Below are 922,746 nucleotides of genomic sequence, written 5' to 3'. Positions count from 1 at the left end.
CTGGGCCGCGTCGACGGGGTCGAATTCGAGGTCGGCGCGTTCACCAACCTGTCGCAGGATCACCTGGACTTCCACGCCGATTTCGAGGACTACTTCGCCGCCAAGCGCCGGCTGTTCGAGCCCGAATCGCCGACCGCCGCGCGCACCTGCGTGGTCTGCGTCGACGACGCCTGGGGCCGGCGGCTGGTCCGCGAGGTCGGCGGCCGCACCACGGTCGTGACGACGGCGACCCAGCAGAGCCCCACCGGTGAGGCCGAACCCGATTGGACCCTGGTCGGCGCCACCACCGTGCGCGGCGGCGGCCAGGAGTTCACCATCGCCGGCCTCGGCGTGAAAACCGATGTGCGACTTCGGCTTCCGGGCCGATACAACGTGGCGAACGCGCTGCTGGCGGTGGCCGTGTGCGCGACCGCGGGTATCGATGCCACGGTGGCCGCCGCGGCGCTGGCCGAGGTGGACGTGCCCGGCCGGATGCAGCGGGTCGACGCCGGTCAGGACTTCCTGGCCGTGGTCGACTACGCGCACAAGCCGGCCGCGGTCGAATCCGTGATCGCGACGCTGCGGGAGTATGCGAAGCAGACCGGCGGCAGGCTGGCCGTGGTGGTCGGCGCCGGCGGCGACCGCGATGCCGGTAAGCGTCCGCTGATGGGCGCCACCGCCGCGCGCGGCGCCGAACTGCTGATCATCACCGACGACAATCCGCGCAGCGAGGATCCGGCGGAGATCCGGGCCGCGGTCCGCGCGGGCGCGCTGGGGATCGCGGAATCCGAACGCGGCGAGGTGGCCGAGATCGGCGACCGCGCCGCGGCGATAACCGCCGCCGTCGACTGGGCCCGGCCCGGCGACATCGTGCTGGTGGCGGGCAAGGGCCATGAGACAGGGCAGGAGATCGCCGGTGTGAAGTATCCGTTCGACGACCGCGAGGTAGTGGCGGCGGCCCTGCATCGGAAGACGAAGGACCAGACAGCTTCATGATCGAAATGACTCTGCGGGAGGTCGCGGAGGTCGTCGGCGGAACACTGCACGACGTTCCCGATCCCGCGGTGACGGTAACCGGCGCGGTCGAATTCGACTCGCGCCGCATCAGTCCCGGCGACCTGTTCCTGGCCCTGCCCGGCGAACATGTCGACGGGCACGATTTCGCGGCGGCCGCGGTGGCCGCCGGGGCGGTGGCCGTGCTGGCCTCCCGTCCGGTCGGCGTGCCGGCCATCGTCGTCGAGCCGTCGGCCGGGCAGTCCGGCCGGGCGCTGGCGCTCGCGCACGACGTCGGCGGTTCCGGTGCGGCGGTGCTGGCCGCGCTGGCCGCCCTGGCCCGCGCCAACGTGGACCGGCTGGTCGCGGCCGGCGGGCTGACCGTGGTCGGCGTCACCGGATCCTCCGGTAAGACCTCCACCAAAGACCTTCTGGCCCATGTGCTCTCGCCGCTGGGACCGGTGGTCGCCCCGCCCGGATCCTTCAACAACGAACTCGGACATCCGTGGACGGTGCTGCGCGCGGACGCCGGCACCCGCTTCCTGGTCCTGGAACTGTCCGCGCGCGGGCACGGGCACATCAAGGCCCTCACCGAGATCGCCCCGCCGAGTATCGGGGTCGTGCTCAACGTCGGCACCGCGCACCTCGGTGAGTTCGGCGGCCGCGCGGCCATCGCCCAGGCGAAGGGCGAACTGGTCGAGGCGCTGCCGTCGTCCGGGGTCGCGGTGCTCAACGCCGACGACCCGAATGTGATCGCGATGTCGAGCCGGACCGCCGCCCGCGTGGTGTCGGTCGGGCAGTCGACCGGCGCGGACGTGCGGGCCACCGACGTGCGTCTCGACGAGGCCGCGCGGGCCCGGTTCACGCTGCACACCGGGGATGACCGTATCGAGGTGCGGCTGGGCGTGCACGGCGAGCATCAGGTGGGCAACGCGCTGTCCGCCGCGGCGGTGGCGCTGGAGTGTGGCGCCGACCTCGCGACGGTGGCCGCGGCGCTGTCCGAGGCGCGCGCCGTCTCGGCCCATCGCATGGACGTGCGCACCCGCGCCGACGGCGTGACCGTCGTCAACGACGCCTACAACGCCAATCCGGATTCGGTCCGGGCGGCATTGAAGGCGCTGGTCACGATGTCCCGGACCGGCGACACGCCCGACGGGCAACCGCGCCGCAGCTGGGCGGTGCTCGGCGAGATGGCCGAACTGGGCGACGATGCCGTGATCGAGCACGACCGGATCGGCCGGCTCGTGGTGCGGCTGGACGTGGACCGGCTGATCGTGGTCGGCACCGACCGACCGGCGCGCGCGCTGCATCAGGGCGCGGTACAGGAAGGTTCGTGGGGCGAGGAGTCCGTGCTGGTACCCGATATCGACTCGGCGCTCGAACTGCTCGACGCCGAGGTCGCGGCCGGTGACGTGGTGCTGGTCAAGGCGTCGAACTCCGCCGGGTTGTGGAAGGTGGCCGAACATCTCGTCGCCGCCGGGCCGGGCGCGTCGCAGCCGGGCCCGCCGCTCGCGTCGCAGTCGACTACGGAGGCCGCCCGATGAGGCAGATTCTGTTCGCCGCGGCGATCGCGCTGACGGTGTCGATCCTGTTGACGCCGTTGCTGATTCGCATGTTCGCGCGGCGCGGCTTCGGCCAGGAGATCCGGATCGACGGTCCGGAGAGCCACAAGGCCAAGCGCGGCACGCCCACCATGGGTGGCGTCGCGATCATGCTCGGCATGTGGGCCGGTTACCTCGGTTCGCACCTGATCGGCATCGGATACCGGGCCGAGGGCCCGACCGCCTCGGGCCTGCTGGTGCTGGGACTGTCCACCGCGCTCGGTGCGGTCGGCTTCCTGGACGACTTCATCAAGCTGCGCAAGCAGCGCAATCTGGGCCTGACCGCGGCCGGGAAGTACATCGGCCAACTGGGTTCCGCCATCGTGTTCGGTGTGCTGGCGCTGCACAGCGTGGGCTCGGGCGGCCGGACCCCGGCCAGCCGGCATCTGTCCTACGTGCGCGACATCAACACGGTGTCGATGAGCGTGATCGTCTTCCTGGCCTTCGTCTGCCTGGTCGTGGTCGCCTGGTCGAACGCGGTGAATCTCACCGACGGCCTGGACGGCCTCGCGGCCGGCTCGATGAGCCTGGTGCTGGGTTCCTATGTGGTGATCAGCTTCTGGCAGTACTACCACGCCTGCGAGGTCAAGGTGGAGCCCGGCTGCTACAACGTGCGCGACCCGCTGGACCTGGCCCTGGTCTGTGCGGCGGGTGCGGCGGCCTGTATCGGATTCCTGTGGTGGAACGCGGCTCCCGCGAAGATCTTCATGGGCGACACGGGTTCGCTGGCGCTCGGCGGCCTGCTGGCCGGGCTGTCCATCACCACCCGCACCGAACTGCTGATGGTGGTCATCGGCGCGCTGTACGTCGCCGAGGCGGCCTCGGTGGTGTTGCAGATCGTGGTCTTCAAGACGACGCGCAACCGATTGTTCAAGATGGCGCCGTTCCACCACCACTTCGAACTGTCCAAATGGGCAGAGACTACGGTGATCATTCGGTTCTGGTTGCTGGCGGGCATCGCGGCCGCGGTCGGACTGGGCTTGTTCTACAGCGAATACCTCTCTCAGGTCGGGTAACAGGCATATGGTCGAACACACTCCGCGGGCCCTGCGCTCACCTGGCCCCATGCTCGAATTTCTGCGTGGCAGAGACGTTCTGGTGGCCGGTTGGGGCGTGTCGGGCCGGTCGCTGATCGAGCCGCTGCACGATATCGGCGCCCGCCCGGTGGTCACCGACGCCGGGGAGAAGGCGCTGGCCGAGGCCGCCGAACTCGGCCTCGCGACCGCGCCCGGCGAGGAGCTCACGCTACCCGGCGCACTGGGCCGGTTCGCGCTGGTCATCACCAGTCCCGGCTGGCGGCCCGACTCACCGGTGCTGGTCTCGGCCGTGACCGAGGGCATCCCGGTCTGGGGCGACGTCGAATTCGCCTGGTGGGTCGATCAGGCCCGGCTGTACGGGCCGGTGCGCAAATGGCTGGTCATCACCGGCACCAACGGCAAGACCACCACCACCCAGATGACGCACGCGATCCTGCGGGCCGCCGGCGTCCCCAGCGTCGCCTGCGGCAACATCGGACTGCCGATCCTGGACGCGCTGCGGCGCACGCCGGGCCCGCAGGTGCTCGCGGTGGAGCTGTCCTCCTTCCAATTGCACTGGGCCCCTTCGGTCCGCCCGGAGGCGGGCGTGGTGCTCAACGTCGCCGAGGACCATCTCGACTGGCACGGCGGCCTGGACGCCTACGCCGCGGCCAAGGCCCGCGCGCTGACCGGCCGGGTCGGCGTCGTCGGCCTGGACGATCCGGTCGCGGGCGCGCTGGCCCGCAAGTCCCGGGCCCGCCGCACGGTCGGCTTCCGGATCGGCGTACCGGCCGACGGTGAGCTGGGTGTGGTCGACGGCAAACTGCTGGACCGAGCCTTCACCAAGGCCGCGATCCTCGCCGAGGTCGGCGACATCAGCCCGCCGGGTCCCGCCGGGGTCGCGGACGCGCTGGCCGCCGCCGCGCTGACCCGATCCATCGATGTGGCGCCGCAATTCGTCAAGGAGGGGTTGCAGGAGCACAAGGTCGGCCCGCACCGGGCGGCGTTCGTCCGGGAGGTCGGCGGCGTCGAATTCGTCGACGATTCGAAGGCCACCAATCCGCACGCGGCCCGCTCGTCGATCCTGGCCCACCCGCAGGTGGTCTGGCTCGCCGGCGGTCAGCTCAAGGGCGCGCACGTCGAGGATCTGGTCGAGGAGGTGGCCGATCGGCTCGTCGCGGCGGTGCTGTTCGGTCTCGACGCGCACACGATCGCGGAGGCGATGACGCGACACGCCCCCGATGTCCCCGTGGTGGTGCTCGATCCGGACGACGATGCCGGTATGGGTGTGGACGCGGTGATGGCGCGCGCGGTGCGGATCGCCGCCCGCTACGCCGGACGCGGCGATACGGTGCTGCTCGCGCCGGCCGCCGCCTCGCTGGACATGTTCGCCGACTACACCCATCGCGGCCGCAGTTTCGTCGCGGCGGTGCAGGCGCTCGACGAGGGAGATATCGGGAGCCCGCAATGAGCGAGGCGGGCGCCGCGACGACCGGCACCGGGCACAAGGCCGCGGGTGCCACCTGGTTCGGCGCCTGGCTCGCCCGCCCGCTCGCCTCCTTCCATCTGATCGTCACCATCGCCACCCTGCTGACACTGCTGGGCCTGGTGATGGTGCTGTCGGCGTCGAGCGTCGAGGCGTACGCCGCCGACGGTTCGGCCTATTCGCTGTTCGTGCAGCAGGCGATGTTCGCGACGGTCGGCGCGGTGCTGTTCTATCTGGCGCTGCGGGTGCCGCTGTGGCGGCTGCGGCAGTTGTCGTTCCCGATCTTCGCGCTGTCGGTGCTGGCGCTGGTGCTGGTGCTGATCCCGGGAATCGGTTCGTCGGTGCAGGGTTCGCGGCGCTGGTTCGTGATCGGGCCGCTGTCGATCCAGCCGTCGGAGATCGTCAAGGTGACGCTCATCGTCTGGGGCGCGCATCTGCTGGTGGCCCGGCGCGCGCTGGTCGGCTCGCGCGCGACCTACAAGGACGTGATGGTGCCGCTGGTACCCGCGGGCCTGCTGGTGTGCCTGCTGGTGGTGTTGCAGCCCAACCTGTCCACGACCATCGCGCTGGGCCTGATCCTGGCGGCGCTGCTGTGGTTCGGCGGGCTGCCGGTCCGGCTGTTCGTGACGATCTCGGTATCGGGCCTGGTCGCCGCGGGCGTGCTGGCGCTGTCCGCCGGTTATCGGTCCAATCGCATGCGCGCCTTCTTCAATCCCGGCGACGATCCGCAGGGCATCAACTATCAGGCGCGGCAGGCGTTGTTCTCCCTGGCCGACGGCGGCATCTGGGGCCGCGGTCTGGGGCAGAGCCGGGCCAAGTGGAGCTATCTGCCCAACGCGCACAACGACTTCATCTTCGCGATCATCGGCGAGGAGCTGGGCTTCCTGGGCTGTGCCTTGGTGCTCGGGCTGTTCGCCCTGTTCGTCTACACCGGCCTGCGGATCGCGAGCCGCTCGGTGGATCCGTTCCTGCGGTTGCTCACCGCGACCGCGACCACCTGGATCACCGGTCAGGCGCTGATCAACATCGGTTATGTGGTGGGCCTGCTGCCGGTCACCGGCCTGCAGCTGCCACTGGTGTCGGCGGGCGGTTCCTCGCTGGCGATCACGCTGCTGATGTTCGGGCTGATCGCCAACGCGGCCCGGCACGAGCCGGAGGCGGTGGTGGCGCTGCACGGCGGTCAGGACGGCCGGTTCAGCCGCCTGCTGCGGCTGCCCAAGCCCGAGCTGTACACCGCGCCGCGCCCGCGCGCGGCCGCGAAGGCCGCGCCGAAGAAGAAGACCCAGCCGGCTCCCCGCGGTGAATCGGCCCGGGGCCGGCGCGGCGGTTCGGGCCGGCCGGCCCGCCGCTCGGTGGATTCGGACTCCTCGCGCCGGGCGGGCAACCAGCCTCGCGGCAGCCGGTCGTGGCGGTCGACCCGGGCGTGGGAGCCGAGCTATCCGACGACACACGCACGAGACAGGGGCAAACCGAGGTGACCGAGTCGATGGCCGTGGAACGACCGCTGTCGGTGATCGTGGCCGGTGGCGGGACGGCGGGGCATATCGAGCCCGCCATGGCCGTCGCCGACGCGCTGCGGCGCCGGGATCCGGCGATCCGGATCACCGCGCTGGGTACCGAACGCGGGCTGGAGACCAGGCTGGTGCCGGAACGCGGATATCCGCTGGAGCTGATCCCGCCGGTTCCGTTGCCGCGCAAGCCGACCGCCGACCTGCTGCGCCTGCCGGGCCGGATCCGGGCGTCGGTGGCCCGCACCCGCGCGATCATCGATGCGGTGGAGGCCGACGTGATCGTCGGCTTCGGCGGTTATGTGGCGCTGCCCGCCTACCTCGCGGCCGGTCGCGGCCTGCGCGGCCGCCGCCGGGTGCCGATCGTGGTGCACGAGGCGAATGCCAAGGCCGGGATCGCCAACAAGATCGGCGCGCGGTTCGCCACCCGGGTACTGGCGGCGGTGCCGGGATCGGGAGTCCACGGCCGCGGGCGGCCCACAGGTGACGGCCGGGGACGAGCGGAGGCCGAGATCGTCGGCATCCCGGTGCGGCAGTCCATCTCGACGCTGGACCGGCCGGGGCTGCGGGCCGAGGCCCGCGCGCACTTCGGGCTGCCCGCCGCGGGCCCGGTGCTGCTGGTGTTCGGCGGTTCCCAGGGCGCGCGCTCGCTGAACGAGGCGGTCTCGGGTGCGGCCGCGCAGCTCACCGCGGCGGGTGTCTCGGTGCTGCACGCGCACGGCCCCAAGAACACCCTCGACATCTCCGGCGTGGATCCGGACCTCCCCGCGAAATATGTCGCGGTCCCGTATCTGTCCCGGATGGATCTGGCCTACGCCGCGGCGGACGCGGCGGTGTGCCGATCGGGTGCGATGACCGTGGCCGAGGTGTCGGCGGTCGGGCTGCCCGCGTTCTATGTCCCGCTGCCGCACGGCAACGGGGAGCAGGAGCTCAACGCGCGCCCGATCGTGTCACTGGGCGGTGGCAGAATCGTTCCCGACGCGGAACTGACGCCGAAGTACGTGATCGACGAGGTGGTCCCGGTGCTCGGCGATCCGGTCCGGCTGTCCGGTATGGCCGTGGCCGCCGCGGGGGCCGGGCATCGGGATGCCGCCGACGAGGTGGCACGAATCGTGGTGGAGGTGATCGGCCGGTGACGGAAACGGACAGGACGACCGACGACAACCCGGGCGTGGGCGACCCGGCGCGGAACGCGACCACGGACCGCCCCGCGCGGGTCCGGGAGGAGACCGAGTTACCCGAGCTGCTGCGCCGGGTGCACATGGTCGGCATCGGCGGTGCCGGCATGTCCGGTATCGCGCGCATCCTGCTGGCCCGCGGTGGCGCGGTATCCGGTTCGGACGCCAAGGAGAGCCGCGGCGTGCTGGCGCTGCGGGCCCGCGGCGCGGCGGTGCGCATCGGGCACGACGCCAACGCGCTCGACCTGCTGCCCGGCGGCCCGACCGCGGTGGTCACCACCTACGCCGCCATCCCGAAGACCAATCCCGAACTGGTGGAGGCGAATCGGCGCGGCGTGCCGGTATTGCTGCGGCCCACCGTGCTGGCCGAGCTGATGCGCGGGCACCACACCCTGCTGGTGTCGGGTACGCACGGCAAGACCTCCACCACCTCGATGCTGGTGGTCTCGTTGCAGCACTGCGGTTTCGACCCGTCCTTCGCGGTCGGCGGCGAGCTCAACGAGGCGGGCACCAACGCGCACCACGGCACCGGCGGCATCTTCGTCGCCGAGGCCGACGAGTCGGACGGCTCACTGCTGCAATACGAGCCGGATGTCGCGGTGGTCACCAACATCGAGTCCGACCATCTGGACTACTTCGGCACGCTGGAGGCGTACGTCCGGGTCTTCGACGATTTCGTCGCGCGGCTGCGGCCGGGCGGCCTGCTGGTGGTGTGCCTGGACGATCCGGGTGCGCGCGGTCTGGCCGAACGGGTCACCGCCCGAGACGATCTCGACATCCGGGTGCTCGGCTACGGTTCCGGCGAACTCGCCGACGCACCGGTGCCGGTGGGGGTGCGGCTGCTCAACTGGGAGCCGCGCGATGTCGGCGGCGTCGCCACGGTGCAACTGGCCGACGAATCCGCCCCACGCACACTGCGTTTGTCGGTACCGGGCCGGCACATGGCGCTCAACGCGCTCGGTGCGCTGCTGGCCGCCCGCGACGCGGGCGCCGAACTCGCCGAGGTGCTGCAGGGCCTGGAGGGTTTCGGCGGCGTGCACCGGCGGTTCCAGTTCGTCGGCCGGGAGAACGGGGTGCGGGTCTTCGACGACTACGCCCACCATCCGACCGAGGTGCGCGCGGTCCTCGGCGCCGCGGGGGAACTGGTCCGGCAGGAGGCCGCCGACGGCGCGCGTTCCCGGCCGGGCCGGGTCATCGTGGTGTTCCAGCCCCATCTCTACAGTCGCACCGCGACATTCGCGGCCGACTTCGGCGCCGCCCTGGATCTGGCCGACGAGGTCGTGGTGCTCGACGTGTACGGCGCCCGGGAGGAACCGCTGCCCGGAGTGAGCGGTGCGCTGGTGGCCCAGTCGGTCACCCGGCCCGTGCACTACCAACCCGATATGTCACGTGTCGGCAGGCAGACGGCGAATCTGGCCCGCCCCGGCGATGTCGTGATCACCATGGGCGCGGGCGATGTCACCATGCTCGGCAGTCAGATCCTCGACGGCCTGCGGGTGCGCCCGTCGTCCGGTCGATGACCGGCGGCCTCGACGACCCGGACACCGCGCCGGGCGCCGACGCCGGATCCGGGCGTGCCGCAACGGCATCGGCGAGCCGTACCGCGGCCGGATCCGCGCCGCGGCCGGGATCACGGTCCGCGGCGGACACGCTCGAGTTCGAGGCGTCCGAGCCCGGAGGGCCGGGGGATGCCGGGTGGCGCGGTCTGGCCGATTCGCCGGCGGGGCGGCTGGCCGTGCGGGTGCTCCCGGTGTTCGGGGTGCTGATCCTGCTCGCCGGGGTCGCCTGGTTCTCGCCCGCGCTGGCGGTCCGGACGATCCGCATCGAGGGCCTGTCGGCGTTGTCCGAGCAGCAGATTCACGCGGCGCTGGCGGTACCGAAGGGCCGATCCATGCTCCGCATCGATACCGATGCGATGGCCGCCCGGGTGGCGGCGCTGCCGCGGGTGCGTTCGGCGCGGGTGCAGCGGGTGTTCCCGTCGACGGTCCGGGTGACCGTCGCCGAGCGGATGCCCGCGCTGTACTTCGACGGTCCGGACGGATCGCATCTGATCGACAGCGACAGCGTCGAATTCGCCATCGAGGAGGCGCCGGCCACGCTGCCCAAGCTCACCACCGACCATCCCGGCGGTAGCGATCCGGTTACCAGGGCGGCGGTCGAGGTGCTCGACGCCACCCCGCCGGAACTGCGGGAGCAGGTGGGAGAGGTTGTCGCGCGGTCGGTTTCGGATGTATCGCTCACCCTGCGCGACGGCCGCATCGTGTTGTGGGGCGGCCCCGCCGATTCCACGCGCAAGGCGGCGGTGGTGCTCCCGATCCTGTCCCGGCCCGGCACGCTGTTCGATGTATCCAGCCCGGATCTGGTGACGGTAAGGTAGTGATACCCGTTGTGCCTTCGGAGTTTTCGCTGAGGACCCGATCCCGGCGGGGCGTCCGGAAGGCCGATTCACCGTGCCGTGAACGGCCGTTCGCGATACGATGCGGGGCGGGCTCTGACGAGATATGAATCGCACAAGATTCTGACCTCGTCTCGGCGCGCCTGCGCGCGGATTGCGACCGGTGCGAATAGCGTTCCGCACCAGTCACATACTTGACATAACGCTAACCCTATGGTTGAGGTTTAGGGTTTGCCCGGGGGGCTACCCCCGGTGGACCAGCCGAGTCGTCCAAGTGGTCGGCGTGTGCCGAGCATCCGAAAACGACAGGCTTGAGATCGAAGGAAGGCGAGAGCCCATGACGCCCCCGCACAACTACCTTGCTGTGATCAAGGTCGTCGGTATCGGCGGCGGCGGCGTGAACGCCGTCAACCGGATGATCGAGCAGGGACTCAAGGGAGTCGAATTCATCGCGGTCAACACGGACGCGCAGGCGCTGCTCATGAGTGATGCGGACGTCAAGCTCGACGTGGGACGGGAACTCACCCGCGGCCTCGGTGCCGGCGCCGACCCGGAGGTCGGGCGCAAGGCCGCCGAGGACCACAAGGACGAGATCGAAGAGGTGCTCAAGGGCGCCGACATGGTCTTCGTCACCGCCGGTGAGGGCGGTGGTACGGGTACCGGTGGCGCCCCCGTGGTGGCCAGCATCGCCCGCAAGCTGGGCGCGCTGACCATCGGCGTGGTGACCCGGCCGTTCTCGTTCGAGGGCAAGCGCCGCAGCAACCAGGCCGAGGCCGGTATCCAGGCGCTGCGCGAGTCCTGCGACACGCTCATCGTCATCCCGAACGATCGGCTGCTGCAGCTCGGCGACGCCCAGGTCAGCCTGATGGACGCCTTCCGTTCCGCGGACGAGGTGCTGCTCAACGGTGTTCAGGGCATCACCGACCTGATCACCACCCCGGGCCTGATCAACGTCGACTTCGCCGACGTCAAGAGCGTCATGTCCGGCGCGGGCTCGGCCCTCATGGGTATCGGTTCCTCCCGTGGCGACGGCCGGGCGGTGAAAGCGGCCGAGGCGGCGATCAATTCGCCGCTGCTGGAGGCGTCCATGGACGGCGCCCACGGCGTGCTGCTGTCTATCGCGGGCGGTTCGGATCTCGGCCTGTTCGAGATCAACGAGGCGGCCTCGCTGGTGCAGGAGGCCGCGCACATCGAGGCCAACATCATCTTCGGTACCGTGATCGACGATTCGCTCGGCGACGAGGTGCGGGTCACCGTGATCGCGGCCGGCTTCGACGGCTCCGGCCCGTCCCGCCGGGTCGAGACCGTCACGCGCAGTACCTTCACCGCCGGTCGCGCCGGCGAGGTCGGCCAGAGTCAGCAGCGCGGCATCGAATCCGCCGCGCCCGCACCGGCTCCGGCGGTGACCCCGGCGGCCGCGCCCGCGCCGGGCATCACCCGCGGCCCGGCCCCGTCGTACGAAACCCCGCGCACGGGCGCCGATCCCACGGTCGCGCAGAATTCGCGCTCGCACATCCAGCCCCCGGACGAGGATTCCGACGACGACGTCGACGTCCCCTCCTTCATGCGGCGCTGAGTCCGGCCGAATCGACGCCCGCGCGGCAGGTCCGCGCGGGCGTATCCATGTGTGGCCGACCGGATTTCGCGTCCGGCGCGGCCCGCCGCCGGCGGGTCTCGCGGAAAGGTGTGCGAGGTCACGATCGGTGGGTGCGGTGCTGTGTGCTTGCTGGTACACAGTGGGTATGTCCCAGTCGACAGATTTCGATGGCACCGGGGTGCTTCCCCGCCGAACGTCCCACCGAGCCGCCCTCGGGGTGGACCTGTGACCGAATCCGGAGGCGTCGACGTGCACGACCGAACGGGCGAGCGTGCGGACCGGCCGGTCCGCACCCGCCGGGTGACCACCACCCGAGCCGGGGGCTTCTCCGCCGCCCCGTACGGCTCGTTCAATCTGGGTGATCACGTCGGCGACGACCCGGAGGCCGTGCGCCGCAACCGGATCCGCCTGGCCGAGGGTATCGGCCTGACCCCGGACCGGCTGGTGTGGATGGAACAGGTGCACGGCCGCGGCGTGGAGATCGTCGACGGCCCGCGGTCCGAGGCGGTCCCGGTCACCGACGCACTCGTGACCACGGTGCCCGAACTGGCACTGGTGGTGCTCAGCGCCGACTGCGTCCCGCTGCTGCTGTCCGACGACGAGGCCGGGGTGATCGCGGCCGTGCACGCGGGCCGGGTGGGCGCGCGGATCGGTATCGTGCCGCGGGTGCTGGCGGCGATGCGATCGGTCGGCGCGAAACCGGAGCGGATCGGCGCCTTCCTGGGCCCGGCCGCCAGCGGCCGGCAGTACGAGGTGCCCGCCGCCATGCGCGCCGACGTCGAGGCGCATCTGCCCGGCAGCGCGACCACCACCGCGAAGGGCACCCCCGGCCTGGACCTGCGCGCGGGTATCCGGCGGCAACTGGAACAGGCCGGCGTCGGCGCGATCGCGGTCGACCCGCGCTGCACCATCGAGGACGCGACGTTGTTCAGCCATCGCCGCGGCGCACCGACCGGCCGCATCGCCGGTGTCGTCTGGATGGAATACGTCACTGCGGGGGAGTCGTCGCTATGACCACCGGACCGGAGCCGGCCGCGGCCCGGGGACCCGTTGCCGCCGCACCGGTTCCGGCGCGTACCGCCGAGCTCAGCGCGGCCCTGACCGGGTTGCTGGACCGTATCGCCGCGGCCTGCCGGGCCGCCGGACGCGATCCGGCGACGGTGAAATTACTTCCCGTCACGAAATTCTTTCCGGCCTCCGATATCGAAATCCTCTATCACCTGGGCCGCCGGGAATTCGGCGAATCACGGGAACAGGAGGCCGCCGGCAAAGCGGACGGACTGAGCGGTCTTTCACCGATCCGATGGCACATGATCGGCCGTTTGCAGCGCAACAAGGCGAAATCGGTCGCGCGCTGGGCGGCAGTGGCGCACTCGGTCGACAGCGAACGGTTGGCAACCGCACTCGACCAGGGGGTTTCGGTGGCCCGTGACACAGGTCACCGCGACGGTCCGCTGGCGGTGTTGCTGCAAGTGAGCCTGGACCGCGACCCGGGCCGCGGCGGCGTCGCCCCGGCCGATCTGGCGGCCCTCGCCGATCTGGTCGAGCGGGCCGAGAACCTGCAGCTGGCAGGCCTGATGGCGATTCCGCCGTTGGATACCGACCCGGCGGCGGCGTTCGCCCGGCTGGCCGGGATCCACGCGCGACTACTGGATGCTCATCCCGGAGCGGCCGAGTTGTCGGCCGGGATGTCGGGAGATCTCGAGACCGCGATAGCGCACGGCTCGACCTGCGTGCGTGTCGGTACTGCCCTCATGGGCAGTCGACCGATAACCTCGCAGTAGCAAACAACCTCATCAGTCACATTCGAAACATATGCTGGGACTGGCGAGTATTGCGCAGGACTTCAACACCCCAGGCAGCCGGGGGCCGGAGGAAGGTCGACCAGGATGAGCACGCTGCACAGGTTCAAGGCGTACTTCGGCATGGTTCCGCTCGAGGAATACGAAGACGATTACGTCGACGACCGCGCACCGCGTAGCGTCGACGAGCGTGGTCCGCGCAGTGCCGACGACCGTGGTCCGCGGCGGGTTCGCGAATACGGCGAACCCCGGTACGAGGGCGCCGGCCGGCCCGGCCGCTACGCGGACGAGCCCGGCTACACCGAATCCGCCTATCAGGACTCGTATCAGCCCGGCTACACCGGCGCGCGCCGGGAGTTCGGCGACGATCCGTACCCGAGCGACCGGTACGACGCGACCCGGCGCCCGGCGCGGGTCGAGGCCGTACCGTCCGCGCGCCCGAGCCGGCCCGCCGATCGGCCGGGCGGCAGCGCGCCGGTGGTGCGGGGCACCACGCACGGCGCCCTGGCGGTCGATCCCGAGGCCGAGCGCCGGTTGGAAGAACGGCGACTGGAGGAGCGCGCCCGCTACGAGCCGGCGCCGCGGCGCACTCCCGCGTTCGCCGAGGAGGGTGGGCCCTTGTCCAAGATCACGACCCTGCGTCCGCGCACGTACGCCGAGGCCGCCATCATCGGTGAACGCTTCCGCGACGGCACCCCGGTGATCATGGACCTGGTGGAGATGTCCAACGCCGACGCCCGGCGCCTGGTCGACTTCGCCGCGGGTCTGGCGTTCGCCCTGCGCGGCTCCTTCGACAAGGTGGCCACCAAGGTGTTCCTGCTCTCACCGGCGGACGTCGACGTATCGGCCGAGGAGCGCCGCCGCATCGCCGAGACCGGGTTCTACAACCAGAAGTAATTCCACAGGTCGGGCACGACCCCCGGGGCCGCCAGGTTCCGGGGGTTCACCTGCGCCGACCGGCCCGCAGGCGGCCCCGCGAGCGGCCGTGGCGCGCCCGGTCGCGGCGCGGGGAGTTTGCAGGACACCGAATCTGAGGCAGAGTGGACCCTGTGGCCCTGTTCCTGGTGCTGTACTACGTACTCTTCTTCTTCTGGCTGCTGCTGATCGGCCGAATCGTCGTCGAGTTCATCCGTAGCTTCGCGCGCGACTGGCATCCGCGTGGCGTCGTGGCGGTCGTCCTGGAGGTCGTCTTCTCCATCACGGACCCTCCGGTGAAACTCCTGAGGCGGTTGATACCGCCAGTCAACTTGGGAGGAATTCGCCTGGATCTCTCGATTATGGTCCTGATATTCATTGTCTTCATCCTGATGTCGATCACCAGCAGGCTCGGGCAGCCGGTAGCCCCGGTGTGACAGAATGGGCAGTGAGGAAAAGCTTGCTAGATCTAACCGCTAGATCTCCGTACGAAGCGTGAAGGGATCCGTCCATGCCGCTGACCCCAGCCGATGTGCACAACGTCGCGTTCAGCAAACCGCCGATCGGGAAGCGCGGCTACAACGAGGACGAGGTCGACGCCTTCCTCGATCTGGTCGAGCAGGAGCTCTCACGTCTCATCGAAGAAAACGCGGACCTGCGCCAGCGGGTTGCCGAGTTGGATGCCGAGCTGTCCGAGGCCAAGAAGGCCCCGCGTCCGGCGCCGCAGGCGGTGAAGCCGGTTCCCCCCCAGCCGGAGCCGCCCAAACCGGTCCCCGTCCCGCAGCCGGCCCCCATGCCGATGGCACCGCCCCCGGTGCCCAAGGATGTGGGCGGCGCGGATGCCAACCTCCAGGCCGCCAAGGTGCTGAGTCTCGCCCAGGAGATGGCGGACCGGCTCACCAGCGATGCCAAGACCGAGGCCGAGCAGCTGCTGGCCAACGCGCGGGCCAATTCCGAGCGCCTGGTCGGCGAGGCCCGCACCCGTTCCGACGCGATGGTCGGTGAGGCCCGGCAGAAGGCCGAGGCGCTGCTGTCGGACGCGCAGAACCGATCGGACAGCCAGTTGCGGCAGGCCAAGGAGAAGGCCGATACGTTGCAGGCCGACGCCGAGCGCAAGCACACCGAGATCATGGCCACCATCACCCAGCAGCGCAGCGTGCTGGAGAGCCGCATCGAGCAGCTCAAGACCTTCGAGCGGGAGTACCGGGTGCGGCTGAAGTCCTACCTGGAGTCGCAGCTCGAGGAGCTGGAGAATCGCGGCTCGGCGGTGCCGGTCGACGGCGGCGACGCATTCGACGGCATGGGCAGCAGCCACGCTTCGGCCGGATTCGGCAAGGGCGGCAAGTAGAATCGGTACGGGCTCTGCCCTTCCCGACGGGACCCCTCCCCGGCGGGAGGCGGGAGAGTGCCATGGTCGATCGTCCTCGGCCCGACGCCGAGGCCCGCCTAGGGGGTGACCATGCTCGTTCTGACGCTCGTACTGGCCGCGATCGGTTTCGCGCTGCTGGTGACCGCGCTGACCACCGGTTCGGTGGTGTGGGCGTGGGGTTGCATCGTCGTCTGTGTGGCCGGCGCCGTACTGCTGCTGGTCAGTGCGCTGTCGACGCGCGAGACCGACGATTCCGCGATCGGACCCGGCCGGCATGCCAAGCGCTGACCTCGCGCTCGGCCCCTGACCGGTGACCCGGCCCGACAAATGGGTTGCCCGCGGTGGCTACAATCAAACCAGAAATTGTTCGGAAGTAACGGCGGAGATCCGGCCATCACCGGGGAGCCTTCGGAAGAACGGTGACCCGGACGCCCGCGAGGGATCGGACACCCAGTAGAACCGAACGGGTGAGCCCGTCACAGCTCGCAACGAGAGGCTCGAGGTCTCGGGTGTTCCCGAGCGACCGGGCAAGCGGGGTGGTACCGCGGTTTCGGCGCACGCGCGCCGGCGTCGTCCCCGTGACCGAATACGCGCCGTCCAGTGGCCCACGCCGCGGCGGCGCCGGCACGAGGAGACCACAGCCAGCGATGGCGGACGAAACCCCCACACTTGTCGGCTCTGCCTATCCCCGAGTGGATCTCGGCGAGGGCGGCCAGGTGTCGTTCCCCGATCTGGAACAGCGGGTCCTGGACTACTGGGCCGCCGACGGCACCTTCCAGGCCAGCATCGACAACCGCAGCGGCCGTGACGAGTTCGTCTTCTACGACGGACCCCCCTTCGCCAACGGGTTGCCGCATTACGGGCACCTGCTGACCGGATACGTCAAGGATTTGATCCCGCGTTTCCAGACCATGCGCGGCAAGAAGGTCGAGCGGCGATTCGGCTGGGACACCCACGGTCTGCCTGCGGAAATCGAGGCCGAGAAGCAGCTCAGTATCACGGACAAATCACAGATCGATGCGATGGGCCTCGCGGAATTCAACGCCGCGTGCAAAAGGTCCGTTCTGCGGTACACCGACGAGTGGCGCGCCTATGTGACACGTCAGGCACGCTGGGTCGACTTCGACAACGATTACAAGACACTGGACATCGACTTCATGGAGTCGGTGCTGTGGGCGTTCAAGTCGTTGTACGACAAGGGCCTCATCTACCAGGGTTTCCGGGTGCTGCCGTACAGCTGGTACGAGCAGACTCCGCTGTCGAATCAGGAGGCGCGTCTCGACGACGCGTATCGGATGCGACAGGATCCGGCGGTCACCGTGGACATGACCCTCGTTGTGCCCGAGGATCATCCGCTGCACGAACTCGACGGGGCCCAGGCATTGATCTGGACCACCACCCCGTGGACCCTGCCGTCCAACCTAGCGATCGCGGTTCATCCCGATATCACCTACGCCCAGGTGCGCGGTCGCGACGGTAAGCGTTATCTGCTCGCCACCGAACGGGTTTCGCACTACGCGCGCGAGCTCGGCGACGAGGTCGAGGTGTTGTCCGAACATGCGGGCGCGGCGCTTGCCGGCCTGCGCTACACGCCGCCGTTCGATTTCTTCGCCGGACACCCGAATTCGCATCGGGTGCTGACCGCCGACTACGTGACCACCGACTCCGGCACCGGAATCGTCCACCTCGCACCGGCTTTCGGTGAGGAGGACATGGCGGTGTGCGTCGAGCACGACATCGAACTGGTGCAGCCGCTGGACCAGGGCGGCCGGTTCACCTCGATGGTCCCGCCGTACGAGGGCCTGATGGTGTTCGACGCCAACCCGGTCATCATCAAGGATCTCAAGGCCGCCGGAAAACTGTTGCGGCACGAGACGATCGAGCACTCCTATCCGCACAGCTGGCGCTCGGGCAAGCCGCTGATCTACATGGCGGTGCCGTCCTGGTTCGTCGCGGTCACCACCTTCCGCGACCGCATGGTCGAGCTGAACAAGCAGATCACCTGGGTGCCCGATCACATCCGCGACGGCCAGTTCGGCAAGTGGCTGGAGAATGCGCGCGATTGGAACATCAGCCGTAATCGCTACTGGGGCGCGCCGATCCCGGTCTGGATCTCCGACGATCCGGCCTATCCGCGGGTCGACGTGTACGGCTCGCTGGATCAGCTGGAGCACGACTTCGGCGTGCGCCCGGCCGATCTGCACCGGCCCGGCATCGACGAGCTGGTGCGGCCGAATCCCGATGATCCGACCGGCAAGTCGATGATGCGCCGGACCCCGGAGGTGCTGGACTGCTGGTTCGAGTCCGGGTCGATGCCCTACGCGCAGGTGCACTACCCCTTCGAGAACAAGGAGTGGTTCGAGGGGACCTCGGACGTCGCGGCGCACAACCCGGGCGACTTCATCGTCGAATACAACGGGCAGACCCGCGGCTGGTTCTACAACCTGCACGTGATGGCGACCGCGCTGTTCGACCGGCCGGCGTTCTCCTCGGTGATCGCGCACGGCATCGTGCTCGGCGACGACGGTATGAAGATGTCGAAGTCGAAGGGTAACTATCCCGACGTCAACGAGGTCTTCGACCGCGACGGCTCCGACGCCATGCGCTGGTTCCTGATGGCCTCGCCGGTGCTGCGCGGCGGCAACCTGATCGTCACCGAGCGCGGTATCCGCGAGGGGGTGAGTCAGGCGCTGCGGCCGCTGTGGAACGCGTGGACGTTCCTGCAGCTGTACGCCTCGAAACCCGGTGCCCGGCGGACGGATTCGCCGCATGTGCTGGATCGCTACATCCTCGCGAAGCTGGCGGCTACCCGCGATGTCATGACCGAGGCGCTCGAGGTCTACGACATCGCGGCCGCCTGCGACGAACTGCGCACCTTCGCCGACGCGCTCACCAATTGGTATGTGCGCCGGTCGCGTTCACGGTTCTGGGCCGAGGAACGGGACGCGGTCGACACCCTGCACACCGTGCTGGAGGTGACCTCCCGGCTCGCGGCCCCGCTGCTGCCGCTGATCACCGAGGTGATCTGGCGCGGCCTCACCGGCGAGCGCTCGGTGCATCTGGCCGACTGGCCGGAATCCGATGCGCTGCCGCACGATCCGGAGCTGGTGGCGGCGATGGACGAGGTCCGTGCGGTGTGCTCGACCGCGCTGGGCCTGCGCAAGGCGCAGAATCTGCGGGTCCGGCTGCCGCTGTCGGAGCTCACCATCGCGGCGCCGGACGCGGATCGGTTGCGCCCCTTCGCGGATCTGATCGCCGACGAGGTGAACGTCAAGCGGGTCGACCTGACCACCGACGTCGCCGCGCACGGCCGCTTCGAACTCGCCGTCAACGCCCGTGCCGCCGGCCCGCGCCTCGGCAAGGAGGTGCAGACGGTGATCAAGGCGGTCAAGGCGGGCCGGTGGTCCGAGAGTCCCGAGGGCGTGGTCAGCGCCGCCGGAATCACCCTGCTGCCCGAGGAGTACACGCAGCGCCTGGTCGCCACCGAACCCGAGTCCACCGCCGCACTGCCCGGCAATGCCGGTCTGGTGGTGCTGAATTCGGAGGTCACCGAGGAACTGGAGGCCGAGGGCTGGGCCCGCGACCTGATCCGCGACCTGCAGGAGACGCGCAAGTCACTGGGCCTCGAGGTGTCCGACCGGATCACCGTGGTGCTGGAGGTGCCGGCCGAGTTCACCCACTGGGCCGAGACCCACCGCGACCTGATCGCGGGCGAAATCCTCGCCACCACACTGACCTTCGGAGACGCCGGGCCGGGCGCAGCCGAGGTGGCCGCCGGGGTCCGGGTCACGGTGGCGAAGGCCGGCGCCTGAGCCGATCCGCCGGCTGCCGTGGATCGCGCGGTGGTCGGCGGATCACGCACGCGCGGCGCGGGCCGGGAGTCACACGGCGGTCGCCACCGGTGCCGCGGTGGGCCGCGCGATCAGTGCAACGTGATCGGCCCGGCCGGGCCGATCACGGTGGCCGGCAAGGTGTTTCGCAGGCCCGGCCGGACCGGCAGCTCGGCGTCGAGCGCGCGCAACCGCGCCGAGACGGCGACCGGATCCGGGCCGATCGCGACCAGGGATTCCAGCGTCGCCTCGGGCAGCCCCTGCGCGGGGTGAGCGGTGGTTCCCCAGTCGATCAGGAAGGGATCGTGCCGCCGGGCCCGCCGGCCGTTCCGTCGTGAGCCGCCGGTGCAGCGTGTCGCCGTCCGGGGTGGTCCGGCTCATCGCCCGCGCGTCGCCGGGGTCGTAACCGGCGGCGCGGGCACGCGCGATCACCGCGTCGATTCCGGGGGCCGCGACCGCCCAGGTCACCAGGCGGGCCCGCGGCAGGCCGTCGATGCCGAAGGGCCGCGGGCGATCCGGGGTCGGCTGCTCCGGATCCGGGCCGATGATCTCGAGATAGCCGCCGTCCCCGAGGCCGAGCAGGAAATTCCGGGTTCCCACGCCCGGATGGCGGCCACCGGCGACCGGCGCCACGCCGAGCAATCGGGTCACGAGCCGGACGGTTTCCGACAGGTGCGGCGTCGCCGGCACCAGATGATCGAGTCGGTTCACCTCGGAACCCTGACCAGCGCCGCGCCGGGTTGCAGATCGGCCAAGGATCCCGATCGTCCCTTGTGAGACGTGAGTGGCCTGAGATACAAAACATTCCTGCAGAGGCCCTTGGTGCCGAAGTGATCCATGTGGTTCTTGTGATGTCCGATCGCACTGTGTGACTCCGCCCGCGACCGCGCGCGGCGGATGGAGCGACCGAAAGGTACGTGCATGACGAGAACGGCGCGCGCGACGGCCCGGCTGTGCCTGGTGGCCGCGACGATGTCCCTGGCCGGGGCGATCTGGGCGGGCCCGGCCACCGCCACCGGAATCGACCTCGACGAGGTACTGCCGGCGGGACTGGATCTGCCGGTGGAGGTTTCGGTGGATCTGCCCTTCGATCTCGACGCTCTCCTCAATCCCGCCGAGGATGTCGCGGGCGGTTTCGGCACCGGTTCGTTCGCGGGCCCGGCGTCGCTCGCGGCCTCCGTGCCGATCGCCAGCCCCCGCGCGCTGGCGGCGTTGAGCGCCGCCGGAACCCAGGTCGGCAAGCCCTACGAGTGGGGCGCCACCGGCCCGATCGCCTACGACTGTTCCGGGCTGGTGCAGTGGGCATTCCATCAGGTGGGCGTGAACCTGCCGCGGACCACCTACCAGCAGGCCCGCGCCGGCAGTCCGGTGCCGATCGGGGCCGTGCAGCCCGGCGACGTGATCGTGCTCAACCGGGACGGTTCGCATGTGGGCATCTATGCCGGGGAAGGCATGGTCCTCAATGCCTACGATCGCGGCTATCCGGTGGGCCTGACGCCGCTGAACCGGTTCGCGATCTTCGCCATCCGCCGCTTCTACTGAGACCGGGTGCGGGTCCGGCGCCGGTGGCTCGGCGCCGGTCCGCCTCCTGGCGGCCGCCGGGTCAGTCGATCAGATTGCGCAGCGACGGCCCGAACTCCGGATGTGCCAGCGCGGAGGCGAACTGCGCGATCAGATAGTCGGCCGGGTTGCCGGTGTCGTACCAGCGACCGCGGATGACCTGCCCGTACACCGCGTTGGACGCGGCGAACGTGTTGATCGCGTCGGTCAGATACACCTCGCCGGTGCGGTGGTCGTACCACTTCGACACCTGCGTGCGCAGTTCCTCGACGATGCCCGGGGTGACCACGTATCCGCCGATGGCCGCGTACGAGGAGGGCGCGTCCTCCGGCTTGGGCTTCTCGACCAGTCCGGTGATGCGCATCAGCCCGTTGTCGAAGGTCTCCTCGACCAGCGGCACGCCGTAGCGCTTGGAATCCGACGGATCCATCGGCATCAGCGCCAGCACCGGCGAATTCGTCTTGTGATAGGCGTCGATGAGCTGCTGCGCGCGCGGCACCTCGGCGACGAACACGTCGTCCGGCCACAACACCAGCATCGGCTCGTCGCCCAGGTTGCGGGCGGCGTTCAGCACCGGGGTGCCGTTGCCGTACGGGCCGTTCTGGTCCAGATAGGTGATGTGACCGAGGCGGCTGAGCTCACCGACCTCCTCGACGGCATCGGCGTAGGCGGTCTTGCCGTCGGTGCGCAACTGCTCGACCAGCGCCGGATTGGGCCGGAAATGGTCCTGGATCAAGGATTTTCCGCTACTGACCACGATCGTGATGTCGGTGATACCCGAGGCCACCAGTTCGCGCACGGTGTGCTCGATCACCGGCTTGTCGCCGACGGGCAGCATCTCCTTCGGGATTGCCTTCGTCAGCGGCAGCAGGCGGGACCCGATGCCGGCGGCGGGTATCACGGCCTTCCGGATAGTCATGATTCGATCATCACATACTCGGCGCGCCGGAGATGTCGGTAGCGCGGCGTAGATTACGCCTGTGGATTCCCGGCCGCACCCGGCTACACCAGGGTTTTTACCTGGTCGGCCGCCGTCTTCTCCGCTGGTGGCGGGTATGTCGGCGCGCCCGGGGACGGGGTCCGGGTTCCAGGAATTCATCAGCAATTCCGCCCCCGATCGCCTCGATCCGCCGGCTCCGGTCACCGGCCCGGCAGAGACTGCTCGCCGCTGGGTGCTGCACATGGACATGGACGCGTTCTTCGCCTCCGTCGAGCAGCTGACCCGGCCCACGCTTCGCGGCCGGCCGGTGCTGGTGGGCGGCACCGGTGGCCGCGGCGTGGTGGCGGGGGCCAGTTACGAGGCGCGGGTGTTCGGGGCCCGCTCGGCGATGCCGATGCATCAGGCCAAGCGGCTGGTGGGTGTGTCGGCGGTGGTGGTGCCGCCGCGCCCGGTGGTCTACAGCGCGGTCAGCGCCCGGGTGTTCGAGGTGCTGCGCGAACACATCCCGGTGCTCGAGACGCTGTCCTACGACGAGGCGTTCGGCGAGCCGGCGGAATTGGCCGGCGCGAGTGCGGCGGCGGTGTCCGAGTTCTGCGCGCTGGTCCGGCGGCAGGTGCGCGAGCGGATCGGCCTGGTGGTCTCCATCGGCGCGGGCACCGGGAAGCAGTTGGCCAAGATCGCCTCGGGGCTGGCCAAACCCGACGGTATCCGGGTGATCGCCCCGGGTGCGCAGCAGGAGTTGCTGGCCACCCTGCCGGTGCGCCGGCTGTGGGGGATCGGCCCGGTGGCCGAACAGCGGTTGCGCGCACTGGGTATCGAGACCGTCGGCGCGTTCGCGGCGCTGCCGGAGTCCGAGGCGGCGTCGCTGCTCGGCGGCAGTGTCGGCACGGCCCTGCACCGGCTGGCCCGCGGCATCGACGACCGGCCGGTGGCCGAACGCGCCGAGGCCAAACAGATCAGCGCCGAGACCACCTACGAACGCGACATCGTCACTCTCGCCCAGTTGCGCGCGGCCATCGAGGATATGGCCGCGGCCGCGCACCGCCGGCTCGGCGAGGACGGCCGCGCCGCGCGCACGGTGGTACTCAAATTGCGCAAGGCCGATATGAGCATCGTGACACGCTCGTTCACGCTGCCGTACGCCACCGAGGATCCGGCCACCCTCACCGCGGCCGCGCTGCGCTCGGCCATCGATCCCGTCGAACTCGGCCCGATCCGGCTGGTGGGTGTGGGTTTCGGCGGCCTGTCGGAGGTGCGGCAGGAGTCGTTGTTCCCGGAACTCGATCAAGAGGATCCGGGCCGATCCGCGGCCGCCGACGACGAAACGCCTTCGGAGCGGCCGATTCCGGTGCCGGAGCAGCCACTGGTACCGCCGGCCACCCGCTCGTACACCACCGAATTCTGGTATCCCGGACGGGATGTCGCGCACCGCGAGTTCGGCCACGGCTGGGTGCAGGGAAGTGGCCACGGCCGGGTGACAATTCGTTTCGAGTCACGCTCGACAGGACCCGGTCCAGCGTATACGTTCGCTGCCGACGATATCGAGCTCTCCCCGGCCGATCCGCTCCTTAGTCTGCGTTGAATTTTGACGGGTAGCGTGAGGCCACTCGTGCGCAGCGCTGCCATCGGGTGGTGCTGTCACGGAACGGAACTGAATCAACTCGAACGCAAAGGACGAGCATTGAAGCTTCAGAGGACTGGACGCGTCGCGGTCGCCACCCTGGCCGTCGTCGCTGCGCTCGGCATGTCGGCCTGTGGCAGCGGGGACAAGCACTCGAACGGCAGTAGTACCTCCAGCAAGGCGTCCACGTCGGCCAACGCGGCCGCCGCGCCGACCTCGGCGCTCCCGGCGGTGCCGACGGCCGCCCAGCTCAATCAGGAGCTGTCGGAGGCTCTGGATCCGAACGTTCCGGCCGATCAGAAGGTGCAGTACCTGGAGGACGGTCAGGACGCGCTGGCCAAGGATCCGGACATGCTGAAGAAGCTCACCGATGCCTACCAGCAGAACAACGCGCACATCGAGGTCACCGACGTCACCTCGCTGGGCGACACGCTGACCGCGACCGTCAGCTTCTCCGTCGGCGGCGGCGCGCCGCAGCCGGCCCAGGTGCCGTTCGTCGCTCAGGACGGCAAGTGGAAGCTGCAGAAGAGCTGGGCCTGCGCCGGTCTGCAGAACCTGGGCGCCACCTCGCCCGCCTGCACGTAGTCGGATCTCGCCGCGACCCGGTCGCGGCGCCGCTGTTCCCGCACCCCCTTCGAACGTCCGCCCCCGCGTTTCCGGCGCTCGGGCGGCCTTCGGAGGGGGTGCGTTCGTTGTGTGACGAAGTCGCGACCGGCCCGTCCGAACCTCAAAGAAGGCTGAGAATGGGAGGACGACCTCGCCGGTGACGAAACCGTGACGCTAACATCTGCCTCCGTGACCGACACGATGGTGAGGGCGGGCGACTCGCCCACCGATGAGGCGAGATCCGCAGCCCGCGGGTCGGTACGGGCCGGGTGGGCCGCGCGGATCGCGCTGCTGGCCGGTCTGCTGGGCGCGGTGTTCGCGATCGCGGTGCCGCTGTTGCCGGTGCATGTGGACAAGACCACGCTGAGCTGGCCGCAGCAGGGTTCGAGCCGCAGCGTGACCGCGCCGCTGGTGTCCTACGCCCCGGCGGCGTTCGACGCCACCGTGCCGTGCCGGGCCACCGCCGAACTCGCCGCCAAGGGCGGGTTGCTGGCGTCCACGATGCCCACCGGCGCGCCGGATCAGGAGAAATACGGTTTCGTCGCCCGGGTGCGGGCCGCGCAGGACGGCAAGCCCGCGCAGCTGGAGGCGGTGCTGCGCAACCAGTCGCTGGTCAGCGTGCCGCTGGAACAGCTCGGCGACTGCACGCTGACGGTGCACGCCGACTTCACGCACGCGACCGCCGAACTCGCCGGGGTCACCGGGGTGAAACCGGTGCAGCTGACCGGCGACTACCGGCCGCAGCTGGTCGGCCTCTACAGCGATCTCGCCAGCCCCGGCGGCGCGACCATGACCGCGCAGGTGGACAGCCGCTTCTCGGTGGTGCCGACCGTCGCCAAGCGGATCGCGACGGTGCTCGCGCTGGCGCTGACCCTGGTCGCCCTGATCGCGCTGTTCGTGCTGGACCGCCGGGACGGGCGCCGCGGCCGGCTGGTGCCGCGCCGCTGGCTGACCTTCACCGGCGCGGACGCGGTCGTGCTCGGACTGCTGCTGATCTGGTACGTCATCGGCGCCACCACCTCCGACGACGGCTATCAGTTCGGCATGGCCCGCACCTCGCTGGTGTCGGGATACATGGCGAACTACTTCCGGTACTTCGGCGTGCCGGAGACCCCGGTCGGCACACCCCCCTACGACCTGCTCGCCTACATGTCGCACCTGAGCACGGCGAGCCCGTGGATGCGACTACCCACGCTGGTCGCCGGCGTGGTGTGCTGGCTGGCGATCAGCCGTGAGGTGATCCCGCGACTGGGCGTCGCGGTGCGGCACGACCGGATCGCGGTGTGGACGGGTGCGTTCGGCTTCCTGGCGGCCTGGCTGCCGTACAACAACGGCCTGCGGCCCGAACCGGTGGTGGCGGTGTGCCTGCTGCTCACCTGGTGCCTGATGGAACGGGCGGTCGCGACCCGGCGGCTGTTGCCCTATGCGCTGGCGATCCTGGTCGCTGCGTTCAGCTGTACCGCCGCGCCGTCCGGCGTGGTGTGCGCCGCGGCGCTGCTGGCCGGGGTGGGGCCGGTGTGGCGGGCCGGGGTCGCGCAGGCGCGGCGACTGGCCGGCCTCGCGCCCGGGGTGTGGTCGTGGATCCGCGCGTACGGCGCGCTGCTGGCGCCGCTGGCGGCCGCGGGTGTGCTGGTCCTGGCCGTGGCCTTCTCGGTGGAGCCGATCTCGGCGATGTTCGAGATGCGGCGGGTCCACCAGGCCGCCCTGCCCAACGACCCCTGGTACAACGAATATCTGCGCTACCAGTGGCTGTTCATGCCGACCGTCGACGGTTCGATCGCGCGGCGGTTCACCATGGTGGCGCTGTGGCTGGGCATGCTGGCCTCGGTCTTCGTCCTGCTGCGCCGCGGTGGCCGCATTCCGCTGCTGGCCGCCGGCCCGGCCCGCCGCCTGCTCGGCACCACCTTCGGCGCGATGCTGCTGATGATGACGACGCCGACCAAATGGACGCACCAGAACGGCGTGTACGCCGGGCTCGCCGGGGCGGTCGCGGTGCTGACCGCGGTGGCCGTCGGCCCGAAGGTGCTGCGCTCGGCGCGCAACCGGGCACTGTTCGGCGCCGTCGTCGCGCTGGCGCTGGCGCAGGTGTTCACCAGCGTCAACGGCTGGTGGTACGTATCCAGTTTCGGCATCCCGTGGTGGGACAAGCCGCCGTCGGTGCACGGCTTCGCGCTGGACCGGTTGTTCCTGCTGCTCGCCGTGCTGCTGCTGTTGCTGGCCGGCTGGTTCCACGTGCAGTCGCCCGGACCCGGTGCGCCACAACGGGATTCGTCCCGGTTCGGCCGGCTGCTGCGGATCCGGCCGCTGAGCGTGGCCGTGGTGTTCGTGGTGCTGTTCGAACTCGGCTCGTTCGCCAAGGGCGCGGTCGCGCAGTATCCGGCGTTCTCGCTGGCCCGCTCGAATGTCGATGCGGTACTGGGCAAACCGTGCGGCCTGGCGCAGGACGTGCTGGTGGAGACCGACCCGAACGCCGGCCTGCTGCCACCGCTGTCCGGCGATCCGTTCGCCACCTTCACCGGTGGCGCACAGGGTTTCGTGCCCAACGGCGTCGGCGACCTGAACCCGGACGACACCGGCAGCGGCAGCAGCACCATCTCGACCTCGGTGACGCCGAAGTCCGGCACCGACGCGGGCTCCGAAACCGGCGGCGCCGCACTGCCGTTCGGGCTGAACTCGGTCACCACACCGGAACTGGGCACCTCCGGCCAGTCCGGCCCCGCCGAGCTGACCACCGGCTGGTACAAACTGCCCGCCGACCGCAGCGGCATCGTCGCGATCGCCGCCGCCGGGCGGATCCGCTCGGTGGACAAGGACGGCGTCGTCACCGGCGGCCAGTCCGTCGAGATCGAGTACGGCACAGCGGCTTCCGACGGTACCGCCGATCCGCTGGGTAAGCTCACCCCGCTCGACATCGGCCCGGCCCCGGCCTGGCGGAACCTGCGGGTCCCGTTCGCCGACATCCCGGCCCAGGCCGACGTGGTCCGCATCGTCGCCTCCGCGCGCGACCGCGACCCGGCGCAGTGGCTGGCGCTGACCCCGCCCCGGGTGCCGCAGACCCACACCCTGCAGGACGTGGTCGGCTCGCACGCACCGGTGCTGCTGGATTGGGCCGTGGGCCTGCAGTTCCCGTGCCAGCGCCCCTTCGACCACAAGGACGGTATCGCCCAGGTCCCGAACTGGCGCATCCTGCCCGACCGGATCGGCGCGCACGACACCACCCTCTGGGAGGACCACAACGGCGGCGGCCCGCTCGGCTGGACCCAGGAGTTGCTGCGCCCCCAGACCGTGGCGACCTATCTGAAGGACGATTGGCGCCGCGACTGGGGCGAACTCCAGCGCTTCGCCCCCATGGATCCCACCGCCGCCACCGTCGACCCGACCCACGGAAACCCGGCGGTCACGGTGACCCAGGAGACCCACACCGGGATGTGGAGCCCGGGGCACATCAATACTGCCTGGTAGGCAGGAAGTTCGGCCCCGACCGGCCCTCGTGTCGGTCGGGCCCGAGCCGCTCGTGCCCGGCACGGTGCGTGGCTTGACGGTCGAACAGCCTGGCGGACAACGGATTTCGTTGTCGGGCCGGTTCGAACTGGATGGTGCTGTGGTGGAGAGTGTTCGCCACCGGCGGCGGGTGCGGCGGTGCGCGGGTGCGGCGGTTGCCGGTGGCGTGGATATGAACGATCCTGGGCAACTGTCGCGGCCCGGACCGATTCAGGGTGCCGGGACCGGCCCGTCGTCCGGGCCGGGGACGGCGGTGGCGGTCTGCTCCGGGAGCAACGGTACGAGGGCGAAGGTGCCCGCGGAGGCGTCCGCGGGTAGAGCCTGGATCGCGCGGATGTCCTTGCCGGAGGCCAGGTTCCGGAGCCGATCCAGCGCGCCGCGCAGGACCAGGCCGGTGACGCACGGGCAGTCCGCGCGCAGCCGGGCGGTGACGACGGCGGCGACCTGCCGGGAGCGGTCGTCGGCCGGATCGGCGTATTGCAGGGTACCCGCGGCCGCGTGCTGCGCGCCGAGTGCGGCGGCATCCCCCTCAGGCACCGGCACATTGATCGCCGGCGTGTAGACCCGGTCGATCGGGACGTGCAGGATCACCTGTGAAACCCGCAGTCCGCCGGTATGTTCCGGGATCGCCGCGGCCGGAATGCCGGTGGTGAAGGAGAGCAGGGCCCAGTGGTCGCCGGTGTCGGTGCCGGACAACGACTCTCGCGCGCGGCCAAGGTAATCGTCCACCGGCTCACCGGATTCCGGGCCGAGCCGGTCGGTGGAGATCACGTCCGGACGCGGGGCGGTGGCCGCGCCCAGCGCGACGATCGCGATCACCGCGGCGACGGCGGCGCCGATCGACGCCGCCGCGCGCCGGTCAAACATGGCGCAGGACGTCCAGCGCGTGGGCCAGATCGGCCGGATACTCGCTGGTGATCTCCATCCAGTGGCCGTCGGCCGGATGAGCGAAACCCAGCGAACGGGCATGCAGCCATTGACGTTCCAGGCCCAGCCGCTCGGCCAGTCGCGGATCGGCGCCGTAGGTCAGATCACCGCAGCAGGGATGGCGGATCGCCGAGAAATGCACGCGGATCTGATGGGTCCGGCCGGTCTCCAGGTGGACGTCGAGCAGGCTCGCGGCCTGGAACGCCTCCACCGTGTCGTAGTGCGTGATGCTCGGCCGGCCGTCCGCGGTCACCGCGAACTTCCAGTCGTTGCCCCGGGCCCGGCCGATCGGCGCGTCGACGGTACCGCTGGACGGATCCGGATGCCCTTGTACCAGTGCGTGATACCGCTTCTCCACCGTGCGGTACTTGAACGCGCGCTTGAGCACCGTGTACGCGTGCTCGGACTGGGCGACCACCATCACACCGGAGGTGCCCACGTCCAAGCGGTGCACGATGCCCTGCCGTTCGTGCGCGCCGGAGGTCGAGATGCGGTAGCCCATCGCGGCCAGTGCGCCGACCACGGTCGGACCGGTCCAGCCGACCCCGGTGTGCGCGGCCACCCCGACCGGCTTGTCCACGGCCACGATGTCGTCGTCGGCGTAGAGGATGGTCATCCCCTCGACCGGGGTCTCCTCGATCGTCAGCTCCCGCTTCGGCTCCGGGAACGCGACCTCCAGCCAGGCGCCGGCGGTGAGCCGGTCCGATTTACCGGCCGCCGAGCCGTCGATCTGGACCGAACCCTCCTCGGTCAGCGCCGCGACCGCGGTCCGCGACAAGCCGAGCAACCGCGACAGTCCGGCGTCGACCCGCATCCCCTCCAACCCGTCCGGAACCGGCATGGCCCGGGTTTCCCGCGTATCGCTCACGCCGCCGCCTCGTGGCGGGTGCGCGACCCGTCCGGTTCGAAACCGAAGACGGTCAGTGCCACCAGCAGGATCGCGCCGCAGACGATGGACGAGTCGGCGAGGTTGAACACCGGCCACCACCGGGTCACCGAGATGAAGTCGACGACATGGCCCTCCAGCGGGCCGGGTGCGCGGAAGACGCGGTCCACCAGATTGCCGACGGCGCCGCCGAGCACCAGGCCCAGCCCGATCGCCCAGCCCACCGAGCGCAGCGACCGCCCGATCCGGATCACGCCGATCACCACCGCGGCCGCGATCAGGGTCAGCAGCCAGGTCATGCCGGTCGCCATCGAGAACGCGGCGCCCGGATTGCGGACCAGGGTCAGCCGGACCACATCGCCCACGACCGAGATCGGCTCGCCGGGCGTCATCTTCGCCACGACCAGCGCCTTCGTACCGAGATCGGCGACGAACGCGATGGCGGCGATCAGCAGCAGCACCGGTAGCCGGCGTGGGTGCTGGACCGCGTCCGCCGATTCCGCGGCGGCGCCCGAGGGTTCCGCGACGGCGGCTCCGTCGTCGCCCGCAGCGTCGGGACGGGGCGACTCGTCGTGCTGGTCGGTGCGGTGCTCGTGCGGCCGGTCGGTACTCACAGCACACATCATCCCCCATGGCCGGATCAGCACCGCCGTGGCCACGGCCGGGACCGGCACCGCCGTAGCCGCAGCAGGACCGGCGCCCCCGTGGCTGTCACAGGACCGCCGCCGCCGTGGCCCGTGACAGCAGCATCAGCACTGCCCGTGGCGAGACCGGCACCCGCTGTGGCCGCGGCAAGTTCAGCACCCGCTGTGGCCGCGGCAAGTTCAGCACCGCCGTGGCCACGGCCGGTTCCCCCCGGACACGGCAGCCCGACATCCCAGCTGTTTTTCAGGAACCGGTCGTACGCTGTGGGCGTGACGGTGTTGCCATCCCGCTCGAGTGCGCTGCTACTCGTGCTTGCGGTCGCGCTGGCCGGACTGGGAGCCGCCGGGTGCGGTACCGGTTCCGATGCCAAGCGCGACACCGAGGTGGAGCCGTCCGGTCTGGGTAAAGAGGTGACCGTGCCGATCTCGGCATCCGTCGCCACCCTGGTCCAGCCCGGTGCCGAGCCCCGATCGGTCCTGCGTCCCGCCTATGCCACCGACCATACCCAGCAGGTCACGCTGCGGACCGACCACCATATCGAGCAGCAGCTCAACGATCAGCCCATGCGCGACTTCTCCCCGCCCGCGGTCACCATCCCGCTCACCGCGCAGGTGTCGCGCGACGGCGTGGATCTGACCCTCGGCACCGCCACCTCGCCGGATCCGGCACTGGCACAGCAGTTGCAGTCGGCCGACGGCTCGCACGCGGCCTTCGCGATCAGCGATGTCGGGGCGATCACCGCGCTGCGGCTGGCCCCCAAACCGGCCACCCCCGACGCCGCGCGCGCCGCACTGGAACAGGCCTTCTACCAAGCGGTGTACCAGTCGATCGCCTTCCCGCTCGAACCGGTCGGCGAGGGCGCGGTGTGGAAGGTGCGGCAGCGGGTGTCCAGCGGTTTCCTGCTGGACCAGGTCACCACCGCGACCCTGACCCGCCGCGACGGCAATCTGCTCACCATCCAGCTCGACGTCACCCAGAAGCCCACCTCGACGGTGTGGAACCTGCCGAACAGTGCCGGATCGCTGGATATCGTCGACTATCTGATGCACGGCGCCGGCACCATCACGGTGGATCTCGGCCTGCCGCTGCCGGTCTCGGGTTCGGTGACCGTCGGCGGCCGCCAGTTGTACCGCGATCCGCGCACCTCGGTGGCGCTGTTGCAGGACATCAGCACGCAGGTGCAATGGGGCGACTGAGCCGCGGGTCGCTGGCCGCCGCGGTGGGCGTGCTGCTCGCGGGTTGCGGCGGCTCCCATCACGGTGACACGCTGCCCGGCCTGGGCAGTGCGGTGACCGTCGCGCCGCCGGCCGCACCCGGGCTCACGGATTCGACGGCGCTGCGGTCGAAACTGCTCACCACCGCCGATCTGCCGCCGGGCTTCACCCAGCTCGAGGACGGCCCGGCGTCGAACGACGCGCCCGCACAACCGGATCGCTCACATACGGAACCGGCGGCCTGCGCGCGGGTGCTGGCCCCGGTCGCCGATCAGCTGCCGGGCGCGTCCGCGCACGCCGCGGCGCACTATGTCACAGCGGATTTCGCCAGTGTCGACATCGATATCGCCAGTTATCCCAATGGTGGTGCGGCGCAGGCATTCTCGGTGGTGCAGTCGCTGCTGCGGGACTGCGGCAGCTACGACGGCACGGATGCCGACGGCACGGCCGTGCACTATCGGCTGGGCGGGCTCGAACAGCCCGCCACCGGCGACGCCTCGGCCTCGTTCCAGGTCCGGACCACCAGCCAGGGTATGACCCTGTACTCGGTGGCGACCGTGGCCGTCATCGGTTCCAGCGTGGTGCAACTGGCCGACACCGCGCCGAAGCCGGTCGATCCGGCGGCGCTGCACGACCTCGTCGCGAAGCAGGCGAGCCGGTTACAGGGCCTCGCCGGCCCCTGAGCGTCCGCTCGGACCCGGCCCGGCCCGTTCGCCGGCCCGGCGGCGCCGATCGCCGCCACCCCCGCCGACCAGCGGCGGGACCGCGGTTGCCACCGGTTGCCGCAACATGATGAAGGCCTCTATGACAATCAAATGTCCCGCTGGGGAGAATATGGTTTACGCGAAAGGATAACCCGGTTACTCTAGTAACCGTGTTACAGTTCCGGCGTGAGCAGAGCGGCTGGCCGCGACCCGAGGGAGCGCATCATCGAGGTCGTGCTCACGCTGTTGCAGACCGAGGGTTACGACTCGGTGCAACTGCGGCGGGTGGCGCGGCTGTCGCAGGCCTCGCTGGCCACCGTCTACAAACTCTTCCCGACCCGCGACGAGTTGATCGTCGCGGCGATCGTGGACTGGATGGCGGTCAACGCCTATCCGGACCTCTCACCGCCCGCGCCGGAGGAGACCGTCTACGAGGGTCTGATGCGCTTGTTGCGCAACGTCTTCCAGCCGTGGGAGCGCAATCCGGGGATGCTGGAGGCGTTCCATCGGGCCCGTTCCGGGCCGGGCGGCACGCGGCTGGACGTCCAGGGTTTCGACGCGGTGGTCCCGGTGGCCGGTCAGATCTTCGGCGGCGCGGACCCCGAGTACGTCGCGGATGTCGGCCTGGTGCTGACCAATATGATCTACGCGCTGATCGCCCGGTTCTCCGAGCGGACCATCGAGATCGGCGAGATCCTGCCCACCCTGGAACGGGTGGTCCGGCGCCTCACCGTGAACAACGAGATCCCCGCCGGTCAGGCGCTGTCCCGGCGTCCCGCACCGGGACAGGAACAGCCCTTCTACCTCGATCCCGCCGTCATGGCGCCCCTGCGCCGGCGTGCCGAGGATCGTCCCGCATCGACGGTATCGGACCCGGAGTCGCCCGTGCATCGGCACGGCACCGGCTGACCGGAGCCGAATACCGTCCGGACGCCGGTCGGTATCGGCGATCGAACGGGGGGTGGTGTTTCTGATCGGATATCCGATCGGCGGAAAAACATTGTGAACAATAACAGCGGGTGACTGTGCGAAGCCGGTCACCATATTTTCCACGCCTGTTGCGCAGGGGGCAGGAGGCGATTTCCTCTGTACCCCGGAAAATAATCAGAAACACCATCGAATACCTTTCCGGCACCTATTGACTCGGGCATGTGACGGTCGGCACAATCTTCGCGGAAGCCAATCGGGAGAAAGCCGTCACCGGCACACAGCCCCTGCCGAAAGGTCCACGGCCGGCATCGATCTGCCGCTGATCAGGACCCTCGGCGCGTGCCGGAAAGTTTTGCGAACGACCGGTAGAAAATGCCGGCCCTCGCTTCGAGTCGTCCTTTTCTCGATGACCAGATCCAGGAGCCTTTCATGACCGACTTCGACACGGTCGATTATTTCACCGATCCCGCGCTAGTTCCGGATCCGTATCCGTACTACGACCATCTGCGCGCCAAGTGCCCGGTCGTTCGTGAGCCGCACTACGGAGTGCTCGCGGTCACCGGATACGAAGAGTCCGACAAGGTGCTGCGGGACGCGGACGGGAATTTCTCGTCGTGCATCGCGGTCGGCGGCCCGTTCCCGCCGCTGCCGTTCGAGCCGGTCGGCGACGACATCGGCGCGCTCATCGCCGAGCACCGCACGCAGCTGCCGATGTACGAGCACATGGTCACCATGGATCCGCCGGACCACACCACCGCGCGCTCCCTGCTGAGCCGGTTGCTGACCCCGGCCCGGCTCAAGGAGAACGAGGAGTTCATGTGGCGGCTGGCCGACCGCCAGCTCGACGAGTTCGTCGCCAACGGCAGCTCCGAATTCGTCGCCGACTACGCGAAGCCGTTCTCGCTGCTGGTGATCGCCGATCTGCTCGGCGTGCCGGAGGAGGACCACGAGGAGTTCCGCTGGGTGCTCACCGGCGACCGGCCCGGCAGCCGGGTCGGCGCGATCGACGGTGACATCGTCGAGTCCAACCCGCTGGTCTACCTGGACGAGAAGTTCTCCGCCTACATCAGCGACCGCCGCGAGAATCCGCGCGACGACGTGCTGACCCAGCTGGCCCTGGCCAAGTACCCGGACGGCAGCACCCCCGAGGTGCTCGACGTCGTCCGCACCGCGACCTTCGTGTTCGGCGCCGGTCAGGAGACCACCGCCAAACTGCTCGCCGCGGTGATGCGGGTGTTCGGCGATCAGCCCGAACTGCAGCAGGCGCTGCGGGCCGACCGCAGCCTCATCCCCGCCTTCGTCGAGGAGACCCTGCGGATGCACGCCCCGGTGAAGAGCAGCTTCCGGCTGGCGAAGAAGACCACCAGCATCGGTGACGTGCCGGTCCCGGCCGGTTCGATCGTCATGGTGTGCCCGGGTGCGGCCAACCGCGACCCGCAGCGCTTCGAGAACCCGCACGAGTTCCGCGTCGACCGCCCGAACTTCCGCGAGCACATCGCCTTCGGCCGCGGCCCGCACACCTGCCCCGGCAGCCCGCTGGCGCGGGTCGAGGGCCGGGTGTCGATCGAGCGGATCCTCGATCGGATGCTCGACATCACCATCGACGAGGACAAGCACGGCCCGGCCGACGCGCGGCGCTACAACTTCGAGCCGACCTTCATCCTGCGTGGCCTCACCGATCTGCACATTCGGTTCACGCCGGGCCCGGCCCGGTAGGAGTTCCGGGATCGGCGTCATATCGGAGTAGCCAGCCAGCAGGTAGGTAGGTAGCACGTGTCGACCATGTTCGAACCCGACGGCCGCGGTCCGTCGGCGGCGAAATTGCTGCTGACGGGGATCTGTTTCGTCGCCGTCGCAGCCGTCGCGGCGACGGCGATGATTGCGAATTCGCAAGGGGTATTTCGCAAGTCCGTCACCGTCGTCGCCGTCATGGCGAATGTGGGCGACGGGTTGCCACCGAAATCCGATGTGAAGTACGAGGGAGTCCGGGTCGGTTTCGTCACCGACGTCACCCCGGCCGGCGCGGCCGGGCTGAACGAGGTGCACATCCGGCTCGGCCCCGAATACGCACCGCACATACCCGGCACGGTCACCGCCCGGGTGGTGCCCAGCAACGTGTTCGCGGTGCCGTCGATCCAGTTGCTGGACAACGGTTCCGCCCCGGCTCTGGTCTCGGGGGCACGGATCGCCCAGGACCGCAGCCTCGCCACCGTGCGCCTGCAGACCTCGCTGGATCAGCTGCGGCAGATCGTCGCGGCGGTCGGCCGGCAGGGCACGGATTCCGCGGTCGGCATGCTCGCGACGCTTGCCGCCGCCACAGACGGGCGCGGCGCGGCGCTCGGCGACGCCGGCTCGCAGCTGCGGCAGATAGTTGCCGCGCTGCGGTCGGTCGTCTCACCACAGGAGGCGCCCACCACCCTGGACGCCCTCTCGGCCGCGTTGCGCGAATTGCAGACGACCGCACCGGAACTGCTCGACGCGCTGCACCACTCGGTGGTGCCGATGCTGACGATCGCGCAGCAGCGTGAGCAGCTCACCGCCCTGCTGACCGGCGGGCTGCACACCACCGGTACGGTCGCCGACGCCCTGGACCGCCGGGTGGATCAGATCGTCGGCGTCACGACACACATGGGACCGGCGCTGGACGCGATCGGCGACGGCGCCGCCACCTTCCCGCAGATCACGCTCTCGGTGACCAGGCTGACCACCGCCTTCGTCCAGACCTTCGATCCCGCCACCCAGCGGATCACCGCCAAGGTCATCGTGCAGATGACCCCGAACCGGCAGTACACCCGGGCCGACTGCCCGCGCTACGGCGATCTGGCCGGCCCCAGCTGTGCCACCGGCCCGACCGAGGCCATGCCCGCCGCCGGGCAGCTGCCGCCGGGCCTGGATCCGCGCAATTTCCACCCGCCGGCCGCGCTGGGCCCGGATATCGGTCCCATCGGCAGCCCACAGGAACAGCAGCAGATCGCGGGCATCCTCGGCGGGCCGCCGAACGCCGCCGCGGACCTGCTGTTCGGCCCGCTGGTGCGCGGTATGAGCGTCACGGTCGCGCCGGATCCGAACGGAGGTTCGTGATGAGTTATCGCCGGTCGTTACTGGTACTGGTGGTCTTCCTGATCGTCTCGGCGGTGCTGAGCTGGACGGTCGTGGTCACCCTGGAACGTGGTGTCGCGGGCGGCACGTCGAAATATTCGGCGCTGTTCAGCGATGTGTCCGGGCTGCGCGTCGGTGACGACGTGCGCATGGCCGGGGTGCGGGTCGGGCGGGTCGAGTCGGTCGGCCTCACCGGAACCGTTGCCCGCGTGGGCTTCCGGGTGCAGAACGATCAGGTGCTCTACGGCGACAGCACGGTGTCGGTCACCTATCAGAACCTCATCGGGCAGCGCTACCTCGGTATCGCGCGCAGCGGTCAGGGCGATCTCGCCGCGCTGCGCCCCAGCGCCGAGATCCCGATCGAGCGGACCGAGCCGTCCTTCGACATCTCCAAGCTGCTCAACGGTTTCGAGCCGCTGTTCGGCACGCTGGACCACCGCGCGGTCGACAACATCAGTGGCGCGCTGATCAAGGCGCTACAGGGCGACAACGGCGCGATCACCACGCTGATCGCCGAAACCACCCAGCTGGCGGAGACTTTCGCCGGACCGGACGAGGTACTCGGCCAGGTGATCACGAATCTCACCACCGTCGTGGACAATCTGGCGAAGCAGAGCGGCAATCTGACCACGGTGATCCAGCAGACCCGCACGGTCTTCGAGGGGCTGGACACCAACCGCCGCGCGCTGTTCGACTCGGTCGACCAGATCTCGCAGGTGGTCGGCCGCGCGTCCGAGATCATCGCCGCGGACCGGCCCGCGCTGGGCGACTTCATCAATCGCGAACCGGGTTTCACCCAGCACTTCATCGACAACAAGAAGAAGTTCGAGTTCATGGGTGACAACCTGCCGCTGGTGCTGAAGGGGATGGCCCGGATGACGCAGGACGGTGCGTACGTGGAGGCGTACGCCTGTGATGTCCAACTGTCGCTGACCCCGGGACTGGGGCCGCTGATCCCGGAGATCGTCGACAGCGCGACCCCGGGCGGGGTCGCCAAACACACCTCGAAGTGCAGGTGAGCAGATGAGATTCGGACTGCGCCGGAACACGTCCGGGAACGTCGAGGCCGGCCCGGGGTCACCGGGGCCTCGATCGCCGGAGCGAAGCGGAGGCAGACAACACCGGCCCCTGGAGGAATACCCCCGGGTGTGGCTCGGCCTGGCCGCCATCGGCCTGCTGGTGGTGGTGATCGTGGCGGCGCTGGCGATCAATTCGCTGAACGTCGGCGACCGCCGGGTGGAGGCCGATTTCGCGCAGGCCGCGCAGCTCGGCGCGGGTGATCAGGTGACGGTCGCGGGCGTACCGGTCGGGCATGTGGCGAGCATCCGGCTCGCGGGCGACCACGTGACCGTGACGCTGAGCGTCCAGCACGACGTGCCGCTGGGCGCCGACACCGCCGCCGCCATCAAACTGACCACGCTGCTGGGCAACCGGTACGTCGAGCTCGCGCCGCGCGGTCCCGGTTCCGCCGGTCGAATCCCGTTGGCGCACACCACCGTTCCCTACGATCTGCAATCCGCGCTGACCGATGTGACCCGCACCTTCGATCAGGTCGACGCCGATCAGGTCGGACACGCGTTGACCGATCTGTCCGGTCAGCTCAACGGCCTGCCGCAGCTGGTGCCCTCGGTGATGCAGAACGTGAAGACCCTGTCGGCGGTGATCGCCCAGCGCCGCGATCAGCTCGGCGCGCTGCTCACCAGTACCGCCAAGCTCACCGAGGTCGTGCAGGCGCAGCAGGCGAACATCGGCTCCCTGGTCACCCAGGGCCGCAGCCTGCTCGCGGAGGTGCAGGCCCGGCGGCAGGCGATCGAGTCGATGATCGCGGCGAGCACCCACCTGATCGACTCGCTGAAGCCGCTGGTGGTGGACGATCAGCCCGAACTCCAGGGGCTGATCACCAATCTGAACGAGATGACCCGGATGCTGAGCAGCCACGACGACCTGCTGCGCAACATCCTGCAGATCCTCCCGGTGCCGTGGCGCTCGTGGGCCAACCTCACCGGCACCGGCCCGGAACTGGACGCCAACGCGCCCTACGGCGCCTTCCTCGACTCGTTCATGTGCGCGCTGGTCGGCCGGGCGCCGCAGGTCGACATTCCCCCGTACTCGAAGGACTGCAAATGAGCAGACTGTCCCGCCGGATCGTGCTGGCGCTGCTGATCGTGCTCACCGTCGTGGCCGTCGGGGCCGCCGCCGGTCCGTTCTCCGGCCCCGGCACCCTCACCGTGACCGCCCAGTTCGACAACGCGGCCGGCCTGTACGTCGGCAACGCGGTGGACGTGCTGGGCATGAAGATCGGGAAGGTCGAGTCCATCACCCAGCGCGGCGCCTACGTCGAGGTGCGGATGAGCGTGCAGAGCTCGGTGCCGATCCCGGCCGACGCGACGGCGGTGACGGTATCGGATTCGGTGCTCACCGACCGGCACGTCGAGTTCACCCCGCCCTATCGCGGCGGCCCGGCGCTGCGCGACCACGCGGTGCTGGATCCGGGCCACACCCGGACCCCGATCGAATTCGACAGCGTGCTGGCGATGGCCGACAAACTCTCGAAATCACTGGGTGGCGACGGCGCCGGGCACGGCCCGATCGCGGGTCTGGTCGACGTCGGCGCGTCGACCGCCGGGCACGGTGACGACATCAAGGCCGCCCTGGACCAGCTCGCCGGGGCGCTGCGCACCGGCAGCGATCAGGGCGCGGCCACCAAGGACGCGGTCACGAAGATCGTCACCGATCTGGACTCGCTGACCGCGGCGGCCGCCGCCAACGATCAGCAGATCCGCGACTTCGGTTCCGGCGTACACCAATTGAGCGATCTGCTGGCCGACCAGCAGCTCGGCACCGGCGACACCGGCGCGAAGCTGAACCAGATCCTCGCGGCCACCACCGATCTCATGCAGCGCAACCGGGGCGCGATCGCGTCGACGGCCGGCAACGCGAACGTGATGATGCGCAGCCTGTCGGACTACCAGCGCAACATCGGTGAGTTCATGGACCTGTTCCCGCTGGTCGTCGACAACGCCTACGCCGTCATCGATCCCGATCTGCGTGTCGGCCGGGTGCACGTGAACGTGGACAAGATCGTCCTGGACGGGCAGATGGTCAAGGAGGTGTGCAACCTGCTGGATCTGAAACAGCTGGGCTGCAACACCGGGAAGATGTCGGACATGGGCCCCGACTTCGGAGTGGTGGCCATGCTGGCCGGAATCGCGGGGTTGCCGAAATGAGTTCGGGTACAACGAGATCGAATCTCCACCGAGGCGCCGGCGTGGCGCTGCCGGTGGTGGTGCTGGCACTGGCCGCGGCCGGATGTTCCTCGGGCGGACTGGATCAGGTGCCGCTACCGGCGCCGTCGATCGGGTCGAGCTATCGCCTGACCGCCACCTTCGCCAACGCGCTCAACCTACCCGCGAAGGCGCCGGTGAAGGTGAACGGCGCCGACGTCGGCCAGGTCGAGTCGATGCGGGCGCACGACTACAACGCGGTGGTCACCGTGCGGGTCCGGACCGGGGTGTCGCTGCCGGTCGGCACGACCGCCGAATTGCGTTCGGCGACACCGCTGGGCGATGTGTTCATCGCGCTCACCCCGCCGCCGGACCCCGCCGTCGCGGGCGGCCGGACGCTGCACGACGGCGACGCGATCCCGCAGTCCGGCACCTCGGCCGCCGCGACGATCGAGGAGGTGCTGACCCGGGCCGCACTGCTGGTGAACGGCGGCGTGATTCGCGATCTGACCAAGGTGATCAACGGCGCCGGCGCCCAACTGGACGGCCGCGGCGACCGGCTCGCCGACCTCATCGCCGAGACCACCAAACTGGTCGAAACCCTCTCGGCGCGTTCGGATCAGATCCGCTCCGCGGTCCGCGACGCGGCCACCCTCACCGATACCGTTGCCGCACAACAGTCCACCGTGAACGACGCGGTGGCCGCCGCGGGACCGGCGCTGGATGCCATCGGGGCGAATACGCAGAACATCGTCGACCTGGTGGGGCGGCTCGACCGGATCGCCGTGCTGATGGAGAAGTTCCCGTCGATCAACGGCACCGGAAAGCGCAGCATCGTCACCGATCTGAACAACCTGGCCGCCGGACTGAACACGGCCGCGACCCAGCCCGAGGCGAACCTCGATTCGCTCAACAAGACCTTCGTGATCGTCGGCGGCAAGGTCGCCAACGGCACCGGCGCCACCGCCGACGCCGATATCATCCAGTTCGCGCTCGGCACCGGGCCCGATCCCAACTTCCCGGGCGATCCGACGGCGAAGGTGCCCGACGGAACCGACTGGGCCAACTTCGTCGGCTCGCTGGCCTACACCCTGGGCCGGCTGCACGACCGCGTGATCGGACCGGGCCGATGAACGAGAAGGCAATGCCCGCACGTGGTTCCGGCGCCGGGACGGCCGTGGCCGCAGTAGTGGTCGGGACGTTCGAATTCCTCGCCCGGCAGCGGCTGATCGTGTCGCTGGTCGCCCTGGTCGCGGTGCTGGTACTCGGCGCGTCGTATCTGACTTTCGGTTCGCTGCAGGTGAATCCGCTGCACTCGACCTATCTGGTCCGGGTGCATCTGCGCGATTCCGGTGGGCTGCTGGCGGATCGGGACGTCACCGTGCGCGGCGTGCGGGTCGGCCGGGTGTCGTCGGTGGACATCGGCGACGGCGGCGTGACCGCGACCGCCGTCATCGACGGCGGCGTGCACATCCCGGCGGACAGCGACGCGCGCGTCCTCGGGTTGTCCGCGGCGGGGGAGCAGTACCTGGATTTCGTGCCCACCCAGAGTTCCGGCCCCTACCTGGCCGACGGCGCGGTGATCGGGGTGGACCGGACCACGACCCCGGTCACGCTGGCCCAGCTGCTCGGCGATCTGAACGGCACCATCGTGCAACTGGATCCGGCGAAACTGCACGCCATCGTGCAGGAGCTCGGCGTGAGTTCGGCGGGACCGGAGAAGCTCACCGCGATCGTGAACGGCGGTGTGTTCCTGATCGATACGCTCGGCGGCGTACTGCCGCAGACCACCGATCTGCTGCGCAACAGCCGGGTGGTGCTCGGCACCGTCCGTGATCTGGCGCCGGGCCTGCGGGCCACCGCGGCCGATCTGGACAGCACGCTCGCCGGGGTGGAGAAGATGACCGGCGGCTACACCACGCTGGTGGGTCTCACCCCGGACACGCTGCGGACGATGGACGGCATCATCGCCGACAACTCGCCGACGATGGTCCAGCTGCTGGGCAGTCTCGCGACCGTGGCGCAGATGTCGTACGTGCACGTGCCCGCGCTGCGCGAGGTGTTCTTCCCGCAGCAGCGCGACGGTTCGGCGGCGGACCGGGTGACCTCGGCCTTCCACGACGGCTACGCGTGGGCATTGGCCAGTATCTACCCGCGCAAGCAGTGCGACTACCCCGTGCCGCGGCTGCCGGTGAGCATGCCCGACTTCCCCGAACCGTATCTGTACGCCGATTGCACCGATCCGGATCCGACCCTGCTGCCGCGTGGCGCCCGCAACGCGCCCCGGCCGCCCGGTGACGACACGTTGCATCCGCCGCCGGGAGCGGATCCGCTCGCGACCTCCGACCCCACACCGCGCGGGCCGCAGACGATCCCGACCCCGTTCGGTGGTCCCTATGTGCCCAGATAGCCCGAACTTCCGATGATTGCAGGGAGGCCTTCAATGGAGAAGACGACACCGGGAACGGTGCTCGAAGCCGACGCCGGCGAAGCGACCGATGCCACGAAATCGACTGCGGGACAGAGTGTCTCGGCGGACGAACCCAACGGCGACACGAGTGCCGGCAAGCCTGTCGACGAGAGTGCCGGCGAGCGCGCCGACGCGAGTGCCGACAAGCCCGCCGACGAGCGCGCCGCCAAGCCTGCCGCCGCGAGCGCCGGCAAGCCTGTCGATGAGCCCGCCGACCCCGGGGCCGACAAGCCCGACTCCGGGGCCGACAAGCCCGCCGACCCGGCGGCCCGGCCTGCGGCAGCACCGGCAGCACCCGGCCGCCGCCGCTGGCTCCTGCGCGGCGGACTCGCCGCCGGGGCCGTGCTGCTGGTCGTCGCCACGGTGCTCGCCGTGGTCTTCGGCTGGAAACTGCACAACCGGGACCGGGTGGACGCCGCCGCCCGCGAGGCCGCGGCCACCGCACAGTCCTACGCGGTCACCCTGACCAGCATCGACGCGCAGCATATCGACCAGAATTTCACCGACGTGCTGAACGGCGCGACCGGCGATTTCAAGGATATGTACAGCCAGTCCAGCACCCAGCTGAAGACGCTGCTGGTCCAGAACAAGGCCGTCAGCAAGGGCCGGGTCGTGGACGCCAGCATCAAGTCCGCGTCGCCGGATCAGGTGGAGGTCATGCTGTTCGTGGACCAGGAGGTCAGCAACTCCGCCAGCCCGGATCCGCGCATCGACCGCAGCCGCATCCTCATGACGATGCAGCGGGTCGGCGGCCACTGGCTGGCCGCCAAAGTGGAAATGGTCTGATGTGACTGCCGGTGAGTTGGTGATCGATCGACTGCCCACGCAGTCGCCGGTCGACGCGATCAAACGCTGGGCCCGGGGTTATCTGCGACGGCATCCGATCGCCTCGCTGGAGACCGTCGGCGCGCAGTTCGTGATGGGCGTGCGGGCCTTCCAATATCTGTTCCTCGACATCGTGACCGGGAAGTTCGCGTTCCGGGAATTCGTGTTGCAGGCGGCGTTCATGATCAAGACGTCGATCCTGCCGACGATCGCGGTGGCGCTGCCGATCAGCGCCACGCTGTCCATCCAGTTCGGCCTGCTGGCCGGTCAGGTCGGCGCGACCTCGCTCGCGGGCGCGGCCAGCGGCCTGGCGGTGATCCGGCAGGCCGCCCCCGTGGTGACCGCGATGCTGCTGGCCGCCGCGGTCGGCTCGGCGATCTGCGCCGATCTGGGTTCGCGGACCATCCGCGAGGAGATCGACGCGATGGAGGTCATGGGCGTCCCGGTGATGCGCCGGCTGGTGGTCCCGCGGGTCGCCGCGGGTGTGGTGGTCGCGGTCGGCCTGACCGGGGTGAGCGCCTTCGTCGGCTTCCTCGCCGGCTACCTGTTCAACGTGTACATCCAGGGCGGGACGCCGGGCAGTTTCGTGGCGACCTTCTCCTCCTTCGCCACCATCGGCGATATGTACCTGGCGGTGGTCAAGGCGGTGGTGTTCGGCCTGATCGTGACGATCGTCGCGTGCCAGAAGGGCCTGAGCACCAAGGGCGGTCCCAGCGGCGTCGCCGATTCGGTGAACGCGACGGTGGTCGCCTCGATCGTGCTGCTGATGCTGGTGAACGTCGGCTTCACGCAGATCTACACGATGTTGTTCCCACGGGCGGCGCTCTAGATGGCCGCGCAGTACTACCCGTTGTCGATCGGGACGATCGTCCGGGCCGCCGACCCGCCGGCGAAGTTGTTCATGCGGCTGGGCCACATGGCCCTTTTCTTCCTGAAGTCGGTGGCCTCGGTGCCGATCGTGCTGCGGCACTATCGCAAGGAGCTGCTGCGGTTGATCTCCGTCGTCACCTGGGGTAACGGCTCGCTGATCGTCGGCGGCGGCACGGCCGGGATCATCATCGTGCTCGGCGGCAGCGCCGGGGCCCTGGTCGGGATCGAGGGGTACAGCGCGCTGAAGCTGCTGGGCATCGGCCCGGCCACCGGCCTGATCTCCGCGACCGCCTCGACCCGGGAACTGGCGCCGATCATGGCGTCGATCGCCTTCGCCTCGCAGGCGGGCTGCCGGTTCACCGCTCAGCTCGGCGCGATGCGGATCTCCGAGGAGATCGACGCGATGGAGACGCTGGCGATCCGGTCGATCCCGTATCTGGTGACCACCCGGCTGATGGCCTCGATCGCGGCGATCGTGCCGCTGTACGTGGTCTGCCTGGTGGTGAATTTCCTTGCGGTGCAGTTGACCATCGGCCTGGCGGGCAGTCAGTCGCCGGGCACCTACGACCACTACTTCCGAATGGTGCTCAGCAGTTCCGATGTCGTGTACTCGCTGGTGAAAGCCGTTGTCTTCGTTATCATCACGACCACGATCCAGTGCTACTACGGCTACTACTCCAGCGGCGGGCCGGAGGGTGTCGGCGTGGCGGCCGGGCGCGCCATGCGCGCCGGCATCACGGTGATGATCATCGTCAACCTGTTGCTGACGATGGCGTTGTGGGGATTCGACGCCGGTGCGCGGATCAGTGGGTGATGCTGTGTGAGAACGGTATTTACTTCTCTCAAGATCTCCGTTTTCAAACACGGCATAGCGGGTATTGACAGGGGTCGGAGGCAATGTTAGACAGGTGTACAGCATCGGCGAGCGGCCGTCGACCGGCCGTCCGCACCGCCCCTACCCACCTCTTGTCCGCGCTCGCTCGATCCCCGCTCGCCGTGCCACCGACCATCGGCGGTCCCCGGCGTGCGCCCGGTGGTTGCCGGCATCCGAAGTGAACGGAGAACCATGACGACCGGTACTGCCACAGCGGGTTTCGTCGGCGCGCGGGTTCCGCGCATCGAGGACCTGCGGCTGGTGACCGGCGCGGGCGAATACGTCGACGACATCGTCCGGCCGGGCATGGCCCACGTGCATTTCGTCCGCAGCCCGTTACCGCGAGCGCGGATCCTCGACATCGACGTCTCCGAGGCGCTGGCGCTGGAGGGGGTGCGCGCGGTCTACACCGCCGCGGACCTGAATCCCGAGGTCCACGAACTGGTCTACGCCCTGGATCTGCCCGGTATGCCGCCGGTGCCGCGGCCGCCGCTGGCCGAGGGTGAGGTGCGCTTCGTCGGCGATCCGGTGGTGCTGATCGTCGCCGTCGACCGGTACGTCGCGGAGGACGCGGCCGAACTGGTCATCGTCGACTACGACCCGCTGCCGCCGATCGTCGATTACACGGCCGCCGCGGAGAATCCGGAGCAGGTCCACGCCGACTGCCCCGGCAACCTCGCGGCGCTCATCCCGGGCATGCCGGCCGAGCAGCGGCAGAAGATCTTCGACGACGCGGCACATGTGGTGCGGCAGCACATCTTTCAGCAGGGCTACGTGCCCGTGCCGATGGAGACCCGCGGCCTGATCGCCGAATGGTCGGCGCCGACCGGCGAGATGACGATCTGGGCCTCGACCCAGTCGCCGCACGGTATGCGCGCCTTCTGCGCGCGGCTGCTGGGCGTTCCGGAACATCTGGTGCGCGTGGTGGCCCGCGACACCGGCGGCGGTTTCGGCCAGAAGGTGGTCCCCGGCCGCGAGGACATCTCGGTGATGCTCGCCGCCCGCAAGCTGCGCGCCTCGCTGAAGTGGATCGAGGACCGGCAGGAGAATCTGATCTCCGCGGGCTCCGCGCGCCACGAGTCCGGTATCGCGCAGATGGCCTTCGACGCCGACGGCACGATCCTGTTCGCCGCCATCGACTATCTGCAGAACGTCGGCGCCTACCCGATCCCGTCGCCGCTGACGGCGGCCTTCCCGGTCGGCATGCTGTTCACCGGCCCGTACCGGGTACCGGCGGCCACCTTCGACCTGAAGTTGGTGTACACCAACACCGTCGGCCGCGTTGCCTACCGCGGGCCGTGGCAGTTCGAATCGGTCGCGCGCGAGATCCTGATGGACACCGCGGCCCGGCAGATCGGCATCGATCCGATCGAACTGCGGCGCCGCAACATGATTCGCCAGGACGAGCTGCCGATGGTCAACCCCTGCGGTATGCCGTACAGCGATATGACGCCGCTGGAGACCTTCGAGAAGGCCGTCGAGGCACTCGATTACGAGGCCTTCCGCAAGGAACAGGAAACCGCCCGCGCGCAGGGCCGCTACCTCGGCGTCGGGACCTGTACCTATGTGGAGCCGACCGCCGGTTCGACCCCGTTCTACGCCACCGAGGGCGGCACCATCCGGATCGAGCCGTCGGGCGGGGTGAACGTCTACGTCGCCGGCGGTTCGGCCGGAAACAGCCTGGAGACCACCGTCGTCCAGCTGACCGCCGACGCGCTCGGCGTGCACGTCGAGGATGTGCACACCATCCAGGGCGATACCGCGGTGACCCCGTTCGGCGGCGGCACCGGCGGCAGCCGCTCGGCCTCGGTGACCGCCGGCGCGGTCGCGGAAACCGCTGCGGCACTGCGGGAACGGATCATCGCCATCGCGGCGCACAAGCTCGGCACCCCCGCCGAGGACATCGAGTTCGCCGACGGCCGGGCGACGATCCGGGGCGTCCCGGATGTCGCGCTGACCCTGCGTGAGATCGCCGAGATCGCCTACTTCCAGCCCGAGGCGCTGCCAGCGGGCATCCCGGCCGGACTGGAGGCCAGCGGCCGCTATCGTGCCGCGGCGCCGATGATCTGGGCCAACGCCACCCACGTCTGCACCTGCGAGGTCGACATCGAGACCGGCCGGGTGACGTTGCTGCGCTACATCGTCGGTGAGGACGTCGGCCCGATGATCAACCCGAACGTGGTGGAGGGCCAGATCTACGGCGGCACCGTACAGGGCATCGGCGGCGCGCTCTACGAGTCGCAGGCCTACGACGACGACGGCAACCCGATCGCCACCACCTTCATGGACTACCTGCTGCCGACCGCGACCGAGGCGCCGACCATCGAGGTCGTCCACGTCGAATCGCACAGCGCGGGCCCCGGCGGCTTCAAGGGGGTCGGCGAGGGCGGCGCGATCGGCTCTGCCCCGGCGGTGATCAACGCGGTCGCCGACGCCCTGGCCCCGCTCGGGGTCGAGGTCAGCGCGCTGCCGCTGTCACCGGCGACCATCGTCGGCCTGATCGACGCGGCTCGTGGAAAGGACCGCCAGTGAAACCGGCTGCCTTCGAATATCATTCGCCGACGACCGCCGAGGAGGCGGTGAACCTGCTCGCCGAACTGGGCGAGGAGGCGAAGGCCATCGCCGGCGGTCAGAGCCTGGTGCCGATGCTCGCGCTGCGGCTGGCCGTCTTCGACCATCTGGTGGATCTGCGACGGGTGAGCGAGCTGCGTGGCATCGAGAACCGCGGCGACTCCCTGTGGGTCGGCGCGGGCACCACGCACGCGACGGTCGGGCGCTCCGAGGACGTCCGCCGCGCGGTGCCGCTGCTGTCCCGGGCCACCCCGCACATCGGGCACTTCCAGATCCGCAACCGCGGCACCATCGGCGGATCCATCGCGCACGCGGACGCTGCGGCCGAATATCCCGCGGTCGCACTGACTCTGGACGCGCAGTTGGAGGCGTTGTCCCCGCGCGGCCGGCGCACCATCGCCGCGGCCGACTTCTTCACCGGGATGTGGAGCACCGCACTGGAACCCGACGAACTGCTCACCGGCATCGAATTCCCGGTGTGGCACGGCCGGTCCGGCTTCGCGATCGAGGAATTCGCGCGGCGCAGTGGCGATTTCGCCCTCGCCGGGGCGACCGTGGCGGTGCGGCTGGACGCCGACTCGCGCGTGGAGCGGTGCGGTATCGGCCTTTTCGGCCTGGCGCCGACCACCGAACGCGCGGCCGCCGCCGAGGCCGAACTGATCGGCCGCCGGGTGTCGGAGATCTCGGCCGACGAGGTCGGGCGCACCGCGACCGCGGGCCTGAGCTCGGTGCCGTCGGATATGCACGGTTCCGGCGACTACCGCAAGCGCCTCGGCGCGCAGATGGTGGCGCGCGCCTGGCGCCGCGCCGTCGACGAGGCCGGCAACGACTGATGAGGCTGGAGCAATGACCGATATCGACATCGAACTGCGGGTCAACGGCGATCTGCGCCGGGACCGGGTACCACCGCGGCTGGTGCTCGCGGACTACCTGCGCACCCGATGCGGCCTCACCGGAACACATCTGGGCTGCGAGCACGGCGTGTGCGGGGCGTGCACGGTCCTGCTGGACGGGGCCGCGGTGCGGGCCTGCCTGATCTTCGCGGTGCAGGCCGACGGGTCGGAGATCACCACGGTGGAGGGCATCGCCGCCCCGGACGGTGAACTGTCCCCGGTGCAGGCGGCGTTCCGCGAACACCACGGCCTGCAGTGCGGTTTCTGCACACCGGGTTTCATCGTGTCGGCCACCGCGTTCCTGCGGGAGAACCCCGACCCGACCGAGGGGGAGATCCGGGAAGCGATCTCCGGCAACCTGTGCCGCTGCACGGGCTACCAGGGGATCGTGAAAGCCGTTGCGGCCGCGGCCGCTTCGACGAAGCACGACGCTGCCGCCGCGATGGGGCAGGAAACTCTGGAAGGATCAGCGTGAAACTCGAGAACACATTCGGCATACCCGTCCCGGCGGCGGACGCCTGGAAGGTGCTGCTGGATCTGGAGCGCATCGCGCCCTGTGTTCCCGGCGCCACCCTGACCGGCAGCGACGGGGACGCCTTCCAGGGCCGGATCAAGGTGAAGCTCGGCCCGATCGCCCTCACCTACAACGGCACCATCCGGATCGTGTCGGCGGACGAGGCCGCCCGGATCGCGGTACTCGAGGGCGGCGGCCGCGAGGCCCGCGGCAACGGCACCGCGAAGGCGACCATCACCTGCCGGCTCGTCGAATCCGGCGACAAGACCGACGTTTTCGTCGACACCGACCTGAACATCACCGGGAAGCCGGCCCAGTTCGGGCGCGGCGCCCTGGCGGAGGTGGCGGGTGCGCTGATCGGTCAGTTCGCCGGCAACCTGGCGGATCTGATCGTCGAGTCATCCTCCGCCGCAACGACTCCCGAAGCGGACACCCTCGAACCGGAGGCGGCCCCGGTCGCCGCGGTCCGGGCGGTGCCCGCACCGGGGACGAACGTGCAGCCCGCGGCGCGGCCGGCTGCCGAACCGATCGACCTGCTCTCCGCCGCCGGAATCGGCGGAGAGCGGGTCGGTCTGGTTGCCGCCGTGGCGGCGCTGCTGGCGGTCCTGGTGCTGTGGCGCCGCGACCGCAAGCGCCTGGCGTCGCGTTGAGCGACCGCCCGATGGGCATCCGATGTGCCGCCGGCCGGCGGCCGTCACTCCCGAGCAGAAAGTGAGCAGTCAGATGACGGGAAGAGTCGAGGGCAAGGTCGCCTTCATCAGTGGTGCGGCGCGTGGTCAGGGCCGCAGCCACGCCGTGCGGCTGGCCCAGGAGGGCGCCGACATCATCGCGGTCGACGTGTGCAAGAACGTCAGTGGCAGCGACGCCATCCCGGGGTCGACCCCCGAGGATCTGGCCGAGACCGCCGATCTGGTGAAGGGCCTGGGCCGGCGCATCGTCACCGCCGAGGTCGACGTCCGTGACTCCGAGGCGCTGCAGGCCGCCGTGGACAGCGGCGTCGAGCAGCTGGGCCGGCTGGACATCATCGCGGCCAACGCGGGCATCGGCAACGGTGGCGCGACGCTGGACAAGACCAGCGAAGAAGACTGGACCACGATGATCGACATCAACCTCGCCGGCATCTGGAAGACGGTGAAAGCCGGTGTGCCGCACATCCTCGCGGGTGGCAACGGCGGGTCGATCATCCTGACCAGCTCGGTCGGCGGCCTCAAGGCCTACCCGAACACCGGTCACTACGTGGCCGCCAAGCACGGCGTGGTCGGCCTCATGCGGGCGTTCGCGGTCGAGCTGGGCCAGCACAACATCCGGGTCAACTCGGTGCACCCGACCAACGTGAACACCCCGATGTTCATGAACGAGGGCACCATGAAGATGTTCCGGCCCGACCTGGAGCACCCGACCGCCGAGGACTTCAAGCCGGTCGCCCAGTTCATGCACGTGCTGCCGATCGGCTGGGTCGAGCCCGTCGACATCAGCAACGCCGTGCTGTTCCTGGCCTCCGACGAGGCCCGCTACATCACCGGTCTGACCATGACCGTCGACGGCGGCAGCACCCTGAAGTAAGCCGGTCGCCGGCATCGCGGTGGCGGAACGCTCCGGCGTCCGCCACCGCGCGGCGTTCACACCATGTCTCGGCCGCCGGGCGGTTCCGATATCTCGGCCGGCTGCGTGGCTTCCGACTGCGTGGTCTCGGGTTCCCTGGCTTACGGTTCTGTGGCTTCCGGTTCCGCAGCTTCCGGTTCGTCCGGCTCCAGCAGCGCCAGTTCGCGCTCGATCATCGTGAGCGCCTCCGCGTGCCCGCCGTCCATGCCGATGGCCTGCTCCAGCACCAGCGTCCGCGCCATCCCGGTCAGCATCACCGCCAGCGCACCCGGCGGGAAACGCTCGGCGTCCACCCCCGCGGCGGCGATGATCCCGGTCAGCGTCTCGGTCTGGATGGCGCGAAACCGTTCCGCCGCCTCCGCGAGCGCGGCCCGGATCGCCGGTCGGTGCACCGACAACCCCACGAATTCCAGGGTGATCCGCACATCCGCCGGATCGGTGCCGAACCGCCACAGCGCGTGCAGCGGCCGATCCGAGCGCAGCAGATCCGCCTGCAATCCCACCGCGCTCTCCACCCGCCGTTCCAGGATCGCCAGGAACAGATCGTCCATCGACCGGAAATAGTAGTGGACCAGCTGGAATTTCAGCCCGGCCCGCTCGGCCACCCGGCGCGCGGTCACCGCCGAATACCCCTGCTCGAGCATCAACTGCTCGGCGGCGTCGACGAGGATGCCGCGATTCTTCGCGTCGGGGCCCGCAACCCTGCGCGGCGCTGCCATCCGGCTCCTCCTCACCACGGCCCGGTCATGGGATCAATGATCATGCTAGCGCCGTCGCGCGTCGCCACCGCGGTCCGGTTTGCGACGATCGCCACGTCGTAGGCTGTCGATCATGTCGAGCACCGAACAGGCCACGAGAACGCCGGGGCTGACCGCCGCCGAGGTGGCACAGCGGGTGCGGGCGGGACAGGTCAACGACGTCCCCGACCGCGCCGCGCGGTCGGTGTCGGACATCGTCAAGGCCAACGTCTTCACCCGGATCAACGCGATCCTCGGCGTCCTGCTGATCCTGGTCCTGGTGACCGGATCCTATATCGACGCGATGTTCGGCCTGCTGATCGTGGCGAACAGCATCGTCGGCATCGTGCAGGAGTTGCGGGCCAAACGCACGCTGGACGCGCTGGCGATCGTCGGGCAGGCGCAACCGGTGGTGCGCCGCGACGGCGCCGCGGCGCCGGTGGCGCCGAACGAGGTGGTGCGCGACGACATCATCGAACTCGGCCCCGGCGACCAGATCGTGGTCGACGGGGAGGTGATCGAGTCCCGGCAGCTGGAGATCGACGAGTCGCTGCTCACCGGCGAGGCCGATCCCATCGACAAACCCGTTGGCGCGCAGGCGATGTCGGGCAGCTACGTATCCGCCGGCGCCGGCGCCTACCGGGCCACGAAGGTCGGCCGCGACGCCTACGCCGCGAAACTGTCCGCCGAGGCCAGCAAGTTCACGCTGGTGAATTCGGAGCTGCGCAGCGGTATCGACACCATCCTGAAGGTGATCACCTGGCTGCTGTTCCCGGCGGGCCTGGTCACCATCTACAACCAGTTGTTCTCCAGCCACCAGTCCTGGCGCGACGCGCTCGACGGCATGGTCGCGGCCCTGGTCCCGATGGTGCCGGAGGGGCTGGTGCTGATGACCTCGGTGGCCTTCGCGGTGGGTGTGGTCCGGCTGGGCCGGCGGCAGTGCCTGGTACAGGAACTCCCGGCCATCGAGGGCCTGGCCCGGGTCGACGTGGTGTGCGCCGACAAGACCGGCACCCTCACCGAGAACGGTATGACGCTGTCGGAAGTCCGTGCGGTGGGCGATCTTCCGGCGGATCGGCTGCGAGAGGTGCTGTCCGCCATGGCCGCCGCCGATCCGCGCCCCAACGCCAGTATCGCGGCGATCGCCGAGGCGCTGCCGGACGGGCCGGACTGGGAGCCGACCGCCGTCGCACCGTTCTCCTCGGCCCGGAAGTGGAGCGGACTGTCCTACGGCGAGCGCGGCAACTGGCTGCTCGGCGCGCCGGACGTGCTGCTGGAGCCCGGCAGCGAGATCGCGAGTACCGCACAGGATCTCGGCGCGCAGGGACTGCGGGTGCTGTTGCTCGCGCGCGGCGACCGCGCGGTGGACGCCGCCGAGGCCCCCGGTTCGGTCACCCCGGAGGCGCTGGTGGTGCTGGACCAGAAGGTCCGTCCCGACGCCCGGCCCACCCTCGAGTACTTCGCCGGCCAGGACGTGGCGATCAAGGTGATCTCCGGCGACAACGCCGTCTCGGTGGGCGCGGTGGCGACCTCGCTGGGCCTGCCCGGCGGCGATCACGCGGTGGACGCCCGCACGCTGCCGTCCGATCCCGCGGAACTGGCCGGCGTACTCGACCGCGAGACCACCTTCGGCCGGGTCCGCCCGGATCAGAAGCGCGCCATGGTCGGCGCGCTGCGCTCGCGCGGGCACACGGTCGCGATGACCGGCGACGGCGTCAACGACGTGCTGGCGCTCAAGGACGCCGATATCGGCGTCGCGATGGGATCGGGCAGTCCGGCGACCCGCGCGGTGGCGCAGATCGTGTTGCTGGACAACCGATTCGCCACCCTGCCGTATGTGGTGGGGGAGGGCCGCCGGGTGATCGGCAACATCGAGCGGGTGTCGAATCTGTTCCTCACCAAGACCGTCTACTCGGTACTGCTGGCCTTCACGGTGGGCATCGTGGGGATCGGATCCCAACTGTTCCACTACGATCCGCTGCCGTACCCGTTCCTGCCCCGGCACGTCACCATGGTGGCCTGGTTCACCATCGGCATCCCGGCCTTCATCCTGTCGCTGGCGCCGAACAACGAAAGGGCGCGAACCGGTTTCGTGCGCCGGGTGCTGCGGCTGGCGGTGCCGTCCGGGGTGGTGATCGGCACGGTCACCTTCGTCGCCTACCTGTTCGCGTACCGAGGCGCGGAGGCGTCCGAGGCGCAGCAGGTGCGCGCGGGCACCACCGCGCTCATCACGCTGCTGATCGTCGCGGTGTGGGTGCTGGCCATCGTGGCGCGGCCGTGGAACCTGTGGAAGATCCTGCTGATCGGCGGTTCGGTGGCCTTCTACCTGGTGCTGTTCGCGGTGCCGTTCACCCGGGACTTCTTCCGGCTGGACCCCTCGGACATCACGCTCACCGCGGTCGCGGTCGGCTGCGGGGCGATCGGCATCGTGCTGGTGACCGCCGCCTGGTGGTTCCTCGGCGAACGGCGCGGCCTGCTGCCCGCGGCGCCGGCACTCGAAAAGAGCTGACCCCGGCCATTTTTCGGGAAGCCAACTGGTCGGCCGATATGGCGCGCCGTGAACCGCGTTGTGCCGCGTGTTGATTGGCCGACGCGGGTACCTTCGGCGGTATGGAGGTTCTGCTGCATCAGATCGATGCGTTCGCCGACGCGCCGTTCACCGGAAATCCGGCGGCGGTGATGCCGCTGCTGTCCTGGCTGCCCGACGACCTGCTGCAACAGCTCGCCGAGGAGAACAACCTCGCCGAAACGGCCTTCTACACTTCGGCTCTGCCGATCGGGGCGGGCCTCCCGCCGGGCGAGGGGCCCGCGTTCCATCTGCGCTGGTTCACGCCGATGCTGGAGGTCGACATGTGCGGCCACGCGACCCTCGCGGCCGCCGCGTATCTGCTCGAGGATATGCACCCCGAGGCGGAGCAGGTGCAGTTCTTCACCCGCAGCGGCTGGCTGTCGGTCGAGCGCGCGGGCGAGGGGCTGCGGATGAGCCTGCCCGCGCTGCCGTCGATCGACGTCGAACCCGATCCGGCGCTGGCCGCCGCGCTCGGCGTGCGCCCGCTGCGCGCCCTGTCCGGACAGGACGAGATCATCGTGGTCGCCACCGAACACGAAGTGCGCACCGCCCGACCGGATTTCGGCGCCTTTCCACCGCTGCCCCGCGGCGTGATCCTGACCGCCCCCGGCGACAGCGCCGATTTCGTCTCCCGCTTCTTCGCCCCCGGCGTCGGCGTACCCGAGGATCCGGTCACCGGATCCGCCCACGCCCAGCTGACCCCGCTGTGGAGTCGCGACTTCGGCCGCACCGAACTGTCCGCGCGGCAGCTGTCCCGCCGCGGCGGCCTGCTGCACTGTGCCCTCGTCGGCGACCAGGTGCTGCTGTCCGGACACTGTCACCGCTACCTGGACGGCGTGGTGCAGCTGCCCGATTGAAAGCCGATGGCCCGCAAACCCTCTGCGCCGAGCAGTGGGTGACCGGCAGGTGCACGGTGCACGAATTCGCTTGCAGGACACGAGTTCGACCGGAACCGGCCGCGGAACCCGACACAATAGTCACCCGTACGCAGTAATCTGTCGCCACCCCGGTCGCCCGGCGATCGGGGTGGCCCGGCCGCCCACCTGATGAGGGGCGAGCGGCCGGGCACTCCCGGACCCTGCGCCGCCGGCCGTGCGTCGCGGTCTCGTTCAGCTCACAGCGCCGGGCCGGCGGCGGTGAAATCCGGGCAACACGGGCCAACACCACGGCCATCGTGGACTAATCGACCGGCAATACCCCGGTGCTGTGATGGGCGCCATGAGCGTCACAGAACCCACCACGATCTATGACCGAATCGGCGGCCACGAAGCGCTGGAGGCGGTTGTCGACGCCTTCTACATCCGCGTCCTCGCCGACCAGGAACTCGCCGGATTCTTCACCGGTACCAACATGTCCCGCCTGAAGGGCCGTCAGGTGGAATTCTTCGCCGCCGCCCTGGGCGGTCCCGATCCCTACACCGGCGCGCCGATGAAGCAGGTGCACCAGGGCCGCGGCATCACCCTGCACCATTTCACCCTGGTCGCCGGGCATCTGGCCGGTACCCTCACCGCCGCCGGGGTTCCGCCGGAGATCGTCGAGCAGATCATCGGAGCGGTTGCGCCGTTGTCCGGTGAGATCGCCTCGGGCGCCTGATCGGAACGCCGGCGGCATTCGCAGTGCGGGTGTCACGCGAGCGGGGCGGGTGCCACGCGGGATCCGGATCCCGCGTGGCACCCGCCCTTTCACGCCTCGCCCTTTCACACCTCAGCCCTTCACGCACAACACCTGCCGCAGGGTGGCGACCACCTCGACCAGATCCGCCTGGGCGGCGATGACCTCGTCGATATCCTTGTAGGCGGCCGGAATCTCGTCGACCACCCCGGCATCCTTGCGGGACTCCACGCCCTCGGTCTGCGCGATCAGATCCGCCACCGTGAACTGCTTCTTGGCGGCGCTGCGGCTCATCCGCCGGCCCGCACCGTGCGAGGCGGACTCGAACGACGCCGGATTGCCCTTGCCCCGAACCACATACGACCGCGTCCCCATCGAACCCGGGATCAGCGCGAGATCCCCGGCCCCGGCCCGGACCGCGCCCTTGCGGGTCACCAGCATCGGCACACCGTCGATGATCTCCTCGGCCACATAGTTGTGGTGGCAGGAGATCGGATCGTCGAATGTCACCGGCACCCCGGCGAATTCGTCCCGGACCGCCGAACACACCAGCGCGAGCATGACCGACCGGTTGCGGGCCGCGTACTCCTGCGCCCAGGTCAGGTCGCGTCGGTAGGCGGCCATCTCCGGTGTGCCGGACAGGAATACGGCCAGATCGCGATCGGGCAGATCCTGGTTGTGCGGCAGCGCGCGAGCCACGGTCATATGCCGCTCGGCCAGCTCCTTACCGATGTTGCGGCTACCCGAATGCAGCAGCACCCACACCCGATCGGTGGTGTCCAGGCACACCTCGATGAAGTGGTTACCGCCCCCGAGGGTGCCCATCTGCTTGTGCGCCTTGGACTCTCGCGGCCCCGCCACCGGATCCAGATCCCCGAAGGCCCGCCAGAACCGCTGCCACCCGGCCCGCAGCGTGGTGCCTGCGGCATGCTGCCCGACGACCCGCGCCTCCAGCCGGGTCACATCGACCGGATCGTCGTGCGCGCCGAACCCGACCGGCACCGCGCCCTCGATGCGGGTGCGCAACCCGTGCAGTCCGGCGGGCAGATCGGCGGCGGTCAACGAGGTCCGCACCGCCTCCATCCCGCAGCCGATATCGACCCCGACGGCGGCCGGCGCGACCGCGTCGCGCATGGCGATGACGGAACCGACGGTGGCGCCCTTCCCGAGATGCACGTCCGGCATCACACGGACGCCGTGCACCCATTCCAGTTGCGCGATATTGCGCAACTGTCGCAACGCGGCCGGCTCGACCTCGTGCTCGTGGGCCCACATCAGCGTCTGCGCCCGGGTACCGCGCAGCTCGACGGGAAACATTCCGGACTCCTTCCAGCGGTGTTCGTTTCCACCACGGTAGGAAACCGGACGCCCCGGACGCATCCGATTTATGCCGTGTCGCGCTCCGAATCCGCATCGAGTACCGCCGCATCCCCGGCCACGACCCGAATATCACCGGCATACAACGGAACCCGGGTACCCGCGTCGACCAGCGCGGCGAACCCGCCGTCGTCGGCCATGATCGTGACCGTGTAGAGCCGCTCGGTCGCCGAGGTATTGACGATCCGATGCGCGGAACCCGGTTGCAGCACCAAAATGTCGCCCGCGGTCAACTCGGCGACATGCTCGTCGCTGTGGGCGAGGGCCGTCCCGGACAGCACCAGGAAGATCTCCGCCGAATCCGGATGCGAATTCACCGGCTGCGCACCGCCGGGCTCCCAGATCTCCAGGAAAACACTTGCGGCGGAACCGTGTTCGGGACCGGCCAGGGTACACAGCCGGACCGTGTCGGCCGGGGAGATGAGGGAGGCGTGCAGATCGCCGAGGCGACGGACGACGGGCGGAGCGCCGGTCATGATCGGTCCTTTCCGAGGGCTGGGGTGAGCAGGGTGACCGGCCCGCAGTCGTGCCGGACGACCGGATTCCCGAGCAGATCGGCGCCGGGCCCGGCGGTGGTGGTCCCGGCGAGCAGCGCGGCCGCCGCGGCCGCGACCTCCCCGGCCGCCCGTCCCGGAAGTTCGGTGATCAGGTTGTGCGCGGGCAGGATTCGCCGGATCGGCAGGCCCGCCAACCGCGCGGTGGACGCCGCGAATGCGGCCGGATCGGCCCCCGCCCCGTGCAACCAGTGTGCCGCGGTGAGTACGGTGTCGCCGGAAAGCAGTGTGCCGGAAGCACGTTCGAACAGGCACAGCGCATCGGCCGCATGCCCGGGCGTATGCAGCACCTCGAACCGCCGATCACCCAGATCGAGGATCTCCCCGTCGGACAGCGAGCGCGTGACCGCCGTGGCCGCAATCGCCCAGCCGCTCAGATCCGGCAGCGCCCGCATCGCATCCAACCGGGCCTGAGTGAAGAAATACCCCCGATCCGCCGCCGCGAACCGCCGATACTCGTCGACGACCCCGGCCATCGCCACCGCATAGGCCCCCAGAAATCCCGGATCGGCTGCCCCGTGCGCACATCCGGACGCCGGATCGAGCGCCGCCGGATGCGCCGCGAAGTCGACGATGTCCGCGTGCGCGGCGAGATCGGCGTTCCCACCCCGATGATCGGTGTGGTGATGCGAGGACACCACCAGGATCGGCAGCGACGTCAGCCCGGTGACGACCCGCGAGATCGCCGCGATCCCCATCCCGGAATCGAACAGCAACGCCGACCGGCTGCCGACCACCAGATAACTGGCCACATGCCCGGGTTCGTTGATCAGATGAATCCCGTCACCGAGATCGCGCACCGCGAACCACTCCTCGGCCGCGGCACAGAATTCCCGCTGCGCTGACCCCACGGGACCTCCACAATGTTGATCACACTTACATCGGCAACCCTATTCGGACTGTATTGCGCCGACGTAAACCTCTCGGGACGGCCCATGACGCGCGGCCGCTCCACGTCCCGGCCACCGGTGACCACCTGCGGCACCCCGAACGGTCAACGTTCACACCGCCGTTACGCGAGATGTTCATGCCATCAACATTGCTGGCTAGGCTCGAAACGGTGAGCAGCCCTCCCGTCATCCCGGTCGACGATTTTCCCACCGACACCTCGATGTGGCGAGTGCTGCCGCCGGACGGCCCGCTGGTACCCGGCGATTACGGCCCCCTGAATCATGCCCGGGTGGCGGTGAAGGACCTCTTCGCGATCGCCGGCCAGCAGATCGGCGCGGGCAACCCGACCTGGCTGGCCGAAGCCCCCATCGAATCGGCCCATGCCGACGCGGTCGCCGCACTGCTGAACGCCGGCGCCGACATCACCGGCACCGCCCTCACCGACGAGCTCGCCTTCTCCCTGGAAGGCGCCAACATCCACTACGGGTCTATCCCCAATCCTATTGCCCCACAATACCTCTGCGGCGGCTCCAGCAGCGGCCCCGCCGCCGCGGTGGCCGCAGGCGTCGCCGACATCGGCCTGGGCACCGACACCGCCGGCTCGATCCGGGTCCCCGCCTCCTACTGCGGACTGTACGGCCTGCGTACCACCCACGATGCCGTCTCCCGCACCGGATTACTGGGCCTGGCACCGAGTTTCGACACCGTCGGCCTCCTGACGCGCGACCTGGACCTACTCACCCGAGCCGCCGACGCCCTGCTCCCGCCGCAGTCGCAGCACCCGATCACCACGATCCTGGTCGACCCCACCTTGATCGACTTGCTACCCCCGGCGGCGCGCGCCCCCTTCATGGATGCGGTGCATGCGCTCGGAGCGGAGGTGCGCTCGGTCAGTTTTCCGCTGCCCGAATATCTCGGCGCCGCCGGTCCGGAGGGTGTTCCGCCGAGTCCTGCGGCTTCTCTACCGGATCTCTCGGCCGATGCTGTGGCGTCCTCGTCGGGTCTTCCGGTGGATCCTGTGTCGGCCACGTCGGGTCGTCCGGCGGGTCCTGTGCGGTCCCAGCCGGGTTTTCCGGTGAGTCCTGTGCCGTCCCCATCGGGCCTTTCGGCGAATCCTGTGCCGTCCGCCGCGGCGAGTACGCCGCTGCACTCCGGGGTGGGCTTTCCTCCGCCCTCGTCGGCGGATCCGGCGCACCGACCTGCGGCGGCCGACGCCCTGAGCGTAGTTCTCGCTGCCTTCCGAGCTGTACAGGCGGCGGAAGCGTGGCGGCTGCACGGTGATTTCGTCACGAACCACCCCGGCGCCCTAGCCCCGGAGATCGCCGCCCGATTCGAATTCGGCCGCTCCGTGACCCCCGAAGCCGAAGCGAGCGCCCGAAAAGTATTGGACCACACCAGAAAAGCGTGGCATGCCGCGCTGCCTCCCGGCACCGCCTTCGCCCTCCCCGCCGCGGCCTCCCCGGCGCCGCACCGCAACGCCGATTCTGCCGCTGTTGAGGCGACCCGCCAGGCAACCCTCCGCCTGACGTGCCATGCCTCCCTGGCCGGCCTGCCCGCCCTGACCCTGCCCGCGCTCCAACTCGACGGCCTACCGCTGGGCCTGTGCCTGCTCGCCGGTCCAGGCCAGGATCGCAGCCTGCTGACCTTCGCCGCCCGATCATGACCAGGGTCGTCGGCGCCGGGGCCACACTCGTATCCGGCTCTCATATAAGCACTTTCCACCGTAAGCACTCCATGCTGCGCCCTTCGACCGTGTCGCGTCGACAGCCGGACGATATCGACAGGCAGGCCGTCGCATCGACTGCCGTGATGGTCCCGAACCAGAAGCGTTGTCACACAACAGGAGTCGGTCGGCAATCCGGATCGGAACAGAAATGAGCAGCACCGTGCATCACCGTAATCGCTGGACGCTGACCCCGGATCGAGCCGACCTCCGCCGCGAACCCCGCCCGCCCCGGTCGATCGAATTGCCCGCCCTCCCACAGGATCTGCTACTGGACCTGGAGCGTACCGCCCTGCTGATAGTCGACCTGCAGAACGATTTCTGCCATCCGGACGGCTGGCTGGCGAGCATCGGCGTAGACATCTCCGGTACCCGGGCCGCAGTCGAAACCGTCGCCACCGCACTGCCCGTACTGCGCGCCGCGAAAGTCCCAGTGGTCTGGGTGAACTGGGGCAACCGCCCCGACCGCGCCAACCTTCCCCCGAACGTGCTACACGTCTACGACCCAGCCGGGAAAGGCAACGGAATCGGCAGCCCCGCAAGCCCTTCCAGCACCGCCGTCCTGGAGGCAGGCAGCTGGGGCGCCGCCGTCGTAGACGATCTCGAAATAGTCCCCGAAGACCTCCGAATCGACAAGTACCGAATGAGCGGATTCGTAGATACCCCACTGGATTCCGTACTCCGCAACCTCCGAGTGGACACCCTGCTGTTCGCAGGCGTAAACGCCGACCAATGCGTCCTCGCCACCTTGATGGACGCCGCGAACATCGGCTACGACGTGGTCATGCTCACCGACGCCGTCGCCACCACATCCCCAGTGTATTGCCTGGACGCCACCGTCTACAACGTGCGCCAATGTTTCGGATTCACCGCAGCCACAGCCGATTTGACCAAAGCTCTGGAAGATGACGCATCGGCGTAGCCGCCAAGCCGCCGGCCGGGTTTCGGCCGACCTTTTGAACGGTGCCGCATCCGCACTGTCAGCAAGTTGCTGACCCAGCTTCGGCAAATATTCCGGAAGGTTGCGCGGCGGCATTGTCGGCAGGCTGCCGACGAGGTTTTCGGCCGAGGCCCTGGGAGGTGGCGAGGCGCCATTGTCGGAGGGCTGTAGATCGGGTTTCGACCAAGGTCCTGGAAAGTGCCGCATCGGCGTCGTCGCCAATTTTATGACCAGTTTCGGTCGAGGTTCTGGAACAGGTTGCGCAGCGGGCACTGTCGGCAAGCTGTTGGTCGGGATTTGTTTCTGGACGGTGCCGCATTCGCATTGTCGGCAAGTTTGTGACCCGGTTTCGACCGAGGTTCTGGAAGGTGGCGCATCCACGTCGTCGGCAAGCTGCCGACCTGGTCTCGACCGAGGCGTCAAGAGGGCCGCACTGGTGTCGTCGAAAAGCCGCTGCCCCCTGTCCGGCGACCGGCGAAGGATGTGGCGGCCAGGTTCGGATCGAAGCCCGTTTCAGGTGTCACAACCGACTGTCCAGTCGCAACCATCGGAGCCCCGACACGCCCGAATGCCCTGTTAGAACTGGTTTTAGCACTAGCGTGTCCGATCTGAGGGCGGATATCATGGGCACATGCGTTCGAGCCTGGAAGCAGTCGAAGACCCCGCCGCGGAGGCCGCCCTCCGCGCGCTGGAGGCCGCTGCCGCTCAGGTCTCGAACCTGTCCACCGGAGCGTTCACGAACCGGGATCGTCTCATGTTGATCCGCCGCGTCGAGACAGTGGTACGTATGTTGCCCGCCGCCGGCCTCGAGTGGACAGCTCAAATGAACGAGCAGTGGTCGAATACCGAGTTCCCGGCAAACAATCTCGTCGATACACTCGCGGACAGCCTTCGTATCACCCCGGCCGAAGCGCGTGCCCGCTGCCGGGCTGCCGACGATCTGGCCCACCATGTCGGAATGACCGGTGAGACGCTGGCACCGTTATTGTCGGAAACCGCAGCAGCCCAGCGCGCCGGTACGATCGCTCCCGCCCACGTGAAAATCATCCGGGATGTAATGCACCATCTGCCGGTCACTGTCGATGCGGCGATGCGCGCGGATGCCGAGGTGATGCTCGCCGGTCATGCCCGTGAGCTGCGTCCGGATCAGTTGCGAAAGGTCGCCGACAAACTGGAAGCATTGATCAACCCCGACGGTACATTCACCGACGCCGATCGTGCTCGCCGCCGCGCGTTCACCATGGGCCGCCAAGGCCCCGACCTGATGTCGAAATGCACCGTCATCGCAGACCCGGAACTGCGAGCGTACCTGGAGGCGATCTTCGCCAAGTTCGCCAAGCCCGGCCTCTTGAACCCGGACGACCCGGCCCCCCTGACCGATGGTGATCCGGAAGAGGCTGTCGCGCAGCGTGATACCCGCAATGCCGCCCAACGCCAACACGATGCGGTCAAGGCGGTGCTGCGCGACAGTATCGCCTCGGGCCGATTGGGTCAGCACCGCGGCCTGCCGGTCACCGTGGTCGTCTCGATGACGTTGCAGGAACTGGAAAACGCTGTAGCCCAGGCAACATCGGAGGGCTCGGCAGTCACCATCTCCGGCCCCGCAGTGGCAACCGGTGGCGGCGCGATGATTTCGATCGGCGACGCCATCCGCCTGGCATCGCACGCCCACCATTATCTAGCGATATTCGACAACCACAACGGCCGCCCGCTCTACCTGGGCCGCACGAAGCGAATCGCGTCCCCCGATCAGCGAATAGTGTTGCACGCCCGCGACATCGGCTGCACCTTCCCAGGTTGCACCAAACCCGGCTACCTTTGCCAGGTTCACCATCGCACCGACTGGGCCGCCGGTGGCAGCACCGATGCCGACCAACTGACCTTCGCCTGCGAACCCCACCACCAGCAGGTAGGGACCCATGCCACCGGCTGGGACACCCACACCGCCGCGGCCGGGGCCCGCGATGCCGGACGCACCCAATGGATACCACCGGTCCACATCGATCCGGCCCGCCGCCCAAGGGTCAACCGATACCACCATCCCGCCGAATACTTCGCCCCCACACCACCTCCGGTCTACCGAAAACCGGGTTGACCGGGGTTGCCACCCCCGCCGCCACCCGCCTCGTCACCGACGGAGGCGGGCAGCGGCACGTGGCCACCACGCTGACCGAGCGCCACCGGCCCGATAGCCGAATACTTCACGTCCGTGCATGACCCGGTCTGCCGAAATCCAGCTCGATCGAGGGTGTGTCGCCTCAGCCTCCCGGCCCGCGGCGACCGGGTCACGATCGGATCGGGGGCCTTCTCGTGTCGGACAAGTAGCGGACGGACCCGGGCGCTCGATTCGAAGACAAGGTCGCCGACGTGTCACCCGGTGAACCCATCGCAGTACCCGCCGCAACACCACCGGCAGCGATATTCCTTTCGACCATCGCGGTCAATCGGTATCGGTCATGGACATCGCGAAACAACCCGCACCGGTTCAACCGTTTCGACGACCGGTGATCAGGCGCATTTCGTCACCGCGGCAGCAGGTCTGAGGCGGGCCGCAGGTCGTGCCGATGCGCCACCTGCTCGCGAGCCTCGGCTCGGTAGCCGATACCGCCCATGTTCTGGCGTCCCCACGCGCCCCGGGTGCATGACGGCGAAGACGATCAGCGTGCGCGAGTTCCGCAACGAATCCACTGCAGTGCTGAACGAACTGGAGGCCGGGAAAGCTTCGTTCTGACCTGCAAGGGAACACCGACAGCCGAAGGACACCCGCTGCGAGTCGAACGCAAGCCGACCACCGAAGAATCGCAGCGAATTTCGTGTTGAGTCCGTCACCCGATCACCGGGCCCTGTGCGCGGAACTCGACGAATACTCCACTTCCGAAGGCCTCGATTCACAACCAACCCTCGTCACGCCCTGACCCGTCCGGCGCTCAGAGCTCCAGTACCAACCGCGCCCCGCACCCGCGCGAGACGCAGATCATCATGGTCTCTCCCTCCGCGCGTTCCTGCGAGGACAGAATCGCGTCACGGTGTTCGATCTCGCCGCTGACGACCGAGGTTTCGCAGGTGCCGCAGGTACCTTCGCGGCAGGAGGAGACGGTGACCACGCCGTGTTCCTCGGCGATGTCCAAAATGGAGCGGCCCGGTGGAACCGTCAGCACCAGACCGGAATTCGCGAGGGACACTTCGAAGGGGATATCGTCGGCGCTGTCGGTGGTCGTCGCGACGAAACGTTCGGTGAACACGTCGACGGCCGGCAGTGGGGCACAGGCGCTTTCCACGGCATCGATCAAACCGGCGGGGCCACAGACGTAGACGGCGGTGCCGCGGGCGGTACCGGCCAGCAGCGCGCCGAGGTCGAGGCGGCCGGCCGCTCCGGAATGATGGACAGTGACCGCATCGCCGTGAACACTGCGCAATTCGGTTGCGTAGGCGGCCGTTTCGGGGCTGTGCGCGGTGAGGATCAGTCGCCACGGCCGGCCGGTACGGGCAGCGGCCGACAGCAGAGCCGGCATCGGGGTGATACCGACGCCACCCGCGACGAAGACGTAGCCGAGCGCGCGCACGAGCGGAAAATGGTTGCGGGGCAGGCGAATCGAGAGCGACGCTCCGGGGCTAAGCTCGTGCAGGCGCACCGAACCGCCGCGGCCGCCGGGTTCGCGCAGGACCGCGATCCGGTAGACGGACACATCGGCCGGATCGGAGCACAGCGAGTACTGGCGTTCGGCGCCGGTGTCCAGGAGTACGTCGATGTGCGCGCCGGCCTCCCAGGGCGGCAGCGGGACGCCGTCGGGGCGGGCGAGGGTGAATTCGTCGATGTCGCGAGCCACCGTACGGCGTTCGCGGAGAACGACATCGATCGTTTCGTTCGTGTTCATGAGGGCCCTCTCGAAAGGTCGGCCCCACCGGATTGTGTTCCCAGCCACGGGATCTCGATTACGCGCCGGTCTCCGGCCGCCCGGCGGCCTTCACGACGATCAGCCGGGCGCTCACGCAATCCACCACCCGCCAGCGGTGTGGTGTGCCGCCAGTGTAGTAGAGACTGTCGCCCTCGGTGAGCCGGGCCTGGCCGTGATCGCCGAGATCGGCGACGATCGTCCCGCCGACCACGTACAGCCACTCGTCCTCGTCGTGCACGAAGTAGGGGCCGAAGTCGGTGTGCACCTCGATGAACTCCTGTGGGTAGAAGGCCGCGCGGCCGTGCACCAGCAGCCGGGTGGAACCCTGGTCGGAGCCGGTCCGGGCGATGCCGCGGGGTAGCTGCAGGCCGTCGTGCGAGCGGACCACCCGCATCGAGCCCGGCTTGCCCTCGCCGCCGGCCCGGGTGTCGGCGGCGATCATCAGCTCCACCTGGGTGGTGCCCAGGGCCTCGGCGAGCCGGGCCAGCGTCATCATGCTGGGCCGGGCGAGGCCGCGTTCCAGCTGGCTGAGGAACGGATGCGAGATCTGGGCCTGTTCGGCCAGCGATACGATGGTGAGGCCGAGGCCGCGACGTCTGCGGCGTATTTCGGCGCCGAGGGCGTGCTGTTCGTCGTCGGGCACGATGTCTGCCTCCCAGCTCGTCGTCTCCGAGTCGGAGACGGTTTAACAAGACCGAAGCCGCGCTGTTCATGGGATCGAAATATTGCGGTTCGATAGTTCCTAAATGTTGATGTCATCAACATAGCTCACTGCAGAGCCCCGCCGTACCAGCCACGGGCGGATCCCCAGATCTTCGCACAGTCCGAGGGAGCGATATGGAACAGCCACTGCCACATCGTATTTCACGATTGTGTGGTGCGATGCTGCCCGACGGCTCGGTGGTCGACGTCGAGGTGCGCGACCCGGGCATCGTGTCGGCGGTCGAACCGCATCGCCCGGAGCGGGTCGTCGACACCGCCGCGGGCGAGGTGGACCTGCGGGGGTATGTGCTGCTGACCGCTCCCGCCGAGCCGCACGCTCATCTGGACAAGGCGCTGTCCTGGGACACGCTGGTGCCGCCGCTGGGCGATCTGGGCGCGGCGATCACCAGCTGGCGGGCCGGGTGCGCGGTGTTCACCGAGCAGTCCTTCCGGGAACGCGCGCTCGCGGCGGCGCTGGCGCTGCTGCGCAACGGCACCACCGCGGTGCGCACCCACGTCGATCTGCTCGACGGCCCCGATCCGTTGCGCGGGCTGCGTGCGGTGGTGGCGGTCCGGGAGCGGCTGCGCGAACTGATGGACGTGCAGATCGTGGCGCTCACCCCGAACACCGCCCCTGCGGAACTGGTGGACGCGGCACTGGATGCCGGCGCCGATCTGGTCGGTGGCGCGCCGCATGTCGCGCCTGATCCGCTCGCCGAGACCGATCGGCTGCTCGATATCGCGATGCGGCGCGGGGTCGGGGTGGATCTGCACGTCGACGAATTCCTCGACGGCGACCACTTCATGCTCGGCCACTTCGCCGACCGGGTCGCCGACTGGCCGGCCGAGCGGATCCGCACCGCCGGGCACTGCTGCCGGCTGTCCACCCTCGCCCCCGAGGAACTCGAACCGCTGCTGAAGACGGTGGCGCACAGCGGAATCGGCGTCGTCAGCCTTCCGGTGACCAATCTGTACCTGCAGGGCCGCGACCACCGGGTGAGCACGCCGCGCGGGCTCACCGCCCTCGCCGCCCTGCTCGAGGCGGGTATCCCGCTGGCCGCCGGCGCGGACAACGTGCGTGATCCGTTCAACCCGATCGGCCGCAGCGATGCGCTCGAGACCGCCGCGCTGCTGATCGCCGCGGGGCATCTGGACCCGGCGACGGCCGCGCATCTGGTCACCGACGGCGCCCGCACGGTGCTGGGCCTGCCCGATGCCGGTCCGCGGCCGGGCGCGGCCGCGGAACTGCTGGCCGTGCGCGGCACCGGCCTGCTCGGCGTGATCGCCGACGCGCCCGCCGATCGGGTGGTCGTGCATCGCGGCGCGATCGTCTCGATCAGCGAAACCATTTATCGCACAGCAGAACTCGCGGCAACGGAGGTATCAGTTCCATGAGCGTCACGATGAACACGGCACCACCGCGGCGGGGCAGTCAGGTGCTCGGCTTCGAGGATGTCGAACTCACCTATCCCAACGGTACGGTGGCGTTGCGCGGCGTCGACCTCGTCGTGCGGGCCGGTGAATTCGTCAGTGTCGTAGGCCCTTCCGGCTGCGGCAAGTCCACCCTGCTGCGGATCGCCTCGGGCCTGGACCGGGCCACCGGCGGCTATGCGCAGGTCGGTGCGAACCGGATCGGCTACGTTTTCCAGGACGCGACGCTGCTGCCGTGGCGGACCGTCCGCGACAATGTCGCGTTGCTCGCCGAACTCGACCATATCGGCCGGGCCGAGCGCTACCGGCGCGCCGACGAGGCGATCGAGCTGGTCGGGCTGGCCGGATTCGCGGATCACCTGCCGCGCATGCTGTCCGGCGGCATGAAGATGCGGGTGTCGCTGGCCCGCTCGCTGACCGTCGATCCGGAACTGTTCCTGTTCGACGAGCCGTTCGGCGCGCTGGACGAGATCACCCGGGAACGGCTCGGCGGCGAGATCAGCGAGCTGTTCGCCGCGCGCCGGTTCGCCGGGCTGTTCATCACCCATTCGGTCGCGGAGGCGGTGTTCCTGTCCTCGCGGGTGGTGGTGATGTCCGGCCGGCCGGGCACCGTGGTCGACGAGATCGACATCCCCTTCGACTTCCCGCGCCGCGAGGATCTCCGGTTCACCCCGGAGTTCGCCGCTCTGGCCGGGCGGGTGTCCAAGGCGTTACGAGGAGGTCAGCAGTGAGAACCGAGACAGCGGCGCAGTTCGGAGCCGAGAGTTCCACCGCCGCAATGAGTTCCGAAACCGCGGACGAGACACGGACCACCGCGGGGGAGACCGGGACGGCGCCGGGGGCAGCCACTGCCGCGGAGTCTGGACAGCGGGCGGAGATCGGCTCCGCCGCAATCGAATCCGAGCCGCCCGCGCCGCGCTCCCGGCGCTGGAACCCCGCCGCGATCCTCGCCCCGACCGTGGTGTTCGCTCTGGTCGTCGGTCTGTGGTACTTCGCCTCCTACGAAATCCTGGCGCCCTCCCGGCGTTTCCTGCTGCCCCCACCGCAGGACGTCCTGACCAAGGGCCTGCTCGGACCGTCCGGCCCCGATATGTGGCAGGCGCTGGAACGCACCACCGTGGTGGCGCTGACCGGGCTGGCGATCGCGGTGGTGCTCGGCATCGCCTGGGCGATCCTGATGTCACAGGCCGGCTGGGCCGAACGCGCACTGTTCCCGTATGCCGTGGTGATGCAGTGCGTCCCGATCCTCGCGCTGGTGCCGTTGATCGGCTTCTGGTTCGGATTCGGTTTCGTCGCACGGGTTTTCGTGTGCGTCTTGATCGCGCTGTTCCCGGTCGTGTCGAATACGCTGTTCGGGCTGAAGTCGGTGGATCAGGGCCTGCGGGATCTGTTCGCGCTGCGCGGCACCGGCCGCCTGACCGTACTGCGCAAACTGGAATTCCCGGCGGCCCTGCCCGCGATCTTCGCCGGGGTGCGGATCTCCGCCGGACTGTCGGTGGTCGGCGCCATCGTCGGCGACTTCTTCTTCAAACAGGGCGATCCCGGTATCGGCATCCTCATCGACAACTACCGCTCCCGGCTGCAATCCCCGCAGCTGTTCGCCGCGATCCTGCTGGCCTCGGCACTCGGCGTGGTCGTCTTCGGCCTGTTCGGCTGGGTGTCGCGCCGCGTGGTCGGCAACTGGTACGACTCCGCCCGCCGCTGAACCTCTCCCTCCGCAACCTTCGAACCCCTTGTGAGACAACGATGATCAACGTACTGTCCCGCCGCTCCCGCACCCTGCTGGCGGCCGCGGCCGCCGTCGGGCTCGCCGTGCTGACCGGCTGTTCCGATTCGTCCTCCCCGGCCGCCTCCTCCGGATACAGCGGCCCGATCGGCTCGGTCGACCTGAAGTCGGTGTGCCCGGCCAAGATCGTGCTGCAGACCGACTGGAATCCGGAGGCCGAGCACGGCATGCTCTACCAATTGCTGGGCGCGGACCCGAAATTCGACGCTGGCGGCAAGCGGGTCAGCGGCCCGCTGTTCACCCACGGCGAGTACACCGGCGTGGACGTCGAGATCCGTGCCGGCGGACCGGCGATCGGCTTCCAGACCGTGACCTCCCAGCTGTACCAGGACCAGTCGATCATGCTCGGCATGGTGGACACCGACACCGAGATCCAGAACGCGGCAACCAATCCCACCACCGCGGTGTTCGCCACGCTGGACAAGAGCCCGCAGATGATCATGTGGGATCCGGCGACCTATCCGAACGTGCACGGCATCGCCGATCTGAAGGCCACGAAGGCCACCGTGCTGTACTTCCAGGGCGCCGCCTACATGGACTACCTGACCGGTGCGGGCATCCTGGACAAGGCGCAGATCGACGGCAGTTACGACGGCACCCCGGCCACCTTCGTCGCCGCGGGCGGAGCCAAGGCGCAGCAAGGGTTCTCGAGCTCCGAGCCGTATCTGTACCAGCAGAAGATCGCGCAGTGGCACAAGCCGGTCGCCTACCAGCTGGTGCACGATGTGGGCTTCCCGACCTACAAGTCCGCGATGTCGATCAGATCCGCTGAGCTGGACAAGAATTCGGCCTGCCTGCAGAAGCTGGTGCCGGTGCTGCAACGCGCCGAGGTCGACTACTTCGCCGATCCGTCCCGCGCCAACGACCTGATCGTCCAAGCGGTGCAGAAGTACAACACCGGCTGGGTGTACGACACCGGCAACGCCGACTATGCGACCCGGACCATGAAGGAGACCGGGCTGATCGCGCGCACCGGGATGGGCGGATTCGACGAGGCCCGCGTGCAGCACATGATCGACATCACCCGGCCGGTGTTCAGCGCGCAGAAGGTGACCGTGCCCGCCGATCTGAAGCCGGAACAGCTGGCCACCAACAAGTTCCTCGACAGCTCGATCGGGCTGCCGTCGTGACCGCCGCCCTGACTCCCACGCGGCCCGAGTTCGGGCGGGAGGACGTGGACGCGCTCGTCGACGATCTGCTCGCCCTGCTCGGCCCGCGCGGGGTCAGCACCCTCGATCGCGCGCTGGATCGCGCCGCGCGCGACGGCTCCGGCCTCAGCCCGATCCTGTCCGCACAGGATCTCGGCCGCCCGGATGCGGTGTGCTATCCCAAGTCCGCGGAGCAGGTTCCGGCGATCGTGCGGGCCGCGGTGCGCCGCGGAGTGCCGATCACCGCGCGCGGCAAGGGAACCGGTAACTACGGGCAGGTGGTGCCGCGCTTCGGCGGGCTGGTGATGGATATGACCTCGTTGTCGGCGGTCACCGGCCGCTCCGATACCACGATCACCGCCGAGGCCGGGGCGCGGATGGTGACCCTGGAGCAGGCCGCGTGGGCGGCCGGGCGGCAGCTGTGGATGTATCCGTCGACGGTGCAGTCCACGCTGGGCGGCTTCCTCGCCGGTGGCTCCGCGGGCACCGGCACGATCGTGCACGGCCGCAACCACATGGGTTTCGTCGAATCCCTCGATGTGGTGTTCGGCCACGAGGACGCGGAGATCGTGCACCTGGACGGCCTCGAGGCGCAGCCGCTGGTGCACACCTACGGGGTCGCCGGGATCATCGTCGCCGCGACTGTGCGGATCGAGCCGTTGCAGCAATGGTATTGCCCCTACGTGAGTTTCGACTCGCATCACGAGGCGTTCCCGGCGGCGCGGGCGGCCGGTGCGATCGCGCCGCTGCCGCGGCTGCTGTCGGCCGACCGCGCCGAACTCGTCGACGCGCTGCCCGCCGATCCGGCGCTGATCCGCGGCCGGGCCAACGTCCGCGGCATCGTCGACGCGGCGGCGCTGGACGAGACCCTGGCCGTGCTGGAGGCGGCCGGCGGGCGGGTGGAGGCGGTGCGCGAGGGCCTGCCGCAGACGCTGCGGGTGAGCACCCTGTCCTACAACCATCCCACCTGGTGGTTGCAGAAAGCGGTGCCGGACACCTACTTCCACATGGAGGTCTCCGGCGACGCGCTGGTCACCCGGCTGCGCGAGGTGGAGGCCGTGTACGACGGCGGGATGCTGCACCTCGACGTCGGCCACGGCACGGTGTTCGGCATGATCAACGGCGTCTACCACTGCCCGGAACAGGTGTACGACGGGGTGCCGGCGCTGCGCGCGCTCGGCGTGGGTGTGCATTCGCCGCATCAGTCCTATGTGGATCTGGACGCGGACCGGGTCCGGGCGATCGCCCGCGGCACCGATCCCAAGGGTCTGCTGAATCCGGGAAGGTGGCTGGAATGACAACGACCACAAGGCGATTCGCCGATCTCACCACCGCCGAGGTACCGCGTGCGCTGTCCCGCGACTCGATACTGGTGCTGCCCACCGGGGCGCTGGAACCGCACGGCCCGCATCTGCCGCTGCGCACCGATCTGCTGATCGCGGAGCGGACCGCGGCGGCCGCGGTGGATCGCGCGGCGGGGGCCGGCCAGGACGTCTGGCTGCTGCCCGCCCTCGGCTACACGAAATCCGATGAGCACGCGCACTTCCCGGGCGCGCTGTGGCTGCGCGCCGACACCCTGATGCGCACGGTGGTCGACATCGGCCGCAGTATCGCCGCCACCCCGGCGCGGCGGCTGCTGTTCGTCAACTGTCACGGCGGCAATTCGGCCCTGCTGGAGGTCGCGCTGCGGGAACTGCGGCGGCGCTTCGAATTACAGACCTTCCTGTACGGCGGACCCGCGCGTCCCGGCCCCACCGAGCAGGGCTTCGGCATCCACGCCGGCTGGGCCGAGACGTCGGTGATGTTGCATCTCGCCCCCGAACTGGTCGAGATGTCCGAGGCGCGGGCCGCGGTGCCGCACGCGATCGCCGGGCACAAACACGTCGGCTTCGGCAAGTCGGTCCGATTCGGCTGGCTCGCCGACGATTTCGCCGAATCCGGGGTGATCGGCGATCCCACCGGCGCCACCGCCGAGATCGGCGCGGAACTGTTCGCCGCGAACGTCGACACGCTCGTCGCGGCGCTGCCGGAGATCGCCGAATTCGATCCGGGCCGCGTGGGCTCGTGATCACCAGCGGCGCGGTCTTCGGAAGGGACTGCGCACCGGCGGAATTCGCGACCATCGATCCGATCCGGCTGGCGCGGTTGTGGATTCCGCCGACCGGCGCGGCGCCGCCGCCGCTGATGGCGCTGGCTACCGTCGGCGCGGACGGATATCCCCGGGTCCGGCACGTCCTGCTCAGCGAATTCGACGGCGGCGCGGTGTATTTCCACACCGATGCCGATTCGGCGAAGGTCGGTGAGCTGCGCGACCGGCCGTATGCGGCGGTGGCCCTCGCCTGGCCCGATGTGGGGCGGCAACTGCTGATCCGCGGGGCCGTCACGCGGGCCTCCGCCGCGGAGGAACGCGCCGTGTATGCCCGCCGCGGCCGCTATCTGCAACTGCTGGCCTGGCTCAACACCCCCGAACAGGCGGCGTTGCCGGTGGCGGCCCGGCACACCGCCTGGGCGGAATTCGACGCGGCCCACGCCGATCTCGAACCGCCCGGCAGCTGGGCCGGATTCGCCGTCCGGCCCGACGAATTCACCTTCTGGCGCGGCGATCCCGACGGCCCGTCCCAGCGGACCCGCTATCACCGCACCGAAACAGCTTGGACCGTGGAGGTTTTGCCCGGATGACCCTGATCGTGCACAACGCCGTACTGCTACCGGTGGCGGGGGAGAGGCCGTGGCTGTACGGCTGGTTCACCGTCGGCGACGACGGCCGGATCACCGCCCTCGGCGAGGGGGAACCACCCGCGCAGGCCGGGGAGCGTCTCGACGCCGAAGGCGCCTTCGTCGCACCGGGTTTCGTATCCGCGCACAGCCACATCTTCACCGCGGGTATGCGCGGCGTGGCCCCGAACGAGACCCTGTACCCCTGGGTGACCCGCAACACCGAGATGCTGCTGGCCGCCGGTGCCGAGGATCTCTATTGGCTGACCCTGGCCGGGGCGTTCGACTTCCTCGGCGCGGGCGTCACCTCCGCCTACAACTTCACCCAGAGCCGGGTACTGGCGAAGTTCGACTACGAGACGTCGAGCCTGAAGGCGGCCGCGGTCCGCCCGGTCGAATTCCTCACCCGCCAGATCGATGCCGCCGCCGACGCCGGACTGCGCACCGTGAACGCCGTCCGCCTCGACGACGAGCAGTTGCCCGAGCCGGAAGCACTGGCGGCCTTCGGATTCGCGATGGATCACATCGCGTCTGCGGTCCCGCCGGAGTTGAATCTCGGCGGTTCGGTGTTCGGGTCCGTGCAGTGGTCCACCGCACCGGTCACCGCCGAACGCGAATACGCGATGATGCGGCGTCACCGGGTCACCAACCAGGCGCATTTCGTGGAGACCGCGGAGCAGATCGATATCCAGCGCGCCAAATTCGAGTGGTACGACAAGGCCGGGGTGCTCGGTCCCGACTTCGCCTTCGGCCATTTCGTCCACCCCACCGGGCAGATGGTCGACCGCGCGGCCGAAACCGGTTGCGCGATGGTGTGGCAGCCGATGTCCAACGGCCGCCTCGGTTCCGGAATCGCCGACGTACCAAGGTTTCTCGGCGCCGGTATGCGGGTCGGGATCGGGCTGGACGATCAGTCCTGTACGGATGTCGCCGACCCGTTCGAGAATATGCGCACGGGCCTGTATCTGCAGCGCGCCAAGCATTCCGACGCCGCCGTGCTCACGCCCGACGCGATGCTGCATCTGCACACGCTCGGCGGCGCCGCCGCGATCGGTGTGGCCGACCGCGTCGGCTCGCTCGAGGTCGGCAAGTACGCCGATTTCGTGATCGTCGATCCGCGGCGGCCCGATCTGGGGCCGATCTGGGATCCGGTGGCCACCTACGTGCTGGCGTGCTCGCTGCGCAATCTGCGCGAGGTGTACGTCGGCGGACGGCGGGTGTGGGCCGACGGGGCCTCGACGCATCCGCTGGCCCCGGAGGCGTTCCGCCAGTTGCACGATCGCATGGTCCGGGTCGCCGGGGAGAACGGATTCCGTTGCGCGATAACGCGTTCCGCGGCGTGAGGGTCGCGGCCCGACTCAGGGGTGCGCGGGTGCCCGCGTGGTGAGCCAGGTGGTGAGGTAGTCCAGTACCGCCGGGTCGATGGTGGTGTCGATGCTGCCGTATTCGCCGACCGCGCCGGTCGCGGTGGGCTGCATCAGATGGTTGAGGCCGTCGAACACGTGCACGTCAGCGTCCGGATCGGCGGCGAGGTGCCGGCGCATCGGCGGCTCGCTCTGCGCGGGCGGCACCTGCAGATCCTTACCGCCGAAGAATGCGAGCACGGGCATCCGCAACGCCGACAACGCCGGTGCCGGATCGTAGTTCAGGAAGGACCGGAAGTTCGTGGAGGTGTAGTAGTCCAGCGCGGCGGCCGGTTGTTCCCGTCCCGGCGTCAGCGTGGCGGTGTGATCGCGGAACAGATCGCGGGCGGCGTCGGTATCGCCCGCGCGGATCAATGTGGTGAGCGTGCCGACGAATTCGAGTTGGTGATGGATCGCCTCGCGGCTCATCCCCGCCGCACCCGCGATCAGTTCGTTCTGTTCCAGCAGCACATCCGACCCGGTGACCGCGGGGCCCGCCATCAGGATCACGAAGGCCACACCGCTGTTCGGCCGCGACGCGACCAGCGGCGCGAGATAGCCGCCCTCGCTGTGCCCGAGCAGTCCGATCCGCGCGGCGTCGATATCGCCGCGGCCGCGCAGATAGGAGATACCCGCCGCCGCGTCGTCGGCGAGATCGGTGTAGTCGGCGTCGTTCAGGTCGCCACCGGTGCCGCCGACTCCCCGCTTGTCCGTACGCAATACGGCATATCCGGCGCGGGTGAGGGTATCGGCCAGCAGCAGGAAGGGTTTGTGCCCGAAGATCTGCTCGTCCCGATCGTTGGGGCCGCTGCCCGCGATGAGCACCACCGCCGGATGCGGGCCGGGCGAATCCGGCACGGTGACCGTTCCCGCGATCGTGAGGTCACCGTTGCGGAAGGTGACATCGTCGGACCGGTAGGGCCACGGTGGCCGCGGCTCCTGGGGCCGCGGCGGTGTCGGAACCTTCCCGCGCCGCAACGTGATCGGGCGTTCGCCGCCGGCCTGGACGAAGGTACCGGTGATCGCGTCGGCAGCATGGTCGTAGCGGCCTCGGAAGGACACGTTCCCCGGCAGCCGCGGCACCGTGAACGACACGTCCGACGCGGTCCGCACCTGCTCCAATGGTACCTCGAACGCGCCCTGGATCGGGATGTCCAGGCTCCCGCTGCCGTCGGCGAACGAAACACCTACCGGTAGTTGGAGATTCGGTAGATCCAAGGTGCCGTTCCAGTCGCCGGTGAGGTCGGCGCCCGGGGTCGGCGCCGCAGGCTCACCCGGTCCTCGGTGCGCACACGCGCCTGCCAGTACGGCGACGAGCAACACCAACGTCAGCGATCGCAGCGAGGCCATGGGGTCAGCGTAGACACCGATCGCCCGGGGCGGGGCGGACACTCGCTGCCGGACCTCGACCGCGTCCTGGTGATCGCGTCGAGGATTCGCTCGGTGCCGTCGTGGCCGTCGACTTTTCGGATGGTCGTCACCTGCGGGTTCGCCGCGCGGCTGACGGTGACGGGGAAGACAAGACTGTTTGTTCCCGGTTCGTCGCGGCATCCTGGCACGGCCGATCCAGGACGGAGAACCGCCGATGAACGCCTCGCACGCCGACACACCGCTGCATCTGGCCGGGAACAACGCGCCGGTCACCGCGGAGGTGACCGTGGCACCCACCGAGGTGGTGGGGCAGATCCCGCCCGAGCTGGCGGGCATGTTCGTGCGCAACGGTCCCAATCCGCGCACCGGCCGGTCACCGCACTACTTCGCCGGTGACGGCATGGTGCACACGGTCGCCCTGTCCGGCGGTCGTGCCCGGTGGTACCGCAACCGCTATGTGCGTACCCCGCTGTACGACAATCCCGGGCGTTCCCGGGCCGAACTGGCCTTCGATCCCGGTACCGCGACGATGGACTATCGGGTCACCACCGCCAACACCCATCTGCTCGCGCTGGAGGAGGGCGGCTTCCCTTACGAACTCACCCCGGATCTGGATACGGTGGGCCCGTACACATTCGGTGGCGCGCTGGCGACGCCCATGACCGCGCATCCCAAGATATGCTCTGTCACAGGCGAATTGCTGTTCTTCGGGACTCGGCTGCGACCGCCGTATCTGACCTGTTACCGCGTCGCGGCCGACGGGCGGCTGCATGCCCGGGTCATCGAGACTCCGTGCGCGACCATGATGCACGACTTCGCCGTCACCGAGAACCATCTGGTGTTCATGGATCTGCCGGTGGTCTTCGACCGGGCCGTGCCGGGCTGGCGGTGGGACGATACGCATCGGGCGCGCTTCGGGGTGACGGCCCGCGCCGGTGGGCCGGTCCGCTGGTTCGATGTGACGCCCTGCTATGTCTGGCACACGCTCAACGCGTTCGAGGCGGACGGGATCCTCACCGTCACCGGTACCCGGGTGCCGAGCCTGTGGCGTGGGGGCGCCGACGACATCAGTGGCGGACTTCCCCGCCTGTACCGGTGGCGGCTGGATCTCGTTCGTGGCACCGTCGCCGAGGAGCAACTCGACGACGCCGTGGTGGAATATCCCCGCGTGGCCGACACGGTGATCGGGCAGGCGCATCGGTTCGGATATCTGACCAGTTTCTCGCTGGACGCCCGGCCGTCGCATTCCCTGATCCACCGCTACGACTTCACCGGTGGTGTCATCCGCCGCACCCATCGGCTGCCCGACGGCCATACCTGCGGCGAGGCCGTCTTCGTTCCGCGCTCGTGGGGGCGGGGGGAGGACGACGGGTATCTGCTCACCTTCGCGCACGACCGTGGCCGCGACACCGGCTATCTGCTGATCCTCGATGCCGCCGATCTCGACGCCGCACCGATCGCTGAGGTGCATCTGCCCGTGCGGGTTCCCAACGGCTTCCACGGCATCTGGGTTCCGGACTCGGTGTGAGCCGACCTGCGGCCGATGCAGCCGTGCGGCGGCTTCGGCTCGGGCACCCGCCGATCCGCGCTCGCCGCGCGGCCCGCGCGGCTCGGGTGGAGAATGGAAACACTGTTTCCCCATGGAGGTGCCCGTGCGATACGCGATCATCGGCTGCGGCAATGTCGGGATGGAATTGGCCCGGCGCTGGACCGGCGGCGGGCACACCGTGGTGGGGACCACCACTACGCCGGAACGGATCCCGGAACTGCGTGGGGTGTGTACGACGGTGGTGGTCGCGCGCGGCTCGAACCGGGAGGCCGTGGCCCGTGCGGTGGACGGTGCCGATGCTGTCGTGCTGACCGTGAGCCCGCGGCTGACGCGGGCATTCGATGCGGCGTCCCGGGTCGCGGAGTACGCCGACACACTGGTGGCCAGCGCGCGGGTGGCCGTGGATCTGCACGAGCGGGTGGTGTTCGCCGGTTCCGGCTCGGTGTACGGGGCGGCGTCCGGTATCGAGGTCGACGAATCCACCCCGGCGACCGACGATCCGGACGCGTCGCCGCGCAATTTCCTTGCCGCGGAACAGGTAGTGTTGAGTGCGCGGCGTGGCGCGGTGGTCCGGATACCCGATGTCTACGGACATCCTCGGGATATGGACTATCCCGCGCGGGTTCGGTTCGCGCACGAAAGACTCGGCGGCAGTGTGCCGTTCGCGGCGGATGCGTTGTTGTATCGGATCGACTACCGGGATGCCGCGGCGGCGTTGGACCATGTGGTCGCTCGTGGGCTCACCGGTGTCTACAACGCGTATCCGGATGCCGTGGTGCCGCCGACCAATGAGCAGGTCTTCGCCGAGATCTGTGCTGCGACAGGGCTTCCCGCGCTCACGTATCGGGGTGAGATCAAGGCGCCGGAGGTGCCGATCAGCTCGGCGCGGTTGCGGGCCACCGGATTCCGGTTCGCTCACGAATGATCGGTGGGGCCACGATCGTGGCGCGGGAGTGCCTGCCGTCGCCCGATCCGGTTCGTTGTGGGACGGCCGCTGCTCCTCGGACGTCCTGTTGACCGGACACGCTGTACTGGTGGGCGGTGGGGCCACGATCGTGTCCCGGACACCTTGTGCTGGTGTACTTCCGAGCTCAGAGCGGCCGGTGGAAGCCCGGTGAGGCGACGGACAGGCGCAGACTTTCGTCGCGGTGGGTGAGGGAGAGTTCGTACCAATCCGGGGTGCGGGCCTGCGCGACGATCCCGTCGGCGTCGGTGGACAGGGTGACCGTCCAGCCCTGCTGTTCCCAGATCCGGACGATCACCGGCGGATAGCTGCCGGGACGGTCCGGGGCCGGGGGCACGAGCCGGTAGCGGGTCTCGAGCCGGTCGACCTGGTAGATGTTGCCTGCGTCGTCGTCGAACGGCAGTATCGTTTCGCCGTCCGGGCCATCCTGTGGATGTACCCGGACCTGGCCGCCCAGTGCGTCGAGCAGTTCGGCGACGAGCTCGCGGATACGTTCGCGCGCAAGGTCTTCGGTGAGCTCGCGGTTCCAGACCACCGCGCGGGCCGCTCGTGGCATGGAGCGGACCGCTCGGCGCAACTGTTCCGGGGTGGGGGCCACGGTGGGCTGGGGCGGACGGTCACGTTCGAGCCGGAAGCCGTAGCTCATCAGGTCGTCGAGGGTGCGGGCGAAGGGCAGCGGCCGGTCGAGGTTGCCACCCGCCTCCCAGCCGATCGTCCCGGCGGGCAGGTCGGGGGAGACGAAATAGCGGGTGCCACCGAGACCTCGGGTGACCAGCGTCGCCCGGTCTCCCGGAATGTCCTCGGCCGCTTCCCAATTGCGGATCGGGTCGGCCAGGTTCAGATCCCGGTACGTCCGCATGTCGCGAGGCCGGGTGGGGCCGAACGATATTCCGTCGAGGTCGGTGAATCCCGCGTGCACCGTGCCGAGGAACGCCCGCAGTGGTTCGGGGAGCGTGTCCCAGTGCGGGGGCCGGTCGGCGCCGAAGGTCGCGGGGTCCCACCCGATCCGGAACTCGTGCGCCGCGAACGGCTTTCGCAGTGCGTAGAGCAGTATCCAATCGCCGCGGAGCAGGCAGATTCGGACGTCGTCGAGGCATTCGTTCAGCACGAACGCGAATCGCGGTAGCAGGTCGGTGAAGAGGTCGAAATTCCAGCGGGCCACGGCCGCGGCGCGGCGGGTGCGGGGGTCCCGGGCGCGGGCGATGTCCGTCCAGTCCGCCGGTACCCGGGCCGCGGCCGCCGAGCCCGGTTCGACCAACTGTGCGGAGCCGGAACCGAATTCCGCGACGACCCGCGCGAAGTCGACAGTGTCCACGGGCCTCATCGAACAGTATTCCCACCGCTGAGACGAGGACGAGGCGGAGCGCGACCGGTGGTGGCGTCGCCCGGTTCGGCGGTGGCGCGGCGATGCCGGGTGCGGCGTCGGCGGGTGGGTTACTGTCCCGGAATGTCGTCGATTCGTCCCGCGCCTCGCCGGTGGTTCTGGTCCCACGATATCCAGCCCGATCAGATCGGGGGGCTGACCATGCCGGGGATGCGGTTGCAGCGACTGGCGAACTACCGGCGCGGGGTGCGGGATGCGCGGCGGTTCGCCGCCTTCTACCACGACGACGGTGGTGCGGACGCGCCGCCGCGGACCTGGCTCGTCGACGCGGACGCCGATGCCGCGGGTGCGCACGCCGAGCGGGCCGCGACGGTCAGCGTCGATGTCACGCCGGACGACGGTGCCGTCCGCTTCACGCTCGTCCTCGACGCCGAACCGAATCCCGGCCGCACGCTGCACACCGATCTCGGGGCCGACGAACTGACCGCACTGCTCGACGGGCGGGCCGTGGTGGACTTCGCGACCTATCGGCGCGACGGAAACCGTTGCTTCGCAGCGATTGTCGAGCCCGGCCCCGGGTCCGTCTTCTTTCCGGCCCTGGGCCGCGACGCGGCGCGGTCCGCGCTGAAGGCGCGCAACGTACTGCCGACCAGGGTGCGCGCCTACCATTCCCCGGCCGGCTGGCAACTGGCCGTCGTCGCCGAACCCGCCGACGGCACCGCCTGGTGGGTTCACGCCGATGTGGACGCCGACGACGTCTCCGCCGAATTCGAACGGCACCGGGCCTATCCGATGGATCTCGACGCCACCGGGCACGGGCTGGGCGTCCGGTTCGCGGGTGTCGCGGCCCGCTGAGCGTCGGGCGGTGTCCGGCAACAATTCCCGGTGAACCATCGGTGGCTGTGAATCGTTAGACTCGCGCCGGTGGTATCGGCTCGGATCGTGCCACGAGTTGGGAGTGAAGTCATGGCAGGAGAATCGGCGCCCGGGCGCGGGCTCGAGTTCGCCGGTTCCGGTGCGCAGTCGGCCCCGTGGGGGACGCCGCCACCGGCAGGTCCCGTTCTCGCCGACCGTTATCGGCTCGACGCGCTGCTCGGCAGCGGTGGTATGGGGGATGTGTGGCGGGCCACCGACCTTCTCCTGCACCAGACCGTCGCGGTGAAACAGGTGCGCATCCCGCCCGAGGCGGATGCCGAAGCGGCGCAGATGTTGTGCGAGCGCACACTGCGCGAGGCGCGCGCGGCGGCCCGGCTGCGGTCGCATCCGTCGATCGTCACCGTCCACGATGTCGTCGTCGAGGATGGGCGGCCGTGGATCATCATGGAATTGGTGGACGGCCGATCCCTGGACCGGATCGTGGCGGAGCAGGGACCGTTGCCGGTGGAGTGGGTCGCGAACATCGGCCTCGCGCTGCTGGACGGGCTGGCCGCCGCCCATGCCGGCGCGGTGCTGCACCGTGATGTCAAACCGGCGAACGTGATGCTGTGCCGTGACGGCCGGGTCGTGCTCACCGATTTCGGAATCGCCACTGTGGCAGGCGATATCGCGCTCACGCGCACCGATATGATCAACGGCTCGCCCGGCTACGTGGCGCCGGAGCGACTCGACGGTGAGAAGGGGCAGGCGGCCTCGGATCTGTGGTCGCTGGGGGCGACCCTGTACTTCGCGGTCGAGGGCCATCCACCGTACGAACGCGACGAGATGCTCGCCGTACTCGTCGCCACCGTCAGCGCGGATCCGGATCCGATGCGGCTGGCCGGGCCGATCACGCCGGTGCTGACCGGTCTGCTGCAGCGCGATCCGCGGCAGCGCATGACCGATGTCCAGGCGCGGGGGATCCTGCGGTCGGTCAGCACGGGGGAGTCCGTGCCGCCGGTCCGAGCGAACTCGCCGGTGCCGCCGGTCCGCGCCGGTGGCCGATGGGGTGTGGCCGTCGCCGTCGTCGCTGCCGTGGCGCTGCTGCTGGTCGGTGGTGTGGTCGCGTTCGTATATGCCCGGCACGGCACCGGCACCCCGACCGCCGCGCCGCGGCCGTCGGGAGCGACCGGGGCCACGCCGGCGCCGATCCGGACCACGGCGGCCGCCGCCGGCTCGGGGGCGCTCATCATGGCCGATCCGGAGGCGTGTTCGCTGTTCACCGACGAGGCGGCCGGCGCGATCCTCGGCACCGCCGTGACCAGCCAATTCCAAACGCACAGTGCGTGTCAGTGGTCCACGCCCAACAGTGGGACCTTCGCCTCGGTGACGCTGATCCGCCTGGTCAGCATCACGCAGGCGCAGGACACCTTCGCGATGGAGAAGCAGGACATGCGCGACGAGCCGCGTCGCTCGCCGGGCACCTCCGTCCGCGCCGACACCACCGTCGGTGACGAGTCGTTCTCCTACACCAAGCCCGACTCCGGCAACCCGGTGCACCCCGCGATGGTGATGTTCCGGCAGCGCAACATGCTGGTGACGGTGTATGTCAGCGCGTCCGCGCCGGATTACGCACTGGCCGACCAGTTCGCGTCGGCGGTCTCGGGGACCCTCGGGAAGCTGAGCTGAGCGGTGCTGGACCGGTTGCGGGAGATGGGCTGTGCCGCAACGTTGTTCGGGCGGTGAATGGCAGGCCGAGCCGTGCTGTATCTGCGGCTCTCGATCGAAACAGCCGTGCACGACCCGGCGACCGTCCTCGTCGTCGAGTACCCGGGTGAAACGGGTGGCATCGTGACATCGTTCGTGCTGGAAGCGGCCGGGTGCCGGAGCCGGGATCGCCGGTGACGGTGGCGGCCCACCACCGGTGTGCGGGGATCGGCACCGGAGGTGGGCGCGCTCGCCACCCAGGGTGGGTAGTGGCGCGGGGCCGGGGTCGTGACCATGGAAGGGACTCCGAAATCCCGTTCGGGGCTTCGAATTCCACGTCGCGCCGATCCAGAAGGACCGAACCATGCGCACTCTCGCCCTTGCCGCCGGACTGCTGACCGCCGTTTCCGCCTGCGCGTTCGGTGTCGCCACCACCGCCACCACCGCCGCTGCCCAGATCCCGTCCGCGCTGGTCGGGACCTGGATCACCGATTCCGCGAACAGTCCGGCCGGGCCCGGTGGGGTCTCGGAGTATCGGTTCGCGGCCGACGGGACCTATGTCCTGCAGATGGTCAACAACAACACCGGTGGTGGCGCGGCGCTCGCCGGACGCTACGACGTCGAGGGCAATACGTTGCGCGCCACCATCGATCGCTGCGCGCCGTATGCCTGTGGCGCGAACATTCCGAAGGTCACCACCGACACCATCGGGGTGCGCGGGGCCGTCCTGACCATCGGCGCCGTCACCTACGCGCGCGAGAACTGATCCGGCGGACGGCCTTCCGGCCCGGCGGTGTAACCACGCGCCTATCTGTTGGTGTCCGGGTGAATACGGAAGGAGCGCAAGGCTTCCGGAGTCCGCCGGGCACGACCGGAAGGAAATTCGGAATGTCACCTTCGAACAGCAGCCGTGTGGCGGCGATAGCGCGGCTCGCCGGAATCGCCGCGACGATGGCCGCGGCGCCGGCGATGGCCGTCGGTCTCGCCGGGCCGGCCGGTGCGGCGGTCGCGCCGGCCGCGCAGAGCGCCGTGGTCGGGGCCGCGGCGCAGGCCCATCTCGCGGCGGTGTTCGCGCCGGAGATCACGGCGCAGCCTGTCGCCGCCCAGGGCGTGCAGCACGACGCGGAGACGAACCCGTTCCATCAGTTCCATCAGTTCCAGCAGGGGCCGTTCCGGCAGGGACAACCGTTCAATCAGGTGGAGCCGTTCCATCAGGCGCCCCCGGGCTTCGTGCAGATCATCGAGCCGTAGCCCGTCCTCCTTGTGTCGATTGTTCTTGCGGCACAGCATGTTCCGTGTCCGTCGTCGGGTTCCGATCGTCCGGCGGCGGGTGCGGGCAGCCGGTGCCGCCCTGCGGGAAGTGAGTGTGCTCGGATGAATTCGACCACCCGGAACATGCAGATCGTGGTGAAGGTCTCCAAGTTCTGCAATCTGCGATGCCGATACTGCTACGAATATCCGGAGCTGGGAAATCGCGCGGCCATGTCCCGTGTGCAGCTCATCGCCATGTATCGCGGGCTCCGCGACCATTTCCGGGCGGCCGACGAACGCGACGGTGCCCGGACCGCACTGGATTTCATCTGGCACGGCGGGGAGCCGCTGATGCAACCGGCGTGGTTCTATCGGCAGACGCTGGCCGATCAGCGCGAGATCTTCGGTAACCACATCGCGACCTCGAACAGTGTGCAGACGAATTTGACGGTTCTCGACGACGACCGCCGGCAACTGCTCGCCGACGGATTCGATTCGGTCGGGGTCTCCCTCGACGTGATCGGGGGACTGCGGGTGAATCAGGCCGGGCGCGATTCGCAGCGCCGCGTGGCCGCGAACCTCGACGAACTGGTGGCCGCGGGGGTGTCGGTGGGATGTATTTCGGTGCTGACCGCGCAGAACATCGATGCCGTGGCGCAGGTGTTCCGATTCTTCGAGGAACGCGATCTCAATTTCCGGGTGCTGCCGTTGTTCGACACCGGCGAGGCCGGTCAGACCACACCGTTCGAGGTGACCGCGGAGCAGGAATTCGCCGCGCTGGTGCAACTGGCCGAGTTGTGGCTCGCGGGCGATACGCTGCAGCGGCCACCGGCGCCGCTGGACAATTACGTCCGGATCGCGGCCCGATATCTCGCCGGCGCCCGGGGGCCGGATTATCGGGACCGCCGCGAATGGCTGCCCGTCGTGCTCGTGAACACCGACGGCGCCTGTTTCACCTACGGCGAACCCTACGGCGATCCCACCTGGTCGATCGGCAACATCTTCACCGAATCGTTCGGCGAGATGCTGGCGGGCCCGGTGTTCGAGCGTTGCGCCGTCGAGGCCGAACGCCGGGTCGCGCGAAACTGCCTGTCCTGCCCCTTCTTCGACGCGTGCGGTGGATCGCTGGTGGCCGAGACCGAAGCGCGCGAGCGCGACGACGACGGTCACGGCACCCTGCTGTGCACCGGGCGGCCGGTGATCGCCCATCTCGCCGAGAGTCTGCGCGGCCGGGTGCCAGCGACGGTGGCGCAGTGGCGGCATCAGCACGCGACCGCCTGATTCCGTTGCCACGCACCGTGTCCGGCACATCCTTTCCGCCGAAATCTCGCAGGACGATGTGATGACGCTCCGATCCACCGGAATCGACCACGGGGAACTGCTCCGCGGACTGACGCTGCGGCTGCCGTCCGCGGACCGGGTCGAACTGAGTTCCGGATTCCGGCCCGCCACCGAAACCGATTGGGCCGAAACCTATTCCGAGGGGTGTTTCGTGCCCAGGGGTCCGTGGCGCGCACCCGGGCGTGCCGAATGCGCGATGCTGTTCGGCACGCCCGGACCCGGTGCGCTGCCCGGTGACTGGATCGCCGTGCTTCCGGTACCCGGCCGGGTGCTGGAGGCGTCCGCCGCGCTGCGCGCGGTGTCGGCGACGGGGGATGCGGCCGCGCTGGATGCCCTGATCGAGGGCCCGGCCGGTCGGCTGGCGCTGGTGGAGGCGCTGCGCTGGGCGAACGGTCTGACCGATCCGGCGCGGCCGGGGATCCTGACCCCGTTCCTGTACGGCCGGATCCCCGCCGGCAATCCGACCATGACCACCGGAAGTCACGGCCGCCGGGTCGGATTGCACGTCGACAGCTGGGACGACGGCCCGCTGGCCGAGCGGGCCGCAGCGGCCAATCGGGTCTCCGCGAATCTCGGCGACCACGACCGCTGCCTGCTGGTCGTCAACGCGCCGCTCGCGGTGATGGCGCGGGCGCTGGCCGAACGCGATCTACTCGACGGCGCGGCGGATCCGCGATTCGCGCTGGGCAGACGCTTCATGCAGGTGTTCCCGCACTACCCCGTCACGAAGATCGTGGTCCGGCCCGGCGAGGCCTATATCGCCCCGACGGACAACCTGCTGCACGACGGTTTCGCCGAACCGCACGGTCAGATCGATCTCCAGTTCAGCTGCCGCGGCTACTTCGTGGCGCCCGCCGGCGGGATGGGCTCGTCGGATGTCGGTGTTGCTTCGTAGAGTGAGGACGACGAAGCACCGGACACCGACAGAGGGGGATCCATGGCCGACCGACTGACGATCATGGCCGTACACGCCCATCCCGACGACGAGGTCATCGGCACCGGCGGGATTTTCGCGCGGTACGCCGCCGAGGGTATCCGGACGGTCCTGGTGACCTGCACCAACGGCGAGCAGGGCGATGCGCCCGGCGGGATCAAGCCCGGCGAACCGGGCCACGACGAGGCCGCGGTACGGGCGCTGCGGCTCGGCGAGCTGCAGGAGTCGGCGGCCCTGCTGGGTATCGACCATGTCGAACTGCTCGGATATCGCGACTCGGGTATGGACGGGTGGGAGGCCAACGGGCACCCCGAGGCCTTCCACAACATCCCGGTCGAGCAGGCGGCCGCGCGGCTGGCGGACCTCATGCGGCAGTACCGGCCGCAGGTGGTCGTCACCTACGACGAGAACGGCAACTACGGGCATCCGGACCATATCCAGGCCAATCGCGTCGCACTCGCGGCGGCCGCGGCGACGGATATCCCGGACAAGCTCTACTACACCGCGATTCCGCGCGAGAGCTCGCGGGAGATGTTCGCGGCGCTGCGGGCGAAGGGCATCATCGAGCTCGGTTTCGAGCCGCCGGAGGATTTCGGGACGCCGATGGAGTTCATCACCGCGCTCGTGGATGTGGCGCCCTACGTTCAGCAGAAGGTCAAGGCGCTCGAGGCGCACAGCAGTCAGAGCGACAGCGTGCCGTTTCTGCGGATGCCGTTCGAATTCCAGCAGATGATCTTCGCGACCGAGGGTTTCGTCCGCCACGCCAATCGGGTGGCCGCGGCGCCCGCGCGGGAAACCGATCTCTTCGCCGGGCTCCGGTGAGCTCGCCGGGGCCATGATTCTGCTGGTACCCGCGGATGTGCTGCATCCGCGTCGCCCGGATGAGCATTTCGCCGCCGAGGCGGAGGCCGCGCGTGCCGCCGGTCTGGAGGTCGCGCTGATCGATCACGACGCGGCGGCCGGACCGGGAGGCGCGGAGCAGGCGGTGCGCGCGGTCCGGACCGGTGGTCCGGCGTGGTATCGCGGCTGGATGTTGCGCAGCGAGCAGTACGCCGCGCTGGATGCGGCGCTGCGGCGGCGTGGGGTCACGCTGCGGACCGGCCCCGAGCAGTACCGCCGGGCACACGAGTTGCCGGGGTGGTACTCGGCGCTCGCCGCGCTGACCCCGCGGACGGTCTGGACCGCGGGCGACGATTACGCCGAATTCGACCGTGCGCGTGCGGAACTCGGCTCCGGGCCCGCGGTGCTGCGCGACTACACCAAGTCGATGAAGCACTACTGGGCGGAAGCCGCGTACATCCCCGAACTCGACGACGCGGAGGCGTCCCGGCGGGTGGCGCGGCGGTTCCGGGAACTGCGCGGCGAGGACATGACCGGCGGATTCGTGCTCCGGCGGTTCGAGCGATTCGTCTCGGCCGAGGTGCGCACGTGGTGGGTCGACGGCCGTTGCGCGATGATCGGGCCCCACCCCGACACCCCGGACGATCTGCCCGCCGTCGAGGTGGATGTCGCGGCGCTCGGCGGTCCGATCGCGGACCTCGGGCTCCCCTTCGTGACGGCCGACTTCGCGCTGCGGGACGACGGCACCCGGCGTCTGATCGAACTCGGCGACGGGCAGGTCAGCGATCGGCCGGCGAGCATTCCGCCCGAAATACTGATCGCCGCGCTCAGCGGCGGTCTACCGGACGGATCGCCGCACACCGGAGCGGGCGGATCGTCCTGACCGCGCCGGATCGGAGGCGGAGGCACCGGTAACCCGCGGGGGCCGGGGTGGCACAGTGAAGCGGAGGCGACCCGAGCGAAGAGGAACTGATCATGACCGGACGGACCCCGAGCCGGTGGGAGGAGCGGATTGCCGCCGATCCCGCGCATTCGACCTGGTATGTGGAGCGGTTCCGGGCGCTCGCGGCGCGGGGGACCGACATCGTGGGGGAGGCGCGGCTGGTCGACGCGATGCTCCCGCGCGGGGCGCGGGTTCTGGACGCGGGATGCGGGCCGGGGCGCATCGGTGGCTACCTGCACCGGGCCGGGCATATCGTGGTCGGCGTCGACGTCGATCCGGTGCTGATCGCGGCGGCGGAACAGGACCATCCCGGGCCGACCTGGCTGGTCGGTGACCTCGCCGAACTGGATCTGCCGGGCCGCGGGATCGCCGCCGACCTCGACGCGATCGTGTGCGCGGGGAATGTGATGACCTTTCTGGCGCCGTCGACGCGCCGGGCCGTGCTGGCCGGATTCGCCCGGCATCTGGGCCCGGCCGGACGGGCCGTGGTGGGGTTCGGCGCCGACCGTGGGTACGCGTTCCCGGAGTTCCTCGCCGATGCGGAGCAGGCCGGGTTGCGGGTGGATGTGCTGCTGTCGACGTGGGATCTGCGGCCGTTCACCGACGAATCGGACTTTCTGGTCGCGGTGTTCTCCCGGGGCCGGTGAGCGGCTCGTTGTAGAGTTCGCCAATGCCCTACGCAGTGGACTTCACCACCGTATCGACCGTGGGCCTGGAATCGTCGCCGGTCGCGGCGGCGCTGGCCGGTCTGCGGGCCAACGAGGCCCGGTACTTCAAGAACAAGTACGACCACGTGTTCACCGTCGAGCCCGCGGCCGATGCCCGCTCGGCCGTCGACTGGGTGAGCCGGATCCTCGAGCAGGAGCGCGGCATCGTCATCGCGTCGCCGCCGCTCGAGGCCACCGACTTCGAGGTGGCGGGCATCCATATGGCGTACGTGTTCTACGAGAGCGGGCTGTCGATCAACGTGATGTACACGCTCGACGACGCCGGTAAGCGGGCGGTCGGGTTCAAACTCTCCGACGGGATGGAGGTCCCGGACGAGCTGTCCGCGTTCAAGTTCGCGCGGCAGAAGTCGAAGCTGGCGGGCACCATCCGCGGTTCCTACTTCGTCATCAAGAATCAGTACTGAGTGCGGGCGGGCGCTGACTGCGAACCGGCGCGCCGGCTGTGAACCGGCACAAGATCCGGCCTGCTGACTGCGAACCGGCCCGCTGTGCGCAGGTCGGCGGTGCGCGGTTCGTTGCCGGGTGACAGGTACGGCCGTACCGTGGAAGGGTGAGCAGCGTTGCTTCCACCACGGGATCCGTGGATCTGCCGGTCGGGGTGTACGGCTGGGCGGGTGCCGGGTTCGGGTCGTTGGTGGGCGCGTTCGCGCGGTTCGTGGGTGGCCGGGCCGGCAGCGGCGGGGCGGTGGCGGTATATCGGCACGGTGAGCCGCTGGTCGACATCTGGACCGGCAGCGCGGCGCCGTCGCGGCCGTGGACGGCGGATACCGGCGCGCTGGTCTTCTCGGCCACCAAGGGGATCGCGTCGACGGTCGTGCACCGGCTCGCCGATCGCGGACTGATCGATTACGACACTCCGGTAGCCGCCTACTGGCCCGCGTTCGCGGCGGCCGGGAAATCGCGGATCACGGTGCGGGACATACTCACTCATCGTGCGGGGCTGTCGGCGCTGCCGCCGGGAGCGGCGGCCGAACTGCTCGACCACCTGTTGCTGGAGCAACGGCTCGCCGCGGCGAAACCCGGTCGGCTGCAAGGTGTTCCGGCCTACCATGCGCTGACCTTCGGCTGGCTGGTGGCGGGGCTGGCACGAGCGGTCACCGGGTGCGGGATGGCGGAGTTGTTCCGCACCGAGGTCGCCGAGCCGCTCGGCATCGACGGTATCCATCTCGGCCGGCCGGCCGCGGGTTCGACGACAACCATTGCGGCACTGTCGGGTTCGCGGTTCGCCGCCGCCGGGTCGGCGGCGGGGGGTTTGATGCTCGGCCGGGTGCACGGCGTTCCGGGGCCGATCGGGTCGATGGCGGGGGCGTTGTACGTACGCGGTGTGCACGCGCTGTTCGACGGGGACGATCCGCCGGTACTCGACACCGAGATGCCCGCCGCCAACGGGGTGTGCACGGCCCGCGCGCTGGCCGTCGTCTACGCGGTGCTCGCGGGGGACGGTACCGCCTATCTGTCCGGCCGGACGTTGCGAGAGTTGCGCCGTATCCAGACATTTCAGCCCGACCGCACCCTCGGCTACGCACCGATGCTGTGGCGCTTGGGTTATCACTCCGTCCCGGTGCCCGGCGGCTACGCCGGATTCGGCCACATCGGCGTCGGCGGCTGCTTCGGCTGGGCCGAACCGCGCCTGGGCCTGTCGGTCGGATTCGTGCACAACCGGCTGTCGATGGGCCGCGGCACCGCCGACCAGCTGGCCTCGGGATGGGTTCTGCCGCTGGCGATCCGCGGGGCCCGCGCGGCCCGCGCCCGCGCCCGGCTCGCCGCGCCGCACGCGGCCTGATCGGTCGAACCCGTTGGCCGGCACCGGTTCTGCGCGCAGGTGATCGCGCCCCCGCCTGGGATACTGACGGTTCATCACCGATTAGAAGGGCTCGTCTCGTGACCCGTTCCGGGGTTCTGCCGTTGCTGGACCAGGTTGCCGCCGCCGTATCCGAGGCGATCGACCGAACCCGCCCGGCGATCGGCTCGGCGTGCCCGAGTCCGGGAACGGATTGCGCACGGTCGTCGACTGTTCGGCGCCGAACATCGCCGAGGAGATGCAGGTGGGGCATCTGCGCACCACGATCATCGGCGACTGTCTCGAGCGGGTGCTCACCTTCCGCGGGCACTCCGATTCGCGGCAACCGGCCGGCGTTGTGCCGGCTGACCGCGCGAACCCCGGCGCACGGGCTGGACCTGCTCGGCATCGCCGCGCCGGAGCGGATGTGATCGTCTGCGGGATCGAGTGGGAGGGGGCGGGCCGGGCGTGTGTGACGTGCGGGGATGGCGGAAAACGGGTACGCGACAGGCGGATGTCGGTGCGGGCGGCTAGGGTGCGGGGTGCGTTTTCCGGCAACGGCGCCGGAAAACGTCTGCCACCGTCGACCAAGGAGTGAATTCTGCTCGTGCGTTACCCGATTCGCACCCTCGCCCTCGCCTCCACCGTGGTTGCCGCCGCGCTGCTGACCGCCGGCACCGCCGCGGCCGAGCCCGCCCCACAGCCCGGGACCGACATCTTCAGCCAGTTGCACGGCATCACCACGGGTTTCGTGGATTTCGACCCCGCCTGTGCCTTCGGCTCCGTCTCCGGTTCCGCCTGCGGCCAGTACGACTAGTGCCCGCCGGCCGGTACCGTGCCCGCGGCACGGTACCGGCCGTGACAGGCCGGCGGCGAGCCGGTCGCCGGGCGGCAAGGGAAGGTCGCCCGGCGACCGGGTCACGGCGGATGGGTGCCGTGCGGCACCCGCGATCAGGTGAGGTAGCGGTAGGCCGGGGAGCCCGGGTCCAGCCGCTCGCACTGGATGGGGGAGTCCTGGAGGCGCTTCAGCAGCGCGTCCAGGCCGTCCGGTGCGCCGAGTTCGATGCCGACCAGCGCGGCGCCGGTCTCCCGGTTGTTGCGCTTGACGTATTCGAACAGGGTGATGTCGTCGTCGGGGCCGAGCACCTCGTCCAGGAAGCGCCGCAGCGCGCCCGGTTCCTGGGGGAAATCCACCAGGAAGTAGTGCTTGAGGCCCTGATGGACCAGGGAGCGTTCGATGATCTCGCCGTAGCGGGACACGTCGTTGTTGCCGCCGGAGACCAGGCACACCACCGTCGAGCCGGGATCCACCGCCAGTTCCGCCAGCGCCGTCACCGCGAGGGCGCCCGCCGGCTCGGCGATGATGCCCTCGGACTGGTACAACTCCAGCATGGTGGTGCAGATCGCGCCCTCGTCCACCTGCATCATGCGGAAAGAGCCTGCGCCGGAACAGGAATCGGTGGCGGTGAGCAGCGGCAGCGAGGCGTGCGAGACGACCCGGCCACCGAAGCCGGACACCGTGCGATACGGGAGGTCGCCGATGCGGCGGACCGCCGCGCCGTCGACGAACGGGTCGATATGCGGCAGCGTCACCGGGCCGCCGGCGACCAGGGCCGCCGTCATCGATGCGGCGCCGGCGGGTTCCACGCCGACGATGGCCGTCCGCGGCGAGCGTTCCCGCAGGTAGGTGCCGATACCGGCCAGGCAGCCACCGCCGCCGACCGGCACGATCACCAGATCCGGGGCATCGGGCAACTGGTCCAGGATCTCGACCGCGACCGTGCCCTGACCGGCGGCGGTGCGCGGGTCGTCGAACGGGGGGACGGAGGTGGCGCCGGTGCGGGCGACATCGTCGGCGGCGGCCGCGGCGGCCGCGTCGTAGGTGTCGCCGGTGGCGATCAGTTCCACGTATCGGCCGCCGTGGGCGCGGATGCGGTCGCGTTTCTGCTTCGGCGTGGTGGTCGGCACGTAGATGCGGCCCTGGATACCCATGGCCCGGCAGGCGAAGGCCACGCCCTGGGCGTGGTTGCCCGCGCTGGCGGTGACCACGCCGGCCGCGCGCTCGGTGGCGGTCAGTTGGACGATCAGGTTGTAGGCGCCGCGCAACTTGTAGGAGCGCACGGCGGTGAGGTCTTCACGCTTGACGAAGACGTTCGCACCCGATCGTGCCGACAGCCGCTCGATCCGTTGCAGCGGTGTCGGCTCGATAATGTCGGAAATTCGCTTCGCGGACGCATCGATCTCGTCCGCCGTCAATTCGGGCAGCGGACCGGACACCTTCTCTGCGAGTTCGAGCGATTTCGACATCTCGTCATGCTAACGGCAGGCGAACCCGGGTTCGCGGCCGACCACCGGATCGGCGCCGGTCGCGGCTATTGTCCGGATCCGCACACCGGGCCGGTGCCCGGGCGGTGTGCGGACTGCTCCGGTGCGTCAGCGCGGGGTCAGGACGAACAGCGGAATCTGCCGATCGGTCTTCGTCTGATACTGCGCGTAGTCGGGCCAGGCCGTGACCGCGCGATCCCACCACAACGTCTTCTCGTCGCCGGTGACCTCGCGCGCGGTGTAGTCCTTGCGGACCGCGCCGTCCTGCAGTTCCACATGCGGCTCGGCCTGGATGTTGTAGTACCAGACCGGATGCTTCGGCGCGCCGCCCAGCGAGGCGACCACCGCGTACTCACCGTCGTGCTCGACCCGCATCAGCGGGGTCTTGCGGAGCTTGCCGGATTTGGCGCCGACCGTGGTCAGCACGATGATCGGCTTACCCTTCATCGTGTTGCCCTCGGCGCCGCCGGAGGACTCGAACTTCTCCACCTGCTCGCGTGACCAGTCGGTCGGGCTCGGTTCGTATTCTCCTTCGAGTGGCATGGCCCACAGAATACCGACCGGCCCGGTCTCGGTTCCGTCCGGCAGTGCCGGGGCGTCGGGTGGACTCACCGCGTCCGGGAACCGCTCAGCAATCGCTGCAACAGGATGAAGACCAGCAGCAGTGCGCCGATCACGATCCGGGTCCACCAGGAACTCAGCGTGCCCTGGAAGCTGATGACGGTCTGGATCACGCCCAGGGTGAGCACGCCGAGTACAGTGCCGAGCACGAAGCCGGAACCGCCGGTCAGCAGCGTCCCGCCGATCACCACCGACGCGATCGCGTCCAGTTCCATCCCCACGGCGTGCAGGCTCCAGCCCGACAGTGTGTAGAGGGTGAACAGGATGCCGCCCAGCGCCGAGCAGAATCCGCTGATCGCGTACACGGTCACCTTGGTGCGGGCCACCGGCAGGCCCATCATGAGCGCGGACTGCTCGCTGCCGCCGAGCGCGTAGACGGTGCGGCCCAGGCGCGTGTAGTGCAGGACCACGAACGCCACCGCCACCACCGCCAGCGCGATCAGCATTCCGGTCGACAGGAACACGTCCGGGCCGAGGTGGAATCGCTGCTGCGCCAGGCGGGTATAGGTTCCGTCGGTGATGGTGATCGAATCGGTGCTGATCACGTACGCGAGGCCGCGGGCGAGGAACATGCCGGCCAGCGTCACGATGAACGGCTGGATCTCGAAATACTGGATCACCGCGCCCATTCCGGCGCCGAACAGGGTGCCGCCCAGCAGCATCAGCGGCATCACCACCGCGGCGGGCCAGCCGTGCTGGGTGACCAGCCAGGCCGACACCACCGTGGTCAGCGCCAGGACCGCGCCGACCGACAGATCGATACCGCCGGTGAGGATCACGAACGTCATGCCGACGGCGAGGACCAGTAGAAAGGCGTTGTCTATGAACAGGTTCACGAAGACCTGCGGGTAGCCGAAGGCGGGGTAGCGGGCTGTGCCTACGGCGTAGAGGATCGCGAACAGGATTGCGGTGGCGAGGACCGGGACGTAGCGGTTGCCGCGTAGGGCTCGCAGGCGGCGGGCGGTTGCGGGCTTCGAGCGTGGTGCGGGATTGTCGGCTGTTGGTGGCGTGGGATGTTGGGTGATGGCGGTCGCCGGTGTGCGCGATTCGGAGTCGGCCGGGGCTGCGCTGGGGCCTTCTGGTCGTGAATCTGATTGCAGTGCGGTGCTGCCGGTGTCGTCCGAATCCGCACCAGGGCCTTCTGGTCGCGAATCTGATTGCGGCGCAGTGTTATTTGTGCCGGTATCGTCCGGTTCTGTTGGTGCCGTGCTGTCTTCCGTGGTGGCAGACTGGGGTGAGGGGCTGCTCGCGGCGTTCATGCCGGAACCTCCGCGGGGGTCGGGGCGCGACGGCGCCGGGGCGGCCGGATGCGGGCGCGGAAGGCTGGGGACTGGATGAGGCAGACGGCGATCACCACCACGGCTTTCCACAGCAGGCTGGTCTGCGGGGGGACGCCGATCGTGTAGACCGTGGTGGTCAGGGTCTGGATCACCAAGGCGCCGAGGATGGTGCCGCCGAGGTGGAATCGGCCGCCGGTGAGCGAGGTACCACCCAGGACGACGGCGAGGATGGCGTCCAGTTCGATCCACAGACCGGCGTTGTTGCTGTCGGCGGCGGTAACGTTGGAGCTGGTCATCAGGCCCGCGACGGCGGCGCAGCAGGCGCACACCACGTAGACGGCCACGATCAGTCCGGTGGCCCGCACGCCGACCAGGCGGGACGCCTCCGCGTTGCCGCCCACCGATTCCAGCAACATGCCGAGGGCGGTGCGGCGCAACAGGATCGCCAGCAGCGCGAGCACCCCGGCGGTGATCAGCACCGGCACCGGAATCGTCGCGAGGTAGCCGCCGCCGATCACCTTGTAGGGCGGGCTGTGCACGGTGATGATCTGGCCCTGCGTGATCAGCTGCGCGATGCCGCGTCCGGCCACCATCAGGATGAGCGTGGCGACGATCGGCTGAACGCCGAAGCGGGCCACCAGGATTCCGTTCCACAGGCCCAGCGCCACCGCGACCGCGAGCACCAGTACGACCGCGACCAGGACCGCGCCGACCGAGGACTGATCGGACCCGTTCGCGATGTGCACGCAGGCCAGTGCGCCCGCGATCGCCACCACCGCGCCGACCGACAGATCGATGCCGCGGGTCGCGATCACCAGCGTCATACCCAGCGAGATCAGTACCAGCGGTGCGCCGTAGCGCAGGATGTCGATCAGGCTGCCGTACAGGTGACCGTCCTGGATGCGCACCGACAGGAAGCCGGGGGTGCGGGCGGCGTCGATCGCCAGCAGCGCCACCAGGGCGACGGCCGGCCAGAGCAGCCGGTGCCGCAGGATGTTCGTCAGGATCTTCATGAGACCGTCCCGCTCGCAATGGTTTCCATCAGCCGGTCCAGCGTCAGCGCCGCGTCGTTGGGTAGTTCGGCGATCAGCCGGCGGTCGCGCAGCACCTCCACCTTGTGCGAGAGCCGCAGTACCTCTTCCAGTTCCGCGGAGATGAACAGCACCGCCGTGCCGTCCCCGGACAGCGACATGACCAGGCGCTGGATCTCGGCCTTGGCGCCGATATCGATGCCGCGGGTGGGCTCGTCCAGGATCAGCAGCCGCGGCCGGGTCACCAGCCAGCGGGCCAGCAGCACCTTCTGCTGATTGCCGCCGGACAGGAACTTCACCGCGATATCCGGATCCGGCGGTGTGATCCGCAGCGCCGCAAGGTATTCCAGTACCAGTTCGGTGCGCCGGCGGGCCGGGATCGGACGGAACCAGCCCCGGGCGGCCTGCGCGGCGAGCAGGATGTTCTCCCGCACCGACAGATCCAGGATCAGGCCCTCGGACTTGCGATCCTCGGGACAGAACGCGATGCGCCGGCCGATGGCCGCGCGCGGCGACCGCAGCGGCATCGGCGTGCCCGCCATGGTGATGCGGCCGGAGGCCGCCCGGTCGGCGCCGAACAGCAGCCGCGCCACCTCGGTGCGGCCGGAGCCGAGCAGCCCGGCCAGCCCGACCACCTCGCCCTCGTGCACGGTGAGATCGAAGGGTGCGACGGAATTGCCACGGCCGCTGAGGTTCTCGGCCCGCAGCAGTGGCGTGCGCCGGATCTCGGCCGCCGGTTCGGGATGTTCGCGTTCGATCTCGTCGAGGGCGCGCAGCGCGGTGCCGAGCATCGCGGCGACCAGATCCTTGTGGGTCAACTCCGCGACCGGATACTCACCGACGCGAGTTCCGTTGCGCAGCACCGTGGCCCGATCGCAGATCGCGAAGATCTGGTCGAGGAAGTGGGTGACGAACAGGATCGCCACCCCGTCCGCGGCCAGCCGCCGCATCAGCGTGAACAGCTGCGCCACCTCGCCGGCGTCCAGCGAGGAGGTGGGCTCGTCCAGCACCAGTACCCGGGCATCGAGGTCGACGGCCCGGACGATGGCGATGAGTTGTTGTACCGCAAGCGAATACGAGCCCAGCGGGGCGGACACGTCGATGTCGAGATGCAGCCGGCCCACGAGTTCGGCCGCGGCCCGGCGCATCGCGCGGAAGCGGATGAACCGGCCCCGGCGCGGTTCGCGGCCGATGTGGATGTTCTCCGCCACCGAGAGATTCGGGCAGAGGTTCACCTCTTGATAGACCGTGCTCACCCCGGCCCGCTGCGCCTGCTGCGGGCCGGCGAACCGCACCGGCTCGCCGCCGAGCGTGACGGTGCCGGTGTCGGCGGTGTGCAGGCCGGTGAGCACCTTGATCAGCGTGGACTTGCCGGCGCCGTTCTCGCCGACGAGGGCGTGGATCTCGCCGGGGAACAGCCGCAGGTCGACACCGGACAACGCGGCCACGCCCGCGAAACGCTTGCCGATGCCGGTCATCCGCAACAGGGGGGCCGGATCGGCCGCCGAGGTGGTCGCGTCGTCGGTGGGTGCCACGGGGGATCAGTACTTCCGGTCCGGGAGCGCGGCCTTCGCCTGCTCCGGGGTGAAGGTGGTCTCCTCGGTGACGATCCGCTTGTCGATCGGCTGGCCCGCCTTCACCTTCTTGACCAGGTCCATCAGTTGCGGTCCGAGCAGCGGATTGCACTCGACGACGTAGTTCTCCTTGCCGTCGACCTCGGCCTGCAGCGCGTCGTGCACACCGTCGATGGACAGGATCTTGATGTCCTTGCCGGGCTTCAGCCCGGCCTCCTCGATGGCCTGGATGGCGCCTAGGGCCATATCGTCGTTGTGCGCGAACAGCACGTCGATCTTCTGCTTGGAGGCGAGGTAGGCCTGCATGACCTCCTTGCCCTTGGCGCGGGTGAAATCACCGTCCTGCGACGCGACGATCTTGAACTTGGGGTCGGCGCCGACGATGTCGGCGAAACCCTTCTTGCGATCGATGGCCGGCGCGGATCCCGTGGTGCCCTCCAGGACCGCGATGTTAACGGTCTCATTGGAGCCCTTGTACTGATCGACCACCCACTGACCGGCCTTGTGCCCCTCGGTGATGAAGTCGGAGCCGAGGAAGGTCTGATACAGCGAGCTGTCCTTGGAGTCGACCGCGCGATCGGTCAGCAGCACCGGGATCTTGGCGTCCTTCGCCTCCTTCAGCACGGTGTCCCAGCCCGATTCGACCACCGGCGAGAACGCGATCACATCCACGTGCTGCTGGATGAACGTGCGGATCGCCTTGATCTGGTTCTCCTGCTTCTGTTGTGCGTCAGCGAATTTCAGGTTGATCCCGGCCGTCTTGGCGGACTCCTGGATGGACTGGGTGTTCGCGGTGCGCCAGCCGCTCTCGGCGCCGACCTGGGAGAAGCCCAGGGTGGGGCCGCCGTTGCCGCTTCCGGACGAGCCGCAACCGGCGAGGGCGGCGGTGGTGAGGGTGAGGACACTGGCTGCGGTGACAAGCCTCTTCATCACGGTGATTCCCTTGCAGTGGATCGGAAAGGGGAGTTTTGTCTGATAGTGTTAGCGCTCACATTCGTCTCGTCAAGGGTATGAGAGAAACCGCCCGCCGTCGGTAGTATGCGGGTATCGGTTGTCGCTCACGGCAATTCGTCGCGGCCGGGCGCGCTCGCGGCGCCCGGCGAAGTGAGCGCTAACCTGAATCGTCGGGATCGGGGTCGGGACGAGGGAAACTCCACGACTCGTGGAAAGGCGGAGTTGTGAGAGACAGGGACAGGCATGCCCCGGTGAAAGTGGCGAAGGTGGCGGGGGTGCGGCCCGCGGTGATGACCGATGTGGCCAAACTCGCGGGGGTCTCGCATCAGACGGTGTCGCGGGTGCTCAACGGCAGTCCGCAGGTGCGGCAGGAGACCCGCGACCGGGTGCTGCGCGCGGTGGAGGAGCTGGGCTACCGGCCGAACGCGATGGCGCGCGGGCTGGTCAGCCGGCGCTCGAAGGTGCTGGGGGTGGTCACCTTCGACACCATCCTGTACGGGCCGGCGTCGATGATGCTGGGTATCGAGCGCGCGGCGCGCGCGGCGGGGCACGGCGTCAGCATCGTGACGCTGGAACGGGTCGACCGGCACGGGGTGCTGGACGCGGTGAACACGCTGGCCGATCAGGGTGTCGACGGGGTGATCATCCTCGCGCCGCAGCTGGCGGCGGCGGTCGCGCTGCACAATCTGCCGGCGCGGCTGGTCGCGGTCGCGGTGCAGGCCGGGCACGACGCGGGCCTGCCGGCGGCGTCGATGGACCAGCACGAGGGTAGCCGGCTGGCCGTGGAGCATCTGCTGAGCCTCGGGCACGAGACGGTGTGGCACGTGTCCGGTCCCAACGGCTGGCTGGAGGCGCGCGATCGTGTCGACGGCTATCGGCGCACGCTGGAGGCCGCGGGAGCCCGGATTCCGCCCATGATCAGCGGGGATTGGAGTGCCCGGTCCGGCTACGAGGCGGGGCTGGTGCTGGCCGGGCAACCGGGTGTGACGGCGGTGTTCGCGGGCAACGACCAGATGGCGCTGGGCCTGCTGCGCGCCTTCACCGAGCGCGGTATCCGGGTGCCGGACGACGTGTCGGTGGTCGGGTTCGACGACATCCCCGAGGCCGCGTATCTCTCACCGCCGTTGACCACGGTGCGGCAGGACTTCGACGAGGTCGGCCGCCGCAGTATGCAACTGCTGCTGCGACTGCTGGAGCGCGACGGGGAGATCCCGGATCCGCCCGCGGTGCTACCGACGCTGGTCGTGCGGGACAGCTCGGGGTCGCCGAAATAGACTGCGGCACAGTAGGACTGCTGTCACCCGGTCGGCGGCCGAACAGGCTGCGGCGCAGCGACACTCGTGTCGGCGTGAATGCCGGGGCGATTCCCCGCCGCGTGCGATACGGCGGGGAACCGCTCCGTCGGGCGGTACGTGCGGGACTACGGCCGCGAGCGCGGGGCGGCCGTACCGCTCACGAGGCCGCGCGCTTCTTGTTGTAGACGTCGAAGGCGACCGCCGCCAGCAGCACCAGGCCCTTGATCACCTGTTGCCAGTCGCTGCCGACGCCGAGCATGGACATGCCGTTGTTCATCACGCCCATGACCAGTGCGCCGACGATCGCGCCGACCACGGTGCCGATACCGCCGCCGGCCGACGCGCCGCCGACGAAAGCCGCTGCGATGGCGTCCAATTCGAAGTTCTGCCCGGCCTTCGGGGTGGCGTCGCCGAGCCGGGCGGCGAAGATGATGCCCGCCAGCGCCGCCAGCACGCCCATGTTCACGAACACCCAGAAGGTGTTGCCGCGGGTGTTGACGCCGGACAGCTGCGCGGCCTTCTCGTTACCGCCCACCGCGTAGATGCGGCGGCCGATCACCGTGCGGTTCATCACGAACGAGTAGGCCAGGATCAGCGCCACCAGGATGAGCCCGATGATCGGAATTCCGTTGTAGGAGGCCAGGACATAGGCGAACGCGCCGATCACCACGCCGAGCGCGACCATCTTCGCGACGAACAGCGAACGCGGCCCGGCCGGCAGCCCGTACGAGCGCCGCCGCCGGCGCACCCGCAGCTGCTGCCACACCAGCGCCGCGATCGAGGCGATACCGAGCAGCACGGTGATCCCGTGCAGATCGCCGACCACCAGATGCACCACGATGCCGTGCCGGAATCCGTCGAACACCACCGCGTGGATCGGCAGCCAGTTCGGCACGTAGCCCGCCGCGATGTTGACGAAGCCCTGCGGGAACGGGCCGATCGACTGGCCCTGCAACACCAGCTGCGCCAGTCCGCGGAACAGCAGCATGCCGCCGAGCGTCACGATGAAGGCCGGGATCTTCACGTAGGCGATCCAATACCCTTGCCACACACCGATCACCGCGCCGAGCAGCAGTCCGGCGACCACCACCACCGGCCACGGCCAGTGCCAGTGCACGATCGCGATGCCGGTGAGCGCGCCGACCAGCGCGCAGACCGAACCCACCGACAGGTCGATGTGCCCGTTGATGATCACCAGCATCATGCCGACGGCCAGCACCAGGATGTAGCCGTTCTGCAGGATCACGTTGGTGACGTTGAGCGGGGTCAGCAGGCTGACGCCGTCGGAGAGCTTCACCGTGGTGAGGATCTGGAACAGCACCACGATCGCGATCAGCGCCACCGTCATGCCGTACTGACGGACGTTGCCGCGCAACGTCTTCCGCAGCGCGGCCAGCGCGCCGGTCTGGTTCCCGGCGGTGGCCGCGACGATCTCGTCGGCGTTCTCGCCCTCGGTGATCAGATCCTGCAGGGTCACGACGGCACCGCCTCGGCCGTACCGGTTCCGGTCATCAATCTCATCACTGCCTCCTGGGTCGCTTCGGCTCGCGGCAGCTCACCGGTGATGCGGCCGGCGCTCATCGCGTAGATGCGGTCGCACAGGCCCAGCAGTTCCGGGAGTTCCGACGAAATGACCAGCACGCCTTTGCCTTCCGTGGCCAGCTGCTGGATGATCGAATAGATCTCGTATTTGGCGCCGACATCGATGCCGCGGGTGGGCTCGTCGAGGATCAGCAGTTCCGGTTCGGTGAAGATCCACTTGCCCAGCACCACCTTCTGCTGATTGCCGCCGGAGAGGTTGCCGACCTTCTGGAACACCGTGGGCGTCTTCACCGTCAGCCGGGTGCGCAGCAACTCCGCCGCCGCCACCTCGCGATGGGTGTCGATCACCGAACGGGTCGACACCGCAGCGAGATTCGCCAGTGTCATGTTGCGGCGGATGTCCTCCTCCAGGATCAGCCCGTACTGTTTGCGATCCTCGGAGACGTAGGCGATACCGGCCGCGATGGCGTCGCGCACCGTCGAGAGTTTCAGCGGCACACCGTCCTTGCGCACGGTGCCGCGGATGTTGCGGCCGTAGGAGCGGCCGAACACGCTCATCGCCAGTTCGGTGCGCCCGGCGCCCATCAGCCCGGCGATGCCGACGATCTCGCCGCGCCGGACCCGCAGCGCCGCGTCGCGCACCACCTGCCGGCCCGCGATCGTCGGGTGATCCACGGTCCAGCCCTCGAGTTCGAACAGCACCTCGCCGATCCGCGGTTCCGGCCGCGGCGGGAAACGGTGGTCGAGGTCGCGGCCGACCATGCCCTTGATGATCCGGTCCTCGGTCACCGCGGTGGCGGCCAGCGTCTCGATGGTCCGCCCGTCGCGCAGGATCGTGACGGTATCGGCCACCGCCAGTACCTCGTTCAGCTTGTGTGAGATCAGGATCGAGGTGATTCCCTGTGCGCGTAGCTCTTTCAGCAGCGCCAGCAGGGCCGCGCTGTCGGTCTCGTTGAGCGCCGCGGTGGGTTCGTCCAGGATCAGCAGGCGGACCTGTTTCGCCAGCGCCTTGGCGATCTCGACCAGCTGCTGTTTGCCGACACCCAGGGTGCCGACCCGAGTTTCGGGATCCTCGATCAGCCCGACCCGGGTCATCAGCAGCATCGCCTGCCGATTGGTCTCCTGCCAGTCCACCGTGCCGGCCCGGCCGCGCTCGTTGCCCAGGAAGATGTTCTCCGCGATGGACAGCTGCGGTACCAGCGCCAGTTCCTGGTGGATGATCACGATGCCGGCGGCCTCGCTGTGCCGGATGTCGCGGAACGCCATCTCCGTGCCGTCCATCCGGATCGCGCCGGAATAGGCGCCGTGCGGGTACACCCCGGACAGCACCTTCATCAACGTCGACTTCCCGGCGCCGTTCTCCCCGACGAGCGCGTGGATCTCGCCGCGGGTGACCTCGAAATCGACCTCGTCCAGGGCCTTGACCCCCGGGAATTCCATGGTGATCGAGCGCATTTCGAGAATGTGCTGCGTCACGCCTCGCCTGCCTCTCTGCGGACCCCGGGAGCCGCCCCTCATCACGGCCGGCTCCCGGGCACCCGAACGTCTTCCCGCGGCAACGGGATTCGGGTTCAGGCGAAGTCCTTCTCGCTGTAGTAACCGCTGTCGATCAGGACCTGCTTGTAGTTGGCCTTGTCCACCGCCACCGGCTGCAGCAGATAGGACGGGACCTTCTTCTTGCCGTTGTCGTAGGAGTTGGTGTCGTTGACCTCGGGGGAGCCGCCGGTGAGGATGGCGTTGGTCATCTGCACCGCGGCCTTGGCCAGCTGCCGGGTGTCCTTGAACACCGTCATGGTCTGCTCGCCGGCGATGATCGACTTCACCGACGCCTTCTCCGCGTCCTGACCGGTGACGATCGGAATCTTCTTGTCGCCCTTGCCGTATCCGACGGCCTTGAGCGCGGAGAGGATGCCGATGGACAGGCCGTCGTAGGGCGACAGCACCGCGTCGACGGTGGCGTTGGAGTAGTTGGCCGACAGCAGGTTCTCCATCCGGGCCTGCGCGGTGGCGCCGTCCCAGCGCAGCGTGGTCACCTGGTCCACGTTGGTCTGGCCGGAGCGCACCACCAGCTTGCCGGCGGCGATGAGCGGCTTCAGCACCGACATCGCGCCGTCGAAGAAGAAGTAGGAGTTGTTGTCGTCCGGGGAGCCCGCGAACAGCTCGATGTTGAACGGGCCCTTGCCCTGGGCCGCGCCCAGGTGGTCCACGATGTAATTCGCTTGCAGCACACCGACCTTGAAGTTGTCGAAGGTGGCGTAGTAGTCCACGTTCGCGGTGTCGCGGATCAACCGGTCGTAGGCGACGACGGCGATCTTGGCGTCCTTGGCCTTCTGCAGCACGCCGGTCAGCGACTTGTTGTCGATGGCCGCGATCACCAGGGCCCGCACGCCCCGGGTGATCATGTTCTCCAGCTGCGACACCTGGGTCTCGATGACGTCCTCGGCGTACTGCAGATCGCTGTCGTAGCCGGCCGTCTTGAACTGGGCGACCATGTTGTTGCCGTCGGCCACCCAGCGTTCCGACGATTTGGTGGGCATCGCGATGCCGACCTTGCCGCCGGCCTGTTTCGTTGTGCCGGAACCGGAGTCGACGGAGCACGCCGCCGCGGCGAGCAGGGCGGCGGCGCCGCCGGCCGCGGCGAAGAATCCGCGGCGATTGAGTTGGGTCATCGGTGACTCCCTTGTCGGTCTATACCTGGACGAATTCGATTCCGGACAACCGGCAGAAGACCCGCCAGTCCTGCGCGTGCCGGCCCACGTTGAGCACCTGGTGGTGCGGGCCGCCCGCGGCCAGCCAGCCGTCCATGCAGGCGCGCACGCCGCTGTCGGGCCGGAACTGGCCGTAGGGCATCTCCAGTTGCGGCAGCGGGGCGGCGTCGAGCACCTCGCCCTCGGCCACCACGAGCCGGAACCGCTCCCCGCCCAGCGACACCAGACAGGCCAGGGTGGCGGGGCCGGGCCGATACCGGAACAGGAACGTCGGCGGCGCCTCCAGCCGGCCGATACCCAGTTCGCGGTGGATCAGCCGCACCGGCTCGTCGTCGCGGGCGACGCGCCAGTTCCCCTCTCCCATATGGCTCATCAGGATCGAGTCGGACGGGAAGTCCATGGCGTACATCTCGGTGAAGTGGCCCTCCCCGATCAGCTGGTGCCCGGCGTACACCATCGCCGCCGCCAGCGCGTCGCCCTCGGCGCCGTAGCCGTAGCCCTTGGCCATCAGGCTGGACGCCGCCGCCAGCGGCAGCCGCCGGAACCGGCCGTCCTCGCCGATGGCGTCGAAATGCGTGGAGTAGGCCCGATATCCGCGGTCGACGAGGATCTTCTCGATCGCCAGCTGCATCCGCGCGTGGTCCTCGCGCTCGGGCCCGGTGAGTCGCGGGTCCACCTCGAAACGCGCGTTCTCCCAGGCGATCAGCGCGTCCACCTCGGCGCCGGACACCTCGAGCGAGCCGCGGTACAGATCGCCCGGCGCGACGAACGAGATCTCCGGGCCGAGGGCGCGCAGCAGGGCGTTCTCGTCGACCCGGATATCGCCCATATCGTTCATCGCGTAGCCGAAGATGCCGACCTTCAACGACTTCCACGCCGTGACCGCCCGCGCGGACCGGGCCCAGCGGTCCACCCGCTCGGCGAATGCCGGGGCCCGCCAGTCGTCGGTGATCACCTCGAACGCGCGGTCCGCGCGCACCATCGCGTTGGCGGTGTCCTGCGCGCCGTGGATGCCCTGGTTGTAGGTCATATCGGCCATGTCCCAGGCCGCGGTCACCTGCGGTTCGGGCTGAATGTTGGCCAACAGCACCGGAAGCCGGTTCTCGTTGAACAGCCGCGCGACCCGCATCGCCGGGCCGTAGGTGAGCAGTACGACCATCACGCCGTCGAGGTCGGCGTTGACGAATTCGCGCATCACCTCCTCGGCGTCGGCGCGATCCTTGACCGGACGGCCGACGGTCCAGTCGGCGACGTCGGCGAGCCGGTCCGCGATGTCGCGCGCGTAGCCGGCCTGGCGGTCGGTGATACCGGGAATCATGTGGTCGTACAGCGCCTGCATGATGCCGAGCAGGCCGATGCGCGGTTTGCGCAGGGGCACACCGGATTCGGTGTCCACGGGGGCAACGGATGTCATCGATCGGCTCCTTCGGCGGCCGCGCTCAGCGCTGGCCGTAGACGTTCTGGTAGCGGTCGTAGAGGCGGTCCACGTCGGCCTGCGGCAGCGGCGGCGCGGCGCCGAGTTGCCGGGCGATGTGCACCGTGCGGGCCACGTCCTCGCACATCACCGCCGCCTTCACCGCGGCGCGCGCGCTGCCGCCGAGGGCGAATACGCCGTGGCTGCGCAACAGCACCGCCGGAGAACGATGTCCGGCAAGGGTTTCCACCACCACCCGGCCGATATCGGCGTTGCCGATGAGGGCGAACGGGCCGACCGGGATCTCGCCGCCGAATTCGTCGGCCATCGCGGTGAGCGCGCAGGGGATCGCCTCGCCGCGCGCCGCCCAGGCGCTGGCGTAGGTGGAATGGGTGTGCACGACGCCGCCGACGTGCGGCATCGACCGGTAGATGTGGGCGTGCGCGGCCGTATCGCTGGACGGGGACAGCTGCCCCTCGACCGGATTCCCGTCCAGGTCGCAGACGACCATCGACTCCGGGGTCAGGTCGTCGTAGGACACGCCGCTGGGCTTGATGACCAGCAGATCAGCGCCGGGCACCCGGGCCGAGACGTTGCCGGCGGTCCACACCACCAGGCCCCAGCGGATCAGCTCCCGGTGCAGGTCGACGAGATGTGTTCGCAGGCGGTCGATCTCGCTGACGCTGGGTTTTTCGTGGCGGTGCTCCGCTGCCGCCTCCGGCCCGGTTCCACTCATGCGGTGCCCTCCTTGCGGGCCTCGTTGCGGATGCGGCGCAGGCGGTGCAGCACGTCGTTGCCGCCGCGGCCGAAATGGTCGTGCAGGCGCCGATATTCGGCGTAGAGCGCGTCGTAGGCGGCGGCCCGGTCCGGATCGGGCAGATAGGCGGCGCGGCGCACCCGGCCCATCGCCGCCGACGCGGTCCGCACGTCCGGATAGGCGTCCGCGGCGACGGCCGCGTGGATCGCCGAGCCCAGCGCCGGGCCCTGTTCGGAGTCCAGGACCGACAGCGGCAGCCGGGTGACATCGGCGTAGATCTGCATCAGCAGCGCGTTCTTCAGCAGGCCGCCGGCGACGATCAACTCCCGGACCGCGACGCCCGCCGCCTCGAAAGCGTCGATGATGACGCGGGTTCCGAAGGCGGTGGCCTCCAGCAGCGCCCGGTAGACGTCCTCGGGGGCGGTGGCCAGCGTCAGGCCGACGACCACCCCGGACAGGTCGTGGTCGACCAGCACCGAGCGGTTGCCGTTGTGCCAGTCCAGCGCGATCAGCCCGTGCTCGCCCACGCGCTGCCGCGCGGCTAGCTCGGTCAGATGTTCGTGCGGATCCAGCCCCAGCGCCGCGGCCCGCTCGGCGTACGACCGCGGCAGCGAGGAGTCCACGAACCAGGCGAAGACATCGCCGACACCGCTCTGCCCGGCCTCGTAACCCCAACTGCCCGAGACGATTCCGCCGTCGACCACACCGCACATGCCGGGCACCTCGGCGAGCCGGTCGGCGTTCATGACGTGGCAGGTGGAGGTGCCCATCACCGCGAGCATCCGGCCGTCGGCCACGGCCTGCGCGGCGGGTGCGGTCACGTGCGCGTCGACGTTGCCGACGGCCACCGCGATCCCGGGACGCAGCCCGGTCCACTCCGCCGCCACCGCGGTGAGGCCGCCGGCCCGGGCGCCCAGCGGGGACAGCGGGTGCGCGAGTTTGCCGACGAAATCGGCGAATCCGGGATTCAGGGCGGCGAGGTAGTCCCGGCCGGGCCACGCGCCGTCCTGATGGATGCCCTTGTACCCGGCGGTGCACACGTTGCGGGTCTCCACGCCGGCCAGCTGCCACACGATCCAGTCCGCCGCTTCGATGAAACGCGCTGCGGCGGCATAGATTTCGGGATCCTCCTCAAGCAGTTGCAGGCCCTTGGCGAACTCCCACTCCGCGGAGATGCGGCCGCCGTAGCGGCCGATCCACGGCTCGTCCCGGTCGTGGGCCAGCGCGTTGATCCGATCGGCCTGGCCCTGGGCGGCGTGGTGCTTCCACAATTTGGGGTAGGCGTGCGGCCGGTCGGCGTACTCCGGCAGTCGGCACAGCGGCGTCCCGTCGGCGAGCGCGGGCAGTACCGTGCAGGCGGTGAAATCGGTGGCGATGCCGACGATGTCATCCGGATCGACACCCGCCGCCGCGACCGCCGCGGGTACCGCGCCGCGCAGGACGTCGAGGTAGTCCCCGGGATCCTGCAATGCCCAATCCGGTGGCAGGGCCGCCCCGGAGGCCGGCAGGGTGCGGTCGATGACGCCGTGGCGATATCCGGTGACGGCGGTGCCCAGCTCGGCCCCGTCCCGCACGCGGACCACCAGCGCACGGCCGGACAGTGTGCCGAAATCGACACCGACCACGTACTTGTCGGTCATGCATTGCTCCCAGCTATGTTAACGCGCACATTGTTACCTGGGACACTGGTCAAGTGTCAAGATATGTCCGGATCCACCGGTGCGGATCAGCGGTTTCGGGTGCGGCGCAGCCGAATTGAAGCGTAAAATGGACAGTGGCCGACTGTGTCCCGAAATCGGTCCCGAACAGGCGGTGTGAGCGTTCACAACCGTGAATCGATGGTCGAACGCCCGCGTGTCCGCGGATGTGAAACAGCCATCGGCTATTAAAGTCCAGCCCATGAGGTTCGGGGCGAGACGGATGACGATGATGGGGCTGGTCGCCGCCACCGTCGCGGTCGGCGCAGGATCGGCACCGCCTGCCGTCGCGGACATCATGCCGATGGCGCCGCACGAGCGGTCCTTCGAATCACCGTTCGGCAGCTTCACCGTCGGCACCCGGGACGAGACGGTCAACCGGCTACCGCCGATCAACATGGTCGGCACCACGCGCGAGGCGTTCGTCAGCCTCGTCTCCTACGCCAGTATCGAGGGTCCCGCGGGGGGTGTGCTGCGCACCGGGTACCACGTGGGGTGCGCGGTCGCGGTCACCCTCGCCACGCTCGGCAGTCAGTCCGAGGAACTGGGGGGTTTCGTCTACACCCCCGGCGCCACCAACCCGTGGACCTTCAACGGATACCTGGCCCCCGAGCCGCTGGCGACGGTCAACATCGCGCCCGGCGAGGTGAAGGAAGTGCAACTCGCCGAGAAGGAACTGATCCCGGGCAAGACCGTCTCCACGATCATCCGCGACTTCCACATCATCGTGAACTCCTGCGAGGGACCGGTCACCATTCGCGAATATGCCTACGTGTACGCGAAATCCGCCGAGGTCGACGACAGCGGTGCGATCTTCGGCGACCCGACCTGGCTGTGACCGCCGCGGCGAGTTCCCATCGCTGGCAATAGTTGCGCGGGTTCCCCGATGTGCGGCAGAGTCCACACTGGTGCGGAGTCGTTGCCGACATGTTCACCGCCGACACCCAGCCGGATGAGGACGAGTGCGTATGGCCGACATCTTCACGGTCGACCCATCGGAAATTGCCGCGCAGGCCCCGATTTATCGAGGCGCCGGTGCCGACCTGACCACAGCGTTGTCACGGCTGCAATCGGTCCTGGCCGCCGAAGGGCGATGCTGGGGTGACGACGATCCCGGCCGCCAGTTCGCACAGACCTACCAGCCCGATGCCGACGAGACCATCCGGAATGTCGCCGGCCTCGCCGAGATCCTCCAACGGACCGGCGGTAACCTCGCCGCTACCGCGGACTCGTTCGACCGGCAGGACGACATCGGCGGCCGGGCGGTGTCCCGCGAGGGCGACCGGGCCGCGGTCGGGCCGGGGAACACCACGACGGGATTGTCCACCGCCACCGGACTTCCCACCGCCACCGGGTTGCCGGCCACGGCGGCCACCGTCGCGCCGTCCGCGGTCGCCCGGCCGGGATATTCCGGTGCGGCGAGCCCGGGTCGTCCCGCCGTGAGCGCCGCACCGAACTCGTGGCTCGCCGGCACCGCGGCACCGAATTCCGGTGCGAGCGGATCCCGCGCGCCGACCGGATCCGGGCCCGGGGTGACGGCGCCGGGATCGTCGACTCCGGCCGGGTCACCGGGCGGATCGGCACCCGGCAGGGGTTCCGGAGCGACGGATCAGCGTGGCGGAGAGGCCGGTTCGTCGCGTGGTGCCGCCGCGGCGAATGCGGCAGCGGCAGGCCCGGCCCGGCCCGCCGGTCCGATCACGGTGGGACCGTCGGGCGTCGATACGTCCGGCCCGACGGTCGCGGGCGAGAGCGTCGCGGCGACGGTGGCCGGCCCACGCTCACCCGCTGTCGCGGACCCGGACCGGGACCCGATGCCGCGCAACCCCTGGGCCCGTCCCCGACCCGCACGCCGCAAGGACAAGGACGATCGGCGAACGAAGAAGCCGCAACCCGGCGAGTCGCCCGAGCCGGTGAACTCGGTCGACGCCATCCCGGACGCATCGGCCGCCGAGCCCGGACCGCGGGTGACCGTCACCCGTTCGGGCGGCGCGACCCCGTGGTCCGCATCGACACGCACCGCACCCGCCCCGGCCCCGCGCACCACTGGTGAAGGATGAACGATGTCCGCATTCGACCGGCCGGACACGGCCGAATTACAGGCCGCCGCGGCGGAGATGAAGCGGCTCACGGATTCGCTGCTCGACGGGCTCGATCAGCAGCGTGCCGACCTGCCCGGCGTCGTCGAGCGATTGTCGCGCTCCCGCTCGTCGGTATGGTCGTCCGATCGGCTGGCCGAAGTGGTGGTGGACGCCTACGGGATCGTGGTCGAGGTGCGGTTGGCCGCGAATGCCTACCAGGCGGCGCCACCCGCGCGGCTGGCCGCATCGATCACCGAGGCGGCCCGGTCCGCGGCGCTCGCGGCACAGCAGCAGCGCGCCGAGATCACCGCACCCCTCACCGGAGTCGTGGAAGCTCTGCCCGACCTTCCGGATCTGTTTCCCGGGGCGCCGAGCCTGCGCGAGATCCGGGACATTGTCACCGCGGCCGCCCGTCCCGTCGCTACACCGGCACCGGAAGACGATTCCGAGGACGAATAGCGTCCGGGGACGAGAAGAATCATTCGTTCGTGCCCAGTAAAGTTGTGGCGACGCACGCACAACCACGGTCGGGGAGATCATGGACTTCGAGCAGTACCTGAACGAACCGGTCACCCTGTTCGGAGTTGCGGACAATGTCGACGACAGGGCCGTATTGTGGTGCGGGCCCAGGGATCTGGTATTCATTTCCGGCCTGTCCGAATGGGCCGCGGACGAGGTGAACCTCGGATTCGAGGTTTCGGGTACGCTGATCGCCGAGGGCGACGACGCCGATCTGCGCAACGAATATGGTGAGGCAATGCATGGTATCGGTCGCCGTTACCTCGTCCGAGACGCGATATGGGAGCGTATTTCCGACTGAGAGGTGACGGTCGGCGCGGCCGGAACGAGGCGCGAGGTCGGTACTGTCGATGACGCTCACGATTCCGCCCGAAATCCCCTCCTGGGTGGTCACGGCGGTGGCTGGACCGTGGCCGCAGGGCGACGAGGACGCGATGCGCCGGGTGGGCCATGCATGGATCGAACTCGGCGATGTCATCGCCGGGGTGGCCGAATTGACCGGCGCCGCACGGAAGAACGCATTGACCGCCATCTCCGGGGAGACCGGCAAGGCACTGACGGCGCACGGGATCGACCTCGACGGTGATCTGGGGACCGCCGTGCGAAAGTGTTACAGCCTCGGCGAACAATTACTGAACAATGCGCTGCTCACGGAGTACACGAAGTACGTGATCATCGGGTCGATGGTGGCCTTGGTGGCACAACTGGCCGTCGACGCGTTCGCCCCCGGTATCGGTGAAGTGGAGGGTACCGCGGCGACCGCGGCAACGCGGATCACCATCCGCGCGGCGGTCCGGGATCTGGTCGGGAAACTCGGACAGGACGGTGCTCGTGCCGCCGCCGCCCGGCTCGGGAAAATGATCCTCTCCCGGGGCGTCACCCTCGGTGCGATACAAGGCGGATTGATTCCGCTCGGGGCCGAAGCCGCACAGATGGTCCAGGGCAACCGGCGATGGAGCGATTTCGACTGGCGTGAAATCGGGTTGGGTGTGCTCGCCGGTGGCGCGGCCGGGCTGGCCGGCGAGGTCCTCGGTGGCCGGACGATATCGGGAATGAACCGGCTGCTCTCGAATGCCGAAGGTCGTAATTTCGTGCGGTCGCCGTTTCTGGGTCGCGCGATCGTCCGGTTCAGCGGTGCGGCGGTGGGTGGCGGCGCCGGCGCCGTGGCCGGCGTACTGGCCGTCGTGCCCTTCACCGGCGCACCGAATTTCAGTTGGAAAAATGTGCTGCCCGGAATCGTGGGCGGTGTGATCGGCACGATGCCGCATGCGATGCGGGTGCACGGGCCGACCGGGCCCCTGTCGCCCGGAGAGATATCGGGGCCGCATGTCGGCGATCCGCCCGGCGGGGGGAACAATTCGGTGCGGAGCGAATTCGGCGACCCGCACGATCCGCCGCCGAACTCCGGTCCGCCGCCGACCGCATCCGAAGGCGGTCGGGTCGTGCGGGACGGCGAACCTGTTGTGCAAGAGAGTGAGCCGGTCGCAGGCGACGGTAAACCCATTGTGCAGGAACGGGATACCGTCACACGCGAAGACGGAACGGTTGTTCGCGAGGGTGAGCCCGGCGTGCGGGAGGGTGAGCCGGTTGTGCGGGAGGGTGAGCCGGTTGTGCGGGAGGGTGAGCCGGTTGTGCGGGAGGGTGAGCCCGTTGTGCGGGAGGGCGAACCCGTTGTGCGGGAGGGCGAACCCGTTGTGCGAGAAGGTGAACCCGTTGTGCGGGAGGGTGAGCCGGTTGTGCGGGAGGGTGAACCCGTTGTGCGGGAGGGTGAGCCGGTTGTGCGGGAGGGTGAACCCGTTGTGCGGGAAGGTGAGCCGGTTGTGCGGGAGGGCGAACCCGTTGTGCGGGAGGGTGAGCCGGTTGTGCGGGAGGGTGAACCCGTTGTGCGGGAGGGTGAGCCGGTTGTGCGGGAAGGTGAGCCCGTTGTGCGGGAGAGTGAACCGGTTGTGCGGGAGGGTGAACCCGTTGTGCGAGAAGGTGAACCGCTCGTATCCGAAGGTACGCCCGTCCCTCGGGATGGCGGCGAAAGTGGGCCCGTCGTCGGTGCGGATCGGGCACCTGTCGGCGAGAGCGGGCCTCGTGGTCGTGTCGGTGAGGTGACGCTGCCGGGGGCGGTCGCGGAAGGGACGTTCGTCGGGCGGGTGAGCGCCGAAGGTGTGCCCGACAGCCGCGCCGGTGTGGTCAGCGCGCCTGCCGAGCGCGCCGGTGAGGTGCCGCCGCGGGTCGACCGGTCCGGTGCCGAGGAGGTACCGGCGGAGCGGATTCCCCCTGCGGAGACCGAGGCCGAGCAGACCAGGGATCTGGGGGTGCTCCGGGGAGTTCGGGAAGGGGAACTCCAAGTCGAGGGTAATTGGCACGAGCGCGAACTGATGCCGCCGCTCGACGACACCCGAGCGGTCTATCTGAAGGACGATTTCATCAGGTTGTGGGAGAACAAGATCGGCCGATCGCTGAACGGTATCGAAATCACGACGCTCGAGCGCGGCTGCATCGGTGTGAGCATGTTGCACCTGGGCCGGGATCAGGCCAGCCCGCCGATGAATCTGGCCTTCAGTGATCCGGCGACGCACTTCGATATCTACCGATCAGAGAAGGCTCTCGGTTCGCTGGATCGGGCGAACGCCGGAGTGAACAACTTCACGCGCTGGCTCGAGACGGCGAGAACCGAACTGGAGAACGCGCGGAATGCTCCCGGAGCGACGAGAGGATCTCCGGAGGTCCGGCAGGCCCAGGAGCGGGTGGACTATTACGAGAAGGAACTGGCGAGATACCGCAAGGAGGCCCGTGACCTGGTTCTGAAAATATCGGAAGACGATCGGACGGCCCTGGCCGACGAGCGTCTGGCGGCCAAACTGGAACACGGTACGAGAACCAAGGAACTGGTGCTGGACTACAAGCACAGATTCGAGGAGATCCTGGCCCGGCAGCCCGCCACCAGGGAGGATTTCCTCGCCGCCGTCCGGGCGGATCCGGTGCTCGGCCGCCTGAGCGGAGTCGATCAGTATCTGCCCGGCGGCAGTCCCTCGGAATGGGATGTGGTCATGTTCGCCAAGCACTTCTACTCCGGCCAGGATTATCTCCGGGGCCCGAACGGAGAGTACTACCGCGACAACGACGGAAATTGGCAGACGGTCGCCACCGACCCGAATCCCGCTGCGTTCACACCGAATTCGGAGACCGGTCAGGTCGACATGTCGAGAGATCTCTTCCAGCCGAAGGGCTGGGGCATCTGCAATTTCGACTACGGGTTGTATCTGGAGGAGAGCGACAGCTGGCTCAGCGGCAACCATATGGAGTACAAGGATCCGCAGCAGCGAGCATCCGACCCGATGCGCGTGATCCATCAGGTGGACAGCCGCTTCCACAGCTACGGCCAGAGCTACGACAGTGCGGTGATCGGGCTGGCGTTCCGCCGCATCATGTGATCCGGTCGTCGCCTCAGCTCGCCAGGCAGCCCGGCCCGAGCAGTGCCTTCAGGTCGCCCATCAATGCCGACGACGGGGAGACCCGGAGGCTGTCGGAAACCTTCAGCAGGGTGGTCTTCTCGCGGGAACCGATGTGGCGGATGTGGACGTCGGCGGTGCCGGGGTGGCTGGAGAGGACCCGTTTGAGGGCGCTGAGTTTGTCGGGGGTGCACAGGCGGGTGGGGATGATGACCGACAGGGGCTTCTCCACGCCGATGGCCGACAGGTCGGGGACGACCAGATCGTTGGCGATCAGGGAGATGCGGTCGTCGCGGGCGGAGACGCGGGCCTTCACCAGGACCACCGCGTCCTCGGTGACGTCCATACCGTAGACCGAGTACGACTGCGGGAAGAACAGCACCTCGATACCACCGGAGAGATCCTCCAATTGGGCCGAGGCCCAGGGCATTCCGTTCTTGTTGATGCGGCGGGTGACCGAGGCGAAGATGCCGCCGACGGTGACCTGGGTGCCGTCCTTGATATCGCCGCCGAGGATGGTCGGGATCTGGGTGTCGGACTGCGCGTTGAGAACATGGGCGACGCCGTCGAGCGGATGGCCGGAGACGTAGAGCCCCAGCATCTCCCGCTCCAGGGCGAGTTTGTGCTTGGTCTCCCACTCCTCGTCGGGGACCTTCACGTCGAAGACGCCGGCGACCGAGTCGTCGCCGTCGTCGAGGCCGCCGAACAGGTCGAACTGGCCGATCGCCTCGGCCTTCTTGGTGGCCATCACGGCGTCGATGGCGTCGGAGTGCACCAGCAGCAGGCCCTTGCGCGGATGGCCCAGTGAGTCGAAAGCGCCTGCCTTGATCAAGGATTCGGCGACCTTCTTGGTGCAGGCCACGGCGTCGATCTTGTTCAGGTAGTCGGAGAAGTCGGTGAACTTCGACTTGTCCTTGCGGGCGGCGATGATCGAGGCCACCACGTTGGCGCCGACGTTGCGGACCGCGCCCATGCCGAAGCGGATGTCGTTGCCGACCGAGGCGAAGTTGTGCTCGGACTCGTTGACGTCCGGCGGCAGCACCTGGATGCCCAGATGGCGGCAGTCGGCCAGATAGACCGCGGCCTTGTCCTTGTCGTCGCCGACGGAGGTCAGCAGGCCCGCCATGTATTCGGCCGGATAGTTGGCCTTCAGATACGCCGTCCAGAACGACACCAGGCCGTAGCCGGCGGCGTGCGATTTGTTGAACGCGTATCCGGCGAACGGGAGGATGGTGTCCCACAGCGCCTTGATCGCGGGCTTGGAGAAACCGTTCTCCAGCATGCCCTTCTCGAAGCCCTCGAATTCGGCCTCGAGTACCTCGGCCTTCTTCTTACCCATCGCGCGGCGCAGGATGTCGGCCCGGCCGAGCGAATATCCGGCGACCTTCTGCGCGATCTGCATGATCTGCTCCTGATACACGATCAGGCCGTAGGTGTCGCGCAGGATGTCCTTCAGCGGCTCTTCGAGCTCGGGGTGGATCGGCTTGACCTCTTGCCGGGCGTTCTTGCGGTCGGCGTAGTCGTTGTGGGCGTTCATGCCCATCGGGCCGGGACGGTACAGCGCGAGCACCGCGACGATGTCCTCGAAACCGGTGGGTTGCATGCGGCGCAGCAGATCTCGCATCGCGCCGCCGTCGAGCTGGAACACGCCCAGGGTGTCGCCGCGGGCCAGCAGTTCGTAGGTGGGCGGATCCTCCAGCGGCAGTGTGTCCAGGTCCAGGTCGATACCGCGGTTGGCCTTGATGTTCTCCAGGGCGTCACCGATGACGGTGAGGTTGCGCAGGCCCAGGAAGTCCATCTTCAACAGGCCGATGGCCTCGCAGGAGGGATAGTCCCAGCCGGTGATGATCGCGCCGTCCTGCGGCCGCTTCCAGACCGGGATCGCGTCCATCAGCGGCTCGGAGGACATGATGACCGCGCAGGCGTGCACGCCGGCGTTGCGGATCAGGCCCTCGAGGCCGCGAGCGGTCTCGTAGATCTTGGCGACGTCCGGGTTGGTGTTGATGAGCTCCCGGACCTCGGCGGCCTCCTTGAACCGCTCGTGCTCGGGATCCATGATGCCCGACAGCGGAATGTCCTTGGCCATGATCGGCGGCGGCAGCGCCTTCGAGATCTGGTCGGCGATCGCGAAACCCGGCTGGCCGAACTGCACACGGGCCGAATCCTTCAGCGCCGCTTTGGTTTTAATCGTACCGAAGGTGATCACCTGGGCGACCCGGTCGCTGCCCCACTTGTCGGTGGCGTAGCGCACCATCTCACCGCGGCGGCGATCGTCGAAGTCGATATCGATATCGGGCATCGACACGCGCTCGGGGTTGAGGAACCGCTCGAACAGCAGGCCGTGCGGGATCGGGTCGATATTGGTGATACCCATCGCGTAGGCGACCAGCGAACCGGCCGCCGAACCGCGGCCCGGTCCGACGCTGATGCCGACCTCGCGGGCGTGGCTGATCAGGTCGCCGACGACGAGGAAGTACGCGGGGAAGCCCATCTCGATGATGACGCTGAGCTCGTAGTCGGCGCGGTCGAGATATTCCTGCGGCGGGCCGGCGGGGAAGCGGCGGTCGAGGCCGCGCAGCACCTCGCGGCGCAGCCAGGACGACTGCGTCTCGCCCTCGGGGACCGGGAAGATCGGCATCCGGTCGCGGTGCGCCCAGACGTCGTCGTAGGGCTGCACCCGCTCGCCGATGTGGACGGTGTTGTCGCAGGCGCCGGGCACCTCGTCGTCCCAGATCGCGCGCATGTCGTCGGCGGATTTCAGGAAGTAGCCGGAGCCGTCGAACTTGAACCGGGCCGGATCCGACAGCGTCTTGCCGGTCTGCACGCACAGCAGCGCTTCGTGGTTGGCCGAATCCGATTCGAACACGTAGTGGCAGTCGTTGGTGGCCAGCGGCGGGATGTCGAGCTTGCGGCCGACCTCGATCAGGCCCTCGCGCACCCGCCGCTCGATGGACAGGCCGTGGTCCATCACCTCGAGGAAGAAGTTCTCCTTGCCGAAGATCTCCTGCCACTTGGCCGCCGCCTCCAGCGCCTCGCGCTCGTGGCCGAGCCGCAGCCGGGTCTGCACCTCGCCGGAGGGGCAGCCGGTGGTGGCGATGATGCCCTCGGCGTGCGCGGCGATGATGTCGGCGTCCATGCGGGCCCACTTGCCGAGCTGGCCCTCGATGGAGGCCAGCGACGACAGCTTGAACAGATTGCGCAGGCCGGTCGCGTTCTCGGCGACCATGGTCATGTGGGTGTAGGCGCCGGAACCGGAGATATCGTCGCTCTTCTGGCTCGGGTCGCCCCACCGCACGCGCTTGGAGTCGAACCGGGAGCCGGGCGCGATGTACGCCTCGATGCCGACGATCGGCTTGACGCCGTACTTCTTGGCGGTGTTGTAGAACTCCGAAGCGCCGTACATGTTTCCGTGGTCGGACATGCCGACCGCGGACATCCCCAGCCGCTGCGCCTCCTTGAACAGGGGCGTGATCTTCGCCGCGCCGTCGAGCATCGAGTACTCGGTGTGGTTGTGCAGGTGAACGAAAGATTTCGGCGAGGCTGACACGACAGGAGAGTATGCCTCACCCCCGACAGGTTTCGGAGCCCCGGGCGGATCGTCCCAGGACCCCGGCGCGTCGCGTGGCGAAGGTCACGGCGGGGGTCCGTGCGGTTTGCCGGTGGGTCGCCGATCCGGGCATCGGCGCCGCGGTGGGACGGGGTCGTGGACGGCATCGCGCTGCCGGCCGCGGCCGTGGCCGTCGCCCTCCGGTTGCCGGCCCTGCGCTACCACCGGCGGGTGCCGCGCGCCCGCGGTTCGCTGTCGCGCCGACCCCGCGGATGCGGGCCGATCGCCGACGGAACACCCGCGGCACTGCGATCATTCGAGTAGTTCGCTACGCAGGATTCGGGTGGCCCGCAGCGAGAGGATCGGGGCATGAAACGTTTGGTGGTGTGTTGTGACGGAACCTGGGGAACCGAGAGCAACCCCACGGTGACGAACATCGTGAAGATCGCCGAGGCGGTGCGGCTGGGTACCGCGAGCGGCACGGGAGAACATGTGGGGCAACGGGTCTTCTACACCGACGGTCCCGGATCCCGCGGCTACTCGGCCGACAAATGGCTCGGCGGCGCGTTCGGACTCGGGCTGGACGCGGCGCTGGCGACCATGTACTGGCAGATCGCCCTCAATTGGGAAGAGGGCGACGAGATCTTCGTCTTCGGGTTCAGCCGCGGCGCGTTCACCGCGCGCAGCCTGGTCGGCATGATCAACCGGCTGGGCCTGCTGTCCACGGACGCGATGATCGAGCAGGCCTACCCGGAGGCGCTGGCCATCTACCGGCAGCGCAAGGCGCATCCGGACGATCCGGATCCGCCGGAGTGGGCGGCCTTCCGCGAGCGGTACTGCTCGCATCCGGTGCCGATCAAATTCGTGGGAGTATTCGACACCGTGGGCGCGATGGGCGTGCCGGGTTTCACCTCGCGCCGGTACCGGTTCCACGATCTGCGGCTGCCGCCGATCGTGCACTGCGCGCGGCAGGCGCTGGCCATCGATGAGCGGCGGCGGGTCTACGAACCGTGCCTGTGGGAGATCACCGACGAGGAAGGGGTGCGGCGGCAGCGCCACGACCGGGTGAAGCAGGTGTGGTTCACCGGCTCGCACGGCGATGTCGGCGGCGGCAACAGCGACTGCCGGCTGGCGGACATCACGCTGCGCTGGATGGTCCGTGAGGCGCGGGTCCAGGGGCTGGAATTCGATCCGGACCGGCTCGCCCGGCTGTGCGGCCCGGTGCGCGATGAGCCGGCCGGGCCGGGGACGGCGTCCGGCGGTGGCGGGGATCGCGCGGACGCCGAATCCGGGCCGCTGTTGCCGAACAAGACGCTCACCGTCGGCTACCGGATCCTGAATACCCTCGGCTGGCTGGTGAATTCGGGTAATCCGCGGTTCTACGCCGATATGTGGCGGCGGCTGGACGCACGCGGCGACCGGAAGATCTACCTGTCCTCCAGCGTGACCCCCACACCGGCCTATCACCCGCCGAATCTCCGCCGGTGGGAACAGGATCCGGGGACACCCCCGCCGGTCGAGCCGGTGCCGGGACCGGAGGAGTTCCGCCGGCCCGTGGTCGATCCCCCGGGACTGCCTGCCCCGTCGCGCGCCTGATCGTTCGCGGCGGAAAAGCTGTGCCGCTGGGCAGGACAGCGCTCGGCGGCAAGATAGCCGGGTGCGGTCCGGCGCCGGCTGCCACGTGGTGGCCGGCCGGACCGGTGTGAGGTGGCGTGCCGATTGCTGTGCGGCTCAGCGGGTCCCGGTCTCGGGTTCAGCGGACCAGCAGGGCGACCGGTAGCCGGGCGAACAGTTTCTCCATCCGGGCCGCGCTCTGGAAGGTGTGGCCGGTGAGGCGGTCGGTCCAGGTGGCGCCGTTGGGGAGGTCCATGGTGGTGTCGCCCCAGCCGGAGTCGGCCAGGCCGACGCTGTGCCGGGTGGCGGCGATGATCACCTGCGGTGGTTCGCCGGCGGGGCCGCGGCCGTAGGCGATCAGGTGCGAGGCGTGGTCGCCGCGTCCGAACATCGGGGTGTAGCCGCCGCCGACGAAACAGTCGGGGCGCTCGCGCCGCAACCACAGCGCGTACGCCACGATCCACATCTTCGCCGCGCCGGACGAGTCCACTTCCGGTGTGCTGGTGAGTGATTGGAGCATCGCCAGGCGCCGCCCGAAATCCACCGGACGGCGGTTGTCCGGATCGACGAGCGAGTCCTCCCACAGTTCGGTGCCCTGGTACACGTCCGGGATGCCGGGCCCGCACAGCTGCAACAGTTTCTGGCTGAGCCCGTCGGACCACGCGTAGGGGGCCGATTGCAGGACGAGCGTGCCGAGTTCGGCGCCGACCGGTCCGTCGATCACCGCGTCCAGCCAGTGGTGCAGCGCCGACTCGAATTCGGGATCCGGCTCCTCCCAGGAGGATCGGGTGCCTGCCTCGCGAACGGCCTTCTCCGCGAACCGATGCAGCCGTTCGCGCAGGCCGGGAACGTCGGCGGCCGCGCGGCCGTCGGCGGGCCAGATCCCGAACATGTTCTGCAACAGGAACAGTGCGCTCGCCTGGTCCGGCGGTGGGCACCGCTCCAGCCAGCCCTCGACCTCCTGCGCCCAGATGTCGGCCACCTGGGACAGCACCCCGATCCGGGCGCGGACGTCCTCACCGCGCTTGGTGTCGTGGGTGGACAGGGCGGTCATGGTGGCCGGCCAGCGTTGCGCCCGTGCGGCATTGGCGAGATGGTAGTCCAGCAGCGAGCGGCCGAACCGGTCCGGATTGCCGCCGATCTCCTGCAGCGACACCAGCCGGGCGGCCTGGTAGAACATGGTGTCCTCCACGGCCTTCGCCGCCACCGCGCCGCACACCTGGTGGAATCGCCGGGCCGCCTCGCCACCGGAGGCCAGCGCCGTCACCAGGATCGACAGCGGCACGGTGAGTTCGCTGCTGCGCTTGGCCACCTCGGCGACCACCGCGCCGATCACCCCGGCCAGCGGGGTGTAGTCGGTGCGCGCCACCGGGATGAACGACAGCACCTCGATGGTGGCGTTGGTCAGCGCCAGATCGCTGATCGGCGCGGTGTCGGACTGGGCGCCGTCGCGTTTGACCGCCGCCACCAGCCGCCGCACCTCGGGTACCAGCAGCTTCTCCGCGACCGCGCGTTTGATCCGATGTTCGGTGTCGCGGAACCAGTCCCGGTCGCTGCCGTGCCCGAGGAAGTGCTTGGACAGTTCGGTGAGCGGCGCCTCGCCGGCCGGATCCAGCATGACGCCGCCGAGTTCGTCGAGGGCGTCGTAACCGGTGGTGCCGTCGATGGGCAGGGTGGCGTCCAGCGGTTCGCGATTGGACAGCGCCTTCTCCACCAGCAGCAGCCGGTGCGGGCCGATCAACCGGCGCAGCCGTGCGAGATAGCCCGCGGGATCGGACAATCCGTCCGGATGGTCCACCCGCACGCCGTCGATCAGGTCGTGTTCGCACCAGGCGGCCAGCTCGCGGTGCGTGATGTCGAAGACGGCCGGATCCTCCTGCCGCAGCGCGGCCAGCCCCGACACCGCGAAATAGCGCCGGTACGTGCACACTCCGGCCTTCCAGCTGACCAGCCGGTAGTGCTGCCGGTCGTGGATGCGCAGCGCGTTCTCGCCGTCGGTGCCGGGAGTGATCGGGAAGCGCAGATCGTGCAGGGCCAGCATGGGTTCCGCGCCGCTGCGGTCGACGGTGAGGGCGGCCGGATCGTTGTCGTTCTGCAGCACCGGCAGCGCGAGCCGGCCGCCGGCGCCGTTGCCGGTGCTCCAGTCGATGTCGAAGAAGTGCGCGTAGGCGGACTGTTTGCCGTTGCGCAGCACATCCCACCACCACGGGTTGTGCCGCGCGTCACCGACGCCGACGTGATTGGGCACCAGATCGACGATCAGGCCCATGCCGCGACCGCGCACCTCGTCGGACAGCGCCTTCAGGCCCGGCGGCCCGCCGAGCGCGGCCGAGACGGTGGTGGGGTCGGTGACGTCGTATCCGTGCGTGGAGCCCGGCATCGCCGTCATGATCGGCGACAGGTACAGATGCGAGACACCCAGTTGCTGCAGATATTCCGCGACCGAACGGGCATCGGCCAGCGTCAGCGCGTCCGGTCGCAGTTGCAGCCGGTAGGTGCTGCGCACGGTGGTTCCACGAGCCGGCGCTGCGGGGCGCGGCGTGCGGTCCTGTCGGGTCGGAGTGTCTGTCATCTCGGTGTCGATCATGCGGTACGGCGGAGAACGAGCAGGCAGCGAGCGGGCACCCCGACCGTGACCGCGGCGGCGTAGTCCGCCGGAGCGTGCCCGGTGGCGGCCGAACAGTCCAGCGCGACCGACCATTGCAGGCCGAACGCGGTGCCGGGCAGGGTGACGTCGATGGCCTCGTCATGGGCATTGAAGCACAACAGGAACGAGTCGTCGCTGACCCGCTCCCCGCGCGGGCCCGGTTCGGCGATGGCGTCGCCGTTGAGGAATACCACCAGCGAGCGGCCGAAACCGGAATCCCAGTCGGCGTCGGTCATCTCCGTGCCCGCCGGGGTGAGCCAGGCGATGTCGCCGGGGTGCCGGTGCCCGGCGGTGGGCCGGCCGTCGAAGAAGCGGCGGCGGCGGAACACCGGATGGTCGGCGCGCAGCGCGAGTGCGGTGCGGGTGAAGTCGACCAGGTCCGAATTCTTCTGCGCCAGTGTCCAATCCATCCAGGACAGCGGGGAGTCCTGGCAGTAGGTGTTGTTGTTGCCGTGCTGGGTGCGGCCCATCTCGTCGCCGTGCAGCAGCATCGGGGTGCCCTGGGACAGCGCCAGGGTCGCGATCATGTTGCGGCTCTGCCGGTCTCGCAGCGCCAGCACCGCAGGATCGTCGGTGGGGCCCTCCACGCCGCAGTTCCAGGACCGGTTGTGGCCCTCCCCGTCCCGGTTGTCCTCGCCGTTGGCCTCGTTGTGTTTCTCGTTGTAGGACACCAGGTCCCGCAGCGTGAAGCCGTCGTGTGCGGTGACGAAGTTGATACTGGCCCAGGGTCGGCGGCCGGTCGCCTCGTAGAGATCCGAGGAGCCGGTGAGCCGATAGGCGAACTCGCCCAGGGTGGCCGGTTCGCCACGCCAGTAGTCGCGGACGGTGTCGCGGTACTTGCCGTTCCACTCCGTCCACAGCACCGGGAAGTTGCCGACCTGATAACCGCCCTCACCCACGTCCCAGGGCTCGGCGATGAGCTTCACCTGACTCACCACCGGATCCTGTTGCACCAGGTCGAAGAAGGCGGAAAGCCGGTCCACATCGTGCAATTCGCGGGCCAGGGTCGAGGCCAGATCGAACCGGAAACCGTCGACGTGCATCTGGGTGATCCAGTACCGCAACGAGTCCATGATCAGCTGCAGGGTGTGCGGGTGCCGCACGTTGAGGCTGTTGCCGGTGCCGGTGTAGTCGACGTACCGGGCCGGATCCTCCTCCGCCAGACGGTAGTACGCGGCGTTGTCGATGCCGCGCAGCGACAGCGTCGGGCCGCCGTCGCCGCCCTCACCGGTGTGGTTGTAGACGACGTCGAGGATCACCTCGATACCGGCGGCGTGCAGCGCGCGGACCATCGCCTTGAATTCGGTGACCGCGGCGCCGGCGCGCTGGTCGGCGGCGTATTCGTGGTGCGGGGCAAGGTATCCCACGCTGTTGTAGCCCCAGTACTGCCGCAGGCCCTGGTCCACCAGCATCTTGTCGTGCACGAAGGTGTGCACCGGCATCAGCTCGATCGCGGTGACGCCCAGCGAGTTCAGATGATCGATGATCGCCGGGTGGGCGATGCCGGCGTAGGTGCCGCGCAGTTCCGGGGGCACCGCCGGATGGGTCATCGTCATGCCCTTCACGTGGGCTTCGTAGATGACCGTCTCGGCGTAGGGACGTCTCGGCGGATGATCGTGGGCCCAGTCGAAGAACGGATTGATCACCACGCCGGTCATGGTGTGCCCCAGCGAATCCGCGCCGGGGGTGTACAGCGCGGGATGGTTGTCGATCCGGCCCGTGAACGCCTTGCCGTACGGGTCGAGCAGGAGTTTGGCCGGATCGCAACGCAATCCGCGATCGGGATCGTGCGGCCCGTGCATCCGGAATCCGTAGCGCTGGCCGGGGGCGATGGTGGGCACGTAGGCGTGCCACACGTAGCCGTCGACTTCCTCGAGGGGTATCCGGGACTCGGCGCCGAGGCGGTCGATCAGGCACAGCTCCACCCGCTCGGCCACTTCGGAGAACACCGAGAAGTTGGTGCCGGCTCCGTCGTAGGTCGCGCCCAGCGGATAGGCGGCGCCCGGCCAGACGCCCAGCGGCGTCGCGGCACCGGGGGGTTCGGGCAGGACCATACTTCGACCCTAACCGCCCGCCCGGGAACCGCGAGACGGGTGGGGCGGGAGTGCCGCCGATCGCCGGATTCGCCGTATTCCCGGTGTCGAAGCGAAATGGCAGGTCGTGGCGATTTCGGTGCGGAAACGCGACATCGATCACAACGCTACCCGGCGGTGACCGGCCGGAAATTCGTCCGCTCGAGGTCGAGCCGCCAGGTCTGGCCGACCAGATCCTTGCCGAAGCTGTGGTGCGGGGCCGACTCGACGAGTTCGAATCCGGCGCGCTGATAGATCCGGCGCGCGGCGGTGAGGACGTCATTGGTCCAGAGCACGACGCTGCGGTAGCCGGCGTCCGCGGCGAACCGCAGGCACGCCCCGATCAGCGCCGAGCCGACACCGAGGCCGCGCGCCGACGGTTCGACCAGCAGCAGCCGCAGCCGGGCGGTCGTGTCGTCCTCGCGCACGCAGTACACCGCGCCGACCGGCGCGCCGTCGTATTCGGCGATCCAGGCGCGCTCGCGTCCCGGCGCGCGGGTGCCGAGGTATTCGGCGACGATCCGGGCGACGAGCGTCTCGTAGCTGTCGTCCCAGCCGTATTCGGCGGCGTAGAGCGCGGCGTTGCGGGCGATCACCCAGCCGTGGTCGCCGGGGCGGGGTTCGCGCAGGATCGGTTCGCCGCCGCGGCGATCGAGGATGGATCCGACGGTCCGCATCGCCTCGACCAGCCGGGCCCGGTCGGCGGGGGAGTGCCCGGCCAGCAGTGCGGCCACGTCGCGGCTGGAGCGCTCGTTCAGATCGGCGAAGGCGGCGGCGCCGGCGTCGGTGAGCCGGACCGCCTGGCGGCGGCCGTCGCGTTCGGAACGCCGGCGGGTGACCAGGCCCAGTTCCTCGAAGCGGGCCAGGATGCGGCTGAGGTAGCCGGGATCCAGGCCCAGATCGTGGCGGAGGGTGGCGGTGTCGATGGGGCTCGGGGTCGTGGCGTCGGCGGGGCCGGTCGTCGCGGCCCGGGCGGGCGGGTTGGTGGGGCCGGCGTGGGCCAGTTCGAAGAGGACCCGGGCCTCGGTGAGGGAGTAGTCGGTCTCGACCAGATGTTCGTGCAGGACGCCGATGAGCCGGGTGTAGCGGCGGTTGAACTCGCGGACGGTCGCGATATCGGTGGCGTCGACGGTGTGGTCGGTGACGGTGTTCATGCGGGACCCCGGGTGCTCGTGCGCGGCGTGCGGGGGCGACGCCGTCGCGGGCGAATTCGTTGACTCCGTCAAAGATTAACAGCCGTGCCGTGACCGGGCGGGGTCTTGCCCGTCCCTCCGTGGTGCGTGGCCGCCTGGTAACTTGAACGCTGTTCAAGCCACCCGCGCGAAGGACTTTCCGTGCCCCTGACCTCCGACGACATCACCGCCCTCGACGCCGCCCACGTGTGGCATCCCTACGGCGGATTCCCCGCGAGCACCGAGCCGCTGATCGTGGCGTCCGCGTCCGGCACCCGGCTCACCCTCGCCGACGGCCGCGAACTCGTCGACGGCATGAGCTCGTGGTGGGCGGCCGTGCACGGGTACCGGCATCCGGTGCTGGACGCGGCGCTGGTGGCCCAGTCACAGCGGATGAGCCACGTCATGTTCGGCGGCCTCACCCACGAACCGGCGGTGCGGCTGTCGCAACTGCTGGTCCGGCTGACGCCCGCGGGGCTGGACAAGGTGTTCCTCTGCGACTCCGGCTCGGTGTCGGTGGAGGTGGCGGTCAAGATGTGCCTGCAGTATTGGCGAGCGCTCGGCCGGCCCGAGAAGCGGCGGCTGTTCACCTGGCGCGGCGGCTACCACGGCGACACCTTCACCCCGATGAGCGTCTGCGATCCGGAGGGCGGCATGCACGCGCTGTGGACCGACGTGCTGGCCGATCAGATCTTCGCCCCCGTACCGCCCGCCGAGTACCTGCCCGGCTACGTCGAGGAACTGGATCGGCTGCTGGCCGCGCATGCCGGCGAACTCGCCGCGGTGATCGTGGAACCGGTCGTACAGGGCGCCGGGGGTATGCGTTTCCACCACCCGCGCTACCTCGCCGACCTGCGCCGGTTGTGCGACGAGCACGGCGTGCTGCTGATCTTCGACGAGATCGCCACCGGATTCGGCCGCACCGGAACGTTCTTCGCCGCCGAACAGGGCGGGGTGCGGCCGGATGTGATGTGTGTCGGCAAGGCGCTCACCGGCGGATATCTGAGCCTGGCCGCGACCCTGTGCACGACGGAGATCGCCGAGGCGATCAGCGCCGCGCACGGCGGGCTGATGCACGGGCCCACCTTCATGGGCAATCCGCTGGCGTGCGCGGTCGCCGTCGCCTCCGTGGAACTGCTGCTGAGCCGGGACTGGGCCGCCGAGGTGGCGGGCATCGAGGCCGGGCTGCGCGCGGGATTGGCTGCGGCACAGGATGTTCCGGGTGTGATCGAGGTGCGCGTACACGGCGCGATCGGTGTCGTCGAACTCGACCGGCCCGTGGACATGCGCAAGGCCACCCACGCCGCGGTCGACGCCGGGGTCTGGCTGCGACCGTTCCGCAACCTCGTCTACACGATGCCGCCGTTCGTCTCGACCGCGGAGGATGTGGCGCGGATCGCGGCGGGCGTGGTCGCGGCGGCGGAGGCCTGAAAGCCGGGACGCCACCGACCGTGGCGGTCGGCATTGGTAGTGATCCGAGCCCGGCACCACTCGATGGTCTGCCGCTTTCTCGGCAGGGCCGCAGGCCTGTCGGATGTGGCGGGGGGTTGCTCCTGAACGGTGTTCAAGTATGCTCGCTACCTGTGACTGATCCGTTGAACTGGCTGGACGAGCGGGCCGAGGACCGGGTGCGGGCCGGGTTGCGCCGGGAGTTGCGGGCGCGTACGCCGCAGACCGGGCTGATCGACCTCGCCTCCAACGACTACCTCGGGTTGTCGAAGCATCCGGACGTGATCGCCGGGGCTGTCGAGGCCGTACGGACCTGGGGGACCGGGTCGACCGGTTCGCGTCTGGTCACCGGAACCACCACCGCGCACGAGCAGTTCGAGGCCGAGTTGGCGGAGTTCGTCGGCGCGGAGGCCGGGCTGGTGTTCGCGTCCGGGTACGCGGCCAATCTCGGTGCGGTAACCGCGCTGGCCGGGCGCGGCAGCCTGGTCGTCTCGGATGCCGCGAGCCACGCCTCGCTGGTGGACGCGTGCCGGTTGTCGCGGGCGCGGGTCGAGATCGCGCCGCATCGGGATGTCGCGGCGGTGGAGCGGTTGCTCGGTGCGCGCACCGAGGAGCGGGCGCTGGTACTCACCGATTCGGTGTTCAGCGCCGACGGCGATCTGGCGCCGCTGGCCGAACTGCATCGGGTGACCCGCGCGCACGGTGCGGTGCTGATCGTCGACGAGGCACATGGGCTGGGTGTGCGCGGGGGTGGCCGCGGGCTGGTGCACGAGGTGGGACTGGCCGGTGAGCCGGATCTCGTCGTCACCGCCACGCTGTCGAAAGCCCTTGCCGCCCAAGGTGGTGCGGTGCTGGCGACCGAACGGGTGCGCGCGCACCTGATCGACACCGCCCGCACCTTCATCTTCGATACCGGTCTGGCGCCGGCGGCGGTCGGGGCCGCCGGGGCGGCGCTGCGGCTGCTGCGCGAGGATCCGGCGCTCGGCAGCCGGGTGTTGGCGCGAGCCACCGAGATCGCGCGCATCGCCGGTGTGCCGCAACCGGATTCGGCTGTCGTATCGGTGGTGCTGGGGGAGCCGCAGGTCGCCTACGAGGCCGCCGTGGCATGCCGGGAGCGCGGCCTGAGCGTCGGCTGCTTCCGTCCCCCGACGGTTCCGGAGGGCACCTCGCGGCTGCGGATCACCGCCCGCGCCGACCTGACCGACGCCGAAATGGACGTCATCACAACGGTTCTCGCCGACGTGCTCGCCGATGCCCGTGAGGCGGTGGCGGCATGAGCCGGCCCGAGTCGATTGCGGTGCGGCACAACGAGGCTCGCTCTGCACGAGGAGGCGCAGCATGAGCACTTTGATCGTCACCGGTACCTCGACCGATGTCGGCAAGACCATTGTGACCGCCGCACTGGCCGCGACGGCTCTGGCGGCCGGACGCACGGTCGCGGTGTGCAAACCCGCTCAAACCGGCATCGCCCCTGGTGAACCCGGTGATCTGGCCGAGGTTCGGCGGCTGTCCGGCGTGACCCGGACCGTCGAACCGGCCCGGTATCCCGACCCGCTCGCACCAGACACCGCGGCCCGCCGCGCCGGGCAGCCGCTGCTGACCCTCGGTGAGACGGTGTCCGCGATCGACGGACTCGCCGACGCCGACCTCACCCTGGTGGAAGGTGCGGGTGGCCTGCTGGTTCGGCTCGGTGAGTTCACGCTGCTCGAATTGGCCGCGAAGCTCGACGCGCCGGTCCTGGTTGTCGCCGCCGCCGGATTGGGCACGCTCAACCACAGTGAGCTCACGGTTCGCGCGCTCAGCGCCGCGGGCCTGCGCTGCGCGGGCCTGGTGATCGGATCCTGGCCCGCCACACCCGATCTCGCCGCCGAATGTAACCGCACAGACCTGCCTGCCGTGACCGGCGTCGACCTGGTCGGCGAGGTGCCCGAGGGCGCCGGCCGCTGGGATCCGGCCCGATTCGCCGCCACCGCTCCGACCTGGTTCCGAACCGATTGGGCCGCAGCGTATCTGGGCTGAGTGTTGTGATGGGTTGGGAATGCCGGTCGCCGTGAAGTCCGGAAGGCCGGTGGTCATGAACCTCGCCGCTGCCGGACCCCGAGGGCGCTGCCGGGTTTCCACGCCGCTGCTGGGTGTCGGCGACCCCGCGGGGCTTCCGTGGTGGTGCCGAGCCTCGCTGTGATGCCGGGCTGAGGGGCGCTGCCGGGCTCCACGCCGCTGCTGGGCGTCGGCGCGCTGCCAGGTGCCGGGCCTCGCTGTGATGCCGGGCTGAGGGGGCTGTCGGATTTTGGTGCCGCTACCGGGCTTCCGCGCCGCTGCCGGGTTTCGGCGGTCCTGCCAGGCTTCCGCGGCGCTGCTGAGTTTCCGCACCCTTGCTGCACTCCGGGGGCTGCCGGACTTCAGCGCCGGTGCCGAAGCAGGGGAGCCAGTGTCGAGCTTCCGTGGTGCTTCTGGACTCTGGGGCGGAGGCTGCTGCCGGTCTCGGCGCCGGTGCCGAGCTGTGGTGCCACTGCCGAGCTTCCGCGCTGCTGGACTCCGGTGAGGCTGCCGGACTTCTGCGCCGGTGCCGGGCTTTGGTGCCGCTGCGGAGCTTTCGCTGTGCTGCCGGTACCGCTTCGGTGCGCTTGCTGGGGTTCGGGGGCGCGCCGGTTTTCTGAGGCATCAATGGTGTACCGGTGTGATTCGCGCACTCGTGCCACCCATGCCGGAACGCGGCAGTGGCATCCGCGTGGCGAATCTCTCATCGCAGTGCCGATGCGTATCGAACTCGTCACCTGCCCACGGCATCCGGTGCGGACTCGTCCCGGTCGCGGTAGTGGCCCCGGCGGCGTACCGGTGTGCGTGGTTCGTTGCCGGTCGGGGCGAACGATGCCGGTGGGGGCGGAAGGGCGATAGTCCGGTGCGGGACGGTCGCAGTGCCGGGAGGTCGGTTCGTGGCGGGTGGTCAGGGTACCGGAACTGGCCGTGGTGACCGTGAGAATCGCCGGGTGGTGGGTGGGGACGTCCTACCCTGGATGGGGTGCTTTCCGACCAGTGGCCACCTACCAGCGTCGCGGATTACGACGATGCGCGGCGGCGGGCCCGGCTGGCCGAGACCCGGCTCGGGCACGGGTGGGTCCGGTGGGGGCGTACACGCCGGGTGTTGTTGCGCGCGTTGCTGATTCCGTTGCTGCTGGGATTCGTCTGTGCGCAGTACAGTGCGGGGGACGTTGCTCCGGAACGGGCCCGGCTGGCTCGCACCGAACCGGCGGTGCTGCCGGTCACGCCGGCGGCGAATCCGCAGGTCCGCAATACCGCGGTCTTCGATCTGGTCGGGCTCGGCGCGCTGGAGTCCGGTGGTACGGCGCGTGCGTTGCCTACGTTGGCTCAGCTGGGGTCGGTGTGGGCGGTGCGGTACGACAACACCGGTATCGACACGAAGGTGATCGGGGATCTGATCGTCAAGGTCACCGATGCGGCGCACGTCGACAATGTGGTGCTGGTCGGGCACAGCATGGGCGGGGTGATCGCGCTGGAGATCGGGCGGCACCTGTACACCGGGAGTACGAAGCGGCTCAGTGCCGTCGTGCTGGACTGTACTCCGGTGAATCTCGACGCCGTCCGGCCCGAGAGTCGTAATCAGGGGGAGGAGTTGCTGCGCTGGATCGGGTGGGTTCCGGGGGCGCGGGAGAGTCGCGCGCTGCGGCTGCTGGCCGAGATGTATTCCCGGCGTGAGGATTACGTCGATTACACGACCGAGCCGCCGGGGATCAGGTCACCGCGGTTCGCGCGGACGCTGGCGGATGTGTTGTGGCAGAAGCTGTTCAATTCCGATGTCGCCAGCAACGGGCTGATCGAATCGCAGTTCGAGGCGATCGTGGCGGGCGGCGCGGTGGGTGATCTCGGTGCGCTGTCGCGGCGGGTCGACGACAAGCCCAGGCCCGCCATCGTTTTCATCCGGCCGCACAATCCCGACCGCGATCCGATCGTGGACGACGAATACACCCATCGGGTGCTGATCGATACCGTGGGCGGTCCCGGCGGCACCCTGCAGGTGGTGCTCACCCGTAGTACCGGGCACGCCAATCCGATTCAGCAACCGGGGGAGTACAACGCGGTGATCGAGCAGCAGATCGTGCCGTTCGTGCGGCTGGTGCAGAGCGAGGAGCTCGCGTTGCCGCAGCGCCGGTGACCCCCGGCCGGTTCAGCGCACCCGGGTGCCCAGCAGGTGGCGCACGCCGCCGAGGAACAGTTGCAGGCCGAAGTCGAAACGTTCGGTGGCGGTGGTGTTCTCGTACAGCGGCGACGATTCGTCGGGTAGCGCGCCGGCGGAGTCCATCTGCATCCGGGACTGTTCGTCCACCACCTCGCCGAGGACGTAGTACAACAGCGTGTAGGCGGCGAGGTCGGCCTCCTCGCGGGTCATTCCGGCGCGGATCAGGTTGCCGGCCATGCGTTCCCGGCCCTTGCTGGTGGTGAGGCGGGAGGCGTAGGTGGACGAGACCAGTTCGGCGCCGTCGCGATAGGCGAGCAGGCATTCGCGCAGCCGGTGTGCGAGCACGCCCAGTTGCGCGGTCCAGTCGCCGGATTCCAGCGGCCGTTCCATCGGCTCCAGGATGCGGTCGGCCACCGCGCCGAGCAGGGCCTGCTTGTTCGCGAAATGCCAGTACAGCGCGCCGGGCTGGACGTTCAGCGAGGTCGCCAGGCGGCGCATGGTGAGGTCGGCCAGGCCGTAGTGATCGAGAATGGCGACGGCCCCGTCGATCACGTCCGCGCGATGCAGTTGCACACTCGCCACTGCCACTCCTTGTCCCGGTTGACTCCACTTGGTTCCCTACCTTAACCTGAACGCCGTTCAACAATCCTGAACGCCGTTCAAGTTGCAGGCCCCCGGCCGGACGAAGGGATTCACGCGCATGACCCACGCACCCGTCAGGACCGCAGTCGACATCCTCGCCACCGCGCGCGAGCAGGTGCTCGAGCAGGGCGTCGGGCTCACCCGCGAGCAGACCCTCGAGGTGCTGCGGCTCGGTGACGACCGGCTGGAGGAGCTGCTCGCCCTCGCCCACGAGGTACGGATGAAGTGGTGCGGTCCCGAGGTCGAGGTCGAGGGCATCATCTCGCTGAAGACCGGCGGCTGCCCCGAGGACTGCCATTTCTGCTCGCAGTCCGGCCTGTTCCAGTCGCCGGTGCGCGCCGCGTGGCTGGACATCCCGAGCCTGGTCGAGGCCGCCAGGCAGACCGCGAAGACCGGCGCCACCGAATTCTGCATCGTCGCGGCCGTGCGCGGGCCCGACGAGCGGCTGATGGCACAGGTCGCCGCCGGGGTCGAGGCCATCCGCAACGAGGTCGACATCCAGGTCGCCTGCTCGCTGGGCATGCTGAACCAGGACCAGGTCGACCGGCTCGCCGCGATGGGCGTGCACCGCTACAACCACAACCTCGAGACCGCCAAGTCGCACTTCCCGAACGTGGTCACCACGCACAGCTGGGAGGAGCGCTGGGACACCCTGCGCATGGTCCGGGACGCCGGGATGGAGGTGTGCTGCGGTGGCATCCTCGGCATGGGGGAGACGCTGGAGCAGCGGGCCGAATTCGCCACGCAGCTGGCGGAATTGGAGCCCGACGAGGTGCCGCTGAACTTCCTCAACCCGCGGCCGGGCACGCCGTTCGGCGATCTGGAGGTGCTGCCCGCGTCGGAGGCGCTGAAGGCGGTGGCCGCGTTCCGGCTGGCCCTGCCGCGCACGATCCTGCGTTTCGCCGGCGGCCGCGAGATCACCCTCGGCGACCTCGGTGCGGAGCAGGGCATCCTCGGCGGCATCAACGCCGTCATCGTCGGCAACTACCTGACGACGCTGGGCCGGCCCGCCGAATCGGATATCGATCTGCTGGCGAATCTGAAGATGCCGATCAAGGCGCTCAACGAAACCCTGTGACGCCGACGCTGCCCGGGGGCATCCGGCCGTTCGGGTATTGTCGCAACCAGCCGGCACAGCTGTGCGAATCAGTGAGGTGGTCGTAGACATGGATGCGGATACGCTGCACGATGCCGACGTACCGGCGACGCGCTACAACCCGTACACGGGTGCGCCGGTGACGCCCGGAGCGTCCGATCCGTTACCCCCCGCCGCGGCCCTCGGCCTGGAACCGCCGCGCTACTGCGCGCAGTGCGCCCGGCGCATGGTGGTCCAGGTGAGCCCCGACGGCTGGTGGGCGAACTGCTCCCGGCACGGGCGGATCGACTCGAAGAGCCTGGAACGCTGATGGCCGGCCGCAGCGCCGCCGCGGGATCGAAGGTCCGGGACGAACTGCGGGTCGCCGTCCGGGTGGCCGTCGGGGTCGTCGCGTTCTCCGCGATCGCCGGAATCGCCTGGGGTCTGCTCGCGCCGACCGAGAAGGTGCTGGTCGTCGACCCGGCCCACGGCGTCGCGCTGACCGGCGAGAGCGTCCATCGGTTCGACGCCATGGCCGTATTCGTGGCGCTGGCCGCCGCGGTGGGCCTGCTGTCCGCGGTCGGGGCGTGGCGGCTGGCCCGGCGCAGCCGCGGCCCGTTGCTGGAGGCCGCCGTGCTGGTCGGCTCGCTGATCGGCACGGGCGTCATGGTGTGGGCCGGCGAGCAGGTCGCGCGCCTGCTGCATCCCCGGCCCGCGAACCCCATATTGCGCACGATCGTCGACGTGGCCCCCACCGTCGAGGGCGGCTCCGGGAAACTGTTCGGCATCACCTGGCCGTTGCTGCACGCGGGCCCGGCGCTGGTGGTGCAGCCGCTGATCGCCTCGCTCGCGGTGCTGATCCTCGCCGCGCTGAGCACCGCCGAGGATCTGCACACCGGACGCGGGGCCGGCCTGCCCGGCGAGCCGCCCTATCTCTCGGACATCAGCTACGGCCCCTACCGGGCGGCGACCGCCACGGGCACACGGCCGGTCGACAGCGCCGATCCGCGCTCGTAACGTCGACAACGGGCCCGGTCCCGTCGCGGCGAAGGCCCGGCCGTCGTGATCGACGAGGAGGTGATCGGCGTGGTGAGCGATGTCGAGAAGCGCTGGCACGATCCCGGGATGTTCCGCCGGGCGGCGCGCTACACGATCGGGGTCGTGGTGGTCGCGGCGCTGGTACTGGTCGTGATCCAGATCTGGGCGAGCAGGCGCGAGGCCTGTGCGGGTGCGTCGGTGACCTACTGCGACACCGCCTCCCGCGCGGCGATACTCGGCGGCCCCGGTCTCGTGCTGCTGCTCGGCACGGTGGGAGCGTTCGTCGCCACCTATCGGGTGTGGCGGGAGCACCGGACCTGGCCGATCTGGCAGGGGGCGGGCTGGTTCCTGCTGGTGCTCACCCTGGCCTATCTGGCCATCGGCAGCAGTGTCTTCTCCGATTGAGGCTTTCGAATACCTTCGGGTGCAACAGCTTTCGTGTACGAGGGTGATACCGGCCGCCGGTGTGTCGTAAGTCTCGGTCCCGGTGGCGGATTCGGGTCCGCCGCAGGTGTGCGCGGGCCGGGAACGGGTAGACCCGCACTGTGGTTCTCGGACTTACCGAGGCGATCCGCGGCTGCCTGTTCGATATGGACGGTGTGCTGACCCGGACCGCCGATGTGCACACAGCGGCATGGCAACAGATGTTCGACGAGTTTCTTCGCGATCGGTCGGCCAAGCAGGGCAACGACTTTCGCGCCTTCGATCCCGTGGCCGACTACAACGAGTACGTGGACGGGAAGCCGCGGCTGGACGGCGCACGCGCCTTCCTCCATTCTCGCGGGATCGACCTGCCCGACGGCGCCGCCGACGATCCACCCGGAACGTGGACGGTGCACGGCCTGAGCAATCGCAAGAACGATCTGGTGCTCGCGAAGTTGAAGCAGGACGGCGTGGCCGTCTACGACGGATCGCTGCGATACCTGCGCGCGGTGCGCGAGGCCGGGCTGAAATGCGCGGTGGTCTCCTCCAGCGAGCACACCCGGCAGGTGCTCGACGCGGCCGGCATCACGGGAATGTTCGACGCGCGGGTGGACGGCACGACCGCGGCGCACGATCATCTGCCCGGTAAGCCCGCCCCGGACATGTTTCTGGCGGGGGCCGCCGCGGTGCACCTTCCGGCCGCCGCCTGCGCGGTGTTCGAGGACGCGACCGCGGGGGTCGAGGCCGGGCATGCGGGCGGATTCGGGCTGGTCGTCGGCGTCGATCGGGTCGGGCACGCCGACCAGTTGCGCGCGCACGGCGCCGACGTGGTCGTGGCCGATCTCGCCGAACTGCTGGACCGCCGATGATCACGCACCCGGCGTTCGAGGTGCGCCCGTGGGCGGTGCACGAGACCGCGCTGGACCTGGACGCGCTGGCCCGCACCGAATCCCTGTTCGCGCTGTCCAACGGTCATATCGGGGTGCGCGGCAACCTGGACGAGGGTGAGCCGCACGGTATTCCGGGCACCTACCTGAATTCGGTGCACGAGTTGCGGCCGCTGCCGTACGCCGAGGCCGGGTACGGCTATCCGGAATCCGGCGAGACGATCGTCAACGTCACCAACGGCAAACTGATCCGCCTGCTCGTCGACGACGAGCCGCTGGACGTCCGATACGGCACCCTGCGCAGCCACGAGCGGACCCTCGACCTGCGCACCGGCACGCTGACCCGGCAACTGGAATGGTGTTCGCCGGCCGGTAACGCGGTGCGGGTGCGATCGGAGCGGCTGGTGTCGTTCACCCAGCGCGCGATCGTGGCGATCCGCTACGAGGTGGAAGCGCTGGACCGGACCGTCCGGCTGGTCGTGCAGTCGGAACTGGTCGCCAACGAATCGATACCCGGTGGCGGTGGCGATCCGCGCACCGCCGCGATCCTGGAATCGCCGCTGCTGGTCGAGGAGAACGCCTCCGCCCCGGACGGCGCGGTGCTGGTGCACGTGACCAAGGGCAGCCAATTGCGGGTGGGCGCCGGGATGCGGCACGAGGTGACCGGGCCCGGCGAGGTGCACCTGGAGACCGACGGCGCCGGCGACGTCGCCCGCGTCACCGTGACCGCCCGGATCGCCCCGGGTGAGCGCCTCACCCTGGTGAAGTACCTCGGCTACGGCTGGTCCGCGCGCCGATCCCGGCCCGCGGTGCACGATCAGGTGGTCGGCGCGCTCAGCGCGGCCGCCACCACCGGCTGGGACGGGCTGCTGCGCGAACAGCGGGAGTATCTCGACGAGTTCTGGTCCGGCGCCGACGTCGAGGTGGAGGGCGACGCCGAGGTGCAGCAGGCGGTGCGGTTCGCGCTGTTCCACGTGCTGCAGGCCGGTGCGCGCGGGGAATGCCGGCCGATCCCGGCGAAGGGCCTGACCGGTCCCGGTTACGACGGGCACACCTTCTGGGACACCGAGATGTTCGTGTTGCCCGTGCTCACCTACACCTCTCCGGCTGCGGCCGCCGACGTGCTGCGCTGGCGGCACCGCACCCTGCCGTCGGCGCAGCGGCGCGCCGCGCAACTCGGCCGCCGTGGCGCGGCGTTCCCGTGGCGCACCATCTCCGGGCAGGAATGCTCCGCGTACTGGCCGGCCGGCACCGCGGCCTTCCACATCAACGCCGATATCGCGCATGCGGTGGTGCGGTATCTGGAGGCCACCGGCGACCGGGAGTTCGAGCGGGAGACCGCGATTCCGCTGCTGGTCGCGACCGCGCGGCTGTGGCGCGATCTCGGCCACCACGACGTCCGGGGCCGGTTCCGCATCGACGGGGTGACCGGTCCGGACGAGTACAGCGCGGTGGCCGACAACAACGTGTACACGAATCTCCTTGCGCGGCAGAACCTGAACGCGGCGGCGGATCTGGCGGTACGGCATCCGGATCGTGCCCGGGATCTGGAGGTCGGTGTCGAGGAGGTGGCGCAGTGGCGGGATGCCGCTGCGGCCGTGTACATCCCGTTCGACGAGCGGCTCGGCGTGCATCCGGCGAACGAGGGTTTCACCGAGCACGCGGTATGGGATTTCGCGGCCACCACGGCCGCGGACTATCCACTGCTGCTGCACTATCCGTATTTCGAGCTGTATCGCAAACAGGTGGTCAAACAGGCGGATCTGGTACTGGCGATGCATGCCTGCCCGGACGCCTTCACCGCCGAACAGAAGGTCCGCAACTTCGCCTACTACGAGGCGCTGACCGTGCGGGACTCGTCCCTGTCCGCGTGCACCCAGGCCGTGCTCGCCGCCGAGGTGGGCCAGGTGGAACTGGCCTACGACTACCTCGGCGAGGCCGCGCTGATGGATCTGAACGACCTCGAGCACAACACCCGCGACGGCGTGCACATCGCCTCGCTGGCCGGGACCTGGGTGGCGCTGGTCTCCGGACTCGGCGGTATGCGGGTGCGCTCCGGGCAGCTGTCCTTCGCACCCCGGCTGCCGTCGGACCTCACCCGGCTGTGCCTGCGACTGCGCTTCCTGGACCGCCGGCTCGAGGTGGACATCCGGGCGGACGACGCCACCTACCGGCTGCTCGACGGGGAGGCGCTGACCGTCGTCCACCACGGTGCGACGCTACGGCTCGGGGCGGATCCGGTTTCGCGGCCGATCCCGCCGATTTCCGCCGGGCCGCGGCCGCAGCAGCCGCCAGGTCGCGAGCCTGCCCGTCGGGGGCCCGGCGACTGAGTCGCACGCACGCGACATCGGTTGCGCTGCCCCTTGGGCGTGCGCACGCCCCAACGTCTGCCGTTGAGTCGTTGAGGCGTGTGCACACGAAACGTCTGCCGCTGAGCTGTTGGGCGTGCGCACGCGAAAACGTCTGCCGCTGAGGCGTGTCCGGACCGGACGTCGATTTCCGGCTTTCACCAGGACGTTCGTGGCATGAGCGCGTCGCCTCCGGAACTCGTCCCGTCACGCTGGGTGGCGTCTGGGATGATTCGCCGGAAGGGTGGGGAGAACCTATGGATTCGGGTGGGGTGCGGCGGGGCCGGTTGCGGCCGTCGCCGAGAACGACTTTCTCGCAACGGTTCGCGGAGTTGTTCGCGGCGGCCGGGAATCCGACGCTGCGCCGGGTCGCGGCGGCGGCCGAGGCGCGGATGCGCGCGGCGCGCGCGGCGGGACAGAAATCGGGTGCTTCCGTTCAGCGGATCAGCGACTGGAAGTCGGGCCGGAATGTGCCCGCGCGGTTCGAGGTCTTTCTACCGGTGCTGCTGACCCTGGTGGACGAGGCGCGCAAATCGAACAGTCCGGTGCCGGTCGCGTTGCTGGATGTTCAGCAGTGGCAGCGGTTGTGGACCGCTTCCAACGAGTGGGATCCGAATTCCGATGCGGCGGATGTGGTCTGCCCGTATCTGGGCCTGGCTGCCTATCGTCCGGAGGACACCGAGGTCTTCTTCGGCCGGGGCAGGCCGACGGCGGAACTGGCGGATCTGGTGCGCCGGACCGTGGCCGGTGACGGTGGCATGGTGGTGCTGGTCGGCGCCTCGGGGGCCGGGAAGTCCTCGCTGTTGCAGGCGGGACTGGTTCCCGCGCTGCGGGATTCGGCGGACGGGTGGGCGGTGGCCACGCTGACCCCGGGCGCAGATCCGATGCACGCATTGTCGGCGGCGGTGGGAGTGCCGCTGTCGGCCGTCGGAAACGGTTCGGGCGAGCCGGGTTCGAGTGATGGTGCGACCGTCGGGTACGAGGCGGAGACGGAGCCGGAACCTTCCGGATCCGCACCGTCCGGCGTCGAGAACCACTCCGGCCCGGCATCGGTGGAGGTCGATGTAGCCACGGCCGCCGGGGTTTTCGATTCCGGCTGCACAGAAAACGGTGTGGCTTCGGCGCCATCCGTGTCGGCGGCGCTGTCCGCGTGGGGAGCGGGTCGGCGGCGGTTGCTCGTGGTCGATCAGCTCGAGGAGTTGTTCACGCTGTGCCGGGACGAGCGGCAGCGGGTCGAATTCCTCGGTGCGCTGGAACATCTCGCGATCCGGGGTGACGGCGAACCGGCCGCTGTCGTGCTCGCGGTGCGGGCCGACTTCTACGCGCGCTGTCTGGACGAACCCGCGCTCGAGGATGCGTTGAAGCATCGCAGTTATCTGCTCGGTCCGATGCGGCTGGACGAACTCGCGGAGGCGATCGGCCGGCCGGCCGAATCCGCCGGGTACAAGCTGGAATCCGGGCTCGAGGAGCTGGTGATCAGTGAGCTGTGCGGACTCGGTGGTGAGCGGCGCTCCTACGATCCGGGTGCGCTGCCGCTGGTTTCGCATGTCATGGAGGCGGTCTGGCAGCGGCGCGAAGGTTCCCGGCTCACCATCGAGGGATATCGGGCGGCCGGGGGCGTCCTGGGTTCGGTGGCGGCCACCGCCGAGAACGCCTGGAGCGAGTTGACGGATTTCCAGCAGGCCCTCGGTAAGCAGGTGCTGCTGGGGCTGGTCGCGGTCGGTGACGATTCTCGGGACACCCGGCGGCGGGTGTCGCGGGCGGATCTGTTGCGGCAGACCGTGGTTACCGCCGAAGCCGCGCTCGACGCGCTGGCCCGGACGCGCTTGATCACCCTGGACGCCGATACCGCGTACCTCACCCACGAGATCGTGCTCGATGCCTGGCCGCGGTTGCGGTCCTGGATCGACGAGGATCGGGTCGGTTATCTGGAACGGCAACGGTTGCAGGCCGATGCGACCGAATGGGTCGAGCGGCAACGGGATTCGTCGTTGCTGTATCGCGGGGCGCGGCTGGTGACGATGCGGGAGCACGCGCGCGGCACCGAATCGGGGCCGGTCGCCGCCGAATTCCTGCGCGCCGGCGAGTCGGCGCGTCGGCGTGCCGATCGCCGTGCCGCCGCCGGTGGTACCGCGCTCGTCCTGCTGACGGTCGTCGCGCTGATCCTGGCCGGGGTGGCATTCGTGCAGCGTCACGACGCCGCTCGCGATCGGGACGCCGCCGTCTTCAATTCCGTACTGGCGGAAGCGGATCGGCTGGAGGTCAGTGATCCGTCGCTGTCGGCGCAGCTGGCGCTGGTGGCGCAGGGGTTACGGCCGCACGATCCGGAGGTGCTCGCCCGGCTGATCAACACCGCGAACCTGCCGTTGGCGACGCCGCTGACCTGGAAGAACGACATGGTGACCGCGACCGCCTTCCGGCCGGACGGGCGGTTGCTGGCGACGGGATCCTTCGTGGTCCACCTGTGGGATGTCTCCGATCGCCGCGCTCCCCATGTCGTCGGCGGGGAACTGCCCGGCGGCGGGGTCGTGAACACCCTGGCGTTCAGCCCGAACGGGCAGATCCTCGCTGCGGCGGCCGCGGACAATGTGCTGCGGCTGTGGGACGTGCGGGATCCGGAACACGCTGTGCCCCTCGGTGATCCGTTGCGAATCGGCAATCCGACCGCAGTGGGCTTCGGGCCGGACGGCTCGACCCTGGCCGTCAGCAGCCCGGACGGCGGAATCACGTTCTGGGACATCACCGACCCGAGGCAACCGCGCTCGATCGGCACGCCGATCCGGGCGGCGGGCGAGTTCCGGGGCACCACCGGGGTGGCATTCTCGGCCGATCTGCATCGCGTGGTCGTCGTGGGCGATCGGGGAGTGACCCAGTTGTGGGATATCGCGGATCCACGACAGCCCGCGGTACCCGTCGGCAGCATCGACAGCACGGCGATGTCGGCGGCCCTGAGCCCCGACGGCCGGGTCGTGGCCCTCGCGACCACGAAGGCCGTCGAGATCTGGGACTACACGGGTGCCGACGTTGCGACCCATGCCGCCGCAAGCCTGTCCGATATCGGGGTCGCAGGTGGCACCGGGCTCGCCTTCCGGGACGACGGCCGCGTCCTGGCCTATCCGTCCAGCGGCAGCGGTGTCGCGCTGGTGGATCTGACCGAGTTGTCGCATCCGATCCCGATGGGCCGTCAGCCGGCCGGTCCGTACGGATATCCCACCGCGGTCACCTTCGCACCCGATCGGCACGCGATGGTGGTCGGCGGCCGGGACAGTGCATACCTGTGGTCGCTGCCGGATCCGATCGCCGTGGCGCGCACCTCCTGGCCGCGCGGTCCCCTGGTCGCGGTGGGCGGCCGGACGCTGCTGGTCGGCGACACGGATCGGGACCGATACCTCGAAGCCTGGCAGATGGACGATTCCCTCACCGCCCGGCGCCTCGGCAGACTCGATTTCGACCCGATGACCGGCGCACCGATCCAGTCCGTCGTGAGCCCGGACGGCCGGACGCTCGCCCTCAGCCCCTACGAGAAGAGATTGCGGCTGTACGACGTCTCCGAAACGTCCGGAATCGTGCCCCGGGCCGATGTGCCGCGCGACGAGAGCTACTCGAGCGTGGTGGTGTTCAGCCCGGACAGTGCCCGGCTGTTCGTGTCGGAGACGGAGAACGGCGTCGCACTCCTGCGGATCTGGGATGTGCGCGGCCGGACGCCGACCCTGCTCGCGGACCGGATACCGCTGCCGTTCCGCTACCTCATCGATCTGGCGGTCGCTCCCGACGGCAGGAGTCTGGCCATGGTGGGTGACGACGGCGCCGCCGAGCTCTGGTCGATCGCGGATCCGGCGCATCCGGTGCGATCGGCGTCACTGCAACCGAGCGGATCGGTGCTACTGATCCACCTCCGGTTCGGCCCCGGCGGCCGCACTCTGACCGCCACCGCGGACGATCAGACGCTGCGGGTGTGGGATGTCACCGACCGATCCGCGCCGGTGCGGATCGGTGACCCATTGAGCAACCGTCCGGCCTGGGTGAGCGGCCTCGACTATTCCGCGGACGGCAGGTATGTCGCGTCCATCGACAGCGAATCGGTGATCCGGCTGTGGGATTTCACCGATCGGACGCATCCGCGGGTGATCAAACATCCGATCGCCACCACCCGGCCGATCCCGCTCGGCGGCACCATCGCCTTCCGGCCCGACGGCCGGCATCTGCTCGGCACGGGGGCCGACGGCCTGGTGCGCTTCTGGGATCTCGACCCTGCCGACGCCGTCACCAGGGTCTGCGCGACGACCCGCTCGATCATGACCCCGCAGATCTGGCGGGAGCATCTGCCCGGTCTGGCCTACCGTCCGCCTTGTCCGTGACCGGGTGTGCCGCTCACTCGGTGTCGTGGACGGCCTCGTACTCGGCCTCGAAGGTCTTCTCCCGCCGGCTTTCCCGGATCCGCCACACCACCAGCGCCACCACCACGACGACCGCCACCCCGATGGCCAGGTCGCGGCCGACGGTCTTGGCGACCGCCTGATAGGAGGCTCCGGCGAGGTAGCCGAGTACCACGAATGCGGTGCCCCAGATCAGGCCACCGAAAGCGTTGAAGGACAGGAATTTCCGGTACGGCATCCGGGAGGCGCCGACCAGCGCGGGCATCACGGCCCGGAAGAACGCGGTGAAGCGGCCGAGGAACACCGCCCAGCCGCCGCGCCGGGCCAGGAAGTCCTGGGCCCGGTCCAGCCGTCCGCGATGCCGATCCAGCATCGAGGAGTTCAGGATTCGCGACCCCAGATGTTTCCCGACCTCGTATCCGACGCTGTCGCCGGTCACCGCCGCGACCACCACCAGCACGATCATGGCCCACAGCTGTACGTGTCCCTGGCTCGCGGCGACTCCGCCCAGCACGGCCGCGGTCTCACCGGGGATCACGAACCCGACGAAGATCGCGTCCTCGGCGAACACCAGCAGGGTGACGACCAGATACACCCAGACCGGTGAGATGTCGAGGATCCGATGCAGCAGCGACTCCATGCAGGTCACGGTACCCGGTTTCGTGACGGTCGCGCCGGGGCGATCGCCCGGCCGGACCGCGGCGGCCCCGGAAAATCGGTGGTCGGCGGGTACTCACCGCGGCTACCGTGAAGCGGCAACCACGATCAGCGGAGCAGGAGGTGCAGCCATGATCGAGACGCCCCGCCGGCAACAGCCCGGCGATGCCCAGCCCCCGGAGCGCGCCGATCTCGCGGCCTGGCGCCGCCGCCACGCCCTCCGCCGCTCCAGCGCCGCCCAGCCGGTCCCCAGCGGCCGCCGCTACCGCCGTGCCGCGAAACATCGCAAGGGCGAGCGGGATTCGTAGGATCGGGTCGCTCTGGGCGATCGGTCGGTCCGAGATGTGTTGCCGCACAGCACATCACGTTCGGGGGCGCAGGGCTGCGAATTCGTCGGTGACGCGGAGTTCGGAATCCGTGAAGCGGTAGAGGGCGGCGGGGCGGCCGCCGGTTTTGCCGGGGGGTGCGGTGGCGCCGGTGGGGGTGATCACGGTGCGGCGGCTCAGGACTCGTTGCAGGTTGGTCGTGTCAACCTCGTAGCCCAGTGCGGCGCAGTAGATTTCGCGCAGGGTGGACATGGTGAAGCGCGGCGGGGCAAGGGCGAAGGCGATATTGGTGTAGGACAGCTTCGCCGCCAGGCGGGTGCGGGCGTACTCGACGACCGTGCCGTGGTCGAAGGACATGTGCGGCAGCGCCGAGACCGGATGCCAGCGGGTGTCTGTGGGCACCTGCGGGTCGGCGGTCAGGGGGATCAGGCCGAGGTAGGTGGAGGCGATGCGGCGGTCGCCGGGGACCCGGTGCGGATCGCTGAACAAGGACAGTTGCTCGAGATGCATCAGCTCCTGGACGTCGACCTTCTCGGCCAGCTGGCGCCGGGCCGAGGTGTCGAGATCCTCGTTGTCGCGCAGCCGGCCGCCGGGCAGTGACCAGGTACCCGCCTGCGGATCCATCGCTCGTTCCCACAGCAGTACGCCCAGTTCGGTGTGCTCGGCCGGAGGATGCCGCCGGGTTGCCGGGGCATTATCCGATATGTCGCTTTGACCTGCGGCAATGATGTCCGGGAAGCGACGAACCTGGAACACGGCGGTGAGCGATTCGTGAATGGTGCTACTATGGGACACGTTTTCGATTGTAAGTCGAAAACCGGCCGGAGGCGAATCGGCGAGGTTGCCGACTCCGGTCGCGCGCATAGGAGAGGGAGCCAGAGATGGCGACGATGCAGCTTGCGGAGCGCGTGGTGGACAGCGCCACGGGGTACACGGGGATCGATGCGACCCCGGAATGGGCGCAGGAGGTCCGGCGGCTGGCCGCCGCACGCAATGCGACGATTCTCGCGCACAACTACCAATTGCCCGAGATCCAGGACATCGCGGACCATGTCGGTGATTCGCTCGCGCTGTCCCGCATCGCGGCGGCGGCGCCGGAGCGCACGATCGTCTTCTGCGGTGTGCACTTCATGGCCGAGACGGCCAAGATCCTCAGCCCGGACAAGACCGTGCTCATCCCGGATCAGCGGGCCGGCTGTTCGCTCGCGGACTCGATCGGCGCCGACGAACTGCGCGACTGGAAGGCCGAGCACCCGGACGCGGCCGTGGTGTCGTATGTGAACACCACCGCCGCGGTGAAGGCGCTCACCGACATCTGCTGCACCTCGTCCAACGCGGTCGACGTGGTGGCCTCGATCGACCCGGACCGCGAGGTGCTGTTCCTGCCCGACCAGTTCCTCGGCGCCCACGTCAAGCGGGTCACCGGGCGGCAGAACATGCACATCTGGGCCGGGGAGTGCCACGTGCACGCCGGCATCAACGGCGACGAGCTGACCGCGCAGGCCCGCAGCCACCCGGACGCCGAACTGTTCGTGCACCCCGAATGTGGTTGCGCCACTTCGGCGCTGTACCTCGCGGGGGAGGGCGCCTTCCCCGCCGACCGGGTGCACATCCTGTCCACCGGCGGCATGGTCGACGCGGCGAAGGCCGCCAAGTCCAGTCAGGTGCTGGTCGCCACCGAGATCGGCATGCTGCACCAGCTGCGCCGGGCCGCCCCCGGCATCGACTTCCAGCCGGTCAACGACCGGGCCTCCTGCCGGTACATGAAGATGATCACCCCGGCGGCGCTGCTGCGCTGCCTCGCGGAGAACCGCGACGAGGTGCACGTCGATCCGGACGTGGCCGCCGCGGGCCGGGCGTCGGTGCAGCGCATGATCGCCATCGGCAATTCCGGTGGCGGCGAATAGTACGGCAGTGCAAGGTATTTCGGAGACTGTCGTGAAGCTCGAACGTTTCGGCGGTACAGGAGGTGGTCGACGGTGACCACACCGGCGATTTCCTGGGAGGCGCAGGCGGACCTGGTCGTGGTCGGCGGGGGTGTCGCGGGCCTGACCGCGGCCCGCGCGGCGGCCCGGCGCGGACTGCGGGTGCTGGCCCTCAGCAAAGGCGGCCCCACCGACACCGCCACCCAGTACGCGCAGGGCGGTATCGCCGTCGTTGCGCCACAGAGTGATTCGGTGGAATCCCATGTGCAGGACACGATCGCCGCGGGCGCCGGCCTGTGCGATGCGGACGCGGTGCGTTCCATCGTCGCGGGCGGCCAGGAGGCGGTCGCGGCGCTGACCGATCTCGGGGCGGTCTTCGATCGCGCCCGCGACGGGCAGATCTCGCGGACCCGGGAGGGCGGGCACAGCACCCGGCGCATCATCCACGCCGGCGGCGACGCCACCGGCGCCGAGGTGCAGCGGGTGCTCAACGCGGCCGGGCTGCCGGTGCTGTTCGGCACCGCCGTCGCCGAGATCGTCACCGGTCCGGCGGGTGTGCAGGGCGTGGTCGCGGTGTCCGGCAACGGATTCGGGGTCGTGCACGCGCCCGCGGTGCTGCTGGCCACCGGCGGCCTGGGCCAGCTCTACGCGTGCAGCACCAATCCGCCGGGCGCCACCGCGGACGGTATCGCGCTGGCGCTGCGCGCCGGGGCGGCGGTCGCCGACCTGGAGTTCGTGCAGTTCCACCCGACGGTGCTGTTCACCCCCGGCGGGCTGGGCCGGCGGCCGTTGATCAGCGAGGCGGTGCGCGGCGAGGGCGCGGTCCTGGTCGATCCGCGGGGCCGGTCCGTCACCGCGGGTGTGCATCCCCGGGGTGATCTGGCGCCGCGCGACGTCGTGTCGAAGGCCATCGCCGCGCGCATGCAGGCGCTCGGTGTCGACCATGTGTATCTCGACGCTCGCGCGATTCCCGGTTTCGCGCAACGGTTCCCGACCATCACGGCGAGCTGCCGGGCCGCCGGGATCGATCCGGTCACCGAACTGATCCCGGTCGCCCCGGCCGCGCACTACCAGTGCGGCGGAGTCGTCACCGATACCGCCGGTCGCACCGGGGTGCCGGGTCTGTACGCGGTGGGCGAGGTCGCCCGCACCGGCCTGCACGGCGGTAACCGGCTGGCCTCCAACAGCCTGCTGGAGGGTCTGGTGGTAGGTGCCCGCGCGGGCATCATGGCCACCGAACGGCGCGGGGTACCGGCCCGGGTGACCACGGTGGGTCCGCTGGACTTCCCCGCCGCCGATCGGAAACTGTTGCAGGAGTTGATGACCGAGAACGCCGGGGTGGTGCGCACCGGCGACGGGCTGCGCGCGGCGATTCTGCGGCTGTTGCAGTTGCAGTCCGCTCCGGCCACGGAGGACGCTGCCCTGCAACCGGTCTCGGCACTGGAGACGTCCGCGCTGACCCTGGCCGCCCGCGCGCTGCTGGTGGCCGCCAACGCCCGCACCGAGAGCCGCGGCTGCCACACCCGCACCGATCAGCCGGAGCCGCGGCCCGATCTGGCGCGCAGCCTGCCGATCCGGCTCGGACCCGACGGCCGGCCCCAGGTGATCGGGGACAGCGCGGCCCGCACCGGTCCCGTCCCGATCGTCCCGCGGGCGTCGTGAGGCCCGTGGCGACCGGACAGCTTGCCGCCGGGCGCGGACGACGCGCCCGGCCCGATATCCGACGAGGAGTGGAACGATGGCTCTGGACGAGGAATTGAACCGGGACGAGGTGTCGGCGCTGATCCGCACGGCCCTCGACGAGGATCTCCGCTACGGACCCGACATCACCACGGCGGCAACGGTTCCCGCCGAGGCGACGGTCAAGGCGGCGGTGGTGTCGCGGCAGCCGGGCACGGTGGCGGGCCTGGACGTGGGGCTGCTGGTGCTCGACGAGGTGATCGGGGCGGACGGATACCAGGTGCTGGAACGGGTGCCGGACGGGACGCGGGTGCGGCCCGGTGACGCCGTGCTGACCCTGTCGGCGCCCACCCGGGGGCTGCTGACCGCCGAGCGCACCATGCTGAATCTGGTGTGCCATCTGTCCGGTATCGCCACCGCCACCGCCGCCTGGGTGGACGCCGTGGCGGGTACCGAGTGCAAGGTGCGCGACAGCCGTAAGACGCTGCCGGGGCTGCGGGCGTTGCAGAAGTACGCGGTGCGGGTGGGCGGCGGCGTCAATCACCGGATGGGGCTCGGTGACGCGGCGCTGATCAAGGACAACCACGTGGCGGCCGCCGGGTCGGTGGTGGCGGCGTTGCGCGCGGTGCGGGCGGTCGCGCCGGACCTGCCCTGCGAGGTGGAGGTCGACAGCCTCGACCAACTCGACGAGGTCCTCGGCGAGGACGTGGAACTGGTGCTGCTGGACAACTTTCCGCTGTGGGCCACCCAGGCGGCGGTGCAGCGCCGCAACACCCGGGCGCCGCGCACGAAGCTGGAATCCTCCGGCGGGCTGACGCTCGACGTGGCCGCGAACTACGCCCGCACCGGGGTCGACTATTTCGCGGTGGGTGCGCTCACCCATTCGGTGCGGGTGCTGGATCTCGGCCTGGACATGTAGCGCCCCGGGCGGATTCGGGTCCGGCGGCTGCCGGGCGGACCGGCCCGGCACCCCGGCCGGGTCCGGTCTACAGCCCGCATTCGGCGGGGGTGAGCCGCAACACGCGGCAGCACTCCCGCAGCACCGCCTCGCCGCGGGCCCCGACGCCACCGCCGGGGGCGGCGATCTGGAGGCCGACCCGGACCGCGGCCCGGGCCGCCCGCGGTTCGGCGGTGGCCTTGGCGACCTCCTGGAACACGTAGGCGCGGCCGAATGCCGGGTCGAGGACGAGGCGATGCCAGTTGTCCTCGAACAGGTTTCGCAGTTCGAGTGGCGGAAAGTGGTGCAGCACAGGGGCGGTGCCGATCCGCTCGGCCACCCGGCTGCGCTCGTCCGGATCGCCGGCCCGGTCGGCGCTGCTCACCAGCGCGCACACGCCCAGCACCGCATCGCGAAACGAGTTGTCCTGCATCAGGTCTGCGGCCTGTGCAGGTGTTATGTCCGGATCGGTACCGGAAACCTCTGCTGGCATCACGCCCCCAAAAAGCCGGTCGGTGGGTCGTGTACCCCGCACGATCCCGGCCGAAACGATCAATAGCGTGACGCTAACAGACCGATGTCATTCGCGCACGGTGAGTTTCCGCTCCAGCGGGGTCCGGAAGCGCGGTATCGCACGCACGGATCCGAACCATTCGGTGACCCGCTGCGCCTCGGCCGCGACCGCCGCTCGCGCGTCGGCGCCGACGTCCTCCAGGAACTCCCAGGTGATCTCGCCGTCGGCGCGCTGTGCCCAGCCGCCGACCACCCGGCCGTCCCACCAGATCGTCGGGCCGACATTGCCGTTGGTGTCGAACAGTTCTCGTTCGTGCGGGCCGAGGAACCACTGCCGGGACTGCCAGCCCATCGGGGTCGGATCCAGCGCCGGCAGCAGCGCCGCCCACGGTTCCGGCGCGGGGGTGGGTTCCAGATCGTCGGCCAGCGCCACCGCGGCCACGCCGTCCAGATCGACCTCGGCGATATCCAAGCGCGCCAGCGCCTTTCGGACCTCGCCCAGACTCCAGCCGGACCACCACTTCAGATCGGCGACCGGGGCCGGGCCGAAGGCGCGCAACCAGTTCCGGGCCAGTTCGGCGCGCGCGTGTTCGACCGGGGGCGGCGACATCCCCTCGGGCAGCCAGGTTTCGATCGGCGCCCAGGTGTACTGACTCGAGGTCCAGCTGCCCTTCGGGCGGCCGCGCACGATGCGGCCCTCGACCCCGAGGATGAGCAGTACCCACGTGGTGATGTTGGTGGGCTTCGAATAACTCTTGCCCGGCGCGGTGTCCACCTGCAGGCGCAGGCGCGGCACGGCGGCGCTCAGCTGGGCTCCGGTGGCCGCGCCGCGGCGCAGCAACTCCGCGTGCGTCTCCTCGGCGACCTCGTGCAGCCAGCCGGCCACATCACCCTCGATCGCCTGCGCGATGTAACCGCCGTAGGTGCGGCGCTGTTTGAGCGCGAGCGCGTCGGCCACCGCCGCCTGCAGGACCGGCACCGTCTCGACCGGTGCGACGAACATCGTGCGCCGCATCGCCAGCAGCCGCAGCAGCGAGCGGTCCTCGTAGAGCGCGCGCTCCACATCGGCCGGGGTGAGGCTCCGGCTGCGCGCGCTCACCGAGAGGTACACCGTCGCCGGGTCGGTGGCGTGCAGCGCCACCATCGAGCGGGAGATCTCCGCCGCATCATCGATCCGCGCCGCGGCCGCCAGGCGGTGCCGTACCGCCAGTCGTGCCCGCCGCTCCGCCACCGTCATCGAACGCATGAGCGAACCCTACCGTTGCGGCCGGTACGCCGGCACACCGGATCCGTGACCTGGGTCACGTCCGGGTATCGCGGTGATCTCGTCCGCATTGCACGTCCGTCCCGAATATTTCCCACAGATCTCGCTCCGGCGTCGGACTCGGCCGCCCGGCCCGCTACACTCGTCCCGAAGCGTGGGCGACCGCGCACAGTAAGTCACGGATCACGGAGAAATTCGGAGTAGTGCCATCGAAACCGGTCAAGTGATCGCAGGGCATTACCGCCTGGTCGAGCGGATTGGTAGCGGCGGCACAGGCGTGGTGTGGCGTGCCGTCGACGAGCGTCTCGAGCGATCGGTGGCGATCAAGCAGATCCTCACCCAGCCCAGCCTGCCGCCGGGCGAGAAGGACATCGTCCGGCAGCGCGCCTCGCGCGAGGCCCGCAACGCTGCGCGGTTCCAGCACCCCAATGCCATCGTCGTCTTCGACATCACCGACCATGAGGGCGATCCCTGCCTGATCATGGAGTATCTGCCGTCCCAGAGCCTCGCGGTGGTGCTGTCCGCGCAGGGCACGCTGCCGCTGCCGCAGGTGGCGCGCATCGGCGAGCAGGTGGCCTCGGCCCTGGTCGCCGCGCATCGGGCGAGCATCGTGCATCGCGACATCAAGCCCGGCAACGTACTGCTCGGCGACAACGGCACGGTGAAGATCACCGACTTCGGCATCTCCAAGGCCAAGGGTGATGTGACGCTCACCGCGACCGGCCTCATCTCCGGCACCGCCGCCTATCTGGCGCCGGAGGTCGCGCGCGGCGCCGATCCCACCCCCGCCGCGGACGTGTTCGCCCTGGGCGCAACGCTTTTCCACTCGCTGGAGGGCCAGCCGCCGTACGGCACCAACCCGAATCCGCTGGCGCTGTTGTACGCGGCGGCCAACGGTCAGCTACAGCAGCCGCGCAACGCGGGGCCGCTGACCGATCTGCTGCTGTCGCTGCTGTCGTTCGAGCCGGAGGACCGGCCGAGCATGACCGATGTGCGCGACGAACTGGCCGAGTTCGCGGATTTCGCCTCCGACGAGTCGAACCGGATGCTGGCGACGCACCGGCCCGCCGGTCGCCGTCCCGCCACCCACACGCTGGACCGCCGCGCGGCCCAGGCCGACATCTCCACCGCGGAGATGATGGCCACCGCCGCGACCATCTCCGAACCGGAGATGATGCCGGTCCGGCCCGCCGCGACGCATTACCCGACCCGGTCCAATCCGGTCTCGGCGCCGATCGAGCTCGAGCCGAACCGCCGCAAGCCGTTGCTGTTCGCCGGTGGTTTCGCCGTCGGGCTGCTGATCGTGGCGGGCGTGCTGTTCGCGATGTTCAACAGCTCGAGCTCGAATTCGAATGCGGCGCAATCGCCCACGGCCGGCACCAGCACGTCGGCGAAGGCGGGGGCCGCCACCACGACCGCGGCGCCGGTGGGACAGACCAAGAGCTCCGGCCGGCAGATCGACCAGAACGAGGCCGTGAACCTGCCGCAGAACTTCTTCGACGCGATCCTCGACACCCGGTACTCCGATGCCTGGAACTCGTTGACCCCGGCCGCGCAGCAGGTCTACGGCAGTCAGGCGGCGTTCCAGCAGTACTGGGCCAAGAACAGCATCCAGGGCTACAACACCATCGACGTGGCGAACACCAGCAGCACCGACGGTTCCGTCGACATCCGGGTCGCCAGCGTCACCTACGGCAGCCAGTCCAAGTCGATGACGTTCCACGTCATCGACTCCGGCGGCCACCTGCTCATCGACAGCGACACCAAGTAGCAGCCCGCGGGCGGCGGACCGGAGTCCGCCGCCGCACGGATCAGCTGCGCGGACGCAGGTTGCCCGACACCCCGGTGGGCCGGACCGCGATGGCCACCCGCCGCTCGGCGTCCGGCGGCACGACCGGCCCGCCCCCGTACCGCTCGGACAGTCGGCTGTAGAGCGCGGCCGTCGGATCCGGATCGATGTGATCGATCGTGCCGCGGAGCTCGAGGTACCGGTACGGATTGTCCGGATCGAAGATCGAGATGGATACCCGCGGCTCCCGTTCCAGATTGCGGAACTTCTGCCGGGCGTTGGTGTGCGTGAACCACACGAACTCGCCGTCCCACACGAACCACATCGGGTTCACCTGCGGGGAGCCGTCCGGCCGGGTGGTGCCCAGGCTGGCGTAGATCGGCCGTTCCAGCAGATCACGGACCTGCTCGGGAATTTCGGTCACGTCGTGCCTCCACAAGGGGTAGTCGTTGCTTGCCGGGATGAGCAACAGTCGCGGGCCGTGGTTCATGCCCGGGTCGGGTGGCGAAAATCCGATGGCGCGCACCGGATAGGCTGGTAGCGGTCCGAAGCCGTCCGGGCTTCGGTGTGATGACCAGCACAGACAAGGATTCCGCCCCGCTATGACATCCCGCATCGAGCTCGCCCGCGTCGATCTGCGCGGTCGCACTCCCACCGCCGCCGAGCTGCGTACCGCGCTGCCGCGCGGGGGAGTCGACGTCGACTCGGTGCTGCCTCATGTGCGGCCGGTCGTGGAGGCGATCCGCGACCGGGGCGTCGAGGCGGCGCAGGAGTTCTCCGCGAAGTTCGACGGGGTGGCCCCGGCGGCGATCCGGGTGCCGGTCGCCGAGTTGGCGCGCGCGCTGGCCGAGCTGGATCCGGCGGTGCGCGCGGCGCTGGAGGTGGCGATCGCGCGCAGCCGGGTGGTGCACGCCGATCAGCGGCGTACCGATACCACCACGGAGGTGGTGCCCGGTGGCACGGTGACCGAGCGGTGGGTGCCGGTGGAGCGGGTGGGCCTGTATGTGCCCGGCGGTAACGCGGTGTATCCGTCGTCGGTGGTGATGAATGTGGTGCCGGCGCAGACCGCGGGGGTGGATTCGCTGGTGGTGGCCTCGCCGCCGCAGGCGCAGTTCGGTGGGTTGCCGCATCCGACGATCCTGGCCGCGGCGCAGCTGCTGGGGGTCGAGGAGGTGTGGGCCGTCGGTGGTGCGCAGGCGGTGGCGTTGCTGTCCTACGGCGGTACCGACACCACCGGGGGTGCGCTGGCGCCGGTGGACATGATCACCGGGCCGGGCAATATCTATGTGACGGCGGCGAAGCGGTTGTGCCGGGGGCTGGTGGGTATCGATGCGGAGGCCGGGCCGACCGAGATCGCGATCCTCGCCGACGGTGGTGCGGATCCGGCGCATGTGGCCGCGGATCTGATCAGTCAGGCCGAGCACGATGTGCTGGCGGCGAGTGTGCTGGTCACCGACAGTGTCGAGCTCGCCGACGCGGTGGATGCCGCGCTGACCGCGCAGCTGGCGGTGGTGAAGCATCGCGATCGGGTGGTGTCGGCGCTGACCGGTGCGCAGTCGGGGGTCGTGCTGGTCGACGATATCGATCAGGGGTTGCGGGTGGTCAACGCGTATGCCGCGGAGCATCTGGAGATCCAGACCGCCGACGCGGCCGTGGTCGCGGGGCGGGTGCGTAGTGCGGGGGCGGTGTTCGTGGGTGCGTGGTCGCCGGTCAGCCTCGGTGATTATTGCGCGGGTTCGAACCATGTGCTGCCGACTGCCGGGTGTGCGCGGCATTCCTCGGGTCTGAGTGTGCAGACCTTCCTGCGCGGTGTCCATGTCGTCGAGTACAGCGAGGCGGCGTTGAAGGATGTCGCGGGTCATGTGGTCGCGCTGGCGAATGCCGAGGACCTGCCCGCGCACGGACAGGCGGTCCGGGCACGCTTCGAGGCACTGCGATGATGCCGGAATCCGGCGCGAGACGAGGAACGACGACACGATGACGAAGACCGTGAACGTGCCCGGGAGCGCGATCTCCCTGGACGATCTGCCGCTGCGGGAGAACCTGCGGGGTAAGAGTCCGTACGGCGCACCGCAATTGACGGTGCCGGTGCAGCTGAACACCAACGAGAACCCGCATCCGCCCAGCCGCGGCCTGATCGACGATGTGGCCGAGGCGATCCGGGCCGCCGCCACCGACCTGCACCGCTACCCCGACCGCGACGCGGTCGCGCTGCGCACCGATCTCGCCGCCTACCTGACCCGGCAGACCGGCGTCGCGCTCGACGTCTCGAACGTGTGGGCCGCCAACGGATCCAACGAGATCCTGCAGCAACTGTTACAGGCGTTCGGCGGATCCGGCCGCAGCGCCATGGGTTTCGTGCCCTCCTACTCGATGCACCCGATCATCACCGAGAGCCTCGACACCGAATGGGTGGAGGCCAAGCGCAGCGGCGATTTCACCCTGGACATCGACTACGCGCTGGCCTGTGTGGCCGAGCGCCGGCCCGACGTGGTGTTCGTGACGAGCCCGAACAACCCCACCGGGCACAGCATTCCGCAGTCGGAGCTGATCCGGATCCTGGAGGCGGCGCCGGGCATCGTGGTCGTCGACGAGGCGTACGCCGAATTCTCCTCGGCCCCCAGCGCGGTCGAGCTGATCGACCGGTATCCGGCGAAACTCGTGGTGTCCCGGACCATGTCGAAGGCGTTCGCCTTCGCCGGCGGGCGGCTCGGCTATCTGGCCGCCGCGCCGGCGGTGATCGACGCGATGCTGCTGGTGCGCCTGCCGTATCACCTCTCGGTGGTCACCCAGGCCGCCGCGCGCGCGGCGCTGCGGCACGCCGGCGAAACCCTGGCCAGCGTCGCCGAATTGGCGTCGCAACGGGAACGGGTGGCGGCGGCGTTGCGCGACAACGGTTTCGAGGTCGCGCCGAGCGATGCGAACTTCCTGCTGTTCGGCCGGTTCCGCGACGCCGCGGCCGCCTGGCGGCGCTACCTCGACGAGGGAGTGCTGATCCGCGACGTGGGCATTCCGTCCTATCTGCGGGTGACCATCGGGCTCGCCGCCGAGAACGACGAATTCCTGCGCGTCAGCGCGAAATCGGCGGCCACCGAGCTGGTGGGCCGGTGAGCGCGCACCGCACCGCCCGGGTCGAGCGGACCACCAAGGAGTCCAGCATCGTCGTGGAGCTGGACCTCGACGGCACCGGCCGCGCCGAGATCAGTACGGGCGTACCGTTCTACGACCACATGCTCACCGCGCTGGGCGCGCACGGCGGATTCGACCTCACCGTGCGCGCCGAGGGCGATATCGAGATCGAGGCCCACCACACGGTCGAGGACACCGCGATCGTGCTCGGTCAGGCGCTGGGCACCGCACTCGGTGACAAGAAGGGCATCCGCCGCTTCGGCGACGCCTACATCCCGATGGACGAGACGCTGGCGCACGCCGCGGTCGACGTCTCCGGCCGGCCCTACTGCGTGCACACCGGCGAGCCGGATCACCTGCTGCACACCGTGATTCCCGGTTCGCCGGTGGCGAGCCGGTCCGGCGCCGCGGGCGCGCCGTATTCGACGGTGCTGAACCGGCACGTGTTCGAGTCGATCGCCCTCAACGCGCGCATCGCGCTGCACGTACGGGTGCTGTACGGCCGCGACCAGCACCACATCACCGAGGCGGAGTTCAAGGCCGTCGCCCGGGCCCTGCGCGCCGCCGTCGAGCTGGATCCGCGGGTGACCGGCGTACCGTCGACGAAGGGAACGTTGTGAGCAGTCCCCGGATCACCCTGCTGGACTACGGTTCCGGCAATCTGCACTCCGCCCACCGTGCGCTGGTCCGCGCGGGCGCCGAGGTCACCGTCACCGCGGATCCGGAGGTGGCGCTGGAGGCCGACGGCCTGGTGGTCCCCGGTGTGGGGGCGTACGCCGCCTGTATGGCGGGCCTGAAGGCGGTGCGCGGCGAGCGCATCATCGGCAAGCGGCTCGCCGGGGGCCGGCCGGTGCTGGGCATCTGCGTCGGCATGCAGATCCTCTTCGACCGGGGCGTCGAATTCGGCGTCGAGACCGAGGGCTGCGCGGAATGGCCGGGCGTGGTCGATCGGCTGCGGGCGCCGGTCCTGCCGCACATGGGCTGGAACACGATCGAGGCCCCGGCGGACAGCGTGCTGTTCGCGGGGATGGACGCCGGCACCCGGTTCTACTTCGTGCACTCCTATGCCGCGCAGAGCTGGGAGTGGGAGGACAACGGGACCCTCGCCCCGGCGAAGCTCACCTGGTGCGACTACGGCGGCCGCTTCCTGGCCGCGGTCGAGAACGGCCCGCTGTCGGCCACCCAGTTCCATCCGGAGAAGTCCGGCGACGCGGGTGCGCAACTGCTGCGCAACTGGGTGGGGTCGCTGTAGCGGCGGTTCGTCTCACTGGGTGTTCTGCAGATCGCTGACGAGCCAGTCGTCGCCCACCCGGTTCAGGGTGAGGGCGAAAGCCCAGACCCCGCTGCGTGGTTCGCGGTTGGTCTCGTCGGTGATCACGGTCTGGTTCACCACCAGGCGGGCGCCCTGCCGGTCGCCGTCGGCGGCGCCGGGGGTGCACTCCACCACGGTGCCGTCGGAATGCGCGTGCAGGCCCACGAGTTTGGTGCGCAGCGTCGGCAGCGCGTCGCGGAAATTGTCGTGGAATTCGCCGGTCGTCCGGTTCAGCACCCGCTGGAAGTAGTTCTCGATATCGCTGTAGTCGTAATTGCTGACCTCGCGCCCGAAGTCGCAGGCGGCGCCCGGAGCCGGGCCGGGATCCGCCGCCGCGACGGCGGGTGCGACGAGGCCGGCGGCTGCCGCGAGCAGGGTGGCCGGAAGCACGGATCGATACACGATGCCCTCGATTGTCGTTGCGTGCGAGCCAGGTTCGGATCGCACGCCGACCTTACCGGCTGGGCATCCGGTACGCGGACTACACCGGGTCGACCCGGTTCGCGAGCCAGTGGCCGTCGACGTTGTCGAACGTCACCCGCATGACCGAGCGGCTCGGCCGCGGCAGGCCGAGGGTCGCGTCGCTGCGGGTGCTCTGGTCGACCGAGACCACCGCGTCCGCGTGCGCCGGATCGGCGGTGTCGGTACGGCATTCGACCACCACCGCCTCGGCGCGGCTGTGCGCGGACTGTGCCCGTTCGCGGCGGTCGGCGGCGGAGTTCTGGAAATCGTCGTGGAACGTACCCGTGGACCGGGTCAGCACCCGCTGGTCGTAGTCGTCGTAGGCGGCGTAGTCGTAGGTCGACAACTGCCGGCCGAAATCGCAGGCGGCCTGCTGCACCGGGTCGGTGGGCACCGCGGCGGTCGCCGGCGCGAGGAACAACAGCCCGGCCGGTAGCGGCGCCAGCGCGCACGCCGGCCCGCGGAGCAGTCGGAAAACGCGGCGCTGCAAGGTAATTCGAGACACAACTCACCCCTTGCTCGTTCGGCGGAAGATCGGCCGTACGGTCCCGGCGCACAGCTGTGGGTCCGGCGAACCACCTCGACGGGGCCCGTCCTGTAGTCCGGGTTCCCCAGCGGGCGTTCCGCAAACCCCGCCGGGCGGGCCCACGAACGACCGCACACCGGTAACCAATAAGATGCTTGCGTGAGTCTAGTGCTGCTACCCGCCGTCGATGTCGCCAATGGTGAGGCCGTGCGCCTCGTACAGGGAGAGGCCGGCAGCGAGACGAGCTACGGTTCGCCCCGCGACGCCGCCCTGGCCTGGCAGAACGACGGCGCCGAGTGGGTGCATCTGGTCGATCTGGATGCCGCCTTCGGCAAGGGCTCCAACCGCGAGCTGCTGGCCCGGGTGGTCGGTGAGCTGGACGTGCGGGTCGAGTTGTCCGGCGGCATCCGCGACGACGACTCCCTGAAGGCCGCCCTGGCCACCGGTTGTGCCCGGGTCAACGTCGGCACCGCCGCGCTGGAGGATCCGGTGTGGTGCGCCCGCGCCCTCGGTGAGTACGGCGACCGGATCGCCGTCGGCCTGGACGTGAAGTTGATCGACGGCGAGTACCGGCTGCGCGGGCGTGGCTGGGTCAGCGACGGCGGCGACCTCTGGGAGGTGCTGGAGCGGCTGGAACACGACGGCTGCAGTCGCTACGTGGTCACCGACGTCACCAAGGACGGCACCCTCACCGGCCCCAACCTGGACCTGCTGCGCGAGGTCGCCAACGCCACCGAGAGCCCGGTGATCGCCTCCGGCGGCGTGTCCACGCTGGACGATCTGCGGGCCATCGCGGCGCTGGTGGACGAGGGCGTGGAGGGCGCGATCGTCGGTAAGGCGCTGTACGCCGGGCGGTTCACGCTGCCCGAGGCGCTGGCCGCGGTGCGCTGACGCCGCCGATGACCACCGTCGCTGCGACCGCCGACCTCACCGGGCTGCTGGCCACGGCGAGCGCGGCGCTGGATTCGGTCGTGCCGCGTTTCGTGGCCGGCGTCGGCGCACCGAGCGCGGTGGTGAAGGGCCAGGGCGATTTCGCCACCGAATTCGACCTGGAGCTGGAACGGACGCTGTCGGGCCTGCTGACCGAGCAGACCGGAATCCCGGTGCACGGTGAGGAGTTCGGCGGCCCCGAGCTGACCACCGGCACCGCGTGGGTGCTCGATCCGATCGACGGCACCTTCAACTATTCGTCCGGGCATCCGCTGTCCGGCATGCTGCTGGCGCTGGTCCGCGAGGGTGAGCCGGTACTCGGGCTGACCTGGCTGCCGCTGCTCGGCCGCACCTACGCGGCGGTCGCAGGCGGTCCGGTGCTGGTCGACGGGCAGCCGGTGCCGCCGCTGGCCCGCGCCCGGCTGTCGGACGCGATGATCGGCTTCGGCGCCTTCAACACCGACTCGCGCGGCCGGATCCCCGGTTCGTTCCGCTTCGATCTGCTGGGTGCGCTGAGCCGGTTGTCCGGCCGGGTCCGGATGCACGGGTCCACGGGTATCGACCTGGCGTTCACCGCGTCCGGCGTGCTCGGCGGCGCGGTCGTGTTCGGCCATCACGCCTGGGACAACGCCGCCGGGGTCGCGCTCGTGCGCGCGGCCGGGGGAGTGGTCACCGATCTCGCCGGGGCGCCCTGGACGATCGAATCCGGTTCGGTCCTCGCCGCCGCGCCCGGCGTGCACGAGGAACTGCTGGAGCTGATCGACTCCGCGGTCGACCGGGCCCGCCGCGACGGGCAGGCCGGGCGGTGACCGGCACGCGCGGCGGCCGCGACGACGAAACGACGACAACGATGGGGCTGATCCGATGAGTCTGGCCGTCCGTGTGATCCCGTGCCTGGACGTGGACGCGGGCCGCGTCGTCAAGGGCGTGAACTTCGAGAATCTGCGCGACGCGGGCGATCCGGTGGAACTGGCCGCCGCCTACGACGCCCAGGGCGCCGACGAGCTGACCTTCCTCGACGTCACCGCCTCCACCGGCGATCGCGGCACCATGATCGACGTGGTGACCCGCACCGCCGAGCAGATCTTCATCCCGCTCACCGTCGGCGGCGGCGTCCGCACGGTCGACGACGTGGACCGGTTGCTGCGGGCCGGCGCCGACAAGGTCTCGGTGAACACCGCCGCGATCGCCGATCCGGAGATCCTGCGCGCGATGTCGGAGCGGTTCGGCTCGCAGTGCATCGTGCTGTCGGTGGACGCCCGGCTGGTCCCGGACGGCAATCCGCCGACGCCGTCGGGCTGGGAGGTCACCACCCACGGCGGTAAGCGCAGTACCGGCATCGACGCGATCGAGTGGGCGGCGCGCGGCGCCGAACTCGGGGTCGGCGAGATCCTGCTCAACTCGATGGACGCCGACGGCACCAAGGGTGGTTTCGATCTGCCGATGATCGAATCGGTGCGGCGGGCGGTCTCGGTGCCGATCATCGCCAGCGGCGGCGCCGGGCGGGTCGGGCACTTCCCGCCGGCGGTGCAGACCGGGGCCGACGCGGTGCTGGCGGCGAGCGTCTTCCACTTCGGCGACCTGACGATCCCGCAGGTGAAGGAGGCCATGCGGGCCGAGGGTATCGTCGTTCGCTGAGCCTCCGGGCGTATTTTCCGATCTCGACGAAACGGTGCACATGAGTCTCGATCCGGCCATCGCCGCCCGCCTCAAGCGCAACGAGGCGGGGTTGGTCGCCGCCATCGCGCAGGAGCGCGGCAGCGGCGACGTGCTGATGATGGCGTGGATGGACGACGAGGCGCTGGCCCGCACGCTCTCGACCCGCAAGGCCACCTACTACTCCCGCTCCCGGCGGCAGTACTGGGTCAAGGGCGAGACCTCCGGCCACACCCAGTACGTGCACGAGGTGCGCCTGGACTGCGACGGCGACGCGGTACTGCTGATCGTCGACCAGACCGGCGGCGCCTGCCACACCGGCGATCACACCTGCTGGGACGGGGACGTCCTGCTCACCGGCCCCGCGGCGGAATAGGGATCAGCGCCGCCGGGGCGCCCGGGTGGGCCGGCCCTTGTTGTCGTCGGGGCGTCCGCCGGCGCGGCCGATGCCGCGGGCCAGTCCGGAGTCCAGCTGCTCGATCAGCGCCTCACCCAGTTCGACCAGTTGTTCGGTCTGCTCGGGGTCCAGGCCGTCGAAGACGAGACCCCGCACGGCCTCCTGATAGCCGGGAGTAGCCTGTTGCACTCGCTCGAGGCCGAGGTTGGTCAGGACGGCCTGCGCGCCGCGGCGGCCGGTCTGCGCGTCGCGCACCACCCAGCCGAGTCGCTCGAGCTTGGTCACCACATGGGACAACCTGGATAGCGATGCATTAGCCTTCTGCGCGAGATCACTCAGCTGCAGGCGATGACCGGGCTGCTCCGCGAGTACCGACATGACGATGTACTCGAAATGCGTGACCCCGGACTCGTTCTGCATCTGGGTATCCATCGCGGCCGGAAGTTTGGTCGTCAGTGCGACGAGCATCTGCCAAGCTCGCTGTTCGATGGTATTCAGCCACGTCGTCACTCTGTGCCCTCTCTTGCAGCCAAGTGACGTGCTCTCGTTGACCGAGCTGGTGATAATTGAAACTTCAATTCACAGTCACCCGCGAACACTCAGTTTGCCACGATTTCGCTCGAGGGTCACCAGTGTTGTTTATGACGTGACATCTATCACGGGTCATCAGGTCTTTGGGTGACCGTCGTCGGCGTGTCGGACGATCGATTCTCGTGTCGTGTCATCCACATCCTGCGGCGTGCCGACGGATTGCGCACGTTGTGCCGCCGGTCGGCGCCTGCCCGCGCGGCGGGTGCGGAACCGGCCGCGCAACACGACGAAGACGATGAGCGCGAACGCCACCGCGGCCACGATCGCGGCGGTCAGCGCGGCGCCGCGGAATCCCGGCGCGTCGACGTCGAGCACCCGCTCGCCGGCGTGTGCGGCGTTGGTCGTGCCCAGCACGATGCTCAGCGTCATCAGATTCGGCAGCGCGGTGACGATCGCGACCACCGCCGCGGCGCCGGCGAGGAACCGGCCGGCGCGTTTACCCCAGACCGTGGCGGCGAACAGCAGGAGCAGCAGCGGTACCAGGGTGCACACGAAGCCCAGCGCCAGGCCGGACCAGATGCCCCGGCTGAAGCTGCCGTGCCCCGACATACTCGCGACCCGCTGCGCCCACCAGCGCGGGATGAACGCCGTCAACAGGAAGTACACCAGCACCAGCGCGACCACGAGGGCCAGCGCGCCCAGGATCCGGTGCCGCCACACCGGGCTGATGCCGATAGGTTGCTCCACGCTGTGTGAAGTCATAACGACAGCGTAGGCACCCGCGGCCGGACAGTGAACCACTCGGACCACAGCGTGTCCGATCGGCGTCCGATCAGCTGTTGCGCTGTTTCAGGAAGGCCAGCGCCTCGTCGGCGTGGACGTTCGCCTTGAGTTCGCCGGTGATCACGTCGAGCACCGTGCGATCGGTGTCGATGACGAAGGTGTGCCGCTTCACCGGCATGATCGCGCTCAGCAGCCCGCGCTTGACGCCGAACTGCGCGGCCACCACGCCGCCGACATCGGAGAGCACCGGATAGCCCAGGCGCTGGGCCTCGGCGAATCCGGCCTGCGTCTCGACCGCGTCGGTGCTGATCCCGGCGCAGCTCGCGCCGATCGCCGCGAAATCGGCGGACAGATCCCGGAAATGGCAGGCCTCGGCCGTGCAGACCGGCGTATTCGCCTTCGGGTAGAAGAACAGCACCAGCGGGCCGCCGGTCAGCAGCGAATCCAGCGACCGGACGGTGCCGGACTGGTCGGGGAGCTCGAACGCGGGCGCCTTCTCACCTGTCCTCATGACCAGCACAGTACCGGGCGGATCGGACGCCCGGTACCCGGCGGAAATCCGTCAGATGCCGACCAGCGCCGCGATTTCCGGGTTCTTGATGGTCATCACGTCGAGGATGCCGTGCGCCTTCAGGAACGGCTTCAACTCCTTGATCCGGTCGGCGTGCCGGGCGAACTCGTCGGGGAAGGCGCGGCGGTCGATGTCCTCCAGGGCCTTCACGTAGGTGACGAACGAGGCGACCGCATTGTGCGGGCTCGGCGCCTGACTGCCGGAGGCGGGGGTGCGGCTCTGGCTGCCGGCCGCGGCGCGGCTCTGACCGGCGGCGGCGGGCCGGCTCTGGCCGCCGGTGGCCGTGCGGGCGGTCCGGTTCGGCGGGGTGGCCTTCGTGGGCCGGGCCGGATCGGGCAACGAGCGGGTGGTGGCCGGCCGGCGACCCTCCGGTGTCACCGGTTGCGAGGGGTACATCGGTGTTGATCTCCTCTCGTGTCGACGGATTCCGCGCGGGCGCGGGACCAGAGTTCGGGCATTCGAGCGAATGATCGGTCGCTCGTTATTCGCCGCCGCCGGGTTCCCGGCTGGTTCGGGGCGCGGGAAACCCGCTTGCCCGCCCCTGGAATGATGGGTGGATGCCAGGCGCGACGCCCCCCACCACGACCACCCGGGATCAGTTCCGCACCCTCGCGGCCGAGCACCGTGTGGTGCCCGTGACCCGAAAAGTGCTGGCGGACTCGGAAACTCCGCTGTCGGCCTATCGCAAGCTGGCCGCCGACCGGGCGGGCACCTTCCTGCTCGAATCGGCGGAGAACGGCCGGTCCTGGTCGCGCTGGTCGTTCATCGGCGCGGGCAGCCCGTCCGCGCTGACGGTGATCGACGGCGAGGCCGCCTGGCTGGGCGCCACCCCGGTCGGCGCGCCGGCCGGTGGCGAACCGCTGGCCGCGCTGCGGGAGAGCCTGGAACTGCTGCGTACCGAACGCCTGCCCGGCCTGCCGCCGCTGACCGGCGGCCTGGTCGGCTATCTCGGTTACGACATCGTGCGCCGGCTGGAACGGCTGCCGGAACTGGCCGCCGACGATCTGCGCCTGCCGGAGATGGTGCTGCTGCTGGCCACCGACCTGGCCGCCTTCGACCATCACGAGGGCGCGATCACCCTGATCGCCAACGCGGTCAACTGGAACGGCACCGACGAGCGCGTCGACGAGGCGTACGACGACGCCGTCGCCCGCCTCGACCGGATGACCGCCGCGCTGGCCGCGCCCGCCGAATCGACGGTCTCGGTGTTCGAGCGGCCCGAGCCGCAGTACCGGCGGCAGCGCACCACCGAGCAGTTCGGCGCGGGGGTGCGCCGGCTGGTCAAGGAGATCGAGGCCGGCGAGGCCTTCCAGGTGGTGCTGTCGCAGCGGTTCGAGATGGACTACCAGGGCAGCCCGCTGGACCTCTACCGGATGCTGCGCGCCTCCAATCCCAGTCCGTACATGTATCTGCTGCACGTGCCCGACGCCGCGGGCGAGACGGCGTTCTCCATCGTCGGATCCAGTCCGGAGTCGCTGGTGACCGTGAAGGACGGGGTCGCGACCACGCATCCGATCGCCGGCACCCGGTGGCGCGGCACCACCGAGGAGGACGATCTGCTGCTGGAGAAGGGCCTGCTCGCCGACGAGAAGGAGAACGCCGAGCATCTGATGCTCGTCGACCTCGGCCGCAACGATCTGGGCCGGGTGTGCCTGCCGGGTACCGTGCGGGTCACCGAGTACCGGCACGTCGAGCGGTACAGCCACGTGATGCATCTGGTGTCCACCGTCTCCGGGCGGCTCGCGCCCGGCCGGATCGCCCTGGACGCGGTGCAGGCGTGCTTCCCGGCCGGCACCCTCTCCGGCGCGCCGAAGGTCCGGGCGATGGAACTGATCGAGGAGCTGGAACCGACCCGCCGCGGGGTCTACGGCGGCATCATCGGCTATCTCGACTTCGCCGGCGACGCGGACACCGCCATCGCGATCCGCACCGCGCTGCTGCAGGACGGCACCGCGTACGTGCAGGCCGGCGCGGGTGTGGTCGCCGATTCGGACCCCGAGTACGAGGACATCGAATCCCGTAACAAGGCGATGGCGGTGCTCAAGGCCGTCGCCGCCGCGCAGACCGTGCGGGCCGCCGATCCGGGGACGGCCCGGTGAGCGCTCCCGGCGCGGACACCCCCGATCCGGGTGACCTAGCCGGTCCTGCCGCGGCACCCGGCCCGCGCCGGTATCCCGTCGGCCCGGCGGCGCTGCTGGCCGTGGCGGCGGCGCTGCTCTGGGCCTCGTCGCGGCTGACCTGGGTCACGATGGTGTCCTCCGACGGGCTCACCGAGCCGCGGACCCACGCACTCGACGGTGGCGTCTGGTTCGGGGCGCTGACGCCGCTCGCGCTGGTGTTGCTGGCCGCGATCGCCGCGATGTTCGCCACCCGCGGGTGGCTGCGGCGGGTGGTCGGCGTCGTGGTGGCGCTGCTGGCCGCGGTGTCGGCGGTGCCGTGGTTCGCGTTGGTGAGCGGGCACAGCCGGACCGCCGAGCGGGCCGCGCGGCTCGCGGATCTGCCGGCCCGCGCCCGGGTCGACCACGTCACGACCTCGTGGCTGCCGGTGTGGCTGTCGCTGGCCGGCGCGCTCGCGGCCTTCGTGGCCGGGGCGCTGCTGGCGCGCATGCCCGAGACCACCGCGCGGCTGTCCGGAAAGTACGAGAACCCGGTGTTCCGGCGCGCCGCGGCGGCCGAGCGGGTCGCCGGGCAACACAATCGAGGCGAGGAACAATCCGTACGGACCGATCCCTCCGAAGCCGATCAACCGCTGTCCGAACGGGTGCTGTGGGACGCGCTGGACGCCGGCGCCGATCCGACCGACGACGATCCCGGCCGGCGACGGTGACATCGGACATGCGCTGGTCTGTCGCACAACACCCCGCCGTCGGCGCTATGAACACGACCATTACTCTTTATCAAGCATCGGTGAGACAGCGCCTGGGGATTCTCAGGAAGCAAGTCCGTCTCCCCAGAAAGGATTCGAGCCAGATGACAGTCCTCGACTCGATTCTCGACGGGGTCCGCGCGGATGTGGCCGCTCGGGAAGCCCTCCTGGATTTCCAGGCAGTCAAGAAGGCGGCCGCCGCGGCTCCCTCGCCCCGCAATGCCCGCGCCGCGTTGTTCGCGGACGGTATCGCGGTCATCGCCGAGGTCAAGCGGGCCAGCCCCTCCAAGGGCGCCCTGGCCGACATTCCGGACCCGGCCAGCCTGGCGAAGTCCTACGAGGACGGTGGCGCCCGCATCATCAGCGTGCTCACCGAGCAGCGCCGGTTCCAGGGCTCGCTCGACGATCTGGACGTGGTCCGTGCGACCGTCGACGTGCCGATCCTGCGCAAGGATTTCGTCGTCGGGCCCTATCAGATCCACGAGGCCCGCGCGCACGGCGCCGACGTGATTCTATTGATCGTCGCCGCCCTGGAACAGGACACGCTGGCCGCCCTGATCGACCGCACCGAATCGCTGGGCATGACCGCCCTGGTCGAGGTGCACACCGAGGAGGAGGCCGACCGGGCCCTCGAGGCGGGCGCCTCCGTCATCGGGGTCAACGCGCGCAACCTCAAGACCCTCGAGGTGGACCGCGACGTGTTCGCGCGGATCGCCCCCGGCCTGCCCACCGAGGTCATCCGGGTCGCCGAATCCGGTATCAGCGGCACCGCCGACCTGCTGGCCTACGCCGGCGCCGGCGCCGACGCGGTACTGGTCGGCGAGAGCCTGGTGACCAGCGGCGATCCCCGGGCGGCCGTCTCCGAGCTGGTCACCGCCGGAACCCACCCGTCCTGCCCCCGTCCGTTGCGCCGGGGCGTCGCCCGGTGACCGGAGTCGCCGAGAACGGGGCCCTGCCCCAGGCCAGCGAGGGTGTCACCCAGCGCAGCCACGAGCCCGACGCGGGCGGGCACTTCGGCGTGTACGGCGGCCGGCATGTGCCGGAGGCGCTGATGGCGGTGATCGAGGAGGTCACCGCCGAATACGACAAGTCCCGGGTCGACCCGGACTTCCTGGCCGAACTGGATCGGTTGCAGCGTGACTACGCGGGCCGTCCGTCGCCGGTGTTCGAGTGCACCCGGCTGTCCGAGCACGCCGGTGGCGCGCGGATCTTCCTCAAGCGCGAGGATCTGAACCACACCGGTTCCCACAAGATCAACAACGTCCTCGGCCAGGCACTGCTGGCGAAGCGGATGGGCAAGACCCGGATCATCGCCGAGACCGGCGCGGGCCAGCACGGCGTGGCCACCGCGACGGCGTGCGCGCTGTTCGGCATCGACTGCGTGATCTACATGGGTGCCGTCGACACCGCCCGGCAGGCGCTGAACGTGGCCCGGATGCGGCTGCTCGGCGCCGAGGTGATCTCGGTGACCACCGGTTCGCAGACGCTCAAGGACGCCATCAACGAGGCGCTGCGCGACTGGGTGACCAACGCCGACGACACCTACTACTGCTTCGGCACCGCGGCGGGTCCGCATCCGTTCCCGCTGCTGGTCCGCGATTTCCAGCGGGTGATCGGGCTGGAGGCGCGCGTGCAGATGCGCGAGCGCACCGGGCGGCTGCCCGACGCGATCACCGCCTGCGTCGGCGGCGGGTCGAACGCGATCGGCATCTTCCACGCCTTCATCGACGACGCGGCGGTCCGGCTGGTCGGCTTCGAGGCCGCGGGCGACGGGGTCGAGACCGGCCGCCACGCCGCCACCTTCACCGGCGGCACGCCGGGCGCGTTCCAGGGCGCGTACTCGTACCTGTTGCAGGACGAGGACGGTCAGACCATCGAATCGCATTCCATCTCCGCCGGTCTGGACTATCCGGGCGTCGGGCCCGAGCACGCCTACCTCAAGGACATCGGCCGCGCCGAGTACCGGCCGGTCACCGATACCGAGGCGATGGACGCGCTGCTGCTGCTGTCGCGGACCGAGGGCATCATCCCGGCCATCGAATCCGCGCACGCCGTGGCCGGCGCCCTGCAACTGGGCCGCGAATTGGGCGAGGGCGCAATCGTTCTGGTGAACCTGTCCGGTCGCGGCGACAAGGACATGGACACCGCGGCCCGCTGGTTCGGGCTGTTCGACGGGTCGCAGGAGGAGCAGCAGTGAGCCGTCTGGAGAGTGCCTTCGCCGCCACCCGCGCCGAGGGCCGCGCCGCCCTGATCGGTTATCTGCCCGCCGGGTATCCGGACCTCGCCGGATCCGTCGCCGCGTGCACCGCGATGGTCGAATCCGGTTGCGACATCATCGAAGTCGGCATCGCCTACTCCGATCCGGTGATGGACGGCCCGACCATCCAGGCCGCCACCGAGCAGGCGTTGCGCGGCGGCGTGCGGGTGCGCGACGTGTTCGCCGTGGTGCAGGCGATCGCCGACGCCGGTGGCCGGGCGGTCGTGATGACCTACTGGAATCCGGTGCTGCGGTACGGCGTCGACCGGTTCGCCCGCGATCTCGCGGCCGCCGGTGGCCTCGGGCTGATCACCCCCAATCTGATTCCGGAGGAGGCGGCCGACTGGGTCGCCGCTTCCGAGGCCCACGATCTCGATCGGATCTTCCTGGTCGCCCCCTCCTCGACCGAGGAGCGGCTGGCGATGACCATCGAGGCGAGCAGCGGCTTCGTCTACGCCGCGTCCACGATGGGCGTCACCGGGGCCCGCGACGCCGTCTCCTCGATGGCGCCCGAGCTGTGCGCCCGCATCCGGGTCCACTCCGATATTCCGATCGGGGTCGGCCTGGGCGTGCGCAGCGGTGCGCAGGCGGCCGAGATCGCGGCCTACGCCGACGGCGTCATCGTCGGTTCGGCGCTGGTCGCGGCCGCGGGCGAGGGCCTGGACCGGGTGCGCGCCCTCACCGCCGAACTCGCCGAGGGCGTCCGCTCCGCTCCCGTCGCCCCGTAACCGGGCGGCCGGGCACCGGCCGGGCCGCTTCGGCTACGGTGGGGCGCGTGACCATTCCAGTCCTGGCAGACAATGTTGCTGCGCGCGGTGCGGTGTTGGCCTACATTCCCAGTCCGCCGCGCGGCGTGTGGCATCTGGGGCCGTTCCCGCTGCGGGCCTACGCGGTGTGCATCATCGTCGGCATCATCGTGGCGATCTGGTGGGGTGAGCGGCGCTGGCGCGAGCGCGGCGGGCAGCCGGGCGCGGTGCTCGACGTCGCGATGTTCGCGGTGCCGTTCGGCCTGGTCGGCGGGCGGCTGTACCACGTGGCCACGGACTGGCAGAAGTATTTCGGGGCCGAGGGGCATCCGATGAACGCGTTCCGGGTGTGGGAGGGCGGCCTCGGTATCTGGGGTGCGGTGTTCCTCGGTGGCGTCGGCGCCTGGATCGGATGCCGCTCGTATCGAATTCCGTTGCCCGCCTTGGGTGATGCGATCGCCCCGGCGATCCTGCTGGCCCAGGCGATCGGGCGGCTGGGCAACTATTTCAACCAGGAGTTGTACGGCCGTACCACCGAGGTGCCGTGGGGGCTGAAGAACTTCCTGCGGTTCGACCCCGCCACCGGGCAGCCGGACATGATGAACGGCGTCTCCAACGGTCAGGTGGAGAAGATCGTGGAGCCCACCTTCCTGTACGAACTGGTGTGGAATGTGCTCGGCGTGCTGGTGCTGGTGTGGGTGGACAAGCGGTTCCGGATCGGCCACGGCCGGCTGTTCGCGCTGTACGTGATGATCTACACGTTCGGCCGGTTCTGGGTGGAACTGCTGCGCGACGACGACGCCACGCACATCTTCGGCATCCGGATCAACTCGTACACCTCGGTGCTCGTATTCCTGTGCGCCTTCGCGTATTTCCTGTTCGCGACGCGCGGACGGGAGACCGCGGCGCAACTGGCGCCGGGCAGCCGGCGGCCGTGGCCGTGGCAGTTCGCCGCGCTGCGCCGCAGCGCGGCCGATGCGGAGGCCGCCGATTCGGCTGTCGCCGCGGGTGATTCGGTGGCCGCCGCGGTAGCCGATTCCACCGGTCCCGCCGGTGCCGGTTCCGGGGCCGTGGCCGATTCCACCACTACCGCAGCCGGTTCCGTATCCGATTCCGGCGTGGACGCGGCCGAACGGACTGCTGCGGAACCGGTTTCCGGTGCGGTTGCCGGGGACGGCAACGAAACCGGAACGACCCGCGATAAACCGGCCGACGCGGTCGACGACGAGGACACCGGGTCGGCACACGCGACTGCGGCGAATTCGGCCGAGTCGCGCAAGAATTGACGTGCGGGTCGCCGTGACCCGCACGGTACGGGGGGCCCGCGGGCCGACCCGGACGAGCGAGGAGGACGCGCGTGACCGAGCCCAACCAGCCCCAGCCCGGATGGGGCGGGCCGCAATACGGCGCGCCGGGCACCGGCCCGGGGCAGCCGCAGGATCCGGGTGGGCAGGCCTACAGCGGCGGCTACGACCAGTCCGGTGGCGGCTACGGCCAGCAGGCGCAGTACGGCGCACCCGGCTACGGGCAGCAGCCGGGTTACGGACAGCCGGTCGGCGGCCAGCCGGGGTACGGCCAGCAGCCGGGGTACCCGGTGCCGGTCGGCGGCGGTTATCCACCGGACCAGGACGCGCCCTACGGCCGCAATGCGTACGGTGAGCCGTACTCGGACAAATCGAAATTGGTTGCGGGCCTGCTGGAGATCTTCCTCGGCAGTTTCGGTGTCGGCCGGTTCTATCTGGGCTATCCGGGCCTGGCGATCGCCCAGATCGCCGTCACCTGGCTGACCTGCGGTATCGGCCACATCTGGCCGTTGATCGACGGCATCATGATCCTCACCGGCAAGGTGCGCGATCCGTACGGCCGTCCGCTACAGGAGAGCTGACGCCGGTGTCCCCGCCGGTCCTCGGCGGCCACCGGGTCGTGACGCAGATCATGTTCAGTGCAATTGATAGCGATGGGTATGCCGAATCGGTATACCTCCCTCGGCAGACTAGGGTTGACTCGTGATGCGACGGACAAAGATTGTGTGCACCCTCGGTCCGGCTACCGCCGCCGAGGACCGGATCCGCGAACTTGTCGAAAGCGGCATGGACGTGGCCCGGTTGAATTTCAGTCACGGCGAACACGCCGACCACGCTGAGAACTATCAGAAGGTGCGGCGCGCGGCCGACCAACTCGGCCGCGCCGTGGGCATTCTCGCGGATCTACAGGGCCCCAAGATCAGGCTCGGCCGTTTCACCGACGGCAAGACCTTCTGGGCCACCGGGGAGGAGGTGCGGATCACCGTCGAGGACATCGACGGCAGTCACGACCGCGTCTCCACCACCTACAAACAACTGGCCGCCGACGCCAAGGCCGGCGATCGGCTGCTGGTCGACGACGGCAAGGTCGGCCTGGTCGTGCTCCGGGTCGAGGGCAACGACGTGGTCTGCCGGGTCACCGAGGGCGGCCCGGTCTCGAACAACAAGGGCGTATCGCTGCCCGGTATGGACGTGTCGGTTCCGGCCCTGTCGGAGAAGGACATCGAGGATCTGGAGTTCGCGCTGGAGCTCGGCGTCGACTTCATCGCGCTGTCGTTCGTCCGCTCGCCGGCCGATGTCGAACTCGTGCACGACATCATGGACCGGGTCGGCCGCCGGGTACCGGTGATCGGCAAGCTGGAGAAGCCGGAGGCCATCGACAATCTCGAGGCCATCGTGCTCGCCTTCGACGCGGTCATGGTCGCGCGCGGCGACCTGGGCGTGGAGCTGCCGCTGGAGCAGGTGCCGCTCGTGCAGAAGCGGGCCATCCAGATGGCCCGGGAAAATGCCAAGCCGGTGATCGTCGCGACCCAGATGCTGGAGTCGATGATCACCAACTCGCGGCCCACCCGCGCCGAGGCGTCCGATGTCGCCAACGCCGTCCTCGACGGTGCGGACGCGGTCATGCTCTCCGGTGAGACCTCGGTCGGCGACTATCCGATCGAGACGGTCCGCACCATGGCCCGGATCGTGCACGCGGTGGAGGCCGAATCCTCCACCCGGGTGCCGCCGCTGACCCACGTGCCGCGCACCAAGCGCGGTGTCATCTCGTACGCGGCGCGCGATATCGGCGAACGGCTCAACGCCAAGGCGCTGGTGGCCTTCACCCAGTCCGGCGACACCGTGCGGCGGCTGGCCCGCCTGCACACCCCGCTGCCGCTGCTGGCCTTCACGCCGCTGCCGGAGATCCGCAGCCAGCTCGCGCTGACCTGGGGTGTCGAGACGTTCATCGTGCCGTCCGTGGCGACCACCGACGAGATGATCGGTCAGGTCGACAAGGAGCTGCTGTCGATGAATCGGTACCGTAAGGGTGATCTCGTGGTGATCGTGGCCGGCTCCCCGCCGGGCACCGTCGGGTCCACCAACCTGATCCACGTGCATCGCATCGGCGAGGAGGACCACTGATTTGAGCGCGACGCTGGGCGAGTCACGGGAGTCCGCGCACCCGCCGGGCGGCGCGCCGGAGGCAGGCGACCTCGGTGAGCTGCTCGGCCTGCTCGATCTGGAGCAGGCCGGCGAGGACGTGTTCCTCGGTCACCATCCGCGGAAGGTGTGGAGTCGCACCTTCGGCGGGCAACTGGTGGCGCAGGCGATCGTGGCCGCCGGCCGGACGGTGACGGCCCCGGGCTCGTCCCGGCAGTCGCGTCCGCTGCACGCGATCAACGCGCATTTCGTGCGCGGCGGAGATCCGAAGCAGCCCATCGAGTTCCGGGTGCAGCGCATCCGGGACGCGCGCAACCTCGCCAACCGGATGGTGGTCGCCAGCCAGGACGGCGAGGAGCTGTTCGTGATGCTGGCGGCGTTCCAGGACTGGGTGCCCGGTCTGGAACACGCCACCGCGGCGCCCGATGTGCCGGGCCCGGAGGGGCTGGTCCGGGTGGAGGAGTCCTTCGCGGGCTTCGAGGACAAGCTGGAGATGTTCGTGAAGGCCCCGCGCCCGATCGAGATGCGCTTCGCCAACGAGCCCGCCTGGATCCTGAAGAGCACCGGCGGCACCCTCGAACACAATCGGGTGTGGATGCGCGCCGACGGCCGGTTGCCCGACGATCCGCTGATTCATGTTGCGGCACTGGGCTATTCGTCCGACACCACGGTGCTGGATTCGATCATCACCACGCACGGGCTGGCCTGGGGGCTGGATCGGCTGCTGGCGATCACGGTCAACCACTCCATCTGGTTCCACCGGCCGTTCCGGTTCGACGAGTGGGCGCTGTACGCGACACAGTCGCCGGTGGCCGCGGGTTCGCGCGGTCTGGCCACCGGACACTACTATTCGCAGTCCGGTGAACTGCTGGCCACGGTGGTGCAGGAGGGTTGTATCCGGCACTGGCCGGCGCGTAATCGGTAGTGCGGCCGGGAGTTCCGGCCGACCGCCCGGAAGCGCTCGCGGCGCTCAGAGGCTGGTGAGGCGCTCCGAGTTCTCCTCCATGTCGAAACTGTCGCGGCTGCTGGCGTGCAGGACGTACGGCACGGCGGCCGCACCGCAGCCGTATCCGGTCGAAATGCCTTGTACCAGACGGCGTTCCAGGTCGATCAGATCCGCCTCGGTGAGCAGGTCCGGGGCGCCGACGAGGCTGAGCGCGATCTCGTAGGTGCCGCGGGTGCCGGGCTCGGCCGCCGGATTGTCCAGGCGCCACCGGGTTTCGAGCATCGTGTGGGCGTGGTGGTCGGCGTCGACCGGGAGGGTGAAGCGCCAGGCGAAGACATCACGGTCGGCGACGTGATCGTCGACCACGCGGCGTACGGTCGCGACGACGCGCTCGAGAGTTTCCGGTGTCACATAAACATGGAGCGAAACATCCGAAATGCGTTTCGGCATGTCGTTCAGTCCTGTTCTTGTGTCGAACCGTCGGCTGCGGAAGTGTTCGCGGGAAGTGTAGACCCGAATACTCGAATTGGCGAGAATCAGGCGTGTCACCGGCCCGGGTGTGCGCGGGTCGTCCGAAATGTCGTGGAAACGCTCAGGCGTGGCGGCCGATTCCGAGGTGCCGCTCGAACGGCTGTGGCTGGGCCCGTCCGCCCGGCAGCACGACCAGGCGCGGCCGTCCGCGCTCGTCCGTGCCGCGGCCCTGATGGATGTGCAGGGCCAGCAGCAGCGGCACCACCGCACCGGCGATCCGGTCGCCGATCTCGCAGTACTTCTCCGGTGACAGGCCGACCGGATCGGCGATGTTCTCCCGTCCGACCAGGGCGAGATCGTTTCGGGCCCGGTCGATTTCGGTGACCGTGCGGGCCCCGCTGACCCGCGCGATCCGGAACGCCTCGAGCAGCGTGAACGTCCGGGTCGCCGCCGATGCCACGAGTTTGCCTACGTCGTCACGGATGTGGTCGGTCATCGTGAGGATCAGGTCCGCGCGCTCGATCATGGCCGGCTGCAACCGGCGCGCCTTGAATCCGCTCGCATCGCCGCCGAGTCCGGTGATCGCTTGCGCGGCAAGCGGTTCCACCCCGAATCCGACCAGCGCGCGGGTACCGGCGCTCTCCGCGGTCAGGTCGGTCAGCCCGTGTTCGGCCGCCAACGCCGTGGTGAGTCGTTCGGCGATGACCGAACGACACACATTGCTGTTGCAGACGAACAGGACGTGCATGGCAGTACGGTAGGGCGCGGGATGCGGAATCTGAAGCCGATCACGGGCGAATCACAGTCCGGCGGGCGAGTGTTCATCCACTGGTAGCCAACCGTCGCCGACCGTTAGCCAGAAGGTCGCTCGAGTGGGTAATCCATTCGGTCGCCTAACTATTCGTCGCGGGGCGCGGGTGCGGCCGGTTCGTCGGCATAGTAGGTCTGCTCGGCAATCACGGGGGCGGCGCCGCCGGCGGCGTCGTGGCCCCGGGCGGCCGCCCCGGTGCCGTGGATGCGGCCGCGGGTGGAGAACAGCCGCCCGCGCGACGGCACGGTCGGCGCGAACCGGGCCAGGCCGGCGGGCGTGGACATGTCGTCGTACATGGCGTCGATGCCGCCCCGCGCGAAATAGGCCTCGTGCCAGAATCCGGTGCCGCCGGAGTCGCGCAGGAATTGTTCCCACCACTGCCGGTGCGGATCGCTGCGCGTCCATCGCTCCAGGCTGTCCAGATCGCGCCAGTACTGGCGCGCGCCCCAGTGCGGCGGGAACAGCGACCAGATGATGTCGTCGTGCCACAGCAGGCCGTCGGGCCGATCCCGGTGCGACCGATACAGTTTCGGCCCGACGCCGAGCAGCCGGGCCGTGCCGCGCAGGGTGTGCACCCGCATCCCGAGATATACGACGACCAGATCCGGATATCCGGACAGGTCCGCTGTCAAGCGCTGTACTCGCACTGTCACGTCCTCCACGAAGCGTCTCTACGAGAACTACGGTGCCGGTACGGGTTCGGTTCGACGATACGAATGCCGGTGTGTCGTGCGGGTTCCCGCGGTCCGGCGGGATGCGGTCCGGGCGGCGTCGAGGCGCCTTGCTTGTCCGTTATGCCCGAATCGCGAAAAGGTAGCCAGCAAATCGACCGAGTGGTATCGAATTAATTTCTCGGAAGCGGTTGCTTGAAATCAGCAACGCTGACAGGATGCTTGTCGTACGGCAATCACGGGGATCGTGATCAACCGCCGTATTCTCACCGACTCTTCCCTCAGGACACCTGTTGAATAATGTGCGCAGGCCGTGGCGGCCACCGAAGTTCCCGGCATTCTTCCGATGTTCGCCCCGCTGATCCACCCGCTGCGCGAGCGTGCAATTTCGGGTGCACGTGCAGCCGGTGCCGAGCGGACCGAATAGCTCCCCCTCTCCCGGGATTCGAACCATGACGTCCGGTTTCGGAACGGGTTCGGCCCATGGCCGGAAAGCATCACGACATGTGGTGGTCGAATTGTCGAATGCTGCCGCCGAACGGTTTACCGATATTTTACGTGTCCTCGGCGATCCGGGCGGTGTTTTTCCTCTCGTGCGCGGCGCGGTACTCGCCGTCAATTCTCCCGGTGCGCCCGGAATGCCCGAGCCCCGGCCCCGGCATACGGTCGCGGGCGCCGCGGAATTGTCCGCGCCGCGCCGCGCGGTGACCCACGATGCCGCGTTCACCGTCGCCGCGGACCGGATCGGGGACCGATTCCGGGCGGCCGCCGACAGCGGCCCCACGGTCGTGATCGCCGTGCCACATCCCGGCGCACCGATCACCGCGAACGCTCACCGGTTGCGGGCCCAGGCCGCGCGGCACCCCGGTGATCGCCCGGCCCACACCGAATCCGGCGACCCGCTGTCGTGCCGCCGCGCGCCCGGACAGCCATCGTGGCGTCGCGACCCCGGGCCGTGGCGAACGCCGCCGCGGCACCCGGACGACCGGAACAGCCGCCGCGACATCGCATTCCCGTGGTGCCGCGGCGGGGCGCGGGCGGAATCCGCGAACCGTATCCGGCTCCCAGCACCGGATCCTCCACAGAAAGGCGCAGATGAACTCCCCGACGACGAGCGGCGATCCGGCCGGACAGGTCGGATCGCCGGTCCGAAATCCGAGGACGGAGGCGCCGGAACGGATTTCGGCCGGCGCCGTCGACGGGTCGACCGGCAGACGGCCGGGCGCCGTCCCGGCGCTGCTCCGGGGCCGGGACGTGGTGCGGATCGAGGAGATCCGGACGCCGCGGCGGGCAGTTCGCCCCGCCCGCCGCGACGCGGTGGACGCGGGGACGCTCGCGCGGACCCGGCGGGTCGTCCGGGAGGCCGGCCGGTCGTGACGGGGCGGAGTACTCGGTGACGGGGATCGACGGGTGTCTGGACGAGATCATGGCAATACCGGGGGCGCGCAGCGTGACATTGGTGGACGGGGCGAGTGGACTGGCGATCGCGGCGGCCGGTTCGCACGATCCGCTGGACGAACACGAGGACGCGGCCGGCACCACCGACGTGGTGCGCGCGGTCCTCGGCTGTCCGGCGCTGGCGGTGGGTGACGACGGCGGCGCCGAGCTGATCGTCAGTGGCGCAACACGATTCCATCTGCTGAATCTGGTGGACGGCGACTACATCGGCCGGCTGTTCGTGCACGCGGTGTTCGATGCCGAGGGCGGTAGCAATCTCGCGTTCGCGCGATTCCGGGTGCGGGCGATCCTCGCCGAACTGACCGGAGGCGGCCATGGGTGAGGCGCTCATCACGGAACTGCGGCGGATGGCCGACGAGCGGTCCACCGGCACACTGACCGTCGGCGACGGCGTCCTGCACTTCGCCGACGGCCGGATCACCGGCGCCGGCTGCCCGCGCACCCCCGGCCTGGAGCAGTTGGTGGTGACGACCGGCCTGGCCACCGCCGACGACTGGCAGCGCGCGCAGGCCGGTGATCCCGGCCCGATACTGCGCCGGCCACGGCTGCAGATGCTGGCCATGCTCGCGGTGTTCGACGCCGCGTATTTCCTGCTCGCCGAACCCGGGACGCCCGAGTTCCGCCCGGCGCCCGCGCAGTGGCTCGCCGCCGTCTGCCGGATCCCGCTCGAGGTGCTGGTGCACGAATGCGATCGCCGCCACGCGGCCGAACCCGGATCGTGGCCGCTGGAACTGGTCGACCGCGCACCGGTGGTGCCGGCGCGCCGCACCCGGCGCAAGCGGGTGCCGCTCACCGGCGGCGAGGCCGAGATCCTGGCGGCCGCCGACGCCCGGCGCAGTATCGCGGGGATCGCCGGGGATCTGGGCCGCACCAGCTACGGCTGCCTGGTGGCGGTGCGGCGGCTGACGCGGGTGGGCCTGCTCGAGGCGCCGAGTGCCGCCCGGCCGCCCGCGGTACCGGCCGCCCCGGCCCCCGCCCCGGCCGCGCTCGCGCCGCTGCCGCGCCGTCGCCGGATCACCGTGGTCCCGCCGGAGGCGCCGCCGCGCGCGCCGGGACCACGCCACGCCGCCGCCGCGGATCCTCCGGAAAACGCTGCCGGACAACATGATTCGGCGCCGTCCGGTGCGGGACCCCGCCACGCGGTGCCCGCGGAGCCGGGCGAGACCTCGGCACCGCGCGCCACCGTGGCGCCGGCCGAGGCCGCCGCGGTGCCGGAGATCTGGAAACCGGTGGATCGCGAGTTGCTGGTCCGGCTCAGGACGGCGTTGGAGGAGTTCGTGTGACCTTGCGACTGCGGCGGAACACACGCAGCACCGTGCTCGGCGAATTCATAGGGAGGTTTACCAAGGTGGCGATGCCCGGATCCGAACCGAATCCGAAGGTGCTGGCCGAGTTGCGGGCGCTACGGGAGCGACTGCCCGCGCTGACCGGCGCGCTGGTCGCGTCCAACGACGGGCTGCTGGTCGCGCACACCCTGCCGTCGCACATCGAGCCCAACGGCATCGCGGCGCTGGCGGCCTCCCAGCTGGCGGTGTCGCATCGCCTGGTCACCACCGCGCACGGCGGCGGCTTCCACGAGGTCGTGGTCAACGGCACCGACGGCTACGCGGTGATCTACGCGGCCGGCTGGACCTCGCTGACCGTACTGGCCGGACCCGACGTGAACGTGGGCCGGCTGCACCTGGAATCCCGGCCGGCGGCCCGTGCGATCGCCGACCATCTCAAGCCTGCCGTGGCCGAGCCCGGTACGGACCGGATCACCGATACCGGATGAATCACCAACCCTCGCAGCGAAGAACCCGACGGAAACAAGGAAAAGGAATCGGCATGACCAATATGGATCTCGCCCTGAAGGACATGATGACCATCGACGGCGCGGTGGGGGCCGCGGTCGTCGACTACGGCAGCGGTATGGCCCTCGGCATGCTCGGCAGCTCGAAGGCACTGGACCTCCAGGTCGCGGCGGCCGGCAACACCGAGGTGGTGCGCTCCAAGATGCGCACGATCGATCAGCTCGGCCTCAAGGAGGAGATCGAGGACATCCTGATCACCCTCTCCGCCCAATACCACATCATCCGGCCGATGACCGGACGTAAATCCAAGGGCCTGTTCCTCTATCTGGCACTCGACCGCGGCCGGGCCAATCTCGCCCTGGCCCGGCACCGCCTGAAGACCATCGAAGAGGAACTGGAGGTATAACACGACTTCGCGATCGGATCGCGCGGCACATGCCCGGAAAGCCCGGGAGAAATCGCACGGCGGCGGTGCCGGAATTCACCGCCGGTACCGCCGGAAAAACTGTGCCGAGTGTGGGACTCGAACCCACACGTCCGTGAGGACAACGGTTTTTGAGATTGTACCTCTCGACGTTTGCCTGAGTTGACGGCTGTTGGTGGCGACCGCGGGGGTCGGATGACCAGGCGATTCGCTCGTTGGGTTCGTTGGTCGGAATCGGTCGCATCGTGGGCTGCTGCGGACCAACTGCGGACGGGAATCGGTCGAATAGCGCTGGGAGGTCACCGGCCGCCATGTTGAGCCATGCTCGGCCGAGTTGACGGACAGGTTGCGACTGTGGCAGGATGTATTGCCCCCCGGAGGTACGCCCGGAGCGGGTCCAACTTAAAAGTGTGGTGGCACAAGGCAGTTCGTTGCGTGTGGTTTGGGCCTGGAGCGTCGCATGCGGCGTTGCTGGCCGTAGCTGCGTGCAGCTCGTTCTTTATCTTCGGTGTTTTCCCCGCCCTGGACGCGAAGTTCGGCGGCTCCGCGGAGCCGCGTGATTCCAGCAGTACGGAGAAGTCGAAGGGAGGCGCCATGAAGAGTGAATTGTGGAACGCTTTCAAGAACGTCTTCTACGGCTTGCCGGGAGGTCTCCTGATTCAGGCCAGACGTAACGAGCTGCTGCCACCACCACCTACCCCTACCGTCGTGGGTCGGTTGGTGCCAGAGGTGATGGAAGCGGGATGACATTACGTCATCCCGCTTCTTGTGGGCCGGGCGGGATTCGAACCCGCGACCGTCCTCCTGCGAAGGGGGTGCTCTATCCGCTGAGCTACCAGCGATACCAGTGTACGACCCCGGTTCGAGGTGGGTTCGAGCGGTACCCCGGGTCGGTTAGGCTGTGTCTGTCGGTGGCGAGATCAACTGCGGCAGAGTGGGGCCGGGAATATCTGGCGGTATGTCGGTGGTATCCCGGGTGGCTTTGGAGGCACTCGTTTACAAGTCGACTACCCGGTGTCCGCGGAGGTACCGCGTTTGTCCATACTCCCACGTGAGGCAGCTTCTCCTCCGCGGAAGTCGCGTCGCGTCCGTGGCGATCCAGGCGACTTGTGACACCGCTGTGACAACAGCTGGACTGCATGGATTCGGCAAATGTCCCGGACATGTGCGCTCTCAGTTTGGGAATCAGGAGTCTGGGCGGGTGAACAGGGCTTACCCAGGTCAGAGGGTACACACGGGTGCCGCGTTCTACCGCTGTTGACCTGGTATCTGGCGCGGTTGTGGCACTCCAACTCTTCCTTGATCGTCTGCCCTGGGGGCATGCTCGGGTCGGATTCCGTGGTGCTCCGTCTGGTCGTCGCGCCACAGGGCGTTCGGTATCCGACTGCCGGGCTACGCACCGAGTCCGCTTGCGGCGGTAGTCGTCCTGCTCCCCGAAGGCTACGCATACGACTCGAAAGCGATCGCCGGTATCGCAGAGGATCCGACGACTGGCGTGTGTTCAATTTCCAAACGCGTGCCCCAGGCTGTAGATTCGGCGGCAAAGAAAACGAGCCAACGTAGACGCTATCTTGAATGCAAGAGGAGGTTAGATGGATCGCATAACCAAGGCTTACCTAACCGAGTTTCGGCAAGATCAGTCATTGCCGAAATCCATGTCAGATGCCGATGCGTTCGAGCGCTTCGCCATCTACTGCGCTGTCTCAAACGTTTACGATGAAGAATTCGACCTCCTCGAACTCCAAGTTGGCGGGGGAAACGATTTAGGCATCGACGGAATCGCCATCATTGTTAATGGCGTTATAGTGACGTCGTGTGAAGAGGTAGGCGATCTTCTCGACATCAACAGCTTCCTGGATGTCAAATTTCTATTCATTCAAGCAAAGTCGGCAAAAAATTTCGATGACGCCGAGATCGGTATATTTTTCGACGGTGTTGACGATTTCTTCTCCGAAGATCTATCTACTCCTACAAACTCCGATATCAGCGCTGCCCGAGAAATAATGAGCTATATCTATGATAAGAGCATAAAGTTCAAGGGGCGACCGCCGGCCGTGGAGCTGGCGTACGTTAGTACCGGCACATGGTCGGGGGATCCGCATTTGGTGAGCAGGGCCGACAAGCGCCGTAAAAAATTGTCAGATACTGGCCTTTTCGGGAGCGTGACATTTCGCCCGGTAGGTGCCTCTGAGGTGCAGAAAGCATACGAGCGTTCGAAGAATAGTGTTGAAGTTGAGTTCAATTTCGTAAACAAAACACTCATTCCTGACATAGACGGGGTGTCCGAGGCGTATCTCGGGGTGGTGCCCGCTTCCGAGTACTTTGAACTCATAACAGATGAAACGGGAAATATCCGGCGGACCCTCTTCTATGATAACCTCCGAGATTTTCAAGGCGACAACAAGGTTAACGTTGAGATTAAAGCGACTCTGGAAGACCCAGTAGGACAGCAGCGTTTCGCGGTATTGAACAATGGAGTCACGCTCGTGGCTAGGGAACTGCGAGTTGTCAAAAATAGATTCACCGTCCGGGACTATCAGATAGTAAACGGTTGCCAGACGAGCCATGTACTTTTCAATTTGAAGGGAAGACTTGGCGACGAAATATTCATCCCGTTGAAGGTAGTGGCGACGACAGATGAGAAAATTATTAGCTCCATTATCGTTGCCACCAATCGCCAGACCGAAGTAACCGCAGACGATCTTATTTCCCGAGGAAAATTTCAGGAGCAACTCGAAGCGCTCTACGGTGCGTACCCTGACAAGAAGAAACTTTACTACGAGCGCCGTTCAAAGCAGTATGCTGCTGTTAGCGGAATCGAGAAGGTGCGGATTATCGGAAAATCCCAGCAGATAAGATCCTTCGCGGCAATGTTTCTGGATGAGGCACATAAATCGACGCGATACTACTCCGATTTATATAACCTCATCGGTGCAAAGATATTCAACGATAAACACAAGAAGGAGCCGTATTACGTAGCCGCTTATGGGTTCTATAAGCTTGAGTACTTATGGCGAAATGGACTCATTCCGGTTTATTATAAACCTGCAAGATTTCAACTCTTGATGGCTCTCAGATATGTCGTAAAGGGAGCATCTATGCCTGACCTAACCGCCAATAAGATCTCTAGATACGCGGACGATATCGCGGAGATATTATGGTCGGATACTGAGGCTGTTGCAGCGTTCAAGAAGGCGATAGAAGCTGTAGACGCTGCCGTTGGCGGTGCGTCGTTGTCACGCGATCTCGTTAAAACTCAGAGCTTTACGGATGCTGTGAAAGCTGCGGCGAATAAGTTGGGTCCCTCTCGTGGGAGCGCACACTAAAATCATCTAGGCGAGCACTATGCCCGAGGATCGAGTTACCAGCGCGGCGTGGCGCAGTCGCACGGTTCGGGCCGCAGTCTCCGATGCGCGTATCAGGCAATGGGGAAGAGCAGGATGCCGAAAACCGGTAGAGCCGTCTGAGCAAGACCGATAGCGTTGAGATATGCGACACACAGTCAACGACCCTGACCCGGCAACGGCCGCTCAACTTGAAGGGTTGGCCGAGGTTTTGTCAGCTTGCAGGGAAGCGTTCCTGCGCATCCGCGATGACTACCACTGGACGCCCGCTGCCGGATCTGCTGCCGGTCACGACATCGCCGAGTATGAGCGGCTCGGGATTCCCGATTCTCATATCGTAATGGAGACTGTCTGTAGTGGTCTACAACACGCTGCAAACAAATGCGGCGGACTGCGCGGGTTGATACATAGCCATGAGGTGTTCGGGACCGTCGAAGAACCGGCGCGGGCGACTCTGGAAGCGTGCTCATACGCTGTCTGGACGATCGGTGATAATCCGCTGATGTATGACGCAAAGGGTCGATTGGCGCGTACTTACATTCTTAACCGTCTGAGCACAGTGAAGGCTAAAGAGGACGCTAAGCGGTTGGGAGGCAAGGGATCAGACGCTTACGTTGAAGCAGACCGGAAGTTCAGGGCGTTGCGGGCTGAGATTGAGAAAGCTTTTCCTTCTACGACCGGCAGAGACTTGGACCATCCGATTACCATCAACGGCGAGGTTGGGATTGGGCTTACTGAGGTGGTCAAGTGGTTTTTGGCCCAAATCGTCAGATTCGGCGGCGAGAATATGACCCCCGATATCGCCGAGGGCGTGTATGGGTTCCTGTCCAACAGTACGCACCCGACCCTTTATGCTATCCGGCAGCGGATGAGCTACATTCCGCATGCTGGCCATCTAGTTTCCGAACAGAAAGTCACCATTCGGCACCTCGTTGACTTGACGAAGTTTGCAGTCGGCGCCATCTACAACGCACTTTCCTGGATGCATTTATACGCGGGGTGGAATTTCGACGATAACGAGGAATTCGCCACGGTCATCCGGCGCACTCTCCCGGGTTTCTTCCATGACCCGGAAGCGGAAGTAGCATCCAACGTGTGAGTCGATCTGTAAACTCCGGCCATCTGCGGACGCGCGGACCGACACTGCCAGGAGGCGCGAATCACTCAACCGGGCAAAGTGGTTCGTTTAATGGGTGACGTCAAGGTGTCCTCGATGCCCGGATGTCGTCGAGCGACTAGCTGACTTTTTCTTGACGGCGCCCACCACTCCGGACAATGGAGATGTCTGATCTTGTTCGACGAGCGTGGGCCTGCTCGAGGCGCAGCGTCTTGGTCAGAAAGGTATCGAGGCGGATTATCCTGGCAGCGAGGAGTTCAGAACGGACTTTCGCTCGTTGCCACCGGCCTTCCGGTGTTTGTTGCTCGCTCAAACCAGTGACACGATCTCGCCATCGACGGAGATTTTTACGCCACCAGGGAAGCGTCACATACCGTTCAGCCCATCCTGTCACTAGGGTACCTTGCCCAAAAATACCAAGGTGTTGCTCTTTGAATATCCACACTTCACTTCCGTGGCCTTCAACTCTAACAGGGAGAGTGGGGCCTATTGGAACGGGATGTTCCTCTTGAGCGAGATATTCATAGTCGATGCCTGCCGTGCCGGCGCGTAGTCCAATGTTGGCGATTGTGCACGCTTCTGCGCCCGTGTTCACTATCACCAAATGGACGGTCTCGGATACCGAATCGGGAGGTTCAAGCTTGCTTGCGACAACTTGGTCTGAGCCCATGACTACAGATGACGCCGTGCGAGTCGGCCCGGCAGAGATGCTGATCGTTATATGCACAGACTTCTTGAGGACGACAGCAATCCGCGGCCATCGGAGCCATGTAAGGACAACGTTCCAGGCAAGTGCCACCAGTGATAGCAAAAAGCCCAGGACGCCAAGAGTATTCACGTCAACTGACGATAGTTGCTGGACAAGCGGTTTGTCGCGGATAGGTCGTCTATCCGCCATCTCATGACTGCTCTCCCCCGCCTTCCTCATAGATGCCGCTCTCTGTGGAGGTCGGTCGTCTCAAGGATGCGCAGCACCGCGTAGCGGACACCCGGAGGGTGGTCCTTGACTCGTTCGGCCGGAGCGAACCATTCGGCTATGAGGAAGGGCGGGGTACCAACGCGACCCCGGTTCACGCCTACGGGGAAGGTGGGGGCTGCCTGGGTCTGCGCTGGAATGCCTGGTCGATCTGCTCGCCGAAGAGGTCCCTTTGACCAGGGGCGGCCGCTGGCAGCAGCTGACGTACCCGTTCACGGACATACGCCCAGAAGCCGCGCCAGCGGGCATTCGTGATCCCAGCAAGACGACCGATCTCCCACTCGATGGCCTTGTCGAGGACGGCGCGTTGCTCGTCCGACAGGTGCTCGCTGTCGTGCAACTCGACTAAAGCTCTGAGCGCTTCGTATGGGGTCTTCCGCGCACTGCGGACGGCGACGCTAGCAGCGATAACTGCTGAGATGATCCCGCCTCCCCAGCCGAGAACGATTTGCCACCACGCCATCGGCACATCTTGCCATCGCAGAAAAGTCACCAGGCAATCCCGCTGCGCTGCAACCAGGGCCCCGCGACGACTACAGCTGATCGGGTTCGAGGTGTTGACCACAGCAGGTCGACTGGTGATGGTGCCGGCGGTTCGCAATCGGCTGCGGGAGGCCGAGTCGGGTACGACTGTTTCGCGCCCAGCACCGCTCGGTCATTGCAAGGTGAGCCGCCGGGGAACGAGCGGCAGCGGCGTGAAGGGCGGCCACCGACGCGCCGGCGCGCCGCGGCGACCGCTTTTTGGGAGCCGCGCTGCGCGTCGTAGCGTGGCGGTGGCGGCCCGCAGGGCCGCTGCCGCTCTTGAACCTATACAGCGAAATTCGGCAGTACTACAACGTGTTCGGTTGTCGTGGTTCGACTGATGGTTGACACACTGGCTTCACCCGACGCTCGACACCGACCGCCGTGGACTGGATCGCCCGACCGTGATCGTTCGGGGTGAAGGCCCCAGGGCAAGAAGCCGAGCGCGGCAGGTACCGTGACCGCATGATTTCGGCCGTTGTGTTCGACGTTGGCGAGACCCTGGTTGATGAGACGCGGGAGTACGGGACTTGGGCGGATTGGCTCGGCGTGCCACGTCATACGTTCGCGGCGGTCTTCGGCGCTACGATCGCGACCGGCGGGAGCTACCTCGATACCTTCCAAGTGTTCAGGCCGGGGTTCGACCTGGCGAAGGAGAGGCAGGCTCGGGTCGATGCTGGCAAGCCGGAGTCCTATAGTGAGGATGACCTGTATCCCGACGTACGTCCTGCGCTGTCGGAGCTACAGCGCCAAGGCATCTGGGTCGGCATCGTCGGCAACCAGACTGTGCGGTCCGGCCGTATCCTGCGCAGCCTGAACCTGCCCACCGACTTCATTGCGACCTCGGACGATTGGGGTGTCGAGAAGCCGTCCGCGGAGTTCTTCGCGAAGGTCGTGGAGGCCGCACCGGCGCCTGCTGGCGAGATCGTCTATGTCGGTGACCGGATCGATAACGACGTGGCGCCGGCGAAGAAGGCCGGTATGCGCACGGCCTATCTCCAGCGCGGGCCGTGGGGATGGATACTCCGGGACAAGCAAGAGGTCACGGACCTGTCCGATTGGAAGATCAGTGATCTCGGTGAGCTTCCGGAAATCGTTGCCGCGGAGAACGTTTCGGTTAGCTGATCAGCGAATTGACTGTGGTGTGCCAGTCGTACAGCCGATCGTCCAGGGCTCGCACGGCAGGTACCGAGTCCCACTCGCGCAGTGACTGACGGACGGTCTTCACCCGATCCATCCCGGTGGCGTACCAGGTTCGGCTGAGGATATCGAGGGCCTGCTGTAGGTAGGTGCAGGCCAAGTCCGGATCGCTTTCCAGGACTGCCGCAGCCGCGGCGTCGGCCAGGTATATGGCGCGCTGTTTGACCGACTCTTCGGGCAGCGCGGCCAGTACCTGTTCCAATGTCTCCCGTGCTGCGCGGGCCTGCCCTGCGACCACCAGTGTGTTGCCCTTGAAGCCGGCGAGCCGAAGTGGTGAGAACCAGTCCAACCAGGCTGGGGAGGCGTTCGTCTCGGGATCGTGTTCTTCGTAGGTCGCTTCGGCGTGCTGGATCAGGCTGAGTGCTCGGCGTGTATCCCCGAAGCGGGTCTCGACTTCGGCTTCTACCGCGTCGAGCCAGGCAAGCATTTCGGCACTGCCGTTTCCTCGGCGTGCGAACGCTCGCGCGGCCCGCATCTTGTCCCGCGCTTCTTCTGCTCGGGACGGGTCGCCGGAAAACGCAGGTGCAAAAGCCATGTGGGCCAGTGCGGCTGCTCCGAGCAGTGGATCGTCAGCCTCGTGTGCAGCTTGAAGCGCGAGCACGAAACTCGGTTGTGCCTGGACAGGCTGCTGAAGGTCGAAGAACTCCAGGCGCCCAGCCAGCAAGCTTGATTCCGAGATGGCACGTGCCAGCATCGGCTTCGCGGACTCGGGCACCTGAGACAGCAGGTCCGCCCCCAACGCTGCGTGCTCGGCGACTGATCGGTGTAGTCGTGCGGGCGGTATCGACCAGTAGAGGTGCCGTTGCGCGACCGTGACGGCCATGAAGTCGGTAGCCACCGATGCCGGCAGTGTTGCGTTGCCGGTGGTGAAGTGTCGAGTCGCCCACGTTTCCGAGGTCGTACCTCGGGGAGCCGGGCCGCCGTTGGAGGCTTCCGACCAGGGTGGGGTGAAACCCAGTTCGCCGAGTGGCCGTCGAAACAGGGCCTCCAGCACGGTGGCGTGTTCGGGCTGCGGCCAGGGCGGCTCTGTGGACTCCCATCGACGAACAGTTCGCGTATTGATTGCGACACGTAGTCCGATGCTGCGTGCTGTCTCGTTCAACGCGTCGGCAAGCGCGGATTGAGATCGATAGCCAAGTGATTGCCGCGCGGCGCGTAGTGCTGCGTTTCCTGGAGAAGTCACCCCGCCAGTGTAGCGCCATAAGAGGACATAGGGCAGGGCGTAATCTACAAGGTGGCCATCGAATGTCCTCTTGTTTGGCCTTCTCTGTGCATTGCGGGTGATGCACGCTTGCTGATGTAGCCATTAGGTCGGTTGGGACGGGGAAGGAGTCGCGACGTGGCTGATCGGACGGAGCGAGATGCGGCGGGGTCGTCCGGGCCTGCTGGCGAAGATGAGCGAGACAATGCGAGTTTGTTGGATCGGTTGGACATCATCTGCGCCCGCCTGGGCGTGATCGAGGACCGGCTCAGGAATCTCGGGCCGACTCGACCCGAGCGAGGCGAGCTTCTAGGAGGTCGAGCCGGCTCATGATCGCGTCTAGCTGCTGGAGTATGACGGGGTCTGTGGGGATGCCGGCGTTGTCGGCATCGTCTGCGGGGCGGGTGCGGTAGAAGGTACCGCGTCCCTGCCACGAAACGATCAGACCTTCGTTGCGGAGTACGTCGATGGCGGAGCGCACGGTTTCCCTGGCGACTCCCCATTGTTCGGCCACTTTCGGCACGGACGGCAGCTGCGCGCCCGGCTCATAGGCGTGGCGTAGTTCGTCGGCGATGCGCAGATAGACAGGCCGCGGGTCGTCGGGGTCCATCAGTCGATCTGTCATGAAAACTAGTTTACTCATATGTTCTAGACAATCTCAGCAACCCAGTAGTCGGCCAGTTACTACCCATTCACCGGCCTAATCCATATGTACTAGGTAACCTAGTCTTCGAATATTCGGATTCGGCACCGCCTCACTCACCCGGAGACGTTATGTTCGGCCTTCCACCATCCAGCCACGCCGCGATACCCGAGGACCGGATGACCGATGGTTCGGCTCATCGGGTCATGCAATCGCATCTCGAGTGCTCGATCGAGGATTGCGCCGTCAAGGCGCAGGCGCATCGGCATCTGGTGTCCGCGGGGAAGCTCGTGCCCGCCACCGACCCGCACTTCGGCTACTGACGGCGGGAAACACTGTGAACGACAGCAAGTTTCACCGCGCCCCGGTGGGCAACGCGATGACCGCCGCCGAGCAGCACGCGGCTATGAACGATCCGCTGCACACTCACTGCACGTATGACACCTGCGAGTTGTGGCGGTATTGCTGGCTGAACCTCCGTGCGCTGGGGCACGCGCACCCGCAGGAATCCCCGGAGCGTTGCCCGCAGTGTCGCGCCGACGCCCGTACCTCGATGACTTCCCGGCCAGCGTAAGGATTCAGGGCCGCTGTACCGGGAGGAAGGGGTAGCCCCCGGCGTTCGACAGTGCTCGGGGCGGGGGCTATCACCTTCACACTTCCAGGAGAACGACAGTGACAGACGACCAGGCGCCGACTCGCCTGATACTCGTACGCCACGGCGAAGCGCACGCCAACATCGACGATGTCGCCGCTGGCGTCCGTACCTGCCGCGGACTGACCGATCGAGGCCGCGAGCAAGCCAGCCGACTCGCCAAATATCTTGCTAGCCAACAGGATTACGGGATCGACGCCGTGTACAGCAGTATTGCGGCCCGTGCGAGGCAGACCGGGGAAATCCTCGCCGCTGCCCTCGATCAGCCGGTGTTCCCTGCGCTGTCGGCGCCGAACTACGGCGAAGGGGAGGGGCGGCCGTGGCCGGAGATCATCGCCGGATTCGGTGACGCGCCCGCTCTGCACCCGGACCAGCCGCTTGCCCGCGGTGCCGAATCGTGGACGACCTACCAGCGTCGCACCGGCCGTGACCTGGCCGACCTCGTGCGCCGCTACCCCGGTCGAACCGTCGCCGTGGTCGGCCACCGCGAGACGGTCATGGCCGCGTCGATGAACTTCTTCTCCCTGTTGCCGTGGGCGCGCGCGGACATCACGTTCACCGTGGACTACACCGGCGTCACCACCTGGGAACACGCTCCACTGCGCCACACCAACCCGCCCAACGGCCACCGGCGCTGGAACCTTGTGCGTCACAACGATACTCGACACCTCGACTGACCTTCTATGCTTCCTGGTCCGCCCTCTCACTGCACCAGCGCGGACCGGGAACCCGGAGAGAGCAAGGGGGTTTCCGGCCCGGCCAACCCGCGAACCGGACGCAGACCCGGTCCGCACCGGAAACTCCTTCTCTCACCGGAAACCCTGTGCCGCACATACCGTTTCCGTGTGGCACAGGGATCGAAGCCCCGGCGGTACCCGGCCCACATGGTGCCGCCCTTCACCCAGTCGGGTGCCGCCGGGGTGATCCATCACCGATTCATCGCTTGTGGGGAAATCGTGACCGCACTACCTGTTGCCGCGCTCGTTGTGTGCGCGCACACCGACGTCGACCAGGCACACCGGCTGTGGCGCCGGCACCGTGCGTGCACTCCGCACACCTGTGTCGTCAAACGCGCCGCCCTCCAAATCCTGGTTCTCGCGGGCAAAGTCGTCCCGCAAACGGTGAGCCTGCGTGACCGGGCCGCCGGCCGAGGCATCGACCTCGAGGACCCGCCCGAACCCGCTGCCCCGATGCTCACGCTCGGCACCGCTGAACTGCTCGCCATGCTGGAAGGACTCGCCCGCACATGACCAGCCCCACTCCCACCCCTACCGTCTCCGACGCGGCCCGGACGTTCGTCGGCCTCACCGTCGCCGGCGACACCTCACCCATGTCACTGCGCGCCGTCGCCACCGACACCTACCAGTCCTGCGCCATTCCCACCTGCGGCACTCCGGCCGATCTCGAGCAGGGCGACCACGCTGTCACCGTCTACACCCTCACCGAACCCGCCCTCCCCTGGTGGAGCACCGTCGAAATCCATTTCTGCGGTATCGGTCACGGCGAACTCGTCGCCCGGCCCACCGCCGCAGTCCTCCAGCCGGTCCCGCGGACCGGCACCCGTGCACCGACAGATCCGCGGGTGTTCGAGATCGTAAGCATCGACAGGCGGCACCGCAGTGTCCTGGAAACCTTCGGGACCGGGATCGCGCAGTACTGTGTGCGCTGCCGCCGCCCCCAGGGCCTGGCCTGGTACGAACTGCCCGGAAACGTTCGTGCCGCGATCCCACCGTGGTTCACGCATTGGCTTGTGCTGGTGGTCCATTGGTGCGAGGGGTGCGGGTACGGCGAGATCAGGCACTACAGCTCCACCTGCCTCGCCGAAGCCGTCGCGCCGGTCGCTGATCGGGGGAGACGCTGATGACGACCGCTGCCACTGTCGCTGTCCTGCACGACAACCACATGTCCTACCTGCACCGTCGTGCTGCTGCGCTGCTGTTGCAACTGGCCGAGCACCCTCAGGGGGACGGTTGGGCGTTGCTGCGTGAAGAACCCGCGGCCGTGGTCCACATGGCCGCTATCGCGTTGCACGCCACCGCTACCGAGCTCGCGCAGCAGCAGAACACCAGTCTTCTCGCGATCCTGGAACGCAGCGGTCTCCGTACCTGCGCCACCGACGCCTGCGGTCACGGACTCAGCACCGCCGATACCGCCGTGATCGCCGCCCACCTGTAAAACGTTCGGCCTACCCGTCTTTCTCGTGCGGGAAGACCCGGAACCCCGATGCCACCGTCGAGTATTCCCCTCGAGGCATCGGGGTTCGTGCCGTTCATGCCTGCCGGTCGCCGGCCCGATCCTGGAGCCTTTCGTGACGCCGGTTCCGGGTCATGCGGTGTCGAGTGTGCAGCGCTCGAGGCGGTGTTCGACGGTGGCGAGCCGGTTCTCAATGCTGTTAAGGCGCGCGAGTATGGCTACCAATTGGTGCGCTATCGGATCGTCGGCGGGATCGTTGTCGGGGCGGGCTTGGTAGAAGGTCCCTTTGCCGCGCCAGGACACGACGAGACCTTCCGAGCGCAGTACTTCGACGGCGGAACGGATTGTCTCCCTGGCGACTCCCCAGGTTGCCGCCAATGCCGGCACCGACGGCAGCTGCTTGCCGGGTTCGTGGGCGAGGCGCAGCGAGTCGGCGATCCGCAGGTATACGGGCCTCGGGTCGTCGCTGGGTGGCCGGTCTGCCATGCCGTGACCCTATCAGACTAGGTTACATAGTAGCTAGCAGTCTTCTACCAACTAACTAGACAGGACTAGTAAACTATCGTAGTCTAGTCCTGTCGGGTGGTCCGGCGTTCGAGTCGATGGAGGTAGAAGACATATGGCGATCAAGAAGGGTCATCAGTTCCCGATCGCGTTCGGTGAGGCGTTCCCGCAGGGCCTGGTGGGGGTGGGGGAGATCTCGGCGCTGACGAAGTACAACCCGACCCCGGGGGCGGTCGCGGAGCAGATGTTCGACATCGATCCGAAGACCGGTGAGGGGACGGGTTTGCCGTTGTGGAAGATGACGGTGACCGATCCGCACCAGGACAAGGCGAAGCGGGCCTCGTTCGAGATCGTGTTCGTCGCGCAGGTGCAGCCGGTGCCGGCGAACCCGGAGATCGTGCCGGGTACCGGGATGCGGATGATCGAACTGGAGGGGCTGACCGCCGAGCCGAAGGTGATGGGGCAGGGCGAATTCAAGTACCTCGGTTTCCAGTACCGGGCCACCGGGATCACCGGTGACACCTCGGGTGCGAAGCGTCCGGCGACCGGAAAGGCCGCGTGATCGTCATGTCGTGGATGTCGCTGCATGCCAACAGGTTCGAGGGTGTGAAAGCGGAGTACATGCCGACCCACGGCACCGAACACGGGGCGCAGATTCCCGCGTACGTGCTGGTGAAGCTCGGTGACTATGACGCTTCGGTCGGTTTGAGGATCGAGGATGCCCGCGTCCTCGCGGAGTCGGTGTCCCGGATACTCATGCTTCACGATTCGGTGGAGCACCTGGCCGCGGAGATGTCGGCCGATGCGCCCGGCCGGTCACCGGAAGTGGCGTGAGTGGCATGAACCAGAGGGCAATGCGGTGGGCGCGGATGTTCGCGGTCCTGGTGATCGTCGGTGTCGGCGCCGCCGCATTCCGCCTGTCGTTCTCGACCCTGCGGGACCTGGCGACACTTGCGCACGTTCCCGCGTCGGATGCGTGGTTGTTGCCGTTGATCATCGACGGCACGATCGTCCAGGCGACCGCCGCGGTGCTGGTGCTGGCGAAGTCGACGGAGCGGCGCTGGTTCACCGGGGTGTTGGTGGTCGGGGCGGTGGTGTCGGTGGCCGGTAACAGCCTCCACGCCATCGCCAACGGCCACGAACTCCCCGGCTGGGCGTGCGCGGTGGTGGCGGCTATCGCCCCGGTCGGCCTGCTGGTCGACACGCATGGCCTGGCGCTGCTGTTGCGCGCCACAGTCCGCGATCCGGAACCGGCGACCGTGCCCGAATCTGTGAATAGTACTGTGCCGGAATCGATTCCGGATCTCGACCGGACTGGTCTTGCCTCGTCTGCTGCGGCGCCGGTGCCTGAGGTGATCACTGTTCCGCCTGTTCCGGTGCGGCGCCACCCGGTGCCGGTGGTACGGCCGATAGTGCCGTCGATGGTCCCGGCTCCCGGCGAGTGACGGTCGCGGTCACCGGATCGCGAAGTCTTCCAACTCTTTTCGAACAATCCTGCCCACTCTGAGGAGAGGTGATGTCTGAGTCTGTGCGTTTTTCCTCCGGTCCCGGTGCCCTGCCGAATATCGCGACCGGTATCGGGGTGGTGGTGATCGCTGCCGGTGTCGGCCTGGCACTGGTCTCCCGCCATGCCACTTCCACTGTCCCGCACCCGAAGTCGACTCCGGCCCCGACTGCCGCGGTGGCGTCGTCCTCGCCGAGCGATCCGCCGGCGTCTGTCTCGTCCTCGTCGGTGGCCCCGGTGGCCGGTCCGGGGTGCTGGATGTTCTGCGGTGAACCGCCGTTGCCGTCGGCGGATTCGTCAGGGTGCCAATTGTTCTGTGAACTGTCCCGCCCGACCGAGGGGGGTGCCCGGTGATTCCCGCGGCAGAGCTGGCTCCGGTGGTGATTGCCGGGGGTGTCGCGCTGGTGCTGGGTGCCCGGATGCTGGTCTGGTCCCGCACACCCGCGTCGGCGGCCCCGAGCGTGGCCGACATCCTCGCCGCTGCCCCGGCCGAACTCCGTCCTGCGGTGTTGTGCTTCTACGACCCGGCGCAGGAATGGGTCATGTGGAAGTCCCTGGGCCTGGGCTCGATCGAGGACGGATTCCCGCACGTCGTCGATGCCGTCTACACCGGACACGGCCTGGACGTCGAGATTCAGATCCGTGGTGGCCAGAACTTGAAGACCTGGACCGACCCGGGCACTCTCGACGCGCTGGCCCAGTACATCGGTGTACCGGAAGTCACTGCCACACAAGGATTTCCGGGGTTCGTCCGTCTCCAGGCACGCGTGTTCGACACCCTCGCTGCCCCGGCCTCGGCGCCGCGGGTGGCCGGTGATGGTGTGGACCTGGAGGCGGTCCCCGCGGGCGTGTTCGAGGACGGTGACACCTGGGGTGTCCCGATCCAGGGCCGGCATGTCCTGCTCGGTGGCCGCACCGGGTCGGGGAAGTCGGGGGTGTTGTGGTCGCTGGTCAACGGCATGGGTCCGGCGATCCGCTCCGGTCGTGTCGAGCTGCGGGTGATCGACCCGAAAGGCGGCATGGAACTCGGCTTCCTCGAACCCCTGTGCACCCGATTCTCCTGCACCACACCGGAAGAGATGATCGGTCAGCTGGAAGAGACGGTCTCGGATATGCAGGAGGCTGCTCGCCGATATCGCGGGGACCGGGTCCGTAAACCGGTTCCGACGCCGGACAACCCGCTGGTGGTCACGATCATCGATGAGGCGGCGACGTTGTCGGCGTTCACGGATCCGAAGTTGCAGGGCCGTTTCCAGCGGGCGCACGGCCTGCTCCTCAGTCAGGGTCGCGCCCCGTTGTTCTCGGTGATCGAGACGGTGATCGACCCCAGCAAGGAGAACGTGCCGCAACGGCAGTTGCTGCCGTATCGGATCGGGTTGGCGATGGACGAACCGACCCAGGTCGCCATGATCCACGGCCAAGGCGCCCGTGACCGCGGCTCGTACTGCGACCGGATCCCGCACACCACGCCGGGTGTCTGTTTCGTGCAGGAGGACGGTACGGCTGGGTTCCGGCGTGCTCGGGCGTTCCTGGTCACCGACGACGACGTGGATCGCATCGTCGCTGTCTACAAGCCGGTCCCGCGGCCGGTCAGCCTCGCCGATTTCGAGAACGGATCCGCCGCATGACCCTCACCGATTTCCTCGATCATGTCGCCGATGCCGAGCTCGATGACCGGATCTGGTTGCGGCAGTGGACCGAACGCCGCGGCCTGACCGGCGTCGAATGCCCCGACGAACCGGAACCGTGACCGGCATGACCGGCAACGATGAGCCGAAGTCCTCGAAACCTGCTGCCTCGCAGGTCAATCCGATCGTGCAAGCGGCGGCCGATCAGGTACGTCGCTCGAAGAACCGGGCCACACGCCGAAGGCGAAAGGCCTGCCGCGGTCCACGCGCCGCGATCAACAGTCCCTGTTCGACATCCCAGAGGTGACCGAATGACCACCACCAACTCCGACCTTCATGTCCATGTCGAGCCGACCCGCACCGGCCCACACGCCCTGGAGGTCGTCGGCGCCGTGTTCCTCGTCTTGGCGACCGTCGTCGGCAACCTGGTCTGCTGGGCGGTGCTGTTCCCGATGCTGTCGCTGCCGGTCGTCGCTGTGGTGGCAGCGGGTGTGGTGTGGGGGTGGCCGGCGGCGGCCGTGGCATTCGGCGCGTCCGCGGCGGGCATCGTGTTCTGGCGCTGGCAGCGACCGGCGATGTTCGAACGGTGGGTGACCGGCCGTGCTCGGACCCGGTTCCTTGTGTGGTGGCGGTACCGGCGCCGGTGGAACACCCACCTGCACGCCTGCGGATTGACCATCGAGCATGCCGGGATCGCGAGTGTGCCTGTGCTGCAACAGGTCACGATCGGTGTCGCGGCGGATGTGCTGCGGGTGCGGATGCTGCCCGGTCAATGCCCCGCTGACTACGAGAACCGCGTCGAGCACCTCGCGCACGCCTTCGGCGCCATCGAATGCCGGGCCACGATCACCGGTCCCGCACTGGTGCAACTGGTCCTGCGCCGCGGGGACACCCTCGCCGTCCCGACCCGGATACCACCTGTCGGTCTCCCCGGCGACGACCAGGAAGGAACGGCCATATGACCGCCTCCTCAGAGGCAAACCGTGCGGTCTCCGACGGTGCCGTGAACCCTGCCGGCGCTCCGGACGCTCGGCTGACGGCGGCGCAGCGGCGGGCCATGCCGAACATCGTCGAAGTCGCTCAGGCCGCGGCGGAGAAGTACAGGGTGTGCAAGCGGCCGATTCCGATGCGTGCATTCCGGCCGGAGTCCGGTGAGTCGAAATATGTTGCGGCGGCGTGCAAGACGACCCGGGAGTCGGATTGCCCGTGCTGCGCGACGAAAGCGAAAGCGCTGCGGGTGACCCAGTGCCACGAGGGCTGGCACATGTCCACCAACCCCGCCGACGAGCATCGGCCTCCGACCGAGCATCAGCAGGCGTTGTTGACCGCGCGTGCGGACCTGCTCGCCGAATACAAGACGGCTCGCGAAGCCGACGACGAACTGACTGCCCAGGGCTTCCGTGAGGTCATCGCCGATCTCGACCGGGAGCTCCGGGAAACGGGCTTGCGGGGCCGGATTCCCGGTGTCGACGCGGTGGCGAAGCCACGGTCGGTGAAGTCGACTCGACGCCGGCAGGATGTGCCGGACCTGCCCCGGAAGAAGGTATCGAAGGACACGACCGGCCGGAGGTATGCGGGCCGGTATCAGCCGTCGATGTTCGCCACGTTCACCCTCGACTCCTACGGCCGCTGCCACTCCACGGGCGCGGTCGACAAACAGGGGCGGGAGTGTGGCGACGGGTCCGCGGTCGACCCGGACACCTACGACTACCGCCGTGCTGCCCGGGACGCGATGTTCTTTCCGCAACTGTTCGACCGCACGATCCAGAATTGGCGCCGCGCAGCGGGGCGGGATGTGCAGTACTTCGCGACCGTCGAGCCGCAGCGTCGTGGTGCTCCGCATGTGCATCTGGCGATCCGGGGCACCGACCCGCACAGCCTGATCGCCCAGATTCTGGCGGCGACTTATCACCAAGTGTGGTGGCCGCACTTCGACCACGAGGTCTATACCGATGGCCACCTGCCGGTTTGGGACTACCAGGCGGACGCCTTCGTCGACCCGGACACCGGATACGTCCTCACCTCGTTCGATGACGCTCGCGCGGTGATGGACCAGGCGGACGACGTGGACCCGGCGCACGTGATCCGGTGGGGTGTCCAGACCGACGCCCGCGACATCGGCGCCGACGACGGGTCCGACCTGGATGCGGAGGGGGAGCGGGGTCCGGTGCGGCCGAACAAGGCCAAGGGTGTGCTCGGCGGCACCCAGGACGCGAACCGGCTCATCGGCTACCTGACCAAGTACCTCACGAAGTCCATTGGGGAAGTCCTGGAAGCCCCGAACGACCGGACCCGCCGGCACTACGAACGCTTGCACGAGGAGTTGCAACGCACCCCGTGCTCTCCGACGTGCGCGGTATGGCTGCGATACGGCATCGCCCCGCGGAACGCGAAGGCGAAGACACAACCAGGCCGCTGCAAGGGCAAAGCGCACCGGCGGGACACCCTCGGCCTGCGGGGTCGTCGGGTGCTGGTCTCGCGGCGGTGGAGCAACAAGACGCTCCCGGACCACAAGGCGGACCGGGCCGAATTCGTTCGGCAAGTCCTCACCGCGGTCGGCAAGGCCAAACAGGCCCACTCCGAAAGCTGGATCGTCCGGTTGACCGACGCGTCGGACCCGGACGTGCCGACCCGTGAACAGCTGATCTTCTCGGCAATCGCCGAACGAACGATATGGCAGAACGACTACAACACCGCGCTCGGACTGGCGAGTCCGTCTGTGGCGCAACAAGTTTCGGATATGCCGGTCGCGGCATAGGTAGGAGGGCCGGACATGGCTGAAGAAGAGTATCTACGGGCGAAGGGCTGTGAGGCGCTGACCGGGATTCCGGAGGCTACCTGGCGATGGTGGGCGCATATCGGTTACGGCCCGGACAGTTTCAAGCTGGGGCCGCGGCGGCGGGTGTGGAAGCGGTCGGCGGTGCTGGCGTGGATCGTCGAGCAGGAACGCGCGACGGGCCGCGGCGGGAAGGTGGCGTGATGCCAGCGCGCAGGAATCCTCGGTCGGGGGTGGAAGATCGCTGGTACAAGACTGTCACCGTGGTCGACCCGGTCACCGGCGTCAAGGCGCGGAAGCGGGTGAAGTCCGAGTTGTTCGGCAAGGGCAAGCGGTGGCGTGCTCGGTATGTGGATCCGAACGGCGTGGAACGGGCACGGTCCTTCGCGACGAAGGCCGAGGCTCAGAAATTCCTCGACGGTGACGTGACCACGAAAGCCGTCACCGGCACGTGGGTGGACCCGGACCGTAGCGGTGTGCTGTTCGCAGTGGTCGCCGAGAAATGGTTCACCACGAAGAAGGGCTGCAAGCCGAAGACCGTCGCTGGTTATCGGTCGCTGCTGGACACCCTCGTGATTCCGCGGTGGGGGAGTGTCGCACTGCGGGATATCGAGTGGGAAGACATTCAGGAATGGGTGGTCACCTTGTCCACCTCGGGCAGTATCCGGTTCGAGGGCCGTGGCCTGTCGGCATCGCGGGTGGTCCAGGCCTATCAAGTGCTCGGGCGGGTGCTGCGTTATGCGGTGAAGGCGAAACGGCTGGCGGTGAATCCGGCCGAGGATGTCGACTTGCCCGCGGTGAATTCGGCTGAGCGCCGGTACCTGACGCATCTGGAAGTGCTGCGGTTGGCGATGGCTGCCGGCCGATTCCGTCCGCTGGTGCTGACCCTCGCGTACACCGGGATCCGGTTCGGAGAGGCGACTGCGCTGCGGGTGGACAGTGTCGATCTGGGGAAGCGGCGCCTGTGGATCACCCGTTCGGCAACCGGAGTGACGGGGGAGGGCGTGGTGGAATCCGACACGAAGAACCACACCTCGCGGGCCGTGCCACTGCCCGCCACTCTCGCGAAAGATCTCGGCAGTCTGCTGGAGGGCCACCGGCCCGATTCGCTGGTGTTCCCCTCACACAAGGGCGGCCATCTCACCTCGACCGAGTTCCGATGGGTATTCGACCAGGCCGCGGAATCGGCCGGATTGTCCGGAGTCGTACCGCATGGTCTTCGTCATACCGCGGCGTCGTTGGCGATCAGTGCCGGGGCGAATATCAAGGTCATTCAGCGGATGCTCGGGCACAAGACCGCGACTTTGACCCTGGACCTCTACGGCCACCTGTTCTCCGACGATCTCGATCCGGTCGCGGATGCAATGGATGCCGGCGCTCGCGCTGCTGCGGACCAATTGCGGACTGCCTGAATTACTGGGCGCGAGGGGAATTGGGAAATGGCTGGTCGAACGAGTGCCGAGTGTGGGACTCGAACCCACACGTCCGTGAGGACAACGGTTTTTGAGACCGTCGCGTCTGCCTGTTCCGCCAACTCGGCGCACTGGTCGCACATCATAGCCCGAGCTGCGGCGAGAAACCGAATCGGTGTGATGCCGATCGGTCCGTGCAGGGTAGATGGGTTGGCGCGCGGAGTTCACCGGTACGCTTTAGCTACTCGGGTGTGCCGGTGCGGTGGTAGGGGTGGCGTCGTTGCCGGTACTGCGTCGAGTACTGGCATCGGAGACATGAGGGGTCTATCTATGGGAACGACAGCAGGGGGCGCCAAGAAGGACGCCCCCGGGGCCGCCGCCGCGAAGCGCGTGGTGGTGGCCGAGGACGAGGCGCTGATCCGGATGGACCTGGTGGAGATGCTCTCCGAGGAGGGCTATCAGGTGGTGGGTGAGGCCGGCGACGGCCAGCAGGCGGTGGACCTGGCCGAGGAACTGCGGCCGGACCTGGTGATCATGGACGTGAAGATGCCGCGCCGGGACGGTATCGACGCGGCCGCCGAGATCGCGTCGAAACGCGTTGCGCCCGTGGTGATCCTGACCGCGTTCAGCCAGCGCGACCTGGTCGAGCGGGCCCGCGACGCGGGTGCGATGGCCTATCTGGTCAAGCCGTTCACCAAATCGGATCTGGTGCCCGCCATCGAACTCGCGGCCAGCCGATACCACGAAATCTCCGCGCTGGAGAGCGAGGTGGCGAATCTCTCGGAGCGCCTGGAAACCCGGAAACTGGTCGAGCGCGCCAAGGGTGTGCTGATGCAGACGCAGGGCCTGTCCGAACCGCAGGCCTTCAAGTGGATCCAGCGCACCGCCATGGATCGCCGCACGACCATGAAGGCCGTAGCCGAAGTGGTGCTGGAGAATTTGGCGCCGAAGTCGTAGCGCGGCCGTCGGCGCCATTCGCGCACAGTCGAATAGCCATGTGTTTACACGGCGGCAACACGGTGCCGAGTTTATCGTGTGCGAACGTCATACCGATGACTCGAATGTGATGCAGAGCTAACGTCGCGACGCTATGTTCTGAGCCTGGGCCGACATGATCGGTCCCCTCTCGGTCAGCCGGGGGGTTGCGCAGAACGTAGAGGTGAAACGTGCTCAGCTCGACACGGCGCGGTCGTACCACGCGAGGTTTGTTGGTTCTCGGTGCGGCTGCCGCCCTGGTACTCACGGGGTGTAGTTCGAAGACGACGACCAGTGGTGGCGGTTCGGAGACCTCCGGGTCGAGCGGCGCCGGCGCCCTCTCCATCCAGCCGGTCACGCAGGTCGACGCGGACGGTAAGCCCGTCCCGGCCACCGACACCGCGAAGGCGGCCGATCCGGCCGGCACCGGCAGCGCCACCTGCCCGGCGGGTACCACCATCGCCTTCGCCGGCGCGCTGACCGGCGGCGACGCGGCGCTCGGAATCAACATCGCCGACGGCGCGAAGCTGGCGATCGACCAGCACAACAAGGCCAATCCCGGCTGCAAGATCGAGTTCAAGACCTGGGACACCGAGGGTGACCCGCAGAAGGCCACCGGCGTGATCCCGCAGATCATCGCCGACAAGTCGGTCATCGGCCTGGTCGGCCCGGCCTTCTCCGGTGAGACCAAGGCGACCGGCAAGATCCTCAGCGACGGCGGCCTGGTCTCGGTGACCGCGTCGGCGACCAACGCCACCCTCACCCAGAACGGCTGGACCACCTTCTTCCGCGGTCTGGCCAACGACGACGTACAGGGCCCCTCGGTGGCCAAGTACCTGGTGGGCACCGCGGGCTACAAGAAGGTCTGCGTCGTCCAGGACAACACCGACTACGGCACCGGCCTGGCCAAGAGCATCACCGAGGGTCTCGGCGCCGCGGCCGACCCGGCCTGCGCGGGCAACGTGAAGAAGGGCGACAAGGACTTCTCCGCGACCGTCACCAAGGTCGCCGCCGCGAATCCGGACGCCGTGTTCTACGCCGGCTACTACGCCGAGGGCGCGCCGCTGGCCGCACAGCTGAAGTCCGGTGGCGTGAAGGCCGTCTTCGTCGGCCCCGACGGCGTCAACGATCCGCAGTTCGTGAAGCAGGCCGGTAGCGCCGCCAAGGGCGCGGCCCTCACCTGCCCGTGTGGCCCGGCCCCCGACAAGTTCGCCAAGGACTACGCCGCGCTGAACAACCAGCCGCCGGGTGTGTACTCGGTCGAGGCGTACGACATCGCGACGATTTTCGCCAAGGGCATCGACGGTGGCAAGCTGACCCGGCCGGACCTGCTCGACTACGTGCGCAACTACGAGGGCGACGGCCTGGGCCGCCATTACAAGTGGAATGCGAACGGCGAGCTGTCCAGTGCGCTGATCTGGATCTACACGGTCAAGTAACCGGTCACGCCGGCGCAGCACGTGCGGGACGGCCGCTCGTCCGTCCCGCACGTGCTGTTGTCGTGGCCGCACCACTGATGAGGGCGAAACACGTATGACGACAACAACTTGGGCCGATTCGGTACACCTGGTCGGTGCCTCGATCGGCTTCGACTACCAGGCCGTGTTCGACAACTTCTGGCGGCTGACCGTCGACGGGTTGACCTACGGCGCCATCTACGCACTGGTGGCGGTGGGGTACACCCTGGTCTACGGCGTGCTGCGGTTGATCAACTTCGCGCATTCCGAGGTGTTCATGCTCGGCATGTTCGGCCAGTTGGTCGGGTTGATGCTGTTCGGTTTCGCCGCGGCGCCGGACGCCTACTCCGAGGGAGTGGTGCTGACCTGCGTCTATCTGGTGCTGGCGATGATCGTCGGCATGCTGGTGTCCGGCGGTGTGGCCGTCGGGCTGGAGCGGGTGGCCTACCGGCCGCTGCGCAAGCGCGGCGCCCGGCCGCTGAGCTTCCTCATCACCGCGATCGGCATGTCCTTCGTGCTGCAGGAGTTCGTGCACTTCATCCTGCCGAAACTCGTTCCGTCCCTGGGCGGTCCGAACGCGCAGCAGCCGATCATCCTGGTGCAGCCGACCAAGCAGTTCGGCTTCCTCGGCGCCGACATCACCAACATCACCATCCTGATCGTGCTGGCCGCGGTCGCGCTGGCGCTGGCCACCGAGGTGGTGATCAACCGGACCCGGTTCGGCCGGGCCATCCGCGCGGTCGCGCAGGATCCCGACACCGCGACCCTGATGGGCGTGTCCCGGGAGCGCGTGATCGTGCTGACCTTCTTCATCGGTGGCGTACTCGCCGGCGCCGCCGCGCTGCTGTACACGGTGAAGATCCCCAACGGCATCATCTACTCCGGCGGATTCATCCTGGGTATCAAGGCGTTCAGCGCCGCGGTGCTCGGCGGTATCGGCAATCTGCGCGGCGCGCTGCTCGGCGGCCTGCTGCTCGGTGTGGTCGAGCAGTACGGGCAGATCCTGTTCGGTACCCAATGGCGTGACGTCGTGGCGTTCCTGGTGCTGGTCCTGGTACTGATGGTGCGGCCCACGGGCATCCTCGGAGAGAGCCTGGGAAGGGCGCGGGCATGACCGATCAGAATCCCGGACCGGCGGAGCACCGGCCCGACCGGCCCGTCCCCAAGCGCCGCGACCCGAACGAGGTGGCGCGGCCCGTGCCCAAGCGGCGCGATCCGAAGGAGGCGTCCCGGCCCGAGCCCAAGCGGCGCGCCGGAGACGACACGACGGTGCTCCCGGTCCAGGGGGACACCGCGCCGCGGCCGGGCCTCGGCGATTCGGTGCGGACCTGGTGGGGTGGCCTGAGCCGGCCCGCGCAGTGGGGTGTCGGCGTGCCGATCCTGATCCTGCTGGCCCTGCTGCCGCTGTACCCGCCGCCGGGGATGGACACCCCGGCCTACAATTTCGGCCTGGTCATGGCCCAGGTGGCGATGTACTGCCTGGTCGCCATCGGGTTGAACGTGGTGGTCGGCCAGGCGGGCCTGCTCGACCTCGGCTACGTCGGCTTCTACGCCGTCGGCGCGTATACGGTATCGCTGCTGACCAGCAAGAACAGTCCCTGGAACCAGACCCACGGCGGCTGGCTGGACACGAAGTGGGCCTGGCTGGCCTGCCTGCCGCTGGCGGCGCTGGTCACCGCGTTGTCCGGCCTGATCCTGGGCTCGCCGACGCTGCGGTTGCGCGGCGACTACCTGGCGATCGTGACCCTCGGCTTCGGCGAGATCGTGCGCCTGCTCGCGGACAACCTCGACGACATCACCAACGGCAGCCTGGGCCTGTCCGAGGTCGCCTATCCGCACGTCGGCGAGTCGGCACAGAAACCGGACGGCGTGTTCTCGGCCGGCAACGTGGGCGATCCGTCCAGCCTGAACCCGCTGGACCGGGCCGGTTACGGCACCTATTGGTACTGGCTGGGCATGGTGCTGATCGTGGTCATGCTGCTGGTGGTCGGCAATCTGGAACGCAGCCGGGTCGGCCGGGCCTGGGTGGCGATCCGCGAGGACGAGGACGCCGCCGAGATCATGGGCGTGCCGACCTTCAAGTACAAACTGTGGGCATTCACCATCGGCGCCGCGGTGGGCGGCGTCTCCGGCGCGATGTACGCCGGTCAGGTGCAGTTCGTGAACCCGACCCAGTTCAACGTGGTCAACTCCATGCTGTTCCTGTGCGCGGTGGTCATCGGCGGCCAGGGCAACAAGCTGGGCGTGCTGGTCGGCGCGTTCATCATCGCGTACCTGCCGGCCCGGCTGACCTCGGTGCATCTGGTGTCCGACCAGACCACCGGCTATGTGCTGCTGGGTGTCGACGTGGTGGCCTTCGTCGCGCTGATCCTGGTGCTGCGCAACCTCGGTGACCGGTTGCCGCCGTGGCCGCGGCGGGCGGTGATCACGCTGACCATCTTCACCGGGATCATGGCGGCCCTGCTGCTGGGCAGCGTGTTGTTGTTCCGCCCCGGCGGCGCGCAGAATCTCGGTGACCTCAAATATCTGTACTTCGGTGTCGCGCTGGTGGTGATGATGATTCTGCGGCCGCAGGGCCTGTTCCCGGTGCGGCAGAAGCTGCTCACCTTCGGCCGGCAGGTGTATCAGGCGGTCCGGCAACCGGCCGATCGGGAACTGGCAGGAGCGGGGCGATGACGGGTCCGGGCGGGGCGCTGTTCGACAACGAGGATCTGGCCGCGGGCTACGCCGCCGCGCCGGAGGTCGCCAGCGCCGGCGAGGTCGACGTGACGGCCGTACTGCCGGTGCTGGCCGATGCCGGCGCGGTCGCGGATGTGGTTGCGCCGCATCGCGATATCGAGACCGCGGTCGGCGAGCCGCTGCTGCGCACCGACGGGCTCACCGTCCGGTTCGGCGGCCTGACCGCGCTGGACGGAGTGAGCTTCGAGATCCGCCGCGGCGAGATCCTCGGCCTGATCGGGCCCAACGGCGCCGGCAAGACCACCTGCTTCAACGCGATCACCGGCGTGTACCGGCCGGCCGCGGGCACGGTGTACTTCGACGGGAAACCGCTGACGAAGTCCAAGCGCAACGAGATCACCCGGCTCGGTATCGCGCGCACCTTCCAGAACATCCGGTTGTTCGGCGAGATGACGGCGCTGGAGAACGTGGTGGTGGGTACCGATGCCCGGCACCACACCTCGGTGCCGGGTGCGATCCTGCGCACCCCGCGGCATCGCCGCGAGGAGCGCGACGCCATCGAGCGCGGGATGGCGCTGCTCGAATTCGTCGGCATCGCGCCGCGCGCGGTGGAGAAGGCGCGCAACCTCTCCTACGGCGATCAGCGCCGGCTGGAGATCGCTCGCGCGCTGGCCACCGAGCCGAAACTGCTGTGCCTGGACGAGCCCGCGGCCGGATTCAACCCGGCCGAGAAGGCCGCGCTGATGGAGTTGATCCACAAGATCCGCGACGACGGGTTCACCGTCCTGCTCATCGAGCACGACATGCGCCTGGTGATGGGCGTGACCGACCGGATCGTGGTGCTGGAGTTCGGCCGCAAGATCGCCGACGGGCTGCCGGGGGCGATCCGCGAGGATCCCGCGGTGGTCGCCGCCTACCTCGGCGTCCCCGACGACGAGGCCGCCGCGGCCGAGCCCGGCGCGCCCGCCCCGTCCTCGCTGTTCGTCAACGAGGGCACCCAGACCACCGTGCTGCCGGTGGTGGCCGATCCGTCCGCGAAGCCCCCGGTGCCGGCCAACCGCCCCGCCGGACCGCTGCTGGCGGTCGAGGACATGGTGGTCAACTATGGCAGAATCCAAGCGCTGCACGGTATCTCGCTGAACGTGTCGGAGGGCGAACTGGTCACCCTGCTCGGCGCCAACGGCGCCGGCAAGACCACCACCATGCGCGCGCTGTCCGGCCTGCTGCCCCTGACCCGGGGCCGGATCATGTTCGAGGGCAAGGACATCACCCGGATGCGGGCCCACGAACGGGTGGTCGCCGGACTGATCCAGGCGCCCGAGGGGCGTGGCGTGTTCCCCGGGATGACCGTGCAGGAGAACCTCGACATGGGTTGCCACGCAAGGCCTTTCGACAAGAAGGCGGAATACGACAGCACGCTGGAGTGGGTGTTCGGCCTGTTCCCGCGGCTGGCCGAGCGGCGCAAACAGGTCGGCGGCACCCTCTCCGGCGGTGAACAGCAGATGCTGGCCATCGGCCGCGCGCTGATGGCCCGGCCGAAACTGCTGCTGCTGGACGAGCCGTCGATGGGGCTGGCGCCGATGGTGATCCAGCAGATCTTCCGGATCATCGGCGAGATCAACGCGCAGGGCACCACGGTGCTGCTGGTCGAGCAGAACGCCCAGCAGGCGCTGACCCGCAGCGATCGCGCCTACATCCTGGAGACCGGTGAGGTCACCAAGACCGGCGCGGGACATGCGCTGCTCACCGATTCGGCGGTGAAGTCGGCGTACCTGGGGGTGGGCTAGTCCGACGGTGTCGGTGGGTGTCCCTAGACTCTTCCGGGTGACCCCCACCACCACCGATCAGCGCCAGAGTTCGTCCGCCGCCACCGCGCATCCGGCCGGTGAACGGCCCACGCTGTTGCTGCTGGACGGGCATTCGCTGGCCTACCGCGCATTCTTCGCGCTGCCCGCCGAGAACTTCAAGACCGTCACCGGGCAGACCACGAATGCGGTGTACGGGTTCACCGCCATGCTGATCAACCTGTTGCGCGACGAGAAGCCCACGCATGTCGCGGCCGCATTCGACGTCAGCCGCAAGACCTTCCGCACCGAGGCGTATCCGGAGTACAAGGCCAATCGCAGCCAGACGCCGGACGAGTTCCGCGGCCAGGTGGAGATCACCAAGGAGGTGCTCGCGGCGCTGGGCATCCCCACGCTGGCGATCGACGGTTACGAGGCCGACGATGTCATCGCCACGCTCACCGATCAGGCTGTGCCGCAAGGGTTCCGGGTGCTCATCGTCACCGGCGACCGGGACTCCCTGCAACTGGTCAACGACGATGTCACGGTGCTCTACCCGCGCAAGGGCGTCTCCGACCTCACCCGGTTCACCCCGGCGGCGGTCGAGGAGAAGTACGGGCTCACCCCGCTGCAGTATCCGGATTTCGCGGCGCTGCGCGGCGACCCGAGCGACAACCTGCCCGGCATCCCGGGGGTGGGGGAGAAGACGGCCGCGAAGTGGATCCGCGAGTACGGCGATCTGAACGCGCTGGTCGACCGGGTCGACACGGTGAAGGGCAAGGTCGGCGACGCGCTGCGGGCCAACCTGTCCAGCGTCGTACTCAATCGGCAGCTCACCGAGATGGTCAAGGATGTGCAGCTGCCCTACACCCCCGACCAGCTCGCCCAGCAGCCGTGGGACCGCGACAAGATCCACCAGCTGTTCGACGATCTGGAGTTCCGGGTCCTGCGCGACCGGCTGTTCGAGACGCTGGCGCCGCCGGAGCCGGAGGCGGAATCCGGCTTCGAGATCTCCGGCGGGGCGATCGAGCCCGGCGCCGCCGCCGACTGGCTCGCCGATCACGCCGGAGTGGGTGTGCGCCACGGTCTTTCGGTGGTCGGCACCGGCACCCCCGGTCACGGCGACGTGACCGCGATGGCGATCGCCGCCGCCGACGGCGAGAGCGGCTATTTCGACGTGGTCGCCCTCACCCCGGAGGACGAGCGGGCTCTCGGTGCCTGGCTGGCCGACCCGAGGACCCCGAAGGCGGCGCACGAGGCCAAATCCGCGATGCACGCGCTGCACGGCCGCGGCTGGACCCTCGGCGGGCTGTCCAGCGACACCGCGCTGGCCGCGTACCTGGTCCGGCCGGGTCAGCGCACCTTCAACCTCGACGATCTGTCGCTGCGCTACCTCTCGCGCGAGTTGCGGGTGGAGGACCCCGACGACACCCAGCTGTCCCTGCTCGATGACGCCGAACAGGTCGACGCCGAGATCGCCCGCGCCGAACTGCTGCGCGCCCGCGCCGTCGCCGACCTCGCCGACGCCTTCGACGCCGAGCTGCGCGGCATCGAGTCCACCGGTCTGCTCACCGATATGGAGTTGCCGCTGCTCGGCGTGCTGGCCGAGCTGGAGGGGGCGGGTATCGCGGTCGACGTCGCCCGCCTGGAGGAGTTGCAGCAGGAGTTCGCCGACAAGGTGGCGGAGGCCGCGAACGCCTCGTACGAGGTCATCGGCAAGCAGATCAACCTCGGCTCGCCGAAGCAGTTGCAGGTGGTGCTGTTCGACGAGCTCGACATGCCGAAGACCAAGCGCACCAAGACCGGTTACACCACCGACGCCGACGCGCTGGAATCGCTGTTCGAGAAGACCCAGCACCCGTTCCTGGAACATCTGCTGGCGCATCGCGACGCCACCCGGCTCAAGGTGACCGTCGACGGCCTGCTGAAGGCGGTCGCCGACGACGGCCGCATCCACACCACCTTCAATCAGACCGTGGCCGCCACCGGCCGGTTGTCGTCCACCGAGCCGAATCTGCAGAACATCCCGATCCGCACCGATACCGGCCGCCGCATCCGCGACACCTTCGTGGTCGGTCCGGGGTTCGAATCGCTGATGACGGCCGACTACAGCCAGATCGAGATGCGCATCATGGCCCACCTGTCCAAGGACGCGGGCCTGATCGAGGCGTTCAACTCCGGCGAGGATCTGCACAGTTTCGTCGCGTCCAAGGCGTTCGACATCCCGATCACCGAGGTCACCCCGGAGCTGCGCCGCCGCATCAAGGCCATGTCGTACGGCCTGGCCTACGGCCTGTCCGCCTACGGCCTGTCGCAACAGCTGAAGATCAGCGCCGACGAGGCGAAGGCGCAGATGGAGGTCTACTTCACCCGCTTCGGCGCGATCCGCGACTACCTCAACGACGCGGTCGACCAGGCCCGCAAGGTCGGCTACACCGAGACCCTGTTCGGCCGCCGCCGCTACCTGCCCGATCTGGACTCCAGCAACCGGCAACGCCGCGAGGCCGCCGAGCGCATGGCCCTCAACGCCCCCATCCAGGGCACGGCCGCCGACATCATCAAGGTCGCGATGATCAACGTGCAGACCGCGGTGAAGGCCGCCGGCCTGCGCTCCCGGATGCTGCTGCAGATCCACGACGAACTGCTCTTCGAGGTCGCCGCCGGCGAACGAGAGGCGCTGGAAGCCCTTGCGCGCGACCACATGTCGAACGCCATCGAACTCTCGGTACCGCTCGAGGTCTCCGTCGGCGTCGGCCGCAGCTGGGACGCGGCGGCCCACTGACGCGGCGCGGGTGGTGCCGGTGACCGCCGCGGTCTGCCCGGCGCGGCCGGCCGAAAGTGGTTGCGGCGCTGGGTCAGACGGCGGCGGCCGCGACGAAGGCGTGGCAGGCCTCGGAGGCCGCCCGGCAGACCGAGGCGCAGGCCGTCTCGCCGAGCCGCTCGCAGCGTTCGGCGGTGTCGGCGCACACCCGGGCGGTCAGTTCGCAGATCCGGCCGTCCCATTCCGAATTGCGGTCGAGCAGGTCGCCGGCGAGGCGGCACAGATCGGAACAATCGCGCAGGGTCTGGATGTGCCGCGCGGTCGCGTGCTCACTGCCGCGGCTCAGCGATTCGGTGATCTGATGCTCGCACCGGCGGTGGCAACCGAGCAGGTGGTTGATCGCGTTCTGAATCGTCAGATCGGTCATCTCAATCTCCTCGGCACGAACATCGCGGCGACGTCGCCGGCGGGTCGGTCGGCCCGGATCGTCGAATGCCCGCCGGGCTCTGCGGCTATCGCGAGAGTGGCATGAATCGGACATTCGAATCCGTTTTCCGGGAATTTGCCGCTTCGATCGTTACCGGCGCTACCTGCTGCGACATGCTGGATCGGCGGTTGCTGGAACGGTCGTCACGCGTTGGTTCGGCGTTCATGAAGGTGTGTGCCGAAGTTACTCATCGGTTCCGTGTCCAAATGGTTGCCATCGGGCGTTCGAGTCCATATTGTCGATGCCGTGCCGAACACCGCTGCCAGCCGTAGCGCCCTACCGAATGTCGCCGACCGCGACCGGTCGGCGCTTCTTCCGCTCACCGCGAAGGCTGCCGCTGTACTTCTCGTAGTTCTCCGCCGCAGCGGGGTCTGATTCGGACCGGCCCCCCGCTGCGGGTCGAACAGAACTCACACCGAACTTCTGCTTTGCGCTGGTCCCCTCTGTCATCAGATACGACAAAGCCTGGGAAGACCTAGTCAACCATGACGATCACCATAGATGCACATGCCTTCATCGCCGCCGCGCCCAAGGGCCTGCGGACCGAGAGCGCGGGGCTGACCCCCGCCGAATTCTACGACCGATACTGCGGGCACACCGGTCCCGTCCGGCTCGGTGAATGGGCCCCCACCGGGCAGCAGGAGCTGCCCGCCGGGTACACCGCGACACTCGAGTTCGGGGGCCGCCTCCGGACCGTGGTGTCGGCGGGCAGCCCGGTGGCCGCGCTGACCTCGGCCCTCTACGAGGAGGGTTATCCGGTCGAGATCCTCCAGTTCCACCAGCGCCAGACCGGCGACGGCACCGCGACCTTCGTCCAGTGCGAGTGCAACGGGCATCGGAGCTGGGGTGCGGCCGTGGCCGACGACAGCGCCGAGTCCAGCGTCCGCGCGATGATCGCCGGGCTCAGCAGCCTGTCCTGAGCCGCGGCACCCGCCGAAAACAGCGCCGCACCGGATCAAGATCCGGTGCGGCGTAAGGTGATTCGTCCGCGGTTACTCGGCGGCGGAGGCCCGTCCGGCGGGCTCCTCGGTGCCGGTCTGCTCGGCGAGCTGCTTGCGCACCTCGTCCATGTCGAGCGCCTTCACCTGGGTGAGGAGATCCTCGAGCGCGGCCGGCGGCAACGAGCCCGGCTGCGCGAAGACCAGCACGCCCTGACGGAACGCCATGATGGTCGGGATGGAGCGAATGTTGGCCGCGGCGGCGAGTCCCTGCTGGGCCTCGGTGTCGACCTTGCCGTGGATGACGTCGGTATGCTTCTCCGACGACGCCTCGTAGGTCGGCGCGAAGGCCCGGCACGGGCCGCACCACTCGGCCCAGAAATCGACGAGTACGACATCGTTGCCGGCGACGACCTCATCGAAATTCTGCTCGGTCAGCGTCTGCGTAGCCATGGGATCCTCTCATGTCGTGGGACTGCCGGTTGCAACGCCGGACGACCCCGTTATCTTCCGTACCGGTACGTGACTGCTATCGTCCCTCGTCCCGGCCGGCGATGGGCCAGTCACGGCGTCGGTCGCCGTCCCACCGCCGAATACCCACAAATGTTGCCGGAAAATCGCGATCCGCGGCGACGGCGTGCACGGCCTCGCCGACCTGCTGAGGTTTCAACCGTCTGGCCAGTGTGACATGCGGAGTCCAGGCGTCCGGCCGCACATTTGCCGGTACTCCCGGACACGGACCGAGTATCGAGAACACCCGATGATGCAGGTCCAGCAGCGCCTCGGTCGGCACCACCGATCGGACCAGGATCGGATTGCGCGCACCGAAGACCAGCAGGCCGCCCAGCCGTGCCGAGATCGGCCGGAAGTCCAACGCGGCCAAGGCATGTTCGATCCGCGGCCAGATCTGCCGGGCCACGCCGAGCGTGACGTGCGGCCGATGATCCGCGGCCGGACTGTGCACCCCGGCCTCGGCGAGCAGCTGCCACTGTCGGCGGACCTCGGCATCGGCCGCGTCGTCCAACAGCAATTCGACGGATTGAACCATGATCGTTCGCAAACATATCCGGTCCGACGGTCCCGCGCCGGGATTCGGCCATGGGTGAGAATGACCCGGTGACCGGAAGCGACAGCGGATTACGGCTGGGCCTCGTCGAGGGCGACGGTATCGGGCCGGAGGTGGTGCGGGCGACCCGGGAGGTCGTCGACGAGGCGCTGACGGCGGCCGGCGTGCCGCCGGTCGACTGGGTGCCGCTGCCGATGGGCACGGCGGCGATCGCGGAATTCGGCGACCCGCTGCCGGAGCCGACCCTGCGCGCCCTCGCCGGACTCGACGCCTGGATCCTCGGCCCGCACGACAACGCGTCCTATCCGCCGGAACACCGGCTCGGCCCGCCGCCCGGCGGTGTCATCCGCAAGCATTTCGGGCTGTACGCCAATATCCGGCCCGCGCGCACCTTCCCGGGGGTGCGCTCGACCGCCGCCGAGATGGATCTGGTGATCGTCCGGGAGAACAGCGAGGGTTTCTACGCCGACCGCAACATGTTCGCGGGCTCCGGCGAATTCCGGCCCACCGAGGATGTGGCGATGTCGGTGGCGGTGGTGACCCGCCGGGCCAGCGAGCGCATCGCACATACCGCCTGCCGCCTGGCCGCGAGCCGCCGCAAGCGGCTGACCATCGTCCACAAGGCCAACGTGCTGCCGATGACCACGGGCCTGTTCCGCGACGTCTGCCGCGAGGTGGCCCGCGCGCACTATCCGGCGGTCGTGGTCGACGACGAACACGTCGACGCCACCGCCGCCCATCTGGTCCGCGCCCCCGGCGATTACGACGTGCTGGTCACCGAGAACCTGTTCGGCGATATCCTGTCCGATCTGGCCGGGGAGCTGAGCGGTTCGCTGGGCCTGGCCGCCTCGATCAACTGCTCGGAGACGACCGCGATGGCACAGGCCGTGCACGGCGCCGCGCCGGCGCTGGCCGGGCACAACCGGGCCAATCCGGCCGCGCTGCAACTGTCGGCGGCGATGCTGTTGCAGTGGCTCGGCGCCCGCGACGATGTGCCGGCCCTGCGACACGCCGCGGAACGGATCGAGCACGCGGTCGCCGCGGTGTTCGCGGCCGGCGTCGCCACGGCCGATCTGGGCGGTCTGGCGTCGACCAGCGAATTCACCGAACAGGTCCGGGCCCGGATCCACCGATGGTGAGCCGCGCCGGGTGCGCGCGTCCCCGGTGGGTCCGGCCCGGGTTATGTTCCACGCGGATCAACCTTGGGTAACCGCCCGACACGGGCGGTCCGAATCGCCTAGATTCCAACGACGGGCGCCGGTACGTTCCTGGACCCACCGCCCGGATGACGATGTCAGACACGGAGGCTTGCTGTGTTCGTTCGATCCGGAGTCCGCGGGTACGCCCTGCGGGCCGCATGTGTCCTGGCCGGCGGGGTGCTGGTGCTGGCCGGTTGTTCCAAGAACTCGGAGACCGGCAGCGGCCCCGCGACGACCGCCAAGGTCTCGGTGGCGAAGGTCGACGACATCGCGGCGAAACTCCCCGACAAGATCAAACAGGCGGGCAAGTTCACCGTCGGCGTGAACCTGCCCTACGCGCCGAACGAATTCAAGGATTCCAGCGGCAAGATCGTCGGCTTCGACGTGGATCTGCTGGACGCGGTCGCCGCGGTGCTCGGCGTGAAGGCCGACTATCAGGAGTCCGAATTCGAGCGGATCATCCCGGCGCTCGGCGCGGGCACGCTCGATGTCGGCATGTCGTCGTTCACCGACAACGCCGAACGGGAGAAGACGGTCGACTTCGTGGACTACTTCTCCGCCGGCAGTCAGTGGGCCCAGCAGAAGGGCAAGTCGGTCGATCCGACCAACGCCTGCGGTAAGAAGGTCGCGGTCGAGCACGCCACCGTGCAGGAGACCGACGAGCTGCCGGCCAAGAGCAAGGCGTGCAAGGACGCCGGCAAGCCCGAGATCACCGCGGTGCCCTACGACGATCAGGCCGGCGCCGCGACCGCCCTGGTCCTCGGTCAGGTGGACGCCTTCTCGGCGGATTCGCCGGTGACGGAGTACGCGGTGAAGCAGAACGCGGACAAGCTGGAGCTGGCCGGCGCGATCTTCGACTCCGCCCCCTACGGCTGGCCGGTGGCGAAGGGCTCGCCGCTGGCCGCAGCGCTGCAGGCGGCGGCGCAGCATCTCATCGACTCCGGTGACTACCGCAAGATCGCCGAGAACTGGGGCGTGCAGGCGGGCGTGCTCACCAAGTCGGTGATCAACGGCGCCAAGGGCTGAGATGCCGGATTCGCTGGTCACCGATCCGGCCGCCGAGCTGGAGCCCGAGCCGATCACAGCGGTACCGCTGCGGCGGCCGGGCCGGTGGCTGGCGGCCGGGGTCCTGATCGTCCTGCTGGCGCTGTTCGTCTACGGCGCGAAGACGAATCCGGCCTACCGCTGGGACACCTACCGCAAATACCTGTTCGATTCGCGTATCTCGCACGGTGCGCTGGTCACCTTCGAGCTGACCGTGCTGGCGATGTCGATCGGCGTCGCACTCGGTATGGTGCTCGCGGTGATGCGGCTGTCGCCGAATCCGGTGCTGCGGGCGGTGTCCTGGTTGTACCTGTGGATCTTCCGCGGTACCCCGGTGTACGTCCAGTTGTTGTTCTGGGGCCTGTTCACCTCGCTGTATCAGACCATTGATCTCGGTGTGCCGTTCGGCCCGCAGCTGCTGCACGTGAACGTGCAGAACTGGTCGCAGCCGTTCGTCTTCGCGATGATCGGCCTGGGCCTCAACGAGGCCGCGTACATGGCCGAAATAGTCAGGGCCGGTATCAATTCCGTCGGTGACGGGCAGCGCGAGGCGTCGATCGCGCTGGGTATGTCGTGGGGTCAGACCATCCGGCGTACCGTGCTGCCGCAGGCGATGCGGGTGATCGTGCCGCCGACCGGCAACGAGCTGATCAGCATGTTGAAGACGACGTCGCTGGTCACCGCGATCCCGTTGACCACCGAGCTGTACGGCGTGGCGCGCACGATCTCCGGCGCCAATTTCCAGCCGATCCCGTTGCTGCTGGTCGCCGCCACCTGGTATCTGGCGATCACCAGTGTGCTGATGATCGGCCAGCACTATCTGGAGCGGTACTACTCGCGCGGCGTCTCGCGGCAGCTCACCGCCCGGCAGCTGCGGGCGATGACGCAGGTTCACGAGATCGGCAAGTGAGGCCGGTGCGGTCGAGAGGAGCGGTGAGATGAGTTCCGCGGCAAGCACTTCGCCGTCGCAGGCCACGGGCGGGGAGACGGTTCCGATGGTCCGCGCGGACCGGGTGTGCAAGAGCTTCGGCACGCTGCGGGTGCTGAAGGGTGTCTCGCTGGAGGTCGCGCGCGGCGAGGTGCTGTGCATGATCGGCCCGTCCGGATCCGGGAAGTCGACCTTCCTGCGCTGCGTCAATCATCTGGAGCAGATCGAAGCCGGACGGCTGTACGTCGACGGCGACCTGATCGGCTATCGGGAGAAGGGCGGGCGGCTGTACGAGATGAGCCCGCGCGACGCGTCCCGGCAGCGGCGCGATATCGGCATGGTGTTCCAGCATTTCAACCTGTTCCCGCACCGCACCGCGCTGGAGAACGTCATCGAGGCGCCGATGCAGGTGAAGAAGATCCGGCGGGCCGAGGCGTCCGATCGTGCGATGGATCTGCTCACCCGAGTCGGGTTGGCGGACAAGGCCGACAGCTATCCGGCACAGTTGTCCGGCGGTCAGCAGCAGCGGGTGGCGATCGCCCGCGCGCTGGCCATGGATCCGAAGCTGATGCTGTTCGACGAGCCGACCTCCGCGCTCGATCCCGAACTGGTCGGCGAGGTCCTCACCGTCATGCGGGAATTGGCGGCCACCGGCATGACCATGGTGGTGGTGACCCACGAAATGGGTTTCGCCCGTGAGGTTGCCGATCAACTGGTGTTCATGGACGGCGGCGTGGTGGTGGAGTCCGGACCGCCGCGGGAGGTGCTGGCCGATCCGAAACACGAACGGACACAGGTCTTCCTGTCCCGCATCCTGTGATCCGGCCGGTGGTCCTTACCGGGATCCGTTGCGCCCCGGCGATTTCGCGGCCGGATCGCCCAGGCCGTCGAGGGCGATATGGAGCCGGTCGAGCAGGATCTTCGCGGCCGGGTTCAACGGACGGTCGGTGTTCCAGGCCAGCAGCAGCCGGCCGTACAGCGGCGGATCGATCGTGAGGGTGCGGACCCCCAGTGCGGCCGCGTCGGCCGGGGCCAGGGCCGGCACGATGGCGACGCCGAGGCGATGGGCGGCCAGCCGGATCAGCAACGGCGGGGCGACCGCCTCGTAGGCCACGTTGGGGGTCAGACCCCGTGCGGCACAGGCGGTGTCGAGCACCCGGCGGATGCCGGTACCGGGCGGCAGGCAGATCAGCGGGTGGGTACACAGTTCGGCGAGGCCGATGCGCTCGGGGAAATCCGCGGAATCGGCGGCGACGGCGGCGACGATCGTGGTCTCCAGCACGGTCGCGGTGGCCACGGCCGGATCGAGTTCGGCATCGGCGATGCTGATCAGCACGATGTCCAGATCGTCGCGGCGCAGCGCGGCGTACATGGCCTCGGAAGTGTTCTCGGTCAACGCGATACCGATCTGGGGATGGTCGTGGTGGAAGTCGGCCAGCACCCGCGCGATGTCGACCTCGGAGTCGGCGGCGCCGGAGATCAGCCCGATCCGGACCTGGCCCCGCAACAGGCCGGTGAACTCGTCGACGGTATGTGAGACCTGTTGTGCCGCAGCCAGAGCGGCCCGCGCGTGCGGCAGTACCGCGGCGCCGACCGCGGTGGGTGTGACGGTGCGGCCGGAGCGGTCCAGCAGTGGCTGGCCGAGTTCCCGTTCCAGCTGCCGGATCTGGGCCGACAGGCCGGGCTGGGCCAGGTGCAGCCGGGCCGCGGCCCGGGTGAAGTTGGCCTCCTCGACCACGGTCACGAAGTAGCGCAACTGCCGCAGTTCCATAACCGATCATTCTAGTAACCAGAAGAACTATCTGTTTTACTTCTCACCCATCCGGCGGAATCGTGGAGTTCATGACCACGACACCGCATTCGACCGACCGCCTCCACACCACCGGCCCGGTGTTCCGGCCCGGCGAGCCGGGATTCGACGAGGAGGTCGCCGGATTCCAGACCGCCTACGTTCACCGGCCGGCGCTCGTACTCGGCGCGGCCGACGCCGAGGATGTCCGGATCGGCGTGGAATATGCTGCGCGACAGGAACTTCCGATCGCCGTGCAGGCCACCGGGCACGGTCTGTCGGTACCCGCCGACGGTGGGCTGCTGATCTCCACCCGGCGGATGGCCGAGGTCGCCGTCGATTCGGTGGCGCGCACGGCGCGGGTGGCGGCCGGCGCCCCGGCGAGCGCGCTGATCGCGGCGGCGGTCGAGCGCGGGCTGGCCCCGCTGAACGGCTCCTCCCCGTCGGTCGGCGTGATCGGCTACCACCTCGGCGGCGGTCTCGGCATCCTGGCCCGCAGTTTCGGTTACGCCGCCGACCATGTCCGCGCACTCGATCTGGTCACCGCGGACGGCCGGTCGCGCCACCTGACGCCCGGCGACGAACTGTTCGGGGCGGTACTGGGCAGCGGTGGCAACTTCGGCGTGGTCACCTCGCTGGAGGTGGAGCTGTTCCCGATCACCCGGGTGTTCGGCGGGCAGCTGACTTTCGGCACGGCGCTGGTGGAACCCGTCCTCGAGCAGTGGCGGCAGTGGAGTTCGGCCGTGCCCGGCGAGATGGATACGAGCATCACACTGATGACGATGCCCGATCTGCCGATGATCCCGGAACCGTTGCGCGGCAAGTACATTGCCACGATCACCGTCGCGTGGACCGGTTCCGGAGCCGACGGCGAGGCGCTGGTGGCGCCGCTGCGTGCGGTCGGCCCCCGCCTCGCCGACACGCTGCGCACGATGCCGTACGCGGAAACGCACACCATCCACGGCGATCCGAACTTCCCGCACGCCTACGCCGCGACCAATGCCCTGGTGTCGGACCTGACCGCCACCGCCACCGACGCGCTGCTGGACGCTGTGGGAGCGGACTCGGAGATCCCGACCGTGCTCGGGTTCCGGCGGCTCGGTGGCGCGCTGAGCCGCCCCGGGCCGGCCGGGATCGCGATCGACCACCGCGAGGCGGCCTACCTGGGCCGCATCATCACCGGCGGGGAGCCGCAGAATGGCTCGGACGGGAAGCCGCGACCCGGCTCAGATGGAGAGCCGCGACCCGGCTCGGATGGACAGGCGCGGTCCGGCGCGGGTGGCGAGGCGCGGCCCAGCGCGGACGGGCAGGCGCGACCCGGCACGGGTGGGCAGGCGCGCAGCAATTCGGGCATCCCAGCGGCGCATGATGCCCTGCGCGCTCATCACGAAGAATTCCGGAACATCCTGTCTCCGTGGATGATCGGCCACAGCCTCGCGTTCCTCTACGGTGCGGGTGATTGGGCGGGAGAGGCGCAGACCCGCGCCGGGTACGCCCCCGCGACCTACACCCGCCTCGCCGCTCTCAAGGCCGAATGCGATCCGGCCAACCTGTTCCGGCACAACCGCAACATCCGCCCGGCGGACTGAGCCCGGCACGCGATCGAGTGTCGGCCACACGACACCGGCTGCCGTCGGGACCGGCTGCCGTCGGGACCGGCTGCCGTCGGGACCGGCTGCCGTCGGGACCGGCTGCCGTCGGGACCGGCTGCCGTCGGGACCGGCTGCCGTCGGGACCGGCTGCCGTCGGGACCGGCTGCCGTCGGGACCGGCTGCCGTCGGGACCGGCTGCCGTCGGGACCGGCTGCCGTCGGGACCGGCTGCCGTCGGGACCGGCCGCCGTCGGCCGGCTGCTGCCCCGGCACTGGACGGCGGCGGTCCCGCGTACTATCTTCGTGATATCACTTCAATATTGGGAGGATGTCATGGAGCTTCGCCCGGCCTTTCGGCTCAACGGGTTCTTCATGCTGCTGGGCCTGCTGGTCGTCGCCGTCGTCGGCGCCGCGCTGGCGGCTCTGGTGCCGCCGCTGGGGATCATCGTGATCGTGGCGGCGATACTGTTGCTCACCGGTCTGACCACGCTCGGCCCGAACGAGGCCAAGGTCATCCAGTTCTTCGGCCGCTACGTCGGCTCGGTGAGCGAGGCCGGTTTCTACTGGGTGGTCCCGCTGAGCAACAAGCGGCGAATCTCGTTGCGGGTGCGCAACTTCGAGACGCAGAAGCTGAAGGTCAACGACTCCGACGGCAATCCGGTGGAGATCGCGGCCGTGGTCGTCTACCGCGTCGTGGACAGTTTCAAGGCCGCCTTCGCGGTGGACGACTACGAGGAGTACGTGCAGACCCAGTCGGAGGCGGCGGTCCGGCACCTCGCCACCACGCATCCGTACGACTCCGACGAACCGCACCACACCAGCCTGCGCAACGGCACCGAGGTCGCCGAGGAACTGACCGCCGAACTGCGTGAGCGCACCCTGCTGGCTGGCATAGAGGTCACCGAGGCGCGCATCACCCATCTGGCCTACGCGCCGGAGATCGCCCAGGCGATGCTGGTCCGGCAGCAGGCCGCGCAGGTGGTGGCCGCGCGCAGCCGGATCGTGGAGGGCGCGGTCGGCATGGTCGGCATGGCGCTGGAGCGGCTCACCGCCGAGGGCATGGTCGAACTCGACGAGGAGCGCAAGGCCGCGATGGTGTCGAATCTGCTGGTGGTGCTGTGTGGTGATCGCTCGGCCACCCCGGTGGTCAACGCCGGGACGCTGTATTCCTGATGGCCAAGCGCGAGCCGAAGAAGGTGCTGCTGCGGCTCGATCCGGCCGTCCACGAGGCCATCGCCAAATGGGCGGCCGACGACCTGCGCAGCGTCAACGCCCAGATCGAGTACGCGCTGCGGCTGGCCCTGCAACAGGTCGGCCGCATGCCGAAGAATTGACCGTCCGGAAATCCGGGAGTTCGGTCCCGGGAGATCCGGGACCGATCACTCGGGTTTGGCGGTGACGAAGATGGCGGTGCCCGGGAAGATCTCGCCGCGCAACGGACTCCACTGCCCCCACTCGCGGTCCAGCAATTCCGGCCATTCCGGCTCGATCAGATCGAGCAGGACCAGGCCCGCGGCGACGATCTCCCGGACCCGGTCGCCGAGGGTGCGATGGTGTTCGGCGTAGCTGGGTTCACCGGCGGCGTCCACCTCCACATAGGGGCTGCGGTCGAAATAGGAATTGGTCGCCGCCAGCCCTTTCGGCCCCGGATCGTCGAGGAAGATCCAGCGCATCGGATGATTGACGGCGAACACCCAGCGTCCGCCCGGCCGCAGCACCCGCGCCACCTCGCGCATGACCAGCGCCGAATCGGCCACGAACGGCACCGCGCCGAAGGCCGAACAGGCCAGATCGAAACTCTCGTCGCCGAACGGCAGCGCCTCCGCCCCGGCCTGCACCAACGGCACCCGCGGCCCGCCGCGCGCCATCGCCGCCAGACCCCGGTCCAGCATTCCCCGGGAGACGTCCAGCCCGACCGGATGACCGCCGCGCCCCGCCAGCCAGCGCGAACAGGGCGCCGAGCCGCAGCCGACCTCGAGGATCCGTTTGCCGGCGACATCGCCGAGCAGACCCCAGTCGCCCTCGTGCAGCCCCTCCGGGCACCAGACGAACTCGCCGCCGGGGGAGTCGGCGCCGAGGAACTCTCCGTGTGTCGCGTGGTATTCGGAGGCGTCACCGTCCCACCAACGCCGGTTGGCGCGCTCGCTGGCGGCCGAACCCAGCCGGATCTTCGCAGGCCGGGAGGTTTCGAGCAGAGGATCGGGCGTCGCCGGTCGATCTTCGACATGCGCGACCGCGTGATCATGGGGCATGATGGGAGAGTATCGACTTGCCCGGGGGACCCCTTGTTTGCTTGGCACATTGCACCTCGCGTACGCTGTTTTCCGCGAGTGTCCTCAGTGCAAGCGTGTTCACACGTACGTGCTGAAACGCACGTGCTGTGAGTACGCATGCAGTGAGTACAGCGTTGTGCTGTCGCAGCGAGGTGCTGTGCATGTCAACGTTAGTGCCACCGCTGTGACTTCACAGCAAAACCGAAAGCCCACATGTCCACTACCGACCACAATCCGTCCGGAGCAACCTCACACATGCCCACCACCGTCACCTCGCCGCAGGTAGCCGTCAACGACATCGGCTCTGCCGAGGATTTCCTCGCCGCCATCGACAAGACGATCAAGTACTTCAACGACGGGGACATCGTCGAAGGCACCATCGTCAAGGTCGATCGCGACGAGGTCCTGCTCGACATCGGTTACAAGACCGAAGGCGTCATTCCGTCCCGCGAGCTGTCCATCAAACACGATGTCGACCCGTCCGAGGTCGTTTCCGTGGGCGATGAGGTCGAGGCTCTTGTTCTCACCAAGGAGGACAAGGAAGGCCGGCTGATCCTGTCGAAGAAGCGGGCGCAGTACGAGCGGGCATGGGGCACCATCGAGGAGCTCAAGGAGAAGGACGAGGCCGTCAAGGGCACCGTCATCGAGGTGGTCAAGGGTGGTCTGATCCTCGACATCGGTCTCCGCGGCTTCCTCCCGGCCTCGCTGGTCGAGATGCGCCGGGTTCGCGATCTGCAGCCGTACGTCGGCAAGGAGATCGAGGCCAAGATCATCGAGCTGGACAAGAACCGCAACAACGTGGTCCTGTCGCGGCGCGCGTGGCTCGAGCAGACCCAGTCCGAGGTCCGCAGCGAGTTCCTGCACCAGCTGCAGAAGGGCCAGGTCCGCAAGGGTGTGGTCTCCTCCATCGTCAACTTCGGCGCGTTCGTCGATCTGGGCGGGGTGGACGGCCTGGTGCACGTCTCCGAGCTGTCCTGGAAGCACATCGACCACCCGTCCGAGGTTGTCGAGGTCGGCATGGAGGTCACCGTCGAGGTGCTCGACGTCGACCTGGACCGCGAGCGGGTCTCGCTGTCGCTCAAGGCCACTCAGGAAGATCCGTGGCGGCAGTTCGCCCGCACCCACGCGATCGGCCAGATCGTGCCGGGCAAGGTCACCAAGCTGGTGCCGTTCGGCGCGTTCGTCCGCGTCGAGGAGGGCATCGAGGGCCTGGTGCACATCTCCGAGCTGGCCGAGCGCCACGTCGAGGTGCCGGATCAGGTCGTGGCCGTGGGCGACGACGCGATGGTCAAGGTCATCGACATCGACCTGGAGCGTCGCCGGATCTCGCTGTCGCTGAAGCAGGCCAACGAGGACTACCACGCCGAGTTCGACCCGTCGAAGTACGGCATGGCCGACAGCTACGACGACCAGGGGAACTACATCTTCCCCGAGGGCTTCGACCCCGACACCAACGAGTGGCTCGAGGGCTTCGACAAGCAGCGCGAAGAGTGGGAAGGCCGCTACGCCGAGGCGGAGCGTCGCCACAAGATGCACACCGCTCAGATGGAGAAGATGGCCGCCGACGCCGCGGCCGAGGCCGCCAAGGGCGGGCCGTCGAACTACTCCTCCGAGACCGGTTCGCAGGCCGCCGCGCCGACCGAGTCGGCCGGCGGTTCGCTGGCCAGCGACGCGCAGCTCGCCGCACTGCGGGAGAAGCTCTCCGGCAACGCGTAATTCGCACGAACGACGGAGGCCCCGATCCACGGATCGGGGCCTCCGGCCGTTCCGGTAGCAGAACCGGTGTGCGCGAGCGGGGAACGGGCGCGGGTTCGTCTCGTGTTCACCCGTCGGCCAGACCGGTCGGTCGTGGGTCGGTTACGCTCATCGGCTGTCTGTGAAATGTGGCTTTCACAGCGGACGAAAGGTTCGAGCGGCAGCATGGGGCTCTTCGACGGCATCAACAACCGGCGTGAATTCTTGGCCAAGGCGATGGCGGTCGGCGGTGTGGCGGCGCTGGCGTCCTGGGCGAATCCGATCATCGAGCGCGCGCACGCCGCCGATCCGGCCGGGATGGGCGGCCTCGGCGACATCGAGCACTTCGTGCTGCTGATGCAGGAGAACCGGTCGTTCGACCACTACTTCGGCACGATGTCCGGGGTGCGCGGCTTCGACGATCCGTCCGCGGCCTGGAAGCAGTACGGCTACGAGCCCGGCACGGGCCCGACCCCCGACGGCTATCTGCTGCCGTTCCGGCTCGACACCAACCAGGGCGCCTCCCTCGACGGCGAATGCATCAACGACCCGGACCACAGCTGGCCCGGTATGCACCAGTCCTGGAACAACGGCCGCAACGATCAGTGGATGCCGATGTCGATCGCCAGCGTCGGTCCCGGCAACGGACCCGCGGCGATGGGGTACTACACCCGCGCCGACATCCCGGTGCACCACGAACTCGCCGACGCGTTCACCCTCTGCGACCACTACCACTGCTCGGTGCTCGGCCCGACCGACCCGAACCGGCTGTACTGGATGTCCGCGAGCATCGACCCGGACGGCCTCGCCGGCGGCCCGCTGGTGGAGACCCCGACGCTGATCCCGCAGAACGCCTACAGCTGGCGCACCTACCCGGAGAATCTCTCCGAGGCCGGGGTGAGCTGGAAGATCTACAACAACCGCGACGTCGGCCCGATCTCCTCGGTGATCCTGGACGGCATGATGGGCTGCTTCAAGCAGGCCGCCGATCCGAACTCCGAACTGTCGCGGCGCGGTAAGGATCCGGTCTACCCGCACGACTTCGCCGCCGACGTGGCCGCGAACCAGCTGCCGGCCGTGTCCTGGGTGATCCCGTCGCTGCTGAACTGCGAGCATCCGGCGCTGCCGGCGGCGCTGGGCGCGGTCGGCATCATGCAGGTGCTCGACATCCTCACCTCGAATCCGGCGGTGTGGGAGAAGACCGCGCTGATCGTCATGTACGACGAGAACGGTGGTTTCTTCGACCACGTGACCCCGCCGACCGCACCGGCCGGCACGCCGGGGGAATTCCTCAGCGTCGATCTGGCGCGGGTGCCCGCGGCCAAAGGTGTGACGGGCCCGATCGGCCTCGGTTATCGGGTGCCGTGCTGGGTCATCTCGCCGTATTCCCGCGGCGGCCTGGTCGCCTCGGAAACGTTCGACCACACCTCGCAATTGCGATTGCTGGAGCGCCGTTTCGGCGTCGATGTGCCCAATCTGACGAAGTGGCGGCGCAGTGTCACCGGAGATATGACATCGGCCTTCGATTTCGGTTCCGCACCCGATGCCGCGCCGCCGCGGGTGACCGATCCGAATTCTCGTACCGCGAACGCGTTCGCCCAGTGCGGCCCGAATCTCGCGGCCGGTTATGCGGGTAAGGGCGCACCGTATCCGGTGCCGCCGAACCGGATGCCGGTACAGGATCCGGGTACGCGGCGTCGCCCCACCGGAATCGTCTGAGCCGCAACGCACTCCGTCCCGGATCGCCGCCGGGACGGAGTGTACCGGTTTCGGGATGCGAGAAGTGTTGTGGCAGTGACCGTTCCGTGCTGTCAGGTGGCGGGGACGGGCATCCAGCGCCGGATCGGGACGAAGGTGCGCCGGCGGAGCAGCGGGAATCGATGGCGGGCCGGACTGAGCAGAGTGGTGAGCCAGGAGCGTCGGTATTCCGCGAGAGCGGTTGCCACGGCAGGAATGTGCAGACAATGCACGGTGCCGGAAGTACCCAGTCGGTGGCGACCCGTCTGGATGTTGTCGATGCCCAATGCTTTTCCTTCGCTCGCTCGAGGTGGCCGGTGTGCTCGCTGTGGCCTGGATCGCCCGCGGCGAGAGTAGCGGAACAAAAGTGGGTTCGGTCGAAAGTTGATCAACTCTTGACCTTTCATGTCGGAAGTTTGCCGACCGGAGGTCCGGTACGGTCGAAAAAGTTGCGAATCGATATCGCACGCGTCACGGAACGGAATTTCCCGGGCGGCGGAGGTGCAAGCCGCGGGGCGAATGGGTACTCCGCCGCGCCGCGCGCGAAGGGTCGGGGCCGTGCGCGAATCCGGACAGCGGATGCGACACTGATCCGGTGTTGCGAATGGGGCTCACCGGAGGCATGGGCGCGGGCAAGTCGACGGTGTCTCGGCAGCTGGTCGAACGAGGCGCCGTACTCATCGACAGCGACGCGATCGCCCGCGAGGTCGTCGAACCGGGTACCGAGGGGCTGACCGCGCTGGTCGAGGCGTTCGGATCGGACATCCTCGACGCCGGCGGCCGGTTGGACCGGGCGGCGCTGGCGGCCAAGGCCTTCGTCAGCGACGAGACCCGGGCGACGTTGAACGGCATCACCCATCCGCTGGTCGGTGAGCGCGCCGCCGAACTGCTCGGCGCGGCTCCCGCGGACGCGATCGTGGTGCAGGACGTCCCGCTGCTGGTGGAGAACGGGATGGGGGCCGTACTAAACCTGGTCGCCGTGGTGATGGCCGACGCCGACGTGCGGGTGCGGCGCCTGGAGGAGTTCCGTGGCATCGCCCCCGCCGACGCGCTGGTCCGGATCAAGGCCCAGGCCACCGACGAGCAGCGCCGGGCCGCCGCGGATGTGCTGCTGGACAACAACGGTGGCCCGGACGAGCTGGGACCGCAGGTGGCGGCGCTGTGGGAGCGGCTGGTGGCGTTCGAGGAGCATCTGCGCACCCGCACCCGGGCCCCCCGCGGGCCGATCCGGCTGATCGCGCACGACCCGGGCTGGGCGGCCGCGGCGCAGCGGATCATCGGGCGGCTGTGGACCGCCGCCGGCGCCACGGCCCGGCGCATCGACCACATCGGTTCCACCGCGGTGCCGGATCTGCCGGCGCAGGATGTCCTCGACCTCCAGATCACCGTCGCCGATCTCGATGCCGCCGACGCGCTGCGCGAGCCGCTGACCGTGATCGGCTTCCCGCGCGTGGACGAGCTCACCACGGACGATCCGAAGCCGGGCACCGATCCGGCCGCCTGGGCCCAGCGGATGCACGGCAACGCCGATCCGGGCCGTGCGGTGAATCTGCATGTGCGCGTGGACGGTTCACCGGGACAGCGCTTCGCCCTCGATTTCCGGGACTGGCTGCGGGCGGACGCCGACGCTCGTGCGGAGTATCTGGGCGTGAAACGCGATGCGGAGGCGAAGGCCGCGGGGTTGTCGGGCCCGGCGGCGACGGCCGCCTACCTGGCGGTGAAGGGTCCGTGGTTCGACGAGATCCGGTCGCGGGTGCCGCGGCAGGAGCACTGAGCGGGCGGCAGGAGTACCGGGCGGCCGCCAGGATTGCCGGGCAGGCGTCAGTTGCGATCCTTCCAGGTCAGCGTGACGCCCTCGGACCGTAGCCAGCCGTCGAGGTCGTAACCGTGGGCGGCGATCCCGCCGAGGGCGGCCACCGCCGTCTCGATCGCCCGCCGGGACTCGTCGAGGCTCAGGTAGCCGGCGGCGTGCGCGGCCAGCAACTCGTCGGAGTCCAGCAGGTCGGCGCCGCGGCCGGTGCGCAGGCTGATGTCGAGGTAGTGGTCGACGGATTTCCATCGCTCCGGCGTCGCCGGGCCGAATTCGCCGATGTCCAGGTAGAAGTCCTGGTCGCGCGGGAACTCGGGAGTGTTGTGGAACACCGTGACCCGGATCGACTGCGCGGGCAGCAGCCAGGACTCCATGTAATGGAACTCCGGATGATCGGCGGGTCGGCCCATGTACAGGCCCCACGGTTCGACCTGATAGCGCTCGACGGGCCGCACGAACCCCTTCGGATCGGTGTTGGTGAGGTCGGCCAGATCGAAAAATTCGATCTTCGGACGGTGCAGCTTCACCGTGTGCGCCTGGGTCATGTTCTCAGAATCTACCGCCGGCGCGCGCGGCGCACCCGATTCGCCGACCGGTCACAGCCAGGTCAGCCGGATACCCTGGGCGGCCAGCCAGCGGTCGAAGTTCTGCTCGTGCGCGGCGATGCCCGCGACCACGTGGTTCGCGCGTTCGAAGATCTGCCGCGTCTGCTGCCGATCGACGTACCCGGCCGTGTGGGCGGCGAGCAGCTCGTCGATACCGCCCAGGACCGGCGGATGTCCGTTGTGCACGGTGATGTCCAGATAGTGCAGGATGGCCTTCCAGCGCTTCGGCCCGATCCGGGTGAACTCGCCGAGGTCGAGATGCTGGATCTGGTCGCGGTCGTGGGCCGCGCCGACGTGGTGGACGGTTGCGCGCAGCGACAACTCGGGCAGCAGCCAGGACTCCGTATAGCGATAGGGGGCGCGGTCGGCCTTGCGCGCCACGTACAGCCCGCGGGCGGTGGCGTGGCAGGTCTCCACGGAGTGGACGAAACCCCGCGAATCGGTGCCGGTGAGGTCCGCGAGGTCGAAGTATTCGATCCGCGGCCGGTGTGCGGTGGTGTCCGGCTGCCCGCTGGTCTGCGGAGCGGAGATGTGCTGGATGGACATCGGTGGAGTCCTGTCAGCTCGTGGTTGTTCGGTCGTGTGATGGACGGTAACTCCCGGTGCTGGGAGTTCGCCGGGTAACGGCTCGGAATCGGCTCCGGGGCCGGGCGCGCCGCGGGCGACCGCGTGTCGCCCGGCACGGTGTGCGGCCGCGGAAGCGGTCTGTGATGTCGTGCGGTCGATGTTTCTTGTCGGTGCCTGGTCCTACCCTGGGGACATGGCTTTCGCGACCGAGATCCCCGCCGACGATTCGACCCTCGCGGAGAAGACCCCCCTCGCGCATTCGGAGTTCCGGCCGATCGGCGAGATCGAGCGGGCCGACGGCCGGTTCGAGGTGATCAGCGAGTATCGGCCGGCGGGCGATCAGCCGGCGGCCATCGCGGAGCTGGAGCACCGGCTGCGCGGCGGCGACAAGGACGTGGTGCTGCTCGGCGCCACCGGTACAGGTAAGTCGGCGACCGCGGCGTGGCTCATCGAGAAGTTGCAGCGGCCCACCCTGCTCATGGCGCCCAACAAGACGCTGGCCGCGCAGCTGGCCAACGAGCTGCGGGAGATGCTGCCGAACAACGCGGTCGAGTACTTCGTCTCGTACTACGACTACTACCAGCCCGAGGCGTACATCGCGCAGACGGACACCTATATCGAGAAGGACAGCTCGATCAACGACGATGTCGAGCGGCTACGGCACGCGGCCACCCAGAGCCTGCTGTCGCGGCGCGATGTCGTCGTGGTCGCCACCGTGTCGTGCATCTACGGCCTGGGCACGCCGCAGTCGTACCTCGACCGGTCGATCCTGCTGGAGGTCGGCGGCGAGATCGACCGGGACCGGTTGCTGCGACTGCTGGTCGACGTCCAGTACACCCGCAACGATCTGGCCTTCACCCGCGGCACCTTCCGGGTGCGCGGCGACACTGTCGAGATCATCCCGTCCTACGAGGAGCTGGCGGTCCGCATCGAGTTCTTCGGCGACGAGATCGAGGCGCTCTACTACCTGCACCCGCTCACCGGCGATGTGGTGCGGCAGGTCGACAAGCTGCGCATCTTCCCGGCCACCCACTACATCGCGGGCCCGGATCGGATGGACCGCGCGATGCGCGATATCGAGTCCGAGCTGGAGCACCGGCTGGCCGAGCTGGAGCGGCAGGGCAAACTGCTCGAGGCGCAACGGCTGCGCATGCGCACCCAGTACGACCTGGAGATGATCCGTCAGGTCGGCTTCTGCTCCGGTATCGAGAACTACTCCCGCCACATCGACGGCCGGCCGGCCGGTTCGGCGCCGGCCACCCTGATCGACTACTTCCCCGAGGATTTCCTGCTCATCATCGACGAGTCGCACTACACGGTGCCGCAGATCGGCGGCATGTTCGAGGGCGATATGTCGCGTAAGCGCAATCTGGTCGAATTCGGGTTCCGGTTGCCGTCCGCGGTCGACAACCGCCCGCTGACCTGGGAGGAGTTCGCGGATCGGATCGGCCAGACGGTGTACATGTCGGCCACCCCGGGTCCGTACGAGTTGGGGCAGTCCGGTGGCGAGTTCGTCGAGCAGGTCATCCGCCCGACCGGCCTGGTCGACCCACAGATCGTGGTGAAGCCGACCAAGGGCCAGATCGACGATCTGGTCCACGAGATCCGGCAGCGCACCGAGCGCAACGAACGTGTCCTGGTCACCACCCTCACCAAGAAGATGTCCGAGGACCTCACCGACTATCTGCTGGGCCTCGGGGTCCGGGTGCGGTACCTGCACTCCGAGATCGACACGCTGCGCCGCGTCGAACTGCTGCGGCAGCTGCGGCTCGGCGAGTACGACGTGCTGGTCGGCATCAACCTGCTGCGCGAGGGCCTGGACCTGCCGGAGGTATCGCTGGTCGCCATCCTCGACGCCGACAAGGAGGGCTTCCTGCGCAGCACCACCAGCCTCGTGCAGACCATCGGCCGCGCCGCCCGCAACGTATCCGGCGAGGTGCACATGTACGCCGACAAGATCACCGACTCGATGCGCAACGCCATCGACGAGACCGAGCGGCGGCGGGCCAAGCAGGTCGCCTACAACGAGGCCAACGGCATCGAACCGGCGCCGCTGCGCAAGAAGATCGCCGACATCCTCGACCAGGTATATCGCGAGGCCGAGGAGACGGAGGTCGAGGTCGGCGGTTCCGGCCGCAACGTCACCCGCGGCCGCCGCGCCCAGGGCGAGCCGGGCCGCGCGGTCAGCGCCGGGGTCTACGAGGGGCGCGACGTCAAGAACATGCCGCGCGCCGAACTCGCGGATCTGGTCAAGGAGATGACCGATCAGATGATGAACGCCGCCCGCGAACTCCAGTTCGAACTCGCCGCCCGGCTGCGCGACGAGATCTCGGACCTGAAGAAGGAATTGCGGGGCATGGACGCCGCCGGGCTGAAATGAGCTGCGGGACAACCCCTTCCGCCCGGCCGTGGCGCCGCTCAGCTCTGGGTCGCCATCCATTCGTTGACCCGGCGCTCGGCTTCCTCGCGCGAGACGTCCTCGACTCGGGTCATGATCACCCAGCGGTGGCCGAAGGGGTCCATCACGAGGCCGTAGCGGTCGCCGGTGACGAAGGTTTCGGGGTCCTCGGCGCGGCGGGCGCCGTGCTCGCGGGCCAGTTTGATCACGGCGTCGGCGTCGGGGCAGTAGTGCACGATGCTGGTGTGGACCCAGTCGTCGGCGGGTGCGCGCACACCGTGTTCGGGCAGCGGCATGCCGAGCTGGATGGTCGAATCGCCGATCAGCAGTTCGGCGTGGGCGGGCTGGCCGTCGGGAGTGTCGTTGCGGCTCAGCACCTCCGCGCCGAAGACCGCGCGATAGAACTCGATGGCCTTGTTGCCGTCGGGGACGGCGAGGAAACAGGTGATGCTGTGGTAGCCCTCGGGAATCGGATTCACGGTGTTGGTCATGACGACCACTCTCGTCGGATATCGGGCCGTGGTCTTGGAAGAATGCGACAGCGCACCGGCGCCGGGGGAATCGGTCGTGGCACCCGCCGGGCGTGAGGCGGCGACGCCCCGGCCGGGAGCAGGCGGCGGCGCGAAAGATGTTGTCCCGGAAGTGGTCCCGGTGCCGCCACCGGATCCGTCGAAGGCCGTCCTGCGGCCCGTCGAGCAGGAGCGGCACCGCAGCCTGGACCGGTTGCCACCCGGACCGGAACTCGCGCGATTCCTCGACTGGTACTGGGCGGTGGCGTGGGATCTGCGCGGCCGGCCGGACTACGCGGCCGAGGTGCTGCCGTATCCGTGTGTCAACGTCACCTTCGAGGCCACCCACAGCCGCAGCGGTGGATTCGTCAACGGCGTCTGCACGGCGAAGTTCGTGCGACCCCTGTCCGGTCTCGGCGAGACGTTCGGGGTGAAGTTCCGGCCCGGCGGTTTCGGCGCCTTTACCGGCCTGGATGTCGGCGCGTTCCGGGACACCGCCGTGGAACTCACCACGGTCCTGCCCGACGCGGTCGGGCTGACCGAGAAGGTGCTCGCGGCGGCCACGATGGCGGAGCGCCGGGAGATCGTCGAGGCATTCTTCGCCGACGCGGCCGAGCGGGCCCCGGACGATCCGGCGTACCGGCTGGTGCTGCGCATCGTCGACGCGATGGAGCACGACCGGGAGCTCGCCCGCGTCGACCAGGTCACCGAGCGCTTCGCGGTGCCGATGCGGACCTTGCAGCGGCTGTTCCGCCGGTACGTCGGTGCCGGGCCGAAATGGGTGCTGCGGCGCTACCGGCTGCAGGACGGGGCGCATCTGCTCGCGGGCGGTCACACCGACGACATCGCGGCACTGGCGCTCGAACTCGGCTACTACGACCAGGCGCACTTCGCCCGGGAGTTCACCCGGGAGGTCGGGATGCCGCCGGTCGCGTATGCGCGGCTGGTCGATAACGACGTCTAGCAAACGGCCGGCGACGGTCCTAGCCTCACTAGGACACATCCGCGGAAAGCCCGAGACGCCTCCGGAAACCGGCGTCGACAACGGAGGTCCTGGCGATGAGTGTTGTGGTGCTGATCGGGCGAATCCTGTTCGCCCTGTTGTTCGTCCTGTCCTCGTTCGGGCATTTCGCCCAGTCGGAGGGTATGGCCGCGTACGCGACGGCCAAGGGTGTGCCCGCGGCGCGGGCCGCCGTGATCGGCTCGGGCGTACTGGCGCTGGTCGCAGGACTCATGGTGGTCCTCGGCATCTGGGCCGATCTGGGATGCCTGCTGCTGCTGGTGTTCCTGATCCCGACCACCTTCATGATGCACACGTTCTGGCGGGAGTCCGACCCGCAGCTGAAGCAGGCCGAGATGATCAACTTCAACAAGAACATCGCGCTGATGGGTGCGGCCCTGGCGCTGTTCGCCTTCTTCGCCCACGAGCGGCACCTCGGCCTGATGATCACCGGCCCGCTGTTCACCCTGCACTGATTCCCGCGCCGGGAATCGCTTTCTGCCATATCGGGAATGCCCGCTCCGGCGGGCCTTCCCGGTATGCGACAAGGAACATGCCATCGCGATTGTGAATGTTCACGACGGTGCGCGCCGAGGGCCGATCCGTGATGGTGCGCGGTGGTTTCACATTCGACCGGCCGATAGCCGCGCTGTGACGGAAATCCCAGGGGCGCAAGACCGTTCGGGTATGCGACGAAACTCTCCCGGGTCGCGGAATCGGCCCAGGTGATGCGGTCGCGCCGTGATTCGGTGGCACGAATGCGACCGTGCGCTTTACGGCATACGAGTGTGATGTCGTGCAATTTCGAGTTTCGCGCTGTGTCAGGCGGCTATGGTCTAGCGCAGTGCCGCCGGTGGGGGAAACGCACCGGCACCGAAGAACCGTACATTTGGAGGACACATGACCGCCTACCGGACCATCGTCGTCGGTACCGATGGGTCGGACTCGTCGTATGTCGCCGTCGACAAGGCGGCCTCGCTGGCCGCGGACGCGGGCGCCACCCTGTATGTGGTCTGCGCCTACTATCCGACCGACGACCGGGACGTCGCCGCCGCGGCCGACGTGCTCAAGGACGAGGCGTACCAGGTGCGTGGTTCCGCGCCCACCAACGAGATCCTGCGGACCGCGCGGGACCGGGCCCAGGCCGCCGGCGCCAAGGACGTGGTCGATCGCGCCGTCGTCGGCGAGCCGGTGGAGTCGCTGCTCGATCTGGTGAAGCAACTCGACGCCGATCTGCTGGTCGTCGGCAACCGGGGCCTCAACACCCTCGCCGGCCGGTTGCTGGGTTCGGTGCCCGCGGATGTCGCCCGCAAGTCGCGCACCGACGTGCTGATCGTCCACACCGTCCGCTGAGTTCGACGCGACGGCCCCGATCCGATCGGATCGGGGCCGTTCGCATATCCGGGCCGCGCCGGCGAATCAGCCAAGCCGGCCCAGCACCCCGGGCAGTTCGCCGGTGTGCACCACGGTCAGGCGCTGGGTGGCACGGGTGAGCGCGACGTAGAGATCGTTGAGCCCGCGCGGTGATTCGCCGAGGATCTCGCGCGGCTCCACCAGGATCACCGCGTCGAACTCCAGGCCCTTGGCATCGTGCACGGTCAGCACCTGCACGGAATCGTCTGCGAGCGAAGACAATTCGTCGATCAGCGAATGCGGCGCCAGTACCGCGGCGATGCCGGGCAGCGGCGCCTCGGCGGCCACCAGCCGCTTCGCCTCCGCCGCGATGTCGCCGGCCGATACCCGGATCGCGGTGGGCGGACGGCCGGTTTCGCGCACCGAGCGCGGCTGTCCGGCCGTCGCGTCGATGGCGGTCAGCACATCCGCGGCGACGGCCATGATCTCGGCCGGCGTGCGGTAGTTGACGGTCAGCTCGGTGAGCTTCCAGCGTTGTGCCACATACGGTTCCAGCACCCGCTGCCAGGACGAGGCACCCGCCGGATCGCCGGTCTGCGCGACGTCGCCGACCACCGTCATCCACCGGTTCGGGATGCGCCGCATCACCATTCGCCACGCCATCTCGGACAGTTCCTGCGCCTCGTCGACGATCACGTGCCCGTAGGTCCAGGTGCGGTCGCCGGCGGCGCGCTCGGCGGTGGTCTGCCGGTCACGCACGTGCTGACGCTCGGCCAGCTGACTCGCGTCGATGAGGTCGTAGGCCATCAGGATCTCCGGATCCAGATCGTCCTCCAGATCCTGGGGCGCGGAGCCGGTGAGGATGTCGAGCGCGTCCTGCGCCTCCGCCAGCTGGGCGCGCCACCGGCGCCGGGACCGCTCCCGCTCCTCGGAATCGTCGATGCCGAGCAGTTCGGCCAGTTCGTCCAGCAGCGGCGCGTCGCCGGCGCTGAACGCACCGGTATCCGCCCGGTGCAACTCCTTGCGGTCCTCCGGCGACAGCGTGTTCCCGGCCCGCGCCAGCCGATCCGGATCGGCCCAGAGCCCGGCCAGCACCTCCTGCGGGGTCAGGATCGGCCACAGCCGCGCGATCGCCGCCTGGATGTCGCGGTCGGCGCGCATCTCGTCGCGGATCTCGGTCAGATCGGTCTGGCTCAGCAGATTCTTGCCGCCGGTGAGGTCCTTGCCCATCGTATCGGCCAGCTGATCGGTGAGCGCGTCCACCACCGAGGCGGCGAAGATCGGCCGCGCCAGGTTGTGCGGACGGCGCGACGAGCGGGCCCGGCCGCGCGCCTTGGTCACGATCTTCCGGTCGAGGAACAGCTGATACCCGTCGAAGGACAGCCGGATCGGTTCCGGCGGCGCCTGCTGCCGGTCGCGGACGGCCTGCTTGAGCACCTCCACGATGGTGGCCGCACCCTTCAGCTCACCGGCGCGCAGGCTGTCCTCCAGCGTGGCCCGTACCCCCGGATAGAGGTTGCCGACCGTCGAGAGCAGGACGCCGGTCTCGCCGAGCGAGGGCAGCACCTGGCCGATGTAGTCGAGGAAGGTGCGGTTCGGGCCGATGATCAGCACGCCCGCCTTGTCCAGCTGCTGCCGGTACGTGTAGAGCAGGTAGGCCGCGCGGTGCAGCGCCACGGCTGTCTTGCCGGTGCCCGGACCGCCCTGCACCACCAGCACGCTCTTGTGCTCGGAGCGGATGATCGCGTCCTGCTCGTGCTGGATGGTCTCGACGATGTCGGTCATATGGCCGGTGCGGGCCGCGTTGAGCGCCGTGAGCAGCGCGCTCTCGCTGCCGACCCCGCCGTCGTCGTCGGCGGCCCCGGCCGCGCGGGCGGCGTCCAGATCCAGGAATTCGTCGGTGACCGCGGTGACCGTGCGGTTGCGGGTGCGGATGTGCCGCCGCCGGATCACGCCGTCGGGCGCGGCGGTGGTGGCGAGGTAGAAGGGCCGGGCCAGCGGCGCCCGCCAATCCAGCAACAGGGTGGCGTAATCGTCGTCCTCGTCCAGGATGCCGAGACGGCCGATATAGCGGCGGCCGCCGTCCGGATCCGCGGCGGAGTCGTCCTCGCCCGGCGTGAGATCGATGCGGCCGAAACACAGACCGTGTTCGGCGGCATCGTATTTCGCCAGATCCTCGCTGTACAGCTGGGTGAAGGACTCGCGCTCGCTGCGGGCCTGCGGGGTGCCCCCGCTCTCCAGCAGTACCTCGCGCAGCCGGCGCTGCGCGTAGGCGCGCATCTCGTCCAGCCGTTGGTAGAGCCGGGTCAGATGGGTCTGCTCCTGCTCGGGCCCGGCCGCACGGTCGGTCGCCGGATGCTCCTCGGTGAGACGGTCGGGCAAAGCGGAACTCCTTGTCACCACAGAGTGTGCGTCCGGACCGGTGTGGTCGGTCCGGGCAGCGAACAGAGTTGTCGAGTTTAGTGGGATATTCCGGGCAACGCCGTCACCGCAGGTGAGCGGGTTGGTCACAGTCGCCGCCGGGAGGCCGGATCAGGAGGCATGCGTGGTGTTGGAACGCCGCGGCCGGATGTCGCCGTCGCGGCGGCTCGCCGGCTTCGAGCGGTACATGGCCAGATCGGCATCGTGCAGCACGGCCTCGGGGGACCGGGTGTCGTTGGCGTGCAGTTCGGTGACGCCGATGGTGGCGTCGACGCGGATGCGGTGCCCGCGGGCGATGATCGGCTCGGTCATGGCGCGCCGCAGCCGGGCGACCAGCGCGTCCAGATCGTCCGGTTGTACCTGCCCGGACAGCAGGACCAGGAATTCGTCGCCGCCGATGCGGCCGAGCGTGTCCTCTTCCCGCAGCCCGCGCTGCAGGCGCTGCGCCGCGATCTGCAACACCGTGTCGCCGACCGCGTGGCCGAGCGTGTCGTTGATCTTCTTGAAGCCGTCCAGGTCGATGAACAGCACCGCGGCGACCGGTTTCCGGCCGGTGCTGCCGAGGGCGGCGGCGAGCCGGGCCAGTACCAGCGAGCGGTTGGCCAGGCCGGTCAGCGGGTCGTGGGTGGCCTGGAATTCCAGCTGTTTGCGGCTGGCCCGCTGATCGGTGATGTCGTTGAACGAGCACACCGCGGGGGAGTCCGGATCGTCGGCGATCAGGCGGCGGGCCGACGCCGAGATCCAGCGCCGCTGCCCGTCGGTGCGGTCCACGCCGAAGATGTAGTCGGTGATCGGCTCGCCGGTGGCGATGGTGTGGAACACCGGATAGCGCGACAGCGGCAGCGGCTGGCCGTTCATGTCCAGGAACTGCATCGGCACCGTGAGGATGGACACACCGGCGAGTTCCACGCCCTCGTTGCCGAACATGCGTTTCGCCGCCGGATTGACCGATTCGATGCGGCCGTTGCGGTCGATCACGGCCACACCCTCTTCGAGCTGTTCCACCACGGCGGTGAAGTACATCTCCGCCCGGCGCAGCGCGGCCTCGGCGCGGCGCTGCGCGCTCATGTCGTAGACGACGACCTGGTAGGCCCGGCGGCCCTGCCAGACGGTGAGCACCGAGACGGCCTCCACCTCGACGCGGTCGCCGTTGTCGCGCACGAGGGTCAGCGCGGTCCGTTCCGACGTGTCACCGGTCTGCCGCAGCTCGCGTAACCGCCGCCGCATGCCGGGGATGTCGGCGGGGGCGACGAAGTCCACCACCTCGCGGCCGATCAGCTCATCGGCCGCGGTGGCGCCCAGCAGCCGCTCGGCGGCGGGATTCGTGAAGACGATGTACCGGCCGTCGTGCATGATGAGCGATGTCGGGCTGTGCTCGACGAGATCGCGATAGAGCAGCGCGAGCTGCTCGACGTCGGGCGCGCCGGGGGTCCGGCCGTCCTCGTCCTGAACCACGTGCACCTCCCGTCCGTCGGAGACTCACGTCACTGGAATGCCGTGCGGGATGACCACCGCGGCTGCCGGCGGCCCTTCCCTCGGCCTACGATCGTCGATCATTACAGGTGAGGGGTTCGCGCGGCAACGTTGCCGACGATGTTCACACCGTACTCGGAGCTTCGGACACCCCGCCGTTCCGCCTGCTGTGACCTGCTCGGATCGTCCTCCGCGAGTTTTTGTCGGTGGGTGTGCCTAGCATGGCGGCGGGGTAGTTCTGATTGCCGAAAACGAGGGAGAAGGGACGGCCTGTGTCGGATCGCCTGACGGTGCGCGGAGCGCGGGAGCACAACCTCAAGGGGGTCGATATCGACCTACCCCGCGACAGTCTCATCGTGTTCACCGGGTTGTCCGGTTCGGGTAAGTCGAGCCTCGCCTTCGACACCATCTTCGCGGAGGGCCAGCGCCGGTACGTCGAATCGCTGTCGGCCTACGCGCGGCAGTTCCTGGGCCAGATGGACAAGCCCGATGTCGACTTCATCGAGGGCCTGTCGCCGGCGGTGTCGATCGACCAGAAGTCCACCAACCGCAACCCGCGGTCCACGGTGGGCACCATCACCGAGGTCTACGACTATCTGCGCCTGCTCTACGCCCGCGCGGGCACCCCGCACTGCCCGGTCTGCGGTGAGCTGATCGCCAAGCAGACCCCGCAGCAGATCGTCGATCAGGTCCTCGCGATGCCGGAGGGCACCAAGTTCCAGGTGCTCGCGCCGGTGGTGCGCACCCGCAAGGGCGAGTTCGTGGATCTGTTCGACCAGCTCAACGGCCAGGGGTACTCCCGCGTCCGGGTCGACGGCGTGGTGCACCAGCTCACCGATCCGCCGAAGCTGAAGAAGCAGGAGAAGCACGACATCGAGGTGGTGGTCGACCGCCTCACCGTGAAGCCGACCTCCAAGCAGCGCCTCACCGATTCCATCGAGACCGCGCTGCGGCTCGCCGACGGCATCGTCGTACTCGACTTCGTCGACCGCGACGAGCACGCGCACGACCGGGAGCGGCGCTTCTCCGAGAAGCTGGCCTGCCCCAACGGCCACCCGCTCGACATCGAGGATCTGGAGCCGCGGTCGTTCTCGTTCAACTCGCCCTACGGCGCCTGCCCGGACTGCACCGGCCTCGGTATCCGCAAGGAGGTCGACCCGGATCTGGTGGTGCCCGATCAGGAGCTGAGCCTGGCCGAGGGCGCCATCGCGCCCTGGTCGCGCGGGCAGACCGCCGAATACTTCCTCCGCCTGCTGTCGGGCCTGGCCGACGCGCTGGGCTTCTCCCTGGACACCCCCTGGCGGCAGCTGTCGGCCAAGGTGCGCAAGGCGGTGCTCGAGGGCAGTTCCGAGCAGGTGCACGTGTCGTACACCAACCGGTACGGCCGGAAGCGTTCGTACTACGCCGATTTCGAGGGCGTCATGCCCTTCCTGCAGCGGCGGCTCGACAACACCGAGTCCGAGCAGATGAAGGAGCACTACGACGGCTACATGCGGGACGTCCCGTGTCCGGTCTGCAGCGGGGCCCGGCTGCGCCCGGAGATCCTGGCCGTCACGCTGAACAGCGAGGCCGGCCGCAAATCCATTGCGGCCGTGTGCGATCTGTCGATCCGCGAATGCTCCCGCTTCCTCAACACCCTGGACCTGGGTGAGCGCGAGGCGGCCATCGCCGGTCAGGTGCTCAAGGAGATCCAGGCCCGGCTCGGCTTCCTGCTCGACGTGGGCCTCGAGTACCTGACGCTGTCGCGGGCCGCGGCCACCCTGTCCGGCGGTGAGGCACAACGTATCCGGCTGGCCACCCAGATCGGTTCTGGTCTGGTCGGCGTGCTGTACGTGCTCGACGAGCCGTCCATCGGCCTGCACCAGCGCGACAACCGCCGCCTCATCGAAACCCTCACGCGCCTCAAGAATCTCGGCAACACGCTGATCGTCGTCGAGCACGACGAGGACACCATCCACGCCTCCGACTGGGTGGTCGACATCGGCCCGCTGGCCGGCGAGCACGGCGGTCAGGTGGTCTACAGCGGCCCGTATCCGGGTCTGCTGGCCGACCCCAATTCGCTGACCGGAGCGTATCTTTCGGGCCGCGAACGCATCGAGGTCCCGATGGTGCGCCGGCCCGTCGACCGGAAGCGCCAGCTCACCGTCATCGGCGCGAACGAGCACAACCTGCGCGAGATCGACGTGAACTTCCCCCTGGGTGTGCTGACCGCGGTCACCGGCGTCTCCGGCTCGGGCAAGTCCACTCTGGTCAACGACATCCTGGCCACCGTCCTCGCGAACAAACTCAACGGTGCCCGCCAGGTCCCCGGCCGCCACACCCGCATCAACGGCCTCGACCATCTCGACAAGCTGGTCCAGGTCGACCAGTCCCCGATCGGCCGCACGCCGCGGTCCAACCCGGCGACCTACACCGGCGTCTTCGACAAGATCCGCACCCTGTTCGCCGCCACCACCGAGGCGAAGGTCCGCGGCTACCAGCCCGGCCGCTTCTCGTTCAACGTGAAGGGCGGCCGCTGCGAGGCCTGCTCCGGCGACGGCACCCTGAAGATCGAGATGAACTTCCTCCCCGACGTGTACGTCCCGTGCGAGGTGTGCCACGGCGCGCGCTACAACCGGGAAACCCTCGAGGTCCACTACAAGGGCAAGACCATCGCCGAGGTGCTCGACATGCCCATCGAGGAGGCCGCCGAATTCTTCGAGCCGGTCACCTCGATCCACCGCTATCTGAAAACCCTGGTCGACGTGGGCCTCGGCTACGTCCGCCTCGGCCAGAGCGCCCCCACCCTCTCCGGCGGCGAGGCCCAGCGCGTCAAACTCGCCGCCGAACTCCAGAAACGATCCACCGGCCGCACGGTCTACATCCTCGACGAGCCCACCACCGGCCTGCACTTCGAGGACATCCGCAAACTCCTCGCCGTGATCAACGGCCTGGTCGACAAGGGCAACACGGTCATCGTCATCGAACACAACCTCGACGTGATCAAGACCTCGGACTGGGTCATCGACATGGGCCCCGAGGGCGGCTCAGGTGGCGGCACGGTCGTGGCCCAAGGCACACCGGAAGAGATCGCCGCCGTCCCCGACAGCTACACCGGCCAATTCCTCTCCACAGCCCTCACCCCGGCCGAACCCACCCGCCGCGCCACCACACCGACCAAACCCGCCGCCAAGAAGACCGCGAAAAAGGCGGCCGCCAAAAAACCGGCCGAAGCGGACCCCAAACGGGCAGCAGCAGCCCGCCGCCGCGCCGCCGCCCTCCGCTGAGGTTCACCGGCGGCGGCCGCGGCGCCGCCGCCCCGTCGGATTCGGTTGCAGTGCAGTCGAATCCGGACGGTACGACGTTCCGCCCTCATCGGTACGCCGGTCGGTGGTGGATTCGGTGGCTCGGTAGCGTGCCGGACGGTACCGCTCGGTACCGAGGGTACGGCTCGGCAGAATACCGAGTCGATACGGCGGCGACCGGAGACGCGAGACATCCGGCGCGACAATGCCTCTCGGTCGGTCGACGCGATCATCGCCGTTGCCGCGGGGCCGATCCGAATCTCCGGGTCTCAGTCGGCACGCTGTCCGACCCGGAGAAAGGTCAGGTAGCGGCGCGCGACGCGGTCGTCCATATGTGTGCGGATGCGCTCGGCGACGGCGTCGAGTAGCGGCTCACGGATATCGCTGTCGAGTCGGCGGTACAGCGACGTCGAGCGCAGCAGGTCGGCGAAGCCGTCCCCGTCGAACCATTGAACGGTCGGGTACCAGCGCACGATGGCCGGGCCGAACAACTCGCCGAGCTCGTCGGCCGGGCCCCAGTTGTCGTCGGTGGTGCGGACGTCGTCCTCCCCTGGCGGATGACCCCAGCCGGGGTTTCCGGGGCAGAAGCGCTCGTGGAGATCGGCGGTCTCGGCGTATACCTCCGGCTCTCCCGGTCTGCGGACGACGACGTGCCCGAGCAGCGCCATCCAGCCGCGGGGACGCAGAACATCGTGCGCTCGTTGTCGGCCGATCACCGGGTCGACCCAGTGCCAGGACGATGCGGCCACCAGGACATCGAAGCGCCGGCCGCGGTCGTCCCAGTCCTCGAACGCCGACGTCTCGACTTCGACATTGCCGCAGGTAGTGAGCCGACGGCGAGCGAGGGCCGCCATATCAGTGCCCGGCTCGACGGCGGTCACCGAGCATCCGAGCGCCGCGAGCGAGCGTGTCGCCTGACCGGTGCCGCAGCCCACTTCCAGTACCGACGAGCGTTCGTCCATTCCGGTGAACGCGCCGAGGTCCGCGAACAACTCGGCTGGATATCCGGGCCGGACCCGGTCGTAGAGCTCCGGGACTTCGTTGAACAACCCGCCGAGGGTGGGTCGATCCGGGTGCATCCCGGGGTCATCGGTCACGGACGCGAGAGTCTACGAGATTCGGCTGTGACGAGCGCGTCAACGTCTCGCCGAGGCCGAGCGCTCGAAGGTGCCGGTACCAGGCGGCACTGTGCTGTGGTCGAGTCGAATGGTTCCACTCGGGTCCGGTCGAATGGTGTGCTCGGGTCGGGTCGAACGGCTGCGGCTGGATCCGTTGTCGCAGTGTGGATTTCGATCAGCGCACCAGACGGAGGGTGTCCGGGGTGAGGTCGGCGAGGGTGGGGTAGCCGTCGACAGCCATGATCAGGTCGGCCTCGGCGAGGAGGGCGCGCAGGACGTGGACGATGCCGTCGGTGCCGGCCAGGGCAGCGCCCCAAACGTAGGGGCGGCCGATGCCGACCGCGGTGGCGCCGAGGGCGAGGGCCTTGACGATGTCGGCGCCGCTGCGGATGCCGGAGTCGAACAGGACGGGGAGGCCGTCGGCCGCGGCGACGACCTCGGGGAGGACGTCGAGGGCGGGGAGGCCGCCGTTCGCTTGGCGCCCACCGTGATTGGAGCAGTAGATGGCGTCGACGCCGGCGTCCTTGGCGCGGCGGGCGTCCTCGGGGTGGCAGATGCCCTTCACGATCAGTGGGAGGTCGGTGAGGGATCGCAGCCACGGTAGATCGTTCCAGGTGAGCGGGTTGCCGAAGGTCTGGACCCAGCTCAGGATCGCGGCGCGCGGGTCCTCCTCGGGGGTCTTGTCCAGGCTCGCGCGGAAGACCGGGTCGCTGGTGTAGTTGGCCAGGCAGTGGCCGCGCAGTTGCGGGAAGTTGCTGGCGCCCAGGTCCCGTGGCCGCCAGCCGGTGATCCAGGTGTCGAGGGTGACCACGATGCCCTGGTAACCGGCCTGTTCGGCGCGATGCACCAGGCTCGCGGCCAGATCGCGATCCTTCGGCGTGTACAGCTGGAAGAAGCCGGGGGTGTCGCCGAATTCGGCGGCCACCTGTTCCAGCGGGTCGACGGTCAGGGTGGACGCGACCATCGGGACGCCGGTGCGGGCGGCGGCGCGCGCGGTCGCCAGGTCGCCGTGGCCGTCCTGGGTACACAAGCCGATCACGCCGACCGGGGCCAGGAAGAGCGGGGAGGGCAGGGTCAGGCCGAACAGTTCGATCGACATGTCCCGTTCCGCCGCACCGACGAACATCCGCGGCACCAGCCCCCAGCGGTCGAAGGCGGTGACGTTGGCATTCTGGGTCCGCTCGTCGCCCGCGCCGCCCGCGACATAGGACAGCACCGACGGCGGCAGCGCCCGCGCCGCGCGTTCCTCCCATCCGGCGTAATGCATCGGCAGGGTCGGCTGGATCCCGACCAGACCGGCGAAGTAGATCTCGTTCTGGAAGTCGGCGAATGCCACGGGCTGTCCCTTCTCGGCGCGGTAAGTGCAGGATTCTGCCAAATCGCCCACCGCGGGGGAGGTCAACGACGCCGGTGTCGCAACAACAACGCGCCGGCGACGGCGAGCGCCACGCCGATTCCGGCCGCCACCAGGAAGACGACGTCGTAGCCCGCGGCGAGGGCGGCGGTCGCGCCGCGTCCGCTCGTCGCCGCGGTCCGCGCGCTCGCGACCGTCGCCAGGACGGCCAGCGCCACCGCACCGCCGACCTGACTCGCCGTAGTGGCCAGTCCGCCGGCGATCCCGGCGTCGCCCTCCGGCGCGTCCGCGGTGGCGACGGCCATGAGCGTCGGGAATACGAGTCCGAGTCCGGTCGCGACGAGCAGGGTCGGGCCGAGGACGGCGGTGAGATAGCCGCTGCCGGCGTGGGTATGGGCCAGCCAGCCGAAGCCGGCCAGGAAACAGGCGCCGCCACCGGCCACCAGAATCGCTGCGCCGCAACGCGAGAGCAATCGCGCCGACCATCTCGCCACCAGTACGAAGGCGATCGCAGCAGGCGTCTGGCCCAGCCCGGATCGCAACGCGCCGTAGCCGAGCACCTCCTGCAACAGCAGAGAAGTGAAGTACCACATGGCGATCGGGATCGCGCCGAACAACAGCAGCAGAGCGTTGCCCGCCGCCACCTGGCGAATTCCGAACAGCCGCAACGGCATCATCGGCCGCGCGGCGAAATACCGCTCCACCGTGAGGAATACGAGCAACAACACGGCACCGGCCCCGATCGGTACCAGCACGCGCCCTGCGGTCCACCCGTATGCACCGCTGCCCATCACCCCGAAGACCAGCGCCCCCAGCCCCGCCGTACCGGTCACCGTGCCGATCGGATCCAGTCGTTCCCGCCGTTCGCCCGCCGCGCCGGGCAACGCCGCGACCGCCACCGCGATCAGCACCGCCCCGATCGGCACATTGATCAGGAACACCCACCGCCACGACAGCGCGCCGGTGATGGCGCCACCGGCGACCGCACCGGCCATCCCGCCCGCGCCACCGGCGGCGGACCAGGCGCCGAACGCCCGGGCCCGCTCGGCTCCCGCCGCGAATCCGGTGTTGATCACCGCGAGGGTGGCCGGAGCCAGCAGCGCCGCCCCGGCGCCCTGCACCATCCGCGCCGCGACCAGCACCGGCGCGGCGGTGGCGAGCCCGCCGGCCAGGCTCGCCGCGGCGAACAGCAGCAGCCCCGCGACGAACATCCGGCGGTGCCCGAACAGGTCGGCGGCGCGTCCGCCCGACAGCATCAGGCCCGCGAACGTGAGCAGATATCCGTTGACGACCCAGGCCAGCCCGGTGGGGGAGAAGCCGAGCTCCCGCTGGATCGACGGCAGCGCGACATTCACCACCGACGCGTCCAGGATCACCATGAACTGCCCGGCGCAGGCCAGCGCCAGCACCACCCACGCGGCGCCGAAACCACGGCGGGACAAGGGATTCGACACCGATTCGGTCACCACGAGCACTCCCGGAGACAGCAGGAACAGTTACGTGCATAATGTTATGTGCGTAACCAATTCGTCAAGAGGAGGGTCGTGGACTTCGATCGAGCCGACGCCGTCAACCAGGCCGTTCGCCTGCTGAGCCTGCGTCACCGCGCCCGCGCCGCCACCCTGCTGGCGCCGCTGGGCCTGCATCCGGGCCAGGAGGTGCTGCTGCTGGAGCTCGCCCGCAACGGCCCGGTGATCCAGGCGCAGCTGGCCGAGGCGCTCGGTTGCGAACCGCCCAGCGTCACCCTGATGGCCCGCAAACTCGAGGCCTCCGGACATCTGCGCCGCACCCCGGCCCCCGACGACAAACGGGCCAGCATCGTCGAACTCACCGACGCCGGCCGTGCCCTGGCGGAGGAGGTGAAGAAGATCTGGTGCGCCCTCGCCGACGAAACGGTGGCCGGCCTGCCCGCGCGAACCGTCGCCGGACTCCCCGCGCTGCTGGAAACCCTGACCGGCAACGTCGACACCCGCCGCCCCCGCGCCGAGCGTCGCGGTACGCGGTGATCAGCGGTTCAGCCCAGTTTCCAGTCGTCCTCCGGCCCGCGATGGCGGCCCATGCGCCGCCGCCGGAAGAACACCTCCTCCACCGACATCGGCTGGCCGGCGGCGGTGATGGCGGCGAGGCGGTTGTCCATCTGATACTCGTGGATATGGCGTTGCAGCCCGGCCTGCCGTTCCGGCGGAAGAGTCGCCCACACCGCGCCGAACCGGGTCTGCACATCGGTGTCGGCCACCGCGACCAGCCGCAGCAGCGAGGGCCACAGCTCGGTCTCGGTGGCGTGGGTGGGTAGTTCCCGCACCGCGTCGTCGGGCAGTTCGGAGATCCAGCGGGCGACGTAGCGGCGGGTGTCGACGTCCATCCGCATGGCCAGTTCGCCGAGCCCGCGCCAGCTGTCCGCCCGGCTGTTCGTCGCGAGCGCGCCGACCAGCGACGGCAGTACGGCGCCGTCGTACAGCACCGGATTGCCCGCGAGTTTGCGCAGCGCGGACGGGCTGAGCCGGCCGGCGAAGGTCAGCAGTTCGGCGCCGGCGCCGCCGCGGACCGTCGCGGCGATCACCGCGCCGATGCCGGCGGCGGGCGCGAGGTCGAACAGGATGTCGCCGACGGCCGTCACCACGTCGGGATCGCAGCGGGAGAACACCGTGACGGCCGCCGCCTGCAGATCCGGCGAGCCGTTGAGCATCGTGTGCACCATCCGCGGGATCCGCTGCCCGGGCCCGGTCAGGAAATGCCGCACGATGGCGCTGACCGCCGTCCCCGAGTATGCGAACGCGGCGGAGTAGATCAGGCCCGCGTCGTCGGGCACGCCGCGCTCGACCGCCTCGATCAGCGCCGGGGTGGCATAGGCGAGGAACGGGCCCGCGGTGACGTAGTCGCGGCGGCGCAGGATCTCGTTGACGACCTCGAGCACCGGTTCGGTCGGGGCGATGTCGGCGAGTTGCCCGACGGCCTGCGGATCCATGTAGGGTGCGCAGTCGGCGGCGTACTGCGGGTGCAGCATGGTGATCGTCTCGGCGGCCTTGCGCGGGTGCTCGATACCCACCGCCCCGGCCGCGCGGCCGGTCAGCATCGGCGGAATCAGCCGCTGCACCAACGGAATCGAGATACCCAGGGGGATGAGCGGCACCAATCTGCTGATCCGGGCGAAGGTTTCGCTGTGATGCTCGAACAGCGCGGCGCTGACCCGCTGCTGCAACTCGTGTAGACGGTCCGGGCCGAGGCGTTCCAGGTGCGCCAGCCGCTCCGGGGCCACGTGCAGAGTGCGCGCCAGCAGGATGATCTGAGCGCGGACGACCAGGCTGCTCATCGATCGAGCGTGTGGCCGAACATGATCCGCTTCGTCGTCGGGCCGAGCGGCCAGGGCAGCGCGTGCACCATCCGATCCACCGCCTCGGACAGCGCGTCGACCTCACGTGCGCGGGCGCCCTCGAACAATCGCAGCAGGTCCGCGGTCTCGGCCTCGGATAGGAAATCGAGCGCGGGAATCGGGCCGTGCAGTGCCGCTTCGAGCTCGCGTCGGGCAGTCATGGTGCTCCTGGATCGGGTACTCCTTCGCCAGCCTCTATTACCCCTCGAATCGGCGGGCAAATCCTGGCATTCGCCCAAATCTGTGCGCCGGGCCAGCCTTCCCCGGGTTCGAATTGGCGGTCGCCACCAAGAGTGGCCCGATCAGGGCGGTCGCGCCACCCCACGGTTACCCGTGCCGGGGAGGCGGATTCAGTACACCGGACCGGTGTATTTCTCGCCGGGGCCCCTGCCCGGCTCATCCGGATGGGCGGAGGTCTCCCGGAATGCGCGCTGCAGGGCCTGCAACCCCTCGCGCAGCGGACCGGCGTGCGGGCCGAGGTACTCCACCGAGGCGGTGATCAGGCCGGCCAGGGCGGTGATGAGGCGACGCGCCTCGTCCAGGTCCAGATGCGCGCTGGCCTGCGGATCGTCGTCGGCGAGGCCGAGCTTCTCGGCGGCCGCGCTCATCAGCATCACCGCGGCCCGGCTGATGACCTCCACGGCGGGGATCTCGGCCAGCTCGCGCACGGTCTCCGACGGATTGCTCATGCGGGTAGCATGGCACCGACGCCGATATGCCTGGTCGCGGGGTTGCCCGATTGGGATGATGCCGCACGGGGGTGTTAAGCTGTACGGCGACGACCGCCCCGGTCCGATCACAGTGTCGCGTCAGCAGTACTTCTGTGCCAGGTCCGGGGCCACAAGTGGAGCCCGACTCCCACCGTTCGCCGATCAGGCCGGACGGTCCGGTCGCCCATTCGATACGAATGGGTTCCTGCGTGGGGCAATATGCCCGCGCGGGGTCGACGCGTTCGTTCGCGTCGTCGGCCGGTCGACATCGGGCCCCGTGGCGGTGAAATACCGCAGCGGGGCTTTCGTGTTGGATATGGGGTTGCAGTTATAGCTTGCGGTCGTTGGACGACACCGCTTGACCTAGGAGGCCCCATCAGCACTGAGACCCGCATCAACGATCGCATCCGCGTTCCCGAGGTTCGACTCATCGGACCGGGCGGTGAACAGGTAGGGATCGTGCGTGTTGAAGATGCACTGCGCGTCGCGCAGGAAGCCGATCTCGACTTGGTCGAGGTCGCGCCGGACGCGCGACCACCGGTCTGTAAGATCATGGACTACGGCAAGTTCAAGTACGAGACGGCGCAGAAGGCGCGCGAGTCCCGGAAGAACCAGCAGCAGACCGTGATCAAGGAGCAGAAGCTCCGTCCGAAGATCGACGACCACGACTACGAGACGAAGAAGGGCCATGTCCTTCGCTTCCTGCAAGCAGGCTCGAAGGTCAAGGTGACGATCATGTTCCGTGGTCGCGAGCAGTCGCGGCCCGAGCTGGGCTTCCGGCTGTTGCAGCGGCTGGCCTCCGACGTCGCCGAATTCGGCTTCGTCGAGACGTCGGCCAAGCAGGACGGCCGGAACATGACCATGGTCCTCGCGCCCCACAAGGGTGCGAAGACGCGGGCGAAGGCACAGCAGACGGTTTCGCAGCGCGGATCCGCCCCGGTCGGTAACGGCGTCTCCGACGCGCCGGCCAACGGCGTCCCCGACGTGGCGACCAACGGCGTCTCCGACGTGGCGCCGGAGCAGGTGCCCGTGACGGTGCCCGACGCGGCCCCCGCGGAAGCGGAAAGCCCGCAGTAACCGAAACAGCTGACGGCGGGACTCGCGTGCGGCGAGCCCGCCGGCAATGACAGATTGAGGAATCCATGCCGAAGATGAAGAGCCACAGCGGCGCCTCGAAGCGATTCAAGGTGACCGGTCGCGGCAAGCTGCTGCGTGAGCAGGCGAACCGTCGCCACCTGTTCGAGCACAAGTCCTCCCGCCGGACTCGTCGTCTGGAAGGCACGGAGGTCGTTGCGGCGGCCGACGTCCGCCGCGTGAAGAAGCTGCTCGCCAGCTGAGCCGGCTCTCCTCGAGCTACCGCTTACCACCGACCCCCGGGCGCCCGCGTGCGCCCCTCGATCGAACAAGGAACTGACAAGTGGCACGCGTCAAAAGGGCCGTCAACGCTCAGAAGAAGCGCCGTACCGTTCTGGAGGCCTCCAAGGGCTACCGCGGGCAGCGCTCCCGGCTGTACCGCAAGGCCAAGGAGCAGCAGCTCAAGTCGCTGACCTACGCGTTCCGGGACCGCCGGGCCCGCAAGGGTGACTTCCGCCAGCTGTGGATCACCCGCATCAATGCGGCCGCCCGCGCGAACGACATCACCTACAACCGGTTCATCCAGGGCCTGAAGGCCGCGGGTGTCGAGGTCGATCGCAAGATCCTCGCCGAGCTCGCCGTCTCCGACGCCGAGGCGTTCGCCGGTCTGGTCGCGGTCGCCAAGGCCGCCCTGCCGGAGGATGTCAACGCTCCGGCCGCCTGAGCCGGGTGACACCGACACATTCGAAACGACCCGCGGCCGCGCTCGCCGAGCGCAACCCGCGGGTCGTTCCGTGCTGTCCGGCGATCGGCGGCCATGAGCGCTGAGGCCATCGACTGGCGCAATCCGCGGGTCGTCGCCGCGGTCAAACTCCATCGCGCGCCGCAGCGCCGCAGGACCGGGCTGTTCCTCGCGGAGGGTGCGAACTCGGTCGAGGCCGCCCTCGACACCGAGCGCGTGGTCGAGCTGTTCTACTCGCTCCGCGCCGCCGAACGTGAGCACGCCCTGGTGGCGAGTGCCGTGGCCCTCGGCGTGCGCACCACGCTGGTCGCCGAGCGCGCCGCCGAACAGCTGGGGGAGACCGTCACCCCGCCCGGCCTGGTCGCCGTCTGCCGCACCGTGGACGTTCCGCTGCCGCGGGTGCTGGCGGCGCGGCCCCGGATGCTCGCGGTCCCGGTCGAGATGTCCGATCCGGGTAACGCCGGAACGCTGATCCGGGTGGCGGATGCCGTCGGCGCGGATGCGGTTGTGCTGGCCGGTGATTCGGTCGATCCGCACAACGGCAAATGCGTACGTGCTTGTGCCGGAAGCCTTTTCCACGTCCCGGTGGCCCGGGAGCGTGATGTCGACGCGGTGCTGGCGGCCTTGCGGTCGGCCGGCGTGACGGTGCTGGCCACCACCGCCCGCGGCGAGGTCGACCTCGACGCCGCGGACGAGATCCTCACCGGGCCGGTGGCGTGGCTGTTCGGCAACGAGGCGCACGGCCTCGATCCCGGGATCGCGCGGCGGGCCGACCATCGGGTGCGGATACCCATCCACGGCCGGGCCGAGAGCCTGAATCTCGCTGCGGCAGCGGCCATCTGCCTCTACGCGGGTGCGCGCGTACAGCACCGCGGCTAGCCGCGCTCACTCGTCGACGAGACCCTCGAGCAGTTCCGCCGACCAGTCGCAGGCCAGCGCGTCGGGCCCGAGCACCTGCATCGCGGCCAGTACGGTCAGCAGCATGCCCTTGGCCATGAAGTCGCGGCCCTGTTCGGCCGAGGCCCCGGTGAGTTCGCGCACCAGACGGTAGATGCGGCCGAAGCGCTCCCGGGTCCGGTTGCCGATGATCGGGTCACCGCTCGCGGCGAAGCCGTGCAGCATCAGCATCAGGAGTTCGCGCTCGGTCAGGAACACGTCGAAGGCGGCGCCCAGCGACTCCATGCGCTCCTCCGGGCTCGCGCCGGGGCCGAGTTCGTCGGCGGCGGCCCGGAAGATCTCCTCGATGCGGTCGCAGGCGCGTTGCACGCTCTCGACGAACAGTTGCTGCTTACTGCCGAACAGCCGGATCACATACGGCTGGGAGACGCCCGCCAGGCGCGCGATCTCATCGGTTTTCGTTGCGGCATAACCGGATTCGGCGAAGGCGGCAACGGCTGCCGTGAGCACCTGTTCGCTTCGTTCGCCGGCGGTCAGACGGGTGCGCGGCGCTGCCATCTCGTCGTCCTCCTTCTCGGTGCCGGGCGCTCTCGTGCCCCGGTTCGATCCTGCCATCGGCGGCGATCGGCCGATCGGCCCGTCCTCGTGGCGGGTGCCGAACCAGCACCTGTTGACATGTTATCAGTCAATGCATACTCTGACTCGCATCAAGTTATCAGTGGATAACAACAAAGGATTCCGGTCATGACCACAGCCCTCGCCTCCGGGTCGTCAGCTTCCGCCGCGCGCCCCCGCGCGCCCCGATCTCTCGCCGCCGTACTCCTCGCCGTCGGCATCCCGATGTTCATGGTCACGCTCGACAATCTGGTCGTGACGAACGCGCTGCCCGTGATCAAGCGGGAGCTCGGCGCCTCGCTGGCCGATCTGCAGTGGTTCGTCAACGCCTACACACTGTCGTTCGCCTCGCTGCTGCTCACCGCCTCCGCGCTGGGGGATCGGATCGGCCGTAAGCGGATGTTCCTGATCGGCATCGCCGTGTTCACCGCCGCCTCCGCCGCGTGCGCGCTGGCCACCGAGCCGTGGATGCTGATCACCGCGCGAGCGGTGCAGGGCTTCGGCGGCGCCGCGGTCATGCCGCTGTCGCTGACCCTGCTCTCGGCGGCGGTTCCGGAGAAGATGCGCAGTGCGGCCATCGGTATCTGGGGTGGCCTGTCCGGACTCGGCGTCGCGCTCGGCCCGGTCATCGGCGGCGCCGTCGTCAACGGCCTGAACTGGCAGTGGATCTTCTGGCTGAACGTGCCCATCGGCATCCTGGCGCTGCCCTTCGTGGCCCGCGTGCTCTCCGAATCCCACGGCGGCACAGGACGTTTCGACCTGCCCGGCCTGGTGCTCGGCTCGACCGGCATACTCGCGGTGGTCTGGGGCATCGTCCACGGCGCCGACGACGGCTGGACCGCCGGCCGCGTCCTGGTCGCGCTGATCGCCGGCGCGGTCCTGCTGGCCGGCCTGATCGCGTGGGAACTGCGCACCCCGTATCCGCTGCTGCCGCTGCGGCTGTTCCGGTCCCGTGCCTTCGGCATCGCCAACATCACCACGTTCACCTTCGGCATCGGCGTCTTCGGCTCGATCTTCCTGCTGGCCCAGTACTTCCAGGTGGTGCAGCATCTGGATCCGCTGCAGTCGGGAATCCGCACGCTGCCGTGGACGCTGGCGCCGATGGTCGTGGCCCCGATCGCCGGCCTGGTGGTGGACCGCGTCGGCGCCCGCACCCTGATCGTCGCCGGGCAGGCGCTGCAAGCGGTGGCGCTGGGCTGGATCGCCGCGGTGGTGAGCGTGCACACCACCTTCGGCGCCTTCGTCGGGCCGTTCGTCCTCGCGGGGATCGGCATGGGCCTGACCTTCGCCCCCGGCGCCACGGTCATCATGTCCAGCGCCGCGCCGCAGGACCAGGCCGTCGCCTCCGGGACCAGCAACACCCTGCGCGAGGTCGGCGTCGCCCTCGGTATCGCGGTGCTGGCCTCGGTGTTCGCCTCGTACGGTTCGTACCTGGGTGGTGAACAGTACGTCGACGGGCTGGTGCCCGCGGTGACGGTCGGCGCGGTGATCGTCGCGGTCGGCGCGGTGCTGGCGCTGCTGCTGCCGCGGCGGATCGTCGCGGCGCAGTAGAAAGTCCTGCCAGTACGCCCCGTCCGGCCGAATGCCGGGCGGGGCGTACGCTGTTCCGGGCTCGTGCGCGCACGAGCCCGACCGCTCGCGTGGCATGCGGAGATCCCGACGGCGCACCCCTGCCGGATCCGGTGGCGAAAGCCGGATGAGGCGGCCTGATTGGATTGTCTACGATGCGACCGGCAAGAATGAGGCAGACAACCAGCCGGACGGGTACCAGCCAGGGAGACGAACCATCGTGGCCGACGACAACGCATCAGCGGATCCGACAGCGGCGCTGACCGAGGAGGCGCTCGCCGCCGCTGCCGACGCGGCGCAGCAGGCGTTCGCCGCGGCGGCCGATCTGGATGCGCTCGCGGCCGCCAAGACCGAGTACATGGGTGGTAAGTCGCCGATCGCGCTGGCCCAGCGCTCCCTGGGCACGCTGCCCAAGGAGGAGAAGGCCGACGCGGGCAAGCGGGTCAACGTGGCCCGCGGCCGGGTGACCGACGCCTACGAGGCGCGCCGCGCCGAGCTCGAGGCCGCACGCGACGCCGCGGTGCTGGTCTCCGAGACCATCGACGTCACCCTCCCCGCCGGCCGGGCCGCCACCGGCGCCCGCCACCCGATCACCGTGCTGTCCGAGCGCATCGCCGACGTGTTCGTCGGGATGGGCTGGGAGGTCGCCGAGGGTCCCGAGGTCGAGACCGAGCACTTCAACTTCGACGCGCTCAACTTCCTGCCGGATCATCCCGCGCGGACCATGCAGGACACCTTCCACATCGCGCCCGAGGGCTCGCGGCAGGTGCTGCGCACCCACACCTCCCCGGTGCAGGTGCGGTCCATGCTGGAGCGGGAGCTGCCCATCTACGTGGTCTGCCCCGGCCGCACCTTCCGCACCGACGAGCTCGACGCCACCCACACCCCGGTGTTCTCGCAGGTCGAGGGCCTGGCCATCGACCGGGGCCTGACCATGGGCCACCTGCGCGGCACGCTGGACGCCTTCGCCCGCGCGCTGTTCGGACCCGATACCCGAACTCGCATGCGCCCCAGCTTCTTCCCGTTCACCGAGCCCTCCGCCGAGGTCGACGTCTGGTTCCCGGACAAGAAGGGCGGCGCCGGCTGGGTCGAGTGGGGCGGCTGCGGCATGGTCAACCCGCGCGTGCTCATCGCCAGCGGTATCGACCCCGACGTGTACACCGGTTTCGCGTTCGGTATGGGCATGGAACGCACCCTGCAGTTCCGCAACGGCCTGACCGATATGCGCGACATCGTCGAGGGCGACGTGCGATTCACGCTGCCGTTCGGCGTCCAGTCCTGAACCAACCTGCCCGATTCGAAGGAAAGCGGAACGTCACGTGCGAGTAGCGCAGTCCTGGCTGACGGAGATCCTGCAGCGCGCCACCCCCGAGTGGTCGGTGACCCCGGACGAACTGGACGCCGGTTTCGTCCGGGTGGGCCTCGAGGTCGAGGAGATCGAGTCCCTGCAGCGCATCACCGGTGACCTGCCGCATCCGCTGGTGGTCGGCCGGGTCGCCGAGATCACCGAGCTCACCGAGTTCAAGAAGCCGATCCGATTCTGCCGGGTGGACATCGGGATTCCCGACCACCTCCAGGAAATCGTCTGTGGCGCACGGAATTTCGCGGTCGAGGATCTGGTCGTGGTGGTGCTGCCGGGCGGTGTGCTGCCGGGCGGATTCGCGATCAGCTCGCGCACGACCTACGGACACGTTTCCAACGGGATGATCTGCTCGGTCGCCGAACTCGGGATCGGCAAGGACCACTCCGGCATCCTGGTGCTCGAGCCCGGCACCGCGCTGCCCGGCGCCGACGCCAACATCCTGCTCGGCCTGGACGACACGATCGTGGAACTCGCCATCACGCCCGATCGCGGCTACGCGTTCTCCGCCCGTGGCCTCGCGCGCGAGCTGGCCTGCGGTTTCGACCTCGAATTCGTCGATCCCGCGACGCGCACGCTGCCCGATTCGGCGATCGAGGCGTGGCCCGTGCGGCTGGAACCGGATTCGCTGTGCACCCGATTCGCGGCGCGGCGGGTCACCGGCATCGATCCGGCCGCGGTCAGCCCGTGGTGGTTGCAGCGGCGGCTGCTGCTGTCCGGCGTGCGGCCGATCTCCCCGGCCGTCGACGTCACCAACTACGTCATGCTCGAACTGGGCCAGCCGCTGCACGCCTTCGACGCCGCGAAGGTGCGCGGCACGTTGGTGGTGCGCCGCGCCCACACCGGCGAGACCCTGCGCACCCTCGACGACGCGGAACGCACCCTGCACGCCGAGGACGTGGTGATCGCCGACGACAGCGGCGTGGTCTCGCTGGCCGGTGTCATGGGCGGCGCGAGCACCGAGGTGGGCGAGGCGTCCACCGACATCCTGCTCGAGGCCGCGACCTGGAATCCGGTCGCGGTGGCGCGCACCACGCGCCGGCACAAGCTCTCCTCGGAGGCCTCGCGCCGGTTCGAGCGGATCGTGGATCCCGAGGTCAACATCGCGGCCCTGGATCGCGCCGCCGACCTGCTCGCCCGGATCGCGGGCGGGACGGTCGAGCCGGTGCTCACCGATGTGCGGGTGCCGACTCCCGCCGCGCAGCCGATCCGCATCGATATCGATCTCGCCGACCGCATCGCCGGCGTGACCTACGCGACCGGTACCTCCGCGCGTCGCCTCACCCAGATCGGCTGCACGGTCGAGGTCGGCGTCGACGAGACCTCCGGACATGCCCAGCTGGTGGTCACCCCGCCGAGCTGGCGGCCGGATCTGACCCAGCCCGCCGATCTGGTCGAGGAGGTGCTGCGGCTGGAGGGCCTGGAACAGATCCCGTCGGTGCTGCCGACCGCGCCCGCGGGCCGCGGCCTCACCGCCGGTCAGCGCCGCCGCCGCGCGGTCAGCCGGGCGCTGGCATTCGCCGGTGCCGTCGAGGTGCCGTCGCCGGTGTTCATGCAGGAGGGCGTGTTCGACACCTGGGGTCTGGACGCCGACGACCCGCGCCGCGACACCCTGCGCGTGCTCAACCCGCTCGATGCCGAGAAGGCCGAGCTGTCGAGCACCCTGCTGCCCGGCCTGTTCGAGATCGCCGTGCGCAACCTCTCGCGCGGCGAGCGCGATCTCGCCCTCTACGCGATCGGCCAGGTGGTCCTCGCCACGGCCGGTACCGCGCCGGTCCCGCCGCTGCCGGTGGATCGGCGACCGACCGACGCGCAGATCACCACCCTGCTGAACTCGCTGCCGGAACAGCCGGTGCACGTGGCCGCGGTCCTCACCGGCCGCCGTGATCCGCGCGGACCGTGGGGTAAGGGCCGGGTCGCCGAGGCGGCCGACGCCTTCGCGCTCGCGGACGCGGTCGCCGCCGCGGCCGGGGTGGACCTCGAGCGCCGCGCCGCCGCGCGGCTGCCGTTCCATCCGGGCCGCTGCGCCGAACTGGTCGTGTCGGGCACGGTGGTCGGGTACGCCGGTGAGCTGCATCCGGCCGTCCTGGAACGGTCGGGTCTCCCGGCGCGCACCTGCGCGCTGGAACTGGACCTGGACGCGTTGCCGCTGCGTGAATCCCGTCCGGCCCCGGTGATCTCCGCATTCCCGGCGGTCCTGCAGGACGTGTCGGTGAGCGTCGAGAAGGCCGTGCCCGCGGCCGCGGTCGAGACGGCCCTGCGCTCCGGCGCCGGCGATCTGCTCGAGCACATCACGCTGTTCGACGTGTACGAGGGCGAACAGGCCGGTGCGGGCCGCAAATCCCTCACCTACGCGCTGCGGTTCCGGGCCACGGACCGCACCCTCACCGAGGACGAGGCGAGCGCGGCGCGCGATGCGGCGGTCGAGGCCGCCACCACCGCGGTCGGTGCGTTGCTGCGCAGCTGAGGGGTGCGCCGGTTGCTCTTGCCGAGCGGCCGGCACACCGCAGGATACGGCTGCGGCGGCCGGGCTGCCGGTGGACGCCGGGCTTGCCCGGTGGACGAAAACCGCCGCCGAGCGTGTGCTCGGCGGCGGGGGAGAGAAGACCGACGCCCCACAACCGCCTCTCGGCGAGTGGTCGCTCGTAGCGACGAAGGGTGCGGCCCGGGGGTGTTCGGGCGCCGGCAGTCATGGTCAACGGGACTTGCGCGGGATCTATTCCGCGGCCCGCCTTGTGATGCGGGTCACCATCATTCGCGTGTGGTTCAGCTCAGCCGGTGTTCCTCGACCGGGGTGCTGAGGCCGGTGCCGTTCAGATCCAGGTACAGCAGCCGTTCGGTGACGGACAGGGCGGCCGTGTTGCGCCGGTCCAGCACGGCGACCGCGGCATCGACGAAGGCCCGGTCCACGCTGTACAGCGGAATGTCCGCGGCGCGGTGGATCCGCTTCCCCGCCAGCGCGGCGAGCACCTTGGCCGGATCGCGGTGGGTGTAGATCGCGATCTCGTCGGCCAGTTTGCTGCCCCGGTGCACCCGTTCCGCATCGGGCGCGCCGACCTCGATCCATCCGGTGAGCCGACCGGTCAGATCCCGCACCAGCACCGCGGGCTCGTCGGCCGAGGACACGCCGCCGTCGCTGAATCCGATGCCCTCCCGGTATTCCAGGCAGTACGCCAGCAGCCGCGTGACCATGAACTCCGCGCTCTCCGAGGGATGCCGCGCGACCCGGAGGTCCAGCTCCTCGTAGACGCCCCGGTCGACGTCGGCGAGCTGGACGGAGAAGTTGTACACGGTTGCGCTGAAGGCCACAGGAGTAGGACCCTAGCGACCGGACCGGCCGGTGACCCGCTCGGGTGGTCGCGCCGGAGTTCCACTCGCCGTGCGGGTCGCGCTGCCCTGCCGGACGCGGTGCGGGGATCTCGGCGACGACAGCACCGTGCGCGGACTCGGGGACGAGCGATGTTGCCCGGATCCGAGGCGGCCGATGTGGCAGGGTGTGGGCATGCGAGTGGCAGTGGTGGCGGGACCTGATCCGGGACATGCGTTCCCGGCGATCGCGTTGTGTCTGCGACTGCGGACGGCGGGCGACGAGCCGGTGCTGTTCACGGGACCGCGGTGGTTCGAGGCGGCCGAGGGTGCGGGGATCGAGGTGCGGCGGCTGAAGGGCCTGGCGCCGCGCGCCGGGGACGACGACGCCGACGCCGGACTGCGGATCCACGACCGCGCCGCGCACATCTCCACCGAGATCCTGCCGGACCTGCGCGAGTGGGGACCGGACCTGGTGGTGTCGGATGTGCTCACCGTCGGCGGCGGGATGGCGGCCGAACGGCTGGGTGTGGCGTGGGTGGAACTTTCGCCGCATCCGTTGTATCTGCCGTCGAAAGGGTTGCCGCCCATCGGAAGTGGTCTCGCTCCCGGGGTCGGCTGGCGCGGCCGGGCACGGGATGCGTTCCTGCGCAGGATGACCGCTCGTGCGATCGCGCTCGGCGATCGGCAGCGTGCCGCCGCCCGCGTGAGTGTCGGTCTGCCCGAGGAAGATCCGGGCCCCGCCGCGCGCTTGATCGCCACCCTGCCCGCGCTGGAGATGCCGCGCCCCGACTGGCCCGCCGAGGCGCGGCTGATCGGCCCGCTGCTGTTCGAGCCGACCGAGGCCGTTCTGCCACTGCCACCGGGTGATGAACCGCTGGTCATGGTCGCTCCGTCGACCGCCGCGACCGGTGTGGCGAGTATGGCCGAGACGGTCCTGACCGCCCTGGACGGCGCCGGTGTGCGGGTGGTGGTGTCGATGCTGGACACGCCGCCGGCCACGATTCCGCCCTGGGCCACAGCCGGTTTGGGCCGGCAGGACGAATTGCTGCGGCACGCCGATGTGGTCGTCGGTGGCGGCGGGCACGGGCTGCTGGCGAAGACGCTGTCCGCCGGGGTGCCGATCGTCACGGTTCCCGGTGGTGGCGATCAATGGGAGCTCGCGAATCGTGCTGCCCGCCAAGGGGGTTCGATTCTGGTTCGGCCGTTCGACGGCGCCGCGGTCCGAGATGCGGTGCAGCGCATCCTCGGCGATCCGGCCTACCGCCGTGCGGCCGTGGCCGCCGCGGCTACCGCTGCGGAGGTGGACGATCCGGTCGAGCTGTGCCACCGGGCGGTCGAAACGGTCCGCGCGCGTTAGGTTCCGGCGTTCCGGCGTCGCCGCATCGGGACGTCGTCCGTGGCGCCGTGCGGAGCGCGCCGGGTGGATCGGTGCCGAATATGTTTGCGGGGCAAGGTCATCGGGCCAGGAAGTGCCACCCCAGCACGGCCCACACCGCTACGGCGGTCACGCGCAGGACGCGGGTACCGGTGAGGAAGCCGATCACTTCGGCGAGTGAGGCCACCGTCGCGCGGTGCCGCCGGGAGAGGACGGCCGCGGCGAGCGCCACGATCGCCACGGTGGCGAACCCCGTGATGGCGAGCTGCCGATCATTCACCTCGGCGCCACCTCGGGGCGCGGCGAGCGTCGTGGCGGCTGATCCGGGCCGAATGCTGCTGCACCGCACGGAAATCGCGGGGGCGCGTCAGCATCCAGCCGATGACGAGCCAGGCGAACCAGCCGGCGAACCGGAGGGGGCCGTGGTCGAGATAGGGGCCGAGCAGCGTCGACATGGTCGGATGGGCCGGGTCCGGCACCGACCAGCGTGGCTGATGTGCCCAGGCGAACATCTCCCAGGCCAGCAGGGCGACCGCCAGCGTGGTCCAGAGCGCGAGGCCGCGATATATCCGGCCGTCCGGGCGCATCCGGCGATCGGGTGCGCGTACCGCACGAACCAGCGCCGCGAGGGTGAACCCGGCGACCAATACGGTTGCGGCCCGGTCGAACGGGTGCGTGATCGCTCCCACGCCCGACCCGGCGGCCGCGATCGCGAGGGGGCCGAGCGCGCGTCCACCCCGGGGAGGCACGGTGACCGGCTCAGAGGTCATGCGGGCAGGATAGGGCGTCGGCCGCTGCGAGCCGGTGATCGAACGCGGGTGTCGAGTGTCGTGCCGGGGCCCGCATGCGCGCGGTCCCGGCGGCGCGGATCAGGGCTTCTTGGCCTGGTGCCGGGCGGCCTTGACCCGGTTGCCGCAGGTGGCCATGGAGTGCCAGCGGCGGGTGCCGTTCTTCGAGGTGTCGTGGAAGAACAGGATGCAGCGGGGATGATCGCACTGCTTGATGCGGTGCGGGGCGTCGGCGAGCAGTTGCAGCAGATTGTCGGCGGCCAGCCAGCCGGGTAGCCACTCCGTAGCGGGGATCTCGGGAATGTCGGCGGGTCCGGCGGGGGTGAGGGTGCGGCGGATGCGGCCGTGGGCGAGCACGTCGTTCAGGTCGGCGACGTCCGTGGATCCGGTGCGGACGGCCGTCAGGATCGCCTCACGGGTGCGACGCAGCGCGTGCAGTGTGGGCTCGTCGGCACGGCAGCGGAGTTCGTTGGTGGTCAGCCAGCAGGCGAGTCCGGGCACATCGGACAACAGGTCCCGTGGGCCGTCGCCGGTCATCCATCGAGTGTTCAGCAGGTCCAGCGCGAGTGGTTCGCCGAGGTGCGGGCGGGGATCGAGCACGCCTGCGGTCAGCCGGCGGCGGAGGTGGGCAGGTCCATGCGCGCCATACTAACCGGTGTCGTCGATTCACCGGTTGGAGTCGGGTGATGCTCGCCGCCGCCGGCCCGGCGATCGGTCCGATTCGGGGTTCGAGGTCGCGGCGAGTAACCTGGCGCGGTGCGCTTGACCGAATTCAACGAGTTGTTGCACACCGAGTTCGGCGTGGCCCGGGGCGACGCCCTGCTCGCCGATCACACGCTCCTGTCCATGAACGGCCGTACCGGCGCTCAGGCCATCGAGGCGGGTGCCGACCCGCGCGATGTCTGGCGCGCCCTCTGCGCCGAGTTCGACGTGCCTCGCTCCCGCTGGTAATCGGCGGCGGTCCCGCGCGGGAGCGGCGCGCGCGGTACACCCACACCGGCAGCAATATGTTGTGGGCCGCTGCCGTCCGGCTGCTGCCCGAGGAGAACATCATCGCCGTCGCCGCGATCGACCGTGGCGATCCGGACCTGCAGGACCTCCCGCAGCGGATCGCCCTCGGCCTGGCGGAGGCCTACGCGGCCGGTCGACCGGGTGCGGAATTCCCGCCCGGCGCGGGCTCACCCGGCGGATTTCCCGGTGGCGGCCCGAACCGGTGCCGGTACTGGGACGGCCCGAGACCCGTGTGGCGGCGCAACACGGTGCGCAGATGGGCGGCGGTCCCCAGCCCGGTGCGCCGCGCGATCACCTCGAACCGCTCCTCGCCCTGCTCGATCAGCCTGCAGGCCAACGTGACCCGTTCGCCGAGCAGCCATGCCAGCGGGGTGGTGCCGAGTTCGGCGCGGAAGCGGCGGTGCAGGGTGGCCGGGCTGACGGCGGCGCGGGCCGCGAGATCCGCGACCGTCAACGGAATGTCGAGTCGTTGCTGTGCCCAGGCGAGTACCGGGGCCAGCGATCGATCCGGGATGCGCGGGACGGGCCGCTCGACGAACTGCTTCTGACCGCCGTCACGATGTGCGGCGAAGACCAGGCGGCGGCTCACGGCATTGGCGACCTCCGCGCCGTGGTCGCAGCGGACGATGTGCAGGCCGAGGTCGAGGGCGGCGGAACTACCTGCGGCGGTGAGGATGTCGCCGTCGTCGACGAAGAGGACATCCGGCTCCAGCCGCACCGTGGGAAATCGGGCACGGAACCGATCCGCCCACATCCAGTGCGTCGCCGCCCGCCGCCCGTCCAGTATCCCGGCTTCGGCGAGAGTGAAAGCGCCACTACAGAATCCGACCAGCCGTGCGCCGCGGGCATGAGCGCGGCGAATCGCGGCCAGCACGGCGGGCCGGCGCGGCACCTGCACATCCGGACGGTTGGGGACGATGAGGACATCGGCATCCTCGGCGGCCTCGAGGCCCGCGACGCCGGTGAGCGTGAAGAAACCGTCGCGCATCGCCGTCTCGGGCTCCGGTGCGCAGAGCCGGAATTCGTACAGCTCACGCCCGAGTTCCGGCCGGCGGAGCCCGAAGACCTCGGTGGCACAACCCAGTTCGAACGGATTCGAATTCTCGTCCACGATCACCACGACCCGCGGCGGCCGGGCATGCGAGAAATCATGCGGCATATGCGATTCCTAGCACTCACCGCCGATACGGACAACCGGCCAGGATGCTCCCATGAGCACCGAACCGATCACCCTCACCACCGCACTGGCCTCCTTCGACGCCCTGTGGAGCCCGCGCATCGTCACCCACGTGAACGACTACGACGTGCGGATCGCCAAGCTCAAGGGCGAATTCGTCTGGCACGCCCACGAACACACCGACGAGTTCTTCCTGGTCCTCGACGGGCACCTGGACATCGGCCTGCGCGAACCGGCGGGGGAGCGCACCGTGCACCTGCCGACCGGCACGGTGTTCACGGTGCCGCGCGGCACCGAGCACAAACCGTCCGCCCCGGCCGGCGCGTCGATCCTGATATTCGAACCCACCGGCACCTCCACCGTCGGCGACCGCCACGAGGAGGTTCCCGATCACATCGACGTGACGACCGGGCACGCACTGGGACAGTGACGCGGTCCGGACCGGGTTCGCGTAGCGGCAGTGTCGCGCGCGCCGCTAGGCTGACGGTGACGTCCACGGGTGCCGAGTCCCGGCGACTCGGCTTGCCCGCCTTGGTATTTCACCGGCGGAGGGGAAGCGATGATCACGATCAGAGCGGCGTACCTGGAAGCGGCGGGGTCGGCGGTGACGCTGCTGAGTGATCCCGCGGTCGCCGCGGCGTGGGAGCGGCCGAGCGTACTGCCGGAATTCGGTGTGCACGGGCTGACCGGTCACCTGGGCTCCCAGGTCCTCCACGTATCCCGTGCGCTCGCAGCCGAGGTTCCGGACGAGAAACCCCTCTCGGTTCCCGAATACTTCGCCGCCGCAGCCGCATTCCACACCGATCTGGACGCGGAGAGCAATGTGCGGATCCGGCACGGCAGCGAGGCCGCCGCCTCGGGCGGCGTCGCAGCGCTGGTGAGCCAGGTCGACATGGCGCTGGCGGGTCAGCAGGTCGCACTGGCCGCCGAACCGATGAGCCGGGTCGTCCGAACCGCCACCGGCATGTCGATGCTGCTCGACGACTACCTGCTGACCCGGATCATGGAGATCGCGGTGCACTCGGATGATCTGGCGCTCAGCGCCGAGATCCCGACCCCACTGCTGCCGCCGGCGGTCTTCGAGCCGGTGCTCGACCTGTTGTCGCGGCTGGCAGTTGTCCGCCACGGGCAGGTCGCCGTGCTGCGCGCGCTGAGCCGGGCTGAGCGCGCTCCGGACACCATCGCGGGCATCTGATTTCACGGGGAACCGCTACCGCCACGGTCCGGCAGGCGATCCGCCGCTGGGACGATGCGACGTCGAGCATGAGCCGTTCAGTCCGGACGGTGTCGATCTCGGCGTTCGAACTCCGGCTCCTCGACCGTCGGCGATCGGCTCGCGCGGCAGGGCCGCCTGACTCCGCGCCGCATGGCCGACTGGGGTCGAGCTCGGGTGCGTAGGCGCGTCGGCGCTGGTCGGGCCAGGTGCGTCGATGCCAGGTCCGCTTTCCGCCAGCATCTGGTCCGGCCGCTAAGCACAGTGGGGATATGCATCGGAACATCGATCTGAAGGTCCTCTACTTCGGCACACCGGTGGTGTTGATCAGCACCGGAAATCCGGACGGCACAGCGAATCTCGCACCGATGTCCTCGGCGTGGTGGCTCGGCAATCAGTGCATGCTCGGCATGAACACGGCCTCGCGGACTACGCAGAATCTGTTGCGCGAAGGCGAATGTGTGCTGAATCTGCCTTCCGCTGAGCTGGTGGGTGCGGTCGATCGGCTGGCGTTGCTGACCGGTACGCCGGAGCTGTCACAACACAAGATCGACAAGGGATATCGGTACGAGCCGGACAAGTTCGGCGCGGCGGGGTTCACCGCACTGGCTGCGGATCTGGTTTCCGCTCCGCTGGTTGCCGAGTGCCCGATTCAGCTCGAATGCGAATTGGTATCTGCCGTACGGTTCGACCGCGCCGATCTTGCCACCGCATTCACCGTGCGGGTGGTGCGTGCGCATGTGGACGAACAGCTGATCGTCCCCGGCACTCAGCACATCGACCCGCAGCGGTGGGATCCGCTGATCATGAAGTTCTGCGAATTCTTCGGCAACGGCAGCCAGGTCCATCCGTCACGACTGGCTACGGCGTGGGAGATCCCGCAGACGGTTCCGGCACGTCCGGCGTGATCATGACGCATATTGTGGCCGGGACACGCGCTCGGCCACGGATGTCACTCGTAACTCCATCCGCAATGGCGGCAACTCATCACGCCGGCCGGGATCGCTCTACCGCAGGAGAGACATTCGATATCTTCTTCCGGAGTGTCGTCGGTGTCGTCCTCGTCGACAGGCTCGAGCCGGGCGAACCATTCCAGATGACCGCACGACGAGCATTGCAGCACCCGTGCGGATCTGTTCGGCCACTCCAGATCGAGATAGGCGAGGCCGCGGGTGGTGATGAGCCCCTTACGCTCCAGGAACTCCCGGCTGTCACAGTGGGAACACCGGACCTCGACTCCGGCTATCGACACTCGTTGTGGCGCGCCCATACATCCCTCCCGAGCTCGACTGCGCAACGCCAGCGGATCGTATCAATCGGCGACGCACGCAATCATCCGGCGGCGCTTACCGATTCGTCGTGGTTCGGGTGCGCGCGCTCCCTCGGCCGTGGCGTACCCGGACTATTCCGGTGTGTGGCAGACGGCTTCGACATTGTTGCCGTCGGGATCGCGGACGAAGGCGCCGTAATACGTCGGGTGGTACTCCGGCCAGAGGCGCGGTTCGTGCAGAACCTCGGCACCGGCGGCGACGGCGGCCTCGTGGAAGGCGCGCACCGCCGCACGGTCGGGGGCGGCGAAGGCGATGTGCGATTCGCGGAAATCCGCGCCAGTGCTCGGCCCGAGCCAGAACTCGGGCCGAGGGCTGTCGCCGTACCCGATGACCGGGCCGAATTCCATCCGCCGGGAGCCGCCCAGGGCAGCCAGTACGGTGTCGTAGAACTTCGCACTCGCGGCGACGTCGGCACATTGGATGGCCAGGTGATCCAGCATCGGAAGCTCCTGCTCGGTCAATCGGTGGAGTGGTCGCCGGGATTCTCGCCCCGGCGATTCAGTTCGTCGAACACCACGGAATACGCGGTGCCGGAAGAGATGCCGCGCCGGGCGAGCAGGCCGACCAATTGTGCGACGGCCTTGTCCCGTCGCAGGTCGGCGGACATCGTCCGGATCTTCTTGCGTACCAGCTCGACGGCACGTTCGCGCTCCTCGTCACCGGCGGCATCCGAATTCTCGTCGTCTTCTTCGGCAGAGGCGGATCGGCTGATTGTTCTGTCGCGCTGGGCTTCCGGCCGACGCAGCGACGGTCGAGACGCCGATGGGTGCTCACTGCCGGTGTGCACGCCCTCGGTGTCCTGCTCGGTACGAGCTTGCTGCAGTTCGGCTTTCACGAGCGAATACGCGGCGGACTGGTTGTAGCCCCGCCGGGCCAGCATGCCGACCAACCGGCGCACGACAGTATCGTTCGGCAGATCCGGCGAGAGCGTCCGCAATTTGCGTTGCACCAGTTCGACAGCAGCGTCGTCGCTGATCTTCTCCACCCGGCCGGAGCTTTTGCGTCCCGGTGGACCGGCATCGAGACCGGTATCGGCATCGGCATCGGCCATAGCCTCAGTGCCAGTGCCAGTGCCAGTGCCAGTGCCAGTGCCAGTGCGACCGCTGGTCTCGGTCTCGCCGAAATGCCGTGCAACAGCGGGCAATTCGATGGTGACGGCAGCGTATGCGGTGGACTGGTTGTAGCCGCGCCGCATCAACATCGAGACGAGTCGGCGGATGGTCTTGTCGCGGTCCAGAGAATCCGGCTGGGTACGCAGTTTGACGCGGACGAGGTCGATCGCACGGTCGTATTCGTCGTCGGCGGTGATGGCCGTCAACGCGGCCTCTGCGTCCGTATCGGCCACTCCCTTGCGGCGCAGTTCCTGCACGAGAGCTTTCTTCCCGATACCGGAATAGGTGTGCCGGGAATGGACCCACTGTTCGGCGAACGCGGCATCATTGATGAGGCCGACCTCGGCGAGCCGATTCAGAACGCGGTCGGCAACCTCGAGTGTGAATCCCTTGTCCGCCAACTTCTTCGCGAGTTCCGCCCGGCTCCGCGCCCGGTCGGTGAGCAGCCGCAGGCAGACCTCCTTCGCCTGCGCGTCGGTACCGCCACCCGGCTTGCTCTCCCCGGGACCACCCGCGTTACCTCGCCGCCGCCCGCCGCGTCCATCCTTGCCCCGGCGCTTCTCGCCACCGGACCGTCCCATCCGCTCGTCCGACTCGATCCGATCGGTATGCCCCGTCCCAGCAGCATCCGTCGCTCGATCCGACTCGCCCCAGCCACCGTCGTCCGCATACCCGTGTATCTCGTCCGTCCGGCTGGTCCCCTGCGACTGGGTGGCCTCGCTTCGCCGGTGCGTCGGTTCGCCGTGCTGGTCGGCCTCGGGTGATCCAACTGTCTTACTCTGGCGGGTGGCTTCAGATGGCGGCCGGGTCGGGTTGTCCTGCCGGCCGACCTTTCGCGAGCGGACAGTCTCATCGCGCTGATCGGACTTGCTCGACCGGGTCGTTGCACTCGATCGGTTCGGCCGGGCCGCTTCGATCTTTCGAATCGCTTCGTTCAGTCGGGCCAGTTCCGCCTGCTGAACCGTCCCTGGGGACTGCGGCAACTCACTCTGCCGGTCTGCCTTCGGTGGCAGCGTTACCTCGGCCTGTTGAGGAGGCTCAGGCGGTGGAATGGTCTCGGTGTGCGGTGCCATCGATCGATGGGATTCGGCGGGCAACTCGATCTTCGGCTGTCCTGCTGCGTCCGTGTGGTGATTGATCGAGGGATATGTGGTCTGCGGCTGCGGGTCGGTGTCCGGGTGTCGCGCGGTTTCGTTCTGCCCGTCGATATCGAACCGTCGATAGGGCTCGGGTCGCCGATTGTGCTCGGGTGGCCGAGATATGTGGGCTTGTAAGCCGATTCCGGGGTTACGGGCCGGCTCGGCGGACTCGTTCGTCTGCGTCGTCGGGCTCGTTCGAATCGGCTCGGGTGAGAATGGCTCCGGGGGCGGGGTCTGCTCGGACTGTCGGGCCGCCGCGGCCCGGCGAAATGCCTCTACGGACCATGGTTCGGGTTGGTGTGGTGCTTCGGATTGCCATTCGTCGTGTGGGGGAATGGTTTCCGTGGGTGAGGGTGTGAGGGGGCCGTCGTCGGAGCGCCAGATGCCTTGGGGGTGTTCGGGATTCGGGTCTCCGGGGGATTTGCGCCTCGCGCGGTGGGTGGAGCGGATTCGCTTCGGGCGAGGTTGCTCTTCGGCCCCGGTCGAGCGGGCGCCGGCGGATTCCGATTGCTCGATCTGCCGGCGCAGCCGCTCGACCGCGTCGAGACGAGTTGCGTCGGGGCCCTGGAGGGGGGTCGGCCCCGGCGCCTCTCGGTCCGGCATCGGCTAGAAGTCGACGGGCGCCTCCACGCCCGCGTCTGCGGTGACATCCGCACCGATACCGAGCTTCTCCTTGATCTTCTTCTCGACCTCGTCGCGCACGTCGGTGTTCTCCAGCAGGAACTTTCGTGCGTTTTCCTTGCCCTGGCCGAGCTGGTCGCCCTCGTAGGTGTACCAGGAGCCGGACTTCCGGATGAATCCGTGCTCGACACCCATATCGATGATCGAGCCCTCCTTGGAGATGCCGAACCCGTACAGGATGTCGAACTCGGCCTGCTTGAACGGCGGGCTCACCTTGTTCTTGACGACCTTGACCCGGGTGCGGTTGCCGACCGCGTCGGTGCCGTCCTTGAGGGTCTCGATGCGGCGCACGTCCAAGCGCACCGAGGCGTAGAACTTCAGTGCCTTACCGCCGGTGGTGGTCTCGGGCGAGCCGAACATGACGCCGATCTTCTCGCGCAGCTGGTTGATGAAGATGGCGGTGGTGCCCGAATTGTTCAGGGCGCTGGTGATCTTGCGGAGCGCCTGGCTCATGAGGCGGGCCTGGAGGCCGACGTGGCTGTCGCCCATCTCGCCCTCGATCTCGGCGCGGGGGACCAGGGCGGCCACCGAGTCGATGACGATGATGTCGAGCGCGCCGGAACGGATCAGCATGTCGGCGATCTCGAGGGCCTGCTCACCGGTGTCGGGCTGGGAGACCAGCAGGGCGTCGGTGTCGACGCCGAGTTTGGCGGCATAGTCGGGGTCGAGCGCGTGCTCGGCGTCGATGAAGGCCGCGACGCCGCCGTTGGCCTGGGCATTGGCGACCGCGTGCAGGGCGACGGTGGTCTTACCCGAGGATTCCGGACCGTAGATCTCGACGATGCGGCCGCGCGGCAGGCCGCCGATGCCGAGCGCCACATCCAATGCGATGGAGCCGGTGGGGATCACCGAGATGGGCTGGCGCGCCTCCTCGCCGAGGCGCATCACCGCGCCCTTGCCGAAGCTCTTCTCGACCTGGGCGAGCGCCAGTTCGAGGGCCTTGTCGCGGTCGTAGGCCTGTGGTGGCATCGTCTGATCCCCTTTTCGACGGGTGGGTCTGGAGTCTGGTTGCCGCCCACGCTAGCCGGTGGCACCGACAAGTTCTGGCGGCAAGCTTAGACGAACATCTGTTCGAGGCAAGCGACGCGCCTCGCCGACACGTGAATTCGCCGGGCAATCTGCGAGCTACCTGCGACCGGGCGGCGCCGCGGCGGGTGCGATGCGGTCGGTGTGCAGCATGGACTGCGCCTGTTTGAGCACGCGCAGCGCGGGAGTGACCTCCACGCCCACGATTCCGTCCAGCGCGCCGAGCCGCTCGGTGAGATACCGGTACAGATGCGCGGTGTCCCGGCAGACGATGGTGGCCACCACATTCGTCGGTCCGGTGGTGGCCGCCACGTAGGCCGTCTCCGGATAGCCGGCCATCGCCGTGCCGACCGCGTGCAGATCGGCCGGGCGGGTTCGCAGCCACAGATTCGCGCGCACGGCGTAGCCCATGCGCTCGACGGCGAGGTCGACGTCCAGGTACAGCACGCCGGCCGCGGTCAGCTCGGTCATGCGGCGAGCGACTCGCGCAGGGCTCCAACCGGTTTCGTCGGCGAGCCGGGCATACGAGGCGCGCCCGTCCCGGGCCAGCGCGGCCAGCAGGGTCTCGTCGGCCGACAGGTCCACGGTGATGTCGGGGCCGGTGCGGTCGGCCTTCTGCCGTTGACTGGCACCCAGTTCGCGCCGCTGTCGCGCGGACAGCAGCCGGCTGTAGCGCGGCCATTCCTCGTCCAGCGGGAAACGGTGGATGATCTCGTGCGCGATCATCCCCGTCACCTGACTGGCCCGCGGAAGTGTGTTGAGCAGCAACTGATCCCGCTGCTCCAGGGTGCGCGGCCGGCTGACGCAGGTGACCTCGGATCCGGTGGACAGCAACTGCACCCAGGCGACGTCGGGCAGCCGGGTCAGCGCCTCGGCCAGGCGCAGCGCCTTGTCCGGCGTGGACTGCAACCGCAGCATCCAGCTCGGGCTGCCGAGCGGCACCGTGTTGACCAGGCCGGAGATGTGGATCATGCCGCGCCGGCGCAGACCCTGGTAGCGCCGCGCGGCGGTCTGCTCGGAGACGCCGAGCAGTGCGCCGAGGCGTGCGAACGCGATCCGCGGGTCGGTGACCAGGCAGTGCACGATCTGCTTGTCGAGCAGATCCATGGTGGAGGTTTCGTCTTCGTATTCGGAGTCCACGGGAGGAATCACCCACATATCGGCGAACGGCTGGGTGGATATTTCAGCATATCGGAGCCTTGGGTGTCGATATCCATCGACGGCCCGGCCTCGGCCGGTTCCCGATTCCGGAGGTTCCCGTGCGGAAATGGCTCCCCTTGTTCGCGGCGTGCCTCGGCACCCTGATCCTGCTCATCGACATCACCATCGTGAACGTCGCCCTCCCGGCCATCGCCGCCGATCTCGGCACCGGCCTGTCCGGATTGCAGTGGGTGATCGACGGGTACGCGCTCGCCCTGGCGGCGCTGCTGCTGGTGTCCGGGTCGCTGGCCGACCGGCTGGGTGCGAAACCGGTATATCTGGCCGGGCTGGCGCTGTTCGCGGTCGCCTCGCTGGCCTGCGGGATCGCGCAGTCCTCGGCGGTGCTCGTGGCGTCGCGGGTGGTGCAGGGCGTCGGCGGCGCGGCGATGCTGGCGACCACCCTGTCGCTGCTGCATCTGACCTACACCGGGCGTGATCGCGGTATCGCGTTCGGCGCCTGGGGTGCGGTGGCCGGTGCGGCCGCCGGGATCGGGGTGGTCCTCGGCGGCGCGCTGACCGATCTGCTGTCCTGGCGCTGGATCTTCTTCGTGAACCTGCCGATCGCGGCGGTGGCGATCGGGCTGTCGGCCGTGGTGTTCGCGGCCTCGCCGCGGCGTCCGGGGACCGGTGTCGATGTGCCGGGCATGCTGGCGTTCGCGATCGCCGCCACCGCGCTCACCTACGGCATCATCCGCGGGGGTGAGAACGGCTGGACCGATACCCGAGCGCTGCTGACGCTGGGTGCCGGAGCGCTGGCAGCCGTGGCCTTCGTGGTGATCGAAATGCGAAGCGCCGCTGCGATGTTCCCGCTGACGCTGCTGCGCAACCGCGAGTTCACCGCGACGCTGATCGCCGCCGCGGCGTTCAACTTCGCCGCCTTCGCCAGTACCCCGCTGCTGTCGCTGTGGCTGCAACAGCAATTGCGGTTGTCGCCGTTGCAGGCCGGTCTCGCGATGCTGCCGCTGGCGGTGACGGCCTTCCTGGTATCCGCCCTGTACAGCCGGTTCCTGCACGGACTGGCGCCGAAATGGACGATCGGCGGCGGTCTGCTGGTGATCGGCGTCGGTAGCGGTCTGCTCACGCTGATCGGCTCCGGATCCGCTTGGACCGCAATACTTCCCGGCTTCACGGTGATCGGCATCGGGGTCGGGGTCATGGCGCCGTCGCTGGTCTCGGTCGGTATGGCGGCGGTGCCGCCGCAGCAGAGCGGTATCGCCGCGGGCGCGGTCAACACCACGCGTCAGCTCGGGCTGGCGCTGGGTGTCGCGGTGCTGGGCACGGTGTTCCGTGGCAGCGCCGGATCGGGTCATCGAATCCCGTTGCCGCAGTTCGTCTCCGGATTGGACAATGCGGTGGGTGTGGCCGCCGGGGCCGGTATCGTCGCCGCGGTGCTGGTCTTCGCGCTGTTCCATCGCCGCGCGCGGACGCCGGAATCCACCGGCTCGGCGGTGCTGGTGGGATAGGGCTGAACGGTGGGTCCTGTTGCCCGGCAACAGGACCCACCGGCCGAAGCTGTCCGGCGACGCGTGCCCCGCCGGCATTGATGCGGCACAGCCGAAGCGCGAGTGCCGCGGATCAGTGCAGCGGCAACTCCCAGTTCTCGTCCTCCGGCGAGCGCGGGCCGAAGATGCGCCGGTCGGCGGGGGTGATGGCGATGTCGTTGATGCTCGCCTCCCGGCGCGACATCAGGCCCGCCGGGCTGAACTCCCACAGTTCGTTGCCGTAGCTGCGCCACCACTGGCCACCGGCGTCGTGCCATTCGTACTGGAAGCGCACGGCCATCCGGTTCTCGCGGAAGCCCCAGAGCTGTTTGCGCAGCGCGTAATCGAGCTCCCGTTCCCATTTGCGGCGGAGGAATTCGACGATCTCCGCGCGGCCGGTGACGAATTCGTCCCGGTTGCGCCACACCGAATCCTCGGTGTACGCCTGCGCGACGGTCTCCGGATCCCGGGTGTTCCAGGCGTTCTCGGCGGCGCGCACCTTGACGGGTGCGGAGTCCGGATCGAACGGGGGCAGGGGCGGGCGGGTCATGATGTCCTTTCCGAAGGGGAGCGGGCCGGGAGATGGTAGAGCACGAATCGGGTCGATCGCGGGAGGTCGTGCCCGGTCAGCCCGGATTCACCGGGGAGAGTTCGGGGTCGCCCCAGCGCAGCGGGCTCGCGTGTGCGACGGCGACCGCCCCGGTGACGGTGAAGTCGACCGTGCACTGCGCACCCGGCGCGAAAGTGGTTTCTTCCCAGAGGATCTCGGCGGTGCCGGTGAGATGGAGGGCGCCGCCGCCGGCCCAATCGGGTATCAGCAGGCCGCAGTGCGGGTCGGTGGCGATGTTGCCGAGGGTCATGAACATCGAGTTCCCCCGGTAGTCCGGCCAGCGCAGCCGGGTGGGGGAGAGCACCCGGAGGAAGCCGGGGTTGCCGCCGCGGTGGGAGGCGTCGGCGTTGCCGTCCGGATCGACACTGCCGACGAAGAACGAGTCGGCCGCCGAGATGATCTGTCGCGCTGCGGGTTCCAGGACATCGGAGCGGGTCGGTGGGCTCGGCAGGGCGGGCTCGAAGGCGAGGATCCGGCGGCGGGTGATGTACTGCGGGCAGTTGGAGTACACCTGCTCGGTGGTGAGCCGGATACCCTCCTCATCCGGTTCGGCGATGCCGTTGATCCGGACCCGGCGCCGGGTCTGAGGTTGTAGGGCGATCAGGCCGACCCGGCGGCGGGTTCGCAGCAGGTCCGCGAGCGGATCGCCCGGCGCCGGGCGACCGCCGAGGACGATCGTCCGCGCGTCCACCGCCCGCGCGAAGCCCGGCAGGCCGATGATCTGGCCGACCCATACCCGCCCGGCATCGTCGGCCGCGGTGAGTACGACCATGGGCTGCTCGGCGAGGAATGTTGCTGCCGGAGAAGGGATCTCGGACCGGATGCCGTGCCCCACCCGGGACGCGATGTGGGCCTGCCCCATGCGCCGCTGTACGGCGAGCTCGCCGGGGTGGAATGCCATTGCCGGACCTCCTCCGGGCCGCTGTCCGCGAACGCTCCCCGACGCCGGGCCGGGGAGGTGTGCATCCCGAACGTAGCCCGCAGCCGACCCGCCGTCAACCTTTGAAACGATTTCAACGGTTAGTTGCGGGCGGTCGGTGAGCCACTACCGGGCCCTGACCTCTACAAATCCGCCGCGACCGCGCGGCGTCCGGACGGCTCCGGACGCATCATCCGAACCGCCTGCTGCCAGGCCGGACTGCCTGCCGCCGGACCGGGACCGCCCCCCACCCGGACTCGGAATCCACACCGCCGCAAGCGAACACAAAAGACCCCGCCCCGATCACGCGGATCGAAGCGGGGTCTTCAAGCGGATATCCGGTTACGTCGTGGACCGCGTGAGATCCATCCCGGGCGCGGCGCCGGTGACGGCCGTGGCCGCCGGGATCACCGTCGAGCCGCGCCGCCGCGAGCGCAGCCGCCGTTCCAGCACCGTCGCCAGCTTCGACAACGCCCAGTTCAGGATGATCATCACCACCGCGACCACGATCAGCGACGGCACCGTGTTCTGTTGTGCCGCACCGAGTTGCTGCCCTTGCCGGACGACCTCCTGGAAGGTGATCTGGTAGCCGAGCGCGGTGTCCTTGAGCGCCACCACCATCTGCGACACGATCGCCGGCAGCATCGCCGTGATCGCCTGCGGCAGCAGGATCAATCGCATCAACTGACCCTTGCGCATGCCGAGCGCGACCGCCGCCTCGGTCTGCCCCTTGGGCAGTGACCGGATACCCGAACGGACGATCTCGGCCATGACCGAGCCGTTGTAGATCGTGAGCGCGATCACCACCGCGGACAGCGCCAGCTGATCGGGGACGATCAGATTGTTCTGCGCGAAGTAGTTGTACAGGAAGATCATCAGGATCAGCACCGGGATGGCACGGGCGACCTCGACGACGACTCCCGCCACGATCCGCACGGCGAGATGGTCCGACAACCGGGCCAGGCCGAAGATCGTGCCGATGATCAACGCGAACACGATCGACAGCACCGCCGCGGTGATGGTGCCGCGCAGGCCCGGCAGCAGATAGGTCTGCCAGACCTCGCCCTCCAGGAACGGCTTCCACTTCGCCGTGGTCAGCTGGCCGTTGTGCTGGAAGGCGCGCACCACCACCCAGGCGATCGCGATCAGCACCACGGCCACGATCACCGAATAGATGTTGTGCCGCAGTCGCATCCGGGGTCCGGGCGCGTCGAACAGGACGGAGGCGTCGGAACTCATCGCTTCACCTCGTATCGCTTCGCGAGCCAGCCGAACAACAGACCCTGCGGGAGGGTCAGCACCACGAATCCGAAGGCGAAGATCGCGCCGATCACCAGCAACTGCGCCTCGGATTCGTTCATCGTCGCCATCAGGTTGGCGGCCTCGGCCACGCCGATCGCGGAGGCGATGGTGGAATTCTTGGTCAGGGCGATCAGCACGCTGCCCAGCGGCGCGATGACCGACCGGAAGGCCTGCGGCAGCACCACATATCGCAGATTCTGACCGAAGGTCAGGCCCAGCGACCGGCCCGCCTCGGACTGCCCGAGCGGCACCGTGTTGATGCCCGCGCGCAGCGATTCGCAGACGAAAGCGCCGGTGTAGATACTCAATCCGAGCACCGCGAACCGGAAGTTGTTGGTGTCCAGGAACTTCTGGCCGCCACCACCGGCGAGCTTGATGTGCAGGGTGGTGTAGAGACCCAGCGAGCAGAAGACCAGGATCAGGGTCAGCGGCGTATTGCGGAAGATCGTCACGTACGCCGTGCCGAGCCAGCGCGCCACCGGCACCGGTGACACCCGCATCGCGGCGACGACGGTGCCGAGGATCAGGGCTCCGATCGCCGACAACACGCTCAGCTCGATGGTGGTCCAGAAGGCGTGCAGCAACTGGGAGCCATATCTGGAGATCAAGTCGAACACGGCGGCCGTGCCCCTCCGATCGTCATGGGAACGGGAGGGGCAGCGCCGCTGCCCCTCCCGGGCCGAAATCAGTAGCGGTCGACCGCCGGGGCCGGTGCGGTCTGGAAGCCGGTGCTACCGAACTCCTGATCCAGATCCTTCTTCCAGGTGCCGTCCTTGACCATGGCCTCGATCGCGTCGTTGACCTTGTCGCGAGTGGCCTTGTCGCCCTTCTTGAGACCGATGCCGTACTTCTCGGTGGTGAACGGCTTGCCGACCACCTTCAGCGCACCGGTGGACTGCGCGGCGTAGCCGGCGAGGATGATGTCGTCGGTGGTGACCGCGTCGACCGCGCCGGACTTCAGCGCCTCCACGCACAGCGAGTAGGTGTCGTACTCCTGCAGCGCCACATCCTGGGCGTAGTTCTTCTGGATGTTCTGCGCCGGGGTCGAGCCCTTCACCGAGCAGAGCTTCTTACCGCCCTTGAGCGACTCCGGGCCGGTGATGTCGGTGTTGTCCTTGCGGACCAGCAGGCCCTGGCCGGCGATGTAGTACGGGCCCGCGAAATCGACCTTCTCCTTGCGGGAATCGGTGATCGAGTAGCTCGCGATGACCAGATCCACCTGGCCGTTCTGCAGCAGCGTCTCGCGCTGGGCGGACGGCGACTCCTTGAACGTGATGCCGTCCGGCTTCACACCCAGCTTGTCGGCGACGTACTTGGCGACGTCGACGTCGAAACCGGAGAACGAACCGTCCTTGTTGCGCAGGCCGATACCGGGCTGATCGAACTTGATGCCGATGGTGATCTTGCCGTCCGCGGCCTTGTCACCGGCGGACTTGGAACTGCCGCCACCGCAGCCGGCCACGGCCAGGGCGAGAGCGAGGCCGCCGATACCGAAGCGCAGCGCGCGAGTGATCCTCATCTGATGTGTTCCTTTTCTCTCGTGGAGTGTGCGGAGGGACCGCCGCAGGGTTCGTCGTTCACGATCGTCAGTGGCTGAGGATCTTTCCGAGAAAATCCTTCGCCCGATCGGAATTCGGAGCGGTGAAGAAGGTTTCGGGCTCGCTGTCCTCGACGATCTGCCCGTCCGCCATGAACAGCACCCGTTCCCCTGCTCGACGAGCGAAACCCATCTCGTGGGTGACCACGAGCATGGTCATACCCTCCTTCGCGAGTCCGACCATCACCTCGAGCACCTCGTTGACCATTTCCGGGTCCAGCGCCGAGGTGGGCTCATCGAACAGCATCACCTTAGGGTTCATCGCGAGCGCGCGAGCGATCGCAACACGTTGCTGCTGTCCGCCGGACAGCTGCGCCGGATACTTGTCCGCCTGGTTGGCGATGCCGACCCGTTCCAGCAGGGCCAGGGCCTCGGTGCGCGCCTTCTTCTTGTCGATACCGCGCACCTTCACCGGCGCCAGCATGACGTTTTCCAGAATCGTCTTGTGCGCGAACAGGTTGAACTGCTGGAACACCATGCCGACCTCGGTGCGCAGGCGGGCCAGCGCCCGGCCCTCCGCGGGCAGGTCGGTGCCGTCGATCGAGATCGTGCCGGAGTCGACGGTCTCGAGCCGATTTATGGTGCGGCACAAGGTGGATTTGCCGGAACCGGACGGGCCGAGCACGATCACCACCTGCCCCCGCGGCACTTCCAGATTGATGTCGCGCAGCACGTGCAGCTTTCCGAAGTGCTTGTCCACGGCGCGCATCGAGATCATGGGGGGCGCGTCGGCAGCGGTGGCAGCGCCGGATATCGCGTCGGCAGCGTCGGTCATGGTCCATGACCTTAGGGTGAAACGGCGGGATTTGCGCAGTTTCCAGAAGTGGGGACGGTACCCGTTCGCACGAGTTTAACCTGAACTTGACATTGGTTATCCGCATCACGCATCACCGCCGGCCGGGTCCGGCGGGTGGAACAGCCGATTCCCGCGCCCGATACCCTGGACCGGTGAATTCGTCCAGCGGCTCGTCGCCGAGTGTCGTGCGGACCTACGAGGTGCGCACCTACGGCTGTCAGATGAACGTGCACGACTCCGAGCGGTTGTCGGGCCTGCTCGAGGACGCCGGATACGCCAAGGCCGGGCCGGGGGCGACCGCCGATCTCGTGGTGTTCAACACCTGCGCGGTGCGCGAGAACGCCGACAACAAGCTGTACGGCACGCTCGGCCACCTCGCCCCGATCAAGGCCGAGCGGCCCGGCATGCAGATCGCCGTCGGCGGCTGCCTGGCGCAGAAGGACCGGGACACGGTCGTGCGCCGCGCGCCGTGGGTGGACGTGGTGTTCGGCACGCACAACATCGGCTCGCTGCCGGTGCTGCTGGAACGCGCCCGGCACAATCACGAGGCGCAGGTCGAGATCCTGGAATCGCTGGAGGCGTTCCCGTCCACGCTGCCGGCCAAGCGGGAGTCCGCCTACGCGGGCTGGGTGTCCATCTCGGTGGGCTGTAACAACACCTGCACCTTCTGCATCGTGCCCGCGCTGCGCGGCAAGGAGGTCGACCGCCGCCCCGGCGATGTGCTCGCCGAGGTGCAGGCTCTGGTCGACCAGGGCGTGCTGGAGGTGACGCTGCTCGGGCAGAACGTGAACTCCTACGGCGTCCACTTCGCCGATCCCGAACTCGCCGACGGGCAGCGCGACCGCGGCGCGTTCGCGAAACTGCTGCGGGCCTGCGGCGGTATCGAGGGTCTGGAACGGGTCCGGTTCACCTCTCCGCATCCCGCCGAATTCACCGACGACGTGATCGAGGCGATGGCCGCGACCCCGAACGTCTGCCCGCAGCTGCACATGCCGCTGCAATCCGGTTCCGACCGGGTGCTGAAGGCGATGCGCCGCTCCTACCGCAAGGAGCGCTACCTGGGCATCATCGAGAAGGTGCGGGCCGCGATGCCGCACGCCGCGATCACCACCGACATCATCGTCGGATTCCCCGGCGAGACCGAGGAGGATTTCCGGGAGACCCTGGATGTGGTGCGGCGGGCCCGGTTCACCAGCGCGTACACCTTCCAGTATTCGATCCGGCCCGGCACCCCGGCCGCGACGATGCCGGATCAGGTGCCCAAGCAGGTGGTCCAGGAGCGCTACGACCGGCTGATCGCCCTGCAGGAACAGATCTCCCTGGAGGCCAACCAGGCGCTGATCGGCGCCGAGGTGGAACTGCTGGTCGCCGAGGGGGCCGGTAAGAAGAACGCCGCCACCGCGCGGATGAGCGGCCGCGCCCGCGACGGCCGGCTGGTGCATTTCCGGCCCGGTCCCGTGGGGGCGCCGGAGTCCGTGATCCGGCCCGGCGACCTCGTGCACGTCGAGATCACCGGCGCCGCACCGCATCACCTGATCGCCGACGGCGAGGTCCGCGGCCACCGCCGCACCCGGGCCGGCGACGCGCACGAGCGCGGCATCACACCGAAGACCGCGCCGATCGGGGTCGGCCTGGGCCTGCCGCGCATCGGCGCCCCGGAACCCGTCGCGGCGACCGCGGGCTGCGATACCGGCTGTTCCGCGTGAACGCGTCCCGCCGACGGCCGCCGCGGCCGAGGATGTGACGTCATGGCCCCACGCGACGACGGACGAGACGACGAATCAGAGCCGAACGAGGAGCAGATGAAACCCGCCGAGAAGCAAGCGTTCGAGCAGTTCCGCGACGATCTCGAGGCGGTCGAGCGCAAGATCGCCGGCGAGATCGACCCGGGTTCGCGGGCCATGGTCGTGGCGGGGGCGGTGTTCGTGCTGCTGTTGTCGCTGATCCTGCCGCACGCGGGTCACACCCGCGGCCTGGACATCCTGTTCTCCGACCAGGTCGCCGCCGACGACCACATCGGCCTGCCGTCGCGGGTGTTCCAGTGGTTCGTGCTGGTCTTCGGGATCGTCTTCTCGGCGCTGGCCCTGGTCACCCGGCGCTGGGCGCTGGCCTGGATCGCGGTCGCGGGTTCGGCCGTGGGCAGTGTGTTCGGCGTGCTGTCGATCTGGCACCGGCAGACCCCCGGCATCGGCAACTATCACGGCGCGGGACCGGGGATCGGCCTGATCCTCGGCGCGATCGCGATCATCGTGCTGACCTTCCACTGGATCCGGGTCGTCTGGGCCCGCACCGCCATGCAGCTCGAGGCCGAGGAACGCCGCCGCGTCGCCGCCGCGGCCGCCGAGGAGGAATACCGCAAGCGGTTGTTCGGCGACGGCAGGAAGAACAGCGGCAAGTCCGGTGAGGGTACGCCGGGCGGCGAGGAGAAGTAGAAGTCACCGTCCCGGCCCGCTACGGACCGGGACGGTGCGAATTCAGCGCTGGCTGACCGCGCCCTCGGCGGCCTCGGCCCATTCACGCCACTGTTTGGCCTGCTCCAGGGCCTTTTCGGCATCCCGGGTGCGGCCGGCGGCCTGGGCCTTCGCGGCCTGCTCCTCGAATTGCGCCACCCGCTCACGGAACTGGGCGGCCCGGGCCATCGCCTCCGGATCGGTGCGCCGCCACTGCGCGTCGACCGCGTCGCGGACCCGCTTCTCCAGTGTGCGCAGCCGGCCTTCCAGCTCCTGGATCCGCTCGCGCGGGACCTTGCCGAGCGCGTCCCACCTCTCCAGCAGATCGCGCAGACCCGTGCGGGCGGCGTCGAGGTCGTGGGCCGGATCGATCACGCCCTCGTAGGAGCGCAGCAGCTCCTCCTTGGCGGTGGCGTTGTGCTCGAATTCGGCGTCCCGCTCGGAGGCCGCGGCGTTGCGGGCGGCGAAGAACACGTCCTGCGCGCTCTTGAACCGCCGCCACAGCTGCTCGTCGGCCTCACGCGGGGCCCGGCCCGACGCCTTCCACTCGGAGAGCAGGTCGCGGAAGACCGCGGCCGTACCCGCCCAATCGGTGGAGCCGGACAGTTCCTCGGCCCGCAGGCAGAGCTCCTCCTTGCGGGTCTTCGCCGAGGCCCGCTCACGGTCCAGCTCGGCGAAGTGGGCGCCGCGGCGCCGGTTGAACGACTCCCGGGCCTTGGAGAATCGCCGCCAGAGCGCGTCGTCGACCTTGCGGTCCACGCCGCGGATGGTCTTCCACTCGTCGAGGATCTCGCGCAGCCGGTCGCCCGCGGCCTTCCACTGGGTGGAGTCGGCGGCGATCTGCTCGGCCTCGGCGACCAGCGTCTCCTTGCGCTCGGTCTGCTCGTGCCGGGTGCGTTCCTTCTCCTCCTTGGCGTGCGCGGCGGCCTCGTCGGAGTGTTCGATGATCGCCTGCAACCGCCGGGCCAGCCCGTCGACATCGCCGATCACCGCGGCGGTCGGCAGCGATTCGGCCAGCGCGGTGGCGGCCGTCTTCGCTTTGCGGGCGTCGGTGCCGGCGGCCAGGCGGGCCTCCAGCAGCGCCACCTCGGTGGCCAGATCGTCGAAGCGGCGGCCGAAGTGGGCCAGGCCCTCGGCGGCGTCGCCGGCCTGCCAGGAACCGACGATCCGTTCGCCGTCGGCCGTCCGCACCCAGGCGGTGCCGTCCTCGTCGACGCGGCCCCATTTGGCGGGATCGCTGCCCGCGGGCGCGGTGACCGGCACCGGATGTTCGGCGGCGGGACCCGGGACAGGTTTCACCGCATGCGGTTTGGGGGAATCCGGTTTGTGCGTGCCGGGCTTGGGGGTACCGGATTCGCGTGGCGTGGCTTCCGCGTGACCGGCGGCATCCGCAGGGGTGGGCCGATGCGCTGTGGAGTTGCCGGACTGCTGCGCTGTGCCGGTGTCCGGGTGGGTAGCCTTCTCGATTCCGTTGTTGTCGGTCATCGCTCCTCGTCCCTGCCGCGCGTCACGGCTGCCTGGTTACGCCCTAGCTCACCCCATTCAACCAGGTGGGTGGCGGAATTGCCGTGTCTTGTCCGCGGTGGCGCTGTGCCTGCGGCGTTGCCAGGGGTCGTTTCGGGGCCCGATCGCGGGTACGGTGACCGGGCCTTGATCGGGCCGCCATCGGATGGTGATGTTCGCGGCCGCCGCGCCGATCCTGCGGCTCCCGCCGTTTTTCGGCCGCCGCAGTCGCTCGCCGCGGCCGCGTCCGGCCGCTGACCGGGCCGATTCCGATCGGACCGGCACGCCGCGTTCGCTCCGCCGGGCATCCCGTCCAGGGGGATACGAGCCCGGGACGACGATCGTGGCGGCCCGCCGCGGCGCCGGCCCGGCCCGATGCGCGCGCGATTCGAACGGCCGCTTCGGCGGCGGTGATCCGCCCGCTACCGTGGACGGCGTGTTTGCTGCCGCCGTGCTGATCCCGTCGCCGCCCGTCCTGGTTCCCGAGCTGAGCGGCGGCCTGCCGGACCGCGATCCCGACCACCCGGCGGCGCAGGTGCCGCCCCTGCGCGCGGCGGTGCTGGCGGCCGGCCGGGAGCTGGCCGAGGCGGCGCTGTGCTGGACGATCATCGGTGCGGCCGACCTGGGCAGGGCGGCTGGTGTGGCCGGCGTGAGCGGTACGGCCGGTGCGAGCGGTACGGCCGGTGCGGCGGCCACGAGCGGTTCTGCCGGTGTGCCCGACGCGAGCTCGACGGGCAGGGCGGCGGACCGGGATTCGATCTATGGTCCCGGCACGGTCGGCACTTTCCGGGGTTTCGGCGCGGATGTGCGATCGGCGCTGTCGGATGCCGCGCTGACCGGCCCGGTGCCCGCGGATCCCGTTGTCCCGCTGCCGGTTCTGATCGGCGGCTGGCTGCGCGGGCAGGTCGCCCCGCAGGCGACGGCCGATGCCCGCCTGGTGGACGCCGCCGCGACCGGCGAGCACTGCCTCGCGGCCGGCGCCGCGCTGCGCCGCGAACTCGACGCCGACCCCGCTCCGCGCGGCGTCCTGATCGTGGCCGACGGCGCCGCCACCTTGTCCACCGCGGCGCCGGGCTATCTGGACGAGCGGGCCGCCGGGGTGCAGGAGCGCCTCGACGCGGCACTCTCGAAAGGGGACCGGGCGGCACTGGCCGAGCTCGATCCGGTCCTGTGCGCCGAACTGGAGATCTCGGGTCGAGCCGCCTACCAGGTCCTCGCCGGACTGTTCGATACCGACCCGGCGGTCGAGACCCGCTATTGCGCGGCCCCGTTCGGTGTCGGTTACCACGTGGGCGTGTGGACCGGGAATTCCGGCGCGACGAGCGGGTCGTGAGCGAACACGCCACGTCGCGGACGACGGCGCCGACCGGCGATCGGAACCACGCGACCGAGGATGATCGACAGGCGTCCGGCGGTGATCGGGCTGGTGCGGTGGCCGCGGACGGTGACCTGCCCGTACCGATCGCGGTGGTCGGACCGACCGCGACCGGAAAGTCCGATCTCGCACTGGAATTGGCGCAGCGGCTGGACGGCGAGATCGTGAACATCGACGCCATGCAGCTGTATCGCGGTATGGATATCGGCACCGCGAAACTCCCGGTCGAGCAGCGCCGCGGCATCCCGCACCACCAGCTGGACGTACTCGACGTGACCGAGACCGCCACCGTGGCCACCTATCAGGCCGCCGCGGCCGCCGATGTGACGGCGATCCGGGCCCGCGGGCATGTTCCGGTGATCGTCGGCGGCTCGATGATGTACATCCAGGCGCTGCTGGACGAATGGGCCTTCCCGGCCACCGACCCGGCAGTCCGGGCCAAATGGGAGGCGCTGCTGGCCGAGGGCGGGGTCGAGGCCGTGCACGCCGCCCTGCTCGCCGCGGATCCGGTGGCCGCCGCGACCATCCTGCCCACCGACGGCCGCCGCCTGGTGCGCGCGCTCGAGGTGGTCGAGCTGACCGGCCGCCCGTTCGCCGCCTCGCAACCGCAGATCGGCGAGCCGCGCTGGGGCACAGTCATTCTCGGCGTCGACCGGGAAACCGCCGAACTGGACGACCGAATCCGGCGGCGGACCGCGGCGATGTTCGAGGGCGGTCTGGTCGGGGAGGTGCGCGGACTGCTCGATCGCGGCCTGCGCGCGGGACAGACCGCGCGGCGCGCCATCGGGTACGCACAAGTCCTCGCGTACCTGGACAACGAATACGACCTGAACCATGCGCGGGAGCGGACGTTCATCGGCACCCGCCGCTACGTGCGCCGGCAACGCTCGTGGTTCCGCCGCGATCCGCGCGTGCACTGGGTGTCCGGGGCCGATCCGCAGCTGGTCGACACCGCACTGCATCTGGTGCGCGCGCTCGGCGGACGTGACACCCCCACGGAGTAGACAGGACGAGCCGGCAGTGACGACGCGCAACGCCGCGGTCGCGGAGTGGCAGGCATACCTCACCAACCGGAACCGGCGGCATCGGGACGGCCGCTTCCTGATCCAGGGCCGCGACGCCATCGCCGCGGCCCTGCACCACGGCTGGCCGGTGCAGACGCTGGTCTACCGGCTCGGCGCGCCCGCGCTGCCGGGCTGGGCCCGGGACCTGCTGGAGGGGGGCACCGTACCGGCCGTCGGCCTGGTGCCGGAACTCATGGTCGAGCTGGCCGAGAACTACGGCGCCACACCGGAACTGGTCGCCGTCGCGGCCATGCGCTCGGTCGAGTCCGCCGAATTCCGGCCACCGCCCACACCGTCGCCGGTGATCATGGTGGTGGAACGCCCGGAATCGCCGCTGCGCCTCGGCGGCCTGATCCACACCGCGCACGCCTTCGGCGCCACCGCGGTGGGCGTGTGCGGACCGGGCGCCGACGAGTACGACCCGCAGTGCGTGCGGGCCTCGGCGGGTTCGTTGTTCGCGCTGCCGGTGTTCCGCATGCCGGGCCCGTCCGCGGTCCGGGCCCTGCGGGATCGACAGCTCCGCCGCGGCGCCGATATCCGGATCGTCGGCGTCACCACCGACGACACGAGCAGCGGCGCGGCCCGGCCGGTGGACGAGTTCGACTTCACGAATGGCACGATCGTGGTGCTCGGCGAGGCCGATCTCGGCGCCGCCTGGCGTGCGGAGTGCGACGAGCTGGTGCGGTTGCCGGCCGCCGGCACGCTCGCGGCGCCGTGCACGGCCTCGGTGGTGTTGTACGAAATATCCAGGCAGCGGCGGGCGTTGCGTCGCGGGTAGCGGACCCGCGACCGGTGCGGTATCGGCGGAGGAGCGGAGATGGCTGACCAGGAGACGGGTGTGGAGTTCACCAAGGGGCACGGCACCCAGAACGATTTCGTGGTGCTCCCCGACGCCGACGCATGGCTGGACCTGCGCGCCGATCGGGTCGCCGCACTGTGCGATCGGCAGCGCGGCCTCGGCGCCGACGGCGTGTTGCGGGTCGCGCGGGCCGGCGCGCTCGTCGAGACCGGCGTGCTGGCCGATCTGCCGGAGGGTGTGCAGCCCGGCCACTGGTTCATGGACTACCGCAACGCCGACGGCTCGATCGCCGAGATGTGCGGCAACGGGGTGCGGGTGTTCGCGCACTACCTGGTCGCGACCGGTCTGGAGGAGGGCGACACCTTCGTCGTGGGCAGCCGCGCCGGCGCGCGTCCGGTGATCGTGCACTCCGCCGACGAGGTGCTCGGCGATGTCACCGTCGGCATGGGCCCGGTGGTGATCCTCGGCGAATCGACGGCGACCGTGGCCGGCCGTGCGCTGCCCGGTGTCGGCATCGACGTCGGCAACCCCCATCTGGCCTGCGTGGATCCGGACCTGACCGCCGCCACGCTGGCGGCCCTGAACTTCGGCGTACCGCCCGGCTACGACCCGGAACTGTTCCCGGACGGCGTCAACCTGGAGATCCTGACCCCGATCGACGAGAACCGCGCGGTGGATATGCGGGTCTACGAACGCGGCGTCGGCGAGACCCGCTCGTGCGGCACCGGTACCGTCGCCGCGGCGACGGCCGCCCTGCTCCGGGAGGGTTTCGACCTGGAATCCGGCACCGGCGAGATCCGCGTCCGGGTGCCCGGCGGCGATGTGACGGTCACCCTGGATCGCGGTCGCGCGCAACTGCGCGGCCCGTCGGTGCTGGTCGCCTCCGGCCGCCTGGCCGGCAAATGGTGGTTCGACGCCTGAGGGCCCGGTTCGGCTCATCGAGAACTCACGTGCGGGGTGTCGGTATCTCGTGGGAGCATGGGAGGCGTATGAGGAAATCGGAAACGTACGAATTCACCCCCGCCGACGAACTGCCCGCCGACGAGCCCGGTCGCGCCACCGAGCGGGCCACCCGCGCCCTGGCGTCCACCGAGGACTCCGGCCGGTCCGGCTGGGAGCCCACTGTCGGTGAACTCCAGCTCGATGAGCGCAGCGCGCTGCGCCGCGTCGCCGGTCTGTCCACCGAGCTCGCCGACGTCACCGAGGTCGAGTACCGGCAGCTGCGCCTCGAGCGGGTCGTCCTGGTCGGCGTCTGGACCGAGGGCACCGCGGCCCAGGCCGACGGCAGCATGGCCGAACTGGCCGCGCTCGCCGAGACCGCCGGCTCGGAGGTCCTGGACGCGTTGATCCAGCGCCGTGACAAGCCCGACCCGGCCACCTACATCGGTTCCGGTAAGGCCGAGGAGTTGCGCACGGTCGTACTCGACACCGGCGCCGACACCGTGATCTGCGACGGTGAGCTGACCCCTGCCCAGCTGGTCGCGCTGGAGAAGGTCGTCAAGGTGAAGGTGGTCGACCGGACCGCGCTGATCCTGGACATCTTCGCCCAGCACGCCACCTCCCGCGAGGGTAAGGCGCAGGTCTCGCTGGCGCAGATGGAGTACATGATGCCGCGGCTGCGCGGCTGGGGCGAGTCGATGTCCCGGCAGGCCGGTGGCCGTGCGGGCAGCAACGGCGGTGTGGGCCTGCGTGGTCCCGGTGAGACCAAGATCGAGACCGACCGTCGCCGCATCCGCGAGCGAATGGCCAAGCTGCGCCGCGAGATTCGCGAGATGAAGACCGCCCGCGACACGAAGCGGTCCCGGCGTACCGGCAGCGGTATTCCGCAGGTCGCGATCGTCGGCTACACCAACGCGGGCAAGTCCAGCCTGATGAACGCTCTCACCGGCGCCGGCATCCTGGTGCAGAACGCGCTGTTCGCCACCCTGGACCCGACCACCCGGCGGGCCGCGCTCGACGACGGCCGCGAGGTGGTCTTCACCGATACGGTCGGCTTCGTGCGGCATCTGCCCACCCAGCTGGTCGAGGCGTTCCGCTCCACGCTGGAGGAGGTCACCGGCGCCGATCTGCTGCTGCACGTCGTCGACGGATCCGATCCGCTGCCGTTCGAGCAGATCAAGGCCGTCCGCGAGGTGGTCACCGACGTGCTGCGCGACACGGGTACCCCCGCGCCGCCGGAACTGCTGGTGGTCAACAAGGTCGACGCCCTGGCGCCGGTCGACCTCGCGCATCTGCGGGCCCAGCTGCCGAAGGCGGTGTTCGTGTCCGCTCGCACCGGCGCGGGTCTCGACGAACTGCGCGAGACGCTCGAGGAGTATCTCGGCGGATTGGATGTCGAGGTCAGCGTGCTGTTGCCGTACACCCGCGGCGATCTGCTCGCGCGCATCCACTCCGACGGCCGGATCGTCGACTCCAGCCACGAGGAGGGCGGCACCCGGCTGCGGGCGCGGGTCCCGAAGTTGCTCGCCGCGGCGCTGACCGAATACGCGCACGCCGGTACCGCCGGTCAGGACTGACTCCCTGCTGTTTCACAGCCTTGTCGCACAGTCGCTTTCGCTACCACGCCGGTAGCGGAAGCGACGGCGAGGAGGGTTTGCCCGGAAAGAGCGCAGTACCGACCGGTGTCGGCACGGCCGTGGACGAGCCCCGGCTGTCGGACGGTGCGCGATTGCGAATACCGTTGCGCGACAACGATATCGCGGCCCTGGAGGCGGTACTCGCACCGATGCGGGCTTGGACGAGCCCGGAATTCCTCGGCCTCGGCAACATTCCGGCCGACGGCGCTCGAGGAGGAATCGCGCTACCTGCTCGCCCGCCGCGGCCGCACCCCGACCGGCCGTCTGCTGCCGGCCGCGGGCCGCGGGAGGTTTACCGGCGTTCAGGCAGAACAGCCGGTCGGCGGCTCCGCCTTTCCCTACCTCGATACCGATTCGGCGACTCGAAGTAAACGGCGATTCGTTTTCGATGTACGGTGTCAAGGGAGAGTCAGCCGCGTAGGAGGTTGTTGTGGACCGCACCCTGTTCGAACCCGAACACGACCTGTTCCGGGAGTCCTATCGGAAGTTCCTGGAACAGCATGTGGCGCCGAACCACGATCGCTGGGAGGAGCAGGGGATCGTCGATCGCGATCTCTGGCTGGAGGCCGGTAAGCAGGGCTATCTGGGCATGGCCGTGCCGGAGGAATTCGGCGGCGGCGGCGTGGAGGACTTCCGCTACAACTCGGTGATCACCGAGGAGACCGCCCGCGGCATGTACTCCGGCCTCGGCTTCACCCTGCACAACGATGTCATCGCCCCCTACCTGCTGCATCTGGCGAACGACGAGCAGAAGCAGCGCTGGCTGCCCGGCTTCTGCGCCGGCGAGATCATCACCGCGATCGCGATGACCGAACCCGGCACCGGCTCCGATCTGCAGGGCATCCGCACCCGCGCGGTCCGCGACGGCGACGACTGGGTGCTGAACGGCGCGAAGACCTTCATCACCAACGGCATCAACTCCGACATCGTGATCGTCGTCGCCCAGACCGACCCCGACAAGGGCGCGATGGGCTTCTCCCTGCTGGTCGTCGAGCGCGGGATGCCCGGCTTCGAGCGCGGCCGCAACCTCGACAAGCTCGGCCTCAAGGCCCAGGACACCGCGGAACTCAGCTTCTCCGATGTGCGCGTCCCCGGCCGCAACCTGCTGGGCCAGGAGGGCATGGGCTTCATCCATCTGATGCAGAACCTCCCGCAGGAGCGCCTGTCGATCGCCGTCATGGCCGCCGCCGCGATGGAGAGCTGCCTCGACATGACCGTCGAGTACGTCCGCAACCGCAAGGCCTTCGGCAAGCCGATCGGCGCCCTGCAGAACACCCGCTTCGTCCTCGCCGAACTGGCCACCAAGACCACCGCGGTCCGCGTCCTGGTCGACCGCTTCATCGAACTGCTCAACGCCGGCAAGCTCACCGCCGAGGAGGCCGCCATGGCCAAGTGGTGGAGCACCGAGGAACAGCTCGACCTCATCAACCGCTGCCTCCAGCTCCACGGCGGCTACGGCTACATGAAGGAATACCCGATCGCCAAGGCGTACATGGACGCTCGCATCCAGACCATCTACGGCGGCACCACCGAGATCATGAAGGAGATCATCGGCCGGTCGCTGAAGCTGTCCTGATTTCGCGGTGCCGGGGCCCCGGGGTCACGGCGGCGGCGGGGGAACGTCCCAGCTGTAGGTGTCCGGAAGGTTGTGTGTGCCACCGGAATTCTGGTTCTGGATCGTCGCGTGCGCGGTATAGGACGTTCCGTCGGTGAACCGGACCAGGCAGTGCAGGTGGGCGGCTTGCCCGCGTACCGTGTCGTGGATCCGCGGGCTGCACGACACCGAATCCACCGGGCGGTGATCGGCATTCGTGATGTGGGTCCGCATCGCGTTCTCGAGGGCGTGCGAGGCGTCGGTGTCCGGGCCGCATCCGGCGGCGAGCGGCAACAGCAGCGCCGCACCGGCGAGCAGGGCACGGTGGGTTCGCATCGGCTGTCTCACTGTCGGTACCGGTCGGCGGGGTCGACCCATTCTGGCCCGGCCGGCGCGGATTCGGGTATCGGCTACTGCGGGAAGTAGTTCGGATCCGGCCGGCAGGTGTGGTCCGCGGCGGGTAGCGCGCCGCTGGCGAAATAGGTGTTCACGATGTCGTTCACGCAGGGGCTCAGGCCGTTTCGGAAGGTGCCGTGGATCCGGGTGTCCGCCAGCGTGATCAGGCGGGAGTTCGGTAGATCACGGTGCATCGCAAGGCCTTCCGGATAGGCGGTGCGGGTGTCGCCGGTGGCCTGGAGGATCAGCGCGGTGGCGGGGTTGCGGACCACGGTCGGGGGTTCGGGCGGGTCCGGCCAGTAGGCGCAGGCGGTGATGTTCTGGGCGAAGGGGCCGAACACCGGCTGGGTGGCGCGGACGCTGTCGATGTTGCGCAGGTACCACGCCGGGTCGTGGGGTGCGGCCCGGTCGCCGCAGAGGACCGCGGCCATACCCGAAGTCTCCAGGGGGACAGCGCCATTGATCTTCGCCTTCAGGAGTGCCATATCGATCGGCAGTCCCGCGAGCTCGTCGGTGACCATCCGGAGGGCGTCGGCGAGGTCGGCGTTCAGTTTCGGATTGGACAGCAGGGCCAGCAACATCATCGGGACCGTGTGCTCGTCGATCAGGTAGCCGTCGGCGTAGTACGGATGGCCGGCGGCGCGGTGGATCAGATCCTCGACGGTGGCCCGGACCTGGGGACCGGTGTTGCCGAAGTGGTAGTCGGCGTCGTGGCGGGCGGCCCAGATCGCCCAATCGTCCAGTCCCGCTTCGTTGACCGGCCCCATGGCGTGGAAGAGTTCGAAGCCGCCGAGGTCGGGGTCGACGGCGCTGTCGAGTACGACGCGGTCGGTGCGGCCCGGGAACAGTTGGGTGTACACGGATCCGAGGTAGGTGCCGTAGGAGACGCCGAAATAGTTCAGTGCGCGTTCGCCGAAGACGCCGCGGACGACGTCCATGTCGCGAGCGGTGTTGCGGGTGCTGATGTTCCGGGCCTTCTCCGGATCGGGCGCCTGGCAGGAGGCCGCCAGGGCGGCGGCCACGGTGGTGTCACGGGCGTAGCCGAAGATGTCGAAGCCCGCCGCGAACAGCATGGTGGGCAGCGGCAATACGCAGTCCACCCGTGCCGAGCGGCCGATTCCGCGCGGGTCCATCCCGATCAGGTCGTATTCGGCGCGGACCTCCGGTGTGAACACCGGCGCGAAGTTGGCGAGCATCCGCAGGCCCGGTCCGCCCGGCCCGCCGGGATTGGACAACATGATGCCCCGGCGCCGCGCCGGATCCGTCGCCGCGATCCGGGAGATGCCCACGGTCAGCGTGCGCCCGTCGAGGTGGTCGTAGTCGAGCGGTACGGCGATGCCCGCGCACTGCGCCCCGGCCTGATCGAGAACCGGGTCGTCGCACGGCTGCCACACCGGTTGCTGGTGATAGAACCGGTCCAGCCCGGGTGGGACGTCGTCGCCGGGATCGGCGAGCGCCGCCTGCATCGGGACCGTCACCGCCGCGACGATCACCAGTACGAGCGAGCGCATCCACCGCATCGACCTCACCGCGGTCCCTTCTCCGTACCAGCCGAACCAACCGTACCGGCACACCGGTTTCCGGGCCTCACCCTACAAGCCGGACACCGATCCTCGCTCCCGCTCGAATCGGTGGCTGGACGGCCGGGCACGCACCTGGTTCGGCGGACGGTTGCGCGCGGTCGCGCGGGGTTAGGATCGCGGCATGAGCGAGTTCGCCGGCTGCCGCCCGAACCTGGAAGTCCGTGAATCGGCGCCGACCGTCGAGTTCCTGCGGTCGATCCTGGGTTTCGAGGTCGACCTGGACGAACCGGAGATGGGGTTGACGCTCCTGCATCGGGGTGCGGTCGAGCTGGCCGTGGTGCGCACCGGGAATCCGGCGGTCAACGAGACGACGGCGATGTACATCGAGGTCGGCGAGGTCGACGCGTTGTACGAACACTGTCTCGCGCACGGGGCCGACATCGCGGTGGAACTGACCGATCACCCTTGGGGGCTCAGGGATTTCGTGGTGGCGATTCCCGGTGGACATCGCCTCGCGTTCGGCGAGCGGACGGCCGCCCCGCAGTAGTGAGCGCTCACGAAATCCGTAGCGCGACAGTCGGATCGATGGGACCATCGCCGGGTGGGAAACCTGGACGCCTGGCACTGGCTGATTCTCGTGTTGATTCTCGCCGTCATGGCCGCTGCGATCGTGGTCGTGATCGTCGTGCAGGCCTCGCGCTCGCGTCGCGGGCCGGGGCGGGGCGCAACCGCTCCGGCGCAGCCGGGTTGGTATCCCGACGGCACGGATCCCACGCGGCTGAGGTGGTTCGACGGCACGCAGTGGACCGACGACACCAAGGAACCGTGACCGTTCCGCGCGACGAGCGCGGGTGAACGACGGTGTTCCCGCGCCTTCCGGCGCGGGAACACCCGATCGGACAGCCGAATTCGTACTAGAGGGACCCGCCGAGCTTTTCCACCATCTTCCGCGGGTCGACGCCGAGCTCCTGGAGCAGGGCTTCGTGGTGTTCGTGATCGACGTGGTCCGGCAGCATGTGGGCCGCCTGTCGCGCCGCGTCGGGTCCGGCCTCGAGCCGGATGTGGTCCACCACTTCCTGACGGTTGAACTGCATCACTCACCTCCAGAGATCGTAGGACGTGCTCCGAATGGTGCGTTCGATACGGGGACGATGCTACCGCACAGCAAACTGTCCGAATCGGCCGATTCCGGATGTGATGTACCGGGTCGATTCCCTGGTAGGGCCGCTAATTGCCTGTTTCGAGGGAGCGTCCGGGTGATAGCCGTTGCGTTGCCAAGGTGTTGTAAACCGGCGTAGCCGTTCGGGACGGCAATACCGGTGCCGCGCATGAATCTTCGGCGAGATCGCGGTATCGATCCAGCAGGTACACGTGGTCGGATCCGTGCCGAGCCAGGCGACGACATTGATCGAGAGGCGGCCGGTCCACGGGATCGGGGCGGCGGGCATTCGCTCGAACGGGGACCGGTTGCCGAGAAAGTGATCGTGCAGGGTTCGGGCGAGGGCGGCGCTGTTGCACAACCGGCCACCCAGGCCGCCCGGCGGCAATTCCAGGCTCATCAGATCGTGCGGAATGGCGCACAATTGCCGGTATTCGGCACGGCCGAATAGAATTGATAGAACTCGTTCCAGTTCTTCGGTTCGTCACGACGGCTGCGGTAGAGCAGGCATGCCGAATCGGCCTGCGGGAAGCGCCTTCCCGGGAGGACCGATCGGATGCGGGAATATCGTCACGGGCATCGGTGCGGTGCGTCCGGGGCGGTTGCCGGTCCGGTGACGAAATTCACGCTGGCACAAGGTATTCGGTGGCAGCCACCCACCCCGCGTGTGCGGATCCGATTCGCGGTTGTGGTGGCCGGTCCCGGCTGGCAGCATGGATGGCGATATGCCGCTGAATTCCGATGCCGCTCGGGACAGCCTCGATGGTCTGTCCGTCGGCGATGCGCTGGGTGCGCAATTCTTCGTGCCGGGTCGTTCGCTACCCGAGCTTCGTGCCGGTCGGCCGCCGGCGCCGCCGTGGGAATGGACCGACGATACGGAGATGGCCTGTTCGGTGTACGCGCAGATCCGTGGCGACGGCCGGATCGACCGCGACAAGCTGGCCGCGGCGTTCGCCGACCGGTGTGAGCCGTACCGGGGTTACAGCGGGGGCACCGTCGTTGTGCTGCACCAGATTCGCGACGGCCGGCCCTGGGCCGATGCCGCGGGCACGCAGTTCGACGGACGCGGTTCCTGGGGCAACGGCGCCGCGATGCGGGTCGCTCCGCTCGGCGCGTATTTCGCCGGAGACCCGGATCGCGCGGCGGCGCAGGCGGCCCGGTCGGCGGAGGTGACGCACCGGCACCCGGAGGCGATCGTGGGCGCCATGGCGGTCGCCGTCGCGGCGAGCTACGCCGCGGCGAGTCGTACGAAGCCTTGTGCGCCCGAGGAACTGCTGCGCGCCGTCGAGCCGTATCTGGTCGAGGGCCGGACCGCGAGCGGTGTGCGCCGCGCGGCACGGCTGCTGGGCCGATCGGTGGCGGAAGCGGCCTACGAACTCGGTAACGGTGCGCAGGTCAGCGCCGCGGATACGGTGCCGTTCACGCTGTGGGCGGCCGCGACCTTCGCCGGTGACTATCCCGCCGCCGTCACCGCGTGCGTCGAGGCCGGCGGCGATGTGGACACCACGGCCGCGATCGTCGGCGGAATCGTCGCGGCGCGTACGGGTATCGGCTCGGGAGACGGTGTTCGCGGAGTACCCCGGCAGTGGTTGTCGGCACGGGAGCCGCTGCCGGTCTGGGCGGTGTCCGACCGCGCTGACGGCGAGGTCGAAGGCGGTGGCGGCCCGGACATGCGGTGACGACGCGATCCGGTCGAGCGGCGGATATGTTGTCGCGCATTCGGATTCGCCGACACCTCGGCCGGGGCGAAAATCCCGGCGAAAATGCCTGTCGGGCCTTGTATCATGTCGTCATGCGTTCGCGTGCTGTGCATTTCGTGGGAAGTTTTCCGGCCACGAACACGGACGCGGCGATGCGGGCCATGTCGGACACGGCCGGGCCACTGCTGCATACGCTGCCCACCGGCGAAACCCGGCGTTACGAGTACTACGTCCGGCCGATCCTGGAGGAACTGGTCGCCGCCGGTGTGCTCGAGGTCGCCAGACCCGGGCAGTGGCGGTCGCTGCGCGATGTGCCGAGATATCGTGTCCCGCACGGCAGAACGTTGACCGGTGAGCTGATCGATCTCGGCTATTCCCGGGAGGCCGCCGAGGCGATACCGGTGTTCACGGCGCTGCGCGAGACGCGCGACCTGTCCGGGACGGCGCTGCAGATCGGGATGCCGACCGATCTCAGTCTCGCGGTCGTCGCGCTGCGGGCGCGGGGGCTGTGGTCGCGCCGGAAGCCGTTCGCGCAGGCCACCGGACGGGAGATCGCCGCGATCCGGGAAGCGGCCGGGGACGAGGTCGTCATCCAGCTCGAGGCCACCGCCGAACTGGTGTCGATGGCGATGACCCAGCCGCTGCACCGAACCGTGGACCACAGAATGGGTTTGGGCCGGGGCATCGCCGCGCTCGCGGCCGCGGCGCCCGAGGGCACTCGCTTCGGAGTGCACCTGTGCCTGGGTAGCCTGCACAACAAGGGTTTACCGTTGCGGACCGCGCGGCCGCTGGTCGATCTGGCGAATTCCCTTGCACGGCAATGGCCGTCCGGACGCACCCTGGAATACGTCCACGCCCCGTTCGCCGCGGGGGACCGGCCGCCGGCCACCCGGGAGCGCTTCTACGCACCGCTCGCCGATCTGTCCCTGCCCGCGGGCACCCGGTTCTACGCCGGATTCGTGCACGAGACGCCGACCGAGGCGCAGCAGCGGAAGACGTTGACGTCCATCGAGGCCGCGCTCGGCCGTCGCGTCGACGGAGTCGCGTGTGCGTGCGGACTCGGCCGCCGCCCCCGGGCCGTCGCGGACGCGCTCATGGCACGGGCCGTGGCGCTCGCCGGGGTGTGATCCGCCGCGAACAATTCGCCGGGAGAATAGCCCCGGGAATTGCCGATCCGCCGCCGGCGATACCGATTCGAATACATCCATCACATTTCGTGATGACCGTCCGAATTCGCCGAGAATTGGCCTGGACGTGGCGCCGGAAACCGCGTCGATACGTATCGTCTACTCTCGGTGCGAGTGAAGGAGATATGACGATGCGGGAACCGATGACGGGGGCGTCCGGGATGGTCAATGCGCGGGACCTGGGTGGTCTGCGCACTCCCGACGGGCGGCAGGTGCGTTTCCGGCGGGTGGTCCGGGCGGACAGCCCGACCGAACTCGACACGGCCGGTCTGGCGCATCTGCTGGACGAGTTCGGGCTGCGTACCGTGATCGATCTGCGCAATGTCGAAGAGGTCGCCGTCGACGGCTGCGGTGAATTGCGCGAGCGGGTGTCCCGGTACCGCAATCTGCCCGTGCACGGCCCGGACCGGCAGCGGCTGGACCTGACCGCCGTCAGCGCCGACGGCAGCATGCTGGACCGGTATCTCGGATATCTCGAGGAGAGCCCGGACACGATCGTCGCGGCGCTGACCGAACTGGCCGATCCGGAGGGCACCCCGGCGCTGGTGCACTGCGCCGCCGGCAAGGACCGCACGGGCGTGGTGATCGCACTGCTGCTCGGCGTGATCGGGGTCGGCGAGGAGGACATTGTCGCCGACTATGCGGAGACCGCCGTGAACAGCGAGCTGCTGCGCGCCCGGATCGGCCGCGCGCGCACGGTGCACGCGCGAGGCGGCGCGGTGGCCACGCTGCCCGACTGGGTCTTCGCGGCCGAGGCCACGACCATGCGCCGGTTCCTGGATCAGGTTTCGGCCGAGCACGGCGGCATCGTCGCGTGGGCCACCGCCGCGGGCCTCGAACCCGCTGTGCAGCAGCGGCTTTCGGAAATCATGCTGGAGCCTGCCGCCTGATCCCGGGTGACCCGGAGCGAATGCCACCGGGGGAGAACAAATGTCACCGGGGGATACGTACGAGCCGGGTGCCACCGCCGCAGCGGTGGCACCCGGGTCGGGTCCGGGTCGGGTCCGGCTCGGAGGGAGCCGGGTCAGGATCGGTGCAGCCGCCGGGGTGGACGCCCCGCCGGGCGACGACCGAGGCGGTGGCTGCCCGCCGTACACCGGGAAGGTCCGGCTCCGGGGTAGAGCCCGGTCAGGACCGGCTCAGCCGCCGGGGGTCGGTGACGGCCAGCCGGGCGACGACGGCGGCGGTGGCCGCGCGCCGTACACCCGGGTCGGTGTAGGACAGCGACCCGGCCCGGAGTCGTTGCGCCAGTTCCGCTTCCGAATCGCAGCCCAGTTCGGTCAGCAGGTCGTGGACTAGAGCGGTGGGTCCGTCGCCCGCGCGCAGTTCGCGGGTCGCGATCGAGAGCAGATTGCCGCAGATGCGTAGCAGGTAGCGCTGCCGCTGGGCATCGTCGGTCAGCGCGGGGCCGATCTCCTCCGCCAGCGTCTGCCCGACCAACTCCAGGATCTCGGTGAGGTCGGGGCGATCCTGCACGGTGGCAACGGGTTCCGCTGGGGCGGGCGACGCCACCGACTCGTCGAGCAGGCCGAGCACCAGCAGCAGATCGTATTCGGATTCGCAGACTCGCCTGCCGATCGCGGCCAGCTCGATCGAGCGCTCCTGCCCGCCGAAATGCCGCTGGGCCTGAAATCTGCTCAGTACCAGCCATTTCAGCGTTCCGAACACCTCCCACCACAGCAGTTCGGCCGCATCGGGCCGTACTCCGGCGGTGCTCTCGTAGCCGTCGAGCAGCGCGTCCCGGTCACCCAGGCCGCCGACCGGGGCCGGTGCGCCGAACCGCCAGGCGCGCACGCACAACCAGCCCAGATCCTCGACCGGATTGCCGATGTGGGCGAGCTCCCAGTCCAGCACCGCCCGCACCCCGGACGGATCGATGAGGAAGTTCCCCAACCGGAAATCGCCGTGCACCAGGGCTTTCGGGCGATCGGCCGGAGCGTGGTCGTGCAGCCAGCGCAGTCCCATCTCGACCGTCGGGCGGGGATCGGCCAGATCACGGTAGATCTGCTCGATTCCCGCCACCGGATCACCGTCGTCGAGCATGTCCAGCTCGTCCAGCGGGGTGCGATGGATCAGGCCCAGCACCCGGCCGAGTTCCGCGGCCAGCCCCGGCCGCAGCCGCTCGAACTCCGGATCCCGTTGCAGTTTCCGGGGAATCGACTCGCCGTCGACCAATTCCATGAGCAGATACGGCGAGTCGACCCCGGGTGCCGTGTCGCCGTTGCCGAGGACGGCCGGGACGGGCACGCCCGCCGTGGCGGCCGCCCGCAGGCAGGCCGCCTCGGCGCGCATCCGGGGCGCGTCACCGTGTCCGGGGGGATCACGGCGCAGGATGGCCCGCCGCGGTGCGCCGGTGTCGTCGCGGGCCGCGACCGCGTAGACCTGCCGGCTCGCGCCGCCGGTCAACTGCCGGGCACGTACCTCGGTGAGGGTGGTGCCCAGGGCCGCGCCGAGCACCGCGGCCAGCCCAGCCTCGAACCCGAGCGGCGCCGAATCCTGTGGTGCCGCCGGAATTTCCGGCGTCACCTCCACGGGGCAGCCCCCGGATCGCGCAGCAGGCGGCGCGCGGTCGACATGCGGTGCACCTCGTCCGGGCCGTCGTAGACGCGGGCGTAGCGGGCCTGCCGGTACATCCGTTCCAGCGGGGTGTCCGCGGTGAGGCCGAGCGCGCCGTGTACCTGGATGGCGCGGTCGATCACGTTGTGCAGCATGCGAGCACCCCAGAACTTGATCAGCCCGACGCGCACCCGGTAGTCCTCGCCGGCGTCCATCGCGCGGGCGGCGTCGAGGGTCATCAGCCGGTGCGCGTGGATCTCGGCCGCGGATTCGGCGATGTAGCGCTGGATCTCGCCCTTCTCCGCCAGCAGCGAGCCGTGCGCGAACCGAGTGTTGGCCCGCTCGCACATCAGCTCGTAGGCCCGCTGGGCCTGCCCGAGCCAGCGCATGCAGTGGAAGATCCGGCCCGCGCCGAGCCGATCCTGCGCCACCGCGAAGCCGCGGCCGCGCTCGCCGAGCAGATTGGCCGCCGGGACCCGGACATCGGTGAGCCGGACCTCGTAGTGGTCGCTGGGGTCGTGGCCCATCGTGGGAATGGAACGCACGATGTCGAATCCGGGGGTGTCGGTGGGCACGATGATCGCGCTGATCGCGGAATGCCTGGGGGCGGAATCGGGTTCGGTGCGCGCGAACACCGTGCAGTATCCGGCCTGCGCCACTCCGGTGGTGAACCACTTGTGCCCGTTGATGACCCAGGTGTCGTCCACGAGTTCCGCGCGGGTGGCGATCAGGGTAGGATCGGAGCCCGCGACCTCCGGTTCGGTCATGCCGACCGACGGCAGGGTCTCCCCGGAGACGATCGGCGGGATCCAGCGGGCCCGTTGTTCCTCGGTGCCGTGCTGGTACAGCATCAGCGTGTCCTGCATGGATACCGAGCCGACCGCCAGCTGGCCGAATTCCGACCGGCCGATGATCTCGTTGAGGTAGACGAAGTCGAGGAACGGCACCCCGCCGCCGCCGACCTCCGCCGGATGGCCCAGTGCCCACAGCCCGAGTTCCTTGGCGCGGCCGCGCAATTCGTTCAGCGCGGCGGTCGCGGCCGCGTCCTCGGCGGCCAGGGCGCGTTCGGCCGGGATGACCTCCTCGTCGATGAACATCCGCATCCGCGTGGACAATTCGGCGATATCGCCGGTGGCCCGGCCGATCTCGGTCATCGCTGCTCCCCGCTCCGCACGGGCACGTCGCGCAGCGGCTGTGTCGCGGCCGAATCGACGTATTCCTCGATGCGCTCGATATGCCCGTCGCGTACCCGCACGAACAGGCAGGCCGGGACCTCGAGCGGGCCGTGTCCCGGCAGCGTGCCGCGCAGCACGTGCTGCTGGGCGAAGCCGTCCGGCAGGAGGTGGCGCCGAATGTCCTCGTAGCGAAGGTTTTCCACGGTGCGCTGCAGCCAGCCCAGCACCTTCAAATTCTCGGTGACGGTCTCCTCGGTGCCCTTGTCGTTGTGCCAGATCCGGGCATCCGGTGCGTACAGCTGCGTGAGTGTCGCCTTGTCGCCGGCGCTGACGGCGGCGAAGAAGCGATCGGCCAATTCGTTCATACGAGGCGGACCTCCTGCGGGGGTTGGGATTTCAGAAGCTGATCACGGCGCGTCGGGCTCGGGCAACGGCAGCCCGAGGGCCCCGAGGGACATCTGATCGAGGGTGTCCAGCAGGGCATCCTCGTCGGCGTCCTCGCCCTGGATCAGCCAGAGATACAACGTGTGGTCGACCATCGCGGCCATCGCGCGCGCGGCCAGCTCGGGGTCGAGACCGGGCCGGACCAGGCCCTCGCTCTGCCAGCGGACGATGGCCTGCGCGGTGCGATCGATGATCACGCGGCGGTGCTCGTGGCGCAGCCGCCGGAATTCCTCGTTGAAGGTGGCGACCTGTTCGACGATGGCGAGCAGTTTCGCATTGCGCCGATAGGCCGTGTAATAGGCGCGATTGGCGGCGATGAGCCGATCCGCCGGTGCGGAGGCGCCGCCGGTCGGCTCGCGGCGGTGCATCTCCTCGAACAGCCGCGTGCTCAGCTCACCGAACACGTCCTCCTTCGACTCGAAATAGCGGTAGAAGGTGCCGTAGGAGACATTGGCCTCGGTGGTGATCAGTTCGACCCGGGCATCGAGAAATCCGACCGACTCGAAGACCTTGCGCGCGGCGTCGAGCAACCCGTCCCGGGTCTTGCGGCCGCGGGGAGTCAGCGTGTCGACTGCCGTGGGCGAGCTGTTGACAGATGACTTCGGCATGGATCAGACTATTCCGTAACATGACATGACTGTCAAGTCATCTTCAGTGCGGTGCCGGCCGGATTCGAGACCGGCGGAAGGGACGATCATGAGCCGATCCAACCAGAAATACGAATTACAGGGAATCAATCATCTGGCGCTGGTCTGTTCCGACATGCGGCGAACCATCGACTTCTATTCGGGTGTGCTGGGCATGCCGCTGGTGAAGACCATCGAGTTGCCCGGGGATCTGGGCCAGCATTTCTTCTTCGATTGCGGCAACGGCAACACCATCGCATTCTTCTGGCTCGCCGACTCGCCGGATGCCACCCCCGGTGTCGCGGCGCCCAAGGGCCTGCCGGACGAGGGTGAACTGGCCAGCGCGGTGGGCTCGATGAACCATGTGGCCTTCGCGGTCCCGCCGGAGCGGTTCGACGAGTACTACCGGCGGTTCCGAGAGGAGGGCATCAAGGTCAGCCGCATCCTCAACCACGACGACAGTCGCGCGGGTGTGTCGGCGAAGGTGCATCCCGGAACCTTCGTGCGTTCCTTCTACTTCCAGGACCCGGACGGCATCGTGCTCGAATTCGCCTGCTGGACCCGCACTTTCACCGACGCGGACGTATCGCACGAACCGCGGACCGCCGCCGGCCGCAAGGTGTCGACCGCGCACTGAGCCCCCGCCGGGTCCGGCCGGCCCCGAAACTCGCACCACCCGAGAGGAATTCCCATGCCCCGTTTGCGCGAAGTACCCCGTGCCGAAGTCACCGACGAGCGGATCCTGTTCTTCTACGACCGGTTGTTCGGCCGGGACAAGGATCCCGCGGTCGACCACGGCACCATCCACGCCACCCCTGGTGACTGGTGGACCGTATTCGCCCAGTCGCCGGCGGTGTTCCGGCACGCGGTGAAGGGTTTCGCCGTGTACCGCAACGCGACGCTGGATCCGGTACTGCGTGAATTGGGGCAGTGCCGGGCCGGATATGCCCGCGGCAGCCAGTTCGTCTTTTCCCAGCATTCCAAGCAGATGCGTTCCCTCGGTGTCGCCGAGGAGAAGATCGCCGCCGTTCCGCATTGGCAGGTCAGCGCGGCCTATTCCGAACTCGAGCGGGCGGTGCTGGCCTACACCGACGGCCTGGTGTACGACGGCGGCCGGGTGCCCGACGAGGTTTTCGCGGTACTGAAGGCCAATCTCAGCGATCCGGAAATTCTGGAACTCACCTACATCACCACGATGTACGACATGCACGCCACCATCTGCCGCGCGCTGCGGCTGGAATTCGACGATCGTCCCGAATTGATCGAGGAGTTCCGGGTGCCCGAGGGTGTCGAGGTGCGCGATCTGTCGGCGGATCTGTCCGGCGAATGAGCCGGCGGCCGCCGCACCGCGATCCGGTGCGGCGGCCGGCGCAGCGTCAGTAGTACTGCGCGCCGCCGTCGATGCTCAGATGCTCCGAGGTGATGAAGCTCGACTCGTCCGAGGCGAGGAATGCCACCGCCGCCGAGATCTCCTCCGGCTCGGCGGCCCACTGCGGTACGAACGGGGTGCCCATCGTCGCCAGCGGCGGATTGGTCGCGCTCGCCCGTTCCAGCGCGCCCTGCATGTCGCCGGATCCCATCGGGGTGTTCACCCCGCCGGGGTGGATGCTGTTGACCCGGATGCGGTGGCGGCCGAGTTCGGCGGCGAAGGCCCGGGTCATGCCGGTCACGGCGTGCTTGCTGGTGGTGTAGTGCACCATGAACGGCTGCACCTTCTTCCCGGCGTACGAGCTGATCAGGATGATCGAGCCGCCACCGCGGGTGATCAGGTGCCCGGCCGAGACCATCACCGTGTTCCACACGCCGGTCACGTTGATGTCCATGTGGTCCCGGAAGATCTCCGGCGTGGCCTGATCCCAGGTGGTCGGCACGCAGATGCCGGCGTTGGCGACCACCACGTCGAGGCCGCCCAGATCCGCCACCGCGCCGTCCACCAGCTGCCGCATACCCTCGAGGTCGCGCACGTCGCCCCGGTGGGCGATGATCTTGCGGCCCTCGGCCTCGACCAGGCGGACCGTCTCGGCGAGATCCTCGGGGGTGGGGGAGTCGTACGGCACGTTCGGCAGCGGTCCGGCGAGATCGATACCGATGATGTCGGCGCCTTCGTGGGCCAGCCGTACGGCGTGGGCCCGGCCCTGCCCGCGCGCGATACCGGTGATGAAGGCGATTTTGCCGTCCAATCTAGCCATGAGCAGATCCAATCTCGTTCTCGTCCGGCGAGAAGCTTACTTCCCGCAAGTAAGAATATAATTACCGACGGGCCGGTCTGCTACGGCTGCAGGTCAGGGGATTCGGTGCCGAACAGAACCGTGAGCACCGCGCGCATGATCTCCGGATCGCCGGTGCGATCCCGATCCAGCAACCACTGCTGCTGCATCCCGTCCAGCAGGGCCAGCACCGCGACCGCGGCCGCGTGCGGGGTCAGGCCGGAGGGCAGCCGCTCGCCCCAGCGCTCGGTGTAGCCGCGCGTCATCTCGTCGAGCACCTGCCGGTAGTGCTGCCGGAAAACGTCCCGGGCGGGGTGCCCGGCGGTCGCGCTCTCGGCCATCAGCACGCTGTACGCCTGCGCGAACGCCGGATGCGCGCGGTTGTGGGCGACCACCGCGGCGAGTTGACCCGGCACATCCGCCTGCAACCGGTGCGGCGGCAGATCCCCGCGCCCGACCTCGACGGTGCGTTCCAGGATCGCGGCCAGCAACTGTTGTTTGCCCGGAAAGTAGTGCAGCACACCCTGTCTGGTGAGGCCCACGGCCTCCGCGACGGCGTCCAGCGAGGTTCCGCGATAGCCGCGCTCGGCGATCATGTCGAGTGCGGCCCGCAGGATCTCCTCGCGTCGCCCGCCGTGCGGCCGGTCGGCGGTCACGGCAGCGGGGCCGATCGATAGCGGGCCGACGGCTGCCCCGGCCGCACCACCAGTTCGGTGCCGGGCTCGCCGGTGCGCAGCAGTCCCTCGATCTCCGCGGCGACGATGTCCGCCGACAGCATCGGAATGCCCGCCGCCCGGAACCGATCCCGTCCACCCTCGGTCAGCGGGGTGTCGACCAGGCCGGGACATACCGCGGACAGTCGGATGTGCTCCCGGGCCAGCGTGCCCGAGAACGCTCGCACCAGGCCGATCACGGCGTGTTTGGTCATCGTGTAGACGGGATCCTGCGGTACGCCCTGCAGTGCGGCCAGCGAGGCCGTCACCACGATCGAGCCGCCGCCGGCGCGGCGCATCACCGGCAGCGCCGCGCGCAGGCCCCACACCACCGCGTGCTGGTTGACGCCGACCACGGCCCGGTAGCGGTCGAGATCGAGGGTCGCGGGATCCTTGTCGACCGAGTTGATCCCCGCGTTCAGCACCAGCAGATCCAGCCGCTCGCCGGCGGTGGCCACCGCGCGTTCGGACAGCGCCGGATCGGTGAGATCGCCGACGACGGACGCGCCGCCGATCTCGGCCGCCACGTCCGCCACCCGCGGATCGCGATCCACCAGCACACATCGGACGCCGGCACTCGCCAGCCGCCGCGCCACCGCCGCACCGATACCACCGGCGGCCCCGGTGATCACCGCTGTCTCGTTCATCGGATTCTCCTTCGTTCGGGCAACCCGGAGCGAACTATACCTACTTACCTGTAGGTAGGTGAATCGGTCGCTCGGTACGCAGCCGGACGGCGGGCCCGAGCGGTCCACTACCGTACTGAGTGTGATCTCCGTCGCCACCTGGAACGTCCTGCATCGCGTGCACGCCGAGAACTGGTACGAGGAGGTGGCCGACCGGTGGCCGGACGAGCCCGCGCGCATCGCCGCCGTGACGCGCTGGGTGGCCGAGCGCGAGGAACACGCCGTCGCATTGCAGGAAGTCAGCGGCGATCAGCTCGCCGCACTGCGAGAAGCGTTGCCGCACCGCGCCGTTCACGCGTTGCGCTATCCCCGGGTGCCACGCTCGCGGCGGATCGCGACCGCACTGCGGGACCGGGACGAGCATCTGGTCGTACTCACCGCGCCGGGCAGCCGGCTGGTCACCGCGACCGCCTTCGCCGACGATCCGGGCAAGGGGGTCGTGGTCGTCCGCACCGGCGATCTGACCGTGATCGCCACCCATGTCACCGGCGACGGCCGCCGCGGTGGCCAGTTCGCCCGGCTGGCGGAATTGGCCACGGCGGCAACCGGTCCCACGGTCGTGCTCGGGGATTTCAACGCCGATCGCGCGACGGTGGCGGCGGGGCTCGGCGCCGGGTTCGCGGTCGCCGCGCTCCCGGATCTCGTGCCGACCCGGCCCCGCACCGTCGGCACGAAATCCGAGTTCATCGACCACGTGGTCACCATCGGCGCCGTCACGACGGCGGTCGCGGTCGAGGATCTGCACGGCGTCTCGGACCACAATCCGGTCCGGGCCACGGTGGTGCCGACTCCGGGCTGAGTCAGTGTTCGGGTATCGGGCGGCGTCCCGTCACGATCAGCAGAATATCCTTGGCGGACAGGGTGATCGGCGTTCCGTCGCCGAGTTCGACATCGGAATCGTTCGCCCGCAACCGAACTCCGTCGAGGTCGACCCCGAAGTAGGCGAAGGACCGGGGACCGCCGGCCCGCAGCACGGTGGCGATGCGGTCGATGGGCGCGGCCGGCAGGCCCAGCGGCTCGGTGATGTCGAGACCGTGGATCACGTCGTGGCTCAGCGCACCCGCCGCCCCGCCGCCCGGCGGCCGCCACGGGTGGCCGACGTTGTCCCGTAGTGCGGCAAGCAGTTCGGCGTCGCTCATGCGCGCGGTATCGGCGCGTGCGGCGCGATCGGCGTATCGGTCGAAGGCGAACCGGGCCGCGATCATCCCGCGCAGGAATCCGAGGGTCGAGGTCCGGTAGGGCATCGTCATGTGCGCGAGCACCTCGCGCACGCGCCAGCCGTCGCACAGTGAGGGGGCGGCCCACTGCCGCGGGCCGAGGCCGGCGAGCAGTCCGGCGAGTCGTTCGCGCTCGGCGACGGTGTGCGCACGCAGCCGGGCGGTGTCCTGATCGGTGCTGGTCATCGGTGTCCGTTCCTGGTCGGGAATGTGGTCACCTCTGGTACGAACGGGACGGCCGGGATTCATCGGTCCGCGCGAGAATCACCGCGCGGGGTCGGCGACCGGGGGCAGGCCGAACTCCGCGAACCGGTCCGCGGTGCCGAGATAGGTCACCTGCCGGGCGATCCGGCCTGCGCGGACCGTCACGGCCAGCAGCGCGAACGGCCGCGGTACTCCCGTCTCGTCGCGGCGGTACTGGCCGAAACCGATCGAGCCGTTCATCGCGACCTCGAGCAGCCGATCGCCGACACAGGCGTCGGCGGCGGCGAACACCGTGACGATCGCCTCGCGTCCGGCCAGCCGCCAGGCCAGCGGCGGCATACCCGATTCGGCGTCCGCGCAGAGCAGCGCCGCCAGGCCGGCGACGTCATGGGTCTCGAAGGCCGACACATAGCGCCGGATCAGGTCGCGGTCGGCGGGATCGGCCGGATCGAGGGCCTCGTCCGGCGCGGTCCGGACGGTCGCGAGGGTGGCGCGGGCCCGTTGCAGGGCACTGTTCACCGCGGTGGCGCTGACGCCCAGCATGTCCGCGGTCTCGGCGGCGGTGAACGCGAGTACCTCGCGCAGTACCAGGACCGCGCGCTGCCGTGGCGGCAGATGTTGCAGCGCCGCGACGAAGGCCAGCCGCACCGATTCGCGCTGGGCCACCACCTCGGCCGGATCCCGCGCCGCGATCAGCGCCGCATCGGGCATCGGCTCCAGCCAGCGGTCGGCGGGCAGTACCGCGCCGGGATCGAAATCCGCGGCGGACGGGCCGTCCCAGGCCAGCATCCGGCGCGTGCGGCCGCGCAGCATGTCCAGGCAGATGTTCGTGGCGATGGCGTGCAGCCAGGTCGACAGCCGGGACCGCGCCGGATCGAAGGTGTCCAGCCGCAGGTAGGCGCGCATCAGGGTCTCCTGCACCGCATCCTCCGCGTCGGCGGCCGAACCGAGCAGGCGGTAGCAGTACCCGGTCAGCGGGACGCGCAGGGCCTCCAGCGCGCCGGGTTCCGTCGGCGCCGCGCCCGTCGATGCGCTCACCCCTCCATGCTCGCATCGGGTCCGGACGGTGTTGCGGCGGGGCCGCTCAGTCGGCGTCGGCGGGGGACCATTCGGCGACGAGGTCGAGCAGTCCGGGGAAGCGGGTGTCGAGATCGTCGATGCGGACGTGGCTGCGCCGCTCCAGGCCGTACTGCCGCTGCCGGATCAGGCCGGCCTCGCGCAGCGCCTTGAAGTGGTGGGTGAGTGAGGATTTCGGGCGGTCGATGCCGAACCAGCCGCAGGGGTGATCGAATTCCTCGGAGTGCAAGAGCAATTCGCGCACGATGTACAGCCGCAGCGGTTCGCTGAGTGCGCCGAGCGCGGTCTCCAGCCGGATGTCCTCCGGCGCCGGTTCGGGTAGTGGCTCCGGCAGATCCGCCGGTCGCGCGGGTGCCGCGAACCGGTGGGCGGCTGTCGACGGCATGGTGTTCCTCCGATCACAGTAAGTACGACTTCCATCGTACTACTGTTAAGTTCGACTCCATTCGAACCAGTACGAGATTGTTCGAACTGATGGAGGGAGTGGTCGTGACAACGACCGGAACGACGGCGCCCCGGACCGGGCGCACGCCGGTGCGCGCGATGTGGCTCGCGGCCTGGCCGGTGACGGCGATCTTCGTGCTGTCGAATACGGCGACGCCACTGTATGTGTTGTGGCAGAACAGGATCGGCTTCTCCAAGGGCATGCTGACGGTGATCTTCGCCGGGTACATCGTGGGCCTGCTCGGCTCGCTGCTGGTCTGCGGCGTGGTGTCCGATCGCTCGGGCCGCCGGTCGGTACTGCTGCCGGCGCTGGGGCTGGCGCTGCTCGCCTGCCTGATCTTCGCGACCGCCACCGGCGTGGTGGCGCTGCTCGTCGCGCGGGTGTGCACCGGGGTCGCGGTCGGCGCCGCGGTCTCGGCCGGAATGGCCGCCGTCACCGATGTCGCGGGGCCGCAACGGAAATCGCAGGCCGCCCTGCTCGCCTCGTGCGCCATGGTGTTCGGGGCCGGGGCGGGACCGCTGCTGTCCGGCATCGTGTCCGAGACCCTGCCCGCCCCCACGGTGACGGTGTTCGTGGTGGAGGCGGTGCTGCTGGTGACCGCGGCGGTGGCCGTCCTCCGGCTTCCCCTGGACCGTCCGGTGCCTGCCGCCACCGGTGCGTGGGTGCGGGTTCCGCGGGTGCCCGCCGGCCGGGGGCGCGAACTCGCGCTCGGCATCGCGGTCTTCGCTCCGGGTATCACCGCGACGTCGTTCGTGCTGTCGCTCGGGCCCGCCCTGCTGGCCGGGCTGCTCGGCGTGACGAGCCGAATCCCCGCGGGCGCCATGGCATTCGGCATGTTCCTGACCGCCACGGCGGTCCAGTTCGCGGTCCGCCGCCTGCGCCGCCCGCTCGTCATGATCGCGTCCACCCTGGCCACCACCGCGAGCACGGCGACGCTGATCGCGGCGGTCCGCACCGAGACCGTCGCCTGGCTGGTCGCCGCCGCGCTGCTGGCCGGCGCCGGTCAGGGCCTGGGTCAGCTGGGCGGACTGTCGCTGCTCAACACCACCGTCCCGGTCGACCGCCTCGCCGAGGCCAACGCCGCCCTCAACACCGGCGGCTACCTCCCCGCCGGCCTCCTCCCCGTGATCGCCGGATACCTGGGCGACGCCACCGGACTAGCCACCGCCACAACCATTTTCGGCGCCGTCGTCGCCGCGGCTGCCGTCCTCGGCGCACTCGCCGTGGCTGCCTCCCGCGCCACTGTGGCACAGGTGTGAACCCGCGGGTCTCGCGCGGGCATCCCTGTGCCGCAGGGCGGGAACGGTTTACGAGGTCTCGTGGGGGAACCGGTCGGCGAAGGCGGGTTCGAGGTCGTCGAGCCAGCGCGCGGTGGTGCTGTACTCGGCGAAGAACGGTGTGCCGACGAGGTTTTCGTCGCGGGCCTGGAGGAAGCGCAGCACGAATACGCGGTGGTCCGCGACGGTGGTGACGCCGTCGACGACGACCTTGCCGGGGGTCGCCGACATGACCGGGCCGCGGACCGTGCGGGCCAGGCCGGGTACCGCGCGGTAGGCCTCGGTGAACAGCGCGGCGGAGGCGGCCAGCGGGACCGCGAAGTGGTCCCGGGGACCGGTGTCGCGCTCCACGAACATGTAGTACGGGATCATGCCGAGCCGAACCTCGTTCGCCCACAGGTCGATCCAGTCGCGAGCGCTGTCGTTGACGGTGCGGACCACCGGTGACTGGCAGCGGATCGTGGCGCCGGTGCGTTGCAACCGCTCGATCGCGGTGCGGACGATGTCGGTCTCCAGTTCCCGGGCGTGCGACACGTGGGCCATGATCGCGAGATGCCGCCCGGAGGCGGTGATCCGGCTCAGCAGGGTCAGCAGTTCGTCGGCGTCCGGGTCGGTGACGAAGCGGTACGGCCAGAACGCGAGCGCCTTGGTCCCGATCCGGATCGAGGTGATGTGCTCGAGCTCCGGGGTCAGCAGCGGCTCCAGATGGCGGGCCAGGACGGGCGCGCTCATGATCAGCGGATCGCCACCGGTTACCAGTACTTCGCTGACCTCGGGGTGCCGGCGCAGGTACCGGATCAGCACCTCCGGCCCGGCGGCGGCCATGTGCAGATCCGGATCGCCGACGAACTGGGCCCAGCGGAAACAGTAGGCGCAGTAGGCATGACAGGTCTGGCCGTTGCTCGGGAAGTAGAGGACCGTGCCGCGGTACTTGTGTTGCAGGCCGTCGAGCGGTTCGCCGTCGGCGATGGGCCGGTTGAGGGTGCGCTGCCCCTCGGGATGCGGATTCAGCGTCTTGCGGACGCGCGCCGCGGTGTGCCGCACCTCCATCGCGGGAGCGCCCTCGGCCAGCAGTCCCGCGATCTCGGCCCGGTCGTCGGCCGGCAGCATGTCCGGATGCGGCATGGTCAGCCGGAAGATCGGATCGTCCGGCGCGCGGGACCAGTCGATCAGTTCGTCCAGGACGTAGCGGTTCGTCCGGAACGGCAGTACCTCGGCCACCGCGGCCAGATCCAGTGCGGCGGCGTCGTCGAGTCCGGCCCGGGCGGCGATGCCCGGCAGCGCTCGGGTGCCGAGGGCACGAAATCCGCGCGGGTGTTCCGTGGTGCCCAGCGACATCCGATGCCTCCAGCCACATGCCCGACGGACGTCGGGCGACCGAGGTCCGAGCTTATCGTGACGGGCGGTAATCAGCTAATTCACAGCTCGACAGGGTTCATCCGGACGAAACCCGCGTCCGGCGCCTCGTTGTAGATCCGGCGCATCTCCGCCGCGAGCCGATCGAGCAGACCCGAACCGTCGTCGGTCAGCCGGGACAGGGTGTGCTCGTTGCCGTCGCCGAGGCGGGCGGTCACCGGGCGCGGGCCCGCCTGGTCCAGGAAATGATCCACCCGCATGCTCACCAGGTACCGGACATGTTCCAGGGCAACGGATTTCACCATGCAGGTCCGTTCGATGCGGCCGTCGTACAGCACGATCGTGGTCAGCGATTCGAAGGGCGCGGAGTGGCTCCACACGGTGTGGAACCGGTCGTTGACGAAGCGGCCCAGCGGCGATCGCACCGAGACCTCCAGTTGCCGTGAGTCCCCGGACAATTGGCCGATGGTGTAGAACGACACCAGGCAGCGGTCGTCGGCCCGGTACATGGTGACGTCCGGTCCGGAGGAGTACAGCCGCACCTGGAAGTCGGCGCGCAGACCGGAACTCGCGTCGGCCGGATCGGATCTGCCTATCTCCTGGCGCAATTCGCGCAGGGTCTTCAGATTCAGCGTCAGCTGGCGTTGCAGATCCTCGGCCGTGCCGAGCTCCAGGGCGCGCTGTTCCGCGGCCAGGGTGGTCGGATTGATGAGCAGGATCCGCACGGACACACCGCGATCCAGCGCACTCCGGATGACCTGCTGGAACCGCTCCGCGTACGGATCGAGCAACATGTTGGAGAACGTGTCGACGATCCGGATCACATCGGTGCTGCGATCGGCGCGGTCCAGGAAGCGGTGATAATCGAGTTCGCGATGTTCGCGGACCCGGGACTCGCCCGCGCGCTGGATGATCGGCGTCAGCACATAGATGGTGAACACCGCGCCGATCAGATCGGCGGCGGTGTTCAGTTCGTAGTTCCGCCAGAAATCCGACAGTCCCGCCGCGAGGGCGGTGAGCGTCAGGATGACCGCGACGCCGACCCCCAGGCCCGCGATCCAGCGCGGTTCCGGCCGGCGCCGCCGGCGATCTCGGAACCGGCGCCGGGCATTTCCCGGTACTGCCACTCGGTGAGGCTATGGGCAGAGGTGCGGACCGCGCTACCAAAAGCCCTGTCGCCCTGGGGCGGTCGTGGCCGCCGCGCGGGCCCGGCCGGGAACGGCCGCCGCGCGGGCCCGCCGAACCCGCCCGGGTGCTGTACGAGTGCCCAGTGTTAGCCTGAACGGCATGCCCACCCGGCGACGAGGCGCGAACGATACGGCCACGCGGCGCGAACTGCTCGACGCGACGGCGCGGATCATGGTCGCGGACGGTTACGCCGCCGCCAGCGCCCGGCGGGTCGCGGCCGAGGCGGGGGTCAAGCCCGCGCTGGTGCACTACTACTTCCCGACCATGGACGATCTGTTCGTCGCGGTGCTGCGTGACGGCACCGAGGGGCATTTCGACAGCCATCGGCGCGCGCTGGCCGGGCCGCGGCCGCTGCACGCGCTGTGGGAGCTGGCCAAGGACGCGCAGCGCAACTCGCTGATGATGGAGTTCTTCGCACTCGCCAACCACCGCAAGGCGATTCGCGCGGAACTGGTCGCCTACGCCACCCGCTTCCGCGAGGTGCAGCTCACCGCGCTGACCTTCATCCTGCGGCAGTACGGCGTGGACACCGACGAGTTCCCGCCGGTGGCGGTCTCGCTGCTGCTGTCGACGGTGACCACCATCCTGGTCATGGAATCCAATCTCGACCTCACCCTAGGCCACGACGAGACCATCGCGCTGATCGAGCGATACCTGGACGGCCTGGAGCCGCCGGCGACGGCCGCCGCCGGCGACTGAACTTTCGTTGTCCACTCGTACAGCGAACCCCTTCCCCGGGTGTCGCTGGGCTGCTACTCTCGCTCTCCGGTAACTCCATTACCGAAGCTGCGAATCCGAATCCCGGATTCCGAGAACAGTGGTCTGCGCCGGCGCGCAGACCCGTCTTCCCCTGCCGGGAAAGGCTGGTTAGCACATGACCGATCTGGCATCAGTCGACTATTTCTCCGATCCGGACGTCGCCCAGGATCCGTACGAGTACCTGGCGTATCTGCGCGGGCGGCATCCGGTGTTCCGGGAGCCGCACCACGACGTGGTGGCGGTGACCGGTTATCAGGAGGCGAACGAGATCTTCCGCGACGCCGAGCACTTCTCCTCGGCGATCTCGATCGGCGGTCCCTTTCCGCCGCTGCCGTTCCGGCCGGCCGGCGACGACATCACCGCGCAGATCGAGGAGCATCGCCACCTGTTCCCGATCAACGAGCACATGGTGACGATGGATCCGCCCGATCACACCCGTACCCGGGCGCTGCTGGCCAAACTCCTGACGCCGAAACGGTTGAAGGAGAACGAGGAATACATGTGGCGGCAGGCCGATCGTCAACTCGACGAATTCCTGGCCGCCGGTCGCTGCGAATTCCTGGACGAGTACGCGAAACCCTATGCGACGCTGGTGATCGCGGATCTGCTCGGCGTACCCGACGACGATCGCGACGAGTTCCGCTCCGCGCTGTCCGGTCATGCCGAGCCGGGCAGCCGGGTCGGCGCGCTGGATCACGAACCGGTGGGCCTGAATCCGCTGCAATGGCTGGACGAGCGATTCGGCGCGTACCTCACCGACCGGCAGCGGCAGCCGCGGGCGGACATCCTCAGCGTGCTCGCCACCACGACCTATCCGGACGGGACGAAACCCACGGTGGCCGAACTGGTCCGGCCGGCCACCTTCCTGTTCGCGGCCGGGCAGGAGACGGTCACCAAACTGCTCAGCGTGGTGGTCAAGGTGCTGGCCGAACATCCCGAATATCAGCGGCAGCTGCGCGCGGATCGCAGCCTGGTGAACCAGTTCATCGAGGAGTCACTGCGTTTCGAGAGTCCGACCAAGGTGGACTTCCGCCTGGCCAAGCGGTCCACCCGGGTCGGCGGGGTGGATATTCCGGCCGGCACGGTGGTGATGCTGTGCATCGGCGCGGCCAACCGCGACCCCCGGAAGTTCGAGAATCCGGACGAGTTCCGGCTGGATCGCCGGAACTCCCGCGAGCACATCGCCTTCGGCCGCGGCATCCACACCTGCGCGGGTGCACCGCTGGCCCGCGCCGAGGGACAGGTGACGCTGAACCGCCTGCTCGACCGGGTCCGCGATATCGCCATCGACGACCGGGTGCACGGTGCCGGGCCGGACCGCCGCTATCGCTACGATCCGACCTTCCTGCTGCGCGGCCTGCGCGATCTGCACATCACCTTCGAGCCGCTGGGTTCGTAGTCGCCGGAATGCCCACGGGCACACCGGGAATGCGCCGATTCAGGCGCCGATCGGCAGCAGGTCGCGGAAACCCGCGGCGCCGGGCTGGAATTCGCGGCAGCGGAACAGTTCCGGGGCCGCGGGCGCCGGGTGCCCGGCCACCGACAGTGCACGCGCCTTGAACACCTGGGCCGCGCGGCTGGCCCGGTGCTGCACCGGGTCGAACCGCGCGCCGAGGTCGCCGAGCGGCCGATCGCCCCAGAAGGTGACGTGGTCGATCAGCTCGTGGTCGAAGATGTCGAGCAGGCCCGCGCGGACCCGATCGTCGGCGGCGAACAGCTCGGTGTCGATGGCGAGCGCGTTCGGCATCGGGCTGCGCACCCGCGCCGCGAACGCCGACTCCAGGTCGACGACCCGCACGCCCAGGATGTCCAGCGGCCGGGTGTCGGCGTGATCGGCCACGATCGCCGTCACCTCCCAGCCGGACGAGACCCGGTCGAACAGCCAGCCCCCGGCGTACCGGGCCACGGCCGCCACCGTGGGCGCCAGCGCGACCAGGTGGTACCGGCGCCGGTGCTCACGGGCCACGGCGACCGCGCGGGCTCGGGGATGGGAACGGGTGCGAGGGCCGGATTCGGCAGCTCGGGACATCTGACTTCCTTCTGGTCGGGCAGCGGTGACCGCCGCGCAGTGGTGCCGTTGCGGTGGGTGAACCGTCGGCCATGAGACAACCAGATGTTTGCCGACTGTGACAAGGGTCTCAGCGAAACTTTTTTGTCATCGACTGCCGGAAAGCGTTCCGGCACGCGGTACGGCTCAGCCGACGGCCGCCGCGATCAGGTCCGCCGTGCGCCGGCGAAGCTCGGCGCGAGCGGCGGAATCGTAGGCCTGCGCGTCGGCGCGGGCCTGTTTCCGCCCGTTGAAGTACGCGCCGTTCGGCACATCCTCGCTGATCAGCCGGAGAACGGCGTCGCCGCCCTCGTCGACGGTGCTCAGCGGCGAACCGCCGAATTCGCGCACCATCGTGGTGTCCATGTAGGTGGCCGGATGCAGCGCGGTCACCGTGACCCCGGACGGTCCGAGCTCCTCGGCGAGATCGAAGGTCAGCATGATCAGCGCGAGCTTGCTGCGCATGTACGCGGCGCCCCCGCTGTAGCCGTGCTCGAAGTTCAGATCGTCGAAGTCCAGCGCCTGCTGGCCGATCGAGGCGACATTGACCACCCGCGCGGGCGCCGCGGCGGTCAGCAGCGGAACCAGCTGCCGGGTGAGCCGCGCCCCCGCGAGATAGTTGACGGCCAAACGCAATTCGTACCCGTCGGCCCCGAACTCGCGCGCCGAGTCCGGCGCCCCGAAGCCGACCCCGGCATTGTTGACCAGCACATCGAGCCGATCGGTACACGCACCGACCTCGGCGGCGAGCCGATCCACCTCCTGCAGCGACCCCAGATCGGCGATGAACACCTCCGGCTCCGGCCCCCCGGCGGCCACGATCTCCGCCCGCACCCGCTCACCGCGCTCCCGGTCGCGTCCGTGCACGAACACGCGCTCGCCCGCCCGGCCCAGCCGCACCGCCAGGTGCTGCCCCAGCCCGTCGGTGGAACCGGTGATCAGAATGGTCTTGCCGGGCATATCTACTCCTCGCCCTCGGTGCGCAACCCGACGAACCGGATGGTTCGCAGGCGAGCGTACCCCAGCCCCCGGGGCCGCTGATCGGAATCTGCTGTGCGCCAGGGGGACCGGGAACTCAGGAACTTCCGCCGGCTCGGGACCGGGGGTGGTCCCTGCGGCGCCGCCCGATCATTCGGCGGGCAGCCCGAATTCGGCGCGGGTGGCGGCCGGGACCAGGTCCAGGTAGTCGTCCGGATGTTCGGCGATCACCTTGCGGACGTAGGTGCAGTGCGGGAGGACGGCGAGGTCGCGGCGGCGGGCGTCGGCCAGGGCTTCGGCGACGAGCTGTTTCGCGAGGCCGCGGCCGCCGAAGGCGGAGTCGATCTCGGTATGCGTGAAATCGATGGTGCCGCCGGACAATTCGTACTCGGCGAAACCGGCGAGGGTGCCGTCCGCGGATATCTCGTAACGGTGCGCGGTGGGGTTGTCGCGGATGTCGGTGCTCACGGGATGCTCCTTCACGTCGTGGGGGTGACCGGGCGGGGCCGGACCGGATGGCGGCTCACGATCGAGATCCGGTTGAACGCGTTCATCGCGACCACCACCCAGCCGACGGCCGACAGTTGTTCGGCGGTCAGGACGGCGGCCGCGGCGGCGTAGTCCCGGTCCTGGATATGGTCGTCGGGCAGGGTGGTCAGCGATTCGGCGAGCGCCAGCGCGGCGCGTTCCCGCTCGTCGAACAGGAGGGTGTCGCGCCAGGCCGGGAGGGTGGCGACGCGCTGGACGGTCTCGCCGTACTGCAACGCCTCGCGGGTGTGCAGATCGAGGCAGAACGCGCACCGATTGAGTTGGGAGACACGGATGTTCAGCAGTTCCACCAGCCGGCGGTCGAGCCCGGCGGATTCGGTCGCCTGCTGGACGGCCTTGGCGACCTCGAGCTGGGCGTGGTACGCGAGCGGGTGCTGCTTGTCGATGTAGGTGCGCGTGGTCGTGACCGTCTCGCTCATCACAGCACCTGCTGTCCGTACATCTCGCCGAGCGGGTCGGCGATCAGTTCGATGCGGGCGCCGTCGGGGTCGCGGAAGTAGACCGAGACCCCGCTGTGCCGCTCGTAGCCGACGCCGGCCGCGTCGAGCCGGCGCACCGCCGCCTCCCACTGCGCGGGCTCCACCGAGATCGCCACGTGATGCAGTCCGCCCAGCACCTCGCCGTAGGGGCCGAGGTCCAGGCCCGGGAAGTCGAAGAACGCGAGCAGGTTGCCGTTGCCGATATCGAAGAAGAAGTGCGACGACCCGGCGTAGTCGCGATTCTCGATCAGCTCGGTCAGCGGGAACCCCAGCAGTTCCTGATAGAACCGGATGGTTCGCTCCACATCACCGCTGATCAGCGCGGTGTGATGCAGGCCGCGCGCGGTGGAGGCGCCACGCTCGGCAGCGGGCCGCAGGTAGGTCGCGCGCAGCCGCTGCCGGTCGGTCGGTGAATCTGTCATCTCTGCCTTTTCTCGGGTGCGGACCCGTCCATGATGGCCGGTACGGATGAACGGACCGGTCAGAGCTGCACCGCGGCGTGCATCTCCCACACCAGGATCTCGGCGGGTTCGGTCGCGGTGACCCGTTGCCCGCCGGTCGCGGTGAACCGCACCGCGTCGCCGGTGGCCAGCGGCCCGCTGCCCTCCAGCGTCACCGCGCCGCGCGGGACGAACAGGTGCAGGAAGGGCGCGTCCGGCAGCGTCACGGTCTGTCCCGGCGCCAGGCGCGCGGCATGCAGGGCCGCGTAGGAGTTGCGGATGCGGATCGCCGCGTGATCGGCGTGCTCGGGCATCCCCGACGCGACCGTGACCAGCCCGCCGGACAGCAGTTCCCCGTCGATCTCCAGCTGCTCGTAGCCCGGGGTGATCCCGGCCTCGTCGGGCACCACCCACATCTGCACGAAGTGCACCGGGTCGCGGTGCACGTCACCGCCGAGCCGCCAGGAGTCGTTCTTCTCCGAGTGCATGATCCCGCGCCCGGCGCTCATCCGCTGCGCCAGCCCGGGATAGATCACCCCGTTGTTCCCGGTCGAATCCTGGTGCACCAGAGAGCCTTCCAGCACCCACGTGACGATCTCCATATCGCGGTGCGGATGTGTCTCGAATCCGGTGCCCGGATCGACGATGTCGTCGTTGTTGACCAGCAACAGCCCGTGATGCGTGTTGTCCCGGTCGTAGTGGTGACCGAACGAGAAGGAATGCTTGGAGTCCAGCCAGCCGAACTCGGACTTGTACCGATCCGCCGCGCGGCGGACGTCGATGGTGGGGGTCGGACCGATGGTGGTCATGTGCCGTCCTCGCTGTCGGTGATCCGGGTGGCTCCCGCCCGGAGATTTGGTTTCCATGTCCACCAACAGGGCGCGGCTCGGGACTATTCCCTGGAGTCGCGCGGGGTGCGGGGGTGCCATCTGTTCCGCTGTCGATGGCACCCCCGCGTCTCACCGTCGCCGGGTGGGTGCGGGGGTTTCCGCGGCCCGGCGGGGGATCAGGGCAGGACCTGGGGGACCACGACCGGGTCGACCGCGCCGACGATGCCGCCGATGACCGCGCCGAGCAGGGTCGGGACCGGGTCGCTGAACGAGCCCGTGGCGGAGCCGATGGCCGCGCCGGTGACGGCGCCGTTGAGGACCGGGTCCGGGTACTGGGCGTCGGGGTTGGTGGCGACCTCGAGCGGGATGCCGCCGGATACGGGGTCGGCGGTGGCCGGGGTGGCGGCGTTCGCGGAGCCCGCGAAGATGGCGGCCGCCGCGAGCGGCAGGGCGCTCGCGGTCAGGACGCGAGCGGTCGTGGTGGCCAGGGATTTACGAGCCATTGTCTTCCTTGTCTTTCGAACCTTCGTGTGGCAAAACTTCGAATCGAACACCGCTGCTGAAAAGTGGTGCAACGGAGTAGATCCAGGCGCCGGAAGGTCTGTCAACCGATTCCGGCCGACTTGTGACTTGTGTCACCTTGACATGTCGGAAATCCGCTCAACGGCAGTCGCGGACGCGGTACTTCTCCGTGATCGCACACGAAATTCACAGTGCGTCAACAGCTTCGGATCCTACGGTGCGCCGGGGCCGGTGGCGGGCGGAAGTCCTCGCGCGGGTCGGGCATCGCGCGGGGCGGGTACCGAAGGGGGCCGGGGCGCGGTGGGCTCGCCGGTGGGGGCGGATCGGCGGATCGCGGCGGTGGGTCCGGGTGCGGGCCGGTGGGGCGGATTTGCAGTCCGATGGCTGGCCGGGTGCGGTAACGTCGCGGTGTGGGGCCCGAACCGATTCCCTATCGGGAGTATCCCGTGCGCGGGGTGCCCGGGGCGCTGGTGTGGTCACGGCGGGTATCGGGTGCGGCGCTGGTGCTGCCGGACGGGTGTATGGATCTGCTGTGGCTGGGGGAGCGGCTGATGGTCGCGGGGCCGGACACCCGCGGATACCGGGTATCCGTACCGGACGGCGCGGCGGTGCGGGGGATCAGATTCGCGCCGGGTACGGCCCCGGCGCTGCTCGGGGTGCCGGCCGGGGAACTGCTGGACAGCCGGGTCGCGCTGGCGGATCTGTGGCCGGCCGATCGGGTCCGCCGGATGACGGGACTCGTTGCGGCGGAGGACGACCCGATGCGTGGATTGGCCGCGGCCGGGCGGCTGCTGACCGCGGCGGCGGGGCCGGTGGATCCGGTGCCGGGACATATCGTGCGGTCGCTGCGCGGCGGCGCCTCGGTCGCGGCGACCGCCGACGCCACCGGGCTCGGCGTGCGCCGGCTGCACCGAATATCGCTGGCGGCGTTCGGATACGGGCCGAAGACCCTGGCCCGGGTGCTGCGCCTGCAGCGCGTGCTGCCGCTGGCGCGGGACGGAATTCCGTTCGCGGAGTGCGCGATCCGGGCCGGCTATGCCGATCAGCCGCATCTCGCGCGCGAGGTCCGCGCGCTGACCGGCCGGCCGTTACGGGCGTTGCTCGGTCAGGACAGCGGCGCGTAGAGATCGACGCCGTTGCCGTCCGGATCGTGCACGCTCGCGTAGCGCTGACCCCAGAACGCGTCGAACGGCTTCAGTTCGCCGTGATATCCGGCGGCGGTCAACTCCTCGTACCAGGTGTCGACGGCGGCGGGATCCGGGCAGCGGAAGGCAAGATTCATCCGGCCCGCGCCGCCGCGCCAGGCCGGATGGAAGCTGCGGATGGTCGCCTCGGTGTCGAGGGTCAACCGGAACCCGCCCGGCAACTCGGCCTCGCGGTGCCCACCGAGGTCGTCGCCGAAGCGCAGGCCCAGCCGGGTGTAGAAGTCCACCGACGCGTCCACGTCCGCCACGACCAGGCCGATCACATCGAGTTGTGCTGTCATATCCGGCACGGTAGGCGCCGCCGGACCGCGCCGTCTTGAACGAATCGGACGCGGCGCAGCGGCCCGTTTTCCGGCGCAACCGGCGATGGCCCCAACGAAACCGCAGGTCCGGGCGCTGTCACCGCGGCCCGGTCCGGCGTAACCGGGCGCAACGGCATCCGATACCGCACGGAAACAGACCACTGGGACCGTCGATCGGACAGCACGGACACGTTCGAGGGCGAAGGGAGCGATATGAGGGGAGCGCCCGCCACGCCCGCCCGTAACACCGGGGTCACCGCCGGGAGACCGGCCCGAAACCGCCGCTGCCTACCGTCCGGAACCATGAGGACGGCCGGGCACGGTGGCCACGACGTGCGGCGGCTGCGCGACATCCTGCGCGCGGCCGTACGTGGCGGCAGCTACCCGCGCGGCCTGTTGCCCGGCGAGCCCGAATTGATGGCGACCCACCACGCCTCCCGCGCCACCGTGCGCGCCGCCCTGGCGCTCCTGCGGACCGAGGGACTGATCGAGCGCACCCAGGGCGTGGGCACCCACGCCGTCGCGATCCCGGTGCAGACCTCGCTGCCGGAGGCGCACGGTGTGATCGCGCCCGCCCGGGACAGCCTGTTCAACCAGCGGATGCGCCCGCGCGAACTGGACCGCACGGTGCTGCCCGCCCCCGGCACCGTCGCCGAGCGGCTGCGGATCGCCCCCGGCACGCCCTGCCTGCGCCTGGAATACGTCGCGCTGCACGAGGACGAGCCGATCGCGATCGCCACCAACTATGTACTGTTCCCCGAGGCGGAGCGGTTGCGCGACACCCCGTTCGTCTCCGACTGGTACCGGCTGCTCGCCGATTCCGGTGTGGCGCTGTCGGATTCGGAGTTCGTCTTCGACTGTGAACCCGCCGACGCCGGCCTGGCCGCGGTGCTGGGCATCCGCGAGGGCGCCCCGCTGATCGCGCTGGAACAGCTCATCTACGACCCCGACGGCAGGCCCTTCGACCTCGCCTTCATCCACACCCGCGGCGAACGCTTCCGATTCGTCTCCCGCGGTACCAGCCGGACGCTGTCGTAACGCGTCTCCCGGCTCTCCCCCGCGCGGCGCCCGCCGCGCAGAAAGGTCCGGCCATGTCCGAAATACCCTCTCTCCCGGTGACTCTCACCGACGCGGCGGCGGCCCTGCGGTCCGGTGCGGTGACGTCGGTGGAGCTCACCCGCGCCGCCGTCGGGGCGGCCGACCGGCTCGACGGCGCGCTCGGCGCCTATCTGGCGCGCTTCGACGACTACGCCCTGGAGCGCGCCGCGACCGCCGACGCGGAACTCGCCGCCGGGCAGGACCGCGGCCCGCTGCACGGAATCCCGTTCGGGGTCAAGGACATCATCGCGATGGCCGAGGGGCCGACGACGGCGCAGAGCCTGATCCTGGACCCCGCCTGGGGCGCCGGTAAGGACGCCCCGGTGGTCGCCCGGCTGAAGGCCGCGGGTGCGGTGATCACCGGCAAGTCGACCACCATGGAATTCGCGGTCGGGATGCCCGATGTCACCAAACCCTTTCCGGTGCCGCGTAATCCGTGGGATCCGGCCACCTGGCCGGGCGGGTCGAGCTCGGGTGCGGGCATCGGCGTCGCGTCCGGCATGTTCCTGGCCGGACTCGGCACCGACACCGCGGGCAGTATCCGCATCCCGGCCGCGTTCTGCGGGGTCAGCGGGTTGATGCCGACCTTCGGCCGGGTACCCAAATCCGGTTGTGTGCCATTGGGTTACAGCCTCGACCACATCGGCCCGCTGGCGCGCAGCGCGCGCGACTGCGCCGCCGTGCTCGCGGTGATCGCCGGGCCGCATCCCAGCGATCCGGACTGTGTGGACGCCCCGTTCACCGTCCCGGAGTGGATCGGCGATCTCACCGGCGTCCGCATCGGTGTGGTGCGGGAGGGACACTTCCCCGAGATCGGTGATCCGGCAGTGGATCCGGTGTTCGACGCGGCGGTCGCCGTCCTGACCGCGGCGGGGGCGAGCGTCACCGAGGTGACGCTGCCGTACCGCCCGGAGATGATCACCGTGGACATGATCACCATGGGGTGCGAGGCGCTGGCCTACCATCGCAGCGATCTGTCGGCCCGCTGGGACGACTACTTCCTCGCCACCCGGGCCATGCTGGCGATCGGCGCCCAGGTCTCCGGCGCCGATTACGTACAGGCACAACGGGTCCGGCGGGTGGCCCAGGACGCCATCGGCCGGCTGTTCGACACGGTCGACGTGATCGTCGGCCCCACCGCCTCCACCGGCGCGCCGACCTTCGAGTCGATCACCGGCCCCGACGGCACCCCCGATATCGGCACGCTGTTCAGCCTCATCCACACCCCGTACTGGGACACCCTGGGCAATCCGGTGCTGGCCGTGCCGATGGGCTTCACCGACGGCGGGCTGCCGCTGTCGCTGCAACTGGCCGGTCGCGCCTTCGCCGAGGCCGAGATCCTGCGCGTCGCCGACGTTTTCCAGCAGGCGACCACCTGGCACCTGCGTACCCCCGAAACCGTTGTGGAAGGAATTGCGGCATGAGCGGTCGAGCGCCGGAGACGGCAGCGGAGCGTAACCACGAAGGCGCTCCGTCCATGCCCGATGGAGACAGCATGAGTGACACCATGAAGACCTTGCTCGGCCTGTCCACCCTTCCCGCTTCCGAGGCCGAGATCGCCGCGTACGCAGCCGGTTTCGAATTCCAGCGGGCCGGCGTCGACGCGCTGTACGCGGTGCCGGAGGCGCGGTACGCCACACCCGCACTGCATTTCCGGGCCGCGGCGCGCATCGTCGACTGGGCGAGCTGAACCGGAGTCAGTGGTCGTCGGGACGCTCGGGCTCGTCGAGCAGCCGCCGGTGCAGTTCGGCGGTCATCCGGTGGATCGCCCGGGTGAGCTCGGTGTTGGTCTTGAGTTCCAGTTCCTGTTCCCGGAAGTCGTGATCGGCCTTCAACTGCTGGAATTCCGCCTGCCGGTTCTGGCCGATCATGACGAAGGTGGACAGGAAGATCGCCTCCAGTGACACCACGAGAGTCAGTGTGGGCCAGGGGTTCTTCTCGACGAACAGCATCCAGACCGTGAAGCCGGCGGCGTGGATGTACACGAACATCATCGAGCCCGCGAATTTGGTGATCCAGTCCGCGACCCGCAACTGCATACTGGCTGCGCGGCGGTCGCGCAGCTTGACCACTGCGGGATGCTGCTCTCGGTTCGGTGGCGGGGACGTGGTCATATTCGATCTCCTCTGGGTCGGCGGGTGCCGAGGTCGCGCCGGATACTAACCGGCCGGGCCCCGGCGCCGGTCGCGTCGGTGCGTGCGAGCATGGAGCCGGACCGCCGAACGAGCCGAGGAGATCGGATGAGCACCGCATCGGAGTTGAAGGCCCGGGTCTGCGCCGAGATCGAGCGGCACGCGGCCGAGATCACCGGCCTGTGCGACGACATCATGCGGCATCCGGAGACCGGTTACCGGGAGACCCGCACGTCCGCCCTCGTCGCCGAGCGCTTCACCGCGATGGGACTGACCCCGCGGACCGGCCTGGCCCGCACCGGGGTGAAGGCCCGGCTGCGCGGCCGGGCGCCCGGCCCGACCGCCGCGATCCTCGGCGAACTCGACAGCCTGCTCATCCCGGACCATCCGTACGCCGATCCGGTCACCGGCGCCGCGCACGCCTGCGGTCACAACGCGCAGATCGCCTCGATGATCGGCGCGGGCCTGGGCCTGCGCGCGGTCATCGGCGAACTCGACGGCGACGTCGTGCTGTTCGCCGTCCCGGCCGAGGAGTGCATCGAGGTCGGCTGGCGAATGTCGTTGCGCGACAACGGCGAGATCCACCAGACCACGGGTAAGGCCGAACTGATCCGGGCCGGGCACTTCGACGACGTGGATCTGGCGATGCTCACCCACACCGGCGTGGCCGCGCCGCCGATCGCATTCGGCATGCGGGGCAACGGTTCCCTGGTCAAGCGGGTGCGTTTCCACGGCCGCGCCGCCCATGCCGGCGCCATGCCGTGGGCCGGGATCAGTTCGTACAAGGCCGCGACGGTCGCGATCGCCGCCGTCGACGCGCACCGGGAATTCTTCGACGACTCCGATGCCGTGCGGGTGCATCATCTGATCACCCACTCCGGCGACTCGGTCTCGGCGATCCCGGCCCGCACCGAGCTGGAGATGATGATCCGGGCCCGCACCGTCGAGGCCATGCGCGACGCGTCCGAGCGGGTGGACCGCGCGCTGCGCGGCGGGGCGCTGGCGATGGGCGCCGATGTCGAGATCACCACCGCGGTCTCGTATCTGCCCTTCCGCGACGACGAACCCCTCACGGAGGTCACCGCGGCGAATGCCAGGCAACTGCTCGGCGCGGACGCGGTCGGGCGCATCCCCGAGATCACCGGCGGCTCCACCGATATGGGCGATCTCGGCACGGTGATGCCGGTGGTGCATCCGCTGGCCGCCTCCGGCTGCGCGACCCCGTTCCACGGCAACGCCTACTACACCGCCGATCCGGTGGCGGCCGCCGTGGTCCCGGCGAAGGTGATGGCGTGCACGGTCGTCGATCTGCTCGCCGACGGGGCGGCCGCCGCCCGCGCGGTCATCGAGCGCAGTGGCCCGAAGCTCGGCCGCGCGGAATTCGCCGGGCTGCACGACTCCCTGTCCAGCAGCGAGTACTTCCGGGGCGGTCTGCTCGATCGGGCCGAGTCGTAGCACGATGTGGCACATACCCGCCATGTAAGTGAAGGCTTGTTTACAAATCGCGGGTGTCGAATACTGGACGCCATGGCGACGGCGATGGTGAACGGGCTCCGGATCGGATACGAACTCATCGGGGACGGTGACCGGCCCTGGGTGCTCACCCCGGGCGGCCGATTCCCGAAGGAGACGCCCGGCCTGCGGGAACTGGCCGAGAAGCTGGCGGCCGCGGGCAACCGGGTGCTCATCTGGGATCGGCCCAACTGCGGTGAGTCCGACGTGTGCTTCACCGGCGACAGCGAGTCCGCCCTGCACGCCGATACGCTCGCCGCGCTGCTCACCCACCTGGACATGGCGCCTGCCGTCCTCGCCGGCGGATCCGCGGGCTCGCGCATCGCGCTGCTGACCGCCGCCCGGCATCCCGGCGTGGCTCGGGCGCTGGCGCTGTGGTGGATCAGCGGCGGGGTGATGGGACAACTGGTGCTGGGCAATGTGTACTGCGCCCCGAACATCCGCGCCGCGTGGGCCGACGGGATGGCCGCGGTCGCCGCCCTGCCCGACTGGGCCGAGTCGATCGAACGCAATCCGGCCAACCGGGAGCGCATCCTCGGCCAGGACCGGGAGACCTTCATCGCCACCATGGAGCGGTGGATGATGGCCTACTGCCCGCAACCGGATCGCACCATCCCCGGCCTGCCGGACGAGGTGGTCAGCGCAATCACGGTGCCCGCGTTGGTGTTCCGCAGCGGCGCCAGCGACGCGCACCACACCCGCGCCACCTCCGAGGCCATCGCCGAACTGCTGCCGGCCGCGCGGTCGGCCGAACCGCCGTGGGGCGACCGGGAATGGCACGAGCGCCAGGCCGAGCGGGCCCGCACCGGCGGCCTGTTCGTCCGCTGGCCGCTGCTGGCCCCGGCGCTGCTGGCGTGGGCCGAGCAGATCGGCTCCTGAAACCGTATCCGCGGAACGACCTCCCGGAGATCACCGCATGGACCGGGCTGTGCGCAGTAACCTAGGGGCACAGCATTTTCGGAGTCTCTGTGACCGCTCACAACCGTGCGGGAGCATCCGGCCGCCGGTTCCGTCCCGATCCGCCGGCCGGGGACGGCCCGCGCACGGAACCGCATACCGCAAGCGAGACAACCGCTTACACTCGACAGTCCGGCGGGGGGAACCGCCCGGGCGGATGTCGGCCGGTCGGAGCTCCGGGGTCAGGGGAGGCGGACATGGAGATCGCTGCGGTGCCGCAACCGGCCTACCGCCAGGCCACACTGCCCGACCTCGACGGCATCGCCGCCATCGAGGCCGAGGTCTTCGACCAGCCGTACCAGTATCAGCATCTGCGGCAGCTGTTCGAGGTGGATCCGGCGAGCTTCATGGTGGCCGATCTCGGCGGCGCGGTGGTCGGCTACACGATCGGGCAGGTCCGGGGGCGGCAGGTGTGGCTGCTCAGCTTCGGGGTCGCCTGCGTGTTCCAGAGCCGCGGCTACGGGCGCGCGCTGCTCGACCGGACGCTGCGGCGGTTCGAGGCGTCGGGCTCCGACGCGGTGTGCCTGACGGTGGCGCCGGACAATCTCACGGCCTACAACCTGTTCAAGCAGAAGGGATTCGAATTCGTCCGCCACGACGAGCGCTACTTCGGGCCCGGGGAACCGCGGGATGTGCTGGCGTGCCGACTGCGTGGCTGATCGGCTGTGGGATGTTCGAAGATGCGCGCCGGATGCCGTGAGTTGCACGAGATTCCGCGTGGATCCAGCGGTGCGTGGGTACAGTGGTTGGCGCGCAGGGGGATTCGGCGGACCGACAATGGCGAGGACACCGACCCGCGCTCGTGGCAGCGGGCGCGGGTCGATGTGTGAGCCCGCAGGGTAGCGGGAGCACACAGGTGCCTCGACCGTTCGCGGTCGTGACCTGATCGATCAGATGGTCAGGCGAGGTCGAATTCGCCGTTGCGCACCCCGTCGAGGAACGCGTCGAGTTCGTCGGCATCGAAAACGAGTTGGACCTCGGCCACGGGCTGCGCGGTGGCGGCGCGGAACACATACGCGCCGTCATCGCGTGGGGTCACCGTCAACGCGTGGTGATCGGTGCTCCCGGAACGCACACCCGATTGGAAGGCGTCGAACTCGGCGTCGGTCAGCACCAACAGCTCGTCCGCGGGCAACACGGTGGCAGCCGTGGTTCCCGCGGTGGCGAGCTTGTCGTCCCAGACCGCCGTCCAGCCCTGTTTGCGGGCGACCTGCACGCAGTTCTGATTGGGCGAACTGGCCACGGCTTTGTGGAATTCGCCCGCCGTGAAGGCAGGTGGCATCGTCATGATTGTCCTTTCTACGGTGTAAAAGATCCGGCACGCTGTCGGCCGGACGATGGGGGATCTCGCGAAGTTACGGTTTGTGGCCGACAGCTGCGAGATTGGAGTCGAAGGAGGCGTCCTCGGTGTCGACAGGGCCGTCCGGATGCCACTCCGGTGCATACACGATTCCCGGTTCGACGAATTCGAAACCGTCGAACAGAGCACCGAACTCGGCGCGGCTGCGGTAGGTGAGCGGGTCGGAGGTCTTCGCGTACACGTCGGTGACCTCGTCGCCCCGGTCGATCGTCGCCTGATCGAGGCCGTCGGTGGTGGCATGGGTCATCGCGACGTAGCTACCGGAAGGCAATCGGTCCCGCAGGGTGGCCATCACCTTGCGTGGCTGGTACTCGTCCGGCACGAACGGCCACACGCTGCAGAGCAGCAGCCCGATCGGCTGATCCCAGTCCAGCAGCCGCCGCGTGGTCGGATGATCGAGGATCGCCTCCGGCCGGCGCAGGTCCGCGTCGAGGATCGCGGTGGTGTCGAGCGCGCCCTGGGCGCTGAGCAGTTCGTGGGAGCGGTTGACCGCCTCCAGGTCGTTGTCGACGTAGACCACCCGGGCGCCGGGCAGCACCGAACGCGCCACCTCGTGGGTGTTGCCGACCGTCGGCAGGCCGGAACCGATGTCGAGGAACTGCTGGATGCCCTGTCCCACCATGTATTTCACGGCCCGCTGGAGGAAGCTGCGGTTGTTGTGTGCGAAGAGGTCCGCATACGGCGCGATCTCGAAGATGCGCTCGGCGAAGATCTTGTCGATCTCGAAGACCGCCTCGCCCGACAAGTAGTAGTGATAAAGCCGGGCCGACGAGGGTCGGCTGGCGTCTATCTCCCGGGGCTGTGACTCGAACTCGTTGTCACTCATGCCCGTTGCTCCTTTTGTAGTTGTGCCCTTTTGTGGATATGCCCAGCTATGTATGCCCCGCTTCAGGGCGTGCTGAACGTCTTGCGGCGGAACGATCGTGCGACATGGTCCATGAACTGCCGGGAGTCCTCGGCGCCGAGCGCCGCGGCCGATAATCGGGTCCACACCGTCTCACGGGTCGAGACCGCCGCCTTGTCGTCGATGTAGCGGATGTCGCCCTGACTCTCCACCACCGCGATGTCCAGGTCGCCGGCCGCGCCGGGTGACGGCACCCGCACGAGGGTGAAGCGGTCCTCCATACCCGCGCCCCGGGTGGCCGCCGTGAACGGCAGCACCTGGATCAGGATGTTGGGCCGCCGCGACAGATCCGCGAGGTGTTCCAGCTGCTCGACCATGACTCCGCGTCCGCCGTACTCGCGGCGCAGGCAGGACTCGGACAGAACCGCATGGAACGCAGGAGGATTCGTATCGAGCAGGATGGCCTGCCGCGCCAGTCGCGCCTCCACCGAATCGTCGATGCTGACCGCGTCGCCGTCGGTCGGCAGGTAGCGGTCCGGCTCGTGCAACGCGCGAATGTAGGACTCGCACTGGACGAGTCCGGGCATGATCTCGGCCTCGGCGACGCGCAGCCGCCCGGCGTGGGCCTCCAGATCGACCAGCAGCCGCAGATCCTCGTGGTACGCGCGCCGGTATCCGGTGTTCCAGAAACCTCGTTTGTGGTTGTCGCGCCGCAACTCTCGTAACGCGTCCAGGTATCCCGGGTCGACGAAGCCGAGCTTGGCGGCCAGGCGTTCCAGGTCGCCGACCGTGATCGAGCTCGAACCGTTCACGAGCATGGCGATGCGACTCTGGCTGGTCTCGATGTACTTGGCAGCCTCGGTCTGGCTGACGCCCGCCGTTGTGATCATGTGTTCGATCTCGCGCCCCAACAACAGCTTTCGCGCCGTCCGCAATCGCGTACTCATGCGAACAGGGTATCGGCGCGGTGCGATTGCTGGAATCCCTTTCGTCCCAACCTCTTACGCAAACGTGATAATCACGCTAGGATCTATCATGTTCACACTATCATAGTTTCGGTATCCGGATGATCATGATCACACCGTGATACGCTTCCGTGCGAAGGCGGCAGCCCATGACGACGACCACGCAAATCCCTTGGGCAGCTTGCCGTTCCGGCGATCGATGGGCCTGTGGTGAGGTCGCCGGCTACCTGACCGAGCCGGATGCCCGCAGCATCCTCGGTGTGGAGCACTCGCCCGGTTGCGGGCGCTGGCTGGCGGCGGTGGCCTATCTGTCCGCCGGCCTGGACGAGGACTGAGATGCCCGGGATGCAAATGGTGTTGGTGGTTTTCGGCGGGTTGTTGGTGCTGTGCGCATCCGCGCTGTGGGTGAGTCTGAAGCCGGCCGGGGCGCACACCGCACCGGAGCACGAACTGTCGGTCAACGAGGCGCACCGGGCGATGCAGCGCCATCGCGGCTGCAGTCGCGACGACTGCCCGCGCAAGGAGGCGGCGTTCCGGGTGCTCGTGGAGGCGGGGCGGGTGCGGCCGGATTCCGGCCGCCTGTACTGAGACCACCCGGTCCCGGGTGGTCGTTTCACCGTGGCCCCGGTCTCCCGGGGCGCCGGATTCCGCTCAGCCGCGATAGGTCCGCGCGACCAATGCCGAACGCAGATACCACAATCCGCTGGCCTGGGTCGGGTCGAATCCGGTCAGCTGCCCGATGCGCTTGAGCCGGTAGTCGACGGTGTTGGTGTGCACGTGCAGCAGCCGCGCGGTGCGCTGCCGGTTGAGGTTGTGCGCGATGTGGGTCTGCAGGGTGTCCAGCAGTTCCGGATGTTCGTCCAGCGGATCCAGCAGCGAGCCCAGATATTCACGGCCGGGGCCGGGCCGGGTCAGCTGATACTCCAGGGCCAGATCGTCGAACCGGTACAGCGCCGGCACCGAATGCAGCCGGGCCACCATGTCCAGCAGTTGATGCGCCTGATCGGCGGCGGTGGGCACCGCTTCGGCGGCGGTGGTCACCACGGTGGCGGTGATCGGCACCCGCGCCGCCCGTGCCAGCCGGCCGATCAGCTCGTCCAGCTCGGCGTCCTCACAGCCGTCGGCCGGGATCAGCAGCGTGCCGCCGTCGACCGACAGCAGCGACAGCGCGGTCTCCCCGCAGTGGGTCGCGATCTCCGCCTGGACCCGGCGCAGCTTGCGGCGGGCCACCACCTTCGCGTCCAGCATCGGATTGGATTCCTCCGGATGCTGCGGAATCGACAGTGCCAGAACGCGATAGCGATCGGCGATCTCGATGCCGCACTCGCGCGCCATGGTCGAGGTGGGATGTCCGCCGAGCAGTGCGCTGGTGAGGGTGTGCACCGCGGTGTGGTGTTCGGACACCACCGCGCGCAGTTCCTTCACGTACGCCATCGACACGGCGGTGGTCATGGTGTCGAGCAGCTCGACCACCATCTTCGCGCCCTCCACCAGGCTCTGGTAGTCGGTGAGCGGCACGGTGAGCTGGGCGTCGCTGTCGCCGCTGTCCACCGCGCGGTGCTTGTTGCCCGCGGCCGCGACGACCAGATCGAAGCCGATCTTGAAGCCCTCGTGGATGGCGTGGTGGATGGTGTCGATCGGCACGCCCTCGCGGGCCCATTGCGCCGCAGCGTCTTTCAGCCGATCCGTCTTCTCCTGGATGTCGTTGCCGTCGAGCATGCTGATCGCCAGCTCGAGGCAGATCCGGGTGATGGTGGTGACGTCGCCGTAGATCGCGTCGCCCGGCAGGGTTCCGCAGGGTGCGACGTTCTCGACGAAATGGCCGACCATCTGCCGCGACAGTGCCCAGACGTCTTTCAGCGGGGAGGACATCGGGCGTCCGGAGACGGTGAGGCCCGGTCGGTCTGGAGTGTGGACAGACATCGGTGACGACTTCCTTCCGCCCCCGTTACGGCACTGCCGAGTCAACGTAACCTTTTCGAGATCCACGGGGGTGACTTCGGTCTCGAATAGTGATACTTCGCGAAAACTTACGGGGTGTCGATGGTGATCGATCACAATGCCCGCGACTTACGTTGTCACAGAACCGATTCGTTCAGGACAGTATCGGTCGAGGGGACGCCGACCAGCAGCCGTTTGAGAACTTTGCCGGTCTCGCCGCGCGGCAGCGACGACAGGAAGGTCACATCGCGGGGCACCGAGAAGCGCCCCAGCCGATGCCGGACATAGGTGCGGATCATGTCCGGATCGAGTCCGAATCCGTCCCGCTTGACCACGAAAGCGGCCAGCCGCTGGCCGAATTCGCGATCCGGTACGCCCACGACCGCGACGTCGGTGACCTGCGGCAGATAGGACAGCGCCTCCTCCACCGGACGCGGGAAGACGTTCTCGCCACCGGAGATGATCATCTCGTCGTCGCGGCCGGCGATGTACAGCCGGCCGTCGGCGTCGATGTACCCGAGATCGCCGGTGTCGAGCATGCCGTCGGCCTCCTCCGGCGGCGTCGAGTTCACGTACCCGTCGAACAACATGTGGTTGCCGACGTAGATTCGCCCGGTGGCCCCGATCGGCAGCGTGGTGCGGCCGGAGTCGAGGACCGCGATGCGGGTGCCCAGCGGCGGCCGACCGGCGGTCAGCGGCGCGGTGCGCAGATCCGCCGGCGTCGCGACCGTGGCCCACGACACCTCGGTGGAGCCGTACACGTTGTAGAGGATGTCGCCGTAGGTGTCCATGAACCGCAGTACCGCCGCCCCGGACAGCGGCGCCCCGCAGCTGGCGGCGATGCGCAGGGTGGAGGTGTCGTACCGGGCCCGCACCGAGATCGGCAGATCGAGGATGCGCTGCACCATGGTCGGCACCAGCACCAGCGTGGTGATCCCGTGCTCGGCGACCAGGCGCAGGGTGTCCTCGGCGTCGAACTGCCGCGGCAGCACCACCGTCGCGCGCAGCGGAGTGCTCAGTTGCAGGGCCGCCAGTCCCCAGGTGTGGAACAGCGGCGCGGGGATCAGCATGGTCTCGTTCATCCGGAACGGGATGCGCGACAGCAGCGCCGCGACGGTCGCGAAACCCTTGGGTTCCGGGCGGCGCGCGCCCTTGGGGCTGCCCGAGGTGCCGGAGGTCAGCACCACCAGCCGTCCCGGCCGCACCGGGCGGCGGAAGTCGCGGTGCCCACTCGCGATCAGTTCGTCGAGGGTGAGCCGGCCCGGTACCGGTGAGCGGCCGTCGGTGGCGAAGCGCGCGATGTCCGCGTGCAGATAGCGCACCAGCTCGTCCAGATCGCCGTCGACGAACAGATGCCGCAGCCGGTGCTGCTGCACGATGTCCTCGATCCGCCGGGCGGCGAGCCCCGCGTTCAGCAGGATCACGTCGACGCCGAGTTTGCCTGCGGCGACCATGGTTTCGACCATGCCGGCGTGGTTGTGCGACAGCAGGCCGATGGCATCGCCGAAGCCGAGCCCGAGATCGGCGAGCGCGCCGGCCAGCGCGGTGGTGCGCTCGTGGACGTCGGCGAAACTGCGCTGCCCGCGGTCGTCGACGATCGCGGTGCGGTCGGGGGCCAGTCCCGCGCCGGCCGCGTAGCCGCCGGCCAGATTGAACCCCCAGCGGGCCAGACCGCTCAGTTGCCGGGTGCTGCGGATCGGGCCGGCGACGCCGATCACGCCGGTGCTGACCATCCGGCGCGCCACCTCGGCGCGCTGCCGCATGGGTGTGTCCTCGCCGTTGACGACCACCGCCGTCGGCGCGCCGAGCACCACGTCGGACAGTCGCCGCAGTCCGGCTACGGCCCAGTCGGCGATATCGGCATTGGACGCGGCCGCCGCGACCGGATGGACCCGGCCGGCGGCGAAGAAGGTGATCGTGATGCGGGTGCCGCCGCGCCGGCCGTCCGGGCCGGCCTCGCTGTCGCGCAGGCGGACCGCGGCGAGGCTGCCGGTGACCGGGTGGTGCAGTTCGAAGAACTGTCCCACCAGACCGACAACGAGGTTTGCTGAAAATGTGCTGATACCTGTGTCGCTGGTACCGACCCGGACCTGCCAGAGCGGGTTGCCGCCGATGGTCTCGAGCCGATCGCAAGCGCCGATGCCGGTGAAAATACGTGAATAGGTCTGCGCATCGGTGAGCAGTTCCCATACGGTATTACGCGTGACAGGCAATTCTGCGGTCACGTCGATCACATCGGTAGCCAAATCAATACACTTCTCGCGGGCCGGTCCGAAGGATCTGGACCAGTGGGAACTTATTTGTAACCGCTGGTGACACCTTTCGTCAAGAAGGGTGTCCGGAGGTCGTCTTCCGAGGCGGGCGGAACCGTGGATAAAGTAGCCGGAATGTAATTCTACCGATATTCGGGCCGTGTCGGGGCGAAATGGGAATATGTTGTGAAAATTCCCTGATCAGGCAATCTCGGGTTTGTGATCCGCTGCGGACGTGCGGTGTGCCGATCGATTGCCGGGTGAGATTACCCCGGCGCGCTCGACCGCGCACGCCGAGGTCGGGGCCCGGCGCTCCCGGCGGGGGAGCCGCTATGTTTGCTGAATATTCGCTTCGGACCACCCGTTTGCCGGTCCCGATCGGCCGGGTGAACCGCGGGTCGGGAACTCGGCGGCCGCCTGTATCGTTGCCGGACCGGCGGTCCGGATTGTGCCGGATGATGGCATTTCCTGTACGACGTGAGTGAGTGTGGCGGTATGGCACGGCCTTCCCTTCGGAGCACCGCGCGGCGCTCGGCGGAACTGGTGACGGCGGCGCTGGTGTTGCTGGTGAGCTGGACGGCGGTCGGACCCGGCACCGCGGCGGGGGAGGGCCCGGCGGCGGCCGTCGCGCCGGACGGCTCGCACATCGACCGGGTGGACCGCGTCGACGACCGCCGCTCGGCGGTATCGGTGTACTCCGCGGCGATGCGGCGGATCGTGCGGCTGTCGGTCGTCACCCCGGCCCGGCCGGCGGGACCGCGCCCGGTGCTGTATCTGCTCAACGGCGCCGAGGACGGCCTGTTCCCCGACGGGACCGAGGTGTCCTGGCAGACCCGCACCGATATCCGCGACTTCACCGCCGGCAAGAACGTCACCGTCGTGGACGTGCTGGACGGCAGATACACCTATTACACCGATTGGGTCGCCGACGATCCGGTGCTCGGCCGCAACGAGTGGACCACCTTCCTCACCGCCGAACTGCCGCCGCTGATCGACGCGGCCTTCGACGGCAACGGCCGCAACGCGATCGCCGGGGTATCGATGTCGGCCACCGCCGCGCTGGCGCTGGCCGAGGCCGCGCCGGGGCTGTACCGGGGGGTCGGATCGTTCAGCGGATGCGCGCAGACCGGCACGGACCCCGGCCGCCGGTACGTGCAGGCGGTCGTCCTCTCCGGCGGCGGGAATCCGTGGAACATGTGGGGCGCCGACGGCGCGTCCGCGTGGACGGATCGCGACCCGTCGACCGACGCCAACCTCGAGAAGTTGCGTGGCACAGACCTGTTCATCACCGCCGGCGATCCGGGACGGGCCGAGGGCACGCCGAATTCACCGGCGGGACGCGGTCTGGAGGCCGCGGTGGCCGACTGCACCCGCGAACTCGCCGCGCGGCTGGACGCCGACGCGATCCCGGCCACGGTCGAGTACCTGCCCGGCGGGCAGCACGCCTGGCCGTACTGGCAGCAGGCCATGCACGAGGCGTGGCCCACGCTCGCCCGGTCCCTGGCCCGCTGACCGCCGGCCCGCGGCCGCGATGCGCGCGCGGCCCGCGCGGCCGGAATTCGCAGGTTCCGCGCACCGGTCCGATCGGCCGCGCGCGCCGAATACTCCAGTAGTACCAACGCATTCCGGCGAAACGGACCGGTATGCATGTCACACCGGCGAAACCGCAATCGGATGAAGGGAAGGACGAACCGAATGATCACGCATTTCTTCGATCAACTGCTCGGCGCAGTCAACGGCTTCTTCGGACTGCTGCTCATCCCGTAGCGAGGGCGATCACCGTCCGGGGTGGCAGACCGCCCCGGACGGTTCGGTACCGCACGATTCGGGCCGTGATGTCCGCCGGGACTCAGCGTTTCACCGCGACGGCGGCGAAACCGTCCAGCGGCCGCAGTTCCGGCACCGGCTGATCGGGATCGGGCCGCCAGCGCGCCAGATGGACCAGCCCGGGTTCGATCGGCACGAAATCGCCCAGCAGCGCGAGGATTTCGTCGTGGGTGCGCAGGGTGTCGCCGCGACCGGTGACCTCGGTGGTGACCGCGCGCATCCGTTCGAGCTGCTCGGCGGGACCCTCTCTGGTCAGATGCGACAGGGCCACATGGCTACCCGGCGCCAGCGCCTCGTACAGCTCCGCGAACAGCCGCTCGGCGACCGCGTCGTCGTAGACGAAGTGCAGGACCGACACCAGCAGCACCGCGATCGGCCGCGAGAAGTCGAGCAGTCCGGTCACCTGCGGATGTGCCAGTACCGCTTGCAGATCGGTGAAATCACCGTGCACCGCGGTGGCGTTCGCATTGTCCGCGAGCAGCCGGCGGCTCATCGTCACCGCCACCGGATCGATGTCGACGTACACCACGCGCGCGTCCGGGTCGGCCCGCTGCGCGATCTCGTGCACATTGCCCGCCGTCGGGATGCCGGAGCCGAGGTCCAGGTACTGGTCGATCCCCGCCTCCGCCAGACAACTCACGGCACGTTGCAGGAAGGCCCGGTTGGCCCGGGCGGTCCGCGGCACCTCCGGGATGACCTCGATCATCTTCGCCGCGATCCGGCGATCCACGTCGAAGTTGGCGAAACCGCCCAGCAGGTGATCGTAAACCCGTGCCGGGCTGGGGATTCGGGGGTCGATATCATCGGCCGCCCAATCGGGGAGCAGAGGTTGCACGACCACTCATACTTCCCGCAACCGCGTGATCAGTCCAGGACTGTGTTCTCCGCTACGGCGACAGGCCGGACGTCCGCGCGCGGCGTGTGCAGCACCCAGCGGTTCGGACCGGCGGCTTTTGCCCGGTAGAGGCCGGTGTCGGCGGCATCGAGCAGATGTTCGGCGTCGGTGCCGGAGACCGCGGTGACCACCGCGCCGAGACAGGCCGAGATGCTCAGCAGCAGACCGTCCACCGGAATCGGCTCGGCCACCGCCTCCAGCAACCGCTCGGCCACGACGGAGACCCGGTGGATGTCGCAGGGCGGCGGGAACAGCACCACGAACTCGTCGCCGCCGACCCGGGCCAGCAGTTCGGGTTCGGCGTGCCGGGCCAGCCGGGTGGCGACCGCGGTCAGCAGCCGGTCGCCGGTGCCGTGGCCGTGGGTGTCGTTGACCGCCTTGAAGCCGTCCAGATCCAGGAAGCCCAGCCCGATCCGATCGCCCGGCGCGGCGGCATCGATCAGTTCGGCCATGGTGTCGATCAGCTGACGGCGGTTCGGCAGCCCGGTCAGCGGATCGTGGCGGGCCTGGCGATGCAGTTCCGTCTGCAGGGCCCGCCGCTGCGTGGTGTCCTCGCCGACGATCAGCAGATAGGCTGCGCGAGCGGCGGATTCGGGCACCAGGGTGACCGCCCAGGCGGCCCAGCCCTCGCCGCCGTCGTCGTGCGCGTAGCGCAGCTCCAGCCGCAGGGTGCCCTCGCCCGCGGCCATCAGTTCGCCGGCGATGCGGCTGTGCAACTCGCCGCGGTCGTCCGGATGCACCAGATCGGCCACGGGCCGGCCGCGCAGCCGGGCCAGCGGGAGCCCCAGCATGGCCCTGAGCGCCGGATTGGCGTCCACCACCCGCCCCTCGGCGTCGCAGATACCGATCGCGACGGTGGTGTTGTCGAACACCACCCGGAACCGGATCTCGGCGGCGTTGCGCGCCTCGGCCGTCGCGGTGTGCAGCATCTCCAGATGCCGTCCCCGCGTGGCCAGCAGCTCCTCGGTATAGCCGCGGGACAGCGCGCCGAGCACGTCGAGCAGCCGATCGGTATGTGGCGCAACGATTTCCGCCAACGGCGCGAGTGCCGTGAACGAGCGGGACAGCACCTGCGGATCGGTCAGATTGGCCCGCACCAGTTCCGCGCCGACGTCCGCCGCGTCGATGACGCCGACCGGTTCGGCGACGGCCGCGGCCGCCAGACGGGTCAGGAACCCGGTCAGCAGCCGGTCCAGTTCGCGCATCGGCATCGGTACGAAACCGGTGTCCGCCACCGCGATTCGCCACTGCCGAGCCAGGTCCGCGAATTCGCGATTGTGTGTCACGTGCTCACCCCCCGGATCCGGCGCCGAAGCAGGTCCTCAGCCTACCGTGCTCCGGCCCGGTCGCCGGTTCGGTACGGCGGTACCGAACCTATCTTTTCGCTGTGAATCATGTTGTGACAGTGCCGATCAGTGCGAAACCCGCTAGGCTGTCGGTGAGCCTCGGTCGATGACCCCCCGATCGGGCCGCGGCTCATTGCGCCCGCCGAGTCCGATTCCCTCAATTTCCCCCTCGGCGGGCGCACCTCTCTTTCCGGCCCCCCACATGCTGCGGCGACGCCGTTCCGGTCACCTCCACAGACCACTCGGACGGCCTCGCCCGGCGGGCCGATACCCTTACCGCCCGAGCGCCGGTTCGGCCTCCCGGGGATGCGTTCCCGGGCGGCCGTGCGGGGTTCCGAAGGGCCGTCGCGCACCTTTGGCGCAGTTGGGCCGGTTGCCACTTCGCGCAGCCGCGAATGCCGTCCGAATCCCGAATACGCCATTGCGGGGCGGCCGCGGGCAATCGCGGTGCGCGCCGATCACTCCGGTCGAATCCGGGGCCGGCCGCCGGTGCCGGGGGACATCCCTGCGCCGCGAAATATCCTTGTGCGGCAAGGGATCAGCGCGGCAGGCCCGTTCGGACCGGTGCGCCCCTCCGGCCTGCGCCGGAAACGGCGCGGCCGGGCCGGTTCGCGTGCGTTGCGCCGCGGAAGCCGGGCCCGGCCGAGTGTTGTGCGCCGATGTGCTACTTGTTGGCTTTGTGGTAGGCGGCCACGATCTCCGAAGAAATTCGCCCACGAGCGGACACGTTGTAGCCGTGTTTCTTCGCCCATTCCCGGATCGCCACCGTCTGCTCGCGGTCGGCGCCCGACTTACGCGGAGCGGGACCGCCACCGACCTTCAGCCGGCCCACCTTCCGGGCCTTTTCCGTCCAGGGCTCGAGCGATCCCCGGAGTTTGCCGGCATTCAGGGTTGACAGATCGATTTCATAGGCCACGCCATCGATCGAGAACTGCACGGTCTCATCCGCTTTGGACTTCCCGTCGTAATCGTCGATGAGTGTGACGGTGACCTTCTTGGCCATGAGCGAGCCCTTTCACACGGACACACGGATCATCTGGGATTGTGTATACCGTACCCCAGCGCTGTCGAGGATAGCGAACCCAGCGTATTTCGGCGTTTCTCTCCGGGAATGCAGAAAGGCGGGGAAAACAATGCGGGGGCGAATTGCGAGCCATTCGGATACGCGAATCCCGTGGTCAGAGGGTATCCGCGGGGCAGCCGATGCGACTGCCCCGGACGGAACCCGCTCAGCCGCCGATGGATTGGATGATCTTCACCACCACCAGCGCCACCGCAATCGCCAGGTAGCCGCGCAGCGCGATCATCCCGGCCGTCCGCAGTGTCGAGAACGCCGGGCGCCGCAGGGTATCCAGGGCGGGCGTGCGCCAATTGTCGCGATCCTGCCCGAGGATCGCCTTGCGCTCGGACCGGGACAACGGGGTCGCGTCCAACTCCTCGATCTGATCCGGATCGAGGCCGCCCAACTCGGCCGCGGTGCGCTCCGCCGCGCGGCGGTCGCCGCGATGCCGGGCCACCGCGATCGCGGCGCCGCCGAGGACGCCGAGCACGGCGCCGGCGCCGAATCCGGCCTCCAGCATCCCGGTCGTGACGTCCGGGAAGAAGGTCGCCGTCGTCAGCGCGAGCGACAGCAGTACCAGCGACCAGACGATGACCCCGGCGAGGATGTTCTGGCGGGTGGTGTTCACCCACGGTCCCAGTACGGCCCGGTCGTTGCAGAGCAGCACCAGGAACACCGTCGCCGACGGCAGCAGCACGCCGGCCAGCGCCTGCACGCCCTGGGTGATCAGGCCCAGCACATGGTCCGGGCTGAACGTGACCGCGCCGGCGATGGTCAGCAGCAGCGCGTAACCGAGGTAGAACGCCGGCGCCTCGGAGATCTTCCAGTGCAGCGAATGCCGCTTGCCCAGGGTGTCGCCGAGGGCGTAGGTGGTGGCCAGGCCGACGGCGTTGGCCCCGATCAGCGAGGCGTCGAGCAGCAGGATCGCGAACAGCGCACCCGCCGTGGTGCCCAGGTGGTCGTGCAGCGCGTGGGCGACGGCCCCGGCATCGGTGAAGTGGCCCGCCGCCGCGGTGCCGCCGAGCCCGAACGCGGTGACCGCCATGATCGCGATCGCGCCTGCCATCACCACCACGATGCCGACACAGAGGTCGACGCGCTCGTACCGGATCCAGCGCGGGGTGATGCGCTTGTCGATGATGTTGGACTGCTGGAAGAACAGCTGCCAGGGTGCCACGGTCGTGCCGACGATCGAGACGATCAGCAACAGCAGCGTGGAATCGAGCCCGCCGGGAAACGACGGCAGGAATCCCGCGCCGACGGCGGCGGCGCGCGGATGCACCAGGAACGCGAGCGGGAACATCACGATGTTGATCGCGATGAGCCCGAACAGGAATCGCTCCCAGCGACGGAAGGAACCACCGGCCACCATCGCGAACAACAGCACCGCCGCGAGTGGCACCGCGATCGCCTTCGGCAGCCCGAAGTAGCCGAGCGCCATCGAGACCCCGATGAATTCCGTGACGATGGTGAGCGCGTTCACGACGAACAGATCGCCGACACTGAAAGCGCCCCAGAACTTTCCGAATCGCGCGAAGATCAGCCGGGCGTGCCCGACGCCCGCGACGGCGCCGAGGCGCACGACCATCTCCTGGTTCACGTACAGCACCGGGATGAGCAACAGCAGTGTCCAGCCCAGCGCCGCGCCGTAGTTCTGGCCGGCCTGCGCGTACGTGGCGATCCCACCGGCGTCGTTGTCGCCGACCATCACGATGAGTCCGGGCCCGAGGACGGCCAGCAACATGCGCAACCGCTGCGCGCGGCTGCGGCCGTGCGGACTGTCGGTCTCGCGGATGGTGCCCAGCGCGCCGACGATGTCGCCGACGTGCGCACTGTCCAGCACGGCGGTGCTCGCGCGGGCCGGCGTGACCGGGACCGTCGTGGTGTCGCGGCGGCTCCCGCCGGTGGAGAAGAAGGCCATGGCCGTTCCTCCCTTTCTGAACTCGGTCTGCGGGGCGCGGCGCGGCCACACCCGGTGAACCGGCCTACGGCAGCGCTGCCGAGGAGGCCGGGAAGAGATTGCGGTGCAACGGATTCGGGCCACCGCGCCGGTGCCGGCGACGGTGGGGTGAAAAGCCGGTTGTCACAACGGATTCCGGACGGATGACGAGTACGCGGGCACGCTGCCGCCGATCCGGCGGGCGCGCGGGAGCGCCGTGGGGGGCGGAGAACTCGATCAGGCGTCGACGGGGCGGTCGCAGCAAGCCGGGAACGAACCGGATGGTCGAACCGGACTACTCGGATACGGACTATCGCCGGACTTCATGTCGTCCCCTCACCTCCTTGCTGCCGAGACGCACGCGCGCGTCGTTCCGCCGTTCTGGATCGGCACCACGGGGAGGGAGCGATTCCACCGAATCGGTGGGAAAGCGCACCCCTCTCGTCAGAGCTTCGGCACTGTACGACGTGTCCCGATGGAGCCGGGAAGCCACTTCGGATCACCCCTTAATCCGGGGAGATCTGTCCTAACCCTGGGCGTCTCTCGACGTCGTCGGATCAGTGGCCTGTGTTCGTACAGGAGCCTCGCCTAGCGAGGTGCTGAACACGGAAATAGTGAACCGGGAACCCCGAGAAGTCAAGCCGATCGGGCCGGTCGCCTTGCATACATAGCGATGTGTGCATACTATCGCGGACAAGCCGGGCGGAACGAGAGGAGGACGCGGTGAGCGCAGCACACGGGTCCGGGGGTGGCCACGCGCACGCGGGGCACGACCACGCGGGCCACGCGATCGGCGGCGGTTCCGACGGCGATCGGCGCTGGCTGGCCGCGGCTTTGGTGGTGATCGTGCTGTTCATGCTCGGCGAGGTGGTCGCTGGTTTCCTCGCCGGATCGCTGGCCCTGCTCTCGGACGCCGCGCACATGCTCACCGATGCCGCGTCGATCGCGCTCGCACTGGGTGCGATGCGGCTGGCGGCGCGCCCGGCGGCCGGGCGGATGACCTTCGGCTGGCGGCGGGTCGAGATCCTGTCCGCACAGGCCAACGGGCTGACCCTGATCGGGCTCGGCATCTGGCTGGCGGTGGAGGCGGTGCGCCGCCTGATCCACCCGCCGGCGGTCACCGGCGGTCTCGTCCTGGGTGTCGCCCTGATCGGCATCGTGGTGAATCTCACGGCGACCTGGATGATATCGCGCGCCAACCGGACCAGCCTGAACGTCGAGGGCGCGTTCCAGCACATCCTCACGGACCTGTTCGCGTTCATCGCGACCGCCGTCGCGGGCGCGGTGATGTGGGTGTCCGGCTTCGCGCGGGCCGACGCCATCGCCACTCTGCTGGTGGTCGCGCTGATGCTGAAGGCCGGGATCGGGCTGGTCCGGGCGGCGAGCCGGATCTTCCTGGAGGCCGCCCCCGCCGACCTGGACCCGAACGAGATCGGCCGGGCCATGGCCGCCCGCGACGGCGTCGTCGAGGTGCACGATCTGCACATCTGGGAGATCACCTCGGGCACGCCCGCGCTGTCGGCGCACATCCTGGTCGAACCGGGCCGCGACTGTCATGCCGTGCGCGAGGACGTGGCGCACTGGCTGTCCGGCACCCACCACATCGGCCATGCCACGCTGCAGGTCGACCATGCCCGATCCGAGCTGATCCAGCTCGGCGGCCACGATCCGCACTGCGGCGACGCCCACGGTCCCACCCATCGCCGCCCGGAGGCCGCCGCCGGACACTGAGCGGGCCGGCGCGGGGCCGGACCCACCTGCACGCGAGGCGCGCGGCGGGATCGCGTTCCCGTTCCGGTCCGGTGCCGGGGACGGCCGGATCGAGGGGGCGCGGGCTCGGCGGAACCGGGGCAGGCCGATAATCGCGCGGTGGGATGGATGTCGACGCCGCTGACCGTACAGTCCGCCTTCGAATCCTTGCGCTGGGACGCGTCCACGGTGGTGATCACCGTGGCGCTCGCGGCGGGATACTGCGTGGCCCGGACGCGCGCGGCGCGCCGGGGTGAGGCGCCACCGGCCGGCCGCGCGGTCGCCTTCCTGCTGATGGGCGCGGGTGTCTGGTTGCTCACCGGAATCAGTGCGATCGGCGCGTATTCGTCGACGCTGTTCTGGGTGCGCGCGTTGCAGACGCTGCTGTTGCTCTACGTGGTGCCGTTCGGGCTGGCCGCCGGGCGGCCGGTCACCGTGCTGCGCGCGGCGCTGGGCGAGGCCGGCCGGGCCCGGGTGGACCGGGCGCTGGCCTCGTCGTTCGCGCGGACGCTGACCGCCCCCGCCACCGCGTCGCTGACGATCCTCGCCGCGCCGTGGATCCTGTTCCTGTCGCCCTGGTTCGAGGTGGTGCTGCGGCACGGCGCGGCGGACGCGCTGACCCGAATCCTGTTGGTGGCCATCGGTTTTCTGTACTTCTACTCGCGCCTGCAGACCGATCCGGTGCCGCGGCGCCACTCCCAGGGCATCTCGCTGCTGATCACCGTGTTCGAATCGCTGGCCGACGGCATCCTCGGCCTGGTGCTGTGGCTCGGGCCGCTGGTCGCGGCGGGCTATTTCGAGGGCATCGGCCGCACCTGGGGGCCGGATCCGCGGATGGACCAGATCATCGGCGCGGGCATCATCTGGGTGCTCGGCGATGTGCTCGGCCTGCCGTATCTGCTGACGCTGATGCGGTCGTGGGCGGCCGACGAGCGGCGGCGCGCCCGGGAGGTCGACGCGGAACTGGACGCGATCGATCGCGCGAGCGGGCCGGAGTCCGGCGATACCGGTGAACGGTCGGCAACCGGCGCTGCCGTCGAGCCGGCCGCCGGTGCGCGCGGTCGGTCCACTCGGCCCCGGGTCGCGGCCGCGGCCACCGCGGACGACGATGCCGCGCCCGCCACCACCGGACTCTGGTGGGAGAACGATCCGCAACTGCGGGACCGGTTCCGGCGCTGACGGCGGGGCGATCCGGCTGCTGCGCGCGTCGCGGGCGAACCGGCGGTCGCCGGAACGAGATTCTGGCACCATTCCGGCAACACTCGGTCCGGAGTCATCGAAAACTCACGATCGAGCGCCGATGATGGGGGCGTGCAAGGACTTCGACGTTCCGCCGCGCCCGCTGCCGGTCTGTTCGCCGTGCTGGCCGCCGCCACGGTGACCTGTGCCGGACCGGCCGCGGCCGGTCCGATGGCGGTCCTGCGGGGTGGCGCCGACATCACCGCGCACGTGACCGGGGAGCATCCCGGCTATCGGTGCCAGATCGCGGCGCACGGAGTCGACGGGCCGTGGCAGTCGGTGGGCGTCGACGGTGTCGTCGATCTCGATTCCGGCCCGTTGCCGACCGGGCGGCATGTGGTGAGTGTGCTCTGTGAGGATCGCGACCGCGGCGATGCCAGCGTGCACACGATCGCGCGCAATACCGAGGTGTTCACCCGCTGACCGGACCGCCGGAGCGGGTGAACACCGCCGGGTGGATCAGATCTTGCGGATGACCGTGACGACCTTGCCGAGGATCCGCGCGTCGTTACCCGGGATCGGCTCGAACAGCGGGTTGTGCGGCATCAGCCAGACGTCCTTGCCGGTGCGCTTCAAGGTCTTGACCGTCGCCTCGCCCTCGATCATCGCCGCGACGATATCGCCGTTCTCGGCGACGTTCTGCTGGCGGACGACGACCCAGTCGCCGTCGCAGATCGCGGCCTCGACCATCGACTGGCCGACGACCTTGAGCAGGAACAGCGAACCCTCGCCGACGAGTTCGCGCGGCAGCGGGAACACGTCCTCCACCGCCTGCTCGGCCAGGATCGGGCCACCGGCGGCGATCCGGCCGAGGACCGGCACGTAGGTGGGTGTCGGATGTTCGGCCGACGGCTCGGTCGACACCGGGCGCAGATGTCCGCCGGTGGCGCGCACGACGGTCTCGTCGAGACCCCGGACGTCCACGGCGCGTGGCCGATTGGGATCGCGGCGCAGGAAGCCCTTGCGCTCCAGGGCCCGCAGTTGATGGGCGACCGAGGAGGTCGAGGTGAGCCCGACGGCGTCACCGATCTCCCGGATGCTCGGCGGATACCCGCGTTCGCTCACCGAACTGCGGATGACCTCGAGCACCCTGCGCTGCCGGGCGGTGAGATCCGTCCCGTTGCCGGCCGATCCGGTGCCCTCGCCGCCGGTGCCGCCCTCCGCGATGGCGCCGTCATCGATGGCACTCGCATCGATGGCGACGCCGACCACGTCGTCGTGCCCGTCCACCGGAAATTCGCTCACGGTCGCCGTCCTCCGTTCTGTCCGTATTGCTCGTTCGTGCTGCACTGCTCGCTTGCGTACCGCGTGTCCGTACCGCGGGTGCTTCGAATGTAGTCCGGTCAACTGCCGGTTTCAAACATCTGTTCGACGCATGTCGGCGCAACCGGTGACTTCGTCGGTGCCTCGTGGTAGAAATTCGAACAGCTGTTCTTCGAACGAATGATCGAACAACTCGAACTCGCGTCCCGTCCCACCGATCCGTCTCGTCTCGCACACCCCTCCTGGAGGTCCCCCGATGCGCACTGCGATCAGCGAATTCGACACCGCCACCACCGATTCGGCCCCCCGCGCCGAGCTTCGGGGGCCGGTGGCGACCCGGCCCCGATCGGCGGCCTACGCCTGTCTCGCCGGTGCGCAACGACCTGCGAGCCGGCGACCCGAGGCGGTCGTCGCGGCGCCGGCGCGGATGGCGGGCCGCCCGCGCGGGCTCGACGCGGCGGCGCGGGTCGAGCGGGCGCAGCTCGGCCTCGCCACCCTCGCGGCGGCCGCGCTGCTCAGCGCCGCCGCGGTCGCCGGGCTGATCGCGCTGGCGCAGATCCGCTCGGCCGACGCGAACGCCGTGCGCACGGAGCTGGTGCAGGTCGGCGAGGGTGAGTCGCTGGCCGATGTGGCGCAGCGGGTCGACCCGGAGGATCCGGCCCGTGCGGTGGTGCGCAAGATCGTGGAGCTCAACGGTTTACAGGGTGCCGAGGTGGCGCCGGGGCGGACGCTGATCGTGCCCGTCCGCGCGCACTGACCGCCCTGCCGGGAACGATCGGGAGCGCGGCGAGGTGGCCGGAACTCCCGATCCATTACTGAAACGCGTTGCTAATCTCCTCGATGTACGTCTCGGGCCGCGGTGGCCCGCCATCGAAGTCGGGGGCTCGGCACCATGCGACGTTTCATCCACTTCTGGGCCGGGTTGCTGGCCGGTGCGCTGGTGGTGCTGTGCACCGGCCCCGCGGCGCAGGCCGAACCCGGTTACCGGGACTATCTCGACCTGCCGGTGGTCAACGGCGTCGGCCTGGTCGGCGGCGGCCTGAATCCGGCGCTGCCGCTGGATCTTTCGCAGTTGCGGGCAGCGCTCGACGAAGCGCGCGCGGCGGGTGTCGCGCCGCGCCGGTACGCGACGTTGTTGCAGCAGTACTGGCTCGTCGTCGCCACCGGCAACGCGGATATCGATCTCGCGGGCTGGGATCCGGCGCGCGGCGTCGCCGCCAATGCGAACACGTTCACCCAGGTGTACGTGAACTATCTGCGGCTGGCGACCGCGCATCCGGAGTTCTACTGGGCCGGTCTGGCCGGTCTGGCGGGCGGTTCGTTCGCTTCCGGATTCTTCGACATGGGTGATATCGGTACCGCGATCGACGCGACGGGTATCCACGCGCTCGGCGGTGCGGTGGCCGATCTGCTCCGGGGGACGCCCGCGGCGGTGGCCGACGCGCTGCCGGCGGATCCGCGACTGCTCGTCCTCGCGGGGCCGCGGCTCACCGGTGACGATCTGACCTGGTACCGGATCCGGTTGATGGTGATGCAGAAGCACATCTTCCTCGACCAGGTGCCGATGCACGAGGCGTATGCCGCCGGGGGACTGCCGGCGGTCGAGGAGATGTACCGGGCCGGGATCCTCGACGACAACGCCCGGCTCGCCTGGCAGTCCCTCGCCGCGGGCGGCGCGGCGGGCTACGGCGACGCGCTGGTGCGGATGACCGACCGTGAACAGAATCAGATCGTCGCCGATCAGTGGGACGAGACCGCCACCGGCCGGGGCGCGATGGGCCGGGTCATGACCTACGTCAGCACGCTGGTCGGCAAGGCGGCGGTACCCGGCGTGCGCGCCCCCGGCGTCTTCGCGCCGATCACCCTCACCGCGGAGGTCGACGGCCGGCCCGCCACGCTGCGCACCACCCTGCCGGACTTCGACTGGGCGGATCGGGACGACCGCTGGCACTACATCATCGGCGACCTGCTGCCGCGCTATGCCGAGCTGCGCAACGATCCGGCGCGCGCCGCCGCGGTACTCGCCGAACCATTCCCGGACAAACTGGCCCGCGGCCGCATGGTGCCGCGGCTGCCGGACATGCTCGCGGATCTGAGCGACGGATGGCAGCTCGCCTGGTGATCGGGGCGGACCGCCGGTGAGCGGATACGTTCGAGTATCCTGAAATGGCTGTGAAGCGATACGACCTGCTGGTGCGGTATACCCTATCGCTGGGTACAGAGCCCTGAACAATCGCTCGCCGAGCGCGCTGCCGGATGCGGTGTGACGGTGGGCTCCGCATCGACGAAGGACTTCGGATGCATTGCCCGTACTGCCGCAACCCCGACTCGAGGGTGGTGGACTCGCGTGAGGCCGAGGAAGGCTCTGCGATCAGGCGCCGTCGCGCCTGCCCGCAGTGCGGTCGTCGGTTCACCACGGTCGAGACCGCCATCCTGTCGGTGGTCAAGCGCAGCGGCGTCACCGAACCGTTCAGCCGGGAGAAGGTCATTCGCGGCGTGCGGCGCGCGTGCCAAGGCCGCGAGGTCGACGACGACGCACTGAACCTGCTGGCCCAGCAGGTCGAGGACGCGGTGCGCGCCAAGGGTTCTCCCGAGATACCCAGCCACGAGGTGGGCCTGGCGATCCTCGGCCCGCTGCGCGATCTGGACGAGGTCGCGTATCTCCGATTCGCCTCGGTCTACCGATCCTTCAGTTCCGCCGAGGATTTCGAGCGCGAGATCGCGGATCTGCGCCGCCATCGCACCGGGCACACGGTCGCGGCCGGCGCCGAGTGACGTCCGGCGCGGTCCTCGCCGAGACCGCGCCGGTGCCGAATTCGCTCACCGCGCAGGGCGAGTCGCGGGCGCGATGCGTACCGCCGCGACGGCCTTCTCGATTCGCTTGGCGGACACCGGATACGGCGTGCCGAGTTGCTGAGCGAACAGGCCGACGCGCAATTCCTCGATCATCCACCAGATTTCGGTGACATCGCGTCCGGTGCGGCGGGCCTCGGGGAGTGCGTCGAGCAGGCGCTGATAGGCGTCCAGCGCGCGATCGAGTTCGGCCGTGCCCTGCCGGTCCCGGTTCGCGGAGGCGGGCAGGGCGGCCAGCCGGGCCGTCGCCGCCTGCAGATAGCGCGGCAGTTCCCGCAGCCGGGTACCGCCGAATTCGCTGACGAAGCCGGGGAACACCAGATCGTCCAGCTGCCGGCGGACGTCGTCGGCGATCTCCCGATCGGGTGCGCCCGACAGCGCCGCGCGCACCCGATGCGCCTCGGCCAGCACCGGAACCACCAGCCGCACGAGGCGGGCCACGGCGGCGCCGAACTCCGGCCGGATCCGCTCCAGTAGTGCGCGAAACTCGTCCGGGCTGCGTACCGGTCCGCCGTGCGCGGTGATCAGATCGTCGGCGGCACGCGCGCGGCAGTCCTCGATCAGCGCCTCCAGCGAACCGTACGGATTCTGGCTCAGCGCGAGCCGATCGGACGGGGACAGGCCCGCGGTGGCGGCCCGCACCGAGGACGGCAACTCCTTCAGCACCAGGGCCCGGGTGCCGGTCCGCATCGCGGCGGCCTGCCGGGCCGGGGACGACAGCACCCGCACCGCGACGCCGTCGCCCTCGGGGACCAGTGCGGGGTAGCCGGTGATGGTCTGACCACCCACCTCCCGGCGGACCGTGGCCGGCAGGGTGCCCAGCGATTCCGAGGTCCATACCGCCGCCGGGGCCCGCTCGGCGGCCTGGGTGGCGCGGGCCACCGACTTCGACACCTGGTCGGACAGCCGGGTTTTCAGCGCGGCGAGGCTCTTGTCGCGATCGACCACGGTGCCGTCGGGCGCGGTCGCGGCGAAGGTGACGCGCAGATGGTCCGGCAGCCCGGCCGGGTCCAGATCGGCCGGGGTGATCGGCGCCGCGCCGAGCTGCGACAGCTCCCGGGCCAGTCCGGTCCGCAGCGGTTCGGCGCGGGGCGCGAGCCGGGCCAGCGCCGCCCGCGCGAAGTCGGGGGCCGGAACCACGTTGCGCCGCAGGTGTTTCGGCAGCGTCTTGATCAGTGCCGCGGCCAGCTCCTCACGCATCCCCGGCACCAGCCAGTCGAAGCCGACCGCCCGGATGTGCGCCAGTTGCGCGACCGGAACATGCACGGTGACACCGTCGTCGGCCTGGCCGGGCTCGAATTGATAAGTGAGCGGGAAGGTCAGCTCGCCCTGCCGCCAACTGTCCGGGAACGCGGTCGGATCGAGCACCGCGGCGTTCTCGTTGACCACCGTCGAGGCCGAGAAGTCCAGCAGCGCCGCGTCTTTGCGCTGGGCCTTGCGCCACCAGCTGTCGAAGTGCCGCACCGAGACGATGTCCGCGGGCAGCCGCCGGTCGTAGAACTCGAACAGCACCTGATCGTCGACGAGGATGTCGCGGCGGCGCGCCCGGTTCTCCAGATCCGCCACGTCCTCCAGCAGATCCCGGTTGCGGTGGAAGAATTCGTGCCGGGTCTGCCATTCGCCCTGCACCAGCGCGTGCCGGATGAACAGTTCGCGCGCCAGTTCGGGGTCGATCCGGCCGAAGTCGACGCGGCGCTGGGCCGCGAGCGTGATCCCGTACAGGGTCGCGCGCTCGTAGGCCATCGCGGCGCCGCGCTTGGCCGACCAATGTGGTTCGGAGTAGGTGCGTTTCACCAGATCGCCGGCCAGCCGCTCGGCCCATTCCGGTTCGATGCGGCCGGCCATCCGGCCCCACAGCCGCGAGGTCTCCACCAGTTCGGCGGCCATCACCCAGCGCGGGGGCTTCTTGGCCAGCGCCGAGCCGGGGAAGATCATGAACCTGGCCCCGCGGGCGCCGAGGAACTCCCGGCTCTCGGCCTCCCGTAAGCCGATGTGCGACAACATGCCCGCCAGCAGGGACTGGTGAACGGTCGCGACGTCCCAGGGCCGGCCGTCGGAATCGGTTCCGGCCGAACGGGTTTCGGCAGGCTGTGGATTTCCCGCCGGGCCGCCGGGGTTCGGCGCCTGCCGTCCGCTGCGGCCGGAATGCTCCGGGCCGGAAGCGTTCCGGTTCTCGCGGCCGCCGTCTCGCCTGCCACCGGCGCCTCGGCTGTCGCCGTTGCCGGTCCGGCGCCCGCGGTCGTGTGTCCGGCCCGCGGTGTTGCCCGATCGGTTGTCGTCGCGCGCCCGGTCGCCGGTCCGGCTCCCGCCGTCGCCCGATTGCCCGTCGTCGCCGCCGGATTCGGCGGAGGTCTCGGTGGTCCAGCCGAGGCCGCGGGTGATGGTGCGCAGCTGGCCCTGGAGGTCCTGCCATTCACGGATCCGCAGGTAGTGCAGGAACTCGTCCCGGCACATCCGCCGGAACTGGTTGGACGACAGGGCCTTCCGCTGCTCGGTGAGATAATCCCAGAGCCGCAGGTAGGCGAGGAAGTCCGAACCCTCGACCGTGAACCTGGCGTGCTTGGCGTCGGCGGCCTGCTGGAATTCGGCCGGGCGCTCCCGGACGTCCTGGATCGACAGCGCCGCCACGATCACCAGCACCTCACTGAGGCAGCGGTTGACGTTGGCCGCCACCAGCATTCGCGCCATGCGCGGGTCGACCGGCAACTGCGACATCTCGCGGCCCACCGGGGTGAGCACCAGGTTGCCGCCGGTATCCGCCTGTCCCAGCGCGCCCAATTCCTCCAGCAGCCCGATGCCGTCCCGGATGGCGCGGCGATCCGGCGGTTCGACGAACGGGAAGTTCTCGATATCGCCCAGTCCGAGGGCGGTCATCTGCAGGATCACCGCGGCGAGGTTGGTGCGCAGGATCTCCGGTTCGGTGAACGCCGGGCGGGATTCGAAATCGTCCTCGGCGTACAGCCGGATACAGATACCGTCCGCGACGCGGCCGCACCGGCCCGACCGCTGCCGGGCCGAGGCCTGCGAGATCGGCTCGATCGGCAGCCGCTGCACCTTGGTGCGCATCGAATATCGGGAGATACGAGCACTTCCCGGATCCACGACGTACCGGATACCCGGTACGGTCAGCGAGGTCTCGGCCACGTTCGTGGCGAGCACCACCCGGCGGCCGGTATGCGCCTCGAAGACCCGATGTTGTTCGGCGGCAGACAGTCTCGCGTACAGCGGCAGGATCTCGGTGCGCGGCAGCCGCAGATCCCGTAGCGCGTCCGCGGTGTCGCGGATCTCGCGCTCGCCGGACAGGAACACCAGGACATCGCCGTCGCCCTCGGCGAGCAGTTCGCGGACGGCGTCGCCGACGGCGTCGACCGGATCGCGATCGACCACCCGTGGGTCGTCGTCCTCGTCGTCCTCGGACGGCGCGGAAACCTCCAATGCCAGTGGGCGATAGCGGATCTCCACCGGATAGGACCGGCCCGACACCTCGACGATCGGGGCGGGCGTGCCGTCGGCGGCGGCGAAGTGCCGGGCGAACAGATCGGGATCGATGGTCGCGGAGGTGATGATCACCTTGAGATCGGGCCGCTTCGGCAGCAACTGCTTCAGGTAGCCGAGCAGGAAGTCGATGTTGAGGCTGCGCTCGTGCGCCTCGTCGATGATGATCGTGTCGTAGCGGCGCAGCATCCGGTCGCGCTGGATCTCGGCGAGCAGGATGCCGTCGGTCATCAGCTTCACCAGGGTCCGGTCGGACACCTGATCGGTGAAGCGCACCGAATAGCCGACCACCTCGCCGAGTTCGGTGCCCAGCTCCTCGGCGATGCGCTCGGCGACCGTCCGGGCGGCCAGCCGCCGGGGCTGGGTGTGACCGATGACACCGCGGATGCCGCGGCCGAGTTCGAGGCAGATCTTGGGGATCTGCGTGGTCTTACCGGAACCGGTCTCGCCCGCGATCACGACGACCTGATGCGCCGCGATGGCCGCGGCGATATCGTCGCGCCGCGCCGACACCGGCAGCTGTTCCGGATAGCGGATCGCGGGCACGGCGGCACGCCGGGCCCGGATACGGCTTTCGGCGGCCGTGATCTCGGCCTCGAGATCGTCGAGATTGCCGCGGGCCTGATCGAGCCGCCGGCGCAACCGGTATTCGTCGCGGATCGAGAGATCGGCCAGGCGGGTGCGCAGCTCGCGCGGAATGGCAGCGGTCCTGGTCATTGCACTGTTCAGGGTAGCGAATCGCCGCGCACGGTGAGCGAGGGCGGTGCCCGCACCGGTTACCGAACGATTGCTATCGTGGCGAGAAGTTCCGTGCCGTCGCGGTGGTATGTGACGCTCTTCCTCATGACCGCTGGCAAAGGAACCCCGATCTGGATTCGTCTCCTTCGAGTTGCCTCGATATTGCTGGGCATCGTGTCATTGATTCTCGCGCAGGCCCGGACGCTGGGCGACTCGCTCGCGTCGACCCTGCACCGGCTGACCGGGCGCGCCCCGCACGAGCATCGCGAATCGGCCGCCTGATGACCTCGCCGCACGCTGTGCGATTGCTGCTGGTCGTCGCTGGTGCCCTGGCGCTGATCCGCGCCGCCGTCGGCCGCGCCGCCCCGAACCGCAACCGCGGCAGTCACCGCCGGACCACGAAGCGCCGCCCTCGCCGGGTATCTCTGTCGCCGCTGGTGGCGGGTCCGGCCCCGGCCGGGGTCCGAGCGATCGGCGAGGACCGCGAACTGTGTCCTCCGCCAACGGAAGTGAGTTCGGGGGTCGAGGCCGGAGCTGCGTCCTATGAGTGGGCGGCTGCGCTCCCGGGTGAGTCGGAGCAGTGCGCGACGCTGCTCGAATCCCTGCCGGAGCCGCCCCCGGAGGCCGATGCTGGCTGGCGCGTCGCGGGACTCGAGTATGCACAGAACGATGCGGAGTGGCCGCTGGCCGGTGCGGCGTCGGAAACATTCGCCACCGGTCGTGCGTCGGCCGAAACTCCATGGTCGTCGACCGGTGCGGTTGCCGGAGCAACGGTAACCGGGCAACCTGCGGACAGGTGGCCCACGGCCGACGGTGCCGTGCCGGGCACACGCGAATACACGACCGCACCCGTCGACGCCGTCTGGCCGTCGATCGGCATCTGGGCCGGAGGACTCGAGACCGAGCCCCTGCCCGCGGATACCTCGGCCTCGTCCCCCGAGGCGGAATTCGGGCCGCTCGCGGGTATCACCCAGCCGGGTGAACTGTCCGGCGTTGTGACCGGAACGGCATTCCGGGGGTTCGCCGGCGCGTTGGCATCGACCGGCGATCCGGGTGCGGCAGGCGAGGCCGTGGTTCGGTCGGTCGCGGATTCGGCATTCGAGACCGCGGACCGGTCGGACGAGGGTGCGGCGTTCGAAACCGACGTTCGATCGGCTGAGGATGCGACAGTGGTCCGATCGGCCGGGTATGCGACCGTCGACGCCGAGGTTCGATCGGCGGGGAATTCGACGTCCGAGGCCGTGGTCCGGTCGGCGGGGGGTTCAGTGTTCGAGACCGAGGTTCGATCGTCCGGGGATTTGGTGTTCGAGACCGCGGACCGGTCGGCCGGGGGTTCGGCGGGCGAGACCGAAGTTCGGACGGCGTTCGATGCCGAGGCTCGGTCGGCCGGGGATGTGGCGTTCGAGACCGAGGTTCGGTCGGCGGAGGATGCGGTGCTCGAGACCGAGGTTCAATCGGCCGGGTATACGACGGTCGAGGCCGGGGTTCGGTCGGTCGGGGATGCGGCTGTCGACGGTATGTATCCGGCGGCGGCGGGTGTGGTGGGTCTCGGTGGAGGTGATGCCGAGGTGATCGAGGTGTGGCCTGCGGGCGGTGCGGTGACTACGAGTGCTGTGGTGCCGGTTCGGTCCGGTCCGGCCGACACCGCCGTACTGGATGTCGTGGTGTGCGACGATCGGGGGATGAGCGCCGTCGGTCCGGCTCCCGGATGGGTTCGGTTGCTGCGGGTCGGGTTCGCGGTCCTCGGTGTGGTCGCGCTCGCCTGGAGCGGAACGCATCTGGCGGGGCAGCCGCAGGCGGATCACTACAGCTACTTCACCGTCCAGTCCAACATCCTGGCGGTGCTGGTGCTGCTGGTCGGTGGGCTGTTCGATCCGCCGGGACAGATCTGGCAGCGGGTGCGGGGTGCGGTGACGCTCTATCTGATCATCACCGGCATCGTCTACGCGGTGCTGCTGGAGCATCTGGAGACCGGCGATCGGTATCCGTGGGTGAACGATGTGCTGCACCGGACGATGCCGATCGTGCTGCTGCTGGACTGGGTGGTGGTTCCGGCGGCGCTGGGATTGACCACGCGACTGGTTGCTATGTGGTTGCTTTATCCGGTCGGATACGGCGCATATTCGCTGCTGCGCGGGCTGGTGGTGGACTGGTATCCGTATCCGTTCCTCAATCCGGTGCATCAGGGTTACCTGTCGATGTCGCTCGGCCTGATCGTGCTGCTCGGCGTATTCTCGCTGCTGGCCGTCGCCGTCGTCGCCCTCGGTGACCTCGCCGTCCGGTTGCACCGCCCGGCGCCTCGGTAGCCGTGGCCGCGGAGACGACGAGCCGATACCGGGACAGCAGGAGGAGATCGACAGTGGGTGCGTTGTGGCACGGGTTCGCCGATATGGGTGCCGTAGAGCGGGACGGGGCCTTCGTGGTGGCCCGCGGCGAGGGCGCCTACATCTGGGACGAGGACGGTAACCGGTACCTGGACGCCACCGGTGGCCTGTGGTTCACCAACGTCGGCCACGGTCGCCGGGAGATCGCCGACGCCGTGGCCGCACAGCTCTCGACGCTCGCGCACTATTCGAATTTCGGCGATCTGACCGCTCCGCCGACGGTCGAACTGGCGCAGCGGCTCGCGGAACTGGCGCCGGTGCCGGGCAGCAAGATCATGTTCACCTCCGGCGGTTCCGACTCGGTCGACACCGCCGCCAAGCTCGCTCGCCGATACTGGGTCGAGCAGGGCCGGCCGGAGAAGACCCTGCTGGTCGGGCGGCGGCTGGCCTATCACGGCATGCACGTCGCCGGGACTGCGCTGGCCGGAATTCCCGGCAATCACGACGGGTACGGCGAGCTGATGCCCTCCGCGCGGACGGTCGACTGGGACCGGGCCGCGGCGCTGGCCGCGCTGATCGACGAGGTCGGGGCCGACCGGATCGCGGCCTTCTTCTGCGAGCCGATCATCGGCGCCGGCGGCGTGTACCTGCCGCCGGAGGGGTATCTGGCCGGGGTACGGCAGTTGTGCCGGGACAACGACATCCTGTTCGTCGCCGACGAGGTGGTCACCGGATTCGGCCGCATCGGCGGCTCGTGGTTCGCCTCCACCCGGTTCGGCCTGGAACCGGATCTGATGACCACCGCCAAGGGGCTGACCTCCGGATACATGCCGATGGGCGCGGTGTTCGCGGCGCCTCGGGTGGCCGAGCCGTTCTTCGCCGGTGGCGTGTGGTTCCGGCACGGCTACACCTACGGCGGGCACGCGGGTGCCGCCGCGGCCGCGCTGGCCAACCTAGACATCCTCGAGCGCGAGGATCTGCTCGACGCCAGCAAGAACCTGGAAGCGCTTCTGCACGAATACTTCTCGCCGCTGGTGGAGCATCGCCGGGTGTCGGAGGTGCGCAGCGGCCTCGGCGCGGTGGCCGCGGTCCAGCTCGCCGATCCCGCCGAGGGCCCGGCGATGGTGAAGGCCCTTCGCGCCGAAGGTGTTTCGGGCCGCGCGGCAGGTCAAGGCGCACTGCAGGTCTCGCCGTCGTTCGTGGCGGGCGAGGAGGAGGTCGTCGCGATGGCGGCCGCCTTCGCCCGCGCGCTCGGCTGAACCGAGCACCTCCTCCCGATCCTCGTCCGGCCCGGAATTCGTCACGGATTCCGGGCCGGACGTGTGTGGCCGGACGTGTGTGGCCGGACGTGTGTGGCCGGACGTGTGTGGCCGGACGTGCGGACGTTGTGGGTTGGGGATGCGGGCTGGTAGCTGGACCTTGGGAGTGGCGGGCTGCGGGGGCCGTGACCGGTGATCACCGGGCCGGATGAGTGGCAGGGCGGATGCGGGGTGGGGGCGGTGTGAGCGGGGGGAGAGGCAGCGCAGGGGCCGGGAGGGGCGGTGGTAGCGCTCAATTCTGTCGGTGGGCGGTGTCACCATGAAGGACATCGGTGGGGTTCGGCGGCCGGAAGGTGGTGGGGTGTGGGTGCTTTCGTGGGTGAATTCGGGTGGTTGCGGTGGGTTGTGGTGGCGGCGTTCGTGGTCTCGGCGGGGATTGTGCTGGCGGGATTGGCTGCTGCTCCGCTCGTCGAGGGGGGTGGGGTGGCCGGTCGGTCCGGCGGGTCCGGTTCGGGGGTGGGAGTTGCTGTGGGGCAGGGGGTTTCGTGGCCGCGGGATCACGCGTCGGATGCCGCGCATCTGCTGATGTGCCTGGTCATGTCGGCGATGCTCGTGTTCCCGGTGGCCGCGTCGGCCGCCACGCGGACGGTGCTCACGGCGATGGTGGCGGTATTCGCGCTGATGCTGGTGGCACGGTTGCCGGAGGGCCGGGTCCGGGGGGCGGGGGTGCCGGTGGTGTTCGGCTACCACCTGGTGGCGGCGGGGGCCATGTTGTACGCGATGTCCGGACATCATCACGAGCATCGCGGGCCGGTGGCGCCGTTGCTCGCCTTGGCGGCGCTGTTCGTCGCCGATGCCTTGCTGATGGTGCTGCCGGGGACGAGAAGGCTACTGCGGCATGTGATTCCGCATCCGGCCGGTCGGCTCGCGGCGGTGCCGCACCTGGTGATGGATCTCGGCACCGCCTACATGTTGTGGACGGCGGTGGCGGGCTGAGCGCCGCGGGTCAGATCACCACCGGATGGTCGGCGACCACTCGGCCGCCCAGGCGCACCCAGCCGTCGGAGTCCCATTCGGTGAACAACTGCGAGCCGGCGCCCTGGGTGAGCAGCAGGCTGCGGCGCAGCTTCGAGGTGAGGGCGATGGCCGCGGCGCCTGTGGCCTCGTCCTCCTCGATACCGAAGGCGGGTGCGAACATTCGCGATCGGATCGCCCCGCGGCTCTCGTCGGTCCACGCCCAGACGTAGTGCTGGCCGTTGGGGAAGTCGGCCGGATGCAGCGTGGACAACAGGTCGAGGCTGTCGAACTGGTGGAATTCGAAGGCCGGGGCCCAATCGGCGCGGGCACGGACCCAGGTGACCCCGCCGTCGGGCGGCGAGACCTCGACCGGACCGGCCGGCACGTCGAGGGCCCGGACCGGGGTGCCGCGTTCGAGCAACCACCAGGCGGTGCCGACCGTCGGATGCCCGGCGAAGGGCAGTTCGATCTTCGGGGTGTAGATGCGCATCCGACTGCGCTCGTCGACGGGCTCCTCGACGACGACGGTCTCGCTGTATCCGGCCCGCGCCGCCAGCGCCTGATGGTCCGCGTCCACCACATCACCGGCCCGGGCGATGCCGAGCGGATTACCGAACCGGCCGGCCGCATCGGTGAAGACCCGGACGACCTCGACCTGTGTGCCATCGCTCTCGGGGATGCCCATGGCAGACCAGCGTACTAGCAGCGACCGGTTCCGCCGGTGGGCACTTCCCGGTCGTGGACACGACAGTGCCCCTGTCCGCGAGCGGGCAGGGGCACTGTCACGAATCGGTGCCGGGCGATCACCCGGCGGGCGTCAGACGCCCGCCGCGGCCAGCGCCTCGGTGGACTGCACGGCCTGGCCGACGCCGGCCACGATCGCGGCCGCGCGCAGCGCCTCGAAGATCACCTCACGCGAGACGCCCGCCTCGCGCAGGGTGTGCTCGTGCGCCTCCAGGCAGTGCTGGCAGCCGTTGATCGACGACACCGCGAACGACCACAGTTCGAAGTCGGCCTTCTCGACGCCCGGCGTGCCGATGATCTGCATGCGCAGCCCGGCCCGCAGGTCGTCGTAGCGACCGCCCAGGAACGCCTTGCCCCGGTAGAACACGTTGTTCATACCCATGATCGAGGCGGCGCCGAGGGCGGCGTTGTAGGCCTCCGCCGACAGGGTGTCGGCGGCCTCCGCGGCGATCTCACGCAGCGTGGTGGCCGAGCGGGTCGCCGCGGCGGACGCCAGCAGGGTGCCCCACAGCTGCTGTTCCGTCAGCACGGTGGTGCGCGCGAGGGACGACAGGTTGAGCTTGAGGTCCTTGGCGTACTCCGGCAGCGAATTCTTGAGATTCTCGATGCTCATGGGTCCTCCTGTGTTCTACCTAGAGCGAGACCGGCTGCGACCGTCGCGAATCAGACAGCGGCGGAGAGCAGTTCGCCGGCGTTGATGGTCGGGTCGCCCTTCTTCCAGTTGCAGGCGCACAGCTCGTCGGACTGCAGCGCGTCGAGCACCCGCAGCACCTCGTCCACGTTGCGGCCCACGGAACCGGCGGTGACCGAGACGAACTGGATCACGTTGTTCGGGTCGACGATGAAGGTGGCGCGGTCGGCCACACCGTCGGCGTTCAGCACGCCGGTGGCGGTGGCGAGCTCCCGCTTGAGGTCGGAGACCAGCGGGAAGGGCAGGGTCTTCAGATCCTCGTGCTGGGCACGCCACTGGAAGTGGACGAACTCGTTGTCCACGGACGCACCCAGGACCTGGGCGTCACGGTCGGCGAACTCGTCGTTCAGCTTGCCGAAGGCGGCGATCTCGGTCGGGCAGACGAAGGTGAAGTCCTTCGGGTAGAAGAACACGATCCGCCACTTGCCGGCGTAGTCGTCGCTGGTCACCTGCGTGAAGTAGTCGTCGGGCTGCTGGGCGTTCACCTGGGTCAGGTCGCCGCCGATCACCGCGGTGAGGTTGTAGGCGGGGAACTGGTCGCCGATGGTCAGCAGGGGCATGCTCTTGTCCTCTTTCCTTGGAAATGTCGGATCGTGTCGCATCCAGGTCGTTCGCGGCGGATTTCGCATCGTGCCGCGGGGCGCCTTACTCGTGATCTTGCCCGTACTTCGGTGAAAGGTAAAGGTGATAAGTTGCACTACACTGATAGGCGTGCCTGATCAGACTTATCAGCCCACCCTGTCACAGCTGCGTGCGTTCGTGGCGATCGCCGAATACCGTCATTTCGGCACGGCCGCCGCACACCTCACTGTGAGCCAGCCCACGTTATCGCAGGCCCTGGCATCGCTGGAAAACGGCCTCGGATTGCAGTTGATCGAACGCAGCACCCGCCGCGTTCTGGTCACCGCCGCGGGCAAACGGCTACTGCCCCAGGCGATGGCGACGCTGGAGGCGGCCGACCGGTTCGTGGCCGCCGCGGCCGGCGACGGACTCGGCGGGCATCTGCGGATGGGCATCATCCCGACGGTCGCGCCCTATCTGCTGCCGAGCGTACTGCCGGAACTGCGGTCGCGGCTGCCCGCGCTGGTCCCGCACGTGATCGAGGACCAGACCGCCCGGCTGCTGGACGGCCTGCGCAGCGGGGTGCTCGACGTGGCGGTGCTGGCGCTGCCCACCGAGGTCAACGGCATAGTGGAGATCCCGCTGTACACCGAGGCATTCGTGCTGGTGCTGCCGCGCGGGCACGAACTGGCCTGGCGGACCGACGTGGCGGTGGGGGCGCTCGAGGATCTGCCGCTGCTGCTGCTCGACGAGGGGCACTGCCTGCGCGATCAGACCCTCGACCTGTGCCGGTCGCAGGATGTGCGGCCGGGCACGGTCGGCGACACCCGGGCCGCGTCGCTGGCCACCGTGGTGCAGTGCGTCGCGGGCGGACTGGGTGTGACGCTGATCCCGGAGATGGCGGTGGGCGCCGAAACCGGCCGCGGCAAACTCGATCTGGCCCGGTTCGCCGATCCGGTGCCGGGCCGCACGCTCGGGCTGGTGTTCCGTGGTTCGACCGCGCGCACCGAGGATTACGAACAGCTGGCGGAGATCATCCGGTCGCAGCGCCCGGTGTGATCGACCCCATCCACGTTGACCGCCGCCGAGGTGTCTGTAACGGTAGGCGGCGTGCGGATTCATCACCTCAACTGCGGCAGCATGGCACTGGGAATGGTCGACCACTGCCTGTTGATCGAGACCAAGGCCGGTCTGGTGCTGGTGGACACCGGATACGGGCTCGAAGCCGTGCGTCAGCCGGGACGCATGGTGGGTCCGAGCCGATTCTTCCTCGGCGCCCGGCTCGCCGAACACGAGACCGCCTATCGGCAGATCCAGGGCCTGGGCCTCGATCCGGCCGACGTGCGGCACATCGTGCTCACCCACCTCGATTTCGACCACGCCGGCGGCCTGACCGACTTCCCCGACGCGGTCGTGCACATCCACGGCCCCGAATTCCGGGCGGCGATGGCCGGGCGCACCCAGGCGGAACGGTTGCGGTACCGCGCCGCCCAGTGGGCGCACGGCCCGCGCTGGATGGTCAACGAGGTCGAGGGGGAGGACCGGTGGTTCGGATTCCGCGCCGTGCGTGATCTGCCCGGACTGCCGCCGGAGATCCTGGTGATCCCGCTCGCCGGGCACACCCGCGGGCATATCGGGGTCGCGGTGGACACCGGCCGGGGCTGGCTGTTGCACGCCGGGGATTCCTTCTACGTCGGCGAGGAGGTCGATCCGCGGCAACCGCGGACCCCGCTGCTGTGGCGGCTGGCCGAACTCGGTTCCACGGTCGAGGGGCCGGCCTTCCGGGACAACCGCCGCCGCCTGGTCGAGCTGCAACGGGAGCACGGCGGTGCGGTCACCGTGTTCAGCGCGCACGATCCGAAGGCGTTCCAGCGACTGTCCGGTACGGCGGTGCGGCCCACCGGGTAACCGTGGGGTGGCGATGATGCGACCGGTCGGTTCGTCCGGGCCGAGGAGATCCGCGACCCCTGAACCGGAAGACCGACGACCGACCGCTCCGGCCGCCCGGTACTCTCGCGTCGAACACTGTTGTGGTGCAACCGATTCCGCTCAATAGGGATGCGGCCGGGACGGTTCGCGTGGGTCCGGTCGACCTGTTCGAGTACCCGACGGTCCGGGCGCAGGCCGGCTACCCGGACGGCCCGCCGACACGCCGCGCTGACCGGTTGCCGGCCGCCGGGGATGGTTCGATGGACCGATGCACGAGTACGGGGACTTCCCGGGTGCCGGGGATGCGGAGGAGAGCGAACCGGTCGGTGGCGACGAGCCGCGGACGACGTTCCCGCGCTCGGGGGCCGTCGGCGACATGCTGTTCGCTTACGGCACACTGCAATTCGCTCCCGTGCTGGAGGCACTGCTGGGCCGGGTCCCGCGGTCGCGGCTCGGTGTCGCGCGGGGCCGGCGGGTGGCGGCCCTGCCCGGCCGGGCCTATCCGGGACTGGTACCGGCGGCGGGCCGGATCGCCGCGGGCCTGCTCCTCGAGGGCCTGACCCGGGCCGAATGGGAGATCCTCGATCGGTTCGAGGACGCCGAATACGATCTGCGGCCGATCCGGCTCGTGCTGCCCCCGGACGGGGACGAGCCGGGCGGTACCGATGTGGTCCCGGCCTATGTGTGGACCGCGGCGACGACCGGCGCGGACTGGCGTCCGGAGGCGTTCGCGCGGGCGAACCTGGCGGACTACGCGCAACGCTGCGAGCACTGGCGGGCGAGCGGGATGCCGTCGGACGGCTGGTGAGTCGCCCGGGGTGACGGTGCGATCGGTTCGCATCCTGCACGTCCGATGCGCGGCATGAATGCGGCGAATTGGGCATAATGCTCAAATCGTCGATCATCTATTGTTCACCCGGCTCATCGGGATCAGGATGTCATCATCGAAATGCGCAATGCTTCCGGCGTCGATGCGACGCCCGACGAACGGTGGGCATGATGACAGAACTCGCGGATCGCGGCCCGGCTCCGGCACCCTACGAACTCGCCGACCGTTATCGGCCCGGGGCCGCGACCACCGTCCTCACCGGGGTGCAGGCGATCGCGCGGCTGCTGGTCGAACAGCGGGCCCGGGATCGGCGGGCCGGGCGGCGGATCGGCACCTTCGTGTCCGGATACCAGGGCTCGCCGCTCGGCGGGGTGGACCGGCTGCTGACCGGCATGCCGGATGTGCTGGCCGCGAACGATATTCGATTCGTGCCCGGACTCAACGAGGAACTGGCCGCGACCGCGGTGTGGGGCAGTCAGTCCCGATTGCCTTCGGCGAGTGCGGAATACGACGGGGTGGTGGGGGTCTGGTACGGGAAGGGGCCGGGACTGGACCGGTCGACCGACGCGCTGCGGCACGCCAACATGTACGGCGTCGATCCGCGCGGGGGTGTCCTGCTGCTGGTCGGTGACGACCCGGCGGCGAAATCCTCGACGGTGCCCGCGGTGTCGGAACGGTCGCTGGCGGCGATGAACATCCCGGTGTTGTTCCCGCGCAACGCCCGCGAGATCGTGACCCTCGGCCTGCACGGGATCGCGTTGTCCCGGGCCTCGGGCTGTCTCGTCGCGCTGAAGATCGTGGCCGATGTGGCCGACGGCGCCTGGACCGTCCCCGCGGAGATCGGCGGGCCGGATCCCGCAGTTCCCGAAATCAGCTGGGAGGGAAGACCGTTCACCTACCGGCAGCGGCCCATGGCGGCGCCCGCCGACAGTGTGCTCGCCGAGGCGGACCTGTTCGGGCCGCGGCGGCGGCTGGTGGAGGAGTACGGCGCGCGCAACGGCCTGGACGTGGCGGAACTGGATCCGCCGCACGCGCGCATCGGAATCGCCGCCGCCGGAACATGTTTCGACGCGATGCGGCAGGCGCTGGCCGACCTCGGCGCCGACGACGCCGCGCTGTACCGGGCCGGGGTCCGGCTGTTGCGCATCGGGATGCCGTATCCGCTGGTGCCGCAACACATCCGGGAGTTCGCGGCCGGACTGTCGGATCTGATCGTGGTCGAGGAGAAGACCGCCTTCGTGCAGACCGGGATCGCCGAGATCCTCTACGGTGGCCCGGACACCCCGCGCATCGCCGGCAAGTACGACGCCGACGGCCGCGCGCTGTTCCCGCAGGACGGCGAACTCACCGCGGCCCGGCTCGCCGCGCCGCTGCGCCGCGTGCTGGGCGGTCACCTGGAGCTGCGGCGGCCGCTGCCACCACCGCTGACGCTGGAGCCGCTGCCGGTCGCGCGCACCCCGTACTTCTGCAGTGGCTGCCCGCACAACCGGTCCACGGCGGTGCCGGAAGGCTCGCTGGCCGGCGGGGGTATCGGCTGCCACACCCTCGTGGTGCTGTCCGATCGGGAGGACAGCCGGGTCACCGGGCTGACCCAGATGGGTGGCGAGGGGGCGCAGTGGATCGGCCGCGCGCCGTTCACCGATGTGCCGCATCTGTTCCAGAACATGGGCGACGGAACGTATTTCCACTCCGGGCAGCTGGCCGTGCAGGCCTGTGTCGCCGCCGGGGTGAACATCACCTTCAAACTGCTGCACAACGACGTGGTCGCGATGACCGGCGCGCAGTCGGCCGCCGGAGCGCTGACGGTACCCCTGCTCACCCACAAGCTGGCGATCGAGGGGGTGCGGCAGATCATCGTGTGCGCCGACGAGCCGGATCGCTACCGGCTGCGCGAGCTCGCGCCGGGAACGCTGCTGTGGCACCGGGATCGGCTCGACGAGGCCCAGCGGCGACTACGCGAGGTGTCCGGGGTCACGGTGCTGATCTACGACCAGCACTGCGCCAACGACGCACGGCGGCAACGGAAACGGGGCGCACTGCCGGCCCGCCGGACCCGGGTGGTGATCAACGAGGCGGTGTGCGAGGGCTGCGGGGACTGTGGTGTGCAGAGCAACTGCCTGTCCGTGCAGCCGGTGGACACCGAATTCGGCCGCAAGACCCGCATCGACCAGAGTTCGTGCAACACCGACTACAGCTGCCTCGCCGGTGACTGCCCCTCGTTCGTGACGGTGGAACTCACCGAGCCCGGCCGATCCGCCGCGCCACGCCCGCAGCCGCCGGAACTGCCGGAGATCCCGGCGGTGTCCGTCACCGGGACCCGCAACATCCTGCTCGCCGGAATCGGCGGGACCGGCATCGTCACCGTGAACCAGGTCCTCGCCACCGCGGCCGCGCGGGCCGGATATCAGGTGGCGGGCCTGGATCAGATCGGACTGAGCCAGAAGGCGGGGCCGGTGGTCTCCCATCTGCGGTTCGCGACCGGGACGCTGGAACCGGCCAACCGGATCGGCCCCGGCGGGGCCGACTGCCTGCTGGCCTTCGATCTGCTGGCCGCCACCGACGCGGCGCGCGTGGCCTACGGTTCCACCGAGGCCACCGTGTCGATCGCCTCCACCAGCGCCACCCCCACCGGCGCCATGGTCCACGACCGATCGGTGGCCTATCCGGAGACCGGCGACCTGCTGCGGCGGCTGGAACGGGTTTCGCGGTCGGTGTGGAGCGTCGACGCGCTCGCCGCCGCCGAGACGCTGTTCGGCACCACGGCGCCCGCCAATTTCCTGCTGGTCGGCGCCGCGTACCAGGCGGGTGCGCTGGGCCTGCCCCTGGCCGCGATCGAGGAGGCCATCGAGCTCAACGGTGTCGCGGTGGCGACGACGATCGCCGCCTTCCGCTGGGGTCGCGCCGCGGTGGCTCGCCCCGCGGAGTTCGCGGCGGCGGTCGCGGCGCCGGGGCGGCGCGGTACCGGAAAGCCCGTGCCCGCAGACCTTTTCGAGAATCTCACCGCGACCGGTGAGACCCGCCGGCTGGCCGAGCTCCGGGCCGCGGAACTGGTCGGATACCAGAACACCCGGATCGCCCGCGAGTACGTGCGGACCGTGCAGCGGATCTGGACGGCCGAGCGCGCGGCCACTGATCGCACCGAATTCAGCGAGCAGGTGGCCCGCGGGCTCTACAAGTTCACCGCGTACAAGGACGAGTACGAGGTGGCCCGCCGCCTCACCGACCCCGCCTTCACGGCCGAGGTCGCCTCGCGGATACCCGGCGGCACCGGCCTCACCTATCGGCTGCACCCGCCGGTGCTGCGGACGCTGGGCCGCCGGACCAAGATCGGGTTCGGACCGCGCAGTCATATCGCGCTGCGGATCCTGGCCGGGGGTAAACGGCTGCGCGGCACCGCCTTCGATCCTTTCGGCTACGCCCGGATGCGGCGGATCGAGCGTGCGCTGCTCGCGCACTATCGGGCGACCGTGGACACGTTGTCCGCCGAACTGGCGACCGGTTACGACCGCGCGGTCACCGTCGCGGCGCTGCCCGATATGGTGCGCGGTTACGAGGGCGTCAAGCTCGCGACCGTCGCCGCCTATCGGGATCGACTGCGCGAGTTGGATATCGAGCCGCCGGTGGTGCCGTAGCGGAGCGGTCAGCGGCGGGAGCGTTCGGTGATCGTGCACGGACCGGTGTGGCGGATCTGCACCCGGGCCCGTTTCGCCTCGCAGCTGTTGCGGTAGTCGACGCCGTCGGAACCGCACACCGGGGTGGTGCCGGACGGGCAGCCGGGCGCGCCACGGACGGGTATCGGGACGGTCGGGGAGACCGGGGCGCCGAGGGTGGGCGCGGCGGTGAGCACGGTCAGAATCCCCGCGACGAGGACGGGGAGCACAGCCACCAGCAGTCGAGCCGAGCGCATACGTTCGTCCTTCCGGATTCGGGGTGCGAGGATGCGGGCCAGCCGTGGAGCGTCCCCAGCATATCGTCAGCAAACTGCGCGTGGTCCGGAATCGTCGACTCGGTTCGCGGTGGTCGTCACCTGCCGCCCGGTCCGGAACGCCGGAACGCCCACCCGGAGTGATCTCCGGATGGGCGTTCGGGTATCCGACCGTGTGAGTGGCCGATTCAGACGGATACGTGTGCACGCAGGGCGTGCGGTTCGATCGCGCCGCGGATCAGGGCCCGCTCGTCGATCGTCTCGGCCCGGTACGGCAGCTGCGAGAGCTTGGCCGTCATCACTGCCACGGGATCCGCGACGGGGTTGCCGGCCAGACCGAACAGGAACGTCCACTCGTGCTCGTCGGACGCGTAGGGGACGACCGTGCCGAACAGCTGGGCGAACCGCTGCCAGGAGCGCTTCAGGGTTTCGTTGCGCCACATGGTCTGACAGCCCGCCTGCGCGGCGAGCACACCGCCGTCGGACAGCACCGCCTTACAGCGCGTGAGGAATTCGTCCTCGTACAGCCGGTTGTGCTGGGCGTCCTCCACCCGCTCGTCCGGCAGGTCGATGACGACGACGTCGTATCGCACGCCCTCGGCCTCCGCCTTCGCCAGGAAGTCCCAGCCGTCGGCGTAGTGCATCCGGATCGCGCCCTCGCCCGCGACCGCCGCGGCCAGATCGGCCTCGGTGTAGCCGTAGGGGAGGTGCTTCGCGCACAGCTCCACCTCGAGCTGGTCGATGTCGACGTGATCGACCCGGGAAGCGCCCGCGGCCACCGACATCTGGCTGGCGACACCCTCGCCGGAGCCGATGATCAGCACGTTGTCGAGCTTCGCGGCCAGCGCGTAGGCCGGCACCAGCATCGCCTCGTGATAGGTCAGCTGCGAGAACTCGGTGGACTGCCGATCGTCGTCCGAGAACAGGGATAGGCCCTGCTCGGTCTGCGCGATCACCATGTGCTGGTAGGGGGTGTTCGTGTCGACGATCACGTCGGACAGTTCCCACACCCGGGTCAGGCCCGGGCCGACCGGTTCGTGGATCCGCCGGGCGGTGTGCCCGCGCTGTACCACTTCCATGTGGACGCTCTTCGGCGACAACTCCTGCTGCAGCAGTTCGACCGCCTTCGTGGCGCCCGCGCCGATACTGCCGCAGGTGAACACGTCGACGAAAATGTCGCCCGATTCCGGATAGGTGTGGATCGAGGCATGCGATTCCGACAGGAGTGCGAGGACCGTCACACCCTGTGGCTCGAATTGCTTGCGCACGACATCGCAGATCGTCACTCCCGCGGCGATCAACGATTTTCGAAGCGCTGCTTCGAGTCGTTGGAGATCGTCACAGAGGGCTGCGTCGACACCACCGAACTCGGCCAGCACGTGCCAGCCGGTGAATTCTGCCGTCATGGGCAAACTCACTCTCGCTCAGCGCCGATGACACGGACTGTCAAAGGCGGAAAACCGTTGAAGGAAACCGACGAATAACTCGCCGTATAAGCGCCGGTGTCGAGGATCCGAATGGGATCGCCGGCTCGCAACGTGGTCGGAAGAAGGACCCGCGTGCGTTGATAGAGTACATCGTCTCCATCGCAGGTCGGACCGGCGATTACCGCCTCCGCCCGCGAATCGCCGTCCCGGTCGGTCTCCATCCGGTAGGCGATGTACTCGTTCTCGGTTTCGGCCATTCCGTTGTAACGGCCGATATCGAGGTATATCCAGCGCCGCCCGTCCGGCGCTTGTCGCACGTTCACGACCTCGGCGTGGATCACGCCGGCGTTGCCCACCAGGGCGCGGCCGGGTTCCACCACCAGATCGGTGTGCTCCGGGAGGTGACGGGCCGCCGCTTCGGCGATCACCGTACCGAGTTCGGGAAGTTCGGGGGCCGCGTCGACGTACGAAATCGGAAGTCCCCCACCGATGTTCACGGACGCGACCGGAATGTCCTTGACCGCCAAGGCTTCGACGACGGCGCCGGCCTGTTCGATGCCGATCCGCCAGGCGGACGGGTCGAGCTGCTGCGAGCCGACGTGGAAATACGGTCCGGCAACACGCAATCCGAGATCGTGGGCACGCACCAGCAGGCGTACCGCCTCGCCGGGCGCGCAGCCGAATTTGGTGCCGAACGGGGTCTGCGATTGCGGGGTGGAGGCCAGGAACCGGCACTCCACCTCCGATCCCGGCGCCAGCTCGGCGATGCGCTCGAGATCGGTTTCCGTGTCGAAGGCGAAGCGGCGCACGCCCGCTGCGTACGCGGCGGCGATGTGCGCCGACTTCTTGATCGGATTGCCGTAGCAGAGAGTGGCCGGATCGACGCCCAGGCCGAGACACTGTTCGATCTCGCCGATACTGGCGACGTCGAACTCCGCACCGCGCGCGGCCAGCAGCCGGATGATCTCCGGCATCGGAGATGCCTTGACCGCGTACCGAATTCGGGCGGGGTGGTCATCCCCGAGCCCGCTCAGAGCGGACCGCAGCGCATCGAAGTTGCCGCGCACCCGGGCGAGATCGATGACGAGGTATGGCGACTCGGGCGCGTTTGAACCGAACAATCTAAGGGAACTCTCTTTCTTCTGGGCAGCCTCCCGCTGCAGGCAGACCGATGACACTATCAGTGAACGGGAGGTAAACACGAATCGGACGGCAAGTGTCGGACACGCGACCGCCCCGGAACCGGGCGCGCGCCGAGGCGCGCGAGGTTTCAGATGACGGCGTGGGCGCCGGGTTTTCGGCGGCGGATGACGGTGATGATCGGGTGCAGAACGGCCCGCACGTACACGTAGGGAACGCTCATCCGGCTGTCACCGCCAGCTCGTCGAATACCACCTCGCCGGCGGCATCGGATTCGATGAGATCGACCACGGCATCCAGCGACCACCCGTGGTCGCCGTTCGGATCGTCGAGAACCTGGCGGACGTGCCAGAAGCCGGGCCGCTGCTCCACCTGGAACAACTGCGGGCCACGTGCGCCGGGACCGGTACCCAGGCTGCCGTACTCGTCGTAGTAGGCAACCAGCGACGTCTCCCAGTCGAGACCGTCGCTCAGCTCGTCGAGCGCATCCCAGCGCCGCAACGCCGCCAATTCCACGCGCCGGAACATAGCATTTCGCACGAGCACACGGAAGGCCCGCTCGTTGGCTGTGATCGGGCGCACGGTCTCGGAACCGAACGCCAATTGCTCCGAATCGCTCTCCGCGCCCGGGTTGGTGAGCTGCTCCCACTCGTCCAGCAGGCTGGAGTCCACCTGGCGGACCAGTTCACCGAGCCACTCGGTGATGTCCTCGAGTTCCTCGGTGCGCGCGGATTCGGGAACCGTGCGGCGCAGGGCCCGGTAGGCGTCGGCGAGGTAGCGCAGCACCAGCCCCTCCGAGCGGGCCAGTTCGTAACCACTCACCAGCTCGGCGAAGGTCATCGAGCGCTCGATCATCTCGCGCACCACGGATTTGGGGGAGGGGCTGAATTCCGACACCCACGGATGGCCGCCGCGATAGGTCTCGAAGGCCGGTTCGATCAACGCGGCCAACGGTTTCGGCCAGGTGACGTCCTCGATGAGCTCCATGCGCTCGTCGTATTCGATACCGTCGGCCTTCATCTCGGCGATGGCGGTACCGCGCGCCTTGTGCTGCTGGGCGAGCAGCAGCTGACGCGGATCCTCCAGCGTGGATTCGATGACCGACACCACATCCAGGGTATAGGTCGGCGAATTCTTGTCGAGCAGTTCCAGGACGGCCAGCGCGAACGGTGACAGTGGCTGGTCCAGTGCGAAATCGCGCTGCAGATCGACGGTGAGCCGGGCACGCCGGCCGTATTCGTCCGGCTCGTCGAGTTGTTGCACCACACCGGCATTGCGCAGCGCGCGGTACAGCCCGATCGCCTTCAGGATGTGTTTGCGCTGGGCCGGGCGGGGTTCGTGATTGTCCTCCAGCAGGTGCCGCATCGCGTCGAAGCAATTGGCGTGCCGCGAAATCACGTTCAGCAGCATCGAATTGGTGACCCGGAAGCGGGACACCATCGGCTCGGGCCGGGCCGCGACCAAGCGGTCGAAGGTCTCCTCCGACCACGATACGAAACCCTCCGGCGGCTTGCGCTTCTGCACCCGCTTGAGTTTCTTGGGATCGTCGCCGGCCTTGGCGACCAGCCGCGCGTTCTCCACCTCGTGCTCGGGAGCCTGGACCACCACGGTGCCCACGGTGTCGTAGCCCGCGCGTCCGGCGCGGCCGGAGATCTGATGGAATTCGCGCGCCTTCAGCCGGCGGGTGCGGACGCCGTCGAATTTGGTCAGGCCGGTCAGCAGGACGGTCCGGATGGGCACGTTGATGCCGACGCCGAGGGTGTCGGTGCCGCACACCACCTTGAGCAGGCCGTCCTGGGCCAGCTTCTCGACCAGGCGGCGGTATTTCGGCAGCATGCCGGCGTGGTGCACCCCGATACCGTGCCGGATCAGCCGCGACAGCGTCTTACCGAAACCGCTGCTGAACCGGAAGCCGCCGATCGCCTCGGCGATCGCGTCCTTCTCCGCCTTGGACGCGAAGTTGACGCTGGTCAGCGCCTGGGCCCGTTCCAGTGCGGCGGCCTGGGTGAAGTGGACCACGTACACCGGCGCCTGCGAGGTGGTGACGAGATCCTCGAGGGTCTCGGTGATCGGTGTGCGCGCGTACGAGAACAGCAGCGGCACCGGCCGTTCGCTGCCCGCGACCACGGAAGTGGTCCGGCCGGTGCGGCGTTCGAGATCGGTGGCGAAGAAATCGACCTCGCCCAGGGTCGCCGACATCAGCAGGAATTGCACGTTCGGCAACTCGATCAGCGGCACCTGCCACGCCCAGCCGCGATCCGGATCGGCGTAGTAGTGGAACTCGTCCATGACGACCTGGCCGACGGTGGCGTTCGCACCCTCGCGCAGCGCGAGATTGGCGAGGATCTCGGCCGTCGCGCAGATGATGGGCGCGGTCGGATTCACCGCCGCGTCGCCGGTCACCATGCCGACCCGGTCGGCGCCGAAGACCTCGCACAACGCGAAGAACTTCTCGCTGACCAAGGCCTTGATCGGTGCGGTGTAGTAGCTGCGCTGGCCGCGATTGAGCGCCGCGAAGTGCGCGCCCACGGCGACCATCGACTTACCGGAGCCGGTCGGCGTGGCGAGAATCACGTTCCCGCCGGTCATCAGCTCGAGCAGCGCCTCTTCCTGGGCCGGGTAGAGCGTGAGGCCCTGATCGGAGACCCAGTCGGCGAACGACTCGTACAGCCAGTCCGCGTCGACGTCGGGAACGGCGCGATCGGGGACGAGTTCGGACAGCTGCACTGTGCCATTCTGCCGTCCCGCCACCGCGGCCCGTGCACGGCCCCCCACCGGCCTCAGTGCTTGTCGTCGGATCCGTCGTTCTCGCCGAAACCGGCCTGCTCGGCCAGGAAGCGCTCGAATTCGGCGCCGATCTCCTCGCCGGTGGGCAGGTCGGCGTCGCCGGCCAGCAGGCTGGACTGACGTTCCTGCGCGGTCACGAAGCTGTCGTACTGCCGCTCCAGCGCGTGCACCACGGTCTCGACCTCGGCATTGCCCGAGATGTGCTCGTTGACCTGCTCCCGCACCCGCGCCGCGGCCTCGCTCAACGCGGCCAGCGGCAACTCGAGGTCGCCGTTCTCGGCCACGTTCTCCAGCAGGGTCTGCGCGGCCTCCGGATAGGCGGTCTGCGCCAGGTAGTGCGGTACGTGCACCGAGAAGCCGATCGACTCGTGGCCGTACTGGGCCATCCGGTACTCCAGCAGCGACGAGGCGCTACCGGGAACCTGCAGCTCACCGGGCCAGCGCTGATGATCGCCGATGAGGTCGCGGTCGCTGGCGTGCGCGGTGACGCCGAGCGGGCGGGTGTGCGGGATGGCCATCGGGATCGCGCTCAGGCCGATGGTGCGGCGCACGCCGAGCTGTTCGGCCAGCAAGCGCACCGCCGTGACGAACCGCTCCCAGCGCAGATCCGGCTCCAGACCGGCGAGCAGCAGGAACGGGGTGCCGGTGGTGTCCTTCAGCGCCCAGAGATTGAGCTCCGGCTCCGCGTAGTCGGAGAAGTGATCGGTCTTGAACGTCATCAGCGGCCGGCGCGACCGGTAGTCGAGCAGCTCGTCCACGTCGAACGAGGCGACCAGTTCGGCCTCGAGGCTCTCGCGCAGGTGGGTGGTGGCCAACCGCACGGCATGCCCGGCGTCGGTGAAACCCTCCAGCCCGTGGACCAGCACCGGACCCGCACCGTCGTCGGACGACAGCTGTGGAGCGGGGAACTCCAGCTCGTACATTCGCGACTCGTAGTCCATCGCGTACTCCTTCCTGCAGGTCCACTACGGCCCGGCACACGCCGCCACCGGATCGGATGCGATCCGGGCGCGACGCCGGTCCCGGCGCGGTTCGCGGACCACCTTCATTGTCTCTCATGGACTTCGGTCACCGCGTTCGGTGGGGTGCACCCGGCATCCGTAGGACAACACATGTACGGGGCCGGCGCATTCCCGGGCGGGATCCGGCGTGGCGGCGCCGGGCGATCCGAGCCGTTCGGCATAGTGATCGCCGTGATGGTGCGGGAGGTGGCGCGCCGCGTGCCCGCCGCGATGGTGCTGGGTGCGCTGTTGTCGGCGTGCGGATCGACGGTGGCCGGTCAACCGGGTCCCGTCCGGTCGGCGACCGCGGTACAGCACGTCGGCGGACTGGCCGCGATGCTGCCGCGGCAGGAGGCGTTCCCGGCGCACTACACGGTCGTGGTGCTGTCGCCGGAACAGGCGCGCGGGGCCCTCGACGATCTGCGCGGCGTGCCCGCCGGGGCGCCGGTGGAGCCCGGGAGCTGCGCGATCCCGGCGATCGTCGTCGACGCCGGGAGTACCGCGGTGGAGGTCGGCAGCGACGACGAGGCGCGGGCCACGGTCACCGTCGAACTGCTCCGCACCGGCGAGCCGCTGGCGCGGGTGCGCGAACGGTCGGCCCGCTGCGCCCTGGTCCGGGTCCGGCAGGGGCCGCTGACCAGCACCGTCGTCACCGCGGTGGAGGAACTCACCGGCGTGGCGGCCGACGACACGCTCGCGCTGCGCCGCACGGTGTCGGGTACGGCCGGGGGGCCGGGGCTGCGGCGATCCATGTACACCCGGCTGGCCCAGATCGGCGACATCCGCGTCAACGCGACCACGCTGACCTTCGGCGACGACGCGGCCGACACCGCCGCGCTCGATCGGGTCTTCGCCGCCGCGATCGACGCCGTACGGCACGGCTGACGCCGAATTCCGCTGTCGCCGTTCGTCACTGCGCACGGTTGTGGCGCAGGGAGCGTATCAGCCGGCACCGACACGAAACCGGGCCGGAATGTGTTCCGGGCGGGGTCGGTGCACAGTCGGCCGGACTGTCCACAGCTCCGAGAAAACACCGGGTCGCGGTGGTCGCCGGTCGGCGCGGGCGGGGCACGCTCGACGGCATGACGACTCCCGCCGAACCCGTACCCACCGTCCCCGCCGTCACGCATGCCGTCACCGGCCGTGCCGCCGCCGAGTATCGCCCCGCGTGTGGCGGTCCGGAGAGTTCGTCCGCGCGATGGGATCCGCCCGGACTGCGGATCGATGCGCCGGGGGAGTTCATCGCGGCCGTCCCGGCGCTGCTGGGTTTCGTGCCGGAGCGATCGCTGGTGGTGTGCGTGCTGCAGGAGGCCGGCCGGCGTCCGGGTTCCGTATTCCTCGGCGCGATCGCGCGACACGATCTGTATCCGGTCGGCACGCAGTTGCCGATGGTCCGGCAATTGGCGGCGTTCTGTGCGCAGGAGGGGGCGTGCGGGGCGCTGGTACTGATCGTCGACGACAGCGCGGGCGGTCCCGGCCGGATCCAGCGGCAGGACGGTGCCGGCTGCCGGCTGATGCGCATGTTCGCCGGGGCGCTGCTCGCCGAGGGAGTGGAGCCCACCGATGCCTGGATCGTGTCCGAGATCGCCGCGGGGGCTCGGTGGTGGAGCCTGATCGACCCGGAAATCACCGGGGCGCAATCGGATCCGGCCGCCTCTCCGGTGGCGCTGGCGCAGGTGCTCGACGGCCGGCCGATCCGCTCCGGCCGTGCCGAACTGGCCGCGCTGGTCGCACCCGATCCGGAACGCGCGGCCGAGGTGGCGGAACTGCTGCCCGAGGCGGTGGCCGCCGCGGCGCGGGACCGGTGCGCGACCACCGCGGAAGCCCATCGGCGAGCGGTGCTGGAATCGGTACTCGGGCAGGTGCGCCTCGTCGCCGCGGGCGGTCGGCCATCGGCGCGGGATCTCGCGGAACTGGCGGTGGCGCTGCGCGACACCGTGATCCGCGATGTCCTGTTCGCGCTGCCGCTGTCGGGGCACGCCTGCGCGGCCGAGACGCTGTGGTCGCAGCTGTGCCGGGCGGTCACCGGCCGGGATCGTGCCGAGGCGGCGGCCCTGCTCGGGTACAGCGCCTACGCGCGGGGCGACGGCCCGGTCGCCGGGGTCGCACTGGCCGCGGCGCTGGCGGCCGAGGCGCGGCACACCCTCGCCGGACTCCTGGAGACGGCGCTGCGCACCGGTATGCCGCCGCGCGAGGTTCGGCGGCTGGCCCACAGTGGCAGGGACCGGGCCGCCGCGCTCGGCGTCGATCTCGGATCGGATCCGCGGTGGTGATCGTGCGGTCGCGCGGTGTGACTACCGGCGGGCGCTGTGCGCGCGGTCGCCCAGCGACCGCAGGAATTCCCAGGCGTCGGAGACGATCTCGGTCAGATCGTTGTGGCGCGGCTGCCATCCGAGCTCGGCGACGGCGCGTTCACTCGAGGCGATCAGCACGCTCGGATCGCCGGCCCGCCGGGGCGCTTCGACCGCCGCGATGGGCCCGCCGGTGACCTGCTCACAGGCCGAGATCACCTGGCGCACCGAGAAACCCGTACCGCTGCCGAGGTTGAGGATGCGATGTTCGCCCGGTCGGGACTGCGCGAGGGCCAGCAGATGGGCCTGGGCCAGATCGCGAATGTGGATGTAGTCGCGGACCGCCGTGCCGTCGGCGGTCGGATAGTCGGTGCCGAAGACGGAGATGGTCTCCCGATGCCCGAGTGCCGTCTGCAGCACCAGCGGGATGAGATGTGTTTCCACCACCCGGTTCTCGCCGAGGCCGCCGTAGGCGCCGGCGACGTTGAAGTAGCGCAGGCTGGTCGCGGCCAGCCCGTGCGCGTTCGCATAGGAGGTGATCGCGTGGTCGATGGCCAGCTTCGACGCGCCGTAGGGGTTGGTCGGCCGGGGCGCGGAGTCCTCGGTGATCGGCACCTGCTGCGGTTCGCCGTACACGGCGGCGGTGGAGGAGAACACCAGGCGCGGGGTTTCGGTGCGGCGGATCGCCTCCAGCAGCGCCAGGGTCTTCACGACGTTGCCGTGCCAGTACTTCTCCGGCTGCTGCACGGATTCACCGACCAGCGACTGGGCCGCGAAATGCAGGACGCCGTCGAAGGATTCGGATTCGATCAGATCGACACCGGCAGTGGCGATGTCACCCTCGACGAATTTCGCCCCGGTGGGCACTCCGTCGGCGTTACCGGTGGACAGATCGTCGACGACGACGACCTCGTGACCGTCCTCGAGCAGTACCTGTGCGCACACTCCGCCGACATAGCCGGCGCCACCCGTGACCAGAAGTTTCATGCCCTCGATCTTGCCCTACACCAGCTTCACCTGGACGGCGTGCGACATCTCGTCGGACAGTTCGAACTCCTGATGCCCCGGGACCGAGATGATCACCGTGCCCGGCCGGATGTCCACGGTGACGCGGGCGTCGGGGACGACACCGGCCTCGCGGAGCTGGCCGATGATCTCCGGATCGGCCTGGATGTGCTCGGACAGCCGCCGCACGACCACCGCCGACTGACCGATCGGCAGATCCGACAGCCGGATCAGCTTCTCCTCACCGCTGGACGGGGGCAGCACACCCAGTTCGTCCAGGCCGGGGATGGGATTGCCGTACGGGGAGGTGGTCGGATGGTTGAGCACCTCGAGCAGCCGGCGCTCGACCTCGTCGCTCATCACGTGCTCCCAGCGGCAGGCCTCCGCGTGCACGTTCTGCCAGTCGAGACCGATCACGTCGACCAGCAGCCGCTCGGCCAGCCGGTGCTTGCGCATCACCGAGACCGCCATCGCGCGGCCCTTGTCGGTCAGTTCCAAATGGCGGTCACCGGCCACCATGAGCAGGCCGTCGCGCTCCATACGGGCCACCGTCTGGCTCACCGTCGGCCCACTCTGTTCGAGGCGTTCGGCGATGCGCGCCCGCAGGGGAACGACGCCCTCCTCCTCGAGGTCGTAGATGGTCCGGAGATACATCTCCGTGGTGTCGACCAGATCCTTCACGTATTACCCCTTCGTCGGCACGAATTCTACCCACGTGTGGCGGCGGTTCCGTACGTCAGCATAGGTGGCTCTTCCTGCGGAAACCGCTCCGAACACCGGGGCACCGGCGTGCCCGCGCCGGATCGCCGGACGTGTCGCACACCGTGCTGCATTTCTACTGCATCGCAACCGAAAAGTGGGATCGTTCCTTCCCCCGGGCAGCGTGGCGAACGGCACGTCACAGGGGTAACGGACATTCCGGGGCACAGCAGGCGCGGCGATACAGTGGCAGCCATGGCAGCAGGACCGACCGGCGACGCGGCCGTCGTGTGGACCGACAGGTTCCTCGACTACCGATGGACGCCCGAACATCCGATGAAGCCCGCCCGGCTGCGTTTCACCATGGCGCTGGCCCGCAGCCTCGGCCTGCTCGACGGTGTGGAGACCGTGACGCCCGCGACGGCGGGGGAGGACGACCTGCTCCGCATCCACACCCCGGCCTATCTGGCGGCGGTCCGGGCGGCGGAACCGCCACCGGCCGGCGCGATCACGCCCTCGGCGCCGCCGTTCGGACTGGGCTCGGCGGACAATCCGATCTTCCCGCACATGCACGAGGCGGCCTCGGTGATCGTCGGCGGCACCCTGGCCGCGGCCGCCGAGATCGCGGCCGGCCGCACCCGGCGCGCGGTGAGCATCGGCGGTGGCATGCATCACGCGATGGCCGGCGCCGCCTCCGGGTTCTGCGTCTACAACGATGTGGCCGTGGCCATCTCGTGGTTGCTCGAGCACGGCTTCGACCGCATCGCCTACGTCGACGTGGACGTGCATCACGGCGACGGTGTGCAGAAGGCGTTCTACGGCGATCCGCGGGTGCTCACCGTCTCGATCCACCAGCATCCGGCCACGCTGTGGCCGAATACCGGCTGGCCGGAGGAGATCGGCGCCGGCGCCGGCGAGGGCACCGCGATCAACCTGCCCGTACTGCCGGGTACGCGGGATCCGCAGTGGCTGCGCGCATTCCACGCCGTCGTGCCCGGCGCGCTGGCCGCGTTCCGGCCGCAGCTGGTGGTGAGTCAGTGTGGTGTCGACACCCATCGCGAGGATCCGCTGGCCGATCTGGAACTGAGCGTCGACGGGCAGCGGGCGGCGTTCATCGCGATGCGGGAGCTGGCCGACCGCTATGCCGAGGGCCGCTGGCTGGCCGTCGGCGGCGGCGGTTACGGCCTGGTGCGGGTGGTGCCGCGGGCCTGGACCCACCTGCTGGCGGTCGCGCTGGACCGCACCGTCGATCCGGGCACCGCGATTCCGGCGGACTGGATCGCGCAGGTGCGCGAATACGCGCCCGCGGTGGAGCCGCCGCGCACGATGGGCGACGGCGCCGACCTCTCGTTCACCCGCTGGGACGGTCCCGGCGGCACCCCGGAAACCGGCGACGAGCGGGCCGACCGCGCGCAGCGGGCCGTTGACACCGCCGTACTCGCCACTCGCCGGGCCACATTCGGCCTGCTGGGCCTGGATGCGGAGGATCCGCGTGACTGAGCAGCCCGCATCGGCCTCCACCCCGGACGTTCCGCCGCCGCCACCGGAGCACTGGTTCGCCGACGTGCTCGCCGCCGACGGCGGTGTGGTCCGGTTGCGCCCGATCACGCCCGACGACGCCGGCGCACTGCAGGAATTCCACGCCGGACTGTCCGACCGCACCCGCTACCTGCGCTATTTCGGGCCGTATCCGCGGATGACGCCGAAGGATCTGTACCGCACCACCCACGTCGACTACCGGGACCGGGTCGGCCTGATCGCCGAACTCGGCTCGACGATCCTCGCGGTCGGCCGCTACGAATTGCTGCCGGAGCGGATCGACGGCCGCGCGGCCGAGGTGGCGTTCGTGGTCGCCGACCAGCACCAGGGCCGCGGGCTGGGTTCGATTCTGCTGGAACATCTGGCGGGCGCGGCCGCCGAGAACCACATCGACATCTTCGTCGCGGAGGTGCTCGCCGAGAACCACGGCATGGTGACGGTGTTCCGCGACGCCGGCTATCAGGTGCAGCGCAGCCGCGACGGATCGGTACTGCACCTGGAGTTCGCGATCGATCCGACCGAGGCGCTGCTGTCGGTGCGCGACTCCCGGGAGCTGGCCTCCGAGGCGCGCAGCGTCGGCAATCTGCTCGCGCCCCGCTCGGTGGCGGTGATCGGCGCCACCCCCGCGCAGAGCCGGGTCGGCGGCGCGGTCCTGGCGAATCTGCTGAGCGGGGTGTTCCAGGGGCCGGTGTATCCGGTGAATCCGAATCGCAGGTCGGTGCGCGGGGTGCGCGCCTACGAAACCGTGCGCGACATCCCCGATGTGGTGGATCTGGCTGTGGTGGCGGTACCGGCCGCGGAGATCAAGTCCGTACTCGACGACTGTATGACCAAGGGCGTGAAGGGCCTGGTGGTGCTCACCGCCGGTTTCTCCGAGACCGGTCCGGCCGGATTCGCGGCGGAGCGCGATCTGGTCGCCGCGGCGCGGGCGCACGGGATGCGCGTGGTCGGTCCCAGCGCGCTCGGCATCGCCAATACCGATCCCGCGGTATCGCTCAACGCGACGCTGGCCGGGGTGCTGCCGGGGCGCGGGCGCGTCGGATTCTTCTGCCAGTCCGGTCCGCTCGGCGCGGCGATCCTGGGGGAGGCCGCCACCCGCCGGCTCGGCCTGTCGACCTTCGTCTCGGCGGGCAACCGGGCCGACGTGTCGGGTAATGATCTGCTGCAGTACTGGGACACCGATCCGGACACCGACGTCGTCCTGCTGTACCTGGAGACCTTCGGCAATCCGCGCAAATTCTCCCGGATCGCCCGCCGGGTCGCGCGGACGAAGCCGATCGTGGCGGTCTCCAGCGGCCGCAACTTCGCCCGGCCCGCCGCCGATCCGCTGGATCGCGCGCTCGAACGGGATCTGTTCGCGCAGGCCGGGATCATCCAGGTCGACACCATCGCGGAACTGTTCGACTGCGCGATGCTGCTGGCCTATCAGCCCCTGCCCGCCGGTCCGCGGCTGGCGGTGATCGGCAACAGCGCGGCGCTGGGCTGGCTGGCCGTCGACGCGGCCCGCGGTGAGGGCCTGACCGTGGAGCGGCCCGTCGATCTCGGCCCGCAGGCCATGCCGGAGGACTATCTGACCGCGGTCGCCGAAGCGGTGGCCGATCCCGGCGTCGACGCCCTGATCGTCATCTTCGCGCCGCCGGTGCCGACGGCCGTGCCGTCGTTCGCGGAGGCGATCCGATCCGGCGCGCATCCGGGCACCAAACCGGTGCTCACCACCTTCGTCGCCGGTCACGGCATGTCGAATCTGCTGATCGCGCGTGGTTCCGGCGCCACCGTCGAGCACGGGTCGATCCCGTCCTATCCGGATCCGGAGCGCGCGGCCCGGGTACTGGCCCGGGTGCGGCGCTACGCGGATTGGCGCACCCGGCCGGTGTCGCCGGTGGTGCGGCCATCTGGCACGGCGGCCCAGCGGGCCCGGGACCTGGTGGCGCGGTGGATGGATCGCACGCCCGGTGGCGAGTGGCTCGGCGACCTGGAGGCGGCGGAACTGCTGGGCTGCTACGGCATTCGCGTCGTGGAGTTCCGCGAGGTGCGCGACGAGGAGTCCGCCGCCACGGCGGCCGCCGAACTCGGCTATCCGGTCGCGGCGAAGGCGACCGGTGAATTGTGGCGCAACCGGCCCGATCTCAACGGCGTGCGGCTGGACCTGTGGCGCCCCAGCGAGATTCAGCGGGCCTACACCGATCTGGCGGTGGTGTCCGGCAACGAGGTGGTGCACATCCAGAAGATGGCCGTCAAGGGGGTCGGCTGTGTGCTGCGTGTGCAGGACGATCCGTCGTTCGGTTCGGTGATCAGTTTCGGCCTGTCCGGCACGATCATCGACCTGCTCGGCGACCGCGTCTATCGCGCGCTGCCGCTGACCGAGGCGGAATCCGTGGAACTCATCGACGCCCCACGCGCCGCCCCGCTGCTGGACGGCCGGACGAGCGCCACCGGCCGGGTCATCGGCGAACCGGTCGACAAACGCGCTCTGGCCGAACTCGCGCAACGCATTTCGGCCCTGTGCGACGATCTGCCGGAGGTCCGTGAACTCGCGATCGAACCGGTCCTCGCCGCCCCGCAGGGCGCCTCGATCCTGTATGCCCGGGTTCGCATCGGCCCCGAACCCAGCCGTTTCGATATCGGCCCCCGCCGCCTGGTCTGAGTACCCGCCGCGCGGCGAACACCCGAACCCCGTGCCGCACTGCGGGTTCGGCCGATCGTCTCAGGCGGGGCAGCTCAGGTCGTCGGGGAGGCTGGGGGTGGCCGTGGTGTCCGATTGAGCGGGGGAGGGGAAGAGGTGGCGGAAGGTGAAGGCGTAGGGGGTGGGGCCGTGGGTGCGCAGGTGGTCGAGGCGGGCCTCGGCGTCGGCGACGGTGGGGCGCTGTCCGGCCGGAATCCACCAGAGGGCCTGGTAGGCCTCGGCCATGGGGACGAACCAGTCGCGGCGGCGGCGCATGATCGGCGCGTGGTCGCTGCGGTAGGCGAAGTCCGCCAGCGTTTCCGGCGAGGTCCACACGGTCATGTTGACGATGATGCGGTCGTCGCCGAAGGCGCGGACCGCGGTGGCATCGCCGTCCTCGGTCTGCAGGCGCCAGACGAATCCGGGGGCGGTGTCGGCGAGGGCGTTGATCTCGTCGATCGCGGCGACGAAACCGGCGAGACGCGGGGTGGTGAGCGGTTCGAGCGGGAGCGCGATGTTGATCTGGGCGAGATGATGCTCGTTCACCCGGCCAGGGTAACCGAGCTAACTGATCAGATCTTATCGTTTTGCCGGAATTCGATGGTGTCAGATCGCGCGAGCGGTTCCGATGTACCCGATACTGGGCGTCATGCGCGAAGATCAGATCGAGGCGGCGACCGCACCCCTGCGCGACGACATCCGATTCCTCGGCGCGATCCTGGGCGAGACGATTCGCGATCACGAGGGCACCGAGGTGTTCGAACTCGTGGAGCGGGTGCGGCGCGAGGCGTTCCGGGTGCGCCGATCGGAGGTGGATCGTGGCGCCGTCGAGAACATGTTGCGCGGCATCGACATCGGTGTGGGCATCCCGCTGATCCGGGCGTTCAGTCACTTCCTGCTGCTGGGCAATCTGGCGGAGGATCTGCAGCGCGACCGGCGCCGCGCGGCGCATCTGGCGGCGGGGGCGCAGCCGCAGGATTCCAGCCTGGCCGCGACGTATCGCAAGCTCGACACCGCGGATCTGGACACGGCGGTGGTCGCGGATCTGCTCACCGATGCGCTGGTCGCCCCGGTCATCACCGCGCATCCGACCGAGACCCGCCGGCGCACGGTATTCGATGTGCAGGCCGGTATCACCGATCTGATGCGCCGCCGTCAGCGGTACGCGCCGAGCGAACCGGAGTATCCGGAATTCGAGAAGCAGATCCGCCGGCAGATCCTCACCCTGTGGCGGACCGCCCTGATCCGCTTGGCGCGCTTGCGAATTCAGGACGAGATCGAGGTGGGCCTGCGGTACTACGAGCGCACTCTGCTGACGGTGATCCCGCACATCAACGCGGAGGTGCGCGCCGCGCTGCGCACCCGCTGGCCGTACGCCGAACTGCTGTCCCGCCCGATCCTGCGGCCGGGTTCCTGGATCGGCGGCGACCGGGACGGCAATCCCAATGTCACCGGCGAGGTGGTGCACCGCGCGACGCATCGCGCCGGCGAGGTCGCCTTCGGTCATTACCTGACCGAATTGGAGGAGCTGGAGAAATCGCTGTCGCAGTCCTCGCGGCTGGTGACCGTCTCGCCGGAACTGGGCCGGCTCGCCGACGCCGGTCACGACGACTCCCCGCAACGGGCCGACGAACCCTATCGCCGGGCCGTCCGCAGCATCCGGGCCCGGCTGAGCGCGTCCGCGCAGCGCGCGCTGGCCGATCTGCCGCCGGTCGTGCCGGCCGCGGACCGGGCGGGGACCGACAGCCTCGGCGGGGCGATCGTCGCCGACGGTGTGCAACCGTACGCGGGCCCGGCCGAACTGCTGGCCGATCTGGACATCGTCGACGCCTCGATGCGCGCGACCGGCGACGATCTGCTCGCCGACGACCGGCTGGCCGCTCTGCGCGGCGCGGTGGAGACGTTCGGATTCCATCTGCAGGGTCTGGACATGCGCCAGAACTCGGAGACCCACGAGCAGGTGGTGGCCGAGCTGTTCGCCTGGGCCGGCGTGCATTCCGACTACGCGAGCCTGTCCGAGCCGGAGCGGGTCGAACTGCTGGCCGCCGAACTCGGCACCCGCCGCCCGCTGCTGGCCCCGGCGGCCTGGGATCCCGCGCATCGGGGCGATTCGGGCCTGAGCGAGGTGACCATCAGGGAACTGGGGGTGCTGCGAGCGGCGAAGGTGGCGCTCGACAGCCTGGGCCCGGACGCCGTGCCGAACTACATCATCAGCATGTGTACCTCGGTGAGCGACATGCTGGAGGCGGCACTGCTGCTGAAGGAGGCGGGCATCCTCGATCCGGGCGACGGCGCGGGCCCGTCCGGCCCGGTCGGCGTGGTCCCGTTGTTCGAGACGATCGACGATCTGCGCCAGGGCGCCGACACTCTGGCCGCCACGCTGGCCGTGCCGGTCTACCACCGTCTGGTCGCCGCCCGCGGCATGCGGCAGGAGGTGATGCTCGGCTACTCGGATTCGAACAAGGACGGCGGCTATCTGGCCGCGAACTGGGCGCTGTACCGCGCCGAACTGGATCTGGTCGAGGTCGCCCGGCGCACCGGAATCCGGTTGCGGCTGTTCCACGGTCGTGGCGGCACGGTCGGTCGCGGCGGTGGCCGCAGCTACAACGCGATCCTGGCGCAGCCCGCGGGCGCGGTGCGCGGTTCGCTGCGACTGACCGAACAGGGCGAGGTGATCTCCACCAAGTACGCCGATCCGAGCACCGCCTATCGCAATCTGGAGGCGCTGGTCGCGGGCACCCTGGAGTCGACCCTGCTCGATGTGGAGGGCCTCGGCGCCGATGCCGCACCCGCCTACGCGGTCTTCGACGAACTCGCGGCGGCGGCGCGCCGGGCCTACGCGCAATTGGTGCACGACACACCAGGATTCGTCGAATACTTCCGCGCGTCGACGCCGGTCGCCGAGGTGGCGGCGCTCAACCTGGGCAGCCGCCCCGCCTCACGCAAACCCACCAGTTCGGTGCAGGATCTGCGGGCCATCCCCTGGGTGATGGCCTGGAGTCAGGCGCGGGTCATGCTGCCCGGCTGGTACGGCACCGGCACCGCGATCGAGCAGTGGGTCGGCGACGATCCGCAGCGACTGGCGACCCTCTCGGCCCTGTACCGGCGCTGGCCGTTCTTCCGCGACGTGATGTCCAACCTGGCCCAGGTGCTCGCGAAGGCCGATATGCACATCGCCGCGCGGTATGCCGAACTGGTGCCCGACGAGACGTTGCGCGACACCATCTTCGGGATGATCCGCGACGAATACGACCGCACCGTCCGAATGCACGCCGCCGTCACCGGTTTCGACGAGTTGCTGTCCGACAACCCGGCGCTCGCCGAATCCATCCACAACCGCTTCCCCTACCTGGAACCGCTGAACGCGATGCAGGTCGACCTGCTGCGCCGCCGCCGCGCCGGCGACGAATCCGAACTGGTCGAACGCGGCATCCTGCTCACGATGAACGGATTGGCAACCGCCCTGCGTAATTCCGGTTAGCGCACCGAGTCCGCAGCCACGACCGGCATACCGGGCGGGCCCGACACCGACCGGGCGGAGGCCCGACCCGGAGCCGGGGGCCCGAGCCTGGGCCCCCGGCCCCGATACGGGGCCGGGGGCCGATACGGACGGGGCCGGGGGCCGATACGGACGGGGCCGGGGGCCGATTACGGACGGGGCCGGGGGCCGATACGGACGGGGCCGGGGGCCGATACGGACGGGGCCGGGGGCCGATACGGACGGGGCCGGGGGCCGATACGGACGGGGCCGGGGGCCGATACGGACGGGGCCGGGGGCCGATACGGACGGGGCCGGGGGCCGATACGGACGGGGCCGGGGGCCGATACGGACGGGGCCGGGGCCCGATATGCGGCCGGGGAGACCCGAGCCGGGCTGTGCCCGACACGGACCGGGCCCTGCCCGACACAGACCGGGTCAGGGCACCGACACCGGGACGATGGTGGCGTCGATCCGCTGGATCTCGCCGTCGGTCACCACGAACGTCTCGGTGATGTCGACGGTGACGACCGGGACGCCCGCGATCCCGGACCCGAGCAGGTAGCGCGCGGTGACGACGTCACCGGCGGTGCTCAGCCGCACGTCGTGGATCGACTGCACCAGGTCGTACTGCCGGCCGTGCTCGAGGTCGGCGGTCAATTGCGGTCCCGAATAACCGGTCTGGAGCCCGGCCTCCACCCGGGTGCAACCCGGTGCGAACGGCACCCGGCTCGCGTCGTGGGTGACCAGCGCGTCGAGATAGGCGCGGGCGATCTCCTCGCGGGAGCCTTCCGTCGCGGGAGTCGCTGCGGCGGTGGCGATTCCACCACCGGTCAGCGCCACCGCGGACAGCAGCATAATTGCAACCTGTTGCATTTTCATGCCTGGATCGTAGAGGCCGTGCCGCTCGCGGGTGCGCGAAACATCGATGGGCGCCGGGAGATCCTCGGGCTACTGCTCGGCGGGGAGCGCACCGTGCAGGCCATCGCCGGACGGTTCGACATGACGCGGCCGAGTATCTCGGAACACCTTCGGGTGCTGCGGGATTGCGGGTCGGTCGGCGAGGAGAAGCGTGGCCGCTTCCGCTACTACCGGATCGAGCCGGAGCCGCTGCACGAATTGCAGTCCTGGCTCGGCCCGTTCGAACGGTTCCGGCGGCAGCGGCTGCGCGCACCGGACGCGGTACCCGACGGCCTGCTCGACCCCGGAGCAGGCGGAACATTCAGCGACGGAACGGAATACGACCGATGACCGACGATCTCACGACCCTCGAACTCGACCACTTCCACTCGCACCCGCCGGAGAGGTGTGGCATGCGCTGACCAACCGATGCCGGGGGCCGGATTCTCCGGTAAGGTACGGGGCATCGTGCTGTCGGCCATCGCGCCGAAGCGCTCGAGCATGACCTGGAACGACGCCGAGTCCGATGTCGAGACCGGCTGGGTCATCACCCGGCAACTGGAACCCGAGGGCACCGGTACCCGAGCGCTGTTCAGCCACAGCGGATTCCACCCCGACGACGACAGCTCGCAACGAGTGCGGGCGATCATGTCCAAGGGTTGGACGGGAATCGCCACCGGCCTTGGCGCGGTGGCCGGCGCGCTGGGACTCAGCTGGCGTAGGCGCGCAGCCGGTCGGCCCGCTCGCCCTTGCGCAGCTTCGACATCACCTCACGCTCGATCTGCCGCACCCGCTCCCGGGACAGTCCGAACAGCTTGCCGATCTGGTCCAGTGTGCGCGGCTGGCCGTCGTCGAGGCCGTAGCGCAACCGGATGACCTGCTGTTCGCGCTCGTCCAGGGTGGCGAGCACGCTGCGCACGTCGCGGTGCATGAGGCCGGCGATGACCGCACTCTCCGCGGAGGTGGCCTCGGAGTCCTCGATGAAGTCGCCGAGCGGCGCCTCCTCGTCGTTACCGACCGGCATGTCCAGGCTCACCGGGTCGCGGCTGTGGTCGAGCAGATCGGCGATCTTGTCGACCGCGATGCCCGACTCGCGGGCCAGCTCGTCGTCGGTGGCCTCGCGGCCGAGCTGCTGATGCAGTTCGCGCTTGATCCGGGCCAGCTTGTTGACCTGTTCGACCAGGTGGACGGGCAGCCGGATGGTACGGCTCTGATCGGCCATACCGCGGGTGATGGCCTGTCGGATCCACCAGGTGGCGTAGGTCGAGAACTTGAAGCCCTTGGTGTAGTCGAACTTCTCCATCGCCCGGATCAGGCCCAGGTTGCCCTCCTGGATCAGATCCAGCAGCGGCATGCCGCGGCCGGTGTAGCGCTTGGCCAGCGACACCACCAGTCGCAGGTTGGCCTCGAGCAGATGCTGGCGGGCGGCCTGGCCGTCGCGCACGAGGAACGCGAGCTCGCGCTTGCGCGTCGCGGACAACCGCTTACCGGTCTCCAACAGGTTCTGCGCGTACAGGCCCGCCTCGATGCGCTTGGCCAGCTCCACCTCGTCGGCGGCCGTGAGCAGCGCCGTCTTGCCGATGCCGTTCAGATAGACCCGTACCAGGTCGGCGGCGGGGCTCTGGGCGTCGAGGTCCGACGTGTCGACGGCGCGCACTTCGGTCGTGGCGGGGCTTGTCATGACTTGCCTCCTGTCGGTGGTGTCTCACTCCGATCAACGGAACCGACATACGGAAAGTTCCCCGGGTTCTCGGCGATAAACCCTTCTGAGCTGGGCTTACCGGGGCCGACGGCTGAGAAGTTCCTAAGAACACATTTCTCGGGGAACCACGGGCGTTCCTCCGGGCCCGATCGCGGCCGAACCGTGACCGGATCGTGATCAACGGGGATGTACGAGTCCGTGCCGCACCAGGCCCGTGACCACGGTCAGCGCATCGCCCGCGAATTCCGACGTCGCGGTCGCGCCGGTATGTCCCACGGCCAGCAGATCGACCAGTTCGTGCAACGGCAGCCCGTCGCCGCGCATTCCGGCCAGCAGCGCCGCGGTGGTGTCGTCGATCTCGTGCTGCCAGCGCGGCCCGTCGCCGCGGTGCAGCCGGACCACGCGCTGGTCCCAGCCCTCCGCACCGGGCAGGAAGACCCGTTCCAGGGCGGTCGCCGGATCCACCGTATAGCGCGCACCCCAGGCCACGCCCGGATCGGCGGCCACCGCGCGCAACCAGGCGGACCGTTCGAAATAGCCGGTGGCCTCGGCCCCGAGCGGGTCGTCGAAACCGTGGGTGAGGTCCTCGGCGAGCAGTTCGGTGGGCGCGTCGACGGCCCGCAGATAGACGAAGCCGAAGCCGATGCCCTCGACCTCCTCGGCCTCGAAGGCGTCCAGCCAGGCCTCGGCGCGGGCCTGGGTCCGCGGATCGCGCTGGTCGAGGCCCGCGTCGCGCAGCCAGGTGCCCACGTAGAGGCCGGGGTCGGCGATGTCGCGCTGGACCACCCAGGCGTCGATCCCGTGATCGGGCAGCCACTGCGACACCCGGGCCCGCCAGTCCTCGCCGGTGCGGTGGACCCAGGAGGCCAGCATCGCGGCGGTGCCGCCCGGCGCCAGCAACGCGGGGGCGCCGGAGATCACCAGCTCGCTGGCGCCGTCGAGGGCCAGCCCGGAATCGCGGTAGGTGTGCTCGACCCGGGCCGGTCCGACCACGAACGGGGGATTGGCGACCACCTGATCGAAGCGCCGGCCGGCCACCGGTTCGAACCACGAGCCCGGCAGCAGTTCGAGGTCCAGGCCGTTGAGCGCCGCGGTCGCCTCCGCCAGCCACAGCGCGCGCGGGTTGACGTCGGTGCCGGTGACCCGGCCGGCGTACGCGGCCGCGTGGACGGCCTGCACCCCGCAGCCGGTGCCGAGGTCCAGCACCGAACCCACCCGGCGGGTCGGGGTGGCGCGCAGCAGCGACAGCGAGGCGTGCCCGACGCCGAGCACATGGTCGGTGGACAGCCGGCGCTGCGCCCAGCCCCCGCCGGGGCCCGACACCGGCACGGTGTCGTCGAGGTCCGACAGCACCCAGCGGTTGCCGTCGCCGAGATCCAGCGGCCGCAGATCCAGCGCGGCCCGCACCAGGTCGCCGTCCTCCGCCAGCAGTCCGGCCGCCACCGCCGCGGCCGGGTCGACCGGGGCCAGCGCCGCGGCCACCTCGCGGGCGGGCAGCGGGTCGCCGAGCAGCAGCAGCCGGACCAGGGTGCCGAGTTCGCCGGCGTCCCGGGCGGCGCGGCGCACCGGCACCGGCTCGGCGCGGCCGAGCGCGGCGTGCGCGTCGTCGCCGAGCAGTGCGAGCAGCGTGTCGGCGTCGTAGCGCACGCGTCGGAGGGCGGTGCCCAGAGCGGGTGCGAGCGCGGCGAGCAAGGACGTGCTGGTCGGCTGTGTGGTCGGCATGGGACGAACTCTGCCACAACGATTCCCCCGGACCGGGTTCCCGGCCCGCCCGCCCGGTGCCGCATCGCGGTCGGTCCCGCATCCGCCGCCGGTCGTACCGGAACAGCCTCGGGAACCACGGAAAATAGCAAAAGTGTATTACCGCAAGCGAATTCATCGCTCTGACCTGCGGCGAACCGCGGGGTAAATGTCCGATTTCCTGTTAGAGTGATCTGGCTCACCAGGAGGTCGTACGTTGACGAACGAACCCGAGGCCGCGGTGCCGGCCGATGATTGGGCCGAGGCCTACCACAGTCCCGACTTCCAGCGCCTGCGAAGCAGATTGCGCCGCTTCGTCTTCCCGATGACCGCGCTGTTCCTCGCCTGGTACGCGCTCTACGTACTGCTGGCCGACTACGCGCACGGCTTCATGTCCCAGAAGGTCGCCGGGAACATCACCGTCGGCCTGATCTTCGGTCTGCTGCAGTTCGTTTCGACCTTCGTCATCACCGCGCTGTACGTCCGGTACGCGGATCGGGAACTGGACCCGATCGCCGAGGAACTGCGCGACGGACTGGAAGGACGGACCCGATGACGACCGTGCTCGCCGCCGCTGTCGAGGGCAGCCATCCCGGGCTCAACATCACCATCTTCGCGATCTTCGTCGCGATCACACTGGTCATCGTGTTCCGGGCCAGTCGCGACACCCGTACCGCCGCACACTATTACGCCGCGGGCCGGTCCTTCTCCGGTGCGCAGAACGGTATCGCGATCTCCGGCGACTACCTCTCGGCCGCCAGCTTCCTCGGTATCGCCGGATCCATCGCGATCAACGGCTACGACGGCTTCCTGTACTCGATCGGATTCCTGGTGGCCTGGCTGGTGGCGCTGCTGCTGGTCGCCGAAATGCTGCGCAACACAGGCAAATTCACCCTCGGGGACGTACTCGCCTTCCGGATGCGGCAGCGGCCGGTGCGGGCCGCGGCGGCCACCTCGACGCTGGTGGTCAGCCTGTTCTATCTGCTCGCGCAGATGGCCGGTGCGGGGGTGCTGGTGGCGTTGCTGCTCGGCGTCTCCGGCGACGCCGGGCAGAACCTGGTGATCGCGGTGGTCGGCGCGATCATGATCGTGTACGTGCTCGTCGGCGGCATGAAGGGCACCACCTGGGTGCAGATCGTGAAGGCGGTCCTGCTGATCGCCGCGGCCGCCGCCATGACGGTGTGGGTGCTCGCCGAGTACAACCTCAACCTGTCGTCGCTGCTGCAGGACGCGGTGAACCACGGCGGCAAGACCGGTGCGAAACTGCTCGATCCGGGCGTCGCCTACGGCAAGACCGGCACCACGAAGCTCGACTTCCTCTCGCTCGCACTGGCTCTCGTGCTCGGCACCGCGGGCCTGCCGCATGTGCTGATGCGGTTCTACACGGTGCCCAGCGCCAAGGACGCCCGGCGTTCGGTGGTGTGGGCGATCGGGCTGATCGGGCTGTTCTATCTGTTCACCCTGGTGCTCGGCTACGGCGCCGGTGCGCTCGTCGGACCGGAGAAGATCGCCAAGGCGCCCGGCGGCAGCAATGCGGCCGCCCCGCTGCTGGCGCTGGAACTCGGCGGTCCGTGGTTGCTGGGATTCGTTGCGGCGGTGGCGTTCGCGACCATCCTCGCGGTCGTCGCGGGTCTCACCATCACCGCCTCGGCGTCGTTCGCGCACGACGTGTACGCGAATGTGCTGAAGCGCGGCGAGGCCGGGGACGATCGTGGCAGGGAGGTGCTGGTCGCCCGCATCACCGCGGTGGTGATCGGCGCGGTCGCGATCGTGGGCGGCATCCTCGCCAAGAATCAGAACGTCGCCTTCCTGGTGGCCCTGGCCTTCGCGGTCGCCGCCTCGGCCAATCTGCCGACCATCCTGTACACGCTGTTCTGGAAGCGATTCAACACGACCGGCGCGCTGTGCAGTATCTACGGCGGCCTGATCGTGACGATCGTGCTGATCGTGTTCTCGCCGGCGGTGTCGGGCACCAAGACGTCGATGATCAAATCGGCCGATTTCCACTGGTTCCCGCTGTCCAATCCCGGCCTCGTCTCGATTCCGCTGTCGTTCCTGCTCGGCTGGCTCGGCACGATGCTCTCGAAGGAGCACGACGAGGCGAAGTGGGAGGAGATGCAGGTCCGCTCGCACACCGGCGCGGGCGCCGAGAAGGCCGGCTGACCGCGAGATCACCCGGCGCGGAAGGTCTTCCGATAGGCCAGCGGCGGCACGCCGAGTTCGGCCCGCATGTGGTGGCGCAGCGAGCCCGCGGTGCCGAGTCCGGCGGCGCGGGCCACCTCGTCGATCGGCAGATCGGTGGACTCCAGCAGATGCCGGGCGTGGCGCAGGCGTTGCTGTAGCAGCCAGGCGCCCGGCGCCACACCGGTCTCGGCCTTGAACCGGCGGGTGAAGTTGCGGACGCTCATGCGCGCGTGCGCCGACAGCACGGTGAGATCGATATCGGCGTCGAGGTGCCCGAGCGCCCAGGCGCGCGTGGCGGCCGTGCCGTCGGTACCGTCCTCGGGGATGTGCCGGTCGATGAACTGCGACTGCCCGCCCTCGCGCCACGGCGGCACCACGCAGTAGCGCGCGGTCCGGTTGGCCACCTCGCTGCCGTGGTCGGTGCGGATCAGATGCAGGCACAGATCCAGCCCGGCCGCCAGGCCCGCCGAGGTGTAGACGTTGTCGTCGGCCACGAACAGCAGGTTCTCGTCCAGCCGGACCTGCGGGAACCGGGTCCGGAAGGATTCGGCGTGGGCCCAGTGGGTGGTGGCCCGCCGCCCGTCCAGCAGCCCGGCCGCGGCCAGTACGAACGCGCCGGTGCAGATTGACACCAGCCGCGCCCCGGGCCGGATCAGCGCCAGCGCGGCGCCGACCTCGGGCGGCAGGGCGCCGTCGGTACGCGGGCCCGCGAGCCGGGTGCCGGGAACGATCACGGTGTCGGCGGTGGCGAGCAGTTCGGGGCCGGCCTGCGGCACGATCGCGTACCCCATCGTCGATTCGACCGGCGTGGTGTCCAGGCCGCACACCTGCACGTCGTACAGTGGCCGGCCCCGGGTATCGGTCGCGTGGCCGAGCACGAGCGGGGGGATCGTCATATCGAATCCGACCACCAGCGGCAGCGCCAGCACGGCCACCCGATGGGGCACGATCTCGGCTGCGCCGGGCATCTGTCCGCGCTCGCCGTCCGGCACCGGCCGCCGGTGCGGTGGCCCGCCGTTGCCCGAAGCCTCGTGGCGCGCCGAGCCGTTGCCGAGGTCCGGGCGGCTCATGCCGGCAGACTTCCGGTGCGCGGGTCACGCGGTGTCAGGCAGTAGACCGCGCCGGTGGGATCGTTCATCACGATCCAGTGCGCACCCCGGGAAACCCTTCGGGCGCCGTACGTTTCGTGCCAGGACGCGACGGCCTCGATATCGGTGCAGGCGATATCGGGATGTGCCGTGGACGGTCGATCGGCATCCAAGCGCTGCAACAGAATTCGCAGCGGCAGGCCGGAAGGCGGTGTCAGCCGGACGAATTCGGGCTCGCTACCGGGCAGGAGCTCCCAGCCGGTCAGCGCGGCCCAGAACGTCACCTCCCGGTCGTAACCGCCGGGGGCGATGTCGAGGGTGACCTGATCGAGCCGGCTCAGGGTGCCGCCCGGCCCGGCGATCGGCGGCGGGATCTCCCGCCCGTCCTCGGTGGTCAGGCAGAACGCCTGCCCCTGTGGCGAGCGCAGATACGACCAGCCCTGGTGATCGGTCACTGTCTCCGCGCCGAGGTCGAGGGCATGCCGCCGGGCCGCCGCCAGATCGTCGACGTCGAGGTCCAGGTGCGTGCCGCCCGGCCCGCCGACGGCCTGGGCGCGCAGGTAGGCGTCACCGGCAGGGGGGATCAGCGTCGCGAATTCGCCGCGCGCCCCGCGACGTTCGGACAACTGCGTGCCGGTGACCGCCGACCAGAAGGCGAACGCCGCGTCGAAGCGGTCGGCGGGGCGGTCCAGGAATGCCCAGATCCAGCGGATCATGCGGAATATCTCCGATCGTCCGGCCGGGTTGGCCGAATCTTGATGGATTGTGGCATTCAGGCCACTCGCGCGGCAAGTCCCGGTCCTGGACGATCTCGGAGTGACCGAGTTGCGAAACCCCGTCCCCGTCGATGTCCGGACCCCCGCGCGCCGCCGGCTGCACCCGGCCTGGCTGGTCGCCGCCGCCGCCTTCGTGGCCCTGATCGGCGCGGCCGGCTTCCGATCCGTGCCGAGCGTGCTGATCGATCCGCTGCATCAGGAATTCGGCTGGTCGCATGCCACGATCGGCGCCGCGGTATCGCTGAATGTGCTGCTCTACGGGCTCATCTCGCCGTTCGCGGCGGCGCTGATGGACCGCTTCGGCATCCGCCGGGTGGTGGCGGTCGCGCTGGTGCTGATCGCCGCCGGCAGCGGGCTGACGGTGTTCATGACGCAGCCGTGGCAGCTGCTGGCCACCTGGGGTCTGCTGGTCGGCCTCGGGGTCGGCTCGATGTCCATGCCGTTCGTCGCCACCATCACCGGCCGCTGGTTCGTGCGGCAGCGCGGCCTGGTGACCGGCGTCCTGACCGCGGCCGGTGCGACCGGTCAGCTGGTCTTCCTGCCGCTGGTGTCGGCCCTGGCCCAGGCCCACGGCTGGCGGACGCCGTCGCTGGTGGTCGCGGCCACCGCGCTGGCGGTCGTGCCGCTGGTGCTGCTGTTCATCCGTGACTACCCCAGCGATGTCGACGAGGTGGCCTACGGCGCCGAGCCGGGGAGTGCGGTCGGGGTGCGGGTGCGGGTCACCGGCGGGGCGTCGCGGGCGCTCGCGGTGCTGTCGCAGGTGTCCTGGAAACCGCAGTTCTGGCTGCTGGCCGGCGGTTTCGCGGTATGCGGCGCGTCCACCAACGGCCTGGTCGGCACCCATTTCGTGAGCGCGGCCCACGACCACGGCATGCCGCCGACCACGGCCGCCGGGCTGCTGGCCACCGTCGGCGTCTTCGACGTGGCGGGCACCATCGCCTCGGGCTGGCTCACCGACCGGCTGGACTCGCGCTGGCTGCTCGTCGGCTACTACTCGCTGCGCGGTCTGTCGCTGATGATCCTGCCGATGCTGTTCGCCCCGCACACCCAGCCCAGCATGTGGGTGTTCATCGTCTTCTACGGCCTGGACTGGATCGCGACCGTGCCGCCCACGGTGGCGCTGTGCCGGAAGTTCTTCGGCGACGACGGGCCGATCGCGTTCGGCTGGGTGTTCGCATCGCATCAGATCGGCGCGGCACTGGCCGCGACCGGCGCCGGCGTGATCCGCGACGCGCGCGGCAGCTACGACCTGGCCTGGTATCTGGCCGGCGGGCTGTGCCTGGTGGCGGCGCTGATGTCGGCGGCGATCCGGGGCCGCAGCCGTGGCCCGCGGGTCTCAGCTGTCGATGGCGCGGTGGTTGCCTGATTCCAGCGCGGCCTTCGCCGCCCGCCGCTCGTCCCAGCGACTGGGCTCGTCCTTGCGCCGCGGCGGGCGGTCGTTGGCGATCAGCACCGCGATCCACGGCAGCGGGATCGACACACCGATGATCAGCAGCGAGATGAGCGCGTTGCTCCAGAAGCTGTAGGCGACCGCCGCCAGCACCAGGCACGGGATGCGCATGCCCATGAGCAGCGAGTACCGGCGCACCCGGGCCTTGTGCTGCTGCTCCAGCGAGGGCGCGGCCTCGGTGATCAGCGCCGGATGTTTGCGCTCGCCGGGGAAATAGCCCGGAGCGGGGCGTGCCGGGCGCGGGACACTGCCCGGCGGGAGCGTCTCGAAGGCCGGATGTGGGGTGTCGTCGCCCTCGATGTCGCGGGCCCGGGAATCGTCGGCCGGGAAATCGGGGGAATCGCCCTCACGCTGCATACCTTCGAGTCTTCCACCGCCCGAGATCGAATGCACATCCCCGGCGCGGAGCGCGCATCCCGGCAGATCGGCGGGCCGCTTGCCCGCGGGCCCGTCGCATACGACCGCGAGGCGTCCGGCTGGCATCATGGACACCGTGAGTACCGATACCCTCGTTCGCCCGGACAGCACGACCGACGAGTCGACCGACAACGACACTCCCAAGTACTTCCACTACGTGAAGAAGGACAAGATCGCCGAGAGCGCGGTCATGGGCACCCACGTCGTGGCGCTGTGCGGTGAGGTGTTCCCGGTCACCAAGTCCGCGAAGCCCGGTTCGCCGGTGTGCCCGGACTGCAAGCGCATCTACGAGACCCTACGCAAGGGCGACTAGCCCTCACGCGTCGCAGCCGGGGTCCGGCCCGGCGGGAGAGCGGGTACCGGCCGGTCGGCTGTCGGCTCCGCGGCCGTAGTGCGCCGCCGCCGGGTCCATGCCCGCCGCACGGCCGTCTCCGGTACTCGGGCCAGCCGGCGCATCGGCGAGCGGGTGCGGTGCGCCGGCCAGAACTCCTGCACGGCCGCGTTGAACTCCGCGCCGAGCACGATCGCGAAGCCCAGGAAATAGGTGAACAGCAGGAAGGCGATCGGCGCCGCGAGCGCGCCGTAGCTGACCCCGGTGCGGGCCACCCAGCCGAGGTAGCGCCGCAACCCGTCGCTGGCCACCATGAAGAACACCCCCGCCACCAGCGCGCCGCCGAACAGCCGGTGCCACGGCGGTGACCGGTGCAGCGCCAGCTTGTACAGCGTGGTGAGGGCCAGGATCAGCAGGAACGCCGTGCCCGGGTAGTAGAACGCGTCCACCAGGCGCAGCCCGGGTTCGCGCCACTGCTCCGGCAGTATCCGGCCCAGCAGCACCGGCCCCAGCGCCACCACCGGCAGCACGAACACCGCCATCACCAGGAACAGCAGATACAGCACCAGCGCGACGATGCGCTGCCACACCGGATGCCGGGCGTCCTGCTCGTCGTGCGCGGCCACGATGGCATCCACGAAGGTCGCCATCGCCGACGAGCCCGCCCACAGCGAGAGCACGAATCCCACCGACACCACCGCGCCCCGGCCGCGTTGCAGCACGTCCCGCACGGTCGGCGCGATCAGATCGTCGACCACGGTGGCGGTGAACAGGTTCCGGCTGAAGCTGATGATCTTGCCCTCGACGATGTGCACGGTATCCGGCCCGAAGAACCAGCTGCCGACGTATCCGAGACTGCCCAGCACACCCAGCAGCAGCGGCGCCAGCGAGAGCGTCTGCCAGAACGCGGCGGCCGCGGATTTGGCGAAGATCGAATCGCGCCACGCCTTCACGCCGACGCGGACGAGCAACTCCCACACCCGGCCCCACCCCTCCCGGAGCAGGCGCGCGATCACGCGGACGGGCCGGCCGGTGGCCGGCCGGGGTGGATCGGGAGGGCGTGGCGGAGTGTCCATTGTCACTACAGCATCGCCCACGCCGCGCCGAATTGCCGCCCGCGCCCGCATCGTCCGGGCGTACCTCGCGGCAACCGGCCAGGGAACCAAGGCTTTCCGGCTCGCCGGCCGCCGCCGGTCCACGTGCGGTGACGCGGTCCGGCGGCCCGGTCCGGTCGCGACACGGGGATGTGGATTGGGCACGTGTCGGTATCGCTCGCTAGTCTCTCTGGAGTGACTTCGGGTGGTGGTAGTTCGTTACGTGCATGGCAGCGCAGGGCTCTCACCAAGTATCTGACGTCGAAGCCACGCGACTTCCTGGCCGTGGCCACGCCCGGCGCCGGTAAGACCACGTTCGCGCTGCGGCTGGCCGCGGAGCTGCTGGCCGACCGCACGGTCGATCAGATCACCGTGGTCGCGCCGACGGAGCACCTCAAACATCAGTGGTCGACGGCGGCCGCGCGCAGCGGAATCCAGTTGGACTCCCACTTCTCCAACTCCACCGGCGGCACCTCCGGCGACTATCACGGCGTGGTGGTGACCTACGCGCAGGTCGCCTCGCATCCCTTCAAACACCGGGTGCGGACCGAGAATCGGCGCACGCTGGTGATCCTCGACGAGATCCACCACGCGGGCGACGCGAAGAGCTGGGGCGAGGCCGTCGGGGAGGCGTTCGGCGACGCGACGCGCCGCCTGGCGCTGACCGGTACCCCGTTCCGCAGCGACGATTCGCCGATCCCGTTCGTCACCTACGAACCCGACGAGTCCGGCTTCCAGCGGTCGCGGCCCGACTACTCCTACGGATATTCGGAGGCCCTGGCCGACAACGTGGTTCGCCCCGTGGTGTTCCTCGCCTACTCCGGTGAGGCGCACTGGCGCGACAGCGCCGGGGAGGAGTATTCCGCCCGGCTGGGTGAGCCGCTGAGCGCCGAGCAGACCGCCCGTGCCTGGCGGACCGCCCTGGACCCGGCGGGCGACTGGATGTCGAAGGTGCTGACCGCGGCCGACATTCGGCTGCGGCAGCTGCGCGCCACCGGCCTGGTCGACGCCGGCGGTCTGGTGATCGCCACCGATCAGGAGAAGGCGCGCGACTACGCCGAACTGCTGGAACACATCTCGGGTTCGAAGCCCGCGGTGGTGCTGTCCGACGATCCGGGCTCCTCGAACCGGATCAGCGAGTTCGCCGCGGGCACCGAACCGTGGATGGTGGCGGTGCGCATGGTGTCCGAGGGCGTCGACGTGCCCCGGCTCGCGGTGGGCGTCTACGCCACCAGCGCGTCGACCCCGCTGTACTTCGCCCAGGCGATCGGCCGATTCGTGCGTGCCCGCCGGCCGGGGGAGACCGCGAGCGTATTCCTGCCCTCGGTGCCGGTACTGCTGGATCTGGCCGCGCAGCTGGAGGTGCAGCGCGACCACGTGCTGGGCAAGCCGCACCGGGAGAAGAACGCGTTCGAGGACGAACTGCTGACCGACGCCAACCGGCAGAAGGACGAGCCCGGCGAGGAGGAGGGCAAGTTCGTCGCGCTGGCCGCCGACGCCGAGCTGGACCAGGTGATCTACGACGGCGATTCGTTCGGCACCGCGACCTTCTCCGGCAGCGACGAGGAGGCCGACTACCTCGGCATCCCGGGTCTGCTGGACGCGGACCAGATGCGGGCGCTGCTGCGCGATCGGCAGGCCCGGCAGGTGGCCGACCGCAGCACCGCCGCGAAGGTGGCCGAACTGGCCGGTCCGGGCCCGAGCTCGACCGCCGCGGCCGAACGGGTCGCCACCGCCGACAAGCTCGGTGAGTTGCGCCGGGAGCTGAACAGCCTGGTCGCGATGCACCATCACCGCACCGGCAAACCGCACGGCGTGATCCACGGCGAGCTGCGCCGGGAATGCGGCGGCCCGCCCACCGCGCTCGCCACCACCGATCAGCTGACCGAGCGGATCGCGGCGCTGCGCCGGATGTGACGGCGGGCGCCCGCACCGGAACGGACACACAGAAAACGGGCGGCCCGTGTGGGCCGCCCGTGGCGTTTCTGTCGGAGGATTCTGTTGTGCGAGCGGACGGGGAGGAGCTTTACAGCGCCGGCGCCGACTCCGTGTCGATCACGGCCTCGAGCGCACGGAGACGATCCATGTGCTCATTGGCGTGATGCTGGCAGAAGAGCAACTCGCCACCACCGGGCAGGACTGCGCGAACACGCGCGGCTGCACCGCAGCGATCGCACCGGTCGACCGCCGTCAGCGGGGTGCTGGTCAGTGTTCCTGGCATGACTCCTCCGTCCTGGATCCCGGCGCAGAAGACCGTTCACCTGGTATCGGGCCCGCGGACCCTTCCGCGGGCTCACCCGCCGCTACTTCCCAGCAGTGGCCTATGACTACTTTCTCAGACGTTCGGCGCGGAGGGTTTGTTCCCGCAGATGTTTCTCTGTGTTTTCCCTTACATGACCAGGCATTTCGCTGTCAGCGAACATGCAGGTCGGGATACTCGGAAACGGCCCTGCGCACCACCGCGAGTCACTGATCCAGTTGTCTAACCGGAGACTACCCCGCCGCCCCGACACTCACACCCGGCTTATGGCAAACGCTCTGTTCAACGGCCTGCGGCGGCCGATCGCGGGTACGGCGGATAAGGTCGGGCGATGGTCGACGAGACGGCGGAACTTCCGGAGGGGGTCCTGGTGCATCTGTGCACCGGGGCGGAGTGGGACGAGGCGCGGGCCGCGGGCGCCCGGCGAACGCCCTCGTTGGACGGGGACGAGGGATTCGTCCACCTGTCGGGCCCCGCGCAGGTGCATCTGCCCGCGAACCGCCTGTTCGCCGGGCGGCGGGATGTGGTGCTGCTGTGGCTGGATCCGGGCCGCCTGGCGGCCCCGGTGCGGTGGGAGCCGGGCGTGCCCGGTGATCCGGCCGCCATGCTGTTCCCGCATCTGTACGGGCCGATCCCGGTGGCCGCGGTGATCCGGGTGACGGACTACCGGCCGGATCCGGACGGCAGCTTCCCGGAGCTGCCGGAGGGCTCGGCGGACGCCGCGGACTCGGACGACTCGGCGGACTCGGCCTCGGCCTGAGCCGCGCGTGCGGAGCGGTCGCGCATGCGTTCCAGCTGCCGCGACACCGTCACCGCGAGCGCGCCCGAGACGAAGCCCACCGCGATCGCGGTCAGATGCCCGTAATCGGTGAAGGTGCGGCCGACGATCGCGGCGTAGCCGTACCAGCCGATCAGGCCCACCGCCCACATCGCCCGCGGGATGCCGCGCAGGTGGAAGGCGAGGGCCGCGAGGATGCTGGAGAAGCCGTACGACGAACCGACGTCGGAGGCGACCGCCACCTTCAGCGGGATCAGCCGATGGTCGACCGCGTAGGCGATGCCGGTGACGATCAGCAGGGTGGTGGCGACGTGCCCCGTCGCGAAGACCATGATCCAGCGCAGCGTGCCGAGCCAGCGTTCCGCGAAGGCCATCAGGGTGAGGAAGCCGACGATGGTGACCCACGGGAAGCCGCCCTCGGTCCAGAACGCCGAGGCCACCAGCACCTGGACCGGCTCGCGGCGCATGTTGTGCAGATTCGTCGACGCGGACAGGATGAGCCGGTGCCCGGCGAATTCGCTGATGCCGCGCAACGTCCACCACGTGATGAACAGGGTGAACGAGTAGGCGCAGCTGGCGGGGGCGGCGGCGAGCAGGTCGCGGCCGGCCCGCAACAGGGCCGGCAGCCGCCCGGGACAGCGCACCCCGTCCCGGAACGTCTGTAACTGCGCGTCGACGTCGATGGTCCGGGTCCACGGTGAGCGGTAGTGGGTCAAGACGGTGGCAGCCACGCCCGTCAGTCTGGCACGGGCGGCTAGCGCAACCCGCCCGTCGGGCCGCCCGCGCCGCCGGTGGCGGGCGCGATGCGCAGATCCTCCCCTTCGTTGTCGGTGAGACCGACGTTGATCAGCAGCATCATGGTCACCACGCTGACGCCGATCATCAGCGGCAGCAGCAGCTGGACGCCGTCGGCGCCGGACGGAGCCGGGGCGAGGTCGATGCGGTGCGCGTGCATCGCGACCATCCCGGTGTAATGCATGCCGGTGACGGCGATGCCCATGATGATCGCCGCGCCGACACTGACCAGCGTGCCGCGCACGTGCAGGGTGAACCAGAGCGCGGCCGTGGACGCGACGATGGCGATCACCACCGACAGGGCCACGACGCCCGGCGAGTACGTGATGGTCGCGTCGGTGCGCAGCGCGAACATGCCCGAGTAGTGCATCGCGGCGACCCCGAGCCCGGTGACCACGCCGCCGGTCAGCAGCGTCCACACGCCACGACCGGCCCGCCGGCCGCGGAACACGATGGACAGCCCGATCCAGACGACCACCACCGCGATCGCGGCACTGGCCAGGGTCAGCGGGACGTTGTAGCGGATCGAGGCGCCGTCGATCGAGAATCCGAGCATCGCCACGAAGTGCATGACCCAGATCCCGGTGCCGCCGATGGCGATCGCGGCGGCGATCAGCCACCCACCGGCCCGGTCCGAGCTCCGGGCCCGGCGGGCGCACTGCAGACCGAGCAGCGATCCGATGAACGACATGGCGTAAGCGATCACGATGGTGACCCAGCCATAAGCGAAATGGTGTGTGTGCAACACGCGAAACTCCTCTGCGTGCACAGTCTTCTCCAAGGTTCCGCAAAATTGCGGCGAGCGGAATCTACGGCACCCCCGACCCGCTGTCGATCCTTCGGAACTGCGTAGATGCTTTCGAGTACAAGGCTCCGATTCGGGTCTTGCACGGTGTAATCGAACAATGGCAATCTCCCGGCAATATTGTTAACGGCTGTCGCAATTTGCATGCGCCACAATCGGGAGCGATGCCGCCGCGCATGCCCGCGCGGCCACGGAGCAGGAGGACCGATGGCCGTTCATCATCAGCGCGTCGGCGGGACGACCTATACCTTCCACGGTCCGGTGGAACTGCTGGCGAAGGCGACGCCGCGCCGCAGTGGCGACGAATTGGCCGGGTGCGCAGCACATTCCGATGCGGAGCGGGCGGCCGCGCAGTGGGCGCTGGCGGAGTTGCCGCTGTCGGATCTGCTGGCCGATCCGGTCGTGCCGTACGAAACGGACGAGGTCACGCGGTTGATCATCGACACCCACGATCGCGCGGCGTTCGGGCTCGTGTCACACCTCACCGTGGGCGGCTTGCGGGATTGGTTGCTGGAGGTAGCTGCGGGGCCCGGCGCGGCCGATACGCTGGCCGCCGTGGCGCCGGGGCTGACGCCGGAAATCGTTGCGGCTGTGAGCAAGATCATGCGAAATCAAGACCTGATCGTGGTTTCGAAAGCGACGAGTGTGATTTCCGCATTCCGGACCACCATCGGATCACCCGGTACGCTCGCGACCCGGCTGCAGCCCAACCATCCCACCGACGATCCGCGCGGGATTGCCGCGGCCGTGCTGGACGGCTTGCTGCTCGGCTGCGGCGACGCGGTGATCGGCATCAATCCGGCCACCGACTCGCCCGCGGTGGCCGCGGATCTGCTGCGCCTGCTCGACGAGATGCGGCAGCGTTTCGACATTCCGATGCAGTCGTGCGTGCTGGCGCACGTCACCACCACCCTCGGGCTGATCGAGGCGGGCGCACCGGTGGACCTGGTGTTCCAGTCGATCGCCGGAACCGAGGGGGCCAACGCCGGATTCGGGGTGACGCTGTCGCTGTTGCGGGAGGCGGCCGCGGCGGCCCGCGCGCTGAACCGGGGCACCGTCGGCGGCAACGTGATGTATTTCGAGACCGGGCAGGGTTCGGCGCTCAGCGCCGGCGCGCACCTGGGCACGGACGGCAGGCCGGTCGACCAGCAGACGCTCGAGGCCCGCGCCTACGCGGTGGCGCGCGAACTGGACCCGCTGCTGGTGAACACCGTGGTCGGCTTCATCGGGCCGGAGTATCTGTACGACGGCCGGCAGATCGTCCGGGCCGGCCTGGAGGACCATTTCTGCGGCAAACTGCTCGGCCTGCCGATGGGCGTCGACGTCTGCTACACCAATCACGCCGAGGCCGACGCCGACGATATGGACACCCTGCTCACCCTGCTGGCCGCCGCCGGGGTGGCCTTCGTGATCACCGTCCCCGGCGCCGACGACGTCATGCTCGGCTACCAGAGCCTGAGCTTCCACGACGCGCTCTACGCCCGGCGGGTACTGGGGCTGCGGCCGGCGCCGGAGTTCGCGGCCTGGCTGGACCGGCTCGGGATGCTCGACCCGACCGGCGGTATCCGGGCGGTCGCACCGCTTTCCTCACCGCTGCGCGCGCTGGGGGCGCGATGACCACCGGAGGCCACGTGGAAAACGATGACGCCCGGGAGTTCTGGGACCGGTTGCGGCGGAATACGCAGGCGCGCATAGGTTTGGGCCGCGCCGGGGACGCGCTGCCCACCGCGCGGGTGCTGGAACTGCGCGCCGCGCACGCCGCCGCCCGGGACGCCGTGCACACACCCTTGGACACAACGGATTTCGCGGAACGGGTGCGTACCGCCGGGCTGGGGGAGCCGGTGCCGGTGCGCAGCCGCGCGGCGAGCCGATCCGAGTACCTGCGCCGGCCCGATCTGGGCCGGTTACCGGAAGTGATACCGGGACAAGGCTTCTCGGTGCTGCCGCATACCGGCGCCGATATCGGGGTGGTGCTCGCGGACGGGTTGTCGCCGCGGGCGCTGGCCGAGCACGGTACCGCGGCCCTGATCGCGCTGAAAGACCAACTGGCGCAGCACTATCGGATCGCGCCACCGGTGATCGCGACCCAGGCCCGGGTCGCGCTCGGCGACCACATCGGCGCCGCGCTCGGCGTGACGACGGTGCTGGTGCTGATCGGCGAGCGTCCGGGCCTGTCGGTGGCCGACAGCCTCGGCATCTATCTCACCCACCTGCCGCGGCCGGGGCGCACCGATGCCGAACGCAACTGCGTCTCGAACATCCACCCGCCGGACGGGCTCGGTTACGCCGCCGCCGCGGCGGTGGTCGCCGGCCTGATCGCCGGCGCGCGGCGGCTGGGACGTTCCGGGATCGAACTCAAGGACACCTCGGACCGGGCACTGGTCGGCGCCGCGCCGCCGGAACTCGACCTGCCCGGCTAGTCGCGGCTGGGCCAGAACCGGCCCTCGGCCCGGGCCGGATCGGGCTCGTCGACATCGGTGATGCCGACCTGCAGCAACAGCACCATCGTCACCATGCTGACGCCGACGATCAGCGGGGTCAGCACCTGATGGGCCTGCGCGCCGGCCACGCGATGCACATGTTCGGCCATCCGGGCGCTGATCGCGAACATGCCCGTGTAGTGCATGCCGCACACCGCCCCGCCCATGAGCGCCGCCGCGCCGCCGGTCGCGAGGAAACCCCGGACGTGCAGCGCGCACCACAGCGCCGCGGTGGCCGCGACGACCGCGACGACGACCGACAACCCGACCAGTAACGGGTCGTACCGGACGTCGGCGTCGGTCTCCATCCCGTACATACCGGCATAGTGCATGGCCGCCACGCCGAGACCGGTGATACCGCCGCCGATCGGCAGTGCCCACGGATCACCCGGCCGCCCGACCACGATCGACAGGCCCAGCCACACCACCACCATCGCGATCAGCGCGCTGAGCAGGGTGATCGGCACGTTGTAGCGGATCGTCGTGTCCTGCACCGAGAAGCCCAGCATGGCGATGAAATGCATGACCCAGATCCCGGTGCCGCCCAGGGCGATCGCGGCGGCCACGATCCAGCCGCTCCCCGGCCGGACGCGGGCGCGGACCGTGCACCGCAGCGCCAGCAACGATCCGGTGACGGACATCAGGTAGGCCAGGGCGGGCGTCAGCCAGCCGTAGGTGAATTGGTCTATCGCCAACATTGCGGATTCCTTGCCAAGAGGGGTTCTCGACGTGCACGGGCAGGCCTGTGCGCCGAACGCTAGCGCGGAATCCGCAGGCAGTAAATTTACCGAAGTCGGTTGGTGGAAATTTGCTGGGTTAGCTGGACGGCGATGTCCCAGGTGGCCGAGCCGCGATCGGCCGGTGCGCCGGATCACCGCGTTCCGGATTCGCGTAGAGCCCGCTCGACACATTCGGACGGCGCGAACCGACCGGTAGCGCACCCCGGGCGTCCTACAACATCGGCCGCAGATCCAGCCGCCGCATCATGCGGTCGACCAGGGCCGGCGGCATACCCGGCTGCCGGCGGGCCGCCAGCGCCTCCGCCCGCCCGGCCTCGAGCACATCCTCGCTGATCGTGCGGAACTTACCGGTGAACCGCATCATCCGGTCGACGGACTTCGTCGGATCGGCGCTCTCGGCGGCCTCCGGATCGGCGCGGCTCAGGCGCCGCTCGATGGTCTCGCGCAGGCGCTGATAGATCTCGTCCGGCAGGTCCTCGCTGTCGGCGATCTCCTCCAAGCGGGTCAGTTCGGCGCGCAGGATCTGCGTCCACAGCTGCCGTTCCAGCACGCGCTCGGTCTCGGTATCGGCCTGGACGTGCGTCGCGCGCACCACCGCGGGCAGCGTCGGCCCCTGCAGCAGCAGCGTGAACAGCACGACCGCGAAGGCGGAGAACAGGATCTCGGTGCGCCCCGGGAACGGGCCGTGCTCGGTGGTCAGCGGTACGGCCAGCGCCAGCGCGACCGTCACCACGCCCCGCATGCCCGCCCACCAGGTGACCACGGTCTCGCGCCAGGTGTGCGGCTCGTCGGCCTCCTCCCGGCGCCGCCCGTGCAACAGCACCATCGACAGCAGCAGCCAGCCCAGCCGCAGCAACACCACCACCGCGACCACCACCGCCGTCCCGGTGAGCAGCCGCGGCCAGCTCGGGCCCGTGGCCTCCAGCACGGTGGTCAGCTCCAGCCCGATCAGCCCGAACGCGACCCCGGTCACCAGCAGATCGATGACCTCCCAGAAGGATTCGCCGACGATCCGGTACGCGGAATCGCTGAAATCGGCCGCGGCGTCGGTGAGGTACAGCGCGCACACCAGGACCGCGAGCACGGCCGACCCGTGCCAGACATCGGCGAGTCCGTAGGCCGCGAACGGCAGCAGCAACCCCAGCGCCACCTGCCAGGCGGCCTCGTCCAGCTGACGCATCAGCCGGCTGCCCATCCAGCCCAGCACCAGCCCGACCCCGATCGCGACCAGCGCCGACAGCAGGAAGTCGAGGGCGGTGTGCCAGGCCGAGAACTTACCGGTCACCACGGCCTGCACCGCGACGTCGTAGATGACCACCGCGGTGACGTCGTTGAACAGCCCCTCACCCTCCAGGACCGACACCAGCCGCCGCGGCAAGCCGAGCCGACCGGCCATCGCGCTCACGGCGACCGGATCCGGCGGCGCCACCACGGCGCCGAGCACCAGCGCCGAGGCCAGCGGCACCGCCGGATACCACAGATGGAAGACCACCGCGACGGCGAAGGCCGTCGCCACCACCAGGCCGACGGCCCGCAGCAGGATCGGTCCCGCGTCGGCGGCGAACTGCTGCCAGGAGGTGCGCCGCGCCGCCGCGTACAGCAGCGGCGGCAGCACCAGCGGCAGGATCAACTCGGGATTGATGTCGACGTTCGGCACGAACGGCAGCAGCGCCAGCACCAGTCCGAACACGGTCATCAGCACCGCCGGTGGCAATCCCGTGCGACGCCCCACCGGTTGCGCCAGAATCGTCGCGAACGCCAGGATGAACACCAGCAACAACTGCTCCACGCAAGGAGTCTGCTGGGACCGGCCGGGATTGTCATCCCGATCCGTCCGGCGCGTCGCGCACGCCGAACGAGCGCCGGCCCGGACGCCGAGGGCATCCGGGCCGGTTCGTGCGCCACCTAGTCCAGGTAGTCGCGCAGGACCTGCGAGCGGCTGGGGTGCCGCAGCTTGCTCATGGTCTTCGATTCGATCTGGCGGATGCGCTCACGGGTGACCCCGTACACCTGGCCGATCTCGTCGAGGGTGCGCGGCTGGCCGTCGGTGAGGCCGAAGCGCAGCCGGACCACGCCGGCCTCGCGCTCGGACAGCGTCTCCAGCACCGACTGCAGCTGATCCTGCAGCAGGGTGAAGCTCACCGCGTCGACCGCGACGACCGCCTCGGAATCCTCGATGAAATCGCCGAGCTGCGAATCGCCCTCGTCGCCGATGGTCTGGTCCAGCGAGATGGGCTCCCGGGCGTACTGCTGGATCTCCAGCACCTTCTCCGGGGTGATGTCCATTTCCTTGGCCAGCTCCTCCGGGGTGGGCTCGCGGCCCAGGTCCTGGAGCAGCTCGCGCTGGATGCGGCCGAGCTTGTTGATGACCTCGACCATGTGCACCGGGATGCGGATGGTGCGGGCCTGGTCGGCCATGGCGCGGGTGATGGCCTGCCGGATCCACCAGGTGGCGTACGTGGAGAACTTGTAGCCCTTGGTGTAGTCGAACTTCTCGACCGCGCGGATCAGGCCCAGGTTGCCCTCCTGGATCAGGTCCAGGAACGCCATGCCGCGGCCGGTGTAGCGCTTGGCCAGCGAGACCACCAGGCGGAGGTTGGCCTCCAGCAGGTGGTTCTTGGCGCGGTTGCCGTCGCGCATGATCCACTGCAGGTCGCGGCGCACCGCCACCGCCAGCTTCTCACCCTTCTCGGTGAGCTCGCGGAACTTCTCGGTGGCGTAGAGACCGGCCTCGATGCGCTTGGCGAGCTCGACCTCCTCCTCCGCGTTGAGCAGCGCGACCTTGCCGATCTGCTTCAGGTACGCGCGTACGGAGTCGGCGGAGGCGGTGAGCTCGGCGTCCTTGCGGGCCTGCCGCAGCGCCTCGGACTCCTCCTCGTCCCAGACGAAGTCGCCGGAGGCCTTGTCCTTCTCGGAGGGCTCCTCGGCTTCCTCCTCGTCGGCCTCGGCGACCGGCGCGGCGGGGGCCGCCGGCGTCTCCTCGTCCTCGTCGACCTCGTCGACGATTTCGTCCTCCTCGGACAGATCGTCGTCGGGGACGTCCAGATCGTCGAGATCGTCGAGCTCCAGCGACTCGTCTTCGGTCAGGGTCTCATCGATCTCGCCGTCGGGGCCCGGAGTGGCCTTCTTCGCGGCGGCCTTCTTCGCCGGAGCCTTCTTGGCGCCGGGAGTGGCCTTCTTCGCCACGGCCTTCTTCACCGGGGCCTTCTTGGCGGGCGCCTTCTTCGCGGCAGCCTTCCGGACCGGCCGTGCGGCGGTGATGTCTGCGGAGTCGGCGTCCTCGGCCGATTCGGCGGTCTGTCGGGTATTCGTGGCTACCACGTACGCCCTTTCGTGACGGTCTCGTGCGGCGTCACGCCAGAGTGATCTTCCGGCGGAGCGGTTCTGTCGGGATAACCCGGCTCGGGCCGGGGTCGTTTCTCCGGCTCACCGCCGGGCATTGTCCATTGTAACGATCGAACGGGGGTGCTCATGGCGCGATACCGGCATCCACCGCCATCGCGGCGCCGACGATTCCCGCGGTGTTCTTCAGATGCGCGGCCACCACGGGAGTCCGGTTGCCGAGCAAGGGGATCCAATGATCGGCGTCCCGGCTGATACCGCCGCCGACCACGAAAACGTTGGGCCAGAACAGATTTTCCAGTGTCACCAGCACCTTGGTGACCTCCGCGGCCCACTCCTTGTACGACAGATTCTTTCGTTCCTTGACCGAGGAGGCGGCCCGGTGCTCGGCCTCCTTGCTGCCCACCTGAAGGTGTCCCAACTCCGTATTCGGCACCAGCGTGCCGTGGTAGAGCAGCGCCGAGCCGATGCCGGTGCCGAAGGTGAGCAGCATGACCAGGCCCTCGGTGTTGCGGGCCGCGCCGTAGCGGTCCTCGGCCATGCCGGCGGCGTCCGCGTCGTTGAGGACCACCACCTCGCGACCGCCCAGCGCCAGCGAGAAGAGGCTGCGGGCGTCGGTGTCGATCCACGCCTTGTCGATGTTGGCGGCGGTGCGGGCGATGCCGTTCACGACCACGCTGGGCAGCGTGAGACCGACCGGGCCGTCCCAGTCGGCCTGGGAGACCAGTTTGGCGACGGTTTCGGCGACGGCGTTCGGGGTCGACGGATGCGGGGTGGCGATCTTGATGCGATCGTGCGCGAGTTCGCCGGTGGCCAGATCCACCACCGCGCCCTTGACGCCGCTACCACCGATATCGATCCCGAATGCAAGCCCGCGAGCGGACATCGACGATTCTCCTCGTTCCTGTCGTACCGAACGGAAATTCTGTGCTGACGGCATAGAACCCGTGCGCGCGCACCTTACCCGGTCATCGGGCGAAGAGCTGTGCGAACGGCCCTCGCTGTGTCGTCTCCGACATGCCTGATGCGCGAGGGGGCGGGTCTGTGTTCCGATGGAAGCCGTGCCCGAGACGAACTCCCGCATGACCGTCACCGCCTCCGCCGATCCCGCCGTCGCCACCCCCGCCGAGGTCGCCGACCTGCGGCGAGCCGCCGTCGCACTGGCCCGCACCGCCGCCGATCACGTGCGTGCGCGCCGCCCGGAGGTGTTCGCGACCGCCACCGGCGCCCAGCGTGACGCGGTGCAGAGCAAGAGCACCCCGACCGATCCGGTCACCATCGTCGACACCGAATCCGAGGAGTTGATCCGCGCCCTGCTGAGCCGGTCCCGGCCCGCCGATTCGGTCCTCGGCGAGGAGGGCGGCGGCACCCTCGGCGCGGATCCGGACGCCACCGTCTGGGTGGTCGACCCGATCGACGGCACCGTGAACTTCATGTACGGCATCCCCGCCTACGCCGTATCGGTCGCCGCGATGCGCGACGGCCGATCGCTGGCGGGCGCGGTGGTCGACGTCGCCGGCGGTGTCACCTACAGCGCCGGCCTCGGCGCGGGCGCCACCGCCACCGGCCCCGACGGCGTCACGGTCACCCTGCGCTGTACCGACGTCCGCTCGATCGAGATGACCCTGCTCGCCACCGGCTTCGGCTACGGCGCCGCCCGCCGGGCCCGGCAGGGCCGCCTGATCGCCGAGGTCCTGCCGCACGTCCGCGACATCCGCCGGATCGGCTCCGCCGCCCTGGACCTGTGCATGGTCGCCGCCGGCCGGGTGGACGCCCACTACGAGCACGGCCTCAACACCTGGGACTGGGCCGCCGGCGGCCTGATCGCCGCCGAGGCCGGCGCCCGCCTGGTCCTACCCCCGGCGGGCACGGTCGCCCGCACCGGCGAACTGGTCGTCGCCGCCGCCCCCGGCATCGCGGACCAGCTCATCGACCTGTTCGACCGCCTCGGCGTATCGGACCCGATTCCCGACTGACCCCGGCCCCATCGCCAATGGCCGAACCCCGTTGTTCGCGGCCCGGCTCGGTCCTGGACTGACGGAGGGAGGGAGCGCAGCGACTGACCGGAGGAGGGAAGGACCGAGACTCAGGGGCCGCGAACCCGCCGGAGCGAAGCGAAGGCCAATCAGCACTTCGCCTGGCGGGCCGCTTCCAGGAGCTTCGAGTCGATGGACGGGCCGCCCGGGGCCGGATTCTTCAGCGACTTCAGGACCTCCTCGGCGTCGGTGCTCGGCCGCAGGTCGTTGCCGAACAGCGAACCCACCGCCAGGTCGACCAGATCGTCGGTGCGGTGATCCTCGATCAGCTCGGCACACGGCGCGACCAACTGCACGGCGGCCGCCGCGGGCCGGCCGTTGACGCCGAACCGGATCTGGCCGTTGCACTCCATATCCCCGTTGACGTACACGGGGTCGTTGGCGAACGGTGGCGCGGGCGGGCCGGCGAATCCGTAGTCGCTGAGCCGGGAGGCGATGTGCTCGGCGACGCCGCGCTGCCCCGAGCCGTTGTAGACGCGCACCTTGGACTGCGCCAGCGGCGCCGGCTCGACGTCCCGCAGCCGCGACGCCCCGACGCGCTGACCGAGGCCCTCGGGCTTCGGCGCGTTCGGGTCGGTCGCCGCGGACGGCGTATTGCAGGTCATGGCGGCCCGGCTGTGCTGTTCCGTCGTCGCCGCCTTGATCCAGACGATCACGCAGATCAGTGCGAGGATCGACACCAGGGCGACCCAGGGTTGATAGCGTCGGCGGGGGAACGGCCGGCCCCGTTTGTCGGTGGCGCGGCCCTCGGTGATCAGTGAAACCACGAGCACACCATACGAGTTCACGCCGACCTTCGCGCACGCCGCCGCTGGCGACCGCATGTCGGACCGGTAACGGCCGGGATCTTGTTCGCTCTCGGCGAACTCGCGAATCCCGGATCGTGCGGACGCCGATCTCGGCCGGGTAACGATTCGCTCGACGTCCGGACACGAAAACGGGGCACCGGATGGTTCGATCCCCGGCGGGATGACGATTGCCCCTCAGTTTCGGCTGTGCTGTGTTTTGATTGCGACTTTTGCCGCCGGGTCCGCTATTGTCTGGCGGCCCGACTCGAATCGAAGGATGTGAATCACGAGGTGAGATTCGGGAACAACCAGGGCATGTCCTGCGTTGACCGAGCGCGATCCGGTACGGATTTCACAGATCCGGCCCGGTCGGCGACCGGTGTGCACGTGATGTACACCACCGGCGGGACGGCACTCGCCGAACCGATTCCCCTGCGGGATCGGAGGCGGTGAGTCCGGTTCCGGGATATACGGAGTAAGGACGAGGGGAAGACGACATGGCAACCGACTATGACGCACCGAGGCGCAGTGAATCCGACGACGTGTCGGAGGACTCCCTGGAGGAGCTGAAGGCTCGTCGTAACGAGGCCGCGTCCGCCGTCGTGGATATCGACGAATCCGATACCGCGGAGTCGTTCGAGCTTCCCGGCGCGGACCTGTCCGAGGAAGTGCTCTCGGTTCGGGTGATCCCGAAACAGGCCGACGAGTTCACCTGCGCCAGCTGTTTCCTGGTGCACCACCGCAGCCGATTGGCAAGCGAGTCCGGTGGGCAGTTGATCTGCATGGACTGCGCAGCCTGAGGGACTGCATTCCGAGGAGATATCCGCCGCGACGGTTCAGCTCGCGCTCGGTACGCCGAGCGCGGCTAGGACCTGTTCGGGCTTGCGGGTACTGACGAGCCAGTAGGGCGTGGGGTCCTCGGGGTCGTCGAGCACCAGCAACACCAGCGGACCGATCCAGGGCCGATGCTGCAGGAACGCGGCGGGGTCGAGCTGGCGGCCGAGTGCTGCGCTTTTGGCACTGGTCGGCACCGTAGCCGCCCGGGCCACATACGTTACCGGTAGGTGGGCTCTGTCCGCGCGCAATTCGAGAGTTCCGCCGGGTGTTCCGTCCGATTCCGCGACCGGGACCACCTCGACCCGATGACGGCTCATCCACAACAGCGCCCAGATCGGGATCGGCAGCAGCAGGACGTACGGCAGCCAGGCCCGGATTCCCGGCGCTCCCATGTGGATCTCGGCCGCCAGCAGTCCGGTGACGAACAGGCCCACCGGCCACCACCACAACGGCACCCACAACCGCTCGGAATACACCGGTGCGGGCGGGGTCCGCTGCGACGAAACGGGATCGGTCACTGCGGGTGGCTGGTCGGACACGACTTCAGCCTAGCGGCTGGCGATCGGCCCCCTGCCGAGCGCGTAGGCTCGCTGCACGTGACCGGTATTCCACCCATCCCACTGCTGCGGCTCGACCCCGGTATTCCCGTGCCCACCCGCGCCCATCCGGGCGACGCCGGCGTGGATCTGTGTACCACCGAGGACGTCGTCCTGGAGCCGGGCGAGCGGGTGCTGGTCGGCACCGGCATCGCCGTGGCACTGCCGCACGGCACGGTCGGCCTGATCCATCCCCGGTCGGGCCTGGCGGCGAAGACCGGGCTGTCGATCGTCAACACCCCCGGTACCGTCGACGCCGGTTATCGGGGCGAGATCAAGGTCTGCCTGATCAACCACGATCCGCGCACGCCGATCGCGCTGCGCCGCGGCGACCGCATCGCCCAGTTGCTGGTGCAGCGGGTCGAACTGGTCGACTTCGTGGCGGTGGACGGGCTGGACGAGTCCGCGCGGGGTGCGGGCGGTTACGGGTCCAGCGGCGGGCATGCGAGCCTGGAGACGGAGCCCGTCGGGGTGGGCCCGGTCGGCGAGGAGGCCTGAGATGTTCGGACGTAAGAAGAAGCGCGACGAGTCGCAGTACGACGAGTACGCCTACGACGACGTCTACGAGGACGACCGCTATCCCGCCGAGGCCTACGACGATCGCTACCCGGACGAGTCCTACGGCGACCCCCCGCGCCACGCCGAACCCCCTCGCCACGGTGGTCGCCGTGAGGCGCCCCGCCGCGGTGCGGCTTATGAGGACGGTCGCGGCGCGGCTTATGACGACGGCCGCGGCGCCGCCTACGAGGACGGTCGCGGCGCCGCCTACGAGAGCGGGTTCGAGGACGTCTACGACGGCGACTCCGCCTATGCCACGGGCGGATACGAGCAGCCCGCCGCCTATGCGGAGGCCGCCCACGAGCCCGTCGGCGATCGCGAGGACGAGCCCGCGAGCGAACGCCCGGCCGGCGGCCCCTACGACTACGAGGACGTCGCGCATCTCCTCGCCGAGGACGACGAGGGCCGCCTGGATCTGGGTTCGGTGATCGTCCCGGTACCGCCCGGCGGCCAGCTACAGGTGGAGATGACCCCCGACGGCACCCCGCAGGCGGTGCATCTGGCCACCCAGTACGGCCGGCTCACGGTCGCCGCCTACGCCGCCCCGAAATCGCCGGGGCAGTGGCGCACGGTGGCCACCGATCTGGCGGAATCGCTGCGCGCCGACGGTGCCCGGGTCTCGGTGCAGGACGGCCCCTGGGGCCGGGAACTGCACGCCGTCACCGAGGGCGCGGATCTGCGCTTCATCGGCGTCGACGGCTATCGGTGGATGGTGCGCCTGGTCGCGGCCGGCCCGTCCGGCGCCGTCGACGACGGACAGCCGCTGGTCGCGGCCGCGCGCGCCATCCTGGGCGAGACCGTGGTCCGGCGCGGCGACGACCCGCTGCCGGTGCGTGAGCCGCTGCCGGTGGTCCTGCCGCAGGAGTTGGCCCAGCAGTTGCTGGCCGCGCATCAGCAGCAGGTGGAGGCCCAGCAGCAGGCCGTCGCCGCGCAGGCGGCCGCCGTCCAGGCCACCGCGACCGGTGGCTTCCCGGCGGTGTCGCCCGACCCCCAGCAGCCGCGGCGCGGCAGCGAGGGTTCGGCGATGCAGCAACTCGGCCGCGGCTGACGGCGTGCGCGCGGACTCCGGCGCGGCGTGGCGTGCCCTCCCGGGGCAGGACGCGTCGTTCACGGTCGTCGGCATGCCCGGCACCGGATCCGACGCGGATTTCGCCCGCCGCGCCTTCGGCCCGGCCTGCGCGGCCCGGGGCGTGGCGTTCGTCGCGGTCGAACCCGATCCCCGCGCGGTGGTGGCGAGCTACCGCGCGGCTCTCGACGCCGCGGCCCGCACCGGTCCGGTGCTGGCCGCCGGCATCTCGCTGGGTGCGGCGGTCGCCGTCGAATGGGCGAACGACAACCCGGCCGCGGCCGTCGGCGTGATCGCGGCCCTGCCGGCCTGGACCGGCACCGATACGGCCGCGTGCCCGGCCACCCTGAGCGCCGCGTTCACCGCCGCGGCGCTGCGGGCCGAGGGGCTCGATCCGGTGCTCGCCCGGATGCGCGCGGGCAGTCCGGCCTGGCTGGCGCGGGCGCTGACGCAGTCCTGGACGGCCCTGTGGCCGGATCTGCCCGCGGCGCTGGAGGAGGTCGCCGCCTACCCCTGGCCGTCGCCGGAAGCCCTTGCCGCGCTCCGGGTTCCGGCGACCGTCGTGACGGCCGTCGACGATCCGGTCCATCCGCACGCCGTCGCCGACGACTGGGCCACCCACATCCCGGACTGTGTCGTGCACCGGATCACGCTGGCCGAACTGGGCGCCGACCCGGGCGTGCTCGGGGAACGGGGATTCAGCCGGTCGGAAGTGGGTATTAGCAGGTAGGGAAGGGCGGACGGCGCAAAAGGGCCTCCGCGTGGCCGCACCGACGAGCGGCATCTACAGTGGCGGTATACGGCCACCAGCCGGTCGTTCAGGAAGACCGACGACGTGCGAACCCACGCCGTCCGCAGTCCAGGAAGTGTTGCGACATGCCGTTCACGGGCGGAAGAAACGCGGACTCCGATTCCGCGGGGCAGACGCGTTCCGGCGCCGGGCTCAAAGCCGGGCCGGACAGCGGGTATTTCCGTCGTCTCGGCCGGCGGCTCACGGCCGATCTGGGCGAACTCGACGCCGACGAGCTGGTCGAACAGGCCGACCGGGAGACCGGGGCGTGCCGCGCCGCGGAGTGCCGGCGCGGCGAGGAGGTCACCATGGTGGGCCGGCTGCGCAGCGTGCAGTCCTGTCCGCAATCGGTCGCCGCTCCGCTGGAGGCGGAATTCTTCGACGGGACCGACGCGATCACCCTGGTGTGGATCGGTCGTCGCCGCATCCCCGGAATCGAGCCGGGCCGACGTATCCTGGTCCGCGGCCGCATCGGGGAACGCGATGGCGCCAAGGTGATGTTCAACCCCTACTACGAACTACGCGGGAATTCCTGACGCATGCCGATACCCAGTAACGACGAGTTCGCCGAATATCCCGAACTCGCCGATCCCGACCGTACCGCCGTACTCCCGGTGGTATCGCCGGAGACCGCGGACGCCGCCGAGACGGCGCTGACCGAGGAGCGCGCGGAGCAGGCCGAGCAGTCCCTGCTCGAGCAGCTCGGCGGAATCAGCGGCCTGGTCTACTCCACGCTGCCGGTGGTGGTCTTCGTGCCCGCCAACACGCTGTGGGGGCTCACGGCGGCGATCTGGTCGGCCCTGGGTGTCGCGGCCGCGATCCTGGTGTGGCGGCTGATCCGCCGCAGTCCGGTGCAACCGGCCATCTCCGGCTTCTTCGGCGTGGGGATCTGCGCGCTGATCGCGTACCGGACCGGCGCGGCGAAGGGGTTCTTCCTCTTCGGCATCTACGCCAGCCTGGTGTACGCCGGGGCGTTCCTGCTGTCGCTGCTGGTTCGCTGGCCGTTGGCCGGGGTGATCTGGGGCGTGCTGAACGGACACGGCACCGAATGGCGCTCCGATCGCCGGGTGGTGCGGCTGTACGACATCGCGACGGTGGTGTGGGTGCTGGTGTTCGGTGCCCGCTACCTGGTCCAGTCGCATTTCTACGATACGAACAGCACGGGCCTGCTCGCGGTCACCCGCATCGCGATGGGCTGGCCGCTGACGGCGCTGGCCCTGCTGGTCACCGTGTGGGCCGTCCGGCGGGCGGATCATCAGCCCGCGCGGCACAGCGCCTGAGCCTGCGCGTATTCGACTCCGCCCCACCGTGTGGGGTTCGGAAGACCCTTCCAGGTGGGGGTGAACCCACCCCTGGGGTACCTATTTCGGCGGTCCGGTTCATCGGACGATCGTTGGTGTCATCGAACGATCGGGGAGAGGACCACCAGTGGCTACCGAGAACAAAGCGGGTATCGCACAGAGCCGCATCATTGCCGCCGAACTGGATCGCCTGATCGGACCCGCCGCGAACGGCGACCAGCGCGCGGTCACCGAGGTGATCCGGATCGTCCACCCGCTGGTGCGGCGCTACTGCGCGGCCCGGCTGGGCTCCGGCGGCAACGCCTACCTGACCGTGGACGACGTCGCCCAGGAGATCCTGATGGCGACGGTCCAGGCGCTGCCGCGCTACCGCGATCAGGGCAAGTCGTTCCTGGCCTTCGTGTACGGCATCTCCGCCAACAAGATCGCCGACGCCTTCCGCCGGGCCCACTCGCACCGCGACTGCGCGGTGGCGGAATTCCCGGACGAGGCGTCCAACGCCGCCGGCCCGGAGGAAATGGCCCTGGCCTCCGAGCGCAGCCGCGAGACCCGGCAGCTGATGGAGATCCTGGCCCCCGCGCATCGCGAGGTGCTGGTGATGCGGATCGTGCTGGGCTGGTCCGCCGCCGAGACCGCCGAGGCGATCGGCACCAGCGCGGGTGTGGTGCGGGTGATGCAGCACCGCGCGCTGAACAAGCTGCGCGCCGAACTGGCCCGCACCGCCGCCTGAGCTCCGCCGCTCAGTGGGTTTCGTGGGTTTCGCCGCCGAAACGGCCGAGGCCCAGCACTTTTCGCAATTCCTCCTCGGCCTCCAGCGAGGTGACGAACAGCAGTTCGTCCTCACCCTCGATCGGATCGTCGGCCTGCGGCACGATCACCCGGCCACCGCGCAGGATGGTCACCAGGGCGGCGTCGCGGGGGAGGGTCAGGGAGCGCACCGAACGGCCGGCCAGCGGAGTGTCGGCGGGCAGCGTGATCTCCACCAGATCGGCCTGGCCCTGACGCAGCGTCATCAGCCGGACCAGATCGCCGATCTGCACCGCCTCCTCGGCCAGCGAGGCCAGCAGGCGCGGTGTCGACACCGCGACATCCACCCCCCAGCCCTCGTCGAACAGCCACTCGTTGCGCGGATCGTTGACGCGGGCGACCACCCGGCGGACCCCGAACTCGGTCTTGGCGAGCAGGCTGAACACCAGGTTGACCTTGTCGTCACCGGTGGCGGCGATGACCACCTCGTAGTCCTGCAGCCCGGTCTCCTCCAGCAGTTCCAGCTCGCAGGCGTCGCCGTGCAGCCAGGTCGCGGCGGGCGCGGCGGTGGTATCGATATGGTCGAGCCGGCGCTCCAGCAGTGTGACCTCGTGGCCGCTGCGGATCAGTTCCTGGGCGATGGAGCGGCCGACGGCCCCGGCCCCGGCAATCGCTACTTTCACTATCGGTCCTCGGTCGATGGGGCGGCGGCGGCCAGCGCGGCGGCCGCGCCGACGGTGCCGGAGATGGCGGCGACGTAGACGGTGTCGTCGGCCTGCAACACGGTCTTGGCCGTGGGCAGCACGCCCTGCCCGAAGCGGAGCAGGAAGGCGACCCGGACTCCGGTCGCGGCCTCCAGATCGTGCACGGTGCGGCCGTACCAGTCCTCGTGCAGCGCCAGTTCGGTGACCGAGACCGTACCGGTGGGATCGCGCCAGCTGGTGCTCTTCTCGTCGCCGATCAGGGTGCGCAGGAATCGATCGGTGGTCCACGGCACGGTGGCGATGGTCGGGATGCCCAGCCGCTCGTACACCGCGGCCCGCTTGGCGTCGTAGATGCGGGCGACGACCCGCTGCACGCCGAAGGTCTCGCGGGCCACCCGGGCCGAGATGATGTTCGAGTTGTCGCCGGAGGAGACCGCGGCGAACGCGCCGGCCCGCTCGATCCCGGCCCGTTGCAGCACATCGCGATCGAAGCCCACGCCGGTCACCTGGCGGCCTTCGAAGTTCTTGCCGAGCCGCAGGAAGGCCCCGGCGTCCTGATCGATCACGGCGACCTCGTGCCCCACCCGGACCAGGGCTCGGGCCAGCGACGAGCCGACGCGGCCGCATCCCATGATCACTACGTACACCGTGCCAACCCCAATTCCGAAACCGTGGTGTGCGGTTTGTGCTGCTGTCGGGGGGAACGGTACCTGTCATCCCACCCTCCCTCGCTTTCCCCCTCCGGATCTCGGCCAAACGGACAGCGGTGGTGGTGACCGGGGGCAACACCCGCTCGGCCGGGCCGCTCGAGCGGGGCGTTTCCGAATATTCGGAATGCACCGACGTAGACATAAACATCCAACTATGTGTGCCGGTCGAGCCGCCGGGCGCGACCGGTGTGGACCGCGGTGTACGGACCGCCGCGAGGAGGAGGCCCGGCGGGCGGGCCGGCGGGGACGGTTCCTATGCTGTGCCCAATGTCCTCGCCGACCCTCTCCCACGTCCGTCCGGACGTCGCTACCGGCGGATTCCGCGCCGGGATCCGGATCTGTTCCGAAAATCCGCTGCGGGGGGTGCGGTGAGCGCCGGGACCAGTTGGGCCGGAAGCGTTTTGGAAGTCCGGCTGGGACCGCCGGGACACGGTGGATTCTGTGTGGCGCGGCACGAGGGACGAGTCCTGTTCGTGCGGCACGGGTTGCCGGGGGAGTCGGTCCGGGCCCGGGTGACCGAGGATCGCGGCGGATCGTTCTGCCGCGCGGACGCGATCGAGATCCTCGAGGCGTCGCCGGACCGGGTGCCGGCGACCTGTCCGGTCTCGGGACCGGGTGGCGCCGGCTGCTGCGACTTCTCGTTCGCCACCCCGGCGGCCCAGCGGGCGCTGAAGGCCGCGGTGGTGGCGGAGCAGTTGCGCCGGATCGCCGGATGGGAGCCGGAGATCGAGGTCGAGCCGATTCCGGATGCCGCAGCCGCGCGCGTCTTCCGCCGGCCGGGCTCGCCGTTGTCGCAGGGGGCCGCGGGGCGGGGACGGCTCGCCACTCGCGGCGGTGGGAGTCACGGTGACCCCGAGCAGGGCGACGCCGGTCGGGCCGAGGTCGCCGAGATCGGTTGGCGCACCCGGGTGCGACTGGCCGTGGACGGCGCGGGCCGGGCCGGGGTGCACCGATATCGCAGTACCGAGGTGCTCGCCGACCTGCGCTGCCCGCAGCCGGTGGCGGGCGCGATGACCGGGATCGCCGACAGCCGTTGGACACCCGGCGCCGAACTCGTGATCGCCGTCGACGGTGACGGCCACCGGCACATCGTCGAGATCGCGCCGCCCGTGGAGTCGGGCCGCGACCGGCCGGGGCAACGCGGTGATCGGCGGCACACCGCCGCGCGCCGCGCGGCGGTGCATTCCGCGCGCGAGCAGCGCGTGGTCGAGGGGACCGGCCGGGCCGTGCAGTACGTCGCGGGCCGCCGGTGGGAGGTCTCCGCGACCGGCTTCTGGCAGCCGCATCGCGGTGCGGCACTGTGTTATTCGGATGTGATCGCCGACTGGGCGGACGCCGATCCGGGTGCCGTGGCGTGGGATCTCTACGCCGGCGCCGGAGTTTTCGCGGCACGGCTGGCCGAGCAGGCGGGTCCGGCGGGTGTCGTGGCCGCGGTGGAGTCGTCCCGGCCGGCGGTGGCCGACGGCGAGGCGGCGCTGCGCGATCTGCCGTGGGTCGAGCCGATCACGGCGCGGGTCGAGCGGTGGGTGGCCGGATACGACGGCGCGGCGCCGGAGGTGGTGGTCCTGGATCCGCCGCGCACGGGCGCGGGGAAGGACGTGATCGCCGCGCTGGCCGCGGCCGGCCCGGCCCGCATCGTGCACGTGGGCTGCGATCCGGCGGCCTTCGCGCGGGATATCGGGCTGTATCGGGAGGCCGGTTATCTGCCGGCGCGCGTGCGCGCCTTCGACGCGTTCCCCGCGACACACCATGTGGAGTGTCTCGCCCTGCTGGAACCGGCGTCGAGCCGCTCGGGTGCGCGGTAATCTGGGGAATCCGAAAGCCGGGGCTATGTTCCACCTCACACCGGTGCGGCGACGGCGCAGGTGACGATCGCTCCCGTGATCGGCACCCGATGGGCCTCCGTAGACTGTTCGAGATCGACGAGCATCAGAGGGAGCGAGAGCGGTGGGATTTCTTTCCCGGGTCGAGACGCCCGAGGACCTGCGTCGGCTGACGGTACCGGAACTGGGCGTACTGGCCGAGGAGATCCGCGAGTTCCTGGTCCGCAAGGTGGCGGTTACCGGCGGGCATCTGGGGCCGAATCTCGGTGTGGTGGAACTCACCATCGCGTTGCACCGGATCTTCGACTCCCCGGCGGACGCGCTGATCTTCGACACCGGACACCAGTCCTACGTGCACAAGATCCTCACCGGGCGCAAGGACGGCTTCGACACGCTGCGCAGAGACGGTGGCCTGTCCGGATATCCGTGCCGGGCCGAGAGCCCGCACGACTGGGTGGAGTCCTCGCACGCCTCGGCCGCGTTGTCCTACGCCGACGGCCTGGCCAAGGCGTTCGCGCTCACCAAGCAGCACCGGCACGTGGTCGCGATCGTCGGTGACGGCGCGCTGACCGGCGGTATGTGCTGGGAGGCGTTGAACAACATCGCCGCCGGGCCGGACCGCTCGGTGGTGATCGTCGTGAACGACAACGGCCGGTCCTATTCGCCGACCATCGGTGGCCTGGCCGATCGGCTCACCGCGCTGCGCATGCAGCCCGGCTACGAGCAGGCGCTGGACGCGACGAAGCGGTTCGTGCAGGGCATCCCCGGCGTCGGCGGTTCGGCGTATTCGATGCTGCACGCGCTGAAGACGGGTATCAAGGACGCGGTCGCCCCGCAGGAGCTGTTCTCGGATCTCGGCCTGAAGTACGTCGGCCCGGTCGACGGGCACGATCTGGTGGCGCTGGAGGCGGCGCTGCGGCGGGCCAAGGATTTCGGCGGCCCGGTCATCGTGCACACGGTTACGCAGAAGGGCCGCGGCTATCGGCACGCCGAGGACCACGAGGCCGATCAGATGCACTCCATCGGCGCGATCGATCCGGCCACGGGCAAGCCGACCGCCGGGAAGACCGTCGGCTGGACCTCGGTGTTCTCCGAGGAGCTCATCCGGCACGCCGAGCAGCGCGAGGACATCGTCGCGATCACGGCGGCCATGCCGGGCCCGACCGGGCTGACCCCGTTCGGGAAGCGGTTCCCGGAGCGCATGTTCGACGTCGGCATCGCCGAACAGCACGCGATGACCTCGGCGGCCGGGCTCGCGCTCGGCGGGCTGCATCCCGTGGTGGCGATCTACTCGACCTTCCTCAACCGCGCCTTCGATCAGCTGCTGATGGATGTCGCGCTGCTGCAACTACCGGTCACGCTGGTGCTGGACCGGGCCGGTGTCACCGGTGAGGACGGCGCCAGCCACAACGGCATGTGGGATCTGTCGGTGCTGGGCATCGTGCCCGGGATCCGGGTCGCCGCCCCGCGCGACGCCGCCACGCTGCGCGAGGAGCTGGCCGAGGCGCTGGTCACCGGCGACGGACCGACCGCGCTGCGTTTCCCGAAAGGCACGATCGCCGAGGACATCTCGGCGGTGGAGCGGATCGACGGCGTGGACGTGCTGCGGATGCCCGAGGGCGATTCGGCCCGCGCCGCGCACGGCGACGTGCTGCTGGTCGCGGTCGGCGCGTTCGCGCACGTCGCGGTGGAGGTGGCGGATCTGCTCGCCGCCGAGGGCGTCGGGGTGACCGTGGTGGATCCGCGCTGGGTGCTGCCGGTCTCGGACACGGTGGTGAAGCTCGCCGAGAACTACCGCCTGGTGGTGACGGTCGAGGACAGCGGCCTGCAGGGCGGTGTCGGCTCGGCGGTCTCGGCCAAGCTGCGCGCCGCCGGACTCGACGTGCCGACGCGCGATCTCGGTGTGCCGCAACACTTCCTGGCGCATTCCTCGCGCGCGCAGATCCTGCGCGAACTGGGTCTGGTGCCGGCCGATATCGCGCGGCGGATCGCGGGCTGGCTCGGCGACGCCTGACCGTCCGGCGGATTCCGGCCGAAAAGCCTTCGCCGGAGCCGGATCACGGGTACTTCTAGAACCGGTTGCAGTTTCGGCCCGGTGAGGAGTTCCGTATGTCGTTCGTCCTGGTGGAGAAGCCGCGTCCGCAGCTCGCGCTGGTCACCATGAATCGCCCGGAGCGGATGAACGCGATGGCGTTCGACGTGATGATCCCGCTGCGCGAGACGCTGGAGCGGATCGCCGCCGACAACGAGGTGCGGGTGGTGGTGCTGACCGGCGCCGGGCCGGGTTTCTCCGCCGGCGCCGATCTGCAGGGCGCCGGCGCGGTGCCCAATATCGGCGGGCTGACCCGCACGACCGTGGCACGCCGGTCGATGGATCTGCTGAACGACGTGATGCGGGCGCTGCGGCGGATGCATCAGCCGGTGATCGCCGCGATCAACGGCCCCGCGATCGGCGGCGGTTTCTGCCTGAGCCTCGGCGCGGACATCCGGATCGCGGCCGACTCCGCGTACTTCCGGGCCGCGGGTATCAACAACGGCCTGACCTCCACCGAACTCGGCATGAGCTATCTGCTGCCGCGGGCCGTCGGCGCGTCGCGGGCGTTCGAGATCATGCTGTCCGGGCGCGACGTCGACGCCGCCGAGGCCGAGCGGATCGGGCTGGTCTCGCGGACGGTGCCCGCGGACGCACTGCTCCGCACCTGTTACGAGCTGGCCGAGCGGATCCTCGGATACAGCCGGGTCGGCGTCGAACTCACCAAACGGATGTTGTGGAGCGGGCTGGAGGCGAACAGCTTCGAGGCCCATATGGAACACGAAGGCACCGCGCAGCTCTACGTGCGGCTGACCACCGAGAATTTCGACGAGGCCATCCGGGCGCGGCGCGATCGGCGGCCACCGATGTTCGAGGACTGATCCGGCGCGACTCAGGCCGGCTCGGCCGGGAACAGTGCGGCCGCGAGCGGCGGCACCGTGAGGTCGCGCTGCCAGGGGCGGGCGCCGCCGTTCTTCAGGAAGCCGTCCACCGCGCCCTCGGGGTCGCGGGAGGTGGCGCCGGACCGGAATTCCGGCAGCCCGTCCCAGCACAGCCGGCGCAGCAGATCGGGGGTGAGCAGGTTCTCCACCGGCACCGCGTAGTTCTGCGAGAGGGCCGCCATCGCGGCGCGGGCGGCGGTGAGCCGGGCCGACGCGACCGGATCGCGGCGCTCCCAGCGGTTCACCGGCGGCGGGCCGTCGTACGGCTGGGCCATCGGTGGCAGGTCCGAATCCGGCAGCGCGCGTGCGCGTTCCACCGCACCCAGCCATTCGCGCGAGTAGCGGCGCTGCCGCGGCCCGCCGAACACCGGCAGGGCCCGCAACTGCCCGATCGATTTGGGATCGGCGACCGCGGCCGCGACGATCGCGGAATCGGGCAGGATGCGGGCCGGGGCGATATCGCGCTCGCGGGCCAGCCGGTCGCGGGCGAGCCACAATTCGCGGACCGTGGCCAGCTGCCGGGCGCGGCGGAGGGTGTGGATGCCGGAGGTGCGCCGCCACCGGTCGGCCTTCGGCGGGGCCGGATCGAGCGTGCGGACGTGCTCGAATTCCTGTGCGGCCCATTCGGTCTTGTCTTGTTCGTCGAGGGTCACGGCGACCTCGTCGCGCAGTTCCAGCAGCAGTTCCACGTCGAGGGCCGCGTAGTTCAGCCAGTCGTCGGGGAGCGGGCGGGTGGACCAGTCGGCGGCGCCGTGGCCCTTGCGTAACTCGCGGCCCAATAGTCGCTCCACCATCGCGGCCAGCCCGACCCGCTCGAAACCGGCCAACCGGCCGCCGAGTTCGGTGTCGAACAGCCGCTGCGGTCGTAGCCCCAGTTCGGCCAGACCAGGCAGATCCTGGTCGGCGGAATGCAGCACCCATTCCAGGCCGTTGATCGCCGCCGCCAGCGGGGCGAGCGCGGCGGCCGGATCCGGGCCGAGCGGAATCGGGTCGATCAGCATGGTGCCGGAACCGTTGCGGCGCAACTGGATCAGATAGGCGCGGTTGGAGTATCGGAAGCCGGAGGCGCGCTCGGCGTCGACGGCCAGCGGCCCGGTACCCGCGGCCAGGCGTGTCGCGGCGTCGGCGATATCGTCGGCGGTGGCGAGTACCGGGGGCACGCCGTCGGCAGGCACGAGCAGCGGAATCGCTGCCGATTGTTCGGATTCGTCGGCTACCGGCATAGCCCAGAACTTTACGGGTCGGTCAGAACTGGTCGTCGGCAATCCGGGGACGCGGCCGCAAATCCGTGATTCCGGCCGGCGGTAAACCCGCGGTCGAGGCCAGAACTTCGCAGAATGCTTCGACATGAGGTCCGAGCCGCGTCGTGCCGACCGTCCACGATGCGCGCAGTTCCAGCTGGTACGCATGCGGTGGTCCGGCGATGTCACCGTAGCGGACCGAACTGGTCGACGTGACCGTACCGCCCAACGCGGTGAACGGTTCCCCCCGCGATTCCAGGGCGTCCACCAGCCAGCTCCAGGCCACCTCCGGTAGCAGCGGATCACCGGCCAGCGCGGCGTCGATATCGGCCTGGATATAGGCGACCAGCCGGAACACGCCGTGCCACGCCTCCTGGCCGTCCGGATCGTGGAGCAGGATCAGCCGCCCGAAGGCGTCCCCCTCCGAGTCGACCGGTACCACGGCGGTGTCGGGATGTTTGACCTCGGCTCCGATGGCATACGAATACGGAGCCAGTCGTTGCGGTGGCCGGATCGGGGCGAGCTCGATCCGGGGATGCACTGATGCGGTGCCCATCGCCTCGACCGCGGCGCGAAACTGGGCGGGTTCGCCGACAGGGCCCGGGGTCGGTGCGGCGCCGTCGCGGAAGTCGAGCGGTGTCACGAATGTGAACCGTAATCCCGAACCCTCGCCGCCGAGGGTAGGCGCGCTGGAAATCAAATTTTTCATTGTGCCGGGAAGCAAGCCGAGGCCCGCGATTTCGGTGCGGGAACGCCACCGGCAGAATGAACCTCCGTGAGCACTCCAACTCGCCGCCGGTTGTCCGAAACGCCGTTCCTCGTCGCCGCCACCGGTGGTGTGCCGAGCCGGCGTCCCGTCTGGTTCATGCGGCAGGCCGGGCGGTCGCTACCCGAATATCGGGAGGTGCGGGCCGGGGTGGGAATGCTGGCGTCCTGCTTCGACCCGGAACTCGTCTGCGAGATCACCCTGCAGCCGGTCCGCCGGCATCGGGTCGACGCGGCGATCCTGTTCTCCGACATCGTGGTTCCGCTGAAGGCCGCGGGTATCGACCTCGACATCGTCGCGGGCGTCGGCCCGGTGGTGGCGAATCCGGTGCGCGACCTCGCCGATGTGCGGGCGCTGCCGCGGCTGCGGCGCGAGGAGGTCGGCGCGATCGTCGACGGTGTGCGGCTGCTGCTGGACGCCCTCGGTGAGACGCCGCTGATCGGTTTCGCGGGCGCGCCGTTCACCCTCGCCTCGTATCTGGTGGAGGGCGGGCCGAGCCGCAACCACGAGCGCACCAAGGCCATGATGCTCGGCGAGCCGGAGGCCTGGCACGAACTGCTCGGCGTGCTCACCGACATCACGGTGGAATTCCTGCGGGCCCAGCTGTCGGCCGGCGTGGACGCGGTGCAGCTGTTCGACTCCTGGGCAGGCGCGCTGTCGCTGGCGCAGTACCGGGAATTCGTGCTGCCGTATTCGGAGCGGGTCTTCGCGGAGATCGCCGACGCCGGCGTGCCGCGCATCCACTTCGGCGTCGGCACCGGCGAACTGCTGGGTGCGATGGCCGAGGCGGGCGCGGATGTCGTCGGCGTCGACTGGCGGGTGCCGCTGACCGCCGCGGTGCGCCGCGTCGGCCCCGGAAAGGCCTTGCAGGGCAACCTGGATCCCGCCGTCCTGTTCGCCGGCACCGACGTGATCCGGCACGAGGTCCGCCGGATCGCGCACGAGGCGGACGAGGCGATCACCCTCGGCGCCACCGGCCACATCTTCAACCTCGGCCACGGCGTCCTGCCCGACACCGACCCCGGCGTGCTCACCGCCACCGTCGAACTGGTCCACAGCCTGCCCGCCCCGTTGTGAGATCGGCGCCCGCGCCGGGTGTGCCGTCGTTCATGCCCGGTGTCGCCCGTTGGACAGTCCGGGCCGGGTGCCGTCCGGTCGACGGCCGTGCCTGGTTCCGCCCGGTCGACTGCCGTGCCACTCCAGCGGCGACCCGTTGCGCCGTCGGTCGTGCGGCGGGCAGTGAGGGGAGGGCGGGAGCAGGATGCGTCCCGGTGGAGGGTAGGTTCGCCGGAGGTGGTCCGGTCGGACGGAGGTGTTCCCGTGGTGCGGGTTGCGGTGGTCGGCGGCGGAATCAGCGGGCTGGTGGCCGGGTATCGGCTACGGACCGCGCTCGGGCCGGATCTCGAACTGGTGCTGGTGGATCCGCGCGAGCGCATCGGCGGGACACTGTTCACCGGTGAGCTCGCGGGCGGTCCGATGGATCTCGGGGCGGAGGCGTTCGTCGGCCGTCGGCCGGAGATCCCGGCACTGCTCGGCGAATTGGGGCTCGCGGATCAACTGGTGCATCCGGCCGGCAAGCGGCCGCTGGTCTGGGCCGGTGGCTCGGCGCACCCGATGCCGGAACGCACCCTGATGGGTATCCCGGCGGACGCCGACGCCGTCGCCGGTCTGGTCGACGCGCAGACCGTGGCGCGGATCGCCGACGAACCGAATCGGCCGCTGCGCTGGGAGCCGGGTACGGATATGGCGGTGGCCGAGTTGGTCGGCGACCGGTACGGGGAGCAGGTGGTCCGGCGCAGCGTCGATCCGCTGCTCGGCGGCGTGTACGCGGGGCTGGCCGGGACCATCGGCGTGCGGGCGGCACTGCCCACCCTGGCGATGGCGCTGGACGCGGGGGTGGGCAGCCTGTCCCGCGCGGTCGCCCGGGCGCTGCCGCCGCCGTCGACGGCCCCGGTGTTCGGCGGCATCCGCGACGGATACCGGGTACTGCTGGACGCACTGGCCGCCGCGGCCGCCCCGAAACTGGAAACCGGTACGGCGGCAACGGCTCTCACGCGGATCGAGGGCGGCTGGCGGCTGGATCCGCTCGGCGATTTCGACGCCGTGGTGCTCGCGTCCCCGGCCCCGGTGACGGCGGCGCTGCTGTCGGCCGTCGCCCCCGAGGCGGCCCGCGCGGCCACGGATATCGAGCTGTCGTCGTCCGCGGTGGTCGCGCTGGCGCTGTCCGTCGACACCGCCCTGCCCGACAATTCCGGGATCCTGATCGCCACCGGAGAAGCGTTGCGCGCCAAGGCTTTCACGCTGTCCAGCCGGAAATGGCCGCATCTGGCCGAGCGCGAGGTGGCGCTGGTCCGCGCCTCCTTCGGCCGCTTCGGTGACGAAACTCCGCTGCTCTGGCCGGATTCGACGCTGATCGCGGTCGCCACCGCCGATCTCGAGCTGGTCACCGGCGTCCCGATCCGCCCGGTCGACGCGATCGTGCAGCGCTGGCGCGAGGGACTGCCGCAATACGCCCCCGGCCACCTCGAGCGGGTCGCCGCGATCGAATCCGGGATCGCGGCCCTGCCCGGCCTCGCCGTCGCCGGCGCCTATCTGCACGGCGTCGGCGTCCCGGCCTGCGCCGCCACCGGCACCGCTGCCGCCGAACGCATCCGCACCCACCTGGGCGGTTGACGCCGCCGACCGCCGGGGGCGGCGGAGCAGGGCGGGGGTGGCACGATGGGGGCATGGCGCGACTCGATTATCAGGCCCTCAATTCGACCATTCGGTACCTGATGTTCTCGGTGTTCCAGGTGGAGCCGGGAGTGCTGGGGGACGATCGGGAGGCGGCGATCAAGGAGACCCGGGCGTTCTTCGACGGCCTGGCCGAACGCGGGGTGGTGGTGCGCGGCCTCTACGACGTGGCCGGGATGCGCGCGGACGCCGATTTCATGATCTGGTGGCATGCCGAGCGGATCGAGGAGTTGCAGGGCGCGTACGCCGATTTCCGCCGGACCACCGAACTCGGGCAGGCCAGCAATCCGGTGTGGAGCAACGCCGCGCTGCATCGGCCCGCCGAGTTCAACAAGAGTCACATCCCGGCGTTCCTGGCCGGTGAGGAGCCGGGCAACTACATCTGCGTGTACCCGTTCGTGCGGTCGTACGAGTGGTATCTGCTGCCGGACGCCGAGCGCCGCAAGATGCTCGCCGACCACGGTAAGCAGGCCCGGGAATTTCCGGATGTGCGCGCGAATACGGTCGCGGCGTTCGCACTCGGCGACTACGAGTGGATCCTCGCGTTCGAGGCGCCGGAACTGCACCGCATCGTCGATCTGATGCGCGAACTGCGGGCCACCGAGGCCCGGTTGCACGTCCGGGAGGAGATCCCGTTCTTCACCGGGCCGCGGGTCGAGGTCGAGCAGTTGGTCGCCGCCCTGCCCTGAGCGGGCGAATCACGCCCCGGTAATTCGGGGCGTGCGCCGCTCGCGGGCGGATCGTACGGTGTGGCGGTCCGCTCAGTGCGCGGCGTCGTCCGAGGGGTGCAGGCGCAGCGAGATCGAGTTGATGCAGTACCGCTTGTCGGTCGGGGTCGCGTAGCCCTCGCCCTCGAAGACGTGTCCGAGGTGGCTGTGGCAGTTCGCGCACAGCACCTCGACGCGCCGCATCCCCAGCGTGTCGTCGGCCCGCAGGATCACCGCATCGGACTCGGCCGGATCGAAGAACGACGGCCAGCCGCAGTGCGAGTGGAATTTCTCGGTGCTGCGGAACAATTCGGCCCCGCAGGCCCGGCATTCGTAGACGCCCTCGGTCTCGGTGTCGGTGTATTCGCCGGTGAAGGCGCGTTCGGTACCGGCCTCCCGCAGAACCGCGTACTCGTTCGGAGTGAGCCGCGCCCGCCACTCCTGCGGAGTGAGCTGGATCTTGGGGGCGGGGATCGAGATATCGGAGTCGGAACTCATTGCATCGAGTCTAGTTGGGTCGCCGTCGTCCGGCAGGTGACGTCGATGACGCCCGGTCAGGCCCGGGCGCCCTCCATGACGGAGAGCTGGTGCGTCGCGGCCGTACCGTGCCCGGATCCGTCCGGCCCGGCGGCGGGCGCCGAGGTCTGCGGGCCGGCATCCGGCTCGCCGGGCAGCAGGAACGCCGGATCGATACCCGAATCCAGGCGGCCCTCGCGGCGCGCGGCCAGATACCGGTCACCGAGCACACAGAACACCACGACCAGCAGCAGGCCCCAGCCGAAGGTCACCCGCAGGTATTCGAGCGCCCGGCCGGTGCTCTGCCAATGGTCCAGCAGCCACTTGTCGTAGGTCATGAAACCGAAGATGGCCAGCCAGGCGGGCCAGTTGCGCAACACCGAATTGCGCAGCGCCACCGACATCAGGAACGGGAACACCAGCATCGAGTAGTACTGCTGACCCAGCGACGGCAGCAGCCACGACGCGATGAGCAGCACCCCGGACATCGTGGTGACGAAGAACAGCTCGTCCTGACGGTAGTGCCGGTACAGCAGCCACAGCGAGATGAGCACCAGCACGCCCATCACGATCCGCATCGACCAGGTCAGCCAGATCGGCAGCCCGTAGTACCCGGCGTTGCCGACGATCGCGCTGTTGAAGTAGTCGCGCGAGGCCATGAAGTACGGCATGGTCCGATGCACGAAATCCATCGGATCCTTGATCAGCGGCCACGCGGCGGCCATCAGCACCGCGGGCACACCCAGCGCGGTGATGAACACCTTCCACTGCCCGCGCAGCAACGGGATCAGCAGCAGCGGCGCCAGCGTCGGCTTCACCGCGATCGTGAGCCCCATGACGACGCCCGCCCACAGATCACGCCGGCGCAGCACCAGGATCAGGAAGATCACCTCGCCGGCCAGCAGGCAGCCGTTCACATTGCCGAAAGCGAGGGTGTTGATGACCGTCTCGGACGAGAACATCAGCAGCAGCAACAGCGGCGCGGTCACCGACTTCAGGCTGAACCGGAACACCTTCAGCAACAGATACCAGGCCAGCACGATCGCGATCGCGTTGAGCGCGACGAAGCACCACTTCGACTTCTCGGGATCGATCAGCGCCAGCGGGGCGATCAGCAGCGTGCCGCTGGGCGGGTACAGATAATGCGGGTCGACGAGATCGAAATTCTCGTTGTAGATCGCGCGCCCGTTCAGGAACGCCAGCGACGCCTTGTACACCGGCGCGAAATCGTCGGTGATGTTGAAATTGGTGCCCTTGACCAGGACTGTGCGCAGCGCGGTGAGGACCGCGAACGGCCACAGAGCGAAGTTCAGAACCTCGGAAGTGGTGCGCGCGGTGCGCGGCTCGAGCTGACTGAGGAACACTGGGGCAACGTACACCGGAACCCCCCCACTGTGGTACTTCGGCTGGCGTTTTCGGCCCCCGCTTCGCTCCCGACAGCATGAAGGCCGAACCCCCGTTGTTCGCGGCCCGGCTCGGTCCTGGACTGACGGAGGGAGGGAGCGCAGCGACCGACCGGAGGAGGGAAGGACCGAGACTTGAGGGCCGCGAACCCGCCGGAGCGAAGCGAAGGCCGATTCACCCCGGACAGGCCGAGCCGTCGGCGGGGAGGGTGGCGTCGTTGAGGTAGTCGGCCAGGTTCTGCTGGGCGCAGCCGGAGTGGGTGAAGACCGGGTGGCCCCAGCCTTCCCAGGTCACGGTGGCCGTGCGGGCGCCGGCGACGCCGAGGGCGCCGGTCACCGAGGGGCGGGCGTCGGGGCCGGAGACCGGGTCGGCGGTGTTGCCGAGGACCAGGACCGGCAGGTCGAGGGTGGCGGGGACCGGGGGCGGGGTGGGGACGGGCCAGGCGGTACAGGTCATGAGCCGGGCCGCCGCTACCCGGCCGAAGACCGGATACTGTGTGCCCCAAGTGTTTTCGAGATCCTTGGCGTGGGCCGGGGTGGCCGGTTGCTGGCTGTCGCTGCACCGGGTGACGAACTGGCCGTCGGCGGCGACGGCCGCGGTCTCGCGGGCGTTCAGCTGGGTGAGCGGGCCGCGGTCGCCGCGGCCGGCCGCCGCCAGCGCGTCGGCCAGCTCGGTGACGTGGGCGGTCTGGTCGGCGCGCGGATCGCCGAGGAAGCCCGAGATCGTGGTGAGCAGGGCCCCGGCGGACAGATCGCCGAGGTCGCCCGCGGTGGCCCGGCGGACCAGATCGGTCACCGCGGCCCGCGGGTCCGGTCCGAGCGCGCACGACACGGCGGCGCAGCGCTGGGCGAAGGCGGTCAGCGCGGCCTCGGCGCCCTTCAGGCGCTGTTCGCTGCGGGTGGCGGCGTCGGTGTTGACCGCCTCGGGCGAGTCGAGGGCCAGCCGGGCCAGGTGGGTGCCGTATTTGGCGGCGTAGGCGAGCGCGACACGGGCGCCGTTGCCGGTGCCCAGCAGCGCGATCTTGTCGACCTGCCACTGTTTGCGCAGCGCGTCGATGTCGTCGGCGGCGTGCGCGGCGTCGAAGGTGCCCTGATAAGGCTGCAGGAAGTCCTGGCAGGCGATGGTGGCGTCCTGGCTGAGTTTGGCCATCGCGTCCACCGGATCGCCGCCGCCGGGCACGAACTGGCCTGCGTCGGCGATCCGGTGCCGGATGTCCACGGGCAGGCAGTCGATCGGCTGGGAGCCGCCGAGGCCGCGGCGATCGACGGCGACGATGGGATGCGCGGCCAGAGCGGCGGGTGCGGGCCCGGCGACCATACCCGCGAGGGTGGCGACGGCCGAACGATCGCTGCCGGAGGTGAGCACCAGCGGCGCCGCGTCGGCCGGGGTCTGCTGCACCCGGGCCCGCGCGACGGCCGTGCGGAAGGTGCCCATGATCGCGCCGCCGGAGTCGATCGGGGTGGCGTATTCGGAACATTCGAAGATCACCCCGGCGGGCGCGGCGCCGAGCCCGAGCTGATCGAATGTCGTTGCGGCACAGTCGTGCCAGGCCAGATCGTGTTTCGGCGCCTGCGGGGCGGGCACGGCGGGCGTGGCGGAGGTGGTCCCGGCGGCGGGCGCGCCGCCGGAGTGCGGATGTTCGACCGCGACACCCGGGCGCAGCGACGGGCCCGCGCCGCACGCGGTGGCGAGCAGCCCGGTGGCCAGCAGCGGCAGTAACAGAGCACGGCACCGCCGTGGTGTCAGATCACGGCTCCGCCGTCGTGTCCTGCGCATGCGTTACAGCCTGCCACAAGGCGTCCGGAAACTCCCCGGCGCCGACGGCGGGCGTCAGCGGGTCCGCTCCCAGCGGGTCAGTACCGTGCCGTCGTCGTCGAGCAGGGCGTGCCGCATGACCATCGGGGTGGGGGAGGCGGTGGGCGCCATGGCGATTCGGGTCGAGGAGCCGCCGACCAGCATGGGCGACACGGTCAGGCACAACTCGTCGACCAGGCGCGCGGCGATCAGATCGCCGAACAGGGCCGGCCCGCCCTCGAACAGCACCCGCAGCAGCCCGCGCTCGGCCAGCGCCGCGCTGATCGCGGCCGGGGCGACGGTCGTGTCACCGGCCTCGATCACCTCGGCCCCGGCGGCGGCGAGGTCCCGTTTGCGGCCGGCGTCGGCGGAGGTGGTGGTGAGGATCAGCGGTGGCCGATCGGTGTCGGTGAGCAGTCGTCCGGCCGGATCGATATCGGCGCGGGCGGTGACGACGGCGATCGGCGGCGGCGCACCGGCCGGATCGCCACCGAGACCGTGGTGGTGCAACCGGATCCGCCGATGGGCATCGGTGCGGGCGCCGCCGTAGTTCTCCGCGCGGGCGGTTCCGCCGCCGACGAGGACCACGTCGGCGAGATCGCGCAGCATCGAGAACACCGCCCGGTCCGCGGGCCCGCCCAGGGCGCCGGAGCGTCCGTCGACGGTCGTGGCGCCATCGATGCTGGCGATGAAGTTGACGCGGATCCACGGCGAATCCGGATGCGCCGGATAGGCGTAGAGCCGCACCAGGTCGTCGGGGCCTAGTGTTGTGAACTGGGTCGCATTGGGCACATGGTGCATGATCTCCGATCACACCACGTCAGTAGGCTACGTTCGTGCAACAACGCCTCGTCGATCGTCATCCGGATGTCCCGGCCGATCAGCTCATCGCCCAGATGGTGCCGCCGCCCACGTTCGACGAGGTGAGTTTCGCCACCTACATTCCGGATCCGAATCAGCCCACCCAGGCCGCCGCCGTGCGCAAGGCGGAGGAGTTCGCGCAGCAGGTCGGCCGGATCTACGCCGCGAACCACAAGAAGAGCCTGTTCGGCAAGAAGAAGCACGTCTCCGGCGCGGGCCTGTACCTGGACGGCGGCTTCGGTGTCGGCAAGACCCACCTGCTGGCCTCGATCTACCACGCGGCGCGGGCGATCCCGGACGCGCACTCGACGGGCTCCGCTCCGGCCTCCGTTGGTCGCTACGCAGGCTCCGCTCCGGCCTCCGATGGTCGCTCCGCAGGCTCCGCTCCGGCGTCCTTCGGCACCTTCGGCGAATTGACGAATCTGGTCGGCGCACTGGGTTTCAACAGCGCCCTGGATCGCCTGTCCGGCAACAGCGTGCTGTGCATCGACGAATTCGAACTCGACGATCCCGGCGACACGATGCTGGTGTCCAGGCTGCTGACCGAGCTGACCGCGCGCGGCGTCTCGGTCGCCGCCACCTCGAATACGCTGCCCGGTCAACTGGGCGAGGGCCGGTTCGCCGCACAGGATTTCCTGCGCGAGATCAAGAAACTCGGCGCGCTGTTCGACCCCGTCCGCGTCGACGGCCCGGACTACCGCCACCGCGACCTGCCGCCCGCCCCGGATCCGACCACCCCCGAGCTGCTGGCCGAGAAGGCCGCGGCCACACCGGATTCCACCCTCGACGACTTCGACGAGCTGGTCCGGCACCTGAGCACCCTGCACCCGTCGCGGTACGGCGCGCTGATCGCCGGCGTGCGCGCGGTCTACATCGGTAATGTGCACACCGTGACCGATCAGGCGGTGGCGTTGCGCATCGTGGTACTCGCCGACCGGCTCTACGATGCCGGCATCCCGGTGACGGTGTCCGGGGTCGCGCTGGATCGGGTCTTCTCCGAGGAAATGCTCGGCGGCGGTTATCGCAAGAAGTATTTACGCGCGATTTCCCGGCTGTTGGCGCTGTCGCGTTTCGAGGCTCCCGCCGGTGCCGCATAATTTCGATCCCGCGGCCACCGCGGGTGTGGAAGGAGTTCGATCGTGACCCGTACTCGACTGTTCGGCGCCGCGCTGGTGCTGACCGCCGCCGTATCCTCCGGCGCCGGACTGCTGCTGCCCGCGTCGGCCGCCGCGACCGAGCCGCCCGCCGCGACCGGTTCGGTGCTCACCGGCGTCGACGATCGGTCGCTGCACCTCGACGGCGTGATCAACGCGCGCGACCTGGGCGGCTACCGCACCACCGACGGCCGTACCGTGCGCTCCGGCAAGGTCTTCCGGACCGCGGAGCTGGGTAAGGCCACCGACGCCGACCTGGCCGCGCTCACCGGCCACGACGTGCGGGTCGTCGACGATCTGCGCACCTCCTTCGAACGCGCCGCCAGCGCCGACCGGATGCCCGCCGGGGCCACCGCGAACTGGGACGACATCATCGGCGGCGATCCGGCGAACGTGCTGAAGTCGTTCAGCGCGGGCCCGGACCTGTACCGCGCGTTCATCACCGAGCCCGGTGCGAACGCGGGATTCGCGAACGTGCTGCGCGATATCGCCGCGACCGACGGCGCCGTGCTCTACCACTGCTCGGCCGGTAAGGACCGCACCGGCTGGACCTCGGCGGTCCTGCTGACCCTGCTGGGCGTCGACCGCGACACCGTGAACTACGACTTCCTGCTGTCGAACTACTACCGCAACGCCCCGGTCGGCGACGCGGTCAACGGCGTCACCCAGCCGGAACTGGATGCCGCCTTCGACCAGGTCGACCGCAGCTACGGCAGTTTCGACAACTACCTGCACCAGGGCCTGAAGCTCACCGACGACGACCTCGCCGCGCTGCGGGCGAAACTGCTGCGCTGAGCGGACCGGCGGGCAGGCCCTGCCCGCCTCGGCCCGCGTCTCACAGGGGCCGTTGCATGACGAAGTCGCGGCACCGGACCGTGCCGACGGTGAAATCGCGAGTGCCGACGGTCCGGAAACCGTGCTTGGCGTAGAAGCGCTGGGCCCGCAGATTCTCCTGGTTCACCCCGAGCCACAGACCGGCGCAGCCGAGGTCGCGGGCGGTGTCGACCGCCGCCCGCATCAGCGCAACGGCCACCTCGCCGCCGTGGTGGCCGGGCAGGACGTACATCTTGTTCAGCTCCAGCGCCGGTCGCCCCGACACCGCCTGCGCGACATCGGGATCGGCGGGCTCACCGGTCACGAGCATGGTGTAGCCGACGATCTCGGCGTGGTCGGCGGCCTTCAGGACGATCCGCCGGGGGTCGGTGAGGTATTCGCCGAACCGGTCGCCGGACAGCGCATCGGCGATGAACACCTCGATATCGGCCGCGGCCAGATCCGGCGGACAGGCCAGCGGAAACGTCGCGGCGGCGACATCACCGAGCGCCTCGGCATCCCACAGCCCGGCGCGGTCGACGAGAATGCCTCCCGCGGTGGACATCTCCACCGACTCCGCCGGTGGGTGCCCGGCCGCCGCGTCGGGTGCCGGAACGCTCATGTGTGCCCCTTCCGCCCGATGCCGGCAGGCGCTCGCCGCGTGGCGCGGCGATATCACGGATGTACTACGCAGTGTATCGGGGGTGGGCCGCGTCCGGGCCGTGCTCGCGGTCGAGATCGGCTGTGGCACCGCGATTCCCGAGGTCGGGGCGGCGCTGGGTGTTCGAAGGATCATGGGATGAATTAGGCTGTCCGGTGATGAGGCGTGCGTATCTGGTCTGGGGTGTCGGTGTTTCGGTCTACGTGATCGCGGTGTTGCAGCGCACCTCGTTCGGCGTGTCCGGACTGGCCGCGGCGGATCGCTTCCACGCCGGGCCGTCGGTGCTCTCGGAATTCGTGGTGCTGCAGGTGATCGTGTACGCGGGCATGCAGATCCCGGCCGGGCTGATGCTGGACCGATTCGGCTCGCGGGCGATGGTCGTGGCCGGCGCGGTGGTGATGGCGTGCGGTCAGGCGCTGCTGGCCGCGACCGGGACGCTGTCGCTGGCGATCATCGGGCGGGTCCTGGTGGGCTGCGGCGACGCCTGCACCTTCATCTCGGTGCTGCGGCTGGTGCCGCGCTGGTTCCCGCCGCGGCGGGTGCCGCTGATCTCCCAGCTCACCGCGATGCTCGGACAGCTCGGCCAGATCCTGTCGGCGGTCCCGTTCCTCGCGCTGCTGCACATCGCCGGCTGGTCACCGGCCTACACCGCGGTGGCGGCCCTCGGCCTCGCCGGTGCGATCCCGGCCGTCCTGCTGGTACGCGATCTGCCTCCCGGCTCCGCCGAGGTCCGCGCGGCGCCCGCGGGACTGCGGCAGCTGGGTGGCCGGGTGCGCGCGCTGTGGCGGCATCCCGGCACCCGGCTGGGCTTCTTCACCCACATGGGGACGATGTTCTCCACGACCACGTTCGCGCTGATGTGGGGAGTGCCGTATCTCGTTTCGGCCCAAGGCTTCTCGCAGTCGGCGGCGGGCTGGCTGCTGACCGTGTCGGTCGCGGTCGCCCTCGTCGCCGGGCCGTTGGTCGGCGAGTTGTGCGGCCGCTTCCCGCTGCGGAGGTCCCAGCTGGTGCTGGGCATCATGGCGGCCGGGGTCGCGATGTGGACGACGGTGCTGACGCTGGACGGGCCCGCGCCGCGCTGGCTGCTCGTGCTGCTGGTGGTGGTGATATCCGTCGGCGGCCCCGGCTCGAACGTCGGATTCGACTACGCGCGCACCTTCCACCCCGGCAGTACGCTCGGCACCGCGCAGGGCATCGTGAACATCGGCGGCTTCCTCGGAACCCTGCTGGCGATCGAGGGGATGGGCCTGGTCCTCGGCCGCGCGGGCGGCTACACCTTCGACGCGTTCCGGCTGGCCTGGCTGGTGCAGTATCCGATCTGGGCGATCGCCTGCGCCGGAATCCTGGTCTCGCGCCGCAAGACCCGCCGCCACCTCGAACCCGTCGTCGCGGGCCCGGCGAGCGCGGACCGGATCGTGCAACCGGCGGCCGGTTGATCCGGCCGCCGCCCGGTCAGGCCGCGCTCCACCCGCCGTCGACCGGCAGGATCGCGCCGTTGATGTTGATCGCGGCGTCCGAGGCCAGGAACACCGCCACGTCGGCCTGTTCCTCCGGCGCGGCCGGGCGCTCACCCAGCGAGATCACCGGATACAGCCGCGCCGCGCCGACCCGGTCGAAGTCGTCGGACGATTTCGCGATGTTGGTCATCGTGGGACCCGGCAGGATCGCGTTGCAGCGGATCCCGTCCTTCGCGTACGCCCAGGCCACATTCTTGGTCAGGCCGATCACGCCGTGCTTGGAGGCGGTGTAGGCGACCCCGGCCGCCGCGCCGCGGATCCCGGCCTCCGACGCGGTGTTGACGATCACGCCGTGGCCCGCGGCCAGCATGTGCGGCAGTACCGCCTTGGTCATCAGGAAGGTGCCGGTGAGGTTGACCCGCAGCACCCGCTCCCAGAGATCGATCGGCGTATCCGCCGGCAGCTGCATCCGGTCCATGATGCCGGCGTTGTTGCACAGCACGTCGATGCGGCCGAACACGTCCAGCGCGCGGCGCACGGCCCCCTGTACCGAGTCCTCGTCGGCGATGTCGGTGGTGACCGGGACCGCCGCGTCGCCGATGTCGGCGGCGGCCTTCTCCGCGGCGGTGCCGTCGATATCGGACACCACGACGTGGGCGCCCACCCGGGCGAACGCCTGCGCCACGGCCCGGCCGATACCGGATCCGGCGCCGGTGACGATCGCGACGCGTTCTTCGAAACTGTTGGTGCTCAAGGGATCTCCTAGGGTCGATGGTCCGGTGTTCAGTTGTGGCCCTCGACGGTGGATGGCACCCGTCCGCGCCGGCGTGATCACCGGCTCCGGGTGCCATCCTGTCCCCGTTCGGCCGCGGGTGGCTAGCACGCGGCGGTAACTATCAGGCGTGCGCGACCTCGGCTGCTTCCGCGTCGATCTCCGCGAGCTCGGCGGCCGCGGCGGCGGCCGGCTTGTCGGTGACCACCCGGCGGACCGGGATCAGCAGGCAGATCACCGTGGCGACGAAGCAGACCCCGGCGCCGATCAGGAAGGTGACCCGGAAGCCGTGCTCGGTCGGGAAGACATGTCCGCCGAGGGTCACGCTCATGGTGGCCAGGACCGCGCCGATCACCGCGGAGGAGATCGAGGTGCCGACCGACCGCATCAGGGTGTTGAACCCGTTGGCGGCGGCGGTCTCCGACTGCGGCACCGCACCCATGATCAGGGCGGGCATCGCGCCGTAGGCGAAGCCGACGCCGGAGCTGGCGATGATGTTGACGATCAGCAGGCCCCACGCGTGGTGCATCAGGCCCAGGCCCGCCGCGTAGCCGATGGCCATGACGGCCGCGCCGGTGGCGAGCGTCACCTTGGGCCCGCGCAGCGCGGACAGCTTCGCGCCGACCGGCGAGATCAGCATCATCATGACGCCGGCCGGGGCCATCCACAGGCCGGTGGCCAGCATCGACTGGCCCAGGCCGTAACCCAGCGCCTTCGGCAGCTGCAGCAACTGCGGGACGCTCAGCTGCAGGGCGTACATGCCGACGCCGATGGCGACGGTCGCGATATTGGTGACCAGCACCTGCGGCCGCGCGGTGATCCGCAGATCGACCAGCGGCTCGGCGGACCGCAGCTCCCACGCGCCCCAGATCAGCAGCAGCACGATCGCGCCGCCGAACAGGCCGAGGATGGAACCGCTGGTCCAGCCCCAGGACGCGCCCTTGGAAACGCCGAGCAGCAGGCAGACCAGCCCGCCGCCGAGCAGTACCGCGCCGGCGCCGTCGAAGCGGCCGCGCGGGCCCTCGGCGGTGCCCTCCGGGACGACCACGGTGATCAGGACGGTCGCGACGAGGACCAGTGCGGCGGCGGCCCAGAACAGCACCCGCCAGTTGCTGTACTGCGTGATGGCGGCGGCGATCGGCAGGCCCAGGGCGCCGCCGATGCCCAGCGAGGAGCTGATCAGCGCGATGGCCGAGCCGAGCTTCTCCGGCGGCAGCACGTCGCGCAGCAGCGCCACGGCCAGCGGAATCGTGCCGAAGCCGAGGCCCTGCAGGCCGCGGCCGACGATCATCATCGGCGCGTTGACGGCGAGTGCGGCGATCACGGAACCGATCGCCAGCGGCACGGTCGAGACGATCAGCATGCGGCGCTTGCCGAGCATGTCGCCGAGGCGTCCGGCGACGGGGGTCGCGACGGCGCCGACGAGCAGGGTGATGGTGACCACCCAGGCGGTGGTGGACGCGTTGCTGTGCAGGATCGTGGGCAGCTGGCCGAGCAGCGGCACCACCAGCGTCTGCATCAGCGACGCCACGATGCCGGTGTAGGCGAGCACCGCGAGGATGCTGCCGGACCTGACCGGGGTCGATGCGTGCATGGAGTGCTTCTTTCCCTCTGGACGAAAGTCAACTATATGTACCGTACATAGAATGTGTATGATGCACAAATAGATGTGGTGCACGTCTCGTGCGGCACCGTGCGGGACCGCGATCAAAGCCGATCGCAACGGGAAGGATCGAGATGGACAGGCCCATACCGGACATCGAGCTGGAGACGATGCTGCTCGGGCGGCGGATGAACCCGGGCACCTCGCGCCGCCGCGAGGGCGCGGCACTGGATCGCTACAGCGCCTACGTGCTGCTCAGCCGGATCCGCGACGAGGGACCGATGTCGATCGGTCAGCTCAGCGACGCGTTCGGGCTCGACGCCTCCACGCTGAACCGGCAGACCGCCGCCATGCGGCGGGTCGGGATCGTCGAGCGCATCCCGGATCCGGACGGCGGCATCGCGCGCAAATTCCGGATCACCGCGGAGGGGATGCGGCGGCTGGAGCTGGAACGGCTCGGCAACATCGCGGGCCTGAGCCAGGTGTTCGAGGACTGGTCCGACGCGGACATCGCGGAGTTCGCCGCCTACCTGCGGCGGTTCAACGTCGACATCGAGCGCATGGAGGGCCGGTCCTGGCCCCGCGCGGCGGATTCGCGGCGGGCGGGCTGACGACCGGAGCCCCTCGGCAATTCGGCCGAGGGGCTCCGGAAGCTGTTGTGGTGGTGCGTGATCCACCGCACCCGGCCGGTGGGACTCAGGCCGGATCGGTGTCGTGCGTCACGCCGGCCCAGCGGGCGATATCGGTCTGGTCCGAGCCGGGGCCGAGGTCGCCGAGCGCCGCCGCCCACAGTTCCACGGCCCGCTCGCTCAACGGGGTCTGCGCGCCGACCGCCGCCGCCAGCCCCGTCGCGATGCGAATGTCCTTGACCATCAACGTCATCGCGAAACCCGAGTCGTAGGTGCCGGGCAGGATGAACTTCGGGAACTTGAGTTCGGTGGAGGCGCTGCGCCCGGAGGAGATGTTGATGGTGTCGATCAGCACCGCCGGATCCACGCCGAAGCGCTGCCCGATCGCGACCCCCTCCGACGAACCCAGCAGGTGGATCGCCGACATCAGGTTGTTGATCGCCTTCACCGCGTGCCCGGCGCCGCTCGCGCCGACGTGCTGCAACCGGCCCAGCGGCGCCAGCAGCCCGGCGACCCGGGCGATGGCCTCGGCCGGGCCGCCGGCGATCAGCGCCAGCGTGCCCGCGTTCGCACCGGCCACGCCGCCGGAGACCGGGGCGTCGACCAGCAGGATCTTCCGCTCCGCCAGCGCGGCCGAAAGCCGTTGGGTCGATTCGGGTTCCGAGGAACTCATATCGACGACCACGGTGCCGGGCACGAGTTCGGCCAGCACCGCCTCGTCACCGAGCACCGCCTCCACGATCGCCGAGGTCGGCAGCATCAGGATCACGTACTCCGCGCCCGTGACCGCCGCGGCCGCGGTGTCCGCGACCCGGCCACCGGCGGAAACCAGTGCGGCGCGGGCGGATTCGGCCGGATCGAAGCCGACCACGTCGATCCCGGCCTCGACCAGGCGCCGCGACATCGGCGTGCCCATATTGCCCAGTCCGATGAAAGCGACCGGGCCGGAGACGGTTTCACTCATGCTGTTTCCATCGGGCATGGACGGGTGGCCTCCGTGGTGACGCTCCGCTGCCGCCTCCGGCCCCTGACCGCTCATGCCCGGGACTCCTCGGCCTCGGCCTGCGCGGCCCGGTGCTCGGCCAGGATCGGCCCGGCGATCCGGAACGCCTCCACCCCGGCAGGCACCCCGGCGTAGATCGTGGCCTGCAGCAGCACTTCCCGGATCTCCTCCTCGGTGACCCCGTTGGTGAGCGCGCCGCGTACGTGGGTGGCGAATTCGGCCGAGCGGTTGAGCGTGGTCAGCATTGCCAGATTCAGCATCGAGCGGGTGCGGCGGTCCAGCCCGTCGCGCGTCCACACCGTGCCCCAGCAGTACTCGGTGACGAGTTCCTGCATGGGCAACTGGAAGTCGTCGGCGCCGGCCAGCGCCCGGTCGACGTATTCCGCGCCCACGACCTCGCGGCGGACCCGCAGGCCCGCCTCCCAGAGTTCGCCGCGCGTGGTGTCGGCAGATGTCACAACGGTTCCTTTCCGGATATCGCCCCCGAAATATGCTGGCTAGCGGTAGTTCTCGGGAATCGCGGTGTCCAGGAACAGATCCGGGGTGGGGTGGTCGCCGCCGCCGTAGCGGGACAGATCGGTGACCCCGGCGTGCTCGGTCAGCATCTCGGCGTCGATCAGGGCCCGGCCGGTGAACTCGCGGGCCGGGTGGGACACGATCGCCACCGCGGCGTCGGCCATGATCTCCGGGCTGCGCGCGGCGGCGAGCTGATTCTCGCCGTCCTGCAGATTCGCGACCGCCGAGGTGGCGATGAAGGTCTCCGGCCACAGGCAGTTGGAGGCGATACCGGCCTCGGCGTACTCGGCCGCCCAGCCCAGCGCCAGCAGCGTCATCCCGTACTTGGACAACGTGTAGGACGGATGTACGCCCAGCCAGTACGGGGACAGGTTCAGCGGCGGGGCGATGGTCACCACGTGCGCGTTCGCGGATTTGCGCAGGAACGGGATCGCGGCCTTGGTGAGCAGGAAGGTGCCGCGCAGATTGATGTCCTGCATGAGCCCGAACTTCTTCGCCGACAGATGTTCGGTGGGCTCGGTGGCGATGGCGCTGGCGTTGTTGACGCAGATGTCCACGCCGCCGAACTTCTCGACGGCGGTATCGATGACGCGCTGCACATCCTCTTCGTTGCGCACATCGCCGACCACCGCGGCCGCCTGCCCGCCGGCGGCCTCGATCTCGGCCGCGGCGGTGTGCACCGTACCGGGCAGCCGGGGATGCGGCTCCGCGGTCTTGGCGAGCAGCACCACGTTCGCGCCCTGCCGGGCGGCCGCCACCGCGATCGCCAGGCCGATCCCGCGGCTGGCGCCGGAGATCACCATTGTGCGGTCGGCCAGGGTGCGCTGCTCAGCCATCGTTCTCCTTTTTCGACGCATCTACTCGGGTCATTTGCGTTTGATGGTATTGGCATTCTCATTTTTTGCAAGTACGGTATTCAGTGATGAACGACCATGTGCAGACCTCGTCCGGCATCCCGCTCGAGCCGGTCTACGGACCGGGTGATCGCGCTGCCGAACCGCCCGCCCCGGGCGTCTTCCCGTTCACGCGCGGCAACTTCGCGACCGGTTACCGCGGGCGGACGTGGACCTTCCGGCAGTACTCCGGATTCGGCACCGCCGAGGAGTCCAACCGGCGTTACCGCTATCTCCTGGATCAGGGCGGCACCGGCCTGTCGGTCGCGCTCGACCTGCCCACCCAGTGCGGATACGACTCCGACGATCCGGAGGTGAGCGAGGAGGTCGGGCGCGTCGGCGTCGCGGTGGACACGCTCGCCGACGCCGAGGTCCTGTTCGACGGCATCCCGTTGGACAAGATCAGCACCAGCTTCACGATCAACGGCACCGCCGCCATCCTGCTGGCCTTCTACGTGGCCGCCGCGGAGAAGAAGGGCGTGCCGCGCTCGAAGCTCACCGGCACCATCCAGAACGACATTCTCAAGGAATACGCCTCGCGCGGCACCTGGATCTGGCCGCCGGAGCCGTCGCTGCGGCTGATCGCCGACACCATCGAGTTCTGTGCCGCGGAGGTGCCGCGGTTCAACGCGATCTCGGTGGCGGGCGCGCACTTCCGCGACGCCGGCGCGAATGCGGTGCAGGAGATGGCCTTCACCCTCGCCGACGGTGTCACCTACTGCGACACCGTGGTCGAGCGCGGCCGGATGACCATCGACCAGTTCGCGCCGCAGGTGTCCTTCTTCTTCTACACACACGGCGACTTCTTCGAGGAGATCGCGAAATACCGTGCGGGACGGCGTCGCTGGGCCACCATCGTGCGGGAACGCTACGGCGCCACCGCCGACAAGGCCTCGATGTTCCGATTCGGTTGTGTCGCAGGCGGTGCCTCGCTGTACGCGCCGCAGGCCCAGAACAATCTGGTCCGCATCGCCTACGAGGCGATGGCCTCGGTGCTCGGCGGCGTGCAGTCGATGTTCACCGCCGCCTGGGACGAGCCGTTCGCGCTGCCCTCGGAGGAGTCGGCGACGCTGGCGCTGCGCACCCAGCAGATCCTCGCCTACGAGACCGGTGTCACCCGGGTCGCCGATCCGCTCGGCGGGTCCTACTTCGTGGAGGCGCTGACCGACGCCACGGAGGAGCGCATCAAGGAGATCATGGCCGACCTGGAGAACCACGGCGGCATGGTGCGCGCGATCGAGGACGGCTATCTGCAGGGCCTCATCGCCGACGAGGCGTACAAGCTGCACCACGAGGTCGAATCCGGTGAGCGGCCCGTGGTCGGCGTCAACCGGTTCGTCTCCGACGAGCCCGCGCCGGACATCGACACCTACGAGCTCGACGCCGAAGGCCGTGAGCTGCAACTGAAACGGCTCACCCGGGTCAAGGCCGAACGCGACTCCGCGGCCGTTCGCGCCAGTCTCGACGCGCTGTCCAGCGCCGCGGAGGGAACCGAGAACCTGATGCATCGCCTGATCGACTGCGCCAACGCGTACTGCACCGTGGGTGAGATGGTCACCGCCCTCAAGAACGTGTGGGGCGAGTTCCGGCAGCCGGTGGTGTTCTGATGCCGGCCCGTATTCTCGTCGCCAAGCCCGGTCTCGACGGGCACGACCGCGGCGCCAAGATCGTCGCCCGCACCCTGCGCGACGCCGGATTCGAGGTGGTCTACACCGGAATCCGCCAGCGCATCGAGGACATCGTGTCGATCGCGCTGCAGGAGGACGTGGCCGTGGTCGGCCTCAGCATCCTGTCCGGCGCGCACGTCGCGCTGACCACCCGCACGGTGACGGCGCTGCGCGAGGCCGACGCCGGCGATATCGCCGTCGTGGTCGGCGGGACCATTCCGCAGAGCGATGTGCAGAAGTTGCTGGACGCCGGTGCGGCCGCGGTCTTCCCGACCGGCACCCCGCTGGAGACGCTGGTGACCGAGATCCGCACGCTCACCGGGACATCCGCGCAGTCCTGAGCGCATATCGGCGTGATCCGCAGCGCCACAGCAACAATCATTGAACACCTGGAGGACAACGTGCGCATCGGTGTGATGATCGGCCCCGAGAAGGGCGACGCGACCCGCAAACTCACCCGGATGCTCGCCGATATCGAGTGGGCCGAGGCCGCGGGCCTGGACACCGCGTGGATTCCGCAGCTGCCCAGCGACTTCGACGCGCTGATCACCATCGCACTGATGGGTATGAAGACCACCCGGATCGAATTGGGCACGGCCGTGGTGCCGTTGCAGGCGCAACATCCGATCGCCCTTGCCCGCCAAGCGGTTTCGGCGCACACCGCGGCCGCCGGCCGGTTGGTGCTGGGTGTCGGCCCGTCGCACCACTGGATCGTCAGCGATATGCTCGGCCTGCCCTACGAGAAGCCCGCCGCGTACACCCGCGACTACCTCGAGGTGCTGAACGCGGCGCTGGCCGGCCCCGGTCAGGCCGACGCCGAGAACGATACGTTCACCGTGCACAACCCGCTGGACCTCGGCCCGGTGTCGCCGCTGCCGGTCCTGGTCGCCGCGCTGGGCCCGGTGATGCTGCGCATCGCCGGCGAGCAGGCCGACGGCACCGTGCTGTGGATGGCCGACGAGCGCGCCATCGCCGACCACGTGGCCCCCAAGATCACCAAGGCCGCCGCCGACGCCGGCCGGCCGGCCCCGCGCATCGTCGCGGGCCTGCCGGTCTGCCTGTGCCGCCCGTCGGAGGTCGACGAGGCCAAGGCGCGCGCCAACCGCATCCTCGCCGAGGCCGAGACCTCGCCGAACTACCAGCGCCTGCTGGACCAGGGCGACGCGCAGAACGTCGGCGATATCTGCATCGCCGGTGACGAGGACCAGATCGCGGCCGGCCTGCGCCGCTACGCCGCCGCCGGCGCCACCGACATGTCCGTGCGCCTGCTCCCCATCGGCGACAGCCTGGACGAACTGCGCGAATCCAAGCGCCGCACCCGGGAGATGATCGCGAGCCTGGCCGCGGAGCTGCGGTGAGCGCGGCGGGGGAGGGGGATCCGGGTCCGCTCGCGGGCATCCGGATCCTCGAGGTCGGCACCATGCTCGCCGGCCCCTACGCCACGATGATGCTGGCCGACCTCGGCGCCGAGGTCACCAAGATCGAACCACCGACCGGCGAGATCTCCCGCCAGGTCAGCGACACCTATTTCGCCAGCCTCAACCGCGGCAAGCGCAGCATCCGCCTGGAACTCGGCACCCCCGAGGGCCAACAGCGCCTGCACGACCTGGCCGCGAATTCCCATGCGCTACTGGTGAACCTGAAACCCTCGGCGATCCGCCGCCTCGGCCTCACCTACGACACACTGCGCGCCTACAACGAGCGGATCGTCTGCGTCGCCATCACCGGCTTCGGCCTCGACGGCGGCGACGACCCGGCCTTCGACTACATCGTCCAGGCCGCCACCGGCGTAGCCGCCATGACCGGCGACCCCGCGGGCCCCCCGACCCTGCCCGGCTACTCCTCCGCCGACAACTCCACCGGCCTGACCGCGGCCCTGGGCCTACTGGCCCAGATCGTCTCCGGCCGCGGCGGCCAGGTCGACGTGAACCTGCGCGACGTGATGCTGTCCCAGCTGAACTACCACGCCTCGGCCTACCTCAACACCGGCACCGCCCCCACCCGCCGCCCCTTCGGCGCCCACTCGTATTACGTTCCGGCCCAGATGTTCCCGACCGCCGAGGGCCACCTGGCCCTGTTCATCACCCACGACGGCTTCTGGAAGACCTTCGCCACCGAGGCGTCGGTCGACGGCTTCCCCACCATGGCCGAACGCGCGGAACGCCGAGACGAGGTCCTCGCCGCAGTCAGGGCAGCCCTGGCCGCCGACACGGCCGTCAACTGGGAAAACCGCCTGCGCCCCTTGGGAATCCCCGCCGCCGCCGTCCGCACCCTCCCCGAGTCCCTCGACACCACCCCCCAATCGGTCATCACCGCCGGCGACTACCGCCTGGTGGGCAGTCCCATCCGCATCACCGGCCACACCCCGGCCTACGGCCCACCCCCGTCCCTCGGCGAACACGACGCCTGAAACCCGCGCCGCAGTCGCCCGAGCAGTCCCGATCGCTCACTAGGATGTGCGCAGGTACCGGTCCGAGGAGAGGCGAAGTCGAGATGGCCACGCCGGCATGGGCGGCGGATCCCGAGATGTCGATCATCACCGAGGATCGGTACTCGGCGCTGCCCGAGGACGTACAGCGCTCCATCGAGGTGGTCGACGGCCGAGTGATCTTCTGCCGCAGCGGAAGTCGACAACACAACCAGGTCGCCCGGCGTCTCGCGAACGAACTCGAGGCCGCCCGCCCCGAACATCCGCGCACGGCGGTACTGACGAATTTCGAGATGCACTACGTGGTGAGCCGCCCCAACAGCCCCGGATCCGCGTTCCGCCGTCCGGATGTGATCCTGCACCGATGCTTCGCCGAGGATCGCAAGCTCATGACCTCCGACGCCCTGCTGGTGGTCGAGGTCGTGTCACCCGGCCCGGAATACACCGTCGACAAGCACGCCGAATACGCCCGCGAGGGCATCCGCATCTACCTGATCGTCCACCTCGACGCCGAGCGTCACATCGAGATGATCCAGGAATATCGACTGGACTGGGCCAGTCGGACCTACCGGCTGACGGACACCCACCAGGAGCGTCTCGTCCTCACCGACCCGTTCCCGGTCGACATCGCCTTCACCGCCCTCGACGCCTGAGCCCGCCGAAAGCCCGATCCCGGCCGGTGACACGAATCCTCGAGCGGCGCAGCGGGTTCGGGCGCGATTGCCAGGGTGGCGAAAGCGCCCGACCGCTCACTCGTCGTACGTCACCGTGATCGACGCCGAATCCGGCACTCCCTGGCAGGTCAGGATGTACCCGTCCTCGACCTCGTCGTCGGCGAGAGCGTTGTTCTGCCGCATGGTCGCCTTGCCGTCGAGGATCTTGCCCATGCAGGTGGCGCAGTTGCCGGCCTCGCAGGAGAACGGGGGGCTCAGGGTGGCGCGGCGGGCGCTCTCCAGGATGGTTTCGCCGTCCTTGCGGGGGACCGACTTCTTCTTGCGGTTGAGGATGATCGTCACCGTGCCCTCCTCCAGCACCGCGGGGGCGGGCGGGGTGGTGGCGGTGGTGGCGCCCGCGGTCTTCACGGTGTCCGCGTCCGGTTCCTCGCCCGGGATGACCGGTGCGGCGGCGCCGAAGCGCTCGCTGTAGATCAGCCCCGGGCCGGGCAGGGCCAGCTCGATCATCTCCATGAAGGGTTCCGGGCCGCAGATGTAGCTGTCGGCGTGGCCGTCGACCCCGGCGAACTCGCGGATCGCGTCGGGGGTGAGGAAACCGGCGACGGCGTCCAGGTGGCGGGTCACCTCGAGCCGGTCCGGATACTGCCGGACCAGGTCGGCGAGTGCCTGCTCGAAGATCATCGACGGCTGGTCGCGGTCCGCGCACAGCAGCCGCACCCGCCGCGAGGTGGTCGCCAGCGCGCTCTTGGCCAGCGAGATGATCGGCGTGATACCGCTGCCGCCGGAGAATCCGAGCAGGGGGACATCGGTGTCGCGCAGGCAGAACCGGCCCGCGGCCTGGCTGATCTCCACCTCGTCGCCCTCGGCGAGGTTGTCGTGCATCCAGTTGGAGACCGCGCCGCCGGGGACCCGCTTCACGGTGGTCATGAACTCGGTGTCGGTTTCCGGCGCGCTGGACATCGAATAGGACCGGAACAGCTCGCGGCCGTCCACGGCGACCCGGAACGTGCAGAACTGCCCGGCCCGGTAGGTGATGGGCGCGTCGTGGGGCGCCAGCACGAACGTGCGGGCGTCGACACTCTCCTTCACGATCCGGGTCACGGTCGCGCGCTGAAACATTGGGGGTCTCGCCATGAACCGCCACCTCCTGGTATTAAGATTCTAACGTACAGAGAATACTATTCTCACTTACGAGACGAGATCTTCTCAATCTTGCCGCACGACGGCAAGCGCCGGGAGCGGGGATCGTGTCGCCGGACAGGAGTAGGGCAGGGATGAACGAGCCGATCGCGCTGGTCTTCGACGACCGCTCGTATTCGCGCACCCGGCTCGACGCCCTGGCCCGCGGCCTGGCGGCCACCCTGCGCGAGCGCGGCGTGCGCCGCGGCGACCGGGTGGCGCTGATGTCGGGCAACCGGCCCGAATTCGTCGTCGCGGTCCGCGCGATCTGGCAGCTGGGCGCCTCGGTGGTGCTGATCAGCCCGGCCTGGAAGCGCGCCGAGACCGAACACGCGCTGATCCTCACCCAGCCCGCCGCGGCGGTCGGCGACCAGCCGGTCCTGGCCGAACTCATGCCGATGCTGTCGCTGGACGAGCCGATCATCCCCGTGGTCTGCCCCGACACCGTGCCCGAACCCGAGGCCGAGGCGGTGCTCGTGTTCAGCTCCGGCACCACCGGCCTGCCGAAGGCGGTCCGGCACACCCACGCCTCCTTCGCGGCCGCGGTCGAGCACTGGCGGGTCGCGCTGGCACTCACCGCCGCCGACCGCATCCAGGTGCTCACCCCGCCCTCGCACATCCTCGGCCTGCTCAACATCGAGACCGCGCTCGCCGTCGGCGCCCGCATCCGCCTGCACCGCCGCTTCGATCTGGACCGGATGCTGAAATGCATTGCCGAGGACGGGATCACGGTGGAGATGGCGGTGGCGCCGATCGCCCTGGCGCTGGCCCAGCACCCGGATCTGGAATCCTACGACCTGTCCTCGCTGCGCTACATCATGTGGGGCGCCACCCCGGTCACCGCCGGTATCGCCGAAACCGTCACGCGCCGAACGGGTGTCGGCTGGGTACCGGCCTACGGCGCCAGCGAGCTGCCGGTGATCGCGTGCAATCCGATCGAGGGCGCCCGGCTCGACAGCGTCGGCCGGGCCGTACCCGGGGTGCGGGTCCGCGTGATCGATCTGGACACCGGAGAACCGTTGCCGCCGAACGGGATCGGTGAGATCCAGTTGCGCTCGCCGTCACTGATGAGCGGCTACCTGCCCGACGACGCGAACGCCGACGCGTTCGACGACGGCTGGTACCGCACCGGCGACGTCGGCTCCGTCGACGCCGAGGGCTGGATCCGGCTGACCGACCGGTCCAAGGAGATGATCAAGGTCAAGGGTTTCCAGGTGGCGCCGGCCGAGATCGAGGGCGTACTGCTGAGTCATCCCGGCGTCGTGGACGCCGCGGTGTTCGGCATCCCGGACGAGGCCGACGGCGAGGCGATCGTCGCGGCGGTCGCGGTGTCCGCCGTCGCGCCGCCGACCGAGGAGCAGCTGCGCACCCTCGTCGCCGACCGGCTCGCCGGATACAAGCGCCTGCGCCGGGTGCTGTTCGTGCCCGAAATTCCGCGCCTGCCGTCCGGCAAGGTGCTGCGCCGAGTTCTCAAGGAGCAGTATGGACGTTCGACTGACCAGTGAGCAGCGGCAGCTGCGCGACGCGGCCGCCAAACTGGCCTCCGACCTGGGCCCCGGCTCGGTGGCCGAGCTCGACGACACCACCCGGCTGACCCGGCTGGAGAAGGCCGTCGACAACGCCGGCTGGCGCGCGTTGCGCTCCGACGGCGCCTCCGGCGTCGAGGTGGCGCTGGTGGCCGAGGAATTCGGCCGCGGCCTGGTGGACGTGCCGTTCCTGGGCCCGGTGCTGGCCGACGATCTGCGCGGCCAGCCCGACGGCGACACCGGCGCCTGGACCGTCGCCGTCGACGCCGGACCCCGCTTCGGCGGCCTGCGCGCGATCGACGCCCGCGGCGCGGATCACGCGCTGGTGGTCACCGACGACGCGATCCGGTCCGGCGAGGTCGGCGAGCCGCTCGCCGGCGCCGACCCCACCCGCGTCGACGCGGCCCTGACCGGCGCGTTGCAGTCGATCGGCGATCTGTCGGCCGACCAGGCCGCGCAGTGGCACGCGCTGGCCCTGGTGGCGACCACCGCCGATCTGCTCGGCGCCGCCCGCGGCGCCCAGACCCTCGCCGTCGAGTACGCGAAAATCCGTGAGCAGTACGGACATTCGATCGGCTCGTACCAGGCGATCGGCCATCTGCTGGCGGAGAGCCAGGCGTTGATCGAGGGTTCGGTCAGCGTGCTGCGGCACGCCGCCTGGGCCGTCGACGAGCTGCCCGCCGCCGAGGCGGTCCAGGCCGCCCGGATCGCGAAACTGTACTGCGCCCGCGCCGCCCGCACCATCTGCGAGACCTCGATCCAGGTGCACGGCGGCATCGGCAACACCTGGGAATGCCTCGCGCACATCCACCTTCGGCGCGTGCTGACCTCGACCGAACTGTTCCCCGTCCGCCTGGAGGAGATCGACCTTGGACTTTCGTGACTCACCGGAGGAGGCGCAGTTCCGCGCCCGGCTGCGCACCTGGCTGGCCGATATCGCCGGCACCTTCCCGACCTCGGGCGACGAGTACTGGGCCAAACAGGGCGAGTGGCATCGCGCGCTGTACGAGGGCGGCTTCTTCGGCCTGTCCTGGCCGAAAGAGGTAGGCGGGCAAGACCTTCCGCCGGTCTACGACGTGATCTTGGACGAGGAGCTGGCGATCGCCGGCGCGCCGCCGCGGCCGAGCCTGGGCTATCTGGTGGTCGGCCTCGGCCATCACGGCAGCCCGGAACTGCAACAGCGTTTCCTGCCCGGCATGATCAACGGCACCGAGCGCTGGTGCCAGGGCTTCAGCGAGCCCGGCGCCGGATCCGATCTGGCCTCGTTGCGCACCACCGCGACCCGCGACGGCGACGAGTACGTCCTCAACGGCCACAAGATCTGGACCAGCTACTCCGACGTCGCCGACTGGTGCCTGCTGCTGGCCCGCACGGATCCGGAAGCGCCTCGGCACAAGGGCATCTCGGCCTTCGTGGTGAAGATGAAGCAGCCCGGTATCGAGCAGCGGCCGCTGAAGATGATCAGCGGCGTCACCAAGGAATTCGGCCAGGTGCTGTTCGACGGCGCCCGGGTGCCCGCCGATCAGATGGTCGGCGCGCCGGGGGAGGGCTGGAAGCTGGCGATGACCGTGGTCGGCCACGAACGTGAGCCCTCCACCCTGGGTTTCGCGGCCCGCTACGGAAAACTGGTGCGGCAGCTGGCCACTCGCGTCGACGGCCCGATCCCGGCCGATCTCGCCTGGGCCGCAGTGGAAGTCGAGATGCTGCGCCTGCACGTGCGGCGGCGGCTGTCCGAACAGCTCGACGGCATCGTCCACGGCCCCGACGGCTCGCTGGACAAGCTGCTGATGACCTGGGTCGACCAGTCGGTCGGCCACGCCGCGCTGGCCGTCGGCGGCACCCGGGACCCGGAACTGCTCGGCTCCTACATGTACAGCCGCGCGCAGAGCGTCATGGGCGGCACCTCGCAGATCCAGAAGAACATCATCTCCGGTCGCATCCTCGGATTGGGAGCCTGACTTGTACGACATGCCCGATGCGATCCGCGTGGAGGCCGAAGGGCCGCTGCGGATCATCACCCTGAACCGGCCCGAGCAGCTGAACGCGGTCGACGACGATCTGCACCACGGCCTGGCCACGCTGTGGAACCGGCTGTCCGCCGACCGCGGCGCCCGGGTCGCGGTGCTGACCGGCGCCGGCAAGGCGTTCTCCGCCGGCGGCGACTTCACCTACCTGAACGAGCTGCGCCAGAACGACGAGCTGCGGGCCAAGACGATCGCCGACGGCCGCGACATCGTGCTCGGCATGGTCCGCTGCCGGGTGCCGGTGGTGACCGCGGTCAACGGTCCCGCGGTCGGCCTGGGCTGCAGCCTGGTGTCGCTGTCGGACATCGTGTACATGGCCGAGACCGCGCACCTGGCCGATCCGCACGTCCAGGTGGGCCTGGTCGCCGCCGACGGCGGCCCGCTGACCTGGCCGCTGCACACCAGCCTGTTGCTGGCCAAGGAGTACGCCATCACCGGCGCGCGGATCACCCCGGACCGGGCCAGGGAGATGGGCCTGGTCAACCATGTGGTGGCCGATCCGCTGACCGAGGCCCTCGCCGCCGCGAAGCGCATCCTGGAATTGCCGCAGCAGGCGGTGGAATCCACCAAGCGCATTCTGAACATTCATCTGGAGCGCGCGGTGCTGGCCACCCTGGACTACGCGCTGAGCCAGGAGAACCAGTCCTTCCAGAACGAGGATTTCGCGGCGATCGTCACACGGCTCACCGCCAAGAAGGGCTGAGCGCCTTACCGATACGAGCATTTGTGGCCCGGGGCATCGCCCCGGGTCACAGTCGTTTCCGGGATATCTCGAACACGGTTCACGATCGCAGTATTGGAATTCCGGATCGGCCCTCGATGTGGCCGTACCCGATGGGCTTGACTCCGGAGTGATCACCGAATGGACCGGTTCGGGGGAGGCGGACCGGGATTTTCGGGGATAACTCGGCGCGATATCGGAGGCGGCGGTGCCGTGCCGGGGATTCGTGGTCCCCTGATGGAAAGTTGCATACAGATGAGGAAATCCACTGCGTGTGCGGTGTTGCTGGCCGGCGCGCTGAGCGTCGCCTGCGGCGCCGCGAACGCCGAGCCGGTCACCGATCCGGCGCCGGCGCCGCAGCCTGTGCCGAATCACCAGGCGGTCGAACTGAACGGTGTTCATTTCACCGTCGACCGTGACGGCGGATCGATCGTGGTATCGGCGCCCGACGGCGCTTTCGAAACCGTGGACGGCAGTGTCGTCGTCCGGGACACGGCCGGCAAGTTCAACGATTCGCTGCCGTTGTCGTACCGCAAGGACGATCAGGTGTTCCCGATCGCCGCGCAGCTCGGTGACCACAGCGTGCGGCTGACCCCGGCGCTGACCGACGGGCACAAGGTCGCCGACCCGATCACCCGCGCGGATATCGCGCACGCGCAGGAGGTGGCCGCGGCCGCTCCGGTGTCCGAGTCGTTCTCCCCGCGCGACCTGGCCGAACTGCAGATGTTCGGCGGCCGCGCCGGTATCGCCGCGGTGCTGGGCGCCGTGGTCGGCGCGGTCGTCGGCGGCACGCTCGGCTGTGTCGCGGGCGCCGTCGTCGGCTCGGTCTCCGCCGCGATCACCACGCTGCTCAGCGGCGTGATTCCCGGCATGGTGGTCGGCTGCATCGCCGGCATGGCGACGGTGGGCACCGCCGGAACCGTGACCGGCACCGCCCTGGTCGGCGGTCCGGTCCTGCTGTGGTCGGCCTACCAGTACTTCTCCACCGTGCTCGTGCCGTGCCCCGTGCCGGGGCCGACCTGCGTGGATCCGGGCGCACCCGCCCCGGTCAAGTAGGTATTCGCCACCACGGCAACACTTTCCGGCCCCTGGACCGACGGTCCCGGGGCCGGTTCGCGTATCGCGGTCCATTGCATTCTTCATGATCGCAAACATCTCGAGAGATCGCTGTGTGTTGTCTACTCGGGCCAGATCACCGCGGGCACTGACATGGGGATGGCAGAGCGGGTACGCACGCCCGCGGGGATCCGTGTGCGGCCGGGACCGAAGGCAGCGGTCCCGGCCTCCGCACACGAACACCTCGAGGAAAGTGAATACAGTTGATGAGGAAATTCACCGCACCCGCGGTGCTGGCCGTCGGCGCCCTCGGCGTCACCATGGCCGTCGCGCACGCGGAGCCCGGTCCCGCCGGACCGCCGGATCGGGTGCAGACCGCGCTCGACCATCAGGCCGTGGAGATCGACGGCCTGCACTACACGATCGACCGCGACCGCGCCTCGATCGTGCTCGCCGCGGCGGACGCGCACTTCCGGCTCGCCGACGGGCGCGTGCTCGTCGAGGACCGGGCCGGCGCGTTCCAGGATTCGGTACCCCTGACCTACCGGATGGACGATCGGGCCTTCCCGATCACCGCCGAATTCGTCGACGGTGGCATCAAGCTGACGCCGGCGACCGTCGGTGGCGTCCCGGTCGCGGATCCGATCACCCCGGCGGATATCGCGAAGGGGGAGCCGATCGCCGAATCCTTCACCCCGCGGGACGCGACCGCACTGGGCATGCTGGCCAGCCGGGTCGGTATCAGCTCGGTCATCGGCGCCTCGGTGGGCGCCCTGCTCGGCGCCGGCGGCGGCTGCCTCGCGGGCGCCGTGGTCGGCTCGGTGTCCACGGCGATCACCACCCTGTTGTCGGGTGTGCTCCCGGGCGCGATCGTCGGCTGCATCGCCGGCGCCGCCGCGATCGGGTCGGTGGGTACGCTCGCCGGCGCCGCACTGGTGGCCGGTCCGATCGTGCTGTGGTCGGCCTACCAGTACTTCTCGACGGTGTTCTCGCCGTGCTACGGGCCGGGGGCGTTCTGCGTCGATCCGGCGCAGCCCGCACCGCCGCCCGCGAAGTAGCGGATGGCCGGAACCCGCTGCGGCCGTTGCACTGTCGGGAACAGGGGTGCGGCGGCCGCGGCGGGTTTTCCCGTACGGTGGGAAATATGGGGTACTACGATTCCAACTGTCTGGTCACCGGGGTGAGCCTGCGCCCGGTCGATGCCACCCTTGTTGTGCTGCAACGGGTCCCGGGCGGCTACCGGCCGATCACGTTGGGTATGACCGGTACTCACGATCGCGCCGGTGCGATCGACGGCATCGAGGAGGACCTGAACACCGAACTGGTGGTCCGGTACTTCCGGGACCGGCAGCGCGACGGCCGCTTCGAGGCGCCCGAATGGGATTGCGGCGACACCGATGTCGACGTCCTGATCGCCTGTATCTCCCGCACCTGCGGCGCGGTTGCCTTCCCCGACTTCCCGGCCGGTTTCCCGGTGCTGACGGCCCTGGACGGCGCGATGATCGTGCCCGCCCTGATCGCCCGGCCGATCTGGGACGCGCTGACCCGGTCCGCGGCGCGCGCGGACGAGAGTGTGGCACAACAGTTCGACCGGATCTTCGGCCCCGGATCCCCGGCCGGCGAGATCTACCGCGAGCGCCTCACCGATCTGGAGAAGCCGATCCGGGAACTGGCCGCGGTCACCGACTATCTGTCCGCCAACGGATTGCCCTGGGCCCCACCGCCGGAACCGGCCCAGCGATACCCCACGGTCGGCTACGGCGCCATCCACACCGGCGGCGACGTCCGCGACTACCTGCGCCGCGCCCGGCGCGACCACGCCGACATCCCGGACGTCCACGCGGCGCTCGTCGACTACCACGACGCCGCCCGGGAGCTGAGCGACTGGTAGGCGGGCCGGGGTACGCGCGGCGGCGATACCCGCGTCGAGCGCGGCTACCGGGCCGCGTCCCGGCCTGTGCGGCAACGGAATCCGGCGCTCAGCGCATATCCGGGTTCGGCGGGGTCAGGTCGACCCCGGGCGGCGGCCGCAACCGGCGCAGCGCCCCGTCCATCGCGGTGACGTACAACGACCACCCGTCGCCGTCGCGTTCGATGCGCACCGAGCTGACGCCGTCGGGCACCTGCCGCACCGGATTCGGCGTGATCAGCCCCGTGACGACGGAGCAGACGGCCCCCGTCGCCGGATCGGCCCGATACACCGCACCGGCGACCTGATCCGCGAAATACACCGGGCCCGAACGGGTCGCATCCAGATCGTCGGGCAGCGCGGCCAGCGCCGGCGCACCGAGGACCACGGTGGGGTGGTGCGGATCTTCCAGTGGCACCCGGTAGATCTGCGCGGTCAGCGTCGTCGCGTAGACCGCCGTGCCGTCGCCGGACAACGCGAGACCGTTGGGCAGCGCGAGATCCGACCAGCCCGGGGTGAATTCGCCGCTCGACGGCCGGTACCGGGAGATGCCCTGGGCGCTCCCCGGCGCGGACGAGGCGATCAGCAGATCCCCGTCGGGCAGCCGCAACAGCCCGTTGGGCATGTCGAGTCCGCCGAGCAGATCGGTGAATTCACCGGTCGCGGTGTCGTAGCGGTGCAACGCACCCGGGGGCCCGGGGAAATTGTCCCCGGTGCTGAAGTACACGTACCGGCCGTCGAACCGCACGCCGCCGGGATGGTCCAAACCTGTTGCGAGCGTGTCGGTCTCGCCACCGGACCGCAGATGCAGCAGCTCACCGGCGACCAGCGCGGAGACGAAGAAGCCGCCGTGCCCGTCGGAGTCCAGATTCTCCAGCTCCCGGTGCCCGCTCAGCAGCGTGGTGGACTGCCAGCCCGCGGAACAGTCCCCGGCCGGAGCGGCCTGTGCCTGTGCCGCGACATCGATCATCCCCGCGGCGACCAGCACTGCGACCCAACCGGCGCGCAACCGCCCGCGTCCCCACCCGCTTCCGAACAGCATGGGCGCCAATCTATCAGCGACCTCACACCCGCGCGCGGTTCCGAAGTGCCCGTGCGGTACCGAATCTCGCGAGTTCGCGGCGATCGGACCGTGCGACGCCGGAATCGGACCGAAATCCCGGACACACCGGTCGGCGAACCGGCCGGACCGCCGCGTGGCCGGGCGCCGAACGCACTCGGCCCGGCCGTCACGGAGACGGCCGGGCCGAGTACAGCGGCGCGATCAGCCTTGCGCCACCAGCGATTCCGAGCGCTGGACGGTGCCGGTGATGCCGGTGGCATCCTGTCCGGCCAGCAGTACGGCGGCATTCGCCATCGCCTCCGGCGGCTCGACGGCCTCCGGTGGGATCTGCACGCCGCCACCACCGGCCGCCCACCCCTCGGTGAGCACCACCCGGGACGGGCTGAGGCAGTTGACGGCGATGTTGTCGCCCTTCAGATCCGACGCCAGTCCCAGATACAGCCGCTCGGCGGCCGCCTTGGACACCCAGTAGGCGTTGGCGCCCCGGTCGATCATGTCGACACCGGTGGTGGTGATCGCGATCAGCGAGCCGCCGCCGCGCGCCCGCACGTGCGGGATCACCGCCTTCGTCACCAGGAACACCCCGGTGAGGTTGACGTCCAGGCACAGCTGCCACCGCTTCAGCGGGGTGGACTCGATCGGGCCCATCCACAGCACCCCGGCGTTGGCGACCAGGATGTCGATACCGCCGAACGCGTCCACGGTCGACTGCACCGCCGCGTTCACCGACGCCTCGTCGGAGACGTTGCACGGCACCGGCAGCGCCCGGCCGCCGGCGGCGGTGATCCGGTCGGCCACCGCACCGATGGTGCCGGGCAGCTTGCCCTCGGTCTCCGAGCGCGCCGCCACCGCGACCGTGGCCCCCGCGGCCGCCAGGGCCTCGGCGACCGTGGCGCCGATCCCGCGGCTGGCCCCGGCGACGAAGGCGACCTTGCCTGCCAGCGAAGTCATCGCGGGCTCACTTCGGCGGGAAGCGGAGCGCGCCGTCGAGCCGGATGACGTCGCCGTTGAGGTAGTTGTTCTCGATGATCGACTGCGCCAGCTGCGCGTACTCCTCGGAGCGGCCCATGCGCTTCGGGAACGGGATCTGCGGGGACCAGTACTGCTCCAGCTGGTCGGCGGCCTTGCCGTACGCGGGGGTGTTGATGGTGCCCGGCGCGATGCCCATGACGCGGATGCCCAGCGGGGACAGGTCGCGCGCGGCGACCAGGGTCATGCCGATGACACCGCCCTTGGCCGCGGAGTAGTTCAGCTGGCCGATCTGGCCCTCGTACCCGGCGATGGAGGCGGTGTTGATGATGACGCCGCGGGCGCCCTCCTCCAGCGGCTCGGTCTTGGCCATGGCCGCCGCCGCCAGCCGCATGACATTGAACACAGCGGTCAGGTAGAACTCGATGGTGATCTTGAACCCGTCGAGCGGCAGCGGGGACCCGTCCTTGCCGACGAGCCGGCCGCCCTTGGCGGGGCCGCCGTGGGTGTCCACCGAGATGCGCAGCGGGGCCAGGGCCTCCGCCTCCGCGATCGCGGCCAGCACCGATTCCTCGCTGGTGGCGTCGGTGTGCACATAGCGGATGCCCAGCTCGTCCTCGAGCTGCTTGCCCTTCTCGTCGGCGACATCGGCGACGACGACCTTGGCGCCGGCGGCGTGCAGGCGGCGGACGGTGGCCTCACCGAGACCACCGGTACCGCCCACGACCAGCGCAGAGCTTCCATTGATCTGCATAGTGCTTACCCTCTCTTGCAACTAGGACTCTCTTGAGGTGAGAATAATATTCTCATGAACATCAGCATGATCCTAGACATGGCCGTATCGGCCGGAGAACGACCGGTGATCACGGTCGATGATCGGTCGTTGTCGGCCGCGGACCTGCTCGCGCAGGCGCGGCGGGCGGCGGCGCGCTTCGGGCAGTACCCGGCGGTGCTGTATCTGGGCGCCAACCATCTCGCGTATCCGGTGGCGCTGTTCGGCGCCGCGCTCGCGGGCGTGCCCTTCGTCCCGTTGAACTACCGCCTCGGCGACCAGCAACTCAGCGCGCTGATCGACCGGCATCCCGGCGCGCTGGTCCTGCGCCCGGCCGATCTCGACGACCTGGTCGCCGGGGACGCCGGCGAGGCCCCCGAGATCGAGGCGCCCTGGGACGGTGACGCGGTCGCGGTCATCATCTACACCAGCGGCACCACCTCGGAGCCGAAGGCGGCCCTGCTGCGGCACCGTCACCTGATGGCCTATCTGCTCAACACCGTGGACTTCGGCGCCGCCGAGGAGGGCGCCGCCTCCCTGGTCGCGGTGCCGACCTACCACATCGCGGGCCTGACCAACCTGATGTCGAACCTGTACTCCGGCCGCCGGGTGGTCTACCTGTCCGCGTTCGACGCCGCCGAGTGGCTGGCGACGGTGCGGCGCGAGCAGATCACCCACGCGATGGTGGTGCCGACCATGCTCGCGCGCATCGTGGCCGCCGTCGACGGCGAGGACGCGAACGTGCCCACGCTGGCGAGCCTGTCCTACGGCGGCGCGCGCACCCCGCGGCCGGTGCTGGAACACGCCCTGCGGGTCTTCCCGTCGACCGGATTCGTCAACGCCTACGGCCTGACCGAGACCGCCTCCTCGGTGGCGGTCCTGGGCCCCGACGATCACCGCGAGGCGTTCGGATCCGACGATCCCGCGGTCCGCGACCGGCTGGGTTCGGTCGGCCGGTCGCTGCCGGGTATCGAGATCCAGATCCGCAGTGAGGCCGACGAGCCGATCGGCGCCGGCGAGACCGGCCTGGTGTTCGTCCGCGGTGAGCAGATCTCCGGCGAATACGGCGGCCGCAGCGCGCTGGATGCCGAGGGCTGGTTCCCCACCCGGGATCTGGGCCGCCTCGACGCCGACGGTTACCTGTTCATCGAGGGCCGCGCCGACGACACCATCATCCGTGGCGGTGAGAACATCGCGCCCGCCGAGATCGAGGACGTGCTGCTGGAACACGCCGGCATCACCGAGGTCGCGGTCATCGGCGTCCCCGATCCGGAGTGGGGGCAGCGGCTGGTCGCCGTGGTCGTGGTCGCCGACGGCGCCGCGCCGCTCGACCCGGAGGAACTGCGCACCTGGGTGAAGGACCGGCTGCGGTCCTCGAAGACCCCGGACGCGATCGTGTTCCGCCCCGAACTGCCCAAGACCGAAACCGGAAAGCTGTTGCGCCGCAACCTCGTCGCTGAAATGGAGAGCTCCCATGCCTGAAGCCGTCATCGTCTCCGCGCTACGCGCGCCGATCGGAACCGCCCGCAAGGGCACGCTGCGGGACACCAACGCCTTCGATCTGTCCCACCATGTGGTCAGCGCGGTCGCCGAGCAGCTCGACGGCGCGCACGTCGACGACGTGATCCTCGGCGAGGGCCGTTACGGCGGCGGCGTGCTGGCCCGCCACGCGGCGATCACCGCCGGGCTGACCGGCTCCTCGGGCCTGGCCAACAACCGGCACTGCGCCGCGGGGATGGCGGCCGTGCAGTCCGCGGCCGGCAGCATCCGCGCCGGCATGGACGAGCTGATCATCGCCGGTGGCGTGAACTCCGAATCCACCTCGCCGCGTTCGCGTTTCCGCATCGGCCGGGACGAGGAGGGCAACGAGCAGTGGCAGGATCCGTGGACCTCGCCGAGCCATCCGGAGCGGGCCGACGCCCCCACCATGGACATGTCGATCACCGTCGGCTGGAACACCGCGGTGAAGTCGGGCATCTCCCGCGAGGAGCTCGACGCGTGGGCGCTGCGCTCGCACCGCAACGCGATCGCCGCGATCGATGAGGGCCGGTTCAAGGAGGAGATCGTCCCGATCGAGACCCCGCACGGCCTGTTCGCCGTCGACGAGCACCCGCGCCGCGACACCAGCCTGGAGCGCCTGGCGGGCCTGAAGGTCCTGCACCCGGAGATCGAGGGTTTCAGCATCACCGCCGGTAACGCCTCGGGCTCCAACGACGGCGCCGCCACCCTGGCGATCGCCAGCGACCGCCTCGGCCTGCCCGCCCTCGGCTACATCCGCTCCTGGGCGTCGGTCGGCGTCGACCCGGCCGACACCGGCCTGGCGCCGATCGAGGCGATCACCAAGGCCGTTGCGCGCGCGGGCATCTCGCTGTCCGCGGTCAAGCTGATCGAGATCAACGAGGCCTTCGCCTCGGTCCCGATCGCCGCGATCCGCGCCCTGGATCTGGACGAGCAGATCGTCAACTACTCCGGCAGCGGCTGCTCGCTGGGCCACCCGGTGGCCGCCACCGGCGCTCGCATGATCGTCACTCTGGTGCACGAACTGCGCCGCCGCGGTGGCGGTTTCGGCATCGCCGCGCTGTGCGCGGGCGGCGGTATGGGTTCGGCGACCGTCATCGAGGTCCCCGCCCCGTGATCCCGGGCACGTCGCCCTCGGCCGCACCGGGTTTCCCGGCTGCGGCCGTGCGGCGGTCGCAGGATGCGGTCGCGCGGCCGCGGCCCGGCGCGGCGCGGTGGCGGCAATCGCACCCGGCCGTGCCACACCGGCCGAATATCGCTCGGCCGCAGACGTTCTCGGTATCGCTCGGTCGCGAACGGGAGGCGCTGTGACAACCGTCGCCGAATTGCTGGCCGCGGCCCGGTCCGGCTCGATGCGGGCCACCGGTCGGCTGCTGAGCCTGATCGAGAGCGACCGGCGCGACGAGGTCCTGGCCGTGCTCGAACCCGGGCCGATCCGGGTGGTCGGCGTGACCGGCCCGCCGGGTGCCGGTAAGTCGACCACCATCGCCGCGATGGTCGCGGGCTACCGTGCCCGCGGTCAGCGGGTGGCCGTGCTGGCAGTGGACCCGTCCTCGCCGTACAGCGGCGGCGCGCTGCTCGGCGACCGGATCCGGATGGCGCAGCACATCAACGATCCCGACGTGCTGATCCGCTCGGTGGCCACCCGCGGCCATCTCGGCGGCCTGGCCGCCGCGGTACCCGCGGCCATCCGCCTGCTCGGCGGACTCGGCTACGACCTGATTTTGCTGGAGACCGTCGGCGTCGGACAGTCCGAGATCGAGATCGCCGCCGTCGCCGACCCGACCCTGGTGATCCTGAATCCCGGTGCCGGAGACGCGGTTCAGGCCGCGAAGGCGGGCCTGCTGGAGGTCGCCGACATCCTGGTGGTCAACAAGGCCGACCGCGAGGGCGCGGACCGGACCGTCCGCGAACTGCGCCAGGAAACCCACGCCCCCATCCTGAAACTCGTCGCCGCGCGCGACGAGGGCATCCCCGAACTGCTCGAGGCCGTCGACGCCCACCACCGCACCGACACCCCCGAGCGCCGCACGGCCCGGGCCCGGGCCCAGATCCTGTCCCTGGCCCAGACCCGCCTGCGCACCCATCCGGACCTGGACACCCTCGCCGCCGCCGTGGCCGCCGGGCACGGCGACCCCTACACCGCCGCCGAAAACCTGCTGCGCCCGGCCGAATCCGAGGCGGCCCTACCCTGACCGGCCCGATCGTGAGGAGCTGTCGATGACGACGCTACCGGCCGAACCCGAGGTGCGGACCACCGCCGGGACCGTGCGCGGACGCCGCGAGGACGATCTCGTGGTGTTCCGCGGCATTCCCTTCGCCCAACCTCCGGTGGGGGAGTTGCGATTCGCCGCGCCACGACCGGCGCGGCGGTGGGACGGGGTGCGCGAGGCGTTCGCGTTCGGCCCGCCCCCGCCGCAGGACATCGTCGTGCCCGGCCGCACCGGCGGCCTGTCCGGCGTCGCCACCGGCGACGACTGGCTCACGGTGAACGTCTGGACGCCGCAACCCGATCCGGCCGCGCACCGCCCGGTCCTGGTCTGGATCTACGGTGGCGCCTACAAACTCGGCTTCGCCGGCAGCCCCGGCTACGACGCGCAGCACCTCACCCGCGCCGGGGACCACGTCGTGGTCAGCTTCAACTACCGCGTCGGCATGGAGGGATTCGCCCACTTCGCGGGCGCACCGGCCAACCGCGGCCTGCTCGACCAGGTCGCCGCACTGGAGTGGGTGCGCGACAACATCACCGCGTTCGGCGGCGACCCGGATCGGGTCACCGTCTTCGGCGAGTCGGCCGGCGCCGGATCCCTCGCCGCACTGCTGGCCATGCCCCGCGCGAAAAACCTGTTCCGGCAAGCGATCCTGCAGAGCCCGCCCGGCACCTTCCACTCCGACGACCTCGGCCGCGACATCGGCGCCGCCCTCGCCGCCGGCCGGGGCCTGCGCGCCACGGCAGACGACCTGGCCACGGTCGACCCGCACGAACTCGTCGGCGCCGCAGCCGGACTCACCGCCGACCTCGGCTGGGACCGCACCCGCTGGGGCGCGGTCGCCGACACCATCACCCCGTACTCACCGGTCGTGGACGGCGACGTGCTACCCACCGACCCGTGGACCGCCCTGTCCGCCGGATCCGCCCGCGACGTGCGAATCATCTTGGGCCACAACCGCAACGAGAGCCGCCTGTTCCTGTTCCTCGGCGGCGCGCTCCCCGGTATCGACGACACCCGCGCCGACGCGGCCCTGCGCACCTTCGGCCCCGGCGCCGACCCGGAGCAGACCTATCGCGCCGCCCACCCCGACGCCGCGCCGGAACAACTCCTGGAATACGTCCACTCCGACTGGCTGTTCCGCATGCCCGCCCTCCACCTGATCCAGGCCCAGCGCTCTGCCGGCGGCACCGCATACGGCTACGAAATCGCTTGGCCCGCACCGGGCAACGCGGCCCTGGGCGCCTGCCACGGCCTGGACGGCCCCCTGGTCTTCGGCACCCTCACCGCCCACCTCGGCCCCCTGCTGTTCGGCCCGGAACCCTCCGCCGAAACCCGCACCCAATCGGCCCGGATCCAGCGCGCCTGGACCGATTTCGCCGCCACCGGCGACCCCGGCTGGCCCGCCTACGACACCCGCGGCCTGTTCCGGGTCTTCGACACCGAACCCACGGTCACCCCCTACCCGGAAGCGGCCTCCGAAAAACTCTGGGCCACACACAAGTTCGCCGCCCTGCCCCTGTTGTGAACCGCACCGCCGGGCTCACGTACCCGAGGGCGGATCGTCCTGCCGGACGGCCGCCGCGATCCTCTCGATCGCCCAGGTGAGCGCCCGCCCGGCCTGCCCGGCATCGAGCTCCCACAGGGTCGACAGCCGCTCGAAAGTGCCCGGATCCCACAGCAGGTCGAGCACCGCGACGGCCATCCGCCGCTGCTCCTCCGGCCAGTCGGCGGCCTCCGCGGCCACGGCGGCGACCAGCGCCTCCCGGCGGTCGGTCTCGACGGCGGCCAGGGCGGGCTCCTGCGGCCGTTCGATCGACCAGTGCCGCACCGCGAACGACGGCAGGCTGGTCAGGACGCGCGCGGTCACCGGCGCCAGATCGGCCAGGCGCAACCCGGAGTAGGTCACCCCCGACTCCTCGGCGAGCCGTCGCATGATGGCCTCGTGCAGATCGTGCTCGGTGGGGAAGTGCCGATACACCGTCCGCTCGCTGACCCCCGCCCGCTCGGCGACCGCCCGGAAGGTCAGACCACGCCAATCCCACGCCGTGAGTCCGTGCACCAGCTCCGACCCGGCCGCGAGGATGCGATCACGCGTGCGGGCGGCCCGCTCGCGCCGCACCGGGCTGTCGTAGGCCCGCCGCGATCCCGTGACCGGGTCCTCGGCCGGCTCCGGGACCGCCGTCGATTCGGTTGCGCGGGGGCCGGTTTCGTTCCCCTCGGGTGCGGGGGAGCGGTGGTTTGCGTCGATCGGGCGAATCTCCTGTGCGCGGGGACATATTCATGTCATGATACTGTCGCGAATTCAGCCGGGACCGACACTCGGCCGGTCCCGCGAATGCTACCGGCCATCCGCCGCTCGCCCGCTCCACCGGACGACCCGGCGGGGGCGGGAGCGTGCCGCTCGCCGGAGATCCCGGACCCGGGCGGTGACCACGCGGATCCGGTGCACGGCAACCACGCACCACCCGCGGCAGCAGCGGCCGGACGGGGCGCCACGACGGCCGGGCGGCTGCCGCCGATCGATGAGAGATGTTCAGATGGCGATCCACGACGATCTGCTGACCGAGGCCCGCTCCCGGACCGGCCTCGACGACTTCGGCGACGACTCCTACCGGGAAGGGCTCGAGCGACTGCTGCGCGCCCTGCGCACCGAGGCGAAACTCAACGCGACCGGCACCGCGTTCCTGCACCGGATGCTGCTGGAACAGCTCTCCCAGCGGTTGCAGGTCGAGGACTGGTACCGGCGGCATCCCGAGATCGAGGACGAGTCGATCACCGCGCTGATCGGCCTGGGCCTGCCGCGCACCGGATCGACCGCGCTGTCGCAGCTGCTGGGCGCCGACCCGAATGCCCGTTCGCTGCGGCAGTGGCAGGCCGGGCACCCGTGCCCGCCGCCGTCGACCGTCTCCGGCGCCGACCCCCGCCTCGGCCTGACCGCCGCGGAGGGCGAGGAACGCGATCGGCAGTCGCCGCGCCGGCGAAAGCTGGTGCCCTCCAGTACCACCGGCGACGGCCCGGCCGAATGCCACGACCTCATGGCCCTGGACTTCAAGTCGCACTACTACCAGGCCTTCGCTCGGATCCCCTCGTACTCGCACTGGTTCGCGCACGAGGCCGACCTCACCTCCACCTACCGGTACGAACTGCGCGTGCTGAAACTGCTGCAGTGGGGCCTGCCCGCGCAGCCGTGGCGGCTGAAGTGCCCCACCCACCTGCTGTTCCTGGATCAGCTCGACGAGGTCTTCCCGGACGCGAAATTCGTTCAGACGCATCGTGATCCGACCGAGGTCATGGTCTCGGCGGCCGATCTGTACGTGACCATCGCGAGCGTCTACAGCGACGACGTCGACCCCGCGTACATGGCGGCGCTGAACCTGGAGCACTGGACCCTCGGCATCCGCCGCGGCCTGGCCTTCCGCGACCGGGCCGGCGACGACCGCTTCCACGACATCGATTTCCGTGCGATGCAACGGGATCCGATCGGCGAGATCACCCGCCTGTACGCCTGGCTGGGTGAGCCGATCACCGACGAGTTCGCCGCCGGCATGCGGCACTGGTGGCACGAGAACGCCGAGAACCGCGAGGCCAACGTCCATCCCGACCCCACCGCCTTCGGCCTGGACTTCGACGAGGTCCGGCCGCTGTTCGCCGATTACGTCGCCCGCGCGGCGGCGTGGACGGCCCCCACCGACAAGGAGTGATCGACCCATGACCATCGACCTGACCGGCGGCATCCCCGCCGACCGCGAGAACATCTTCGCGCAGCGGCCGGAGAATCCAGAGATGCGGGATTCGGTCAGCATGTGGATCTTCGACGATCGCGGCGCGGTGGCGCTGCCCCGCATCGGCATCGAAGCCGTTGCGGCGCAATGGGACGACCGCGATCACCAGCTGAACCTGACCCTCGCCGACGGCCGCGCCTACCGGCTGCGCGAGCCCGGTAAGGCGCATCCGGTCCTCGACGGCAGCGGCCGGCCCGCCGTACTCGGCGCGGGCCCGCTGGCGTTCCGATGTGCGGAACCGTTCCGCACCTGGACCGCGACCTTCCGCGGCGCCGCCGTCGAAACCTCCACGGCCGCACTGACCCGCGCCGCGGTGGACGGCCCGCGGGTGGATCTGGAATTCGAGGTCGAGGCCACGATGGCGGTGCCGCCGTGGATCCAGGGCTCGCTGCTGCCCGAGGCGAAGGCGCTGCTCGACGGTTCGGTGGAGGGCGATCTGATGGGCGGCCCCCGCTACGAGCAGCTGTTCCGGGCCCGCGGCGTGGTCCGGGTCCGCGGCGAGGAGCACGACTTCACCGGCGGCGGCCTGCGCATCCGCCGCCAGGGCGTGCGGCAGCTCACCGAATTCTGGGGCCACTGCTGGCAGTCGGCGGTGTTCCCGAGCGGAAAAGCGTTCGGCTACATCGCCTATCCGCCGCGCGCCGACGGACGGCCCACCTTCAACGAGGGCTATCTCTTCACCGGCGACGGCGACCTGATCCCCGCGCGGGTGGTCCAGGCGCCGTGGCTGTCGCGCGTCGTCCCCACCGGCGAGGACGTCTCGCTGGTGCTGGAGTCCGAACAGCTGGGCCGGGTGCGCATCGGCGGCGAAACCCTCTTGGCCACACACGATCTCACCGATCGCGGCAACTTCCCGGCCCTGCAGCAGACCGCCGTCCGCTACACCTGGGACGGCGAGGACACCTACGGCATGCTCGAGCGCTCCAGCATGCGCGACAAGGTCGAGGGACTCCCGGCATGAGTGGCATCGGCGGCGGTGATCGACCCGGATGGGCGCCGACGATCGGACGTGCGACAGTGGAGGGTATGAACGATCACACCGTGGCCGCGACCCTGGCCGCGGAGGCGGGCGAACTGCTCCTCGCCATCCGCGACGAGGGCGGCGCCGCCGGCGACCGGAAATCGAACGATCTGCTGCTCGCCCGGCTGGCCGAGCTGCGCCCGGACGATGCCGTGCTGTCGGAGGAGAGCACCGACGATCCCGTTCGGCTGCAACGGGATCGGGTGTGGATCGTCGATCCGCTCGACGGCACCCGGGAGTACGGCGAACCGCCGCGGCCGGACTGGGCGGTGCACGTGGCGCTGGCGGTGCACGGGATCGCCACGATCGGCGCGGTGGGCCTGCCCGCCGCGGGCATCGTGCTGCACACCGGCGAGCCGCCGGTGGTCCCGCCGCGGCCCGAGGGCCCGATCCGGGTGGCGGTGTCGCGCAGCCGGGCCTCCTGGGAGGTGCGGGAGCTGGTCGCGCGGCTGTCGGCGGCCACGGTGCCGATGGGTTCGGCGGGCGCCAAGGCGATGGCCGTGGTGCGCGGTGACGCCGATGTGTACGCGCACTCCGGCGGTCAGTACGAATGGGATTCCTGCGCGCCGGTCGCGGTGGCGGCGGCCGCCGGGCTGCACGTCTCCCGCATCGACGGTTCCCCGCTGCGCTACAACCGTCCCGACCCGTACCTGCCGGATCTGCTGATCTGCCGCCCCGAACTGGCGGACAAGGTGCTCGGCGCGCTCGCCGGCTGATCGAGAAACGAAGCGGGCCGCCACAACTGGTCGTTGCGGCGGCCGCGATCATCGGAATACCCCTGGTCCGGGATCGCCGGACCGGGTACGGGCGTCGTTGCCCCGGAGTTTCCCGCAGCGACTAGCTGCAGGCCGGAACCGCGGCGCCGCCGCCCTGCAACGCGAGCAGAGCACAGAAGGTGGTGGCGGCGACCTTCCAGCTGTCGCCGTCCTTGATGGCCTGACCGGTCTGATCCGGCAGCACCGGGCTGCCGCCGATCAGCAGCGTGTACTTGACGTCGGCATGCGTCGGATCCTTCAGGGTCACCGCCGAGACCGAAGCGCTGGTGCCCTGCGACTGCGGGTTGCCGGCCTGTGCGGCGAGCACGGGCGCGAACTGATCGCCCTTCTCGACGAGGGCGGCACGCTGCGGGGCCGGAGCGGTGCCCAGGAAGAAGCCGGTGAAGGCATCCGTGATGGCCTTCGTGGTCGCCGGGTCGGCGGCGGTGCCCGCGGAGGCGGACGCCGAGGAGCCCGCGGCGGCGCTGGTGGCGGCGGCCGACGAGGTGGTCGAGCTGCTGCTGGACTTGTCGTCGGAGCAGCCGGACAGCGCCGCCGTCGCGACGGCCAGACACGCGATCGCGGTCATGGTGTGGCGGATGATGGGAGCGCGCATGGCGATTCCTCTCCGGCGCACGGAACATCCGGGCGCCGATTTTGTTGGTTACTGATTCCTCGCGCGAGGGATCGACCCGGCGATGTCGGTGCTCGGGCACGGCCTCGGGCGGAGGTCGGAAGCGCGGATGGTGTGCGGTCGCGCGCTGTGACGGTCCACACCATATCCGTCACGCGCGCGCTGCACGGGCCTTTTCGTACGATTTACCGGATATTGGCCTTCATATCGTCGAGTCGCGCGAGTACGGGCCATCCGCTGACGCTGAGTGCGTTGCCGTGGCCGGTCTGGTGGATGTCGAACACCGACTGGATGGCGGCGTAGAAGCCCTGGATGTCGAGGGTCTGGTTGACCGCGCGTTTGGCCTGGCGCAGCCCGAAGGCGGGCATCTTGGCGATCTGCTCGGCCCACGACCGGGCTTCGGCGTCGAGTTGGTCGCGGGCGACGACCTTGTTGACCATGCCGACCTGTTCGGCCTCGTGCGCGGTGACGGGGCGTCCGGTGAACAGGATCTCCTTGGCCTTGCGGGGCCCGAGTTCCCAGGTGTGGCCGTGGTATTCGACGCCGCCGATACCCATCAGCACGACCGGGTCGGAGAATTGCGCGTCCTCGGCGGCGATGATCAGGTCGCAGGGCCAGCACAGCAGCAGCCCACCGGAGATACAACGGCCCTGGACCGCCGCGATGGAGGGTTTGGGGATGTTGCGCCAGCGCAGCGAATACTCCAGATAACGCCGCGACTCGTTGGCGACGATCAGCTCCAGCGTGATCTTGTCCGGAACCGGACCGCCGCCGCGCAGATCGTGTCCGGCGGAGAAGTGCTTGCCCTCGGCCCGCAGCACGATCACCGCGACCTCCGGATCGTCGGCGGCGCGCACCCAGGCGGCATCCAATTCGTCCAGCAGCGCGGCATTCTGGGCGTTGGCGGCCTCCGGCCGGTTCAACGTGATGGTCGCGATCTTGTCGGCGACCGCGTAGTCGATATAGGACATGGGACCTCTCTTCAGCCTCGAGGCAACCCGAGCACCCGCTCGGCGATGATCGTGCGCTGGATCTCCGAGGTACCGCCGGCGATGGTACCGGCGAAACTCCGTGCGTACCGCTCGAACCAACTGCACGAGAAGTTGTCCAGATTCATCGGCAGATAGGAGGCGGTGAAGGCGGGATGTACCAGCCCGTCCACCCCCTGCGCGTACAGCGCCTGCTCGGCGGCGGACTGCACCGCCTCGGATCCGAGCACCTTCAGGATCGACAGCGACTGGGTGTCCTGTTCGCCGCGGGCGGCCCGCGACAGCGCCTGCGACCCGAGCAGCCGCAGCGCCTGCAGATCCATCGCCAGCGTGGCGTAACTGTCCTTGTCGAACACCGACTCCGGACGGAAATCCTCGGTGAGTTCCTGCAGCCGATCCGCGAAACTCAGCCACAGCAGCGTGCGTTCGTGCCCGAGCGAGCCGTTGGCGACGGTCCAGCCGCCGTTGAGCGGGCCGAGCAGATTCTCCGCCGGCACCCGGGCGTTCTCGAAGAACACCTCGTTGAAGTCCAGATCGTGCGGCCCGCAGATCGAGGCGAACGGCCGCCGGGTGACCCCGGGGGTGTCGGTGGGGATCAGCAGTACGCTGATGCCCTTGTGCTTGGGCGCGTCCGGATCGGTGCGCACGAAGGTCAGCAGCACATCGGCGTCGTGCGCGCCGGAGGTCCACACCTTCTGCCCGTTCACCACGAAATGGTCGCCGTCGCGCACCGCGCGGGTGCGTAGCCCGGCCAGATCCGAACCCGCCCCCGGCTCGCTCATGCCCAGCGCCGCGGTGATCTCCGCGCGCAGGATCGGCACGGCCCAGCGCTGCTTCTGCTCGTCGGTGCCGAAGGTCAGCAGCGAGGCGGCGATGATGCCCAGGCCCTGCGGGTTGAAGCTGTGGTAGATCCGCCGCTTCGACAGCTCCTCCAGGTGCACGTACTGCTGCAGCACACCGGCGTTGCGGCCGCCGAACTCCGGCGGATTGGCGGGCAGCAGCCAGCCGTTGTCGAACAGCAGCCGCTGCCAGCGCCGGGCCCATTCCGGCACGTCGGCGCTGGAACCGGCCCGCTCGGTGGTCTCCGCCGCGTCGGGCAGATGCTCCTCGAGGAAGGCCACGAACTCGGCGCGGAATTCCTCGACGTCGGCGTCAAAGGACAGTTGCACGGTACTCCTCGGCGATCAGCGCGCGGTGCTCGGCAGCGCCGCCGAGCATCAGCTCGCCGGCCTTGGCCCGCTTCAGCGCGAACTGCAGGTCGTTCTCCCAGGTGAAGCCCATTCCGCCGAACAGCTGAATGCCGTGCCGGAACACCAGCGACTGGCATTCGCCGGCGCTCGCCTTGGCCATGGCGGCGGCGACCCGGCGACGCGGATCGTCCTCGGCGATGGTCAGCGCGGCGTAGTAGGCCAGCGCGCGGGCGCGTTCGACGGCGATGTACATATCGGCGGCCTTGTGCTTGACGGCCTGGAACGAGCCGATCGCCACCCCGAACTGCTGCCGGTTGCGCACATGGTCGAGGACCAGGTCGAGAATGCGCCGGCAGGCGCCGACGGTGGTGAGCGCCAGCCCGGTCAGCGCGACGTGGCGGGCGCGCTCGGCGTCGACGTCGGCGCGGGCCTCGTGCCCGACCCGGACCCCGGCGAACGAGACGTCGGCGACGTGCAGGACCGGATCGAACACCGGGCTGCGGGTGGCGGTCACCTCGCTCGCGGGCACCACGAAGACGCCGGCGGGGGTGACCACGGCGAAGCGGTCGGCCCGGTCACCGTCGAGGACGTGGCGGGCGGTGCCGGTGAGCACCCAGCCCCCGGCGTCGAGATTGGCCGCGACGCCGCCGTACACGGCGGTGCCGGACTGTGCCGGATCCGCGAAATCCGGTGCCAGCGGGGCGAATTGGCTCATCGTCGCGAGGTAGGGAGTGGGATCGGTGGCCCGGCCCAGTTCTTCCAGGACGATGGCCAGCTCCACGGCGGCACTCGGATCGGTGAGCTCGGTCCAGCCGAGCCGCACATAGGACTGCCACAGCGCCGTGCTGTCGCCACCCTTGTCGGCGACCTCACGGATCAGTGTCGGCGGGCACTGTTTCGCGACCACATCGCGCACCGTGTCCTGCCACAACCGTTGGTCCGAGTCGAACTCGAAGAGCATCCCGGTTTGCCTCCTTGGCCCATGGTGCCTTCACACCAAAGTGAGAATATCATTCTCTTATCACGAAAGTAATAGTCTCGAAAATGGGCGGGGACACACATACGTTGTGCACAATGCGCGCTTACTCTCCGGTACAGTGCACTCATGTTCTCCACACATGGCAGAGGACTGGTCCTCCGGTGAGCACTCCCAACGAAGAGCCGGCCTGGAAGCAGCGTGCCGTCGAGCGCTCCATCCGGACGGCCAAATTGCGTGCCGAGCAGCGTGTTCAGCGCTTCCTCGACGCCGCCCAGGCGATCATCACCGAGAAGGGCAGTACCGACTTCACCGTGCAGGAGGTCGTCGACCGCTCTCGGCAGTCGCTACGCAGCTTCTACCTGCAGTTCGACGGTAAGCACGAACTGCTGCTGGCGCTGTTCGAGGATGCGCTGGCCCGCTCCGCCGACCAGATCCGCGCCGCCGCCGCCGGGCAGACCGACCCGCTCGAGCAGGTCCGCGTCGCCGTCGAGTTGCTGTTCGAGCTGTCCCGCCCGGATCCGACCGCCAGCCGCCCGCTGTTCACCGATTTCGCTCCCCAGCTGCTGATTTCGCATCCCGCCGAGGTGAAGGTGGCGCACGCGCCGCTGATCGCGTTGTTCGCGGAGTTGCTGGAGGCGGCCTCCGAGGCCGGCGAGCTCCGCGAGGGGATCAACCCGCGCCGGATGGCGGCGATGGCGATGCAGACGGTCATGTTCACGGCCCAATCCGCCGGTGGCACAGACGATGCCACCATGCATCCGATCACCGCCGACGAGGTCTGGAACTTCTGCGCGCACGGCTTCGCCAAGCTGTAGGGGCGGCCCTCGGCTGCTCGGCCGGGTGCCGAGGCCCGTTCTCGTGAGAACGGTATTCTCAAAGCGAGAGAGCATCACTTACACTCGGACTCATGTGGAGTGATCTTCTCGCCAGCCTCGCGGTGCGGCAGGTATCGGCGAGCGAAGGCGGCAGCGCGGTGTTCGAGGGGCAGAACCTGCCGCTGGACTACCACCGGATCTACGGTGGCCAGATCCTCGGCCAGTTCATGCAGGCCGCCAACGCGGTGCATCCGGACAAGTCGGTCAAGTCGATCCAGACGCTGTTCGCCAAGGAGGGCCACACCAGCGAGCCGGTGCGGTACGAGGTGACCACGCATCACGCGGGGCGCGCGTTCGCGACCGTGTCGGTCGTGGCCCGGCAGACCGATCGGGTGGTGGCGACCGCCTCGATCTCGCTGCACGCCGCCGAGGAGGGCCCGATCGTGCAGACCGTGCCGGCCGTCCCGGCGCTGCCCAGCGCCGAGCACAAGGTGGAATTCAGCCTGATCCCGTGGGAGACCCGCGCCACCACCTCGCTCGACGACCCCGCGGCGGGTGCGCCGGAGTACGAGCTGTGGATGCGCACCCCCGAGGTGGATCCGGCGCTGGCCCCCGCGCTCACCGCCTTCGCCACCGATCTCAACCTGATCGGCACCGCGCTGCGGCCCATCGACGGCGTCACCCAGGCCGACAGCCAGAAGAAGTTCGCCTCCGCGGTCACCTCGCACAGCCTGTGGTTCCACCGGCCGTTCCGCAGCGACGTGTGGCTGCTGCTGCGGCAGCACAGCCCGCTGCTGGCGCACAGCCGGGCCTTCGGCCGCGGCGACGTGCTCACCGAGGACGGGTCGCTGGTCGCCTCGTACGCGCAGGAAGCCCTGGTGCGCTTCAAATAATCCCGATCCCTCGACGAGAACGAGTCCGATATGGAATCGAAGACGCTTCCGGACAACACCATTCGCGTGGTGCAGTGGGCCACCGGCAATATCGGCACCCGCGCGCTGCGCGCGGTGATCGACCATCCGGAACTGGACCTGGCCGGGCTCTACGTGTACAGCCCCGACAAGGCCGGCCGCGACGCCGGTGAACTCTGCGGCGCCGGCCCGGTGGGTGTGCTCGCGACCGGCGACCTCGCCGAGATCACCTCTCTCGGTGCGGATGTGGTGCTCTACATGCCCGCGCGCTTCAGCGCCGACGAGGTGTGCGCGCTGCTGGCATCCGGCGCGAACGTGGTGACCACCTGCGGGGAGTTCCATCGCCCCGCCGGGATGGATCCGGCGTTGCGCGATCGGGTGCAGCGGGCATGTGTCACCGGCGGATCCTCGGTGTACAGCACCGGATCCAGCCCCGGCTTCATCAGCGAGGCGCTGCCGCTGGCGCTGCTGTCGATCCAGCGCCGCCTGGACCGGCTCACCATCGACGAATTCGCCGATCTGTCGCAACGTGATTCGCCGGACATGCTGTTCAACGTGATGGGTTTCGGGCAGCCGCCGACGGCGTTCGACGACCGGCGCGCCGCGCATCTGGCCGGGGCCTTCGGCCCGTCGCTGCGATTGATCGCCGACGCCACGCGGATTCCGGTCGATGCGGTGACGGCGTTCGGCGAATATGCCGTCACCCCGGGCGAACTCACCATCGCGGCGGGCACGCTGGCGGCCGGAACCGTTGCCGCGCAACGGATCACGATCGACGCGCTACGGGCCGGCGAGCCGGTGCTGCGGTTCCGCGCCAACTGGTACTGCACCAAGGAGGTCGATCCGGCCTGGGATCTGCGCGACACCGGCTGGCACGTGGCGCTCGAGGGCGACACCCCGCTGGACATCGACCTGCGGTTCCCGATCCCGTTGGAGCGCATGGCCGAAACCGCGCCGGGCTACACCGCCCACCGCGCGGTCAACTCGGTCGCGGCCGTGGTGGCGGCGCCGCCGGGCATCCGCACCACCGTGGATCTGCCGCAGGTGATCGCGCGCCTGGGCTGAACCGATCCGCGGGGACGGCGCTCGTGCCGCCCCCGCGGGACCGTTCAGGCGACCGGCACGCTGCTGCCGACGATGAGCGGCAACGATTCCCAGCCGCGCACGGTGGAGGTGGAGGCGAGTTTCGCGTTGTCCCAGTCGACATCCCAGGCCGGGAATCGTTTCAGCAACTCCTCCATGGCGATCCGGCCCTCCAGCCGCGCCAGCGACGCGCCGAGGCAGAAGTGCAGCCCGTAGCCGAAGGCCAGCTGATGCCGGATGTCGCGATGGATGTCGAACCGGTCGCCGTCGGGAACCCGGCGCGGATCCCGGTTCGCGGCGGCGATCAGGACGAGCAACGCACTGCCGGCCGGCACCACGGTGCCGTGGAATTCCGTGTCGGCGGCGACATAACGGCCGATCGCCGGTCCGGCCGGCTCCAACCGCAGAATCTCCTCGACCGCGTTCGGGATCAGCAGCGGATCGGCGGCCAGCTCCCGGCGCTGATCCGGATTCTTCGCCAGGATCGAGCCGATCCAGCCGATCAGCCGCCCGGTGGTCTCGTTGCCCGCACCCGCCACGACCGTGAGATAGGTGACGATCTCGTCCCGGGTGAGGGTGCGGCGCACCCCGTGCTCGTCGTCGAATTCGGCGTGCAGCAGTTCGGTCATGATGTCGTCGGACGGATGCTCGATGCGCCAGTCCAGATAGTCGTTGAACGACTCGTTGCTCAGCGTCGCGCCGCCGCGGAAGTCGGCCTTCTCACCGGGTTCGGTGCGCAGCGCCGAATCGGTCGCCTCCCGGAAGGCCACCTGGTCGGCCTCCGGAATGCCGACCAGCATCCCGATCACCCGCATCGGCAGATCGGTCCCGACCGCGGCCATCAGATCGAAGCGATCGCTACCGACCAGCGGATCCAGTGCGGCGGAACAATATTCGCGCACCTGCGGCTCCAGCGCGGCGATCCGGCGCGGAGTGAACATGCGCGCCAGCAACTTCCGATGGATGTCGTGACTCGGCGGATCCTCCATGATCAGCGTGCCCGGCGGCAGTTCGATCCCCGACTTGATCAGCTCGAGGATGTTGCCGCGACCGGATCGGAAGGTCCGCCAATCGTGCAGCGCCCGATCGCAATCGTCGAACCGGCTGATCAGATGGAAGTCGTGCTTCTCGTTGTAGTAGATCGGCACTTCCTCGCGGAGGCGGGCGAAGGTCGGATGCGGATCCTGCGCCAGGACCGGATCGTAGGGGTCCCAGTAGACGGCGTCGTCGGTACTCACGTGCGGGCCTTCCATTGTCGAACCGACGGCGGTCGCCGGTCCGGCCGCGCGCACCGGCCTCGGCCACGCGGGCACCGCGGATGCGCACGGCACCGTGACCGCCTCGCGCTCGACTATACGCCGATGCTTAACAGTCGTTCAGCAGTTCGGGCCGATCCGGTCCCGGCGCGAATCCCGCTGCGCCGGAATCCCGCCCACATCCCGAGGGAGTACGCCGATGGCGACCGATGATCCGGAATTCGCCGGCCGGGCACCCGCTGCCGCAACACCGCCGCGTCCGATCAGATTCGGGACCGGACCGGGCCGGGTGGACGACGCCGCCGCCCTGCGTGCGGCGGGCCGGCACCTCGAAAGCCTCGGCTACGCCACGATATCGATGGCCGACCATTTCATGATCCCGTTCGCACCCCTGCTCGCCCTCCAGGCCCTCGCCGACGCGACCGACACCGTCCGCCTCACCCAGACCGTGCTCAATCAGGATTTCCGCCATCCGGCCGTTCTCGCGAAAGAGCTTGCGACACTGGACGTCCTGTCCGGCGGCCGCCTGGAGGTGGGACTCGGCGCCGGCTGGATGCGCGCGGAGTACGACCACGCCGGCCTGCGCTACGACCGGGATTCGGTACGCATCGAACGACTCGAGGAGGTGACGACCATCGTGGCCGGCCTCCTGGGCCCCGACCCGGTCGATTTCACCGGCGACCACTTCACCGTCACCGGTCTCACCGGCACCCCCCGCCCACTGCAGCGCCCCCGCCCGCCGATCATGATCGGCGGTGGCGGCCGCAAACTCCTGTCGGTCGCGGGCCGCCACGCCGACATCGTCCAGATCGTGCCCCGCGCACCCCGCACCCCCGGCGCCCCGCTCGCCGCGACCTTCGGCCCCGACGCCTACGACGAACGCATCACCTGGGTGAAAGCCGCCGCCGGACAGCGATTCCCGGACATCGAACTGGCCGCCCAGCTACTCGCCGTGACCGTGACCGACGACCCCGACCACGGCTACGCCACCGCCGCGGACCGCCTGCAGCGCCTGCTCCGCCGATCCGGCGCCGACCTCACCGTCACCCCCGCCGACCTGGCCGCCGCCCCCCTGGCGGCGATCGGAACCCTCGACGCCGTCTGCGAGAAACTCCTCCGCGTCCGGGAACGCTTCGGCATCAACTACTTCTGGGCCCCCGTCGGCTCCGCCCCGGAAACCCTGGCCCCCGTGATCGAGCGCCTCGCGGGCCGCTGAGCGATCCCGTCCGGCACCGGAATCCCACCGGCCCGAACGCGATTCACCGCACCGGTCGCGGCCCGACGATCGAGGCCCGCTCCACGATCCGGGTGTGCGGCCAGTAATCGCTTGCCGCGTAGTGCTGTACGGCCCGGTTGTCCCAGAAGGCGACCGTATCCGGCTCCCACTTCAGCCGCACCTGATGCTCCGGCGCGTCGACGGTACGGGCGAGCCGATCGATCAGCGCTCGCGACGCCTCCGGCGCCGGCCCCTCGATACGCTGCACGAACACCCGATTCACATACAGATGCCGCCGCCCGGTGGCGGCGTGTGTGCACACCACCGGATGCCGCACCGCCGGGAACCGTGCCCGCATCTCCGCGTGCTGATCCGCGGGCACCAGATGCCGGAACGCCTGCAGGAAATCGTGGATCGCGTCGAGATTCTCGATCTCGTCGCGGGTCTCCTGATCGAGACTGTCGTACGCGGCGTACATATCGCTGAACACCGTGTCACCCCCGATCGGCGGTACCGAGATCGCGTGCAGAATCGCACCCATGGAAGGGAATTCCCGCCAGGTGACGTCGTGGTGCCAGGAATTCTCGTATCCGGAAACCGTCGCCGATTTCTCGAATCGCACCAATTCCGGTTGCTCACTGTTGGATCGGAGCGCCGGATGGATCTCCAGATCCCCGAATCGCCGCGCGAATGCCAGATGCCGTTCCGGCGACACCGGCTGCTCCCGGAAGAACAGCACCTTGTAGTCGTGCAAGGCCCGCCGCAACTCGGCGATCACCTCGTCGGCGAGTTCGGCGCCGAGATCGATCCCACTGATCTCCGCACCCAGGGTCACCCCCGCCTGCCGCGCGTCGAAATGCTGCCACCGCAGTCCCGCGAGCCGATCCCGCTCCGCCGCGAGATGGGCGAAGGGCCCGGTGAGCAGCGGGGGATAGTCCGGCAACGCCGCCGCCCGCGGCCCCTCGACAACCCCGCCCGCCGCCCGCTCCGCAACCGCCGACTCGGCCATATGTCCTCCAGATGTGAGAGCTGTAGTCGCCTGACTACAGGCTAACCCCCGCCGACCCCACCCGAGCTCCACAACACCCCCACCGCCGCCGACCGACCCCCTGAACAGCCACAACACCGCCACCGAGCATTGGATTCACCCTGATTCCAGCACCCGCCCCGGCATCGCCGCCGATCCCGCCGACCACCACCCGGTGCGGCCCGCCATCGCCGCGCCGGCGGCGGCACGACCTCCGTTAGCGTGGACGGATGACCGAACGCCGAGCGGCCCCGCCGCGCGAGGGACCCGTCGGCCGCGAGGCCGTGGCCGCCGCGGTCCTGACCCACGCCGCGGACCTGTTCGCCGAGCGCGGCCCCACGGCCACCTCGATCCGCGACATCGCCGAGCGCGCCGGAGTGAACCACGGCCTGGTGTTCCGCCACTTCGGCACGAAGGACGAACTGGTCGGCCGGGTACTGGACCACCTCGGCACCGAATCCGGCACCCTCGCCGCCGCCGAAGGCTTCTCGGTCACCGACCCCCGATTCGCCCGCCACCTGCGCGTACTGGCCCGCTGCATCCTCGACGGCTACCCCGTGGAGACGTTGCAACAACGCTTCCCGGTCATGCAACAACTCCTGGACCGCACCCGCGCCGACCACCCCGACGACCGCACCGCCGCCCTCGCCGTAGCCCACGCCGCCGCCTTCGGCCTCGGCTGGCAACTGTTCGAACCGTTCCTGCGCGTATCCACCGGCCTCCAGGACCTCCCCGCAACCGACCTCGCCGACCTGATCACCACCCGCATCCGCCACCTACTGGGCGCCGACGACCGGTGACACCGGCCTCACCCCGAGGCCTGCCAGGTGGCGACGCCGATACAGGCTGCGAACAGAATCAGCGTCAACCCGAAGCAGCGCAACGCATTTCGGCAGGCCGCGAACTTCTCGTCCGCGATCCTGGCCAGTGCGTAGTTCTGCGACCACGCCTCGCGCAGTGTCGATCGGCGGTCCAGCACCTCGGGCGGCTGTGCCGCCGCGGCGATGCTCGGCCACGAGAACCGGCTCCACTCCGTCGCCGCGGTGCGCGGTGCGAGTGCCCGGTACAGGTACATCCCGGTCGCGACGATTGCGCCCAGCAGCAGTAACAAGGGGCCGACGAGCATCGCCCGGCAGCCGGCGGCGGGGTCCGACAGCGCGCGACGGAAGAGATCCGCCTTCGAGCCGGCGGCGGTGATCACGACGCCCAGCGCGGCGGCCTGCACGGCGACCTTCGTGTCCGCGTTCTTGATCCAGTTGCCGAATTCGGTCATCGCCAATTTGGCGTCCTCCCACGGCGAGATCGACTCGGCGACCGGACCGGGGTGCCGGTCGGGCCGGGCGGTCACCGGCGGTCGTTCGATCCCTACCCGGCCCCGGTCCAGCCCGAGCCTGCTCATCCCGAAAGTCATGTTCTCTCCTCGAACTCGAACTCGAACGGGCCGGTCGCCCGGTTCCCGGCCGGGAACCGGGCGACCGGCGGAATCGCTATGCCGCGGAGGTGTCGCCCTCGTCGACCGGTTCGAGATTGCTCGCCTGCGCGCCCCGGGCGGAGACTGTGACATCGAAGGCGACCTCGTCGCCCACGGTGAACCGGGCCCGCGCCTCATCGGGGAGCGGGGTGTGCAGGCTGACCTTGCCGCCGTGATCATCGACCACCGCGACGAAACCGAACGGCTTCGTCGGGTGGATGTAGCTGATACGGCCCTCGGCCGACTGCCCGGCGACGAGCACGCAGACGCCGCGGCGGGATTTTCCCTCCGACAGCGGTGGCGCGACGACGAACACCACCTCGGCCCCCGGGCGCGCGATCAGACCGGCATCATCGGCGTACACGAGCGCGCGGGGCGAGAGGTAGAAGTCCTCGTCGGTCACCGGGTCGGTGACGAACCCGAAGCCCCGATCCGCATTCCACATCTTGACCTTGCCGGTGCGCTGCTCGCTCGCCTGCCCGGCCGCCGGCACGGTTTTCGGCGGCGGCGACACGACCCGTTCTCCCCGGGTCGCGGCCTCGGTGAGGTTGCCCGACTTCACGCCGAACAACTGCTTGGCCCACTGGATCTCGTGGTAATCCACCCGGTGGGCGAATCCCTTGAGCGGCGCCGATTCCCGCGCGCTCAGGTATTCCTCCACCGGCCGATCGAGGGCTCTGCCGACCCGGCTGCGCAGGATGGTCATATTGCCCGCGGCGACGGTCGCGCTGTCGGCGAGCAGGGCGTTGGGCGTGGCGATCCCGGACAGCCGGAACGCTTTGTCGGCCGTCTGCCCGATGTAGTCGCGCCGGCCGTCCCGGAATTCCAGTTCGACCAGCGAGCCGGTGGCGACGCCGATCGTGATGTTGTAGTCGATGGTCCCGATGCCGCCCGCCTGGCCGCGGTTCGCGTCGTTGATCGCCTCGAGCAGATCGATCGCGCTGTTGAGCAGATCCGCCGTGTACGTGGCGGGGCACACCCACATGATCGCGTCCCCGACCGTCTTGCACCACACGTGCTCGCGGACGGAGTCGACGAGGCTGTTCTCGGCGGTGTCGTAGAGGAACTTGGTTCCGGTGACCCAGGCGGGCTCCGGCTGGGTCTCCTTGATCCCGGTGGAGTTGACGATATCTCCGACGAGAGCCGTGTAGTGCCCGATGACGTCCGAGCGGGTGGTGTACGCGTTCACGAGGTGTCTCCTGACAATCGGAATCGGATGTGGCCTGCTGTTTCCGCCGACCGATTCCCACTCTGGTGCGACAATGAAGGCAGGTGGGACGCAGAAACTTACAGTTGCCGGACATTCGTCCGACCCCATGTCGGGGGCACGTCGGATTCGGCAGGGGAGTCGGCGTGGACGCGGTACGGATCGAGATACTCGACGGCACAGTCACCCTGCGCCGCCCGAACGCCGTGGCGGACCCGCTCGACGGCGAGGAGGACGCCCGCACGCTGGCGCTGCTGGCCATGCGAGCGCCGAATCGTGTTCCGGTACAGGAGTTGTGGCGAGACGAGCACGATATCCCCGCGCTGCACGCCCGGCTCACCCGCTTGCGCAATCGCGGGCTGGACATCCCGCGCGGTAACGCACGGCAAGGATACCGACTGAACCTGGATCCGGATCGGGTGGACGGACAGCAACTCGTGGCCGCCGCCCGCGCCGGGCGCGCGCAGCACACGATCGAGACGGTGACCGAGGCCCTGCGACTGTGGCGCGCGGGTCCGCCGAGATTCCTGGAGCCCACCTCGATCTGGGACGAATTGCACACGGCGAGAACGAAACTGATCGATCTGCGTGCGCTGCTGCGGCGGCGCCGGTTGCTCATCGTCGAGGACCGGGTCGGGCCTCGGCTGATGAGCCTGCTCGGCGAATTCGATTGCACGCTGGTGACGAATATCGAGGAGTTCTGGCCGTTGCATCGCGGCGGACTGGACGAACGATTCGACGCGGTTCTGGTGGACCAGCACCTCTCGGCCTCCTACAACGACCGCGACGGCCTGGTCATCGCGGACGCCATCTCCCGCAGCCGGGTGCGAATTCCCGTGGTGCTCATGACATTCGATCCACCGCGGAACATGACCCACGTGGACTTCCTCGCCAAGTACAACCTCGAGGACGTGGTACCCAAGTCCGACGACAGCGCGACCAGCGATTTCCATGTCGTGGTGCAGAAGATCCGGACGCTGTTCGAGGACGATCGGGAGGGCGTCGACGCCCGGGCCATCGGCCGGATCCAGCAGACCCTGCCGCGGATGCGGACCTTCGCGCGGAAGTGGCTGATCGAGCAGGGTCGCGAGGGGGACATCTCCGTCATGGAGCTCCAGCACGACGACCTGCACCGGATCTCCTATCGGAAGGACCTCGCCGCGCTCCGGGAGGCGCAGCACCGGTTCGCGAAGCGATACGGCCTACCCGGCCCCCCGCAGATACAGGGGTAGCGTCGCCCTGAAGTGGGCTCCGCCCCAACGGCTTCGATCGGGCAGCAGGGTCAGTTCGCCGCCGTGGTCCTCGATGGTCGTCCGCACCTCGGCGAGCCCTACTCCGTGGCCGCTGTGTTTGGTGGACAAGGGTGTCTCACCACGCTCCAGGCTCTCCCGCACGGCGGCCGGGACACCGTCCCCGCTGTCGCCGACATCGATGACCACCCGGCGGCTCCGGCCGTCGACGGCGATCCCGATCGAGACGGTCCCGCGATCGGCCTCTGCGGCAGAGGCGTTCGCGGCCGCCGCCTCGGCGGCATTCTTCGCCAGATTCTCGACGAGCAGCACCACGGCCAGCGGAGGCAGGAACACCCGGGCCGGCGGGCTCGATTCCGGGCTCAGCAGAATGTCCACCTGGGTGGCCGAATCATCCAGTCGTGCACATACTTTCACCGCCTCGGCATGGACGTCGACGACGGTGGGCGAATACCATCGGTCCTCCAGGTTCAACCTCCGGTTGACCTCGACATCGGAGCGGGCATCGTCGACGGCCCCGATCGCCGGCCGGCCCCGTTCGTGCAGGTATCCGATCGCCGCACGGCGCCGCATGGCGTCCTTGGCCCGGCGCTGCCGATCGTTGTCGTGCGCCGCGACGAGCTGCGCGATGATGCGTTCGGCCGATGCGATCGGGTTCGAACGGGCCAGCGAGCGGACGATTCCACAGCCGCAGGACCCGGGTGCGGTATCGCCTGCCCCACCGGGACGCAGATATCTCCTGTGCCGCAACCGTTCCAGCGCGGCGTCGATATCGATGACGGCATCGACACTGATCGGCGAGTTCAGCTCCTGGAGGATGACCACGACCCCGTCACGGATGCCCTGCTCGTCGAAGACCTGGTAGGCGATCATCACGAGCAGCGTCGCGGTCGCGGCATCATCGTCGATATCGCGCCGGACGGCCCCGAGCGCGATCTCGCCGAGGTGCTCGCGAATTCGCTCGAGGCCGAATCGGTCACCGTGATGGTGAACCCGCGCGATCTCGTCGCGCAGTATCTGCCACAAGGGTTCCGGATGTCCGCCGCTGATCTCGAGCAGTCCGTCGAGTACGGTCGGCGCCTGGGCCACGGACAGCAGATAGAGCAGCCACCACAGCCTGGGGCGGAGTTCGTCGACGGTCGCATAGGCCAGGGCGGCGGGCTCGACCACGTCGTCGAAGGCCAGTTGGGTACAGATCGTGCGCAGGAATGCGATCACCCGGTCCGAACGGTCCCGCGATTTGCCGTCGTCCCCCGCGGCCAGCAGCGACAAGGTACTCGAGATATCGATGACCGCGACCCCGCTACCACGGTGTACGGGTTCGGACAGCCGCAGCGACAAGCAGATTCGGACTCCGCCGTCGCCCGGCGGAGACCCGATGACCACCGGCACCCCGGTTCTCTCGACGAAGGCCAGATGGGGCAGGTGCGGCAGATCCGGCAACATCAGCGTGCCGTAGCGGCGACCGCCGGTCTCGGTGATGACCGGCCCCACATCGACTCGGGCGATGAGTCCTTGGACAGCTCCGACATATGCGGCGGTGGCATCCGGTGCTCCGGCGGCGAGCGCGGCCAGTGCATCGAGGAATCGCCGTGCCGCGGTGTCGTCGGCGGCCGGCACGAAGATCTCGGTGCCGGGCCGGCGAACGAGCGGCTGGGTGAGGGTGCCGACCACCTGGTCCAGCGACAGATTCGGCCACCGCCACTGCCGTTCGGTGACATGCAGCGGGACCACCGGCCCGTCGCCTGTTCCGTCCAGCACGTCGCGGGCGATCCGCAGCTCACCGGCGCTGATCAGTTCGGTGATGTGGCGTGCGCGCAGGGCCGGAATCTCCGTGGCGCGCAACCGCAATCGTGCGCTCAGCGCCTCGCCGGCGGCCCGTTCCGCCTGTCCGAGCGCGTGCTCCAGCGCGTCCAGCCGGGCCGCGGTGTCGGCAACCCGAAGATCCAGCGCCTCCCGGAAGTCCGGGAGCGCGGGCTCCGGAATGCCCGCGCGATCGTAGCGGGCGAGAAGTTCACGACACCGCGCGGAAACCCGCTCCACTGCTCGAATCCGTTCGGCGGCAACCCGATCGCGCAGCGCCTTCGTCTCGGTCGCGGTTGCCGACGTGCTGATCTGGTCGATCAGCTCGTCCGCGGTGAAGAATTCGCCGCTCTCGATCAGCCAGGCGATCGCGCTGTCCGGCGTCCACGCGCGATAGAGATCCAGGGCCAGGGCGCGAGCGCGCCGCCGCGGGGTCGGCGACTCGGACACCTCCGCGACGAGTAGACCGGGGTATCGCCATGATTCGGGCCGGACGGCACCCGGTGCCGGGCCCGGTGCGGGCGAGACCACGTCGAGCAGATCGTCGAGGGCAGCCGCGGCCAGGTGGTTCTCGATATCCGCCGAGAGTTCCGCGCGGGCCGCTCGTGCGGCGTCGCGCAACCGGGGAGCGGCGGCGAGCCAGGCCGCGGTGAACGCCTGCTCCGGCTCCGGCTGCAACTCGGCGGCGGTGGCGATCTCCGCGGCGTGGAAGATGTCGCCGACCTTCGTCAGCATCACCCTGCGGCTGCGACCGTTGATCAGGTGGTGCGAGCCGGATTCGCGCGTCGATTTGTCCAGCCACTGACCGCGTTCTCCGCCGTTGTCCGCGAGCCAGCCGCGCGTCGCAACCGGATCACGCGAGTCCGCGAGCAGTTCGAGCATCGAGATCTGCCCGCCGGGCTCCAGCAGGTAGCTCTTGGTCATTCGCTCCTGGACGCAACTGTGCTGGGCCTGCCGGAAAGCCCGGATCGCTTCGCCGAGCGTGAGCCACGCGCGCTCGGACTCGGCCTGCCGCGCCTCGACCGAGGTACGGTCCGCCAGCGCCTGTCGCGGCAGCAGCCCCATCGCCGCCACGGATTCGAGGGCGAGCTCGATGAATGCGCGTGCCGCGGGCGCGACCATCTCGAGCAGCAACTCGGCCCCGTCGCGAAGGACGGAGTGGCCGGTGTCGAGATAGGTCGCGGCGGCCCAGATCGAGAGGGCCGTCACCTCGGCAGGGGTGGCCGCCTCGGTCAGCGCGGTCTCCGCGAGCAGTGGTGGACAGCCGGTGCTGCGATGAGCCGCGGCGAGCGCGGTCACACTACGGCGTGGCACCACCGTTTCGGAGTCGATCGCCGTGCGGACGACATGCGCGGCGACCCAGTTGCCACGCCTCCAGAGGATGTCCACGAGGCGAATACACCAGCCGTCGTGCGAGATGTCGTCGACCGCGAGTTCGGAGACGACGGCCGCATACAGGCGTTCGAGTGTGCGCGGATCGGCGCCCGCCTCGGCCAGGACCGTCGCGATCGCGAATTCCGTTGTGCCCGAACGGCACAGCGAGGCGATGGTGCGCACCCGCGTGGCGATCTCCGCCGAATCCGGGGGCTTCGCACCCGCCGCCGATCTCGGCGCGGCGGCCAGGGCGACGAGAAGTTCGTTGGCGCGCAGACTGTCCACGGGGATCGTCGGCGCGTGCGGCTCGGTCGCCGGTGCCGGGATGCCCGGGGTACCGTCTTCGACCATCGCGGCAATCGCCAAAGCCATGGTCGGCGAATACAATTGGAGGCTCACCTCGCTGCGCTGCCGCCGGCGACCCGATCGGTAGGTGGCCTCGAAGGAGAGGTAGTTGTAACTGCCGACGACCACGAGATCATCGGTCACCAGCACCTTCGCGTGGCTGTCCTCGTCGCACCGGATCAGCAGTCTGCCACGCCCGGTGCCGCGGTTGCCCGCCAGATCCGCGAGTATGCCGGCCTGGTGCCGGCCGCGTTCCTGCTCCGTGTCGGGGAATCGGCGGTAGACGATCGTCACATCGGTACCCCGTGCGACGCAACGGTTCACCTCGTCGATGAAGTCGTCGGTCACGATATCGGGAGACAGCCGGTCCGAGCAGATCACCACCCGGGCGGCGGCGTTGCGCAGCGCCTCCCACATGAGGGTGCGGTGCAGTCCGTCGGTGACCAGCGACGCGACCGGGAGCAGCCCGGTGAGCAGGTCTCCCAGATATTCGCCCGTCGTCTGCCATGCGCTCGCCCACACCCGCAGTTCCGCGGATCCGGGTGCGGCGGCGAGCAGTGTCGCGTCGGCCCGGGGCAACGACAGGGCGGGCGCGGGATACGGGGCGCGGTTCCCGAACATCCGATGATCGGTGACGATCGCCTCGGCGACCTGCGGCGAGGGCGTGGCGTCCCGTGCCCAGCGCAGCACATCCGCCGCCAGCGGAGCGAGGGTGTCGTCGAGAGCGGTTGCGGCGACACCGAATTCGGCGAGTTCGCTGGCGGTGAAGAAGTTCTTGCTGGTGACCAGGAAACGCCGGTCGTCGGCGATCACCAGCTTGGCGTGGACATGCGAGGGCAGGCCCCGGTCGTAGTGCAGCGCTCCGCCGGCGCCGCTCGCGCGTGCGGCACGTTCGATGCCGTCGAGCGCGTTGAGCACGTTGTTCTCCAGCGTGCCGCGGTTCCGGTCGATACCCCACAGGATGACGATGTGGACGCCGCGCGCCACGGCCGCGGTGATCGTCTCGACAAAGGGTGCGAGCCCGTTGTATCGAATCCACGGAACGACGAATACGACCTGCTGCCGGGCCGATTCGAGCATCGCGCAGATTTCGGCCCGATGCTCGTCCGTGGTGCGGATCGCGACGACCCGCGTTTGGCGAGCCGCCATATCCGCGATCTCGATGCCGAGCAGGGTCGCCGCCGCGGCTACGCGGTCGTGTTCGCTCTGACGATGGGCCGGTTCGGTCGCGGCGAGTCCGGCGATGGAGCGCTGTAGCGCGGCGAGCTGGAGATCGACTCGTTCGAGTGGTTCGTGAATAGGCGTCGCCTGGCCGCGCAGGGTCTTGACGAAATTGTGGGTGGGGTCGTCCTCGATCAGTTGCTGCAGTCGCGCCGTCGCCTCCCGTTGCGCGGTACGGGTCAGGGCGCGGTCCTCGACCTGGACGAGCAACCGGCCACGATGGTCGATACCGGCTTTGACGGTGAGGGCGAAGTATTGGATCGGATTACCGGTTCGCTGGGGATCGGGTACCAGGTGGACATCGGCCACCCTGGAGGGTGCGCGGTCGTCGATGCGTTCCAGATTTCGTTGCACGGCGGCCGCCAACTCGTGGCGCTCGATATCCCGGGGACGTTTGTCGAGGCTGCTTCGTGGCACCTTCAGACCCGCGTGCCGGGCCCGCCACCGAGCCGCACCGATCGGCAGGACGGCGCCGGTCAGCGTCTCCAGCAGGATTTTCTGCGTATCGGAGGAGCGGCTGCTGCTCGACAGGAAATCCCGTTCGCTCAGTTGCCCGAGTTCGGCACGCGCTTTCTCGGTCAACCGGATCCGCTCCGGCTGCGCGCCGAAGTCGATACCGACCCGTTGTGCCCGCCACAGATCTCCGAGCAGGTCGATCATCATCCGCGGGGTCAGCCCGAACATCTGGGCGAGTTCCAGATAGGTGTCCACGCCACGACGTTGTTCCTGCGGGCCGGCGCCGTGCGGGTCGGGATCGATGGCCCTGAGCACCAGCGTCTCCAGTGGCGACGCATCGGTTGCCGGTGCGAGCCGCAGGCGGACCTCCAGCACTTCGCATTCCACGTAGACTTCCACCGGATTCATTGGGCCAGCCCCGTATTCTCCAGTGGCACATCGGCGTGCATCTCCCGTACGGCGGCGGTGATCTCGTGCCAGTGCGGGCTGTCCACCGACTCGAACACCGGCAGCCTTCCGACCAGGACGAGCAGAGTACGGGCGCGACTGATCAGGACGTTGGTTCGCGCCGGGTCGGCGAGGTGCCCGATGCTCTTGTGCGCATCCGCCGCCTTGTTCTGCCGGTCCCGAACGAGCGAAGCGATCACGATGTCGGCCTCGCGACCCTGGAACGAGTCGATGGTGAATACACGGCTCGCGGCTTCGCTCACCCGGCCCCGCAATTCGACGACCTGTTCGCGGTACGGCGTCAGGATCGCCAGTGAGGCACCGCCGTCGGCGTCGGACAGCGCGAGCCGGGGCGCCAGCGCCCGCACCAGCGCGGCGACGATCTTCGCTTCGGTGTCGTTGTGCCAGAACCCCATTGCCTGCTCCGTGGGATCGGTGTCGATCCACACCAGCGCGCGGCCGCGCAGGAATTCGGGTGTCGTGATGCCGTGGTCGACGTCGGGGCGAACCGTTTTCAGCGCACCGGCGGCGCGCGTCGCATAGAACGTGCGGCTCACCACGGACGCGATCGAGGAATGCATCCGACGCTGTTCGGTGAGTTCCATGACCGGTGTGGCGCGCCGACCGGAACCGGTACCCGCCGTGAACATCTGGCCGAAGGTGTCGAAGGCTTCGAGCAGGCGTTCCTTCTTCTCACCCCACGCCAGCACCCGCGGATTCGGGTCGTTGTAGCAACTGTCGATGAACCGCTCCACTTCCTGGCGCCCGTAGGCACCGATCTGTGCCTGATCCCCGATGAGGCTCCACCGGACGCCCCGGACCAGCGGCATGATCAGTTCGGTGGGCCATGCCTTGGCCGCCTCCTCGACGAGTACCCAGTCGAAGGGTTCCGGCGAGCCGTGATGTACCAGGCGGTCCCGAGTGGCCGCGCCGGTGGTGGCGAAAACCAGATTGGCGGCCTTCCGCATCCGGAGGATCAGTTCGATATCGCTGCGGCCCACCGACGCTGCCCATTCACCGAGGATCTCCTGTAGTCGTTGGGTGTGCGCGCGCCCGGTGGCGATGTTCTCGGCGACGCGATGCTCGATATCCCCGATGAGCCGCCTGGCCACCTCGTTTTCGGCGAACTGGGCCATCGTCTTCGACACACTGTGGAACGAGAGATCGCTTCCGGCGCGGATTGCGACGAAGTCACAGGGCTGTGGGCGGTCGTCGTGGTCGAGGGCGCCGACCTTTCGCAGGACGCGCGCCGCGAGATTGTCGAGTGCGTCGTGCGATTGCGCGGAGATCAGCAGCCGGGCGCCGGGATCGTGCTCGAGCAGCGCGGCGGCCGATTCCGAGGTGACTTCCGTCTTCCCGGTGCCGGGTGGCCCCTGGAGGGCGAACATCTGTTCGTGCGAGAGCATCGCTTTGACGGCGCGCCCGCCTTCGCCCTCGAGGCGTCGTTCTGCGTCGTTCCATTTGTCACCGGTGGTGAAGCCACCGTGCGGGTGTACGAGCTGGGACAGCAGCGCCCGGTTGCCCTCGAGCTCGAAATAGGCGTCCGCCTGCCGCCTCTCGACCGTCTGCTGGGCCTGATCGTCGGCGAGGCGGATCCACCCCGTATCGGGAATGAACGGGAGATTGTAGGAATCGACGATGATCAGATCCTGTCCGCGGAAACTGAGGAAGCGATAGATGCCCACCCGGTCCTCCGGCCGGGTGCCGGGCTGTCCCGCGATATCGCGCCGGATCTCGATCATGATGTGTGACGAATCCTCGTTCTCGTCCGCCTCGGCGAAGAAATCGGCCATGCCCGGCCGCAGGTAGTCGTCCTTGCGGATCTTGACATGGAGCGGATTCGCCAGATTGTCGGTGCGTCTCGTGTCGCGGTGGCGATCCCATCGGAGCACGGTCTCACCCCCACGCTGCTGCCCGTCCCGTTCGCGCACGAAAGCATATTCGCGCGCATATCGGCAACCGGTCTGATACTGGAGCAGCAGGTCCAATGCGTCCAGATAATCGACGCTGTCGGCGCCGTCCTCGGTGACGAGGCCCTTGATCGGGTCGACCAGCTCCGTCCACGAAGGCCGGCCCGAACTCATCTGCTCGAGTTTTGCGCCGCCTATGTCCATCGGCACGGATTCGACGGCGAACAGCGTCCGTTGCGGCGCCGTCTCACGCAGGGTCTGCAACCGCGGAGACATCTTGGAATGGGGAACCGGATGCCGGACGACGGCCACTTGCTCCATGTACTTCCGGCCGCCGAATCCCGCCCGGAAATATGTCGAGCAGAACCACACGAACTCGTGCCCGAACACCACCGTCGTCGCTTCCTCGCGATACTGTCCCTCGCTCAGATAGTTCGCAGCACCGGTTTTCGAGTAGGTGACCTTTGCGCCCTTGAAATCCCGCTCGATCACCGTCGACAGTTCCTCTTTCCCGCCCTCCGTCGTCGCCGACTCGCTCAGCAGCTCACGCAGCTGGATATCCGCGTAGGTCGGCATGAAGACGACCAGATACGGTTCCGAGGCGTGACGCGGCTCGAGCGCTGCCAGCGCATCGTCGTAGCAGGCGCTGAATTCGCGGACCACCTCGTGCATGGTGGGACGCTCGGCCGGGACGGGGTGGAGCATCGCGTGGATCAGGCGCGCGAGCCCTCGTGGCAGGACGGTGCTGAGGTTCACTGTGCGGCGCACCTCGCGCTGCACCTCGATCAGGCTCGCGCGCCGCGCCGAAGCGATCGTGAAATCCGTTGCGGGGAGCAGCCATTCGGCAGCCAGCATGCCGAGCGCGAACACGTCGTCGGCGGTGTCGGACAACAATATCGAATCGTCGTCGCCGAACAGGAATTCCAGTCGTTCCGGTGGTGTGTACGGTAACGACCGCGGATCCTGGTCCAGATACAATCGCCGCACCTGCTCGACACCGGTCGCCCCCAGCAGATGACTGCGGAGCAGATTCGCCACCATCGAACTCATCTCGAATCGGGCCAGCCGTAGTGCGGCGACGTCCTCCCGCGGGAATTCGTGTTCGAGGATGCCCGGCCACAGGTTTCGATGCGCGATGTGGGCGTCGTGCAGTATCGAGAGTGCGTCGGCGATCAACCACAGATTCTGCAGGGCCTGTACGGGATGCTCGCGAAGGTGCGCGGCGATCTTGTCCGCGTAATCACCCACGGGCTCGTCGCCGTCCACGTGTTCGTAACTCCGTGTCCGTACATACCCCGCGCCGATGCGAGGCGGGCCGGGCTCGTTCGGGTCGGATCCCGGAATGTGGCCACCGGACAGAAATACCGGAAGTGCCGGATGTTTCACATTGCCGATCCGCTGCAGTACCTTGATCTGTTGTTCCCACAGCATTCCACCGACGTCACCGAGGCCGAGATAGACGGTCAGATGTACGGACCTGCCGTATTCATCGTTTTCCATTTCTCGGTATCGATAGATCAGCCCGGGAAGGATCTCCTCGGACTCACCCGGGCCGGTGCCGTTCTCCGGGCGAATCGGCCGGCGCCGAATTCGCTGTGAACGTACATCGTTCGAACTGTCCGGTCGGCATCGCGCGTGTCCATTGCTGCCCTCCCGAGTGATCCCCCATCGCCGTGCCGGACCCGGAATGACCGACTCGTATCGTTTACTCGGATTCGCCCCGGAGATGTAACTCTCGCTCCGAACATCATCGGCCATCGGGAGTCCCGGCGTTCACGAATATGAAAAATACCGGCCAGTTCCGTCCGTGGCAGAAATTACGCTCGGTCGCGGGTATCCGGACATATGAGTCGAATCGGCGGGGGGGAGTGCGGTCGCCGATGCTCGTTCGCAACGTCACATCTGCGCCACCCGCCGAATCACCTCGCGTCGCCACGGGTAGCCGCGCATCCGAGACGGCTCGATTCCATTCGGCGATCGGAGGAGATCATCGTGACCCAGCACAAGTCCGGACCACGGGAAGCGGCGGAGGGTGTCATCGAGGATGCGAAGGGGAAGGCGAAGGAGGCCGCCGGCGCGCTGACCGGTAACGAGGGTCTGAAGAAGGAGGGGCGCGCGCAGCAGGACAAGGCGCGATCGCAGCGCACCGCGGCGCAGAAGGAGGCCGAGGCGGCGAAGGCCCGCGGCGAGGCGAAGGTCGACGAGGCGCGGCAGCAGAGCTTCCAGCGCGACTGATGTCCGGATCGCGTTCCGGGGTTGCCCGCCCCGGAACGCGGCTAATCCGGCCCCATGGGCGGTTCGGCGGTGGCCGGCGCCTCGTCCCCCTCGACGAGGGCGCCCCACATCCGGTGGAACAGCCACGACGACAGGATTCCGCCCGCCACGCCGGCCAGCAACGCCAGCGGTTTGTACAGCACCGTCACGACACATCCTCCCTGTGATCGGTGGTCCGTCCGGCGCGAATCCGACGGGCCCGTCTGCCGTTCACATACCCGGGTCTCGGGCACCGAATCCGATGCGGCCGACCGGCACACCATCGGACCCCTCGGAACCCGCGGGCGAAGTCGGCCGGCGGCGACGGTCGCGCCGCGTCGGTGAGCTGCGCGGCCACCGCCGCGGGCCTTGTCCGCCCGATTCGACCGGATTGCCCGAGACCGATTCCCGCCGTTGGCGATACGCTCGGGCGGCAGCCCGGATATCATGGCGGTGCTCGTCACGAGGACGAAGTCCCGCATCGGGTGTCGTATCTCCCAACGACATCGGGCTATCGATTGTGGTCACGTCGGGCGGTCGAGATCACGGACCGGCGCAGCGGCGACGGACCGGCGATGTCTCGTGTGCGCCTATTGTCGCAGGTAGAGATAGAATGACATATCCCTTTCACGTGGTTACACTTCGCCCGTGCAGAGAGTCAAACTATCCGGGATCCGCACTCGGATTCTCGCCATCGCCTTCGTCCCGAGTCTCGCACTGTTCGGAATCGGCGTGGGGTACACCATCTCCCTCGAGGACGATGCCGGCAACGCCGAGGACTTCTCGCGATCCATGGGGAGCGGCCTCGCGTTCACCAAGGAATTGATGACGGCCGAGGAGGACGAGCGTCTGCAGTCCATCGCGCATCTGGCCGGACAGGACGCCAATCCGCAGGCGCTGCCCGCCGCCCGCGCGCGGCTGGACAAGGCGCTGGCCGGGCTCGCCGCCGTCGGCTCGCCCATCCAGCATGTCGGCGGTGCCGATATGGACGCGAAGATGGCCGCCACCCAGAAGCTGATCAACGTGCAGCTGCCGAGCGTCCGCGCCGGCGTCGACGCGGGTGCGGTGCAGATCCCCGACGTGTACAAGTTCTACACCGCGATTCTCGACGGCGTGGACAAGGGCAGCAAGATCGTCGGCCAGAGCGCGCCGACGATCAATACCGCCATCTACCAGATGATCTCGCTGAAGCTGTTCCAGGCGCTCGAGGCCAATTCGCGGGCCAACGCGCTCACCCTGGCGGCCGTCGGCGGCGATATGTCACCGGCGCTGCTGTCCGAATACGGCAACAACGTGGGCCTGTATCACTCGCTGCTCAACCAGCTGGTGAACGATCTGGACGACACCGACGCGAAGCTGGTCAAGGATCTGCTGGCCGGCCCGGCATTCGGGCAGGTGACCGCCATGGAGGACGCGCTGCTGATGCCGGCGTCCGCCAAGAACGGTGCGCCGGCGCCACTTCCGATGCCGATCGACGAGTGGCGGACCGCCGTCAACTCGGTCGGTGAGCAGATGTTCGCGATCATCCTGCAGCAGAACGGCCGCGCCAACAACGGCGCCGCCGACCTGGCCCACGATCGGTCGCGGGCCGTGCTGGTCAGTGGTGGCAGCGCGATCGCGCTGGCGATCGTCGCGTTCACCATCGCGGTACTGCTCGCCAACCGGATCATCCGCCGGTTGCGCCGATTGCGTACCGAGACACTGGCTCTGGCGGAGGTGCAGCTGCCCGAGACGATGCGCAAGATCGATGCCGGGGAGCAGGTCGATCCCGCCACCGAGGCCGCGCACCTGGACTTCGGCAACGACGAGATCGGTGAGGTCGCACAGGCTTTCAACCGTGCGCACACCGCGGCGGTGTCGGCGGCGATCACCGAGGCGCGTACTCGTGAGGGTGTGCGGTCGGTGTTCTTGAATATCGCGCATCGCAGTCAGATCGTGGTGGCGCGGCAGTTGGAGTTGCTGGATCAGGCCGAGTCGAAGCAGGAGGATCCGGCGTTGCTGGACACCTTCTTCCGCCTCGATCACCTCGCGACCCGTGAACGCCGTAACGCCGAGAACCTGATCATCCTCGGTGGCGGTAAACCGGGCCGGCAGTGGCGGCGTCCGGTCCCTCTGATGGAACTGGTCCGCAGCGCTGTGGCCGAGACCCTCGACTATGCCCGGGTGAACACGCATCGGCTGCCGCGGGTGTTCGTGCTGGGCAATGTGGTCGCCGACCTCATGCACCTGCTGGCCGAGTTGGTGGACAACGCGACCGCGTTCTCCCCGCCTCAGTCCCGGGTCGACGTGACCGGCAACAGCGTCGGCAAGGGTGTCGTCGTCGAGGTCAGCGATCAGGGCATGGGTATGCCCGCCGACGAACTCGAACGCGTCAACGAGATGCTGCGCAACCCACCGGATTTCGGTCTCGCGACCCTGTCCGCGGATTCTCGTCTGGGGTTGTTCGTGGTGGCGCAGTTGGCCACGCGTCACGGTATCTCGGTGCGGTTGACCGATTCCGATTACGGTGGGATCCGTGCGATCGTGTTGATCCCGGTCGGCTTGATCACCACCGACGCCCCGGTGGCCGACCACCTCCGCGACCGGGTCCCGGTCCGGCAGGCCCCCGCACCCGCCGCGGTGACCGGTTCCTATCCGATGCCGTCCCTCGAATCACCGTCCGCCCCACCGGCATACGCACCCGAACCGAATCCGGTCGATTCCCTCGCGATGGCGGACGACCCCGGCTTCGGTTTCGGCCGTTCGGTTTTCGACACCGGCCGCCACCACGCCGTGGCTCCCGAACCGCCGTACCAGCCTCCGCCGCCGGAACGGCCCACGTACGAGCGCCCGTCCTATCCGGAGCCCGCCGACACCTCCTACCTCCGGCCGGTCACGCCGCCGGCCCCGCCCGCCCCCCGCCCCGCGCCGCCGCTCGATCAGCCGGATACCGCGTACCTGCGGGCGGTTTCGCAGCCCGAACCGCAACCCCGCCCGACACCCACGGCGCCGCCGAGCAGCACCGGCGGTACCCGTCCGCAACTGCCCCGCCGCCGCAAGCAGGCCAGCCTGGCACCCGAGCTGGCGAACAATCCGCCGGCCGAGGAGTACGGTTCGGAGCCGGCGCGTAGTGCCGATCAGGCGCGGGATTTGATGTCGGCGATCGAGAACGGTACCCGGCAGGGGCGTCGTGCTCGTCCCGAGCCGTATCCGACGTCCGCGAATCCCGTGGCCTCGAACGAACAGGAAGGCGAAGGTGACTTCTTCTACCGCAGGTGATTTGAACTGGCTGCTCGACGACCTCGTCGACCGTCTCGCCGGTGTCCGGTATGCCGTGGTGCATTCCACCGACGGGTTGTTGCTGGGCCGCTGCACCTCGATGACCCGGGAGGACGCCGAGCATTTCGGTGCGATGTCCTCGACGTTGTACGGTCTGGCGCGCAGTGCGGGGACGCGGTTCCGGGGTGGTGCGGTGCGGCAGGCGGTGATCGAGTTGGAGACGGCGGTGTTGTTCGTGACCGCGGCGGGTGCGAATGCGTGCCTGGCGATCCAGGCCGGTGACGACGCGAACCTGGGCATGGTCGCCTACGAGATGAACATCACCGTGCAGCGTCTGGGCAGTTATCTGTCCACCGCGCCGCGTACTCGTGGCCTGGCCGGGCAAGTACCACCTCGAAGGCAGTAACGAGCGGACGCCATGACGCACTACGACACTTCCTGGTTCGACGAAGACGCCCCGCTCCTACGTTCCTACGCGGTGACCCGGGGCCGTACCGTCGGTGCTGGTCATGAACTCGACATCCTCACCCTGGTGGTGCTGGTCGATCAGCCACCGCCCCGATTGCGGTACCCCGAACCGGAATACGCGGACATCCTGCGGCTGTGCCGTGTCCCGCAATCCGTGGCGGAGGTGTCGGCACACCTGAAACTGCCTCTGGCAGTATCGAAGATCCTCGTCGGCGATCTGATCGGCGACGGCTACCTCAATTTCCGTGCCCCACTCCAAACCGATGTGGGCCCCAACGATGTGAACCTATTGCGAGCGGTACTCGATGGCATTCGTAGACTCTGACCCCGCGGCCGGGCAACAGCAGCTGGCCGCTTCCGTGAAGATCCTGATCGCCGGTGGATTCGGGGTCGGTAAGACCACCATGGTCGCGGCGATCAGTGAGGTGGCGCCGTTGCGCACCGAGGAGATGATCACCGAGACCTCTGTGGGGGTCGATGATCTGTCCGGTGTGGAGGGCAAGAAGACCACGACCGTGGCGCTGGACTTCGGGCGGATCACCATCGATCCGGGTCTGGTGTTGTATCTGTTCGGTACGCCGGGGCAGGATCGGTTCTGGTTCCTGTGGGACGAGCTGGCCCGGGGTGCGCTGGGTGCGGTGGTGATCGCCGATACCCGCCGGTTGGAGAGCTCGTTCGCGGCGATCGATTTCTTCGAGAAGCGGGGGGTCAGCTTCGCGATCGCGGTCAACTGTTTCGAGGGTGCGCCGATCTACACCACCGACGAGGTCCGTGACGCGCTCGATCTCGACGGGCACACCCCGGTCGTGTTCTGCGATGCGCGCGACCGCAATGGGGTGAAGAACGTCCTGATGACGTTGCTGGAACACCTCATCAGCCGCGCGACCGTGAAGGCCCTGCCCTGAGCCGTCCGCAGATGCCCTAGGGCTCACCGGCTTCCGCGTCGGTGAGCACCGGTGCGGCCGTGGTCCGCCCGGCCGGGGACACGGCCGCGAGGGCGCGTTCGACGGCCTTCTCGGTATAGACGCGATAGCCGAAATTCGGCTTGTAGCCGTGGATTTCGGGAGTGTCCAGGTCGCGGATGAAGTCCAGCACCTGCCGGCTGAACACCTGCCCGGGAACCAGCACCGGGAAACCCGGGGGATAGGGCGTCACGAAGGTCGCGGAGACGACGGGGACATCGGCGTCGAGACGCTCGTAAATCTCCTCGGCCGTACGGTATTCGCAGTTGGTGTCGTCGTAGGACAGATAGAAGGCGCGGCGGACGTCGCCCTCCCCGGTGGGCTCGGTGCCGCTGTGGTCCAGGAAGGCGGGATGGAAGCCGCCGAAGTCGGGCAGCGGCACCGCGCTCGTGGTCAGCCGGTGCACCGCCTGCGCGAAATGCTCACGCTCACCGAGACTCATCTCGGAGATGGTGCTGTCCAGCTCACGCACGATGTTGACCAGCACCTCCACCAGGAAGGCCACCGAACTACGCGTGGTGCCGATATTGGTCATGAACAGCACGCTGTTGCGCGAGGTCTTGTTGATCTGGATGCCGTAGCGGTCCATCAGCTGTTCGCGCTTGAACGTATCGCCGTCGTAGCCGGTACGCCCGATGGACAGGGTGATCCGCGAGGGGTCCAGCACGAATTCGTCCTGCTCCCAGGCCGCGGTCATATTGCGCAGTCCGGACCGCAGCGGCTGATCGATCGCGGAGGGCCGGAAGCGATCCGGGATCAGATCGGTCGTGCGCAGGCAGCTCATGTACTTCGCGAGCAGCGGATGATTGTCGATCGCGTCCCGCAGCTGCATGGCGTTCTCGATCTGCCGCTGCACCAGTTCGACACCCTCCAGCGCCACCTGCCGCCGGCCCAGATCCAGTGACGCGAGGATCTGGTAGTTGGGTGAGGTCGAGGTGTGCGCCATGTACGCCTCGTGGAACGACTCACCGACCTTCTGCTCGAAGTCCTGATCGAAGACGTGGATCATCGACCCCTGCCGCAGCGAGGTCAGCGTCTTGTGCGTCGACTGGGTGGCGTAGACCCGTACCCGCGCCCGCGCCGGATCCGGGATCAGCCGCCGCTCCAGAAGTTCGTCGTCGCTGGGGTTCTCGGCGATCTCGGCGGTCAGGTACTCCTCGTAGCGGCCCTGATAACCGGGATCCTGCAACCGCTCGCGCAACGCGCGCGCCGAGGCCATCGCGGTGCGGGTCCGGTACACCGGATGGAAGCCCGCGAACGCGAACCACGCCTCGTCCCACAGGAATACGAGATCCGGCTTGATGGCGAGGCATTCCTCCATCACCCGCTCGACGTCGTAGACGATCCCGTCGAAGGTGCAGTTCGTCAGCGACATCATCTTGACCCGGTCGAGCTTGCCGGCCCGGCGCAGCGCCAGCAGTTTCGACTTGATCTCGCGCAACGGCACCGCACCGTACATCGAGTACTCGTTGAGCGGATATGCCTCGAGGTAAACGACATTCGCGCCGGCGAGCATCATCCCGTAGTGGTGGGACTGATGGCAGTTGCGGTCCAGCAGCACGATGTCGCCCGGCGCCACCAGCGCCTGGGTGACCACCTTGTTGGCCGTCGAGGTGCCGTTGGTGACGAAGTAGGTGTGCCGCGAGCCGTAGGTCCGGGCCGCGAGTTCCTGCGCGTCGCGCAGCGGGCCGGTCGGTTCGAGCAGCGAGTCCAGGCCGCCGCACGTCGCCGAGGTCTCCGCCATGAACACGTCCAGGCCGTAGAAGCCCACCATGTCCTTGATCCAGTGCGAGTTGACGATCGACTTGCCCTGCGAGATCGGCAGCGCGTGGAACACCCCGGTGGGCCGGTGGCTGTACTGCTTGAGCGCGCTGAAGAACGGCGTGTGATAGCGGCCGGCCACCCCTTGCAGGATCGACAGATGCAGCTCGAGCATCCCCTCGCGAGCGTGGAACACCCGCCGGAAATGATGGCCGAGCCGCCCCGCGATCTCCTCCACCTCGATCTCGGTCATGAAGTAGAGATCCAGTTCGGGCCGCAGTTTCCCGATGGAGACCGCGAGGATCTGCGCGCGTTCCTCGGGGGACTGGTGATCGGCCAGGTCGTGCGAGACATCGGCATCGATGAATTCCGCCAGCGTCGACAGGTCCCGGGTCGACTGGTGCGAGAAGCGCCGCCGGATCACCACCGCCTGCAGATTGACGTTGAGCCGGGCGGCGATGAGCGCCTCGTCGCCGCTGGCCACCACCACCAGTTCGTACACGAACTCGTCGTCCGGGCGCCGCCATTTGCGCACCTCGCTGCGCAGGACGCGCTCCTGGTCCTCGGTCATCTTCTCGACGACGAGCACCTCGAAGTAGGGCCGATCCCGCTGCGCCGCCGGCTGATGTTCCAGCTGCCGCGGATCCGCGGGGAACATGTCCAGATCGTCGGCGCCGGCGTTCTCCACATCGCCGGACCGATACGACTCGGTGGTCAGCGCGCGGTTGATCCGTGCCACCGCCTGCGCGAACTTGTCGTAGCTGCCCGCGGTGAAAAGCCTTTGCACCCGGGCGAATTGGGGTGAGCCGGGATAGGCCCAGTAGGGTTCCAGCGAGCTCAGCTCGGCCAGCAGTTCCCGGCAGGCGGCCGCCTGCTTCTCCCGCAGTTCCCCGGTGGTCGTCGGCCGGGTCAGTCGATCGGCGGCCTCCTCCAACCGGCACCACGAGTCGCTGCGGACTTGCCACAGACTGTTGTACGCGCGCAGGTGTTCTGTCATGGCGGCCTCTTCTTCGATATCGGCGACCCGTCCGTCCGCGGACAAGGGTCGCAAACGAGGCTCGCCCGGCGATGGCCGGAAGAAGAACACCGCACGGCGGTAGTGTGACGGCGCGCACACGCATCGGCGGTCCCGACGCGGCCGGGCCGGGGGAAGACGGTGGTGGGAGCGAGATTCTCATTTTCTGAAAATTATGTTCTTGAAACCTTATGATCGGTCTGCATCATGGGCCCGCCTCGGCGGACCGTGTCGCTGCAGTACTAAGGAGAGCGCTCATGCCGGCATCCTTCACGGACCGTTCGCGTCCAGGAGCGGCCGACCACCATCCGGTGGACGAACCCCGGTCGCAAGCGACCTGAGCTCGCCTGCTGTACCGACACATCCGACATACGCCCGGTGTACCGGTTCCCACCCCAGCAGGAACCCGTCTACGCCGCCCGTAACCGCTCGGCCGGAATCGAACGCTGCCTTCGACGCCGTCCGGGTTCTTCGCACGTCCCTTCCTCCCACCGCAGGCGGCAGTCGGCCTCCAACCATCTCGAACCGATCTCATCGAAGTAGCTGAGGTGACACATCGTGTCTGAACAAACGAACATTCGACCCGCGGAAGCGGCAGTCGCGCCGGAGGACATGGGGCGGGTGGACCCCGCCCGCTGGGGCCGTCTGGTCGCCATTCTCGTTGCGCTGGTGCTGTATTCGGAGGTCGCGCCGATGCAGCTCGGGATGGTCTCGATCATCGTCCCGAAACTCAGCGCCTCGTTCCCCGGTGCGGGCGCCGGCGTGACCTGGGCGGTCACGATCGTCGGCATCGCCGGCGGCGCCACCATGGCCCTGCTGGGCAAACTCGGCGACCTGATCGGCAAGAAGCGGGTCACGCTGCTCTGCGGCCTGCTGTTCCTGATCGGCGCGCTGCTGTGTGTGCTCACCTCGAGCTGGCCGGTATTCCTGATCGGCCGTGCCCTCGGTGGCGCGTCCTGGGCCATGACCGCGGTCGAATACGGCCTGGTCCGTGATCTCATGCCGCGCAAGTGGATTCCGATCGCCGTCGGCGTGGTCGGGACCGGCTTCGGCATCGGCGGCGTGCTCACGCCGATCATCTGCGGTGCGCTGACCGACCACTACAGCTGGCACTCGGTCTTCTGGTTCCTCATCATCTACGTCGCGGCCACCACACCGCTGGTGATGATCGCGGTCCCGGAATCACCGCTGCGGGTCAAACAACGACTCGACATCATCGGCGCGGTCCTGTTCGGCGCGTCGATCGGCCTGATCCTGCTGTACGTGAGCGAGGGTTCGAGCTGGGGCTGGGCCACCTTCTCCTCGCTGGCGTATCTGATCGTCGGCCTGATCCTGTTCGCCGCGTTCATAGGATGGGAACTGCGGACCTCCGAACCGATGATCGAGCTGTCGCTGTTGCGTTCCCGGGCGGTGGCGATCCCGATGGCGGTGGCCTTCCTGGTCACGCTCTCGATCAGCGCGATCAGCATCATGATCGCGTACATGTTCCAGACGCCGAAGGCGGCGGATCTGGAGGCGCAGATCATCGCGGCCGGGGCCGCGCAGGCCCACGTGCCGCCTTCGCTGGTGGCGAAGTTCGTCACCTTCCAGGGCGACATCAGCTACGGCAACGGCTTCACGGTCCTGCAGATGGCTCTGCACATCACCGCCTGGACCGCGGCCTTCGGCATGATCTTCGGCGTCCTCGGCGGCTGGCTGTGCCGCATCATCGGCGCGCGCATCCTGCTCGTGACCAGCGGCCTGGCCCTGCTGCTCGCCTCCGCGCTGTGGATCCCGTGGCACAAGACCTGGCAGGAACAGGTCTTCATCGGCCTGCTGTACGGGATCTCGTTCGGCTTCTACTACGCGGCCAACCCGAACCTGCTGATCGACGCCGTCCCCGCCGAACGCCAGGGCGTCAGCGCCGGCATGCTGGCGGTCTTCGGATCCATCGGCACCTCGGTGGGCACGGCCGTCTTCACCGCGATCGCGTCGGCCCATCCGTTCCGGACGGTCGCCGACAACATGGGCAAGAAGGTGGTCAACGACATCCCCAACGTCTACACCGACACCGCCTACCAGTGGTCCTACGTCGCGGTGGGCGTCATCCCCGCCGTCCTCACCGTGGGCCTGGCCCTCGCCCTGCGCACCGGCCGGACCCCGTCCCGAGGCGGCGCCTCCGAGGCGTCCCTGCTGACCGAGGAGAGCGGCGCGGGCACAGCCGGCGCCTTCTGATCCCATCCCCGGCCGGTCGATGACCGGTCACACCACAGGTCGGCGGGCGCAGCCAGCGCCCGCCGACCCTTGTGTTCGCGGTGGCAGCCGGGGAGGGGCGGTCGTGTTCCGCCGGAGCCCTGGGGAATTGGCAGGCATTCTGTGCTGTCGGGTATCGTCCGAGCGGCCGGCCGAAGGGTGTTCGCCGGGGGTCTCCGGGAAGCAGCGCTGACCGCCACGGTCACGACTCGGGACGGTATGGAGCGCGGTGATGAGAGGGCGACGTCGGTGCCGGAGAAAAGCCTCGAATACGGGACTCGACATGGCTTGGCGCGTCTTGTGCGGCACCTGCGGGAGGCGGTCGGTCTGACTCGTCAGCAATTGGCGGTACGGCTGGGGATCAGTGAGAAAACCGTCGAAGCCCTGGAGCGCGGGGACCGCGGGATCAGGATCGAAACGGTGTGGAAGTACTTCGATATACCCGAACTGGCCATGTCCGAATCGATGCTCGACCATATGATCGAGGTGCTGGCGGGGCGCGCGCGGCTGGTCGACGATCTGGAGAAGCCCACGGATCGGGAAATATCCTTCTGCGATCGGCAGGCCGGGCCGGCCATGATGTTCGCGCAAGGGTCTTTCGATCTGGGATATTGTAACGAGCAAGCCCGGCAATGGTTCGACGGCGTCGACGAATACAAGAATCTGGTCATGTGGATGATGTTGGATCGTCGCGCCAGAGACGTATTCGGGGAACAAGGGTGGGAACCGTTCGCCTATCTGCTGATTCTGGCGCTGGAGCACCTGTCGGTCGGACTGGTCGGCGAACCCCGCAGACGTGCGCTGATCGGGTCGGTCAGCCGGGCCGAGGAGTACGAGGAACTGTCGCGCCGGCGGATGCACCTCGACGTCGCGGTACCGGAGATATTCACCCTGCGCAATCTCGGCACGAACGAGACGGCAGACTTCTGTTTCGGGACTTGGCGATCGTTTTTTCCGCAGAAACGGCCGGACTGGCAGCATATGATCTTCTGGCGCGTCTGAAACGCGACGTGCCCCGGTCCTCGCTGTCAGCGAATTGAGCTGGGCCACTGTCCCCGAGCGTATCGCGCGGTCGCCGAAATCGCGTCATCGCCGGTGCCTACATTTTGTATGAATTCGAGCCCGTGCTCCTACGAATTCGGGTGTGCGGGCCTCGATGCCTACAAATCATGGGAGTTCGCGTGCCTGCTCCTACGAAAAGTGGGGGTGGAAGGCGTTGCGTCGCGGTGAAATTTTCGCGATGCTTGGGACATTCACCCGGTCGGTCACATCGGTATCGCCGCCGCCGTCACCCTGCGAAAGAGGACACGTGATGCGCATATCGTCCCGGCCGAATGTAATTCGGCCGACGAAATGTCGGGGTTGTGCCGAGGAAGTGCCCGAGATGGTCGGTGACCACGAGCAGGGACGTCTGGCGCTCCTCATGGAAGCACGGCTCAGCAGATGACCGACCTTGTCCACCGAGTGCCGGGTGGTGTCCCTGCCGGAACATCGTTGCTGTCGAGAAGGAACTCGTGTACGAACTGGAGATCCTCGAGGATCTGAGCTATGGATCCGACGAAGCCCACCGGCTCGACCTGTACCGGCCGGTGACCGACACTCCGCCGCCGGTCGCGCTGTATCTGCACAGTGGCCCGTTCCGGGCCGGTGACAAGGCCGCCGCGGCAGAGCGGCTGGCCACGGTGGCCCGCCACGGTGTGGCCATCGCCTCGGCCGACTACCGGTCGCTGCCCACCATGCATCCGGGTCAGGTCCTCGATGCCAAGGCCGCGATCGCTTGGCTGCGAAGGGAATCCGCGGCCTGCGGCATCGATGCGCGCAAGGTCGGGGTATGGGGAGTGTCGGCGGGTGGTTACCTGTCGAGCCTGGTCGGCCTGACCGCGGGCGATCCGGCGTTCACCGATCCGGACGTCACCGAGTCGTCCGCGGTCGACGCGGTGGTGAGCTGGTTCGCCACCTCCGATGTCCGGGCGTCGGTCAGCCGGAGCCGGCCGGAGCGGTCGGTGCTGCCCCCGTCCCCGGAGGTGGCGTTGCCGGGTGTCGCGGATCCGGCGGCGGCCGGACCGGAACCGGATGCCGTGAGCCCGGTGTTCCTCGCTCATGCCGGGGCGCCGCCGTTCTTGATCGCGCACGGTGATCACGACCGGATGATCGCCGTGAGCTATGGTGCCAGGCTGCACGACGCCCTGACCCGGGTGGGGGCGAGTTCGACCTTCGTGACCGTCGGGAGAGCGGGACACGAAGGACCGCAGTTCGATTCGCCCGCCCACCTGTTCATGACCGCGACATTCCTGCTCGGTCACCTCACGACGCACCGACTCACCACAACCGCCACGAATCCGGTGCCCCCGAGTTCCGCCGGCAGCGCCGTGGCCGGGTTGTCGGTACGACCTGAGCGGCGCGAACCAGGACGAGCGCACCCGCCGGCCGAGGGATTCACACCGAAGGCCGTTGCCGTGCACAACCGGCCGAATCCGGCCCGCCCCAACCCTTTCGGCTGCTACCGAGCGACGGTGACGCGCTCCGATCCGGTCCGCCGGCCACTTTCGCGGGGACGAACCCGTCGACCGCCGCGAGCGGCTGCTCTACGATCCTCGCGTGACGCTCTCCCTCGCCGATCTGGCCGGCTACACCGACCGCGATCTCGATGCCGATCTGGCCCGCTGGTTCGCCGATGCCGAGCCGGTCCGGGTGCCCAGCGAAACCCGTTCGGTGGCACCGTTTCTCACCCGACTGGCGCCCGCGGACGCCGCGGCGCTGGCCGCACTGGACCGGCGGGTGCGCTCGGGTGCGCTGCCGCAGTTCCTCGACATCTTCGACTGGTCCTACGGCTTCGACTTCGCCGGAAACGATTGCCGCATCCTCGATTCGGACTACGAGACCGAGCTCACCGACGACGACGTCTACTCGATCGGCGCCGACGGCGGCGGAAACTACTTCTGCGTGCTGACCGATGGGGCGATCGCGATCTGGTTCCACGAGGAGGAGGTGCTCGAGGGCGGCACCCGGTTCGACAATCTGGACGTGTTCCTGTGGTCGTACGTGCGCTACGGCGCGGTCCGGGCGGGCCGGCTCGCGCTCGCGGAGGTTGCGGCCGACTTCCGCGCCCTCGGGCAGGACGGCGCGCTCGACGAGGGCCTGGGCCTGCTGTCGCGCATGAAATAGCCGCGCGGACGGTTCAGTGCCGCGGCTGCGGCGGCTCCGGTTCACGCCGCTGATCGGCCTCGGCGCGCAGCCGGAAGTTGTCGGCGTGCAGGCCGGTGTTGGTCGTGCGCAGATCCGAGTTGTCGGCGTGCAGTCCGCTGTTGGCGTCCTCGAGGTCGAGGATCCGGGCGATGCCCGCGAGATTGATCCCCTGTTCCTGGAGCGCGGTGATGCGGCGCAACCGGGCGAGGTCGTCACCGGAGTACCGCCGGGTACCGCCGTCGGAGCGCGACGGGGTCAGCAGCCCGTGACGTTCCAGCGCCCGCAGCGACTGCACGCTCACCCCCGACAGCGCCGCGGCCACCGAAATTCCGTAAACCCCCTGCGCCGGGTCGGGGACGGGTACGCCGGGCGCCGGGTGTGAGGTGTCGTCCATCGGTTTCCTACCCTACAGACTTGCAGTCGGTTGCCAACAGTGTTATAAGAAAATCTGTCAGTGTGAACATAGATTATCCGATACTGCGCCGAGAACCCGATGAACACACCGCCCCGTGAGCTCCCCGCACACATCTCGTCCCAGAACGTCCGCGCCCGCACGCACTCCGCCGCGGTCGGCGCGTTCACCTTCTGGTTCGCCACCCGCCGATGGGAATGGTCCACCGGTGTCTACCTCATGCACGGGTACGCCCCCGGGGAGGTGGAACCCACCACCGAGCTGATCCTGTCCCACAAACATCCCGAGGACCGCGACCACGTCGCCGAGTTGATCACCCGATCGGTCGAGCGCGGTGAACCGTTCTCCGGCCGGCACCGGTTCCTCGACACCTCCGGTCGCGTGCACAGCGCACTGGTCGTCGCCGACCGCATCCTCGACGACGGCGCCCCCACCGGCACCACCGGCTACTACATCGACCTCACCGGCACCCTCGACGCGGCCGGGCACGCCGCCGTCTCCACCGCGCTGCCGGAGGTGGTCGAGGCGCGGGCGGTCATCGAACAGGCCAAGGGCGTACTGATGCTCATGTACGGCATCGACGCCGACCAGGCTTTCGAGGTGCTCACCTGGCGATCGCAGGAGACCAACACCAAACTCCGCGCCATCGCCACCCAACTGCTGGCCGACCTGTCCCTGGTGCCCCGGCCGCATACGCAGACCGTCACCGCCTTCGACCACATCCTGCTCACCACGCACGAGCGCATCCCACCCGAGGAGGGCCCGCCGCATCCCTGACCACCGGTTGAGCCGAAAGGTGTTGGACCGCACCGCCGTTCTCGACCGCGGCCGGCCGAGGCGCTATCATCGACGGTGATGATTACTCATTCCGAAACAGGATCGGGGGTCTCGTTCGCACACGGTGAGTGCTGATGCACCCTCCCCTCGCGAACGGGAACGAATCCCGAATTTCCCTCTGGCTGCGCGTACGCGAATTCGCCGTGCCGCCTGTCATGATCGAGACGGCCACCGCCCGGCGTGCTGCCGGCGACTGGATCGGCGCCTGTGCCGCAGCGGGTTTCGAGGTCGACGTCGATCTGCCCGCACTGACCCGCAGCCACGGCCGGGAATTCGCCGACCGGGTACGGGCCGACCTGCGGCACCTGGCGCCGGATCTGCTGCGCTGGCACCTGCCCAGGATCGCCCCCGAAGGACTGCTCCGCCCGGGTCTGACGGCGACGCTGGCCCGCTACGATCCCGGCGGAAGTGACTGTGCCGCTGTGCATCTGGTGGCCCGGACCGCACCGGCGCGGGCGGACGCCGGGCAGCGGATCGCGCTCGCGCTGTGGGACGAATCCGACCGCGAGACCGGCCACAGCCCGTATCCGCATCCCCGGCCCGACCGCCGATTCCGGCTCGACCTCCACCGGCACCTCTGGGACGCCCGCCGCACCGGCGAGCTTCGAATACGTTCCGGCGCAGCGGAATTCGACGCTCCCGGCGGGTCGATCCCGCACGGGTGCGCCGTCGGTCGATGGTCGGCCGAGGCGGCGATCCTGCGCCGCGCCGAAGGCCGTCCCGCCGGTCCGGTCCTGATACGGCTCGGCGCCCGGCGCCGGATGATCGTCGAGTCGTCCGAGCACGGGACCGACCCGCCACGATTGCGGACCACGGCCGAATACCCGAGTGGCCGAATATCCGCGCTACCGATCCTCCCCGACGCCGCGACCTGGATACTGCCCGATCTGCAACTGCTCCGCGCCGGCGCGATCACGGCCGACCGGCTCCACCCACTGGTCGCCGCCGCGCTGGGTTTCGACCTCCCGCCACCCGAAACTCCTTGCCGCACAGCCGGATCCGAGCCGTACCCGGTGGAGTGCCGGGGACAGCGGCACCGCATCGGACTGGTGAACGGGACACTGTCCGCACTGGACCACAGCCCCGCCGAGATCCGCCGGGAGGAACTGCTGGTCGCCCTGTCCGGCACCCCGCTGCCGTGTCTGCAGGCGATCGACCTGGCCCACCGTCGCCCGGATTGCCTTGCCGACGTTCGTGATCGGCTGGACCACGGCGATATCGCCGGTGCGCTGGCCGTCGTCGAGGGACTGCTCGGCACCGCGGCACGACTGCGCGACGGGCCGCTGCGGGACGAACTGGACCACGCCGCGCGACGGCGGGACATCTACGAGCAGTTCCGGTCCGGGCTGCCCGAACCCGGCCCGTCCGTCCCGCGCCGCCGTCCGGAACACCGCACCCACCCCCGGCAGGCGATGGCGCGCTGATCCGCGCCACGCACCCGATTCCACACGACCCCGAGGTGATTCAGACATGCCCGCACACCCGCTCGACGCCGCCACCGAACTGCTCACCCGGCTCGGTGACACGACCACCGAACCGCGCCCCGACATCCAACTGGCGGCCCTGACCGTGGCCGTCGCCGCCGACCTCCCGGTCCTGCTGTGGGGCGAACCGGGAATCGGCAAGACCGCGGCCCTCACCCAGCTCGCCGAGACCCTCGACCTCCCGCTGACCACCGTGATCGCGAGTGTCCATGAGCCGTCGGACTTCTCGGGCCTGCCCGTCATCGGCGACGACCCCGCCGCGCACGGCGTGCCGCTGGCGCCACCGGACTGGGCCGTCCGCCTCGTGCGCGCCGGCCGGGGACTGCTGTTCCTGGACGAACTGTCGACCGCACCGCCGGCCGTGCAGGCCGCCCTCCTGCGCCTCGTCCTCGAACGGCGGATCGGCGCGCTGCGGCTACCGCCCGGAGTCCGCATCGTCGCCGCCGCCAACCCGCGCTCCTCGGCGGCCGACGGCTGGGAACTCGGCCCGCCGCTGGCCAACCGGTTCGTGCATCTGCACTGGACCCACGACCCCGACGTGGTCGTCCGCGGCCTCGGCGGCGTCTGGCCCCGCGCGACCCTGCCGGAACTCGATCCCGAGAAGTTCCCGCACGCAGTCGCTTTCGCGCGCCGGGCAGTGTGCCGCCTGCTCACGGCCCGCCCCGCCCTGGTGCACAAACTGCCCGGCAGCGAAACCCACCGCGGCGGCGCCTGGCCCTCGCCGCGCAGCTGGGAGATGACGGTGCGGCTGATCGCCTTCACCACCGCGGCGGACGCCGGCCGCGACGTCCTGTCGCTGCTGGTCCGGGGCACCGTCGGCGACGGCCCCGGATTCGAACTGCTGACGAGTATCGACCGCATGGACCTCCCCGATCCCGAACTGCTCCTGGCCGATCCGGCCGCCGCCGAACTCCCCGAACGCGGCGATCTGCGCCAGGCCGTACTGGACGGGGTCGTCGCGGCGGTCCGCCGCCACCCCGAGAAATCCCGCTGGGACGCGGCCTGGGCCGTCCTGGTCAAGGCCGTCGAAACCGGAGCGCCGGACCTGGTGGTGGTGCCCGCGACCACCCTCGCCACCCTGCGCCGGGACGACTGGGACGTCCCCGCCTCGATCGAAGGACTCACCGCGACGGTGTCGATCTCCCGGACCGCGGACCGCGCCGCCGCCCGCGTCGCCGCCGGGGTGGCCCGATGACCTCACCCCTGGACATCGAGAAGTTCGGCGCCGCAAGGCTTCTCGCCGCCCGCGCCCGCCCGTACCTGGCGACAGCCCTGTACGCACTGCATCCGGTCGAATCACACCGGGTGCCGACGATGGGCGTGGACCGCTACTGGCGGTGCTACCTGTCGCCCGAATTCGTGAATGCCAGGCCGGTGGAGGAACTGGCCTCGATCCTGGTGCACGAGGTGTCACATCTGCTGCGCGACCACCACGGCCGCAGCGACCGATTCGCGCACGCGCACAACCTGTCCGGCCCGGCGGAACGACTGCGCATGAACATCGCCGCCGACGCCGAGATCAACGACGACGCGTTCGGCGACGGTCTGATCGAACCCGAGGGCGCGGTCACCCCCGCGACCCTGGGCCTGCGCGCGGGCGAACTCATGGAGGACTACCTGCGTCAGTTCCGCCTCGGCCGCCACACCCAGGACGCGGCCTGGCTCGACTGCGGCAGCGGCGCCGACGGCGCCGACCGCGACTGGGACCTGGGCCCCGACGGCGCCGACGGGCTCACCGAACAGGACCGCGACGCGGTGAGATTCCTTGTGGCACAAGGTATCAATAGTAGCCCCGGCAACGCCCCCCGAGGCTGGCGGCGCTGGGCGGAGGAAGCGCTGCATCCACCCCAGCCCTGGCGGGAACTGTTACGAGCGGCCGTCCACGCGGCGGCCGCCGCCCCCGGCGCCGGCGACGATTACACCTACGGCCGACCCGCCCGGCGATCCGCCGCCCTGCCCGGCATCGTGCTGCCCAGCCGGCGCCACACCCCGCCGAAAGTCACTGTGGTGATAGACACCTCGGGTTCGGTCAGCGATACCGAACTCGGCAGCGCGCTGCTCGAAACCCTCGCCGTGACCCGGGCCGTCGGCGGCCGCCGCGACCTGATCACCGTCCTGTCCTGCGACACCGCCGCGCGGATCGCCGACCCCCTGTGCCGGGCCGACGGCATCCCCCTGATCGGTGGCGGAGGTACCGACCTGCGCACCGGATTCGCGAAAGCGCTACGCGCACAACCCCGCCCGGACGTGATCGTGGTACTCACCGACGGCTACACCCCCTGGCCCCCCGGCCGCCCACCCTGCCGGACGATCGTCGGCCTGTTCCGCCGGGAACCGTCACCGGCGGAAACCGACACCTACCGCCGCCCGCCCCGGCCACCCGCCTGGGCCCGGGTCGTCGACATCGGATGACACCCGATCCGTTGTGTAGCGACGCATACACACCGAACGACACCGCACGAACAGACCCCCGCCCCCGGCCCCCGCAGAATCGTGTTCACCGGCAAACACTCTCGGAGGAACTCATGTCGCGCCCCACGACAATGATCGGCACCGCGTTCGCCGCAGTGGCCACGGCCGCAGCGCTGGCCCTGACCCCCACCGCCACCGCGGACCCGGCCCGGCCGGCCGCCTCGACCTCGCCACTCGCGAAAACCCAAGAGTGGCTGCACATCTACAACGGCCCCGTCCCACCGGACGCCGACGCCGTCGAACTCCGCGTGGCCATCGACCCCACCTTCGGCATGCGGGTCACCGACCACGACGGCCGCTCCCTCTACCGGCTCGGCAACGACGCCGAGCCCACCACCTGGACCTGCAACGGCGACTGCGCCACCATGTGGCCCCCGCTGCTGATCGGCCACACCCAGAACCTGTACGCCTACGGCGTCGACCCCGAACTGACCGGCTACGTCGAGCGCGCGGACGGCTCCTGCCAGCTCACCATCGCAGGCCGCCCGGCCTACTACTACTCCGGGGACCACACCCCGGGCGACCTGCTCGGCCAGGGTATCGGCGGAGTCTGGTCCGCGATCGGTCCGACCGGCGAGAAGGCGCCGCCCGGATAGCGGGTCGGCCTCCGCTCGAACTCGCCGGTCGGCGCACCTGCGCAGCGGACGTCCTCACGCCACCGAGCCCGCGCCGCCACCGCCTCCGGCGCCGGAAGTACCGCCGATCCAGCGCGAAAAGTGCTGCGCCGGTGACCAAGTGGTTCATACCCTCGGCATCGCGCCCGGCCCGCTGTCCCCACCCGGTGGAACACCGCGATCACAGGTAGGGTCGGCTCGACTTGTCGATCGAGCCGGGAATGTCGGGAGTGTGCGATGCCGCGGTTGCTGCGCCAGTTCGCTGTATTGGGAGAACCGGTGGTGTCCGCGTCGGGCGAATGGGCCCTGCGCTACGACGAGGACGGCCGCGCCGTGGTGGTCCACCGTGACGGCGTGATCAGTTGGGCCGCAGGCGCGGTCGGCTCGCTGCGACTCGAGCTGGACGGCGTCTTCGCCGTCTACGACGGGCCCGACGTCGTGTGGCGCGGTGACGCCCCCGTGCGCAGCTACTCCTCGCTCCGGGTCACCGACGAGGGCGACGCGGTCCTCTACGACGACGGCCTGGCGGTGTACAGCGTGCTCGCCGGCCCGATCGAACCGGAGTCACTGGGCGAGCGGGCGCCGGTGGCCGAGATCCTCGGCACCCGAATCCTCCGGTCCGACAACGGAAAACGCACCGTCGTCCGGCAGGACGAAGAGTCCGGCCTGGTGTTCAAGCGGAAGTTCGTCGGCGGCGGGATGACCACCGTCGTGCAGCCCGACGAGGTCCGCACCCTGCTGCAACCGGATACGTATCTGACCTGGCGGTTCATCGAATCGGACGGGCACGGCAGCTGGGCGTTGGTGCTGATCGGCGCCGACGACGAGGTGCGCTGGGTGCACGGCCGAGGTCACGTCGACGCGACCACCGCGGACCACACCGAACCGGTCGAGGACGAGTCCCCCGCGGACGCCGACGATCTGCTCGCCTGGATGGACTCGGGCCTGGACATGGAGGCGTACTGCGTCACGGTGATCCACGACGTCGACCCGGACGAGGCGCTGCGGCGCTTCGGCGTCACCGACGCCGAGATCTCCACCGCGACATGGCCGGAACTGCTGCGCCGCGCGAGCTACGAGGAAGCCGACTGGCACCACGTGGTGGCCGCGTTCCCCCTCGGCCCGCACACCCTGCTCGTGGAGGACAACGGCTGGGAGGGCGCCAACCGTCCGGACCTGTCCCGCGGCACGTTCGCGGTCTCGTCGTACTGCAGCATCAACGCCGACACCGTCTTCCTGGTCAGCCGCGACGGCGACACCCTGGCGACCTTCCAGGAGAACTGCGCCAGTGACGCCGAGGGCAGCGACATCGCGGTGCTGACGAAGGCCCTGTCGGAAATGGGCATCGACGACCCCGGCGCCTACGACGAGGACGACGAGAATTTCCTCGAGGACCTCGAATTGCTGTGCCGCGTAGCCGATGTCCGCCCCACGGTCGCCGACGTCACCGCCCCGGCCCGGGTGGCCATCCTCCAGCGATGACCTCCGATCCACCACCGGCAGAAGGGATTTCCATGACCGACACCCCGGCCGAATCGGCCCCCCGGACCGCCGACGAATGGCGAACCTACCTCCCCCGCTACGGAGAGGTGTACGTACGCACCGCCAACGAGTACATCCGCCCGCACCTCACCCCCGAACAGCTCGAAACCCATTGGTTCGGAACCGATCCCGCGAGCGAACAGACCCTCGCCGCCACCGCCCTGCGCCTCGGCATCCCCCTGCCCCGCAGCCTGGCGGCCTTCCTGAGCGTCACCGACGGCTGGAAAGCCGTCGGCGGCTGGATCGACGCGGTCGCGCCGTGCGCGGAGATCGACTGGCTGCGCAACACCCAATGGGGCGAGGAACTGATCGAGATCTACACCGAGGAGATGGAGGAGGACGACTACCCGAACGAACCGCTGGAACTGTTCCGCCGCACCCTCCTGATCGCCTCCGGCGAGGACATCTGGCTCCTCGACCCCACCCGCACCGACCCCGACGGCGAATACACCGCCATCGACTTCACCCCCAAATACGGTGACTACAAAGAATATCCGAGCTTCGCCGCCCTGTTCCACGAGAGCAAGGACCTGATGATCAGACTCGCCGACGCCCGCAGCTGACCGCGGGAGCCTCCCGTCACCCGCCGCCCGGAACATGCGGGTCGGCGACCCTCAGATGGGCCGCGAGCTCGGCCGACACCTCGTGCACATGGTCGGCGAAACGCGCCGGCCCCGGCGCATCGGTCCAGCGCTCGAACGCCTCGCGGAAGAGGGCGACGCCGACCTCCGTCAGCAGGCGCGCCTCCGCTGCCGGCGCCCCCCGCCGCTCCAGCGCGTCGACCAGCGAATCGGCGACCGCGGCGAATTTCGTTCGCGAACGCTCCTGCAATTCGGGACTGCTCCGCACGATCGCCCGGCGCTGCACGGCGATCGAGGATCCCTGCTCGGTCAGCAGATCACCCACCTGCACCAGACCACTGAGCACGGCCTCGAACGGCGACAGCGCCGCGTCCGCGCGCAGCACCGCCGCCGCCAAAGTCGGCCCCAGCCGGTCGGATCCGGCGAACAACACATCACGCTTGTCGGTGAAGTAGCGGAAGAACGTGCGCCGGGTCAACCCGGCCCGCTCGGTGATCTCCGCGACGGTGACGTGCTCGTACCCGCGCTCGGAATACAGCTCCAACGCGGCCTCGCGCAGCCGCTCCTCGGCTCGTGGATCCCATCGCGGCATCCCGTCATCCTAACAATGACTCAGAGTGTCATCACTGCTACGATGACACTCTGAGTCATCGCGTAGTCGGTGCGGAAAGCAGGAGAAACCCATGACCGAATCCACCCTCACCGGCCGGCGAATCGTCGTCATAGGCGGCAGTTCCGGCATGGGCCTGGCCACCGCGCACGCCGCGGCGACTGCCGGCGCCGAGGTCACGATCGCCTCCAGCAACAAGGAGCGATTGCAGACCGCACTGGCCGGACTACCGGACGGCGCCGACGGCCTGGTAACCGACCTCCGCAACGAAGCAGACGTCATCGCCCTGTTCGACCACGTAGGCGAGCTGAACCACCTGGTCTTCACCGCCGGCGACGCCGCACCTCCCGGCACCGTGCAGGACACCCCACTGACCGAGGCGCGCGCGATGTTCGACGTCCGCCTCTGGGGCGCGATCACCGCGGTCAAATACGCCGCTCCCCGCATCCGCCGAGGCGGCTCGATCACCCTGACCACCGGGACGATCGGCGTCCGCCCCGCCCCCGGCCGCGCCCTCGCGGCCACCAGCGCCGCCGCGGCCGAAGGCCTGGTGCGCGGACTGGCCATCGAACTGGCCCCCATCCGCGTCAACGCCGTCCCATCGGGCACGGTCCGCACCCCGATGTGGGACGCCATCCCCGAACCGCAACGCACGGCCCTGTTCGCCACCCTCGCCCAGCGCACCCTGACCGGAACGGTCGGCGAACCGGAAAACATCGCGGCAGCCCACCTCCACCTCATGCAGAACAGCTTCGTCACCGGAACGATCCTGACCGTCGACGGGGGTTTGCTGTTGGCGTGAATATAACGGCACGGCAAGAACTTTCGCCGACGTCATCTGGAGAGGGTCCGCCATACGACGCGACGGTCACCACTGCGTAGCGACTCCACACGACGGCGAAGCTCACGCGCGGCTTGCGGAACACTCGGGGCGAGCCGGATATACGAGCCGAGCGAATGATATTCGGTGATATCGCGCAGCAGTGGCCAGTCGGCCCACTCGAGCAGGTCGTAGCCGTAGGCGCCGACAAACTCGGCGCGTTCGCTGCGTGACGTGTGGAAATGGTCGGGCAATGTGCCGACCAGATCGAGTTCGCGCGGACCGAAACAGGCGTTGTCCCAGTCGATGAGCACCCATCGCCCGTCATGGATGATGACGTTCTCGTCATGGGCATCCGCGTGCACGAGACCGCGGCCGAGCGGGAACTCGGTTGCGTCGAACGCTGCAATCAACTCCCGCGCGCGAACGAGCAACCAATCCCGCTCCTCGACGGTCAATGCCGGCTCCGCTCGCGCATCGTCGACATCGAGTGCGTCCTGTAGTCGCCGGAGCGGCCGGTAGGTCGGAATCTCGAACGGCGGCAACGGTTGTGCGTGCAGGCGCCTGACCAGATCGGCGACGGCGGCGATGGTCGGGCGTTCTGTGGTGGGCCGATACGGCCAGAACGTCGCCACCGCGGCTCCGGTCAGCACCGGTTGTTCGCCCGGCAGCGGGTCCAACGCGATCGGTTCGGCGGTGACGGCCGTAAGCCATCGACTGACCGCGACGCCGGTGCTCGCACGTATCCGCCGCAGGGCCGTGTCCGGCGCAAGCCGGGCGACAGTGTCGCCGACCAACCAGACGGCATTCGACCGCCGATGAAGCAACTGGGCTCCGACTGCGCTCAAACCATATGCGCGGCAAGCTGTTTCAAGCTCGGCAAACCCGGGAAGCGTGCTGTCGGCGGCCACGGTCACCCTGCCGGAGCGGCGGCGAGCTCGGCTCGTAATTCCAGTACGGCCGGTAGCTGCTGGTGGTGTGCCGCCACGGTATCCAGGTCACGTAAGCGCGCGTAGCAGCGTCGTGAGGAAAGCGTGCTCACGGCGGAGACAGCTTCGCGTCCGACCCGGACTGCCGAGTCGGTGTCGCCGACGCGGAAATGCGCGACCGCAAGGGTAGGCAGGACGACGGCGCGGCTGCGTTCATGTTCGGCTGCGTGCCCCTGCACCGCCACGGTCAGTCGGGTGACCGCCGCCTCGGCGAATCGAGGTTGGGTCGCAGACAGCAGGTACAGCGAATGTCCCTGTTGGGCAGCGATTTCTGCGTCGGTGACGAACCATGCCCACGGTGGCGTCGTGTCGGCACTCGCCGCATCGTAGCGACGCCGAGATTCGGCCAGCGCTCTGTTCGTGGAATCGGCTTTGCCGAGTGCAGCCCAGCACCAGGCAATGACCGCCTGTATGTAGCCGGCAGTGATCTGCGATACCGGATGTCGCCGGCTGGTGGACGTCGCTGCAGCAAGCTGGGCGAAGGACAGCGCGTCTTTCGGCCGACGCAGGTGCAACGCTTGGTGAGCCATATCGAGCAGGATGAGAGTCATGAGGTCGGTCGAACGAGGACTTTCCTCGGCGCGCTGCGCGGTGTGCAGAGCATAAGTCCACAGCCTCCGCGCGGCGTTGTGATCCTCGACGTCGTAGGCCAGCCACCCGGCCATGCTCGCCAGTTCGGCGGTAGCGACATACAACCGAGCTCGAACACTCGGTGTGCAGACGGCGTCGTCGAGTACGGCGACCTGCTGCAATTGGCTGAGGGCCGCGGTGCGGCACAGTCCGCCGCCGTGAGCAAGGTCCCAGCGCCGGAATCCGTCGCTGATTGCTTCGACCGCATCGATGTCGGAGTCGCCGATATGGAGTCTGCTGATCGGCTCGAGCCGGTCGGGAAGCAAGGCGGCCAATCGCTCGAGCTCCGGATGTAGACGTGATCCGAGCGCTGCCGCGGTCGCCAGGGTGACGAAGTCTCTTCGGTCCACCCAGTCCACCTCCTCGCTGGCCAGGCTACCGGCCTCGGAGGCGGTGTTCACGTGGAAGCCGAGTAGTTGCGCAGGCACCGCGAACACTGTCGAGATCCGGGCGATCGATGTGACTCCGGCGAGCCGCCGCATCCCCCCTTCGACCTCGGAGACCCGCGCCTGACTCAACCCGACCAGGGCTGCGAGCTGGGACTGGGACAATCCGGTGCGTCTACGGATCTCAGTGAACACGACGCCGAAGTCGTGCTGTGCCAATGCGACCCGCATCTCCTCGGTGGTGAAGAAGTCGGCGGGCAGCGGCCGGCGGAAGCCGGCGGATCGCGCGCATACGGCACACAGACCCGCGGCAGCGTCGACGGCGGTCGCATTCGAGCACAATTGGCACTGGTATCGGTTTCGCATGAATCCACGCTTTCGGCTGGGCCGGTGGGTGCGTCACCCCACCGTAGCCTGCCATTGTCGGACGCCGTCACGGAACGTGACCGGCTCACGGAGAACGGGCAATCCCCAACGGAGATATCCCGCAAGGAGATTGGGCTCGAGGCAAGTCGGCGCAAGGCTTGACACGGAGCCCGACAAGCCGATGTCGTTCGTCGGAATCTCCATGAATGCCATTGAAGTGAGGCACTATTGGGAGGGATAGCCCGAATGAGCTCGTCGAGCGCCGACATTCAGTTCATCGAAACTTGCGCCGCGGAAGACCTCGCTCCCGAGGATGCGGCTGCAGCCATTGCGACGGGGCAGCTGGTTTTCCTGCGCAGTGCCGCGAGCCGTATCCAGCCAGACTTTTCGCCGCTGCTCGTCGGCGCCGGTACGCGTCGCAAGATCAGTGCCCTGATCGGACTGGGCCCGAAGGACACCGACCGCGACAAGATCGTGCAGGCGATGAGCGTGATCCTGGCCGCCCGACCGGATGCGGTAATGGACCTGACCACCAACCCCGAAGGGATCGCGTTGCGCCGCGAACTCAAGGAGATCGTGGGTGTGCTGCTCGGGGCTTGCGTTACCTATGACCTGTTCACGGAGCCGCGAAAGAAGTTGTCGCGCAACGAATTTTTGGAACGATTCGAACACGGCCTGGCTGGTGGGATCGATTTCGTGCTCGCCCATTTCGGTATGAGCCCGGCACTGGCGGAGATGATGACCCGCTCCGACCGGATCATGCCCACCACCTCACGCGGAGGTGGGCTGATAGACCGATACATGCGAATCCACCAGTGCGACAACCCGTTACTGGAACACCTTGACGGCATCATCGATATCTGCCGTCGGCTGGAGGTGGTTGTGGACCTCGGCGACGTCTTCCGCCCCGGAGCCACCGCCGATGCGGGAGACGAGACGAAATGGGCGGAGATCCAGCTGCTTGCCGACGTTCGCAAGCAGATCCTGGCCGGCGGGGTACAGGTTCTCTGTGAATCCGGCGGCCATATCCCGTTGCATCGAATCGGCGAGCTGATCCCCGCGTACAAGGAAGCGCTCGGCGGGGCACCGCTGTGGCTGGCGGGACCGATGGTCATCGACAATGCCGTATCTCTGGACTCGATCGTCAACACCATCGGTATCGCCACCGCCGGTGCCTGCGGCGGCGACATGTTCGCCTCCATCACCCAGGCGGAGCACTACGCGATGCCGTCGGCCGGAGATACCGCCGCCGCGGTTCGTAATGCGCGCGTCGCAATCACAGCCCTGGAACTGAGTCGCGGCAACGCGACCGAGATCACCCGCCAGGCGGCGATGAGCCGGGCCCGCCGCAAGAACGCCTGGAAAACCCAGGCCGAGCACGCGATGTATCCGGATCTGGCCAACCAGGTCTTCCTGCAACAGGATCTGCTCACCGACGGCAAGCCGTGCACGATCTGCGGAATCTACTGTCCGCACGTGGTGACAGCAAAGGCCGGGCGGTAGCACGATGGACACCGCAACCCTGGCCCGCCGCATCGTCACCAATCTGCCCGGCCCCGAACCGGCGGTCCTCGCGGCCACCAGGGTCGTCGCCGACTCGCTGCTCGAACTCGGTGGGTCGGTGCCCACCGACGACTGGCTCATCGTCGGTGGTTCGCTGGCTCGCGGCGAGCCGAGCTTCGCCCGCAGCGAAGCCGGCGGGCCGACACTGCTCAGCGACATCGACCTGCTCTACGTGTACTCCGGAACCCGACCCGCGACCTCCCTGCGGAAGGTTCGGACAGTGGCCGAAACATTCTTTCCCGCAGTCGAACTGATGTCCATGCCGATCCGGGACTACGACAGGGTGGCGACCTCCCTCGGCCACGACTTCAAGAACATCGGCGTGCCGTTGACCGCACACGGCCTGCCACCACACACCCGGGTGCGACTGGACGAGCGCGACGCCTACGAGATCCTGCTCTACTACGTCATGTGCTGGTTCTGGTCCGGCCTGACCGACCGCTGGCTCGACGATGACGCGACCGTCGAGTTCCACCTGACCGTGAACCGGCTGTGCATCAAGGTGCTCCGCGCCACCGCCATGCTCGACGGCGCCTACCGTCACCACGACCTCCACCTGATGCCCGCACCACTGGCCGACCAAATGCGCGCCGAATTGACGTGGCGGGCAGACCCACTCGGCGCTCCCGCCGACCCCGGCCGTTTCTGGGCGTACCTGGAAGGCGCGTTCCGTCGCTTCGACACCAGATTCGGCCGCCCACGTCCGGACGCGGTAGCGTTCAGCGCCTACTCCCACCCCCCGAGCGGCCGAATCGTCGCCGAGTACCAGCAAATCGCGCAACGCCTCGGCCGCGCCCTGGCACACACCTGGATAGTGACCGGAAATCGATCCGATGTCGCTACGGTGGTGCCGAGCGTCTGGGCTCGGATCACCGGCTGGACCGGAACGAACCCGCTGTCGAACCCGCAACAGTATTTCCGAGAACACCGCACCACCATCCACGACCATCTCCTCGCCATGAAAGTGCAGGTCTAAGTGAAGGTTCTGGTCACCGGCGGCGCCGGCTACGTCGGCGCCACCGTCGCCCGCATGCTGCTGGACCACGGCCACCGCGTCACGATCGTCGACGACCTCTCCCGCAACGACGACCGCCAGATCCCCACCGACGCCGACTTCGTCCGCTGCCAAGTCCACGACATCGCCACCGTCCTGACCCCCGCCGCCGAATTCGACGCGGTACTCCATTTCGCCGGCCTCATCGCCGCCGGAGAGTCCATGCAGCACCCCGGATGCGGATGGCACTGGGACAACAACACCCGCGCCTCCCTCGCCCTGCTGGAAGCCATCCACACCGCAGGAGTGCAGCGACTGGTCTTCTCCTCCACCGCCGCCGTCTACGGCGAGCCGACCGAACTGCCACTCACCGAGACCTCACCGACCACCCCAGTAAACACCTACGGCGCAACGAAATTGGCCGTAGACCAGGCCATCGGCTCCTACTGCCGCACCGGCTCACTCGGCGCGACATCCCTGCGGTACTTCAACGTCGCAGGCGCCCACACCAACCCCGACGGCACCATGATCGGCGAACGCCACACCCCCGAAACCCATCTCATCCCACTCGCACTGAACGCCGCCGCCACCGGCGCCACATTCAAGCTGTTCGGCGACGACTACCCAACCCCCGACGGCACCTGCATCCGCGACTACATCGGCCTGACCGACCTCGCCCGAGCCCACCTCCTCGCCCTGGACGCGACAAAGCCCGGCGAACACCGAATCTACAACCTGGGCAACGGCATCGGATACAGCAACCAACAGGTCCTAGACGCAGTCCGCCAGATCACCGGCCTGCCCTTGCACATCGAAATCTCCCCCCGCCGCCCAGGAGATCCCGCCGCCCTCTATACCTCATCGGCCCGCGCCCGCGACGAACTCGGCTGGACACCGAGTCAGCCGAAAATCACCGACATCGTCGCTGACGCCTGGCGATTCCACCAGCAGCCTGCGCACTGACCGGTCAGGGGCTGCTGCCCACTTCGTCCTCGATGAAGAGCAGCTCGCGGACGAGCTGCGACTGGTGCGCGAAGGCGGAGAGCATTTCCGGGGTGGTGCCGCCTCAATGAAGAGCAGCTCGCGGACGAGCTGCGACCTGGGTCAGCAGGATTTCGACGGTGGCGGCGGTGTCGGTGCCTCAATGAAGAGCAGCTCGCGGACGAGCTGCGACTGGGTCGCCAAAACAGCCTGCTTGACCAGCGGTTTTTCGGGCGGACGCGAGCGCTGTCTGCTGGGACGCATCGAACACCCGCCGATCGTACCCGTTCGGGACTTGAAAGGGTTCCTATCAGCAGGTTTTCGCCGCGAGCGCTGCTGGGGTTTTCCGGTTGGTTGGAGCGGTCGCGAGCGAGGAGACGCCATAGGTCGAGTTCTGTACTCGCGTCGGGTTTCACAATCTTGCTCCGGACGACAGATACGTGACCGTAGGATATGATTGGCGCGTCGTTCGTCTGCCATTATGGCATTCGAATCAGATGACGATTGACTGATTTCCGGTGATCGGCCGGGTCCGGCCCACGTAGTGGAATTGGTCGACACTCAGCGTGTGGACGAGTCCGAGATCGCAAATCAGTATGGAATCCTCGGCCATACGAACGATTTTCGTGATCTCGGCGCGGAGGCGGACCAGTCGTGCAGGGCTGATATCGACGACGAAAACGCTGTACTGCACCCGATCTCCATGTCGGCTGAGACATTTTGCAAGTTGGTCTCGTCGCTGGTCGGCGGCAACGTCGTATGCGATGAGGTATCTGTGCGTGTCCCTGCGAGAGGCATCGCGATCGCTTACCACCACCATCACCTTCCTTAACCTGTCGATCTTTGGGGATTCCAACCGTGATCCCCGATGATGAGGCAGCGGTGGTGAGAAAACTGCCGTACTGATCGGTAATGATCCGGCGCCTTGATTATTCAGTAGCAAAACATGATCGGTGCCACTCGAACCGATGCATCGATAATGACGAACTCGGTGAGCGTGCACCGAAATTGGTCATGCATTCCGCACTTCCGCCGATTCCGGAAAAGTCGCTGCGCAGCCGACGGACCAGAAACATCGGTCTCTCGCCTGTACACGAGCCCGTACTCAGTTACAAGCGGCTCGCTTCACTCCCGAGCCGCGGCTCGGGACCGGGCCTGCGTGCGTGCATCCACCAGTAGTTCACGCCTCGATGAAGTGCAGCTCGCGCACGAGCTGCGGCAATCTGTACGCCAACCTGTGCATGCTGCCCCTGGTGCCTCAATGAAGAGCAGCTCGCGAACGAGCTGCGACGCGCGGTGGCACCGCATGGACACAGCCGACCGCCCTGCCTCGATGAAGAGCAGCTCGCGAACGAGCTGCGACCGCCGGCCGACCGCGGGTCAGCTCGCGGACGAGCGGCGACGGTGCACGAAAGTAAAAGTGCCATCAGGATTTTGGGTCCCCCAATGAAGTACAGCTCGCGGACGAGCTGCGACGTACCAACCGATTTCGCTGGCCATAGGATGGCCGAGCCTTTATGAAGAGTAGCTCGCGGAGCTGCGACCGCGAGCGCCACGTTGCCCACGCCCGCCACGCCGAAGTCGTCTCAATGAAGAGCAGCTCGCAGCAGGCGAATGGCGTCGGCGGTCGTGCCTCAATGAAGAGTAGCTCGCGGACGAGCTGCGGCCGACCGGGTGCACCGCTGGTGGGGGTGCACCGCTGGTGGCGGCCAGGTTCGGGCCTCAATGAAGAGCAGCTCGCGAACGAGCTTCGGCGAGAACCTCGGCCGCGGCGGGGGTGACGGCGTTGCCGCCTCAATGAAGTGCAGCTCGCGGACGAGCTGCGGCTGGAGCTCGCGAAAAAGCACGACGCGGAGGCCGAGAAGCCTCAATGAAGAGCAGCTCGCGGACGAGCTGCGACGAGCGTTTCGGGCCGATGGCCGTCCGGTGGTTATCGCAGCCTCGATGAAGAGCGGCTCGCGGACGAGCTGCGACTGGCCCGCCGAAACGCCCTGCTTGACCAGCGCCTTTTCGGGCGGGTGCGATCGCTGCCTGTCGGGATGCTTCGGACACCTGTAGATCTTACCCGTTTGGTACTTGAAATGGTTCCTATCAGCAGGTTTTCGTCGCGAGCGCTGATGGGGTTTTTCCGGATAGTTGAGGCGCGCGCGAGCAAGGAGACAGAGGCGAATGGGCCGAGTTCTCTTCCCGTTGGGCACGCTCTCGTACCGGAGTCCGCGGTCAAGCTCAAGGATCAGCAACGATCGATTGATTTCCGGTGATCGGCCGGGTCCGGCCTACGCGGTGGAATTGGTCGGCACTCAGCATGTGGACAAGTCCGAGGTCGCAAATCAGTGTGGAATCCTCGGCCGTGCGAACGATTCTCGTGATCTCGGCGCGGAGATTCACCAGTCGCACAGGGCTGATGTCGATGACGAAAATGCTGTACTGCACCCGATCACCATGCCGGCTGAGACGTGTGGCAAGTTGGTCTCGTCGCTGGTCGGCGGTGATGTCGTATGCGATGAGGTATCGGCGCGTGTCGCTGCGGCTCATCAAGTTGTGCAGCCCGTGGATGAGCTGCGGCGCAAGGCCGGGGTACGGCGGCGCACAGCGAAGGTGAAGCCTCAATGAAGAGCAGCTTGCGAACGAGCTGCGGCCGGGGATGGCGTTCCACATCGGGACGATGCCCTCGTTGCCTCGATGAAGAGCAGCTCGCGAACGAGCTGCGACACCGCCGTGCCATGTCGAACAGGCCGTCGCGTTGGCGGGCGCCTCGATGAAGAGCAGCTCGCGAACGAGCTGCGACTGGGTCGCCGAAACGACCCATTTGACCTGCGCATTTGCAGGCGGGCGCGAGCGGTGCCTACCGGGGTGCTCCTGATTACCGTGGGTTCTACGTGGCCGGTCGTCGGAAAGTGCTCCTATCAGCATGTTTTCGCCGCGAGCGTTGACGGGGTTTTCCGATGCGTCCCGGCGCTCGCAGGGAGGAGGTCGGGGGATCGGCCCAACTCTGTGCTTCGTCCGGCGTGGTCGCGCGATGAAGTCCGCTTTCATCCTGTGAACGGTGTGAGGGAGCCGGTAACGGTCGGCAGCGGTTCGACGCGGCCATCGAGGACGAATCGTTGGGGTGCTGCGTCGCTGCCGACTTTCTGGATCGGGAACAGTATGAGGGCGGTGACATGTCGGGCGGTGAGCCATTTTCCGGCTGCTTCGGTTGTCGTGGTCGGGGTGTCCGGGTGTCGGATGAGGTGTTCGGCATAGAGGTCCAGTGCGCTGGAGGTGAGGAGAGTGCGGAGTCGGGCGGTGGTGGTCGGCTCGGTGATGAGGGGCAGTGCCATGGCGGTGGGGTGGAGGACACGGGCGGGGAATGCTGACGGGGTGCGGGAGATCACCGAGATACGCTGGGCAATGGGGAAATTGGTGATTCCCCAGAGCGCACACCAGGCGAGAGCGCAGTCGGTCGGCGCGGGGCGGGTGAAGCCGGTCGAGGTCTGGGAGTCGGGTTTGTCGTTGCCGAGTTCGTCGGTGACGGTGTGGCCGAGCAGACCTCGGAGGATGGCGTCCGGGGTCCGGGCGGCGACAGTCTTGGCCATCGGAAGCAGGCGGTCGTTGACGAATTCCTGACCTTTGTTGCGGGCCTTCATTTCCCATCGGCTGGCACCGTGGTCGGGCCGACGGTCCTTGCCTTCGAAGCGCCAGTACGACGGCTCGCCGAGGCAGCCGATCATGGTGAGATCGAGGTGCGCGTCTTCGGCGAGCAGGGTATCGAGATGAGCGTGGCGGACCTGTTGCAGGGCGCGCCATTCCTCGTCTGATTCGGCGAGCTTGATGCGGGGACTGAACGCTGCGGTACCTGCGCGTCCGCCGTGATCGACCCGCGCGTGCAGCCATGAGCCGTCGGCGGCGCATCGGGTGGCGTGGGCATGGACGGTGCGTGCAATGTCTTCCTGAGTGGTTGCCGTGCTGTGGAGTTCGGCGGTGCGGGTATCAGGGTTCCAGCGGAGCTGGACCAGGTGTCCGGTCTCGGATTCGGTGATATTGGCCAGGCCGTAGAGCGCGAAGTGGGTCAATGCGCTGGTGTCCGCGCCGGCGAGGGGGAATGTGTTCATGATCCTTCCTGGGAGCATCGGCTGTCGGCGGCGCGGAGCAGTGCCTCGAGGTAGCAGGCTCCCCAGATGCCCCAGACGGTATGGGTGCGTTCGATCAGGCTGTCCCATTCGCCGGTGTCGAACAGGGCACGGGCGACGGGATCGGTGCCGCCGCCGAGGAGTTCGGCTGCGCTGTGGGGGAATCCGGCTCGGCCGCGGCCGTGGCTGAGCCCGACGAGCCGCAGCACCATGTCGCGCATCGCGGTGTCGGTCACTGCGGCGCGGTCGAGTTCGTGAACCGTGGCGAGAACGGATTGTTGTTCGTGGCGCCAGCCGGAGGGCATGCCGCTGGTCGCACGGGCGCGCCTGGCCTGGTATTCGGTTCTTCTGCGGCTCTTCGCCAGGACTGGTTCGTCCGGGTGACGGCCGAGAAGCCTTTGGAACCAGTCTTTTTCCTTACCCAGGTCGTGGCAGCGCCCCGCAAGCTGTAGGACCTCGGGCAACGGTTCGGCGACGCCGACTCGACGGCCCACGGTGGCGGCGCGTGCCGCTACCGCTTCGGAGTGCCGGTCGAGAGTGACTGCGGTGCCGGTCCATTCCTGCTGAATCTCGTCGTCGCTGCCGCGTGCGGTCTCGCGGACGACGATCCACGACAACCTGGGCCTGACGGAATTCGGGTCCATCGGTCCGGGGACGAATTGTCTTTTCCCCCAGCGCTCTTCGGCCGTCGATGCGGATTGCTCGTCGGTCTGCTCGGCGAATTCGGTGAGCAGTTCACCATCGAGGATGATCGCGTGAATTCCGGGCAGAGATTCGGCTGGGACGGGTCGGGCGCGGCTGGAGGGGTTTTCGACAACGACGCCCTCGGTGTGCACGGGGTGGCAGTCGTCGATGACGACGATATCGCCGGGGCGCAACCGGCTCTCGGGGTCGTCCACGAGATGGTCCTCGCGCCAGATGAAGACGCGGCGCCGCTGCGGTGCGGCGCGGACCTGGGTGATCAGAGCGTTTGCGTCCGTGAGCGTGCAGGGGAAGGCTTCGATGTCAGCGGGCGGGACGACGTGCAGCAGTGCGAGGGCCGTGTTGCTGTCAGCGGGTAGATCGGCACGGACGACGACACCGGCCATCGCACGCTCGGGTTCGAGATCGTCGCGTAACCACAGTTCGAGGTCCGGCTGGGCGAACAGCTCGTCGCTGGTGCGGGCCAACAGGTGCGCGTCGTGGAGTTCCAAGCGCTGCCAGAGCGTGCGGGACGGCTTCGGCGATGGTGCTGGATCGACCGTGATCGCCAGTGGCGCACAACCTTCGGGATCTTCGGCGCGTCGCTGCACCCATTCGTACGCGGCGGACAGGTCGTCACCGCGATACGGCGGGACGTCGCCGAGTTTCGCCGGATCTGCGGGGCCGACCACCACGATTTCCGTGACCGTGGATCGGCCGGTCCGGTTCACCCGTCCGGCACGTTGCGCCAGCGCCGAGCCGGGAGCCAGCTCGGTGACCATCGCGGCGAGGTCGATGTCGACACCGACCTCCACGGTCTGGGTGGCAATCAGCACGTCGGTGGTAGCGTCGCCGGTCGCGGTGAGCAGGCCCGGTTTTTCGGCCAGAAGCCGGTCCAGGTCGTAGGGGCGCATTCGCCCCACTCGCACTTCCACGCGCAATCCCTGGCGGCGCAGCAGGGCAGCGAGGCGGACGGCGGTATCCACGCGGTTGATGACGCAGCCGATGGTTCGACCGCCCGAGGTGCCGTGCCCGTACCGGGTGTGTTGTGTATTGACCAGTCCCGCAAGATCATCGAGGTAACGGGCGCTCGGTGCCTTTCCCGTCCACGTCGGCAAGCCCTGCCAGCGAACCGGTTTCGGTGTGCGTAGGCGCCGGGCCAGCACCGGCTCCGCATCGATGTCCGCCGGTGTGACACCGTCGCTGCCCGGGGTGGCCGGAGTCGCAGTGGTCTCGACCGCTTGCAATGCGGCCACGCCGATTCGCCCGGCGGTGCGCTGCGCAAACTCGCCGACACGCTGTGCAGTGAGCAGCAATTGGCGATTCAGATGGGCCTCGTCGACGATGACCGCCGAATCGTGCGCGAGTAGGCCGGCTTCCCGTGGATGGGCGTAACGGGACGAGCCGTATCCGCGCATCAGCAACCGGCTGCCCCACATATCGGGAGTGGCGCAAATGATCGTGCAGCTCCCCGGGTCGTCGAGCCACCGGCGGTCTCGTGGGAGCCCGCCACGCAGCATCGCCAGCTCGAACGGCTCGTCGTCGTCACCGATGCGCAACGACCGCAACGCATCGGCTATTCGTGCGTACAGCGAGCCGTCGTCAGCGGTCCGCAGTAGTTCGGACAGTGCCCGTGCGTGGAGCGCATGCTGATCGACCAGACCGCGCCGGTTCACCACCACCGACAGACGCCGCGGCACTCGTGAACCGGCACCGGCGGCGTGTAATGCGTTGGCGAACAGATGAATATCGACGACGCTCGACTTGCCAGCGCCCGTCGGGGCGGCGATCCGGTCCGGCCAGCGACCGGTCTCGCAGAGCTGCCGGGCCAGCCGGGTCTGCCAGCGGAAGGGACTGTGCCCGTCATGGGAGAGGGCGAAGAATTCTTCGAAGTCGTCGAACCGCACACTCATCTGTTCTCCTCGAACATGAGCGCCGCCGCATCGGCGGGAATGTCCAAGGGCACCAGCAGACCACCTCCGAGATGCCGGGTCTGCCCGATGGCGGCGATGGTCCGATCTCCGGCGAGGAAACCCAGGTCGATCGTGGCCCGATACGGCTGGACCGGGACCCCAGGGGGCATCTTGTGCGCGTACTTCGCCGTCTCGCGAGTCACCAAGGTAGGTGAGAATGCCTTCACCCCAGCAGCTTCCACCGCCTCAGCCAGTCCGCGGTAGTTCCGGGCGTCGATGCCGGGGAACTCGCCGCGCCAGACGAATCCGACCGACAACAGCGCCGCGTCCACGAGCGACCATGGCCGGTCGCCGCGGCGTTTCCGCTGTGTCTCGGGCAGTACCGCCGGATGCGTCCGCCACAACCGCCGATGTCCGGGCAGCGGCGCCGGCCAGAACGCCGTCGCCTCGATCGCCCGCCCTGTCGATGACACTCGCATTCGGCCGTAGGGACTGCGCAATCCGGTCAGATCACGCAACGCTCCACCGAGCGTCAAGAGGTCCTCGGCCGCAACATCACCTGGCAGCATGAGCCCGAATGCCGGGCTGTCGAGGCCGTGTCCAGCCGTCACGGAACGGTCGAGAAACTGGATCGCCAGGCGGTTCACCGGCGGCCGGACCCCGTTCTCGTACTTGCCGGTGATCAACGGTGGTGCGCCGTAACCGATGCGGGCGATCAAAGCCTGATGCATGGCGACACACCACAGCAGACGATTCTCCGACTCTACTTCCCGATCCGACTCGATCAGCAGGACATGCCGCCACGGTGCGGCCGGCGGCTCGGCAACCCTCGGCACATAGCGCAGTTCCGTCAACCCCTCGGCCGGTACCGGGCCCGGCGCGGGACTGTCGGTGGTCGTGTGCCGGTCACCAGCGGTACTGGGCGACTTCGCCGGGCGCGCGGCCAGGTGGGCGCGGGCCAGCGCCTCGCCACGCCCGGGAACCGCCGCGCGCACCCGGTGACCACCGGACTGATACGCATTCAGGTCACGCCGCAGCACCTCGGTCGCCTCCACCTCACCGACCTCCAGGACCACCGGGCTGGTCGCTTCCCCCAGGTACGAGACATCGGCACACAGCACGGCCAATGCCTCTGCCACCGCGGGCGGCACCACGACACCGTCCCACGACCATCCGAACGCGCCATCGACTGCGACCCCGTCGGAATATGCGCGCTGGACTTTCTTGTCCACCCACCGGCCCTGTTCCTTGCGCACTACGCCCTCGGCCCGGTACGCGGTAACCGGCCGGCTCGCCACCGGCAGAGTACGCGGCAGCCGGATTCCGGTCGGCGGATTCCTCTCCAGCCAGCTCAACGCCGCTACCGCCGCATCATTGGGCCGCAGTTCCGTTCCCTCGACGACGGCAGTAGACCCCTGACCTGCCGCGTTCAGTAACGCGGCATGTAACCGCGCCGGGTCGGGAAACGGATCCGGGGTGAGGTCGGACCGATGCCCGGTGTACACGCCCAGTGGAAACCGCGCGCGGATTCCGAACCGGTTGCTCATTTGTCGTCATCCGTATCGACCGCACCGCGCAAGACCGCCAGATTGCCGGTCACCTCGAAAACCTGCCCCTCCCAACGCACCCCGGCCTTCTCGATGGCCCCGGCGATCGCGGTCGCCAGCAGTTCGTCCGCCTCCTCGATCGTCAGCGGCTCCAATTCCGCTGTCTTGCCGTACCGTTGATCCAGCACCACCTCCGCCGGACCCAGTTCGCGAAGATCGCAGTTGGCCCGCAAGCTCAGCTCCGCATCCGAGCGCGCCAGACCGTTCAAAGCGAACGCCGCCAGCAACGCCCGGCACGCCGCGTCGCCTGCGGCGTCTGCGCCGAACCGCAACTGCCGCAACGCACTGAAGCTCAGCACATGGGTGCGTATGATCTGGCGACAGGCCACCGCCCCCAAAGCGTCCAGCGTCGGCGGGATCCCGCCCATCCCCAGCGGCGATGCCGACAGCGGCTTCGACTTGGCCTTCGCGATCTCGTCGCGGAGGCCTGCGACGGTCTTGGTACTGAGTTCGGATTCCTGTGCGCGAACCAGCTTTTCGAGCTCCGCGCCCGGCAGTTGCACACTCATCGCCACAGGGTCCACCCGGGCCCCGCCGCGCAACGGCGAGGTCGTCGCCGTTGCGCTCTGATCGGCCAGCACTCCGATGATCTCGCCGACCAGGGCGCTGCGGTAACGACCCTGATGGGTGCGCCGAGACGAGTCCCAGGCCCCGAAAATGAGGCTCACCGGGCTCATCTCCAGCAGTGCGCGGGCATTGCGGGCCGAAGCATCGCGCGCCGCGCGGTATTCCAGGTGCTCGGTCACCGGCGTTCCTGCCACGGTTCCAGCGCGAATGTGACCGTCGAAGGCCCTGTGGGGCAACTCGAGGTCCGTATAGCTGGCATTGCCATAGGAAACCCGCATCCGCGGGGTCCTGCCCAGCACCGGGTGCCCGTCATCGATAGCGATCGACAGCGGTTGCTCCATACGGTTCAACTGCGACTGCTTGGAGTCGATAATTACCGTTACCAGCGGCTCGTCGACGATAAACCTTGTCTCGTAGGCGAATACGGAATTCTTGCCCACGCTGAACTTTGCCGGCGCAACCGCGGCATGCGGACCGCCGGCCGGCGCGAGTTCCGTCACCGACGTCAGGACCGCCGCCCCGCCGGGCGAGCATGCGTCCAGTAGGTCCCGATATGTCAGAATTGTCATGAAATATCCTCTGCTGCAACAAGAAACTCGTCGCAGATCACTTGCGCGACGTTACGAGCGGTCACCGTAGCGGATGCCACCGACAGCCCGGCGGGAGCGCTCGAGCTCTGCCCGGCTCGAAGGCGTCGGATCGTGCGGTCGTCGCTGACGGGCATGCGGCCGGTATCGACAGTGAACCCCAGAGGAATACCCGGCGGGAGTGGCTGAAGATCGTGTCGTCGGCCGCGGCGCGGACGAGTGCTGTCGCAGCTCGGACGAGTTCGGTGTCCGGAATGGTTATTCCGGCGATTGTTTCGGGCATTCGTCCTCCAAGGTCGGTGGATCGAGCCGGACCGATGTGCTCGCCTCGGGACCGGGCTCAGCCACCGTCGGCGAGGATCTCTTGCGCGTCTGCGCCCACGAATGCCAGCAGGGCCGCGACCTTCCGGTCGAGTTCGTGGCCGACCTCGGTGATGCGGGGATCGTCCAGCGCGGCGAAGACGGTGCTCGGCTGGTCCAGGGCGACAACCGCGTCGCCGCGTTCGTCGGCGAAGAGCAGCACGCGCAGCGGTGCGTACAGCAGGGCCAGTGGGCTGTGCCGGTACATCCGTTCGGCGACTACATGGTTGCCGAGCAGATACTCGACCGCCGGGCTGCGGTGACCGGCAGCCGCCATCAGCGGCCGCGCGTCGATCGACACGAAGATCATCAGGCCGTGCGGGGCGTTCGCGGCGACAGCCGCACGGATCTCGTCCCAGGATCCGCCCCGGGCGGTGATCGCCTCGACCGCAGCGTGATCGAATACCGGTGCAGCACTTTCGAAATCCCGCCGGAACGCCTCGAACGGCCGCCCGGTGCCGATCTGCAAACGCGTCACGGTGTGCGCCGTGCGGTGAATATCGGTCATCATCACGTCCTGATCCGGTGCCGGCATGGGGTTGGGATGTACCGGTTTCGTGGATACCCGATCGGACCTGGTATCGATGGGAGGTGGCATGCTCACGGGCGTGTCGGTCGGTGCACCACCGGCACCGTGCATACTGCGGTGGTCGCGCAACCTGGGCAGGCGGTTCATACGAAGGTGGCCCCCGACCGGTCAGAACATCCCGCCCCCGGCGTGGATGGCCTGACCGGTGATCCAGCGGCCGGCGTCGGAGGCGAGAAAGGCGACCACGTCGGCGATGTCGGCGGGTTCGGCGAGTCTGCCGAGGGGGATATCGGCGGCGATCGCGGCGAGCCGGTCGTCGGGCACCGTGGCCACGACGGTCTCGGTGCGGGTCGGGCCGGGGAGCACGCTGTTCACGGTGATTCGGCGCGCCGCGAGTTCGGTGGCCAATACTCGGACGAGTTGATCGCCGGCGGCCTTGCTCGCGGCGTACAGGCCCGCGTTTGCGCGCGGAACCACCGCCGCCCCACTGGAAATGACGATGATCCGGCCGTCGTCGACCACCTGGCCTGCGGCCGCGCGCAACGTGGCGAACGTAGCTCTGGTGTTGGCGCTGAACACTTGCTCGTAGTCGGCGTCGGTGGCCTGGGCGAGCGGTGTGAAGTGCGTGACGGCTGCGCAGTGCACCACGACGTCCGGATCGCCGTACTGCCGGCGGGCGACGTCGAACAGGCGCTGAACCTGTTCGGGCACAGCGACATCGGCGGGCACCGCCGTCGCATCGCCGCCGGCGGCACGGATGGTGGCAACGACGGCCTCGGCGGTCTCGGCATCGGAACGATAATTGACAACGACGCCTGCTCCCTGCGAGCCGAGTCGCTCTGCGACGGCGCGGCCGATTCCGCGGGCGGCGCCGGTGACGATGACGGACGGACGGTCGGTCACGACGGTCCCCTCTCGATGAGTCGAATTGCTGTGTCCCACTGACGTTATGGGTGGTGCGTGATCCGATCTATGGTCGAATGTGCCCGAAACATGCTCGATCGGATCGAAGGAACGGCACGATGGAGATCGATGTCCTGAGCGACGCGGTGGCCGCGGTGACGACCGCGCCCGCCCTGTCCGTGCATATCCGCGCCCGCGCTCCCTGGGGATTGCGGTTCGGCGGGCGGCGGGGATTCGGGTTCCACGTCATCGTGCGCGGGGAGTGCCTATTGCACTGCGGCGGTGCGCGATCGGTGCTGTTGCGTGCCGGGGACGTCGTGCTGATGCCCAGCGGGGCGGAGCACACCCTCGCGGACCCGGGTGACGCCGAACCCCTCGATCTCGTCGTGGACCGCCGCGTCGACAGGGTCTCGATCGGTGGTGACGGCGCGGAAACCATCGTGGTGTCCGGGGCCTATCGCATCGAACCGGGTACACGGCACCCGCTGCTGGCGGGCCTGCCCGAGGTGGTGCACCTGTCCGGCCCGCGGCAGGATCGGCTGGCTGCGGCCGTCGCGTTGCTCGGCGCCGAGATCCAAGCACACGATCCCGGCGGGGATGCCGTCGTCGCCGCACTGGTGGACGCGTTGCTGATCTACATTCTGCGCGCCTGGCACGACGGCAATTCCACGGGCTGGACCGCGGCGATGGCGGACAAGGCGATCGGGCACATCCTGCACCGGATGCACGCCCACCCCGCCGAACCGTGGACCGTGGATCGCCTGGCGGGCGAGATCGGTGTGGCGCGAGCGACTTTCACTCGCCGTTTCACCAGATTGGTCGGCGAACCGCCGCTCACGTACCTCACCCGCTGGCGGATGATCACAGCGGCCCGACTGCTGCGCCGGGACCGGACGCCACTCGTGGTCGTCGCCCGGCAGGTGGGTTACAGCTCGCAATTCGCCTTCGCGAAGGCGTTCAAACGGGAGTTCGGAATCGCGCCGGGCGCCTACCGGCGGGACATTCGCACCGATCCGTGAGGACCGAGGCCGGACTCGGATCAGCCCGTAACCGCCTGACCACCGGTCGCATCCGGTCGGTGCCGCAACCATTTCCGGTCGATGGCCGCCTGCAGGTCCATTCCGCGGTGATGTGCGAGCAGTACCACGTGGCAGAGGACGTCGGCGATCTCGTCGTCGACCGAGTCGCGCAGTTGCTCAGGGGTTTTGCCACGCGAGCGGCCCTGCCCGGTTTCGGCGAGGAACTGCTGCATCAGCTCGCCGGACTCCTCGGCGATCTTCATGACGTACCACTCGGGTGTGCGCCGGATCCCGTGCCGTTGTGCGTAACGCTGTGACACCGCATCGAGTTCCGCGCCGAACGCCGCCCAGTCCATACCGTCACGGTGCCGGGAAATGCTGTCGCGCCGCAAATTCCACGGCGTGCCGCAGTATCGGCGGCGAGCCTGCGGTGGCGTGCCCGGCCGGGGCTCGGGCGGGGCGTGCAATGATGCGGTGGACAATCGAAGTTCGAGAGCGGGGACGTCGTGCCGATCGGTAATCAGCAGGTGACATCGCATGCTTTTCTCGAGGTGCTGTCGGAGGACGAGTTCTATCCCGACCATCTGGTGGAGCTGGGCAAGGCGATCCTGCTGAGGCTGTGCGCGCGCATCGAGGCCGAGGCGCCTGCCGATCTGGCCGCCTTGTACACCCTCACCCAGGCTGCCACCGCCGAGTTCAATGACCTGGAGGCCGAGTTCGACTCGGCGGGTAGCGAATTCGACACCGTAGCGCGTGAGGACATCGGCGAGGAGTTCTGGTTCGTGGCGCGGGCCTACGGTTTCGACGATGCGGATGCCGACGAGCTGATCTCCGGCCGGGAGTGGTGAACGAGCGGTTCAATGCGGCGCCGGTGTCAGCATCGCCCGTGTGGTCGCCGCATCGAGGTCGCCCCGCCGCTCGGGATGGTCGATGTAGTACCGCAGGGTCGACAGCAGCGCGTTGGTGTCCACGGTCCACCACGTCGGGTACAGGGTCCACGAATCACCCTCGTTCCCAGGGTATTTCCGGTGCGGATCACTGTGGAAGAACACCGATTGCCGGTCGCAGGTGAAGGTGAGGACCTGGATCCGGACGCGCGTTCGTGGATTCGGTTGCACTCGCAGATCGTCGATACCGTCCCAGGGAAATTCGAGATCGGTTCGGCGCCACGGTAGGTGAGCGACGAGGCGCAGGGAGTGCACGCCGAATGTCAGGCGCACGGCGTAGCCCTGATGGGCGAACATCACGACACAGGTCAGGCCGAGGAGGACTGTCACCGGCCCGTAGACGAGGTAACGCCCGGGCAATTCGCCGTACCCTCCGGCGAGAAAGGAGATGACACCCAGAGCCGTGAGGAGCAGGAACATGTACAGTTGCGCGCCGCGGAACGGCCGGTACCGCAGAATCGCCCGGTTCGTTCGGTTCATCTCGACTGCCGGGCGGCGGGGCAGGTAAGTGCTGCTCAACAACATCAGGCCGATCAATGCGGTGCCGAGGGCGAGCAGGTCGTGTGGTTGCAGTCGTGGTCCAGCGAAAGCGATCAGTAACAGCACGCCGCCGACCACCGCCGTCGGCCATTGCCGCCTCGGACTCCATTCGGTGCTCCGATGATAGTCGGACGGCACACCCCTGCGTACGGAGTTCATCCCACCCCCTCCGCGTTCAGCGCGAACCTATGACATTACCTGGGGCAAAACCTCTCGGCAACGCCGGCGAGCCCGAAACGCGCAGTGCCGGTGGCGAATCCCTCGCGCCACCGGCACCGTCGAAGCAACTCTTCCGTTACAGCTGCGCCAGCCGGGGCGCCCCGCCCTCGGCGCGAACCAGCGCGCCCGCCTCGCGCGTGAGTTCCCGTGTGCTGCCCAGCAATCCGTCGAGCACCAGCACCCGGCGGATGTGCCGGTGCAGATCGTGCTCGTCGGTGAAGCCGATACCGCCGAGCACCTGCTGGCAGTGCCGGGCGGCGGTGAGGGCGGCCTGGCCCGCGGCGGCCTTGGCGAGCAGCGCGCCCAGTTCGCTGTCGGCGACCGTCAGGGTCGCCTCGGCGCCTTCCAGCGCCACCAGGGTTTCCGCCAGCCGGTGCCGTACGGCCTGGAAGGAGGCCAGTGGGCGGCCGAACTGCACGCGATCCAGCACGTGCGTACGCGCCAGTGCCAGCATGGTCCGCCCGGAACCGATCAACCACCACGCCAGCGCGGTACGACCCGCAGCGAGCGGAATCGCGTTGCCGGAGGGAACTTTCCGCAACGGCAGTTCGCCGTCGACCGCGGCGCCCGCTGCGGAAACGGCGGATTCCCCGCGCTCCCAGACGATCCAGGAGCCGCCCGAGGACGGCAGCGGCACGGTCGCGCCGTCCTCGGGCGGTTGTCCCGCCGCGTGCCGCACCACGTCGTTGAGGACGGAGGCGTGCGCGCCGGTCTCACCCAGCAGCCGGAACACCAGGGGCACAGCGACTTCCGGCATCTCGGCGAGCATCTCGTGCCAGCCGAGTTCGGTCAGCGCGTGGTCCAGCGCGCCGCCGGTGACCGTCGACATCGTCTTGCGCAGGGTTCCGGTGAGCAGTTCCAGCTCGGCGGTGTCCACACTCATGCTCACTCCTTGCCCAGGTCCAGCAGGCGGCGGGAGATGATGTTGCGCTGGATCTCCGCGGTGCCGCCGTAGATGGTGGCGGCGCGGGAATACAGGAACTCCGTGCGCCATTCGAGGTCGTCGAATTCCACCGCGCCGGGGATGAGGTCCCGCACGGTGTTCATCAGCTGTTGTTCGGCGGTCGCGAGCAGCACCTTGTCCACCGAGGTCTCCGGGCCCAGATGCCCGCCGTCGGCAAGGGTCTGCTGGGTTGTCCGGGAGCGGCAGCGCAGCATGTGCAGAGCCAGGTAGGTGGAACCGATCTCGGCGTCGGCCTGGGTGTCGCCGGGCGGTGCGGTGGTCTGCGCGATCAGCTTGTCGAGCCGGTTGAACAGGTAGGCGCCACGGTGCCAGAAGCAGGTGGAACGCTCGTGCGGCAGCAGGTCCATCGCCAATTGCCAGCCGTCGCCGAGGTTTCCGAGCATCCGGTCACCGGGCACCACCACGTCGTCGAAGTACACCTCGGCGAATTCGTCGAGCCCGTGCATGGTCTTCAGCGGGCGGACGGTGATACCGGGGGTGTCCATATCGACGAAGAAGGCCGTGATCCCGGCGTGGCCCGGTGCGGTCCGGGTGAGCAGGACGCATCGGGACGCGTACTGCGCCAGGCTGGTCCACACCTTCTGCCCGTTGACGACCCAATTGTCGCCGTCGGGAACGGCTTTCGTCGTCAGCGAGGCCAGATCGCTGCCGGAGCCGGGTTCGGAGAAGCCCTGGCACCACTGTTCGGCGCCGGAGAGCATGAGCGGCACCATCTCCGCGGCCAGCTCGGGGCGGGCGTAGGAGATCATGGTCGGCACCAGGACCTCGATCATCGAGTACAGACCCGGCTCGGCGAGATCGCGGGTGGCGACCTCCTCGCCGAGTACCGCGCGCAGTACCGCGGGCCCGCCGAGCCCGCCGACCTCGGCCGGCCACCCGTACCGCATCCACCCGGCGTCGAACAGCGCCTTGCGCACCCGGCCGAGCTGTGCCACCTGCCCGTCGAGTGAGTGATCGGCCCCGGGGGACAGGTCGTTCTCGTCGAGCCAACTGCGCAACTCCGAGCGGAACTGCGCCACATCGGGGATCACGGAAGCACTCATACAGCGTCCTTTCGCGCCGGGCGAAACCGGTGAAAGTGGCTCGCCCGCCGCGCGATCCGCTCCGATTCGAGACCGGCGGCGGAACAGTTCACAGCGAGCGGGCGGAAGGGGAAGAGCCGGGGCCACGCGGCCGGAACGGCGCGTGACCACCGGGTGGAACGGTGACGAGGGCCCCGCCCCATGGAACGGAGCGAGGCCCTGGAAAGCATGTCAGGCCTTCGAGTTTTCGAAGGCATGCGGGATGCCGGAGTCGTGATCACCACTGCGCCGGATGAACGTCATCCGCCGGGTCTTCAACCGCCAGCCCTGCTCGGTGCGCACGAGAGTGTCGGTGTAGTAACCGATCCGCATATCGTGCGCGCTGTGCTCCACGAAGCACAGCGGCTGGGTTCCGGTGGCGGTGTCGCCGTCGATCTCCAGAAGCGGTGTGCCCGTGAGGAACAGCCCCTTCGGTGCCGCCTCCACCAGTTCCGGGAACAGGTCCAGGGTGTAGGTGTCGCCGAAGGCGCTGTAGGAGCCGTCGGGGGTGAACACCTCGAGCACCCCCTGCACATCGCCCTTGGTCATGGTGACGGCATACTTGGCGAGCAGCTGCTGGATCTCCAGCAGATCTTCAGTTCTGGACAAAGACCTTGCCGCCTTTCATGACGAACGACACCTGCTGGGTCACCGTGATGTCGTCGATGGGGTTGCCGGGAACGGCGATGATGTCGGCCAGCATGCCCTCGGCGATGCGGCCGCGGTCCTCGGCGTCGATCAACTCGGCCGCGTTGACGGTGGCCGCCCGCAACACATCCGCCGGATCCAGGCCGCGCTGCACGAGTGCGACGAGTTCGGCGGCGTTCTTGCCGTGCGGGATCGCCGGAGCGTCGGTGCCGACCGCGATCTTCACGCCCGCCTTGTACGCCGCCAGCACCGAGTTGCGCGCCTTCGGATACATCTCGGCCGCTTTGGCTTTCAGCTTCGGGTCGGCCTTCGAGATGTCCATGTAGTCGGTGAGCCCGGTGGTCGGCACCAGCCAGGTGCCGCGCTCCACCATCAGGTCGATGGTGTCGTCCTCGATGAGGAAGCCGTGCTCGATGCAGTCCACGCCGCACAGGATGGCGTGCTTCACCGCGTCGGCGCCGTGCGTGTGCGCGGCGACCTTCATGCCGCGGCGATGCGCCTCGTCGGTGATCGCCCGCAGCTCGTCGTCCGAATAGTGTTGTGCGCCGGGCGAACCGGTCAGCGACATGACACCACCGGAGACGCAGATCTTGATGACCTCGGCGCCGTACTTGATCTGGTACCGGACCGCCTTGCGCACCTCGTCCACGCCGTTGGCGATGCCCTCCTCGAGGGTCAGGTGCAGCACGTCGGGCGCGAACGCGGAGAACATGGTCGGATCCAGGTGACCACCCAGCGGGGTGATCGCGTGACCGGCGGGCACGATGCGCGGCCCGTCGATCCAGCCCTGGTCGATCGCCTTGCCCAGCGCGACGTCCAGCAGATATCCGCCGGTCTTCACGAACAGGCCGAGATTACGGACGGTGGTGAATCCGGCCCGCAGCGTGCGGCGGGCATTGCCCACCGCACGCAGCATCCGCAGGGCCGGATCGTCGGTGACACTGGAGGCCAGGCCGGTCTCGCCGCGACCGCCCATCAGGAGGTTGACCTCCATGTCCATCAGGCCGGGCAGCAGAATCCGGTCACCGAGATCGATGACTTCGCCTTCCACCGCACCGCCTACGCCGACGATGGTTTCACCTTCGATGCGCACGATGCCGGGCCGCACGATCTCGCCGGATTCGACGTCGAGCAGGCCGGCCGCCTTCAGTGTCAGCATGTTCTAGACCACCGGCTCCTGGATGCAGTCCAGGTAGGCGGCGCCCGAGTCGGGCACGCGGGCCTGCTTCCAGACCTCGACGGGGAACGACACCATCACCAGCGACTGCAGCAGGTGGAACAGGTACCGCTGCGGGTCGGGCAGATCGGACCAGTCGAAGGTCTCGATGTGGTCCAGCGCGGGCTGCAGACGCGGGAAGACCGTGTCGTACAGGTCCTGCATCTCCTCCATCGAGGAGGCCAGCCGCTTGGCGTAACGCTCCGGCTCGGTGGCCAGGATCCACGGCTCGTACTTCTGCAGATCGGCGAAATCGGCCGGGAGGGTTTTGGTTTCGGTGTTCGTCATATCAGTTGGCCTTCCCGTTACGGCCGGCGCCGGCACGGTGGTCGGCGACGATCTTCTGGACGTGGGTGTGCAGGTGGCGCAGCAGGACTTCCTGGTCGTTGAGCGGGAATTCCTTGATGGCCCGGGTCTCGAGCATCTTCTGGGTGGCCTCGAGGGTGTTCGCGTCCTGCAACGCGTACTCCTTGAAGGTGACGCCCGCCAGCTCCTGGCCGAGGCGCTCGCGCGCGGTCTTCGGCGGCACGAAGTACAGGCTGGCCTCGAAGGTGTGGCTGTTCACCGCGGTCGGCCAGTAATGGTAGGTGAGGAACCAGCCCGGCGCCCAGAACAGCAGCGAGAAGTTCGGGAAGATCTCGAATTCGTCGATGCCCCAGGCGCGATGGCGGGCCGGGTTGATGCCCTCGGGCAGCACGTCCAGGCCCTCGATGTCAGGGCGGTCCCACGGGCCGAACAGGCCCGAACGCAGCTCCCGCTCGATCGGCTTGACCATGCCGGGATCCTTCGGCGGGGCCATGCCGCCCCAGGAGGACACCATCGAGTGCGGCGCGGCGACCTCGTAGTGCAGCGCCTCGAAGCCGACGTTGATCAGCTTGTCGGCCTCGTCCTTGACCGCCTGCTTCTGGTGCAGCACCGGCGCGTGGTAGAACTCGGCGAACGCGTCGATGAACAGCTTCCAGTTGGCGCCGATCTCGGCCTTGTAGCTGTACACCTCGGTCATCTCGTGGAACGGGTAGCCCTCCACACCCTTCAGGAAGGGGCCGAGGTACTCCTCCAGCGGCTTCGCGTTGTCGTCGAGGTTGACGAAGATGAAGCCCTCCCACACCTCGCAGCGCAGGCCCTTGAGCCCGTACTGACCCTTGTCGAGGTCGAAGAACTCCTTCTCCTGCTGCACGAAGGTCAGGTCACCCTCGAGGCTGTAGCGCCAGGCGTGGTACTTGCAGGTGAACTGCCGGCAGACGCCCTGCACTTCCTCGTTGGGGTAGTCGTTCCACACCAGCTTGTTGCCGCGGTGCCGGCAGATGTTGTAGAACGCCCGCACCTCCTTCTCGGAGTCGCGGACGACCACGATCGAGGTGTTCAGGAACGGCAGTTCCTTGGTGAAGTAGCTGCCCACCCGCGGCAGCTTGTTGATCCGGCCGATGTTCAGCCAGCTCTTGCGGAAGATCGCGGCCTTCTCGTCCTCGTAGAAGGCGGGATCGATCGAATCGGTGAAATCGACGGGCCCGGTGCCGAGTTCGGGGTAGGTCTTCGTCCAGCTACCCGCAGCCGGCTTGGTGAAGTGTGCCATTACAGGAGATTCCCTCTCAGTGTTCGCTGGAGACGCCGAAGGTGTTCAAGGCGATCGACAACGTGATGTAGCCGCCGACCGTGAAAACCAGGTCCATGCGCTGCTTTTCGTCGAGCCGCTCGCTGAGTGCGGCCCATGTCTCATCGGAGAGTTCGGACTTCTCGTCGAGTTCGTCGACGGCGTTGAGGACCAACTGCTCGAATTCGTCGGCGGCGGTGCCGTCGAGGATCCCGGCGATGTCCTCCGCGGACAGGCCTGCCTCCGAACCGAATCCGCTGTGGTGTTCCCACTCGTACGCGCAGTTGCGGCGGTGCGCGACCCGCAGGATCACCAGTTCCCGGATCCGCGGCGGCAGTGTGGACGTGAACAGCAGATGGACACTGAATCCGAGGAACTTCTCGGTCAGGTCCGGATGCCACGCCAAGGGCGCCATGGCGGGCCCCGCGCCTTCGGGATTACGGCGTGCTCGCGGCAGTAGTGCCTTGAACGCGTCCCGGGTCCGATCGTCCCAGCGCTCGGCTGGCAGCGGTGGCAGGCGCATCCTTGTCCTCCTCTCGTGAGAATCGCATTCTCAAAAACTGAACTCTAGATTTCCATGAAGCCGCGTGTTAGTCAACAGAGCGTCCCCTCACCGGGGGTGAGTCATCGCCGCATCTTGCTGAAATCCCAGCTCACGACCCGCTCCGGAACCAGCCGCAGCCAGGCGTGGCGGCCGTCGTAGTGGAAGCCGCGCCCGGGGGAGTACTTCTGCGCGAACAGCCGCTCCGGCTCCTCGAGCTGGGAATTCGCCTCGCCGGTGCGGGGCGCCTCGCCGACGGTCTCGGCGGTGCCGCGCAGCTCCACCCCGCGCAGCTGCAGGAAGTCGGCGCCACCGTCGTCGACGATCGCCGACAGCCGCGGGTCGCGGCCCAGATCGGTCCACCGCTGGCTCCGGACCAGCGAGTTCAGCCACAGGGCGGTGCCGTCCCAGACGAACCAGAGGGCGCTGGTGTGCGGATGTCCGCCCGGCCCGAGGGTCGCGATCCGGACCAGCGGCTGCGCGCCGAGGAAGGCGTCACGCTCCTCGGCGGTCATGGCGATGGCGTGGCCGCGTCGTTGCCCGGTCATTTGATCTCCCCAAAGCCAACATGTTGATTCTCCATTTCTGAGAAGATAGTTTTCTGACAGCGAGAGCACCATGGCTCGCGCTGCTCGACGGAGAGCAGTGGGGTGCGGAAACGGCCCCCTTCAAGGAGGAATCTGGTGAAACCCAGGCGCATACTCGTCGCGCTGACCGCGGTGGCATTACTCGCGGCAGCGGGCTGCAGCCGTAGCGGCAGCAGTGGTGAGGAGAGTTCGGCGACCGGCGGCAACAGCGGCGGCAGTAGCAGCAGCAGTTCCGTGTCGGCCGACTTCGGTGACCTGAAGGGCCTATGCCACAGCGGCAAGGCCTCGAGCGCACCCGCACAAGGCGTGACCGCCGGTGAGATCAAGGTCGGTGTGTTCACCGACATGGGCTTCACCAAGAACCCCGAGCTGGCCGACGCCGCCAAGGTGTTCACCTCCTGGTGCAACGACAACGGCGGGATCAACGGCCGCAAGATCACCTACAACATGCGCGACGCGAAGCTGATGGAGGTCCGGCAGCGCATGCTGGAGTCCTGCCGCGACGACTTCGCGCTCGTCGGCGGTAGTGCCGCCCTCGACGGACTGGGTGTGAAGGACCGGCTGTCCTGCCTGCTGCCCGACTTCCCGGCGCAGGTCGACCAGATCGCCAACGCCGGAGCCGACCTGCAGGTCGGTGGCGGCGTGACCGCCGGCGGCCGGTACGACCCGTACACCGGCTTCCACCAGTGGCTGTTCAAGGACGCCTACCCGGCGTCGGCCTCGGCGATCGGCCTGATCAACGGCGACTCCCCGGTCACCAAGGTGATGGGTACCGCCTATGAGGAGGCGCTGCCGCAGCAGGGCGCGACCATCGTCTACGACGATCTGTACCCGGCCGCGGGCGTGTCCGACTGGACCCCCTACGCGCAGTCCATCAAGACCAAGGGTGTCAAGGGCCTGATCTTCCTGGGCGACTTCAACAGCCTCGCCAAGCTCGAGGACGTGCTGACCGGCATGGACTACAAGCTGGACTGGATCGACACCAACTCCAACGCGTACAACTCGCAGTTCATCAAGCTGGCCGGCAATTCGCTCGCCGTGCAGCACAACTACGCGGACATCAGCGGCACCGCGCCGCTGGAGTCGAACCTGCCCGCGATGAAGCAGCTCAAGGATCTGTTCGCCAAGTACGCGCCGGGTGAGGACATGACCTACCCCGCGGTGCGCGCGTTCGGCCAGTGGCTGCTGTTCGCCAAGTCGGCCGCGAGCTGTGGTGACCAGCTCACCCGCAAGTGCCTCCTCGACGCCGGCAAGGGCGAAACCGCTTGGACCGCAGGTGGTCTGGAGGCCCCGACCAATATGGGCGACCCCAACTTCATCCAGAAGTGCTTCAATGCCGAGCAGGCCGGCCCGCAGGGCTGGAGCACGCCGGACTTCAAACCGGACAACGGGCCGTACCGCTGCAACGTCGACCCGTACGTCTACAAGACCCCGGGTGGTAAGCCGCTCACCCTCGCGGATGTCGGCAAGAGTCTGGGTGATCTGAAGTAACCATGGACAAGTTCCTCGCCTTCGGGATCGTCGGGCTCAGTACCGCGGCGATCTATGCGGTCATCGGTAGTGGCCTGGTGGTCACCTACACGACGACCGGCGTGTTCAATTTCGCGCACGGGGCGGCGGGCATGATGTCGGCGTTCGTGTACTGGCAGCTCACCATCGGGTGGGGCGTGCCGGTACCGGTGGCCGTGGTGCTGGTGCTCGCGGTGTTCGCACCCCTGTTCGGGTTGCTGTTCGCCCGGGCGCTGGCACCGACCCAGGGACTGGGTGACGCGGAGAAGTTGGTGATGACAGTGGCCCTGCTGTCGGGCCTCATCATCGTCGCCCGCTGGATATGGAATCCGAACGTGTCCCGGACGCTGCCGAAGTTCTTCGCCGGCGAGCGTCCGATCCACCTCGGGCCCGTCACCATCACCTGGCATCAGGCGCTGACCATGCTGGTCGCGGTCGCGGTCGCGGCCGGACTCCGAATCCTGCTGTACCGCACCAGAACCGGTGCGGAAATGCGGGCCACCGTGGACGACCGGGCGCTGGTGGGACTCACCGGCGCCGATCCGCAGCGGGCCAACAAGGTCGCGTGGATGCTCGGCATCGAGCTCGCCTCGATCGGCGGCATCCTGATCGCGCCGACCGTGGCGCTGGACGCCCAGCAGCTGTCGCTGCTGATCGTCAGCGCCTACACCGCGGCGATCTTCGGCCGGTTGTCCAACCTGCCGATGACCTTCCTCGGTGCGATCGTGGTCGGTTGCCTGGAGAGCTACCTCGCGGGCTATCTGCCACAGAACGAGTACCTGCCCGGCTTGCGGCTGGCCGCGCCCGCGCTGTTGCTGTTCCTGGCGCTGCTGCTGTTCCCGCACGGCCGCCTGCGCGGCCGGGACCGGAAGCTGAGTCCGGTGCCGCTGCCGACGATCAACGGATCGCTGGTGTTCGGCGCGATCATCGTCATGGTCGGGATCATGCTCGCCACGATGCTCGGTGAGGCGAATCTGATCACCTACGGGCAGATGTTCGCCTTCGCCATCATCGCGTTGTCGTATATCCCGCTGGCCGGTTTCGCCGGGCAGATCTCCTTGTGCCAGTTGAGTATCGCGGGCATCGGCGCCGTCGCCTATTCGCACTTCGGTGTGCACGGGCAATGGTGGGCGATCCTCGCGGCCATGGCTGTCGCGGGCGTCGTCGGCGCCCTCATCGCGGTTCCGGCGATGAGGTTGTCCGGCGTCTATCTCGCCTTGGCCACAACGGCTTTCGCGGTGGTACTGGATCGCTGGATCTTCACCCTGCCGGAATTCCACGTGTTCGGCCTGAAGATCGCGCTGTTCGATCAGGGTTCGGTGGAACTGGTCGGGCCGAACCTGTTCGGCCTGCACCTGGACAGTACGTGGAAGATCACGATCTTCGCCTCGGTCTGTCTGGCCGTGGCCACCCTCGGGGTCGCGTTGCTGCGGCGCAGCCGGTTCGGCCGGCGGCTGATCGCGTTGCGCGACAGCGAATCCGCCTACGCCACCCTCGGCGGCAACCTGCTGTTCGCCAAGGTGGCGGTGTTCGCGCTGTCGGCGGCCATCGCCGGACTCGGTGGTGCGCTGCTCGGGATGCAGCTGCGGTCGGTGACCGCGGATCAGTTCAATCTCGTTGCGGGACTGCCGATCTTCCTGATCGTCGTGATCGGCGGCCTCGGTGCGGTGGGCAGCGGATTCTTCACCGGCGTCACCTTCGCCGGACCGCTGAACGTGATTCCGGTGCTGTGGCCGTCGCTGACCAACCTGGCACAGGTGCTGCCGTCCGCCGGTGGCGCGTTCTTCGCCGGTGGCGCCCTCGGCGAGGGCGCGGTGGCCGGTATGCGCAACAGTTTCGTTCCGGTGCTGCGCGACAAGGTGACCGGAGTCCTGCTGATCGGCGGGCCGATCGTGTTGTGGGTGCTGCGCCTCAACGACGTGATCAACGGCTGGCTGTTCACCCTCGGCGCGTTGATCGTCGCCGTGGTGGCCCGGTACTGGGCCCAGGCCCGGGCACCGAAACCCGAAGTGGAGCCGGAGATCCCGGTCGAATGGTGGGGTGTCCGCCGACCCTGGCGGGCCGAGGACGAGGAGGTGCTCGATCGTGCCGTCACTGCTCGAGGTTGAGAACGTCACCGTCAATTTCGGTGGTCACAAGGCGCTCGACAGCGCCGGGCTGCGGGCCGAACGTGGCCACGTCACCGGCCTGATCGGTCCCAACGGGGCCGGGAAGAGCACCCTGTTCGATGTGATCTCCGGCCTGCGCCGGCCCAACACCGGATCGGTGGCCATCGACGGCCGCGACGTCACCCGGCTGAACCCGGCTCGCCGGGCCCGGCACGGGCTGGCCCGTACCTTCCAGCGACTGGAACTGTTCGGGCGCTTGAGCGTTCGCGACAACCTGCTGGTCGCCGCCGAGCTCGGGCCGCACCGCCGGCACGCGCGCCGCACCGTCGGTGACATCATCGAGCGGCTCGACCTGCACCACGTCGCGGACTCGTCGGCGGATGCCCTGCCGACGGGTACCGGACGACTGGTCGAGGTGGCGCGGGCGATGGCCGTCCGGCCGGCGCTGGTGCTGCTGGACGAACCCGCCGCGGGTCAGGACCACACCGAGACCGAGAAGTTCGCCGCCCTGTTGCGGTCGCTGGCCGAGGACGGCGCCGCGGTGCTGCTCGTCGAACACGACATGGACCTGGTGATGAACGTCTGCGATCAGCTGTTCGTCCTGGATCTGGGCAAGATCATCGCTTCGGGTCCGCCCGAGGTGGTCCGTCGCGACAAGACCGTGCTGGCGGCCTATCTGGGGGAGTCGTGAGTTTGCCCTATACGGACTCCTATCCGACCGAGCGGTTGCCGATCGTCCGGGAACCGGCGTCCGCGCCGCTGCTGGAACTGCGTGAGGCGCGCGCCGCCTACGATGCGATCACCGTCCTGCACGGTGTCGACCTGGCGGTCGCCACCGGGCAGGTGGTGGCCTTGCTCGGGCCCAACGGCGCGGGCAAGACCACGACCCTGAAGGTGGCCGCGGGCGTCCATCCCGTCACCGGTGGGCGGCTGCTGCTCGGCGGCCGCGACATCACCGGCGCCAACCCGAAAGATCTTGCGCGAGCGGGGGTTTGCCTCATCCCCGAGGGGCGTGGGGTATTCCCCAACCTCAGCGTCCGGGACAACCTGCTGATGATGACCTTCACCGGCCGGCCCCGGCGCGAGATCGAGGAGATCGCGTTCACCCGGTTCCCGATCCTCGGGAAACGCGCCAACCAGCTCGCCGGCACCATGTCGGGCGGCGAGCAGCAGATGCTGGCACTCGCGCGCGGCCTGGCCACCGACCCGGCCGTGCTCATGCTGGACGAACTGTCCATGGGCCTGGCCCCGTTGATCGTGGGTCAGCTCTACGAACAGGTCGCCGAGATCGCCCGGCAGGGCGTCGCGGTGCTGGTCGTGGAGCAGTTCGCCGCCGCGGTGCTCGACATCGCCGACCACGCGGCCGTGCTCGTGCGCGGCCGCATCGAGAAGCAGGGTCATCCCGACAGCCTGCGCCACGAACTCGCCGAACTCTATCTAGGAAGCACGAAATGACCGAAGCACGCGCGGACCGTTTCGTCCGTGAACTCGCGGAGCTGAAGATCGCCGACCCCGCCGCCGGTCGCTCCCAGCTGTGGCTGCGCCTCGGCACCCTGCTGCTGGTGCTGGGCCCGGTCCTGGCCGTGGTCGCATTCCTCATGTCGCACAGCACCCGTGACCCGCTGGTGCAGCGCGACGCCATCACGCTCGTCGGCGGGGCGGTCGTCGCGGCGGTGGTGGGGGCGGCGCTGTTCCTGCGGTACTCGCTGACCGGATTCCTGCGTTTCTGGCTGGCGCGGCAAGCCTTCGATCTCGCGGTGTTCGCGGATCGACTGAACCACAAGGAGGTTGATCATGACGGCAGTTTCACTGCGTCCCGGTGAGCAACTGGCCAGCACGGTGTGCACCACCCGGGTGGTGGTCGTGCGGGCGCCCGGCGCCGAGATCGAGATCAGTTGCGGCGGAGCGCCGATGGAGTCGGCGGCCGGTAAGCCCGCGCCCGGCAAGGTCGGCGCGAACGAGGCGGTCACCCTGGTCGGCAAGCGGTACGTCGACGCCGACGAGACCGTCGAGCTGCTGTGCACCAACTCCGGAACCGGTGAGCTCGCGCTCGGCGGCGTGGCGCTGACCCTGAAGGCCGCCAAGGCGCTTCCCGCGTCCGACTGATCGACCGCGGACGAGGAGAAAGGGGTAGCCGTGGAACTCGAGGATCTGATCCTGATCAGTGTCGACGACCACATCATCGAACCGCCCGACATGTTCGTGAACCACCTGCACCGGCGGTACTGGGGCGACGCGCCCCAGCTGGTGCATCGCGAGGACGGCACCGACGTGTGGACGTTCCGGGATGTCGTCATCCCGAACGCCGCGCTCAATGCCGTTGCGGGACGGCCGAAGTCGGAGTACGGCATGGAGCCGCAGGGCCTGGACGAGATCCGGCCCGGCTGCTACGACGTGCACGAGCGGGTGAAGGACATGAGCGCCGGAGGCATTCTGGCGCAGATGAACTTCCCGTCGTTCCCGGGATTCGCGGCGCGGTTGTTCGCGACCGACGATCCCGGGTTCTCGCTCGCGCTCGTGCAGGCGTACAACGACTGGCACGTCGACGAGTGGTGCGCGGCCTATCCGGGCCGGTTCATTCCGATGGCGCTGCCGGTGATCTGGGATGCGCGGCTGTGTGCGGACGAGGTGCGGCGCAACGCCGCCAAGGGCGTGCACTCGCTGACCTTCACCGAGAATCCGGCGGCGCTGGGCTACCCCAGCTTCCACGACCCGTACTGGAATCCCTTGTGGGAGGCCCTGGTCGACACCGACACCGTCCTGAGCGTGCACATCGGCTCGTCCGGGCGGTTGTCGGTGCCGGCGGTGGATTCACCGCCGGATGTGATGATCACCCTGCAGCCGATGAACATCGTGTCGGCCGCGGCGGATCTGCTGTGGTCGCGGGTGATCAAGGACTATCCGGGTATCCGGATCGCGCTGTCCGAGGGCGGCACCGGCTGGATCCCGTATTTCCTGGAGCGGGTGGACCGCACCTACGAGATGCATTCCACCTGGACGTTGCAGGACTTCGGCGGGAAACTGCCGTCGGAGGTGTTCCGTGAGCACTTCCTGACCTGCTTCATCAGCGATCCGCTCGGGGTCCGGCTGCGGCACGACATCGGTATCGACAACATCTGCTGGGAGGCGGACTATCCCCACAGCGACTCCATGTGGCCGCACGCGCCGGAGGAACTGCACGGGGTGTTCACCGACCACCGGGTACCGGACGCCGACATCGCGAAGATGACCTACCAGAACGCGATGCGCTGGTATTCCTTCGATCCGTTCGCGCATATTCCGAGGGAGCGGGCCACGGTCGGCGCCCTGCGGAATTCGGTGGCGGATCACGACGTGAGCACGCAGTCGCGCAGCCACCGAGTGGTGGCGCCGGAGGACAAGCTGGCGGGTTACCGTGAGCGTGCCCGCCGGGCGGTCGCGGCGCGGTGAACGGGTTTCACCGGCGCGGGTGTTCTGGGACCGCACCCGCGCCGGTGGCCGCCCGGACGAATTCGATCCGCCGCACCACGGCAGCGGCGCAATATGAAGGTTGGTGAATGTGGCCGAGGGTATGAATTTCGAGCTGAGCGATGACCAGCAGCTCATCCGGAAATCCGTCGCCGAATTGTGCAAGCGATTCGACGACCAGTACTGGATGGAGAAGGATCTCGCGCACGAATTCCCGACCGAGTTCTACGAGGCGATGGCCAAGGGCGGCTGGCTGGGCATCGCGATTCCGGAGGAATACGGCGGGCACGGGCTGGGGATCACCGAGGCGACGATCCTCGCCGAGGAGGTGGCGCGTTCCGGTGGCGGCATGAACGCCGCGACCGCGATCCACCTGTCGATCTTCGGTATGCATCCGGTGGCGGTGCACGGCTCCGAGGAGCTCAAGCAGCGGGTGCTGCCGCGGGTGGCCGCGGGCGACCTGCACGTGTGCTTCGGCGTCACCGAACCCGGTGCGGGCCTGGACACTTCGCGGATCACCACGTTCGCCCGCCGCGACGGTGACCACTACGTGGTCAACGGCCGCAAGGTGTGGATCTCCAAGGCGCAGGAATCGGAGAAGATCCTGCTGCTGGCGCGCACCCAGAGTTACGACTCGGTCGAGAAGAAGACCGACGGTATGACGCTGTTCCTCACGGATCTGGATCGCGACAAGGTCGACATCCGGCCGATCAAGAAGATGGGCCGCAACGCCGTCACCTCGAACGAGTTGTTCATCGACGGGTTGCGCATTCCCGTCGAGGACCGCGTCGGCGAGGAGGGCAAGGGCTTCAAATACATTCTCGACGGCCTCAATCCGGAACGGATGATGATCGCCGCGGAGGCGCTCGGCATCGGCCGGGTGGCATTGGACCGCGCTGTGCGGTACGCGAACGAACGCATCGTCTTCGACCGGCCGATCGGCATGAATCAGGCTATCCAATTCCCCCTGGCGGATTCGCTGGCGCACCTGGATGCGGCCGAGCTGATCTTGCGGAAGGCGACATGGCTCTACGATAACGGAAAGCCCTGTGGCCGTGAGGCGAATACGGCGAAATATCTGTGCGCGGATGCCGGATTCACCGCCGCCGACCGCGCGCTGCAAACCCACGGCGGCATGGGTTATGCCGAGGAGTACAACGTGGCCCGGTATTTCCGGGAGGTCCGGGTGATGCGTATCGCCCCGGTCAGCCAGGAAATGATCCTCAATTACCTGGGCTCGCACGTGCTGGGTATGCCCCGCAGTTACTGAGCGGTCCCGGACGAGCCACGAGAGAGCAGGAGTGACAGGTATGGGCTGCAACGATTCCCGCGCGCGGGTGCCGCGATGACCGCCGCGCCGCCGCAGGGCGGACTGCTGGCGGGCATCACCGTGGTGGCGCTCGAGCAGGCGGTGTCGGCGCCGATGTGCACCCGGGTGCTCGGTGATTTCGGCGCCCGGGTGATCAAGGTGGAGAATCCGGCCGGCGGCGACTTCGCCCGCTGGTACGACGATGTCGTCTCCGGCCAGGCCGCGCACTTCGTGTGGTGCAACCGCGGTAAGGAATCGGTCACCCTCGACCTGAAATCGCCTGCGGGCGTGGAACTCCTGCACAAACTGCTGGACCGGGCCGACGTACTGGTGTCGAATCTGGCGCCCGGCGCGACGGCCCGGCTCGGCGTGGCCCCGGATCAGCTGGCGCGCAGCCATCCCGATCTGATCGCCGTCGAGATCGACGGTTTCGGCGCGGGCGGCCCGCTGTCGCACAAGCGGGCCTACGACCTGCTGGTGCAGGCCGAATCCGGGGTGTGCTCGGTGACCGGCTTCCCGGGCGAGCCCGCCAAACCCGGCCCGCCGATGGCCGACGTCACCACGGGACTGCATGCGGCGCTGTCGATCCTGGCGCTGCTGACCGCGCGCGAACGCGGCCGCACCGGCGGTGCGCAGGTGTCGCTGAGCCTGTTCGACACCATGGCCGACATGATGGGCTACCACCTCACCTACACCCGGCACTCCGGTATCGAGCAGCAGCCGCTGGGCATGAGCTCGCCGGCGGTGGCCCCCTACGGCGCGTACCCCACCGCCGACGGTCAGACCGTGGTGCTCGGCACCACCAACGACCGCGAATGGCAGCGGCTGGCCCGCGAGATCCTCGGCCGTCCCGACCTCGCCGAGGACGAACGCTTCCGCACCAACCCGGACCGCTGCCGGCACCGCGAACTGATCGACGCCGAGATCCGAACCTGGTGTGCCCGGTACGATCTCGCGCACATCCAGAAGACCGCCGACGACGCCGGCATCGGCAACTCGCGCTACAACACCCCCGCCGAGGTGATCGCGCATCCGCAACTGTCCGAGCGCGACCGCTGGCACGAGATCGACAGCCCCGGCGGCGCGATCCCGTCCCTGCTGCCGCCACCGGTCATCGCGGGCTACACCCCGCCGATGGGTGCGGTACCCGGGCTGGGCGAGCACACCGACGCGGTCCTGAACGAACTCGGCGTGGACACCGCGGAACTGGCGCGATTGCGGACGGCGAAGGCGATCGGCCCGGAGTACCCGCGATGACCGAAGCGGCACTGCTGATCTCGGACCGCGACGGTATCCGGACGCTGACGCTGAACCGGCCGGCCCGCAAGAACGCGATCGACCGCGCGCTGTGGCTGACCCTGCGGGACACGCTCACCCAGACCGGTACCGATCCCTCGATCCGCGCGCTGGTGATCACCGGGGCCGGGGGAGCGTTCTGCTCCGGCTCCGACCTCGCCGCCGGCGACGACACGCACCCGATGTACAAGGTGCGCTTGATGAACGAGGTCGCGCTGCTGGTGCACGAGCTGCCGATCCCGACCGTCGCGAAGGTGACCGGGGTGGCCGTCGGCGCCGGCTGGAATCTGGCGCTGGGTTGCGATCTCGTCGTCGCGACCCCGGAATCCACCTTCTCGCAGATCTTCGCGAAGCGCGGCCTGTCCCTGGACCTCGGCGGCTCGTGGCTGCTGCCCAAGCTGGTCGGCCTGCAACAGGCGAAACGCCTTGCGCTGCTGGCGGAGACGATCGACGCCGCCGAGGCGCACGCGCTGAACCTGGTGACCTGGGTGGTGCCCGGCGACGGGATCGACGCGTTCGTCGACGATCTCACCGACCGGCTGGCCGCCGGTCCGCCGATCGCGCTGGCACAGACCAAGGCTCTGCTCAACGAGGGCGGCGACCGCACCCTGCGGGACGCGCTGGCGAGCGAACAGCGTGCGCAGGCAATGAATTTCGGCACCGCCGACGCGGGCGAGGCGTACGCCGCGTTCGCCGCGAAGCGGTCCGCGACCTTCACCGGCCGCTGGGCCGTGCCCCGGCCCTCGGCGGAGAAGTGAACATCGGGCAGCCACAGTTCCGAACCCCACGACGGTTCGGCGGAATATCCGGCAGAGTGAGGGAAGAACATGCGTGAAGTAGTGATAGCCGAGGCCGTACGGACCCCCGTCGGCAAGCGCAACGGTGGCCTGTCCACGGTGCATCCGGCGGACCTGTCCGCGATCGTGCTGACCGCGCTGGCCGAGCGCACCGGTATCGATCCGGTGATCGTGGACGACGTGATCTGGGGCTGCGTCTCCGCCGTCGGCGACCAGTCCAGCAATATCGGCCGCTATTCCGTGCTGGCCGCGGGCTGGCCGGAGAGCGTGCCCGGTACGACCGTCAACCGCGCGTGCGGATCCAGCCAGCAGGCCCTGGATTTCGCGGTGCAGGCGGTGATGTCGGGCCAGCAGGACGTGGTGGTCGCGGGCGGTGTCGAGTCGATGAGCCGGGTCCCGATGGGCGCGGCGCGCGGCACCGGCATGCCGTACGGGCCGAAGGCCCTGGCCCGTTACAACGGTTTCGAGTTCAACCAGGGCGTCGGCGCCGAGATGATCGCGCAGAAGTGGGGTTTCGACCGCACCGCCGTCGACGAGTACTCCGCGCGCTCGCACGAACTGGCCGCCGCCGCCCAGGACGCGGGCGCCTTCGCGGCCCAGATCGTCGCGGTGCCGACGGAGGACGGGGAGGTCACCGCCGACGAGGGTATCCGGCGCGGCACCACCGCCGAGAAACTCGCCAAGCTGAAGCCGTCGTTCCGGGAGGACGGCGTCCTGCACGCGGGCAACTCCTCGCAGATCTCCGACGGCGCCGCCGCCATCCTGGTGACCACCCCGGAGAAGGCGCGTGAGCTGGGCCTGACCCCGATCGTCCGCTACACCGGCGGCGCGGTCGCGGGCTCCGATCCGGTGCTGATGCTGACCGGCCCGATCCCCGCCACCGAGAAGGTACTGCGCAAGACCGGCCTGAGCATCGGCGATATCGGCGCCTTCGAGGTCAACGAGGCCTTCGCCCCCATCCCGCTGGCCTGGCTGGCCGAGACCGGCGCCGACATCGAGCGCACCAACCCGCTCGGCGGCGCCATCGCGCTGGGCCACCCGCTCGGCGGTTCGGGTGCGGTCCTGATGACCAGGCTCGTACATCACCTGCGCGACAAGGGAATTCGCTACGGCCTGCAGACCATGTGCGAGGGCGGCGGCACCGCCAACGCCACCATCGTCGAACTCGTTGCCTAGGAGGTATTTTCGTGCGCCGCGATATTTTCACCGAAGACCACGAGGCCTTCCGCCGGCTGGCGAGGGAGTACATCGAGAAGGAGATCGTCCCGCACTATCCCGAGTGGGAGAAGGCCGGCCGGATGCCCCGCGAGGTGTTCGAGAAGCTCGGCTCGCTGGGCCTGCTCGGCACCGCCATCCCCGAGGAGTACGGCGGCGGCGGTGTCCGCGACTACCGCTACAACATGGTGCTGCAGGAGGAGTCGTACCGCGCCCAGGTCACGCTGAGCACGGTCCGCACCCAGATCGACGTGATCCTGCCGTATTTCCTGGAGTACGCGAACGCCGAACAGCGCGACCGCTGGTTCCCCGGCCTCGCCAACGGCACCCTGCTCACCGCGATCGGCATGACCGAACCCGGCACCGGCTCGGATCTGGCGGGTATGCGCACCACCGCGATCCGCGACGGTGACGAGTACGTCATCAACGGCGGCAAGACCTTCATCACCGGCGGCCTGCTCGCCGATCTGGTGATCGTGTGCGGCCGCAGCTCCACCGATCCGGACAACCGCCGCGCCGGCCTCACCCTGATCGTGGTGGAGAGCGGCCGCCCCGGCTTCACCAAGGGCCGCGTCCTCGACAAGATGGGCTGCAAGGTCCAGGACACCGTCGAACTCCACTTCGACAACGTCCGCGTCCCGGTGACCAACCGCCTCGGTGAGGAGGGCGCCGCCTTCGGCTACCTCGGCCACAACCTCGCTCAGGAACGCATCACGGTGGCAACGGGTTCGGTGGCCCAGGCCCACGCCGCCATCGCCGCGACGATCGATTACGTCAAGGAGCGCAAGGTCTTCGGCCAGCCGGTCGCCGGCTTCCAGAACACCAAATTCGAACTCGCCGCCATGTCCGCGGAAGTCGAAGCGGCCCAGGCGATGCTGGACCGGGCGGTGATGGAACTGGTGGAGAACCGCCTCTCGGCCCCGGATGCCGCCCGCACCAAGCTGTTCTGCACGGAGGTCCAGGCCCGCGTGGTCGACCGCTGCCTCCAGCTGTTCGGCGGCTACGGCTACATGATGGAATACCCCATCGCCCGCCTCTACACCGACGCCCGCGTGGCCCGCATCTACGCGGGCACCAGCGAGGTGATGAAGACCATCATCGCCAAGGACCTCGGGCTGCGCTGACGAGAGGCTGTTTCCTGCTTCGGGAAACAGCCTCCGTCCCGGGCCTCCGTCCGCAGGTCACGGCATCGAATCAGGACTTCCGCCGACGCCCTGCAGCCGGAGGCGCGAATCCGATTCCACGGTCGACGGCGCCAGGATCAGTTCCTCGAGTTGCCGCACGATGGTCCGTGGCGAGACGGGCAACGGCCGGGTGAACACGCTCAGTAGCGCGTCCACCGACTGTTCGACGGTGAACCTCATCCCGGCGGCCTCCCGGACCGCGGCGGGCAGGGGACCGCTGTCGACTGCCGCGCGGATACCCCAGGCGAGTGCCTCGGCATTGTCCGGTGCGATGAGAATCACCCCGCCGCAGTCTGTTTCCGGCAGGCCGCCGTCGTCGGAGGCGACCACCCGGCAGCCCGAATGCTGGGCCTCGATCGAGACGATCCCGAAGGTTTCGTGCCAGTATTGGCTGTTGGACGGCATCACCACGATATCGTGCGTGGTCATCAGACCCGCCATGCTCTCCGCCGACTTGCGGGTCGCGACGACCGAGATCGCCGGATGCTCGATCAGCAGTCGTTCGATGATCCTTCCCTGCGGCTTGTCCACGCCTGCCGTCGTGGCCGTGAACGTGAGTTCCGGATCCTGCTCGATGATGTCGATGTGCAGTGTCTCCAACAGGGTGTAGACGCCTTTCTCCGGACTCAGCCTGCCCGCGAACAACACTCGGGTCCTACCGGTGTCGTTGGCGGCCCGCACGTGCGTCGCGAAACACGGCTCGGCGAACGGATAGACGATGCTGACGGTGGCGATATCGACGTCCAGGTAGTCCGACCACAGCCGCGCCGCGTACCGGCTGGTGACTATCAGCGCCCGGTCTCGGGTGCCCTCGACGGCGAACGCTCGGTGCCGTTCCCGGATGGGCGGCGGGTTGTGCAGGATGAGAAAGGCGGGTTGCCTGGTCGCGACATCATGTGGTTCGTTGACGAAGACGACGGTGCCGTCCAACTCGGCGACATCGGCGAGCGCCGGCAACGAGTGGAACGGAACATCGGTGAATTCGTTCCGGCCGTCCTCGATCCCGAGGCCGACCGTGACCACCTGGGCGGGTTCACCACGCCGATTCAGTTCCCGGACGTGTCCGACGGTGTAATTTTCCGATCCGCCGGTGCCTGCGGGCAACGGATTCCCTGGAGACCAGATGAACGATATCAAGTTGTGCAGCCTTACTTTCGGTTGCTCGGGCCCCGTCTGACGGTGCCGACTCGGGTGAACGGCGGCGGCGAGGCGGGCGCGCGGGCCGATGTTCGTTCCGGTCGGTGGTTGGCGATCGCATGATCGGTGTCGCGGGCAGAGGCGCACTCATCGAGCAATCCGTGGCTGGTCGGCGCGGCGCGGGTGACGCGTACGCGGCATTGTCCTGCCTGGGCCACAACCCGGCCTCTTCAACGTAGCACGGTGGTAACGGGTGCGGTGGCCCGGTTCGGCCGGGCCCCTACCGGCCCCGGCGCCGGGTCGATCTGGCGAACCAGATCGCCGCCGTGGAGATCAGCACGAGCGAGACCGCGATCAGCTCCAGCGGCGGCCGGGGCTCGTCCATGACGACCGGCGGCCGGGCGTCGTGGGAACGCCTGTGCCACACCGGCTGTGGAGTCACCGGCAGCTCCACGGCCGGTGTGCCGACGGTCCTCCTGCCCCGCAGCCATCCGTACAGCCGCAGCGCCGCCACACCGACCGCGAGCCCGAGCAGGACGCCGGCGAGGACGCGGAGTTGCTGCCAGCGATTCTGGGATTCGGTGTCGGTCAACCGTGCCGAGGGCTGGAACGGATTCGGCAGCTCCCAGCCCAATCCGGCCGGTGTGGTGGCGGCCGGCGCCGCGGCCTCGACGAACGTCGTGCCGGCTACCGGCCCGGCGGTTACTCGGAAGGTCGTCGCCGGTGGCCTGGCCCAGGTACCGGACAACCCGTCGACGCCGGCGAACGGACCCAGGTCGTTCGCGGAAGTTCCCGGCAGCGAACCGATCCGGGGCCAGGCCTGATTCTGCCGCGGTGCGCTCCACCAGCCGAGGTCCCAGTGCCGCTGGATGCTCGCGCCCGCCGTGCCGGTGAATTGTGCCGGGGCACCGGCCATCGGAGCGCCGGAGGGCGACGGCACGCACGGTTCGACGGCCGGGAAATCCAGATCGACCTGCTGCGTCCCGCCGAGCGTCAGCCGCTGCCCGGACTGGATGTCGTCGACGATCGGATTCGGCAGGGTGTTCACCGCCGGCGGGGCGGCGTCGGCGGAGGCGGGCCCGGTCGGCCGCAGATCCGCCAGCCGGGCATCACCGCCGAGAAGCAGAATGCCGTGAAACGGGTTGTCCCCGCACACGGCCACCGCATAGGTCAGCTGCGGGTGATCCCCGGGTGCGCCGGGAAGCGCAGGGGCGACGGACAATTCGACGTGATCGTCCATCGGGTCCTGATCGGACCCGAGCACCGCGACCCAGCCGTCGAACGGCGAGGCGGCGGGCCGTCCGTCGAGGGTCAGCGATACGAGACCGAAGAACACGATCGCGGCGAGGCAGATGGTCGCGATCACCACCCCGGGCCACCAGCGGTATCTGCGGGTCGGATCTGGTCGAGAAGGCAAAGCGGTCTCCGGAGCTGAAGGTGCGATTCGCGCTGATCGCCGAATATCCGGACTGAACTGTCTCGGCCGACGACACATGCGGCAGAAGGTTACCGCAGCGCGTTCGGTCGCCGTGCCCGGCATCGTCGATATGCCTCCCGAATCCGCCCCGCGCTCGACTGCCGCGCTCGCCACCCGGCCGCGGCGCGGCTAGGTCCGCATCCGCTGCCGATACCGCCGTTCGGCGTAGGCGAGGTCGTCGCGCCAGAGACGTAAGGCCGTGTGGCGCATCAGGGGTCGCAGCAGGGGGAGGGCGTGGTGGGCGGCGCGGAAGCCGGGGCGGGCGGAGTCGGCGATCACGGCCTCGGTCACCATGGTGCGGGCGCTGCCGTCGGGGCCGGGATCCACCGGGGTGGCGTGGGTTTCGACCACACTGCCCACGCCCTCGCCGGACCGGATGCGCATGACGATGGTGCGCGGGTCGGGGCAGGTGAATTCGGCCTCGACGGGGACGCCCACGCGGGGGGCGACGCGGAAGGTGACCGTGAGCAGGAAGCGGTCGTCGTCGGGGGTGGGGGTGCGGGTGACCTCGAGGTTCGCGAAGGAATACGGGTGGAACCACGATCCGTGCCAGGGGTCGAGGCGGTTGGCGATGATGTCGTCCGGTTCGCAGGCGCCGGTGACCGTGGCGACCGCGTGCACCCGGGTGTTCGCCGGGCGTTCGGGGAGTATCGGTGCGTCCGTGGGGGTTTCGCGGCCGACCGGATCCAGCCGGACCCAGGCCAGCACCCCGTCGTCGTGTGCGGGGAACGGGGCCCAGCGGGCGGTGCAGGCGCCGTCGAGGCGCAGGCCGTGCCAGCGGCACAGCAGGGCGCCGTCGTGCATCCGGGCGGTCGCGAGGTCGGCGCCCAGGTGCGGGCAGGCGCGCGGACCGGTGTGCAGGACGCCCCCGGTGTCGCGCCAGGCGACGATCTCCACGCCGGAGACGGTGGCGCCGAACGGTTTTCCGGGGCGGATATCGCGACTCGGGGCGAAGACGTACCAGTTTCCGGAGGGTTGCGCGGTCGCCGATTTCAGGGCGGACTCGATCAGGTCGGGCCGGGCCTGTTCGTAGGTGGGTTGCTGTGCGGGCCACGGGGTTTGCGAGAACAGGTGCAGGGGAAGGGTTTTCCTGGCCCGGTCGGTGACCGCTCGGATCCGGCTCACAGTGCCGCCGTCCGGGTCGCGAGGCTGCGCAGCAGGCGGGAGCGGCCGTGGGTCGGCACCGTCTGCAGGCCGTGGCCCGCGGCGCCCCAGCGGGCCAGCAGCGTGTTGGCGGCGGTCCAGCCGGTGGTGGCGGCGCGTTCCATCAGGGCCACCGGCAGATCGATGCGGATACCGTCACCGGCCAGCACCACATCGGGATCGGGGGTGCGGATACTCGGCCGGCCCGCGAAATCGCCGGGGGCGAAACGCGGACAGTCGGCCCGCCGCAGGGTCGTCTCGCCGAGGACGCGCGCGTCGGCGGTCTCCGGATAGAGCTCGTGCAGGCGGTCGCGCAACCGGTCGCGCGGATCGGCCCCGGATTCGGGATCCAGGGCGTAGGCGTGCAGTTCGACGACGCTGCCGTGGTGGCGCCGGGCCCAGTCGGCCGCGCCCTTCTCGTAGCGTTCCAGGACGCTCACGTTGTCCAGCGGATCCAGGCCGCCGGTGGCCATGAACGCCGGGCGATTCGGGTCCACGGGGCGGTCGAGCCAGAGCCGGTGCACCAGGAACGGTGGGGCGGTGGCGAGTCCGGCGATCGCGGCGCGCCACGGTGCGATACCGAGTTCCGGTGAGGCGGCGACGATCTCACGCAGTCCGGCGATATCGGTGGCGAGCACGATCGCGTCGACATCCAGTGCGCCGCCGGTCTCGTCGAGCACCCGCAGACCGGTCGCGCCGGGCCGCCGGATCCCGGTGACGCGGACCCCGGTGCGGACGGTGACCGTACCCGGCACCCCGTCGCCGGTCAGATACTCCCGCAACGGTGTCCACAGCGTGGTGTCGAAATTGTCCTCGGCCACATCGAAGATCAGCCCCTCGCTCGAGCCGAGGAAGTAGATGTGGAACATCGCGGCCAGTTCCGCGGCCGACATGTGGTGCGGCACCGCGAAGAAGCTGCGGGAGAACACCTCGAAGGCCAGATGCTGTGCGGCGGCGGGGAATCGGACCGAGCGCAGGAAGCTGTCCGCGTCCAGATGATCGAGGGTGTCGTAGATCTCCGGGACCGACACCGCGGCCAGGGGCGCGGCGGCGCGCGCGTCGATGCGCACGAGGTCGCGTAGCCGGAACGTGGGGCTGCGCAGGGCGAAGGCGAGCGCGTTCCACGGCGGGGTACGAGGCAGGTTGCGGAAGCTGTCGCGGCGGCCGTCGGCGTCGATCAGCGGATAGTCCGGCAGCGCGCGCAGCCGGGTCAGGCCGGGATCGCTGCGGGACAACAACTTCCGCAGGTTGTAGTACTGGCGGAAGAAGGCGTGGAAGCCGCGGTTCATCCCGACGTCGGCACCGTCGGCGAGCTGTTCGGTCCAGCCGGCGACCCGGCCGCCGAGGAAATCCTCCCGCTCGAGCAGTTCGACGGTCACCCCGCGTTCGGCCAGACCGGTCGCCGCGGCCAGCCCGGCGATACCGGCGCCGATCACCGCCACCCGCGGCGCGACGCCCAGCTGGGTGAGATCCTGCGCACCGGGTGTGCCGGGATGCCGGACTCGGCGCGGGTCGGTGCCCGCCGCGTCCGCACGGACCGGGGTGGTCATCGCTGCCCGTCCGCGCGCCGCGCGCGCCAGGCCTGTACCAGCCCGCGGCCCCCGACCACGGCCCGGCGCGGAATGCCCACGCGGGCACGGTGAACGAAGATGTCGAAGTCGAGATCCTCGATGCGGTCCAGGATTTCGCCGTAGAGCGTGCACGCGGTCGCCACGCACGGCCGCGAGCGCGGTTCGAGCAGCGCGATACCCCTGCGCGCGTAACGGTAGACGTCGCGGGTGATCGCGTGCTGCGCGGCGAGTGCCCGGCGGACCCGGGGCTCGGTGCGGCGGTGCGCCTGGCACCACTGCAACAGGTCGCGGTCGACCCCGTGCGCGGCGAGTTCGTCGGCGGGCAGGTACACGCGGTCGCGGACCAGATCCTCATCCACGTCGCGCAGGAAGTTGGTCAGCTGGAACGCTTTTCCGAGCGCCGCCGCGTACGGCGCGGTCTCCTCGGGCGGCGCGACCGTGCCGAGCACCGGAAGTACCTGCAGGCCGATGACTTCCGCGGATCCGTACACGTAGCGGTCCAGCGCGGCGCGGTCCGGATAGTCGGTGACGGTCAGGTCCATCCGCATCGATGTCAGGAACGATTCGAACAGGGCGTCGGGGATGCGGTGCGTGCGCGCGGTGTGCAGGACCGCGGGAAGTACCGCCTCGCCGTCGGTGTCGCCGGCCCGGAACCGCGCGGCGAGCGCGTCCAGTTGCGTCGCGCGCTCGTCGGCGCCGGCCGCCGGATCGATCCGGTCGAGGATGTCGTCGGCGCGGCGCGCGAAGCCGTACAGCGCGTGGATCGCCGGCCGCTGCTCGGCGGTGAGCAGCCGGGTCGCGAGGAAGAAGGTGCGGCCGTGCCGGGCATTGAGCTCCCGGCAGGCGCGGTAGGACTCGCGCAGGGTCCCGCTGTATCGGTCGTCCACGGCGAAGATGTTGTCCGTCATATGTTTCCGATCAGCTCGCAGGGGCGGGCCGGGGGCGGGCGACGACCCGGCCGCGATACGCCCGCGACCGGGCCGCGACGCCGGTGACGCGATCGGCGGCCAGCCGTCCGGAGATCAGCACGGGCGGGATACCCACTCCGGGAACGGTGGAACCGCCGGCCAGGACCACATTGTCCAGGCCCCGGATCATGTTGGCGGGCCGGAACGGTCCGGTCTGGGCGAAGGTGTGGGCCAGGGCGAACGGACTGCCGGCCGTCATACCCTGCCGGGCCCAGTCGGCGGGTGTGGTCACGCGCAGGACCTGCGCGTCCGGCAGCGCGTCCGGCAGCCGGTCGCGGACCACCCCGAGCAGTTCCTCGGTGTACGCGGCGGCGAATCTGTCCCAATTGATCGGGCCCCGTTCGAGATTCGGCACCGGCGCGAGCAGATACAGCAGATCGCGGCCCGCCGGCGCCAGCGCCGGATCCCCGGCGGTGGGCCGGGTCAGCAGCAGCGACGGATCGGACATCACGCGGCCGTGCACCGTGATGTCGCGGAACGCCTCCTCCCAGGCACGGCCGAACAGCAGGGTGTGGTGCGCCGCATGGGGTACCCGGGTGCATCCGAGGTGCAGGACCACCGCCGACGGCGCCGCGGTGACCGGCCGCGGCCGCCGGGACCGATGCGACAGCATGCGGTAGGTGTCGGCCAGTTCGGTGGTCGTGACCAGCACATCGCACGCGATCCGCTCACCCGAGGCGGTGACGACCGCGCGCACCCGCGATCCCTCCCGGTCGGCGCCGGTCACCGTGGTCGAGTAGCGGATCCGCACCCCGGCCGCCTCGGCCGCGGCGGCGAGGGCGTCGGGCAGCGCGCGCATACCGCCCTCCGGGAACCACACCCCGCCGATGGTGTCCATATAGGCGATGACGGCGTAGACGGCCAGGGCCCGGTCGGGTGTGACACCGGCGTAGAGGGATTGAAAGGTGAACAGCCGCCGCAGATCCGGATCGCTGACGTGATCGGCCACCGCGCGGTCCCAGTGCCGGAATCCGCCGAGGGCGGCGAGCCGGGCCAGCCCCGGCGTCAGCATCGACAGCGGCGAGTCGAAATTGGCGGCGATGAACCGATCGAACTCCGCGTCGTACAGGCGGGTCAGCCAATCCCGCAGGCGCAGATAGCCGTTCGCCTGCGCGTGACCCGCGAACGCGGTGACCTCGTCGGCCATCCGCTCGGCATCGGTGTGCACGTCGATCTCCCGCCCGTCGGCGAAGCGCGCCCGGTACGCGGGTTCGACGGGCCGCAGGGTCAGGCGGTCCGACATCCGGTCACCGACGGCGGCGAAGACCTCCTCGATCAGCTCCGGCATGGTGAGCACCGTGGGACCGGTGTCGAGGTGGTAGCCGCCGATATCCGCCCGTCCGGTGCGGCCGCCGGGCACCGGATCGCGTTCCAGCACCGTGACCGTCCGGCCGCGGCCCGCCAGGTGCAGGGCCGCCGACAGTCCGGCCAGTCCGGCCCCCACGACGACGATGTGGTCGCTGCGGCCCCTGATCGTGCGCATCGCGCTCCTTCACGTTTCCCGGTCGGTGCAGATGTCGGCCATGCCGTCGAGCAGCTGCCGTTGTGGCTCGGGCAGCGGTGCGGCGGCGGTGATCCCGCGCGCCTCGGCGATCCGCTCGTCGATCATCCGCTCGATGTACTCCCGCGCGCCGGTCGCCGTGATCAGCACCCGCAGCTGTTCGACCCCCGCGGCGTCGAGTGCGGGCGCCGACAACAGCGCGGTCAGCTCGCGCAGGGTGGCGGCGTCGGCGAGCCGGCGGGCGGCGACCACCACCGTGGTGGCCTTGTGCTGGCCCAGATCGCTGTCGGCGGGTTTGCCGGTGACCGCGGGAGCGCCGAACACGCCGAGGATGTCGTCGCGCAGCTGGAACGCCTCACCGATGATGTGACCGTAGCGGCCGAGCGCCGCGAGCGTGTCCGCCGCGCAATCGGCCATCACCGCACCGAGTTCCAGCGGTCGGCGCACGGTGTAGTTGCCGGATTTGGCGGCCGCGACGGCCAGCACCGTCTCGAGGTCCGGATCGGTGCGGGCGTCGTTGAGCAGATCGGCGAACTGCCCCAGCGCCAATTCCGTGCGCATGGCGTCGTAGCGCGGCAGCACCCGGTGCAGGGCCTCGCGGTCGATCCCGCTGCCGCGCAGCATGGTGTCGGCCCAGATCAGGCAGATGTCGGCGAGCAGCACGGCCGCGGATTCGCCGAATCGGCGCGCGTCGCCGGGCAGGCGGGCCGCCCGGTGCCGCTGTTCGAAGTGGACATGGGCGGCGGGCCGATTGCGGCGCGCCTCCGCCTCGTCCATCACGTCGTCCTGGAGCAGCGCGAACGCGTGCAGCAGTTCCAGCGCGGCGGCGGCGCGCACCGCCGCCGGCTCGGGCGGACCACCGCACAACCAGCCCAGATACATGAAACTCGACCGCAGGCACTTCCCCCCGCCGACGTATTGCCGGGCGACGTCGTCGACGGCGATGCCGTGCAGCGGGGCGATGTGGTTGCGGTCCAGGAAGGATCCGAGTTCGTCGAGTACGCGCGCCCGTACGCCGGCGCGCCAGGCGCCGATCGGCTCGGCGGCGCCCGGCGGCGCGCCGTCGACGCCCGGCGCGGCGCTGGGGGCAAGCGAATGTGAGCCCATGCGGGCAAGGGTCCTTCCTCGAAAGGTGCCTCCAGCCTAGCGTAAACGATGCAGAAACGATGCACAGCGATGCACGCTGTGCGGCAGCACAATGGTTACGATTTCGTGCCCCGCCCGCGACCAGGCCGGTCCGTCCGTGCCGCCGCGTCCCGGATCCGTGCCGCCGCACGCCGGTTACCGGCCCGCTCCGCCGACCGGCACGCCTGAGTCGTTGTCCGGCAACGTATCCGAGCGCGGAGGTTCACCGCGGCGGCCCTGTGGGCCGGAGTACGGCGGTGCTAGCGTGGATCCGGAGGAGGGCCGGTCCGGATGCCGGGGTGCGGGGATGGTCTACGAACAGCGATACAGCTTCAATCCGAAGACGGTGTTCCTGCTGCTGTGTGCCGCGGCCTTCGTGGCGGGCGCGATTCTCGCGCCGCACATGTCCCTCAGCGCGCGGGTCGGCACGCTGCTGCTCTTCGGCGGCGGTGGGCTGCTGGCGCTGGTCAGTTCGCTGTCCCGGCGGGTCGCGCTGCGCGTCGATCCGTCGGGAATCACGCTGGGCGGCAATATGATCCGGTATCGCGCGACCACGCGGCAGTTCCCGTGGGCGGATGTCGAGGCCGTCGTGCTGTGGCGGCAGTACACCGCCGCGGGTCATCCGTGGATCGGCATCCTGCGGCACACCTGCGCGCCGCCGCTGCCCAGCATGCCGGCCAACTCCGGTGGCCGGGGCCTGATGTACGCGGTCACGGCGCTGGCCGGCGCCCCCGACGAGCGTTTGCTCCAGTGCGCCAAGGGGATCGACGGCTGGAGCCTCGACATCGCCCGGCTCACCGCGGTATTGGCGGCGGTCGCCCCGCAGGTGCGCCTGGTCGACCACCGCTGAGCGGCGTCAGCCCCGCGGATAGAACAGGAACAGCGTGCAGCCGGTGGTGGTCGCCGGCACGTGCCAGGTCCCGGCCGGGGCGTGCAGGAACGTGCCAGCCGGGTAATCCCTTGCGCCGTCGTGGAATACACCCGCGACCACGAACACCTCCTCCGGTCCGGGCTCGTGCACGTCGCGGCGCGGCCACGACGAGCCCGGGTCCATCTCCAGCACGTTCGCGTGGGCGCCGGACCCGTCGCGCCACAGCGGGCGCAGCCGGATACCCGGGAACAGTTCGCGGACCGGGGCTTCGGTGACGGCGACGGCGACATAGCCGTCCTGGGACAGGATCTCGGGATGCATACCTGCCACGATGCCGAGCATCACGGCACCCGGACAGAGCCGGACGGGTCCGCGAGGGGTACATTTCTGCCGTGCATCGCGTGGTGGCCCTGGTCCGTCCGGTGCAGTCGACCTTCGAACTCGGCTGTGCCGTCGAGGTGTTCGGGACCGTGCGCGCCGAGGTGCCGCAGTACTACGAATTCGACGTGTGCGCGGAGTCCGCGGGGCCGGTGCCCACCACCGCCGGATACACGATCTCCGTGGAACGGGATCTGTCGGCACTGGCCACCGCGGACACCGTCCTCATCCCGGGCTGGGCGCCGGTGGCCGAACCGCTGCCGGCGCCGGTGCGCCGGGCGCTGCTCGCGGCGCACGCGCGGGGCGCGCGCCTGGTGACGATCTGCTCCGGCGTCTTCGCGCTGGCCCGCACCGGACTGCTGGACGGCCGCTCGGCCACCACGCACTGGGCGCGGGCCGCGCAGCTGGCGGCCGAATTCCCGCGGGTGCGGGTGGAACCGGATCGGTTGTACGTGGACCACGGCGACGTCGCCACGAGCGCGGGCGCCGGCGCCGTGCTCGACCTGTGCCTGCACCTGGTCCGGCGCGACCACGGACCCGCCCACGCCGCGCTGCTCGCGCGGCACATGGTGATGTCACCGCATCGCGACGGCGACCGGTCGCCGCATCCGCCGATCGACGATCTGGACGGGCTGCTCGCCTGGGCCGGTTCGCGGCTGGCGACCCCACTGTCGGTGCGCGACATGGCCGCTCACCTCGGTGTGTCGCCGCGCACCCTGGCCCGCCGCTTCGCCGACCGCCTGGGCACCAGTCCGGGCGCCTGGTTGCTGGCCCGCCGCGTGGCCGAGGCCCGCACCCTGCTGGAACAGACGGATCTGCCCGTCGAGGTGATCGCGACCCGGGTCGGCCTCACCTCGGCGGTCAACCTGCGCCGCCGCTTCCGCACCCGCGTCGGCACCACTCCCGGCGCCTACCGCCGCGCGGCCCGGCCGCGTCGCGGTGATCGGTGATCGGTGAAACAGCCTGCGCCTCAAGACTGTTCGACGAAGGCGCGCAGGATCGCACCGGTGGCCCCGGGTTCCTCGATCATCGGGGTGTGACCGCAGTCGAGGCTCTCGAGCCGGAGGCGAGGGACCTGCCGGTACTCCTCGAACGCCCCCGGTTGCCAGCGCCGATCCCGGCTGCCGTAGAGCAGCAGCGCCGGTAGGCCGAGGTCGGCGAGCCGGTCCGGTTCGGGTCGTTCCCGCAGGTAGGCGTCCGAGGCCGCCGAGGTGGCGGTGACGCTGCGGTAGGTCATGCTCCGGACGTCGGCGACCAGCTGATCGGGGATCGGCACATCGCGGGTGAACGCCGAAGCGAGCGAGGCCCGGATCGCCGCGTCCGGCAGCAGCGGCCACAGGGGCCGGCCGATCGCCGGGACGAACAGCAGATCGCCGACCGGCCCGTTGTCGGTGAACGCGTCCAGCCGCGGGCCGGTGTCGATCAGGCCGATCGCGGCGACCCGATCCCGGTGCTGTTCGGCCAGCGCGGTCGCCACGTAGCCGCCGGTGGAATGGCCGATGATCACCGCGCGGTCCACACCCAGCCGATCGAGGACCGCCGCGACCCGACCGGCCTGTTCGGAGATGCCGTATCCGGTGTCGGGCTTGTCCGAGCGGCCGTGCCCGAGCAGATCGATCCGCACCACGCGGCGATCCGCCAGGGCAGGGACCACCGGATCCCACCAGGCGGTCGATCCGGCCAGGCCGTGCAGCAGCACGACCGCCGGCGCGCCGGGCGGCCCGTCGGTGACGACGTGGATGTTCCCGTCCGGCAGGGGCACCAGCTGTTCGCGGGAATCGGGGGAATCGAGGGAATCGGCGGACGCGACGGCGGTGCGGCCCGCCGGTAGGGCCAGGGCGACCGCCGCGGTCACCAGACCGAGGAAGCGCCGCCGACCGGGTGTCGTTGCGGCGGTAGTTTTTTCGTGCATACCGCTCACCTTCGCGGACCGCGGCGGCGGTGTCTTGGAGAAATGTCAGCTCACCGGGTCCGGCCCCAGCGCCGTATCGAGCAGGCGTCCCAGCTGATCCAGCTGCTCGGCCGACAACGCGCGAAACGATTCGGCGACAACGCCGTCCGCGATCCGCTGCCCCTGCTCGCGCAGCCGTTCCCCCTTCTCGGTGAGCCGATGCCGCACCGCCCGTCCCGGACCGGGCACCCGCTCGATCAGGCCGCGGTCGGCCATCCGGGTGGCCAGCGAGCCGAACGATTGATCGGTCTGGAAGGTCAGGATCGCGAGATCGTGCAGCGACGCGTCCGGCTGCCGATGCAGGTGGCGCAGCGTATCCCATTGCACGAGTGAGAGATCCAGCGGCGCCAGGGCCCGGCTCAACGCCCGGTGATGGCGGTGCTGCAACCGTTTGACGGCGAGGGCGACCTCGGCGGGGTGGCGTGCCATGCCGCGATGCTACCCGACCGAAGAACGTTGCTTATATAAGGAAGCTGATCTAAGGTTGCTTACATAGAACGCGAGGCCCCACGGACGGAAGAAGAACCGATGATCACCCCCACCACGCTCGGCACCGTCGATCTGACTGTCGCCGACCACGACCGCACCCGGACCTACCTGCTGCTGCACGGCGGAGGCGGCCCCGCGACCATGGCCGCGTTCGCCGGGCTGCTCGCCGAACGCGCGCGGGCCCGGGTCCTGGTCCCCACCCACCCCGGCTTCGCCGGCACCCCGCGCCCCGCCGAGGTGGGCGATGTCGCGGCGCTGGCCGACCTCTACCTCGGCCTGCTGGACCGGCTGGAACTGCGCGACGTGACGCTGGTGGGCAACTCCTTCGGCGGCTGGCTCGCCGCCGAGATGGCCCTGCGCGGCAACCCGCGCGTCACCCGCGCGGTCGTCGTCGACGCCGTCGGCATCGAGGTCGACGACCAGCCGATCACCGATATCAGCGGCATGTCACCGGCCGAGGTCCGGACCTACTCCTTCCACGATCCGTCGGCCGCGCCGGTGCCGCCGCCCGGCGTTCCCGCCCCGGCGCCCGATCTCGACGCGCTCACGGCCTACACCGGCCCCACGATGACCGATCCCACCCTGCGGCGCCGCCTGGCCGAGCTGCGGCTGCCGGTCGACGTCGTCTGGGGCGACAGCGACCGCATCGTCCGTCCCGGCTACGGCCGGGCCTATGCCGCCGCGATCCCGGGGGCCACCTTCACCCTGCTGCCCGGCACCGGCCACATGCCCCAGATCGAAACGCCCGCACAGGTTCTCGACACGATACTGCGGTGACATCCGCGATCGCCGCCGCCGCGGGAGGTATCCGATGGGCAACGATCGGCGTGCATCGGTCGGCTGCCGGGGCCGGCGGGCGATAGCGTGGCCGGGTGCGATCCATGTGGCCGGAACTGCCCTACGAGAAGTGGCGTCCCACCTGCGACACCCTGCACGCGCACACTCAGGTGCTGGGGAAGTTGTCGGCGCGGCTGGCGCCGCCGCAGCCGCAGTTGCAACACGCGGCGCTGCAACTGACCGCGCGGGGCTGGGAAACCGGCGCCCTGCCGGCCCCGGACGGTTCGGGCTCGCTGGTGGTGCTGCTCGATCTGCGGGCGCATACCGCCGTGGTGGAGCACAGCGGCGGGGCCGCGACGCGAATTCCGTTGACCCCGAACCGATCCGTCGGTGAGGTGACCCGCGCGGTGCTGGCGGCGGTGCGCGGGCTGGGTGGTCCGGTCGACTTCGATCCCGTGCCGCAGGAGGTGTCGTGGACGGTGCCGCTGGACGCCGACGACGAACACGCCACCTATGTCCCCGAACAGGTCGACGCCTACTTCGCCGCCGCGACCTCGGCGGCGCAGGTGCTGGCCGCGTACCGGGCGCCCTATCGCGGCCGCGCCACCCCGGTGAACGCCTGGTGGGGTTCGTTCGACCTGGCCGTCAGCCTGTTCTCCGGGGAACCCGCCGCGCCGCCGTCGAACGACTTCATCATGCGCAACGCCATGGACGCTCAGGAGGTCGCGGTCGGCTGGTGGCCCGGTGACGAGCGCTACGGCCGCGCCGCGTTCTACGCCTACGCGCACCCCGCCCCGGCGGGTTTCGACTCGCTGACGCTGGAACCTGCTGCCGCGCACTGGAATTCCGAGGTCGGGGAGTATCTGCTCGACTGGGACGACGTGCGCGCCGCCGCGGATCCGGCCGCCGACGCCCTGGCCTTCGCCCGCTCGGCGTTCCGGTATGCCTGCCGGGTCTGCGAGTGGCCGTATCCGCTCGCGGCCAGCGCCGACGGCAATCCGCCCCCGGTGCGCTGATTCTCGCCGTTCAGCGGATCTCCTGCCACGCACCGTCGGCGGGGTAGTAGCCGGGGTCGGACTCGGAGCGATCGGTCGCGTTCAGCTGGAAGGGCCGGTTGTTCGCGGACGAGATGTGCACGGTGTCGGCGACGCCGCCGCGGCTCCACTCCAGCTGGAACTCGTAGGAATACAGTGCGGGCTGCGGTGCGGAGTCGAAGACGTAGACCGCGAAGACCTCCGGCTCGTTCCGGGAGACGGTGTAGGTCCCGGCCGGCGCGGCGGTGGCCGAATCGGGCCGGTCGGGATCGATCAGCCGGATGCGCGGATCCGTGCCGCCGAGGTCGCCCTCGTAGTGCCGCTCGTTCGGCTGACCGCCGCAGCCCAGTGCGCGATGCAGCGTGAACCCTTGGCGCGGAGCCGAAGTCGACAGGATCTTCAGCCGGAGGTCGCGGATGACCACGGGCCGGTCGTCGGTGCCCTGGACGACGATCGTGTACACGGCGCGGTCCTTCTCGATACCGCCGTGGCTCAGTGCCCACGCGTCGTTCTCGGCCATGTCGTCGGCGAATTCGTGGTAGGGCAGCGCCGATACCGGCGGCGGGAACGTCCAGGCGTGGCAGTTGTCGAGATCGCTGTCGGCCATGGTGACCGCCCACTGCAACGGCGGGACGCCGTCCGCCCCGGGCACAGCGGCCGGGGCGCCGAATGCCCTTGGGGCGCGCGGTATCTCGTGCCGGCCCGGCGAGAACATCAGCGTCGCACCGATGATGGTGGCGCCCAGCAGCACGGTGCCGCCGATGATCAGCGCGCCGGAGCGGACCGCCGCATTCGACGGCGCGTGGTTGATGATGACCTCGGCATCGCGATTCGACTGGAAGGTGATGTTCTCCTCGCCGGACACGATCGCCTGTTGCCCGGGGATCGCCGCATCGTGTTCGGCCGCCGGCGGTGCCGGTGGCGCCTCGACGGTCGAAATCAGCAGCCGTAAACCCGATTCGGTGAAGCGCACGGGATCGGGATACGGCCGGGCCGCAATCGCGACGGAAGGTCCGGGACCGAACAGTTCGAAACGCTGCCACTCGCGCATCGTGTCGTCCTCGGCGGGTTCTATTCCGGCGCAGAGGATTCGCTTGCCGAGAACTTCCGCGGTCCGGAATTCCGCCCGGCACTCCGCCGATCTGAGCCAGCGCGGCGAGATCAGGCAGATCACCGCATCCGCATCCGTCACCGCAGCTCGCATCGCGTCCCGCCAGTGCTTTCCGGCTCGGATACCGGCGACTTCGGTGTCGAGAACAATGCCGCCCGCGAGCTCGGGGCGTTGCCGCACGAGCCATTGTTTCAGGGCCAGTGCGGCGGCCACATCCGTGCCGGCATGACTGATGAATATGCGCATGCGTCAGATCGATTCACTGGATGAAACGAGCCCCACCGAATCAATTCTGACACATCCGGAACGACGCGTCGATGTACCGGAAACGGCGCGGCCGTTTCGGCGATCTGGTCCATCGTCCGAAATAGTCGCGGCGCAATCGGAACGGAGTTTGCCGCGTGGTTCAGAACTCCAGCACGATGCGGCCGCGCAGTCCCCGGGTGTTCAGCAACCGGTGGGCCGCAGCGACTTCGGTGACGGGAAGGGTCCGCGCCACACGCAGGGTGAGGCGGCCCGCCTCGACCAGTTCGCGGAGTCCGTCCAGCCGATCGCGGCGGTGGATGTATTCCGGGACCTTCACGTCGTGCATCGCGATACCGCGGACGGATTCGACGCCGCCGGTCAGTTCGGCCCGGCGCAGCGCCGCGTAGGCGCCGCCGTCGCGGACCGCCGCGAGGACCGCGGCGCCGACGACGGCGGCATCGATCACCGCGTCCACACCGGCGGGGAAGACGCGCCGGACCTGCTCGGCGAACGAATCACCGCGTGCCACCACGACATCCGCGCCGAATGCGCGGACGGTGTCCGCATCCGCGGGTGCGGCGTCGGCGACCACGGTCAGCCCGGCGGCCTTCGCCAGCTGCACCACATAGCCGCCGACCGCCCCCGCGGCGCCCGTCACCGCGAGCGCCGCACCGTCGGCGAGTGCGAGCTGATCCAGCGCCGCGACCGCGGTGAGCCCGTTCATCGGCAGTGTCGCGGCGGCGGCGAAGTCGGTGCCCGCGGGGCGGGCCGTCACCGAATCACCGTCCAGCACAATCTGTTCCGCGTAACCACCGCGAGCCCGCAGGACGGTCCCGACGATCGCGGTGACCTCGTCGCCGACCCGCCAGCCGGAGGCCGGATCGGCGGCGTCCACGACCCCGGCCGCCTCCCAGCCCGGAATCCACGGCGGCGTCACCTCGCCGAAATAGGCCCGGTTGAGCAGACCCTCCCGGAACACCGCGTCGGCGGGATTCACCGTCGCCGCGCGCACCCGGATCCGCACCTGACCCGGCCCGACCTCCGGTTCCGGTAACTCGAACTCCCGCAACACGTCCGGACCGCCGAACTCACTCAACCCGATGGCTCGCATACGGACACTCAACAGCGCGCCGCCGCCGGACTATTCCGAATGCCCGGCCATATCGCGGATCCATGCCATCCGGGCCGCCGCGACCATCCCGCTCTCCTTCGTCCGGACCGGACGGGGCCTATTCGTCGCCCTGATCGGGCCGGGGGAGGTCGTGCAGCCGGTCGGCCGCCACGATGATGCGATGCTCGTACTCGCCGCGGCTGATCTCGCTGGCTTCGAATCCGGGGGTCCGCTCGCCGGCCAGGTGGCGCTGGGTCATGGCGAAATGATCTGCCACATAATCCGGATTCTGCATCCGGAGATCGACTTCGTCGGCCAGTTTGTCGACCGCGTCCGCCCGGTCGGCGCCGACGACAAACCAGTCCTCGCCGGGATAGTAGGCGCGCACCCGCCCGTCCGATTGCGACACGAACCGCGGTTGTTGTGTCACATGGACGACCGGATCAGGGGATTGCTCGGGGGCCTGGGGCATAGAACGTCTCCCTCGAACCGTCGTCGTGGACCACATAGCAGACATACTGCATGCCAGGGTTTCCGACGATGGGCCCCGAATACGCGCAGTTGACGGTCGTCGCGCCCGCGGGCGCCGAGAGAACCGCTGCGGAAAGCACGGTGACCACAGCCGTGGCAGCAAGCAGGACGAACTTTCGGATCATGACCGGAACCCCATCGTGACAACGCGGACGCGTAGATGATCCACGAGTTCCCCCCGCGCGGAACCCCTTGCGCGCAAATCGTCACCGAATCGCGTTGTGGGCGTTCACATCGGCGGACCGCTCAGGCTGTGGCAGTCCGGGCGTGCCGGCGGGCGATGCGGACGAATGCCGTGGTCAGCGGATGTCCGGGCTCGGCCGGGGTGCAGAGCAGGACCTCGGCGGGCGGGATATCGGGGACGAGTACGAAACGCAGATCGGGCCGGCTGTGGTAGACGGCGACCGATTCCGGCGCGAGGTTGACGCCCAGCCCGGCCGCGCACAGCTCGAGCATCTCCTCGAGCGACCGGGCCCGCGGGCCGCGCCGTGGTGAGGTCCCGTCGGGCCGCGGATCGACCACCCACCAGTTCACGACCTCCGCCGGACCCGCTGCGGCGATGAAGGTCTCGTCACCCAGTTCGGCGATGCCGACGCTGTCCCGCTGTGCCAGTGGATGTCCGGCGGGGACGACCAGTACCCGCCGGTCCCGGTCGACCACGAGGCTGCGCAGCCGTCCGGGCCGCCGCGGCACCGGGCCGGGCAGGAAGGCCGCGTCGACCTCGCCGTCCACCAGGGCCTCGACACCGCCGGTGAAACTCAGTTGCCGGGTCTCCAGCCGGATGCCCGGCAGTTCCCGGGCCGCGCTGCTCAGGATCTCGGTGATGACGGAATTGGCGCCGACGAAGCCGACGCGCAGCACCGGCTCCCGCTGCCGGTGTTTGCGCTCGGCCCAGGCGACGATCCGATCGTGGTCGGCCAGCGTGGCCCGCGCCAGCTCCAGCAGTTCCAGGCCGTCGGGGGTGAGCTCCACCCGCCGGGACGTGCGCCGCAGCAGCGCCACGCCGAGTTTGGCCTCGAGTTTGGTGATCTGCTCGCTGACCGTCGGCGCGGTCAGGCGCAGCCGTTGCGCGGCGCGGCCGAAATGCAGTTCCTCGGCGACGGCCACGAAGTAGCGCAGCGCGTGCAGCGACAGGTCCATCGGCCCACTCCCGGAGCAATCGAACAGCATCGTTCGGTTCTGCCTCACGATAACGGGTCGGATCCTACTGGAGTTTGTGGTCCAGGTCACCAATAGTGGAAAGCAGCTTTCAGTAAGCGATAGTGAGGATCGAACAGTGAATGTGCAGTCGCCGATCGCCGATGCCCGGCTACTCTTCCGCAACGGTCTGGTCTTCGACGGTTCGGGTACTCCGCCGGCGCCCGGCGACGTCGTGGTGCGGGGCAACACGATCGAGAGCGTCCGCGTCGGCGGCGGGACCGTCGCCGAACCCGGCGACGTGGTGGTGGACTGCACCGGCGCGACGGTCATGCCCGGCCTGGTGGAATCGCATGCGCACCTGACCTTTCCGTCCGCCGTCGGCCATCTCGACACCCGGTTCAACCCGCCGCTGGACGTCAGCTTCTTCCGGGAGCTGCCGCCGCCGGACGAACTGCTCGCCATCGCCCGACGCAATGCCGCCATCCTGTTGCGCGCCGGCTTCACCAGCGCCTACTCGGCCGGTTCGCTGACCCCGGTGCCCACCGAGGTGCACCTGAAAGCCGAACTGGAACAAGGTATCTCGCGTGGGCCACGGCTGCGGACCGCCTCCTTCGAACGGGACAACAATCCGGTGCGACTGGGCCCGCGCGGCCCCGAGCCGAAGGCCACCGGACCCGCCGCGGTCCGGGACTTCGTCCGCGAACAGGCCGAACTGGGTTTCGACAGCGTCAAACTGCTGCTCAGCAACGACGACGTCTTCGTGCCCGGCGGATCGCGGGTCACGCAGTACAGCGCGGCGGAGGCCGCCGCGGCGGGGGAGCAGGCACGGGCATCCGGGGTGCTGCTCAACTGTCACGCGCAGTCCTCGCAGGCCGTGGAACTGGCTGTGCGGCAAGGCTTCCGATCGATCTACCACTGCACCTACGCCGACGAGGCGGCGATCGATCTGCTCGAGGAGCACAAGGACGAGATCTTCCTCTCGCCCGCGGTCGGCATAATGTGGGCGAACGTGCACGAGGGCGCGGAATTCGGTATCGACGCGGGCCGCGCCGAGGCGATGGGTTCGGTGGCGGCACTGGCCGCGCAGCAGGAGCTGTATCGGGAGCTGCGCCGCCGTGGCCTGCGGGTACTTCCCGGCGGCGACTACGGCTTCCCCAACAATCCGATCGGCCGCAACGCGCGCGATCTCCAGCTGTTCGTCGACCTGTTCGGCTACACCCCGGCCGAGGTACTGCGCGCGGCCACCCACCTCGGCGGCCTGTTGATGCAGCGGCCGGTGGGGTTGCTCACCGGCGGCTACCTCGCGGATCTGCTGGTGGTGCAGGGCGATCCGTGCCGGGACGTATCCCGGCTGGCCGATCCCGCGAACCTGCTCGCCGTGCTCCAGGACGGCGAATTCGTCCATCGCGCACCGCAATTGCGATCCGAACTCGCCGGCGCCCGATGAGCGGGACGGATGCGGACATCGAGCGAATGCCCGGCGCCGTCTATCGCGAGGTGGTCGGATTCCGGCCGCTGGAAATGGATCTGTATCTACCGCACCATGTTTCGGGCGACCGTCCGGTGATCGTGTACGTACACGGCGGCGGCTGGCAGCGCGGTTCCCGCCGACGGGCACTGCCGGTGCTCGGCGGCGACGGGCCGGCCTTCCATTCCGCCGTCGCCGCACGCGGATTCGCCGTGGCCGCCGTGGACTACCGGCTCAGCGGGGAGGCGATCTGGCCGGCGGCGGTCGACGATCTGTGCGCGGCGGTCCACTGGTTGCGCGCCGAAAACCGGCGCCTGCGGCTCGATCCGGACGCGATCGTGCTGTGGGGCGAGAGCGCCGGCGCCCACCTCGCGCTGCTGGCGGCGTTGCGGCGGGACGATCCGCTCGCCGTCCGCGGTGTGGTGGCGTGGTTTCCGCCCACCGATCTGCCGGGCCTGCCGGACGACCTGCGCGCGCTGCACGGCGCCACCCACGAACCGGACACCTCGCGAGAGGACCGTTTCCTCGGCGTCCCGATCGCCGCCGCGCCGGACCGGGCCCGGACGGCGAGCCCGTTGACCCACGTACATCCGGAGGCGCCGCCGATCCTGCTCGCGCACGGGACCGCCGACGCGCACGTGCCCGCCGCGCAGAGCATCCGGCTCGCGTCCGCACTCCGGGCGGTGGGTGCGCCCGTGGAGCTGGACCTGATCGCCGGCGCCGGGCATTTCTGGGACGGCGCACCGGACGTGCCGTACCTGGTCGACACCGCTCTCCGCTTCTGCCGGACGGTGACCGGAGTCCCGGCGATATCGAGCGCGCGCACGGTCGCCCGCGACCCGGTCGTGGCCGGGAGCGACCCGGACGATCCGCGGCACGATCGGCCGGGACGCCGACGAACCGGCTCTTGACGCGGATCGGTCACCGTGATGTGCTGCACAGGCTTCGATGGAGAAATCGACTTTCGCAATGTGAAAGTCCATCAGTTACGGGATCGGTGACCCATGGTCGTGTCGAACGAATCCGGATCCCGGACCGCCTCCCCGGCGGACCGGTTGATCGCGCGAATGGAACGGATACCGGTCTCGCGGTTCCATGCGCGGGTCGTCGGCCCGCTGGCCGCGGGCACCTTCTTCGACGCCTTCGACATCGTGTCCATCGGGACGGTGCTGGCCGCGATCTCGTCGACCTTCCATCTCGGTCCCGGGCAGGCCGGCATGCTGGTGAGCGCCGGTTTCATCGGTCAGGGCGTGGGCGCGATCGGCTTCGGACTGGTCGCCGACCGGCTGGGCCGCCGCGGTGTGTTCCTGGCCTCGCTGCTGGTCATGGGCACCTTCGCGCTGATCTCCGCCTTCAGTTGGAGTATCGGCAGTCTCGCGGCGATCCGGCTGATCCAGGGCTTCGGTCTCGGTGTCGAGGCGCCGGCGGCGTCGGCGATGCTGGGCGAGTTCGTCGCGTCCTCGCAGCGTGGCCTGGTGACCGTGCTGTACAAATTAGCCTCGCCGCTGGGGAATCTGGCGACCTCGCTGGCCTCGGCGGTCCTGCTCGCGACGGTCTCGCACGAAACCGCCTGGCGGGTGTTGTTCGCCGTCGGCGCCGTGCCCGTGCTGATCGCCGCGTTGTCCTGGCGGGTGCTGCCGGAATCGCCGCGCGCGCTGATCCGCCGCGGCCGGCTCGACGCGGCCGAACGCACGATCGCGGCGATGGAGGCGGCGGCGGGTGTCGAACCCGGTGCCGAGTCGACGACCGATCCGGTGGTCGCGGACGCGGCACCGACCCGGCTGGGCGAGCTGGTTTCCCGGCGGTACCGGATTCGCTCGGTGACCGCGTGGGTGTTGTGGTTCAGCGTCTACTTCACCCTGCTCGGCGGCACGGTGTGGATGCCGAGCCTCTACGTGAAGCTCGCGCACGTCTCGCAGTCGACCGCGAGTCTCGCCAGTGCCGGGGTCAACGGGGTCGTCATCGCGATGATCGTCGCCGTCGGCCTGACCGTGGACCGGGTGGGCCGGCGACGCTGGTTCCTGACCGGATATCTCGTGTCGGCGATCGGCGCGGTACTCGCCGTGCTGTTCGCCGCCACCGGGCATCTGAACTCGGTGCCCGCGCTGCTGCTGACCGGCGGGCTGATGTTGGCCGCGGTCGGTGGGATCGATCCGCTGGTCTACGCCTACACCGCCGAGATCTATCCGACCCGGATGCGGTCCTGGGGCGTGCTGTCGGCGAGCGCGTGGCGCTGTCTCGCGGTGGTCATCGCGCCGACGGTGATCGGCTGGATCCTCGATGCCGGCGGTGGCGCGGCCGCGGTGTTCGGGCTGTTCCTGGGTGTGCTCGTCGTCGGCGGCGCGGTGACGCTGCGCTGGGGTGTGGAAACCAGACAGCTTCCGCTGGAGGCACTCTCGCGCTGATCGTCCGCCCTCGTGCCCGGCCGTGGCCGACGGCGGTTACGATCGACTGGCAAAACTAACTTTTATTGAGTGAAAGCACGGTGACGGTATGGGATGGCTCGGACTCGACGGCGCGCGGGTGTTGGTGATGGGCGCGGGCGGGCTCGGTGCCGCGTGTGTGCGAGGGCTGGCCGAGGTCGGTGCCCGGGTGGTGGTCGCGGATGTCGACCGGGTGAAGTTGAAGGCGCTCGTGGCCGAGCCGGAACTCGCCGCGGCCGAGGTGCGGCCGCTACCGGCGGATCTGACCACGTCGGCGGCCTGCGATGCGGCCGTGCGGGAGGCCGCCGACGCGCTCGGCGGTCTGGACACGCTGGTGCACGCGGTCGGGGCCAACGATCGGCGGCCGATCGAGGACATGCCCGACGAGGTGTGGGAACGGATCCTGACGCTGAACCTGTCGACCGCGTTCTGGGCGGGCCGGGCCGCGGCGCGGCTGATGCGGCCGGCCGGGCGCGGCAGCATGGTGTTCTTCTCGTCGGTGTCCTCGCAGCTCGCGCACCCCAACCACGGCCCCTACGCGGCCTCGAAGGGCGGGCTGGATCAGCTGGTCAAGGTGATGGCGCGGGAGACCGCGGCGGCCGGGCTGACCGTCAACGCGGTCGCGCCGGGGTACACCGAAACCGAGTTGACCCGCGACTATCTCGCGAAACCCGGTGTGCGCGAAGGTATGACGGGTCTGGTCCCGGCCGGGCGGCTGGGCGTGCCGGCGGACGTGGTGGGTTCGGTGCTGTTCCTGGCCTCGCCGCGGGCGGCCTTCGTCACCGGGCAGGTGTTGTATGTCGACGGCGGCCGCACCCTCGTCTGAGGCCACCACGATGCCGTCCGCGAGCACATTCACCCCGGCCCGGGTGCCCGCCGGCCGTCCCCTGCCGGCGGACACCGGTATCGCCGGGTCAGTGGCCGCCGAGCAGGCGCGAGACCTCGCCGCAGGCGTCGAGCAGTCGTGGCAGCAGCTCCTGCCGCAGCCGGCGCACCGGGAACTCCCGGGCCGGGACCGCGACGTTGACGCCCGCGACCACCGCGCCGGTCTCGTCGTGGATCGGCGCGGCCACCGAGCGCAGGCCGTAGGCGAGCTCCTCGTCCTGGATCGCCCAGCCGCGCTCGCGGATCTCGTCGAGGGCCGGAATCAGTTCGTCGAGCGAGCGGATCGCGTTCGGGCCCGCGGAACCGTCGAACGAATCCTCGGTCACCCGCCGCAGCAACTCGGTTTCGTCGAGCATGCCGAGCAGCAGTTTGCCGATCGAGGTGCTCACCGCCGACAGTTGCGAGCCGACCTGGATATTGGCCGTGACCAGGTCGTTGTTGCGGATGCGGATCAGGTACAGCACCCGGTCGCCGGCGAGGGTGCCGAGGTTGACGGTCTGGCCGGTGACCGCGGACAGCCGCCGCAGCGGCCCGTCGGCCAGTTGCACCAGGTCCAGACCGCGCAGCGAGGCGAAGCCGAGGGTGAGTACCTTCGGCGCGGGCCGGTATTCACCGTCGGCGAGCTGTTCCAGGAAGCCCTCGGTGACCAGCGTCGCGGCCATCCGGAACGCGGTGGGCAGCGGAATTCCGGTCTCGGTGGCCATTTCGGTGAGCTTCATCGAGGTGCGTTTCTCGTCGAACAGCGACAGGATCCGCAGCCCCTTGGCCAGCGCCTCGACCTGATAGGTGCGCTTACCGGTCTCGGCGGTCTCGGTGGGCTCGGCCCGGGCCGGATCCGCGGCGGTTCCGCGTGCCATGAATACCCCACTCTCCTGACTTTCACTGTATGGAAGCTGATATTACGCAGACCCTGGACGCGGGCGTTACCGCGCAACGAGAGGAGACGTTGGTGACGGCACGGCTGGCCGGGTTCCTGCCCGGCGATCTGACCGAGGAGCAGGCCGAGGTGTACCGCGCGATCACCGGCGGACCGCGGGCGGCCGGGCCACAGGCGTTCGCGCTGACCGAGGCCGACGGCCGGCTGCGCGGGCCGTTCAACGCGATGCTGCTCAGCCCGCCCGTCGGCCAGGCGTTGCAGTCGGTGGGTGCGGCGGTGCGGTACCACTCGGTACTCACCGCGCGGGTGCGGGAGCTGGTCATCCTCGTCGTCGCCGCCCACTGGGACAGCGATTTCGAGCGGTCGGCACACGAGGCGGTGGGCCGCGCGTGCGGTCTCACCGCGGCCGAGCTGGCCGCGGTGCGCGCCGGGGACCGATCCGCCGTGACGGACCCGGTCGAGCTGGTCGCGCTGGACACGGCCCGCACGCTGGTCCGCACCGGTTGCCTCGACGCCGCCGGCTACGCCGCCGCGGTGGCGGCGCTGACCGAGCGCGGACTGTTCGAACTCACCACCCTGGTCGGCTACTACGGGTTGCTGGCCCTGCAATTGCGGGTGTTCGCCGGTGAAGGGCCCGGCGCTTGACAGCTCCGGGGCCCGCGACGATACTCGGCAGCATTCATCTAGCGAATTCAATTTTCAGTCAGTGAAAGTCGGGCATTCGTCCCGATAGCGAAGCAAAGAAGGCGTCTCTCATGAAACTCATCACCTTCGACGACGGCCGGGTGGGTCGGTTGGAACTGGCGGAGCGGTTGGTACTGCCGCTCGAGGTGCGCAGCACCCGTGAGTATTTCGAGCGTGACGGCAAGGTTGCCGAGACCGGTGATCGCCTCGCGCTGGACGAGGTGCGGCTGCGTGCGCCGATCGTGCCGAAGAAGTTCTTCCACACCTCCGGCAATTTCCGGGAGCACGAGGACGAGTCGAAGAAGGTCGACTGGTCGCATCCGATGCACAAGGGCATCGTGTTCTTTCAGAACGTGGACGCGATCGTCGGTCCCGACGAGCCGGTGATCTATCCGGAGCATCTGACCAGCGAGCTGGACTACGAGCTCGAGATCGCGGTGGTGATCGGCAAGCCGGGCAAATTCTTCGGCGTCGACGACGCACCGGAGCACATCGCGGGATATGTGGTGTTCAACGACATCACCGCGCGTGACATCCAGCGCCGGGAGATGGAATCGGGGGTGTTCTCCTTCTGCAAGGCGATCGACACGTTCTGCCCGGTCGGCCCGTACATCGTCACCGCCGACGAGATCCCGGACGCGCAGAACCTGGATATGGAGTTGCGGGTCAACGGTGTGGTGCGGCAGAAGTCGAACACCAACCGGATGTCGGTGTCGATCCCGCACCTGGTCGCGTACCACTCGCCGCAGGGTTACAGCGCCGGTGATCTGATCACCACCGGCACCATCCAGGGCGTCGCGGGTTTCAGCGGCGATCCGGACATGTATCTGAAGCCCGGTGATGTGGTCGAGGCCCAGGTCGAGCGGCTCGGTGTGCTGCGTACCCCGATCATCGGCTGGACCGAGGGCCACGGCACCCCGGTGCCGCAGAAGGTGGACTGGTGAGGTTCGCCGCGGTCGCCGGCCGGGCCGTGCTGGTCGACGGCGACCGGGCGCTGGACGTCCAGGACGGTTCCGGCGGCCGGTTCCCGGCGGATCCGATGGCGGTGCTGGGGCAGTGGGAGGCGTTGCGGGACTGGGCCGTCGGCCGCGAGATCGGCGCCGCCGAGCAGTCCTTCGCCGTGGATCCGGCGCGGCTCACCGCACCCGTGCCGCGGCCGCGGCAGGTGTTCGCCGTGGCGCTGAACTATCCGCCGCACGCGGCCGAGGCCGGTTTCACGCCGCCGTCGGATCCGTTGGTGTTCACCAAGTTTCCGACCTGTATCGCGGGCCCGGTCACCACGATCGAACTGCCCCCGGGCAAGGTCGACTGGGAGGCGGAACTGGTCGCCGTGATCGGCGCACCGGCACATCGCGTTCCGGTCGACCGGGCCTGGCAGGTGGTCGCGGGACTGACTGTGGGGCAGGACATCTCGGAGCGCGTCGTCCAGTCCCGGGGCGCCCCGGCCCAATTCGGGCTCGGGAAGTCGTTTCCCGGTTTCGGGCCGACCGGTCCGGTGCTGGTCACCGCGGACGAGTTCGCGGATCCGGACGATCTGGAGATCACCGGTCTGCTCAACGGTGAAGTGGTGCAACATGATCGCACGAGCTCGATGATCTTCTCGGTGCCGGAGCTGATCGCGCGGATCTCCGCGATCGTGCCGCTGCTGCCCGGCGATCTGATCTTCACCGGCACCCCGGCCGGGGTCGGCAACCGGCGCAACCCACCCCGATATCTGCGGCCCGGCGACGAACTCGTCAGCCGCATCGAGACCATCGGCGAACTGCGGCAGCACTTCTCGCAGTCCACGCCGTCCACTCCAGAGACACAGGAAGTCAGGATCCCATGACCGACAGTCGGATTCCGCAGCGGTTCATCGGTAAGACGGTGCTGGTCACCGGCGCCGGCACCGGATTCGGCGCCGAGATCGCCTTCCGCGCCGCGCAGGAGGGCGCCCGGGTGGCCGTGCACTACCGCAGTTCCGCCGCCGGCGCGAAGGCCACCGTGGCGCGCATCGAGGAGATCGGTGGCGAGGCGTTCACCGTGCAGGCCGATATCGGTCGGCACGCGGAGATCATCGCAATGGCGCAGGAGGTGTTCGGCCGGTTCGGCGGGCTGGACGTACTGGTCAACAACGTCGGTGACGTTGCCACGGAACAGATGTCGTGGCGCGACATCACCGAGGAGTCGATCGACCGGGTCCTGGCGGTCGACATCAAGGGCACGCTGTTGTGCGTCCACGAATTCGGTTCCCGGATGCTGGAGCAGGGCCACGGCGCGATCGTCAACATCGGCTCGACGGTGATCGTGCGCGGCAGTGCCCGTGCCCCGCAGTACGCCGCCGGCAAATACGGCGTCCTCGGCATCACCAAGTCCTATGCCCAGGCCTTCGCCCCGACCGTGCGGGTCAACACCTTCGCACCCGGATTCATCGAAACCGAGGCGACCTTGTCCCGCGACGACTGGCGCAACGGCCGCCGCGAGGAACTGCTGTCGAAGACACCGCTGAAGCACATCCCCGCGCCGGCCGAATTGGCCGGTACCGCCCTGTTTCTCGCCACCGACGACGCCGCCCACATGACCGGCTCGTATTTCAACGCCGACGGCGGATTCAACATGCTCGGCGCCTAGGGTCCGAGTCGAAGTCGGGTCGAACGCCGGCGGGCGACCACAGGCACCGCCCCGGTTGCGGCGGCGCGCGGCCGTGACCCGGGCAGCGTTCACTCGATCGGCAAGGGATTCTGACCGAGAAATCGCTGCCCGTTGCCGGCACCCTCCCGGACCGCGGTGAAGCCGTATTCGATCATGTGGTTCTCGTAGTCCCGCAGTGCGGCTCGCAGTTCGCGACCGGCAGCGGCTTCGGTCAGTGCCCGGGCCAGGTTGGCGGCGTCGCGCAATGCCGTGCAGGCACCGGATCCCGACGCCGGGCTCATGGCGTGGATCGCGTCGCCGAGCAGGGTCACGGATGTGGTCGCCCATGCCGGGATCGGCACGCTGCTTCGCAGCGGCAACGCGAACAGACTCGCCGGGTCGCAGTGGCCGATGATCTCGCGGACCCGAGGATGCCAGGTCCGCACCGCGGTGGCGACGATGTCGTGCAGCCGCCCACCGTCCAAGTCCCGCAACGATGATCGGGCAGATCCGAACCATTCGGCGCGGGCTCCGAACGAGCAGGTCATATAGTCCGGCACCGGCAGGAGTGTCGAGCCGGGCAGCAGGCGCGCCGCTGCCGCGACCGGGTTCTCGGTGAACTCGACCGGCGCGACGCCGACGAAGCTGCCGTCGTTACCCGTGATCATCGTGAAGACACCGAACATATTGTCGTCGAACAGCTTTCGAGTTCGCTCGGTGAGCGGGATCATGCCGTAGATCTGCCACACACCGGTCTCGACGATCCGAGCGTGCGGTAGATACTGCTGCCGGACAATGGAGTTGATGCCATCGGCGGCGACGAGGACGTCGGCGCGCGCGGTGTCGCCGTCGGCGAAACGGACCTCGATTCGGCCGGCGTCGTCGATCCGGTAGCGCTGCACCGGCTTACCGAAGACGACGGTTCGCTCCAGGCCGGCCAGCAGGATCGAGCGCAGGGTGAGCCGGTCCACCGCGAAAGCGGGTTCGTCGGATTCCCGCGCGAACAGTTCCCGCAAGTCGTTGTCCAGCAGCGTGAACCGAGATTTCGGGGTGCCGGCGGTGGCGGCGAACAACTCCATCAGCGCGGGTGGGAGCACTTGGTGCAATGCATCGTGCGCACGTGGATCCAAGTGCAGCCGATAACCCTGACGCCGGGTGTTCAAGGCGGTGTCCCGCTCGTAGACGGTGACATCGATACCGCGGTGACGCAGTGCCTGCGCCAAGGCGAGCCCGCCCAATCCGGCACCGACGACAGCAACAGTGAACCTCGACATGACCATATCCCTTCGCATGCAGCATGAATGGAAGGAACGCACAGGTCACACTGGAGAGATGTGGTGTTCGGCGTCGAGCGCTGCCGGGACTAACCTATACCCGGCTGTGTCTTCGCGCGTCCGGACGCCGAGTGTAATCGGCTCCCGATACCCGCCGCAATCACTGCCGCGGCGACGGTCCCCATGTTCGCCCGGGTGGTGGCCGGGATCCCCCGAGCGCGCCGGTCACCGCACTTCGCTACCGTCGGTTCGGTGGCACTCACGGCAAAGGGTCAGGCGACGCGGCAGCGCATCGTCGAGGGCGCCGCGACGCATCTGCGCAGCGGCGACCCCGCGGATGTGACGCTCGACGACATCCGCGCGGTCACCGGCACCAGCAAGGGGCAGATCTTCCATTACTTCCCCGGTGGCAAGGAGGAACTGTTCCTCGCGGTCGCGCGGTACGAGGCCGACCGGGTGCTCGACGATCAGCAGCCCCACCTCGGGGCCCTGACCTCTTGGCCCGCGTGGACCGCGTGGCGGGACGCGGTGGTCGCGCGCTACCGCGCCCAGGGGATGAACTGCCCGCTCGGCGCGCTGATGAGCCAGGCCCGCAGCACCCCCGGCGCGACGGAGGTCATCACCACCCTGCTCGAGCAGTGGCAGGACGGGGTGCGGCGCGGGATCACCGCGATGCAGGACAGTGGGCAGGTCCGCGCCGGGCTGGACCCCGACCGGGTCGCGTCCGCGTTCGTCGCGGGTATCCAGGGCGGCGTGCAGGTGCTGCGCTCGACGGGCGAGATCGGCCACCTCGAGGCGGCCCTGGACACCCTCATCGAGCACCTCAGGGGTGTCTGACCGGCCGGATATTTTCTGGACTTGCCGGTCCAGAAATCCGCTCCTACCGTCGCGGACATGTCATCACGTCTCCAGGGCAGGACGGCCCTGATCACGGGTTCCACCAGCAATATCGGACGTGCCATCGCGCTGGCCTTCGCCGGCGCGGGTGCGCACGTCGTCGTCTCGGGCCGGGACGACGCCCGCGGCGCGGCCGTGGTCGCGCAGATCCGCGACAAGGGCGGCCGCGCGGACTTCGTGCACGCCGACCTCGACGGCACCGCGGCCGCGAGCCGCGCACTCGCCGACGCGGCCGCCGAACGGCTCGGCGGCCGTCTCGACATCCTCGTGAACAACGCCGGCATCTTCCCGGCGTCGACGACCCTCACCGCCGACGAGGAGATGTTCGACCGGGTCTACGCGGTCAACGTCAAGGCGCCGTACTTCCTCACCCAGGCGATCGCGCCGCGGATGATCGAGGCCGGTGGCGGCGTGCTCGTCAACCTGGGTTCCTGGGTGGCCCGCCTGGGCCTGCCGGTCGGCGCGCTCTACGCCTCGACCAAGGGCGCGATGGAAACGCTCACCCGCGCCTGGGCGGCCGAATTGGGGCCGCGGGGCATCCGCGTCAACGCGATCTCGCCCGGAGTGATCGTGGACCCCGCGCAGGCGGCCGGCCCGGCCCGCGCCTCCGAGGTCCTCATGCACGGCACTCCGGCCGGCCGGGCCGGGCACCCCGACGCGATCGCCGCCGCGGCCACCTACCTCGCCTCCGACGACGCCGCGTTCGTGCACGGCACCGTCGTCGACGTCGACGGTGGCCGGATGGCGGTCGCCGTGATCGAGGACCCCGGCGCGTTCCGGCCGTGACGGCCACCGGCTCGGCGCCGGGTCCGGTTCGGACAGTGGTAGTTTCATGACCGTACGGTCGACTGTTCCGCTCGGACAGGGGAATCCATGGGGTCGGAGTCGCTGCCGGCGATCGTGGCCGATGCGGTGGCTTCCGGCGCCGCGGCCGGAGGCGACAGCGCCGAACCGGCGGTCGCCGCGGCCTATCGGGCGGTCGGGAGCCTGATCGCGAGCCGGTATCGATCCGCCGATGTCACCGCGGTCGAGCGGCGTCCGGATTCGCCGGCGCGGCGTGCGGTCCTGGCGGAGGAGTTGCAGGACGCGGGTGCCGCGCACGATCACGAATTACTCACTGCCGCAATCCATCTGATCTCCGTGCTGGACGATCGGCAGGTCCCGGCGGTCGCCGCGGCCGGTATCGATCTGGTGCGGGTCCGGGCGTCCGCGATCCGGATCGGGACGGTCCGATCACCGCAGACCGGGGTCCGGATCGCCGACGGCATCGTCGCCGGCCCGGTCGAGATCGGCGACGTCCGGGCCGGGCCGGTCGATCCGCCGGGCCCTTCCCGGGCACGCCGACAGCACCCCCGGTCGCCGTGCCTGCCTCGATCGCGCAGGGGGCCACGTTCCGCGTCGTCGGCAACAACGCCGAGAAGATCGCCTTCTACCTCGGGGCCGGTGGCCCGCCGATCGAGGATCCGGAGCGGCACATCGTGGTGGGCCGGATACCCGCCGCGCCGGCGCATTTCGTGGCGCGCGACGAATCGGGACTGCTGACCGATCTGCTGGCCGAAACCTCGGTGGCCGTGGTGGCCACCGGGATGCGCGGCGTCGGGAAGACGCAATTGGCTGCGGCCTGTGCGCGGGCGGCGCTCGCCGCGGGGACCTGCGCGCTGATCGCCTGGGTCGACGCCGAGACACCGGATACGTTGCTGGACGGCCTCGCCGCGGTCGCCACCCGGATCGGTGTCGCCGATCCGACCGGGGATTCGCAGCGATCCGCGGTCCGGTTGCGCGACCATCTCAGCGGGCGGCCCGACCCCGGATTGCTCGTCCTGGACAACGCCACCGATCCCGACCGGATCAGCCGGTTCCTCCCGACCCACAGCGGCACCAAGGTTCTGATCACCAGTACCGACAACGATTTCGGCACGCTGGGGGAGTTGCTGCACCTCCCGGTCTTCGACCGGTCCGAGTCCGTCCGCTATCTCGGCGCGGCCACCGGGATCGCCGACGCGGACGGCGCCGATGCCGTCGCCGCGGATCTCGGTGATCTGCCGCTCGCGTTGACGCAGGCGGCGGCCACCATCGCGAAACGCCGCCTGGACTACGGCCGTTACCGGCAACTGCTGGCGGCGCTGCCGAGCGCGCTCACCCGCCTACCGGGGCACGCGCATCCGAGCCGGGCCGACAAGGCGATCCTGCTGTCGCTCGAGACCACCGAAACCCTCGGTGGCGACGGCGAACTCGATGCGGCGGTCACCGGACTGCTGGAACTGACCGCGATGTTGTCGCCGACCGGCGTCGCGCGCAGCCTGCTGGCCGGGGAACCGCGGGTCGACGAGGCGCTCGCCCGTTGTGTCGGAAGTTCGCTGCTCGCCTGGTCCGACGACGGCACCGCGGTCGTCATGCATCGGCTGGTCGGCCGGGTCGTGCGCGAACGCGCCGACCGTCCCGGCGATCGGCTCCGGCTGCTCGACCATGCCCTCACCACCGTCGAAAACCATGTCTTCGAGCGCACTTTCGCGTGGCAGCGGCGGATCGAGGGCGCGCGGCTGGCCGACCATATCGACGCGATCACCGATACCCTTCCGGCCGACGGTGTTCCGGAGGTCGCGCGCCGCCTGATCCACGTCCGGATCTGGGCCGCCGAGCAGTTGACCGCGGCCGAGAACACCACGCGCGCCATCCGATTCGCCGCACGGCTGCTCGCCGACTGCGAACGGGTACTCGAGCCGGACGATCCGGATCTCCTCGCCTGCCGCAGTGTCCTGGCGATCGCCTACACCGCGGCGGGCCGGCCGCAGTCGGCGATCCCGCTCTTCGAACGGACCCTCGCCGCCCGGCAGCGGCTGCTCGGCGCCGCGCACCCCGAAGTCCTCACGTCCCGTGGCGATCTCGCGAGGGCCTACCGCGCGGCGGGACGCATCAGCGAGGCGATCGCGCTGCACGAACAGGTGCTGGCGGACCGTGCGCGAATCCTCGGCGCCGAGCACGCGGACACCCTCGCCGCCGGGAACAGTCTGGCCGCCGCCTATCGCAGCGCCGGCCGGCTGGACGAGGCGATCGCACTGCTGCGCCGCACCCTCGCCGACCGGGAGCGCATCCTCGGCGCCAACCACGCGGATACCCTTGTCTCGCAGAGCGATCTGGCCCACGCCTATCGCGTCGCGGGCCGGTCGAACGAGGTGATTCTGCTCTACGCGAAGATCCTCGCCGATCGCGAGCGGCTGCTCGGCGCCGACCATCCGGACACCCTCGCCTCCCGCGGCAATCTCGCCGAGGCCTATCGCGCCGTGGGCCGGCTGGACGAGTCGATCCGGTTGCTGCACAGCACCTTCGCCGATCGTGAGCGATTGCTCGGCGCCGATCATCTCGACACCAGAACCAGTCGCGATCAGGTGATGCGCGCGCACAAGGCCGCGGGGCGCATGGACGACGCGATCAGACTCTACGAGCAGATCCTCGGCAACCACCGGCGGACCCTGGGACCGGACCATCCGGACACCCGCCACCTCGAGGCGATCCTCGCGACCTGGAAGCAGCAGTCCGCGGCGATCGGCAATGCGAATTCAGCGGTCTGACAAGCGATCTCCCGGAGATCAGGGGTGTGCGGGCGGCGGGTCCTGCCGTCCGGCGCGCACCGAACCGATCTCGATGTCGCCGTCGAAACTCCCGTCGACGACCCGTACTCCAGTACCGGTGGATTCGACCTCGCGCACCCGCAGTGCGGCGGCCTGGACCCGTTCCAGATCGACACCCACCGCCACACCCGCGTCGGCCTCGTGCGCGCGCACCGCCGCCAGCAGGGCCTGCGCCGCCGCCAGCAACTCCGCATCGCCGCTCGCGCCCGCGGCGGTCAGATCCTCCGCCAGCTCGTCGCGCCGATGCGCCGAGGCGGGCCGGGCCTCGACCGCGGCGAGATCGACCTGCCGATACCGGCCGGTGATCAGGCTTTTCACCTGCCGGTAGGCGTCCCCGACCGCGCGCGCGGCGGTCTCCTTCAGCCCGGCGGCAGCACCGGCCGCGACGGCCGCGGCCACGATTTCCGGAACCGTCTCCAACATCCGCAGCATCCCCTCTGGCCCGGGGCGTACGTCCCCGATGGACCGGCGACCTCCCCGATCGCGCACTCTACGCCCGAACGCCGCGCCGAGGGTCAGGCCGGGGTATAGGGCGGCGCGACGCCCCAGCCCCAGTGCGGAACCGGGGCCTGCTGCGGCGGGTGGGCGCCGGGCTGGGAGTTGGTGAAGGCGAGGCGAGTTCCCCATTCGAGGTAGCCGACGAAGGCGGCCCGGAACTCCGGATCGGCGGGGAGACCGGCCTCGTCGGCGGAGTCCAGGAGCAGCGACACCCAGTGCCGCCGCTGCGGTTCGGTGATGGCCTTGCCCAGATGATGGGCCAGCATGCTGTGGTAGCCGCCGCGCTCGTCGGTGTAGCGCGACGGGCCACCGAACACCTCGGCGAGCCACATCGCCACATAGCGGGGATGGTCCGGGTCCATACCGGCGAACAGCGGGCCGATCAGGTCGTCGGCCAGGACGTGGACGTAGAAGATCGCGGTGAGATGTTCCAATGCCGCTGTGCCGCCGAGCCATTCGTACAGGGTGGGCACCGAGGCGCCGACGCCCGCCACTGCGGTGCGTTCGTAGTGCCGCATCTCCTCGAGCTGCCGCACATAGGGTTCTATCTCGGCGAAGAACTCGGCGAAATGCGCACCGCCGCGGAATCCCCGCAGATGGTCCGCGACGGAGGTCCAGGTGATGCGCAGGATGTAACTGCCGGGATCGTCGACGCAGCGCGACAGTTCGTAGTCGACGCACTCCGGCGCTTTCGCCAGTGCGCGGGACGCGCGACCGTAGGCGGCCTCGAATTCGGCGGCCGGCGGCTCGATCCGGTAACGGATGTATTCGATTGTCATCTGTAACACTGTAATCACTGTTGCACGGCCGGATTCCGGGTGGCGTTCCCGGTGCGGTCCTAGACTGGAGGGATGATCCGCCTCAGCGTGCAGCGCTGTCACGATCCGGCGACGCAGCGTGTGGCCTTCACTTTCCTTGTGCCGCAAGGATGGCGGGCGCAGTCGGGGTTGCAGTGGAATCAGTCGTTGTTGAATCCGGTGACGCCCGCGGCGTCGGCGCAGTCGCCGGACGGGAGCGCGTGGCTGGCGCTGCTGCCTAATTCGGCGTTCAGCTGGGTCGATGGCGGGCATCTGCCCGAGGGGGCGATGGAGTACGGTGCCCCGATCCTGCGGCCCCGGCCCGCGGCGGATGTGTTGCTGGGCATGCTGTTTCCGCGAGTCCGGCCCGGAATCGGGAATCTGCGGGTGGTGCGGGTGGAGCACGAGCCGGCGCCGCCGTGGCCCTCGCAGTTGCAGCGGCGGGTGCAGGAGGGGGACGACAGCATCCGGGCCACCGTCGAATACACGATGCGCGGGCAGGCATTTCGCGAGATCGTGTCGATGGTGTCGCGGGTCGCGGACCCCACCCCGATGCCCACGCTGTGTGGGATTCAGCAGGTGCGGTACTGGTTCACGTTCCCCGCGCTGGCGGTCGGCGGGCCGATCGACCGATGGGACGAGTACGCCGAATATCTGGATACCGCGCGGCGGACCTTCCGGGTGGAGCCGGCCTGGATCCAGGCCCTGGAGCGGCTGTTCCAGCAGGCCTCGAGCAATGCGCTCCAGCAACAGCAGACATGGTTCGCCGCGCAGCAGGCCGCGCATCGGGCGCAGGTGGCGATGGGGGAGCAGCTCGTGCACATGGGGCAGGATCTGTCGAATTCGATGGACAACATCGTGATGGGCGGCTACGAGCAGCGCAATCAGGTGTACGATCGGATCTACGACGATCAGTATCTGACGACCATGGGATTGTCGCGGTACGACGATCCGTCGCAGCCGATCCCGGTCGAGTTGCCCTACGGGTACGAGAGTGTCTGGAGCGACGGACAGGGCGACTACATCCTGTCCGAGGACGCTTCCTACGACCCGAATCTCGCGGCGTCCGGCCCGAACTGGCAGCGGCTGGACCGGACGGATCGCTGACCGCTATTCGCGGTCCACGCTGCGCAATCCCTGTGCGGGCGTCCACCATTCGACGACCAGCAGGGTCGCCTCGGCATTCAGGTGGGTGTGTACCACCTCGGTGATGTCGGCGTGGAAGCTGTCGCCCTCCGGTCCGTCGGCGATCGGCCCGGCCGGGATCGCGCGGCCCGCGATCTTCGCCTCGCCGGGCCATTTCGCCTCCTCGCCCTCGACCGGGTCGACGGTGGCGCTGTGCAGGGCGAAGCGCGGATCGCGCAGCAGATCAGCGGATTTGCGGGCCGCGGGCATCGAGCCGAACACCAGATCGCCGTCGGTGAAGGCGGCCTCGATCCCGGAGATGCGCGGCGCGCCGTCGGCCCGGATGGTGGCGAGGGTCTTGTGCCGGTGCGCGTCGAACAGGGCGCGCACCCGCTGCGCGAACTCCGGCACCGACTGTTCCACGTCCTGCCATGTCGTCATGCGCCCATGATCGCATCCGGACGGCCGGTTGGCCGTAGGCTTCGGGCCATGCAGATGTTTGCTGTCGGCCCGGGAACGGTCGGCGTGATCGCCGTCGGACCGATGGCGGTCGGTGTTCTCGGAGTGGGCCAGCACGCGACCGGATTCATCGCGATCGGTCAGATCGCGACCGGATTCTTCGCGCTGGGCCAGGTTTCGACCGGAGTGGTCGCGGTGGGCCAACTCGCGCGCGGCCTGTTCGTGGTGGGGCAGTTGGCCATCGGCCTCGCGGCCATCGGCCAGATCGCGCTCGGTGTGCTGTGGACCGGCGGTATCGGGGTCGGCGCGGTCCGCGGCTTCGGACTGGTCTACGGACTGTTCCCCAGGGAGGCACTGGGTTCCGCGCAGGGGTGGCTGCGGTGGTACGGGAATCGGTTGCGCAACATCCCCGACGACCGGCCCGCCCCGATCCCGATGCCCGCCTGGCGGATCGCGGTCGCCCTGTTCGGGACCGCGGCGATCGCCACGGCGTGGTGGTTCATCGCCGGCCGCGCGATGGCGGGCATCCTGTGGGCCGCGGACTAGGTCTCGTCGGTCACGCTCCCGTCGTCGAGCCGGGTCGCACGATCATCAGTACGGTGACCGCGGCCCACAGCAGGTTGAACATGCCGGTGACCATGGCCAGCCGCGCGGGGGCGCGCCAATGGGCAACGGGGACTTCGAGTCCGGGCAGTGCGGCGAGGATCTGCCGCTGGCGGGGGAGGACCAGCAGGGCCAGTAGTGCGGCGGCGGCCGCGGTGAGCACGATCGAGACGATCAGCCAGAGGTCACCGAGTACGCCGAGCGAGCTCGCGGTGGCGATGCCGAACACCGGTACCACGATGCCGATCAGGGCGTAGACCCGGCAGATCCGGTGCAGCACACCGAGAACGGCCGCGTCGTGCGCCGGGTCCGCGGCCACCCGGCGCGCGGTGGCGGGAAACATGCTGGCGGCCACCGTCACCGGGCCGATCGTGAGGATGACGGCCAGCACATGCACGGCGAGCAGGAATTTCGTCATCGCGCCGCTCCGGCGAACCCGGGCCGCCCGGCGCCGGCCGTCATGCCGGTACGCCCGGTGCGACGGCGGAATCGACTGCGCGCCAGACCGTTCCGCGGCGCTCGTGGCCGAACAACTGCTCCACGGCGTGCGCGACCGGCGAACCCAGTTCCCGCTCCAGCAGATACAGGCCGAGGTCGAGTCCGGAGGTGACGCTCGAGGCGGTGACCAGGTCGCCGTCGTCGACCACCCGCGCGTCGATCACGGTGACGCCGGTGGCGGCGAGCCCGGCCAGGCCGAGGCGGTGGGTGGTCGCGGGGCGGCCGGTGATCAGGCCCGCCATCGCGAGGATCATCGAACCGCCGCAGACCGTCGCCACCGTCGTCCCGGGCCGGGCCAGGGCCTGCCCGAGCAGGGCGGGCAGCGGCGTGCCCAGGGTGCGGGCCAGGATCGCCGGGATGCTGTCCGGCGGCATCTCGCCGGGGTCGGCGGGCAGGCTGCCCGCGGCGCCGGGCACGACGATCACGTCGGCCCGCAGCGGATCCAGCGCCGCCGTCGCGGTGAGCGACAGCAGGCCCAGTCCGCCGGGCACCTGCCGTGGTCCCTCGGCGGTGACCAATTCCGCGGTCAGGGCGCCGCCGGCCGCCGCGCCGCCGGCGGCGAGTACCTCGTAGGGGGCGATGACATCCAGTGGGTCGAACCCGTCGAACAACACGATCTGCGCGAGCACAGCGGCCGGTCCTCTCTCGTGGCGATGATCTCTCGCGGTGGACGCTAATGCCCGCGAACGCTCCCCGGAATCGGCTGGATCGCCAGCTTTCGACGGATTCTCGCCAACGCTGTCAACGGGCGGGAGAGCCTTCTCCAGCGCTCAGGCCCCTTGGCGAGAACACCCGACAACGCTAGATTCGTGCCATGCACACCGTGGCCGTCCTCGCCCTGGACCAGGTCATCCCGTTCGACCTGTCCACCCCGATCGAGGTGTTCGGCCGCACCCGGCTGCCGGACGGGCACCCCGCCTACCGCGTCCGGATCTGCGGCGCGAGCCCGACCGTCGACGCCGGCGCGTTCACGCTCCAGCCGCCGTGGGGCCTGGAAGCGTTGCGCGACGCGGACACCGTGATCCTGCCGGGTTGTGCCGATCCGACCGCCGCGATCCCGGACGAGGTGCTCGCCGCGCTGCGGCAGGCCGCGGCCGGTGGGACGCGGATGGCCTCGATCTGTTCCGGCGCGTTCATCCTCGCCGCGACCGGGCTGCTCGACGGGTTGCGGGCGACCACGCACTGGCTGGGGACCGATCTGCTCGCCGCCCTGCATCCGGCCGTCGAGGTCGACCCGGACGTGCTCTACGTGGACAACGGCCAGTTCCTGACCTCGGCCGGGGCCGCCGCCGGACTGGACCTGTGCCTGTACCTGATCCGCCGCGACCACGGGTCGGCCGTGGCCGCCGATGCCGCCCGGCTGTCGGTCGTGCCGCTGGAACGGGAAGGGGGGCAGGCGCAGTTCATCGTCCACGACCGGCCGCCGACGCCGCGCGGTTCGGCCCTGGAACCCGTGCTGCGCTGGATGGAGGACAACGCGACGCGCGATCTCACGCTGGAAGATATTGCGGCGCAAGCGAATATGAGCTCCCGCACGCTCAACCGCCGGTTCCGCGAGCAGATCGGGACCACCCCGTTGCAGTGGTTGCTGCGCAGCCGGATCCGCCGGGCACAGTACCTGCTGGAGGCCACCGATCATCCGATCGACCGGATCGCCGGTCAGGTCGGGTTCGGTTCGCCGGCCGCCTTCCGCGATCGGTTCAAGCGGATCGTCGGCACCGGCCCGCAGTCCTATCGGTCGGCGTTCCGATCGCTGAGTGTCGACTGAACCGCGCGAGACCCGGTGCGGCGCCGCCTGGTCCGGCGAACCGGCCGGGCCGGGGCCGCGGAATCGATACGCTGGGACGGCATCCGGTCCACGGCGGGGCCGTACCCGGCCCGCCGGTCCGCCCGGACGTGCCTGGTGAGAAGGAAAGTATTGTGGCAGAAGCATTTTCGGGCAGTACCGTCGACGCGGTGGTGCGGCGTTCCGGGGCGCGGTTCGGTGATCGGGCGGCGCTCGAGTTCGAGGGGCGGGTGTACGGGTATCGGGAACTCGACGAGGCCGTCTCGCGGGCCGCCGCGTGGTTGCTGCGACTGGGCCTGCGGCCCGGCGATCGAGTGGCCGCGTACGGCACCAACTCCGACGCCTACGTCCTCGGATTCCTCGCCTGTGCGCGGGCGGGGCTCGTGCACGTGCCGATCAACTACGCGCTCACCGGTGCGGAGCTGAGCTACCTGATCGCGCAGTCGGGTGCGCGTGCGGCGCTGGTGGATCCGGCGCTGGCGGGCATACTCGCGGCGGTCCGCGGGGAGCTCGCCGCGCTCGAGCACGTCCTGCCGCTGCGCGACGCCGCCGGATCGCTGCTCGAGCTCGCCGGTACCGGTGCGGTTCCCGAGCTCGGATCGCAGGCGGCGCCGGCCGATCTGGCGCAGTTGCTCTACACCTCGGGTACCGCCTCGAAACCCAAGGGCGCCATGATGACCCACGAGGCGCTGGTGTACGAGTACGTATCCTCGGTGCTCGCACTGGATTTCACCGCCGCCGACGATCCGCTCGTCGCGATGCCGCTGTACCACTCGGCCGGTATGCACGTATTCGTGCTGCCGTACCTGTCGGTGGGAGCGACGGTGCGGTTGCTGGCGGCCCCGGACGTCGCGGAGATCCTGCGCCGCGTCGAACAGGACCGGATCGGGTCGCTGTTCCTCGCGCCGACGGTCTGGGTGCCGCTGTCGCAGCATCCCGATCTGGACACCCGCGACCTGTCGTCGCTGCGCAAGGCGCAGTACGGCGCCTCGATCATGCCGGTGACCGTGCTCCGACGGCTGCGGGAGCGGTTCCCGGACCTGGGTTTCTACAACTGTTTCGGGCAGTCGGAGATCGGCCCGCTGGCCACGGTCCTGCGGCCGGAGGAACACGGGCAGCGGCCCGCGTCGTGCGGGCGGCCGGTGTACTTCGTGGAGGCGCGGGTGGTGGATGCCGACGGTGACGACGTCGCCCCCGGCGAACCCGGCGAGATCTGCTACCGGTCGCCGCAACTGTGCCTGGGCTACTGGGACGATCCGGCGGCGACCGCGGCGGCGTTCCGCGACGGCTGGTTCCACTCCGGCGATCTGGTCACCCGGGACGCCGAGGGGTTCGTCACCGTCGTGGACCGGATCAAGGACGTGATCAACACCGGCGGCATCCTGGTCGCCTCCCGCGAGGTCGAGGACGCCCTCTACACCCATCCCGCGGTGGCCGAGGTCGCGGTGATCGGCGTCCCGGACGAGCGGTGGGTGGAGGCGATCACCGCGGTCGTGGTGCTGCGCGCCGGGCACAGCGCCGGCGCCGACGAGTTGATCGGCCACGTCCGGCAGCGGATCGCACCGTTCAAGGTGCCCAAGCACATTCGCTTCACCGGCGCACTGCCGCGCAACCAGAGCGGCAAACTGCTGAAGCGGGAACTGCGCGACCCGGCCGATTAGAGCCGGAGCACCGCGGCCAGCCGGTCCAGGCTCTGTCCCCAGCCCGCGGCGGCGCCGTCCTCGGGCGAGAGCGGGCCCGGCGCGAGCAGATGGAAGGTCATGGTGGTCTTGCCGTCGCCGGTATCGGCGAAGGTCACCGTGATGATCGAATATCGTTCGGCCCCAGCGTCTCCGGTGGGGTCGCCCCAGGTGAAGACCAGGCGCTCGGGCGCGCTGATCTCGCGGAAGACACCGGCGCTGCGATATTCGGCGCCGTCGGCATCGGACACCATGACCGACTCGTAGCGGCCGCCGACGACGGGTTCGGCGACGATGCTGCCGGGGCGGGTCGTGAAGCCTTGCGGGCCCGCCCATTCGGCGAGCTGGTCGGGTTCGAGCCAGGCTCGGAACACGCGGTCGCGGGGTGCGTCGAAGACGCGGACGAGGGTGAATTCGCGGTCGTTCACGGGTGGTGGATCCTTTCGTGCGGGTCAGGCGGTCTGTTGCGGGCCGGTCATCCAGTCCGGCGCGCCGGTGGGGAAACGGGTACGGAAGTCCATCACCGCCGCCCAGGTGGGACGGATGGCGATGCGTTCCATGCGGGGCGCGAGGCCGGTCATCCGGTCGAGATACTCCTCGACCGACGGGTCGCCGCCCTTGCGCATCGCCGCCGCGTATTCCGGTAGCAGACCGTCGGATTCGGTGATCTCGGCCCGGCCGCGCAGGAGCAGCACCTCCGGCGGGGCGGCGTCGGTATCGATGGTGAGCGCGGCGTCGGGCCGCGCGCGCAGGGCCCGGTTCTTGTTCGAGGGTGCGAAACCGGTCAGCACCACCTCGGTGCCGTTCCACCAGAAGTTGATGGGGACCACCCGCGGGGTGCCGTCGGCGGCGGTGAAGGCCAGCCGGGCGGGGATGGCCGCGGCCAGCAGCCGCCGGGCGATATCGGTGTCGAGCAGTCGCAGGTCGCCCTGGGGGAGGGCCGGTTCGGTCATGAGTCCAGTTCCTTGCGCTGTAGCCGGTGCAGGTGCTCGTCGAGCCGATCGAAGCGGCCGTCCCAGAACACGCGATACCGCTCCAGCCAGTCGGTGGCCGCGGCGAGCGGGGCGGCGTCGAGCCGGCACGGCCGCCACTGGGCGTCGCGGCCACGCGTGATCAGGCCCGCTCGCTCCAGCACCTTCAGATGTTTGGAGACGGCCGGCAGGCTCATCGCGAACGGTTCGGCCAATTGGCCGACCGTCGCCTCGCCGTCCGCGAGCCGGGCGAGGATGGCCCGCCTGGTCGCGTCGGCGAGCGCGGCGAAGACACGGTCGAGTTGATCGTCGGTCATGAGCTCTATTACACCATTCGGTTAATTAACTGTCGGGTTAAATACTCTGCCGCAGAGCGTGATCTGTCAAGGCCGGGTGGGTCCCCGTCGGCGGCAGACTATCCTTCTCAATCACAAGAATTGTATTCTTGATCGGTAGATCGTGATTCGCGGCGCTGCCGCACCGGACGGACGGAATCCATGGAGACAGGGCTGCGGGACAAGGTGGTGGTCGTGACCGGCGCGACCGCGAACATCGGGCGGGCGACGGCGCTGGCCTTCGCCGCCGAGGGCGCGCGGGTGGTGGCGGTCGGCCGCGACGAGCAGGCCGGGGCGCGGGTGACCGAACTCGCGCGCGAGCGGGGTGCGGCCGACGTGCTGTGGCGGCGGGCGGACGTGACCGTCGCGGCCGAGGTGACCGCGCTGGTCGAGGCGGTGATCGCGCGGTTCGGCGGGATCGACGTGCTGGTCAACAATGTCGGCGGTAATGCGGTGGTGGCGCCGTTCGTGTCGACCACACCCGAGCAGTGGCAGGCGGATCTGGCCGTCAATCTCACCAGCACCCTGCTGTGCACCCATACCGTGCTGCCGCACATGCTCGCCGCGGGCGCCGGGCGGATCGTCAACATCGGGTCGATGTCGGCGCTGATCGGGGATCCGTTCATGGCGGTGTACTCCGCGGCGAAGGGGGCGGTACACGCCTTCACCCGGGTGCTGGCGCTCGAGGTGGGGCGCAGCGGGGTGACGGTGAACGCGATCGCCCCCTACGGCACCGTGCCGGAGGATTTCGCCGCCGAGACCAGCGCGGGCAGCCGATTCCGGCCCGGCACCGGACTTTTCACCGATGCGGAGGCCAGCCGGGCCGAGGAGCGCGCGGTGTTCCGCCGCACCACCGCGCTGGCGCGGCAGGTCGCCCGGCCGGCCGAGATCGGCGCCGCCGCAGTGTATCTCGCCTCCGAGCAGGCCGCCTTCGTGACCGGGCACGTGCTGCAGGTGGACGGGGGAGTGGCGCTGACCTGAGCGCTATTCGACGATATCGACAACGAGCCGGCGGCCCAGATCGGAGCATTCGATGAAAAGGCTGTTGGTGTGCAGACATTCGGCCCAGACGGATTCGGCCCGATCCCCGTCGTGCTCGGTCAGCGCGCCGACCAGTTCGGCGAACATGGCCTGCGCCTTGCGGTTCGTCGTCGCGACCGCGGGCAGGTCCGCCGCGCCGGCGGCCACGGCGGCCTCGGTGCCCGCGCGCACCCATTGCAGCATCTCGGCGACGACGGCGAGTGCGGGGTTGCGGATCCCGCCGAGGATCACGAACACCGCCCGGCGCCAGCTGCGCACGAATTGCTCGGTATCGCAGATGTGCAGGGCGAGTTCGGATTCCAGCTCGCGCAGGCCGGCCGGGGAGGCGGGCCCCGGGCCGGTGGCGGCCGCCCGCATCATGAGCGGCTCGATCATCCGCAGCGTGCGGGAGAAGTCGGCGAGGGTGATGTGGCGGGATTCGAGGACGGTCCCGGCCAGCTGCGCGGCGACCAGCGCGGTCGGATGCCGGATCGTCGCGCCGCCTCGCTCGCCGGCGCGCAGGTCCAGGAGCTGTTCCGTTTCCAGGATGCGCAGTCCTTCGCGCAGCGTCGGTCGCGAGACACCGAATTCGGCGGTGAGGTCGGCCGCCCGCGGTAGCCGCGATCCGGCGCCGAGCCGGCCGTCGGCGATGCGCGAGCGGATGTCGGTCGCGACGATGGTCGCGGCGCGCTGCGAACGGTCGCCGGCCGCCCGGTCCAGCTGGGCCCGCCACATCGGCGTGATGTCGACGGCCCGCCGATCGCGGCTGCCCGCGACCAGCCGATGGGTGCGTTCGAGATGGTCCAGATAGGCGCGGCGCGCCCGCGGGCCGTCGCGGCGGCGGGCGGCCTCCAGGAAGTCGTTGTGCGCGGCCAGGATTCGCCGCGTCGCGGCGGTGCGCGCGGCCGGATCCGCGGATTCCAGCGCGGCGTACATCCGGCCCTTGCAGGTCTCGCGCAGCACGCCGGTGAGGACCGCGAGGCAGCGGTTGCCGGAGAGTTCGACCACCCCCTGATCGAAGACCGCCGAGGCGGTGGCGAAGGTCAGCGGATCACCGGCCGCGGCGCGCTCCGCCTCGTGCAGGGCGGTCAGATAGTCCAGTCCCTCCTCGCCGGAGGTTTCGGCGAACCGTTGCGCCGCAGCGAGTTCCAGGGTCATCCGGGCCGTGCGCAGATCGGCCGCGGTCGCGCCGCGCACCTGCAGCAGCAGTGCCACGTAGCGGCCGGCGGAGATCGGATCGGGCCGCCGCACCACCGCGCCGCCGCCGCGGCCGCGCCGCATCTCCACCAGCGACTGGGATTCGAGGATGCGCAGGGCCTCGCGCAGCGTCTCCCGCGAGACGTCCAGGGTGGCGGACAGTTCCGTCTCCGGCGGCAGCCGATGGCCGACCTCGAGCCCGCCGTTGAGAATGCGCCGCCGCAGACCCGCGGCGAGGATGTGCGCCGTCTTGGGGGCGGGCCGCGCCCGGTGCGCCTCGGGGCCGGGCACGGCATGCTCCGGATGCGACACCGATTCACCTCATTTCGGCTCGTCTGTTCCTACGACCGGCCGTCGGCCAGCCGTTCTTCCGCCAACCTGGTCAACTATATTGCACTTGCAAAAAAGGAGAACGTGATTACCATAGGTGACCGGGACCACATGGGCCGGCGGCCCGGCCGAGTAGTCGTCCGGCGTCACGCCCCCTGCGAGCCGGCCCGCGACACCTTCCGCGAAGGATATTCCGTGACATCACGCCTCAGAACCGAAGCACCCCAGTCGTTCCGCCGTGCCGGATCGGCCGCCGACCGGGCCGACGGCGGAATCCGTTGAGCGCCGCCGCGAACGGCAAGGTGGCGCTGGTGACCGGCGCCAGCCGCGGCGTCGGCGCCGCGACGGCCGTGGCGCTGGCGGCCCGGGGGTATGCGGTGGCCTGCGCCGCCCGCTCGACCCGCGACCAGCCGCGCCGGACTCCCGGAACCCTCGACGACGTGGTGGAACGGATTCGCGACGCGGGTGGTACCGCGGTCGCGATCCCGGTCGATCTGTCGGACCGGGAGCAGGTGGCCGCCATGGTCGAACAGACCGTCGCCGCGCTGGGCCGGCTCGACGTGCTGGTCAACAATGCCGCCGTCACCTTCGTCGGCGACCTGGACATCCCGCAGAATCGGCACGACCTGATCTTCGCGATCGATCTCGACGCGCCGATGACCGCGGCCCGCCATGCCGTTGCGCATCTGCGTGCGGCCGGTGCGGGCCGGATCCTCAACGTCTCGTCGCTGGCGGCGCTGAAGCCGGTGCCGGGACTGATGTCCTACGGCATGGCCAAGGTGGCGCTGGAGCGGATGACGGTCGACCTGGCCCGCCAGCTCGCCGGGGATCGCATCGCGGTCAACTGTTTCCGCATCGACGCGCCGGTCGCGTCCGAGGGCACCCTCGCCAACCTGCCAGGTGTGGATCACACCGCCTGGGAGCCGTCCGAGGTCGCCGCCGAGGGCATCACCTGGATGCTGGACCGGCCCGTGGACTATTCGGGACAGCTGGAGAGCATGACCCACCTCGCGCACCGCGAGGGGATCATGCCCACCGTCACCGCCCGCGCGCTCACACCCACGGCCATGTTCACCGGCGTATTCGACGAGTACGCCACCAGCGGCTTCGTCGACGGCTGAGTGCCGCCGAATCATCCTCATCCACAGCCGAATACGAGGTACGACACCATGACCGCGGAAGCAGCCGCCGGCGCGCACCGGCAGCCGAACTACCAATTCGACCGGCACGCCCCGCAGTACCGGGGCCGGTTCGCCGACATCACCCGGGAGATGCAGGACCGGTGCCCGGTCGCCTGGACCGACACCTACGGCGGCCACTGGGTGGCCGCGGGCAATCGCGAGGTCTTCGAATTGTCGCGCTGCCCACACCTTTCCAACGATCACGATCCGAGGCGGGAGCGCAAGGGCTACAAGGGCATCTCGATCCCCGCGCCCAACCGCCCCGACATGATCCGCTCCGGCATCCTGGAGATGGATCCGCCGGAACAGAAGGATCTGCGGTCGGTACTCAATCCGCATCTGTCCCCGGCGGCGGTGCAGCGCTGGATCCCGGTGATCGACGAGGTGATCCGCGCCGCCATCGACGAGCACATCGAGTCCGGGGAGATCGACTTCGTCGACGATCTCGCGAATGTCGTTCCGGCCGTGCTGACCCTGGCGATGCTGGGCATCCCGCTGCGGAAGTGGACCATCTACAACGAGCCCGCGCACGCCTCGGTCTACACGCCGCCGACCTCACCGGATATGGCGCGGGTGGTCGAGATGAGCAAGGTCATGCGCGCCGACCTGCTCGCGAATTATCTGGAGATCAAGGCGAATCCGCGGCCGGGCATGATCGACGCCGTGGCGCGGGCCACCCTCGTCGGCGTGCCGATCTCCGACGAGGACGCCCTGGGCATGCTCGCGCTGATCATCGGCGGCGGCTTCGACACCACCACCGCGCTCACCGCGCACGCGCTGGAATGGCTCGGTGAACATCCCGCGGACCGCGAAACCCTCAGCCGGGAACGGGATCTGCTGCTCGACTCCGCGACCGAGGAGTTCCTGCGCTTCTACACCCCGGCCCCCGGCGACGGCCGCACCATCGCCGAGGACTGCGAGGTGGGCGGTCGGCAGTACAAGGAGGGGGAGCGGCTGTGGCTGTCCTGGGCGATGGCCAACCGTGATCCGGCGGTGTTCGAGAATCCGAACGAGATCGATCTGGATCGGAAGGGCAACCGGCACTACAGCTTCGGGCTCGGTGTGCACCGCTGCATCGGATCCAACGTGGCGCGCACCATCTTCAAGCGCATGCTGGTGGCGGTGCTCGACCGGATGCCGGACTACCGTTGCGATCCCGAGGGTGCGGTGCACTACGAGACCATCGGCATCATCCAGGGCATGCGGAAACTGCCCGCCACCTTCACCTCCGGACCCCGCCTCGGCGCGGGCCTGGACGAAACGCTGGATACGTTGCAGCGCATCTGCGATGAGCAGCGCCTGGCCGAACCGGTCACGATCCGCAAGGACGCGGCCGCGATCTGAGCGCGGCCGTCCTTCAGTCCGCCGCGGGCCCGGTGACCGGCGCCGCCAGGCCCGCGGTGAGGAAGTTCACCAGATCCTCCAACAGCTCCGGCAGTGCCGCGGGCAGCCGCTCACCGCGCTGCGCGATCTGATACCGCGACAGCGTGTGCACCGTCGTGGACATGACGGTCATCCACCGCTCTTCCAGGACCGCGGCCGGGTGGTCCGGCAGCAGCCTGCCCAGCAGCGCGAGGAACGTGCCGACGATGCTGGTGCCGGCCACCCCCGTCAAACCGGTGTAGCCGGCCCGCTCGACGATGTGCCGCGACAGGAACGCCAGGTAGTGGTTGCCGTCCTCCAGATGCCCGGCCAGTGAGACGACGAAGGCCCGCACCAGATCCCGTGGCTGCGGCGGCCGGTCGGCGGCGAGCAGATCCGCGAGCAGCTCGGTGCGGATCTGCTCGCTGCGCGCGGCGCGATAAGCGACGATCGCCCGCAGCAGATTCTCCCGATCGCCGAAATGGTATTGCACCGCAACGTTGTTGCGTTGCCCGGCGGCCACGGCGATATCCCGCAGCGGCACGGCCTCGATCCCGCGCTCGGCGAACAACTGCTCGGCCGTCTCGAGGATGAGCTGCCGGGTCGCCGCGCCCTTGGAATTGGCGCGGTCCCGGTTGCCCGGCTGCGTCTCCTCCGAACTCCACCTCTGGCGTGCTGGCATGCGGGAATCCTATGCAGGCCGACCGGTCCGATCGTACATAAGGTTGTCTACTTAACTAAATGTCGATCACCTATGCAATTTCGGCAGCCACTATTGTCCAATTTAATCTCAGGTGCTTAACTATCCTCCGATTTGAGGCGGTGGCCCGACCGGTCCGCCCGTGACCGACCGGACACACGAGAAGTGAGGGCAGCGCAATGAAACTCGACGGCAGAGTGGTGGTCGTGACCGGATCCGGCAGCGGTATCGGGGCGGCCTGCGCGCGGCGGTTCACCGCCGAGGGTGCGAAGGTCGTGGTGACCGATCTCGACGCCGCCAAGGTCGAGGCGGTGGCGGCCGAGATCGGCGCCGTCGGCCTGGCCGGCGACATCGGTGCGGCCGAGACCGTGCGCGCCGTCGCCGAACTCGCGCGGCGCAGTTACGGCGAGATCGATGTGTGGTTCAGCAACGCGGGGCTCACCGGCCCCGCGCGGCCCGGCGACCCGAAGCCGGATGCGGACTGGGAGCAGGCTTTTCGCGTACACGTCATGGCGCATCTGCACGCGGTCCGAGAAGTGGCCCCGGCCATGGTGGCCCGTGGCGACGGCTACCTGTTGTCGACCGCCTCGGTGGTCGCGATGACCACCGACGCCCGCAATGCCACCTATTCGGTGAGCAAGCACGCCGCGCTGGCGCTGGCGGAATGGCTGGCCGTCACCTATCGCCCGCAGGGGGTCAAGGTGTCGTGCTTCTGCCCCGGTCCCATGCTCACCCCCATGCTGCTGACCGAGGGCTTCCCGGCCGATCATCCGGCCCTGGCCCGCGCGCTCACCCCGGAGCGGGTCGCCGATCTGCTGGTCGGCGCGATCGATGCCGAGGACTTCCTGATCCTCGATTCCCCGATGGGCCGGGACGAGTTGTGCGCCAAGCTGACCGACTACGACGCCTGGATCGACCGGACCGCCGCGCGGTTCGCGACCCCGGCCGGCGACCGGGCGACCGACACCGGCGGTGGCCGGATTGCCCGCGTGTAGCCTTATCGGCGCTGGTAGGGGGTAGCCCGAGATTTCCCGTTGAGACCCTTGTCACAGGGGCAAAACCAACCTACTGTGTGTTCAGTAGGTTGATTCGAACAAAGGAGTTCGGTGTCCGGTCAGCGGCCCACTGCACGCCCTTACGACACTCTTCTCGCGAAGGGTGAGGAACGTAAGCTGCAGATTCTCGCCGTCGCCCAGCGCCTGCTTTCGCGCAACGGGTGGCGGAGTACCACACTCGCCCAGATCGCGCGGGAGGCAGGTGTCACCCCGGCGGGGTTGCTGCACCATTTCGAGTCCAAGGAGCAGTTGCTGCAAGCTGTGCTCGAAGCCCGCGACACCGACGACGAACTGCACGCGGACCAAGAAGGCGACATCATCGAGAATCTCGTGAATGTCGCCGATCGGTTCCGGCGTTCTCCGGACCTGGTCGGCATGTTTGCCGTACTGCTCATAGAAAACCTGGAGCCGGACGCCCCGCTGCACGATCGCCTGCTGGAGCGCTACCGCGCCGCCCTCGCCTCCGTCTCGGAGGGGATTCGGCGGGGCCAGCGCTCCGGTCGGTTCCGTACCGACATAGATCCGGCCGTCAAGGCCGTGGAAGTAGTCGCTTTTCTCAACGGGATGGAAACCTCATGGCTGCTCGACCCCTCGATTCCGCTGAACACAGTGTTCAAGGAGTACGTCCGCTCGCTCGAGCGCGAGCTCACGCCCGCAAGCACGATCTGAGGTATCGGCTGGCGGTGGTGGCGCCGAGCATGGTCGACGCCGTGCGGAACGTCGGGGGTTGGATGTTCGATCGGGTGATGGCGGGCTGGGATGTCACCGTGCTGATCTCCGGTGGCGAGGACGTGCGGCCGCTGCAGATCCTCGGCGCCAACGTGCTGGAACTCGAGCGGTCGCTCGGCTCCCCGTCGCACGGGCCGATGCCGCACGCGATCGCGGTGGCCGCCGACCTGTTCGAGGCCGATGCCCGGGTGCGCTGCGGGGTGCTCGACGCGCTCGAGCACGGAACCGCCGAGGTCACGGTGTGGGGCGACAGCTGCCCGCTGGAACTGGACGCTCGCATCGGCTCGGTGCAGCACCGGCTGAGCGTGGCCGCTCGCGCCTTCAAGGCGCAGGCGCTCGCGGCCGCCGCGGTCAGCGGGCCCGCGCTGGGCAGTACCGAGGTGTTCCGCGGCGGCGTCCCGCTGGCGCAACTGGCGAGCGTGCGCGACCTCGTCCCCATGGGCTGATCCGACCCGGCCGCCGGCGGCACCGATCGACGAGGCTCGGTGCCGCCGACGGCCACTTCTCCCGCGTTCACCGGCGGGCCGTCGGCGAACACAGGAGAACCGTCCCGGTGCGAGAGCCCGGCATCCGCGAGGTGCCGGGCTTCTCGTATGTCCGGGGGCGGTCAGTTCCGCGAGTCGTGACCACCCGGCGGGGTCGCCGCCGACGCGGCGGTGTCGAGTTCGGCGACCGTGGCGCGCGGATCGCGCACGATGGCCGTCAGCGTCCGGACCAGTTGTGCCGCCAGCGTTTCCACGCGGGACGCCGGGAACACGGCCCGATCGTGGTCGAAGCGGAACCGGATCACATCGTCGGTGACGACGGTCAGCGTGAGCGGGTGGGCCGGATCGTGGCGGATCTCGACCGCGGTCACGGACATACCGTCGAGTTCCGCGGCCAGGACGGCGGTCGGCTCGACCGCGGACGCCTCGAACGTCAGCAGTGAATCGAACGCGATCTCGGCGCCGGTCGCGGCCCGGAGGGCGTCGAGGCCCGGGGACGGGTGTCCCGCGAGGGCCGTCCGCTCCCGGTCCAGGGTGGTGAGCAGGTCGGACACCGTCGCCCGGTCGTCCACACGCAACCGCACGGGCACCGTCTCGGCGAACGCACCCACCATCGATTCGCTGCCGGGAAGCTCGTCGGGCCGGCCGGGCACCGTGGCGCCGAAGACCACATCGTTGCTGCCGGTGGCGCGGGCGAGCACCAGACCCCAGGCGGCCTCCAGTACCGTGCCGGTCGCGATGCCGAGTTCGCCCGCCAGCGCGGCCAGCCGCCGCGCATCCCCGGCGTCGAGTTCGGCCGGGAGCCGGCCGATCCCCTGCTCGGATCGGCTCGCCGGATCCGGCCCGGCCAGTGGCGCCGGACATCCCGGGACCGAGATCGCCTGTGCCCAGGCCTGTTTCGCGGATTCGTGATCGGCGATCGTCAGCAGGGCGAGATGGTCGCGATAGGAGGGCAGCGGTGGCAGCGCGGCCGGATCACCGTGGACCGCATACAGAACCATGAGATCGCGCAGCAGCAGCGGCATCGACCAGGTGTCGGCGAGCAGGTCGTGGGTGGTGACGGTCAGCGTCCACTGGTTCTCCGGGAGCCGGTACAGCGTGAACCGGATCGGCGGCGTACCGGGGGAGAAGGCGGTGGCCCGCTCGTCGGCCAGCAGCTGCGGCAGATGGGTCGGCGCGGTGGGATCGATGGTGTGCCACGGCATCTCGACTCGATCGAGGACCAGCTGCACCGGCCGGCCCGTCCGGTCGGCGGCGAACACCACGCGCAGGTTGGCGAAGCGGTCCAGCAGCGCGCGGGCCGCGGTGTGCAGGCGGCCGGGATCGGCGCCGCGCAGGGTCAGCACCGCCTGCCGCAACGGGATGTCCGCGCCGGATCGCATGCGGCGCAACAGATCCGCCTGCTCGGGGGTCACCGGCCACACCTCGGCCAGGTTCGGGTGCCGTTGCTTCCAGCTCGCCCGGTCGGCGGGATCGATCGGGAGCAGCGGGCCGGTGGGCAGTTCCGGCGCCGGCCGATCGTCGAGGACCACGTTCGCGGCCAGCGCGCCGAGGGTGCGGTACTCGAACACCTCGCGGACGCCGAGCCGGATGCCCGCGGCGGCCGCGCGCGAGACCAACTGCACCGACAGGATGCTGTTGCCGCCGAGCTCGAAGAAGTCGTCGTCCAAACCGATGCCGCCGCCGGATGATTCGAGGCCGAGAATCTCCGCGAACACCTCCGCGAGGATCTGCTCGACCGGGGTGACGGGCACCCGGAACCGCTGCCGGGTGAACGTCGGCTGCGGCAATGCCCGGCGATCCAGCTTGCCGGAGCTGTTCAACGGCAACTCCGGCAGTTCGACCAGCGCGGCGGGCACCATGTACGCGGGCAGGGCACGGGCGGCCGAGTCCAGTACCTCCGCGGTGTCCAGCAGCGTGTTCGGCGCCGGCACCACATAGGAGACCAGGCGATCGCCGAGGTCCGACGGCTGCACCAGGGCCACCGCCTGGGCCACCCGCGGATGCGCCAGCAGCGCCGACTCGATATCCCCGAGCTCGATGCGCTGGCCGCGGAACTTCACCTGGAAGTCGCTGCGGCCCACGTAATCCAGGACGGCCCGGCTCTCGCGCCGCCGCCACAGCACCAGATCGCCGGTGCGGTACATCCGCGCGCCGGCGGTGTCGAACGGATCGGCGACGAACCGATCCGCGGTCAGATCCGGGCGGGACACGTAGCCGCGGGCCAGCTGATCACCGGCCAGATACAGTTCGCCCACCACACCCGGCGGCACCGGGCGCAGCCGCGAATCCAGTACGTACACCCGCGAATTCCATTGCGGCACACCGATGGGCACGCTGGTCCGGTCCGCGCCGGTGGCGGGCCGCGAGGTGATCGACACCGCGGCCTCGGTCGGGCCGTACAGGTTGTGGATCCGGGCCGTCGACACGGCGTGCATCGCGGTCACGGTCTGCGGCGGCAGCGCCTCGCCGATCACGAAGACGTGCCGCAGTGTCGACAGCGCCGCGGCCGGGGCGTGCCCGGCGAAGACGGTCAGCATCGACGGTACGAAATCGGTCACCGTCACGCCGTGCGCCGCAATCGTTTCCGCGAGATAGGCCGGATCCCGATGCCCGTCGGGGGTGGCGACCACCAGGGTGCCGCCGGCCCGCAGCGGCGCGAACCAGCCCCACAGCGAGACGTCGAAGGTGGTGGCGGTCTTCTGCAGGTAGACGTCGTCGGCGCCGAGCCGATAGTGGTCCAGCAGCCACGAGATCTGATTGTGGATCGCGGCGTGCGACACCACGACACCCTTCGGGCGGCCGGTCGAACCGGAGGTGAAGATGGCGTAGGCCGGGTGCTGCGGCCGCAGCGGCGCGCGGAGTTCGGTGGGGGACAACGGTTCCGGGGCGAAGCCGGACAGGTCGGCCGTATCGATCGCGATCGCGGGCACATCCCGGTCGGTGGTGAAACCGTCCCGGGCCGTGGTCAGCAGGCAGACCGGGCGGGCGGTGTCGAGCACATGCCCGATGCGTTCCGCCGGATGGTCCGGGTCCAGCGGCACCCAGGCGCCGCCCGCCGTCACGATCGCGTACAGGCCGACCACCAACTCCGGTGAGCGGCGGATCGCCAGCGCCACCAGCGATTCCGGGCCGACCCCGCGCGAGATCAGCAGGCGCGCCAGCCGATTGACCCGGGCGTCGAATTCGCGGTAGGTCAGGACGGTGTCCTCGAACACCACCGCGACCCGATCCGGATGTGCGGCGACCGTGCGCCGGTAGTCGTCCAGCAGGGTGCGCGCGGGCAGCGGGTGCCGGGTCTCGTTCCAGCGCCGCAGGATCCGGTCCCGTTCGGCGGCGCCGAGCAGCAGTTCGAGATCACCGACGGCGGTGTCCGGCGCGGCGGCGATGCCGTCGAGCAGGTGCAGGAACCGTTGCGCGAAGCCGTGCACCGTCGCGCGATCGAACAGATCGGTGGCGTAGGTGAACGATCCGGTGATGCCGTCGGGAGCATCCGCCGGGCCGTAGTGGTCGGCGAGGGTCAGGTTCAGGTCGAACGGCGACAGCCCGCTGTCGACCGCCAGGCCGGCGACGGTCAGGCCGGGCAGTTCCAGGCCGGTGCGGCCGAGGTTCTGGAAGGTCAGCCCGACCTGGAACAACGGGTGCCGGGCCGTGGAGCGGGCCGGGTCGAGCACCTCCACCAGCCGCTCGAACGGCAGATCCGCGTGCGCGAGCGCCCGCAGGTCGGTTTCGCGCTGGCGGGCCAGCAACCGGGTGAACGGCTCGTCGGCGGTGAGGCGGGTCCGGAACACCAGGGTGTTGACGAACATGCCGACCAGGTCGTCGAGTTCGGGTTCGCCGCGACCGGCGACCGGGGTGCCGATCGCGATGTCGTCGGTGCCGGACAGCCGGGCCAGCAGGACCGCCAGCGCGGCGTGCACGACCATGAACAGGGTCGCGCCGCGGGCACGGGCCAGATCGGCCAGTGCGCGATGGGTTTCCGGCGGGACGGTCAGGGCCACCGTGTCACCGGCGAAGGTCCGCACGGCCGGACGCGGCCGGTCGGCCGGTAGGTCCAGTTGTTCCGGCAGGCCGCGCAGGGTGTCGCGCCAGAACGAGATCTGTTGTGCGATGACCGATTCCGGGTCGGCCTCGTTGCCGAGGACCTCGCGCTGCCACAGTGCGTAGTCGGCGTACTGGACCGGCAGTGGCTGCCAGGCGGGTTCGCCGCCGTCGACGCGGGCGCCGTAGGCGGCCATCACGTCCCGGGTCAGCGGACCCATCGAGAAACCGTCGGCGCAGATGTGGTGCACCACGAGGGCGAGGACGTGTTCGGTGGGGCTGATCTCGAACAGCCCGGCCCGGAACGGCGCTTCGGCGGTGACATCGAACGCGATCCCGACCAGTTCCGAGAGCCGCTGCGGCAGATGGACTTCCGTGACCGGAACCGGGGTGAGGTCCGGCACCACCCGGGTGGTGGGCAGGATCTCCTGGTAGGCGGGGCCCATGGCGGGGTCCTGGGTCCAGGCCGCGACGGCGGGGAACCGGGTGCGCAGCGACTCGTGCCGGTCGAGCACGTCGGCCACCGCGACCTGGAGTGCCTGCCGGTCGAGCAGGCCCGACAGGCGTACCGCCGCGTGGATGTTGTATGCCGCTGCGGCCGAGCCGGATTCGATGCCGTCGCGGCCGGCCTCGAAGCGGTTGAGGAACCACATGCGTTGCTGGGCCAGCGAGAGCGGGAGCAGCGGGGGGCGCTGCTGCGGCTCGAGCGGTGCGTGGTTGCTCGTGTCGGTGCGGGTTTCGGTGCGGGCGGCGAGGGCGGTGACGGTGGGTGCGTCGAACAGGTCGCGGACGCCGACGCGGGTGTGCAGTGCGGTGGACAGGCGGGCGGCGACCTGGGTGGCGATCAGGGAGTTGCCGCCGAGGGCGAAGAAGTCGTCGTCGAGTCCGACCCGGTCGGCGCCGAGGACCTCGGCGAACACGGTCGCGACGATCTCCTGTACCGGGGTGGTGGGGGCCCGGAACACCGCCGCTTCGACCGTGGGTGCGGGCAGGGCCTTGCGGTCGAGTTTGCCGGAGGCGTTGAGCGGCAGCGTGTCCAGGACCATGAAGGTGGCGGGCACCATGTAGCCGGGGATACGGCGGGCCAGTTCCTCGCGGATGTCGTCGACGTCGATGTGGTGGCCGCCGGTGGGGGTGAGGTAGGCGACGAGCTGGTCGCCGGTGTAGGGGTCGGTGTGGACGATCACGACGGCCTGGGCGATCTCGTCGAGTCCGGTGAGGGCGGTTTCGATTTCGCCGAGTTCGATGCGCAGGCCGCGGAGTTTGACCTGGAAGTCGGTGCGGCCCAGGTATTCCAGTTCGCCGGTGCCGGTCCAGGTGACGAGGTCGCCGGTGCGGTACATGCGGGCGGTGGGCTGGTGGGGGTCGGCGACGAAGCGGTCGGCGGTGAGGTCGGGGCGGGCGACGTAACCGTGGGCGAGCTGGATACCGGCGAGGTACAGCTCGCCGGGAACACCGGCGGGCACCGGCCGCAGCCGGTTGTCGAGGACGTAGACGCGGGTGTTGTGGACGGGGCGGCCGATGGCGACGGTGTCGAGATCGAGGTCGGTCAGCGCGTGGTGGGTGACGTCGACGGCGGCTTCGGTGGGGCCGTACAGGTTGTGGACCCGGGCCCCGGTCAACCGGGTGATCGCCTGAGCGGGCTTGGCACCCAGCGCTTCACCGGAGGCGAACACCAGACGCAACGACCGGCACAGCCCGTCGTTCCCGGTGGCCACCGCAAGGCCGGCCGACTCGGCCAGCGCCGCAACGAATACCGCCAGCATCGACGGCACGAAGTGCGTGACCGTCACACCCTCGGCCGTGATCACCTGCATCAGGTACTCGGGATCGCGGTGCCCGTCGGGTTTCGCGACGACCAGGCGTGCGCCGATCTGCAAGGGCCAGAAGAACTCCCACACCGACACGTCGAACGTCGCGGGGGTCTTCTGCAACACCACATCGTCCGCGGTCAGGCCGTACTCGGCCTGCATCCACATCAGACGGTTGACGATCGCCGCATGCGGCACCGCCACACCCTTCGGCCGGCCCGTCGAACCCGAGGTGAAGATCACGTACGCGGTGTCGGCCGGGCGCAGCGGATGCCGCCGGTCCGCGTCGGTCACGGGCGCGATCGAATAACCGGACAGTTCCAGCAGATCGATGCGCACCTGCGCGGTGTCGACGTCGAGATCGGTCCCCGCGGTCAGCACGCAGACGGGATCCGCGGTGGCGAGGATGTATTCGGTGCGCTCGGCCGGATGATCCGGATCCAGCGGCACATACGCGGCACCGGCGACGGTCACCGCGTACATGCCGACCACCAGATCGATCGACCGCCGCATACCCAGCGCCACGAACGACTCCGGGCCCACACCGCGATCGATCAGCCAGCGCGCGAGGCGGTGCACGCGATCGCCGAACTCCTGATAGGACAGCTCGATTCCCGCGAAGGTGAGAGCGATCGCGTCGGGAGTCCGCTCGGCCTGGGCTTGGAACAGCGCGGCGAGTGTGGCCGGGTGGCCGCCGAGCGCGGCGGTGCCATCGAAATCGGTGTCGTTCCAGTCGGTCAGGATGGTGCGGCGTTCGGCGGCGTCGAGCAGATCGATCGCACCGGCCGCGCGGTCGGGGACGGTGACGATCGTGGTCAGCACCCGCACCAGCCGATCCGCCAGGCGGGCGATCGCCTTCTCGTCGAACAGGTCTCTCAGGTAGCCCGCGCGGATGCGCAGCCGGGAATCCAGTTGTGCGATCAGGGTCAGCGGATAGTGGGTGGCATCCGTGGCGCGGATGCCGGTGACGGCCATACCGTCGATGTCGGCGGCCTGGCGCTGAATACCCTCGGCATCCATCGGATACGACTCGAAGACCACGAGTGTGTCGAACAGGCCACCGATTCCGGCCGCGGCCTGGATGTCGGCGAGGCCGATGTGATGGTGGTCGAGCAGTTCGGCCTGCTCGTCCTGGAGGCGGGTCGCCAGATCCCGGATCGACTCGGCCGGGTCGACCCGTACCCGGACGGGGACGGTGTTGATGAACAGGCCGACCATGTTCTCGACCCCGGCCAGTCCGGCCGGCCGTCCGGACACCGTGGTACCGAACAGTACGTCGTCACGACCGGTCAACCGGCCCAGCAGCACACCCCACGCGGTCTGCACCACCGTGTTCACGGTGACACCCAGCTCCGCGGCCACCGCGACCAATCGCGCCGTCACCGCCTCGTCCAGCCCGAAGAGATACTCCCCGGCCAGGCTGGTGATCTCGCGGTCGGACTGCGGGCGGGTCAGCAGTGTCGGCTCCGACACCCCGGCGAGCGCTTGCCGCCACACCGTCAACGACGCCGAATGATCCTGGTGCGCAAGCCATTCCAGGAATCCGCGATACGATCGGACCCCCGGCAATGCGCTGCTGTCCGCGTGGGTCGCGTACAGCATCAGCAGATCCCGCATCAGCAACGGCATCGACCAGCCGTCGAGCAGGATGTGGTGATTCGACACCACCAACTGCCATTCCCGGGAACCCGTGCGGATCAACGTGAACCGCATCAACGGCGGTGCCGTCAGATCGAACCGCCGGGTACGGTCGGCGGCGATCAGCTCGGCCGCCGCCGGTGGGATCGGATCGATCCCGGGGACCGGATGGGTGCCGTCGGCGTGGTGGACCGCGGAACCGTTGCGCGGCACGGTATTCGACGTCCGGTCGGTGATGTCGTGCTCGGTCCAGTCGACGGCGACCCGGTCCAGGACGACCTGGAGGGCAGTGCCGTCGCGGTCGGTGACGAAGGCGGTGCGCAGGCTGTCGTACCGATCCAGCAACGCCTGCGCCGCATTACGCAACCGGCCCGGATCCACCCGACCCGACAACGTCAGCACCACCTGCGCGGTATACACATCCACCGACGACGCCGCCAGCTGCGCATGGAACAACAACCCCGCCTGCAACGCCGACAACGACCACACCTCGGCCACCGCCGGGAACCGCCGCGTCACCACCTCGATATCGGCCTGCCGCAACCGCACCAACGGGAAATCCGACGGCGTGAACCCACCCGCCTCCGGCGACTGCGCATGCCGCGCCACCGCCTCCAGCGCCCGCACCCACAACCCACCGAACTCCGCCACCGCCGCCGCATCCAACAACGTTGCCGGATAACCGATCTGCGCCGACAACCGATCCCCCGCCACGATCGCGTTCACATCGATCGGCGCCATCGCCGGCATATCCGCGTCGTAACCGGCCCGCAGGTGGCCGAGCGCGCCGGTCGGCAGCCAGCCCAGACCGCGGACCTCCTCCGGCACAGCCGATTCCGAGATCCGGCCGAGATAGTTGAAACCGATCTGGCCCGGCGGTTCCGCCGGGAGCTGTGCCGCGGTGTCCGGGTTCAGGTGGCGCAGCATGCCGTAGCCGAGGCCCTTGCCCGGCACCGCCAGCAACTGCTCCTTCACGGCCTTGATCGCGCGGCCCATCGCCGGCCCACCGGCCAGCGCCGCATCGACGTCGATACCGGCCAGGTCGAACCGCACCGGGAAGATCGAGGTGAACCAGCCCACCGTGCGCGACAGATCCGCACCCGGCACCGCCTCCTCCTCGCGACCGTGCCCCTCCAACCGGATCAGCACCGAATCGTCCACGGCCGCACCGCCGGGAGCGCCGGTGGCGGCGCCGCGGGCCCGCCAGGCCGCGACCGCGATCACGAGGGCGGTCAGCAGGCCGTCGTTCACGCCGCCGTGGAACAGCGCGGGCACGGTCGTCAGCAGGGTGCGGGTCGTCTGTGCGGACAGTTCGATGTGATGCTCGGCGAGTGCGGCCGTCACGTCGACGGCCGGGTCCAGCGGACGCGTGGTCAGCAGCGGATCGGGCCCGGTGGCCGCTGCTCGCCAGTGGCCGATTTCGGCGGCGCGATCGATTGCGTTGTGCGCCAGGGCATGTGCCCAGGTGCGCATGCCGGTGGGGACCGGCGGCAGTTCGGGGGCCTGCCCGGCCGATATCTGTGCCCAGGCGGACACGAGGTCCGGCACCAGGATTCGCCACGAGACGCCGTCGATCACCATGTGGTGTGCGGCGATGAGCAGCCATCCCAGTTGCCGTGGATCGGACGATTGCAGCCAGGCGAACCGGATCACCACGCCCGCTTCGGGATCGAGCCGATCGACCGCGGCATCCAGAGCGGTCGCGGCGATCTCCGGCACGTCCGGGCCGGCGTCGGTGGCGAGTACGAGGTGGTCGATCAACGCGTCGACGTCGACGGTGCCCGCGGCGGCGGTTTCCACGAGCCAGTCCGCGTCGGCGTCCCGGCGCAGTCGTGCGCGCAGCATGTCGTGCCGGTCGATGACGGCCGTCAGTGTCGCGACGATGCCCGCTCGGTCGATGCCGGCCGGAAGTTCCAGGGCCAGTGACTGATTGAAGCGGCGCGCGGATCCGGGCCGGTCCACCAGGTAGCGCAGCACGGGGGTCAGCGGCATCGTGCCGACTCCGCCGCCGGGCAGTTCCGTCAGGACGGGCCCGGAATCCGCGGTGTCGGTGGTGCGGGCGACCGTGGCGAGTCCGGCGATGCTGCGGCGTTCGAAGACGTCGCGGGGGGTGAAGACGATGCCGCGGGCCTTCGCGCGGGAGACCAGTTGGATGGACAGGATGGAGTCGCCGCCGAGGGCGAAGAACGAGTCGTCCAGGCCGATCTGGTCGGTGCCGAGGACCTCGGTGAACACCTGGGCGAGGATGGTCTCGATCTCGGTGGCGGGGGCGCGGTAGTCGCGGGTGGCGATGACCGGTTCGGGCAGGGCACGGCGGTCGAGTTTGCCGACCGGGGTCAGGGGGATCTCGTCGAGGACGGTGATCGCGGCGGGCACCATGTGTGGTGGCAGGATCGCCGCGACGTGGTCGCTGATCTCGGTCACGTCGATGGTGTGACCGGGGACGGGTTTCACGTAGGAGGCGAGGATCGTCGCGCCGGCGGGGGTGTCGCGGCCCATGGTGAAGGCGAAGTCGACGTCGGGGTGGCGGGACAGGACGGCGTCGATCTCGCCGAGTTCGATACGGAACCCGCGGATCTTCACCTGGAAATCGCTGCGCCCCACATAATCCAGCTCCCGCCGGGTGTCCTGGAGGGGATCGGCGTCGGTGCGCTGAGGTGCCGGGTACCAGCGGACGATATCGCCGGTGCGGTACATCCGCGCGCCGGGAGCGCCGAAGGGGTTGGCTACGAAGCGTTCCGAGGTGAGGCCGTACGCACCGTGGTAGCCGCGAGCGACTCCACCACCGGCGAGGTACAACTCGCCGGTGACACCGGGCGGGACCGGGTTGAGTCGATTGTCGAGTACCAGTGCCGACATGCCGTGCACCGGCGTACCGATCGTGATGTGGTCGCCGGGGTGGAGCCGGGCGTAGGTGGAGATGATCGTGGTTTCGGTGGGCCCGTACGCGTTGAAGTACTTACGGCCCGGCTGCCACTTCGCCAGCAACTCCGGTGTGGTCACATCGCCACCGACCGAGGTCACCAGCAACTGCGCCTGGTCGTCGGGGTCCATCGTCCCCAGCACGGCCGGGGTGATGATCGTGTGGGTCACCTGCTCGGCGCGCAGCAGGTCCGCCAGATCACTGCCGCCGATGATGTCCGGGGGTGTGATCACGAGGGTGGCGCCGATGTAGAAGGCGCACACCCATTCCAGTACCGACGGGTCGAAGCTCGGCGAGCAGATGTGCAGGAACCGGTGATGCGGTTCCAGCCCGTACAACCCCGTCGCGACATCGGCGAGACCACCGAGACCGGCGTGGGTGACGGTGACACCCTTGGGTTTACCCGTCGACCCCGACGTGTAGATCACATACGCCGGATGGGTCATCCGCAACGGCGACAACCGATCCGCGTCCGTCACCGGCGCCGAAGACATTGCCGCACAAGCGATATCGGTGGCCGGGTCGTCGAGCACCAGCCAATCCACATCGGTGGGCAACCGATCCACATACGCGGAGGCGGTGATACCGAGGACCGCGGCGGAATCGGTGAGCATGTGCCGCACCCGGTCTTCGGGATAGGTCGGGTCGACCGGGATGTGTGCGCCACCGGCTTTGGTGATCGCCAGGACCGCGAGCACCATCTCGAACGAGCGCGGCAGCGACACCGCGACCAGTCTCTCCGGTCCGACACCACGTCCGATCAGCACGCGAGCCAGCCGCGACGACAGGTCGTCGAGCTCACCGTAGGTCACCGAACGACCGTTGTACCGCACCGCCAGACGATCCCGGCCGAGGCGCATGCCGTGGGTGAGGAGATCGGGCAGGCGCTTGGTGGCCATCACATCGTCGCTGTGGACGTGAGTGAGCTCCCGATGTTCGTCGGCACTCAGGAACGGCAGGTCGCCGACCGGCTTCCGTGGCTCGGCGACGATGCCTTCTAGCAGGCGGGTGAACCGCTGCGCGAACACCTCGACGGTGGATTCGTCGAAAAGGTCACGGGCGTAAGAGAAGACGGCAGTCATGCTGTCGGCATGCTCCGTAATGGTGAGGGAAAGGTCGAATTTGGTGGTGTCGAGGTCGTATTCGGTTGCCTCGACATGCAATCCGGGAAGCTCGAACGACGTCTCGGGCAGGTTCAGGAACGACAGGGCGACCTGGAACAGCGGATGCCGGGCGGTGGACCGCTCCGGATTCACCAACTCCACCAGGCGTTCGAACGGGATATCCGCATGCGCGAACGCCTGCAGATCACCATCCTTCGTCGCCGCCACCAACTGCTCGAACGACTCCCCACCGGTCACCTGGCTCCGCAACACCAGCGTGTTCACGAACATCCCGATCACCGAATCCAACTCGGCCTCACCACGACCGGCCACCGGCGTCCCCACCACAATGTCCCCGGTCCCCGACAACCGCGCCAGCAACACCGCCAACGCCGCATGCACCACCATGAACAACGTCGCATTCTGCGACCGCGCCACCCCAACCAAACCCCGATGCGTCTCGGTGGAGATCGGGAACACCACCCGGCCACCGGCAAACGACGCCACCGCCGGCCGACCCCGATCCGCCGGCAGATTCAACTCATCCGGCACCCCCGCCAGCGCCGACCGCCAGAACCGCGCCTGACCCGACAACAAACTCGCCGGATCATCCTCGGACCCCAGCAACTCCCGCTGCCACACACTGTAATCCGCATACTGCACCGCCAACGGCGCCCACCCCGGCACCCCACCCGCCGACCGCGCCGCATACGCCACCATCACATCCCGCGTCAACGGACCCATCGACCAGCCATCCGCGGCAATATGATGCGCCACGAACACCAACACGAACTCACCACCGACGCCGGCGGCATCCGTATCGGCATCGGTGATCCGGAACAACCGGATCCGGAACGGCACCTCGACCGTCACATCGAACCCCGCCGACACCACACCCGCCACCGCATCCAGCACACCGGCCGCAGTCACCACGGTCGGCTCCACCACCACCGGCATCGCCGACACCGGCAACACCCGCTGCACCGGACCACCGGCACCACCGGGATACACCGTCCGCAGAATCTCGTGCCGCGCCACCACATCCGACACCGCCGCACCCAGCGCCGCCACATCCAGCGACCCCGACAACCGGATCGCCACCGGAATGTTGTTCACCGCCGACGCCGTATCGAACTGGTTCAGGAACCACATCCGAGACTGCGCCAGCGACAACGGCACCCGATCCGGACGCACACCCGCCACCAACGGCGGACGTGCGTCCTGCTCGGTGCTGATCGCCGATTCCACGTGCGCGGCCAGAGCTTCCACATCCGGTGCCTCGAACAAGGCGCGTACCGCGACGGTGGTACCCAGCGCGGCACCGATCCGTGCGGCAACGCGGGTTGCGATCAGCGAGTTGCCACCGAGGGCGAAGAAATCGTCGTCGAGACCGACATCCGGCACGTCCAGGACGTCGGCGAATGTCTCGGCAACGACTTGCTGCACCGGTGTCCCGGGAGCACGGAACGCTCGGGTGGTGGCGGCGGGTGCCGGGAGCGCACGGCGGTCGAGCTTTCCGTTGACTGTCAACGGGATCGCGTCGAGCACGACGAAGGCCGCCGGAACCATGTAGGCCGGTAGCAGTGCGGCCGTACCGGCACGCAGGGCCTCTGTATCGACAACGGCCGCAACGGGAGTCGCCGCATCACGGGTGCCGTCGGCGACGAGGTAGGCGACGATGCGCTGATCGCCCGGGATGTCCTCGCGGACGATCACCGCGGCCTGGCCGACACCCGGCTGCGCGAGGACCGCCGCCTCGATCTCCCCGAGTTCGATCCGGAACCCGCGGACCTTCACCTGATCGTCGGCCCGGCCGAGATACTCGAGTTCACCGTGCCGGTTCCAGCGCGCCACATCCCCGGCGCGATACAGTCTTTCGCCTGCCGCACCCAGCGGGTTCGCCACGAACCGGGCCGCGGTCAGATCCGCACGACCCAGGTACCCGCGCGCCAACTGCGGTCCCGCGACATAGATCTCACCGGCGACCCCGACCGGCACCGGATGCAACCGGTCGTCGAGCACATACACCCGCAGACCCGGGATCGCCCGGCCCACGATCGATCCGGTCGCCGCGGCGACGGTGTCCGCGTCGAGGACCCGGTGCGAGACGTGCACGGTGGTCTCGGTGATGCCGTACATGTTGACCAGCCGCGGGCCCGCACCCTGAGACCCGTCCCCGTGCCGCGACACCCACTCCGACAGCCGCCGCAACTCCAGCGCCTCACCACCGAACACCACATACCGCAACGCCGGCAGGCTCGGTGACGGATCGGCGGCCTCGGCGGCCGCGAGTTGATAGAAGGCCGAAGGGGTTTGGCTGAGCACGGTCACCCGTTGTGCGCGCAGCAGATCGAGGAACTGCTCGGGGGAGCGGGTGGTGAAGTGGTCGACGACGACGAGCGTGCCGCCGTTCAGCAGCGGACCCCACAGTTCCCACACCGAGAAGTCGAAAGCGTAGGAGTGGAACAACGTCCACACGTCCTCGGGCCCGAACCCGAACATCCGATCGGTGTTCGCGAACAACCGCACCACGTTCGCGTGCGTGACCGCGACACCCTTCGGACGACCGGTCGAACCGGACGTGTAGATCACATAGGCGATGTGATCAGGGAACAGCGCGGTGCTCCGCTCGAGGTCCGTGATCGGGTCCTCGCCCGCGTCGACGACATCGGGCACGTCCATACCGAATTCGTCCATCGACACGATCGGCAACCCGGCGGGCAGCGTGACATCGACACTGCGGTCGGTGATCACCGCCACCGGCCGCGCGTCGGCCAGCACGTAGTCGATGCGGTCGGCCGGATAGGACGGATCGATCGGCACGTAACCGGCACCGGATTCGAGCACCGCGAGCAACGCGACCACCAGATCCGCCGACCGCGGCAGGAGCACGGCGATCAGGGTCTCCGGGCCCGCGCCGAGCCCGATCAGCCTGCGCGCCAATTGGTTTGCACGCTCGTCGAGTGAACGATAGGACAGGGCATCGGCTCCGAACCGGACTGCGACGCGATCACCGTGTGCGGCTACGGTCGCGCGGAACAGGTCCGGGAGTGTGGGCGTGCGGTCGGTCGCGAGCACCGTCGATACGGGTGGTGCGAGGTCTTCCGACGACACCCAGGCCCGGGTGACATTGGCACGTTCGTCGTCGCCGAGCAGGTCGATGTCACCGATCACCACATCCGGGTCGTCGGCCACCGCACGCAGGATCCGGACCAGCCGCTGCGCGAACGCCGCCACCGTCTCCGCGTCGAACAGATCCGTGGCGTAATTCCAGGACAACACCAGTCCTCCCGCGGGGACTTCACCCACGGTGAGCTGGATGTCGAACTTCGCCGTTCCCAGCGGCGCGTCCACCACGTCGATGTGCAGGCCGGGTAGCGCCGCGTGCGCCGCATCCCCGGCGCCGGCCGCCTCGAACGTCAACGCCACCTGGAACAACGGATGCCGGGCCTGCGAGCGTACCGGCGAGATCACCTCCACCAGTTGCTCGAACGGCACCTCGGCATGCGCGAACGCGGCCACATCCACCGCCCGCACCTGCTCCAGCAGATCCGCGAAACCGAGGTCCGGGGCCACCGCGGTCCGCAACACCAGGGTGTTGACGAACATCCCCACCAGATCGTCCAGCCCGCGTTCCCCGCGACCGGCGATCGGCGTTCCGATCGCGATGTCGCGGCCGCCGGACAACCGCGCCGCCCACACCGCCAACGCGGCGTGCACCATCATGAACACCGTCACCCCACGGGCACGGGCCGACTCCACGAGCCGTGCCCGCAACTCCGCGTCCACCGTGAACCCGTGTACGGCACCGGCATTCGACGCCACCTCCGGCCGTGGCCGATCCGCCGGCAACTCGATCTGCTCCGGCATTCCGGCCAGCCGGTCCACCCAGTACGCCAGTTGCCGCGACGCCGGCGATGCCGGATCCTCGACCGACCCCAGGATTTCCCGTTGCCACAACGCGTAATCCGCGTACTGCACCGGCAGCGGCGCCCACACCGGCACCTCGCCGGCCGACCGCGCGCCGTACGCCGCCACCACATCCCGCAACAGCGGCCGCAGCGAGAAGCCGTCACCGGAGATGTGATGTACCACCAGCACCACCACATACTCCGTGGTCCCGTCCACCGCGAGCACAGCGATCCGGAACGGCACCTCCGTCGTCACATCGAACGGTGTCGTCGCGATTTCGGCTGCGCGGGAAGGCCATCGGTCCGCCGGCAGCGATTCGGCCACCACATCCAGCGGGATCCCGGCGATCGGCAGCACCTGCTGGTACCCGACGCCCTCGAGTTCCGGGTGGATGGTGCGCAGCGTTTCGTGCCGCGCCACCACGTCCCGCAGCGCCGCTCCCAGCGCCGGCACATCCAGCGCACCGGAGATCCGCAGCACGATCGGAATGTTGTCGACGGCGCTCCGGTTGTCGAAGCGATTGAGGAACCAAATCCGTTGTTGCGCAAGCGACAACGGCACCAGCGACGCTGTCTGCCCGTCCGGCAGCGTCACCGCCGCCGGCCGGGGACGCGGCCCCAACGGAATCCGGCCACCGGTTCCGGCCCGAGACTCCAGTCGCGCCGCCAGATCCGCCACCGTCGGCGCCTCGAACAGCAACCGCACCGGCACCTCGGTCTCCAGCGCGGCGGCGAGTCGTGCCGCGACCTGCGTCGCCAGAAGTGAATTGCCGCCCAACGCGAAGAAGTCGTCGTCGAGACCCACTGCGCCGGTGGCGGAGCCGATCCCCAGCACCTCCGCGATCGTCGCCGCGACCGCCTGTTCGACCATCGTCGCCGGCGCCCGGAACAGCGTCGCGACGAACGACGGCATCGGCAGCGCACGCCGATCCAGCTTGCCCGACGCGTTCACCGGGAACTCCGCCAGCATCACCAACGCCGACGGCACCATGTACGCCGGCAGCCGCCGCGCCAGGCCGGCGCGCAATTCGTCCACGTCCACGTGCGACGCACCGGCGGGCATCACGTACCCCACCAGTCGATCACCGAGAACCTCGTCCGAGCGCACCACCACGACCGCCTGCGCGACTCCCGGTGACGCCAGCAACTCCGCCTCGATCTCGCCCAGCTCGATCCGCACCCCACGGACCTTCACCTGGAAATCGGTGCGCCCCAAGTACTCCAGCTCATCGGCGACGGTCCACGCGACCAGATCACCGGTGCGGTACATCCGCTCACCGGCGGCGAACGGATCGGCCACGAACCGATCGGCCGACAGATCGGGCCGGCCCACGTAGCCACGTGCCAACTGCGCACCCGCCAGATACAACTCACCGGCGACCCCCGCCGGTACCGGACGCAGCCGGCCGTCGAGCACGTACACCCGCGTGTTCCACACCGGTCGTCCGATGGGAACGCTCACCAGGTCGTTGCCGGTCACCTCGTGGTAGGTGACCTCGACCGCGGCTTCGGTCGGACCGTACAGGTTGTGCACCCGGGCTCCGGTCAACGCGCGCAGGCGTTGCGCGGTGGCGGCGGGCAGCGCCTCACCCGAGGTGAAGACCATCCGCAACGGCCATGGCGATTCGCCGGAACTCGCAGGGGCCGTCGCGATCTCTGCCGGGTCCGGCGTCGGCGTCGCTTCCTGCGCGGCGACGAACGCGGCGAGCATGGACGGCACGAAATGCGCCACCGTCACGCCCTCCGCGGCGATGATCCGGGCGAGGTAGGCCGGATCCCGGTGCCCGTCCGGCGACGCGACGACCAGTCGCGCACCGATCTGCAAGGGCCAGAAGAACTCCCACACGGACACGTCGAACGTTGCCGGCGTCTTCTGCAACACCACGTCGCCGGTGGTCAGGCCGTACTCGGCCTGCATCCATGCCAGGCGGTTGACGATCGCGGCGTGCGAGACGGCCACACCTTTGGGCCGGCCGGTCGAGCCCGAGGTGAAGATGATGTAGGCGGGGTTCGACGGCCGCAGCGGCCGCCGCCGATCCGAATCCGTGACCGGCGCATCGGAATACCGTGCGAGGTCCAGCGCATCGATGCGGACCTCGGGTGTGCCGGACGTACTCGCCGGATCGATGGCGTCCGCCGCCGCGGCCGGCGGCTCGGCACCCGAGGTCAGGACGAGCAGTGGCCGGGCGGTCCCGAGGATGTAGCGGCGGCGGCTCGCCGGATGATCCGGGTCCAGCGGCACGTACGCGCCACCGGCCACGAGCACCGCGTGGATGGCGATCACGAGCTCGACGGATCGCCGCATCCCCAGCGCCACCGGTGTTTCCGCGGTGACTCCGTACTCGATCAGCCACCGCGCCAATCGCCGTACCCGGCCCGCGAATTCGGCATAGGACAGACTCGTCCCCTCGAACGTCAGCGCGGGCGTCTCGGGGCCGCGCGCCACCTGCACCTCGAACAGGGACGCCAGCGTCGCCGCGGCGGAGCCGCCCGGGACCGTGTCGAGGTCGTGGGTGGTCGCGTTCCGTTCGGCCAGCAGTCCGTGCCGCTCGGCGGCGTCGAGCAGTTCGAGATCACCGACGGCCGCCGCCGGATCGGCGATCGCCCCGGCCAGCAGCCGCACCAGGCGGTCCGCCAGGGTCGCTACCGTCCCGGCATCGAAAAGATCGGTGGCGTAGACGAATTCGGCGGCCATGCCGGTCGCTTCGGCTCCCGGCGGTGGTGGTGAGAGCACCAGTTGCAGGTCGAATTTGGCGGTGTCGACCGGCAATTCGACGGCGGAGATCGTCAGTCCGGCCAACTCCAGTGCGGGCCGTTCGATGTTCTGGAAGGACAGCATCACCTGGAACAGGGGATGCCGGGCCTGCGAGCGCACCGGGTTGAGGATCTCCACCAGCCGCTCGAACGGCAGGTCGGCGTGTTCGAATGCGGCGAGATCGGTCGAGCGGACCGAACCCAGCAGGTCGCGGAACGACCGGTCGGACGGTACCTCGGTGCGCAGGACCAGGGTATTGACGAACATGCCGATCAGATCGTCGAGCGCGGGCTCGCCGCGGCCGGCGACGGGGGTGCCGATGACGATGTCGCCGGTGCCGGACATCCGGGCCAGCAGTGTCGCGAACGCCGCGTGCAGCACCATGAACAGGGTCGTATCGTGTTCGGTGGCCAGCGCGACCGCCGCTTCCAGCAATGACCCGTCGATCGAGAAGCGATGCACCGCACCGTGATCCGAGGCCACGGCCGGACGGGGGCGATCGGCGGGCAGGCCGAGATCGGCGGGCAGGTCCGCCAATGTTCTCGTCCAGTAGTCGATCTGCGCGGCACCGAGGGAGTCCGGATCCTGTTCGGAGCCCAGTATCTCTCGCTGCCACAACGTGTAGTCGGCATACTGGACCGCAGTCGGCTGCCAGCCCGGTTCGGTATCGGACAGGCGAGCGCGGTAGGCGATCGTCACGTCGCGGACCAACGGCCGGAACGAGAAGCCGTCGGTACCGATGTGGTGCATCACCAGTACCAGCAGGTGCCGGTCCGGGTCGCCGTCGATCCGGAGCAGGCCGGCCCGCAGCGGGACCTCGGTGGTCACATCGAAGCAGGTGTGAACCATTTCGGTCAGCCGGGCCGGTACGTCGGCCGCGGCGACCGGCTCGGCGATCAGGTCGACACGGATCTCCGACATCGGCAGCACCCGTTGTGCTCCGACGCCACCGAATTCGGGATAGACGGTGCGCAGGGTCTCGTGCCGGGTCAGCACGTCGCGCACGGCGGCGACGAGGGCCGCGAGATGCAGTGAGCCGGTGAGACGCAGCACCAGTGGCACGTTGTTGGCGGTGCTGTGCGGGTCCAGCCGGTTGAGGAACCAGATTCGCTGTTGCGCCGGTGACAGCGGAATCAGTTGCGCGAGTTCGCCGTCCGGCAGGGTGATCGCGGCCGGTCGCGGCCGTGCGGTCAGCGGGATCCGGGTGGCGAATCTCGCTCCGGTCTCCAGTCGAGTGGCCAGTGCCGCGACGGTCGGCGCCTCGAACAGCCAGCGCACCGGCACACCGACGGACAGCTCCGCCGCGAGCCGGGCCGCGACCCGGGTGGCGACGAGTGAATTGCCGCCGAGGGCGAAGAAGTTGTCGTCGCGCCCGACTCGGTCCAGGCCGAGCAGTCCGGCGATCGTGTCCGCCACGGCACGTTCGGCCGCGGTTTCGGGGGCGCGGAAAGCGGCGGCCGTGAACACGGGCTCGGGCAACGCTTTCCGGTCGAGTTTGCCGATCGGTGTCAGTGGGATCCGGTCGATCACCATGATCGACGAGGGCACCATGTAACCCGGCAGTCGTTGCTCGACGTATTCGGTCAATACCGTGGTGTCGATCGAGGCATCGTGTGCGGCAACCACATACGACACCAGCGAGGTGACTCCGGCGGTGTTCTCGTGGCCGACGGTGACCGCGAAGTCGACGGTCTCGTGTGCGGCCAGCGCGGCATCGATCTCGCCGAGTTCGATCCGGAAACCACGGACTTTGACCTGGAAGTCGGAACGGCCGACGTATTCGACCTCGCCGTGCCGGGTCCAGCGCACCACGTCACCGGTGCGGTACATCCGCTCCCCGGCGGCATACGGGTTGGCCACGAACCGCTCACCGGTCAACCCCGCCCGCGCGTGATAGCCACGCGCGAGCTGGATCCCCGACAGATACAGTTCACCGGCGACACCGACCGGCACCGGCCGCAACCGGGCATCGAGGATCAGCGATTGCATACCGCGGATCGGGCCACCGATGGTGACCGGATCACCCGCGGCCAGCGGTTCGCTGATATTGGTCATGATCGTGGTCTCGGTCGGCCCGTACCCGTTGTAGAACCGGCGGGCCCGGCCCGGAATATCCGCCGCGGCACCCCATTTCGCGACCAGATCCGCCGGGACCGCCTCACCACCGGCCACCACCGTGTGCATACCGGTCAGCGCTGCCGGGTCCAGCGACGCCAGCACCGACGGAGTCAGGAAGGTGTGCGTCGCGCCCTCACGGCGGATCAGGTCGGTGAGCTCGTCGCCACCGTAGATACCCGGCGGGACCACCACCAGCGTGCCACCGGCACCGATCGCGAGCAGAAATTCCAGTATCGACGCGTCGAAGCTCGGCGACGCGAAATGCAGTGCCCGCGTACCGGAATCGACCTCGTAACGAGCGTTCTGCTCAGCGGTGAAGTTCGCCAGACCCGCATGCGTGACGACGACACCCTTGGGCAGACCGGTCGAACCGGACGTGTAGATCACATACGCGGGATGGTGCGGCCGCAGCGGTCGCACGCGCTCGGCGTCGGTCACCGCACCGGCCGGGTATTCGTCGAGGGATTGTTCGTCGAGGATCAGCCAGTCCACCGAGTCCGGCAGTCCCGCGCGTACCGACGACACCGTCACACCCACCGGCGATCCGGAATCGGTGACCATGTGCGCGATCCGGTCACCGGGATAGGTCGGGTCGATCGGCACGAACGCCGCGCCGGTCTTCGACACCGCCCACTCGGCCAGATACGACTCGTCCGAACGCGGCACCGCGACCGCCACCAGATCCTCGGCGCCGATCCCCCGCGCGATCAGCAGACGCGCCAACCGATTCGACCGTTGATCGAGCTCGGTATAGGACCGGCTCCGCCGGCCCGTGCCGTCGAGCGGAGTGAACACCACCGCGGGACCGTCCGGATTCACCGCGACCGCCGCCGCCAGCAATTCCGGCAACGTGCGCACCGGCTCCGCGGGAAGACCGGTGCGCGCCACCAGATCCGCACGCTCGGCCACATCCAGGACATCGATCGCACCGACCGACGTCCCCGCATCAGCAGCGACCGTCTCCAGCACCCGCACCCACCGCTGCACCAACTCCACCACGGTGCTGTCGTCGAACAGATCCGTGGCATAGGTCGACGCCAACGCGAGTCCGGAATTCGCTGCGTCACTGTCTGATTCGTTGCGCAGGTCGGACAGGGTGAACTGGAGGTCGAAGCGTGCGGCCGTCTCCTCGAGGTCGACCGGCGACACCGTCAGCCCGGGCAGGACCAGGCTGCCGCGGTCGATGTTCTGATACGCCAGCACGATCTGGAACAACGGGTTGCGGGCCTGCGAGCGGTGCGGCGCCAGCACCTCCACGAGGCGCTCGAACGGCAGTTCGGCGTGATCGAAGGCCGCGAGATCGGAATCACGCACGCGCCGGAGCAGTTCCGTGAACGATTCGTCCGGCCGTACCTCGGTGCGCAGCACCAGGGTGTTGACGAACATGCCCACCACGCCGTCCAGGACGGCGTCACCACGCCCGGCGACCGGGGTGCCGACGACGATGTCCGCGCCGCCGGACAGCTTGCTCAGCAGGATCGCCAGGGTGGCGTGCAGCGCCATGAACAGCGTGGAGCCGTTGCGGCGCGCGATATCTTCCAGCACGGCGGTCAGCGTCGCCGGCAACAGGTGGTGCACGGTGGCGCCGCGCTGCGAGGCGACCGCCGGACGGGGCCGGTCCGTGGGCAGTGCGAGTTCGTCGGGAATGCCGTCGAGAGTGCGGCGCCAATGGTCGAGCTGGCGTGTCGCGAGGGACTGCGGATCGTCCTCGGTGCCGAGCCGATCACGTTGCCACACGGTGTAATCCGCGTACCGGACGGGCAGCGCCGGCCAGCCGGGTGCGGTGCCGGACAACCGCGCGGCGTACGCCGTTGCCACGTCGCGGGCGAGCGGGCCCAGCGAGAAGCCGTCGGCGGCGATGTGGTGCACCACCAGGACGAGGATGTGCTCGACACTCTCCGGTGCGGTGTCGGTACGCCGGAACAGTCTGGTGCGGACCGGAACCCGCTGTGCCACATCGAATCCGAGCGAGGCGAACTCGGTGATCGCGTCGGCGAGTCCGGCTGCGGTGATCGGCCGGACCCGCAGATCCGGCGTCACCTGCGCGGCGGGCACGACCACCTGCCGGGCGCCGTCGCCGTCCTCGGGGTAACGGGTGCGCAGCGACTCGTGCCGCTCGAGCACGTCGTGCACCGCCGATTCCAGTGCGGCGGTGTCGAGTTCGCCGGACAGGCGGATCGCCATCGGGAGGTTGTAGACCGGTGACGACGGGTCGTACCGGTTGAGGAACCACATCCGCTGCTGGGCGGGTGACAGCGGCACCCGGTCCGACCGGGTGGCGGCGATCGGGATTCGCCGTGCGCCCCGGCCGATCTCGGGCTCGAGGCGGGCCGCCAGGTCGGACACCGTCGACGCCTCGAACAACAGGCGCACCGGCACGTCGGTCTCGAGTGCGGCGCCGAGTCGCGCCACCACCCGGGTCGCGAGCAGCGAATTGCCGCCGAGGGCGAAGAAGTCGTCGTCGGCGCCGACCCGGTCGGCGCCGAGCAGTTCGGTGAACACCGCCGCGACCGCCTGCTCCGCGGCGGTCGCGGGCGCCCGGAACTCCTGGGTGCGGTACTCCGGTGCGGGCAGCGCGCGCTGATCCAGTTTCCCGTTCGGCGTCAACGGGATCGAGTCCAGGACGGCGAATGCCGCGGGCACCATGTAACCGGGCAGCCGGGCCGCCGCCACCGTGCGGACGTCGTCGAGGTCGATCGGCCCGGCCTCCGGGACGAGGTAGGCCACCAGATGGTCACCGCGGCGGGGGTCCGCGCGGACGATCACGAACGCCCGCCGCACCCCGGGGGACTGTCCGAGCGCCGCCTCGATCTCGCCGAGCTCGATCCGGAAGCCGCGGATCTTCACCTGGAAGTCGTTGCGGCCCAGATATTCCAGCGCGCCACCGGCGGTACGCCGGACCAGATCGCCGGTGCGGTACATGCGTTCGCCGCGCATCCACGGGCAGGCCACGAACCGGTCCGCGGTGAGGCCGGGCCGCCCGTGGTAGCCCCGCGCCAGTTGCGCACCGGCGACGTACAGTTCGCCGGCCACGCCGGCGGGCACCGGCCGCAGCCGATCGTCGAGCACCCATTCCCGGACCCCGCGCAGCGGTTCGCCGATGACGATCGGCTCCCCGGCCCGCAGCGGCGCGGAGATGTCCACGACGACAGTGGTTTCCGTCGGCCCGTACGCGTTGATCAGGTCGACGCCGGCGTCCGCGCAGCGCCGCACCAGATCGGGCGGGCAGGCCTCGCCGCCGACGGCGACGGTGCGCAGATCCGGCAGTGCGGCCGGTTCCAGCGATCCGGCGGTGGACGGGGTCATGAGGGCGTGTGTGACGCGTTGTGCCCAGAGCAGTTCCACCAGTTCGGGACCGGCGGCACTGCCGGCCGGGGCGATCACCAGGGTGGCGGCCGAATTCACCGCGAGCAGCAGTTCGGCGACCGAGATGTCGAAGGACGGGGAGGCGAAGTGCAGGATGCGCGCGTCCGCGCTGCCCGCGTAGCGGGCGGTCTGTTCGTCGGCGAGGCCGACGATGCCGGCCTGGGTGACCAGTACGCCCTTGGGCCGGCCGGTCGAGCCGGAGGTGTAGATCGTGTACGCCAGGTGATCCGGCCGCAGCGGCCGGATCCGGTCCGCGTCGGTGATCGGGGTGACGTCGAATCCCGCTGCGGCGCCGGACAGCCGGTGGTCGTCGAGGGACAGCCACGCGATCGGGCCGGGGAGCGCGTCGCGTACCGGGTCCACGGTGAGGCCCAGCACCGCGCCGGAGTCGGCGACCATGTGCGCGATCCGGTCGGCCGGATGCGTGGGATCGATCGGCAGCCAGGCCGCGCCGGATTTGGCGACGGCCCAGACCGCGGTCACGGAGTCCCGCGAGCGTGGAATGCCCACGGCCACGATGTCGTCCGGTCCGACGCCGCGGTCGATCAGCAGCCGGGCCCAGCGGGTGGACCGCTCGTCGAGTTCGCGATAGGTCACCGCACTGTCGGCGCCGCACAACGCGAACCGCTCCGGCGCCGCGACGGCGGCGGCCGCGAGCAGGTCCGGCAGCCGCCCGGTCCGGGCCACCGGGCCGCCGGAACGCTGTGTCAGCGCGGTGTATTCGGCCGCCGACACCAGCGGCAGATCGCCGACCGGGGTGAGCGGCGCGGCGACGGCGGCGGTGAGCAGCCGGGTGAAGCGGTCGGCGAGTTCGGTGGCCGCGGCCGCGTCGTACAGGTCGGTGGCGTACAGGAGCGTCGCGGCGATGCCCTCGGGTTCGCCTGCGGCGCCGTGCCGTTCGGTGAGGGTCCACTGCAGGTCGAATTTCGCGATGTCGACCGCGACCTCGGCGGCGGACACCGTCAGGCCGGGCAGTTCCGGTTCGGTGGCGGGCAGGTCCTGCATCGACAGCGCCACCTGGAACAGTGGATGCCGGGCCCGTGACCGTGCCGGGGCGAGCACCTCCACCAGCCGTTCGAACGGCACGGTGGCGTGGGCGAACGCCGCCAGATCGCCGGCGCGGACCCGGGACAGCAACGCGGCGAAGGATTCGGCGCGGTCCACGCGGGTGCGCAGCACGAGCGTGTTGACGAACATGCCGACGAGCGGATCGAGCCCCGGCTCACCGCGACCGGCCACGGGGGCGCCGACGGCGATGTCGTCGTCGCCGGACATCCCGGCCAGCAGCACCGACAGCACGGCGTGCACCAGCATGAACACCGAAACACCCTGTGCCCGAGCCGTTTCGGTGAGGTCGCGGTGCAGTCCGGCGGGCAGGGGGAAGGCCACACTGCCGCCGTCGTGGGTGGCGCGGTCGGGCCGGGTCCGCGCCGCCGGTAGGTTCAGTTCCTCGGGCAGACCCGCGAGAGTCTCCCGCCAGAAGGCGATTTCGCGGGCCGCGAGCGATGCGGGGTCGGATTCGTCGCCGAGCAGTGCGCGCTGCCAGATGCTGTAGTCGCGATACTGGACCGGCAGCGGCGTCCACGCCGGGCCGTGCCCGGCCGCGCGGGCGGTGTAGGCGGCGGCGAGGTCCGCCGCGAGCGGCCCGAACGAGAAACCGTCCGCCGCAATGTGATGCAGGACGAGGGCGACGACATGGTCCTCGTCGGCGAGCCGGAGGATCCGCACCCGCACGGGCGCCTCCCGGACCACGTCGAACCCGGCCGCGGCGAATGCGGCCAGCGCGGTGGGCAGTTCGGCGGGCACGGTGTCGTGCACGGCGAGGTCGAATCGCACCTCGTCGGCGGCGAGCACCTGCTGCCACGCGCCGTCGGCTGCCTCGGGGAAGACGGTCCGCAGCGTCTGCTGGCGGTCGACGACATCGCGCAGCGCCGCCCGCAGCGCGCCGAGATCGACCGCGCCGCGCAGCCGGACGGCGAAGGGCAGGTTGTAGGTCGGCGCGGCGGGATCGAATCGGTTGAGGAACCAGATCCGTTGCTGCGCGGGTGACAACGGCACCCGTTCCGGTTGCTGCTGCGGTACCAGCGGCGGCCGGGTCGTCGCGCCGGGCCGCGCGTCCGCCCGCGCGGCGAGCGCGGCGACGGTCGGCGCCTCGAAGACGGTCCGCACACCCACCTCGGTCCGCAGCGCCGCCGACAGGCGTGCCACGACCTGGGTGGCGACCAGCGAGTTGCCGCCGAGCTCGAAGAAGTCGTCGTCGGCGCCGACGCGCGCCACCCCGAGCAACTCCGTGAAGATCTGCGCGACGACCTCTTCGGTCGGCGTCGCAGGTGCCCGGAACCGGCGCGGTTCGAACTCCGGCACCGGCAGCGCCTTCCGGTCCAGCTTGCCGGAGGCGTTGAGCGGGAACCCGTCCAGCACCACGATCGAGGCCGGGATCATGTACTGCGGAAGCGACTGTGCCAGCACCGTTTTCACGGTGTCGACCGCGACGGTGACGTCCGGCTCGGGCACGACGTACCCGGTCAGCCGGTCGCCCGCGTGCGGGTCGTGGTGCACGACGACCACCGATTGTGCGATGCCCGGTTGTCCGAGCAGTGCCGCCTCGATCTCGCCGAGTTCGATGCGCAGGCCGCGCAACTTCACCTGGAAGTCGGTGCGGCCCAGATAATTCAACTCCCCGGTAGCGGTCCACGCCACCAGATCACCGGTACGGTACATCCGCTCACCGGACTCCCAGAACGGATCGGCCACGAACCGATCCGCCGACAGATCCGCCCGCCCCAGATACCCCCGCGCCAACTGCGCACCCGCCAGATACAACTCACCCGGCACCCCCGGCGCCACCGGATGCAACCGGGCATCGAGCACATACACCCGCGTGTTCCACACCGGCCGGCCGATCGGCACCGTCACCGTATCCGCAGCGGCCACTTCGTGATACGTGACATCCACCGCGGCCTCGGTCGGCCCGTACAGATTGTGCAACCGCGCACCGGTCAACTCCCGCAACCGCTGCGCCGTCGCCGCCGGCAACGCCTCACCGGAAGCGAACACCTGCCGCAAACTCCCCGGCGACACCACCGGACCGGTGCCATCGCGCGATTCGATCGCGGTGCCATCGCGCGGTCCCACCACAGAGGCATCGCGCGGTTCCACCGCGGCGACACCCAGCGGTTCCACCGCGGCGGTGTCCAGTGCCGACACGAACACCGACAGCATCGACGGCACGAAATGCGCGGTCGTGACACCGTGTTCGGCGATGACCCGGGCCAGATACACCGGATCGCGATGCCCGTCCGGACGCGCGATCACCAGCCGCGCACCGGTCTGCAACGGCCAGAACAACTCCCACACCGACACATCGAACGTCGCCGGAGTCTTCTGCAACACCACATCCGCGGCGGTCAGCGGATACTCGTGCTGCATCCACAACAACCGGTTCACGATCGCCGCATGCGTGACCGCCACACCCTTCGGCCGTCCCGTCGAACCCGACGTGAAGATCACATAGGCGGTGTTCGAATCCGACAGTGGCGCAAGCTGTTCCGTCGCGGTGAGCGGCCCGGACGGCCAGGCCGACATGTCCAGGTCGTCGACCACGAGCACGATGTCGTGTTGCAGGGCGGTCTCGAGGTGCGGTACCGAGCCCAGATCCCGGTCCGTGGTCAGTACGCATACCGGTGCCGCGGTGTGCAGCACGTAGTCGATGCGGTCGGCGGGCTGGTCCGGGTCGAGCGGCAGATAGCCGCCACCGGCCTCGAGCGTGGCGTACACCGCGACCAGCAGGTCCACCGAGCGCCGCATCGCCACCGCGACAAGCGATTCCGGGCCGACACCGCCGGCCACCAGCCGCCGGGCCAGCCGATGCACCCGCGCCGCGAACTCGGCATAGGTGAGCTGCTCACCCTCGAACACCAGCGCCACCGCATCCGGCGTCGCCGCGACCTGCTCCTCGAACAGCGACACCAGCGTGTGCGCCGCCGGTCCATCCTCCGTGCGGATATCCGAGGAGGCCCGGGGGAGGGCGTGGTGGGTGTCGTTCCAGAGGGTCAACACCCGCGCATGCTCATCGGTGGACAACACATCGATATCCCCCACCGGCGCGCCGGGATCGGCGACCACCGCCGCCAGAATCCGATCCAACCGCGCCGCGAACCCCGCCACCGTCGCCTCATCGAACAAATCCCGCGCATACGAGAACTCCGCCGACATCCCCGCCACCTCCCCATGACGGTCCGCCACCTCCTGCAACGTCAACTGCAAATCGAACTTCGCCAACCGCGAGTCGTACTCCACCGGCGACACCCGCAACCCCGGCAACTCCAAACTCGCCTGCCGCGTGTTCTGGAACGTCAACATCACCTGGAACAACGGATGCCGCGCCTGCGACCGCGACGGATTCAACACCTCCACCAACCGCTCGAAAGGCACATCCGCATGCGCGAACCCCTGCAAATCCGCATCCCGCACCCCCGCCAGCACCTGCGTGAACCCCGCCCCCGCCGCCACCGGCACCCGCAACACCAGCGTATTCACAAACATCCCGATCAAATCATCCAACGCCGCCTCACCACGCCCCGCCACCGGCGTCCCCACCGCAATATCCCCCGTCCCCGACAACCGCGCCAACAGGACCGCCAACGCCGCATGCATCACCATGAACAACGACGCATTCTCCCGCCGCCCCAACTCCACCAACCGCCGCTGCAACCCCGCCGACACCACAAACGGATACGTCCCACCCCGATAACTGGCCACCGGCGGACGCGGACGATCCCACGGCAACACCAACTCATCCGGCACCCCCGCCAAACGCCCCACCCAATACCCGATCTGCCCCGAAATCAACGACCCCCCATCCTCCTCCGACCCCAAAACCTCCCGCTGCCACAACGCATAATCCGCATACTGCACCGGCAACGCCGCCCACGCCGGCTGCTCCCACGACGTCCGCGCCGCATACGCCACCATCACATCCCGCGCCAACGGCCCCATCGACCAACCATCAGCAGAAATATGATGCACCACCATCCCCAGCACGAACTCGGTCTCACTGACCTCGAACAACCGCGCATGCAACGGCACCTCACTGGTCACATCGAACGCCATCGACGCCAACTCGACCAGATGATCGATCAAATTCCCCTCCGTCACCGGCACCGGCGTCAAATCCGGCACAATCTGCGCCGCATCCAACACCACCTGCACCGGACCATTCCCCGTCTCCGGAAACACCGTCCGCAACGACTCATGACGATCGATCACATCGATCACCGCCACCTGCAACGCCGCCACATCCAACTCACCCGACAACCGAATAGCAACCGGAATATTATTGACCGCATTACCACTATCGAAACGATTCAAAAACCACATCCGCTGCTGCGCCAACGACAGCGGAACCTCCTCCGGCCGCTGCCGCGCCACCAACGCCTTACGCGCACCGCTGCCGACCTGTGATTCCACCCGGGCCGCGAGCGCCGCGACCGTCGACGCCTCGAACAGGGTGCGCACCGGCACCTGGGTGTGCAGTGCGATACCGAGCCGGGCCGCGGCTTGGGTCGCGATCAGCGAATTGCCGCCGAGGGTGAAGAAATCGTCGTGCCGGCCGACGTGGCGGTCCGGGCCGAGTTCGAGTATCTCGCCGAAGATCCGGGCGACGATCTCCTCGATGGGAGTCGTCGGGGCCTCGAATTCGCGGACCTCGAAGACCGGTGCGGGCAATGCCCGCCGATCCAGTTTCCCGTTGGGGGTCAACGGAATCGCGTCCAGCACCACGAACGCGGCGGGCACCATGTGGGCCGGCAGATCCCGCTGCAGGGCGGCCCGGATCGCCGCCGGATCGAGGTCGCCGTCGGGCACCAGATAGGCGACCAGCCGGTCGCCGAGCCGCTCGTCGCCCCGGACGATCACCGCGGCCTGGGCGATCTCCGGCAGCGCCAGTATCGCCGCCTCGATCTCACCCGGTTCGATCCGGAAGCCGCGCACCTTGACCTGATCGTCGGCGCGGCCCAGGTGCAGCAGTTCCCCGTCCGGACTCCACCGGGCGAGGTCGCCGGATCGGTACAACCGGGAGCCCGGCACACCGAACGGGTCGGCGACGAACCGCGCCGCCGACAGGGCCGCGCGGCCGAGATAGCCGCGCGCCACCTGGGCTCCGCCGAGGTAGATCTCGCCCGGCACCCCGGCCGGGACGGGCCGTAGCCGGTTGTCCAGCAGCAGGATTCGCAGGCCCGGTAGCGGCCGGCCGACCGGGCTGCCGGTGGCCGTGGTCACGGCCGCGTCCAGCGGCCGGTACGTCACGTGCACGGTGGTCTCGGTGATGCCGTACATGTTGATCAGCCGCGGCGCGGTGTCGCCGTGCCGGGCGAACCAGCCGGTGAGACGGCGCACTTCGAGCGCCTCGCCACCGAAGACGAGGTAGCGCAACGGCAGTGGGGCCGGGGCGAGCCGATCCGCCTCGGCGAGTTGATGGAAGGCCGACGGGGTCTGGTTGAGGACCGTGACCCGTTCCGCGCGCAGCAGTTCCAGGAAGCGGTCGGGGGCGCGCGAGGTGTGGAAGTCGACCACCACCAGCGTGCCGCCGTGCAGCAGCGGGCCCCACAGTTCCCACACCGAGAAGTCGAAGGCGAAGGAGTGGAACATGGTCCACACGTCGTGCTCGTCGAATCCGAACAGGTCGCGGGTGTTGTCGAACAGCCGGACCACGTTGCGGTGCGCGACCGGTACGCCCTTCGGCCGGCCGGTGGAGCCGGAGGTGTAGATGACGTACGCGATGTTGTCCGGGCGCGCGATCCCGCGCCGGACCGGGGTGTCCGGCGTCGCCGGATCGGTGTCGTCCGCGCCGGTCACGGCCAGGACAGGTAGGCCGCTCGGCACGATCAATTCGTGTTGCTCGGTTGTTACCATGCAGATCGGGGTGGCATCCGCCAGCATGAACGCGATCCGCTCCGCCGGATACGCCGGGTCGATCGGCAGATAGCCGCCACCGGCCCGCAGCACCGCCAGCAGGGCCACGATCAGCTCCGCCGAGCGCGGCAGGGCCACCGCGACCAGGGTGTCGGGACCGACACCGGCCCCGATCAGCTTGTGCGCCAGGCGATTCGCGCGGCGGTCCAGTTCGCGGTAGCCGATCCGCTCCCCGCCGGCGACCACCGCGACGCGATCCGGATGCGCGGCGGCGGCGGCCGCGAACAGTTCCGGCAGCGTGGTCTCGCGGCCGCGGTCCGGGCCCGCCACGGCCCAGTCGCCGGTCACCGTCGCCAGTTCCGCCGCGTCGAGCAGTGCGATATCGCCCACGGCCGGACCGGGATCGGCGGTCACGGCGTGCAGGATCCGCAGGAACCGGGTGTTGAACGCCGCCACGGTCGGCGCGTCGAACAGGTCGGTGGCGAACTGCGCGACCGCGTCGATTCCGGTGGGTTCGCCCGTCGCGCCGAAGTTCTCGGTCAGCGTCCATTGCAGATCGAATTTGGCGACGGCGACGTCGAGTTCGTCGGCGGTGACCCGCAGCTCGCCCATCTCCAGTGCGGCGTGCGACATCTCCTGGAACGACAGCATCACCTGGAACAGCGGATGCCACGCCTGCGACCTGGTGGGTTCGAGGACCTCCACCAGCCGCTCGAACGGCACGTCGGCGTGCGCGAACGCCGCCAGGTCCGATTCCCTGGTGCGGGTGAGCACTTCGGTGAACGAGTCCGCGGGGTCGACCTCGGTCCGCAGCACGAGGGTGTTGACGAACATGCCGACCAGATTGTCGAGGACCCGTTCGCCGCGTCCGGCGATCGGGGTGCCGATCGCGATGTCGGTGGTGCCCGACAGCCGCGCCAGCAGGACCGCCAGCGCCGCGTGCAGCACCATGAACACCGTGACGCCCTGTGCCCGAGCCAGATTCGACAGCCCGGCGTGCAGTTCCGCGTCGATCCGGAACTCCGCCCGGCCGCCCCGGTAGCTCGGTTCGGCGGGCCGGGGCCGATCCGCGGGCAGTTCGAGCTGATCCGGCAACCCCGCCAGCGCATCCCGCCAATAGGCGATCTGCCGCGCCGCGATCGAGCCCGGAACGGATTCGGCCCCCAGCACTTCGCGCTGCCACAGGCTGTAATCGGTGTACTGCACCGGCAGCGGCGCCCATGCGGGTTCGGCGCCGGCGGTCCGCGCCACGTAGGCGGTCGCGATATCGCGCGCCAGCGGGCCGAAGGAGAATCCGTCCGCCGCGATGTGGTGCAGCACGAACGCGACGGCGTATTCGTCACGCCCGGTGGCGTTCTCCGGGCCTGCCGCATCACCGTCGATGATCCGGTGCACCCGCACGCGGATCGGCAGCTCACGGCCGACGTCGAAGCCGGCGGCGGCGAATCGCGCCAGGGCCGTGGGCAATTCGGCGGGGGAGACGGGCACGGTGTCGATGCCGAGCGCGACCTCGGACATGGGCACGATCCGCTGGTGGCCGCCCGCACTCGATTCCGGGAAGACGGTGCGCAACGCCTGCTGCCGCGCCAGGACGTCGTACAGCGCCGCGTGCAGCGCGGCGAGGTCGACCCCGCCGTGCAGCCGCACCACGAACGGCAGGTTGTAGGTCGGTGCGGCCGGATCGAACCGGTTGAGGAACCACATCCGCTGCTGCGCGAGCGACAGCGGCACCCGTTCCGGCAGCGTCCGGGCCACCAGCGGCGGCCGATCGCCGCTCGCCGGCGTGGCCGCGGCCCGTGCCGCGATCCCGGCGACGGTCGGGGTCTCGAACACCGCTCGCACCCCGAGCCGGATACCGAACGCGTCGGAGACGCGGGCCACCAACTGGGTGGCGACCAGCGAATTGCCGCCGAGCGCGAAGAAGTCGTCGTCCGCGCCGACCCGCTCCCGGCCGAGCACCTCGGCGAACACACCCGCCACGATCTGCTCCGCCGGGCTGCCCGGCGCCCGATATCCGGCCGCGTCGCCGCGGAACACGGGCTGCGGCAAGGCTTTCCGATCCAGCTTGCCGGAGGTGTTGAGCGGCAACGCGTCCAGGACCGTGATCGACGCCGGCACCATGTACGCGGGCAACCGGCCGGCGGCGAACCGGGTGAGCGCGGCGGCGTCCACCGTGGCGTCCGGCGCGGGCACGACATAGCCGGCCAGATGCTGCCCGGCCGGGGTCTCGGCGACCAGCACGACCGCCTGCCCGACGGCCGGATATGCCAGCAGCACCGTTTCGATCTCGCCGAGTTCGATCCGCTGGCCGCGGAATTTCACCTGGAAATCGGTGCGGCCGATATATTCCAGAACTCCGGTGTCGTCCGCGCGTGCGGCCCAGCGGACCAGATCTCCGGTGCGATACATTCGCGACCCGGATCCGGCGAACGGATTCGCGACGAATCGGTCGGCGGTGAGATCGGCGCGGCCCCGATATCCGCGGGCCAATTGCCCTCCGGACAAATACAATTCACCCGGCGCGCCCACCGGGACCGGCCGCAGCCGCGCATCCAGAACATGAACGCCGACATTCCATTCCGGAACACCGATCGGGACGGTGACCGTATCGTCCGCGGTCGTTTCGTGACTGGTCGCGGAAACGGCCGCCTCGGTCGGTCCGTAGAGGTTGTGCAGTCCGGCCGCGGAGATCGCCCGGAATGCGCTCGCGGTTTCCGGCGGCAGCGCCTCACCGATCACGAAAACCGCGCGCAGCGAAGCACATCCGGCGGCGGTGGCCCGGCCCGCGAACACGGTCAGCATGGACGGCACGAAATCCGTGACCGTCACCCGGTGCCGTTCGATCAGATCGGCGACGTACAGCGGATCGCGGTGCCCGTCGGGATCGGCGACGATCAGGGTCGCACCGGCCAGCAGCGGCAGGAAATACCCCCACAGCGAGACGTCGAAGGTGGTGGCGGTCTTCTGCAGATATACGTCGTCCGAGGACAGCCGGTACCGGTCGAGCATCCACAGCTGCTGATTGACGATCGCGTGGTGGGTGACCGCGACGCCCTTGGGCCGGCCGGTGGAACCGGAGGTGTAGATCACGTAGGCGGTGTTGTCCGGCCGCAGCGCGCCGCGCCGCTCCGCCTCGGTGACCGTGCCGTCGGGGAAGCCGGACAGATCGAGGGTGTCGAGGTCCACGCGGCGGATGCCGGCCGGCAGTTCGAGCCCGTCGCCGCTGGTGGTGAGCACGCACACCGGATCGGCGCTGCCGAGGATGTAGGCGGTGCGGTCGGCGGGATGATCGGGATCGATCGGCACGTACGCGCCACCGGCGTGCAGCACCGCGTGCATGCCGACGACCAGGTCCAGCGAGCGCCGCATCCCCAGTGCCACCAGCGATTCCGGCCCGACGCCGTCGGCGATCAGCCGCCGCGCCAGCCGGTTGACCCGTGCCTCGAAGGCGGCGTAGGTCAGCGTCGACGCGCCGAATCGGACCGCGATCGCGTCCGGTTCGGCGTTGTCGAGCCCGGCGGTCAGCAGCGCGGTCAGCGTGGTGTCCGGCACCGGATGCGCGCTGTCGTTCCAGGTGGTCAGGGTGCGGCCGAGTTCGGCGCCGGTGGTGATCGGCAGCGACCACACGGCCCGGTCGGCGCCGGTGGCGAGGAAGCGGTCGAAGAATTCCAGGAACCGGTGGTGATGGTCACGAGTCTCGTTGTCGCCGTACAGGTTCGGGTTGGTCTCGAAGTCGATCCGGGTGCCGGCGTCGGTCTGGTACAGGTTGACGCCCAGATCCTCGATGGATCCGGTCGACAGCACATGCATCCGGCCGGTCAGCTCGCCGAGGGCGAATTCGTCGTGGAACAGCATGATGTTGACCCACGGCCCGAAGAATTCGGTGGTGACGGCCCCGGCGCCGGCGTTGTCGCGGCGGATGTCCTCGTGCCGGTACCGCTGATGCCGCAGCGCCCCCGACACCTCGACCTGTACCTGGTGCAGCAGCTCCGCGACGGTGGTGCCGTAACCGACGCGCAGCCGCAGCGGCACGATGTTGGAGGTGGCGCCGCCGGCGCGGCGCATCGCCGCGGTGACCCGACCGGTCACCGGCAGGCTCAGGATCACCTCTTCGGCGCCGGTCCACTGCGCCAGATAGGTCGCGAAGGCCGCGATCAGCAGGCCCGCGGCCGAGGATTCGAACCGGGTCACCGCGGCGTCCAGCACCGCCTGCCGGTCCGTGGCCAGCGTCGCCGAGGCCAGCCGGTGCACCGCCGCGGGCGGCGCCGAGCGGCCGGTGAGCCCCGATCCGGCCGCCAGGCCCGCGACCTTCTCGGCCCAGTACCGCCGATCCGATTCGAAGCGCGCCGAATCCCGATAGGCCAGTTCCGCGTCCACCAGCTCGGGCAGCCCCACGATCTTCGAGGCCGGCACCTCGGTGTCCGTGACGTAGGCGGTGTACCGCTCCGCGATCCGGCGCAGGTTCGCGACCGCGCCGTAGCCGTCCAGGGCGATGTGGTGCGCCCGCATGTACCAGAACCACCGGTTGTCGGTCAGGTGCAGCACCGTGGGCCGGACCAGCTGCCCGGCCACCAGGTCCCAGGGCTGCCCGTAGTCGGCGCGCATCCACGCCTGGGCCGCGGCCTCGGGATCGGCCTCGCCGCGCAGATCGAGATACGGCAGCCGATCATCGAAATCGGCATCGAGGTACTGGCGGGGCAGGCCGTCGATCTCCACGATCCGCAGGGCCCCGGCGCCCAGCTCGCGGCCGGTGTCCAGCAGGGCGCGTTCGAGCACGGGCAGGTCGAGGGCGCCGCGCAGATCCACATACTGCGCGATGACGATCGGCACCTCGGGATCGAGGTGCTGGGCATACCAGATACCCAGTTGCGCGGGAGAAAGCGGGAACGTCTCTCCGATCGAAACCGGCGCGGATCCTACCTCACTCTGGGCTTCGCCGTTTCCGCCGAAATCCTGCCGGTCGACCTTACTCACAACCGGTCACCTTACAATTGAACGGCCGATCATGATGCAACGGTGTCTCCGCTACGCAACTGATCGGCGCGCTTACCACACCCGGCGCAATCCGGCCACCGCTGTGCGCTACATGGGTGCGGGCTGTGCACGATCGGATCGCCGCGGCGGTCGTATTTCCGGAAAAGGCGTCGTCCGATCGCCGGCAGGCCCGCGGGAATGTTAAGACACTGTAAATAGCCGATACCCGGGCCGGTGTCGCGCCGGTATGGATCGGAAGAAATTCTCTCTCGTCGTTTCATGTGGATTCCGAAAACATTCGGATCGCGCGCGCATGTTCCGTGGCGGATCGATCCGCCACGGAACATGCCACGACCGAACTCATCCGGCGAGATCGATGAGCACCTTGCCGATCGCCTTGCCGTCGGCCACCTCGCGCAGGGCGGCCGCGGTCTCCGCCAGCGGATACACCGCGCCGATGTGCGGGCGTACCGCACCGGTGGCGAGCAGCTCGCGCAGTTCCGTCTCGTTGCGGCGGAACTCGTCGGGATCGAGATCCTGGAACTGGAAGCCCAGGACCTGAATCCCCTTGACCAGCACCAGGTTCAGCGGAATGCGCGGGATGGTGCCGGAGGCGAAACCGACGGTGACGAACCGCCCGCCGCGGCGCAGCGCGCGCAGCGCCGGCTCCGACAGATCGCCGCCGACCGGATCGACCACCGCGTGCGCGCCGTCGGGCAGCGCCTGTTTCAACAGCGTGCGCAGATCCCCGGATCGATAATTCACCAGGGTTTTCGCGCCGTACTGCCCGGCGACGGCCAGCTTGTCGTCCGAGGAGGCGACGGCGATCACCTCGGCGCCGAGCGCGACACCCAGTTGCACCGCGGCCAGCCCGACGCCGCCACCGGCGCCGAGCACCAGCAGTCGCTGCCCGGCCGTGAGCCGCGCCACGGACCGCAGCGTGTGATACGCGGTCCGGTGCGCGACCCCGAAGGCCGCCGCGTCCCGGAAGTCGACGCCCGCGGGGATGGCCGTCAGTCCCGTCGCCGCGACCGCGACCTCCTCGGCGAACGCGCCGACGATGCCGGTGCCGGTGACCCGGTCGCCGACGGTCACCGTGGTGACATCGGCGGCGACCTCGGTGACCACGCCCGCGTACTCGCTCCCGGGCACGAACGGCGTCGGGACCTTCACCTGGTACTCGTTGGCGAGCACCAGGACGTCGGGGAAGTTGACCGCCGCCGCGGCCACCCGCACCCGGGCCTGCCCTGCGGCGAGGTCGGGGGCGGGCAGTTCCGCCAGGCTCACCGATTCCGGCGGGCCGTAGGCGTGGCAGACGACCGCGCGGACTCCGGTCATCGGCCCTGCCAGTCCGGGGACCGCTTCTCGAGGAAGGCCATCGCGCCCTCCTTGGCGTCCGCGCTGCTGAACACCGACTTCTGCAGCTCGCCCTGGCGCCGGCGCGCCTCGGCGTGATCGGTCACCGCGAGCCGGGCCAGTTCCTTCGAGGCGGCCAGGCCCAGCGGGCCGTTGGCGGCGATCCGCTCCGCCACCGCCAGCGCGGCGTCGAGCACCTGCTCCGGCTCGGCGATGATGTTCACCAGGCCGACCTGATAGGCCCGCTCGGCGGTGATCGGATCACCGGTCAGGAGCAGCTCCAGCGCGACGTTCAGCGGAATGCGGGTGCCGACGTCGGTGCCGCCGCCGGCCGCGTACAGGCCGCGCTTCACCTCGGGGAAGCCGAATTTCGCGGCGCTGGACGCGACGATCAGATCGGCGCTGAGCAGCAGCTCCAGCCCGCCGCCCACGGCGGTGGCGTTGGCCGCGCCGATCACCGGCACGGACACCTGCCCGCGGGACAGCCGCTGGTACGCCTCGCCGGCCTCACTCGAGCCCAGTCCGGCGCCGGTGCCGCCGGCGGAGAACTCCTTGAGATCCATACCGGCGCAGAAGGCCTTGTCGCCGGTGCCGATCAGCACGATCGCGCGCAGCTGCGGATCGTTCTCGGCCTCCAGCACGCCCTGGCCGATGCCCTGGATCACGGCCCCGTTCAACGCGTTTCGCGCCTCGGGCCGATTGATCCGGATGAGCTGCACATTGCCGCGCCGCTCGACGATCACCTGGTCCGCGTTGATTGCGCTGTCGCTCATGCCATCTACCCCTTGTAGTCCGTGGTCTCGGCCAGCTCCGCGGCCGCCTTCGCGGCATCCGCCACGACCGGGCCGAAGCTCTGGAGCTTCGGATCGTCACCGGCGCGCTGGAAGCCACGCTCCAGCACGATAGCCAGCTTCCACTTCGCGAGCACGAGGTAGTAGTCCAGATCGTCCACCTGACGGCCGGAGACCTCGGCGTAATGGGCCACGACCTGGTCCCGGCTCGGCATGCCCTGCATGTCGACGTAGCTCGCGGTGGCGGCGTCGGCGGAGGTGGTGTCGGCGGGCCAGCCCTGCACCATCCACGCCAGGTCCAGCTTCGGATCGCCGACGGTGCCCATCTCCCAGTCCACCAGCGCGGCCAGCTGGGCCGGAGCGCCGTGGCGGAACATGACATTCGCGAACTGGTAGTCGCCGTGCATGATGCCGGGGATGTAGTCCAGCGGGCGGTGGTTGCGCAGCCAGTCGGCGGCGACATCGAGACCCGGCAGCTCCCGGCCCTTGATCCGCTCGAAGAACGTGGTCCAGCGCTCGACCTGACGCTCGTGGAAATTCTCCGGACGGCCCAGACCGGTCAGGCCCTGCGCCTGCCAATCGACCTTGGACAGCAGCGCGATGCCCTCGGCCAGTTGATAACCCAGGCCGGCGCGGAGCGCGAGATCGGTGTCGAACGGCGCGGGCCACTTGCGGCGGGTGCTCATCGGCGACCAGCCGTCCACATGACCCATCAGGTAGAAGGTGCGGCCCAGCACCGAATTGTCGGTGCACACCGCGATCGCGGGGGTGTGCGGCACGTCGGTGCCGTCCAGCGCGGCGGTGATCCGCCACTCGCGCAGGATGCCCTCGTCGCGCTCGGCCGGGGCGCCGGCCGGTGGGATCCGGATGACGCTGCGGTGCTCGCCGCGGGTGATCAGATAGATCTCGTTCTGCGTGCCGCCGGACAGGAAGGACAGCTCGGCGGGCTCACCCTTACCGGGCAGGCCCTGCTCGTCCATCCACGCGAACAGCCGCGCGGAGTCGATGGTGGGTTGCGGGTTCTCGCCCTGTGTCATTGATTCGTTCGCAAGCTCACTCATAGGTTTCCAACCTCGTGTTCCAGGAATGCGGCGTACTTCGCGCGAGCTTCGTCCTGCTTGCGCGGGATCCACTCCGACGGCCACATGTCGTCGGTGCCCTTGTAGTCGCGCAGCACCTGCTTGGCGACGGTCATCTTGTGCACCTCGGTGGGCCCGTCGGCCAGGCCCATCACGCCGGCGCCGTGGATCATCCGGAAGAACGGCAACTCGTTGGTGGTGCCCAGGGCGCCGTGGATCTGCATTGCGCGCCAAGCGATGTCGTGCAGCACGGTCGGCATCACGATCTTCGCGGTGGCGATGTCCTTGCGGACCTTCTTGTAGTCGTTGTACTTGTCGATCTTCCACGCGGTGTGCAGCACGAACAGCCGGAACTGGGTGAGCTGGGCGTAGGAGTCGGCGATGTAGCCCTGGACGAACTGCTTGTCGGCCAGCTTGCTGCCCTGGGTGGTGCGCGACAGCGCGCGCTCGCACATCATGTCGATCGCCTTCTGCGCCAAGCCGATCGTGCGCATGGCGTGATGGATGCGACCGCCGCCGAGGCGGGTCTGCGCGATGACGAACGCCTGGCCCTCGCCGCCGAGCAGGGCCTCCGCGGGCACGCGCACGTTCTCGTAGTGGATCAGCGCGTGCTGACCCTCGTTCATCGGCTCGCCGTACAGGCCGACGTTGCGGACGATGTTGATGCCGGGGGTGTCGGTCGGCACCAGGAACATCGACATGCCCTGGTACGGGCTGACTTCCGTATTGGTCACGGCCATCACGATGAGGAACGACGCGGTCGCGGCGTTGGAGGAGAAGAACTTCCAGCCGTTGATGATCCAATCGTCGCCGTCCCGATGCGCTTTCGTCTGAAATTGCGTCGGATCGGCGCCGGCCTGCGGCTCGGTCATCGAATAGCTGGAGAACAGTTCGCCGTCGAGCAGCGGCTGCAGGTACTGCTTCTTCTGTGCCTCGGTGCCGTAGTGGGCGATGATCTCCGCGTTACCGGTGTCGGGCGCCTGGCAGCCGAACACGATCGGCGCCCACGACGAGCGGCCCAGGATCTCGTTCAGCAGCGCCAGCTTGAGCTGGCCGTAGCCCTGCCCGCCGAGATCGGGGCCGAGGTGGGTGGCCCACAGTCCCTGACGGCGCACCTCCTCCTTCAGCGGCTGGATGGCCTCCCGCCGCTTGCCCTCGAGCGGCACGAACTGCTGGTGCTCCCACACCAGGTCCAGCGGCTCGACCTCCTCACGAACGAACTCGTCGGCCCAGTCCAACTTCTTCTGGTACTCGGGCTCGGTTTCGAAATCCCACGACATTGCGCCTCCTCTCGAAAGGTGAGAATATCCTTCTCGTGTTACAGAACGCAATTCTTGACGAGAAGAAGTTCGCTGTGCGAAGGGGTGTGGCATGAGGGCCGAGGACCAGTTCCACCTGGGCATCGTCACCACCGACTTCGACGCGACCGTCGACGCGCTGACCGCGACGCTCGGCTACCGCTGGGGTGTGCGGATGACCAATCCGGTCGCCGTCGAATTGCCGTCCGGGGCCACGGAGGTCGAGCTGACCTGCCAGTTCTCCATCGAGGAGCCGCGGCTCGAGATCGTCAGCGCGGTCGCGGGCACGATGTGGGAGCCGGTGGCCGGCGGCGGCATCCACCACCTCGGCTACTGGGCCGACGATGTCGCCGCGGATGTCGCCGAACTCACCCGGCACGGCTGGCGGGTGGAGGCGCTGCGGCCCATGCCCGGCGCGGATCCGGCCGGTGGCGAGCTGTTCTTCGCCTTCCTGACCGCCGAGCGGGGATTCCGGATCGAACTGGTCGACCGCCGCGCCGAATCCGGCCTGCGGCAGTGCTGGGCCGCACCGGCCTGACGAGAGAGGACTCGATATGACAACCGTGGGCATCGTGACCGGCGCGGGACGAGGGATGGGCCTCGCCTGCGCGAAACGGCTGACCGGCGCGGTCGACGTGCTGCTGCTGGTCGATCGCGACGAGGCGACCGCACAGGCCGCCGCGGCCGAACTGGCCGGTGGCCGGGCGGCCGTCGAGGCGTTCGTTCTCGACGTCACCGATACCGACGGGCTGGCCCGGCTGGCCGCCCGGACCGCCGAACTGGGGACGCTGCGGGCGGTCGCGCACGCGGCGGGCATCTCGCCGACGATGGCCGACTGGCGGCGCATCCTGACCGTCGATCTGGTCGCCACCGCACAGCTGGCCGAGGCGTTGCGGCCGCTGGCCGTCGAGGGCACGGCCTTCACCTGCTTCGCCTCGATGGCGCCGCTGCTGGACCCGTCGCAGCCGGATCCGGCCGCGATCGCCGTCCTGGACGATCCGCTGGCGCCGGACTTCCCGGACCGGCTGCGCGAGGTGGTCGGACCGGGTCTCGAGGACACCGGTTACGCCTACACCTGGGCCAAGCGCGGGGTGCACCGCTTCGTGAAGTACGAGGCGGTCCGGCTCGGCGCCGCGCGGGCGCGGATCTGCTCGATCTCGCCGGGCACCATCGAGACGCCGCAGCAGATACAGGAGGCGGCGGCGCATCCGTCGATCCAGAAGCTGATCGACACCACACCGCTGGGCCGGCTGGGGCAGGCCGACGAGGTGGCGGGCGTGGTCGCGTTCGCGCTGTCCGATGACGCATCCTTCCTCAACGGTATCGACCTGCTGGTCGACGGCGGAGTGCTCGCCGCCGTACAACTGGCCGCCGCCGCCCGCTGAGCGCGGCGGTCAGGCGGGGGTCACCACGCGCAGGGCGAAGGCGACCATGCGGTCCACGTCGTCCGGGGTGGGCTGGGCCCGCCGCCACAGGTAGTCGGTGAGCACGCCGACGGTGGCGTGGGAGATCACCGACGCGTCGAAATCCGGGTCGGCACTGCCCAATTCGGCCAGGGCCGGGCGTAACAGCCCGCCCAGGCGGCTGCCGGGCAGCGGCGGGCCGGATTCGAAATCGGTGGTCGGCCCGCCCGCGTTCCAGAGGATGGCCCGGGTGGTGGTGGCGATGTCGTCGGTGGCCTGGGACAGCACCGCCGCCGCCCAGCGGCGGACCCGGCCCTCCGGCGTGGTCTCCTTGCTCATCTGATGGGTGACGTAGCCCATCAGGCGTTCGGTGCCGTCCTCCAGCAGCGCCCCCAGCAACGCGTCCTTGGACGGGAAGTGGCGGTAGAAGGCATCATTGGACAGCCCGGCCGCCGCGACCACATCGGCGACCCGGATGCGCGCGGTGGTGCCCCGGGTGCGGATCTCGGCGAGCGCGGCGTCGAGCAGCCGCCGGATCTCGTTGGCGTAGCCGGCCTCGCGCTTGGCCAGCGATCGCTGCGCGATGCGGCTGGCGACGTCACCCCCGGCGGGGGTCGGTTCGCCGCCGGCGGAAGTAACGAGATTCTCACCCATAAGAACAGTATTCTGATCGGACCTGGTCGGCGCAAACCGGTCCCACGAGCGGCAACGCCGGATAGACTCCGAAGAGAACAAAATTCTCCGGAATAAGAATGCGAGTACCGACTTGAAGGTCAGTATCGATCCGCAGCGTTGCCAGGGTCACACGTTGTGCGCCATGATCGCCCCCAAAGCATTCCAGCTCAGCGAAATCGACGGCCACTCGACCCCCGTCAGCGAGGATGTGCCCGTCGATCAGGAGGAGGCCGTCCGCGAGGCCGCGCATTCCTGCCCGGAACAGGCCATCAGCATTTCCTGACATCATCGGCGACTATCCGATTCGCCTCGTCCGGTGCGGGATTCGTACCTGCGCCGGGCGGTTGTCTTTCGCACGCGGCAATCGTCGATCACGGCGATGACACCTCCGGATTCGTTGTCCTGCCGGACCGCATCTCCGCGAAGATCCTAGGGCTGTTCGAGGACGTCGAACGGAACGGTGACCTCGACGGGGTCGTCGAGCAGCAGCACCCGCCGATGCACCGTGTGCACCAGGTAGCGGCGACCGGACCAGTCGAGGCGGTACTCCTCGATCTCTTCGATCCGTTCTTCCTTCTGATCCAACCGGACGATCAAATAGCGCGGGATGCCGGCGTGAGCGTATTGGATGCGCTTGTCGGTGATGTCGCTGTCGATGGTCGATTCCGAGGTCACCTCGACAACCAGCAGGATATGGTCGCGAACGGTGTTGACGTCGTACGGCTCGCAGTCGCGGATCCAGATGTCGGGGTAACGGATGTTCAGTCGCCGGTCCGGCGCGGAGGAGTCGGCATCGGCGAATCGGGCGGCGACGTCCGAGTCCACGATCATGCACGGCCCACCGTCGCGTCGTGCTGATTCGAGTGCGCCCGCCAGTCGCCGGACCACCCGGCTGTGGGTGGGACTCTGCGCCATCATTCGGATCACGTGTCCGTCGACGATCTCGATATCTCCGAGCGATTCGGTTGCGCCGTCGGCGAACTGCTCCGCCGTCAGACACAGCTCCGGGTGCTCATCGGGCGCGGTCATAACTGACATCATTGCAGTCCGATCCTCGCGATGACCACGACACGGGTTTCGGTGATGCGGACCAGCGGCAATGCCGGCCGGCGACATCATCACGGTTGTGTGTTCACCCTGTCGCACCCGCCGAGTACCCTGCCTGTACGACATCGGGTCCGACTTCAGGGGTGGTGAACTGTGCAGAACGGGCGTTGGACGGAGATCTCGCCCTCGCAGTTCGATCACGAGAAGGAAGGGCTTGACATCGTCAAGGCACTTCTGCCAGATGTTCCGCCGTTCCGTGCCTGGTCCAACTTCGAGTTCCGGGACAACAAGGGCCGCTGGCATGAGGTCGACCTGCTTGTCCTGGCTCGCGACACCCTCTACCTGATCGAGCTGAAGTACTACAGCGGGGTTCTGCGTGGCAACGACCACGTATGGAGCCGCAGTGGCCATCGCGCGGAGGACTCGCCACTGCTGCTGGCCAGGCGTAAAGCCCAGTACTTCGCCTCATTGCTCAAAGACCGCCTGGTCGAACGTGTGGGTCCTGTTCCGCGCGGCACCATTCCGTTCGTGCAGGAGCTGGTGTTTCTGCACCATCCGAGGATGGTCTGCGAGTTGCCGGCCAGTTCGGCGATCAATCTGTATGGGCTCGACGGTAACGAGGGCACCAGTCGGCTGCCCGGAATGTCGGAGCGACTGCTCGCGCCTACTGCGCGCGATCCGGTCAGCGAGGAGAAATCCCTGCTGCTGGCCGATTTGATGAAGGCGATCGGTCTGGCACCGCGCCGCCAGCGGGAGCTGGGATCGTGGGTGATCGACGAGGAGCCGCTCGGCGACGGCGACGGCTGGCAGGACTGGCCGGCGTTCCACCATGTCGACACGGAACGACAAGCTCGCATCCGTTTCTACCTGCCCAAGCCGGGTTCGAGCCCAGCCGAGGAGCATGCGCACGCGCGCGCTGTCGAACACGAATATCGGCTGCTGACCCGGCTCAAGCACGATGGCCTGCAGGTCCCGGTCGATGTCGTGAAAGATCGTGAGCTCGGTATCGGGCTGGTGTTCGTGCAGTCGAAAGACGTTGAGCGCCTTGATCTATGGCTCGCGGACAACGCGAATGTGCTGACCCTGGACGAGCAGTTGGAGTTGCTGAGCCAACTCGCCGAAGTGATCCAGTACGCTCACCGCCATCGCGTGGTGCATCGGACGCTGAACCCGCGGGCGATCGCACTGCGGGTCCGGGGCACGCATCGACTGCTGCAGGTCACGGACTGGGACAGTGCCGGTGTGCTGCCGGCCAACTCGGATACCGGTGTGTCGCGCCTGTCCGGGGGTCCGCTGAGCCTGACGGCAGACGCGCTGTCGGAGCAAGCGCGGCTGTTCGCCGCGCCGGAGGGACCGAGTCCCGCCGACCCGGTGCGGATGGATGTGTTCGGCATCGGTGCTCTGGCGTTCTACCTGCTCTCCGGTGGCATCGCACCCGCGACCGAGCGTGGCGAGCTGATGGACCGATTGCGTCGCGACCGCGGTCTGGATCTGGCGGCCGAAATGCCGGAGGTCCCATCAGCATTGCGTCAGCTGATACTCGACGCCACCACGCCGAGCCCCGGAGACCGGATCGCTGGGGTCACCGATTTCCTCGATCGGCTCGAGGACACTCGTCGCGATCTGATCGGCTCTCAGGGGGAGACCGATCCGCTGGAGGCCGGCCCCGGCAGCATGCTCGGCGACGGACGGTTCGAGTACCGGCGCCGATTGGGAGCGGGCTCCACGGCGGTCGGCATCCTTGCCGTGGATCATCGGGCCGGTGGTGCACAGCGGGTGCTCAAGGTGGCCCGCAACGACGAGGCCATCGCCCGATTGCGTGCCGAGGCACAGGTTCTCGGTACATTGAACGATCTCAACGATCCGCGGATCGTGCAGTTGATCTCAGAAGAGGTGATCGGCAACCGCACCGCACTGGTGCTGCAGTGGGCCGGTCGTACCACGCTCGCCGAGGAGCTGTCCGGCAAGTCCGGCGGTCTGTCGATCGACGTGCTCGAGCGGTGGGGCAGCGATCTGCTGTCGGCGTTGGTGACTCTCGAGCGGGCCGGTATCACGCATCGCGATCTCAAGCCGTCCAACCTCGGTGTGTTCTCGTCGAGTCAGCGCGCGGACACCCACCTGATGTTGTTCGACTTCTCCATGGCCGGCGTCGATCCCCGCAATATCGAGGCGGGCACCCCGCCCTACCTCGACCCTTTCCTCGGGCTACCGGGCGGCCGCCGTGCCTACGATTCGGCGGCCGAACGCTACGGTGCCGCAGTAGTGCTGTTCGAGATGGCAACCGGGACCGCCCCTCAGTACGGCCCCGACCCCCAGGCCAACGCGGCAACCGTCGACGACGATGTCACGCTGTCGCCGGAAATGTTCGAAAGTGCTGTCGCGGAACCGTTGTCGCGCTTCTTCGCATCGGCACTGTCGCGTGAGGCATCGGCACGGCCGGACACCGCCGAGGACATGTCGAAGGCATGGCGCGCCGTGTTCACCGAACTGGATGCCGCACCTGCCCCCGCCGACCCCGCCGACGCTGCCGCGAAGGCAACGGTCCTCACCGCGCTGGGTCAGGCCGGGCTGAGCGCCCGTGCCGTGTCGGCACTCGCCGCGATCTCGGTGACGACAGTCGGTGAGCTGCTGGCCCTGGACTCCACCCGCCTCAACCGGCTGGTTGCCAAGGAAGCCAAGAACACGCGCGTCGAGATCCGTGACCGGTATCGGCAATGGACTGCGAGCCTCGGGCGTCAAGCACCTGCAGTCAGCGGGCAGTACATGCTCAGCCTGGACGATGCGGTGCAACTGCTGCTGGCTGCACTGGGTACTCGCCGCACAACCCGGCGGTCGGCAGCGGAGCTGCTGCTGGGCGTCAAAGGCAACCTCGGCGCATTCGCCAGTGGGCACGAGCTGGCCCGGCAGTTGTCGAAAGCGCCGCAGCGGGGACATCAACTGATCAAGGAATTGCAGTCGGATTGGGCTGAGAACGACGCGGCGCGCGACCTTCTCGACGGCGTGATCGAACTCGCACAGAAGGTACTGCGCGATTCCGGTGGTGTCGTGGCGATCCCGACGCTCACCGCGGAGATCCGCGGGCGCATGCTTCAGCCCGCATCGACCGACTCCGAGTCACCTGCACCAGTGCTGGCGGAACGAGCGGCAGCAGGTTTGCTCCGCGCAGCTTTCGATCGCCTCACCGAACACGAGACTGCCGACGGTGCAAAGCGATTGGTCCGGCGTAGGCACGATGGCCGATTGGCGCTCGTCGCCGACGACGAGGTGCTGCTGGCGGCGGCGGAGGCGGCCGGAAAACGTGCCGACGAACTGGTATTCGGCAGCACAACGGTGGTGGTGCCGTCGGTCACCGCCGCACGAGAGCTGCGCGAGGCATTCACACGTGCTTACCGCAATGCCGCCGAACCGGGTGCCCGGGAACAGCTGCCGCCGGATTCGAAACTGATTCGCTTGGCGGCAGCCACTTCTCGCACGGCCGCGATTTCCGGTCGCGGCGAACTGTACCCCGTGCTCCTCGAAGCATCGGCAGCGGTGCGCTCGGCGCTGGCTGGGTTGTCCCAGTCGGAGTCGTTGACTCCCAACGAGGTTCGTGCTCGCGTTGCCGCTCGATTCCCGGCATTGGAGCGACTGCCCGCGCGGCCCGTGCTCGATGCGATGGTCGATCGGGCCGGACTCGGATTGACCTGGGCAGACGGCGTTTATCGCTATCGGGATGCGGTGCCCCCGAGCGAAACCTCGGTGCATACTCGGGCGGCAACCCTTACCGGAGAATCACCCGTGTCAGGGCCCGGAGCGCAGCTTGGCCCCATACTGTCCACCCGCCACACACTGCTACGGCAATCGTTGCAGGAGAACGGCTTCGTCGCGATCGGCGTCCCGATTCCGGCGGACCGCGCCGGCGAGCACGTGCGGGTCGCACATTCTCTGGCCACCTCGTTTCACGGTGAGATCATCGACGTGACGGACGAGATCATCACGGCGATGCGCGAACTCGCCGCAGAGCGTGGGGTGCCATGGGCCCTGGTTCGCAGCGCGGACGCCGCCATCGAGGGCAGCCGCGACGCACAGGGCTTGCAGGCGGTGCTGGATCAGGTGATGCCGCAACTGGTCTTGCGGCTCGAATCCACCGTGTTTTCCGGAGAGGGGGCGGGACCGGTGATTTTCACCGAACTTTCGCCTCTCGCCCGCTACGGGTACATGGATCTCCTGGCCCGGCTCAGCGATCTGTCGGCGCCGCGCCGGCGGCCCGTATGGCTAGTGCTTCCGCAGATCCGCGGTCAGCGGGGAGCGTTGGTGGACGGCAGACCGATCCAATTGAGTTCTCCTGGTGGACAATTCGTGACGTGGTCAGAAGCTGTCGGCGACAGTGGGAAGAGCGAATGATGACGGGTAGTGAGGGGTTCTCGGCGACCACATTGGTTGCGGTACTGCGTAAACAGGTGACAGCGCTGGAAGGCGACCTGCGCGACCGAGTGGACGGGGTTGATCCCGACACCCGTCAACCCGGCGTCTTCGATCGCTGGAGAAGCGAATACGATCACGCACTCACCGCGCAACGAACGGCCGCCTCCTGGCAGGAATGGCGCAACGAGCGGGTGACGCAGTCTGCGGTGGCGTGGGTGCTGCTCACGGTGTTCGCCCGTTACTGCGAGGACAACGCTTTGGTCTCGCGACTGTGGATCGCCGGCCCGAACAGTGACGCACGACAACAGGCACTCGATGCGCGCCGCGCGTACTTCACCGAGAATCGCGAGCACACCGATCGCGAATGGCTCGGGCAGATCATCGAGCACTTCGCCAGGCTCGACGCCACCAAGGGACTGGTGGATGAGTTCTCGCCGTTGCACCAGGTGACACCCTCCGGTGACGCGGCGCGTGCGCTGCTCGAGTTCTGGTGGCAGAAGGACGATTCCGGTGAGTCGCGGTGGGGTTTCACGGGAGTCGACACCCGCTTCCTAGGTGATGCCTACCAGGATCTGTCCGAGTATGCGAAGAAGACATACGCGCTTTTGCAGACGCCCGAGTTCGTCGAGGAATTCATCCTGGACCAGACTCTCGAGCCAGCGCTGGACGAGCGGTCGCTCGAAGGTTTCACTGTCATCGACCCGACATGCGGATCAGGGCACTTTCTACTCGGAGCCTTCCATCGGTTGCTCGAACGCTGGCAACGTGAAGCACCGGCGCTCGAACCCCGCTATCTTGTGAGCAAGGCTCTCGAGGGCGTGTTCGGCGTGGACATCAACCCATCAGCGGTGGCCATTGCCCGTTTCCGCCTCATGGTCGCTGCGCTGGAAGCCAGTGGTGACAAGTCGATTGAAAAAATGATCGACATCAAGCTGAATCTGGCTGCGGGTGACTCGCTGCTGTGGGGTGCACGGCAACAGGCTTTGGATGACGATCTGCTGACTTTTGGGCAGGCGCGGTTTGCCTACTCGACCGAGGATCAGGAGAAGCTCAAGGCGATTCTGCAACGAGAACATGATGCGGTGATGGGAAATCCGCCATACATCACGGTGAAGGACAAAGCTCAAAATCAGACCTATCGGGGACTCTATCACTTCTGCAAAGGTACCTATGCGCTTACGGTGCCGTTCATGGAATTATTCTTCGACCTGGCGAAGTCTGAAGGTGTGGCGTCGGGGCCTGGCTGGGTCGGTCAAATAACGTCGAATTCGTTCATGAAGCGTGAATTCGGTTCGAAATTGATCGAAGAATTCTTGTGCACTCGTGATCTTCGCCGGGTAATCGACACGTCCGGTGCATACATTCCTGGGCACGGGACGCCGACCGTGATCTTGGTGGGACGCAATTGCACTCCAGTCGGCGCTACTGTGCGGACAGTGCTGGGCGTCCGTGGAGAGCCGGGGCGTCCGGAAGTCCCAGCGAAAGGGATCGTATGGTCTGCGATCGCCGACCATGTTGATGAGCCCAATTTCGCCAACGGTTGGATTACGGTGGAGGATTTAGACCGCGTCTCGCTAGCGACGCATCCCTGGAGCCTCCGCGGTGGTGGTGCTGCGGAACTTGCTGAAATAATCGAGAGTGGGGCCGAGCGTAGGCTCGATTCAAGCCAACGGAGAACCGGATTTTTTGGTGACAGTCATGCCGACGAAGTATTCTTTCTTCCGATAGAGCTTGCACGCCGTGCGGGTGCACCAGCAAGCTACCTTGTCGCATCGTCTAGGGGTGAGAACGTACGTGATTGGGATGCTCAATCTGTAGCTGTTGCTCTCATTCCGTACAGCGAGTCTCGAGTGCTTATGGATTTTGATGATCTGAATTTTGATATTCAGAAGTATCTTTGGAGTTTTCGGTCAAGCCTCGGAGGCCGATCCACCTTCGGTGGCGGTACATACTTTTCATCGGGCCGCAAATGGTATGAGTGGCATCAACTTCCACGGGACGTGGGAACTTCCGATTTTGCTATTGCTTACGCTGAAATAGCGACCCATAATCACTTTACTATCGATCGTCTCGGTAAAGTGTTTAATCGAACCGCGCCTGTGGTCAAGTTGCCGGAAGGGGCGAGTGAAGACGATCACTTGCGACTACTGGGAGTCCTTAACAGTTCGGTAGCGTGTTTTTGGCTGAAACAGAATTGCCAGAACAAGGCGGGTGGAGGTATTGGGCGCGGCGACTCCGATGAGAGTTGGGAGCAGAGGTATCAATTCAATGCCACGAAGGTGAAGAGATTTCCGCTACCGCCAACCTGCATATTGGAACGTGCTCGCATTTTGGACGAGCTTGCACAGGAACTCGCTGCAACCTCTCCCTCTGTGGTTGTAGGGACTGGAACTCCGAACGCCGAGTTGCTCGATGCTGCATCTAAAAAATTCGAACACATTCGTGCTCTGATGATCTCCCATCAGGAGGAATTGGACTGGGAATGCTACGGGCTATACGGTTTGCTCGATGGGAGCGACCTCGTCTATACGAATGAGGTGCCCGGAGTCGCTTTGGGTGAGCGGGCTTTCGAGATTGTACTGGCTCGATCAATGGAAACTGGCGAACGCACTGTCTGGTTCGAGCGCCACCGGTCGAAGCCGATTACAAAGATTCCGACACACCTGCCCGGCGACTATCAGTCACTGCTACAGCGCCGTCTAGATATCATAGCGGCCAATCCGAAAATCAGGTTCCTAGAGAAGCCGGTGTACAAACGTACTTGGGCAGCCGAACCGTGGAGCAAGCGAGTCACCGAGGCCCTTCGTGACTGGCTGCTCGATCGTATCGAGGACCGCGCACTTTGGTTTGACGGCGACGGACGCCCCACAATGCGGAGCGTTGCCGTGTTGGCGGATCATCTAGATCGCGACGAGGGTTTCCGGAGTGCGTTGCAACTATGGGCCGGTAGTATCGATATCTCTACCTCAACTGCGCTGAATCGGCTGTTAACCGACGAGGGTGTGCCGTACCTTGCGGCTTTGCGTTACGAGCCGTCCGGCTTAGATAAGCGTAGTGCGTGGGAAAATACGTGGGAACTTCAGCGCCGCGAGGACGAAGGTGAAAAGCTGGCGACGCCGATCGCCATCCCGCCCGATTATAAGCCAGCCGATTTCAGGACCCCTGCGTACTGGTCCCGCCGAGGCAAGTTCGATGTGCCAAAAGAACGTTTCATCTCCTACCCCAGTGCCAGCCGTGACTCCGACCCGAGCGAGCTGCTCGGCTGGGCAGGTTGGGATCATGCCGAGCAGGCACTGGCTCTCGCCGAACTGATCGGCGCTCGCATCGATGACGGCTGGGAGGCGGACAAGCTGACCCCGATGCTGGCGGGTCTGGCGGAGTTGGCGCCGTGGGTTCGGCAGTGGCACAGCGAGATCGACCCCGAATATGGTGAATCGGTAGCCGACACGATCGATGAGGAACTGCGTACGCGCTGTGCGCAGGTCGGCGTCACCACCGAAGAGCTGGCGGCTTGGCGGCCGGCTACCACCAAGCGTGGGCGGCGGACCAAGAAAGCGACCACACCGGCATGAGTAGCATCGTTCCGCACTATCGGACCATCACCGAACTGCTGCAGAGCCGTTCGTTCTCGATCGATGAGTACCAGCGCGAATACAAGTGGGAGAGCCGCAACATCGAGGAGCTACTCTCCGACCTGCTCGGTAAGTTCGAAACGTCCTACCAACCGGGTGATTCGCCCAAAGCTGCCAGCGACTACGCGGACTACTTCCTGGGGTCGATCATCGTCACCCAGCGGGGCAGTAAGAACTACCTGGTGGATGGTCAGCAGCGGGTTACCTCGCTGACACTACTGTTGATCCATCTGTACCGGGAGACCAAGGCGCAAGACCTGCCCGCCGCGAGTGCGCTGGAACCGCTGATCTTCTCGGACAACTTCGGTGAGCCCAGTTTCAATCTCGATATCGCCGAACGAGTTCCGGTGATCCGGGCTCTGTTCAACGGCGAACCCTACAACGTCGATGGTAAAGAGGAGTCGATCCGGACAATCGTCGCGCGCTACCAGGACATCGAGAACTTCGAACTGACTCGCATACTCGGCGAGGGTTTGGCGACCTTCGTCTACTGGCTGATCCGCAAGGTCGGATTGATCGAGATCGCGACCGAGACCGACGCGCACGCCTACTCGATCTTCGAGACGATGAACGACCGTGGCAAACCATTGAGCCCGGTGGACATGCTGAAGGCGTATCTGCTGGCGCCGATTGATTCCGACAACGGGCGCAGCCAGGCCAACCGCGATTGGAAGAGCACAGTACTCGAGCTCACCTCGTGGGCACCCGATCCGGACCAGGAGCGCGACTCCGCTTGCATCAAGGCGTGGCTGCGTGCGCAGTACGCCGACAGTATCCGGGAGCGCAGGAAGGGAGCCGCGGACAAGGACTGGGAACTCATCGGCAGCACGTTTCATCGCTGGGCTCGGGACAACGAGAAACGAATCGGTGCAGGCGGCGATCAGCAGAACCTGTTCATCATGACCGAGGAATTCCCGTTCTTCGCACGAGCATATCGGCAGATCCTGGAAGCCGGGCGTACCTACACACCGGGGCTGAAGTCGGTCTACTACAACGCACACAACGACTTCACCTGGCAGAGCACCGTTCTGCTGGCACCGTTGACCGTCGAGGACGACAGCGACACCGTTCGTCGTAAGCTCGAGGCGACCGCTGCCTATCTCGACATCTGGCTGATGCGGCGAGTGGTGAACTACATCCGTGTCGGCTATTCCTATGCCGCGTACCCGATGTGGTTGCTGTGCAAGGACATTCGGCGGAAATCGCTCGATGACCTCATCGACGTCCTCATCGGTAAGCTGAACAGTGACGACACCACCTTCGAAAGCAGTGCGAGTCGTGGGCGGGGTGGGCTGTACGAGTTCGGGCTCAACCAGTTCAGTCGCCGGTACATCTACCATCTGCTCGCGCGCGTAACCGCCGAAGTGGAGGTTGGAGCGGGCAAGGGGGACCAATTCGATCATTACGTCGATCGAAACCAGAAGAACCCGTTCGACATCGAACACATCTGGCCTGACAAGTACACACGCTACCGAGACCAATTCGACAGTCGGCAAGATTTCAGCCTCTGGCGCGACGATGTCGCCGCACTGCTTCTTCTGCCTGCCGACGTGAACCGCAGCCTTCAGGACGAGCCGTTCGAGGTGAAGGCTGCGGACTACGCGAAGCAGAACTTCTACGCCGCGAGCCTGACCGATGCCGCCTACCGGCGTCAACCACAGTTCATGCAGTACCGCACGCGGGAGAATCTGCAGTTCGAGCCGTATCGGACGTTCGGTAAGGACGCGCAGGAGGGGCGCGGCAAACTCCTGCTGGCGCTGGTCGGCAAGATCTGGTCGCCGGACCGATTGGAGGATCTGCGACGATGAGTGTGCTGCTTCGCGATGTCATCGACATCCCCGAACAGGTCGGCAGCGACGATTATGTCCTCAAGCTCACCACGAGTACGGAGGACGACAACCAGATCCGTGCGACGCTCGACGAGTACGTCCTCACGGACTCGTTGCGCGAAAACTTCACCAGCGCACTGAATCTGGTGACCGACGCGGTGAAGCAGAACACCTCCCGCGCCGCGTACCTGGTCGGTTCGTTCGGCTCGGGCAAGAGCCACTTCATGGCGGTCCTCTACGCCCTGCTCGGCAACCATCCAGGGTTGCGGACCGCGAAGTTCAACGATCTCACCGGCCGCTACGACAGCCAGCTCAGCGGCAAGAAGTTCCTGCGCCTCACCTACCATCTGCTCGGCGCGAAGAGCCTGGAACAGGCCATTTTCCAAGGCTATGTCGAGCAGATCATGCGGTTGCACCCCGAGGCAGACCTGCCCGCGGTACACAAATCCGACAAGCTGCTCGGCGATGCCGAGAACCTGCGCGCCAGGATGGGTGACGAGAAGTTCCTCGCCGGCCTGGATACCAGTGCGAGCGACGGCTGGGGCGGGGTGCTCGGCGGGGGCGCTTGGGATCTGATCCGCTACCGGAACGCGCTCACCGCGCCGCCCGAGGACGAGAGCCGTACCCAACTGGTGTCGGCGCTGGTGCAGAACTATTTCTCGGCGTTCGTCGAGCAGGCCGATTACGTCGACCTGGACCGCGGCCTGCCGGTGCTCGCCGCGCACGCCCAATCGTTGGGCTACGACGCCGCGGTCCTGTTCCTCGATGAACTCGTGCTGTGGCTGGCGTTCTCGGTGAGTGACACCGAGTTCTTCGCCCGTGAATCGCAGAAGATCACCAAGCTGGTCGAGTCCTCCGGCACTCGGCGTCCGATTCCGTTGGTCTCGTTCATCTCTCGTCAGATGGATCTGCGCAAATGGTTTGCTGACGCTGGTGCGTCCGGCGCCGAGCAGGAGGCAATCGACCGCTCACTGAACTACCAACAGGGCCGGTTCCGTGACATCGAACTCGGTGACGACAACCTCGCCGAAGTGGCACATGCGCGGCTGCTGCGGCCCAAGGACGACAACGCTCGCCAGATTCTTGCTGATGCCTTCAAAGCGGTCAGCCGCACGCCTGCAGTGTGGGATGTGCTGCGCGACAGCATGAATACCTCCGATGAGCACCGTGGCGCGTCGGAGCGCGAATTCGAGCTGACCTACCCGTTCTCCCCGGCGCTGGTTGCGACCCTGCGCAACCTGTCGACGGTGATGCAGCGCGAGCGTACCGCGCTGAAGGTGATGCAGCGCATGCTCGTCGAACGCCGCGACACCCTCACGGTGGACGATCTCATCCCGGTCGGGGATGCCTTCGACCGGATCGTCGAAGGCAACGAGCCGATCGACGCACACGCGGGCACCTTGTTCAAGGCAGCTTCGGAACTGTTTCGCGGAAAAATGCTGCCGATGCTGTTGGACAAGCATCAGATCAGTGCCGAACAGCTGGAGCAGGATCCGGCGAGTGTGCCGTCGGGTTTCCGCGCGCACGAGCGGATCGCCAAGACGCTGCTGCTTTCTGCGATCGCGCCGAAAGTGCCTGCGCTGCGCGATATCACTGCCAGCAGGCTGGCCGCGCTGAACCACGGCTCGATCAAGACGCGGCTGCGCGGCGGTGAATGGCGAGTGGCACTCGCGGCCGTACGGGACTGGGCCAGCAAGGACGTTCCGGAGATCAGCGTTGCCGACGGGCAGGATCCGATCATCCGGCTCCAGCTTGCCGAGGTCGACTATCAATCGGTGATCGATCGGGTGCGCGGCGAGGACAATGTGGGCCGCCGCCGCGTGCTGCTGCGCAAGCTCATCCACCATGCGCTGGAGATCACCACCCAGGACGATTTGGCCGGCGCCGCAACCCGCACTGTGTATTTCCGCGGTTCGCGCCGTGAGGTGGATGTGGTGTACGGCAACGTCCGCGACCCTGCTTCGGTGCCGGAACAGAGCTTCGAAGCGCGCCCGGGTACTTGGCGTTTCATCATCGACTACCCGTTCGACGAGCACGACTTCTCCACCGCCGACGACATCATTCGGGTCGAACGGCTCATGATGTCCGGCGACCAGCACACTGTTGTGTGGTTGCCGAAGTTCTTCTCGCCTGCCGCGATGGACGATCTGGCCCTGCTGGTAAAACTCGACTGGCTGTTCGCGGGCAGTGGTGACCGCTGGCAGGAGAACTCCGACCACCTCTCCGTCAGCGATCGGGCACAGGCGCGCGGAATCTTGGAGAATCTCTGGCGTGGTACGACAACCAGCCTGGAGTTGTTGCTGCGCCAGGCATACGGGATCGAGGCGGCAGACCCCAAACGGTTCGTCGACGACCCCGGGCACACCGAGATACTGGTGTCGCTGAGTAAGGACTTCCAGCCGAAACTGCCTGCTGCACTGGGCTTACTGGATGCCTTCGAGAAGGTTGTGGACCAAGCGTTTGCCGCCACCTACCCCGCGCACCCGCAATTCGAACCAGCCGCCGAGGAGATCACGGCCCGGCAGTTCGAGGTCGTGCGTGGTTACGTGGAGCAGGCCTGTACCCATCGCGACGGCCGGGTGCCGACCTTGCCCGGTGCAGATCGCAAGACCGTCCGCCGGGTGGCCGCGCCGTTGCGGGTCGGCAAGGCGACCGAAGATCATTTTCTGTTCGGCGAGGACACCTTTGCGTTCTGGGCTGGTGAACTCGACCGTGCCGCAGCCGAATCCGGCAGTACGGTCACGGTGGGTACGTTGCAGCGCCGCCTCGATTCCCTTACTCCTGCATGGGGTCTGCGTCCGGAAGCACGCGACTTGGTGGTCAGTGCGTGGGCTCTGTTGCGTAAACGAGCCTGGTTCGAGGCCGGCGCCCCGATCGCGGCGCCGCCGCTGGGGCGGATCCGCGAAAGTATCGAACTGCGGGCCGAGCAGCTGCCCGAACAGGCCGCCTGGGATACCGCGCGCACTCGAGCCTCGGAGCTGTTCGGGTACACGATGCCACGGACCTACCTCACCGGTGCCAATGTCGCGGACTTCGCACAGCAGGTCCGGGTACGGGCGGCCGAGAAGCGCGGCGATCTGGACGAGCTCGTCCGGGAGCTGACCGCAGCGCACAACCGGCTCGACTTCGCCGCGGGAAGCAGCGACCGATGCACGGCCGCAACCGAACTCGTGCAGGCCCTGGATCGATTGCACAGTACTGCGGGCAATGTCGCGGTCATAGACCAGCTGGCCGCGCTGACCCTGCCGGTCGCTCACCCGACGGCAGGGCAGATTCGAGCGGATGCGGCCCGTGATGTCCGCGCCCTGCGCGGTTTCAAATGGCGCTTGCTCGACACGGTGCAGGTGGCGGCCGCACAGTCGGGGCCTCGCGCGGATTCCGCGCGGGATCTGCTCCGGCAACTGCGTGAAACCCTTTCGGTGCCCGGAACATCGCTGACCGAAGAGCTGGGGCATCGCGAGAACCGGATCGTCGACTGGGTGGTAAGCGAAACCCCTGCGTCGGCACCCACGCCGCCGGCGGTTGTTGTGCCATCGCGCGAGCCCACTCCGGATATCGACCCGCCATCGCGATCCGAACCCGAATCCTTGCGTCCGGTCACCGATCCGGAAACGGTGACCCTGCACGGGCTCGACGATGTCGACGAAGTGACCGAGCAACTGCGTGCCGCATTCGCAAAGCACGGCAGCCGAGTGCGGGTGAAGTGGTGGGTGGAGTGACCACCGCGCCGGTTTCTCAGCCGCTCATCGCCGCCAAACTCGCGAAGGCGGGGGAGAAGCGCTATCGGCACGGGGTACTCGGGCTGCGCGCCGCTCCCCAATGGGACAGTGGCAGCTTCGCCCACGACGGCGTCCGGGTCACCGTCGCCGCGTGCCCTTCCACTCTTGCGGTTTGGGAAGCGCTCGAAAACCGCAGCGACGGTGAGTGGTTGGTGATATTGACACCCTTGGAAGAAGATGAGCTCGGTTCCGGGGTGCTCGCGCATCTGGTGGACGGCCGACTGCTCACTCCCGATCCGTGGGATGCGTTGCGCAGCAACTTCGCCGCAGCGACCATCGAACCTGCGCTGTACCGCGTCGACAACGATCGTGCGCTGGCGACCGGTCTTCTCGCTGTGCTGTCGTCGTCGGCGTATACGCCGGCTCGCGGTGGCGTCCTGACTCGCGCACATGCGATGAGCGCCGTCGCCCGCAGCGCGCTGGCAATGACCGACGATCCTGCCATCGAGATCGACACCCTCACCGTCCTGGAATGGAGCCGGCACAGCGGGGTCGCCGCGCAGGTGACGGAATTGGCCAGAGTGGGCGGTCCGGGGTTGTTCGCCGCATTCACCGAGTGGTTGGGAGAACGCTCGGGCCGGCTCGGCCGCGTGGTGAGCTCGCTGCTGCGCTCCGGCCGGATCGCCGACCTGGTACCGCTGGGGCTCATCGCCGGACTGCTCGAGCCGCAACAGTCCGGAAGCGAACTCGCCCGCGGGCTGTTCCTCGGCCGATTCGAGCTCGGTGCACCGAGTTTGGACGATCTCCGCGGATGGTATCAGGACTCGGCGAGCCTCCTCACCCGATCGCTGACCACGCGCGAGATCCATGTTGTCCTCGCCGACGCCGAGCGGCATGTCCACGCACTCGGCATCGATGAATTGGCTGGCGGTTCGGAATTCCTGCCCCGAGGTCTGCAGGCCCGGTTGGGCGCCCTTTCCGAAGCTATCGATGCGATGCTTCCTGCCGCCCTCGGTGATCCGGATGTCGCGATCTCCGGCGTCGGCCTGGCCTCGATGGAGGCCGCCTGGTTGCGGGTGCAGCAGCACTACCTGGCCAAGACGGACGCGGCCTGCGCCGCGTTCGCTGCGGGTGTCCGCTTGGTTCGCTGGCTCGCCTCGGCTGCCCCGGTATCGAGCGATCTCGCAGACCTCACCGATCGGTATGTGGCCGAAGACAGTTGGGTGGACACCGCCCTCTCCGCAGCTCGGCGCGGAGCGGAGCTGCCCGGCTCGATCGCCACGCTGCGTACGGTCATCGACCTCGTCTCCCAACGCCGCCGCCGCCATGATCGGCAATTCGCCGGAGCCCTCGCCGCCGCATCACAGCCTGCGGTTCCCGGGGTCGAAGAAATCCTGCGGCGGGTCGTGCTGCCACTCGCGGAGTCCCGGCCCACCCTACTTCTGGTGCTCGACGGGTTGTCGATGGCGGTGACGAATGAACTCTTCTCGGGCACAACCGAACTCAGCTGGACCGAAGCATCGGTTCCGGGCCTGGTCGGCAGCGGAACGCCACGCCGGGCAGGAGCCCTCGCGGTACTGCCCACACTTACCCGGCGCAGTCGCTGTTCATTGCTGTGCGGAGATCTGCGTGAGGGAGATGAACAGGCCGAACGTGCCGGATTTGCGGCGGTTCTGCGCGCATCCGGGCTTCAGGCACCCGACGGCCGGGCCGATCCCATCTTCCACAAGAAGGCACTCGACAGTGTGCCCGCCGGGGCGGCACTCGCGACCGAGGTGAACGACGCGATAGGGGACACCGAAGGCCGGCGACTTGTGGCGGCTGTGCTGAATTACGTGGACGACACGCTGCACCACACCGATCCGGGACGTGCTACGTGGACCGTGGACACGATCCCGCACCTCCGGCCACTGTTACAAGCCGCCCATCGTGCGGGACGGGCGGTGATTGTCACCTCCGACCACGGGCACGTCATCGAACGCCGCGAAAGCGTCAGACTGGACCGCGCCAATCTGTACGGGCAACGCGCACACGCCGACACAGGCCGGGTCGACGACAGTGAAATACTGGTGGAGGGTCCGAGGGTACTGACCGATACCAGCGCCGCCGTACTCGCCGTTGACGACACCGTGCGTTATGGCGTGGTCAACGCCGGCTACCACGGTGGTGGCTCGCCGGCCGAGGTAGTGGTGCCGGTTATCGCGCTCTATACCGGCCAGTGTCCGGAATCGCTGGATTCGGGTGATGTCGCGGTCGAGCCGCAATGGTGGAACGCGGCTCTGCCCATTACCCAAGAGCCGGTCCCGGTCCGCGTCGCACCCGCGGGTCAACGCAAGTCGGTGCCGTCGGAACCCAGCCTTTTCGACGAGCCCGTTGCGGCGACACCGAAGCTGTCCGAAAGTATTTTGGCCACAGCGATATTCGTCGAACAACTGCGGCTTGCCGGCCGGGTCGTGGTTCGACCGGAACAGATCTCCGCTCTGATCGATGCGCTGGCCGCGGCCGGTTCACGTGAACTCCCGCTCGCCAAGGCGGCGACGGTGGTGCAAGTTCCGCCTGCCCGCATCAAGGGTGCACTGCTGCAGATCAAACGAGTGCTCGATGTCGAGGGCTACGAGGTGCTGCTGCTGGACGATGGTGCCGTCCGGCTCGACGAGGCCGCACTGCGGGAACAATTCGGGGTATCCCGTTGACCGCCCCCGTCTCTGCACGCCGCCGCCGCGAAATCCTCGACGCACTGCGCCGAGGCACGGTGCCGTCCAACGGACTGGATCAGCTGGCTGTCGGGCTCGATCGGTTCGAGAACGAGTTGGACGCCGAATTGAGTGTGGTCGCCGGCGGCGGGGCAATGTTCAAGGCGGTGCGGGGCGACTACGGCTCCGGAAAGACCTTTTTCGCCCGTTGGCTCGCCGACCGTGCGCTCAAACGCGGTTTCGCGGTGGCAGAGGTGCAGATCAACGAGATCGATACCCCGCTGCACCGGTTGGAAGCGGTGTACCGACGCAGCATCGAGTCGCTACGCACCGCCTCAGTGCCGCCGAGTGCGCTGAGGCCGATCCTGGATGGATGGCTGTTCACCATCGAGGACGACGCCGAATCCCAGGGCATCGATATCGACGCGCTGCTGGAACGTAGGCTGGCCGCTGTCGCGACGCGGGCACCGGTGTTCCCCATGGCAATTCGTGCGTATCGCAGGCACGTCGCCGAGGGCGACAACGATTCCGCCGACGGGCTGGTCGCGTGGCTGGGAGGTCAGCCGCATGTGGGAGCGTCGGTCAAACGGCAGGCCGGAATAAAGGGTGATCTCGACAACTCGTTGGCACTTGGATTCGTTCGGGGGCTGCTCGCTGTGTTAGCTGATGCGGGTAGTGCCGGGCTACTGCTCGTTCTCGACGAGGTCGAGACTCTGCAACGGGTTCGCACTGACTCACGAGCCAAGGCGCTCAACGCGCTGCGGCAACTGGTGGACGAGGTGCACGATGGGCACTTCCCCGGCCTCTTTCTATTGATCACCGGGACACCCGCGTTTTTCGAAGGGCGTCAAGGCATTGCGCTGCTGCCCCCCCTTGCGGACCGGCTGCACACCGATTTCTCCCGCGATCCGAAGTTCGACAATCCGCGTGCACCACAGTTGCGGCTCACCGGTTTCGATCTGGATCGGCTGGTGGAACTCGGTGGCCGCGTACGTGAGCTCTTCATTTCCGGGGTGGAAGATGCCGACCGCATACGTTCTGTTGCCGACGACAAGTTCTTGCATCGATTCGCCGCATCGGTCGCCGGCAAGCTCGGTGGCCGAGTGGGCGTGGCACCGAGGCTGTTCTTGCGCAAACTTGTCGATGTACTCGATGTGATCGAACTGAGTCCTGACTTCGATCCCTATACCGACTACACGGTGAAGATCACCGAATCCGAGCTGTCCGATACCGAACGCGAGATCGCGTCAGTTGACGACATCGAGTTGGATCTGTAGTGGACGTGTTCGCGCAACTGCATCCCGGAGTGCAGTATCACCTGGCGAACACCCTGCGCTGGGATGGGTTGCGGCCCACCCAAGCGGCCGCAGTCGGACCGATCATGGCCGGTTCGGATGCGCTGGTCATTGCCCCTACGGCGGGTGGAAAGACCGAGGCGGCTATGTTTCCGTTGTTGTCGGAGATGTCAGAAAAGGACTGGCAGGGTGTTTCGGTGCTCTACATCTGTCCATTGCGCGCGCTGCTGAACAACTTGCAGCCCAGACTGCACGGTTACGCACAGTGGCTGGGCCGGGTAGCCACCGTGTGGCACGGTGATGTGGGGCAGGACGCGCGGCAGCGGATCATGCGAGATCGGCCGGATATTTTGCTGACCACGCCGGAGTCGCTCGAAGCGATGCTGGTTTCGACCAAGGTCGAATCGCGTGTGCTGTTCTCCGGGCTGCGGGCTGTTGTGGTCGACGAGGTGCACGCCTTCGCAGGTGACGACCGTGGTTGGCACCTGCTCGCCGTGCTGGAGCGGTTGTCGCGGATCAGCGGCCGGGAAATACAGCGAATCGGTCTGTCAGCGACGGTCGGTAACCCTGACGAGTTGCTGAAGTGGCTGCAGGGCGGTTTTGTGGACCGTCCGCGGGTTGTTGTAGCGCCCGCGATTGTCGATACTGCCGGCACACCTGATATAACGGTCGACCACGTCGGGTCCATCGAAAACGCAGCGACCATCATTGCTGCGCTGCATCAGGGCGAGAAACGATTGGTATTCGTAGATTCGCGAAGGCGTGCCGAGGAGCTCGGTGCTGCGCTACGAGCAAGAGGAATTCAGACCTACCTCTCGCACTCGTCATTGTCGTCAGCCGAGCGGAAACGCTCGGAGGAGGCGTTCGCGGAGGCCAGGGATACAGTCATCGTCGCCACGTCGACACTCGAGCTGGGCATCGATGTAGGTGACCTCGATCGGGTGATCCAGATCGGATCGCCCCGAACGGTCGCGTCGTTTCTGCAGCGGCTCGGCCGGACCGGACGGCGAGCGGGTTCGGTGCGCAACTGCCTGTTTCTGTGCCTGGACGAAGACACGGTCCTGCTGGCGTTGGGAATGCTGCATCGCTGGTCGCACGGCTGGGTGGAACCGATCATTCCGCCGCCCTCACCACACCACATCGCTGCCCAGCAGTTGCTCGCTGTGTGCCTGCAAGAGGGCAAACTCGGGCTGCGGACCTGGCGGCGATGGTGGGGTTCGCTTCCCGTGTTCGACGAGACGGCCGAGCAGATCTTGGAATTCCTCTGTACCGAAGGCTATTTCGAGCGGGACGGCGACTTCCTGCACATCGGGCCGGAGGCGGAACGGCGGTTCGGCCGACGGTATTTCTCCGATCTGACCGCAGTATTCAGCGCGCCCCCGGAACTCCGTGTCATGGCGGGCCGCAACGAGATCGGCACGATCGGTACCGACCTGCTTGTCGAAGAGGTCGACGGGCCCCGTGTGCTGCTACTCGGCGGCCGGTCCTGGCAGGTCACCCACGTGGACTGGTCGCGTAGGCGATGTTTGGTCGAGGCTGTCGAATCAGGCGGTCGAGCCAAATGGTCGGGCCTGGGATCCGGTGTGTCCTATGAGGTCACACGAGGGATGCGTGCGGTTCTGTTGGGTGAGGTCCCCGACGGGGTTAAACTGACCAAGCGTGCGATTGCTGCGCTCACTGCACTGCGCATGCGCCACGAGTCCACTATTCTGCTGGACGCAGTTGTCGTCACACTGCCTCCCGGCGGGGCGGGGCGTTGGTGGACATGGGCCGGAACGGCGGCCAACCGCACCTTGCAGGCATCCTTGCCGGATATTGTCGATCCACGACAGCGTGTCGATGAGCAGTCGCTGCGGCTGCTTCCCGGGCTGTCGATACAGGAAGTATCCTCCGCTCTTGCCGAGGTGACGTGGAGCCCGCCGGGAGTCAGCCGAAATGCTGTGGCGGGCCTGAAATTCTCCGCCGCATTACCACCTCGTCTGGCCGAGGAGACGCTGGGGCGGCGGTTGGGCGACGAGACGGTCGCACGTGGTGTTGTCGCCGAGAATCGGCGGCTACTGCTGTAGTGGCATCACACGCACTGTGGCAAGATGTCGACTCAGTGCGACGGATCCGGTCCGGGCCAGGCGGGATTGTTCCGGTGCCAGTGCGGATCGTTCGCGTGCGGGGTGACCGTCGTGTGATCGATGTCGACCTCGCACCGCGGGCACCGGGTGGACACGGTGATCGGGGTGCCGCACTCGTGCTCGAAGACCACCGGGGGTTCCTCGGCCAGCCAGCGATCGCCCCACAGCCGTAGCGCGGTCAGCACCGGTTGCAGATCGCGACCGGCGGTGGTGAGGCGGTATTCGAAGCGTGGCGGATGTTCGCTGTACTGCGTGCGGTACAGGATTCCCGCCGATTCCAGGGCCCGCAGCCGGGCCGTGAGGATGTCCCGGGGCGCGCCGGTGCCCGCCGCGATCGTGCCGAACCGGCGGTTGCCCAGGCTGATCTCCCGGATCGCCAGCAGCGCCCAGCGCTCGCCGACGATCGACAGTGCCGTCGCGATCGAACAGGGCCGGCCCGGCAGTTCGGCGGCCGAGTGCCGTGCGGGGGTGGTTTCCACGGCCATACCTCCTAGGTTGTCATATCCAACCGACTCGCTTAGCCTCATGTGAGTTTGATTTCCAAACTTACAGGATCGGCGTGCGACGGCGAGGTGGCGGTGTGAGCGAACTGGCGAGTGAACCGGTGACACAACGGGATTCGGTGGATCGGCCGCCGGGCCGCGCCTTCGGCGTGGTCTTCCTGCTGGTCGCCGCGGGTATCGCGATGTCGAATCTGGACCAGTTCATCGTCAACGTGGCGTTGCCGCAGATCGGGGACCGGCTCGGGCACGAGTCGCTGAGCTCGGTGTCGTGGGTGCTCAACGCCTACGCGGTGCTGTTCGGCGCGCTGCTGGTACCGGCCGGGAATCTGGCCGACCGCTTCGGGGCGCGCGGGGTCTACCTGTGCGGGATCGCCGGATTCACGGTGGCCTCGCTGGCCTGCGCGCTGGCGCCGAACGTCTGGCTGCTGGTGGCGTTCCGGGCGGTACAGGCGGTGGGGGCGGCGGCGATGGTCCCGGCCTCGCTGGGTGTGCTGCTGGCGGCCACCCCGGCGGAGAAGCGGCTGACCGCGATCCGGGGCTGGACCGCGATCAGCGGCGCCGCGGCGGCGCTGGGTCCGGCGCTGGGCGGCGTGCTCACCGAGGCCGGGTGGCGCTGGGTCTTCCTGATCAACGTCCCGATCGGGCTGGTCGTGCTGGCCGCCGGTCCGGCGCTGCTGCCGAAGGCGCCGGCGCGCACGGGCACCCGCTTGCCCGATCTGCCGGGCGCCGCGCTGGTCACCGCGGCGATCGGCCTGCTGTCGCTGGCGGTGGTGAAGGGTTCGGACTGGGGCTGGACGTCGGCGGCGGTGCTGGGCAGTCTGCTGGCCTGTGCCGCACTGCTGGCCCTGTTCCTCGCCTGGTGCGCGCGGGCGGCCGCGCCGGTACTTCCGTTGTCGCTGTTGCGGATTCGGCCCTTCGCCGCGGCGTCGCTGGCGAATCTGCTGTTCGCGGTGCCGTTCGCGGCGATGCTGTTGTCGAGTGTGCTGTGGGCCGAGACGGTCTGGCACTGGTCGGCCATGCGCACCGGCCTCGCGGTCGCACCCGGGCCGCTGATGGTGCCGCTGCTGGCCGCCGAGGGCGGGCCGCTGGTGACCCGCTTCGGCCCGGCCCGGGTGACCGCGGCCGGTTGCGTGATCTTCGCGGCCGGTATCGGCTGGTGGATCGCCACCATGCGCGCGGCAGCCGACTATCCCGTCGCCATGCTGCCCGGCATGCTGCTCACCGGTATCGGCGTGGGGCTGACCCTGCCGACCCTGATCGGCGCGGCGGTCACCGCGGTACCGCCGGACCGCTTCGCCACCGGGTCCGCGGTGGTGTCGATGGCCCGCCAGGTCGGCGCGGTGCTCGGCGTCGCGGGGCTGGTCGCGATCCTCGCCCGCGCCGGTGATCCGGAACATGTGTTCCGGCAGGGCTGGTGGCTGATTGTGGCCACCACGCTGCTGACCGCGGTGGTCTATCTGGTGGTCGCGCGCAGGCCGGCGGCGGTTCGGTAGCGGTCGAGTTCGGTAGCGCGCCGGGTCGGTGCGGGTGACACCGACCCGGCGCGCTTCGCGGTTCCGGCTACTGCTCGCCGGTTCGCGGGTGGGCCTGTGCGAGGTTGCCGCCGTTGCCCGCGGGTCCGGGCCCGGCGGTGTGGCCGTTGGTGAGAGCCGGTCCGGGAGTGGGGGTTTCGGCGAGCGGGGCGGCGGCGGGGACGAGGTCCTCGGCCTCCGGCCGGGCCCGGCCGTCACCGGCGAACCAGGAGGCGACCGCGCCGACGAGCATCATCACCGCGGCGGCCAGGAACACCACCACCAGGCCGGAGTGGAACGGGCCGGAGATCAGGTGGGGGAAGAACTGCTGGCCGGTGAGTACGTCGCCGTGGACGCCGGGCTGGTCCAATGCGCCGGTGGGCCCGAGCAATTCCTTGATCGGGTTGTAGCCGAGGAAGGCCGCGAACAGGCTGCCCACCGGTGGCAGATTCGCCACCTGATCGGCGATGTGGGCCGGGACGCCCTGATCGCGCAGGCCGGTGCCGAGGGTGCCGGGCAGCGTCCGGGACAGGCCGACGATCATGAGCGAGAAGAAGACTCCGATCGAGATGGCCAGGCCGCTGTTGAGGATCGTGCCGCGCACACCCGAGGCCGCACCGCGTTGCGCGGCGGGCACACTCGACATCACGACCGCGGTGTTCGGCGAGGAGAACATGCCCATCCCGAATCCGGCGCCGAACAGGATCAGTACGAACCAGAGATATTGGAAATCCACGGGTATCGCGATCAGCAGCACGAAACCCACTGCGGTGACCAGGAATCCGCCGGTCGCGAGCCAGCGCGCGCCGTAACGGTCGGACAGCCAGCCCGACAGCGGTCCGGCGGCGAGGAATCCGACCGTCGTCGGCAGCATGTAGATACCGGCCCACAGCGGAGTGGACTCGAAACTGAAGCCGTGCAGGGGCAGCCAGATGCCCTGCAACCAGATCACCACCATGAACTGCAATCCGCCGCGGCCCACCGAGGACATCAGACCGGCGAGGTTGGACAGGGCGAAGGCCCGGTTGCGCAGCAGCGCCAGCTGGAACATCGGCTGGGCCACTCGGGTTTCCACCACGCAGAACACGACCAGCAGCGCGAGGCCGCCGATGATGCCCGCCAGCACCCACGGGTTGGTCCAGCCGGTGGTGGAACCGCCGTAGGGCTGGATACCGTAGGTGATGCCGGTGAGCAGGGCGGTCAGGCCCAGTGCGAAGGTGACGATGCCGGGCAGGTCCAGCGAGCCCGGTGTGCGGCGGCCGATCTCGTGCAGTGAGCGGTAGGACCAGATCGTGCCGATCACGCCGAACGGCACGCTGACCCAGAACACCGCGCGCCAATCCCATTCCGCCAGTGCGCCACCCACGACCAGGCCGAGGAACTGCCCGGCGATCGAGGCGACCTGGTTGATGCCCAGCGCCATCCCGCGCTGTTCGGCCGGGAAGGCGTCGGTGAGGATCGCCGCCGCGTTGGCCATCAGCATGGCGCCGCCGATGCCCTGGATGACGCGCCAGGTGATCAGCCAGATCGCGCCGCCGCCGTGCTGGAACGGGTCGAACGAGGTGGCGATCGCGGCGATCGTGAATGCCACGAAACCGTAGTTGTAGATGCGGACCCGGCCGTACATGTCGCCGAGGCGGCCGAACATCACCACCAGCACCGCCGAGGCGAGCATGAAGCCCATCAACAACCAGAGCAGATAGCTGACGTTGCCGGGGGCCAGGGGATTCAGGTCGATGCCGCGGAAGATGGCCGGCAGCGAGATGATGACGATCGACGAGTTGATCGTGACCACCAGCATGCCGAGCGTGGTGTTCGACAGCACCACCCATTTGTAGTTCGGATGCTCGCGCCCGACCCGGAACCGGCCGCGCGGGCCGGAATCCCCGAGATCCGGACGGGAGTCGGTGCGGGAGTCTGACATCGTTGCGCCTCCTAGGGGGACGGAGCGCCGACCCGGTCCAAAATAGTTGCTTAGCGCATACTAACTACAGTGTGGCCCTCCGCACAGCGCAAGTGCGCTGCCTAGGATCGGGGTATGGACGAGATCCTCGTGGAGCACCGGGACCGGGTCGCTGTGGTGACCGTGCACGCCCCGGACCGCCGAAATGCGTTGACGCTGGACCTGTCCGCCGAGCTCGCGGCCGCCGTCGCGGCCGCGGAACGAGACGTTTCGGTACACGCGCTCGTGGTCACCGGCACGCCGCCCGCCTTCTGCGCCGGCGCCGACCTGACCGCGCTGGGCGAGGCCCGGGAACAGGGCCTGCGGGCCATCTACGCCGGATTCCTCGCGGTCGCGCAGTGCGCGCTGCCGACGGTCGCGGCGGTCGGTGGCGCGGCCGTCGGCGCCGGGCTCAATCTGGCGCTGGCCGCCGACGTCCGGATCGCCGGTCCGCGTGCCCGTTTCGACGCGCGCTTCCTGCGGCTGGGCATCCATCCCGGTGGCGGGATGACCTGGATGTTGCAGGCGCTGGTGGGTCCGCAGCGCGCCGCGGCGATGACGCTGTTCGGCGAGATCCTCGGCGCCGAGGCGGCAATCGCTGCCGGGCTGGCACATCGTGTGGTCGACGGCGATCACGAGGCCCTGGTGTCCGCGGCGGTCGAGTTCGCGGCCGTCACCGCCGAGGCGCCGCGCGACCTGCTGATCACCACCAAGCGCTCGATGCGCACCACCCGGACCCTGGCCACCCACGCCGAGGCGGTCGACATCGAGATCGTGCCGCAGCTGGCCTCGATCGACTCACCGGAATTCGCCGCCCGCCTGAACGCGACGAAGGGCCGGATCACCTCGAAGTGATCCGGCCCCTCGGGCGGGCGCCGCGCCGGCCACGACTCCGGCCGGCGCCCGGCGGGACGGTCAGATCTGGGCCTGGTCCTTGCGGACCGTCACCGGCTCGGCCAGCCGCTGCTCGTCGCAGACCAGCTGCAACTTCTCCAGGGTCTCCTCCAGTCCGGCGCCGAGGCGGGCGCCGGGGGTGAAGGTGGCGGGCAGGTTCCGCATGCCCTGGATGACGCCGATGGTCTCGTAGTGCACCGCACCCTCGGGATCGCAGCGGAAGTCCGGCATCCGATCCAGCACCGCGGTGAGCATGCGCTTGAACACGGTGCGCGCCACATTGGATCCGATGCAGCGGTGCACACCGAGGCCGAAGCTGTAGTGGCGGTTGCCTTTCCGATCCAGCACGATCTGCTCCGGATCCCGGAACAGGTCCGGGTCGCGGTTGGCCATCGCCCACGACAACCACAGCCGCTCACCCTCTTTGAGGGTCATGCCGTCGAGTTCGAGGTCGGCGGCGAGCGTGCGGCCGTCGCCGGGGGCGGGGGTGTAATAGCGCAGGAATTCCTCGGTCGCGGAGTCGAGCAGCAGTTCCCGTTCCCGGCTGAGGATTTCGCGATCCTCGGGATGCTGGGACAGCCACTCCAGCGAATGCGCGGTCAGCGCGGTGGTGGTGTCGAAGCCACCGCCGATGATCAGGGCGAGATTGCCGAGGATCTCCACGTCCGGCAGCGGTTCGCCGGCGATGCGCGCCTGGATCAGCGCGTTGATCATGCCGGGACGCGAATCCTCCTTGATCTCGGCCATGTTCAGGGCCAGATCGGTGTACTCGGCCATCAGCAGTTCGACGACGCGGGGCATGTCCGGCGAATGCGGGGGCGTGTAGACCGAGGCGTGCGCGGGCTCGTTGTAGATGGTCCACTTCTTCAGCGGGATGCCCATCATCGCCAGAGTCAGCACGGCGGGAACGATATTCGCCAGATCGTCGACGAAATCGATACTGCCGCTCTCGATCTTCTCGTCGAGGCAGGCGCGCACCACCTCGTCGACGAACGGGATCCAGCGGGTCACCGCCGCCGGCGACAGGTACGGATTCAGCAGCTGGCGGTACTCGCGGTGCTCGGGCTCGTCCATCTCGAGGATCCCGCCGCGGGCGTGCTGCGTGCTCCGGTCCGGGGGCGGGATCGAGATGCCCCGGTAGCCACGGCGCTCGCCGAACAGGTCGTTGTCGTTGGAGATGTGCGGCGACCGGGCGAGGGTGAACACCTCCCGGTTGCCCGCGGCCACCCAGTGGCCGCCGTAGGTGTCCGACCAGGCCAGTGGACACCCGGAGTGCATCTCCTCGGTGATCTCCTGGAACCGGTGGCGATATTCTGCGGTGTGCCGATCGAAGTGATAGCGCTTCGGTTTCTCAGCATCATCGGTGACGGCCGTCTCGTCGCTCATCGACGGGTGTCCTCCTCTCGAGTCGTGCGGCTTCCCGACGTGATGAGAACCACACTTGCTCAAATGAGAACGCTACTCTCGCCCCAGCTCCCCCGGAGCGTTTTCGGTTTCCTCGATCAACCGAATTCGCTCGGCGGTGGCCACCGCCTCCGGCGCCGCCCTACACCGGCGCCTTCGCGCGGGCCAGGTCCGCGGCGTCCTGGAGCGCCTGGCCCTTGGCGAAGCCGTAGTAGGCCGAGAACTGCAGGACGATCTCGTCGAGTTCCACCGGGGTGACGTCGCCGGACTCCACCGCCGAGGTGACGTGCGCGCGCAGCGGCATCGGCGAATCGTCCAGGGCCACCGCGGGAATCGTGATGAGCCGGCGGTCGCGGCGGGTCAGGCCCGGACGCTGCCAGACGTGCCCGAACACGAAGTTCAGGATGCCGGCGTGCTGGTACGGGGTGTTCGCCGGCGGTGCGGAGATCAGGTTCACCTCCGCGAACTCCTTCGCGCCCAGCTCCATTCGCCGCTCCCAGTCGTCCGGGCCGAGTTCGGCGTTGTCGATGCGCGGCCACGGCGGGGCCGTCTCGCCGCGCTCGGTGTGCAGACGGGCCCACTGCGCGCGGACCTCACCCTCCAGATGCGAGGCCTTCGGCCAGCCGCAGTAGACCGCGAAATGCAGCACGAACTCCAGCATTTCCGGCAGGGTGATATCGCCGCTGCGCAGGGCGGCGTAGACGTGATCGGCGATCGGCTGCGGCGAATCCGCGGCCGCGACGCAGGTGAGCGTGACCCAGCGCCGCTCCCGGCGGGACAGGCCGGGCCGCGACCATACCTGCCCGAAGACGAATTCGAAGGTCGCCGCCTCGAAGGGGGTCGCCGGCTCGGGCGGCTCGATGGTCATGACCTCGCGATAGATCTGCTGGGCACGGTCCGGCACGGTTCGCTCCTTCGTTGCGCTGCGGCTGTCCGTCACCACCTTAAGACAGTTGTCTTTACGAATCCAGGGTCTCTTTCGCGACCCTGTTAGGATGCTTCCCGGTATCAGGCGGCCCGCAGAGGAGGGGAGATGGCGCTGCTTCCGGCCCGGGAGGCGATCATCGTCACGGCCGAACGGCTCTACGCCCGGCACGGGATCGAGGGAGTCTCCCTGCGGCAGATCGGCGCCGCCGCCGGAAATGCCAACAATTCCGCGGTGCAATACCATTTCGGCTCCAAGGATCAACTGATCCAGGCGATATTCGAATATCGCGAGCCCCGGCTGCGGCAGCGCCGCGCGGAATTGACCGCCGAACGCCGCCCGGCCGATCTGGCCACCCGCATCGAATGTCATGTGCGGCCCATCCTGGAACAGGGCGCCGAGGCGGGCAGCAATTACCTGAGTTTCATCGCGATGCTCCAGCAGCACGGCCACCGCGACGTCTTCGACCGCGTCTCCACCCAATACCGCGACGAGAACGAGAAATTCCGGAACCGCGTCCGCGCCGACCTGCCCGACCTCCCCGAACCCCTGCGCACCCACCGCATCGCCCAGGCCCTGTCCTTCGCCGTCCACGCCGCCGCGCTCAACGAACAGGCCGCCGCGGCGGGCCGCACGGTCCTGCCCTTCGAGGTCCACGTCCGCGACGTCCTGGACGGCCTCGTCGGCTTCCTCACCGCCCCCGCATCCCCGGCCGCCCTCGCCGCCATCGCCGACCTCGACGTCCACGACAGCCTGTCCTGGCCCCTACCGCACTGAGCCGCCGAACGGTTCAGGAGGTCGCCCGCCGCGGCAGCGCCACGAGACGGGCTCGTCCTCAGTGCTCGCCGCGGATCAGGTGCAGGGGAGCGTGGTTGGCCCAGCCGTCGCCGGGCCAGTTGAACCAGCCGGCGGAGGCGTAGGTGCCGCCGTCGGGGTGGAGGGTGGTGCCGGTCAGGTAGGTCGACAGGCGGGAGGCCAGGAACACCACGCAGTTCGAGATGTCGGTGACCTGGCCGGGGCGGGCCATCGGGATGGCCACCGCGACGCCCTCCGGGTCGTACATCGCCCGATCGCTGGAGTGGCCGTTGCCGCCGGCCATCTTGTCCATGTTCGGGGTGGGCACGAAATCCGGTGCCACGTTGTTGATCCGGATGTTGTCGGGGGCGACCTCGACGGCCAGGGTGCGCGAGAACTGTTCCACCGCGGCCTTGGCCGCGGAGTAGACCGCGTAACCCGGTGCGGCGCGGTGTGCTTCGATCGTCGTGATGTTGACGATGCTGCCGCCGCGGCCGCCGGCGCGCATCCGCGGCACGGCCAGTGCGCACGCCTGGAACACGTGCAGCAGGTTGATCCGCAGCAGGGCGTTCCACGCGTTCGGGCTGGTGTCGGTGAACGACGCCCGGAAGGTGCCGCCCACCACGTTCACCAGTGTGTCCAGCCGGCCCCAGCGCTCGTCGACCGCGGTGAACAGGCCGGTCAGGGTGTCCGGATCGCGGACGTCGCCCTGGATCAGCAGGGCGTCGTGGCCGTCCTCGGCGAGGCGGGCCCGCAGCTGCTCGATCGCCTCGCCGTCGATGTCGAGGACCGCGGTGCGGACCCCGTTGGCGGCCAGATCCGTGACGATCGCCTGACCGAGACCGCCTGCGCCGCCGGTGATCACGGCGACGGTGCCGTCGAGCCCGCCGCGCTCCTCGAACCATCCCATCGCCGTCAGCCCCGCAGGTAGGCGGCGCCGAAGCCCTCGATGAAATCGAAGGTCGCGGAAGCCTCGCTGGTGCGGCTGGACACCGTGATCCAGTCGATGCCGATCTTCTCCAGATGCCCGAACACCTCACGGTGCCGGTCCGCGTCCGCGGTCGGGTTCAGGATGCTGGTGTCGTTGTAGGAGTAGACCACGTCGATATGTTCGGTGCGCCCGGCTTCCCTTGCGGCGGAACGGATATCGGCGATCTTCCCGGCCAGCTCGTCGAAGTCGCCGAGTTCCGGGGTGCGCGCGGTGGAGTTCAGTTCGCCGCCGCCGCTCATCGGGATCCAGCCCTGCGCGCGCTGGCCGACCCGGCGCTGGGTCAGCTTCGAGTTGCCGCCGATCCAGATCGGGATGGGGCTCTGCACCGGCCGCGGCCGGGCCACCACGTCGCGGGCGCTGAAGTGCCGGCCCTGGTAGCTGAACGGCTCACCGCTCCAGTGCAGGGGCAGGACGTCGAGGGTCTCCTCGAACAGCGCGTTGCGTTCGTCGAAATCGACTCCCAGCGCGTGGAATTCGCTCTTCTGGTACCCGGTGCCGATGCCGACGATCGCGCGGCCACCGGACAGCTTGTCCAGTGTCGCAGCCGATTTCGCGAGCAGGAACGGGTTGCGGTAGGGGGCGACGGCCAGATAGGTGAGCAGCTTCAGCCGCTCGGTCGCGGCGGCCACGAAGCCCAGCGACACGAACGGGTCGAGGGTCTGATGTCCGCCGGAGGCCAGCCAGCGTGCACCCGGGATCGGATGCTCACTGAGCGAGAAGCCGTCGAATCCGGAGCGTTCCACCGTGACCGCCACGTCGCGCAGCGGACCGGCATCCAGTACGTCGCCCTCGTACCCGGCCGTCTCGGGGTAATGGAAGAAGAAACGCATCGTCACCTCATTGCTCGATGCCGGGGCCGCGCCGGTCCGGTGGGCGGGCGTCACGCCTGGGCGAGAACGTTGTTTAGCCTCTATTGCATCTACCATTCTTTCGAATGGAGAACAAGCCTCTCGCCGCCGCGTGGTGCGGCGAGAGGCCGGTCGGCCGGCTAGCGGCCGTGTTTGACCTGGTTGAACGGCACGCCGCGGTCGGCGGCGAACTCGCGCGGCATACCCAGCAGCCGCTCGCTGATCACATTGCGCGACATCTCGGCGCTACCGCCGGCCAGGCTCCAGGAATTGCGGAACAGATAGTCGATGCCCAGCTGGCGGCCGGTGCCGTCGGGTGCGGCGGTGGCCGCCGAGGCGCCCGCGATCCGGATCGCCTTGTCGATCTGGAACTGCGCGTTCTCCGCGCTGAACAGCCGCACGATCGAGCTGGCCGGTGGCGGCAGCTCACCGCTGGCCAGCTGCCGCGACACCCGCGCGACCAGCTGGTCCCGAACCCGGAACATCGCCCGCGCCTCGCCGATGTCCTCCCGCACCGAGGGGTCGTCGAGCCGGCCCACCGAGCGGGCCAGTTCGACCAGTTCGCTGAGGTCGACCGACAGCCGCGGCCGGGAACCGCTCATGTACGGCGAGGTGCCGCCCATCGCGGACCGTTCGTGGAACAGCAGCCGTGACGCCGCCGCCCAGCCGCCGTTCACCTCGCCGAGCACGGAGTCGGCGGGCAGCCGCACGTCGTCGAAGAATTCCTGGCAGAACTCGGTGCTGCCGGTGACCTGCTTGATCCGCTGGATGGTGACCCCGGGTGCGTGGACCGGCACCAGGAACAGGGTGAGGCCCTCGTGCTTCGGCGCGTCCCAGTTGGTGCGGGCCAGGCAGATCCCGTAGTCGGCGGCGTAGGCGCCGGAGCTCCAGATCTTGGAGCCGTTGAGTACCCATTCGTCGCCGTCGCGGTCGGCGCGGGTGGTGAGCCCGGCCAGATCGGAGCCGCCGCGCGGTTCGGACAGGAACTGCACGAGCAGTTGGTCGCCGCGCAGGACGCCGGTGAGGTGTTTGTGTTTCTGGTCCTCGGTGCCGAGGTCGAGGATCGTCGGCGCGCAGATCGATAGCGTCGGGATGTTGAACACCAACGGCATCTCGTATTCGAAGGATTCCTCGGTGAACGCCCGCTGGTGTGCGGTGGTCAGTCCCTGGCCGCCGTACTCCTTCGGATAACAGATGCCCGCGAAGCCGCCGTCGAAGAGGATGCGCTGCAGTTGCCGGGAGCGGTCCCAGACGTCGTCGTTCTCGGGGCCGGAGTAGCGGCCGGTCGCGGCGGGCAGGTTGTCCTTCAGCCAGCGGCGGGCGCGGTCGCGGAACTCCTCGACGGATTCCAGTTCGGTCATGCCGGCACACCGGCCTTTCTCGATCGGCGGGAATGTGGTTGCGGCGCAGCGGTTCCGGCGCGCCGGTGGCGAATGCGCATCAGGCCGCGGTGATCAGGTCGGTGATGCGGCGGCGGTGTTCCTCCGGGGTGCCGTACAGGGCCCGGCCCAGGGTGACCCGGCGCAGGTACAGGTGCAGGTCGTGCTCCCAGGTGACACCGATGCCGCCGTGGATCTGCACGCAGTCCTGCACGATCACCGGCGCCTTCGCGCTCACATAGGATTTCGCGACGCTGACCACCTCGGCGGCGCCGGTCGGATCGTCGTCGTGGGTCTCGGCCGCCGCGGCGGCGGTGGCGCGGGAGGCCTCCAGCCAGGTCTTGTTGTCGGCCATCCGATGCTTCAGCGCCTGGTAGGACGCCAGCGGGCGGCCGAAGGTGTAGCGGTCGAACATCCAGCCGACGGTGGCGTCGAAGGCGCGGTCGGTGGCGCCGACGGTCTCCGCGGCGGTCAGGATCGCCGCCACCTGGATCTCGGCCTCCAGCGCGGCCGCGGCGGCGGCGCCGGTGTGCACCACCGCGTCGGCGGGGACCGCGACCTCCTCGAAGCGCACCTCGCCGGTGCGGCGCACCAGATCCAGGGTCCAGGTCGGCGTCACGGTCACACCCGCCGCGTCGGCGGGCACGAGTACCTGCACCGGCCCGTCCGGACCCGTCGCGGTCACCAGGAACAGGTCGGCCTGTCCGGCCGCCTCCACCCGATCCTTCAGCCCGCTGAGCCGATAGCCGTCGCCGTCGGCGGTCAGCCGGGTGCCGATATCCGGCACCGTCGCGCCGACGGGGAATTCGAGCCCGTGGCCCGGTTCGTAGACCGCCCACACCGCGATCCGCTCCCCGGCGACGACCTCGCCGGTCACCTCCGCGAACCGCTCGCCGCCGGCGGCGAGCCCGGCCAGGACGGCGCTGGTGGTGATCAGCGGTCCCGGCGCGCAGCTGCGGCCCAATTCCTCGGCGACCAGCGACAGTTCCGTCAACGGCCGCCCCGAGACGGATCCGCCGCCCCACTGCTCCGGCACCAGCATCGCCGTCCAGCCCAGTTCGACGGCCCGCCGCCACCAGCCGCGGTCGAATCCGGCCTCGGTCTCCCCGGCGGCGCGTACCGCCGTGATCGACATGGTGTCGGCGAGAAATTCCCGCGTGGTCGACTGGAACAACCGCTGGTCCGCGGTCAGCTCGAAAGTCATGATTGTCCGGCCCTCCGGAAGACGCCCTGAGCAAATGCCCAAACAAAGATGGCTCATGTCTAACACCCGTCCGCCGACCCGGTCAAGACGGCCGGTGTGGTGATCAGGCGGGGGAGCGGCGGAGCGGATCGGCGAGCAGTGCGGTGAAGTAGGTGATCGTGTCGCTGTGGCCGGCGGTGATACCGAGCATCTGCTCGGACACCAGCAGGCGGGTGACGGCGGCCAGGATGAAGCCCAGCACGGGCGGCGACATGGTGGCCGGGCGCAGGCCGTGCGGTAGCAGGCGGCCCAGGGCGGTGCGCTGGTTCTCGCGCGAGATCTCGGTGTAGAGCGCCACCTCGGAGCGGATCTCCTTGCGGTGGTTGGCCAGTGCCATGAACTCCAGTACCAGGGCGGTGTCGCGATTGGTGTTGTGCAGATCCCACATCGACCGTGCCCGGCCGGCGTCGAGGGCATGGCGCTCCCGGTCCAGGTGACGCTGGGCGCCGCGGCGGAACACCGCCAGGAACAGGTCGTCCATGGTGGGGAAGTAGTAGTGCACGAGTGCGGGTTTCACGCCCGCCACGGCGGCGACGCGGCGCGAGGTCGCCGCCGCGTACCCCTCGGTGACCATCACCTGGGCGGTGGCGTTGAGCAGTTGGTCGCGGGCACTCGGCTCACCGCTCCCGTTGCGGCGGCGCGGCATCGGATCGATGTCCGGCGGAAGGGATTGTGCCGGTGCGCCGGTCGTGGCCCGGAGCGAGGCGGCCTGGTCCGCGGCGGTGCCGACGGTCCCGGTCGGCGGCTGGGCTGTCCCTGCGGAAGTCGAGTGGCCGGAGCCGTTGCCCGTGGTTCCGGCCGGTGAAAGTGTGCTCGCCCCAGCGGAAGCCGATGGGGGCGGGACGGCAGCGGGCTGGGTCGGGTTCTCCGACAAGGAATCTGCCGTGGCGACGGTGAATGCCGAAGCCGCAGCGGGGGATACGGCGTCGGCGGCCGTCGAGGCCGCGGCCGTGGATGCGGCCGGCGCGCTGTATGTCTCGGCCGACGCAGCTCCCGGTGTGGCGAGCTGGGCCGATGCGCCGGCCTGGGCCGGTGTGGCGAGCTGGGCCGACGCGCCGGCCTGGACCGATGTGCCGAGCTGAACCGATTCGGCCGCCTGGGCCGATGCGGCGGCCTGGACGGGTGTGCCGACCCGGGCCGATGCGGCGGCCGACGCCGGGACGGCGAAGGACCGCAGGCCGCGGACGAACAGTGCGACCGCGCTCCCGATGGTCCGTTCCGCGTCGGCGGCGCCGGGACGGGGATGGCCGAAGACCGTGGACCAGGCGGGGGCGGTGACCATGGCCAGGAAGTGGTCGGCCAGCAGGTCCGGGTCGTCGGCGACGATCGTGCCGGTGCGGGCGTGGTGGCGCAGCAGTTCCGCGACCGGATTCGGCGACGGCCACGCCGTGGCCTGCCGCGCCAGGTCCGGATGCCGTTCCGCCTGGGCCGCCGCGATCCGGCGGAGTTTGATCAGATCGGGGTGTACGGCCCGATCCCACGCGGCGGTGGCGATCTCGGTCAGGGCGGTGGTGAGATCGCCGGAGGCGGTGTAGGCGGGGGCCGGTCGGTCGGCGCGCTGCACCGCCCACTCCAGCACCGAGCGGAACATCGCCTCCTTGCTCGGGAATCGCGTGTACAGCGACGCCTTGGTGGTGCCGGCCGCGCGGGCGATCGCGTCCATCGAGGTGCCGTCGTAACCCTGATCCAGGAACAGTTGCAACGCCGCCCGGCGCAGCGTCCGGTCCAGCTCGGTGGCCTGGGCGCGTGTCGGCCGTCCACCGCGCCGGGTGCGGGAATCGGCGTTGTCGCCCGAGGCGGGAGAGGTGCGGCTCGGCGTCATGCGGTGCAGTCTGCCAGGTCGGGGCGCGGGGAGAAACTAGACCTCGTCGTATAGTTTCGAATCCGGACGCCGGGCTCGCCGGTGCTGAGCGGTTGCTAAAAAATGAGCTGAGCGGATGCCAGGCCCTCAGCCGGCGGCCGGGTGATCCGCGGCGGCGGCCTCGAACCGGTCCAGATGGGATTCGACGAAGGCGAGCATCTCCGCGTGCCCGCGATGGATGCCCAGCGCGCTCTCGGTGGCCAGCGCCCCGGACAGGCTCGCGATCAGCAGCGATATCACCACCGGCGGGAATTCACCCAGGTCCAGGCCGCGTTCGCGGGCGATGAAGGTCAGGGCCGTCACCTGGATCTCCCGGAACCGATCGGTGTACGCGGCGAGTTCGGCGCGGATCGCGGGCCGCTGATTGGCCAGGGCCATGAACTCCAGTTGCAGCCGGGTGCCGTGCGGTTCGCGGCTGAGATCCCACAGCGCGCGCAGCGGGCGATCGGAGAAGATCGCCCGGCGCTGCAACTCCACGTACGCCTCGGCGCCGCGCCGGAACACCGCGAGGTACAGATCGTCCATGGTCGGGAAGTAGTAGTGCACCAGCGGCGGCTTCACCCCGGCGACGGCCGCGATGCGGCGGGAGGTGGCCGCCGCGCTGCCCTCCTCGCGCATGATCTTCGCCGTCGCGTCGAGGATCGCCAGCCGGGTGGCGGAATCCTCGGCCCCGACGCGCCGCGTGGCGCGCGCGGCCCCGGATCGGTGGCCTCTTGACCTCTCTTCACTCACGGTGTTAAGCATAAGCACGCCAATTGTTTGAGCACCAGTTCAGCACCCGAGGAGTGACGCGCTCCCGGGGGCTGCCGGATCGAAGGGGTCGGCCGTGACCGTCACCACCACCGAAATCAGCGACCACATCGGGCTCGAGGTCACCGGGATGACCGGCGCGGACCTCGTCGGCGCGACCGCGGCCGAGCAGCTGCGCACCGCGCTGGACCGCTACGGCGTCATCGTCTATCGCGAGGCGCACATCACCGACGCCGACCTGGTCTCGCTCAGCCGCCGTCTCGGCGAGGTGGTGGTGGCGCCCTTCGGCGGCGAGAAGGAGTTCCCGGAGGTGCAGGCGGTCACCCGCGACCCGTCCAAGAGCGTGCTGGCCGCCTACCGCGAGGGCACCTTCTTCTGGCACATCGACGGTGCGACCGACGCGGTGCCGCAGCAGGCCACGCTGCTGACCGCGAAGGTGGTCGCCGACGACGGCGGCGATACCGAATTCGCCAACACGTTCGCCGCCTACGAGGCGCTGTCCGAGGCCGAGCGGGCCGAGATCGACGGCCTGCAGGTCGTGCACAGCTTCGCGCATTCGCAGGAACTGGCCAATCCCGACCCCACGCCCAAGCAGCGCGCCGCCTGGGACCGGGTGCCCACCCGGGTGCATCCGTTGGTGTGGACCCGGGCCAACGGCCGCCGGTCGCTGCTGATCGGCGCGACCGCGGCGTCGATCGTCGGCTGGTCCGAGGAGGACGGCCGCGCGCTGCTGGACCGGCTGGTGGAATGGTCCTCGCAGCCGCGGTTCGCGCTGCGCCACCAGTGGAAGGCGGGCGATCTCGTGGTCTGGGACAACACCGGCATGCTGCACCGCGCGCAGCCGTACGATGCCGGATCGAGCCGGTTGATGCACCGCACCACCCTGGTCGGCGAGGAAGCCGTGGCCTGACCGCGACCGTCCCGAGGTTGACGCCTCCGGCCGCAACTGTGAGAATCGGCACGTCTTATATTGAGAGTGGCATTCTCGCTCGGAGGCCAACAAGAAGGCATCGCGGGCAGAACGGCAATATCGCCGGCCGCGGTGTGAAAGGGAGTCGAGTGACGGACGACATCGAGTCGCTGAACTATTTCACCGACAGCGGACTGGTCACGGATCCGTACCCGTATCTCGACGCGTTGCGCTCCCGGTGCCCGGTCACCCGGGAGCCGCATCACAACGTCGCCATGGTGACGGGCTACGACGAGGCGCTCGAGGTGCTCAACGACGTGGAGCGCTTCTCGTCGTGCATCTCGGTGACCGGCCCCTTCCCGGGCCTGCCGGTGCCGGTCGAGGGCCGGGACGACGTCGACGAGATCATCGCGCAGTATCGGGACGGCCTGCCGCTGTCCGATCAGCTGCCCTGCCTCGATCCGCCGGTGCACACCGACCATCGGGCGCTGCTCATGCGGCTGATCACCCCGAAACGGTTGAAGGAGAACGAGGACGCGATGTGGTCGCTGGCCGACCGCGTCCTCGACACCTTCCTGGTGCCCGACGCGAACGGCGTCGTATCCGGCGACGTCATCGCCGACTTCATCGGCCCGTTCACCCTCTACGTGATCGCCGACCTGCTGGGAGTGCCCGAGCCCGACCAGGAGGAGTTCCTCCACGCGTTGCAGCGCGGCGGCCACGAGGGTGGCGGCGGCCTCGGCAGCACCGAGGGCGAGCAGATGGCGCACAACCCGATCGAGTTCCTCTACGGCAAGTTCTCCGCCTACGTCGAGGACCGTCGTCGCGAGCCGACCGGCGACGTGCTGACCAGCATGGCCACCGCGACCTTCCCGGACGGCTCGGAACCGACGGTGCTGGATGTGGTCCGGGTCGCGGTGAACCTGTTCTCGGCCGGTCAGGAGACCACGGTCCGGTTGGTGAGCAACGCGCTGAAGCTGCTCGCCGACGATCCGGAGCTGGAGACCTGGCTGCGCGGGGATCGCAGCCGGATCGGCAACTTCCTGGAGGAGGTGCTGCGCACCGAGAGCCCGGTCAAGGGCGACTTCCGGTTGTCGAAGGTGCCGACCACGGTCGGCGGCGTGGATCTGCCGTCCGGGACCACCGTGATGGTGAGCAACGGCGCCGCCAACCGCGACCCGCGCAAATTCGAGGATCCGACCCGGTTCGACCCGGCCCGCTCGAATGCCCGCTCGCACATCGCCTTCGGCCGCGGCCCGCACACCTGCCCGGGCGCCCCGCTGGCGCGCGCCGAGGCCCGGGTGGCGCTCGAGCGAATCCTCGATCGCACCACCGGCCTCCGCATCGTCGAGTCGGTCCACGGCCCGGCCGGTGCGCGGCGGTTCGATTATCTGCCGACGTTCATCCTGCGCGGCCTGATGTCCTTGCACATGGAATTCGATCTGGTGGAGGTGCCGGCCTGATGAAGGCTTCCGTTGATTGGGATCGCTGCCGTGGACACGGTGTGTGCACGACGATCTGCCCCGATGTGTTCGTACTGAGTGCCGACGGGTACGCCGAGGTGCCGAATCCGGCCGTGCCGGCGGAGCTCGAGGCGGCGGCGCGCAATGCCGCCGACGCCTGCCCGGAGCGGGCGATCGACCTGAGCTGAGTACGCGCGAGCCGCTGCGGTACCGAGCGAGACTGCTTGTACCGCAGTGGCTTTCGTGTGTTCCGAGCCGGACGGCCGGACCCGTCCGGCGCCCGGGTGAACTTGCCCGTTTCGCTCCGCCGCATCGCGCGCGGTGGGAGCATCGTTCAGGTGGGCAAGAATAAAGTTCTCTTCGTTGTACAGTTCCATTCTTCGATGACCGGTGCCGGAGCGGTGCGATGAGTGCCGCGGAACTGACCCCGGCCCGATTCGCCGAGAAGGATCCGGACCGCCCGGCGATCGTCATGGGCTTCGGTGGCGAGACGGTGACCTACGCCCAGCTGGAGGACCGCTCCGTCCGCTTCGCGCAGGCGCTGCGGGCACGCGGGCTGACCGTCGGCGATCACATCGCGATCGTCATGGAGAACAATCGCGCATTTCTCGAGATCACCTGGGCGGCACAGCGTTCCGGGCTCTACTACACGGCGGTGAACCGGCATCTGCGGGCCGGTGAGGTGCAGTACATCCTGGACGACTGCGGGGCCACCGCCCTGATCAGCAGTGCGTCCATGGCCGATGTGATCGTGGGCCTGGACCTGTCGAAACTCGGTGTGCGGGTGTCCGCGGGCGGCGACCTCGGTTTCGAACGGTACGAGGACCTGCTCGCCGAACAGCCCGGCGGGCCGCTCGACGGCGAGTGCGAGGGCCGGGAGATGTTGTACTCGTCGGGAACGACGGGGCGGCCCAAGGGGATTCGCAAGCCGCTGCCCGCCACCCCGCTCGGCGATCCGAGCGCGGGCCCGGTGCAGATCGCGCGCGGGCTGGCCATCACCGGCGCGGCCGAGGGCGCCGTGTACCTGTCCCCGGCGCCGCTGTATCACGGTGCGCCGCTGGTGTTCTCGATGTCCTGGCAGCGCATCGGCGGCACCGTGATCGTGATGGAACGCTTCGAGCCGCAACGGTTCCTGGAACTGGTCGAGCAGTACCGGGTGACGCACGCCCAGGTGGTGCCGACCATGTTCATCCGGCTGCTGAAGCTGCCGCCGGAGGTGCGGGACCGGTACGACATCTCCAGCCTGGTCGACGTCACCCATTCCGCGGCGCCGTGCCCGGTGGCGGTGAAGCGGCAGATGATGCAGTGGTGGGGCCCGAAGATCAGCGAATACTATTCGGGCACCGAGGATGTCGGGCACACCCAGATCACCGCCGCGGAATGGCTGGCCCATCCGGGTTCGGTCGGGCGGCCGATGCAGGAGTGCCACATCGTCGGCGAGGACGGCGAGGAACTGGGCACCGGCGAGGTGGGCATCGTCTACTTCCACGGCGGGCGGCCGTTCGAATATCACCACGATCCGGCGAAAACCGCCGCGGCCGCGCATCCCAAGGGCTGGCGCACCCTCGGCGACATGGGCTATCTCGACGCGGACGGGTACCTGTACCTGACCGACCGCCAGGCCCACATGATCATCTCCGGCGGCGTGAACATCTACCCGCAGGAGACGGAGAATCTGCTGGCCGGGCATCCGGCCGTGGCCGACGTCGCGGTGATCGGCGTACCCGATCCGGAGATGGGCGAGCAGGTGAAAGCCGTTGTGCAGCTGATGGATCCGGATGCGGCCGGACCGGAACTGGCGGGCGAGCTGATCACGTACTGCCGGGCCGAACTGGCCGCCTACAAATGCCCGCGCACGGTCGACTTCGTCGCCGAACTGCCCCGCGACCCCAGCGGGAAGCTGTACAAACGCCGTCTGCGCGAACAGTATTGGGAGGGACACGATTCCCTGGTCATCTGATCCGCCCGGGGGAACCGGCCGGTCGCGACTGCGCTCGGGTCAGCCGCGGCCGGTCTGGGCGCGGCCGCGCGCGGTCACCCCGGCCCGCCGCTCGGCGACGAGATCGGTGCCGGGAGCCCAGGTTTCGGCGAGGATCCCCTCCAGCAGATGCGCCTCGTCGAGGGTGGCGGTATTGGCCAGGCGCCGGTAGTGCTGCAACAGCAGCCGCACGGCGGTGCCGTCGTTGCCCGCGATGTCGGCGGCCAGCCGGCGGGTGAACGGGAGCAGATCCTCGTGCGGCACCACATGATTCACCAGGCCCAGCCGCAGCGCCTCGTCGGCGGTGAGGAAGTTGCCGGTCAGCGACAGCTCCAGGGCGCGGCGCAGGCCGACCGTGCGGGCGAGCAGCACGGTCATCCCGCCGCCGGGCATGACACCGACGCGCGCGTGGGTGTCGGCGAACCGGGCCCGCTCGGAGGCCACCAGGAAGGTGCACTGCAATGCCACCTCCAGGCCGCCGGTGACCGCCGCGCCGTTGATCGCGCCGATGATCGGCTTCTCGGTCACCGGCAGGAAGCGGTAGAGGCCGTTGCTGGTGCGCTCCGGTCCGGTACCGGCCGGCCGGGGTGGCTGCGGCGGCCGCCCGGCGGCCGCCTCGGCCAGATCGACGCCCGCGCAGAACGCCGGATCGGCGCCGGTCAGGATCACCACGTCCACGTCGGGGTCACGGTCGGCGGCGGCCACCGCGTCCCAGAGTTGCCGGGACAGTGCGCGACTGAGCGCATTGCGGGCCCCGGGACGGTTGAGCGTCACGGTCGCGATGCGATCGGCGGTATCGACCAGGACGAGGGGTTCGGACACGGCCACCTCCGCGGAGAATGCGATTCGGATGTCACAGCGATCATGCCCGGCGGTCTCATCGGTGTCCAGAACTGCATTCTTGACGACGAGAGCAAGATTCTCATAGCGTCGACGGTGGACGTCACGACGGCGGCCGGTGAGGAGGAGCGATGGCCGACGAGCGGACGCGACCGGAGGTGACCAGGTCACCGGCCCAGTTGTTCGACCTGACCGGCAAGGTCGCGCTGGTGACCGGCGGCAGCCGCGGGCTCGGCCGGGCGATCGTGCTCGGGCTGGCCGCGGCGGGCGCGGACGTGGTCGTCGCCAGCCGCAAACTCGAGGCCTGCGAGGCGGTCGCGCGCGAGGTTACGGCGCTGGGCCGCCGGGCACTGCCGGTGGCCTGCCACGTCGGCCACTGGGACGATCTGGGCGCGCTGGCCGACCGCGCCTACGAATATTTCGGCAGGGTCGACATCCTGGTCAACAACGCCGGCCTGTCGCCGCTGGCGCCGTCGTCGGCGCAGACCGCCGAGGACCTGTTCGACAAGGTCGTCGCGGTCAACTTCAAGGGCCCGTTCCGGCTGTCGGCGCTGATCGCGGAGCGGATGGCCGCGGGTGACGGGGGATCGGTGATCAGCATCTCCAGCAGCGGCGCGCTGCGGCCGTCGCCGAATTTCGGCCCCTACGCCGGATCGAAGGCCGCGCTGAACGCGATCAGCGTGGCCTTCGCCCAGGAATTCGCGCCGAAGGTGCGCTTCAACGTCATCTCGCCCGGCGGCTTCTACACCGATATCTCCAAGGGCTGGGCGACCCCGGGTGCGGAGGTACCCGGCGCCCCGTTGGGCCGGTTCGGCTATCCGGACGAGATCGTCACCGCGGCACTGTATTTCGCCAGCGACGCGTCCTCGTACACCACCGGCTCGCTGCTGCGGGTCGACGGCCTGGAACCGGTGTGACGCGATGCGGATAGATACGACCTTCGGCGGCCTGACCGGCGCCGCGGCCCGCGCCCGGGAGGTGGAGGCCGCGGGCTTCGATGGCCTCTGGGCCGGTGAACTGAACGGGGATCCGTTCCTGCCCTTGGCGATCGCCGCGGAGGTCACCGAGCGCATCGATATCGGCACCTCGATCGCGGTGGCGTTCGCGCGCTCGCCGATGACCCTCGCCTACACCGCGGTGGACCTGCAACGACATTCGCGCGGCCGCCTGCACCTCGGCCTGGGCTCCCAGGTGAAACCACACGTGCAGCGCCGATTCGGGATGCCGTGGGGCAGACCGGCGCCGCAACTGCGCGAATACGTCCTGGCGCTGCGCGCGATCTGGTCGGCCTGGTCCGACGGCACCGCCCTGGACTTCCGAGGCGAGTACTACCGGCACACCCTGATGCCACCGGATTTCGTTCCGCCACACCACGAATACGGCCCGCCACGGGTACTGCTGGCCGGCGTCGGCGAGGCGATGACCCGGGTCGCGGGCGAGGTGGCCGACGGCTTCCTGTGCCACGGCTTCACCACCGCGCGCTGGATCCGCGAACGAACCCTGCCCGCCCTGCGGGCCGGCCGCGAGCGCGCCGGCGCGAGCCTCGACGGCTTCGACATCCTCGCCACCCCGTTCGTCGTCACCGGCACCGACCAGCAGATCACCGAGGGCATCCCGAAAACCCGCGCCCGCATCGCCTTCTACGCCTCCACCCCGTCCTACCGCGGCATCTTCGAACTGCACGGCTGGGACGGCGTGAACGAGGAACTCACCGCCCTCTCGAAATCCGGCCGCTGGCAGGATATGCCGCCGCTGATCACCGACGAGATGCTGAACGCCTTCGCCCTGATCGCCCCCCTCGACGAACTACCCGCCCTGGTCGCGCAACGCTTCGGCGGCCTGCTGACCCGCCTGTCCTTCCACCCACCGACCGGCCTCGACACCGATCAGACCGCGGAACTGGTGCAGCGACTGCGCAACTGCTGATCGAATATACGCATTCGAGGGCTGTCACGGCCGGAACGTCATACATGCCGCCAGGAGGCGCCGGGAATATCGGTCGCCTGTTGGTCTCGGAGCAGGTACGAGCCGGATCCGGATTCCACTCGGCCGATGACATGGAGATCGAGGCCGGACCGCGCGCATTCCGCCGCCAGGGAATCAAGCGCGGGCGCATCGACTGTCGCCACCAATTCGAAGTCGACGGAGTCACCGAACAAGAGGTCGAGCACATCGCAGTTCAAGCGCACGGCGGCTCGCCGTACTGCATGCTGGACCGGCAATTGGCCTTCATCGAGGGTGATAGAGACCCCGCTGGCGCGGGACAGTGTCTCCACCGCACCTTTGAGTCCGTCCGAGGTGTCGATGCAAGAAGTTACCGCCGGATGGCGCGCAAAAATTCTGCCGTGCGCCACCCGCGGGCTGACTCGTTGCCATTTTGCGAGTAGTGACGAGTACTCGTCGCAAGCGATATTTTCCCCGGCATTGGCAAGTTTCATGGCGCTGCCGGCAAGTCCGGTCGGCCCGGTGATGCACAGCAACTGGCCCGGCCGGGCACCTGTACGAACAAGCAAGTTTCCGGGCTCGACAACACCGAAGGCACTGGCGGACAAGATGATTCGCTCAGCACTGCCGATATCGCCACCGACGTTGAGCGCTTGGGCCGCGCGCGCGCCATCGCGAATCCCTTCGACCAGTTGGAGGAAGTCACTGTCCGGAAGATTTTTTGGATAGCGCACGACCGACAGCAGTCCAAGTGGTATCGCGCCCATGGCCGCGATATCGCTGATATTCGCTCCCGCGAGATACCAGCCGATATCGTAATTGGTCATGAACCCTCTCTCGTAGAGACTGAACTTGGGTCCGCGAACATAATCGGATCCGGCCACCAGAATTTGATCTCCACCGAGTCGGAACGCAGCGCAGTCATCCTGCGCGGCAACACCCAGGAGCAGTCGGGCACTGGCGCCGTTGTCCAGAACCGTATGCGACTTCTCGACGCCCATGGCCGGCACGATTATCTCCGAAATCTTGGACGGCTCGTCAAGAGGGCTTTCCGCAGTCGGTGCGTATATCGTCACAACACAGCTCCTTCGGTGGCGACTCCGGTCGCCCAGCAATGAATAGTTCGATGAAAAAGTTCTCGCCTTACCACAACTGCCCAGTCGCATTCCTCCGGAGGAATTGCGATGCTCGCCCCGGCTACTACTCTGAGATACTGGCTGATCATGCGTCGCTGTGGCCGGGCGACGAAGAATCGTTCCCCATCGGAGGCAAGATAGTACGGCAACCGGTCGATGCACAAACCAGCTACTTCTTGCCAACCGTCCAGTATTGAGAGCGGCAGCCCGTCGTCGGTCATGCGCTCGACCATGGGTTCGAGTGCGAGTGGCAGTACATGAAGATGCGCGTGACTGATGCAGGCCGACCGCATCGCTTCGGTCGATCCGTGTTCGAGTATTACGAATCGTCCGAAAATGTCCGCGTATATTTTGAGAAACCCGACCAGGAACATCTTGAAGTCGCATTCGGGATCTGCTATCGCTTGGGCGGCGCTGAAATAGTGCATCCGAGGGCAAACCAGTACATGCCCCACGACCAGCGGTGAAAGATCGACGACCGCTACGCTGTCGGCCGTCGCAGCCAGGTATCGCCCGGTCCGGGGATACGTGCGCGAGAATTCGGTATCCGCGGTCCCGGAAAACTCGGCACACAGGTCCGATCTGTCACAAAATTCAGTTGGCCCCACCCGGACAAGCCTAACAGCTGGGTGTCGATCGTGCTCACGAAATCTGTTGCGTACTAACATTATTGACGTATCACACGCTGATACTGCGAGGCGTGTGGTAAACCGGCTGGTCGCCATGTGGTACCGGTCACTCCGCTGCGGTAGCATCCGCGTCGCCCGAAGATGAAGGTTCGTTGTGCGCTGGTGGAATCGATAGGAATCGGTGTTGAGATCTAAGGTTGCTGCCGCTTGGGACAAGGGTATTGCCACTGCGGCGCTGGCGGTTCTGGCTGCCAAGAGCCAGAGCTTTCCCGATCAACGACTGTGGGCCGACGTGACCGACCGCGTGCCGGTGCTCATACCGGTGCTGTTGGTTGTTGCGGCAGTCTTCACCCTCGGCCCCTTCGCTGCTCGGGCGCAGCGGAGCCTGGTCGGTCGGCGTACGCAACTCGAGCGGGAGGTGCTCGTCCAGTTCGGAAAGATGATCCGAGAGGCGGACCGCGTGACGAAAGGTTCCCATTTCGAAGATTTCGGTTTGCACGCATGGCAGATGAAGCGGCCGTGGGGGCCGCTCGGGGAGAGGCGGCTGCACCGCGTCGCCACCTATCGACTCGGCGGCAATATCGTGCTTCGCAAGTTCGAGCCGAGGCGTGGGCAGGGTGTCGTGGGCATGTGCTGGGAGAACAATACCGAGGCGGCATTCGATGCGGAGAAGCTCGCGGCGGTCGCGAATACCGAGGCGGCGTTCGATGCCCTGCGAGCTGCGGAGGGCAATGCCGCAGTGATGGGGTTGGCATGGGACGAGTTCCAGCGGGTTCGTCATCGTGGTGCGGTTTTCGCTTCGCCGATCCGGGACAATAACCATAATTTCCGCGGCTGCCTGAGCTTCGACGCCAAGAGCGAATATCTCGCTCTCGCCTCATCCGAGGTGCCGGAACTGTTGAATGAACTGGCCCTGCGGATGCAGGCGCACGGATTCGACGAGATGTGACATGGACGGCGACACCCTGTCGTGGTACGAAACCAATGCCGCACATTACATCGAGCGAACCGGTTCTTTCGAGTTCTTCCATGGCCTCGAAGCGGACCTGATGGAATTCATGAATTTCCTGCGGAGCGATTCGACCGTTATTGATCTGGGCTCAGGTGGGGGCAGAGATGCGCGGCGGATAGTCGAATCGGGGCACTCCGTGATAGCGGTCGACGCAAGTCCCGCACTGTTGCGGCGATGTCTCGTCGAGGCAGATATGTCGCGACGGGTTCTCGGTGTCAACGCCGATCTGCTTGCTCTGCCGTTCGCACGCGGCTCGGCCGGTGGGATATGGGCATGTGGCAGTATGCTGCATTTGCGGCGACACGAGATCCCCGCGGTTGTGTCACGGTGCTTCGAAATACTGCGGCCCGGAGCACCGATCGGCTTGAGTATGAAGGAGGGACGGGGAAGTGAACGCCGCGGCGATGGCCGGTTCTTCACCTATACCAGCAGGCCGGAGCTGAACGGTTGGCTACTGCGGGCCGGCTTCGAACGGATTCGAATAACCGGACCGTCTCGAAATGACTGGCTTCTCGCCATAGCGGTCAAACCGGAAAGATATTAGCTCCAGGAATCCGGGTCGCAGTCGGAGAATACCTGCCGGATCCCACCGCGCGGATCCGGAACATCTCCGTACCACCGTGGAATTATGTGGAGATGAAGATGAGGTACGGTACGTCCCGCGGCCGATCCGTCATTGACGCCTATGGTGAATCCGTCCGGGCAGAACATGGAATCAAGCTTTTTGCGCATGGATTGTGCAAGAATATGTAGATCTCGTGTTTCCCGCTCGGACATGTCGAAAAATGACAGAATATGTCTGAACGGTACGATTTCGATATGTCCTCGACTGGCCGGAAAATTGTCCCAGCGGGCGTACATCGTGCCACGGCGGCGAACGACCGTGTTGACAGTGGGATCTGCATGGCGACAGAAGATGCACGACGGGTCCGAGATCACCGGACCGTCGCCGACTGCCATGATGGGATCAGACCGTACGGGTTTGTATGGATCGTCGAGTGGCAGCAGTAACTGTTGTGATTCGATCGCGCGCACTGCAGCTATTCGGTCGCTGCTCGACATGGTCGGTGTCCTACCGTTGGGTTCTCGGCGAATGGCAAAGTGTAGCAGGAACCGGTCGGTAGGGAACGCTGTCCGGGCCGAATCCTGCTGTCATGCAGATTGTTTCGACTCTCGAAGAGTGTCTGCGTGAACTACACTCTTCTGGTGGGTATTCAACCACGTCGTAGCGGGTCCCGCCTTGTCATCGCGGTCGACGGGGGTGTCGCAACCGGCAAGTCGTCGGTGTGTACCTCTGTGGCGCAACGGCTCCGGATTCCCTATTTCAATGCCGGTCTGCTGTATCGGGCCCTTGCGCTGTGGTGTGTCACTCAGGGCCTCTCGCTCGATAATGCCGACGGCGCGACGGTCGTCGCTGCGGGCAGCTATCCGGTCTTCGTTTCGTTCGAAGACGGAAATACCGCGGTTACTTTGGCCGGCTACGATGTTTCCGATCAGCTCAAAACCGCCGAGGTGAGCAGCGTTGTGCCGATGATTGCTCGGCATTCCGGAGTCCGGGAAATCATGAACACGCGGCAGCGGGAGATCGTACGGCAAGCCGTATCCGAGTACGGCGGCATCGTCATCGACGGGCGTGATGCGACAACCGTCGTCGTGCCCGACGCCGAAGTCAAAATCCTGCTCGTGGTCGACCGGGAGGCGCAAGCACGCCGTACCGACGTCTGCGAAGGTGGAATTCGAGCTGCCGAACGGGATGCGGCTGATGCGGCAGTAAGCGATTTCCTTCACCCGCGATCCGGAGTCGCGGTATTCGATACCAGTGCCATCGACCTCGACGAACTTGTCGCACAGGTGCTCGCCTATGTATTCACTCGCCATCCCTGGTGGTAATGGGAGGATTCGAGGATTCGGTCGAGCACGGCGCACACCTGCGGGCCGCGGCCGAGCGCGCCGCGCAGGAAAAGCTGGTGCACCAAGGTTTCCGGGATCTCGGTGCCGGACAGTGCCGCGCCGGATACTGTGTCCCGTGGTTCGCCGGCGATGCCGATGTCGGCGACTCGGCGACTCGCCGGCTGCCGTTCTCGGCCCGGACGGCGACCACACGGTCGGCCCAGGACGCGCAGGGAACAATCGGTGGCGGTACCGCTTTCGAGGACACATACGATGCGGCGGGCGTCGTCGGTCTCGAGCCCGGCGGTGTCCAGCAGCGAGCAGGTCGTGTTCGGCCAGGGGCGCGCGACACCGTGGTAAGCGGCTGCGCGCAGGAGTTCCGCGGCCTCGTACCAGCCCGCGCCGCTCCCGTCGGCTGCTCGGGCCCGGTGAGGGCGGGTGAGGCCGAGCTCACCGAGCTGGTGCCACAGCGTGTCGTCGCAGAGGGTGGACGCCTGGTGCGATGACCCCGCACTTTGTTGGTGCCGCCCCGCAGAGTGAATCCGGGCCGCTGCAACGCGGCCTCGTCGACCAGCTTCCGGTTCTCCGGTGGCGCGGCGGCATCCGTGAGCGCGCCGGCGAATTCGGCGATGTCGCCTTCGGTAGTGGTGCCGAGCACGGTTGGTGTGACCCGGTCATCTATATGATCGGCCGGATGTCCACGGCGGGGGAACACAGATCCACGATGAACGGGGAGAGCCCGTCGTGCCGGTGCTCACGGTCCAGCGGGCGGCTGCAGGCCAGGCAGATGAAGATGGGCCCGGAGGTCCACACCCTTTGGTGCCGATGATCCGCCAGCCGTCCTCGGCCCGTACGGCCCTGGTGCGCACGCCGGCGAGGTCCGAGCCGGAGTCGGGCTCGCTCATCCGATCGCGAAGAAGCACTCGCCGCGGGCGATCGCCGGCGACTGGCCGTCCGATCGGGTCCTTGCCGAGCATCCGCATCCGGTCCGCTGGCCTTCACCGCCCATGATCGCGGCGGTCACTACGCCGCACGGCAGGCTCCCGATCTCCTGGTCGCGGATCTGCGGGCGTTCTTCGGCGCTTGCCGGAACACGCCAGCACGCGTGGGGTGATGGTCCGGCCGAGCTGGGCGCTGCCGGCCGCGCCGGTCAGGAGTCGGCCGGGATGACCGTGTCGAGGACGCCGAGGTCGGTGCCGAGGTCGGCGGTGACGCTGCGGACCACGGCGATGTCCTTGCGGACGAATTCGCCGACGGAATCGAAGAACGCTGCGACCGAACCCTTTCCGGCGACGCCCAGCAGGGCGCGGCTGGCGGCGCTGCCGTGGGGGAGGGCGGACAGCAGGGTGGCCTCGTCGACGCCGAGCTGTTTGCCGAGATCGACTGCGGCGGAGAGCAATCCGATGTTGGCGGTGAAGACGGCGTTGTTGACGAGTTTCACGCGCTGGCCGTGGCCGAGCGGGCCCACGTGCAGGACCGGGTCGCCGTAGGCGGACAGGGCCGGGCGGGCCGCGTCGAAGGCGGCCTCGTCGCCGCCGACGAGGATGGTCAGGCGGCCCGCGGCGATGTCGTGGGGGCCGCCGCTGACGGCGGCATCCGTCACCGAGACGCTGTGCCGGGCAGCGTGTTCGGCGAGACCCTCGACCGTGCGGGGATTGCAGGTGGTGTGCACCACCAGGGTGGCGCCGGGGCGCATGGCGGCGAGCAGGCCGTCGTCGACGCATACCTGCCGGACCTGGCCGTCGGTGAAGACGCAGACCAGGACGACGTCCGCGTCCGCGGCGACGTCGGCGAGCGTGGCGTGCACCACGGCGCCGGAATCGGCCAGGGCGGTGCGGCTCTCGGGTGAGCGGCCCAGCACGTGGACATCGTGGCCGGCCTGTACCAGCCGGTCCACCATCGGCCGGCCCATGCGGCCGGCGCCTACGAATCCCAGTCGCATGTGAATCGTCTCCTCGTCGATGAGTGGTGAGCACTGCCCTCGGGTGACCGCCGCCGGGGCGGAAGCGATGGTGGCAGCAGGGATCGCCGCGGCACCCGGGCCGGGTCCGGGGGGAGGCGGGGCGGGCACGGGTCAGCGCGGGTAGTTCATCAGGCCCAGGGTCGCGTCGGCGGCGTCGAGGACGACTCCCGGTGTGGCGCCGGCACTCTCGGCCAGTTCGGCGATCAGGCCGACGTCCTTGCGGAGCAGGCCGCCGGCGTGCTGGGCCAGGCGGTCCAGGGTGCCGCCGGCGTCGACGATGCGGCCGAGGGCGAAGCTGTTCGCGGTGCCGTGCGAGATGACCTTGCCGAGGTTGGCCGGGTCGACACCGAGCGACTCGCCGAGGGCGAGGGCGGTGGCGGAGGTGGCGAGGTTCGCGGTGAACAGCAGGTTGTTCAGCAGTTTCGCGACCTGACCGGAGCCGATGCCACCGAGGTGGACCATCGGGTTCGCATAGGTCTCGAAGACCGGTCGCACCTTCGCCACCACGTCGTCGGGGCCGCCGACCATCACCAGCAGGCGGCGTTCGGCCGCGCCGATGCCGCCGCCGCTGACCGGGGCGTCGATGAGCGAAACACCTTGTGCGGCCGCCTTGTCGGCCAGTTCGCGGCAGGTGTCGGGGTGCACGGTGGAGTGCACGGCGACGATACCGCCCGGCTGCAGGCCGGCCAGTACGCCGTTCTCACCCTCGAGCACCGCGCGGACGTCGGTGTCGGCGACCACGCACAGGCACACCAGATCGCTGGCGGCCGCCAGCTCCGCCGGGGTGGCCGCCGACTTCGCCGCCGTATCGGCGTACGGCTCGAGCGATTCCGGGCGGCGCGCCCACAGGGTGGTCTCGTAACCTTCTTCGACGATCCGGCGCGCCATCGGCCCGCCCTGGCTGCCGAGGCCGATGAATCCGACCCGCATCAGCTGTCCTCCTGACATCCGAACAATAGGTGCCGCAAGCGCGTTCACCCGATCACTACTGAGCCGCGGGCTCGTTCGCCGCGGCCTTGGGCTGCGGGCGGTAGAACGTGGCCAGCAGGGCCGCGGTCCCGGCGACACCGAGCAGCAGTGCGATACCGCCGCCGGCCCAGCCGGTGATCTCGATACCCGCGGCGTGGTCCAGCGACAGCCAGCCCGGCCCGAGGATGCCGATCGCGACCGACACCACGGCGAGTACGAGCACGTACTCGTAGCCCTCCTTGAATACGAAGAATCCGTTGGGCCGGTGCGCGAGCAGGCCCGCGACCAGCATCACCGAGACGACGGCCGCGGCCGCGAACGAGGTGAGCAGGCCGGCGATCAGCAGTACGCCCGCGCCGACCTCGGTCAGCACGCTCAACCAGGCCTGCAGCACCGGCTGTTTCAGGCCGAGGCCGCCGAACCACCGTGCGGTACCGGCGATCTTGCCGCCGCCGACCCAATGGTTGACCCCGTGCGCGATCATGGTGATCCCCACGACCACGCGGATCAGCAGCAGCGCGACATCCGTGACGTGCATTGCCTCAACTCCTCCGTCCCGGCGCCGTGGCGCCGAACTGTTCTGCCGGACCGGCGTTCTCCCCGGACTCCCGGGCCACCACACACTCCTCGGCGAAGGCCAGTGCCTGCAAGTGGTAGGCGGTGGCCGTCCGGCCGACGCTGATGTTGTGGCCCGCGTCGTACTGGGTGGCGAACACCAATCGCGGTACGGCCGGGAACAATTCGGCCACCGCCGGCATGCCCGCGGGATCGTTGCGCCACACCTGCTCGTGATCGGCGACGGTGAAGCGCACCGGGACCCGCACCCGCGGGCCCAGTACCGGGAAGATCTCCCCGGCCCACTCGTTCACGAGGGTGCCCTCGTAGCGCGGGCCGTTCGAGCCGATCAGCGCGCCGCCGACGTGCTCCGGCGGATACAGCCGGCCCGGCTGCCACAGCAGCTTGCCGACCTTCACGTTGTCCGGACGCGGTCGCACGGAGAGGATTTCGTCGGCGATCGGCTGGCGTTCGCGTCCGGTGCCGGACAGTTCCAGGCCCAGCAGGCCCTCGCCCCGGCCGGCGTCGGCGGCCATCCGCACCGCCAGTTCGCAACCGGCCGAGTGCGCGAGGACGAAAAGCCCCGCGCCGCGCGGCAATTCGCCGAGGATCCGGTCCACCGCGCCGAACATCAGATCGACCCGGAGCTGTCCGTCGGCCACCTGCTCGCCGAACGGCAGCGAGCTGCCGTAGCCCGGCCGGTCCAGCGCGATCACGGTGAATCCGGCGTCAGGACCGGTCCGCAGCAGCGACAGTTCCGGATGGCCGGGGCAGTCGAAGTACGCGGAAGTCGTTGCGCCGCCGTGCAGGGCGACGACCACGGCGCGGGGATCGGCGGCGGGGGCGAACAGGCCCGAGATCGGGATGCCGTCGACGTCGACCACCATGCGAGTGGGGTCGTCGTTGATCGGCACCGGTAGCTCGGTGTCGGTGATCGTCACGGGGTCCTCCGAGTCGGCACCCGGTCGGGGGTGCGGCGGCCACGGCAGTACACGGCGACGTCGGCGCTCTGCGCGGGGGTGAAAACGGTGGTGCGGGTCACGAATCCGCCGCTCTGAGCAGCAGCACCCCGCCGGGGGTGAGACCGCCGCTGGAGACCACGGCCACGCGCGCGTCGGCGACCTGACGGTCCCCGCCCTCGCCGCGCAGCTGCGTGATCGCCTCGTGCAGCAGGCCCATTCCGTGGGTGCGGCCGTGGGACAGCTGGCCGCCGTGGGTGTTCAACGGGATCCGGCCGTCGCGGGCGATGTTCTTACCGCCCTCGAGGAAGTCCTTCGCTTCGCCGATCCCGCAGAACCCCAGGGCTTCCAGCCAGGACAGCGCGTTCATGGTGAAGCCGTCGTAGAGTTCGGCGACGTCGACATCGTCGGGGCGCAACGAGGTTCGCGTCCACACGTGCGCGGCGGGGCCGAGCACCTGCGGCTCGTGGGTCAGCGTCGACTGGTCCCAGTCGATGCGCTCCACGATCTGGGTACCGACCGCCTCCACCAGGATCGGCTTCACCGGCAGGTCGGCGACGGTGTCGACGGCGGAGACGATCACCGCGACCGCGCCGTCACACGGCACATCGCAGTCGTAGAGGCCGAACGGGGAGGTGACCGGGCGCGCGGACAGGTAGTCGTCCATCGTCATCGGATCCCGGTAGATCGCGGTCGGATTCAGCTCGGCGTTCGCGCGGGCGTTCAGCGCGATCCAGCCGAGGGTCTCCTTGGTGGTGCCGTACCGGTGGAAGTGCCGCTGCGCGTTCATCGCCAGCGTGTGCGCGGCCGACGAGGCGCCGAACGGGTACAGGTAACTGCCGGTGCGGCCGCCGCGGCCGCCGCGAATCTTGCCCTGGCGCATCAGGTCTGTGAAGGTGGCCTCCCACAGCGTGCGGAAACACAGCACGTGCCGGGCCATTCCGGTGGCGACGGCCATCATGGCGGCGATGATCGAGCCGCTGGGGCCGAAACTCTCCATACCGCCGTTGTGCCAGGTGGGGCGCAGGCCGAGCGCGGACTCGAGCGCGGTGACGCCGCCCTCGTTGAAGCCGCCCATCTCGCCGCCGCCGGGATACGTTGCCAGACCGTCGATATCGGCCATCGTCAGGCCCGCGTCGGCGACCGCGCGCTCGCACGCCTCGACCGTCAGCGCCAGCGGCGGGCGCATCAGCCGGCGGCCGATCTGCGACATACCGATCCCGGTGAGCGCGACGGCGTCCTCGAACTTCTCCTGCCGCAGCATCGGCCGGATGTGCTTGCCGAAGTCACCGGGCTCGATCTCGTCGCGCGGCAACGGATCCGGCTGCGCGGGCTGCTGCGCGGCGAGCCGGAACATCGGCAGCCACACGTCCTCGTGCTGCTCGAAGACGACCTCGAGCCGCTGACCGAGCTCGAGCTGCTCCGGGTCGGCGTCGATGATGTTGGTGGTCAACCGGACCCGCGGATCGTCGGTGAGCGCGGCCTGCGCGATGACGAACGGGGTCGGTACCCCGGGCAGCGGGAACCGGTGGTTGATCGTGAATCCGGCGAGGGTGGCGGTGCCGGAGACGACCCGTATGCCCATCTCGTGTCCGTGGCAGTACCGGCACACCGGCTGCGGCGGATGGATCAGGGAATTGCAGGACAGGCATTCCTGGATGCGCAGTTGCCCGTCTTCGCCCGAGGTCCAGAAGAACTCGTTCTGCAGGGTCAGCTGCGGCAGGGGACGCCCCGATGCGTCGGCCATGTCGTCTCCTCTCGTGTGCACGGATCGCCCCGCTGCCGCAACGGGATACGCGGCGACAGCGGGGCGGGCGGATCAGATCTGTGCCTGGTCCTTGCGGACGGTCACCGGCTCGGCGAGCTGCTGCTCGTCGCAGATCTGCTGGAGCTTCTCCAGCGTCTCGTCCAGTCCGGCACCGATTCTCGGTCCCGGGGTGAACGTGGCCGGCAGGTGCCGCATGCCCTGGATGACGCCGATGGTGTCGTAGTGCACCGTCGCCTCCTCGTCGCAGACGTAGTCGGGCATCCGGTCCAGCACGGCCAGCAGCATCCGCTTGAACACCATGCGGGCCATGTTCGACCCGATGCAGCGATGGACGCCGAGACCGAAGCTGTAGTGGCGGTTACCCTTCCGCTCCAGATCGATCTCGTCCGGGTTCTCGAAGATCGAGGGATCCCGGTTCGCCATGGCCCACGACAGCCACAGCCGCTCGCCCTCCTTGAACTCCTTGCCCGCGACCTCGACGTCGGCGTCGAAGGTTCGACCGTCGCCGGGGGCGGGCGTGTAGTAGCGGAGGAACTCCTCGGTGGCCGAGTCCAGAATCAGATCCCGTTCCTTGCTGAGCAATTCGCGGCTGTCCGGATTCTGGCCCAGGTACTCCAGGGAGTGGGCCGTCAGCGCGGTGGTGGTGTCGAAACCACCACCGATGATCAGGCCCAGCATGCCCAGGGCCTCCATGTCGGGGAGGGGCTCGCCGTTCATGGTGGACTGGGCGACGGCCTTGATCATGCCCGGACGCGGATTCTGCTTCACCTCGAAGTAATTGGTGAGCAGATCCCGGCCCATCTCGGCGTGCAGGGCGGTGACCCGATCGATATCGGGCGAGTCCGGCGGGGTGTACACGGCGGCGTGCACCGGCTCGTTGTAGACGACCCACTTCTTCAGCGGGATGCCGAGCATCGCCAGGGTGAGCACCGCCGGAACGATGTTCGCCAGTTCGTCGACGAAGTCGATCCGGCCGCTCTCGATCTTCTCGTCGAGAGCGGCGCGAACGACCTCGTCCACGAACGGAATCCACCGATTCACCGCTGCCGGTGAGAGATACGGGTTCAGCGCACCGCGCAGCTCGCGGTGCTCCGACCCGTCCATCTCGAGGATCCCGCCGCGCACGCCACGGGCACGCGCCGGGGTCGGAATCGAGATGCCCTTGTACCCGCGGCGGGTGTTGTCGAAATCGTTCTCGTTGGAGACGTGGGGGCAACGGGCGAGTTCGAACACCTCGCGGTTGCCCGCGGCCACCCAGTGCCCGTCGTAGGTCTCCGACCACGCGACGGGGCACTTCTCCTGCATGTCGCGGGTGATATCGCCGAACTGCTCACGATATTCCGCGGTGTGCCGATCGAAATGGAACGTCGGCTGTCGGTGTGCGGCCTGCTCGGTCACGGCGGGGCCGTTCTCCACGGTCACTGCTTTTCCTCTCTCAGTAGATGGAGATGGCCTGTTCCGGGCAGGAGTGCACGGCCTCGCGGACCGCATCCTCCTGATCGGCGGGCACGTCTTCGCTCACCGGGGTCGAATGACCGTCGATTTCACTGAGCTGGAACGCTTTCGGAGCGATCATGGCGCAGAGCGTATGGCCCTGGCAGCGCTCCGGATCGACACGAACCTTCATCCATCTCTCCTAGACGTGGTAGTCGTACCACTTGAGGTAACCACCGGCGTCGACCCGCTGCTGGGTACCGGTGACGAACCGGGACTCGTCGGAGGCGAGGAACAGCACCATGTTGCTGATCTCCTCGGGCTCGATCCACGGCACCGGCATCGCCTGCTGCACATAGAAGGCCGGGGTCGCGTCCTCCTTGGTCGGGTGCTCCAGATCGGGCCGGAACGACTGGTACATCGGCTCGCTCTGCAACATGGGGGTGTTGCAGTTGGTCGGATGCACGACATTGGCCCGGATCTTGCGCGCGGCGAGATGCGTGGCGATGTCGTTGATGTACTGCGACAGCAGGCGCTTCGCGACCATGTAGGCGACGCCGCCCGGATCGGTGCCGACCTGCGGCTTGTTGGAGGCGTCCATCAGCGCGGCGGTGGAGCCGGTCGCGATGATGGAGGCGCCCTCGTCCAGGTACGGCAGCGCGGCCTGCACGGCGTTGATGACGCCGATCAGGTTGGTGTCGATGACGTCCGACCAGGCCTGCCAGGCCGGCTCGCCCTTCATACCGGCGATGCCGGCCTGGGCGACGACGATGTCGAGGTGCCCCAACTCGGCGACACCGCGCTCCAGCACGGCCTTCAGCGCGGCGGCCTCGCGGACGTCGGCCTGCTCGGCGTGGATCCGGCGGCCGGTCTTCTCGACGAGACGCACGGTCTCCTCGAGATCCTCCGGTCGCGACAGCGGGTACTGGATCGTCTCGATCTGCTTGCAGATGTCGATGGCGATGATGTCCGCGCCTTCTTCGGCCAGCTTGACCGCATGGCTGCGGCCCTGACCGCGCCCGGCGCCGGTGACGAAGGCGACCTTGCCCTCAACGCGTCCCACGGCTTGTCCTTTCCTTGTTCTTCTCTTGGGCTGTCCCACCCGAAAAGCTCGGTGGGATAAGGGGTTACGTGTTGCGACCGCCGTTGACACCGAGGATCTGCCCGGTGATGTACCCGGCGTCCTCGGAGACGAGGAAGGCGACGGCGGCGGCGATGTCGGAGGGGCGCCCGACCCGGCGCACCGGGGTGCGCTCGATGTGGTCGTCGATGGTGCCGCCGAGCAGGCCCTTCTCCTCCGAACGCCGCAGCATCGGGGTGTCGATGAACCCCGGCGGCACCGCGTTCACCGTGATCCCGTGCGGACCCAATTCCAGCGCAAGGGATTTGGTGAGGCCGTTGACCGCCGACTTGGCCGCCACATAGGCGGCCATGAACGGCTGGCCGGAATGCGTGCTGGAGGACGAGATGTTGACGATGCGTCCCCAGCCGGCCTCGAGCATGTCCGGCAGAACGGCCTGCACGCCGTGGAAGACGCCGTGCAGGTTGATGTCGATGATCCGCTGCCACTCCTCGAAGCTGAGGTTGCGGAAGCGGCGGTACTTCTCCAGCCCGGCGCCGTTGACCAGCACCGTGACCGGACCCAGCTTGCTGCGGATCGAGGTGACCGCGGAGGCGATCTCCTCGGGGTTGGTCACATCCGCGCGATACGCGAAATCGTCGCTCTCCGAAGGGTTCAGGTCCAGGATGGCGACGTTGTAGCCGTCGGCGCGCAGCCGCGTGACGATCCCGGCGCCGATACCCGACGCACCGCCGGTGACGATGGCAGTCTTCCCACTCATGCCCAAGCTTCCTCTCCAGCGATGGTCGTGCGATGCATGGTCCGCTCGGATTTCGGGTCGTACGGCAGCGCGCGGTGCAGCATGCCGGTGTTGTCCCAGATCACGACGTCGCCCACGGTCCAGTCGTGGGTGTAGCGGAAACGTTCCTGGGTGGTCCACTCCAGGAGTTCGTCGAGCAGTTCACGGCTCTCGCCGGGTTCCATGCCCACGATGTGGTCGGCGGTGGCGCCGATGACCAGGGAGCGGCGGCCGTCGGCGCGCTGCCACACCAGATCGGTCTCGTGGGTGGGCAGCCGCCGCCAGTCGGCCAGCTGCGCGTCGGTCGGCTCCGGATTGACCAGCCGCTGCGCGGCCTCGAAGCTGTGCACCACGCGCAGGCCGTCGTAGCGCTTCTTCTGCTCGTCGGTCATCGCCTCGTAGGCGGCGTAGGTGCTCGCGAATTCGGTACCGCCGCCGATCATCGCGACGTGGCGCGCGGTGAGCATGGTCGCCTTCGCCGGGACGTCGTTGGTCGTGTCGTCGATATGCCAGCAGAGCGTGCCCCGGAGATAATCGGCGGCGGGAGTCTTGGCGGGATCCAGGGAGACGGTGAAGACCTCGCGGCCGTGCGGCGCCAGCACGGTGCCGAGCCTGCGGCTGAACGCCACTTGTGCCTCGTCGTCGAGGTGCAGGCCGCGGATGAGCAGCACGCCGCGCCATTTCAGCGCCTCCAGGCACCGGGTGATCACGGCGTCGTCGAGGACGTCGACGCCGGTCACCTCCACCCCTAAGGCGGGGCTCAGTGCTGTAGTGTCGATCACAAGAATCTCCCTTTCGGATGTGAGAACCGTACTCTCGCGCGGAATGGCTACGCAAGGGCTGTAGCAATCTCGCCGTCGGGTGGCCGCAGATCTGCGGCGACGGTGAAATCGGAGGTCATGGGCTGGGGTGTCGCGGGTCCTGGATTGTTGCTAGAGTCCGCCGCAGACGAATGTATCATTCTCCAATAACGAGAATGATGTTTCCATGTTGGAGGAGACGGGATGCCATCTCAGGACACAGCGGCAGCTACCTCGGCCGATACCGCGATCAGTGCGGCGCCGGAGGATGTGGTGAAGCGGCTGTTGATCGACGGACAACTGGTCACCGCCGAGCGCACGTTCCCCTCGATCAATCCGGCCACCGGTGAGATCTTCGGATATGCGCCGGATGCCTCGGTCGAACAGGCCGAGCAGGCGATCCTGGCCGCGCGACGCGCCTTCGACACCACCGACTGGTCCACGAACGCCGCCTTCCGGCAGCACTGCCTGGAGCAGCTGTATCAGGCGCTGCGCGACGACCTGGAGGAACTCCGGGAGCTCACCATCACCGAGGTCGGCGCCACCGTGGTGCTCACCAAGGGAAATCAGCTGGAGATCCCGATCGAGATCGTCCGTTACTACGCGGATCTGCTGAAGACCTATTCCTTCACCGAGGATCTCGGCGTCGTGGAGGTGCGCGGCACCAAGCACCACCGCTGGCTGGAGAAGGAGGCGGGCGGCGTGGTCGCCGCGATCGCCGCCTACAACTACCCCCACCAGCTGGCGCTGGCCAAGCTGGCCCCGGCGCTGGCCGCCGGCTGCACGGTCGTGCTCAAGGGCGCCCCCGACACCCCGCTGTCCACGCTGGCCCTCGGCGAGATCATCGCGAAGACCGATATCCCGGCCGGTGTCGTGAACGTGCTCGGCGGCACCGAGATCGCCGTCGGCGAGCTGCTGACCACCCATCCGGCCGTCGACGCGGTGACCTTCACCGGCTCCACCCCGGTGGGCCGGAAGATCATGGCGGCGGCCAGCGATACCCTCAAGCGGGTGTTCCTGGAACTGGGTGGCAAGTCGGCGGCGGTCGTGCTCGACGACGCCGATTTCAAGCAGGCCGCGCAGTTCGTCGGCTTCTCCATCGTCACCCACGCCGGTCAGGGCTGCGCGCTCACCAGCCGCATGCTGGTCCCGCGGCAGCATCACGACGAGATCGTCGAGCTGGTCAAGGCCAACTTCGGCATGGTCCGGTACGGCGATCCGCACGACCCGAAGACCTATATGGGCCCGCTGATCAGCGAGCGGCAGCGCGACAAGGTCGACGGCCTGGTCCAGCGCGCGGTCGCCGAGGGCGCGACGCTGGCCTTCGGCGGTGAGAAGGTCGAGCCGGGCTTCTTCTACCAGCCGACCCTGCTGGCGAACGTCCACCCGGACAGCGAGATCGCGCAGGAGGAGGTGTTCGGCCCGGTGCTGGCCGTCATCCCGTTCGACGACGACGATGACGCCGTCGCGATCGCCAACAATTCGCAGTACGGCCTGTCCGGCGGCGTGTTCTCCGGCGATCAGGAGCGGGCGAAGGCGGTGGCGCGGCGCATCCGCACCGGCACCTTCAGCATCAACGGCGGCAACTACTTCGCCGCGGACGTGCCCTTCGGCGGATTCAAGCAGTCCGGGATCGGCCGGGAGAGCGGCGTCGCCGGTATGGAAGAGTTCCTTGAGATCAAGGCCCTGGCGGAGGTGGCCCAGAATGTCTGACAACGAACAGCCCGAGCGCAGCGGTCCGCTCGCCGGGATTCGCGTCCTCGAGGTCGCGATGTACGGCTTCGTGCCGTCGGCCGGCGCGGTGCTCTCCGATTGGGGCGCCGACGTCATCAAGGTCGAGCACGCGGTGACCGGCGACCCGCAGCGCGGGCTGCGGCAGATCGGCAAGTTCAAGGTCGAGGGCGACCCGAACCCGAACGTCGAGCACGCCAACCGCGGTAAGCGCAGCATCGGCGTCGACATGTCGAATCCCGAGGGACGGGCGGTGATCCACGAGCTGGCCAAGACCGCCGACGTGTTCCTCACCAGCTTCCTGCCCGCGCACCGCACCAAGTTCGGGATCGACGTCGACGACATCCGCGCGGTCAACCCGAAGATCGTCTACGCGCGCGGCAGCGCGCTGGGCCCGCGCGGCGCGGAGTCCGGCAAGGGCGGTTTCGACATGACCGCGTACTGGTGCCGCGGCTCGGTCGCGGCCACCATCACGCCGCCGAACGTGGACGGCATGATCAACCCGCCCGGTCCGGCCTTCGGCGACACCATCTCCGGCACCAACCTGGCCGGCGGTATCGCCGCGGCGCTGCTGAAGCGGGAACGCACCGGCGAGCCCTCGGTGGTCGACGTGTCGCTGCTGTCCAGCGGCCTGTGGTCGATGGGTCACACCATCGCGCTGTCGGCCTATGTGAAGGAGCCGTTGCAGGCCCCGCCGGTGGGTTCGCACGGCGCGCCGACCAATCCGCTGTCCGGGCTGTATGCCACCAAGGACGGCCGGTACCTGTCGTTCGTCATGTTGCAGCCCACCAAGTTCTGGGCCGACGTGGCCCGGCACATCGACCGCCCGGAACTCGCCGACGACCCGCGGTTCGCCACCGCGGCCTCGATCGCCGAGCACACCGAGGAGGGCGTGGCGATCCTGCGCGAGGCCATCGGCTCGCGCACCCTCGCCGAGTGGACCGAGAAGCTCGCGACCCTGTCCGGCCCCTGGGCGCCGGTGCAGGACGCACTGCAGGCGGTCGACGACCCGCAGGTGCGGGCCAACGAATTCGTCCGGCAGGCAGGCGATCTCACGCTCGTCGCCAGTCCGGTGCAGTTCGACGTCACCGCGCCGGACCTGCGGCCCGGGCCGGAATTCGCGGCCCAGACCGAGGAGGTCCTGCTCGAACTCGGCCTGGACTGGGACCGGATCATCGCCCTCAAGACCGCGGGCGCGATCACCTAGTCCGCCGGAGAAAGCCGCCATGCCGTACATCGCTTCGATAGGTACCTATCTGCCCTGCTGGGGCGCCCCGCACGCGCGCGTGCCCGGTGACGACGAGGATGCCATCACCCTCGCCGTCGAGGCCGGGCGCGCCGCGCTGGCCGGCGCCACGGCGGAACGGGTCGTCCTGGTCAGCCGGGATCTGCCGCTGCTGGAGAGCAGCAACGCGGCGGTCCTGTTGGCCGGGCTCGGCCTGGACCCGGAACTGGAGGTGACCGAGCGGCTCGGCGGTGCGCCCGCCACGCTCGACGCGCTCAGTTCCGCCCGCCCCCGCACCCTGATCATCGGGGTGGACACCGAACCGGCCGGCGCCGCCGCCGCGCTGGTGGGGGAGCGGGGACTGCAGGTACGCACCGCCGCCCGGATCGCGCGCAGCCTGCCGGTCCGGACCCGCAACGCGGTCGGTATCCACGATTACGGCGATCCGCGACTGCTGCACGAGCGTGGCCTGATCGCCTCGCTCACGGCGGCCTGGGTCGACACCCCCGCGGCGGTCGCGGGGGTGGAACACCGGGAGGCGGCGGCGCTGTGCGTCGGCGAACCGGCCCGGCTGCCCACCCTCGGCGCCAGCTCCGGACTGTTCGCGCTGGCCGCGATGGCGGAATGGGGGCAGACCGGATTGCTGGCCGGTATCGAGCAGGCCAGCCTGTCCGGGGTGACCGTCGCCGACGGCGTCCCGGTCGTGCACCGGCACGAGCCCGCCGCGCGGTCGGTGCCCGAGGGGTATGTCGTACCCGGCGGCGACATCCCGATCTCGCTGGCCGCCTACGAGCGGGCCTTCGAGGCGAAGGTGCGCTGGGAGGCCGGAAAGCATTCCGGCAGTGAAGAATTGGACTTCCCGCCGCGTTACCGGGTGGGCGGCGACGGCACCCTGAGCACCGACTACACGCTGGTGCCGCTGCCGCGCACCGGCAGCGTGTACACCGGTGTCACCGTGCAGGTTCCGGTGCCCGGACTGCGCAGCCCGTATTCGCTGGTGATCGTCGAACTCGACGAGGTCGGCGTGCGCGCGCTGGTGAAGGTGACCGGCGCCGATCCCGGCGTCGTCGGCATCGGCGACCGCGGCCGGATGGTGTTGCGCCGGGTGGCGATTCGCTCCGGCGTGCCCGATTACGGGTATGCGTTCGAACCCGAGCTGGAGGGAGCCCCGTGAGGAAGGTCGCCATCGTCGGCGCCGGAATGACGCCGTTCGCCGAGCATTTCGCGCTGGGCATCAAGGATCTGCTGCCGATGGCGTACTCCGAGTGCGCCGCCAGCGTGGACAAGGGCCTGGCCAAGTCGGATGTGCAGGCGGCCTGGTTCGGGGCCATGGGTACCACCGACGGATTCGCCTCCGGCATCCTCGCGGATGCGCTGGGGCTGCCCGACATTCCCGTCACCCGCATCGAGAACTCCTGTGCCACCGGCAACGACGCGATCCGCAACGCCCTGTTCGGAATCGCCTCGGGCGCTTTCGATGTCGCGCTGGTGGTCGGCGCCGACAAGGTCCGGGAGACCCCGTCGAAGAATCTGGTCTGGGAGTGGGAGGCGATGACCCGCGACCAGGCCTGGGACTACCCGCTGGGCCTGATCGCCCCCGCCGGATTCGCCCTGCACGTGGCCCGTTACCTGCACGAGTCGCCCGCGACCCGCGAGCACATGGCTCAGGTGGCGGTGAAGAACCATCGGCACGGTGTGCGAAATCCCAAGGCGCGCTTGCGTTTCGAGATCACCCTGGAACAGGTGCTGAACGCCCCGACCGTGGTGTCCCCGTTCGGCCTCTACGACTGCGCCCCGCAGAGCGACGGCGCCGCGGCGGTCCTGCTGGCCGCGGCGGAGGTGGCCGACCGCTACACCGATCGCCCGGTCTGGGTGCGCGGGGTGGGCCTGGGCCTGGATTCGGTGATGCACCAGCACAAGCGGGACATGACGACCTTCCCGGCGACCGTGCGCGCCGCGCGGCAGGCGTTCGCGATGGCCGGGCTGACCCCCGGTGATGTCGACGTCGCCGAGGTGCACGACTACTTCACCGGTATCGAGCTGATGAGCTACGAGGATCTCGGATTCGCCGACCGGTTCGAGGGTTACAAGCTGCTGGAGGCCGGTGTGACCTCCGTCGGCGGCGCGCTCCCGGTCAATCCCAGCGGCGGCCTGAAGACCAAGGGCCACCCGCCGGGGGCCACCGGCGTCGCGCAGTGCGTGGAGCTGTTCCAGCAGTTGCGCGGCGAGGCCGCCAACCAGGTGGACGGCGCCCGGATCGGCCTGGCGCACAACCTCGGCGGACCCACCGCGGTCTCGGCGGTCACGCTGCTGTCCGGTCCCGGGACCTAGTCCCGGCCGATCGGACATCGTGATCGGACCGACCGCGCGGCGCGCCACAACGGCCGGGGTCGGGCCGATGAAACGCTCGTGAACAGCTGATTCGCCGGATCGGGAAATCGCCCGGTCGGCCGGGTGCGACCCCGGCGGCCCGGCGAATCGGGCTGGACGGCCGCCGCCGGATCGATCAGAATCGGGCGGTTCGGACGTATGTATGCAGGATGGTGTGAAGTGTCGGGCAACCGGCGGCCGCGCTGGGGGAGCGCGCAGGGATTCGACCGCCGCCGGTTTCTCGGAATGAGTGCCGTGGCGGGTGCCTCGGTGTTGGCGGCCTCGGCCGCACCGCGGCCGGCGACGGGACCGCATGTGCGGACCGGTACCGGGGTGGTCCGGGGCCGGATGGACGGCGAGATCGCGGTGTTCCGCGGGATCCCGTTCGCGTCGGCGCCGGTGGGGGAGCGGCGATTCCGGGCCCCGGCGCCGCATCCGGGCTGGCTCGGGGTGCGCGACGCCGGGGAGTTCGGGCCGCCGCCGCCCCCGGTGTCGGGGAGCGTGCAGAACATCGCCGCGAATTCCGGTGCCGCCGGGGACGAATGGCTCACCGTCAACGTGTGGTCGCCGGATCTGCGGGCCCGCGGCCTCCCGGTGCTGGTGTGGATCTACGGCGGCGCCTGGTCCGGCGGCGCGGCCAGCCTGCCGGCCTACGACGGCCGCCACCTCGCCGCGCGCGGGGCCGTGGTGGTCGGCCTCAACTACCGCGTCGGCGCGGAGGGCTTCCTGCACATGGCCGGCGCCCCGGACAACCGGGGACTGCTCGACCAGGTCGCGGGGCTGGCCTGGGTGCGCGACAACATCGCGGCCTTCGGCGGTGATCCGCGGCGGGTCACGGTGTTCGGGCAGTCGGCCGGGGCCGGCTCGATCGCCTGCCTGCTGGCCATGCCCGCCGCCGCGGGGCTGTTCCACGGCGCGATCTGCCAGAGCGTCCCGCTGTCGTCGCAGCGGCCCGAACTGGCCCGCGATATCGCGGATGTGCTTGCCGCCCGGCTGAATCGGAAGGCCACCACCGCGGATCTGGGTGCGCTGTCACCGGCCGCGCTGGGGGCGGCGGTATGGGCCGCGGCCCGCGACGGCGCCGGGAACCGGGCCCGCTGGGGTCCGGGCGTGGCGGTCACGGTCTTCCATCCCGTGGTCGACGGCGCCGTCCTGCCCGAGGCCCCGCATCACGCGCTGGCCCGCGGGGCGAGCCGGGACATCCCGCTGATCACCGGTCACACCCGCGACGAGTACCGGGTGTACCTGGCCGGCGCGATCCAGCAGGTGGCCGCCGTCCGCACGGACGAGGCGCTGCGGCAGCTCGCGCCGGTGGCCGACGGGATCCGGGCCTACCGCGCGGCCTATCCCGGTATCGGCGAGGGGCAGTTGTACGAGATCGTGCATTCGGATTTCTATTACCGGATGCCGAGCCTGTTCCTGGCGCGGGCACACACCCGCGGTGGTGGTACGTCCTATCTGTACGAATTCCGCGACGAACGCACCGTGGGCGGATCGGGGCACGGCGCCGAGGTGCCGCTGGTATTCGGCACCGGTCGCCCCGATCCCGCCGCCACGGCACTCGGCGAGCAACTGCGCGACGCGTGGATCGCGTTCGCCGCGAACGGTTCTCCCGGCTGGCCCGCGTACGGGCCGGAGGCGGAACAGACCCGGCTGTTCGATATCGTGTCCGGCGTCGGCCGTTATCCCGAGCAGGCGTCCGCGCGAATCTGGGCGGACCACCCGTTCGACCCGGTGACCGCACCGGCACAAACCGTCCGGTGATATCGCACCGGCCCGATACCCGGCTCGCCGCGGTGTGATGCGCGGCACGCCGGCAATGACCCGGTGAATTGTTGCCAAAAAATTTGGCATAATTGCCTACAAAACGTGATCGTGGGGAGCACCAAGACGTGTCGGTGTCGGATATTCGCGAGCTGCAACGCGGGACGCAGGGCAAGGCCATTGCCGCCGAACGGCTTCGGCGGGCCATCCGGGCCGGCGAGGTGGCTCCCGGGCAGCGGCTCGTGGAGGCCGAACTCGTCGAGCAGTTCGGGGTCACCCGCGGCAGCGTCCGCTCCGCGATCGACGAACTGACCGCCGAGGGCCTGATCGAGCGCATCCACAACCGCGGCGCCCGGGTGCGCGCGGTGTCGCGCCGGCAGGCGGTGGAGATCCTGGAGTGCCGCAAGGTCCTGGAGGGCCTGATCGCGGCCAAGGCGGCCGAACGGGCCACCCCCGCCGATCAGGACCGGCTGCGCGACTACTCCGATCGGTTGTCGACCGCGGTGCGCGACGGCGAGCCGCTGAAGTACTCGAGCCTCAATCACGAACTGCACGCCGTGCTGCGCGAGATCGCCGGTCAGGCCGCCGCCGCCGATCTGATCTCCCGGCTCAACGCCCAGATCGTCCGGCACCAGTTCCAGGTGGCGCTGTTGCCGGGCCGCCCGCAGGTCTCCCTCGGCGAACATCTCGCGATCGTCGACGCCGTCATCGCGGGTGACGCGGCCGCCGCCGAGCAGGCGATGCGCGACCATCTGGACAGTGTGATCAAGGCGCTCGCGCAGTTCGACTGATCCGCCCGCGACGCTCGGACCTGCTCGAATGTGCAGATCCCAACTCGGGCGACGAAATTGTTGACAATCCTGCGGACACGCGCCTAACGTCGGTGGCGAAGGTGACGCGCGCACCGCGCGCGTTCTCCGGCCGCTCCTTCGGATGCCGGATACAGCGACGAGTCGAGGTGATCCTGTGCCGGGGAACGCGGTGGACGCGGCGGCGGACGGTGCTCCGCTGCGGGTGGCGGTGCTCGGGCTCGGGGAGGCCGGATCCGCCTTCGCCCGTGATCTGGTGGCGGCCGGGGCCGATGTGCGCGGATACGACCCGAAGGCCGCCGCACCCGCCGGCGTCCGGCCGCGCGACAGCGATGCCGACGCGGTCCGCGATGCCGACCTCGTCTTCGATCTGACCACCGGCGACGAGGCCGAGGCCGCCACCCGCGCGGCCCTGCCCGGTCTGCGGCCCGGCACGCTGTGGGCGGAGGCCAACACGGTCTCCCCGGCGCTGAAGGTGCGGCTGGCCGAACTCGTCGCCGGGACCGGCGCCGCACTGGTCGACGTCGCGATCATGGCGCCGGTACCCGGGAAGGGCCTGCGCGTGCCGATGTACGTCTCCGGGCCCGACGCCGACCGGTTCCGTACGATGCTCGCGCCCTACGACATCGCCGTCGAGCACATGCCCGGCCCGGTCGGGGTGGCGAGTTCGCGCAAACTCCTGCGCAGTGTCGTCTACAAGGGCCTGGCCGCCGCGATCGTCGAGGCGATGGCCGGCGCCCGCGCCGCCGGCTGCGAGGACTGGTTCCACGAGCATCTGACCACCGAATTCATCCGATTCGAACCCGATATGGTCGATCGGTTCATCGCGGGCAGCTACACCCACGCGGTGCGCCGCGCCGAGGAAATGGCCGCTGCCGCAGCACAATTGACCGATCTGGGGATCGAACCGCGGATAGCGGCCGCCACCCGGGACGCGCTGCGCGCGCTGGCCGCCGAACCGCGTGGCGATGCCGCACGGCCGACGGTCGCGGGTTCCGGGTAGCCCGCTCGGATCGCCGAAACGTGGTCCGGCAGGTCCCCGCCGGATCGCACTCGGGTGGTGTCCGGCGGTGCGGATGAGGGCACGCCGGGCCCCACCCGGGACATCGAATTACCGGCAATTTCGTCGACGCCGGGGACAGCCGAGAGCTGCCGCCGGCCGAACACAGGAGGACATCATGAAGTCGGTCGTCGTGACCGATCCGCCGCGGGCCGCGCTCACGGACGCCACCACGCTCGGTACCTACGGCACGGCCACCGTGCACGAGGCCGCCGGCCGGATCGGCTACCTCGGCCCCCGGCTGCGGCCCGCGTGGCCCGGCGCGCGCATCGGCGGCACCGCGGTGACCGTGCTGTGCTGGCCCGGCGACAATCTGATGATCCACGTCGCGGTCGAGCAGTGCCGCGAGGGCGACATCCTGGTCGTGGCCACCAACTCGCCGTCGTCCGACGGCCTGTTCGGTGAGCTGTTCGCCACCGCGCTGCACCGGCGCGGAGTGCGCGGCGTGGTGCTGTCCTGCGGTGTGCGCGATGTCGCCGAACTGCGCGAGATGGGCTTCCCCGCCTGGTCGACGGCGGTCAGCGCGCAGGGTTCGGTGAAGGCCACCGCCGGCGCGATCAACGTGCCGATCGTGGTGGAGGGCCAGGTGATCCACCCCGGTGACGTGATCGTCGCCGACGACGACGGCGTGGCCGTGGTGGCCCGCGCGAACGTCCCCGCGGTGCTCGAGGCGTCGCAGGCGCGGTTGGAGAAGGAGGAACGCAACCGCCTGGCGTTCCGCCGCGGCGAACTCGGCCTCGACATCTACGGGCTGCGCGCGCGGCTGGACGATTTCGGCATCACCTACGTCTCCTACGCGGATCACGTTGCCGGAGAGCCGAAGTGAGCGACTGGGTGCGGCGGTCCGCGGCGGACGGGATCGCCTGCCTGTGGATGCGCGGCGGCACCTCGAAGGGCGGCTACTTCCGCGCCGAGGACCTGCCGGCGGATCCGGCCGCCCGCGACGACCTGCTGCTGCGGATCATGGGTACCCCCGATCCGCGGCAGATCGACGGCCTCGGCGGCGCGACCTCGCTGACCAGTAAGGTCGCCGTGGTCTCGCCCGCGCGACGGCCCGGCGTCGACGTCGACTACCTGTTCCTGCAACTCGGCGTGGACCGGCCGACGGTGTCGGACAAGCAGAACTGCGGCAACATCCTCGCCGGGGTGGGACAGTTCGCGGTCGAATCCGGACTGGTCGAGGTCGCGCCGGGCGCCGAAAGCTGTTCGGTGCGCATCCATCTCGTCAACTCCGACAGTATCGCCACCGCGACCTTCCCGATCCGCGACGGCCGGCCGGTCTACGACGGCGACACCGCGATCGACGGCGTCCCGGGTACGGCCGCGGCGGTACTGCTGGCCTTCGAGGACATCGCGGGCTCGGCCACCTCGGGCCTGTTCCCGACCGGCCGGATCCGCGACGAGATCGACGGTGTCGAGATCACCTGCGTGGACAACGGCATGCCGGTCGTGGTCGCCGAGGCCGCGGCGTTCGGGCTCACCGGTGGCGAGACGCATGCCGAACTGGCCGCCGACGCCGCGCTGCTCGAACGCGTGGACGGGTTGCGGCGCAAGGCCGCCGCGCTGATGGGCCTCGGCGATGTGGCGGAGTCCTCGGTGCCGAAGACGATCCTGGTTTCCCCCGGCCGCGACGGCGGTCAGGTCGGCACCCGCTCGTTCATCCCGGTGCAGCCGCACACCGCGGTCGGGGTGTTCGCGGCGATCAGCGCGGTCACCGCGCTGATGACCCCCGGCGCGGTGGGGCACGAACTCACCGCGGACTGGCCGGCGGAGCTGTCCCGGGTGGATGTGGAGCATCCGTCGGGTCATCTGCTGGTCGACATCGATCTGGACACCACCGTCACCCCGCCGGTCGTGCACCGCGCCGGCGTGGTGCGCACCGCCCGGAAGTTGTTCGCCGGAACGGTATTTCCCCGCGCCGCCACCGAGTGTGCCTGAACCACAACACTTCTCCCGAGAAAGACTTGTCACTATGGCCCCCGGTCACGAGATCGCCCATCTGGCGCACGTCACGCTGCTCACCCCGAAACTGGAAGAGAGCGTTCGCTTCTGCACCGATTTCCTCGGACTGGAGGTGGTCGGGCGCGACGGCGACGACGTATATCTGCACGCCTGGGACGACTACCTGCACCACAGCCTTACCCTGCGCGGGCACCGGCACGCGGGCATCGCCCGGACCACGCTGCGCGCCTCCGGCCCGGAACAACTGGAACGCCGGGTGGCGGCGCTGGAGGCGGCCGGCCGTGGAATCGGCTGGGTGGACGGCGAACCCGGCTTCGGCCGCACCTATCTGTTCACCGATCCGGACAGCCACGAATTCGGCCTCTGCTACGACGCCGACTGGTACGAGCCCGGCGACGAGAGTAGGCCGTCGCTGAAGAATCAGGCCGCGAAGTATCCCGGCGGCGGCGTCCCGGCCCGGCGGCTGGACCACGTGAACTTCCTCGGCCGGGTGCCGGTGGACAATCGCGATTTCCTCGAGGACGCGCTCGGCGCGATGACCACCGAGCAGATCGTGCTGGACGACGGCACCGTCGCGGCGGCGTGGACCACGTTCGGGAACAAGAGCTACGACCTGGTGTACACCAAGGACAATCTGGGCCTGTCCGGGCGGCTGCACCACATCGCCTTCGCCGCGGACAGTCGCGCGGACATCCTGCGCGCCTGCGACGTCGCCCTGGATCAGGGCGTGTTCATCGAGACCGGCCCGCACAAGCACGCGATCCAGCAGACCTTCTTCCTGTACGTGTACGAGCCCGGCGGCAACCGCATCGAACTCTGCAACGCCGGTGCGCGCCTGATCCTGGCGCCGGACTGGCGGCGGGTCGACTGGACCGAACGCGAGCGGGCCAAGGGCCAGGCGTGGGGCCTGAAGACCATCGAGTCCTTCCACACCCACGGCACTCCCACCGCGGCGGAGCTGGAACGCGAAGCCGAACTCGATCGGGCATAATTCGCTGTTGGATAGCTGGAGGCGCCGCCGGTATCCCGGCGGCGCCTCGGTTGTTTTCATTGCACAGTATTGTCAACAATATTGAGTACTGTCTTGCGTACAATCTCGGGCGCAATATAGCCTGGCGCACAGTTGTACGTTTCCCCAGGAAAGAGACAAGGTTGTCTTCGTTGGATCTGCGTGGCGGCGCGTCACCCGCCGTCGGCCGGCTCGCCACCCGAGTGATCGTGGTGTGCTGGTTCCTGGTGCTGCTGGACGGCCTGGATCTGTTCGTCTACGGCGCGGTGCTGCCGGGTGTCTTCGACGACAAGGCATTTCATCTGTCCAAGGCCGCCGGTGGTGACATCGGCAGCTTCACCAATCTCGGCATGCTGCTCGGCGCGCTGACCGCCGGTCTGCTCAACGACCGCATCGGCCGCCGCCTGCCGCTGATGGCCGGCGTCACGATCTTCGCGCTCGCCTCGGCCGGCGCCGCCGCCGCGCACACCGTGACCGTATTCGGCGTCGCCCGGTTCATCTCCGGCTACGGCCTGGGCGCCCTGCTGCCCACCTGCCTCGCGCTGGTCCAGGAGTTCGCGCCGAAGGCCCGGAAGAACCTCGCGGTGACCTTCGTGATGACGGCCCACCAGGCCGGCGGCGCATTGGCCGGTGGGCTGGCCCTGTCGGTGGTCCACCACCTGGGCTGGCGTTCGGTGTACTGGTTCGGCGCGCTGCCGCTGCTGGCCGTACCGCTGATCTGGGCACTCCTTCCCGAGTCGATGACCTACCTGCTCGGCAGCGGCCGCACCGCCCAGGCGAAAGCCCAGGCCGCGAAATACGGTGTCCCCCTGGAGTTCTACGCACCGGAAGCGGGCGGCGAGAAGCGCCGAGGCGACGTCCGGCAACTGTTCACCCGCAACGTCCGGAGCACCACACTGCTGTTCTGGGTGGCCTCGTTCTTCGGCCTGCTGCTGGTCTACGGCATGAACACCTGGCTGCCGACGATGATGCGCGGCCACGGCTACAACCTGGGTTCGGCGATCAGCTTCCTGCTCGTGATCAACCTCGGCGGCATCGTCGGCATGCTGGTCGCGGGCCCGCTGGCCGACCGCTTCGGCCCGCGCCGGATCGCCCTGATCTGGTTCACCTGCACCGCGATCGGCGTGGCGCTGCTCGCCGCGCACACCGGCCAGTTCCTCACCTACGTGATCGTGTTCGTGACCGGCGGCTTCCTGTTCAGCGCGCAGACCCTGATCTACGCGAGCACCAGCACCTACTACCTGCCGAGTGTGCGGGCCACGGCCCTGGGCTGGGTATCCGCGGTCGGCCGCTGGGGTTCCATCTTCGGCCCCTGGTTCGGCGGCGTCCTGTTGTCGCACGGCTTCGACACGGCCGGTTTCTGGGTGTTCGCGATCGCCGCGGCCATCGCAGTGGTGACGATCGCCTTCGTCCGCCGCAACCCCGAAGCCGACGCCTACCGAGCCACGGAGAAACTAGAGGAGCCCGTCCCAGCCTGACACCCCGGCCTGCTCTGATGCCGAACCCCCGTTGTTCGCGGCCCGTCTCGGTCCTGGACTGACGGAGGGAGGGAGCGCAGCGACTGACCGGAGGAGGGAAGGACCGAGACCGAGGGGGCCGCGAACCCGCCGGAGCGAAGCGAAGGCCGAAGCTACAGCTATGGTGCTGTCGGGCCGGTCTCGGTCGGCAGGCTCTCCGCTCTCGACACAGGCAGGTAGGCAGCATGCAGCGTTACCCCGGTCCGCAGCGGATGCGGTGGCTCGTGCTGGTCGCGGCGGCCCTGACCGCCGTGCTGGTGACGGTCACCGCGTGCTCGTCCGGCCACACCCCGGCCCCGCGCCCCGCCTCGCCCGGGGTGACGACCGCACCACCGGCCCCGCCGCCCTCGGTACCCCGGCTGGCCGCGGGGGAGGAACTGCCGGTGCAGGTTCCGAAGATGGGCTGCCCCGAGCTGAGCACCCACGACTTCACCCGGCTGAACGAGGGCGCGGTCTCGATCGCGCTGGCCACGATGGTCCCGAAGAGCGAGAGCAACCCGTACGACTACTGCCAGGTGGTCGGTTTCGTGGATCCGCAGATCGGATTCGAACTGCGCCTGCCCACCACCACCTATCGCGGCCGCTACCTGCAGCAGGGCTGCGGCGGCTACTGCGGCGTGATCAATCTGGCGCTGCGGTCGCCGATCAGCACCGGCTGCGCGCCGCTGACCGACGGCACCATGGTGGTCGGCCAGGACGATCAGGGCCACCGCGACACCGGCCCGGTCGACGTCTGGGCCACCGACCCGCAGCTGAAGGTCGATTTCGGCTACCGCGCCGAGCATGTGTTCGCCGCCGCCGCGAAGGCCGTGATCACCGCGTTCTACGGTGCGGCGCCGCGCTATTCGTACTACGACGGCTGTTCCGACGGCGGCCGGGAGGCGCTGATGGAGGCGCAGCGCTACCCCACCGACTTCGACGGTGTCCTGGCCGGTGCGCCCGCCTTCAACCAGACCGCGCTCAACGGTTTCGAGGAGGCGTACCTCTCGACGGTCGACTTCCGCCCCGACGGTTCGGTGATCCTGCCCGCGGCCAAGGTGGACATGCTGCACGACGCGGTGATCCGTGAATGCGCCGATCCGGATCTCGGCGCCGGCACCATCCAGGACCCGCGCTCGTGCAATTTCGATCCCGGCAGCATCGCCTGCCCGGACGGTCCGGACCGCCCCGACTGCCTGACCGGTGAACAGGTCGACGTGGTCCGCAAGATCTACACCGGCGTGGTCGACGCCGGCGGCACCCACCTGTACACCGGCGGCGAACCGATCGGCTCCGAACCGCAGTGGGTCGGCCTGATCGTCCCCCGCGACGGCCAGCGCCGCGAACAGATCCTGATGTACCGCATCGGCGCCGGTTTCCTGCGCTGGCTCGGCACCTGGAAACCCGACCCCGGCAAGGCGATCGACCAGTCGGTGTTCACCGTCGACAACCTGAAGGGCTATCTGGATTCGGTCGGTGGCCTCTACGACGCCACCGATCCGGACCTGTCCGCCTTCGCTCAGCGCGGCGGCAAACTCATCCACTGGCACGGCTGGTCCGACGGCTACATCCCCCCGGTCGGCTCGATCACCTACCGCCAGGCCGTGATCGACAAACTCGGCCAGCAGATCGCCGACGGCTTCTACCGCCTCTACCTGTTCCCCGGCATGTTCCACTGCCAGGGCGGCTACGGCCCCAGCCACACCGACCTGCTCACCCCGCTGCTCGCGTGGACCGAACGCGACCAGACCCCCAACGCGGTGATCGCGACCAAGACCGCCGCCGACAGCGACGGCCACACCGCCACCAGCGGCCCCCTGACCCAACCCGATCCGACGGCCCGCGCCGTCACCGCCCGCCCGGTCTACCCCTATCCCACCCAGACCGCGTACAAGGGCTCCGGCGACCGCAACTCGGCCGCCAACTACGCCGCGATCCTCCCGCAACCCCACGACGACCACTACAAATGGGGCGGCGGCGATTTCCACTCCGGCTACCAGCTCTGGTGCACCTCCGACGGCCGCGAACTCTCCTGCAACCGCACCCGCCCGTAGTCCTACCGCCATCGGTCCCAGCCCGCGCCGGTGAGCCGGTCCGCTGCGACCTCCCGGCCGGTGAGCAACATCAGCAGGGCGGTGGCGGGACCTTCGACGACCGGACCCGTGCCGACGGTCCAGTCGGTGTCGGCGGCGACGAACCGGAGCCCGGCGAATTTCCGCTGCGCGTGGAACGGCGTGCCGCGGTACCAGATTCGGTCCAGCGCGCATCGTGCGGCCGCGAGCGGCACGGTGCGCGCGACGCCGAGCGGCACGGCGATGTCCTGGCCGTGCACCAGCAGATCCATCAGCCGGTCGGCCGGTGTCGTGCCGATCGGAGTGACACGGACACCGACGGTTTCGCGCAATTCGGCGACGAGCCGGGCGGCGGTTCGACTGTCGCCGTGCCGGATGGCGGTATCGCGGATCGCACGGCCGAGATCGCCCCGAGCGCGTGCGAGATTCATCAACAGCCACCCGATCGTCGGCTGCGCCGACAACACCAGATGCGCAACGACATCGCGCACCCGCCAGTCGTCGCACAAGGACGGCCGATCCCACTCGGATTCGGGCAGCACCGCCAGCATCGCGGCAAGACCCGCCCGTTCGGCGTCGACGGCCCGCCAGATCTGCTCGGTATCCATCGGTTTCGAGGACATTCGCGTAACTCCTTCTCCCGGTGCGTGTTCCAGTAGGGTAGGAATTCCAGTCGGGTGGAGGTTCCAGAGATTGTGACCGAGCTCATACGTCGCGACGGTCTGGTGGGCATCGGCGAAATGGCCCGCCTGACCGGAGTACCGGTGCGCACCATCCGCTTCTACTGCGACGAAGGCCTGATCCACCCGCACCGCAGCACCGGCGGCCACCGCATCTTCGACGCGGCCGCCGTCGACCGCCTGAAGTCGGTACGCCGCCTGCGCGCACTGGGCCTCGGCCTGACCGCGATCACCGCCGTACTGGCCGGCGAGGTACCCATCGACGAAGCCCTGGCCGCCGAACAAGCCACCCTGAACACCGAACTGCACGAACTACTGTGGCGGCGAGCCACCCTGGCCGCAGCACAGAACACGTCACCGAATACGAGAACCGGCCGCTTGGACCTACTCGCAGTGGTCGGCGACCCGCGCCACGCACACGACACTCTCGTCACCTTCTGGCGCGAGCAACTGGCCGCCGCACCGCCGAACATCTTCGACGGCTTCGTCACCATGAACATCCCCGACCCACCGGCCGACCCGACCCCCGAACAGGTGGTCGCCTACGCCGAACTGGTCAGCACCACAACCGATCCCGCACTGGCCCCCGCGATCGCGTGCCAACTGTGGCGATCCGACCCCGCCACCATCGACGACCCCCGGCAACTCCTGACCGGAATCGCCGAAGCCTGCGCAGCGGTGGACCCACTGCTCACCGCAGGCATCCCACCCCGACCCGGACCCGAACTGGACCACTTCCTGGCCGCCCACGCCACCGCCCGCCACGAATCCGACACCCCACTCTTCCGGCAACGAATCCGCCACGGCGCGAACGATTCCGACCCGCGCATCCACCGCTACTGGACACTGACCGGCGAAATCATCGCAACGACAACCACAGGCGCGGCCCTGAACTGGCTGCACCGAGCCTTGGCGCAGGTCCCCGCACCGGCCGGAGAAACAACATGCCCCGCCGAAACATCGGCGGGGCATGTTGTTTCGAATGGATGGGATGTCACATGAACAGCTCGTCCACTGCTTTCACCTCGGCGGCGCATGCGATCCACTTGTCGAGTTGGTCGAGGTCCGTGCAGGACTTGATCCGCTGCTCGTCGCCATCGGAAACAAGTACTCGACGGTGTCTGAGGAACATGAGGATCGCGTCGGCCTTGGCCTCGGCCTTGCCTTTGGCCTCGCCGGCCTCCGCACCCTCGTTGTAGTAGCCCTGGGCGAAGTCGGTCTGGTAGCGATATTCGCTGGTGGTCATCTTTTCCCTCCAGAGGTCTCGGGCAGGGCCAGTCAATGCGTCGAGAACCCCATCAGCATACGCTTGCGCGCGCTTCGGGGCGGTCGCCGCCAAGTTCGCCAGCTCGGTGCCCAATTGATCGAGTGCGGCATCCATATCGGGATCGTTGGCATGCCCTATTGCGGCCAGAACCGCCAGTTCGGGCTCGCCGGTCGTCTCGGTGTAATTGATCATCAGTCTTCGTGGCGTGGTGACCAGAGGCGACCAGGCCGATTTCGGCTGGCCGGTGTCGATGCGCCTGCCACACTGTTCGGCCGTCCGCTCGGTCGGGCTGACCACCAGCAGAGTGGTGGGGCAGCGGTAGCGGTGGCGGATCCGTGCGTGGTACAGCGGCCAGACCCAGCGCTTGTTGGTATCCGATCTGCGCTGCACCTCGATGATCACAGCCCAGATCGGCGGTCTGTCGGATTTTTCGTGCAGATGGATTACGACGGCGTCGCTTTTTCGGACCTTGGGTTCGGGGGCTATCTCGGTCGCATCCTCGGAACCCGATACCGCGGTCGAGTACCGGGGCACCGCGATGCCGAGGTACCGCCGTAGGAGCAGCGCCGCCAAATCCGTGTTGCACCGGAAGAGGTGGATGAGGAATTCGTGCTCGAGTGTGTTGGCCACGGCCGGGGACTGTATACCGACCCGGCCGGTTTGCGCCAATTGTATTGTGTGCGAAGGTATTTGAAATGAGAAAGGCTGTTCGGAATGTGTGCGAGCGAATATTCATGTTGTGGCGGCAATGGTCGTTGGACGACTGTGCCCCACCGAAACGATCGGTGGGGCATAGTCTTTCGATGAAATCCGCGAAGGGTGCGGGATCAGTGCTGGGGGGCTGCGGGGGCGTGGCCGGACTGGATCTCGTTGAATTTCTGGGCGGTTACCGCGAGGCCGACGGGGAGGCCGACGGCGACGCTGCCGACCATGCCGCCGAAGGCGGCGGTGGTGGCGGCGCCGGCGAGGCAGCCGCCGATCAAGCCGGGGACGGTCAGGGCGGCGGCGGACATTACCGTGGCCATGCTGCCGAGGGTGATCGCGCCGATCGGACAGCCGACGACGGTGCCGATCAGGGCGCCCGCGGTGCCGCCGACGCCGGCGGCCAGGCCGGTGTAGGCGCCGGCCGCGTGCCAGGCGGCGTTCAGGTCGGCGAGGGGGTCGCCGGGGCCGGCGATCGGTTCGGGGGCGGTGGTGGTGGCGGTGATGTCGGTGTTGTTCGCGACCGCTTCCAGGGGTGCGCCGAGTATCGGGGCGCCGGTCGCGTCCTGGACCGCGACCTGGCCGTCTCGGGTGGTCACCGTGCCCGCGGGGGTGGCCAGGACCGAGGAGCCGTCGGAGGCGGCGCCGGTGAAGGAGATGCCGGGGGCCACCTGGACGGTCAGTTTGTCGGGGTCGGCGGACCGGGTCGAATCGGCGTGGGCGGCGCCGCCGGCGACCGTCAAGGCGACCGCGGCCAGCGCGGTCACCGCCACCGTGTGCGTGATGTGCTTCATTGCAGGCTCTTTCGCGGTGGGACTACTGATTGATGGTGAGCGGGCCCGAGATCAGGCCCTCGGAGTGCAGGTGGTTGTACTGCTGGCCGGCCGCGTCGGCCAGCGCCGGGAAACCGGTGATCGCGCCGGCGAAGGTGCCGCCGAGACCGCCGAGGGTCACGCCGCCGAGGATGCAGCCGCCGACCACGCCGACCGGGGTCAGCGCGCCGGCCGACACCAGTGCGGTGAGGGTGCCGCCGGTGATCGCGCCGAGCGGGCAGCCGATCAGCACGCCCGCGGCGGTGCCGAACAGGGTGCCGTCGTGGTTGGCGTTGCTGAACGCGCCGGTCAGTGCGCCGACCGCCTTGTCGTATTCGGCCTCCGGGTTCACGGGGGCGGCGTCGGGCCTGCCCTGGTCGGCGACGGCCGTCGGGTCTGTGACGGCGGCCGTGGCTGCGGTGTTGGGGACGTCGGCGGCCGTGGCCGTGCCGGTCGTAGCGGCCGTGGCCGCGCCGGTTCCGGCAATGTCGGCGACCACGATCGTCCTGGTGTCGGCGACGTCGGCGGCCGTGATCGCGCCGGTGTCGGCGACGGTCGAGGCCGGGATCGGCGCCGGGGGTTCGGCGGCCGCGGCGACGCTCATCGCACCGGCCGTGGCGGCGATGGCCAGGGTGGCTATCGCCGTGGCCCGGGAGATGCTGTGCATAACTCCTCATCTCTTTCTTCTGGATATTCCCGGTCCGGCACGGCCGGGAAGTTCGGGTCGCCTCCGTCCATCGGGAAACGACCGATCGGGGGCGCACGAGGACGCGCGCGTATTCCGCCGTATTGCGCGGCGGTCGGGGCGGATATGTCGAATTTCGCGGATCTCCGGAAACGGCCCGGTCACCTCCGCGTCGGTGCGATTCGGCGAATCAGCCGCAGCACCAGAGGAATTCGGGCCGGATCAGTCCCGGCCCATCCGATCCGCGTCGGTCAGATGTTCCACGGTGATTCCGGTTTCGGTGAAGGTCCGGGTCACGTGGCCCGAGGTGTACACCCACAGAATGCGCAGCGGCGTATCGCCGACATTGCGGAACAGATGCGGTAGCGGCGACGGGATATAGGTGGTGTCGTATCGGGTCAGCCGGGTCACCTCGCCCTCGACCACGACCTCCGCCTCGCCGTCGAGAATCGTGACGTGCTCGTCGCAGTTGTGCGAGTGCAGTGGCGCACCCGACCCCACCGGATAGACACTGATGCCGCTGGTGATCCGGTTCGCGCCGGCCGCGGCCGCCGTGGTCACCAGCGGGGTGGTGACGACCGCGCCGCCGCGGTCCAGCAATGGCACCTCGGCCGCCTTGATGATCACCGTCACTGTTACCGCCCTTCCGATTGCGTTCGATGCCGTCCGATGCTAGAGCGGCGCAACCCCACGGAACCGGTGACGGGCATCACCAGTAGTGCAGTCTTACCTTGCACCGATCGATCTGTTTCCCGCGCAATGCCCGGCATACCGTCGTGCCACAGCAACTCACCCGAGTGATCGGGCTCACGACGAAAGGGCACGGACATGAGGCTCCCCATCATCGACGCCGCGGAGATGACCGAGCGGCAGCAGGAGATCGCGTCGCGGATCGCCGGTCGTCGCGGCGCGGTGCGCGGCCCGTTCCGGGTCTGGCTGAACAGTCCCGAACTCTGCGAGAAGGTCGAGGCGCTGGGCGCGTTCTGCCGATTCGAATCCAGCCTGCCGCCGCATCTGCGCGAATTGTCGCTGCTGCTGGCCGCGCGGAACTGGGATGCGCAGTATTCCTGGAATGCGCACGTGGACAAGGCCGTCGAATCCGGCGTCCCGGCCGAGGTCGTCCGGGCGATCGCGGAGAACCGCGAACCGGACTTCGACAACGACGCCGATACCGCCTTCTACCGATTCGCCACCGAGGTGCTGCGTAATCATTTCGTGCGCGACGAGACCTTCGCGGCCGCGCTCGCGCATTTCGGCGCGCAGGGTCTGGTCGACACGATCGGCGCGCTCGGCAATTTCACGATGCTCGGTATGTGCCTCAATGCTTTTCAGGTCGATCTGCAGGCCGGCCGCACGCCGCCGTTCCCGGACATCCGCGGTTACGCGCGGGTGAGCGCGGCCGTCGCCGTCGGAGCGGGAGCGCCGGAATGACCCCGGTGTCCCCCACCACGCTCGACCGGGAGGACACCGTGACCGCCGCACCCGCGCCGACCGCCATGCCGCCGACCGGCGCCGCCGTGGTCCGCCTGCACGAGGTCTGTAAGAGTTTCGGCGGCGCGGTCGCCCTGAACAACGTGAGCCTGGACCTGTACCCCGGCGAGGTGCACGCGTTGATGGGTATGAACGGCGCCGGTAAATCGACGCTGGTGCAGGTGCTCTCCGGGGTGCACGACCCGGATTCCGGCCGGATCGAGGTCGCGGGCCGGGTGCAATCGGCGTGGAGCACCCGCCGCGCGCGGCGCCAGGGTGTGTCGATCGTGCCGCAGCGGCGCGAACTCGTACTCGGCCTGACCGTCGCGGAGAACATCATGCTCGGCGACCTGCCTACCCGGCGGTCGGTGGTGCGGTGGTCGGCAGTGACCGAGACCGCCCGGAATGCCTTGGCTCAGTTGGGTATCGACATCGACGTGACACAGGTGGCCGGCGAGCTGACCGTCGCCGAGCAGACCATGGTCGAGGTTGCCCGCGAGGTGCGCCGCGGCGGCCGGGTGCTGATCCTGGACGAGCCGACCGCCTGCCTGGGCGCCGAGGCCGCCGAGCAGATCCGCGTGCTGGTGCGCCGGCTGCGCGACAGCGGGGTCGCGGTGGTGTTCATCTCGCACTACCTCGACGAGGTGCTGTCGATCGCGGACCGGGTGACCGTGCTGCGCGAGGGCGCCGTCGTGACGAGCTATCCCGCCGCGGCGACCGACGAGGCGGGCCTGGTCCGCGACATGGTCGGCCGCGACGTGGTCTCGGTGCGCCCGGCCCGCGCGGCCGCGCGGGCCGAGATCGGTTTGCGGATCAGGGATCTGAGCCAGGGCCGGTTCCTCGACGGCTTCGGCGTGGATGTCCGCAACGGCGAGATCGTCGCGGTGCTGGGCCCGGCCGGTGACGGTCAGTCCCGGCTGTTCGATCTGCTGTCCGGCCGCCGCCGGCCCGACCGCGGCACCCTCGCGGTGGGCGGGCGGAATGTGCCGCCGGGGCGGGTCGGCCGCTCACTGGCCAGCGGATTGCGTTGCGTGACAGGCGATCGCCGCCGCCTCGGCCTGGTGCCTGAACTGTCGGTGGACGAGAATCTGGTACTGGCCGAGGACCGGCTGGCCGGCCGGGTCGTGCAGCGCTGGGACCGGCTGGGCCGTCGCGCCGCCGCGCTGCGCGACGAGTACCGGGTGGTCTCGCTCACGAAAAACCCTGCGGTGGATCGGCTTTCCGGCGGAAATCAGCAGAAGGTGTTGCTGGCCAAATGGTTCGCCACCGAACCGGCGGCCTGTCTGCTGGAGGATCCGACCAACGGCGTCGACATCGCCGCGATGGCCGAAATCCATTCGCTCATCGACCGGCTCGCCGAGCGCGGCGCGGCCGTACTGCTGGCCTCCTCGTCCTGTGACGAGGTGATGCGGCTGGCCGACCGCGTGATCATCGTCCGCGACGGGCGGGCGATCGCGGAACACAGGATCGACGACATCACTCGCGACGAACTGATCGCCGCGGTTCTCGGAGGAGATACGGCATGAGTCAAGGGCCGGCGGCAGCGGAGCGGAACCACGAGGGCCCTCCGTCGATACCCGACGAGTACGGCACGAGCATCGGTGCGCGAGTGACGAAGAACGACGACATGTCCGGTGCGGCAGCGGACACAACCGGTGCGGCGGGGGAGTGGACCGGTGTGGCGGCCGGACCGGCCCCGCGCCGCCGTCCGCCCCTGCCGCACATCCCGCACGCGGGCCTGCTGGTGGTGCTGGTGCTGATCGTGGTCTTCGCCGCGACGCAGACCGACGCCTTCCTCACCTCCACGAATCTGATCAACGTGCTGCGGCAGGTCAGCGTCGTCGCGGTGATCGCCGCGGGCCTGACCCTGCTGATGACCGCGGGCGGGATGGATTTCTCGATGGGCAGCAACGTCTCGGTTACCACTGCGGTGGCGGCCCGGATCGTCTCCCACGGACATTCGCCCTGGCTCGCGATCGTCGTGGCGATGGCGCTGTCGATCGCGATCGGCCTGGTCAACGGTCTGGTCGTGACCTACACGTCGGTGGCGCCGTTCGTCGCGACCCTGGCCGGCGCCACCATGCTGGACGGCCTCGCGCTGCTGATCATCAACGGCCTGAGCATCTCCATCGGCACGAAACTGTCCTGGCTGGGCAACGGTGAGACCTTCGGCCTGCCGCATCTGCTGATCGTGGCCGTGGTGGTGCTGGTGCTGACCGCATTCGTCATGCGCTACACCAGTTTCGGCCGCGATGCCTTCGCGATCGGCGGTAACGAGGATGTCGCGCGGCTGTCCGGCATCCGGGTCTCGCGCGACAAACTGCTGCTGTACGCACTGGCCGGTGGTCTGTCCGGCCTGGCCGGAATCATGCTGCTGTCCCGGCTGGCGGCCTCGAGTCCGGGCACCGGCGGCCTCACCCTGCAACTGACCGCGGTGGCCGCGGTGGTCATCGGCGGCACCTCGCTGGCCGGCGGTAAGGGCAGCATCCCGGGCACCGCGCTCGGCGTGGTGCTGCTCGGCGTCGTCGCGAATGTGCTGAACCTGCTACAGATTTCGAGCTTCTATCAGCAGATCTCGGTCGGCGCGGTACTGCTCGTCGCGGCGATCGCGAACCTGCTGCACCGCCGCCGGTCCTGAACTCTTCTCCCTCCCTTCGAAATCCCCACCTGCTCGCCCGAGAAAGGCGCAATGATGCCCTCTCCCACCCTGTTTCGTTCCGTCGGCGCGCTCGCGGCCGTCGCGAGTTCGGTCGTCCTGCTCACCGGCTGCGGTCCGGCCAAGAGCGGCGGCACCACGCTCGGCTTCGTCAACGGCGCCAACACCGAATTCCACGTCTGCCTCGAGCGGGCGATCGACGCGGCGGCCGGCGCCGCGAATGCGAAGGTGATCGCCGCGAATTCCGATCAGGACCCGGCCAAGGAACTGTCCAACATCGAGGACATGATCTCGCGCAACGTGCGGGCGCTGATCGTGCAGACGGTGAACGTGGACGCGCTGAAGGGCGATATCGACAAGGCCAAGAGCGCGAACATCCCGATCTACCTCACCTCGGTACTGCCCGGCGACACCGGCGATATCCTCGGCGCGGCCGTCGTCGATCTGAAGCGGGTCGGCGCGCTGGACGCCGGGTGGGTGGCGAAGGACGCGGGCAGCGCACCCGCCGAGGCGGCGGTGATCGCCGGTGCGCCCGGCGCCGCGTCGGACCTGCTGGCGACCGGATTCACCGCCGCGCTGCCGGCGAACGTGAAGGTGGTCGCGAATCAGCCCGGCATGTTCAACCGCTCCAAGGCCCAGGACGTCGCCGAGAACATGATCCAGGCGCATCCGGATCTGAAGTACGCCTTCGTCGCGAACGAGGACATGGCCTTCGGCGCGCAGCAGGCCTTCCGCGCGGCCGGCAAGAACGTGAAGATCGTGACCGTCAACGGCACCGACGAGGGTCTGGCCGCGGTGAAGAGCGGGCAGTTCGCCGCCACGGTGGCGAATTCGGCCACGCTGATCGGGCAGACCGCGGTGCGGGACACCCTGGCGCTGCTGAACAAGCAGAACGTGGACAAGGTGGCGCAGATCCCGCTGACACTGGTCACCGCGGACAATCTCGACCAGGCCCCGCAGTACTGCCTGAAGTCCTGATCGGATCCCGGAAACCGGCCTCGACCGGGGAATCTGCGACTTCCTCGAGAACCGGACGAATGTAAACAAAATTGCTCGAAATTAGGGTAGCCTAGTGCTCCAGCACACCCCCGGCAATCGCCGGGGATGTGCGGCGCGGATGCCGATCGGGTGGTGCCCGCGTGCTGGAACCGTGGCGGGCACCCTCTCGGGAGGGCATCGCCGTCCGCCGGGAAAGGTGTCATGGATCGTCTGCTCGTCATGCGCAGCTTCGTCACGGTGGCGAAGATCGGAAGTTTCAGCGGCGCAGCCAAGGTCCTCGGATCCTCGGGATCGCTCATCTCACGACATGTGGCCGATCTGGAGAAACAGGTCGGTGTGCGGCTGGTGAATCGCACCGCCCGCTCGGTCAGCCTGACCGAACCCGGCGTCCGCTACAGCGCCTTCGCGCAGCGCATTCTCGACGAGCTGGATGCCGAGGACGCGAATATCGCCCATCTGCACGACCGGGCCGAGGGCACATTGTCGATCATCTGCCCCAAATGGATCGGCGGGCTCGACCTCGGTGATGCCATCGCGGCATTCTCCGTGGCGCATCCGAAGATTCACGTGCGATTCGAACTCGGCGGAATGTCCGACCGCACCTACGACTTTCTCGACAGCGGTTTCGACGTCGCCTTCCACACCCGCGATCTGCGCGATTCCAGTGTGCGGCTGAAGAAGATCGCCATTCTGCCGTTCGTCCTGTGCGCCGCACCGGGATATCTGGACGCGCACGGCCGGATCACCCATCCCAACGAACTCAACGATCACGACTGCGTGGTGCACGAGAACGCCCCGGTGTGGCGAATCGGTAAGGGGCACACCAGCACTCTGCACAAGATCCGCAACGTCGTGTTCACCTCGAACTCCTATATCGCCATCCAGAAGGCGGCCGTGCACGGCCGCGGTATCGCGCTGATCCCGCACCGCCCCGCGGTGGAGGATCTGGAGAGCGGCGCGCTGGAGATCCTGCTGCCGGAACTTCCCGTTCCGGAGCGATCGCTGTACGCGATCTACGGTCCGGCGGCCCAGGCGCCGCGCAAGGTCGAGGTGTTCCTGGAATTCCTCACCACCTGGTTCTCCGAGAATCCCATCCCGGCGTTCGAAGGCTGATTCTCCCGCCTGTCGCGTCGCACCGGTGGACGCACGATGCAAACAACGATTGCGGTGCGAGGACTAGGTGACCGGTCGGCGAATTCCTACGATCGAACACGTGCCGAGGACGAAACGTCGATTCGCCGGCACCTCCGCAGGAAGGTTTATCGCGTGGGAATCCAGCGTATCGAGTCCGCGCTCTACAGCGTCGCGGACCTGGACGAGTGCATGCGTTTCTTCGACGATTTCGGCCTGGACCGCACCGCGCGGGACGACACCGAGGTGGTCTTCGAGACGCTCACCGGCCAGACGCTGCGCCTGACCACCGCCGCCGATCCGGCGCTGCCGGCGCCGCCGGAGCGGACCCCGACCATCCGCGAGGTGGTGTGGGGGGTGGACACCGCCGCCGAACTGGCGGAACTGGTGGCCGCGGTCGCGGTGGATCGGGCGGTGCGCGAGACCGGCGCCGGCCCGGACACCGTGTACCACTTCGCCGACGAGACCGGCTTCGGGGTCGGCCTCACCCTGGCCCGGCCGCGCGCGCAGGCCCCGGATCCCCGCGCGGCCAACGTGTTCGGGACGGTGCATCGCTGGAACGACGCGCTGCACAGCGTCGGCCGGGTGCGTCCATTGCGGATGTGCCATGTGGCGCTGAACATTCCGAAGGCCGGCCGCGAGGAGGCGGTGGCCTTCTACGTCGACCGGCTGCGCTTCCGGCCCACCGACATCGTGACACCGATGGGTGTGTTCATGCAGGCCGAGGGTGACGATGATCAGCACAACTTCCTGCTGTGCCATCGCCCCGACCGGGCCGGGATCAACCACATCGCCTACGAGGTACCGGGTTTCGACGATGTGATCGAGGGCGGCAACCACATGATCGAGCGCGGCTGGCAGGAGGCGCGCCGGCTGGGCCGGCACACGGTGGGCTCCAACGTGTTCCGCTTCCTGCACGCCCCGTGCGGGGGCCGGGTCGAATACGCCGCCGATATGGACCGGGTGGACGACCGTTACGAGACCCGCGTCCACGAAGAGACTCCGCCGCACCACATCTGGGTGCTGCGCACCAACCGCGACAGCGCCGATCCGGCGCCGGCGTGACCTGCGCGGCCCCCGTCCGACGCGAGAAAGAAGTCAGCACATGACCGATCAGTATCCGCAGTTGCAGTTGTACATCGCCGGCGCGTGGGTCGACGGCGGGACCGGGCAGACCGCGGCGGTGGTGAATCCGGCGACCGAGGAGATCCTCGGCCACGTACCGCTGGCCACCACCGGCGACCTGGATCGCGCATTGGCCGCCGCCGCAACGGGATTCCCACGGTGGCGCGACACCCCCATCGTCCGCCGCACCGCCGTCCTGCGCGATGCCGCCGAACTGCTGACCCGCCGTGCCGACCGGGTCGCCCGGGTGATGACGCTGGAGCAGGGCAAGCCGTTCGGCGAGGCGCGCGGCGAGGTGCTGCGGGTCGCGGACGCGCTGCGCTGGGACGCCGAGGACGCCCGCCGCCACTACGGCCGGATCATCCCGTCCGAACCGGGCACCGTGCTGTCGGTGCGGCACGAGCCGATCGGCCCGGTCGCCGCGTTCACGCCGTGGAACTTCCCGGCCGGTTCGCCGATGCGCAAGATCGCGGCCGCGCTGTCGGCGGGCTGCTCGATCGTGCTCAAGGCCTCGGAGGAAACCGCCGGTACCGCGGTCGAATTGGTGCGCTGCTTCGCCGAGGCCGGTGTCCCCGAAGGGGTGCTGAACCTGGTGTTCGGCGAACCCGCGGAGGTGTCGGCCCATCTGATCGCCTCGCCGGTCGTCCGGATGGTCGCCTTCACCGGGTCGGTGCCGGTCGGCAAGCTGCTGGCCGTGCAGGCCGGTCGCGAGATGAAGCCGACGCTGATGGAACTCGGCGGGCACGCGCCGGTGATCGTGGCCGCCGACGCCGATCCGGTCGCCGCCGCGCAGCGGGCCGCGTTCGCGAAATTCGTCAACGCCGGCCAGGTGTGTACCTCGCCGAGCCGATTCCTGGTGCACCACAGCCTGTTCGACGCCTTCACCGACGCGTTCGTGGCGGCCGCCGAGGCGGTGGTGATCGGCGACGGCCTTCAGGAAGGCGTCACCATGGGCCCGCTGGCCAACGAGCGGCGGCTGAAGGCGATGGACGAATTCGTCGGTGACGCGATCGCTCGCGGCGCCACCGTCCGCACCGGCGGCCACCGCATCGACCGGCCCGGCTATTTCTACGCCCCCACCGTGCTCACCGGCGTCCCGCCGGCCGCGAAGATCATGGTGGACGAGCCCTTCGGCCCGCTGGCGCCGATCGTGCCGTTCACCGACCTGGACGAGGCGCTGGCGATCGCCAACTCACTGCCCTACGGCCTGGCCGCCTACGGTTTCACGAATTCCGCGGCCACCGCGGAGCGGCTGGTCACCGGCTTCGAGGCCGGCATCCTCTCGATCAACCACTGCGGCGGTTCGGTGCACGAGGCGCCGTCGGGCGGGGTGAAGGAGAGCGGCCACGGCAAGGAGGGCGGCCCCGAGGGGCTGGAGGCATACCTCATCACCAAGCGCGTATCGCACAAGCTGGCGCTCTGAGGTCCGAGATGCGTTATTGCCGTGTGGAAGTCGACGGCCGCCCGATATCCGGGCGGGTGGACGGCGACCGGATCGTCCTGCTGGACCGCTCGCCGCTGACCGGCGCTCCCGCCGAGATCGGTATCACCGTCGCGCTGGACACCGCGGTGTTGCTGCCGCCGGTGATCCCGCCGGTCTTCTACGCCGTCGGCCTGAACTACCGCAGCCACATCGAACACGCACTGGCGCACGGCTATTCGGCCGCCGCCGTGCCGCAACGGCCGGAGGTCGGCTACCGCGCGCAGAACGCGCTCACCGGCCACCGCGCCCCGATCGTGAAACCCGTCGACGTACAAGGGCGATTCGAGGCGGAGGGCGAGGTGGTCGCCGTCCTCGGCGCCACCCTGCGCCGCGCCTCCTACGAGCAGGCGCACGCGGCGATCTTCGGCTGGACCATCGGCAACGATGTGAGCGCGCGGGAGTGGCAGCACGCCGACCGCTCGTTCTGGCGCAGCAAGAACGCCGATACGTTCAAGCCGATGGGGCCGTGGATCGAGACCGAGGTCGACCCGCTGGCCCAGACCACCTCGATCCGCGTCGACGGGGTCGTACAGGTCGAATTCCCCACCGGGGCAATGATCTTCGACCCGTACGAATACCTCGTCGAAACCTCGAGGTACAGCACGCTGCACCCCGGCGACGTGCTCTGGATGGGTGCCGACGGCACCTGCCGGTTGACGCCGGGCGTCACCGTGGACGTCGAGGTGAGCGGGATCGGCGTCCTGTCCAATCCCGTTGTCGCAGAAGAGAACACCGACACAGAAAGGCGCCGACCGTGACCGATGCCACCGTCGCCGAAACGACTGCGGTCGAGCCCAACGGCAAGATCCGCTACATCCACCACGTCAACTTCCCCACCACCGACATCGAGCGCACCAAACAGTGGTACTCGAAGGTGTTCGGGTTCAAGGGGATCATCCCCAAGAGCAACACCCGGGTGCTGCTGATGACCCTCGGCACCTTCGATCTGCACTTCACCCCGGTCGAGGAGATGGACCGGATGGCGCCGTACCACTTCGCCGTCGAGGTGGAGGACTGGGACGGATTCCTGGCCCACCTGAAGCAGATCGGCGTGCGGCACACCCGCCCGGTGCGGCGGCCGGAGAACAGCTCGCTGTTCTGCTACATCCACGATCCCGACCACACCATGATCGAGCTGGTCTACCACGCCAACCGTCCGGAATGAATCGGTAACGGCCACAAGGAGAATCGACATGCCGAAAGTCGTCACCCCGGACGGCACCACCATCTACTACGAGCGGCACGGCGCGGGCCCGGTGCTGTTCTTCGTGCAGGGATCCGGTGGCCACCATGCGATCTGGTATCAGCAGGTGGTCGAACTGCGCGAGCGCTACACCGTCGTCACCATCGATCTGCGCGGATTCGGTAACTCCGACAAGTCGATGACGGGTTTCGACGGCCAGGACTTCCCCGGTGACATCGTCGCCGTGCTGGAGGCCGAGGATCTGCGCGACGTCGTGCTGATCGGCCAGTCGGTGGGCTCGGTCGCGGCACTGAAGGCCGCGCTGCTGCGCCCCGAGCGGGTCTCCGGCGTCGTGCTGGGCCATTCGCTCGGCGGCATCGAGCATCCCGAACTGTCGGAACTCGTTGCGGCGCAACGGGCCGAGGCCGACAAGCTGCCGATCGTCGACCGCCTGATGAGCAAGCGGTTCCAGCGGGAGGAGCGCGCGAAGCTGTTCCTGTTCCAGCAGATGGGCACCTTCAACGTGGCGACCATGGCCGATCTGCGCAACCTCTCGGCCGGCGGGCCGAGCCTGGACGAGATCGCCGCCTCCGGCCTGGACATCACCTTCCTCGCCGGTGACCAGGACGCGGTGCTGTGGCCGCAGACCGTGCGCCGCGCGCACGAACTGCTGCCCGGCTCGCGGCTGACCATCGTCGCCGAGGGCCCGCATTCGATGTACTGGGAACGCCCGGACCTGTACAACGCCGCCATCGTCCGCATCCGGGATGCCGTCTCACAGAAGGTCACCGCACACCGATGACGAAACTCACCACCGCCGAGGTCGACCTGATCGTCGCCGAGACCGTGAAACGCGGTGCGGCGCTGGGCAAAGCGCTCAGCATCGCCGTGGTCGACGCCGGCGGCTACATCCTCCAGGTCAAACGCACCGACGGGGCCCGGGTGCTGACCCCCGGCATCGCCATCTCGAAGGCGCACAGCGCCGCGGTGATGGAACGCCCCACCCGTCAGCTGCACGGCTGGGCCGAATCGAATCCCGGCTTCTTCGACAAGCTTTCGCAGCTGAGCCTGTATCCGATCGTCGCCACCGAGGGCGGCGTCACGATCAAGCGCGACGGCGAGGTACTCGGCGGTCTCGGTATCTCCGGCGGCACCCCCGACGAGGACGAGGCCACCTGCAACGAGGTCCTCGAAACGCTCGGCTACGAACTGGCGTTCCGCGCCTGGGGTCAATCGGCGGAGCAGCTCGCGCAGTCGGGGGAGGCGAAATAATGGCCGACACCTACAAATTCCGAATCGACCACCACGGCAGCCTGATTCGCCCCGCGGAACTACTCGCCGCGCGTGCCCGCCACGAGGCGCACGAACTCGGCGACGGCGACCTGCGGGCGGTCGAGGACCAGGCGATCACCGACGCCGTGCGACTACAACGGTCGGTCTGGCTGTCGGTCGTCACCGACGGCGACTTCCGGCGCGAGGACTTCCGCGGCGCGATCCTGGACACCGTCGGCGGCTTCCGCCGCAACACCGGCACCGACCAGCACGGCTACCGCCGCTGGACCCCCGTCGCCGCACCCCGGCCCGCGACCCCGCTGATCGCCGCCGACGTCGTCGCACTCGCCGCCCTGGCCGTCGCCCCCGGCCCCGGCGTGGCGACCCCGGTCAAGGTCACCCTGCCGTCGCCGGCCTTCCTGGCCGCCCGCACCTTCGACCCGGAGAATCCCGGCCCGTGGCGCAGCGCCGCGGAACTCGGCGAGGCCCTCGCGGCCATCGTCCGTGCCGAGATCGAAGCGGTGATCGCCAACGGCGCCAAGCTGATTCAGCTGAACAACCCCGCCTACGCCCGCGCGCTGTTCGCCCGCGGCGGCGACGCCCTCACCCTGGCGGAAGCGATCGCGGTCGACACCGCGGCCGTACGGATCGACGCCAAACCGGCGGATGTCCGCATCGCCCTGAACCCGGCCCACCGCGCGGCCGATCCGGTCGACAAGGCGGTCGCGGAGCAACTGTTCGCCGAACTGCCGGTGGACCGCTGGGTGCTGCCGTACCACGCCGGCACCGACGCCGAGGTGGACCTGCTGCGCGCGGTCCCCGCCGACCGCGACGCCTGCCTGGGCATCGTCGACGCCGAGCGCGCCGAACTGGAGGACGTCGACGACATCATGCGCCGCATCGACATCGCCGCCGACCTGAAGGACGTAGCGGATCTGGCCGTCAGCCCCAACCGCGGCTTCGCCGACCTCGCCACCGCCCCCCACCTCACCGCGGAGGAACAGCGCCGCAAGCTGATCCACGTGGAAACCATCGCACGCATGACCTGGGGCAACGAGCTCTAGGCAAGGACGCCCCGGGCCCGACCGCGCACCCCCGGGGCGGTCCCGCCGTGACCATTGCCGCCACCCGGTCGACCACCCGTCCCGACCGGTTCGCGCGGCAGGCGGACACCGGACCACCGGCGCCCGGTCACGGCAGGGCCGAGAGGGGCCGCGATCGACCGATCGCGGCCCCTCTTCCATTCCCCCGCAATCCCTTCCGGGCAACAGCTGCGCCCGGTGCGTCCCGCCGCCCCCTGACCTCGTGCCGGCTGTGCGCCCGCACGTCTCGATGCGCTCAGTCCAGCACACGCCCGAAGTTCACCACGCGGTCGGCGAGGCGGGGGAATATCGTGCCGAGAATGTGTTCGGCGAAGTGCGGGGTGTTCTTGTGGGTCTCGAAACCTGTTTCGTCGGCATATTGTTCGTAGATGGTGAATATCGCCGGGTCGGTGGGGTCGGTGTGCAGTATGTAGAGTAGGTTCGCCGGTTCCTGCACGGTATGTGTGCGCATTTTCTCCAGCGCGGCACGGACCACTGCGGTATCCTCGGGCGCCACTCGGTAGCGGGCGATCACGGCATAGGGCACGGATACTCCTTCGTCGAACGTGCGATCCTCGCCGATTTCATCACGGCGGGAGCCGATCACAGGGTGCGGAGCCTGCAAGCAATGAATGCTTCCCGGGCCGTGGTGGAGACCGGGTGCGGTTTCTTATCGTGGCCCGACGATGCGTTGTTCCCGCGCATTTCGTCCCGACGAGTTTCCGAAGGAGCGGCGATGCCCGTGCAGTCCGTGGAGTCGAACCGGACCCTGATCGGTGGGCAGTGGGTCGGGTCGGAGGACCGGCTCGACGTGTTCGATCCGGCCGATGTGCGGACACCGATCGCGCGTATTCCGGCGCTCACCGTCGATGATGTGCGTGCCGCCTACGAGGCCGCCGAGCGGGGTTTCGCGGGGTGGAAGGCGACCTCGCCGTTCGAGCGGGCGAAGGTGCTGATCCGGGCGGCCACGCTGCTGCGGGAGCGGGCCGGTGGGATCGCCGCCGATATCACCGCCGAGAACGGTAAGACCCGGGCGGAGGCCACCGGCGAGGTGGGTAAGGCCGCCGATTTCCTGGATTATTTCGCGGGTATCGCGCGCGCCGGGTACGGCACGCTGCTGCACGACGCGCGGCCGGGCACCCGGGCGGGTTTCCAGCGGGAGCCGATCGGGGTGGTGCTGGCGATCACGCCGTGGAACGATCCGCTGATCACCCCGGCGCGGAAGCTCGCGCCCGCGCTGGCCGCCGGCAATGCCGCAGTGTTCAAGCCGGCCACCGAAACCCCTTTGTCCGGACTGCATTTCGCGCGGGCACTGCACGACGCGGGACTGCCCGCCGGGGTGCTCAACGTGATCACCGGGCGCACTGCGCAATTGGCGGACGCGCTGCTGGACGATCCGCGGATCGCGGCGGTCACCTTCACCGGCAGCAATGCGGTGGGGGAGGCGTTGCGAGCCCGGGTGGCCGCGCGCAATGTGCGATTCCAGGGCGAACTCGGCGGCAAGAACGCGTCGGTGGTGCTCGCCGACGCCGATCTGGAGTACGCCGCGGCCACCGTGGTGGCGGCGGCCTTCGGCCAGGCCGGGCAGCGCTGCACCGCGACCAGCCGGGTGCTGGTGGAGCGCGCGGTGCACGACCGGTTCGCGGCACTGCTGCGCGAGCGGGTGGCGGCGCTGCGGGTCGGCCCCGGCTCCGCGCCGGACACCGTGGTCGGACCACTGACCAGCCCGGGACATCGCGACGGCGTGCTGGCCGCGATCGACAGGGCGGTCGCGCAGGGAGCCCGGATCGACGTCGGCGGGACCGTCCCGGCGGGTGGCGAGTTCGCGCACGGCTGCTACGTGGTCCCGACGCTGCTGACCGAGGTCACCGCGGAGATGGCCGTGTGGCGCGAGGAGGTGTTCGGCCCGGTGCTGGTGTTGCGGCCCGTCGACGATCTGGATCAGGCCATTGCCGCGGTCAACGATTCGGATTTCGGTTTGGCCGCAGCGGTTTTCACCACCGGTCTGGCGGCCGCCCACCGGTTCCTCGACGAGGTGGAGACCGGGCAGGTGGCGGTCAACACCACCACCCCCGGCTGGGATGTGCACATGCCGTTCGGCGGGTTCCGCGATTCCGGATCCCCGTTCAAGGAGCAGGGCGAGGAGGCATTGCGCTTCTACACACGAGTGAAGACCTTCGCGATTCATTTCTGACGGCGGTGCGCGGGTGCGCCCCGGATCGTCCGGGAGAATCCTGCCGAGTCGGCGAAATGTGGCGAGAGAGGACGACGTTTCATGGCTGAGGAAACCATCGGCATCATCGGCGCGGGCATCGTGGGCCTGGCGATCGGCCGGGAAATGGCCCGGCGGCGGCCCGGTGCGCGGATCGTGGTCGTGGAGAAGGAGGATCGGGTCGCGGTCCACCAGACCGGCCACAATTCCGGGGTCGTGCACGCCGGAATCTATTACACGCCGGGCAGTTTGAAGGCCACCCTGTGCCGTCGCGGCCGGGATCTGTTGCGCGACTACTGTGCCGCGCGGGAGCTGCCCTACGACGAGGTCGGCAAGCTGGTGGTCGCGATCGGCGCGGACGACGTGGCCCGCATGGACGCTCTGGCCGATCGCGCCGGCGCCAACGCGGTACCCGGCCTGCGCCGCGTCGGCGCCGCCGAGATCCGCGAGATCGAGCCGCACGCAACGGGTTCGGCGGCGCTGTACTCGCCGCATACCGCGATCACCGACTACACCAGGATCGCCGAGGAGTTCGCCGCGGACATCCGGCAGGCCGGCGGCGAGGTGCGATTCGGGTTCGAGGTCACCGGGATCCGCGGTGTCACCGGCGGTCTGGAGATCGCGTCGGCCACCGGCGTGGTCCGCGCCGACAGCGTGATCGTGTGCGCGGGCCTGCACAGCGACACCGTCGCGGGCCTGGCCGGGGATACCCCGGGACCCCGCATCGTTCCGTTCCGCGGCGAGTACATGCTGCTGAAACCGGAGAAGGAGGCCATGATTCGCGGCCTCATCTATCCGGTGCCGGATCCGCGCTACCCGTTCCTCGGCGTCCATTTCACCCGCCGGGTCTCGGGTGCGGTGGAGGTGGGCCCGAACGCGGTGCTCGCCTACGCCCGCGAGGGTTATCGGCGGTCGACGGTGTCGGTGCGGGATCTGGCCGGTATCGCGGCCTGGCCCGGTTTCTGGCGAATGGCCCGGCAGCACTGGCTGACCGGTATCAGGGAAATGTACGGCTCGTTCTCGATGCGCGCCTATATGACGAGCGCGCGGAAATACGTGCCGGAGATCGGCGTTCGCGACGTCGTGCGCGGCTGCGCGGGCGTGCGCGCCCAGGCCCTCGACGCGGACGGATCGCTGGTGGACGATTTCCGTATCCACCGGCTCGGCCCGATCACCGCCGTGCGTAATGCGCCGTCACCCGCGGCCACCTCGTGCATGGCGATCGCGGAATATGTGGCCGACGTCATCGACGGCAAGAAATTACCCGCATAACACGCAACAACCGTTTGCATTCGACGGACTGCCCGGCCGGTGTTTTTCCGGCTAACGTCCGAATTGTCGCCGGAAAGAACGGCACGAGCCCGACACGAAGCGAGGAGAACAATGTTCGTCGTCGACACCCAGGTCCACATCTGGAAAGAGGAAACCCCCGATCGGCCGTGGGTGCCCGGCGCGCGTGAGCGGATTCGGCTCAACGGCCACCGCGAGGAGGCGTTCAGCTACGAGGAATGCCTGTCGCTGATGGACGAGGCCGGTGTCAACCGAGCGCTGATCGTGCCGCCGTCCTGGGAGGGCGACCGCATCGACTACGCCCTCGAGGCGTGCGAGGCGCATCCGGACCGGTTCGGCATCATGGCCCGGATCCCGCAGAACGACCCGATCGAGGGCACCCGGCTGTTGCACGAGTACGCCGGGAACCCGCACGTCAAGGGCACCCGGCTGACCTTCCACCGGCCGCAGGACCGCAACTGGATGATCGACGGCACCAACGACTGGTACTGGCCGGTCGCCGAGGAGCTCAACATCCCGACGATGGTGCACGCTCCGGTCTGGAAGGCCGAACTCGGCGCCATCGCGGAGAAGCATCCGGGCCTGAAGATCATCATCGACCACATGGGCATAATGGCGCGCTGCGTCGACGACGCCATCGGCTACTGGGTCGCGGAGACCGCCGACCTGCACAACCACCCGAACATCTACGTGAAAGTGTCTGCGCTGCCGGGCTATTCGACCCAGCCGTTCCCGAACCTCAACATCGAGAAGTACGTGCGCGAGATGGTCGACAAGATGGGCCCGCAGCGCTGCTTCTGGGGTACCGACATCACCCGCCTGCTCGGCCACGGGCTCAGCTACACCGACACGATCGAGCAGTTCACCAAGCATTTCGACTTCTCCCCCGAGGAACTCGAATGGATCATGGGCCGCGGCATCGGCGAATGCCTCGGCTGGCCGATCGAGGGCTGACCCACCGACCGCGACTACCGGAACAGGACCCGATGTGACCAGCGACAACTACACCCCCGACGGCGGCGACGCCGTCGTCGGGGCCTTCGACGCGATCGGTTCGGACTACCTCTTCTGCGCCTCCGGTTCGGAGTGGGCGCCGGTGTGGGAGTCGCTGGCGCGGCGGCACCGCGACGGCCGGCCGGCGCCGCGCTACCTGGACCTGCTGCACGAGACCGTGGCCGTGGGCATGGCGACCGGCTACGGCCTGGTGACCCGCCGGGCCCAGGGCGTACTGCTGCACGCGGGACCGGGCCTGCTGCAAGGGTCGATGGCGGTGCACGGCGCGCTGCTGGCCGGGGTGCCGATGGTGGTGGCCTCCGCGGAGTCGATCACCTACGGCGACGGCCCCGGCCCCGATCCGGGTGGCCAGTGGTACCGGAACCTGTCCTTCGTCGGCGGTATGCAGAGCATCGCGGCGCCGTTCACCAAGTGGGCCAACCAGGTCGGCTCGGTATCGATCCTGCCGGCGATGATCACCCGCGCCGCGGAACTGGCGCAGCGGGCCCCGGCCGGCCCGGTCTACCTCGACATCCCGGTCGAGGTGCTGCTCGATGCGTGGACCGGTCCGGAGCCGAAACCGTTGGTGGCCAAGGGCTCTCATATCAGCGTCACCGACGAGATGCAGCGCGTGCTGGATCTGCTGGCCCACGCCGAGAATCCGGTGATCGTCACCGAGACCACCGGCCGGGAACCCGGCGGCCTGGCGGCGCTGGTGGAATTCGCCGAGGCACTGCGGATTCCGGTGGTGGAGCCGAATTCGGCGGTGTGCGCGAACTTCCCGCGCACCCACGAACTGCACGCCGGTGGCGATATCGGCCCGTTCCTGGACACCGCGGATCTGATCCTGCTGGTGAACTGCCGGGCCCCGTTCTATCCGCCGAGCCGCCGTCCGGCGAAGGCGACGATCGTTGTGCTGGACGAGGTTCCGCAGCGGCCGCACATCGTCTACCAGGTGCTGTTCGCCGACCTCTATCTGGAGGGCGGCGTCGCCGCCACGCTGCGCGCGCTGGCCGCGCTGGCCCGTGAGCAGGGCATGTCCACCGCGGCGGACGAAAGCCCGCGGCGAGCAACACAATTGGTGCGGCATGCCGACGAGGTGCAGGCGATCGAACAGGCCGAGGCCCGCGCCGGGTCGGCCGCCGCGATCGATCCGGTACTGGTGGCCGCGACCCTGCGCCGGCTGCTCGCCGACGAGGATCCGATCGTGGTGGACGAGACCATCACCCACAGCCGGGTCGTGCAACGGCATCTGCGCCGCGAGACGCCCGACTCGTACTTCTACGTCCAGGGCGGGCTCGGGCAGGGCATCGCCGTGGCGCTCGGCGTGAAACTGGCCGCCCCCGCACGCACGGTGGTCTTCACCGTCGGCGACGGCGCCTACCTGTACAACCCGATCGTGCAGTCGCTGCACGCGTCGAAGGCCCACGACCTGCCGGTGCTGATCGTGGTGTTCAACAACCGGAAATACCTGTCCATGCAGATGAACCATCTGCGCTTCTATCCCGACGGCGCGGCCGTGCACACGGGGGAGTGGCTGGGCGTGGACCTGTCCACCCAGCCGGATCCGGCCCGGTTCGCCGAGCCGTTCGACTTCCACACCGAAACCGTCACCACCGCGAGCGATCTCGAAGCCGCCCTGGACCGGGCGCTGAAATCCGTGCGCGGCGGCACCACCGCCGTCGTCGACGTCGCCGTTTCCCGCTGACCTCTCACCCGGAGTGTGATATCCGTGCCACCGCCCAAAGTCGTCGTTCCGGCCCCGGAACTGACCGCCTTCTTCGCCGAATTGTTCACCCGCACAGGCACTTCCGCCGAGCATGCCGCCACCGTCGCCGAGGTGCTGGCCTGGGCGAGCCTGCGCGGCGTCGACTCCCACGGCGCCTCCCGGGTGCCGCGCTACCTGGAATTGCTGGATTCCGGTGCGGCGAACAAGAATCCAGACCTGCGCGTCCTGTCCACCGCGGCCGCCGTCGCCGTGGTCGACGCCGACCGCGCACCCGGCCCGGTGGCGCTGACCGCCGCCGCCGACGAGGCGATCGCCCGCGCCAGGACCAACGGCATCGCCGCGGTCGGCGTGCGCCGCACCGTGCACACCGGCGCCATCGGCTACTACACCTCCCGCATCGCCGACGCCGGCCTGATCGGCCTCGGTTTCGTCGCGGGCATGCCGAATATGGGCTACACCGGCGTCAAGGGCGCCGCGGTCGCCACCAGCCCGCTGGCGATCGCCGTCCCCGCCGCCACCCACGACACCCCGCTGCTGGACATGGCCACCGCCGGGATCGCGCTCGGCAGGATCGCCCAATTCCGCAACGCCGGAAAGCAATTGCCGGAGGGCACCGCCGCCACCGCCGACGGCACCCCCACCACCGACCCCACCCTGGCGAAGATGCCGCTCCCACTCGGCGGCGCCAAGGGCGCGGGCATGTCCCTGCTGTTCGAACTGCTGACCAGCGTCCTGGTCGGCGCGCCGATCCTCTCGTCCTTCCACAGCGACGATCCGGAAGGTCGCGTCCACCGCCAGAACGCCCTCATCATCGCCCTGAACCCGGCCGCCTTCGGTGACCCGGAACAGTTCACCGCCGCCGTCGACACCACCCTCGAGACCCTGAAGTCCCTGCCCCGCGCCGACGAACAGACCGACATCCGCTATCCGGGCGAATCCTCCTCGGCCACAGCACAACAGCGCGCCGCCACCGGAATCCCGGTCGCCGCCACGGTCTGGGCCGAACTCGAAACCGCCGCCGAGAAACTCGGCGTAGCGGTCCCCGCTGCGGTGGGCTGAGAAATCGCCCGAGTGGTGGTTGGGGTACCATAACCATATGGTTCTGAAGAAGACCACGGTCATGGTCGACGAAGAGGATCTTGCCCTGGTGAAGCAGGCCGCCGCCCGGGAGGGACGGCCGGAATCCGAGTACCTGCGGGAAGCTTTTCACCTGATCGCACTGCGCACTCGGCGCTGGTCCGAGGAGTGGGACATCCCGTTGGTCGATTTCGGTCGGCCGATATCGGCCGAGGAGATCCATCGGACCGCCGCCGACGTTGTTTCGGAGCGGCATACGCGCCCTGCGGGCGAATGATCGTCATCGGCGACACATCGGGATTGGTCGCGGCATTCAATCCGAGCGATCCCGAACATGCCACGGCGCGTGTGGCGTTGGATCGAGCGGCGCTCACTGTGGTGTCACCGTTGGTCCTGCTGGAGATCGAACACATCGTCACGCGGAATGTCGGTCGGCAGGCCGCATATCGCGTCAATGACTGGTTGTTGCGCTCGGAGGCCAACGGGCGCATCGAACTACCCATGGTTGCGGCGGGAATCCTTCGCCGCGGCCGGTCGATTCAGGAGCGCTACGCCGCGTTGTCACTCGATCTGACCGATGCCACCAACGTGGTACTCGCGGAGGTCTACGAAACCGATTCCGTTTTGACGTTGGACCGCAGGGACTTTCGTGCGATCACTCCGTTGACGGAACATGTGGCCTTCCGATTGCTGCCCGACGACCTTTGACAGCAGAGCGAGGCCGACCGGACCCGTGTCCCGCGCGGCGACGTGAGTCATGTCTCGGATCTCGGCCGAGGGGAATCGGCCACGGATCGATGGTGTTGCGCGGGAAGAGGCGCCGGGTTCGGCGCGGTGAGGTTTGCGGAGGTTGAGCGGGTTGGTCAGCGCGGCGGCGGAACGGGTGTCGGATCGGGTGGCACGGGAACATACCCTGTCGACGTGGGCGCCGTTCTCGTCGCCGGTGTACCGGGCCCTGTGGATCGCGCAGCTGGTGTCGAATCTCGGGACCTGGATGCAGACGGTCGGCGCTCAGTGGTTGCTGGTCGACAAGCCGCACGCGGCCGTCCTGGTGTCGCTGGTACAGGCCGCGACCACGTTGCCGGTGATGTTGCTGGTGGTGCCGTCGGGGGTGCTGGCGGATCTGCTGGATCGGCGGCGGCTGCTGCTGGTCGCGCAGACCGCGATGGCGGCACTCGCGGTGGTGCTGACCGTCGTCACCGCCGTCGGGCACACCACGCCGACGGTCCTGCTGTCGCTGTTGTTCCTGCTCGGGTGCGGGCAGGCGCTGGTGTCGCCGTCGTGGCAGGCGATCCAGCCGGAGTTGGTGCCGCGCACGCAGATTCCCGCGGCCGCGTCACTGAGCAGTATGAACATCAACAGCGCGCGAGCGATCGGGCCGGCGCTGGCGGGAGTGCTGGTGTCGCTGGCCGGGCCGACCGTGGTGTTCGGGCTCAACGCCGTGTCCTTCGCCGGGATCGTCGCGGTGCTGTTCCGGTGGCGGCAGCCGGTCGTCGACCGGGATCTGCCGCCGGAACGGTGGTTGCCGGCGCTGCGGGCCGGACTGCGGTTCATCCGATCCTCGCCCTCGATCCGGCGGGTGCTGCTGCGCTCGATCCTGTTCATCTTCCCGGCCAGTGCGGTGTGGTCGCTGCTGGCGGTGGTCGCCCACGACCGGCTCGGGCTCGGATCGGACGGATACGGCGTACTGCTGAGTGCGCTCGGCGCCGGTGCGGTACTCGGCGCGACCCAGATCGGCCGGTTGCGGCGAGCGCTGAGCACCACCGGGCTGCTGGCCCTGTCCGGTGTGCTGTTCGGTATCGGCGCGCTGGCCGCCGCCGTGGTCCCGTATCCGCCGCTGGTGTGGCCGGGGCTGCTGTTCGCGGGCCTGGCCTGGATGGTTTCGATGTCCACGATGAACTCGTCGATGCAGTTGCTGCTGCCGGGCTGGGTGCGCGCCCGCGGGCTGTCGATGTTCCAACTCGTGTTGATGGGCGGTCAGGCGGTCGGTGCGCTGGTGTGGGGCGTGATCGCCGGTGTGTTCGGCATCGTGCCGACTCTGCTGGTCAGCGCCGCGATGCTGGGCCTGTGCGCGCTGAGCACCCGCTGGCTACCGGTCCGGGTGACCTCGCTGGACACCCGGCACGCCGAATTCTGGCCGGAACCGGCGATGGTGGTGGAGCCGGAGCCCCGCGACGGTCCCGTGCTGGTGCTGCGCACCTACGGGGTGCCCGCCGATCAGCTGGCCGACTTCACCGCCGCGATGGCCCGCGTCGGCCGTTCGCGGCAGCGCACCGGCGCCTCGCGCTGGCAGTTGTACCGCGACATCGGCGCCACCGATCGCTACATCGAGGCGTTCGTGGTGCGCTCCTGGGAGGAGCACATGCATCAGCACCATGTGCGGCTGACCGCACAGGACGAGGCCGCGGAGAAGCGGGTCGAGCAGTACACCGTCGGGGAGACCCGCACCATGCACCTCGTCGCCGAACCGGTCGACGACGTCCGCCCGCCGCGGCGCGGACCGGCGGTCTTCCGTGCCCGGCACGCACGATCGGGAACCCGGGGCTGATTCCCGGAGCGGGAGTGGACATTTCGGGCACATTGCGCCGGAATCGTTGCGCGACCTCAGAATTCGTCGGGGCAGCCGCAGGAGCCGCGCCGGGTCAGTTCGGCGGCCAGCCGCACCACGCCGGGATGGGTGGTGCGGCTGGCGATCTGCTCCAGCAGGAGGTCGACGGCGAGTTCGCCCATCCGCCGGGTGGGCTGCACCATGGTGGTGAGCCCCGGGCGGGTGTAGCGGGCGTATTCGATACCGTCGAAGGCCACCACCGCCAGATCGTCGGGCACCCGCAGCCCCGCGTCGTGCGCGGCCCGCAACATGCCCATGGCCTGCAGGTCGCTGGTGACGAAGACCGCGGTGGGGCTCGGGGTGGCGGCGGTCAGCCCGGCCAGCGCGTGATAGCCCGCGGCCCCGCCGAAATCGGCACGGAGCAGCGGGCCCTCCGGTAATCCGGCCTCCGCCAGGGCATTTCGATAACCCTGGACCCGGTCCTCGGCGGTGGACACGTGCGGGCCACTGAGACAGGCGATCACGCGGTGACCGTGTTCGATCAAGTGCGCCACCGCATCTCGCGCACCGGTGACCGAATCACACATCACGTGTGCGCATCTCGTCGGGTCGATGATGCGGTCGACCGCGACCAGCGCCATGTCCGACTCCTCGCAGGCGTCGGCGACACCGGTCTCCCACGACGACGAGATCGCCAGCAGCCCTTCGACTCTGCGGTCGATGAAGGTGCGCACGTAGGCGCGTTCGCGTTCCTCGTCGCCGGCGGCGTTGCCGACGAACAGGGGATAACCGCGGGCGAAGGCGGCCGCCTCGATCACCGCCGACAGTTCGGCGAAGAACGGGTTCGCGCCGTCGGGGATGACCATGCCCAGCGCGTGCCCGCGGTTCATCCGCAGGCTGCGCGCGGACACGTTCGGCCGGTAGCCCAATTCGGCGATGGCCGCCTCGATACGGGCGCGGGTCGCGGGGGCGACCTGGCGCGGACCGCCGTTGATCACGTAGCTCACCAATGCGGGCGACGTACCGGCCAGCCGTGCGACGTCGGCTCGTGTGATTGCCATCGTGATCTTCCCTTCGTGGATGCCACCCATCCAAGCATCCGATCGCCGCCGTGGCTGGTGAGGTCGATCACACGCGAAAGATTGCCTGGGACTCCACGTTTCGAATACAGATCAGGTGTTGCGACCCCCGTTCACGCCGAGCACCTGACCGGTGATGTACCCGGCCTCCTCGGTGCAGAGGAAGGAACAGGCCGCCGCGATGTCCTCGGGCCGGCCCGCCCGCCGCACCGGGGTGCGGTCCGCGTGCTGGTCGACGGTGCCGCCGAGCAGGCCGTGTTCCTCCGAGTTGCGCAGCATCGGGGTGTCCACGAATCCGGGCGGGATCGTGTTGACCGTGATGCCGGCCGGACCCAGTTCCAGCGCAAGGGATTTCGTGAGACCGATCAGACCGGCCTTGGACGCCACGTAGTGCGTCATGAATTGCTGGCCGGACTGCGCGCTGGAGGATGAGATGTTCACCACACGGCCCCAGCCGGCCGCCACCATATCCGGTACGACGGCCTGGGTCAGGTAGAACGGCCCGCTCAGGTTGATCGCGAGGATGCGGTCCCACTCGTGGTCGGAGATGTTGAGAAACCTTTTGAATCCGGTGATTCCGGCGTTGTTGACCAGAACCGTCGCCGGTCCGGCGGTGTCGCGCACGCGCTGCACCGCCGCGTTCACCTGTTCCCGGTCCGAGACGTCCACGCCGCCGAGAGCCGCTGCGTGGTGGCCCTTTTCGGCGATCTCGGCGGTGACCTGTTCGGCCGCTTCGGCATTCAGGTCCAGCACCGTGACGAGCATGCCGTCCTCGGCCAGCCGGTGCGCGACGGCGCGGCCGATCCCGGACCCGGCGCCGGTGACGATCGCGGATGTCATGCCACCGCCTCCTCACCGGCCAGCGAGGTGCGGTGCATCAGTCGCGCCGAATGCTCACCGTACGGGCGGGCGCGGTGCAGCATGCCGGTGTTGTCCCAGATCACCAGATCGCCCACCCGCCAGCTGTGCCGGAGCACGAAGCGGGGCTGGGTCGCCCAGTCCAGCAGCCGATCCAGCAGCGCGCGGCCCTCCTCGCGGGAGCGGCCGACCACCTCGGCGGCGGTGGAGCCCAGCACCATCGAGCGGCGGCCGGAGCGACGGGTCCACACCAGCGGATGTTCCCGGGACGGGTTGCGATCCCAGGCGGCCCGCTCCTTCGGCGACGGATCCGGGTACACGAGCAGTTGCGAGGCGGCGAAGCTGTGCACCACCCGCAACTCCTCGAGTTCGGCCCGCTCCGCCGCCGGCAGCGATTCGTAGGCGGCGTAGGTGTTGGCGAATTCGGTGTCGCCGGTGTCGTCGTCGGCGATCTGCCGCGCGGTCAGCAGGGTCGCCTTGTCGGGCACCGCGGCGGTGGTTCCGTCGATGTGCCAGAAGAAGGTGCCCTCCCGGTATGCCGCCAATTTGCTCTTGGACGCGTCCCGAGTGACCTTCTGGATCTGCGGATGCGCCGGGTCACCGCCCATCGGCAGCGGCACCACCTCACCCAGCAATCTGCTGAAGGCGACGAGTTCGTCGTCGTCGAGATGGGCCTCCCGATAGATCACCACGCCACGGCGTTCCAGCGCGTCCCGGCATTCGGCGGCCACGTCCGGATCGACCAGCCGGCCCCCGGACAGGCCGTTGATCTCCACCCCGGTCGTGGGGGTCAATTCGGTGACGGTGTATCCCATATCCGCCTCACACCGCGGGTTCGGAGACGGTGTCGAAGAACGAGGCGCCGGAATCGGGGATCCGCGGCTGTTTGAACACGTTCACCGGATAGGAGACCATCACCAGCGAATACAGCAGTTGCAGCAGCCGGGTCTCGGCCTCGGGCAACTCGTTCAGATCGAATCCGTTGAGGTATTCGATGGCCGCCTCGGCGTGCGGGGCGATGGCGTCGTAGAACGCGTCGAGTTCCTCGATCGTGGTCGCGAGCCGGGTGTCGTACCGTTCCTGCCGGGTGGCCTTGGCCCACTCGCCGACATAGGGTTCGAGGTCGCGGAATGCTTCGGGGAGAAGCGCGGTCGTCATCGGGTGCTCCTATTTCTTGCCGAGGGCCTGGTGGGCGGCCACCGTGTCCCGGATGACCTTGTGGAAGTTGCGGATCATCAATTCCTGATCCGACAGGTGGAACTGCCGGTTGGCGCGGGTGGCCAGCGCGGAATGGGTCGCCTCGACGGTGTTCGAATCCTGCATCGCGAATTCGATGGTGGTCTGCGCGGTCATCTCCTGCGCGAGGCGTTCGGCGGCGTTGCGCGGCGGCACGAAGAAGATGTCGAGCTCGTAGCTGTGCGAGTCGACCGCCTCGGGCCAGTACTGGTAGGTGATGTAGTAGTTGCGGGCCCAGATCTGCACCGAGAAGTTCGGGAACAACCAGTAGGCGTCGTTGCCCCAGGACTTGATCCGGCCGGGGTTCAGCACATCCGGCAGCGCGCCGAGATCGGGGATGTCGTCGGGTCCGAACAGACCGGCGCGCAGCAGTTTGTAGATCCAGCGCTGATCGCGTTTGGCCGGGCCGAGTTCGCCGGCGCCGCGCGGCGGCAGCGGCGGCGGGCCGGGCACCGAATTCAGCATGTGCGAGGTGAACAGGTCGTAGTAGTAGGAATCCGGCGGCGGCACCAGCTTCTCCGCCTTCGACACGTCCGGATTGATGAACCGGCCGTGCACGTACGGCGGGTGGTACCACTCCAGAATGGTGTCGATCGACAGTTTCCAGTTGCCCTTGACCCGGGTCTTGTAGGCGTAGCGCTCGGTCATCTGCTCGAACGGGTAGCTCTCCACCCCGACGAATTTCTCACCGAGGAAGGTGCGCAGCGGCTGCGCGTGCGGATCGAAATTCACGAAGATGAATCCGGCCCAGGTGTCGCAGTGCAACGCGGGCATACCGAGCGCGCCCTTGTCGAGGTCGAAGAACTGATCCTCGTTGGTGACGTGCGCGACCTTACCGTCGAGCCCGTAGCGCCAGCCGTGGTATTTGCAGGTGAACACCCGGCAGGAGCCCGCGGATTCCTCGGCCGGATGTTCCTGCCACACCACCTTGTTACCGCGGTGCGCGCACACGTTGTGCAGCGCCTTCACGGTGCCGTCGGCCTGGCGCACGATCACGATCGAGCCCAGGCCCGACAGCTCGCGGGTGAAATAGCTGCCGGTGCGCGGGAGCTGTTCCATCCGGCCGACCTTGAGCCAGGACCGTTTGAACACCGCCTCCCGCTCGGCGAGGAAGAACTCCTCGGACACGGCATCGTCGTAATCGACGGGGCCGGTGCCCAGCTGGGGATATTCGGTGGTGAACTTGCCACGCCCGGTGGCAAGCTTTTCCTGAATCGCCATGACACAACCTTTCTTTCGTCGTATTCGAATCGGATCGGACGCCGGGTCAGATGACGCCCGCGTCGCGAAGGCCGGTGATCTCGGCCGGGTCGCGGTGCAGCAGTTCCGCGAGTACCGCATCGGTGTCGGCGCCGAGCGCCGGTCCCAGCCAGCGGATCTCGCCCGGGGTGCCGGACAGTTTCGGCAGGACGCCGGGCACGGTCAGCGGGCCGATCCGGGACTCGGCACTGGTGAGGGTGCCGCGATGGGCGAACTGCGGATCGTCGAAGATGTCGGCGATCGAATTCAGCGGTCCCGCAGGCACTTCGGCGGCCCGGCAGCGGGCCAGCACCTCGTCCCGGGGCAACGCCGCCACCCACGCGCGCACCAGCTCGTTCACCTCGTCCCGGGCCGCGAGCCGGGAAGCCTTGGGCCCGAACCGGTCCGGGTCCGCCAGCGCGGGCTCGTCCATGGCCCGCGCCAGCCGCGCGAACATCTCGTCGTTGGAGCAGGCGATCGCGATCCAGCGGTCGTCGGCGGTGCGATAGTGACTGTGCGGCACCACGTTCACGGTGTCCGCACCCATCCGCTCCCGCACGAAGCCGAACTGCTGATAGGCCGGCGCGATCTCGTCGAGCACCCGGAAGATCGGCTCGTACAAGGCCATGTCGACGCACTGGCCGAGCCCGGTGGCCTCCCGGGCGCGCAGCGCCAGCAGCACCCCGACCACCCCGTAGAGACCCGCGAGGTAGTCGCCGAGCGAGGTGGAGCCGGGCGTCACCGGCGTACCGCCGGGTTCGCCCGCCAGCAGCGACAATCCGGCGTAGGCGTGCGCCACCCGGGCGAAGCCGGGCTGATCGGCCAGCGGCCCGGTCTGCCCGTAGGCGGACATGCGCAACAGGATCGTGCGCGGGTTGATCGCCCGGATCTCCGGGAAACTCAGCCCCCAGCGTTCCAGTACGCCGGGGCGGAAGTTCTCGATCACCACATCCGCCTCGGCGACCAACTCCCGCAACAGTTCCCGGCCGCGCGGATCGGCGAGGTTCAGCGTCACCGAGCGCTTGTTGCGGGCCTCCGACAGCCACACCAGAGTGTCGCCGCAGTCGGTCTCGGTGCCGAACCGGCGCAGATGGTCACCGCTGCCGGGACGTTCGATCTTGACGACGTCCGCCCCGAATTCGCCCAGCACCGTCGCGCAGAACGGCCCGGCGATATAGGTGCCCAGGTCCAGGACCCGGACCCCGTCGAGCGCATGCATGTCACAAGCCTTCCGGCACAGTAGATTTCGTCAGCCCTGCGGTTCGGGATCGCCCTCGCCGCGCCACGGCTTGTCGTTCCACGCGCGGTCCAGCGGCTCCATCCGGCCACCGGCCGGGAAGAAGGCGCGCTGGGCGTAGGTCTCGAGCCCGATACCCGCGCTCATCTGGTCGAGGAAGGCGCGCTTGAGTTCGTGGGTGAACAGCTGGCGGGTGTAGCGCAGCGTCAGCGGCGGCCGCTTCACCAGGTCCCGGGCCAGTTCCCAGGCCCGGTCCAGCAGTTGGTCCTTCGGATGTACCTCGGCGACCGCACCCCAGTCCAGCGCCTCCCGGGCCGACAGCTTCTTCCCGGTCAGCAGCAGGTAGCGGCCGCGGTTGTGGCCGACCAGGAAGTTCCAGATCACGTGCTGGCCGTCGCCGGGCACCTGACCGCGCGGGAAATGCGAAACATCCTGGAACCAGGCATCTTCGGAGGCCAGCACGATATCGCCCATCAGCGGGACCTCGGAGTGGATGTTGCAGGGCCCGTTCACCGCGCTGATCATCGGCACGTCCACGTTCAGCACGTTGAACATGAGATTGCGGTTGTACCAGGCCTTCTCGTCGAGCTTCCACAGTCCGCGCTCGCCGGGCATGGCCTGGTAGATCGGCGGATCGATCGGCGAGCCGTCGGGCATGAAACCCCAGTCGGCGTTGTAGTTCGCGCCGGTGCCGGTGTGGATCAGTACCTTGATCTCGCGGTCGCCCGCGACATCGGCGAAGGCGTCGGCCATATCGTCGTGCGACTTCCAGTCCCACACCAGGGAACCGCCGTCGGTGTGGCACTGCATGAGCAGGATGCCGTCCGCGTCGAGTTCGAAGCGGTAGTTCGCGTAGCGATCCTTGTACTCGCTGTAGCGGGTCCTCTTGACCATATCGGTCCTTCCGAGTCGATTTCTCCGATGACCGTCGGGCTGCGGCTATTTGCCGGTGAGCAGCTCGACGATCGGTGCGAAGGCCGTGAATTCGGTCTGTTGCACCGTGATGTAGTTGGCGCCGAACACTTCTCGCCGTTCCAGGAGCCGGTCGGCGACCTCCTCGACGGTGCCGGCGAGTACGTTCGGGTGTTCCGCGAGGCCCTCGGCGGGCGTCTGCAACATGGTCGCGATGCCGGACAGGGCCGCGGTGGGATCGGTGGTGATCGCGGTGAAGAACGGTGAGCTCTCGATGTCGATCTCGCCGAAGCGATCCCCGGCCGCGTCGCGGACGAAGCCCAGCCGCCGGATCGCCTCCTGCCGCGGGGTGCGGCCCGCCGCGTCGACCGCGTCGAAGGGCACGTTGCTGATGCTGGCGATATCGGCCACGCGTCCGGCCAGCGACAGCACCCGGCGCCGGCTGCCGCCGATCATGATCGGCGGATGCGGCCGCTGCACCGGCAGCGGCAGTCCGGCATAACCCTGGGCGGTCACATGCTCGCCGGCGAGGTCCAGCTGTTCCCCGGAGCAGTGCGCCTTGAACAGCTCGACCACCTCCTCCAGCTTCGAGATCCGTTGTGCCCCCGACGCGAACGGGATGCCCATGGCCCGGTACTCCGGTGCGCTCCAGCCGCCGCCGATACCGAATTCCAGGCGGCCGTCGGAGAGCCGGTCGAGGGTGGTGGCCTCCTTCATCAGCACGCCCGGCACGTGGTAGTCGGCGCAGAACACCCGGCAGCCGACCCGCAGCGTCGTGGTCACCGCGGCGGCCACGGCCATCGCGGCGATGGGCGCCAGATGCTGGGGTGGCCAGCGCGCCTCCTTGGCGGCCGGCCCCTTGCCCAGGTAGTGATCGGCGAGGAACAGCGTCGAGTAGCCGAGTTCCTCGATCCGCCTTGCGGTGTCGCGCCATTCGGTGCCCGTGGTGGCACGCGTCGCCTGGACGGCGAAGCGGAAGGGTCTGGTCATGACGGTTGCCTTCGTTCGCGATTCGGATGCGGCATCAGCGGGCGACGTAGCCGCCGTCGACCGGGATCGCGGCCCCGGTGATGAACGACGACTCGTCGCTGGCGAGAAACAGTGCGGCGGCGGCCAATTCGCCGGGCAGGCCCCACCGGTTCAGCGGCTGCGGCGGGACCATATCGGTGGGCGGGACGCTGTCGTCGCCCGCGCCGGCCAGCCCGGTCCACGTCATGCCGGGGCAGATCGCGTTCACCCGGATGCCCTGCTTCGCGTAGTCCAGCGCCGCGGATTTGGTGAGTTGGACGACACCACCTTTCGCGGCGGCGTAGTGCGCGAGGTTCTTCCAGCCGACCAGCGCCGAGGCGGAGGCGGTGTTGATCACCGAGCCGCCGCCGGAGGCCAGCATCGCCGGGATGCCGTATTTCATGCCGAGGAAGGCGCCCTTGAGGTTCACGGCCACGACCGTGTCGAACGCGTCCTCGTCGATCTCCGCCAGCGGCCCGCGCTGCCCGCTCATCCCCGCGTTGTTGAACAGCACGTCCAACCGGCCGTAGGTGCCGACCGCGAGGTCGATCATCGCGCGGACGTCGGCGGCATTCGCCACATCGACGTGCACGCCGACCGCGGCGGGACCGGGTGTATCGGCCGCGGTGCCGTCGGAATCCGTTGCGGCGGCGCAGATCTCGGCGGCCGCCTTCTCCTCGCGGCCGCTGATGTCCGCGCAGACCACCCGCGCGCCCTCGCGCGCGAACAACAGCGCGGCCGACCGCCCGATCCCGGATCCGGCGCCGGTGATCACCGCGACCCGTCCGGCCAACCGGCCCGCCCGCGCGCTCATCGCACACCTCCGTCGGTGATCAGTTCGGCCTTGCGCAGCACGTTCTCGGCGAGGCGCAGATGTCCGGCGTCGACCAACTGCCCGTCCTGCCCGAGCGCGCCGACGCCGCCGATCTGCGCGGCGCGATAGCCGTCGACCAGCGACCGCGCGTGCGCGATCTCCTCGGCGGTCGGGGTGAACACCTCGTTGGCGATCGGCACCTGGACCGGGTGGATCGCCCACTTCCCGTCGAAGCCGAACAGCGCGGCATGCCCGGCGTCGGCGCGGTAACCGTCGACGTCGCCGTAGTCCGGATACGGCGAGTCGATCGCGTCGATCCCGGCGGCGCGGCCCGCGGCCAGCACCTGCATCCGCGCGAAATGCCAGAAATCGCCCGGATACGCGCCGGCCGACGGCCGGAAATTGCCGCCGACCCGCGCGTGCAGCGCGGCCGACAGATCGCCGACGCCGAAGATGATCGCCTCCAGCCGGGGTGAGGCCTTCGCGATCTCGGCCGCCGCGAGCAGGCCGTCGGCCTCCTCGATGAGCACCTCCAGGCCGATCGGCCGGGTCAGGCCGAGCTTGGCCTCGAGCTGGGTGAGCATGACGTCGACCCACCAGACGTCCCGGGCGCTTCTGGCCTTCGGCACGATGATCACGTCGAGCGCTTCCCTCGCGCCGGTGACCACCTCGACGAGATCGTCGTGGCACCAGGGCGTGTCGAGGCCGTTGATGCGCACCGCGCGGGTGGTGCGGCCCCAATCCAATTCGGTGAAGGCGCGGACCGCGATGGCGCGCGCGGCCTCCTTCATCGACGGCGCGCAGGCGTCCTCCAGATCCAGGAACACCAGATCCGCGTCCGATCGTGCGGCCGCGGCGCACATCGACTCGTTGCTCGCCGGGGTGGCCAATTCGGATCGCCGGGCCCGGGGCGGTCGCCGTCCTGCATCGACGGTTGCTATGCGATCGCTTAATCCCGCGGGTTCGCCCGCGGGCCGGGGACGCTCGACTGCGGTCATCGGACCGGTCCTCCATCTGAGCTGAATTATGTTGCCGGACAACGATTCATAGCTGCCGGTGCAATACCCGCGACCGATCCGGACCGCGGGGTGGCGGTGCGGGGGCCGACGGCCGTTTACTATGCAAGTGTTTAACACCGGCCGAGCTGGGTTGTCAAGGATCACACCGGCCGTCCGGCGGCTATCGGAACCCTGAACAGCCTGTACACGGGCGGTCCGTGCGGGTGGGGCGGGTGCGGTGGCGGGCTCCGGGCCGGGCGGCGGGGAAGCAACTGCTAATCGATCGCCTAATGATAGATTCGTTGGATGACGAGCACCGGGGACAGCGGCGCCGCGACGGCCGGGCACGGCGAGGGGGTCCGATGAGCACACCGCGCAAGCGCCGCCGCGAGGGCGATACCGAGACACGTGACCAGCTGATCGCGGCCACCGCGGACATCATGCTGGAGGAGGGCTACGCGGCCGCCACCTCGCGCCGGGTGGCGGCGAAGGCCGGCGTCAACCCGGCCCTGGTCTACTACTACTTCCCGACCATGGACGACCTGTTCCTGGCCGTGTTCCGCCGCGGCGCGGAGGCGAATCTGGAGCGTCAGCGCAAGGCGCTGGCCTCCGGCAACCCGATGCGCGCGCTGTGGGAGGTGGCCACCGATCCGCACGGCACCGCGATGCTGATGGAATTCATGGCGCTGTCCAACCACCGCAAGGACATCCGCGCCGAATTCGCCACGTACGCACAGCGATACCGGGAGAGTCAGATCGCCGCGCTCACCGTGATCATGCGCGGCCACGGCGTCGATCTCGACGCGCTGCCGCCGACACTGCTGTCGGTGATGATCTCGAGCCTCGGCGCCACCCTGGTGAACGAGGCCACCCTGGGTATCGATCTGGGGCATCGGGAACTGGTGGAATTCGCCGAGGATTTCGTGCGGGCCTTCGAGGGCACCCCGTGGGCGCGGGCGGTCGGCCTGCCGGCCGGGGCGCGCGCGATCGGCGCCGAATCGGATCCGGCCGCCGCGGGCTGACGGGCCGGGTATCGGCCGGCAATTGTTTCGCCGCTAGAATCGCGGACATGCGTACTGCGGTGATTCGAATCAAGGTGGACCCGGCCCGGGAACTCACGCCGGAACTGCTGTCGGAGCGCACCGACACCTTTGCCGCGCAGGCGCCGCAGCACGGTATGGAGGTCTTCGAGCGCCCGAACGATCCGCGCCGGGAAATGCAGATCCTGATGCGCGGCGACGACGGCCCCGCATTGCGGTCGGCGGTCGCGAAATTGTGCGCCGAAACCTTCCTGACCAGCCCGGAGTCGGGTCCGGTCACCTATATCAGCCGCGGCACCGACGACGACGTCCGCGGCGTCCTGGCCGGTTTCGGAATTTCCGGTGACATTTCCCGGGCGGATTCCGGCGACGGTTTCGACGTGGTCACCGTGCGTATCTCCGCGCGCGATCTGGCGCGTATTCCGGAAAGCCGTATCCACACCGCGCTGGAGGCCTCGCTGAATTGCGAGGTGAATATCGTCGAGGTGTGAACCGGCCGGACTTTCCGAGTCCGGCCGGTTCCGTGATTCAGCTGCGCGCGAGGAATTCCAGGATCGGCGGCGCCGCCTGAACCCAGGTGTCGAAACCGCCCACGTCCTCGCCGCGGGCCCGCGCCTCGGTGGCCCGCTCCCAGGCGTCCTCGGGCCACGGCGGATCGATCACCTCGGATCCGGCGATCAGGCAGTGCACCTCGAGCGAAGTGCGCTTGGGGTGGTCGTAGTCGTCCTTGCCGCCGCGGATGATCAGCGTCGGGACCCGGATGTCGGCGAAGCGGTCGTCCGGCACACCCGGAATGGTCTGGCCGGGCTTGGGTACGTAGGCCTCCAGCCAGCGCAGCATCAGCCGGTTGAACTCGGTGCGGTCCTGGTTCAGGATCCGGTCGCGGTTCTTCGGATTCGCCTCGATGAGCGTCTTCCACTCGGGCAGTTCGGTGACCGCCGCCAGGCCCGAGGATCGCACCGCGAGCAGTGTCGGCACGACATAGTAGGAGCCCAGCACGAATTGGCCCTGCACACCGCCGACGATGTTCCACAGCACCAGTTTCCGGACCAGGTCCGGATGTTCGATCGTGGTCACGATCGAATCGCGCGCGCCGCCGGACCCGCCGGCCAGGATCACCGGCCCGGTGTCCAGCGTCCGCAGCAGTTCGCCCAGAACCGCTGCGCGCATGTGGGATTCGGTCGGCCCGAAGAACTGGACATCAGAGACGCCGCAATTGGGCCGGTCCCACAACAGGACCCGGTAGCCACCGGCGACGAGGCCCTCGGCCAGCGGCCGCACCCCGCGAAAGTCCTTGCTGAATCGGCCACCCGGGGTCAGGACGATGAGATCGCCACTGTCCCCGAGAATTTCGTATTCGATATTTCCCCCGAGAATCTCGACCGAGGGCATCAGGCGGGCTCCCCGACGATCATCCGGACGGTGGTCTTGTCGATACTGTCCGGCAGCGCGCCGAACTCACCGTTGCGGGTGCGCACGCCGATCTCCTTGATCAGGCTGTCGATGTCGCCGTCGACCTCGTAGGTGGTGAGGTACTCCGGGCGCGTCTCCTCGGCGCCGACCGGGCGCAGCCGGATCCGAGTGGCCGCGGTGACTGCCGGGATCTTCAGCATGTCGGGGATGTGCACCCCGGTGTACCACTCGTTGAACTCGTCCTCTTTACCCGCGAGCGGTGAGGCGAAGACAAGGAACTGCATGGGGTTCTCCCTCCAGCAACGTCGCCGAATAGGGCATATGCCCTGTTCGAATACGCTACTTGCCGGTCATGAGAATCTCAATACGCATATAAGCGAACGGCAATCTCGCAGGTGACGGGGGACACAGCGGTCCGGCGCGATTCCGCCGCCGTCCGGGCCCCGCTGTTGAATGAGGTGCGGATCAGAAGGAGGTGGCCACATGGTGAGACCCGGCCGGCCGGCGGTGTCCGGATCGCTGTTGGTGGTGCTCGCGCTGTTGTCGGCGCTGGCGCCGTTCTCGATCGATATGTATCTGCCGGCCTTCACCCGGCTGGCGGCGGACCTGCACACCAGCGCGGCGAGCGTCCAGCTCACCCTGACCACCTTCCTGATCGGCCTGGCCCTGGGCCAGCTGGTGATCGGCCCGTTGTCGGATCGCCTCGGCCGCCGCCGCCCGCTGCTGATCGGCAGCGCGCTCGCCCTGCTGGCGACGCTGGCCTGCGCGCTCGCCCCGAATATCTGGGTCCTGGTCGCGGCCCGTTTCGTCCAGGGTTGCACCGGCGCCGCGGGCATCGTGATCAGCCGTGCCGTCGCCGCCGACCGGACCGCCGGCGCCGCCGCGGCCCGCATCTTCACCCTGTTCGCGAGCCTCAGCGGCTTCGCCCCCGTGGTGGCGCCCCTGCTCGGCGGCGCGCTGGCCCCGCACGGCTGGCGCCCGGAGTTCTGGGTGCTCGGCGCGATCTACGCGGTGATGTTCGCGGGTTCGATCCTGGTGGTACCGGAATCCCTCGCCCCGGAACGCCGCCACACCGGCGGTTTCACCAGCACCACCCGCGCGATCGGCGGCCTGCTCACCGACCGCGGCTACCTCGGCTACACCCTCACCTTCGCCCTGGGTTTCGCCGCCCTGATGGCCTACATCTCCGCGTCCCCGTTCGTGATCCAGAACGTCCTGGGCCTGTCGACCACCGAATACACGGTGGTCTTCGCCACCAACGCCCTCGGCATGGTCGCCGTCGGCGCGGTGGCCTCCCGCCTCACCACCCGCATCCGCCCGGAAACCCTCCTGACCGTGGGCCAAGCCACGATGCTCCTCTTCGGCATCGTCGTCCTGATCCTGCTGCTCGCCCACGCCCCCGCCGCCGCGGTCCTCCCTGCCCTGTTCGTCCAGGTCGCGGTCTTCCCGCTGATAGCCGGCAACGCCACCGCCCTGGCGGTGGCCCGCGCCCCGCACGCCAAGGGCACCGCCAGCGCCCTGATGGGCGCCCTCCAATTCACCCTCGGCGCCCTGGTCTCCCCCCTGGTCGGCCTCGGCGGCCCCGCCACCGGACTCCCCATGACCATCACGGTCGTCACCGCCGCCCTCCTCGCCCTCACCACCCGCCTCCTCACCCTCCACACCACCCCCCACCCCGAACCGGCCCCCGCCCCCGCCTGAGCACCGGGCCGCCATGACGGCGGTCCGGTGATCGCCGATCGAATTACGCCGTTCGGCCCGCACTCGATCCGCCGGGACCCTAAGATCTGACGGTCGCGTGCTTCAGGGGTGAGCCGACGCGAACGTGGTTGCCGGGCAATGACATCGGCCGTCGCAGCAGTGTGATCGTGGCGCAGGAGGGGTGATTTGGGTTTCTATGTCCGAAAGAGCCTGAAGGCGGGGCCGTTTCGGTTCAACCTGAGCAAGTCCGGTATCGGCGTGAGCGCCGGCGTGCCCGGCTTCCGGGTCGGGAGCGGACCGCGCGGCAACTACGTCCACATGGGCCGTGGCGGCGTGTACTACCGGGCAACTCCGGGCGGCCGTCGCCGGTCCGCGGCCGCGCCGCCCCGGGGCCGGCCGATTTCACCGCAGCCCGCGTGGTTGCCCGGATTCTCACCCAGCGCCATCGTGATGGCGGATGTCACCGGCAGCACTGCCCTCGAGATGGCCCCCTCCGGCAGCGGAACCGTGGTCGACCAACTCGAGGCCGCCGCGGCTCGTACGGCGTGGGGATGGTGGGCGGTCGCGGCGTCGTTCGTGCTCGGCCTGTTCGCGGGTATGCCTCTCGGAGCGATCGTCTGGCTGGTGCTCGCGCCGTTGTGTGGCTGGCTGATCCTGAACGACAAGGCCCGCAGGACGGTCGTGCTCTTCTACGACATCGGCGACGAGCATTATGCGTGGTTCGACGCATTGGTGGCCAACTGGGCCTGGTTCACCGGATCCCACCGGATCTGGCGCGTATTGCAGTCCGGAGCGGTGGCGACCACCTACCAGTACAAGGCGAATTCCGGTGCCGCACATGTGTTGCGGCGCGTAGTCGCATCCGCATCGATGTCGGGGCCGAAGCAACTGACGACCAATATCGCCGTCCCCTCGCTCACCGCGGACAGTGCGGCGCTGTACTTCCTGCCGGACCGCGTTCTGGTGCGTGAGGGAAAGCGCTTCAGTGATGTCTCGTACGCCGATCTGGGTCTGCAGCCCGGCCGGACGCGGTTCATCGAGAACACGAGCCCGCCCGGCGATGCGGCGCAGGTCGACCACACCTGGCAATACGTCAATGTTCGTGGCGGACCGGATCGACGCTACAAGAACAATCGGCTGTTGCCCGTCATGCTCTACGGCACAGTGGATCTCACCAGCGCACAGGGATTGCGCTGGCACCTCCAGGTGTCGCGCGCGGACGCTGCGGCGCCGATCTGCCAGGTCCTGGCGTCGGCTCCCACCCGCAGTCGACCGGTCACATCGCCGCCACCACCGCTCGTACCGGTGCGCGGTCCACTTGCGGCCACTGCTGCGCGAGCCGAAAAATTCGCTCCTGCAAGAGGATTCGACCGAGCACAGCTCACGCGAACGGTGACCTCGTATCCGGTGACGGGTGTGACATTCACCGCCGTCGACCTCGAGACGACGGGCCTGGATCCCGAAACCGATCGCATCGTGGAAATCGGCCTGGTCAAATTCACCGCCGACGGCACGGTGGTGGACGAGTTCGCGACCCTGGTGAACAATCCCGGTTCGCCGTCGGCCGCTCGTGATGTGCACGGGATCGAGGACAGTGATCTGGCCGGGGCGCCGAGCACCGGTGAGGTGCTGTCCGAGGCGTTCGCCTTCCTGACCGGAACGGTGGTCGTCGCCCACAACCTCGACTTCGACGAGGGCTTTCTCGCCGCTGCCGCGCGCCGCGCCGGAATCCCGCTACCGGATGCGGCGGGGATCTGCACCCTCCAGACCGCCCGCCGGCAACTCGACGGGCGTGCGTTCAGTCTGGTCGCGATGTACAAGACGGCGACCGGCGGCTGGTTGGACCGGCAGCACACCGCTCTGGAGGATGCCCGCGCGGTCCGTGCGGTGGTCCTGTGGCTGCTCCGGAACGCACCCGGACCGCTGCATCTCACGCGACCGCTGCCCGCCGCTTCCGCGGCGCCCGTGTTCCGGCAGTGCTCGATCAGTTGCCGGCCCGTTCCGCTGCGGGGTACCTCGATCGCCGGACTGCTGGATTCCTTTCCGCAATCGCCGGCACCGCGGACGGGTGATCCGGCCGCGATCGAGAAGTACCGGGCGGCCCTGTCCGATGCCGTCGAGGACGGTCGGCTCACCCACGACGAAGCACGCGTTCTCACCGATCGGGCGCGGTTGACCGGGCTGACCGGCATCCAGTTGCGTTCGCTGAACCGCGAAGCATGGGAAGCGGCCTTTCCCGAAGACCGAGGCGCCGACCGGTCGACGCTGACACCCGCTCGCCGGCGCGAGATGTACCTGCTGGCCGAGGCGCTCGGGCTGCCCGAACTCGCCGAGCGGATCAACGAGGTGATCCGCGCGTGCGCCGAACCCGCACCGGCACCGCAGGCGCGTTACCTGCGAAGTCTCCGGATCGCGATCGTCGGACAGCATGCCGAGGTGCTCGATCTGCGGCGGCGGGCCGAATCGTACGGTGCGAGACTCGCCGTCAACATCACCGAGACCGTGCAGTGGATGGTGACGGCCACCCCGGAGGCGGCCGATTCCCGGCACAATACGGCGCGCAAGCTGAACATTCCGATCATCGGCCCCGCCGAGGGCGAGGTACGCCTGGGCGAGGCGATCCGGGAGGCGGAAGCCAGAGCGGCCGAACGGCAGCGCGAGGTCGATGCGAACATCGCCCGGCGCAGACAGCGCGACGCCGAGAGCGACGCGTACTGGCGACCGGTGTGGCGGCCGAGCGAACTGACCCTCGACCCGGGACCCCAGCGCGGCTGAGGTGCGCCGACGCACCCCGCGACCGCGCGGCCGCACACAGAACCGGTGCCGATCGGGTATCGGGCCATGCCTCTTCGGTGTTGGACGGGTATCGGGGTGGGGGTTAGTTTCGGGTGCGTGATTGCCGCGTGGCCGTGGGCGGCCCGCTCACCTCGGCAGGAAGTTGGCGATGATCGTGTCTGTCGGAGTGCCCGTGGTCACCGGGATGCGGGTCGTGCCGGTGGCCGGTCACGACAGTATGTTGCTGAATCTCAGTGGGGCACATGGTCCGTACTTCACGCGGAATCTGATGATCGTCGAGGATTCGGACGGGAACACCGGGCTCGGTGAGGTGCCGGGTGGGGAGGCGATCCGGGAGACGCTCGAGCAGGCGCGGGCGCTGGTGGTCGGGCGGCGGGTCGGGGATCACCACGCGGTGCTCGGGGATATGCGGCGGGTGTTCGGGGGGCGGGACGCCGGGGGACGGGGTGCGCAGACCTTCGATCTGAGGGTCGCGGTGCACGCGGTGACCGCGGTCGAGTCGGCGTTGCTGGATCTGCTCGGACGGCATCTCGGGTTGCCGGTGGCGGCGTTGCTCGGGGACGGGCAGCAGCGGGATCGGGTGCGGGCGCTGGGATATCTGTTCTTCGTCGGCGATCGGGACCGGACCGATCTCGCCTATCGCGGGCCCGGTGACGAGGCCGCGGGCGCCGACGACTGGCTGCGGTTGCGGCACGAGGAGGCGCTCACGCCGGCGGCGGTGGTGCGGCTGGCCGAGGCCGCGCACGCGCGGTACGGGTTCACGGACTTCAAGCTGAAGGGCGGGGTGCTGGCCGGGCCCGCGGAGGCGGAGGTGGTGCGGGCCCTTGCCGAGCGGTTCCCGGATGCGCGGATCACGCTCGATCCGAACGGGGGGTGGTTGCTGCGGGACGCCATCGCGCTGGGCCGGGAACTCGCCGATGTGCTCGCCTACGCGGAGGATCCGGTGGGGGCCGAGGACGGTTACTCCGGCCGTGAGGTGATGGCCGAGTTCAAGCGGGCCACCGGGTTGCGGACGGCCACCAATATGATCGCCACCGATTGGCGGGAGCTCGGTCATGCCGTGAAGGCCGACGCGGTCGACATTCCGCTGGCCGATCCGCATTTCTGGACCATGCACGGTTCGGTGCGGGTCGCGCAGCTGTGTCAGGCGTGGGGGCTCACCTGGGGGTCGCACTCCAACAACCACTTCGACGTATCGCTGGCGATGTTCACCCACGTCGCCGCCGCCGCGCCCGGCGAGATCACCGCGATCGACACGCACTGGATCTGGCAGGACGGGCAGCGGCTCACCGTCGAGCCGCCGGTGATCCGCGACGGTCGGCTCACCGTCGGCGACGCGCCGGGGCTCGGGGTCGAACTCGATCCGGAGCGGGTCGAGGCCGCGTACGAGCTGTATCTGCGCGAAGGTCTCGGCGGTCGTGACGACGCGGTCGCCATGCGGTATCTGATTCCGGATTGGCGATTCGACAGCAAACGTCCGGCGCTGTGCCGGGACTGATCGGGTCCGGTTCAGCCGAGGGCGGCGACGACCTCGCGGGCGATGGCCTGCTCACCGAGGGTGTTGGGGTGCAGCGGCACCACCGACGGGGTGCTCAGGGACGGGATCAGCCCGTTCACCCATTGCCGGTCCGGGGCCGCGCACATGTCGTGGCCCACGCTGGGCGCGGCGGTGTCGACGTAGTGCGCGTCGTGCCGCGCGGCCGCGGTACGCAGCAGATCGTTGAGGCGGGCCAGCACGCTGTTCAGGTAGTCCACGTCGGCGGGCCAGGCAGGTTGCTGCGGGCAACCGCCGGGCGACGAGACGGTCGGATAGCCGACGACCAGGACGGTGGCGCGGGGTGCGCGGGCATGGATGTCGTCGAGTGCCCGGCCGTACGTGGGAACCAGCCCGGCGAGCCGATCGCCCATCCCGTCGCCGCCGCCGGCGGTGAAACCCTCGGTGCAGGAGTGGCCGAAGGGCTGCGGCAGCGGGTTGAAGCAGTTCAGCGCCTGCGCCGCGAGCCCGATGTCGTTGCCGCCCATGGTCAGGGTGACCAGGGTGGTGCCGGGGGTGAGCGCGTCGAACTGCGGTGGGGTCGCCCCGCCGCCGCCGATCAGCGCCGGCTGCGGGCCGTAGAGATTCGCCAGGGTGGCGCCCCCGCAGGTCGCGTCGCGGAAGGTGGTGGCGTGCAACTGTTGTGCGACCAGCGACGGATAGTCGACCTGCGATTGCAGGCAGTTGTTCAGATCGCGCTCGGGGAACACCCCGCTGCCCGCCGCGAACGAATCTCCCAGCGCCACATAGTGGATCTCGGCGTTGCCGGCCGCGGCCGGCGCGGTGAACGCGGCCGCGCCGCCGACGGCCAGCGCGGAGACCGCGGCGGTGTGCGCCAGCCGGCGCATGATCGGTGTTCTCTTCTCGTGCGTCCGCATTCGATCCCTACCCCGTCCGGTGTGCCGATGTGCAGTATGCCGAGTTTGGGCGTTTCGCTCCAGGCATTGACGGCACACGGCTCATCATGGCGCGGCGATCTTCAATTTTTCGTGAGGGGACCGGGCACGCCGAGGGTGGCGTCGTCGAATCCGGCTCGCAGCGCCGACAGCGCGGCGTCCAGATAGACGATCAGGTCGGCCTCGGCCTCGGTCACCCAGCGGTCGTAGGCGGCCCGGCACACCGCGAGGGTGGCGCGGCCGACGGCGAGCGCGGCCAGCGAGTCCGGTGAACCGCCGGTGCGCTGCGCGACGAATTCGCTGATCGCGCGCTCCCAGGCGTCGTAGTGCACGGCCGCGCTGGCGGCCAGTTCCGGAACCGACCCGAGCAGGCCCACCCGGACGCGCAGTTCGGGCACGTCCTCGGCGCTGTAGGTGTTGGCGGTGAGCACGGCCCGGCGCACCGAATCCATCACCGACAGCTCGTCCGGCGATTCGGCGAGCAGGGCGCGGATGGTGCCCACTTCCTGGTCGAACTCGTTCAGCAGCACCGCCGCCTTCGATTCGAAGTAGCGGAAGAAGGTGCGTGGACTGACCCCGGCCGCGGACGCGATCTGGTCGACGGTCGTCTCCTCGAAGCCCTGCTCGGCGAACAGCCGCAGCGCGATGAGCTCGAGATTGCGATTGCTCGTGCGCCGGGGCCGGCCGCGCGGACCGGGTCTTGTTTCTGTCACGTCATGACATTATCTTACAAAGAGAACGAGATTACCGTCACACGAAAAAAAGGAGGCCGACATGGCTGAGAACAAGGTCGACCAGTCCACCGAACTCCTCGACGATCTGCTGGTCGAAGAGGTGTCGATCGACGGAATGTGCGGTGTCTACTGAGCTGAGCGCCGCCGCGGGCGCTGCCCCGGCGGCGCCCGCCCCGTTCGACCTCGAGGCCGCCTGGCAGGTCTCGGAGCTGGTGTCGATCCGGCCCGAACGGTTCGGCGCGATGCTCTACCACTTCGGCAACCGGCGGCTGTCCTTCCTGAAGAACCGCACGTTGTTCACGGTCCTGCAGGGCCTGGCCGAATCCGGCAGTGCCCGCGACGCCTGTCTGGCGGCCGGGCTCACCGAGGCCGACCTGCCCGTCTACCGCAACGCCCTCGCCGCCCTCGCGGCCTCCGACATGATCCGGGAAAGGACCGATCCGCAGTGACCGCCACCCCGCTGCCCCTGGTCGAACAGTTCCAGTTCGGGCTCGAATCACCCATCTGCCTCACCTGGGAACTGACCTACGCCTGCAACCTGTCCTGCGTGCACTGCCTGTCCAGCTCGGGCCGGCGCGATCCGCGGGAACTGACCACCGCCGAATGCAAGTCGCTGATCGACGAGTTCGAGCGGATGCAGGTCTTCTACGTGAACATCGGCGGCGGGGAACCGACCGTGCGCCCGGACTTCTGGGAACTGGTCGACTACGCGACCGACCACCACGTCGGAGTCAAGTTCTCCACCAACGGTATTCGCATCACCGACGAGGCGGCCCACAAGGTCGCCGGCAACAGCTATGTGGACGTGCAGATCTCGCTGGACGGCGCCACCGCGGAGATCAACGACGCGGTGCGCGGCGCGGGCTCCTACGCCACCTCGATGCGTGCGCTGGACCGGCTGGCCGCCGCGGGTGCGAAGGATATGAAGCTGTCGGTCGTGATGACCCGGCACAATGTCGCTCAGCTCGACGAGTTCGCCGCCATCGCAGACCGTTACGGCGCACAGCTGCGCCTGACCCGGTTGCGTCCGTCCGGCCGTGGCGCCGACGTATGGGACGACCTGCACCTGCTGCCGGCCCAGCAGCGCGAGCTGTACGACTGGCTGCTCGGTCACGGTGAGCGGGTGCTGACCGGCGATTCCTTCTTCCACCTCGCGGGTTACGGCGAATCGCTGCCGGGCCTGAACCTGTGCGGCGCCGGTCGCGTGGTGTGCCTGGTCGACCCGGTCGGCGACGTGTACGCCTGCCCGTTCGCCATCCACGACGAATTCCTCGCCGGAAACGTCCGCACCCCGGGCGGATTCGAGCGGGTCTGGCGGGAGTCGGAGCTGTTCACCGAGCTGCGCCGCCCGCAGACCGGTGGCGCCTGCACCTCGTGCTCGGCCTACGACAGCTGCCGCGGCGGCTGCATGGCCGCCAAGTTCTTCACCGGCCTGCCGCTGGACGGCCCGGATCCGGAATGCGTACGCGGCCATGGCGAATCGGCCCTGGCGACCGCCGACCGGACCGTCGCCCCCAAGCCCACCGGTGACCATTCGCACCGCGGCAAGAAGGTCACCCTCGGCCTGCCCGGCATGCCGCAGCGCGCCTGCGACGAGAACCCGCTGTCCGATTTCGCGGCCACCCTGGCCGATACCGGCGCCCGGGGCTGAGTCATGGCTCGTCCCTTCGGTTCCGCTGTCCTCGCCGTCACCACCGCCGCGGCCCTGTCGGGTTCCGGTGCGGCCCTGGACAGTTCGGCGGCGGTGCTGTCGAGCCTGGTGGCATCGGGGAGACGGCGACCATGACCCGCCTGGCCGACCTGACCTGGACCGACGTGCGCGACCGCGCGGCCGCCGGTGCGTTGCTGGCGGTGCCGATCGGCGCCACCGAGCAGCACGGACCGCATCTGCCGCTGAGCACCGACACCGATATCGCGGTGGCACTGTGCGATCGGCTCGCGCGGTCCCGCGCCGACGTCCTGGTCGCGCCGCCGGTGGCCTACGGCGCCAGTGGCGAGCACGCCGGATTCCCGGGCACGCTGTCGATCGGCCTCGAGGCCACCGAACTGCTGCTGCTGGAACTGGGCCGGTCCGCCTGCGACACCTTCGAGCATCTGCTGTTCGTCTCGGCCCACGGCGGCAACGCCGCACCGGTGGCCCGCGCGGCCGCTCGGTTGCGCGCGGAAACCCGTGACGTGCAAGTCTTCTCGCCGCGCTGGTCCGGCGACCCGCATGCGGGCCGCACCGAGACGGCGCTGCTGCTGGCGCTGCGGCCGGAGGCGGTCCATCCGGCCCGCGCCGTCCCGGGCAACACCAGCCCGCTCACCGAACTGATGCCGGACCTCCGCTCCGGCGGTGTCCGCGCCGTGAGCGAATCCGGCATCCTCGGCGACCCCACCGGCGCCACCGCCGCCGAGGGCGCCACCCTGCTCGACACCCTGACCACCGCACTGCTCCGGGAGGTGACCACATGGCGCGAACCGTCCGCCGCCGTCGCGTCCCGATGACGCCGCCGGGTCCGTGGCCGCGGACCTGCGCTGTGGGCGAGACCATTCCACATCCGCGTGCGGCCGGTGCGCGACCCGGGACGAAGGACGAGGTGCGAGCATGAGCGATCGGGATTCGGAGCCGGGGCGCGGCGCGGGCCGGGTGGCTCTGGTGACCGGTGCCGCGCGCGGTATCGGCGCGGCGACCGTGCTGGCCCTGGCCGAGCGCGGCTGGTCGGTGGTGGCCGTCGACCTGGCCGCCGACGATCCGCATCTGCCGTACGCCATGGGCACCCGCGACGAGCTGGAGGCCGTGGTGCTGGCCGCGAAAGAGGCCGGGGGACAGGCTATTTCGTATATCGCCGATGTGCGTGACACCGAGGCGCTGCGCGGCGCGGTGACGACGGCGGTGGACAACTGGGGCGGGCTGGACGCGGCGCTCGCCGTGGCGGGCGTGATGACCGGCGGAGTTCCGTTGTGGGAGCAGTCCGTCGAGGAGGAACGGGTGGTCCTCGACATCTGCCTCGGCGGCGTCATGAATCTGGCGCGGGCGGCGATACCCGCGCTGCTCGCGCGGCCCGAGCCGCGATCGGGGCGGTTCCTGGCGATCGCCTCGGCGGCGGCCACCAAGGGACTGCCGATGCTGGCGGCGTACTGCGCCGCGAAAGCCGGTGTGACGGGACTGATCCGGGCACTGGCCGCGGAACTCGGCAGCAGTGGGGTGACCGCGAACGCGGTCAGTCCCGGCTCGACCGATACCGCGATTCTCGCCGAGACCGCTCGGCTGTACGGACTGCCGGAACCGGGGCGGTTCGCTTACCAGCAGCCGGTGGGCCGGCTGCTGGAACCTGCCGAGATCGCTTCGGTGCTGGCATTTCTCGCCGGTGCGGAATCCGGGGCGATGACCGGTTCGATCGTTTCCGCGGACGGAGGGCTGTCACTGTGACCGAGAACTATGCGCTGGCTACAACACTCAGCGCGATCGATCCACTGCCGACCGGATTCCACGTGGTACCGGACGCGAGCGTGCGACTGCTGCCCGGGAATCTCTGGTGGGGCGGAACCCCTTCGCGCGTCCTGCGATTGACCCCCGCCGGGAGCCGGTTGTGGCAGCAGCTGGAGGCGGGGCCGGTGACCAGCCGGGCCGCCGGGGTGCTGGCCCGCCGGCTGACCGATTCGGGTCTCGCGCATCCGCGGCCGCCGCGGCCGGAGGTCCGGCCCAATCTCACCGTGGTGATCCCGATCCGCGACCGCGCCGCCATGCTGGCGCGCTGCCTGGACGCCCTCGGCGCGGACTATCCGGTGGTCGTGATCGACGACGGCTCCGACGATCCGGTATCGCTGGCCGCCGTGGCCGACCGCCCGGGGGTGACGCTGATCCGGCACGACCGCAACCGCGGTCCCGCAGCGGCGCGCAACACCGCGCTGCGCCGGGTCCGCACCGAGCTGATCGCCTTCCTGGACAGCGACTGTGTGCCGGAGCCGGACTGGATCGACAGTCTCGCAGGGCATTTCGCCGATCCGGTGGTGGCCGCGGTGGCGCCGCGGATCGTCACGCTGCCCACCGGCGGACATACCCGCCGCTGCGGACTGGATCTCGGTGACCGCCCGGCGCGGGTGCAGCCGCAGGGCGCGGTGGCCTATGTACCCACCGCCGCGCTGCTGGTGCGCCGCGGCGCCGTACTCGATGTCGGCTGGGACGGTGAGGCTTTCGATCCCGACCTGCGTGTCGGCGAGGACGTCGACCTGGTGTGGCGGCTGCACGAGGCGGGCTGGCGGGTGCGCTACGACCCGGCCGTGCGGGTCGCGCACGAGGAGCCGGTCGCGCTGCCGCGGCTGCTGGCCCGGCGCTTCCGCTACGGCACCTCGGCCGCGCCACTGGCACAACTGCATCCGGGCAGCGTGCCGCCGCTGATCGTGCATCCCTGGGCGGTGCTGACGGTGTTCGGGCTGATTGCCCGGCGGCCGTCGCTGGCGCTGGCCGGGGCGATCGGCAGCGCCGCCACCGTCGCGGTGCCGCTCGACCGCGCCGGGGTGCCGGCCGATCTCGCCCTCGGCGCGACAGCCGCCGGTGTCCACCGCACCGCCGTCGAAACCGGAAGATACGCAACGCAGTTCGCGGCGCCGCTGATACTGGCGGCGGCCCTGCCCGGCGGCCGGCGCCGCTGGGGCCGGCGGCTGGCCCTGGCCGCACTGCTCCTGGCGACCGGCCTGCGCGACGGCGCCGACGGTCGTCCGCTGCGCACCGCCGCGTACCGGCTCGCCGACGACGTGGCCTACGGCGCCGGCGTCTATACCGGGTGCGTGCGAAACCGAACCTGGAAGCCGTTGCGCCCGAAGTTCGTCCGCCCACGCATGCGCGGCAACTGAGACGCACCAACACATTCCATCGCGGCCCGACCGGGCCGCGCCGAACAATACTGCAACAAGGAGACTTTCATGGCCGGTGGCTGGTTCGAGACCGTGGCCGAGGCGCAGCGTCGCGCGCAGAAGCGACTGCCGCCGTCGGTGTACAGCGCGCTGCTGGCCGGTTCGGAGAAGGGCGTCACCTATCGGGACAACATGAGCGCCTTCGACGAGATCGGCTTCGCGCCACTGACCGCGGGCATGTCCGGTAAGCGCGACCTGTCCACCACCTTTCTGGGACAGGAGATCTCGCTGCCGGTGATCATCTCCCCGACCGGGGTGCAGGCGGTGCATCCGGACGGCGAGGTGGCCGTGGCGCGCGCCGCCGCCGCCCGCGGCACCGCGATGGGGCTGAGCTCGTTCGCGAGCAAGCCGGTGGAGGATGTGATCGCCGCCAATCCGAAGACCTTCTACCAGCTCTACTGGATCGGGTCCCGCGACGATATGCTGCGCCGCCTGGACCGGGCCCGGCAGGCCGGGGCGCTGGCGATCATCCTCACCCTGGACTGGTCGTTCTCCTACGGCCGCGACTGGGGCAGCCCGCACATCCCGGAGAAGCTCACCTTCCGCGAGGCCATGCGCTTCGCGCCGGAGGCGCTGCGCCGGCCGGGCTGGCTGTGGTCGTTCGCGCGGACCGGGCACATCCCGGACCTCACCGCGCCGAATATGGCCGCCGCCGACGGCACGGTGCCGACCTTCTTCGGTGCGTACGGCGAATGGATGAACACCGCGCCGCCGTCCTGGGACGATGTGCGCTGGCTGGTGGAACAGTGGGAGGGCCCGCTGCTGCTCAAGGGCGTCTACCGGGTCGACGAGGCGCGGCGCGCCGTCGACGCCGGAGTGGCCGCCATCTCGGTGTCCAACCACGGCGGCAACAACCTCGACGGCACCCCGGCCTCGATCCGCGCGCTGCCCGCGATCGTGGACGCGGTCGGCGATCAGCTCGAGGTCGTGATCGACGGCGGCATCCGCCGCGGCAGCGATGTGGTGAAGGCCGTGGCCCTCGGCGCTCGCGCGGTGATGATCGGCCGCGCCTACCTGTGGGGCCTCGCCGCCAACGGCCAGGCCGGCGTCGAGAACGTGCTCGACGTGCTGCGCAACGGTATCGATTCCACGCTACTGGCCCTGGGGCACAGCTCGATCCACGATCTGAGCCGCTCGGACGTGCTGCTACCGCCGGACTTCGTGCGCGCCCTCGGCACCGGCGACCGGTAGCGGTGGGCCGTGTCCGCGTCGCCGCTGCCGGGCCCCGGCGATTCGCCGCTGCCGGGCCCCGGCGATTCGACACTGCCGGGCCCCGGCGATTCGGTACTGCCGGGCCCCGGCGATTCGACACTGCCGGGCCCCGGCGATTCGGTACTGCCGGGCCCCGGCGATCCGATGCCGCCGGGCCCCGGTGACTCGATCCCGCCGGGCCCCGGTGACTCGGGACCGGTGCCCCCGGGTCTCGGGGAACCGTTGTGCTACACCGCAGCCGAGGCGGCGACCGCCGCGGGTGTCACGGTGCAACGCGCCCGCCGGTACTGGCGGGCGCTGGGCTACCCCCAGGCCCCGGACGGCGCGCTGGAATTCACCGCCTCCGACGTCGAACTGCTGCGCCTGATCACCGGTTACGTCACCGACGGGGCGCTCGACGAGCCGGAATCGTTGCGGCTCACCAGGATTCTCAGTCGGGCGATCGGCTATCTGGCGCAGTTGCAGATGGAGATCGTCGCCAGTCACCGGGACCGCTCCCGGGCCGTGGGCCGGGACGCGGTCGAGCAACTGGTGCTGCGGATGCCGGAGGCCCAGTGGGTACTCGGGCAGATGTGGCGACGGCAGGTGTCGACCGCGATCGGCCGGTTGGACGAGACCGCCGAATCCGAGATGCCCGTCGCCGGTGTGGGTTTCGCGGATATCGTGGGCTTCACCGAACTGAGCCGGTCGTATTCGGACATCGATCTGAAGCGGCTGATCGCGCGGTTCGAGTACCGCGCCACCGAGATCGTCGCCGACTGCGGCGGCAACGTGGTGAAGATGCTCGGCGACGAGGTGCTGTTCACCACCGACACCGCGGTCGACCTGGCCGATATCGCGACCCGGCTGGCGGCGCGGTTCGCCACCGACTCGCTGATTCCGGGGGTCCGGATCGGGCTGGCCCACGGTTCGGTGCTGCACTATCTCGGAGATGTGTTCGGCCCCACGGTGAATCTGGCCAGCCGGCTCACCGCCCTCGCCGAGCCGCACACCGTGCTGGCCGCCCCGGAGGTGGCCGGCGAACTGGCCGGGCATCCGGGCTTCGAACTGAAGTCGCTGGGGGAGCGGGATATTCGTGGCGTCGGCCCGGTCGAGCCGATCCGGGTGGAGCGCGCGCGGGCCTAGCCGCGCGGTGCGGGAAGTCCGTGTGGGCGCCGGTCAGAGGGTCCCGGCGCCCACACCCGCCAATTGGTTCGGGTCAGCGGATGACGAACGGATTGCCCACCGGCGCACCGGTGTTGATCCACACGGTCTTGTTCTCGAGGTATTCCTCGACGGCGGCGATGCCGTTCTCCCGGCCGATGCCGGAGTCCTTGAACCCGCCGAAGGGGGCCAGATAGCTCACCGCACGATAGGTGTTCACCCACACCGTGCCGGAGCGGATGCGGTCGGCCATGCGGAATCCGCGGCCGATGTCGGAGGTCCAGACGCCGGCCGCGAGGCCGAACCGCACGTCGTTGGCGAGGGCGACGGCATGCTCCTCGTCGTCGAAGGGGATGACGGCGAGTACCGGGCCGAACACCTCCTCCTGCGCGATCCGCATCGAGTTGTCGACGCCGGTGAAGATGGTCGGCTCCACGAACCAGCCGTTGCCGCATTCCGGCCGCTGCGCCGGTCCGCCACCCAGAACCACCTGTGCGCCTTCGGCTTTCGCCACGTCGATGTAGTCGAGCACCTTCCGGTACTGCGGCGGCGTGGTGACCGGGCCGACCTGGGTGGTCTCGTCACGCGGATCGCCCATCCGCGCCGATTTCGCCAATTCCACGACGCGGCCGACGAATTCGTCGTGGATCTCGCGCTGTACGAGCAGCCGCGAGCCGGCCAGGCAGGTCTGCCCGGTGGCCGCGAAGATCCCCGACACCACGCCGTTGACCGCGGCGTCCAGATCCGCGTCGGCGAACACGATATTCGGTGACTTGCCGCCCAATTCGAGGCTGACGTGCTTGAAGTCCTTGGCCGCCGCGGATCCGATGAACCGGCCGGTGCCGTCCGAGCCGGTGAAGCTGATCTTGCGGATCAGCGGATGTTCGACCAGCGGTGAGCCGACGTCCGCGCCGAATCCGGTGACCACGTTGATCACCCCGGGCGGCACACCCGCCTCGTCGAACAGCCGCACCAGTTCGACGGCGGACGCGGAGGTGAACTCCGACGGCTTGATCACCACCGTGCAGCCGGCCGCCAGCGCGGGCGCCAGCTTCCAGGTGAGCAGCATCAGCGGCGAATTCCACGGCGTGATGATGCCGACCACGCCGACCGGCTCCTTCTTCGTGTACGCGAAGTAGCCCTTCTTGTCCAGCGGCAGCACCGTGCCCTCGGCCTTGTCCGCCAGCCCGCCGTAGTAGTAGAACCACTGCGGCAGGTAGGAGACCTGCGCGAACATCTCGGCGTAGAGCTTGCCGTTGTCGCGGGTCTCCAGTTCGGCCAGCCGCTGCGCGTGCTCGGCGAGCACGTCGCCGAGCTTGCGCAGCAGCGCGCCGCGCTGACTGGGGGTGAATTCCGGCCAGGGACCGGAGGTGAAGGCCCGGTGTGCGGCCGTGACGGCGGCGTCGACATCGTCGGCGCCGCCCTTCGCGATCTGCGCCCAGGAGGTGCCCAGATAGGGGTTATCGGTGGAGAACCACTCTCTCCCGAGAGGAGAATGATCCTTCCCGTCGATGAACATCGGATACTGCATCATGGGAACCATACTGGCGCAGGAGTGCGCTCAGCTGTTGGCCGGTGCCGCCTGCGGGGCGGATCCGTGCTGCGCCTGGAGCTGGTTGAAGGTCGAGACACCGGTGGCGATGCCCACCGGCACCGCCGCGAGAACGCCGCCGACGGTGGCGCCGAGGCCGCCGACCGCGGTCGCGCCGACCAGGCAGCTCGCGACGATGGCGGGCACGGTGAGGGTGCCGAGCGAGGCCAGCGCCATCAGGGTACCGCCGGTGGCGATGCCGAACGGGCAGCCGGCGATGATCCCGACGATCGAGCCGCCGAGCACGCCGACCCCCATCGCCAGGCCCATCTGACCGTTGGCGGTCTCGATGGCGGTGTGCAGGTCGGAGTTGAAGTCGCCGACCGGCTGGGCCTGCCGGCCCACCGGGGCCGCGGCGGGATCGGTGACCTCGGCCACCGATGCGGCGGCAGGCGCGGGTGCCGCCACACCGGTGTCGGCGGGCGAGATCGCCTGGACGGGAGCCCCGTACAGCGCGTTACCGGCCGCGTCCTGGATACCGATCTGGCCCGCGCGCATCGCGACGCTGCCGATCGGCGTGTTGATCACGGCCGCGTTCTGGGCCACATTGCCGGTGTACTGCACGCCGGGGGCCAGATCGACGGTGATCGATTTCTGCTGGGGGTCCTGGGACACGGTGTCGGCGTTGGCCGTTCCCGCGGCGATCGCCACCGCCGCCATCGCGGTCAGGGCGGTCAGGGTCGCGCCCTGGGTCTTCACCTTCATGGTCTGCTCGTTTCTGGATAAGCCGAAGGGGTGGTTACTGGGCGTCCGGCAGCGGTTGCGCGATCAGGCCCTTGGAGTGCAGGTTCGCGTACTCCTGCCCGGCCGCGTCGGCCAGCGGTCCGGCGCCGGTGACGATGCTGCCGATGGTGCCGCCGAGGAATCCGGCGGTGCCGGCGCCGACGACACAGCCACCGATCGCCATGACCGGGGTGAGGACCGGTACGGCCACGACCAGCGAACCCGCGGTCACCGCCCCGAGGCCACAGCCGACGACCGCGCCGAGCCCGGAGCCGATCACGCGGCCCATGGTGGAGTCGGTGCCCCACGCCATGGCGATCGCGTCGAACGCCTTGGTGTACTCGGCATTCGGATCCACGGGCCCGCCGGGGGCCGCGGCGGGAGCCTGGTGCTCGTCGACCGGCTCGGCGGCGGGGGCGGCAACGGATTCGGACACGAGCGGGCCGGCGACCGCGACCGCGTTGTCCGTACTGGACGGAGCCGCGGCGGCGGTGCCCGCGGTGACAGCGGACGCGGCGACAGCGAGCGCGAAAAGCGCTGTCACCCTGGAGACCTGGTTCATGGGTTCTGGCTCTCTCTCATGTGCGGTGCCGATGCCCGCAAATCATGAGTGATGCAGAACACATCTGAGAAATAACAATCCCGTATGTCGGCATACACCGATGTCATACTTCGAGAATGGCATTGCCATACGGACGATCGTGGTTCTGGCAAAACAGTATCGTGTTCTACCGGTCGGTGGCGGCGTGATCCTTCCAGCGCGCGGACGGCCAGCGCCCCGCCTGGACCGCGGTGCGCACCTGCCGGACCAGTTCCTGCGCGACGACCTCCGCGGCCGCCGGCAACCGCCCGGTGCGCGGCATGCCGAGCACCACCACCCGGCGAATCTCGGGCTCGCACAACGGCGCCGCGCTCAGCAACCCGGCCGACACGTCCGCGACGATGCCCGCGCCGGGCAGGATGGTCCACCCGTGCCCGCCGAGTACGAACTGCTTCTGCAGCGCCAGGGAATTGGTCTGCACGCTCACGTCGAAGAGGATGTCGTTGCGCGCCGCGGCGGTGTCGATGAGCGCGCGCAGGGCGTGCCCGGGAGCGGGCATCACCAGTGACTGCTCGGCGACCTCGGCCAGCGTGATCGGCTCGTCGGCCCGCAGTCCGGCCTCCGGCGGCGCCACCGCCCACAGCTGCTCGCTCAGCAGCGGCGCGACGTTCACCGAGGGGGTGTCGGTGAGGTTGTACAGCAGCGTGACGTCGAGATCGCCGTCGTCGAGCCAGCGTTGCAGATGGCCGGAATAGCCGGTGAGCATTCGCAATTCGATATGCGGATGGTTCGCCTTGACCGCGGTCACCAGCGGTTCGGCCAGCGTGTCGATCGTGCTCTCCAGCAGCCCGACGGTGACCTGCCCGGCGACCTCGCCGCGCTGGGGCTGGATCTCCGCGGTGGCACGGGCCAGTTCGCGCAGCGCCCGCCGGGCGCGTTCGGCCATGATCGCGCCCGCCTCGGTGAGCTGCATACCGTTGCGGGTGCGTTCGAACAGCGTGACGCCGAGTTCGGTCTCCATCGCGCGGATCTGCCGGGTGACCGCCGGCTGCACGAGGTGCAGCAACTCCGCCGCCCGGGTCACGCTGCCGACCTCGGCCACGGTCACCAGTGCCTTCAGTTGTTTCAGGTCCACCGGATCTCCTTATCGCGTCCCGGCATGGGAGCCATCAAGAGATGGTATTTCACATGCCTATCCATCAGAGTTCATGATGGTACTGCGGACGGAGTGTCCGGATCCAGACCAGCCGAGGCAGGGTTATGTACGAGTTGTCCGAGGAAGAGACCGCGATCGTCGCCGTGGTGCGCGATTTCGTCGACCGGGAGGTCCGGCCGGTCGTCCAGGAACTCGAGCACGCCAATGTCTATCCCGAGAAGCTCATCGACCAGATGAAGGAGCTCGGCATCTACGGGCTGGCCGTTCCGGAGCCGTGGGGCGAGGTCAAGGTGTCCACCCCGTGCTACGCGGCCGTCACCGAGGAGCTGGCCCGCGGCTGGATGAGCCTGGCCGGCGCGATGGGCGGCCACACCGTGGTGGCCAAACTGCTGGTCGACTACGGCACCCCGGAACAGCGCGACCGCTACCTGCCGCGGATGGCCACCGGCGAGATCCGCGCCACGATGGCGCTCACCGAGCCCGGCGGCGGCTCCGACCTGCAGGGCCTGCGCACCACCGCGCGTCGCGCCGGCGACGGGTACGTGGTCGACGGCTCGAAGACCTGGATCTCCAACGCGCGTAGATCGTCGCTGGTCGCCCTGCTGTGCAAGACCGATCCGGCCGCCAGGCCCGCGCATCGCGGCATCAGCATCCTGCTGGTCGAGAAGGGCCCGGCCTTCGCCGACCCCGCCGGTTTCACGGTGTCGCGCGATCTGCCGAAACTCGGTTACAAGGGTGTGGAGAGCTGCGAGCTGTCCTTCGCCGACCTCGCGGTGCCGGCCGCGGCGCTGCTCGGCGGCGTCGAGGGGGAGGGCTTCGCGCAGATGATGCGCGGCCTGGAGGTCGGCCGCATCCAGGTGGCGTGCCGCGCGCTCGGCGTCGGACAGGCCGCCCTGGACGATTCGCTGCGGTACGCGCAGCAGCGGGAGACCTTCGGCAAACCGATCTGGCAGCATCAGGCGATCGGCAACTATCTGGCGGATATGGCCACCAAGCTGACCGCCGCCCGCCAGCTGGTGCAGTACGCCGCCCGGCGCTACGACTCCGGCGCGCGCGCCGATATGGAGGCCGGGATGGCCAAGCTGTACGCCTCCGAGGTGGCGATGGAGATCGCGTTGAACGCGGTGCGCGTGCACGGGGGCTACGGCTACTCCACGGAATTCGATGTGGAACGCTACTTCCGTGACGCACCGCTGATGATCGTCGGCGAGGGCACCAACGAGATCCAGCGCAATGTCATCGCCCGCCAGCTGATCTCCCGGAACAGGATCGACTAGCTTGTCCGCCAACGATTTCCGCCGGCCGCTCGACGGCATCCTGGTGGTCGCGGTCGAACAGGCCGTGGCCGCCCCCTTCGCCACCCGGCAGCTGGCCGACCTCGGCGCGCGCGTCGTCAAGATCGAACGGCCCGGCGCCGGTGACTTCGCCCGCGGCTACGACCGCACCGTCCACGGCGACTCCAGTTATTTCGTCTGGCTCAACCGCGGCAAGGAGAGCGTCGAGCTGGACCTGAAGGAGTCCGCCGACCGCCGGGTGCTGGACGCGATCATCGCGCGCGCCGACGTGTTCGTGCAGAATCTGGTGCCCGGCGCGGCCGAGCGGGCCGGGCTCGACGCGGCCACGCTGCGCGCCGACCGGCCCGAACTGATCCACTGTTCGATCTCCGGCTACGGCCCCGAGGGCCCCTACCGGTCGAAGAAGGCCTACGACCTGCTGTTGCAGTGCGAGACCGGGCTGGTGCTGTCCACCGGCACGCCGGAGGTGCCCGCCAAGGCCGGCTTCTCCATCGCCGACATCGCCACCGGGATGTACGCCTACAGCGGCATCCTCACCGCGCTCTACGACCGCGACCACACCGGCACGGGTGCGTCGCTGCACGTCGCGATGATCGACGCGCTGGGAGAGTGGATGAGCCAGCCCGCCTACTTCTCCCGCTACGGCGCCGAACCGCCCCGGCGCACCGAGGCGAAGCATCCGTCGATCTCCCCGTACGGTCCGTACCGCACCGCCGACGGCACCGTCTTCCTCGGCGTCCAGAACGATCGCGAATGGCAGCGGCTGTGCCGCGAGGTGCTGAAACAACCGGAGCTGCTGGCGGATTCGCGTTTCGGCAGCAATCCGGACCGGGTCGTCCACGACGCCGAACTGGCCGCACTGCTGGAGCGGGCCTTCGCCCGGCACACCAGCGCCGAGGTGGTCGAGTTGCTGGAGGTGGCCGGGATCGCCAACGCGTTGCTGCGCACCCCGGAGGAATTGACCCGGCATCCACAACTGGTGGCCCGCAACCGATTCCGCTCCGTGGATTTACCGGGCGGACAGATGGACGCGATGCTGCCGCCGGTGATGTCGGACGCCTGGGAGCCGAGCATGGGCGCGGTGCCGCCGCTGGGTGCGCACACGGCCGCGGTCCGGGCCGAATTCGCCGAGGACGCACGGTGACCGGAGTCGTTGCACGCGCGATGACGAGGGCGCGGGCGAGGATCCGGGGTACCGGGTGAACGCGGGCCCCGCGAGGACGGCAGCGATCGCGAAATCGACAGCAGGGAAAGGGGTACGGCGGTGAACGAGATGGTCGAGCGCAACGAGGTGTTGCTGCCCGGTCCGGCGCAGGCGCTGGCGGGATTGCTGGGAGTGACCGAGCCACAGGCGGAACTGCCGCTGCTGTGGCACTGGATCTATCTGCTGGACCGCCCGGCGCAGGCCGATCTCGGCCCGGACGGACATCCGTTCCGCAATACCGTTCCCGCCCCGCCGGATCCGGGCCGGCGGCGGATGTGGGCCGGCGGGCAGGTGACCACGCACGGGCCGCTGCGGCTCGGCGAGGCGGCCACCCGCCGTACCGAGGTGCTGAAAGTCGAAGACAAGCAAGGCCGTTCGGGCCCACTGACCTTCCTCACCGTCGGCCACCGGATCACCCAGGGCGACCGGCTCGTCGTCGAGGAGCGCCAGGACATCGTCTACCGCGAGGCGGTTGCCGGGCCGCCGCCGGAACAGGCCGAGCCGGCCCCCGACCTGCCGCCCGAGGACGGCGAGTGGGTCATCGACACCTCACCGACGCTGCTGTTCCGCTATTCGGCGCTCACCTACAACGGCCATCGCATCCACTACGACCGCGACTACGCGCGCGACGTCGAGGGCTATCCCGGTCTGCTGGTCCACGGCCCGCTGCAAGCGGTCGCGATGGCCGAATCCGCCCGCGCCCGTGGGGCATCCGGCAACCTCGTCTTCGACTACCGGCTGCGCTCACCGCTGTTCGACCATCAGGGCCTGATCATCAACCACGTCGAGAATGCCGGGGAAACAACGATATTCGCCCGCGACCGGAGCGGCCGGCGGACCGCCACCGCCACCCTGCGCCGGACCGAGTGACGAAACCGGATCAACGGGAGGATTCGGTCCGGGCCGAGGGCGTCCGCCGCCGGTCGCGCTGACCTACCATGGAGTGATGTCAGAGAAGATCGCGCACGTCACCGAGGGTTCCTTCGAGGCGGAGGTGCTCGGTTCCGAGGACCCGGTCCTGGTCGACTTCTGGGCGGAGTGGTGCCCGCCGTGCAAGGCGGTCGCGCCGATCCTCGACGAGATCGCCGAGGAGTTCGACGGCCGGGTCACCATCGCCAAGGTCAATGTGGACGAGAACCCGTCGCTGCCGAACAAGTACGGCATCCAGGGCATTCCGACGATGCTGCTGTTCAAGAAGGGTGAGGTGGCCGCCACCCAGGTCGGCGCCGCGCCCAAGGGACAGCTGGTCGAATTCCTCGAATCCAACATCTGAACCACCGCCGGTCGAACGGGTTCCGCCGCGCCGCGGCCCGTTCGACCCGGGACCGGGTCCGGTCGGACCCGGAACCGTCGCAAACCGGGCATCGGAAACCGCTCGGCGCGTTGACTTCTCGGTGTGTCTGCCGCCGAATGCCCAGGGGCACGGACAGTTCGGTCGAAAGGGACTCGACACGGCCGGGGCAATGAATCGGTTGCGGGGAGGTGGCCGTTAGGCTGTGCGCCCATGACCCCCATCGGATCCGAGAGCGACGACGCTGGTGCCGAGCAGACCGGTGATACCGAGAATCGTCGCAGCTTGGCGTCGCGGTTCCCGGGGTTCCAGGGGTTCCGGCCGGGGCCGCTGCATGCCTCGGTGGTGGTTTCCTGTGTGGTTGCCGTAAAGTCGTTCGCGATGTCGTTCGCGGCGCTGCACAGTCTCGCGATCCGTAACTATGTGCCGCCGGACCTGGCCGCGAACGTGCCGACCGCCGTGGACGGATTGATGGTCGGCTCCGTGATCGCCACCGCGTTCTTCCGCCGGCGCAGTCCGGGCTGGTGGTACGCGGTGGTGCTGTTCGTCTCGTCGACGCTGGTCTCGGTCGCCGGGAACATCGAGTACGCGCGGGAGATCGGTGGCGACGGGGTGGCGGTCGCGATCCATGCGGGAATGCCGTTGACGATGATGTTCGCGGTGCATCTGACCCTGCTGTTGTGGAACAACGGCAAACAGGACAACCGCGCGCGGACCCCCGAGCCCGAACCGGGACCGCGCATCGTCGAGGCCGAGACCGTACGTCTCGTGCCGGTCGACCCGTTCATGGAGAGCGTGGCCGGACATCTGCGCAATTTCGAACCGGCGCAACGGATCGCGTCGATGCGCGTCGAACCCGGCCCCGCGGGCACCGGATACCCCGCCGATCCCCGGTATCAGGCGCCGGCCGGCGAGCGGGTCCGGACCTGACGTCCACCTGTACACCGCAAACGAGAGTTGTTCCGTTACCGTCGAATTCGTCCAATGGAGTGAGCAGATGCCCTCAGCAATGTGCCAGAACCTGGATGTCAACCAATTCCGCGAGGTGGCGGGACGTTTGGCGACGATCATCCAGAACAGTCAGGATCGCACCACCGCGCTGAACCGATTCGTCGAGGCGGTCTCGGACGCGGACGTGTTCACCGACATGGTGATCAACTATGCCGGCCGGTGGCTGGCCGAGACCAGCGGGCAGTCGGTGCTGATCGGCCCGGAGATGTTCTGGCAGTTGTCCGCTCCGGATATCCGGGCCGGCGGACTGGTCGGCGACGGCAACGGCTGCGGTGAGAACGGCTGCGGTGAGCGCAGCCGGAAGATGTTGCTGGTCTGTGTGCTGGAGAGTCTCGCGCAGACGCACTGGCATCCGAACAACGTCGCCGAACATCGCGCGCCGGCAAGCGTTCTCACCGATCCCCGGATGGTCGCGAACGGTCTGCTGGATCACCGGATGGCGACCAACGGCGTCGGCTGACGGCTCACGCGGAGTTCTTCGGGCGGGCGCGGAAATGAGCGCGCTCGCCCTGCGCGCCGAAGAGGCTGAGGAATTCGACCGGTTCGTCGGAGGCGGCGCCGAACCAGTGCGGCAACTGGGTGTCGAATTCCGCGGCCTCACCGGGGACCAGGATGTGATCGTGATCGGCGAGGATCAGCCGCAGCCGCCCGTTGAGCACGTACAACCACTCGTACCCCTCGTGGGTGCGGGGTTCGGGGGAGCGGCGCAGACCGGGCGGGATGATCATCTTGTAGGCCTGGATCCCGCCCGCGCGGCGGGTCAGCGGGATCATCGTGAGGCCGTGGCGGGTGAGCGGGCGCATGTGCACCCGCGGATCGCCGGTCGGCGGGGCGTCGACCAGTTCGTCGAGGGTGACGCCGTGCGCGCGGGCCAGCGGCAGCAACTGCTCGAGGGTCGGCCGTCGGCCCCCCGATTCCAGCCGCGACAGCGTGCTGACCGAGATGCCGGTGGCGGCCGAGAGCTCCGCGAGCGTGGCCTCCCGCTGGATCCGCAGCGCCCGCAACCGAGGCCCGACCGAGTCGAGTGTCCGATCCAGATCTTCCATGCCTCCGATTTTGCCACAACGGCAAATCTGTTTGCCAATATCGCGACACGGTCGGCATCGTGGGGCCATGACGAACGACAGTTTTGACGTGGTGGTGATCGGCGGCGGGGCCGCGGGCCTCAACGGCGCCCTGATGGCGGCCCGCTCCCGGCGCTCGGTGCTGGTGATCGACGCGGGCGCCCCGCGCAACGCCCCGGCCGCCGCGGTGCACGGCCTGTTCGCCCGGGACGGGGTGTCACCCGCGGAACTCGTGGAACGCGGCCGCGCCGAGGTCCGCGGCTACGGCGGCGAGGTGGTGACCGGGGAGGTCACCCGCGTGACCGGCACGCTCGACGACTTCACGGTCGAACTCGCCGACGGCCGCGCACCCCGGGCGCGCCGGCTGCTGGTGACCACCGGACTGGTGGACGAACTCCCCGACATCCCGGGCCTGCGCGAGCGCTGGGGCCGCGATGTGGTGCACTGCCCGTACTGCCACGGCTGGGAGCATCGCGACGAGGCGATCGGCATCCTGGCCGCCGGGCCCATGGCGATGCACGCGGCGCTGCTGTGGCGGCAGCTCGGCCCCGACGTGGTGATCTTCACCGGCACCGGCGACGCCCCGGACGACTCCGAACGCCTTGCCGCCCTCGGTATCCGGGTGATTCCCGGCGCGGTGGCCGCCGCCGAGATCGCCGGGGATCGCCTCACCGGCGTCCGCCTGCGGGACGGCACGGTGGTCGCCCGCGACGCGCTGGCGGTGCCGTCCCACATGGTCGCCCGAGCGGACTTCCTGTCCGATCTGGGCCTGCACCTCGTCCCGCATCCCAGCGGTATGGGTGAGCACATCCCGGTGGACCCCACCGGCCGCACCGAGGTGCCCGGGGTCTGGGCGGCCGGCAACGTCACCGACCTCACCGCTCAGGTCGGCGGCGCGGCCGCGGCCGGCGCTTGGGCCGGCGCGCAGATCAACGCCGACCTCGTGACGGCGGACGCGGACCGCGCCGTCGCCGAGTACCGCGCGCGAGCCGCCGCCCCGGCGTGACCGGCGGCCCACCTGGTCACGGCAGCGGATGTGCCCGGAAGAAGTCCCAGATGATCTGGTCGGCGCTGATCGAGGTGGTGGTCGTGCCGGTGAGCGCGGCCGGGAAGGCGTAAGCGCTTCCGGGCCAGGTGTGCCCACCGCCGATCACCGAATACAACTGCACGGCACCGTTTTCGGGGCAGGGATAGGTGGTCAGGTCGACGTCCGGGGTGACGTGGGTCTGGGCGGGCGTCGCGCCGCAGCCGTTGCGCCGCGCCCAGGCGGCGGCGTTGTCCGGAATGCTCTGTAGCCCGGGGCCTTGTACGGACGGGCCGCCGTCCTGCTGTACGACCGACCCGCTGCCGTCCGGCGCCGGCAGGTAGCGAGCGTTCGGCCCGACCCCGCCGGTGTAGGCGATGATCGGATCGGCGGTTCCGTGGAAGGCGACCACGGGCACCGGCCGGGTCGGCCGGCACCAGTCGAAGTCCTGCAGCCCGGCGACCGGCGCCACCGCGGCGATCCGATCCGAGAGCCGGCACGCCAGTGCGGAACTGGTGAAGGCGCCCATCGACAGCCCCGCGGCGTAGACCCGCCGCTGATCCACGCACGCCGTCGCCTCCACATGCGTGAGCAGATCCGACAGATAGTCGACGTCGGGCTCACCCGGGGCGAAAGCCCAACGCGGCAAACCGGGTTCGTCGAGCTGCGGGGTGACGGTCACGAATCCGTGCGCGATGCCGAAATCGCCCAGCCCGCTGCTGCCGTGCTCGATCTCCGCCGGTTCGAGATATCCGTGCAGATCGAGCACCAGCGGCAGCGGACCGTCGGCCGCGGCCGGTACATCGAGGAGGTAGTGCCCGGTCTGGCCGCCCGAGGCGAACTGCGCCGTGGACGACCCGCCCGCGGGCCGATCCGCCGCACCGCATCCCGCGGATGCCACGACCGCCGGATCCGCCTGAGCCGTCACGGTTTCCACGGCCGACAAGGTCGCCGCACCGGCGACGACCGCCGCGAGCACCGCGCCGATCCGGCGCCGCTGCCGGGATGAACCCGCCCGCCGGGCGGACATCGAATTTCTGAACATGAGAAGCATGCTCTCACCCACCCCGCCCCCGGAATATCAGGAACTCTGATATTTGGGGCCGATCACAACACCCCGATCATCTCGTCCTCGATCGTATTGTGCGGGCTACGAGGGGCGAGTGGCCCACCGGCGTTCCTGCGACCGGTACCGCGGTCCCGGTCCGTGCGTCAGCCCAGCGGCCGCCCGCGCAGGTGGTGGCGGAGGTCGCCGGTCAGGTTGATCTGCACCCGGCGCTCGGCGAATCGCCATGTGCCGTCGTGGTATTCGAAGCGGTCCTGGTAGCGTCCGGCCGCGATCGGTTGCAGCGGGAGGTCCGGCAGCGCCTGGAAGACGGTGACGTAGGAGCGGGCCGTCGCGGTACCGGCCGATTCGTCGATCTCGACGGCGATATTGGTGGTGACGTGATGGGTGCGCGGGGTGCCGTCCTCGTACCGGATCACCGTATCGCGGAGCATCCGCTCGACCGCCGCACCGCCCTCGGCCGAACCACCGCCGCCGATGAAGACGGCGTTCGCGAAAAGGTCTCCGACACCGGCGAAATCGCCGGTGTCGACCAGTTCCGCGTATCGGGCGATCAGGTTGGTCACGGCGGCCGTGCCGGTGGATGCGCTCATGCCGCGAGGGTATGCGGCCGGGGCGGTTACTTCGAGAGGCGGGCCGCGATGCCGTCGAGCAGGAAATCCAGGCCGGTGTCGAAGGTCTCGTCCGGGTCGAGATGGGCGGCGTCGCGAATGACCGTGGCCAGCCGGGGGAATCGGCCGGTGTCGAACATCCGCCGCAGATAGGGTCCGGAGGCGGACTGCCACTGCTCGGTGTCCATCCCGGTGACGCGCTCGGCGCGCCGTTCGGCGATCTCGCGGCGCACCGCGCCGATGACATACGCGTTCACGGCATTGGTCACCGGCATGACGATATCCACGTCGACCGCGCCGAGCCCGGCCACCACGGCCTCGCCCCGGGCCAGGGCGTGCGGCCCGAGCTGCGGCCGGCCGCCGATCAGGTCGGCGAACCATTCGTGCCGGTGTGCGGCCGCGCGCGTGCTCTCGGCCATATCGCGCAACACTTCTCGCCAATCGTCGCCGGTCGGCCGGATCTCGGCGTAGACCGCGTCGACCATCAGATCGAGCAATTCGTCCTTGGTCGCGATGTAGCCGTACAGCCGCATCGGGCCGACCGCCAGCGCGGCGGCGACCTTGCGCAGCGAGACGGCCTCCAGACCGTCCGCATCGGCCAGCCGGATCGCCGTCGCGACGATTCGCTCTCGGCTCAACGGGGCCGGGACCGGCCGATTCGGCGGCTCCGGCCGCTCCCACACCAACATGCCGCTGACGATACAACGCACATACCGATACAGTGTCCAAGAAAATACAGTGTATCGGAGGCTGTCATGACCATCGCGATCGTCGGAGCCGGGCCCGGCGGCCTGGCTCTCGCCCGAATCCTGCACCTCAACGGCCTCGAGGCCGTCGTGTACGAACGGGACGCCGCGCGCGCCGCGCGCGGCCAGGGCGGGATGCTGGACCTGCACACCGCGACCGGACAGCGGGCCCTGCGCCTGGCCGGTCTGCTCGACGGATTCCACGCGATCGCGCGCGGCGAGGGGCAGGACATGCGCCTGCTCGAGCCCGACGGCACGCTCCTGTTCGAGGAGGACACACCGGACGATGCCCCGTTCGAGCGGCCCGAGGTCGACCGCGCCGATCTGCGCGACCTGTTACTGGATTCGATCCCGGAGCACACGGTGCGGTGGGGACACGCAGTCGCCCACGCCGGGGACGGACGGCTGCACTTCACCGACGGCGGCACCGCGGCCTACGACCTGCTGGTGGGCGCCGACGGCGCGGAATCCCGGATCCGGCCGCTGCTCACCGACATTCGTCCGGCGTACACCGGCCAGCACAGCATCGAACTGGGCATACCCGAGATCGATCGCACCCATCCCGAACTCGCGGCGATGGTCGGACGCGGCAACTTCTGGGTGTTCGGTGACCGGCAGGCCCTGGTGGCGCAGCGCAACGGCGACGGTCGCGTCCGGGTCTACGCCAACTTCTACGCGGATCCGGGCGCCGCCGAGAGTTGGTTCGCCACAAGGGAAATCCCGTTGGGTGACCCGGCGGCCACCAAGGCCCGCCTGATCGAGCTGTACGCCGGCTGGGACGCGCGGTTCACCGCGCTGATCGCCGCCTGCGAGGATACGGTCCGGCCGCGATCGGCGACCACCCTCCCGCCCGGCCTGACCTGGCCGTCGAATCCGGCTGTCACATTGATCGGCGACGCCGCGCATCTGATGCGGGGAGCGGGGGAGGGCGCCAACATGGCCTTGCTCGACGGCGCGCTGCTGGGCCTCGCGCTGGCCGCACATCCGGACGACTTCGCCACGGCCACAGCCGAATACGAGCGCGAGATGTTCGAACGCACCGGCGCGGCGGCCCGGATGTCCGCGAACATGTACGAGGACCTGGCCGCCCCGGATGCCGCCCGTAGGCTACTGGCGTTCTTCCGGCGGGACTGAGGCCCGATCGGATGCACCGGGACAGCGCCGGCGCGGGCTGGAGATTTCGGTAATCGACTGGGCGGCAGCGGATTACGACCGGTAACGGTTCGGCAGGTGGTCAGCCGCGCTCGGGGCGCCGCGAGTCGTGCTCCCGGACGTTCTCGGGCACTGCGAGGAATGTCGGCCGCAGGTCGATGGGCACCGTGGCGGGTGCGCTGTCGATATTCGCGTCCTCGTGACTGAACAGCTGGGCGCGCAGGGGTTGCTCGTCGCTCACGATCGTCCTTCTCGGTTGTCGGTGCAGAGGGGCCGCGCGTGGCCGGCGTACCGGCCGCGTGGTCCCGGCGGTGATGGAAGTTCCGGTGCCGAATCCTCGCCGGATCTCGACCCGCGATACATCTCTACCGGGTCGCCGGCGAAAGGTCGCAACCGGTCGAGTCGGGCCGCGCGTGTCGCTGCGTGTCGCGAGCCGGGAAGGAGGTTCGCCGAAATACTCGTCGGCGTGCGAGGACGGAGCGATCGAGAGGCAATCGCTGTATGCACGAAACCCGCTCCGTCGGTGCGGGTTTCGTGCTGTCGGCGCCTAGATGGGGCGGACGCTCTGGGCCTGGGGGCCCTTCTTGCCCTGGCCGATCTCGAACTCCACGCGCTGACCCTCTTCGAGGGACTTGAAGCCGGAGCCGGAAATCTCGGAGTAGTGGACGAAAACGTCGGGTCCGCCATCGTCTTGCGCGATGAACCCGAAGCCCTTTTCGCCGTTAAACCACTTGACACTGCCTTGCGACATATTTTGAATTTGCTTCCTGTTTGTGAGCCGAGCGATCACATCAACTACCCGTGCCCGTCACCAGCATGTCACACTTCGGCGCGCCGGACGAAGACGGCCCGATTACCACGCCGGTCGGCCACGTCGGTGGCCGCCCGGCGACGTCTCGGTAGGAGCGGGTGCGCCTACTTCAATTCGGACAGATCGAGGCCGAGCATGGCCAGCAGTTCCACGCACTCGGCGGCGTCCTGCGAGTGGACCGCCACCGTTTTCGCGGCCAGCGCGTTCCGCTCGAGATGTGCCGCCTTCTCGGCGGCACGGACGTCCGCGAACGCGAGTGCCGGCTCGGCGAGTGGGTTGCTTCGGGCCGAGGTCAATGAAGGCTCCTTGCGAGTAGCCCCGACCGAACGCCTGGTGCCTGCGGTCGAGGGCCGAGACTCGACCGGGTCCGGTGCGATGACCGGCGATCGGGTCCGACCGTTGCGACGTTACCCGCTCGGCGCGCGCGGCACTCGGTTACCACCGCTCTCGCATCCCGGTTGTCCGGCCGCCTCGCCGGAATCCGGCTCCGACGTTAGGGTTACGACGTAGCGGCCGTATCGGGTGACAGTCGAGGAGTTCGGCATGACATCGACGTCCCGATCGGGGCGCGGATGAACGCGCCCGCGCCCGGCCTGGTGTTGCGCTGGGCGGCCGCCGCGACGGTGGGTGTGCTGCTGGTGCTCGTCGCCGCGTACGGGATCTACCGGGTGCGCAGCCTGCTCGTGCTGGTCCTGGTGAGCCTGTTCCTCGCCGTCGGCCTGGACCCGATCGTGCGCTGGCTCACCGGGCGCGGCCTGCCCCGCTGGCTGGCCGTGCTGATCGTGGTGCTGGTCGCACTGGCCCTGGTGGCCGTATTCGTCTGGTCGATCGTCCCGCCGCTGGTGGATCAGGGCAGCCGGTTGGTCGGCGACCTGCCCGGCTATCTGGAACGGGTTTCCTCCCGATCCAGCCCGGCCCGCCGCGTCGCCGACCGCTACCACCTGACCGAGCGGCTGGCGGATCTGGCGAGTCAGCTGCCGGGCAAGCTGTCCGGCGGCGCGATCGGCTTCATGCGGGAGTTCGTCGGACTGCTCGCCTCCACGGTGACCGTGATCGCGCTCACGATCTACTTCATGGCCGATATGCCCCGGCTGCGTCACGGCATCACCCGGCTGTTCCCGCCGCCGCGCCGCCCGCGCGCGGAGGAGGTCGTCGACGTGGTGACGGAGAAGGTCGGCGGCTACATGCTCGGCAACATCACGGTGTCGCTGATCGCGGGTGCGCTCACGTTCGTCTGCCTGCGACTGGTCGGTACCTCGTTCGCGCTGCCGCTGGCGGTCACCGTCGCCGTCACCGATCTGATCCCGCTGATCGGGGCCACGCTGGGCGCGATCGCCTGCCTGATCGTCACCGTCTTCAGCGCCGACCTGTGGCCCGCGGCGGTGATCGTGCTGCTGTTCTTCCTGGTCTACCAGGCGTTCGAGACCTATGTGCTGGTGCCGCGGGTGTTGCACAACGCGGTCGATCTGTCCTCGGTGACGGTACTGCTGGTCGCGCTGACCGGCGGTGCGCTGCTCGGCCTGATCGGCGCGCTGATGGCGATTCCGATCGCGGCGGCGATCAAGGTGCTGTTGTCGCCGCGGATGGCGAATCTGTACGACGAACCGGACGATCAGCCCGCCGACGAGCCCGCCACGCCGTGATCGTGGCGGTAGCGGCCGGGTGCGGTGCCGAACTGCTTCTTGAACGCGTGCGAGAAGGCGTAGGCGGTGGCGTAGCCGGCCCGGTCGGCGACGGTGGCCAGTGGTTCGGTGGTGTCGCGGAGCAGCGCGGCGGACCGCGTCAGCCGCCACCAGGTGAGATATCCCATCGGCGGCCGGCCGACCAGCGCGGCGAATCGGCGGGTCAGCGTGGCGCGGGAGACGCCGATCTCGACGGCGAGGCGATCGTTGGTCCACGGCGCGTCCGGATCGGTGTGCAGGGCCCGTAGCGCGGCGGCGGTGACCGGATCGGTGAGCGCCGCGGGCCACGTCCCGGTCCGGCTCTCGGCCATCCACGCGCGGATCATGTAGACCAGCAGCAGATCGAGCAGGCTCGGCACCGCGACACAGGAACCGGGGCGGCGCTGATCGGCCTCCGCGGCCAAGAGGTCGATGGCGGCCCGCAGTTCGGGATGTTCGCCGAGACGGGCGGGTAGATGGATGATCGGCGGCAGTTCCGCCACGAGGGGATGGCGGCCCTGCCGGTGCAGCCGGTACTTGCCGCACAGGGCCTCGAATTCGGCTGTGCCCGAATCGTTTCCGGCCGGCTGCGCGGCGCGCCACTGCTCGAACGGCACAGCTCCCGCGGCGCTGGGCCGGTCGGCGAGGAAATGTCCCGCGCCGTGCGGCAGCAGGATCGCGTCCCCGGTGCCCAGCCGGACCGGCTCACCCTCGTCGGGCAGCACCCAGCAACTGCCCCGCAGGACGATGTGGAATCCGGCGCCGGAATACGGGTCGAGCCGGGTGCACCAGTCGCGCTGCCGGGTGTGCAGCCGGCTCGACGACGGTTGCCCGAGGCGCACGGCCGCGATCGCATCGCTCAGTACATCCACGCCCCGATATTACCGGGGCACTCAGCATTGAGTGGATCGCGTATCAATCCGAGCATCGGGCACATTGAACGACTCATATCGCCTTCCTAGGCTCGACAGCATGGAGAGTTCGCAGAGCATCGTGCTGGGGGATGTCGAGATGTTCCGGGTCGTCGAATGGCAGGGCACGCTGATGTCCGGTCCCGAACTGCTGCCCGGGACCACCGACCGGACCTGGCGGGACAACATCGACTGGCTCGCACCGGACCACTGGGATCCGGCGACCGAATCGGTGGTGGCGACGATCCAGACCTGGGTGCTGCGCAGCGGGGGCCGCACGATCCTGGTCGACACCGGCGTCGGCAACGGACGGGAACGGCCCGGCCGCGCACTGTTCCACCGGCGCCACGGTGACTTCCTCGACCGGCTGGCGCGTGCCGGGGTGCATCCGGACGAGGTCGATCTCGTGATCAACACCCACCTGCACGGTGATCATGTGGGCTGGAACACCCGGGACGCCGACGGGCAGTGGGTACCGGCATTTCCCCACGCGCAGTACCTGATTCCGGCCGCGGACGACCGCTGGTTCGGCCCCGCGGGCGGCTACGCGGGCGGGCGCCGGCCCGACGACCGGCTCCTCTACGAAGACAGCGTGGCCCCGATCCACCGGGCCGGTCGGGCCGTGCTCTGGGAGGGCACCCATCGCATCGACGATCGTCTGGTCCTGGAATCGGCGCCGGGCCATACTCCCGGATCCTCGGTGCTGACAGTGGAATCCGGCGCCGAGCGCGCGATCCTCGTCGGCGATCTGGTGCACAGCCCGCTGCAGCTGCTCGACCCCTCGTGCGGCAGCTGCCTGTGCCTGGATCCGGCGCGGGCCGCCGCCACCCGGCACCGCATCCTCGAACGTGCCGCCGACCGAAGGGAATTGGTGATTCCGGCGCATTTCGGTGGCTCCGGCGCGGTGGAAATACGCCGCACCGGAACGCATTTCGAGCTCGGCGAGTGGGCGGCCGCGTCGGCCGTACCGCGCTGACCGTCCGGGTCGCGCGCACCGCTCCCGATCCCGGTCAGCGTCGGCGGGCGGTGCCCACGACCAACGGCACGATGGTGGACGCCGAGGTCGGCATCCGGGTGTGGTCAATCGTCTCGACATCGAAATCGGCAGTGGCGAGCAGTGATTCGAAGTCACGGTTGGCATGGCAGCCGTCGGCGAGGCGGCGTTGCAGCGGGGTGAGCAGGTCCTGACAGCAGCCGCGCAGGCCGGTGCCGCGGACGTGCTCGTGGAACAGGAACTGCCCGCCGGGTTTCAGTACCCGGTGCACCTCGCTCAGGGCCAGGGCCGGATCGCGCACCGAGCAGAACACCAGGGATGCGGTGACGGTGTCGAAACTCGCGTCCGGGAACTCCAGGGCATGGGCGTCGCCGTCCACGATGGTGACCGGTGCGGTGGGTGTGCCGACCGACTCCGTCAGCCGGTCGCGCATCGCCGGATTCGGTTCCAGCAGAACGAGTTCGGGTAGATCGTCGGGGTAGTGCGGTACGGACAGGCCGTTACCCGCCCCGATCTCGAGGGTGCGGCCCCGGGCGCGGGCCAGTTGCGTGCGGCGCAGTTGCGCCTGTCCGGCCCGCTCGACGCGGGCCATGAAGCCGGGATACCAGCGGGCGAAGAGGCGCTGGCCGAAGGTTGCGGAGGTCATGATCGAGAGTCTGACGCGTGGCGGCGGCCCCGGGCATGGCCCGTTCGGGCCATGATGAATGGCCGGAACGGGTGATACGCGGGCCACGCCCCGCGCGATTACCTCATGTCGTGGGAACTGTGCGAGGTGACATCGTGTTGCGTGTCGAGGATCAGGTCGTCCGCCACATGAAGACCGTCGGCGGCGACATCGCCTACTCCGCGGTCGGCAGCGGGCCCGCGCTGCTGGTCGGCGGCTGGTGGTGCAGCCATCTGACCCTGAACTGGGAGGATCCGCTGTTCCGGGCCTACCTGTCCGGGCTGGCCACCCGATTCACCGTCCTCCGGTACGACCAGCCCGGCCGCGGCATGTCCGGTTCGGCCGGCACCACCATCGGCCTGGCCGACGAGATCGCCGTGATCACGGATCTCCTCGACGCGCTCGGCGTGGCGCGCCTGGCCGTCCTCGGCGCCTCCTCCGGCGGGGCCGTCGCCGCCGGCCTCGCCGCCCGCCTGCCCGACCGGGTACACCGTCTCGTGCTCTACGGCGCGTTCGCGCGGGGTGCGGACATCGCGCCGGAGAGTGCTCGCCGGGCCATGGTGGACACCATCTCCGCGCACTGGGGACTGGGCTCGCGGCTGCTCGCCGACGTCTTCCTCCCCGGCGCCGACCACACCGAACGCGACCGTTTCGCCCAGTTCCAGCGCCTGTCGGCCACCGCCGACCAGGCCGCGCGATCCCTGGCCGCCACCTACGAACTCGACGCCACCGAATATCTCGCGGCCGTCACCACCCCGACCACGGTGCTGCACCGCCGGGAGGACCGCGCCGTCCCCTTCGCCCTCGGGGTCGACGTCGCGCGCCGCATCCGCCGCGCCACCTTCGTGGAACTGCACGGCGAGAACCACTTCCCGTGGCGCGGCGACGCGACCGCCGTCGCCGACGCGACGCTGCGCGCCCTCGGCCACCCCGTCCGCCCCCGCCCCGCCCCGCCGGGCCCCGACGCGCTCACCGAGCGGGAACGGGAAATCCTCCGCCTGGTCGCCGAGGGCCTCACCGACGCCCAGATCGGCGAACGCCTCACGCTGAGCCCCCACACGGTCCACCGCCACGTCGCCAACGCCCGCACCAAACTCGGCGTCCGCTCCCGAGCCGCCGCCGCTTCGGCCCTGCGCACCGATCGGCCCCCGACCTGATCGCGGACCGGCCCGATGCCGGCCGCAGTGTCGTCGCCGCCGATCGAAGTCGACCGGAATGTCCCTGCGCCACAGCGATATCGAGCTGTCGTCGGACCGCCGGGCCGTCGCGGTGAGTGCGAACTCCGGCACCTCAGGTGCACTCGTTCACACCCGGGATACGGTGGCCCGATCCTCCGTCGAACGGGCCGTCCACATCCGGCTCCACCGCTGCCGGCCGCTCGGGAACAGCAACAGGGGCAGGGATACGACGAGCAGCGCGAGCAGAGCCCAGTCGCGAAGCTCCTCGAGCAACGCGCGGACGATGATCGGGACGCAGGCGACGAAGGCGAACGCGCACAACACGACCAACGGCCACAACCTGTTCTGCCAGGCCGCGATCGCACCGCACGCCGCCAGGACGCCGACCACTATCGCGACGCCGGTGGTGAGTTCGCGGACGATGTCCTGCCGCCGAAATGCCCGTCCTGCCATGAGATTGACCTCCCGTTGTCCCGCTCGCCGATCCGGCCGAGTCGCGTGCTCGTTCGTCGAACGCGCCGATATGAAGCGGTATCGCGTATTTCGGGCAATACGCATCAATGCCCGCGTGCGATACGCGTCAACGGCCCGCGTGCGAGCGGCCGGACGGTTGCCGATACGGCTCAGTTCGGGGCGAGGTGGATCGGGTGGCCGTCGACGATGGTCGCGGCCACCGCTTCCCCGGCGGCGGCGCGGAATTCCGGTGGGGGCACGCGCAGGAGGGTGAGATCGGCGGGCTGGCCGGGCTCCAGGGTCCTGGGTACGGCCGGATGGTCGGAGCGGCCCAGCAGTAGCGAGATCGCGGTGTACAGCGAGATGTCCTCCGGCGACGAATGTTCCGGGGTGCGGGAGACGGCGGCGGCGACCATCGGCCAGGGATCCGCATCGCCGAAGGGCGCGTCGGTGCCCGCGGCCACCGGGACACCCGCGGCCAGCAGGGTGCCCAGACGCCACAGGTCGGGACGGTCGGCCGGATCGACCTCGGCGGCATACTGTTCGGCGCGTTCCACCGGGAAATGCGGCTGCGTGACAACCGTGACGCCGCGGGAGCGCAACCATTCGAAGGCTTCCGGCGGCACGATCGCGCCGTGCTCGATGCGGTCGCCGGGCAGCGGGCCCGCCATGTCCAGGGCGGTCATGGTGAAGATCAGCTGAACCCTGGTGACGCAGTGCACCGCGACCGGCCGGCCCGCCGCGTGCGCCGCACGGATCGAATCGGCGAAGTGCTCGAGATCGGGCAGCGTGGCGTCGTCGAGCAGAAATTTGGTGGGCCCCAAGGTGAATCGGCGAACACCCGGATCGGTGATACCCGGTGGCGCCATGCAGTGCAGGCGCTGCGGGATGCGGCCGTCCGCGGTCGCGGCGGCGAGGCCCGCCACCTCGTGCTGGGCCAGACCCGGTGTGGCATCGGTGAATCCGGTGATCCCCCGAACCGCGGCGCGGCCGGCGACCGCCGCGAGATCCGGCTCCCGGGTGCCGAGCCGAGCGCCGAGCCACGCGTCCATCCGCCACAGCCGACCGTTGGCGCGGCCTGCCGAATCCCGTTCCACCCCGGCCTGTTCGCACTCGTCGACCCCGAGCGCTCGGCAGGCCGCCGAATTGAGGATCCACAGCGCCCCGGACCGGTGCTGGATGCGCACCGGCCGATGGAGGGGGATCAGCCGGTCCAATTCGGCGCGGTCCAGCCCGGATTCGGGGTCCTCATGATACCCGACTCCCCGAATCCATTGTCCCGCAGGCAGTTCGGCATCGGCCCGACGCAGCGCGGCGGCGAGCCCGGCCCGGTCGCGTACCTGCGGCGGACCCACCCGCACCGAATCCTGTTGTGCCGCCAAGGCCCGGAGATGGATGTGATGATCGTGTAGCCCCGGCAGCAGCCAGCCACCGGCCGCGTCGATGTCGTCCTCGCCGAAAATCGCCCGTAATCCGGTGCCGCACTCGGTGATCCGACCACCGTGCCATCGCACGTCCGTATACGTCGCACCGAACACCACGGCGTTGCGGATCAGCACGCGGCACGCTCCGGCACCCGCGGCGGCAGCACCTGCTGAGTGCGGTCGAGGGCGGGGCAATGGATCTCCCAGCCGTCGCCGTGCCGGACCAGCGCGTGCGGCCCGTGATCGGGATCCGGGGCCGCGGCGAAAGCGGCAGTGGTAGCGCGCATCGAAAGATCCAGCAGCAGACCACCACCGGCGCGCGCGGCATCCACCACAGCGAGTGCCGCGCAGATACCGGACAGCGGATCCCCGACCGCATCCGCGCAGAAGACCGGTTCGAGTGCGCCCGTACCGATTTCGGGCCGATACCAGCCGACCAGGCCACCGGCCACGGCGGCATCGTCACCGAACGACACCCGCAACGGATCGTCACGACCGTTTCCGGTGAGACTCAACCAGATTCGCCCCGGCCGATGGGATGTCAGCTCGGGGGAGAGGCCCAGTTGCGCGAGCGCGCGCGGTCGCGACGCCTCGATCACGATATCCGCGGCGTCGATCAAGGCGGCCAATTCCCTTCTGCCGGAATCGGAACGGAAGTCGATCGAACGAAATTCGTGCCCCCGGTGCAGCAGTTCGAAGAACCGGGTGTCGGCACGAGTGCCGTCGGGCCGATGCACACTCTCCACCTTCACCACCCGCGCCCCGGCCCGGCCGAGCAACTGCGCGCACAACGGACCCGCCCACATCGACGACAGATCGACAACCAAGCTGTCCTGCAGTGCCACAACAGGTTTCGGCTCCGCAATCCGGCTACGCCGCCACGGCACCGGAAACGCGCCCCCATCGCCTGTGCCTGTGCAGTCGTCCATGTTCGAGCCGCCCCCGGCCCCGGCCCAGCCCACGCCCACGTCTTTGGTCCCAGCCCCGCTCACCCCTCCGGCTCCGCCCGCGCCTCGGGTCCCGGCCGCGCCTCCAGCTCCGGCCGCGCCTCCGGCCCCGGTCACGTCTCGGGCCCCGGTCACGTCTCGGGCCCCGGTCACGTCTCGGGCCCCGGTCGCGCCTCGGGCCCCGGTCGCGCCTCGGGCCCCGGCCACCCCTCCGGCCCCGCCCGCATCCCGGGCCCTGGCTCCGGTCACGGCCGAACCCGGCAAGGCACCCGCAGGCACGCCGAGGAGCTGTACGCGATCGACGAATTCCTCAGCAGTAGACCGGATAGCTGTGCGGCGCAGCGCCTCCCAGGGATCACCGTCGACCACATCACCGACGATCGCCGGCACGGATTCGATATCGTCGGGACGGCTGAGCGTCACCGCGCACCACCCGTCGGCGGTGCGCAGCAACCGCGTCGCGCCACCGGCCGACCGCTGCCCGGCGCGATGTTTTCCGTGCAGACCCGCCCGCCCGGACAACGCGAGGGCGGCATCCACCGCCACGGGCGTACCGGCCTCCGCGGTCACGGCCTCGAAAACCCGCACCACCGCACGCAGCAGCCCGTACGCGCCCGCCGGTGACGACACCGGCGGCCCCGCCTCGGGCCCGGTCAGCGCCATCGCCCCGCTGGCGGCCCAGGCCAGCACCGCGCACTCCGATTCGGCCGCAAGGGGTTCGGCTGCCGGGGGTGTGTGCAGCCACTGCCGCACCATCCGGGACCACGTCCCGGGTGCGGCGTCGTCGCCGAACGCGGACAACGGGTTTCAGCCCTCCTCGAGCCGGTCCACCAGGCCCCAGCGCAGCGCCGTGGTGACCGGCAGCGTGGCGCCGGTGAGCATGAGCCAGGCGGCGCGCCAGCGGCCGACGCGGCGGGGGATGCTCACCGTGCCGCCCGCGCCGGGCACCAGGCCCATCCGGATCTCGGGAAGTTGGAAGACGGTCCCGGGGGCGGCGATCACGGTGCCCGCGAAGGCCGACATCTCGGCGCCCGCGCCGATACAGGAACCGTGCACCCGGACGGTGACCCAGTCGGCCAGCTCGTCGATGATCCGCCACGGCGCCCGGTCCAGCCGGACCAGGTAGGCGGCGACCAGATCGGTGGCGGTACCGAATTCGTCCAGGTCGCCGCCGCTGCAGAACACCGGACCGTTCCCGCGGAGGGTGACCGATCCGACCGACGGGTCCACCTCGGCCACCGTCAGCGCCGCGAGCAACTGCTCGCGCAGTCGCATGCTGAGGGCGTTGCGGCGCTGCGGGTGGTCCAGCACGATCTCGAGGTGGTCCGCCTCGCGCTCCACCCGGACCAGATCGGTCGCCGGCCACCGGACCTCACGGGCGGGACCGCGTTCGGCCAGCCAGCGGGCGAATTCGGAGCCGCCGAGCAGCATCGAGTACACCGCCGCCTCGGCGGCCAGCGCGGGTGTGGTGGGCAGGCGGACGGTCTGCCGCAGCAACTGGCCGCAGGCGATCGCGGCGCGGGGGGAGTAGGCGGTCGCCGCGTGCAGCTCGGCCAGCGCCGCGTCGAGGTCGCCGACCGCGACCATCTGCGGCCACAGGGCCGAGGCGAAGCGGTCGGTGAGGGTGAGGGTGGCCGCGGCCAGCAGGGGCCGCAGCGGTGCGCTGGCGGGGCCGCGCAGGACGCCCACCACCAGCGGGAGGGCCCGTTCGATGCGGTCGGCGACGGCGGCGATCACGGCGGGCGGTTCGGCCGCGTACCGGTCCAGGTCCACCACGACCAGCGGCCGATCCGGCGTACCGGCCGGATCGATGTCCAGGCCGCCGTCCTCGGGTCGGCTGATCATGATGCTCACGGAGTCGATTGTAGGGATGCCGCGGTCCGGAGCAGTCCGGATCAGCTGCGCGGATGCGGCGCGGGGACGGGATCCTCGGTGACTGACAAGGTCCTCGGATCCCGCCCCGCGCTCAACTCCGGTGACGCCTGCCGCCGCGAACCCGGTGGGGGGTTGCGTATCGGGTTGCCGGGCCCGCGACGGCCTTCCATTCGGAAAGCGTTACCGTAGTTGGTCTTTCATCACCTTTCCGGTGGCGTTGAGCGGCAGCGCGCCGAGCAGTTCGACGGACCTGGGTACCTTGTACCCGGCCATGCGCTCGCGGCTCCAGGTGATCAGTTCCTCGGCGGTGAGGGGGGCCTTCGCGACGACGAACGCCTTGCCGACCTGCCCCAGCCGCTCGTCGGGCACGCCGATCACCGCGGCCTGCGCGACCGCCGGATGTTCCAGCAGGAAGCCCTCGATCTCCGCCGGGTAGGCGTTGAAGCCGCCGACGATGAACATGTCCTTCTTGCGGCCGATGATGCGGATGTGCCCGTCGTCGTCGCGGCTGCCCAGGTCGCCGGTGTGCAGCCAGCCGTCGGCGTCGACGGCCTCGGCGGTGGCCGCCGGATCGTCGAGATAGCCTTGCATCACGCTGTAGCCGCGGACCAGCACCTCGCCGTCGTCGGCGATGTCGACCTCCACGCCGTCGCAGGGGGTGCCGACGGTGGTGGCGATCTGCTCGAAGGTGTCCCCGGGCCGGGACGCGGTCGCGGTGCCGGCCTCGGTGAGCCCGTATCCGGTCATGATCGACCGGAACGGCAGTTCGCTGCGCACCCGGCGGATCAGCTCCACCGGGATGTCGGCCGCGCCGGTGACGGCGGACCGCAGTGTCGACAGGTCGTATCTGCCCTCGGCGGCGGCCTCGAGCAGCGAGTGGTACAGCGTCGGCGGGCCGGGCAGCATCGTGATCCGCTCCCGCTCGATCAGCTCCAGCACGGTGTTCACGTCGAACACCGGGACCGGCAGCATGGTCGCGCCGCGGATGAACGAGCTGACCAGTCCGGCCTTGTAGCCGAAGGTGTGGAAGAACGGGTTCACCAGCAGATACCGGTCGCCCTCGCGCAGATCGGCGAGATCGCACCATTCCGCGTACAGGCGCAGGGTCTGCACGTGGTTCATCATCACGCCCTTGGGCCGCCCGGTGGTGCCCGAGGTGTAGATGATGTCCGCGGTGTCGGTTCCGGCGTTGAGACGCTCGAACGGCGATCCGGCGGCCAGGAAGTCCGATGTCAGGTCGAACACCGGCACGCCGGCCGGCGTCGCGTACTCCTGACCCAGGAAACCCTGTTGCACCAGCACCGCTTTCGCGCCGCTGCGGTGGATCACGTCGGCGGCTTCCTCGGCCCGGAACCGGGTGTTCACCGGTACCAGTACCCCGCCCGCGACGTGCAGGCCGAAGGCGGCGACGATCCATTCGAGAGAGTTCGGGGCCCACAGCGCCACGCGGTCGCCGCGGTCGATTCCGGCGGCCGCGTAGGCCCCCGCGGCCCGGCGGATGCGATCCACCAGTTCGGTGAAGCTCAGCCGTACCGGGCCGTCCACGACCGCTTCGGCGTCACCGAAGCGGTCCGCGGAGCTGAGAACCATCGCGGGGATGGTGTCCCATGCTGTCATGCTCTCGTCTCCCTCAGCGTCGTTGCTGCCCCCGGCCGATGCGAGTGGCTACACTCCGAGCAGTCGAGCCAGGTTGCCGCCCATGATCTTCGCCTGATCCTCGACGGGCAGGTGCTGGAGCATGTCGGCGAAGTGGGTCGGCTGGGCCAGGCCCTCCGGGTGCGGGTAGTCGGAGCCGAACAGCACGCGGTCGACGCCGATCAGGTCGATCAGGTCGGTCACGCCCTCCTCGTAGAAGGGGCTGACGTGGATGCTCTTCTTGATGGCCGCGACCGGATCCTGCATGCCGAAACCCTCCGGCGCCTTCTTGTAGACGTCGGCGAGGATGTCGAGCAGCGGCTTCAGCCAGGACGAGCCGTTCTCGATGACGGCGATCTTCAGCTTCGGGTGCCGGAACAGCGCACCGTGGCAGACCCACGACGAGACCGTGTCCTGCACCGGCCGCCATTCGTTGACCATGCGGAAGGTGTTGGTCTGGAACGGCAGCATCTCGGAGTTGCTGCCCTCCCATTCGGCGTCGAAGCGCGCGTAACCGGAGTCGGAGGAGTGCATCGCGACGAGGATGTCGTGGTGGACGACCCGCTCCCAGAACGGATCGAACTCGGGCATCGCGAACGAGCGCGGGCCCTCGAAGCCGGGCACGGGGGCCGGGCGGACCAGGATGGCCTTGGCGCCGTTGGCGACGACCCAGTCCAGCTCCTCGATCGCCTTGTCCAGGATCGGCAGCGAGATGACCGGGGTGGTGAAGATCCGGTCCTCGTAGTTGAACTTCCAGGTGTCGAGCAGCCACTCGTTGAGCGCGTGCACGACCACGTGGATCAGCTTCGGATCGTCACGCATGCGCTCCTCGACGAGGCTGGCCAGCGTCGGGAACATCAGGGTGCGCTGCACGCCGAGCTCGTCCATCAGCGCCAGGCGCGGGCCGGGCTCGCGGAACGCCGCGGGGGCCTTGATCGCCGCGCCGAAGATCTCGCGGCGGCTCTTGCCCTCCGGGTTGCCGTTCTTGAAGTACTCCTCCATGGCACCGGGAGCGGCGACGACCGAGAAGGTCGGGTTGGGGATGTAGTCACTGATGACACCCCGGACCGCGATCTTGGTGCGGCCGTTGACCTGGACGTACTGGATCGCGCTCTTGTACTGATCCGGCAGGAACTTGGTCAGCGACTCTTCGGTCTCGTAGAGGTGATTGTCCGCGTCGAACAGCGGATACGGCAACGTCGGCGCTGCGGTCATGAGATCCTCCTTTGCTTCAATTGAGAATCCTATTCTCAATAAGGGAAGGCTCGCAAGAGGGACAGGTCACTGTTCCCGCTGGCGGAGCGTCTCGCGGATGCGGAATTTCTGGATCTTGCCGCTGGCCGTCCGCGGGAAGTCGGCCACGGCGAGAATCTCCTCGGGCCATTTCTGTTTGGCCAGGCCCTTGTTCGCGAAATGCTCGCGGACCTGGTCCAGTGTCGGCAGTTCGGCGCCGGGCAGCAGCCGCACCACCGCGGCGGCGCGTTCACCCAGGCGCGCGTCCGGCGCGGAGACCACCGCGACCTCGGCGATCCCGGACATGCCGAGCAGCGCCTCCTCCACCTCGAGCGCGCTGATGTTCTCGCCGCCGCGGATGATCACATCCGATTTGCGATCGGTGATGGTGAGATAACCGTCCTCGTCCAGGACGCCGATATCGCCGGTGTGGTACCAGCCCTCGTCGTCGAACATCTTCGCGGTCAGCTCGTCGTCGACGTAACCCAGGCACAGGTCCGGGCCCCGGCTGATGATCTCGCCCTCCTCGGAGAGCCGGATCTCCACGCCGGTGGACACGTTGCCGTCGGTGTAGAGCCGCTTCGCCGCCGGCGCGGTGTACCAGGAGGCGGTGATCGACGGATGTTCGGTGGTGCCGTAGGCGCGGAACACGGTGATACCCAGCTCGGTCAGGCGTTCGGTGACCGCGACCGGGACCGCCGCGCCACCCATACCCGCGTACTTCATGTTGACCAGGTGGTCCCGGGTGAAGTCGGGATGATCCAGCAGGCTGGTCATGTAGTAGGGCACGCCGCCGCCGACGATGACGTCGCGGGTACTCATCAGTTCCAGGACGCGGCCGGGATTCCAGACGTCGAGCAGATGGATCGGCCAGCCGCGGCGCACCGGGATGAGCAGCGCGTTCAGCATGCCGATGAAGTGCCCGACCGGGGCGCCGGTGAGCTGGCGGTCGTAGTCGTCGGGATAGCGCTCGGCCAGCTGGAAGGTCTCGAAGCCGAGGGTCTGATGGCTGTGCACCACGCCCTTCGGATTGCTCGTGGTGCCGGAGGTGAAGGCGATCACCGCGGGACAGGCCGGATCGGTGTGCAGCACACCGGCCATCGGCTCGTCGGCGAGCAGATCGTCGAAGTCGCGGCCGACCACGCCGACGATCGGCACGCCGGCGTCGAGGTCGTCGTCGTAGACCCGGTTGCCGAAACTCTCCGCGCGCAGGAACACCTTCGGCCGCACCGTCTCCAGGATGTAGGAGACCTCCTTGCGTCCGTAGATGTGCACGATCGGGACGATCACCGTGCCCAGCAGCGCCGCGGCCCAGAACGAGGCGGCCGCCTCCATCCAGTTCGGCAGCTGGAACACCACCACGTCGCCGGGACCGACACCGCGCGCGTGCAGGCCGGCCGCCAGGCGGCGCGCCACCAGCTCCACGTCGCGATAGGTCCCCTGATAGGGCCGGGTGTCGGAGTGCACCTCGAACACGTTGTCCGGCGTGGCCGCGAGACCGGCGGCCAGCAGCTCACCCAGCGTGTCGGAGGTCCACCACCCCTCCGCCACGTACTTCTCGGCCAGTTCTTCGGGGATCGTTCGCATAGAGTAATATTCTCATCACAGTAGAAGCTCAGTATCCAGTTCTGAGAATTGATTCACCGGAACAAATCCGGAGAGGCATTCCGGGCCGGTGAGCGACCGACAACGCGGAGACCGGGAGACACTGCATGGCGGACGTCGAGTTGGAGCTGGACAACGGGCTGGCGGTCATCACCATCGACCGGCCGCAGGCCCGCAACGCCATCGCCCCGACCACCATGGATGAGCTGGAGAAGGCGCTCGACGGCGCGGCCGGCGCGCGGGCACTGGTCCTGCGCGGCGCGGGGGATCGCGCCTTCGTCTCCGGGGGCGACCTCAAGCAGCTGGCCGAGATCCGGACCCTCGCGGGCGCCGAGGAGATGGCCTGGCGGATGCGCCTGATCTGCGACCGCATCGCGGAGTTCCCGGCGCCGGTGATCGCGGCGCTCAACGGGCACGCGCTCGGCGGCGGCGCGGAGTTCGCCGTCGCGGCCGACATCCGGGTCGCGGCCGACGACATCAAGATCGGCTTCAATCAGGCCGCGCTGGCGATCATGCCCGCATGGGGCGGCGCCGAGCGGCTCGCGGCCCTGGTCGGCCGGGGGCGCGCGCTCATGCTGGCCGGCGCGGGCACCATCCTGGAGGCGGCCGAGGCGCAGCGGTTCGGGCTGATCGACCGGGTGTTCCCGCGCGAGTCGTTCGAGGAGGGCTGGCAGGCGCTGGCCCGGTCCCTGGCCACCGAGTCGGCCACCTCGATCAAGCGCGTGGTCGGCGGGGTGCCGCCGGCCGAGGCGGTCGCGGCCTTCGCCCGGCTCTGGGTGGCCGAGGCGCACTGGGCGGCGGCGGATCGGGTCATGAACCGCGGCAAGTGATTTCCCCCGGCGCACGAACGCCGGGTACACAACGGCCGCATCGGCGATCAATGCCGATGCGGCCGTTGCGCTTGTACGACCCGGGAGCGAGTGTGCCCGCCCGGGTCAGCGTGTGGCGCCGAACGGACTCAGGAAATTCGGCAGCGGGAACTGCGCGCCGAAGCTCGCACCCGGAGTCGACCCGGCGTTGTCCGAGCGGGTGCCCGACTCGGCGCCCGTCGTGCTGTTGTCCGAGTTCGTGCCGGGAGCGGTCCGGGAGTTCGTGCCGTTGTTGTCCGAGCTCGTGCCCGGCGCCGAGTTCGAACTCGCGCCGGGTGCACCCGTGCCCGGGCCCATGTTCGAGTCGGCGCCCGGTGTGCTGTCCGAACGCGTGCCCGGTGCGGTGTTCGGATTCGCGCTGTCCGCGCCCGCGCTCGTCCCCGGATCGGAACCGGCGCCGGGATTCGCCGGGTCGGCGGCGGCCTCCGTCGAGGCCAGTGCCAACGCGGCGGCGGTCGCGACGACCGCCAGGGTGGTGCGTGCCATGCCGATGGAGCTCATATGTATTCCTTCCGTGCCCGTCGGAGTGGAAACAGCTCGGATCGAGCTCTGAGCACGTCCGAGTCTGGTGGGCAGCCGGAGGCAGGTCAACCATCTCGGTACGCCTGACGCAGGGTCGAGACCTGCCCTAATCGGCGGCGTCGACCGCCGATGTGGCGCCGGCGCGGGCGTGGAAGAAGCGCGCGGCGAAGATCAGCAGCACCGCGAAGAACAGTGGAATCGCGAAGCCCGCCCGGCGAGTCGTGGCATCCGCCAGCCCGCCGACCACCCCGCCGCCGACCAGCGTGCCCGCGTAGTTGAACAGATTCAGCCGCGCGATCACCGCGTCCAGTCCGCGTCCGCCGGTGAGCTCACCGACCTCGCTGAAACACAACGGCGCGATCACGGGCAATCCGATTCCCGCGATCAGGAATCCGATCAGGGCCGGGATCGGGCCCGGCGCCGCGACCACCACCGCCAGCCCGACCGCGCCGATCAGGGCCGACACCCGCACCACCACGCGCGGCCCGAATCGCCGCACCCACAGGTCGCCGGTGAGCCGGGTGACCAGCGACGCACCCTGATACGCGGCCAGGGCCAGCGCGGCCGTCGCCGACGTCGCCGCCAGATCGTCCTTCAGATACAGCGCCGACCAGTTGCCCACGGCCAGATCGATCGCGAAGACCAGCGCCATCGCCACGCCGAACACCAGATAGGCGCGCAGCGGCAGGATTCCCGCCTTGCCCTGCTCGCCGGGTTCCGATTCGGCCTGCCGGGTGCCGAGCAGCCGCGGCCCGAACCCCTGCCCGGCGACCAGGACGACGAGCGCGGCGGCGGCCAGCGCCGCCCCGAGCGTCACGTGCAACTTCTCGCAGCCGGCCACGAACAGCGCCCCGAGGATCGAACCGGCGCTCCAGGCGCCGTAGAACGACGAGAGCACGATCCGGCCGTACCCGTGCTGGATGAACACCGCCTGCATATTGGTACTGGCGTCGACGATGCCGACCGCCACGCCGTATCCGCCGAGGGCGGCGAACAGCACCCCGGTATTCGGCGACACCGCCGCGCCGAGGCCGGTGACGGCGATGAGGCCCAACCCGATTCGCAACGCCACCCGGCTCGACCACCGCACCGCCAGATGTTCGGCGAGCACACTGCCCACCGCCGCCAGCAGAGAGATCAGCACGACCGCGATCAGGATCAGGGTGTCGGTGAGATGGAACCGATCCTTCTCCTGCGGCAGTTCCGTGAGCACCACCGCGAGGAAGAAACCCTGCAGTGCGAAGGCCATCGAATTGGCCACGCGCGCAGCGCGGAGCGGTGACGATACAGACATGTATTCGGCGGCCATCTGCGCAGCGTAGCCGCCGCCGGGCGGTTCGGTGCGGCGGAGCGGGGGCCGGATCGTTGATAGCCCACTGCTATGCGAGACGCCGAATACGCAGGCGCGGAACGGAGATGGTCACGCCGGGCTAGCGGTTGGGTAACAAAAGGTGCCCGGATCCCCTGAATGGGACTCGGTTGTGCGGCAATCTAGATGTAGCGGACCGGAACGGGACGCGGGTGCACGGGTGTGTGAGGGGCGTGGTCGCGTGAGCACGAAGGAACAGGCCGGGATCGGGCGCACGCAGGTGGCGGTCGCCGCCACCGAGCGCGCTCCGGAACTTCTGAATCTTCCAGCGGTCGAACCGAATCCGCGCGGGCATCGCCCCGGGCAGCGCTGCCGCGAACCCGACTGCGGGGACTGCCGCTGGGACGTGCAGCGGATGAAGTACTGGTTGCGCGGCTGGCTGCTGGCCTGCGGCGCCGACGACGCCGAGGTGGACAAGCCGCTCGGCGCCCAGACCGCAGGATTGTTGTGGCACCGCGAATCTCGATTGTGTGCGATCGAAATACGCAGTGCCCCGGTGTCTTTGGAACAGGCCAGGGAACGCACCACGCGCTTGCGGGCGGTCGGCTGCGAGGAGGTGCTGTGGCTGTGCCCGCCCGGCTACTGGGTGCCGCGCATCCAGGCGATGGCCGTCGACGACTTCGCCCCCGACGGGTGCGGCTACCAGGTGACCGCGGGCCTGCTGGAGCTCACCCACAGCGGCCTGGCCACACCCTCGGCGCGCACGTACACGCTGCGCGAATTCATCGAGGACTGGGTCGCGGGCCGGGTGGCCTGGGGCATTCGCGACGAGGACACAGGAGGTTGGGCCACGGTGACCGATTGGGAGCAGCACACCAGCGCGCAGGCGGCCGTCATCGCGGCGCAGCGCCGGGAGCTGGTGCATCAGCGCACCGCGCTGGCGCTGGCGCGCAGGGCGACCCGTAAGAAGGAACGCCAGCTGGACCGGCTGCAGCGGGATCTCGTGGAGGCCGAGGAGGTGGCGCAGCGGCTGGCCGTCACCCGCCGCCGCCTCGACGACCACAATCGGGTCGACGCGGGCCTGCGCTACGCGATCGAGCGCGAGCGGGTGGCGGTGCGGCACTGGCAGCTGATCACCTGGTTCGCGGTGTTCATCGTCGTCACCTTCCTCATGGCGGCGATGATCCTGGCCCAGCGCTAGCGAGCCGGAACGGGCCGCGCTCCCAGCGCCATCCGTGGCGCAGGGCCAGCGCGGTCACGTCGATCACGTCCAGGTCCGCCTCCTCGCGGTAGCGGCGGAATTCCGCCCAGTCCAGCGGGCCGCGCGCGAGGCGGTTGCGCAGCGGGTGCTCCCGGCGGGGCTCGACGTTGTGGTGCAACAGATCCGGGACGCCGAGCCGGCTGCCGGTGAACACGAGCCAGCCCCAGCCGTGCTCGTGCGCCAGCGACCGGGCGGCGTCGAGCTTCGCGCGGTTGCCGTGAAAGGCCAAGCGGCCCAACGGCACCACATCGATCAGCAGTACCCGCCCGTCGGTCAGCCGGGCGCCGACGGTGGGATGATGCAGCCGTTGCACGTCGTCGAGCCGGTAGCCGACCGCGATCGGCCGCTCGGTGAAGGTGGCCACCGATTCGCTCTCGTCCAGCATCCGCAGCAGACGGGCTTCCAGCGCGGTGTCGAAAGTGGTCTCCCGGCCGAGGGTCTCGGCGAAGACGTGACCGCGCGCGTCGTCGCCGGCGTCGACGGTGCGGATCGGCAGTTCCGGCAGGCCGGCGGCGGTTCCGCCCGGCCATTCGGCCCGGCGCAGCAGCGGAACCAGTTGCCCGGCAATCGGTTCGACCGGCCGCGGCTCGGCCGGATGCCAGCGTCCGCGCTGCTGCCAGCCCGCGATGCGCTGGAACACGAAGCCCGCGATGCGTTTCGCGTCCATCAGCGCGTGCCCGGCCAGCCGCAGCTTGAGATAGGCCAGATCCTGTGCGGCGATATCGCTGTCGGTGACGTAGGTCTCGCCCAGCAGCGTCCGCACCAGCCGCTCGTCGCCCCACCCGACCGGATACCGCCGCGCGAACAACCCCACGTCCGGATGTCCGGTGGCCTGCACCCGCCGCACCATCTGCCCCACCGCGCGGGTGTACAACTGCCGCACCCGATCTCGCGACAGGTCGTACCGCGCGCCGATCATCGTCAGTGTTTCCGGCCGCTCGCCGTCGAGCCCGAGCCGCGCGGTGATCAGCTCGCCGTCGCGCGGCCGCTCCTCGGCCTGTTCGGCGGCCATCACCGCGAGGATCTCGTCGAGTTCCTCCAGGGCGAACGACACCCCGTCGCGCAGATCGTCGAGCAGCCCGGCCGGCACCTTGTCCACTGTCGTCACCGCATCCCTCGCCTTTCGCACGCTCTTTCGAAAGGGTAGGGCCGCAGCGGGCTTCCGGCCGGTAACTCCGGGCGTGTCGGCGGCTCAGTCCAGCGGCGCCGACCACCACCAGTCGAGGCTGTCCTCCAGCGTCGGCAGGATCGACAGGAGCAGGATCCGCTCCCGATCCGGATCGCCGTGGAAGGCCGTGACCGTATAGGTGTACGCGCCGGCGCCGACACCCTGCATCGTGTACGAGGTATAGCCGTGGCCGGACCTGCTGCGCTCGGCGCGGATGTTCGGCGGTAGCCCCGCCAGCACCGCGCGCGCGGCGTCCGGGGTGTCGTAGAGGTAGTAGAGGTACTGGGCGGCGGGCCGGCTGTTCATCGCCCCCGGGCAGTTCGCCGCCACGGTCCAGTCCCCGAAGGACGGCAGGTTGTCGAACTTCTCGTGCCGGTTGCCGGTGTCGAAGGTGCACCAGGCGTCGCGGAATCCGCTGCCGGGCCCGCCGTTCTCGGGCACCATCCGCGGAAAGGTGTTGTGCAGCACCACCGCCGCGCCCGTCGGCCGGACCTGGTCCGTGGTGGTCGCCGGCGCGGTGACACTCGGCGCGAACGACACCGGCGGCACCGTGACCGGCCCGGATCCGGCCTCCGCGCCACGTTGCGCCGAATTCGCCACGGCCACAACGACGGTGGCCACCAGGGCCAGCACCGCCGCCGCGCCGCCGGCGATCAACGCGGCCCGCCGCCGCGGCCGCCGTCCCGCCGCCCGCGCCGGATCGGGCGGCGCGGTCAGCGCGCGCCGCGCCGCCGCCGCGAAATCCCCGCACGACGCGAACCGCTGCCGCGGATCCGCCGCCAGCGCGGTCGCCAGCACCGCATCCATCGCCGCCGGAATCTCCGGCCGCTGGGCGTGCACGGGAACCGGTGCGGCGCCGCGCGAGTCGAGCAACCCCGCCGAATTGCCCACCGGATAGGGCACATTCCCGGTCAGCAGCCGATACAATGTGCACGCCAGCGCGTACTGATCGGCCCGATGATCGACCTCGGCGCCCGCGAGTTGTTCCGGCGACGCGTATGCCAGTGTCGCGGTGAGGTTCCCGCTGCCGGTGAGATGCGTGGTGTCGTCCCGCAGTCGCGCGATCCCGAAATCGGCCAGCAGCACCCGATTCCCGGGCTCGGCCGCGATGAGGATGTTCTCGGGCCGCACATCCCGATGCAGAATCCCTGTGGCATGCGCGTGATCCAGCGCATCGGCGATATCGGCGACGATCCGTACCGCCTCGCCCGCCGGCAGCAGCCGGACATCGAGCGCCCCCGCATCGGTACCGTCCACGTACTGCATCGCGATCCACAACCGGTCGTCCTCGACCCCGCGGTCGTGTACGGCCACGATGTTCGGATGATCCAGCCGGGCCGCCAGATCCGCCTCCCGCTCGAATCGGGCCCGGATCGCCCGGTTCGCCCCCAGGGCCCGATCCAGTACCTTCACCGCCGTGAGCCGGGGCAGCCGGGGATGGCGCGCCAGATAGACCTCACCCATACCGCCGCGTCCCAGCAGCCGCTCGATCGTGAACCCGGCGAAGATCTGCCCCGGTTCCATCACCCCGAACCTCCTGCCCGGCCGCCCGTCCCGTAGGTGGCAGTCCACGCCCCGCATCGTAGGCCGCCCCCACCCACCCGCGCCCGCCTCCCGTCCAACCACCCCGAACTATCACAACCCACACCCACCCCGATCCGGACCGGATCTCAGAGCAGCGCCTCGGCGAGTCGATCGGTGGCGTGCACGAGCCAGTCGGGTTCCCCGTGCCGGCGGCCCCACATCGCTTCCCGGACGGCGCCGGCCTGGGTCCAGCGGCGCGCGTGTTCGGGGTCCAGTCCGGCCGCGGCGCAATAGATGCCGAGGAAGCGAAGGATGTCCGGCCGCATCTCCGAGGACAGCAGGACCTCGCCGAAGCGGGGACTGCGGATCACGTTGAGGGCGTCGTGCGCCGGATCCCCGACCAGGGTCGCCGGGTCGATCGCGAGCCACGGTTCGCGATCGGCGGCGAGGATGTTGGCGTCGTGCAGATCGCCGTGGACGAGGATGTCGGGCTGGCCGGGGCCGAGCTCGCGCAGGGTGGCGACGGCGGCGTCGAGCACCACGCGCGGCACCGGGTCACCGAAAGCGGTTGCGGTGGAGAGTATCTCGTGTTCCCATCGATCCACCTTCGCGGCCAGGCGCGGCAGTCCCGGTGGGGCGGCGACGGCCAGGCGGCGGGACAGCCCGCCCTGGATCGTCAGGGCCTCCTCGTGGTCGGTGACGGTGGCGAGGGTGTGCTGCGAAACCCGTTCCAGCAGCATCGCGAAATTGTCGTCGTCCCGCGCGAACAGCCGGACCGCGCCGTTGCCCGCCCAGGTCACGTAGGCGTCCGGATCGTGGACGTTGCCCGGATGCGGGAACGACACCTTGACCACCGCCGGTGGCAGGTCCGGATTCCGCACCGGCACCACGATTCCGACCCGGCCGTACATCACGGGGCCGGTGGGTGTGCACGACCAGCGTTGCAGCAGTTCGTCCAGCAGGCCCGGCAGGGTCGCGGTCCACGCGAGCCCGCGTTCGCCCGCGTTGGCGGACTTGATGCGGATGAACTCCGCCGGGATCTCGATCACGAGACGACCCTACGCACGCGGGATCACCGCGGAAACACAGGATTTCGCCACGTCACCGTCACATCGGCCCATTACCGTGGTCCGCATGGGTATCCCGCACCTGGTCCTGCTGCACGGGCAGCCGGGTAGTCGCGCGGACTGGGACGGCGTGCTCACCTGCCTGCCCGCGTCCGTGCCCGCGGTGGCGTGGGACCGGCCGGGCTACGGCGACAACCGCGCGCCGGTCACCGGCCTGGCGGGCAATGCCGAGTGGGTCGCGGATCGGCTGGCGCGCGCCGAGATCCGGGACGCGGTTCTGGTCGGGCACTCCTACGGCGGCGGGGTCGCGCTGGCCGCGGCCGCCGCGGCGCCCGATCGGGTGCGCGGTCTGGTGCTGATCGCGGGCGTCGGCCCGGGATGTGTGTCCCGTTGGGACGAACTGCTGGCCGCACCGGTCGCCGGCCCGGTGCTGGCGATGACCGCCTGGGCGCTGCTGCCCTGGGCGGCCCGGCGGCTGGCCGGGCACGCGGCCGCCCCGGACCACGCGTCGGTGCGGGTGCTCGCCGGCATCCGGCACGAGCACGGTCCGGTGTGGCGCAGCTTCCTCACCGAACAGCGGGAACTGCTGCGCGGGTTCGACCCCTGGATCGACCGCGTCGCGGACCTGGGACTCCCGGTGTCGATCATCGCCGACCCGGCCGATAAGGTCGTCCCGATCGCCACCGCCCACGCGTTGCAGAACCGCCTCCCGGGCTCACGGCTCGAGTCGGTCCGGGCCGGTGGCCACCAGATACCGCGACGGATACCGGATGCCATTGCACACCGATTGGGTGAATTCGCCGGTTCGCTGGGCTGACCGGATGTCCGGCGCCGCCCGCGACCGCGTCCGGCGCTATCTGCGGGCCGAACATCGGCCCGTACCCTCGCACATCCCGCTGGATCCCGGCCACCACCCGGCCCGCCGGGTGGCCGACGAGGTGCGCTGGTCGTTCGCCGCACCCCGCTACTGGCTGGAGGGCGTCGCCGCCAATCTGGTGCTGTCGCTGCTGTATCTGCTGGTCTCGCCGCTGGCACACCCGCACCGGCAGTTCGGCTGGGTGGTGCTGGTCGGCACCTATTTCGCCACGTTCATCCTGGCCGACGTCACCACCACCAACATCCTCGGCCTGGACGCGCCCCGGGTCCGGGCGGGCCTGGCCGCGGGCCTGCCGGTGCGCAGCATCCTGCTCACCAAGAACCTCGCGCTGCTGATCATCGTCGGCCTGCCGCTGCTGGCCCTGACCGCCGTGCTCGCGCACTCGTTACCGCCGACCCGGCTGGTCGGCACCCTGTTCACGGTGCTGCTGCCGCTGTTGTGCTGGCTCGGCGTCGGCAACCTGATCTCGGTGCTGCTGCCGGTGGAGACGCGCTCGCTGGTCCATCGCTGGCGGGCCCGCCGCAGCCGCGAGACCTGGCTGTGGCTGGGCCATCTGGCACTGCCCTACGCGCTGTACTACCTGGTCGCCCCGATCGACGGGATCCAGCACGATCCGCTGCTGCGGCTGCTGCCGCATATCGATCGAAATCTGCGCTTCGTCCTGAATACCGGTGTGGGACTGAGCGTCTGGCTGCTCGGCACGCTGGGCGCCCTGCTGATCGTCCGGTATCGCGGACTGCGCGGCTACTAGCCCGGCCGGCGGTCAGGGCAGCGCGATGACCGGTCGCGGACCGGTGCGCCGCCGATTCGGCGGCAGCAGAACGACTTCCAGCGCGGTCGCGCACGCGGCGGCCTGTTCCGCGAACCAGCCCAGCCGCTCGCCGGTGATCACCTCCGGCGACGAGCGCAGCGCCAGCGCGAAGCGGGCGTGATCGTCGGCGTCCAGGACCGGGACCGCGACCGTGCGCACCCCCGAGGCGGATTCCCCGTCGTTGAGGGCGTATCCGGCGGCGCGGACCCGGATCAACTCCTCGCGCAACGCCTGTGGATCGGTGATCGTGCGGTCGGTCTGCGGTGTCAGCGGCGTGCCGATCTCCCGGTCCGCCGCGTCCGACCAGGCGAGCAGCACCTTGCCCAGCGCCGTCGAATGCAGCGGCCGGCGCAGCGCGCGACCATGGTCGTTCGCCAGCGAGCTGCCGACCAGGATCACCGCGCGCGCACCGACCCGCACGGCCAGGTCCGCGGTGACGCCGGTGCGCTGCGACAGCGCCGCGAGTTCCGGTTCGGCGCGATGCAGGCCGCGGCGGTGGTAGGCGGCCCGGCCGAGTTCGGCCATGGTCGGGCCGAGGCCGTAGCGGGCGGTGTCGCGGTCCTGTTCCAGGAAGCCGGTCGCGGTCATGGCCTGCAACAGGCGGTGGGTCGTCGACAGCGGCAGGTCGGTGCGGCGCGCCAGATCCGACGCGGACAGATCCTGCGGGCTGTCGCCGAAACAGTGCAGCAGCGCCAGAGTCCGATGGACCGCCTGCGCGCCGTCCCGTGGTTTCGCCGAATCTCCGCTCACCCCACCGAGTCTCCCATAATGTGGAAGCAATCGATCTGGTTCTGCGACTTATAATCTCGCTGATTCCATAATATGGACTACCCGGGTGCCGTCGGGCAGCATTGGGCGCCGAGCGGTCCGCCCCGGCGGATTCCGGAGCGGGCCGCACTCGCTTCCGCTCGTCCCGTTCGATTCCGCCTCCGGAGGTACCGCGATGTCCGCTCCCGTCCCGCCCGAGACGCTGGACACGCTGTGGTTCACCCGGTGTCCGGTGCCGACGGCCACCGGTATCGCGGCCGATCGGGGTTGGCTCGCCGCCGAATTCGCGGCCGACGGGCTCGCGGTGCGCTCGCTGCAGGACGCGGGTCCCGGCGTGCTGCGCGACAGTCACTACACCCACGCGCTCACCGGCCTGTTCCGCGAGGGCGGCAACGTGCCGGCGCTGTGGGCGCGCGCCGGCGGCGAGCCGACCCGGCTGATCGGGCTGACCTGGATCGAGGAACGCCAGGCCGTCCTGGTCCGCCGCGGCCACGACCTCACCGCGCCCGCACAACTGGCCGGCCTGCGGGTCGCGATCCCGCGCCGGCCGATCGCCATCGACTTCTGGCGGGCCATGGCCCTGGCCGGATTCGCCGGTGCGCTCGCCGCCGCCGGGCGCACCCTCGGCGACGTGCGGCCGGTGGACATCGACGCCGCGCCCGGCGCCGACCAGTGGGTCGCCGAACTCGAGGCGTTGCGCGACGGCCGGGTGGACGCGGTGTACGTGAAGGGCGCGCTGGCCGTCGAGGCGGCCGCCCGCCACGACGCGGTGGTCGCCCTCGATCTGGATTCGTTCCCGGACAAGGGTATTCGCATCAACAACGGCACGCCGCGACCGGTCACCGTGCATCAGCGGCTGCTCGACGAGCATCCGGGGATCGTGAGCCGATTCCTCGCGGTGCTGCTGGAAGCGGCCGACTGGGCCGCCGCCAACCCGGCCGACGTGCCGCGCATCCTGGCCGCCGAGACCGGGGCCGGCGCCGCCGGTGTCGCGGGCGCCTATGCCTGGACCGGCCACCCCGACCTGCGCCTGGATCTGTCCGGGCAGCGCCTGGAACTGCTTGCCCGCCAAGAACATTTCCTGCGCGGCCACGGCTTCCTCGCCGCGCCGGTCGACGTCGCCGCATGGGCCGACCCGGCACCGCTGGCGGCCGCCACCGCCCTCGTCTCGGCCCGCGCCGGCCGCCGTCTCGTCCCCACCGAAGTTCGGAGTTCCCGATGACCGTCACCCGTGTCCTGGCCCTGGCGGCCGCCGTCGCCCTCACCGCCGTGGTGTCCGCCTGCTCGTCCACCGGCTCGGACGGCGCGAAATCCGCGACGGGAACCGTCACGGTCCGCATTCCCGATCCCGGCAACTCCGGCGCGCTGGCCCTCGGCAAGAAGGACGGCAGCCTGGACGCCGCGCTGGCGAAGGTCGGTGCGAAGGTGCAGTGGACCGGCAGCGCCGGCCCGTTCGCCCCGGCCGCACAGGAATTGGACAACAACGAACTCGACCTCGCCGAGGGCTCGATCACCTCGGCGGTCGCGGCCCTGGCGCAGAAGGCGGGCTTCGGCTTGTTCGCCGCGGTCGCACCCGACGCCGTCGGGGAAGGCATCCTGGTCAAGGACTCGTCGCCGATCAAGTCGGTCGCGGACCTGGCCGGCAGGAAGGTCGTGGTGTGGCACGGCGGGTCCAGCGAATATCTGCTGCTGCGGGCGCTGGCCCGCAACAACGTCCCGGCCGACGCGGTGACGCGGGTGTACCTGCAACCCGGTCAGAGTGCGGCGGTGCTGCACTCCGGTCAGGTCGACGCGTGGGCCACCTGGGCCACCTACTCGGTCTCCGAACGCGCCAACGCCGGTGAACATTTCCTGGTGAACGGCGGCGACATCGGTTCGCAGAACTACGCGGTGTGGGCGGCGCGCAACGAATTCGTGCAGCAGCATCCGGCCGTGGTGAAGGCGTTCTACGACTATCTGCACCAGGCCGAACAGCAGCAGGCCGCGCATCCGGAGAACTACCTCAACGTGTTCCACACCTCGGGCCCGGACGCCTTCGAGGGCCGGCAGCGGGATCTGGAGATCGAATTCCTGAAGGCGGGCAAGCCGACCTCGGCGATCACCACCACGGACAAGGCGGCCTTCGCGGAGGTGTCGAAATTCTTCGCCGATCAGAAGGTGCTCGACGGCGCCTTCGACGTCGAACCGCATCTGGTCGACGTCGGCGCGCTGGCGGACCGATGACCGCGGTGGTGGGCCGGACGGGTGCCGACGCGGTGGCGGCTCCCGCGGCGGCGGAATCGGGTGGCTCCCTGATCACCCCGCGGGTCCGGGTGCCCCGGCCGCGGCCGCGCGGGGTGGCGTTCGTGCTGCGCGCGCTGGGCCCGCTGGTGATCCTCGCGGTCTGGTGGATCGCGTCGGCCACCGGCCTGCTCACCCCGGATCTGCTGGCCTCACCGCCGGAGGTGCTGCGTGCGGCCGGAAAGCTCTGGGACAGTGGGCAATTGACGGACGCGCTGGCGGTGTCGCTGAGCCGCGCCGGAACGGGACTGTGCTTCGGCGTGCTCACCGGGCTCGTGCTCGGCGTGCTGACCGGTTCCTGGCGGCTGGGTGAGGACCTGCTCGATTCGGCGGTACAGACGCTGCGAGCGCTGCCGTTCCTGTCGCTGGTGCCGCTGTTCATGGTGTGGTTCGGCATCGGCGAGTCGGCGCGGATCATCCTGATCGCGGTGGCCACCACCTTCCCGATGTACGTGTCGACCTTCGGCGCGGTCCGCACCACGGACCCGAAACTGCTGGAGGCGGCCCGCACCTTCGGCCTGAGCCGGCTCGCCGTGGTGGGCCGGATCGTGCTGCCAGGCGCCCTCCCGGCGCTGCTGTCCGGGCTGCGCCTGTCGACGACCCTCAGCGTGATCGCGCTGATCGCCGCCGAGGAGATCAATTCCACTGCGGGACTGGGTTATCTGATGGCGCAGGCGCAGAACTTCTCCCGCACCGACATCCTGTCGGTGATCATCCTGATCTACGGCCTGCTCGGTCTGCTCGCGGATATCGTCATCCGCGCGCTGGAACGGGTCCTGATGCCGTGGCGTACCCCGGGAGTGGCCCGATGAGCCTGTCCGGCACCGCGATTGCGCTGACGAACCTGACCCGCGCCTTCGGCGACCGCCGAGTCCTCGACGGCATCGGCCTCACCGTGCGCCGCGGCGAATTCCTGGCCCTGCTGGGCGCCAGCGGTTCCGGCAAGACCACGCTGCTGCGCATCCTCGCCGGACTCGACCGGCCCGACGCCGGCACGGTTCTCGTCCCGCGCGCCCGCACCGTCGTCTTCCAGGAACCACGCCTGATCCCGTCGCAGCGGGTGCTCGGCAACGTCACGATCGGGCTACCGCGCGGCGCGGCGACCCGCGAGACGGCACAGGCCGCGCTGGCGGAGGTCGGACTCGCCGACCACGCCCGCGCCTGGCCCGCCACCCTCTCCGGCGGCGAGGCGCAACGCGTCGCCCTGGCCCGTGCCCTGGTCCGCGAGCCCGAATTGCTGTTGCTGGACGAACCTTTCGCCGCCCTCGACGCCCTGACCCGCCTGCGGATGCAGGACCTGGTCGCCGACCTGTGTGCCCGCCACCACCCCGCGGTCCTCCTGGTCACCCACGACGTCGACGAGGCGATCCGCCTGGCCGACCGGGTCGCGGTCCTGCGCGACGGCCACCTGGTCACCGACGAACCGGTGACCGTCACCCGCCCCCGCGACCCGGGCGACCCGGACTTCACGGCATTACGCCGCCGCCTCTTGGCCGACCTCGGCGTCACGGGAGTCCCGGCGTGAGCGATCAGGGGCCGGAGCCTCGCCACGGAGGCCTCCCGCTCACGCCGCATGGCTACAGCGCGAGCGCGGCGGCGGGTCTGCTCGACGATGCGCGCGCGAGGCAATCGGAGTTGGTCCGCTTGCGGCGGGAGCTGCACGCCGAACCCGAAGTGGGACGGCACCTTCCGCGGACGCAGGAGAAGGTGCTGCGCGCGCTCGACGGTCTCGGGCTGGAGGTGCGCACCGGTACCGCGCTGACCTCGGTGGTGGCGGTGGTGCGCGGAACCGGTTCCGCCGCACCGGTTCTGCTGCGCGCCGACCTGGACGCGCTGCCGATGACGGAGCGCACCGGACTGGACTACGCCTCGCGGATCCCCGGTGCCGCGCACGCCTGCGGCCACGATCTGCACACCGCGATCCTGGTCGGGACGGCCGGGCTGCTCGCGGCCCGGCGCGATCGGCTCGCTGGTGACGTGATCCTGATGTTCCAGCCCGGCGAGGAGGGCCACGACGGCGCCGCCCTGATGCTGGCCGAGGGATTACTCGAGGTGGCCGGAACCCGGCCCGCCACCGCCTACGCCCTGCATGTGGGAGCGGCCACACCGGCAGGCGTGTTCGGCCATCGTGCCGGACCCGTGCTGGCGGCGTCGGGCACCCTCGCGGTGACCTTCCACGGCGCGGGTGGGCACGGCGCGGCACCACATCTGGCCCGCGATCCGATTCCGGCGCTGGGTGCCGCGATCGGTGCGCTGCAATCCCTGGTCACCCGCCGATTCGACGCGCAGGACCCGGTGGTGCTCTCGATCGGCGCGGTGCACGCGGGTACGGCGGCCAACATCGTGCCGGAGACGGCCACGCTGACGGCGACCACCCGGGCGTTCAGCGCCGCGACCCACACTCGGCTCGCCGCGGCCGCGACCGAGGTCTGCCACGGCATCGCCGCGGCCCACGGCGTCACCGCCACCGTCGAGGTGACCGACGGCTATCCGGTCACCGTCAACGATCCGGCCCGGACCGCCGTCGCGACCGAGGTGCTCACGGAGCTGTTCGGCCCCGACCGGGTGCGGCCGACGCCGCAGCCGGGCATGTTCTCCGACGACATCGGCCGGGTGCTCGCCGAGGTGCCCGGCGCGATGCTGACCCTCGGCGCCTGTCCACCCGGCACGGACCCCGCGCACGCCCCCGGAAATCATTCGCCCCGAGCGATTTTCGACGATTCGGTGCTCGCGGACGGCGTGTCCGCACTCACCGGGCTCGCGTTGCGCGCCACCGGATCGGCATGACCGGCCACCGGAATCCACCCGCCTCGCAAAGGATTCGACTCCCATGACCCATATCGTGCTGCCCGCCGCGGCCGATGCGCCGCCGCCGGCCCGGCTGCCGGCCCATCTCACCGATCTGCGTCCGGCGCCGGAATCTCCCGCGCTCGCACTGGCCCGAGCCGCCGATCTCGCGGGCTTGGCCGGCGTGCTGGTGCCGTTCGACCCCCAGGGCCCCGAATCGATCGTCACCGCGGCGGCACTGCTGCGGGCGACCCGATACGTCCAGGTCGTCGCCGGAATCCACAGCGGCGCAACCACATCGCAGTACGCGGCGAAGTTGTCGGCCTCGTTGCAGCGCTTCTCCGGCGGCCGGTTCGGCTGGCACCTCGAGGCGGACGATCCGGACCGCGAGCGGTTCGTGGCGGTGGCGCGCGAATTCTGGCATTCCCCAGAGGGTTTGCCGAAGCCGTTGTCCGACAACCCGTTTCCGGCGGTGTACGTCGGCGGGATCGACGGCCGGGGTACACCCGGCTTCGTCGAGGTCGGATCCGATCCGGGCGAGGTGTACCGGCTGGGGGAGAAGGAGTCCGCACATGTCGGTTGACATCTATTGGCGCATCGCGATGGAGGGCGACCAGACCTCGTTGCGGCGGCCCGGCAGCAGCCGGGGCGGGTTCGCCCCGCACCTGCCCGACGCGCTGGCGCCGGGCCGGCGCGGCGCCGGCTGGGACGGGTTCACCCACGCCGACTACATGGCGGAGGTGATCCGGTCCGCGGAGGATTCCGGATTCGTCGGCGGGCTGCTGCCGTCGTTCCCGCACACCGACGATCCGTGGGCGGCCGCGGCCACCCTGGCGGCCGAAACCCGCAGCTGGCGTTTCATGGTCGCGTTCCAGCCCGGATTCCTGCATCCGGTGCAGGCGGCCCGGATGAGCGCCACCTTGCAGCGCGCGACCGGCGGCCGGCTGGTCTACAACATCATCTCCGGCGGCGGTGGACCCGCGCAGCTGTGGTGGGGCGACACCACCGCGCACGACGACCGGTACGCGCGCACCTCGGAATTCCTCGACGTCCTGAAGGGGGTGTGGCACGGCGACGGCGGCTTCCGGCACGACGGCCGGTTCTACCGGGTCGACGACGGTGGCCTGCCGGAACTGCTCGCCGGACAACCCTTTCCGGAGATCTACTTCTCCGGCTCGTCCCCCGCCGCGATCGACGCCGCCGGCCGGCACGCCGACCACTACCTGTCGTGGCTGGAACCGTTCGAGGCGCTGGCCGCGAAATTCGACGCGGTGCGGGCGAACAGCCCCCGGCCGCCGAAATTCGCCGTGCGCGTGGACGTCCTGGCCCGCGAGACCGCGGACGAGGCCTGGGAGGAGATCCGGCTCGGCTGGGCCGCCGCACCGGAAATCGAACGCGCGGAAGGTGATTCGGTCGGCTGGCGGCGCAGCCAGGATTTCGCCGTGGGAACCGACCCCGCCGATCATCGGGCACTCGAGGTGCAGCCCAACGTGTGGGGCGGGTTCCATCGGCTGCGCCCCGGACCGGCTTTCGGCCTGGTCGGTTCCTACCGTGAGGTCGCCGCTCGGCTCGACGAACTGATCGATCTGGGGGTGGGCGCGTTCATCCTGGCCGGCGTCCCGCACCTGGAGGAGGCCCGCCGGGTGGGCCGCCACGTTCTGCCCCTGTTGAAAGACCGCACCGGAAAGGTGAATTCGCGATGACCATCCGCATCGGCTACTTCCCGCAGAACAACACCCTGTGGGTGCTGCGGCACCTCGGCATCCTCGAACGGACGCTGCCCGATCTCGAATGGGTGGATCTGCGCACGCTGGACAACCCGCGGGTCGACCCCACCGCCGGGCTGCCCTCCGGACACGGTGACCATCTGTTCGACGGGGGCTACGACGTCATCGGAACCGGATCCACACCGCCGGTCACCGCGCAGGCGAAGGGCCACGACGTCGTCTACCTCGCCGTCTCCGGGCCGCGAGTGGAGAACGGCCGCTTGGTCGTCCACGCCGACTCCGATATCCACGAGCCCGCCGATCTGCGCGGTAAGCGGGTCGCGCTCGGCCACGGGTCCTGGCAGACCACCCTGTTGCTGCTGGCGCTGGAGAAGGCCGGGCTGGGCTGGGGCGATATCGTCCCCGTCGACGCGTATGCCGATGCGGCGCAGCGCTTCCTGGCCCGGGACGTGGACGCCTGGGTCGGGTCCTATCCGTTCCTGACCCGGGTCGAGCAGCAGGCACAGCTGCGCGAGGTGATCCCGACCGACGGGTTGTTCAGCCATCGCTCGCTGTGGTTCACCGGCCGCGCGTTCGCCACCGAGCACCGGGCCGAGGTGGCCGCGATCGTCGCGGCGCTGCAGGCCGCCGACGAGTGGACGCGGGACCACCCGGCCGAGGCCGCCGCGTTGTTCGCCGCCGACGACGGCCGTCCGGCGGCGGAGTGGGAGCATGCCCTGCGCACCCGCCCGTGGGGCCTGCTGCCGGTCGAGGCGGATTTCGTTGCCGAGCAGCAGCACGCCGCCGACCTGTTCTTCGCCAACGGGCTGATCCGGCAGCGGATCCGGGTCGCCGACGCGGTGCTGCCGGAGATCGGCGACGTGGTCCGGGCGGCGGCGAACCGCTGACCCGCGCCGGGCGGCGGTCACCCGGCCGTGGCGGCGATCTCCACCGCCACGACCGTGAATCCGACGCCGCGGCGGCCGGAGATCTCGTGCAGGACACCCAGTGCCGTCGCCCGGTCGCAATGCCGTTGTGCCATCACGACTCCCACCGCCCGCTCGATCGGCGATCCCGACCGCAGCGCGCTGCGCACCTGCGCCGCGGCGGTGACCTGCCGCTGATGTTCCACCATCGCATCCAGCATGAGACTCACGTCCGTTCGACAATGCCGACTGTCAGAAGCGACTGTCCGGTCAGGGTTGTCGGATACCCATTCGGTCGCCGCCCCGAACTCGATCAGGTGAGCGGCACCAGCCGGCTGCGCTGGGCCAGCGGCGTGGCCGCGATCACGCCGGCGATCAACTGCCGCATCCGATCCGCGGACGGTCCGTACAGATACAGGGCGGTCTCGGTGGGGCCCTGCCAGTACGACACGTAGTCGCCCTCCTCGCCGAGCGAGCGATCGATCGAGTCGATCAGCTCGTTCGGGTCGGCGTTCTCGTACACCTCCGTGGGCAGCTCGGTGCCGTTGAGGTACAGGCCCAGACCCTCGGTGACGCCGAACGGCACCGGATCGCCGCCGTCCACGGTGGTGTACGAACCGCGCGGCGCGCCCACGGAATTCAGGAATTCGACGACGGTGCCGACCACCCGGTCGGGCGAATCCGCCACCTCCACCTCGATATCGCAGGACAGCGGTTCCCCGTCCGCGCCGAGAGCGGTTCCGCCGCCGTCGATTTCGGTTCCCGGATGCAACTTGTCGAGGACCACCTGCAACGAGTCCTCCAGGTCGTGGCGGTGCATCGGCTGTTGCCGGTAGGCGAGATGGATTCGCAGATGATGTGACACGCTGCGATCGTAGGACTACCGCCGATCGCCGGCGGGCCGGGGTGTCGCGGTGGCGCAGAACATGTTCGGCGCCTCACACGCCGAGCAGATCCAGACTGCCGTGCCGGGCGACCGCGGCGGAGAGCCGGCCGGTGAGGCGTTCGACGATCGGGCGTGCGACCGCACGGGTGATACCCCACAGATACATGCCGTAGGGCAGATAGGCGCGGTAGAGCCACCACGCGCGCTCGCGGTCCGGCGGGGTGACCCCGTGTGCGGCGAGCCGATCCAGATAGTGGTCGAGCAGGTCGCGTTCGGTGGCGGCGAGGTCGTCCGGATCGAGCACGGTCGCCAGATGGTAGCCGACATCGAGTGCCCAGATACCGCGCTGCACCACCTGCCAGTCGATCAGCCCGGGGCTGCCGTCGGCGAGTTCGTAGATGTTGCCGGTGTGCAGATCGCCATGCACCAGGCAGGACGGATGTTCGGCGCGCCGGGCATCCATGGCCGCCATCGCCGCGAGCAGGCGGTCGGCCCGCCGGACCGGCTCCGGGATGTCGCCGGTGCGGCCGTCGTCCAGCAGTTGTTGCAGCGTCTCGGCGGGCAGTACCCGGGACAGTCCGGCCAGGCGGGCCGGGAAGTGTTGCTGGAGGTCGGCTTTCGAGTCCTCCCAGGTCGCGGCGTGCAGGGCCGCGAGCTGGTCCAGGGTGCCGGTGGCCTGTTCGGCGCTGTAGCCGAGCAGCGGATCCAGGAACCGCGCGCCCGCGGCCACCAGATCGTGCATCAGGACCAGCGCGTGCCCGCTGTCCGGATCCACCGCGGCGTGGACGCACGGCGGGGTCCGGATCGGGAGCTGCCCGGCGGCGAACAGATAGAAGTCCGCCTCGGCGCGGGTGGTACGGCCGCGGGTGGCCGGATCGAAATACCCCTTGGCGCACAACGCCGGTGGGGCGGTGGTGGGCTCGCGGTACTCGACCCGGAAGCGCACCTTGGTGGCGACCGTGCGCAGCCGCTCGGTCACCTCGGTACGCACCGGGACCGCGTCCGGAAACCGTTGCGCCAGTACGGGTGTGAGCCACTGCGGGGACAGCACCACATCCTCGTCGTACGGCGCGACGCCGCCGGTGTCGTTCATCGTAGATCCTCCGGATCGGGCAGGCCGAGCATTCGGCAGACGTGCGGAATATAGGGACCGCGCCGCGATTTCACCGAGGGCAGGCGCAGCGAGCGGCCGGTGTGCAGACTCAGCAGGCCCGCCTTCAGGCCCGCGAACACCTCGTGCCAGCGCAGGTTGTCGGCCCGCAGGCCGGTCAGTTCCTGCCAGCGGTCGATGGTCTCGGCACGGGTGCCCAGGCCCGGCAGGCGAGCGACATCCTGTGCGGTGCTGTGCATCTCGTCGAACAACAGCCACCAGGCCAGGTCGGCGACCGGATCGGCCAGCGCGGCCTGTTCCCAGTCCATGACGCCGACGACCCCGAAGTCGTTGTCGAACATGATGTTCCCGATCCGGGCGTCGCCCCAGGACAATCCGGGGGCGGAGGTGGCCGGCCGATTGTCGGACAGCCAATCGAGCAGCGTGCGGACCGTGCCCGGAACCTCGTCGCCGAGCGCCCATTCCACGTAGCGCCGCCAGTAGGCCAGCTGCTGTTCGTCACCGGCAGGGCCGTGTTCGGGCCGGTCGACGAACGGCACCGCGGCGGCGGGCACCCGGGTGACCGCGGCCAACTGCGCGACGGCGTTCTCCCACAGCGTTCTCCGCTGTTCGGCGGTGGCCTCGGTCAGCCAGCCCTCGCGGTTGTAGACCGGCATGCTGACCGGAACCCGGCCGTTCATCCGGCGCATCAGGTAGAACGGGCGGCCGAGGAGTTCGGGATCCTCCTCGAACCACAGCGCCTCGGGCACCCGGACGCCACCGTGCTCGCGCAACGCGACCAGGATGTCGTACTGAATCCGGAACTTCGGATCGAAGAACATCTGATACTGGGGTGCGGGTGCGATCCGCAGCACGAACTCGTCGACCGAGGAGGCCGAGCGAACCCGGATCAGGATGGTCTCGTTGGAGATTCCCGCGCCGCGCGGGTAGTCGAGGTCCTCGATCTCGACGGACGGGACCGCCAGCCGGGCGGCCAGCCACGGTCGTAGGACGGTCGCGGTGATGTCGAGGTCGCGACCCTTGGAGAAGACAGGCGCCTGCTTCATTGCTCTCGCCTTTCTGGATCATCGTGCCACCTGAGGGTAGAACAGGGTTCTGATCTTCGGGCCGGAATCGAATATCTCATGATCAAAGTAGAACGTTGTTCCCAAACGGCGAGAGTCTTGTTACGCTCACGAAGCGTGAACGGATCGGATGCCGCATCGCGACGCCGGGGGGCGTGAATCGAAAAGTCATGCGATGCAAGGCAATCCGAGCTAGCCGAGGAGGCTGCATGGAACAGGGCGCGTTCGACGGAGTACGCGTCGTCGAGTTGGCGCAATGGGTGTTCGTACCGGTAGCCGGTGCGTTGCTGTCCGACTGGGGCGCCGACGTGATCAGGATCGAGCGACTCGACGGCGACCCGTATCGCGGGCTGGCCACCCAGGGCATCGGCACCGATCGCGGTGGGCCGAATCTGTCGGTGGCACTGGCGAATCGGGGCAAGCGGTCGGTGGCGGTGGATCTGCGCGACGCGGCCGGCCGGACCGTGCTGGACGAACTGCTGGCGACCGCCGACGTGCTGCTGACCAGCCTGCGCCCCGGCGCACTGGCCCGGCTGGGCCTGGATCAGCAGACGCTGCGGGAACGCTATCCGCGCCTGATCTACGCCCGCGGGAACGGTTTCGGGGTCCGCGGGCCGGATGCCGACCAGCCCGGCTACGACAGTTCCGCGTTCTGGTCCCGCGGCGGCCTCGCCTATCTGCTCACCCCCGGCGAGCGGGACTACCCGATCTCGCAGCGCGGCGCGATGGGCGATCGCAACGGGGCGGTGGCCCTGGCGTTCGGTATCGCCTCGGCGCTGCTGAAACGGACCCGCACCGGCGTCGGCTCGGTGGTCGACGTGTCGCTGCTCGGGATCGCGCTGTCGACGCTGTCGTCGGATCTACTCGTGGCACTCAACGGCACCGCGCCCGAGCCCACCGGCGGCCGTGGGCCACAGGTCAATCCGCTCACCGCCACCTATCGCACCTCCGACGGCCGGCACATCCAGCTGATGTTCCTGCAGGGGGACCGCTACTGGGGTGAGTTCTGCCGGCTGATCGATCGCCCGGAGCTGATCACCGACGAGCGCTTCGCCGATCTGGCCGCGCGCCGCACCCACAGCGCGGCCTGTATCGCCGAACTCGACGCCGAATTCGCCCGGCGCGGCTTCGCCGACTGGAAGCAGCTGCTGTCGAAGCTGGACGCCCCCTGGGCGCCGGTGCAGTCCATGGCCGAGATCGTCACCGATCCCCAGGTGGTCGCCAACGGGTATGTCGGCGAGGTCGAACTCGAGGACGGCCGCACCTACCGATTCCCCAGGGTCCCGGTGCAATTCGACGAACAGCCGCCGGAACTGCGCCGCGCCCCGGAACACGGCGAGCACACCGAGAGCGTGCTGCTGGAACTCGGCTACGACTGGGACCGGATCACCGCCCTGAAGTCCGCGGGGGTGGTTCCGTGACCGGCCGTCCACTCCCGCAACCGGATGCGCAGTCGGCCCTGTACTGGCGCGCCGCCGCGGAAGGCCGCCTCACCGTGGCCCGCTGTGCCCGCTGCGAGCACTACACCGTCCCGCCCGACGTGGTCTGCCCGCACTGCGGTTCCGGCACACCGGATTTCACCTTCACCCCGGTCAGCGGCCACGGCACGGTCCGCTCCTGGACCGTGGTGCGGCAGTCCTTCCTGCCCGGCTTCGACGCCGACCTGCCGTACGTCCTCGTCGATGTGGAACTGGCCGAGCAGTCCGAACTGCGCCTGATCGGCCGGCTGCTGGACGGCCCGGACGCACCCCTGCGCCTCGGCGCCCCGGTGCGGGTCGCCTTCGAACACCTCGCGGCCGAAATCGCCGTTCCCGCATTCGAGTTGGCGTCATGACCGGCCGGTTCCCCGCTCGCGACCGGGTGGCGGTCGTCGGCTACGCGCACAGTCCGGTACGGCGGCAGGCGGATCGGCCGCTCGGCGCGCTGGCCGTCGAGACGGCCCGGCAGGCGATCGCCGATGCCGGTCTGGCGGTCGGACAGGTCGACGGCTTCGTCGGTTCGGCGCTGCTGCCCAGTGCCGGTGACCATGCCAAGCAGGACGGCGTGAGCATCGTGTCGCCGAACTGGCTGGCCCAGCACCTCGGCGTCGACCCGCGCTACGCGGCCGGATTCGACGGGATCGGGCAGCTCACCGGTTCGGTGGCCATGGCGGTCAACGCGATCGCCGCCGGCGCCGCGGATTACGTTGTGCTGCACCGCGCTCTGCACAATCCCGGCGGCCGCTACCACGGCAACCCGCTGCGCGAGGCGGGCGGCGCGCAGCAGTGGACCGTGCCGCAGGGCTTCTTCGGGCCGCTGGCCACGATCGCGTTGCCGTACAACGAATATCTGCAGCGCTACGGCGCGAAGCGCGAGTCGATGGCGGCGGTGGTGACCGAGGCCCGCAAGAACGGGTCGCGGCTGCCCTGGTCCTATTGGGCCGGAAAACCGTTGCGCACCGAGGAATACCTGGCCGCGCCGCAGCTGTTCGACCCGGTCTGCACATTCGACTGCGATATCCCGGTCGACGGCGTCGCGGCCTTCGTGCTCACCTCCGCCGAGCGGGCCGCGGATCTGCCGCACCGGCCGGTGTACGTGTCCGGCTACGCCTCCGGCGCGCCGACCCGGCGGCGACTGCCGCAGCACTGGCCGCTGGACGACATCCTCGGCGGCGGTGCGGAAACCGCGCGCCGGTTGTGGGAGAGCGCCGGAATCGGCCCGGACGCCGTGGATCTGCCGCAGGTGTACGACGGTTTCGCGCCGTTCGTCTGGTTCTGGCTGGAGGTGCTCGGCTTCTGCCCGCCGGGCGAGGCCCACCGGTTCGTCGCCGACGGCGGCATCGACAGCGACCGGCCCGGCGCGCTGCCCGCGCTGTCCGGCGGGGGAGCGCTGGGCAACGGCCGCATGCACGGTGTGCCCCAGATGCTCGAGTGCTATCTGCAACTGTCCGGCCGCGCCGGGCAGCGGCAGCGCACGGCGACCGTCGGGGTCGCCTGTCATTCCTCCCCGCATTTCGGCGGGGCCGTCGTCTACAGCTCGGTTCCGTTGTGAGCGTTGGGAGTACCACCGTGGATCTGCTCCGTGAAGACCGTACCTACGTCGCCGGTCGCTGGGTGTCCGGCGACGAGCCGATCGCCGTCGAGAATCCCGCCGACGAGAGTTCCGTCGGCGCCGTCACCGCGACCCCGTGGCCGGAGGTGCAGCGCGCGATCACCGAGGCGCGCCGCAGTTTCGACGCCGGCGTCTGGGCCGACCTGCCCGCCGCCGACCGGGCCCGGGTCCTGCACCGGCTGCTCGACCACGTCGAGGCCGCGCGCGAGACACTGGTCCGGTCCATGGTCCTCGAGGCCGGGCAGCCACTGCGATTCGCCGAATTGAGCCAGTTCCGTTCGGGTCTCGCGCTGGCGCGGCAGACGATCGACCTGTATCTGTCGATGCCGCACGAGCAGTCCGCCCCGGTCCCGGTGGACGATCTGGTCCGGGGCCGGGTGGCGCTGAGCATCCGGCGGCACGAGCCGGTGGGTGTGGTCGCCGCGATCACGCCGTACAACGGTGCGATCATCATGGCCTTCCAGAAGCTGATTCCGGCGCTGCTGGCAGGCAATTCGGTGATCCTGCGGCCGAGCCCGCTCACCCCCATCTCCTCGCTGATCTTCGGGGCCGCGGCCGAGGCCGCGGAACTGCCGGCGGGTGTGCTCAGTGTGATCACCGAAACCGGTTCGGCCGCAGCGGAACTGCTCACCACGCATCCGGCGGTGGATATGGTGTCGTTCACCGGCTCCACCGCGGTGGGCCGGCGGATCCTGGCCCAGGCCGCGCCGACGGTGAAACGGGTGGCGCTGGAACTGGGCGGCAAATCGGCGCAGATCTACCTGCCCGACGCCGTCGACCGGGCCGCCGCCGGCGCCGTGATGGTGGTGGCGTCCACCGCCGGGCAGGCGTGTGTCGCCGCGACCCGGATGCTGGTTCCCGAGGATCGCAAGGCCGAGGTGCTGGCGGCGGTCACCGCCGCCTACGCGCGGATCAGCGTCGGCGCGCCGAGCGATCCGGCCGCCACCATGGGCCCGGTCATCGACGCGGCCGCCCGCGAGCGCTGCGAGCGGTATGTGGCCGCCGCCGAGAAGAACGGCGGCACCGTCGCTTTCGGCGGGAAGCGACCGGCGGGCCTGGACCGCGGCTACTATTTCGAGCCGACCGTACTGGACCTGCCCGACGCCGCGAATCCCGCGGCGCGCGAGGAGATCTTCGGCCCCGTGCTCGCGGTGCTCGGCTACCGCGACCTCGACCACGCGGTGGCGCTGGCCAACGATTCCGAGTACGGCCTCTCCGCGCAGGTCTACGGCGCGGACGTGGCCGCGGCGGTCGGCGTCGCGCGCCGGCTGCGCACCGGGGCGGTGAACGTGAACACCGCCGTGTTCAGCGCCTACGCGCCCAGCGGCGGCTACAAACAGAGCGGCCTGGGCCGCGAACGAGGCCCGGACGGCATCCGGGCCTTCCAGGAAGTCAAGCATATGGCGATCGGAGAACTGACGCGATGACCACCCTCGAAACCCCCCGTGGCACAACGGCTCCCGCCGCCCTCGACCTGGACTGGCTGATCTCGGTCGACGACCACATCCTGGAACCGCCGAACCTGTGGATCGACCGGGTCGCGGCGAAGGACCGGGATCGCGCCCCGCACATGGAGACCGACGCGAACGGCCGCGAGATGTGGGTCTACGACGGCAAGCGGCTGCCCACCTCCGGCCTGTCCGCGGTGGCGGGTAAGTCGAAGGAGGAGTTCAGCCCGGAACCGTTGCCCTACAGCGAGATGCGGCCCGGCTGCTACGACGCGAAGGCCCGCGTCGAGGATATGGATCGCGCCGGAATCCTGGCCTCGCTGTGCTTCCCGACGCTGCCGCGGTTCTGCGGGCAGCTGTTCATGGAGGCCTCCGATCGTGAATTCGGCCTGGTCTGCCTGAAGGCCTACAACGACTGGCTGATCGAGGACTGGTGCGGCAGCGCGCCGGGCCGCTACATCCCGCTGGTGCTCATCCCGCTCTGGGATCCGAAACTGGCCGCCGCGGAGCTGGAACGCTGTGCGGGCTTGGGCGCCACCACCTTCGCGTTCTCGGAGAATCCGGCCCCGCTGGGCCTGCCGACGATCCACGACAAGGATCGCTACTGGGATCCGGTGATGGCGGCCGCGAACGAGCTGAACATGGTGGTCTCGATGCACGTGGGCTCCTCCTCACAGGTGCCGAAGATCGCTCCGGACGCCCCGTTCATGGCCAACCTCACCTGGGGCGCGATGCGCACCTCCGGCACCATGCTGTCCTGGTTGTTCAGCGATATGTTCCAGCGCTACCCGAACGTGAAGATCGCGCTGTCCGAGGGTGAGATCGGCTGGATGCCCTACTATCTGGAGCGCGCCGAACAGGTGCTCGACAAGCAGCGGCACTGGGTGAAGAAGGGCGCGCGGTTCCAGGACCACGCCGGCGGCGGCAGCGCCGACCTGGACACCCTCGACATCCGGAAGTCCTTCCGGGAGCACGTCTTCGGCTGCTTCATCGACGACGAGCACGGCATCGCCAGCATCGACGCGATCGGCGAGGACAACATCATGTGCGAAACCGATTATCCGCATTCGGATTCCACCTGGCCGGACTGCATCGGCGTGGTGCGGCGGCGGATCGCGCACCTGCCCGAGCAGACCCAGTACAAGCTGCTGCGCGGCAACGCCGAACGGCTCTACCGGTTCACCCCCGCCCAGCCCCCGGCGCGGCCGCATGCCTGAGCTCGGGATCACCGTCGACCGGGCCCTGTGCATCGGCAGCGGTGTCTGTGTCGTCTACGCCCCGGCCAGTTTCGAACACGACGAGGCCGCCAAGGCCGTGGCGCTCGACCCGCCCGGCGACGACCTCGACGCGATCCGGGTCGCCGTCGAGGGCTGCCCCACCGGCGCGCTGCGCCTGACGCAATCCGCCTGACCGCGCGCCGGCGGGTACTCACTGGAAGTGTGAAAACTATGTTGTTGCAAGACAAATCGGCGATCGTCACGGGCGCAGGCAACGGCGTGGGCCGGGCCTCGGCGCTGCGGTTCGCCGCCGAGGGAGCGCGGGTGATCTGCGCCGACATCGACCCCGGCGCCGCGAAGCAGACCGCCGACCTCATCGAGACCGCCGGTGGCACCGCGGTTCCCGTCGGGGCGGACGTGTCCCGCGAGGACGAGGTCCAGGCCATGATCGAGACCGCGGCGCAACGGTTCGGCCGGTTGGACATCCTGTTCAACAATGTCGGCATCCCGACCCCGCGGCTGGGCGCGAAGCTCGAGGACCACACGCTCGAGGATTTCCAGCGCCTGGTGGCGGTGAACTTCGGCGGCGTCTTCTTCGGCTGCAAACATGCCGTGCTGCGGTTCAAGCAGCAGGGCGACGGCGGGGTCATCCTCAACACCGGTTCGGTGGCGGGCCTGGTCGCCTGGGGCGGTTCGGTGTACGGGGCCACCAAGGGCGCGGTGCACCAGCTCACCCACGCGGTCGCCATCGAGGGCGCCTCGTTCGGTATCCGCGCCAACGCGATCTGCCCGGCGGGCATGCCCTACACCGGATTCATGGCCGCCGGCGGGCTGTCGCTCACCGATCCCGCGCACCTGGCCGCGGCCGCGGAGAAGGTCGGCGCCGCACACCCATTGGGCCGCCCGATCACCGCCGAGGACTGCGCGGAGGCGGCGGTGTTCCTGGTCTCCGATCGCGCCGCCAACATCACCGGCGTACTGCTGCCGGTCGACGGGGGATATGTCGCGAAATGACCACCACACTCGACATCTCCCGCGTCCGTGAGCTTTTCGATCTGCGCGGCTCGTTCCTGGTGCAGACCGGCGGCGGATATTCCGACGATCCCTATCCGGCCTGGCACCGGCTGCGGGAGCAGGCGCCGGTGCACGCGGGCACCGTGCACGAACTCACCGGCGTCGCGGAACCGCTGGTGTTCCAAGGACTTCCGCATCCGGACCGGCCGCACTTCGCGGCCTTCGGCTACGAGGTGTGCAGTGCCGCCTACCGCGACCCGGTGACCTTCGCCTCCTCCCCGGACGCCGTCGGCGCGACCGGTGCGATCGGCACCGACAGCAGTATGCTGGTGATGGGCGGCGCGCAGCACCGGCGCTATCGCGGGCTGGTGCAGCCGTCCTTCGTCCCGGCGAAAGCCCAATGGTGGATTCGCAATTGGATCGAGGAGACGGTGCACGCGCTGATCGACGAGATCGCCGGGCACGGCCGCGCGGAGCTGAATGTCGACTTCTGCGCGGCGATCCCGGTGCTCACCATCACCGGCAGTTTCGGTGTCCCGGTGGCGCAGGCGCTCGACATCCGCGCGGCGTTGCGCCGCCCGGGAGCGGTGGTGGAGATCCTCGCCCCGATCGTCGCCGCGCGCCGCGAACAGCCGGCCGACGACCTGATCAGTGTGCTGGTGCAGGCGGAGTACACCGACGACGACGGCGTCACGCACCGGCTGTCCGACGACGAGATCTACTCGTTCTCGGTGCTGTTGCTCACCGCCGGGTCGGGCACCACCTGGAAGCAGATGGGCATCACCTTGACCGCGCTGCTGCAACGGCCGGAGGTGCTGCGGGCGGTGCACGCGGACCGGCGGCTGCTGCGCCCGGCGATCGAGGAGGCGCTGCGCTGGTCGCCGACCGATCCGATGTTCTCCCGATTCGTCACCGCCGACACCGAATTCCACGGCACGCGGCTACCGGCCGGCGCGGTGCTGCACCTGTGCCTCGGCGCCGCCAACCGCGATCCGGATCGCTGGGATCGCCCGGACGAGTACGACATCACCCGCCCGCCGAAACCGTCGCTGGCCTTCGGCAGCGGCCCGCACACCTGCCTCGGCATGCATGTGGCGCGGGCCGAGATGCTCACCGGCATCGGGGCATTGCTGGATCGGCTGCCGAATCTGCGGCTGGATCCCGACGCGGAACCGCCGCGCCTGATCGGCATGTACGAGCGCGGCGCCACCGCCATCCCCGTCCGCTTCGACTGACCCGCATCCGCCAACGAGGAGTCGTGATGTCCGAAAAGCCCTACAGTCCACCGGATCTCAGCCTGCGCGGCGACGAGCACGTGCGCGCCTACCGGGAATCCGGCGGCGAGCGCGGCTATATCTGGAACGGCGTGCCGATCCTGCTGCTGACCGCCACCGGCCGCCGCAGCGGCCGGCCGCGCACCTCGGCGCTGATCTTCGGCCGGGACGGGGACGACTACCTGATCGTGGCCTCGAAGGGCGGCGCGCCGGAGCATCCGGAGTGGTATCGCAATCTCACGGCCCATCCGGAGGCCGAGATCCAGGTGCGCGACCGGCACATCCCGGTGGTGGCGCGGACCGCCCGCGACGACGAGAAGTCGCGGCTGTGGTCGATCATGACCGAGGTGTGGCCGAACTACGACTCCTATCAGGCGCGCACCGACCGCCCGATACCGGTCGTCGTGCTCACCCCGCCGTGAGGCCCGCTAGCATATCTCGGATGTCGTGGGCCGAGAAAGCCGCGGACCGGTCGCCCGCCGTGCGGCGGACCCGCAGCCGCAGCATGCAGCAGGCGAGCCTGATCCTGGACGCCGCGCACCGGTTGGTTCTGCAGAAGGGGGACGCCTTCACCACCCAGGAGCTGGTGAAGGAGGCCGGGGTCGCGTTGCAGACCTTCTACCGGTACTTCGCGAGCAAGGATCAGCTGCTGCTGGCGGTGTTCGCGGAGATGATCGCCGCCGGGTGCGTCCGCTCGGTGGAGGACGCGCGCGATCTGCCGGATCCGATCGCCCGGCTGCGCTACTACATCACCTCCACGCTGCGCTCACTGGACGCGGAGGGCGACGACAAGGCCACGGCCCGCTTCATCGTCTCCACGCACTGGCGGCTGCAGCAGAATTTCCCGGACGAGATGGCCGAGGCGGTGCGGCCGTTCGCGGCGCTGCTGCTCGGCGAGATCCAGAAGGGTGTGGCCGCGGGCAAATTGCGGCCCGCCGATCCGGAGCGGGCCGCCTGGTTCGTCAACGAGCTGGTCCGATCGGTCTACCACCACTACGCGTACGCCGCACAGCCGCCGGCGACCCTGCCGGACGACCTCTGGGCGTTCTGCCTGTCCGCCCTCGGCGGCAGCCCCGGCTGACCGGAATCCCCGCGCCGCCCGGAACCCACAGCGCCGCCCGATCTTTCGCGCGGCGCCGTGGAATCGCCTCAGGCGAGGGCGGTTTCGAGCAGCGCCACCGTCCCGGCCCAGGACAGCGCGTCGGCCCCGGCATGGTAGGAGATGCCCTCGCGGCCCATCGCGTCCGCGTCGGGATCGGTGAATCCGTGTGCGGCACCCTGGAATACGGTCAGGGTGTAGTCGGCGCCCGCGTCGGCCAGCTCACGTTCGAGCTTCTCGATATCCGCCCGCGGCGCATAGGGATCCAGCGCGCCGGCGTACACCGCCACATGTGCGCGCACCGCCCCCGATTCGGCGGGCCGGTCGCTGCCCAGCAGGCCGTGATAGCTCACCACCGCGCGTACCTCCGCCCCGCTGCGGGCCAGTTCCAGCGTGCACTTGCCACCGAAGCAGAAGCCGATCGCCGCGGTCCGCGCCGCGTCCACCTCGGGCCGGGCGGCCAGCGCCGCGTGCCAGGCCACGATCCGCTCGCGCAGCCGCTCCGGCCGGCTGACCAGCTCGGCGAACGGCCCGCCCGCCGCCTCGGCCGACCGGTGTTCCCGGCCGCCGCCGTACATGTCGACCACCAGGGCGGCGTAGCCGAGCCGGGCCAGCCGCGCGGCCCGCTCGCGCATCATGTCGTTCGGCCCGTGCGCGGTGTGGACGACCAGTACGCCGGGATGCGGTCCGGGACCTTCCGGGACGATCAGCCCCCCGATCAGATCCGCTCCGTCGTGATGCAGCGGCACCGCCGCGAATTCCGTCACCGATCCACTCCTCCGTCACCTGCGAGCTCGATCACACGAGCTCCGACGAGAGTCTAATTCTCTGAATCGGAGAATCTCAATACGCAGCCGGATCAGTGGAACCGCTCGCGCAGCTTGCCCTTCACCAGCTTCCCGGTGGGTGTGCGGGGCAGTTCGCGATCGAATTCGAACCGCCGCGGCACCTTGTAGTGCGCGATCCGCTCGCGCAGATAGCCGCGAAACTGTTCGGCAAGCTCCGGGCCGGGCTCGGCGCCGGGCGCGGGTTCCACCACGGCGAGCACCGATTCGCCCATCTCCGGATCGGGCACGCCGATCACGGCGACGTCGAATACGGCCGGATGCAGGGCCAGCGCGTTCTCGATCTCCTGCGGATAGATGTTCACCCCGCCGGAGATGATCATGAACGCCTTGCGATCGGTGAGGTACAGATATCCGTCGGCGTCCACGTAGCCCACATCGCCGGTGGTGGTCCACAGCGGATGCGCCGGATGCCGCGACTCCGCGGATTTGGCCGGGGCGTTGTGATATTCGAACGGCCAGCCCTCGCGCTCGAAGTAGATCAGCCCCGTCTCGCCGGTGGGCAGTTCGGTGCCGTCGTCGGCGCAGATATGCAGGATGCCGATGCCCGCCCGGCCCACCGATCCGGGTTTGGCGAGCCATTCCGGGCTGGAGATGAAGGTGCCGCCGTTGCCCTCGGTGGAGGCGTAGTACTCGTACAGCACCGGGCCCCACCAGTCGATCATCGCCTGCTTGACCTCCACCGGGCACGGCGCCGCGGCGTGGACCGCCACCTTCAGGCTCGACAGGTCGTAGCGTTCGCGAACATCCTTGTCCAGCTTCAGCATTCGCACGAACATGGTCGGCACCCACTGGCTGTGCGTGACCCGGTACCGCTCGATCGCGGCGAGCGCCCCCTCGGCGTCGAACCGGTCCATCAGCACCACGGTGCCGCCGAGCGCCTGCACCACGCCGCCGAAGCGCAGCGGCGCCGCGTGGTAGATCGGCGCGGGCGAGAGATAGACGGTGTCGGGGTCGAACCCGTACTGCGGCCCGAAGATCGCGACGTAGGGATCGCCCGGCTCGTGCACCTCGCGGTCGGGCAGCGGCTGTTTGATCCCCTTGGGCCGCCCCGTGGTTCCCGAGGAGTACAGCATGTCGCCGCCGCGCGGCTGCCGCGGCAGCGGCTCCGGCGGCACACTCGCCAGCGCCTGTTCGTACGATTCGTAGCCCGGTACGGAACCGTGGTACGCCAAGCGAATTCGCGCCTGCGGGGCGCCGTCGAGGACCTTCTCCACCAGCGGCGCGAGGGTCGCGCCGACGACGAGAGCCTGTGCGCCGCAATCGTCGACGATGTAGGCCGCCTCGTCGGCGGTCAGGTGGCTGTTGACGGCGGTGATGTAGAGCCCCGATCGCAGTGCCGCCCAATAGATCTCGAACACCCGCGGGTGGTTGTCGGCGATCACCGCGAGATGGTCGCCGCGCCGCAGCCCGGCGTCGTGCAGGTATCGCGCCAGCCGGGCGGAATTCTCCTCCAGCTCCCGGTAGGTCAGCGCCTCGCCGGTCGCCGCCGAGATCGCGGCGGGCTTGTCCGGAAATCGGGAAACATAGGCACCGGGATACATGCGACTCCCAACTCGATTGCGACGGCGAACACACTTATCGGTATCGGCTGTGACGTTAGACACCTCCGTTGTACACCGTCAAGGACAATCGCGGGCCGCGTGTCGATTCCGGCCCGGCTCGTTCGAGGAGTGGATGTGGGCCGAGTGGCCCGTCGTCACCGAAAGGACAGCATCATGCGCAAGGTCGTGGCCCTGGAACACATCACCCTCGACGGATACGCCTCGTCGGGCCGGGATCTCGGATTCGAATTCACCTTCGGCGGTTACAGCGAGGATCTGGCGACCTTCGTCCAGGAGCACGTCCAGGCCGATTTCGACACCGCGATGTACGGCCGCGAGACCTATCTCGGCATGTACGGGTACTGGGCGGCGCAGCCGACGCCGGAGAGTTCGGCGAACGAGCGCACGCACGCCGAGTGGGTCAACGCCGTGGACAAGGTCGTGTTCTCCACCACGCTGGCGGCCGCGGAATGGCACAACACCCGGCTGATCGGCGCGAACGTGGCCGAGGAGGTGCGCGCGCTGAAACAGCGGGAGGGCGGCACGATCGGGATCTACGCCAGCCCGAAACTGGTGCATTCCTTCCTCGATATGGGACTGATCGACGAATTCCGGATCATGATCCATCCGGTGACCCTCGGCTCGGGTACCCCGCTGTTCCACGAGAAGGCGCAGGTGAATCTCGAACTGCTGGAAACCCGGTCCTTCGATTCCGGCGTGGTCTACGTCCGCTATTCGATTCGCTGACGCTTCCGGCGGCAATTCCCGGACCGTTCCCGGAATACCGGGTCCGGGAATTACCGCCGCAGATATCAGTTCCGGTTATCGCCTCGACGAGGACGCGCTCAGGCCCAGTTCGGATTCCACGGCCGCGGCGCCAGGAAGCGGGCCGGCCAGGTCCCGGACGTGGTCAGGTGTTTGACCTCCTCGCGCAGCACATCGCCGACCTTGAACGCGAATTCGCGCGGGAGATCCATCCGCGCCGAGGCCGCCACCACGATGTGCTGGGTCAGGCCCGGCTCGATCAGCGGTGCCCAGCGCACCCGTTCCCGCGCGATCTCCGGGCCGCAGGCGGAGATCGGCAGCACCGCGTAGGACTCGCCGCGCTCCACCAGATCGAGCATCACCGGCAGCGAGTCGGTCGCGATCGGGGCGTGCACGCGCATCTTCAGCCGCAGCGCCGCGTTCTCGACGGTGCCGGCGATACCGAGCGGCGAGGCGGGCAGCACCAGCGGCAACTCGGTCAGCCGGGTGAAGGTGATCGGCGTGTCCGGACGCAGTTGCGATCCGGGCCCGCCGATCACGACCAGATCCTCCACCAGCAGATCGCGGGCGAACAGCCGTTCGTCGGTCACCTGATTGATCAGCGCCGAGTCGATCCGGCCGCGCAGCATCTCCTCGATGAGGGTGCCCGCCCCGGCAACGGTCAGATGCACGTTCACCTTCGGGAACGCCGCGCGCAGGCCGATCAGCAGCGGACCGGCCAAAAGCGGCGCGACGGTCGGCAGCATGCCCAGATGCAGCGCGCGCTCGATCCGCGCCAGCGGCGATCCCGCGTAGTGCAGCGCCAGCTCCAGCTGACGCAGCGGTCCGGCGGTGGAGGCGCGCAGCCGTTCGCCGTCCTCGGTGAGTTCCACCCCGCGCCGGGTCCGGTGGAACAGCATGATGCCGAGTTCCTCCTCGAGCAGCCGGATCTGGCGGCTCAGGGCCGGCTGGGCGACACCCAGGACCGTCGCGGCCCGGGTCATCGAACCCTCCTCGGCGATCCGCAGGAAGTACTTCAGCCGATGGGTGTCCATCGCCGCACGGTAACACGTGACATAACGCGATGATATGACTGTCCGCCGAAATCAGTATTGGCCGGTGAAAAGTCCCGAGTCCTAATCTTCCACCACAGGATCTGCCGCATCGGGCGAATCCGCATTCCACGCCCGATGATCCGGATGCGCTCCAATGACGGAGCGGGAGAGGAGTCCCCATGGAGACTCGGGAACAGGACTGGTCCCAGATATTGGGTTTCGACCGGTTGCCTTATCACATTGTCGACAAGCGGGTGAGCGATCTGCTGGATCTGCGCGGCAAGGTAGCGGTCGTCACCGGTGCCGGCGGTGACGGCTTGGGGCACGCGATCGCGACCCGGCTCGCCGGCTGCGGCGCGGATATCGCGCTGGTCGGGCGGACGTTCGAGAAGGTCGAGCGCCGGGCGAAGGAGATCGAGCAGCGCTGGGGTGTGCGCACGGTCCCGATCAGGGCCGACATGTCCGACTGGGATCAGGTGCATCGCGCCGTCGCGGACAGCCGGGACGCGCTCGGCGGATTCGACATCATGATCAACAACCCGGTCATGGTGACCGCCGGCGCGTTCGACCGGCACAGCAAAGCGGATATCGACATGACCGTGCTGGGCAGCCTGACCATGATGATGTACGGCGCGCACGCCGCGCTGGAACATCTGCTGCCGCAGGGTTCGGGCAAGATCATCAACATCGGCGCGGTCGCCGGCCGGGTGCAGCAGTCCGGATTGACGGTGTACTCCGCATGCAAGGCGGGCGTCATCGGCTTCACCCGCAACCTCGCGCACGAGTACTCCTCGCGGGGTATCAGCGTGATGGCGGTGGGTCCGGGCATCATGCTCAAGGACGATATGAAGCGGTACCTGCTGAATCCGGCCAACGATGCCGAGCGGGCCGGCCGCGACGCCATCGCCGAGTCGATCACCGAGCGGGTCCAGCTCGGCCGCGCCGCGCTGCCCGAGGAGGTCGCGAACGTGGTGGCCTTCCTCGCCTCGGAAGCGGCGAGCTACATGTGCGGGCAGACGATCGACGTCGCCGGCGGACAGTGGATGGGCTGACCGGTGCCGACGATCGACGACATGCTGAAAAGCGCTGTGGCGCAAACGGATCTGTACGATTTCGGCGACGACTCGTTCCGCGAGGGCCTCGGGATCCTGCTGGATTCGCTGGCGCGCGAGGCGCGGCTCAACGCCACCGGCGAGAAATTCCTGTACGACCGGATCGTGCTGCACCTGAGCCAGCGGTTGCAGGTGGAGGACTGGTACCGGCGCCATCCCGAGATCGACGACGGGCAGATCGTGGCGCCGGTGATCGGGCTGGGCCTGCCGCGCACCGGCTCCACGGCACTGTCGGTGCTGCTGGCCCAGGACCCGGCCGTGCGGTACATCCGGCGCTGGGAATCATCGCAGCCCTGCCCGCCGCCGTCCACCGTGACGGGTGTCGATCCGCGCATCCCGCCGGACAAGGGCGAGATGGTCGGCACCCGCTACCACGTACCGGTCGACAAGCACGGTCCGATGGAATGCCACGACCTGATGGCGCTGGACTTCAAATCGCACATCTTCCACGCCTACGCGCAGATCCCGTCCTATTCGAGCTGGTTGCTCGACGCCGACCTCACCTCGACGTTCGCCTATCAGCGCCGGGTCATGAAGCTGCTGCAATGGGGTGAGCCGCAGCGGCCGTGGCGGCTGAAATGCCCCTCGCACGTGCTGTTCCTGAAATATCTGGACACGGCCTTCCCCGACGCGCGCTTCGTGATGACCCATCGCGATCCGGCCGATGTGATCCTCTCGGTGGCCGAGCTGTACGCCGACATCACCGGCCGGTTCACCGACCACATCGACCTGCCCTATATCGGCCGGCTCAATGTGCAGCACTGGTCGGCGGGTATGGCACGGACGGTCGCGTTCCGCGCCGCCGGCGCCGGAGATCGCTTCTACGACATCGACTTCCGCGCCATGCAGGCCGATCCGCTCGGCGAGGTGACGGGCCTCTACCGGTGGCTGCGCGAACCCGTGTCCGAGGAATTCGAGGCGCGGATGCGGAGCTGGTGGACCACCGCGGCGGCCGAGCGCGAGCCCAGCCACCGCGCCGACCCGGTGGCCTACGACATCGACCTGGACCGGGTCCGACCGGCCTTCGCGGACTACGTGGCGCACGCGCGGCGCTGGACCGCGCACTGACATTCTCGATCGGAAGGAACAACGATCCGATGACCATCGACACGACCGGCGGTATCGATCCCGCCCGCGAATTCGTCTTCGCCGAGCGCCCGGACAATCCGGAGATGCGCGATTCGGTCAGCTTCTGGGTGTCCGACGACCGCGGTGAGCTGGGGCTGCCGCGCATCGGCGTGGAAGCTGTTGCCTCCAACTGGGATTCGCACGACATCCAGGTGAACGTGGCCTTCGCCGACGGCCGCGCGTTCCGGCTGCGCGAGACCAGCCCGGCCCGGCCGCCAGCGGGACCCGACGGCCGGCCCACGGTACTCGGCGCGGGCCCGCTGGCCTTCCGCTGTGTGGAACCGTTCCGCACCTGGGAGCTGACCTACGACGGAAAGGCCGTCAGCACAACCTCTTCCGACCTCGCCGCCGGGAAGACCGGCGGCCCGCTGGTCGATCTGGCCTTCCGGGTCACCGCGACCATGGCGGTGCCGCCGTGGATCCAGGGCGCGCTGCGCACGGATGCCGGTGACAAGCTGAAGAATTCGGTCGAGGGCGACCTGATGGGCGGGCCCCGCTACGAGCAGTTGTTCCGCGCCGCCGGGTCGGTGACCGTGGACGGCGGTGCGCCGCGGGAGTTCACCGGCAGCGGGCTGCGGATCCGTCGCCAGGGTGTGCGCCGGCTGGCCGAGTTCTGGGGCCACTGCTGGCAGTCGGCGGTGTTCCCGAGCGGAAAGGCGTTCGGCTACATGGCCTATCCGCCGCGCGACGACGGGAAGCCCACTTTCAACGAGGGTTTCGTCTTCCTCGGCGACGGCGAGCTGATCCCGGCGCGGGTGGTGCGCGCGCCGTGGCTGACCCGGTTGCAGGCGCTCGGCGAGGATGTGTCGCTGACCCTCGAAACCGCCGACGGCACCGTGATTCCCATCGAGGGCGAGACCGTGGTCTCCACCCACGACGTGCACCACGACGACGACACCTATTCGATCAAATCGCTGAAGCAGGAGAACTCGGATTTCCCGGCCCTGCAGCAGGCGGGTGTCCGCTACCGCTGGGACGGCGAGCAGACCTACGGGATGATCGAGCGATCCAACCCGCTGCACAAGATCGAGCGGGGCTGACGATGCGCGGACTGCGGGACAAGACCTATGTCGTCGCCGGCGGCGCGACCGGGATCGGCGCCGCCGCGGCGGCCCGGCTGGCCGAGGAGGGCGCCGCCGTCACCGTCGGCGACATCAACATCGCCGGGGCCGAGACGACCGCCGAGAGGATCACGCGCGCCGGTGGCCGCGCGATCGCGGTGGAGTTCGACCTCGCCGACGACAAGTCGGTACAGGCCATGGTGGATCGGACGATCGCCGAATTCGGCGGCGTGCACGGCCTTTTCAACGTCGGCGCGGATCTGTCGCCGGGCAACATCGGCCGCGACAAGACCGTGCTGGAGACCGAATTCGACGTCTGGCAGCGCACACTGGACGTGAACCTGCTCGGGTACGTCCGCACCGTGCGCGCGGTGCTGCCGCATCTGCTGGCCCACGGCGGCGGCAGCATCGTGAACACCTCGTCGGGGACGTCGGTCGGCGGTGACCCGTCGCGGGTCGCCTACGGCGTGTCCAAGGCGGGGGTCAATCAGCTCACCCGGCACATCGCGATCAACTACGGCCGCCGGGGAATCCGGGCCAACGGCGTCATGCCGGGCCTGGTGATGGGCGAGACCGTGCAGAACCAGAACGATGTGGCGCTGCAGGAAGCGTTCCTGACGGCGGGCCGTACCACCCGGCTCGGCGTGCCCGACGACCTGGCCTCGGTCGTCTCGTTCCTGCTGTCGGACGAGGCCGAGTGGATCAACGGCCAGGTGTGGTTCATCGGCGGCGGCGCGCACCTGCGCAACTGAAGGACGGGCGAGATGACGAGCACGACACTCGAGAGCACCGGCGGGCTGACGCACCTGCAACGCCTGGAGGCGGAGAGCATCCAGATCATGCGGGAGGCGGTCGCCGAGAGCGAGCGGCCGGTGATGCTGTATTCGATCGGCAAGGACAGTTCGGTGCTGCTGCACCTGGCGCGCAAGGCCTTCCATCCGTCCCGGCTGCCGTTCCCGCTGCTGCACGTGGACACCACGTGGAAGTTCCGGGCCATGTACGACTTCCGGGACCGGATCGCCGCCGCCGGCGATCTGGACCTGATCGTGCACCGGAACCCGGAATGCGTTGCGCGGGGCATCAATCCGTTCGAGCACGGGTCGGCGCTGCACACCGAGATGTGGAAGACCGAGGGCCTCAAACAGGCGCTCGATCAGCACCGCTTCGATCTGGCGTTCGGCGGCGCGCGCCGCGACGAGGAGAAGTCCCGCGCCAAGGAGCGGGTGTTCTCGCTGCGCTCGGCGCAGCACCGCTGGGATCCGAAGCGGCAGCGGCCGGAACTGTGGCGGCTGTACAACACTCGTAAACGGCCGGGGGAGAGCCTGCGGGTGTTCCCGCTGTCGAACTGGACCGAGCTGGACGTCTGGCAGTACATCCATCTGGAGCGGATCGCGCTGGTGGACCTGTATTTCGCGGCCCCGCGGCCGGTGGTGGAACGCGACGGCGCGCTGATCATGGTCGACGACGAGCGAATGCCGTTGCCGCCCGGCGAGATTCCCGAACAGCGCATGGTGCGGTTCCGCACGCTCGGCTGCTATCCGCTGTCCGGCGCGGTGGCCAGCACCGCGACCACCCTGACCGCGGTCGTCCAGGAGATGTTGCTGACCACCAGTTCCGAACGTCAGGGCCGGGTCATCGACCGCGACTCCACCGGCTCGATGGAGAAGAAGAAGCAGGAAGGGTACTTCTGATGACGCACCCCGATCCGCCGGATCTGATCGCCACCGACATCGAGGAGTATCTGCGCCGGCACGAGCGGAAGACGATGCTGCGCTTCATCACCTGCGGCAGTGTCGACGACGGCAAGTCCACCCTGATCGGCCGGCTGCTCTACGACTCCAAGATGGTGTTCTCCGATCACCTCGCCGAACTCGAGCAGGACTCGAGGACCGTCGGAACCCAGGGCGGGGAACTGGATTTCGCGCTGCTGGTCGACGGCCTGGCCGCCGAACGCGAACAGGGCATCACCATCGACGTGGCCTACCGGTTCTTCACCACCGAGCGGCGCAAGTTCATCGTGGCCGACACCCCGGGCCACGAGCAGTACACCCGCAACATGGTCACCGGCGCCTCGACCGCGGATCTGGCGGTGATCCTCGTCGATGCCCGCAAGGGTGTGCTGACCCAGACCCGCCGGCACAGCTATCTGGTGTCGCTGCTCGGTATCCGGCACATCGTGCTGGCGGTGAACAAGCTGGATCTGCTGGACTATTCGCGGGAGCGGTTCGCGGAGATCGAGGCCGAGTACCGCGGTTTCGCCGACAGCATCGGGCTCGCCACCGTGATCGCGATCCCGATGTCGGCGCTGCGCGGCGACAACATCCTGCAATCGAGCCCGAATACGCCTTGGTACACCGGTCCTTCGCTGATCGGTCATCTGGAGACGGTGGAGATCGCCGACGACCGCAACGCCGGGCCGTTCCGGTTGCCGGTGCAGTGGGTCAACCGGCCGAATCTGGACTTCCGCGGCTTCGCCGGCCAGATCGCCGGTGGCACCGTGCGTCCCGGCGACCGGGTCAAGGTGCTGCCGTCCGGGCGGGAATCGACGGTGGCCCGGATCGTCACCGCCGACGGCGATCTCGACGCGGCGGTCGCCGATCAGTCGGTCACGCTGACGCTGACCGACGAGATCGACGTCAGCCGTGGCGATGTCATCGCCGACGCCTGCGCCGCGCCCGAGGTCGCGGACCAGTTCGAGGCGCACGTGGTGTGGATGAGCGAGGAGCCGATGCTGCCCGGCCGCACCTATCTGCTCAAACTCGGCACCTCGACGGCCGTCGCGCAGGTGGGTCAGCCCAAGTACGCGGTGAACGTCAACACCCTCGAGCGGACCGCCGCGCGCACCCTCGGCCTGAACGAGATCGGTGTCGTCGCACTGCATCTGGACCGGCCGATCCCGTTCGATCCGTACGCCGAGAACCGCGACACCGGCGGATTCGTCCTCATCGACCGGTTCAGCCAGGACACGGTCGCGGCCGGGATGCTGCGCTTCGCGCTGCGGCGCGCGCACAACATCCACTGGCAGTCGGTGGAGGTCGACCAGCAGTCGCGGGCCCGCAGCAAGGGCCAGCAACCGGCGGTGGTGTGGTTCACCGGACTGTCCGGCGCGGGCAAGTCCACGATCGCGAACCTGGTCGAGAAACGACTGCACGAGCAGGGTTTCCACACCTACCTGCTCGACGGCGACAACGTCCGCCACGGCCTGAACGCCGATCTCGGCTTCACCGATGCCGACCGGGTGGAGAACATCCGCCGGGTGGTGGAGGTGGCCCGGCTGCTGTCCGATGCCGGTCTGATCGTGCTGGCCTCGTTCATCGCGCCGTTCCGGGCCGAGCGGGCCCGCGCGCGCGAACGGCTCGGCGCCGCCGCGTTCTTGGAGGTGCACGTGGACGCCCCGCTGGCGGTGGTGGAGGCCCGGGACCGGAAGGGCTTGTACGCCAAGGCTCGTCGCGGTGAACTGATCAACTTCACCGGCATCGACTCGCCGTACGAACCACCGGAGGCGCCGGAGGTCCATCTGGACTCCGGCGGCACCCGGACCCCGGAGGAACTGGCCGATCTGGTGATCGAGCGCCTGCGGGAGGCCGGAGTCCTGCGACCGCCGGCCGAATGACGCCGGGCCGCAGCCGGTCCCGGCCCGGGACCGGCTGCGCGGGCATCCCGGAATCAGAGCCGCGCGCGCATCTGCTCGCAGACGCCGTGCACATCGGTGAGTTCGAGTGTGCGGGAACCGATGTCGAGGCTACCGGCGAAGGTGCCGTAGGCCTGGAAGTAGTCCATGGCCAGTACGCCGAGTTGCAGATCGACGGTCTTGCGGCCCTCGGGGGTGAAGGTGACGTCCAGGCGCCCGTCCGCCGAGCGAACCCGCCACGGCGACAACGGCGCCGCCGCGTCCCAGCCGAAATCGACATCGGTCAGCGGCGCGGCGGCGTCGGCGGTCCAGATCCCGGATTCCTCCGGCTGCCCGGGCAGTTCCGGCCGGTCGACGAAGTTCGCGCCGACCGGGACGCCGTCGGCGAAGGTGCCGAAGGTGCCCCAGGTCCAGGTGGTGCGGTAGGGGAGTGTGGATTTGTGCTCGTCGAGGATCGCGAGATCGCGGTCGGGGCGGAACACGAATTCGCGCTCGCCGACCCGCAGCGAGCCCTCGATCGGATACAGCGCCTTGTTCGTGTACATGGCGCCGCCGGGCAGCCGGGAACTCACCGACAGCGCGGGGGAGGCCGCCGCGGGCAGCAGCTCCAGCCGTCCGCGCAAGGCCGGCGCCTCCGCGGTGGCGGCGATCTCGATCCCGATCCGGTGGCGGTCCGCGGCGAAGTCGTATTCGATCGCATATCCCTTGCGGCGCAACGCCACCGAGCTGCCGAGCAGTTGTTCGGCGAGCCGGACGGTACCCGGCGGCGCCACCCGCTCGTGCTGGTAGAGCGCACCGTTGGCCCGGTCGTGCACGTAGATCTCGGAGCTGCCGAGGTATTTCGCGTCCTGCAGGATCATCGACGCGTAGATCTCCGGATGTACGAGGGTGAAGCCCGCCCACTCCTTCAGCCGGGTGCGCCGCAGCAGCCGCCGCGGTCCGCGGAACTCGTCGAGCGGGTTCACCGAGGCCGGCCGAGCGGCCAGCCGTCCGTAGTGCCGGACGCCGTTTTCCACCAGACTGTGCGGTTCGAACATGCCCGCACTGTACATTCCCCGCCGGTTGCCGCGTGGTCGCCGGCGGCCGGGTCTCAGGACGGCCCGGAATCCAGGACGCGGCGCAGCAGCGTGTCCAGCCGGCGCTGCTCGGCGGGTCCGAGCGCGTCGGTCATCGGCGCGAGCGTGCGCGCGATGTGACCGTGCACGCGTTCCACCAGCTCGGCGCCCGCGGCGGTGAGGAAGACGTCGACCGCGCGGCCGTCGGCCGGATTGGGCGCGCGCTGCAACAGGCCGCGCTTCTCGGCGCGGCCGACGAGCCCGGTCATGGTCGACTTCTCCAGTCCGAGGTAGTTGGCCAGCGCGGTGACGCCGACGCGGCGGTCCCGCAGGATGCCGAATACGCGCAGCTGGGTCAGCGACACCTCGTTGTCGCCCGCGACCTCGGTCAGTACCGCCATGGTCACGAAGGCCGCCTGCACCAGGCTGTCGACCAGCTCACCCTGATCGAAGACGCCGTCGGGCGCACGGTCGGATCGGTTCATGACCCCAGCGTACTTGACTTGGTTCGCGATACCAACTAATTTAGTTCGTAACGCCAACTACTTCGGGCGTCACCGATCCCCCGGAAGGACAATCCCGTGAAGGCAGCAGTCGTCTCCGCGTTCGATACCCCGCCCCGCTACCGGGACTTCCCCGCACCCGTCGCCGTGCGCGCGACGGAACAGGTGGTGGACGTCATCGCCGCCGGCCTGCACCCACGCGTGCGCTCCCAGGCCGACGGCTCGCACTACACCAGCACCGGGGAACTGCCGCTGGTACCCGGCATCGACGGCGTCGGGCGCGGCGCCGACGGGGTCCTGCGCTATTTCCTGCTCCCGGACACCACCCTCGGCACGATGGCCGAGCAGACCCTCGTCGACCTCCGCCGCAGCATCGTGCTGCCGGAGGGTAGCGATGCGGTAGCGGTCGCGGCGGCGCTCAACCCGGCCATGTCGTCCTGGGTGGCGCTGCGCCGGCGTATCGAATTCGGCCCCGGGCAGACGGTCCTGATCCTCGGCGCCACCGGCAGCGCCGGCCGGATGGCCGTGCAGATCGCGAAGCTGTTCGGCGCCACGCGGATCGTGGCGGTCGCGCGCAACGCCGGCCTGCTCGCGGCCCTGCCCGCCCTCGGCGCCACCGAGACCGTGGCCCTGGCCGACACCGCCCGCCTCGGCACGGTCGCCGCCGAGGTCGATGTCGTACTCGACTATCTGTGGGGCGAGCCGGCCGCCGACGCGCTGGCCGCGATCGTCACCGCCCGGCCCGATCGGGGAAAACCGTTGTCCTGGATCCAGATCGGCTCGGTCGCGGGCCCCACCGCCGCGATCCCGTCGGCGGCGCTGCGCGCCGCGCATCTGCAGATCGTCGGCAGCGGACAGGGTTCCGTCGCCACCGGTGACATCCTCGCCGAACTCCCGGCGCTGGCCGCCGCGATCACCGCGGGCGCCTTCGACATCGACGCCCGCCCGGTGCCGCTGTCGGAGGTGGAGCGGGCCTGGGCCGACGCGCCGCGCACCACCGCGCGGCTCGTGCTCACCCCGTAGGCGCGGGATCCCCAGTCCGCCAAAGCGATTACGGCGCGATGAACTGTGCCGGAACACTGTCCCGCGACGTTGGCAGGATGCGGTGGAGATCCGAGGATGGGGGGCACAACAGATCGAGGGGGAATCGGTGGACGGCCTTCTCACCTACGTCTTCGCCGTCTTCGGTGTCGTCGTTCCGGTGGTCGCGTTCCTGTGGGAGTTCGTCCTGTCCGGGCGCAAACGGCTCGGGTACCGGGTGCAGGTCAACGATCCGGTGCGCACCAGCGGCGACAGTGCCGAGGAGGCAGCGCAACTCGGCGTCCTGCAGCAGCTGCTGCCGAAGAAGGCCGAGGACGGGTCGAAACCGGCGAAGCTCGGCGACATGTCGATCGTCCTGCTGAAGATCGAGAACAACGGCTGGACCGAGGTCGGCCACGAGGACTACCGGCACAGCGAGGGCGCCAACTCCGGCATCACCTTCCGATTTCCGGGCCGCACGATCGTGGGCGTCGCGCTGACCGCACCCAGCCGATCGATGAAATCCGTTCTGCGGGACCACACCAGCGGTGTGAAGACCGATCTGGACGGCAGCGACGGCCTCATCGTGCTGCCCAAATTCGCGCTGGGCCGCGAGGATTCGTACAAGATCATGGCGGTGCTGCGACGGCATCCGGACATGCCCAAGTACAGCGGGGACGAACTCCCGCTGCCCGAGGTCGACGGCGGCATCCGGCGCGGCAAGGTCATCCGGACCGAGAGCCGCACCCGGATGTCCACCCCGTACGCCGCCCTGGTGACCCTGCTGGTCGCGGTGGTGATCGTGCAGTTCGTCACCGGACTGGTGAAACCGCACTCCGATCCGATGGACTGCGAGGCGGGTCACCTGTCCCTGACCGGATCCACCGCGATCGAGAAGGTGATGCAGGACAGTGCCGCCGGATACCAACGCCGTTGTCCCGGTGCGCATATCGACGCCACCGGGTTCAAGAGCAGCAACGACGGCCTGCAGACGCTCGACAGCGGGAAGCAGGCCGATCCGGCCACGCAACTGGCCTTCACCGACGGCCTGAACACCGACCATCCCGCGCTGGTCGCGCGGCCGATCGCGTTCGTGCTGTTCACGCCGGTCGTCAACGCCGCGGTCACCGGATTCGACAGCCTGACCCGGCAGCAGATCGCGGATCTGTACGCCGGCCGATACCTCAACTGGAAGGATCTCGGCGGACCGGATCTGGCGGTGCGGCTGATCGGCCGGCACCGGAGTTCCGGCAGCCGTTCGGCATTCGAGCACGAGATCCTGGAAGGCGATGAGCCGGCGGACAATTCGGCCGACTGCCACACCGGTGCCGCCCCGGAGCCGCTGCGCTGCGAGGCCGACACCACCGCCGACCTGCTCACCCTGGTCGCACGGACCCCGGGCGCGATCGGCTATTCCGAAGTCGCCACGGCCACCGCGGATTCCAGGATCCGGGTGCTCGAGGTGGACGGGCACCGCGCCACCCGTGACGAGGCGCTCGCCGGGACATATCATTTCGGCGCCTCGGAGTACGCCTACAGTGTCGGTGCGCTGCCGCCCGATTCGCTGGCGGCGGGCTTCCTGCGCTACCTCGGCTTCGGCGAGGGAAAGGACATCCTCAGCAGGTACGGCGACGCCCCGTGCGCCGAACTGGCCGACCCCGTCGACTGCCGCCCCTACCGCTGACCGCCGCGCGATCCGCCCGATTCAACGGGGCCGCAACGTGATCCGCGCGTTGTGCGCGGGACTGATCCCGGTGTGCAGACGCCGCGGCGGTTCGACGTAACCCGGGGTGACGTCGATGCGCCGGTGCCGCAGCACGGCCCGGAACATGACCCGCGCCTCGAAGAGGGCGAACTGCGCGCCGAGGCAGCGGTGCGATCCACCGCCGAAGGCCAGCCAGGTGCGATTGGGCGGGGGCTCCGTCAGGAAGCGTTCGGGCCGGAACGCCAGCGGGTCCGGATAGTGTTGCGGCGATTCGTGAATCACCAGGATCGGCACGATCACCATGGCGTCCCGGGGGATCTCGATCCCGTTGATCACCGTGTCGCGCAACGCGCGCCGCCCGGTGAACGGACTCGCCGGCCGCACCCGCATCGCCTCGGCCACCACCGCGTCGAGATAGGTGTCGAGCCGGTCGATGTCGCCCGCGTCGGCGGCCGCGTCCACCTCGGCCATGGCCGCCGGATTCCCGGCCAGCAGGGCGGCGATCCAGCCCAGGGTGATCGCGGTGGTTTCGTAGGCGCCCAACAGGATTCCCCGCATGTTGCGGGCCAGCCCCGGATCGTCGTGCCGATCCGATTCGGTGTCCACGTACCGCGCCAGCACATCGGTGCCGTGCCGCCCGGCGGCCCGGCGGTCGGCGATCTCCTCGAGGATCACCTCGTCGACCCGCGCCTCGCGGCGGTGCAGCGGCGGATACGGCGGGGTGAACCCGCCGAGGAAGGGGGTGAGCATGGTGGCGGCGAGGAAGCCCCGGCTCTCGATCGCCGCGAACCACCGGCCCACGGCCTGCCGCAGCCGCTCCAGCCGATCCGGCGGCATATCGCCGAACACCACACCCAGGAGCACGCCGATAGCGAGATCGTAACCGGCGCGCAGGAATTCGAACGGCTGCCCGACCGGCCAGCCCGGCAGCACCCGATCGACCACCTCGGTGATGAGATCCTCGTACTTCAGCACGGCCTGGTGGTGGAAGGCCGGCGCGAACAGGCGGCGTTCGGTCCGGTGCTCCTCGCCGTCGAGGAAGATCAGCGTCTGCGTGCCGAACAGGACGTCGTGGCTGGACAGCCGGCTCAGCACGCGTCCCAGCGAGAAGTCCTCCCGCGCGGCGAACAGGGCCCACACGTCGTCCATGTCGTGGGTGACCAGCATGGTCGGCAGGCCCGGCGGGGATACGACGAACCGCTCGCCGAGCGCGGCCAGTGGTGACCGGTGCGTGCCCGGTCGGATCAGGCCGCCGAGCCGGGCCAGGTCGCGGTTGGGTACTCGGGGAAGATCGCGCAGCGATATCGCGGTGGGTGACACCCGGACATCCTCGCCAACGATGCCGCTGCGGGCAATGCCCCTCGAAATACCGTCCCCGGCAAAGGCTGTCGTAACGGTATATTGCGTCAGCAGATCGAGCGCCCGTGGCTCGATCGGAGGCGTGCCCGGATGTGCCCGAGCATCGTGGCCGGCCGGAAGCGGGCTTTGGGCAAGGGATGTACTGATGGCCGGCACGTTGATCGAGACGCTGTTCACCCGGGCCGGGGAGCGTCCCGACGACCCGGTCTACACCTTCCTCACCGACGGCGACGTCGACGGGCCCGCCGAGCGGCTGACCTACGCGCGGCTGGGCCGGCGCACCCGGGCGATCGCGGCCGCGCTGCGGGAATCGCATCCGGAACGCGCGCTGCTGCTGTACCCCGCGGGCCTGGAATTCGTCGAGGCGTTCTTCGGCTGCCTGGCGGCGGGGGTGGTCGCGGTGCCCGCGCCGGTGACCGAATGGGAGAACCGCACGCTGCACCGGCTGCGCCGGCTGGTCGCGCACGCCGACGTGCAGATCGTGCTCGCGCCGCAACGGGTGATCGCCGAGGCGGCGGCCCTGCGCGAACAACTGCCGGAACTGGCGGGCCTCACCTGGACGGCCACCGACACGATCCCCGACGATTTCGGAACGCAGTGGCAGCCGGTCGATCTCGACCCGGAGTCGGTCGCCTTCCTCCAGTACACCTCCGGTTCGACCAGCGCACCGCGCGGCGTGCGGCTGACCCACGCGAACCTGTTGCACAACCAGGCGGCGATCGCCGCCGGACTGGGCCACGACCCGGCCGTATTGGAATCCTGGGACGGCGCCCTGTTCGCCAGCTGGTTGCCGATGTACCACGACATGGGTCTCATCGCGCCGGTCCTGCACACGGTCCACCTCGGCGGGCATTCGGTGCTCATGTCGCCGCTGCATTTCCTGCAGCGGCCCGAGCGCTGGCTGCAGGCGATCTCGGCCTTCGGCGCGCACACCAGCGGCGGCCCGAACTTCGCCTACGAACTGTGCCTGCGGCGGATCTCGCCGGAGCAGCGCGAGCGACTCGATCTCGGCCGCTGGCGGGTGGCGTTCAACGGCGCCGAACCGGTGCGCGCGACCACCGTGCGCCGGTTCACCGAGACCTTCGCCGCCGCCGGATTCCGCCCCGCCGCAATGCATCCCGTCTACGGCCTGGCCGAGGCCACCCTCCTGGTGACCGCCGCCGCGAGCGCGGCGCCACCGACCCTGTACGAGGTGCCCGGCCGCTACATCGTCGGGGACCGCGCGCACCACGCCGAACTCGTCGGGGTGGGGCGGCCGCCCGCCGGGCTCGCCGTCGCCGTCGCCGATCCGGAATCGGGTGTCGCGCGCGGCGAGGGCGAGGAGGGGGAGATCTGGGTCGCCGGAAACAGCGTCGCCGCGGGCTATTTCCGCGACGAGCAGGCCACCGCCGCGACCTTCGGCGCCACCCTGCCCGGTGACGACCGGCGCTACCTGCGCACCGGCGATCTCGGATTCCTCTCGGGCGGAGAGCTTTTCGTCACCGGCCGGCAGAAGGATCTGCTGATCGTCGACGGCCGCAACCACTATCCGCAGGACCTCGAACTCACCGTGGAGACCGCGCATCCGGCGGTGCGGGCCGGCTGCGTGGCGGCCTTCTCGGTGGATTTCGGGGTCGGCGGTGAGCAGCCGGTGGTGGTGGCCGAGGTCCGCGCCGAGATCACGGCCGAACCGGGCGAGATCGAGACCGCGGTTCGCGGCGCGGTGGCGACCGAGCACGGCCTCACCCTCGCGGCCGTGGCGCTGATCCGGCCGGGCACCATCGCCAAGACCAGCAGCGGCAAGATCGCGCGCCGCGCCTGCCGGGACACCTACCTGTCCGGCGAACTGGATATCGCCGTCGACTCGCTGCCGGCCCCCGAGGACGAGCTGGACGCGCCTGTCCCGCAACCGGATCCGGTCCCGGCCGGGTCGGCGGCCCGGCCCGGTTCCGCCGACGCGATCCGCGACTGGCTGGTGTCGGAGATCGCGAGCCGGTCCGAACTCGATCCGGAACGGGTCGACGTGCACCGTCCGCTGGTCGAATTCGGCCTGGGCTCCGCGGATCTGGTGGAGCTGGTGGTCGATCTGTCGGATGTGGCCGGCCGCTTCCTCGACACCAACCTGTTGTTCGACCATCCCACCATCGCGGAGGTGGCCGTCGCGGTGGCGCCCGAGCCGGGATCCGCCGAACCGGCCGCCGTTCCCGCCGCGGCCCCGGATGTCCACGGCGACAACGACTCCGCCGGCGATCCGGACGACGACGCGATCGCGATCCTCTCGATGTCCTGCCGGTTCCCGGGTGCGGTCGATTCGCCGGAGGCCCTGTGGCGTCTGCTCGAGAGCGAGCGCGACGGCCTGGGCGAACCGCCCGCGGGCCGCTGGGACATCGACGGTCTCTACGATCCCGACCCGGCCGCGAGCGGTACCGCCTACACCTTCCGCGGCGGCTACGTCGACGGCATCGACCGATTCGACGCCGCGTTCTTCGGTATCGGGCCGCGCGAGGCCGCGGTGATGGATCCGCAGCAGCGGATGATGCTGCAACTGGGCTGGGAGGCGATCGAACGCTCCGGCCGCGACCCCCGCAGCCTGCAGGGCAGCGCCACCGGCGTCTACCTGGGCCTCTACGGCACCGGCTACCTCGCCGACGTCGCCCCCGAACAGCTCAACGGTCAGGTCGGCACCGGACTGTCGCCGAGTGTCGCCTCCGGCCGCATCGCCTACACCCTCGGGTTGCACGGCCCGGCGATCACCCTCGACACGGCCTGTTCGTCCTCGCTGGTCGCCATCCATCTGGCCGCGCGGGCCCTGGTCGCGGGCGAATGCGAGCTGGCGCTGGCCGGGGGCGCGACGCTGCTGATGTCGCCGACCGCGCACATCGAACTGTGCCGGCTCGGCGTGCTGTCCCCGTCCGGTAAGTGCGCGCCGTTCTCCGCCGACGGTGACGGCACGGTCTGGGCCGAGGGCGCCGGGCTGGTGCTGCTGAAGCGGTTGCGGGACGCGCGGCGCGACGGTGACCGGGTGCTCGCGGTGATCCGCGGTTCCGCCGTCAACCAGGACGGCCGCAGCCAGGGCCTGAGCGCGCCGAACGGCGCCGCGCAGGAACAGGTCCTGCGGTCGGCGCTGCGCGCGGCCCGGCTGGAACCGCACGACATCGACTATGTGGAGGCGCACGGAACCGGCACGGCACTCGGCGATCCGATCGAGGCGCGCGCCCTGTCCCGGGTGTTCGGGCCGGGCCGCGACGCCGACCGGCCCCTGGGTGTCGGCTCGCTGAAATCCAATGTGGGCCATACCCAGGCCGCCGCCGGGGTGGGCAGCATCCTCAAACTCGTGCTCGCGCTGGAACATCAGCAACTGCCCGCGACCCTCGGCGCCGACCGGCCCACCACGCAGATCGACTGGGCGAGTAGCGGTCTCGCGGTGCAGAATCGGCCCGCGGCGTGGCCACGCGGCGCGCGGCCCCGCCGGGCCGGGGTCAGCGCCTTCGGGCTCAGCGGCACCAATGCCCACCTCATCCTGGAGGAGGCGCCCGGCACCCCGGCCGCGGCGGGTGCGGAAACCACTGCTGTCGAACAACTTCCGGACCCCGACGGCGGCGTCCATCTGCTGCCGCTGTCCGCGCGCAGCCGCGCGGCCCTGCAGGGCCAGGCGGAACGACTGCTGGATCTGGTGGTGTCCGAGCCCGCCCTGCAACCGGGCCCGGTGTCCCGCTCGCTGGCGTTGCACCGCACCCGGTTCGAACGCCGGGCCGTCGTGGTCGCGCGCGGCCGCGACGACATGATCAGCGGTCTGCGCGAGCTGGCGCGGGGCCGGTCGTCCGCGGACGCCGTCGTCGGGTCCGGGCCCGTGTTCACCAGCGGCAGAACGGCCTTCGTCTTCCCGGGACAGGGCACCCAATGGGCGGGGATGGCGCGCGATCTGCTCGCCGGCTCGGCCGAGTTCCGGGCCGAATTCGAACTGTGCGACAAGGCATTCGGCGCGTACACCGGCTGGTCGCTGGTGGACCGGCTCGAGACGCTGACCCCCGCCGACCTGATCGACTTCCCGGTGGTGCAGCCGCTGCTGTTCGCGACCATGGTCGGGCTCGCGGCCGTGTGGCGGGCGGCCGGGGTCACCCCGGACGCGGTGGTGGGCCACAGTCAGGGTGAGATCGCCGCCGCCTACTGCGCGGGTGTCCTCGAATTGAGCGATGCCGCAAAGCTCGTCGTCACCCGCAGCCGCCTGCTCGCCGCGATCGCCGAGCCCGGCGCGATGGCGATGATCGGCCTGCCGGCCGACGAGGCCCGCGCGCCGATCGCCGAATTCGACGGCCGGGTCTCGATCGCCGCGGTCAACGTGCCGCGGAACACGATCGTCGCCGGTGAGCAGGCAGCCGTCGAGGAGTTGCTCGCGGCGATGGACCGCCGCGGCGTCTACACCCGGATGGGCCCGGCCGGACCGGGTTTCGCCGGGCACTGCCGGCTGATCGAGACCATCCGCGAACCGCTGACGGCCGAACTCACCGGGCTGCGCGGGGAAACGCCTGCGACCCTGTGGTATTCGACGGTGACGGGGGAGCCGGTCGGCGCACAGCCGATCGGGCCGGACTACTGGTACCGCAACACCCGCGACACCGTCCGCTTCGCCCCCACGATCGAACGGATGATCGCCGACGGGTTCCGGTATTTCGTCGAACTCGGCGTGCATCCCTCGCTGAGCCTGGCGGTCCGCACGGTCGCGGAGGAGACGGGCCGCGATGTCGTCTCCGTCACCTCCCTGGTGCGCGACGAGAACGGGCCCGCCTGCCTGGCCCGCGCACAGGCCGAACTGCACGCCGCCGGGCACGAACTGGACTGGGCGGCACTGGTTCCCGAGCGGGGCCGGGTGGATCTGCCCACCTACGCCTTCGACGAGAAGCGGTTCTGGACCGATTCGGTGCACCGCGGCGGCGCGACCCTGGGGCTGCACGACATCACCCATCCGATCATCGGTGCCGTCGTACCCCAACCTGATTCGGGGGGAGTGACCCTGACCGGCCGGCTGTCGCGGCAACAGCAACCGTGGCTGGCCGATCACGCGGGAGCGAACGCGGTACCGGTTCCCGGTGCGGCACTGATCGAACTGGCCGTCCGGGCCGGGGACGAGGTCGGCACCCCGGCGGTGCGCGAACTGGTCCTGCGGGAGGCGCTACTGCTCCTCGAACGCTCGGCGTTGCAGATCCAGGTGGTCGTCGGTGGTGTGGGCGCCGACCGGTGCCGCCCGGTGCGGATGTTCGCCCGCGACGAGCAGGACCCGTCGGCCGAATGGACCCTGCACGCCGACGGTGTGCTCGCCGAGGAGCCGGAAGATGTTCCGGCCCAGCAGGACTGGACCGTGTGGCCGCCGCCGGGCGCGGTACCGGCCGAGGCCGGCGACCTGTACGCGAGACTGGCGGCCCGGGGCCACCGGTACGGCCCGTCGTTCCGCGGGGTCCGCGCGCTCTGGCACCGCGGCGACGAGATCTTCGCCGAGATCGCGCTGCCCGAACCCGCACACGGCGACGCCGCGCGCTTCGGCATCCACCCGGCCCTGCTCGACGCCGCACTGCACGGTACCGAGGTGCTCGCCGACGGCGGCGACAGCGCGCTGCTGCCCTTCGTGTGGACGGATGTGGTGCTGTGGGCCTCCGGCGCCACCGCGCTGCGCGTGCGCCTGACCCGGTCCGGCGCCGACGCCGTGGCGGTGCTCGCGACGGATTCGGCCGGGCGGCCGGTCTTCTCGGCCGCCGCGGTGCTGTCGCGCCCGGTCGCCGCCGACCGGTGGGAGCTCGGTGCGCTGGCCCCCGCCTTCCGCCGCCTGTACCGGCTGGAGTGGGAACGCCGCCCGCTGCCGGCGCCACAACAGCCGCTGGTGTGGTCGGACCGGGAGCCCGGTGCCGGACCGGTCCCCGGCGCGACCGCGGTCGTGCTCACCGTCCCCGACGGTGATACCCCGGCGGAGGTCCACGAGATCACCGGCCGGATCCTGCGCGAGCTCCAGGAGATCTTGTCCGACAACCGATTCGACGCATCGACGGTGATCGTGCGGACCCGGGCTGCGGTGGGACTACCCGGCGAGGATGTCACCGGCCTGGCCGGTGCGGCCGTGTGGGGTCTGGTGCGCTCGGCCCGTTCCGAGAATCCGGGACGGCTCGTCCTGATCGACACCGCCGATCCCGTCGTGGATTTCGCCGCGGTGCTGGCCACCGGCGAGGGACAGGTGGCCGTCCGCGACGGCGCCTGCTTCGTCCCGCGCCTGGTCCGCGCCGCCGCGAATATCGTGGCGCGACCGGAACTCTCGACCGGCACCGTACTGATCACCGGCGCGCCCGGCCGGCTCGGTTCCGAACTGGCCCGGCACCTGGTGGCGGCCCACGGCGTCCGGGATCTGCTGCTGGTCAGCCGCCGCGGCGAGCGCGGCCCCGACGCCGCCGCCCTGCGCGCCGATCTGGAGGGTCGCGGCGCGCGGATCCGGTTCGCGCCCTGCGATGTCGGCGACCGCGTGGCCCTGGCGGAACTGCTCGACGGCGTACCGCTGACCGGGGTGGTGCACGCGGCGTGCGTACTCGACGACGCCACCCTCGGCGCGCTCACCTCCGACCAGCTCGATGCCGCGCTGCGACCGAAAGTCGATGCGGCCCACCATCTGCACGAGCTCACCGCCGACCGCGACCTGTCGCTGTTCGTGTTGTTCTCCGCGGCCGGCGGCCTGTTCGGTACCCCCGGGCAGGCGAACTACGCAGCCGCCAACACCTACCTCGACGCCCTCGCCGCGCACCGCGCCGCGCGCGGCCTCCCGGCGCAGTCGCTGGCGTGGGGTGCGTGGGAGGTCGACATGCTGGATGTCATGGCGCAGGCCGACATCCGGCGCATCGCCCGCGCCGGCGTGCGCGCCTTCACGGTCGCAGAGGGGATGGCGTGCTTCGACGCCGCACTGCGCAGTGACGAAACCCGGCTGGTCCCGCTGCTGCTCGATCCGGCCGCGCTGCGCCGGGCCGCGGACGTACCGCCGCTGCTGCGCGGCCTGGTACGCCGCGCGCCGCGTCGCGCGGTCGCCGAACGCGCCGCGGGCGAGGCGGCCGCCTCCGGCTTCGCGCAGCGACTGCGCAGCGCGGGCCGCGACCGCGCGATCACCCTGACCGTGCGGGCGGTGGCCGAATGGACCGGAGAGGTGCTCGGCCACACCGACACCGAGGCGGTCGCCGCCGAGCAGAGCTTCCAGCACCTCGGCCTGGATTCGCTGATGGCGGTGGAACTGCGCAACAAGGTCCGGGAACACACCGGCATCTCGGTCCCGCTGGGAACGATTCTCGCCGAACAGAATCCGGCCGATCTCGCCGTATTCCTGGTGAACGCGCTGCTCCGCACCGGCCCCGGCGCCGAACCGGCCGCGACGGCGACACCCGTACCCGAGGTCGAAACGCTCCCGGTAACCCGGGACATGATGCGCCTGCTGCGCACCGGACAACTCGGCATCCCCGCCGCCGCACAGACCGGCGGTATCGCACTGCGCCTGCCGGATCCGGTCACCCGGCCCGAACTGGAGGCCGCGCTGTCGCGCCTCGCCGCCCGGCACGCGGCGTTGCGCACCGCGATCCGCCCCGACGAGGAGCACGGCCGGGTGCTGCGGATCCACCGCGAACCCGGTGGCGCACTACTGCACTGGTCCGAACTCGACGCCGCCGACGACACCGCGGTACGGCAGCACTTCGCCGAACTCATGGCGCGGCCCTTCGATCCGGCGGTGGCGCCGCTGTGGCGATTCGAACTGATCGACGGCGGAAGAGACCGCCGCACACTCATTTTCGGTGCTCATCACAGCATGAGCGACGTCCGATCGATGTTGCAGGTGGCCGGCGAACTGGCCGCCGACCTCTCCGGCCACCGGCTCGACGACACCGTCACCAACCGCGATCTGCACCGCCTGGTCGCCGCGCAGGCGGCCCGCGAGGACACCGCCGACCCCGCCCGCGCCGACCGGCACACCGCGTTCGCCGACGCCCGCCGACTCGAATTGACTTGGGCCGCACCACGTCCGGAACACCGCAGCTTTCGCGCCGGCGAGGCGCTGCTCGAACTGCCCGCGGGCCTGACGGACCGCGTCGCGGAACGGTCCCGCGACCTCGGAATCACCCCCGCCGCACTGTTCCTCGGCGTGCTGTCGATCCTGCTGGCCCGCCGCCAGGCCGCGCACCGATTCGCGCTCGCCGTCCCCGTCGACACCCGGATGCACACCGACACCCGCGACGCGGTGGGCTATTTCGGTGTCCCCGTACCCTTCCCGGCCGCCGTCGACCCCGGCGACCTGATCTCGGACGTGCTGCACCGCACCGGCGACCGGCTGCGCCGCCTGCTGGCCCCCGGCGCCGGATTCGGCGACGCTCTCGCGGCGCTGGCCGCGGCGGGACTGCACCGCGACGACGCCCCCCTGATCGAGGTGTACTTCAACTACCTGCGCACCGACGCACCGGCGGGCGCCGCGGAGATCCTCCCGGTGGGCACCGGCTATTCGGACCTCGACCTGATGGTCGCGGTGCTGCCCGACACCGGCCGGATCTGGTTCCTCTACAACAGCGACATCATCGACGCGGACACCTGCACGGCCTTCGGCACGCAATACCTGGCCGCCGTCGCGGCCGCGGTCGCCGACCCCACCGTCCCCGCCCTCACCGGACCCGAAGCCCCGCAACACGTTCCGGGGCTGCACGTCGGTCTGGCCGCCACCTTCGCCACCGGCCGCATCCCGGAACTCCTGCGCGCCGCCGCCGACGACACCGACCCGATCACCGTCGCCGAGGCGCCCTACCACCACGTGCTGGCCTGCCTGCGCGACCCGTCCGGCATCTTCGCCCAGCCGTCCACCGACCTCGCCGTGATCCTGTTGCGCGCCGCCGACCTGCAACGTTTCGGCACCCTCACCGACGAACAACTGACCGAACTGGCCGCCGACTACCCCGCCGCCGTCCGGGCGGTGACCGAACGCACCCACCGCCCCGTGATCGTCGGCCTCCTCCCCGCCGCGAATCCCGAAGACCGCCTGCGTGATTGGGAACACCGCATCACCGAGCGCCTGCGCGACATCCCCGGCGTGGCACTGGTGACGGCCGACCGGTGGCACGACCGCCACCCGGTATCCGACCCCTTCGACGAGCGCAGCGACATCCTCGCCCACTTGCCGTTCACCCCCGAATTCCAGGCCGCGATCGCCCTGACCCTCGCGGACACCGTCCGCGCGATCGGCGACACCCCACCGAAGGTCGTCGCCGTGGACGGCGACGACACCCTCTGGACCGGCACCGCCGGCGAGATCGGCCCGCACGCAGTCGAATTCGACGCCCCCCGCCGCGAACTGGCCCGCCGCCTGCTGCACTGGCGAGCCGCCGGCACCCTGCTGGTCCTGCTCACCAACAACGACGAGGACACCGTCCGCACGATCCTCGACCGCCCCGAAAGTCCCATCCACAGCGAGCATTTCGCACTCGTGTCGACCGGCTGGGCAGCCAAGCCCGACCGCCTCGAACAAGCCGCCGCCACCCTGAACCTCGGCCTGGACACCTTCTGCTACCTGGACGACAACCCCGTCGAGGTGGCCCGGATGCGAGCGGCCCTACCCGAGGTCCTCACCGTAACCTGCCCACCCGCCCCCGAACTGGACGCATTCCTGCACCGCCTCTGGCCCATGGTCCCGTTCGCCACCACCACCGAGGACCGGCACCGAGCCGATTACTACCACCAGGAGCAGGCCCGCGACCGAGCCCGAGCCGCAACCGAATTCGCCGAATTCCTGGCCGGCCTGAACCTGACCGTGGACGTGACCCCGCTGACCCCGGACACCACCGAACGAGCCCGCCAACTGACGCGCCGCACCAACCAGTTCACCCTGACGAACAACCCGGACACCGCCTTCGAGGCCGGTGAGATCTGGACCGCCACCGCCCGAGACCGTTTCGGCGACTACGGCCTGATCTCGGTCCTGACCCTGGACCCCAGCGAAGACACCCTGCACCTACGAGCCTGGCACCTCAGCTGCCGCGTCCTGTCCCGAGGCGTAGAGGAACGCCTGCTCACCTGGCTCGCCGACCGAGCAGAAGCCCTGAACTGCACCACAATCCGCATAACAGTCGACCACACCCCCCGCAACGAACCGGCCCGCCGCCTGGCCGCGAACCTCGGCGCCACGCTCACCGACGCCCACCCCGTAACGATCACCACCACCCCGGACCACCTGCGCCGGTACCGATCCTGGGCAACCCCCGCCCCCACCCCCAGCGGCCCCCCGGACCCCGACGAACAACAAACTCCGCACAACGTCGCCCCGGAGCCCCTCCGATGACCGACCCGAACCCCGTCCGCAACCCCTCGGTCGACCGCCGCAGACGGGGCGAGTCCTTCGACACGGCCACCCCCAGCCTCGACGTCGCCGCCCTGCTGGCCCGCACCGGCGACCGAGCACCCCTCGAAACAATCAACACCGCACCCGCACAACCGAATACCGCCCCGCCACCCACCGCCCCACCAGCCGCACCCGTAAGCGCCGGCGACAGGCCCTCGCACACGGACGCCACCGCTCTGGCCGCAGCGATCACCGCCATAGCCAACCGATTCACCCCCGCACCCATCGACGCCGATACCGATTTCTTCGACGGCGGCGGAACCTCCGTGGCCGCAGTAGAATTCGTCGCCGCAGTATCACGCGAACTGCACGTGGACCTGGACCTGGACACGGTCTTCTTCGACGCCCGCCCCCTCCGCCTGGCCCGCCGCTCGCTCACCGACCGCGCCGATTCCGCCGACGAACCCGTCTCGCGATCAGCGGATCCCGAACCGAACGGCAGCGTCCCGGTCTCGGCGGACACCAGCGCCGCCCCGACTCCGGTCACGGCTGCCCGACCGATCACCTCCACCAGCACAGACGCCATTGTCGACAAGGGCTCCACCATCGGCACGGACGCCATCGCTGGCAACAATGCCGCCACCGGTACGGACGTCATTGCCGGCGGTACTACCGCTGTCGCAACGGATGTCATCGCGGGCAGGGACGCGGCCACCAGCACGGCAGCCATCGCAGGCGCGGCCGCCGCCATCGGTGCGGCCGCCACCGGCAGAATCACCACCACCAGCGCACACCCGGATCCCGACGAGATCGCCCTGATATTCGAGGATCTCGCGGCGGCCGATCGGCTCCCGCTGGTAGCCCGACCGGAAATGATTGCCCCCCAGTATATTCTGCTCACAGGCGCGACCGGCTTCCTCGGCAGTCACGTGCTGCTGGATCTGTTGCGGCACAGCGACGCTCACGTGGTGTGCCTGGTGCGGGCAGCCGACGATGCGGCCGCCGCGACGCGCCTGGAGCAGGCCGTACGCGGTTTCGCGCTTCCGTGGTCGCGGGAGGTCGCGCGGCGGGTGACGGCGGTCGCGGGCGATCTGCGCGCGCCACGGCTGGGATTGCCCGAGCAGCGCTGGGAAATCCTTGCCGCGGAAGCGGATTCGATCGTGAACGTCGCAGCGGCGGTGGACTTCCTGCGAGGTTACCCCTCACTGCGCCGCACCAACGTCCACGGCCCGCTGAACCTCGCCGAACTGGCCTGCGCCGGACGTCCGAAACCGGTGCACCACGTGTCCTCGCTCGCGGTGTTCAACGGCTCCGACGCCCCCACGCTCGGCGAGGACGATCCCATCGCCGATGTCACTCGGCTGACCGTCGGCTACGACCGCTCCAAGTGGGCCGCCGAGACGGCACTGCGCCGAGCCCGCGATCACGGCCTGACGGTGACCATGTTGCGGCCGGGCGGGATCGGCAGCCATCCCGAGACCGGCGCGCACAACCCGCGCGACCTGAACGCCGGAATCGCCGCGGCCCTGCTGCGTTTCCGCACCGCCCCGGGATTCCGCTACCTGAACGCGGCGCCGGTCGACTGGGTCGGCCGGATGATCACGGAGATCGTCCTCACCCCGTCCGCCTGGGGACAGACGTACCACCTCACCGGCGAACCGATGTCGCTCGAACGCCTGATCGCCGAAACCACGCTGGGCGGCATGGGCGTTCGCGTCCAGCACTGGGAACAATGGTGCGGCGACGTGGTCAAAGCCATTCGCGACCAGGCACTCTCCGAACTGGAACCACTCGCACAGGTCCTGCAGAGCCGCGTCGCCCGCCGCCAACTCGCCGCCATGATGACCGCCCCACCCGCCGCGACCACCCGCACCGCCGCCTTCGCCGCCGCCCGGGGAATCCCGGCACCGGCCACCGGTCCGCAAGCGCGCGGGCGCATGTCGGCCGCGCTGGCCGCCGTGGCCGGTCCCGCGGAAACCCCGTACCTGCAATTCCGGGAAACCCTGACGGGCCGGGTGACCCCGGCGGGGGAGACCACCGAATACCCCTGCACGCTGCGGCTGACGCTCTCGATCGCGAACTCCGCCCAACTGGTCACCGCTCGCACCGTCGACATCACCGGCGAAATCGACTGTGCCGCACTGCACAACGGACCGCTACCGGTGACCGGCCACGCGACGGTACGGCCGCACGAGGGTATCCCGTTGCGCCACGAGCTACGTCATCCGCTGATGCGGTACGAACTCGTACTCGGTGATCCGCCCGGCCGATATCACCTGCGCGGCCACAAGTTCGCCGTCGCCGGCCGCGGCCCGGTCCGCCAGCTCGGCACTCTCGACATCGAGATCGACACGCCCGCAACGGAAGCCGCCTACACCGGCCGGGTCGCCGTGCCGACGGACACCTACCTCGCCGATCAGATCGAGGGTATCCGCGTCGATCCGCGCCTACCCGAGCGGCAACAGCGACTCGCGAAACTGTTGTGGCTCAGCTGGTTCGGTGGTCAGCTCGGCAAGGGCCTGATGGAACCGCTGCTGCGGGCCGGCATCGACCTGCTGGATCTGCGCCGCGCCCTCACCCGCAAGGAGCCCCGCCGATGACGCCCGACCGCACGGCCGTCGCGAAAGCGCCCGTCGCCGAGCTGATTCCGTTCCGCACGGCGGACGGTCTCGAACTCGAGCTGCGCCGGTGCCGCGGCGGCGACGGCCCGGCCGTCCTGCTCGTCCACGGGCACGGTGTGTCCTCGGAGATGTTCGCGCTGGCCGAGATCCGCAACGTCACCGACGTACTGGCCGACGCCGGATACGAACCGTGGCTGCTGGATTGGCGCGGCAGCAGCCGGTTGCGCCACAACGAATTCGGCGACCCCTACACCTTCGACGACGTCGCGCTCTACGACATCCCGGACGCCGTGGCACAGATCCGCGCCCGGATCGGCGACCGTCCGCTGTTCGTCGTCGCGCACTGTGTCGGCGCCCTGGCGCTCGCGCTGAGCCTCACCGCCGGACGGCTGCCGGGCCTGGCCGGCGTTGTCGCACAAGGCGTATTCCTCACCCCGAAGGTCGGCAACGCGGTCCGGTTGCGGGTCCTGCTGGGCAGCGAACTGCTGGCCTCGCGGGTACATCACATCGATTCCGATTTTCGCAAGGTCGGCCTCTGGTCCCGGCGCACGCTGCTGCACGCCGCGCTCACCCGCAAGGGCGACTGCCCGGATCCGACCTGCCGGATGGTGCACCACGGCTGGGGCATGGGGGTCCGGCTGTTCGAACACGATCATCTGCATCCCCGCACCCACGACCGGCTCGCCGACCTGTTCGGCCCGATCCCGCTGGCGGTGCTGCCGCATCTGCGGCAGATGGAGCTGGCGCACGCCGTGGTCCGCTGGAACGACGTCGACGAGCGGTACCGCGATCTGCCCGAGAACGCCCTCGACCACGCCGACCGCATCGACTGCCCGGTCCTGTTGCTGTCCGGCAGCCGCAACGAGGCGTGGCTGGATTCGAATCGACTGTGCCGCGACGTACTCGCGGCCCGCGCCCCCGGCGTGGAGGTCCGGTACACCGAGATCCCGTCCTACGGCCATCTCGACACCTTCATCGGCCGGGGCGCGGCGCTGGACGTGTTCGGGCACCTCCTCGATTTCCTCGACGAGATGTCGGCCCGGCCGGCCCAGGCAACATAATCGGAGGACGAGCCATGCGAATCACGTTGTTGACGGCGGGAACCCGCGGTGACCATCAGCCGTATCTCGCCCTCGCCGACGAATGTCGTTCCCGCGGGCACGAGGTGGCGATCACCGCGACCGAGAACTACGCGGAGGTGGTGCGGCGGGCGGGTTTCCAACCGCACATCATCCCGTTCAACTCCGCGGAACTGCTGGAGACCACCGACGCCAGACGCGCGCTGTCGTCCGGCAAGACGCTGCCGTTCGTGAAGATCATGCGCGACACGGTGCGGATCATCGCCGGTGAACGCGGCGAGCAGATCCACGAAGTCCTCAGTGCCGCATGTGATTCGGCGGACGCGATCGTGACCTGCGCGTCGACGCTGCCGTGGGCGATGGAACGCCGGGAGAAGACCGGTCAGACCGTGGTCGGCTGCCTACCCTACCCGCTGGAGCGCACCGGTGAATTCCCGTCGTCGTTCATGGTGAAGCGCATGGTGTCGCCGCGCTGGCTGCGGCTGGCCAGCTACGCCGGATTCGAGACGGCCTACGGCCTGGCCTACCGCCGGGTGGACCGGCGGATGCGGGAAGTGAACGGCCTGCCCGGCGGCCCCCGCAACCCCTTCCGGCGCCTGCGTGACGACGCGATCCCGTTGGTGCACATGGTCAGTCCGATCCTGCTCCCGAAACCCGCGGACTGGCCGGACCGTTCGACCGTGGTCGGCGCGCCGATCATGCCCGAGCGGTTGCGGGCCGCCTGGGGCGAACAGGCGATCGACCCGGCGCTCATGGACTGGCTGGACGCCGGCGAACCGCCGATCTACTTCTGCATGACCGGAATGCCGGTGCTCGATCCGGCCGCCTGCTGCGCGCTGATCGCCGCGGTGTGCCGCCGACTGGGCGCGCGGGCACTGGTCACCTTGCGCGGCGACGAGCTGCCCTACGGCGCCGGGTACGACGGAAACCTGTACCTGGTGCGATCGTTCGACTACGACCGCGTGCTGCCGCGCTGCCGCGCGGTCGTCCACCACGGCGGCAGCGGCAACACCCAGGATGTCCTGCGCGCGGGCCTGCCCGCGGTCGTGATCGGCGTGCACAGCGACCAGTTCTTCTACGGCTGGCGGATTTCCGCACTCGGCATCGGCGACGATTTCCCGTATCCGCGCCTGACCGAGGATCGCCTGCACCGGGCGCTGATTCGTGCCCTGTCACCCGAATCCGTCGCGCGGGCACGCGAACTCGGCGATCGAGCCGCCACCGAGAACGGAGTCGGCGCGGCGGCCGACGCGATCGAACGGCTCGTCGTCGCCGCGGCGGTGTGAGCCCCCGTGCACATCGCGCTGTTCAGCGACTTCCACCCGGACACCCTCGGCGGCGCGCAGACCGCGCTGCGCGCACTGAGTAGCGGACTGCGCCGCGCGGGCCATCGCGTGACCGTATTCTGCGCTCCCGCACCGGTTCTCGGTCCCGGAAACCCGCCGGACGCCGTGCGTACGCCGCACGCCGCCGACGCGGCGCCGCGCCCGCGTCCGGAAGTCATCTCGGACAGCCCCGCCGCCGGTGCACACTCCGCGCCCGCCGATGTCGTCCTGCTGCGTGCTCAGCCGTTCTCGATGGCCAACGGCCTGCCGATCGTCCTGCCGACCCGTGCGAACGAGCGCACGATCGACGCCGCGTTCGCCGACCGTGCCCCGGTCGACGTCGTCCACGCGCTGACCACCTACGGGTGCGGGATCGCCGCGATCCGCGCGGCCCGGCGATACGGCGTCCCGCTCGTCCAGACGTTGCAGAGCCGCGACGATATGGTCGTCGAAAAGTATTCACCCGCACCGTATCTCGGCGCGCTGACGATGCGCCTCGTGCACGGCCGGTACCTGCGCGGCCCCGCCGTGCCGCGCAGCGCCGGCGCCGGCCGGACCGCTCGTCTGGCCTGGCGGCCACTGCTCGCGCACGCCGCGGCCGCCGATCGGGTGATCGCGCCCTCCCGGCACTTCGCCGGCCGGCTGGTACGGCACGGCGTCCGGACGCCGATCGACGTGGTGTCCAACGGTATCGCCGACGAACTGCTGGACGGAGCACTCGACCCGGGCCGCGATGCCCGCGACGAGTGTGCCGCGCCCGCAGGCGATCCCGCGTCACCCGCGCCACTGCGCACGGTCTGGTGCGGACGCCTGTCCGCGGAGAAACGTCCCTTGGAGGCGATCGAGCTGGTACGCCTGACCCGCGACTGCGGGCTGGATGTCTACGGCGCCGGACCACTGCTGGATCGGGCCCGCGCGCTGATCGCCCGGCACGGCCTCGGCGACCGGGTGCGGCTGCACGGTGCGGTCACCCAGGCCGAATGCCTCCGCGCCATGCGCTCCGCCGACCTGCTCCTGCTCACGTCCGACTGCGACACCCAGGGCATGGTGCTGCTGGAGGCCGTCGCCTCGACCCTCCCGGTCCTGTACTGCGACCCGGATCTGACCGAGACCCTGCCCGCGGGCGGAGTGTGCGCCGCCGACAGCTCGGTCCGGGCCATGGCCGCCGCGCTCGGGGACCTGGTCGGCGACCGGGACCGGATCGGAGTGCTGCGCGCGGAGTTGGCACCCGTCCGCGACGAGCCGCGGCAGTCGCGACACCTGGGCCGGATGGTCGCCGTATACAACGAGGCCCGGCTCGGCCGCGAACCGCGCTGAGGCGCGGGCCCCGCCCCGCTCGCGGGCCCTCCCGCCGAACTTGTCGGTGCGATGACCTATGTTGATCCCATCGCGACCGAACGGGAGGCTGAGGGTGGTCTCGAAATCGATTGACCTTCAAGCAGATACGCTTGATCCGGCGCGCGTTGCCGCGCAGCCGATGGTGGCGCCGGCGGCGCCGCGCAAACTGGCGAAGGTGCCCTTCGTGGAGCTCGCCGACGGCCGGCTGCAGGGCGTGGTGTCGAGCGGGTCGGATATCGCCCGCGTCTACGTCGCCTCGATCACGGCGGGCACGCACGGGCTGAGCTGCAGTACCAACAACAATCGCCCCTGCGGCGGTCTGTCGGGCAACTATGCCTGCAAACATCTGCAGTCGCTGGTCGACGAGGCGGTTCTGCAGTACGGGCAGGATCGCGTCGCCCGGTACCTGCGGGTGGAGGTGCCCGCGGAGGGCTCGATCCTGCACAGCCTCAACGGAACTCGTGATCCGGCCCCGGCCGCGGCGGTCTTCGCCCGGTTCCTGCGGCACCTCACGTATCTGGAGCTGCCGGGTACCAGCACGCCGATACCCGAATTGCACTGGTTCCCGGCGGGGGTGGGTCGCTGATGCTGGGAGTGCAATTGGGCGCCCTGCTCGACGGCGCGCCGGCGGGTGTGACCGAGGCGCAGCAGGTGGTCGCCGACTTCGACGACGCGCTGGTCGACGGATTCGCCCGGGTGGGGGAGCGGCAGTCCACCGCGTTGCAGGCGCTGGCCGCGGCGGTCGCCGGATCGCCGCTGGGCGCACCGGTCGCCGAGGCCGTCGCGGATCTGAGCACCGGCGTCGTCGGCCGGGAGCGGCTGGCCGCCCTGGCCGCCGCCCGGTCGGCGATCAACGGCGCCGTACACGACGCGCTGCTGGACCGGCTCGACACCGCGCTGGGCCGCACCCGCGCCGGCTGGGAGCTGCCGGACACCGGCCCGGCCGAGCATTTCGCCGTCGACGGCTGCCGTGCCTGGCTGGCCGAGGTCGCCATCGCCGGCTGGTGCGGTGTCGACGACGATCTGATGGCCTCCGCCGATCGCGCGGTCGAGGCGCTGCTCGCGGAGCCGTCGCTGCGCCGCTCCGCGGTACTGCTCGACGGTCTGGCCGCCGAGTTGCGGGCCTGCGATCCGGTGGTCGCGATGGCGCAGGTGCCGGCCCGCCGCTGGGCCGACCTCTGGTCGCGCGCGCTGCTGTTGTCTTGGCGCAGTACGGAATTCGAGGCCGAACCGGTCTCCGGCCGGCTGCTCGTCCTCGGCGCGGATGTGCACGAGCACAGCACCGCGGTCCAGGTGCAGGTGTACGCGGTCCTGGAGGCGGCCGGCGCCGCGCCACGGCGCGTGCGGGTCAGCGTCGGCGCCGCCAAAGTCGACACCATCGTCGGTCCCACGGTGTGGCAGTTGCTGAGCGGGCACCCCCACCTGATGACGGCGCTGGCCGAGCACCGCGCTCTCGACATCACCGAGATGCCGCTGTCCGCGAGCGGCGACCTGTGGTGGTACGACGATCGGTCGGCCGTCGGCACCCCGGCCGACCCGTTCGCGACCGCGACGGTGCACCTCGCCGAGGCGCTCGCCCCGGCCGTGCCACCACTGGATCGCGACCCGGTGCACATCGCGGAACCGGTGTTCCTGGAGGGCTACCGGATCACCGACGGCGCGCTGTGCCTGGACGGCCACACGCTCCGGCTCGAACTGGACCGGCTACCCGCCTCGGGCCCGCTGACGCCGGTGGCGGTGTCGAACTCCGCGGCCTGCCTCGGCCTGCTGCGCTGGGATGCGGGCCAGTGGTCGCTGCGCCCGCTGGCAGTGCGCCGCAAGGTCAAGGGCGAGCTGGTCACCATCCATGGCGGCGACTGGGCGCTCGGCCCGACCGACCCGAAAGTGGCGAAGGCGCAAGCGAAGTCGGGCGACTCCATCACTGTGCTCCGGGAGCGCGCGGGAAGGCTGCTGCGCAAATGAGTACCGTATCCCCGCACTCGGCCGACCCGGCCGGACACGAGGCCCGGCGTCAGGTGCTGTACTGGCGCCTGCTGGCCGGTATCTTCGGCGACGAGCCCCAGCCCGCGCTGGAGACGGCCGCCGCCGCCATCGTCAAGGATATCGATCTGCCGCTGGCCGTCCTGGACCGCAGCGTATCCATCGACAATGTGGTGCAACGGTTTCCGGACCTCGGCCCCGAATTCGAGGGTATCGACCTCACCGGTCCCGACGCCGCCGACGAGCCGGAAACCGGCACGGTGGCAACCGATTCCGCCGCGCCGCCCACCGCCGTCGGGGCGCGCGACGTCCGCACCGCGGCGCTGGCGTCCAAACTGCTGCTGAACATCTTCGCCACCGGGTCCGGTGCGGTGAGCGCCGACCAGCTGTCGGGCTGGCAGGCCGATGCGAGCTGGCTGCGCCGCGCGCTCGGCCCGGAGGGCTGCGTATCGGTGCGCGGTGTCCTCGGTGAACTGGAATCCGATCTCGTCGGCCGGATGCGGCTGCGGGAGGTGCTGGCCGATCCGCGGCTGGCCGCGCAGCTGACCCCGAGCATGTCGCTGATCGAACAGCTGTTGCGCGACAAGCACAATCTGTCCGGGGTCGCGCTCGCCAATGCGAAGGCGCTGATCCGGCGTTACGTCGACGAGGTCGCCCAGGTGCTGCGCACCCAGGTGCAGCAGTCCAGCGTCGGCGCCGTCGACCGCTCGGTGCCGCCGAAACGCATCCTGCGCAATCTCGACACCGGCCGCACGATCTGGAAGAACCTGCCGAACTGGAATCCGGAGGATCAGCGCCTCTACGTGGATCGCCTGTACTACAAGCATTCCGCGAAGCGCACCACCCCGGCCCGGATGATCGTGGTGGTCGACCAGTCGGGTTCGATGACCGACTCGATGGTCAACTGCACCATCCTCGCGTCGATCTTCGCCGGCCTGCCCAAGGTGGACGTGCACCTCATCGCGTACGACACCCGTGCCCTGGATCTCACCCCGTGGGTGCACGATCCGTTCGAGGTGTTGTTGCGCACCAACCTCGGTGGCGGCAACGACGGCCCGATCGCGATGGCGATGGCCCAGCCGAAGATCACCGATCCGAGAAATACCGTGCTGGTGTGGATCTCGGACTTCTACGAGTTCGACCGCTCGCAGCCGCTGTTCCAGAGCATGGAGGCGGTGCACCGGTCCGGGGTCAAGCTGATCCCGGTCGGTTCGGTCAACAGCTCCAACCAGCAGAGCGTCAACCCGTGGTTCCGCGAGCGGTTCAAGGCCCTGGGCACCCCTGTCATCTCGGGGCGCATCCAGAAACTCGTGGACGAACTCAAGAACTCTCTCGACTAGGAGATCCGAGAGCATGACCGAAATCCTGCGCGCCCCCGCCGAAGTCAAATACGCCGAGGAACTGGACTGGCTGGAGTCCGTCGACGACGGCCACAAGCCGTTCGCGTGGCGGCTGAGCCCGAAGATGGTGCGGCTGTTCATCCTCGGCTCCGAGCGGGCCGACGGCCTGGACCGGCAGATCGAGCAGAAGTGGTTCGGCGACCGGAGTTTCGTCGAACGCAGCATCGTGACACTGGCGTCGGACCGCGGCCTGCTGCTGATCGGCGATCCGGGCACCGGTAAGAGCTGGCTGGCCGAGCTGCTGTCCGCGGCCATCAGCCGCAACTCGACGCTGGTGGTGCAGGGCACCGCCGGCACCACCGAGGACCACATCAAGTACTCGTGGAACATCTCGATGGTCATCGCCAAGGGCCAGTCCCGCGAGTCGATGATCCCGTCGCCGATCATGACCGCGATGGAACAGGGCGTCATCGGCCGCTTCGAGGAGCTCACCCGCTCCACCAGCGATGTCCAGGACGCGCTGATCTCCATCCTGTCGGAGAAGTACGTCTCCATCCCCGAACTGGACGACGACAACATCGTCTTCGCGCAGCCCGGCTTCTCCATCATCGCGACCGCCAACAGCCGCGACCGCGGGGTGAACGATCTGTCCTCGGCGCTCAAGCGCCGGTTCAACTTCGTGCGGATCCCGGTGGTGTCCAACAAGCGCAGCGAGGCCGAGATCGTGCGCTTCCGCACCTCGGAACTGTTGCGCCGGCACAGCATCGAACTGGAGCTGCCGCCCACCCTGCTCGACATCCTGCTGGACAGCTTCGCCGATCTGCGGGCCGCGTCGGCGGCCGCGAGCGCCGACGACGACAAGCTGGAATCGGCGCTGTCCACCGCCGAGCAGATCGGCGTCCTCGAGGACGCCATCCTGCACAGCCAGTTCTTCGGCGACCGGCAACTGCGCGCGGAGACGCTCGCGGGTTCGCTGATCGGCTCGCTGGCCCGGCGGCAGCCGGAGGACCTGGCGATCCTCAACAAATACCTGCACGGTGTGGTGGAGCCGCGCACCAAGTCCGGCGGCGCGGACTGGAAGGAATTCCTCGAGGGTGGCCGCGCCGCGATCGCGAGGCTGTCGTGACGGTCTCGGCGCAGGTGGCCCCGGCCACCACCACCTTCGCGGCGCTGCGCGACCAATTGGCCGCCGCGGCAGCGGCTTTCGCCGGCACAGGGGCAGCGGGCGACATCCTCACCGGCATGATCGACGATGTCGACCGCGCGCTGTCGCAGCGTCTGGAAATCTTTCCGGTGTGCCATCATTCGCCGGCCTCCGGGCTCGCGATGGTGCGCCGTCTGCAGGAGAAGCGGCCGGAGGTCGTCTATCTGGAACTGTGCGAAGATCTGCGCCCCCTGATCGATGAGCTGAACAACTGCTCCCTGCCGGTGGCGCTCCAGGCGTTCGCCAGCGAGATCGAGGGCTTCCCGGCCCAGTGGGCGCCGCTGTCGATCGTCGCCCCGATCACCGAGGCCTCGGCCGAATACCAGGCCATCGCCTACGCGCTGGACACCCCCGGCGTGGAGCTGGTCCTGGTCGACCGCTCCACCGACCACGTCTTCCAATGGTCGCCCCGGGAGGACGAGAACCCCGGCCCCGCAACACCTTCGGAGTCCGGCGAGGGTGCGCCCGAACCGGAGTCGGGCCTGCACGGCGACTCGGTCGGCATCGAGATCGGTGATCTGCGACCGCGTTTCGACGAACTGGAGCAGTACCTACTGCACCACGGCAAGGTCCGGCACTGGTCGGAATGGTGGGACCAGTACGTCGAACAGCCGCTGGCCGGCGCCGATTACGACACCTACCGCCAGGTGATGGTGATGATCGGCAGCCTGTTCCGCCGCCTGCGGCAGGGCAGCACCGCGGTCGACGAGGACCGCGAGCGCTACATGTGGACCCGCATGCGCGAACATCTGGCCGCCACCGGCACCGATCCGGACCGCTGCCTGTACGTCTGCGGTGCTGCCCACGCGGCCAGCCGGGTCGAGCAGTTCGGCGTGGAATCCCGCGCGGAATTCGAGATCACCCCCCGCACCGGGACCGTCTGGCACTACGGCCTCATCCCGTCCAGCCACTCCGCCATCGAGGCCCAGTTCGGCCTGGCCGGCGGCGCGGTCTCGATCGCCGCCGCCACCTGGTCGAAAGCATTGCGCCGCAGCAAACTACAGCCCTTCCGCCTGGCCGGCCAAGCGGGCACGAAGAAACCCGCCAAACGCAAAGCGCTCCCCGCCACCCCACCGCCACCGGCGCCCACCGACCGCCTCTCCGGCTTCCTGTCCACCCCGCCGCTGCTGGACCCCTTGGACGAGGCCGAACTGCTCGAATGGTCGGTGGACATCGCCCGCCTGGCCCGCCGCAACGGCTACCTGGCCAGCACCGCCGACGCCATCGCGGTGTTCGAGACCTCGATCCTGCTCGCCGGAATGCGCAATCGCACCCGCCCGACCCCGTACGACTTCCAGGACGCCGCGATCACCTGTATCGAGAAGGATCGCGTACCCGGCCGCCGGGATGTCAAGCGGCTGTGCGAGATCCTGCTCGGCGGCGACCGGATCGGCCAGGTCGGCTACGCGGCCCTGCCACCCCTGGCCCGCGACGTACTCGACCGCCTGCAACCCCTGGGCCTGGACCTGTCGAAACGCACCCTCCAGCGCGCCCTGCTGGACCTGCGCGCCGACCCCCACCTGTCGACCTGCTCGGACCTGCTGTGGCTGCTGCGCCGCCTGCTCCCCGCCGACGCGGCCCGCCCGATCATGGGTTCGCGCAGCCTGGGGGAGAAGTCGATCCAGGAGAGCTGGGATCTCGGCCTCGGCAAATACCAGCGTTACCTGGTCGAGCTCGGCTACGAGGGCGTCACCGTAGAACAGGTCCTCGAACAACGACTCCGCAAGGCGGTCAACGAATCCGGCGCGACCGCCGCCGTGGCCCTGGCCGCGGTGGAGGACGCCCTGGTCTTCCTCGGCTCGGTCCGCCTCGCCGACGAATTGGGTTCCCGCGCAGTCGAACTGCTGGCCGCCGAACGCAGCGTCGACGGCGCCCCCGAGGTCCTGCGCCGAATCCGCGCCCTACTGGACTACTTCCGCGCCACCGCGACCGGATTACCCGACTGGTGCGCCAGATTCGTGACCGCGGGCTACGCCCACTACTGCACCCTGCTCCCCAGCGCCTTCGTCGCCGACGACACCACACCCGCACAGGTCACCGCCATGCTCGGCTTCCTGTTCGGCATGGAGAACCTGGCCCTGTCCCTGGGCTGCGACCACACCCAGCTGGAACTGGCCGTCCAGCAATCCCACCCGGAGGCCCCCACCAAGGTCGCCCTCCTCTGGGCGGCCCGCTACCAACTCGGCCTGCTGTCCCTGCCCGAGCTCCGCCACCGCTGCGACGACATGCTGGCGAACCCCCTGATCCTCCCCACCTTCCCGGACTACATCCTCGGCTTCGTCCACGCCATGGACCCGGCCCCCACCCTGAAACCCTTCGTGGTCGAGATCCTGTCGAAATCCTTCGGCACCCTCCCCGACACGGTCCTCCTCCCGTGGCTCCCCGGCCTGATCACCAACCTCCGCAACCACGCCGCCGACCTGGTCCCCACCCTGATCCGCGAAGCGTCCCGCACCTTCCCACCCACCCTGCCGACCCTCGACACCTGGACCCCACCCTGGTCCACCACCCCGCCCCCCGACACCACCCCCCTCCCACCCCCACCTCCCCGAGGCCCCCTCACCACCCTCCTGACCACCCACCCCACCACCAGCACCGCCCTGGCCACCCTCCTGGGCTACGAAACCACCTGGGAACAAACAACTCCCACGCCCGAGAGCCCGGTCGCCGTCCTGGTCGACCGCTATCCGAGCGCAGCGAACGCCCTGGCCACAACCCTGGCCAGATCCTGATTCGCGCCGGCTCGGCGCCGTCCGACCTGCCACGCCCCGAAGCGGTGCTCGGTGTCGGTCGGCGCCGGCGCTCGGGGGTCTGCTCGGCTCCCCAGTCTCCGGTCGGTGATCATCGCGCGGCACAGTCGCCGGTGGGTCGATCAGCTGTTGGCGCCAACTCGGCCCTGCGATCAGTGCTTGATCGCGAGCTGCCACACATCCTTGCTGTAATGCTCGACGACATAGATGTCGGCGCCGGTGGCGTCGACAGCGATCGAATCACCGGCAAAAGTCGCCGGCAGCACGGTGGAGGTCGAGGCCCCGGCTGTCAGGCGCCGGATCCCGTTGCCGGCGCGATCCTCGACATAGACGCCGCCGACAGCGTCGACCGCCAGGACAAAGGTGCTGCTCGGGGCTGCGTCCCCGGTGAACGGCAGGGTGGTCGGCGTGGACGACCCGGCCGCCAGCCGCAGCACGCGGTTGGCGTCCGGAGTCGCGAAGTGGCTGTGGCCGGCCGTGTCGGTCCACGCTCCACCGGTGTCGAGGACATAGACGTCACCCGCGGGGTCGGCCGCCACCGCGACCGGATTGGTGAGGTGTGGGAACGGCACCGTGCTCGGGGCCGAGGCTCCTGCCGCCAACCGCAGCACCGTCTCACTCGCGATGTCGAGCACGTATACGTCGCCTGCGGCGTCGACCGCAACGGACGTCGGGGTGCCGGTGATCGGCAGTGTGGTCGTCGCGAGGGCGCCCGCCGCCAGTCGTAACACCCGATCGTGCTTCCCGTCGGCAACGAAGACGTCGCCTGCGGCATCGACCGCGATCGATTGCGGAGTAGCGGTGATCGGCAGCGTGATCTGGGCCGAGCTGCCCGCCGGCAATTGCAGCACTCGGTTGTTTCCCGCATCGGCGACATAGACATTGCCTCCGGTGTCGACTGCCACCCTCATGGGAAAGTTGAGGCCGCTGAACGGGAGCAGCAACTGTGTGCCGGGGACGAGCGAGGTCGGCCGGCGGGCGGTGTGCCGATCCGCGCGCAGGACGGCGATCCCCACGACGGCGGCCACGAGCACGGCCACCGCCGCGGCCGCCGCGATCAGACGCCGGTGACCGTCGACCGGAACCGGATCGGGCAGTGGCGCAACGTAAGCAGGGTTGCGAGTGAAAGCGAACGTATCGGGTGGAGTGCCGCGGTACTCCAACCGGGGTACGGGCGCGACGGGCAGCGGAATGTGCGAGTAACGGTCGGCGATCCGGCGGTGGATGTCGGTCACGGTCAGATACGCAGCGGCGTCGATGATTCCGTCGAAGACGGTCTCGACGAGAAATCTCGTGAAGTAGGGGAGCCCGTCCGGTGTGCTTTCCCGCGGCGCATCCTCGTTGTGACCGCACGCGGTCCAGATGTAGGTGCCCGTGCCGGCCGGGATCGCGGACTGCAGGGCGGGCGCAGCGGGCCGGTTGCGCGGAGATCGGGTGGCGATACCGGAACAGTCACAGTCCAGGATGACGATTATCGTTCGGGCCGGGCAATTGTGGCGCATCTCCTCTCGTAACTCGTTCAACGACAACGAGGTTGCGAGTCGCCGCCGGGAATCGTCGCTGGTGTCGGTCCAGGCGAGACCCAGGTCGTCGCCGGGTAGCGGCTGTGCGTGACCGACGTAGTAGAAGATCAGCACGCCGGTGGTGCCGTGGATCGACTCGACGACCTCCCGGAAGACCGAGTGATCGGAGGATCGGTCGCGGATCTCGGTGATCTGCGACGGGTGCCAGCCGCCGGGGCCCTGCAGGGCGGCCCGCATCGCGGTCAGACCACCTGCTGCGGCCGGGAGCGGTTCCGATCCGAATCCTGCGGTGTAGACCGAGGTTCCCATCAGGATCGCGTGCGAGGTCGGATCAGCCATCGGCGGGCACCCGCCAGACCCGGTTGCTCGTCACATCGGTGTAGTAGAGGAAGCGGCGATCGGCGCCGGCCGCTATCCCGGTGGGTTGCCCGACTACCGAAATATGCACGGGTACAGTCGATTCCGGAGTGAGTCGCAACAGCTCGCGCCGGTAGGTGAGTGCGGCATAGACGGTACCGGCGGAGTCGACGGCCAATCCGTCCGGTCCGTCCGTGAAGCCGGTGGCCGTCAGAGCGACGAACTCCTGCGATCCCGCCGCCAGCCGTGAAACCACGCCGGCTGCCGGTTGGCTGACGTAGATGTCTCCCGTGGCACCGACCACCACACCCGAGGGATGGCGCAGACTCAGCCCGCCCGATACCGGCGTCGAATTCGACGTGCCGGCCGCCACTTTGCCCAGACCGGCGTCACTCCCGGTGAGGATGTAGATGTTGCCGGCGGGGTCCACCGTGATGCCGTGCATCGGCGCGGTGAGCCCCGTGACCAGTGTTGTCGGTTCACCGGCACCTTTCGCATACCGCAAGATCTCACCGCCGGCCCCGTTGGCACTGACGTAGAGGTTGCCGCCGGTGTCCACCGCCACCGCTTCCGGGCTGCCCGCGCTGTCCGGAAATGACAGCGGTACAGGCGTTTTGGAACCCACTGCCAACCGCAGCAGGCGATTGTTCCCGGTGTCGGCGACATATACGTCGCCGTCGGCGGCCACGGCCACCCCGCGTGGCTGTTTCAACCCGGTGAACGGCAGTTCCACCTGCGAGCCCGGCGAATCGGCGACGGTCGCGGTGGCCGGATCCGTCCGGAACGGGTGGGCCAGCAGCACGACGACGATCGCCATTGCGGCGAGTGCCACGGTGGAACCGGTGCCGAACGTCCATTTCCGCCGCCGGGAAACGTGCTCCGCGGATTCGGATTCGGATTCGGCAGGCTGCTGTGATGCGGGCGGAAACGAATCGTACTCTGCGACAGTAGAATTGATGTCCCGGACGGCCGATTCGGTGGACGCGCCGAAGGCGAGGTTGCGCGCGAAGGGGAACGCGTCCGGCGGGGTCCCGCGAAACTCCAGCAGCGGTTCGGGTTTCACCGTTGCCTCCGGCATCGGCATGTGCGGGTACCGGCGAAGGATCTCCTTGTGGACATCGGTGACGGTCAGCATCGCGGGTTTACTCGCGATACCGTCGAACATCGTCCGGGTGAGGGATTTCGTGAAATACGTCAGCCCGTCGGGTGTGCTCTCGAAGAAGGTGTCCTCGTCGCCGCAGGCGGTCCAGGTGTAGGTACCCTCACCGTGCAGTGCCGCGGCCTGCTGCACGCGGGCCCCCGCCTCGCCGGTCCCGAGCGCATACCTGGTGGCGATCCCCGACGAACAGCAGTCGAGGATCAAGATCTTGACGCCGGCATCGCAGTTGTACTGGATCTCCCGCCGTAGTCGGCTGACCCGCAAGGACGTTGCGAGCCGTAACTTCTGGTCCTCGCTGGTGTCGGTCCACGCGAGCCCCAGATCGTCACCCACCAGTGGCAGCCCGTGACCGACGTAGTAGAAGATCAGAATGCCGGTGGTGTCGTGGATCAGTTCGGTGATCCGCAGATACGCCGGTCCCGCGCAGCTCTCGTCGAGCAATTGCGTGATTCGAGTCTCCGGCCAGCCGCCCGGCCCCTGCAGCGCGGTCCGCATCGCGTCGAGGCTGCGGGCCGCGGCCGGCATCGCAGCCGATCCGAATCCGGCCGTATAGGTCGACGTGCCGATCAGAATCGCGTGCGATCCGGCGAATGTGTGGTCGGACAGAGCTGTTCCCTTCATCGGTCCGCCTCGAACCGCCACACCTGGCCGGACTCGGTGACGTAGAGGGTGTTTCCGGCGGCGTTGACCGCCACCGCGACCGCGGCCGCGGCGCCGCTGAACGGGAGGGTAGCGGCTGTCGCCGCCCCGGCGAGCACGCGCAGCAACTGGCCGTAACCCGTGACGAAGACATCACCCGCGGCGTCGACCGCCACACTGTCGGGTGCGATACGGGTCAGTCCCGGCACCGTAGTGGGAGTCGAGGATCCCGCGGTCAGCCGCATCAGCCGGTTCTGCTTCGAGTCGATCACATAGATGTCGCCCGCGGGGTCGACCGCGATGCCGGTGGGGGCGGTCAGGCCGGAGACGGACACGTCGGTAGGGGCGGTGCCGCCGACCGCCAGCCGCAGCACCCGATCAGCCGTCGTGTCGGTGACGTAGACGTCCCCCCGCGCGTCGACCGCCACGCCGCCAGGTTTGGTGAGGGTGAAGGGCAGCGCGGCGAAGGTCGTGGATCCAGCCGCCTGTCGCAGCACCCGGTGGTTGCGCGAGTCGATGACGAAGATGTCGCCCCCGGCGTCGACCGCCAGCCCCTCCCGGAGGAGGTCGCCGGTCTCCGCATCGGCGAACGATGAGGCGGTGCTGGAAATGGCTCCCGGTGCGAGCCGCAACACCCGGCCGCTGCCATGGCCGGCCTCGCCGATCGATACCCGGCCGGTGTCGATGGCGTACACCGTGCCCCGGCCGTCGACCGCCACACCACCGAGGGCATCGACATCGGTGAACGGCAGCGATATCTGCTCGGCGTGGGAGAAGGATGGAACGGTCCGGCCGCTGCCGAGGTGTACGACGAGCACGACGACGGCCGCGATGACCACCGCCGCGACCGAACCCGCGAGCACGACGGCCCGCCGGCGCGGCCGGGGCCGGACGAAGGCGAAGGTGTCGGGTGGGGCGCCCTCGAACCGCAGCCGGGGTTCGGGTTTGACCGGTGCCTCGGGTATCTCGGTGTGCGCGAACCGCTCGAGCATCCGATGGTGGATGTCGGTGACGGTCAGCGTCGCCGGTGCGACAGCGCCGCGAGCGGTTTCGGTGAGAAACTTCGTGAAGTAGGTCAGCCCGCCGGGTGCACTCTCGAAGAACGTGTCCTCGCCGTGCCCGCACGCGGTCCAGGTGTAGGTACCCTCGCCCGTGAGTTCGGCGGCTCGCTGGACCCGGGACGCAGTATCGGTGCCTTGACCGTATGCCGCGGCGATACCCGAGCAGCAGCAGTCCAGGATGAGGATCTTGATCCGGGCCGAACAGTTGTGCTGTATCTCTTCGCGCAAGTCTCTCAGGCACAACGAGGTCGAGAGTCGCTTCTTCGGATCCTCGCTGGTGTCGGTATACGCAAGGCCCAGATCGTGGCCCGGCAACGGTTGCCCGTGGCCGACGTAGTAGAAGATCAGGACATCGGTGGTGTCGTGGATGAGGGTGACAATCTGCTGGAAACCCGTTCCGACACAACTGTTGTCGCGTAGCCGGGTGATCCGTGAGCGCGGCCAGCCGCCCGGCCCGCGCAGGGTGGCGCGCATCGCGGCGAGACTGCGGGCCGCGGCCGGCACCGGCTTGTACCCGAATCCGGCGGTGAAGTGCGAGGTGCCCACCAGGATGGCCCGCGACTTCGCGAAGTCGATGTCACTGCGCCGAGCCATCGGCCTCCGATTCCTCCTCGGCCGATGCCAGGGCGCGGGCCACCTCCATGACCGTCGGCAACACCACCGCCGCATTCGTCATCCCGACCGCGAAGCGCCGCGCTCCGACCACGATTTCGATTGTGCCGCGCTGAGATTCGATCCACAGTTGTAGCGCTCTGATCGCCGCTGCGAGCGGACCACCCGTCCCGCTCCGCACCGACAGGAAATCCCATCCCGACCCCATCGCCCCGGCCGCGGTCGGCTGTGGCACGGCACGCACGGTGACCTCGGGCCGCCCGCTCAGCCACTCCTGCAACTCGAGGACGCCGGTGGGACTACCGATATAGATCTTCAGCTCGATCTTCGGCTCCTCGGGCTCGCTCCCGGGACCGGGAGTTGCCGCCGCAGAACGAAATTCATCGATCGGCGCCGATGTGAACGCGGGTGTGGAACCGGCCAGCGCCGACAGCAGCCGCCGGGACACGGTCCGCTGTTCGGGAGCCGGCAGTTGCGCGAAGGCCGGAGTGGAACCGGCCAGACCGGACAACAGTCGGCGGCCGAGACGGCGAGTATCCATATCGATCACCTGTGCTGTTCGCTCGGCAGGAACGACTCCGCGTACGACGCGATTTTCTTGACGATGCTCGGGGCGGCAGCGCCGAGGCCGAATGCAACGAGGCCGTTGGGAACAACGGCGGAGCTGGCCAGCGCGGCGGTGGTGACGGTGGCCACCGCCAACTGGATGACGAGCGAGGCTGCATAAATTCCGCCCCCCGGCCCCTGCGGCCGCACCCAGGGCCACGACTTGACCCGTCGCACGGCTTCGAGAAATACGACTCCGAGATTGGCGGCAGCGCCGACGAAGCCCCACACAGCGTATTGCCACATGCGTAGAAGATATGCGCTCGACGCCATTCGTGCCAGCGACCGGCAAATAAATGAGAGACCGGTCGTCCGGTATATTTACGATAATAGATATCAGCGTGTAAAACCGAACGTTAGTATGCCACAACAACGTAGGGAAACGCACTCCGCACCTATTCGAAGGTGCATTGCGATCGTGCAGTCTGCCCGGCAGCTCGAAACCGTCGCCTCGGATCGATTCCAAGGACACGCCCGAATGTGCTGGCAGACAGGTTTTTTCGCTGGCGTGTCTGATTTGCTGGGGGGTAGAATGGGCACATGCGTTCGAGCCTCGGAGCAGTAGATGATCCCGCTACGGAGACCGCCCTCCGTGCGCTGGAAGTCGCTGCCGCCGAGGTATCGGCAATGTGTACCCGAGCCCTCTCGAATCGTGACCGCCTGAGTCTGATCCGGCGAGTGGAAACCGTGGTGCGGATGTTGCCCGCCGCCGGCCTCGAATGGGTTGCCCAGATGGCCGAACAATGGTCGAATACCGAGTTCGCGGCGAACAATCTGATCGACACCCTCGCCGACAGTCTGCGCATCACACCCGCCGAAGCCCGTGCCCGGTGGCGTGCCGCCGACGAGCTGGCCCACCGTACCGGCATCACCGGTGAGACCATCGCCCCTGCACTGCCGGTGACCGCGGCCGCGCACAGCGCGGGCGCCATCGCACCTGCCCACGTGAAGATCATCCGGGACGTGATCCGCCACCTGCCGGTCACCGTCGACCATGCGACCCGTGCCGACGCCGAAGCGATGCTCGCCGAGCATGCCCGGGAGTTGCGGCCCGATCAATTACGCAAGGTCGCAGACAAATTGGAGGCGCTGATCAACCCGGACGGGACCTTCACCGACGCCGATCGTGCTCGCCGACGAGCCTTCACGATGAGCCGTCAGGGCCCGGATCTGATGTCGAAATGCACGGCCACCGTCGACCCGGAAACGCGAGCGTACCTCGAGGCGATCTTCGCCAAGTATGCCAAGCCCGGCGCCCTGAATCCGGACGACGCCACACCGATCATCGACGATGATCCGGATGATGCGGCCGCACAACGCGATTCGCGTAGCGCCGCGCAGCGCAATCACGATGCCCTGAAGGCGATCCTGCGTGACAGCATCGGTTCGGGCCGATTGGGTCAGCATCGTGGCCTGCCGGTCACCGTGGTCGTATCGATGACCCTGCAGGATCTCGAAGATGCTGTCGGACAGACTGTTTCCGCGTCCCCGGAGGTTTCGGTCTCGGGGCCCGCAGTGGCCACCGGTGGCGGCGCGATGCTCCCCATCGGGGATGCACTGCGGCTGGCATCACATGCGCACCATTACCTGGCCCTGTTCGACCACCGTGACGGCCGACCGCTCTACCTCGGTCGCGCCAAGCGGATCGCCTCCGCCGATCAGCGAATAGTGTTGCACGCCCGCGATATCGGCTGTACCTTCCCGGGTTGCACCAAACCCGGCTACCTGTGCCAAGTTCATCATCGCACCGAATGGGCCACCGGCGGCGCCACCGACGCGGACCAGCTAACCTTCGTCTGCGAGCCTCACCACCGCCGCGCCGGAACAGCAGCGACGGAGTGGAGCACAACCACTATGACCACGGTAGGGCAACCCGATTCCGGTCGCACCCAATGGATCCCACCGGCCCACATCGATCCATCCCGGCGACCGAGACTCAACCGATACCATCATCCCGGCGAATTCTTCACGCACACAAGAGAATCGGTGTGCACCAAGCCGGGGTAGTCTGCCCCACACACCAGCTCCCCGCCCCGACACAGTCGGAGGCGGGCAGCGGTGCGTGACCGCTGGCACTCAGTGACCGCTGGCGCTCGGTAACCGCTGGCACCAGTGGCCGCTGGCATTCTGTGACTGTTGGCACTCAGTGGCCGCCGGCGCTCGGTAACCGCCGAATACCCGCTGCGGCGCCGACTTCTGCTCCATGTCGACGGTCAGGCCGCCGCCCTGGATCTCCGGCGATACGCGGCAACGGCGCGAAGTCAAGCCGGGAACCCGCTGCCCCACAACGCTACCGCCCATCACCACCACTCGAACCGAGCAGGAAGTCGAGGACTACACAGCTCACTCGACCGTCGGCGGCCCGACCGATCCACAACGGATAGGCACCGTCACCGAGCCCGGCCCACATCGCGACGAAGGTCGGACCAACCGGTGGTGCGGGCAGTTCGACGACGACGCGGCCGTGATCGAGTTGCTCGATCACGAAATGCTCGAAGTCATCCTGGTCCAAGGGCCCGTGCGTAACATCGAAGAACGCTGCGGTCCCGGAGTCCACGCCCACTCCGTAGAAACCCCGCTCGCGCAACAACTCCGGATCCTCCGCGGGCCGCAGCGCCATCTCCCACGCCACGACCGGCTGGTTACCGACGATCACCTTGGCGGCCGCGACCCGCGGGAAATCCCCCGTCTGGGGAAATCGCAACAGCGACACCGAGATCGGATACACCCCCGGCGGCACCGCCACCGTGCGCGGCGAGGTCTCGACCCACCCGGCATCTGCCACACTCAGCTGACCGGAAGGTATGCGCAACGGCCCCGCCGCGACGAGTTCGACCACCCCCAGCCCGCTGACGGTATCGAGCCGCGCGCCCGCGACGAACAATTCCTCGATCCCCGTGGCCCGCAACGGTCCCCGCCATTCGCGCGGCCGCTCGTCACGCAGGGGCACTGTTCCGGCGAATTCGTGCCCCGCCACCGCCGCCAGCCCGACGAATCCGGTCCAGTCACCGAACCGGGGCTCCGCGACCACGAGCGTCCCCGGACGTCCCGCAACGGTGAGAATCCGCGAAAGTGCCGCCACCACATCGAATTCCGGCCCGGAAGCGGGAGGAACCGGCCCGCGCGCCTTCCGCGCGACCCCGACCGTCCCGTCGGCGGCGAAGGTGGTGACCACCTCCGCATCCCACCCACCGGACTCGTACCGTCCACGATCGGAGTACTCCCACCGACTGTGCCGCAGCACCCGCAACCATCCGTCGGAGTACGCCTCGAGATCGATCATGTGCGTCCGGAAGGACCGATCATCGAACACGTACACCCGCCACGGCTGATGCGCCCACCCCTTCCCCCAGTACTCGGCCAGAATCACCGGCCGACGTCGCGCGGACAACAGCACCGAGTAGGAATCGCCCGCCTCGTGCAGGCGCGCGGTCAACGCCGGTGAGGTCGGCGCCGGATGGGTCGTCCCCCGCCACGAACCCCACGGGTCACCGTACGAGACCTCGACACTGTCGATCAGCACGCCGCAACCCTATGCTCGCCGCCCGCCGATTCCCGCCCACGGGAGATCTGCGAGCGCATTCCGAAAACCGATCAAGCCGCACCGATCCGGCCACCGGCACGGAGAGTCAGACCGTAGAACCCTTCGGGCTGCCGAGCCAGTAGCGGCGGAACCCGCTGCGACACCGCTGCCACCGGCTCGGACCGAGTGGTCGCATCGTGCGCGTCCTTGTCGGTCCACAACTGCGTCAGCCAAATCGTGTCCGGATCATCGAGAGCCGCGTTGATGCTGTACACGATCAAGCCACTGTCGTCGCCACCCGCACGAAATCCCTCGTGCAACACGGTGACCAATTCGTCGCGCCGACCCGGCAGCGCGGTCATCCGCCCGTAGACACTGAACATATTCTCGCTGGACACGCGTACTCACCTCTCGCCGGACTCTCCGCATCCGACCCTACTCCGCTGCCCGGCGGCCATCGTCACGCCATGTATCGACTGCATGTGCGGAACATGCTGCGGCAGAGGGTTTCTCGTTTCGCAGGCGTATCCTGTGGCGATGGGGACCGAAACGGCTGTGCCGGACGGCCGGCGGCAGCGATGGCCGTGGCGCAAGAGGATCGCGTTGCTGATCATGGCCGCATTGCTCCTCACCGCCATCATAAGAATGATCGTCACGGGGAATTCCGGCGACCTGACAGCCCGCTCGTTCAGCCAGGCCGCCGTGGCCGTTGCGGCGGTGTACGGGATGATCGAACTGGGTCTGCGCCGCCGTCGGTGATGAACCGGCGGTCGTGGAAATCGCGGGATACGGTTGCCGCGCAGCGGAATCGAGCATTCTACGGCAGGTCCGCACCCGGTTCGGTGGTCGCCACGGCGGTGGGCCGGCGCGGTGGTAGCCCGGCGGCGCGGTAGATCGCGTCGATCACGGTCATCGTGGCGACCGAATCCTCCGGGGGAGTGTCGACCGGGGTGCCGTCCAGGACGGCGCTCACGAATGCGTCGAGCTGATAGGCGTAGGTCGAGCGGCGCGGGAAGCGTTCGGTCCGGCGGCCGTGTTCCGTGCGGATCGACACCCGGTGGAACATCTGCGGCATCACCGGGTTGAGGATGCGAATCTCGCCGCGGTCGCCGATGATCCGGGCGCTGAGCCGCAACAGGTCCTGTGACCACATCGAACAGCGGATCAGGCCGGTGTGGCCGCTGGGGAATCGCAGTTCGGCGGTCATCGCGCGGTCGATCAGGGGGCCGCGCAGCAGGGCGCGGGCCGAGACGACCTCCGGTTGTTCGGCGCCGTAGACCCGGGCCATGTGCACCGCGTAGCAGCCGGCGTCCATGGTGGCGCCGCCGGCGAGGCCGTAGTCGTAGCGGATATCGCGAAATCTGGGCAGCGGGAAGCACATCGCCGTCTCCACGTGGGAGAGCGTGCCGAGTTCGCCCCCGGCGACGATCTCCTCGACGCGGCGGGTCAGCGGATGGTAGCGATAATGGAACGCCTCCATCACCACCAGGCCGGAACCCTGTGCCAGACGGGCGATTTCGCGGGCCTCCGCCGCGTCGGCCGCGAACGGCTTCTCGCACAGCACATGTTTGCCCGCCGCCAGCGCCGCGCGGGTCCAGCGGCCGTGCAGGCCGTTGGGCAGCGGGATGTACACCGCGTCGATGTCGGGGTCGGCGAGCATGGCCTCGTAGCCGTCGTGCACCACCGGGATTCGATACTTCTCGGCGAACTGCCGGGCGCGCAATGGATCACGGGCCGCGACGGCGGTGACCTCGGCCTCCGCGTGCTCCCGCGCGGGTGCGACGAGGGCTGCCGGTGCGATGCGCGCCGCTCCGAGAATGCCGATCCTGACCCGGCGTGCTTCGGTCATGCGGACACAGTACCGCCGCAACGCGATCCGGCATCCCGGGAGCGAATCCGACATACCTCCGGGGGCGGCGCGTCCGCGCCACGGTGGCGCAACCGCGCCGAGGGTGGATCAGCGCCCGGAGTCGCCCGCCGCGGCAGCGGTCACGAGTTCGGGCTCGGCGGGTTCGACGGTCTGCTGCTCCCGGCGCAGGCCGGCGGCCACGCCGATGAACACCGCCAGCGTCAGCCACACGTACGCGTTGTGGTCGACGACGCCGAACGGGGGCCGGTTCGGGAGGCCGAAGATGTTCTCGAAGTGGAATCCCAGCAGCTTCGTCACACCGTCGGACACCACCACCGCGACGATCGCGAGGCTCGCGGACGTCACCACGCCCGGCCGGCGGACCGCCAGATCGGCGAGGCAGATCAGCAACGGCGCCAGCCACACCCAGTGATGTGTCCAGCTGAACGGCGAGACCACCGTGCTGGTCAGCCCGCACAGGACGACCGCGGGCAGTTCCCGGCCGGTCGCCCACAGTCGACGCGCGAGTACCAGGCAGGCCACCGTGACGATCGCCGCGCCCAGCAGCCACAGCACCTGCAGCGGTGTCCCGGCGCCGACCGCGCGGGCGATCATGCCGCGCAGCGATTCGTTCTGCGAGTTCTGTGGCACCCCGACCCGCTCCGGATCGGCGAAGGCGCCGCCCCAGAAGGTCAGCGAGTCGTGCCACATCGCGATCGCGCCCACGATCACGGTCACCACGATCGCGCCGGCCGCGGTGGCGGCCGCCCGATAGCGCCGCGTCACCAGCAGATAGAGCACGAAGAACACCGGGGTGAGCTTGATCGCGGCGGCGACGCCGGTCAGCGCGCCCTTCCAGCGGAACGAATCCGGCAGTGCCATATCGACGAGCACCAGCAGTAGCAACAGGATGTTGACCTGCCCGAACGCCATCGTGGAGCGGATCGGCTCGATCCACAGCAGCAGCGCGGCGATCAGCGGCCCGGCGGCCAGCAGCCGCAGATCACGCCGATACCCGAGCAGCGACAGGGCCGCCCACACCGAGCCGACGAGCATCGCGAAGTTGACCAGTCCGCCGACCCAGGTGAACACCAGCCCGTGCATCGCCGCCAGCGGCACGAACAGCAGCGCGGCGAACGGGGAGTAGACGAATTCGAAGACGCCGCGGGTGTGCCCGCGCAGCGGACTGTCGTATACCGAGACGCCGTCCACGACGCGTTGCCCGGCGATCTGATAGGTGCCCAGGTCGACCAGGTGCATCGTGCTCTGCACCGACGTGACCACCTGGTCCAGGTAGTACCCGCCAGCGGGCAGCGCCAGCGCGGTCAGCACCCAGATCACCGTCAAGGGAATCGTGCGTGACGCCGCGGCAGCCGGCTCCGCGTCGACTCTCGGTTCGGACGTCGACAACGACATACTCACCCCCGCATCTCGAGGCCTCCGATTTCCGGCCCGCGGCAGTGACGATGACATTTCGGCCGCCATCGGCATCGAACCTACGCTGCGGGCACCCGGCGAAACTTACCAGCGCGCGATCACGGCGGTGCGGGTGGGTCGGCGGTCCGCGCGGACCGCGACGGCCCGCGCAAGGCGGGCGGACGCCCCCCGATCCGCGGTGTGCTGGCGAAAACCGTTGTGGCGCAGCAATAATCCCGGGCGCGGCGGCTCGTTCCGCGGTGCCTCACGGTCTTGACTATTCGGTGCTTTACGGGTGACAGTAAACGAAACTGTGCCGTCTTGTAACGGGGATCGTGATGACCACTGTCGAAGAGTTCCGCACGCGAGCCCGGGAATGGCTGCGCGCCAACGCGAAAGCCTTCGATGCGGAGGCCGGCGGCGATCCGGAGGGATCCGGCGTTCCGCTGGCGGTCTCGAAGGATTTCCAGAAGCGGCTGTGGGAGGCGGGCTTCGCCGGGATCATGTGGCCCGTCGAATACGGCGGTCAGGGTCTCGGGGTCGCCGAATATCTCGCCTTCAGCGAGGTGGCCCGCGACTTCGTACTGCCGGTGATGCCGTTCGTGATCGGCCTGGGCATGCCCGGCCCGACCCTGCTGGAACTCGGCACCGAGGAACAGAAGCGGCGTCACCTGCCGCCACTGCTGAGCGGTGCGGAGATCTGGTGCCAGCTGTTCTCCGAGCCCGACGGCGGTTCGGATGTGGCGAGCCTGCGCACCTCCGCGGTCCGGACCGAGACCGGCTGGCGGATCAACGGCAGCAAGGTGTGGACCTCCGGCGCACAGTTCAGCGACTTCGGCGCGCTGCTGGCCCGCACCGATCCGACCGTGCCCAAACATCAGGGCATCACGATGTTCATCGTGGACATGCACCACCCCGGTGTGACCGTCCGGCCGCTGCGGGTCGCCACCGGGCACTCCCCGTTCAACGAGGTGCATTTCGAGAATGTCGAGGTGCCCGCGGACGCGGTGATCGGCGCGGTCGATCGGGGCTGGCAGGCCGCGGTCGTGATGCTGCGCAACGAACGGGTCTCGCTGGGCACCGGCCCCCGGTCCCGGTCCAATCCACTCGGTTTCGACGCGCTGCGGGAACTGGCCCGCACCCGCGGCCTGGATCGCGATCCGGCGGTGCGCCGGCGGCTGGCCGAGATCCATGCCCACGAGTCGGCGCTCGCCGCCTACGGCCGGGTGCTGCACGAGGAGACCACCGCGGGCCGCAACATCGGCGCGCGCGGGTCGGCGGCGAAGCTGGCCGGCGCGGCGCAACAGCTGTGGGCGTCGGATCTGGCCCAGGAGATCCTCGGCGACGATCTGTGCTCGGATCCGAGGAGGTCGCGCCGGTGGCGCTGGCGATCCTCACCGGGCCCGGTATGGCCACCGCCGGTGGGACCAACGAGATCCAGCGCAACATCATCGGCGAGCGCGTGCTCGGGCTGGCCAAGGATTCGGGTGTGGATCGCGACCTGCCGTTCAACCAGCTGCGTTTCTCCCGCTGAGCGCCAGCGGACCCGTCGACCCGAAGGACCGGCCTTGACCCTCATCGACACACCCGAACAGCAGGCGCTCGCCGATGCCGTGCGGCGGTTCGTCGCCGAGCGGACCCCGCGCGCCGCGGTGCGCGACACGGCCTTCGGGCCCGCGGCCTACGATCCCGCCGTGTGGCGCGGCCTCGCCGCCGACCTCGGTCTGGCGGGCCTGCTCGTGCCCGACGAGTTCGGCGGGCAGGGCGGCACCGCGGCGGATCTGGCCGTGGCGCTGCGCGAACTCGGTGCGGGCCTGGTGCCCTCGCCGCTGCTGGCCTCCGGCGTGCTCGCGGCGGGCGCCCTGCTGGCGCTCGACGATGCCGCGGCACGCAAGCAGTGGCTGCCGCAGCTGTCCGCCGGATCGGTTGTCGGCACCCTGGCGGTCTCGGAACCCGATGTGCGCGAATGGATTCCGGCCCGGCCCGGTACCACGGCGACGGTGTCGGCGGATGCGGTCACGCTGACCGGGGTCAAGTCGGCGGTGCCGCACGCCGCCGATGCCGATCTGCTGCTGGTGACCGCCACCGGACCCGACGGTGTCGCGGTCCATCTGGTCGAGCGCGGGGCCGCGGGCCTGGTGGTGCACACCGAGCAGTGCCTCGATCCGACCAAGAGCCTCGCGACGGTGTCTTTCGACGGCACCCCCGCGACCGCACTGGCCGGCGATGCCGCCGCGGCCCTCGACCGGGTGGCCGATCTGGCCAATCTCGCGGTCGCCGCCGAGCAGGTGGGCGCCCTGCGCGCGGCCCTGGACCTGACCGCCGAATACGCGAAGATCCGCTTCAGCTTCGGCCATCCCATCGGCGCCTATCAGGGTGTCAAACACAAACTCGCCGATATCTACACCGATTGGGCCCTGGCCGACGCGGCGGTCCGCCGGGCCGCCGAGGCGGCCGAACTCGACCCCGCGGCCTTCCCGGCGGCGGCCGCCGCGGCCCGGGTGGTCGCCTCCCCGGCCTATGTGAACGCGGCCAAGAACACCATGTTGCTGCACGGTGGTATCGGCTTCACCTGGGAGCACGACGCTCACCTCTACTACCGGCACGCCGTCGCGAGCAACGTGCTGTTCGGCGGCCCCGACTACCAGAAGGACCGGCTGGCGGACAAACTCGCGGTGTAGTGCCGGGGGCCCGGTCCGGCCGTGGGTGACAATGGTCGGCACGTCGTCGTCCGCTCCGGAGGTGCCATGTCGCAGACCCTGTCCCAGCTGTTCGCGCTCGATTCGCTGCTGTCCCCGGAGGAACTCGAGATCCGTTCCACCGTAAGGAAATTCGGTGACCGGCGGCTCCGCCCGGAAATCGCGCAGTGGTTCGAGCGCGGTGAGATCCCGGTGCGCGAGCTGGCCGTGGAACTGGGATCGCTGGGGGTGCTGGGCATGCATCTCGAGGGGTACGGCTGCGCGGGGACGAGCGCGACCGCCTACGGTCTGACCTGCCTGGAGCTGGAGGCCGTCGATTCGGGTATCCGCAGTCTGGTGTCGGTGCAGGGTTCGCTGGCGATGTTCTCCATCCACCACTGGGGCAGCGAGGAACAGAAACAGCGGTGGCTGCCGGGGATGGCCGCCGGTACCGCGATCGGGTGCTTCGGTCTGACCGAGCCGGATTTCGGGTCGAATCCGGGCGGGATGCGCACGCACGCGAAGCGCAGCGGCGGCGATTGGGTGCTCAACGGCACGAAGATGTGGATCACCAACGGTTCGGTCGCCGACGTCGCGGTGGTGTGGGCACAGACCGAGGAGGGTATCCGCGGATTCGTCGTGCCCGCGGACACCCCCGGATTCACCGCGCCCGAGATCCGGTCCAAACTGTCGCTGCGCGCGTCGGTGACCTCCGAACTGGTCCTCGACGACGTCCGGTTGCCCGGCGACGCGCTGCTGCCGCGGGCCCGCGGGCTGCGCGGTCCGCTGACCAGCCTGGGGGAGGCCCGGTTCGGCATCGTCTTCGGCGCGCTCGGCGCCGCCCGGGACTGCCTGGAGACCGCCGTCGAGTACGCGCGGTCGCGACGGGTGTTCGACAAATCGCTGGCGGCGTATCAGCTCACCCAGGCGAAGATCGCGGATATGGCCCTGGAGGTGGGCAAGGGGCATCTGCTGGCGTATCACCTGGGCCGGTTGAAGGATCGCGGTGAGCTGAGCGCGGATCAGGTCAGCCTCGGCAAGCTCAACAACGTGCGGGAGGCGCTGGAGGTTGCGCGGCAGTGCCGGACGATATTGGGCGCCAACGGAATCACGCTGGAATATCCGGTGTTGCGGCACGCCAACAACCTGGAGTCGGTGCTGACCTACGAGGGCACCTCGGAGGTGCACCAGCTCACCATCGGCAAGGCGCTCACCGGCGAATCCGCCTTCCGCTGAAGGTTATTCGCGCATCACCCGGTCGCGCAGCTCGTCCAGGGTCCGGGACAGGATGCGCGACACCTGCATCTGCGAGACGCCGAGTTCCCGGGCGATCTCGCTCTGGGTCTTGTACTCGAAGAAGCGCATGGTCAGCACCCGGCGCTCCCGCGCGGGCAGGGCCGCCAGCAGCGGCCGGACCGCCAGGAACTTGTCCACGTGCTCGTACGCTCCATCGGTCTCGCCGAGCACCTCCATCAGCGACAGCGCGGCGTTCTCGCCGCCGTCGCTGCCGGACACCGCCTCGAGCGACGAGGTCTGATAGGCATTGCTCGCGATCAGCGCCTGGGTGACCTCGGTGAGGTCGACGTCGAGTTCGGCGGCGATCTCCCGGGCGCGCGGCATCCGGCCCAGCCGCTGCGCGAGCAGTTCGATCACGCCGCTCAGTGAACCCTGAATCTCCTTGGTGCGCCGGGGAACCCGTACCGCCCAGGTGTTGTCGCGGAAGTGCCGGCGCACCTCGCCCATGATGGTCGGGACGGCGAAGGCGAGGAACGGGGAACCGCGCGACTGGTCGAACCGATCCACCGCCTGGACCAGGCCCAGGCTCGCGACCTGCAGCAGATCGTCGAAGGTCTCGCCGCGCCCGGCGAAGCGGCGGGCGATGTGCTCGGCCAGCGGGAGGCATCGGTCGATGATCGCGGCCCGTAGCGTCGCCCGCCGCGGATCGTCGTCGGAAAGCGCTGCGAGAGCGGCGAATTCCGGTTCGATATCGTCGTAACTGTCGCGGCGCGCTCGGCCGCGTTCACCCGGCATCGCCGTCACCCCGCCGGCGGGAGAACTCGATGATCACGGGATGACCGAGACCGCTCCCGCCGGCGTCGGTTTCGTGGACGACGAGGGTATCGGTGATCGTGCGCAGCACATGCCAGCCGAAGCTGTCCTCGTCGATCACCCCGAGTTCGGTGGCGAGTCCGATGACCCGCACCGTCATCCGGGCGCCGTCGAAATCGAATTCGCATTCGATCGATGAGCCCGGTACGGCCGCCGGCAGCAGGCAGGTAGCGATCTCGTCGAGCGCGACGCGGATGTCGGTCACCTCGTCGAGTGCGAAATCGGCCATCAGCGTGACGGTTTCGGCCAGCGCGCGCAGCATGGTGAGTTGTTCCGGCACGGCGTCGACCCGGACGCCCACCGGGGATGTCCGTGTCCGCGGTTCCGGTGACCGTTCTCGGTCCGGCACGTGAATCTCCCTTCGCACGAGCCGGGCCGTGACGCTCCGGGCTCTCGACATCTGGGGGCAGAACCGGGTCCCCCGGCCCGTCCGGACCGGGGGATCATCGATCGCGCGATCAGCGATTCTGCTGATGCGCGTGCTGACGCGCCTCATCCGCCCGCGCCCGTGCGCGCTCGGCTTCCGCGAGCGCCTCGTGACGGGCGGTCTCGCGCTGCGCCTCGGCGCGGTCCTGCTGGGCCACGCCCTCGCGGCGCAATTCCTCGTTGTGCAGTGCGGCACCGGCGACCTCCTTGCCCCGGCCCTTCACATCCTCGACGATGCCTTCGACACCTTCACGGATACCACTCTTCTCGTGTTCCGTCACAGCATTCACCTCCGGATTGTCGATCTGCAGTGACACTGTTCGCCTACCCCGCCCACCCGGCGGAAAACGGTTCGCGTGGGCCCGATCACGGCACGGTCGCCGCCGGTTGGCCCGGACGGCCGCCGCGCGGCGGTACTGTCGGCCCCGAACGCCGAGGAGCCACCGGTCCCGATCCGCCGCGGCCCGCCCGGGACACCGGCACGATGAGCAGACCTTCGACGACGTCAGGAGTTGAGCGGATGGCGTACTACCGGCAGGTCGGACGGATCCCGCCGAAACGGCACACGCAGTTCCGGGCCGACAGCGGCGCGTTGTACCGCGAGGAGCTGATGGGGGAGGAGGGGTTCGTCGGCGATTCGGCGCTGCTGTACCACCGCCACATTCCCTCGGCGGTCCTGACCGCGACGGCCTGGGAGCCCGGCGATCTGTCGCTGACCCCGAATCGCCCGCTGATTCCCCGCCATCTGCGGCTGCCGGAGCTGTTCGCGGCGGCCGGCGCCGGTTCGATCGATGTGGTGACCGGCCGCCGCCTGATACTCGGCAACGACGACGTCCGGATCTCCTACGTGGTGGCCGGCGCGCCGTCGCCGTTGTACCGCAACGCCATCGGCGACGAATGCGTCTATCTCGAATCCGGTTCCGGCACAGTGGAAACCGTATTCGGCGCGCTGCCGGTGCGGCCCGGTGATCACGTGGTGGTGCCCCGGGCCACCACCCATCGGTGGCTGCCCGGCCCGGGAGAGTCGTTGCGGGCGTACGTGATCGAGGCCAACAGTCACATCACGCCGCCGGCACGGTACCTGTCGCGGTTCGGGCAGCTGCTGGAGCAGGCGCCGTACTGCGAGCGCGATCTGCACGGGCCGGTCGAACCGCTGCTGGCGGCGGAGACCGAGGCCGAGATCCTGGTGAAGCACCGCGGCCCGCAGGGCGTGACCGGTACCCGGTACGTGGTGCCGCATCATCCGTTCGACGTGGTCGGCTGGGACGGCTGCCTCTACCCCTACACCTTCAACATCGCCGATTTCGAGCCGATCACCGGCCGGATCCACCAGCCGCCGCCGGCGCATCAACTGTTCCAGGGTGGCAACTTCGTGATCTGCAATTTCGTGCCGCGGAAGGTCGACTACCACCCGCTGGCGATCCCGGTGCCGTACTACCACTCCAACGTCGACTCCGACGAGGTGATGTTCTACTGCGGCGGCGACTACGCCGCGCGGCGCGGTTCGGGGATCGGCCAGGGTTCGGTGAGCCTGCATCCCGGCGGGCACAGTCACGGGCCGCAGCCCGGGGCGGTGGAACGGTCGCTGGGTGCGGAATACTTCGACGAGCTGGCCGTCATGGTCGACACCTTCCGGCCGTTGCAGCTCGGCGAGGGCGGGGTGGCCGCGGACGACGGCGCCTACGCCGGGAGCTGGTCGAGGGCCGGCTCGTGACCTGGGCGCCGATACCGCCGGGGTCGGGTTTCGGGATCGAGAATCTGCCGTACGGGGTGTTCGCGCCGCCGGGCCGGCGGGCCCGGGTCGGTGTCCGCATCGGCGACCATGTGCTGGATCTGCGGGCCGCACTCGGCGAGGAGGAGTTCGCGCGGCCCGCGCTGAACGATTTCCTGGCCCGCGGCCGGGAGTTCTGGACCGCGACCCGGGATCGGATCGTCGAACTGCTGACCGATCGGGGCCGGCGGGACCGGCTCGGCGACGCGCTGTATCCGGTGTCCGATGTGTCGGTGCGGCTGCCGATCGAGGTCGCCGACTACGTGGACTTCTACGCCGGCGAGCGGCACGCCGCCAATCTGGGGGCGATACTCCGTCCGGATTCGCCTGCGCTGCTGCCGAATTGGAAGCATCTGCCGGTCGGCTACCACGGCCGGGCGGGCACCGTCGTGGTCTCCGGTACGCCGGTGACCCGCCCGTGCGGGCAACGCCGGTCGGCCGCGGATCCGGCGCCGGTGTTCGGGCCGTCGCGGCGGCTGGATGTCGAGGTGGAGGTGGGTTTCGTCGTCGGCGTCCCGAGCGCGCTCGGAAAGCCGGTGCCCACAGCGGATTTCGAACAGCACGTGTTCGGCATCTGCCTGCTCAACGACTGGTCGGCGCGCGACATCCAGGCCTGGGAGTACGTGCCGCTCGGGCCGTTCCTCGGCAAATCCTTCGCCACCTCGATCTCGCCGTGGATCGTACCGCTGGACGCCCTGACCGCCGCCCGGCTGCCGGTTCCGCCGCAGGATCCGGAACCGCTTCCCTACCTGCGGGATTCGCGGCCGTGGGGTCTGGATCTGCGGCTGGAGTTCGCGCTCAACGGGCACATCGTGTCGCGGCCGCCGTACGCGCGGATGTATTGGTCACCCGCGCAGATGCTTTCGCATCTGACCTGCAACGGTGCGAGCCTGCGCACGGGGGATCTGTTCGCGTCGGGCACCGTATCCGGCGAGGCGCCCGACGAATTCGGTTCGCTGATCGAGATCACCTGGAACGGTGCGCATCCCGTGCGCCTGCCCGGCGGCGGTACCCGCACCTTCCTGGCCGACGGCGACGTGGTGACACTACGTGGCACCGCCCCGGGGCCCGGCGGCGCCACGATCGATCTCGGCGCGGTCACCGGCCGGATCGGACCGGCGGACGTTCAGCCCTGATGAGCGGACAGCAACCACGCCGGAATGGATTTGCGGCCGCCCGGTTCGTCGTGCAGCCCCGCGTAGCGCATCCGCAGCTCGTCCGGGAACGTGTCGATCAGCTCGGGCGGTAGCGCGGCGTGGATGCGGGCCGGCCGGATCTCGTCGACCACCCAGTACTTCGACACCACGTCGCGCAGCTCGTCGGCGGTGACGGGTGCGGGACCGTCCCCGGTGAGCGCCGGGAATCCGGCCCGGTCGAAGACCAGTGCGAAATAGGACGCGCCCGGCGCCGCGGCCCGCGCGATCGACCGCTGATAGCCCTCCCGGGCCGCGACCGGGATCGAATGGAACAGTGTGCTGTCGACGACGGTGCCGAACCGCCCGTCGTAGCCGGTGAACGCGCTGATGTCGGCGACCTCGAACGAGGCGTTGCCCAGCCCGCGACGGGCGGCCTCGGCGCGGGCCAGGTCGATGGCCGTCGGCGACAGATCCAGCCCGACCGTGGTGAAACCCCGCTCGGCCAGATACAGCGAGATCGCCGCCTCGCCGCAGCCGACGTCGAGCACGTCGCCGTGGAATTTCCCCTGTTCGATCAGGGCGGCCAGTTCCGGCTGCGGCTCCCCGATACTCCACGGCGCCTTGACGCCCGCGCCGAACGGCCCGCCGCTACCCCGATAGACGGCCTCGAACTCGAAATCCCCAGGCATGGTCATAGCCAACGACTATCAATTTGCCCGGGGAGTGTCAAGGGCGGATGCCCGATTCGTCACCGGCGCGCATCTCGCTACGAGACCGGCAGCACCTCGTTCAGGTTACCCGTGGCGACGTCGAAGACGAATCCGCGCAGGGAGGTCGTACTCGTGACGAACGGGCTGGCCTCGATGCGCCGAATGGATTGCCGCACATCCTCGTCCAGGTCCGGGAAGGCCTCCGCGGCCCAGGCCGGCTTGATCCCGACCTCGGCCTCGATGGTGCGCTTGAAGTCGTCGTCGGTGAAGGTCAGCATGCCGCAGTCGGTGTGATGGATCAGGATGATCTCGGTCGTGCCCAGCAGTCGCTGGCTGATCGCCAGGGAGCGGATCTCGTCGTCGGTCACCACACCGCCCGCATTGCGGATGACATGCGCCTGACCGTCCCGCAGCCCGAGGATCCGGTAGACGTCGAGCCGGGCGTCCATGCACGCCACCACCGCGACGTGCTTACTCGGCGGCAGCGGTAGCGGACCGGTGAAGTTCGCCGCGTACTCGGCATTGTTGGCCAGGAACTCGTCGGTCGCGGTCATGTGCGCCTCCATCGAAGTGGGATGTGCGTACCTCTGCATGAACAGTGGTGGCTGCTCGTCGTTTGCGCGAGATATTCGCGCAGGCTGAGGCCAAGGGTTTACACGCGCCGGCGGTGACCGCGACCGGGATCAGCCGATCGAATTGCCCGGCGGGATCGATCCACAGGTGGACGGCGCGGGCTCACCCGCGAGCCGGTGGTCGAGCCAGTCGATCTCGGCCTGCATCGCCAGCGGAGCGGCCGTGATGTGGCTCAGCGGACCGTATTCCACGTAGTCGACGGCGGAATTGCCGTCCGCGCAGTATCGGCGGGCGAGAGCGCGCACATCGCCGGCCACCATCACCGCGTCGCCGGGGCCGATTCCGGCCCGGCTGCCGTCGGTCCCCTCGAGCACCCCGTTGGCGGCCTGTCCGATGAACATCGGCACCGTCGGTGTCGGCGCGGTCCCGAGATTGATCTTCCGTGTCACCTCGGCGTACGGCGGAACCGACTGCGGGTCGGCGTATTCCGGTTTCACCAGTTGCGTCCAGGTCAGCCCCGGATACTGGAACAGCACGTTCGCGATCGAGGCCGACTCCAGCCGCGGCAGCAGACGCTGTGCGTACGCGCTGAGGTAGGGCCCGAAGTCGATATCGTAGGCGCGCCCGACGCCGACGATCGCCATGCCCGCGACCCCGGCCCAGCCGACGCTGCCGTCGACGTAGAGCAGATTGCGCGCCGGATCGACCAGCACCCCGCCCTCGGCGGCGCCGGCGAGTTGCTCGTCGACCTCCGGGGCGTACGAGGGGGCCAGTGCCGCAGCCCAATTCGTCGCGATCGCGCCGCCGGAGTAGCCGAGCAGCCCGATCCGGGTTCCGCCGTCGATACCGGTGCCCTCGACCTGTGCCGCGGCCCGGATCGAGTCCAGCGTGGTGTACCCGTACTCCGGTCCCGCGGCGAAATCCGCCTGCTGCCCTTCGGTATCCGGCAACAGCACCGGCAGCCCGCGCGCCAGCAACTGCGCGACGTAGAACCCCTCCGCGGTATTGACCAACTGCCCCAGGCTGACTCCGCCGGCCACCGCCCGTGAGGGACTGTCCGCCGGATTCAGCGAATCGTAGAACGACTGGTAGGACACCGCGGCCCCGGCTCGCCGCGGTCCCGGCGGCAGTAGCACCGTGGTGATATTCGACGCGGGCCGCCCCTGCGCGTCGGTGGTCCGGTACCGGATCTGGATCGCCGTCACCGGAACGGGAAGTCCCGCAAGGTGATACGACAGCGTCCGGGTGTCCAGCACGCTACCGGCCGCGTATTCCGCGATCCCGCTGTCGTCGTAGGTGAAGAAATCGCCGGGCGCGGCCTGGGCCGCCGCCACGCATCCGCACTGCACCACCGTGGCGGCCACGACGGTGGCCAGCAGCCGCCGCGCCCGCCGCCCCGCCCGGGAACTCTGCCCGCCGTCCACGCGCCCAGCCATCGTCATCGATCGACCCTCCCCGTACCGCCAGGGCTGCACCGCGCCCGCCAGCTTTGTTACCTGCCGGTAATTTCCGGCATCAGCAGCTTCCATCACCCGCCCTCGTCCCGTCAAGAACAACTTCCGGACGGAAGAGGGCGGTCGTCATCGCGGCGGGTCGGGCAGGTCGATGTGCAGTGCGGCGGCGAGGTCGAGGGTTCGGCGCGGGGTGTTGCAATGCCGTTCCAGGCCCGGGAGATCGAGATTGCCGCGCCGGGCCTGGAACAGGATCGGTCCGGCGGGGTGCCGCCGGATCTCCTCGGTGTCCAGGCTCGCGGCGACGCGATCGGCCTCGGCGGCCAGTGCGGGCAGGGCCGCGTGGATGTGCGCCGTCCAGTTCGCGACCGCGGAAAGCCAGGTGCGCGTGGCGGATTCGGACGAGGGGGCGGAGTACTGCGTGACGGTCTCGTCGATCCGGTCCCACTTGTGCTCGGTCCACGGCGTGGAGCGCAGCACCGGTAACTGCCATTCCCGCCGGGTCCGCGACCAGTGGTCGGCCTGGGCCGGGACCGAATGAATCGTTCTGTCCGGCAGGCTGACAGCGGTCAGGTTGCCGCCGTGACAGGCGCCGGTGTCCAGGCCGAAGATCCGGTCGTCGCGAAGCAGCGGGGTGCTGCCGACCACCAGATGGCCGAAGGCGATCGGGGTGTCGTCGGTGTAGTGGTCGTGCCAGGAACTCCCGGGGAACGCGGCGTCCAGTTCGCGCATGCCGCGGGTGGTGCCGCTGAGGATCTCCTCGCGCTGCGCGGCGAGCGGAATACCCGGCAGCATACCGGCGTGCACGACCCGGACCTGGTCGTTCTCGTAGTAGTACGGCAGGTCGCGCATCCAGTCGACCATCCCGGCGTAGCGGTCGCCGGCCTGCAGGCGGGTGATCTCCTGGGAATAGGAGAAGATGCCCCGGACGTGCTTGCGCTCGTGATTACCCATCAGCGCAATCGAATTCGGCCGGGTACGGAAATAGTCGACGACCTCGTACGGCTTCGGCCCGCGATCGACCAGATCGCCGACGCCGACGAGCAGATCGTCCGCGCCGAGTCCGACATCCGCGACCAGTTCGAGCAATTCGTCGAAGCAGCCGTGAATGTCACCGATGACCACTGTGCGCTGCATGTGAACGACCGTAACCGTGATCGGAACCCGCGGGCAAAGTAATTCGGCGCGTGCGCGGCGGTCAGCGGTTCTTCCAGTGCGGGGGGCGGCCGGCGCCGAAGGCGAGCAGGCCCTCGCGCATGTCCTCGCTGATCATCAGGTCGTCCAGGGCCCGGGACGGGTGGTTGACCGCGTCCACGACATCGGTGACGGCGGCGGTCTCGTTCATGACCTGCAGCGAGGCCCGCACGGATGTCGGTGAGCCGGTGAGGATTTCGGCGGCCAGGGCGCGGGCTCCGGCGAGGGCCGTACCCGCGGGGACCACCCGGTTGACCAGTCCGAGGCGGTGCGCCTCGGCGGCGGGAATCCGCTTGCCGGTGAGGATCAGCTCGGTGGCGAGCTTCGGCGGGACGGCCCGGGGCAGCCGGACCAGTCCGCCGGCGCCCGCGACGAGTCCGACCCGGACCTCGCTGAGCGCGAATTGCGCTGTCTCGTCGGCGACGACGAGGTGGCAGGCCAGCGCGATCTCGAAGCCGCCGCCCATGGCGAAGCCGTTGACGGCGGCGATCACCGGTTTGGTCATCGCGCGGCGGCCGGTGAGTCCGGCGAAGCCGTTCTCGGGGATCCACATCGGTTTGCCGCTGGCCGCATAGCGCAGATCGTTTCCGGCACTGAAGGATCGGTCGCCGGCGCCGGTGAGGATCGCCACCCACAGGTCCGGATCGGCGAAGTAGGCGTCGAAGATCTCGTCGAGTTCCTCGTTGGCCTGCGGAGTGAGCGCGTTGCGGGCCTCGGGCCGGTTGATGGTGACCTCGAGCAGGCGGCCGTCGCGGCGGATCTCCGCGAATTCGTAGGTCTCCCGGAAGGCCGGTACCCGGACCGGATGCAGTTGGTCCATCCGGTCGCGGGTTGCGGTGACGCGGTTGCCTTTTCCGGAGGACCGGACGTACACCGGAAGTCCGATCGGATCACCGGTGGTGAGGGTGGTGAGCAGGTCGGTGTCGGCCGGATCGACGGTGGCGAGGAACCGGCGGCCGTCACCCAGCCGGCCGATGACGATGCCGAACGGCCCTCGGCGGCCGTATTTCACGGTGTAGGTCTCGATCGTGCCCGGACCGTTCGCGGCGATCGCCACCTCGACCGTCGGCCGGGTGTCCAGGTCCGCCTGTAGTTGCGGGCTGCGGTCCTCCCGCCACGCGGCCGGGACGGTCGAATACACCGCGGCGGAGTATTTGCTGAGCGTGCCGCCGTTGGCGCCGACGAAGCCGTAGCCGCCGGGTGTGGTACGCAGGCGCGCAACGGTTTCCGCGATGGCGTGCATCGAGTAGTTGTTGCCCGCGCCGCCGAAGAACGGCAGCCCGCCGGTGACGGTGAGGCCGCGCGGATCGTCCGGGCGCAATCCCAGGCCGTCGGCGATCAGCGACAGCGAGATCGGGAAGCAGCTGTACAGGTCGATGGTCGCGAGCTCGCCGGCCCCGATGCCCGCGACCTCGAGCGCGTGCCGCGCCGCGCGGACCAGCGCGGGCGCCTCGGCCAGATCGGGCCGCGCCAGCATCTGCTGCTCGTGCAGCTCCGCGTGGCCGTGCAGGAAAACCCATTTCGCCCGGGGGACACCGAGTTCGCGAGCGACCGCGATCGAAGTCAGCACCACCGCCGCGCCCTGGTTCACCTGGTCCCGGGCGACCAGGAAGCGCGGGTACGGGTCGGCGATCAGGCGATTGCGGTCGGTCACGGTCGCCAGTTCGTCGGCGCCGCGTTCCACCGGCGCGGCCGCGTAGGGATTCTTCGCCGCGATCCGGGACAGCGGCGCGAACCATTCACCCATCTCCCGGGCGTACTGCTCGCGGCTGCGACCGGATCGGGCGCGGCGCGCGTTCTCGAACAGGGCGTACTGGGTGGGTGCGTCGGTGAGACCGTGTGCGGCCGAGTACCGGCTGACCATGCCGGACAGGCCGTATCCGCGATCCGCCAATTGCCCGCCGCGCGTTTCGGTGAAGTCGGGGCGGGGGTCGGCGGTCGCCAGGTGCCGGGCCGTGGAGATCGCCTCGGAACCGAAAACCGCTGCGGCGCGGCAGGTTCCGTCCGCGATGGCGCGAGCGAGCTCGATCACCAGATGCTGCGAGGACTGGCCGCCGCCGACCTCGAGGATCGCGTGCGCGGGATCCGCCCCGATCCGGTCGGCGACCGAGCGCGGATAGTTGTCCGACTTGCCCAGTGGCGCAGGAGCTCCCGGCGTGGAGATCTCGAATTGCCGGACGCCCGCGACGGTGTCGAGGCGGGCCGCGACGGCGGCCGGATCGGCGCCGGTATCGGTGAGTGCGGCCCGGACGGCGACGGCGGCCAGCTCCACCGCGGACAGTCCGCGATATTCCGGGTCATCGATGCGTTCGGCGGCCTGGCCGACCCCGACGAGCACCGGCGTATTCGGATCCAGGTCGTCCACCGCGCCCAGACTATATTGAACGCAACCGTTCGGCAATGTTCCGGACGGCTCCCGAGACGGGCAGGTGGCGATGACGACCAGTGGACCGGGGCGGCCGCGCGATCCCGAGGTGGATCGCCGCATCCTCGACGCCGCGCTCGAGGTCTACGGCCGCGACGGCTGGGGTGGTTTCCGGGTCGAGACCGTCGCCAGGCTCGCGGGCGCGGGCAAGGCCTCGGTGTACCTGCGCTGGCACAGCGGCGAGGAACTGCTGGCCGAGGCGCTGGGCCGGCTCGGCCACCTCGACGATATCGACACCGGTGACGTGCGCACCGATCTGCTGCGACTCGCCGGGCAGATCCGCGACGCCCACCTCGGCCCGACCGGCCGCGCGGCGATGCGGCTCGCGGTCGAGGCGCATCAGGTGCCCGCGGTCGAACGGCGCTGGAAGGCCGCCCGCGACGCGCAGGTGTCCGCCGCCCGCGCACTGGTCCGCCGCGCGATCGATCGGGGTCAGCTGCCCGCCGGAACCTCGGTCACCCTGCTGCTGGACCTGCTGCTGGGCGCCACGATCATGCATCTGCAGGCCGCGCCGGACTTCCTGCTGGAGCGATCTGCCCGGACCTCGCCGGACTACCTCCGCGACATGGTCGACTTCCTGCTCGCCGCGTTCCGCGCGGGAACTTGACCTTGTCACGATGGCAAGGCCTTCACTGGGTCGCGGAGGTGGTTCCCATGAACTCGATACCGGACCCGCGACTGGCGGCCCTGGCCGCGGCGGATTCGTCCGTCCGGTTGCGGGCGGCGCTGGCCGTCGGCACCGATCCGTGGCCCGGGGCGCTCGACGCGCTGCTGCACCGCTGCGCGGTCGAGCCGGACTTCTTCGTCCGGGACATGCTGACCTGGGCGCTGACCCGGCTGCCGGCCGGGCACACGGTGCCGAGACTGTGTGCGGAACTGGGGTCCGGACGCGCGCAGGCCCGTGGTCAGGCGTTGCATACACTGTCGAAGATCGGGGATCGGGCCGCCTGGCCCGCGATCACGCCGGCGCTGCTGCACGACGCCGACACCGAGGTCGCCCGCAGTGCCTGGCGGGCCGCGGTCGTACTCGCGCCCGAGCAGGACCGCGCCGCGCTGGCCGCCGAGCTGGCCACCGGATTCGCGCGCGGTGACCGGGAGACCCGGCTGAGCCTGAGCCGCGCGCTCGTCGCGCTCGGCGAGGCGGCCGAACCGGTGCTGCGTGCCGCGGCGGACAGCGTCGACCCGGCCGTGCGGGCGCATGCGAGCGTCACGCGGCGGATGCTCGACGATCCCGAGGCGGGCTTCGCGCTCGCCGTCGACGAGGCGAAACGGGTCGCCGCGCTCGGACCGGACCGGAAGGAGAGCACCGAGTGCTGATCGGGGAGGCCGCCCGCCGCTCGGGGGTGAGTGCGCGGATGCTGCGGCACTACGAATCGCTCGGGCTGGTCCGGCCGACCGGCCGGACCGTCGGCGGCTATCGGGAATACTCACCGGCGGACATCCGGCGCATCTTCCACGTGGAGGGGCTACGGTCCCTCGGGTTGTCGCTGCGGCAGATCGCACGGGCCCTCGACGATCCCGGATTCACCCCGGCCGAGCTGGTCGGCGACCTCATCCGTAAGAGTACGGAACGGCTGAGCCGGGAGCAGGAACTGCTGGAGCGGCTGCGCGCGGTCGACGCGGCGGATCCGGCCGGCTGGCAGGATGTCGCGCGCGTCGTGGAACTGCTGCACGGGCTGGGTTCGGACAGTCCCGGGCGGCGCCAGCAGGCGGTGCTGGCCGCGGCCGAGCCGGTGGCCGTGCCCGCCGAACTGCTGGCCGACGCGGTGCTCACCGAATCCGATCCGAATGTCGCGGGCGCGCTGCGCTGGGCGCTGGCGCGGGCCGGTGGTGAGGGTGTCGCGCGCCTCGCCGCCGGCCTGTCGGCCACGGATGCCGGGGTCCGCCGCCGTGCGGTGCTGGCGCTCGCGGAGGTGCCCGGCGACGAGACCACCGCGATACTCGGCGACGCGCTTGCGGATCCGGACCCGGCGGTCCGGCGCGGCGCCGCGCTGGCGCTGGGCGGGCGGGGCGTGACGCGCGCGGTGCCGGCGCTCGTCGACACCGTCGTCGCGGGCCCCAACGATGTGGAGGCGGCCGAACTGCTCGGCGCCCTGGCTCGGGACCCGATGTGGGCGGGCCGGATCCTCTCCGCGCTGGACGACGAATTCGCTTCGCACCCAACGGATTCGGCGGTCCGCATGCGACTCACCCAAGCGCTGGCCGAACTACCCGGTACGATCGCATTGAGCGCCCTGCAGCGGTTGGCGCGCGACGATCAGCGGCCGGTGGCCCTGCTCGCCGGGGCGCTCGCGGCGGCACTCGAGGATCGTTCGGACGAACGGTCCCGCTGACCGCCGAGTCGATTCGTCATATAGATGTTCGGCCGGACAGCACGTCCGTTCACCGGCGCGCGGCCTGCTCGTCGCACTCTGGTCGTGATTCACCGGACCCGGGGACACCGGTCCGGGCGCAACCCGCAATGATGAAAGCCCCTACGGCCAGTAAGGCAGGCGAATGCAGTCCGTGACGGTGGACAGCGCGGTGGCTCCGCGTGGCAGCGAGTACGCCGTGCTATTGAGGCGGGTGCGCGAGGCCGGATTGCTGAATCGGCGGCTGCGTTACTACGCCTGGAAGACCGCGCTGGTCACCGCGGCGCTGCTCGGTGGCTGGACCGTCTTCGTCCTGCTCGGCGACTCGTGGTGGCAACTGGCCGTCGCGGTGTTCCTGGGCATGGTGTTTCCGCAGTTCGCCTTCCTGGGGCACGACGCCGGTCACCGGCAGATCTTCGCCACCCGGCGGGCCAATCACCTGTTCGGGGCGATCGCGGGCAATCTGGCGATCGGCGTGAGCATCGGCTGGTGGACCAGCAACCACAACCGGCACCACGCGCACCCCAACACCGAGGGCGAGGATCCGGACATCATGGGGGTGCTGGCCCACTCCAGCGAACGCGCCCGCGCCGACCGGACCTTCCGCCGGTGGATCTTCCGGTACCAGGCGTGGCTGTTCTTCCCGCTGCTGTTGCTGGAGGGCTTCAGCCTGCACGGTGCGAGCGTCCGGGCACTGCTGAGCTGGCCGCTCCGGCATCGGGCCCCGGAGGCGGTGCTGCTGCTCGCGCACGCCGTGCTGTACCTCGGTCTGGTGTTCCTGATCCTGTCGCCGCTGAAGGCGCTGGCGTTCATCGTGGTGCAGCAGGGGATCTTCGGTCTCTACATGGGATGTACCTTCGCCCCGAATCACAAAGGGATGGAGATACTCTCGGCCGGCGACAGCACCGACTTCCTCCGCCGCCAGGTGCTCACCTCACGAAATGTCAAGGGCGGCCCCGTGACCGATACGGCGCTGGGCGGGCTGAACTATCAGATCGAGCATCATCTGTTCCCGTCGATGCCGCGGCCGAATCTGCGCGCGGCCCGGCCGCTGGTGCGCGAGTTCTGCGCCGAGGCGGGCGTGCCCTATCGCGAAACCTCGCTGCTGGACAGCTATTCCGACGCGCTGCGCTACCTCGACACCGTCAGCCGGGCCGCCCGCGGTCAGTAGTACACCGATCCGGGGACGCCACCGCCGGCGGCGATCGCGTCGCCGGTGATCGCGACGCTGCGCGGTGAGGCGAGGAAGGTCACCACATTCGCGACCTCCTCGGCATCGATCACCCGGCGCAGCGAGTTCCGCGCCGCCTCGGCCTCCAGTTCGGCGACGGATCTCCCGGACTGCGCCGACTGCGCGGTCAAGCGTTCGGTGAGCCGCTCGGTGCGGGTGAGTCCCGGATGCACCACGGTCACGTTGACGCCGTGCGGCCCGAGTTCGTCGGCGAGATTCTTGGTCAGCGCGGACACGCTCACGTTGCGGATCGTCTGCGCGATCGAATTGGCTTGCCGCGCACCGAGTCCGCTGATGTTGACGATGCGGCCCCAGCCCTGCGCGACCAGATGCGGCGCCACCGCCCGCGCGGTGCGCAGATAGCCGAGCACCTTGATCTCCACCTCGCGCCGGACGATATCGTCCGAGGTCGCCGCGAGATCGGTGCTCGCGCCGGCGCTCCACGGCGTCGCGGCCGAATTGACCAGGATGTCGACGCCACCCAGTTCGGCGACCGTGCGGTCCACCAGGCGCCGCACCTGCTCGTCGTCGCCGGTGTCGGTGGGGACGGCGAGCACCCGCCGGCCCGATTGTTCCGCCACCGCTCGCGCCGCGGCCGCCAGCGGCTCGGCGTCCCGCGCCGCGATCACCACGTCGACACCCTCGGCCGCCAGTCCGCGCGCCACGGCCAGCCCGATACCCCGGCTGCCGCCGGTCACGATCGCGCGTTTCCCGTCCAGATCCAGATTCACGCCGTCGACGCTAACAATCCGGCGGGCCGCGGTGACCCATCCCGCTCCGGCTGATCCGAACTCGGCGTGCCGCACCGGAAGTCGGCGCCGCGGCGGGTTGCGATCACGGTGAACACAAGGGCAGGCCGCGGCCGCGGATCGCCCTAGCATGAGGCCGCACATGGATCCACGATGTGGTGTATCGAGAGGACTTGTTGTGAAGCCGCGTAGTTTTCGGAGTCTCCGTTTCCGGGGCGCCACCGTACTGACCGCGATCGTCGCGCTGGCCCTCCCGCTGTCCGCCTGCGGGAAAGGCGAGTCGGTGCATGCCGAGAACGGTGTCACCACACTGCGTTACCTCGGCTGGACCGATCAGGTGACGGTGCCCGAACTGGCCGAGAGCCTCGGCTACTTCGACGGCAAGGTCAAGCTGGCATGGTCCGGCACCACGATCAGCGGCCCGCAGGAGATCCAGTCCGCCGCCACCGGTCAGGTCGATTTCGGCGGCGCGTTCGCCGGTGCGGTGGCGAAGCTGATCACCGCCGGCGCCCCGATCACCGCGGTGATCAACTATTACGGCTCGGACGAGAAGTCGTTCCAGGGGTACTACGTGCCCAACGACAGTCCCGTGCACACCGCCGCCGATCTGGTCGGCAAGAAGATCGGGGTGAACACCCTCGGCGGTCAGAACGAGGCCGATATCCACGACGCGCTCGCCAAGGCCGGGCTGAGCCTGGACCAGATCAGATCCGTGCAGCTGGTGCCGCTGCCCCCGCCGAACATCGAGGACGCGGTCCGCAAGGGCCAGGTGGACGCCGCCGCGCTGAGCGGCCAGTTCCAGCAGCGCGCGCTCGCCATCGGCGGCCTGCGCCCGGTCTTCACCGAACTCGACGAGTACGGGGGCCCGATCGACGGCGGCCCCTACGTGTTCCGCAACGATGTGATCGCGAAGAACGCCGATGCGGTCCGGATCTTCACCACCGGCGTCGCCCGCGCCCTCGAATGGGAGCGCAACACCCCGCGCGATCAGGTGGTCGCGAAGATGAGCGACATCATCACCGCCCGGCACCGCTCCGGCGAGGACACCTCCACCCTGAAGTACTGGCAATCCGTCGGCGTCCCGGCCAGATTCGGTGTCATCTCCGATCAGGACTTCGCCCGCTGGGAGAGCTGGCTGCGCGACACCGGCGCGATCCACGGCCCGCTGGACCCGACCAAGTTCTACACCAACAAGTTCAACGGCCTGGCCCAGCCCTCGTAGCCGGAGCAGTTGCGGCTCAACGGGTTACGGCGAGGTGCCGGCGTCCGGTGTGACGCCGGTGGCCGGGGACGGCGATCAGCGGGGGCGGGCCGAACGCCTGCCGGATCTGCGGATGGACGGTCTCACCCGGGCGAACGGATGGCGAACGATTTCGTAGCGGTCGGAATTCTCGGGGCCGGCCGGCAGTAGGCTGGCCGCACTGTCCGCGCTCCAGTTTCCGGACCGAGGTGGATGTCGACATGTCTGCTCAAGATCTCGACTGGGCCGAACCGGCCGCCCTGGCGATTCCGGCGGAAGGTTATTTCGAATTGCGCCGCGGCCGGTACGGCCCGACCTATCCGCGCACGCCGGCCTGTTACGGATTCTCCATCATCGCCAAGGTGAAACCCGGCCGGGAGGAGGCGATCCGGGCCTACGGCAAGCAGATCGAGGAGGCGGTGGCGAACGATCCGGAGGTGCTGGCGCCGCTGCGGCTGCACTATCTGCGCTGGCAGTTGTTCGATGTCGGATCCGGTCTGCACTTCCAGTACCAGGGGATATTCGATACCGACTTCGACAAGTACACCGAGGATGCCGTGATGCTGTTCTCGAAGACCGGCATCACGACCGTATTCACGAACCTCGAAGGGTTCCCGGCGGATTGGCGGGAGAATCCGGAGGCCTTCGTGCGTTTCGTGCGCGAGCACCAGTGCCCCAGCTTTCTCGAATACGGTGAATATCCGTATGTCACCGCCGACGAGATCAAGAAGGCGCTGCGGTTGAAGGCGGCGTTCTCGGACATGCTCGACCAGATGCAGTGAATCCCGCCGGCGGGCTCGAACTCGACGATATCCAGCACATCCTGCTGACCCGGACCCCGGCGATGACCGGGCGTTACGAATTCCTCACCTTCGGCGATCCGGCCGGTGGCCGGGCCTGGCTGTCCGGTCTGCTGGATCGGGTCCAGTCCGCCGCCGATGTCCGGGCCACCGTGGACGACGCGCGGCGCTGGATCACCCTCGCCTTCACCTGGCAGGGTCTGCGCGCCCTCGGGGTGTCCGAGTCCGCGCTCGGCACCTTTCCCGCCGCCTTCCGCGAGGGGATGGCCGCGCGCGCCGACATCCTCGGCGACACCGGCGCGAACGATCCCGGCAACTGGGTGGGCGGGCTGGCCGGCGCCGATCTGCACGCGATCGCGATCCTGTTCGCCCGCACCGAATCCGACCATCGGCGCAGCACCGACGCGCACCGGGAACATGTCGCGCGCTGCCCGGGGGTGCGGGTGCTGTCGCATCTGGACCTGAACGCCACGCCGCCGTTCGACCACGCCCACGACCATTTCGGGTATCGGGATCGGTTGTCGCAACCGGTGATCGCGGGTTCGGGGGAGCGGCCCACCCCGGGTTCCGGCGCCGCGTTGCAGCCCGGGGAATTCGTTCTCGGCTATCCCGACGAGGAAGGTCCGCCCCGCGGACTGCCGCAACCGGAGGTGTTGTCCCGCAACGGAAGTTATCTGGCCTACCGGCGGTTGCGCGAACATGTCGGCGCGTTCCGCGATTTCCTGCACGCGCACGCCGATACCCCCGAGGGGCGGGAACTGCTGGCCGCGAAGCTGATGGGGCGCTGGCGCAGCGGCGCCCCGCTGGTACTCGCCCCCGAGCGCGACGATCCGGAGCTGGGCGCGGATCCCCTGCGCAACAACGACTTCGACTACGGTCGGATGGACCCGCACGGTTACGCCGTACCGCTGGGGGCGCACGCCCGGCGGCTCAACCCCCGCGACACCGCGGCGAACATGAACCGCCGCAGGCTGATCCGCCGCGGCGCCACCTACGGTCCCGCGTTACCGGAGGGCGTGCCCGACGACGGCGCCGATCGCGGGATCGCGGCGTTCATCATCTGCGCGGATCTGGTCCGGCAATTCGAGTTCGCGCAGAACGTGTGGATCAACGACCGGACCTTCCACGAACTCGGCAACGAACACGATCCCATCTGCGGGGCGCAGGACGGCACCCTGGATTTCACCGTCCCCCGGCGGCCCATTCGCACTGTGCACAAAGGCATTCCGGCGTTCACGACGCTCACCGGCGGCGCGTACTTCTTCCTCCCCGGCCTGCGGGCACTGCGTCATCTGGCGACGCTCGACGAGTGAAAGGTGGTCCGAGGCGTGAGTGCTCCCGTGTCCGCGCGTACCTACAATCAGGACCACATCCCGCGTCCGGCCGACGGGCGGCGGCGGATCGGTATCTACTGGGCCTGGAGTTATCCCTGGGAGGCCCAGCGCGATCCGGCCGAGATCTACAATCGGTTCTCCACGATCACCGAGGTCCGCAACGCGGCCTGGCCGGCCTACGAGACGCCGGACTTCGAATCCGCGAACTTTCTGCAGGGGATCGCCGGCACCCTGGAACTCTTCCACCGGTCGACGCTGGCGTTCCAGCGGGTCGCCGGTGCGGCGACGGGACATCCGGTCGCGGTGTTCCAGCGCGTCGACCAGGCCGGATATCACCTGCCGATCGACGAACGGATCCTCGCCGACACCGATACGCTGATGGTCTTCGGGCTCGACCATCTGCTCGCCGGGCAGGAGGCCGACGCCGGGGAGGTCGACGCGCTGCGGGAGTGGCTGCGCCGCGACGGTACCTGTCTGCTGCTCGCACCCCATCACGACGTCGGCTTCACCGACGATCTCACCCAGCGGCAGACCGAATATCACCATCACGGCGACCCACTGGTGCCCCGGCAGCAGCGATTCAGCGGGTACACCCGCTCCCTGATGGCGGCGCTGGACGTGCCCGTGCACAACATCTGGGGGCTGCGGCCCGCCGTCGTGGCCGATACCGGCCGGATCGCGCCGCTGACCCGGTTTCCCGACCTGGATCGCCCCGGGCTGCTGGACAACGTGACGACGTTGAATTTCCACCCGCATCTGCCGCACTACCAGCTCACCGGACCGGAGAGCGACGCGGTCCGGGTGCTCGGCCGGCAGCGTGTCGATCCGACCCGGCCGCATCCGTTCACCGACGCCGGTGACACCGAGTTCAACGCGGTGATCTGGCTGCCACCCGGCGGTGATCGCGCCGGGGATATCGTGCTGGTCGACTCCACCAATTTCACGACGCTGTTCGGCGGCACCGACAGCCTGCGGAACCTCTGGCACAACCTCGCGACGATGAAATGAGAACGGCGTCAGGGGATGTGACGAAGTTGCGTCCGCGGATCGGGCAGCCGGATGACGCCGTCGGAGGTCGCGGGGCAGCGCCAGGCCACGACGTGGTCCGGCCGGACCAGCACCGCGCCGGTGGCGGTGATGCCCAGCCGGTCGGGCTGCGAGATACGATGGACCGCAACGTCTTCCGTGTCAGGTAGCCGGGCCTCGGGGCCGATGAGCGCGGTGTGACCCGGGCCGATCAGGTCGAGCACGGAACGGCCGGGAGCGACCCAGAAGTGCGGGAGGCGGGTGCCCGGCTGACCGGTGAGGTCCAGGCGGTCGCGGGCCGCGATCGTGCCGTCGGGGACGAAAGCGCCTGCCGGATACTGATATCCGAGGATCAGCACGAGCGGGTCGGCGAGTGCGGTGCCGTCGGTGGAGGTCGAATGCAGGTCGCGCAGGTTGCCGGTGCGGATGCTGGACTGGTCGGCGGTGAACCAGCCGGCCGGATGTCGTTCGGCGTGATAGCTGTCCAGCAGTGACTCCGGCGCCCGCCCGGACCGGACCATCGCCAGTTTCCAGGCGAGGTTGTGCGCGTCCTGGATCCCGGTGTTGGCGCCGGCGGCGGCATAGGGCGGCATCACGTGCGCGGCGTCGCCGATCAGGGAGATCCGGCCACGGGAGAAGCGGTCGGCGACGAACATGCCCGGCTCCCAGGCTGATACGCTGAGGATATCGATATCGGGATCGGGACTTCCGATGGCGGTGCGGACCGTCGCGGCCCAGTCGCGGGCGGGGTTCTCGGCGGCGGCGGTGGTGAAGATCCAGCGCCGCTCGCCGTCGATACTGGCGAATGCGCCGGTGGCGTCCGGATGTTCGATCTGGCAGAGGTTGAACGGCTTGTCCCGCACCAGATTCCGCAGATCGGCGGCGAAGTACACGTTCACCGCGCTGCCGAGCGTGCCGCGGCCGGATCGCGGGATGCCGAGTTGCCGCCGGATCGGGCTGCGCGCACCGTCGGCGGCGATGACGTACGGGGTCGTGATCCGGGTGGTTTCGCCGTCCGGGCCGCGGACGGTGGCGACGACCGCATCGTCGCGTTCGGTCAGGCCGAGTACCTCCGTGCCGAAACGCACGTCCACACCGCGCTGCTCGGCGATCTCGCGCAGTACCGGCTCGAGCAGATCCTGTGCGCACAGACAGGCCGTGGCCGGGGTGATCGCATCCCAGTCCGGTGTGCCGCCGGGCAGGGTGAACTCGAGCAGTTCCGCCTCGGCCAGGGTGCGTCCGGCCGCCATCCGGTAGTAGCCGGCCAGCGTGCCGCCGGCCGCGCGGACGGCGTCGTCGATCCCGATCTGCCGGAACAGTTCCATCGTGCGGATGTTGATCCGCCGGGCCTTCGGTTGCGGCGAGGTGCCCCGGTGCTTCTCGACGAGCATCGCCGCAACCCCGTGGTGAGCGAGGAAGAGCGCGGCGGACAGCCCGGACAGCCCGCCGCCGACGATCAGCACCTCAGGTGAGTGTACAACGTTCTCCATGAGAACGTTGTACACTCACCTGGGGCATCGAGCAACCCGACGACGAGGAGGTCTCCATCGCCACCGACGACGCGCCCGGCGCACTGATCTGGACCCTGCCGGAACCGCCCGGCCGGGCGATGAGCACGCTGAGCAGGCAGAAGATCCTGGACGCGGCGATGAGTATCGCCGACGCCGAGGGTGCGGACGCGATAACCATGCGCCGGGTGGCCACCGAGGTGGGGGCGCGGACGCCGATGGCGCTGTACCGGTACGTCGGCAGCAAGGACGGCCTGGTGGACCTCATGCTCGACGCGGTCTACGGCGAGGTCGCGCTACCGGAGCCCTCCGGCGAGTGGCGCGCGGATGTCGAGGCGCTCGCGCTCGCGACCTGGCGGACCGTCACCGGTCACCTGTGGTTCGGCAAGCTGATCCACACCCGGCCGCCGTTCGGCCCGAATGCGTTGCGCTACTTCGACTTCCGCTTCGGAGTACTGGAGCGCGCCGGTGTCGGCCCGGATATGGCGAGCCGGATCACCGCGGCCGTCGACGGCCACATCTTCGGCGCCGCACTGCAACTGGCGGAGGAGCACGCCATGCGGTCCCGCATCGGCAACCCGACCGACGCGCAGCTGAAATCCACTGCCCGCCCGCTCCTGGACACCCTGCTGGAGGCCGGGCAGCACCGCGCCTTCACCCGCTGGTTCCATGCACACGACCCGAATGTGTTGCAGGACAACGTCGAATACACCCTGAGCTGTCTGCTGGACGGTTTCGCCGCCCGGCAGCAATAGGTGCGGGCCGCCGGACAACGCGGGGCCGCCGGTCGCGGAACCGCTACGACACCGGGCCGGCGAGCCGGTCGTAGCCGACGAAGGTGAAGATCGTGACGCCCGCAGGCAGCGGCTCGGGTGTTCCGGTGAATCGGTGCGCGCCGACGGCGAACGAGATGCCCGGGTCCGAGACCCACAGCTGTTCGAAACCGTGAGCGGCGAACCAGTCGCAGACCTGGGGTACGAGGTCGGGTTCGCGGCGGCCGCGGGTCCACACCACCGTGCCGCCGGGGGCCGTCAGTCGCGTGGTGAATTCGATGGTGCGCTCGACGTCGGCGTCGGTGATGTTGCCGAAGATCCCGCAGGCGATCACCAGATCGGCCGGGGCCAGCGGGGCGTAGTGGTCGGTGCGCGCGGCATCCCCGACGATCACCTCGACTCCGGTCAGGCCGTGGCGGGCCGCCAGCTCCCGGGCCACCTCGGCGTTGCGGGGATCGAGTTCGACCAGCCGTGCCGTCACATCGTCCCGGCGGGGATGGTCGGCGAGCACGCCGATCAGGTCGCGGCCCTGGCCCGCGCAGAGGCTGATCGCGCGCAGCGGGCCCGGCGCGGCGGTGTCGAGGGCGGTCCGGATCTGCTGTTGTACGGCGTCGAGCCGCTGGGACAGCCGGCTGCCGGGCTGATCGTATTCGGCATGCCAGGCGTGCCAGTCGCGTTCGCTCACCCGCTCAGGGTAGGGACGGCGGCGGACGCGGGGGAGGTTTGCTCTCGGCGTGATTCGGATTCCGGGACGATCGTGACGAGCGTCTCCGGTGGCGACAGGCCCGCCGAATTTCGGCTGCGGTCACGGCGCCGCGTCGTAGAGTTGCGGTGGTGCTGCTGCGAGAGGTGTGAACCGTGCAACCGAATTCCGAACCGCCGCTGGAACCGACCGCGAACGAGCGGTTGTCCCATGCCGGGCGGATCTTCACCTCCGACCTGTCGGTCAACGAGTTCGCGCTGCTGCACGGCGCGGGATTCGAACCGGTCGACCTGGTCATGGGCGTGTCCGTCTACCACGTGGGATTCCAGTTCGCCGGCCTGCGGCAGCAGGCCGAACTCCAGGTGCTCACCGAGGCCACCTACCGTGCCCGCTGGAATGCCATGGCGCGCATGCAGGCCGAGGCCGACGCGCTGCACGCCGACGGCATCGTCGGGGTGCGATTGCAGTGGCGGCACGTGGGCGGCGAGGCCAATCATCTGGAGTTCATCGCCGTGGGCACCGCGGTGCGGTACGTCCCCGAGCCGGGCCGGTTCCGGCGGCCGAACGGGCAGGCGTTCACCAGTCACCTGTCCGGTCAGGACATGGTGACGCTGTTGCGATCCGGGTTCGCGCCGGTGGCGTTCGTGCTGGGCAACTGCGTATTCCACGTCGCGGTACAGGGATTCATGCAGTCGATGCGCCAGGTCGGCACCAACGTCGAGATGCCGCAGTGGACCCAGGGCAACTATCAGGCGCGCGAGCTGGCGATGTCCCGGATGCAGGCCGAGGCCGAACGCGACGGCGGGATCGGGGTGACGGGCGTGCACTTCCAGATCGAGAGTTACGCCTGGGGTCATCACACGGTCGAGTTCTACGCGGCGGGCACCGCCGTCCGCCGGACCGGCGAGGGCGAGACGATCACCCCGCAATTCGTGCTCCCGATGGGCGACTGATCCATGGCGGCAACGGGTTTCGACCCGGAGCGGGCGGCCGCGGTGATCGCCGGCGCGCTGCACGGCCCCGGTGGCCCCGGACTGGTGTTCACGGTGTTCGCCGCGGTGCCCGGCGCGGTCCGGACCCCGGCCCGCCGCGGCCTGTTCCGCTCCGCGCCGGAGCGGCTGCAACTCGGCGACTGGCGTTACGAGGTCACCGCCGATCAGCGGATCAGCGCCGCGCACATGGTCAACGGGATCGTGCTGGCCGAGGAGGTGCTCACCGCGTCCGCGGTCGGGCCGCACGTGGCGCGGGCCCTGGCCGGTGTGGTCGACGGCTTCGGCCCGCCCGCGCTGCCGCAGATCGAGGCGGCGCTGGAGATCCTGGAGACGGCCGCCTGATCGGTGGCGGCGTCCGGACCGGGCCGGCGACGAGTTGCCGTCGCCGGGCCGTGCGTAGAAAACTTGTCCGGTGCTCGATCTCGATGACCTGCTGGCCGGTTTGACCCCGAAGGAACGTGCGGCGGTGGAGGAGCTGGACGCCCGGCGCCTCGAGGTCGAACGAAGCGGGCTGGGCCCGTCGGCCGCGGCCACCCTGACGGCGCCGCTGCACGGGGTGTTCGCCCGCCTGCGGATGTGGAACGGGCTGGTTCGCGATATGGAGAACCTCTGGGCGGCCCGCGATCATTGTTCGGTGCACGAATATCTGCACCTGCTCGAGGCGCGGGACGGTATCGAGCGGAACTCGCAGCGGATGCCGGCCCGCCTCCGGCGGAAATTCGAGAACGTGGTCGGCGAGCTCGACCGGCGATTCCGGGAGATGACGGACGACGACGGCGGCGCCGAATTGTCCCGGTATTCCAGGAAAGTCGCGGCCGGTATCGAGCTGTCCTGGTGGTGGACGCGGAAACCGAAAGTGCTGCCGGCCGGTTGGTGAATCGGCCGGCCGCACCCGATGCTCCGTCAGCCGTAGGTTTCCAGGAAATCGATGAGCTGTTCCTCGACCTCGCCGGCATCCTCGAGTGGTTTACGTTTGGCCTCCAGGAGAATCAGCACGGCCTTGCTCGTTCGCTGAATCGTGAGATGACACGATCGGTCCGAACCCGTGATACGGCCGCGCTCCGGCGATTCGGCGGAATACACCCGGCCCGCGATGCGCACGCCACCGGGCAACGGCACCCGGGGATCGGCCAGCGGCGCCTCGAGTGCGGCCAATTCGGCGGCGCCGACCTCGAATCCGGCGCTCGCGGCCCACTGCCGGCCGTCCAGCCCGAAGATGGCGGCGTGGCGGAACGGGCCGCGCGCGATCAGCTGTTCGTCGACGTGCTGCTGCCAGGTGCCCGCCGGACGCTCGTCCGGGAACAGCCGGCGGCGGCCGGGCGCGACCGGGCCGATCGGCCGGCCGCCCGCGACGCAGACCAGGTCGCGGTGCTGATCCAGGCACTGCTTCAGCCAATCGCGCACGTCGGCGACGTAGTGCATGAGCTCGAGCGGCAGGTCGCCGCGGCGCAGCCCGGCCAGAAGGGCGTAGATCTCCGGGATCTCGTCGTAGGGCAGGCAGCCGACGGCCGAATCGTAGGACTGCGCGGGTATTTCCGTGATCCCCCGGTGGACCAGTGCGGAGATCGAGAAGTCGATACCCGCCTCGGACAGGGCATGGTCGGCGCGGCCGAACCAGCTCGGCCGGATCGAATCCCAGCCGCCCAGCGGCCGGCCGTGATATCGGACGAGGACGTCGAAAAGGTCGATGTAGAGGAAATCGTGCAGATAATCCTTGCGAATATCGAGACCGTCGTCGTTCACGCCGGAGACCATATGGCGCAAGGCTTCCCGGGGTGTGAGGTCGAACTTCTCCCGGGCCCATTCCTCGGTGAGTACGGTGAGTTCCGATCCGAGGATATCCGCAGCAGCCGCCACACCGTTCTCGTCGCCGGTGCGGAGATGCCGCACGACATCCGCCATCCGCACGGCATACGCCGCGATATTCGTCCCGCCCATGGTCACTCCCTCAACCCGGAATATTTCGGCACTGCGCGCGATCCGTGAATCGACGATAACCGAGGGCACCGACAGGTTCCGGTGCCCCGTACGGCCCGCGGATCGGGCTCCGGCCGACCGGGGCCCGTCGTCGCGCGAGGGCCCGTACGGTCACCGAAAACGTTCTGCCACAGCCGGTCCCACATGCCGCCCCCTCCGGACGACGCCGCCCCTCGCCAGAATATCGGAGATTCGGTACGCGGTACGGCCGATCGAGTGGCTCGGAGCGGGAGCGCTCCGGGCGGGGGTTATCCCGCGAACTCGGCGTGGAGTTCGGGGAGGAAGCGGGAGAGGTGGTTCATCTCCTGGCCGCAGTGCAACATCAGGTCCCGGGCCATGCCGATGCCGGGCAGCAGATCCGAGGGGTCGGCGGCGGCGCCGCGGGCGAGGGCGCGGGCGGTGTGGACGGGGTCCGGGGTGTGCGCGCCGTAGACGCGGAGGTAGAAGCGGCTGCGCATCTCGGCGCCGCCGGGAATCGGGCGGACCTGGTGGGCGAGCCAGCCCAGATCCACCGGCGCGACGCTGCTGCCGACCCGGCCGAAGACGACGGTGTGGTCGTCCGGGACGGTGAAGCCGTACGCGATCGGGTCGTGGAAGGCGATGGCGAGCTGCTGGAGTTTCGGGCCGATGTACTCGTCGACGTACGAGATGTTACCGAGGTAGCGGGCGCGATCGGGCATCGGCCGGTCGAGCCGGTCGGCGGCGACCTCGGCGTACATGTGGGCGTCGGGATGCCACAGTTTGTAGCGGGCGGACTCGAGCAGATGCCAGCCGAACCACCAGTCCCACATCGCCGCCGTCACCCGCGGCATCTCGGTGCGGGCCGCGACCCAGACGAGGCCGGATTCGGTGTGCCCGTAACCGGTTTCGATCGCCGAGTAGCCGGTGGGCGCGAGTTCGGTGGTCAGCGCGGAGAACGGCGGGATACGGTCGGACGGGACCGGCGGACCGGCGTACGCGTCCGCGACGACGGGCTGCGGCGGGTCCGTGTGCTCGGCCATGAAGCGTGCGTAGGGCCGGGCCCGATCCCGGCCGGAATAGCCCGGATAGCGAGCATTGTCCGAGGCGTCCGGGGGCTCCGCGAGGGCCGTTCCCGCGGCGGTGAACGCCCCCAGGGCCGCCGCGGACAGGGTCAGTGCGCGCCGTCGCGTGACCTTCGATGCTCCCACGCGGCCACGCTAGCAAGCGGCGCGGTCGCGCCGGGACGAGCTGTGAGACTGCACAACGAACGGCGCGAACATGATTCGTTCCGGACAGGCCCGGGGGATGCCGCTGTCACGCGGTGATCGTCGTCGCCGAAATCCGCACCCGTCGCGGCCGTCGGTGCGGGTCGACCGCGGCCGTTTCGTGACTTTTATCATCGTGCCGAAAAAGAATGAAAGCAGAGGATCACTCGATATCGTCGTCTCCTCGACGGGTTTCGTATGCTGGGGAGTGGTGAGTGGACGGTTTACATCGGATCGACCGTGCAGGAAGGTACTCCCGCGGTGGACAGTCGCGAGGTCGTCGAAACGGCGCGAAAATGGTCGGCCGCCGTGGTGGGCTGCCATCCGCTGCCCTCGTCCGCGCGTGACGGCATCGAACATCGGATGGCCGGATGGATCGCGGAATTGGATGCCGCGCTGTCGGCGGAGCCGTTCGATCCGGAGCCGGCGCATCGGGTCGGGGTCGCCATGGCCCGGGCGCAGCTGACCACCCCGGCGGTGCTGGGCCCGACCTCGTCGATGCTGTCCGAGCTGGCCGAACGGCTGCCCGCACCGGATACGACGCGGCGGCTCGGGGCGCTGACCGGGGAACTGTCCCGGGGATACACCACCGAACTGCTGGCGGCGCGCACCAGCCGGTTGCAGACCGCCGAGGAACTCTTCCACGTCGTTTTCGACAATGCCGCGGTGGCGATCGCGATCTACGACGTCGACGGCATCACCATCGACGCGAATCCCACCACCGAGCGCATGGTCGGAATGTCGCGCGAGAACATGATCGGAATGTCCGGATTGGATTTCATGGCGCCCGGTGACCGGGAGAAATTACGCCTGTGCGTCACCCGGCTGTTCAAACGGAAGCAGGGCACCGCGCATTTCGAGGGCCGATTCTGCCGCGCCGACGGCACCATCGCCTGGGGTTCCTGGACCATGACGCTGGTGCACGGCAAATCCGATCCCGAGATCTATCTCGTCGCGGTGGGGGAGGACATCACCGAGCGCCGCGCACTGCAGCAGGAACTGCAATGGCAGGCGCATCACGACTCGCTGACCGGGATGCCCAACCGCCGATGCCTGCTCGAGCGGCTGCAGGCCATTGTGGAGGACGCCGACCCCGCCGAGAGCATCGGCCTGTGTTTCATCGATCTGGACGCGTTCAAGATGATCAACGACCGGTACGGGCACAATGTGGGCGATCGGGTGCTGATCGAGGTCGGACGGCGGCTGGACGCCGCCCTGGGGTCGCCGACGGTGATGTTGTCCCGGATCGGCGGCGACGAGTTCGTGGTGCTGCTCTCGCCGCCGTGCGACGCCGAATGCGTGAACGACGCGGCCGGTGTCGCGCTCGCGTCGCTGCGGGAGCCCATCCCGATCGGTGCGGGCGAGGTGCTGTCGATCTCGGCGAGCGTCGGCGCGGTCCTGACCCCGATCGCGGGGGTCGACACCGAGAAGCTGATCGACGACGCCGATACCGGCCTGTACCTGGCGAAGGCCAGCGGGCGCGACACCTGGGTGCTCAACCGGATCCACGACGGGCATCCGGAGAACAACTGAGCGGATCGGGCGGGCCGTGGGTCCTCCGGTTCGTGTGGATTCGGTTGGATTCTCTGCGGCCGTGGGGCGTCCGGGGGTCCGGGTTCATATTCTGTGGTGGCGCTGCCGTTGCGGCAGCGGCCGAGCAGAGGAGGATCAGGCGCGTGCGAGACGTCCTGAACGCAGTGTTGACCGTCGGTGTCACCGTCGCCGCGGCCACCGGCATCGGGGCGACCGCCTCGGCCGACGAACCGGCGGCGCCCCCGGCCGGGCGGTGCGCCTGGCAGGGTGAGTTGTCGCCGCGCACGATCGGGCAGGTGAACTTCGCACTGCCCGATACCGGTGCGTGGTACTGGATCCTGCCGTACGAGGCGCGTCCCGGCACGACCATCACGCTCACCGGGCAGTTCCCGCAGGCCCGGTACATGTCGTTCAACACCTACGACAGCAGGTTCAGCAGCTTCACCGCCGGCGGCCTCGCGTCCGCGCTGCCCGACTACCGGATCGCGCCGGACCCGGGCACGAACAACCCGTGGCAGCATCCCGGCGATGCCGGAACCTACACGGTGAACGCCACTTCCGATCCCAACGTGCCGAACGCGCTGGCATTGTCGCCCGGGGGCGCGACCGATGGCCGGGGCTACCTCGTCTTCCGCGAATACCTGCCGGCCGGGGACGCGGCGTCGATCCGGCCGCCCGAGGTGCGGATCAGCGACGGCGCCGGAACGCGCACGCTCGCAGCGTGTGTCGGCGGGGGCAACGAGCTGCTGGGCGCCGTCACGTCGGCGCTCGGCGAGGCGGGTATCAGCAGGCGCGACAAGCCCTCCGCCACAACGGGATTCCGCCGGGCCAGTGGCGCCGGCGCATTCCCCAACGTCGACAACGCCTATCTCGCCACCACCTTCACGCCGTCGGCGGACGGCCGGGTGATGGTGGTGCGCGGCCGGGCGCCGAAGGCGCCTACCGGCACCGAGCCGGTGGTGTGGCCACCCGGATCCGGTACCCAGGTCCGGTATTTCTCGTTCTGCACCAACCTCGCGGTGCTGCCCGGCCCGGTGGTGGTCGACACCGCCGCCGACGGCTCGATCGACAGCGGTTGCCGCACCGACGAACAGACCGTGCTCGACGCCGCGGGCGACTACACCTATGTGGTGGGCGCCGAGGCGCAGCGCGCCGAGATCGAGGCCGTCCCCGGCGTGACGTTCGTGCCGACCTCGAGCGAGCATCCGGCCACGCCCGAGGCGATGCTGATCCGGAACATGCTGCCCGCCACCGATTTCGCGCAGGCCGTGCAGAACGTGCCGGTCGACGGCACGCCCGAGCAGGCCGCCGCGGTCATGGGCCCGTACTACCCGCACGCCACCCTGTGCACGATCGCCGCCGTGCGGGACGGCGGTTGCCCGAGCGCGTGATCCGCGTGCCGTCGCCGGGCCGCCACGGTCGTCCGACCGCGTGGCGGCCCGGCGGCCGGGCCGCGCGTCAGTGTGCCGGAATGGCCGGCCAGGCGGTGTCCTGCGGCAGCGGGTGACGGAAGATCCGGGCGGCGTTACCACCCGCGATCGCCACGGCCTCGTGCTGCGGGATGTCGGCGAAACGCTTGCGCAGCAACTGCTGTGAGTTCGGCCAGGTCGAATCGGCATGCGGGAAGTCGGTTTCGAACATGATGTGATCGACGCCGATCATGTGCCGCTGATCCAGCGTGCCCGGGTCGTCGAGCATGCAGAAGTAGAAGTTGCGGCGCAGCGCCTCGCTGGGGGTCACGTCGTAGGACCACGCACCGGCGCCCGCGCCGGAATGTTCCAGCACGTAGTCCAGGCGGTTGATCGCCATCGGCACCCACCCGATCCCGCCCTCGCTGAGCGCGATCTTCAGATCGGGGTACAGCGCCGGGATCCCGGCCCAGACCCAGTCGATCGCGGCGCAGAACGCACCCGCGGGGAACAGCGAGGTCTGCACGTTCAGCCCGCCCCCGGGCGAGCCCTGCAGGACGAAACCGCTTGCGCCGCAGTGCAGGGACAGGACCGTATCGGTCTCCTCGCAGGCCTTGAAGAACGGCTCCCAGTGCTTGTGATCGGTGATCGGCGGCAGCTTGAGCAGATGCGGCGACTCTAGGAACGACACCGAGGTGAAGCCGAGTTCGGCGTTGCGGCGGACCTCCTCACCGGCGAGCACCGGATCCTTGAACCACGGCAACTGCATCGGGATGAACCGCTCCGGATAGGCGCCGTGCCACTCCTCGAGCATCCAGCTGTTCCAGGCCCGGACCGCGGCGAGCCCGACCTCGGTGTCGTTGTTCATCGACAGCACCCGGCCGGTGAAACCCCAAGCGCCGGAAGGGAAGCACAGCGACGCCCAGATGCCGTCCAGATCCATGTCCCGGACCCGCGCGTGCACATCCCATGCGGCGCGGCGCATCTCGTCGAAATTGAGCGGATCCAGGCTCCACTGCGACTGCGGCCGGCCGGCCACCACGCTCATCCCGTTGTCGCGATAGAGCCGATCCCGGTAGATCCACGCCTCCGAGCCGTCGGGCGTCGTGATGACCTGCGGCGCCCGGTCGCGCAACTTCGCCGGGAAACGCTTCACGAAGATGTCGGCGGGCTCGGTGAGATGGTCGTCCACCGAGATGATCGAGTAACTACGCTCCTGCGGTTCCGGATCCGGAAGCAGTTGCCAGTTCGGCCTCGGCATCGTGCGCTCTCCTCTGTCTGGTCCCGGCCCCAGGGTCGTCGTCGCAGCCGCGGTCCGGTGCCGGCGGCGGGCCTTGTACACCTCCAACTTCTCAGTAAGCGCTCACTTATGCAAGATGGGTTCCGGAGGGACTTGTCACTCGCGTCATCCGGCGGACTGTTGTTCGCGCATCTTCTCGGCGCGCTGCTCCAGCCCCTGCAATTGCTGCCGGGCGCGGCGCGACTTCTCCCGCGCGGCCCGCTCGGCGGCGGCGGTGAAGCGGCGCCGATCCTCGGCCCGCGCCAATTCCGCGCGCAGCCCGGCGATCGCGGATTCCGCGGCGGCCAGTTCGGCCCCGGCGGCCTCGTGCTCGGTCTCGGCGGAAGTCACTGCGGCACCGGCGGTTTCGATCTCGCCGCGCAACCGCTCGAGTTCCCGGCGCGCCTCGTCCCGGGGATCGGGCCGGGGGGCGCGTGGTTTCCCGGCGGATTTCGCGGGGCGGGTCACGGTCCGCTCCGCCTCGGGTTCGCCGGGGACGGCGGTGAGACCCGCCGGGCCGAATCCTTCGTAACTCGCCGCGGCGGTCAGCGTCCCGCCACGCACCCGGTCCGCGACCGCCGGGTCGGCGAGGGCCGCGTTGAGCGTGGTGCCGATGTCGCGGAGCACGGATTCGCTCGGCGGCTGCCCGGCCGCCGCGGCCAGTTCACCGGCCTTGCGGGTGAGCGCGTTGACCACCTGCTGCCGCTGGGTGGTCAGGGTGCGCAACCGCTCGCCCGACAACCGCCGCTGTGCGTCGCGCAACGCGTCCCCGAGCGTCAGCAGCGCGCCGACCTCGTCGCCGTCGGCCCGGGCCAGCAGATTCACCGCCCACGCCGCCACGGTCGGCCGCCGTAGCCCGCCGATCGCCGCCGCGAGCGCCTTGTCCCCGGCGTCGCGCGCCTGCCGCACCCGCTCGGTGCGCGTGGCCACGAACTCGGCGGGCGGTATCCCGTAGAGCTCCGCGGTGACCTCGTCGAGGGTCATGATGCCTCCAGCCTACGACCGCGGCGGTCGCGCGGTGCTCAGTTGACCGTGGGGACCAGGCCGCCGTCGATGCGGAGGTTGGCGCCGTTCACGGACGCGCTGCGCGGACTGGCGAGGAAGGCCACCGCGGTCGCGATCTCGGCGGGTTCGACCAGGCGGTCCGACGGGTTGGCCAGGGGGCCGTCGAGCAGCATCCGGGTGGCGGCGGCCACGTCGTCGCCGAGGCCGTGGCCCCGCGCGAAGGTCCGCGCGAAGTCCCACCAGCCGTCGACGAGAACCGGGCCCGGGCTGACGGTGTTCACCGTGATCCCGGTGGCGGCGAGTTCCTTCGACAGGCCGACGGTGAGGTTGGCCAGCGCCGCCTTCGCCGCGCTGTATGCCGCGCGCAGCGGCAGCGGATTCGGGTTCGCCGCGCTGCCGATCTGAATTACGCGGCCCCACTTGCCTTCCCGCATCCGCGGGGTCAGTGCCCGGATCAGGCGCACCGCGGTGGCGACGTTGGTGTTGTAGAGCCCGAGCCAATCCGCGGGGGTGGCCGCGGTCCAGCCGTCCGCGCCGAGGCCGCCGGCGTTGTTCACCAGAATGTCGATCCCGCCGAACGCCGTGGCGGCACGTTCGGCCACCTCCGTCGCCATCGCGTCGGCGGCCAGATCCCCGAGCACGACGGCGGCCCGGCCACCGGCGGCGGTGACGGCCGCGGCGGTGCCCTCGGCCCGATCGCGGTCGCGGCCGTGCACGACCACGGCGACGCCCTCGGCGGCCAATCCGAGCGCGATCGCCCGGCCGATGCCGCTCGAAGCGCCGGTGACCAGCGCGCGTTTGCCTTGCAGTTGCAGATCCATCGGTACCCATCTCTTGACTTGGATCAATAGATTGAGTTCAAGCTATTGATCCGAAGCGTAAGCTGACCGGGTGTCGTCGTCAACCCGCACGCAGGCCGGCTCCGAGGGCCCGAGGGATTCCGTGGACCGGGTCGTCGCGGGCCTGGCCCGCCTGCATCCGGACCTCGACCACTCACCGGTCGCGGTGATCCAGCGGCTCGGGCGGGTCCGGCGTATCCTCGAGGCGGAAATCGAGGCCGGATTCGCCGAATTCGGGCTCACCGGACCGGATTACGTCGCGCTGGCGACGTTGCGGCTGCACGAGAGCGACGGCGGCGTCTCGCAGCGGTATCTGATGCGCGAACTCGGCCTGACCTCGGGCACGATCAGCGTGCGCGTCGAACGGCTGGTCGGGCAGGGGCTGGTCACCCGCTCGCCGGATCCGGCGGATCGGCGCAACACCCTCGTCGCGCTCACCGCGGCCGGGCGCGATCTGTTCGACCGGGTCACCCCGGCGCACTTGGCCGTCGAGGACCGGCTGCTCGCCGCCCTCGATCCCGAGCAGCGCCATGCGCTGGAGGACATCCTGCGCCGATTGCTGCTGTCGTTCGAAGGATCGGTTCCCGACGACGAATCACCCAGGCTGGGAATGACTCTGGCCCCGGCGCACGTCGCCGTGCGGATGCGGGAGGCGGTCGGACTGCCCGCGTACACCGGGCTGCTGGTCCGGGAGGTCGAGCCGGGTTCCCGGGCCGAGGCCGCCGGAATCCGGACCGGCGACGTACTCCTGCGCGCCGGCGACCGGGACCTCCGTTCCGTCACCGCCCTGTACGCGGCCCTGCGTGCGGCCGACGAGCCCGGCGCACTTCACATTTCGTTCGTCCGCGGCGTCGACGCCCGGCACGAGACCACGCTCGATCCGAGCCCGCACCCCGCCGATCCGGCCGCCGCCCCGATCACCGACGGCGGCAACGGTATTCACCTGATCTGAGGGCCCGCCGGCCCGGCCCGCGAAGTCGATCCGGACATGGTGCCGCAGCCGGCGATCGTCCGGTTCTGCCGAGCGGACCGGTCCTCAGGGGAGGAAGCAATCGCGGTGTGCGCGTACCCATTCGGCGAAGGGACGGGGTGGGTGGCCGGTGATGCGCTCGACGGCGTTGGTGATCAGCGGGACGGTGGTGACCGCGGCGGCGGCGACGTCGAGCAGCACCTCGAGGACGGGTTCGGGCAGGGCCGGCGGGCGCGCGGCGAGGGCGGCGGCGCGGTCCCATTCGTCGATGGGGACGGGTTTTCCGATCGCGTCGGCGATGACGGCGACGGCGTCCCGGAGCCGGAGGACGGCCGGGCCGGTGAGGAGGTGCCAGCGGGCGCGATGTGTCTCGCTGGTCAGCAGATCCGCGGCGACCTCGGCGATATCGTCGGGGTGGATCGGGTTGATCTGCGAGTCCGGGTAGGCGATACCCAGCCGGTGTCGTTCGCGGATCTGCGGAGCCCAGTCGCGGCGGGCGTTGGTGGCCAGCCAGCCGGGGTACAGGATCGTGGCGGGGACGCCGCAGTGCTGGACCCGCTCCTCGGCCGCGCGGTGGACGAGGCCGATCATGCGGTCGTGCTCGCCCGCCTCGAAGGACGCGGGTGAGGACAGCAGGACCAGGTGCCGCACGCCGTGCTCCCGCGCGGCGGCGAGGAAGACTTCCGAATTTCCCCTGGTGGGATAGAGGAACAGGGTGTCGACGCCGGTGAGGGCGGCGTCGGCGGTACGGGGATCGTCGATATCCAGTTCCACGAGTTCCACACCGGGTACCGGGGAATCGCCGAGTCGGCGGGTGGTACCCCGCACCTCGTGTCCGGCGGTGGTCAGCACGGCGGCCACCCGGGCGCCGATGCTGCCCCGGAAACCGGTTACCAGAATGGTCATGTCACTCCTGCCGGGCGAATCGGCCGGGCCGACTCCGACTTACAACAAAATAATTTTGTAACCAAAGATATTTGGAGGGTGGTGCGGTGTCAACCAATGCCGGGCTCCGGGAGGACGGCGACGACGATCTGGATCGGTCGATCCGGGATCTGTTGCTGCTGATGCCGCAGATCATGGGCCGGGTCAAGCGGCTGCCGGTGCCGCCGGAGCTGGCCGGCATGGAGTTGACGCCGCGGCATCTGTCGCTGCTGTCGCTATTGCTGTTCGACGGTTCGATGACCGTCAACGAACTCGCGGGCCGCCTCGGCGTCGCCCCGACCACGGCGAGCCTGATGATCGGCGACCTCAGCCGCAAGGGCATTCTCACCCGGCGCGAGAACGAGGCCGATCGGCGGCAGAAGATCGTCGATATCGCCGACGCGCATCGGGGGGCGATCGAGACGTGGCTGGCGCCGGGCGCGCGGGCGTGGCGGCGGGTGCTGGCGCCGCTCAGTGCGGCGGAACGGCGGCTGTTCGTCACCACCATGATGGCGTATCACGAAGCGGCCGAGCAGGTTTAGGGATCGTGCGGCAGCGGCGGCATCGCCGCTGCCGCACGAGGCACGATCAGCGCGGGGCCATCCGGATGGCGCCGTCGAGGCGGATGGTCTCGCCGTTGAGCATCGGGTTCTCCACGATGTGGCGGGCCAGGGCGCCGTATTCGACGGGATCGCCGAGCCGCGACGGGTGCGGCACCTGGGCGCCGAGCGAGGCGACGGCCTCCTCGGGCAGGGCGGCGAACAGCGGGGTGTGGAACAGGCCCGGCGCGATGGTGACCACGCGGATCTTCAGGCTCGCGAGGTCGCGCGCGACCGGCAGGGTCAGGCCGACGATGCCGCCCTTGGACGCGGAGTACGCCGCCTGGCCGATCTGACCGTCGAAGGCCGCGACCGATGCGGTGTTGATGATCACGCCGCGCTCCTCGCCCACCGGCTCGGTCGCCGAAATGCGCTCGGCGGCAAGGCGGATGACGTTGAAGGTGCCGATCAGGTTGACGTTCACCACGCGGGTGAAGTCCGCCAGCGGGAACGCGCCCTGCTTGCCGACGGTCTTGATCGCGTTGCCGATGCCGGCGCAGTTGACCGCGATGCGCAGCGGGCCCAGCTCGGCGGCGGCGTCGAGCGCCGCGGTGATCTGCTCCTCGCTGGTCACGTCGGCGGGGGTGAAGATCACGCCGTCGCCCAGTTCCTTCGCGATCGTCTCGCCCGCCGAGGACGGCAGATCGACGATCGCCACCTTCACGCCATGGGCATGCAGCTCGCGAACGGTGGCCAGGCCCAGGCCCGAGGCGCCACCGGTCACCAGTGCGACCGCGCCGTTGAGTTCCATGGTCATATCCTCCTGTGTGAGATCGGCCGGTGAAGAGTTCGCCCGCCGCGGAGGCCACTCGCTCATCGACCGGCTGTCTCGGACAGTAGCGGCTACTTAGCGATCGTTAGATACACTGTGATCCATCTCTCTGTTCCCGGAAGTCCGGGACGTCGCATTCGACGGCCGGACCGTCGCGCCGGGCAATTCGGCGCCGGCCGCTCCGATGAGCACTGTCCGGTTTGAAAATGCTTATGCGGCAAGATCGTTCGATCGATTCGGCCCGTACGGACATCGCCGCGGCGGTATGATCATCGATACGCGGGGGTGTTCGGAATCCGGCTCCGCGTTATCTGCCTTTCGTCGCGAATCCATTCTGTGGCAACGGAATAACTGCAATTTCGAAAGGGATACGATCATGCCCGAATACCGTCCGCTGCGCCTGCTCTCCCCCGATCAGGAGGCCGATGCGCGCGCCGTCGTGAACGATCTGCTCACCGGCGACCCCGCCGGCGTCCCCGCCTACCTGGCCGAGGATATCGCCGCCCTCCGCTCCCAGAGCCTCTTCGGCGCGGCGCGCATACCGGGGGCCGGTGGCGTCCTGCTCGACGCCATGGTCGCCTGGCCGCTGATCGCGGGCCCGCATCCGGTGATCGTGCTGCCCGCCGGCCTCGACCCCGCCGGCTGGAAGATGTACTCCGGGGCCCTGATCAGGCTGCTGCTGCGCGGATACGCGGTCGTCGCCTACACCGAACGCGGGCTACCGGGTTCGGACGGTGAGCTGACCGTGGCCGGACCCGAGGATGTCGCCGATGCCCGGTGCGTGATCGACTGGGCGCTGGCACATCCGGAGCTCGACGCGGATCCCGATCGGATCGGCATGGTCGGGCTGTCCTACGGCTCGGGCATCAGCCAGCTGGTCGCGCAGGTCGACCAGCGGGTGAAAGCCGTTGTCGCCCTGAGTACCTGGGCGGATCTGGGTGAGGCGCTGCTCTACGAGGACACCCGCCACATCATGGCCGCCGAGGCGCTGGCCTCGATCAGCGAACACCCCAGCGCCGAATTGCTGGAGGTGCTCGCGGATTTCCGGGCGAACATCAACCGGGAGGCCGTACTGGAGTACGCGGGCCGCAGATCGCCCGCGGCGGTGCCGGTCGGGCAACGGCGCCCGGTGCCGACCTTCTTCACCAGCTACTGGCACGAGACGATCTTCCCGCAGAACCAGTTGCTGGACTATTTCAGCGAATTCCCCGGGCCCAAGCGCCTGGATCTGGCGGTCGGCGACCATGGGGCGGTGGAGATTCCGGGCATGCTGCTGGGTGTCTACACCCGCACCAGCGAGGCGGCCTACGACTGGCTGGACCGCTTCGTGCGCGGCATCGACAACGGGATCGACACCGACGGCGTGGTGCACACCGAGACCATGTACAGCTTCACCGTGGCCACGGCGCCGGACCTGCGATCGTGGGCCCAGCCGATCCGCACGTACCATCTGGCCGCCCCGGCCGGCGGATCCGCCGACGGCACACTGGTTCCGGAGCCGCCGGGGGAGCTGCGGCAGGCCATCCGCGCGGGCGATCCGCACGTCCACGCCGTGAATCAGCTGGTCTTCGACGGCTTCCTGGAACGACTGCTGATGCCGGTACGGCAGAAGTTCGCCGAGGTCGACCGCGCGACCGCGGCGGTGTGGGCGACCCCGGCCCCGTTCGCGCGGCCGCAGCACATCGCCGGATTCCCCGAATTCCGGCTCACGATAACCCCTTCCACCGACGCGGCCACGGTCGTCGCCTACCTCTTCGACCTCAATCCGCTCACCGGGAACCTCCGCATCGTCACCCACGCGGCCACCACCGTCCACAACGCCGGTCCGGGGCAGTCCACCGCGATCGCCCTGCGATTACAGGCCACCGACTATCGAATCCCGCTCGGCCACAGGCTCGTTCTGATCCTCGCCACCGAGGATCCGCTCTACGCGAGCGAGACCGCCCGCGACAGTACGGTGACCCTGCAGGGCCCGGGAAGGCTGGACATCCCGGTCGCTCCCTGAACCCGCCCACGCCGGGGCCCGACCGCGACGGGTTCCGGCCGGTGGCGCACCGGCGCGTACCCGGCCGCCACGGATGTGGAGCGCGGCAGCGGCATCCACGCGATTCCGGGGCCGCCGGAGGCCGGTGTCCCGGCCGCGGCCGAGGCCGGGACGCGGCCGCTGCGGATGGCGTTGAAACCGGGTGCGCGCACCGCGGACGTCGTCGATCTGAGCCTGGCGCTGGAACGGGAGCAGTCGAGTCTGCTGACCCGGATGGCCGCCGCCGACCGCGGCGGGTGGTCGCTCGACGAGCGGATCGAGTCGATCACCTCCGCCTCCGACAAGCTCGCCGTGATCTCCGATCTGGGCCGGTACGCCGCGCTGCGCGGCGTCGACGCCTACTGGTCGCGCGGCCGCTGGGTCGTGCTCAATCGCACCGCGCTGGTCGTCGAACCCTGAATCCGCGGCGGCGCGAACCGGATCGCCGCATCCGATCTGCGGCGCGGCCCGGCGGCGTACCATCGGGATTCGCGCAGGCCTGCACCCTGTGGAGATCCCGCACGGTGGTAGCGGTCCGTGCCGGAAAGAGAGCAGACGATGAAGTCCAAGGGTGCACTCATCTGGGAATTCGATCAGCCGTGGCAGATCGAGGAGATCGAGATCGGCGATCCGCGCCGGCACGAGGTGAAGGTCCAGCTGGAAGCGGCCGGCATGTGCCATTCCGACCATCATCTGGTCACCGGTGGAATCCCGATGGCGGGTTTCCCGGTGCTGGGCGGCCACGAGGGCGCCGGGGTGGTCGTCGAGATCGGCGAGGGTGTCGAGGACATCGTTGTCGGCGACCATGTCGTGCTGTCGTTCATCCCCTCCTGCGGAAAGTGCCCCTCCTGCCAGGCCGGAATGCGCAACCTGTGCGACCTCGGGGCGCTGCTGCTGGCCGGCACCTCGGTCTCCGACGGCACACACCGGGTCCGGGCCCGCGGGCAGGACGTCTTCCCGATGACCCTGCTGGGCACCTTCGCCCCGTACACCGTGGTGCACGAGAGTTCGGTGGTGAAGATCGACCCGTCCATCCCGTTCGAGGTCGCCTGCCTGGTCGGCTGTGGTGTGACCACCGGGTACGGCTCGGCCGTGCGCTCCGCCGGCGTCCGCCCCGGTGAGGACGTCGCGATCATCGGCCTGGGCGGGGTCGGCATCTCCGCGCTCCAGGGCGCCGTGCACGCCGGCGCGCGGCACATCTTCGCCGTCGACCCGGTGCCGTGGAAACGCGAACAGGCACTGAAATTCGGTGCCACCCATGCCTTCACGACGATCGAGGAGGCGACCGGCGCGGCCGCGGAGATCACCGCGGGCGGGATGGCGAAGAAGGTGATCGTCACCGTCGGGCACGCGCGCGGCGAGGACGTCGACACCTGGCTCGGCCTCACCGCCAAGGGCGGCACCTGCGTGGTCACCGCCATGGGCAGCCTGATGGACAACCAGGCCACCCTCAACCTCTCGATGCTGACCCTGATGCAGAAGAACCTGCAGGGCACCATCTTCGGCGGCGGCAACCCGCACTACGACATCCCGCACCTGCTGTCGATGTATCAGGTCGGCAAGCTCAACCTCGACGACATGGTCACCCGGCAGTATCCGCTGGAGAAGATCAACGACGGTTACCGGGACATGCTGGAGGGCCGCAACATTCGCGGCATCATCCGCTACACCGACGCCGACCGCTGAGCGGTCCGGCCGGTGGCGCCCCGCCGGGCGCCACCGGGGGCCGGTGTCAGCGTTCGATCATCCGCATCTGGGCCTCGTTGTGGTGATCACCCGCGGGCGGGGTCAGATTGTCCAGGCGGCTGAGCTGTTCGGGGGTGAGGGTGAGGTCGGCGGCGGTGACGTTCTCCTCGAGGCGGGACACGCGCTTGGTGCCCGGGATGGGGACGATGTCGTCGCCGCGGGACAGCAGCCAGGCGAGCGCGATCCGGGCCGGGGTGACGCCGGCGTCGGTGGCGATCTGCCGGACCTCTTCTGCCAGGCGGAGATTGGTGGCGAAGTTGTCACCGGTGAAGCGGGGGTTGGATTTGCGGTTGTCGTGCGCGTCGAAGCCGTCGGTCGAATGGATGGCGCCGGTGAGGAATCCGCGGCCCAGCGGGGAGTAGGCGACGAATCCGATGCCGAGTTCCCCTAGTACGGGCAGGGTTTCGGGTTCGGGGTCGCGGGTCCACAGCGAGTATTCCGATTGCAGGGCGGTGATCGGATGGACCGCGTGGGCGCGGCGGATGGTGTTCGGCCCGGCCTCGGACAGGCCGATGTGCCGGATCTTGCCGGCGGTGACGAGGTCGGCGAGGGCGCCGACGGTGTCCTCGATCGGGGTGGCCGGATCGACGCGGTGCTGATAGTAGAGGTCGATGTAGTCGGTGCCCAGCCGCCGCAGCGATCCCTCGACCGCCGTGCGGATGCTCGCGGGGCTGCTGTCCAGGACGCCGGCGTCGCGGCCGGTGTGGGAGATCATGCCGAATTTGGTGGCGAGTACCGCCTCCTCGCGGCGGCCGCGCAGCGCCTGCCCGACCAGTTCCTCGTTGCGGTACGGGCCGTAGACCTCGGCGGTATCGATCAGGGTCACCCCGAGGTCCAGGGCGCGATGGATGGTGCGGACGGATTCGGCGTCGTCGCTGCCGGCGCCGGTGTAGGCGAACGACATTCCCATCGTGCCGAGTCCGAGGCGGGAAACCTCCAGTCGGCCACCGAGTTTCACAGTCTTCACGGCGCGGATCCTTTCGCGGGGAGTGGGTCAGGGGAGCAGGAGGGTCTTGATCGCGCGGCGCTCGTCCATGGCACGGTAGCCCTCGGCGACCCGGTCGAGCGGGAGGGTGAGATCGAACACCTTGCCGGGATCGATGCGGCCGCCGAGGACCCGATCGATCAGATCGGGCAGGAAACGGCGCACGGGCGCCGCGCCGCCGCGCAGCGCGACATGGGAGCGGAACAGTTCCTGGGCCGGGAAGTCCGCGCCGTGCGGGACGCCGACGAAACCGACGCGGCCACCGGCGCGGGCGGCGTGCCGGGCCTGGGCCAGGGATTCGCCGGTGCCGACGCATTCCAGCACCGCGTCCGCGCCGACGCCGCCGGTGAGATCCTCGATCATCGCGACGCCGTCGTCGCCGCGTTCGGTGACGAGGTCGGTGGCGCCGAAGTCGAGCGCCAGTTTCTGCCGCGACTCGTGGCGGCTCATGGCGATGATGCGTTCGGCGCCGAGCTCCTTCGCGGCCAGGACCGCGCACAGCCCGACCGCGCCGTCGCCGACCACCACCACGGTGTCGCCGGGCCGCACCTCGGCCGCGACGGCGGCGTACCAGCCGGTGCCCATCACATCCGACAGGGCCAGCAGCGCGGGGATCTGGCTCCGGTCCGGATGGTCGGGCAGGGCGATCAGGGTGCCGTCGGCGTGCGGGATGCGCACCACCTCGGCCTGGCACGTGTTGAAGAAGCCGCCGTGGACGCAGGCGGACTGGTATCCGTAGCGGCAGTTGGGGCAGGTGTTGTCCGAATAGGCGAACCCGCCGACGACGAACTGACCCGGTCGCACGGTGGTGACGGCGTCGCCGACCTCCTCGACGACACCCACGTATTCGTGGCCCATCGTCAGCGGCCCGCTGACGTCGTTGATGCCGCGGTAGTTCCACAGGTCCGAGCCGCAGACACAGGTCGCGACCGTGCGGATGATCGCGTCGGTCGGCTGCTCGGGGCGCGGATCGGGCCGGTCCTCGAAACGGATGTCGCCGGGCGCGTGCAGAACGGTGCCTCGCATATTTCTCCTGTCCGGGGCGAGTTCATGGTCCGGTGTCCAGACAACCGCGTGATCGCCGGACGGGGAAGTGTCTGCTGTTCCGGGTACCGGCAGAACCCCCCGAGCGGCGCGCCCGGCCCGCGGCAGCCGCCTAGGCTGGGGGTATGCGCTTCGGTTTCAAGACATCGCCGCAGAATACGACGTGGGCGGACATGCTGGCCGTCTGGCGGGAGGCCGACGGGATCGAGATCTTCGAATCCGGCTGGAACTTCGACCACTTCTACCCGATCTTCTCCGATTCGACGGGCCCCTGTATGGAGGGCTGGGTCACCCTCACCGCGCTGGCCCAGGCCACCAACCGGCTGCGGCTGGGCACGCTGGTCACCGGCGTCCACTACCGGCATCCGGCGGTACTGGCGAATATGGCCGCCACGCTGGACATCGTCTCGGGCGGCCGGCTGGAACTGGGGATCGGCGCGGGCTGGAACGAGGAGGAGTCCGGCGCCTACGGCATCGAACTGGGCAGCCTGCGGGACCGCAGCGACCGGTTCGAGGAGGCGTGCGAGGTGCTCACCGGGCTGCTGAGCGAGCCGACCACCACCTTCGAGGGCCGGTTCTACCACCTGACCGAGGCCCGCAACGAGCCGAAGGGGCCGCAGCGGCCGCATCCGCCGATCTGCATCGGCGGCAACGGCGAGAAGCGGACCCTGCGCACCGCGGCCCGGTTCGCGCAGCACTGGAACTACCTGGGCGGTACGGCGGACGAATTCGCGCGCAAACGCGATGTGCTGCACCAGCATTGCGCCGACATCGGCCGCGATCCGGCGGAGATCACGCTGTCCAGCCACGTCCGGCTGGGCGAGAACGGTGAGATCGGCCCGGCCCTGGAGCAGATCTCGGCACTGGGCGCCGAGGGCCTGGACCTGGCGATCGTCTATCTGGCGCCGCCGCACGGCCCCGAGGTGCTGACCCCGCTCGCCGAGGGACTGGCCACGCTGGCCTGACCGGTCAGGCGGACTGTTCGAGCACCTCGGCCTGACCCGCGACGACCCCGGTGAGGATCGCCCGAGCGACCGCGAGCAGTTCGGCGACCTCGCTGGTGGTCAGCGCGTAGGTGACCGAGAGTCCCTCGCGGCGGGCCGTCACCAGTCCGGCGCGGCGCAGCACCGACAACTGCTGGGAGAGGCTGGCCGCTTCGACACCGATATCGGCCAGCATCTCCGATACGGTGTGGTCCCGCTGACTGAGCAGTTCCAGGACCCGGATCCGCGCCGGATGCCCCAGCGTCTTGAAGAAGTCGGCTTTCATCTGATGGAGCGGCCTGGTCGTTCCGGGCACTGGTCGGCTACTTCCTCTCCGCTGGATGCCGGCACCGGCGCAGGCACCGCCTGGCGTCCGCGCAGTCTAGCAATCACGCGAACCCGCATGTGCGGGAACGTGATTTGCCTGCTTGCATGATTTGTTAATTACATACCTCGTGGAATTCTTCGGGGTTCGCCGTGTGCCGCGGCGGATCGATCGGTAGCGTCGGGCCGCGCGGGGGCCCGAGTCGAATCCCCCCGAAGAGAGGGAAACGCCATGGCGCAGATCGAGATTGCGTTGAAGGACATGATGTTGCTGGACGGCGCGATCGGCGCCGCGGTCGTGGACTACACCAGTGGGATGTCGCTCGGCGCGGTCAGCGCGTCGAAATCCCTGGACGTCGAGGTCGCGGCCGCCGGCAACACCGATCTGATCCGCGCCAAGATGCGCACGATCGAACTGCTCGGCCTGGATCAGGAGATCGAGGACGTGCTCATCACCCTCGGCGGCCAATACCATGTCATCCGCCCGGCCCGCGGTCACCGTTCGCGCGGATTGTTCCTGTACCTCGCGATCGATCGCCACCACGGCAACCTGGCCCTGGCCCGGCACCGGCTGAAGGCCATCGAAGAGGACCTCGAGGTCTGAGGTCAGTGCGGGGTGGTGGCGCGGTCGTGCAGTGCCGCGGCCAGTGGTGCCGCCCCGCCGCGCACGTGCGCGAGCCGCCGATAGCCGAAGGCGCGCAACTGCCGCACGGCCGCACCGGATCCCTGTTCGGAATTGCAGACCACGACGATCTCCCGTTCGGGTCCGGTCAGTGCCGGATGCCCGCGCTCGGCGGGACGGAAAAGTGTTGCCAGATCGGCCTTCCGGACATGGACCGCACCCGGTAGCAGGCCCGCGCCGAGCGTGGGATCGGACCGCACGTCCAGCAGCAGGGCGCCGTCGCGGATCCGCCGCAGCGCGGCCTGTTCATCGATCAGCTCGGCGCGGTCGCCCGGATCACCGGCGGTATCGCCGAGCGCGCGGTGCAGGCGTGCCAGCGCGGCGCGGACCAGCGTCCGGGCCCGTTCGTCGAGGACGGTCGCGCAGGCGTGCCGGGTCATGTCGAAGACCGAGATCCGCAGATTGTCCTGCAGCACAACGCCTCCGAGCGCACGGACCGCGGAGTCGAGTTCGCGGCCCGCGTCCGCGTCGAGACCGGTCCCGGCGGCCCCGGTGGTGAAGGTGACCACCGGCAGGCCGGCCAGCGCGTCGTCGGGCAGCAGTTCCAGCAGCAGCCGGCTGGTGCCGGAATGCCCGGCCCGGATCGCGGGGGAGATCAGCACGACCGCGTCGGCGGCGTCGACCACGGCGACCAGATTGTCCACCGTGGGGTCGGTGGTGTCGCCGTCGACCAGCGCGGCGGCGGTGACCGCGCCGGCGTCCACCACGAAGGTGATGTGCCCCGACTGCTCGAGTGTTTCCGCGACGGACTGGGCCAGCCCGCGGGCCGGCGCGTCGGCGGTCCGCGAACCGACCAGAAGTGCTATCAGCGATACACCATGCTGATCGTCACCCACGAGATGTCCTTCGCGCGGGCAGTCGCGTCCCGGATCCTGTTCCTGGACAAGGGATCCGTCGTGGCGATCGGTACCCCCGGCGAGATCTTCGGCAGTACCGATGCACGCATCCGCCGCTTCCTTGAAACCACCACCGCCGCAACCGTTCCGGTCAGCCCATGAGCCCGCTGCGGTAGGCGAGCACGACGGCCTGGGTGCGGTCGCGGGAGCCGGTCTTGCCGATCACGTGCGCGACGTGGGTGCGGGTGGTGGCCTCGCTGATGAACAGTTCGGCGCTGATCTCGGCGTTGGAACGGCCGTGTGCCATGAGCACCAGCACTTCTCGCTCCCGGGCGGTGAGCGCCGCGAGGGCGGCCGGCGCGGAGGCCGCGCGCGGACCGGCGCGGCGCAGCGTGTCCAGGACGCCGCCCACGATCGCGGGATCGAGCCAGCCGTCGCCGGCGGCGCAGCGGCGGACGGCCTCGACCAGGTCGGCCGGGGCGGCCTGTTTGAGCAGGAAACCGCTCGCGCCGGCGGCCAGCGCCTCCTGCACCGCGGCGGCGTCGTGAAAGGTGGTGAGCACCAGCACCGCCGGGGCGCCGGGGGCCGCGGTGATCTGCCGGGTCGCCGCGATGCCGTCCAGCACCGGCATCCGCAGATCCATGAGAATCACTCGGGGCGAACAGGTTTCGACCGCGGCCACGGCGGCCGCGCCGTCGCCCGCCTCGCCGACCACCTCGATGTCGGCGGCCGCGCCGAGCAGCAGGACGCACCCCGCGCGCACCAGCGCCTCGTCCTCGGCGACGACCACGGTGATGGTCACGACAGCCCGTCCGGGGTCGCGGGCAGCGTGGCGTGCACGCACCAGTCGTCGCCGTCGGGTCCGTAGCGCAGTTCGCCGCCGAGTGCGTCGAGCCGCTCGCGCAGGCCGCGCAGGCCGTTGCCGGAGGACAGCGCGGCCGCCGCGGGTGGCGCGCCGTGGCCGCGGCTGCGGACGGTGAGGTCCAGCGCGGCGTCGGTCCAGGTGATGCCCAGCGCCACCGACGCGTCCCGGCCGGCGTGTTTGGTGGCGTTGGTCAGCGACTCCTGGACGGTCCGGTACGCGGCCAGATCGGCCTCCGGCGGGAGCGGCCGGGCGCGGCCGGTGA

The 922,746-nt window shown here is 69.3% G+C and carries 814 protein-coding genes, 2 tRNA genes, 6 pseudogenes and 1 riboswitch (2 of these 823 running past the window's edge); of the genes and pseudogenes, 474 read left to right on the top strand and 348 right to left on the bottom strand.

What is annotated here, in order from left to right:
• The 16 genes from G361_RS0116920 to ileS all read left to right on the top strand — a co-directional run.
• Positions 1 to 975, top strand: the 3' portion of a protein-coding gene (locus tag G361_RS0116920) for a UDP-N-acetylmuramoyl-L-alanyl-D-glutamate--2,6-diaminopimelate ligase (protein ID WP_036494136.1). The gene continues 621 nt to the left of window position 1, outside the view; only the last 975 of its 1,596 coding nucleotides appear in the window; its start codon lies off the left edge, out of view; the stop codon is at positions 973 to 975.
• Positions 972 to 2,516 carry a UDP-N-acetylmuramoyl-tripeptide--D-alanyl-D-alanine ligase gene (murF, locus tag G361_RS0116915; RefSeq protein ID WP_019928283.1) on the top strand — a complete coding sequence of 515 codons (1,545 nt, stop codon included), beginning with the start codon at positions 972 to 974 and terminating at the stop codon, positions 2,514 to 2,516. Before G361_RS0116920 ends, murF begins: the two co-directional genes overlap by 4 nt.
• Entirely contained in the window at positions 2,513 to 3,589 is a 1,077-nt protein-coding gene (mraY, locus tag G361_RS0116910) for a phospho-N-acetylmuramoyl-pentapeptide-transferase (RefSeq protein WP_019928282.1), read from the top strand. The genes murF and mraY overlap by 4 nt, the downstream gene beginning before the upstream one ends.
• Positions 3,590 to 3,638: 49 nt before the next feature.
• Positions 3,639 to 5,060: a UDP-N-acetylmuramoyl-L-alanine--D-glutamate ligase gene (gene murD, locus G361_RS0116905; RefSeq protein ID WP_019928281.1), complete on the top strand. Its 1,422-nt coding sequence runs from the start codon at positions 3,639 to 3,641 to the stop codon at positions 5,058 to 5,060.
• Positions 5,057 to 6,553 carry a putative lipid II flippase FtsW gene (gene ftsW / locus G361_RS0116900; protein ID WP_019928280.1) on the top strand — a complete coding sequence of 499 codons (1,497 nt, stop codon included), beginning with the start codon at positions 5,057 to 5,059 and terminating at the stop codon, positions 6,551 to 6,553. The genes murD and ftsW overlap by 4 nt, the downstream gene beginning before the upstream one ends.
• Positions 6,499 to 7,719, top strand: a complete 1,221-nt coding sequence (murG, locus tag G361_RS0116895) for an undecaprenyldiphospho-muramoylpentapeptide beta-N-acetylglucosaminyltransferase (protein WP_196814493.1) — start codon at positions 6,499 to 6,501, stop codon at positions 7,717 to 7,719. The genes ftsW and murG overlap by 55 nt, the downstream gene beginning before the upstream one ends.
• A gap of 125 nt (positions 7,720 to 7,844) precedes the next feature.
• A complete protein-coding gene (gene murC, locus G361_RS0116890; protein WP_052172819.1) occupies positions 7,845 to 9,281 on the top strand; it encodes a UDP-N-acetylmuramate--L-alanine ligase in 1,437 nt (478 codons plus the stop codon).
• A complete protein-coding gene (locus G361_RS0116885) occupies positions 9,278 to 10,138 on the top strand; it encodes an FtsQ-type POTRA domain-containing protein (protein WP_019928277.1) in 861 nt (286 codons plus the stop codon). The genes murC and G361_RS0116885 overlap by 4 nt, the downstream gene beginning before the upstream one ends.
• Positions 10,139 to 10,493: 355 nt before the next feature.
• On the top strand, positions 10,494 to 11,732 hold the full coding sequence (gene ftsZ, locus G361_RS0116880; RefSeq protein ID WP_019928276.1) for a cell division protein FtsZ: 1,239 nt from the start codon (positions 10,494 to 10,496) through the stop codon (positions 11,730 to 11,732).
• Positions 11,733 to 12,002: 270 nt separating this feature from the next.
• On the top strand, positions 12,003 to 12,767 hold the full coding sequence (pgeF, locus tag G361_RS0116875; protein WP_052172818.1) for a peptidoglycan editing factor PgeF: 765 nt from the start codon (positions 12,003 to 12,005) through the stop codon (positions 12,765 to 12,767).
• On the top strand, positions 12,764 to 13,537 hold the full coding sequence (locus G361_RS0116870; RefSeq protein WP_019928274.1) for a YggS family pyridoxal phosphate-dependent enzyme: 774 nt from the start codon (positions 12,764 to 12,766) through the stop codon (positions 13,535 to 13,537). Before pgeF ends, G361_RS0116870 begins: the two co-directional genes overlap by 4 nt.
• 105 nt (positions 13,538 to 13,642) lie before the next feature.
• Positions 13,643 to 14,452 carry a cell division protein SepF gene (locus G361_RS0116865; RefSeq protein WP_019928273.1) on the top strand — a complete coding sequence of 270 codons (810 nt, stop codon included), beginning with the start codon at positions 13,643 to 13,645 and terminating at the stop codon, positions 14,450 to 14,452.
• A gap of 152 nt (positions 14,453 to 14,604) precedes the next feature.
• A complete protein-coding gene (locus G361_RS0116860; RefSeq protein ID WP_019928272.1) occupies positions 14,605 to 14,907 on the top strand; it encodes a YggT family protein in 303 nt (100 codons plus the stop codon).
• Positions 14,908 to 14,981: 74 nt separating this feature from the next.
• Entirely contained in the window at positions 14,982 to 15,818 is an 837-nt protein-coding gene (locus G361_RS0116855) for a DivIVA domain-containing protein (protein WP_019928271.1), read from the top strand.
• 111 nt (positions 15,819 to 15,929) lie between these two features.
• Entirely contained in the window at positions 15,930 to 16,127 is a 198-nt protein-coding gene (locus G361_RS0116850; protein WP_026343124.1) for a hypothetical protein, read from the top strand.
• A gap of 359 nt (positions 16,128 to 16,486) precedes the next feature.
• On the top strand, positions 16,487 to 19,651 hold the full coding sequence (gene ileS / locus G361_RS0116845) for an isoleucine--tRNA ligase (RefSeq protein ID WP_026343123.1): 3,165 nt from the start codon (positions 16,487 to 16,489) through the stop codon (positions 19,649 to 19,651).
• A gap of 69 nt (positions 19,652 to 19,720) precedes the next feature.
• Here the strand turns inward: ileS and G361_RS43880 are convergent, their stop codons facing one another.
• Positions 19,721 to 20,380 carry a VOC family protein gene (locus G361_RS43880; protein WP_196814492.1) on the bottom strand — a complete coding sequence of 220 codons (660 nt, stop codon included), beginning with the start codon at positions 20,378 to 20,380 and terminating at the stop codon, positions 19,721 to 19,723.
• Between the two features lie 210 nt (positions 20,381 to 20,590).
• On the opposite strand from G361_RS43880, the gene G361_RS0116835 reads away from it, so the two are divergent.
• The gene (locus G361_RS0116835) at positions 20,591 to 21,211 is read left to right on the top strand and encodes an NlpC/P60 family protein (protein WP_019928268.1); all 621 of its coding nucleotides are present in this window, start codon (positions 20,591 to 20,593) and stop codon (positions 21,209 to 21,211) included.
• A gap of 61 nt (positions 21,212 to 21,272) precedes the next feature.
• Here the strand turns inward: G361_RS0116835 and G361_RS0116830 are convergent, their stop codons facing one another.
• Positions 21,273 to 22,148 carry a UTP--glucose-1-phosphate uridylyltransferase gene (locus G361_RS0116830; RefSeq protein WP_019928267.1) on the bottom strand — a complete coding sequence of 292 codons (876 nt, stop codon included), beginning with the start codon at positions 22,146 to 22,148 and terminating at the stop codon, positions 21,273 to 21,275.
• Positions 22,149 to 22,410: 262 nt separating this feature from the next.
• Between G361_RS0116830 and G361_RS0116825 the strand changes: the two genes are divergently transcribed.
• From G361_RS0116825 to G361_RS0116815, 3 genes are all read left to right on the top strand, one after another.
• Positions 22,411 to 23,751, top strand: a complete 1,341-nt coding sequence (locus G361_RS0116825) for a DNA polymerase IV (RefSeq protein ID WP_231386892.1) — start codon at positions 22,411 to 22,413, stop codon at positions 23,749 to 23,751.
• A 99-nt stretch (positions 23,752 to 23,850) separates the two neighbouring features.
• Entirely contained in the window at positions 23,851 to 24,375 is a 525-nt protein-coding gene (locus G361_RS0116820) for a lipase chaperone (RefSeq protein ID WP_026343121.1), read from the top strand.
• A 210-nt stretch (positions 24,376 to 24,585) separates the two neighbouring features.
• Complete coding sequence (locus tag G361_RS0116815) at positions 24,586 to 27,858, top strand: arabinosyltransferase domain-containing protein (RefSeq protein WP_019928263.1); 3,273 nt, start codon at positions 24,586 to 24,588, stop codon at positions 27,856 to 27,858.
• Positions 27,859 to 28,107: 249 nt separating this feature from the next.
• Here G361_RS0116815 and G361_RS0116810 read toward each other — a convergent pair whose 3' ends face one another.
• Genes G361_RS0116810 through lspA form a run of 3 tightly spaced genes read right to left on the bottom strand, consistent with a single transcriptional unit; the run spans position 28,108 to position 30,333 of the window.
• Positions 28,108 to 28,764: a hypothetical protein gene (locus G361_RS0116810; protein WP_019928262.1), complete on the bottom strand. Its 657-nt coding sequence runs from the start codon at positions 28,762 to 28,764 to the stop codon at positions 28,108 to 28,110.
• The gene (locus tag G361_RS0116805) at positions 28,757 to 29,665 is read right to left on the bottom strand and encodes an RluA family pseudouridine synthase (protein WP_026343119.1); all 909 of its coding nucleotides are present in this window, start codon (positions 29,663 to 29,665) and stop codon (positions 28,757 to 28,759) included. Before G361_RS0116805 ends, G361_RS0116810 begins: the two co-directional genes overlap by 8 nt.
• A gap of 23 nt (positions 29,666 to 29,688) precedes the next feature.
• A complete protein-coding gene (gene lspA / locus G361_RS0116800) occupies positions 29,689 to 30,333 on the bottom strand; it encodes a signal peptidase II (protein ID WP_231387027.1) in 645 nt (214 codons plus the stop codon).
• A gap of 300 nt (positions 30,334 to 30,633) precedes the next feature.
• On the opposite strand from lspA, the gene G361_RS0116790 reads away from it, so the two are divergent.
• From G361_RS0116790 to G361_RS0116705, 18 genes are all read left to right on the top strand, one after another.
• Positions 30,634 to 31,551: a hypothetical protein gene (locus G361_RS0116790; RefSeq protein WP_026343118.1), complete on the top strand. Its 918-nt coding sequence runs from the start codon at positions 30,634 to 30,636 to the stop codon at positions 31,549 to 31,551.
• Positions 31,539 to 32,252 carry a sensor domain-containing protein gene (locus G361_RS0116785; protein WP_019928257.1) on the top strand — a complete coding sequence of 238 codons (714 nt, stop codon included), beginning with the start codon at positions 31,539 to 31,541 and terminating at the stop codon, positions 32,250 to 32,252. Before G361_RS0116790 ends, G361_RS0116785 begins: the two co-directional genes overlap by 13 nt.
• A gap of 207 nt (positions 32,253 to 32,459) precedes the next feature.
• Positions 32,460 to 33,182 (top strand): TetR family transcriptional regulator, encoded by a 723-nt coding sequence (locus tag G361_RS0116780; protein WP_231386891.1) that lies wholly within the window; start codon positions 32,460 to 32,462, stop codon positions 33,180 to 33,182.
• Positions 33,183 to 33,632: 450 nt separating this feature from the next.
• On the top strand, positions 33,633 to 34,919 hold the full coding sequence (locus G361_RS0116775) for a cytochrome P450 (RefSeq protein ID WP_019928255.1): 1,287 nt from the start codon (positions 33,633 to 33,635) through the stop codon (positions 34,917 to 34,919).
• A gap of 66 nt (positions 34,920 to 34,985) precedes the next feature.
• Positions 34,986 to 36,284: an MlaD family protein gene (locus G361_RS43875; RefSeq protein ID WP_036495152.1), complete on the top strand. Its 1,299-nt coding sequence runs from the start codon at positions 34,986 to 34,988 to the stop codon at positions 36,282 to 36,284.
• Positions 36,284 to 37,321, top strand: a complete 1,038-nt coding sequence (locus G361_RS0116765) for an MCE family protein (protein ID WP_019928253.1) — start codon at positions 36,284 to 36,286, stop codon at positions 37,319 to 37,321. Before G361_RS43875 ends, G361_RS0116765 begins: the two co-directional genes overlap by 1 nt.
• Before the next feature lie 127 nt (positions 37,322 to 37,448).
• Positions 37,449 to 38,429 carry an MCE family protein gene (locus G361_RS0116760; protein WP_019928252.1) on the top strand — a complete coding sequence of 327 codons (981 nt, stop codon included), beginning with the start codon at positions 37,449 to 37,451 and terminating at the stop codon, positions 38,427 to 38,429.
• Positions 38,426 to 39,529, top strand: a complete 1,104-nt coding sequence (locus G361_RS0116755) for an MCE family protein (protein ID WP_019928251.1) — start codon at positions 38,426 to 38,428, stop codon at positions 39,527 to 39,529. The genes G361_RS0116760 and G361_RS0116755 overlap by 4 nt, the downstream gene beginning before the upstream one ends.
• 41 nt (positions 39,530 to 39,570) lie before the next feature.
• Positions 39,571 to 40,659, top strand: a complete 1,089-nt coding sequence (locus G361_RS0116750) for an MlaD family protein (protein WP_019928250.1) — start codon at positions 39,571 to 39,573, stop codon at positions 40,657 to 40,659.
• Complete coding sequence (locus G361_RS0116745) at positions 40,656 to 41,936, top strand: MlaD family protein (RefSeq protein WP_019928249.1); 1,281 nt, start codon at positions 40,656 to 40,658, stop codon at positions 41,934 to 41,936. The genes G361_RS0116750 and G361_RS0116745 overlap by 4 nt, the downstream gene beginning before the upstream one ends.
• 33 nt (positions 41,937 to 41,969) lie before the next feature.
• Positions 41,970 to 42,782, top strand: coding sequence for a hypothetical protein (locus G361_RS50360; protein WP_019928248.1), 813 nt, complete (start codon positions 41,970 to 41,972; stop codon positions 42,780 to 42,782).
• A gap of 19 nt (positions 42,783 to 42,801) precedes the next feature.
• The gene (locus G361_RS0116735) at positions 42,802 to 43,650 is read left to right on the top strand and encodes an ABC transporter permease (protein ID WP_231386889.1); all 849 of its coding nucleotides are present in this window, start codon (positions 42,802 to 42,804) and stop codon (positions 43,648 to 43,650) included.
• Positions 43,651 to 44,505 (top strand): ABC transporter permease, encoded by an 855-nt coding sequence (locus G361_RS0116730; protein ID WP_019928246.1) that lies wholly within the window; start codon positions 43,651 to 43,653, stop codon positions 44,503 to 44,505. It begins immediately after the preceding gene.
• A 252-nt stretch (positions 44,506 to 44,757) separates the two neighbouring features.
• Positions 44,758 to 47,097: a xanthine dehydrogenase family protein molybdopterin-binding subunit gene (locus tag G361_RS0116725; RefSeq protein WP_019928245.1), complete on the top strand. Its 2,340-nt coding sequence runs from the start codon at positions 44,758 to 44,760 to the stop codon at positions 47,095 to 47,097.
• The gene (locus tag G361_RS0116720; RefSeq protein ID WP_019928244.1) at positions 47,094 to 47,969 is read left to right on the top strand and encodes a xanthine dehydrogenase family protein subunit M; all 876 of its coding nucleotides are present in this window, start codon (positions 47,094 to 47,096) and stop codon (positions 47,967 to 47,969) included. The genes G361_RS0116725 and G361_RS0116720 overlap by 4 nt, the downstream gene beginning before the upstream one ends.
• 13 nt (positions 47,970 to 47,982) lie before the next feature.
• A complete protein-coding gene (locus G361_RS0116715; RefSeq protein ID WP_019928243.1) occupies positions 47,983 to 48,504 on the top strand; it encodes a (2Fe-2S)-binding protein in 522 nt (173 codons plus the stop codon).
• Positions 48,501 to 49,193, top strand: coding sequence for an SRPBCC family protein (locus tag G361_RS0116710; protein WP_019928242.1), 693 nt, complete (start codon positions 48,501 to 48,503; stop codon positions 49,191 to 49,193). Before G361_RS0116715 ends, G361_RS0116710 begins: the two co-directional genes overlap by 4 nt.
• 73 nt (positions 49,194 to 49,266) lie before the next feature.
• Positions 49,267 to 50,106, top strand: coding sequence for a mycofactocin-coupled SDR family oxidoreductase (locus G361_RS0116705; protein WP_026343116.1), 840 nt, complete (start codon positions 49,267 to 49,269; stop codon positions 50,104 to 50,106).
• A 140-nt stretch (positions 50,107 to 50,246) separates the two neighbouring features.
• Here the strand turns inward: G361_RS0116705 and G361_RS0116700 are convergent, their stop codons facing one another.
• On the bottom strand, positions 50,247 to 50,864 hold the full coding sequence (locus G361_RS0116700) for a TetR/AcrR family transcriptional regulator (protein ID WP_019928240.1): 618 nt from the start codon (positions 50,862 to 50,864) through the stop codon (positions 50,247 to 50,249).
• A gap of 112 nt (positions 50,865 to 50,976) precedes the next feature.
• Between G361_RS0116700 and G361_RS0116690 the strand changes: the two genes are divergently transcribed.
• The 3 genes from G361_RS0116690 (at position 50,977) to G361_RS0116680 (ending at position 55,044) form a co-directional block, all read left to right on the top strand.
• Entirely contained in the window at positions 50,977 to 53,391 is a 2,415-nt protein-coding gene (locus G361_RS0116690) for an HAD-IC family P-type ATPase (protein ID WP_019928239.1), read from the top strand.
• A gap of 101 nt (positions 53,392 to 53,492) precedes the next feature.
• Positions 53,493 to 54,308: a PhzF family phenazine biosynthesis protein gene (locus G361_RS0116685; protein WP_019928238.1), complete on the top strand. Its 816-nt coding sequence runs from the start codon at positions 53,493 to 53,495 to the stop codon at positions 54,306 to 54,308.
• 361 nt (positions 54,309 to 54,669) lie between these two features.
• Positions 54,670 to 55,044, top strand: a complete 375-nt coding sequence (locus G361_RS0116680) for a group 1 truncated hemoglobin (protein WP_026343115.1) — start codon at positions 54,670 to 54,672, stop codon at positions 55,042 to 55,044.
• Between the two features lie 111 nt (positions 55,045 to 55,155).
• On the opposite strand, the gene G361_RS0116675 is transcribed toward G361_RS0116680, so the two are convergent.
• The 3 genes from G361_RS0116675 to G361_RS0116665 all read right to left on the bottom strand — a co-directional run bounded on the left by G361_RS0116675 (position 55,156) and on the right by G361_RS0116665 (position 57,844).
• Positions 55,156 to 56,379 (bottom strand): RtcB family protein, encoded by a 1,224-nt coding sequence (locus G361_RS0116675; RefSeq protein ID WP_019928236.1) that lies wholly within the window; start codon positions 56,377 to 56,379, stop codon positions 55,156 to 55,158.
• Positions 56,380 to 56,447: 68 nt separating this feature from the next.
• Positions 56,448 to 56,915 carry a cupin domain-containing protein gene (locus tag G361_RS0116670; RefSeq protein WP_019928235.1) on the bottom strand — a complete coding sequence of 156 codons (468 nt, stop codon included), beginning with the start codon at positions 56,913 to 56,915 and terminating at the stop codon, positions 56,448 to 56,450.
• On the bottom strand, positions 56,912 to 57,844 hold the full coding sequence (locus G361_RS0116665) for an MBL fold metallo-hydrolase (RefSeq protein ID WP_019928234.1): 933 nt from the start codon (positions 57,842 to 57,844) through the stop codon (positions 56,912 to 56,914). The genes G361_RS0116670 and G361_RS0116665 overlap by 4 nt, the downstream gene beginning before the upstream one ends.
• Positions 57,845 to 58,053: 209 nt before the next feature.
• On the opposite strand from G361_RS0116665, the gene G361_RS43865 reads away from it, so the two are divergent.
• The 3 genes from G361_RS43865 to G361_RS0116650 all read left to right on the top strand — a co-directional run bounded on the left by G361_RS43865 (position 58,054) and on the right by G361_RS0116650 (position 62,642).
• The gene (locus G361_RS43865; protein ID WP_019928233.1) at positions 58,054 to 59,547 is read left to right on the top strand and encodes an amidase family protein; all 1,494 of its coding nucleotides are present in this window, start codon (positions 58,054 to 58,056) and stop codon (positions 59,545 to 59,547) included.
• Positions 59,548 to 59,758: 211 nt separating this feature from the next.
• On the top strand, positions 59,759 to 60,529 hold the full coding sequence (locus G361_RS0116655; RefSeq protein ID WP_019928232.1) for a cysteine hydrolase family protein: 771 nt from the start codon (positions 59,759 to 59,761) through the stop codon (positions 60,527 to 60,529).
• A 649-nt stretch (positions 60,530 to 61,178) separates the two neighbouring features.
• Positions 61,179 to 62,642, top strand: coding sequence for an HNH endonuclease signature motif containing protein (locus tag G361_RS0116650; protein WP_019928231.1), 1,464 nt, complete (start codon positions 61,179 to 61,181; stop codon positions 62,640 to 62,642).
• Between the two features lie 832 nt (positions 62,643 to 63,474).
• Here the strand turns inward: G361_RS0116650 and G361_RS0116640 are convergent.
• Positions 63,475 to 64,422, bottom strand: coding sequence for a PDR/VanB family oxidoreductase (locus tag G361_RS0116640; protein ID WP_019928229.1), 948 nt, complete (start codon positions 64,420 to 64,422; stop codon positions 63,475 to 63,477).
• 58 nt (positions 64,423 to 64,480) lie between these two features.
• Positions 64,481 to 65,086 (bottom strand): helix-turn-helix domain-containing protein, encoded by a 606-nt coding sequence (locus G361_RS0116635; protein ID WP_019928228.1) that lies wholly within the window; start codon positions 65,084 to 65,086, stop codon positions 64,481 to 64,483.
• Positions 65,087 to 65,280: 194 nt separating this feature from the next.
• Here G361_RS0116635 and G361_RS0116630 point away from each other — a divergent pair, with 194 nt between their 5' ends.
• The 8 genes from G361_RS0116630 to G361_RS0116595 are packed head-to-tail and all read left to right on the top strand — an operon-like array spanning position 65,281 to position 73,568.
• Positions 65,281 to 66,540 carry an amidohydrolase family protein gene (locus tag G361_RS0116630; protein ID WP_036494135.1) on the top strand — a complete coding sequence of 420 codons (1,260 nt, stop codon included), beginning with the start codon at positions 65,281 to 65,283 and terminating at the stop codon, positions 66,538 to 66,540.
• The gene (locus G361_RS0116625) at positions 66,537 to 67,307 is read left to right on the top strand and encodes an ABC transporter ATP-binding protein (RefSeq protein WP_019928226.1); all 771 of its coding nucleotides are present in this window, start codon (positions 66,537 to 66,539) and stop codon (positions 67,305 to 67,307) included. Before G361_RS0116630 ends, G361_RS0116625 begins: the two co-directional genes overlap by 4 nt.
• A gap of 47 nt (positions 67,308 to 67,354) precedes the next feature.
• A complete protein-coding gene (locus G361_RS0116620) occupies positions 67,355 to 68,281 on the top strand; it encodes an ABC transporter permease (RefSeq protein ID WP_019928225.1) in 927 nt (308 codons plus the stop codon).
• A 41-nt stretch (positions 68,282 to 68,322) separates the two neighbouring features.
• Positions 68,323 to 69,492: a hypothetical protein gene (locus tag G361_RS0116615; protein ID WP_019928224.1), complete on the top strand. Its 1,170-nt coding sequence runs from the start codon at positions 68,323 to 68,325 to the stop codon at positions 69,490 to 69,492.
• Entirely contained in the window at positions 69,489 to 70,808 is a 1,320-nt protein-coding gene (locus tag G361_RS0116610) for an FAD-binding oxidoreductase (RefSeq protein WP_019928223.1), read from the top strand. Before G361_RS0116615 ends, G361_RS0116610 begins: the two co-directional genes overlap by 4 nt.
• Positions 70,805 to 71,578 (top strand): creatininase family protein, encoded by a 774-nt coding sequence (locus G361_RS0116605; protein WP_019928222.1) that lies wholly within the window; start codon positions 70,805 to 70,807, stop codon positions 71,576 to 71,578. The genes G361_RS0116610 and G361_RS0116605 overlap by 4 nt, the downstream gene beginning before the upstream one ends.
• A complete protein-coding gene (locus tag G361_RS0116600; RefSeq protein WP_019928221.1) occupies positions 71,575 to 72,189 on the top strand; it encodes a pyridoxal 5'-phosphate synthase in 615 nt (204 codons plus the stop codon). The genes G361_RS0116605 and G361_RS0116600 overlap by 4 nt, the downstream gene beginning before the upstream one ends.
• Positions 72,186 to 73,568 (top strand): amidohydrolase family protein, encoded by a 1,383-nt coding sequence (locus G361_RS0116595; protein WP_019928220.1) that lies wholly within the window; start codon positions 72,186 to 72,188, stop codon positions 73,566 to 73,568. Before G361_RS0116600 ends, G361_RS0116595 begins: the two co-directional genes overlap by 4 nt.
• Before the next feature lie 15 nt (positions 73,569 to 73,583).
• Here the strand turns inward: G361_RS0116595 and G361_RS0116590 are convergent, their stop codons facing one another.
• Positions 73,584 to 74,978 (bottom strand): S9 family peptidase, encoded by a 1,395-nt coding sequence (locus G361_RS0116590; protein WP_019928219.1) that lies wholly within the window; start codon positions 74,976 to 74,978, stop codon positions 73,584 to 73,586.
• Between the two features lie 235 nt (positions 74,979 to 75,213).
• Here G361_RS0116590 and G361_RS0116585 point away from each other — a divergent pair, with 235 nt between their 5' ends.
• A complete protein-coding gene (locus G361_RS0116585) occupies positions 75,214 to 76,527 on the top strand; it encodes a carotenoid oxygenase family protein (RefSeq protein WP_019928218.1) in 1,314 nt (437 codons plus the stop codon).
• Between the two features lie 112 nt (positions 76,528 to 76,639).
• Positions 76,640 to 77,473: an NAD-dependent epimerase/dehydratase family protein gene (locus G361_RS0116580; protein WP_019928217.1), complete on the top strand. Its 834-nt coding sequence runs from the start codon at positions 76,640 to 76,642 to the stop codon at positions 77,471 to 77,473.
• A 166-nt stretch (positions 77,474 to 77,639) separates the two neighbouring features.
• Here G361_RS0116580 and G361_RS0116575 read toward each other — a convergent pair whose 3' ends face one another.
• Entirely contained in the window at positions 77,640 to 78,827 is a 1,188-nt protein-coding gene (locus G361_RS0116575) for a hypothetical protein (RefSeq protein WP_019928216.1), read from the bottom strand.
• A 132-nt stretch (positions 78,828 to 78,959) separates the two neighbouring features.
• Here G361_RS0116575 and G361_RS0116570 point away from each other — a divergent pair, with 132 nt between their 5' ends.
• The 13 genes from G361_RS0116570 to G361_RS0116505 all read left to right on the top strand — a co-directional run bounded on the left by G361_RS0116570 (position 78,960) and on the right by G361_RS0116505 (position 90,032).
• The gene (locus G361_RS0116570) at positions 78,960 to 79,691 is read left to right on the top strand and encodes a hypothetical protein (protein WP_019928215.1); all 732 of its coding nucleotides are present in this window, start codon (positions 78,960 to 78,962) and stop codon (positions 79,689 to 79,691) included.
• Positions 79,692 to 79,802: 111 nt separating this feature from the next.
• Positions 79,803 to 81,380 (top strand): serine/threonine-protein kinase, encoded by a 1,578-nt coding sequence (locus G361_RS43860; RefSeq protein WP_052172673.1) that lies wholly within the window; start codon positions 79,803 to 79,805, stop codon positions 81,378 to 81,380.
• Positions 81,381 to 81,762: 382 nt separating this feature from the next.
• The gene (locus tag G361_RS0116555; protein WP_019928213.1) at positions 81,763 to 82,164 is read left to right on the top strand and encodes a hypothetical protein; all 402 of its coding nucleotides are present in this window, start codon (positions 81,763 to 81,765) and stop codon (positions 82,162 to 82,164) included.
• A gap of 122 nt (positions 82,165 to 82,286) precedes the next feature.
• Entirely contained in the window at positions 82,287 to 82,649 is a 363-nt protein-coding gene (locus G361_RS0116550) for a hypothetical protein (protein ID WP_155981475.1), read from the top strand.
• 123 nt (positions 82,650 to 82,772) lie between these two features.
• Positions 82,773 to 83,930 carry a radical SAM protein gene (locus G361_RS43855; protein WP_019928211.1) on the top strand — a complete coding sequence of 386 codons (1,158 nt, stop codon included), beginning with the start codon at positions 82,773 to 82,775 and terminating at the stop codon, positions 83,928 to 83,930.
• A gap of 61 nt (positions 83,931 to 83,991) precedes the next feature.
• Positions 83,992 to 84,885 (top strand): hypothetical protein, encoded by an 894-nt coding sequence (locus G361_RS0116540; RefSeq protein ID WP_019928210.1) that lies wholly within the window; start codon positions 83,992 to 83,994, stop codon positions 84,883 to 84,885.
• Positions 84,886 to 84,927: 42 nt separating this feature from the next.
• Positions 84,928 to 85,746, top strand: coding sequence for a PIG-L family deacetylase (locus G361_RS0116535; RefSeq protein ID WP_019928209.1), 819 nt, complete (start codon positions 84,928 to 84,930; stop codon positions 85,744 to 85,746).
• A gap of 13 nt (positions 85,747 to 85,759) precedes the next feature.
• Positions 85,760 to 86,647 carry an ATP-grasp domain-containing protein gene (locus tag G361_RS0116530; RefSeq protein WP_019928208.1) on the top strand — a complete coding sequence of 296 codons (888 nt, stop codon included), beginning with the start codon at positions 85,760 to 85,762 and terminating at the stop codon, positions 86,645 to 86,647.
• Positions 86,648 to 86,739: 92 nt separating this feature from the next.
• The gene (locus G361_RS0116525) at positions 86,740 to 87,354 is read left to right on the top strand and encodes a bifunctional 2-polyprenyl-6-hydroxyphenol methylase/3-demethylubiquinol 3-O-methyltransferase UbiG (protein WP_019928207.1); all 615 of its coding nucleotides are present in this window, start codon (positions 86,740 to 86,742) and stop codon (positions 87,352 to 87,354) included.
• Positions 87,355 to 87,377: 23 nt separating this feature from the next.
• Positions 87,378 to 87,839, top strand: coding sequence for a hypothetical protein (locus G361_RS0116520; RefSeq protein ID WP_019928206.1), 462 nt, complete (start codon positions 87,378 to 87,380; stop codon positions 87,837 to 87,839).
• A gap of 146 nt (positions 87,840 to 87,985) precedes the next feature.
• Complete coding sequence (locus G361_RS0116515) at positions 87,986 to 89,218, top strand: serine hydrolase domain-containing protein (RefSeq protein WP_019928205.1); 1,233 nt, start codon at positions 87,986 to 87,988, stop codon at positions 89,216 to 89,218.
• A 211-nt stretch (positions 89,219 to 89,429) separates the two neighbouring features.
• On the top strand, positions 89,430 to 89,813 hold the full coding sequence (gene argS / locus G361_RS50355) for an arginine--tRNA ligase (RefSeq protein ID WP_231386888.1): 384 nt from the start codon (positions 89,430 to 89,432) through the stop codon (positions 89,811 to 89,813).
• Positions 89,814 to 89,822: 9 nt separating this feature from the next.
• Positions 89,823 to 90,032 carry a hypothetical protein gene (locus tag G361_RS0116505; RefSeq protein ID WP_019928203.1) on the top strand — a complete coding sequence of 70 codons (210 nt, stop codon included), beginning with the start codon at positions 89,823 to 89,825 and terminating at the stop codon, positions 90,030 to 90,032.
• A 134-nt stretch (positions 90,033 to 90,166) separates the two neighbouring features.
• On the opposite strand, the gene ilvA is transcribed toward G361_RS0116505, so the two are convergent.
• The 6 genes from ilvA to G361_RS0116475 form a co-directional block, all read right to left on the bottom strand.
• Entirely contained in the window at positions 90,167 to 91,522 is a 1,356-nt protein-coding gene (ilvA, locus tag G361_RS0116500; RefSeq protein ID WP_019928202.1) for a threonine ammonia-lyase IlvA, read from the bottom strand.
• A 126-nt stretch (positions 91,523 to 91,648) separates the two neighbouring features.
• Complete coding sequence (locus tag G361_RS0116495) at positions 91,649 to 92,083, bottom strand: nitroreductase family deazaflavin-dependent oxidoreductase (RefSeq protein ID WP_026343112.1); 435 nt, start codon at positions 92,081 to 92,083, stop codon at positions 91,649 to 91,651.
• Positions 92,084 to 92,148: 65 nt separating this feature from the next.
• The gene (gene yjfF / locus G361_RS0116490) at positions 92,149 to 93,114 is read right to left on the bottom strand and encodes a galactofuranose ABC transporter, permease protein YjfF (protein ID WP_026343111.1); all 966 of its coding nucleotides are present in this window, start codon (positions 93,112 to 93,114) and stop codon (positions 92,149 to 92,151) included.
• A 302-nt stretch (positions 93,115 to 93,416) separates the two neighbouring features.
• The gene (locus G361_RS0116485) at positions 93,417 to 94,454 is read right to left on the bottom strand and encodes an ABC transporter permease (RefSeq protein WP_019928199.1); all 1,038 of its coding nucleotides are present in this window, start codon (positions 94,452 to 94,454) and stop codon (positions 93,417 to 93,419) included.
• Positions 94,451 to 96,007: a sugar ABC transporter ATP-binding protein gene (locus G361_RS0116480; RefSeq protein ID WP_019928198.1), complete on the bottom strand. Its 1,557-nt coding sequence runs from the start codon at positions 96,005 to 96,007 to the stop codon at positions 94,451 to 94,453. The genes G361_RS0116485 and G361_RS0116480 overlap by 4 nt, the downstream gene beginning before the upstream one ends.
• Before the next feature lie 6 nt (positions 96,008 to 96,013).
• Positions 96,014 to 96,976, bottom strand: a complete 963-nt coding sequence (locus tag G361_RS0116475) for an ABC transporter substrate-binding protein (protein WP_019928197.1) — start codon at positions 96,974 to 96,976, stop codon at positions 96,014 to 96,016.
• A gap of 248 nt (positions 96,977 to 97,224) precedes the next feature.
• Here G361_RS0116475 and G361_RS0116470 point away from each other — a divergent pair, with 248 nt between their 5' ends.
• Positions 97,225 to 98,274 (top strand): LacI family DNA-binding transcriptional regulator, encoded by a 1,050-nt coding sequence (locus G361_RS0116470; RefSeq protein ID WP_063711815.1) that lies wholly within the window; start codon positions 97,225 to 97,227, stop codon positions 98,272 to 98,274.
• Between the two features lie 178 nt (positions 98,275 to 98,452).
• On the opposite strand, the gene mmsB is transcribed toward G361_RS0116470, so the two are convergent.
• The 6 genes from mmsB to araB all read right to left on the bottom strand — a co-directional run bounded on the left by mmsB (position 98,453) and on the right by araB (position 106,356).
• The gene (gene mmsB, locus G361_RS0116465) at positions 98,453 to 99,772 is read right to left on the bottom strand and encodes a multiple monosaccharide ABC transporter permease (RefSeq protein ID WP_019928195.1); all 1,320 of its coding nucleotides are present in this window, start codon (positions 99,770 to 99,772) and stop codon (positions 98,453 to 98,455) included.
• Positions 99,769 to 101,292, bottom strand: a complete 1,524-nt coding sequence (gene mmsA, locus G361_RS0116460) for a multiple monosaccharide ABC transporter ATP-binding protein (RefSeq protein ID WP_019928194.1) — start codon at positions 101,290 to 101,292, stop codon at positions 99,769 to 99,771. The genes mmsB and mmsA overlap by 4 nt, the downstream gene beginning before the upstream one ends.
• Positions 101,293 to 101,408: 116 nt before the next feature.
• Complete coding sequence (gene chvE, locus G361_RS0116455) at positions 101,409 to 102,506, bottom strand: multiple monosaccharide ABC transporter substrate-binding protein (protein WP_019928193.1); 1,098 nt, start codon at positions 102,504 to 102,506, stop codon at positions 101,409 to 101,411.
• Between the two features lie 19 nt (positions 102,507 to 102,525).
• Complete coding sequence (locus G361_RS0116450) at positions 102,526 to 103,959, bottom strand: L-fucose/L-arabinose isomerase family protein (RefSeq protein WP_036494134.1); 1,434 nt, start codon at positions 103,957 to 103,959, stop codon at positions 102,526 to 102,528.
• 25 nt (positions 103,960 to 103,984) lie between these two features.
• On the bottom strand, positions 103,985 to 104,695 hold the full coding sequence (locus G361_RS0116445) for an L-ribulose-5-phosphate 4-epimerase (RefSeq protein WP_019928191.1): 711 nt from the start codon (positions 104,693 to 104,695) through the stop codon (positions 103,985 to 103,987).
• A complete protein-coding gene (gene araB / locus G361_RS0116440; RefSeq protein WP_019928190.1) occupies positions 104,692 to 106,356 on the bottom strand; it encodes a ribulokinase in 1,665 nt (554 codons plus the stop codon). The genes G361_RS0116445 and araB overlap by 4 nt, the downstream gene beginning before the upstream one ends.
• Before the next feature lie 259 nt (positions 106,357 to 106,615).
• Between araB and G361_RS0116435 the strand changes: the two genes are divergently transcribed.
• The 5 genes from G361_RS0116435 (at position 106,616) to G361_RS51610 (ending at position 112,435) form a co-directional block, all read left to right on the top strand.
• Positions 106,616 to 107,251, top strand: coding sequence for an MspA family porin (locus G361_RS0116435; protein ID WP_231386887.1), 636 nt, complete (start codon positions 106,616 to 106,618; stop codon positions 107,249 to 107,251).
• A gap of 130 nt (positions 107,252 to 107,381) precedes the next feature.
• Positions 107,382 to 108,470: a hypothetical protein gene (locus G361_RS0116430; protein WP_026343106.1), complete on the top strand. Its 1,089-nt coding sequence runs from the start codon at positions 107,382 to 107,384 to the stop codon at positions 108,468 to 108,470.
• Positions 108,471 to 108,473: 3 nt separating this feature from the next.
• A complete protein-coding gene (locus G361_RS43850) occupies positions 108,474 to 108,950 on the top strand; it encodes a YbaB/EbfC family nucleoid-associated protein (protein ID WP_019928188.1) in 477 nt (158 codons plus the stop codon).
• A gap of 79 nt (positions 108,951 to 109,029) precedes the next feature.
• A complete protein-coding gene (locus G361_RS0116420; RefSeq protein ID WP_019928187.1) occupies positions 109,030 to 109,311 on the top strand; it encodes a hypothetical protein in 282 nt (93 codons plus the stop codon).
• Between the two features lie 49 nt (positions 109,312 to 109,360).
• On the top strand, positions 109,361 to 112,435 hold the full coding sequence (locus G361_RS51610; protein ID WP_020647644.1) for a hypothetical protein: 3,075 nt from the start codon (positions 109,361 to 109,363) through the stop codon (positions 112,433 to 112,435).
• A 13-nt stretch (positions 112,436 to 112,448) separates the two neighbouring features.
• Here the strand turns inward: G361_RS51610 and dnaE are convergent, their stop codons facing one another.
• Positions 112,449 to 116,000, bottom strand: coding sequence for a DNA polymerase III subunit alpha (gene dnaE / locus G361_RS0116410; RefSeq protein ID WP_019928186.1), 3,552 nt, complete (start codon positions 115,998 to 116,000; stop codon positions 112,449 to 112,451).
• Positions 116,001 to 116,369: 369 nt separating this feature from the next.
• On the opposite strand from dnaE, the gene G361_RS43845 reads away from it, so the two are divergent.
• A complete protein-coding gene (locus G361_RS43845; protein ID WP_081635400.1) occupies positions 116,370 to 117,596 on the top strand; it encodes a DUF2235 domain-containing protein in 1,227 nt (408 codons plus the stop codon).
• A gap of 157 nt (positions 117,597 to 117,753) precedes the next feature.
• On the opposite strand, the gene treY is transcribed toward G361_RS43845, so the two are convergent.
• From treY to G361_RS0116385, 3 genes are all read right to left on the bottom strand, one after another.
• On the bottom strand, positions 117,754 to 120,186 hold the full coding sequence (gene treY, locus G361_RS0116395; RefSeq protein WP_081635516.1) for a malto-oligosyltrehalose synthase: 2,433 nt from the start codon (positions 120,184 to 120,186) through the stop codon (positions 117,754 to 117,756).
• An 11-nt stretch (positions 120,187 to 120,197) separates the two neighbouring features.
• Positions 120,198 to 122,315, bottom strand: coding sequence for a glycogen debranching protein GlgX (gene glgX, locus G361_RS0116390; RefSeq protein ID WP_019928182.1), 2,118 nt, complete (start codon positions 122,313 to 122,315; stop codon positions 120,198 to 120,200).
• 146 nt (positions 122,316 to 122,461) lie between these two features.
• Positions 122,462 to 123,487 carry a helix-turn-helix domain-containing GNAT family N-acetyltransferase gene (locus G361_RS0116385; RefSeq protein ID WP_019928181.1) on the bottom strand — a complete coding sequence of 342 codons (1,026 nt, stop codon included), beginning with the start codon at positions 123,485 to 123,487 and terminating at the stop codon, positions 122,462 to 122,464.
• 180 nt (positions 123,488 to 123,667) lie between these two features.
• Here G361_RS0116385 and G361_RS0116380 point away from each other — a divergent pair, with 180 nt between their 5' ends.
• From G361_RS0116380 to G361_RS0116365, 4 genes are all read left to right on the top strand, one after another.
• Entirely contained in the window at positions 123,668 to 124,936 is a 1,269-nt protein-coding gene (locus G361_RS0116380) for an adenosylmethionine--8-amino-7-oxononanoate transaminase (protein WP_019928180.1), read from the top strand.
• Between the two features lie 152 nt (positions 124,937 to 125,088).
• On the top strand, positions 125,089 to 126,231 hold the full coding sequence (locus G361_RS0116375; RefSeq protein ID WP_019928179.1) for an 8-amino-7-oxononanoate synthase: 1,143 nt from the start codon (positions 125,089 to 125,091) through the stop codon (positions 126,229 to 126,231).
• 61 nt (positions 126,232 to 126,292) lie between these two features.
• A complete protein-coding gene (gene bioD, locus G361_RS0116370) occupies positions 126,293 to 126,973 on the top strand; it encodes a dethiobiotin synthase (protein ID WP_019928178.1) in 681 nt (226 codons plus the stop codon).
• Between the two features lie 1,000 nt (positions 126,974 to 127,973).
• Positions 127,974 to 129,125 (top strand): alpha/beta fold hydrolase, encoded by a 1,152-nt coding sequence (locus G361_RS0116365; RefSeq protein WP_036494133.1) that lies wholly within the window; start codon positions 127,974 to 127,976, stop codon positions 129,123 to 129,125.
• A 12-nt stretch (positions 129,126 to 129,137) separates the two neighbouring features.
• On the opposite strand, the gene G361_RS0116360 is transcribed toward G361_RS0116365, so the two are convergent.
• Complete coding sequence (locus G361_RS0116360) at positions 129,138 to 129,722, bottom strand: TetR/AcrR family transcriptional regulator C-terminal domain-containing protein (RefSeq protein ID WP_026343104.1); 585 nt, start codon at positions 129,720 to 129,722, stop codon at positions 129,138 to 129,140.
• A 127-nt stretch (positions 129,723 to 129,849) separates the two neighbouring features.
• Here G361_RS0116360 and bioB point away from each other — a divergent pair, with 127 nt between their 5' ends.
• The 7 genes from bioB (at position 129,850) to G361_RS0116325 (ending at position 139,920) form a co-directional block, all read left to right on the top strand.
• Complete coding sequence (bioB, locus tag G361_RS0116355) at positions 129,850 to 130,869, top strand: biotin synthase BioB (RefSeq protein ID WP_019928175.1); 1,020 nt, start codon at positions 129,850 to 129,852, stop codon at positions 130,867 to 130,869.
• Positions 130,870 to 130,957: 88 nt separating this feature from the next.
• Positions 130,958 to 131,197: a hypothetical protein gene (locus G361_RS0116350; protein WP_019928174.1), complete on the top strand. Its 240-nt coding sequence runs from the start codon at positions 130,958 to 130,960 to the stop codon at positions 131,195 to 131,197.
• Positions 131,197 to 131,883, top strand: coding sequence for a hypothetical protein (locus G361_RS0116345; RefSeq protein ID WP_019928173.1), 687 nt, complete (start codon positions 131,197 to 131,199; stop codon positions 131,881 to 131,883). The genes G361_RS0116350 and G361_RS0116345 overlap by 1 nt, the downstream gene beginning before the upstream one ends.
• Before the next feature lie 45 nt (positions 131,884 to 131,928).
• Positions 131,929 to 132,309 carry a hypothetical protein gene (locus G361_RS0116340; protein ID WP_019928172.1) on the top strand — a complete coding sequence of 127 codons (381 nt, stop codon included), beginning with the start codon at positions 131,929 to 131,931 and terminating at the stop codon, positions 132,307 to 132,309.
• Positions 132,310 to 132,449: 140 nt separating this feature from the next.
• Complete coding sequence (locus G361_RS0116335) at positions 132,450 to 133,196, top strand: HAD family phosphatase (RefSeq protein ID WP_196814490.1); 747 nt, start codon at positions 132,450 to 132,452, stop codon at positions 133,194 to 133,196.
• Positions 133,193 to 135,544 (top strand): glycoside hydrolase family 65 protein, encoded by a 2,352-nt coding sequence (locus G361_RS0116330; protein WP_019928170.1) that lies wholly within the window; start codon positions 133,193 to 133,195, stop codon positions 135,542 to 135,544. Before G361_RS0116335 ends, G361_RS0116330 begins: the two co-directional genes overlap by 4 nt.
• Positions 135,545 to 135,819: 275 nt before the next feature.
• Positions 135,820 to 139,920, top strand: a complete 4,101-nt coding sequence (locus G361_RS0116325) for an NACHT and WD repeat domain-containing protein (protein ID WP_019928169.1) — start codon at positions 135,820 to 135,822, stop codon at positions 139,918 to 139,920.
• 13 nt (positions 139,921 to 139,933) lie between these two features.
• Here the strand turns inward: G361_RS0116325 and G361_RS43840 are convergent, their stop codons facing one another.
• A complete protein-coding gene (locus G361_RS43840) occupies positions 139,934 to 140,578 on the bottom strand; it encodes a DedA family protein (protein ID WP_019928168.1) in 645 nt (214 codons plus the stop codon).
• A 148-nt stretch (positions 140,579 to 140,726) separates the two neighbouring features.
• Between G361_RS43840 and G361_RS50350 the strand changes: the two genes are divergently transcribed.
• Complete coding sequence (locus G361_RS50350) at positions 140,727 to 140,903, top strand: hypothetical protein (RefSeq protein ID WP_196814489.1); 177 nt, start codon at positions 140,727 to 140,729, stop codon at positions 140,901 to 140,903.
• 54 nt (positions 140,904 to 140,957) lie between these two features.
• Here the strand turns inward: G361_RS50350 and G361_RS0116310 are convergent, their stop codons facing one another.
• Entirely contained in the window at positions 140,958 to 141,716 is a 759-nt protein-coding gene (locus G361_RS0116310; protein WP_026343100.1) for an NrtR DNA-binding winged helix domain-containing protein, read from the bottom strand.
• Between the two features lie 86 nt (positions 141,717 to 141,802).
• Here G361_RS0116310 and nadA point away from each other — a divergent pair, with 86 nt between their 5' ends.
• The 3 genes from nadA to nadC all read left to right on the top strand — a co-directional run bounded on the left by nadA (position 141,803) and on the right by nadC (position 145,445).
• Complete coding sequence (gene nadA, locus G361_RS0116305; protein ID WP_019928165.1) at positions 141,803 to 142,828, top strand: quinolinate synthase NadA; 1,026 nt, start codon at positions 141,803 to 141,805, stop codon at positions 142,826 to 142,828.
• 72 nt (positions 142,829 to 142,900) lie between these two features.
• Positions 142,901 to 144,508 (top strand): L-aspartate oxidase, encoded by a 1,608-nt coding sequence (locus G361_RS0116300; RefSeq protein ID WP_019928164.1) that lies wholly within the window; start codon positions 142,901 to 142,903, stop codon positions 144,506 to 144,508.
• A gap of 76 nt (positions 144,509 to 144,584) precedes the next feature.
• Positions 144,585 to 145,445 (top strand): carboxylating nicotinate-nucleotide diphosphorylase, encoded by an 861-nt coding sequence (gene nadC, locus G361_RS0116295; protein WP_019928163.1) that lies wholly within the window; start codon positions 144,585 to 144,587, stop codon positions 145,443 to 145,445.
• Between the two features lie 67 nt (positions 145,446 to 145,512).
• On the opposite strand, the gene G361_RS43830 is transcribed toward nadC, so the two are convergent.
• Positions 145,513 to 145,956, bottom strand: coding sequence for a tellurite resistance TerB family protein (locus tag G361_RS43830; RefSeq protein ID WP_063711814.1), 444 nt, complete (start codon positions 145,954 to 145,956; stop codon positions 145,513 to 145,515).
• Between the two features lie 87 nt (positions 145,957 to 146,043).
• Positions 146,044 to 147,222 carry a winged helix DNA-binding domain-containing protein gene (locus G361_RS0116285; protein ID WP_019928161.1) on the bottom strand — a complete coding sequence of 393 codons (1,179 nt, stop codon included), beginning with the start codon at positions 147,220 to 147,222 and terminating at the stop codon, positions 146,044 to 146,046.
• A 241-nt stretch (positions 147,223 to 147,463) separates the two neighbouring features.
• Between G361_RS0116285 and G361_RS0116280 the strand changes: the two genes are divergently transcribed.
• Entirely contained in the window at positions 147,464 to 149,011 is a 1,548-nt protein-coding gene (locus tag G361_RS0116280; protein WP_019928160.1) for a serine/threonine-protein kinase, read from the top strand.
• Positions 149,012 to 149,051: 40 nt separating this feature from the next.
• Here G361_RS0116280 and G361_RS0116275 read toward each other — a convergent pair whose 3' ends face one another.
• A complete protein-coding gene (locus G361_RS0116275; RefSeq protein WP_026343099.1) occupies positions 149,052 to 149,453 on the bottom strand; it encodes a PPOX class F420-dependent oxidoreductase in 402 nt (133 codons plus the stop codon).
• Between the two features lie 178 nt (positions 149,454 to 149,631).
• Between G361_RS0116275 and hisD the strand changes: the two genes are divergently transcribed.
• The 4 genes from hisD to hisH are packed head-to-tail and all read left to right on the top strand — an operon-like array spanning position 149,632 to position 153,410.
• A complete protein-coding gene (gene hisD / locus G361_RS0116270) occupies positions 149,632 to 150,969 on the top strand; it encodes a histidinol dehydrogenase (RefSeq protein ID WP_019928158.1) in 1,338 nt (445 codons plus the stop codon).
• A gap of 37 nt (positions 150,970 to 151,006) precedes the next feature.
• A complete protein-coding gene (locus tag G361_RS0116265; RefSeq protein ID WP_019928157.1) occupies positions 151,007 to 152,140 on the top strand; it encodes a histidinol-phosphate transaminase in 1,134 nt (377 codons plus the stop codon).
• Positions 152,137 to 152,778 (top strand): imidazoleglycerol-phosphate dehydratase HisB, encoded by a 642-nt coding sequence (hisB, locus tag G361_RS0116260; protein WP_019928156.1) that lies wholly within the window; start codon positions 152,137 to 152,139, stop codon positions 152,776 to 152,778. Before G361_RS0116265 ends, hisB begins: the two co-directional genes overlap by 4 nt.
• On the top strand, positions 152,775 to 153,410 hold the full coding sequence (hisH, locus tag G361_RS0116255) for an imidazole glycerol phosphate synthase subunit HisH (RefSeq protein WP_019928155.1): 636 nt from the start codon (positions 152,775 to 152,777) through the stop codon (positions 153,408 to 153,410). The genes hisB and hisH overlap by 4 nt, the downstream gene beginning before the upstream one ends.
• Before the next feature lie 12 nt (positions 153,411 to 153,422).
• Here hisH and G361_RS0116250 read toward each other — a convergent pair whose 3' ends face one another.
• Together G361_RS0116250 and G361_RS0116245 are read right to left on the bottom strand one after the other, a co-directional pair.
• A complete protein-coding gene (locus tag G361_RS0116250) occupies positions 153,423 to 153,872 on the bottom strand; it encodes a hypothetical protein (protein WP_019928154.1) in 450 nt (149 codons plus the stop codon).
• Positions 153,873 to 153,951: 79 nt separating this feature from the next.
• The gene (locus tag G361_RS0116245) at positions 153,952 to 154,437 is read right to left on the bottom strand and encodes a hypothetical protein (protein WP_155981474.1); all 486 of its coding nucleotides are present in this window, start codon (positions 154,435 to 154,437) and stop codon (positions 153,952 to 153,954) included.
• Between the two features lie 180 nt (positions 154,438 to 154,617).
• On the opposite strand from G361_RS0116245, the gene priA reads away from it, so the two are divergent.
• From priA to hisI, 4 genes are read left to right on the top strand one after another with little or no spacing between them, the layout of a single operon-like run.
• Positions 154,618 to 155,349, top strand: a complete 732-nt coding sequence (gene priA, locus G361_RS0116240) for a bifunctional 1-(5-phosphoribosyl)-5-((5-phosphoribosylamino)methylideneamino)imidazole-4-carboxamide isomerase/phosphoribosylanthranilate isomerase PriA (RefSeq protein WP_026343098.1) — start codon at positions 154,618 to 154,620, stop codon at positions 155,347 to 155,349.
• 8 nt (positions 155,350 to 155,357) lie between these two features.
• Positions 155,358 to 156,197, top strand: coding sequence for an inositol monophosphatase (locus G361_RS0116235; RefSeq protein ID WP_019928151.1), 840 nt, complete (start codon positions 155,358 to 155,360; stop codon positions 156,195 to 156,197).
• A gap of 55 nt (positions 156,198 to 156,252) precedes the next feature.
• Positions 156,253 to 157,026 carry an imidazole glycerol phosphate synthase subunit HisF gene (gene hisF / locus G361_RS0116230; RefSeq protein WP_019928150.1) on the top strand — a complete coding sequence of 258 codons (774 nt, stop codon included), beginning with the start codon at positions 156,253 to 156,255 and terminating at the stop codon, positions 157,024 to 157,026.
• Positions 157,027 to 157,066: 40 nt separating this feature from the next.
• A complete protein-coding gene (gene hisI / locus G361_RS0116225; protein ID WP_019928149.1) occupies positions 157,067 to 157,420 on the top strand; it encodes a phosphoribosyl-AMP cyclohydrolase in 354 nt (117 codons plus the stop codon).
• Between the two features lie 3 nt (positions 157,421 to 157,423).
• On the opposite strand, the gene G361_RS43825 is transcribed toward hisI, so the two are convergent.
• The 4 genes from G361_RS43825 to G361_RS50345 form a co-directional block, all read right to left on the bottom strand.
• Positions 157,424 to 157,909 carry a MarR family winged helix-turn-helix transcriptional regulator gene (locus G361_RS43825; RefSeq protein WP_019928148.1) on the bottom strand — a complete coding sequence of 162 codons (486 nt, stop codon included), beginning with the start codon at positions 157,907 to 157,909 and terminating at the stop codon, positions 157,424 to 157,426.
• Positions 157,910 to 158,107: 198 nt separating this feature from the next.
• On the bottom strand, positions 158,108 to 158,734 hold the full coding sequence (locus tag G361_RS43820) for a hypothetical protein (protein WP_052172670.1): 627 nt from the start codon (positions 158,732 to 158,734) through the stop codon (positions 158,108 to 158,110).
• 70 nt (positions 158,735 to 158,804) lie between these two features.
• A complete protein-coding gene (locus G361_RS0116210; RefSeq protein WP_026343097.1) occupies positions 158,805 to 159,266 on the bottom strand; it encodes a peroxiredoxin in 462 nt (153 codons plus the stop codon).
• A gap of 51 nt (positions 159,267 to 159,317) precedes the next feature.
• Entirely contained in the window at positions 159,318 to 159,722 is a 405-nt protein-coding gene (locus tag G361_RS50345) for a hypothetical protein (RefSeq protein ID WP_019928145.1), read from the bottom strand.
• 161 nt (positions 159,723 to 159,883) lie between these two features.
• Between G361_RS50345 and G361_RS0116200 the strand changes: the two genes are divergently transcribed.
• The 9 genes from G361_RS0116200 to G361_RS0116160 all read left to right on the top strand — a co-directional run bounded on the left by G361_RS0116200 (position 159,884) and on the right by G361_RS0116160 (position 169,566).
• Positions 159,884 to 161,425: an anthranilate synthase component I gene (locus tag G361_RS0116200; RefSeq protein ID WP_019928144.1), complete on the top strand. Its 1,542-nt coding sequence runs from the start codon at positions 159,884 to 159,886 to the stop codon at positions 161,423 to 161,425.
• The gene (locus G361_RS0116195) at positions 161,422 to 162,153 is read left to right on the top strand and encodes a TIGR02234 family membrane protein (protein ID WP_019928143.1); all 732 of its coding nucleotides are present in this window, start codon (positions 161,422 to 161,424) and stop codon (positions 162,151 to 162,153) included. The genes G361_RS0116200 and G361_RS0116195 overlap by 4 nt, the downstream gene beginning before the upstream one ends.
• A 143-nt stretch (positions 162,154 to 162,296) precedes the next feature.
• Positions 162,297 to 163,121: an indole-3-glycerol phosphate synthase TrpC gene (gene trpC, locus G361_RS0116190; RefSeq protein ID WP_019928142.1), complete on the top strand. Its 825-nt coding sequence runs from the start codon at positions 162,297 to 162,299 to the stop codon at positions 163,119 to 163,121.
• Positions 163,118 to 164,389, top strand: coding sequence for a tryptophan synthase subunit beta (gene trpB / locus G361_RS0116185; protein ID WP_019928141.1), 1,272 nt, complete (start codon positions 163,118 to 163,120; stop codon positions 164,387 to 164,389). The genes trpC and trpB overlap by 4 nt, the downstream gene beginning before the upstream one ends.
• Positions 164,386 to 165,177 (top strand): tryptophan synthase subunit alpha, encoded by a 792-nt coding sequence (gene trpA / locus G361_RS0116180; protein WP_019928140.1) that lies wholly within the window; start codon positions 164,386 to 164,388, stop codon positions 165,175 to 165,177. The genes trpB and trpA overlap by 4 nt, the downstream gene beginning before the upstream one ends.
• A gap of 47 nt (positions 165,178 to 165,224) precedes the next feature.
• Entirely contained in the window at positions 165,225 to 166,481 is a 1,257-nt protein-coding gene (gene lgt / locus G361_RS0116175; protein WP_019928139.1) for a prolipoprotein diacylglyceryl transferase, read from the top strand.
• A 71-nt stretch (positions 166,482 to 166,552) separates the two neighbouring features.
• Entirely contained in the window at positions 166,553 to 167,080 is a 528-nt protein-coding gene (locus tag G361_RS0116170) for a TM2 domain-containing protein (protein ID WP_019928138.1), read from the top strand.
• A 121-nt stretch (positions 167,081 to 167,201) separates the two neighbouring features.
• A complete protein-coding gene (gene pyk, locus G361_RS0116165) occupies positions 167,202 to 168,623 on the top strand; it encodes a pyruvate kinase (protein WP_026343096.1) in 1,422 nt (473 codons plus the stop codon).
• A gap of 13 nt (positions 168,624 to 168,636) precedes the next feature.
• The gene (locus tag G361_RS0116160; RefSeq protein WP_052172806.1) at positions 168,637 to 169,566 is read left to right on the top strand and encodes an acyl-CoA thioesterase II; all 930 of its coding nucleotides are present in this window, start codon (positions 168,637 to 168,639) and stop codon (positions 169,564 to 169,566) included.
• A gap of 45 nt (positions 169,567 to 169,611) precedes the next feature.
• Here G361_RS0116160 and G361_RS0116155 read toward each other — a convergent pair whose 3' ends face one another.
• The 3 genes from G361_RS0116155 to G361_RS43810 all read right to left on the bottom strand — a co-directional run bounded on the left by G361_RS0116155 (position 169,612) and on the right by G361_RS43810 (position 171,516).
• The gene (locus tag G361_RS0116155; protein ID WP_019928135.1) at positions 169,612 to 169,998 is read right to left on the bottom strand and encodes a hypothetical protein; all 387 of its coding nucleotides are present in this window, start codon (positions 169,996 to 169,998) and stop codon (positions 169,612 to 169,614) included.
• A gap of 181 nt (positions 169,999 to 170,179) precedes the next feature.
• Positions 170,180 to 170,806 (bottom strand): low molecular weight phosphatase family protein, encoded by a 627-nt coding sequence (locus G361_RS43815; protein ID WP_019928134.1) that lies wholly within the window; start codon positions 170,804 to 170,806, stop codon positions 170,180 to 170,182.
• Positions 170,807 to 170,955: 149 nt separating this feature from the next.
• Positions 170,956 to 171,516 carry a phenylacetaldoxime dehydratase family protein gene (locus tag G361_RS43810; RefSeq protein ID WP_036495136.1) on the bottom strand — a complete coding sequence of 187 codons (561 nt, stop codon included), beginning with the start codon at positions 171,514 to 171,516 and terminating at the stop codon, positions 170,956 to 170,958.
• Between the two features lie 1,119 nt (positions 171,517 to 172,635).
• Between G361_RS43810 and G361_RS0116135 the strand changes: the two genes are divergently transcribed.
• The 5 genes from G361_RS0116135 to G361_RS0116115 all read left to right on the top strand — a co-directional run bounded on the left by G361_RS0116135 (position 172,636) and on the right by G361_RS0116115 (position 175,197).
• Entirely contained in the window at positions 172,636 to 172,917 is a 282-nt protein-coding gene (locus G361_RS0116135; protein ID WP_019928131.1) for a hypothetical protein, read from the top strand.
• Positions 172,918 to 172,933: 16 nt separating this feature from the next.
• Entirely contained in the window at positions 172,934 to 173,320 is a 387-nt protein-coding gene (locus tag G361_RS0116130) for a hypothetical protein (RefSeq protein ID WP_036494132.1), read from the top strand.
• A complete protein-coding gene (locus G361_RS0116125; protein WP_019928129.1) occupies positions 173,313 to 174,281 on the top strand; it encodes a hypothetical protein in 969 nt (322 codons plus the stop codon). The genes G361_RS0116130 and G361_RS0116125 overlap by 8 nt, the downstream gene beginning before the upstream one ends.
• Before the next feature lie 71 nt (positions 174,282 to 174,352).
• On the top strand, positions 174,353 to 174,772 hold the full coding sequence (locus tag G361_RS0116120; protein ID WP_036495135.1) for a roadblock/LC7 domain-containing protein: 420 nt from the start codon (positions 174,353 to 174,355) through the stop codon (positions 174,770 to 174,772).
• Between the two features lie 53 nt (positions 174,773 to 174,825).
• Positions 174,826 to 175,197, top strand: coding sequence for a hypothetical protein (locus G361_RS0116115; protein ID WP_019928127.1), 372 nt, complete (start codon positions 174,826 to 174,828; stop codon positions 175,195 to 175,197).
• A gap of 787 nt (positions 175,198 to 175,984) precedes the next feature.
• Here G361_RS0116115 and G361_RS0116110 read toward each other — a convergent pair.
• Positions 175,985 to 176,055: transfer RNA gene (locus G361_RS0116110), tRNA-Ala, on the bottom strand.
• 752 nt (positions 176,056 to 176,807) lie between these two features.
• On the opposite strand from G361_RS0116110, the gene G361_RS48360 reads away from it, so the two are divergent.
• Together G361_RS48360 and G361_RS49425 are read left to right on the top strand one after the other, a co-directional pair.
• Entirely contained in the window at positions 176,808 to 178,541 is a 1,734-nt protein-coding gene (locus G361_RS48360; RefSeq protein WP_081635398.1) for an AIPR family protein, read from the top strand.
• A gap of 163 nt (positions 178,542 to 178,704) precedes the next feature.
• The gene (locus G361_RS49425) at positions 178,705 to 179,658 is read left to right on the top strand and encodes a hypothetical protein (protein ID WP_155981473.1); all 954 of its coding nucleotides are present in this window, start codon (positions 178,705 to 178,707) and stop codon (positions 179,656 to 179,658) included.
• 1,094 nt (positions 179,659 to 180,752) lie between these two features.
• On the opposite strand, the gene G361_RS49420 is transcribed toward G361_RS49425, so the two are convergent.
• Entirely contained in the window at positions 180,753 to 181,115 is a 363-nt protein-coding gene (locus G361_RS49420) for a hypothetical protein (RefSeq protein ID WP_155981472.1), read from the bottom strand.
• A 524-nt stretch (positions 181,116 to 181,639) separates the two neighbouring features.
• On the opposite strand from G361_RS49420, the gene G361_RS0116095 reads away from it, so the two are divergent.
• A complete protein-coding gene (locus G361_RS0116095; RefSeq protein ID WP_026343092.1) occupies positions 181,640 to 182,299 on the top strand; it encodes an HAD family hydrolase in 660 nt (219 codons plus the stop codon).
• Here G361_RS0116095 and G361_RS0116090 read toward each other — a convergent pair.
• On the bottom strand, positions 182,292 to 183,557 hold the full coding sequence (locus G361_RS0116090; RefSeq protein WP_026343091.1) for a hypothetical protein: 1,266 nt from the start codon (positions 183,555 to 183,557) through the stop codon (positions 182,292 to 182,294). The genes G361_RS0116095 and G361_RS0116090 overlap by 8 nt on opposite strands.
• A gap of 286 nt (positions 183,558 to 183,843) precedes the next feature.
• Entirely contained in the window at positions 183,844 to 184,200 is a 357-nt protein-coding gene (locus G361_RS43805; RefSeq protein ID WP_231386886.1) for a GntR family transcriptional regulator, read from the bottom strand.
• 690 nt (positions 184,201 to 184,890) lie between these two features.
• Between G361_RS43805 and G361_RS43800 the strand changes: the two genes are divergently transcribed.
• The 4 genes from G361_RS43800 to G361_RS0116055 all read left to right on the top strand — a co-directional run bounded on the left by G361_RS43800 (position 184,891) and on the right by G361_RS0116055 (position 187,045).
• Complete coding sequence (locus G361_RS43800) at positions 184,891 to 185,547, top strand: histidine phosphatase family protein (RefSeq protein ID WP_036494131.1); 657 nt, start codon at positions 184,891 to 184,893, stop codon at positions 185,545 to 185,547.
• Positions 185,548 to 185,715: 168 nt separating this feature from the next.
• A complete protein-coding gene (locus G361_RS0116065) occupies positions 185,716 to 186,120 on the top strand; it encodes a hypothetical protein (RefSeq protein ID WP_155981471.1) in 405 nt (134 codons plus the stop codon).
• Positions 186,117 to 186,731 carry a hypothetical protein gene (locus G361_RS0116060; RefSeq protein ID WP_019928116.1) on the top strand — a complete coding sequence of 205 codons (615 nt, stop codon included), beginning with the start codon at positions 186,117 to 186,119 and terminating at the stop codon, positions 186,729 to 186,731. Before G361_RS0116065 ends, G361_RS0116060 begins: the two co-directional genes overlap by 4 nt.
• Entirely contained in the window at positions 186,731 to 187,045 is a 315-nt protein-coding gene (locus tag G361_RS0116055; RefSeq protein WP_019928115.1) for a hypothetical protein, read from the top strand. Before G361_RS0116060 ends, G361_RS0116055 begins: the two co-directional genes overlap by 1 nt.
• Before the next feature lie 150 nt (positions 187,046 to 187,195).
• On the opposite strand, the gene G361_RS43795 is transcribed toward G361_RS0116055, so the two are convergent.
• Positions 187,196 to 187,549 (bottom strand): winged helix-turn-helix domain-containing protein, encoded by a 354-nt coding sequence (locus tag G361_RS43795; RefSeq protein ID WP_019928114.1) that lies wholly within the window; start codon positions 187,547 to 187,549, stop codon positions 187,196 to 187,198.
• A 133-nt stretch (positions 187,550 to 187,682) separates the two neighbouring features.
• On the opposite strand from G361_RS43795, the gene G361_RS0116045 reads away from it, so the two are divergent.
• From G361_RS0116045 to G361_RS0116000, 9 genes are all read left to right on the top strand, one after another.
• Positions 187,683 to 188,129: a hypothetical protein gene (locus tag G361_RS0116045; protein ID WP_019928113.1), complete on the top strand. Its 447-nt coding sequence runs from the start codon at positions 187,683 to 187,685 to the stop codon at positions 188,127 to 188,129.
• Positions 188,130 to 188,188: 59 nt separating this feature from the next.
• Positions 188,189 to 188,401: a hypothetical protein gene (locus G361_RS0116040; protein ID WP_231386885.1), complete on the top strand. Its 213-nt coding sequence runs from the start codon at positions 188,189 to 188,191 to the stop codon at positions 188,399 to 188,401.
• A gap of 5 nt (positions 188,402 to 188,406) precedes the next feature.
• On the top strand, positions 188,407 to 189,012 hold the full coding sequence (locus G361_RS46990) for a DUF2637 domain-containing protein (protein WP_155981470.1): 606 nt from the start codon (positions 188,407 to 188,409) through the stop codon (positions 189,010 to 189,012).
• Between the two features lie 409 nt (positions 189,013 to 189,421).
• A complete protein-coding gene (locus G361_RS43785; RefSeq protein ID WP_019928109.1) occupies positions 189,422 to 190,699 on the top strand; it encodes an FtsK/SpoIIIE domain-containing protein in 1,278 nt (425 codons plus the stop codon).
• Positions 190,696 to 190,821 carry a hypothetical protein gene (locus tag G361_RS51465; RefSeq protein ID WP_019928108.1) on the top strand — a complete coding sequence of 42 codons (126 nt, stop codon included), beginning with the start codon at positions 190,696 to 190,698 and terminating at the stop codon, positions 190,819 to 190,821. The genes G361_RS43785 and G361_RS51465 overlap by 4 nt, the downstream gene beginning before the upstream one ends.
• A gap of 189 nt (positions 190,822 to 191,010) precedes the next feature.
• On the top strand, positions 191,011 to 191,661 hold the full coding sequence (locus G361_RS43780; RefSeq protein WP_019928107.1) for a hypothetical protein: 651 nt from the start codon (positions 191,011 to 191,013) through the stop codon (positions 191,659 to 191,661).
• Between the two features lie 95 nt (positions 191,662 to 191,756).
• A complete protein-coding gene (locus G361_RS0116010; RefSeq protein ID WP_052172668.1) occupies positions 191,757 to 193,457 on the top strand; it encodes a replication initiator in 1,701 nt (566 codons plus the stop codon).
• A 15-nt stretch (positions 193,458 to 193,472) separates the two neighbouring features.
• Positions 193,473 to 193,679, top strand: coding sequence for an AlpA family transcriptional regulator (locus G361_RS0116005; protein WP_019928104.1), 207 nt, complete (start codon positions 193,473 to 193,475; stop codon positions 193,677 to 193,679).
• Positions 193,679 to 194,887, top strand: a complete 1,209-nt coding sequence (locus G361_RS0116000; RefSeq protein ID WP_081635397.1) for a site-specific integrase — start codon at positions 193,679 to 193,681, stop codon at positions 194,885 to 194,887. Before G361_RS0116005 ends, G361_RS0116000 begins: the two co-directional genes overlap by 1 nt.
• Positions 194,888 to 194,931: 44 nt before the next feature.
• On the opposite strand, the gene G361_RS0115995 is transcribed toward G361_RS0116000, so the two are convergent.
• A tRNA-Leu gene (locus tag G361_RS0115995) sits at positions 194,932 to 195,015 on the bottom strand.
• Positions 195,016 to 195,217: 202 nt separating this feature from the next.
• Between G361_RS0115995 and G361_RS0115990 the strand changes: the two genes are divergently transcribed.
• The 7 genes and pseudogenes from G361_RS0115990 to polA all read left to right on the top strand — a co-directional run bounded on the left by G361_RS0115990 (position 195,218) and on the right by polA (position 204,564).
• On the top strand, positions 195,218 to 195,844 hold the full coding sequence (locus tag G361_RS0115990) for an ANTAR domain-containing response regulator (protein WP_019928102.1): 627 nt from the start codon (positions 195,218 to 195,220) through the stop codon (positions 195,842 to 195,844).
• Between the two features lie 248 nt (positions 195,845 to 196,092).
• Positions 196,093 to 197,301 carry a branched-chain amino acid ABC transporter substrate-binding protein gene (locus tag G361_RS0115985; RefSeq protein WP_019928101.1) on the top strand — a complete coding sequence of 403 codons (1,209 nt, stop codon included), beginning with the start codon at positions 196,093 to 196,095 and terminating at the stop codon, positions 197,299 to 197,301.
• A gap of 94 nt (positions 197,302 to 197,395) precedes the next feature.
• Positions 197,396 to 198,433, top strand: coding sequence for a branched-chain amino acid ABC transporter permease (locus tag G361_RS0115980; protein ID WP_019928100.1), 1,038 nt, complete (start codon positions 197,396 to 197,398; stop codon positions 198,431 to 198,433).
• Positions 198,430 to 199,995 (top strand): branched-chain amino acid ABC transporter permease, encoded by a 1,566-nt coding sequence (locus G361_RS46985; protein WP_019928099.1) that lies wholly within the window; start codon positions 198,430 to 198,432, stop codon positions 199,993 to 199,995. Before G361_RS0115980 ends, G361_RS46985 begins: the two co-directional genes overlap by 4 nt.
• A pseudogene (locus G361_RS50975) lies at positions 199,992 to 200,942 on the top strand (ABC transporter ATP-binding protein); the annotation flags it as partial. The gene G361_RS46985 and the pseudogene G361_RS50975, both read left to right, overlap by 4 nt.
• A 147-nt stretch (positions 200,943 to 201,089) precedes the next feature.
• Entirely contained in the window at positions 201,090 to 201,785 is a 696-nt protein-coding gene (locus G361_RS50970; protein ID WP_231387023.1) for an ABC transporter ATP-binding protein, read from the top strand.
• A gap of 37 nt (positions 201,786 to 201,822) precedes the next feature.
• The gene (polA, locus tag G361_RS0115965) at positions 201,823 to 204,564 is read left to right on the top strand and encodes a DNA polymerase I (RefSeq protein WP_019928097.1); all 2,742 of its coding nucleotides are present in this window, start codon (positions 201,823 to 201,825) and stop codon (positions 204,562 to 204,564) included.
• Positions 204,565 to 204,637: 73 nt separating this feature from the next.
• Here polA and G361_RS43765 read toward each other — a convergent pair whose 3' ends face one another.
• A complete protein-coding gene (locus G361_RS43765) occupies positions 204,638 to 204,970 on the bottom strand; it encodes a four-helix bundle copper-binding protein (protein WP_019928096.1) in 333 nt (110 codons plus the stop codon).
• Positions 204,971 to 205,515: 545 nt separating this feature from the next.
• Between G361_RS43765 and G361_RS0115955 the strand changes: the two genes are divergently transcribed.
• On the top strand, positions 205,516 to 205,950 hold the full coding sequence (locus G361_RS0115955) for an alpha-isopropylmalate synthase regulatory domain-containing protein (RefSeq protein ID WP_019928095.1): 435 nt from the start codon (positions 205,516 to 205,518) through the stop codon (positions 205,948 to 205,950).
• A 72-nt stretch (positions 205,951 to 206,022) separates the two neighbouring features.
• On the opposite strand, the gene trxA (G361_RS0115950) is transcribed toward G361_RS0115955, so the two are convergent.
• Positions 206,023 to 206,421 (bottom strand): thioredoxin, encoded by a 399-nt coding sequence (gene trxA, locus G361_RS0115950; RefSeq protein ID WP_019928094.1) that lies wholly within the window; start codon positions 206,419 to 206,421, stop codon positions 206,023 to 206,025.
• 76 nt (positions 206,422 to 206,497) lie between these two features.
• Positions 206,498 to 207,016 (bottom strand): 2'-5' RNA ligase family protein, encoded by a 519-nt coding sequence (locus tag G361_RS0115945; RefSeq protein ID WP_019928093.1) that lies wholly within the window; start codon positions 207,014 to 207,016, stop codon positions 206,498 to 206,500.
• 50 nt (positions 207,017 to 207,066) lie between these two features.
• Between G361_RS0115945 and G361_RS0115940 the strand changes: the two genes are divergently transcribed.
• The 4 genes from G361_RS0115940 to G361_RS0115925 all read left to right on the top strand — a co-directional run bounded on the left by G361_RS0115940 (position 207,067) and on the right by G361_RS0115925 (position 211,025).
• Complete coding sequence (locus G361_RS0115940) at positions 207,067 to 208,173, top strand: isocitrate/isopropylmalate family dehydrogenase (protein WP_019928092.1); 1,107 nt, start codon at positions 207,067 to 207,069, stop codon at positions 208,171 to 208,173.
• Positions 208,174 to 208,347: 174 nt separating this feature from the next.
• Positions 208,348 to 209,259 carry an ABC transporter substrate-binding protein gene (locus G361_RS0115935; protein ID WP_019928091.1) on the top strand — a complete coding sequence of 304 codons (912 nt, stop codon included), beginning with the start codon at positions 208,348 to 208,350 and terminating at the stop codon, positions 209,257 to 209,259.
• Between the two features lies 1 nt (position 209,260).
• On the top strand, positions 209,261 to 210,187 hold the full coding sequence (locus G361_RS0115930; protein ID WP_019928090.1) for an amino acid ABC transporter permease: 927 nt from the start codon (positions 209,261 to 209,263) through the stop codon (positions 210,185 to 210,187).
• Between the two features lie 28 nt (positions 210,188 to 210,215).
• Positions 210,216 to 211,025 (top strand): amino acid ABC transporter ATP-binding protein, encoded by an 810-nt coding sequence (locus tag G361_RS0115925; protein WP_019928089.1) that lies wholly within the window; start codon positions 210,216 to 210,218, stop codon positions 211,023 to 211,025.
• 15 nt (positions 211,026 to 211,040) lie between these two features.
• Here the strand turns inward: G361_RS0115925 and G361_RS0115920 are convergent, their stop codons facing one another.
• The gene (locus G361_RS0115920) at positions 211,041 to 211,976 is read right to left on the bottom strand and encodes a LysR family transcriptional regulator (protein WP_019928088.1); all 936 of its coding nucleotides are present in this window, start codon (positions 211,974 to 211,976) and stop codon (positions 211,041 to 211,043) included.
• 71 nt (positions 211,977 to 212,047) lie between these two features.
• On the opposite strand from G361_RS0115920, the gene G361_RS0115915 reads away from it, so the two are divergent.
• The 3 genes from G361_RS0115915 (at position 212,048) to G361_RS50335 (ending at position 214,919) form a co-directional block, all read left to right on the top strand.
• On the top strand, positions 212,048 to 213,583 hold the full coding sequence (locus tag G361_RS0115915) for an FAD-binding oxidoreductase (protein ID WP_036495127.1): 1,536 nt from the start codon (positions 212,048 to 212,050) through the stop codon (positions 213,581 to 213,583).
• Positions 213,584 to 213,918: 335 nt separating this feature from the next.
• A complete protein-coding gene (locus G361_RS0115910) occupies positions 213,919 to 214,758 on the top strand; it encodes an SPFH domain-containing protein (RefSeq protein WP_026343086.1) in 840 nt (279 codons plus the stop codon).
• A complete protein-coding gene (locus tag G361_RS50335) occupies positions 214,758 to 214,919 on the top strand; it encodes a hypothetical protein (protein WP_019928085.1) in 162 nt (53 codons plus the stop codon). The genes G361_RS0115910 and G361_RS50335 overlap by 1 nt, the downstream gene beginning before the upstream one ends.
• 45 nt (positions 214,920 to 214,964) lie before the next feature.
• Here the strand turns inward: G361_RS50335 and G361_RS0115900 are convergent, their stop codons facing one another.
• Complete coding sequence (locus G361_RS0115900) at positions 214,965 to 215,837, bottom strand: class I SAM-dependent methyltransferase (protein WP_019928084.1); 873 nt, start codon at positions 215,835 to 215,837, stop codon at positions 214,965 to 214,967.
• Positions 215,838 to 216,113: 276 nt separating this feature from the next.
• On the opposite strand from G361_RS0115900, the gene rpsA reads away from it, so the two are divergent.
• Both rpsA and G361_RS0115890 read left to right on the top strand, forming a co-directional pair.
• Complete coding sequence (gene rpsA / locus G361_RS0115895) at positions 216,114 to 217,574, top strand: 30S ribosomal protein S1 (RefSeq protein WP_019928083.1); 1,461 nt, start codon at positions 216,114 to 216,116, stop codon at positions 217,572 to 217,574.
• 204 nt (positions 217,575 to 217,778) lie between these two features.
• Complete coding sequence (locus tag G361_RS0115890) at positions 217,779 to 219,311, top strand: phospholipase C (RefSeq protein ID WP_019928082.1); 1,533 nt, start codon at positions 217,779 to 217,781, stop codon at positions 219,309 to 219,311.
• Positions 219,312 to 219,403: 92 nt separating this feature from the next.
• Here the strand turns inward: G361_RS0115890 and G361_RS51830 are convergent, their stop codons facing one another.
• A complete protein-coding gene (locus tag G361_RS51830; RefSeq protein WP_369797899.1) occupies positions 219,404 to 219,538 on the bottom strand; it encodes a hypothetical protein in 135 nt (44 codons plus the stop codon).
• A 386-nt stretch (positions 219,539 to 219,924) separates the two neighbouring features.
• Here G361_RS51830 and coaE point away from each other — a divergent pair, with 386 nt between their 5' ends.
• Positions 219,925 to 221,103, top strand: a complete 1,179-nt coding sequence (gene coaE, locus G361_RS0115880) for a dephospho-CoA kinase (RefSeq protein ID WP_052172667.1) — start codon at positions 219,925 to 219,927, stop codon at positions 221,101 to 221,103.
• 47 nt (positions 221,104 to 221,150) lie between these two features.
• On the opposite strand, the gene G361_RS0115875 is transcribed toward coaE, so the two are convergent.
• Positions 221,151 to 221,684, bottom strand: coding sequence for a DUF402 domain-containing protein (locus G361_RS0115875; protein WP_019928079.1), 534 nt, complete (start codon positions 221,682 to 221,684; stop codon positions 221,151 to 221,153).
• A gap of 51 nt (positions 221,685 to 221,735) precedes the next feature.
• The gene (locus G361_RS0115870) at positions 221,736 to 222,290 is read right to left on the bottom strand and encodes a hypothetical protein (protein WP_019928078.1); all 555 of its coding nucleotides are present in this window, start codon (positions 222,288 to 222,290) and stop codon (positions 221,736 to 221,738) included.
• A gap of 214 nt (positions 222,291 to 222,504) precedes the next feature.
• On the opposite strand from G361_RS0115870, the gene uvrB reads away from it, so the two are divergent.
• Positions 222,505 to 224,691 (top strand): excinuclease ABC subunit UvrB, encoded by a 2,187-nt coding sequence (uvrB, locus tag G361_RS0115865; protein ID WP_019928077.1) that lies wholly within the window; start codon positions 222,505 to 222,507, stop codon positions 224,689 to 224,691.
• 38 nt (positions 224,692 to 224,729) lie between these two features.
• Here the strand turns inward: uvrB and G361_RS0115860 are convergent, their stop codons facing one another.
• Positions 224,730 to 225,200, bottom strand: coding sequence for a VOC family protein (locus G361_RS0115860; protein WP_019928076.1), 471 nt, complete (start codon positions 225,198 to 225,200; stop codon positions 224,730 to 224,732).
• Between G361_RS0115860 and G361_RS0115855 the strand changes: the two genes are divergently transcribed.
• The 3 genes from G361_RS0115855 (at position 225,199) to G361_RS0115840 (ending at position 227,571) form a co-directional block, all read left to right on the top strand.
• Positions 225,199 to 226,182: an AraC family transcriptional regulator gene (locus G361_RS0115855; protein WP_019928075.1), complete on the top strand. Its 984-nt coding sequence runs from the start codon at positions 225,199 to 225,201 to the stop codon at positions 226,180 to 226,182. The genes G361_RS0115860 and G361_RS0115855 overlap by 2 nt on opposite strands.
• A gap of 95 nt (positions 226,183 to 226,277) precedes the next feature.
• A complete protein-coding gene (locus G361_RS0115850; protein WP_019928074.1) occupies positions 226,278 to 226,694 on the top strand; it encodes a DoxX family protein in 417 nt (138 codons plus the stop codon).
• 424 nt (positions 226,695 to 227,118) lie between these two features.
• Positions 227,119 to 227,571, top strand: a complete 453-nt coding sequence (locus tag G361_RS0115840; protein WP_019928073.1) for a universal stress protein — start codon at positions 227,119 to 227,121, stop codon at positions 227,569 to 227,571.
• A 66-nt stretch (positions 227,572 to 227,637) separates the two neighbouring features.
• Here the strand turns inward: G361_RS0115840 and G361_RS0115835 are convergent, their stop codons facing one another.
• The gene (locus tag G361_RS0115835; protein ID WP_019928072.1) at positions 227,638 to 229,953 is read right to left on the bottom strand and encodes a 3'-5' exonuclease; all 2,316 of its coding nucleotides are present in this window, start codon (positions 229,951 to 229,953) and stop codon (positions 227,638 to 227,640) included.
• A 150-nt stretch (positions 229,954 to 230,103) separates the two neighbouring features.
• Positions 230,104 to 231,447 carry a diguanylate cyclase domain-containing protein gene (locus tag G361_RS0115830; protein WP_155981468.1) on the bottom strand — a complete coding sequence of 448 codons (1,344 nt, stop codon included), beginning with the start codon at positions 231,445 to 231,447 and terminating at the stop codon, positions 230,104 to 230,106.
• 290 nt (positions 231,448 to 231,737) lie between these two features.
• Between G361_RS0115830 and uvrA the strand changes: the two genes are divergently transcribed.
• Positions 231,738 to 234,731 carry an excinuclease ABC subunit UvrA gene (gene uvrA, locus G361_RS0115825; RefSeq protein ID WP_019928070.1) on the top strand — a complete coding sequence of 998 codons (2,994 nt, stop codon included), beginning with the start codon at positions 231,738 to 231,740 and terminating at the stop codon, positions 234,729 to 234,731.
• A 287-nt stretch (positions 234,732 to 235,018) separates the two neighbouring features.
• Here uvrA and G361_RS0115820 read toward each other — a convergent pair whose 3' ends face one another.
• The 3 genes from G361_RS0115820 to G361_RS0115810 form a co-directional block, all read right to left on the bottom strand.
• Positions 235,019 to 235,846 carry a bifunctional 2-polyprenyl-6-hydroxyphenol methylase/3-demethylubiquinol 3-O-methyltransferase UbiG gene (locus tag G361_RS0115820; protein ID WP_026343085.1) on the bottom strand — a complete coding sequence of 276 codons (828 nt, stop codon included), beginning with the start codon at positions 235,844 to 235,846 and terminating at the stop codon, positions 235,019 to 235,021.
• Between the two features lie 196 nt (positions 235,847 to 236,042).
• Positions 236,043 to 237,203: an alpha-hydroxy-acid oxidizing protein gene (locus G361_RS0115815; RefSeq protein WP_026343084.1), complete on the bottom strand. Its 1,161-nt coding sequence runs from the start codon at positions 237,201 to 237,203 to the stop codon at positions 236,043 to 236,045.
• 62 nt (positions 237,204 to 237,265) lie between these two features.
• Complete coding sequence (locus G361_RS0115810) at positions 237,266 to 238,690, bottom strand: MFS transporter (RefSeq protein WP_196814488.1); 1,425 nt, start codon at positions 238,688 to 238,690, stop codon at positions 237,266 to 237,268.
• Positions 238,691 to 238,765: 75 nt separating this feature from the next.
• Here G361_RS0115810 and G361_RS0115805 point away from each other — a divergent pair, with 75 nt between their 5' ends.
• A complete protein-coding gene (locus G361_RS0115805; RefSeq protein ID WP_019928066.1) occupies positions 238,766 to 239,227 on the top strand; it encodes a MarR family winged helix-turn-helix transcriptional regulator in 462 nt (153 codons plus the stop codon).
• Positions 239,228 to 239,235: 8 nt separating this feature from the next.
• Here G361_RS0115805 and G361_RS0115800 read toward each other — a convergent pair whose 3' ends face one another.
• From G361_RS0115800 to G361_RS0115790, 3 genes are all read right to left on the bottom strand, one after another.
• Complete coding sequence (locus tag G361_RS0115800) at positions 239,236 to 240,531, bottom strand: hypothetical protein (protein ID WP_019928065.1); 1,296 nt, start codon at positions 240,529 to 240,531, stop codon at positions 239,236 to 239,238.
• The gene (locus G361_RS0115795; RefSeq protein WP_019928064.1) at positions 240,528 to 240,752 is read right to left on the bottom strand and encodes a hypothetical protein; all 225 of its coding nucleotides are present in this window, start codon (positions 240,750 to 240,752) and stop codon (positions 240,528 to 240,530) included. The genes G361_RS0115800 and G361_RS0115795 overlap by 4 nt, the downstream gene beginning before the upstream one ends.
• A gap of 189 nt (positions 240,753 to 240,941) precedes the next feature.
• The gene (locus G361_RS0115790) at positions 240,942 to 241,280 is read right to left on the bottom strand and encodes a DUF1844 domain-containing protein (protein WP_019928063.1); all 339 of its coding nucleotides are present in this window, start codon (positions 241,278 to 241,280) and stop codon (positions 240,942 to 240,944) included.
• Between the two features lie 396 nt (positions 241,281 to 241,676).
• Between G361_RS0115790 and infC the strand changes: the two genes are divergently transcribed.
• The 4 genes from infC (at position 241,677) to G361_RS0115770 (ending at position 243,996) form a co-directional block, all read left to right on the top strand.
• On the top strand, positions 241,677 to 242,378 hold the full coding sequence (infC, locus tag G361_RS0115785; protein WP_155981681.1) for a translation initiation factor IF-3: 702 nt from the start codon (positions 241,677 to 241,679) through the stop codon (positions 242,376 to 242,378).
• Positions 242,379 to 242,443: 65 nt separating this feature from the next.
• Positions 242,444 to 242,638: a 50S ribosomal protein L35 gene (gene rpmI / locus G361_RS0115780; RefSeq protein ID WP_019928061.1), complete on the top strand. Its 195-nt coding sequence runs from the start codon at positions 242,444 to 242,446 to the stop codon at positions 242,636 to 242,638.
• An 80-nt stretch (positions 242,639 to 242,718) separates the two neighbouring features.
• On the top strand, positions 242,719 to 243,099 hold the full coding sequence (gene rplT, locus G361_RS0115775; protein ID WP_019928060.1) for a 50S ribosomal protein L20: 381 nt from the start codon (positions 242,719 to 242,721) through the stop codon (positions 243,097 to 243,099).
• A 93-nt stretch (positions 243,100 to 243,192) separates the two neighbouring features.
• Positions 243,193 to 243,996 (top strand): RNA methyltransferase, encoded by an 804-nt coding sequence (locus G361_RS0115770; protein ID WP_019928059.1) that lies wholly within the window; start codon positions 243,193 to 243,195, stop codon positions 243,994 to 243,996.
• Positions 243,997 to 244,002: 6 nt separating this feature from the next.
• Here G361_RS0115770 and G361_RS0115765 read toward each other — a convergent pair whose 3' ends face one another.
• Positions 244,003 to 244,572 carry a TetR/AcrR family transcriptional regulator gene (locus G361_RS0115765; RefSeq protein WP_036495124.1) on the bottom strand — a complete coding sequence of 190 codons (570 nt, stop codon included), beginning with the start codon at positions 244,570 to 244,572 and terminating at the stop codon, positions 244,003 to 244,005.
• A gap of 186 nt (positions 244,573 to 244,758) precedes the next feature.
• Here G361_RS0115765 and G361_RS0115760 point away from each other — a divergent pair, with 186 nt between their 5' ends.
• From G361_RS0115760 to pheT, 3 genes are all read left to right on the top strand, one after another.
• Positions 244,759 to 246,180, top strand: a complete 1,422-nt coding sequence (locus G361_RS0115760; protein ID WP_036494129.1) for a DHA2 family efflux MFS transporter permease subunit — start codon at positions 244,759 to 244,761, stop codon at positions 246,178 to 246,180.
• A gap of 238 nt (positions 246,181 to 246,418) precedes the next feature.
• The gene (pheS, locus tag G361_RS0115755; protein ID WP_019928056.1) at positions 246,419 to 247,480 is read left to right on the top strand and encodes a phenylalanine--tRNA ligase subunit alpha; all 1,062 of its coding nucleotides are present in this window, start codon (positions 246,419 to 246,421) and stop codon (positions 247,478 to 247,480) included.
• Between the two features lie 37 nt (positions 247,481 to 247,517).
• The gene (gene pheT / locus G361_RS0115750; RefSeq protein WP_019928055.1) at positions 247,518 to 250,025 is read left to right on the top strand and encodes a phenylalanine--tRNA ligase subunit beta; all 2,508 of its coding nucleotides are present in this window, start codon (positions 247,518 to 247,520) and stop codon (positions 250,023 to 250,025) included.
• A gap of 299 nt (positions 250,026 to 250,324) precedes the next feature.
• On the opposite strand, the gene G361_RS0115745 is transcribed toward pheT, so the two are convergent.
• Positions 250,325 to 250,867: a YaeQ family protein gene (locus tag G361_RS0115745; RefSeq protein ID WP_019928054.1), complete on the bottom strand. Its 543-nt coding sequence runs from the start codon at positions 250,865 to 250,867 to the stop codon at positions 250,325 to 250,327.
• A gap of 193 nt (positions 250,868 to 251,060) precedes the next feature.
• On the opposite strand from G361_RS0115745, the gene G361_RS0115740 reads away from it, so the two are divergent.
• The gene (locus G361_RS0115740; protein ID WP_026343083.1) at positions 251,061 to 252,224 is read left to right on the top strand and encodes a glycosyltransferase; all 1,164 of its coding nucleotides are present in this window, start codon (positions 251,061 to 251,063) and stop codon (positions 252,222 to 252,224) included.
• A 97-nt stretch (positions 252,225 to 252,321) separates the two neighbouring features.
• Here G361_RS0115740 and G361_RS0115735 read toward each other — a convergent pair whose 3' ends face one another.
• The 3 genes from G361_RS0115735 to G361_RS0115725 all read right to left on the bottom strand — a co-directional run bounded on the left by G361_RS0115735 (position 252,322) and on the right by G361_RS0115725 (position 253,630).
• The gene (locus G361_RS0115735) at positions 252,322 to 252,522 is read right to left on the bottom strand and encodes a DUF6186 family protein (RefSeq protein WP_019928052.1); all 201 of its coding nucleotides are present in this window, start codon (positions 252,520 to 252,522) and stop codon (positions 252,322 to 252,324) included.
• Positions 252,515 to 253,012, bottom strand: a complete 498-nt coding sequence (locus G361_RS0115730) for a hypothetical protein (protein ID WP_019928051.1) — start codon at positions 253,010 to 253,012, stop codon at positions 252,515 to 252,517. Before G361_RS0115730 ends, G361_RS0115735 begins: the two co-directional genes overlap by 8 nt.
• A gap of 99 nt (positions 253,013 to 253,111) precedes the next feature.
• The gene (locus G361_RS0115725) at positions 253,112 to 253,630 is read right to left on the bottom strand and encodes a CGNR zinc finger domain-containing protein (RefSeq protein WP_019928050.1); all 519 of its coding nucleotides are present in this window, start codon (positions 253,628 to 253,630) and stop codon (positions 253,112 to 253,114) included.
• A 156-nt stretch (positions 253,631 to 253,786) separates the two neighbouring features.
• On the opposite strand from G361_RS0115725, the gene G361_RS0115720 reads away from it, so the two are divergent.
• The gene (locus G361_RS0115720) at positions 253,787 to 253,981 is read left to right on the top strand and encodes a DUF3046 domain-containing protein (RefSeq protein ID WP_019928049.1); all 195 of its coding nucleotides are present in this window, start codon (positions 253,787 to 253,789) and stop codon (positions 253,979 to 253,981) included.
• Positions 253,982 to 254,162: 181 nt separating this feature from the next.
• On the opposite strand, the gene G361_RS0115715 is transcribed toward G361_RS0115720, so the two are convergent.
• Entirely contained in the window at positions 254,163 to 255,200 is a 1,038-nt protein-coding gene (locus G361_RS0115715; RefSeq protein ID WP_019928048.1) for a GlxA family transcriptional regulator, read from the bottom strand.
• 52 nt (positions 255,201 to 255,252) lie between these two features.
• Here G361_RS0115715 and G361_RS0115710 point away from each other — a divergent pair, with 52 nt between their 5' ends.
• The 3 genes from G361_RS0115710 (at position 255,253) to G361_RS0115700 (ending at position 257,339) form a co-directional block, all read left to right on the top strand.
• A complete protein-coding gene (locus G361_RS0115710; RefSeq protein ID WP_019928047.1) occupies positions 255,253 to 255,648 on the top strand; it encodes a cupin domain-containing protein in 396 nt (131 codons plus the stop codon).
• 129 nt (positions 255,649 to 255,777) lie between these two features.
• Positions 255,778 to 256,413 carry a maleylpyruvate isomerase N-terminal domain-containing protein gene (locus tag G361_RS0115705; protein WP_019928046.1) on the top strand — a complete coding sequence of 212 codons (636 nt, stop codon included), beginning with the start codon at positions 255,778 to 255,780 and terminating at the stop codon, positions 256,411 to 256,413.
• A 290-nt stretch (positions 256,414 to 256,703) separates the two neighbouring features.
• A complete protein-coding gene (locus G361_RS0115700; protein WP_019928045.1) occupies positions 256,704 to 257,339 on the top strand; it encodes a flavin reductase family protein in 636 nt (211 codons plus the stop codon).
• 44 nt (positions 257,340 to 257,383) lie between these two features.
• On the opposite strand, the gene G361_RS50330 is transcribed toward G361_RS0115700, so the two are convergent.
• From G361_RS50330 to G361_RS0115670, 5 genes and pseudogenes are all read right to left on the bottom strand, one after another.
• Entirely contained in the window at positions 257,384 to 257,701 is a 318-nt protein-coding gene (locus G361_RS50330) for a hypothetical protein (protein WP_196814487.1), read from the bottom strand.
• A 132-nt stretch (positions 257,702 to 257,833) separates the two neighbouring features.
• Entirely contained in the window at positions 257,834 to 258,202 is a 369-nt protein-coding gene (locus G361_RS0115690) for a VOC family protein (RefSeq protein ID WP_019928043.1), read from the bottom strand.
• A gap of 680 nt (positions 258,203 to 258,882) precedes the next feature.
• Positions 258,883 to 259,455: pseudogene (gene recX / locus G361_RS51825) on the bottom strand (recombination regulator RecX); the annotation flags it as partial.
• 1,164 nt (positions 259,456 to 260,619) lie between these two features.
• A complete protein-coding gene (gene recA / locus G361_RS0115675; RefSeq protein WP_019928040.1) occupies positions 260,620 to 261,663 on the bottom strand; it encodes a recombinase RecA in 1,044 nt (347 codons plus the stop codon).
• 156 nt (positions 261,664 to 261,819) lie between these two features.
• Entirely contained in the window at positions 261,820 to 262,860 is a 1,041-nt protein-coding gene (locus G361_RS0115670; protein ID WP_231386884.1) for an Lrp/AsnC family transcriptional regulator, read from the bottom strand.
• Between the two features lie 119 nt (positions 262,861 to 262,979).
• Between G361_RS0115670 and G361_RS0115665 the strand changes: the two genes are divergently transcribed.
• Entirely contained in the window at positions 262,980 to 264,383 is a 1,404-nt protein-coding gene (locus G361_RS0115665) for an MFS transporter (RefSeq protein ID WP_231386883.1), read from the top strand.
• Positions 264,384 to 264,495: 112 nt separating this feature from the next.
• On the opposite strand, the gene G361_RS0115660 is transcribed toward G361_RS0115665, so the two are convergent.
• The 6 genes from G361_RS0115660 to G361_RS0115635 form a co-directional block, all read right to left on the bottom strand.
• Entirely contained in the window at positions 264,496 to 264,951 is a 456-nt protein-coding gene (locus G361_RS0115660; RefSeq protein WP_019928037.1) for a nuclear transport factor 2 family protein, read from the bottom strand.
• A gap of 76 nt (positions 264,952 to 265,027) precedes the next feature.
• Positions 265,028 to 265,912, bottom strand: a complete 885-nt coding sequence (locus G361_RS0115655; protein WP_026343082.1) for a pyridoxamine 5'-phosphate oxidase family protein — start codon at positions 265,910 to 265,912, stop codon at positions 265,028 to 265,030.
• A 360-nt stretch (positions 265,913 to 266,272) separates the two neighbouring features.
• On the bottom strand, positions 266,273 to 267,169 hold the full coding sequence (locus G361_RS0115650) for an amino acid ABC transporter permease (RefSeq protein ID WP_019928035.1): 897 nt from the start codon (positions 267,167 to 267,169) through the stop codon (positions 266,273 to 266,275).
• Positions 267,166 to 267,849, bottom strand: a complete 684-nt coding sequence (locus tag G361_RS0115645) for an amino acid ABC transporter permease (protein ID WP_019928034.1) — start codon at positions 267,847 to 267,849, stop codon at positions 267,166 to 267,168. The genes G361_RS0115650 and G361_RS0115645 overlap by 4 nt, the downstream gene beginning before the upstream one ends.
• Positions 267,850 to 267,917: 68 nt before the next feature.
• Positions 267,918 to 268,751, bottom strand: coding sequence for a glutamate ABC transporter substrate-binding protein (locus G361_RS0115640; protein WP_019928033.1), 834 nt, complete (start codon positions 268,749 to 268,751; stop codon positions 267,918 to 267,920).
• A gap of 67 nt (positions 268,752 to 268,818) precedes the next feature.
• On the bottom strand, positions 268,819 to 269,547 hold the full coding sequence (locus tag G361_RS0115635) for an amino acid ABC transporter ATP-binding protein (protein WP_019928032.1): 729 nt from the start codon (positions 269,545 to 269,547) through the stop codon (positions 268,819 to 268,821).
• A gap of 230 nt (positions 269,548 to 269,777) precedes the next feature.
• Between G361_RS0115635 and miaB the strand changes: the two genes are divergently transcribed.
• Together miaB and G361_RS0115625 are read left to right on the top strand one after the other, a co-directional pair.
• A complete protein-coding gene (miaB, locus tag G361_RS0115630; RefSeq protein WP_019928031.1) occupies positions 269,778 to 271,331 on the top strand; it encodes a tRNA (N6-isopentenyl adenosine(37)-C2)-methylthiotransferase MiaB in 1,554 nt (517 codons plus the stop codon).
• A gap of 42 nt (positions 271,332 to 271,373) precedes the next feature.
• Complete coding sequence (locus tag G361_RS0115625) at positions 271,374 to 272,057, top strand: hypothetical protein (RefSeq protein WP_019928030.1); 684 nt, start codon at positions 271,374 to 271,376, stop codon at positions 272,055 to 272,057.
• 42 nt (positions 272,058 to 272,099) lie between these two features.
• Here G361_RS0115625 and G361_RS0115620 read toward each other — a convergent pair whose 3' ends face one another.
• Positions 272,100 to 273,560 (bottom strand): DUF349 domain-containing protein, encoded by a 1,461-nt coding sequence (locus G361_RS0115620; RefSeq protein ID WP_019928029.1) that lies wholly within the window; start codon positions 273,558 to 273,560, stop codon positions 272,100 to 272,102.
• 454 nt (positions 273,561 to 274,014) lie between these two features.
• Between G361_RS0115620 and G361_RS48350 the strand changes: the two genes are divergently transcribed.
• From G361_RS48350 to G361_RS0115590, 6 genes are all read left to right on the top strand, one after another.
• Positions 274,015 to 274,911: a hypothetical protein gene (locus tag G361_RS48350; RefSeq protein ID WP_026343081.1), complete on the top strand. Its 897-nt coding sequence runs from the start codon at positions 274,015 to 274,017 to the stop codon at positions 274,909 to 274,911.
• 116 nt (positions 274,912 to 275,027) lie between these two features.
• Complete coding sequence (miaA, locus tag G361_RS0115610) at positions 275,028 to 275,957, top strand: tRNA (adenosine(37)-N6)-dimethylallyltransferase MiaA (protein WP_026343080.1); 930 nt, start codon at positions 275,028 to 275,030, stop codon at positions 275,955 to 275,957.
• A 16-nt stretch (positions 275,958 to 275,973) separates the two neighbouring features.
• Entirely contained in the window at positions 275,974 to 276,795 is an 822-nt protein-coding gene (locus G361_RS0115605) for an RNA methyltransferase (protein WP_019928026.1), read from the top strand.
• Positions 276,796 to 276,855: 60 nt separating this feature from the next.
• Entirely contained in the window at positions 276,856 to 277,737 is an 882-nt protein-coding gene (dapF, locus tag G361_RS0115600) for a diaminopimelate epimerase (RefSeq protein ID WP_026343078.1), read from the top strand.
• Between the two features lie 68 nt (positions 277,738 to 277,805).
• Complete coding sequence (hflX, locus tag G361_RS0115595; RefSeq protein WP_019928024.1) at positions 277,806 to 279,332, top strand: GTPase HflX; 1,527 nt, start codon at positions 277,806 to 277,808, stop codon at positions 279,330 to 279,332.
• A 490-nt stretch (positions 279,333 to 279,822) separates the two neighbouring features.
• Positions 279,823 to 280,968 carry an acyl-CoA dehydrogenase family protein gene (locus tag G361_RS0115590; RefSeq protein ID WP_019928023.1) on the top strand — a complete coding sequence of 382 codons (1,146 nt, stop codon included), beginning with the start codon at positions 279,823 to 279,825 and terminating at the stop codon, positions 280,966 to 280,968.
• 24 nt (positions 280,969 to 280,992) lie between these two features.
• On the opposite strand, the gene G361_RS0115585 is transcribed toward G361_RS0115590, so the two are convergent.
• Both G361_RS0115585 and G361_RS0115580 read right to left on the bottom strand, forming a co-directional pair.
• The gene (locus tag G361_RS0115585) at positions 280,993 to 281,322 is read right to left on the bottom strand and encodes a hypothetical protein (RefSeq protein ID WP_019928022.1); all 330 of its coding nucleotides are present in this window, start codon (positions 281,320 to 281,322) and stop codon (positions 280,993 to 280,995) included.
• Between the two features lie 74 nt (positions 281,323 to 281,396).
• Positions 281,397 to 282,893 carry an alpha/beta hydrolase gene (locus G361_RS0115580; RefSeq protein WP_231386881.1) on the bottom strand — a complete coding sequence of 499 codons (1,497 nt, stop codon included), beginning with the start codon at positions 282,891 to 282,893 and terminating at the stop codon, positions 281,397 to 281,399.
• A 193-nt stretch (positions 282,894 to 283,086) separates the two neighbouring features.
• Here G361_RS0115580 and G361_RS0115575 point away from each other — a divergent pair, with 193 nt between their 5' ends.
• Both G361_RS0115575 and G361_RS43745 read left to right on the top strand, forming a co-directional pair.
• The gene (locus G361_RS0115575) at positions 283,087 to 283,452 is read left to right on the top strand and encodes a VOC family protein (RefSeq protein WP_019928020.1); all 366 of its coding nucleotides are present in this window, start codon (positions 283,087 to 283,089) and stop codon (positions 283,450 to 283,452) included.
• A gap of 54 nt (positions 283,453 to 283,506) precedes the next feature.
• Positions 283,507 to 283,734, top strand: coding sequence for a DUF2510 domain-containing protein (locus G361_RS43745; protein WP_019928019.1), 228 nt, complete (start codon positions 283,507 to 283,509; stop codon positions 283,732 to 283,734).
• Positions 283,735 to 283,819: 85 nt separating this feature from the next.
• Here G361_RS43745 and G361_RS0115565 read toward each other — a convergent pair whose 3' ends face one another.
• Together G361_RS0115565 and G361_RS49410 are read right to left on the bottom strand one after the other, a co-directional pair.
• Entirely contained in the window at positions 283,820 to 283,999 is a 180-nt protein-coding gene (locus G361_RS0115565) for a hypothetical protein (RefSeq protein WP_019928018.1), read from the bottom strand.
• Positions 284,000 to 284,059: 60 nt separating this feature from the next.
• Positions 284,060 to 284,464, bottom strand: a complete 405-nt coding sequence (locus G361_RS49410) for a hypothetical protein (RefSeq protein WP_155981467.1) — start codon at positions 284,462 to 284,464, stop codon at positions 284,060 to 284,062.
• A 325-nt stretch (positions 284,465 to 284,789) separates the two neighbouring features.
• On the opposite strand from G361_RS49410, the gene G361_RS0115550 reads away from it, so the two are divergent.
• The 3 genes from G361_RS0115550 to G361_RS43740 all read left to right on the top strand — a co-directional run bounded on the left by G361_RS0115550 (position 284,790) and on the right by G361_RS43740 (position 287,841).
• A complete protein-coding gene (locus tag G361_RS0115550) occupies positions 284,790 to 285,743 on the top strand; it encodes an ADP-ribosylglycohydrolase family protein (RefSeq protein ID WP_155981466.1) in 954 nt (317 codons plus the stop codon).
• Positions 285,744 to 285,856: 113 nt separating this feature from the next.
• Positions 285,857 to 286,891 (top strand): hypothetical protein, encoded by a 1,035-nt coding sequence (locus tag G361_RS0115545; RefSeq protein WP_036495113.1) that lies wholly within the window; start codon positions 285,857 to 285,859, stop codon positions 286,889 to 286,891.
• Between the two features lie 185 nt (positions 286,892 to 287,076).
• Positions 287,077 to 287,841 (top strand): tyrosine-protein phosphatase, encoded by a 765-nt coding sequence (locus G361_RS43740; RefSeq protein ID WP_196814486.1) that lies wholly within the window; start codon positions 287,077 to 287,079, stop codon positions 287,839 to 287,841.
• 238 nt (positions 287,842 to 288,079) lie between these two features.
• Here the strand turns inward: G361_RS43740 and G361_RS0115535 are convergent, their stop codons facing one another.
• The 4 genes from G361_RS0115535 to G361_RS0115520 are packed head-to-tail and all read right to left on the bottom strand — an operon-like array spanning position 288,080 to position 291,734.
• The gene (locus G361_RS0115535; protein WP_019928012.1) at positions 288,080 to 289,483 is read right to left on the bottom strand and encodes a phosphotransferase; all 1,404 of its coding nucleotides are present in this window, start codon (positions 289,481 to 289,483) and stop codon (positions 288,080 to 288,082) included.
• Positions 289,474 to 290,661, bottom strand: coding sequence for an acyl-CoA dehydrogenase family protein (locus G361_RS0115530; RefSeq protein WP_019928011.1), 1,188 nt, complete (start codon positions 290,659 to 290,661; stop codon positions 289,474 to 289,476). The genes G361_RS0115535 and G361_RS0115530 overlap by 10 nt, the downstream gene beginning before the upstream one ends.
• Entirely contained in the window at positions 290,658 to 291,047 is a 390-nt protein-coding gene (locus G361_RS0115525) for a nuclear transport factor 2 family protein (protein WP_019928010.1), read from the bottom strand. Before G361_RS0115525 ends, G361_RS0115530 begins: the two co-directional genes overlap by 4 nt.
• Before the next feature lie 42 nt (positions 291,048 to 291,089).
• Positions 291,090 to 291,734 carry a TetR/AcrR family transcriptional regulator gene (locus tag G361_RS0115520; RefSeq protein WP_019928009.1) on the bottom strand — a complete coding sequence of 215 codons (645 nt, stop codon included), beginning with the start codon at positions 291,732 to 291,734 and terminating at the stop codon, positions 291,090 to 291,092.
• A gap of 88 nt (positions 291,735 to 291,822) precedes the next feature.
• Between G361_RS0115520 and G361_RS0115515 the strand changes: the two genes are divergently transcribed.
• Together G361_RS0115515 and G361_RS0115510 are read left to right on the top strand one after the other, a co-directional pair.
• Complete coding sequence (locus tag G361_RS0115515; RefSeq protein ID WP_019928008.1) at positions 291,823 to 292,389, top strand: VOC family protein; 567 nt, start codon at positions 291,823 to 291,825, stop codon at positions 292,387 to 292,389.
• A gap of 54 nt (positions 292,390 to 292,443) precedes the next feature.
• Positions 292,444 to 293,082 (top strand): carboxymuconolactone decarboxylase family protein, encoded by a 639-nt coding sequence (locus G361_RS0115510; protein ID WP_019928007.1) that lies wholly within the window; start codon positions 292,444 to 292,446, stop codon positions 293,080 to 293,082.
• A gap of 46 nt (positions 293,083 to 293,128) precedes the next feature.
• Here G361_RS0115510 and G361_RS0115505 read toward each other — a convergent pair whose 3' ends face one another.
• The 3 genes from G361_RS0115505 to G361_RS0115495 all read right to left on the bottom strand — a co-directional run bounded on the left by G361_RS0115505 (position 293,129) and on the right by G361_RS0115495 (position 295,319).
• Complete coding sequence (locus tag G361_RS0115505; protein ID WP_026343076.1) at positions 293,129 to 293,941, bottom strand: mycofactocin-coupled SDR family oxidoreductase; 813 nt, start codon at positions 293,939 to 293,941, stop codon at positions 293,129 to 293,131.
• 80 nt (positions 293,942 to 294,021) lie between these two features.
• On the bottom strand, positions 294,022 to 294,615 hold the full coding sequence (locus G361_RS0115500) for a TetR/AcrR family transcriptional regulator (protein ID WP_019928005.1): 594 nt from the start codon (positions 294,613 to 294,615) through the stop codon (positions 294,022 to 294,024).
• Positions 294,612 to 295,319 carry an SDR family oxidoreductase gene (locus G361_RS0115495; protein WP_019928004.1) on the bottom strand — a complete coding sequence of 236 codons (708 nt, stop codon included), beginning with the start codon at positions 295,317 to 295,319 and terminating at the stop codon, positions 294,612 to 294,614. Before G361_RS0115495 ends, G361_RS0115500 begins: the two co-directional genes overlap by 4 nt.
• Positions 295,320 to 295,440: 121 nt before the next feature.
• Here G361_RS0115495 and G361_RS0115490 point away from each other — a divergent pair, with 121 nt between their 5' ends.
• Entirely contained in the window at positions 295,441 to 296,157 is a 717-nt protein-coding gene (locus G361_RS0115490) for an endonuclease/exonuclease/phosphatase family protein (RefSeq protein ID WP_036495110.1), read from the top strand.
• A 1-nt stretch (position 296,158) separates the two neighbouring features.
• Here the strand turns inward: G361_RS0115490 and G361_RS0115485 are convergent, their stop codons facing one another.
• The 3 genes from G361_RS0115485 to G361_RS0115475 form a co-directional block, all read right to left on the bottom strand.
• Positions 296,159 to 296,761, bottom strand: coding sequence for a maleylpyruvate isomerase family mycothiol-dependent enzyme (locus G361_RS0115485; protein WP_019928002.1), 603 nt, complete (start codon positions 296,759 to 296,761; stop codon positions 296,159 to 296,161).
• A 78-nt stretch (positions 296,762 to 296,839) separates the two neighbouring features.
• Positions 296,840 to 297,817 carry an RNA polymerase subunit sigma-70 gene (locus tag G361_RS0115480; protein WP_019928001.1) on the bottom strand — a complete coding sequence of 326 codons (978 nt, stop codon included), beginning with the start codon at positions 297,815 to 297,817 and terminating at the stop codon, positions 296,840 to 296,842.
• A gap of 46 nt (positions 297,818 to 297,863) precedes the next feature.
• Complete coding sequence (locus G361_RS0115475) at positions 297,864 to 298,241, bottom strand: helix-turn-helix transcriptional regulator (protein ID WP_019928000.1); 378 nt, start codon at positions 298,239 to 298,241, stop codon at positions 297,864 to 297,866.
• Positions 298,242 to 298,345: 104 nt separating this feature from the next.
• Here G361_RS0115475 and G361_RS0115470 point away from each other — a divergent pair, with 104 nt between their 5' ends.
• On the top strand, positions 298,346 to 299,560 hold the full coding sequence (locus G361_RS0115470) for an MFS transporter (RefSeq protein ID WP_231386880.1): 1,215 nt from the start codon (positions 298,346 to 298,348) through the stop codon (positions 299,558 to 299,560).
• Between the two features lie 48 nt (positions 299,561 to 299,608).
• On the opposite strand, the gene G361_RS0115465 is transcribed toward G361_RS0115470, so the two are convergent.
• Positions 299,609 to 300,916: a KamA family radical SAM protein gene (locus G361_RS0115465; protein ID WP_019927998.1), complete on the bottom strand. Its 1,308-nt coding sequence runs from the start codon at positions 300,914 to 300,916 to the stop codon at positions 299,609 to 299,611.
• A gap of 80 nt (positions 300,917 to 300,996) precedes the next feature.
• The gene (locus G361_RS0115460; RefSeq protein WP_019927997.1) at positions 300,997 to 302,061 is read right to left on the bottom strand and encodes a hypothetical protein; all 1,065 of its coding nucleotides are present in this window, start codon (positions 302,059 to 302,061) and stop codon (positions 300,997 to 300,999) included.
• Between the two features lie 160 nt (positions 302,062 to 302,221).
• Between G361_RS0115460 and G361_RS0115455 the strand changes: the two genes are divergently transcribed.
• Positions 302,222 to 302,821 (top strand): TetR/AcrR family transcriptional regulator, encoded by a 600-nt coding sequence (locus tag G361_RS0115455; RefSeq protein WP_019927996.1) that lies wholly within the window; start codon positions 302,222 to 302,224, stop codon positions 302,819 to 302,821.
• Positions 302,822 to 302,996: 175 nt separating this feature from the next.
• Complete coding sequence (locus G361_RS0115450) at positions 302,997 to 304,280, top strand: cytochrome P450 (RefSeq protein ID WP_019927995.1); 1,284 nt, start codon at positions 302,997 to 302,999, stop codon at positions 304,278 to 304,280.
• A 39-nt stretch (positions 304,281 to 304,319) separates the two neighbouring features.
• On the opposite strand, the gene G361_RS0115445 is transcribed toward G361_RS0115450, so the two are convergent.
• From G361_RS0115445 to G361_RS0115415, 7 genes are all read right to left on the bottom strand, one after another.
• The gene (locus G361_RS0115445) at positions 304,320 to 304,910 is read right to left on the bottom strand and encodes a hypothetical protein (RefSeq protein WP_155981465.1); all 591 of its coding nucleotides are present in this window, start codon (positions 304,908 to 304,910) and stop codon (positions 304,320 to 304,322) included.
• 165 nt (positions 304,911 to 305,075) lie between these two features.
• Complete coding sequence (locus tag G361_RS0115440; RefSeq protein WP_019927993.1) at positions 305,076 to 305,888, bottom strand: SDR family NAD(P)-dependent oxidoreductase; 813 nt, start codon at positions 305,886 to 305,888, stop codon at positions 305,076 to 305,078.
• Positions 305,889 to 306,056: 168 nt separating this feature from the next.
• Positions 306,057 to 306,374, bottom strand: a complete 318-nt coding sequence (locus G361_RS0115435) for a GNAT family N-acetyltransferase (protein ID WP_026343074.1) — start codon at positions 306,372 to 306,374, stop codon at positions 306,057 to 306,059.
• An 11-nt stretch (positions 306,375 to 306,385) separates the two neighbouring features.
• Positions 306,386 to 306,874 carry a carboxymuconolactone decarboxylase family protein gene (locus G361_RS0115430; protein ID WP_019927991.1) on the bottom strand — a complete coding sequence of 163 codons (489 nt, stop codon included), beginning with the start codon at positions 306,872 to 306,874 and terminating at the stop codon, positions 306,386 to 306,388.
• Entirely contained in the window at positions 306,874 to 307,356 is a 483-nt protein-coding gene (locus tag G361_RS0115425; RefSeq protein ID WP_019927990.1) for a VOC family protein, read from the bottom strand. The genes G361_RS0115430 and G361_RS0115425 overlap by 1 nt, the downstream gene beginning before the upstream one ends.
• Positions 307,357 to 307,415: 59 nt before the next feature.
• Positions 307,416 to 308,183 (bottom strand): pirin-like bicupin family protein, encoded by a 768-nt coding sequence (locus G361_RS0115420; RefSeq protein WP_019927989.1) that lies wholly within the window; start codon positions 308,181 to 308,183, stop codon positions 307,416 to 307,418.
• 197 nt (positions 308,184 to 308,380) lie between these two features.
• Entirely contained in the window at positions 308,381 to 308,707 is a 327-nt protein-coding gene (locus G361_RS0115415) for a glycine zipper domain-containing protein (RefSeq protein WP_019927988.1), read from the bottom strand.
• 429 nt (positions 308,708 to 309,136) lie between these two features.
• Here G361_RS0115415 and G361_RS0115410 point away from each other — a divergent pair, with 429 nt between their 5' ends.
• Positions 309,137 to 309,850 carry a helix-turn-helix domain-containing protein gene (locus G361_RS0115410; RefSeq protein ID WP_019927987.1) on the top strand — a complete coding sequence of 238 codons (714 nt, stop codon included), beginning with the start codon at positions 309,137 to 309,139 and terminating at the stop codon, positions 309,848 to 309,850.
• Here the strand turns inward: G361_RS0115410 and G361_RS0115405 are convergent.
• Positions 309,832 to 310,212: a VOC family protein gene (locus tag G361_RS0115405; protein ID WP_019927986.1), complete on the bottom strand. Its 381-nt coding sequence runs from the start codon at positions 310,210 to 310,212 to the stop codon at positions 309,832 to 309,834. The two genes, G361_RS0115410 and G361_RS0115405, sit on opposite strands and share 19 nt — an antisense overlap.
• Positions 310,213 to 310,536: 324 nt before the next feature.
• Between G361_RS0115405 and G361_RS0115400 the strand changes: the two genes are divergently transcribed.
• The 3 genes from G361_RS0115400 (at position 310,537) to G361_RS0115390 (ending at position 313,021) form a co-directional block, all read left to right on the top strand.
• Positions 310,537 to 311,271, top strand: coding sequence for a GntR family transcriptional regulator (locus tag G361_RS0115400; protein ID WP_155981464.1), 735 nt, complete (start codon positions 310,537 to 310,539; stop codon positions 311,269 to 311,271).
• Between the two features lie 77 nt (positions 311,272 to 311,348).
• Positions 311,349 to 312,755: an amidase gene (locus G361_RS0115395; protein ID WP_019927984.1), complete on the top strand. Its 1,407-nt coding sequence runs from the start codon at positions 311,349 to 311,351 to the stop codon at positions 312,753 to 312,755.
• Between the two features lie 71 nt (positions 312,756 to 312,826).
• Positions 312,827 to 313,021, top strand: a complete 195-nt coding sequence (locus G361_RS0115390; RefSeq protein ID WP_019927983.1) for a hypothetical protein — start codon at positions 312,827 to 312,829, stop codon at positions 313,019 to 313,021.
• A 7-nt stretch (positions 313,022 to 313,028) separates the two neighbouring features.
• Here the strand turns inward: G361_RS0115390 and G361_RS0115385 are convergent, their stop codons facing one another.
• Positions 313,029 to 313,445: a DUF1003 domain-containing protein gene (locus G361_RS0115385; protein WP_026343073.1), complete on the bottom strand. Its 417-nt coding sequence runs from the start codon at positions 313,443 to 313,445 to the stop codon at positions 313,029 to 313,031.
• Positions 313,446 to 313,571: 126 nt separating this feature from the next.
• On the opposite strand from G361_RS0115385, the gene G361_RS0115380 reads away from it, so the two are divergent.
• The 3 genes from G361_RS0115380 (at position 313,572) to G361_RS0115370 (ending at position 316,591) form a co-directional block, all read left to right on the top strand.
• Positions 313,572 to 314,918, top strand: coding sequence for an amidohydrolase (locus G361_RS0115380; protein ID WP_019927981.1), 1,347 nt, complete (start codon positions 313,572 to 313,574; stop codon positions 314,916 to 314,918).
• A 72-nt stretch (positions 314,919 to 314,990) separates the two neighbouring features.
• Positions 314,991 to 315,854: an alpha/beta fold hydrolase gene (locus G361_RS0115375; protein ID WP_019927980.1), complete on the top strand. Its 864-nt coding sequence runs from the start codon at positions 314,991 to 314,993 to the stop codon at positions 315,852 to 315,854.
• Positions 315,855 to 316,129: 275 nt separating this feature from the next.
• Positions 316,130 to 316,591, top strand: coding sequence for a GNAT family N-acetyltransferase (locus G361_RS0115370; RefSeq protein ID WP_019927979.1), 462 nt, complete (start codon positions 316,130 to 316,132; stop codon positions 316,589 to 316,591).
• 239 nt (positions 316,592 to 316,830) lie between these two features.
• Here G361_RS0115370 and G361_RS0115365 read toward each other — a convergent pair whose 3' ends face one another.
• The 3 genes from G361_RS0115365 to G361_RS0115355 form a co-directional block, all read right to left on the bottom strand.
• Positions 316,831 to 317,220, bottom strand: coding sequence for a DUF397 domain-containing protein (locus G361_RS0115365; RefSeq protein WP_019927978.1), 390 nt, complete (start codon positions 317,218 to 317,220; stop codon positions 316,831 to 316,833).
• Between the two features lie 67 nt (positions 317,221 to 317,287).
• Positions 317,288 to 318,118 carry an SAM-dependent methyltransferase gene (locus G361_RS0115360; protein WP_026343072.1) on the bottom strand — a complete coding sequence of 277 codons (831 nt, stop codon included), beginning with the start codon at positions 318,116 to 318,118 and terminating at the stop codon, positions 317,288 to 317,290.
• A gap of 62 nt (positions 318,119 to 318,180) precedes the next feature.
• Entirely contained in the window at positions 318,181 to 319,083 is a 903-nt protein-coding gene (locus G361_RS0115355; RefSeq protein ID WP_019927976.1) for a helix-turn-helix transcriptional regulator, read from the bottom strand.
• 167 nt (positions 319,084 to 319,250) lie between these two features.
• Between G361_RS0115355 and G361_RS43735 the strand changes: the two genes are divergently transcribed.
• Positions 319,251 to 319,436, top strand: a complete 186-nt coding sequence (locus G361_RS43735; protein ID WP_019927975.1) for a hypothetical protein — start codon at positions 319,251 to 319,253, stop codon at positions 319,434 to 319,436.
• Between the two features lies 1 nt (position 319,437).
• On the top strand, positions 319,438 to 319,689 hold the full coding sequence (locus G361_RS0115345) for a hypothetical protein (protein WP_036494126.1): 252 nt from the start codon (positions 319,438 to 319,440) through the stop codon (positions 319,687 to 319,689).
• A gap of 63 nt (positions 319,690 to 319,752) precedes the next feature.
• Here G361_RS0115345 and G361_RS0115340 read toward each other — a convergent pair whose 3' ends face one another.
• Positions 319,753 to 320,973 carry a CdaR family transcriptional regulator gene (locus G361_RS0115340; RefSeq protein WP_019927973.1) on the bottom strand — a complete coding sequence of 407 codons (1,221 nt, stop codon included), beginning with the start codon at positions 320,971 to 320,973 and terminating at the stop codon, positions 319,753 to 319,755.
• Positions 320,974 to 321,179: 206 nt separating this feature from the next.
• A complete protein-coding gene (locus G361_RS0115335) occupies positions 321,180 to 323,288 on the bottom strand; it encodes an AMP-binding protein (protein WP_026343070.1) in 2,109 nt (702 codons plus the stop codon).
• Between the two features lie 501 nt (positions 323,289 to 323,789).
• Between G361_RS0115335 and G361_RS0115330 the strand changes: the two genes are divergently transcribed.
• A complete protein-coding gene (locus G361_RS0115330; protein ID WP_063711813.1) occupies positions 323,790 to 324,806 on the top strand; it encodes an alpha/beta hydrolase family protein in 1,017 nt (338 codons plus the stop codon).
• A 337-nt stretch (positions 324,807 to 325,143) separates the two neighbouring features.
• Here G361_RS0115330 and G361_RS43730 read toward each other — a convergent pair whose 3' ends face one another.
• The 4 genes from G361_RS43730 to G361_RS0115305 all read right to left on the bottom strand — a co-directional run bounded on the left by G361_RS43730 (position 325,144) and on the right by G361_RS0115305 (position 330,343).
• Positions 325,144 to 325,956 carry an SAM-dependent methyltransferase gene (locus G361_RS43730; RefSeq protein ID WP_196814485.1) on the bottom strand — a complete coding sequence of 271 codons (813 nt, stop codon included), beginning with the start codon at positions 325,954 to 325,956 and terminating at the stop codon, positions 325,144 to 325,146.
• Positions 325,957 to 325,985: 29 nt separating this feature from the next.
• Positions 325,986 to 327,302, bottom strand: a complete 1,317-nt coding sequence (locus G361_RS43725; RefSeq protein ID WP_019927968.1) for a sensor domain-containing diguanylate cyclase — start codon at positions 327,300 to 327,302, stop codon at positions 325,986 to 325,988.
• Between the two features lie 724 nt (positions 327,303 to 328,026).
• Complete coding sequence (locus G361_RS0115310) at positions 328,027 to 328,365, bottom strand: Lsr2 family protein (protein ID WP_019927967.1); 339 nt, start codon at positions 328,363 to 328,365, stop codon at positions 328,027 to 328,029.
• Positions 328,366 to 328,591: 226 nt separating this feature from the next.
• Positions 328,592 to 330,343: an NRAMP family divalent metal transporter gene (locus G361_RS0115305; RefSeq protein ID WP_019927966.1), complete on the bottom strand. Its 1,752-nt coding sequence runs from the start codon at positions 330,341 to 330,343 to the stop codon at positions 328,592 to 328,594.
• Between the two features lie 447 nt (positions 330,344 to 330,790).
• Positions 330,791 to 330,964: riboswitch (M-box (ykoK) riboswitch) on the bottom strand.
• A 120-nt stretch (positions 330,965 to 331,084) separates the two neighbouring features.
• Between G361_RS0115305 and G361_RS0115300 the strand changes: the two genes are divergently transcribed.
• The 3 genes from G361_RS0115300 (at position 331,085) to G361_RS0115290 (ending at position 333,772) form a co-directional block, all read left to right on the top strand.
• The gene (locus G361_RS0115300; protein WP_019927965.1) at positions 331,085 to 332,092 is read left to right on the top strand and encodes a cation diffusion facilitator family transporter; all 1,008 of its coding nucleotides are present in this window, start codon (positions 331,085 to 331,087) and stop codon (positions 332,090 to 332,092) included.
• Between the two features lie 147 nt (positions 332,093 to 332,239).
• Complete coding sequence (locus G361_RS0115295; RefSeq protein WP_019927964.1) at positions 332,240 to 333,289, top strand: cytochrome c oxidase assembly protein; 1,050 nt, start codon at positions 332,240 to 332,242, stop codon at positions 333,287 to 333,289.
• 132 nt (positions 333,290 to 333,421) lie between these two features.
• A complete protein-coding gene (locus tag G361_RS0115290; RefSeq protein WP_155981463.1) occupies positions 333,422 to 333,772 on the top strand; it encodes a hypothetical protein in 351 nt (116 codons plus the stop codon).
• 36 nt (positions 333,773 to 333,808) lie between these two features.
• Here G361_RS0115290 and lexA read toward each other — a convergent pair whose 3' ends face one another.
• Complete coding sequence (gene lexA, locus G361_RS0115285; protein WP_052172801.1) at positions 333,809 to 334,516, bottom strand: transcriptional repressor LexA; 708 nt, start codon at positions 334,514 to 334,516, stop codon at positions 333,809 to 333,811.
• Positions 334,517 to 334,868: 352 nt separating this feature from the next.
• On the opposite strand from lexA, the gene G361_RS46980 reads away from it, so the two are divergent.
• The 3 genes from G361_RS46980 to nrdR all read left to right on the top strand — a co-directional run bounded on the left by G361_RS46980 (position 334,869) and on the right by nrdR (position 337,387).
• The gene (locus G361_RS46980) at positions 334,869 to 335,369 is read left to right on the top strand and encodes a LysM peptidoglycan-binding domain-containing protein (protein WP_019927961.1); all 501 of its coding nucleotides are present in this window, start codon (positions 334,869 to 334,871) and stop codon (positions 335,367 to 335,369) included.
• A 135-nt stretch (positions 335,370 to 335,504) separates the two neighbouring features.
• Positions 335,505 to 336,734, top strand: coding sequence for a hypothetical protein (locus G361_RS0115275; protein ID WP_019927960.1), 1,230 nt, complete (start codon positions 335,505 to 335,507; stop codon positions 336,732 to 336,734).
• Between the two features lie 176 nt (positions 336,735 to 336,910).
• Positions 336,911 to 337,387, top strand: a complete 477-nt coding sequence (gene nrdR, locus G361_RS0115270; RefSeq protein WP_019927959.1) for a transcriptional regulator NrdR — start codon at positions 336,911 to 336,913, stop codon at positions 337,385 to 337,387.
• A gap of 45 nt (positions 337,388 to 337,432) precedes the next feature.
• Here nrdR and hrpA read toward each other — a convergent pair whose 3' ends face one another.
• The gene (gene hrpA, locus G361_RS0115265) at positions 337,433 to 341,677 is read right to left on the bottom strand and encodes an ATP-dependent RNA helicase HrpA (protein ID WP_019927958.1); all 4,245 of its coding nucleotides are present in this window, start codon (positions 341,675 to 341,677) and stop codon (positions 337,433 to 337,435) included.
• Between the two features lie 111 nt (positions 341,678 to 341,788).
• Between hrpA and G361_RS49405 the strand changes: the two genes are divergently transcribed.
• The 4 genes from G361_RS49405 to G361_RS0115245 all read left to right on the top strand — a co-directional run bounded on the left by G361_RS49405 (position 341,789) and on the right by G361_RS0115245 (position 346,277).
• Complete coding sequence (locus G361_RS49405; protein ID WP_155981462.1) at positions 341,789 to 341,980, top strand: hypothetical protein; 192 nt, start codon at positions 341,789 to 341,791, stop codon at positions 341,978 to 341,980.
• Between the two features lie 1,019 nt (positions 341,981 to 342,999).
• Entirely contained in the window at positions 343,000 to 344,004 is a 1,005-nt protein-coding gene (locus G361_RS51820; protein ID WP_369797915.1) for a Pr6Pr family membrane protein, read from the top strand.
• An 83-nt stretch (positions 344,005 to 344,087) separates the two neighbouring features.
• The gene (locus tag G361_RS0115250) at positions 344,088 to 345,281 is read left to right on the top strand and encodes an aspartate aminotransferase family protein (protein ID WP_052172800.1); all 1,194 of its coding nucleotides are present in this window, start codon (positions 344,088 to 344,090) and stop codon (positions 345,279 to 345,281) included.
• A gap of 363 nt (positions 345,282 to 345,644) precedes the next feature.
• Positions 345,645 to 346,277, top strand: a complete 633-nt coding sequence (locus G361_RS0115245; protein ID WP_155981461.1) for a DUF5134 domain-containing protein — start codon at positions 345,645 to 345,647, stop codon at positions 346,275 to 346,277.
• 10 nt (positions 346,278 to 346,287) lie between these two features.
• On the opposite strand, the gene G361_RS0115240 is transcribed toward G361_RS0115245, so the two are convergent.
• From G361_RS0115240 to G361_RS0115230, 3 genes are all read right to left on the bottom strand, one after another.
• On the bottom strand, positions 346,288 to 346,983 hold the full coding sequence (locus tag G361_RS0115240) for a PhzF family phenazine biosynthesis protein (RefSeq protein ID WP_019927953.1): 696 nt from the start codon (positions 346,981 to 346,983) through the stop codon (positions 346,288 to 346,290).
• Between the two features lie 132 nt (positions 346,984 to 347,115).
• Positions 347,116 to 347,655, bottom strand: a complete 540-nt coding sequence (locus G361_RS0115235; protein WP_019927952.1) for a carboxymuconolactone decarboxylase family protein — start codon at positions 347,653 to 347,655, stop codon at positions 347,116 to 347,118.
• Between the two features lie 50 nt (positions 347,656 to 347,705).
• Positions 347,706 to 348,293, bottom strand: coding sequence for a peroxiredoxin (locus G361_RS0115230; RefSeq protein WP_019927951.1), 588 nt, complete (start codon positions 348,291 to 348,293; stop codon positions 347,706 to 347,708).
• Positions 348,294 to 348,444: 151 nt separating this feature from the next.
• On the opposite strand from G361_RS0115230, the gene G361_RS0115225 reads away from it, so the two are divergent.
• The 4 genes from G361_RS0115225 to G361_RS0115210 all read left to right on the top strand — a co-directional run bounded on the left by G361_RS0115225 (position 348,445) and on the right by G361_RS0115210 (position 354,684).
• The gene (locus tag G361_RS0115225) at positions 348,445 to 349,353 is read left to right on the top strand and encodes a hydrogen peroxide-inducible genes activator (RefSeq protein WP_019927950.1); all 909 of its coding nucleotides are present in this window, start codon (positions 348,445 to 348,447) and stop codon (positions 349,351 to 349,353) included.
• A 51-nt stretch (positions 349,354 to 349,404) separates the two neighbouring features.
• A complete protein-coding gene (locus tag G361_RS0115220) occupies positions 349,405 to 350,202 on the top strand; it encodes an MBL fold metallo-hydrolase (protein ID WP_019927949.1) in 798 nt (265 codons plus the stop codon).
• A 289-nt stretch (positions 350,203 to 350,491) separates the two neighbouring features.
• Complete coding sequence (locus tag G361_RS0115215; RefSeq protein WP_019927948.1) at positions 350,492 to 351,031, top strand: gamma-glutamylcyclotransferase family protein; 540 nt, start codon at positions 350,492 to 350,494, stop codon at positions 351,029 to 351,031.
• Positions 351,032 to 351,222: 191 nt separating this feature from the next.
• Positions 351,223 to 354,684 carry an indolepyruvate ferredoxin oxidoreductase family protein gene (locus G361_RS0115210; protein ID WP_026343065.1) on the top strand — a complete coding sequence of 1,154 codons (3,462 nt, stop codon included), beginning with the start codon at positions 351,223 to 351,225 and terminating at the stop codon, positions 354,682 to 354,684.
• Between the two features lie 8 nt (positions 354,685 to 354,692).
• Here the strand turns inward: G361_RS0115210 and G361_RS0115205 are convergent, their stop codons facing one another.
• The 5 genes from G361_RS0115205 to G361_RS0115180 all read right to left on the bottom strand — a co-directional run bounded on the left by G361_RS0115205 (position 354,693) and on the right by G361_RS0115180 (position 361,272).
• A complete protein-coding gene (locus tag G361_RS0115205) occupies positions 354,693 to 354,959 on the bottom strand; it encodes a Kazal-type serine protease inhibitor family protein (RefSeq protein WP_019927946.1) in 267 nt (88 codons plus the stop codon).
• Positions 354,960 to 355,165: 206 nt separating this feature from the next.
• Positions 355,166 to 356,383 (bottom strand): adenosylmethionine decarboxylase, encoded by a 1,218-nt coding sequence (gene speD, locus G361_RS0115200; protein WP_019927945.1) that lies wholly within the window; start codon positions 356,381 to 356,383, stop codon positions 355,166 to 355,168.
• A gap of 8 nt (positions 356,384 to 356,391) precedes the next feature.
• Complete coding sequence (locus G361_RS43715) at positions 356,392 to 357,471, bottom strand: type III PLP-dependent enzyme (protein ID WP_019927944.1); 1,080 nt, start codon at positions 357,469 to 357,471, stop codon at positions 356,392 to 356,394.
• A 292-nt stretch (positions 357,472 to 357,763) separates the two neighbouring features.
• Positions 357,764 to 360,271 (bottom strand): RNA helicase, encoded by a 2,508-nt coding sequence (locus tag G361_RS0115185; RefSeq protein ID WP_026343063.1) that lies wholly within the window; start codon positions 360,269 to 360,271, stop codon positions 357,764 to 357,766.
• Between the two features lie 53 nt (positions 360,272 to 360,324).
• A complete protein-coding gene (locus tag G361_RS0115180) occupies positions 360,325 to 361,272 on the bottom strand; it encodes a PAC2 family protein (RefSeq protein ID WP_019927941.1) in 948 nt (315 codons plus the stop codon).
• 252 nt (positions 361,273 to 361,524) lie between these two features.
• Between G361_RS0115180 and G361_RS50325 the strand changes: the two genes are divergently transcribed.
• On the top strand, positions 361,525 to 362,217 hold the full coding sequence (locus tag G361_RS50325) for a sensor domain-containing protein (protein ID WP_196814484.1): 693 nt from the start codon (positions 361,525 to 361,527) through the stop codon (positions 362,215 to 362,217).
• Between the two features lie 197 nt (positions 362,218 to 362,414).
• Positions 362,415 to 363,605, top strand: coding sequence for a DUF4192 domain-containing protein (locus G361_RS50320; protein ID WP_196814483.1), 1,191 nt, complete (start codon positions 362,415 to 362,417; stop codon positions 363,603 to 363,605).
• A gap of 21 nt (positions 363,606 to 363,626) precedes the next feature.
• Here the strand turns inward: G361_RS50320 and galE (G361_RS0115160) are convergent, their stop codons facing one another.
• Both galE (G361_RS0115160) and G361_RS0115155 read right to left on the bottom strand, forming a co-directional pair.
• The gene (gene galE / locus G361_RS0115160; RefSeq protein ID WP_019927938.1) at positions 363,627 to 364,610 is read right to left on the bottom strand and encodes a UDP-glucose 4-epimerase GalE; all 984 of its coding nucleotides are present in this window, start codon (positions 364,608 to 364,610) and stop codon (positions 363,627 to 363,629) included.
• A gap of 15 nt (positions 364,611 to 364,625) precedes the next feature.
• The gene (locus G361_RS0115155; RefSeq protein ID WP_019927937.1) at positions 364,626 to 365,309 is read right to left on the bottom strand and encodes a metal-dependent transcriptional regulator; all 684 of its coding nucleotides are present in this window, start codon (positions 365,307 to 365,309) and stop codon (positions 364,626 to 364,628) included.
• 273 nt (positions 365,310 to 365,582) lie between these two features.
• Here G361_RS0115155 and G361_RS0115150 point away from each other — a divergent pair, with 273 nt between their 5' ends.
• Positions 365,583 to 366,827: an acetoin utilization protein AcuC gene (locus tag G361_RS0115150; protein WP_019927936.1), complete on the top strand. Its 1,245-nt coding sequence runs from the start codon at positions 365,583 to 365,585 to the stop codon at positions 366,825 to 366,827.
• Positions 366,805 to 369,510 carry a GNAT family N-acetyltransferase gene (locus G361_RS0115145; protein WP_081635394.1) on the top strand — a complete coding sequence of 902 codons (2,706 nt, stop codon included), beginning with the start codon at positions 366,805 to 366,807 and terminating at the stop codon, positions 369,508 to 369,510. Before G361_RS0115150 ends, G361_RS0115145 begins: the two co-directional genes overlap by 23 nt.
• 60 nt (positions 369,511 to 369,570) lie before the next feature.
• Here G361_RS0115145 and G361_RS0115140 read toward each other — a convergent pair whose 3' ends face one another.
• Positions 369,571 to 370,074 carry a DUF3291 domain-containing protein gene (locus G361_RS0115140; RefSeq protein ID WP_019927934.1) on the bottom strand — a complete coding sequence of 168 codons (504 nt, stop codon included), beginning with the start codon at positions 370,072 to 370,074 and terminating at the stop codon, positions 369,571 to 369,573.
• Positions 370,075 to 370,177: 103 nt separating this feature from the next.
• On the opposite strand from G361_RS0115140, the gene ppc reads away from it, so the two are divergent.
• Positions 370,178 to 373,009, top strand: a complete 2,832-nt coding sequence (gene ppc, locus G361_RS0115135) for a phosphoenolpyruvate carboxylase (RefSeq protein ID WP_026343060.1) — start codon at positions 370,178 to 370,180, stop codon at positions 373,007 to 373,009.
• 435 nt (positions 373,010 to 373,444) lie between these two features.
• Here ppc and G361_RS0115130 read toward each other — a convergent pair whose 3' ends face one another.
• Positions 373,445 to 373,864 carry a hypothetical protein gene (locus G361_RS0115130; protein ID WP_019927932.1) on the bottom strand — a complete coding sequence of 140 codons (420 nt, stop codon included), beginning with the start codon at positions 373,862 to 373,864 and terminating at the stop codon, positions 373,445 to 373,447.
• A gap of 42 nt (positions 373,865 to 373,906) precedes the next feature.
• On the opposite strand from G361_RS0115130, the gene G361_RS43710 reads away from it, so the two are divergent.
• Complete coding sequence (locus G361_RS43710; RefSeq protein WP_019927931.1) at positions 373,907 to 374,257, top strand: helix-turn-helix transcriptional regulator; 351 nt, start codon at positions 373,907 to 373,909, stop codon at positions 374,255 to 374,257.
• Positions 374,258 to 374,335: 78 nt separating this feature from the next.
• Positions 374,336 to 374,587, top strand: a pseudogene (locus G361_RS51815) (SRPBCC domain-containing protein); the annotation flags it as partial.
• 28 nt (positions 374,588 to 374,615) lie between these two features.
• On the opposite strand, the gene G361_RS0115120 reads toward G361_RS51815, so the two are convergent.
• On the bottom strand, positions 374,616 to 375,587 hold the full coding sequence (locus G361_RS0115120; protein ID WP_019927930.1) for a sigma-70 family RNA polymerase sigma factor: 972 nt from the start codon (positions 375,585 to 375,587) through the stop codon (positions 374,616 to 374,618).
• A 198-nt stretch (positions 375,588 to 375,785) separates the two neighbouring features.
• A complete protein-coding gene (locus G361_RS0115115) occupies positions 375,786 to 377,330 on the bottom strand; it encodes a methyltransferase (protein WP_019927929.1) in 1,545 nt (514 codons plus the stop codon).
• Positions 377,331 to 377,565: 235 nt separating this feature from the next.
• Here G361_RS0115115 and G361_RS0115110 point away from each other — a divergent pair, with 235 nt between their 5' ends.
• Both G361_RS0115110 and G361_RS0115105 read left to right on the top strand, forming a co-directional pair.
• Positions 377,566 to 377,904 (top strand): DUF485 domain-containing protein, encoded by a 339-nt coding sequence (locus tag G361_RS0115110; RefSeq protein WP_019927928.1) that lies wholly within the window; start codon positions 377,566 to 377,568, stop codon positions 377,902 to 377,904.
• Positions 377,901 to 379,511 (top strand): cation acetate symporter, encoded by a 1,611-nt coding sequence (locus G361_RS0115105; protein ID WP_019927927.1) that lies wholly within the window; start codon positions 377,901 to 377,903, stop codon positions 379,509 to 379,511. Before G361_RS0115110 ends, G361_RS0115105 begins: the two co-directional genes overlap by 4 nt.
• Positions 379,512 to 379,519: 8 nt before the next feature.
• Here G361_RS0115105 and G361_RS0115100 read toward each other — a convergent pair whose 3' ends face one another.
• Entirely contained in the window at positions 379,520 to 380,602 is a 1,083-nt protein-coding gene (locus tag G361_RS0115100; RefSeq protein WP_019927926.1) for a helix-turn-helix domain-containing protein, read from the bottom strand.
• Positions 380,599 to 381,336 (bottom strand): VOC family protein, encoded by a 738-nt coding sequence (locus G361_RS0115095; protein WP_019927925.1) that lies wholly within the window; start codon positions 381,334 to 381,336, stop codon positions 380,599 to 380,601. Before G361_RS0115095 ends, G361_RS0115100 begins: the two co-directional genes overlap by 4 nt.
• Positions 381,337 to 381,436: 100 nt before the next feature.
• Between G361_RS0115095 and G361_RS0115090 the strand changes: the two genes are divergently transcribed.
• Entirely contained in the window at positions 381,437 to 382,762 is a 1,326-nt protein-coding gene (locus G361_RS0115090) for an MFS transporter (protein WP_052172798.1), read from the top strand.
• Here the strand turns inward: G361_RS0115090 and G361_RS50965 are convergent.
• On the bottom strand, positions 382,733 to 383,032 hold the full coding sequence (locus G361_RS50965; RefSeq protein WP_052172797.1) for a DUF3099 domain-containing protein: 300 nt from the start codon (positions 383,030 to 383,032) through the stop codon (positions 382,733 to 382,735). The two genes, G361_RS0115090 and G361_RS50965, sit on opposite strands and share 30 nt — an antisense overlap.
• Positions 383,033 to 383,339: 307 nt before the next feature.
• Between G361_RS50965 and G361_RS0115080 the strand changes: the two genes are divergently transcribed.
• Positions 383,340 to 383,576 carry a DUF3039 domain-containing protein gene (locus G361_RS0115080; RefSeq protein WP_026343056.1) on the top strand — a complete coding sequence of 79 codons (237 nt, stop codon included), beginning with the start codon at positions 383,340 to 383,342 and terminating at the stop codon, positions 383,574 to 383,576.
• Here the strand turns inward: G361_RS0115080 and G361_RS43705 are convergent.
• On the bottom strand, positions 383,573 to 384,670 hold the full coding sequence (locus G361_RS43705; RefSeq protein ID WP_081635391.1) for a YihY/virulence factor BrkB family protein: 1,098 nt from the start codon (positions 384,668 to 384,670) through the stop codon (positions 383,573 to 383,575). The genes G361_RS0115080 and G361_RS43705 overlap by 4 nt on opposite strands.
• Before the next feature lie 213 nt (positions 384,671 to 384,883).
• Here G361_RS43705 and G361_RS0115070 point away from each other — a divergent pair, with 213 nt between their 5' ends.
• Complete coding sequence (locus G361_RS0115070; protein WP_026343055.1) at positions 384,884 to 386,605, top strand: DEAD/DEAH box helicase; 1,722 nt, start codon at positions 384,884 to 384,886, stop codon at positions 386,603 to 386,605.
• Positions 386,606 to 386,714: 109 nt separating this feature from the next.
• Here G361_RS0115070 and G361_RS0115065 read toward each other — a convergent pair whose 3' ends face one another.
• Complete coding sequence (locus G361_RS0115065) at positions 386,715 to 386,909, bottom strand: hypothetical protein (protein ID WP_019927919.1); 195 nt, start codon at positions 386,907 to 386,909, stop codon at positions 386,715 to 386,717.
• Positions 386,910 to 387,279: 370 nt separating this feature from the next.
• Here G361_RS0115065 and G361_RS0115060 point away from each other — a divergent pair, with 370 nt between their 5' ends.
• Complete coding sequence (locus G361_RS0115060) at positions 387,280 to 387,708, top strand: DUF952 domain-containing protein (RefSeq protein WP_019927918.1); 429 nt, start codon at positions 387,280 to 387,282, stop codon at positions 387,706 to 387,708.
• On the opposite strand, the gene G361_RS43700 is transcribed toward G361_RS0115060, so the two are convergent.
• Both G361_RS43700 and G361_RS43695 read right to left on the bottom strand, forming a co-directional pair.
• Positions 387,612 to 388,457, bottom strand: coding sequence for a rhomboid-like protein (locus G361_RS43700; RefSeq protein ID WP_019927917.1), 846 nt, complete (start codon positions 388,455 to 388,457; stop codon positions 387,612 to 387,614). The genes G361_RS0115060 and G361_RS43700 overlap by 97 nt on opposite strands.
• Before the next feature lie 23 nt (positions 388,458 to 388,480).
• Positions 388,481 to 389,269 (bottom strand): MHYT domain-containing protein, encoded by a 789-nt coding sequence (locus tag G361_RS43695; protein WP_036495094.1) that lies wholly within the window; start codon positions 389,267 to 389,269, stop codon positions 388,481 to 388,483.
• 264 nt (positions 389,270 to 389,533) lie between these two features.
• Here G361_RS43695 and G361_RS0115045 point away from each other — a divergent pair, with 264 nt between their 5' ends.
• Both G361_RS0115045 and eutC read left to right on the top strand, forming a co-directional pair.
• A complete protein-coding gene (locus G361_RS0115045) occupies positions 389,534 to 390,943 on the top strand; it encodes an ethanolamine ammonia-lyase subunit EutB (protein ID WP_019927915.1) in 1,410 nt (469 codons plus the stop codon).
• Entirely contained in the window at positions 390,940 to 391,746 is an 807-nt protein-coding gene (gene eutC, locus G361_RS0115040; RefSeq protein WP_019927914.1) for an ethanolamine ammonia-lyase subunit EutC, read from the top strand. The genes G361_RS0115045 and eutC overlap by 4 nt, the downstream gene beginning before the upstream one ends.
• Here the strand turns inward: eutC and G361_RS0115035 are convergent.
• From G361_RS0115035 to ppgK, 4 genes are all read right to left on the bottom strand, one after another.
• Positions 391,743 to 392,504 carry an MHYT domain-containing protein gene (locus G361_RS0115035; RefSeq protein WP_019927913.1) on the bottom strand — a complete coding sequence of 254 codons (762 nt, stop codon included), beginning with the start codon at positions 392,502 to 392,504 and terminating at the stop codon, positions 391,743 to 391,745. The two genes, eutC and G361_RS0115035, sit on opposite strands and share 4 nt — an antisense overlap.
• Before the next feature lie 253 nt (positions 392,505 to 392,757).
• Positions 392,758 to 394,335, bottom strand: coding sequence for a Na+/H+ antiporter (locus tag G361_RS0115030; protein ID WP_019927912.1), 1,578 nt, complete (start codon positions 394,333 to 394,335; stop codon positions 392,758 to 392,760).
• A 116-nt stretch (positions 394,336 to 394,451) separates the two neighbouring features.
• Positions 394,452 to 395,867: an RNA polymerase sigma factor gene (locus tag G361_RS0115025; RefSeq protein ID WP_019927911.1), complete on the bottom strand. Its 1,416-nt coding sequence runs from the start codon at positions 395,865 to 395,867 to the stop codon at positions 394,452 to 394,454.
• 148 nt (positions 395,868 to 396,015) lie between these two features.
• Entirely contained in the window at positions 396,016 to 396,774 is a 759-nt protein-coding gene (gene ppgK, locus G361_RS0115020) for a polyphosphate--glucose phosphotransferase (protein ID WP_019927910.1), read from the bottom strand.
• A gap of 175 nt (positions 396,775 to 396,949) precedes the next feature.
• On the opposite strand from ppgK, the gene G361_RS0115015 reads away from it, so the two are divergent.
• Entirely contained in the window at positions 396,950 to 397,864 is a 915-nt protein-coding gene (locus G361_RS0115015; RefSeq protein WP_369797898.1) for an inositol monophosphatase family protein, read from the top strand.
• Positions 397,865 to 398,013: 149 nt separating this feature from the next.
• Here the strand turns inward: G361_RS0115015 and cei are convergent, their stop codons facing one another.
• A complete protein-coding gene (gene cei, locus G361_RS0115010) occupies positions 398,014 to 398,691 on the bottom strand; it encodes an envelope integrity protein Cei (protein WP_026343054.1) in 678 nt (225 codons plus the stop codon).
• A gap of 518 nt (positions 398,692 to 399,209) precedes the next feature.
• On the opposite strand from cei, the gene G361_RS0115000 reads away from it, so the two are divergent.
• Positions 399,210 to 399,512 carry a DUF4193 domain-containing protein gene (locus tag G361_RS0115000; protein WP_019927906.1) on the top strand — a complete coding sequence of 101 codons (303 nt, stop codon included), beginning with the start codon at positions 399,210 to 399,212 and terminating at the stop codon, positions 399,510 to 399,512.
• Between the two features lie 36 nt (positions 399,513 to 399,548).
• Here the strand turns inward: G361_RS0115000 and G361_RS0114995 are convergent, their stop codons facing one another.
• The gene (locus G361_RS0114995) at positions 399,549 to 400,067 is read right to left on the bottom strand and encodes a DUF3093 domain-containing protein (protein ID WP_019927905.1); all 519 of its coding nucleotides are present in this window, start codon (positions 400,065 to 400,067) and stop codon (positions 399,549 to 399,551) included.
• Positions 400,068 to 400,145: 78 nt separating this feature from the next.
• Here G361_RS0114995 and dut point away from each other — a divergent pair, with 78 nt between their 5' ends.
• The 6 genes and pseudogenes from dut (at position 400,146) to shbA (ending at position 404,590) form a co-directional block, all read left to right on the top strand.
• Positions 400,146 to 400,643, top strand: coding sequence for a dUTP diphosphatase (dut, locus tag G361_RS0114990; RefSeq protein WP_019927904.1), 498 nt, complete (start codon positions 400,146 to 400,148; stop codon positions 400,641 to 400,643).
• Positions 400,644 to 400,962: 319 nt separating this feature from the next.
• Positions 400,963 to 401,751 (top strand): annotated as a pseudogene (locus G361_RS50960) (DUF3710 domain-containing protein); the annotation flags it as partial.
• A gap of 4 nt (positions 401,752 to 401,755) precedes the next feature.
• The gene (locus G361_RS0114980) at positions 401,756 to 402,499 is read left to right on the top strand and encodes an alpha/beta hydrolase (protein ID WP_019927902.1); all 744 of its coding nucleotides are present in this window, start codon (positions 401,756 to 401,758) and stop codon (positions 402,497 to 402,499) included.
• A 146-nt stretch (positions 402,500 to 402,645) separates the two neighbouring features.
• A complete protein-coding gene (locus G361_RS43685; RefSeq protein ID WP_019927901.1) occupies positions 402,646 to 403,095 on the top strand; it encodes an OB-fold nucleic acid binding domain-containing protein in 450 nt (149 codons plus the stop codon).
• Between the two features lie 3 nt (positions 403,096 to 403,098).
• Complete coding sequence (locus G361_RS43680) at positions 403,099 to 403,839, top strand: DUF3159 domain-containing protein (protein WP_019927900.1); 741 nt, start codon at positions 403,099 to 403,101, stop codon at positions 403,837 to 403,839.
• 148 nt (positions 403,840 to 403,987) lie between these two features.
• Complete coding sequence (shbA, locus tag G361_RS0114965; RefSeq protein ID WP_019927899.1) at positions 403,988 to 404,590, top strand: RNA polymerase sigma factor ShbA; 603 nt, start codon at positions 403,988 to 403,990, stop codon at positions 404,588 to 404,590.
• 10 nt (positions 404,591 to 404,600) lie between these two features.
• Here shbA and G361_RS0114960 read toward each other — a convergent pair whose 3' ends face one another.
• Together G361_RS0114960 and G361_RS0114955 are read right to left on the bottom strand one after the other, a co-directional pair.
• On the bottom strand, positions 404,601 to 405,290 hold the full coding sequence (locus tag G361_RS0114960) for a TrkA family potassium uptake protein (RefSeq protein WP_019927898.1): 690 nt from the start codon (positions 405,288 to 405,290) through the stop codon (positions 404,601 to 404,603).
• A complete protein-coding gene (locus G361_RS0114955; RefSeq protein WP_026343052.1) occupies positions 405,290 to 405,958 on the bottom strand; it encodes a TrkA family potassium uptake protein in 669 nt (222 codons plus the stop codon). Before G361_RS0114955 ends, G361_RS0114960 begins: the two co-directional genes overlap by 1 nt.
• A gap of 431 nt (positions 405,959 to 406,389) precedes the next feature.
• Between G361_RS0114955 and G361_RS0114950 the strand changes: the two genes are divergently transcribed.
• The 3 genes from G361_RS0114950 to G361_RS0114935 all read left to right on the top strand — a co-directional run bounded on the left by G361_RS0114950 (position 406,390) and on the right by G361_RS0114935 (position 410,757).
• Positions 406,390 to 407,826: a TRAM domain-containing protein gene (locus G361_RS0114950; protein WP_036494124.1), complete on the top strand. Its 1,437-nt coding sequence runs from the start codon at positions 406,390 to 406,392 to the stop codon at positions 407,824 to 407,826.
• A gap of 142 nt (positions 407,827 to 407,968) precedes the next feature.
• Positions 407,969 to 409,858: a 1-deoxy-D-xylulose-5-phosphate synthase gene (gene dxs, locus G361_RS0114940; RefSeq protein ID WP_019927894.1), complete on the top strand. Its 1,890-nt coding sequence runs from the start codon at positions 407,969 to 407,971 to the stop codon at positions 409,856 to 409,858.
• Positions 409,859 to 409,953: 95 nt separating this feature from the next.
• Positions 409,954 to 410,757 carry an enoyl-CoA hydratase gene (locus G361_RS0114935; RefSeq protein WP_019927893.1) on the top strand — a complete coding sequence of 268 codons (804 nt, stop codon included), beginning with the start codon at positions 409,954 to 409,956 and terminating at the stop codon, positions 410,755 to 410,757.
• Between the two features lie 11 nt (positions 410,758 to 410,768).
• Here the strand turns inward: G361_RS0114935 and G361_RS0114930 are convergent, their stop codons facing one another.
• Both G361_RS0114930 and G361_RS43675 read right to left on the bottom strand, forming a co-directional pair.
• Entirely contained in the window at positions 410,769 to 412,040 is a 1,272-nt protein-coding gene (locus G361_RS0114930) for an HRDC domain-containing protein (RefSeq protein WP_019927892.1), read from the bottom strand.
• 22 nt (positions 412,041 to 412,062) lie between these two features.
• Positions 412,063 to 412,614 (bottom strand): DUF3000 domain-containing protein, encoded by a 552-nt coding sequence (locus G361_RS43675; RefSeq protein WP_036495087.1) that lies wholly within the window; start codon positions 412,612 to 412,614, stop codon positions 412,063 to 412,065.
• A gap of 219 nt (positions 412,615 to 412,833) precedes the next feature.
• On the opposite strand from G361_RS43675, the gene hemE reads away from it, so the two are divergent.
• The 3 genes from hemE (at position 412,834) to hemQ (ending at position 416,246) form a co-directional block, all read left to right on the top strand.
• Entirely contained in the window at positions 412,834 to 413,901 is a 1,068-nt protein-coding gene (gene hemE / locus G361_RS0114920) for a uroporphyrinogen decarboxylase (RefSeq protein WP_026343050.1), read from the top strand.
• A 243-nt stretch (positions 413,902 to 414,144) separates the two neighbouring features.
• Positions 414,145 to 415,497, top strand: a complete 1,353-nt coding sequence (locus tag G361_RS0114915; RefSeq protein WP_019927889.1) for a protoporphyrinogen oxidase — start codon at positions 414,145 to 414,147, stop codon at positions 415,495 to 415,497.
• A gap of 53 nt (positions 415,498 to 415,550) precedes the next feature.
• On the top strand, positions 415,551 to 416,246 hold the full coding sequence (gene hemQ / locus G361_RS0114910) for a hydrogen peroxide-dependent heme synthase (protein ID WP_019927888.1): 696 nt from the start codon (positions 415,551 to 415,553) through the stop codon (positions 416,244 to 416,246).
• Positions 416,247 to 416,318: 72 nt separating this feature from the next.
• Here the strand turns inward: hemQ and msrB are convergent, their stop codons facing one another.
• The 4 genes from msrB to G361_RS0114890 form a co-directional block, all read right to left on the bottom strand.
• Complete coding sequence (gene msrB, locus G361_RS0114905) at positions 416,319 to 416,762, bottom strand: peptide-methionine (R)-S-oxide reductase MsrB (RefSeq protein ID WP_019927887.1); 444 nt, start codon at positions 416,760 to 416,762, stop codon at positions 416,319 to 416,321.
• Between the two features lie 56 nt (positions 416,763 to 416,818).
• Positions 416,819 to 418,144 carry a glycosyltransferase family 87 protein gene (locus tag G361_RS43670; RefSeq protein ID WP_019927886.1) on the bottom strand — a complete coding sequence of 442 codons (1,326 nt, stop codon included), beginning with the start codon at positions 418,142 to 418,144 and terminating at the stop codon, positions 416,819 to 416,821.
• A gap of 214 nt (positions 418,145 to 418,358) precedes the next feature.
• The gene (locus G361_RS0114895) at positions 418,359 to 419,960 is read right to left on the bottom strand and encodes an alpha/beta fold hydrolase (protein WP_019927885.1); all 1,602 of its coding nucleotides are present in this window, start codon (positions 419,958 to 419,960) and stop codon (positions 418,359 to 418,361) included.
• Between the two features lie 54 nt (positions 419,961 to 420,014).
• Positions 420,015 to 420,779, bottom strand: coding sequence for a pyrimidine reductase family protein (locus G361_RS0114890; RefSeq protein WP_026343047.1), 765 nt, complete (start codon positions 420,777 to 420,779; stop codon positions 420,015 to 420,017).
• Between the two features lie 35 nt (positions 420,780 to 420,814).
• Here G361_RS0114890 and zapE point away from each other — a divergent pair, with 35 nt between their 5' ends.
• Positions 420,815 to 421,936: a cell division protein ZapE gene (gene zapE, locus G361_RS0114885; protein WP_019927883.1), complete on the top strand. Its 1,122-nt coding sequence runs from the start codon at positions 420,815 to 420,817 to the stop codon at positions 421,934 to 421,936.
• 42 nt (positions 421,937 to 421,978) lie between these two features.
• Positions 421,979 to 422,788: a tyrosine-protein phosphatase gene (locus tag G361_RS0114880; protein ID WP_019927882.1), complete on the top strand. Its 810-nt coding sequence runs from the start codon at positions 421,979 to 421,981 to the stop codon at positions 422,786 to 422,788.
• 40 nt (positions 422,789 to 422,828) lie between these two features.
• Here G361_RS0114880 and G361_RS0114875 read toward each other — a convergent pair whose 3' ends face one another.
• On the bottom strand, positions 422,829 to 423,371 hold the full coding sequence (locus tag G361_RS0114875; protein ID WP_026343046.1) for an N-acetyltransferase: 543 nt from the start codon (positions 423,369 to 423,371) through the stop codon (positions 422,829 to 422,831).
• 254 nt (positions 423,372 to 423,625) lie between these two features.
• On the opposite strand from G361_RS0114875, the gene G361_RS0114870 reads away from it, so the two are divergent.
• Positions 423,626 to 424,903: a nitrate/nitrite transporter gene (locus G361_RS0114870; RefSeq protein WP_019927880.1), complete on the top strand. Its 1,278-nt coding sequence runs from the start codon at positions 423,626 to 423,628 to the stop codon at positions 424,901 to 424,903.
• A gap of 16 nt (positions 424,904 to 424,919) precedes the next feature.
• Here the strand turns inward: G361_RS0114870 and G361_RS0114865 are convergent, their stop codons facing one another.
• Together G361_RS0114865 and G361_RS0114860 are read right to left on the bottom strand one after the other, a co-directional pair.
• On the bottom strand, positions 424,920 to 425,678 hold the full coding sequence (locus G361_RS0114865) for an SDR family NAD(P)-dependent oxidoreductase (RefSeq protein ID WP_019927879.1): 759 nt from the start codon (positions 425,676 to 425,678) through the stop codon (positions 424,920 to 424,922).
• Between the two features lie 142 nt (positions 425,679 to 425,820).
• The gene (locus G361_RS0114860) at positions 425,821 to 427,290 is read right to left on the bottom strand and encodes an MFS transporter (protein ID WP_019927878.1); all 1,470 of its coding nucleotides are present in this window, start codon (positions 427,288 to 427,290) and stop codon (positions 425,821 to 425,823) included.
• A 143-nt stretch (positions 427,291 to 427,433) separates the two neighbouring features.
• On the opposite strand from G361_RS0114860, the gene G361_RS0114855 reads away from it, so the two are divergent.
• The gene (locus G361_RS0114855; protein ID WP_019927877.1) at positions 427,434 to 427,910 is read left to right on the top strand and encodes a MarR family winged helix-turn-helix transcriptional regulator; all 477 of its coding nucleotides are present in this window, start codon (positions 427,434 to 427,436) and stop codon (positions 427,908 to 427,910) included.
• Positions 427,911 to 427,995: 85 nt separating this feature from the next.
• On the opposite strand, the gene G361_RS0114850 is transcribed toward G361_RS0114855, so the two are convergent.
• From G361_RS0114850 to G361_RS0114840, 3 genes are all read right to left on the bottom strand, one after another.
• Entirely contained in the window at positions 427,996 to 428,892 is an 897-nt protein-coding gene (locus G361_RS0114850) for an NAD(P)-dependent oxidoreductase (protein ID WP_019927876.1), read from the bottom strand.
• 71 nt (positions 428,893 to 428,963) lie between these two features.
• Positions 428,964 to 429,389, bottom strand: coding sequence for a carboxymuconolactone decarboxylase family protein (locus G361_RS0114845; protein WP_019927875.1), 426 nt, complete (start codon positions 429,387 to 429,389; stop codon positions 428,964 to 428,966).
• 39 nt (positions 429,390 to 429,428) lie between these two features.
• The gene (locus G361_RS0114840) at positions 429,429 to 430,283 is read right to left on the bottom strand and encodes an NAD(P)-dependent oxidoreductase (protein ID WP_019927874.1); all 855 of its coding nucleotides are present in this window, start codon (positions 430,281 to 430,283) and stop codon (positions 429,429 to 429,431) included.
• An 86-nt stretch (positions 430,284 to 430,369) separates the two neighbouring features.
• On the opposite strand from G361_RS0114840, the gene G361_RS0114835 reads away from it, so the two are divergent.
• From G361_RS0114835 to G361_RS0114815, 5 genes are all read left to right on the top strand, one after another.
• Positions 430,370 to 431,947 (top strand): methylmalonyl-CoA mutase family protein, encoded by a 1,578-nt coding sequence (locus G361_RS0114835; protein ID WP_019927873.1) that lies wholly within the window; start codon positions 430,370 to 430,372, stop codon positions 431,945 to 431,947.
• Positions 431,947 to 432,348 carry a cobalamin B12-binding domain-containing protein gene (locus tag G361_RS0114830; RefSeq protein ID WP_019927872.1) on the top strand — a complete coding sequence of 134 codons (402 nt, stop codon included), beginning with the start codon at positions 431,947 to 431,949 and terminating at the stop codon, positions 432,346 to 432,348. Before G361_RS0114835 ends, G361_RS0114830 begins: the two co-directional genes overlap by 1 nt.
• Before the next feature lie 60 nt (positions 432,349 to 432,408).
• Positions 432,409 to 433,365, top strand: coding sequence for an LLM class F420-dependent oxidoreductase (locus G361_RS0114825; protein WP_026343045.1), 957 nt, complete (start codon positions 432,409 to 432,411; stop codon positions 433,363 to 433,365).
• Positions 433,362 to 434,417: a CaiB/BaiF CoA-transferase family protein gene (locus tag G361_RS0114820; RefSeq protein WP_019927870.1), complete on the top strand. Its 1,056-nt coding sequence runs from the start codon at positions 433,362 to 433,364 to the stop codon at positions 434,415 to 434,417. Before G361_RS0114825 ends, G361_RS0114820 begins: the two co-directional genes overlap by 4 nt.
• Before the next feature lie 83 nt (positions 434,418 to 434,500).
• Positions 434,501 to 435,088, top strand: a complete 588-nt coding sequence (locus tag G361_RS0114815) for a Uma2 family endonuclease (protein WP_019927869.1) — start codon at positions 434,501 to 434,503, stop codon at positions 435,086 to 435,088.
• 96 nt (positions 435,089 to 435,184) lie between these two features.
• Here the strand turns inward: G361_RS0114815 and G361_RS0114810 are convergent, their stop codons facing one another.
• Complete coding sequence (locus tag G361_RS0114810; RefSeq protein ID WP_026343044.1) at positions 435,185 to 436,243, bottom strand: ferredoxin--NADP reductase; 1,059 nt, start codon at positions 436,241 to 436,243, stop codon at positions 435,185 to 435,187.
• A 140-nt stretch (positions 436,244 to 436,383) separates the two neighbouring features.
• Here G361_RS0114810 and G361_RS0114805 point away from each other — a divergent pair, with 140 nt between their 5' ends.
• The 7 genes from G361_RS0114805 to G361_RS0114775 all read left to right on the top strand — a co-directional run bounded on the left by G361_RS0114805 (position 436,384) and on the right by G361_RS0114775 (position 443,506).
• A complete protein-coding gene (locus tag G361_RS0114805; protein ID WP_019927867.1) occupies positions 436,384 to 437,793 on the top strand; it encodes a class I adenylate-forming enzyme family protein in 1,410 nt (469 codons plus the stop codon).
• Positions 437,771 to 438,697, top strand: a complete 927-nt coding sequence (locus tag G361_RS0114800; protein ID WP_019927866.1) for an acyl-CoA dehydrogenase family protein — start codon at positions 437,771 to 437,773, stop codon at positions 438,695 to 438,697. The genes G361_RS0114805 and G361_RS0114800 overlap by 23 nt, the downstream gene beginning before the upstream one ends.
• On the top strand, positions 438,684 to 439,772 hold the full coding sequence (locus G361_RS0114795; RefSeq protein ID WP_019927865.1) for an acyl-CoA dehydrogenase family protein: 1,089 nt from the start codon (positions 438,684 to 438,686) through the stop codon (positions 439,770 to 439,772). The genes G361_RS0114800 and G361_RS0114795 overlap by 14 nt, the downstream gene beginning before the upstream one ends.
• Position 439,773: 1 nt before the next feature.
• Positions 439,774 to 440,541, top strand: coding sequence for an enoyl-CoA hydratase/isomerase family protein (locus tag G361_RS0114790; RefSeq protein ID WP_026343043.1), 768 nt, complete (start codon positions 439,774 to 439,776; stop codon positions 440,539 to 440,541).
• A 273-nt stretch (positions 440,542 to 440,814) separates the two neighbouring features.
• The gene (locus G361_RS0114785; RefSeq protein ID WP_081635389.1) at positions 440,815 to 441,615 is read left to right on the top strand and encodes a hypothetical protein; all 801 of its coding nucleotides are present in this window, start codon (positions 440,815 to 440,817) and stop codon (positions 441,613 to 441,615) included.
• A 266-nt stretch (positions 441,616 to 441,881) separates the two neighbouring features.
• Positions 441,882 to 442,673, top strand: a complete 792-nt coding sequence (locus G361_RS46970; protein WP_019927862.1) for a hypothetical protein — start codon at positions 441,882 to 441,884, stop codon at positions 442,671 to 442,673.
• Between the two features lie 86 nt (positions 442,674 to 442,759).
• Complete coding sequence (locus G361_RS0114775) at positions 442,760 to 443,506, top strand: hypothetical protein (protein WP_019927861.1); 747 nt, start codon at positions 442,760 to 442,762, stop codon at positions 443,504 to 443,506.
• An 88-nt stretch (positions 443,507 to 443,594) separates the two neighbouring features.
• On the opposite strand, the gene G361_RS0114770 is transcribed toward G361_RS0114775, so the two are convergent.
• The 3 genes from G361_RS0114770 to G361_RS0114760 form a co-directional block, all read right to left on the bottom strand.
• Positions 443,595 to 444,566, bottom strand: coding sequence for an SMP-30/gluconolactonase/LRE family protein (locus tag G361_RS0114770; RefSeq protein WP_036494123.1), 972 nt, complete (start codon positions 444,564 to 444,566; stop codon positions 443,595 to 443,597).
• Between the two features lie 222 nt (positions 444,567 to 444,788).
• Positions 444,789 to 445,538 (bottom strand): SDR family NAD(P)-dependent oxidoreductase, encoded by a 750-nt coding sequence (locus G361_RS0114765; RefSeq protein ID WP_019927859.1) that lies wholly within the window; start codon positions 445,536 to 445,538, stop codon positions 444,789 to 444,791.
• A gap of 7 nt (positions 445,539 to 445,545) precedes the next feature.
• Positions 445,546 to 446,310 (bottom strand): SDR family NAD(P)-dependent oxidoreductase, encoded by a 765-nt coding sequence (locus G361_RS0114760; protein WP_026343042.1) that lies wholly within the window; start codon positions 446,308 to 446,310, stop codon positions 445,546 to 445,548.
• Positions 446,311 to 446,364: 54 nt separating this feature from the next.
• Between G361_RS0114760 and G361_RS0114755 the strand changes: the two genes are divergently transcribed.
• The 4 genes from G361_RS0114755 to G361_RS0114735 all read left to right on the top strand — a co-directional run bounded on the left by G361_RS0114755 (position 446,365) and on the right by G361_RS0114735 (position 451,584).
• Positions 446,365 to 447,810, top strand: coding sequence for a class I adenylate-forming enzyme family protein (locus G361_RS0114755; RefSeq protein ID WP_026343041.1), 1,446 nt, complete (start codon positions 446,365 to 446,367; stop codon positions 447,808 to 447,810).
• Entirely contained in the window at positions 447,803 to 448,963 is a 1,161-nt protein-coding gene (locus tag G361_RS0114750; protein WP_019927856.1) for a thiolase family protein, read from the top strand. Before G361_RS0114755 ends, G361_RS0114750 begins: the two co-directional genes overlap by 8 nt.
• 235 nt (positions 448,964 to 449,198) lie before the next feature.
• Positions 449,199 to 450,041, top strand: a complete 843-nt coding sequence (gene meaB, locus G361_RS0114740; RefSeq protein WP_052172792.1) for a methylmalonyl Co-A mutase-associated GTPase MeaB — start codon at positions 449,199 to 449,201, stop codon at positions 450,039 to 450,041.
• 25 nt (positions 450,042 to 450,066) lie between these two features.
• On the top strand, positions 450,067 to 451,584 hold the full coding sequence (locus tag G361_RS0114735) for a carboxylesterase/lipase family protein (RefSeq protein WP_019927853.1): 1,518 nt from the start codon (positions 450,067 to 450,069) through the stop codon (positions 451,582 to 451,584).
• Between the two features lie 15 nt (positions 451,585 to 451,599).
• Here G361_RS0114735 and G361_RS43660 read toward each other — a convergent pair whose 3' ends face one another.
• Positions 451,600 to 452,178, bottom strand: a complete 579-nt coding sequence (locus G361_RS43660; RefSeq protein ID WP_019927852.1) for a TetR/AcrR family transcriptional regulator — start codon at positions 452,176 to 452,178, stop codon at positions 451,600 to 451,602.
• A gap of 418 nt (positions 452,179 to 452,596) precedes the next feature.
• Between G361_RS43660 and G361_RS0114725 the strand changes: the two genes are divergently transcribed.
• The 3 genes from G361_RS0114725 (at position 452,597) to G361_RS0114715 (ending at position 455,578) form a co-directional block, all read left to right on the top strand.
• Entirely contained in the window at positions 452,597 to 453,760 is a 1,164-nt protein-coding gene (locus tag G361_RS0114725) for a sulfotransferase (protein WP_019927851.1), read from the top strand.
• Positions 453,761 to 453,767: 7 nt separating this feature from the next.
• Positions 453,768 to 454,802 carry a hypothetical protein gene (locus tag G361_RS0114720; RefSeq protein ID WP_019927850.1) on the top strand — a complete coding sequence of 345 codons (1,035 nt, stop codon included), beginning with the start codon at positions 453,768 to 453,770 and terminating at the stop codon, positions 454,800 to 454,802.
• Between the two features lie 65 nt (positions 454,803 to 454,867).
• Positions 454,868 to 455,578 (top strand): 3'(2'),5'-bisphosphate nucleotidase CysQ, encoded by a 711-nt coding sequence (locus G361_RS0114715; RefSeq protein ID WP_019927849.1) that lies wholly within the window; start codon positions 454,868 to 454,870, stop codon positions 455,576 to 455,578.
• Between the two features lie 121 nt (positions 455,579 to 455,699).
• Here G361_RS0114715 and G361_RS0114710 read toward each other — a convergent pair whose 3' ends face one another.
• From G361_RS0114710 to G361_RS0114695, 4 genes are all read right to left on the bottom strand, one after another.
• Entirely contained in the window at positions 455,700 to 456,233 is a 534-nt protein-coding gene (locus tag G361_RS0114710) for a hypothetical protein (RefSeq protein ID WP_019927848.1), read from the bottom strand.
• 203 nt (positions 456,234 to 456,436) lie between these two features.
• Positions 456,437 to 457,222 carry an enoyl-CoA hydratase gene (locus G361_RS0114705; RefSeq protein WP_019927847.1) on the bottom strand — a complete coding sequence of 262 codons (786 nt, stop codon included), beginning with the start codon at positions 457,220 to 457,222 and terminating at the stop codon, positions 456,437 to 456,439.
• An 11-nt stretch (positions 457,223 to 457,233) separates the two neighbouring features.
• On the bottom strand, positions 457,234 to 458,409 hold the full coding sequence (locus G361_RS0114700) for an acyl-CoA dehydrogenase family protein (protein WP_019927846.1): 1,176 nt from the start codon (positions 458,407 to 458,409) through the stop codon (positions 457,234 to 457,236).
• Positions 458,393 to 459,391, bottom strand: coding sequence for an acyl-CoA dehydrogenase family protein (locus G361_RS0114695; RefSeq protein WP_019927845.1), 999 nt, complete (start codon positions 459,389 to 459,391; stop codon positions 458,393 to 458,395). Before G361_RS0114695 ends, G361_RS0114700 begins: the two co-directional genes overlap by 17 nt.
• A gap of 179 nt (positions 459,392 to 459,570) precedes the next feature.
• Here G361_RS0114695 and G361_RS0114690 point away from each other — a divergent pair, with 179 nt between their 5' ends.
• From G361_RS0114690 to G361_RS0114680, 3 genes are all read left to right on the top strand, one after another.
• Complete coding sequence (locus G361_RS0114690; RefSeq protein ID WP_019927844.1) at positions 459,571 to 460,224, top strand: TetR/AcrR family transcriptional regulator; 654 nt, start codon at positions 459,571 to 459,573, stop codon at positions 460,222 to 460,224.
• A 92-nt stretch (positions 460,225 to 460,316) separates the two neighbouring features.
• Complete coding sequence (locus G361_RS0114685; RefSeq protein WP_019927843.1) at positions 460,317 to 461,117, top strand: acyl-CoA thioesterase II; 801 nt, start codon at positions 460,317 to 460,319, stop codon at positions 461,115 to 461,117.
• 30 nt (positions 461,118 to 461,147) lie between these two features.
• Positions 461,148 to 462,200, top strand: a complete 1,053-nt coding sequence (locus G361_RS0114680; protein WP_019927842.1) for a hypothetical protein — start codon at positions 461,148 to 461,150, stop codon at positions 462,198 to 462,200.
• 44 nt (positions 462,201 to 462,244) lie between these two features.
• On the opposite strand, the gene G361_RS0114675 is transcribed toward G361_RS0114680, so the two are convergent.
• A complete protein-coding gene (locus tag G361_RS0114675) occupies positions 462,245 to 463,471 on the bottom strand; it encodes a cytochrome P450 (protein ID WP_036494121.1) in 1,227 nt (408 codons plus the stop codon).
• Between the two features lie 202 nt (positions 463,472 to 463,673).
• Between G361_RS0114675 and G361_RS0114670 the strand changes: the two genes are divergently transcribed.
• Positions 463,674 to 464,690 carry a TIGR03621 family F420-dependent LLM class oxidoreductase gene (locus G361_RS0114670; RefSeq protein ID WP_019927840.1) on the top strand — a complete coding sequence of 339 codons (1,017 nt, stop codon included), beginning with the start codon at positions 463,674 to 463,676 and terminating at the stop codon, positions 464,688 to 464,690.
• Between the two features lie 43 nt (positions 464,691 to 464,733).
• On the opposite strand, the gene G361_RS0114665 is transcribed toward G361_RS0114670, so the two are convergent.
• On the bottom strand, positions 464,734 to 465,699 hold the full coding sequence (locus G361_RS0114665) for a TauD/TfdA family dioxygenase (RefSeq protein WP_019927839.1): 966 nt from the start codon (positions 465,697 to 465,699) through the stop codon (positions 464,734 to 464,736).
• A gap of 248 nt (positions 465,700 to 465,947) precedes the next feature.
• Here G361_RS0114665 and G361_RS0114660 point away from each other — a divergent pair, with 248 nt between their 5' ends.
• The gene (locus G361_RS0114660; RefSeq protein ID WP_019927838.1) at positions 465,948 to 466,517 is read left to right on the top strand and encodes a helix-turn-helix domain-containing protein; all 570 of its coding nucleotides are present in this window, start codon (positions 465,948 to 465,950) and stop codon (positions 466,515 to 466,517) included.
• 8 nt (positions 466,518 to 466,525) lie between these two features.
• On the opposite strand, the gene G361_RS0114655 is transcribed toward G361_RS0114660, so the two are convergent.
• Positions 466,526 to 467,128, bottom strand: a complete 603-nt coding sequence (locus G361_RS0114655; RefSeq protein ID WP_155981455.1) for a hypothetical protein — start codon at positions 467,126 to 467,128, stop codon at positions 466,526 to 466,528.
• A 76-nt stretch (positions 467,129 to 467,204) separates the two neighbouring features.
• Positions 467,205 to 468,377, bottom strand: coding sequence for a hypothetical protein (locus G361_RS46965; protein WP_019927836.1), 1,173 nt, complete (start codon positions 468,375 to 468,377; stop codon positions 467,205 to 467,207).
• Between the two features lie 164 nt (positions 468,378 to 468,541).
• On the opposite strand from G361_RS46965, the gene G361_RS0114645 reads away from it, so the two are divergent.
• Entirely contained in the window at positions 468,542 to 469,627 is a 1,086-nt protein-coding gene (locus tag G361_RS0114645) for a hypothetical protein (protein ID WP_019927835.1), read from the top strand.
• On the opposite strand, the gene G361_RS0114640 is transcribed toward G361_RS0114645, so the two are convergent.
• Both G361_RS0114640 and G361_RS0114635 read right to left on the bottom strand, forming a co-directional pair.
• Positions 469,598 to 475,243 (bottom strand): ATP-binding protein, encoded by a 5,646-nt coding sequence (locus G361_RS0114640; RefSeq protein WP_196814481.1) that lies wholly within the window; start codon positions 475,241 to 475,243, stop codon positions 469,598 to 469,600. The two genes, G361_RS0114645 and G361_RS0114640, sit on opposite strands and share 30 nt — an antisense overlap.
• Before the next feature lie 5 nt (positions 475,244 to 475,248).
• The gene (locus G361_RS0114635) at positions 475,249 to 478,701 is read right to left on the bottom strand and encodes an AAA domain-containing protein (RefSeq protein WP_019927834.1); all 3,453 of its coding nucleotides are present in this window, start codon (positions 478,699 to 478,701) and stop codon (positions 475,249 to 475,251) included.
• Positions 478,702 to 479,193: 492 nt separating this feature from the next.
• On the opposite strand from G361_RS0114635, the gene G361_RS0114630 reads away from it, so the two are divergent.
• Positions 479,194 to 479,436 carry a CsbD family protein gene (locus G361_RS0114630; RefSeq protein ID WP_019927833.1) on the top strand — a complete coding sequence of 81 codons (243 nt, stop codon included), beginning with the start codon at positions 479,194 to 479,196 and terminating at the stop codon, positions 479,434 to 479,436.
• A 41-nt stretch (positions 479,437 to 479,477) separates the two neighbouring features.
• Here G361_RS0114630 and G361_RS49395 read toward each other — a convergent pair whose 3' ends face one another.
• The gene (locus G361_RS49395; protein ID WP_019927832.1) at positions 479,478 to 479,624 is read right to left on the bottom strand and encodes a hypothetical protein; all 147 of its coding nucleotides are present in this window, start codon (positions 479,622 to 479,624) and stop codon (positions 479,478 to 479,480) included.
• Between the two features lie 478 nt (positions 479,625 to 480,102).
• Here G361_RS49395 and G361_RS0114620 point away from each other — a divergent pair, with 478 nt between their 5' ends.
• The 4 genes from G361_RS0114620 to G361_RS0114605 are packed head-to-tail and all read left to right on the top strand — an operon-like array spanning position 480,103 to position 484,085.
• On the top strand, positions 480,103 to 482,712 hold the full coding sequence (locus G361_RS0114620; protein WP_019927831.1) for a sensor histidine kinase: 2,610 nt from the start codon (positions 480,103 to 480,105) through the stop codon (positions 482,710 to 482,712).
• Positions 482,690 to 483,118 (top strand): roadblock/LC7 domain-containing protein, encoded by a 429-nt coding sequence (locus tag G361_RS0114615; RefSeq protein ID WP_026342758.1) that lies wholly within the window; start codon positions 482,690 to 482,692, stop codon positions 483,116 to 483,118. Before G361_RS0114620 ends, G361_RS0114615 begins: the two co-directional genes overlap by 23 nt.
• A gap of 12 nt (positions 483,119 to 483,130) precedes the next feature.
• Complete coding sequence (locus tag G361_RS0114610) at positions 483,131 to 483,505, top strand: DUF742 domain-containing protein (protein WP_019927830.1); 375 nt, start codon at positions 483,131 to 483,133, stop codon at positions 483,503 to 483,505.
• The gene (locus G361_RS0114605) at positions 483,486 to 484,085 is read left to right on the top strand and encodes an ATP/GTP-binding protein (protein ID WP_026343038.1); all 600 of its coding nucleotides are present in this window, start codon (positions 483,486 to 483,488) and stop codon (positions 484,083 to 484,085) included. The genes G361_RS0114610 and G361_RS0114605 overlap by 20 nt, the downstream gene beginning before the upstream one ends.
• Positions 484,086 to 484,101: 16 nt before the next feature.
• Here G361_RS0114605 and G361_RS0114600 read toward each other — a convergent pair whose 3' ends face one another.
• Positions 484,102 to 486,900: an aminotransferase class I/II-fold pyridoxal phosphate-dependent enzyme gene (locus G361_RS0114600; RefSeq protein ID WP_019927828.1), complete on the bottom strand. Its 2,799-nt coding sequence runs from the start codon at positions 486,898 to 486,900 to the stop codon at positions 484,102 to 484,104.
• 576 nt (positions 486,901 to 487,476) lie between these two features.
• On the opposite strand from G361_RS0114600, the gene G361_RS43650 reads away from it, so the two are divergent.
• From G361_RS43650 to G361_RS0114580, 4 genes and pseudogenes are all read left to right on the top strand, one after another.
• The gene (locus G361_RS43650) at positions 487,477 to 489,132 is read left to right on the top strand and encodes an MFS transporter (protein WP_155981454.1); all 1,656 of its coding nucleotides are present in this window, start codon (positions 487,477 to 487,479) and stop codon (positions 489,130 to 489,132) included.
• A gap of 237 nt (positions 489,133 to 489,369) precedes the next feature.
• A complete protein-coding gene (locus G361_RS0114590) occupies positions 489,370 to 490,152 on the top strand; it encodes a helix-turn-helix transcriptional regulator (protein WP_231386877.1) in 783 nt (260 codons plus the stop codon).
• Between the two features lie 362 nt (positions 490,153 to 490,514).
• Positions 490,515 to 491,378, top strand: a pseudogene (locus G361_RS51810) (alpha/beta hydrolase fold domain-containing protein); the annotation flags it as partial.
• A gap of 370 nt (positions 491,379 to 491,748) precedes the next feature.
• Entirely contained in the window at positions 491,749 to 492,315 is a 567-nt protein-coding gene (locus G361_RS0114580) for a hypothetical protein (RefSeq protein WP_019927824.1), read from the top strand.
• 13 nt (positions 492,316 to 492,328) lie between these two features.
• Here the strand turns inward: G361_RS0114580 and G361_RS0114575 are convergent, their stop codons facing one another.
• The gene (locus G361_RS0114575; RefSeq protein ID WP_019927823.1) at positions 492,329 to 492,730 is read right to left on the bottom strand and encodes a MerR family transcriptional regulator; all 402 of its coding nucleotides are present in this window, start codon (positions 492,728 to 492,730) and stop codon (positions 492,329 to 492,331) included.
• A 99-nt stretch (positions 492,731 to 492,829) separates the two neighbouring features.
• Here G361_RS0114575 and G361_RS0114570 point away from each other — a divergent pair, with 99 nt between their 5' ends.
• From G361_RS0114570 to G361_RS50315, 7 genes are all read left to right on the top strand, one after another.
• Positions 492,830 to 493,525, top strand: a complete 696-nt coding sequence (locus G361_RS0114570) for a PAS and ANTAR domain-containing protein (RefSeq protein WP_019927822.1) — start codon at positions 492,830 to 492,832, stop codon at positions 493,523 to 493,525.
• 134 nt (positions 493,526 to 493,659) lie between these two features.
• Positions 493,660 to 495,009: a hypothetical protein gene (locus G361_RS0114565; protein ID WP_052172791.1), complete on the top strand. Its 1,350-nt coding sequence runs from the start codon at positions 493,660 to 493,662 to the stop codon at positions 495,007 to 495,009.
• Between the two features lie 46 nt (positions 495,010 to 495,055).
• Positions 495,056 to 496,264 (top strand): MoxR family ATPase, encoded by a 1,209-nt coding sequence (locus G361_RS0114560; protein WP_019927820.1) that lies wholly within the window; start codon positions 495,056 to 495,058, stop codon positions 496,262 to 496,264.
• Positions 496,261 to 497,481 carry a DUF2201 family putative metallopeptidase gene (locus tag G361_RS0114555; RefSeq protein ID WP_019927819.1) on the top strand — a complete coding sequence of 407 codons (1,221 nt, stop codon included), beginning with the start codon at positions 496,261 to 496,263 and terminating at the stop codon, positions 497,479 to 497,481. The genes G361_RS0114560 and G361_RS0114555 overlap by 4 nt, the downstream gene beginning before the upstream one ends.
• A gap of 113 nt (positions 497,482 to 497,594) precedes the next feature.
• Positions 497,595 to 498,137 carry a hypothetical protein gene (locus G361_RS0114550; RefSeq protein ID WP_155981453.1) on the top strand — a complete coding sequence of 181 codons (543 nt, stop codon included), beginning with the start codon at positions 497,595 to 497,597 and terminating at the stop codon, positions 498,135 to 498,137.
• Positions 498,138 to 498,434: 297 nt separating this feature from the next.
• A complete protein-coding gene (locus G361_RS43645) occupies positions 498,435 to 499,637 on the top strand; it encodes a DUF6461 domain-containing protein (protein WP_155981452.1) in 1,203 nt (400 codons plus the stop codon).
• A 32-nt stretch (positions 499,638 to 499,669) separates the two neighbouring features.
• On the top strand, positions 499,670 to 500,260 hold the full coding sequence (locus G361_RS50315; RefSeq protein WP_019927816.1) for an SMI1/KNR4 family protein: 591 nt from the start codon (positions 499,670 to 499,672) through the stop codon (positions 500,258 to 500,260).
• Positions 500,261 to 500,276: 16 nt separating this feature from the next.
• Here the strand turns inward: G361_RS50315 and G361_RS0114535 are convergent, their stop codons facing one another.
• A complete protein-coding gene (locus G361_RS0114535; RefSeq protein ID WP_019927815.1) occupies positions 500,277 to 500,870 on the bottom strand; it encodes a TetR/AcrR family transcriptional regulator in 594 nt (197 codons plus the stop codon).
• A 91-nt stretch (positions 500,871 to 500,961) separates the two neighbouring features.
• Here G361_RS0114535 and G361_RS0114530 point away from each other — a divergent pair, with 91 nt between their 5' ends.
• Positions 500,962 to 501,690, top strand: a complete 729-nt coding sequence (locus G361_RS0114530) for an SDR family oxidoreductase (protein WP_019927814.1) — start codon at positions 500,962 to 500,964, stop codon at positions 501,688 to 501,690.
• A 32-nt stretch (positions 501,691 to 501,722) separates the two neighbouring features.
• On the opposite strand, the gene G361_RS0114525 is transcribed toward G361_RS0114530, so the two are convergent.
• A complete protein-coding gene (locus G361_RS0114525; protein WP_063711857.1) occupies positions 501,723 to 502,619 on the bottom strand; it encodes an aminoglycoside phosphotransferase family protein in 897 nt (298 codons plus the stop codon).
• Between the two features lie 2 nt (positions 502,620 to 502,621).
• Positions 502,622 to 504,079: a helix-turn-helix domain-containing protein gene (locus G361_RS0114520; protein ID WP_155981451.1), complete on the bottom strand. Its 1,458-nt coding sequence runs from the start codon at positions 504,077 to 504,079 to the stop codon at positions 502,622 to 502,624.
• Between the two features lie 246 nt (positions 504,080 to 504,325).
• Between G361_RS0114520 and G361_RS0114515 the strand changes: the two genes are divergently transcribed.
• The 3 genes from G361_RS0114515 to galE (G361_RS0114505) are packed head-to-tail and all read left to right on the top strand — an operon-like array spanning position 504,326 to position 507,599.
• The gene (locus G361_RS0114515; RefSeq protein WP_019927811.1) at positions 504,326 to 505,582 is read left to right on the top strand and encodes a phosphomethylpyrimidine synthase ThiC; all 1,257 of its coding nucleotides are present in this window, start codon (positions 504,326 to 504,328) and stop codon (positions 505,580 to 505,582) included.
• 4 nt (positions 505,583 to 505,586) lie between these two features.
• Entirely contained in the window at positions 505,587 to 506,618 is a 1,032-nt protein-coding gene (locus G361_RS0114510) for a hypothetical protein (protein ID WP_019927810.1), read from the top strand.
• Entirely contained in the window at positions 506,619 to 507,599 is a 981-nt protein-coding gene (gene galE / locus G361_RS0114505) for a UDP-glucose 4-epimerase GalE (RefSeq protein ID WP_019927809.1), read from the top strand.
• A 511-nt stretch (positions 507,600 to 508,110) separates the two neighbouring features.
• Here the strand turns inward: galE (G361_RS0114505) and cas2 (G361_RS0114495) are convergent.
• From cas2 (G361_RS0114495) to G361_RS0114460, 8 genes are all read right to left on the bottom strand, one after another.
• Complete coding sequence (gene cas2, locus G361_RS0114495) at positions 508,111 to 508,437, bottom strand: CRISPR-associated endonuclease Cas2 (RefSeq protein WP_036494120.1); 327 nt, start codon at positions 508,435 to 508,437, stop codon at positions 508,111 to 508,113.
• 1,406 nt (positions 508,438 to 509,843) lie between these two features.
• Positions 509,844 to 510,530 carry a CRISPR-associated endonuclease Cas2 gene (gene cas2 / locus G361_RS50955; protein ID WP_231386876.1) on the bottom strand — a complete coding sequence of 229 codons (687 nt, stop codon included), beginning with the start codon at positions 510,528 to 510,530 and terminating at the stop codon, positions 509,844 to 509,846.
• Between the two features lie 119 nt (positions 510,531 to 510,649).
• A complete protein-coding gene (locus G361_RS0114485) occupies positions 510,650 to 511,708 on the bottom strand; it encodes a hypothetical protein (protein WP_019927806.1) in 1,059 nt (352 codons plus the stop codon).
• Positions 511,705 to 514,320: a type I-U CRISPR-associated helicase/endonuclease Cas3 gene (gene cas3u, locus G361_RS0114480; RefSeq protein ID WP_019927805.1), complete on the bottom strand. Its 2,616-nt coding sequence runs from the start codon at positions 514,318 to 514,320 to the stop codon at positions 511,705 to 511,707. Before cas3u ends, G361_RS0114485 begins: the two co-directional genes overlap by 4 nt.
• Positions 514,317 to 515,867, bottom strand: coding sequence for a type I-U CRISPR-associated protein Csb2 (gene csb2, locus G361_RS0114475; RefSeq protein WP_019927804.1), 1,551 nt, complete (start codon positions 515,865 to 515,867; stop codon positions 514,317 to 514,319). Before csb2 ends, cas3u begins: the two co-directional genes overlap by 4 nt.
• Entirely contained in the window at positions 515,864 to 517,063 is a 1,200-nt protein-coding gene (gene cas7u, locus G361_RS0114470) for a type I-U CRISPR-associated RAMP protein Csb1/Cas7u (RefSeq protein WP_026343034.1), read from the bottom strand. The genes csb2 and cas7u overlap by 4 nt, the downstream gene beginning before the upstream one ends.
• A gap of 358 nt (positions 517,064 to 517,421) precedes the next feature.
• Complete coding sequence (locus tag G361_RS0114465; protein ID WP_019927802.1) at positions 517,422 to 517,976, bottom strand: DUF302 domain-containing protein; 555 nt, start codon at positions 517,974 to 517,976, stop codon at positions 517,422 to 517,424.
• A 162-nt stretch (positions 517,977 to 518,138) separates the two neighbouring features.
• Positions 518,139 to 518,873, bottom strand: coding sequence for an SDR family NAD(P)-dependent oxidoreductase (locus tag G361_RS0114460; protein ID WP_019927801.1), 735 nt, complete (start codon positions 518,871 to 518,873; stop codon positions 518,139 to 518,141).
• 119 nt (positions 518,874 to 518,992) lie between these two features.
• On the opposite strand from G361_RS0114460, the gene G361_RS0114455 reads away from it, so the two are divergent.
• Entirely contained in the window at positions 518,993 to 519,892 is a 900-nt protein-coding gene (locus tag G361_RS0114455; protein WP_019927800.1) for an AraC family transcriptional regulator, read from the top strand.
• A 20-nt stretch (positions 519,893 to 519,912) separates the two neighbouring features.
• Here the strand turns inward: G361_RS0114455 and G361_RS0114450 are convergent, their stop codons facing one another.
• Positions 519,913 to 520,248 (bottom strand): MazG nucleotide pyrophosphohydrolase domain-containing protein, encoded by a 336-nt coding sequence (locus tag G361_RS0114450; protein WP_019927799.1) that lies wholly within the window; start codon positions 520,246 to 520,248, stop codon positions 519,913 to 519,915.
• Between the two features lie 171 nt (positions 520,249 to 520,419).
• On the opposite strand from G361_RS0114450, the gene G361_RS0114445 reads away from it, so the two are divergent.
• Entirely contained in the window at positions 520,420 to 520,740 is a 321-nt protein-coding gene (locus G361_RS0114445; protein WP_231386875.1) for a DUF5713 family protein, read from the top strand.
• A 9-nt stretch (positions 520,741 to 520,749) separates the two neighbouring features.
• Here the strand turns inward: G361_RS0114445 and G361_RS0114440 are convergent, their stop codons facing one another.
• The 9 genes from G361_RS0114440 to G361_RS0114395 all read right to left on the bottom strand — a co-directional run bounded on the left by G361_RS0114440 (position 520,750) and on the right by G361_RS0114395 (position 528,167).
• On the bottom strand, positions 520,750 to 521,538 hold the full coding sequence (locus G361_RS0114440; RefSeq protein ID WP_155981450.1) for a hypothetical protein: 789 nt from the start codon (positions 521,536 to 521,538) through the stop codon (positions 520,750 to 520,752).
• Between the two features lie 136 nt (positions 521,539 to 521,674).
• A complete protein-coding gene (locus G361_RS0114430) occupies positions 521,675 to 522,481 on the bottom strand; it encodes an acyl-CoA dehydrogenase family protein (protein ID WP_019927796.1) in 807 nt (268 codons plus the stop codon).
• Positions 522,482 to 522,483: 2 nt separating this feature from the next.
• Positions 522,484 to 523,605, bottom strand: a complete 1,122-nt coding sequence (locus tag G361_RS0114425; RefSeq protein WP_019927795.1) for an acyl-CoA dehydrogenase family protein — start codon at positions 523,603 to 523,605, stop codon at positions 522,484 to 522,486.
• A gap of 210 nt (positions 523,606 to 523,815) precedes the next feature.
• A complete protein-coding gene (locus G361_RS0114420) occupies positions 523,816 to 524,172 on the bottom strand; it encodes a nuclear transport factor 2 family protein (RefSeq protein WP_052172790.1) in 357 nt (118 codons plus the stop codon).
• 46 nt (positions 524,173 to 524,218) lie between these two features.
• On the bottom strand, positions 524,219 to 525,430 hold the full coding sequence (locus G361_RS0114415; protein ID WP_019927793.1) for an amidohydrolase family protein: 1,212 nt from the start codon (positions 525,428 to 525,430) through the stop codon (positions 524,219 to 524,221).
• 3 nt (positions 525,431 to 525,433) lie between these two features.
• Complete coding sequence (locus tag G361_RS0114410) at positions 525,434 to 525,775, bottom strand: hypothetical protein (RefSeq protein ID WP_019927792.1); 342 nt, start codon at positions 525,773 to 525,775, stop codon at positions 525,434 to 525,436.
• Position 525,776: 1 nt separating this feature from the next.
• Positions 525,777 to 527,060, bottom strand: coding sequence for an aromatic ring-hydroxylating dioxygenase subunit alpha (locus G361_RS0114405; protein WP_019927791.1), 1,284 nt, complete (start codon positions 527,058 to 527,060; stop codon positions 525,777 to 525,779).
• A 16-nt stretch (positions 527,061 to 527,076) separates the two neighbouring features.
• Positions 527,077 to 527,601 carry a carboxymuconolactone decarboxylase family protein gene (locus G361_RS0114400; protein WP_026343032.1) on the bottom strand — a complete coding sequence of 175 codons (525 nt, stop codon included), beginning with the start codon at positions 527,599 to 527,601 and terminating at the stop codon, positions 527,077 to 527,079.
• Between the two features lie 101 nt (positions 527,602 to 527,702).
• Positions 527,703 to 528,167 carry a pyridoxamine 5'-phosphate oxidase family protein gene (locus G361_RS0114395; protein WP_026343031.1) on the bottom strand — a complete coding sequence of 155 codons (465 nt, stop codon included), beginning with the start codon at positions 528,165 to 528,167 and terminating at the stop codon, positions 527,703 to 527,705.
• 132 nt (positions 528,168 to 528,299) lie between these two features.
• On the opposite strand from G361_RS0114395, the gene G361_RS0114390 reads away from it, so the two are divergent.
• The 12 genes from G361_RS0114390 (at position 528,300) to G361_RS0114330 (ending at position 541,011) form a co-directional block, all read left to right on the top strand.
• Positions 528,300 to 529,697: an ABC transporter substrate-binding protein gene (locus tag G361_RS0114390; protein ID WP_026343030.1), complete on the top strand. Its 1,398-nt coding sequence runs from the start codon at positions 528,300 to 528,302 to the stop codon at positions 529,695 to 529,697.
• Positions 529,698 to 529,699: 2 nt separating this feature from the next.
• Complete coding sequence (locus tag G361_RS0114385; RefSeq protein WP_019927787.1) at positions 529,700 to 531,823, top strand: ABC transporter permease subunit; 2,124 nt, start codon at positions 529,700 to 529,702, stop codon at positions 531,821 to 531,823.
• Entirely contained in the window at positions 531,801 to 532,514 is a 714-nt protein-coding gene (locus tag G361_RS0114380; RefSeq protein WP_019927786.1) for an ABC transporter ATP-binding protein, read from the top strand. Before G361_RS0114385 ends, G361_RS0114380 begins: the two co-directional genes overlap by 23 nt.
• Before the next feature lie 41 nt (positions 532,515 to 532,555).
• Complete coding sequence (locus tag G361_RS0114375) at positions 532,556 to 533,278, top strand: ABC transporter ATP-binding protein (RefSeq protein ID WP_036495073.1); 723 nt, start codon at positions 532,556 to 532,558, stop codon at positions 533,276 to 533,278.
• The gene (locus G361_RS0114370) at positions 533,275 to 533,646 is read left to right on the top strand and encodes a hypothetical protein (protein WP_019927784.1); all 372 of its coding nucleotides are present in this window, start codon (positions 533,275 to 533,277) and stop codon (positions 533,644 to 533,646) included. Before G361_RS0114375 ends, G361_RS0114370 begins: the two co-directional genes overlap by 4 nt.
• Positions 533,618 to 533,929 carry a hypothetical protein gene (locus tag G361_RS0114365; RefSeq protein WP_019927783.1) on the top strand — a complete coding sequence of 104 codons (312 nt, stop codon included), beginning with the start codon at positions 533,618 to 533,620 and terminating at the stop codon, positions 533,927 to 533,929. The genes G361_RS0114370 and G361_RS0114365 overlap by 29 nt, the downstream gene beginning before the upstream one ends.
• Positions 533,930 to 534,019: 90 nt before the next feature.
• Complete coding sequence (locus G361_RS0114360) at positions 534,020 to 535,252, top strand: amidohydrolase family protein (protein WP_052172789.1); 1,233 nt, start codon at positions 534,020 to 534,022, stop codon at positions 535,250 to 535,252.
• Positions 535,253 to 535,373: 121 nt separating this feature from the next.
• Positions 535,374 to 536,540 (top strand): acyl-CoA dehydrogenase family protein, encoded by a 1,167-nt coding sequence (locus tag G361_RS0114350; RefSeq protein WP_026343028.1) that lies wholly within the window; start codon positions 535,374 to 535,376, stop codon positions 536,538 to 536,540.
• Positions 536,541 to 536,615: 75 nt separating this feature from the next.
• Positions 536,616 to 537,836, top strand: a complete 1,221-nt coding sequence (locus G361_RS0114345) for a CaiB/BaiF CoA-transferase family protein (protein ID WP_019927779.1) — start codon at positions 536,616 to 536,618, stop codon at positions 537,834 to 537,836.
• Positions 537,833 to 538,633: an enoyl-CoA hydratase/isomerase family protein gene (locus G361_RS0114340; RefSeq protein ID WP_019927778.1), complete on the top strand. Its 801-nt coding sequence runs from the start codon at positions 537,833 to 537,835 to the stop codon at positions 538,631 to 538,633. Before G361_RS0114345 ends, G361_RS0114340 begins: the two co-directional genes overlap by 4 nt.
• Before the next feature lie 69 nt (positions 538,634 to 538,702).
• Positions 538,703 to 539,848 carry an acetyl-CoA C-acyltransferase gene (locus G361_RS0114335; RefSeq protein ID WP_026343027.1) on the top strand — a complete coding sequence of 382 codons (1,146 nt, stop codon included), beginning with the start codon at positions 538,703 to 538,705 and terminating at the stop codon, positions 539,846 to 539,848.
• Between the two features lie 11 nt (positions 539,849 to 539,859).
• On the top strand, positions 539,860 to 541,011 hold the full coding sequence (locus G361_RS0114330; RefSeq protein WP_019927776.1) for an acyl-CoA dehydrogenase family protein: 1,152 nt from the start codon (positions 539,860 to 539,862) through the stop codon (positions 541,009 to 541,011).
• 57 nt (positions 541,012 to 541,068) lie between these two features.
• On the opposite strand, the gene G361_RS43640 is transcribed toward G361_RS0114330, so the two are convergent.
• The 7 genes from G361_RS43640 to G361_RS0114290 form a co-directional block, all read right to left on the bottom strand.
• Entirely contained in the window at positions 541,069 to 542,175 is a 1,107-nt protein-coding gene (locus G361_RS43640) for a glycosyltransferase family 4 protein (RefSeq protein WP_019927775.1), read from the bottom strand.
• Between the two features lie 313 nt (positions 542,176 to 542,488).
• Entirely contained in the window at positions 542,489 to 543,625 is a 1,137-nt protein-coding gene (locus G361_RS0114320) for a hypothetical protein (protein WP_155981449.1), read from the bottom strand.
• A gap of 189 nt (positions 543,626 to 543,814) precedes the next feature.
• Positions 543,815 to 544,810 carry a DUF5914 domain-containing protein gene (locus tag G361_RS0114310; RefSeq protein WP_019927772.1) on the bottom strand — a complete coding sequence of 332 codons (996 nt, stop codon included), beginning with the start codon at positions 544,808 to 544,810 and terminating at the stop codon, positions 543,815 to 543,817.
• Entirely contained in the window at positions 544,807 to 546,378 is a 1,572-nt protein-coding gene (locus tag G361_RS0114305) for an FAD-dependent oxidoreductase (RefSeq protein WP_019927771.1), read from the bottom strand. Before G361_RS0114305 ends, G361_RS0114310 begins: the two co-directional genes overlap by 4 nt.
• Positions 546,375 to 547,307, bottom strand: a complete 933-nt coding sequence (locus G361_RS0114300) for a phytoene/squalene synthase family protein (RefSeq protein WP_019927770.1) — start codon at positions 547,305 to 547,307, stop codon at positions 546,375 to 546,377. The genes G361_RS0114305 and G361_RS0114300 overlap by 4 nt, the downstream gene beginning before the upstream one ends.
• Before the next feature lie 10 nt (positions 547,308 to 547,317).
• Positions 547,318 to 548,850 carry a phytoene desaturase family protein gene (gene crtI / locus G361_RS43635; RefSeq protein WP_019927769.1) on the bottom strand — a complete coding sequence of 511 codons (1,533 nt, stop codon included), beginning with the start codon at positions 548,848 to 548,850 and terminating at the stop codon, positions 547,318 to 547,320.
• Positions 548,851 to 548,859: 9 nt separating this feature from the next.
• Positions 548,860 to 549,975 (bottom strand): polyprenyl synthetase family protein, encoded by a 1,116-nt coding sequence (locus G361_RS0114290; protein ID WP_019927768.1) that lies wholly within the window; start codon positions 549,973 to 549,975, stop codon positions 548,860 to 548,862.
• Between the two features lie 325 nt (positions 549,976 to 550,300).
• Here G361_RS0114290 and G361_RS0114285 point away from each other — a divergent pair, with 325 nt between their 5' ends.
• Positions 550,301 to 550,843 carry a hypothetical protein gene (locus tag G361_RS0114285; RefSeq protein ID WP_019927767.1) on the top strand — a complete coding sequence of 181 codons (543 nt, stop codon included), beginning with the start codon at positions 550,301 to 550,303 and terminating at the stop codon, positions 550,841 to 550,843.
• 6 nt (positions 550,844 to 550,849) lie between these two features.
• Here the strand turns inward: G361_RS0114285 and G361_RS0114280 are convergent, their stop codons facing one another.
• Positions 550,850 to 551,185, bottom strand: coding sequence for a cupin domain-containing protein (locus tag G361_RS0114280; protein WP_026343023.1), 336 nt, complete (start codon positions 551,183 to 551,185; stop codon positions 550,850 to 550,852).
• Positions 551,186 to 551,256: 71 nt separating this feature from the next.
• Between G361_RS0114280 and G361_RS0114275 the strand changes: the two genes are divergently transcribed.
• The gene (locus G361_RS0114275) at positions 551,257 to 552,192 is read left to right on the top strand and encodes a GlxA family transcriptional regulator (RefSeq protein ID WP_019927765.1); all 936 of its coding nucleotides are present in this window, start codon (positions 551,257 to 551,259) and stop codon (positions 552,190 to 552,192) included.
• Positions 552,193 to 552,212: 20 nt separating this feature from the next.
• On the opposite strand, the gene G361_RS0114270 is transcribed toward G361_RS0114275, so the two are convergent.
• Both G361_RS0114270 and G361_RS0114265 read right to left on the bottom strand, forming a co-directional pair.
• Positions 552,213 to 553,154 carry an alpha/beta fold hydrolase gene (locus G361_RS0114270; protein WP_026343022.1) on the bottom strand — a complete coding sequence of 314 codons (942 nt, stop codon included), beginning with the start codon at positions 553,152 to 553,154 and terminating at the stop codon, positions 552,213 to 552,215.
• A 45-nt stretch (positions 553,155 to 553,199) separates the two neighbouring features.
• A complete protein-coding gene (locus tag G361_RS0114265) occupies positions 553,200 to 553,622 on the bottom strand; it encodes a MarR family winged helix-turn-helix transcriptional regulator (protein ID WP_019927763.1) in 423 nt (140 codons plus the stop codon).
• Positions 553,623 to 553,721: 99 nt separating this feature from the next.
• On the opposite strand from G361_RS0114265, the gene G361_RS0114260 reads away from it, so the two are divergent.
• Together G361_RS0114260 and G361_RS0114255 are read left to right on the top strand one after the other, a co-directional pair.
• Positions 553,722 to 554,459, top strand: coding sequence for an alpha/beta fold hydrolase (locus G361_RS0114260; protein WP_019927762.1), 738 nt, complete (start codon positions 553,722 to 553,724; stop codon positions 554,457 to 554,459).
• Between the two features lie 104 nt (positions 554,460 to 554,563).
• A complete protein-coding gene (locus G361_RS0114255) occupies positions 554,564 to 555,475 on the top strand; it encodes a DUF5996 family protein (protein WP_019927761.1) in 912 nt (303 codons plus the stop codon).
• Positions 555,476 to 555,485: 10 nt separating this feature from the next.
• On the opposite strand, the gene G361_RS46960 is transcribed toward G361_RS0114255, so the two are convergent.
• The 4 genes from G361_RS46960 to G361_RS0114225 form a co-directional block, all read right to left on the bottom strand.
• Positions 555,486 to 556,850 carry a toll/interleukin-1 receptor domain-containing protein gene (locus G361_RS46960; protein WP_052172665.1) on the bottom strand — a complete coding sequence of 455 codons (1,365 nt, stop codon included), beginning with the start codon at positions 556,848 to 556,850 and terminating at the stop codon, positions 555,486 to 555,488.
• A 160-nt stretch (positions 556,851 to 557,010) separates the two neighbouring features.
• Positions 557,011 to 557,961, bottom strand: coding sequence for an NADP-dependent oxidoreductase (locus G361_RS0114240; RefSeq protein ID WP_019927760.1), 951 nt, complete (start codon positions 557,959 to 557,961; stop codon positions 557,011 to 557,013).
• A gap of 118 nt (positions 557,962 to 558,079) precedes the next feature.
• Positions 558,080 to 558,433 carry a hypothetical protein gene (locus G361_RS0114235; protein WP_155981447.1) on the bottom strand — a complete coding sequence of 118 codons (354 nt, stop codon included), beginning with the start codon at positions 558,431 to 558,433 and terminating at the stop codon, positions 558,080 to 558,082.
• A 305-nt stretch (positions 558,434 to 558,738) separates the two neighbouring features.
• On the bottom strand, positions 558,739 to 559,632 hold the full coding sequence (locus G361_RS0114225) for a LysR family transcriptional regulator (protein WP_019927757.1): 894 nt from the start codon (positions 559,630 to 559,632) through the stop codon (positions 558,739 to 558,741).
• A gap of 136 nt (positions 559,633 to 559,768) precedes the next feature.
• Here G361_RS0114225 and G361_RS0114220 point away from each other — a divergent pair, with 136 nt between their 5' ends.
• The 4 genes from G361_RS0114220 (at position 559,769) to G361_RS0114205 (ending at position 564,349) form a co-directional block, all read left to right on the top strand.
• Entirely contained in the window at positions 559,769 to 561,079 is a 1,311-nt protein-coding gene (locus G361_RS0114220) for an amidohydrolase family protein (RefSeq protein ID WP_019927756.1), read from the top strand.
• Positions 561,076 to 562,011 (top strand): alpha/beta hydrolase, encoded by a 936-nt coding sequence (locus G361_RS43630; RefSeq protein WP_019927755.1) that lies wholly within the window; start codon positions 561,076 to 561,078, stop codon positions 562,009 to 562,011. The genes G361_RS0114220 and G361_RS43630 overlap by 4 nt, the downstream gene beginning before the upstream one ends.
• A 93-nt stretch (positions 562,012 to 562,104) precedes the next feature.
• On the top strand, positions 562,105 to 563,505 hold the full coding sequence (locus G361_RS0114210) for an MFS transporter (RefSeq protein ID WP_019927754.1): 1,401 nt from the start codon (positions 562,105 to 562,107) through the stop codon (positions 563,503 to 563,505).
• A gap of 88 nt (positions 563,506 to 563,593) precedes the next feature.
• A complete protein-coding gene (locus G361_RS0114205) occupies positions 563,594 to 564,349 on the top strand; it encodes an SDR family NAD(P)-dependent oxidoreductase (RefSeq protein ID WP_019927753.1) in 756 nt (251 codons plus the stop codon).
• A gap of 88 nt (positions 564,350 to 564,437) precedes the next feature.
• Here G361_RS0114205 and G361_RS0114200 read toward each other — a convergent pair whose 3' ends face one another.
• A complete protein-coding gene (locus tag G361_RS0114200) occupies positions 564,438 to 565,265 on the bottom strand; it encodes an IclR family transcriptional regulator (RefSeq protein WP_019927752.1) in 828 nt (275 codons plus the stop codon).
• Positions 565,266 to 565,294: 29 nt separating this feature from the next.
• Between G361_RS0114200 and G361_RS0114195 the strand changes: the two genes are divergently transcribed.
• The 4 genes from G361_RS0114195 (at position 565,295) to G361_RS0114180 (ending at position 568,579) form a co-directional block, all read left to right on the top strand.
• Positions 565,295 to 565,930, top strand: coding sequence for a carboxymuconolactone decarboxylase family protein (locus tag G361_RS0114195; RefSeq protein WP_081635385.1), 636 nt, complete (start codon positions 565,295 to 565,297; stop codon positions 565,928 to 565,930).
• 110 nt (positions 565,931 to 566,040) lie between these two features.
• A complete protein-coding gene (locus tag G361_RS0114190; protein ID WP_019927750.1) occupies positions 566,041 to 566,913 on the top strand; it encodes a fumarylacetoacetate hydrolase family protein in 873 nt (290 codons plus the stop codon).
• A complete protein-coding gene (locus G361_RS0114185; RefSeq protein WP_019927749.1) occupies positions 566,910 to 567,797 on the top strand; it encodes a fumarylacetoacetate hydrolase family protein in 888 nt (295 codons plus the stop codon). The genes G361_RS0114190 and G361_RS0114185 overlap by 4 nt, the downstream gene beginning before the upstream one ends.
• Complete coding sequence (locus G361_RS0114180; RefSeq protein WP_019927748.1) at positions 567,794 to 568,579, top strand: SDR family NAD(P)-dependent oxidoreductase; 786 nt, start codon at positions 567,794 to 567,796, stop codon at positions 568,577 to 568,579. The genes G361_RS0114185 and G361_RS0114180 overlap by 4 nt, the downstream gene beginning before the upstream one ends.
• An 89-nt stretch (positions 568,580 to 568,668) precedes the next feature.
• Here the strand turns inward: G361_RS0114180 and G361_RS0114175 are convergent, their stop codons facing one another.
• Positions 568,669 to 569,853, bottom strand: a complete 1,185-nt coding sequence (locus tag G361_RS0114175) for an NAD(P)/FAD-dependent oxidoreductase (protein ID WP_026343020.1) — start codon at positions 569,851 to 569,853, stop codon at positions 568,669 to 568,671.
• Positions 569,854 to 570,105: 252 nt separating this feature from the next.
• Between G361_RS0114175 and G361_RS0114170 the strand changes: the two genes are divergently transcribed.
• The 3 genes from G361_RS0114170 to G361_RS43625 all read left to right on the top strand — a co-directional run bounded on the left by G361_RS0114170 (position 570,106) and on the right by G361_RS43625 (position 574,319).
• Entirely contained in the window at positions 570,106 to 570,690 is a 585-nt protein-coding gene (locus G361_RS0114170; RefSeq protein WP_026343019.1) for a TetR/AcrR family transcriptional regulator, read from the top strand.
• A 57-nt stretch (positions 570,691 to 570,747) separates the two neighbouring features.
• Positions 570,748 to 571,536 (top strand): SDR family NAD(P)-dependent oxidoreductase, encoded by a 789-nt coding sequence (locus tag G361_RS0114165; protein WP_019927745.1) that lies wholly within the window; start codon positions 570,748 to 570,750, stop codon positions 571,534 to 571,536.
• 575 nt (positions 571,537 to 572,111) lie between these two features.
• Positions 572,112 to 574,319, top strand: a complete 2,208-nt coding sequence (locus G361_RS43625) for a tetratricopeptide repeat protein (RefSeq protein WP_155981446.1) — start codon at positions 572,112 to 572,114, stop codon at positions 574,317 to 574,319.
• 18 nt (positions 574,320 to 574,337) lie between these two features.
• Here G361_RS43625 and G361_RS46955 read toward each other — a convergent pair whose 3' ends face one another.
• On the bottom strand, positions 574,338 to 574,802 hold the full coding sequence (locus G361_RS46955; protein WP_155981445.1) for a hypothetical protein: 465 nt from the start codon (positions 574,800 to 574,802) through the stop codon (positions 574,338 to 574,340).
• A 92-nt stretch (positions 574,803 to 574,894) separates the two neighbouring features.
• Positions 574,895 to 575,656: a group II truncated hemoglobin gene (locus G361_RS0114145; RefSeq protein ID WP_019927741.1), complete on the bottom strand. Its 762-nt coding sequence runs from the start codon at positions 575,654 to 575,656 to the stop codon at positions 574,895 to 574,897.
• Positions 575,657 to 575,728: 72 nt separating this feature from the next.
• On the opposite strand from G361_RS0114145, the gene G361_RS0114140 reads away from it, so the two are divergent.
• Positions 575,729 to 576,781 (top strand): hypothetical protein, encoded by a 1,053-nt coding sequence (locus G361_RS0114140; protein WP_019927740.1) that lies wholly within the window; start codon positions 575,729 to 575,731, stop codon positions 576,779 to 576,781.
• 3 nt (positions 576,782 to 576,784) lie between these two features.
• Here the strand turns inward: G361_RS0114140 and G361_RS0114135 are convergent, their stop codons facing one another.
• Positions 576,785 to 577,240, bottom strand: coding sequence for a pyridoxamine 5'-phosphate oxidase family protein (locus tag G361_RS0114135; RefSeq protein ID WP_019927739.1), 456 nt, complete (start codon positions 577,238 to 577,240; stop codon positions 576,785 to 576,787).
• Between the two features lie 48 nt (positions 577,241 to 577,288).
• On the opposite strand from G361_RS0114135, the gene G361_RS46950 reads away from it, so the two are divergent.
• Entirely contained in the window at positions 577,289 to 577,804 is a 516-nt protein-coding gene (locus tag G361_RS46950) for a hypothetical protein (RefSeq protein WP_019927738.1), read from the top strand.
• A gap of 10 nt (positions 577,805 to 577,814) precedes the next feature.
• Here G361_RS46950 and G361_RS0114125 read toward each other — a convergent pair whose 3' ends face one another.
• Together G361_RS0114125 and G361_RS0114120 are read right to left on the bottom strand one after the other, a co-directional pair.
• Positions 577,815 to 578,279 carry a hypothetical protein gene (locus G361_RS0114125; protein ID WP_019927737.1) on the bottom strand — a complete coding sequence of 155 codons (465 nt, stop codon included), beginning with the start codon at positions 578,277 to 578,279 and terminating at the stop codon, positions 577,815 to 577,817.
• Positions 578,280 to 578,319: 40 nt separating this feature from the next.
• Positions 578,320 to 578,988, bottom strand: coding sequence for a DJ-1/PfpI family protein (locus G361_RS0114120; RefSeq protein WP_019927736.1), 669 nt, complete (start codon positions 578,986 to 578,988; stop codon positions 578,320 to 578,322).
• Between the two features lie 185 nt (positions 578,989 to 579,173).
• Here G361_RS0114120 and G361_RS0114115 point away from each other — a divergent pair, with 185 nt between their 5' ends.
• A complete protein-coding gene (locus G361_RS0114115; RefSeq protein ID WP_019927735.1) occupies positions 579,174 to 580,127 on the top strand; it encodes a GlxA family transcriptional regulator in 954 nt (317 codons plus the stop codon).
• A 152-nt stretch (positions 580,128 to 580,279) separates the two neighbouring features.
• Complete coding sequence (locus G361_RS0114110) at positions 580,280 to 581,806, top strand: fatty acyl-CoA synthetase (protein ID WP_036494119.1); 1,527 nt, start codon at positions 580,280 to 580,282, stop codon at positions 581,804 to 581,806.
• Here the strand turns inward: G361_RS0114110 and G361_RS43610 are convergent.
• Genes G361_RS43610 through G361_RS0114095 form a run of 3 tightly spaced genes read right to left on the bottom strand, consistent with a single transcriptional unit; the run spans position 581,803 to position 583,112 of the window.
• A complete protein-coding gene (locus tag G361_RS43610) occupies positions 581,803 to 582,252 on the bottom strand; it encodes an SRPBCC domain-containing protein (RefSeq protein ID WP_019927733.1) in 450 nt (149 codons plus the stop codon). The genes G361_RS0114110 and G361_RS43610 overlap by 4 nt on opposite strands.
• Before the next feature lie 24 nt (positions 582,253 to 582,276).
• Entirely contained in the window at positions 582,277 to 582,777 is a 501-nt protein-coding gene (locus tag G361_RS0114100) for a pyridoxamine 5'-phosphate oxidase family protein (protein WP_019927732.1), read from the bottom strand.
• Positions 582,774 to 583,112, bottom strand: coding sequence for a helix-turn-helix transcriptional regulator (locus G361_RS0114095; protein ID WP_019927731.1), 339 nt, complete (start codon positions 583,110 to 583,112; stop codon positions 582,774 to 582,776). Before G361_RS0114095 ends, G361_RS0114100 begins: the two co-directional genes overlap by 4 nt.
• 180 nt (positions 583,113 to 583,292) lie before the next feature.
• On the opposite strand from G361_RS0114095, the gene G361_RS0114090 reads away from it, so the two are divergent.
• Positions 583,293 to 584,111 (top strand): SDR family NAD(P)-dependent oxidoreductase, encoded by an 819-nt coding sequence (locus tag G361_RS0114090; RefSeq protein ID WP_019927730.1) that lies wholly within the window; start codon positions 583,293 to 583,295, stop codon positions 584,109 to 584,111.
• A 3-nt stretch (positions 584,112 to 584,114) separates the two neighbouring features.
• Here the strand turns inward: G361_RS0114090 and G361_RS0114085 are convergent, their stop codons facing one another.
• The gene (locus G361_RS0114085; RefSeq protein WP_019927729.1) at positions 584,115 to 585,659 is read right to left on the bottom strand and encodes a FadR/GntR family transcriptional regulator; all 1,545 of its coding nucleotides are present in this window, start codon (positions 585,657 to 585,659) and stop codon (positions 584,115 to 584,117) included.
• A 296-nt stretch (positions 585,660 to 585,955) separates the two neighbouring features.
• Between G361_RS0114085 and G361_RS0114080 the strand changes: the two genes are divergently transcribed.
• Together G361_RS0114080 and G361_RS0114075 are read left to right on the top strand one after the other, a co-directional pair.
• Positions 585,956 to 586,798, top strand: coding sequence for an SDR family NAD(P)-dependent oxidoreductase (locus G361_RS0114080; RefSeq protein ID WP_019927728.1), 843 nt, complete (start codon positions 585,956 to 585,958; stop codon positions 586,796 to 586,798).
• Positions 586,799 to 586,846: 48 nt separating this feature from the next.
• A complete protein-coding gene (locus G361_RS0114075) occupies positions 586,847 to 588,202 on the top strand; it encodes a cytochrome P450 (protein ID WP_019927727.1) in 1,356 nt (451 codons plus the stop codon).
• Positions 588,203 to 588,215: 13 nt separating this feature from the next.
• On the opposite strand, the gene G361_RS0114070 is transcribed toward G361_RS0114075, so the two are convergent.
• Positions 588,216 to 588,902, bottom strand: coding sequence for a TetR/AcrR family transcriptional regulator (locus G361_RS0114070; protein WP_019927726.1), 687 nt, complete (start codon positions 588,900 to 588,902; stop codon positions 588,216 to 588,218).
• 224 nt (positions 588,903 to 589,126) lie between these two features.
• Between G361_RS0114070 and G361_RS0114065 the strand changes: the two genes are divergently transcribed.
• The 3 genes from G361_RS0114065 to G361_RS0114055 all read left to right on the top strand — a co-directional run bounded on the left by G361_RS0114065 (position 589,127) and on the right by G361_RS0114055 (position 591,150).
• Positions 589,127 to 589,915 (top strand): SDR family oxidoreductase, encoded by a 789-nt coding sequence (locus G361_RS0114065; protein ID WP_231386874.1) that lies wholly within the window; start codon positions 589,127 to 589,129, stop codon positions 589,913 to 589,915.
• 111 nt (positions 589,916 to 590,026) lie between these two features.
• Complete coding sequence (locus tag G361_RS0114060; RefSeq protein WP_019927724.1) at positions 590,027 to 590,644, top strand: TetR/AcrR family transcriptional regulator; 618 nt, start codon at positions 590,027 to 590,029, stop codon at positions 590,642 to 590,644.
• Positions 590,641 to 591,150 carry a hypothetical protein gene (locus tag G361_RS0114055; protein WP_026343016.1) on the top strand — a complete coding sequence of 170 codons (510 nt, stop codon included), beginning with the start codon at positions 590,641 to 590,643 and terminating at the stop codon, positions 591,148 to 591,150. The genes G361_RS0114060 and G361_RS0114055 overlap by 4 nt, the downstream gene beginning before the upstream one ends.
• Positions 591,151 to 591,311: 161 nt before the next feature.
• Here G361_RS0114055 and G361_RS43605 read toward each other — a convergent pair whose 3' ends face one another.
• From G361_RS43605 to G361_RS0114030, 5 genes are all read right to left on the bottom strand, one after another.
• Complete coding sequence (locus G361_RS43605; RefSeq protein WP_036494118.1) at positions 591,312 to 626,741, bottom strand: non-ribosomal peptide synthase/polyketide synthase; 35,430 nt, start codon at positions 626,739 to 626,741, stop codon at positions 591,312 to 591,314.
• A gap of 360 nt (positions 626,742 to 627,101) precedes the next feature.
• Positions 627,102 to 628,079: an NADPH:quinone oxidoreductase family protein gene (locus G361_RS0114045; protein WP_019927722.1), complete on the bottom strand. Its 978-nt coding sequence runs from the start codon at positions 628,077 to 628,079 to the stop codon at positions 627,102 to 627,104.
• The gene (locus tag G361_RS0114040) at positions 628,076 to 628,870 is read right to left on the bottom strand and encodes an enoyl-CoA hydratase-related protein (RefSeq protein WP_019927721.1); all 795 of its coding nucleotides are present in this window, start codon (positions 628,868 to 628,870) and stop codon (positions 628,076 to 628,078) included. Before G361_RS0114040 ends, G361_RS0114045 begins: the two co-directional genes overlap by 4 nt.
• 5 nt (positions 628,871 to 628,875) lie before the next feature.
• Complete coding sequence (locus G361_RS0114035) at positions 628,876 to 629,949, bottom strand: phosphotransferase family protein (RefSeq protein ID WP_369797897.1); 1,074 nt, start codon at positions 629,947 to 629,949, stop codon at positions 628,876 to 628,878.
• Positions 629,946 to 631,247 (bottom strand): acyl-CoA dehydrogenase family protein, encoded by a 1,302-nt coding sequence (locus tag G361_RS0114030; protein ID WP_019927719.1) that lies wholly within the window; start codon positions 631,245 to 631,247, stop codon positions 629,946 to 629,948. Before G361_RS0114030 ends, G361_RS0114035 begins: the two co-directional genes overlap by 4 nt.
• A gap of 91 nt (positions 631,248 to 631,338) precedes the next feature.
• On the opposite strand from G361_RS0114030, the gene G361_RS0114025 reads away from it, so the two are divergent.
• Positions 631,339 to 631,803, top strand: a complete 465-nt coding sequence (locus G361_RS0114025) for a VOC family protein (protein ID WP_019927718.1) — start codon at positions 631,339 to 631,341, stop codon at positions 631,801 to 631,803.
• Between the two features lie 16 nt (positions 631,804 to 631,819).
• Positions 631,820 to 632,650: an SDR family oxidoreductase gene (locus tag G361_RS0114020; RefSeq protein WP_026343015.1), complete on the top strand. Its 831-nt coding sequence runs from the start codon at positions 631,820 to 631,822 to the stop codon at positions 632,648 to 632,650.
• Between the two features lie 9 nt (positions 632,651 to 632,659).
• Here G361_RS0114020 and G361_RS0114015 read toward each other — a convergent pair whose 3' ends face one another.
• Entirely contained in the window at positions 632,660 to 633,322 is a 663-nt protein-coding gene (locus G361_RS0114015; protein ID WP_019927716.1) for a TetR/AcrR family transcriptional regulator, read from the bottom strand.
• A gap of 112 nt (positions 633,323 to 633,434) precedes the next feature.
• On the opposite strand from G361_RS0114015, the gene G361_RS0114010 reads away from it, so the two are divergent.
• The gene (locus tag G361_RS0114010; protein WP_026343014.1) at positions 633,435 to 633,626 is read left to right on the top strand and encodes a ferredoxin; all 192 of its coding nucleotides are present in this window, start codon (positions 633,435 to 633,437) and stop codon (positions 633,624 to 633,626) included.
• Between the two features lie 146 nt (positions 633,627 to 633,772).
• Here the strand turns inward: G361_RS0114010 and G361_RS0114005 are convergent, their stop codons facing one another.
• Positions 633,773 to 634,372: a Uma2 family endonuclease gene (locus G361_RS0114005; protein ID WP_019927714.1), complete on the bottom strand. Its 600-nt coding sequence runs from the start codon at positions 634,370 to 634,372 to the stop codon at positions 633,773 to 633,775.
• 171 nt (positions 634,373 to 634,543) lie between these two features.
• Here G361_RS0114005 and pglW point away from each other — a divergent pair, with 171 nt between their 5' ends.
• From pglW to G361_RS0113965, 7 genes are read left to right on the top strand one after another with little or no spacing between them, the layout of a single operon-like run.
• Positions 634,544 to 638,773, top strand: a complete 4,230-nt coding sequence (gene pglW / locus G361_RS0114000; RefSeq protein WP_019927713.1) for a BREX system serine/threonine kinase PglW — start codon at positions 634,544 to 634,546, stop codon at positions 638,771 to 638,773.
• Positions 638,770 to 642,366 (top strand): BREX-2 system adenine-specific DNA-methyltransferase PglX, encoded by a 3,597-nt coding sequence (gene pglX / locus G361_RS48320; RefSeq protein ID WP_231386873.1) that lies wholly within the window; start codon positions 638,770 to 638,772, stop codon positions 642,364 to 642,366. Before pglW ends, pglX begins: the two co-directional genes overlap by 4 nt.
• The gene (locus tag G361_RS0113985) at positions 642,363 to 644,234 is read left to right on the top strand and encodes a DUF262 domain-containing protein (protein WP_019927710.1); all 1,872 of its coding nucleotides are present in this window, start codon (positions 642,363 to 642,365) and stop codon (positions 644,232 to 644,234) included. Before pglX ends, G361_RS0113985 begins: the two co-directional genes overlap by 4 nt.
• Complete coding sequence (locus G361_RS0113980; protein ID WP_019927709.1) at positions 644,231 to 647,974, top strand: DUF6079 family protein; 3,744 nt, start codon at positions 644,231 to 644,233, stop codon at positions 647,972 to 647,974. Before G361_RS0113985 ends, G361_RS0113980 begins: the two co-directional genes overlap by 4 nt.
• Positions 647,971 to 650,667, top strand: coding sequence for a BREX-2 system phosphatase PglZ (gene pglZ / locus G361_RS0113975; RefSeq protein WP_019927708.1), 2,697 nt, complete (start codon positions 647,971 to 647,973; stop codon positions 650,665 to 650,667). Before G361_RS0113980 ends, pglZ begins: the two co-directional genes overlap by 4 nt.
• The gene (gene brxD, locus G361_RS0113970) at positions 650,664 to 651,944 is read left to right on the top strand and encodes a BREX system ATP-binding protein BrxD (protein ID WP_026343012.1); all 1,281 of its coding nucleotides are present in this window, start codon (positions 650,664 to 650,666) and stop codon (positions 651,942 to 651,944) included. Before pglZ ends, brxD begins: the two co-directional genes overlap by 4 nt.
• Positions 651,944 to 654,028: a DEAD/DEAH box helicase gene (locus tag G361_RS0113965; RefSeq protein ID WP_019927706.1), complete on the top strand. Its 2,085-nt coding sequence runs from the start codon at positions 651,944 to 651,946 to the stop codon at positions 654,026 to 654,028. Before brxD ends, G361_RS0113965 begins: the two co-directional genes overlap by 1 nt.
• A 32-nt stretch (positions 654,029 to 654,060) precedes the next feature.
• Here the strand turns inward: G361_RS0113965 and G361_RS43595 are convergent, their stop codons facing one another.
• A complete protein-coding gene (locus G361_RS43595; RefSeq protein WP_019927705.1) occupies positions 654,061 to 654,573 on the bottom strand; it encodes a helix-turn-helix domain-containing protein in 513 nt (170 codons plus the stop codon).
• A 95-nt stretch (positions 654,574 to 654,668) separates the two neighbouring features.
• Here G361_RS43595 and G361_RS0113955 point away from each other — a divergent pair, with 95 nt between their 5' ends.
• On the top strand, positions 654,669 to 656,084 hold the full coding sequence (locus G361_RS0113955; protein ID WP_019927704.1) for an MFS transporter: 1,416 nt from the start codon (positions 654,669 to 654,671) through the stop codon (positions 656,082 to 656,084).
• A 67-nt stretch (positions 656,085 to 656,151) separates the two neighbouring features.
• Here the strand turns inward: G361_RS0113955 and G361_RS0113950 are convergent, their stop codons facing one another.
• Positions 656,152 to 658,026, bottom strand: a complete 1,875-nt coding sequence (locus G361_RS0113950) for an MFS transporter (protein ID WP_019927703.1) — start codon at positions 658,024 to 658,026, stop codon at positions 656,152 to 656,154.
• Positions 658,027 to 658,140: 114 nt separating this feature from the next.
• On the opposite strand from G361_RS0113950, the gene G361_RS0113945 reads away from it, so the two are divergent.
• Entirely contained in the window at positions 658,141 to 658,899 is a 759-nt protein-coding gene (locus G361_RS0113945) for an enoyl-CoA hydratase (RefSeq protein ID WP_019927702.1), read from the top strand.
• A 60-nt stretch (positions 658,900 to 658,959) separates the two neighbouring features.
• On the opposite strand, the gene G361_RS0113940 is transcribed toward G361_RS0113945, so the two are convergent.
• Together G361_RS0113940 and G361_RS0113935 are read right to left on the bottom strand one after the other, a co-directional pair.
• Positions 658,960 to 660,324, bottom strand: a complete 1,365-nt coding sequence (locus G361_RS0113940) for a cytochrome P450 (protein ID WP_019927701.1) — start codon at positions 660,322 to 660,324, stop codon at positions 658,960 to 658,962.
• A gap of 160 nt (positions 660,325 to 660,484) precedes the next feature.
• On the bottom strand, positions 660,485 to 661,246 hold the full coding sequence (locus tag G361_RS0113935; RefSeq protein ID WP_036495063.1) for a carboxymuconolactone decarboxylase family protein: 762 nt from the start codon (positions 661,244 to 661,246) through the stop codon (positions 660,485 to 660,487).
• Between the two features lie 129 nt (positions 661,247 to 661,375).
• Between G361_RS0113935 and G361_RS0113930 the strand changes: the two genes are divergently transcribed.
• On the top strand, positions 661,376 to 662,044 hold the full coding sequence (locus G361_RS0113930; protein WP_019927699.1) for a TetR/AcrR family transcriptional regulator: 669 nt from the start codon (positions 661,376 to 661,378) through the stop codon (positions 662,042 to 662,044).
• Positions 662,045 to 662,102: 58 nt separating this feature from the next.
• Here G361_RS0113930 and G361_RS43590 read toward each other — a convergent pair whose 3' ends face one another.
• The 6 genes from G361_RS43590 to G361_RS0113895 form a co-directional block, all read right to left on the bottom strand.
• The gene (locus tag G361_RS43590) at positions 662,103 to 662,972 is read right to left on the bottom strand and encodes an SDR family NAD(P)-dependent oxidoreductase (protein ID WP_019927698.1); all 870 of its coding nucleotides are present in this window, start codon (positions 662,970 to 662,972) and stop codon (positions 662,103 to 662,105) included.
• A 5-nt stretch (positions 662,973 to 662,977) separates the two neighbouring features.
• On the bottom strand, positions 662,978 to 663,883 hold the full coding sequence (locus tag G361_RS0113920; protein ID WP_026343011.1) for an LLM class F420-dependent oxidoreductase: 906 nt from the start codon (positions 663,881 to 663,883) through the stop codon (positions 662,978 to 662,980).
• A gap of 158 nt (positions 663,884 to 664,041) precedes the next feature.
• A complete protein-coding gene (locus tag G361_RS0113915) occupies positions 664,042 to 665,262 on the bottom strand; it encodes an acyl-CoA dehydrogenase family protein (protein ID WP_019927696.1) in 1,221 nt (406 codons plus the stop codon).
• A 79-nt stretch (positions 665,263 to 665,341) separates the two neighbouring features.
• The gene (locus G361_RS0113910) at positions 665,342 to 666,484 is read right to left on the bottom strand and encodes an acyl-CoA dehydrogenase family protein (protein ID WP_019927695.1); all 1,143 of its coding nucleotides are present in this window, start codon (positions 666,482 to 666,484) and stop codon (positions 665,342 to 665,344) included.
• 103 nt (positions 666,485 to 666,587) lie between these two features.
• The gene (locus G361_RS50945; RefSeq protein ID WP_019927694.1) at positions 666,588 to 668,345 is read right to left on the bottom strand and encodes a TetR/AcrR family transcriptional regulator; all 1,758 of its coding nucleotides are present in this window, start codon (positions 668,343 to 668,345) and stop codon (positions 666,588 to 666,590) included.
• Positions 668,346 to 668,471: 126 nt separating this feature from the next.
• Positions 668,472 to 669,116 (bottom strand): TetR/AcrR family transcriptional regulator, encoded by a 645-nt coding sequence (locus G361_RS0113895; protein WP_369797896.1) that lies wholly within the window; start codon positions 669,114 to 669,116, stop codon positions 668,472 to 668,474.
• 94 nt (positions 669,117 to 669,210) lie between these two features.
• Between G361_RS0113895 and G361_RS0113890 the strand changes: the two genes are divergently transcribed.
• The 4 genes from G361_RS0113890 (at position 669,211) to G361_RS0113875 (ending at position 673,467) form a co-directional block, all read left to right on the top strand.
• Positions 669,211 to 670,044, top strand: a complete 834-nt coding sequence (locus G361_RS0113890) for a TauD/TfdA family dioxygenase (RefSeq protein WP_019927692.1) — start codon at positions 669,211 to 669,213, stop codon at positions 670,042 to 670,044.
• 149 nt (positions 670,045 to 670,193) lie between these two features.
• On the top strand, positions 670,194 to 671,507 hold the full coding sequence (locus G361_RS0113885) for a cytochrome P450 (protein ID WP_019927691.1): 1,314 nt from the start codon (positions 670,194 to 670,196) through the stop codon (positions 671,505 to 671,507).
• Positions 671,507 to 671,695, top strand: coding sequence for a ferredoxin (locus G361_RS0113880; protein ID WP_019927690.1), 189 nt, complete (start codon positions 671,507 to 671,509; stop codon positions 671,693 to 671,695). Before G361_RS0113885 ends, G361_RS0113880 begins: the two co-directional genes overlap by 1 nt.
• 218 nt (positions 671,696 to 671,913) lie before the next feature.
• Positions 671,914 to 673,467, top strand: a complete 1,554-nt coding sequence (locus G361_RS0113875) for an acyl-CoA synthetase (RefSeq protein ID WP_019927689.1) — start codon at positions 671,914 to 671,916, stop codon at positions 673,465 to 673,467.
• Positions 673,468 to 673,506: 39 nt separating this feature from the next.
• Here G361_RS0113875 and G361_RS0113870 read toward each other — a convergent pair whose 3' ends face one another.
• A complete protein-coding gene (locus tag G361_RS0113870; RefSeq protein WP_026343010.1) occupies positions 673,507 to 674,307 on the bottom strand; it encodes an enoyl-CoA hydratase in 801 nt (266 codons plus the stop codon).
• A gap of 149 nt (positions 674,308 to 674,456) precedes the next feature.
• On the opposite strand from G361_RS0113870, the gene G361_RS0113860 reads away from it, so the two are divergent.
• Together G361_RS0113860 and G361_RS0113855 are read left to right on the top strand one after the other, a co-directional pair.
• The gene (locus G361_RS0113860) at positions 674,457 to 675,242 is read left to right on the top strand and encodes an SDR family NAD(P)-dependent oxidoreductase (protein ID WP_052172663.1); all 786 of its coding nucleotides are present in this window, start codon (positions 674,457 to 674,459) and stop codon (positions 675,240 to 675,242) included.
• 4 nt (positions 675,243 to 675,246) lie between these two features.
• Entirely contained in the window at positions 675,247 to 676,251 is a 1,005-nt protein-coding gene (locus G361_RS0113855; protein WP_019927685.1) for a TIGR03617 family F420-dependent LLM class oxidoreductase, read from the top strand.
• 38 nt (positions 676,252 to 676,289) lie between these two features.
• On the opposite strand, the gene thiL is transcribed toward G361_RS0113855, so the two are convergent.
• Together thiL and G361_RS50310 are read right to left on the bottom strand one after the other, a co-directional pair.
• The gene (gene thiL, locus G361_RS43575) at positions 676,290 to 677,345 is read right to left on the bottom strand and encodes a thiamine-phosphate kinase (protein ID WP_196814480.1); all 1,056 of its coding nucleotides are present in this window, start codon (positions 677,343 to 677,345) and stop codon (positions 676,290 to 676,292) included.
• Positions 677,342 to 678,013 (bottom strand): hypothetical protein, encoded by a 672-nt coding sequence (locus tag G361_RS50310; protein WP_196814479.1) that lies wholly within the window; start codon positions 678,011 to 678,013, stop codon positions 677,342 to 677,344. Before G361_RS50310 ends, thiL begins: the two co-directional genes overlap by 4 nt.
• A gap of 202 nt (positions 678,014 to 678,215) precedes the next feature.
• On the opposite strand from G361_RS50310, the gene G361_RS0113845 reads away from it, so the two are divergent.
• The gene (locus G361_RS0113845; RefSeq protein ID WP_155981443.1) at positions 678,216 to 678,983 is read left to right on the top strand and encodes a hypothetical protein; all 768 of its coding nucleotides are present in this window, start codon (positions 678,216 to 678,218) and stop codon (positions 678,981 to 678,983) included.
• Between the two features lies 1 nt (position 678,984).
• Positions 678,985 to 679,590, top strand: a complete 606-nt coding sequence (locus tag G361_RS48305) for a bifunctional 2-polyprenyl-6-hydroxyphenol methylase/3-demethylubiquinol 3-O-methyltransferase UbiG (RefSeq protein ID WP_196814478.1) — start codon at positions 678,985 to 678,987, stop codon at positions 679,588 to 679,590.
• Here G361_RS48305 and G361_RS48300 read toward each other — a convergent pair.
• Positions 679,587 to 680,108, bottom strand: coding sequence for an HIT family protein (locus tag G361_RS48300; RefSeq protein WP_196814477.1), 522 nt, complete (start codon positions 680,106 to 680,108; stop codon positions 679,587 to 679,589). The genes G361_RS48305 and G361_RS48300 overlap by 4 nt on opposite strands.
• Before the next feature lie 144 nt (positions 680,109 to 680,252).
• Between G361_RS48300 and G361_RS0113840 the strand changes: the two genes are divergently transcribed.
• Positions 680,253 to 680,936: a d(CMP) kinase gene (locus tag G361_RS0113840; protein WP_196814476.1), complete on the top strand. Its 684-nt coding sequence runs from the start codon at positions 680,253 to 680,255 to the stop codon at positions 680,934 to 680,936.
• Positions 680,937 to 681,623: 687 nt separating this feature from the next.
• On the opposite strand, the pseudogene G361_RS51805 reads toward G361_RS0113840, so the two are convergent.
• The 11 genes and pseudogenes from G361_RS51805 to G361_RS0113780 form a co-directional block, all read right to left on the bottom strand.
• Positions 681,624 to 681,879: pseudogene (locus G361_RS51805) on the bottom strand (acyl-CoA dehydrogenase family protein); the annotation flags it as partial.
• A gap of 207 nt (positions 681,880 to 682,086) precedes the next feature.
• Positions 682,087 to 682,899, bottom strand: coding sequence for an NAD(P)-dependent oxidoreductase (locus tag G361_RS0113825; RefSeq protein WP_304412515.1), 813 nt, complete (start codon positions 682,897 to 682,899; stop codon positions 682,087 to 682,089).
• 111 nt (positions 682,900 to 683,010) lie between these two features.
• Entirely contained in the window at positions 683,011 to 683,829 is an 819-nt protein-coding gene (locus G361_RS0113820) for an NAD(P)-dependent oxidoreductase (protein ID WP_019927678.1), read from the bottom strand.
• Between the two features lie 55 nt (positions 683,830 to 683,884).
• Positions 683,885 to 684,406: a DoxX family protein gene (locus G361_RS0113815; RefSeq protein WP_019927677.1), complete on the bottom strand. Its 522-nt coding sequence runs from the start codon at positions 684,404 to 684,406 to the stop codon at positions 683,885 to 683,887.
• Positions 684,407 to 684,410: 4 nt separating this feature from the next.
• On the bottom strand, positions 684,411 to 685,364 hold the full coding sequence (locus G361_RS43570) for an alpha/beta hydrolase (RefSeq protein ID WP_019927676.1): 954 nt from the start codon (positions 685,362 to 685,364) through the stop codon (positions 684,411 to 684,413).
• Between the two features lie 97 nt (positions 685,365 to 685,461).
• The gene (locus tag G361_RS0113805; protein WP_019927675.1) at positions 685,462 to 687,129 is read right to left on the bottom strand and encodes a thiolase C-terminal domain-containing protein; all 1,668 of its coding nucleotides are present in this window, start codon (positions 687,127 to 687,129) and stop codon (positions 685,462 to 685,464) included.
• A 72-nt stretch (positions 687,130 to 687,201) separates the two neighbouring features.
• Positions 687,202 to 688,572 carry a cytochrome P450 gene (locus G361_RS0113800; protein WP_019927674.1) on the bottom strand — a complete coding sequence of 457 codons (1,371 nt, stop codon included), beginning with the start codon at positions 688,570 to 688,572 and terminating at the stop codon, positions 687,202 to 687,204.
• Between the two features lie 13 nt (positions 688,573 to 688,585).
• Positions 688,586 to 688,777 carry a ferredoxin gene (locus G361_RS0113795; RefSeq protein ID WP_026343008.1) on the bottom strand — a complete coding sequence of 64 codons (192 nt, stop codon included), beginning with the start codon at positions 688,775 to 688,777 and terminating at the stop codon, positions 688,586 to 688,588.
• A 9-nt stretch (positions 688,778 to 688,786) separates the two neighbouring features.
• On the bottom strand, positions 688,787 to 689,647 hold the full coding sequence (locus tag G361_RS0113790) for a mycofactocin-coupled SDR family oxidoreductase (protein ID WP_019927672.1): 861 nt from the start codon (positions 689,645 to 689,647) through the stop codon (positions 688,787 to 688,789).
• 64 nt (positions 689,648 to 689,711) lie between these two features.
• Positions 689,712 to 690,425, bottom strand: coding sequence for an SDR family NAD(P)-dependent oxidoreductase (locus G361_RS0113785; RefSeq protein ID WP_019927671.1), 714 nt, complete (start codon positions 690,423 to 690,425; stop codon positions 689,712 to 689,714).
• Positions 690,422 to 691,225 carry a TauD/TfdA family dioxygenase gene (locus G361_RS0113780; RefSeq protein WP_026343007.1) on the bottom strand — a complete coding sequence of 268 codons (804 nt, stop codon included), beginning with the start codon at positions 691,223 to 691,225 and terminating at the stop codon, positions 690,422 to 690,424. Before G361_RS0113780 ends, G361_RS0113785 begins: the two co-directional genes overlap by 4 nt.
• A 222-nt stretch (positions 691,226 to 691,447) precedes the next feature.
• On the opposite strand from G361_RS0113780, the gene G361_RS0113775 reads away from it, so the two are divergent.
• The 12 genes from G361_RS0113775 to G361_RS0113720 all read left to right on the top strand — a co-directional run bounded on the left by G361_RS0113775 (position 691,448) and on the right by G361_RS0113720 (position 706,723).
• On the top strand, positions 691,448 to 692,956 hold the full coding sequence (locus G361_RS0113775; RefSeq protein ID WP_026343006.1) for an aldehyde dehydrogenase family protein: 1,509 nt from the start codon (positions 691,448 to 691,450) through the stop codon (positions 692,954 to 692,956).
• Positions 692,949 to 694,181, top strand: a complete 1,233-nt coding sequence (locus G361_RS0113770) for a CaiB/BaiF CoA-transferase family protein (protein ID WP_019927668.1) — start codon at positions 692,949 to 692,951, stop codon at positions 694,179 to 694,181. The genes G361_RS0113775 and G361_RS0113770 overlap by 8 nt, the downstream gene beginning before the upstream one ends.
• A gap of 19 nt (positions 694,182 to 694,200) precedes the next feature.
• Complete coding sequence (locus G361_RS0113765) at positions 694,201 to 695,373, top strand: OB-fold domain-containing protein (protein ID WP_019927667.1); 1,173 nt, start codon at positions 694,201 to 694,203, stop codon at positions 695,371 to 695,373.
• Positions 695,370 to 696,530 (top strand): thiolase C-terminal domain-containing protein, encoded by a 1,161-nt coding sequence (locus tag G361_RS0113760; protein WP_019927666.1) that lies wholly within the window; start codon positions 695,370 to 695,372, stop codon positions 696,528 to 696,530. The genes G361_RS0113765 and G361_RS0113760 overlap by 4 nt, the downstream gene beginning before the upstream one ends.
• A gap of 285 nt (positions 696,531 to 696,815) precedes the next feature.
• Complete coding sequence (locus tag G361_RS0113755) at positions 696,816 to 698,333, top strand: carboxylesterase/lipase family protein (RefSeq protein ID WP_052172662.1); 1,518 nt, start codon at positions 696,816 to 696,818, stop codon at positions 698,331 to 698,333.
• 128 nt (positions 698,334 to 698,461) lie between these two features.
• Positions 698,462 to 699,124 (top strand): GntR family transcriptional regulator, encoded by a 663-nt coding sequence (locus G361_RS0113750; protein ID WP_019927664.1) that lies wholly within the window; start codon positions 698,462 to 698,464, stop codon positions 699,122 to 699,124.
• A 175-nt stretch (positions 699,125 to 699,299) separates the two neighbouring features.
• Positions 699,300 to 700,145: an NAD(P)-dependent oxidoreductase gene (locus tag G361_RS0113745; protein WP_019927663.1), complete on the top strand. Its 846-nt coding sequence runs from the start codon at positions 699,300 to 699,302 to the stop codon at positions 700,143 to 700,145.
• A 175-nt stretch (positions 700,146 to 700,320) separates the two neighbouring features.
• Positions 700,321 to 701,028 carry a 4-carboxy-4-hydroxy-2-oxoadipate aldolase/oxaloacetate decarboxylase gene (locus tag G361_RS0113740; RefSeq protein WP_019927662.1) on the top strand — a complete coding sequence of 236 codons (708 nt, stop codon included), beginning with the start codon at positions 700,321 to 700,323 and terminating at the stop codon, positions 701,026 to 701,028.
• On the top strand, positions 701,025 to 702,140 hold the full coding sequence (locus tag G361_RS0113735) for a 4-oxalomesaconate tautomerase (protein ID WP_019927661.1): 1,116 nt from the start codon (positions 701,025 to 701,027) through the stop codon (positions 702,138 to 702,140). Before G361_RS0113740 ends, G361_RS0113735 begins: the two co-directional genes overlap by 4 nt.
• Positions 702,141 to 702,174: 34 nt before the next feature.
• The gene (locus G361_RS0113730) at positions 702,175 to 703,155 is read left to right on the top strand and encodes a VOC family protein (protein ID WP_019927660.1); all 981 of its coding nucleotides are present in this window, start codon (positions 702,175 to 702,177) and stop codon (positions 703,153 to 703,155) included.
• 161 nt (positions 703,156 to 703,316) lie between these two features.
• Positions 703,317 to 704,651: an MFS transporter gene (locus tag G361_RS0113725; RefSeq protein ID WP_196814475.1), complete on the top strand. Its 1,335-nt coding sequence runs from the start codon at positions 703,317 to 703,319 to the stop codon at positions 704,649 to 704,651.
• A 224-nt stretch (positions 704,652 to 704,875) separates the two neighbouring features.
• Positions 704,876 to 706,723 (top strand): tannase/feruloyl esterase family alpha/beta hydrolase, encoded by a 1,848-nt coding sequence (locus G361_RS0113720; protein ID WP_019927658.1) that lies wholly within the window; start codon positions 704,876 to 704,878, stop codon positions 706,721 to 706,723.
• Between the two features lie 2 nt (positions 706,724 to 706,725).
• Here G361_RS0113720 and G361_RS0113715 read toward each other — a convergent pair whose 3' ends face one another.
• A complete protein-coding gene (locus G361_RS0113715) occupies positions 706,726 to 707,364 on the bottom strand; it encodes a maleylpyruvate isomerase family mycothiol-dependent enzyme (RefSeq protein ID WP_019927657.1) in 639 nt (212 codons plus the stop codon).
• A 72-nt stretch (positions 707,365 to 707,436) separates the two neighbouring features.
• Here G361_RS0113715 and G361_RS43565 point away from each other — a divergent pair, with 72 nt between their 5' ends.
• On the top strand, positions 707,437 to 708,423 hold the full coding sequence (locus G361_RS43565) for a MerR family transcriptional regulator (protein ID WP_019927656.1): 987 nt from the start codon (positions 707,437 to 707,439) through the stop codon (positions 708,421 to 708,423).
• On the opposite strand, the gene G361_RS0113705 is transcribed toward G361_RS43565, so the two are convergent.
• From G361_RS0113705 to G361_RS0113690, 4 genes are all read right to left on the bottom strand, one after another.
• Positions 708,416 to 709,318, bottom strand: a complete 903-nt coding sequence (locus tag G361_RS0113705; RefSeq protein ID WP_019927655.1) for a hypothetical protein — start codon at positions 709,316 to 709,318, stop codon at positions 708,416 to 708,418. The genes G361_RS43565 and G361_RS0113705 overlap by 8 nt on opposite strands.
• A 197-nt stretch (positions 709,319 to 709,515) precedes the next feature.
• Entirely contained in the window at positions 709,516 to 710,184 is a 669-nt protein-coding gene (locus tag G361_RS0113700; RefSeq protein WP_019927654.1) for a hypothetical protein, read from the bottom strand.
• Positions 710,185 to 710,206: 22 nt separating this feature from the next.
• The gene (locus G361_RS0113695) at positions 710,207 to 710,869 is read right to left on the bottom strand and encodes a hypothetical protein (RefSeq protein ID WP_019927653.1); all 663 of its coding nucleotides are present in this window, start codon (positions 710,867 to 710,869) and stop codon (positions 710,207 to 710,209) included.
• A gap of 240 nt (positions 710,870 to 711,109) precedes the next feature.
• A complete protein-coding gene (locus tag G361_RS0113690) occupies positions 711,110 to 711,520 on the bottom strand; it encodes a cupin domain-containing protein (protein WP_019927652.1) in 411 nt (136 codons plus the stop codon).
• A gap of 195 nt (positions 711,521 to 711,715) precedes the next feature.
• On the opposite strand from G361_RS0113690, the gene G361_RS0113685 reads away from it, so the two are divergent.
• The 12 genes from G361_RS0113685 (at position 711,716) to G361_RS0113630 (ending at position 723,270) form a co-directional block, all read left to right on the top strand.
• Positions 711,716 to 712,318: a carboxymuconolactone decarboxylase family protein gene (locus G361_RS0113685; protein WP_019927651.1), complete on the top strand. Its 603-nt coding sequence runs from the start codon at positions 711,716 to 711,718 to the stop codon at positions 712,316 to 712,318.
• The gene (locus G361_RS0113680) at positions 712,315 to 713,883 is read left to right on the top strand and encodes a sugar ABC transporter ATP-binding protein (protein ID WP_019927650.1); all 1,569 of its coding nucleotides are present in this window, start codon (positions 712,315 to 712,317) and stop codon (positions 713,881 to 713,883) included. The genes G361_RS0113685 and G361_RS0113680 overlap by 4 nt, the downstream gene beginning before the upstream one ends.
• The gene (locus tag G361_RS0113675; protein WP_196814474.1) at positions 713,880 to 714,995 is read left to right on the top strand and encodes an ABC transporter permease; all 1,116 of its coding nucleotides are present in this window, start codon (positions 713,880 to 713,882) and stop codon (positions 714,993 to 714,995) included. Before G361_RS0113680 ends, G361_RS0113675 begins: the two co-directional genes overlap by 4 nt.
• A 51-nt stretch (positions 714,996 to 715,046) precedes the next feature.
• Complete coding sequence (locus tag G361_RS0113670; protein ID WP_019927648.1) at positions 715,047 to 715,991, top strand: sugar ABC transporter substrate-binding protein; 945 nt, start codon at positions 715,047 to 715,049, stop codon at positions 715,989 to 715,991.
• Positions 715,992 to 716,213: 222 nt separating this feature from the next.
• On the top strand, positions 716,214 to 717,125 hold the full coding sequence (locus tag G361_RS0113665) for a LysR family transcriptional regulator (RefSeq protein ID WP_019927647.1): 912 nt from the start codon (positions 716,214 to 716,216) through the stop codon (positions 717,123 to 717,125).
• Between the two features lie 153 nt (positions 717,126 to 717,278).
• A complete protein-coding gene (locus G361_RS0113660) occupies positions 717,279 to 718,208 on the top strand; it encodes a VOC family protein (protein WP_019927646.1) in 930 nt (309 codons plus the stop codon).
• Positions 718,209 to 718,248: 40 nt separating this feature from the next.
• Complete coding sequence (locus tag G361_RS0113655) at positions 718,249 to 719,691, top strand: NAD-dependent succinate-semialdehyde dehydrogenase (RefSeq protein ID WP_019927645.1); 1,443 nt, start codon at positions 718,249 to 718,251, stop codon at positions 719,689 to 719,691.
• Positions 719,692 to 719,699: 8 nt separating this feature from the next.
• Positions 719,700 to 720,509: a fumarylacetoacetate hydrolase family protein gene (locus tag G361_RS0113650; protein ID WP_036494116.1), complete on the top strand. Its 810-nt coding sequence runs from the start codon at positions 719,700 to 719,702 to the stop codon at positions 720,507 to 720,509.
• A complete protein-coding gene (locus tag G361_RS0113645; protein ID WP_019927643.1) occupies positions 720,506 to 720,916 on the top strand; it encodes a VOC family protein in 411 nt (136 codons plus the stop codon). Before G361_RS0113650 ends, G361_RS0113645 begins: the two co-directional genes overlap by 4 nt.
• Positions 720,917 to 720,944: 28 nt before the next feature.
• A complete protein-coding gene (locus tag G361_RS0113640; protein WP_019927642.1) occupies positions 720,945 to 721,736 on the top strand; it encodes an alpha/beta fold hydrolase in 792 nt (263 codons plus the stop codon).
• Positions 721,733 to 722,206: a heme-binding protein gene (locus G361_RS0113635; protein WP_019927641.1), complete on the top strand. Its 474-nt coding sequence runs from the start codon at positions 721,733 to 721,735 to the stop codon at positions 722,204 to 722,206. The genes G361_RS0113640 and G361_RS0113635 overlap by 4 nt, the downstream gene beginning before the upstream one ends.
• Positions 722,206 to 723,270: a hypothetical protein gene (locus G361_RS0113630; RefSeq protein ID WP_019927640.1), complete on the top strand. Its 1,065-nt coding sequence runs from the start codon at positions 722,206 to 722,208 to the stop codon at positions 723,268 to 723,270. The genes G361_RS0113635 and G361_RS0113630 overlap by 1 nt, the downstream gene beginning before the upstream one ends.
• 274 nt (positions 723,271 to 723,544) lie before the next feature.
• On the opposite strand, the gene G361_RS0113625 is transcribed toward G361_RS0113630, so the two are convergent.
• Complete coding sequence (locus tag G361_RS0113625; RefSeq protein ID WP_019927639.1) at positions 723,545 to 723,895, bottom strand: putative quinol monooxygenase; 351 nt, start codon at positions 723,893 to 723,895, stop codon at positions 723,545 to 723,547.
• Between the two features lie 129 nt (positions 723,896 to 724,024).
• Here G361_RS0113625 and G361_RS0113620 point away from each other — a divergent pair, with 129 nt between their 5' ends.
• From G361_RS0113620 to G361_RS0113585, 8 genes are all read left to right on the top strand, one after another.
• A complete protein-coding gene (locus G361_RS0113620; RefSeq protein WP_019927638.1) occupies positions 724,025 to 725,482 on the top strand; it encodes an aldehyde dehydrogenase in 1,458 nt (485 codons plus the stop codon).
• 81 nt (positions 725,483 to 725,563) lie between these two features.
• Positions 725,564 to 726,772, top strand: a complete 1,209-nt coding sequence (lhgO, locus tag G361_RS0113615) for an L-2-hydroxyglutarate oxidase (protein ID WP_019927637.1) — start codon at positions 725,564 to 725,566, stop codon at positions 726,770 to 726,772.
• A gap of 111 nt (positions 726,773 to 726,883) precedes the next feature.
• Positions 726,884 to 727,744 (top strand): amidohydrolase, encoded by an 861-nt coding sequence (locus G361_RS0113610; protein ID WP_019927636.1) that lies wholly within the window; start codon positions 726,884 to 726,886, stop codon positions 727,742 to 727,744.
• Between the two features lie 34 nt (positions 727,745 to 727,778).
• Entirely contained in the window at positions 727,779 to 729,491 is a 1,713-nt protein-coding gene (locus tag G361_RS0113605; protein ID WP_019927635.1) for a thiamine pyrophosphate-dependent enzyme, read from the top strand.
• A 24-nt stretch (positions 729,492 to 729,515) separates the two neighbouring features.
• On the top strand, positions 729,516 to 730,571 hold the full coding sequence (locus G361_RS0113600) for an Ldh family oxidoreductase (protein WP_196814473.1): 1,056 nt from the start codon (positions 729,516 to 729,518) through the stop codon (positions 730,569 to 730,571).
• Positions 730,572 to 730,608: 37 nt separating this feature from the next.
• Entirely contained in the window at positions 730,609 to 730,866 is a 258-nt protein-coding gene (locus G361_RS0113595) for a ribbon-helix-helix protein, CopG family (protein WP_019927633.1), read from the top strand.
• On the top strand, positions 730,863 to 731,297 hold the full coding sequence (locus G361_RS0113590) for a PIN domain-containing protein (protein ID WP_019927632.1): 435 nt from the start codon (positions 730,863 to 730,865) through the stop codon (positions 731,295 to 731,297). The genes G361_RS0113595 and G361_RS0113590 overlap by 4 nt, the downstream gene beginning before the upstream one ends.
• Before the next feature lie 151 nt (positions 731,298 to 731,448).
• Complete coding sequence (locus G361_RS0113585; protein WP_019927631.1) at positions 731,449 to 733,137, top strand: MFS transporter; 1,689 nt, start codon at positions 731,449 to 731,451, stop codon at positions 733,135 to 733,137.
• 56 nt (positions 733,138 to 733,193) lie between these two features.
• Here G361_RS0113585 and G361_RS0113580 read toward each other — a convergent pair whose 3' ends face one another.
• The 10 genes from G361_RS0113580 to G361_RS43560 all read right to left on the bottom strand — a co-directional run bounded on the left by G361_RS0113580 (position 733,194) and on the right by G361_RS43560 (position 742,410).
• Positions 733,194 to 734,198 carry a LacI family DNA-binding transcriptional regulator gene (locus G361_RS0113580; RefSeq protein ID WP_036495047.1) on the bottom strand — a complete coding sequence of 335 codons (1,005 nt, stop codon included), beginning with the start codon at positions 734,196 to 734,198 and terminating at the stop codon, positions 733,194 to 733,196.
• A 111-nt stretch (positions 734,199 to 734,309) separates the two neighbouring features.
• Positions 734,310 to 735,056, bottom strand: coding sequence for an SDR family NAD(P)-dependent oxidoreductase (locus tag G361_RS0113575; RefSeq protein WP_019927629.1), 747 nt, complete (start codon positions 735,054 to 735,056; stop codon positions 734,310 to 734,312).
• Complete coding sequence (locus tag G361_RS0113570) at positions 735,053 to 735,889, bottom strand: TauD/TfdA family dioxygenase (protein ID WP_019927628.1); 837 nt, start codon at positions 735,887 to 735,889, stop codon at positions 735,053 to 735,055. The genes G361_RS0113575 and G361_RS0113570 overlap by 4 nt, the downstream gene beginning before the upstream one ends.
• A gap of 7 nt (positions 735,890 to 735,896) precedes the next feature.
• A complete protein-coding gene (locus tag G361_RS0113565; RefSeq protein WP_019927627.1) occupies positions 735,897 to 736,232 on the bottom strand; it encodes a hypothetical protein in 336 nt (111 codons plus the stop codon).
• A gap of 9 nt (positions 736,233 to 736,241) precedes the next feature.
• Entirely contained in the window at positions 736,242 to 737,531 is a 1,290-nt protein-coding gene (locus G361_RS0113560) for an aromatic ring-hydroxylating dioxygenase subunit alpha (protein WP_019927626.1), read from the bottom strand.
• A 46-nt stretch (positions 737,532 to 737,577) separates the two neighbouring features.
• Entirely contained in the window at positions 737,578 to 738,768 is a 1,191-nt protein-coding gene (locus tag G361_RS0113555; RefSeq protein WP_019927625.1) for a CaiB/BaiF CoA-transferase family protein, read from the bottom strand.
• Between the two features lie 30 nt (positions 738,769 to 738,798).
• Positions 738,799 to 739,680, bottom strand: a complete 882-nt coding sequence (locus tag G361_RS0113550; RefSeq protein WP_019927624.1) for an enoyl-CoA hydratase/isomerase family protein — start codon at positions 739,678 to 739,680, stop codon at positions 738,799 to 738,801.
• 45 nt (positions 739,681 to 739,725) lie between these two features.
• A complete protein-coding gene (locus G361_RS0113545) occupies positions 739,726 to 740,688 on the bottom strand; it encodes a TIGR03621 family F420-dependent LLM class oxidoreductase (RefSeq protein WP_019927623.1) in 963 nt (320 codons plus the stop codon).
• A gap of 34 nt (positions 740,689 to 740,722) precedes the next feature.
• Positions 740,723 to 741,520: an SDR family NAD(P)-dependent oxidoreductase gene (locus tag G361_RS0113540; RefSeq protein WP_019927622.1), complete on the bottom strand. Its 798-nt coding sequence runs from the start codon at positions 741,518 to 741,520 to the stop codon at positions 740,723 to 740,725.
• The gene (locus G361_RS43560) at positions 741,517 to 742,410 is read right to left on the bottom strand and encodes a CoA ester lyase (protein ID WP_019927621.1); all 894 of its coding nucleotides are present in this window, start codon (positions 742,408 to 742,410) and stop codon (positions 741,517 to 741,519) included. Before G361_RS43560 ends, G361_RS0113540 begins: the two co-directional genes overlap by 4 nt.
• A 470-nt stretch (positions 742,411 to 742,880) precedes the next feature.
• On the opposite strand from G361_RS43560, the gene G361_RS0113530 reads away from it, so the two are divergent.
• Both G361_RS0113530 and G361_RS0113525 read left to right on the top strand, forming a co-directional pair.
• Positions 742,881 to 743,540 carry a TetR/AcrR family transcriptional regulator gene (locus G361_RS0113530; protein ID WP_019927620.1) on the top strand — a complete coding sequence of 220 codons (660 nt, stop codon included), beginning with the start codon at positions 742,881 to 742,883 and terminating at the stop codon, positions 743,538 to 743,540.
• The gene (locus tag G361_RS0113525; RefSeq protein WP_019927619.1) at positions 743,465 to 744,049 is read left to right on the top strand and encodes a hypothetical protein; all 585 of its coding nucleotides are present in this window, start codon (positions 743,465 to 743,467) and stop codon (positions 744,047 to 744,049) included. Before G361_RS0113530 ends, G361_RS0113525 begins: the two co-directional genes overlap by 76 nt.
• A 37-nt stretch (positions 744,050 to 744,086) precedes the next feature.
• Here the strand turns inward: G361_RS0113525 and G361_RS0113520 are convergent, their stop codons facing one another.
• On the bottom strand, positions 744,087 to 744,950 hold the full coding sequence (locus G361_RS0113520; RefSeq protein WP_019927618.1) for an alpha/beta fold hydrolase: 864 nt from the start codon (positions 744,948 to 744,950) through the stop codon (positions 744,087 to 744,089).
• Positions 744,950 to 745,255: a DUF4286 family protein gene (locus G361_RS46945; RefSeq protein WP_019927617.1), complete on the bottom strand. Its 306-nt coding sequence runs from the start codon at positions 745,253 to 745,255 to the stop codon at positions 744,950 to 744,952. The genes G361_RS0113520 and G361_RS46945 overlap by 1 nt, the downstream gene beginning before the upstream one ends.
• 199 nt (positions 745,256 to 745,454) lie before the next feature.
• Between G361_RS46945 and G361_RS0113510 the strand changes: the two genes are divergently transcribed.
• The 3 genes from G361_RS0113510 to G361_RS0113500 all read left to right on the top strand — a co-directional run bounded on the left by G361_RS0113510 (position 745,455) and on the right by G361_RS0113500 (position 750,966).
• On the top strand, positions 745,455 to 746,672 hold the full coding sequence (locus tag G361_RS0113510) for a multidrug effflux MFS transporter (RefSeq protein WP_019927616.1): 1,218 nt from the start codon (positions 745,455 to 745,457) through the stop codon (positions 746,670 to 746,672).
• Between the two features lie 186 nt (positions 746,673 to 746,858).
• Positions 746,859 to 749,447 (top strand): DUF4236 domain-containing protein, encoded by a 2,589-nt coding sequence (locus tag G361_RS46940; protein ID WP_019927615.1) that lies wholly within the window; start codon positions 746,859 to 746,861, stop codon positions 749,445 to 749,447.
• A gap of 169 nt (positions 749,448 to 749,616) precedes the next feature.
• Positions 749,617 to 750,966, top strand: a complete 1,350-nt coding sequence (locus G361_RS0113500) for an enolase C-terminal domain-like protein (protein WP_019927614.1) — start codon at positions 749,617 to 749,619, stop codon at positions 750,964 to 750,966.
• Between the two features lie 11 nt (positions 750,967 to 750,977).
• On the opposite strand, the gene G361_RS0113495 is transcribed toward G361_RS0113500, so the two are convergent.
• Both G361_RS0113495 and mftR read right to left on the bottom strand, forming a co-directional pair.
• Positions 750,978 to 751,880 (bottom strand): SGNH/GDSL hydrolase family protein, encoded by a 903-nt coding sequence (locus G361_RS0113495; RefSeq protein WP_081635380.1) that lies wholly within the window; start codon positions 751,878 to 751,880, stop codon positions 750,978 to 750,980.
• Positions 751,881 to 751,981: 101 nt separating this feature from the next.
• The gene (mftR, locus tag G361_RS0113490; protein WP_019927612.1) at positions 751,982 to 752,611 is read right to left on the bottom strand and encodes a mycofactocin system transcriptional regulator; all 630 of its coding nucleotides are present in this window, start codon (positions 752,609 to 752,611) and stop codon (positions 751,982 to 751,984) included.
• Positions 752,612 to 752,672: 61 nt separating this feature from the next.
• Here mftR and mftA point away from each other — a divergent pair, with 61 nt between their 5' ends.
• The 9 genes from mftA (at position 752,673) to G361_RS43545 (ending at position 759,865) form a co-directional block, all read left to right on the top strand.
• Entirely contained in the window at positions 752,673 to 752,765 is a 93-nt protein-coding gene (mftA, locus tag G361_RS47730; protein WP_019927611.1) for a mycofactocin precursor MftA, read from the top strand.
• Positions 752,755 to 753,081 carry a mycofactocin biosynthesis chaperone MftB gene (gene mftB / locus G361_RS0113480; protein ID WP_019927610.1) on the top strand — a complete coding sequence of 109 codons (327 nt, stop codon included), beginning with the start codon at positions 752,755 to 752,757 and terminating at the stop codon, positions 753,079 to 753,081. Before mftA ends, mftB begins: the two co-directional genes overlap by 11 nt.
• Positions 753,078 to 754,283: a mycofactocin radical SAM maturase gene (gene mftC / locus G361_RS0113475; protein WP_019927609.1), complete on the top strand. Its 1,206-nt coding sequence runs from the start codon at positions 753,078 to 753,080 to the stop codon at positions 754,281 to 754,283. Before mftB ends, mftC begins: the two co-directional genes overlap by 4 nt.
• Positions 754,284 to 754,286: 3 nt before the next feature.
• Entirely contained in the window at positions 754,287 to 754,418 is a 132-nt protein-coding gene (locus tag G361_RS51455) for a hypothetical protein (RefSeq protein WP_255359805.1), read from the top strand.
• Positions 754,415 to 755,119 (top strand): mycofactocin biosynthesis peptidyl-dipeptidase MftE, encoded by a 705-nt coding sequence (gene mftE / locus G361_RS0113470; RefSeq protein WP_019927608.1) that lies wholly within the window; start codon positions 754,415 to 754,417, stop codon positions 755,117 to 755,119. The genes G361_RS51455 and mftE overlap by 4 nt, the downstream gene beginning before the upstream one ends.
• A gap of 100 nt (positions 755,120 to 755,219) precedes the next feature.
• Positions 755,220 to 756,044 carry a mycofactocin-coupled SDR family oxidoreductase gene (locus G361_RS0113465; RefSeq protein ID WP_019927607.1) on the top strand — a complete coding sequence of 275 codons (825 nt, stop codon included), beginning with the start codon at positions 755,220 to 755,222 and terminating at the stop codon, positions 756,042 to 756,044.
• Positions 756,041 to 757,468: a mycofactocin biosynthesis glycosyltransferase MftF gene (gene mftF / locus G361_RS0113460; protein WP_019927606.1), complete on the top strand. Its 1,428-nt coding sequence runs from the start codon at positions 756,041 to 756,043 to the stop codon at positions 757,466 to 757,468. Before G361_RS0113465 ends, mftF begins: the two co-directional genes overlap by 4 nt.
• A 69-nt stretch (positions 757,469 to 757,537) precedes the next feature.
• Positions 757,538 to 758,719 (top strand): pre-mycofactocin synthase MftD, encoded by a 1,182-nt coding sequence (gene mftD, locus G361_RS0113455; protein WP_019927605.1) that lies wholly within the window; start codon positions 757,538 to 757,540, stop codon positions 758,717 to 758,719.
• Positions 758,720 to 758,728: 9 nt separating this feature from the next.
• A complete protein-coding gene (locus G361_RS43545) occupies positions 758,729 to 759,865 on the top strand; it encodes an adenylate/guanylate cyclase domain-containing protein (RefSeq protein WP_019927604.1) in 1,137 nt (378 codons plus the stop codon).
• Between the two features lie 73 nt (positions 759,866 to 759,938).
• Here the strand turns inward: G361_RS43545 and G361_RS0113445 are convergent, their stop codons facing one another.
• The 4 genes from G361_RS0113445 to G361_RS0113430 all read right to left on the bottom strand — a co-directional run bounded on the left by G361_RS0113445 (position 759,939) and on the right by G361_RS0113430 (position 763,873).
• A complete protein-coding gene (locus G361_RS0113445) occupies positions 759,939 to 761,417 on the bottom strand; it encodes an aldehyde dehydrogenase (protein ID WP_026342996.1) in 1,479 nt (492 codons plus the stop codon).
• A 27-nt stretch (positions 761,418 to 761,444) separates the two neighbouring features.
• Positions 761,445 to 762,179, bottom strand: a complete 735-nt coding sequence (locus G361_RS0113440) for a hypothetical protein (protein WP_019927602.1) — start codon at positions 762,177 to 762,179, stop codon at positions 761,445 to 761,447.
• 34 nt (positions 762,180 to 762,213) lie between these two features.
• Positions 762,214 to 762,741 (bottom strand): hypothetical protein, encoded by a 528-nt coding sequence (locus G361_RS0113435; RefSeq protein ID WP_155981438.1) that lies wholly within the window; start codon positions 762,739 to 762,741, stop codon positions 762,214 to 762,216.
• Positions 762,742 to 762,925: 184 nt separating this feature from the next.
• A complete protein-coding gene (locus tag G361_RS0113430; protein ID WP_019927600.1) occupies positions 762,926 to 763,873 on the bottom strand; it encodes a LysR family transcriptional regulator in 948 nt (315 codons plus the stop codon).
• 125 nt (positions 763,874 to 763,998) lie between these two features.
• Between G361_RS0113430 and G361_RS0113425 the strand changes: the two genes are divergently transcribed.
• From G361_RS0113425 to G361_RS0113400, 6 genes are all read left to right on the top strand, one after another.
• Positions 763,999 to 765,171: an acyl-CoA dehydrogenase family protein gene (locus tag G361_RS0113425; RefSeq protein WP_019927599.1), complete on the top strand. Its 1,173-nt coding sequence runs from the start codon at positions 763,999 to 764,001 to the stop codon at positions 765,169 to 765,171.
• Position 765,172: 1 nt separating this feature from the next.
• Complete coding sequence (locus G361_RS0113420) at positions 765,173 to 766,333, top strand: CaiB/BaiF CoA-transferase family protein (protein WP_019927598.1); 1,161 nt, start codon at positions 765,173 to 765,175, stop codon at positions 766,331 to 766,333.
• A 129-nt stretch (positions 766,334 to 766,462) separates the two neighbouring features.
• The gene (locus G361_RS0113415) at positions 766,463 to 767,263 is read left to right on the top strand and encodes a MaoC family dehydratase N-terminal domain-containing protein (protein ID WP_155981660.1); all 801 of its coding nucleotides are present in this window, start codon (positions 766,463 to 766,465) and stop codon (positions 767,261 to 767,263) included.
• Positions 767,264 to 767,339: 76 nt separating this feature from the next.
• Complete coding sequence (gene trxA / locus G361_RS0113410; protein ID WP_019927596.1) at positions 767,340 to 767,666, top strand: thioredoxin TrxA; 327 nt, start codon at positions 767,340 to 767,342, stop codon at positions 767,664 to 767,666.
• 231 nt (positions 767,667 to 767,897) lie between these two features.
• On the top strand, positions 767,898 to 768,614 hold the full coding sequence (locus G361_RS46935) for a DUF2637 domain-containing protein (protein WP_019927595.1): 717 nt from the start codon (positions 767,898 to 767,900) through the stop codon (positions 768,612 to 768,614).
• Between the two features lie 67 nt (positions 768,615 to 768,681).
• Positions 768,682 to 769,155: a hypothetical protein gene (locus G361_RS0113400; RefSeq protein ID WP_196814472.1), complete on the top strand. Its 474-nt coding sequence runs from the start codon at positions 768,682 to 768,684 to the stop codon at positions 769,153 to 769,155.
• Positions 769,156 to 769,159: 4 nt separating this feature from the next.
• Here G361_RS0113400 and G361_RS0113395 read toward each other — a convergent pair whose 3' ends face one another.
• Positions 769,160 to 769,741, bottom strand: a complete 582-nt coding sequence (locus G361_RS0113395) for a helix-turn-helix domain-containing protein (RefSeq protein ID WP_019927593.1) — start codon at positions 769,739 to 769,741, stop codon at positions 769,160 to 769,162.
• 67 nt (positions 769,742 to 769,808) lie between these two features.
• Between G361_RS0113395 and G361_RS0113390 the strand changes: the two genes are divergently transcribed.
• Positions 769,809 to 770,765 (top strand): NAD(P)/FAD-dependent oxidoreductase, encoded by a 957-nt coding sequence (locus tag G361_RS0113390; protein WP_019927592.1) that lies wholly within the window; start codon positions 769,809 to 769,811, stop codon positions 770,763 to 770,765.
• Between the two features lie 16 nt (positions 770,766 to 770,781).
• Here the strand turns inward: G361_RS0113390 and G361_RS46930 are convergent, their stop codons facing one another.
• The 3 genes from G361_RS46930 to G361_RS0113375 form a co-directional block, all read right to left on the bottom strand.
• Positions 770,782 to 771,828 (bottom strand): PHB depolymerase family esterase, encoded by a 1,047-nt coding sequence (locus tag G361_RS46930; RefSeq protein ID WP_019927591.1) that lies wholly within the window; start codon positions 771,826 to 771,828, stop codon positions 770,782 to 770,784.
• A 167-nt stretch (positions 771,829 to 771,995) separates the two neighbouring features.
• Positions 771,996 to 772,442, bottom strand: coding sequence for a nuclear transport factor 2 family protein (locus tag G361_RS0113380; protein ID WP_019927590.1), 447 nt, complete (start codon positions 772,440 to 772,442; stop codon positions 771,996 to 771,998).
• Positions 772,443 to 772,468: 26 nt separating this feature from the next.
• Positions 772,469 to 773,149 (bottom strand): TetR/AcrR family transcriptional regulator, encoded by a 681-nt coding sequence (locus G361_RS0113375; RefSeq protein WP_019927589.1) that lies wholly within the window; start codon positions 773,147 to 773,149, stop codon positions 772,469 to 772,471.
• Between the two features lie 66 nt (positions 773,150 to 773,215).
• Here G361_RS0113375 and G361_RS0113370 point away from each other — a divergent pair, with 66 nt between their 5' ends.
• Entirely contained in the window at positions 773,216 to 774,340 is a 1,125-nt protein-coding gene (locus G361_RS0113370; RefSeq protein ID WP_019927588.1) for an NAD(P)/FAD-dependent oxidoreductase, read from the top strand.
• Between the two features lie 100 nt (positions 774,341 to 774,440).
• Here the strand turns inward: G361_RS0113370 and G361_RS49385 are convergent, their stop codons facing one another.
• From G361_RS49385 to G361_RS0113355, 3 genes are all read right to left on the bottom strand, one after another.
• The gene (locus G361_RS49385; protein WP_019927587.1) at positions 774,441 to 774,599 is read right to left on the bottom strand and encodes a hypothetical protein; all 159 of its coding nucleotides are present in this window, start codon (positions 774,597 to 774,599) and stop codon (positions 774,441 to 774,443) included.
• Between the two features lie 306 nt (positions 774,600 to 774,905).
• A complete protein-coding gene (locus G361_RS0113360; protein WP_019927586.1) occupies positions 774,906 to 775,109 on the bottom strand; it encodes a cold-shock protein in 204 nt (67 codons plus the stop codon).
• A gap of 164 nt (positions 775,110 to 775,273) precedes the next feature.
• Positions 775,274 to 775,465 carry a hypothetical protein gene (locus G361_RS0113355; protein ID WP_019927585.1) on the bottom strand — a complete coding sequence of 64 codons (192 nt, stop codon included), beginning with the start codon at positions 775,463 to 775,465 and terminating at the stop codon, positions 775,274 to 775,276.
• A gap of 276 nt (positions 775,466 to 775,741) precedes the next feature.
• On the opposite strand from G361_RS0113355, the gene G361_RS0113350 reads away from it, so the two are divergent.
• The gene (locus G361_RS0113350) at positions 775,742 to 776,812 is read left to right on the top strand and encodes an AI-2E family transporter (protein WP_019927584.1); all 1,071 of its coding nucleotides are present in this window, start codon (positions 775,742 to 775,744) and stop codon (positions 776,810 to 776,812) included.
• Here the strand turns inward: G361_RS0113350 and G361_RS0113345 are convergent.
• A complete protein-coding gene (locus tag G361_RS0113345) occupies positions 776,782 to 777,702 on the bottom strand; it encodes an AraC family transcriptional regulator (protein WP_019927583.1) in 921 nt (306 codons plus the stop codon). The genes G361_RS0113350 and G361_RS0113345 overlap by 31 nt on opposite strands.
• Before the next feature lie 100 nt (positions 777,703 to 777,802).
• On the opposite strand from G361_RS0113345, the gene G361_RS0113340 reads away from it, so the two are divergent.
• Positions 777,803 to 778,717 (top strand): MBL fold metallo-hydrolase, encoded by a 915-nt coding sequence (locus G361_RS0113340; protein WP_019927582.1) that lies wholly within the window; start codon positions 777,803 to 777,805, stop codon positions 778,715 to 778,717.
• Positions 778,718 to 778,751: 34 nt separating this feature from the next.
• Here G361_RS0113340 and G361_RS0113335 read toward each other — a convergent pair whose 3' ends face one another.
• A complete protein-coding gene (locus G361_RS0113335; protein ID WP_019927581.1) occupies positions 778,752 to 779,381 on the bottom strand; it encodes a class I SAM-dependent methyltransferase in 630 nt (209 codons plus the stop codon).
• A gap of 134 nt (positions 779,382 to 779,515) precedes the next feature.
• Here G361_RS0113335 and G361_RS0113330 point away from each other — a divergent pair, with 134 nt between their 5' ends.
• Positions 779,516 to 780,556 carry an alpha/beta fold hydrolase gene (locus G361_RS0113330; protein ID WP_019927580.1) on the top strand — a complete coding sequence of 347 codons (1,041 nt, stop codon included), beginning with the start codon at positions 779,516 to 779,518 and terminating at the stop codon, positions 780,554 to 780,556.
• Positions 780,557 to 780,703: 147 nt separating this feature from the next.
• Here the strand turns inward: G361_RS0113330 and G361_RS0113325 are convergent, their stop codons facing one another.
• From G361_RS0113325 to G361_RS0113295, 7 genes are all read right to left on the bottom strand, one after another.
• Positions 780,704 to 781,030, bottom strand: a complete 327-nt coding sequence (locus G361_RS0113325; protein WP_019927579.1) for a hypothetical protein — start codon at positions 781,028 to 781,030, stop codon at positions 780,704 to 780,706.
• Between the two features lie 170 nt (positions 781,031 to 781,200).
• Complete coding sequence (locus G361_RS0113320) at positions 781,201 to 782,589, bottom strand: amidohydrolase family protein (protein WP_019927578.1); 1,389 nt, start codon at positions 782,587 to 782,589, stop codon at positions 781,201 to 781,203.
• Positions 782,583 to 784,202, bottom strand: a complete 1,620-nt coding sequence (locus G361_RS51605) for a CoA transferase (protein WP_019927577.1) — start codon at positions 784,200 to 784,202, stop codon at positions 782,583 to 782,585. Before G361_RS51605 ends, G361_RS0113320 begins: the two co-directional genes overlap by 7 nt.
• A 6-nt stretch (positions 784,203 to 784,208) precedes the next feature.
• Entirely contained in the window at positions 784,209 to 785,246 is a 1,038-nt protein-coding gene (locus G361_RS0113310) for an enoyl-CoA hydratase/isomerase family protein (RefSeq protein ID WP_019927576.1), read from the bottom strand.
• A gap of 210 nt (positions 785,247 to 785,456) precedes the next feature.
• A complete protein-coding gene (locus G361_RS0113305; RefSeq protein WP_019927575.1) occupies positions 785,457 to 786,893 on the bottom strand; it encodes a FadD3 family acyl-CoA ligase in 1,437 nt (478 codons plus the stop codon).
• A 48-nt stretch (positions 786,894 to 786,941) separates the two neighbouring features.
• Positions 786,942 to 788,126: an amidohydrolase family protein gene (locus tag G361_RS0113300; protein WP_019927574.1), complete on the bottom strand. Its 1,185-nt coding sequence runs from the start codon at positions 788,124 to 788,126 to the stop codon at positions 786,942 to 786,944.
• Between the two features lie 66 nt (positions 788,127 to 788,192).
• Complete coding sequence (locus G361_RS0113295; protein WP_019927573.1) at positions 788,193 to 789,731, bottom strand: AMP-binding protein; 1,539 nt, start codon at positions 789,729 to 789,731, stop codon at positions 788,193 to 788,195.
• Between the two features lie 125 nt (positions 789,732 to 789,856).
• Between G361_RS0113295 and G361_RS0113290 the strand changes: the two genes are divergently transcribed.
• On the top strand, positions 789,857 to 790,579 hold the full coding sequence (locus tag G361_RS0113290) for an enoyl-CoA hydratase/isomerase family protein (RefSeq protein WP_019927572.1): 723 nt from the start codon (positions 789,857 to 789,859) through the stop codon (positions 790,577 to 790,579).
• Between the two features lie 105 nt (positions 790,580 to 790,684).
• On the opposite strand, the gene G361_RS0113285 is transcribed toward G361_RS0113290, so the two are convergent.
• Both G361_RS0113285 and G361_RS0113280 read right to left on the bottom strand, forming a co-directional pair.
• Positions 790,685 to 791,119 carry a hypothetical protein gene (locus G361_RS0113285; protein WP_019927571.1) on the bottom strand — a complete coding sequence of 145 codons (435 nt, stop codon included), beginning with the start codon at positions 791,117 to 791,119 and terminating at the stop codon, positions 790,685 to 790,687.
• Between the two features lie 127 nt (positions 791,120 to 791,246).
• Positions 791,247 to 792,449 carry an MFS transporter gene (locus tag G361_RS0113280; protein ID WP_019927570.1) on the bottom strand — a complete coding sequence of 401 codons (1,203 nt, stop codon included), beginning with the start codon at positions 792,447 to 792,449 and terminating at the stop codon, positions 791,247 to 791,249.
• A gap of 241 nt (positions 792,450 to 792,690) precedes the next feature.
• On the opposite strand from G361_RS0113280, the gene G361_RS0113275 reads away from it, so the two are divergent.
• Positions 792,691 to 793,650, top strand: coding sequence for a hypothetical protein (locus G361_RS0113275; RefSeq protein ID WP_019927569.1), 960 nt, complete (start codon positions 792,691 to 792,693; stop codon positions 793,648 to 793,650).
• On the opposite strand, the gene G361_RS0113270 is transcribed toward G361_RS0113275, so the two are convergent.
• The 3 genes from G361_RS0113270 to G361_RS0113260 all read right to left on the bottom strand — a co-directional run bounded on the left by G361_RS0113270 (position 793,619) and on the right by G361_RS0113260 (position 797,451).
• On the bottom strand, positions 793,619 to 794,818 hold the full coding sequence (locus G361_RS0113270; protein WP_019927568.1) for a sigma factor-like helix-turn-helix DNA-binding protein: 1,200 nt from the start codon (positions 794,816 to 794,818) through the stop codon (positions 793,619 to 793,621). The genes G361_RS0113275 and G361_RS0113270 overlap by 32 nt on opposite strands.
• Before the next feature lie 84 nt (positions 794,819 to 794,902).
• Complete coding sequence (locus G361_RS50925) at positions 794,903 to 796,402, bottom strand: serine/threonine-protein kinase (protein ID WP_052172660.1); 1,500 nt, start codon at positions 796,400 to 796,402, stop codon at positions 794,903 to 794,905.
• Between the two features lie 146 nt (positions 796,403 to 796,548).
• Positions 796,549 to 797,451 carry an aminoglycoside phosphotransferase family protein gene (locus G361_RS0113260; RefSeq protein ID WP_019927567.1) on the bottom strand — a complete coding sequence of 301 codons (903 nt, stop codon included), beginning with the start codon at positions 797,449 to 797,451 and terminating at the stop codon, positions 796,549 to 796,551.
• 85 nt (positions 797,452 to 797,536) lie between these two features.
• On the opposite strand from G361_RS0113260, the gene G361_RS46920 reads away from it, so the two are divergent.
• Both G361_RS46920 and G361_RS43515 read left to right on the top strand, forming a co-directional pair.
• Positions 797,537 to 798,286, top strand: coding sequence for an alpha/beta fold hydrolase (locus G361_RS46920; RefSeq protein WP_019927566.1), 750 nt, complete (start codon positions 797,537 to 797,539; stop codon positions 798,284 to 798,286).
• Positions 798,240 to 799,097 carry a hypothetical protein gene (locus G361_RS43515; RefSeq protein WP_231386870.1) on the top strand — a complete coding sequence of 286 codons (858 nt, stop codon included), beginning with the start codon at positions 798,240 to 798,242 and terminating at the stop codon, positions 799,095 to 799,097. Before G361_RS46920 ends, G361_RS43515 begins: the two co-directional genes overlap by 47 nt.
• Before the next feature lie 12 nt (positions 799,098 to 799,109).
• On the opposite strand, the gene G361_RS0113245 is transcribed toward G361_RS43515, so the two are convergent.
• Positions 799,110 to 799,907: an IclR family transcriptional regulator gene (locus tag G361_RS0113245; protein ID WP_019927564.1), complete on the bottom strand. Its 798-nt coding sequence runs from the start codon at positions 799,905 to 799,907 to the stop codon at positions 799,110 to 799,112.
• A gap of 193 nt (positions 799,908 to 800,100) precedes the next feature.
• On the opposite strand from G361_RS0113245, the gene G361_RS0113240 reads away from it, so the two are divergent.
• The 8 genes from G361_RS0113240 (at position 800,101) to G361_RS0113205 (ending at position 807,606) form a co-directional block, all read left to right on the top strand.
• Entirely contained in the window at positions 800,101 to 801,147 is a 1,047-nt protein-coding gene (locus G361_RS0113240) for an ABC transporter substrate-binding protein (protein ID WP_019927563.1), read from the top strand.
• Positions 801,144 to 802,148: an ABC transporter substrate-binding protein gene (locus tag G361_RS0113235; RefSeq protein ID WP_019927562.1), complete on the top strand. Its 1,005-nt coding sequence runs from the start codon at positions 801,144 to 801,146 to the stop codon at positions 802,146 to 802,148. Before G361_RS0113240 ends, G361_RS0113235 begins: the two co-directional genes overlap by 4 nt.
• On the top strand, positions 802,145 to 803,017 hold the full coding sequence (locus tag G361_RS0113230) for an ABC transporter permease (protein WP_019927561.1): 873 nt from the start codon (positions 802,145 to 802,147) through the stop codon (positions 803,015 to 803,017). The genes G361_RS0113235 and G361_RS0113230 overlap by 4 nt, the downstream gene beginning before the upstream one ends.
• The gene (locus G361_RS43510) at positions 803,014 to 803,730 is read left to right on the top strand and encodes an ABC transporter ATP-binding protein (RefSeq protein ID WP_019927560.1); all 717 of its coding nucleotides are present in this window, start codon (positions 803,014 to 803,016) and stop codon (positions 803,728 to 803,730) included. The genes G361_RS0113230 and G361_RS43510 overlap by 4 nt, the downstream gene beginning before the upstream one ends.
• A 119-nt stretch (positions 803,731 to 803,849) precedes the next feature.
• Positions 803,850 to 804,992, top strand: a complete 1,143-nt coding sequence (locus G361_RS0113220; protein ID WP_019927559.1) for a M20 family metallopeptidase — start codon at positions 803,850 to 803,852, stop codon at positions 804,990 to 804,992.
• Between the two features lie 43 nt (positions 804,993 to 805,035).
• Positions 805,036 to 805,575, top strand: coding sequence for an LLM class flavin-dependent oxidoreductase (locus tag G361_RS46915; RefSeq protein WP_019927558.1), 540 nt, complete (start codon positions 805,036 to 805,038; stop codon positions 805,573 to 805,575).
• Positions 805,565 to 806,695 carry an LLM class flavin-dependent oxidoreductase gene (locus G361_RS0113210; protein ID WP_019927557.1) on the top strand — a complete coding sequence of 377 codons (1,131 nt, stop codon included), beginning with the start codon at positions 805,565 to 805,567 and terminating at the stop codon, positions 806,693 to 806,695. The genes G361_RS46915 and G361_RS0113210 overlap by 11 nt, the downstream gene beginning before the upstream one ends.
• On the top strand, positions 806,692 to 807,606 hold the full coding sequence (locus tag G361_RS0113205) for an ABC transporter substrate-binding protein (RefSeq protein WP_019927556.1): 915 nt from the start codon (positions 806,692 to 806,694) through the stop codon (positions 807,604 to 807,606). Before G361_RS0113210 ends, G361_RS0113205 begins: the two co-directional genes overlap by 4 nt.
• Before the next feature lie 17 nt (positions 807,607 to 807,623).
• On the opposite strand, the gene G361_RS0113200 is transcribed toward G361_RS0113205, so the two are convergent.
• The 4 genes from G361_RS0113200 to G361_RS0113185 form a co-directional block, all read right to left on the bottom strand.
• Entirely contained in the window at positions 807,624 to 807,845 is a 222-nt protein-coding gene (locus G361_RS0113200) for an ANTAR domain-containing protein (protein WP_019927555.1), read from the bottom strand.
• A gap of 92 nt (positions 807,846 to 807,937) precedes the next feature.
• Positions 807,938 to 808,489, bottom strand: coding sequence for a hypothetical protein (locus G361_RS0113195; RefSeq protein WP_019927554.1), 552 nt, complete (start codon positions 808,487 to 808,489; stop codon positions 807,938 to 807,940).
• 73 nt (positions 808,490 to 808,562) lie between these two features.
• Positions 808,563 to 809,603 carry a phosphotransferase gene (locus G361_RS0113190; protein ID WP_019927553.1) on the bottom strand — a complete coding sequence of 347 codons (1,041 nt, stop codon included), beginning with the start codon at positions 809,601 to 809,603 and terminating at the stop codon, positions 808,563 to 808,565.
• Complete coding sequence (locus G361_RS0113185) at positions 809,600 to 810,667, bottom strand: phosphotransferase family protein (RefSeq protein ID WP_019927552.1); 1,068 nt, start codon at positions 810,665 to 810,667, stop codon at positions 809,600 to 809,602. The genes G361_RS0113190 and G361_RS0113185 overlap by 4 nt, the downstream gene beginning before the upstream one ends.
• Before the next feature lie 227 nt (positions 810,668 to 810,894).
• Here G361_RS0113185 and G361_RS0113180 point away from each other — a divergent pair, with 227 nt between their 5' ends.
• Genes G361_RS0113180 through G361_RS0113135 form a run of 10 tightly spaced genes read left to right on the top strand, consistent with a single transcriptional unit; the run spans position 810,895 to position 819,809 of the window.
• The gene (locus G361_RS0113180) at positions 810,895 to 812,106 is read left to right on the top strand and encodes a CaiB/BaiF CoA-transferase family protein (RefSeq protein WP_019927551.1); all 1,212 of its coding nucleotides are present in this window, start codon (positions 810,895 to 810,897) and stop codon (positions 812,104 to 812,106) included.
• Entirely contained in the window at positions 812,103 to 812,519 is a 417-nt protein-coding gene (locus G361_RS0113175) for a Zn-ribbon domain-containing OB-fold protein (protein WP_019927550.1), read from the top strand. Before G361_RS0113180 ends, G361_RS0113175 begins: the two co-directional genes overlap by 4 nt.
• On the top strand, positions 812,516 to 813,715 hold the full coding sequence (locus tag G361_RS0113170; RefSeq protein ID WP_019927549.1) for a thiolase family protein: 1,200 nt from the start codon (positions 812,516 to 812,518) through the stop codon (positions 813,713 to 813,715). The genes G361_RS0113175 and G361_RS0113170 overlap by 4 nt, the downstream gene beginning before the upstream one ends.
• A 17-nt stretch (positions 813,716 to 813,732) precedes the next feature.
• On the top strand, positions 813,733 to 815,202 hold the full coding sequence (locus G361_RS0113165) for an aldehyde dehydrogenase family protein (RefSeq protein WP_019927548.1): 1,470 nt from the start codon (positions 813,733 to 813,735) through the stop codon (positions 815,200 to 815,202).
• Positions 815,199 to 816,440: an amidohydrolase family protein gene (locus tag G361_RS0113160; RefSeq protein ID WP_019927547.1), complete on the top strand. Its 1,242-nt coding sequence runs from the start codon at positions 815,199 to 815,201 to the stop codon at positions 816,438 to 816,440. Before G361_RS0113165 ends, G361_RS0113160 begins: the two co-directional genes overlap by 4 nt.
• Positions 816,433 to 816,633, top strand: coding sequence for a ferredoxin (locus G361_RS0113155; RefSeq protein WP_019927546.1), 201 nt, complete (start codon positions 816,433 to 816,435; stop codon positions 816,631 to 816,633). Before G361_RS0113160 ends, G361_RS0113155 begins: the two co-directional genes overlap by 8 nt.
• Positions 816,634 to 816,671: 38 nt before the next feature.
• Complete coding sequence (locus G361_RS0113150) at positions 816,672 to 817,454, top strand: SDR family NAD(P)-dependent oxidoreductase (RefSeq protein ID WP_019927545.1); 783 nt, start codon at positions 816,672 to 816,674, stop codon at positions 817,452 to 817,454.
• Entirely contained in the window at positions 817,451 to 818,689 is a 1,239-nt protein-coding gene (locus G361_RS0113145) for a cytochrome P450 (RefSeq protein WP_019927544.1), read from the top strand. Before G361_RS0113150 ends, G361_RS0113145 begins: the two co-directional genes overlap by 4 nt.
• A gap of 26 nt (positions 818,690 to 818,715) precedes the next feature.
• Positions 818,716 to 819,150, top strand: a complete 435-nt coding sequence (locus G361_RS0113140; RefSeq protein WP_019927543.1) for a nitroreductase family deazaflavin-dependent oxidoreductase — start codon at positions 818,716 to 818,718, stop codon at positions 819,148 to 819,150.
• A gap of 59 nt (positions 819,151 to 819,209) precedes the next feature.
• Positions 819,210 to 819,809, top strand: coding sequence for a TetR/AcrR family transcriptional regulator (locus G361_RS0113135; protein ID WP_026342990.1), 600 nt, complete (start codon positions 819,210 to 819,212; stop codon positions 819,807 to 819,809).
• Between the two features lie 68 nt (positions 819,810 to 819,877).
• Here the strand turns inward: G361_RS0113135 and G361_RS43500 are convergent, their stop codons facing one another.
• Together G361_RS43500 and G361_RS0113125 are read right to left on the bottom strand one after the other, a co-directional pair.
• Positions 819,878 to 820,594 (bottom strand): dienelactone hydrolase family protein, encoded by a 717-nt coding sequence (locus G361_RS43500; RefSeq protein WP_019927540.1) that lies wholly within the window; start codon positions 820,592 to 820,594, stop codon positions 819,878 to 819,880.
• 92 nt (positions 820,595 to 820,686) lie between these two features.
• The gene (locus tag G361_RS0113125; RefSeq protein ID WP_019927539.1) at positions 820,687 to 822,216 is read right to left on the bottom strand and encodes an acyl-CoA synthetase; all 1,530 of its coding nucleotides are present in this window, start codon (positions 822,214 to 822,216) and stop codon (positions 820,687 to 820,689) included.
• 174 nt (positions 822,217 to 822,390) lie between these two features.
• Between G361_RS0113125 and G361_RS0113120 the strand changes: the two genes are divergently transcribed.
• Positions 822,391 to 822,963, top strand: a complete 573-nt coding sequence (locus G361_RS0113120; RefSeq protein WP_019927538.1) for a dihydrofolate reductase family protein — start codon at positions 822,391 to 822,393, stop codon at positions 822,961 to 822,963.
• Positions 822,964 to 823,061: 98 nt separating this feature from the next.
• Here G361_RS0113120 and G361_RS0113115 read toward each other — a convergent pair whose 3' ends face one another.
• Positions 823,062 to 824,015 carry a LysR family transcriptional regulator gene (locus tag G361_RS0113115; RefSeq protein ID WP_019927537.1) on the bottom strand — a complete coding sequence of 318 codons (954 nt, stop codon included), beginning with the start codon at positions 824,013 to 824,015 and terminating at the stop codon, positions 823,062 to 823,064.
• A 179-nt stretch (positions 824,016 to 824,194) separates the two neighbouring features.
• On the opposite strand from G361_RS0113115, the gene G361_RS0113110 reads away from it, so the two are divergent.
• Genes G361_RS0113110 through cysN form a run of 6 tightly spaced genes read left to right on the top strand, consistent with a single transcriptional unit; the run spans position 824,195 to position 830,929 of the window.
• Positions 824,195 to 825,067 carry an SDR family NAD(P)-dependent oxidoreductase gene (locus G361_RS0113110; RefSeq protein WP_019927536.1) on the top strand — a complete coding sequence of 291 codons (873 nt, stop codon included), beginning with the start codon at positions 824,195 to 824,197 and terminating at the stop codon, positions 825,065 to 825,067.
• A 21-nt stretch (positions 825,068 to 825,088) separates the two neighbouring features.
• The gene (locus tag G361_RS0113105; RefSeq protein WP_369797894.1) at positions 825,089 to 826,195 is read left to right on the top strand and encodes a sulfotransferase; all 1,107 of its coding nucleotides are present in this window, start codon (positions 825,089 to 825,091) and stop codon (positions 826,193 to 826,195) included.
• A gap of 29 nt (positions 826,196 to 826,224) precedes the next feature.
• Positions 826,225 to 827,295 carry a hypothetical protein gene (locus G361_RS0113100; protein ID WP_019927534.1) on the top strand — a complete coding sequence of 357 codons (1,071 nt, stop codon included), beginning with the start codon at positions 826,225 to 826,227 and terminating at the stop codon, positions 827,293 to 827,295.
• Between the two features lie 2 nt (positions 827,296 to 827,297).
• A complete protein-coding gene (locus tag G361_RS0113095; protein WP_019927533.1) occupies positions 827,298 to 828,068 on the top strand; it encodes an SDR family NAD(P)-dependent oxidoreductase in 771 nt (256 codons plus the stop codon).
• A 12-nt stretch (positions 828,069 to 828,080) separates the two neighbouring features.
• The gene (cysD, locus tag G361_RS0113090) at positions 828,081 to 829,007 is read left to right on the top strand and encodes a sulfate adenylyltransferase subunit CysD (RefSeq protein WP_019927532.1); all 927 of its coding nucleotides are present in this window, start codon (positions 828,081 to 828,083) and stop codon (positions 829,005 to 829,007) included.
• Entirely contained in the window at positions 829,007 to 830,929 is a 1,923-nt protein-coding gene (gene cysN, locus G361_RS0113085) for a sulfate adenylyltransferase subunit CysN (RefSeq protein WP_019927531.1), read from the top strand. Before cysD ends, cysN begins: the two co-directional genes overlap by 1 nt.
• 53 nt (positions 830,930 to 830,982) lie before the next feature.
• On the opposite strand, the gene G361_RS0113080 is transcribed toward cysN, so the two are convergent.
• The gene (locus G361_RS0113080) at positions 830,983 to 831,984 is read right to left on the bottom strand and encodes a DUF2804 family protein (RefSeq protein ID WP_155981432.1); all 1,002 of its coding nucleotides are present in this window, start codon (positions 831,982 to 831,984) and stop codon (positions 830,983 to 830,985) included.
• A 53-nt stretch (positions 831,985 to 832,037) separates the two neighbouring features.
• A complete protein-coding gene (locus G361_RS0113075) occupies positions 832,038 to 832,487 on the bottom strand; it encodes a MarR family winged helix-turn-helix transcriptional regulator (protein ID WP_019927529.1) in 450 nt (149 codons plus the stop codon).
• 96 nt (positions 832,488 to 832,583) lie between these two features.
• On the opposite strand from G361_RS0113075, the gene G361_RS0113070 reads away from it, so the two are divergent.
• Together G361_RS0113070 and G361_RS0113065 are read left to right on the top strand one after the other, a co-directional pair.
• Entirely contained in the window at positions 832,584 to 833,528 is a 945-nt protein-coding gene (locus G361_RS0113070) for a zinc-binding alcohol dehydrogenase family protein (protein ID WP_019927528.1), read from the top strand.
• Between the two features lie 127 nt (positions 833,529 to 833,655).
• Positions 833,656 to 835,209: a substrate-binding domain-containing protein gene (locus G361_RS0113065; protein WP_026342988.1), complete on the top strand. Its 1,554-nt coding sequence runs from the start codon at positions 833,656 to 833,658 to the stop codon at positions 835,207 to 835,209.
• A 21-nt stretch (positions 835,210 to 835,230) separates the two neighbouring features.
• On the opposite strand, the gene G361_RS0113060 is transcribed toward G361_RS0113065, so the two are convergent.
• The gene (locus G361_RS0113060; RefSeq protein ID WP_019927526.1) at positions 835,231 to 836,550 is read right to left on the bottom strand and encodes a cytochrome P450; all 1,320 of its coding nucleotides are present in this window, start codon (positions 836,548 to 836,550) and stop codon (positions 835,231 to 835,233) included.
• A 184-nt stretch (positions 836,551 to 836,734) separates the two neighbouring features.
• On the opposite strand from G361_RS0113060, the gene G361_RS46910 reads away from it, so the two are divergent.
• From G361_RS46910 to G361_RS0113010, 10 genes are all read left to right on the top strand, one after another.
• Positions 836,735 to 846,901: a type I polyketide synthase gene (locus G361_RS46910; protein WP_052172659.1), complete on the top strand. Its 10,167-nt coding sequence runs from the start codon at positions 836,735 to 836,737 to the stop codon at positions 846,899 to 846,901.
• A complete protein-coding gene (locus G361_RS0113050) occupies positions 846,898 to 849,501 on the top strand; it encodes a thioester reductase domain-containing protein (RefSeq protein WP_019927525.1) in 2,604 nt (867 codons plus the stop codon). The genes G361_RS46910 and G361_RS0113050 overlap by 4 nt, the downstream gene beginning before the upstream one ends.
• A complete protein-coding gene (locus G361_RS0113045) occupies positions 849,498 to 850,583 on the top strand; it encodes an alpha/beta fold hydrolase (protein WP_019927524.1) in 1,086 nt (361 codons plus the stop codon). The genes G361_RS0113050 and G361_RS0113045 overlap by 4 nt, the downstream gene beginning before the upstream one ends.
• A 14-nt stretch (positions 850,584 to 850,597) precedes the next feature.
• Positions 850,598 to 851,887 (top strand): glycosyltransferase, encoded by a 1,290-nt coding sequence (locus G361_RS0113040; RefSeq protein ID WP_019927523.1) that lies wholly within the window; start codon positions 850,598 to 850,600, stop codon positions 851,885 to 851,887.
• A gap of 6 nt (positions 851,888 to 851,893) precedes the next feature.
• Positions 851,894 to 853,243: a glycosyltransferase gene (locus tag G361_RS0113035; protein ID WP_019927522.1), complete on the top strand. Its 1,350-nt coding sequence runs from the start codon at positions 851,894 to 851,896 to the stop codon at positions 853,241 to 853,243.
• A gap of 160 nt (positions 853,244 to 853,403) precedes the next feature.
• The gene (locus G361_RS0113030; protein ID WP_019927521.1) at positions 853,404 to 853,850 is read left to right on the top strand and encodes a hypothetical protein; all 447 of its coding nucleotides are present in this window, start codon (positions 853,404 to 853,406) and stop codon (positions 853,848 to 853,850) included.
• The gene (locus G361_RS0113025) at positions 853,850 to 855,226 is read left to right on the top strand and encodes a hypothetical protein (protein WP_019927520.1); all 1,377 of its coding nucleotides are present in this window, start codon (positions 853,850 to 853,852) and stop codon (positions 855,224 to 855,226) included. The genes G361_RS0113030 and G361_RS0113025 overlap by 1 nt, the downstream gene beginning before the upstream one ends.
• Positions 855,223 to 856,584, top strand: coding sequence for a VWA domain-containing protein (locus G361_RS0113020; protein WP_019927519.1), 1,362 nt, complete (start codon positions 855,223 to 855,225; stop codon positions 856,582 to 856,584). Before G361_RS0113025 ends, G361_RS0113020 begins: the two co-directional genes overlap by 4 nt.
• A gap of 13 nt (positions 856,585 to 856,597) precedes the next feature.
• Positions 856,598 to 857,710: an AAA family ATPase gene (locus G361_RS0113015; protein ID WP_019927518.1), complete on the top strand. Its 1,113-nt coding sequence runs from the start codon at positions 856,598 to 856,600 to the stop codon at positions 857,708 to 857,710.
• Complete coding sequence (locus tag G361_RS0113010; RefSeq protein ID WP_019927517.1) at positions 857,707 to 860,520, top strand: DUF5682 family protein; 2,814 nt, start codon at positions 857,707 to 857,709, stop codon at positions 860,518 to 860,520. The genes G361_RS0113015 and G361_RS0113010 overlap by 4 nt, the downstream gene beginning before the upstream one ends.
• Positions 860,521 to 860,690: 170 nt before the next feature.
• Here the strand turns inward: G361_RS0113010 and G361_RS46905 are convergent, their stop codons facing one another.
• The 5 genes from G361_RS46905 to G361_RS0112985 are packed head-to-tail and all read right to left on the bottom strand — an operon-like array spanning position 860,691 to position 866,741.
• Entirely contained in the window at positions 860,691 to 862,400 is a 1,710-nt protein-coding gene (locus G361_RS46905; RefSeq protein ID WP_019927516.1) for an NHL repeat-containing protein, read from the bottom strand.
• On the bottom strand, positions 862,393 to 864,198 hold the full coding sequence (locus tag G361_RS46900; protein ID WP_019927515.1) for a caspase, EACC1-associated type: 1,806 nt from the start codon (positions 864,196 to 864,198) through the stop codon (positions 862,393 to 862,395). The genes G361_RS46905 and G361_RS46900 overlap by 8 nt, the downstream gene beginning before the upstream one ends.
• A complete protein-coding gene (locus tag G361_RS0112995) occupies positions 864,195 to 865,871 on the bottom strand; it encodes a caspase family protein (RefSeq protein WP_026342987.1) in 1,677 nt (558 codons plus the stop codon). Before G361_RS0112995 ends, G361_RS46900 begins: the two co-directional genes overlap by 4 nt.
• Positions 865,855 to 866,430: an effector-associated constant component EACC1 gene (locus G361_RS0112990; RefSeq protein WP_019927514.1), complete on the bottom strand. Its 576-nt coding sequence runs from the start codon at positions 866,428 to 866,430 to the stop codon at positions 865,855 to 865,857. Before G361_RS0112990 ends, G361_RS0112995 begins: the two co-directional genes overlap by 17 nt.
• Before the next feature lie 5 nt (positions 866,431 to 866,435).
• A complete protein-coding gene (locus tag G361_RS0112985; protein ID WP_155981430.1) occupies positions 866,436 to 866,741 on the bottom strand; it encodes a hypothetical protein in 306 nt (101 codons plus the stop codon).
• A gap of 294 nt (positions 866,742 to 867,035) precedes the next feature.
• Here G361_RS0112985 and G361_RS0112980 point away from each other — a divergent pair, with 294 nt between their 5' ends.
• A complete protein-coding gene (locus G361_RS0112980) occupies positions 867,036 to 868,502 on the top strand; it encodes an HNH endonuclease signature motif containing protein (protein ID WP_026342986.1) in 1,467 nt (488 codons plus the stop codon).
• A 283-nt stretch (positions 868,503 to 868,785) separates the two neighbouring features.
• Here the strand turns inward: G361_RS0112980 and G361_RS46895 are convergent, their stop codons facing one another.
• Positions 868,786 to 870,018: a DUF4241 domain-containing protein gene (locus tag G361_RS46895; RefSeq protein ID WP_019927511.1), complete on the bottom strand. Its 1,233-nt coding sequence runs from the start codon at positions 870,016 to 870,018 to the stop codon at positions 868,786 to 868,788.
• Positions 870,019 to 870,089: 71 nt separating this feature from the next.
• Positions 870,090 to 870,416 carry a putative quinol monooxygenase gene (locus tag G361_RS43475; protein ID WP_019927510.1) on the bottom strand — a complete coding sequence of 109 codons (327 nt, stop codon included), beginning with the start codon at positions 870,414 to 870,416 and terminating at the stop codon, positions 870,090 to 870,092.
• Between the two features lie 139 nt (positions 870,417 to 870,555).
• Between G361_RS43475 and G361_RS0112965 the strand changes: the two genes are divergently transcribed.
• The gene (locus G361_RS0112965) at positions 870,556 to 870,777 is read left to right on the top strand and encodes a hypothetical protein (protein ID WP_155981429.1); all 222 of its coding nucleotides are present in this window, start codon (positions 870,556 to 870,558) and stop codon (positions 870,775 to 870,777) included.
• A 58-nt stretch (positions 870,778 to 870,835) separates the two neighbouring features.
• Here G361_RS0112965 and G361_RS43470 read toward each other — a convergent pair whose 3' ends face one another.
• Positions 870,836 to 871,867: a Gfo/Idh/MocA family protein gene (locus G361_RS43470; protein ID WP_052172783.1), complete on the bottom strand. Its 1,032-nt coding sequence runs from the start codon at positions 871,865 to 871,867 to the stop codon at positions 870,836 to 870,838.
• A gap of 108 nt (positions 871,868 to 871,975) precedes the next feature.
• Positions 871,976 to 873,283 (bottom strand): glycosyltransferase 87 family protein, encoded by a 1,308-nt coding sequence (locus G361_RS43465; protein WP_019927507.1) that lies wholly within the window; start codon positions 873,281 to 873,283, stop codon positions 871,976 to 871,978.
• A gap of 338 nt (positions 873,284 to 873,621) precedes the next feature.
• Between G361_RS43465 and G361_RS51800 the strand changes: the two genes are divergently transcribed.
• Positions 873,622 to 875,964, top strand: a complete 2,343-nt coding sequence (locus tag G361_RS51800; RefSeq protein ID WP_196814471.1) for an acyl-CoA dehydrogenase family protein — start codon at positions 873,622 to 873,624, stop codon at positions 875,962 to 875,964.
• A gap of 66 nt (positions 875,965 to 876,030) precedes the next feature.
• Positions 876,031 to 877,197: an acyl-CoA dehydrogenase family protein gene (locus G361_RS0112940; protein WP_019927506.1), complete on the top strand. Its 1,167-nt coding sequence runs from the start codon at positions 876,031 to 876,033 to the stop codon at positions 877,195 to 877,197.
• Positions 877,198 to 877,200: 3 nt separating this feature from the next.
• On the opposite strand, the gene G361_RS0112935 is transcribed toward G361_RS0112940, so the two are convergent.
• From G361_RS0112935 to G361_RS48290, 3 genes are all read right to left on the bottom strand, one after another.
• Positions 877,201 to 877,992, bottom strand: a complete 792-nt coding sequence (locus tag G361_RS0112935; RefSeq protein WP_026342984.1) for an RNA polymerase sigma factor SigF — start codon at positions 877,990 to 877,992, stop codon at positions 877,201 to 877,203.
• Complete coding sequence (locus G361_RS0112930; RefSeq protein ID WP_019927504.1) at positions 877,982 to 878,371, bottom strand: ATP-binding protein; 390 nt, start codon at positions 878,369 to 878,371, stop codon at positions 877,982 to 877,984. Before G361_RS0112930 ends, G361_RS0112935 begins: the two co-directional genes overlap by 11 nt.
• A 157-nt stretch (positions 878,372 to 878,528) precedes the next feature.
• Entirely contained in the window at positions 878,529 to 878,813 is a 285-nt protein-coding gene (locus tag G361_RS48290) for a CsbD family protein (protein WP_369797892.1), read from the bottom strand.
• A gap of 203 nt (positions 878,814 to 879,016) precedes the next feature.
• On the opposite strand from G361_RS48290, the gene G361_RS0112920 reads away from it, so the two are divergent.
• Entirely contained in the window at positions 879,017 to 880,210 is a 1,194-nt protein-coding gene (locus tag G361_RS0112920; protein WP_019927502.1) for a homogentisate 1,2-dioxygenase, read from the top strand.
• Positions 880,207 to 881,403 carry a fumarylacetoacetase gene (gene fahA / locus G361_RS0112915; protein WP_019927501.1) on the top strand — a complete coding sequence of 399 codons (1,197 nt, stop codon included), beginning with the start codon at positions 880,207 to 880,209 and terminating at the stop codon, positions 881,401 to 881,403. The genes G361_RS0112920 and fahA overlap by 4 nt, the downstream gene beginning before the upstream one ends.
• On the opposite strand, the gene G361_RS0112910 is transcribed toward fahA, so the two are convergent.
• The 5 genes from G361_RS0112910 to G361_RS0112890 all read right to left on the bottom strand — a co-directional run bounded on the left by G361_RS0112910 (position 881,394) and on the right by G361_RS0112890 (position 887,696).
• On the bottom strand, positions 881,394 to 882,098 hold the full coding sequence (locus G361_RS0112910; RefSeq protein ID WP_019927500.1) for a class I SAM-dependent methyltransferase: 705 nt from the start codon (positions 882,096 to 882,098) through the stop codon (positions 881,394 to 881,396). The genes fahA and G361_RS0112910 overlap by 10 nt on opposite strands.
• Positions 882,099 to 882,169: 71 nt before the next feature.
• Positions 882,170 to 882,667 carry a carbonic anhydrase gene (locus G361_RS0112905; protein ID WP_019927499.1) on the bottom strand — a complete coding sequence of 166 codons (498 nt, stop codon included), beginning with the start codon at positions 882,665 to 882,667 and terminating at the stop codon, positions 882,170 to 882,172.
• A 129-nt stretch (positions 882,668 to 882,796) separates the two neighbouring features.
• Positions 882,797 to 884,122, bottom strand: coding sequence for a lipase family protein (locus tag G361_RS0112900; protein WP_052172658.1), 1,326 nt, complete (start codon positions 884,120 to 884,122; stop codon positions 882,797 to 882,799).
• Positions 884,123 to 884,266: 144 nt separating this feature from the next.
• A complete protein-coding gene (locus G361_RS0112895) occupies positions 884,267 to 885,274 on the bottom strand; it encodes a metallophosphoesterase (RefSeq protein WP_019927497.1) in 1,008 nt (335 codons plus the stop codon).
• 61 nt (positions 885,275 to 885,335) lie between these two features.
• Positions 885,336 to 887,696 carry an acetyl-CoA acetyltransferase gene (locus tag G361_RS0112890; protein ID WP_019927496.1) on the bottom strand — a complete coding sequence of 787 codons (2,361 nt, stop codon included), beginning with the start codon at positions 887,694 to 887,696 and terminating at the stop codon, positions 885,336 to 885,338.
• Positions 887,697 to 887,766: 70 nt separating this feature from the next.
• Between G361_RS0112890 and G361_RS0112885 the strand changes: the two genes are divergently transcribed.
• The 4 genes from G361_RS0112885 to G361_RS0112870 all read left to right on the top strand — a co-directional run bounded on the left by G361_RS0112885 (position 887,767) and on the right by G361_RS0112870 (position 891,278).
• On the top strand, positions 887,767 to 888,363 hold the full coding sequence (locus tag G361_RS0112885) for a TetR/AcrR family transcriptional regulator (RefSeq protein WP_019927495.1): 597 nt from the start codon (positions 887,767 to 887,769) through the stop codon (positions 888,361 to 888,363).
• Between the two features lie 47 nt (positions 888,364 to 888,410).
• Complete coding sequence (locus G361_RS0112880; protein WP_019927494.1) at positions 888,411 to 889,073, top strand: HEAT repeat domain-containing protein; 663 nt, start codon at positions 888,411 to 888,413, stop codon at positions 889,071 to 889,073.
• A complete protein-coding gene (locus tag G361_RS0112875) occupies positions 889,067 to 890,089 on the top strand; it encodes a MerR family transcriptional regulator (protein WP_019927493.1) in 1,023 nt (340 codons plus the stop codon). Before G361_RS0112880 ends, G361_RS0112875 begins: the two co-directional genes overlap by 7 nt.
• 163 nt (positions 890,090 to 890,252) lie before the next feature.
• On the top strand, positions 890,253 to 891,278 hold the full coding sequence (locus G361_RS0112870; protein WP_019927492.1) for an acyl-CoA desaturase: 1,026 nt from the start codon (positions 890,253 to 890,255) through the stop codon (positions 891,276 to 891,278).
• Here the strand turns inward: G361_RS0112870 and G361_RS0112865 are convergent.
• Positions 891,272 to 892,069, bottom strand: a complete 798-nt coding sequence (locus tag G361_RS0112865; RefSeq protein ID WP_026342980.1) for an SDR family NAD(P)-dependent oxidoreductase — start codon at positions 892,067 to 892,069, stop codon at positions 891,272 to 891,274. The two genes, G361_RS0112870 and G361_RS0112865, sit on opposite strands and share 7 nt — an antisense overlap.
• Positions 892,070 to 892,265: 196 nt before the next feature.
• On the opposite strand from G361_RS0112865, the gene G361_RS0112860 reads away from it, so the two are divergent.
• The 4 genes from G361_RS0112860 to G361_RS0112840 all read left to right on the top strand — a co-directional run bounded on the left by G361_RS0112860 (position 892,266) and on the right by G361_RS0112840 (position 896,469).
• Entirely contained in the window at positions 892,266 to 893,309 is a 1,044-nt protein-coding gene (locus G361_RS0112860; RefSeq protein WP_019927490.1) for an ABC transporter substrate-binding protein, read from the top strand.
• Between the two features lie 239 nt (positions 893,310 to 893,548).
• Positions 893,549 to 894,109, top strand: coding sequence for a hypothetical protein (locus tag G361_RS0112850; protein ID WP_026342979.1), 561 nt, complete (start codon positions 893,549 to 893,551; stop codon positions 894,107 to 894,109).
• Between the two features lie 62 nt (positions 894,110 to 894,171).
• Positions 894,172 to 895,440: a peroxidase gene (locus G361_RS0112845; RefSeq protein ID WP_052172782.1), complete on the top strand. Its 1,269-nt coding sequence runs from the start codon at positions 894,172 to 894,174 to the stop codon at positions 895,438 to 895,440.
• A 27-nt stretch (positions 895,441 to 895,467) separates the two neighbouring features.
• On the top strand, positions 895,468 to 896,469 hold the full coding sequence (locus G361_RS0112840) for a hypothetical protein (protein WP_019927486.1): 1,002 nt from the start codon (positions 895,468 to 895,470) through the stop codon (positions 896,467 to 896,469).
• A gap of 8 nt (positions 896,470 to 896,477) precedes the next feature.
• On the opposite strand, the gene G361_RS43455 is transcribed toward G361_RS0112840, so the two are convergent.
• Positions 896,478 to 897,977, bottom strand: a complete 1,500-nt coding sequence (locus G361_RS43455) for an FAD-dependent monooxygenase (protein WP_063711811.1) — start codon at positions 897,975 to 897,977, stop codon at positions 896,478 to 896,480.
• Between the two features lie 119 nt (positions 897,978 to 898,096).
• Between G361_RS43455 and G361_RS0112830 the strand changes: the two genes are divergently transcribed.
• Positions 898,097 to 898,750 (top strand): TetR/AcrR family transcriptional regulator, encoded by a 654-nt coding sequence (locus G361_RS0112830; RefSeq protein WP_019927484.1) that lies wholly within the window; start codon positions 898,097 to 898,099, stop codon positions 898,748 to 898,750.
• Positions 898,751 to 898,793: 43 nt separating this feature from the next.
• On the opposite strand, the gene G361_RS0112825 is transcribed toward G361_RS0112830, so the two are convergent.
• Positions 898,794 to 899,453 carry a class I SAM-dependent methyltransferase gene (locus tag G361_RS0112825; protein WP_019927483.1) on the bottom strand — a complete coding sequence of 220 codons (660 nt, stop codon included), beginning with the start codon at positions 899,451 to 899,453 and terminating at the stop codon, positions 898,794 to 898,796.
• A 197-nt stretch (positions 899,454 to 899,650) separates the two neighbouring features.
• On the opposite strand from G361_RS0112825, the gene G361_RS0112820 reads away from it, so the two are divergent.
• From G361_RS0112820 to G361_RS0112810, 3 genes are all read left to right on the top strand, one after another.
• Positions 899,651 to 900,424: a heavy metal-binding domain-containing protein gene (locus G361_RS0112820; RefSeq protein WP_369797914.1), complete on the top strand. Its 774-nt coding sequence runs from the start codon at positions 899,651 to 899,653 to the stop codon at positions 900,422 to 900,424.
• 3 nt (positions 900,425 to 900,427) lie between these two features.
• Positions 900,428 to 900,805 carry a DUF5073 family protein gene (locus tag G361_RS0112815; protein WP_019927481.1) on the top strand — a complete coding sequence of 126 codons (378 nt, stop codon included), beginning with the start codon at positions 900,428 to 900,430 and terminating at the stop codon, positions 900,803 to 900,805.
• A 70-nt stretch (positions 900,806 to 900,875) separates the two neighbouring features.
• Positions 900,876 to 901,340, top strand: coding sequence for a hypothetical protein (locus G361_RS0112810; RefSeq protein ID WP_019927480.1), 465 nt, complete (start codon positions 900,876 to 900,878; stop codon positions 901,338 to 901,340).
• A gap of 26 nt (positions 901,341 to 901,366) precedes the next feature.
• Here the strand turns inward: G361_RS0112810 and G361_RS0112805 are convergent, their stop codons facing one another.
• Both G361_RS0112805 and G361_RS0112800 read right to left on the bottom strand, forming a co-directional pair.
• Positions 901,367 to 902,401 (bottom strand): profilin, encoded by a 1,035-nt coding sequence (locus tag G361_RS0112805; RefSeq protein WP_036494113.1) that lies wholly within the window; start codon positions 902,399 to 902,401, stop codon positions 901,367 to 901,369.
• 287 nt (positions 902,402 to 902,688) lie between these two features.
• On the bottom strand, positions 902,689 to 903,609 hold the full coding sequence (locus tag G361_RS0112800; protein ID WP_019927478.1) for a DAPG hydrolase family protein: 921 nt from the start codon (positions 903,607 to 903,609) through the stop codon (positions 902,689 to 902,691).
• A 318-nt stretch (positions 903,610 to 903,927) separates the two neighbouring features.
• Here G361_RS0112800 and G361_RS43450 point away from each other — a divergent pair, with 318 nt between their 5' ends.
• Positions 903,928 to 905,199 (top strand): GGDEF domain-containing protein, encoded by a 1,272-nt coding sequence (locus G361_RS43450; RefSeq protein ID WP_019927477.1) that lies wholly within the window; start codon positions 903,928 to 903,930, stop codon positions 905,197 to 905,199.
• Positions 905,200 to 905,342: 143 nt separating this feature from the next.
• Positions 905,343 to 906,590 carry a hypothetical protein gene (locus tag G361_RS0112790; RefSeq protein WP_026342977.1) on the top strand — a complete coding sequence of 416 codons (1,248 nt, stop codon included), beginning with the start codon at positions 905,343 to 905,345 and terminating at the stop codon, positions 906,588 to 906,590.
• Positions 906,591 to 906,657: 67 nt separating this feature from the next.
• Here the strand turns inward: G361_RS0112790 and G361_RS0112785 are convergent, their stop codons facing one another.
• The 3 genes from G361_RS0112785 to G361_RS0112775 form a co-directional block, all read right to left on the bottom strand.
• Entirely contained in the window at positions 906,658 to 907,869 is a 1,212-nt protein-coding gene (locus G361_RS0112785; RefSeq protein WP_019927475.1) for an amidohydrolase family protein, read from the bottom strand.
• Between the two features lie 144 nt (positions 907,870 to 908,013).
• Complete coding sequence (locus G361_RS0112780; RefSeq protein ID WP_019927474.1) at positions 908,014 to 908,871, bottom strand: hypothetical protein; 858 nt, start codon at positions 908,869 to 908,871, stop codon at positions 908,014 to 908,016.
• 38 nt (positions 908,872 to 908,909) lie between these two features.
• Positions 908,910 to 909,713 carry an SDR family NAD(P)-dependent oxidoreductase gene (locus tag G361_RS0112775; RefSeq protein WP_019927473.1) on the bottom strand — a complete coding sequence of 268 codons (804 nt, stop codon included), beginning with the start codon at positions 909,711 to 909,713 and terminating at the stop codon, positions 908,910 to 908,912.
• A 70-nt stretch (positions 909,714 to 909,783) separates the two neighbouring features.
• Between G361_RS0112775 and G361_RS0112770 the strand changes: the two genes are divergently transcribed.
• The gene (locus G361_RS0112770) at positions 909,784 to 910,683 is read left to right on the top strand and encodes a MarR family transcriptional regulator (protein WP_155981427.1); all 900 of its coding nucleotides are present in this window, start codon (positions 909,784 to 909,786) and stop codon (positions 910,681 to 910,683) included.
• A gap of 84 nt (positions 910,684 to 910,767) precedes the next feature.
• Here the strand turns inward: G361_RS0112770 and G361_RS0112765 are convergent, their stop codons facing one another.
• Positions 910,768 to 911,607, bottom strand: coding sequence for an SDR family oxidoreductase (locus G361_RS0112765; protein ID WP_019927471.1), 840 nt, complete (start codon positions 911,605 to 911,607; stop codon positions 910,768 to 910,770).
• 86 nt (positions 911,608 to 911,693) lie between these two features.
• Here G361_RS0112765 and G361_RS0112760 point away from each other — a divergent pair, with 86 nt between their 5' ends.
• Positions 911,694 to 912,167 (top strand): MarR family winged helix-turn-helix transcriptional regulator, encoded by a 474-nt coding sequence (locus tag G361_RS0112760; protein WP_231386863.1) that lies wholly within the window; start codon positions 911,694 to 911,696, stop codon positions 912,165 to 912,167.
• A 46-nt stretch (positions 912,168 to 912,213) separates the two neighbouring features.
• Here G361_RS0112760 and G361_RS0112755 read toward each other — a convergent pair whose 3' ends face one another.
• Positions 912,214 to 912,975 (bottom strand): 3-hydroxyacyl-CoA dehydrogenase, encoded by a 762-nt coding sequence (locus G361_RS0112755; protein ID WP_026342976.1) that lies wholly within the window; start codon positions 912,973 to 912,975, stop codon positions 912,214 to 912,216.
• Positions 912,976 to 913,372: 397 nt separating this feature from the next.
• On the opposite strand from G361_RS0112755, the gene G361_RS43445 reads away from it, so the two are divergent.
• The 3 genes from G361_RS43445 (at position 913,373) to G361_RS0112740 (ending at position 916,705) form a co-directional block, all read left to right on the top strand.
• Positions 913,373 to 915,001: an alpha/beta fold hydrolase gene (locus tag G361_RS43445; protein WP_019927468.1), complete on the top strand. Its 1,629-nt coding sequence runs from the start codon at positions 913,373 to 913,375 to the stop codon at positions 914,999 to 915,001.
• A gap of 75 nt (positions 915,002 to 915,076) precedes the next feature.
• Entirely contained in the window at positions 915,077 to 915,439 is a 363-nt protein-coding gene (locus G361_RS0112745; RefSeq protein ID WP_019927467.1) for a hypothetical protein, read from the top strand.
• Between the two features lie 138 nt (positions 915,440 to 915,577).
• Positions 915,578 to 916,705, top strand: coding sequence for an NDMA-dependent alcohol dehydrogenase (locus G361_RS0112740; protein ID WP_019927466.1), 1,128 nt, complete (start codon positions 915,578 to 915,580; stop codon positions 916,703 to 916,705).
• A gap of 46 nt (positions 916,706 to 916,751) precedes the next feature.
• On the opposite strand, the gene G361_RS0112735 is transcribed toward G361_RS0112740, so the two are convergent.
• Both G361_RS0112735 and G361_RS0112730 read right to left on the bottom strand, forming a co-directional pair.
• On the bottom strand, positions 916,752 to 917,723 hold the full coding sequence (locus G361_RS0112735) for an aldo/keto reductase (RefSeq protein ID WP_369797913.1): 972 nt from the start codon (positions 917,721 to 917,723) through the stop codon (positions 916,752 to 916,754).
• Between the two features lie 36 nt (positions 917,724 to 917,759).
• Positions 917,760 to 918,776 (bottom strand): zinc-dependent alcohol dehydrogenase family protein, encoded by a 1,017-nt coding sequence (locus tag G361_RS0112730; RefSeq protein ID WP_019927464.1) that lies wholly within the window; start codon positions 918,774 to 918,776, stop codon positions 917,760 to 917,762.
• Positions 918,777 to 918,919: 143 nt separating this feature from the next.
• Between G361_RS0112730 and G361_RS0112725 the strand changes: the two genes are divergently transcribed.
• Positions 918,920 to 919,759, top strand: coding sequence for an LLM class F420-dependent oxidoreductase (locus tag G361_RS0112725; RefSeq protein WP_019927463.1), 840 nt, complete (start codon positions 918,920 to 918,922; stop codon positions 919,757 to 919,759).
• A gap of 4 nt (positions 919,760 to 919,763) precedes the next feature.
• On the opposite strand, the gene G361_RS0112720 is transcribed toward G361_RS0112725, so the two are convergent.
• Positions 919,764 to 920,063: a helix-turn-helix transcriptional regulator gene (locus G361_RS0112720; RefSeq protein WP_019927462.1), complete on the bottom strand. Its 300-nt coding sequence runs from the start codon at positions 920,061 to 920,063 to the stop codon at positions 919,764 to 919,766.
• A 270-nt stretch (positions 920,064 to 920,333) separates the two neighbouring features.
• Between G361_RS0112720 and G361_RS0112715 the strand changes: the two genes are divergently transcribed.
• A complete protein-coding gene (locus G361_RS0112715; RefSeq protein ID WP_019927461.1) occupies positions 920,334 to 920,705 on the top strand; it encodes a hypothetical protein in 372 nt (123 codons plus the stop codon).
• 2 nt (positions 920,706 to 920,707) lie between these two features.
• On the opposite strand, the gene G361_RS46890 is transcribed toward G361_RS0112715, so the two are convergent.
• Positions 920,708 to 921,619, bottom strand: a complete 912-nt coding sequence (locus G361_RS46890) for a rhodanese-like domain-containing protein (protein WP_019927460.1) — start codon at positions 921,617 to 921,619, stop codon at positions 920,708 to 920,710.
• On the opposite strand from G361_RS46890, the gene G361_RS49370 reads away from it, so the two are divergent.
• On the top strand, positions 921,602 to 921,781 hold the full coding sequence (locus G361_RS49370) for a hypothetical protein (RefSeq protein WP_155981426.1): 180 nt from the start codon (positions 921,602 to 921,604) through the stop codon (positions 921,779 to 921,781). The two genes, G361_RS46890 and G361_RS49370, sit on opposite strands and share 18 nt — an antisense overlap.
• Here G361_RS49370 and G361_RS0112695 read toward each other — a convergent pair.
• Positions 921,771 to 922,421, bottom strand: coding sequence for a response regulator transcription factor (locus tag G361_RS0112695; RefSeq protein WP_019927458.1), 651 nt, complete (start codon positions 922,419 to 922,421; stop codon positions 921,771 to 921,773). The genes G361_RS49370 and G361_RS0112695 overlap by 11 nt on opposite strands.
• Positions 922,418 to 922,746: the 3' end of a sensor histidine kinase gene (locus tag G361_RS0112690; protein WP_019927457.1), read on the bottom strand. 952 nt of this gene lie beyond the right edge of the window; 329 of the gene's 1,281 nt are visible here — the last part of the coding sequence; its start codon lies off the right edge, out of view; its stop codon occupies positions 922,418 to 922,420. Before G361_RS0112690 ends, G361_RS0112695 begins: the two co-directional genes overlap by 4 nt.

Origin of the sequence: Nocardia sp. BMG111209 (assembly GCF_000381925.1) — a bacterium.
Taxonomy (GTDB): Bacteria; Actinomycetota; Actinomycetes; order Mycobacteriales; family Mycobacteriaceae; genus Nocardia.
This window is presented reverse-complemented; position numbering and strand designations above follow the sequence as displayed.

Bases quoted from the DNA above. Each gene is read 5' to 3' on its own strand.
- G361_RS43595 (WP_019927705.1), bottom strand. From the start codon at position 654,573: ATGGCCGTGGAAACCACCCCCGCACGGCACTCGGCCGCCGAACTGCCG.
- G361_RS0114340 (WP_019927778.1), top strand. From the start codon at position 537,833: ATGACCGAAGCGGCACTGCTGATCTCGGACCGCGACGGTATCCGGACG.
- G361_RS0115585 (WP_019928022.1), bottom strand. From the start codon at position 281,322: ATGCGAACCCACCGTGCCCTGCTCGCCGGTGCGGCGCTGCTGTTGCCG.
- G361_RS0113820 (WP_019927678.1), bottom strand. From the start codon at position 683,829: ATGCGGGTCGGATTCATCGGCCTCGGCAGCCAGGGCGGGCCGATGGCG.
- G361_RS0114685 (WP_019927843.1), top strand. From the start codon at position 460,317: ATGTGGAGTGATCTTCTCGCCAGCCTCGCGGTGCGGCAGGTATCGGCG.
- G361_RS0113610 (WP_019927636.1), top strand. From the start codon at position 726,884: ATGTTCGTCGTCGACACCCAGGTCCACATCTGGAAAGAGGAAACCCCC.
- murC (WP_052172819.1), top strand. From the start codon at position 7,845: ATGGTCGGCATCGGCGGTGCCGGCATGTCCGGTATCGCGCGCATCCTG.
- hrpA (WP_019927958.1), bottom strand. From the start codon at position 341,677: ATGACCAGGACCGCTGCCATTCCGCGCGAGCTGCGCACCCGCCTGGCC.
- G361_RS0114935 (WP_019927893.1), top strand. From the start codon at position 409,954: ATGTCGTTCGTCCTGGTGGAGAAGCCGCGTCCGCAGCTCGCGCTGGTC.
- G361_RS0113300 (WP_019927574.1), bottom strand. From the start codon at position 788,126: ATGACCGCAGCGCCGACGTTGCCGTATCCGCTGTTCGACGCGGACAAT.
- G361_RS43680 (WP_019927900.1), top strand. From the start codon at position 403,099: ATGCCGATACCCAGTAACGACGAGTTCGCCGAATATCCCGAACTCGCC.
- G361_RS0112900 (WP_052172658.1), bottom strand. From the start codon at position 884,122: ATGGCTGGGCGCGTGGACGGCGGGCAGAGTTCCCGGGCGGGGCGGCGG.
- G361_RS0113910 (WP_019927695.1), bottom strand. From the start codon at position 666,484: ATGACTTTCGAGCTGACCGCGGACCAGCGGTTGTTCCAGTCGACCACG.
- G361_RS46960 (WP_052172665.1), bottom strand. From the start codon at position 556,850: ATGCGCATATTCATCAGTCATGCCGGCACGGATGTGGCCGCCGCACTG.
- G361_RS0114365 (WP_019927783.1), top strand. From the start codon at position 533,618: ATGACGGCAGTTTCACTGCGTCCCGGTGAGCAACTGGCCAGCACGGTG.
- G361_RS0113105 (WP_369797894.1), top strand. From the start codon at position 825,089: ATGCTGAAAAGCGCTGTGGCGCAAACGGATCTGTACGATTTCGGCGAC.
- G361_RS0113170 (WP_019927549.1), top strand. From the start codon at position 812,516: ATGACCGGCCGGTTCCCCGCTCGCGACCGGGTGGCGGTCGTCGGCTAC.
- G361_RS0113575 (WP_019927629.1), bottom strand. From the start codon at position 735,056: ATGACATCCGCGATCGTCACCGGCGCCGGGTCCGGGATCGGCCGCGCC.
- G361_RS0115240 (WP_019927953.1), bottom strand. From the start codon at position 346,983: ATGGGCATCCCCGAGAGCGATGGCACACAGGTCGAGGTCGTCCGGGTC.
- G361_RS43825 (WP_019928148.1), bottom strand. From the start codon at position 157,909: ATGCTCGTCGCACTGACGACCAAACTTCCGGCCGCGATGGATACCCAG.
- G361_RS0114590 (WP_231386877.1), top strand. From the start codon at position 489,370: ATGGAGCGCGGTGATGAGAGGGCGACGTCGGTGCCGGAGAAAAGCCTC.
- G361_RS0114875 (WP_026343046.1), bottom strand. From the start codon at position 423,371: ATGTCCACCGCGGGAGGCATTCTCGTCGACCGCGCCGGGCTGTGGGAT.
- G361_RS0115545 (WP_036495113.1), top strand. From the start codon at position 285,857: ATGCGTTCGCGTGCTGTGCATTTCGTGGGAAGTTTTCCGGCCACGAAC.
- G361_RS0113540 (WP_019927622.1), bottom strand. From the start codon at position 741,520: ATGAGCGCGCGGGCGGGCCGGTTGGCCGGACGGGTCGCGGTGATCACC.
- G361_RS0113185 (WP_019927552.1), bottom strand. From the start codon at position 810,667: ATGAAGCAGGCGCCTGTCTTCTCCAAGGGTCGCGACCTCGACATCACC.
- G361_RS0115575 (WP_019928020.1), top strand. From the start codon at position 283,087: ATGAGCGAGTTCGCCGGCTGCCGCCCGAACCTGGAAGTCCGTGAATCG.
- G361_RS0112940 (WP_019927506.1), top strand. From the start codon at position 876,031: ATGTCGCAGACCCTGTCCCAGCTGTTCGCGCTCGATTCGCTGCTGTCC.
- G361_RS0116350 (WP_019928174.1), top strand. From the start codon at position 130,958: ATGGATGCGGATACGCTGCACGATGCCGACGTACCGGCGACGCGCTAC.
- G361_RS0115640 (WP_019928033.1), bottom strand. From the start codon at position 268,751: ATGAGGATCACTCGCGCGCTGCGCTTCGGTATCGGCGGCCTCGCTCTC.
- G361_RS0114750 (WP_019927856.1), top strand. From the start codon at position 447,803: ATGCCTGAAGCCGTCATCGTCTCCGCGCTACGCGCGCCGATCGGAACC.
- G361_RS0114095 (WP_019927731.1), bottom strand. From the start codon at position 583,112: ATGACCGACGATCAACTCGACCGTGTCTTCGCCGCGCTCGCCGACGCG.
- rpmI (WP_019928061.1), top strand. From the start codon at position 242,444: ATGCCGAAGATGAAGAGCCACAGCGGCGCCTCGAAGCGATTCAAGGTG.
- G361_RS0113030 (WP_019927521.1), top strand. From the start codon at position 853,404: ATGGTGGCGCCGGCGGCGCCGCGCAAACTGGCGAAGGTGCCCTTCGTG.
- G361_RS0114550 (WP_155981453.1), top strand. From the start codon at position 497,595: ATGTCGCGCCCCACGACAATGATCGGCACCGCGTTCGCCGCAGTGGCC.
- msrB (WP_019927887.1), bottom strand. From the start codon at position 416,762: ATGAGTTCCGACTCCGATATCTCGATCCCCGCCCCCAAGATCCAGCTC.
- glgX (WP_019928182.1), bottom strand. From the start codon at position 122,315: ATGGTCCTGCCCGAACCCCCCGGTGCCGCGACGCCGCTGGGCGTCTGG.
- G361_RS0113740 (WP_019927662.1), top strand. From the start codon at position 700,321: ATGAAGTCGGTCGTCGTGACCGATCCGCCGCGGGCCGCGCTCACGGAC.
- G361_RS0114720 (WP_019927850.1), top strand. From the start codon at position 453,768: ATGACCATCGACCTGACCGGCGGCATCCCCGCCGACCGCGAGAACATC.
- crtI (WP_019927769.1), bottom strand. From the start codon at position 548,850: ATGCGCACGATCAGGGGCCGCAGCGACCACATCGTCGTCGTGGGGGCC.
- G361_RS0114530 (WP_019927814.1), top strand. From the start codon at position 500,962: ATGACCGAATCCACCCTCACCGGCCGGCGAATCGTCGTCATAGGCGGC.
- G361_RS0113400 (WP_196814472.1), top strand. From the start codon at position 768,682: ATGCCCTCAGCAATGTGCCAGAACCTGGATGTCAACCAATTCCGCGAG.
- G361_RS0113640 (WP_019927642.1), top strand. From the start codon at position 720,945: ATGCCGAAAGTCGTCACCCCGGACGGCACCACCATCTACTACGAGCGG.
- ftsW (WP_019928280.1), top strand. From the start codon at position 5,057: ATGAGCGAGGCGGGCGCCGCGACGACCGGCACCGGGCACAAGGCCGCG.
- cysN (WP_019927531.1), top strand. From the start codon at position 829,007: ATGACGCACCCCGATCCGCCGGATCTGATCGCCACCGACATCGAGGAG.
- G361_RS0113235 (WP_019927562.1), top strand. From the start codon at position 801,144: ATGACCGTCACCCGTGTCCTGGCCCTGGCGGCCGCCGTCGCCCTCACC.
- G361_RS0113930 (WP_019927699.1), top strand. From the start codon at position 661,376: ATGGCGCTGCTTCCGGCCCGGGAGGCGATCATCGTCACGGCCGAACGG.
- G361_RS0113775 (WP_026343006.1), top strand. From the start codon at position 691,448: ATGCCATCTCAGGACACAGCGGCAGCTACCTCGGCCGATACCGCGATC.
- G361_RS0115860 (WP_019928076.1), bottom strand. From the start codon at position 225,200: ATGACCAACACCGTGAATCCGATTCCCGAGGGCTACCACAGCATCACC.
- G361_RS0114835 (WP_019927873.1), top strand. From the start codon at position 430,370: ATGAACGACCATGTGCAGACCTCGTCCGGCATCCCGCTCGAGCCGGTC.
- hemQ (WP_019927888.1), top strand. From the start codon at position 415,551: ATGGCGCGACTCGATTATCAGGCCCTCAATTCGACCATTCGGTACCTG.
- G361_RS0112785 (WP_019927475.1), bottom strand. From the start codon at position 907,869: ATGCCGAGGCCGAACTGGCAACTGCTTCCGGATCCGGAACCGCAGGAG.
- G361_RS0114200 (WP_019927752.1), bottom strand. From the start codon at position 565,265: ATGGCACGCGGAACCGCCGCGGATCCGGCCCGGGCCGAGCCCACCGAG.
- hisI (WP_019928149.1), top strand. From the start codon at position 157,067: ATGAGTCTCGATCCGGCCATCGCCGCCCGCCTCAAGCGCAACGAGGCG.
- G361_RS0114775 (WP_019927861.1), top strand. From the start codon at position 442,760: ATGGGGTACTACGATTCCAACTGTCTGGTCACCGGGGTGAGCCTGCGC.
- G361_RS0115210 (WP_026343065.1), top strand. From the start codon at position 351,223: ATGACAGAACTCGCGGATCGCGGCCCGGCTCCGGCACCCTACGAACTC.
- G361_RS0114190 (WP_019927750.1), top strand. From the start codon at position 566,041: ATGAAACTCATCACCTTCGACGACGGCCGGGTGGGTCGGTTGGAACTG.
- G361_RS0114715 (WP_019927849.1), top strand. From the start codon at position 454,868: ATGAACGATCACACCGTGGCCGCGACCCTGGCCGCGGAGGCGGGCGAA.
- G361_RS0114810 (WP_026343044.1), bottom strand. From the start codon at position 436,243: ATGGCGAGACCCCCAATGTTTCAGCGCGCGACCGTGACCCGGATCGTG.
- G361_RS0116620 (WP_019928225.1), top strand. From the start codon at position 67,355: ATGAGTTCCGAAACCGCGGACGAGACACGGACCACCGCGGGGGAGACC.
- meaB (WP_052172792.1), top strand. From the start codon at position 449,199: ATGCGGGCCACCGGTCGGCTGCTGAGCCTGATCGAGAGCGACCGGCGC.
- G361_RS49370 (WP_155981426.1), top strand. From the start codon at position 921,602: ATGCTGATCGTCACCCACGAGATGTCCTTCGCGCGGGCAGTCGCGTCC.
- G361_RS46945 (WP_019927617.1), bottom strand. From the start codon at position 745,255: ATGCAGTTCCTTGTCTTCGCCTCACCGCTCGCGGGTAAAGAGGACGAG.
- G361_RS49420 (WP_155981472.1), bottom strand. From the start codon at position 181,115: ATGGCGTGGTGGCAAATCGTTCTCGGCTGGGGAGGCGGGATCATCTCA.
- G361_RS0115660 (WP_019928037.1), bottom strand. From the start codon at position 264,951: ATGACCCGCCCGCCCCTGCCCCCGTTCGATCCGGACTCCGCACCCGTC.
- G361_RS0115105 (WP_019927927.1), top strand. From the start codon at position 377,901: ATGACGACCGTGCTCGCCGCCGCTGTCGAGGGCAGCCATCCCGGGCTC.
- G361_RS0115795 (WP_019928064.1), bottom strand. From the start codon at position 240,752: ATGACTGCCCGACGCGAGCTCGAAGCGGCACTGCACGGCCCGATTCCC.
- G361_RS0113395 (WP_019927593.1), bottom strand. From the start codon at position 769,741: ATGGAAGATCTGGATCGGACACTCGACTCGGTCGGGCCTCGGTTGCGG.
- G361_RS0114420 (WP_052172790.1), bottom strand. From the start codon at position 524,172: ATGACCAAGGGCGATGTGCAGGGGGTGCTCGAGGTGTTCACCCCCGAC.
- lspA (WP_231387027.1), bottom strand. From the start codon at position 30,333: ATGTGTGCTGTGAGTACCGACCGGCCGCACGAGCACCGCACCGACCAG.
- G361_RS0114655 (WP_155981455.1), bottom strand. From the start codon at position 467,128: ATGACTTTCGGGATGAGCAGGCTCGGGCTGGACCGGGGCCGGGTAGGG.
- G361_RS0115510 (WP_019928007.1), top strand. From the start codon at position 292,444: ATGCCCCGTTTGCGCGAAGTACCCCGTGCCGAAGTCACCGACGAGCGG.
- G361_RS0114785 (WP_081635389.1), top strand. From the start codon at position 440,815: ATGAGGAAATCCACTGCGTGTGCGGTGTTGCTGGCCGGCGCGCTGAGC.
- G361_RS0114895 (WP_019927885.1), bottom strand. From the start codon at position 419,960: ATGCGCAGGACACGACGGCGGAGCCGTGATCTGACACCACGGCGGTGC.
- G361_RS0114510 (WP_019927810.1), top strand. From the start codon at position 505,587: ATGGACACCGCAACCCTGGCCCGCCGCATCGTCACCAATCTGCCCGGC.
- bioB (WP_019928175.1), top strand. From the start codon at position 129,850: ATGACCCACGCACCCGTCAGGACCGCAGTCGACATCCTCGCCACCGCG.
- G361_RS46955 (WP_155981445.1), bottom strand. From the start codon at position 574,802: ATGTTGGAGACGGTTCCGGAAATCGTGGCCGCGGCCGTCGCGGCCGGT.
- G361_RS46970 (WP_019927862.1), top strand. From the start codon at position 441,882: ATGAGGAAATTCACCGCACCCGCGGTGCTGGCCGTCGGCGCCCTCGGC.
- G361_RS0113350 (WP_019927584.1), top strand. From the start codon at position 775,742: ATGAACGCGCCCGCGCCCGGCCTGGTGTTGCGCTGGGCGGCCGCCGCG.
- G361_RS50360 (WP_019928248.1), top strand. From the start codon at position 41,970: ATGGAGAAGACGACACCGGGAACGGTGCTCGAAGCCGACGCCGGCGAA.
- G361_RS0112775 (WP_019927473.1), bottom strand. From the start codon at position 909,713: ATGGATCTGCAACTGCAAGGCAAACGCGCGCTGGTCACCGGCGCTTCG.
- G361_RS50345 (WP_019928145.1), bottom strand. From the start codon at position 159,722: ATGTACCCCTCGCAACCGGTGACACCGGAGGGTCGCCGGCCGGCCACC.
- G361_RS0116885 (WP_019928277.1), top strand. From the start codon at position 9,278: ATGACCGGCGGCCTCGACGACCCGGACACCGCGCCGGGCGCCGACGCC.
- G361_RS0113765 (WP_019927667.1), top strand. From the start codon at position 694,201: ATGCCGTACATCGCTTCGATAGGTACCTATCTGCCCTGCTGGGGCGCC.
- G361_RS0113650 (WP_036494116.1), top strand. From the start codon at position 719,700: ATGCGTTATTGCCGTGTGGAAGTCGACGGCCGCCCGATATCCGGGCGG.
- G361_RS0116200 (WP_019928144.1), top strand. From the start codon at position 159,884: ATGCCAGGCGCGACGCCCCCCACCACGACCACCCGGGATCAGTTCCGC.
- G361_RS0113495 (WP_081635380.1), bottom strand. From the start codon at position 751,880: ATGCGGACGCACGAGAAGAGAACACCGATCATGCGCCGGCTGGCGCAC.
- G361_RS0115765 (WP_036495124.1), bottom strand. From the start codon at position 244,572: ATGGCAGCGCCGCGCACCCGTCTGACCGCCGGCGAACGAAGCGAACAG.
- G361_RS49410 (WP_155981467.1), bottom strand. From the start codon at position 284,464: ATGAGCCTGGAATTGCCGCCGGGCGGCCTGGGTGGCCGGTTGTGCAAC.
- G361_RS0115840 (WP_019928073.1), top strand. From the start codon at position 227,119: ATGACCGCCTACCGGACCATCGTCGTCGGTACCGATGGGTCGGACTCG.
- G361_RS0112910 (WP_019927500.1), bottom strand. From the start codon at position 882,098: ATGACCATGCCTGGGGATTTCGAGTTCGAGGCCGTCTATCGGGGTAGC.
- G361_RS0115145 (WP_081635394.1), top strand. From the start codon at position 366,805: ATGCGGAGGATCCGCGTGACTGAGCAGCCCGCATCGGCCTCCACCCCG.
- G361_RS0116830 (WP_019928267.1), bottom strand. From the start codon at position 22,148: ATGACTATCCGGAAGGCCGTGATACCCGCCGCCGGCATCGGGTCCCGC.
- G361_RS0116580 (WP_019928217.1), top strand. From the start codon at position 76,640: ATGGAGGTGCCCGTGCGATACGCGATCATCGGCTGCGGCAATGTCGGG.
- G361_RS46920 (WP_019927566.1), top strand. From the start codon at position 797,537: ATGGGTATCCCGCACCTGGTCCTGCTGCACGGGCAGCCGGGTAGTCGC.
- G361_RS0113295 (WP_019927573.1), bottom strand. From the start codon at position 789,731: ATGCGAACGATCCCCGAAGAACTGGCCGAGAAGTACGTGGCGGAGGGG.
- G361_RS0113425 (WP_019927599.1), top strand. From the start codon at position 763,999: ATGTACGAGTTGTCCGAGGAAGAGACCGCGATCGTCGCCGTGGTGCGC.
- G361_RS0113915 (WP_019927696.1), bottom strand. From the start codon at position 665,262: ATGACCGAACTGGAATCCGTCGAGGAGTTCCGCGACCGCGCCCGCCGC.
- G361_RS0115390 (WP_019927983.1), top strand. From the start codon at position 312,827: ATGAGTGACACCATGAAGACCTTGCTCGGCCTGTCCACCCTTCCCGCT.
- G361_RS0114755 (WP_026343041.1), top strand. From the start codon at position 446,365: ATGAACATCAGCATGATCCTAGACATGGCCGTATCGGCCGGAGAACGA.
- G361_RS0113785 (WP_019927671.1), bottom strand. From the start codon at position 690,425: ATGAGTGGGAAGACTGCCATCGTCACCGGCGGTGCGTCGGGTATCGGC.
- G361_RS0116775 (WP_019928255.1), top strand. From the start codon at position 33,633: ATGACCGACTTCGACACGGTCGATTATTTCACCGATCCCGCGCTAGTT.
- G361_RS0116495 (WP_026343112.1), bottom strand. From the start codon at position 92,083: ATGCCACTCGAAGGAGAATACGAACCGAGCCCGACCGACTGGTCACGC.
- G361_RS0115945 (WP_019928093.1), bottom strand. From the start codon at position 207,016: ATGGTTCAATCCGTCGAATTGCTGTTGGACGACGCGGCCGATGCCGAG.
- G361_RS0113150 (WP_019927545.1), top strand. From the start codon at position 816,672: ATGTTGTTGCAAGACAAATCGGCGATCGTCACGGGCGCAGGCAACGGC.
- G361_RS0113530 (WP_019927620.1), top strand. From the start codon at position 742,881: ATGAGCACACCGCGCAAGCGCCGCCGCGAGGGCGATACCGAGACACGT.
- G361_RS0114465 (WP_019927802.1), bottom strand. From the start codon at position 517,976: ATGCCGGCACCGGATCAGGACGTGATGATGACCGATATTCACCGCACG.
- G361_RS0113305 (WP_019927575.1), bottom strand. From the start codon at position 786,893: ATGACAGCATGGGACACCATCCCCGCGATGGTTCTCAGCTCCGCGGAC.
- mraY (WP_019928282.1), top strand. From the start codon at position 2,513: ATGAGGCAGATTCTGTTCGCCGCGGCGATCGCGCTGACGGTGTCGATC.
- G361_RS0116745 (WP_019928249.1), top strand. From the start codon at position 40,656: ATGAACGAGAAGGCAATGCCCGCACGTGGTTCCGGCGCCGGGACGGCC.
- G361_RS0116640 (WP_019928229.1), bottom strand. From the start codon at position 64,422: ATGAACACGAACGAAACGATCGATGTCGTTCTCCGCGAACGCCGTACG.
- G361_RS0113655 (WP_019927645.1), top strand. From the start codon at position 718,249: ATGACCGATCAGTATCCGCAGTTGCAGTTGTACATCGCCGGCGCGTGG.
- G361_RS0113550 (WP_019927624.1), bottom strand. From the start codon at position 739,680: ATGGTCAAGAGGACCCGCTACAGCGAGTACAAGGATCGCTACGCGAAC.
- G361_RS0113755 (WP_052172662.1), top strand. From the start codon at position 696,816: ATGAGTGCCGTGGCGGGTGCCTCGGTGTTGGCGGCCTCGGCCGCACCG.
- G361_RS0113240 (WP_019927563.1), top strand. From the start codon at position 800,101: ATGTCCGCTCCCGTCCCGCCCGAGACGCTGGACACGCTGTGGTTCACC.
- G361_RS0115215 (WP_019927948.1), top strand. From the start codon at position 350,492: ATGCACGAGTACGGGGACTTCCCGGGTGCCGGGGATGCGGAGGAGAGC.
- ppc (WP_026343060.1), top strand. From the start codon at position 370,178: ATGCGCGAAGATCAGATCGAGGCGGCGACCGCACCCCTGCGCGACGAC.
- G361_RS0114805 (WP_019927867.1), top strand. From the start codon at position 436,384: ATGAACGAGCCGATCGCGCTGGTCTTCGACGACCGCTCGTATTCGCGC.
- G361_RS0114815 (WP_019927869.1), top strand. From the start codon at position 434,501: ATGGCCACGCCGGCATGGGCGGCGGATCCCGAGATGTCGATCATCACC.
- G361_RS0112730 (WP_019927464.1), bottom strand. From the start codon at position 918,776: ATGCGAGGCACCGTTCTGCACGCGCCCGGCGACATCCGTTTCGAGGAC.
- G361_RS0113020 (WP_019927519.1), top strand. From the start codon at position 855,223: ATGAGTACCGTATCCCCGCACTCGGCCGACCCGGCCGGACACGAGGCC.
- G361_RS0113795 (WP_026343008.1), bottom strand. From the start codon at position 688,777: ATGAAGGTTCGTGTCGATCCGGAGCGCTGCCAGGGCCATACGCTCTGC.
- G361_RS0113140 (WP_019927543.1), top strand. From the start codon at position 818,716: ATGTCCGAAAAGCCCTACAGTCCACCGGATCTCAGCCTGCGCGGCGAC.
- pglX (WP_231386873.1), top strand. From the start codon at position 638,770: ATGATGACGGGTAGTGAGGGGTTCTCGGCGACCACATTGGTTGCGGTA.
- G361_RS0114115 (WP_019927735.1), top strand. From the start codon at position 579,174: ATGCACACCGTGGCCGTCCTCGCCCTGGACCAGGTCATCCCGTTCGAC.
- G361_RS0115130 (WP_019927932.1), bottom strand. From the start codon at position 373,864: ATGCTGCTGTCCGCGGTGGCGCTGACCGGTGGTGGAATCGCCACCGCC.
- G361_RS0113390 (WP_019927592.1), top strand. From the start codon at position 769,809: ATGACGAACGACAGTTTTGACGTGGTGGTGATCGGCGGCGGGGCCGCG.
- G361_RS43735 (WP_019927975.1), top strand. From the start codon at position 319,251: ATGACGACGACCACGCAAATCCCTTGGGCAGCTTGCCGTTCCGGCGAT.
- G361_RS43860 (WP_052172673.1), top strand. From the start codon at position 79,803: ATGGCAGGAGAATCGGCGCCCGGGCGCGGGCTCGAGTTCGCCGGTTCC.
- G361_RS0116055 (WP_019928115.1), top strand. From the start codon at position 186,731: ATGACGACCGCTGCCACTGTCGCTGTCCTGCACGACAACCACATGTCC.
- G361_RS0116095 (WP_026343092.1), top strand. From the start codon at position 181,640: ATGATTTCGGCCGTTGTGTTCGACGTTGGCGAGACCCTGGTTGATGAG.
- G361_RS0116685 (WP_019928238.1), top strand. From the start codon at position 53,493: ATGGAGGTTCTGCTGCATCAGATCGATGCGTTCGCCGACGCGCCGTTC.
- G361_RS0113545 (WP_019927623.1), bottom strand. From the start codon at position 740,688: ATGACCAGACCCTTCCGCTTCGCCGTCCAGGCGACGCGTGCCACCACG.
- G361_RS0113940 (WP_019927701.1), bottom strand. From the start codon at position 660,324: ATGAGCGACGAGACGGCCGTCACCGATGATGCTGAGAAACCGAAGCGC.
- G361_RS0114675 (WP_036494121.1), bottom strand. From the start codon at position 463,471: ATGGAAGGCCCGCACGTGAGTACCGACGACGCCGTCTACTGGGACCCC.
- G361_RS0116570 (WP_019928215.1), top strand. From the start codon at position 78,960: ATGTCGTCGATTCGTCCCGCGCCTCGCCGGTGGTTCTGGTCCCACGAT.
- cas2 (WP_231386876.1), bottom strand. From the start codon at position 510,530: ATGCTGATAGGAGCACTTTCCGACGACCGGCCACGTAGAACCCACGGT.
- G361_RS0116670 (WP_019928235.1), bottom strand. From the start codon at position 56,915: ATGACCGGCGCTCCGCCCGTCGTCCGTCGCCTCGGCGATCTGCACGCC.
- G361_RS0114450 (WP_019927799.1), bottom strand. From the start codon at position 520,248: ATGGACTGGGCGGCGTTCGGCGCGGAACTCGATGCGGTGTCACAGCGT.
- G361_RS43685 (WP_019927901.1), top strand. From the start codon at position 402,646: ATGCCGTTCACGGGCGGAAGAAACGCGGACTCCGATTCCGCGGGGCAG.
- G361_RS0115120 (WP_019927930.1), bottom strand. From the start codon at position 375,587: ATGACAAGCCCCGCCACGACCGAAGTGCGCGCCGTCGACACGTCGGAC.
- G361_RS50945 (WP_019927694.1), bottom strand. From the start codon at position 668,345: ATGACGCCGAGCCGCACCTCTCCCGCCTCGGGCGACAACGCCGATTCC.
- G361_RS0116825 (WP_231386892.1), top strand. From the start codon at position 22,411: ATGGACATGGACGCGTTCTTCGCCTCCGTCGAGCAGCTGACCCGGCCC.
- G361_RS0113560 (WP_019927626.1), bottom strand. From the start codon at position 737,531: ATGGCGATTCAGGAAAAGCTTGCCACCGGGCGTGGCAAGTTCACCACC.
- G361_RS0113920 (WP_026343011.1), bottom strand. From the start codon at position 663,883: ATGCGTTTCTTCTTCCATTACCCCGAGACGGCCGGGTACGAGGGCGAC.
- G361_RS0114455 (WP_019927800.1), top strand. From the start codon at position 518,993: ATGGAGATCGATGTCCTGAGCGACGCGGTGGCCGCGGTGACGACCGCG.
- G361_RS0113590 (WP_019927632.1), top strand. From the start codon at position 730,863: ATGATCGTCATCGGCGACACATCGGGATTGGTCGCGGCATTCAATCCG.
- G361_RS0115655 (WP_026343082.1), bottom strand. From the start codon at position 265,912: ATGGCATTCCACCCCGGCGAGCTCGCCGTACAGCGGCGCATGGGGCAG.
- G361_RS0116675 (WP_019928236.1), bottom strand. From the start codon at position 56,379: ATGTTTCCCGTCGAGCTGCGCGGTACCCGGGCGCAGACGCTGATGTGG.
- G361_RS43455 (WP_063711811.1), bottom strand. From the start codon at position 897,977: ATGGAGAACGTTGTACACTCACCTGAGGTGCTGATCGTCGGCGGCGGG.
- G361_RS43445 (WP_019927468.1), top strand. From the start codon at position 913,373: ATGCCCGAATACCGTCCGCTGCGCCTGCTCTCCCCCGATCAGGAGGCC.
- G361_RS0114290 (WP_019927768.1), bottom strand. From the start codon at position 549,975: ATGGGCTCACATTCGCTTGCCCCCAGCGCCGCGCCGGGCGTCGACGGC.
- G361_RS46985 (WP_019928099.1), top strand. From the start codon at position 198,430: ATGACCGATCAGAATCCCGGACCGGCGGAGCACCGGCCCGACCGGCCC.
- G361_RS43765 (WP_019928096.1), bottom strand. From the start codon at position 204,970: ATGACCGATCTGACGATTCAGAACGCGATCAACCACCTGCTCGGTTGC.
- G361_RS50315 (WP_019927816.1), top strand. From the start codon at position 499,670: ATGACCGACACCCCGGCCGAATCGGCCCCCCGGACCGCCGACGAATGG.
- G361_RS0112725 (WP_019927463.1), top strand. From the start codon at position 918,920: ATGCGCTTCGGTTTCAAGACATCGCCGCAGAATACGACGTGGGCGGAC.
- G361_RS0116125 (WP_019928129.1), top strand. From the start codon at position 173,313: ATGGGTGAGGCGCTCATCACGGAACTGCGGCGGATGGCCGACGAGCGG.
- G361_RS0113860 (WP_052172663.1), top strand. From the start codon at position 674,457: ATGGCCGACGAGCGGACGCGACCGGAGGTGACCAGGTCACCGGCCCAG.
- G361_RS0114425 (WP_019927795.1), bottom strand. From the start codon at position 523,605: ATGAGTGCTTCCGTGATCCCCGATGTGGCGCAGTTCCGCTCGGAGTTG.
- G361_RS0113360 (WP_019927586.1), bottom strand. From the start codon at position 775,109: ATGTCGCAAGGCAGTGTCAAGTGGTTTAACGGCGAAAAGGGCTTCGGG.
- G361_RS0113075 (WP_019927529.1), bottom strand. From the start codon at position 832,487: ATGAACCGATCCGACCGTGCGCCCGACGGCGTCTTCGATCAGGGTGAG.
- G361_RS0114405 (WP_019927791.1), bottom strand. From the start codon at position 527,060: ATGGCACACTTCACCAAGCCGGCTGCGGGTAGCTGGACGAAGACCTAC.
- G361_RS0116855 (WP_019928271.1), top strand. From the start codon at position 14,982: ATGCCGCTGACCCCAGCCGATGTGCACAACGTCGCGTTCAGCAAACCG.
- G361_RS0113715 (WP_019927657.1), bottom strand. From the start codon at position 707,364: ATGTCCTCGAAACCGATGGATACCGAGCAGATCTGGCGGGCCGTCGAC.
- G361_RS43850 (WP_019928188.1), top strand. From the start codon at position 108,474: ATGTCCGCATTCGACCGGCCGGACACGGCCGAATTACAGGCCGCCGCG.
- G361_RS0114360 (WP_052172789.1), top strand. From the start codon at position 534,020: ATGTTCGTGAACCACCTGCACCGGCGGTACTGGGGCGACGCGCCCCAG.
- G361_RS0114725 (WP_019927851.1), top strand. From the start codon at position 452,597: ATGGCGATCCACGACGATCTGCTGACCGAGGCCCGCTCCCGGACCGGC.
- G361_RS0112815 (WP_019927481.1), top strand. From the start codon at position 900,428: ATGGCGGCAACGGGTTTCGACCCGGAGCGGGCGGCCGCGGTGATCGCC.
- G361_RS46905 (WP_019927516.1), bottom strand. From the start codon at position 862,400: ATGGCTGATCCGACCTCGCACGCGATCCTGATGGGAACCTCGGTCTAC.
- G361_RS0115425 (WP_019927990.1), bottom strand. From the start codon at position 307,356: ATGACAGATTCACCGACCGACCGGCAGCGGCTGCGCGCGACCTACCTG.
- G361_RS46950 (WP_019927738.1), top strand. From the start codon at position 577,289: ATGCAGATGTTTGCTGTCGGCCCGGGAACGGTCGGCGTGATCGCCGTC.
- G361_RS43815 (WP_019928134.1), bottom strand. From the start codon at position 170,806: ATGCACGTCCTGTTCGTCTGCAACAGCAATGTGTGTCGTTCGGTCATC.
- G361_RS0116655 (WP_019928232.1), top strand. From the start codon at position 59,759: ATGAGCAGCACCGTGCATCACCGTAATCGCTGGACGCTGACCCCGGAT.
- G361_RS0113635 (WP_019927641.1), top strand. From the start codon at position 721,733: ATGACGAAACTCACCACCGCCGAGGTCGACCTGATCGTCGCCGAGACC.
- G361_RS50970 (WP_231387023.1), top strand. From the start codon at position 201,090: ATGGTGGTCAACTATGGCAGAATCCAAGCGCTGCACGGTATCTCGCTG.
- G361_RS0114485 (WP_019927806.1), bottom strand. From the start codon at position 511,708: ATGAACACATTCCCCCTCGCCGGCGCGGACACCAGCGCATTGACCCAC.
- G361_RS46980 (WP_019927961.1), top strand. From the start codon at position 334,869: ATGCGCACTGCGATCAGCGAATTCGACACCGCCACCACCGATTCGGCC.
- G361_RS0113080 (WP_155981432.1), bottom strand. From the start codon at position 831,984: ATGTTCGAACCGCACAGTCTGGTGGAAAACGGCGTCCGGCACTACGGA.
- G361_RS0115370 (WP_019927979.1), top strand. From the start codon at position 316,130: ATGGAGATCGCTGCGGTGCCGCAACCGGCCTACCGCCAGGCCACACTG.
- G361_RS0115525 (WP_019928010.1), bottom strand. From the start codon at position 291,047: ATGAACGAATTGGCCGATCGCTTCTTCGCCGCCGTCAGCGCCGGCGAC.
- G361_RS46900 (WP_019927515.1), bottom strand. From the start codon at position 864,198: ATGAAGGGAACAGCTCTGTCCGACCACACATTCGCCGGATCGCACGCG.
- G361_RS0112720 (WP_019927462.1), bottom strand. From the start codon at position 920,063: ATGAAAGCCGACTTCTTCAAGACGCTGGGGCATCCGGCGCGGATCCGG.
- G361_RS0114830 (WP_019927872.1), top strand. From the start codon at position 431,947: ATGCCGGCCCGTATTCTCGTCGCCAAGCCCGGTCTCGACGGGCACGAC.
- G361_RS0115740 (WP_026343083.1), top strand. From the start codon at position 251,061: ATGCGAGTGGCAGTGGTGGCGGGACCTGATCCGGGACATGCGTTCCCG.
- G361_RS0115730 (WP_019928051.1), bottom strand. From the start codon at position 253,012: ATGACCTCTGAGCCGGTCACCGTGCCTCCCCGGGGTGGACGCGCGCTC.
- G361_RS0113465 (WP_019927607.1), top strand. From the start codon at position 755,220: ATGAGCGATCGGGATTCGGAGCCGGGGCGCGGCGCGGGCCGGGTGGCT.
- recA (WP_019928040.1), bottom strand. From the start codon at position 261,663: ATGCCACCACAGGCCTACGACCGCGACAAGGCCCTCGAACTGGCGCTC.
- cas3u (WP_019927805.1), bottom strand. From the start codon at position 514,320: ATGAGTGTGCGGTTCGACGACTTCGAAGAATTCTTCGCCCTCTCCCAT.
- G361_RS0116005 (WP_019928104.1), top strand. From the start codon at position 193,473: ATGGCTGAAGAAGAGTATCTACGGGCGAAGGGCTGTGAGGCGCTGACC.
- G361_RS0114035 (WP_369797897.1), bottom strand. From the start codon at position 629,949: ATGAGTGAGCTTGCGAACGAATCAATGACACAGGGCGAGAACCCGCAA.
- G361_RS0114195 (WP_081635385.1), top strand. From the start codon at position 565,295: ATGGAAGCTGATATTACGCAGACCCTGGACGCGGGCGTTACCGCGCAA.
- G361_RS0115890 (WP_019928082.1), top strand. From the start codon at position 217,779: ATGGGGCTCTTCGACGGCATCAACAACCGGCGTGAATTCTTGGCCAAG.
- G361_RS0115360 (WP_026343072.1), bottom strand. From the start codon at position 318,118: ATGAGTGACAACGAGTTCGAGTCACAGCCCCGGGAGATAGACGCCAGC.
- G361_RS0113815 (WP_019927677.1), bottom strand. From the start codon at position 684,406: ATGCACGTCACGGATGTCGCGCTGCTGCTGATCCGCGTGGTCGTGGGG.
- G361_RS0115530 (WP_019928011.1), bottom strand. From the start codon at position 290,661: ATGACCGAGATCGGCCGGGCCACCGGCGATATCGCCGAATTGTCCACG.
- G361_RS0113700 (WP_019927654.1), bottom strand. From the start codon at position 710,184: ATGAAGCACATCACGCACACGGTGGCGGTGACCGCGCTGGCCGCGGTC.
- G361_RS0113555 (WP_019927625.1), bottom strand. From the start codon at position 738,768: ATGCATGCGCTCGACGGGGTCCGGGTCCTGGACCTGGGCACCTATATC.
- G361_RS0115485 (WP_019928002.1), bottom strand. From the start codon at position 296,761: ATGACCAGCACCGATCAGGACACCGCCCGGCTGCGTGCGCACACCGTC.
- nrdR (WP_019927959.1), top strand. From the start codon at position 336,911: ATGCATTGCCCGTACTGCCGCAACCCCGACTCGAGGGTGGTGGACTCG.
- G361_RS0112715 (WP_019927461.1), top strand. From the start codon at position 920,334: ATGGCGCAGATCGAGATTGCGTTGAAGGACATGATGTTGCTGGACGGC.
- G361_RS0113040 (WP_019927523.1), top strand. From the start codon at position 850,598: ATGCGAATCACGTTGTTGACGGCGGGAACCCGCGGTGACCATCAGCCG.
- G361_RS0113620 (WP_019927638.1), top strand. From the start codon at position 724,025: ATGCCCGTGCAGTCCGTGGAGTCGAACCGGACCCTGATCGGTGGGCAG.
- mmsA (WP_019928194.1), bottom strand. From the start codon at position 101,292: ATGCGCTCGATCACCATGGAATTCCCGGGGGTCAAGGCCCTGGACGAG.
- G361_RS0113415 (WP_155981660.1), top strand. From the start codon at position 766,463: ATGGTCGAGCGCAACGAGGTGTTGCTGCCCGGTCCGGCGCAGGCGCTG.
- G361_RS0113805 (WP_019927675.1), bottom strand. From the start codon at position 687,129: ATGGCCGACGCATCGGGGCGTCCCCTGCCGCAGCTGACCCTGCAGAAC.
- G361_RS0116730 (WP_019928246.1), top strand. From the start codon at position 43,651: ATGGCCGCGCAGTACTACCCGTTGTCGATCGGGACGATCGTCCGGGCC.
- G361_RS0114385 (WP_019927787.1), top strand. From the start codon at position 529,700: ATGGACAAGTTCCTCGCCTTCGGGATCGTCGGGCTCAGTACCGCGGCG.
- G361_RS0116615 (WP_019928224.1), top strand. From the start codon at position 68,323: ATGATCAACGTACTGTCCCGCCGCTCCCGCACCCTGCTGGCGGCCGCG.
- ppgK (WP_019927910.1), bottom strand. From the start codon at position 396,774: ATGTCCGCTCGCGGGCTTGCATTCGGGATCGATATCGGTGGTAGCGGC.
- G361_RS0113730 (WP_019927660.1), top strand. From the start codon at position 702,175: ATGGCCCCCGGTCACGAGATCGCCCATCTGGCGCACGTCACGCTGCTC.
- G361_RS51610 (WP_020647644.1), top strand. From the start codon at position 109,361: ATGACGCTCACGATTCCGCCCGAAATCCCCTCCTGGGTGGTCACGGCG.
- G361_RS0116850 (WP_026343124.1), top strand. From the start codon at position 15,930: ATGCTCGTTCTGACGCTCGTACTGGCCGCGATCGGTTTCGCGCTGCTG.
- G361_RS0113210 (WP_019927557.1), top strand. From the start codon at position 805,565: ATGTCGGTTGACATCTATTGGCGCATCGCGATGGAGGGCGACCAGACC.
- G361_RS0116530 (WP_019928208.1), top strand. From the start codon at position 85,760: ATGATTCTGCTGGTACCCGCGGATGTGCTGCATCCGCGTCGCCCGGAT.
- G361_RS0114415 (WP_019927793.1), bottom strand. From the start codon at position 525,430: ATGCTGACACTGAAGGCGGCCGGCCTGCTCGACGTCGAATCCGGCGAG.
- G361_RS0115565 (WP_019928018.1), bottom strand. From the start codon at position 283,999: ATGCAGTTCAACCGTCAGGAAGTGGTGGACCACATCCGGCTCGAGGCC.
- chvE (WP_019928193.1), bottom strand. From the start codon at position 102,506: ATGACCCAACTCAATCGCCGCGGATTCTTCGCCGCGGCCGGCGGCGCC.
- G361_RS0115650 (WP_019928035.1), bottom strand. From the start codon at position 267,169: ATGAGTTCCGACGCCTCCGTCCTGTTCGACGCGCCCGGACCCCGGATG.
- G361_RS0116265 (WP_019928157.1), top strand. From the start codon at position 151,007: ATGACGAAGACCGTGAACGTGCCCGGGAGCGCGATCTCCCTGGACGAT.
- G361_RS0115980 (WP_019928100.1), top strand. From the start codon at position 197,396: ATGACGACAACAACTTGGGCCGATTCGGTACACCTGGTCGGTGCCTCG.
- G361_RS0115310 (WP_019927967.1), bottom strand. From the start codon at position 328,365: ATGGCCAAGAAGGTCACCGTCACACTCATCGACGATTACGACGGGAAG.
- G361_RS0114710 (WP_019927848.1), bottom strand. From the start codon at position 456,233: ATGCGCGCTCCCATCATCCGCCACACCATGACCGCGATCGCGTGTCTG.
- ileS (WP_026343123.1), top strand. From the start codon at position 16,487: ATGGCGGACGAAACCCCCACACTTGTCGGCTCTGCCTATCCCCGAGTG.
- G361_RS0115150 (WP_019927936.1), top strand. From the start codon at position 365,583: ATGGCAGCAGGACCGACCGGCGACGCGGCCGTCGTGTGGACCGACAGG.
- G361_RS0113630 (WP_019927640.1), top strand. From the start codon at position 722,206: ATGGCCGACACCTACAAATTCCGAATCGACCACCACGGCAGCCTGATT.
- G361_RS0115705 (WP_019928046.1), top strand. From the start codon at position 255,778: ATGATCACGATCAGAGCGGCGTACCTGGAAGCGGCGGGGTCGGCGGTG.
- G361_RS0114665 (WP_019927839.1), bottom strand. From the start codon at position 465,699: ATGGCCGAGTCGGCGGTTGCGGAGCGGGCGGCGGGCGGGGTTGTCGAG.
- G361_RS0115515 (WP_019928008.1), top strand. From the start codon at position 291,823: ATGAGCCGATCCAACCAGAAATACGAATTACAGGGAATCAATCATCTG.
- G361_RS0115230 (WP_019927951.1), bottom strand. From the start codon at position 348,293: ATGCCCCTGCTGACCATCGGCGACCAGTTCCCCGCCTACAACCTCACC.
- G361_RS0113520 (WP_019927618.1), bottom strand. From the start codon at position 744,950: ATGCCCTCGGTCGAGATTCTCGGGGGAAATATCGAATACGAAATTCTC.
- G361_RS0115625 (WP_019928030.1), top strand. From the start codon at position 271,374: ATGGCCCCACGCGACGACGGACGAGACGACGAATCAGAGCCGAACGAG.
- hisD (WP_019928158.1), top strand. From the start codon at position 149,632: ATGACATCCCGCATCGAGCTCGCCCGCGTCGATCTGCGCGGTCGCACT.
- trxA (WP_019927596.1), top strand. From the start codon at position 767,340: ATGTCAGAGAAGATCGCGCACGTCACCGAGGGTTCCTTCGAGGCGGAG.
- G361_RS0115100 (WP_019927926.1), bottom strand. From the start codon at position 380,602: ATGAGCCGCCCGGACCTCGGCAACGGCTCGGCGCGCCACGAGGCTTCG.
- G361_RS0115305 (WP_019927966.1), bottom strand. From the start codon at position 330,343: ATGGCCTTCTTCTCCACCGGCGGGAGCCGCCGCGACACCACGACGGTC.
- G361_RS43590 (WP_019927698.1), bottom strand. From the start codon at position 662,972: ATGGGATGGTTCGAGGAGCGCGGCGGGCTCGACGGCACCGTCGCCGTG.
- treY (WP_081635516.1), bottom strand. From the start codon at position 120,186: ATGACAGACACTCCGACCCGACAGGACCGCACGCCGCGCCCCGCAGCG.
- G361_RS0112980 (WP_026342986.1), top strand. From the start codon at position 867,036: ATGCGTTCGAGCCTCGGAGCAGTAGATGATCCCGCTACGGAGACCGCC.
- G361_RS0114890 (WP_026343047.1), bottom strand. From the start codon at position 420,779: ATGCACCATGTGCCCAATGCGACCCAGTTCACAACACTAGGCCCCGAC.
- G361_RS0116555 (WP_019928213.1), top strand. From the start codon at position 81,763: ATGCGCACTCTCGCCCTTGCCGCCGGACTGCTGACCGCCGTTTCCGCC.
- G361_RS0115850 (WP_019928074.1), top strand. From the start codon at position 226,278: ATGAGTGTTGTGGTGCTGATCGGGCGAATCCTGTTCGCCCTGTTGTTC.
- G361_RS0116045 (WP_019928113.1), top strand. From the start codon at position 187,683: ATGGCGATCAAGAAGGGTCATCAGTTCCCGATCGCGTTCGGTGAGGCG.
- G361_RS0115900 (WP_019928084.1), bottom strand. From the start codon at position 215,837: ATGCCCCATGATCACGCGGTCGCGCATGTCGAAGATCGACCGGCGACG.
- G361_RS0113500 (WP_019927614.1), top strand. From the start codon at position 749,617: ATGATCGTGTCTGTCGGAGTGCCCGTGGTCACCGGGATGCGGGTCGTG.
- G361_RS0116060 (WP_019928116.1), top strand. From the start codon at position 186,117: ATGACCAGCCCCACTCCCACCCCTACCGTCTCCGACGCGGCCCGGACG.
- G361_RS0115550 (WP_155981466.1), top strand. From the start codon at position 284,790: ATGCCGCTGAATTCCGATGCCGCTCGGGACAGCCTCGATGGTCTGTCC.
- cas7u (WP_026343034.1), bottom strand. From the start codon at position 517,063: ATGACAATTCTGACATATCGGGACCTACTGGACGCATGCTCGCCCGGC.
- G361_RS0113675 (WP_196814474.1), top strand. From the start codon at position 713,880: ATGAGTCAAGGGCCGGCGGCAGCGGAGCGGAACCACGAGGGCCCTCCG.
- G361_RS0114005 (WP_019927714.1), bottom strand. From the start codon at position 634,372: ATGACCGCGCCCGATGAGCACCCGGAGCTGTGTCTGACGGCGGAGCAG.
- G361_RS0113680 (WP_019927650.1), top strand. From the start codon at position 712,315: ATGACCCCGGTGTCCCCCACCACGCTCGACCGGGAGGACACCGTGACC.
- G361_RS0114070 (WP_019927726.1), bottom strand. From the start codon at position 588,902: ATGCCAGCACGCCAGAGGTGGAGTTCGGAGGAGACGCAGCCGGGCAAC.
- G361_RS0113280 (WP_019927570.1), bottom strand. From the start codon at position 792,449: ATGGCCGCCGAATACATGTCTGTATCGTCACCGCTCCGCGCTGCGCGC.
- G361_RS0113125 (WP_019927539.1), bottom strand. From the start codon at position 822,216: ATGTATCCCGGTGCCTATGTTTCCCGATTTCCGGACAAGCCCGCCGCG.
- G361_RS0115385 (WP_026343073.1), bottom strand. From the start codon at position 313,445: ATGACCACGTCCCCGCCACCGAACCGAGAGCAGCATCCCGCAGTGGTC.
- G361_RS0116755 (WP_019928251.1), top strand. From the start codon at position 38,426: ATGAGCAGACTGTCCCGCCGGATCGTGCTGGCGCTGCTGATCGTGCTC.
- G361_RS0116705 (WP_026343116.1), top strand. From the start codon at position 49,267: ATGACGGGAAGAGTCGAGGGCAAGGTCGCCTTCATCAGTGGTGCGGCG.
- G361_RS0114075 (WP_019927727.1), top strand. From the start codon at position 586,847: ATGACCGCGGAAGCAGCCGCCGGCGCGCACCGGCAGCCGAACTACCAA.
- G361_RS0116285 (WP_019928161.1), bottom strand. From the start codon at position 147,222: ATGCGTTCGATGACGGTGGCGGAGCGGCGGGCACGACTGGCGGTACGG.
- G361_RS0114840 (WP_019927874.1), bottom strand. From the start codon at position 430,283: ATGGCTGAGCAGCGCACCCTGGCCGACCGCACAATGGTGATCTCCGGC.
- G361_RS0114125 (WP_019927737.1), bottom strand. From the start codon at position 578,279: ATGACGAAATTCCTGCTCGCCGTGCATGTGCTGGCCGTCATCCTCACG.
- G361_RS0113855 (WP_019927685.1), top strand. From the start codon at position 675,247: ATGCGGATAGATACGACCTTCGGCGGCCTGACCGGCGCCGCGGCCCGC.
- G361_RS0114300 (WP_019927770.1), bottom strand. From the start codon at position 547,307: ATGACGGACAACATCTTCGCCGTGGACGACCGATACAGCGGGACCCTG.
- G361_RS0112740 (WP_019927466.1), top strand. From the start codon at position 915,578: ATGAAGTCCAAGGGTGCACTCATCTGGGAATTCGATCAGCCGTGGCAG.
- G361_RS0114760 (WP_026343042.1), bottom strand. From the start codon at position 446,310: ATGCAGATCAATGGAAGCTCTGCGCTGGTCGTGGGCGGTACCGGTGGT.
- G361_RS43845 (WP_081635400.1), top strand. From the start codon at position 116,370: ATGAAACGTTTGGTGGTGTGTTGTGACGGAACCTGGGGAACCGAGAGC.
- G361_RS0113325 (WP_019927579.1), bottom strand. From the start codon at position 781,030: ATGGCAGGACGGGCATTTCGGCGGCAGGACATCGTCCGCGAACTCACC.
- G361_RS0115800 (WP_019928065.1), bottom strand. From the start codon at position 240,531: ATGAGCAGCCTGGTCGTCCGCGCTCAGATCATCCTGCTGGCGCGCACT.
- G361_RS0114260 (WP_019927762.1), top strand. From the start codon at position 553,722: ATGATCACCCCCACCACGCTCGGCACCGTCGATCTGACTGTCGCCGAC.
- G361_RS0113290 (WP_019927572.1), top strand. From the start codon at position 789,857: ATGGCGGACGTCGAGTTGGAGCTGGACAACGGGCTGGCGGTCATCACC.
- G361_RS43675 (WP_036495087.1), bottom strand. From the start codon at position 412,614: ATGGGCACCGCATCAGTGCATCCCCGGATCGAGCTCGCCCCGATCCGG.
- G361_RS0113565 (WP_019927627.1), bottom strand. From the start codon at position 736,232: ATGACGACCGCGCTTCTCCCCGAAGCATTCCGCGACCTCGAACCCTAT.
- G361_RS50335 (WP_019928085.1), top strand. From the start codon at position 214,758: ATGGCCAAGCGCGAGCCGAAGAAGGTGCTGCTGCGGCTCGATCCGGCC.
- G361_RS0115000 (WP_019927906.1), top strand. From the start codon at position 399,210: ATGGCAACCGACTATGACGCACCGAGGCGCAGTGAATCCGACGACGTG.
- G361_RS0116585 (WP_019928218.1), top strand. From the start codon at position 75,214: ATGAACGCCTCGCACGCCGACACACCGCTGCATCTGGCCGGGAACAAC.
- G361_RS0113875 (WP_019927689.1), top strand. From the start codon at position 671,914: ATGAGTGCCGCGGAACTGACCCCGGCCCGATTCGCCGAGAAGGATCCG.
- csb2 (WP_019927804.1), bottom strand. From the start codon at position 515,867: ATGAGCAACCGGTTCGGAATCCGCGCGCGGTTTCCACTGGGCGTGTAC.
- G361_RS0114015 (WP_019927716.1), bottom strand. From the start codon at position 633,322: ATGGGTGAGAATCTCGTTACTTCCGCCGGCGGCGAACCGACCCCCGCC.
- G361_RS0113880 (WP_019927690.1), top strand. From the start codon at position 671,507: ATGAAGGCTTCCGTTGATTGGGATCGCTGCCGTGGACACGGTGTGTGC.
- G361_RS0116810 (WP_019928262.1), bottom strand. From the start codon at position 28,764: ATGTTTGACCGGCGCGCGGCGGCGTCGATCGGCGCCGCCGTCGCCGCG.
- G361_RS0114850 (WP_019927876.1), bottom strand. From the start codon at position 428,892: ATGAGTGAAACCGTCTCCGGCCCGGTCGCTTTCATCGGACTGGGCAAT.
- G361_RS0114860 (WP_019927878.1), bottom strand. From the start codon at position 427,290: ATGCACGCATCGACCCCGGTCAGGTCCGGCAGCATCCTCGCGGTGCTC.
- G361_RS0113375 (WP_019927589.1), bottom strand. From the start codon at position 773,149: ATGTTGGTGTGGGAGCGGCCGGAGCCGCCGAATCGGCCGGTCCCGGCC.
- G361_RS0113580 (WP_036495047.1), bottom strand. From the start codon at position 734,198: ATGGCAATCACACGAGCCGACGTCGCACGGCTGGCCGGTACGTCGCCC.
- G361_RS0113770 (WP_019927668.1), top strand. From the start codon at position 692,949: ATGTCTGACAACGAACAGCCCGAGCGCAGCGGTCCGCTCGCCGGGATT.
- G361_RS0114100 (WP_019927732.1), bottom strand. From the start codon at position 582,777: ATGACCGAACCGGCCCTCCCCCAGGGCGACCTGCGACTGCTCGACACC.
- ilvA (WP_019928202.1), bottom strand. From the start codon at position 91,522: ATGTCGAAATCGCTCGAACTCGCAGAGAAGGTGTCCGGTCCGCTGCCC.
- G361_RS0115940 (WP_019928092.1), top strand. From the start codon at position 207,067: ATGGGTGAGAATGACCCGGTGACCGGAAGCGACAGCGGATTACGGCTG.
- G361_RS0115870 (WP_019928078.1), bottom strand. From the start codon at position 222,290: ATGTCCATCCAGCACATCTCCGCTCCGCAGACCAGCGGGCAGCCGGAC.
- G361_RS0116525 (WP_019928207.1), top strand. From the start codon at position 86,740: ATGACCGGACGGACCCCGAGCCGGTGGGAGGAGCGGATTGCCGCCGAT.
- G361_RS0115910 (WP_026343086.1), top strand. From the start codon at position 213,919: ATGGAGCTTCGCCCGGCCTTTCGGCTCAACGGGTTCTTCATGCTGCTG.
- G361_RS0113370 (WP_019927588.1), top strand. From the start codon at position 773,216: ATGACCATCGCGATCGTCGGAGCCGGGCCCGGCGGCCTGGCTCTCGCC.
- G361_RS0116590 (WP_019928219.1), bottom strand. From the start codon at position 74,978: ATGGCCTCGCTGCGATCGCTGACGTTGGTGTTGCTCGTCGCCGTACTG.
- G361_RS0114145 (WP_019927741.1), bottom strand. From the start codon at position 575,656: ATGACAATCGAATACATCCGTTACCGGATCGAGCCGCCGGCCGCCGAA.
- G361_RS0116325 (WP_019928169.1), top strand. From the start codon at position 135,820: ATGGATTCGGGTGGGGTGCGGCGGGGCCGGTTGCGGCCGTCGCCGAGA.
- G361_RS43510 (WP_019927560.1), top strand. From the start codon at position 803,014: ATGAGCCTGTCCGGCACCGCGATTGCGCTGACGAACCTGACCCGCGCC.
- G361_RS0112895 (WP_019927497.1), bottom strand. From the start codon at position 885,274: ATGCAGCGCACAGTGGTCATCGGTGACATTCACGGCTGCTTCGACGAA.
- G361_RS0116535 (WP_019928209.1), top strand. From the start codon at position 84,928: ATGGCCGACCGACTGACGATCATGGCCGTACACGCCCATCCCGACGAC.
- G361_RS0112830 (WP_019927484.1), top strand. From the start codon at position 898,097: ATGAGCACGCTGAGCAGGCAGAAGATCCTGGACGCGGCGATGAGTATC.
- G361_RS0114030 (WP_019927719.1), bottom strand. From the start codon at position 631,247: ATGTCGTGGGATTTCGAAACCGAGCCCGAGTACCAGAAGAAGTTGGAC.
- G361_RS0113190 (WP_019927553.1), bottom strand. From the start codon at position 809,603: ATGAACGACACCGGCGGCGTCGCGCCGTACGACGAGGATGTGGTGCTG.
- G361_RS0115340 (WP_019927973.1), bottom strand. From the start codon at position 320,973: ATGTCCTCCCCGCTGAAAGACGTCTGGGCACTGTCGCGGCAGATGGTC.
- G361_RS0116445 (WP_019928191.1), bottom strand. From the start codon at position 104,695: ATGAGTGGAACCGGGCCGGAGGCGGCAGCGGAGCACCGCCACGAAAAA.
- G361_RS0114175 (WP_026343020.1), bottom strand. From the start codon at position 569,853: ATGTCGAGGTTCACTGTTGCTGTCGTCGGTGCCGGATTGGGCGGGCTC.
- G361_RS0113340 (WP_019927582.1), top strand. From the start codon at position 777,803: ATGGAGAGTTCGCAGAGCATCGTGCTGGGGGATGTCGAGATGTTCCGG.
- G361_RS0114345 (WP_019927779.1), top strand. From the start codon at position 536,616: ATGACCGCCGCGCCGCCGCAGGGCGGACTGCTGGCGGGCATCACCGTG.
- G361_RS0115475 (WP_019928000.1), bottom strand. From the start codon at position 298,241: ATGCCGTCGACAGCCGCCCACCGGTTCGCGGCACCCGCGCGACCGGCG.
- G361_RS51800 (WP_196814471.1), top strand. From the start codon at position 873,622: ATGACCACTGTCGAAGAGTTCCGCACGCGAGCCCGGGAATGGCTGCGC.
- trpC (WP_019928142.1), top strand. From the start codon at position 162,297: ATGACAGTCCTCGACTCGATTCTCGACGGGGTCCGCGCGGATGTGGCC.
- G361_RS0115710 (WP_019928047.1), top strand. From the start codon at position 255,253: ATGAGCACCGAACCGATCACCCTCACCACCGCACTGGCCTCCTTCGAC.
- G361_RS0116000 (WP_081635397.1), top strand. From the start codon at position 193,679: ATGCCAGCGCGCAGGAATCCTCGGTCGGGGGTGGAAGATCGCTGGTAC.
- G361_RS0116420 (WP_019928187.1), top strand. From the start codon at position 109,030: ATGGACTTCGAGCAGTACCTGAACGAACCGGTCACCCTGTTCGGAGTT.
- G361_RS0112805 (WP_036494113.1), bottom strand. From the start codon at position 902,401: ATGGGCGGGACGAATATCGCGGCGTATGCCGTGCGGATGGCGGATGTC.
- G361_RS0112780 (WP_019927474.1), bottom strand. From the start codon at position 908,871: ATGACCCTCGACGAGGTCACCGCGGAGCTCTACGGGATACCGCCCGCC.
- G361_RS0114565 (WP_052172791.1), top strand. From the start codon at position 493,660: ATGCACCCTCCCCTCGCGAACGGGAACGAATCCCGAATTTCCCTCTGG.
- G361_RS0113310 (WP_019927576.1), bottom strand. From the start codon at position 785,246: ATGATCAGCCGACCCGAGGACGGCGGCCTGGACATCGATCCGGCCGGT.
- G361_RS0116520 (WP_019928206.1), top strand. From the start codon at position 87,378: ATGCCCTACGCAGTGGACTTCACCACCGTATCGACCGTGGGCCTGGAA.
- G361_RS0115365 (WP_019927978.1), bottom strand. From the start codon at position 317,220: ATGACGATGCCACCTGCCTTCACGGCGGGCGAATTCCACAAAGCCGTG.
- G361_RS46935 (WP_019927595.1), top strand. From the start codon at position 767,898: ATGACCCCCATCGGATCCGAGAGCGACGACGCTGGTGCCGAGCAGACC.
- G361_RS0115770 (WP_019928059.1), top strand. From the start codon at position 243,193: ATGAGCGCTGAGGCCATCGACTGGCGCAATCCGCGGGTCGTCGCCGCG.
- lhgO (WP_019927637.1), top strand. From the start codon at position 725,564: ATGGCTGAGGAAACCATCGGCATCATCGGCGCGGGCATCGTGGGCCTG.
- G361_RS0112765 (WP_019927471.1), bottom strand. From the start codon at position 911,607: ATGACCATTCTGGTAACCGGTTTCCGGGGCAGCATCGGCGCCCGGGTG.
- G361_RS0114210 (WP_019927754.1), top strand. From the start codon at position 562,105: ATGGTCGTGTCGAACGAATCCGGATCCCGGACCGCCTCCCCGGCGGAC.
- G361_RS0114575 (WP_019927823.1), bottom strand. From the start codon at position 492,730: ATGGACGACACCTCACACCCGGCGCCCGGCGTACCCGTCCCCGACCCG.
- cas2 (WP_036494120.1), bottom strand. From the start codon at position 508,437: ATGGTGGTGGTAAGCGATCGCGATGCCTCTCGCAGGGACACGCACAGA.
- nadA (WP_019928165.1), top strand. From the start codon at position 141,803: ATGGCGACGATGCAGCTTGCGGAGCGCGTGGTGGACAGCGCCACGGGG.
- G361_RS43780 (WP_019928107.1), top strand. From the start codon at position 191,011: ATGACCACCACCAACTCCGACCTTCATGTCCATGTCGAGCCGACCCGC.
- hisF (WP_019928150.1), top strand. From the start codon at position 156,253: ATGAGTCTGGCCGTCCGTGTGATCCCGTGCCTGGACGTGGACGCGGGC.
- G361_RS0112885 (WP_019927495.1), top strand. From the start codon at position 887,767: ATGACGACCAGTGGACCGGGGCGGCCGCGCGATCCCGAGGTGGATCGC.
- speD (WP_019927945.1), bottom strand. From the start codon at position 356,383: ATGACGGCAGAATTCACCGGCTGGCACGTGCTGGCCGAGTTCGGTGGT.
- G361_RS43805 (WP_231386886.1), bottom strand. From the start codon at position 184,200: ATGACAGATCGACTGATGGACCCCGACGACCCGCGGCCTGTCTATCTG.
- G361_RS0116210 (WP_026343097.1), bottom strand. From the start codon at position 159,266: ATGAGGACAGGTGAGAAGGCGCCCGCGTTCGAGCTCCCCGACCAGTCC.
- G361_RS0115375 (WP_019927980.1), top strand. From the start codon at position 314,991: ATGGCGACGGCGATGGTGAACGGGCTCCGGATCGGATACGAACTCATC.
- bioD (WP_019928178.1), top strand. From the start codon at position 126,293: ATGAGCACTTTGATCGTCACCGGTACCTCGACCGATGTCGGCAAGACC.
- G361_RS0116450 (WP_036494134.1), bottom strand. From the start codon at position 103,959: ATGACATCCGTTGCCCCCGTGGACACCGAATCCGGTGTGCCCCTGCGC.
- G361_RS0113685 (WP_019927651.1), top strand. From the start codon at position 711,716: ATGAGGCTCCCCATCATCGACGCCGCGGAGATGACCGAGCGGCAGCAG.
- G361_RS0113510 (WP_019927616.1), top strand. From the start codon at position 745,455: ATGGTGAGACCCGGCCGGCCGGCGGTGTCCGGATCGCTGTTGGTGGTG.
- G361_RS0115760 (WP_036494129.1), top strand. From the start codon at position 244,759: ATGACCACAGCCCTCGCCTCCGGGTCGTCAGCTTCCGCCGCGCGCCCC.
- hflX (WP_019928024.1), top strand. From the start codon at position 277,806: ATGAGGAAATCGGAAACGTACGAATTCACCCCCGCCGACGAACTGCCC.
- G361_RS0114305 (WP_019927771.1), bottom strand. From the start codon at position 546,378: ATGACCACCCCGGTCCGTGCGGACGCGGCGGGCACCGACCCGCGCCGA.
- G361_RS0116680 (WP_026343115.1), top strand. From the start codon at position 54,670: ATGAGCGTCACAGAACCCACCACGATCTATGACCGAATCGGCGGCCAC.
- trxA (WP_019928094.1), bottom strand. From the start codon at position 206,421: ATGGCTACGCAGACGCTGACCGAGCAGAATTTCGATGAGGTCGTCGCC.
- G361_RS0115250 (WP_052172800.1), top strand. From the start codon at position 344,088: ATGGGTGCCGTAGAGCGGGACGGGGCCTTCGTGGTGGCCCGCGGCGAG.
- G361_RS0112990 (WP_019927514.1), bottom strand. From the start codon at position 866,430: ATGGATACTCGCCGTCTCGGCCGCCGACTGTTGTCCGGTCTGGCCGGT.
- G361_RS0113720 (WP_019927658.1), top strand. From the start codon at position 704,876: ATGCAGCGTTACCCCGGTCCGCAGCGGATGCGGTGGCTCGTGCTGGTC.
- G361_RS0114165 (WP_019927745.1), top strand. From the start codon at position 570,748: ATGTCATCACGTCTCCAGGGCAGGACGGCCCTGATCACGGGTTCCACC.
- G361_RS0115405 (WP_019927986.1), bottom strand. From the start codon at position 310,212: ATGACAGCACAACTCGATGTGATCGGCCTGGTCGTGGCGGACGTGGAC.
- G361_RS50350 (WP_196814489.1), top strand. From the start codon at position 140,727: ATGATCGAGACGCCCCGCCGGCAACAGCCCGGCGATGCCCAGCCCCCG.
- G361_RS0115035 (WP_019927913.1), bottom strand. From the start codon at position 392,504: ATGTTGGCGATAGACCAATTCACCTACGGCTGGCTGACGCCCGCCCTG.
- G361_RS0115450 (WP_019927995.1), top strand. From the start codon at position 302,997: ATGACCGATCTGGCATCAGTCGACTATTTCTCCGATCCGGACGTCGCC.
- G361_RS0116540 (WP_019928210.1), top strand. From the start codon at position 83,992: ATGACGCTCCGATCCACCGGAATCGACCACGGGGAACTGCTCCGCGGA.
- G361_RS0115045 (WP_019927915.1), top strand. From the start codon at position 389,534: ATGGCCGTTCATCATCAGCGCGTCGGCGGGACGACCTATACCTTCCAC.
- G361_RS46915 (WP_019927558.1), top strand. From the start codon at position 805,036: ATGACCCATATCGTGCTGCCCGCCGCGGCCGATGCGCCGCCGCCGGCC.
- G361_RS0115715 (WP_019928048.1), bottom strand. From the start codon at position 255,200: ATGCCGCATGATTTCTCGCATGCCCGGCCGCCGCGGGTCGTGGTGATC.
- G361_RS0113155 (WP_019927546.1), top strand. From the start codon at position 816,433: ATGCCTGAGCTCGGGATCACCGTCGACCGGGCCCTGTGCATCGGCAGC.
- G361_RS0113445 (WP_026342996.1), bottom strand. From the start codon at position 761,417: ATGATGCAGTATCCGATGTTCATCGACGGGAAGGATCATTCTCCTCTC.
- G361_RS0114570 (WP_019927822.1), top strand. From the start codon at position 492,830: ATGAACACACCGCCCCGTGAGCTCCCCGCACACATCTCGTCCCAGAAC.
- G361_RS46930 (WP_019927591.1), bottom strand. From the start codon at position 771,828: ATGTTCAGAAATTCGATGTCCGCCCGGCGGGCGGGTTCATCCCGGCAG.
- G361_RS50925 (WP_052172660.1), bottom strand. From the start codon at position 796,402: ATGGAACCGGGGCAGATCTTCGCCGGGTTCACGATCGAGCGGCTGCTG.
- G361_RS0114135 (WP_019927739.1), bottom strand. From the start codon at position 577,240: ATGACGACATGGCAGGACGTGGAACAGTCGGTGCCGGAGTTCGCGCAG.
- eutC (WP_019927914.1), top strand. From the start codon at position 390,940: ATGACCACCGGAGGCCACGTGGAAAACGATGACGCCCGGGAGTTCTGG.
- G361_RS0116595 (WP_019928220.1), top strand. From the start codon at position 72,186: ATGACCCTGATCGTGCACAACGCCGTACTGCTACCGGTGGCGGGGGAG.
- G361_RS0115115 (WP_019927929.1), bottom strand. From the start codon at position 377,330: ATGCCGACCACACAGCCGACCAGCACGTCCTTGCTCGCCGCGCTCGCA.
- G361_RS0115275 (WP_019927960.1), top strand. From the start codon at position 335,505: ATGCGACGTTTCATCCACTTCTGGGCCGGGTTGCTGGCCGGTGCGCTG.
- G361_RS0113205 (WP_019927556.1), top strand. From the start codon at position 806,692: ATGACCATCCGCATCGGCTACTTCCCGCAGAACAACACCCTGTGGGTG.
- G361_RS0114680 (WP_019927842.1), top strand. From the start codon at position 461,148: ATGGAATCGAAGACGCTTCCGGACAACACCATTCGCGTGGTGCAGTGG.
- G361_RS0114560 (WP_019927820.1), top strand. From the start codon at position 495,056: ATGCCCGCACACCCGCTCGACGCCGCCACCGAACTGCTCACCCGGCTC.
- G361_RS0115180 (WP_019927941.1), bottom strand. From the start codon at position 361,272: ATGGACTACGAGTCGCGAATGTACGAGCTGGAGTTCCCCGCTCCACAG.
- G361_RS0116345 (WP_019928173.1), top strand. From the start codon at position 131,197: ATGGCCGGCCGCAGCGCCGCCGCGGGATCGAAGGTCCGGGACGAACTG.
- G361_RS0116865 (WP_019928273.1), top strand. From the start codon at position 13,643: ATGAGCACGCTGCACAGGTTCAAGGCGTACTTCGGCATGGTTCCGCTC.
- G361_RS0115095 (WP_019927925.1), bottom strand. From the start codon at position 381,336: ATGATCCGCTGGATCTGGGCATTCCTGGACCGCCCCGCCGACCGCTTC.
- G361_RS0116010 (WP_052172668.1), top strand. From the start codon at position 191,757: ATGCCGAACATCGTCGAAGTCGCTCAGGCCGCGGCGGAGAAGTACAGG.
- G361_RS0114270 (WP_026343022.1), bottom strand. From the start codon at position 553,154: ATGCACGAAAAAACTACCGCCGCAACGACACCCGGTCGGCGGCGCTTC.
- G361_RS0115495 (WP_019928004.1), bottom strand. From the start codon at position 295,319: ATGAACGAGACAGCGGTGATCACCGGGGCCGCCGGTGGTATCGGTGCG.
- G361_RS0115690 (WP_019928043.1), bottom strand. From the start codon at position 258,202: ATGCTGGATCACCTGGCCATCCAATGTGCCGACGTCGCCGCGAGTGCG.
- G361_RS0114535 (WP_019927815.1), bottom strand. From the start codon at position 500,870: ATGCCGCGATGGGATCCACGAGCCGAGGAGCGGCTGCGCGAGGCCGCG.
- G361_RS0113025 (WP_019927520.1), top strand. From the start codon at position 853,850: ATGCTGGGAGTGCAATTGGGCGCCCTGCTCGACGGCGCGCCGGCGGGT.
- G361_RS0114635 (WP_019927834.1), bottom strand. From the start codon at position 478,701: ATGGAAAACGATGAATACGGCAGGTCCGTACATCTGACCGTCTATCTC.
- G361_RS50320 (WP_196814483.1), top strand. From the start codon at position 362,415: ATGACGACTCCCGCCGAACCCGTACCCACCGTCCCCGCCGTCACGCAT.
- mftE (WP_019927608.1), top strand. From the start codon at position 754,415: ATGACCCGCCTGGCCGACCTGACCTGGACCGACGTGCGCGACCGCGCG.
- G361_RS0116765 (WP_019928253.1), top strand. From the start codon at position 36,284: ATGAGTTATCGCCGGTCGTTACTGGTACTGGTGGTCTTCCTGATCGTC.
- nadC (WP_019928163.1), top strand. From the start codon at position 144,585: ATGGCTCTGGACGAGGAATTGAACCGGGACGAGGTGTCGGCGCTGATC.
- G361_RS0116135 (WP_019928131.1), top strand. From the start codon at position 172,636: ATGAACTCCCCGACGACGAGCGGCGATCCGGCCGGACAGGTCGGATCG.
- araB (WP_019928190.1), bottom strand. From the start codon at position 106,356: ATGACCGACAAGTACGTGGTCGGTGTCGATTTCGGCACACTGTCCGGC.
- G361_RS0113285 (WP_019927571.1), bottom strand. From the start codon at position 791,119: ATGAGCTCCATCGGCATGGCACGCACCACCCTGGCGGTCGTCGCGACC.
- G361_RS0114045 (WP_019927722.1), bottom strand. From the start codon at position 628,079: ATGACCGGAGTCCGCGCGGTCGTCTGCCACGCCTACGGCCCGCCGGAA.
- G361_RS0112755 (WP_026342976.1), bottom strand. From the start codon at position 912,975: ATGGAACTCAACGGCGCGGTCGCACTGGTGACCGGTGGCGCCTCGGGC.
- G361_RS0113160 (WP_019927547.1), top strand. From the start codon at position 815,199: ATGACCACCCTCGAAACCCCCCGTGGCACAACGGCTCCCGCCGCCCTC.
- G361_RS0116435 (WP_231386887.1), top strand. From the start codon at position 106,616: ATGAGGTTCGGGGCGAGACGGATGACGATGATGGGGCTGGTCGCCGCC.
- galE (WP_019927938.1), bottom strand. From the start codon at position 364,610: ATGAAACTTCTGGTCACGGGTGGCGCCGGCTATGTCGGCGGAGTGTGC.
- murD (WP_019928281.1), top strand. From the start codon at position 3,639: ATGCTCGAATTTCTGCGTGGCAGAGACGTTCTGGTGGCCGGTTGGGGC.
- G361_RS0114040 (WP_019927721.1), bottom strand. From the start codon at position 628,870: ATGAGCGACAGCGCAATCAACGCGGACCAGGTGATCGTCGAGCGGCGC.
- G361_RS0113230 (WP_019927561.1), top strand. From the start codon at position 802,145: ATGACCGCGGTGGTGGGCCGGACGGGTGCCGACGCGGTGGCGGCTCCC.
- G361_RS0113200 (WP_019927555.1), bottom strand. From the start codon at position 807,845: ATGCTGGATGCGATGGTGGAACATCAGCGGCAGGTCACCGCCGCGGCG.
- G361_RS0116120 (WP_036495135.1), top strand. From the start codon at position 174,353: ATGCCCGGATCCGAACCGAATCCGAAGGTGCTGGCCGAGTTGCGGGCG.
- G361_RS0112920 (WP_019927502.1), top strand. From the start codon at position 879,017: ATGGCGTACTACCGGCAGGTCGGACGGATCCCGCCGAAACGGCACACG.
- G361_RS0113335 (WP_019927581.1), bottom strand. From the start codon at position 779,381: ATGACCTCCGCAACCTTCGGCCAGCGCCTCTTCGCCCGCTGGTATCCC.
- G361_RS0115400 (WP_155981464.1), top strand. From the start codon at position 310,537: ATGAGGACGGCCGGGCACGGTGGCCACGACGTGCGGCGGCTGCGCGAC.
- G361_RS0115330 (WP_063711813.1), top strand. From the start codon at position 323,790: ATGGCACGGCCTTCCCTTCGGAGCACCGCGCGGCGCTCGGCGGAACTG.
- G361_RS0114235 (WP_155981447.1), bottom strand. From the start codon at position 558,433: ATGCCCCAGGCCCCCGAGCAATCCCCTGATCCGGTCGTCCATGTGACA.
- G361_RS0115345 (WP_036494126.1), top strand. From the start codon at position 319,438: ATGCCCGGGATGCAAATGGTGTTGGTGGTTTTCGGCGGGTTGTTGGTG.
- G361_RS0113120 (WP_019927538.1), top strand. From the start codon at position 822,391: ATGCGCAAGGTCGTGGCCCTGGAACACATCACCCTCGACGGATACGCC.
- G361_RS46990 (WP_155981470.1), top strand. From the start codon at position 188,407: ATGAACCAGAGGGCAATGCGGTGGGCGCGGATGTTCGCGGTCCTGGTG.
- G361_RS0114735 (WP_019927853.1), top strand. From the start codon at position 450,067: ATGACGACGCTACCGGCCGAACCCGAGGTGCGGACCACCGCCGGGACC.
- G361_RS0113015 (WP_019927518.1), top strand. From the start codon at position 856,598: ATGACCGAAATCCTGCGCGCCCCCGCCGAAGTCAAATACGCCGAGGAA.
- G361_RS51465 (WP_019928108.1), top strand. From the start codon at position 190,696: ATGACCCTCACCGATTTCCTCGATCATGTCGCCGATGCCGAGCTCGAT.
- G361_RS43515 (WP_231386870.1), top strand. From the start codon at position 798,240: ATGCCATTGCACACCGATTGGGTGAATTCGCCGGTTCGCTGGGCTGAC.
- G361_RS0114090 (WP_019927730.1), top strand. From the start codon at position 583,293: ATGGAGACAGGGCTGCGGGACAAGGTGGTGGTCGTGACCGGCGCGACC.
- G361_RS0115205 (WP_019927946.1), bottom strand. From the start codon at position 354,959: ATGCGCTCGGCTCGACTGCTGGTGGCTGTGCTCCCCGTCCTCGTCGCG.
- G361_RS0115790 (WP_019928063.1), bottom strand. From the start codon at position 241,280: ATGAGCAATCCGTCGGAGACCGTGCGCGAGCTGGCCGAGATCCCCGCC.
- G361_RS49425 (WP_155981473.1), top strand. From the start codon at position 178,705: ATGCGACACACAGTCAACGACCCTGACCCGGCAACGGCCGCTCAACTT.
- G361_RS0114855 (WP_019927877.1), top strand. From the start codon at position 427,434: ATGGACAGGCCCATACCGGACATCGAGCTGGAGACGATGCTGCTCGGG.
- G361_RS0114180 (WP_019927748.1), top strand. From the start codon at position 567,794: ATGACCGACAGTCGGATTCCGCAGCGGTTCATCGGTAAGACGGTGCTG.
- G361_RS0116805 (WP_026343119.1), bottom strand. From the start codon at position 29,665: ATGCCGGTTCCGGACGGGTTGGAGGGGATGCGGGTCGACGCCGGACTG.
- G361_RS48305 (WP_196814478.1), top strand. From the start codon at position 678,985: ATGGACGGCGACACCCTGTCGTGGTACGAAACCAATGCCGCACATTAC.
- G361_RS0114520 (WP_155981451.1), bottom strand. From the start codon at position 504,079: ATGCGAAACCGATACCAGTGCCAATTGTGCTCGAATGCGACCGCCGTC.
- G361_RS0116700 (WP_019928240.1), bottom strand. From the start codon at position 50,864: ATGGCAGCGCCGCGCAGGGTTGCGGGCCCCGACGCGAAGAATCGCGGC.
- G361_RS0115415 (WP_019927988.1), bottom strand. From the start codon at position 308,707: ATGGCTCGTAAATCCCTGGCCACCACGACCGCTCGCGTCCTGACCGCG.
- G361_RS0115920 (WP_019928088.1), bottom strand. From the start codon at position 211,976: ATGGAACTGCGGCAGTTGCGCTACTTCGTGACCGTGGTCGAGGAGGCC.
- G361_RS0115060 (WP_019927918.1), top strand. From the start codon at position 387,280: ATGGTCGACGAGACGGCGGAACTTCCGGAGGGGGTCCTGGTGCATCTG.
- G361_RS0115955 (WP_019928095.1), top strand. From the start codon at position 205,516: ATGACGATCACCATAGATGCACATGCCTTCATCGCCGCCGCGCCCAAG.
- G361_RS0114265 (WP_019927763.1), bottom strand. From the start codon at position 553,622: ATGGCACGCCACCCCGCCGAGGTCGCCCTCGCCGTCAAACGGTTGCAG.
- G361_RS0114440 (WP_155981450.1), bottom strand. From the start codon at position 521,538: ATGAACTCCGTACGCAGGGGTGTGCCGTCCGACTATCATCGGAGCACC.
- G361_RS0114705 (WP_019927847.1), bottom strand. From the start codon at position 457,222: ATGTCCTATATCGACTACGCGGTCGCCGACAAGATCGCGACCATCACG.
- G361_RS0116715 (WP_019928243.1), top strand. From the start codon at position 47,983: ATGACCGATATCGACATCGAACTGCGGGTCAACGGCGATCTGCGCCGG.
- G361_RS0115580 (WP_231386881.1), bottom strand. From the start codon at position 282,893: ATGCGCTCGCTCGTACTGGTGATCGTCGCGGCGGTGACGGTCCCGATG.
- G361_RS0114400 (WP_026343032.1), bottom strand. From the start codon at position 527,601: ATGCGCCTGCCACCGCTGCCAGCCGAGCGCTGGGACGATCGGACCCGG.
- G361_RS0116550 (WP_155981475.1), top strand. From the start codon at position 82,287: ATGTCACCTTCGAACAGCAGCCGTGTGGCGGCGATAGCGCGGCTCGCC.
- G361_RS0114255 (WP_019927761.1), top strand. From the start codon at position 554,564: ATGTGGCCGGAACTGCCCTACGAGAAGTGGCGTCCCACCTGCGACACC.
- G361_RS0114335 (WP_026343027.1), top strand. From the start codon at position 538,703: ATGCGTGAAGTAGTGATAGCCGAGGCCGTACGGACCCCCGTCGGCAAG.
- G361_RS0113115 (WP_019927537.1), bottom strand. From the start codon at position 824,015: ATGGACACCCATCGGCTGAAGTACTTCCTGCGGATCGCCGAGGAGGGT.
- G361_RS0115925 (WP_019928089.1), top strand. From the start codon at position 210,216: ATGAGTTCCGCGGCAAGCACTTCGCCGTCGCAGGCCACGGGCGGGGAG.
- G361_RS0114280 (WP_026343023.1), bottom strand. From the start codon at position 551,185: ATGCATCCCGAGATCCTGTCCCAGGACGGCTATGTCGCCGTCGCCGTC.
- G361_RS0114695 (WP_019927845.1), bottom strand. From the start codon at position 459,391: ATGCTCTTCGAGTTCGACTCGGACCAACGGTTGTGGCAGGACACGGTG.
- G361_RS0112905 (WP_019927499.1), bottom strand. From the start codon at position 882,667: ATGACCGCGACCGACGAGTTCCTGGCCAACAATGCCGAGTACGCGGCG.
- G361_RS43820 (WP_052172670.1), bottom strand. From the start codon at position 158,734: ATGACTTCACACAGCGTGGAGCAACCTATCGGCATCAGCCCGGTGTGG.
- G361_RS0115430 (WP_019927991.1), bottom strand. From the start codon at position 306,874: ATGAGCGAGACGGTCACGACCACGCGCACCTACATCGACAAGCAGCAC.
- G361_RS0112880 (WP_019927494.1), top strand. From the start codon at position 888,411: ATGAACTCGATACCGGACCCGCGACTGGCGGCCCTGGCCGCGGCGGAT.
- G361_RS0114225 (WP_019927757.1), bottom strand. From the start codon at position 559,632: ATGGACCTGTCGCTGCACGCGCTGCGCTACTTCGTGGCCGTCGCCGAG.
- G361_RS0112935 (WP_026342984.1), bottom strand. From the start codon at position 877,992: ATGCCGGGTGAACGCGGCCGAGCGCGCCGCGACAGTTACGACGATATC.
- G361_RS0113980 (WP_019927709.1), top strand. From the start codon at position 644,231: ATGAGTGTGCTGCTTCGCGATGTCATCGACATCCCCGAACAGGTCGGC.
- G361_RS0113950 (WP_019927703.1), bottom strand. From the start codon at position 658,026: ATGTCAGACTCCCGCACCGACTCCCGTCCGGATCTCGGGGATTCCGGC.
- G361_RS0114770 (WP_036494123.1), bottom strand. From the start codon at position 444,566: ATGCTGTTCGGAAGCGGGTGGGGACGCGGGCGGTTGCGCGCCGGTTGG.
- G361_RS0115700 (WP_019928045.1), top strand. From the start codon at position 256,704: ATGCATCGGAACATCGATCTGAAGGTCCTCTACTTCGGCACACCGGTG.
- G361_RS0114285 (WP_019927767.1), top strand. From the start codon at position 550,301: ATGGTCTACGAACAGCGATACAGCTTCAATCCGAAGACGGTGTTCCTG.
- G361_RS0112870 (WP_019927492.1), top strand. From the start codon at position 890,253: ATGCAGTCCGTGACGGTGGACAGCGCGGTGGCTCCGCGTGGCAGCGAG.
- G361_RS0116330 (WP_019928170.1), top strand. From the start codon at position 133,193: ATGATCACGCACCCGGCGTTCGAGGTGCGCCCGTGGGCGGTGCACGAG.
- G361_RS0116725 (WP_019928245.1), top strand. From the start codon at position 44,758: ATGACGACCGGTACTGCCACAGCGGGTTTCGTCGGCGCGCGGGTTCCG.
- G361_RS0115355 (WP_019927976.1), bottom strand. From the start codon at position 319,083: ATGAGTACGCGATTGCGGACGGCGCGAAAGCTGTTGTTGGGGCGCGAG.
- G361_RS0114765 (WP_019927859.1), bottom strand. From the start codon at position 445,538: ATGACTTCGCTGGCAGGCAAGGTCGCCTTCGTCGCCGGGGCCAGCCGC.
- G361_RS0115235 (WP_019927952.1), bottom strand. From the start codon at position 347,655: ATGAGCATCGAGAATCTCAAGAATTCGCTGCCGGAGTACGCCAAGGAC.
- G361_RS0115380 (WP_019927981.1), top strand. From the start codon at position 313,572: ATGAGCACCGCATCGGAGTTGAAGGCCCGGGTCTGCGCCGAGATCGAG.
- G361_RS50330 (WP_196814487.1), bottom strand. From the start codon at position 257,701: ATGGGCGCGCCACAACGAGTGTCGATAGCCGGAGTCGAGGTCCGGTGT.
- G361_RS0114350 (WP_026343028.1), top strand. From the start codon at position 535,374: ATGAATTTCGAGCTGAGCGATGACCAGCAGCTCATCCGGAAATCCGTC.
- G361_RS43740 (WP_196814486.1), top strand. From the start codon at position 287,077: ATGACGATGCGGGAACCGATGACGGGGGCGTCCGGGATGGTCAATGCG.
- G361_RS0112985 (WP_155981430.1), bottom strand. From the start codon at position 866,741: ATGTGGCAATACGCTGTGTGGGGCTTCGTCGGCGCTGCCGCCAATCTC.
- G361_RS0114670 (WP_019927840.1), top strand. From the start codon at position 463,674: ATGGCGACCGATGATCCGGAATTCGCCGGCCGGGCACCCGCTGCCGCA.
- G361_RS0113045 (WP_019927524.1), top strand. From the start codon at position 849,498: ATGACGCCCGACCGCACGGCCGTCGCGAAAGCGCCCGTCGCCGAGCTG.
- G361_RS0113695 (WP_019927653.1), bottom strand. From the start codon at position 710,869: ATGCACAGCATCTCCCGGGCCACGGCGATAGCCACCCTGGCCATCGCC.
- G361_RS48360 (WP_081635398.1), top strand. From the start codon at position 176,808: ATGGATCGCATAACCAAGGCTTACCTAACCGAGTTTCGGCAAGATCAG.
- G361_RS43830 (WP_063711814.1), bottom strand. From the start codon at position 145,956: ATGCCAGCAGAGGTTTCCGGTACCGATCCGGACATAACACCTGCACAG.
- G361_RS0114025 (WP_019927718.1), top strand. From the start codon at position 631,339: ATGAGGGCCGAGGACCAGTTCCACCTGGGCATCGTCACCACCGACTTC.
- G361_RS51455 (WP_255359805.1), top strand. From the start codon at position 754,287: ATGGCTCGTCCCTTCGGTTCCGCTGTCCTCGCCGTCACCACCGCCGCG.
- G361_RS0115930 (WP_019928090.1), top strand. From the start codon at position 209,261: ATGCCGGATTCGCTGGTCACCGATCCGGCCGCCGAGCTGGAGCCCGAG.
- G361_RS0113440 (WP_019927602.1), bottom strand. From the start codon at position 762,179: ATGAAGGTGAAGACCCAGGGCGCGACCCTGACCGCCCTGACCGCGATG.
- G361_RS0115875 (WP_019928079.1), bottom strand. From the start codon at position 221,684: ATGACCCAGGCGCACACGGTGAAGCTGCACCGTCCGAAGATCGAATTT.
- G361_RS0116235 (WP_019928151.1), top strand. From the start codon at position 155,358: ATGACCACCGTCGCTGCGACCGCCGACCTCACCGGGCTGCTGGCCACG.
- G361_RS0115295 (WP_019927964.1), top strand. From the start codon at position 332,240: ATGTCGACGCCGCTGACCGTACAGTCCGCCTTCGAATCCTTGCGCTGG.
- G361_RS0112850 (WP_026342979.1), top strand. From the start codon at position 893,549: ATGTCTGCTCAAGATCTCGACTGGGCCGAACCGGCCGCCCTGGCGATT.
- G361_RS0114930 (WP_019927892.1), bottom strand. From the start codon at position 412,040: ATGCCGGTAGCCGACGAATCCGAACAATCGGCAGCGATTCCGCTGCTC.
- G361_RS0114605 (WP_026343038.1), top strand. From the start codon at position 483,486: ATGGCATTCGTAGACTCTGACCCCGCGGCCGGGCAACAGCAGCTGGCC.
- G361_RS0115855 (WP_019928075.1), top strand. From the start codon at position 225,199: ATGACGACCACTCTCGTCGGATATCGGGCCGTGGTCTTGGAAGAATGC.
- G361_RS0116630 (WP_036494135.1), top strand. From the start codon at position 65,281: ATGGAACAGCCACTGCCACATCGTATTTCACGATTGTGTGGTGCGATG.
- G361_RS0114430 (WP_019927796.1), bottom strand. From the start codon at position 522,481: ATGAGTGTGGACACCGCCGAGCTGGAACTGCTCACCGGAACCCTGCGC.
- G361_RS0115635 (WP_019928032.1), bottom strand. From the start codon at position 269,547: ATGATCTCGATGCGCGCCGTGGACAAGCACTTCGGAAAGCTGCACGTG.
- G361_RS0116690 (WP_019928239.1), top strand. From the start codon at position 50,977: ATGTCGAGCACCGAACAGGCCACGAGAACGCCGGGGCTGACCGCCGCC.
- murF (WP_019928283.1), top strand. From the start codon at position 972: ATGATCGAAATGACTCTGCGGGAGGTCGCGGAGGTCGTCGGCGGAACA.
- G361_RS0115440 (WP_019927993.1), bottom strand. From the start codon at position 305,888: ATGCCCGGCAAGACCATTCTGATCACCGGTTCCACCGACGGGCTGGGG.
- G361_RS0114370 (WP_019927784.1), top strand. From the start codon at position 533,275: ATGACCGAAGCACGCGCGGACCGTTTCGTCCGTGAACTCGCGGAGCTG.
- G361_RS43470 (WP_052172783.1), bottom strand. From the start codon at position 871,867: ATGACCGAAGCACGCCGGGTCAGGATCGGCATTCTCGGAGCGGCGCGC.
- G361_RS0114610 (WP_019927830.1), top strand. From the start codon at position 483,131: ATGACGCACTACGACACTTCCTGGTTCGACGAAGACGCCCCGCTCCTA.
- G361_RS0114205 (WP_019927753.1), top strand. From the start codon at position 563,594: ATGGGATGGCTCGGACTCGACGGCGCGCGGGTGTTGGTGATGGGCGCG.
- G361_RS0114870 (WP_019927880.1), top strand. From the start codon at position 423,626: ATGAGGCGTGCGTATCTGGTCTGGGGTGTCGGTGTTTCGGTCTACGTG.
- G361_RS0115455 (WP_019927996.1), top strand. From the start codon at position 302,222: ATGCCCACCCGGCGACGAGGCGCGAACGATACGGCCACGCGGCGCGAA.
- G361_RS0114395 (WP_026343031.1), bottom strand. From the start codon at position 528,167: ATGACCGGGCAACGACGCGGCCACGCCATCGCCATGACCGCCGAGGAG.
- G361_RS0116605 (WP_019928222.1), top strand. From the start codon at position 70,805: ATGACAACGACCACAAGGCGATTCGCCGATCTCACCACCGCCGAGGTA.
- G361_RS0114240 (WP_019927760.1), bottom strand. From the start codon at position 557,961: ATGCGAGCCATCGGGTTGAGTGAGTTCGGCGGTCCGGACGTGTTGCGG.
- G361_RS0116650 (WP_019928231.1), top strand. From the start codon at position 61,179: ATGCGTTCGAGCCTGGAAGCAGTCGAAGACCCCGCCGCGGAGGCCGCC.
- G361_RS43705 (WP_081635391.1), bottom strand. From the start codon at position 384,670: ATGGACACTCCGCCACGCCCTCCCGATCCACCCCGGCCGGCCACCGGC.
- G361_RS0115990 (WP_019928102.1), top strand. From the start codon at position 195,218: ATGGGAACGACAGCAGGGGGCGCCAAGAAGGACGCCCCCGGGGCCGCC.
- G361_RS0116115 (WP_019928127.1), top strand. From the start codon at position 174,826: ATGACCAATATGGATCTCGCCCTGAAGGACATGATGACCATCGACGGC.
- G361_RS0113670 (WP_019927648.1), top strand. From the start codon at position 715,047: ATGATGCCCTCTCCCACCCTGTTTCGTTCCGTCGGCGCGCTCGCGGCC.
- G361_RS0113095 (WP_019927533.1), top strand. From the start codon at position 827,298: ATGCGCGGACTGCGGGACAAGACCTATGTCGTCGCCGGCGGCGCGACC.
- G361_RS0116385 (WP_019928181.1), bottom strand. From the start codon at position 123,487: ATGAACACCGTCACCGACCACACCGTCGACGCCACCGATATCGCGACC.
- G361_RS0113050 (WP_019927525.1), top strand. From the start codon at position 846,898: ATGACCGACCCGAACCCCGTCCGCAACCCCTCGGTCGACCGCCGCAGA.
- G361_RS0113665 (WP_019927647.1), top strand. From the start codon at position 716,214: ATGGATCGTCTGCTCGTCATGCGCAGCTTCGTCACGGTGGCGAAGATC.
- G361_RS43630 (WP_019927755.1), top strand. From the start codon at position 561,076: ATGAGCGGGACGGATGCGGACATCGAGCGAATGCCCGGCGCCGTCTAT.
- G361_RS0112995 (WP_026342987.1), bottom strand. From the start codon at position 865,871: ATGGCTCGGCGCAGTGACATCGACTTCGCGAAGTCGCGGGCCATCCTG.
- G361_RS0116625 (WP_019928226.1), top strand. From the start codon at position 66,537: ATGAGCGTCACGATGAACACGGCACCACCGCGGCGGGGCAGTCAGGTG.
- uvrB (WP_019928077.1), top strand. From the start codon at position 222,505: ATGGCTTTCGCGACCGAGATCCCCGCCGACGATTCGACCCTCGCGGAG.
- G361_RS0114555 (WP_019927819.1), top strand. From the start codon at position 496,261: ATGACCTCACCCCTGGACATCGAGAAGTTCGGCGCCGCAAGGCTTCTC.
- G361_RS0116870 (WP_019928274.1), top strand. From the start codon at position 12,764: ATGACCACCGGACCGGAGCCGGCCGCGGCCCGGGGACCCGTTGCCGCC.
- rpsA (WP_019928083.1), top strand. From the start codon at position 216,114: ATGCCCACCACCGTCACCTCGCCGCAGGTAGCCGTCAACGACATCGGC.
- cysD (WP_019927532.1), top strand. From the start codon at position 828,081: ATGACGAGCACGACACTCGAGAGCACCGGCGGGCTGACGCACCTGCAA.
- G361_RS0116785 (WP_019928257.1), top strand. From the start codon at position 31,539: ATGGGGCGACTGAGCCGCGGGTCGCTGGCCGCCGCGGTGGGCGTGCTG.
- G361_RS0112965 (WP_155981429.1), top strand. From the start codon at position 870,556: ATGGGGACCGAAACGGCTGTGCCGGACGGCCGGCGGCAGCGATGGCCG.
- G361_RS0115505 (WP_026343076.1), bottom strand. From the start codon at position 293,941: ATGGCTAGATTGGACGGCAAAATCGCCTTCATCACCGGTATCGCGCGC.
- G361_RS43855 (WP_019928211.1), top strand. From the start codon at position 82,773: ATGAATTCGACCACCCGGAACATGCAGATCGTGGTGAAGGTCTCCAAG.
- G361_RS0116485 (WP_019928199.1), bottom strand. From the start codon at position 94,454: ATGAAGATCCTGACGAACATCCTGCGGCACCGGCTGCTCTGGCCGGCC.
- mftD (WP_019927605.1), top strand. From the start codon at position 757,538: ATGGCCGGTGGCTGGTTCGAGACCGTGGCCGAGGCGCAGCGTCGCGCG.
- mftA (WP_019927611.1), top strand. From the start codon at position 752,673: ATGGCTGAGAACAAGGTCGACCAGTCCACCGAACTCCTCGACGATCTG.
- G361_RS0116835 (WP_019928268.1), top strand. From the start codon at position 20,591: ATGACGAGAACGGCGCGCGCGACGGCCCGGCTGTGCCTGGTGGCCGCG.
- G361_RS0113180 (WP_019927551.1), top strand. From the start codon at position 810,895: ATGGAACAGGGCGCGTTCGACGGAGTACGCGTCGTCGAGTTGGCGCAA.
- G361_RS0116430 (WP_026343106.1), top strand. From the start codon at position 107,382: ATGGCCGACATCTTCACGGTCGACCCATCGGAAATTGCCGCGCAGGCC.
- G361_RS0115465 (WP_019927998.1), bottom strand. From the start codon at position 300,916: ATGTCGCTGGGCACCACGGAACACCCGCGCGGATTTCGTGCCCTCGGC.
- G361_RS0115520 (WP_019928009.1), bottom strand. From the start codon at position 291,734: ATGCCGAAGTCATCTGTCAACAGCTCGCCCACGGCAGTCGACACGCTG.
- G361_RS0115445 (WP_155981465.1), bottom strand. From the start codon at position 304,910: ATGTCCCGAGCTGCCGAATCCGGCCCTCGCACCCGTTCCCATCCCCGA.
- G361_RS48300 (WP_196814477.1), bottom strand. From the start codon at position 680,108: ATGTCGAGCAGCGACCGAATAGCTGCAGTGCGCGCGATCGAATCACAA.
- G361_RS0114515 (WP_019927811.1), top strand. From the start codon at position 504,326: ATGAGCTCGTCGAGCGCCGACATTCAGTTCATCGAAACTTGCGCCGCG.
- G361_RS0113110 (WP_019927536.1), top strand. From the start codon at position 824,195: ATGGAGACTCGGGAACAGGACTGGTCCCAGATATTGGGTTTCGACCGG.
- G361_RS43795 (WP_019928114.1), bottom strand. From the start codon at position 187,549: ATGGCAGACCGGCCACCCAGCGACGACCCGAGGCCCGTATACCTGCGG.
- G361_RS0113100 (WP_019927534.1), top strand. From the start codon at position 826,225: ATGACCATCGACACGACCGGCGGTATCGATCCCGCCCGCGAATTCGTC.
- G361_RS43875 (WP_036495152.1), top strand. From the start codon at position 34,986: ATGTTCGAACCCGACGGCCGCGGTCCGTCGGCGGCGAAATTGCTGCTG.
- G361_RS0112845 (WP_052172782.1), top strand. From the start codon at position 894,172: ATGACCGGGCGTTACGAATTCCTCACCTTCGGCGATCCGGCCGGTGGC.
- G361_RS43465 (WP_019927507.1), bottom strand. From the start codon at position 873,283: ATGTCGTTGTCGACGTCCGAACCGAGAGTCGACGCGGAGCCGGCTGCC.
- G361_RS0115620 (WP_019928029.1), bottom strand. From the start codon at position 273,560: ATGACCGACAACAACGGAATCGAGAAGGCTACCCACCCGGACACCGGC.
- G361_RS43840 (WP_019928168.1), bottom strand. From the start codon at position 140,578: ATGGAGTCGCTGCTGCATCGGATCCTCGACATCTCACCGGTCTGGGTG.
- G361_RS0116040 (WP_231386885.1), top strand. From the start codon at position 188,189: ATGCCGACCCACGGCACCGAACACGGGGCGCAGATTCCCGCGTACGTG.
- G361_RS0113945 (WP_019927702.1), top strand. From the start codon at position 658,141: ATGGACGAGATCCTCGTGGAGCACCGGGACCGGGTCGCTGTGGTGACC.
- G361_RS46910 (WP_052172659.1), top strand. From the start codon at position 836,735: ATGGCCGGCACGTTGATCGAGACGCTGTTCACCCGGGCCGGGGAGCGT.
- G361_RS0113145 (WP_019927544.1), top strand. From the start codon at position 817,451: ATGACCACCACACTCGACATCTCCCGCGTCCGTGAGCTTTTCGATCTG.
- G361_RS0114020 (WP_026343015.1), top strand. From the start codon at position 631,820: ATGACAACCGTGGGCATCGTGACCGGCGCGGGACGAGGGATGGGCCTC.
- G361_RS0114600 (WP_019927828.1), bottom strand. From the start codon at position 486,900: ATGACAGAACACCTGCGCGCGTACAACAGTCTGTGGCAAGTCCGCAGC.
- G361_RS0114140 (WP_019927740.1), top strand. From the start codon at position 575,729: ATGATCCGCCTCAGCGTGCAGCGCTGTCACGATCCGGCGACGCAGCGT.
- G361_RS0115915 (WP_036495127.1), top strand. From the start codon at position 212,048: ATGACCACGACACCGCATTCGACCGACCGCCTCCACACCACCGGCCCG.
- G361_RS0115420 (WP_019927989.1), bottom strand. From the start codon at position 308,183: ATGACCACCATCGGTCCGACCCCCACCATCGACGTCCGCCGCGCGGCG.
- ftsZ (WP_019928276.1), top strand. From the start codon at position 10,494: ATGACGCCCCCGCACAACTACCTTGCTGTGATCAAGGTCGTCGGTATC.
- G361_RS0115065 (WP_019927919.1), bottom strand. From the start codon at position 386,909: ATGCCAGGAACACTGACCAGCACCCCGCTGACGGCGGTCGACCGGTGC.
- G361_RS0113985 (WP_019927710.1), top strand. From the start codon at position 642,363: ATGAGTAGCATCGTTCCGCACTATCGGACCATCACCGAACTGCTGCAG.
- G361_RS0114410 (WP_019927792.1), bottom strand. From the start codon at position 525,775: ATGACGAACACCGAAACCAAAACCCTCCCGGCCGATTTCGCCGATCTG.
- G361_RS0113570 (WP_019927628.1), bottom strand. From the start codon at position 735,889: ATGGGATACACCGTCACCGAATTGACCCCCACGACCGGGGTGGAGATC.
- G361_RS0113595 (WP_019927633.1), top strand. From the start codon at position 730,609: ATGGTTCTGAAGAAGACCACGGTCATGGTCGACGAAGAGGATCTTGCC.
- G361_RS0114800 (WP_019927866.1), top strand. From the start codon at position 437,771: ATGGACGTTCGACTGACCAGTGAGCAGCGGCAGCTGCGCGACGCGGCC.
- G361_RS0113380 (WP_019927590.1), bottom strand. From the start codon at position 772,442: ATGAGCGCATCCACCGGCACGGCCGCCGTGACCAACCTGATCGCCCGA.
- G361_RS0114660 (WP_019927838.1), top strand. From the start codon at position 465,948: ATGACCGAACGCCGAGCGGCCCCGCCGCGCGAGGGACCCGTCGGCCGC.
- G361_RS0116475 (WP_019928197.1), bottom strand. From the start codon at position 96,976: ATGAAGAGGCTTGTCACCGCAGCCAGTGTCCTCACCCTCACCACCGCC.